Origin of the sequence: Pseudarthrobacter sp. SL88 (genome assembly GCF_026672455.1) — a bacterium.
Taxonomy (GTDB): domain Bacteria; phylum Actinomycetota; class Actinomycetes; order Actinomycetales; family Micrococcaceae; genus Arthrobacter.
On sequence record NZ_JAPPRD010000001.1, the window covers coordinates 286230 to 1191859 of the forward strand.

The following is a 905630-nucleotide window of genomic DNA, read 5'->3' on the forward strand; positions in this document are numbered from 1 at the left end:
CGTTCGCGTCGGGCCGCTTGGGGCCCACGAGGGCTTGGACGTCCGCGAAATCGGTGGCCGGACGGATTTCGATCGCCATGCCGCCATCCTGTCACCGGCCGGCGGGTGCGGCAACGATTCCGCGGCCGCTTCCGTGACCGGGCAATCGCACCGTCGCCTGCAAACGAAGAATGCCCCCGCACCTTCGGCGCGGAGGCATTCTTTCGTCATCAGGTTATTGAAGCAGCGTCTGCCGTAGACGCGGCACCCCGTCAGCGCAGGCTAGAGTCCGAGGGCTTCCTTCAGCCGGGCCACGTGGCCGTCGGCCTTCACCTGGTACTGCGCCAGGACCACCTTGCCCTCGGTGTCCACCACAACGGTGGAGCGGACGATGCCCTCGACAATCTCGCCGTTAACCAGCTTCTCGCCCCAGGCGCCGTAGGCGAGGGCCACGGCGTGGTCCTGGTCGGAGAGCAGCGGGAACGTCAGGGAGAAGTCGCCGCTGAAGCCGGCGAGGGCTTCCTGGGCGTCGGGGGAGATGCCTACGACCTCGTACCCCTGGCCCTGCAGTGCGCCCAGGCTGTCGCGGAAGTCGCAGGCCTCGGTGGTGCAGCCGGGGGTTGCGGCCTTGGGGTAGAAGTACACGATGACATTTTTGCCACGGTAATCGGCCAGGGAGATTTCCCGGCCCTGGGCATCCCGCAGGGTGAAGTCGGGAGCCGGGGTTCCGGGCTGAAGCTTGGTGGTCAAGGTCTGGCTCATGGCGTTCCTTTGGAGATTCGGTCAATAATGGCCAACATCAAGTGAAGCGGGTTTCCGCTGTCAGCAACAACTCCGCCGTCAAACCCGGTATTCCGCCACCCCCGCCGGAGACCCCTGGCCGGCGGCCTAAACCTGGTCCTTGAGCGCATCCGTGCGTTGCTGGATGAAAGTGCGCAGGGTCTGCGTTTCACCAGCCAGTTCCTCGGCGGTGAGGCCGTCGCTGAGGGGTACGACGGCGGCAATTGAGTCCAGGAGGCCGGCGGCGGTTCCGCTGGCGTACAGCTGCGCGTAAAGATCCGCGTAGGCGGCGTCATAGACGGACTGGAAGGCCTCCGAAGCCAGGAACCTTTCCTTCAGTTCGTTGCCGCCGCGGCCTCCGCCGCTTGGACCTCCAGCCCCGCCTGCCCCTGTTCCACCTGCTCCCGTTCCGCCCGCTGCCCCTGCCGTGCTGTCAGCGTCCGCAGCGGCGCCCGCAAAAGGTGCCCAGCCGCCGTCGTCCGATCCCGGAGGCTGCATGCCGCCGCCCGTACCTTGATTTCCTCCGCCGTCTGCGCCGCCACCACCGATGGACAGCTGCGCCTCGGGAGAGGCCGTGGCGTCGCCGGTCATGGCGAGGTTGAGGTCCCAGGAAATGACCGAGATCTTCTTGGTGTCCAGGCTGTACCAGAGGTAGTAGTTCTGCCCGGGCCCGGCCATGTCATCGCCGTTGACCAACAGGTTCATCGTGGCGGTGTAGCGGGCAAAGGACTCCACATCCACCCGCTCCGCCATGCCGGCGTCGAACTCCTCGTCGGTGGCTTCGGACAGCCACTTGAGGAAGTCGACGATGGGCTGGACTGTCTCACTGTCCTCGTTGTTGAGCTGCTTGAACTGGTCCCCATAGGTGGCCAGGTCGTCGCCCTGGTACGTGAAGCTGGAGTCGGCATCAGCTTTGTAGAGGACTCCCGGCGTATCGAACAGGGTGTCCGCATAGTCCTCATCGGGGTTTTCCACGAGAAGCCTGGTCTGGGTGGGGCTGCCGTTCACCGAGTAGGTGGTGTAGGCGTACCGCTGCGTGGCCTGGCCGCTGGCACCGGTGAGCGCCAGGGCCAACGCCTCATTCAGGACGGGGGAGCCGGGGCGCAACGACACCTCGCCAAGCCCCTGGTAGGTCTGGCCGTCAACGTACTTGTCGAAGCGGATCAGCAGGGGCAGGGATTCGGGGACGTCGGAGGAGATCCCGGACGACGCCGCGTTCCCGCCCATCCCGACGCCGCCCGCGCCGTTGCCGCTCAGGCTCCGTAGCGTCGAGTTGCCCTTGAGCCGCACGCCCACGTTGGACACGGTGGTGCCGTCGATGGTGATGTCGGCCGCGATCCAGTCCTTGGACCCGTCGGCGTCGTAGGCGTCGATCATCGCGGCATAGTCGTCCTCGTTCCACGTGACGCTGACGGTGTGGGAGGTTCCGTCCGTGAACAGTGTGGAGTCCGCCGTCGTGGTGTCTGTGGTGCTGGTGCCTGTGCCTGTACCGGAGTCCACTCCCGCGCTGGCGGACGCTGCTGACGTGCCCTGCATGCCGGACGCCTCCCCACCGGCCCCCGCACCGCACCCGGTCAGGGCAAGGGCAACCGCCAGGGCGGAGGAGGAAAGGATGGCACCGGGGAAACGTCGCATGGGTCCTGCTTCAGGCTCGGAGATGTGTTCCATCCACGTTCCCGGGCCCAGCTGTGCCGTTGCTGTGCGGGTGCCATGCGGCCGGTATGCAAACCGGATGCGCCATCATATAGCGTTCCCAAACCCGGGTTTGGGAGCCCTGACTGATGGCGCATCCATTCAGCTGGCGCTACGAGTGAGCGCGCGTTGGGTTTTTGGCACCACGAGTGAGTGGCCGTTAAGGGTCAGAGGCCGAGTTCTTCCCGCAGCGCCGCGACGTGGCCCTGGGCGTCCACCTGGTACTGCGCCAGGATGGCGCGGCCGTCCGGCCCCACCACCACCGTGGAGCGCAGGACGCCTTCGATGATCTCGCCGTTGACCAGTTTCTCGCCCCAGGCGCCGTACGCCCGGGCCACGGCGTGGTCCCGGTCTGAGAGCAACGGGAACGTCAGTGCGTGGTCTGCGGTGAAGCCGGCCAGGGCTTCCGGGGCGTCGGGGGAAATGCCGAGGACCTCGTAGCCGCGGCCCTGCAGCGAGGCCAGGTTGTCGCGGAAGTCGCACGCTTCGGTGGTGCAGCCGGGGGTGGCGGCCTTCGGGTAGAAATACACGATCACGTTCCGGCCACGGAAGGACTCGAGGGATACAGGGTTCCCTGCGGCGTCCGGAAGGGTGAAAGCCGGTGCGGGGCTGCCGGGCTGGAGCCGGGCAGTGAAGGGCGCGGTGCTGGTGGGCGCGATGTTGTTGGGCGCGGTGGTCATACTGCTCCTCGGTGGGGTTTCAGATGGAGTATTCGGCGGGCCCGCGCACGGTGGCGTGCGGGCCGGGGATGAACTGGTAACCGCCGCCGCGGACCGTGGCCACGGCGTGGCGGGCGTTGCCAAGCTTCCGGCGGATCCGGCCCACGTAGACGTCGATGGACCGGGCGGTGGCGCCGGGGTAATTCAGGAACTCCAGGAATTCCTGAAGCTCCTCGCGGCTGACGGTACGGGACAGGTGGGTGACCAGGAACCGCAGCACCTTGTATTCGACGCCGGTCAGGGACACCGGCACACCGTCCAGGAGGACGGTATCGGCGGCGAGGTCCACGGCCACGGTGCTGACCGTCCCGGCCGACGGCGGCAGGTGGGGCCCGTCGTCGTCCGCGCTGCCTGCCGCCACGGTTTCCACCGCAGCAGTCACTGCAACAGTCCCGGCAGCGGCGCCGCCGGCCCTCCCAGTTGGAACACCGGTTGAATCCCCCGATGAATCACCGGCTGAATCGCCGGGGTCCTCCGCCGTGGAGGGAGTGCGGGAGGAGTGGTCTGTGGCTCCCTCCGCGGCGGAGGCCCCGGACGTGGGGGCTCCGGTGGCAGGCCAGTGGACTTCCGCCTCCGGAGCAGTCTGCAGGGCACGGGCGAGCACCAGTTCGGCGGCCCGGGCCAGGATTTCGGGGCTGATTCCTTCGTCCGGCACCACCCATACGGCCAGGCCGCGGGCCACAGCTTTGGGCTGGACCGTCCGCGGTGGCTGGCCTGAACGAGGGGGCTGGGTCATGGAAGGCTCCGCCATCTGCCGGCTGTGGGGCATCCTCGGGCGGGAAGGCATCCCCGAGGGGAAAGCCGCCCGCGGATGGTGTGCTTCCACTGCCATGGCGCGTCCCTAGACGCCGCCGCGGCGGATCAGCTTGCCCGTGGGGGTCTGGCCGTCCACCACGGCGCCGCGCAGGAAGGTCTTGCGGACCACGCCCGCGAGGGTCTTGCCGTCATAAGGCGTGATGGGGTTCTTGTGCTTGAGTTTGGAGACGTCCACCACGAAGGCCTCATCCGGTGCGAACACCGCGAAGTCGGCGTCGTAGCCCAGGGCCAGCTGCCCCTTGTTGGTGAGGCGGGCCAGGTTGGCGGGCTTCTCCGCCATCCAGGACACCACCTGTTCCAGCGGGATGCCGCGGTGCCGGGCTTCGCTCCAGATCAGGGAGAGGCCCAGCTGCAGCGACGAGACGCCGCCCCAGGCCACGGCAAAGTCGCCGTTTTCCAGGTCCTTGAGGTCCAAGGTGGAAGGGGAATGGTCCGAGACGATGCAATCGATAGTGCCGTCCTGCAGCCCCTGCCACAGCAGCTCCCGGTTGGAGGCCTCGCGGATAGGCGGGCAGCACTTGTACGCGGTGGCGCCGTCAGGGATTTCCTCGGCCATGAGGGTCAGGTAGTGCGGGCACGTCTCCACGGTGAGCTTGACGCCGTCGCGCTTGGCCGAAGCGATCATGGGCAGCGCGTCCGACGACGAGAGGTGCAGGATGTGCGCACGGGCACCGGTCCAGCGTGCCCGTTCGATGACCTCGGCGATGGCCTTGTTCTCGGCGCCGCGGGGGCGGGAGGCCAGGAAGGTTTCGTAGTGGTCGCCGCCGGGGTGCGGTGCGCGGTCGATGGCGTGGGAGTCCTCAGCATGGACGATCATGAGCGAGTCGAAGGACTTCAGCTCGGCCATGTCCTCCTCCATCTCGTCTGCGTCCAGGTGGGGGAACTCGTCCACGCCCGAGTGCAGCAGGAAGCACTTGAAGCCGAAGACACCGTCGTCGTGCAGAGGGCGCAGGTCCGCCTTGTTGCCCGGAATCGCGCCGCCCCAGAACCCCACGTCGATGAACGCCTGGTCCTCGGCCACCTCGCGCTTGAGCTTGAGGTTTGCCACGGTGGTGGTGGGCGGGACGGAGTTCAGCGGCATGTCGATGATGGTGGTGACGCCACCGGCTGCTGCCGCGCGGGTGGCGGAGGCGAAGCCTTCCCACTCGGTGCGGCCGGGTTCGTTGACGTGGACGTGGGTGTCCACCAGGCCCGGGAGCAGGGTTTCGTCGCTGGCCAGTTCGATGATCTCGGTACCGGCCAGGCCGTTGCCCAGCGGCTCGATGGCAACGATCTTGCCGCCGCGGACGCCCACTTCGCGCGGTGCGATCCCGGCGGTGGTGAGGATGCGCTGGCCCCGGATGACCAGGTCAAAACGTTCTTCAGACACGGAGGTCCTCCTCGGTACTTGCGGCGCCGGCAGGCCGTCCGGCCGCCAGCCGCTTGCTGATCTGGGTGCCCAGCTGCTCCAGGAGCTCGCCGGCCTCTGATAGGCACCTGTTTACATCGGTTTCGAGCTCGGTCAAAGCGTAAACGTCTTCGAATCCTGCGGCGGCGGTCTGGCTGTGCTCCAGGCTGGTCCGCCCGCACACCGCAATGACGGGAATGCCCCGTGCTGCTGCGGCCCTGGCAACTCCCATGGGGGTCTTGCCGAGCAGGCTCTGTTCGTCCAGGCTGCCTTCGCCGGTGATCACCAGGTCGGCGCCGGTTAGCCGGTCCGCCAGTTCGGTGAATTCGAGGACGACGTCGATTCCCGGCCGCCGCGTTGCGGCCAGGGCTGCGATGGCGGCGTAGCCCACGCCGCCGGCTGCTCCGGCTCCGGGAGCCTCGGCGGCCTTGACGGCGCGGAATCCGATTTCCCTGGCCAGGACTTCGACAAACCTGGCCAGGGCGGCGTCGAGCATGCCGACGTCTTGTGGTGTGGCACCTTTTTGCGGGCCGAAAACCGCCGCGGCGCCCTGGGCGCCCAGCAGGGGGTTGTCGACGTCGGATGCCAGCACGAAGCGGGTGTCCACCAGGCGGGGTTCAAAGTGGGTGAAGTCGATGCTGTGCAGGTTTGCCAGCGCCGCACCGCCCGGGGGAAGTTCGTTGTTGCCGCTGTCGAGGAACCTGGCGCCGAGGCCCTGCAGGAGCCCCGCACCGCCGTCGGTATTCGCGCTGCCCCCAACGCCCAGCACGATGCGGCGGCAACCTGCGTCCAGCGCCGCACGGATGAGCTGCCCGGTGCCCAGGCTGGTGGCCGTGGTGGCATCCGCCGAGGCGGGCCGGCCGCCGTCCTGTACCCGGGGAATCAGCGCCAGCCCGGAGGCTGTGGCCATTTCGATGACGGCTTCGTGGCCCCGGACGGCGAACTCGGCTTCCACCGGCTGCCCGGTGGGCCCGGCCACCGTGGCCGTGCGCCGGGTGAAGCCGGAGCCGACGGCGGCGTCGAGGGTGCCCTCGCCGCCGTCGGCCACCGGAATCCGGAGGACATCGAGGTTGCCGCCTGCTCCGCGCTGCAGGCCCTTTTCGAGGAACCTGCACACCTCCGGAGCCGACAGGGATCCCTTGAACTTGTCCGGGGCAATCACGATGCGCATGGTTTAGGCCTGCAGTGCCAGGATGGCGGTGGGGGCGTCAGCGGCGGACTCGGCCAGTTCCTCGAACTCGTTGACGGCGTTGATTTCCACGCCCATGGAAATGTTGGTGACCTTTTCCAGGATCACTTCCACCACCACGGGAACCTGGAACTCGCCCATCAGGGCCTTGGCCTTGTCGAACGCTGCGCCCAGGTCGTTGGGGTCTTCCACGCGAACGGCCTTGCAGCCCAGGCCCTCGGCCACCTTCAGGTGGTCCACGCCGTAGCCGCGGGTCTCCTCGGACAGGTGCGAGCTGTTGATGTTCTCGAACGCCAGGGACACGTTCTGCTCCATCTTGAAGCCGCGCTGGGACTGGCGGATCAGGCCAAGGTAGGAGTTGTTCACCACCACGTGGATGTACGGCAGGTTGAACTGCGCGCCCACCGCCAGTTCCTCGATCATGAACTGGAAGTCGTAGTCGCCGGAGAGCGCCACCACTGTCTGGTCCGGGTTGGAACGGGCGACGCCGAGGGCTGCCGGGGCGGTCCAGCCCAGGGGCCCTGCCTGGCCGGCGTTGATCCACTTGCGCGGTCCGAAGACGTGCAGCATCTGCGCCCCGGCGATCTGGGACAGGCCGATGGTGGACACGTACGTGGTGTCGCGGCCGAAGGACTTGTTCATCTCCTCGTACACACGCTGCGGCTTGATGGGGATGTTCTCGAAGTGGGTCTTGCGGTGCAGGGAGGCCTTGCGGTCCTGGCATTCGGCAACCCAGGCGCTGTAGTCCGGCAGGGACCCTGCCGCCTTGCGCTCTTTGGCGAGCTCAACCAGCCCGGCCAGCGCCGCGCCGGCGTCGGACGCGATGCCCAGGTCCGGCGAGAACACGCGGCCGATCTGCGTGGGCTCAATGTCAATGTGCACGAACGTGCGGCCGGCCGTGTAGGTCTCCAGGCCGCCGGTGTGGCGGTTGGCCCAGCGGTTGCCGATGCCGATCACGAAGTCGCTCTGCAGGTAGTTCTCGTTGCCGTAGCGGTGGGACGTCTGCAGGCCCACCATGCCGGCCATCAGCTGGTGGTCGTCCGGGATGGTGCCCCAGCCCATCAGGGTGGGGATCACCGGAACGTTGAGGGTCTCGGCCAGCTCCACCAGCTGTGCGGAGGCGCCGGCGTTGATGATGCCGCCGCCGGCCACGATCAGCGGGTGCTTGGCGGCGAGCAGCATGTCCAGGGCCTTTTCCAGCTGCTTGCGGGAGGCCTTGGGCTTCTCGACGGGCAGGGGCTCGTAGGTATCGATGTCGAACTCGATCTCGGCTAGCTGCACGTCGATGGGCAGGTCCAGCAGGACGGGGCCGGGACGGCCGGAGCGCATCAGCTGGAAGGCCTTCTGGAAGGCGCCGGGAACCTGGCCGGGTTCCAGGATGGTCATGGCCATCTTGGTGACGGGCTTGGCGATGGACTCGATGTCCACGGCCTGGAAGTCTTCTTTGTGCAGCTTGGCCACGGGGGCCTGGCCGGTGATGCACAGCATCGGGATGGAATCGGCCCAGGCTGCGTACAGGCCGGTGATCATGTCCGTGCCGGCGGGGCCGGAGGTGCCGATGCAGATGCCGATGTTGCCGTCCTTGGCCCGGCTGAAACCGTCCGCCATATGGCTGGCGCCTTCAACGTGGCGGGCCAGCGTGTGGCGGATGCCGCCGTGGGCGCGCATTGCGGAGTAGAAGGGGTTGATGGCAGCGCCTGGCAGGCCGAACGCCTCGATGGCGCCTTCCTTTTCCAGGATGGCCACCGCTGCATCAACGGTACGCATCTTGCTCATGGTGTGCTCCTTGTTTTGCCCCTTTGGAGGGCGAAGTCTGGGTGTTTTTGGGTGTGCTGAAGTAGCCCGGCGAGCCGTCGCGGGGCACTTTGGGGGTGTCGGCGTCGTAATTTACGACGCCGGCCGGCGTGTCCGTGTCGAAGTGCCCCGTTTGGCGGGGCTGCTTCAGGCCTGGGTTACTTGCGGCCGCTGAGCTGGAGGACCTGCTTGAAGAGTCCTGAGTGGTCCAGTGCGCCGTCGCCCTGGTTGACGGTGGCGGCGACGAGCTGTGCGACGACGGCGCCGAGGGGGACGGCGACGTTGGCTTCGCGGGCGGCGGCGGTGACGATGCCCAGGTCCTTGTGGTGGAGGGCGAGGCGGAAGCCGGGGTCGAAGTTGCGGTCCAGCATCTTCTGGCCCTTCTGGTCCAGGACCTTCGAGCCGGCAAGCCCGCCGCCGAGGACCTTGAGGGCGGCGTCGGTGTCCACGCCGTAAGCCTCGAGGAACGCAATTGCCTCGCCGAGGACCTCGATGTTGACGGCTACGATCAGCTGGTTTGCAGCCTTGACGGTCTGGCCGGAGCCCGAGGGGCCCACGTGGACGATGGTCTTGCCGACGGCGTTCAGGACGTCCCGGGCGTCGTCGAAGTCTGCCTTGTCGCCGCCCACCATGATGGAGAGCACGGCGTCGATGGCGCCCTGTTCACCGCCGGAGACCGGGGCGTCGAGCGGGCGGATGCCGGCTTCGCGGGCGTCATCGGAAAGGCGCTTGGCAACGTCCGGGCGGATGCTTGAGGCGTCGATCCAGAGGGCGCCCTGCTTGGCGTTGGCGAAAACGCCGTCCTTGCCGCTGACTACGCCCTCAACATCGGGGGAGTCCGGCACCATGGTGATGACGACGTCGGCGTCCTTGACGGCGTCGGCGATGCTCGAGGCGCCTTGGCCGCCCTCGGAGACCAGCTTGTCGATCTTGTCCTGGCTGCGGTTGAAGCCGGTGACGGTGTGGCCGGTCTTGACCAGGTTGATGGCCATGGGCAGGCCCATGATTCCGAGTCCGATGACTGCAACGTTGCTCATGATGGTTCTCTTTCTGAAAGTCTGCGGGTGGCGTCCCAACTAGGTCGCAGTAGATGTCGTTCTGGGCGGTCTAAACGACATCTGCTGCTACTCAGTTGGGCTGGTTGGTACTATTTGGCGGCGTGTTCGCGGATGGCCCAGCTGAAGGCTGTTTCCTGCGGTTCCTTGTATTCGAGGCCGATGTGGCCGTCGTAGCCGAGTTCGCGGCTGCGGGCGATCCATTCGCCGAGCGGGAGGGTTCCGGTGCCGGGTGCGCCGCGGCCGGGGTTGTCTGCGATTTGGATGTGGCCGAAGTCCTTGGCGTGGTTTTCGATGACGGATTCGACGTCGTCGCCGTTAACGGCCAGGTGGTAGAAATCGGCGAGGATCTTGATGTTCCCGACGCCGGCCTCCGCCTTGACGCGGGCGATGACCTTGAGTGCGTCGTCGGCGGTGAGCAGCGGGTACTTGGGTGCGCCGCTGACGGGTTCGAGGAGGACGGTGCCGCCGATGCGGGCCACGCCCTCAGCTGCTGCCGCGAGGTTCCTGACGGCCAGCTCGTCCTGCTCTTCGGGGGTGAATTCGTCCTGCCGGTTGCCGTAGAGGGCGTTAAAGGCCGTGCAGCCGAGGCGCTCGCCGATACCGGCCACTACCTCGATGTTGTCCTTGAACTCGGAGCAGCGTCCCTTCCAGGAGACCAGGCCGCGGTCGCCGCCGGGCATGTTGCCGGCGTTGAAGTTCAGGCCGGTGAGCTGCACACCCGCGTCCGTGATGGCGTTCTCGAACTTGGCGATCTCGCTGTCTGCAGGGACTGAGGTCTCGAAGGGCCACCAGAACTCGACGGCGTCGAAGCCTGCTGCCTTGGCCGCCGCGGGGCGCTCGAGCAGGGGCAATTCCGTGAGGAGGATGGAGCAGTTCACTGTGTACGTCATCGTAGGTCCTTCCGAGGGAGGGGCTTTGATCTATTTTCCCTTGCGGTGGGTCCGGCCTGCCGTTTCCGGCTCTTCGCTACTTTCCGCTTTGTGGAATTTAGATTCTGCTTTATGAAAAGTGTAGGGACATTACGGCGTGAGCGTCAAGAGCGGCGGTATGCCGCAGGGGCGTGATGTGATGTTTAGCCCAACCCGAGTTGCAAAAACTACCAAATAATTACAAGCCAGCGTGATTTCTTTTCAGAACTTCACAGGATTTGCTTGACAGGCCTCAAGTGCGGCCTGCATTCTGAAGGGGCACATAAACGAAACAGGCCCATATGAGCCCGCATTTGCCTCAAGGGCGAGGAAAAATCACACGGATGTGAATATGACAAGCAGTTCACAAGTAATAACATCTTCTAACAAGCCTCGAAGGCTGTCAGACGGAGTCTTCGCTATCCTCCTGGTCCTGCCGGGAATCGCTTTGATGACCGCAATCGTGGCTTATCCTCTGTTGACGGCCCTCGTGACGGCCTTCTTCAAGCAGAGCCTGGTAGTCCCGGGACGGAAATTTGTCGGTTTCGACAACATCGTCGACGTCCTGCAAGGGAACTTCTTCCAACTGTTCCAGCAGACGATGATCTTCACCCTCGGTACAACCATCCTGCCGTTTGCCATCGGCTTCGCCCTTGCCCTCGCACTAAACACCCGAATCCGGGGTGCCAACCTGATGCGTGGACTCATGCTTATTCCATGGCTGGTGCCCGGCGTGGTGGTTTCCTTCTTATGGATGTGGATCTTCAACGGAAATTACGGTGTGATGAACGCCCTGCTCGCACCCCTCGGGGTCGAGCCCCAGGCCTGGCTGGCCCAGCCCGGCACGGCCATGTGGGCTGTCATTATCGCTAAGACGTGGCAGTCCTTCCCTTGGATCATGGTCATGCTCCTCGCTGGTCTTCAAACAGTGCCGCGCGAGCTGCACGAAGCCGCCGAAATGGACGGAGCCGGCACGGTCAGGCGCTTCTTCGCCATCACGGTGCCGCAACTGAAGGGCATCATCGGGCTCGTTCTCCTTCTGGAGTTCATCTGGAACTTCCAGCACTTCGACATCATTTATGTCCTCACCGGCGGAGGGCCTGCGGGCAGTACCCAGACCTTTGCTACTTCCGTTTACGAAACCGCATTCCGCGGGTATGACCTCGGGCATGCCGGTGCTTTGGGCCTGCTATGGCTGATTCTCCTCATGGCGCTCGTGGTGGTCTATGTGCGCTTCTCAGAGAAAGGCGAGGAACGATGACCACCACTCACCAGAGCCCAGCCCCTACGACGGCACCAGATGCTAGTGGCAGCCATCTAATGAAGGAAAGGACCCCGCGGAAGGCGCCGGCCCTGCGCGCAGACCGCCCGGGTGTGCGCGTCGCCGCCTGGGCTTCCGTGATTGTCTGCGGCGGCTTCGGCTTGCTCCCGGTGTACTGGTTGTTGGCCACCTCCCTGACGCCCAGGGACCAGGTCTTCTCTTATCCGCCACGGCTTTTTCCCAGCGAGGTGTCATTCGAGGCCTACGCGTCTTTGTTCTCGAATTCACAGCTGTTCACCTACATGCAGAACAGCATCATCGTTTCCGTCGTTACGGCTGTGCTGTCGGTCATTGTCTCCGCCTATATGGGCTACTCCTTCTCGAAGTTCAGATACACCGGGCGCCGGGCGCTGATGTACTTCGTTCTCGCATCCCAAATGTTCCCGCAGGCCCTGCTGCTGGTGACGCTCTACACAGTCTTCAGCGCCTACGGCCTGCTCAACACCTATACGGCCCTGGTTCTCTCCTTCACCACCTTCACGCTTCCCCTGTGCGTATGGATGCTCAAGGGATTCTTCGACACCATCCCCAACGAGCTCATTGAGGCCGCCCTCATGGACGGAGCGTCACGCCTGCGCATCATCCACTCGATAGTGCTGCCGCTCTCCGCCCCGGGCATGGTGGCGGCCGGCCTGTTTGCGTTCGTCCGAGGTTGGAATGACTTCATTTTCGCCCTGACACTGGCCGGTCCTGACAAGCAGACGCTTCCACCCGGACTCGTCAACACATATGTCGGCGAAGCGGCCACGGCGTGGCCGGAACTGATGGCCGCCTCGCTGGTTGTTTCGCTGCCCGTTGCTCTCGCCTTCATCCTGCTGCAGCGGTTCCTCGTCAGCGGCATGACTGCCGGTGCCGTCAAAGGCTAGAACACCGCTGTACCCCGCAGCATCCAACACAAGACCCACGACAAGGAGGACACCTGTGTCCGCAAACTTTCCTACCCGTCCCTCACTGACAAGGCGCGGAGCACTGCAGCTCTTCGGCCTTGGCGCCGCCGCTACCGCCCTGGGCGGGTGCATGCCGACGTCGGGCGGCGCTTCTCCGCAGGGGAGCGCCGGCCTCAGCGGGGCAGGGCCGACTGACTTTAAGTTCGCTTCCTGGTCCCTGACTGAAGCCGCCGCAGCGCCGGCGCTTGAGCAGATCATCGACGGCTACGAAGCCAAACAAGGAGTGAAAGTCGCGCCCACGTCTTTCCCCTATAACGAGTACATCAACCAGCTGACGCTTCAGATCAAAGGCGGACAGTTCACAGGTGCGGCGCACGTTGACGTTGCCTGGCTGGGCTCACTGGCCGCCATGGGCAAACTCCAGGACCTCTCCAGCCTGGCAGAGGGCCGCGGATACACTGACGCCGCCCTAGCCGCTGCCCGGTTTGACGGGGTCCAGTACGCGTTGCCGTGGACCATTGGCGCAATCGGGCTCGTCTCAAACGCGGAGATGCTGCAGAAGGTCGGTGTTGCCCCTGACGGCTTTCCCACAACAATTGACGGATTTGAAAAGACTTTGAAGGACCTGAAGGCACTTGGCGGCGGGATCATTCCTTACGCAGCTTCAACGAAGGCCGCCCAGCTGAAGGACGTCCTGATCTGGATGCAGACGTTCGGCAGTCCGCTGGTTGACGGTGACACAGTGACCATCGGCGATGACGCAAGTGTTGAAGCGGTCACTTGGTATAAGAGCCTTTACGACCAGGGGTTGATTTCTCCTGATGTGGACCGCTTTGACGCGCGCTCGCTGTTCTCGCAGGGGCGCGCCGCGATCTACGACGACGCCCCGGTGGGCCGCAACGCTGTCACCAAGGAGTCACCCGATGCCAATCTCGCCAGCAAGCTCAACCCCGTGGCGCGCCCCGTCCTGAAACAGGGAGACAAGCCGCGCGCGCTCGTCTGGGGTGGCGCGATTGCCGTCGTGGACGGAGACGGTGCCGCAACTGCCGGCGACTTCGCCCAGTTCGCAACATCCGATTTGGACACAGTGCTCGGCGACTATGCGGTCCGCGGACTGCCTCCGGCAACGGCCGAAGCGCTGGAATCGGACAAAGTGGCGTCCGACGCTTTCGGTTCCCTCTTCAGCGAACGCATCACAGCTACCGCCACGACGAATCCGCTCTGGGCCTTCACCTCGTACTCACAAGTGGAATCGGAAATCGCCAACCGCGTCCAGGCCGTCCTGGTCGGTTCAGCGAAACCAGCCGACGCCATGAAGGCGGCCGGCGAGGCCGCCCAGAAGCTCGTTCGCTAGGCCGGTACTTGTTCGGCCCCGGCGGCGCCGCCGGGTTCCCCATCCGCCATGCCAGACCCGCATCACAGTTCAAGGAAGAACGTATGCTTCAGCACCTCCTTCGACCCGTCCTCACCGTCAGCTCGGCCCTTGTGGTCCTCCTCGCCGGCCTGGTGCCCGGAGCGGCAGCCAGCAACGGCACTGTAGACACCGCCTCCCGGGCCTCCTCGGAAACGCTGCCCTTCAAGGTTGACAGTTCAAACCAGGCGGCATGGTGGAATCCTGTGGCCGTAGCCAACGGAACTACCTACTTTGCTTTCAACGCACCCGCCGCGGCGTCTTCGCGGCACGAAGTCCACCTCGCTTCCCGGGACGATGGCGGCGCGTGGACCGAAGGCTGCCTGCGCACCGACACGAACGGACCCTGTGTAACGTTCCTTGACGACAACGGCCACAACCAGCCATCAATTGTCGTCGACGGCAACGGAACAATCCATGCCTTTGTCTCCATGCACAACGAGAAGTGGAACTATTTCCGCTCGGCCTCCCCAGGTGACGTCAGATCGATGACTGACGCAACGGCCGAAATGCCTGACCTCGACGTCGATATCACCTACCCGGTAACGGCCAGCGGCCCGGACGGGGACGCATGGGTGCTGGTCCGCACAGGTACCGACGCAGACGGCGCACGGGAGGGCGTCCTGTATCACTACGACCTTGGAGCGGGCCGGTGGGAGCGGGAGACTGTCATCGCTGCGGCCAAGGGATACGCCTTCTATCCGGATGACCTCGCAGTCGGCGAGGACGGACGGTTGCACCTCCTTTGGGAATGGGGTCCCTTTCCGGCGGACCCTGCGCGGCATCTTGGCTCCTACGCCGTCTATGACCCCGACTCCGGGACGTTCACCGACGTCGCCGGCCAGGCCCTTACCGGCCCTATCACTCCCACCACCGCTGGGGCCGTGATCTGGCGGGACTTAGGGCCGGATGAGACCATACGTTCCTTCACGCCGGCCCTGCAGTCAGCCAAGCTTGCTATGCGGGGCTCCAGGCCGGCGGGCATCGTCTACCGTTTCGTGCCCAAGGATGCGGCCGCTTATGACTTTCTTAACGTGACGTGGGACGGTTCCAACTGGGTCACTGAGATGCTCCTTGACACCTCTTCCCTGGGCAGTGGCGTGGCCACTGCGGCGGCGCTGGACACCACGTCCTTCGGATCCAGAACACGTGCCTACACTGTCCTTACGGCACAGGTGTGCGGAGAGCTCCGCAGCCAGGCAGTGATGATCGAAAAGACCCAGGGTCGAGAGGGATTGGCCTACTTTCCCGTGGGTGAGCAGCGCATTGGGCAGCAACGGATGCGGGCAGAGACCCGGCCAGACGGTACAGACATCCTGTACCTGAGTGCTCCCAACGCTGCTCCTGCGGTACTGGAATACGTCGAGTTGCCCCGTGCCGGCCGGACAAGCGAGGGCAGCAAACTCGAGGACATCGTGGCAAACCTGCGCGGAGAACTCGGCGGCGTCAATGTCGCACTGGGAGCCAGTGTGCAGGCCTCGTCCGCCCTCCGGCCGGACACGGGCGGCGAACTTGCCGTCGACGGCATCTGCACCGACGCAAGCAGGTGGATATCGGCAGTCGGCGATACGGCCCCCAGCATTACTATCACGCTGCGCAAACCCCAACGGCTCGACGAGATAAGGGTCCGGAGCGGCTACAGCACTGACCCGGGAACAGATTCGGTGCTGCGCAGCTTCACCGTGGAGGTCCACACAACTGAAGGCTGGACCCAAGTGGGACAGTACACCGGCAACCGGGACCGGCTGGTCAGGACGGCCGTAGCTGTTGACCTCGAAGTAGACAGCATCCGCCTACTCATCAGTGACCCTTCCGCTTCACCGACCGACGTTGCAAGGGTCTTTGAGATTGAAGCCATCGCAAAAAGCTGAGTCCTCAGCTCCGCCTCCAGGAAGGAACAAACAGAGCATGCGAACACAGACCGTCGAGGCCGACGTCGTCGTTATTGGAGGAGGTCTGGCCGGCGTCAGTGCAGCGGTTTCTGCAGCGCGCCTTGGAAAACGCGTTGCTCTGCTCAACAACCGCCCAGTACTGGGCGGCAACTCATCATCGGAGGTCAGGGTATGGGTGTGCGGAGCCACGGCCCACGGAAACCAGCGGTGGGCGCGGGAAACCGGAATCATTGGCGAGCTCTATGTCGAAAATCAGTTCCGAAATCCGGAGGGTAACCCCATCCACTGGGACGACGTGGTGCTCGACGCAGTCCGGCGGGAGGAGAACATCTCGCTGTTCCTCAACACCGACGTGCGGGATGTCCTCGCCAGCGGTCCCGACGACGCCCGCACCATAGAGTCTGTGTGCGGCTGGACCATGGGTTCGGAAACCCTGACCACATTCATCGCCCCGGTCTTCCTCGACTGCACCGGCGACGGTTTGGTGGGCCACCTAGCGGGCGCCCAGGCACGGCTAGGGAAGGAAGGGCGGGCGGACTTCGGCGAGGACTGGGCACCGGAAGAACCAGTGCGTGAGTTCCTTGGGTCGACGCTGCTGTTCTACACCAAGGACACGGGACGCCCGATCCGCTTTGTCCCCCCGGAAACTGCGAAGGACATCCGCGAAACATCCATCCCGACCTCGCGCGTCATCCGCAGCGGCGACAACGGCGCCCACTATTGGTGGGTGGAATGGGGCGGGGAACTGGACATTGTGGAGGACAACGAGCGGATCCGTGATGAGCTCAGGTCGGTCATCCTCGGTATTTGGGACTACATCAAGAATTCCGGGGCATTCGATGCCGAGACCCTCGACCTTGAGTGGATCGGGAACGTACCCGGGAAACGGGAATACCGCCGTCTGGTGGGGGACTACACCCTCCACCAGGGCGATATCGTCGGACAGACGGAATTCGACGATGGCATCGCATATGGCGGCTGGTCCATCGACCTGCACCCCGCTGAAGGGATGTATTCAAGAAATGCCGGAGCCTTGCAGCGTTTCTCGAATGGTGTTTTCGAGATCCCCTTCCGTTCCCTCTATTCTGCGAACGTGGAGAACCTGCTGATGGCCGGCCGCAATGTTTCTGCCACGCACATCGCTTTCGGGGCCGCACGTGTAATGGCCACATGCGCTGCTATGGGGCAGGCTGCGGGGACAGCCGCCTCCCTGGTGCTCGACAAGCGGACAACGCCCCGCGGCCTCTACAAGGAGCACCGCGATGAACTGCGCCAGACCCTGCTTCGCTGGGATGCCCCCGTTCTGGGCGTCCCCAACAACGACCCCGCCGATTTGGCGCGTCGGGCAGCCGTGTCTGCATCGACGTTGACAACGCATATCGGGACGGGAGAACACACTGATCACGAATCCCATAGCCTGGTCAACGACATCGGCATCGTTGTGCCGGTCCATCCGCGACTCGACGCCGTGGAGCTCCTCATCACCGCCCTGCGGGACACGACATTGACGGTGGAAGCCTGGTCAACGGGCAAAACGCAGAACGTTGTCCCCCAACACCTGGAGTCATCGGCAGAGGTCATGATCCCGGCGGGGCACCAACAATGGATCACCGCAGCCATTGGCTGGCCAACCTGCGAGCCCCAAAACGCCGTCGTGGTCCTACGCGCAAATGACGACGTCGTGGTGCATCTGTCGCCGGAGCTGCCACCCGGGGTCCTGACGCTTCTGCGGGCACCCGATTCGGAAGATCAGAATGTGATGATCAGCCAGGAAGAACTCCTTGTGCAGTGGCCAACCAAGCCCTTACGGGGAAAATCCGTGGTGTTCCGTGCCCTTCCGCGGACAGCGGCCTTGGCGCCGGAACGTGCGGTCAGCGGCTATAACCGGCCATTCGGGGGCCCGAACATGTGGGCATCGGCTCCAATGACGGCCGGGCAGCCGGAATGGCTGCGCCTGGATTGGGGCCAAGCGGTGGACGCGCGGGAGGTCCGCGTGGTGTTCGACGATGACGTTGACCTTGAGCTGAACACCCTCCATCATCACCGAAGCCCCCATCTGGTTATCCCTGAGCTCGTCAAGGACTACCGTATTGAGGTGCTGCCGGACAGGCCTCCGTCGGCAGGGAGTGAGTCTTGCGGCGACTGGCTTCCCATTGCGGAAGAGACCGGCAACAGGCGGCGGCACCGCGTTCACCCTGTTCCTCCCGGGGTAGGACCGTTTAAGGCCCTGCGACTGGTTATCACCGCGACGAACGGGGCCGTACAGGCGCGCGTCGTTGCCCTGCGGGTGCAGGAGTGAAATGCGGCGCGATACCCTAACCTACAGATCAGACCGTCCCGGGGGACCCAGCGGGCGACCTTTAGCCAGGAGGACAACAGTGTCCGTTGCCAACTCGGCCTCCGAGCGCAGCACGCCGGTCACCCGGCGGGAGCGTACCGGAATTGTGGCCCTCGCCGTTCCCAACCTGGAGGAACCGTATTTCGCTGAGCTCACGACACTGCTGGCGCGTGGTGCCGAGAAACGGGGCTTGTCCATCCTCATCCAGCAGACTGAAGGCGATCACGACCGGGAGGTGGACGTTGCCAACGGCGTTGGGCTTCCCGCCATCGACGGCCTCATCCATATTCCGCGGTCGCTGACAGTCGGCGACCTCACCCGCCGTACGTCCCCGGGGCCGCTGGTGCTTCTGGGCGAGCACATCCAGGTGAGCCCTTTCACGCATATCTCGATCGATAACCGGGCAGCCGCAGACACTGCCACCGAACACCTGGCATCGGCCGGGTGTGCGCGGGTGGCGTTCATTGGACCACGGGACGCCAGGCCTTCTGACGCGGCCGATCAGCGTTACGCCGGTTACCGCGACGCTGTCGACCGTCTCGCCCTTGCAAAGGAATCCCACCTGGTAGTGTCCGTGGACGCTTTTACGCCCGAGGAAGGTCTGCGCGCGATACGGTCCCTCAAGGCCACAGGCGCAGGCTTTGACGGCGTGGTGTGTTCCAACGATTCCGTTGCCTTCGGCGTACTGGCCGGCCTCAACGAAGCCGGTGTCCGGGTCCCCGGGGACGTGGCAGTCATTGGAATCGACAACGTTCACGCCAGCCAGTTTTCCGTACCGGCGCTAAGCTCTGTCGCCCCCGATGACGGACGAATTGTCGAGGCAGCCTTCAGCGAACTGGAACGGCAGATAGCAGCGCCTCCGGGGTCTGACACCCCCGTCCGTCACATCGTCGTTGATTCTGCCTTGGTTGTGCGGGCGAGCTCATTGCGGGCCAGCGGGGTGCAGGAACGATGAGCTCCCGACACCATCAGATGAGCCACGCCGGATCATCCGGCCCGGCCGGCTACATCGTCCAGGGCTTCGCCGCGGGCGCCAGCCTCGTCCTGCTCAACGATCCACAATTCCCTGACATGTGCGCGCAGCGTCCTCTGCGCCGTTTCGTCGATGCCGTCGTCCATGATCAACCTATCGACCTCGTGGAGCTCGGCGATCGTCGTCAAACCGACGGCGCCCCACTTGCTGGAGTCAGCCAGTACGGTGGTTTCGCGTCCGGCGGCAACGAACGCACGATTAGTTTCCGCTTCCAGGAGGTTAACCGTTGTGAGGCCGGCCTGAATGTCGACGCCGGACACGCCGATGAAGACAAGGTCGCAGTGCAGGCTGCCAAGGGAGCGGACGGCGACGGGGCCCACCATGGCATCGGAAGGCGTGCGGACACCACCGGTCAGTACAACGGTCTGGGTGTACGGTTCGTCCGCACGGTCCGGCCGGGCAAACACATCGGCAACAGGAATCGAATTCGTGACGATGGTCAGTTCCGGGATACCGCGCAACTCCTGGGCCAGAGCCCACAGGGTGGAGCCCCCCGCGAGGCCTACCGCCATTCCGGGAACTACCAGCGCCGCCGCCCTTTTGGCGATACTTCGTTTTTCGGCGGTCATGTTCCGCGCCTGGGTTGCGAAGGTGATGTCGGTTCGTTCGTTCGCGGCTCGAGGCATCGTTGCTCCGCCGCGGACCTTTTCAATCAGCCCCTCGGTGGCGAGGCTTTCGATGTCCCGGCGGACTGTCATCTCGCTGACGCCAAGCACTTCCGCCAGTCCGGTAAGGCTCACCGTTCCAAGCCGGCGTACCTCCGACATGATGCGCGACCTGCGTTCAGCAACAAGCACGGCTTCTCCCTTCAGTTCCCCCCTCAGTCTGCCATGAGTCACCGGCCGCCCTTGGCTGGGGCGGGCGAAGATCGCACATGCTGACGCGCCGGACCGACGGCAGTGGTGCGGTGACAAAGTTTCCCTATTCCAAGTGGTTCCCGGCAGCCCATCGTGATGGCTCATACGGTTATGAAACAGATGGACTGCTGTCCATCCAGCCAGTTGAAGCGCCGGCGAATTTCGCCAGCCTGTGGAAATCCTGGTACAGGCAAGCGGTTCCCGTTCCGGCCTCTGTCCGGCTGACAGAAGTGGCCCCCGTCGAGGGGCGCCGTGTCTACGAAATCGAACACGCGGCGACCGGCGGGCTTCGGCTGCGGGGATGGCTGGCAATGCCAGCAGGCGGCGGAGAGCCGCGTGCTGGTGTGGTGCATGGCCATGGTTATGGCGGGCGGGAGGCAGTCGACTTTTCGCGGGTTCCCGGGGACGCGGCAGTGATGTTCGCGCTGGCCCGCGGACAGGGACGGTTGAACGCCGGCTTGGGAGCCCCTCTTCCGGAAGATGGGCACGTGCTCTTCGGTATTGAGTCCATTGACACGTATGTATTGGGGCGCTGTGCCGTGGACATCTGGCATGCTGCCAGTGCACTTACCGAAGTGGTTGGCGACGTACCGCTCTACTATGTGGGTGAAAGTTTCGGTGGAGGGATCGGCGCGCTGGCAGTTCCGTGGGATCGGCGCTTTGTTGGGGCCACGCTGGTGGTGCCCAGCTTCGGCCACTACGACCTGCGCAACAGCCTTGCCTGCGACGGCAGCGGCGAACGGGTACGTTCCCATGTGCAACTCCACCCGGAAGCCCGTGAGGTCCTTCGGTACTTCGATGCATCGACGGCCGCTACCTTCCTGAAGGTTCCTGTACGGGTGGAGTGCGCTCTGTGGGATAACCATGTTCCGCCGCCTGGCCAGTTCGCCGTGGCGAACGGGGTAGCCTGCGCGTCCAGCCAAGGCCTTGGCGCCGAACTTGACCTGGACATCCAACCCGCTGGACACGTCGAGTACCCCGGCATCCAGCCAGTGCGTCAGGCAGCTTATGCAGCAACTAAGGCGCACCTCGGCCGCAGCCTGGAGGGTGCCGCGCGGCGGGCCTGACGCCAACGCAGCAAAGCGAATTTCCCACACAACTTTGCCCTGCCGCCGGCCGGCCGGGTAGCCAGCACCTTGAGCCGCCAACATATACTCCGAACATGCCAATCACGCGCCTCGACCGAGACATCCCAGTGACGCCGTCAGCCTCCACCCGAACCGGAGCGGAGCTGTGAGCGGCGGCCTCGTCGCCCTACTCGACGACATTGCGGCCCTGGCGCGCATAGCGGCGGCCTCGGTGGACGACGTCGCAGCCGGAGCGGCCAAGGCCGGTGCAAAGGCGGCAGGTGTGGTCATCGACGACGCCGCCGTCACGCCTCAGTACGTATCCGGGGCCGACCCGTCCCGCGAGCTTCCGATGATCAAGAAGATCTTCTGGGGCTCACTGCGCAACAAGCTCCTAATCATCCTGCCCGCGTTGCTCCTGATCAGTGCCTTCATCCCGTGGAGCATTCCGTTCATCCTGATGCTCGGTGGCACCTACCTCTGCTACGAGGGTGCGGAGAAGGTGTGGCACAAGCTCCGCGGCCACCACTCGGCGGACGAAGATTCGCCTGCCGTTGACCGGGGTCCCGAGGCGGAATCCAAGGTGGTCAAGGGGGCCATCACCACCGACTTCATCCTGTCCTGCGAGATCATGGTGATCGCCATGAACGAGGTCCCCGATGCTTCCCTGTGGGTGCGGGCGCTCATCCTGGTGGTGGTCGCGATTGTCATCACCGTGGCGGTGTACGGCGCCGTGGCGCTCATCGTCAAGATGGACGACGTCGGCATGCACCTTGCCGCGAAGGATTCCGCGGGCTCCCAGCGATTTGGCGAGCTCCTGGTCCGGGGGATGCCCGCAGTGCTCGGTGCCATCACCTTCATCGGAACCATCGCCATGCTCTGGGTGGGCGGCCACATCATGCTGCAGGGAACGCACGATCTCGGCTGGCACACCCTGTACGACCTGGTCCATGCCCTGGAGCACCCGTTCGCCGGCATTGCGGTGGTGGGCGGCTTCCTGGCCTGGCTCGTGAACACCCTGTGTTCCGCAGTGCTGGGTCTCATCTGGGGGACCATCGTGATGGCTGTTGTGACGCCGCTGCTCAAGGCGCTGCCGTCCAACAAGGCCAAGGCTAAAGAAGAGCACGGTCACGCGGGCAGTGGCACGACCGACGGCAACCATGCCGCCACAGCCCAGCCGCCAGCGAAGAACGACGGCGGAACGGCCTCCTAGCCGCGGTGCACCGCTGCGGGTGCGAATGAAAACAGAACAACGACGGCGGGCTCCGCACCAGATCAGGTGCGGAGCCCGCCGTCGTCCGTGAAGCCTGTGCAGACCTAGTGCGTCAGGTCCTTGCCCTTCGTCTCCGGGATGCTGAAGACGAACGCGGCGCTGATGACCAGCAGCACCACTGCGTACACGTTGAACACCTGCGGCGCCCCGAGCGAGGTACCCAGCCACTGCTGGAGGTAGGGCGCGGTGCCACCGAACACCGCCACGCAGATGGAGTACGGGACGCCGACGCCAACGGTGCGGATCGACGTCGGGAAGAGCTCGGCGTACACGGCGGGAACGATGGCGGCGCTCGCGGCGATGAAGATCAGCATGACGGACATCGATACTGCCAGCTGCCACGCGGAATCCTTCAGCAGCCAAGTCATCGGGAAGTGGAACACCGCCGAGCCGATGGCGCCGGCCCACAGCACCTTCTTGCGGCCGATGCGGTCGGACAGCTTGCCCCAGAAGGGGAGGGCGGCAATGAACACGATGTTGGCGACCACGCCGGCCCACAGGGCTTCGCCTCGGTCGATCTTCAGAGCGGTAGTGGCGTAGCTCGGTGCCACGACGCCCCAGATGTAGTAGATCACCGTGAGCCCGACGGTCAGCCCGATCACCTGCAGGGCCTGCTTGCGGTACTGGACAACCTGCGGCCAGATCGGGGCACGCTTCTCCGTCTTTGACTCGCCTTCAAACGCCTCGGTTTCGTGCAGCCGTGACCGCATAATCAGCGCGTACAGGCCCATCGCGGCGCCCAGCAGGAACGGGACCCGCCAGCCCCAGGCGTTCATGGCCTCGGCGGTCATTGTCATGTTCAGGACCGCGCCCAGCAGGGTGCCGAACAGGATGCCCACCGTCCCCGATGTGTAGATGAGGGTGGCCCAGAATCCGCGGTGCTCCTTGGGCGCCATCTCGGACAGGTACGTCTGCGACGACGGGAGCTCGCCGCCGTGCGCCAGGCCCTGCACCAGCCGGGCCACCAGAAGCATCAGGGATGCCCAGGCGCCGACGGCGGCGAAGGTGGGTGCGACGCCGATCATCAGGCTGCCCAGCGAGGCGAGGCCGACGGCGAGGGTCATGGACGCTTTGCGGCCCACCCTGTCGCCGATCCAGCCGAAGAGGAAGCCGCCGAAGGGGCGGGCCACGAAGCCGACGGCGAAGATCGCCAGGGTGGACAGCACGGCCGAGGCCGGGTCCTGCTTGCTGAACAACTGGCTGGCGATGAACGGGGTGAACGTGGCGTAAATGGCCCAGTCGTACCATTCGACGGCGTTGCCGATGCCGGTGCCGACGACGGTCTTGGCGGTGGACATGCGTCCAGTCTGCTGCTTGCTTACTGCAATGGACATGGTGGCTTCCTGGTGGTCGGTTCGGATGGTGGTGGCGGGCAGCGGCGCTGCTGCCGGCTGTGAGTCTTGTCGGCTATGACGCGGCGTAAAGTGTGGCCAGCCGCGAGATCGCAAGCTGGGCGTAGAGCGCCGCCCCATCAGCCAGCACGCCGTCGTCGAAGGTTGCGTAGGGGGAGTGGTTGAACGGTGAATTGGCGTGGTCGGCGCCCGGCGCGACGGCGCTGAGCCCAATAAACGTGCCCGGCACCTCGGCCAGCACCCGGGAGAAGTCCTCCGAGCCGCTGAGCGGAGTAGCCCAGCGGGCCAGGCGGCGCTCGCCGAAGAGGCTGCCGATGACCTTTTCGGCGGTGTGCGTCTCGTCCTCATCGGTAATGGTGAGCGGGTACTCCTGCAGATAGTCGACGGCGACCTCCACGCCGTGTGCGGCGGCAATCCCCTTGAGCAGGCGCGGCACGGCCTCCATCATCTTTACGCGGGACGCTTCGGAGAACGTCCGTACGGTGGCCTCGATGCGGGCTGACTCCGGGATGACGTTGCGTTTGGTGCCGGCATGCAGCACGCCCACGGACAGGACCACGGGATCGAACATGTTGAACTGCCGGGTGACCATCACCTGCAGGGCGGTCACCATCTCCGCTGCCACGGTCACGGGGTCCTTGGCCGAGTGCGGTGCCGAACCGTGGCCGCCGGCGCCCAGCACGGTGACCTCCAGCCCGTCGGAAGCACTGAGCATGACGCCCGGCTTGGTGCAGAACGTGCCGTGCGGCTCCAACGAGGAGAACACGTGCATGCCGTAAGCCGCCTGGACGCGGGGGCCTGCGGCGTCCAGGACGCCTTCGCGGAGCATATAGCTGGCGCCGTCGAAGCCTTCCTCGCCCGGCTGGAACATGAGGACGACGTCGCCGGCCAGCTGGTGCCGCTTCTCGGCCAGGAGGGTGGCGGCTCCGGCGAGCATGGACGTGTGCAGGTCGTGGCCGCAGGCGTGCATGGCGCCATCGGCCTGGGAGGTGAAGTCCACCCCGGTCTTCTCCTGGACGGGGAGGCCGTCCATGTCCGCGCGGAGCAGGACGGCCGGGCGGGCGTTGCTGACGCCGGCATTCTTTTGTCCTCCGGCGCCCGGGTGGCCGCCGCGCAGGACTGCAGTGACCGACGTCGTGTCCTTACCCAGGGTGATTTCATAGGGAAGTCCATCCAGCGCCTGAAGAACCCGTTCCTGGGTGCGTGGGAGGTGGAGCCCGATTTCCGGTTGCCGGTGCAGGTCGTGGCGCAGGCGGGCCAGGTCTTGCTGCAGGTCCTTGGCATCGGTGGTAATCGTCATTCCAGCTCCTCGGCGTCGGTCAGTCCTTCTCGTCGACTATTCTGGAGTGGCGTGGTTCACATTCCCGTTTAGCGCAGGAAATATGCTGTGCGGCTGGCCTCTTCGCACGATTCGTGCACTACATCAGAAGGATGGATATGGAGCTCAGCGAGGAGGATCTTGCCCTGATCCAGGTCCTGCAGACCTCACCGAGGTTGGGTTGGGCTGATGCGGCCAAAGTACTGGACGTTCACGCCACCACCCTCGCGGCCCGGTGGGAGCGGCTGAAGTCCAGCGGTACCGCATGGGTGACGGCCCATCTGGCGGGTGATCCTCAGCAGATGCTTCTGGCGTTCGTGGCCGTGGACTGCGAGATGAACCAGCGGGAAGCCGTGACCGCGCAACTCACAGCCATCCCGGAGATCGTCACCGTCGAGGAGGCCGCCAGCCACCGGGACCTCATGCTGACGGTGATCACCAAGACCCTTGAGGAGTTCAGCGAGAAGGTGGTGGCCCGGCTCAAGGCCATCCGCGGGCTGACCAAGTACCAGACCTCGCTGTGCACCCGGTTGCACAGCAGCGGTGACGCCTGGCGGCTCAACATTCTCGACAAACCGCAGCTGGCGACGCTGCGGACGCTCGGAAACCAGGCTGCGTCCGGCGGCAGCCCTGCGCCGGCCCAGCTTCCCGCCAGCCACCTGGACCTGCTGCCCTACTTGGCGCGGGACGGCAGGGCCACCGCGGCGGATATTGCCCGCGGCCTGGGCCGGCAGCCGGCCACGGTACAGCGCCAGTTAAACCGGGTGCTGGGCAGCGGCATACTGCTGTTCCGCTGCGAGGTGGCCCAGGGACTGTCCTCCTACCCCGTGACCTGCCAGTGGTTCGCTAACGTGCCGGCAGGCCGGCACGAGGAAGCAGCGGCGGCGATCCGCACCATCAGTAATGTCCGGCTCAGTGCCTCCACCACCGGGCCCACGAACTTCGTGATCATCATGTGGCTGCATTCCCTGGCGGACGTCATGACGGCGGAACTGACCCTGCAGCAGAAGGTACCCGGCATCGACCTGGTGGAAAGCGTGGTCATGCTCAGCACCGTCAAACGCGTGGGGTGGCTGCTGAACCGGGATACGACGGCGAGTGGCGCCGTCGTCCATGCCGGCGGCTTGGAGATGGCCGGCTGATGTGTGTCCCCGGCGGGCCCGGATACAGAGGTGAGCCAGGGGCTTGGCCCCTGGCTCACCGGGTTTGGATCAGCCATGCGAGTTGACGCCTGTTAGCGTGCCGCTTCTCATCCATCCGGACCACTCAAGCCGGCCATTGCGATCGACTACAGCGAACCGGATCTCGTGGTAAACCTCTTCGGGGCCGCGGCGATCAAGCTTGCGGCTCACACGGTCATACCTGTCAACGATCTCGTAGCGGTCGCCGCGGTGCACGTAGTAGGTGAAGCCGTCATACATACCTTCGTGCAGCTTGGTGTCACGGCCACGATCCTTTTCGTAGCGCTTTTGCTGGATGTGGACGAGCTTCTTCCCGTCACCACATCTCACACTTACCGGGAAGTTCACCCAATCGCCGCGGGCATCCTGCGGTGTCAGGGGTTTGACGGTACAACCATTTCTGTAGTTGTCATTGGCCTGGGCCGGTGCGGCGATTACCGCGGCACCTCCAAGAAGGCCCAGGGTGAGGGCTGGAACCAGCGCCATTTTCGCCCTGATGGACCGGGTTTTGAGTGTTGGAGTGATTGACATTTTCTTGCTCCTGAAAGGATGCATTTCCCATTTGTGCAGGGTGCGAGTGTCCCTGCTAAGGCAGCGCTGAGCGCGCGACCGGGCAAGTCGCGATTGACCAGTATGGCGGCAACAGCCTGCCTGTCCCATTTCAAACAGCACGCCCGACTGAGCGGGGGCTTGACTCACCGGAGTTCGTGATCCGGTCATTTAAGCGTGGACCCGCACACGGTCTTATTCCATATGCCGAAGTACCTTTTTTGGCGCGTCTTTGCGACCCGTTCAGGGATCCTCGCGGGGTGCTGCACGTGCCAGGTATCTTCCATTGACTTCAGGTCCGGCAGGGCTACGGTTAGAGGTAACCAGCTTTCTGGTTCGACGGGTGTGCACCGGGGGCATAGGTGCATGCAGAAACAGGTCTCGCTTCACAAACCGTTTCATCGGTATCCGATTCATGGCCCGCCTTACGGCGGGCTTCCCTGCACTGACCCACAGATTGTGTTCCAGTGACCGCTAATTTCATCAGAGCGTTGGCAGTGAAATCATTTGATCTTCCGGATAGGAAGCGCTGCCCCGACAAGGCCGAGTTCGACCTTGTCACCGTTGACGACTACACCGTGGCCCGCCTGATCCTCGCCCCTGGCTGGCGATGGTCCGAATCCGCCAAACCCACTGAGCTGACAGCCTTCTGCGAGCATCACCACCTCGGTTACTGCATCTCAGGCCGGCTGGACATCGAAACGGCCGACGGCGGGTGCTCGTCAATTCACGCGCACGATACCTACGCGCTCCCTCCCGGGCACGACGAGTGGGTGGTGGGCGACGAGCCGTTCGTCGCCGTCGAGTTCCTTGGCGCTGCATCCTTCGGACGGCCGCGGAGCTACGGCATGCATGCGCTGACGTAGCTCTATTTTCGCCGTAAGCAGCCCTATTGAACGGCAGGGTTCCCCGCTATGCTCTGGGTGCATCGACTGCATATGAGATTTCGGGGTAAGGGAGTTCCATGAAACCGCTGCCTGCACTTGAGCTAGTAACCCGCTTTGAGGACGCCGAATGGCTTGATCCAGTGGCCAAGAGCGTGCGGAAAGCAGTCAAGAAAATCATCCCGCCCGGCTGGATGCGCGACGTCCTGCACGGCGTCCCCGTGGGACACCCCGTGCACCCGTTGGCCGTTCAGGTCCCCATGGGCGCGTGGATTTCGGCCGCAGTGCTCGATGCTGTTCCCGGGACCGAGCAGGCGGCCAAGATCCTGGTGGGTGTGGGTGCCCTGAGCGCTGTCCCGTCGGCCGTGGCTGGATTCACGGACTGGACGCAGTTGCATCCCCAGCAGCAGCGCGTGGGGTTGGTCCATGCGGCCGCCAACATCGCGGCCACCAGCCTGTACTCGGCGTCGCTGGTCCAACGTGCCAGGGGCAGCCACACGAGCGGCAAGGTGCTGGCCTACCTGGGCCTCGCCGTGGTGAGCGGCGGAGGCTTCCTGGGCGGCCATCTGACGTATCGGCAGGCAGCCGGCGTGAACCACAGCGAGGAGATTCCACACCGGTTCCCGTCGGGGTGGCATGCCCTGGCGCCACTTGCAGAATTGCCCGACGGAAAGCTCGATAAGCGCGTGGTTGCCGGGCTGAACCTTCTGGCCTTCCGCGAAGGGGACAGCGTCAGCGTGCTCTCCGATGTCTGCAGCCACCTCTCCGGCCCCCTACACGAGGGCAAGCTCAAGAGCTCCAACCTTGCGGACGACGGCGGGCCCTGCGTCGTCTGCCCCTGGCACCGGAGCACGTTCTCCCTCCGGACCGGCGAAGTTGTGGCGGGCCCGGCCACAGCGAAGCAGCCGCGGTTCGACACCCGCATCACCGACGGCATTGTGGAGGTCAGCCTTCCCGGCGCAGATGGGTAGTAGCGTCCTGTCGACGGTTCACGCCTGCTGGCGGGCCACGGCTGCTGACGGGTACGAACTGCCGACAAATCTCGACTGCCCACGCACCACGCCTTCTGTCTGGCTGTGGTTGGTGACGTGTCACGCAGCAATGCCTATTGGCTGAGCAGAAGGCTCACTCGCGACTGCACGGATTCAGGCGGCGAGGTAGGCCGTGAGTGCGCGTTCGAGCGGGCTTAGTTTGTCCGGCTGGTTGCTTGCCGGAGCGCCTGATGCTCCGGTCGGGCTGGACCCACCCGCAGTGCCAGCGGCTCCGGCTGATACAAGATCTGTGGCTGGTGCAGGGTCTCCGACAGTTGTCAGGTGTCTGTCCGGTGCCGTGTGTCCGGTCGCGCCGGGCACGCTGGTCACGACAGATTCCTCGGCCGCGCCAACGTCGCCGCCCGGCGCAAGGTCTCCGGTCGATGCTGAGTCTCCGGGCGCGATGAAGTCTCCGGTCAGGGCCCTGTGCTGTTCGAGTTCGAGGAGTCCGGGTGGCCAGTGTGGTGGTTGTGGGTGGGGGTGTTGGGCCGGGTAGTGGCGGCCTGTGGGGGAGGTCCAGCCGGGTGGTTCAGTCTCGGTTGCTGGTGTGGGGGTCCAGTTGCTGTGGTGTTTGAGGTGGTGGTGTTTCGGGCAGAGCTGGGCCAGGTTGCTGATTCCTGTTGTCCCGTGGTGGTGCCAGGCGGTGAGGTGGTCGGTGTCGTTGTCTGTGCTGGGGTTGGTGCAGTGGGGAAGGTGCAGTGCCCGTCGCGCATCCTGATCCAGCGTTTCATCGCCTCCGTGAGCCGGTAGCTGGTCCGGCCGATCTCCAAGGGCGCACCGTCGCGGGGATCGACGAGGACCCGGTAAAACGAGGTCGCCCCGTCGGCGACGAGTTTCCGTGCCATGGCCGCCGGGATGGGCCCGTACCCGTCCAAATCTGCGGTTCATCAGTGATGCCCAGCAGGGTGACCAGCAGCGCCACAGAACCAGCAACGCAGCGGAACCAGCCGCCCGGCACCCTCACACGAGCGGGGTGACCCATTCGCCGCGCCGGAGCACCCCGGTGAGCCCGAGTCCGGAATCAACCACCACAACGTCCGCAAGCATTCCCGCGGCAAGGTCGCCCACCTCGGAAGACAGCCCGAGGACCGCAGCCGGAACGCTGCTCGCCGCCAGCACCGCATCCTGCAGTGGGACCCCGGCGGCCACGGAAACCCGCACCACATCCAGCAGCGTGGCCGTACCGCCGGCGATGGCACCCGTGGCGTCGACCCGTGCTACGCCCTGCTCAACGGTGACCGCCAGCGTCCCAAGCCGGTAGTCGCCGTCGTGCAGTCCTGTCGCGGCCATCGAATCGGTGACGAGTGCGACGTTCCCGGCACCCACCAGGTCGAACACCAGCTTGATGGTCTCCGGCGCCACGTGGACGCCGTCGCCGATCAGTTCCACCACCGCCTGTCCGGCGCGCGCGGCACTGAGGCTTGCGGCAACGGGGCCGGGGGACCGGTGATGCAGCGGCGGCATGGCATTGAACAGATGGGTCACCGTGGGCCGAAGCCTGCCCGTACCGTTGGACGAACCACGAAGTTCCAAGGCTGCTCGGTCAAGGAAAGCCGCGGCAGTGGAATGCCCGGCGGCCGTGTGCCCCAGCGACGGGATCACCCCGCGGGAGGCCAACAGATCCAGGAGCGCGGAAGCACCCGGAAGCTCTGCGGCGAGCGTCATGGATGCAAGGGACGTCCCGGCGGCTTCCAACAGTTGCTCCATCAGGGCGTTGTCCGGTTCCAGCAGCAACCCCGGGTCGTGGGCGCCGCATTGGGACGACGCGAGGCAGGGGCCCTCAAGATGGGACCCTGCAGTCAAACCCTCCCCGGCCACTGTCCGCAGCGCACTCAGATTGCGCAGCAGGTCCCGTGGCGACCCCGTCACCACGCTGGCCAGCAGGGTTGTGGTGCCCCGGCTGTGCAGGTAGCGCGCCGCGGCCCGGGCGCCGTCCACAGATCCTTCCGAAAAGTCGTTTCCGTGCGCGCCGTGGCAATGCAGATCAACCAGCCCGGGCAGGAGGATACGTCCGGCGGCAGTGGGGCCGCGGGCGGGCAGGGGTTCTCCGGGGAAGTCCGACGCCGGACCGGTGTACGTGACGCGGCGGCCGTCCACAGCCACCACACCATCGGCGATGTCCAGGCGTCCGGTGACCACGCGCCCGCGCAGGATCAGTTCATTGCTCACGTCGTCAGGCCTCCCGCAGCGGATTATTCCACAGCAGGATGCCCCGGGCGGTTACCGCCCGGGGCATGGGTTCAGCTCAGGGGACCTGCGTCCCTACGCCACTCTGTCAGGCAACCAGTTCTGCGTCGGCCGCGACGGCAGGACGCCGCGCCGCCCTGGTGCGCAGCGCGAGCATCAGCACGGCCCCGATCAGCGCGGGTGCCGCAAACGCCATGGCGGCCACGGGTACTCCGCCACCAAAACCCACCAGCAATGCACCGTAGGTGGGCCCGGCGATAGCGCCAAGACGGCCCACGGCCAGGGCCCAACCCAGGCCGGTGGCACGCGTAGCGGCTGGGTAGAACTGGGCGATGAAGTCGTTGATCATGTTCTGTGTTCCCAGTCCGCCAAAGCCCGCGACGGCGGCAAGTACCGTCATGAGGGCAGCCGGAGGGTTGGTGGACATCAGCAGGAGGGCTGCCGCCGCGCTCACGAAGCCGACGATCACCAGCGGCCGTGGCCCGAACTTTTGGCTGGCTACGGACGCAAGGACGGTACCGACGACGGCGCCCACCGAGTAGGCCAGCAGGAACGACACGGAGGAGCCGACACCGAAACCTGCCGTGCGCATGATCTGCGGGAGCCAGGTGCTGACGCCGAAGATCGTCAGCAGGCTCAGGACGGTGATGGCCCAGAGAAGGACAGTGGTGCGGGCTGTCCCCTCGGCGAACAGGGCACGGGTGGGCGAGATCCTGGCGGATGGGACGGCGGATGACGCCGCGGCATCGCCGCTGCCGGGCAGTCCATAGGCGGCTTCGAGCCTGTCCGCCTCGGCGGTGCGGAGCTGAGTGCGGAGGAACGACGGCGATTCCGGCAGCAGGAACCACGCGAACGGGACGATCAACAGGCCGGCCGCTCCGATGGCGTAGACCGGGCGGAAGCCGCTTCCCTCCAACAGTGCCAGCGAACTGAGGGATGCCACCACAGTTCCCACGGCCGGGCCCGTCAGCACTGCGCCGAGCACCAGCGACTTCTTGCCGGGCGGGGCGAACTCGTTGGTAAGCGCCACCGCCGTCGGGAGCAGACCGCCGACGCCGAAGCAGGCGACAAAGCGGAACACCGCAAAAAGCTCCCAGCTCGGCGCTGCGGCGCAGGCCAGCATGGCCAGCGAGAAGAGGGCGAGGGCGCTGACAAAGATCCGGCGCCGGCCCAGCTGGTCGGTCAGCGTGCCGACGATAAGGGAGCCAAGCAGCATCCCCACCAGCGCAATGGAGCCAACGGCACCAGCGGCGGCGGGCGTGACGTTGAACGGCGGATGTCCGATCAGGCCGGGGAGGGTGGCGCCGTAGACGTAAAGGTCGTAGCCGTCCGCGAGCAGGCCAAGCCAGCACAGCACGAAGATGACGGCCAGGGATTTCCTGGGGGCATTGGAGTTCATCGTTGATTCCAATCGGATAAGACGCCAGGCAGTCCCCGGCGGGTCGTCCATCAGCTTGCCCGCCGGTGGGCGTTGCCGAAATCGTACTTTTCACTGAGTGAAAATGCACTTTGTGTCGTGGGCCACAAAGTTGAGGCTTGAAGAAGGAGGGGCGTCTATCAAGGGTGAAGGGAGACCACGTGGCGCGAGCGGGTAGTGCAGCGGGGTCCGTGCCGGGGGTTCCCGGCCAGCCCGTGGTGGTCCGCGCTCTCAGCCTGCTGGCCCAGTTCACCGAACAGCGAAGGGCCCTGAACCTGTCCGAGCTGGCCCGTCTCGCGGACCTGGCGCCCGCCACCGCATTGCGGATGGTGCGCCACCTGACGGAATGGGGAGCGCTGGAAAAGCTGGAGGACGGCCGCTATGTGGTGGGAGTGCGGCTGTGGGAGATTGCCTCCCTGTCGCCCCGCGGCCACGGGGTCCGGCAGATCGCCCTGCCCTACCTCGAGGACCTTTACGAAGTGACGCGCCACCACGTGCTCCTTGCCGTTCGCGAAGGCCACGAGGCTGTCCTGATCGACAGGCTCTCCTCACGCACCGCCACCGAAGTCGCGTACCGGGTAGGTGGCCGGATGCCCCTGTCCACCACCGCCGTCGGGCAGGTCCTCTTGGCCTACACTGCCCCGGACGTGCAGGAAGAGCTGCTGGCGCGGCCGGACGGAGAGGGCGGCGGCCCGGGACGGGTCCCCGCCAAGGACCTGCGTGCACTGCTGGCCCAGGTCAAGCAGGCGGGCGCCGCCGTGGTGAGGCGTACCAATCCGTCGCAGACGGTATCCGTGGCGGCGCCCATCCGTGGCGCCGGCGGGGATGTTGTGGCGGCCCTGTCCATCGTGGTGCCCGATGCCGCCGCCCGGGCGCATGAAATGGTGCCGCTGGTGCGTGCCTCGGCCCTCGCCATCTCCCGGAGCCTGGGGCACCAGGGCAAAGCCAGCGGCGCGTGGCGCCATCCGGCGGCGCGGTAGCGGACAGGAAAAGATTCAGTTTGTGACTGCTGCACCCTCCCCGAAACCGTCCGGCCAGCCGGGCAGGGAGTCCACAGCGTGCAGCACACGTTCTGCCAGTTCGGGGGCGGGACGGGAGGCGTCCACCCGGAGGAAGGTGCCGAATTCAGGCAGTCCCGCGTAGGCATCCCGGAAAGCGGCCAAGTCCGCCAGGGTTTCGGAATCGGTTCCGCGCGCTGTGATCCGGCGGTACGCTTCGGCCGGGTCCAGGTCCAGGTGTACGACGGCGGCGGGCTGGGGAAGTGCCGTGAGCAGCCAGGGCAGGAAGCGCCCGCGCGGCAGTCCCTTCGTGGTGCGCAGGGCAAGCTGGCAATGAAGGTGGCGGTCCATGACCACCACGCCATCGAAGCAGCGGGCCCGGAGATGGGACACCAGCACGTTGGAGACGCGCAGGAGTGTTTCGGCGGCGTCCGCGGCCCTGGCCGGCAGTTGCACACCCCACCTGGCAGCCAGGACGGACATGGTGCGCCGGCCCGCATGGTTGCTCAGCAGCATCGCCTTGCCTCCTCGTGACCGGACAGCCTGCACCAGGGCGCGGGCCGCCGTCGACTTGCCCGAACCGTCGATGCCGGTGAGAACGATGATCATGTGGCCTCCTTCCGCCACTTCCTACAACGCGGGCCGGCCGGCCAACGTCCCGGTTGAGGCCGAACTCACAGGAAGCGCGGCAGAAAGTAGGCTGGGACTCGCGGCGTGCTTCCCCGGAACCGCCCGCAGGACCAGCCAGCAACAACGGAAGGCAGGATCATGACCACACCGAACGATGAGCCCCGCAATACCGCGGACCTCCGTGGACCCGGCGACCCGGACGAAGCCCGGGACAACGCGGAACAAGTCACCGAAGCCCCGCAAAGCGGGCAGCACCCGGAGCAGCCGCACGCCGCCAACATCCGCGAAGAGCAGCAGGCCCACGCTGCCGGGACCGTGCCGGCGTCGTACGTGGGAAGCGGCGAGACTGCCGGCAGCAAGGCTGCAGACCCTGCGGACGGCGGGCAGGAGCGCAAGCCTGAGGAAGCGGTGAAGGATCCCGGGACCTGGGACGACGACGTCTAGGATGATCAGCCGTACGGATGTGGATGAGGCCGCCCAGCGGATTCACGGCCTCACCCGGCTAACGCCCGTGCTGGAGGCAGACCGCGGCCAGTACCAAGGCCCGGTCTGGTTCAAATGCGAATTCCTGCAGCACACCGGAAGTTTCAAGGCACGCGGTGCGCTGAACCGGATCCTGGCCAGCCAGGAACGCGGGGAGCTGACCCCGGCGGGCATTGTGGTGGCTTCGGGAGGCAACGCCGGCCTGGCCAACGCCTACGCAGCTGCCCGGCTTGGCGTGCCTGCAACGGTCTTCGTCCCCGCCGCGGCGCCCGCCGTCAAGGTCGCAAAGCTCAGGGACATCGGTGCCGCCGTCGTGCAGGGCGGCGCGGAATACGCGGTGGCCTACGAAGCAGCGGTGGCGCATGCTGCCGGGACCGGCGCGGTGTACTGCCACGCGTACGACCAGCCGGAGATCGCGGCCGGCGCGGGGACGGTGGGCTTGGAACTGCTGGACCAGGTACCCGGTGTGGACACGGCCCTGGTGGCCGTGGGCGGTGGGGGACTGATGGCCGGCATTGCCGCAGCCGTGGAAGGGCGCGCCAAGGTGGTGGCAGTGGAGCCCGAAGGCGCACCCACCCTTCATGCCGCGCTGCGTGCGGGCAGCCCGGTGGACGTGGCCGTGTCGGGTGTCGCGGCGGATTCGCTGGGTGCCCGCAGCGTTGGCTCGATCGGCTTCGCGGTGGCGGTCCGCGCCGGCGTCGAAAGCGTCCTGGTGACGGATGCGGACATCATCGCCGCCCGGAGCGCGCTGTGGAACGGCTACCGCATCGTGGTGGAGCACGGTGCAGCCGCTGCCTACGCCGCCCTGCTGTCCGGCGCGTATGTGCCGGGACCGGACGAACGCGTGGCCGTGGTCCTGTGCGGCGCCAACATGGACCCGGCCACGCTGTAGGCGGCCGGATCCGCCGCGCAGTTAACCGCTGCGCTGGTTAACTGCAGAGACGGCTGTACGTGCCGCTGGCCTGCTCGTAACCGGACTGGAGTTCGGCCAGCTTGGCCTCGTCCGGGGTTTCCTTCGCCTGTTCATCCGTGTATTCCAGGATGGACTGCAGCGCGGGCTTGAGGTCGTCCGAGGCAACTGCGTGGATGGGGCGGATCTGGTTGGCCAGGCGGTTCATGCCCGTCTTGCCGGCACCGTTGGCGGGGTTCGACACCACGGACTGAATACGCTCGCAGGTTTCGGTGGTGGAAAGCTGTTGGGAAGCGGAGCAGGCCGTGGCGGAGGCAAGGAGGCCTGCGGCGAACAGGACTGTGGCGAGTTTCTTCATGGATCCCTCAGTAGTCGATTGAGGGTTCGATTGTAAGCAGAATGGGGGCTTCGATGCCTTGGCGGGCATGACGCAGGCGCTTAAAATTACTGGACCATCGTGCGGAGCTGCCGCAGATTGGCCCCGCGCATCACCCGCCAACTAAGGATCCAGCATGCGCCGAACAGCACATCGCCGCACCGCCGCAGGACTCATCGCCCTCTTCGCGCTGCTTGCGCCATCCGCCATCCCCGCCTTGGCCTCCGCGCCTCCGCGCGACGTCATAGTGCTCGACGGCGCCAATTCCGCCGAGGGCATCGCCGAGGGCCGCGGGACTGCTTTCTACGCCGGCGAGCTGATGACCGGTGACATTTTCAGAGGCGACATCCGTGACGGGAAGGCAGGGCGGTTCATCGACGTCTCCACCTTCGACCCGAACCCCCGGATGGCTGTTGGCCTCAAGTATGACGAGCGCACCAACCTGCTCTTCGTAGCCGGCGGCGGTACCGGCAAGGCCTTCGTCTATGACGCGGAGACCGGCAAGGACGCGGGCGCCGTTGACCTGGCGCCGGGCTTCATCAACGACGTCACCATCACCAAAGACGGCGCGTGGTTCACCAACTCCAAGCGCCCGGAGCTGTACTTCGTCCCCGTCAGCCGCTCGGGAAAGCTGGGGAAGGTGGAGACGAGGACCCTCAATGATCCAACAATTGCCCTGTCTGATCCGGCAAGCCAGTTCGGACTCAACGGCATAGCGTCGGCCAGCGGAGGTAAAGTCCTGATCGTTGCACATACCTTCAACGAGGCCGTTTACACCGTGGATCCCGAGACCGGCGACACCGCGAAGATCGACACTCCGGCGCTGCCCTACGTTGACGGCATCCTGGTGAAGGGCCGCACCCTGTGGGCCGTCCAGAACCAGCAGGACAAGATCGCCCGCATCAGGCTTTCCGGCGACCTCTCATCCGGCAAGCTCAGGGAAGAGATCACCAGCAAGAACTTTGACGTCCCCACCACACTGGCCAGGTTCGGAGATACCCTCGCCGTGGTAAACGCGAAGTTCAACAAGATGCCGCCGCCCACGCAGTATGAAGTGGTGCTGGTCCCTGCCCGCAGCCACGACCATGACAGCAGCCACGATCAGGACGACGACTGACAAGACCCTGGCTGGCAGCAAACCGTCGCCGAAACCGGGTTTTCGCGACAGGTGCTGCCAGCCAGTTCGGGCTGGTCTTAGCCAAGAAGTGCTCAGACGGTGCGGGGTGCCTTCGCCAGGTTGTCCTTGAGTTCGGCGGCGTTCTGCCGCTTCACGTAGGCCGGCCGGTCACGCTCAACACGCCAGCTTTCCTCCAGCGGGCCCACATTGACGGTATCGAAGCCGAATTCGTCGTACAGGTTCGCCACCAGTTCGGCGGCCTCCGGGTAGTCGCTGGCGGTGGCAAGGGCACGGCGGTTGTCCGTGCCGGCCGGGGTGCCGTCCGTGGTGATGTCCTTGGCCATGATGTGGTTAAAGCCCTTGGCCACCTTTGACTGGGGCAGGTGCTCCTGCAGCAGGCCGGAGGTGGTGGCTTCGCCGTTGTCCAGTGCCGGGACCCGGCCGTCGCGCTCCCAGTAGTAGTTGTTGGTGTCGATGACGATCTTGCCTGCAAGCGGCTCCGCCGGAACGTCCTTGTAGTTCTTCAGCGGCACCGTAACCACGGCGAAGTCGCCGGCTGCGGCCGCTTCAGCTGCAGTTGCAGCCCGTGCCTTCGGGCCAAGCTCTGCCACGAGGTCCGTCAGGGTTTCCGGTCCGCGCGAGTTGCTGATGACTACGTCGTAGCCCAGCTCCGCCGCCTTCCGGGCAACCTGGCTTCCAATATGTCCTGCACCGATGATTCCGATTGTTGTCATAGTGGCGGCAACAGCGGCTCCCATGAAGTTATTTCAGGCAACTTTCGGGAATAAAACGGCGGCGAAGCAGCTACTTTCCCAGGTAGCGCCCCGGCCGGTGGTTCAGCGCCAGGATGAGGTTCAGCAGGGTGGCGCCGGCTGCGGAGAGAAGCACCATCAGCGGGGACACCAGGGCAAGGGCTGCCAGCACGATGGCCACGTCCAGCACCATCTGCACATACCCGGCCCGCCATTTCAGCTTGTCCTGCAGCAGCAGCGCCAGGATGTTGAAGCCGCCCAGGCTGGACTTGTGCCGGAACAGGATCAGCAGTCCCACACCGGCCAGGAGGTTCCCGGCTCCAACGCCGTAGGCGGGGTCCAGCTCCAGGGACCCGAAGGCCCACGGGTGCAGGCTGGCCATCACCGAGACCAGCGCGATGGCGGCCCCGGTGCGGAGGGCGAAATTCCAACCCTTCTTCCAGATGGCGAGGCCGAAGAACGGCAGGTTGACCGCCGTGAAAATAACTCCGAACGGCAACGGAACGGTGTAGCTGAGCAGCAGGGCCAGCCCCGCGGTGCCGCCGGTCACCGCCTCGCTGGACTTGAGCAGGAACAGGCCCAGCGACGCCGCGAACGTGCCCGTCAGGATGCCCAGGACGTCCTCCACCACTGAATGGCGGGCGGCCGACGGCGGCACGGCGGGTCCCGCCGTGGTCCCGCCTTGCCCGGGCGTTCCGTCAGCCGGGGCCGGGGTGCGAAGTGCTGAGGTGGTCACTGGGCGGCGAACCGTTCCCGGTGGGCGAGGACAGCGAGCACGCGATCGTTCGTTGCCCGGTCCGCCAGGCTGATCCGCACACCGTCACCGGCATAGCCGCGGGCCAGGATGTCGGCCGAGGACAACGCGTTCAGGAGTTGCCCGCGCAGTTCGTCAGAGGCGCGGAGCCAGTAGAAATTGGCCTGGCTGTCCGGGACGTCCCAACCGGATTCCCGCAGGGTCCCGATCACGCGGGTGCGTTCCTCCGCCACGGCGTCGGTGCGAGCGGCGAGCTCGTCGGTGGCTGCCAGCGAAGCGATGGCCGCGGCCTGGGCCATCCGGTTCACGCCGAACGGAATGGCGGTGCGCCGCAGGCCGTCCGCTATCGACGGGCGGGCAATGGCATAGCCAATCCGCAGCCCCGCCAGCCCGTAGGCCTTGGAAAAGGTGCGCAGGATGCAGAGGTTGGGGTACCGGCGGTAGAACGCCAGCGAATCCAGGCCGGAGCCGCGCTGGTATTCGACATACGCCTCGTCCAGCACCACCAGGACGTGCGGCGGGACTGCCTGCAGGAACTCCTCCAGTGCGTCCGCTTCGATGGACACGCCGGTGGGGTTGTTGGGCGAGCAGAGGAGTACCAGGCGGGTGCGGTCCGTGATGGCCGCGGCCATGGCGGAGAGGTTGTGGTGCTCGGTGTCCAGCAGCGGAACGGGCACCGGCCTGGCGCCCGCCACCGTGACCAGGATGGGGTAGGCCTCGAAGGAACGCCACGCGAAGACCACTTCATCGCCGGCATCGCACACGGCGGAAATGATCTGCTGCAGCACGCCGGAGCTGCCCGGACCCGCGGCGATTTCATCTGCGGTGACGCCCACGTGCCGGGCGATCGCCTCGCGAGCGTCCACCACGCCCATGTTCGGGTACCGGTGCATCAGGGAGGCCTCGGCGGCCACCACATCGACCACCGAGGGCAGGGGAGCGAAGTGGCTCTCGTTGGAGGCCAGGGCCGCGGTCAGTTCGGACTCGGCGCTCTTGCCGGCAACGTACGCGGGAAGCTGTGCGACGGCGGCGCGGAGGGCGGGAGCGGCCGCTTCGGGAAGGGTGCTGGTCATGCCAGCATCGTGGGACAAATAGGGGCGTCTGCGCAACACAGCCGGTTCCGGCAGGACAGATCCTGATGCAATGGTGCCCATGAGTGGCAAAATGCTCACTATGCACCGCATTGATGCCCTTGACGCAGAGATCCTCCTCACACTCGACCGGGACCCGCAGGCCACAGTCCTTTCGCTCTCGAGGTCGCTGGGCGTGGCCCGCAACACCGTGCATGCCCGGCTGCGGCGGCTGGTGAACGACGGCAGCCTGGCGCCATTCAGCCAGCGGGTCCGCACCGAAGCCCTGGGGTTGCCGCTGATCGCTTTCATTTCGATCTCCATCAGCCAGTCCGCCAGCGACGAAGCCACGGCGGCGCTGCAGGCCGTTCCGGAAATCATCGAAATGCACGCCACCACCGGCGACGCGGACCTGCTTGCGAAAGTGGCGGCGAAGGACCCGGCCGACCTGCACCGGGTAACCAACGCGATGCTGGCGATCGCCGGCGTCGTACGCACCAGCACGGCGATGTCCCTGGTGGAGGTCATGCCCACCCGGACACTGCCGCTCCTCGAAGCGGTGGCCCATTCCAAGTAGCCCCCTGCGACGCGCGCTCACGTGTGGTGCTTATTTCACCGACGCGCGCACAATGGCGTCGCGGTCAGGCGAGTAGTCCAAAGCGTCGATGAGCGCATCCACGTGCGGCGCAGGTTCCCGGGACGCCCAAACACCTCTTGCAAATTTTGCGGAGACGCCCGCTCACCTTCCTCCTTTCGGAGCTACGTGGTGAGCGGGCGTTTCCGTGTAAGGCGCCAAACGTGAGCGGGCGTTCGGCATTTCGTCCCGGGAAGGGAGCGCGCGTTTGGGAAAGTCGCTGCAAACTGAGCGCCCGTCACCATGGAAGAAAGAACGTAACGGAACAATTTCTCCCAACCATTAACGGTCAAACCCTTGACCAGCTTTGTCATTCGTTGATAAACCAGAAGGGCAGAAAGCGTTTTCCATCCGACGCGGACCCCTAGCCCACCTCTACGAAGCGGTGCGCTTCCGCGTGGTTGAAACGTTCCAAACTGTTGAGCGGCAGACTCAGCTGCCGCCGCATCAAAGGAGATGTTCTTTTGGTTTACCACTCGCAGTGTTCCCCCACATCCCGGGCCGGCAGGGCCCGGAAAGCAGCACCCCTGGCGGCAGCAGCGGCCTCCCTCACCGCCGCGGCGCTCGCCTTCACGGGAGTTCCGCTGGCCCAGGCCGATGAGGCCACCGCGCAGGGCCAGCCCACCGCGCAAGGCCAGTCCTCGGCGCCGGGCCAGGCGGCAAAGCAGGCCCTCAAGCGCCAGGTGGAAAACCTGGACCGGGCCCCCGTGGCCGTGCTGACGGACCAGGGCGTCACCTTGGGCTGGCGAATGCTCGGCCTGGACAAGGACAGTGTGGGCTTCCAGGTGCTGCGTGACGGCAAGCAGATCACGAAGGAGCCCATCCGGGACACCACCACCTTCGTTGACCCCGACGGAACGGCCCAGTCCAAGTACGTCATCAAGACCGTGGGCAACGGCAACGGGCAGGACAAGCTCAGCGCCGAGTTCACCCCGCTGGCGCAGAACTACCTGGCCATCAAGCTGGATAAGCCGGCGGACGGCGTCAGCAAGGACGGAAAGCCCTACACCTACAGCGCCAACGACTCCACGGTGGCGGACCTGGACGGCGACGGCGCTTACGAGATCATCCAGCTCTGGAACCCGTCCAACGCCCAGGACAACTCCAAGTCCGGCTTCACGGGCAACGTCTACGTCGATGCCTACAAGATGGACGGCACCAAGCTCTGGCGGATTGACCTGGGCAAGAACATCCGCGCCGGCGCGCACTACACCCAGATGCTGGCCTACGACTTCGAACGGCGACGGCAAGGCCGAGGTGTCGTTCAAGACAGCAGACGGCACCACGGACGCCGCCGGAACCGTCATCGGCGACGCCGCGGTGGACTACCGCAACAGCGCCGGCTACGTCCTGTCCGGCCCGGAATTCCTCACGGTCTTCAACGGGGCAACGGGCACCATCATGGACACCGTTCCCTACGACCCGCCGCGCGGCAACGTCGCAGCCTGGGGCGATGGCTACGGTAACCGCGTGGACCGGTTCCTGGCCGGCGTCGCCTACCTCGACGGCGAAAAGCCGTCCCTGATGTTCAGCCGCGGCTACTACACCCGCACCGTCCTGGTCACTTATGACCTGGTGGACGGCAAGCTGGTGAAGCGCTGGACCTTCGACTCGGACATCGCCGGCGCCGAATACAAGGGCCAAGGCAACCACAACCTTTCCGTGGCGGACGTGGACCAGGACGGCAAGGACGAGTTCGTCTTCGGCTCCATGACCATCGACGACGACGGCAAGCCCCTGTACAACACCAAGCTGGGCCACGGCGATGCCATCCACACCGGCGACCTGGACCCGTCCCGGCCCGGCCTGGAAACGTTCGCGGTGCACGAGAGCATGAGCCAGAGCGGCAACCGCGGCGCCACCTTCCGCGATGCCGCCACGGGCGAAGTGCTGTGGAGCATCCCCGCCATCAAGGACACCGGCCGCGGCGCCACGGGCGACATCGACCCCCGGTTCCCCGGCGCTGAAAGCTGGGCCGTGGGCGGGGACGCTGCCTGGAACTCGCCCGTCGGCTTCCTGATGTCCGCCAAGGGCGAGCGGATCTCGGACAAGATTCCGGCCGCCAACTTCATGGCCTGGTGGGACGGCGACCTGTTGCGTGAAATCGTGGACCATGAGTTCGACGCCGAAGCAGGCATGGGCGTACCCACTATCTCCAAGTGGAACTGGGAGACCGAAACCAGCGACCGGTTGCTGACCGCCACTGGCGCCCGCACCAACAACCACACCAAGGGCAACCCGTCGCTCCAGGCCGACCTGCTGGGCGACTGGCGCGAGGAGCTGGTCTTCCCGTCCACCGACAGCACCGAGCTGCGGATCTACACCAGCACCTCGCCCACCGAAGTCCGGCTCCGCACGCTGATGCACGATCCGATGTACCGGACCGGCGTGGCACGCGAGACCGTGGGCTACAACCAGCCGCCGCACCCGAGCTTCTTCATCGGCGAGGGCATGGAGACGCCGGCAGCGCCGTCCGTCTTCTACGCAGGCAAGACGAAGTAGTAAACGCCGCTGGTCAACAAAGCACCGCCCGCCTCGGGGAGAGGCGGGCGGTGCTTTGTTGAGGAATGCAACGTGCGACGCCGGCACCCGCCTTGGGCGGGCCGGTGGCCGGACGCGGCGTCCGTCAGTGCTGGCCGAGGTTCCCGCCGACCGGGGGCAGGCCACCGTCCGGGCGGCGCTCATCCTCGCGGCGTTCGCCAGCGCTGAATTCTTCACCTTCGCGCGTTTCGTCGGATTCGCCCGTGGTGTCCACCAGGCCGTTGGTCTGGTCGAACGGGTGGCCGATCCTGTCATCGCCGAGGTCGGCGACCGATCCGTCGGTGACCGGGCCGGTGGCGCCGGCTGCCGCCGTCGTGCCTGTTGCCGTGGTGCCGCTGCCTGTCACTCCTGCCCCGCTGCCCGTGACCCCGGCCCCACTGCCAGTAACGCCTGCGCCGCTGCCGGCGGTGTCGGTGGTCGTGTCGGTCGGGATCGGCGTGACCGTGACGGGTTCGCCGGGAGCCACGGGGGTGACCGTTTCGTCGGCACCCACGGTGGTGTCCTTGTTACCGCTGGCAGCCATTGCCGCTGCGGCGCCGGCCACTGCGGCCACGCCGACGCCGGCCGCCACCTTGCCTGAGACGCCTGCCTTGCCGGCATCACCGCGGGAGGCCCCAGCGTGCTCAACCCCGGGCGTACCCGTCGATACGCCGGGGTTGACGCTGCCTCGCCAGGCGCCGCTGGCGTAACCCTCGTCCTCGATGAACTCCTTGAACTTCTGGAGGTCGGACTCTGCCTGGCGTTCAATAACGTTGAGCTTGTCGCCGATCTTCTCCACAACGCCTTCCGGCTCGTACTCGAGGGTCAGCCGCAGGGAGGTCTGGCCGCCGCCCACGTCCTCGAATTCGACCGCTCCAGCGTTGGTTGCGCCCTCCGTGGCGGCCCAGGAAACCTTGCGGTCCGGCACCTGCTCCAGGATCCTGGCCTCCCACTGCCGGCGGATGCCGCCGATCTCGGCCACCCATTCCAGCCGGTCGTCACTGAGTTGGGTGACGCTCTTGACTCCGCCCATGAAGTGCGGGAACTCCTCGAACTGGGTCCACTGGTTGTAGGCCGTGCTCACCGGAACGTTCACCAGAATGCGCTTTTCCACCTTCGTGCTCATAACGTCTCCTTTGCTCTGTTACCGGAAGCCGATGGATCTGCAGAAATCATCAGCATGCTTACCAAGTTACCTTCCGGAGACGCAGGAATCCACCCCCTGATTTTGGGATGGGCGGCGTGAGGAGAAGCGGCCGACGGAGGCACAGGGGTCAGGCGGCGGCTTCGGTCAGGGTGCCACCACCACCCCGTACGACCCCTCGTTCAGCGGGTTGGCGGTCGCGGAAGGTGCCACGACGCCAAAGTCGTAACCCCGTGCCCGCAGAGCGTCGATGGACCGGGCCAGGTAGGACCACTGCGACGCGGGGCAGGACAGGACATCGTTGCCGTCGTGGAGCAGGATGATCGCGCCGGGTGCAGCTTCATCGAGGACGTACTTCTGTACGCCGGCTGCACCGGGGCATTCGAAGTCGCCGGGCTGGCCGATATGCCAGCGCCACTGGATGCCGCCGCTCATCCCGATGCTCCTGATGTAGTTCAGTGAGTAGGACGTGCTGTTGCCGAACGGAAAGCGCATCAGCCTGGGCGTTACGCCGGTGATGGCAGTGATGGCGGAGTTGGTGCGGTCAACTTCCTGCCGCTGCCTGGTCTGGCTCAGTTCCGGGAAATTGGCGTGATCCCACGAGTGGTTGCCGATCACGTGTCCCTCGGCCTTGATCCGGCGGACGAGGTCGGGGTACTGCTGTGCGTGGTTGCCCTGGAGGAAGAAGGTGGCCTTAACCCCCTTCTGCTTGAGGACGTCGAGGACGAAGGCCGTGCGCTGGACTGACGGGCCGTCGTCGAAGGTAAGGCCGATCAGCGGCTTGTCCGCTGCGTTGGCCGCCACCGGGCTGCCCACCAGCAAGGCCGCAGCCAAGCTCGCGGCAGCCAGGAGCACGGCGGCAAATTTGCTTTTCATGGTGCTCGTTTCCCTTCCCAAGGTCCTCCTGAACCTTGTTTAGGTGAAGCACCCTATGGCGCCCTGAAAGGCGGTGTAAACACGCGCCGGGCCTCGACTGGGTAACATCTGGCGACACGAAAAGGCCGTTATGCGGGCGTTATTTTGCGGGCCTTGGAGGGCAGCGTGAGGAGAAGCGGCCGACGGCGGTGCACGGTCTTGGATGAACGGGCCGGGCGCCGCCGTCGCGGGTTAGTTCGAGGGAGCGGGTATCAGCGCAGGTGCTGGCCGATCAGCGCCAGGTTCTGGATGACGGCCAGGCCAAACTGCGCGGTGTCGTTGGTGGAAACCGTCGGTGCTTCGTCCACCGGCAGCAGCACCTGCGGCGGCTCGATGGTCCGCAGCGTGAACGCAGATTCGTGGTTCAGGTGCTCCCCGCCCTCGCTGAAGCTCTCCCAGGCGCGGGCTGCCAGGTCACGATCCTGCAAACGCGCTGCCGCATAAGCGCTCAAGCGGCTGTGCGCCTGGGTGAGGTAGATGCCGGCCAGCGGTTCACTCACCTCCGCCACCTGCTCTTCCTTGGTGCCCAGGAACAGCCGGCAGTACTGCAGCCAGGCCCGCTCGAACTCCGGATCATCCACCAGGTCCACCAGCTCGCTGCAGATCTCCACCAGCCCGAACACGGCACTGAGGTGGGACACGGAGATCATCTCCCGGCCGGTATCGAAGCGGCCCTTGTCCAGGTTGTACAGCGCTTCGCCGGTGAGGAAGCCGTACTTCAGGGCGCCAATATCCGCCATGGTTCCCAGCAGCCGGTCGCGGGAGCGGGGGTTGCCGGTGCGCTCCCAGTCGGTGAGCCAGGTGGCGGCGAGTGAGCCCCAGTCCGTGCCCAGCCCCACGCCCAGGGCTCCGCGGTTGGGCCGGTAGGTGTCGGCGTCCGGGCGGACCTTGCGGACCGGGTCCAGGCCCAGGAAGTTCTGGTCGCTGTCCACCAGCTCGGTCAGAAGGTCGCCGGTGCGCTCGTCCGCCGTGAGGTAGTAGTAGAAACGGCGGTAGGCAGGCGTGCTGATGCGCAGCTGCTTGGCGCTGCAGCCCCAGTGCTGCACGTTGTGCCGGGACCCCAGGCCCTTCCATGGGCCCAGGTGATAGACGTCCACCTCGCCGGTGTGCCGGGTCATGGCCTCGGCGAAGCGGAAGATGTCCGCCCGGCCGGAGCGCAGGTAGGAGTACCAGAGCCAGAGGTCGGGGGAGAGTTCCGAATTGTCCCAGGCGTAGCCGCCCACGTCGTACCGCCACACGTGCCGGTCGAAATCGTAGGTGTGCATCACGTCGCCGAAGTTCCAGAACCCGTACCAGCGCCGCTGTTCCACCTGGCCGGCGTAGAAATCGAACAGGAAGTCGAGATGGTCCTCGAGCCGTGCCCGCGCGGGGGTGCCCCGGTCCACCGGGTCCCAGTCGCCGAACACGCCCACCGAGTGCAGGTACTCCGGAGTGGCCTGGAGCAGGGCTGGTGAGGATGCCGCAGCGGCGTCGGCGGCGAGGCTTTCGGCGGACGGAGTGGCGTTGTAGGCGAACAAAGTCAACTCATGGGTGCGGGCAATCCCGGTGGGGTTCCCGAAGCCCGGTTCATAGTCCTCGTACGTGATTTCCAGGCCTTCGAGCTGTTCCTCGAATGTGTCCTGACCCAGGCCGTCGTGGTAGAACCGCAGGTCCATGGGCTGGGCCTCGGGGGAGTAGAGCCAGGCTGTCACGGTGGCATCTGTTCCCGCGGCGCCGCGGATGTCCAGCTGGCCGGGGTGGGACTGCCAGAAGTCCTTGATGCCAATGCCCAGCCCGCCGCGAGTATCGCTCAGCGAGCAGAAGCCGGCCGATCGTGTCCCGCCGGAGATGCCCACCCAGCCGTGGCCCGGTGCTGTCCGTTTACGCAATTCGAAGCCGTCCGCGCTGAGCTGGGTCAGCGTGTAGTCGCCCCACGACGGGATCAGGTGCAGGCGTTCGGAGACGTCAGGGTTCCAGGTGTCCGTTGATGGGGTGGCACGTCCGGCAACCTGGGCGGCGCGCACGTCAGCACCCGGATCCCGGCGCAGGCCGGTAAGCCCGCGGACAGCTTCGGTGAGGAAGCCGCCGTCGGCCCCTGCAATCCGGATGTGCCGGTTGTGCAGCTCGGTTTCCAGCGGCACGGTGAAGCGGACGCCCAGGCCGGCCAGGAAGTCCCGGTCCGCGTTCCCGTCCCAGATAAAGGAGTGCACCATCCGCACGCTGCGGGCGTTGGCATAGAAGTAGAAACGGACCACGAACGGCAGCCAGCAGCGTCCCTCGCTGCGGGTGTTGTCCTGGCGGTGGTGGCCTTCCAGCCGGACCACGGCGCGGACAGGCCCGTCCTGTTCAAGCACGACGGCGGTGACCTCGCCAGTGAACTGCTGGCGGCCGGCGGTGCCTGCCTCTTCCGGGATCCCGTCCTGCAGGAGGCTCACCAGGCGCGCATCGCGTGCCACGGTCCGGCCGTCGCGGGCGAGGCTGGTGAAGAGCGTAGAGCCGCTGCGGCTGATCTGCATCTGGAGCACGCCGGTGTCCACGGTGAGGGCGTCCGGGCTTTCGGTGACACTGACCCGGGCGACGCCCAGGGCTTCCGGAACGCCCTGGGCGTCGTGAGCACCCGCCGGCGGTGCGTCGCCTTTCAAAGGTGCGGCGCCGGCGTCGTGCCTCACCTGGTAGCTGGCCGACGGCGAATCCGTTGCCGGAAGCGCGATCCCGGCCCACTTCAGCGAACCATCGGGCCAGGTGGCCAGGGGCCATGCCTGGCTGGCAACGCCCGCACCGCCGGCGTCCGTTACTGTCAACGCGTCCGATCCGTGGACGGTGCCGCGGGGGAAGGGCATCCCCCAAGTGGTTCCGTTGCTGGTCCCTGCCGGTGCTTCGCCGTCGATCCACCTGATGAGGGTGCTGTCCGTCATGTTGTCCGTTCCCGCTGGTTTGTGGCGCGCAGAACCACCCCCGCCCACTGCAAGGGAAAGCGCTTTCTTGAATGGTTTCAAACCTACTGCGCGGGGTGCGGGGTGGCAAGGGGGTGGCCGGAAATTGCGGAGACTTTCAGCCCCGCGATCAGGATGTCGCGTGCGGCTCGTCCGGAACGTCCGGCCCCTCCGCGGGGTCCTGGGAATGGGCCCTGACGTCGTCCGAGGGATCCGCCTCCGGATCGCCCTCCGCCGGAGACTCCGGGTGGACCCGCTCGTCTCGCATTGGATTTTCGGTCATCGCTGCCTGCTCCTTTGCTGGTGCCGCGGCTCGGTGGCGGCGGTACTGATCATTGAGCGCCCTTGCCTGCTGCGTGTCAATGGCGCGTGGGAACCTCTGGCCGGGTCCGGCCTTCTGTGCTGGACTGGGGGTGCACTGAGCACCACCGCCGCCGCTGGTCCTGTCCAGGGACGGCAGTTTTCCCAGGAAAGGCAATCCAGGACAGCACGTGGCCGGCCCGGGCCGGCCACCGGAAGGAACACTCATGGCACCGTTCAAGATCGGCTACTTCGTAGGGAGCCTGGCAACCGGCTCCATCAACAGGGTCCTCGCCAACGCACTGATCAAGCTGGCCCCTGAAGATCTGCAGTTTTCGGAGATCCCCATCCGGGATCTCCCGCTCTACAGCTACGACTACGACGCCGACTTCCCCGCCGAGGGCCGCGCCCTGAAGGAAGCCATCGAATCGTCCGACGGCATCCTGTTTGTCTCGCCCGAATACAACCGGTCCATCCCGGGTGCCCTGAAAAATGCCATCGACTGGGGTTCCCGCCCTTGGGGGACCAACTCCTTCGCCCGCAAGCCCACCGGCATCATCGGCGCCTCGCCGGGCAGCATCGGCACGGCGGTGATGCAGTCCTCCATGCGCAGCGTGCTCAGCTTCCTGGACGCGCCACAGCTGAACGCGCCGGAGGCTTACATCCAGTACAAGCCGGATGCCTTCGACGACGACGGCGAGCTCAGGGATGAGGGCACCGCCAAGTTCCTGCGCCACTACATCGAGGAGTACAGCGCCTTTGTTGCCCGGGTGCTGGCCGCCAACGCCCCCGGCCATATCGGCGACCTGGAGCCGGACGCGGACAAACTGTCCCGCTAGCTCCCCGCAGTTCCACGGCTGCTGCCGAAGCGTCCGATGGGACGCCTTGTTGGATGTACGAATGCCCGCCGTCCCAGCGACGGCGGGCATTCGAGTCTTCTGCGGCCCTTATGCGGGGCCGGGCTGGTGTTGCCGGGCTTCTTCAGTCCAGCGGCAGGGTGACCGTCACCGACGTGCCGTGGCCGGGGCGGGAATCGATGTCCACGGAGCCGCCCGCTTCCTCGACCGCAACCGCCATGAGGCGGAGACCGTAGCCGTGGTGGCGCCCGCGGTTGGCGCGGCTGCAATCAAAGCCTGTGCCGTCGTCGGCCACTTTCATCCGGATCCTGTGGTCCACCACGGCAAGCTGAACGCTGAGTTCGGATGCGTCCGAGTACTTGTAGGCGTTGCTGATCACTTCGCGTGCCGACTGGTACAGCAGGGAAGCGCAGTCCGCCGGGATCTCGATCCCCCAGTGCGGAGTATCCCAGCGGACCGCGGTCCCGCGCTGGCGGAGCGGGCCGGTCAGCCTGTCAATGCAGCCGGCCAGCCCCAAGGTGTGGAAGTCGAGCGGGTGCTGGTCCGTGAGGACCCCTCCCACTGCGATGACGTCCTTGTCATATGCTGTTTCGTTTCCCATGACTTCCTGCTCCCCATAAGCTGGTTTGCCTTTCTTCGTCCAGCGTGGACCCGCAACTGCAGGGGTCAGTAAGGTTTGGGTCAAGATCCCATCAATTCTGCGTGGGGGTGGTGCCTGCGGCGCGCATGTTTGCATAGGAGCTGTTGCTTAGGAACTGCTCCCGGGGGTACGCATTGTTGGACGTGGCTTCCGCTGGAGGAGCCGGAAAGTGGGAAACATGCCCGTATGGCTGCAGGCCCTGATGTGGGGCACCATCGCCGGTGCCGCCCTGGTCCTGGGCGCCGCACTGTCCTGGCGGTGGTCGCTGCCGTCCAAGCTAGTGTCCTCAATCATGTCCTTCGGTGCGGGCGTGCTGATCTCCGCCCTGGCGTTCGAACTCGTGGACGAGGCCGTGCAGGGCGGCGGGCTCTGGCCCACGGTGGCAGGCTTCCTGGCCGGCTCCGTGGTGTACGTGGGCGCGAATATGCTGCTGGCCCGGGCGGGCGCCAAGCACCGCAAGAGGTCCGGCGGACAGCAGCCCTCCGAAAAGGACGATCCGGGCAGTGGGACGGCCATCGCCGTCGGGGCGCTGCTGGACGGGGTGCCCGAGTCCGTGGTGCTGGGTGTGACAATGCTTGCCGGCGGGGCCGTGAGCCCGGCCATGATGGCTGCCGTCTTCATCTCCAACGTTCCCGAAGGGCTGTCCGGAACGGCCGGAATGAAGAAGGCCGGCAGGAGTGCGGGGTACGTCTTCGGACTGTGGGGCGGGATTGCGGTCCTCAGCGGCCTGGCAGCACTCATGGGATACACGCTGCTGGAAAACGCGCCGGATGAGTTGGTGGCGTTCATAACCTCCGTGGCCGCTGGCGGGATCCTGGCCATGTTGGCGGACACCATGATTCCGGAGGCCTTCGAGGAGCACCACAACCTGACAGGGCTCACTGCCTCCGTGGGCTTCCTGACCGCCTTTACGATCCACCACGTGGGCGGATAGCGTTCCCCGAAGAAAAGGTGACGCCGCAAGACAAAGGACGTCCCATGTCCTGTACACTGATTCGAGATGAAGGCCGCCACGGAGTGTGGCCGAAGGAGATGACGTGACAGCAACACCCGCGGCGGTATCGTCAGCCAGGTTCAGCGCCCAAATCCGTTCCCAGGCGCTGCAGACCCGCATCATGGAACTCATCCTCGAGCGCGGGCTGGACGTGGGCGATGCGCTGCCCACTGAGAGTGAACTCTCCGCCGAGTTGGGGGTTGGCCGCAACACTGTGCGCGAGTCCCTGAAGGTCCTGCAGGCCCTCGGCGTCATCGAAATCCGCCACGGCTTCGGCATGTTCGTGGCGCCCAACAACTTCAGTGCGCTGGTCTCCGGGCTGACGTTCCGCGGCCGGCTGTCGCTGCGCCACAAGGGCGAAGAAGCCATGGAGCTTATCGACGTGCGGCAGGCACTGGAGTCCGGACTGGTGGGGTCCGCCATCGATCTCCTGACGGACGAACACCTCGCCGACCTGCGGTCCACCATGCAGGCCATGGAGGACGCCGCCGCCAAGGGGGAGTCCCTGGTGGAGCACGACGCCGAGTTCCACCGCCGGCTCTACGCGCCCCTGAACAATGAGCTGCTGATCAACCTCATGGATGTCTTCTGGCAGGTCTACCGGCAGATCCACGAAGCCCTGGGCTCCGGGCCGGTCAACCTGGAAGAACAGGCCCGGATCCACTGGGAGATCTACGAAGCCGTGGAGGCCCGCGACAAGGCCTTGGCCTCCGAGCGGCTCCAGCGGCACTTCGATGGCATCCGCCTCAAGCTCAAGGACGTCGCCGCAGCCTAGCTCCCGGTTCCGCCGGATTCCTCGCCAGCCCTCCACCGCAGTTGGGGGCACCCCTTCCGTGGCTGTCCCATGCCCCGTTCCGTTCCGATGTTTCGTGCCAGATTCCCGTAGAGAGTGCCTTTGCCGTGGAAATTTTCGTAGTGCCAACCGCCTCCGCCACCGGTTCCGTCGCCGCCGGCATCCTGGCGGCCGTGGTCCGCAGCAAGCCCGACGCCGTCCTGGGGCTTGCAACCGGCAGCTCGCCGCTGCCCATCTACAAGGCCCTCGCGGAACATTCCGTGGAGATGGGCGCCGTCCGCGGGTTCGCCCTCGATGAGTATGTTGGCCTGCCGGCCGGGCACCCCGAAAGCTACGCCGAAGTCATCCGCCGTGAGGTCACCGTGCGGCTGGGCCTTGATGCGGCAAAGGTTGCTGTGCCCGACGGCGGAGCCCCGGACCCGCGGCAGGCGGCGGCGGATTACGACGCGGCCATTGCCCGCGCCGGTGGCATTGACGTGCAGATCCTGGGCATCGGCCACAACGGACACATTGCCTTCAACGAGCCGGGTTCAGCCCTCGACTCGCGGACGCGGGTGGAGGTGCTCACCGAACGCACCAGGCAGGCCAATGCCCGGTACTTTGCGTCACTGGACGATGTCCCCACACAGTGCATCACCCAAGGGCTGGGCACCATCATGGAAGCCCGGCACCTGCTGCTGGTGGTCAGCGGGGCGGACAAGGCAGAGATCCTTGCGGCAGCGCTGCAGGGGCCCGTGTCAGCCGACTGCCCGGCGTCAATCCTGCAGCGCCACGCGCACGTCACCGTCGTGGCGGACGAAGCAGCCGCGGCCAAGCTGGCCCCCGGATTCGGCGAGGTCACCGTGCGGGTGGCCGGTGCCGCCGTCGGCGTCTAACTCAGGACGCGTCAGCGGCACCCAGCGGGGTGCGTTCGTACTCCTCGATCACCACTCCGGACCTGAAGGTCCGCGACGTGACGGGCTGGAAGCCCGCCGGCTCAAAGGCGGTGTTCCCGAACAGCGGGATGCCTGCCCCGAGGACAACCGGGTTGCGTTTGAGGATGATCCTGTCGATCTCGGGGAGCAACGCCCCGGCCAGCGCGCCGCCGCCGCAGAGGTAAATGTCCAGCCCCGCCTCCTGTTTGAGGTTCCGGACGGTGGCCACGGCGTCGTCCGTGAACGTGACTGCCGGGTTGGAACTGGTCCTGGTGCGGGTGGCGACGTACTCGTGCAGGTGGGCGTAGGGGCTGTCGATGCTCACGGCGAGGCCGACGTTGTAGCTGTTCCAGCCCTGGATGACGGTATCGAAACGGTTCTTGGGCGCTTCGATGCCCAGTGCTGCGAGGACATGGGTGGGCAACGCGTCGGCGAACTCTGTGAAGAGCACCTGCATGTGGTCGCCCTCAACAGGGAAGGCGTCGAATGACCCGTCCGGCGCCGCGATGTAGCCGTCAACCGATGCCGCCACGTAGTAGACAAGTTCCCGCACAATTACCCCCATCACGATGAATCTCCTAAAAGGACGATATCGGACGGCTCAGGGGACCGGTGAAGGCCGGCCTGCCGGCAGCGTGTAGCGTGCAGGGAGATCAATCAGCCTGAGGGGGCAGCGCTTGAACATTATTGACTACCTGATCTTCGCCGCATTTTTGGCCGCTGCCATGGTGCTGGCGTTTGCCGTCCGCCGGTTCAGGAATGCCCGGTGGCTTGGGCTGGGGCTCGCCGTCGCAGCCGTCGGCCTGGCTGTTTTCCAGTACGGGCCGTGGGAATCCCGGCCCACCCTGAAAGTCCTGGAGAGGACGGCCACGGCCGAAGATGTGGTTACCGCGAATTACTCCCTGTACGGCGGGATTCATACGGAGTCGGCCCGGTACTTGGGGACGAGGTCAGGATCCAAAGTCTTTGTCGCCACCAGGGATGCGAATGGCGAGGAAATCATCTGCCTGCTGATTGAAGCAGGGAATGCGCCGGGGCTTCCTATTGCCGGGTGCGCCGGCATGGTCTCCGCCCACGACCCGATCGTCACGATGAGCGACCAGGCAGGACGCGAGCTGACCCTCGTCCCCGACCAGTACGACACCAATGAGCTGCAGGCCGCTGGGTGGACGAAGATCAGTGACAACCTCTTCAGGGGACGGCAATGACCGGGCAGCCACCGCCAGTTCCGTTGACGGCGTTCTGGAAACTGATGATCACGTTCGCCGCCGTGGCCGGTGTGGGCACGTGCTTGGCCCTCGGGCTTCTGTACGTGCGGTTCTTCCTGTCGATTCCCGGAACGGTTGAGGTGCTGGAACGGCAGTTGACGAAGCAGGATGCCGTCCCTGCGATCCAGGACGAAGCAGGGGAAGCGAAGATCGGCGAGTCGCGGTTCTTGGCCGCGTACGAGTCGACGAACTATTACGCCGCACCGGGCCCGCTGCCTGAAGTCGTGTGCCTGGTGGCGAAATACCCATATGACGACGAATACAACTACTGGGAAGCGTGCAACAGCCTCGGTGACGGCCGGGACATCCTGGTGGAAGTGCAGGATCCGGACGACAGGACCGTAGTTTTTGTCCCCGACCAGTTCGATCACCTTCCGCTTGAACGCGACGGATGGGTGACACTGCACCGGAACCTGCTGATCCAGCCCTTAGCTGGCGTTCAGCAGCCCACTCAACCGCTCCTTCGCACTGCAGGGCATCGCGCGACGGTCCCATGACTGCGGAGGCTTTCGTGGCCGTCTGGCCATCACGCGGGCTGAACAGCCTGCGATAGTGCAGTCATCACATGCGGCGCCGCTGCCACTGCCACGCGTGCCAGAAAAGCAGGCAAAGGACCAATACCGTTCCAACCAGGAGCCCTTGCGGCGCGAAGGTCATCATGACGAATGAAAGGGTGGGAGGCCCTCCCATGGGCCCGGTGGTGAACATCATGGTCGCCATGGCCCAGATTCCGCCGGTAAGCAATGCCGTGGCCAACAGCCACAGCATTGCAATGAACGGGTTCACGGACCAACGTGGATACTGCCGGAGGGGCATCGGTTCTGCCGTGGACCTAAGGCCCTGGGTACTCCCGTCCTGGTCAACTTCCCGAAATCCGACATCACTGGCCGATGGCTGCTGCATGGTTCCCCCGGTGGTCCTTAACCCTGTTTTTCGACTGAACGTCAACCCTAGTGCCAATCCCTCGCCTCGCCGAAGCTGCTTGAGCGTCCGGTTGGTCAGGCTGGGCCCTCGGCAGCCACGAGGCGTTCGACATCGTCAGCCAGGTCCGAGACTGGCCTCCGGGCATCGAGCTCGAGGGTTGCGCCGCCCCGAAGCAGCGGTTCGACGTCGAGTACGTATTGCCGGATCGCGGACTGGTCAGCTTCGGAGTGGCCGTAGGAATTGTTCGTACGGGCTGAGACCCGCTGGATTAGAACCTCCACCGGTGCACTGAGCAGAACGACGGCGGAGAAGCGGCCATAGAAGCGACCTTGATTCTCAACCGTTCCCGAGACGATGAGGGATGAACTGGACGCGAGGAGCGCTGAGACCCGTGGTTCGTCCCATGTTCCGTCAGGAAGCACCCAACCGTCGTAATCGGTGTCGACCGTTCGGTAGCCCCGCCGGGACAACTCATGCAGCACAGTTGTCTTTCCCGCCCCTGACATGCCGGTGATCAGAATTCGAGACATGAAGGACAGCGTAACCGGGTGCGGGCAGGTGGGTTCGGAACGCCGGGCAGACCCTTACTTGAGCGCCGACAGAACCCTTGCCTTCAGCCGCGCATATTCCGTTGCGTAGGCACGGGGCCCTTCTGGCGGCCGTACAACAACCCGGGGATCACCAATGATGCGGTGGGGGCCGAACTGCTCCCGGGTGAGGTCAATCTCGATGCCGCCAACGAAGCGGTTCCAATAGTGAACCTCCTCTTCCTTATCTCCGCCGGTGACCTCTGCTATCAGGAGCTCGCCGCCGAGAAGGTCCTGCACCAGGAGGGCTGTGGGCCCGCACTGACCGTGCGCTGGATTGCCCTGGTGCCATCTCATAAGGCTTTTGGTGTCCAGACAGGTGGTGTCGGCTCCCCATGAATCGCGGAGTGCTTGTTCCATCTGACTCAGGGTGTAAGCCATTGACTCAGCTTTCTGATCCGTCTCGAAAGATCTAGAGCCCGGTGACCTTTTAGAGGCAACGGGGAGATACAACCCTTTTAGTGCTGGCTGGATTATTGATTAGAGCATCAGCGGGCCGGATGGGGCGTCGCTGAAGGTCTCCTCCGCAGTTTGGGCAAGAACGATTCGGGAACCGTTCAACGCAATCCGGACACCACGTGCACTCAAATGTACAAATGTACGCCTCGGCGGAGGGAGCAATGTCGACGCCGCAACATTCGCAATTCGGTCGGATCTCAAGCACCCAGCAGCTCTACTTTCGGGAAACAGGATGAAGGAACGGGTTTCGGGGCCTTCGCGGCTCGTGGCATAGGGATAACTTACCCATGGTGATTTTGGTATCAAGTCACAGGGTTGAGTGAACCGGAGATAACTGTCAGCATGATGGAACTGATCATGAAATTGTATCGATATGTCCACCCGCTAATATTTGTCGCATCCTTCATGCCGCTGGTGTTGTCGCTGGTCCCATTCTGGCAAGGCGTAGCGATTCCACTTGTTGCCCTTCTGCCGTATGCTGCCAACGAAATAATGCTGGCCCGACGGGAGAAGAAGGAGTAACGGCAATCAGTCGAACCTGATGAAAGCTCTTACCGATCCGCCTGGATATTCGTCGGCCTGGGTGTAGCCGAGCGCCTCGTAGAACGCCTTCTGGGTCGGCTCGTCGTCGGTGATGAGGACCTTCTGGCGAACATGCGGGTACTGTTCGAGTGCCCGTTCAGCGAGGGCTCGTCCTATACCCCTTCTATGGTGCGACGGCAGGACAAGAATGTCCTGAAGGTAGCAAATTGACGCACCATCGGAAATTACCCGCGCTAACCCAACCAGTGTCTGGCCATCGTGAGCGGCCACAATGGTGGAAGACCCCTCCAGCGCTCGCACAAGCTTGTCAGGGTCCTTGGCGTAGGCGAACCATTCCACCGCACGGTATAGCCCAAGGATTTCGGTGAGTGGCAGATCTTCTGCCCTTACAACGCTTATGGCGGTCATCCTCCATCCAAACACGCAGCATAGTCATGGGGTCCGCGCAGGCCTGCACAGACGGCCTGGCCCCACACACCTGCGTCATCACAACCCCAGTGTCGTGGACGTCTCCCCCAGGAGGTCACGCTCGAATTCGGGGGAACCACAGCTGTTCTGCCGCCGCTGTAAGGGACTCCCGGACTACGCCAGGACCTCTCCGCCGCGAATCACCAGGACACGCCGGAAGTCCGGATCAACCACCACGACGTCGGCGCGCAGCCCGGTGCGAAGGCTCCCCACCTCGCCGATGAGGCCAAGAATCCGCGCAGGAACCGCAGTGGCGGACAGGACGGCATCGGCGGGGTCCACTCCTGCCTCGACAGTCCGGCGCACCACGTCCAGCAGTGTGGCCGTGCCGCCGGCCAGGGCGCCGTTGCTGCGCAGGCGAGCCTCGCCATCCCGGACAACCACTCCCGCGGGGCCAAGGTCATACTCACCGTCGGGCAGCCCCGTGGCCGCCATCGAATCGGTCACCAGGGCAACATTCGCGGCACCCACCAGGCCAAAGACCATCCGCACCGTCTCCGGGTCCAGGTGCACCCCGTCGGCCACCAGTTCCACGGCAACCCGCCCGGCGGAGGCCAGTTGCAGGCATGCGGCCACCGGGCCGGGGCTGCGGTGGTGCAGCGGCGGCATGCCGTTGAAGAGGTGCGTCACTGTGGGACGGGCATTGTCAGGACCAAAAGCGGCCAGCAGGTCCGCCGCATCGGTGAGCGAATCCGCCGTCGTGCGTGTATCTGCGTCCGTGTGGCCCAAGGAAGGGGCCACGCCGCGCATGGCAAGCTCCCGCACCAGCTCCGCTGCACCCGGCAGTTCCGGGGCGTAGGTCATGGTGCGGAGGTGGCCGCTGGCCGCCTCCAGCAGTTCGCCAAGGAAGTGCAGATCAGGATCCCGGAGGAACCGCGGATCCTGGGCGCCGCACCGGGCCTGGGACAGGAACGGCCCCTCGGCGTGGATGCCCGCAATCAGGCCGTCGTCCGCGAGGTCCCGAAGCGTCCCGATGCTTCGCAGCAGATCCTCCCGCGGTGCGGTCACCAGGCTGGCCAGCGGCGTGGTGGTCCCGCTGCGGTGGAGGAAATCCACCGCAGTCCGGGCGGCCCCGGGGTCACCACCGGGGAAGTCGCCGCCGGCGGCGCCGTGGCAGTGCAGGTCGATGAGGCCGGGAAGAAGAATGCTCCCCGGCGGGAGCTTCATCTGAGCCAACGCGGGAAGGGACGCAACGTCCAGGCCCGCCCGCGGCCCGGCGTAGGCAATTAGTCCGTCGACCACAGCGACGGCGGCGTCCACCACCGTGGCGCCGTCCGTCAGGAGGGTGCCCGTCAGCAGGCAGGAACGGGTCACTTCAGGGCGTCCGAGAACCAGCCAGTGATGGTGGCCGGGTGCGTGATGGCCGTGCCCACCACCACGGCGAAGGCCCCGGCGTCGAGCGCCTGGCGGGCCTGGGCAGGCGTGTGGATGCGGCCCTCGGCAATGAGCGGGACGTCAAAACCGGCAGCCGCAATCTCCGCCAGCAGCTCCAGGTCCGGGCCGGAGGTCTTGGGGCGTTCGCCGCTGTACCCGGACAGTGTGGTGCCGATCAGGTCCGCGCCGGCGTCCACGGCGGCGGCGGCATCCGCGAACGACCCGCAGTCGGCCATCACCAGCGCATGCGATTCCGCATGGATCCCCGCCACCGTCTGGCCCAGGGAAAGCCCGTCCGGACGTTCACGGCGGGTGCCGTCGATGGCCACCACATGGGATCCCGCGTTCGCCACCGCCAACGCGTGCCGGAGCGTGGGGGTGATGAAGACGCCGCTGTGCCCGTCCTTCCACAGCCCGATCACCGGGACTTCCACGGCCGCGCGGGTGTGCTGGACATCCGTCAGGCCTTGCACGCGCACGGCGCCCGCCCCGCCAATCACGGCAGATGCCGCCACCTGGGCGGTGGTCCGGGGATCGCGCATCGGCTCGCCCGGGTACGCCTGGCAGGACACGATCAGGTGCCCTCGCAGGGCTTCAAGGGCATCGGGGGGCAGGAGCATGGTCAGTTCCTTCGGGACGTCTGGGCGGTAGCGAAATCGGCAGGGCCGGAAACGGCAGGGTCAAGAACAAGGCGGGCGGCGCCAACAACGGCGGCCGTATTTCCCAGCGCGGCGGGTCGCACCGGAATGCCGCTCAGGGCAGGCAACAGTTCTGCGCGCAAGGCGGCCTCCATCGGCTGCCACCAGCGCTCGCCCGCGTCGGCCAGCCCGCCGGACACCAGCACCACCTCGGGGTCAAGAATGTTCGCCAGGCCGCCCACGGCCTGCCCGGCGGCGGCTGCTGCCGTCCCGATTGCGCTGGCGGCAACAGAATCACCTGCCGCGGCCAGGCCGAAGACGGCGCGGGTGTCCGCAGCTGGGGATGAGCCGCCGAGCCGGACGTAGGCCTCACGGATGGCAGGCCCGGACGCGATGGCTTCGACATGCCCGGAACCGCCGCAGACGCAGGGGAGCGGGGCGCTGTCGAAGCACGCGTATGGGGACGCAAAGTGGCCCACGTGCCCGCCGGCGTAGCGGTGCCCCAGCACGGGCTTGCCGTCCAGGACGAAGCTCCCGCCCACGCCGGTGCCGAACGCCACCAGCAGCGAGCTGGAGGTCCCCGCGGCGGCGCCTGTCCAGGCTTCGCCGAGGGCGTGCGCGTGCACGTCGTTCACGGCAAGGACAGACGACGCCGGCAGGCCCAGCCGTGCGGCCAGGCCTGCGGTGAGTGCCGTCCCGGCCCAGCCGGTGATGGCGTCCGTCGCGGACACCACCACGCCGCGCGCGGCATCAATGACCCCGGCCGAACCGAGGCCGACCCCCACCACATCGAGGCTCTCTGCTTGAGCCCGCGATATGAGGGAAGAAACCAGCGCCGCAGTAGCGTCGAGGATCGCGGCGGAACCGTCACGGCTCAGCGTGGGGATGGTCTCCGAAAACAAGACCTCCCCACCCCCGGAAACAACCCCGGCAGCCGTCTTAGTACCCCCAAGGTCAACACCGATCGCGTACATCATCACTTCTCCCTCACAGGGCATCAATCAACAGCTGACCCCACGGCCGGCGAAGGCGACGTGCCCGCCCCACGGCCGGCGAAGGCGACGTGCCCGCCCAGCGGTTGGGAGCTGTTTTGCGTAGTCCCGCATCGCCGACCAGAGCATCGCGTAGGTCGCCCAGCGACCGTAGCGGTGCGCCGGGAGGTGTCTAAGGGACGGCAAAATGGCCCCCAGCCGCGACCCAGCCACGGCAGACTAGACCAGGCCGTTGCGTTCGAGGATGCCGCGGATGGCCTTGGTTTCGTCCTCGTTCAGCGCCGGCATGGGTGCGCTCATGGTGTTGGATTCGATGACTCCCATGACCTGCAGCGCGGTCTTGAACGCGCCCAGTCCCGCCGCGCCGCCGGAAACCCGGCCGTTGGGGGTGTAGACGATCTCGAAGAGGTCGGCCAGGCGGTCCTGCTCGGCGGCAGCCTTGGCCCAGTCGCCTGCGGCTGCGGCGTCCACGAGGTTCCGGTAGCCGCGCGGGTCCACGTTGCCCAGGCCCGGGACCACGCCCTGGGCGCCGCCCAGGAGGGCGCCGTCCACCACTACTTCGTGGCCGGTGAAGATATCGAAGTTGTCGATGTCCCGTGCGGCGAGGAGGAGCTGGCGGAAGGAGACGTCGTCCCCGGAGGAGTCCTTGACGCCGGCGATGACACCTTCGCGGCCCAGCCGGACCAGCAGGTCAGTGGGGAGCTTGAAGTGGGTGCGGACGGGCACATCGTAGGCGAAGATCGGCTTGCTGACGGCGGCGTGGATGCTGCGGAAGTGGGTCTCGGTCTCCTCGGCGTTGCCGATGGCGTAGTACATGGAGGTGACCACGATGGCGTCCGCACCGAGGTCGATCACGCGCTTGGCCTCCTCGATCACCCGGTTGGTGGTCTGCTCGTTGGCGCCGACGATGAGCGGAACCGCCTTGGCGCCGGCTGCGGCGTTGGCTTCGGCGATGGTGCTGACCACCAGGTCGCGCTCGGCGTTGGTCATGTAGGGCACCTCGGCGGAGGAACCGAGGACGAACAGCCCGGACACGCCGCCGTCGAGCAAGTGGTTGGTGAGGTTGTGCAGGGACGCGGTGTCGATGCTGCCGTCTGCGTGGCGGGGGGTGACGACGGGCGGGATGACGCCGGAGAACTGGGAAGACACGGGAAAACTCCGATAACTGGGTTGGTAGAAGAGGGGGATGGGTGGTCTAGGTGTGCAGCAGGCTGGGGGCCGCGCCGAGGAGCTTCTTGGTGTAGTCGTTGCTTGGGTTGTCGAACACCTGCGCGGCCGGGCCTTCCTCCACGATCTCGCCGAAGTACATGACGCAGATGCGGTCGGAGACATAGCGGACGGTCTGGATGTCGTGGGAGATGAACACCATCCCCAGGTTCAGCCGCGCCTTGAGGTCGGAGAGCAGGTTCAGGACCTGCGCGCGGACGGAGACGTCCAGGGCCGACGTCGGCTCGTCCGCCACGATGATGTCCGGGTCCAGCGCCAGGGCCCGGGCGATGGCCACGCGCTGCCGCTGGCCGCCGGACACCTGCGACGGCGTCACTTCCGCCGCGGAGGCGGGCAGGCCTACCAGCGTGAGCAGTTCACGGACCTTGGCTGCCCTGCTGGCGGCGTTGCCGATGCCATGCACCTGCAGCGGATCGGTGAGGATGTCCTGGATGGTCATGCGCGGGTTCAGCGCGGTGGCGGGATCCTGGAACACTACGGACACGGAGCGGCCGAACTCTTTGCGCATGGCGGCGTTCCGTTTGATGGCGGGCTTGCCGTGGAACAGGACCTGCCCGGACGTGGGCGCCTGCAGTCCCACCAGCACGGAGGCGAGGGTGGACTTGCCGCAGCCGGATTCGCCTACGATGCCCACGGTTTCGCCGCGGCTGATGGTGAAGTCCACACCGTTGACAGCCTTGACCACGTTGGGGCGGAAGAGGCCCCCGGTGCGGGCACGGTGGTGGACCTTGACGCCCTTGAGCTCAATGACGGGCTGTCCGGTGGATGCCGCTCACTTGGCGTCCTCCTTGCGGTGGCTGGCCCAGTAGTGGTCCGAATCCCCGCCGTTGGCCGAAGCCACGGCGGTGAGGACCAGCTGCTGGTTGGGGTCGGCGTCGCTGCGCAGGGAACGCGGCGCGAACCGGTCCCCCGGGGCGAAGTCGTTGGGTGACGGGACTGTGCCGGGGATCTGGTGCAGTCGGGCGGCATCGGCCTCGATGGAGAGAACCGCGCCGAGCAGGCCGCGGGTGTATTCGTGCTTCGGGTTCCGCAGCAGCTCGGAGGCCTGGGCGGATTCCACCACCTGGCCGGCGTACATGACCGTGATGCGGTGCGCCAGGGAGGCCACCAGTGCGAGGTCGTGGCTGACGAACACCATGGCGAATCCCAGCTGCTCGCGCAGTTCGTTGAGCAGGTCCACCACCTGCTTCTGGACTGTGACGTCCAGGGCAGTGGTGGGCTCATCCGCCACCACAATCTTGGGTGAACGGGACAAGGCCATGGCGATCAGCACGCGCTGCCGCTGCCCGCCGGACAATTCGTGGGGGTAGCTGGCCAGGGTGCGGACCGGATCGAGCTTCACCATCTCCAGCAGCTCGGCCGGGGTCTTCCGGCCGCCGCGGCGGGTCAGCTGCAGCATCTGGTCCTTGATCTTCATGGACGGGTTCAGCGAGCTGAGGGCGTCCTGGTAGACCATGGCGATCTGTTCGCCGCGCAGGCCCTGGTAGGCCTTGGTGTTGCTGTGGCTGGTATCCGGATCCAGCAGTTCCTTGCCGTCGAACCGGATGGAACCGCTAATCCGGGCGGTCTTGGGCAGCAGGCCCATGACGGCCAGCGACGTGATGGACTTGCCGCAACCGGACTCGCCCACAAGGCCCATGGTTTCGCCTTCGCGGACGGTGAAGGAGACGTTGTCCACGATGGCTGTCTCGCCAAACCGGCCGGGGAACCGGATGGAGAGGTTGCTGACCTCGAGGACCGTCCGGGCGTCCGCCGGGACCTGGGGGAGTCGGTCCGTGCGGGTGGCCTCGACGGCGGCGAGCAGTTCCAGCTCACGGTCCAGCAGGGCGTGCGGGTTGGCGGCGGTCCTGACATCGGTGAGTACCGCTGAGGTGTCCTGCCGGCCTTCGGTGGGGGTGGTTCCGGAAGCCGGCAGGACGGCGTCGAGTTCGTGCTGTTCCACAATCGACGGCTGCGCAACCGAGGTGGCCACCTCGGTATCCACGGCCGAACCTGCGACTGCTGCGCCGGCAACGGAAGCGGCAGCACCGTCGTCGTCCTTCACCACCGGGGCGCGCCGCAGCCGGGGGTTGACCATGGCGTCGGTGAGGCCCTCGGCAAGGATGTTCAAGGCCAGGACGGTGAGCAGGATGATGAGGCCGGCGAAGGTGGTGGCCCACCAGCCGCCGGACAGGACCAGGTTGCGGCCGTAGGAGATCACGTTGCCCCAGGACGGGGCGGGATCCTGGACGCCGGCGCCCAGGAAGGACAGCGAGGCCTCGAGGATGATGGCGTCGGCCACCATCACCGTGGCGAACACCAGCACGGGGGCGGCGGTGTTGCGGACGATGTGCTTGAGCAGGATGTAGAAACGGCCGGCACCGATCACTCGCTCGGCACGGACGTAGTCCTCGCCGTACTGGGAGAGCACGTTGGCGCGGACCACGCGGGCAAGCTGCGGGGTGTAGATGATGGCGATCGCGATGATGATCGTGGGGACCGTGTTGCCGAACGCTGCCAGCAGCACTGCGGCCAGGGCGATGCCCGGGAATGCCATCAGGATGTCCATCAGGCGCATGATCAGTTCGTTCACGGCCTTGCTGGACGTGGCGGCCAGCGAGCCGAGGAACGCTCCGGCCAGGACGGCCAGGGCCACGGCGCCGAGGCCGATCATCAGCGAGGACTGCGAGCCATACAGCAGCCGGGAGAAGATGTCGCGGCCCAGCCGGTCGGTGCCGAAGAAATGCTCGGCACCCGGGGGAGTGGCCGGCATGAAGGATTCCAGCGGATCGTGCGGTGCCAGGACCGGGGCGAAGACGGCGGCGAAGGCGATCACCACCAGGAAGGCGAGGGCCAGCCGGGAGCCCCAGGGCAGGGCCCGCAGGCGGATCCCGGGGGCGCTCAGACGTTCAGCGAGTTTGCTGCGCATGGGTCACACGGTCCTGATTCGGGGGTTGATGAGCAGGTAAAGCAGGTCCACGGCGATGTTCACCAGGACGAAAGTGACGGAAATGGTCAGCACCACACCCTGCACCAGGTTCACGTCCAGGTTGGTGATGCCATTGAGGATCAGCTGGCCCATGCCGGGCAGGGCAAAGATCATTTCAATCACGACGGCGCCGCCCAGCAGGTAGCCGATCCGCAGCCCCAGCACGGTCACCGGAGTGACAAGTGCGTTGCGGAGCACGTTCTTGGAGACCACCTCGCGGTACGGCACGCCGTTGCCGATGGCCGTGCGGACATAGTCCCGGTCCAGTTCCTCCACCATGGAGGTGCGGACCACCCGGATGAGCGAGGCCGAAACCGGGATGCCGAGGGCCAGGGCGGGCAGCGCCATCGAGTTGAGCCAGCCGCCGAATCCGGACTCCGGGGTGGCAATGCCGCCGGACGGAAACATCGCTGCCGGCCCCAGGGCGAACCACTGGATCAGGAGGATGCCCAGCCAGAACGACGGCGTTGCCACCGCGGCGATGGAGAACACGCGGACCAGCTGGTCCTGCCATTTGTCCCGGTAGAGGGCGCCGATGATGCCAAAGACCAGGGAGACCACGACGGCGATGATGACGCCCAGGAAGGTCAGCTGCAGCGTCAGGGGGAACGCCGAGCCGATCATGCTCGCCACAGACTTGGCCGGCGGCGTGGTGACGCCGAGGTCGAGCTGCAGGAGCTTGCCCAGGAACCGCACATACTGCAGCAGCAGCGGATCGTTCAGGCCGTTTGCCTGGCGGTACTGTTCCTTGGCTTCCTCGCTGGCGCCCTCGCCCAGGGCGCTGCTTGCTTGGTCTCCGGGGGCGGCCTGCAGGACCAGGAACACCAGCAGGGTGATGCCCAGGACCATCAGCGGCAGGGCTGCGAGCCGTCGGCCCAGCAGTCGCAATATGGTGCTCAATGTAGTCTCCGGTGGGTAGGTCTAGGCGGTGCGGCCCACACCAACGAAGGACACTCCGGTGGTGGGGAGCGGCTTGAAGCCGCTGAGTTTCTTGGAATCCCAGGCGCTGGGAAGCTGGCGGTGGAACAGCGGGTAGAGCGGGACTTCCTCGGACACCAGGTCCACGATCTCGCCGGTCAGCTTCTTGGCGTCTTCCGTGGTTGCCCGGCCTGCCTTGGACATGAGGTCCACCAGCTGCGCCCGCTCCGGCGTGTCCCCCCAGAAGGCGCGGTTCTTCATCCAGGTGTCACCTGCGTAGAACCAGCTCAGCAGCAGGTCCGCGTCGTTGCCGAACACCGAGGGATCGCCCGGCGCGGCAACAACCTTGTAGTCGCCCTTGGCCACGCGGTCCGTGTACAGGGCGCCGGACTGCAGGTTCTTGAGCGTGACCTTGACACCGGGGATCTTGTTCCAGGATTCGAGCATCAGGGGTGCCACGTCCTTGACCCAGGCGGTGTCCGTGGTGAGCAGCTCAAACTCGAGGCTGGTGACGCCGGCTTCCTTGAGGAGGTCCTCGGCCTTCTTGGCGTCGTAGCCGTAGACGTTCTTGGCCTTGACGTAGTCCGGGTGGCCCTCCTGGAAGTAGGAGCTGGCTGGCTTGGCGTTGCCGAACAGGGCCTTCTTGATGATGGAGTCCTTGTCCAGGCCGTAGTGGAGGGCCTGGCGGACTTTCTTGTTGTTGAAGGGTGCGGCGTTGCAGTTGAACATCATGAACAGCAGCCCGAAGGACTGCACCGATTCAACGGTGGCTGCCGACTTCAGGCCCTCCATGTCCAGGTAGGGGACGTCCTCGATGGCCTGGACGCGGCCGGACTGCATGGCCGTGACACGGGCGGCGGCATCGGAGAGCAGCAGCCAGGTCATGCCCTTGGCCAGGGCAGGCATCGGGCCGTTGTAGGCCTGGTTGGCTTCGAAGACGATCTTGTCGTCCTTGACGGCGGAGATGAGCTTGTACGGTCCGGTGCCTACGGGCTTCGCGTCGAAGGACTTCAGCTGATCGGAACCGAACGGGAAGTTGGTCAGCGCCTTGGGCACCACCTTCACCACGGAGATGCGGGGCCCGAAGCCGGGGAACGCGTACTTGAGCGTGAACTCCACGGTCTTGGCGTCCAGGGCCTTGACCTCCTGGATGAACGGAATGAACTGCGAGAACAGCGACTTGTTGGCCGGGTCCATCACGCGGGTAAAGGAGAACACCACGTCTTCGGCGGTGACCGGCGTACCGTCGTGGAAGACGGCACCGTCCCGGATGGCCACCTGGTACTGGGTGTCGCTGACCTTCTTGGGGTCCGCGGCGGCCAGGGCGTTGTACGGCTCACGGGTGGCGGGGTGCAGTTCGATGAGGCCTTCGAACACGTGCAGGTTGGCGGCCATCGGGGTGGCGCCGGAAGAGGAGATGGGGTCGAACCCGGTGGACAGCGCGTAGGAGATGCCGGCCTCGATGGTGAGGTCCTTGTTGACGGGCGAGGTGTTTTCGGTGGCGCCCGTGGTGGTGGCGGCGGGACCGCCGCAGGCTGCGAGGGAGCCGGCGAAGGCTGCGGCCAGGCCCATGGCCCCGCCCAGCTTCAGGAAGTTCCGGCGGCTGGCGTCATTGACCAGCGGCAGGTTCTTGATGTTGTTCATGTGCCTCACCATTCAAAAGATGTTTATCGGATGTAGGATGTCCTAGCTCGTAGAAAGACTGTAAGGGCGATCACAGGCAGCCGTCAAGTGCAGCGGCTCAGCTGCACCCGATCGCCCTGTAGACACACCGCCTTCCAAGCAACGGAGTTTGAAATGTCCCTCATCGTCGGCGCTTATCCGGCCCAGCCTGCCGGCTCGCAGCAGGAGTTCTACCGTGAGCTCGCATCCGTCCAGGCTGTACGGGGACTGGAACTTCCGTACGGACCGCACGGCGGCAACGCCTGGCCCGCCGGGGCACCCGCGGGATGGTCCGCCGTCGTAACCTCAATACCGGGCACCATGCAGCGGATGAACGCATCGGCTGCGTTCGGACTGGCCTCCCCGGACGCCGGCGGCAGGCGCGAGGCCCTCGAATTCGTGGCCGGGCTCCACGCCTACGTGCTCAGCCTCAAGGGCGAGGGAAGGCACGTGGAAGCCGTCGAACTGCATTCAGCGCCGCATCCCGGCGCCGACGCCGCCATGTTCAGGGCATCGCTGAGCGAAATCCTCGACTGGGACTGGGGAACCACCCGGGTGCTGGTGGAACACTGCGACGCGCCCCGGCCCGGCAGCAGGCCGGAGAAAGGCTTCCTGCCGTTTACCGACGAGGTGGACGTGGTCCGCTCACTCCGCGAACAGGCGGGTGGCCGGGTGGGCCTCGTGATCAACTGGGCGCGGTCCGTCATCGAAACCCGCAACCCGGGCACTGCCGCCGAACATATTGCGCAGGCCCGGGAGGCGGGCGTCCTGGCGGGTGTCATGTTCTCAGGCTGCTCACCGGACGCCACGGAGTTCGGCTATCCGTGGATCGACGCGCACCTTCCGGCGGTCGAGGTGGAAGGGTCGCCGCCGGGCTCCCTGCTCAACCGCGCCGAAATCCAACGGTGCCTTGCGGCAGCCGGCACGGGGCCGTTCATCGGCTTCAAGGTTGGCCTGCCGCGCGAGGGCCTGACGGTGCAGGGCCGTGTTGACCGCCTGCGGCAGATGTGCGCCCTTATCGAGGGGAGCTGACCGGTGGCGCGTCTTCTACGCTGACATCCCCGGTGGCCATGATGAACCGGAAGGTCCTGGACAGCTGCCATGCCGTGTCCCGGCTGGTTCCTTTAACGGTGAAGGTGATGGTCACGGCTTCCTTCTCCACATCCCCCGCCGTCAGGGTGTACGACGGCGTGAAGTACAGTGCCGCATCCCCCGGCAGGAGGTCCCGGGCCGGGAAAGCCGCGGCCCCCGGCCCGGTGAGCCTGACCCCTGTGACTGTATCGCCGCCGTCGTTCCGTGCCCTGCCTGTGAACGCGAGGATGTCGCCTGCCTTGTAGCCGGGGATGATGGGGCCGTAGTTGAGGTCCTGCGCCGCGCGGGTACCCAGTACCTGGGCCTGCCCGGCGGAGTAGCCCTGGCCGATCTCCTTGGACGCCGCACCCCAGTCGCCGCCGTCGTCCGCCATGACGTGGAACTCGCCGGCGTTACGCCACTCCTCCGGAAGGCCCGGTGTGATGGACCGGAGTTCCATGTCGAAGGTGAGTCCGGCAGCCGGTTCCGGGGTGGAGGGCTCTCGGTGCGGTTGCGCTGCAAGCTGGTCCGTCAGCTGCCAGGAAGGAATGGAGGCGAACACGATTTCGCGGTACCCCTGGCGTTCGTACAGGACGCCGATGTTGCCGTCGGGCAGCCGGGTGGCCGTGGAGTACGCCGAGCTTCCCGGGCAGAGCACCAGCCCGGCAGGCCAGGTGCTGCCGTTATCCGGTGAGAGGCTCAGGACGGTGTTGCGGCGCAGCGCGGTGTCCCGGTTGTTGGTGGCCAGCAGCCACCGGTCCGTCGCCGTGCCGCCACAGCCCGTGACGGACGGCAGTCCGTCGAAGCGGGACAGTGAGCCGTTGTCGCTGGGATCCGGAAGGTCCTCGACAGGCGCCAGCGGGCTCCAGCTGTGGCCGCCGTCCGTGGAGGTGGCGGCCAGGCGCCGGGGCGTTGCCCGGCTGTGCAGCAGCAGCCGTCCGTCATCCAGGGCCGCCACTTTGTTCTCGTTGGGCGCCGCGCCGTGGGTTCCGGCGCTGATGAATTCCCCAAGCATCCAGCGCTCGCCGTGGTCGTCAGAGTAGGCGGAGGCGGCCATGATCTCGCCTCCGCACAGGAGGACGAACTGCTGCACCAACCGGCCCGTGAAGGGCCCGGCGTGGATCTGGATACCCTGTCCGGCGGCGGCAAAGATGCCGGTGACATCCCGGCCGGCGGGGGAGCTGCCCTTCAGCTCCGCGGTGAGGCGGCGGTGCTGCCAGGTGGCACCGTCGTCGTCGGACCAGCTGAGATTTGTGTGCTGGATGGAGGGGTCGTCCGGCGCCATCCCGGTGGCTGACTCGAAGAAGCCGGCGCGCGTTCCGGCCGCGTGGAAGAGGAAGATGCGTCCGGTTTCGGCGTCCACCAGCAGGCTCGGATCACCGAAGCCCTCCAGGCCAGTGCCGCTTCGCACCACTGCCTGTTCGCTCCAGGTCTGCCCCTTGTCCACGCTGCGCCGGATCAAAAGATCGATGGGGCTGGGCAAGTCGTCGAGGTTGGGCCTGCCGTCGTAGGCGGCCAGGACTGTGCCGCGTGCGGTGACCGCGAGCGCCGGGATCCGGTACTGGCGGTAGCCCCCGCGGCCCCGGACGGCGAGGATGTGCTCGGCTGAGGGGACGGCGGCGGGGAAAGCGGCGGGCGCGGAGGATGCGCTTGGGCGGAGGAGATAGGACGTCACATGTTGAGTCTAGCTTTCCGGTCCTCCCATGCCTAAGGTGGTAGGACGTCGTATGTAGCAGGAATCACACTTTGGGTTCAGCGCGACGGCGTTCCACACCTCCATTCGAGCCGCAGCGCGGCGTCCAGAAAGGACATGGGTTTGCGAATTACCACGAAAAGAACCAGGAAAAGATCGATGGGGCATGCTGCGGGCACAGGCGCCCTCGCCTTAGCCCTGCTTGCCGGAACCGGGTTGCCCGCCCAGGCGGCACCCACCCCGTCCAACAGCCCCACGGCTCCTCCCGGCGCTTTCCAGGAAACCAACCTGGCCGCGGACAGGACCGCCAACAACTTCTTTTACCGCATCCCCGCACTGTCCTACCTGGGCAACGGCGTGGTCCTCGCGGCATGGGACGGCAGGCCCGGCAGCTCCGCCGATGCCCCCAACCCCAACTCCATCGTCCAGCGCCGCAGCACCGACGGCGGCCGGACCTGGGGGCCGGTGCAGGTGATCGCCGCCGGGCATGTGGGCGACGCCGCCGCTGCAAAGTACGGCTATAGCGATCCGTCCTACGTTGTGGACGCCGAGGCCGGAAAGGTCTTCGCATTCTTCGTGTATTCCAAGGACCAGGGGTTCGGCGGCAGCCAGTTCGGCAACGACGACGCGGACCGGTCCGTCATCTCCTCCGCGGTCATCGAGTCCTCCGATGGCGGCCTCTCGTGGAGCCAGCCGCGCCTCATCACTGACGTCACCAAGCCGGGCACCAGCAAGGCCAGCCCGGCCGCCGGCGATGTCCGCTCGAACTTCGCTTCCTCCGGTGAGGGTATCCAGCTCAAATACGGCCCGTACAAGGGGCGCCTGATCCAGCAGTACGCCGGGGATATCCGCCAGGCGGACGGCAGCAACAGGATCCAGGCCTACAGCGTCTACTCCGACGACCACGGCGCCACGTGGCACAAGGGCGCCAACGTGGGCGACCGGATGGACGAAAACAAGACGGTGGAACTCTCCGACGGGCGCGTGCTGCTCAACTCCCGTGACAACGCCAACCAGGGATACCGCAAGGTTGCGGTCTCCACCGACGGCGGTGCCACCTACGGCCCGGTCACGCAGGACACCGAGCTTCCGGACCCGGCCAACAACGGGGCCATCGCGCGCATGTTCCCCAACGCCGCGCAGGGAACGCCCGACGCAAAGAAGCTGATCTTCACCAACGCCAATTCCAAGACCGGACGCGAAAACGTCTCGGCCCGGGTGTCCTGCGACGACGGCGCCACCTGGCCCGGCGTCCGCACCATCCGCGCGGGCTTCTCCGCGTATTCCACCGTGACCCGGCTGGACGAGGGCCGCTTCGGCGTCCTGTACGAGGGCAACTACACGGACAACATGCCGTTCGCCGCCTTCGACGATGCCTGGCTGAACTACGCTTGCGCGCCACTGTCCGTCCCCGCGGTCACCACCGCACCCGGTGCCACCAAGCAGGTGGCCGTGACGGTCACCAACCAGGAGGCATCCACGCTCTCCGGCGCCACCGCCACCGTCTACACGCCCAGCGGCTGGTCTGCCACCACGGTGCCCGTGCCCGACGTCGCGCCCGGTGCCTCCGCTACCGTGAACGTGGACCTGACCGCGCCGGCGAACGCCAGCGGCCCGCAGATACTTACTGCGGCGTTCACGACGGCGGACGGCCGGGTTTCGCGGGCCACCTTCACGGCCACGGTGCCGGTTGCACCGCAGGTGGGCATGACCATTACCGGCTCCGCCCCGGACCGCGACGTGGCGGCCAGCCCGTACAAGACCGGTGACGTTGTCAGCTACACGTTCACTGTGAAGAGCACAGCCAACGTCACCGCGAACGCCGTACCCGTTTCCGGGCCGTTCGACGCCGGCTTCCTGCCACCCGCCCCCGGGGCGCCCAGCAGCCCTAACTGCCGGTATAACAACCTGGCTGCCGGTGCCGGCTACACCTGCACCACGGCCAGGCACACGGTGACGGCCGAGGACATTGCCCGCGGCTACTTCGTGCCGCAGGCCACCTTCAGCGTCACGGCCAGCGCGACGCCGTCGCTCACTAAAACGGTGGCGTTCACCGGAGCGGCCGTGGCCCTGCGCGACGGCCTGGTTTCCGCCACGATCACGGGCAGCCGGAATGACGCCGGCCGGGACCTCGCCGCGCAGCCGTACACGGCAGGGGAGGCCTTCCCCTACAAGTTCGACGTCGCCAACACCAGCCCCCTGGCGGAAAAGGTGGTGCCCACGGCGGGCAACTTCAGCCCCCTCGTGCCGGACGGTCCCGGGAACTGCCGGTACAGCGTCCTGCCCGCGGGCCAGGGCTACACCTGCGCCACGCCGCGGCACACCGTCACCGCAGAGGAAGCAGCCCAGGGCTTCTTCATCCCGGAAACCACCTGGGACGTCAGCGCCGCAGGCCAGGGCACCCGGACCTACGCCGTCAACGGCGGCGAGGTGGACCTGAAGGTGCGCGATGCCAGCCTGGACGGCACCGTCGCGGCTGTTTGGACCGACAAGGACGGCGACCGGTACGCCTCCGCAGGCGACGTTGTGACGTATACCTACACCCTGGGCAACGCGGGCAATGTCCCGCTGACCGGGGTGGCTGCCCCGGACGCAGGCATCAGCGAACCGTCCCTCGCAGCCGGCAGCACTGTGACGGCCACCAGGGACTACGTGCTCACCGCAGCTGACATCGCCGCCGGGAAGCTGGACGCAGTACGTTTCAGCGCCACCGGGGACAACGGAACCAAGCGTGCCACCGTTTCCGTCAGCGGCGGTGGAATCCAGCTTGAGCTCCAGCCCGCCCAGCCGGAGTCCGAACCCGCCCTGACGGTCCAGGACTTCGACGGCCAGGCGCCGCCGTTCGACCTGAAGACGCAGGACAAGTACCGGAACGGCCAGAAGGTGGTCCTCGAGGGGCTCGACTACGGGCAGTGGTACTACGTCTACCTCAACAAGCGCAGCCAGCGGATCGGCTGGCTCTTCCCCACCACCGCCAACACCGTGGAGTTCATCCTCCCGGCGGGGGTCCAGAACGGCCGCGATGATGTGGTGGTCCTGGACAAGGACGGCAAACAGGTCTCCTTCGACCGCCTGCAGGTGACCCCGAAGGGTTAGCCCGACGCCGCGTCACGGACGCAAACAGCCCCGGCGGGAGACCCTTCCGGGGCTGTTTGCGTTGCTGCCCCCGCTCAGGCGCTGGCCAGGACCGGTGCCGCCAGCCGTCCGTCCCGCATGGTGGCCACGGCGTCCGTCAGCGGCAGGAACTCGGTATCGTGCGTGACCATCACCGTGGCCACCGAGAATTCCGTGGTGACCCGGCGAAGCAGCCGAACAATTGCCTCGCTGCGCTCATGGTCCAGCGCCGCCGTCGGCTCGTCCACCAGCAGCACCTTGGGGCTGCCCATCAGCGCGCGGGCGATGTTGACGCGCTGGCGCTGCCCGCCGGAGAGCTGGTGCGGCAGCTTGCGGGCGCTCGCGGAGAGCCCGACGACGTCCAGCAGGCCGGCCGCCCTGTCACGGGCCGCTTTTGCTGGTTTGCCGCGCAGGTGGTCGGTAATGATGAGCTGCTCGGCGGCCGTCAGGGAGGGGAGCAGGTTGGGCTGCTGGAAAATGATGCCGATCTTGCTGCGCCGCAGGGCCGTCAGCTCCTTGTCCTTGAGGCCGGAGGTGTCTGTGCCGTCGATGAGGACCTGCCCTCGGGTGGGCCGGACCAGGGTGGCGGCGGTGGCCAGAAGGCTGGATTTCCCGGAGCCCGATGGGCCAACGAGTGATAGCAGCTGGCCGGCGTGCGCGGTGAGGCTGACCCGGTCCAGGGCGGTGGTGGTTCCGGTGCCGTCAGGGTATTCGAGGGTCACGTCGACGAGGTCCAGGGGAACGGAGGTGGGGGAAGCAGGCATGGGGTTTCCTTTCAGGAAGTCGGGTTTTCAGTTGCCGCCGAGAGCCAGGAGCGGATCCACGCGGGTGGCTCGCCGGACGGCCAGGGCTGCCCCGGCAAGACCCAAAGCGATGATCCCGACGACGGGAAGCAGCGTGGTGCCGGCGTTCAGCATGAAGGGGGCGGCCTGCGCGGCCAGCGACCCGGCAGCAACACCCACAGCCCCGCCGGCGGCGGCACCAGCCACCAGGACGATGGCGGCCTGGGCGATGGCGTCGCGAAGGATGTAGGACGCGGGGGCTCCCATGGCCTTGAGTACGGCGATGTCCCGGGTCCGCTGGATGGTCCAGACGGTCAGGAACGCCACGATCACCAGCGCAGCGATGCCGTAGAGGAACGCCTGCATGAGGGTCAGCGACCCGTTCTCGCTCTTGTACGATCCCAAAGCCTGGAAGGACCCGGTGCGGGATTCGCTCACAGTCCCCGCCGCGGCATTGGCCGCAGCCTCGTCCACGTCGGCACCGTCCGTGACGGCAACCACCGTGGCCAGCTGCCCGCCGTCGGACACGTGCGCCACCCTGGCCCACTGGGGAAGGTCCGTCCACACCACGCTGGTGTGCGAATACCACTGGTCCGGGACCACGGCTGCGACGGCAAGTTCCACGCCGCCGACGCCTACCGTGTCGCCCTGCTCCACGGACAGCGCGTCCGCCACCGAGGCGCCGAGCACCGCCGTCCCGGGCACCACCGAAGCAGGCGCCAGGGGGCTGCCGGCAGGAACCCCGAAGACGGCGACGTTGGCCGTCCCGGAACCATCAGCGGTCTGCAGCCGGGTTTGGGTGATGCCCAGCGGCTCGGCGGTGGCCACCCCGGGCTGGTCCTTCCAGCGGTCCACCTGCCCTGCGGTCACCGAGCTCTCCGTGTACGAAGCCTTGGGGGTGCCAGTACCCGGCGCGCCGAACGCGACGGCGTCGACGGGCCTGGACCCGGCAGCTCCGCCGAGCTTGCCGATGGCGGAGGTGGACTGCTCGGCCAGGCCGGCCGTGAGGCCGGTCAGCATCACCAGCAGCAGGGTGATCAGGGCTACGACGCCGCCCATCATGGCGAACCGGCCTTTGGCGAAACGGATATCGCGGATTGCCAGGAACACGTTGTTCTTCTCTCAGCAGGAGTGGAATTGGGTAATTCCACTCTCCCGCCGGGCACCGGCCGGGGCATCGCGGGGATGGTTGATCCCCGGCCGCCGTGGGGTGGATCCCGGAGTCAACCATTTGATTGATCCGCCGCCGGCAGCCCCGGCATAAGCTGGGGGAATGCCCGCCGCGCCCTTACAGACATCCCCGGACAGAACCGGCGGAAGCCTGTCGGGGGGACCGCTGGATGCCGTGGAGAATGCGACGTCCGCAGCGATCCTGAAAGTTCTCCGGGTCACCCTGCACACCGGATTCGCCGTGCTGCTGGGCGTGGCCCTGGTCCGGATCCTGATGGCCGGCGGTCCGCTGCGCTGGCTCTGGGCCGGGGTGGCGGTGGTTCTCGCCGGGGTGTACCTGGCCGGAACGGTCCTCGAGAAGCGCCATGCCTAGGGCCGGGCCAGCATGGATCCGCGCCGCTTCGCCCTTCTGTGGCTGGTGCTGGTGACCGGGCTGTGGGCTTTCCTGCTGGCTGGCAGCGCCGACTTTGCCTGGCTGGCGTTCCCCATCTTCTTCCTGCACCTGCACCTGCTGCCCCGGCGCGCGGCGCTGCTGACCATTGCGCTGATGACGGTAGCGGTGATCGCCTCCCAGTGGGCAGCCAGCGGTGCCCCGGTTCCACACGCGGCCGCCGTCGTCGGCCCCGCGCTCGGTGCCATTTTCGCCGTCATCACGGGCCTGGCCTACGCCGCCCTGTACCGCGAGGCGCTGAACCAGCGGCGCGCGGCCGATGAGCTGCGCCGGACGCGCGAGGCGCTCGCCCGGACCCAGCATGAGGCCGGTGTGCTGACGGAGCGGGAGCGGCTGGCCCGCGAAATCCACGACACCCTGGCCCAAGGCCTGTCCAGCATCGTGCTGCTGGGACGGGCCGCCGAACAGTCCCTGGCCGGCGGCGACTCCGGCGCGGCTGCCTCGCAGCTGGAGCTGGTGCAGCGGACTGCGGCGGAGAACCTGGCCGAGGCCCGCAGCTTTGTCCGTGGACTGTCCTCACCGCAGCTGGAGGGGAGCACGCTGGTGGACGCACTTCGCAGGTTGTGCGCCGCCACCGAGACGGGCGCCGCCGCCGCCGGGTTGCCGCTGCGCTGCCGCGTGGAGGTGGACGGCGATCCCCTGGACCTGCCCCAGCCGGTTCGCGTCACCCTGCTGCGCGCGGCCCAGGCGAGCCTCGCCAACGTCCGCGAACATGCCGGGGCGCTCACCGCCGTCGTGACCCTGGCCTTCCTCGGCACGGAGGTGACCATGGACATTTACGACGACGGCGCGGGCTTTGATCCGGATGCTGCGGCGGCCGCCGCGCACGCCGGCGGTGGCGACGGCGGCGGGTTCGGTTTGCGCTCGCTGCGGGAACGCGTGGATGCCCTGAACGGCTCGCTGGAGCTGGAATCCGCTCCCGGCGAGGGCACCGTGGTGGCCATCCGGCTGCCGCTGGCTGGTGAATTCCGTGAGTGAAGTCCGTGTGCTCCTGGTGGACGACCATCCCGTGGTCCGGGCCGGGCTGCGGGCCATGCTGGCGGGGTTCGAGGGGATCGCCATCGCCGCCGAGGCGTCCGACGGGCGGGCTGCGCTGAAGGAACTGGACCGGCTGTCCGCGCTGGGGGAGCCGCCGGACGTTGTCCTCATGGACCTGCAGATGGGGCAGGGGATGGACGGGGTCACCGCAACGGCCGCGATCCGGAAGCTGCCGGCCCCGCCGCCGGTGCTAATCCTCACCACGTACGATACCGACGCGGACATCCTCGCTGCCGTGGAGGCAGGGGCGAGCGGCTACATGCTGAAGGATGCCCCGCCAGAACAGCTGCGGCAGGCTGTCCTGCAGGCTGCGGCCGGCGGCACGGCCCTGGCGCCGAGGGCTGCCGCGCTGCTGATGGACCGGATCAGCAACCCCGGCACCTCGCTGACCCCGCGGGAGGTGCAGCTGCTGGAACTGCTGGCCACCGGCCTGTCCAACCGGGCCATCGCCAAGCAGGTCTTCATTTCCGAGGCGACAGTGAAGACGCACCTGGTCCATATTTACGGCAAACTCGGCGTGGACAACCGAACCGCGGCCATCGCCGCGGCCACCCAGCGGCGGATCATCCGGCCGCCGGGTGGCAACGGCTGATCGGTTTCTGGTCCGCTGGCCTTTGGGGGGCAGCACGGCCCTGTTGCGCCGCGGCTCTCCGGCCTAGAATCACGGCCATGGCCACCCCACAGCAGCAGCCGCAAGCCGAGACCCTCACAGAAGACGAGTGCTGGCGATACCTGGAATCCGCGTACATTGGCAGGCTGGCGGTGATCAACCGGGCAGTTCCGGAGATCTTCCCGGTCAACTTCGTGCCCGTGGACCGCACCATCCTGTTCCGCACGGCCCCCGGCGCCAAGCTCAATGCCCTGCTTAGCAGCACGCCTGTCGCCTTTGAAACGGACGGGCTGGGCACCTACAGCACGGAGGTGTGGAGCGTGGTGGTCAAGGGCATCCCGGGCCAAGTGCCGGAGGGCGAAGCGCCTGTTGAGCTGGCCGACCCGGACCGTGAACCGTGGCTGCCGGGACCCAAGGACCACCTGATCCGCATTACTCCCACCGAAGTCACGGGCCGCAGGTTCCCCGTGCATTCACGGACCCGCTGGTGGCCGCCGCTCGACTTCTCGTCGGACTGGACCTGAAACACCGGGATTCTGCGGCCTTCGAGGCCACACGATGCCAGCCCGCGGTCCACAGCGCCAGGCGACTGCTTCGCTCTGCCACTGGACCTCCTCCGTCCGCCTCGATAGCGTGCACCCATGACCATCAAGCTTGAGAACGTGGGCATTGCTGTCCGGGACCTCGAAGAAACCATAGCCTTCTTCACCGATCTCGGCCTCACGGTGGTGGGGCGGGACACGGTCAGCGGCGAATGGACGGATACCGCCGTCGGACTTGACGGCAACCACGCCAAGATCGCGATGCTCCAGACACCCGACGGCCACGGTCAGTTGGAACTCTTTGAGTACATCCACCCCGACGCGATCGAGACGGCCCCCACGCTGCCCAACGAAATCGGCATGCACCGCGTCGCCTTCTCCGTGGACAACATCGACGACGCCCTGGAGATCGCAGCGAAGCACGGCTGCCACCCGCTGCGCGGCGTGGCCACCTACAAGGACGTCTACAAGCTCTCCTACGTGCGCGGGCCCAGCGGCATCATCGTCATGCTCGCCGAAGCGCTGAAGAAGGACTGACGACGGCGGGTTGCGGCTTTCCGGAACCCGGACCCGGTGCCGCGCGCGCCGCCGTCGTCCGCCTGTTTCGGAAGGTAAGGCCTACTGGAGGCCTTGCCGCGCCAGGTCCGCGGTGACGATCCGGGCGAGCTCGGTGGCACCGGCACGGTTGGGGTGCAGGGTGTCGCCGGTCATGAACAGGGCCAGCGTTGCCTCCGGGCCGATCTGCGTGAAGTAGGCGGACGAGAGGACATTCAGGTCCACCAGCGGGACGCCTTCCTCCTGGGCCAGGGCCACGGTGGAGTGCCGGTACCAGCGGTCCACCGAGGAGTGCACTCCGTCCACGAAATCGGTGGCGCGGCCCTGCGGGGTCACCAGGACCGGGGTAGCGCCGGTGGCAGCCACCTGGCGGACCATGTCCCGCATGATCTCTTTGAACTCCGCCTCGGTGGTGGCGTTCTTGGCGGCGGTGTCGTTGATGCCCATCTCCAGCAGGAACAAATCGCCGGGCTTGATGTACTGCAGGATGGCTTCCAGTTGGCCGTCGTTGCGGAATCCCCGGGCAATCTGACCGCCGGTGGCCATGTTGCGGACGTCGTACTCTTCCGGGTTTACGAACTGGGGCAGCAGCTGGCCCCAGCCGCCCTGGACGCTGGAATCGAGCGGGTAATAGCTGGCCACCGTGGAATCGCCGCCCACCCAGATGGTGGGGTCCATCTCCGGGTGGCGCGACACCTTCTCGATGTCCAGGGCGCTGAGTGTGAAGGCCGTGCCCACCTTGCCTTCCGTGACCAGAAGATTGAGCTGGCCGTCGGTCACCGGGATTTCGAAGGATGCAGTGGCGCCGTTTCCGGTCAGGTTCATCTCCTGGAAGACGCCTTCCGCGGCTACGCTTGCCCGTGACGTATCGCCGAGGGTGACGGTCACCCTGTACAGGCCTTCTTTGAGGTCCACATTGAACGTGTTGCTGCTCTTGGTGCCGAACTCCAGGAAGCGGACGGCGTCGCTTCCCGCCCCGGTTCCTTTGGCCGCAACGTTGGCCATGTGCTCGGGGGTGTTGAAGCCGTACCGGCGCTCAGGCGTGTAGGCGTCCGAGGCGGAGACACCTGTGTACCCCTGCTCCGCCGGACCGCCGCCGAAATCGAACCGGTAGTTGCTGGGTTCGGCCCGGGCAGCGGGGGCGGAAAACGCCAGTCCGGCTCCACTGGCCAACGCAGTGGCGGCAAGACACCAGGCCAGGGGCTTTTGGTAGTTCCTGCTGCGGGCGCTGCGGGCAGGGCGGGTTTCGGTCACGTTGATCTCCTTTGATAACGGGTGGTCGGCACACGGCCATGTTGTATCGATTCAAAAAGGGAGCGGGCGGTCATTCGGAGAATGGGGATGGAAGTAGAAGCCTGGAGCCGCTGTTACAACAGTTGTAACAGCGTTCAACTTTCACAGTCAAGAGATTCTGATCGTTTTCTGTGATGTTTTGGTGTTTCATGTTGCGGTGCGGGGCCCGCGCTAAGAGGCGGCCCGGTGACGACCCCATGGGCCCGTAGCCTCGGCGCCCAGGCTGCCGCCCGCCGTCGTACGTCAAAAAGTTTGCCCCGGGCCGGAGCCTTTCGCGGCCGGGGCTGTTAGCGTGGAGGCCCGGCCAATGGAGGAGCAACGATGACCACCAACTCACCCGACTCACTGCCTGACGGCGAAGCCCGGGAGGCGGAAGACAAGGCAAAGGGCGGCGGCGATGTGCCCGGCGGCAGCGACGGCGTAGGAATCGGCGCAGACGCCGAAGCCAACACCTTCGAGCCCGAAGAGGACCCGGACGCGACCAAGGGCCCGGAAACAGACTGAACCGCAGCGTCAGCCCGTGCCCGGGCTCAAATTTCAGTCAAGATTCCCCGCCGGCCGCCAAAATCGGCATTTCCGGAGGTTACCAGCGGGTAGATTTTTAGTTGCTTCCAATTCCCCCAATGCGGAGGCAACAAGGAGGCCCCCGCGCTCGAGCTTCGACTCGCGTGGGGGCCTTTCCTCATTCCGCGGGCCTACCAGGCCAGGTCTTTCGAGTCCACAGAGATTGCAGGCCCTGCCGACATCACCTGGTTATAGTGCTCCACCACGGGGAACGGCTCGTAGAACCGGTGCAGCAAGGCCCGCCACTGCTGGTATTCGGGGGAGCCGCGGAAGCCTTCGGTGTGGTCCTCGAGGGTTTCCCATTCCACCAGCAGCAGGTACGTGCCGGGGGACTCAATCGAGCGCGAGAGCGAGAGCGAAATGAAGCCGGGCATGGCCGCGATGATGTGGCGAGCCTGGTCGAACGCCGCCTCGAACTCCTCTTCCTGGCCGGGGATGACAGGCAGCAGGGCGTGCTCGGTAATCATCCCGCCATTCTGGCAGGTTTTCGGGCCGTTCCCGTCCTGACCTGCTGCAACGCAGAGGACCCCCGCCCGGTAAAGTGTCCGGGCGGGGGTCCTGCCGATCCCTGGGGACTAGTGCTCCAGGAGGGACACGTCGCGGACGGCACCCTTGTCCGCGGAGGTGGCCATGGCGGCGTAGGCACGCAGCGCAGCGGATACGTGGCGGTCCCGGTCCTTCGGCTTGTAGCCGCCGTTGACCAGCAGCTTCTCGCGGCGTTCGGCAAGGATCTCGTCCGAGACCTCCAGCTGCAGGGAGCGCTGGCTGATGTTGATGCTGATGATGTCGCCATCCTCCACCAGGGCGATGGTTCCGCCGGAGGCAGCCTCGGGCGAAATGTGCCCGATGGACAGGCCGGACGTGCCGCCGGAGAAGCGGCCGTCCGTGATGAGTGCGCACTTCTTGCCCAGGCCGCGGCCCTTGAGGAACGACGTCGGGTAGAGCATTTCCTGCATGCCCGGGCCGCCACGGGGGCCTTCGTAGCGGATGACCACCACGTCGCCTTCTTTAATACCCTTGTTCAGGATCTTCTCCACGGCCTCGTCCTGGGACTCGCACACCACGGCCGGGCCCTGGAAGGTCCAGATGGATTCGTCCACGCCGGCGGTCTTCACCACGGCGCCGTCCTCTGCCACATTGCCGCGCAGCACGGCCAGGCCGCCGTCCTTGGAGAAGGCGTGCTCCACCGAGCGGATGCAGCCACCCTCCGCGTCGCTGTCCAGGGACGTCCACTCGTTCGACTGTGAGAACGCGGTTGAGGAGCGGACGCCGCCGGGAGCAGCGTGCCACAGGGCCTGTGCCTCTTCGGTGGCCTTGCCGCCGCGGATGTCCCAGTCATCCAGCCAGCCGTCCAGGTCGGTGGAGTGCACGGAATGGACGTTCTTGTGCAGGAGCCCGCCACGGTTCAGCTCACCCAGCAGCGCAGGGATGCCGCCGGCGCGGTGCACATCTTCCATGTAGTAGGTCTTGTTGCCGGCAACGTTCGGGGCAACCTTGGCCAGGCAGGGCACCTGGCGGGATTTGGCATCCATCTCGGCCAGGCCGTACTCCACGCCGGCTTCCTGGGCTGCAGCCAGCAGGTGCAGGATGGTGTTGGTGGAGCCGCCCATGGAGATGTCCAGCGCCATGGCGTTGTCAAAGGCTTCCGCGGTGGCGATGTTGCGGGGCAGGACCGACTCGTCGTCGCCGTCGTAGTAGCGCTTCACGAGTTCGACGACGGTAGCGCCGGCCTTCTCGTACAGCGCCTTGCGTGCGGTGTGGGTCGCGAGCACGGAGCCGTTGCCCGGCAGGGCCAGGCCGATGGCCTCGGCGAGGCAGTTCATGGAGTTGGCCGTGAACATGCCGGAGCAGGAGCCGCAGGTGGGGCAGGCGTTTTCTTCGATGAGGTTGATGTCCTCGTCGGAGATGGACTCGTCCACGGCGTCGGCGATCGCGTTCACCAGGTCAAGGGAGCGGACGGAACCGTCGGTCAGGGTGACGCGACCGGCCTCCATGGGTCCGCCGGAGACGAAGACCACGGGGATGTTCAGGCGCAGCGCGGCCATCAGCATTCCGGGGGTGATCTTGTCGCAGTTGGAGATGCACACCAGGGCGTCGGCGCAGTGGGCGTTGACCATGTATTCGACCGAATCGGCGATCAGGTCGCGGGACGGCAGCGAGTAGAGCATGCCGGAGTGGCCCATGGCGATGCCGTCATCCACGGCGATGGTGTTGAACTCGCGCGGCACGGCGCCGGCGGCGAGGATCGCGTCGGAGACAATCCGGCCCACAGGGGCGAGGTGGGTGTGGCCGGGGACGAATTCTGTGAAGGAGTTGGCCACGGCGATGATCGGCTTGCCGATATCCGAGTTGGCGACGCCGGATGCGCGCAGCAGTGCGCGGGCTCCGGCCATGTTGCGGCCGTGGGTAACTGTCTTTGAACGTAGTGCAGGCATGATGACCATCCTTCTCTGGCGCCGCCGCAAGAGGAAGACGGCCTTGCTACTAGTAGTGAAAGTACCAGAGTAATAGTATTTCTTTCGTGCAGAATTCTGGCCGGCGCAAAGAACTGGGCCTCTTCCTCCGGGCCCGCCGGGACCAAGCCGTCCGGGTTGACTATGGACTCCCGCCGATAGCCCGCAAGCGTGAGCGGGGCCTCCGGCGTGAAGAGGTGGCGTTCCTTTCCGGCGTGAGCGTCACCTGGTACACGTGGCTGGAGCAGGGCCGCGACATCAGCCCGTCCCGCCAGGTGCTGGAAGCCGTCAGCAGGGCACTGCATCTTTCAGACACCGGTCTGGACTACGTCCTGTCGCTCGGCGGATATGCGTCCGCCGGACCAAGCACGACGGCGGCCGCCACCGCACCAGCCCACCTCCAGCGGCTGCTCGATGCCCTGGACCCGAACCCCTCCTTCGCGCTGTTCCCGGACTGGGGCGTCGCCGGCTGGAACAACGCCTACGCGGCACTCTTCCCCAACATCGCCACGGTTCCTGCTGCGGACCGCAACCTCCTCTGGCTGGTGTTCACCGATCCCTACGTGCGGGACCTGCTGCCCGACTGGGAGGTGACCAGCAAGAGGTTCCTGGCCGAGTTCCGCGCCGAAACGGGCCAGCGGCTGGGGGATGTGGACGTCAAGAACCTGGTGGAACGGCTCAAGGAGGCCAGCCCGGAATTCCGGGAAGGATGGGACCGGTACGACATCCTGGGCTTCGAATCACGCGAGCGGCTGTTCCACCACCCCGCCGTGGGAGTGCTGCAGTTGGAGCACCACCAGCTGTCCCCGTCGGACCGGCCGGACCTGCACCTGGTGGTCTACACCCCGGCACCCGGGAGCGACGCGGGCACGCAGATGGCGTCCCTTATTGCAGCGGCAACCTAGCGGAACGCCGGAGCAGGTGCGAGTCTGGACCAAGCACCAGAACGTCGCCGCCCCAGCCACCGGCGTTGGTGCCGGCAATTCAACCGCCACGACGTGGAACTGAGGTCCAGGCATGAATTCTTCCGCTGCAATCAGTGTTACCGCCATTCGGGTTGCCGAGCTGCTGGCCGAGGGCGAGCTGATGCCGGTGTATGTGCACGTCATCGACCACCCCGAAGCCCGCGTACTGGTGGATACCGGACTGACCCGGCTTCATCCGGCGGTGGCGGACATGGATCCCCGCCTGTATCCCCTGACCGACCAGGACTTTGACCTGGGCAGCGTGGACATGGTGGTCAACACCCACCTGCATTTTGACCATTGCGGCGGCAACCATCTCTTTGCGGGGAAACCCATCTATGTGCAGCGCCGGGAACTCGACGACGCCCGCACCCAGGAGGACTACACCATCCCGGAGTGGGTGGATCCGCCGGGGGTCACCTACGTCCCCGTCGACGGCGAGCATGAGCTGCTTCCAGGGATTCGGCTCCTCCCTGCCCCTGGCCATACCCCCGGCTCACAGATCGTGGTCATCGACCCCGGCGGAGTCCCCACAGTCATCGCCGGGGACACGGCAGTGTGGTTTGGCGAACTCGACAACCCAGGCACGGAGGGCCAGCAGCTGGTGCGCTCCCTGAACCCGGGCGCGGTGTGGCTGACGCACACGCACACGCCCTGGAGGCCCGGGTCGCCGGAGAAGGCGTGAGGCCCCGGATTGCACCAGCATTATTAGTCCTCATATCCCCTCAACCGGGGGCGGGCCTGGGACGACACAAGGGCAGGGATCAGCGGTCGATTGAGGCCATGTTGGCCTCGTCGTGGCGTTCACCTGCCGCCGGCCGCAGGCTGTTGAGCCGCTCCAGTTGGTCGCCAGTGAGTTCGATGCCGCCCGCAGCGGTATTCTCCTCAACGCGGGGGACTCGGCGGGTGCCGGGGATCGGGGCGATGTCGTTCCCACGGGTTAACAACCAGGCGAGGGCTGTCTGTGCGGGAGTCGCGCCGATCTCGGCGCCGATCGCCTTTACCTCATCGACAATCGCGAGGTTCCGGCGGAAATTCTCGCCAGTGAACCGCGGGTTGGTCTTGCGCCAGTCGTCGTCGGCGAAGTCATCCACGGTGCGGATTTGACCGGTAAGCAGACCGTGTCCGAGCGGTGAGTACGGGACGAAGCCGATGCCGAGTTCACGCAGCAGCGGCAGGATCTCCTCCTCAACGTCGCGGGTCCAGAGAGAGTACTCGGTCTGCAGCGCGGTGACTGGCTGCACTGCATGTGCGCGACGGATTGTCTCCGGAGAGGCCTCGGAGAGTCCGAAATGCAGTACTTTGCCCTCAGCTATCAGGTCCGCGACGGCGCCGGCGGTTTCCTCGATCGGGGTGTTGGGGTCCACCCGGTGCTGGTAGTACAGGTCAATGTGGTCAGTGCCCAGGCGCTGAAGCGAACCTTCGACGGCGGCCTTCACGTTCGCCGCGCTGCTGTCGACCACGCCGGGGCCGCCTCCTGAGTGGGAGACCAGCCCGAACTTTGTTGCGATCTTGACTTGGTCGCGGCGTCCCTTGATGGCCTGGCCGACGATCTCTTCGCTCAGGAACGGCCCATAGATCTCGGCCGTGTCGATGTGGGTGACCCCGAGATCGAGTGCGCAGCGGATGGTGCGGATCGACTCGTCGTGATCCAGGGCGCCTTCGCTGGTGTAGGTGCCGGCCATGGTCATGGCGCCGAGTCCGATGGCGGAGACTTCCAGGTCTCCAAGGCGTGCATTTTTCACGGTGCATTTCCTTTCAGGGAGTTCAGACCTGGGGATTGGGGAGGGCCCAAAGCTCAACCCTTAGGGTTGGCGATGTTGCTTCCCAGGCCTTAGCCGCCCGATCCGGGGCAGCTGATGATTCAAGTCAACCGCTCAACGCCTGGGCCAACGAGACCCTACTTATAGGTTCCCTGACAGGGACCCGCTGGCGAGCCCGAGGTGGAGTACCTTCGACACCATGGACAACCGCGACGATCTCAGTCAGTTCCTGGTCTCGAGGCGGGCCAGACTGAGCTTGGAGCAAGTGGGCCTGCCCGACTTTGGCGGGCGGCGCCGCGTCCCCGGTTTGCGGCGGGAAGAAGTGGCGCTCCTGGCCGGTATGAGCTCGGAGTACTACAAACGACTCGAACGCGGCAATGCGAAGGGAGCGTCTGAGGCCGTCATCGATGGCGTCAGCCGGGCGCTCCAGTTGGATGAGGCGGAGCACTCGCATCTCTTGGAGCTCATCCGCGCAGCCAATACCGGCGTCCACCCGGCGCGTAGGCGGCTGACAGGTAAAGCCCAGATAAGCGGGACCGTGCAACAGACCCTCGACGCGATGTCTACCGTCCCGGTGTACGTGCAAAACGGGCGGCTGGATGCAGTGGCCACCAACCGTCTTGGCCGGGCCCTCTTCTCGGAGATGTTCGAGGACTCACGGCAGCCCGTTAACGCCGCACGCTTCGCCTTCCTGGACGCAAGGGCACAGACGTTCTACCGGGACTGGGAGTCCAACACCCGCCAGATTGTTGCCCTCCTTCGGGTCGAGGCGGGTCGTTCCCCCTTCGATCGCAAGCTCAGCGACCTCGTTGGCGAACTCTCAACCCGCAGCGACCTTTTCCGGAAACTCTGGGGAGCACACGATGTCCGCCAACACCGCAGCGGCATCAAAAGCGTTCACCACCCCATTGTTGGCGACCTTGACCTGGACTACCTTGGGCTGGACCTGGCCTACGGGCAGGCGCTCCAGATGCTCGTGTTCTCCGCGGAGCCAGGCTCTGCATCCCACGACGGACTGCAGCTGCTGGCTAATTGGGCAGCTACGAACACTGCTGAGATACAAGCCAACAATGAGTCCGCGACCAAGCAGACCCCCGGAAATTGATGGTGTGATCCTCAGGAAAATGGCGGCGAAACCGGTATGGTTTCGCCGCCATTCTTGACGCCGGTTCAGCGGCTCGGGGCCGCGGCGGCAGGGATCAGTTCAGGTCGAACCGGTCCAGTTCCATGACCTTGGCCCAGGCGGCCACGAAGTCGTGGACGAACTTCTCCTTGGCGTCGCCGCTGGCGTAGACCTCGGCCAGGGCTCGGAGCTGCGAGTTGGAGCCGAACACCAGGTCCACGGCGGTGGCCGTCCACTTCACCTCGCCAGTGGAGACGTCCGTGATCTCGTAGACGTTCTCCTCATCCTCCGAGGCCTTCCACTTGGTGCCGGGGGAGAGCAGGTTGACGAAGAAGTCGTTTGTCAGGGCCTGCGGCTTGTCGGTGAGGACGCCGTGGCCGGAGCCGCCCACGTTGGTGCCCAGCGCGCGCATGCCGCCCACCAGTGCCGTCATCTCCGGTGCGGAGAGGTCCAGCAGGTAGGCCTTGTCCAGCAGCAGGGTTTCGGGCTGGAGTTTCACTCCGGGCCGGATGTAGTTCCGGAACCCGTCCGCCCGTGGCTGCAGGTAGCCGAAGGACTCGACGTCGGTCTGTTCCTGTGCCGCGTCCGTGCGGCCCGGACGGAACGGCACCGTGACGGGGACCCCGGCGTCGGACGCTGCCTTTTCCACCGCGGCGGCGCCGCCGAGGACGATCAGGTCCGCGAGCGAGACCTTCTTGCCGTTGGCCTGGCCGGAGTTGAAGTCCTCCTGCACGCGCTCAAGGGTCTGCAGTGCGGTGGAGAGCTGCTCGGGCTCGTTGGCTTCCCAGCTGCGCTGCGGTTCCAGCCGGATCCGGGCCCCGTTGGCGCCGCCGCGCCGGTCCGTCTTGCGGTACGTGGCGGCCGATGCCCACGCCGTGGAGGCCAGCTGCGGGACAGTCAGGCCGGAGTCCAGGAGTTTGGCCTTCAGGGCGGCGATGTCCTCCTCGCCGATCAGTTCATGGCCGACGGCGGGAACAGGATCCTGCCACAGCTGCGCCTCCGGAACCCACGGCCCGAGCAGGTGCGGGCCCACCGGGCCCATGTCGCGGTGCAGCAGCTTGTACCAGGCCTTGGCGAAGGCCAGCGCGAACTGGTCCGGGTTCTCCAGGAAGCGCCGGGAGATCTTTTCGTACTCCGGGTCCACCCGCAGCGACAGGTCCGTGGTGAGCATGGTGGGCCGGTGCTTCTTCTCCGGGTCATGGGCGTCCGGAATGATCCTCTCGGCATCCTTGGCTACCCACTGCTTGGCGCCGGCGGGGCTTTCCACCAGCTCCCACTCGTGCCCGAACAGGATCTCGAAGAACCGGTTGCTCCACTGCGTGGGCACGTCAGTCCAGGTCACTTCCAGGCCGGACGTGATGGTGTCCGCACCCTTGCCGGACCCGTACGTGCTCAGCCAGCCCAGGCCCTGGGACTCAAGGTCCGCGCCCTCCGGCTCCGGGCCCACGTGGTCATCGGCGCTGCCGGCGCCGTGGGTCTTGCCGAAGGTATGGCCGCCGGCAATCAGCGCCACGGTCTCCTCGTCATTCATGGCCATGCGCTTGAACGTTTCGCGGATGAACGCCGCCGCTGCCAGCGGGTCCGGGTTGCCCATGGGGCCTTCGGGGTTGACGTAGATCAGGCCCATCTCGGTGGCGCCCACCTCATCAGCCATCTGGCCTTCGGCGACGTACCGCTCGTCGCCCAGCCAGGCATCCTCGGGGCCCCAGAAGATCTCCTCCGGCTCCCAGACGTCCTCGCGGCCGAACGCGAAGCCGAAGGTTTTGAAGCCCATCGATTCGAGGGCCACATTGCCGGCGAGGACCAGCAGGTCCGCCCAGGAAAGCTTCTGGCCGTACTTCTGCTTCACCGGCCACAGGAGGCGGCGGGCCTTGTCCAGGTTGGCGTTGTCCGGCCAGCTGTTCAGCGGCGCGAACCGCTGGCCGCCGTCGCCCGCTCCGCCGCGGCCGTCGTGGACTCGGTAGGTGCCCGCCGCGTGCCAGCTCATCCGGATCATCAGGCCGCCGTAGTGGCCGAAGTCCGCCGGCCACCAGTCCTGGGAAGTGGTGAGGACCTCGGTGATGTCCTGCTTGAGCGCCTCGACGTCGAGTTTCTGGAATTCGTCCCGGTAGCTGAAGTCCGGGCCCAGCGGGTTGCCGGCAGGGTGGTTGGTGTGGAGGACGGAGAGGTCCAGCTGGTTGGGCCACCAATCGGCGATGGTCCGCGGCCGGTGCCCCTTGGGCTGGGGTGCGTCGATGGCCGGGTTTTCGCTCTCGCTGCCCTGTGCGGTAACGCTGTCATGCATTACAGGGCAGCCACCCTCGGCCTTCTGGCCAGAGCCCTGGGCGCTCGCGGGCGTGGGAACCGGAGGATGCTCTTGGGGTTCGGTCATGTGCTTCTTCCTTCCGTTGGGCCGAGGCCGCGGTTGGACTCGGGCAGCCGGTGCAACCCTCCCATTGGAACATAGACAGTTGGGCGGGGGAGACCCCTAAGTTCGGGTGAATCCGCCCCGTGCTTGTGATCTGCGGCATTGCCGGGCGCATGCCCGCCACAGCGTTTCGCCGTCCGCGTAACGGTCCCGCCAGGGAACTTCATGGAATATCTGCCTGATGGCGGGGCTTGTCGCTAAGGGGCTTCAGTGGCCCTTTGTCCCGGCGCGACGCAGCGCGCGGGCCTCCGCCACAGCGTGAGGCCGTGCTGACGCGCGGATACACCCAGCACCCACCAGAAGGAGCACCATGACCATCGGATCAGGAACAGCATCGGTCAACGGACGGACGGCCCTGGTGGTGGGGGCCACCGGAATCGCGGGCTCCGCCCTGGTGGATACCCTGGTGGGCGAAGGCTGGGCAGTCCTTGCCCTGTCCCGCCGGCCCGGGGCCGAGCGCCCCGGCGTCCGGTGGCTTTCCGCGGACCTGACCTCTGCCTCCTCCCTGGCCGCTGTGCTGGGTCCGGAGAATCCCTCACATGTCTTCTTCACCGCATGGTCGCGGCGCGCCACGGAGGAAGAGAACATCGCCGTGAATGCGGGCATGGTGCGTGACCTCCTCGCGGCGCTGCGGGGAAAGGACGTAGCCCACGTTGCCCTGATGACCGGGCTCAAGCACTACCTGGGACCCTTTGAGGCGTACGCCGCCGGGGAAATGCCGGACACGCCCTTCCATGAGGAGGAGCCACGGCTTCCGGTGAACAACTTCTACTACGCCCAGGAGGACGAACTTTGGGCGGCAGCGGCGGAGCAGGGGTTCACCTGGTCCGTGCACCGTGCGCACACCGTGATCGGGCACGCGGTGGGCAACGCCATGAACATGGGCCTCACCCTTGCCGCGCAGGCCTCCCTGTGCCGGGACAGCGGGCAGCCGTTCGTCTTCCCCGGATCCGAAACCCAATGGAACGGCCTGACCGACATGACGGATGCCGGCCTGCTGGCCGAGCACATGCTCTGGGCCTCCACCACTCCGGCAGCCGCGAATGAGGCCTTCAACATCGTCAACGGCGATGTGTTCCGTTGGCGCTGGATGTGGCCGAAGCTCGCAGCCTACTTCGGCGTGGAGTTGGGAGGGATACCAGGGGGAGCCCCGTCCGCTTGAGCAGTCCATGGCGGGGCGGGAGGAACAGTGGCGGGATCTGGCCGGGCGCCATGGCCTCAGCGAACCGGACCTGGGCCGCGTGGCATCCTGGTGGCACACGGACGGTGACCTGGGGCGAAACATCGAGGTGGTGACGGACATGGGCAAGAGCAGGGACGCGGGCTTCACCGGGTATCGGCGGACGCTGGACGCCTTCACCGCACTTTTCGACCGGTACCGCGCCGAGAACCTGATGCCCCCACCGCTCAGTGGACCGCCCCAAGCTCGATCAGCAGGACACCGCCGATGATCAGTCCGAGCCCCAGCATCATCACGGGGGTGATTGCCTCCTTGAAAAAGATGCGGCTGGCCAGCGCGGTCAGCGCGACCCCGGCCGCGGCCCAGATGCCGTAGGCGACGCCAAGGTTCATGCCCTGTTGCAGGGTCAGCGTCAGGAGGGTGAAGGCCAGGAAATATCCGACGGCGACAGGGATGTACCAGCGTCGCTTTCCGGTGGACGCGATCCGCAGGAGCAGGGTAGCGCTCACCTCGGTGAGGATGGCCGCCGTCAGCAACAGCCACATCATGAGCGGGCCATTTCTTTGGCGGATTCTGCTGCAGGCTCCTTGTGTGACCCGAGTTCAACGCACAGCACTCCGCCGATCACCATGGCGACGCCGATCATCATCACCGGTGTCAGCGCCTCGCCGAAGAGAACGGCCGCCAGCAGCACGGTGAGTGTTACTCCCAGCGCGGCCCAGATGCCGTAGGCGACCCCGAGGCCGAGGCCCTTGCGGAGGACTCCGGCGAGGAAAGCGAAGGACGCGGAATAGCCGAGAACCACCACGACGAAGAAGGCAGGATTATCAAGGGCCGCTTTCAGGGAGAGCGACGCCGTCACCTCGCTCAGGATGGCGCCGGCGAGAAGAATCCACTTCATCTGTACAGTCCTTGAATTTCGTCGGGGCTTGGTCCCCCTGATGCAACTGCGCGCGGGCCGCTGGTGTTCCCGGGCTTCCCATCGCTGTGCGCCGGTGTGAAGCCCGGGAATTGGCTATGACTGGGGTGCCAGTTCCATGCCGGCGACGGCGGAGCTGCCGAGGTCACTCCCGTTGAGGGCCCGATTCGCAGCCAGAGCATTGCTCCACGTGTCAGTATCCGCAACTGCTGCCCAGTTCGAGTTCAGCAGCGTCAGGAGCGTGGTGTGCACGGTCTTCGCGTCGGCGGATCCGGCGTCGTTGGCGAGGTTGATGGCGCCCGTGGCGTCTGAGAGGACCTCAGTGCTGAAGCCAAGGAACTCTGCCTCCACGGCTGAGGCGAGCACGCAGTTGTTGGTCATGTAGCCCACCAGGGTGACCGTATCGACGTCGTGCTTCCGCAACCAGTCGGCGAGGTCCGTCCCTGCGTAGACGGACCCGTGCTGCTTGACGACGGACTTCCATTCGCCGGTCCTGCGGCCTTCAATCTCGGGGTGCAGCTCGAACTCGGGCGTGCCCGGTGCAAACACCGGTGCGCCAACGCCCGCGGAGTGCTGGATCACGGCAACCGGAATCCCGGCGGCAGTCGCGGCGTCCACGGCCTTCGTGATCATGGGCAGGGACTCCTGGTGCGCCGGGTACTGGATTTCGAGGGGACCGCTGAAGTACTGCTGCTGCACGTCGATGAGGATGAGGGCGCGGCGGGGGGTGCTCATGTTCTGGTTTCTCCCTGGTGGTTGATGTGGCCGCCGGTTGGCGACCCGTCCAGTCTTCCCACCAATGAACCGGATCAACAGTGGCACGAAGGCGAATGTACGATGGATTTGGGCCAAAGTGTTGGAATGGGGCGGGATGAGGATTGCGGTATACGCCTTCGATGGGGCAACGATGTTCCACCTGGCCGTTCCCCAGATGGTTTTTGACGAAGTTGCCCGCCAGGGCCTTGCCGGCTGGAAAACGGTTCTGTTCTCTGACCAGGAAGGCGAGGTAACCACCGCTGAGGGCTACCGGCTGGGTGAAGTGAGGGGGCCGGAGACTGCCGAGGCGGCGGACGTTGTGGTGGTGCCTTCCTGGTTCGACGACGGCCGCGTCCCCGGTGATTCGCTGCGGCAGGTGCTCCAGGATGCGCACGGGCGTGGGGTGCCGATCATGGGCTTGTGCCTGGGCGCGATTCCCGTGGCCGACGCCGGTTTGCTCGCCGGGCGCCGGGCCGTCACGCACTGGCAGGCGTTTGATTCGCTGGCTGTGCGGCACCCGGATATCGCCCTTGACCAGTCCGTGCTGTACATCGATCACGGTGACGTCCTGACCTCGGCCGGCACGGCTTCCGCGCTCGACGCCTGCCTGCACGTGGTGCGTTCGCGGCTGGGGGCGGACGCGGCGAACAAGGTGGCACGCAGCCTGGTCATTGCGCCCCACCGGGACGGCGGACAGGCGCAGTACATCGAGCGGCCGGTGCCGCAGCGTACGGCTGACGACCCGGTCTCGAGCCTCCTCGACTGGGCGCTGGCCCGCCTGGGGGAGCCGCTGACCATCGACCGGCTCGCGGCGCAGGCGCACCTGAGCCGCCGGACCTTCGTCCGCGCCTTCCGGGCCGCGACGGGTACGACGCCGGCCGCCTGGATCCGTGCGCGCCGCCTGGACGCTGCCCGGCGGCTGCTGGAGACCACCGACCTGTCAGTGGAACAGATCGCGGACGACTGCGGGTTCGGCAACGCCGTCACGCTGCGGCAAAACTTCGCGGCTGCATTCTCCACGGCGCCTACGGAATACCGGCGGCGGTTTGATATGCGGTCCGGCTAACGCCGTCCTTCGCCCTTCCGTTTCCCCTTCGGCTCTGTCGATTCGACGCAGTGCATCATCCCGGGACGGTCAGGTCAGCCGCTGACCCGTTGCCGGTACTGCCGCGGAGTTTCCCCGGCATCGTTCAGGAAGTGCCTGTTGAAGTTGGACAGGTTGGAGAAGCCCACTTCGTAGCAGATGTCGGAAATTGGTTTGTCGCTGCGTTCGAGCAGGCGCCGTGCGTGGGCCAGGCGCAGCTTACGGACCAGGTCGCTGAAGTTCTGCCCGGTAGCGCGTTTGAAGTACTTCGAGAAGGAGGCTTCCTGCATACCTACCAGCGCCGCCGCCTCGGACATTTTCACGCTGCCGGCATGGTTGCTGAACACATACTCCAAAACGAGGTCGACGACGGCAGCCGCTTGGCCGTCCAGCTGCGGCCGGAACCATTCCTCAGCCAGGTATCGCCGGTCCGTTTCAGGTGCGCGGACCAAGATACCGAAGAGGGTAAACAAGTGCTGGAGGCGCACCAGTCCGGTGGTGGCGCCCATGTCCTCGATCGCTGCTGCCGCCGCCTCAGCCGACCTGCCCAGGAACTCGATGCCCCGCTGTGACTGCTCCAGCAGCGGCTTCACCTCAACCATCTCGGGCACCAGGGCGGCAGTCTGCTCCACCCATTTCCCGTCGAACTGGATCACCGCGTCCCGGTTCTCCAGAACCTCACCCGGTTCAAGGTCGCTGACCCAGTCGTGCGGAAGTCCTGACCCCACCAGGGCAACGTGTCCGGCCTCGAAGGTGCCGATGTGGTCACCGACAATGAACTTTCCGGTGCCCTTGCGGATGAGGTGGATCTCGTACTCGGGGTGGTAGTTCCAGCGTGCCACGGGGCTGGGATAGCTGTGCTGGTGCCAACGGACGGAGTGGTTGGGGTCAGGCGGGATGACTTCCCGGTTGGCCCGCATCCCCAGCAGGCGTTCGGCGAGCCTGGCGGTGGCTCCGTCAGCAGTATCCGCGGCAGTCATCATGGCGCTCCAGTGGTTGGGCTGTTTTATGAACTCTGGACAGGGACGCAGCGCCCTGGTCCCAGAGTAGCGGCTGCCCGGGACGGCAGGTCAGGAAAATAAGTATCAGAAAGTAGCAACCAGAACGCTAGTTGTGACCTGTCTCCCGCGCCTAATCTGGAAGAACATCAGCGAGGAACACCGGGATCTCCGGTGGATGGCCCTCGCCCACCAGGTCCAGTACCCCGACGTAGCGGTCGTGGTGCGGTGACTGTGCATCCCTGAAGAACAAAGGAGTCCTTAATGCGCCCAAAAATGCGTGCTGCGACCCTGGCCGCCGGCGCTTTGTGTGTCGCGCTGAGTGCCTCGGCCTGTGCAGGTGCCGGCGGTGGCAATTCTGCCGGAGACCCGAACAGCATCAGTGTCCTGATGGTCAACAACCCCCAGATGGAGGATCTGCAGCGGCTCACCGCAGAGAACTTCACCAAGGAAACGGGCATCAGGGTCAACTACACGATCCTGCCGGAGAATGACGTCCGCGCCAAGATCAGCCAGGAGTTCTCCAGCCAGGCCGGCCAGTATGACGTGGCCTCGCTTTCCAACTACGAAATACCCTTCTACTCGGCCAACGGCTGGCTGGCACCGTTGAATGACGTTGCCGAAGACCCTGCGTTTGACCAGGACGACGTCCTGCCCGCCTACACAGCGTCCCTCACCGGCGAGGACGGCAAGCTCTACGGTGAACCGTTCTACGGTGAGTCCTCCTTCCTCATGTACCGCAAGGACATCCTGGACGCCAAGGGCCTGACCATGCCGGCCAAGCCCACCTGGGACGAGGTGGCCGACATCGCAGCAAAGGTGGACGGCGCGGAACCGGGGATGAAGGGCATCTGCCTCCGAGGCCAGCCGGGATGGGGCCAGGTCTTCGCACCGCTGACCACCGTGGTTAACACCTTCGGCGGCACGTGGTTCGACAAAGACTGGAACGCGCAGGTCAACTCCCCGAAGTTCACCGAAGCAGTGGAGTTCTACACCAAGCTGGTCCGCGAGCATGGTGAAGCAGGCGCAGCGCAGGCCGGGTTCACCGAGTGCCTGAACAACATGGGCCAGAGCAAAACCGCCATGTGGTACGACGCAACGTCCGCCGCAGGGGCCTTGGAAGCCCAGAACTCCCCGGTGAAGGGCAAGATCGGCTACGCCCAGGCACCGGTCAAGGAAACCACGTCCTCCGGCTGGCTGTGGACCTGGTCCTGGGCCATGCAGGCCGCATCCAAGAAGCAGGACGCCGCCGAGAAGTTCATTGCCTGGGCCAGCTCCAAGGATTATGAGGAACTGGTCGCCTCCGAGCTCGGCTGGGCCAAGGTCCCGTCCGGCAAGCGCATCTCCACTTACGAGAACCCCGAGTTCCAGAAGGCCGCCCCGTTCTTCGAAGCCGAACGCTTCGCCATCGAGAACGCCGACCCGAAGAACCCCGGCGCGCAGGCACGTCCCGCCGTCGGCATCCAGTTTGTCGGTATCCCCGAATTCGCAGCCCTGGGCACCAACGTCTCCCAGGGCGTCAGTTCCGCCATCGCAGGCCAGGGCAGCGTGGCTGACGCGCTGGCCAAGGGCCAGGAAGCCGCCCAAAAGGTCGGCGACAAGTACAAGCAGCCTTAACCGAACCGCAGGAGAACATCATGACTACCGCAACGGCGCGCATCTCCCGCCCGGGACACAATGCAGCCAACCCCTCACGAGAAGCAAAGTCGCGCGAACGGGCCCTCGCATGGGCACGGCGGGCACCACTGCTCCCGGCCCTCGTCTTCCTCATCCTGGTCACGCAGCTCCCATTCGTGGCAACACTGGTCATCTCGTTCATGAACTGGAACAGCCTCAGCCCGGACAAGACCGCCTTCGCAGGCCTGGAGAACTACGCCACCGTCCTCACCGACCCTGACCTCCGCCAGGCCATCTTCACCACCATCCTCCTCACCGTCTCCGTGGTGCTGATCAGCCTGCTCATCGGCCTGGGGCTGGCCCTGCTGCTGGACAAGAAGTTCCTCGGCCGGGGACTGGCACGCACCCTTCTGATCGCCCCGTTCCTGGTGGTGCCGGTGGCAGCGGCCCTGATCTGGAAGCATGCCCTGCTCAACCCGACGTTCGGGCTGATCAACGGTGTCCTCACCTGGGTGTGGTCGCTGTTCGGCAGCGCTGAGGCGCCCCAGCTGGACCTGCTCTCGCAGGCACCGATGATGGCCGTGATCCTCTCCCTGGTGTGGCAGTGGACCCCGTTCATGATGCTCATCCTGCTGGCCGGCCTGCAGTCACGCCCCATGGACACCGTGGAAGCTGCCCAGATGGACGGCGCCACACCCTGGGGGATCTTCCGCCACCTGACGCTGCCGCACCTGCGCCAGTACCTGGAGCTCGGCGGGCTGCTGGGTGCCATTTACATCGTGCAGAACTTCGATGCCGTCTTCACCCTCACCGCAGGCGGCCTCGGCACCGCCAACCTGCCCTACGCGATCTACCAGACGTTCTACTTCGCCAACGAATACGGCCTGGCCTCCGCCGCCGGCGTCGTGGTGGTCATCGGCACCATCATCGTGGCTACCTTCGCGCTCCGCACCGTCTTTTCACTCTTCAAGAAGGAGGCAGCACGATGAGCACCCTCACCCCCGCTGCACCGCAGAATTCGGGTCCTGCCCGTCCCACATCGCCCACCGCACTGAACACCGGCAGCCGGGCGGCGCGCCGCCGCGGCAAGGCGCGCATGGACCCCACCCGCAACAACACCGCCGCCGGCATCGCGGCCTGGCTGCTCGCCCTGCTCTTCGCAGTCCCCGTCCTGTGGATGGTCCTCACCTCGTTCCACTCCGAAACCGACGCCGCCACCAACCCGCCGTCGGTCGCCGCGAACCTCACCCTGGACGCCTACCGGGAGTTCTTCGGCGAAACCTCCGGCGTCAGCCCCTGGCCGTCACTGATCAACTCCGCCACCGCCTCGATCCTGTCCACGGTCCTCGTGCTGCTCCTGGCCTTCCCGGCCGCCTACGCCCTGTCCATCAGGCCGGTGAAGAAGTGGACCGACGTGATGTTCTTCTTCCTCTCCACCAAAATGATGCCCGTCGTGGCCGCGATCCTGCCGCTCTACCTCTTCGCCAGGACCGTCGGGGCTTTGGACAACATCTGGTTCCTCATCCTGATGTACACGTCCATGAACCTGCCCATCGCCGTCTGGATGATGCGCTCCTTCCTCGCTGAAGTGCCTGAGGAAATGCTGGAGGCAGCCCAGATCGACGGCGCCAACCTGCTGCTCATCCTCCGCAAAATCATCGCCCCCGTGGCCATGCCCGGCATCGCCGCCACCGCCCTGATCTGCTTCATCTTCAGCTGGAACGAACTGCTCCTGGCCAGGGTCCTCACCGGCGTGGTGGCAGGCACCGCCCCGGTCTTCCTGACAGGCTTCGTCTCCGGCCAGGGCCTCTTCCTCGCCAAAGTCTGCGCCGCCGCCGTCGTGATTTCCCTCCCGGTGCTCTTCGCAGGCTTCGCGGCCCAGGACAAACTCGTCCAGGGCCTTTCCCTCGGCGCCGTCAAGTAACCCTCCCGCTTTCGAAAGGATCGCTCCGATGACAATCCCCACCACCCAGTCCCGCCCCTTCGCGCAGCCCGGCCTGCCGGCCACGATGCGCGCCAACATCCTGAAGCGCCAGGGTGACATGGCAATGGAAACCCTGCCCCTCCCGCAGCTCGACGCCGACCAGGTCCTGGTGCAGGTGGCCGCGGTCGGCGTCTGCGGCAGCGACGTCCACTACTACGAACACGGCCGGATCGGCCCCTACGTGGTGGACCACCCGCTCATCCTCGGCCACGAACTCTCCGGCCGGATCGCCGCCGTCGGAAGCGCCGTGGACCCGTCAAGGGTCGGGAAGCGCGTCGCCGTCGAGCCCCAGCGCCCCTGCCGTAAATGCAAGCAATGCAAAGCCGGCCGGTACAACCTCTGCCCCGACATCGAGTTCTACGCCACCCCGCCCATCAACGGTGCGTTCGCCGAATACGTGACCATCCAGTCCGATTTCGCGTACGACATTCCGGACAGCGTCAGCGACGAAGCCGCCGCCCTGATCGAACCGCTCTCCGTGGGCCTTTGGGCCTGCGAACGCGCGGAGATCAAGCCCGGCAGCCGGGTCCTCATCGCCGGCGCCGGCCCCATCGGCATCATCGCCGCCCAGGCCGCCCGCGCCTTCGGCGCCACCGAAATCTACATCTCCGACATCGCCGAAGACCGGCTCGCGTTCGCCCTCAAACACGGCGCCACGCACGCGCTCAACGCCAAAACCGACAGCGTGGAAGGGCTCGACGTCGACGCTTTCATCGACGCCTCCGGCGCACCCCAGGCCGTCCGCGCGGGCATCAAGGCTGTAGCCCCTGCCGGGCGCGTGATCCTCGTGGGACTCGGCGCCGACGACGTCGAACTGCCCGTCTCCTACATCCAGAACCGGGAGATCTGGCTCTCCGGCGTGTTCCGCTACACCAACACGTGGCCGCTGGCCATCCAGCTGATCGCGGACGGAAAAGTGGACCTGGACATCCTGGTCACCGGAAAGTTCGCCCTCGCGGACTCGGAAGAGGCGCTCAAAGCGGGAAAGCAGCCCGGACAGCTCAAAGCCGTGGTCTACCCGGGCCGCTCATTATGATCACCGTCATCGGCGAATCCCTTGTGGACATCATCAGCGATCCGCGGCGGCCGCGCGAAGTCCAGGCACACCCCGGCGGCAGCCCCCTCAACGTGGCGGTGGGGGTTGCGCGGCTGGGCCTCGCGGCGAACCTCGTGACGCACTTCGCAGAGGACCGGTACGGGCTCATGATCGAAGAGCATCTGCTGGCCAACGGGGTTCACGGTGATCAGGGGCGGCAACGCGCCCACATCGACGGCCACGGCAACGCTGGGGACCGACGGCGCCGCCACCTATGTTTTCGACATCGGCTGGGACCTCACTGGAGCAACCCTGCCGGCACTGGCCGCCGTCGAGGCGTCCTCCCACGTGCATACAGGGTCAATTGCTGCTGTGCTGGGACCGGGGGACCAGTCCGTCCTTGGTCTCCTTGCGGCGGCGGGGGAGCGGGCAACCGTCAGCTACGACCCCAACTTCCGGCCCGCCATCAGCCCTGAGGTCAATGCCGTCCGCGAACAGGCGGAGCGGTTCGTGGCGGCCAGCGACATTGTGAAGGCCAGCGATGAGGACCTGGCCCTGGCTCTACCCGCACCGCACCCCTGAGGAAACCCTCGAAGCCTGGCTGGACCTCGGGCCGTCCCTGGCAGCCCTGACCCGAGGAGCTGCGGGTCCCGTTCTCCTCAGCAGGCAGGGACGGGTGGAGCTGCCGGCGGAGCCAGTGACGGTGGCTGACACCGTGGGCGCCGGCGACTCTTTCATGGCCGCCCTCATCGCCGGCCTTGGGCAGCTGGAAGCGCTCGGGGCAGCGGGAAGGCAGCGTTTGCGGGCACTGGGGCCGGAACAGCTTTCTGCCCTGGCTGCCTATGCCAACCGCGCCGCCGCGGTCACCTGCTCCCGGCCGGGAGCGGACCCGCCACATATCGCCGAGCTTGCGCCGCTGGTAGCCGCGGTGACTTAAACACCGTCTCTTTAGCCGCCCAACTCCCAGCCTCCGGACGTAAACTGACGCTCGCACCACGTTTTGTGGACACTCCGTCAGGTTGGAACCGGAATGCTCTGGAAACTGCTTGTTGAATACCTGCGGCCGCACCGCGCGCTGCTGGCCGCCGTCGTAATCTTCCAGCTGGCGCAGTCCATCGCGTCTCTGTACCTGCCGACGCTGAATGCGGACATCATCGATGAGGGCGTGGCCAAGGGGGATACCGGGTACATCCTGTCCACCGGCACCATCATGCTGGTCATCACCCTGGCGCAGATCGCGTGCGCGGTGGTGGCCGTCTACTTCGGCGCCAAGGCGGCGATGGGTTTAGGCCGGGACCTGCGCGGGGCGATCTTCGAGCGGGTGGGCGAGTTCTCCGAGCAGGAGGTCACCCGGTTCGGCGCCCCCAGCCTGATCACCAGGTCCACCAACGATGTCCAGCAGGTCCAGCAGCTGGTACTGATGAGCGCAACGCTGATGGTGGCGGCGCCCATGCTCAGCATCGGCGGCGTGATCATGGCCATCCAGCAGGACGTCCAGTTGTCCTGGCTGATCGCGGTGTGCGTGCCGGTGCTGCTGATCGCCGTGGGCCTGATCGTCACCCGGATGGTGCCGCTGTTCCGGAAGATGCAGAAGCGGATCGACACCGTGAACCGGGTGCTCCGCGAGCAGCTCACGGGCATCCGGGTGGTGCGGGCCTTCGTGCGGGAGGACGTGGAAACGGCCCGGTTCACTAAGGCCAACGCGGACGTCACGGACGTGGCCCTGCACGCCGGCCGGCTGATGGCGCTGATGTTCCCGGTGGTGATGCTGGTGCTGAACGTTTCGTCAGTGGCGGTGATCTGGTTTGGCTCGTTCCGGATCGGGGACGGGTCCATGCAGGTGGGCACCCTGATCGCGTTCCTGAGCTACCTGATGCAGATCCTGATGTCCGTCATGATGGCCACGTTCATGGCGGTGATGATCCCGCGCGCATCGGTGTCCGCGGACCGCATCGGCGAGGTGCTGGGCACCAGGTCCAGCGTGCTGCCGCCACTGGACCCGGTCACCGCCGCGGCCGGGGGCAGGCAGCGGCGGGGCGAGTTGGAGATGCGCGACGTCGGATTCGCCTACCCCGGTGCCGATCAACCCGTCCTTTCCGGCATCAGCTTCACCGCGCGGACAGGGCAGACGACGGCGATCATCGGCAGCACCGGCGCGGGCAAGACCACCCTGGTGAACCTGATGCCGCGCCTGTTCGACGTCACTACCGGGGCCGTGCTGATCGACGGGGTGGACGTCCGCGACCTGCACCCGGACCTGCTCTGGGGACACATCGGCCTGGTGCCGCAGCGGCCCTACCTGTTCACCGGCACGGTCCGCAGCAACCTGCTCTACGGCAACCCCGCGGCCACCGAGGATGAGCTGTGGGAGGCGCTCGAGATCGCGCAGGCCCGCGATTTCGTGGAAGAGATGGAGGATGGGCTGGACGCGCCCATCAGCCAGGGCGGAACCAACGTTTCCGGCGGGCAGCGGCAGCGGCTGGCCATCGCCCGGGCCCTGGTGAAACGGCCCGAGCTCTACATTTTCGATGACTCCTTCTCCTCCCTGGACACCGGCACGGACGCGCGGCTGCGGCGGGCACTGAAGCGGAGCACGGCCGGCGCCACCATGGTGGTGATCGCCCAGCGGGTGTCCAGCATCGTGGAGGCGGACCAGATCCTGGTGCTCGACGACGGCAGGATCGTGGCGCGCGGAACGCACCACGAGCTGCTGGAGACTTCCGAGACGTACCGCGAGATTGTCTCGTCCCAGCTCGCTGCGGAGGAGACGGTCTGACCCATGGCCCGCGTCCGTCACCGGCGGAACCTGGCTGGCTGTGGCCCCATGCAAGGGGCCCGGAGACCGTGCAACCTTGCAGACATGGTCCGCGGACCGAAAAGCTGCCCCTGCCTTTAGGCTCGCGCCCATATTTTGCAGGTCCCCGCCTCGATAGCATGAGGTGTCCGGACAGAGCCGTCCGGCCAGTTCGACGCAGAAGGAAGCCCATGGCAGCGGTGACGGTGGACGACATCCTCTCGGATCTCCCCCTGGGTTTCGCCACCCTCGTCCTCAGGCCTGTCCCGGCCGGCTCCGCCATCGAACGGTTCCTGATTGTGGACGCCGATGATGAAACGTCCGACGGCGGCGCGGCCTTTGTGCTGCTGATCGGCGTCCGCGGCCGCTCGGCCCTGCCCGCGTTGCGGCGGCTGGTGAAGAACCCCCCGCCGGTGATTGCCCTCAAGGGAAAACGGGAAGAGCTCATCGAGGCCGAAGAGCTGCTCCGCGATGCGGGCACCGGCCTGCTCCTGGTGGATCCGGCGGCTGACTGGGACCGCCTGCTGTCCATCGCCAAGGACAGGATCCAGCCCCGCAGCTACCAGAGCGAAGTGCTGACCCTGCTGGAAGAGGATCTGTTTGCGATCGCGCAGACCACGGCCAGGCTCACCTCCAGCCATGTGCTCATCGAAGACGCTGCCAATAAGGTGCTGGCCTACTCCACTGTTTCAAATGACATCGACGAGCTCCGCAAAGCTTCCATCCTGACCCGGCGCGGTCCGCGGAAATATGAACTGCTGCTGCTCAAGGACCTGGGCGCCTACCGGGAACTGCACCGGACCCGGCTGCCCGTGCGGGTGCCGGCCCGGCCACAGGACGGGCTGCGGGAACGCGTGGCCATCACGCTGTTCGCCGGCGACCGGATCATGGGCTACATCTGGCTCCAGGAAACCGGGGCGGGCTTCGGCGCGGACGTTGATTATGTGCTCAACGGATCCGCCGCCAGGGCCTCGGCGGAGCTGATCCGTTACCGCAACCAGCAGTCCGTGCACATGCGCGAAGACCGTGTGGCGCGGATCCTGTCGGGCCCGGCGGAAGCTGCGGCCAGCGCCCACAGCGAGAAGATCCCCGCTGACCGTCCGGCGGCTCTGATCCTGCTGGGCATCTCGGATGCCGAGGCGCAGGCCGACGACGCAGCACTGAAACACGGCGAGCTGGCCAACCTGGCATCCATCCATGCGGCCGCGTATAAAGCCTCCGCCATCGTGGGCCAGTTCCAGGGCGACACCGCCGTGATTGTCCCAGGGCTGCAGTCAACCGCAGCGGAACCGGGGCTGCGCAGCCTGGCTGAATCGATCGTGCGGGATGCGGGCAAACACCTCGGCATCCGTCCGTTCGCCGCCGTGGGTCCGGTGGTCCCGGACCTGCTGTCGCTGCACTCAACCACCCGCATCACAGGCGCCCTGCTGGGCTGCGTTGGCGCATCTCCGGAGGCGTCAGTTGCCACCGTGGACGACTTTGAAGCGGAGATCCTCTTCCGCGAAGCAGTCCGCAATTTCGCGTCCTCAACGTTCCGTCACCGCAGCCTTTCCGCGTTGCTGCGGGAGGGCGGCGAACTCGCCGAAACCCTGCACGCGTATTTCGAGGCCTCCCTTGATGTGGCCGGGTGCGCCGCCAGGATGAAGCTCCACAAGAACACCGTCTACTACCGGATCAGTAAGGCATCCAGGCTGACCGGCCTCGATTTCAGCGACCCCCGGGATGCGTTGGTGGCCCTGCTGCACATCCAGGAATGGGCCGGTACACACAAAGAACTTTTAGGCAGGAAATGACCACAGCACTCATGGCACCCCCGCTGGGCCCGTTACTGGACGACATCGTCCGCAGCCACACACCCCAGCGGGAAAGCGGCTCAGTACCCGCCACTATCCCTCACCTGGCAGCGGTGCCGTTCAACAGGTTCGGGATCGCTGTTGCCACCACGTCCGGTGAACTGTTCAGTTCAGGCGATGCCAGCGTTCCGTTCTCCATCCAAAGCATTTCCAAGGTGTTCACCCTGGCCATGGCGCTCCGGGGGGACGGCGCCGGAACACTGTGGTCCCGCGTGCTGCGGGAGCCGTCCGGTACCTCGTTCAACTCCCTGGTCCAGCTGGAAGTGGAGCACGGCATCCCGCGGAACCCCTTCATCAATGCCGGTGCCCTGGTGGTCACCGACCACCTGATGAATGAAACGCCCGACGCCGCCACCCGGCTGTTGCGGTTCCTCACCGAAGAGGCAGGCAGCGCAGGGCCGTTCATCGATGAGGACGCCGCGGCCAGCGAGCTTTCCAGCAGCAGCCGCAACCTGGCCCTGGCGCATTTCCTCAAGGACTTCGGCAACCTGGCGCGGCCAGCCGAATCAGTGGTGGAAAACTATGTCCGGCAATGCTCCATCATGATGACCTGCATGGAACTAGCCAAAGCGGGACTTTTCTTGGCCCGGGACGGCCAGGGGACCCACGGACCCGTAGTGTCGCGAAGCGAAGCGAAACGCATCGGCTCCATCATGCTGACGTGCGGCATGTATGACGCCGCCGGCGAGTTCGCCTACCGGGTTGGCTTGCCCGGAAAAAGCGGCGTGGGCGGCGGGATCCTGGTGATCGTTCCAGGCGAATGTGCCATCTGCGTCTGGAGCCCCCGCCTGGACGCCAAGGGAAATTCCCTGGCAGGCACTGCCGCCCTGGCCGACCTTTCGGACCGCACCGGCTGGTCCGTTTTCTAAATGCCCGGGCTGCACAGCCCGCCACATTCTTCCCCCACCCTGCTTGATGTTCCCCTACTGAAAGGCTCAACCATGCCCAACAACCCCAATGACGAGGTTGTAGCGGACCGCACTGCCGCACCGGACCACCTCATCGACGGTGGTCACGCCCACGCTACCGAGTCCTCGCTGCATGCCGAGGATAAGGGTTATCACAAGAGCCTGAAGCCGCGGCAGATCCAGATGATCGCTATTGGCGGTGCTATTGGTACCGGTTTGTTCCTTGGTGCCGGCGGGCGGCTGAACGCGGCCGGCCCGTCGCTGGTCATCGCGTACGCGGTGTGTGGTTTCTTCGCGTTCCTGATCCTGCGCGCCCTCGGTGAGCTGGTCCTGCACCGGCCCTCGTCGGGTTCGTTCGTGTCCTATGCCCGTGAGTTCTTCGGTGAGAAGGCCGCGTTTGTTTCCGGCTGGTTCTACTGGATCAACTGGGCCACCACCACCATCGTGGACATCACCGCCGCGGCGCTCTACATGCACTTCTTCGGCAACTACGTGCCCTGGATGGCTGATGTCCCGCAGTGGGCGTGGGCCCTGATTGCCCTGGTGGTGGTCCTGAGCCTGAACCTGGTCTCCGTGAAGGTCTTCGGCGAGATGGAATTCTGGTTCGCCCTCATCAAGGTCGCCGCCCTCGTCGCGTTCCTCCTGGTGGGCACCTACTTCGTGATCTTCGGGACCCCGGTGGACGGCCAGGAAGTGGGCCTGAACCTCCTCTCGGACAACGGCGGCGTGTTCCCCAACGGCCTGCTGCCCATGATCATCCTCATGCAGGGCGTCCTGTTCGCCTACGCCTCGATTGAGCTGGTGGGCACCGCGGCCGGCGAGACCGAGAACCCCGAGAAGATCATGCCCAAGGCCATCAACTCCGTGGTCTTCCGCATCGCGGTGTTCTACGTGGGCTCAGTGATCCTGCTGGCCCTGCTGCTGCCGTACACGTCCTACCAGAAGGGCGTCAGCCCGTTCGTGACGTTCTTCGGCTCCATCGGCGTCCAGGGCGTGGACGTGATCATGAACCTGGTGGTCCTCACCGCGGCGCTGTCCTCGCTGAACGCCGGCCTGTACTCCACCGGCCGGATCCTGCGCTCGATGTCCGTGAACGGCTCCGCCCCGAAATTCGCGTCCCGCATGAACAAAGCCGGCGTCCCCTACGGCGGGATCGCCATCACCGCCGGCGTCTCCCTCCTCGGCGTCCCGCTGAACTACCTGGTCCCGGCCGAAGCGTTCGAGATCGTGCTGAACATCGCCTCCGTAGGCATCATCATGACCTGGGCCACCATCGTCCTGTGCCAGATCCAGCTCAAACGCTGGGCCGACAAGGGATGGGTGGAACGGCCGTCCTTCAGGATGTTCGGCGCCCCGTTCACCGGCTACCTCTCCCTGGTCTTCCTGGTGGGCGTCCTCATCATGGTGTTCATCGACTCACCGCTGACCATGATGGTCACAGCCATCGCCTCAGTCCTGATGGTCTTCGGCTGGTACGCCTGCCGCAAACGCATCCATGAGATCGCCGCAACCCGCGAAGGCCACACCGGTGTTGCGCCAGTCATCGCCAACCCACCTGCGGAGACGTTCAGATAAACCCGGCCGCACGAACGCCAAACCTGACACCGCCAACCAATCCGCAGAGCCAAAGAAAGCCCATGACAACGGAAACCGAAGCAACCCTGACCGCATCCCACACCCGGCCCGCCGCCGTCGTTCCTTCCACTGCCGACCCACGCCCGGCGCGGAAATCCGCCGGGCACGTGATTGTTGATTCGCTGCTGGCCCACGGGGTGGAACGCACCTACGTGGTTCCCGGCGAGAGTTTCCTTGATGTGCTGGACGGCCTGCACCACTCGAAGATTGAAACCATCGTCTGCCGGCATGAAGGCGGTGCGGCCTATATGGCGGAGGCGGACGGAAAGATGCAGCAGCGTCCAGGGGTGGCCATGGTGACCCGCGGGCCGGGGGCGGCCAACGCGCATGTGGGGCTGCACACCGCATGGCAGGATTCAACGCCGATGCTGCTGTTCGTGGGCCTGATCCCGTTTGCACACCGTGACCGTGAGGCGTTCCAGGAGTTCGACATCAAGGCCTGGTTTGATACCGGCGCCAAACGTGTCATGGTGCTGGACCACCCGGAACGGGCGTCCGAGATCGTGGCTGAGGCGATGTTCGCGGCCATGAGCGGGCGGCCGGGCCCGGTGGTGGTGGGGCTGCCGGAGGACATCATCCGGCAGCAGATCGACCCGGCCGTCCACCCCGTCATTCCGGTGGCAGCCGGCGGGATGAGCAGCACCGACGCCACCGCCCTGCAGGCTGCGCTGGGAGAATCCCGCAAACCGCTGTTTGTCACCGGCGGTAACGACTGGACGCAGGAGGCGGCGGACCAGCTGACCGGATGGCTGGAACGGCATCACATCCCGGCAGCAGCGGAATGGCGGACGCAGGGCACGGTTTCCTTCGATTCCCCGTCCTATGTGGGACCCATCGGTTATGGCCGCCCCCGGCCCACTTACGACCTGCTGGAGGAAACCGACCTGCTGGTGTTTGTGGGGACGGTGCCGGGCGACGTGATCACGGACGGGTTCCTCTGCCGGCAGGACTGGAACAAGAAGAACTTCCTGGTCACGGTGGACCCCTCACTCCGGGGACGTTCGGGGCCCGTTTCGCGGCAGATCCTGGCCAAGCCTGACGCGTTTGTCCGCGACCTTGCGGGCATCGACCTGCCCGTGAAGGACGAGTGGAAGGCGTGGACCGCCCGGATGCGTGGCGAGCAGGAACGGTTCGCCGCGCTGCCTCCTGCGGAGCCGACAGCGGGGCAGGCGAGGATGGACACGTTGATGGCGAACCTGGTGCCTAGGCTGCCCGAAGATTCGATGGTCACCTTCGGTGCGGGGGAGCACACCAACTGGGCGCACCGCTATTTCCCCACCCGCCGCTACGCCTCCATGATCAGTGCCCGCAACGGGTCCATGGGATATTCGGTCCCGTCGGCCATTGCGGCCTCGCTGGCTGACCCCCGACGCCGGGTGGTCACCATCGCAGGGGACGGCGAGTTCCTGATGAACGGCCAGGAACTGGCCACCGCGGCGCAGTACGGGGCCACGCCGCTGGTGATCGTGATGGACAACCAGGAGTACGGCACCATCCGCACCCACCAGGAGCGGCACTATCCGGCCCGCGTCTCCGGGACGCAGCTGAAGAATCCGGATTTCGGCCTGATGGCCAAGGCTTTTGGCGGTTTTGGGATCACCGTCACCGAGGACCGGGATGTTCCGGCCGCCCTGGACGCGGCGTTGGCGGCCATCGATGAGGACGGCGTCTTCGCGCTGATCCACCTCATCGTGGAGCAGCGGGTCAAAGCCTATTGAGAGGGGCATTTCCTGTGGCGCAACTGCCCGCTGATTCCCAGCCTCCGGACGTAAACTGACCTTCGCATCACTTCCCGTGAGCTTCGAGTCAGGTTGGAGCCGGCATGCTCTGGAGACTGTTTCTTGAACACCTGCGGCCGCCGCGCCCGTTGCGGCAGGCAGTAAGCCGGCACGTGTTCGTCCAGCCCGCGGCGGAGGAGACGGCATGAGCCCCGAACCCGCGTCGGCACCCGGCACCAAGGCCCCGGCCGGCACCAAAACCGCGGACGCCGACGTCGTACGCATCCCGCGTCCGGCCGGCGGACCCGGACGTGGCGGGCCGTTCGGCGGGATGAACATTCCGGCGGAGAAGGCGATGAACTTCGGCGCGTCCGCCAAGCGGCTGCTGGGGACGCTGCGGCCGGAACGTGCCTGGCTCACTCTGGTGCTGCTGATGGCCGTGGCGGGCGTGGTGCTGCAGGTGATCGGGCCGCGGCTGCTGGGCGAGGGCACCAACCTGATCTTCTCCGGCGTGGTGTCCAAGGAGCTGCCGGCAGGCGTGACGCAGGAGCAGCTGATCGCGCAGCTGCGCGCGGCGGGGGACAACCAGAAGGCGGACATGCTCAGCGCCATGACGCTGACGCCCGGTGCCGGGATCGATTTCGCGGCGCTGGGGAGCGTGCTGACGTGGGCGCTGGTGCTGTATGTGCTGGCGTCGGCGTTCATGTGGGGGCAGGCGTATGTGCTGAACGGGGTGGTGCAGCGGACGGTCTTCGGGCTGCGCGAGGAGATCGAGGCTAAAATCAACCGGCTGCCGCTGAAGTACTTCGATTCCATCCAGCGCGGCGAGCTGCTGAGCCGGGTCACCAACGATGTGGACAACATTTCGCAGAGCCTGCAGCAGTCCATCTCCCAGGCGGTGACGTCCGTGCTGTCCGTGGTGGGCGTGCTGGTGATGATGTTCATCCTTTCGCCCACGCTGGCGCTGATCGCGCTGGTGACCATCCCGCTGACGCTAGGGATCACGGCGCTGATTGCCAAGCGTTCGCAGAAGCTGTTTGTGGCGCAGTGGAAGAACACGGGCCAGCTGAACGGACAGATTGAGGAGACGTACACCGGGCATGCGCTGGTCAAGGTGTTCGGCCGGCAGCGCGAGGTGGGGGAGCAGTTCCGGCAGAAGAACCAGGAGCTGTATGAGGCGAGCTTCGGGGCGCAGTTCATTTCCGGGCTGATCATGCCGGCCATGACGTTCATCGGGAACCTGGTGTACGTGGGGATCGCCGTGGTGGGCGGCCTGCAGGTGGCGTCCGGGGCGATGCAGCTGGGCGATGTGCAGGCGTTCATCCAGTACTCGCGGCAGTTCACGCAGCCGCTGGCGCAGCTGGGATCCATGGCCAACCTGCTGCAGTCCGGGGTGGCGTCGGCCGAGCGGGTGTTTGAGCTGCTGGATACGGAGGAGCAGTCGGCGGATCCTGCTGGTTCTGGTTTGGCTGGCGCCGGTGCGGGCGCTGGTGCTTTGGGTGCCGCGGCTTCTTCTGCCTCGGGGGACGCGTACGACGGCGGCCGTGCGGTGCGCGGTCGGCTCGAGTTTGAGGAGGTGTCTTTTGCGTATTCGCCGGACAAGCCGCTGATTACCGGGCTCTCTTTGGTGGCAGAGCCGGGCCAAACGGTGGCGATTGTGGGGCCCACCGGTGCGGGCAAGACGACGCTGGTGAACCTGATGATGCGGTTCTACGAGCTGGACGCCGGCCGGATCACGCTGGACGGCGTGGACATCACCACCATGAGCCGGCATGACCTGCGCTCGCGGATGGGGATGGTGCTGCAGGATACGTGGCTGTTCGGCGGGACCATCCGGGACAACATCGCGTACGGCCGGCCAGGAGCATCCGAGGGGGAGATCCTGGAGGCGGCGCAGGCGACCTATGTGGACCGGTTCGTGCATTCGCTGCCGGACGGATATGACACCGTGCTGGACGACGAAGGCTCCAACGTATCCGCCGGGGAGAAGCAGCTGCTGACCATTGCCCGGGCGTTCCTGGCCCGGCCGTCGGTGCTGATCCTGGATGAGGCGACATCGTCAGTGGATACCCGGACGGAGGTGCTGGTGCAGAAGGCGATGAGTGCCCTGCGGTCGGACCGGACTTCCTTTGTTATCGCGCACCGGCTGTCCACGATCCGTGACGCCGACCTCATCCTGGTGATGGAGGCCGGACAGATCGTGGAGCAGGGCACGCACGCTTCGCTGCTGGCTGCCGGTGGGGCTTACGCGCGGCTGTACGAGGCTCAGTTCGCTGCGCCTGCGGCGGAGGTCTGAGCAAGGTTTAATTGAACTTTCGAAGGATGCTGCTCCACGTCGGCCTTCGTTTGCGTCCCACGCTGCTAGGTGTATGCGGGGGTCTTACAGGCCCAATTCGGCTATGAACTGCTTCGCGGCCTACTCCGCCACGTCGTCCTGGGTGACCTTGCCGCTCAATACATCTTGGACTTCTTTTTCGAGCCCAGAGTTACCATTCTCTCCCAGCTCGTTCATAAACTGGACTGCTTCTTGCTTGAGCTGTCTGTCGTCCGAGCTGATCGCCCTCGCGAGGACCATCGGCACTGCATGGTGCGTGAGGTCCCAAACAGACATTGCGGCTCCGTCTCGATTCGTCAAGAGGAGTTTAGTTGCCTCCAATGCTCCTCGCGGGTCGCTGTCGGCAGAACTTGCGATCTCTTTCCCGATCATGAAGCGTTCGGCAGCGACTTCGGGGCTCAGTTCCACTGCTTCCTTCAATCGTGGAAGCCACCAGGACGAGTCAAACTTGCCGCTCTTGACGAACCAAAAGAACTCGCTTAACTCTTGCTTGTCTTCTTCGTGGTTGCGGACGTGCTCCACTCGCCGGTCCCATAAATCAGCAAACCGATCTAGAATCGCGTCGTCGACGGATGAAGAGTTCATCATTGACCAAGCGATGCGGCCAATGGCGGCCCCACGCACTCTCGGCTTCGTCGAGGCAAAGAACGCTTCGGCGGCAGGATCCGCCAGGGTCTTGTGCCCGAATATGATCGCGCTGATTACCCATTCACCGATCCGTTGGATCGGTTCGGATCCACCACCCCAGCCGGCAACCAGGGGCTCGCTTGATCGGGTGGCCGCCAGTATGGCTGGGGCCAGAAGTTCGTAGAGAGTAATGTGGTAGTGGTGAGTGGCCATTGCCGTCGTTAGCGCGATCTGCTGCTCACGAGAGACCCCTTCGGCTGAGCCGAATAGCTGGGCGGTGCGCTCCCTGAGCCATTCCGGGTCGACGACCAAAAGTCGGCCCAGTCTCTCTCCGATGACGGCTCGTGAAGCGCCAGGTATGTCGGGTCTCTCGATATCACGTTCAATCGCTGAACGAGCTTCTTCATACCAAGGCGCTTGCTTGCCATGCGACATCAGATTAAGTAAACCGCGGATGCGAGTTGGCCACTGCCTGTTGAGTGACAGGGTGAGAGGGTCTGTCCCACCTGCGGTGTCCTCGGAGTCATACCTGGTCCAAGCGGCTTCGTCGTCACTCTCACGGAGCAGCAGGTTTGCAAAGACCCCGACTGTTTCGGTAGATATCGCGGGCTTCGCTCGCTGCTTCACGAGTTCCTCAAGCAGGTTCACGGCAGCGCGCTTGGCCCCTTGAAAATCCACGTCGTCATCCCAGTTCCCCCCCTCGACAGGGAACGGCGATATATCGCTGTGTCGGAGTACCTGCCGGATAAGCTCCGTCGCATGGTCCCAGTTGAGTTCGAGATCCGCCTGCACAGCTGTCTTCCATCCCTGCAAAATCGCTCGGAGGTAGGTGGGACGTAATTTGTCGGCCAAGCCCTTGACACCATCCAAGGCACGTGGATTCGTCGTCAACAGGCCGGATAGTTCTCGACCTTGGCCTTCATGTGAGGGCTCCGGCCCCCAGCCATCACCTGTGTCATGCCAACTCTCTAAATGGCTGACCAGTTCGGTCGGGCTCATGGCGGACATTTCGACCTGCGAGATTGGGCTGCTCGGGCCAACCCAACTCGTCACTTTGTTTAAGGCTGCAAGAGGTGCGTCGATGACACCTCGTCGAGAGTCGAGTTCTGCAAGCAGCGATTTCAGCGCGTGAGGGAGGGCTTTGGCGCCGACAGCAGAGAGCCATCGATGCTTCCAGGTGTCGACAATTTCACCGACTCGATTCTCCAGCTCCTCGTCGCTTTCTTCGTCATCTCTTCGTAGACGTTCGCGCAGCTGGTCCATGTCTCGTTGTGGTCCTGCGGTGATGAAGTCAACGAGGGAGTCCAGAGCTGATGGGGAGAGTATTGCTACCTCACGTGCTAGCTCACCAAACTCGATGCGGCAGGCGTCGTTGCGGAAATTATCGTCCGCCAGCAGTTCGGTGGCAACAGACAATAAGTCCGAGTGCTGGAACCCTCCTTCGCGTAGTGCTTCGGTGGCGGCGAACAGCGTAATCTTTCGCGTCAATAGCATTGGTCGCCTAGTCAAGACCGTCTTCGCCGTACGAGGATCCTTGGCCGTGGCTTTGACCGCCAAGTCCCGGACGGCGTCAATAAGGGACTGCTCAACCGAAGGGTGGCGGGCGCCCTTGTCGCGAATGGACTCACGTGCGAAGTCCGTCATGTCGAAATTGTCCGTCAAATGATTGGAGCGGATTTCGTACTCTTCAAGCCAGGGAAGGACCGTTTTGAGGCCCTCATCGCTCAGCGCTTCAACAACGCGCGGCAAGCCTTCTTCGTACCAGTAATCTTCGAGGGCCAGGTTTGGCTTATGCGGATCTTCTGAAGCTTGGGGGCGGAACAGAAGATTCGCCATCCACTTACCCATTTTTGTCTGCCCGCCATGGAGGAGGTTGACGACGAATCCGACAATGTCGCGCGGGTCGCTCCGCCATCCAAAGTCGCTCGCACTCCAGGCTTTGATCACGGGTTTCAGCCTCACCGCCTCAATCGCCGGGATCGAAGCGCCAATTGTGAAGACAGACCTTCGTATCCATGCGTTGTTGCTGTCCTGGAGCGTCAGCAGAACGTCTACCACGGCTTTCGGTGCTGCTTCCGCCACACGCACCAAGAAATCGATTTCAGGCCAATAATGGTCGCGAACGAGTCCGTCGCTCATCCTCTCAGGCTCGGGAGGGTTACTAAACATCCCGGCCTGGGCCAGAGGTAATACCCAATGTGGGTTCTTGAGTCCTTCAAAGAAGGCGCGCCGTAAAGGCGCGGTAGGGATCAGTCGCAGTGCCTCATTCACATGTTCCGCGGTGGGTATCTTGTAAGCCGCCATCACTCGTCTTCCTCATCACCAAAATCATTGATGTCAGCCAGCATGTCCCTTAGCGCGTTCAGATTCTGGAAGAACAGGGCACTACGCACCTGAATTAGGTCTTCGACAACCCGGATGTTTCCACGCAGAGTTTCATCTGCCGGCAGGGACTTTTCCTGCTCGTGATTACGGTCTAGGTGCGTCCAATTGAGAAAAAAATTGTAGGAATCCGTCCATTGTCCTATCGCCGGATGCCTTGCATCTGTTTCACCCGTCACCAGTGCTGCGGTGTTAGCACGGTTGCGCCCCTCCTCCTGAGTGGCAGTCTTAATCAACTCTGCTAGACCGTGGGCAACCTCCCGCGGGACAGGCACAAGGTCCCGGTCAAGTCCAAGGTCGGCATCGGGGTGAGCCGCCAAGAGCCCAGGTAGCTGCTTCAGCAACGATCCCGACGAAGGGGTAGGGCGGGGGATCGCTATGGGATCGGTCGACATGACGGCGGGAAGATTGAGCATCAGCTCGCGCATGCAGTGACAGATGGTTGATATCCGTGCGGTTTCGCATCCCGCAGGGACCTGTGCGGCGAGTAGGTCTAGCGCCGTCCTGTACATTCCTGCAAGTTTCGGGCTGCGATTCTCCAACGCTTCAGTTACGCGCGTCTGCCGCTCATCCCGCTGCATTTCATCAGTCACCAGTGCCTATCTCCTCCGCCCGCACCGAAGATTTGGTCAAGGATACGCCGAGATGGGCGCGGGCTCGCATGTTTCTCCAGTGTGGTCCGCTGGGTCTCACTGGTTGTTGCGTTCATATCAGTGTGCCTTCCCCCCGCGCGCTGCGAACATGGTGGACCCGTTGGTGGTGCACTCAATTTAGCAACTGGCAGCGACATGTCTCAGGAGCAGTTTGTGCTAGGTAGTTCCACCCTGGAGCTACGGTGCAGAGCGCCGCCTGCAGCAATTACTTGAGATGCGGTTCATTGGCAAGGACTGCTGAAATCAGCCTTCTCTTGCTCGTCCGCGATGCAGCGGTCTGAGCGTAGACGCTGTCACTGTCGAAGGTCGTCCTAGTCTCGGTACCTTTGAATCGGCTGGATTTGACCGCTCGAAAGGGAGTTGTAGCGCCGGCCGATGGTGCTACGCGACTTCGGCGTAAGAGCCGCGCCGTTCAGCCTGTCATCCAAGTCCAAGGCAAGCTCCGGCCCGGCTGGCTCAACAGGCCGTTCCCAGACGCTAGGTTCAATCATGACCGAGATGCCTTACCGTCAAATTCGAGCCCGGTACTGTTCCTCACCGCACGCTCAATCTTTCGTCGGCTGACTCCTAGCGAACCTCCCAACCTCGTTGCGAGCAATTTGGCATGCGGTGCCAAAATCTTCTCGGCGTAAGGAGCGACAACTTCCACCACGCCATGCGCCCCTACCTACTAGTTTGTCCAGGGCCAGCGAGACATTTCTTTATACGTCCACTCAAATGATCAAGCATTCTCGGTTCCGTCTCATGGTCGCGTGAACCGTGGAGGCGTCGATTCGAAGGATCACGGGCGAGATTTCGCGCGCGAGTTCCTGCAAAGTAGCCGAATGGACCGTACCGAAAGTCGGCCTTCGCCCGTGTCGTTTGCGGAGGTACTTCGAACACAGTGAAAACGATCATGCGCTGGTGCTTGTAACGTCAGCGCTGCGGAGGTCCCCAAGGTGAATCCAGGCGAAATTCTGCTGACGGACAGCAAATAGACCGCTAAGGGGCGCCGATCGTTCGGCGCACTAGGCGCCCCTCTAAGTCCCTCCGTCGTTCCTACAAGCGGCTGATTCAGATCATTCTGGTTTCTTTCGCGCCGGGCTGCCTACTGTATCCGCCTCCGACGCAGCTTTAGGTGACGGTCTCGAACCACTTTTGGGCCCTTTTTTGCGTTGCAGGACAGGTTTCGGAGTAGCGCGCAATTTGAAAAACCAAGATACTCCTGCGAGTACCGCGGCGGTGACGGGGACGATCCAGGTATTTTGAATTTCTTCGCCTGTAGATGCAGCAAGTGCGGCTTCGAAGCCCCAGACGAAAAATGCGAAAGCAATCACTACCACGTAAATGATATATGGCACGCGGCGCCGCGGTCCGACTCTGTAGCTGGGTAATGTTGTCAGCACTGCGGCTACAATGGTAATGACGCCCGACAGGGCTGCTACCCAAAGCGCTGGCGAGATGGCAGCATAAATGATAATTCCAACTACGTTAATTCCAAGTATCCAGAACGGAAGAAATTCTTCTCGATTCTCAGGGAATTCGATACCCCATTTTTTTATTGCCACGTTCCCCCCAAAGGTTTCATGCTGCGCGTCTTGTTAGCTTACGAATATCTGATGAACGTTGGTGATACCCCGTCAAAGTTCGCGCATACCGCAAGAATGCTACCGCAAAGTCTGAGACAGTTTCCCGCCGATGCCTGCGTGAACCGCTATCTTTACGATTAGCCGTAACCGTGACGAGGTTCGGAATAGGTCGCGGTTGCTGAGTTGAAGACCCGATTTTGCGTGCCGACCGGGGAGTAAGTGGCAAAGGTCAGAGCGGCGCAAGGCCATGCAAGAAACTAGCCACCCATATTGGATGTCCTGACGGTGGCCCGTCTGGGCCTTGTCGAGATCGCCAAAAGCGTCACTCCGCCTCGTCCGTGCCCCGGTAATGGTGCGTAAGGTCCGATTTCACGGGACTCCGTGGGCGGATTCGCCTCGTAACGTCGCCAAGCAGGGTTCGGAGGTGCACGACCGAATGTCCCCGGGGATTCCCGATGTCGCTTCTTGCTTTCACACCTCTTATCCTGCACGGGGCGGTCTCCCCGACGAGCTGAGACGCTGGTTGCAAGTGCTGCAGTCACCGTTGAGCGAATTAATGCTAGGAGCCCGCCACCGCCGTAGCACACTGACACACGAAGCAACGTTTCGCAGTACCGCCCGTAACCTGTTGAGATGCCTCGTTTTGCTCTTGATATAGACTCCGTGCCCCGTCCCGTCCGCGCACAGGAGCTTCTGGACGCAGTGAACCACCGGGTCGTCATTGCCGACGGGGCCATGGGCACCATGCTGCAGGGCCGGGACCTCTCGCTCGAGGATGACTTCCAGGGCCTTGAAGGCTGCAACGAGATCCTCAACGACACGCGCCCGGACGTCCTCGCGGACATTCACGACGCCTACTTCGCCACCGGCATCGACGCCGTGGAAACCAACACCTTCGGCGCCAACTGGTCCAACCTCTCCGACTACGGCATCGATGACCGCATCGAAGAACTGGCGAACAAGGGCGCCAGGATCGCCCGCGAACGCGCCGAAGCCGCAGAAGAAACCGACGGCCGGATGCGCTGGGTCCTGGGCTCCATGGGCCCCGGCACCAAGCTCCCCAGCCTCGGCCACACCACCTACGAGTACCTCAAGCAGACCTTCGCGCTGCAGGCAGAGGGTCTGATCGACGGCGGCGCGGACGCGTTCCTCATCGAAACCAGCCAGGACCTGCTGCAGACCAAGGCCGCCGTCAACGGCTGCAAGCAAGCCATCGTCTCCAAGGGAATCCGCCTCCCCATCTTCGTGGAGGTGACGGTCGAGACCACCGGAACCATGCTCATGGGCTCCGAAATCGGCGCCGCGCTCACCGCCCTGGAACCGCTCGGCGTCGACGCCATCGGCCTGAACTGCGCCACCGGCCCGGACGAGATGAGCGAGCACCTCCGCCACCTCTCCAAGCAGTCCACCGTCGCCATCGCCTGCATGCCCAACGCCGGCCTGCCCGTCCTCGGCCCCAACGGCGCGCACTACCCGCTCACACCCAGCGAACTCGCCACCGCCCACGAACAGTTCGTCCGCGAATTCGGCCTCGGCCTGGTGGGCGGCTGCTGCGGTACGACGCCGGAGCACATGGCCGCCGTCGTCCGAACGTCTTGAGCCCTTCCGCCAGCAAGCCGTGCCCGCCAACGCGGCAACAGAACCGGCCCGCACGCCCACCGAGCGCGAAGCCGGCATCGCCTCCCTCTACCACCACGTGAACTTCGACCAGGAATCCGCCTACCTGGCCATCGGTGAGCGCACCAACGCGAACGGCTCCAAGGCGTTCCGCCAGGCCATGCTCGAAGAGCGCTGGGACGACTGCGTGGACATCGCCCGCGAGCAGGTCCGCGTGGGTGCGCACCTCCTGGACATCTGCATCGACTACGTAGGGCGCGACGGCGTCGCGGACATCAAGGAGATCGTCTCCCGTTTTGCGTCGGCCTCCACCCTCCCGCTGGTCATCGACTCCACGGAACCTCCCGTCCTGCAGGCCGGACTCGAGCTCATCGGCGGCCGCCCGGTGGTCAACTCCGTCAACTACGAGGACGGCGACGGCCCCACCAGCCGCTTCGCCCGCATCATGCCGCTGGTGAAGGAACACGGCACCGCCGTGATCGCCCTGACCATCGACGAACAGGGCCAGGCCCGCACCACCGAGGGCAAGGTGGCCATCGCCTCACGCCTGGTGGACTCCCTGGTGGGCGACTGGGGCATGCGCGTCGAGGACATCATCGTGGACGCCCTGACCTTCCCCGTGGCCACCGGCCAGGAGGAAACCCGCCGCGACGGCATTGAAACCATCGAGGCCATCCGCCAGATCACCACCAAGTACCCCGGCATCAACACCACACTCGGCGTCTCCAACGTCTCCTTCGGCCTGAACCCGGCAGCGCGCATGGTGCTCAACTCCGTGTTCCTGCACGAAGCCGTCCAGGCCGGCCTCACCAGCGGCATCATCGACGCCGCCAAGATCGTCCCGCTCGCCTCCCTCCCGGAGGAGCAGCGCAAGGTGGCGCTGGACCTCGTCTATGACCGCCGCGAGTACGACGCCGACGGGAACGTCACGTACGATCCGCTGGCCATCATGCTGGACCTGTTCGCCGGCGTCGACACCGCAGCGCTGAAGGACCAGCGCGCCGCGGAACTCGCCGCGCTGCCCACCGGCGAACGCCTGCAGCGCCGCATCATCGACGGCGAAGGCAAGGGCCTCGAAGCGGACCTGGACCTGGCCCGCAGCGAAGGCATGAGCCCGCTGTCCATCATCAACGACCAGCTCCTTGAAGGCATGAAGGTGGTGGGTGAGCGGTTCGGCGCCGGCGAGATGCAGCTGCCCTTCGTGCTGCAGTCCGCCGAGGTCATGAAGAACGCCGTGGCCCTGCTGGAGCCGCACATGGAGAAGTCCGATTCCTCCGGCAAGGGCACCATGGTGATCGCCACCGTCCGCGGCGACGTTCACGACATTGGCAAGAACCTCGTGGACATCATCCTCACCAACAACGGCTACAACGTGATCAACATCGGCATCAAGCAGGGCATCGCCGAGATCATGGCCGCAGCGGAGGAGCACGACGCGGACGTCATCGGCATGTCCGGGCTGCTGGTGAAGTCCACCGTGGTGATGAAGGACAACCTCGCCGAGCTGCAGACCCGCGGCCTGGCGAAGAAGTGGCCCATCATCCTGGGCGGCGCCGCCCTCACCCGCGCCTACGTGGAGCAGGACCTGGCCGAGCAGTTTGAGGGCACCGTCCGCTACGCCAAGGACGCCTTCGAGGGCCTGGCCCTGATGGAACCGCTGGTCCGCGTGGCCCGCGGCGAGGACCCGGACACCGTCGGCCTGCCGCCGCTGAAGAAGCGCATCCACAAGGGCGGACCCAAGTTCACTGTGACCGAACCCGAGGCAATGCCCGGCCGGTCCGACGTCGTCGCTGACAACGCGGTGCCCGCGCCGCCGTTCTGGGGCACCCGCATTGTGCGCGGCGTGGCCCTGAACGACTACGCCAGCTTCCTCGACGAACGCGCCACCTTCATGGGCCAGTGGGGCCTCAAGCCCGGCCGCGGCGAGGACGGCGCCTCCTATGAGGAACTCGTGGAACGCGAGGGCCGGCCTCGCCTGCGCTACTGGCTGGACCGCATCCTCGGCGAGGGCATGCTGGACGCTTCGGTGGCGTACGGCTACTTCCCGGTGGTCACCGAAGGCGAGGACGTGGTGGTGCTGCACCACGGCGAAGACCGCGACGGCGTCCTGGGCACCGCGGGCCTGCTCGCCCCGGACGGCGGTTCAGGCGGCCTCATCGGCACCGAGCGCTTGCGCTTCAACTTCCCGCGCCAGCGCCGCGACCGGCACCTCTGCCTGGCTGACTTTGTGCGCTCCCGTGAGTCGGGCCAGATCGACGTGCTGCCGGTGCAGCTGGTCACCGCCGGTTCGAAGATCGAGGAGTTCACCTCCAAGATGTTCGCCGCCAACCAGTACCGCGACTACTACGAGCTCAACGGCCTGGTCATGCAGCTCACCGAATCCCTGGCCGAGTTCTGGCACTCCCGGATCCGCAAGGAGCTGGGCTTCGCCGCAGAGGAGCCCAAGGACAAGGCGGGCCTGTTCAAGCTGGACTACCGCGGCGCCCGGTTCTCGCTGGGCTACCCGGCCTGCCCGGACATGGAGGACCGCCGCAAGGTGGTGGAGCTCCTCAAGCCCGAGAGGATGGGCGTGATCCTCAGCGACGAGCTGATGCTGCACCCGGAACAGTCCACCGACGCGTTCGTGTTCCACCACCCGGAGGCCAAGTACTTCAAGGTGTGAGTTGGGCCGGATCTTCAGCCTGCGGAACAGGAACTGACGACTAAGGCTGTTACAGCTGAAAAGCTGAAGGGACTGGGCCCGGTTTAATACCGAACCCAATCCCTTCAGCTCCAGCTCGCGGGGGAGCTGGCCCTACCGGTGTGTTATTTCTTTTCGGGAAGGAACATTGCCTTGTCCAGCGGTGTCACGGTGAGTGATTTGAGCTGGGCGGTCCCGCCTTCGGCGAAGAGGGCCATCCTGTCGGCTCCCGGGTTCGGGAACACCTGGTCGGTGATGGTCTTCAGGCCGTTCTGCACGAACACCTCAACGGAGGAGTGGTCGAGGTAGATCCGCATGGTGATGGTGCCGTTCTTGTCCGGCGTGACGGGGGCGTCCTCGATGGAGGCGAACGCCGGGTGGAATGCTGTGTTGCCTGAGTTTCTGCGGTCAACGAACATCTTGCCGGTTGTGGCGTCGTAGCCGATGACGGTGGATGAGGTGCCGTCGCCGAGGACGGTGATGCCGGATTTTGTTGCGGTTCCGGGGTCGAAGGTGATGTCCACCTGCTGCACCTGCCCTGCCGACTGTGCCGGCAGCGGGTGCGTTCCTGCGGAGACCGGTCCGCCCTTCTTGTCCTTGTAGGCGGCTTTCCCTCCCAGTTTCTCCACCTGCTTTACGGCGCTTTGGGTAAGGCGGGGGCCGTCAGGGGTTTGGGTGAGTTTTACTTCGCGGGGGAGGGCCATGGCGCTGCGCCAGGGGTTGGTTGGGATGTTGTTTGCGTAGTCCCAGTTGCTCATCCAGCCCAGCATGATCCGCTTGTCGTCGGGCATGTTGGCGAAGGATACGGCGGCGTAGTAGTCCCGTCCGTAATCAAGCCAGTCATAGGCCTCCAAGCGGGATTTCGCTGGGGTGGGGCTCGCAGTGAATTCATCCGCGAGTATGTGTCCCCAGCCGAACCGGTTGTTGTCCACAACCTTGATGTGTGCCTGCCGGCCAACGAATTCCTTGACGTCCCATGATGCCCAGTCAAGGGATTCACTGTCGTTGCCGGTGGCAGTACGGACCACCTGTCCGTCGACTACCAGGTTCACCGTTTCTTCATCGGACCTGGGCACAGCTGCGGTGTCGGTGAGCATGACGTGGTCAAGGGTCAGGTGTCCCCACCCGCCGGTAGCTTGGTCAACGATCCGCAGCTGGGCGTTTTGCCCGGCGAATTCGGAGACGTCCCAGCCTTTCCAGTTCAGCAAGCCCGCATTGTCGCCGGCCAGGGAGCGGACCACGTTGCCATTGATGAGCAGCTGGACGGCGAGGGTCTGTCCGGAGTCGGCGGAGCGGTTGCCGCCTCCCACTAACATGCTCATGAAGTTCTTCGTGAGGGGGAACTCGGGTGATGTCAGGGTGCCTTGGCGGTCATCACCGGGTACGGTGCCGGTTTCAAACGTGTTGATCCGTTTGGCGCCGATGTAATAGTCCCCGCCGCTGGTGGCCGGCTGGTAATTGGGGGTCAGGTCTCCTGTTCCGGTCCAGCCTGCTGCGGCCAGCGTCGTCCCGTCAGGAACTTCGAAGCCGTCAAACTTGAGCTCTCCTTCCGGCGGGTTGTTGTCCAGCTTGTCGGAGACGTGGGGGTGCTTGCCGCCGCCCACCAGGAAGTTCAGGTAGTCGTCTGTGACGGTGAATGTGGGCGACTGCATGGAACCGAGCGGCCAGTCCCCGTCATTGAAGGAGTTGATCAGTCCGCTGCCGCCGAATCCGGTCACGGGGCTCTGGCCGGAAATCGAACCGGTCGCCGGGGCGTCACCGAAGGGGCCGTTCTTCCAGTTGCCCGGTTCGTTGTTCACCGTCCAGCCGTTGAAGGTTCCGTCGTTGAATCCGGCCAGGACGGTGCCGGCCGGCGGGGCAACGGCCGGTTTGGTGGTCTCGGAGGTGAACGTGGTGCCGTCGAAGTTGCCCACGAAGTACTGGACGGCGGAGCCTCCAGCGACACCACCGGGGTTGATGCTGACAATCATGACCCATTTGACGTTGTTCGGGTCGCCATCAACAGCTAAGGGGAACAGATCGGGGCATTCCCACTGCCCGCCGGTGGCGTTGGCGGGCCCGAATTCGCTCAGCGCGGTCCAGTCCTTGAGGTTGTCGGACTTGTAGAGGACAACCTTGTGCTCCTGCGATTCTACGGCGGTCATGACCCAGTAGCCGCCACCGCCGGGCTTGTCGTACCAGAAGACCTTCGGGTCACGGAAGTTGGCTGAGTTCCGGCTCAGCACCGGATTGCCGTCGTACTTGGTCCAGGTCTGGCCGTCGTCAAGGCTGTAGGCCAGGGACTGGGCCTGCAGGCCCCGGTGCGGGGACGGGTCCTTGTAGGCGCTGGTGTAGATCGCGATCAACGGGGGATTCTTTTTAGTGCCCAAACCGGACGTGTTGTTTTTGTCGACGACGATGCTGCCGGAGAAGACGTCCTCCTGGGCATCGGTGGGGATGGCCAGCGGCTGCTCTTCCCAGTGGACCAGGTCCTTGGATGTGGCGTGGCCCCAGGACATGTTCCCCCAGGTGTTACCTGAGGGGTTGTGCTGGTAGTACATGTGGTAGACGCCCTTGTAGAAAACGAGCCCGTTGGGGTCGTTCATCCAGTTCTTCTCCGGCGTGTAATGGATCGCCGGCCGGTGCTGCTCATCCCCAAGTTCAGCGGCGGACGCAGGCATGGCACCGGCCAATGCAGTGGCGAGCGAGAGGCTGGCCAGTGTCAGTGCAGAGACGCTGCGCGTGCTCCGCATGGTGGATTGTTTCATGTTGCTTGTGTCGCCCTTCATCGCGCGTGTCCAGTCAGTAGACAACGTTGTCAATCGATGCGATGGACTCTAAAAGATGTCCATCAGACAAGTCAACGGTCATTTTGCGACCGGTTTTTTCGCGTATGAACAGGCCGCCGGGATGAGGGAACGACGACTGGCCCCGCGTCCGCAGGACGGGGGCTGAGGCGTGCGAAGGTGCGGCCTTCAAGGGAAAGCCCTCGGCGGCGCCTACCTTAAGGCCGCGGTTTGCAACTGGCTATAGGACCGGGTTCAGCCAGGTCAGCTCCGAGCCGTCACCTTCGATGTGACTGGCCAATTCCTCGTTGAACCTGGCTCCGTAGTCGGCGGTGATGTGCTCCTGGAATGCGGCTTCATCCCGGTAGACCTCGAAGACGAAGTATTCCCGAGGATTCTCTTCGCGGGTGTAGGGAAGGAACAGTTCGTTGCCTGGTTCGTTGCGGACGTGCCGGGTCAGTTCGACCATCATTTCGGCAACGCGGGCCTCACTGCCGGCTTTGACGGTGAATTCGGCATACAGGGTTTTGGTCATGATCTCTCTCTTCAGGGGGATTTGCAGAGGTCTATCTCGTTTGGGGGAGGGGGTTATGCCGGCGGGCGGATTTCGCCGGAGCCCCTTTGGATGAGCTCGGAGGGGACAACGTAGGTCTGCGCAGGTTGTTCGTCGCCGTCGATTCTCGCCAGAAGCCGTTCAGCGGATTTGACGCCAATCCGCTCCGGGTGTTGGGCGATGACAGTGACCCCGGGGTCCATCATGTCGGCCAGCGTGAAGTCGTCAAAGCCGACAAGTGCCACACGCTTGTGTGCGCCCAGCTCCTTCAGCGCGCGCATCGTTCCGAAGGTGACGAGGTTCTGGCTGGAGAAGATTGCCGTTGGAGGGTCCTCGGAATTCAATAGTTCAAGGGCCGCCCGCCTCGCTGCTTCCTCATCATGAAGCTCGTCGACGACGGGCAGTGCGGAGGTGGGAAGTCCTGCCCGGGCGATCTCCTCGAGGAAGCCCCGCCGGCGCTCCCGCGCGGTCTGAATGTCTGTGCGGTCGCCCAGGTAGGCCAATTTGGTGTGCCCATGCGCCAGCAGATGTGCGGCCGCTTTGCCCGCGCCCACTGCGTTGTCAGTGACCACGGCATCAGCCTCCACGCCTACCGGCTCACGGTCAATAAAAACCATTGGCAGGTTTCTGGAGTGCTCAGGAATCATGTAGGCCTGGTTTTTTGCGATCGGCGTCAGGACAAGGCCGTCCACCCGCCTGCCCAGGAAGGCCGCGATGATGGCCTGCTCCCGTTTGGGGTCGTCGTCGAGGCTGGCGGCGAAAACGGCTATTCCCCGGGCGCCAAGCGCATCCTCCATGGCCCGGTGTATCTCACCGCTGAACGGGTTGGAGACGCTGGGCAGCAGGAGGCCAACAGAGAGGGTCCTTCTGCCAGCCCGGCGGAGGCTACCGGCTGTGACGTCCAGCTGGTAGTTGAGCTGGGCGATGGCATCGAGCACCTTTTGCCGGGTGGCCTCAGATACCCCGGCCTCGTCGTTGATTACCCGTGAAACGGTTTTGATTCCGACGCCCGCGAGTGCCGCCACGTGGCGCATCGTGGGTCGCGTCGGAGACAGGGGTGGCTGGTAACGATCGGACATCGTTGTCAAGAAAGTCGCTCCTTCTCGTTCATTTCCTATTGACTCTAACCTGTGATCCTGATTACCTCTGTATGACATCGTTGTCGAGGCCAGCTAGGGCCTCAAACACCAGGAGATTCAATGTTGAGTTCCAAAGCACCTCGTTCAATGGCCACCCGCCTGTTCGCGGCAGGAGCGGTCCTGACGTTGGGAGCGGTCACTCTTTCTGCCTGTGGCGGCAGTTCCAGTGGCCCCTCGGCCAGCGGAGGTTCCGCTGACGAGAAGGTGGGCGTCTCCCTGATCGTGAAGACCACCACCAACCCGTTCTTTGTTTCCATGCAGGACGGTGCAAAGAAAGCCGCCGAAGCAGACGGGGTTGACCTGAAGCTGGCAGCCGGCAAGGCCGACGGCGATGAGGAAACGCAGATCCAGGCGATCGAGAACGCCATCTCCAAGGGGGATAAGGGGATCCTGATCACGCCCAACGGCCCTTCCGTGGTTGATGCCCTGAAGAAGGCGAAGGATGCAGGCCTGTTCGTCATCGCCCTGGACACTCCGCCGGACCCCGCCGATGCCGCCGACATCACGTTCGCGACGGACAACTTCGCCGCCGGCGAGCTGATCGGTAAGTGGACTGCCGCGCAGTTGGACGGCAAGAAGGCCACCATCGCGCTGCTGGACCTCTTCGACGACAAAGTCGTCTCGGTGGACTACAACCGGGACCAGGGCTTCCTGACCGGGCTGGGCATCGACACCGCTGACAAGAAGAAGAACGGTGACGAGGCCAAGACCGGCAAGTACACCGGTGGCAAGGGCGGAGAGTACGAAATCGTCGGCAGCCAGGCCTCCCAGGGCGCCGAGGACGGCGGACGCACGGCGATGGAAACCCTCCTCGCCAAGAACCCGAATGTCAACGTTGTCTACACCATCAACGAACCCGCCGCCGCCGGCGCCTTCGAGGCACTGAAGTCAGCCGGCAAGGAGAAGGACGTGCTCGTGGTTTCGGTTGATGGCGGCTGCACGGGCGTGAACAACGTCAAGTCCGGCGTTATCGGTGCCACCGCCCAGCAGTACCCGGTCAAGATGGCCGAACTGGGCGTGAAGGCCATCGTGGACCTGGCCAAGACCGGTAACAAGCCTGCCAACTCGCCCGGCCTGGACTTCTACAACACCGGCGTCGAACTCGTCACTGACAAGCCGGCCGACGGCATCAAGAGCATCACCACCACCGAAGCGTCCGAGATCTGCTGGGGTAAGTAGAACCCTGCAGCCATGCGCCCGGGGAGGCCGCGCTCCGCTCCGGCCTCCCCGGTGCACCACTTCCGCGTCAGCTACGCGTCAGCAAACCATCATCGAAGATCAGGACCCATCGTGACCCAGCAACAGACCGCCGGCCCGCCCAGCGCCGGGCATGCCGACCTGGCGGAGGAATTCCTTGACCGCCAGACCCCGCTCAGCCGGATACGCAACATCCTCCACCGCTACCCCGCCCTCAGCCCGGCCCTCGTACTTCTCATCGCGGTGGTGGTGTTCGGCCTGCTCAATGACAGGTTCCTGCGGGTTGAAAACCTCTCGCTGATTACCCAGCAGGTTTCCGTCGTCGGCACCCTGGCCATTGCCCAGACACTCATCATCCTCACGGCCGGGATTGACCTGTCCGTCGGAGCCGTGATGATCCTGTCCTCCATGGTGGTGGCCCAGCTCGCCGTCAACAACGGACTCCCCGCGCCAGTTGCCCTGTTCGCGGGCCTGGTGGTGGGACTCGCCGCCGGAGCGGTGAACGGATTCCTGGTCACCAGGTTCCGGCTCCCGCCGTTCATCGTCACCCTCGGTACCCTGAACATCTTCATCGCCCTGACACTGCTGTACTCCAACGGGGCTACAGTGCGTGGCTCGGCAATGCCGGGCCTGCTGACCTGGACCGGAACCACCTTCCCGGTGGGCGGCGTCAGGATCTCCACCGGCGTCGTCGTGATGCTCCTGCTCTACATCGCCATCGCCTTCATCCTCGGCAAGACCGCCTGGGGCCGGCACGTCTACGCCGTGGGCGATGACAAGGAAGCCGCCCGCCTGGCCGGCATCGCCGTGAACAAAGTCCTCATGAGCGTCTACCTCGCCGCCGGGGCCGTCCTGGCCATCGGCGCCTGGATCCAGATCGGCCGCACCAACGCAGCCAGCCCCAACGCCGGCATGGACCTGAACCTCGACTCCATCACCGCCGTCGTCATCGGCGGAACCAGCCTCTTCGGTGGCCGCGGCTCCGTCTGGGGAACACTCCTCGGCGCCCTGATCGTCGGCGTCTTCCGCAACGGACTCTCCCTCGCAGGCCTGGACGTTCTGTACCAGACCCTCGCCGTCGGTGTCCTGATCATCCTCGCTGTGTCCATCGACCAGTGGATCCGAAAGGTCAAGTCATGACCATGACAGAATCAGCAGCCTCCCACACCGCGACCCGCGAACCCATCCTGTCAGCGAGGAACCTGGTCAAGACCTTCGGCCGCGTTGTTGGCCTGGACGGTGTCAGCCTCGACCTGTATCCGGGCGAAGTCCTGGCAGTCATCGGCGACAACGGGGCAGGCAAATCAACCCTGATCAAATGCCTCACGGGAGCAGAAGTTCCTGATTCCGGCGAGCTCTTCGTCTCAGGCCAGCCGGTGCACTTCAAGCGGCCGCAGGACGCCAGGGTGCACGGCATCGAAACCGTCTATCAGAACCTGGCGGTCTCGCCGGCACTCGATGTCGCGTCGAACCTGTTCCTCGGCCGGGAAGAGCGGGTCCCCGGTCCGCTGGGCAAGCTCTTCCGCGTCCTGGACACGAAGGGAATGCGCCGCAAAGCCAAGGACGAGCTCACGCGGCTCGGCATCTCCACGCTCCAGGACGTCACAGTCCCTGTCGAGAACCTCTCCGGCGGCCAGCGCCAGGCCGTTGCCGTGGCCCGGGCAGCGGCGTTCGGTTCAAAGGTTGTCGTGCTGGATGAGCCGACGGCGGCGCTCGGCGTGCGCGAATCCAACCAGGTCCTGCAGCTGGTCCGGGACCTCCGGGACCGCGGCCTGCCCGTCATCCTGATCAGCCACAACATGCCCCACGTGTTCGACGTGGCAGACCGGATCCACATCCAGCGGCTCGGCAAATGCGCGGCTACCATCACCCCGCAGTCCCACAATATGACCGATGCAGTGGCCATCATGACCGGCGCAGCCACCGCCTGACCAACTGATTGCCCCCGACGTCAGTCCGCGGACCAGATCACCGGTCCGCGGACTGGCGTCGCTTGAACAGCCCCACACCATAAGCTCCACACGAGAGACAGACCATGGATTACCTCACAACAGCCCGGCAGGACATTCACTCGACACTTGACGTTACTGTCGTAGGCGAAGCGTTGATCGACGTGGTCACAACCTCAAATGGCCAGGTGGAACACCCGGGCGGATCGCCGGCGAACGTCGCCTACGGACTCGGCCGCCTCGGCGTAACCACAGGTCTGCTCACGGCCATCGCCCCGGACGCCCGGGGGACCGCCATCGAAGACCATCTCCGCAGCGCGGGAGTCACACTCCTGCCCGGTTCAAAATCCCTCACGCGGACGCCGTCGGCAACAGCCACCCTCGCTTCGGACGGCTCCGCCACGTACGAATTCGACATCTCCTGGGACCTGGCCCCCACCCCGCCCGCTTACTTCCCCAAAATCCTGCACACCGGATCCATCGCCACTTTCCTGAGCCCGGGTGCCACCGCAGTGAAATCCCTGCTGGAACGGGCCCACCGGCACTGCATGATTACCTACGACCCCAACATCCGGCCGGCGCTGCTGGGAAGTCACTCGGAAGCGAAAGCCATTTTCGAAGAGCTCGTTGCCTTCACGGACGTGGTCAAGCTCAGCGATGAGGATGCCCAGTGGCTGTACCCCCGGAAAAGTCTGGACGAAACCGCAGCGCACATCCTCGGACTGGGCACACGGTTGACGGTCATTACTAAAGGCGCCGAAGGATCGCAATTCACCACAGCTGCTGCCACCATCAGCATCCCTGCCGTGAAAACGACAGTCGCAGATACCATCGGCGCCGGCGACTCCTACATGTCAGCCCTGATCCTCGGGTTCCTGACCCGGGGAACCGAAGGCTTCGCCCCGGCTGTCCTGGAGCAGCTTGGGCACACCGCAGCTGCAGCAGCGGCCATCACCGTGCAGCGCCCGGGAGCGAACCCACCGACCCTTCAGGAACTGAACGCTGCGGTTGAAGCCAACGCCCCCGCTCAGTACGCAGGTGCCTGAAACACATCCATCAACGAGGGCTCGTCACGACGGTTTCGCTGGTGTAAGAGCAACGCCGCTGTGAGAGGCTGCAGTCATGGACACCTCATCTCGGGAACATGACCTCGTTCTCTACGGAGCGACGGGTTTCGTTGGCAGACTGATCGCCGCCTACATCGCCGAGCATGCACCGGCCGGTATGAGGGTCGGACTCGCGGGCCGGTCCACGTCCAGGCTCGAGGCGGTTCGGTCGCAGTTGCCGGCCGCGGCGCACGGATGGGCCCTCATCGAAGCCGACTCCGCGGACGCGGACTCAATCGCCGCCATGGCTGCGACCACCCGCGTGCTCTTCACCACCGTCGGTCCATACGCGAAACACGGACTGCCCGTCGTCGAGGCTTGCGCCCGGGCCGGCACCCACTACGCCGACCTTGCCGGTGAGGTGTCCTTCATCCGGGAGGCGATCGACCGCTACGACGATCTGGCCAAGATGAACGGGGCCCGGATGGTGCACTCCTGCGGCTACGACTCCGTGCCGTCCGACCTCGCCGTGCTGCTGCTTCATCAGGCGGCAGAAGCCGATGCCGCTGGCGGTTTAGCCGAGGTCCAGCTCGTTGCGACGGCCAAGGCCGGCATCAGCGGAGGCACGCTCGAATCGATGCGCGGGCAGCTCGACGCAATGCGATCAAACACCGCCCTGAGGTCACTGGTTGCGGACCCCTACGCCCTGAGCCCCGACCGTACACGGGAGCCCACGACACCACAGCCGCCTGACGCCGGTCCCGTGCACCGTTCCGATGACGGCACCTGGACTGCGCCTTTCATCATGGCCCCGTTCAACACCCGGATAGTGCGCCGCAGCAACGCACTGCAGGACTGGGCCTACGGCCGCTCCCTTCAGTACGGCGAGGTGATGGGGGTGGCACCCGGACCGGCAGGAGCGGTCACCGCCAGGGCAATGGCACTCGGGCTCCGGTCATTCATGGGCGCGATGGCGTTCCCACCCAGCCGGAAAGTGCTCGACCGCTTTCTTCCGGCACCAGGTGCGGGCCCGAGCACCGGCACGCAGCGCGCGGGCTGGTTCCACTCGCAGGTGACCGCCCGGACCGAGTCCGGCCAGCGCTACCAGGCCATTGCTGCTGGCCCCGGTGATCCCGGCTATGCCGCCACCGCCGTCATGGCAGGAGAGAGTGCACTTGCTCTTGCCCTCGACGGTGACAGGCTGCCCGCCGCTAAAGGGTCGCTGACACCGGCCACTGCACTCGGCAACGTGCTCATACAGCGGCTCCGTGCCGCCGGCCACACCTACCAGGTAACCAAACTGGCCTGAACCCGGGTCCTGCAGCTCGCCTGTCACGAGCGGGTGTCGAGGTACTGCAGAATCGCCCGGGCCGTTTCCTCCGGAGCGCTGAGGTGGGGGCAGTGCCCGGTGGCCTGAAGCTGCACCAGGGTGCTGTGTTCCAGATTCTTGTGCAGGTAGGCGCCCACTTCCGGCGGGGCAAGCCGATCCTCGGAGCACTGCAGAATCAGGCAGCTGGTGCGCACCTTTCTCAGTGCAGGCCGGGTATCGGAGAAAAAGGTTACCCCGGCGAAATGCCGTGCGATGGTCGGATCTGTTCGGCAGAAACTGGCCCGCAGGTCCTCCGCCAAGTCCGGCTCCTGCGGGTTGCCCATGACCATGGGTGCCAAGGCTGCGGCCCAGGCGAAATAGTTGCTGTCCAGGGATGCCAGCAGGCCCTCGATGTCTTCCCGCGAGAACCCGCCCACGTAACCGTCGTACGGGTCATCCGTATGACGGGGTGAAGGAGCAAGCAGGACCAGGTGGGAGAAACGGTTGGGGTCCTGCACGGCGGCGGACACGGCGATCATCGTGCTGACACTGTGGCCCACCAGGATGACGTCCTCCAGCTCAAGGGCGGCGCAGATTTCCAGCAGGTCCGACGCGTACCCGTTGAGGGACCCGTACTTCTCCCAGTCATAGGCGCTGATATCCGAGTGTCCTGCACCCACATGGTCGAAAAGCACCAGCCGGTAATGATCAGCGAAATAGGGCAGGAGCTTCCGCCACATCGCCTGATCGCAGCCAAAACCGTGGGCAAACATCATCACGGGCCCATCATCCCGCCCGGATATGGTCACGTTGTTCCGGCCGATTACCGCAGCAGCTGCTTCGATCACATTCTCACTGACCCTTCGTCGGGCGGCGTCCACTCCCAGACTGTCCACGGGAAACAACGAATCCTAAGGATCCTCCCACTATGACCTTCAAGGCTGTTTCGATCCAACCCATTACGTACTGACGCGGTTCCACCACCCGGAGGCCAAGTACTTCAAGGTGTGAGTTGGTGCCCGTTTCCGCAGCTCAGAGGGCCTAAGCTTCCCGTATGGGAATTATCATCACATTGCTTATTATCTGGCTTGTCCTCTCCGTCCTCGGATTCGTGGTGAAGGGACTGCTGTGGCTGGCCATCATCGGCCTGGTCCTGTTCGTCGCCACGGCCGTATGGGGCTGGCTGAAACGGAAAACTCACGCCTGACCTTTAGCGACAGAGCTAAATAAGCGGACGACGGCGGGTGCCCACCCGCCGTCGTCCGCTTATTTGTGCGCGCTGCAGCTTTCCCAAGCTGCCACCGCTGCCCCGGCGCCTTAGTGATTCCCGAGAGCGGCAGTCCTAGTTGCAGGGCAGGGGCTTGCCGTGAGGCAAGGAAGTTCCCGCTATGCGCCAAGCTGCTCCGTCCCACACGATGGTGTAGGTGATTCGCCAATTGGAACAGGTTTGTCCATCGACTCCATGTCCGGCGTCCTGTCGTGTCTGCAAAAGAACGTTAGCTTCCAGGGAATCTCCTGCTCCTGTCACGTTGACTACCTCGAGCTTCGTCCAGTAAGACGAGCCGAGTCCTTCACTCCACTTTGCCTCGCCACCGAAACTTGCCCCCAACTCCGGTGTGAATTGTTTGAAAGCTGCAGAGTAAGCGCCGCGGTTGATGCCTTGGCCGTGCAGCAACAAAGCCTGGCCGATGTTGTTGGCCTGATCATGGTTCGAACTGACTTTCATGGGGAATATCCCGGAATTTGGCGCGGGAGCCTCCCCGCAATCAACGGGTGCCATCGGTACTCCCCGTTTTTGCCATTCTGATACCGCTTCAGTAACTCTAGGTGCGGTGACTGCGTAGGCCATGCCTTCCGAGTCCTTCCGGGTTGCGCTTACTACTCCAGTGACTTTCCCTTCCATGTTGAGCAGCGGTCCACCGCTGTTTCCTGGATTGATTGCGGTGTCAGTTTGCAGCATGTTGCCGATAACTCCGCTCCCGAAGTTGATATCGCGGTTCAGCCCGCTTACAACACCCCTGGTAAGGGTTAACGACTCTCTCTGAGGAAAGCCGAGGGCGGCAACTTCGGTTCCAATTGGTGGCTCCGAGGATTGAAACTGGAACTGATGGCCTGCCGCTTTAGACTCCAGGCGTATTAGTGCCAGGTCTGCAAGTTCATTGAACCCCAAGATCACGCCGCCGACCGAGGTGCCGCCAAAGTCGATGCTGATGGCTGCAGCATCGTCAACGACGTGGGCCGCAGTGACCACAAGATCGGGAGCAACCAGAAAGCCGGTGCCGGTGGAGTTCACGGCGCAGCCTGTGACGCTCAGTTGTCCCACCCCGGACTGCACTTCGGCCACCACCTCCGGCCAGGACGCCGGCGCCGCCCGCTCCGATGACGTGGGCAGTGCAGTCGTCGGCGAAGGACTCGGGGCGGGGCTGGTCGGTGACGGTTGTTGCGTCACCGTGGCAGATGTTGTTGGTGAACTTTCCCGAGGCGGTGACGCGACAGGCGCAGTACATCCGGCGAGCAACAGCGCGGACAGGGAAACAGCAGTGATATTTGGAAGAATTGCCGGGGCTAGAAGCTTTCTGGTCTTCATTGAATTTGGTCCTAACGCTCGGCGGGCAGCCGCGGAAGACGACTACCTAAAAGCTAATCCGCGCAAAGAACAATTTCCGTAGCAAGACCCCCCTATTTTTCTGGACCGTAAATAGGGGGTTTTGTTTGACGTCTCAATAGCTCAGCAAAACCCTAGGACGTGAGCTGGTGGCGGGTCCCATTCGATGATGACTCAGGTGACTGGACCTCTCGGGCGCGGTCTTTCGAAATTCCGCCGGAGACCGGCTTCACCCGACGCAGAGCCGCGAGGATCGCCCGGCCCACCACGACGATCCCGACGACGGTGGTTACGGCCCGCAGGGTGTCCCACCCCGCCGTCGAGGTCAGGAGCGAGTACAGCAGGAAGCTGCTCAGGTTGGTGCCCAGCGGCGCCCCCGGCACGTACGAGATGCCGGTGCCGGCACCCACGGCGAAGGGCCAGAACCACAGGTTGGTCAGCAGCCCGAACAGGTACGACGCCACAATCCCGTACCCGCACAGCATCCACAGTTCGGCCTTCCCGCGCACCTTCCTGGGGAGCAGTCCCGCCCCGGCGCCCACCCACGCACACGCGAAAACCTGGAACGGCGTCCACGGCCCAATCCCGCCCCACAGCGCACTCGACAACGCGATGGTCGCGGCACCCAGCAGCAGGCCGAACCGGGCCCCGAACGCCCGGCCGGCCAGGACCAGCAGGATGAACACCGCCTCCACGCCCCCGACGCCGGTGCTCGCCACCCGCACCGCCGACCCCACCGCTGCGAGCACACCGAGGAGTGCCACGGTGTGCGCCGAGCGCACCGATCCGTCCAGCAGAACCACGACGGCGACAGCCGCCACGGGTGCGATGGCCAGGGCCGCGTAGGGGAGGGCTGCGGCGGCATCCGCCGGGAGGGCCGCGGCCAGCAGGGGCCAGCAGAAAGCACCGAGTGCCAGCAGGTTCGCGCCTGCGAGGACGGCGAGCTCAACAGGCCGTGGCATCCGGAGGCGGTGCGACTTCTGCCGGGCCGGGACGTCCGGCAGCCTGTCGAGGAAACGGGGAACCGTGAGCGGTCGGGCCGCGGTGGCAGGGACAGGAGCCGCGGATTCCGCGGGCGCCAACGCAACCGCGGGCACCACGCCGTCACGCATCGGCAGGATGCGGGCGCCGAGGCCGTGGGCGAAGGAGTGATCGTGGGTGGCAATCAGGACTGATGCGCCGTCGTCGGCCGCAGCACGCAACGCCGCCGCCACTGCAGAACGGGCTGCCGGGTCGAGCCCGCGGGTGGGCTCGTCGATGAGGAGGACCTGGGGCCGGTCCAGGGTCTGCAGCGCGATGGCGAGGATCCTGCGTTCACCGGCGGAAAGGTCCCGGGGATGCTCGTGCCCGATCGGCATGCCGCCATTCCCGCGCAACCGGGCGAGATGCTCAGCGGCGTAGCCAGGCGGCAGCGGTGCCGTGTTCTTCCGGCGGGCCAGGCGCCGCTCGGCGGCCTTGAGTTCGCCGGCCACGGTGTCCCTGGTGAAGAGGTCGTCCGAGGCGTCCGGCACCAGGGCCACCCTGCCGCCGTCGGCTGTTCCCCTCCGGATTGTTCCCTTGCAGGCCTTGCCCCGGGCACCTTTGACTTCGCTGAGCGCCAGCGCCACCAGGACGGAGGACTTCCCGGCGCCGTTTGGGCCCACCAGCGCCACCACTTCGCCGCGGTGCAGGGTCAACGACGCGTCCCGTACCAACGGCTTGCCGTCGCGGTGCACGGCGAGGTTCTCCGCGGCCAGTACGGCCGCGCCATCCGGGCCGGGAACGACGGCGGCCACCACGGGGGCGGGCGCAGCAGCAGCCGGAGCCACCCCCGGCACCAGTGCGCCGTCGCGGATGGTCCACCACGAATCGGCAACGGGGACCAGCGCTTCCGCCCGGTGCTCCGCCACGATGACGCAGACACCGGCGTCGCGGGCGAGAGCGTGGAGCACGGCAATGACGCGGGCGCGTGCTGTGGTGTCGAGGTCGGCCAGGGGCTCGTCCACCAGGAGCAGCGCCGGCTGCTCCACCACCGAGGCGGCGATGGCCACCAGCGTCGCCTCGCCCGCGGAGAGCGTGCTGATGGTCCGGTCCAGCAATGCCGAAACGCCGATGCGGTCCGCCACTTCCTGCACGCGGGCCTTGGAATCGGCCGCTGCCACACCGCGGAGGTCCAGGGCCAGGGCGATCTCGTCACGGACCCGGGTGGTGGCGAACGCGGCCCGGGGGTTCTGCAGGACCACCCCAACCACCCCGGCGGTCTCCCGCGGCGGCGTCGACACCCGGTCCAGCCCGCCAACGCGCACCGTCCCGGCCACCTCACCGCCGTCAACATGGGACAGCAGCCCGGCAATGCCCCGCAGGATGGTGGACTTGCCGGAACCGGTAGGCCCGGTCATCACCGACACCGTCCCGGACGACGGCGTGAACTCGGCGACGCGGAGCTGCGTCCGGCCAACGCGGAACCGGGCGCCGCGCACCTGAAGCGGGCCGCCGTCGTCGTCAAGGGAACCGGGCGTACCCCTGCTGCCGAAGCCGCGCAGCTCCAGGGCGGCGGCAACCCGGCCGGCGTGCTCCAGCGTCCGCTCCAGTATCGGCACCAGGGCGCGCGGACCGAACCGTTCGCCCCGCAACCGGAACGCCAGGCGCACGGAAGTGACGGCGTCGGCAAGCGCAGGGAGCGCGGACCACGCCACCACCAGCATGCGGGCAATGCCCTGCAGGGGGCCGCTGCGGGCCAGGTGGACGAAGCCGCGGGCCACGTCCACCCAGGCGTTCAGCAGGCCGAACGCGAGGATGGTCGCGGCAATGGGGAGGGCTGAAACAGCTGCCGCCCACACCCCCGGCGCCGAGACCGGGCCGAGGAGGACCACATGGGCATAAGGGGCCGGCAGCCGCAGCGGGGGCAGGTCCAGCAGGAGCGGCGCACCGAGGCCCGCCCCGTTGAAGAGAACGCGGTAGATGACCCGCGCCGCGATAAACACAACGGCGAGAACCGCCGCTGCGCGTAACGGCGCGGGTCGGAAGGTCATGCCGCGGGGGCCGCCGGTTCGTTGTCCACCGTGTAGAGCAGTTCAAGGCTTTCGCCCGGGTTGAGCTTGAGGCTGTCCAAGCCTTCCTGCGCGTAGCCCCACGTGCCGGCGGCGGGCTTCACCCAAAGGGCCCAGTAGGACACGGTGTTTTTGTCATCGCACGCTTCGCGGACAGTTCCGCCCTTGTGCTTGATGTCGAAGTCCGCAGCGGGCACACCGTTGACGCGGCAGGCGAAGCTCGTGGGGTACTTGGCGGTGCCTTCGATCTTCACGTCAGCTTTGCCCAGCACGTCCGAGGCCAGGGTGGGTCCGTCCGCGTCCACGCAGACGGAGGTGTCCGCGGCGGCCTGGTCCAGCGAACCGGAATCGACAATGACCTTCACACCGGTGCAGGGGCCGGCATCGGCGCTGGCGGATGCGCTCGCGGAGGAGACGGGGGCGGAAGAGGAGGGCTGGGTGGCGGCCGGCGTGGAACAGGCGGCAAGGGTCAACAGGAGACCGGCGGCGGCGAGGGAGCTCGCGGCGGCGGTGCGCATCGTAGTCAAAGTCACCTGTCAAGGGTAGGGCGTTGCCCGGCCGGATACAGGTGCCGTCACGTTGTGTGACGCTGCGTTCCGGGCCGGGTGCTTCCCGGTCAGCAAGACCCTGGCGCTACTGCCCGGCTCTGGACTTGCTGAGAAGGTCCTCTGCGACCCATTTGCGGAGCAGCACGATGTCCAGCGCAATCCCGGCCACCACGATGACGATGAACAGCCACAGAGGCAGGCTCCAGAAAATGACCGCCAGGATCAAAACGACAATGATGGCCGCGGAGACGTAGCCGTACAGCCGGCGCCCCTGTGTTGCCCGCCTGGCCTCCGCTGCCTCGCGAAAATTGTTCAGCACTGCACTTCCCCCTGTGATGGCTGGTATCCGCCAGTGTAGCGGTGCGCCGTTTGCGGGCTGCGGCCCCACGCACCAGAACGGAAGCGGACGACGCCGGGTGGGCGCCCGCCGTCGTACGCTTCCGTCAGTGCCTTGCCCCGGTCCTCAGCGCTGCCGCAGCGGCCAGGGAGCCCAGCCGCCCTGTACGTCCCTGAGCCGGATTTCCGCCTTGTGGAGTATGGCTTCGTCGATGGGGCCGGGCTCGCCTTTGCCGCTTTCGGCGCCGGATCCGTCGAACGCTGTCAGTGCATATTCCCGCCATTGCCGGCGTCCCACCGGGTAGCGTTCCGCATATCCGCCGGCCGCCACGCTGAGAACCAGCCGCTCCAGTCTGTCGGCCTCGGTCAGGACGGTCTCGTCGCACGCATCGCAGCCACACACGGGAAAAGGGAAGCTGTGCAGCACCCCGGCGTGGACCACAACTCCCGGGTAGCCGGTCAGCACAAATGTCAGCGGGGCTGCGCCGGAAGCCCGCGGGGTGAGCCTGATGGGGGCCACCACGTCCCGGACGTCCACCAGCAGGTCGGCAGCCACCGCGTTGTCCTCGCGGACCTCCACGTCGTACACGGCCACCAGGTGATCGATGAGGGCGCGGGCCACCAGGTGCAGCCCCGCGAACCTCTCGGTGTGGCGGTCCACACTGTACGAATCCGGGTCAGGTGGTCCATCGCCCCACCTCCGGCCGTAGGGGATGGCAGTGCCGTCTTCCGCGTAGTACGTATCCTCCGGCAGTGTGGGCCGGACATAGGCGCGGGCTGCTGGCAGGGACTTCGGCTGCGGCTGCTTCATCGGCGGATCGGGCTGGTCCCCGGACCACTCGGACACCTTGGCGATGAACCCCTGGAGCGCTGCCTCGTCCACTTCGCGCAGGGCTTGGAGCAGGCGGTCAACGTCGAATCGCAGGTCCTCGGTCCCCACCAAGGCGGGCGCGCCCTCGTACGCTGTCCATTCCGCGTCCGGCCTGGCCCGGGCCAGGGTGTTGCCCGCAAAGACTCCAGCCGCATGCTTGAGGGCAGCGTCCGCCGCGATGTCCTGGCCGGCGTTGCGCAGGAACCGCACGAGCCTGGCGGGATCCGCGGCCAGCTCCCCGGCCCCGACGCCCTGGGTTTCGCAAAACTCAACGAAGCGCTCGTAACCACCAAGGTGCCTCACAGGCGGAGCCGGGTCCGACGCCAGCTGGTAGGTTGCACTGCCGCGTGCCATGGGCTCCGGCAATCCTGTTGGCTCTCCCTCGAACAATTCCTCCGCTGACCCCATGCCGCGATCCTAGCCGGAGCCGCGAAGCAGTGTCCGTTGCGGGCTGCGGACCCACGCACCACAAAGGAAGCGTACGACGCCGGGCGGGCACCCGTCGTCGTACGCTTCCAGTCCTGCTGCTTGCCGGAGTCCGGCTAGGGTTTGCGGCGCCCGGCGGCGGATTCGCGGTCCGGTGCATCGGCCGCGGAAGCCTCTGTGGCCGCCCGCTCGCTCAGCTGGGCCTCCACGGCTTCGCTGATGTGGTCCTGGACCTGGTCCGCCAGGTGCTCCTGGTAATGCTCCTGGACCGAGTCGGCCATGGTCTCCTGCACATGCTCGGTGACGTGCTCCGTGACGTGGGCGGTCATCTGGTCCCGGGCGAGCTTCCGCTGTGCCCGCATCAGGGTGGCGTGCTCCAGATGGAAGGCCTTGGCCGTGGAGATGCACATGAGGATGATGACCACACTGAACGGCACTGCCGTCAGGATCGCGGCTGTCTGGATGGCTTCGAGGCCGTTGGCGAGCAGCAGGGCGATGGCGGCGGCAGCGGAGGCCAGGGCCCAGAAGATGCGCAGCCAGTTCCGCGGTTCCACTTCGCCGCCGGTGGAAATCATGCCCATCACCAGCGCACCGGAATCTGCCGAGGTAATGAAGAAGATAGCGATCAGCAGGATGGCGCCCACCGTGAGGGCGCCGCCGCCCGGAAGGCTGCCCAGGAGGGTGAAGAGCGCTCCCTCGGTATCCACGGTGCCGTCGCTGCTGACCAGCCCTCCGGAGCCGAACAGTTCACGGTGGATGGCTGAGCCGCCCAGCACCGAGAACCACAGGAAGCCCACGGTGGTGGGCACCAGGAGCACGCCGGCCACGAACTGCCGGACCGTGCGTCCCTTGGAGATGCGGGCAATGAAGATCCCCACGAAGGGTGCCCAGGAAATCCACCAGCCCCAGTAGAACGTGGTCCACGCCGCCTGCCAGGCTTCACCCTCGGCGCCGGAGAAGGCCATAGTGTTGAACGTCAGTCCCAGGACGTTCTGCAGGTAGTGGCCGATCGACTGCACGAACTCACGCAGCAGGAACAGCGTGGGGCCGGCGAACAGCACCACCAGCATCAGCAGCCCGGCCAGGATCAGGTTGATGTTGGAGAGCCACTTCATGCCCTTGCCCACCCCGGACACCACCGAAATGATGGTCAGCGTGATGATGCAGAGGATCAGGCCGATCTGCGTCATGGTGGTGGCCTCGGCGATGTTGGCCTGCTCCAGGCCGGACGAGATCTGCAGGACGCCAAGGCCCAGCGAGGTGGCAACGCCGAAGAGCGTGCCCACCAGGGCCACAACATCGATCACGTTGCCCCAGGCGCCGGCCACCCGCCGCCGGCCCAGCAAGGGCTCAAGCGTCCAGCGGATGGAGATGGGACGGTTCCGCCGGTGCACCGTATAAGCGATAGACACACCCACAACCACGTAGATGGCCCAGGCATGCAGGCCCCAGTGCAGATACGTCTGCGTCATTGCCTGCTGCGCGAGGACCAGCGGCGAGCCCTCCAGGCCCGGGCGTGGGGAGGCGAAATGGTTCAGCGGCTCCGCCACCCCGAAGAAGACCAGCCCAATGCCCATCCCGGCAGCGAACAGGAGCGCGAACCAGGACATGACAGAGAACTCGGGTTCGTCCTCATCCTTGCCCAGCTTGATGTCGCCATACCGGCTCAGGCCGATCCACAGGGCAAACGCCACGAACACGGCAATGGCCGCCACGTAGTACCAGCCAAACCACTTGATGACGTTGCCCTGGATGGTGCCGAACAGATCCGTGGCGGCCGCAGGGAAGATCGTGGCGAACAGGACAAACAGGAAGATGATGGCCGCTGCGGGCCAGAACACCCACGGGGTGACCTTGTGGTTGGCGGCCCCGGGCGGTTGCCCCGTGCCTTTCCCGTCCGGCGCTTTCCCGGTTTCGGGCGGCTGCCCTGGTGTTTTGCTGATGGTCCTTGTGCCTGGTGTGGCGGACATGTCCCCAAGTTCCCCTCATGCGCCCTCTGCAACGCTCAGACTGCTGTTTTCGGACGCTCATCGTGTGTCGTATCGGTCTGTTCGGTGCTTTGTGTGCCCTGCAACTCTACTGACCGCGGATGGCGGAGCCGGGGTGGGAGGGGTGTGCGACCGCGCACACACGAGGGGTTCGGGGACGCCAGGACTGCACACATGTCAAAAGGCAGGACCCGTGGCGGGTCCTGCCTTTTGACTCAAACGGATGCGCGCTCCTGCGCCCGACTTTCGGGGTTCCTGTTGCGAAGGGAGTGCGGGAGCGGCACCCGGGCTTACATGATGCCGGTGGGAACCAGCAGTGCCCAAGCCAGTGCGGGGGCGACGAGGACCACGCCGCCGGCGTACATCATGAGCTGCTTGTAGACACGCTGCCGGTCGTCTTCCCGGGCGTTGGCCACCACCAGGGCGCCGTCGGTGGAGAACGGGGAAACGTCCACCACGGTGGCGGCGATGGCGAGTGCGGCCACCGTGCCGGAGGAGCTCAGCGTGCTGCTGGCCAGCAGCGGCCCCGCCAGTGGGATGAACGCGGTGAGCAGCGCCGTCGAGCTGGCAAAGGCCGAGCCGACGCCGATGACGTAGCAGAGGACCAGTGCCACCAGCAGCGGTGCGCCCAGGGCCAGCGCCATATCGGCGAGGGTGTCGATGACGCCAACGTGCTGCAGGAGGGAGATGTAGGTGATCATGCCGGCCACCAGCAGCACGGTGGACCAGGAGATGCCGCCGATGAAGGTCTTGTGCTCCTTGATGTTGACGAACGCCAGGAGAAGCCCGGCGCTGAGGGCCACGAAGCCGATGGGCATGTGGAAGCCCAGGGCGCAGACCAACAGGGCGCCGATGAGGGCCAGGGTGAGGACCTGCTGGCCGTGCGGGCGTCCCATGGCAGGAGTCTCGAGGTCGGCGTGCACGCCGTCGCCGTCGCGCAGCTTGCCCAGCAGGCCGAAGAGGACCACCGTCAGGGCGGACAGGATGAGGTTGATGGCGAAGCTTGCGATGAACAGTGAGCCCTGTGAGATGGGGAAGCCGTTCTTGACGGCGATGTCATGCACCAGCACGCCGGCCACGGACAGCGGGGAGAAGCCGCCGGCGTGGGCGCCGTTGATGATGAACGCGCCCATCAGGACGGGGTGGATGCGGGACTCGTAGGCCAGCCCGATGGCGGCCGGTGCCAGCAGGGCGACGGCGGCGGGGGAGAAGGTGCCCAGTGCGGTGAGGGCTGCGGCCATCAGGAAGAACACCCAGGGGAGCAGGAGCGTCTTGCCCCGGACCAGGCGGACGCAGGTCTGGACGATGATGTCGATGGTGCCGTTGCGCTGCGCCATGCTGAAGAAGTAGGTGACGCCGATGATGGTGATGACGATGTTGGCGGGGAAGTCCGCGAGGATCTCCTTGTCATCCATGCCCAGCATGAAATAGCCAACGCCGAAGGAGGCCACTAGTCCCATCACGCCGATGTTCAGCGGCCACTTGGTGGCCACCACGAACATCACCACCAGGATGATGAGCGGGATGATCTGTACCGCGGTCATGCTGTGCTCCGATTCCCCGGTGGGCGCCTGGTTGAAGACGCCCCCCGCCACGACGAGGGCAAGCACACCAAGGAGGGCGATGCCGACCACCGACACCAGCAGGATACGGCGGCGGCGGTTGTTGCGCGGGGATCGCTGCTCCGGGGACTCCTGTTCCGGAGTCTCCTTTGCAGTGCGGCTGGGCTGTTGAACAGTGTTAGTCATGGCAGGTACTCCTCATCGAGTGGCTCCCGCGAGGGCCTCCTCGGCAGCGTTGCCGAGGGCCTCCGGGAGGTGGATCACGGTGGTGGCGATGGTCCGGGCCGTGCGGTCGACGCCGACAATCACGGCGCCGTCCTTCTCTTCGGTCCAGGTTTCGAGGACCCCGGCGGGGGTCCGCAGCTTCAGCGCGGCACCCTGCGTGCCGCCTGTCATGTGGTGCAGGACGGTTCCCGGGGTGCGGGCCGCCAGCGTCAGGGCGATGCTGCCGGTGATGGCCAGCGCCGGGTGCGGCCGGCCCATCGAGAGCATCATGACGTTGATGTCGCTGCCGTCTACGGCTTGTGCCTGGTCGGCTACTCGGGCGGCAGCCGGGGCGGCGGCGATGGCAAGCTTCGGAATGGCCCGGGCCGCCTGGGCGGTGGTGGGGGCCAGTCCCATGCGGACGGCCGCCTGGCGCCGGATCTGGTCCAGGGTGTCGAGTTGAAGTTCGACGCCGGCCTGCCAGTTTTCGTAGCGGGCCGGGTCCAGGCCGAGGTCCTCGGCGCGGACGATCACCACGGGGGCACCGGCGTCCACCATGGACACCGTCCAGCGGGTTCCGCCGGCGGTGATGGTGTCCGTTGCGGAACCGGTGGGCAGCAGCGCGCCGGTGGTCTTCCCGGCGGGGTCCTGGAAGCCGAGCCCCACCCGGTAGCCGGGGAACGGGACGCCCGGCATCTGCGCATCGGGGACGATCGGCAGGGCGCCTGCGGGGGTGGCTACCCGCTGGATGATGACCTGGCCGGTGTTGGTGTTGCGGGTGACGATCCTGGTGACGTCCCCGGCGGGAACAACCCAGCCCTTTTCGATGGCGTAGAGGCCAACCACTGCCGAGCAGTTTCCGCAGTTGCTGCCCCAATCCACTGCCGCCTCTTCAATGCCCACCTGGGCGAACGTGAAGTCGACGTCGATTCCCTCGTCGTCGGGACGGTGCAGGATCATGGCCTTGCTGGTGGTTGAGGTTGCTCCGCCTACGCCGTCGATCTGCCGCGAGTCCGGGCTGCCGAATACACGGGGGAGCAGCGAGTCCAGGCTGGTGCCTTCGCCCAGATGGCCGGCTTCGAACACCCAGCATTTGCTGGTGCCTCCGCGCATCCACTCTGCTTCGATCTTCATTGGTCTTTCACATCTCCTCATTGCCTCGGTAATTGCGAGGGGCCCTGTAAAGAGATTGATCCGGATCACAACTTAAGACAATGTTCAATAATTGAAGGGGGATGTAGCATTGCTTCAATCACTGCCGTTGCAGACTCTCAGCGTCGGCTAGGAGCGGCACAGAGCGCAGCTTGCGCCGTTGCTACCGCAGGGATGCCAGTCCGCATGAACCGATTTAACCAATTACGTCCAGGGGTAAAGCAATGCTTCACGGTGACGAGGCGCAACTTTTCGATGTTCGACGCCTGGCGGTGCTGCTGGAGGTGGTGGAGCAGGGTTCCATCACCGCTGCGGCGGACCTGATGATGTATTCGCCGTCCGCGGTGTCCCAGCAATTACGCAAGCTGGAGCAGGAAGTGAGGCAGCCGCTCCTAACCCGCCGCTCCCGCGGGGTGGTACCCACCGAGGCGGGCCAGGTGCTGGCCGGCCACGCACGCCAGATCCTGCGCCAGATGAAGGCGGCCCAGTCAGACCTGGACCAGATCGCCGGCCTCAAGCGCGGCGCCCTGACGGTGGGCACGTTCCCCACGCTGGCGGGGTCCTTCCTGCCCATCGTCATCCGCGCCTTCAAGAAGCGGTACCCGGCCATCAGCCTGTCGCTGCGCAGCGCCCGCTTCGACGAGCTCGTGGCAGACCTGCAGTCCGGGGTGACGGGCCTCTGCCTGCTGTGGGATTACCCGTGGAACAGGTTCCAGAACGATTCCATCCGCGTCACCGAGGTGTTCCGCGAGAGCACCGTCATCCTGGTGGCGGCCAGCCACCCGCTGGCCGGGAAGGAACAGGTGAGCATGGAGGACCTGCGCAACGAGTCCTGGATTGTCCGCGCGGAGGCGCACCCGGTGGTGGAGGTCCTGCAACGCTCCGCCCACGACGCCGGGTTCGAACCGGCCATCGGGTTCCTCGCCAACGACTACCAGGAAGCCCAGGCCATGGTGAGCGTGGGTATGGGCGTGGCCATGGTGCCCAAAACCGCCGTCGCGCTTCAACACCCCGACGTCCGGGTGCTCAGCCTTGGCGACGAAGCGCCGCTGCGCCGCGTCCTGCTCGCCCAGCGGCAGGACAAGGTCTACGCCCCGGCCGAAGTGGCCTTCCAGACCACACTGCTGGAGATCGCCCGCGAACGGGCCGGCGACTACCTCTAGGTTCCCCTACCCTTGGACCTGTGGGGGTTAAGGACTTGTTGAAGAACGACGTGTGGGCCGGGCGGATTTTCTACGGCACCCTGATCGCTGTGGTGCTCGGAGTGTTCGCGTGGCTGGCCGGAGGCAGGATTCTGCAGACCCTGCCGTTCCTCTCGGTGGGCGCGGTGTACGCGTTCGTCATGTACCGCGTGGTCTCCCAATCTGTCAGGGCTTTCGTGGTGATGCAGTGGACCCTCCTGCTGAACTACTTCACCCTGATTTCCATCGATGTGGCGGACCGGCTGGCCGTCCCGGCGTCGGCACCGTGGTTTGTCGGGTTCCTGGTGGGCGGCATCGTCGGCGGGCACGTCTGGTCCGGGCGGGCGGCGGGTGCGGAGTTCCGGCAGTCCCGCAAGCGCGTCCTCAGGGATGACGGCACGTACCACGGCGGATGGCGGCTCGCGCTCATCAACGCGGCCTGCGCGCTGGTGCTCTTGGCGGTAGGAGCGTGGCAACTGCTGCTGCTCTCACCGACGGCGGGCAGCGCCGCCGTTCTGGCCGCAGCCATGTTGGCGGGGTGGGCGCTTTTCCGGTTCCCGCCGCCCCTGGGTATCAGGAACGGACTGCTGCTGGCTATTCCGGTGGTCTACATCGCGATGGGCTTCGTAGGTGGTGCCGTCGGCCAGATCGGGATCCCCCACGCGTGGGCCTTCGGCACCCTCGCCGGGATCCTGATCGGCGGGCGGCACTGGATCGGGCCGAAGCTCGGCGCTCCCCGGCCGCCGTTCGTCATCCCCGGCCAACGCCGGCGAAGGCGGAAGCGCCGCCCCACAGCGAAGCCGCAACTATCCGCGAAGTAGGCGGACCCGGCCCGGGACCTCAGGCGGCAGGCTTCGTCTAAGAGGATTTCAGCCGCGCCAGGAAGTCCTCAGCGAAATGCTTCACGCCGTCCCACTCCGTGTAGACGTAATCGCGGGACGTGTCCGTGTCCGTTGAACCCTGGCTGCTGGCGATCCGCTTCATGATGAGGCGTTTGACGAACCCGTAGTGGGTGTAGGGGATGGCACCGCTGAACAGCCCCACCTGCGCAGGCCGCCACCCGGTTTCGTCCTCGAATTTGCCCACGTAGCCCTCGGCACTTTCGGTGTCGCCGTGCGCCGCCATGCTCACCGAGAACAGCGCGGAGGGCAGCCGCTCCAGGGTTTCGCGGTTCTTCCGGACGAACTCCCCAACGTACTTCTCGTGCTTGCCCACGTGGACGGAGGCACCCACCAGCACAGCGTCGTACCCGTCGGGGATGGCATCGCCGGCGTCCTTGATGTCCGCCGCTGTGGCGTCATGGCCGTGTGCCTGGAACACGTCCGCGATGAACTCGGCGATCTTTGCCGTCTGCCCCTCGGTGGTTCCGTAGGGAATGTAGATCCTGCTCATCGCTGGCCTCCTCGGGACGGCGTGCCTGTCGAAGCCACTCTGCCAAGCCCTTCCCCGCAGGCGTAGGGCCGAACGTCCCCGGCGCCCGCAGCTTTCCGGACGTGCCAATAAACGGAAGCGGACGACGCCGGGATGTACCCGCCGTCGTCCGCTTCTGTTGGGTGCCGCTGGGGCCGTGCAGGTGTCAGTGCCAGAGCCCCAGGGCGAACTCGGCGATCACCGTGGAGAGGAGGAAGGAGGCCGTGATGGCCACCAGGCCCACCGGGATGATCTTCCAGCCGATGTTCTTCAGCAGCGGGATGTCCTTGCCGAGGGACAGGCCGGCCAACGTGAGCATCACGGTGGCGATGGACAGGAAGTCAACGGTCTTGACGGCGGCGTTGAGCGGTTCGGCCCCGAAGAACCACGGGCTGGAGATGTAGGCGCCGATGGTGGTGATGAACACGATGGCCGAGATTTTCCGGGTCAGCTTCGCCAGCACGATGCTGACCAGCACCAGCGCCAGCATCACGGCGTAGCCGCCCACAATGCTGAGGCTGAAGCCCTTGGCCGCCACCGACGCCGTGCCGATGCCGAGGACCGTCAGCACGGACAGCGAAAGCCACAGCGGCAGTTTGATTGCCGCGGACGATTCGGCCACGCGCTCGCGGAACAGCCGGTTTTCCTCGGCCTGTGCTGCCTCACGCTCAAGGTCTGCGGCGCTGGGCCCGGCGGTGGTTCCGGCGGCACCGGCAGCCACTGCCTGCCGGGTTTCCTGCTTGCGGGTCAGCGCCCGGTAGAACTTGTCCGCCAGCGGCAGCGCAATGTAGATGCCCACGTAGACGCCCAGCACGGTGGTGATCAGGTTGGAAACGGCGGCCATGCCCAGCACTGCTTCCTGGTCGCCCGGGTAGGCGGCGGTGATGCTCGCCACCGAGGCAGCCATCATGGAACCCGAGCCCACGCCGGCGCCCATGGCGAGGGCCAGCGGATCGAAGATCTTCCAGTTGGCCACCAGCGAGGTCAGCAGCGTAATGAACACGGCGCCGAACAGCGTCCCGAACACGTACATGGCCAGCACGCCGCGGTACTGGTCCGAGTCCGGCCCGTACTTCTCGGACACCATGGCGAAGGACGGTTCGCGGTCCAGCGAGAACGTGGCACCCACGGTGGCTTTGCCCATGCGCAGCAGCACGGCCAGGGGCAGCGCCAGCACGATGGTGCCCAGCAGGTGGCCCACTTCCTGCAGCAGCAGCGCGGGGCCCGCCTTCAGCAGGGTGGGCAGGCTGGGGCCGATGTTGAACGCCAGCCGCGCCACCAGCAGCAGCACCGCCACGCCCACCAGGGCCGCGGCCACCCGCTGCAGGTCGATGCCCAGCGGCTTGAACTTCTGGACCGAGACCAGCAGGCCGAGGATCAGGCCCCACACCATGGGGAAGATGATGATGGCGCCGATTCCAAGATCGATCTTGGCCTGCCCAATGAACTGGACGGTCAGGGCGATGACGAACGCCAGGGCGGCGATGGGGATGGTCAGCCTGGTGCCGGCAGTGTCCGTCCGGGCTGTTTTGGCAGTGCTCATGATGCGCCTTCCTGGGTGACAGCTTCCTGGGGGGAAGTACGACGGCGGTACGCCGCCTGGGTGAAGCGTTCGCGTTGGGTGGGGGTTGAGGCAGCGGCGGCGACGGTCCAGGCCAGGGCGGTGCCTGCCTCGAACATCACCCCGTATGCCGGGGGAGTGTCCGCCAGGGCGGCGAACGCATGCGAATGGATGGGGACGTCCGCACCGGGAATACTCAGCCACGGGTGCAGGGACGGGATGACCTGGGAAATGTTCCCCATGTCCGTGGACCCGCCGCTGAGGCCCGAAGACCGGGACGTGTCCTTGCCGAACGCGTCCATCGCCGAGGTCCAATGCGCTGCGAGGTCGTCATCCTGGAGCAGCGGTTCGTACAGCGGCTCGGTGTCCTCATACTCCAGCGTGGTTCCGGTGGCGATCGCGGCGCCCTCGAAGCAGCGGCGGACGCGTTCCAGCAGGGCGCGGAACTCCGGCAGGGTGAACGCACGGCACTCGAACTCCACCACGGCCTTCTCCGGGATGATGTTGGTGACGTGCCCGGCCTCGGCCACGAAGCAGGCGATCCGGTGGTCTGACGGGATCTGCTGGCGGAGCAGGCCGATGGCCACCTGGCTGAGGACCGCAGCGTCGGCAGCGTTCACGCCCTGGTGCGGTGCAGCTGCTGCGTGGGCCGCATTGCCGGTGAACGTCGCCTTGTACCGGCCCACGGCCTGGGCGCTGGTCCCGGCCGGGTTGTAGGTGAGCCCGTCCTGGACGGGATGGACCATCAAAGCCAGCCCCACGCCGTCGAACGCGCCCCGCTCCAGCATCAGCGCCTTGCCGCCGCCGTGCTCCTCCGCCGGGGTGCCGATGGCCTTGAGCGTGATGCCTAGTTCGTCCACATACGGCTGCAGCGCCAGTGCCGCCGCCACGGAAGCTCCGGCGATCAGGTTGTGGCCGCAGGCGTGGCCGATGCCGGGCAATGCGTCGTACTCCACGCACAGCGCGACGGTGAGGTCGCCGCTGCCGGCGCTCGCGGTGAAGGCCGTGGGCAACCCGGATGTGCCGCGCTCCACGGTGAAGCCGCCATCCTCCAGCAGCGCGCTGATGGCCTCCGCTGACTGGACTTCCTCGAAGGAGATTTCCTTGTAGCCGTGGATGTTCCGGGCCAGCGCCTCCACCTTGGGCTTCCAACGTTCGACGCCGTCCGCCAGGGCCGCGCGCAGGGCGCCCGCCGCCGGGGTTGTGCCGGTGCCTGCGTCGGTGCCGGTTGCGTCAGTGCCGGCTGTGTGGGTGGTTTCCATGGGGCCTCCTAGTAGGACAGGGACGGGAAGGGGGAGCCTGCCGCACGGGTGGGCACCCAGATGGCCTTGGCCTGCGTGTACTCGTCCAGCACGCCCGGGCCCGAGGAACGGCCGTGGCCGGAGTCGCCGAAGCCGCCGAACGGTACCGCCACGTGGATGGTCTTGTAGGCGTTGATCCAGAACGTGCCGGCCTTGACCTCACGGGCCACGTGGTGGGCGCGGGACACGTCCGAGGTCCACACCGCGCCGGCCAGGCCGAAGTTGGTGTTGTTGGCGCGGGCGATGGCCTCGGCTTCGGTATCGAACGCATCGGCGCCCACCACCGGGCCGAAGACCTCAGTGGTTTCCAGCCGGTTACCCGGGGTGACGCCGTCCAGGAGCGTGGGCATCACCCAGTGGCCGCCCTTGAGCGCCGAGCCGCTCAACGACTCCGGCAACGTTGCCTGCGTGAGGCGACGGCCGCCGTCGTCCATTCCCGCCTCGATCAGGCGGCTGACCGTGGCGAACTGCTGCGCCGTGATGATGGGGCCCACCTCCGTGTCTTCGCTGAGGGGATCGCCCACGCGGAGCAACGCGGCCTTCGCCGCCACCATTTCCACGAACTGGGCGTGCACGCTGCGTTCCACCAGGAGCCGGGACCCGGCCACGCAGGACTGGCCGGCGCCGGAGAAGATGGCGGAAATGGCGCCGTCCGCGGCCCGCTCCAGGTCGGCGTCGGCGAACACGATGTTGGCGCTCTTGCCGCCGAGTTCCAGCAGCGCCGGGATGCCCGCCTGGGCTGCGGCCACTGCAACCCTGCGGCCCGTGGGGACGGAACCGATGAAGCTGACCTTGCCCACGCGACGGTCCGTGGTGAGGGCTGCGCCCACGGTCTGCCCGAGGCCGGCGGCCACGTTGAAGACGCCCTCCGGAAGGCCTGCCTCGTGGGCGATCTGGGCCAGCCGGACGGACGACGCCGGGGTGAACTCGCTGGGTTTGATGATCACGGCGTTGCCCGCGGCCAGGGGTGCGGCGGAGTTCCAGCCGGCCGTGAACATGGGTGCGTTCCACGGCGTGATGGCGGCGACGACGCCCCACGGCACGCGCTCGGTGTACGTGTGCCAGTTGCCCGGCACGGGGATGGTCTGGCCGGTGAGCTTGTCCGCCCAGCCGGCGTAGTAGCCGAACATTTCCGCCACCTTGGCGGCCTCCACGCGGGCGTCCCGGATGGGCTTTCCCGTGGTGGCGGATTCCAGGATGGCCAGTTCCTCGGCGTGCTGCTCCACCGCGCGGCTGACGTTGCGGAGTATGGCGGCCCGCTCGAAACCGTTCAGTGCGCCCCACACTTTGGCGCCCGCCGTCGAACTTTCCAGGATGGCGTTGGCACCTTCGGCGCCGGGGTCCGCGTAGGTGGCGAAGGGTTCGCCCGTGGCGGCGGCGGTGAGGGTGATGGCGTCGCCGCTGCCGGTGGCGACGCGTCCCGCGACGAAGGCGCCGAGGCCGTTGGGGAAGGTGGCGTCCAGGACTGCCTTGGCGGTGGCCGCCGAGGAGGATGTTGGTGCTGTGGTGATGCTCAAGATGCTGTGTCCTTCGAAAATTGGCGCTTTTGGGGCTTGGGCTTTGGGGCCGGAGGGATGGTCTTTCAGGCGGTGCTTCAGGCCGCTGGGGACGTGGCGTCCGGGGTTGCTGCGCTTGCTTTTGTGCCTGTTTCAGCGCTTGTGCCTGTGGCTGGTGCGCCGGCGGGGGTGATGGCGGGTGCCACGGTGCGGGCAATCTCGGTGAAATCGGCTTTGGGGCCGAGCACTGCCAGGGCGTCCTGCCACTGGTTGGCCACCGTTGCCAGCAGCGCCGGTTTCTCCCCGATCTGCTTTGCGATGTCCACGGCGAGGGACGCGTCCCGGGCCATCAGGCCCATGGCGAAGCCGGAATCGTGGGTGCCGGTCAGCACCCAGTTGGGGTACATGTTGGCCGAGACCTTGCTGCCGCCGGACGCGCCGCTGATGCTGGCGGCCGCCGTCGCGGGATCGATGCCGTAGGCCTTGGCCACGCCCAGCGCCTCACCCACGGAGGCGAGGTTTGCGGCTGCCAGGACGTTGTTGAGGAGTTTGACCACGTTGCCGCTGCCCGGCCCGCCGATGTGGCTGTAGTTCCCGCCGGTAAGGGCGAGCAGGACCGGCTCTGCGGCGGCCAGGGCGGCGCCCGTGGCACCGACGAACGCGCTCAGTGTGCCTGTCGCGGCGCCGTCGCGGCCTCCGGATACGGGAGCATCGATGAAGGCGGCACCCTGCGCTTCGGCGAGCCCGGCCATGTGCTTGCTGGTGGCCGGCTCGGAGGTGGTGGTGTCCACGATTGCCACGGTGCCCGGGGCCGCGAGGAGCTGAGGCACAGTGGTTTCCACAATGCTGGCCGCGGGGAGGGAGAGCACTGCGTAGGGTGTTCCGGCCACGGCGGCGAGGTTGTCAGTGGTGCTGATGCCGGTGCTTGCTGCTGCCTCGCGGGCCGCGTCCGAGGGGTCGAAGCCGGTGACCTCCCAGCCGGCTTTGTGCAGGGTGGCGGCCATGGCTCCGCCCATGGCGCCGAGGCCGATGACGGCGATGCGGCGGTTTTGTGGCTCGTTCATGCGGATACTCCTGAGTGCCTGTGGCGGTTGGTGGTTGCTGGTGCGGATCTTCCCGGTGCGTTCCTGCCCGGGCGTTGCCGCGAACCTGCGGTTGTTTAGTTCGGGGTGTTTAGTCCAGGTAGATGTCCAGGTCTTTCCAGAGCTGCTGGGTGCGGCGGATGGTGGCCCGGCTGCGTTCCGGGTGGGCGGCTTCCATGCCGGCGAGGAGGCCGTAGACCAGGGAGTTGGCGGCGGTGACCGATTGGAAGAAGGAGATGCCTTCGGAGGCGACCACCAGCAGGTGGTCGGCGGCGGTGGCCAGGCGGCCGCGGCGCAGGTCGCTGATGGCGATGACGGTGGCACCGGCCTGCTTGGCGGCCTCGGCGGCGATGATGATGTGCTTCACCGAGCGCCACATGTTGATGACCACCAGCACATCGCCCGGGCCCAGGCTGTTGGTGCTGGAGGCGAGGTGGACGCCGGCGCGGTTTTCCAGCGAGATGGGGTAACCCATGGTGGAGCCGAGGTGGGCCATAACGCCCGCCGGTCCGGCGAACGAGCCGATCCCGACGACGGTGATGGACTTGGCAGCGGCCATCGCCGCTATAGCCGCCTCGGCTTCCTCGGAGGTGTTGGAATCCAGCGTCAGGCGCAGGTTTTCGATGTCGTGCGTGATGGCCTCGCGGAGCGGGCTCCGGTGTTCGCCGTGTTCGGTGAGGGTGTCCTCGGTGGAGATCATCACGAGGTAGCGGGAGCGGAGTTCGCGCTGGAGGTCCGGCCAGCCGCGGTAGCCGAGGTGCTGCGCCGTGCGAACCACGGAGGAATTGTTCACGTCCGCGCGCTGGGCGATTTCGGCGATGTCCGCGTAGGAGGAGAGCTGCGGGTTGCGGGTGATGATCTCCACCACGCGGCTCTGTGCCTTGGTGAGCGGGACATCCGGCAGCGCATCGCCCAGCCAGGCGTTTGACGAGGTGCCAGCCTCCCCGGCTTCTCCCGCTGCGGCCTTCTCGCTGATGGCGTTGGTGTTCAAGGTGTACCCGTCCTGTAACGGTAATTTGTTCTGCTGGCCTGTAACGCAGGGTTGTGCTGTAGATCACTCTGCAAACGTGATTGCATCAAATCTACTCTGCAATTTTGTTTGCGGCTAGGTGTTTTCGTTTCGGGAATGTAAAACTTTGGCCATTGCGCAACGGCGCGACGTTGTGCGACGATTCCGGTGATCGTGACCCGACCGCAGGAGGTGAGACCCATGAACGCTGTATCCGTAATGGGTGCTCCCCGGCAGTCCACGATCACGCGGCTGAGCTAGCCGCCGCCGGGAGCGCCCCACCAGGCAATTCGCGAAAGGCGACTCCCATGTCTTCACCTTCTTCCTTCCCTTTTGATGCTGTTCCTTCGGGCGCTTCCGCGCCCACTTCCGCACCTCCTTTAACTGCGTCTGCTGTGGCGGGCACTGATGCCACACCCCGGATGCCCGGGTCCGGTGAACGGGCTTTGGTCCTGGGCGGCGGCGGATCTACCGGCAATGCGTGGCTGATCGGCGTCATGGCCGGTTTGTCCGAGGCCGGGCTGGATGTCACCAACGCCGACCTCGTCATCGGGACATCGGCCGGCTCGACGGCGGCGGCCCAAATCTCAGGCGCGACCCCGGCTGAGCTGCTGGCCGCAATCCTTGACGCTCCGCCCCAAAGCCGCAGGCCGGCGTCGGACGCGGTACCTGCGGATCCGGCGGCACCCGGACCGTCGGCAGGCGGTGCAACTTCCGGAACGGTGTATGCCGGTTCCCGGCTTCAGTCCAGTGCTGCCGGCTCGGGTTCAGGCTCCCAGCGGCCGTCACCCACCGGTGGAGCGGTGAACCACCTGGAACGAACGGGCAGGATCATCGCGGCGTCCGTGGACGCGGCCGACATGCGCCGCAAAATTGGCGCCGCGGCGTTGGACCTGGCTGCAGACTACGACCCTTCAGACCGCTGGCGGGCCACCGTGGCAGCGCGGCTGCCGCACCAGCTGTGGCCGGACCGGTACACGCTCATCACGGCGGTAGATGCCCGCACCGGCCACCCCGTCGTGTTCGACCGCGAGAGCGGGGTGGACCTCGTGGACGCCGTGGCAGCCAGCTGCGCCAGCGGGTTCGCGTACAGCTCCGGCGGGGGTGCCTATATCGACGGCGGCTACCGGGCCAACGCCGAGAATGCCGACCTGGCATCGGGATATGCGCGCGTGCTCGTCCTGTCCCCGTTTGGCGGCCGGTCGCGGACGCCCGCTGACTGGGGGATGCATCTCGCATCGCAGGTCAGCGGGTTGCGCGCCGGCGGCAGCAGGGTGGAAACGGTCTTCCCGGACAGCGCTTCTGAGCACCTGTTCGGCGCCAATGCGATGGATGTGTCGCTGCGGCCGGCCGCTGCCCGCGCTGGATATCAGCAGGGACTGGGCCTCGCCGAGGAACTTGTCGAATTCTGGCGCTGAATCTCTGGAAAACGTTCAGGTTAGGTTTTTCGCTGCGTAAAAACTGTGGATTGTCCTGGTTTTCCATGACCCAATTTGTGCTATTTCTGGAGAGTCCGGAAAGCCAAGGCGATGTCGGTCTTTTTCTGTAACCCGACGCTTACAGAAAAAGACCTGGCAGTCGCCTTTCGGTGGAAAGATGTCAGCCGGGTTGACCGCCTTGGTCACGCCAGCATGCCCGTTGTTGCAGGGATGCGCTCCGACGGCGGGGGCTTCCTGGCAGGACTGGCATAAAAATAAAAAGTGGGTATGGTATCGGTTAACGCAAGCACAGAAAGGCGTGATTCCGATGTCCGGAAAATCCCCCAAAGGCGGCGCCGCGAAAAAAGCGGGCAAGTCGATTCTTGAAAAACGGGCCGATAAAAAGGCCAGGCACGAACACAGTGAACTGAATTTCGCCAAGCCGCGCAAGAATCAGCGCTAAAAGCCCGCGGGCGGCTGGATGGGGAACTCCTAGCCCCGTCCGGCCGCCCGCGTCACTGTGCAGCAACTGCCCTCCGGCGCCCGGACCCGATGGCTACCGCTCCCGCTCCCTGCGGCTTTCCGGCGCACATTGGCGCAGTGGCCTACGGCCTACGTTGCGCAGTGATCGGCAAAAGGCACTCCGCGCACATCGCCAGCAATCAGCGGTCAGCGGACGGACGAAAGACACACGAGTCATGAACAGCCTCCTCAATGCCCTGGTGATTCCTGCCAGGCTCACCCACCCCGTCCATATCCGGCCCTTGCAGTTGGACGCCGCTTCACAGCAGCGCGTAGCGGCAGGGGAAGTTACAGTGCTTGCCGGACATGACTGGCACGCTTACCTGACCAATGAGTCGGGCCGGATCTTCCACAATGTTCGGGCCGAAGTCCTTCTCCGGGAAGCCGGATTGGACGTGGAGAGCACTATCCACGGGTCGGTCACGTTCCTCGGCCACGCAGAACCGTGGGAGGAAGCAGATGCTCCCCGGCACCTGATCAGGCTGGCCGAGCAGCTGTTCGATATGCCGCTCGCCGCCTAGGTGGGCAGCCCCCTTAGAATGTCAGACCCTGCTGGCATGCTTCAGTTATGGAAACCGGAGCGGTCACAGATGTGGGAGGCAAGGCCACGGTGGCCGCTGCCGTTGCATCGGTGGCCGGGTTGGTTGATGAACTGGCGCGTGTTGTGCGTGGTCCCATGGCGGCACCAGGCAATGACAGCTGCGACGACACCGACCCCGATTCACGCGGCAATAGCCCCCACCGAAATGCCCATAGCAGCGGCGCCAGCGATGACGCCCGCGGCCACGGCGTAGGTAGCCATGGCATATGCCGTAGCGGGGCCCCCATCTCTGCTGATCCGTTGGGGGAGTTGGCCGAGTCGTGCTTGGCAGGGCTGGAAGTGCTGGCGCGGGTCGAAGCTGCCGCGGCGGCTGCGAAGGTCCGGCTGGTAGCCGCGTACGCTGAGGCGTCAGCCCAGATCGAGGGCCCGGCCGCCGATTCTTATGAGGCCTCCGCGCGTGAGAAATCCCTGGTGGCTGAGGTCGCATGTGTGCTGACCGTCGGCGAGCGGGCGGCTTCCGCCCTGTTGGGTGAAGCGCACGCGCTGACGAACTCTTTGCCTGCGGCGTTGGACGAGCTTCAGGCGGGCGCCATCTCCTGGCAGCACGCGCGGATTCTCGCGGATGAAACAGCGGGCCTGGAACCTGACGGCGTCAAAGCATTGGAAACGCACTTCTTTGATCCCGACGCGCCCCATGCTGCCCGTGGTGCCGCTCCAGGGGAGCTGGTGCCGTCGCGCTTCCGCAGGAAGGTCCGGGCCTGGCGCGAGCGCCAGTATCCCGATTCGCTGGAGTTGCGGCGGGCCATGAGCATGGCGGACCGGCGCATGGAGTACCGACCCTTGGCTGACGGGATGGCCCAGATCTGCCTCATACTTCCCGGTGAGACCGCCTGCGCAATCTGGAACAAAGCCACAGCTATCGCGCGCGGTTTGCAAAACCCCGATGACCCGCGCACATTGAGCCAGCGTCGGGTAGACGTCAGCGCCAACCTTCTCCTTGGCTGTACCGGACAGGATCTGGAAAAGCTCCCGGCGCCCAAGGCTGACGTGCTGGTCACAGTCCCGGTGTTCTCACTGTTTGGCGCCACGGACGAGCCGGGCGAGGTGGACGGTTACGGGCCTGTCCCGGCATCGGTGGCGCAGAGGATCGTTGCCGAGGGGGCCGGGTCGTTTTACCGGGTTCTGGTGGACCCCAGTGACGGGGCGCCGCTGGAGATCGGCAGGACGAACTACCGGCTCCCCGAAAGTTTGAAGCGTTGGTTGAGGATGCGGGATGGCAAATGCACCTTCCCGGGCTGCTGCAACCACACGCAGGACAACGAGAACGACCATCTCATCGCTTGGCAGCACGGTGGGGCAACGGGAATCAGTAATTTGGCACAGTTGTGCCCCAAACACCACAGGCTCAAGCATCAAAGTCCCTGGACACCTACTCCGGCCAGCAAGAATGAACCGCCGGGCTGGACCTCGCCCACAGGTCGCCACTATCCGGCGGAACAGCCGGACTGGGTGCCACCGCGGCTGCCGCTCGCCCTGCTTGCCGGGGAGTCGACCACGCCTCCAAACCTTGACGGCGGAAACCCCGTGGGAACTGGCGGTGCCTTCGGAGGCGTCAGCCCGCTGGAGGATGCCCTCGTTGCGTACCTCGCTGCCTAGCGCCCTGCAGCGAAACTTTCATAGAGGCGTCGTCTACGCATATTCCCCTGGAAGTGGCACAGTGACCGACCGGCTTACCGGCGCCATTCACGAGGGCCAATGGGAGGATACTCACGTGATGGACACTTCCAAGCCGCGCCGACCGGACGTTCTGGAAACCGAACTTGTAGGCGGTGTCGAGAAACGTCAGCTGGAGTTGACGACGTACGACTATCGCTGGCCCAGAATGTATCTTTTCCACAAACGCCGGATTGGCAATGCACTGTCAGCGGCAGAAGTCGACATTGGCCATATCGGCTCCACCTCGGTTCCTGGGCTCGCAGCCAAACCAATCATCGACATTGTCGTGGCAGTCGCTGACATAACTGCCGAAGAGGAGTACCTCGATGCGCTGCTGGCGACTGGATATCAGCTCCGGGTCCGCGAGCCTGGGCACCGGCTGGTGCGCACGCCTGAACGAGATGTACAAGTTCACATTCTTCAGAAAGGGGACTCTGCGATTCGCGACTATATATTGCTTAGGGACCACCTGCGCACAAGTGTTGATGACCGCGCCCTATACGAAGATACGAAACGGGACTTGCTTGTTCATCCCTGGGACGACATGAACGCTTACGCGGAGGCCAAGAGCCAGGTGATTGCAGCGATTATGGCGCGTGCTCGGCGGCATCAATCTCAAAGCCCATGACTCAACGAACTCGTGTCCGCTCGCTGCAACGGTCAGAGGCGCAGCTCCATGAAGACGCTGTTCGGGTCCAGGACGTAGTTGGCAAAAGGCGGACACTCCGTGAAACCGTGGCGCGCGTAAAGGCGCCGGGCCGGAGCGAAGTAATCCTCGGTTCCGGTCTCCAGGCAGACGCGCTCGAGATCCTGGGATCGGGCGTGGTCGATGATGTGCTTGAGCATGAGGGTAGCCACACCACGCCCACGAGCCGCCGCTGCCGTGCGCATGGACTTGATTTCGCCGAGCCGGCCAGCGCCGTGAAGTTCGGTTCCGTGAACTGCGGCGCTGCGGGGTTCTGAGCTATCGAGTGTGGGCCCGGGTTCGGGATGAAGAAGCTTGAGGGCACCGCAGCCCAACAACTCGCCGTCCTCGCGCGCAGTCCAGAAGGTGATCGAGGGCGCGGACAGTGCCGAGTGGTCCAGCGCGTGCACGCTCTCGGCAGGCGAGGTGGCGAACATGTCCGCCAGATGCTCGCTCAGGAGCCGGTGGACATCACCGCGTACGGGATTGTCCCGGTCAATATGGATCATTCACTCAAATTTACCGGCACTTGCTGCGCGTCCGGACCGGGCAGTCACCAGCCGGACCCAAGCCCTGTCTGGATGCTTAAATCGGGCAGGTAGGTACGAAAGGCCGTAGTGGCGGCGGCCCAGCAGGTCCACCATGGCCGTATGAACACTGAAGCACCGGCTGCGGTGAACCTTAACCTGCCCCAGCAATTCCTGCTGCTGGCTACCAACGACAAAGACGGAAAGCCTGAAGTGCCGCTGTTCGCGCTCAGGACCACAGTGGCCGGTGCAATCCTGGCCGAGCTGGACCTGGCCGGCGCAATCGAGCTGCAGGGCAAGCACGTCCGGGCCACAGGATCGGCCGCCAGGGACGACCTTGCAGCTGACCTGGAACTGATCCGCGGAAAGTCCCGGCCCCACACTCCCGCCCGCTGGGTTTCCATCATGGAAGGCCGCGCCCAGGTTCATCGGATCTACGAGGGCATGGCGGCCCTCGGCATAGTGGAACACGTGGGGGAGCGGCACCTGGCACGCTTCCGGCCGGTACGTTATCCGGAAAAAGACCATGAGCCGGAGGCCGCACTCCTCGAAAGGATCGGGTCAACGCTCAGCGGAGCAACGCCCACAACCGTGGTGCCGGACTCACCGGCTGACGGCGCAGCGGAGGAGCCAGCGGCCCAATCCAACAATGCAGCAACCGCCGCGCAGAAGACGAGGATTTTGGCCCTCATCGCACTGCTTGAGGCGGCAGGGTTGCTGCACAAGCTGTTCCCGGACGCCGACAGGAACTGGGCGAGCGGTCTGGCCAAGGAGTACTGGCCGGCGCGGGCCGTCGAGGACGAGCTGCGGCTGATCCGGCTGGCGGAGGAGGAAACCGCCATGCTCTAGGACCCGGAGGATGGCACCTCGGAGCAAAAGCCGAGCAACGGCGTGCGTACGACCACCGGCTGAGCCCCAGATGTGGGGCGGCCTGGTATCGCAGCCTGCTGCAAGAAGGCGGCGGTGGTTTAGCCGCCGCTCTTGTCGATAACGCAGAACCGGTTTCCGTCGGGATCCTCCAGGACGATGAAGTCCGGGTCCTCCGGGTAGAGATCCCAGTCCACGCGCCGGGCGCCAATCGAGACGAGGCGCTCCACCTCGGCGCCCTGGTCCTCCGCATACAGGTCAAGATGGATCCGCGGGCGGTCCTGGACAGGCGTTTCGCTCAGCATGAGCGAGAGCAACGCGCCAGGGCCCGACGGCGGCGCGAGGGTTACCCACGTGTCGTCACCGGGTTCCCGCGGGACATAGCCCAGGGCTGAGTGCCAGAATTCGGTAGCGGCGGCGACGTTGTTGACGCCGAGGACGATGGTGCCGATGGTCAACATCCGCCCAGCCTAGACCCGTCCCGTGCAGGCTGTCAGGGTCTCGGGGCCAGCTTTTCTCGCCGATGGGTCGAACACGGCACCGCTAGACTCGCCTCCATGGGGGAGCACAACACACCTGAAGACCGCCTGCCGTCCAAACGCACCAAGTGGCGTGCCGTCGTCGTACCTTCGCTGGCCGTTGCTGCGGTGCTGGCGGGAATCCTGATCGCGTGGCTGAACCGGAACGCTTCCTTCAGTTTCGCCTACGCGCCGAACAGCAACCGGCCGTTCACCGGCATCGGCGCGGACCTCATCACCGAGGGAACACAGGCTGGCATGGCCATCGCCGTCGTGGGCCTGCTGGTGCTGGCGTTCTGGGCCGGTTTCAGGATGGGCCGGCGGCCCGCCCGCAGCTGATTCCGCCGCTAGCCCATTCCGCCGTTAGTCCTCATAACCGATCAGCCAGTGGAGCCCGTGCCGGTCGATGACCTGGCCATCTGATGCGCCCCACGGTTTTGGCGCGAGGGCATCAACCACGGTGCCGCCGTCGGAAAGCCTGTGGAACCATTCGTGCAGCACTGCCGGTTCCGCGGTTCCCAGCAGCGAGAGCATGACGCCTTCGGTGCGGACGCTCGCCTCGCCGGCCGCCGCGTCCGAGCCTCCAAGGGCCACGACGCCGCTGAGCGTGCCGTGGGCGATGGCGTCCGGGGAGCCGTCGCTCCTGCTGAAGTCCTGGTAGGTGTGCAGGGCAAGTTCACCGCCGAAGACGTCCCGGTAGAAGGTCAGGGCTTCCCGCGCTGTTCCGGGAAAGCTGACATAGACCTGGGGCCCTGGCGTGCGAATGGCGTCCTGCGAAGGGGTACTGGTCATCATCCATCCTCGGGTTCCGGGTAGTCGGGCTGTTCCGGACGTCTCATCCGGGTGCCGGCTGCGGGTGAGGCCGTGAAGCTTACGCCGGGCACCCGCCCAGCCTAGACGGGGCGGGCTGAACCGGGAAGGGCGCCCCGGCTCCCACGGCTAGACTCGCAGGCATGGGGGACAACGAAATACCTGAACAGCGAAAACCGTCCAAACGCACCAAAATCAGTGCCGTCGTGGTGCCTTTCCTCGGCGTCGCCGCGCTGCTGGTGGGGTGCATCGTCGCGTGGAACGGGCAGGCGAACGCCAGCTTTGGCTGGTTCGCCTACGCACCGCTGAGCAACGACACCTTCAACGGATCCGGCATGACCTTCGTAACGCAGGGGACGCAGATCGGGTTGAGCATCGCCGTGCTGGGCCTGCTGGTCCTCGCCTTCTGGGCCGGTTATCGGAGCGGCAGGCGGAGCGGGCGGACAACGAATCGATGACACGGCGCACTGATTTTTGGGCGCTTGCCCTGGTGGCCAGCGCCACGCTGCTGGTGTGCGGCGCGGTGGCAGCCTGGAACTTCGCCCTGATTGCCGATGAATACGGCGTCAGGGAGGGCGGGCTCCCGTTCACCGTCCTGCTGGGCCTCGGCGTCGCGGCCTTCATGGTCAGCCTGCCGGGCTTTTTCGCAACCAGAAGCCGTGCACGGGCGCCCCGGGACTGACGGCGGAGTTCGGGCCGCGTATGCGGCGCGCGCAGCCGAGTACATTTCCAGGTTCGGATCGCTGGAGTCCACTCATTCCGAGGACAGGACACTCATCGCTGAATGGGCTGAACCGCTATCGGGGCACGTGCTGGACGTGGGCTGTGGACCCGGCCAGTGGAGCAGCTTCCTGGCGGACCGGGGCGCGGACGTGGAAGGCTTCGACCCGGTCCCCGAGTTTGTGGAGCACGCCAGCACACGGTTCCCGAATGTCGCCTTTCGGGTTGCAGGCTTCCGGGATCTCCCTGTCGCCCCAGGCTCCGTGGCCGGCATCCTGACCTGGTATTCGCTGATCCACACCGAACCGGAAGATATGCCCCTGATCCTCGAAGAATTGGGAAGAAGGCTGGCGCCCGGCGGAGCGCTCCTCCTCGGGTTCTTCGAAGGCGCCCGGGTGGAACAGTTCCCGCACGCCGTGGCCCCTGCCTACTTCTGGCCGGCCGCCGACCTGGAAGAACTCCTGCAGGGCGCGGGGTTTGACGTTGTTTCCGTGACGAGGCGCACCGAAGCAGGTGTCCGGCCGCACGCAGCGATCAGCGCCCGCCTCCGGCACTGACGGCAACCGTCACCGGTCACGCACCCGCCAGCTCACCGGAATAAGGCCCATTCACCCCAGAAGATCGTCCTGGTAGCACCAGCGCCAGTCCTCGCCGGGCTCGATGCTTCGCATGACGGGGTGCCCGGTCGCTTCGAAGTGCCTGGACGCGTGGGTGGCGGGGGAGGAATCGCAGCACCCCACGTTGCCGCACTCCAGGCACATGCGGAGGTGGACCGTCGTCGTCCCTTCCCGGACGCAGTCCTCACAGAAGGCGCCACCGGGCACTTCCCTTGGTTCCGCGGACTCCAGGTGGTCGCATTCACCACCGGGTTTTGCCACGCCTTCGCCCCCGCCACCGCCCGACGGGTCAATCTCGTCCAGGGACACGTCCAGCATCGATTCCTCAACATCCAGCCGCTCAAGGACAGCGCTCAGGACCTCGTGCGCATACTCGCCACCCCGGCGAAGCTCCAGCACCTTCTCACGCTCCGCCTCCAGCATCGCCAGCCGCAGCCGGGCATAGCGCTCGCTGGGCGTGGACGTTTCCGCCGACGGCCGCCCAAGCCGCTCCCACGCCGCCAGCCCGCGTTCCTGCGTCCGCCGCTTCAGCATGGATACCACCTCCGGCGGGTCGTCATCCGTCCGGAGTTCATGCAGCTTCGCGACGCCCGCGGCGGTGGCCAGTTGCATGAGCGATGCCTGGTTCAAGGCGTCCTCGCGCTGGTCCGGCCCCTGCACCCGAAGGATGCGCACCAGCGCCGGCAGTGTGAAACCCTGAAGCGTCAGGGTGCCGCCCACCACCACCAGGGCAGCGAGGATCAGCACTGACCGGTGTTCCAGGTCCTCCGGCAGCACCAGCACGGCGGCCAGGGTGACCACGCCCCGCATCCCGGCCCACGACACAATGGCCGCAAACTGCCACGGCGGCGCCGGATCCTTCCGCTGCACCGACGGGATCAGCCGCGGCAGGTAGGTGGCCGGGAATACCCACACCGGCCGCAGGAACAGCACGGCCAGCAGGATGACCGCACAGCCGGCCCAGATCCTGCCCGCGCCCAGGGAATCGTCCTGGATGCCGTCCACGATGGTGCGCACCTGCAGCCCGATCAGCAGGAACACCGAATTTTCCAGCAGGAACTGCACGGTGTTCCAGTTGCTCCGCTGGCTGAGCCGGGCCGCGCCGTTGGGCATGGACGGCGCCTTGGTGCCCATGATGAGGCCGGTGACCACGACGGCGAGCACACCCGAGGCGTGGATCGCCTCCGCCGGCAGGTACGCCACGAGGGGCGCCGCCAGCGACGTCGAAGTATTGATGGCAACGTTGCGGATCCGCTTGCGGAGCATGGTGAGCACGTACGCCGCGGCGATGCCCACCACCAGTCCACCGCCAACGGCCAGCACGAAGTCCCCTGCAATCCCGGCCACGGACACCACACCCGAGATGGCGGCGATCGCGGCGCGCAAGCAGATCAGGGCAGTGGCGTCATTGACCAGGGATTCGCCCTCGAGGATGGTGACGATCCGGCGCGGCATCCCCACCTTCCGCGCGATCGCCGTCGCAGCAACCGCATCGGGCGGTGCCAGCACGGCCCCCAGCGCAAACGCGGCGGCCAGCGGAATCTCCGGAAACAGCCACCAGACCACCAAGCCCACGGTGAGGGTGCCGAAGATGACATAGCCCACCGAAAGCAGGCCGATGGCGCGGCGGTTGGAGCCGAAATCGAACAGCGATGTGCGCAGCGCCGCCGCATACAGCAACGGCGGCAGCAGCCCCACCAACACCAGTTCCGGGTTCAGTTCGATATCCGGTATGAACGGGAGGAACGAACCCGCCACCCCGATCAGCACCAGCAGCAGCGGCACCGAAACGTTGAGCTTCCGGCCAAGGGCGCTGCCGGCGCACACCACGGCAACGAGGACCAGAAGGCCCAGGGCGATTTCCATGGGGTTATTCTCCCAGCAACGCCGCCAAAGGGAACGTGCGGCAACAGCGGAAAGGCCCAAGCACGACGGCGGGGCGTGGCCGCCGCAGCGAACGGACGCCTGAGCGGGCAGATGACCAAGTCGAGCGTACGACGGCGGGAGGCGGCCGCCGTCGTACGCTTCCTTGGCAAGGTTCCCGGCCTCGGCGCCCGGGGCCGTTTACTCCGGCGGGCAGACGGGTAACCATGGAACATGACTGATTCCGGAACCGGCGGCGCCGACGACCCCTTCGATGGCAGCGACGAAATCGTAGGAGGAACGCCCCCGGAAGAGACACCAGAGTCCATTGCCGACGACGTGCGGCATGACATCCAGCTCGGCCACGTGCAGGACGATGTCAGCACTGTCCTCGAGGAACGGTTCGAGGAAGCCGGCATAGATGCCCGGCCCGAAGAAGTGGACGACCTCGCGGAAGAGATCGAACGGGACGCGTCCAGCTAGCCACCTAGTCCTGCTGGGTCAGGCGTCCGGCCAGGCCACGGGTCCAGGAGGCCTGGTTGCAGTACAGCCTTGAATGGATACATCCCAAGATGTATCGTCGAAGGCATGGAGACCCTTACCCACGCCCCGGTCCTGGCGCGCTTCGGATACGCCGTCTCGGATCCCACCAGGGCGCAGGTCCTGCTGGCCCTCGCCCAGGCACCGTCCTACCCGTCGGATCTGGCCGACTCCATCGGAGTGTCCCGGCAGAGCATGTCCAACCACCTCACCTGCCTGCGGGGCTGCGGGCTGGTGGTGTCGGTCCCGGACGGGCGCCGTACGCGGTACGAACTTGCTGATGCCCGGCTGGGCCACGCCATCAAGGACCTCCTCGGCGTCGTCCTTGCCGTGGACCCGGCCTGCTGCGCCCCTGACGGCGAGTGCCTCGCATGAGCGGAACCCTGGCCCAGCGCCTCCCGTCCGGGCGGCGGGCCATCCTGACCCGCCGGATCCGCCTCCTCGCAGCCGCCACCATCACCTACAACGTCATCGAAGCCGTGGTTGCGCTCTGGGCCGGCGGCGTGGCCGATTCGTCGGCACTGATCGGGTTCGGACTGGATTCGGTCATCGAGGTCGCGTCGGCCGTGGCACTGTCGTGGCAGTTCTCCGCGAAGGACCCGGAACGGCGCGAGCACCTCACGCTGCGGATCATCGCCATCTCCTTCTTCGCGCTCGCCGCCTTCGTCACCATGGACGCCATTCGGTCCCTGGCGGGCGGGGGAGAGGCCCAGCACTCCACCCCCGGCATCGTGATTGCAGCCCTGAGCCTGGCCATCATGCCAGTTCTCTCATGGGCCCAGCGCCGGGCAGGACGCGAGCTCGGGTCCCGGACCGCCGTCGCCGACTCAAAGCAGACACTGCTCTGCACCTATCTTTCGGCGGTTCTTCTGGTGGGACTGGTCCTGAACAGCACCCTGGGCTGGTGGTGGGCGGACGCGGCAGCCGCCATTGTGATCGCCGGCATCGCCGTCCGCGAGGGCTTCAACGCCTGGCGCGGGGACGTGTGCTGCGCGGTGCCCCACGCTGCTGAGTCATCTGCCGGGTCGCCTGCGGTGTCCCGCGTCAATGGGAACGCGGCCGGGAATGCCGATGCTCTCCGGGACAGCAGCGGGCAGGACGCAGACGCGTGCTGCCCAGGGTGCGCTTCGCCGGAGTCGCAGCAAGAGCCTCTTGGCCTGCCCATCCGCAGCAAGAGCTGAGTAGCCGCCGAAACTTCAGCCCTGATGGCCGGGAGGTGGCACGGCCAGCGGAACCACGTCGAGGCGGCCCCCCGGGCCCACGATCACCAGGACGTGCGGCGCGGCCACACCGTTCAATGCCGCCATCACCTGCTGGATAATTTCGTCGGGCTGGGCAGCCGGTGACGCAGGCGCAAGGGCGGACGACGGCGGCAGGCCAGTGCCGCCGTCGTCCGCCCTCAGCCAGGCGGTCACCCTGGCGCCTCCCGTGGCGTCGGCGATGCCCCGTGCCAAAGAGCGGACGTCAATGGTGTCCGCGGGATAGCCGCTGACCAGGGTGACGTGGCCGGTCATCCGCCGTAGGGACGGGGCCGCGGCCGCCAGCAGAGTGCGGTCATGGCGCCACAACGCGAAGTGGTAGCCCGCCACCAGGCCAGCCGCCACCAGCAGGCCCAGCGGCGCCCGGGTCCTGTCCAGGAGGCTTCCGCCGGAGACGTCGCCGAGCAGGTACTGGAACACCCGGTAGCCCGTCACCAGCAGCGTAATTAGGGCCACCACCGCGCTGACGCCGAAGAATGCCACCAGGTAAATGCGCCGGCCGGATGGGATTTCGCCCGCCGTACGGGGCTGGTGCCGTGGTTTCCACGCCAGCCACCACACCGGGCCGCCCACCACGAGGGAGCTGATACCGCCCAGCAGCAGGGTGCGCGCGGCGCCGCCGGCCAAAGGTGAGACGGCGGCGGCCAGCAGGGCGTTCACCACCACGCCCACGCCGGAAGCCGCCGCGGCAAGCGCAACGGCCGAGGTGACCAGGAGGCTGGCGCGCCGGGTTTCGGTGGAACGGGTTGCCGCCACGTCCCGGTGGTAGCGCCATATCACCGCGCCGATTGCGGCGGCCGAGATTGCCGGCGCGAGGGGCTCCAGCAGAAGGTTCATCGGATCGCTGCGGTCGAACGCGAGCCGCAGGAGCACGAACACAACCACGCCAACACCGCCCAGCGCTGCGATGCCCGCAATGAAGATACCGGCGGCGATCACGGCCACATCCGCCAGTGTGGTCCTGAAGTGCCGGCCGCCTTCCCTGAACCAGTGCCACCACCACACCAGGGCGCCGCCGGAGGCCCACACCAGCGAACGGACCGGGGCATACCACCAGGGCTCGACCGCTGCGCTGAGCGGGAACCCGCGGATGGCCACATCCAACAGGCCGCTGAGGGCGGCAATGGCAGCGCCGGCGCCCAGCAGCAGGCCGAATACCGAGCCGAGGAGTGTCCTGGCGTCCTCCAGGTGCGTCGATGATTTCGCGGGGTGCTTCCACATCCACCGGTGCCAGAGCCAGATGACCGCCCACACCAGGCCGTTGGCGAGTGGGGACTGCCACTGGCTTGCCCGTGTATCGATGAAAGACGTTGCCAGATTCAGCAGCGAGGTGGCGGCGATCATGAGCGATACGGCGTACATCCCGGACAGGTACAGGCTCCAGCCGACGGCGGTGCGCTCCGCCGAATCGCCGAGGCGCCGCCAGGCAAACCACCACAGCAGCAGGGCCAGCGGGCCGCCGATCAAGGTGAACGCCAAGGGCAGTGCCAGGCTGGCCGGATCGCCGGTGACCAGCACGGATGCCGTATGGAAGAGCCGGTCGAGCAGCCCGCCCACCCCCGACGCCGCAATGATCACCAAAGCGAAGAGCAGCACGTAGAGGATCAGTCGGCGGAGGGTGGCCAGGCCGCCGGAAGGAGCACGGGTGGTGGTAGCTGCCGGCGGGGTCATGGTTTAGCCGGAACCACGGAGCATGCCGTCAGGATGTAGGGCGGCTGGTCGACCTTCCAGGTGCCGTTGACATTCAGGAGCGAGAAGTCGTCCTCCATCTCGTACTCGGACGGGCCAAACGGTCCGCCCTGGGACTGCTGGACGATCGAAACCCTCACCGTGGCTGAACCGGTGCGCTCCGCCGTCGAGACCAGAACGACGCGCGCCGGCCGGGGCTCGCCCGGATAGCCTCCCCGGCATCTGCTCCGGGCGGCATCGGTGAGGTAGGAATCCGCGGCGGCGTTGTCGCCGTCGATCACGGCCTTGCTGTACCGCTGGACCACCCCGGCGGGGCTGGCCTCATCCAGCGCGGCGGGCTCGCCGCGGGTAAAGACCACAGCCAGCGCAACCACTACCAGCAGTCCGACGACGCCGATCAGCGCGAACAGGATCCTGTCCGGTTTCCGCGAGGCGTCGCTCATGGCGCCAGTATGCGCCCATACCCGGCGAGATGGGATGTGTCTTTCGGCCCGGCGCGCAGACCCTATCCGCACTACAGCTGCGGTGGGACGATGTTCCTATGCAGGACAAGAGGGTTGACAGCCCAAACGATGCAGGACCACATCTGCATGCCCACACCGCACCCACTACGCAGCAGATGCGCACGGTGGGGCAACGCCGCCGCGATGCGGAGGAAAAACTGGAGCATCACCTCCAGGAAGCCCGCCACAAGGATCACCCGCAGGAGGAGGAGCCTCCGGCGGATCAGCCCCTCACTGACGGGGACCAGCGGGGCGGCAGTTCCACCTAGACAAGGAACCACAACAGGCGACGACGGGATTATCCCGGCGTCGCCTGTTTTATGCCGTGCAGGGACCGGTTGCACGTTCCGGAGGGGGTCTGCCCGTAGCCGACGCACGTTTCGGAAAAATTTCAACGATGTTGCTTTGAATGCAACTTCACCATTTTTCGCCGAATTTCGGGATGTTAGTGGGATTCCCTGAGGCCCAAGGGTCGGGGCGCAGGGAAATAGTCATGGAATCCCTTGACTGTGTCGACGGTCACCACCTATCTTGAAACAACGACGTTGCAATCAGTGCAACTCCAACTTCTATTGGTGGTTCTATGAGTCACGAAACAACACCGCCCCAGGCGGGAGTCATCGCCAAGGATGCCGATGGTTCCCCCCTGGCAGGCGGCGGCGTTAGCCCCCTAACGCCCAGCAAGGACGTACGACGCCGGGTGGTCACCGCCAGCTTCATCGGCAACTTTGTCGAGTGGTTCGACTACGCCGTCTACGGTTACCTTGCCGCTGTCATCTCCTCGGTCTTCTTTCCGGAGGCCGACCGGCAAACCGCGCTGCTGGCCACCTTTGGTGTTTTCGCGGTCTCCTTCTTCGTCCGGCCCCTGGGCGGCTTCTTCTGGGGCCATATCGGCGACAGGCTCGGCAGGCGGAAGGCCCTGTCCCTGTCCATCGTCATCATGTCCGTGTCGACGTTCTGCATCGCCCTGATTCCGGGATACGGGTCCATCGGGCTGATGGCGCCGGTTCTGCTCCTCCTCATCCGCATCGTCCAGGGCTTCTCAGCCGCCGGCGAGTACGCGGGCGCCTCGGCCTTCCTGGTGGAGTACGCCCCCGCGAACCGGCGTGGCCTCTACGCCGCCGTGGTTCCGGCCAGCACCGCGGCCGGCCTGCTCCTTGGCTCACTCATTGCCGCACTCCTGAGCGCGGTGCTCACCACAGACCAGCTGCATGAGTGGGGCTGGCGGCTGCCGTTCCTGCTTGCCGCACCCATGGGGCTCATCGGGCGCTACATCCGCACCAAGCTCGAGGACACCCCCGCGTTCCGGGAACTGGCCGCCAAGGAGGGCACCGAAGCCAAGGCTCCCGCGCTGGCCATGTTCAAGACCTACCGGAAGCAGTTGGTCATCGCCTGCGGCGCGGTGCTGCTCAACGCCGTCGGCTTCTACGTCATCCTCAGCTACATGCCCACGTACCTCTCCGAGGAACTGGGCTTCGGCCCCACCGAATCCTTCCTGGCCACCACGATTGCCCTGGCCAGCTACATCGGGTTCATCTTCCTCACCGGCATGGCCTCGGACGTCTTCGGCCGCAAGCGGATGCTGATCACAGCTTCCATCCTGTTTATGGTCCTTACTGTTCCGGCGTTCATGCTGCTGGAAACCGGTGATTTCCTGATCATCGTGCTGGTCCAGATCCTCCTGGGCGGAATGCTCACCCTCAACGACGGAACACTGCCCAGTTTCCTGGCAGAACTGTTCCCCACCAAGGTCCGCTACAGCGGGTTCGCCGTGAGCTTCAATCTCTAGAACGCCCTCTTCGGCGGCACTGCGCCTTTCATGGCCACGCTGCTGATCGCGATGACCCAGAGCAAGATCGCCCCGGGCTGGTACCTGGTTGCAGCCTCAGCTGTGTCCCTGGCGGCCGTCCTGTTCGCCACCGAGACGTCGCGCAAGCCCCTGAAGCACGTCTGACCCGCTGATTTCCACCCCGCCGTCACATCCGGCCCGCCGCAAGGCCCCTAACCACCCCTCCGATCCACAACAACCGCACTGGACAATCCAGAAGCATCAACGAAAGGCACAACAGTGACTATCACCGCCGATAACGCCTCGTCCATCGCCGAACTCGAGCGCCTCAAGGTCCTCCACAACGGCACCAAGGGCAAGCTCACGTTCTCCGACGCCGAGTTTGAGCGCCGCCTGGGCGGCCTCCGCCAGATCATGGCCGCCAAGAGCCTGGACGCGGTCATCCTGACCAGCTACCACGGCATCAAGTACTACTCCGACTTCCTCTTCACCACGTTTGGCCGCAACTACGCCCTGGTGGTCACCGCGGACGACTCGGTCACCATCACCGCGAACATCGACGCCGGCATGCCGTGGCGCACTTCCTACGGCGAGAACATCGTCTACACCGACTGGCGCCGCGACAACTTCTACTTCGGCCTGCAGGAAGCGCTGCGCCAGCGCGGCGTCAAGGCAACCCGCCTCGGAGTCGAGGATGACTTCCTCCCCGGCCTGACCCGCGAGAAGATCGCCGCCGCGTTCCCGGGCGCGCAGCTCCTGGACGTCTCGCAGGATGCCATGCGCCAGCGCATGATCAAGTCCGCCGAGGAGATCGAGGTCATCAAGCACGGCGCCCGCATCGGCGACCTCGGCGGCGAGGCCATCCGCAACGCCATACGCGAAGGGATCTCCGAGTACGAGGTCGCCCTGATCGGTACCGAGGCCATGGTGCACGAGATCGCCAAGACCTTCCCGGACCGCGAAGTCCGCGACACCTGGGTGTGGTTCCAGTCCGGCATCAACACCGACGGCGCCCACAACTGGGCCACCACCCGCAAGCTGCAGCAGGGCGACATCCTCTCGCTCAACTGTTTCCCCATGACCTCCGGCTACTACACCGCCCTGGAGCGCACCCTCTTCCTGGGCCAGCCGGATGAGCGTTCCCTCGAACTGTGGAACATCAACGTGGAGGTGCACAAGCGCGGCCTGGAACTCATCAAGCCCGGCGCCGTCTGCAAGGACATCGCTGCGGAACTGAACGAGATCTACATCAGCCACGGGCTGCTGGCCAACCGCACCTTCGGCTACGGCCACTCCTTCGGCGTCCTCAGCCACTACTACGGCCGCGAAGCCGGGCTGGAACTGCGCGAGGACATCGACACCGTCCTGGAGCCCGGCATGGTGGTCTCCATGGAGCCCATGATCACCGTCGCCGACGGCCAGCCGGGTGCCGGCGGCTACCGCGAGCACGACATCCTGGTCATCGGCGAGGACAACTCGGTGGAGAACATCACCAAGTTCCCGTTCGGCCCGGAGAAGAACATCATCGAGGCCTAACCGTCCAGCACTGGAAGCGGCGTCACGGATACGTGGCGCCGCTTCCGCCGTTTAGGGAAAGATAGTGTCCACCATGACTCCTGCAAAGACCAGCCAAAAAGACGCAGCAGATAACGACGCCGCAGGTGAGAACGGCACTGCCGGCACCGGCGCCAATGGCGGGGCGGACGCCAAAGGTGCCTCCGTCGTCGTCAACGCCATCGCCGTGCTGCGCACCTTCAGCGCCGAGGAACCCCTGCTGGGAGTCACCGAAATAGCCGGCCGCGTGGGCATGCACAAGAGTTCCGTCTCCCGGATCCTGGCCACCCTGGAGCAGGAAGGCCTGGTGGAACGGGACCCCGAAACCCGCCGGTTCCGTTTGGGCCTGGGGCTGATCGCCGTGGCCGGGCCGCTGCTGGCGGAAATGGACGAACGCCGCGTGGCTTACCCCGTGCTGCGCCGGCTCACCGAGCAAACGGGGGAGACCAGCGCACTCATGCTGTGGAACGGCGACGAGGCAATCTGCGTGGAACAGATCGCCAGCCCCCACCAGATCAAACACACCACACCCCTCGGCGCACGCTACCGCGACGCCATGAGCGCTTCGGTTCAGGTCTTCCTCGCCCATCAGCCCGCCGAGCGGGTCCGCGAGCTGCTCCGCAGCGGCGCCGTCACCTTCCCGGGAATGGACGACGCCGGGCTGGCGGCTTACGAAGCCCGGCTCAAGGAGGTTGCGGGGCGCGGCTGGGCCGGAAACTACGGCGAATCCTCCATGGACGAAGTGGGGGTCGCCGCGCCCGCCTACGACCACCGCGGCGACGTCACCGCCGTCGTACTGATCCCCGCCCCAAGGTTCCGGGTCTCACGCGAACGGCTGGAAGACCTCGGCGAAGCATGTATGGCCGCCGCCGCCCAGGTGACCACCCGCCTCGGCGGGCGGGCCAGCCAGAACACTTAGGCGGGCCAGCCGGAGGGTCAGGGCAGGCCGGCCATCCGCACGGCGAGATGCAACGCCGCCAGCCTCCCGGTGCCGCGGGGATCGCCGCCGCACAGATCGAAGATGCGCTGCAGCCGGTGGTGCATCGACTGCCGCTCCAGGTGCAGTTCGCGGGCCGACTGGGCCGTGTTGCAGCCCGAATCCAGCCAGACCTGCAGCGTTTCCATCAGCTGGGACTGCCGCTGCGCATCATGCTGCAGGACTGCACGCAGCTGGTGGTTGACGAACGCCTCCCGGTCCGACGCCGCAAGCCCCGTCAGCGCCAGGCTCTCCACGGCTGCGTCGTCGGCGTCGAGCACCACCAGGCCGTGGGCCGGCGGCCGCCTGCGCGGTGAGGCGTTCCGGCGCCGCACCTGGCGCACATCCAGGGCACGGCGTGCCTCGGCCAGGGACCACGCGGCGTCTGCCACCCCGTCAACCAGCGGGCCCACCGAAATGACCGCGTCGTGGTTGCCTTCCAGTCCTTGCAGCGAAGCAAGCAGCTCGCGCCGCACCCGGGCCGTATCGGCGCAGGGGAGTCCCGCCATCACCACCAGTTCCGCGTCGTCCAGGTACGCGGCGCTGGGAATCCGGCCGGCACCCAGGAACGCCTCGATCGCCCCGCGCATTTCCTGCGGGGACGCCGCATGCACGGCGGCCACCACCAGCGGCGAATCAAGCGGAAACCCTGCCCCCGGGGCCAGCTGTTCCAGACGCCACTCGGGTGCGGACGTGAGCACGGCCCGCATGAGCTCGGCCCCGGCCTGGGCATGCAGGCCGGGCGGGGTGTGCTGCAGCAGAGCCAAGCCCAGGATGTCGACGGCGCGTTCCCCGGCCACCTGCGCCAGCGCCGTGTCCCCGCCGTGCGGAACCAACACCTCCAGCCTGCCCATCAGGACGCCGCGCACGGGAATGTCCACGCTCATTGCAGTTCCGGTGGGCGCGTCGGGAGCTGCAGGCGCGTCCGTGACGTCCGGCGTCTCGGTGACCGCGTCCGCCCCGGCGCCGTCCGTTCCTATGTGAGTCCCGGCGGCGTCGAATGTCCCGCCGCCGCCAGCAGCGCTGCCGCCAGCAGCCTCGTCGAGCTTCGCGCTGCCGCCCTTGCCCGCGCCGCCGTCGGCTGGCCCGCCGCTGTCCGTGCCGGCGTCGTGCGCGGCTTCGCGTTCCGCTGCGTCCAAACCCTCCGGCAGGGCGCTGCCCAGGTCAATGCCCCATGGAGAGACCAGGCGCACCGCGGACCCGGTGATGCCGGCCAGGACGCCAAGGATCTTGTCCAGGGACGCGCCGTGGGCCAGCTCGGCGGCCATGGCCCGGGTGGCGGCGTCCGCCTGGTGCAGGTGCCCCGCAGACTCGCTGACCAGGATGGAATTGATGGCCTGCATGATGCCCACGAACGGCACCACCTTGCGCAGCTCCACCACCGGAAGACCGTACTCGGCCGCCGTTTCCAGCATGTCGGAAGGTACCTCGGGAAGCACGCCGCCGGTCTCGATGGCCAGGGCAGCAATGCCGCGCTGGGCCAGTTCACGGACGTAATCGCCGCGCCTGGCGGGAGTGGCTGTGGCCAGGGTGATGCCGCCGCACAACAGCAGCTCACCGCCGCGCAGCAGCGGCGCGATGTCCAGAACTTCACTCGAGTGCACCCAGCGGACCGGCTGCGCGGACGTGTCCGTGCCCAGCGGATGGACCACGGGATCGGCTGCGGCGAGGGCTGGATGGGCGAGTATTTCACCAAGAGACACTGACACGACGGTCCGTAACGTAGAAGTGGAATCTGTTCGACACATCGTATCTTGTTTACTGTGATTGGGGCCACATAGCCTTGGAAGTACGAAATCCACCTCACGGAGGCCCCCATGCAAGAAAAGCTTTCAACTTCAGCGCAAAGGCGCGCTGGTTCTGACGCAAACGGCCACACAGACCACACCACAGACCACTCCACCGTCGACCACGAAGCCTGGCTCCAGCCCATCCCCGAATCCGCCCGCACCCGCAAGGTGTCCGGCCAGTTCTGGATCTGGGCCGGCGCCAACCTGGCACCCATCAACTGGGTACTCGGAGCACTCGGAATCCACCTGGGACTCGGCTTCGCGGACACCGTCACCGTCCTTGTCCTTGGCAACCTGATCGGCATGCTGCTCTTCGGCTGCTTCGTCCTGCTGGGCCAGAAAACCGGAGCCACCGGCATGGTCCTGGCCCGCGCAGCCTTCGGCCGGCGCGGAAACTACCTCCCCGCCGCCATCCAGGCGCTGCTGGTGATCGGGTGGTGCGCCGTCAACACCTGGATCATCCTGGACCTGGTGATGGCCCTCTTCGGAACGCTCGGCTGGGTGGACCCGGAAGCCCACAACTACGCCTGGAAGATCGGCGTGGCCACCACCATCATGGCTGCCCAGGTTGCCATCGCCTGGTTCGGCTACAAAGCCATCGCCGCCTTCGAAAAGTGGACGGTACCGCCCACCATCATCATCCTCGCGGTCATGTCCGCCGTCGCCTGGTTCGGCATGAAGATCGACTGGGGCTACGCCGGCCCCGCAGGCAACATCCTCGAGGGCTCAGAACGCATCGCCGCCATGAGCGCCGTGATGACCGCCATCGGCATCGGCTGGGGCATCACCTGGTTCACCTACGCCGCTGACTACTCCCGCTTCGTGAGCACCTCGGTCCCCAAGAAGAAGGTCTACCTGGCCTCGGTCCTGGGCCAGTTCATCCCGGTGGTCTGGCTGGGCATCCTCGGCGCCAGCCTTGCCACGAACAGCGGCGAAGTTGACCCCGGAAAGCTGATCGTCCAGAACTTCGGCGTCCTGGCGCTGCCGGTCCTGCTGATGGTGCTGCACGGCCCCATCGCCACCAACATCCTGAACATCTACACCTTCTCCGTCGCCACGCAGGCACTGGACATCACCATCAGCCGCCGCAAACTCAACCTGTTCGTGGGCGTCTTCTCCCTCGCCGCCGTCGTCTTCTTTATCTTCCAGGAGAACTTCGCCGAGGTGCTGGACGCCTGGCTGATCGGCCTGGTGGCCTGGGTGGCTGCCTGGGGCGGCGTCATGCTGGTGCACTACTTCTGGCTGGAGAAGCGCTGGCCGGGCGGAGCCGAGCGGCTCTTCGATGGCATCGGCACCCTCCGCCTGCCCGGCGTCAACTGGGCCGGCGTCACCTCGCTCCTGGCCGGCATCTTCGCCACCTGGATGTTCATGTACGGACTGGTACCCGCCATGCAGGGCCCCATCGCCGTGGCCCTGGGCGGCTGGGACCTCTCCTGGCTGGCGGGCGGACTCACCAGCGCCGGCGTCTACGCGGTCCTCGGCCCGCGGGTCCACCTCCGCTACGTCACGGGCTCCGGCTCCGGCTCCGACGCCAAGACCGCAGTCGCTGGAAACCCGGACAGCGCCGCAGTCCTCCCGGTCATCTGACCCGCACTTCCACTCAACACCCCAGCTGTACAGGCGGGCGCACGGCGCCCGCCGAAAGGAATCCATCGTGAACCAGCCCGCCATCGCGGACCTCCTGCACCCCATCACCTGGCCTGAAGGCTTCAAGGCCGCAGCGTCCTTCACGTTCGACGTAGACGCCGAGTCCTGCACCATCGCCCACGATCCCACCAGCACGCGGCGGATGTCGCTGATGACCCACCAGTCCTACGGGCCCAAGGTGGCGGTGCCGCGGCTGCTGAAGATCCTGGAGCGCCAGGACGTCCGGGCCACGTTCTTCATCCCCGGTTTCACGGCGGAGTCCTACCCGGATATCGTCCGGCAGATCGTGGACGGCGGGCACGAGGTGGGCCACCACGGCTACCTGCACGAGCCGATGCAGGGCATCGACGCCGCTACCGAGGCCGGCTACATGGACCGCGGCCTCGAAGCCCTGGCCAAGGTGGCAGGGGTCCGGCCGGTGGGGTACCGGGCGCCGTGGTGGGAGCTGAACTGGCATTCACCGGGCCTGCTGGCGGACCGCGGGTTCCTTTACGATTCGAGCCTGCTCGACGGCGACGCCCCCTACCGCTTCGCCGTCGCCGCCGATGATCCCCGGGACATCGTGGAGATCCCGGTGGACTGGACGCTGGACGACTGGGAGCAGTATGCCTTCTACCCGGGCGTCACCGGCAGCGGCGTCATCGAAAGCCCCGCCAAGGTCCTCGAAATGTGGACGCTCGAGGCTGAAGCCCACCACTCGCAGGGCAGCTGCTTCGTCCTCACCAACCACCCGTTTATCTCCGGCCGGCCCTCCAAGGCTGTGGCCCTGGAACAGCTCATCGAGCGGGTGAAGGGCTTGGACGGCATGTGGGTGACCACCATGGAGGAGATCGCGCGGCACACCAAGGCCTCGGTCACCGAAATCCACACCCACGCCCGGATCGACGTGCCGGTATTCCCCGGTGCGGGTGCAGCGTTCACGCCGGCGGCAGTGCGGGAGGGGGCGCTGAAGTAGGCCAAGCCAAACAGCAGCGGACGACGGCGGGAGGTTCCCGCCGTCGTCCGCTTGCGTTTGCGGACCAGCCGGTGGCAGCCGGGGTGCCGGTTTCAAGCGTTGGCTGTGCCGGCTTACGGACAGGCCGTCGCTTCTGTGGGTCGCGAGAACATCTGGGGATGACCGACAGTACTTCGCTGGAATTGCCGCCCCTCTACGAGTCCCTGACCTGGCTTACCCCGCTCTCCGAGGAACGGGCTGCACACCTTGTGGCGTTCCTGTCCGACCCGGCGCCGGCTGAGGTTCTGGACATGGGGTGCGGATGGGGTGAACTGCTGCTTCGGGTTTTGGGATCGGCACCGCATGCACGGGGACGCGGAGTGGACGTTTCTTCCGCGTCCATCGACCGAGCCAGGGAACAGGCCTTGACCCGTGGGCTGCTCGACAGGGTGACGTTTGAGCCGGTGCCCGGGCTGGAAGCAGAGGATCGCTCCGCAGACGCTGTCATCTGTATCGGTGCGAGCCAGATCTGGGGGCCGCCGGTAGAGGAGGCGCAGCCGCTCGACTACGCCGCAGCACTGCGCGCCCTTCGAGATCTGGTGCTTCCCGGCGGCCGACTCGTCTACGGCGAGGCGATCTGGTCAGCAACACCTCATCCGGCTGCCACCGCCCCTCTGGCTGGACGTGACGACGAGTACCTGACGCGAGATGCGTTACGCGAGCAGATCCGCGCCGCCGGCTTCGAGGTGGTGGACGACGATCAGGCAAGCGTTCAGGAGTGGGACGTCTTCGAGGCCGGGTATCGCGACAGGTTCACCCGTTGGCTGGAAGCACATGATGATGACCATCCCCCCGCGGAGCTCGTCCGCCAGCGATATGAGGAACAGCGCGCTGCGTATGAAGAGGGCTACCGGGGCGTACTCGGGATGGCTTATTTCTGCTTAAGAGCGTAGGGGCTCGCGCGGCCGACCCGGCGCGGCAGATGTAAAGCCGCATCAACCCCCGGACGGTCGGTGGCGTAGTCGAACCGCAGCACCTCGTACGCCCGAACAGCGGCAGGAGTAGGCAGCTAAGCATTGGGTGCTGTGACCTTGTGCGCCCAGGTCGGCCGGTAAGGTAGCCAGGTATGGATGATGCGGCTTCAAAGGATAAAACGGACCGCCCCTACGTCACGTTGCTTCTCCCTGACGAGATCCTCAAGAAACGCAACGCCGCGCACATACCAACAGTGTTGATCCTTCTGTTGTTCGTGGTCATCGAAGCAGTCTTGCTTGCCACACAGAGTTTCATCCCTTTTGCCCTTGTGCTGGTGTTAGTGACTGTGGGGCTGGCGGTTTCTGGAAAGGCCATGACCAAGAAGTTCATGTCTGGTGCTAACCATGAGATGGCGAAGTTCCTCACCACCGAACTTGGTCAAAGTGATGCATTCGAACACGCTCTCTATGAGTCGCTGAGTAATGAGGTGTTCACTCGCGTATTCCGTAAATCGCTTTCGTCTGCCTACGAGATGGAATACCTTGCAGTTCCAATCAAGCCTGCCGGTGAGCCACCTTGGGCGATCAGGATGCTTCGGGGTGCAACGGGATACGAGTTGCGTCAGCACCGATAAAGGGTTTCAAGACGCTGAGTTGCTCTAATCTTGCGTGGGAAAGTTTTGGCGACCGTCCGGGCCCTATGGGCGGAAAAGTGCTCCATCAGATCCGACATATCCAAACTGGTTCTTCGTTGCAATACCGTAAGAGGTTTCGGAAATAACAATGTCCTGCCCGCTTAGGGATCCTTTACCGGACGCTTCGGTCACCGTGCGGCATAGGTGAACGAGTCAACCCAACCGGGGGCAGTCCCCTCCAATATCGTCGTAACGTTGTGCCCTATAGCTTTGGAAAGGGGTGGGTGTCGTGAAGGCAGACGAGGTGACCTTGGGATGTTATCCGCGTGATGACGTCTCATGGGTGAAAGATGGCAAGGTTCGGGAAGGTCGCGCGACGATATCGGTCCGTCAGGCTGACGGGACTCTGAAGTCCGCTGGCGAAGTTGCCTTTGGCGACTTAGGTGTTCTGCATCTAGATGTGGAAGCCGGTGGCGAGTTCGTCATTGAGCTACGAGCCCGCTTCGAGTCGGAGATATTCGACCGCCGGGTGACCTTCATCGCCAGTGGTGACGAGAACAGCGATGTCTTCGTATCGGCAGTCGGGCCCGGTGCGCACGCTGAACCGAAGGCCGGTCTGTTTAGGCGGACGCGGTATTCAGGGTTCGAGTTTGGTGTGCTTGTAATGGGTGCCACGACTGAGCAGGGTACCCGCATCAGCAGCACTTTAGGCCCGCTCAAAGCTACTTCGAGAATGCGTTAGGACGAATAGTGGAAAAAGCACAGGTCGATGAACGGAGTGCCAGACAGCCCTCGATCATCGATCGCGTCTTTTCAATCATCATCTTGGTTGGGCAGCCGTTCGTGGCCGTCGCGCAGTTCTTGATTGTCGCCCTCGGCGCGTCCGAGTGGATGGACGGAAGCCGTTCGATACCGCAATGGGCGGCAACGACTGCCTACGTTCTGATCTTCCTCATCCCACTCGCAGCGGCAATAGCCACGATCGTGATGCTCGCCAAGCGACGGATCGCGTTCTGGATACCGCTTCTCGCGATGGTGGTTACGTCCATGATGGTCCTCGTCCTCGACGCTTACGGGCAGACGCGACATCTTGTAAACCTAGTTCCTGAGCACACTACGAGGTCGGGACCATTGGGACTGCTGTAGCTTTGCGATTGAATGCCGGGCGGACTATGACACATTTTCCGTTGATGTCCGTCCCCGCTGCCGAGGCGCCTGCGAAGAAGGCGTATCCCGCCGTCGGGAACCTTCTGCTGAGTCGGCGTTCTGGCCGCTAAACAGCCGGCTTGGGCGGGCCGGGTGTCGTACCGGCGTGCTAAACACGTTCGTAAGAACCCGGACGAGGAGACCCGCCATGACCAACGCCATCCGGCTTGAACACCGCTTGAAACATCCCGTGGAAGGCCGGACCGCCTACGAGGGGATGGGCAGCGGCTGGCCCGGCCTGCTGAACCGGATCGACGGGATGCTGGCCGGCCAGCCCGACGCGATTCAGTAACCGCCGGGCCGGTCCTCCAGCAGTGCCCGCAGAAGGTTGGTGGTCTGGTCCGCGCACTGCTTGATGCCCCGCAGGTGCTCTGCCGCCAGCCGGGGGAGTGCGGTGGCCGAGCCGTTGCCGCGGGCAGCGGTGCGCAGCGCCCGCTCGAGTTCCAGGGCCAGGCCGGCCAGCCGCTCCGCACCGATCATCTGGCTGGACGTCTTCAAACTCAGGATGGCATCGAGGGCACCCGGGGCGTCGCCGGTGGTGAACGTCAGGCGTACCTTCTGGATCCGGTGCGGCAGGTTGGCGATGAAATCCTGAATGAAGACCTGCCACACGCCTTCGTCGTCGTCCAGGTCGGAGCGCAGCCGTTCCAGTACCGCCTTGTCCAGCAGCGGCAGGGCGTAGCCGTCTTCCTGCGTCACGGTCCTCCACCCCGCACGTCCCGCTGCCGGCCCATGATGCGCCTCCCGCTGTCGGCATACCTGCGCGATGCTGCGGCAGGACTTTCAACGGACGGTACGTGCCTGCGGGGCCGGAGCGCATGAGTGGTGGGTACTCGCATTTCCGGGTACCGACCCCTGCTTACAGTGCTGTTTACCTCCGGTAGCCTGTTGGGATGGTTCGGGAAATGGCTGAGTTCGGCGGCGAGGGCATCATGCTCGCCGGGGCAGGCCGTGCCCTGCTGCTGCAGCTCGCCAACCCGGCCGTGGGACGCGGCGTGGCGGAACACAGCACCTTCGAGGGCCGCCCGGTCAACCGGCTCAAGGGCACGCTCACCTATGTGTACGCCATCGTCTACGGCACCGACGAACAGGTAAAGGAAGTCCGCCGCCGGGTAAACCGGGCCCACGTGCCGGTCCGGCGCCCGGACACCGCGGAGTCGCCCGGCTACAGCGCCTACGATCCCGAACTCCAGCTCTGGGTGGTGGCCACGCTCTACGACACCGCCCGCACCGTCATCGAGAAGATCTACGGCCCGCTCGACGCCGGCACGGCCGATGCGATGTACCGCGACTATGCGCGGCTCGGCACCGCCCTGCAGGTTCCCGAGGGCATGTGGCCGCAGGACCGGGCCGCGTTTGGCCGCTACTGGGACGAACAGGTGGCAACCCTCCAGGCCGGACCCGCCGGCATCCGGGTGGCGCACGGCCTGCTCTACCCCAAGCACACCGCCCTCTGGTACCGGGCCATCATTCCGCCGGCCCGGTTCCTCACCGCAGGGTTCCTGCCGGACCGGATCCGCCAGGACTTCGGCCTGCCGTGGAACGACCGCCATGAGCGCCGCTTCAACAGCACCATGCGGATGCTGTCACTCACCTACCCAAGGCTCCCGCGGGGCATCCGGCACGGGCTCAAGGACTACCTCCTGGGCGAGCTGGACAAGGACATCCGCAGGAACAGCCGGTCAGCCAAGCGTCAGGGAGTCAGTGCGTAGTTCCACCCCGGTTGAGCAGCGGATCGATGAAAGTGCCCGCCGCTTCCTCGCCACCGCTCCGGCCAACGGCGCCAAAGCCAGGCTCACGGAGTTCGTGGTTTTCGGCCTCAAACAGGGCTGGGCCTGCATCTTCGGGGCGGCCCTCCTGTCGGTGCTCATGGCGGCCCGCCTCTGGTACCCGGACAGCGCGGCGCTGGCCCGCAACGACTTCCTGACCCTCGCCGCCGTCGTGATCCAGGTCCTGATGGTTGCCTTCAAACTCGAAACCCTGAAGGAACTCCGGGTCATCGTGCTGTTCCACCTGGTGGGGACCTGCATGGAACTGTTCAAAACGGACGTGGGTTCCTGGTCCTACGAGGCCGAGGGCGTGCTGCGGATCGGCGCCGTGCCCCTCTTCAGCGGCTTCATGTACGCGGCCGTGGGTTCCTACATGGTCCGCGTCTACCGGCTCTTCGACCTCCGGTTCGCCAACTACCCACGCAGGTGGATCACCGCAATCGTGGCCGCGGCCATCTACGTCAACTTCTTCAGCCACCACTACATCTGGGACCTGCGCTGGGTGCTGCTCGCCGCCGTCGTGGTGGTCTTCGGCCGCTGCGTGATGCACTTCCGGGTGTTCCGGCGGCAGTTCCGGATGCCGCTGGTGGTCTCGTTCCTGCTGGTGGCGCTGTTCATCTGGATCGCCGAGAACATCGCCACCTGGTCCGGTGCGTGGCTCTATCCCAGCCAAATAGCGGGCTGGCACCCGGTGGGCCTGGAGAAACTCGTGGCCTGGTTCCTGCTGATGATCATCTCCGTAGTGCTGGTGGCCTGGGTCTACAAGCCGGCACCCCCGGAAGAAGAAAGCGGACGACGCCGGGATGTCCGGGCACGGTCAAAGCTGCCCGGTTGAGGGGACGCCTGGGAGAAGACCGAGGCGACGTTGCCGCGGCAGGACCCTCCCGTGCAGAGGGGCACTGCCGTAACCCGTTTAGGCAGGGCCCTCGCTAGGATTCCGCAGGGGCTGTTTGATGGAAACCATGGCCCTAGAAACACCTGTCGATACCAGTAAGCCCGGCACTGCAGACCGCCGCGAAGACCACCCCGCGCGCTGGGGAGGCGTCTATGCGATGTCGCTGTGCGTCTTCGCGCTGATCGCCTCCGAATTCATGCCCGTCAGCCTGCTCACCCCGATGGCGGCCGACCTCCAGGTTTCGGAAGGCATGGTGGGGCAGGGCATCGCCATCTCGGGCCTGTTCGCCGTACTGACCAGCCTGTCCGTGTCTGCGCTGGCGGGCACCATGAACCGGAAAACCCTGCTCCTTGGGCTGACAGCGTTGATGTCGGTGTCCGGAGCCTTGGTGGCCCTTGCGCCCGGGTACCTGCTGTTCATGGTTGGCCGCGCGCTGATTGGCGTTGTGATCGGTGGATTCTGGTCCATGTCGGCGGCTACCGCGATGCGCCTGGTGCCGGCCCACCAGGTGGCGCGTGCCCTGGCCATTTTCAACGGCGGCAACGCCCTGGCCACGGTGCTGGCCGCCCCACTGGGAAGCTACCTTGGGACCCTTATGGGCTGGCGCGGCGCGTTCTTCTGCCTTGTGCCGGTGGCTCTGATCGCCCTGGCCTGGCAGTGGATCAGCCTTCCCGCCATGAAGATTGAAGAGCGGCCCCTCAAAACTGTGCGCGTTTTCGGAATCTTCCAGGCGCTCAGGAGCGGACCTGTCGCCTGGGGGATGGCAGCCTGCGGGGCCTTCTTCATGGGTCAGTTCATCCTGTTTACCTACGTTCGGCCGTTCCTCGAAACGGTGACCCTGGCCGGCGTAGCCACGGTGTCCCTGGTGCTGCTGGTGATCGGTGTGGCCGGATTCGCCGGCACGATGCTGATCGGGCGCTTCCTGGGCACGGGCCTGTACAGGACGCTGGTTGCCATTCCGGTGCTGATGGCAGTCATTGCCGCAGCCCTTGTTCCGACCGGCGGGTGGATCGCCGCCGTCGTGGTCCTCCTGGGGCTGTGGGGACTCCTGGCCACCGCCGCGCCCGTGGGCTGGTGGAGCTGGGTTGCCAAGGCCATGCCGCACGACGCCGAGGCAGGCGGCGGCCTGATGGTCGCCGTTGTCCAGACCTCCATCGCCATCGGATCCATGCTGGGCGGGGTGCTGTTCGATGCCACTGGCCATCGCGGGACGTTCCTGGTGAGTGCAGCGGTTCTTGCAGTTGCGGCGGCATTGGCGTTCCAGGCCTCGCGGGCGGGAGGACGGGCCGGCTGACCCGTCCAAGACTTTCGATTAATCCGGAATACAAGGAGGAAAAAGTGAAGTTCACCAAGAGCGGCGGCCAGACCGGGGCCGGACCGAAGGATTGGTTCACCGGAACGGTGCAGATCGACGGCATCCGGAACCCTGACGACCAGTCAGCCATCGGCTGTGCCCACGTCCGGTTCGCCCCGGGGGCCCGCACCGCCTGGCACCACCACCCCAAGGGCCAGACCCTGTACGTGACCGACGGAATCGGTCTGGTGGCCCGGCGCGGTGGGGAGGTCCAGGAAATCCGTCCCGGTGACGTCGTCTACATCGAGCCCGGCGAGGAGCACTGGCACGGAGCCACCCCGGACCGGTTCATGGCGCATGTGGCCATGCAGGAAGCTGACGGGAACGGGCAGGTGGTCACCTGGCTCGACCACGTCACCGACGACGAGTACCTGGCCTGACCGGCCGGCAAACGAAAGCGGACGACGGCGGGAAGTTCCGCCGTCGTACGCTTCACGTTGTGCGGGTAGTGCCTTAGTCCTCGTAGGTGTTGGCGATGTACACATCGCACGGGGCGTTGTGCGCCACGCTGTTGGCCACGCTGCCCAGGAGCCGGCCGATGCCGCGCATCCTGCGGTTGCCCACCACGATCAGCCGGGCATCCAGGCGGATGGCTTCCTTGATGAGCGAGTCGGCCGGCTTTCCGCGGGAAGCGAAGTGGGTGACCTCCACTCCAGGCCTGGACGCGCCCAGGGATTCGGCAACATGCTGGGCGCTGTCACCCCGGAAAACAGTCACCTGGTCGGAGCCCGAACCGAAGGTCTCGGCGCTCTCCGACTCGAACCCGGTCACCACGTGCAGCGACGCTCCGAGCGACTCGGCCAGGTCCAGTGCCACTTCCGCAGCTTTCCGCGCAGATGCACTGGCATCCACGCCTACAACGACTACTCCACTCATGGGGGCTCCTTCACTCGGGGGCAATACCGTCAAGGGGCCAGTCTAAGGGAGGGGCCAGCGGATGCGGCGGCGGCACAGGGAACCGGGGCTGCGGTGTCCGGTCAGGTGTTTGCTGCCAGCAGCGGCTCGCCGGGAACGTGCTGGCTCCGCTGGACGGCGCCGGGCTGGCCCGGGGTGTGCCGGCCCCGGCTGTACTGGCTTGCGGGGCGGGCCAGGCCGAAGTGCTCACGCAGCGTCCATCCGGAGTATTCGGTGCGGAACAGGCCGCGGGACTGCAGGATGGGGACCACCTCGTCAGCGAACGCATCGAAGCCCCCGGGCAGCCACGGCGGCATGATGTTGAACCCGTCCGCGGCGCCTCCCTCGAACCAGCGCTGGATCTCGTCCGCCACCTGAACAGGAGTCCCGGCAAAAACGTAGTGTCCGCGGGCGCCGGCGAAGCGGTGCAGCACCTGGCGGACGGTGAGGTTTTCGCGGCGGATGATGTCCATCACCAGCTGGCTGCGGCTGCCCGCCTTACCCGCGGTGGCCAGCAGTTCCGGCGGGAACGGCCCGTCCAGCGGCACCCCGTCCAGGTCGATGCCCAGCAGCTTCCGCAGGATCCCCAGCCCGTATTCGGGCTGGGTGAGCTCGTCAAACTCCTGCTTCAGCGCTTTCGCTTCGGCTTCGGTGGAGCCCAGGTACGGGCTGATGCCGGGCAGCACCAGGAGCTGGCCGGGGTCCCGGCCGAACGCCGCCGCCCGGGCTTTGATGTCCGCGTAGAACTCCTGCGCGCTGTCCAGGGTCTGGTGGGCCGTGAACACCGCCTCCGCGTGTTCGGCGGCGAACGCCTTGCCGTCCTCGGACGATCCAGCCTGCACGTAGACCGGGCGGCCCTGCGGGGAGCGCGGCGTGTTCAGGGGTCCTGCCACGCGGAAGTACCTGCCCTCATGCTCTACCGGATGGATCCGTGACGTGTCGGCGAAAACTCCCGTGCCGGCGTCGGCCACTACTGCGTCGTCCTCCCAGCTGTCCCAGAGCTTGCCCACCACGCGGACAAAGTCGTCAGCCCGGTCGTAGCGTTCAGCGTGCGGCGGGTGCTCATCCAGCCCGAAGTTCTGCGCCGCCCGTTCCGCGCCGGTGGTCACGATGTTCCAGCCGGCGCGGCCGTTGCTGAGGTGGTCCAGCGAGGCGAACAGCCGGGCCGCGTTGTACGGCTCCAGGTAGGTGGTGCTGGCCGTGCCGATCAGGCCGATCCGCTCCGTGGCCACCGCAATCGCGGACAGCCAGGTGAACGGTTCGATCCGGAACCGGGTGGCGAACTGGACATTGCTTTCCAGCGCCGGGCCGTCCGCGTAGAACACCGCATCCAGCTTGGCGGCCTCGGCCCGCTGCGCCAGCTCCTGGTAGAACCGGATGTCCAGCAGCCGGTCGGTGTGGGACTTCGGGTGCCGCCACGCGGCCTCGTGGTGGCCGCCCGGATAGATGAACAGGTTGAGTTTCAGCTGCCGGCCCATCAGAACGCGGAGCCGATCGATGCGAGTTCCGGAGCGGCCGCATGGGCGTACTGGTTCTCCGGGCGGGAAAGGCCGTAGTGCTCCCGGAGTGTCCGTCCGGTGTACTCGGTGCGGAACAGCCCGCGCTCCTGGAGGATGGGCACCACCTGGTCCACGAACGTTTCCAGCCCGGAGGGGAGCACCGGCGGCATGATGTTGAACCCGTCCGCCGCGCCGCCGTCGAACCATTCCTGGATGGCGTCCGCCACCTGCGCCGGGGTGCCCGTGAACGTGCGGTGCCCGCGGCCGCCGCCCAGCCGGCCAATCAGCTGCCGGACGGTGAGCTGCTCGCGGCGGGCCAGCTGCACGATCAGCGTGTAGCGGCTCTTGGCGCCCTCGATCTCGTCCTCGCTGGGCAGGTTGTCCGGCAGCTGGCGGTCCAGCGGCAGGTCTTCCGGCTCCACCCGCAGGGTCTTGGCGAGCTGGATCCGGGCGTACTCGGGCTTGATCAGCCGGTCCAGTTCGCGTTCCAGCTCCAGGGCTTCCTCCACGGTGGCGCCGATGACGGGCACGATCCCGGGGAGGATCTTGATGGTTTCCGGGTTGCGGCCGGCAGCGGCGGTGCGGGCCTTGAGGTCGCGGTAGAACTCCTGCGCGTCGGCAAGGGTCTGGTGCGCGGTGAACACAGCGTCCGCGTATTTCGCGGCGAGGTCCTTGCCGTCTTCAGACGAGCCTGCCTGCACGATCAGCGGATGGCCCTGCGGGGAGCGGGGCACGTTGAGCGGTCCGCGGACCTTGAAGTGTTTGCCCTCGTGGTCCACGGTGCGGATCCTGTCCGCGTCGCCCCACACGCCCTCTTCCTTGTCGGCCAGGACGGCATCGTCCTGCCAGCTGTCCCACAGCTTCTGCGCCACCTCGATGAACTCGCCGGCACGCTCGTACCGGACGGCGTGGGCGGGCTGATCGTCCACGCCGAAGTTGCGGGCAGCGTCCGGCCCGGCCGTGGTCACCACGTTCCAGCCGGCCCGTCCGCCGCTGGCCCAGTCCACCGAAGCGAAGCGGCGGGCCAGGTTGAACGGCTCGTTGTAGGTGGTGGAGGCGGTAGCGATCAGCCCGATCCGCTCCGTGGCGCCGGCGATGGCGGTGAGGAGCACTGTGGGCTCGAGCTTGCCCGCGGGGCGGCGGCCCACCTCGCCGAACAGGACGGGGGAGTCGGCGAAGAAGATCGAGTCCAGCCGGCCGCGTTCGGCGGTGCGGGCGAGGTTCTTGTAGTGCTCCACGTCGGTGCTGGCCTGCGGGTCGCTTCCCGGCAGCCGCCAGGAGGCCTCGTGGTGGCCGGTGCTCATGAGGAAGGCGTTGAGGTGGAGGTGGCGCTGCGGTTCAGTGGGCGTGCTGCTCATGAAGGCTCCTTGGAAAGTTTTGGGTTAGCGGCGGACGGCGGCGGGCTGGGCGGGGTGGACGGGTTCCGGGGCGTGCGGGGCTTCGACGCCCAGGGCGGTGAGCAGGTCGCGGCGGAGGGCTTCGTGGCCGGCGGCATCGGCTGACGAAGCGATCCCCGGTGCAACAGTGCGCACGGTGGCGATGCGCCCGTGGTCCAGCACCACGATCCGGTCCGCCAGGGCGATGGCCTCGTCCACGTCGTGGGTGACCAGCAGGACCGCCGGCCGGTGCGCGGCCACGAGGTCCTGGAGCAGGCCGTGCATCCTGATCCGGGTCAGCGCGTCGAGGGCGCCGAACGGTTCGTCTGCCAGCAGGAGCTGCGGCTCACGGACCAGGGACCGTGCCAGGGCAACGCGCTGCTGCTCACCGCCGGACAACTCGTGCGGCCAGGCTTTTTCGCGGCCGGCGAGCCCCACCTCGGCGAGGGCCCGGCGTGCCCGGCTCTCGGCGTCGTGCTCCCTCAACCCAAGGGTGACGTTGCCCAGGACCGTGTCCCACGGCAGCAGCCGGGAGTCCTGGAACACCACTGATACCCGGTCCGGGACGCTGATGACGCCGCTGCCGCGGACGTCGTGGTCCAGCCCTGCCAGGGCGCGGAGCAGGGTGCTCTTGCCGCAGCCGCTGGGTCCAAGGAGTGCCACGAATTCGCCGGGTGCGATGTCCAGGTCCACGCCGTTCAGGACGCCTTTGGGCCCGAAACTGCGGACCACGTCCCGCACGGACACCGCGGCCTTGGCGGCGTCCGCGGAGGGGTTGGTGAGCGGACGGGATGCGACGGCGGTCAGCCCGCCAGGGTGCGCTGCCATGAGAGGGCCTTTCGTTCGATGAAGCGGACAATGCCGTCGGAGAGCAGGCCAAGGATGCCGTAGACAGCCAGGCCGAGGACGATGATGTTGGTTTGGCCGTAGGTGCGGGCGAGCTCCATCATGTAGCCGATGCCGCTGGTGGCGTTGATCTGTTCCACCACCACCAGGGACACCCACGCGCCGGTGACCGCGAAGCGCAGGCCCAGGAAGAACCCGGGCAGGGCGCCGGGGAGTACCACCTTGCGGATGAAGCCGGTCCGGCTCAGGCCAACGGTCTGTGCCAGTTCCACGTAGCGCAGGTCGATGCCGCGCAGCCCGGCGTGGGTCTGCAGGTAGATCGGGACGAACACGCCCAAAGTGATGGTGAGGACCTTCATGGTCTCGTCGATGCCGAACCACAGGATCAGCAGCGGGATCAGGGCCAGGCCGGGGATGGCGCGCTTGATCTGCACGGGGCCATCGATCAGTGCTTCGCCGATCCGGCTCAGCCCGGCCAGGAGTGCCAGGGTTGCGCCGACAACGATTCCGAAGAACAGTCCCAGGCCCGCGCGCTGGGCGGAGATGGCGAGGTTCTCCTGGAGCCGGCCGTCGGCGATCAGCTCCCCTGCGGTGGCCACCACGGTCCAGGGTTCGGAGAGGATGCGTGGATCGAGGATGCCGGTGGCGGACGTGACGGTCCAGAGTGCCAGCAGCGCTCCGGGGCCGAGCAGCCAGGCGAGCCGGCGGCGCCTGCCCGGGCCCAGCCGCTTGCCGGTGGGCCGGACGTCGTCACGCTTATGGAGGTCCGGGTCCAGGTGGGGTTCGACGGCGGGACGGTCCAGTACGGCGCTCACGCGGCACCTGCCGTGGCGGCCGCGGCGAAGGACGTGCCGCCGATGGCCTCGAACCGGGTGTCGTAGAGGTCCGTGGCCTTCAGTTGCGGCTTCTTCTGTTCGCGGGACAGCAGGTCGATGGTCTGCTGGTGGCGTTCGATTGCCTCGGTCCACGAGGTGGGGATGTCCCGTTTTCCGGTGGCTTCGATCAGGTACTGGCCGTCCTCGCGGGACAGGCCCTGGTCCTTGACGTAGTAGCCGGCCAGCCATTCCTCCGGGTGGTCTTCCACCCAGCGCTGGGCCTTGCCCCACACCTCCACATACTTGGCCAGTGCCGCTGCCTTGGCGGGGTCGGCCAGGACGCCGGCGGGGGAGTAGAGGTGGCCGGGGTCATCCCGCAGGCCGTGGCGGAGGGTGCTGGCGCCGTCGGCCGAGTATTTGGCGAGGTAGCGCTTGATCTGGACTCCGCCCAGCGGTGCGGCGTCCACCTGCTTGCTGGACAGCGCGGAGGCGTAGGCGTCGCCGGTGCTGGGCAGTTCCACGAGCTTCACGTCCTCTTGCTTGAGGCCGGCCTTGTCCAGGATGCGCAGGACCAGGGCGCCCTGTGCCTGGCCGGGGCTGTACGCCACCTTCTTGCCGCGCAGGTCCTCCAGCTTCGTGATCCCGGCTCCGGGCGCGACGCCGAGTTCGTAGATGGGGTGGTTCACGGCGTCCTGGCGGTAGACGGCGGCGATGATGCGCACGTCAAGGCCGGTCCAGGTGGCGTGGATGGGCGGGATATCGGCCACCGAGCCGACGTCCAGGGCATTGGCCCGGAACGCTTCGGTGGTTTGTGGCCCGCCGGAGAGGTTGGCGAACTCCACGTTGATGCCGGCCAGTTCCTTGTTCAGGCCGGAGAGTTCCAATGCCACGCGGATGCTGGGGTCGCCCACCGTGATGGTGGTGCCGGGCGGTACCGATGACGCCAGCGGGGCGAGGGCTTCCTGGCTGATCCGCTCGCCGCCGGCGGTGGCGGAACCGCCGCAGGCCGTAAGGAGCCCGACGGCGGGAATCGCCAGGAGTGCCCCGAGCGCACGGCGCCGGGTGAAAGGGGGTGGGGAGGATGCTGCGAAGGACATGGGTGCCTTTCGGGAGGAATGCGGGCGAATCCGGGCAGGGCAGGCTAAGGCTCGTGGCCCGGAAGGCGGGAATGGGGTTAAAGGGGAGTGCCGGCGTCGGGCGAATCAGGCCCGACGCGCCGGCCCCCGCTGCAAGGAAATCTGTGGGCTGCGGCCGAAGCTAGCGCCGTGTTGCTGCCATTCGGCGGGGCGGAGACATTCGGGAGCGGCAACAATGCGGACCCCATGTGGTGCTGCCGTGCATGCGGCTGGATGAATCAGACATCAGGTCCTCCTGTCCTGGGTGGGGGCGGGCGCGGGTTGAAGCTGGTGGGTGCTGCAGATCGGCCTGGCCGGGACCGTGGAAACTACCTAAGCACGCACCTCAGGGGCTTGGCCAGCACTTTGCGGCGGACGCTCAACGGGACGCAACGGCGCTACATATTGGGGTGCTGCACGGTCAAAACAGGCAACGCTGCGCCACGAACCGCAACGGGGTGTCATGTGACTGGAACTGCGGGCTACTGCCGCTAGCGGGCCAAGCGCGTTCTCTCGACCAAGTTTCCGGTGACCCATGCCGGCGCCGCCGGCGTTGCCGTGGGGTCGGCGAAGAACTCTTCCACCGCTGCCACAGTGCGGTCCAGGGTGTGCACATTGCGAGCCGCCACGGAAGCTGTTCCGTTCGCGACCGGCACCTCGACGGTGCCCGTGGCGGACCCGTCGCCGGGCCCGAAGTCCTGCAGCTCCGACCACCGGTCCGCGTCCCCGCTGTGGCTGTTCCGATGGCACACAAAACCCACACTGGCAGAACCAGCGGCTTCGAATCGGGCAGTGCCGTACTCCACAACGAGCGCTCCGTGGTTCGTCCCGTCCAGGGCACGGAGGGCGGCCAGGGCTGCATCCTTGGCATCCTCTGCCGAGCCGAACGCCGCGCCGTCAACAATCCAGTCGCTGTAGACCCGGTACCCGCGGGCCGTGGGCATGATTTGCCTCATTTCCACACCCAAAACGCGGGAAGACCATCCCATTTCGAAGTCGTATTCGCCTGGCGTGATTGAGGAGGCAATTTGGTCACGGTTCTCGAAGGACACGCCGTCGGAGTAGTGCACCGGACCGCAGTCCGATGTTTCCAGCTGAACCCCTGCGGTGGAAGCGGAGCCGCGGGTTCCGCCGGAACTGGTGCTCGGTGCGGCAGACACCACGTCGCAGCGGACGGTCCGGACATCCCAGGAATCCCCGAAAATGGTTACCACCATGACAAGGGCAAAGAGCAGGAAGGCGCCGCCGCACAGCCGCCAAATCCAGGGTGAGGCAGCCTTGAAGGCCCTCGCCACCGGCGAAAGCGCCCGGGGCTGGCGTTCATCACCCGCGTCCGTTACAGCCAGCCGCGTCCCACCGTTATCGTGTGTATCCCCCATGACGGCAAGCCTAGTAGGGCGGCGTCGGGGATGCGCATCGATTGAAGGCAGGCGATGATCTACCTATGACTACACGCCGGCCTGTGGTGAAAGCGCATCAACCTGTCCGGCGTGCACCGTCCGCTGCCCTGTCGGTGCGGTTCATGGTTGCCGCAGCGCTCGCCGCCACCCTGGTGGCCGTGGCAGGGTGCACGGTGGACCAGTCGCCCCCGCCTGCAACAGGAACGCCGGCTTCCCCTACTTCGTCTGCGCCGGCACCGTCCTCTCCGGCCTCCTCCACTGCGGACAGTCCATCGCCCACCGTGGCAGCCACCATCGCGGGCACCCCGCAGCCGGTGGCCACCGGCATGGAGGCTCCGTGGTCGGTGGTGTTCCGCGACGGCGTTCCGCTGGTCAGCGAACGCAACAGCGGCCGGATCCTGGAGCTTGCCGCGGACGGCTCGGCGCGGTCCATCGGCACCGTGGACGGCGTGGCCGCCCGCGGGGAAGCCGGTCTGCTCGGCCTCGCCGTGGGCAACGGCGGTGACCTCTTCGTCTACTCGACGGCGAAGGACGGCAACCGTGTTCAACGCTTCCCGGTCACCGGTACGCGTGGCTCGTTGTCCCTGGGGCAGCCGCGGACCCTCCTGGACGGGATCCCGGCGGCTGGCAACCACGACGGCGGCCGGATCGCCTTCGGGCCCGACGGCATGCTGTACGTGACCACCGGGGATGCCGGGCGGCGGAATGACGCCCAGGACCGGGACGCGCTGGCCGGAAAGATCCTGCGGATGACGCCCGAGGGCACCGTTCCGGCCGGCAACCCCTTCCCCGGGTCCCTCGTCTACAGCTACGGACACCGGAACCCGCAGGGAATCGCCTGGGCTGATGACGGAACCATGTTCGCCACGGAGTTCGGGCAGAACACGTGGGACGAGCTCAACATCATCACCGCCGGAGCGAACTACGGCTGGCCAACGGTGGAGGGCATCGCGGACCGGGACGGCTTCGTGGACCCGGTGCAGCAGTGGCAGCCAGGTTCGGCCAGCCCCAGCGGGATGGCCCACTCTGGCGGGACCCTGTTCATCGCCAATCTGCGCGGGCAGGTGCTGCGGTCCGTTCCGGTTTCGGATCCGTCCACCTCTGGCGAGCACTTCGGACGGGAGTTCGGCCGGCTCCGCGACGTCACGGTGGCACCGGACGGCAAGCTGTGGCTGGTCACCAACAACACCGACGGGCGGGGCAGCCCACGGCAGGGCGACGACCGGATCCTCGCCGTTCCATTGGGATAGCACCTACAAGGTTGGGGCCCGTTGCGGCGGGCACCGCCGGTCCTGATGCCGGGTCAGTTCCGGGCGCCCGCGTGGGCCAGTTCCACGATGTTCTCCGTCACCGCCCAGGACGCGAGCAGCTTCAGGGCCTGGTCCGAGGCGCTGCCGGGGGTGGCCGGATAAACCGTCAGGGAATGCCCGGGGTCTTCCTCCAGCCCCAGGACCTGGTAGTTCAGTTCCAGCAGGCCCACCACGGGGTGCTGGAAAAACTTGGTCCCCGCGTAGTGGCGCCGGACGTTGTGGGCAGCCCACCGGGTGCGGAACTCGTCGCTGCGCATGGACAGCTCGCCGATGAGTTCGGCAATGCCCTTGTCGTGCGGGTTCCGCCCCGCCTCGCGCCGCAGGATGGCCACATTGGTGTTCGCTGCCCGCTCCCAATCGGTGTAGAACGTGTGGGCCCTGGGGTCCAGGAAGATGAACCGTGAATGGTTCGCAGGCCTGGCGGGAACCCGGTACATGTCCGAGTACAGCGCGTACCCCAACGTGTTCGCGGCCACGATGTCCAGCCGGTTGTTGCCGATGAACGCGGGCGCTCCGGTGATGGTGTCCAGCAGGTACTGCAGCTCCGGGCGCACCCCCGCCGCCGGAGCAGTGGCGGCACGTTTGCGCCCCGACGTGTTGGCGGTGCGGGCAAGGTCATAGAGGTGGTCGTGCTCGGCACGGTCCAGTTCCAGCGCACCGGCGATGGCATCCAGCACGCTGTCCGAGACCCCCGTCAGGTTCCCCCGTTCCAGGCGCGTGTAGTAGTCCACGCTGACGCCGGCCAGCCTGGCCACTTCCTCCCGGCGGAGCCCTGGCACCCGCCGCCGCCCACCGTAAGGTTCAATGCCTGCCTGTTCGGGCGTGATGCGCCCGCGGCGGGTGGAAAGGAACTGCCGTACCTCGGCTCGGTTATCCATACACGACACGTTACGACGAATGCCCGGGCCCTAAGGAGGGTCTGCCATAACCCGTTACAGCAGGGCCCTCGCTACCGGCCCCAATAACAGGTGTGATGGAGAACATCCCATCCGCAGCCAAAGGTAGGACTGCCAGTACTAGGTACAACAGGGCCACCGAGGCAGGCCCGTTTTGCAGATTCCAGGCCCACAGCGCCGGTAGCATTTTAGAGATCCCCAAGAAGCACAGGAGAACCATGACCACCGTCAAGGCATACGCATCCCCGTCCGCCACCGAGGACCTGGTTGCAACCACCATCGAACGCCGCGAAGTGGGACCCCACGATGTCCTGATCGACATCAAGTTCGCCGGCATCTGCCACTCCGACATCCACACCGTGCGCGGTGACTGGGGCCCCCAGCAGTACCCGCTGGCCCCCGGCCACGAAATCGCCGGCATCGTCACCGAAGTTGGCTCCGAGGTCACCAAGCACAAGGTCGGCGACCGCGTCGGCGTCGGCTGCATGGTGAACTCCTGCCGCGAGTGCGTGAACTGCCAGAAGGGCGAGGAGCAGTACTGCCTCAAGGGCAACGTCGGCACCTACGGCGCGGTTGACCGCGACGGCACCATCACCCAGGGCGGTTACTCCACCCACGTCGTCGTCACCGAGGACTTCGTGGTGACCATCCCCGAAGGCCTGGACCTCGACGTCGCCGCCCCGCTGCTCTGCGCCGGAATCACCACCTACTCACCGCTGCACCACTGGGGCGCAGGTCCCGGCAAGAAGGTCGCCGTCGTCGGCCTCGGCGGCCTCGGCCACATGGCCGTCAAGATCGCCCACGCCATGGGCGCTGAGGTGACGGTCCTGTCGCAGTCCCTGAAGAAGCAGGAAGACGGCCTCCGCCTGGGCGCCGACAAGTACTACGCCACCAGCGACGAGAACACGTTCTCCGAACTCGCTGGCCACTTTGACCTGATCATCAACACGGTCAGCGCCTCGATCGACATCAGCTCCTACCTGCAGCTGCTGACCCTCGACGGCGCACTGGTCAACGTGGGTGCTCCCGCCGAGCCGCTCCCGGTCAACGCCTTCGCCCTGATCGGCGGACGCCGGTCCTTCGCCGGCTCCATGATCGGCGGCATCCGCGAAACCCAGGAGATGCTCAACTTCTGCGCCGAGCACGGCATCGGCGCAGAGATCGAGGTCATCCCGGCCGAGAAGATCAATGAGGCCTACGAGCGCGTCCTGGCCTCGGACGTCCGCTACCGCTTCGTGATCGACACCGCCACGATCTAAGCCAGTAAACGTGCGACGGCGGCCCGCTCCGGAAGGAGCGCGGCCGCCGTTCGTGCGTTAAGTCCGTGCAGGACCGCCACGTAGATCCCGCCGTTACCGGGCGCAACGGTTGGGCGCCAATCGGATGCCGGCCAGTTCAAAACCGGGCGGCAGTCCCACAATTGAAGGACTTATCTTGCGAGGCCCGGGAGGGTGTCATGAAAGCGTTCCGCGGGTTGCTTCCCGTTTTGGTCCTGGCCGCGGTGGCCGTAGCGGGCTGCGGACAGCAGGCCGGCCCGCCGCAGTCCACCACCTCAGCTCCCTCCCCGCCGTCGATGCAGCCGTCCGTCCCGTCCGCTGGGACAGGTACAACGACGACCCCGGCGCCCACTCCCACCAGCACCAAGGGGACCTGGGCAACGTTTACGACGGCGGACGGGCAGCTGGCGTTCGACCACCCCGCGGGCTGGAGCGTCCGGGATCCGGCAGGGGAGCTGCCGGAAGGCGGCGGGGCCTTTGCCGAGGTCACCAACGAGGCCGGCAAGCCGCTGGCGACGCTGCGGACGAACATGGCCACCGGCTCCACCTGCACGGAGAAGTACCCGTTCACTGAACTTGAATCCCAGCAGCTCCCTGCGCTGGCCCAGGCCGGAACAGTGCCGCGCTTCGTGTACGAAACACGCGGCAATTCCGGCACCCCCGGGCCGGACAACACCCCGGCTGCGGCCTACGGCATTACCGTCTCCGCCGCACCCGACGGCAACCTGGCCTGCCCGATCTTCCAGTTCTTCACCTGGCCGCCCACTGCCGCCATGTTCGGTGCGTTCTACAACCCGGAGAACAACACCACACCCGGCAGCGAGTCGCTTCCGTACCTGGAACAGGCCCGAAAATACATGGACACCACGGAATACCAGAACATCCGCCGGATGATTACCTCGCTCCGCCCAGCCGGGTGACAGTCCAGGCGTGCCCGGTTTGAGTTCCGGTCCCGCAGCCCGGCCGCTAGGTGGGTTCCTTCCTGAGTTCGCGGAGGATTTCGAGTTGCTCACGGTTGACTGATATCAACAGTTCGATCTCCTCTTTGGCCCTGAGGTTTGTGTCGTAGTCGTGTTGGGCCATGGCCGCTGTGATGGCGTCCTGCCTCTTGGCAGCGATGAGGAGAATTGCCCCCTGGAGCCCTGCCAGCATGGAGAGCAGCAGATTCAGGAGTATGTAGGGGTACGGGTCCCATGCGTTGGCCGCCAGTGCCCACGTGTTGATGGCAGCCCAGATCATCATGAAACCGATGAAGCTGCCCACGAATGGCCAGCTTCCCATCCCGTTGCGCATGACGTCGGCGGCGCGCTGGCCCGGCGTCAGTGACGCAAGGTGTTTGTCGTGCCAGGTCTGTGTGTGATGGTCCATGACTCAGACTAGAGCGCGGGGCCGGGCATTGAGGGACCTGCGGTGGAACCGGAACAGGACTTCGACGGCGATGGCGCCTAGAAGGCCGGCCAGCACAGATGCCGTGAGGTGTTCCAGTGACAGCACCTCGAAATCGAAGAAGTCCCGCAGTGGGGGCAGTGTCAACAGGAGAACCAGGGCAGCGTACATGGCAACGATGATGATGGCCCGCCACCGGTTCAGCGGCCGGGAGAGAACTACCAGCACCCAGAGCGCTACGAGGGTCAGCACGATGACGGAAGCCGTCCGCATTTCCTTGGTGCCAATATTCAGCTGCAGGGAGTATGCGTTGATGGCGAGGATTGCGAGGGCCGTGATGAGCCCTGCCGGTACGGCAAATGAGAGTGAGCGTTTGAGGAAACCGGGGTGGTAGCGGCGGCTGTTGGGCATCAGGGCGAGGAAGAAGGCGGGGATTCCTATGGTGATGCCGTCGGTAGCCGAAAACTGCCGGGGAAGCAGTGGGAATGCCCAGAGCATGGCGCCGAACGTCACGGACAGAATGACGGCGTAGGCCGTCTTGGCCAGGAACAGCATCGAGACCCGCTCAATGTTGGCAATCACGCGCCTGCCCTCCCCGACCACCGACGGCAGCCTGTCGAACCGGCCGTCCAGCAGCACCAGCCGCGACACAGCCTTGGTGGCGGCTGCGGCTGAGTCCATGGCAATGCCGATGTCGGCTTCCTTCAGGGCCAGGGCATCATTGACCCCATCGCCGGTCATGGCCACGACGTGGCCCCGCCTTTGCAGCGCCTGGACCATGGCCTTCTTTTGGGCCGGGGTTACCCGGCCAAACACGGTGTGGTCTTCCATGACACAGGCCAGGGATTCGGGGTCCTCGGGCAGCTGCCGGGCGTCAAAGCCGTTATCAGTGGCCAGTCCGACCTCCCTGGCGACAGCTGCCACCGTCCGGGGGTCATCCCCTGAAATGATCCTCAGGCCCACGCCCTGATCCCGGAAGTAGGCCAGCGTTTGTGCGGCGTCGGGCCGGACTTCTTCCCGGAAAGTGAGGAGGACGGCTGGAGCCAGTCCGGCGGGAAGAACCGGTTCATCCTGACCGGTCCAGGAACCCGTTGCCGAGTGTGCCAGGACAAGGGTCCGCAGGCCCGTGGCGGCCAGGACGGCGGCCGCCTCCAGCACGGGGACGGCGCCGGCGTCCCTGGCATCGAGGACAATCTCGGGCGCGCCCAGCACCCATGCACCGGCCGTGGATGCCTGGGCTGGGAAACTCGCCGCGCTCCATTTCCGGGCCGAGGAAAACGCGACGGACGAGTCCGGGCCGGCGCCGTCGTCGTTCGGGAAGGAGCTGGCCAGGCACTGGGCGGTGGCGTTGGCGTCAGGGTCCGCGCCGAACCAGCCCAGGACCCTCGCCCAATCTTCCGGCGGCGCGGCACCGACGTGGTGTGCGGCGTCGAAAGCGATCCTGCCGAGGGTGAGCGTCCCTGTCTTATCGAGGCACAGCACGTCCACCCGGGCAAGCCCCTCCACCGCGGCCAATTCCTGAATCAGGACCTTCTGGCGGGCGAGCCGGACGGCGCCAACGGCAAAGGCGACGCTGGTCATGAGAACCAGTCCCAGCGGAATCATGGCAATGATGCTGGCGACGGCGCCCACGGCACCGGTTTGCCACCCGCCGGTGGCGATTGCCTGCTGCCACCCGCCCTGTTGCTGCATTTGCGCGTTGGCGACGATAGCCATGATGGGCAGCAGGGCCACGGTGATCCACCGGAGGACGCGGTTGAGCCCCGCACGGATCTCCGAGTGGACCAGCGAGAAGCGCTTGGCCTCGGCCGTCAGGCGGCTTGCGAAGGACGCAGGTCCAACTCGTATGACTTTTGCCCTGCCATGGCCGCTGACCACGCTTGAACCGGATAACACCTCGGCGCCAGCCTCCTTGCCCACCGGATCCGATTCACCGGTGAGCAGCGACTCGTCAACCTCAAGCCCCTGGGCGTCCAGCACCAACGCATCGGCAGTGACCTGGTCGCCGGCGCGAAGGACCAACACGTCGTCCTCGACCACGCCTTCGACGTCGATGTCCCGGACCGCACCGTCCCGGAGCACCCGCGCCAGCGGTGAGTTCAGGACGGCAAGGTGATCAAGGGACTTCTTGGCCCGGTATTCCTGGATCACGCCTATCAGTGCGTTGCTCGCCGCCGCGAAGCCGAACAAGGCATCCCGCCATTGGCCCAGCAACAGAAGCAGGAGGAAACTGCCCGCGACGATGGCGTTGAACAGGGTCAGGACATTTGCCCTGAAAATGTCCCACAGGCTCCTGCTGGAAAAGTCCGGCATCACATTGGTGGAGCCGGCCTCGACCCGCGCTGCCACCTCACCGGCGGAAAGACCTGCTGTTCCGGTGGTCGTCGGGGGAACAACGTTGGATTCCTTGCGGGCCCTCGAAATACCCTTCTTCATCACAGCTTTCCCAGTTCCGTGGGAAACGGGCAGTCCATCGTCGTTCCTTTGATCGGCCGGGGCGCTCCAAGGCACAGGCCGCGGTTCGGCGGCACCACTGCCCTGCACGAGTTGCGCTAAGCGTATACCTCCGGTCCGCAGCGCCATACTGCCGGATTCGGCACCGGCGCTGCGGTGCGGAGTCACCACGACGCCGCCTATACTGTGACGCTTGACACGTGTTAGGTACTCGGTCTACAGTTCCTAACACGTGTTAGGAAGGAACTAGACATGACCGGAGCCATAAACGGGCAGCTGCGGCAGATCACCCGCCGCACCGCCCTGGGTGCCCTGGGCGCGGGAATCATCGGAGCATCCGTGGCGTCGTGGCCCCGGCTCTCCGGGACGGACATCCCCGGCCGCGGGGACAACAGCCTCAGCATCGCCATCCTGGGCACTGCAGCGGACGCCGCCGCCCGCCAGCGCGCCATCGACGCCTTCAGCAGCCTTCACCCGGATATCAAGGTGAAGGTCCAGGCCATCCAGGCCGTGGACTGGAAGGACTTCTTCACCAAGATCCTCACCATGGTGGCTGCAGGCACCCCGCCGGACGTGGTCTACGTGGCCACTGAAGGTGCCCAGCTCTTCGCCGAGAAGCTGGCCCACCCGCTGGACGAATACATCCGCCGCGACGCTGCGGACATGCGGGAGTTCTTCAGCGATGTCCACCCCAGCCTGGTGGAAGCGTTCATGTACAAAGGCAGCCTCTACCAGCTCCCCATGGACTGGAACGCGGCCAACATGTACTACAACACCGCGGCGTTCGCGGAAGCGGGGCTGGACCGCCCGGCAGATGACTGGACGCATCTCGATTTCCGCAACAATCTCGCCGCCATGCGCAAGGCCCGGCCCTCGGACTTCACCCCGTACTACTGGACCAACCGGCTCTTCGGCGGCGTGGTGCCCTGGCTCTACGCCAACGACACCAGCTTCCTCAAGGAAACCCGGTCCACCGGCGGAGACTGGCTCTGGGACGGCTTCTATGCCAGCGACCCCTCCCGCAGCCTCCGTTCCGGCGGCTTCCAGTGGCTGGAACCCAACGCCAACGATGACCGCGTCTTCGAATCCTTCGACTACCTCCGCGGCCTGGTCAAGGACGGGCTCGGTGTCCGCCCGGAAGAAGGCGGCGGCAACTCCCTGGTGGGCCTGTTCGCCTCCAACCGGATCGGCACCACGCCTGCCGGCGGCTACTGGGTGCAGGGCCTGCACGAGGCAGGCATGGCCGAAGACGGCTTCGACGTCCAGTTCTTCCCGCGCTGGAAAACGCAGCGGCATCAGTTCGGCACCGCCGGATACGCCATGATGAAGACCGCCAAGGACAAGGACGCCGCCTGGGAATGGATCAAGTTCAGCTCCAGCCGCGAGGCAATGGAACTGATCTTTCCCAACCCCGCCACCACGCCGGCCCGCCGCTCCATGGTCAACGAAAAGCTCTACGCCGGCAAGGGGCCCGCACACTGGAAGGTCTTCTACGACACCCTGGACAGGTTCCCCACCACCGGCCCCATCCCGGCACCGCCCCAGCAGGCCGCCGTCGAAACGGCCCTGATGAAGAACGTCTCACTCGCCGTCAGCGGCGACGAACAGCAGCTCAAGCAGGCCCTCGCATCGATGCAGCGCGACCTTGAAATTGCCTTGAGGAGGCAGCCATGAGCACCACCATCCCGCCGCGGGAAAGGCCGCGGCAGGACGCCCGGCCGGACAAGCCCGCGCCGGCCCGGGGCAGGAAAGGCGCCTCCGGCAACCGCCACAGCCAGCGCTGGCTGGCCTGGGTCTTCCTGGCCCCCACCATCCTCGGCATGGGCCTGTTCACGTTGATCCCCATCGTGGCGTCCGTGGTCCTTGCCTTCTTCCGCTGGGACATCATCTCCGCACCGTCCTTCGTGGGCTTCAACAACTTCGCCGAAGTAGTGCAGGACCCCACCGTCCGGGTGTCATTCCTGAACACGATCGTGTTCGTGGTGGTGGCGGTTGCCCTGCAACTGGGTCTGGCCCTCGCCCTGGCCATCATGGTGCAGGAGAAGATGCCGGCGTGGCTGCGGGTGTTCTTCCGCTCCGCCTTCTTCTTCCCGCTGATCCTCTCCGCAGCGTCAGTGTCCATCTTCATGCGGTACCTCTTCAACGAACAGTTCGGCGTGGTCAACTGGCTCCTGTCCCTGGTGGGCATCCCCGCGGTCCCGTGGCTGACCACCCCCGGCGGGTCCGCCGCCGTCGTCATCCTGGTCTACGTCTGGCAGAACTTTGGCTTCTCGTTCCTGCTGTTCATCGGCGGCCTGGCGTCCATCCCGGTGGAGACCTACGAGGCCGCATCCATTGATGGCGCCACCGGCTGGCGCAAGCACCTGCACGTGACGCTTCCACTGCTCAGCCCCACCACTCTGGTGGCCTCCGTCATGGCCATCATCAGCGCCCTCCAGGTGTTCGACCAGCCGTACGTCCTCACCCGGGGCGGCCCGGGCGACTCCACCCGCACCGCCGTCATGGTGATCTTCGAATCGGCCTTCCAGCGGCTCGAATTCGGCCAGGCATCTGCCATCGGCGTGCTGCTCACCCTGATCATCATGGCCATCACGGCCGCGCAGTTCCGGCTCAGCAAACGATTCGTCTTCTACCAGTAAGGCCAGCCATGACCACCACCACTGAGCACGGCCTGGCCTCCGGGCCCACGCCCCGGCTCTCCGCAGGCCTCCCGGCCGTCCGCACTAACGGGCGCAAATTCAGCTGGAACACCGCCCTCCGCGTGGTCCTGCTGCTGATCGCCGCGGCCGTGACCCTGGGACCGGTGCTGTGGACGCTGTCCACCTCGCTGCGTTCGCCGTCGGAATCCTTCAAGCTGCCGCCGTCGTTCATCCCCTGGAACCCTGACTTCACGTCCTACAGCCAGGTGTTCCAGCAGCTGAACATCTTCCTGCTGGTCCTCAACAGCGCCCTGGTCACCGGCCTGATCGCCGTGGGCCAGATGGTGTCCGCGGCGCTGGCCGGCTACGCCTTCGCCCACCTGAAGTTCCGCGGCCGCGGCGCACTGTTCTCCATCGTCCTGGCCACCATGATGGTGCCGGTGCAGGTGACCATCGTGCCCGTCTTCATGCTGATCCGCGGCATGGGCCTGTCCGATACCCTCCTGGCGCTGATCCTGCCGGCCATCCCGACGGCGTTCGGCACCTTCCTGATGCGGCAGTACTTCCTGGGACTGCCCACGGAGCTGGCCGAGGCCGCCTCGATCGACGGTGCCTCACCCTGGCGGACCTTCCGCTCGGTCTACGCGCCGCTGGCCATGCCCGGCATGGCGATCGTGGGGATCCTCGCGTTCAACTTCCACTGGAACGAGTTCTTCCGTCCCCTCATCCTCACCATCTCCGAACAGAACTTCACGCTTCCGCTGGGCCTCGTCTCGCTCCAGGGCAACCTGGGCACCGGCAGCATCTCGGTGGTCCTGGCAGGCGTTGTCCTGTCAATGATCCCGGCGCTGGTGGTCTTCATGTTCGGCCAGCGCGCACTCCAGGCCGGCCTCACCGCCGGCACCGGCAAATAACCTACCCACCGAAAGGCTCCGCCATGCCCACCCCGGACCTCGCCGCCATCTCCTTCGACGACGTCGCCGCCGCCCACCCCGATGCAGCCTTCCCGCGGTTCCACCCGCGCCCTGCCCGGGGCTGGATCAACGATCCCAACGGCATCAGCCTCATCAACGGCCGGTACCACGTCTTCTTCCAGTACAACCCGGATTCGGCCCGGCACCACAGGATCGCCTGGGGGCATGTCAGCTCCGCGGACCTGGTGCGATGGGAAGAACACCCCGTCGCACTGCGCCCCCAGCCGGGCGGGCCGGACGAGTACGGCTGCTGGACGGGCGTGGTGACGGACGACGACGGTGTCCCCACCGCAGCGTACTCGGGCGTCCGCGGTGACGGCGGGCACTCCGAGGTGGTCATCGCCCGCGGTTCGCAGGACCTTGTGGATTGGGACCAGACCGGGCACGTTGCGGCCCGGATGCCCGACGGCGGAGACGTCACGGCGGTGCGGGACCCCTTCATCTTCCGTTTCAACGGCAAGCGGTACGCCATGCAGGGCGCCGGCCTGGCCAACGGACACGCCGCGCTGCTCCTCTACACGGTGGAGGACCTGTCCGACTGGAAGTACCAGGGCATCTGGCTCACCACGGAAAACCCGGTTGCATCGCGGTTCACGCCAGCTGAGATCTGGGAGTGCCCGCAGCTGGTCCAGGTGCCTGATGCCTCCGGCGAGGACACGTGGCTGATGATGTTCTCCCTGTGGCTCTCCGGCGACGCCCACGAGCACGCCAACGGGGTGGGCCACCTGATCGGCTCGCTCACCGAAGACCCTGCCACGGGACTGCCGGTGTTTACGCCCCGCGGCGGTGGGTCCTCGGACCAAGGCCGGGACTTCTACGCCCCTCAGGTTGTTGCCCTCGGGGGCCGTGCCCTGCTGTGGGGCTGGGCCAACGAAGGGCCCGGCCGCGACGGGCGCCGTGGCCGCAGCCAGGAAGAAATCGACGCCGCCGGCTGGGCCGGAGTGCTCACTTTCCCGCGGGAGCTGTCCGTGGTGGACGGGGCCCTGGCCGTCACGCCTGCCCCGGAAATCGAGGCTTACCGCGGAGACCCGGTGGCCCGCTCGGCCGAAGGCCGCGTGGAAATGCCGCCGTTCGCCGAAGCCGTGGTGACCCGCGCCGCCGGCGCGCTGGATGCCACTGCCGGGGATGCCGCCGTCGAACTCCTGCTGGTGGGCGAGGGCGGGCAACAGACCGTTTTCAGCGGACCCCTTGCCGAAGGCGAGGAACTGCGGATCTACGTGGACGCCTCGCTGGTGGAGGTCTACCGCACCGGGGCCGTGGCAACCACCCTCCGCGCGTACCCGGCGGCGGGGGAGACGTGGCAGCTGCTGCTTCCGGCCGGCACTACGGCAGACGTGTGGGAGCTGAGCCAGCCCTAGCGCAGGGCTTTAGCGTCCGCTTTCAACGCCCGGTTCTCGGCGCATGTTTCTTAGCGCTCCGCAGGTACCGGGCCGGTGGACTCGCGGACCACCAGGCGGCAGGGCACCATCGTTTCAGTGCCGCTGCCGCCTGGCACACCACCGCCGTCCGGCTGCGCCCGGTGCTGTGTGACGTCGCCCAGCAGCGCGGTCATGGCGGCGGCGCCCATTTCGCGCAGCGGCAAGGCCATGGTGCTTAGTGCCGGCACCATGGCCTTGGCCACGCGGAATTCGTCGTCGTAGCCCATAACGGAGATGTCCTGCGGGACGCTCAGGCCCAGCCGGTAGCAGGCCAGTACCACGCCAATGGCCAGGCGGTCGTTCGCACACAGGATGGCGGTGGGGCGGCGGCCGGCCCCGACGCCGTCCAAAAGCTTCATCGTCCCGTGGAATCCGGCGTCAATGTCCCAGCCCACCTGCAGGACCCTTGCCTCGTTCACAGGCAGTCCCGCCCGGAGGAACGCATCCCGGTAGCCCTCGATCCGGCGCGGAGCCGCGGGCGTGAGCGAGTCACCGGCCAGAAACGCGATGTCCCGGTGGCCGAGCGACATGATGTGCTCGGCGGCCTCCCGGCCGCCGCGGACCTCGTCCGGAATCACCGCTCCAACGCCAGCTTCGGGGCGGTCATCAAAACAGTTGGCCAGGATGGACGGCACCCGCTCCATGTTCGCCGGAACGTGCAGCGGACGCAGGCCCACCGTGACGTACATCAGCCCGTCCACCTGCCGGTCCAGCAGGGTTTCCACTGCTCCTTCGTCCCGGGACCCGTCCAGCTCGGTGTCCATCACCACGGTGACGAAGCCATGTTCACGGGCCACAGCGTCCGCTCCGGCGATGATGTTGCCGTCGAACGGGCTGGTGACCACCTGGTCCGAGACGATGCCGATGATCCGGGACTGCCGGTTCCGCAGGCTGAGGGCGATCTTGTTGGGCGTGTAGCTCAGGGTGGCGGCAGCTTCGCGGATCCGCTGCTGGCTTTCCAGCGCCACGTTGCCGTCACCGCGTCCGTTGAGGACCAGGGAGACAGCGCTTCGCGAAACACCGGCCAGCTTGGCGACGTCCAGTGCGGTGGCCTTGCGATTCATGGTGATCCTCTGGTGGCAAACAACAGTGATGCTGAAGTTTACCTAACGCGTGTGAGGATGCGCTGCCGCCGCACGTCCCCAGCTCCCGCTACTCGGGGGATATGCGCGCCACGGTGACTTTCACCGAAACCTCAGCGGGCGCAAAGTGGGTGCGGACCACCGCGGCCACCGCCCGCACCACCTCCGGAGTCCGGGCGTCGGCACCCACGCCAATGCGGACTGTCACGTCCGTGGCACTGCCGTCCGCCCGGGCTTCAACCAGCGGGCCGTCGTCGGGATCCCCTGCGCCCTGGTCTCCGGCACCCTGCTGACGCGCTGCCTGCTGCAGCAGCGACAAGGCTCCGGCGGGCAGCCGCTGCCACAGGGGCCGGGACGGAAAGACGTCGGTGACGCCCTCCACGCCCAGGACGGCAGCGCGCAGGGAACCCGGTGCAGCTGCGCCCGGCAGCCCTGCCTGCCTGTTGGCCGGAAGTTCTTCCCGCTTCGCGGTGGGTGGCTGCGCCGGCACTGTCATGGTTCCTCCCGGGGAGTATCGATCACGTCGGTAACGGTGATGTCGATGGCGGCGATGTTCAGCTCGGTGTGCCGGGCCAGGGCTTCCCCGAGGTCTTGCCGGAGTGCTTCCGCGCTGCCCAGCAGTGGATTGCCGAAGGCGACGGCAAGGTCCAGGTTGACGGTGATGGCTTCGCCCGGGACGGTGACATCTCCTTCAAGCCGGACCCTGCCCGCCACGGCCCCGGGCGCAAGGTCGGTGACGGAACGGACCAGGGCGAGGACCGAGCCTTCAGTTTCGGTAAGGGTGTCCGCCGGGTGCTCGGACCGCAGCGGGATGGAACGCCCGGGCCGAAGCTCGAGCTTGAGGTTGGCGAGGATGTTCTTCATCCAGTCGTCGTTGCCGCTGCCGGCCTCGGCAAGGTCCTTGCTGAACAGCTCGCTGCCGGCGGTGGAGAGCCGGCGCAGCGAGTCGAGTCCGTTGCGGCAATCAGGGCAGGTCTCGAGGTGGCGGGGATCGGGGAAGTCACCGGTATCCAGGTACTGGCTCAACTCCTCGAGTGTGTGCCCGCACTCGAACGTGTCGTGGGGGATGCTCATCGCCATCCTTCCATTTCGCGGACCAGTGTAATCCGGGCCCGGGCAAGGCGGCCCCGGACACTGGCTGGGCTGATGTTCAGGGTCTGCGCAATCTGCTCATAGCTTTGGCCGTTGAACTCTTTAAGTACCCAGCAGCGGCGCTGTTCCTCGGGCAGCCGGGACAGGGCGGCCTTTAGGGCTTCGGTACCCGAGGCAGCCACGGCGGACGACTCGGGGCCGGGCGCGGTGGCTGCAGGTTCATGTCCTGCTCCGCGCTCTTCCAGCGCCGACAGGCTGGTGTGGTTCCTGCGCCGGCGCAGGTAGTCGATGCTCCTGCTGCCCGTCAGCCGGAGCAGCCAGCCCTTCACGGTAGCGGGATCGCGCAGCGATTCAAGCTGCTTCCAGGCCTGGACCAGGGCTTCCTGCACCACATCGTCGGCATCGGCGTACTGTCCGGTCAGCCGGCGGGCGCATGCCCGCATGTGCGGCCCATATCGCCGGGCGAGGGCCTCGAAAGCCGCTGTATCGCCGTCGGCTGCCCTGCCGGCCAGGATGGCATCGGGGACCAGGTCCAGCTGGTCCCGCACCAAGGGTGTTCCTGTCACCTGACTCTGCTTTCATAATCGGCGCTCGCCTGCCTGCGTAGGCTTGAAACGGGCGCGCGCCGGACGAACGGACTGGCGGCAGGGCGCGTTGCTCCATGGTTGGCTGCAACGCGCCTGCCGTCCGGGGGCTGGCTACTCCTTGCGGAAGCTTTCCTTGACCTTCTCCGCAGCTTCCTTGAGGTTGTGGCCGATGTCCTTGGCAGCGTCCTTGACCTTCTCGCCGGCTTCCTGGACCTTTGCCTGGGCCTGGTCGTGCTGGCCTTCACGCTCCAGCCGTTCGTTGCCCGTGAGCTTGCCTACGCCTTCCTTGGCGGCGCCCGCGTGGTTGGTGGCGGTGTTGTTGATCTTGTCGTCGAGTCCCATGATGATGCCCTTCTCTCGGTGTTCCTGTTGCGCTCCTGTGTGTCCGGGACACAGCAGCGTTTGCTAGCTGGTGCGGTGTGCACCCGCCAGCCGGGTCCTGGTTCCACCTGCTATTCGGACCAGAACGGTGGTGCGATGGCCCAGCAGGGCTTCAATGCCGGTGACCAGTGCCTCGGCGAGGTCGGCCACCTCGCGCGGAGACGCTCCGCGCCGTGCCTGCAGGGTTATGCGCAGTCCTTGGGTTGTGGTGCGCCGCCGGCCGCGTCCGCGCCAGGCAGACACGGAGCTGCCGACGACGGCCCGGTTGCCTTCCAGCGCGGCCTCCACGGCGGATTCGAGGTAGGAAATGTCGACGGCGGTGTCCCCGAGTTCGGGGTCCCGCTGCCGGGCTGCCTCACTGGTCCGCCCGCCGCCCTGCCGGGCCAGCCACATGATGCTGGCCGCGGCACCGAGGAGCAGCACGGCGGGCACGGCCAGTGCCCACCAGCTGCCCAGGGGTTCCTGCAGAGGTGCGGTGCCCCGCAGGTTCCGCCAGCCCCCCAATAGGTTGGTGCTGACGGAACTCCAGCGGTCCCGGATGCCGGCGTCCATGCCGGCACCCGCGGTGAGGGTGCCGGCGGCCAGCAGGACCAGGCCAGTGGCGGCCAGGAAGAAGCGGTTCAGGGCGCGGTTGGTGTGGTTCATCGTCCCAGTGCTCCTTCGGTGGCGATGCGGATATCGGTGTTGAGGTTCCGTCCCAGGCGGCAGGAATCGATCTCCTCTGCCGCAGCCCGGGTGACGGCTTCGCGGTCCAGGGGAGCGCCCGACGTCGGCCGGATCGCTATCTGGGCGCGGGCCCGGCTGATGGTGGTGGCAACCTGCTCGGGGGCGAGTTTGGCGGTCAGCTGCACCTGCCGCGAGACGGCTGCTGCGATGACCTGGTCGTCGACAACCACCGCGGCCCGTTCGGCCTGCATGGCCCGGCGTCCCTTCCGGCCGCCCTTGACCGCCGCCACTAACAGGGTGAGGCCCAGGACGGCGGCGGCAACCCCGGCCGTGGTCAGTTCGCCAGGTTGCGTGGTTTGCGGCGCTGTGGCCGCAGCATCGGCAAGCCGGCCGGGGCTGGCCACCAGGGCGTCCTGGCCCAGCAGGGCGAGGACACTTTCGGTGCCCAGCCACAGGAAGACGGCCAGGAGGAGCACCGCGGTGGCGGCGGAGAGCCCGGCGCGCGATGAGTGCGTTTCCCGCCGGACAATCCTGCTATGGGTTCGGGCCATGCCCACGGTGACCTCCTGGTGGGTTGCTGGGTGTGCTGCTGATAATCGGCGCTGCAGCCCTGGCCGCGGGCAGCCTGTGCGCCGCCGGGAGAAGGCTTCTCATGCAGCCCCGAGCCTGATGTTGATCTTGCCGATCTCCATGCCGGTGACCTGGCGCCCCATGAAGGAAATCTTCAGCCGGGCCGTGTCCGCCTGTTCGAACAGGGGTGGCCGTCCCTCCGGGGCTGGCGCCAGCAGGGTTGGTGCCGGCAGGCGGACCAGGAGGTCCACGCCCAGCTTCCCTGCGTCGTCCCGCAGTGAAGCGGAAACGTCGGTTTGGGAAATGCCGAACGCCTGGGACGTCACGGCTTCCACGGTTTTCCGGAGGGCGGCCGGGGCGATGCGGGTGTGGCCCTGGCGGTTCACGACGACGTGCGGCGGCCGCGCAGGGCGTCGAACACCGCCGCCAGGTCCAGGCGGCCCTCGGCTGCGCGTCCCAGGACAGCTCCAATGCCCATGAAGAGCAGGGTCAAAATGAAGCCCCAGAATCCGAAGGCCAGCGCCACTACCGCCAGGACTGCCCCGGCTGCCGCACCGCCGATGACCGGGGTCATGCCACCCTCGGTTCGTGGCTGGCGTCTTCAGCCTCGCCGTCGTTGTCCTCGGACGGGACGTGGATGTCCGTGATGGTGATGTTGACCTCGGTGACTTCCATGCCCACCAGGTCCTCCACGGCGGAGTAGACGGCGTCGCGGGCGTTATCCGCCACCTGCTGGAGGGGGTGCGGGTACTCGACCACCAGGGTCACGTCCACGGCCACCTGGGTCTGGCCCACCTCAACGCTCACGCCCTGGGTGAGGTCCTTCTGGCCCACCCGCTCGCGCAGGTTTCCGATGGCCCGGGCAGCGCCCCCGCCCAAGGCGTGCACGCCCTCGATTTCCTGGATGGCGATGCCGGCGATCTTTGCCACAACGCCGTCGGCGACGGTGGTGCGGCCGCGGCCGTCGTGGCCCTCGGCGGTGCCCAGGGAGTGGGTGGCTGCCGGCTTCTTCTGCGAGGTGTTGCCAGCTGCCGTGCTGGTCTGCGCGGTGGTGTTCTGCGCTGCGTTCGGCTGTGCATTGCCGGTCTGCTGTGTGCTGGCGTTGGTCTGCGTGGTCATTACGTCACTCCTGCTCGGTTGGCGTTCTGCTCCAGGCGCGGGTTTGCGCCGTTACAGGTAAGACGCAGCAGGGCGGAAGATCGTCACGGTCATTTGCCTGTGACGTGCATCACGCTCATTGTGAAGCCGTCAGTACAGGAAAATGTTGATCCATTCGCGGTTGTGCGCGTGGACCAGGACCAGGAACAACACGAAGTCGAACAGCAGGTGGACGCTGACAATGTAGGACAGCGACTTGGTCACCGTGAACAACCGGGCCTGCAGCAGGGCGAACGGGAAGATGAAGAAAGGCGCCCAGGCATGGAAGCCGAGTTCCCATAGGAATGATGTGAACAGCACGGCCTGAAGCAGGTTGGCCTGCCAATCCGGAAGGTGCCGGCGGAGCAGCGTGAAGGTAGTGCAGATGAAGAACAGTTCGTCCCAGATACCCAGGACGTTGGTGCCCAGGAAAAGCCGGGCAATGCCGTCAGCGTCACTGACCGCAGGCCAGTTCCCGTAAACGCCGGTCCGGATCATGTACACCGGCATCAGGGCGTAGCCGATCACCAGGACCGCCGGCAGGTACCACTTTTCCGCCCGCGTCCACCGCTGCCCGGTCCGGATGGGGAACCGGATGGCGTGGTCCTTGGTGATGAAACGGGAGGTGGCGTAGGGGATGCCCACCGCCAAAACCATGGCGGTACCCATGGTGGCCATGTGTTCGGTGCTGATATCCGTGGTGATGGGCACCAGGCTCATGGCTGTTAGCCCCACGGCGATCAGGGCCAGATCGATCAGAAGCCTCCGGCCGAGGAATCCCGCCAGGGCAAGGGCGGCTGCCAGGAGGATGAAGCCGGAGATCCGGTCTTCGCGGGCGAAAAGGAGGAATCCCGCGGCTGACAGCATCGCCGCCGGAACAACGGCCACCCTCGCCCGGACGGGCGCCGCCCCAACCTGCCCCGCATCGGGATCCGACGAGGGCGTGCGCATGGATTTACCGCCAGCCTGCATCTTCCAAACCTTTGTGTCGCGGTTGTTGCCACGACTCTACTGGAAGCCCTGCTCCGCTGGACGCCTGCTGGCGGAGGCGGCCAAAAAGAAAGCGGACGACGACGGGCGGGCCCGTCGTCGTCCGCTTCTGCGGCAGTGCTGGCTGCCTAGGCGGTGGCCAGGGCGCCGCTGTTGCGCAGGCTCAGCGTGAAGGTGTTCGGGCCACTGCAGGTAACCGCCACCTGGCAGGTGGTGGTGTTGTGGCGGGAGGAGAGGTCGCTGATGGCAGCATCAAGGGTGTGGTGGAGGGCTGCCTTGTCCCAGATCTTCAGGGTTACGGAGTGAGTGGCATCGAACGTCATTATTCAACTTCCATTTCTTGCGGTGGGCGGCCTGGCTGAACAGGCCGGGTCCTCGTCGGTGAGGCAATTAGTTGGGAAAGCGCATTCCCGTTCTTCCATGGTGCATGCCCCTGCCGGAGTTGGCAACCAATTTGGCCGCAATGTGAGCAATCACACCGGGCCCACGCGGCGGCACGGGATTCACGGTTCTGTACTTTCTGTGGTGCCCGGCCGGAAGCCGGGAAGCGGCCTGGTCGAGCTCTGAGGCGTCGGCGGCCGGGGGCGCACCGGTGCGCTTCATCGCTTCACCAGGTGGGTAGAAGGCCGGATAATATCCAGCCCTGCCCTTCCATAGTGCACAAGGCTTTGCGGGCCGCCCAACCAGATGGCCGAATATTGCAGGTGAAACTCATCACACACCTGTGCCTTGGGGCGGCGGGCAGGGGGAGCGGTGGCGGGAGAAGGGCGTGGTGCGGCGTAAGCCCGGGGCGTGGCAGCCCGGACTATCCTTCCGGTGTCTCCGCCAGCCCATCCGGGCCGCCGGCAAGGCCAACCGGTACTGCCGGCCGGGAAGTCCATCCGATCGGCTGCCGCAGTAGTATGGGCGCATGTCGAAACCGGCTGACATCAACGTTGTCCATGAACTTCAAGAGGTCCTGACGGGCGCCGAGAGTGTGGTGGAGTTTCTCTCCGGGCTGTCCGGAATTGCCGCTGCCGCTGTCTCCGAGGCTGCCAACGACCGCATCGAATGTGCGGTCACGCTCAAGATCCAACGGCGGCCGGCAACCGCCGCCGGCAGCAGCGAGCGGGCCGTGGACCTGGACCGGGTTGAGCAGGCCCTGGGTGACGGCCCCTGCATCGAGGCGATCCGCGAGATGGCCCCGGTGCTCGTGGAAAACGTCACTGTGGACGAGCGCTGGCCCGCCTACAGCAAGGCGCTGCTCGAGTCCGGCGTGCACAGTACGCTGGGCGTTCCGCTGGAGATCACCGAAGGTGCAAGTGCGGCCCTGAACTTCTTCGCTGACAAGCCGGGTGCGTTCACCGAGGACGTCTACGCGAAGGCCGTGGGTTTCGCGGCCTCGGCCCGTAACACCTTCAATCTCTCCGTACGGCTCAACAGGGCCCAGAACCGTGCGGATGACCTGGAGGCGGCGCTGGAAAGCAGGACCGCCATCAACCTCGCCTGCGGCGTCATTATTGCGCAGAACCGCTGCTCCCAGGCCGAGGCCATGGAAATCCTCACCAGGGTGTCCAGCAACCGGAACCGGAAACTCCGCGATGTGGCTGCAGAGCTGATCCAACAGCTCTCCGGAGACCGCATCCAGACCCACTTCGAGTAGGCGCCCGCCCCGGCGGGGACGGCCAACGGGGCGGGCGGCACGCGCCGTCGTCGTTAGTTCCGCGCCGGTCCCGCCGTCCGCGCGGTGACCACGGCGGCTCCTCCGCCAAGGCCCGGCCCGCGGCCAGGGCGTTCCCGGATGTCCCAGCACGTGCCCGCTCCGATCACCGTGTAGTCCCCGGCCTCCGCCGCGGCCAGGATGATGGCCGTGCCTTCATCGATCGCCACGGCATGGTCCACCAGTCCGGCCGCCACGGCGCCGACGGCCCGGCTCAACGTTCCGGCCTGTGCGGCGTGGACATCCACCGCGAACGGGGCAATCCCCAGGCCCTCGCGGACCTCCAGGTCGACCAGGCCCTCGGAGCATTCCTCGCCGCAAACCTCGATCCCGTCGATGCGGTATCCACCGATCAGGGCCCGCCCCGGAGCCACCATGGCACCGGCGGAAAAGCCGAGGTAGGGAACGCCGCGTCGCACCAGTTGTGCAAGCGTTGGGGACGCATTCCCGATGCCCCGCAGGTAGGCAGGCGTAAGGCCGCCGCCCACCACCACGCCGTCCACTTCGGCGAACGCCGCGGGATCAGCCGGGCCGCCGTTGCCGAGCAGTACGGGAACCACGTCGCAGTCAACCCGCTCCTGCAGCGGACCGGCATACTCCGGCAGCCGGGTCATCGGGGCGCCGCCGCTGTCATGAACCACCACGGCGATGCGGGCCCTCCGTCCCGGGCCTGCCCTCAGCTCCACCTCGGCGGCAAACAGGTCAAACACTTCGGGGAACGATTCAGCGTCCGGCCCGGCGCCCACCAGGTAAATGCTCATGCCCCTCAAGATACAGAACCGTTGACACGCCGCCCGCAGCGGACTATCGTACAACCAAATGGTTGTAGATCAGCTCCGAGAAACCGAACTGGACCGCCTCTTCCAGGCGTTCGCCGATTCCACCCGCCGCGACATCGTCCGCCGGGTGACCGTTGGTGAGTTTTCAGTCTCCGGCCTCGCAGCGCTTTATGCCATGAGCTTCGCCGCAGTCCAAAAGCATGTTGCGGTGTTGGAGCGTGCCTCCCTGGTGACCAAGGAGAAGCGCGGAAGGGAGCAGATTGTGCGGGGTAATCATGAAGGCCTGCAGAAAGCCCGCTGGCTGCTCGACGAATACGAACACATCTGGCGGCAACGCGCCGCCCGGATGGCCGACATTCTCGCTGAAGGTTAGGAAGGCACTGCCATGACAGTCATCAGTACGGATAAGAATCCCGAGGCCCTGAGCCTTACCCTGGTCGCCGAGTTCGACGCCGGCGTGGAACGCGTCTGGCAGCTCTTCGAGGACCCGCGGCAGCTGGAGCGCTGGTGGGGGCCGCCCACCTATCCGGCAACTTTCTACAAGCACGAGTTCGTGCCGGGCGGCAAGGCCAACTACTACATGACAGGGCCGGAAGGGGACAAGGCGCACGGCTGGTGGGAGTTCACCAGCATCGCAGCGCCGCGCCAGCTCGAGTTCGATGACGGCTTTGCGGACAGCGACGGCAACCCCACCGCAGAATTCGGCATCAGCCACGCCACGGTGACTCTTGAGCCCGTGGGGGAGCGGACCCGAATGACCATGCTGTCCACGTTCGAGTCCGAGGAACAGCTTGAGCAGGTCATGGCGATGGGCATGGAAGAAGGCCTCAAGGAGGCCGTCGGCCAGATGGACAGCATCCTCGCCGAGCACGCCAACGCCTGAGGCGGCGGGCTGACTGCGCCGCAAACAACGGAAGCGGACGACGCCGGGGCCTCCCGGCGTCGTCCGCTTCCGCGTGCAGTGGCCCGCTGCCGGGCGGGGTTACTTCGCCGGCGCCTCCCGCCAGGCGGTCCAGCCGACCAATCGGACAGAATCCAGAGCGGCAAGGTCGCCCTGCGATGCTTCCCGGCGCTGTTGCGCCCCGGCGGGCAGCCCCACCTTGGCCGCCGTGGAAAGCGGGAGGATCTGCAGGGTGACGTCGGCACCGGGCCCAATGCCGGCGTCGGACACGTTAATGACCCAGGGGGAGCCGTCCCAGAACCTGTCGGCCACTGCCGCGCCGTCCACCACCAACCTGGCCACGTCCCCGGCCCAGTGGATTTCCAGCTCGGTGTGTACCCCGGCCAGCGCCTGGCCGGGAAGGGGCAGCCGGTAAGCCTGGGCCAGCTCCGTAATCAGCGCTGGGTCCGGCGCCGCGGCCCGGTTGGCGGAGGAACCGTAGGTTGCGGGGACAGTGCCCGCCGCCTTGAGCAGCTCGGGGGCCACGTCCGCGCTGCCTGTGGCCGGGACCGCCGGAAGTGCAGGGAGTGCGGCTGCCGGCTCGAACGAGCGCGCCCCCGGGCGGTAGCGCAGTACTTCAGGGGTGGCCCTGGACCGGCCAGCGAGGTTGCCGGTCCCATCCAGCCACACCGGATCGCCGGCGAGGATCAGTTCACGCCGGGCGGTGCTGCCCAGGACCCAGGCAGTGTCCACCGCCTCCGCCGGGAGGACCAGGATGTCCAGCCGGGCATCCCCGCACCGTGCGGTGGCAACCACGGGTTCGTTGCCGTGGATCCGGTAGGAGCCCGCAGCGTCCGATCCTCCAGCGCCATGGACCTCTGTACCGGCGGCGAAGCAGAGCTCCACGGGTATTCCGGGCTCGGCCGCGAGGACCAGGGTGGGGAGCGAATCCGGGTCCTCGGCGGAGGGCTCCAGGAACGTCAGTGGGGAGGCCGTGGCCCAGGCGAGGGTCACGCCGGCCACCTCGAGGTTCACCGGCCAGTGCGCCACGGTGCCCGCGGGGATCTCCACCGGCTGTCCCGGAAAGGTGACCGGGCCGCCGTCGAGCGCTATCTCGAAGCGGGCGTCTTCGTAGGTGGGCAGAGGAATGTGCGGCTGGTGCCACGTGATGAACACGAAGCCGGCGGTGCCGTCGGAACGTAGTGCCCAGCGGAGGGTGGTGGTGTCCTCGATGCCGTGCGGCTGGGCCTCGGGGAGGGATGACGGCATCTGCGCCAGCCGGTCGCCGAAGGCTGCCAGGAAGGCGTGCTGCTTGCGCAGGGCGGCGAAGCTGCCGGCCAGGCGTCCGGACGCGCCGATGGGGGCGTGGAAGTCGTAGTCGAACCGGGGCAGGTCGTTCGGGTAGCCGGTTTCCTGGGATTCCTGGAGCCCGTCGGCAGGATTAGTCCCACCGGCGAACATGTAGTAGCCCTGCCAGGCGGAGCCGTTGCCAATCTTGTTGTGTGCCACGGCGGCCACGTCCAGCCCCTGCGGCCAGGGGCGGCGCTGGTAAGCCGTGGCCATGCCACCTGCCAGCTCGCACGTGGCCGGCGGGAAAAGGGCCGACGGTGTCCGGGGTGCAGGTGCCGCTGCGCCGTTCCCGCCGCCCGTGCTGCCTGGATCCTCGGCTCCGTTGCCGACGAACTCGCGGATGTCTGCACCGATTCCCGGATCGTCCCAGACATGGCTGAAGAAGTAGTGCTCGCGGAACGTGGGATCCCAGGGGGCGTCCGCATCTACCCAGAACCCGTCGCCGTAGCCGCCAAACAGGGGGAGGACCTCCCCGGCCGGCAGGTCCGCGCCACCCCAGGCCGTGGCCGTCCAGATGGGTGCTGTCAGGCCGGCGTTCCTGGCCAGTTTCTTGAGCTCCAGGATGTGGCCCGGCTGGTCGTACAGCTCGTTTTCCAGCTGGATGCCCATCACGTTGGTGTCCGGTCCGGTCAGCTGGTGGAGTTCTTCCCCGAGGTGTCCGAACCAGCCCTTCACCAGTTCCAGGTAGGCGGGATCGTTGGTGCGGTGCTGGACCGGTGCCTCCTGCACCCAGTCCGGGAAGCCGCCGTTGCGGACCTCGCCGTGGCACCAGGGACCGATGCGCAGGACCACGTCCAAGCCGATCTCTGCGCACAGCCGGACAAACGCACCCACGTCCAGTCCGCCGTCGAACCTCACCTTGCCTTCGGTCTGCTCATGGTGGATCCAGAAAGTGTAGGTGGCCACCACCGTGATGCCGCCGGCCTTCATCAGCCGCAGCCGCTCCTCCCACCGCGCCCGCGGCACCCTGCTGTAGTGCAGCTCGCCTGACACAGGAAGGACGGGCTGCCCCCCGGCTTCCAGGTAGCGGTTGGTGACGCGGTAGCGGTGGTGACGGTCAACGGTGTTGCTCATTGCCGGCAACGTCAGGGGAGTTTCCCACGGCGTGTGGGCGGCGCGCAGGACGGACGGGGAACCGCTGGAGGGTGATGGCATGGGAGGAAGTATTGCACACTCGGGAAACGTTTTCTTGGCGTGGTCCCTGCAGGGCGTTGAACCCGGCGCGATGCTTCGAAATACTGGGAGGAGGGCATCAACCAAGGCAAGGCGGTGACACAGGTGGGCGGTGGGACGTCTGAATACCGGAAGCGGCTGGAGCGCGCGGCCGGGGTCCGCTCCTACCGCGGGGCGGGCATCAGCTCGGAGGAAGAAGCCGCCCTGGACGCGCTTGACGCCAAGGAGCGGGAGAAGCGCCGCAAAGTCAGCGACCCAGCCCGGGCCGAGTACCTGGTCCGGGACGCGATGGCGCAGGGAAAGTTCGATGACCTCAAGTACGCCGGCAAGCCGATTCCCGGGCTGGGGGAATCCTACGATCCCGACTGGTGGGTCAAGGGCCTGCTGCAGCGCGAGAACATCAGCGGGCTGGGACCGCCTGCCATCCTGCTCCGGGCGGAGGACGCCGGGCTGGACGCACAGTTGGATGCGCAGTACACCGAACAGCAGGTCCGCGACCTCGTGACGGATTTTAACCGCCGAGTCATTGATGCGCGCCGCCAGCTCCAGGGCGGGCCGCCGGTGGTCACAATGACCCGGGACGTGGAGGAACAGGTGGAGCGGTGGCAGGCCAGGCGTGCCTCGCGGACGCCTGGGGTGGTTGAGGAGCCCATTCCTGAGCGCTCCTGGTGGCAGCGGCTCTGGAAGGGGCCGGGCTAGGCTGCCGGGTTGGCCAGTTCGTACAGCTCGCACAGGGCGTTGTAGTACCTGCTGGTCTGCCCCTGGTGGATCAGGCCGATCCTGGTGCACACACTTTGCGACGCTGCATTGGCGGGGTTTGTTACAGCCACCACTCTGGGCAGGCCGCCTGAGAACGCGTAGCTGAGGACCGCCGCCGCGGCCTCGGTGGCGTACCCCTTTCCCCAGTGGTCCGGGTGGAAGTGCCAGCCGATCTCCGTATCCCCCGACGGCTGCAGCGGGAGTTCAGCGCCCGACGCCGGGATGGCTTTGAGGAGCAGCGTCCCGGCGAGTGCGGGCTGGCTGTGCCCGGGGACTTTCGGCTGCGCTGCGCTTGTTTGTTGCGCGCGGTTTGGTGGTTGGGCTGTGCCTTTCAGCTGCACGGCCCAGACGGCGTGCACCGGATGTTCCATGGCACGCCACATCCGGATGCGTTCCTCGGCCTCACCGCGGTCTGCCATCACGCGGGGCGGGTTTCCGATGAAGCGTTGCACCTCCCAGCGGGAGTACAGATCCAGCACAAAGTCGGCATCCGCGGGCTCCCAGGGCCGAAGTATCAGCCGCTCTGTTTCAAGGTTCTCCACGCCGTTTATTGTGCACGTGATCCTCCCGGAAGCACCGCTTTTCCACATAGGGCTTTGGGGGCGTGGGGAATGTCGGTGGGTGCTGGAAGACTTTGGTCATGGAGGCGGTTGGCGTGGCGGCAGTGGAGGCGGGGCATGCGGCTGCCCATGTTCCTTCGCCCGCGGGGCCCCGCGCGGCTGCCGCGCAGGCCCCGATTGCCCGTGGTCCGTCCCTTGCCGGTCGCGGGGGTGGTGGTGCCCCGAGTGTTGCTGATGTGTTGAGGGTCCTGGCGGTGGTGCCGGTTGCTGGTGATGGTGCGGGGATGATCGATCAGCTCCGGCAGCTGGAGGATGTGAAGGCTGTGGCGGCGGCGAGGCAGGCCGAGATCACCGTGGCTTTTGATGCTTCGCAGCGGCGGGAGCAGGCTGCTGCCGGTGTCCCGGCCGGGGAGCGGGGTGCCGGGGAGCGGGGTGCCGGGGTCGGGGCGCAGGTGGCGCTGGCGCGGCGGGAATCCCCGGCCCGGGGCGGGCGGCTGCTGGGACTGGCGAAAGCCCTGACCGGGATGCCCCACACCTTCGCCGCGTTCCGGTCCGGGCGGTTGAGTGAGTGGCGCACTACATTGGTCGTGAAGGAAACCATCTGCCTCTCACCCGAGGACCGGGCGGGCGTGGATGCGGAACTCGCGCCCGATACCGGCGTCTTCGATGGTGCCGGGGACCGGACCATCATCTCCGCGGTCAAGGCCGCCGCGTACCGGCGGGACCCTGCGTCCGTGGCTCGGCGGGCCGCCACAGCCGTGGGTGGAAGGACGGTCAGCCTTCGCCCGGCGCCGGACACCATGGCCCGCCTCACCGCGCTGCTGCCCGTCGCCCAGGGCGTCGCCGCCTACGCCGCCCTCACCAAAGAAGCCGACACCCTCCGCTCCTCCGGGGACGGACGGTCGAACGGCCAGATCATGGCCGACACCCTCGTCGAACGGGCCACCGGGACCCCCGGCGGGATCAACGGGATTCAGGTCCAGCTCGTCATGACCGACCGCACCCTCCTCCAGGCCGACACCGAACCCGCCAGACTTACCGGCTACGGCATCGTCCCCGCCCAATGGGCCCGCGAACTGGTCACCGCAGACCAGCCCGATTCCGGGATACCGGTCTGGGTCCGGCGGCTCTACACCGCCCCCGGGAGCGGGGAGCTCGTCGGCTTGGACGCCAAGGCCCGGCTCTTCCCGGCAGGACTCAAACGCTTCCTCCAGATCCGCGACGACACCTGCCGCACCCCGTACTGCGACGCACCCATCCGCCACCACGACCACATCACCCCCTGGCGCCACGGCGGCGGCACCACAGCCTCCAACGGCCAAGGACTCTGCGAAGCCTGCAACCACACCAAAGAAAGCCCCGGCTGGAGTTCAACACCCGTCCCAGTGCCCGTAACGGCGCCGCTGCCGGACCCCACACGCTTCCCTGACGGACCACCAAGGGTCAGACACGTCACGCGCCACACCGTTAAACTCCGAACCCCCACCGGCCACACCTACTACTCCACCGCTCCACCACTCCCTGGAACCCTTAGTCCGAAACACTCGACCCACGTCCCACGCCGGGCAGTCCTCCCTGGCGCGGGCACGAAACAACAGCGCCGCCGTCGTCCTACTTTGCCCACGCGCCAGATACTGCATCGCCGGGCACAGCACCGTATGTCATCCTCTTCCGGACCTAAGGCGGCAGCCTCTGCCATGGCCGAAGCCGCACGCGACACCGTGGAGGTGCTCGGCATGGCCGGACCAACGCCTGCCGGGTGAGGGCAGGGTTCAAGCGGCCAGGCCTGCGTTCTACCGCTTGGGAGCGGGGGTGGGTGCCGGACTCGGCCCGATCATTGACTGGGGAGGCCCAGGGAATGGCGCAGCGGGATACAGCGGAACCGCCTTCAGCATGTAGTTTGCCCACTGCGGGCCGGCGATCATGTACCCGTCGAGGCGGGGATAGAACGTTCCGTTGATGGTGACGTTTTGGCCGGCACGTTTCTGCCCCTCAAGTGCGTCCCCGAAGAAGGACGCCGTGGCCAGGCCGCTGGTGTACCCCACAATCCAGGTGGCGCCGTTGTTGTTCGAGGTGCCGGTCTTGGCAGCCGTGGGCCACTTGTCGTGAACCTTCGGCTGGATCCAGAAGCCGGAACCCCTCACCAACACGTCCTGAAGGACGCTGTTGACGCCGCGTGCCACATCCGGCTTCACGGCGTCCCTGCACTCGGTTGTTTGGGCGGGAAGCTTTCCGCCCGTAGCGTCCTTGATGTCCAGAAGGGCGATGGGGTTGCAGTAGCGGCCGTCGTTGGCGAAGGTGGCGAAGGCGTTGGCCAGGTGGAGGGGCGCCACGCCGGTAGCTCCCAGCAGGTTGCCCAGCTGGTGCATGTTGATGGGTGTCCCATCCAGGCCGCTGTGCAGGCCCACTGCGTCAACCATCTTTTGGATGCCGCAGAAATCCAGCTGCGCGGCCGACGCGAAGGTGGCCGTATTGATCGAGTTGTAGAGGCCGTAATTGATGGGCATCTTCCGGTAGAAGCCCTCCTCCGAATTCTGCAGGTCATCGGCCGCACCCAGTTCGGGGTTGTTTTGCGCTGTGCTGTAGGCGCCCAGCACCTTGCCGCAGGTGGAGCGCCACGGGAACCCGAGCGGATAAACGCGCCGTGAAGCATCAATCTCTGTGGTCAGGGACTTGCCCTCGTTGAGCCACTCCGCGAAAGTGAATGGCTTCATGGTGGATCCGGTCTGGAAACCACCCGCCCCATTCAGGTCATTCCCCTGCGGATCCCGGGCATCAACGTTGAAGTTCAGCTGCGTGTCGAACTTGCCCGGGTCTGGCAGGAACACGGTGTTCTGCGCCATGGCCAGGATCTTGCCCGTTCCCGGTTGTACCGTGACCAGGGCTGCACCCCACTTGTCCGGATTGGCGCCCGCTGTGCCATCCACCTGGGCCTGTGCCGCCGCCTGCAGCCTGCTGTCCAAGGTGGTGACGATCGTAAGACCACCCCGGTACAGCTTGCGCTCGCGCTCGATTTGGTTGGGCCCGAAGGCCGGGTTGTTGAGGATGAGGTGGGAGATGTAGTCGCAGAAGTAGGGGGCCATGGCGGCATTGGCGCAGCCTTGCCGTTCCGGCGTGATCTTGAGTTCCACCGGCGTGGCTTGTGCTTCGTCATGCTGGGCCTGGGTGATTTTCTTCAGGCGGAGCATTTCGTCAAGGACCTGGTTGCGGCGGGTCAGCGAGTTCTCTGGGTTGATGGCCGGGTTGTAGAAGGTGGGGCTGTTGACCAGGCCGGCCAAGAGGGCGGCCTGCGGCAGCGTGAGGTCTTTTGCGGTGGTGCCGAAGAAGTAGCGTGCCGCGGCCTCAACGCCATAGGCATCGCTGTTGAAGAAGACGATGTTCAGGTACCCCTCAAGGATCTGGTCCTTGCTGTACTTCTTTTCCAGGGCGATGGCCAGCCTCATCTCCCGCAACTTGTCGCCCATGTCTTTCTGGCCGCTCAGGACCACTTCGTCAGGCCGGTCCTGGGACAGCCGGGCCTCATTGACCACATTGGTGACGTACTGCTGCGTGATCGTGGATGCGCCCTGCTGGTCCCCTTTCGTCACGTTGGCGATTACCGCCCGGAGGATGCCCTGGGGGTCGATTCCCGCGTGCTCGTAGAACCTGCTGTCCTCAATGGAGATGATGGCGTCCTTGATGTACGGCGACATCTGGTCCAGTGGAATCCGCACACGGTTCTCGGCGTAGAACGTCGCGATCGGCTGGCCGTCGGAGGTGAGTACCCTGGTGGATTGCGACGGCGGCTGGACCGTCAGCTCTTTGGGCAGGCCCTCGAAGAAGCCGATCGAATTGCTTACTCCGATCCCGGCTGCCGCAACTGCCGGGACAACCAGGCTGGCCACCAGCACGCCACACATTGCACTGGCTGCGAGGAACCCCACGAACCGTCCCAGGGCGGCGCCGAAACCGCTTCTGCGCTTCTTCTTCTTCTTCGCCATCTGTCAGCCCTCAAGCTTGGAGGTGCGTCCAGCCTACGCCGCTCGGATGGGCTGATCCAGAAGTTCGAAGGTCAGGATACGATCACAAAAAACACTTGACCGGCGATACTTAACGACATATCGTTAAGTATCGCCGAAGAGATCGGCGTAAATATGAGAATCGAAGGGTGGATGCCATCATGAGAGGCATTTCTGACGAAAAATTCCCCGGTCCAGAGTTCGCAAAGGGCCGGTTTGAACGAGGCAGGGGACGCCGGGGACCGCATGGTCACCGCGGCGGGGGCGGGTTCGGCCCAGGTTTTGGTCCCGGGTTCGGTCCTGGTTTCGGGGCTGGCTTTGGCCCGGGTTTCGGTCCGGGATTCGGGCGTGGGGGGCGGCGGGCAAGCCGTGGCGACGTTCGCGCCGCCATCCTCTCGCTCCTGGCAGAGTCACCGTCGAATGGTTACGGGCTGATCAAGACCATCGCTGAAAAGACCGAGGGAGCCTGGCGACCAAGCCCGGGCTCCATCTACCCCACACTCCAGCAACTGGTGGACGAGGGGCTGATCGAGGCCATGAGTGAAGGCCGTGGCACCGAGTTCTCACTCACCGAGGCCGGCCGGGAGTACGTGGCCGGGCACGCGGAGGAGATGGACAGTGCATGGAGCGCCGTCCCGGAAGGATCGGACCGCGAGTTCCACCACAGCATCGGCAAGCTGATGGGCGTTATCCATCAGTTCCGCAGCGGTGTCACGGAGGAACAACGGACCGCAGCCATCGAGAAGCTGGACGAAACCCGGCGGGCGCTCTACAAGATCCTGGCGGACTAGTGGCGGGGCTGCCGGAGCACGGGCGGCTGTCAGGCGAAAGTATCTTCCTTTGCCTGGCGGTCCGAGCCCGGGGTGTCTGAATCCTGGCGGTCTGAACCCTCGGCGGCCTGGTGGCCTGCGGATTGTCCGCCGGCCGGAATGTGGCCGAATACTGCCCGCAACGGGTTGAACCCGGCGCCCACCTCGTTGAATGCGTAGGCGCTCTCGGCGTGCTCGGACAGGTCCACGCCGGCCGTCTCGGCCTCGTGGCTGACCCGGAAGCCGATGGTCTTGTTGATGGCACGGCCGATCACAAGGGTGCCCAGCCCTGAGACCAGCAGCGTGATGAATACTGCCGCCGTCTGGGCAATGAGCTGCTGCACGCCGCCGCCGTAGAAAAGACCCCCGCCCTGGCCGTCTGCCGGCAGGGCAATAAACCCGAGCGCCAAGGTGCCGATGAGTCCGGCGCCGAGGTGGACGCCCACAACGTCCAGCGAGTCATCGAGCCCGAAGCGGTACTTGAGGTCAACGAAGATGGCGCACGCAGCACCTGCCACCAGGCCCAGGCCGATTGCGGCCACCGGGCTGATGTTGGCGCAGGAAGGCGTGATCGCCACGAGGCCGGCCACCACGCCGGAGGCGGCCCCCAGGGACGTGGGGTGGCCGTGGCGGATCTTCTCTGTCACCAGCCAGCTGAGCATGGCTGCGGCAGGTGTTACCAGGGTGTTTATCCAGATAAGGCCGGCCTGTTCGGCGCTGCTCGCCGCACCGCCGTTGAATCCGAACCAGCCAAACCACAGCAGGGCCGCACCAAGCATGATGAAAGGGAGGTTGTGCGGGCGGTGGTTGGGGTCCTTGGCGAAGCCGTGGCGCTGGCCCACGATGACGGCGAGCACCAGCGCGGCCGTGCCGGAGCTGATTTCCACCACGGCGCCACCCGCGAAGTCGATGACCTGGCCGAAGATGGCCGTCACTGCACCGCCTGCGCTCATCAGTCCGCCGCCCCAGATCATGTAGGCGAGGGGGCAGTAGATCAGGGTGATCCATACCGGCACGAACACGGCCCAGGCGCTGAACTTGGCGCGGTCTGCGATAGCGCCGCTGATCAGGGCCACGGTGATGATGGCGAAGGTTGCGCTGTAGCCGGCCTTGATCAGGTCAGGGGAACCCATCAGGTTCTGCAGCCCGAAATTGGTGAACGGGTTGCCGAAGATGCCCAGGAAGCCGTCGCCGGTGGTCATTGAGTAGCCCCACAGAACCCAGACAACGCCGACGATGCCCGCGGAGATGAAGCTCATCATGATCATGTTCAGCGCGGCCTTGGCGCGGGTCATGCCGCCGTAGAAGAGACCGAGCCCGGGGGTCATCAGCAATACCATCGCTGCCGAGATAAGCAGCCAGACGTGTTGGGCAGAGATCTCCACCGGTGGTCCCTTCGCATGAGATTCAACGGGGCGATGTGCCACCCCGGCTTTTCCCCCGGGGTCTATTTTTCGGTGCCTGTGTTTCAACCGATGCTGCGGAAAGTTGCCATTGCGTTACGCAAAACGCGTCTGCGTGAAGTTCGCGTGTCGGCAATGTTTCGGTCATGTAAACGCACTCCCACCGGCACGGCCCAGCCAGCCGTCGCCCGGCCTGCCGGGCCCGCAGCCAAAGGTAACGCAGGGGAATTCCAAGGTGAGCTCCCGCCGTCGTGCCTCCAGAGGCCAAGGTTTCCTGCCCGTGAACGGCAACTCACCGCCGTCGGACGCTTCTGCGTGCCGTAGCGTGGCACCATGCCGCCGCTGACGAACCTTGGAACGGGCATGGCTGCGTTCACCGTCACCCCTGCTCCCGGCGTCGAGCTGAAGTGCTATGACCCGGGTGGCGACGGGCCTGCCGTGGTGATGCTGCACGGCCTGGCGGGGAGCGCCCGCGAATTCTTCCCGACGGCGGCCGCCCTCCCCGAGTACCGTGCCATTCCCGTGGATCTCCGCGGCCATGGGGGCAGCACCCGCGTCCCTCCCGGCGTTGCGCGGTCGGATTATGTTTCGGATGTTGTCAGCGTCATCGAGCACGTTGGTGGACCGGTGGTTTTGGTTGGCCAGTCAATGGGGGCGCACACGGCCATGCTCGTCGCGGCGGAGCGCCCCGACCTGGTGGGAGGCCTGGTCCTCCTGGAGTGCGGCGCGGCCGGCGGAGACCCGGACGGTCACCGGGCCATTGGGGAGTACTTCAGGTCCTGGCCGACGCCGTTCAGCAGCCGGGAAGCGGCGCGCAGCTTCCTGGGGGATGGCCCGTTGGCCCGTGCCTGGGCCGAAGACCTCGAGGAACGGTCGGACGGCTTCTGGCCGAGGTTCGATCCGGAAATCATGGAGGAAGCGGCGGCCGGGCTGGCCGCGTCCCGCTGGAAGGAATGGCATGCAGTCCAGGCGCCGGCTTTGGTGGTCTACGGCGGCCGGGGGATGTTCACCCCGGACGCCAAGGACGCTTTCGTGCAGCAGGGTCACCGGGTTTCCCGGGTTGACCTGCCCGAAGCGTCGCATGAAGCCCATCTGGATGCCTTCGACGACTGGGTGCGTGCCCTCCGCGGTTTCCTGGACCGCGAAGGGCTTTGACGGGGACGGGCCTGCCCCTAGAACTGGCGGGCGTTGGCCAGTACGGGCAGCTTCGTGCGTACATCCTCAACGACGGCGGCATCGACGTCCACGACGGCGAGTTCCGGCTTTCCGCCCAACGTGACCAGGGCACTGCCCAGCGGGGAGATGACGGCACTGTGGCCGATCCCGGTGGGGGCGCTGCCGGCGGGCCCGGCACCGATGGTTTCGGGGTCGCCCTGGCCGCAGGCCACCACGAACGTGGTGCTGTCCAGCGCCCTGGCGCGCACCAGGAGGTCCCACTGCTCTGCTTTACCTTCGCCGGCACCCCAGGACGCGCAGACGATGTTCACCTGCGCCCCGGAGCGGGCATTGGCCGTGAAGAGTGCCGGGAAACGGACGTCGTAGCAGGTGGCCAGGCCGAAGACCGTCCCGTTGAGCTCAAACGTCACTGGGCTCTGGCCGGCGTCGACCGTCTTGGACTCGGTGAAACCGAACGCATCAAACAGGTGCACCTTGTCGTAGGAGGTGTCCAGGCCGGGGCCGGTGACCAGGAGGGTGTTGCGGACGCGGCCGTCCTTCCCCGGCGTGAACATCCCGGCCACGATCGCAATGTCCAGTTCAGTGGCGATGGCGCGGACCTTGTCCGCCCACGGCCCGTCCAGCGGCTCGGCGATATCGGTCAGCGAATGTCCGAAGGCACGCATGGCGGCTTCGGGAAAAACCACCAAGTCCGCGCCGGCCGCCTTGGCCTGCGTGGCGTAGTCCCGGATGAGCTCCAGGTTGGCTGCCGTATCGGCGCCGCTGATGATTTGGGCGACTGCGAGACGCATCGATGAACTCCGATCTGTTGTATCCATCATGCACGCCCTGGCCCCGGGCTACTGCTTGTAACCCTCCACCTCGCTGACGGGACGGGTCTCGGCTTCATCCGGGTTCTCGCCGGAGTCCTTTTTCGCGCGGCGCTGCCGCAGCAGGTCCCAGCACTGGTCCAGGCTGATCTCCACCTGGCGCAGCCTGGCGTGGTCCGGTGCCTGGCCGTCCCCTGGCCCCTCCCGAAGTGAATGCTCCTCGTCCACGAGGGCCTGGATACGCGTCAGGATGTCTTCGTCGTTCATGCTTTCCCCTTCGTCCGGACCGGTCTCCTCAGCGTACGGAGTCTGTGCAGATGCCACCAGCCCCCGGGCGGTACCATCAAGGTCATGCCCGATGTGCTCGATATGGCAGGACCAATCCTGGAAATGCTGACGTGGATGTGCCTGCCCGTTGGCTTGCTGCTGCTGTTTTACGTGGGCTTCCAGCGCCGCTTCGTGCACCCCTGGGACGTGGCCGAGGCCGTGGTGTACTCGGACAAAACCGGCGTGGGATTCAGGTGGCTGGACCGTAAGCACCAGGTGCACAATGCCCCCATGTCGCCCCATGACATCAGGGACCTGGAAGTGGGCGGGACCCTGCCCATCTACTACCATCCCAAGCGCCCCACGCAGTGGCAGATCACTCCGCCTGAGGAAGCCGGGAAGACAGCCTCGGTGCTGGGGCGGGTGCTGACGGCCATTGGTTCCGTGGCGCTGCTGGCAGGCTTCGTCCTCCCCATGTTCTAGCCGGCGGCATCCGGCACTACCCGGCGAGCACCATGCCGATCCCCAGGACTCCCAGGGCGATGCCCGTGAAAGCCGTCCAGATCACCGCCGTGATGTCTGCGTCGACGTGTTCGCGGGAGACGCCGTGCGACTTGGCGCCGTAGCGCCTGCGCTGCGTGAGGTAGATGGCCAGGGCAGCCCCGGCGGACACCGCGAACAGCAGCAGGATGGAAAGCCCGTGGTGCGGCAGCCAACGCAGGAAAAGCGCGCTCGCCGTCACCAGGGCCAGCATGGTGCGGCCCCAGGCCAGCGAGGTGCGCTCCGGCTGCAGGCCCGGATCTCCGTGGGTATCTCCCGCTGGAACGGACGGTGCCACAGGAGTCAGCGCCAGAGGACAAAAACGAGGACGACGGCGGCCGCCACCGCGCCTGCCCCGGCCAGCAGGGGCACAATGAGCGGCAGGGGGAGGGGCGCCTTATGCCGCATGCTGCGTTCCACGCGGAGCCACCTCAGCGCGGCGCCGGCGCTGAGCAGCATGCCCAGCAGGAGCAGCACGATGGCCAAACCCTTGCGGACAGGTTCCAGGAACAGGTCCGAGGTGAACGCCTCGATGGCGATGCCGCCGGCCAGCAGGGCCAGGGAGGTGCGGATCCAGGCGAGGAACGTCCGTTCGTTGGCGAGGGTGAACCTGGGGTCCGGTTCCTCGCCGCCGGGCAGCAGCCGTTCGGCGATCTTGCCGCGCGACGGCGGTGCGGCGTCTCCGGGTGCTTGCTGGCTGTTGGTCACGGTGCCAGTTTAGCGGCGGCTCATCCGGCGCTTCGCGGGGCAAACATGATTACTGCCACCCCCAGCAGGCAGATGACGGAGCCCGCCACGTCCCACCGGTCGGGCCGGAAACCGTCGAACATCATCCCCCAGGCGAGGGATCCGGCAACGAACACCCCGCCGTAGGCCGCCAGGATCCGGCCGAAGTGGGCGTCCGGCTGGAGGGTGGCCACGAAGCCGTAGGCACCCAGGGCGATCACACCAAGTCCCGCCCACCACCAGTCCTTGCCTTCCCGGACCGCCTGCCACACCAGCCAGGCTCCACCGATTTCTGCCACGGCAGCCAGAGCAAACAGCACGATGGTCTTGAGGACGCTGACAGCTTCTTCCGGGATACCCACCCGGCCATCATGCCAGCCGGGAATGCCGGCAACGCGGGAATGCCACCGGGCAGCCGGAGGTTGGGGCAGGTATGGAGCGCATAGGATTCCTTTCTTTCGGCCACTGGGGACCCGGCCAGGGCTCCCGCACCAGGACCGCGGGCGAGGCGCTGGTTCAGGGCATCGAATTAGCCGTAGCCGCCGAGGAACTCGGTGTGGACGGTGCCTTCTTCCGGGTCCATCACTTTGCCCGCCAGCAGGCCTCGCCGTTTCCGCTCCTTGCCGCCATCGCCGCACGCACCCGCCGGATAGAGATCGGTACCGGTGTCATTGACATGCGTTATGAGAACCCGCTCTACATGGCGGAGGAAGCGGCAGCCACTGACCTGATCAGCGGGGGCAGGCTTCAGCTCGGCATCAGCCGCGGATCACCCGAGCCGGCCCGCCAGGGTGCGTCAGCTTTCGGCTACGTGCCCCGGGAGGGCGAAACCGACGCAGACATGGCACGCCGCCACACCGAGCTGTTCCGGAAGGCGGTTACGGGGGCAGGAGTGGCTGAAGCCGACCCCCGGTATGCCGGTGGTGCCACCGGCCTCCTGCCCGTGCAGCCGCAGTCGCCCGGACTGGGGGAGCGGATCTGGTGGGGAGCCGGCACCCGCAAAACGGCTGTTTGGGCGGCGGAGCTCGGAATGAACCTGATGAGTTCCACCCTGCTCACCGAGGACACCGGCGTGCCTTTCCATGAACTCCAGGCGGAACAGATCCAGCTGTTCCGGGATACCTGGCAGGCGGCCGGTCACTCTCACCAGCCAAGGATCTCCGTCAGCCGCAGCGTGCTGCCTATCGTGGATGACGAGGACCGCCGCTATTTCGCCGGCAGTGCCCTCCGCGACGGCCGGGACCAGGTGGGCATCATTGACGGATTTACGGCGAGGTTCGGAAAAAGCTATGTAGGCGAGCCCGACCGGCTCGCGGAGGAACTGGCTGCGGATACCGCTGTCCAGGCCGCCGACACCCTTCTCCTGACAGTCCCAAATCAACTGGGAGTCGAGTTCAACGCGAAACTCCTGGGGAACGTGGCACGCTACATCGCTCCGTCCCAGGGCTGGAATCCGTTTAGCCAGTGACCGGGTGGGAACTATCTCCGTGACCCAGCCGTTACTCTTAAGGTGCGGCTTGGGGGCTTAGCGCCCAAACCACAGTGACTGTACGACGGTCATATGACGGAGAGAGAGAAATATGGCTCGCGCCGCCTTAGGCTTGACTGCATGATCAGGCTACGACAGCTGGCCCAAGCGGCTTCGGTGCTTACCACGCCCTTGGCTCCCGAAGATATCCTTGCCCTTTTCAACCCCGTCTTTTCCGCCCGGCAACTCCGCGGCGTCGTCACCCGGGTTGTCCAGGAAACCGCCCAGTCGGCCACCATCTTCTTCCGCCCCGGGCGGGGCTGGCAGTCGCACCTGGCCGGTCAGTGGGCCCGCATCGGCGTCGAGCTGGACGGCGTCCGGCACTGGCGCTCCTACTCCCTCAGCGCCGCCGCCGGCAAGGACCCTGCCATCACCGTGACGGACGTTGGAGCGGTGTCCGGCACCCTGGTGCGCACCACCCGCCCCGGCGACGTGTTGTTCCTTGCCCCGCCGCAGGGCGACTTCGTCCTGCCCGAGCACCCCAGGCCGCTGCTGATGGTTACCGCCGGCAGCGGCATCACTCCGGTGATGTCCATGATCCGTACGCTGGTGCCGCGCCGCCCGGATGCCGACGTCGTACTCGTCCATTCCGCCCGCACGCCCGGGGACAGCCTGTTCCGCGAGGAACTTGCCGAACTTGCGGACCAGTTCCCCAACTTCCGCCTCGCCCACTGGTTCACCGGCGAGCAGGGCCGGATGGACTTCTCCAACACCAACCAGCTGGACGAGATCTGTCCCGACTGGAAGGACCGTGCCGCCTACGCCTGCGGCCCGGACAGCTTCCTGGACGACGCCGAAGCCCTATGGAACCGCGCCGCCCTCACCACCGCCGCGCCCGGCACCGACATTGCGGTGGCCGGCAGCGCGGGCAACCTCATGATCGAACGGTTCAACACCACCTTTGCCGCGGGTGTGGGGCACGACGGCGGCCTGGTCACCTTCGAAGCCTCGGACCGCGAGGTGCAGGCCGACGGTGACACCCCCATCCTGGACGTCGGAGAGGACGCCGGGGTGCTGATGCCCAGCGGCTGCCGGATGGGCATCTGCCACAGCTGCCTCACCCCGCTCCTGTCCGGCCAGGTCCGCGACCTCCGAACCGGGGAAATCCACGGCGATCCCGGCCAACTGATCCAAACGTGTGTCTCGGCAGCCGCCGGACCCGTCAACCTCGAACTCTGAGGAGCAGAATAATGTCTGTCATCTCACCCGCTAAGGCCGCCTCCACCGGAGGGGCGAACGCCGGCAGCTCAAGGACGCGCCCCGGCAAGCTTGCCGAGTCCGGCAGCCCCACCGTACGGCCCCCTGCGGCTGCCCACCTGACGGACGAGCAGGTGGCGGAGCTGGGCCGCGAGCTCGATGCCATCCGCGACGAGGTCCTCGCCAAGCGCGGCGCGGAAGACGCCGCCTACATCCGCCGGGTTATCAAGGTCCAGCGTGGCCTGGAAATCTCCGGCCGCGCCGCCCTGCTGGTTGGCAAGAACAAGGCTGCCTGGGTTGCCGGCACCACCCTGCTGAGCCTGGCCAAGATCCTTGAAAACATGGAGATCGGGCACAACGTGCTGCACGGCCAGTGGGACTGGATGCGGGACCCGGACATCCACTCCACCACCTGGGAGTGGGACTTTGTCACCCCCTCACGCTCGTGGCAGCACACCCACAACGACCTGCACCACCGCTGGACCAACGTGGTGGGCAAGGACAACGACGTCGGATACAACCTCCTGCGGATGGACGAACAGCAGCCGTGGAAGCCGATGAACCTTGGCAACCCGCTGTACAACGCCATCCTGGCACCCCTCTTCGAGTGGGGCATCGCCATCTACGACCTTGAACTGACAGAGTTCAAGGAAGGCAAGAAGTCCAAGGAAGCGCTGCACAAGGACCTCAAAGCCCTGGGCAAGAAGGTGATCACGCAGTTCACCAAGGATTACGCCGCGACTCCCGCCGTTGCCATGCTGACCGGCTCCGGAAAGCAGGCGCTCTACGGGACGCTGACCGCCAACGCAGTGCGGAACGTCTGGGCCCATGCAGTGATCTTCTGCGGCCACTTCCCTGAAGGCACGGACACCTTCACGGAGGAAATGGCGGAAGGCGAGACCCGCGGCGACTGGTACATCCGCCAGATGATCGGCTCGGCCAACATCTCCGGATCGAAATTCATGCACATCATGACCGGTAACCTTTCGCACCAGATCGAGCACCACCTTTTCCCGGACCTGCCCTCCAACCGGTACGCCGAGGTTGCACCCAAGGTCCGTGAGATCTGCCAGCGCTACGGTCTGAAGTACACCACCGGTCCGCTGCTGAAGCAGGTCGGGTCCACCTGGGGCAAGATCTTCAAGCTGGCGCTGCCGGGCAAGGCTGCCAAGGCCTGACCACAGCACCGCCGCCGGCTCTAGGCCCGCCTGCCGGGTGACAGCACCATGTCATCCAGCTTCGGCAGGGCGTGCCTGAGCCGGTGGTCCGCCTGGTCCAGCACGTCCTGGGCCGAGGACAGGCTGCCGTCCTCTACCAGCACGGTGGCGGTTCCCTGCAGCCGGTGGCCGCTCCAGCGCAGCTGCAGGCGCTGCACCGCCAGGACTCCCGGAGTGCCTTGCAGTGCCTCGGCGGCACGGGACACCAGGTCGGGTTCAATGCCGTCCATGAGCCGGCGACCGATACTGCGGACGGTTCCCCACAGCAGCACCATGATCGCTATTGAAATCAGCAGGCCGACGACGGGATCCGCCAGCGGGAAGCCCAGCATCACGCCAAGGGCACCCAGCACCACGGCCAGGGACGTGAAGCCGTCCGTCCTGGCATGGACGCCGTCGGCCACCAACGCGGCGGACCCGATTCTGCGGCCTACCCGGATGCGGTAGATGGCCACAGCCTCGTTTCCGGCGAAGCCGATCAGCCCGGCCGCCATCACCCAGCCCAGGTTCTGGAGCGGCTGCGGATGGATCAGCCGGTCCACGGACTGCCAGCCTGCCACCACTGCCGAGAGGGCCACCACCCCCACGATGAAGAGCCCGGCCAGGTCCTCCGCCCGCCCAAACCCGAACGTGTAGCGGCGGGAGGCCGCCTTCCGGCCCAGGATGAAAGCGATCCACAGCGGCACCGCCGTCAGGGCATCGGAAAAGTTGTGGATGGTGTCCGCGAGCAGCGCCACGGAACTGCTGAACAGCACCACCATGAACTGCAGCACGGTAGTACCCAGCAGCACGAACAGGCTGATTTTCAGTGCACGGATCCCCTCGGTGCTGGCCTCCATAGCGTCGTCGATCGAATCCGCGGAGTCGTGCGTGTGGGGGACGAACAGCTCCGTCAGCCAGCCCTTGAAGCCGCTGTGGTGATGGTGGCCGTGGTCATGGCTGTGCTCGTGCCCGTGGCTGTGACCGTCGTGGGTGTGCCGGGCCGCCTGCTGGCCGGGTCCAGTCATGAGGCGTGTCCCTCTCCGCCCTTGCCCGGCAGTCGGTGGTGGGCCGGTTCGCCACCCAATGCGTGCTCCGCCTGGAAGATGGCGTCCGCCACGAGCTGCCGGGCATGCTCGTTCTCCAGCCGGTACAGCACCCGGGTCCCGTCCTGGCGGGCGGAGACCATTCGGGCCAGCCGCATTTTCGCCAGATGCTGCGAGACGGCGGCAGGGGACTTGCCCACCACCTCAGCCAGCGCACCCACGGCCATTTCGCCGTCGTGCAGCGCGAGGATGATCCGTACCCGCGTGGCGTCGGCCAGCATGGAAAAGACCTCCACGGCCAACTCCACGTATTGGCTGTCCGTTGCCAGCGCGCATCTGTTCGTATTTGCATTCATGCGCATATGGTGTCACATCAGGGGCAGGCGCCGCACTATGCTGTCGGGGCGCCGCCGTCGGATAATGGATCGCACAGCTGCGCCGCCTTTGGAGGAAAGATGAAATTCGTGGGAGCCCTCATCGTCATCTGGCTGGTCATCGGCGGCGTGGCCGCCTGGCAGCGGGGCTATTTCGGCGGAGCCCCCGGGTCCTGCGCAGAAGCAGGCACCGTCGCGGTGACCATCGTCGCAGGGCCGCTGAACTACATGGGCGTCAATCCGCAGATCACCTGTGAGCTGCCACAGCCGTCCCAGTAGGCGGACAGGGCCGCCCCGCGGCTGCAGGAGAACGGCCGGACCGGTCCTAGAGTAGGGACTGCGCAGGTATTGGCATGCCGCCTGCCTGCTCCGATAAGTCTCGAAAGGAATTCGCCGCGATGGCTTTCATTACCGTTGGAACTGAAAACAGCACCGACATCGAGCTCTACTACGAGGACCACGGCTCCGGCCAGCCGGTGGTGCTGATCCACGGCTACCCACTGGACGGTGCGTCCTGGGAACGGCAGGCCACGGCCCTCCTGGCTGCCGGCTACCGGGTGATCACCTACGACCGGCGCGGCTTCGGGAAGTCCAGCAAGACCACCGAAGGCTACGACTACGACACGTTCGCGGCGGACCTCAATACCCTGCTGACCACGCTGGACCTCAGCAACACCGTCCTTGTGGGGTTCTCCATGGGCACGGGCGAGGTGGCACGCTACCTGGGCACCTATGGTTCGGAGCGCATTGCCAAGGCAGCCTTCCTGGGGTCCCTGGAACCGTTCCTGCTCAAGACCGATGACAACCCCGGCGGTGTGCCGCAGGAGGTCTTCGACGGGCTTGAGGAAGCCGTCACCGCGGACCGGTATGCGTTCTTCACCGAGTTTTTCAAGAACTTCTACAACTCGGACACGTTCCTGGGCACACCCCGCCTCAGCCAGGAGGCCGTCACCGCCAGCTGGAACGTGGCCGCAGGCTCCGGTGCCACTGCGTCCGTGGCCGCGCAGGCCACCTGGCTTACGGACTTCCGCCAGGACATTCCCAAGATCGACGTTCCTGCGCTGATCGTGCACGGCACCGCGGACAACATCCTCCCCATCGACTCCACCGGGAGGCTGTTCGCCAAGGCACTGCCGGAAGCGGAGTACGTGGAAATCGAAGGGGCGCCGCATGGCCTGCTCCTGACCCACGCCGCGGAGGTCAACGAAGCCCTGCTCGGCTTCCTGGCCAAGTAGGGCTGACTGGCCAGCTGCGTTAAAACATCCGGCGACGGCGGGAAACCGCCGTCGCCGGATGAGCAGGATCTGATGGGGCAACGTCGGTGCGGGTGGGGAAGTGAACCGGGGGCTACCGGCGGAAGCCGCCGCCTCCGCCGCCGGGGCCCTGCTCCGCCGTGTACTCGCCGGCGGTGACGGTATCAACCTGAGTGGCGCCGTCGAGCGAGCCCTCACCCAGGCCCGCACTCACCGTTGCCGTGCCCCCGGTGTAGACGGTGTATTCGGTGCCCGCGGTGATTGCCGCTGAGGAGAAGACCAGCGAGGCAGCGGCCTTGGTGGTGACGAACGCTGCCACCACGGTTCCGGACGGGTCGGCGATCTGGATGACGGTGCCGGCCGGGACGGACGAGCCGAGCGTCACCTGCACGCCGGACTGGGTGGAGGAGGCCCCGGGGGTGACCGCCATGCCCGCGCTGCCGGCAGCGGCTACGGTTCCGCCGGTCACGGCGAGTTCGCCGTTGACGTCGAGGGCACCGTTCCCGTCGTTCGTGGGGCCGTTCACTACCACGGTGCCGCCGGAAATGGTGGCGTTGCCGTTGGAGTCGAGGCCGTCGCCCTGCGCATTGATGGTCAGCAGGCCGCCGCTGATGTCCACGGTGTAGTCGCCCACCTCCATGCTGCCGCCTGCTCCTGCACCGGAGGAGGCCGTGCTGCTGCCGCCCGAGGCGTTCACGCCGTCGTCGTTGGAGGTGATGTTGGCGGTTCCACCGGACACCACGATGTGCTGGGCCTCCAGGCCCTCCTCGGATTCCTTGACGGTGGTGTCGCCGGCGGCGATGGTGAGGGTGTTGAAGGCCTTGACGCCGTCGTCGCCGGCCGTCACGGCCAGAGTGCCGCCATTGACCAGGACCCAGCCGCGGCCCTCGTCCTCCTCGTTGTCGGACTTGAAGCCGTCATCGTCCGCGGTGACCTGGTAGGCGCCGTCCAGCAGCACCGCGTAGTCCTTGCCCGCAATGCCGTCGTCTGCCGCGTCCACGGTGACGGTGCCGCCGGCCAGGACCAGCCCGTCCTTGCTGGAAATGCCGTCGTTGTAGTTGCCGTCCACGGCAAGGGTGCCCGGGCCGGCGATGGTGAGGTCGGCCTTGGAGTAGAGGGCGGCGTTGGGGGCGTCCGTTCCCTGGTCGGCGTAGGTGGCGGAGTCGCTGATCGAGTTGTTGGTGCCGTCCGCCAGGTAGACGATCGCCTCGTCCGCGCTTTCCACCACAAAGGAAGACCCCGTGGAGTTGGCCAGGGTGGCGCCGTCCAGGATGACGCGGACGGTGTCCTCCTCGCCGGCGGCCACCACGATCTTGCCGTCGGTGAGCGACCCGCTGAGGCGGTAGGTGCCCGCGGCACTGATGGTGACCGTGTCACCGTCCACCGAGACGCCGGATGACGACCCGGATGCCACGGAGCTGGCGCCGTCCGCCAGGGTCACGGCTACCTCGGAGGCCGTATCCCAAGTGAGGTCGTCGCCGTCGAAGTGGGTGTCCTGGGCAAGCGTGTCCAGCGACACCGCCGTGGTGGTGCCGGCCGAGCCGGACGACGCCGAGCCGGAAGAGACCGAGCTGGAGGACCCGGTGCTGGAGGTTCCGGTGACACCGGTGGGGGCCGTGCCGGTTACGGAGCAGCCGGCCAGGCCGATGGCGGCTGCCATGGCGGCAACGGAGAGGTAAGTGCGGAGGCTTTTCATGGAGTGTCCTTGGGTGGGGGGGGAGAGCGGATGGGTAAGGCATGCAGGATGGTCTGCCGGGCAGCGTGCTGTTGGCCGGGCGGCCAATCAGGCAGCGGTTGGAGGGTGCCCTTTCAGGCGGCAGGGCGGAGGGGGAGGCTGCGGGACAGCGTGCGGTTCCAGCGGTTGGCGGGAAGTTCGGGCCGGAGGGCGGCCATCCCGGTGGCGAACTTGGAGATCCGGGACGGCCTGACGCCGGCCGCCCACAGATGCCGGTCCAGTGGCCCGGCGGTGGAGCCGGACTTGGTTTCGAGGATGACGGCGTTGTCCAGGACCCACGGCTCCCGGCCCGGCCGCTGCCATGTCACACCGGTATCGATGGTGGCGCGGCTTCCCGACTCCTGGAGGTAGAAGGTGGTGCGGTGGTACCGGGTTTCGAGGACGGGTTCCAGAGGTCCGGCGGGGATTGACCCCACCGCGGCGGCCAGGGTGTCCCGGACGTACTCCAGCCCCTCGGCCGTCAGCCGCGAACGATCTTCTGGCAGGTACGGAATGCGTTCCTTGACGGTGGCTTCCCGTGCGCCTTCGGTCTTGACTTCCAGGAAGCTGATGGCGCTGTCCACATAGGTCCGCGTGCGGATCTTGTAGCGGCGGCGCCGGCCGTGGGCTGCCAGCAGGTAGCTGTCCAGGGCGGCGGTGTCGAAGTAGACGGAGTCGTAGGCGAAGCTGCGGGCTCCATCCATTTCCAGGACCCGCGTGTCCGAGCCGAAGGTGGCCAGCAGGTGCCGCGCGGTCCCGGCGGCCAGCACATATTTCCGGTCCACGCGGGTCTGGAGTGCGGCCTCCGCGTTCAGTTCATCCAGGCCCACGGAGGGGAAGAGATGGAGATTCCCGACGGCGGCGCCCGCGGGGTTCATCGCGCGCCTGCCTGGACGTGGCCGGGAAGCTGCTCCGGGCTGGGGATGTACTCAGCGGCGGGGATGGTGCCCGCTGTGGCCGGCGCCGTCGTCGTAAATCCCGTCAGGGTTCCCGGGACTGAAGTGGCGGCGTAGGCGGCGGGGGAGTAGGCGTAACGGACGTCCACGATGGTCTTGTCATTGACCAGGTCCAGCTGCTGGATGGTGGCGGAGTGGACCTTGCCGTGCAGCACTTCCTCCAGCCGGGCGAACAGCTCGCCGTCCTCGGCAATGGCCCGGTCCAGGATGACGGTCTGATGGCGGTGCGCCGGCAGGACCTTGGGGTGGTCGCCCACGAACATCACCAGCAGGATCAGGGCCATCAGCGAAACGGTCAGCCATAGCGGCTCGATCCCGAGCCCGGCAATCAGGCCCAGGGCCAGTGCCGAGAAGTAGTAGGCCACCTCGTGCTGGGCCAGCTCGGTGGAGCGGAGCCTGATGATGGACAAGACGCCGAACAGTCCCAGCCCCAGTCCCAGGCCGGCCGCGGAACCGGACAATGCGGTGGCGACGGCCAGGACCCCCACGTTCATGCCGAGGTAGGAGACCACCAGGTCGCGCCGGCGGTGGCGGCGGAGGTAGAGGGCGAAGGTGAGGATGCTGATGGCTGCCAGGTCGGCGAGGATGAAAATGAGGTTCATGGGATTCTCCGGGATGTTTTTCGGTGGGCTGCTTCTTACGATGCCCGGCGATACTGTGCAGGTGCTGTGACGGAACCTAGCCGGATATATGAGCTTTGGATGTGGGTTTGGCGGCAGCATTCCCGGCTGCCCCGCTTGCGGGTTCCACGGCGGGCAGCCGGTCTTGCTTCCGGGCGAAAAGCCAGCGCTGCTGCACTGAGAAGCTGATGGCGAGCAGCATGAGCTCGGCCAGGACCTTGGCAGCCAGGGCCGGTACGGCGATCGCTTCAAGGGCCCAGATCAGCGCGACGTTGGCGGCGAGGAGCACCGCCACCAGGCTGAAATAACGGAGCCCCGCGGACCGGGCCGGCCGTTGCCTGCCGTGCTCGAACACCACGTGCCGGTTTACCAGGAAGTTCACCGCGGAACTCACCGCCCGGGCCCCCAGTACGGCCAGGAGCAACGAATCCACCAGCACCGTGAGCAGCAGGAATACCGTTGTGTCCACCAGGAACGCCGCAAAGGACGAGCCGAGGAACTTCAGGAGCGGGGCGTAGATGCGCACGGAGTCTGCCAGCGGGCGGAAGTGGGAACCGGAGTTGTGGTCCAGGTACACCGTGGCGATGTCCAGGGACTGGATGGAGTAGCCGGCGTTCTTCGCTTCCAGCAACAGGTTCAGCTCGTACTCGTACCGGTCGCCTCGGACCGACCTGAGCCACGGGAGCATGGCCGGCGGGTAACCGCGGAGCCCGGTTTGGGTGTCCGCAATGCGCTCGCCGGTGGCAAGGGTGAACAGCGCCCGGGTGGCCGTGTTGCCGAGGCGGCTGCGGGCAGGCACATCGCCCGTGAAGCTCCTGCTGCCGAGCACCATGGTTGCTGCGCCGCGGGGATCGTTGGTATTCCCGTGGACCTTTTCGGCCACGCGGAGGATGTCCGTCACCGTGTGCTGGCCGTCGCTGTCGGCACAGACCACATCATGGCCCGGCAGGTTGTCCGCAATGAAGCCGAAGCCGGCCTTCAAGGCGAACCCTTTCCCCCGGTTGCGTGCGTAGCTGAGGACGTGGCATCCCAGTGCCCTGACGTCGTCGAACACGTCCTTGTAGGCGGGGCCGCTGCCGTCATCAACCACCACGACGGCGGTCCACGGCTCGGCGGTGCGGATCCGGCGGATCAGGGCGGGCAAGTGGTGGTCCGGTTCGTAGGCCGGGATAAGGATGATCATGGCCGCCTACCCGGCGATGTAGAGGATGTCGGAAGTGCCGCGTTCCTTGTTCTCACCCAGCGGGTTGTTGACCAGCCCGCCGTTGAAGTACATGGTGGAGGAGCCGCCTCCGTCGATGTTGTACGCGGTGGTGGCGCCCAGGCCCTGCATGATTTCGGCCAGGCCGGTCATGGTGACGCCGGCGCTGTAGCCCGGGCTGCGGCCATCCACCACCACGAATACCAGGTGGTTCTCATCGATGATGCCGACGGCGGTGCGCGGCTGCTCGCCCTGGATGGAGTGGTTGCCGAAGTTGGTGTCCACCTCCACGTCCTCGATTCCGGAAGCCACCTCACCGTTGTCCAGGAGGGATGGGCCGAAGGAGAGGGTGTTCCAGACGCCGTCCGCCACCAGCTGTTCTGCGGTGGTGCTGGTTTCGTCGTAGACCTTGACCGTGCCGTCGCGGTAGAAGGCGAGGCCCTGGCGGGCCCCTTCATCGCGGAACACCACGCCGTTGCGGATCACGATGCCGGTGTCCCGGAACCCGTAGTAATCGCCGTTGATGGCGAAGATGGCGTTGTTCGCCTCGGCGATGGCGGAGGTGTTTTCGGTGATGTTCTCGCCGAAACTGTCGTTGGCGAACGCGGACTGCAGCGCGGTGGCGTCATCGAGCACGACGTCGGCAACGTAATACGTGACGGTGCTGTCGCCGCTGCCCGTGGTCACCGTGGAAATGCTGATGTTGGACGAATCCGACGTGTAGGACGTGTCCGTGGTGACCGCGGTGGTGGCAGTGCCGGATCCGTCGCTGGACGCGGTGGTGGTGCCGGACTGGGCAGTGCCGCTTTGGGCGGTCCCGGCCTGGCTGGCTTCGTACGCGGAGACGTCCGAGATCTCCACATGCTGCACCACGAACCGGTCCAGCGCCCAGGCGGTGGCGCCGCCGGCGGACAGCGTGAGGGCTACGGCCCCGGCGATGACGGCTCGCCTGACGCGGCCTGGTTTACATTTGGTGGTCTGCTGGAATGTCATGCCCCATTTCTACGGAGGCAAGTTAGCAGAAGGATTTGCCGTTGATGTGATTGGCCTGTGAAATTTGGGGGGCGTCGTCACTCTGCGCGGCCGGGGCAGGCACGGCGGGGCATAGCCGGTTGGCCAGGTCCTTGAGTTCCTTTGGGTGGAAGGGCTTGGTGAGGTAGGCGGCAGCTCCCGAAGCCATCCCGGCCAGTACATCGTCCTCCTCGGAGCGGGCCGTCAGGAACAGCAGCGGCGCCTTGCTCAGCGCCCGGACGGCCCGCGCCACTACGTGGCCGTCCATGTCCGGCAGGCCCAGGTCCAGCGTTACCAGGGACACCGCCGGATCGGCAGCGGCGGCAATGCCCTCGGCACCGCTCGCCACCGCCCTCACCTCGAATCCCGCGCGCGTCAGGACCACGGTGATGAGACCGCGGATATCGTCGTTGTCCTCCACCACAAGGCAGACACGTTGTTGTTCCATTGAAGCCCCCCAGGCCAAAGATGGCATCAGTCTAGCGTGGCGGGCCTAACCGTCGTAGTGAGTCTTCGCCGGCCCCTGGCCCAGGGAGTTGACAACCGCGCTGGCCACCTCGTGGAGTTTGGCATTGCGGGTGCTGGAGGCGGTCTTGAGGATATCGAAGGCGTCCTGCTGGCTGCACCGGTTCTGCGCCATGATGATGCCCACGGCCATGTCGATGACGGTCCGGGATTCGAGGGTGGCGCGCAGGTTCGCCGCAGTCTCGCTGTAGTGGGCGAAGCGCACTGCCAGGCGGAGGGCCAGTGAGGTCTGGCCGACGAAATCCTCGGCAAACTTGAGCGCCCGGCCCTCGAACCGGTGCGGGCGCCGTGAATACAGGAGCAGGGCGGCCCTGGTTTCGCCCTCCAGCCGGAACGGCAGTGCAAGCACCGAACGGATGCCCTGGCCGAGGACGGCCTCGGCATATTCCGGCCAGCTGCCGTCGTTTTCCAGGTCCGGCACATGCACTGTCACCTTCTCCATGGACGCCGTCAGGCTGGGCGTCTCAGCGTACTTGTGCTCAAGGAGGCCGAGTGACGCGGCTTCCGGGCTGCTGCTGGCCACGGTTGCGGCCTTGCGCTGCCGCAACAACGTGATGGCGCACAGGATTTCATCGCCGGGTTCGGAAAGGTTGCGCGCGGACACCCGCGCCAGTTCATTGAGGAAGTCCTCAACGTCGGAGCTGCTGAGGACCAGCTCGTGCAGGTGTTCAGTGATGGATGTATCGGTTTTTGCTGTTGACTCGCTGGCCACGATTCTCTGGTGCCATTCGCTCAGGTCAAAACGAGCCAGGCAACATTCACGCCGGCCGGCGGAAAGCCGGAAGGGGTTCAGGTCGCTGGATCGACGAACTTTCCAACGGCCTGCTGCTAAACCGATATTCAGAAGTATATACATGGCTTCGCAGGCCAAAGTGTCATGTTTCCGCACCTCCACCACTGGCGGACGCGGGGTGTTCCCGGCAGAATGAAGCGGTCGCCGTGGCTGCGGTGGCAACCGGACGCCAACGGACACTTCGCCGGAGGGACGCGAACATGACCAGACTGCTCATCATCGGTCCGCCGGGTTCGGGCAAAGGGACACAGGCGGAGCACCTTGCCCGCCATTTCAACGTTCCGGCCGTCTCCACGGGGGAGATTTTCCGCAGCAACGTGAACAGGGAAACGGAACTTGGCCGCCAGGCCGCGGGATATCTCGACGGCGGCAGTTTCGTTCCGGACCATCTCACCAATGCACTCATCAGGGACCGGCTGCAGGACCCGGACCTCCGTTCCGGTTTCCTGCTGGACGGCTATCCCCGCACCGCGCCGCAGGTGGCGGAGCTGGACACCATGCTGGCCAGCCAGGGCAGGGCGCTGGATGCCGTCATCGAACTGCTGGCCCCGGATGCCGAACTGGAGCAGCGCATGCACCGGCGGGCACAGGAGCAGGGCCGCTCGGATGACACCGAGGAGGTCTTCCGCCGCAGGCTGGAGCTCTACCACACGGAAACACATGAAGTACTCTCGGCCTATGCGGGCCGCGGACTGTTGGTACCCGTGGACGGCACCGGAGACCCCGGAGAGATCACCGCCCTGGCGATCGCCGCCGTCGAAAAATTCCTGGCCTCTTTCCATCCCCGCCCCTGACCGGCCTCACCAGCAAAGGAAACCCCCATGAAGATTGCCGTCACCGGCGGAAACGGAAAACTTGGCCGGCATGTGGTCCGCCGCCTCACGGACGACGGCCACCAGGTCCTGACCCTGGACCGTGCTGGAACACGCAGCCCGGCGCTCCTGGTGGTGGACCTGCGCAACTACGGCCAGGTGCTGGACGCCCTGTTGGGGGTGGATGACCGCCACGACGGGTTCGACGCCGTGGTGCACCTTGGTGCCATACCGGCGCCGGGCATCCTTCCGGACGCCGCCACGTTCGAGAACAACATGCTCTCCACCTACAACGTCTTCCAGGCCGCGCGCCGCGCCGGGATCAAAAAGGTGGTGTACGCCTCCAGCGAGACGGTGCTGGGACTGCCGTTCGACGTCGACCCGCCCTACATTCCCGTGGACGAGGAATACCCGGCCCGGCCCGAAAGCACGTACTCCCTGGTCAAGAAGCTGGAAGAGCAGATGGCCGTCGAAATGACGCGCTGGGACCCCGACCTCAGCATCGTGGGACTGCGGTTCTCGAACGTCATGGACATCGAAGACTATGAGCGGTTCCCTTCTTTCGACGCCGACGCGATGCTGCGCAAGTGGAACCTCTGGGGCTACATCGACGGACGGGACGGCGCGCAGGCGGTAGCGAAGGCACTGGAGAACGGAAAACCGGGGTTCGAAGCGTTCATCATCGCCAACGCGGACACCGTCATGAGCCGGTCCAGCGCCAGCCTCGCCGCGGAGGTCTTCCCCGCTGTCAAGGTGACCAAGGAACTCGGCGAGCACGAAACCATGCTCTCCATCGACAAGGCGCGGCGGCTCCTCGGCTTCGAGCCCGAACACAGTTGGCGGGATCACGAGGGATAATCTTCACCCTAGGCAATACTTACCGGGCACTGACCCACGCGGCAAGGATGGACACCACGGTGGCACAGCACGAAACAGCAGGCTCCGGAACGTCCCGCACGGCGGCCGGCAGGAACACCGGACGCTGGCGGGCCTTCCACGACAAGTTCGTGGTGGAGGAACGCTTTTTGGAGCCGGCGGACCGGCGCGGCCTCTACCGCGCCTCGCTCATCCTGGCTGTGCTTGGCCTGGCACTCTTCATCGCCACACTGGTCAGCGTGGTGCAGGCGGACGGCCTGTCCGCGGCAGACGGCCCGGTCCGCGACTGGCTGCTGACGGAGCGCTCCGGCGCCCTCACCGCCGTCATGATCTTCCTGGCCGTGGTCTTCGGCCCCATCGCGCTGCCCATCATCGTCCTCGTGGTCATCCTGGTGTGGGGATTCGCGGCGAAGCACGCCTGGCGCCCCATCCTCCTGGCTTCAGCCATGCTCAGCGGCGTCATCATCTCGCAGATCATCCTCCGCATTGTCCAGCGGTCCCGCCCGCCGGAGGACACAATGCTCTTCGGAATCGACCACACCTTTTCCTTCCCGTCCGGCCACGTCCTGGGCGCGTGCGACTTCCTGCTGGTGGGCACCTTCCTCATCTTTTCGCGCCGCAGGAACACCCGGGCCGCCGTGTTCGGGTTCGTTGGTGCCGGCGTCGGCATCGTGCTGGCGTCGGTGAGCAGGCTGTACCTGGGCTACCACTGGCTGACCGACACCCTCGCCTCGTTTTCGCTCTCGCTGCTGATCCTGGGCGGCGTGATCGCCCTGGATACCTGGCGGACGGCTAGGGTTCCGGGCGAGCGGGTCACCGGGGAGCTGTCCAAGGCGGAAACCCCTCGCGACTGAGGCTGGTCAGCCGGACGGCCGCTGCCGGGCGCGCTTCAGGGCGCTGTGCAGTTTCAGGTTCGCAGCTTCGAGTTCCAGCACCATGGCCACTCCGGCGAGATTGAGGCCCTGTTCCAGCAGCTCACCTATACGCAGCAGCACCGCGATGTCATCCTCGCTGTACTGCCGCGTACCGCCGGAGGTCCGGGCCGGCGTCAGCAGGCCCCTGGTTTCGTAGAGGCGGATGTTCTGCTGGCCCGTGCCGGTCAGCCGGGCAGCTACCGATATGGCGTAAACCGCAGTGGATCCGGGCCGCGCGGGAGGCGGGACCTGCGGTTCTGCCATGCATCCTCCAAGTACTCGGTGCGGTCTTGCTTCAGTTTTTCACGGGTGCTATAAAAAATCTATATCCGCCACCATAGAAGATGCACAGTAGGAAGAAGACTCGAAACCCCTGTCCCGCACCACCAAGCTGCAAGGAGTGGGCGATGATGGCACGTCCTCCCGACTACTACGCCATCCTGAACGTGCCGCCCGACGCCGGCCGTCTGGACATTGCGCGGGCCTACCGCGGCCTCATGCGCGCCCACCATCCCGACGTCGGGCCGGCGGATTCCGTCCAGGGCACGCCAGGGGACGAGCTGCTGCGGATCATGGACGCGTACGGGGTGCTGCGCGACCCGGCCCGGCGGGCGGCCTATGACCGGCAGCGGACTTTATCGACAGACAGGACTGCATCGACGGGCCAGCCCCTGACGCCAGGCAGGCCCGTTGCTGTCCGGAAGGTACCCGGCAACGGCGGAGCCTCCGGAGACATCATCCGGGTCACCCCCGTGCGCTGGGAAAGCGGGCCCTGGGCCTGACTCCGGGCGAGCGGGGGAGGTATCTGACGCATTGGCAACATCACACACAACGAGGAAGGAGAGAGCCGCATGAGCGAGTGGCGGCGTTACGATTCACACCTGATCCCGGCGTTCCATGAGCGCTTTGAACAGCGGTGGGGCAAAGGAACGGCACCCTTCCTGGATCCTGAAGCCCATGAGGAGCCGGTGCCGCGGGCGCAGTGGATCAACCCGTCAACCGGCGCAGCCCTTGCCGTGGTGCCGGTGTGGACCGTGGATGAACGGCAACAGCGGTCCTTCGGCGTTTTCTACCTTCCGCCTGCGGGTGACATCTGGGTCCTCAGGCCGGGTTACACGGCCTACCTTGAACCTGCCGACGGCGAACCGGAGCACCTGGTCACCCTGCGCAATGATGCGTTCCGGAAGGCTGTGGCCCACGCCAAGGAGTTCCTCTTCGGCTCCCAATAGCCGTCCGCAGCAGGCTCGCTGACGGGCACCGCAGCAGTTACTCGTCAGGGGGCCTCCGCTGTGCCATCCTGAGACGTACTTATCCGCCGATCACCACGAAGGCCGCCAGATGCACATCTCCGCCAAGGACCTCGCAGCAATCATTCCCCCGGGGTTCACGCTCGGCGTCGCCACCGCGGCCATCCAGATTGAGGGGGCCCTGGACGAGGACGGCCGCGGTCCCGCAGGCTGGGATGTTTTCGCCGCCAAGCCCGGTGCGATCGTGGACAGCCACAGCCCTGCGGTGGCCACGGACCACTACCACCGGATGCCGCAGGACGTTGCCCTCATGAAGCAGCTGGGGGTGGACTCCTACCGGTTCTCCTTTGCCTGGCCGAGGATCCAGCCCACCGGCAGCGGACCCGCCAACAGCGCAGGCCTCGCGTTCTACGACCGTCTCCTCGACGAGTTGCTGGCCAACGGAATCTCCCCGATGGCCACCATCTACCACTGGGACACGCCGCTGGCGCTGGACGAGGCAGGCGGCTGGATGAACCGTGACACCGCGTACCGGCTGGGGGAGTATGCCGCAATCCTCGCGGAGAAGTTCGGCGACCGGGTTGCGCGGTGGGTAACCATCAACGAACCGGCCACCGTCACCACCAACGGCTACACGCTGGGCTTGCACTCGCCGGGCAAGGAGCTGATGCTGGGTGCCTTCCCCACTGTGCACCACCAGCTGCTGGGCCACGGACTTGCCGTGCAGGCACTGCGTGCCGCCAAGGTCCCCGGCGAAATCGGGATGACCAATGTCTACTCACCCATGGTCCCCAACTCCATCAATCCGCTGGATAAGATCAGCGCCGGCCTCATGGACCTCGCCCAGAACCGGCTGTACGCGGACCCCGTCCTCACCGGAAAATATCCGGACCTCATCAGGGCAGCGAAGTTCTTCTCCTCCTTCGAACATCCGGAGGAGGACATGGAACTGATCTCCCAGCCACTGGATTTCTACGGGCTCAACTACTACATGCCCACCAAGGTGGCCGTTGGCCCCGGCGGCGGGGCGGTCCCGGCCAGCATGGCCGAAGCCATGGGCAGCGACCTGAGCGCGGCAGGCAACGGCGGCACACCGTTCCACGTGGAAACCTGGCCCGAAGCGGACATCACGTCCTACGGCTGGCCGGTGAAGCCCGAGTACATGGGGGTGGCGCTGAAGGAAATGGCCGAGCGATATCCCAACCTCCCGCCCGTCATCCTCACCGAGGGCGGTGCCAGTTTCGAGGACATCATCGTCCGGGACAAATCCACCAACACCCGGTTCATTCCGGACGAGCGGCGGCTGAAGTACCTTTCGGACCACCTCGAGGCGGCGCTGCGCGCCACCGCTCCCGGCGGCGAAGCGGAGTCCGTGGACCTGCGCGGCTACTACGTCTGGTCACTGCTGGACAATTTCGAGTGGTCCGCGGGCTTCAAGCAGCCGTTCGGGCTGTTGCATGTGGACTTCGAGACCCTTGAGCGCACACCCAAGGCGTCCTACTTCTGGCTGCAGGAACTCATTGAAGAGCGTGACCTATTCCAGGCTGCAAGTGCGGCAATCGCCCAGGCCGTCATCCCGGAGGACGCCGCCTAGGGTCACGTTTCAGGTGGAGCGGGATCCTAGAGCAGGTCCAGCATGCCCAGCTGCTTGGCCATGCCGGCTCCGTCGGGGGAGTAGATCCACGGCACCTTGGACGCGGTATGGTCCCCGTCCTCGGAGTGGCCGCCGGCAAAAACCGATTCGCTGACGGACAGCTGGCGGATGGCGATGGCCGCCACTTTGTCCGGGTTCTCCGATGCGAAGCCGGAGTAGATGGCTTCGTCGTGCTGGCCGTTGTCCCCGATGAGGAGCCAGCGCATGTCCGGGAACTCCTTGCTGAGCCTTTCCAGGTTGCGGTGTTTGTGGTCCTGGCCGCTGCGGAACCAGCGGTCCTGCGTCAGGCCCCAGTCCGTCAGCAGCAGCGGCCCCGACGGGTACATGTTGCGGCCCAGGAACCTCGCCAGGGTAGGCGCAGCGTTCCACGGCCCGGTGGAGAGGTAAATGACGGGGGCATCGGGGTGTTCGATGGTCAGCCGGTCCAGCAGTACGGCCATCCCCGGCGTTGCCATGCGGGCCCGCTCACTGAGGACGAACGTGTTCCACAGGGCCAGGAACGGGCGGGGCAGTGCCGTCACCATCACGGTGTCATCAATATCGGACACGATGCCGAACTTCACGTCAGGGGCGATGACGTGGATCAGTGCTTCTGCCGGCTCGGTACCCTCGGCCTGCAGTGTCGCCGTGTGCCAGCCCGGCGACAGCTGGACGTCCACCTCGGTGTCCACCAGGCCACCGCGGTCAGCCTGTACGCGGGTGACAACATCACCGATGGTGATTTCGACGTCGGCGAACTGCAGCGGCACGCCGGTAAAGGCGCGCCAGCCGCGGACGTTCTGGGTAGCGTTCTTGGCCTCCTGCTCGGCCTTGCTGCCGGGAAGCGGCTTCTGCGTCATCAGCACGCGGCCCAGGACCCGGACACGGCTGGTGGATCCGTAGCCCTGGTAGGCAATGGTCCGGGGCACGAAGTCCCAACGCCTGGCGAGCCGGATCCGGAAGCTGTTGAACCCGTCGGAGATGCGGTGGGCCAAGCGGAAGGCCTGGTTCCCGCTAAGCTCGGGCCGGCGCTCCGGAATCTTTCCCGGCCGCCCGGAAGCGGGCTGGGTTGCGGGCTGGGTCGGGTTCTGCGGCGCCGGGTCCATGGTTCCACTCTGCCACAGGCGGCGGCCCGTGTGGCGGCGTGCGGGAGACGGCAGCACAGTATGACGTCAGGCGCCCAGGATGGCGCGCAGGGTCCGGGCGTTGCGCACCGCGTGCCCGCCGCCGTCGTTATTGAAATAGGCGTACACGTCCAACCCCTCCGCTGCCCAGCCGCTGATCCTGTCCGCCCACCAGTGCAGGTCATCGTCCGAATAGGAGCCGGCGTAGAGGTGCTGGTGGTCAGGCCCGTGTAGCCGGACATAGGTGAACGGGGCCGTGGTCTGGAGCAGGCACGGCAGATTGGCTCCGCTCATGATGCAGTAGGCGGCGCCGTGCCGCTCGAGGATCGCCAGGACTTCCGGGCAGTCCCAGGTGGGATGGCGGAATTCCACGGTGACCCGGATCCATTCCGGCAACGCGGCCAGGAAGTAGTCCAGCCGGGCATCGTCCCGTTCCAGTTGAGGCGGCAGCTGCACCAGGAGCACCGCCCGTTTGTCCCCGAGTTCGTGCCAGCAACGGGCAATCCGGTCCACCCAGACTTCGGGCTGGTACAGCTTCCGCGCGTGTGTGAGGCCACGCGGAGCCTTGACGGACATGCTGAAGCCCGGGGGCAGCCTGCGGTTCCAGCCGGCAAACGTGGTGTCCCGGGGCCAGCGGTAGAAGCTGGCGTTCAGCTCCACGGTGCTGAACTGCGCGACATAGTGTCCCAGCCGGTCCTTCGCCGGCAGGCCTGGCGGGTACAGGACGTTCTCCCAATGGTCATAGCTCCAGCCGGAGGTGCCGATATGGACTGCCACCACTGCAGGCTACACCGGCACTTCGCAAATGTGCCCGGAACAGGGAGCGCGTTTGTGGCAGGGTAAGGTCATGGCGCGAATCGAAGATTATGCGGTGGTAGGCGACCTTCAGACCGGGGCGCTGATCAGCAAAGAAGGTTCCATCGACTGGTTGTGCCTTCCCAGGTTCGACTCCCCGGCCTGCTTCACCGCGTTGCTGGACACGCCCGACGCCGGCCGCTGGCTGCTGGCGCCCGAAAGCGGCGGACCGTGCACCCGGCGGGGATACCGGGACGGCAGCCTGATCCTGGAAACCGAATGGGACACCCCCGACGGGACGGTGCGCGTCATCGATTTCATGCCGCCGCGTGATTCTGTGGCGGACATCGTGCGGATCGTCGAGGGCGTCAGCGGCACCGTGAAGATGCACTGCGAGCTGGTCCTGCGCTTCGACTACGGCCACATCGTTCCATGGGTACGCAAGGACAAGCACGGCCTCCACGCCATCGCGGGGCCGGACGCTGCCTACTTCGTGACGCCGGCGGAGGTACACGGCGAGAACATGCACACCGTGGGCGACTTCACCGTCAGCGCCGGGGAACGTATCCCGTTCGTCCTCACGTGGGCTCCCAGCCATGTGGGCCGGCCGCACTCGGTGGACGCGGAGAAGGTCCTGGACACCACCTTCGCCTTCTGGCGCGGCTGGACCACCCAGTGCACGGTGCAGGGCGAATACCAGGACGCCGTGGTGCGCTCGCTGGTGACCCTCAAGGCGCTTACCTACGCACCAACCGGCGGCATCGTGGCCGCCGTGACCACCTCCCTGCCCGAACAGCCCGGTGGTCCCCGCAACTGGGACTACCGGTACTGCTGGCTGCGGGACGCCACCATGACGCTGCAGGCGCTCCTGGCCGCCGGCTACACCGCCGAGGCGGCCGCCTGGCGGGAATGGCTGCTGCGGGCGGTGGCCGGGGACCCGGCCGACCTGCAGATCATGTACGGCATACACGGCGAGCGGCGCCTGCCCGAGCTGGAGCTGCCCTGGCTCAGGGGATATGAGAATTCGGCGCCCGTGCGGATCGGCAACGCGGCGGCCGAGCAGCTCCAGCTGGACGTGTGGGGCGAGGTGCTGGACTGCCTGGCGCTGACCCGTAATTCACTGCTGAAGCATCCGGACGATTCGTGGGACCTGCAGTGCGCCCTGATGACCCACCTGGAAACCATCTGGGACCAGCCGGACAACGGGTTGTGGGAAATGCGCGGCCCCCGCAGGCACTTCACCCATTCGAAGGTCATGGCGTGGGTTGCCGCCGACCGGATGGTCAAGGGCGTCAGGGAGTCCGGGCTGCCGGGGCCGGTGGAGAGGTGGGAGGCGCTGCGGGACACCATCCACCGGGATGTGATGGCCAACGGGTTCGACGCCGGACGCAACACTTTCGTGCAGTCCTACGGCAGCCCAGAGCTTGATGCCAGCCTGCTGCTGATTCCGCGGGTGGGCTTCCTGCCGCCGGATGATCCCCGCGTCATCGGGACCATCGAGGCGATCCAGCGCGAGCTGACCGAGGACGGGTTCGTGCTTCGCTACCGTCCGGAGAAGAGCGACGACGGCCTGCCGGGGAGCGAGGGCGTCTTCCTCGCCTGCTCGTTCTGGCTGGTGGAGGCGCTGCTCGGCGCGGGACGGCATGAGGAGTCACGCGAACTGTTCGAGCGCCTCCTGGAGCTGCGCAATGACGTGGGGCTCCTGAGCGAGGAGTGGGCAGTCCGCGCGGGCCGGCAACTGGGCAACACCCCGCAGGCGTTCAGCCACTTTGCCCTTGTGACTAGCGCTTTGGAGCTGCATCAGGATACCGTTCGCCGGAGTGACACCCCTATCCCGCCGGAATCGGCGGGGCGGCGCTGAGGCGGGGCCGGCACAGGGCTGAACTTTCCCTTCGCAGAATAGATAAGTAGACTTACTAACACCTCATGGAGTGCTCCACAAGCACAATGCCGTGACTGACGGAGGAGGAGTGATTCGCATGGCCGGGTATTTTGAACTCGTTGATGCCCCTGATGGTGGCTACAGGGTCAGGATGATGGACGGGGCGGGCCACCTGATGGCAATCTCGGTGACCTTTCCCACGAAGCGGGCGGCCGTGGCCGGAGTGGCCATGGCCCGTGAAATTGCAGGCACAGGCCTTATTCGGGATAAAAGCCTGGACGGTGCCGGAACGGTGATCAGGGAACGGGTCCGGCCCGTGGCAACGCCCAAGGAAGAAGCTGCCCGGCACAAGAAGGCCCCGGAGGCCAGGCGGGCCGCGGTGGGCTGATGGGCCGGCAGGACGCACCCCCCGGTGGACGCCGCCGGGGGGTTCTCTTTGACGTTGACGGGACGCTGATCGATTCGTCGTACCTACACACCGTTTCCTGGTGGGGTGCCTTCCGCCAGTACGGCTATGACGTTCCGATGGCATCCATCCACTACCTCGTGGGCATGGGCGGGGACCGGCTGGTGGACAGCCTGCTGCCCGAGGGCCGGGACCGCAGCGCCGATGAGGACATCATGGCCAGCCACGGCGCACTGTACGCCGCCCGCTGGCCTTCCCTGCGCGCGTTTGATGGTTCGAAGGACCTGCTGGCCCGGTGCCATGCCGGTGGCCTCGCCGTCGCCCTGGCCTCGTCGGCCCGGGAGCAGGACCTGCAGATCATGAAGGGAATCCTTGACGCTGACGCGTTCATCGATGCCGCCACCAGCTCCAAGGATGCCGAGGAGAGCAAGCCTGCCCCGGACATCCTGGCTGCTGCCCTGGAAGCGATCGACGTAGAGCCGGCCGATGCTGTCTTCGTCGGAGACGCAGTCTGGGACATGAAGGCCGCGGCCGCGCTCGGCATCCCGGCTGTGGGGGTCACCTGCGGGGGAATCAGCGCCGACGTGCTCCGGGACGCCGGCGCGGTGGACGTCTACGAGGGACCTGCCGACCTGTTGCGGAACCTGGCCGGCAGCGCCATCGGGAAGCTGCTGAACCGCGGCAGCTAGCCCGGGGTTTTCATGGAAGAGCCGCCTGCCACGTCCTTCTCGGTGCCGTTGTCGGAGGGTTTGACCCAGGAAACGGCCACCTTCACGGAGCCGTCATCGTTCCGTTCGACGTCCGTGACGACGTCGGCCAGGCTGGCTCCCATGTCAACAATCCGGGCCCGGTAGCTGGCCACCAGGTCCTCCAGGCTGGCTTCAGTCCATTCGCCGGGCCGATCGTGCCCCCAGCGAGAGCCCGGGCCGCCTGGCGTAAGAGTGCCAAATGCCTGAAGATCATCAGCATGCTTACTTTTTGCCCGAAAATTCGGTAGCGTCGAATGAAGGGCGCACGGCCCGGACTGCGAGGAAAAGGAGAACACCGTGAAAGCACTGACCTGGCAAGGAAAACGATCAGTCAGCGTCGAAGAAGTACCCGATCCCGTGATCCAGGAGCCTACCGATGCGATCGTGCGCATCACCTCCACGGCGATCTGCGGGTCCGACCTGCACCTGTACGAGGTCCTGGGGCCCTACATGCACAAGGGCGACGTGATCGGCCACGAACCGATGGGCATCGTGGAAGAAGTGGGAAGCGCCGTCACCAACCTGCGCAAGGGTGACCGCGTGGTGATCCCGTTCAACATCTCCTGCGGCTCCTGCTACATGTGCAAGCAAGGGCTGCAGTCCCAATGCGAAACCACCCAGGTAAAGGAAAAAGGCTCGGGAGCAGCCCTCTTTGGCTACTCCGAACTGTACGGCTCAGTGCCGGGCGGGCAGGCCGAGTACCTCCGTGTCCCGCACGCGGATTACGGACCCGTCAAGGTGGGGACCGAACTGCCGGACGAACGGTACCTGTTCCTTTCCGACATCCTGCCCACGGCCTGGCAGGCGGTGGAGTACGCGGACGTGCAGCCCGGCGGCACCCTTGCGGTGTTGGGGCTCGGGCCAGTGGGGCAGTTCGCCGCCCGCATCGGCGTCCAGCGCGGCTTCAACGTGGTGGGCGTGGACCCCGTCCCGGAACGCCGCGCCATGGCGGCCCGGCACGGCGTGGACACGCTCGATTACACCAAAACCGTCGGTGACGAACTGCGGGAGAAGACCGCCGGTAGGGGCCCTGACGCGGTGGTGGACGCCGTCGGCATGGAAGCCCATGGCTCCCCGGTGGCCGGATTCGCGCACCAGGCACTGGGACTGCTGCCGGACAAGCTGGCACAAAAGGCCATGGAGACCGCCGGTGTTGACCGCCTCGCCGCGCTGCACACAGCCATCGACGCCGTCCGGCGCGGGGGAACGCTCTCGCTCAGCGGAGTCTATGGCGGCCAGGCCAGCCCCATGCCGCTGCTGACCATGTTCGACAAGCAGATCCAGGTGCGGATGGGCCAGTGCAACGTGCGGCGTTGGACGGATGACATCCTCCCGCTGGTGGAGGACGACGCCGATCCGCTGGGCGTCATGGACCTCGTCACCCACCGCTCGGGTCTGGACGGGGCACCGGCACTCTACGAGAAGTTCCAGAAGAAGGAAGACGGCTGCATCAAGGTAGTCCTTAACCCGGGAGCCTGAGCCGCATCACGAATGCCGCTCAGCACAGGTGGTTGAGCGCGTCCTGGGAGACCTCCGCCAGCTCGGAAATCAACGGGTTGACCCCCAGGGTAGGCGGCTCGGGGGGATAGGCCACCGCCATGGCCAGCTGGGTCTTGCCGTCCTCGCTGGTCATGGCAATGGTTCCGTAACCGTCGGTGTCGCCAGGCAGGCCGTAGTAGAAGCGGTTGTTGCAGGTGTTGTTCCAGCGTCGCAGCGCAAAGCCGTAGTACTGCAGGTAGCCGCCCTTCATGGCCGTAACGCTGTCCGGCGGGAGCAGTTCGCCCTTCAGGATCGCGGCGTAGAAACGGTTCACCTCCGGCAGGGTAGAAACTGCTCCGGAAGAGGGAGCCTCCGCCTGCCATTCTGGCAAGCTGGCATCCAGGCGCGCGCCGCCCACCATGACGTAGCCGTGAACCATGCCCGGAAGGGCCGGCCCGCCCAGCCGGGTTGCGCCCAGGCCCAGCGGACGGGCTATGTCCGTGGCCAGGACCTGTGCGATGTCCTGGCCGCGGAGCCGTTCGACGATCAGGGCCAGCGCCGCATAGTTGGTCCGCGAATAGTTGGAGATCCGTGCCAGCCGCGGCTCCCACGGGACGGTGGCCGCCAGGGCCAGCTGCTGCTCGAGGCTGATCTTCCGGACCGTGACCTTTTCCCAGGGGCCGGATGCCAGGAGTGGATCGGTGAAGTCGGGCAGCCCCGACTCGTGGGTCAGAAGCTGCCGCACACTGACCGGGCCGGGCGGATGCAGGACGCTCCAGAACTCCGGCAGGTAGCGGCTCACCGGGTCGTCGAGGCCGAGCTTTCCTTCCGCCACCAGCTTCAGCACGGAAACCGCCACGAATGATTCGGTGATGCCGCCAACCCGGACGGGGTCGGACGCCGCTGCAGGTTCGCGCGTTTCCAGGTTCCGCACCCCGGCCGCGTGTGTCCAGGCCTTGCCTCCATACCGGACGTCAATCAGGACGGCGGGTGCACCCTCGCCGATCATGCGGTCGCTGAAGGCCTCCAGGAGGGCGAAAGCGGCAGCCCTGTCCGGGTCCGTCGGCGTCGGGTCCGGAGGGCGGGGCTCGCCTGTGCAGCCGGCAGCTGAGATCAGGAGGGCGGTGCACAGGGCAGCAGCCGCCCGTATCCATCCGCCGCCCCGGCGCGCACCCATGGACCCATTTTCCCCCAACTGGGTAGCAGCACATGTCGTTTCGGGGCCCCAAAACGACATGTGCTGCTACTGGGTTGGGAGGGGGTAGGTGCTTAGGTGAGGCGCACCTGGCGGTTCATGTCCTTGTACAGCAGGTAGCGGAATTCGCCGGGGCCGCCGGCGTAGCAGGCCTGCGGGCAGAAGGCGCGCAGCCACATGAAGTCGCCCGCCTCCACCTCCACCCAGTCGTTGTTGAGCAGGTACATGGCCTTGCCCTCCAGGACGTACAGGCCGTGTTCCATCACGTGGGTTTCGGGGAAGGGGATGACGCCGCCGGGCTGGAACGTCACGATGTTCACCTGCATGTCGTGGGCCAGGTCGCTGGAGTCGGTGAACCGGGTGGTCTTCCAGGCATCGTTGGTGTCCGGCATCGACGTCGGCTGGATGTCCTTTTCATTGGTGACGAAGGACTTGGCTTCGAAGCCTTCCAGCCGTTCGTACGCTTTGCGGATCCAGTGGAAGGACACGACGTCGTCCGAAACGTTCTCCAGGCCCCACTCCGCACCGGCGGCAAGGTACGCGTAGCCGCCTTCCTCGAGCTGGTGGAGTTCGCCGTCGAGGGTGAGGTTGACCTGCCCGCGGGTCACGAAGACGACGCCTTCGACGCCGGCTTCGAACTCGGCCTTGGGCGCTCCGCCGCCGGGGCCGATCTCAACGATCAGCTGGGAGAACGTGGTGGCGAAGCCTGAGATGGGGCGGGCGATAATCCACGAGCGGGTGTTCGCGAAGCCCGGCAGGTTGGACGTGACGATGTCCGTCATGACGCCCTTGGGGATCACGGTGTAGGCCTCGGTGACGATGGCCCGTTCGGTGGTCAGGTGCGTCTGCGGGGGCAGCCCGCCGGTGGGGGAGTAGTACTTACCCATGGAGGAGATCCTTTGCTGTGGTGGTGGAAGTGGCGAGCCGCGGGTGCGCCAGTGCGGTGAGCTGGGGAATCCCGACGCCGGCAAGCGCCTGGACCTCTTCGGCACCTACTGCGCCGCACTGGACGCCGCGGAGGACGAACGCGGCCAGCGCGCGGGCGGTGGCGGGCTCGTCCATGACGCCGCCCTCGGTGCGTTCGACGTAGTTGCGGAGCCGGGCTGCTGCAGCCGGGAGGCCTTCGCGGTAGAAGGCATAGGTGGCGGCGAACCGGCTGGGCAGCTGGGCCGGGTGCAGGTCCCAGCCCTGGTAGTAGCCGCGTTCCAGGGACCGGCGGACCAGCCGTCCGTGCAGCCGCCAGGCGTTCTCCACGTTGTCGCCCACCGGAATGATGTTGGTGGACCCGTCGGAGAGCCGGATACCGGTGCCGGCAACGGCCAGCTGCATGACTTCCTTCGCGAAGTCGGCCACGGGGTGCTCCATGGACTGGTATTCGGCGGAGATCTGCAGCGATGCGGAGTAGTCGTAGGTGCCGTAGTGCAGGCCGCTGATGCGGCCAGGCACGGCATGCGGCAGCTGCGCCACCGGCGAGGTGCCGTCCGGGCCCAGGATCAGCTGGGGTGTTTCCACCTGGACCTCGAAGCGCAGCCGCCCGGCGGGCAGCGAGTGGACTTCCTCCAGCCTGGAGACTGCGTAGTCCATGGCCCGGACCTGGTCCACGGTGGTGACCTTGGGCAGGGTCAGGACCAGTCCCCCGGGCAGCTCGCCGGCCGCAGCGAGTCCGGAGACGAACAGGTCCAGGGTGCGCAGGCCGCGGGCCCGGGTGGCCGCTTCGAAGCACTTAAAGCGGATGCCGATGAACGGGGGAGCGGACCCGGCCGCGACGGCCTGGGCCACCGCGGCAGCCGCGGCAACAGCGGCAGTGTCCTCGGCGTCGTCGCCCCTGTCCCCGAAGCCGTCTTCGAAGTCCAGGCGCAGGTCCTCGATGGGTTCGCTGGCGAGCTTGGCTTCGACGCGTGCTGCGACCGCCTCGGCGAGGCCGGGCTCCTGCCCCAGGAGCCGGCCCAGCGTGTCGTAGCCGCCGTGCGCCTCCACGGTGGCCCTGGCCTCGGCGCCCCACTGGGCAGCGAACGACGGCGTGAACCGGTCCGCGGGGACGTACACCGTGTGCACGGGCTGGCGGGAGCCGTCGTCGCCCGGGTAGTTCTGCTCGAGCAGCCGGTCGGTGGCGGCCAGTTGCCCGTCGATGGACGCGAGGTCTCCCGCCGACAGTGAGGGTTTGGGTGTTGCGGCCATGCCTCAGCCCACCAGTTCGTAAGCGGGGGTGGTGAGGAAGTCCGTGTAGCCGTCCGAGAGGCAGATGTCGGCGATCAGGTCGCTGGCCGGCTGGTAGTAGCGGCGGAACGCTTCGTCGCCCACTTCGGTGCGGAGCCGTTCGGTTTCCTCCCCCAGGATCCGCTCCACCAGGTCCTTGGTGACGGTGTTGCCGGTGTCGGCGAGGACGGACTTGTTGCGGATCTGCTGCCAGACCTGCGAACGGGAGATCTCCGCGGTGGCGGCGTCCTCCATGAGGTTGTGGATGGCCACTGCGCCGTTGCCGGACAGCCACACGGCCGTGTAGGCCACGGCAACGTACAGGTTCAGGCGCAGCCCGGCCTCGGTGACCTGGCCCCCGGCGGAGGAGACGTCCAGCAGCTCGGCTGCAGTGACTGACACTTCGGGGCGCTGCCGGTCCACCTGGTTTGGCTTGTCGCCGAGCACGGAATCGAACACCTCGCGGCAGGTGGACACCAGGTCCGGGTGCGCAACCCAGGAGCCGTCGAACCCGTCGTTGGCTTCACGGGTCTTGTCCGCCCGGACCTTTTCGAAGGCCGCTGCCGTGACCTCCGGGTGGCGGCGGTTGGGGATGACGGCGGCCATGCCGCCCATGGCGAAGGCACCGCGGCGGTGGCAGGTCTTGACCAGCAGTTCGGTGTAGGCGCGCATGAAGGGCGCGGTCATGGCCACGGAGGCGCGGTCCGGCAGGACGAACTCCTCGCCGGCGTCGCGGAAATACTTGATGATGCTGAACAGGTAGTCCCAGCGGCCGGCATTCAGGCCCGAGGCGTGGTCCCGCAGCTCGTAAAGGATCTCGTCCATCTCGAACGCGGCCGGGATGGTCTCGATCAGCACCGTGGCGCGGATGGTGCCCTGGTGCAGTCCGAGGAAGTCCTGGGCGAACACGAACACGTCGTTCCACAGCCGCGCCTCGAGGTGGCTTTCCATCTTCGGCAGGTAGTAGTACGGGCCCTGCCCGTTCAGCACCAGCTGCTTGGCGACGTGGAAGAAGTGCAGGCCGAAGTCCACCAGTGCGCCTACGGCGGGTTCGCCGTTGATGAGGAGGTGCTTCTCCTGCATATGCCAGCCGCGCGGGCGGGCCACCACGACGGCGAGTGGCGCGTCAGTGCGGAGCTTGTATTCCTTGCCCTCTTCCGAGGTGAAGCTGAGCGTGCCCTGGGCGGCATCGCGGAGGTTCAGGATGGCGTCGATGACGTTGCCCCAGGTTGGTGTGCTGGCGTCCTCAAGGTCCGCCAGCCACACCTTGGCGCCCGAGTTCAGCGCATTAATGGCCATCTTTGCCGGCGAGGCAGGTCCTGTCATCTCCACGCGGCGGTCCTGCAGTGCCGCTGGGGCGGCAGCGACCTTCCAGTCGCCGTCGCGCACGTCCTGCGTCTCCGGCAGGAAGTCCAGCTTGCCGGTGTCGGCCACGCGCTGCCGCTTGGCGGAACGGGCCGCGAGGAGGCCGTTGCGGGTGCCGGCGAACCGGTTGTGCAGTTCCTCCACGAACGCCAGCGCCTTGGGGGTGAGGATCTCCTCCGCGCGGTTGATCGGCAGGGGATCTGTGACAGTGATGGCCATTTCTGGTCCTTTCCTTAGGCTGAAGACTTGTGCTGAAGTCAGGCGGTGAATCAGGCGTTGGCCAGGGCGGCTTCCGGTTCCGCCTGTTCCGGGACTGCGGCGGTTGCAACGTTGGCGGCGTGCGCTGCGGCGGCAACGGCTGAGGCAACATCGGCGGCCACATGGGGATCGAAGACGCTGGCGATAATGTAGCTGGCATTGAGCTCATCGTCAGCTACCCGGTTGGCGATGGCTTCCGCGGCGGCCACCAGCATTTCGGGGGTGATGTCCGAGGCTCCCGCGTCAAGCAGGCCGCGGAAGAAGCCGGGGAAGGCCAGTACGTTGTTGATCTGGTTGGGGAAGTCGCTGCGCCCCGTGGCCACGACTGCCGCGTGCTTTGCGGCGATGACGGGGTCGATTTCCGGTGTGGGGTTGGCCATGGCGAACACGATCGCGTCCTTGGCCATGGACGCTACCTGCTCTTCGCCGATGACGTGCGGGGCGCTGACGCCGATGAGGACGTCCGCGCCGACGAGGGCCTCGTGAAGGGTGCCGGAGAAGCCTTCCTCATTGGTGTTCGCGGCAATCCAGCTGCGGTGTTCGTCGCTGTAGGTTTCGCCGGAGTGGATGGCACCCGAGCGGCCCGCGGCGACGATGTGCTCCGCGCCCTGGGCCTTGAGGAGCTGGATGATGGCTGAGCCCGCGGCGCCGACGCCGGAGACGACGATGCGGACCTCACTGAGGGTCTTGCCCACCACGCGCAGGGCGTTGACCAGGGCGGCGAGGGTGACGATGGCGGTGCCGTGCTGGTCGTCGTGGAACACCGGAATGTCCAGTTCCTCGCGGAGGCGCTTCTCGATCTCGAAGCAGCGCGGAGCGGCGATGTCCTCAAGGTTGATGCCGCCGTACACCGGGGCCATGGCCTTGGCGATCATGATGATTTCTTCGGTGTCCTGGGTGTCCAGGCAGACCGGCCAGGCGTCCACGTTGGCGAACTGCTTGAACAGGGCTGCCTTGCCTTCCATGACGGGGAGCGCGGCGGCTGGGCCGATGTTGCCCAGGCCCAGGACGGCGGAACCGTCGGTGAGCACGGCGATGGTGTTGCGCTTGACCGTCAGGTTGCGGGCCGCGGCGGGGTCTTCGGCAATGGCCAGGCAGACGCGGGCGACGCCGGGGGTGTAGGCACGCGAGAGATCGTCGCGGTTGCGCAGGGCTACCTTGGGGACCACCTCAAGCTTGCCGCCGAGGTGCATCAGGAAGGTGCGGTCCGAGACATGCTGGACCGTGACGCCGTCGAGCGCGTTCAGGGCGTCCTTGACGCGGGCGGCGTGTTCGTCGTCGGTGGTGTTGCAGGTGACGTCCACAACGAGGGTCTCGTGGTGGGACTCGCTGACGTCCAGGGCGGTGATGGCGGCGCCTGCCGCCCCCACTGCGGCGGCGAGCTCGCTCGTTGCGCTGAAGCTGGACGGCGCTTCGACGCGCAGGGTGATCGAGTTTCCGGGGCTGGGGTTCGCCATTGAATGTCCTCCTGTTGGGGCCGTGCATCGGCCTGTTCCGGTAAGCCTGTTTTCTACGAATGTTTTCGTATTATGGATATTATTATCTACAAGATGGAAATACAAGCCCTCCGAATGCGACTGGAAGAGCTGTCTGCCGACGCGTGCCCGCAACTCCGCGCTTGATGTATGTTGGGTGTTCTAAGCACTCTTTTCACGATGTGGATAAGAGTTGTCGGATTCCGAGCCGTAGGAGACAACGGAATGGCAGAAAAAGCGTCCGGTGGCGTGCAGTCGGTAGAGCGCGTCTTTGAATTGCTGGAGCTGATCACCGATGCCGGCGGCGACGTCACCCTGAGCGAGCTGTCCTCCTCCACCGACCTGCCGCTGCCCACCATCCACCGCCTGCTGCGGACCCTGGTGTCGCTGGGCTACATCCGGCAGCTGCCCAACCGCCGCTACGCGTTGGGCCCGCGGCTGATCCGGCTCGGCGAAGGCGCCAACAAGCAGCTCGGTGCGGTGGCCCGTCCCCAGCTGAAAGCCCTCGTGGACCAGCTCGGCGAGACCTCCAACATGGCCGTACTGGATTCGGACATGGTCATCTACGTCGCCCAGGTGCCTTCGCTGCACTCGATGCGCATGTTTACCGAGGTGGGCCGGCGGGCCCATACCCACGCCACCGGCGTCGGCAAGGCCATCCTGGCCCAGCTCGACGACGAGACCGTCCGCGGCATCGTGGCCCGTGCAGGAATGCCCACGCCCACCGTGAAGAGCATCGGCGACGTCGAGGAACTCCTGGCCGACCTCAAGCTGATCCGGGAACGTGGCTACTCCATCGACGAAGAGGAGCAGGAACTGGGTGTCCGCTGCTTCGCCATGGCCGTCCCCAATGCCCCCACGCCCACGGCGATCTCCGTCTCCGGGCCGGTGTCCCGGGTGGACGAGCACTTCGCCGACAAAGCCGTGCCGGTGCTCCGCCAGGCGGCCGAGACCATCTCCCGCGAGCTGAACCGCACCTGACACGCCCAAAAACTACGTGACGACGGCGGCCCGCACCTTTGGCGAAAAGGTGCGGGCCGCCGTCGTTGGCTGCGTCTTTGCTAATGCTCTGATGCCTTTTGGGCCGATTCGATGCGGACTTCCTTGCCGTCACAGTCGAGGAGTTTGCCGCCTTCGAAGCGGTCGCCGTCCACCAGGCACTTGATGTCCTGTTCCTGCACCACGCGTTCGGTGCCGGCCACGAATACGGACTGGTTGTCCGAGTTGCCGGCCTTGAGGTGGTTGAACAGCAGGTTCAGCAGGATGGCCATGACGGCTGCCGAGCTGATGCCGGAGTGGAAGATGGTGCTGAACCAGGACGGGAACCGGTCGTAGAACGCCGGTGCGGCGATGGGGATCATGCCGAACCCGATGGATGCTGCCACCACGATCAGGTTCATGTTGTTCTTGTACTCCACCTTGGACAGCGTGCGGATGCCGCTGGCGGCCACGGTGCCGAAGAGGACCACGCCGGCGCCGCCCAGGACGGGCGTGGGGACGGCTGCGACAACCCGGCCCAGGACCGGAAGCAGGCCGAGAATCACCAGGATCAGGCCGCCGGCGCTGACCACGAAGCGGCTTTTCACGCCGGTGATGGCCACCAGGCCCACGTTCTGGGCGAAGGCGCTCTGCGTGAAGGAGTTGAACAGCGGGGAGATGGCGCTGGAGAGCATGTCCGCGCGGAGGCCGTTGCCGATCCGCTTGGAGTCCACCTTGGTGCCCACGATTTCACCCACGGCGATGATGTCCGCTGATGTTTCGGTCAGGGTGACCAGGATGACGATCAGCATCGAGATGATGGCCGCGATCTCGAAGGTAGGCGGGCCGAAGGCGAACGGGGTGGGGAAGGCGACGATCTCGCCCTGGCCCACCTTGGAGAAGTCCGCCATCCCGAACGCGAAGGCGATTCCGGTGCCGAGCACCATGGCCAGGAGGATCGAAAGCCGGGAGATGGCCGCGCTGCCCACCTTGCTCAGGAGCAGGACGATGCCCATGGTGGCGGCGGCGAGGCCGATGTTGGCCATGCTGCCGTAGTTGTCCGCCTTGTTGTTGCCGCCCATGGCCCAGTTGGCGGCTACCGGCATCAGGGTCAGGCCGATGGTGGTGATCACGGTACCGGTCACCACGGGCGGGAAGAACCGGATGATCTTCGAAAACAGCGGGGTGATCAGCAGGCCGATGAGCGAGGCCGCGATCACCGACCCGAAGACGGCCTGGATGCCGCCCCCGCCGTGGACAATAGCCACCATGGTGGAGACGCCGGCGAAGGATACGCCCTGGACCAGGGGGAGCTGGGATCCGAAAAACGGGACGCCGATGGTCTGGAGGATGGTGGCGAGGCCGCCGACAAAAAGGCAGGCGGCGATGAGCAGGCCGATGTCCTGTGAGGACATGCCGGCCGCGGCGCCGATGATCAGGGGAGGGGCGATGATGCCGCCGTACATGGTGAGGACGTGCTGGAAGCCGTAGGCGAACGTGCTTCCCAGCGGGAGCCGCTGGTCTTCCGGGCGGCCTGGCTGGGTGCGGTGTCCGGCGGCTGCGGCGGCCGGTTTCTTCTTGGTGTTCATGGCAGACTTTCTTGGTTCATGGCAGACGTCATCGTCTGGCTAACGTTGTCTGGCTAACAGGTGAAGCTGTGGGTTGGTTTCGACGGGCTCAACAACGGTGGGCCGAGCCCGCCGAAACCGAAAAGCGTGCAGGCTTTAGCAGAAGCCGGCGATGCCGGACCAGGCTGCGGGTGCTGCGGTTGCGTCGTCGCGCTGGACGGTGGCTTCGATCAGGCCGTAGGGGCGGTCGGCTGCGAAGAACACTTCGTTGGGGTTGTCCAGTCCGAAGGGGGACAGGTCCACCAGGAAGTGGTGCTTGTTGGGCATGGAGAACTTGATCTCGTCGATCTCGCTGTGGGCCTCCAGGACCTTGGTGCCCATGTCGAACAGGGTCTGCTGCAGGGCGTGGGAGTACTTCTCGGTGAATCCTTCGAGCAGGAGTCCCTTGACGTCGTCGTAGCTCTTGTTGAAGTCAAGCGTGCTGAAATCGGTGCCGGTCTTGAAGCGCCAGCGGGCGGAAACGTCTGTGGCGAGGATGCGGTCGGTGGTTTCCGGGAGGGTGGTGTAGCGGTCCCGGGGGTAGCCGACGAAGCCTGATTCAGTGGACTTCAGGACGGTCAGGTCCTTGAGGCCGGAAACCAGGTGGCTGGTGGCGCCGTCGCGGACCAGGACGGCGGTGCGGACTTCCTGGCCGTTGCGGACGAACGAGTGGTCGTGTTCGCTGCCGTGGGCCTGGATGCGGTTCCAGGAGTAGGACTCGGCTTCCCAGCGGCCGCCGTTGACCCAGTCGAAGCTGGAGGTGAAGTGCTCGCCGAGGCGCAGCAGGAATGCTTCCGGGGAGCCAATGCCGTCGCGGGCGAAGGCGTAGATGGTGTTCTTCTGGGTGTCCGTGGCCACCACGTGGGCGTTGTCGCCCTCCAGGTGGGCCGCGGAGAAGTCGCCGCGCAGCTGCGAGGTGACGTTCAGGTCTTCGATCTCGTGGCGGTTGGTGTCCCTGGTGATCTTGACGACGCGGACTTCGGCCTTGCCGTACTGGTTTTCGCCGAGAATGATCTTGCTGCTCATGGTCTTTTCCCAATCTCCGGTAAGTGGAACCAAGGTTCCATCACTGAAATTAAGCGCGCATTTCAAGCGCGTTTCCGGTGGAGCCGACCCAACAAAAAAGAGCCGGCATCCATTGATGCCAGCTCATTACGACCCTGCCTGCTGCTCCCAGGTTACGTGACCTGCGCCACGAGTTGCCTAACAGCGTACCCCCGCAAGCCGGTGGTGTACATCACAAGGTGAAAAATCCGATTGTGACCGTCGGCCCCCTAAGCCGCCCCGCGGAACCATTGACTCAGCGTCAGGGATCCAACTAATCTTTTCGTATAGCAAAAAATACTTTCCGCAATACGAAATAAGAAAACGAGGAGGATCAGATGTACCAGCAGGATTCACAGGCAGTTGCACCGGCGAACACGGCGGGCCGTGCGGTCCCGGAGTTCTACCTCCCCCTCGGCGGCGGCACCGATCCGGACTTCTTTGTTCCGGAGGACCGCATCCACGAACCCAGCCGCTTCTCGCGCTGGATCTCCACCCTCCCGGGCTTCGGCCGGCAGCGCTAAGCTCCGGGGCGGCCGGGCCATTCCTTTCCGGCCCACGGATCGTAGTCCGCGATGAGGTCTTCCTGGCCCGGCCGGTCCGCGTCCGGGACGTGCTGCAGGTTGACCCGCACCCGGTACCAGAGCGAGCTCGAACCCCGCATTCCGTCCACCAGGACGTCCGCGGGCTGCAGGGATTTTACGACGACGGCGTGCCCGGACTTCCATTCCTCCAGTGCCTTGAGCGCCTCAGGCTTGGTTTTGGTGCGCGCCACCTCGATCAGCGGCATCAGGGACTGCCGGCGCCCGGTGCCGTTCGCGCCGCGGGGCGCCTTTTCTGCCGGTCCCAGTTCCTTCGCCAGTGCCAGCAGCCCGTCCAGCGACCCGGCGACGGCGTCAATGCCCGCGTGCGGATCGCCGATGTCCGCGAACCGTTCCAGCACTGTGGGGACCGTGAAACGTTCCGGCCGGACGGTGCGCACCTCATCCCAGGTGAGCGGCGTGGACACCCGCGCATCGGGCAGTGCACGCACCGAGTACGCCGATGCCACGGTGCGGTCCTTGGCGTTCTGGTTGAAGTCAACGAACACGCTCTCGCCGCGTTCCTCCTTCCACCAGCGCGCGGTGGCCAGGCCCGGGGCCCGGTTCTCCACCTCGCGGGCCAGGGTTTCGGCGGCCAGCCGGACATCCTTGTAGGACCACTCCGGCGCAATGCGCACCAGGATATGCAGCCCGCGGGACCCGCTGGTCTTCGGCCAGCCCACCAGCCCCGCGTCGTCGAGGACCTCCTGCGCCACATAGGCCACGTCCACGATCTGCGACCAGTCCACGCCCGGCATGGGATCGAGGTCCACCCGCAACTCGTCGGGATGCTCCAGGTCCTCGGCCCGGACGGGGTGCGGATTCAGGTCCAGGCAGCCGAGGTTCACCACCCACGCGAGGCCGGCCGCGTCCCGGATGACGGCTTCCTCCGCCGACGTCCCGGAGGCGTAGTGCAGCGTGGTGGTGTCTATGAACGGCGGATGGTTTTCCGGGACGCGTTTCTGGAAGAACGGTTCGGCGTCGATGCCCTTCGGGAACCGCTTCAGCACCATTGGCCTGCCGCCGGCACCCCGCAACGCACCCTCCGCGACCGCAAGGTAGTACCGCACCAGGTCCAGCTTGGTCAGGCCCGGCTCGGGGAACACCACTTTGTCAGGGCTCGAGATCCGGACCTCAACACCCTCGATGTCCAGGATCTCGGCCGGCGTCTTTGACGGAGTCATGGCGCCACGCTAGCAGCGGCATTGATGCCTGTCAGCCGTTGACCAGCCTGCGCGCTGCCGTGGAGTGCTCCGCAATCAGCGCGGGGATGTCCAGTCCGGGGATCCGGCCGTCCACCACGCGCCACTGACCGCCCACCATGACCCGGTCAGCCCTGTCAGCCGCGCACAGCAGCAGCGCCGCGATGGGGTCGTGGCTGCCGGAGAAGCGCAGGTCGTCCAGCTTGAACAGGGCGAGGTCGGCCTGCATCCCGGGTGCAAGCTGGCCCAGTCCCTTCCGGCCCAGCACCGCCGCCGAGCCCCGAGTGGCCCAGCCGAGCGCCCGCTCCACCGGCACGTCCGCACCGTAGCGGAGGCGCTGCAGGTACAGGGCCTGCCGGGCTTCGAGGATCATGTTGGAGGCATCGTTCGACGCTGAGCCGTCCACTCCCAGCCCCACGGGAACGCCCGCGTCCTCCAGTTCCAGGACCCGGGCCGTTCCCGAGGCGAGGCGCATATTGGAGGTGGGGCAGTGTGCGACGGCGGTTCCGGCCGCGCCGAGGCGGGCGATCTCCGCGTCGCTGAAGTGGATGCCGTGCCCCAGCCAGGTGCGGTCCGTCAGCCAGCCGACACTGTCCAGGTAGTCCACGGTCCGCAGCCCGAACCTCTCCCGGCAGAAGTCCTCCTCGTCCAGTGTTTCGGCCAGGTGCGTATGGAGCCGCACATCCAGCCGTTCGGCAAGGGCTGCGCTCTCGGCCATGATTTCCTTGGTCACCGAGAACGGCGAGCACGGGGCCAGGGCGATCTGGATGGCCGCGTCCTCGCCGCGCTCGTGGTACTCCGAGACCAGGCGCCCGCTGTCCGCCAGCACCACGTCCGGATCCTGCACCGTGGACTGTGGCGGCAGGCCGCCGTCGTCCGTTCCCAACGTCATGGAGCCGCGGGTGAGTGTGGCGCGCATGCCCAGCCGGCGCACTGCGGCAACCTCGATGTCGATGGCGTCTTCGAGGCCGGCCGGGAACAGGTAGTGGTGGTCTGCCGCGGTGGTGCAGCCGGACAGCAGCAGCTCGGCCAGGGCAACCGTGGCTGCCAGCTCGAGGTCCTTCGGCGTGAGCCGCGCCCACACCGGGTACAGGTTCTGCAGCCAGGGGAACAGCGGGGCGTTGGCCACCGGACCCCAGGCGCGCGTCAGGGTTTGGTAGAAGTGGTGGTGCGTGTTGATCAGCCCTGGGAGCAGGACGTGGCTGCCGGCGTCGAAGGTTTGGGAGCAGGGTGCGGACGGCTGCTGGCCCGCGGCGAGGACCTCCGTGATGACGCCGTTGCTGATAACCAGCCCGCCCGAGGCGTCGAGGGAATTGGCGGTGAAGACGGCCAGCGGGTTCCGGATCCAGAGCCGGGCGGCGGGATTGGTGGCGGCGGAAGCAGGGGAGGGAAGAGTCACGGAAGGCATCCTTGTCTGGGCGGAGTTCTGCACGTTCCAGCTCAGTGAGGCCCTGTCTGCTGATCCAGGTGGCCGGCTGCCAACTGCCAACTGCCATGCGGCGGGCGGTCCGGGTCCGCACCAGCGTAGGGAATGCCGGTGACCTGCGTCAATGGCCGCGGAATGTGACCGGGGGATGGGCACGGCCGGTGAAGAGCGCGAAACATCGATTTCACATTGCGAAATTAAATTTCCAGAAACCTATGGCGTGGACCACAAACCGGTGCTAATCTCGATTCTGCCAAAGGCGGGCACCCGAACCCGGGAAGCTATCTACCAGGCGCAACTAAACCTTCACAGCACATGCTGAAGCCTGGTAACCGTTCGCACCTGGTTCCTCTGGTCCTTTGCGCGGCTTCAGGCTTCCCGGCACTAAGGAAGTCGCATCATGAGTACCACCGTCACGGCCGAGCAGTTCCTGGCCCGATCCATCCGGCTGGCAACAGCCAACGTCCTCAACAGTGGCGGGCCCTTCGGCGCCATGATCGTCACCGCGGACGGCAAGACGTTCGACGGCGTCAACCGCGTCACCGCGGACAACGATCCCACCGCCCACGCCGAAGTCACCGCCATCCGCACCGCCTGCCGCGAGCTGGGCACCTTCGACCTCAGCGGCGCTGTCCTCTACACCAGCTGCGAGCCATGCCCCATGTGCCTGGCCTCGGCACTCTGGGCCCGCGTGGAGCGCGTGGTCTTCGCCGCGGACCGCCACGACGCCGCCTCGGTGGGCTTCGACGACGCCGTCTTCTACGAGTACTTCGACAACCAGGACAGGGACTCCCTGATGCCGGTCTCCAAGCTGGAACTGGCCGATCCCCAGGCGCCGGCCCCGCTGGAGCCGTTCAACACCTGGAACACGCTCGAATCCAGGATTGACTACTAGGGCCCGGTGGCTGACATGACAATCCTGGACAATTCGTCTGAAAAGCAGGCTGCACTGTTCCCGAAGGGTGACAACAGTGCAGAGCCCGCAGGGGCACCCGGCACGCAAACGGCAACCGGGCGGGGACGGCAAGGAAGCACCCCGCCGGCGCCAAACAACATCCTTGACCGGTTCTTCCAGATCACCCGGCGCGGCTCCACCGTGGCCCGCGAGTTCCGCGGCGGCCTGGTCACGTTCTTCACCATGGCGTACATCGTCATCCTGAACCCCCTGATCCTGGGCGGCTTCAGCGCGGACAACGCCCCCACCGACGTGGCGGGCGGCTGGCTCTCCGCAGCCCAGGTGGGGGCAGTCACCGGCCTCACGGCGGGTGTCATGACCATCCTCTTCGGCCTCATCGCCAACCTTCCGTTCGGCCTCGCGGCCGGCCTCGGCATCAACTCGTTCCTGGCCGTTTCCGTGATCCAGGAGGTCACGTGGGCCGAAGCCATGGGCCTGGTGGTGATCAACGGCATCCTGATTGTGCTGTTCGGCGTCACCGGCGCCCGGACCGCCATCTTCCGGGCGGTACCCAAGGAACTCAAGGCCGCCATCACCGTGGGCATCGGCCTGTTCATTGCCTTCATCGGCTTCGTGGACTCCGGCTTCGTCCGGCCCACCGCGGGAGGTCCTCCCGTCCAGCTGGGCGACGGCGGCTCCATCACCTCCGTGCCCACGCTGGTGTTCGTCGTTGGCCTCCTGGCCATGGGCATCCTGGTGGCCCGCAAGGTCCAGGGCGGCCTGCTCATCGGCATCGTCGGCACCACCGTGCTGGCCGCCGTCGTCGAAGCCTTCATGAAGATCGGCCCCGCCAGCGCCACCAACCCCGGCGGCTGGCACCTGAACACCCCCGTCCTGTCCGGCCAGCTCGTGTCAGCTCCGGACCTGGGCCTGGTGGGCCAGTTCGACCTCTTCGGCTCGTTCGCCAGGATCGGCGGACTTGCAGCCACCATGCTGGTCTTCACCCTCGTGTTCACCAACTTCTTCGACGCCATGGGCACCATGACCGGCCTGGCCAAGAGCGCCGGCGTCGCACACAAGGACGGAACGTTCCCGCGGCTCAAGTCCGCCTTCATCGTGGAAGGCTTCGGCGCTGTTGCCGGCGGTGCCACCTCCGGTTCCTCCAACACGGTCTACATCGATTCCGCTGCCGGCATCGGCGAAGGGGCCCGCACCGGCCTGGCCTCCGTGGTCACCGGCGTGCTGTTCCTGGGCTCGATGTTCCTCACCCCGCTCACCAGCGTGGTGCCGCTGGAGGTCGCGGCCGCGGCCCTGGTGGTGGTGGGCGCCATGATGATGGCCCAAATCCGCGAGATCAAGTTCACCAAGTTCACGGTGGCGCTGCCGGCATTCCTCACGATCGTGACCATGCCGCTGAGCTACTCGATCGCCAACGGCATCGGTGTGGGCTTCGTCAGCTGGGCCATCATCGGCGCCGCGTCCGGAAAGGCGAAGAAGATCCATCCGCTCATGTGGGTGGTCAGCGCCGGGTTCCTGGTGTACTTCGCCCGCGGGCCCATCAACGCCCTGCTGGGCGGCTGACCCGCCGCGCGCCCCTTCGGCCGCGGCAACCTTCCCCAACCACCTGCGAGGAACGACAATATGGACACCACCGCCGCGCGGAAGAAGGAGCACCGCAATGCTTGACCTGATTCCACTCCTCGGCAGCTGGACGCCCCACCTGGGCGGACGGTTTGCCGTTGCCACCATTGTTGGTGCCGGCGGTTCGGTGCCCAGGCCGGTTGGCACCTCCATGCTGGTCGCTGAGTCCGGGCCTGTGCTGGGCAGCCTCTCCGGCGGATGCGTGGAGGGCGCCGTGGTGGCGCTGGCGCAGGACGCCATGGACGACGGCGGCAGCCGCCGGAGGACCTTCGGCTTCAGTTCCACGGATGCCTTCGCCGCCGGGCTCACCTGCGGCGGAGAGCTGGACATCCACGTGGAACCGGTGTCCGCCGCAGTGCCCGGCGGCACGCCGCACCCGCTGCGCGCAGCCCTCATCCGCCTGGCGGGCGGCATCGCCGGCGAACCCGTTGCCCTGGTGCGGCGCCTGTCACCAGACGGCGCCGCGGGGGAGGGGCCGCCGTCGCCCTGCCGGATCCGGCCAGGGCCCACGCGGCGGCTCCGGAACTCGCGGCGCTGTTGAGTGCCGTGGGATCCGGGCGGGAAGGGGCGGAAATTCCTGCCCTTCTCCAGGCGCTGCTGCGGACCGGCGGTACCGGATTGGTTCCGCTGCCCGGTCCGGATGGGTGCCTTCCGGACCGGGCGGCGGGCAGCCACGGCGAACCTGCCTTGCTGGTGGAATCCCGGCTGGCGCCGCCGCGGATGCTGGTGTTTGGCGCCAATGACTTCGGTGCCGCCCTGGTGCCTGCGGCCAAGCTCCTCGGCTACCACGTGACCCTCGTGGACGCCCGCCCTGCTTTCGCCGGCCAGCCCCGGCTCGCCGCCGCGGATGCCGTGGTCACGGACTGGCCGCACCGGTACCTTGCGGCCGAGGCAGCGGCGGGCAGGCTGGACAGCCGCACCGTGGCGGCCGTCCTCACCCACGACCCCAAGTTCGATCTTCCGCTCCTCGAGACGGCCCTCGGCCTCGACCTCGCCTACGTGGGGGCCATGGGGTCGCGGCGCAGCCACCTGCAGCGCGTCGACAGCCTGCTCAGTGCGGGTATCCCGCCCGGCCGGATCGCACAGCTCCATTCACCCATCGGCCTGGACCTCGGCGCCGTCACCCCGGCGGAGGTGGCCGTGTCCATCACGGCCGAGCTCATCGCCGCCCGGACCCGCGCAGCCACCGGCGTCCCGCTCCGGGACCGTTCCGGGCCCATCCACGGGAACCACGTTGGCCAGGCTTCGACGGCCGGTCCGTCGGCGCCCACCACCCTTTACCAGCAGGAGAACGCATGGACATGAACACCATCGAGGCCGTGGTCCCCACCACGGACCCCGCACAGTGGCGCGACGGCGACGCCTGGCTTGCCGGCGGCACGGTCCTGTTCTCCTACGGCAGCTACGCCTTCGGACCCCAGCCGGTCCGGCGCCTCCTCGACCTCGGCGCAGCAGGCTGGACACCTGTTACCGTCACCGACGACGGGATCGACCTCGCCGCCACCTGCACCATCGCCGAGCTGTACCGCCTCCCGGAAGCCCCTGACGCCGCAGGCCTGCCCTGGCCGGCGCTGGACCTGGTCCGGCCGTGCTGCGATTCCTTCGTTGCTTCCTTCAAGGTGTGGAACATGTCCACCGTGGGCGGCAACCTGTGCACCGCACTGCCCGCAGGGCCGGTCATCTCGCTGTGCGCGGGATTGGACGGCGTGGCCACCATCCTGGGCCCCGGCGGTACCAGCCGCAACGTCCCCGTGACCGACTTCGTGACCGGGGACGCGACGAACTGCCTGGCACCGGGCGAGCTGCTCCGCAGCGTCCACCTCCCGGCGTCGGCCCTGTCATCCCGAACCGCCTTCCGCCGCCTGTCGCTGAGCAACCTGGGCAGATCCGGGGTGCTGCTGATTGGAAGGCTCGACGGCGGCACCGCGTTGGTCCTGACCGTCACCGCTGCGACCAAGCGGCCCGTACAGCTGCGCTTCGACACCATCCCGGACGCCGACCACCTGGCGGCCGCGCTCGAGGACGCCATACCGGCCGGCCTGTACCACGACGACATCCACGGGCTCCCGGCCTGGCGGCGTGACATGACCTACCGGCTGGCCGAGGAAATCCGTACCGAACTGGCAGCACCTGAGGGCACAGGACCGGCGGGCCCCACCGTGTCCGGCGACTTCTGGCCGCCCCGGAGCACCCCGGCCTCCGGGTCCACAGCACTTCCGAAAGGGGCCTGACCATGGCCATCAACATCAACGGCGCACCGGCCGAAACGGATCCCCGCCCGGGCCAGTGCCTCCGGACCTTCCTCCGGGAACAGGGAAACCCCGGCGTCAAGAAGGGCTGCGACGGCGGCGACTGCGGAGCCTGCACGGTCCACGTGGACGGCACGCCGGTCCACAGCTGCATCTACCCCGCCGTCCGTGCCGAGGGGCACTCGGTCACCACCATCGAGGGACTGGCCGCCGCATCCGGCGACGGTCCCGGCCTGCACCCGGTGCAGCAGCAGTTCATGGAGCGGCAGGGTTTCCAGTGCGGCTTCTGCACCGCCGGCATGGTGATGACTGCCGCCACGTTCGACGACGAACAAAAGGACAACCTGCCCCGCAACCTCAAGGGCAACCTCTGCCGCTGCACGGGCTACCGCGCAATTGCTGACGCCGTCTGCGGCCACGCGGGGCACCCGGATCCGCAGGGGCAGGGCTCGGGTATCGCCGGGGCAAGCCAGCCGGACCCGGAACACGGCCAGCTCGGCGACGACGTCCCCGCACCCGCCAGCCGTGCGGTGGTCACCGGCGCGGCCCGCTACACCCTGGACATCCCGCAGGACCAGCAGCAGACACTGCTGCACCTGAAGATCCTCCGCTCACCGCACGCCCACGCACGGGTGGTGTCCATCGACAAGGACGCTGCCCTCCGGGTCCCCGGCGTGGTGGCTGTCTTCACCTCCGACGACGCCCCGGAGCAGCTCTTCTCCACCGCCCAGCACGAACTGTTCACCGACGATCCGGACGATACCCGGGTGCTGGATGACGTGGTCCGGTTCATCGGGCAGCGCGTGGCCGCCGTCGTCGCCGAATCCGTAGCTGCCGCCGAGGCAGGCGTCCGGGCGTTAAAGGTCAGCTACGAAGAGCTGCCCGCCGTCTTCACGCCGCAGGATGCCTTGCGTCCCGGCGCCCCGCTGGTGCACGGCGACAAGGACGGCGCCACCGCGCGGATCTCCCGTCCGGACCGCAACGTCGTGGCTGAGCTGCATTCCGAGCTGGGAAGCGTGGCGGATGGGTTTTCAGCCGCAGACTTCATCCACGAACAGACCTACCAAACCCAGCGCGTCCAGCATGTGGCCCTTGAAACCCACGCGGCTATCGCCTCCATTGATGCCGAAGGGCGGCTCCAGGTCCGTACCTCCAGCCAGGTTCCGTTCCTGGTCCGGCGCACCCTGTGCCGGGTGTTCGGGCTGGACGAGGACCGGGTGCATGTGGTGGCCGGGCGGGTTGGCGGCGGCTTCGGTGGCAAGCAGGAAGTCCTCACCGAGGACCTCGTGGCGCTCGCCGCCCTGAAGCTGAAGCGGCCCGTCCAGCTGGAACTCACCCGCACCGAACAGTTCACCGCCACCACCACGCGGCATCCGTTCACCATCAAGCTCAAGGCCGGTGCCAGCAAAGACGGCCACCTCACCGCCCTGGAACTGGACGTCCTCACCAACACCGGAGCCTACGGAAACCATGGCCCCGGCGTCATGTTCCATGGCTGCGGCGAATCCCTGGCCGTGTACAAGTGCGACAACAAAAAAGTGGACGCCCACGCCATGTACACCCATACGGTCCCGGCCGGGGCGTTCCGCGGGTACGGGCTGAGCCAGATGATCTTCGCAGTGGAGTCCGCCATGGACGAACTCGCCGCCGGCATCGGCCTGGACCCCTACGAGTTCCGCCGCCGGAACATGGTGCGCGAAGGCGACCACATGCTGTCCACCCACCCGGACCCCGAGGAAGACGTGCACTACGGCAGCTACGGGCTGGACCAGTGCCTGGACCTGGTGCGCGGTGCCCTGGACCGCGGCCTGGAACGGTACCGGGCGGCTGGGCTGGACCAGCTGGGACCGGAATGGATGACCGGCGAGGGTGCCGCGCTGTCCATGATCGACACCGTGCCGCCGCGCGGACACTTCGCCCACTCGCGGATGCGGCTCCTTCCCGACGGAACGTACCAGGCCGACGTCGGCACGGCCGAGTTCGGCAACGGCACCACCACCGTCCACGCCCAGCTTGCCGCCACCGCCCTGTCCACCGAGGCTGCCCGGGTGGCGGTCCGGCAGTCGGACACGGACCTGGTGGAGCACGATACCGGCGCGTTCGGCTCGGCCGGCACGGTGGTGGCCGGAAAAGCCACGCTCGCTGCGGCAGAGGAGCTTGCTGTCCGCATCCGGGCCTTTGCCGCAGGGATCCGGCAAACCCAGGCCTCCGCCTGCGTCCTCGAGGGAGACGCCGTGGTGGTGGACGGGACAGCCGTGGCACTGTCGGAACTGGCGCAGGCAGCTGCGGAAGCCGGCGTCGAACTCGCTGCCGAAGGCCGCTGGGGTGGAACCCCGCGGTCGGTGGCGTTCAACGTGCACGGCTTCCGCGTGGCGGTGAACCGGAGGACCGGAGAACTGAGGATCCTGCAAAGCGTGCAGGCCGCCGACGCCGGTGTGGTCGTCAATCCCCGGCAGTGCCGCGGCCAGATCGAGGGCGGCATTGCCCAGGCCATAGGTGCCGCGCTGTACGAGGAAGTGGTGGTGGACGACGCTGGTAAGGTCACCACGGACATCCTGCGGCAGTACCACATCCCCACCTTCGCGGACGTGCCGCGGAGCGAGGTGTACTTTGCCGATACCAACGACAAGCTTGGCCCGCTCGGTGCCAAGTCCATGAGTGAAAGCCCGTTCAACCCGGTAGCGCCCGCGCTGGCCAACGCCATCCGGAACGCCACCGGAGTGCGGTTCGCGTCCCTGCCCATTGCCCGGGACCGGATCTACCTGGGGCTGAAGGAGGCCGGGTTGGTGCCCGCGGACCACGTCCATTCCCAGCCGGTGCGGTGAACCGGCGGGCCGTAAAATTCCGGTGGCTGCCGGGCTGCCCCCTATAGTCGGGGGATGGAACAACGGATTTTAGGCAGGACCGGACGGAACGTCTCCATCGTGGGGCTGGGCACCTGGCAGCTTGGCGCGGACTGGGGCAACGTGGACCCGGCCCAGGCCCAGGCCATCCTGGCGGCGTCCGCTGAGGCCGGTGTCACTTTCTTCGACACCGCTGACGTGTATGGCGACGGCAAGAGCGAACAGGCAATCGGCAAGTTCCTGGCCGACAACCCCGGGCTGGACATCACCGTGGGCACCAAGATGGGCCGCCGGATGGACCAGCGCCCGGAAAACTACACGCTGGCCAACTTCCGCCAATGGGTTGACCGCTCACGGAAGAACCTGGGAACGGACACCCTGGACCTGGTCCAGCTGCACTGCCCGCCAACGCCGGTGTTCAGCAGCAACGAGGTCTACGACGCACTGGACACCCTGGTGTCCGAAGGCGCCATCCGCAATTATGGCGTCAGCGTGGAGCGGACGGACGAAGCCCTGGAAGCCATCCGGCGCCCGGGAACGGCCTCGGTCCAGATCATCCTGAACGCCTTCCGGCTCAAGCCGCTGGACGAGGTCCTGCCCGCCGCCAAGGCAGCGGGCGTGGGGATCATCGCCCGCGTCCCACTGGCGTCCGGGCTGCTGTCCGGGAAATACACCAAGGACACCACGTTCGCGGACAACGACCACCGGAACTACAACCGCGACGGAGGCTCCTTCGATGTGGGGGAGACCTTCTCCGGGGTGGACTTCCAGCTTGGCCTGAAGGCTGTGGCCGAGTTCGAGCAACTGGTTCCCTCCGGCGCCACCACCGCCCAGGCCGCCATCGGCTGGATTGCCGCGCAGGACGGTGTCACCACGGTGATCCCCGGTGCCCGCAACGTGGACCAGGCCGTGGCGAACGCTGCCGCCGCGTCCGTGGCTGTCACCGATGAGTTCGGCGAGGGTGTCCGCTGGATCTACGACCACTACTTCCGCGAGGCCATCCACCCGCGCTGGTAGCCGGGATTCCAGGGGACAGTTCCATGCGGCCCGCGGACAGCGTCGACGCGTTCATTGGCGCGCTCGCCGCCGTGGAGCCTGGTGCTGACTCGACCAACTTCTTCGACCACACCGTCCCGGAAAATGCGCTGCGCCGTTACAACCTGAAGCTTTATCTGCAGGAGATGCTGGAACGCCGCCCAACGGTCCTGCTGGTGGGCGAGGCGCCGGGCTTCCGGGGCATGCGGATTACCGGCGTGCCCTTCACCAACCGGACCATCTTCGAGGGGCCGGCCAACAGCTTTGGGCTGTTCGGGCCCGGCAAGGGATACGTCCTGCCGCCCGAGGCTGCGGGGGTTGCGGCGGAACCCACGGCTACGGTGATGTGGGAAGTCCTGGCCGAACTCGGCGTCCTGCCGCTGCTGTGGAGTGCATTCCCGTGGCATCCACACAAGCCGGGGCAGCCGCTGACCAACCGCACGCCGCGGCCGTCCGAAGCGGCCCTGGGCACCCCGTTCTGGTTGGCCCTGGCGGAGCTCTTCGCGGTCCGCACCATAGTGGCCGTGGGCAACGTGGCCCATCGCAGCCTGCTCCGGAGCGGCCAGGATGCCCCCAAGATCCGGCACCCGGCCCATGGCGGCCGGGCAGGTTTTAAGAGCGGGCTGGAGCAGCTGCTAGTGCAGTAGCCGCAGCTGGTCCGGCGTGTCCACGTCCTCGCCGGTGGACTGGTCAGTGCAATCCACTTCGTCCACGAGTTCCGGATGAGTGCGGAGGAAGCCCCGTGCACCGGCGTCACCGGTCACGGTTAAGGCAACCGCGGCCCGCAGCGAAGCGTCGATGAGCAGTGGATGGCCGCGCCGGAGTTGGCTGACGGGACTGCCGTCATTGAGATCCCGGCGGTGGTACGAGGCGGCGGTGATCCGGCCCGGGCGGTGGGCGGCGAGCAGCCGCGCCACCGTTTCCGGGGTGAGTCCGGGCTGGTCCACGAGGGCCACGAGCAGGTGGTCCGCCGGGTCTGCTTCATTTTCGCCAAGCAGGAAGGAACTGCCCATGCCGGACTGCCAGTCCGGATTGGCGGCAATCCGGCAACGGCCCAGGTGGGCCGCCGCGACGACGTCCGCGGCGCCCGCGCCGAGGACCACCACCACTTCCCGGCAGCCGCCGTCGGACAGTGTTCCGGCGATGGCCTCAACCAGCGGCCGCCCGCGGAAGGGCAGCAGCGCCTTAGGACCCAGGCCCAGGCGTGTCCCGGCACCCGCGGCCAGCACAATGCCGGTGGTCCACCGTTCCTGCATGCGTCCTTCTTCCATACCTGCACCCTAGCCACACGACGGCAGCGGGGCAGCTTCCTTCCGGAAACTGCCCCGCAGCTGATCCGTTGTTCAGGTCAGGCGTCGCCGCCCACATCACCGGTGGTCCCGGCGGTGACGTCCAGGAGCTTGTACCGGTCCATGGCGTAGGCCGGTGCGCCTGCCTCAAAGTCACCCCTGGCCGCGAGCATTTGCAGCGCCTTCACCACGATGGAGTGGGTGTCGTTTTTGAAGAAGCGGCGGGCTGCTGCGCGGGTGTCGGAGAAGCCGAAGCCGTCGGCGCCGAGGGTGGCGTATTCGTTGGGGACGAATTGGCGGATCTGGTCGGGGACGGCTTTCATGTAGTCGGAGACGGCGACGACGGGGCCGGTGGCGCCTTCGAGCTGCTGGGTGACGAACGGGACCCGGGCGGGTTGTTCGGGGTTGAGGAAGGCCTCCTCTTCGGCGGCGAGGCCGTCGCGTCGGAGTTCGTTCCAGGAGGTGACGGACCAGACGTCGGCGGAGACGGACCAGTCTTCGGCGAGGATGCGCTGGGCTTCGAGTGCCCAGGGCACGGACACGCCGGAGGCCAGGATCTGCGCCTTTGGTCCCTCAACGCCCGACGCCGAAACCCGGTAAATGCCGCCCAGGACACCCTGCACATCCAGGTTTTCCGGCTCGGCCGGCTGGACGATCGGCTCGTTGTAGACCGTGAGGTAGTACATCAGGTTTTTGTCGGAGCTAGCTCCGGTTCCTTCGCCGCTTGCGGCCGGCCCGTACATGCGTTCGAGGCCGTCGCGGATGATGTGGCCCATTTCGTAGCCGTAGGCGGGGTCGTAGGTGACTACCGCGGGGTTGGTGGAGGCGAGCAGGGGGGAGTGGCCGTCGGCGTGTTGGAGGCCTTCGCCGGTGAGGGTGGTCCGTCCTGCGGTGGCGCCGATGATGAAGCCGCGGGTCATTTGGTCTGCTGCGGCCCAGAAGGCGTCGCCGGTGCGTTGGAAGCCGAACATGGAGTAGAACACGTAGACCGGGACCAGGGGTACGCCGTGGGTGGCGTAGGCGGTGCCGGCGGCGGTGAAGGCTGCCACGGCGCCGGCTTCGTTGATGCCGGGGTGGATGAGCTGGCCAGCGGGGGATTCCTTGTAGGCCAGGACCAGGTCGCGATCCACGGACAGATAGTTCTGGCCGCCCGGGTTGTAGATCTTCGCCGTCGGGAAGAACGCATCCATGCCAAAGGTCCGGGATTCGTCCGGCACGATGGGCACGATCCGGTGCCCGAACTTCTTGTCGCGGAGCAGGTCCTTGAGCAGGCGCACGAACGCCATGGTGGTGGCCGCCTGCTGCTTACCGGAGCCGCGCTTGGCAACCTCGTAGGTCTTCGCTTCCGGAAGTTCAACAGCCTCATGATGCGAACGGCGTTCCGGCACCGATCCGCCGAGCGCCCTGCGGCGTTCGTGAAGGTAGGCGATTTCGGGCGCATCGGCACCCGGGTGGTAATAGGGAGGACGGTAAGGATCGGCGTCCAGTTGCTCATCCGACACGGGGATGCGGAGGTAATCCCGGAAGTCTTTGAGGTCCTCCACCGTCAGCTTCTTCATCTGGTGCGTGGCATTCCGGCCCTCAAACCTGGGTCCGAGTCCGTAGCCTTTGACGGTTTTGGCGAGGATGACGGTGGGTTTGCCCTTGAATTCGGTGGCGGCTTTGTAGGCTGCGTAGACCTTGCGGTAGTCGTGGCCGCCGCGTTTGAGGTTCCAGATCTGGTCATCGGTGAGGTCCGCGACCATGTCCTTGGTGGCGGGGTCCTTGCCGAAGAAGTGCTCGCGGACGAACCCGCCGGATTCGGCCTTGTAGGTCTGGTAGTCCCCGTCGGGGGTTTCATTCATGATCTTCACCAGGGACCCGTTGGTGTCCCGGGTGAGGAGGTCATCCCATTCCCGGCCCCAGACGACCTTGATCACGTTCCAGCCCGCGCCGCGGAAGAACGCTTCGAGTTCCTGCATGATCTTCCCGTTGCCCCGGACCGGCCCGTCGAGGCGCTGGAGGTTGCAGTTGATCACAAAGTTCAGGTTGTCCAGGTTCTCGTTCGCGGCGAGCTGGAGCAGGCCGCGGGACTCGGGCTCGTCCATTTCCCCGTCGCCCAGGAACGCCCAGACCTGCTGGTCAGAGGTGTCTTTCAGGCCGCGGTTGTGCAGGTACCGGTTGGACTGGGCCTGGTAGATCGCGTTCATCGGGCCGATACCCATGGACACGGTGGGGAATTCCCAGAAGTCCGGCATCAGGCGCGGGTGCGGGTAGGAGGACAGGGCATGGCCGGCCCGGGACTTTTCCTGCCGGAACCCGTCCAGGTCCTCCTCGGTCAGGCGCCCTTCCATGAACGCACGGGCGTACATGCCGGGGGAGGCATGGCCCTGGAAGAAGACCTGGTCCCCGCCGCCGGGGGCGTCCTTGCCACGGAAGAAGTGGTTGAAACCGACCTCGTAGAGGGTCGCGGCACCGGCGTAGGTGGAGATATGCCCGCCCACCCCGATCTCGGGCCGCTGCGCCCGGTGCACCATGACCGCGGCGTTCCACCGCATGTACGCCCGATACCGGCGTTCGTACTCTTCGTTGCCCGGGAACGGTGCTTCCTGGTCCACCGGGATCGTGTTCACGTAATCGGTGGTGGTCACCATCGGCACCCCGACACTCTGCGCGCCCGCACGCTGCAGCAGGCTCCGCATAATGTACTGGGCACGCTCGGTACCCTGTTCCCGGATCAACGCATCCAGGGACTCAACCCACTCCGCAGTCTCTTCCGGATCACGATCAGGCAGCTGGTCAGTCAACCCGCTGAGGATATGGGAGGTATCTTCTCCTGCAGCCACGGGAGCCTCTTTTCATCATCGAATGGCCCATGTTTTCGTATTGTGAGAAAACATTTCTGTATTACGAGATTATCTGCGAGTTGAGGGTCGGGTCAATGTGGCCGCCCGCCACTTCCGCATATGTCTGCAGCGGGAGCCCTCCCAACCGTTTGTGACTGTTCAGGCGGGCGGCACTGCCTTGACGGTACGTGACCCAGGTCATACGCTGATTTTCACTATTCAATATCTCGATTCCGCAGAGTGGAATAACAGAAACGACGGGGACCAGCAGGACTGACTCCCAATGTCGGACTCACCACCCCGGAAGCCCCAACGAATTGAGACCACTTTATGAAGACCCCTCCTTCGGCGGGCATTGACGCGGCCCAGGACCTGACAACGCCGTCAGTTGCTCCCACCCATCCGGCCGTTGGCGTTGACGCCCTGTGCGACGCAGCAAGCGCAGCATCAGGCAAGAGCATCAGCCCCACCCTCTACAACGTGGACCTTGCCCCCACCAAGCGTGAAGGCCGCAGCTGGACCAGCTACAGCATCTTCACGCTGTGGGCCAACGATGTGCACAGCCTCGGAAACTACGCCTTCGCCATCGGCCTGTTCGCCCTCGGCCTCGGCGGCTGGCAGATCCTCCTGGCACTGGGCATCGGAGCGGCGCTGCTGTTCGGGCTGCTCACCCTCTCGGGCTTCATGGGCGTCAAGACCGGCGTTCCCTTCCCGGTGATGAGCCGGATCAGCTTCGGCATCAGGGGAGCCCAGATCGCCAGCCTCCTCCGCGGCGCCGTCGCGGTGGCCTGGTTCGGCATCCAGACCTACCTCGCCTCCGTCGTGTTCCGCGTGATGCTCGTGGCCATGTTCCCCGGACTGGCGGACCTGGACAAAGACTCCATCCTGGGGCTGTCCACCCTTGGCTGGGCCGCATTCCTGGTCCTGTGGGTGGTGCAGCTGGTCATCGTGAGCTTCGGCATGGAGATGATCCGCAAGTACGAAGCCTTCGCCGGTCCCGTTATCCTGGCCACCATGGCAGCCATGGCCATCTGGATCTTCATGGAAGCGGGCGGGTCCATTGCCTGGTCATCGAACAACGCCCTTGAAGGGCTGGACATGTGGCGGACCATCTTCGCCGGCGGAGCCCTCTGGGTATCCATCTACGGCACGTTCGTGCTGAACTTCTGCGACTTCACCCGGTCCGCCGTCTCCAAGAACGCCGTGGTGCGGGGCAACTTCTGGGGCATCCCCATCAACATGCTGCTCTTCGGCGCCATCGTGGTGGTCATGGCCGGCGGCCAGTTCAAGATCAACGGCACCATCATCCAGAGCCCGTCGGACATCGTCCAGACCATCCCGAACACACTCTTCCTGGTGCTGGCCTGCCTGGCCCTGCTGATCCTCACCATCGCGGTCAACCTGATGGCCAACTTCGTTGCCCCCGTGTACGCCCTGACCAACCTGTTCCCCAAGCGGCTCAACTTCCGCCGGGCCGCCGTCGTCAGCGCCGTCATCGGCCTGGTGATCCTGCCCTGGAACCTCTACAACAACCCCCTGGTCATCCTCTACTTCCTGGGCGGCCTCGGAGCGCTGCTTGGCCCGCTGTTCGGCGTGGTCATGGCCGACTACTGGCTGATCCGCCGCGGCAAGGTCAACGTCCCCGAGCTCTACACCGCTTCACCCGACGGCGCCTACTTCTACCGCAACGGCGTCAACCCGCGGGCCATCACTGCCATGGTGCCGGCCGCCGTCGTGGCCCTGTGCATCGCCTTCGTTCCGGCGCTGGCCGCCGTGGCCCCCTTCGCCTGGTTCTTCGCGGCCAGCATCGCGGCAGTGGTGTACTACTTCGTTTCCGACCGGACGCAACGGCTGGAAGACCGCGACGGCGAGTCCATCGCCGTCGCCAGCACCCACTGACCAGCGCCTGCCCGCGTCGTTCAACCACCAGCGCCTACCGCCGCAGCCCCGCAAAGGAACAACCATGCGCATCCTCGTTGCCAACGTCAACACCACAGAGTCCATGACCGAATCCATCGCCGCCTCTGCCCGTGCGGTTGCCGCACCGGGCACGGAGATTGTGGGCATCACGCCCCGCTTCGGCGCCGATTCCTGTGAGGGGAACTTCGAAAGCTACCTGGCGGCCATCGCCGTCATGGACGCCGTGACGTCCTACCCGGAGCCGTTTGATGCGGTAGTCCAGGCCGGCTACGGCGAGCACGGGCGGGAAGGGCTGCAGGAACTCCTGGACGTCCCGGTGGTGGACATTACCGAGGCCGCGGCCAGCACGGCCATGTTCCTGGGCCACAAATACTCCGTGGTGACCACCCTGGACCGTGCCGTCCCGCTCATCGAGGACCGGCTCAAGCTCGCCGGCCTGGACGCCCGGTGCGCCTCGGTCCGGGCGAGCGGCATGGCGGTGCTGGAACTGGAAGAAGAACCGGAGCGGGCAGTGGAGGCGATCATCAGCGAGGCCATGCGGGCCGTCACCCAGGACAAAGCGGAGGTGATCGTCCTGGGCTGCGGCGGGATGGCCGGGCTGGACGAACAGATCCGGCAGCGCGCAGGAGTTCCCGTGGTGGACGGTGTGGCCTCGGCCGTCACCATTGCGGAGTCGCTGGTGCGGATGCGGCTGTCAACCTCCAAGGTACGGACCTACGCTGCGCCCCGGCCCAAGACCGTCATAGGCTGGCCGCTGAACAGCGCCGGAACGGCAGCACAGCTGCAGAACACACGGCCGTAGAACAAGCAGCTGCAGAAGAACCAACCGTAGAACGAGGAGCACACGTGAGCATTTCCCACTCCGAAGGACGGGTGGCGGTCGTCACCGGCGCCGGCTCCGGCATCGGGCGGGAGGTGTCACGCCAGATGCTGGCCGACGGGTACCGGGTGGTCCTGGCCGGGCGGCGGGAAACTCCGCTCAAGGAAACCGCGGCGGACCATCCCGGCGCGTTCGTGGTGGCGTGCGACGTCTCCCGGACTGACGACGTCGAACGCCTCTTCGCCGCCACCCTGCAAAGGTGGGGCCGCGTGGACGTCCTTTTCAACAACGCCGGCGTGTTTGGTCCCGCCGCGAGCGTAGACGAGATCAGCGTGGACGACTGGAACGCCACCGTGGCCGTAAACCTGACTGGGTCCATGCTGTGCGCAGCGGCCGCGGTGCGGGCCATGAAGGCCCAGGAACCGCAGGGCGGCCGGATCATCAACAACGGGTCCATCGCGGCCCACTCGCCCCGGCCGCGGACGGTCGCCTACACGGTGACCAAGCACGCCATGACGGGCCTGACCAAGAGCATCGAACTGGACGGCCGTGGGTTCGGGATCACCTGCGGGCAGATCGATATCGGTAACACCACCACGGAGATCATGGACACCATCGGCGTGGGCTCCGGTTCGCTGCAGGCCGACGGGACCCGCCGGGTGGAACCGACCTTTCCGGTGGCGGATGCGGCCCGTGCGGTGCTGATGATGGCCAACATGCCGGCGTCTGCCAGCGTGGGCTCCGTGGTGGTAACTGCTGCGGGGATGCCCTTCATCGGCCGCGGCTGACCGGCCCGTGCCCGGCTATGCTCGGCACATGACCGCAAACAGGGGGCTTGCTCTTTTCCGATTCTGGTTCGCACTGCTGGGGTTCGTGGCGGTGCTCTTCCAGTTCCTGCACCTGGTGCAGAACGTTCCGGGAGCCAGTGCCGGAAACTACTTCAGCTACTTCACCATCGAGTCCAACATCATCGCCTTCATGACCCTGGGCATCGCCGGCTGGTACGCCTGGAAGGGCGCCAGCCCGCGCTGGTATCCCTACCCGTTCCTGGATCCCCGGAGTTCCTAATACGGCACTGTTGCGGTGATGTCCCTGCTGATCGCCGTCGGGGCGTTTGCCTTCGCGGCCGTGGCGGCACTGTCCTCCCGCTTGCAGAATTCGGTGCCCCATCCCGCCAGTGCGCCAGCGAAACCGTCGGCCAGCGTGACCCTAGAGGGGCAGGAGTCCGGAGAGGTCCGCGCGGAGCCCTGACGCGGCCACCTTGCCCGCCTCGACAGCGTCCGCCCAGGCGAGCCCGCCGGTGGCCATCGCAAGCCAGGTGGCGGCGTCGCACTCAATGACGTTCGGCGGTGTGCCGCGGGTGTGCCGCGGCCCTTCCACGCACTGGGTGACGCCAAAGGGCGGCACCCGGACCTCCACGGAGTTGCCCGGCGCGCGGGCGGTGACTTCCTCCAGGGCGTAGCGCACCGCAGTGGCCAGGACGGTCCGCGGGAGGGGAGCGTCCGACGGCGACCGGGCCGCTTCCAGCCACGCGTCCAGGGCCGCTTTGCCTTCCTTCACGTCGACGCGGCGGCGGGCGGTTGCCATGGTTCCATCCTTAGTTCCGGTGGTGGTTCGATCAGTGCGGTTCGGTCAGTCCAGGAGCGCCGAAACCGCGGGGCCCAGACGGATCCTGCCCACCGGGCGGCCGCCGCCCAGCACGGGTTCCACCACCTTTTCGAGGACGCTGGCCACCCCAGGGATTTCCACGGCGCCTGCAGCGGCCAGCAGCGTCAGCGCCACCAGGGAGGTGGCGCGGAGGTTCCCGTCGAGGATCTTGACAGCCACCGAGACACCCTGCGGGGTGGCCCATGGCGAGGACGCCCTCGGCACCGATCTTGGCAATGACCTCCAGCTCATCCATCACCAAGGTGTTCGCCTCGCCCTGGCCTTGCACCGCCCACGGGTAATCGAGCATGGACGTGGCAATCGTGGCAGCGCGGGCGTTGGAGCTCTGGTCGCCGGGGGCCTTGGCCAGGAGGGAGTACCCCCGGGCCAGGCCCTTGAGGGACAGGGCCGCCACCGGTGCGCCGCAGCCGTCGATGCCCAGGTGCGCGATTTTCTCGCCGGTGTATTCCTCGATGACACTCCGCACGCGCTGCTGCAGCGGGTGGTTCGGCTCCAGGTAGCTGTGCGTGTCCCAGCCGTTTTCGGTGCAGGCCCAGAGGAACGCGGCGTGCTTGCCGGAGCAGTTGAAGGCCAGCCTGGATTTGCCCTTCTCGGAGCGGACCAGCCAGTTCCGCGCGGTTTCGTCCTGTGGCCACGCTTCGGGGCACTGCAACTGGTCCTCGCGCACCCCGGCCGCCTTCAGCATTCCCGCCACCACGTCCATATGGTCCAGGGAGCCAGTGTGGCTGCCGCAGGCAACGGCCACCTGGGCGCCCCGCAGCGGGACGCCGGACTGCATGGCGGCCAGGGCCTGGAACGGCTTGAGGGCCGACCGTGCGTAGATAGGAGTGTTGATGTCGCCCAGCTCCGTCACCACGGATCCGTCAGCGGCGAGGAGGACAGCAGAGCCGATATGCCGGGACTCCACGAATCCGCTGCGCTCGATCACGGCCAGTTCGACGGCGGAGTCCACGGTAAAGGTGGCGTGGGGATTGTGCGGCATGCTGCCAGTCTAGGGGGAACCCCCGGGCGGCACTGGCCGACGCGGCGTCACTCCACCGTGACCATCACGGACTGCCAGCCCGAGGCGCCGTCCGGGACGGGGTCCGCACGCTGCTCGGTCTGCACCTCGCCCGTGCCGTCAGTGGCGCGGACCTTGATGTAGTGGGGACCCGGCGTAGCGTCCCATTCGTAGGACCACTGCCGCCAGGTCACCAGTGATGCCTCGGTGGACAGGGTGGCCTCCACCCAATCCGCGTTGTCGATCTGGATTTCCACTTTGGTGATGCCCCGGGTCTGGGCCCACGCGGTGCCGCCCACCGCAACCTTCCCGGCGGGGACCTTGGCGAAGGACTTGGGCACATCAACCCGCGCCATGGTCTTGATGGGGCCGCGTTCGGACCAGCCGCGCTCTGTCCAATATGCCTTGCTGTCCGCGAACCGGGTGACTTCCAGGTCCACCACCCACTTGGTGGCGGAGACGAAGCCGTACAGGCCCGGGACCACCATCCGCACCGGGTAACCGTGCTCCAGCGGAAGCGGCTCGCCGTTCATGCCGATGGCCAGCATGGCGTCGCGGCCGTCCTGCAGTACTTCCAGGGGCGTGGAGGCGCTGAAACCGTCGATGGAGGTGGAGAGGACCATGTCAGCTCCGTCCTTGGGCTTTGCCCGCTTCAGCACCTCCCGGAGCGGCAGTCCCAGCCACTTCGCGTTGCCCGCCAAGTTGCCGCCCACCGGGTTCGAGACGCAGGTAAGCGTCACGTGCGATTCGATCAGGTCGGCATCGAGCAGGTCCTGGAACGTCAGGCGCACCTCTTCCTCCACCAGGCCGTGGACCCGCAGCTCCCAGTCGTCGGCGTTGATCTCGGGAACGCTCAAGGCAGTATCGATGCGGTAGAAGTCGTTGTTGGGGGTCACCCACGGCGGGGCACCGTCCACGGGTGACTGGACGCCGGCGGGAATGGGTGGGGCGGCCGTGGCTGGTGTGGGGAGCTGGAGCGCTTCGCGGGCCTTGGCGATGTTGCTGCGGGCGGCACCGAGGAACCGGCCGCCCGTGGCTGCGACGCCGGCCGCCACGGCGGTGATCCCGGCCGCGGCGAAGAACCTCCGGCGGCTGCTGCCTTCGCTCCCCACACGTGCATCGGCGTCGTCCGCCAGGTCTGCCGGCGCTTCGGGCCAGGCCTTCGGGGCCTGCGCCCGGGTCACCAGGAAACGGAGCACCGCCACGCCCGCGAGGGTCCCGAGGACCGCGGGGATGGCATCAACGGCCGAAACACCCGCCCGCGTCACCACGCACGCCACGATCACTGCGCCCATGAACAGGACGCCCAGGACGCCCAGCGCCCATTTGCGGTACGCCACGACACCCAGGACGCACGCCAGGACGGTGATGGTCAGGCCCATGCCCACGAACAGGGCCGCCTTGTCATTGGTGCCGAACGTGGCGATGGCAAAATCCTTCAGCCATCCCGGCGTGAAATCAATGAACGTGGAGCCCAGCGCAAAGAGCGGTGTGGCGCGGGCGGTGAAGAACGCGCCGAGCAGCTCCGCGACGGCCAGTACGACGGCGGCAGCCACCACACCTGCCAGCGCAGCCAGGGGAGCGGGTCCAGTAAGGCGGTTCCGTAGCGTTGTCATGGCAGGTGTTCGGAGCGGGACAGCCCCGCGGATGGCAGCGGACGGCAAGGACACAGCTTAGGAGCGGGCAGGGTCCACAAAGTACGCTTGGAGACTGTGAAGGTACTCGTCATCGGCCCCGGAGGCCGCGAACACGCCATTGTCCGCTCCCTGCTCGCCGACCCCAACGTGTCCGAGGTCCATGCAGCGCCCGGTAACGCCGGCATCAGCAAGCTGGTCCCCACATACAAGATCAACGGCAACGATCCCGACGCCGTCGCGAAGCTGGCCACCAAGCTGGCCGTTGACCTCGTGGTGGTGGGCCCCGAAGCCCCGCTGGCCGCAGGCGTGTCCGATGCTGTCCGTGAGGCAGGCATTCCCGTGTTCGGCCCCAGCAAGGCCGCCGCGCAGCTGGAAGCGTCCAAGGCGTTCGCCAAGGAGATCATGGCCGAGGCAGGTGTGCCCACGGCCATGGCCCTGGTGGCCACCAACGCCGAAGAGGCCGCGTCCGCGCTGGACACCTTCGGCGCCCCGTACGTCGTCAAGGACGACGGCCTCGCCGCCGGCAAGGGCGTGGTGGTCACACGCAACCGCGAGGAGGCCCTGGCCCACGCCCAGTCCTGCTTTGACGCCGGCGGGTCGGTGGTGATCGAGGAATTCCTCGACGGACCCGAGGTGTCCCTTTTTGTCCTCTGCGACGGACACAACACCGTGGCACTTTCACCCGCCCAGGACTTCAAGCGCATCTTCGACAATGACGAAGGCCCCAACACCGGCGGCATGGGCGCCTACACCCCGCTTGAGTGGGCTCCCGAAGGGCTCGTCCAGGAAGTCATCGACAGGGTGGCCCAGCCCACCGTCAACGAAATGGCCCGCCGCGGCACGCCTTTTGTCGGGGTCCTGTTCGTCGGCCTGGCCCTGACCTCCCGCGGCACGCGGGTCATCGAATTCAACGTCCGCTTCGGCGACCCCGAGACCCAGGCCGTCCTCGCAAGGCTCAAGACGCCGCTCGGCTCCCTGCTGCTCTCCGCCGCCAAGGGCGAACTGGAGACCGCGGAAGAGCTGCGCTGGTCCAAGGACACCGCCGTCGCCGTCGTCGTCGCGTCCGAAAACTATCCGGACACTCCGCGCACCGGAGACCGGATCCGCGGCCTGAAGAAGGCCGAGGCATTGGACGGCGTGCACGTCATCCACGCCGGTACGGCCCTGGACGACGACGGCAAGGCAGTGTCCGCCGGCGGCCGTGTCCTGGCGGTGGTCGCACTGGGAAGTGACCTGGTGGAGGCGCGCGAACGCGCATACGACGGCGTGGAGCTGGTCCAGCTTGACGGCGGACAGTTCCGCAGTGACATCGGCCGCAAGGCCGCCCGCGGCGAAATCAAGGTGCCGTACGCCGCCACGGGTGCGCTGCCCATCACGAAAGCGAAGGCCTAGCATGAGCGAAACTCCCGCATCCCGCGGCTTCAGCAGCGCCGGCACCCTGGACCTGCCGGGCTGGACCCACGTCTACTCCGGCAAGGTCCGCGACCTGTATGAGCCCGCCGACGAGTCCGTCAAGGAGCGCGTGGGCCAGGACTGCGTGCTGGTGGTGGCCAGCGACCGGATCAGTGCCTACGACCATGTGCTTTCCAGCGAAATCCCGGACAAGGGCCGCATCCTCACCCAGCTGAGCCTGTGGTGGTTCGACCAGCTGGGCGTGGAGCACCACGTCCTGGGCTCCACTGTCGAAGAAGGCGTCCCTGCCGAGGTCGAGGGCAGGGCCATGATCTGCAAGAAGCTGGACATGTTCCCGGTGGAGTGCATCGCCCGCGGCTACCTCACCGGTTCCGGGCTGCTGGAATACCGGGCGTCCGGCACCGTCTGCAACATTCCGCTGCCGGACGGGCTGGTGGACGGTTCCCGGCTGGAGCACGCCATCTTCACGCCGTCGGCGAAGGCCGCTGTGGGCGAGCATGACGAAAACATCACCTATGACGCCGTGGTGGCGCTGGTGGGGGACGACATCGCTGCCCGGCTCAGCGAGCTGACGCTGCAGATCTACACCACCGCGGAAAAGGTTGCCCGCGAGCGTGGCATCATCCTGGCCGACACCAAGGTGGAATTTGGCTATGACGCCGTCTCCGGTTCCATCACGCTGGGTGATGAAGTGCTGACGCCGGATTCCTCCCGCTTCTGGGACGCCGGAACCTACCAGCCAGGGCAGGCGCAGCCGTCCTACGACAAGCAGTACGTCCGGGACTGGCTGACATCCGCCGAATCAGGGTGGGACCGGGCCTCGGATACGCCGCCGCCGGCGCTGCCGGCCGAAGTGGTGGAGCGCACCCGCAACCGGTACGTCGAGGCGTACGAGAAGATCACGGGCAAGACCTTCGCCTGACAGGGTGCCCCTGCTGCCCCTGCCGGCGGAGTGCTGCTGGGCTAGCTGGCCTTCGCGGCGTTGGCGGCCCGCCTCTGGGCCAGCTTGATCTCCAGGACCGCGTCCAGTGCCTGCTGGACGCGGTCCGCCGCGCCTGCCGCACTGAATGCCTTCTGGGCTTCCTGGAGGTGGATCAGGGCCTCCTCCGACTCACCGGCGGCCTTCAGGGACTTGCCCAGCAGCAGCGAAACCTCGCCTGCCGTGTGCTTGGCCAGTGAGGCCCGTTCGCCATGGATTTCGCGGAGCTTTTCGACGGCGGCCACAATGTCCCCGGTCAGGTACAGCCACCGGGCGCGGATGAAGGCAACCTCCAGCTGGTCCGACTTGTTGCCGCCCACGATGGACAGGGCCAGCTCGGCGCGCTCGATGGATGACAGGGTTTCCGGTTCCACAATCCCCGAGGAGAGCCGCACCGCGGCGGAGGCTTTGTTGAACCGTGCCCACAGTTCGATGTCATTCGCGGGGGAGAGCAGCCGGGCTGCGCGCTCGTGGTGTTTGATGCCCTCCTGGTAGTCGTGGCGCATGAAGGCCACGTTGCCGATCACCCAGGCAACCTCGCCGGCCAGTTGCGACATGGAGTGCTCGTCCACATTTTCGTTCATGTCCTGGCAGTACTTCCAGGCCTCGTCCAGTCGGCCGCTTTCGGCCAGGGCGCCGATGAGGGCACGGTGGGCGCCGATGATCAGCGTGGAGCCCTTGGGCAGCTGGGAGCAGAGGTTGACGGCCTCCAGGGCATGGTCCACCGCGGCGCCCAGCTGGCCCTGGCCCTGGCATATGCCGGCCAGCATCTGGCGGGCGCGCACAGCGAGCCCTGCCGATTCCTTGGCCATGGGGTGTTCCAGCAGGTGCTGCATGATGCGCTGGCACTCCTGCCAGTTGCCCTGCTTGATCAGGCATTCTGCCTGCATGTAGGTCATGTTCCACCAGGCGCTGGTGTTCCTGCCGTCCAGCGCGATCTGCGCGGCCGTGGCGGCGTGGCTGGCGGCCAGCGGATAGTCCCGCAGGTCCCAGGCCTGCCGGGCGTACAGCCCGGCCAGGACGTATTCGGCGTCGCTGACCGAGATGGGCTGGCTCCAGGCTTCCAGTGCCTTGGGTGCCAGCTCCAGCCTGCGCGCCAGTTCCTCGATAACCTCGGCCGTGGGTTCCCTCCGGCCGGTTTCCAGCAGTGAGATGTAGCTGGGTGAATACAGGTCCTTGCCCAGTTCAGCCTGCGTCAGCCCCCGTTCGAGACGCTCCGCACGGAGCTTCTCCCCGAATCCGTTGCCCACGGCGTTTCCTCCTCTTCCGGACAGTCTTTCCACCAAATGCTTGACAGTCCCTGTGGAAAACATTTTACAATGTATGTCAACAAGGACAGTGCTGGCTTTGTAACGAATCCGACTCGTATTGAGGAACCTATTTATGTTGAAGAAGATCGCAACAGCGGCTGCGCTGGCCGGTGCCCTTGCTTTTTCTGCTGCAGCTCCGGCCGTACTGTCCGCCGGTTCCATTGCTGATTCCACGGGTACTTCGGTAGCCGTTGGCAACTGGCCGGACCCGATGTCCAAGAAGGTCAAGGACACCAAGAAGGACACCTCCGGTACCACGTACACCACGTACGTTGGCAACTGGCCGGACCCGATGTAACAGCTTCCTCAACCCAGGAGGCGAGGACAGCCCCGGAGCACTGCTCCGGGGCTGTTTCCTTTAACCGCCCGTGCCCGGCCCCCGTGCGGGGGCGTCTTCACCGCCGGGGCAACGGGGCGGGTAAAGCAAAAGAGGGCCTCCGCAAGGAGACCCTCTTTCAGTGTGGTCGGGATGACAGGATTTGAACCTGCGACCTCTTCGTCCCGAACGAAGCGCGCTACCAAGCTGCGCTACATCCCGATCCGTTGCCCAAAAGCAACTTTACAAGAATAGCCGATGCTGGGTCCCGATGCGAAATCGTGGGGAACTTCAGACCAGCGAGTCCTTCCACGCCCCATGCAGGTCCGCGAAACGTCCGCCGCCGCCGATGAGCTCGGCCGGGCTGCCGTCCTCGACGATGCGGCCGTCATGGACCACCAGCACCCTGTCCGCGGTTTCCACGGTGGACAGCCGGTGGGCGATGATCAGCGCTGTCCTGCCGGCGGAATCGCTGCCTGCCAGGAGCCGTGCCAGCCCGCTCTGCACCAGCCGCTCGGAGGGGATGTCCAGGGACGAGGTGGCTTCGTCCAGGATCAGCACCGCCGGGCGGGCCAGGAACGCGCGGGCGAAACTGATCAGCTGCCGCTGGCCCGAGGAGACCCGGCCGCCGCGCTTGTTGACGTCCGTGTCATAGCCTTCCGGCAGCTGCAGGATGAAGTTGTGGGCACCCACGGCCTTGGCGGCGTCCTCGATTTCGTCCCGCGACGCCTCCGGACGGCCCAGGGCAATGTTGTCCGCCACCGAGCCGCTGAACAGGAAGGCCTCCTGGGTGACCATGACGATGTTGCGGCGCAGGTCCGTGCTGCTGAGGTCCCGCAGGTCCACCCCATCCAGGGTCAGGGTCCCTGACGTGACGTCGTAGAAGCGGGCGATCAGTTTGGCCAGTGTGGACTTTCCGGCGCCGGTCTGGCCCACCAGGGCCACGGTTTGCCCGGCGGGGACGTGCAGGTCCAGCCGGGGGACCACCAGCGGGCCGGAGCCGTAGCGGAACTCCACGCCGTTGAAGTCGATCCCGCCGCGGGCGTTTTCCAGGGCCACCGGATTCTTCGGCGGCCGCACGGTGGGGACTTCCTCCAGCAGGCCGGAGACCTTCTCAAGGGCCGCCTGCGCGCTTTGGAACGAGTTGTAGAACATGGCCATCTGGTCTACGGGCTGGAAGAAGCGTTTGGTGGAAAGGATCAGGGCCAGCAGGACGCCGACGGCGAGGTCCCCGGAGAGGACCCGGAAGCCGCCGAACAGCAGCACCACCGCCACGCACACATTGCCGATCAGCACCAGGCCAGGCTGGAAGATGCCGTTGAGGTTGATGGAACGGACCGTCACCTTCCGGTAGTCCTCGGCGAGCTGCCCGTAGGTCTCCGCGTTCTCGCGCTCCTTACGGAAGGCCTTGACGGCGCGGATGCCGGTCATGGTTTCCACGAAATGCACGATCAGCCGGGCGGACACCACCCGGGACTCCCGGAAGGCGATCTGCGAGTGCTTCTGGTACCAGCGGGCCAGGAAGAACATCGGCACGCCGGCTGCCAAGACCAGCAGGCCACTGCGCCAGTCCAGGGCGAAGACCGTCACCGCGGTGAACACCATGAACAGCAGCCCTGAGGCCAGCGAGCTGACGCCCGAATCCAGGAGTTCGCGGAGCGCCTCGAGGTCGGAGGTCTGCCGGGCGATGATCCTGCCGGAGGTGTACTTCTCGTGGAACTCCAGGCTGAGCCGCTGGGTGTGCCGGAACACGCGCACCCGCAGGTCCAGCAGCATCGCCTGGCTGAGCCGCGCCGTGGAGGTGACATACAGGGCGGTGAGTCCCGCCGTCGCCACCGCTGCCAGCAGGTACGCGACGCCGGTGAACACCAAGGGCAAGTTGTCTCCAGCCTGCAGGGCGGGCAGTGCGCGGTCTATGCCGAAGGCTATCAGCGCCGGGCCTGCCACCCGGGCGGCCTGGGAGAGGACCACCATGGCGATGGTCAGCCAGAACCGTACCCGGACCGGGCGGATGAGTGAGCTCAGCAGGGCGAGCGAGCGCCGCCGTACTGCCCGGCTGTCACTCTTGCTGAGGTGGGCGTTGTCTTCGTTGGCGGTACCGAACGTTGCTGTGCTCATCGGGTCACTTCCTCAGCCTGGTCCTCAAGCTCCGACAGTTCGGAGTCCAGGTCCCGCGGCTCCTGGTCCAGGCTGGCGATGACGTAGCGGTAGTGGGCGTTGCCTGCCAGCAGCTCGGTGTGTGTTCCAACGGCGGCGATCCGGCCGTCCTCCAGCAGGGCCACCCGGTCCGCCAGTGCCACGGTGGAGGGGCGGTGCGCCACGATCAGCGTGGTGGTGTCCTTCAGGACTTCCCGCAGCCGCGCCTCCACGAGTTCCTCGGTGTGCACGTCCAGCGCGGAGAGGGGGTCATCGAGCACCAGGACGCGGGGCCGGGCGGCGATGGCACGGGCCAACGCAATCCGCTGGCGCTGCCCGCCGGAGAGGCTGAGCCCTTCCTCGCCAATGAGGGTGTCCACGCCCTCGGGCAGGGAGTGCGCGAAGTGCGCCTGGGCAACGTCCAGTGCCTCCTCGAGTGCGTCGTCCGTCCTGTCCCGGGCGCCCAGCAGCACGTTGTCCCGGACTGAATTGGAGAAGAGCGTGGTGTCCTCGAAGGCGACGCCCACTACCCGCCGAAGCTCTCCGACGTCGAACTCCTTCAGGTCCACGCCGTCGATGGTGATGGAACCGTCGCTGACGTCGTACAGGCGGGGGACCAGCTGGATCAGGGCGCTCTTGCCGCTGCCGGTGATGCCCACCAGCGCCATGGTTTCGCCCGGCCGCACCTCAAGGTTGATGTTCTTCAGGATGGGTTTGTCCGGGGCGTCCTCGAATGCGAAGGAGGCGTTGTTGAAGCGCAGCGTCCCGGCAAGCGTGGCGGGGGTGCGGGGCTGGGGCGGGCTGGTGATGGTGTTCTGCGTGTCCATCACCTCGTAGTGGCGGTCGATAGCGGTCTTGGCCGTGAGTGCCATGGCCAGCAGCATCCCGGAGAACTCCACTGGGGAGGCGATGACCGCTGCCGTGGCAAAGAAGGCAACCAGCGAACCGATGCTGAGCTGGCCGCTGGCGCAGAGCATGACGCCCACCACCAGGCCGGCGCCCAGGGCGAGCTCGGGGAGCAGGGTGACCACCATGGTGAAGGTCGCCTGGTGGCGGGCCTTTTCGATCTCGGTCTGACGGAGTTCCTCCGCCTGCTCATTGAAGTTCTCCAGCGCCTCCCGGCTGCGCCCGAAGGCCTTCAGGACGCGGATGCCGTGAACGGACTCCTCCACGGTGGTTGCGAGGTCGCCGGCCTGGTCCTGGCTGCGCCGGGCAACCTTGCTGAACCGGGTGCGGAACCGGAAGCTGTTGATGGTGATGGGAACGGCGGCCGCCAGGAAGATCAGGGCCAGCTGCCAGCTCATGGAGAACATGGCCACGATGCCGATGATGACCGTCAGGGTGGTGACCACCAGCATGATGGCGCCGAAGGCCATCCAGCGGCGGAGGAAGTTCAGGTCCGTCATTGCACGGGACAGAAGCTGCCCGGAACCCCACCGATCGTGGAACGATACGGTGAGGTCCTGCAGGTGGTCGTAGAGGGACACCCGCATCCGGGTTTCCACGGTGGTGGCGGGGTTGATGACGAACTGGCGGCGCAACGCCACCAGGCCCGCCTCTGCCACGCCGAGCACCAGGATGACGCCGGCCGAGATCCACACAGCATCGGATGCGCCGCCGGGCTTCAGTGATTCGTTGACCAGCACCCGCAGGACCTGCGGGATGGTGAGGGCAACGATACTTGCCATCAATGCGCAGAGGAGCCCGAGCAGCAGCCGGGGGATGATGGGCCGGACATGGGGGTAGAGACGGCTGATTGACCTGAAAAATGGAGTTTGCTTCGCCATGCCCGCTTCTAAAGCTCTAAAACGAATGTAGTTTCCCGTAGCAACTACCCTATGCCATCACGTGAGACGATTCACAGGATCAAGAGCACATCAGCCAGCTTGCTGACTTATTGCATTCCGTAATCCCTCTTGCCTCTTCAGATCGAGTCGCCAAAACCCTGTTTTGCGTGCCCGATCTGATGGGGCAACTGGTCAGGAGGGGGAGGTGAGGGTCAGCAGCACGGCCTCGGGCCGGCAGGCGATCCTGACCGGAGCAAAGCGCGAGGTGCCGATGCCGCCGGAGACGTTGACCGGCGTCGTACGTCCGTTGCTCTGCCAATCGTTCAGGCCCTTGGCGCGCCAGGTGGGAAGGTCGCAGTTGGAGACCAGCGCACCGTAGCCCGGGATGCACAGCTGCCCGCCGTGCGTGTGGCCGGCCAGCAACAGGTCCGCGCCCTCGCCCGTGAAGTGGTCCAGCACCCGCTGGTAGGGCGCGTGGATAACGGCCACCCGGAGGTGGTCCTTGGCGTCCTGGTTCCGGGTCCCGCGGGGCCAGCCGGCGTAGCGTTCCCGGTTCAGGTGGGGATCGTCGACGCCGGAGAAATCGAAGCGCATGCCGTTCAGGACCAGTGACTGGTTCCGGTTGGTCAGATCCACCCAGCCGCCCATTCCGAAGCCGGAGCGCAGCCGCGGCCAGTCAAGGGCCACCGGCTTGGGCTTGGCCTTGGACGGGCCCATCAGGTAGGACGCAGGGTTTTTCAGGGTGGGTGCGAAGTAGTCGTTCGAACCCGGGACGAAGACGCCCGGGAATTCCATCAGCGGCTTGAGGGCAGCCAGGAGGGGATCCACAGCCTTGATGTGGCTGAGGTTGTCGCCGGTGTTCACCACGAGGTCCGGCCGGAGTTCCGCCAGCGACCGGAGCCAGGCAGCTTTCTTGTCCTGGCCCGGAACGAAGTGGATATCGCTGAGGTGCAGGATGCGGAACGGGTCCCTGCCCGGGGGAAGGATGGGCAGCGTCTCTTCACGCAGGACGAACTGGTTCTTTTCCCACAGGCCGTACCCGAAGGCGGCCAGCCCGGCCGCCGTCCCTGCTCCTGCGGTTACGGCAAAGCCGCGCCCGATTGCCCGGGCGCGGCCTACCAACGTGTCCATGGTCATGGCCGGCTAGTCTTTCCCGTTGCCATTACCGTTGCCGTTGTTGCTCGGCTGGGGAGCCGGCTGGCTTGCTGCCGGGGCGGACGGTGCTTGGGGAGCCTGGGTGGCCTGCGGGGCCGCCGGAGTGGTGCTCCGGGTGGTGCCGTTCACCAGGTTGCTCGGCGGTGCCGGGAACGGATCGGTGCCGTAGCCCGGGGCGATCTGGGACATGTAGCTCGAGAACATCGGCCCGGCAATCATGTACCCGTCAATGCCCTGGTAGAACTTGCCGTTGACGGTGATGTTCTGGCCCGGACGACCCTGGGCGCCCAAAGCGTCACCGAACCACGTGGCGGTGGCAAGGCCGGTGGTGTGGCCAACTACCCAGGTGGAGCCGTTGTTGTTGGACGTACCCGTCTTGGCGCCGATGGGGAAGCTGGTGCGGGTGGAGATCCGGGGCTGGATCAGCGAACCGGAACCGCGGTTCAGGACTTCCTGCAGGGCGTAGTTCACGCCCCGGGCAACCTCGGGCTTGATGGCATCACGGCAGTTGGTGGACTGCGCAGGGAGCTGTTTGCCCGTGGCGTCCGTGACGGACGTGATGGCAATGGCCTCGCAGTACTTGCCGTCGTTGGCGAACGTGGCGAACGCGCTGGCCATGGTCAGCGGCGACGTCTGGGTGGAACCCAGCAGGTTGCCCAGCAGGTTCATGTCGATCTTCGGGTTCGGATCCGAGCCGTCTGCCGACGGCAGGCCGCTGTGCAGTCCCACGGCGTCGACCACCTTCTGGATGCCGCAGAAGTCCAGCTGGGCGGCCGAAGCGAACGTGACCGTGTTGATGGAGTTGTAGAGGCCTTCCAGGACGGAGAGGTTCCTGTACCACTGCGGCTCGGCGTTCTGCAGGTCATCGGCGGTGCCAAGGCCCGCGTTCTTCTGCGCGGTACTGTAGCCGCCGGTGACCTTGCCGCAGGAGTTCCGCCACGGGAAGCTCAACGGGTACACCCGCTGGGCGGCGTTGACCACCGTGTTCATGGACTTGCCCTCATTGAGCCACTCCGCGAACGTGAACGGCTTCATGGTGGAACCGGGCTGGAAACCACCGATGCCGTTGAGGTCGTTGCCGTCCTTGTCCATTTGGTCCACGTTGAAGTTCAGCTGCGAATCGAACCCCTGGTTCGGCAGGAACGTGGTGTTCTGGGCCATCGAAATGATCTTGCCCGAGTTCGGCTGGACGGACACCAGCGCGGCGCCCCACTTGTCCGGGTTGGCGCCCGCGGACGCGTTGACCTGGTCCTGGGCAACAGCTTGGGCCTTCGGGTCAAGCGTGGTGGTGATGGTGAGGCCGCCGCCGTAGATCAGGCGCTGGCGCTCTTCACGCTCGGCACCGTACGCCGGATTGTTCTCCAGCAGGTGCAGGACGTAGTCGCAGAAGTACGGGGCGGAGGACGCGTACGCACAACCCTGCTTGGGCTGGGTCACCTTGGGCTCCACCGGGGTGGCCACTGCGGCGTCGTGTTCTTCCTTGGTGATCTTGCCCTGGTTCAGCATCAGGCCAAGCACCAGGTCGCGGCGCTGCTTGGAGCTCTCCGGGTTGGTGATGGGATCGAAAGCTGAGGGGCTGTTCACCAGGCCGGCCAGGAGCGCCGCCTGGGGTAGCGTCAGGTCCTTGGCGGAGGTGCTGAAGAAGTACCGCGAGGCGGCTTCAATGCCGTACGCGTCGCGGTTGAAGAAGACGATGTTGAGGTAGCCCTCAAGGATCTGGTCCTTACTGAACTCCTTTTCGAGGGCGATGGCCAGCTTCATCTCGCGGAGCTTGTCGCCCACGCCCTTGTTAACGCCATTGAGCTTGATCTGGTCCTCGTTGCCTTCGGCAGCGAGGTTGGCGTTCAGCACGTTGTTCACGTACTGCTGGGTGATGGTGGATGCGCCCTGCTTGTTGCCGCGGGCGGTGGCGGCCAAGGCACGCAGGATGCCGGTGGTGTCCACGCCACCGTGCTCATAGAAACGGCTGTCCTCGACGGCGATGACAGCTTCCTTCATGAACGGGGAGATCTGGTCCAGGGCAACCTTGGTGCGGTTTTCCGTGTAGACGCTGGCAATCTCGCTGCCGTCCGCGGCCAGGATCCTGGTGGTCTGGTTGGGCGGATCGACCTTCAGTTCTGCAGGGAGGGTGTCGAAGAACTCGATCGAACCGCTCGCTGCGCTGCCCGATACGGCTGCCGCCGGCACCAAAAGGCCGGCCACCAGGACACCGCAGACAGCACTCACGCCAAGGAAAATGAGGATCTTTCCGAGGGTGGTGGCAGTGTCGAATAAGGGGTTCTTACGAGTTGCCATGTTTTCCACTTTACCGGCAAGGACTAGTCTTTCTCTCATGACCAAATGGGAGTACGCGACGATTCCGCTCATTATTCACGCCACGAAGCAGATCCTGGACCAGTGGGGAGAGGACGGCTGGGAGCTCGTCCAGGTCGTCACAGGACCTGACGGAAACGGACTGGTTGCCTACCTCAAGAGGGAGAAGCAGTAGCATGAGCACCCCCGCAGAAGCCCGCGCCGGTGCGGAATCAGCCCCTGTTTCAGCTGTCGAGCAGCGCCTGGCCGAGCTCGGACTGACGCTCCCCGAGGTTGCCGCCCCCGTGGCCTCCTACGTTCCCGCCGTGATCTCAGGCAACCACGTTTACACCTCCGGCCAGCTGCCCTTTATTAACGGCAAACTCGAAGCTACGGGCAAGGTGGCCGCCGGCGCTGAAGCGTTCGCCGACGAGCCTACGGTGTCCCCCGAAGACGCCCAGAAGTACGCCGCAGTGTGCGCGGTCAACGCCCTCGCTGCCGTCAAGAGCGTCATCGGCGACCTTGACCGGATCACTCGGATCGTCAAGGTTGTGGGATTCGTCTCCTCGGACCCCTCCTTCACCGGCCAGCCCGCCGTGATCAATGGTGCCTCGGAACTGTTGGGCCGCGTCCTCGGCGACGCCGGCCAGCACGCCCGTTCCGCCGTCGGCGTTGCCGTCCTTCCCCTCGACTCCCCGGTGGAAGTCGAACTGATCGCCGAATTCAGCTAGGACCGGTCCTTTCCTTGCCACAGCTCGCCCGCCGTCTTTTTGCACTCCCCGAGGAACTTGTTGGAGCAGCGCAGAGCTGGCTAGAACACGGTGAGCGGACACCCCGGGCCGCACGCCTGGCGTCCTCTGTAGTCCTGTTGCGGGATTCCCCCAACGGCCTGGAAACTTGGCTGGCCTACCGGCCGGGTTCCTCGCCGCTGGGGGTCCTTGCGTTTCCCGGCGGATCGCTGGACACGGCCGACGACGATCCCCTGGGCTGGCTGGGCCCCTCACCCCAGCACTGGGCTGAGCAGATGGGAACGGACGACGTCGGGCTGGCGCGTCGGCACGTCGTGGGCGCCATCCGCGAACTCTTCGAAGAGACCGGGATCCTGCTGGCCGGCCCGGACATGTCCAGCACCGTCGAAGGCACCTCCACCACCGACTGGATGCGTGCCCGCATTGCGGTGGCCGAACAGGAAAAGACCCTCGCACAGGTCCTGGACAAACGTGGCCTTCTGCTGCGGACCGACCTGCTGAAGTCCCTGGTCAACTGGCGCACCCCCGACTTTGCGCACCGCCGGTTCGATACGCGGTACTTCGCCGCCACTGTCCCGATGGGCCAGGAGCCGACGCTGCTGGACGGCAAGGGCATCTGGGGCCGCTGGGTTAACGCCGCGCAGGTCATCGAAGGGCGGAACAGCACGGCCCTCGGCGATGAAGCCGGGCAGGAAAACACCACCGGGCGGAACCTGGGCAAGCTCCTGGTGCCGGGTTCCGAGATCATGCTCGAGAAGATGGCGTCGGCCAACGGCTGCATCGCCTACCTCAGCTACAAGCGCAAGGCGCACGTCTACCAGCCGGCCCTGGTGGAAGAGGGCGGACAGCTGATGCTCGAAGTGGAAGCCGCCAAGACCACCCCCGGCGACCCCCAGCGCGAACGCTAACCCCACTCGCCCATCCGGCGCCGTTTCCGGACAAACGAAAGGCCGCCCTTCCACTGAGGAAGGGCGGCCTTTTTCGTTTCGCTTAGGTGCGCAGCGCTTAGCGGGAGCGCTGACGGAGGCGCTGCATGTCCAGGATTACGACGGCGCGGGCTTCCAGGCGGAGCCAGCCCCGCTGGACGAATTCGGCCAGGGCCTTGTTGACGGTTTCGCGTGAGGCGCCCACCAGCTGCGCCAGTTCTTCCTGGGTGAGTTCGTGGGCCACCAGTACGCCGTCGGTGGCGGGACGACCGAAGCGGTCTGCGAGATCCAGGAGGGCCTTGGCCACGCGGCCGGGGACGTCCGAGAAGACGAGGTCCGACAGGGAGTCGTTGGTGCGGCGGAGGCGGCGGGCCAGGGCCTGCAGCAGCTGGGCGGAAACCTCGGGGCGCGTGCGCAGGAGGTTGTTCAGGCTCTCGTTCTTGAGCCCGGCCAGCCGGGTCTCGGAAACGGCGGTGGCCGTGGCGGTGCGGGGGCTGGGGTCGAACAGGGCCATCTCGCCGAAGAGCTCGCCCGGCCCAAGGATTGCCAGGAGCGACTCGCGCCCGTCCGGCGAAGTGCGCCCCAGCTTCACCTTGCCGGAGACGATGAAGTAGAGCTGGTCACCCTGGTCGCCTTCGCGGAAGACGGACGCGCCGCGGGAGAGGTCCACCTCGGTGAGCTCGTCCGTCAGCAGACGGAATGCGTCGTCGTCGAGCGTGGCGAAAAGTGGTGCTCGGCGCAGTACCTCGATGTCCATGAAATCTCCTGAGTAAAAAGTATCGTCTGTGGCGCTTTTGCCATTGTTTCAGAATTTTCAAGCTTCTGTGACGAACTTGGCAGCCGAAACGCCTATAAGACGGCCTGCGACGGGGCCGCCCGGGTCCGGGCAGGAGGCCCGCTCTGACGGGGATGACGTCACAGATGATTGTCAGGGACCCCCATTAGAATGAGGTTTCAACTGTTTATAAGGAGCCTTCGTGGTCGGCTTGACTGTCCTGGACCTGATCCTGATCCTGGCGTTGCTGTCCTACCTGGTCTACGGGCTGCGTAACGGCTTCCTCGTCACTGTTGGCGGCCTGGTCGGCTTTGCGGCCGGCGCCGTCGCTGCCTTCTTCGCTGTCCCGTTGGTCAGCGGCTTCGTTGAGGACTCCGGATGGAGGCTGACCGCCATCGTGGCTGCCGCCGTCGTACTGGTGGTGCTGGGCCACGGCCTGGGCACCATGGTGGGCCGGCAGGTCCGGGGCGCCGTGCGAATCCGGCCGCTCCGCGCCGTGGACCGGCTGGTGGGCGGCGCCGTGAACGTGGCGGTTTCGGCGCTGGTGATGTCCATGTTGGCTTTCAGTGTCAGCTCCCTGGGTGTGCCGGTGGTGTCCCAGCAGCTGGCCGAATCGAAAGTCATCCGCTTCATCGACGGACTGACTCCCATCCCCGTCAAGGCCACGATGGCCCAGCTGCGCTCTACGGTCATCGGCAACGGCATCCCGACTCTGATCGAGGGCCTGGGGCAGGGGCCGACTGTTCCCGTTCCCAACGCCAGCACGGATACGCCAGCACTTAACCGTGCCGCCCCATCGGTGCTGCGCATCGCCGGAACTGCGTACGAGTGCGGCCAGAACCAGACCGGCACCGGCTTTGTGGTGTCCGAGGACCGCGTGGTCACGAACGCGCACGTGGTGGCGGGCGTGTCGCAGCCCGTGGTGGAAATGCCCGACGGCGATGCCCTCCCCGGGCGCGTGGTCTACTTCGACAGCAGGCACGACCTCGCGGTGCTGGCCGTTGACGGGTTGCCTGCGCAGCCGCTGTCCCTCTCGGCAGACCTTCCCGGCGGCAGCGCGGCCGCGTTCTCCGGCTACCCCCACGGCGGCCCCTTCCAGTCCAAGCCAGCCACCGTCCAGGACATCGCCACCGTCCTGGTGCCCGACATTTACGGCAACAACCCTGCTCCTGAAGATATCTACCGGCTGGCCGGTGACGTGCAGCCGGGCAACTCCGGCGGCCCGCTGCTCACCACTGACGGCCAGGTGGCCGGAGTCATTTTCGCCAAGGCCACAACTGACTCTGACGTGGGCTTCGCCATCACCATGGATGAGCTGAACCCGGTGGCGGCGCAGGCATCCTCCCTGAGCGCGCCGGTGTCCTCCGGCCAGTGCATCCAGAAGTAGGGACTCCCGAAGCAGCTAGAGGGTTTCGGCCAGGTAGTCGATGGCCAGCCGGTAACCCGTGACGCCGGCGCCCACAATGACGGCGGCGCACACGGGCGACAGGTAGGAGTGGTGCCTGAATTCCTCGCGCTGATGCACGTTGGTGATGTGGACCTCGACGGCGGGAAGCTGCACGGCGGCGAGTGCGTCACGCAGCGCCACGGAGGTGTGGGTGAAAGCGCCCGCGTTGATGACGATGCCTGCCGCTGTTTCGCGCGCGGCGTGGATGACGTCAAGCAGGACGCCTTCGTGGTTGGACTGGACGCATTCCACCGCGAACCCGTGCGCCTCTGCTGCTGAACGGCTCAGCTGCTCCACATCGGCGAGCGTCGAGGTGCCGTACTTTTCAGGCTCCCGGGTGCCCAGGAGGTTCAGGTTGGGGCCGTTTATTACCAGGATGGTGCCGCGGCTGGTGTCCGGGGTGGAGGCTTCAGTCATGCCTGCCAATCTATCGGCTGGCCCGGCGTGCCGTGCATTCTTACGTGCCTCGTCCCGCCGGAGCCTGGAGCTAGCATGTACTCCATGACCATGTCGGCTGTGCCGGGGCCCCGGGGGCCTGTGACGCGTAAGGATGTTGCGCGGTTCGCTGGTGTGAGTACTGCCGTGGTGAGTTATGTGGTTAATGGTGGTCCGAAGCGGGTGGCGCCGGCTACTGAGGCGAAGGTCCAGGATGCCATCCGGCGGTTGGGGTACCGGCCCAATGCTGCGGCGCGGGCGTTGAAGCTGGGCTCGAGTGAGACCATCGGGCTGGTCATTCCGGATAACAGCAACCCGTTCTTTTCGTTGCTGGCCCACGCGGTGGAAGAGGCCGCGGCCGAGCGTGGCTTTGCCCTGGTGCTGACCAACTCGGACGGGAACGTGGCCAAGGAGCGCCGGAACGTCCGCAATCTTGCGGCGCGGCAGGTGGATGGTGTGATCGTCTCGAGTGTGTTGATGGAGCCCGGCGCGGCGGATTTCGAGTCGGCGGAGGTCCCGGTGGTGTTGTTGAACCACAGTGCCGAGGCGCCGGGGTTCAACAGTGTGGGGGTGGATCTGGTGGCCGGTGCGCGGGCTGCGGTGGAGCATCTGGTCGGTCACGGGCACACGCGGATTGCGTTGGCGATGGGGACGAACACGGGCAATTATTATGACGGCCGGGAGGAGGGCTGGTTGCAGGCTCTGGCCGGCGCGGGCTTGCCGGAGGGCCCGATTGTGCGGACGCCGTTCACGCGGGAGGGCGGTTATGCGGCGGGCAAGCGCCTGCTGGCCGGGGCGGAGCGGCCCACGGCTATTTTTGCGACGTCGGACCTGCAGGCCGTGGGGATCCTGCGGGCGCTGCACGAGGCGGGCCTGTCCGTGCCGAAGGATATGGCGTTGGCGTCCTTCGACGGTTCGGCGGAAGCGGAGTACAGCTGGCCGCCGCTGACCACGGTCAGGCAGCCGGCAAAGGCCATGGCCGAAGCCGCGGTGAACGCCCTGATCGGAACGGGCCGGGGCAACACCCCCGAACACCTCATCTTCCCCGCCGACCTCCAGGTCCGCCAATCCTGCGGCTGCCCCTGAGCATCTGCCTCAGGCTGACTGGCCCAGGGCAGGCGCTAGCCGCAGCCTGCCAACCCTGTCCCGCAGGACGCGCTGCGCATCGGGACCGAGGCCGGAATCGCTGATGACCTCGTCCACGTCGTCCAGCGACGCTATGGAACTGATGCCCAGCACGCCCCATTTGGTGTGGTCCGCCAGCACAACCGTCCTGCGGGCTGCGGCCACGAAGGCCCGGTCCGTCTCGGCTTCCAGGAGGTTGGGGGTGGTGAAGCCGGCTGCCGAGTCCATGCCGTGGACACCGAGGAACAGCAGGTCCAGGTGGAGCTGTTTGAGCGCGCTCGTGGCGATGGGCCCCACCAGGGCGTCCGAAGGTGTGCGCTGGCCGCCGATCAGGATCACAGTGGAGCTGTAGCGGGCCGGGCCCGTGGCGGCTGCGTGGTGGAACAGGTCGGCGATGCGCACCGAGTTGGTGACCACGGTGATGGGCGGCCCGTTGACCAGTTCCTTGGCAAGCGCCCACGTGGTGGTCCCGGCACTCAGGCCGACCGCCATCCCTTCCTGCACCAGAGCGGCCGCTTCCACCGCAATGGCCCGCTTCTCCGCTGTCAGCTGGGTGGACTTCTGCTCGAAGCCGGGCTCGTGGGTGCTGGCATCACCGGGCAGCTTCGCGCCGCCGTGGATGCGCTCCAGCTTGCCGCCCTCCTCCAGCAGTTCGATGTCCCGGCGGACAGTCATCAGCGAGACGCCCAGTTGCTGGGCGAGGTCCGAGACGCGGACAACCCGTTCGCGCTGGACGACGTCCACTATTGCCTGGTGGCGTGCTGCGGGGAGCATGGAGATCCTTTCGTGCTGGGGTGGGGGAGCTGTCTCCCCGTCACCTTCCATGATGGTCTACCCCTTGCTGGAACCAAGAGTCAGGCCCGCAACAAACTGCCGTTGCAGGAGCAGGTAGATCACCAGCGTGGGGATGACGGTGATCACCGCCCCCGCCGCCAGGAGGTTGTAGTTGCTCAGGAACTCGCCCTGCAGGTTGTTGATGGCCGTGGTGATCGGGAGCCGGTTGCCGCTCTGGATGAAGATCAGGGGCCAGAAGTAGTCGTTGTAGATGAAGATGACCTGGAGGGTGCCGAGCGCCGCGAAGGCCGGCCGGCAGAGCGGCATGATGATTTCCCGGTACTGCCGCCAGATGCCGGCGCCGTCCACCAGCGCCGCCTCCGTCAGGTCTGCCGAGAGGGCCTTCATGTAGTTGGACAGCACGAACGTACAGAAACCCATCTGGAAGGCGGTGTTGACGGCAATGACGACGATGTAGGTGTTCAGCATGTTTCCGGAATCGCTGAACGAGTAGGGCACTTCGAAGTGCTTGGCCATTTCGAACAGCGGCGCGGCGAGGACCTGCGGGGGCAGCAGGTTGCCGGCGGTAAACATGATGAGCAGCGTGACGTTGAACTTCCAGCTCACCCGGCTGACGGCAAAGGCCATGAGGGACGCCAGGAACAGGGTCAGCAGCACGGCGGGGACGGTGATGATGACGGAGTTCCAGAAGTACGTGGCGAACCCGCCCTGGGTCCAGGCCTGCACGAAGTTGTCGAAGTTGAAGTCACCGGCGAAGCTGAAGTACCCGTGTTCGTTAGTGGAGGCCACCGGCCGGAGCGCCGTGTACAGCGACCATCCCAGGGGAATCAGCCACATCACGGCCATGGCCAGCAGGAAGATGTGCGTGCCGTAGTGGCGCTTGGGCCTGCTGCCGGTCCGCTGCGCGGAAGCGGCTTGGATCCGGCCGGTGCGGACCGTGCGTGCTGGGGTGGTGCTCATGCTCTGTTCTCCTTGCCAAAGGTGCGGCTGAGGTAGAAGACGATGGGGACGAGGGAGATGACCAGCAGCACCACAGCCAGGGCTGAGCCGACGCCGATCACCTGGCCTTCTCCCACGAGGTTCTGGATCACCAGGGCGCTGAGCATCTCCAGGCCGTTGGTGCCGCGGTTGATGACGTAGACCACGTCAAAGGCGCGGAGGGATTCGATGATGGTGATCACCACGATGACGATGTTGATGGGGCGCATCGCCGGGAACACCACCCGGAAGAAGGTCTGGTAGGCGTTGGCGCCGTCGATGGAGGCCGCCTCCCGCAGGCTGGGGTCCACACCCTTCAGGCCGGCCAAATAGAGGAGCATGACGTAGCCGGCGTGCCGCCAGGTGGCCGCGACCATGGCGGCCCAGATGTTCACGGACGAGTCCCCGAACCAGTCGACGGCCTGCGGCGTCCCCGCCGTGCCGAGGAGGAAGTTCAGGAGGCCGTTATCGCGTTGGTAGAACAGCTGCCAGATGATGCCGATGAGGGCCAGGGAGAGCATCACGGGAGCGAAGAAGATGCTCTGGTAGATCTTGCTGCCGCGGATGTTCTGGTCCAGCAGCACCGCCAGCAGCAGGCCGAGCGGCGTGGCGATCAGGGCCAGGAAGAGCAGCCACATGAGGTTGTGCTGGACGGCCGGCCAGAAGGGCGGGTAGTCCTGGGTGATGTACTGGTAGTTTTCGGTGCCGGCAGGCCGGATATCGGCCAGGTCAAGCCCGTTCCACCGGGTGAAGCTGAGCCCGATGGACATCAGCGTCGGCAGCCACACCAGGGCCAGCTCAATCAGGGTGGGGATGCCCACCATCAGCGACAGGACCACTTTGTCCCGGCCGGTCAGACGCCGGACCCGGCCGCCCCTGGTCCGGCCGATCCGGCCGCCGCCGGGTTCCTGCGCCTCCGGCGGAATCAATTCTTGCGCGGTGCTGCTCATGGAAATCTTCCCTCTGCTGGTGGGACGCCGCCGGGGCGGTGCTGCTTGGGTGGGGACGCTGGAAGGGAACGGACGACGGCGGGCGTGCGCCGCCGTCGTCCGTCCTGCAGTGCTGCGGTGCCGGTGTGCTGTGGGCGGCTACTGCGCGGCGTAGAGGGTCTTGGCCTGCGCCTCGAGGTTTTTGACGTCCATCTTGCCGTCCTTGATGAAGCTCTGGAGGGCGGGAATCATCACGTTGTTGGCCATGGCCGGCAACGCGTCACGGTCGAAGAACTGGCTGATGTACTTCGCATCCGCAATGGTTTCGGCACACTTCTTGTTCAGCGGGCTGAACTTGGAGGTGTCGGTGCCCTTGGCGGTGGCGATGTTGGAGGCATCCACTGCGGCGTAGGCATCCTGCGCCTCGGGTGTGCCCAGGTATGCCATGAAGTCCCGCGCAGCCTTGTTCTCGCCGCCCTTCTTGGAGAGCAGGAGGCCGTCGATGGGGGCCTCGACGGCGTCCCGGCCCTCCATGGCGATCTCCGGGAAGGCGAAGAAGTCGATGTCGGCCAGCACTGCCGCGTCGGTGAACTGCTGGGTCACGAAGGAGCCCAGCAGGTACATGCCGGTCTTCTTGGACTCAAGGGACTTGGCAGCGTCCTGCCAGGTCTGGCCGAGGGCTCCGGGATCCTGGAACGGCAGCAGCGCCGACCAGGTGTCAAAGACGGCGCTGACCTTCTGCTGGTCCCAGGATTCCTTGTGCGCGCACAGGTCCACGTGGAACTGGTAGCCGTTCAGCCGCATGTTGATGTAGTCGAAGGTGCCCATGGCGGGCCAGCCGTCCTTGTCCGCGAAGCCGATGGGGATGATGCCGTCCCCCTGCATCTTGGCGGCGAGGGTCTTGAGGGCGTCAAAGGTTTCCGGAACCTCGTACCCCTTCTCGGCCCACAGGCTCTTCCGGTAGAAGAACCCCCACGGGTAGTTGTAGTTGGGGACGAAGTACAGCTTGCCGTCCGGCCCGGTGGAGGCCTTCTTCAGGGCATCGGAATAGTTTGCGCCGATGGTTTCCCAGACGTCGTCGATGGGAGCCAGGAGTCCCTTTTCGGCGTAGTACTGCATCCGGTAGCCGGCAAACCAGGTGAAGGTGTCATCCGGGGAACCCTGGAGGTAGGAGTTGATCTTGTTCTGGAAGTCGTTGTGGGGGACCGTGTTGGTGGTGACCTTCTTGCCGGTCTTGGCCGTGAAGGCATCGGTGACTGCCTGGTAGGCCCGCTTGGGCACGTCGTCGGAGGAGCCGGAGCCGAAGGTCAGCCCGCCGGAATCGGTACCTGTTGCGGAGGGTGCGCTGCCGCCGGTGCAGGCTGCGAGGAACGGGATGCCGGCCAGGCTGGCAGCGCCAACGCCGGCGGTCTTGAGGATGCTCCGCCTGCTCGGGAAGGCAGTTGCGGACGCATCAAACGGTGAAGCCATGTTCTCTCCCTTGAGTAATAGCAGCATGTGAGGCACCTCACATCAGTACGACTATAACCTCGCAAAACAGAACATGGAAGAACGGTAAATAACACTTTTTCTGGTGGCCGTTTTTGAATCGTCACAAACGCAGGATGGCCCCGTTTATCCCGAAATTACGGGCTAAAAGGGGCCATTCGGCGGTGCTGCGGCACATACTAAGCCGGTGTTACTTTCTGAGCGACTGCGCAATCTGCTGCATGATCGTGGGATCGGCCAGGGTGGTGGCATCGCCCGGGTCGCGGCCTTCGGCAACGTCCTTGAGCAGGCGCCGCATGATCTTGCCGGAGCGGGTCTTGGGCAGTTCCGGGACTATCAGGATGTTCTTGGGCTTGGCAATGGGGCCGATTTCCTTGCCCACGTGGTTCCGGAGTTCCTGGACGGTTGCGTCGCCGTTGTTCGCGGCGTCGCCGCGCAGGATGACGAAGGCCACGACGGCCTGGCCTGTGGTCTCGTCCGAGGCGCCCACGACGGCGGCCTCCGCCACGGCCGGGTGTGAGACCAGGGCGGACTCGATTTCCGTGGTGGAGAGCCGGTGCCCGGACACGTTCATGACGTCATCCACCCGGCCGAGGAGCCAGATGTCGCCGTCCTCGTCCTTCTTGGCACCGTCCCCGGCGAAGTACATGGTCTCGAACCGGGACCAGTAGGTGTCCTTGAACCGTTCGGGGTCGCCCCAGATGCCGCGGAGCATGGCCGGCCAGGGTTCACGGATCACCAGGAACCCGCCGTGCCCGTCCGGCACGGATTCACCCATCTCGTCCACCACGTCTACGGCGATGCCCGGCAGCGGGACCTGGGCCGAGCCCGGCTTGGTGGCGGTAACCCCGGGGAGCGGCGCGATCATCTGCGCGCCGGTCTCGGTCTGCCACCACGTGTCCACGATGGGGGTCTTGTCTCCGCCGATGACCTTCCGGTACCACATCCAGGCCTCGGGGTTGATGGATTCGCCCACAGAGCCAAGGACCCGAAGGGAGGACAGATCGTACTTGTCCGGGATCTCCCTGCCCCACTTCATGAACGTCCGGATCGCGGTGGGGGCGGTGTACAGGATGGAGACCTTGTACTTTTCCACGATCTCCCACCAGCGGCCCTGGTGCGGTGAGTCCGGGGTACCCTCGTACATGACCTGGGTGGCGCCGTTGACGAGGGGCGCGTAGGCGACGTAGGAGTGGCCGGTGACCCAGCCGACGTCGGCCGTGCACCAGTACACGTCCGTCTCCGGGTGCAGGTCGAACACCGCCTTGTGCGTGTAGGCGGTCTGGGTGAGGTACCCGCCGGTGGTGTGCAGGATGCCCTTGGGCTTACCGGTCGTGCCGGAGGTGTACAGGATGAACAGCGGGTGTTCGGAATCATGCCCGACGGCGGTGTGCTCGGCGGACGCTTCACCGACGGTTTCGTCCCACCAGTGGTCGCGGCCCTCGTGCCAGTCCACGTCCTGGCCGTTGCGCTTGACCACCACGACGTTGTTCACGGTGTGCCCGGCTGCGTCTTCCCCATGGGATAGCGCTTCGTCAACGGCCGGCTTCAGCGCACTCGGCTTGCCGCGGCGGTACGTCCCGTCAGCGGTGACCACCAGCTTGGCTTCAGCATCGTCGATGCGTGAGCGCAGGGCGTCGGCGGAAAAGCCGCCAAACACAACGGAGTGGACCGCGCCGATCCGTGCGCAGGCGAGCAGCGTGATGACGGCCTCGGGGATCATGGGCAGGTAGACGGCCACGCGGTCGCCCTTGGACACGCCAAGGGATTCGAAGGCGTTCGCGGCCTTCTTCACTTCCTCAGTCAGTTCGGCGTAGGTATAGGTGCGGCTGTCACCCGGTTCGCCTTCGAAATAGATGGCAACGCGGTCACCCAGGCCGTTTTCCACGTGCCGGTCCAGCGCGTTGTACGCGGCGTTGACTTCGCCGCCCACGAACCACTTTGCGAACGGCGGGTTGGACCAGTCAAGGGCTTCACCGAAGTCCTTGCTCCAGGTGAGCAGCTCGCGGGCCTGCTTCGCCCAGAAAGCCGGCCGGTCGGCGTCGGCCTCTGCATAATCGGTGGCCTTGACCACTGCGTTCGCCGCGAACTCCGGCGTGGGCGGGAAGGTCCTGGTCTCATGCAGCAGGTTTTCAAACGCGTCGCCCTGCTGTGCACCCTGTCCTGCCGGGGCAGCGGGAACGGTGGCCGTGGAGCTTGGAGTGTCCTGGGACATGTGAACCTCATCATTCATCGATCTTTGCTGCGCGGGATGCAGGCCACGGCCGTGCAGGGCCGCAAGCACGACACCGGGCACCGGCCGATCACGGACATACCGCAAAGAGCTGTTCCGGAATCCACCCTAACTCTTGCCGGCGCGGCCATGTGTGCCTTGTCACAGTTGTGCCCGTAAGCGGCATTTTTTGTGCGGTGAATGGTTTCTGTGGCAGTCCGGCGAGGTCCCCCTGCCGCCGTTTCAGCTAGTGATCAGCCGGGCTGTTGACTAGGCTGAAATGAAATTGTGACTTTACTTCGGGCCCGCGGGCCGGGCTCCGGGCCCGGCCGGGGGAACGGTGTTTCGACGGCACATCGTGGATCGGCCCAGGCCGGTTCCGTGCCGCCATGCTAAGGAGAGCAGAATGAACCAGCCCAGCTACGGCCAGAAAACCGGCCCCGCCACGGAAACGGGTGCCGGCCAGACCGGCGCCGCCGGGGCAGGCCAGCAGGCCGCGCCTCAAGGCGCCGGGACGCCGTTCCGCCTCGCCAAGGATTCCAACCAGGCAGTGCTTGGCCCCTTCACCGTGCGGGACCTGACGGTTTTCGTGGCCACCATTGTCCTGTTCGTTGCTTCGCTGCTGCCCATCTTCGGCGCACGCTACAACCTGTGGAACCTGAACAACCTCTTCTTCCTTGGCCTCGGAATCCTGTTGCCGCTGATTGTCAGTGCACTGTTCGCCGCCCGCCGGTTGGCGCCCGCCACAAAGATCCGCGTGGGCTCCCTCTCCGTTGACCAGTTCGCCTCGGTGTCCGCATGCTTCGCAGTGGCGTTCTTCTTCATCTCCGTTGCCGGGGCCTATGTTCCCAGCCTGCTGGTGGGCCTGATCGGTTCCATCATCCTGTTTGTCGCCACCGTCCTTGGCCGGTTCGTGCCGTATCTCTCCAGCGACTTCCTGGGCCGCGCCGAAGCGCCGGCACACGTGGCCGCCCGCGAGTCCGCAGTACCCGCACCGGCGCCCCGTGCACCGAAGCAGCCCAAGCCTGAAGCGGCGGCCAAGACGGGGTCCCACCCGGAAGCGGACTCCCACCACAAGCATGAAGCCACCCCCAAGTCCCGGCTGGGCGGCAAGCTGTTCGGCGGGGCCGGTGCCGGATCTTCCGCGGTAACGCCCGGGTCTTCGCACCATGCGCCTGAGCCTTCGCACCACGCACCGGCGGCGGCCACCGCACCGGCAGCACGCCCGGCGGACGCCGTGGCACCCGCCACCGCTGCCGTTCCCACCGCGGCTCCGGCAGCAGCAGCTGCGGGCACTCCCGTATCCACCGCGCCCGAAGCAGCCGACCACGCTCCCGAGGTGGACGCCGGCCCGCCAACCCAGGCCGCCGACGTCGTCCGCCCTGCTGAGGCACCAGCCGCAGAGGAAACGCAGCGCGCCAACCTTCCCGCCGCTTCCGCGGGCCAGCAGACGGCAACGCACGACGCCGTCAGCTCCCCGGCTGCTTCCGCGCCGCAGCGCACGTGGGAGCCGCCGGCCGCAACCGCTGTGCACCAGCAGGTACGGGTCGAAGAGCCGATCGGCGCCACCGTCGATCCGTCGAGCCACGACGCCGGGGACGAGCATCCCGTCCATGAGGCCTTCTGGTTTGCCGTGGCCCAGCACCGCACGGCGTTCGATCCGCACAGCGGGTCCCCCGCCTTCGTCATCGAGCCCGGCGGCTGGGTCCTGGCCCTGGAAGACCGCGGGCACGAGTTCCTGGTGCAGCACACGGACGGACGCCTTGGGGTCCTCCGCGACCTCAGCAACATCGAGCGCGGCTAGCCCCCATGGCCGCGCCGCGGGCCGCCGGAAAGGGCGGGCAGGCCGTGCCCGGTGGGCAGGCTGCAGGCATGCCGGTGGTGTCTTCCGAGTCGGCGCTGGCCCTGAAGCGGCGTGCCCGGCGGATCAACCGGGCGCTGGCCGAAAAGTACCCCTACGCACACGCGGAACTGGACTTCACCAACCCGTTTGAGCTGCTGGTGGCCACGGTCCTTTCAGCCCAGACCACCGACGTCACCGTCAACCTGGTCACGCCGGTGCTCTTCGGACGCTACCCGGACGCCCGTGCCATGGCCGAAGCGGACCCGGCCGTGCTCGAGGAAATCCTCAAGCCCACCGGGTTCTTCAGGGCCAAGTCGCGGAACCTGCTGGCCCTTGCCACCCGCCTGGTGGACGAGTTCGACGGCGTGGTCCCCGGCCGGATCGAGGACCTGGTCACGCTGCCCGGCGTGGGGCGCAAAACTGCCAACGTGGTCCTGGGCAACGCCTTCGGCATCCCCGGCATCACGGTGGACACCCACTTCGGGCGGCTGGCGCGGCGGTTCAACTGGACGCAGTCGGACGATCCTGTGCAGGTCGAATCGGACGTGGCAGAACTGTTCGAGCCGCGCGACTGGACCATGCTCTCGCACCGGGTGGTGTTCCACGGCCGGCGCGTCTGCCACTCCCGGAAGCCCGCCTGCGGCGCCTGCCCCGTGGCCAACTGGTGCCCCAGCTACGGGCTCGGGGAACTGGATCCGGTGAAGGCCGCAAAGCTCCTCAAATATGAGCTCGCACCGGGCAACGAGGCGTTGCTGGAGCAGCTGCAGGCCGAGACGCACCGGGCGGCCGAGATCCGGATGGCGTCGCAGCGGCGGTCCCCTGAGCGCCGGGGAGGACCTGTGACCGCAGGGGAGGACCTGTGAGCGCCGGGGAGGGCCTGTGAGCGCCAGGGAGGATCTGCTGGGGCTGGCGCGGCGGGCGGCATCCGGATCCAACACCACCCCGGACCCGCGGTGGGCGGCCCTGACCGTCGACGCGAGCCTGGCCCGCCGGGCCGCCGTACTGATGCTGTTCGGCGCCCTTGATGACGTCCCCGCGGTCTCCGGCAAGCCGCTGGCCCCAGCAGACCTCGACGTGCTGCTGCTGGAGCGGGCCCATACGCTCGGGTCGCATCCCGGCCAGGTCGCCTTCCCGGGCGGCAGCCTGGATGCGGGTGAATCCGCCGTGGACGCAGCCCTCCGTGAGGCCGAGGAGGAAACGGGCCTGGACTCGGGCGGCGTTGAAGTCCTGGGCACCCTGCAGCAGCTCGGCCTGGCCCACAGCAACTTCCTGGTGACCCCTGTGCTCGGCTGGTGGGCGTCGCCGTCGCCGGTCCGCGTGGTGGACTATGCGGAATCCGCCCAGGTCTTCCGGATCCCCGTCCGTGATCTGCTGGACCCGGACAACCGGGTCATGGCCACCGTCCACCGGGCCGGGCGTACGTTCGACAGCCCGGCCTTCACGGTGAACGGCGTGGTGGTGTGGGGTTTCACCGGCATTGTGCTCAGCGGCCTCTTCGACCAGCTGGGCTGGTCGGTGCCCTGGGACAGCACCAGGCTGCACCCCATTAGCGTCTAAGTATTAGGGCGGCCGCGCGCGCCATTGAGCGCGGCCACCCGGTTGTTGGGGCCTTCTCAGGCCTTATGGATGGGTCAGGCCTGCTGCTGCCGCAGGTCGACCACAATTCCTGTCGCGGCGTTCTCGCGCATCGCGTTGACGCCGTCCATCAGTTTGTTCAAGGATTTGAAGCTTGGTGAAACGGCAACGATGTTGCCCTCAGCGTCTGTTAGCCGGAGCCGGTAGGACTCGTCTCCTGCCCGGTGAATCTCGAATCTGCCCGCCATGCCGGACCTCCTGGTGTGCTTCGTCGCATCAGCCGTCCGACCGGTCTGCATCAGTCGCCGCTACAGACTGTAATCCGCGTCACGCGGCGCGTCGAACTACTGCCCGGTAGGTTACTTTCTCCGTCATATGGGTAGGAACGGGGCTTGGCTGGCACCAGCAGGCCATGCTGGCCAGCGGGCTTACTTGGCCAGGTCGTAGGAGTCCACCACCGCGACGCTGACGGGAAACTCCACCGGGATGGGCCCGAACAGGAGTTCCTTTGCGGCACCGGCGGCGTCCTCAATCGCCCTGATGCACTCGTCCACGGCACCCGCCGGGGCGTGCACCATGACTTCGTCGTGGAGGAAGAACACCAGTTCCGGACCGGTACCGCCTGGCCCTGCCCCGGTGCCGTCCGCGCGGAGGGTGCGCAGCCGCCGTCGTAATTCTGCCAGCCAGCATGCCGCCCAGTCCGCAGCCGAGCCCTGGACCACGAAGTTGCGGGTGAACCGGCCCCGGGACCTGGCGATCGACTCGGCACGGCGCTGCTCCTCAGCGGTGGCCGAGCGCTGGCTTTGGTACCAGCGCTCCGACGGCGGCGGGCTGCTGCGGCCCAGCCGGGTGGTTACCGTGCCGCCGGCCTCGCCCGCCCGGGCGGCCTGTTCCACGAAGTCCACGGCACGCGGATACGTCCGCGCCAACTGCGGCATGAGGCGGCCGGATTCGCCGGACGTGGCACCATACATGGCCCCGAGGAGGGCCACCTTGGCTTTTGCGCGGTCACCGCCGAACCCCTTGGCGGCGATGCCCGCGTAAAGGTCCTGGTCCCGCGCGGCTTCGGCCATCACCGAGTCCCGGGCCAGCGCCACCAGAACCCGCGGCTCCAGCTGTGATGCGTCGGCGACGATCAGCTTGTAGCCAGGATCCGCGTGCACGGCACCACGGACCTGCCGGGGGATCTGGAGGGCGCCGCCGCCCCGCGACGCCCAGCGGCCGGACACCACGCCACCCACCACATACTCGGGCCGGAACCTCCCGCCAGCCACCCAGGCATCGAGCCAGGACCATCCGTTCGCCGTATGCAGCCGCGACAGTTTCTTGTACTCCAGCAGCGGGCCGATGACCGGGTGCGGAGAGTCCTTCAGCTCCCATTTGCTGGTGCTCTTCACTTCGATGCCGTTGCGGTGCAGGGCGCGGATGAGTTCCTGCGGGGAGTCCGGGTTCAGCGCGGGGGAGCCGAGCAGTTGCCGCAGTTCGGCGGCCAGCGCCTCCAGCCGTGCCGGCCGCTGACCGGCTGGCGGACGCGGGCCAAGGTAACCTGCCAGGATTTCCTCGTGCAGGTCCTCCCGCCACGGCACGCCGGAGTACTGCATCTCGGCGGCGATCATCGCGCCCGCTGATTCAGCCGCCAGCAGCAGCTGCAGGCGGCCGCGCATGCTGCCATCGGTGCCGGCCCCGGCCAGGGCCGTCTGCTGTGCCGCGTATTCGGTCCGCAGCTCTTCCGGGGTATGGCGCAGGGGCGGGCCGCTTCCCGGGTCTTCGAACAGGGCGCCCTGGTCCGATGGGGGAGCCGGCGGAAGCAGCGTCTTCGGCGGCAGGACCGGATCGTCCACCGGGGTTCTGTCCGACGTGCGGGCGTACTCGGTGTGGGCAGTGAACTGTGAAAAAGCCAGGATGTTGCCGCACAGCGTGAGGTCGTAGCAGCGCTCCAGCTCCACGCCGGCGCGCAGCAGCGCCGGATACCAGTCCTGGGTACGGTGCCAGATCCAGCGGGGCGGCGTGGGGCCGCTTTCCAGTTTGCGCACGACGGCGGGAAGGTCGCCGGTGCTGACGACGCGGACTCCAGGATTGGCCGGCCCGGGTTCGCCTGCCTGGGTGAGCTCCTGCAGCGCGGCCCCGGAGGGGTGGGCGGCGAGCAGGACATACATGCTCCAATTGTGCACGCTTGGCGGGACGCTTCCGTACGGCGGTACACGTCCGCCTTATCCACATAGCCGCCGGCGGACCTTACCTGCCGCCGCGCCGGCGTGGAGAGTGGCTCCATGAGCAGGCACCAGATACTTCCTCCACCGTCGGGGCAGGGCCCCGCCGGGTCCGCCGGCCATGCCCCGGGCTCCCCGCCGGCAGGAACGTCGCGTGCATCCGCCGGACCAGCGGACGGGTCCGCTGACGCGTGGCTGCCTGACGCGTCCGGCGAAGTGCTCTTGGTGACGGCCTCGGCTTTCCTCCGCTCGGAGGTGGAACGGATTGTTGCTGCCGCCGGCGGACGCCTGCGGGTGGCCGCCGATGCCGCAGAGGGCGGCCTTCACTGGGACGGGGCGGCTGCGGTGCTGGTGGGCAGTGACATCCGGGAGTTGCCGCCCCGGCGGCGGGCACCTGCCGTCCTCGTCGGGCTGGACGGCGAAGGGGACAGCCTGTGGCATCTGGCCGCCGCGCTTGGAGCCGAACGCGTCGCCGTGCTGCCGGATGCTGCTGCCTGGCTGGCGGACCACTTGAGCCGGTCTAGGTCGCCGGGGCCCGGTGGCCTGGTTCTCGGCGTGACCGGCGGCTGTGGCGGTGCGGGCGCCACCACGGCGGCCATCTGGATTGCGCAGGCAGCGGCGGGCATGGGGGCGCGCGTACTGCTGGTGGACGGCGATCCCTGGGGCGGCGGGCTGGAACTGGCCATCGCCGCCGAGGACTACCCGGGGTTGCGCTGGCCGGACCTGTCCGACGCCCGGGGCAGCATCGACCCCCTCCAACTGGCCGACTCCCTGCCCGTGTCCGGCGGTTTCTCGTTCCTGTCCTGGCCCGCCAGCCGCGAACAGCCCGATCAGGTGGCAGCGCCCACTGCCGCCGGTGTCCTGGACGCTGCCCGGCGGGGTTACGAGCTGGTGGTGGTGGATATTGGCCGCCGTGCCGAGCCACTGAAGACGTTCGCCTGGGACTGTGACCGCATCTTTGTGGTGGTGCCGGCCCAGCTGAAGGCTGCCGTTGCCGCGGTGCGGTTGCTGCAGGAATTCCCGCCAGTGGAAGCGTCGGTGCTGATGCGGGGCAAACCGGGGGCGGCCATTGACGGCCCGCTCCTCGCCGACGCCATCGGGCTTCCCGTCCTGGGCCGGGTGCCCGAACTGCGCGGCATAGCGGCCGCCGTGGAATCCGGCAGGCTCCTGGATCTTGGCAGGCGGCGCAGCGTGCGGCGCTTCGCCGGCACGGTGCTCGATTCCCTCGGTGACGGGCTGCCCGTAGGAGAACCGGTATGACGCCGGGCGAGGGGGACGCATCCGGGGCTGTTGCGGCACCTCCTGATGTTTCCGCGTTTCCGCCACGGTCCCGGCGAAGTGCCCGGATCCTGGAAGGGCAGCGGCGCGGACCCCACCCGGGCGGGACACCGGCCCGGGGCCGCCCCGTGGACGCGGGCCTCCTGGAATCGGTGCGCGAATCGATGATGGCCGAGGCCGGGGCCGTGACTCCGTCCCGGGTGGCCGCGGCGGTCCAGGCCACCGGAAAGCTGCTGGGAACTGCGGGCGCGCTGGCCGCCGTGGAACGGATCAGCGCGGAACTGAACGGATTGGGTCCCCTGCAGGAGCTCACCCGGGACCCCGCCGTGACGGACATCTTCGCCAATGCTCCCGACTCTGTATGGGTTGACCGGGGGCGCGGCATCGAACGTGTGGCGGTGGCGTTCGAGGGTGAATCCCAGCTGCGCGCGCTCGCCTGCAGGCTGGTGGCGGCGGGCGGGCGGCGGCTGGACGACGGGTCGCCCTGTGTTGATGTCCGCCTTCCCGGCGGCTACCGTGTCCACGCTGTCTTGCCGCCAGTCTCCACGGCGGGGACCCTGTTGAGTATCCGCATCAGGCGCGAGCACGTTTTCGGCATGGACGAACTGCAGGCAGGAGGCATGTTCAGCCGGCCGGTCCGGGACGTACTGGAGAAGGTAGTGGAGCAGAGGCTGAGCTTCCTGGTCAGCGGCGCCACCGGCTCCGGAAAGACCACCCTGCTGTCAACGCTGCTGGGGTTGTGTGCGGCGGGGGAGCGGCTCGTCCTCATCGAGGACGCCTCGGAACTGAACCCCGTCCACCCGCACATCGTTTCCCTGGAGTCCAGGCACGGGAACCTGGAAGGCGGCGGCGAGGTGGACCTGGGCGAACTGGTACGGCAGGCCCTGCGCATGCGCCCCGACAGGCTGGTGGTGGGTGAGTGCCGCGGCGCCGAGGTCCGTGAGCTCCTTACCGCCATGAATACAGGCCACAGCGGCGGAGGCGGCACCATCCACGCCAACACGGCAGCCTCGGTTCCCGCCAGGCTCACAGCGCTGGGGGCGCTGGCCGGGATGAGTCCGGACGGTGTGCGGTTGCAGGCAGCCAGCGCGTTGGATGTAGCCATCCACGTCGAACGGACGCCCCGGGGACGCGAAGTCACGTGCATCGGTGTTTTCGTCGATTCTCCGGAGGGGCTAACGGTGGTGCCGGCCCTGGAAACTGCTGCAGGTGTCGCGGGCTCCGCGTGGCCGGCGCTGGCAGCACGGCTGGGCATGGACCCGGAGGAAAACCGGTGATTGTGCTGCTGGCGCTTGCCCTGTCCCTGGCGGTGCTGCTGCTGCTCAAGCCGCCAAGGGGTGCTGCCGCACGGCTGCGCCGTGCCGCCGGCCAACCGCCCGCCCGGACATCCGATCTGTTGGGCGGATCTGCCCGCAGGCGATTTACCCCCAAGGGAAAAAGGGGATCGGGAAAGAACGCAACGGTGGGGGCACCCCTGACACTCCTGGTGCAGCAACTGGCTGCGCTGCTCAAAGGCGGCCGGACACCCGCCAGGCTGTGGGATGAACTCTGGACCGTTTATGGAACGGACGGCCCGCAACCATCCGTGGGGGATGCCGTTGCCGGTCCGGCCAGGGGAGGGTTGTCGGAAGGTTCCCTTGCCCTCCTGGCCGCAGCACGGGGTGCCGCGGCGCGTGGCACACCGGTGTCGGCGGCCATCAGGCGGGCGATGCCGGAGGTGCTTCCCGGCGGGCGCCGGGAAGCACGGATCTGGTCCGAGCTGGCAGCCTGCTTCGATATCGCCGAAGCCAGCGGATGCCCCCTCGCTGATGTGCTCACCCGCTTTGCGGCCCAGCTCGAGGTGGAGTCCGACGCAGATGCGGCGCGCCAGACAGCCCTGGCCGGTCCCAAAGCCACGGTCACGCTGCTGACCTGGCTGCCTTTGATGGGCCTTGGGCTCGGGATGGCACTGGGCGTTGACCCGCTTGCCATGCTGTTGGGTACGCCCCTGGGCTTGGCTGCCTTGCTGGGCGGCGCAGTCCTGACCGTTGCAGGCAGACTCTGGTCTTCGCGCCTGGTGGCAACTGCCGCAGGAACCGGGAAGCTGTGACGGGCCCCGGCATCGCCGCACTGTGGCTGTTCGCCGTCCTTGCCGCCGCAACGTTCCTGGCCTGCGCCGGACGCGGCAAGGCCCGGACACGACTCCGCATCCTCGGATTGCATGGTCCGGGCCCGGTCCACACGTCAACGATCCCGGAGCCCCGTAACCGGGCCGGACCCGGCCTTGCAGACACCGCCATGATGCTCGAACTCGTGGCGGCCATGCTTGACGCCGGCTCCAGCATCGGCCGCGCCCTGGAACTGGTCTCCGTGTCCGCCTCGGCGAAGTACAGCGAATCACTGCGGCCGGTGGTTTCAGCCCTGGCTATCGGTGCCGACTGGGAAACGGCCTGGCGCAGCTCCGCCGTCCGGCAGCCCGACATCCTGGAGTTGCGGGATGCACTGGGCTTCGCTGCGCTGACCGGCGCGCCGTCGTCGGCCATCCTCTATGCCCAGGCGGCCAGGCTCCGCCGGGAACGGTTCCGGGCCGCCGAAAAGCGTGCCGCGTCGCTGGGCGTCAAGCTCGTCATTCCGCTGGGACTGTGTTCGCTCCCTGCCTTCATCTGCCTCGGCGTCGTTCCGGTACTGCTGGCCCTGGTGCCCTCGGGCTCCTGACCGCAGCGGCGGGCTTCGGCCGCCCTCCGGGGGCCGGAGCACGCCGTCCAGTCCTCCACAGCGGCGGGCAGCCGCTGCTTATCCACTTACCGAAACCGGGACCTTACCGGCCGCCGCCCGCGCCGGAAGAGTCATCACCAGCCGGAAGAACCTCCGGCGCTACGGAAGGAAGAACCACATGTCCATGAACCACCACCATCACTCCTTTACCGGCACGTCCGCGCTCGCCGCCCGGCCCGCTCCCACAGGCCGCAGCGCCGGTGGGCCACAGTCCATCGGCGGCTCACGGGACAGCACCCTCCCTGCCAACGTCGTGGAGCTGCGGCCCGGCGCCGGTACATCCCGCCGCCGGCGGCGTTCGGTCCGGCTGATGGGGTCGGAAGCCGGAATGGCCACCGCCGAGTACGCCATCGCCACCCTCGCCGCGGTCGGATTCGCGGGCCTGCTGGTGTTCATCCTCCGCAGTGATGAAGTCCGGGGTTTCCTGCTGAACCTGATCCGTACGGCGCTGGCGCTGCCGTGACAGCTGCGCCGGCCGTGCCAGGTGCACAGGCTGCACGGGGAGCCGCTCGGTGCCGGGCTGGTGCTGCAGCCGCGTGCAGGGGTGCGGTAACAGCCGAGTTCGCCGTTACCCTTCCCGTCGTGGTGGCCTTGTTGGCCATGCTCCTGGCAGGAGCGGCCGCCGGCGTCACCCAGTTGCGGATCGAGGAAGGGGCGCGGTCCGGCGCCAGGGCCCTGGCCAGGGGTGAAGACCCCGCCACCGTGGAGCAGACCGTCCGCACCCTTGCGGGTGGAACGGCGGCCGCCACGGTGGCGGCCGAGGGCGAATGGTTCAACATCACCGTGACGGACCGGGTGGGAGGCCCTTTGGGAACATCCATCCCGTGGACCCTCACTGCCCGGGCGTCCACCCGAGCGGAGCGCACGGCCGGTGCGCCAGCCGGGAGCAGCGGCCTCGCCGACGGAAAGGGAAACAGGTGACAGCGGTCCGGCCGGTTGGGGACAACCCAGAACGGGGATCAGGCACCGTCCTCGCGACAGGGCTGGCGTTGGTGGTCCTGATGGCAGCCGTGCTGGTGATGCTGCTGGCCCAGTCAGCGGTGCAGGCCAGCCGTGCCGCGTCGGCCGCGGACCTGGCAGCGCTCGCGGGGGCCGATGCCCTGCGCGGAATCTCGGCCGGCGAGCCCTGCACCGTGGCCCACGACGTCGCATCCCGGCACACGGCACGGGTCCTCAGCTGCGTAGAGGGCCCCGGCCAGACCCTGGAAGTCCGGACGGAACTGCTGGAACGATCGATGCTGGGAGCGGCAACCGGGCGGGCCCGTGCCGGACCGCCTCCCTAAGCTGCCTGCCGCAGCGGCCAGAACCTAGGTGAGCCGGGAATCGGAGTCTGGCTGTTCAACCGGCGCGGACTCTGTGGCGTCCTTCAGCAGTACGCCCAGGAGGGTGATGGCGGCTGCCTTGTCCAACGGGTTGTTCTTGTTGCCGCATTTGGGTGACTGGACGCAGGACGGGCACCCGGACTCGCATTCGCAGGCTTCGATGGCAGCGCGGGTGGCAGCAAGCCACACCTTGGCCTTCTCGAAACCGCGCTCCGCAAATCCGGCGCCGCCGGGGTGCCCGTCGTACACAAAGATGGTGGGTACCCCGGTGTCGGCGTGCAGAGCCGTCGAGACACCACCGATGTCCCAGCGGTCGCTGGACGCCACCAGCGGCAGCAGGCCTATCGCGGCATGTTCGGCAGCATGCAGGGCCCCGGGGAACTGGGCCTCGATGAGCCCTGCGGCCGTGAGGGAGCGGTTGTCCACCACGAACCAGACCGCCTTCGTGAACAGGTCCCTTGCCCCGAGCTCGAGCGGCTCCTCGCCCAGGATTTCATTGGAGATCAGGGCCTTGCGCTGGAAGGAGACAACCTGGGTGGTGACCTTCACGTCACCGAAGTGGACAGTGATGTCGCCCCACTGCATGGTCCGCTGTGTTTCCAGCACCTCGATCTGGGTGACGTCCCGGGCCGTGGTGTAGTAATCGGGGTTGGCCCGGCGCACCACCACGCAGTGGTCCTCCTCATTCAGGTCTTCCACCACGTAGCTGTCACCCTGGTGGATGTACACGGCGCCGTTGTGCGCCTGGTAGTGGGTTTGGGGGGAGTCCATGGTGCCCAGCAGCGAGCCAGTGTCCGCGTCCACGATGCTGACAGGACCGCCGCCGTCGGCCCGCAAATTGACCATGGCCGCGGCGCTCTGGGGGTGGGTCCAGAACCAGCCGGCCGGGCGCCGCCGCAGGTAACCCTGCGCTACCAGCCGGTCCAGCAACCCCTCGGCGGTGCTGCCGAACAGGCCCAACTCGCCCGGACCGAGGGGCAATTCGGCTGCGGCAGCGCAGAGGTGCGGACCCAGCACGTAGGGGTTGGCGGGGTCGAAGACCGTGGCTTCCACCGATACGTCGAAAATAGCCTCGGGGTGGTTCACCAAAAACGTGTCCAGGGGATCGTCGCTGGCAACAAAGGCCGCGATGGCATCCTGTCCGGCCCGGCCGGCACGCCCAATCTGTTGGAACAGGGACGCCCTGGTTCCCGGCCAGCCCGCCACCAGCACGGCGTCCAGCCCGGATATGTCGATACCCAGTTCCAGTGCCGACGTGCTGGAAACCCCCAGCAACTGGCCTGACCGCAGGGCCTTCTCCACTGCCCGGCGTTCCTCCGGCAGGTAGCCCGACCGGTAGGCGGCCACCCGCTGCGGGAGGCTGGGGTCCACCTCGTCCAGCAGGCGTTTGGTGATGGTCGAAATGGTTTCGGCTCCGCGCCGCGACTTGATGAACGCGATGGTCCGCACCTGTGCCGAGACGAGGTTGGCCAGCAGGTCCGCGGTCTCGGCCACCGCGGTCCGCCGCTCCTTGGCCCCGTTTTCACCCCGCAACTCGGTCAGCGCAGGCTCCCAGAACGCCACAGTAGTGGAACCATGGGGTGAGGCGTCCCGGGAGACGGCCTTGACCGGTGCACCGATCAACCGGGAGAAGGACGTGTCAGGGTCAGACGCCGTGGCGGACGCTGCAATGAACACCGGCTCAGGGAAGGAACTGCCGGCCCCGTAGTAGGCGCAGATCCGGCGGAGCCGCCGCATCAGGTTGGCCACATGGGAGCCGAACACGCCGCGGTAGCTGTGGGCCTCGTCCACGATGACGTATCGGAGGCGGCGGAAGAATCCTGCCCACCACGCATGGTTGGGCAGGATGCCAAAATGCAGCATGTCCGGATTGGCCAGGATGAAATTGGCGTGGTCCCGGATCCAGCGCCGGGACGCTGGGTCCGTGTCGCCGTCGTAGGTTTCGGCCCGGACAGTGGGCAGCCGGAGCGCACGGATGGCGTTCAGCTGGTCGGCGGCCAAGGCCTTAGTGGGGGAGAGGTACAGGGTGACCGCTCCGTCGTCGTGGATCTTCCCGGGCTCGGCCAGCACCCGCAGCTCCGACCGGTGGATGGCGTCCAGCGCCGGCAGTTGGTATGCGAGCGACTTTCCCGACGCCGTTCCGGTGGCCACCACCACGTGGCCGCCGCCATGGGCGATGTCTGCTGCCTCCACCTGGTGCCGGTACGGCTCCCCGATACCCAGCGAGCCGTACGCCGCCACCACGTCCGGGTGTACCCACTCCGGCCAGGGCTCGTGGACCGCGGCGCGCGCGGGAATGGTGCGGACATGACGCAGCTGCTCCGGGTCCGGGCCGCGACCCAGTAAAGGGAGCAGGGAGTCATGGGGATTCACCCCAACATTGTTTCACCCGGCACGGACACCGCCGGCCGGGTTCGCCATCGGGGTAACGGACCTCCGCGCGGATCGGCGGCGAAGTCAGCTCAGGGACAGATCCGAACCGTCGTGCGACGCCGAAAGCATCAGCACCTGCGAAACAGTGCTCCACCCCAGGTGGGAGTACAGCTTCTGGCCGTCGATGGAGGCCAGCAGCAGCCCCGTCTGCACGTCGTGTTCGAAAGCCTGCGCTGCCAGCGCCCGCATGATGAAGCTGCCGAGTCCGCGGCGCTGGAACGCAGGCTCGGTGATGATTTTGTCGAATACCGCCGTCTCGCCCACCACGTAGACCCTGCCGCTGGCGGCAAGCGCCTCACCGGACTTGACCTCGGCATAGTGCACGCCATGGTGGGTGGACGTGGTCAGGGACAGGTCGTCGTCGGAGAGCCAGGGGTCCTCGGCATCCTGCGTTTCCATGTCCACGATCATCATGGTCTGGGAACCGGAGGTGATGTTCAGCCCGTGCCTGGCTGCCAGCGCCGTGTACCGGGGAACGTCGTTGGTGAGGATGGTCAGGACGCGCGGCGCGGCTTCCACAGTTCTGGCGGCCAGCTCAGCGAACTCCTGGTCAGTGGGGTCGGCGGCGAAGTATTCCCATTCCCCGCTGGTGTCGGACCGGAGCGCGGCGGGGAAGCGGCCCTCGGTGGACGTCTGGTACCCGCGGCAGCCGGCCCAGCCCGCCACCCACACTTCAAGAAGGCCAGTGATGTCTTCAATCAACGTTTCCGGACTCATGGCATGAAGACTATGCCAGCCCGATCACAAGCAACAGGGTGCGTCCCAGAGCTTATGCAATTCGTGATGGAGCGTACGCGGACACGGTCCGTGGAAAGACGGATACCCTTAAATACGTGGCTTTGAACCGAATCGTCCTTTTTTACGGCTTTACCCCCATCCCGGATCCCGACGCAGTGCGGCTCTGGCAGCGTGCCCTCTGCGAGAAGCTCGGCCTGACCGGCAGGATCATCATCTCCCAGGACGGCATTAACGCGACCGTGGGCGGCGAGATCGGTGCGGTCAAGCAGTACGTCAAGACCACCCGCGAATATAAGGGCTTCCATGGCATCGACGTGAAGTGGTCCGACGGCGGAGCGGAGGACTTCCCCCGGCTGAGCGTTAAGGTCCGCGACGAGATCGTCTCCTTCGGCGCACCGGGCGAACTCAGGGTCGATGCCACCGGCGTGGTGGGCGGCGGGACGCACCTCAAGCCGGAGGAACTGCACGAACTGGTGGACGCCCGGAAGCAGGCCGGCGAGGACGTGGTTTTCTTTGACGGCCGCAACGCCTTCGAGGCGCAGATCGGCAGGTTCAAGGACGCCGTGGTGCCGGATGTGGCCACCACACACGACTTCATCAAGGAACTGGATTCCGGCAAATACGATGCCCTGAAAGACAAACCGGTGGTCACCTATTGCACCGGTGGAATCCGCTGCGAAGTCCTGTCCAGCCTCATGGTGAACCGCGGATTCAAAGAGGTCTACCAGCTGGACGGCGGAATCGTCCGTTACGGCGAGGCCTTCAAGGATCAGGGCCTGTGGGAGGGCTCGCTGTACGTCTTCGACAAACGCATGCACGTCGAATTCAGCGACGAAGCCAAAACCATCGGCGAATGCGTCCGCTGCAAGGCACCCACCAGCAAGTTCGAAAACTGCTCCAATCCCAGTTGCCGCACCCTCACGCTGTACTGCGCGGACTGCGCCGCCAGCCCGGAAACCCTCCGCTGCCCCGAGGGCTGCTCGGCCTGACCGGCTGGGCGCGGGGCCCTGCACCTGCGCCGTCACAGCCAGCACTGCCACAGCCGCCCCAGCCACAGCCTGCGTTTTCACAACTTGCGGAGCCGGAACGCGTAGTTCGCTCCGGTCCTGGCCTCCACCATGATTGTCAGTGGAGTAGGTGCCGAAAGGTAGATGACGTTTTCACGGTTGATGCCGCACCGCAAGCCCAAATCCACCAGAGTCAGGGTGTCGCTGCGGACGGTGAAGTTAACGCGGCGCTGGCTCCGGCAAGCCAGGGTCAACGCGTAGGTCCCTGTTTCAAGGGCGGGCGAGGCGTCCGACCGCACTTCGCCGGCGGCCAGCACGCCGGCGCCGATGTGAACGGCGGGCTGCGGGGCTTCCGGCAGCGTGCGGGCCACCCACCCGTCCAGCTCATCCTGGCCCACGGGGTCGCGCGTCAGCGGGTCCCTGGTGAACAGGGGACCCGGGGCGGCTGTCGCCTCGGCCGCCGCCGAAGCGGCGGAGCTCCGGCCGTCATCGTACGTATATTCGCAGCCACCCAGCGCCAGACCGGCCGCCAGCACAACGCCAACGACGGCGCCGGCCGGCTTCCGTGCTGGCGTCGCCCGTGCTGCGGCCCGTGCTGCCGCCCGTGGTGTCGCTCCGCAGGGGGCTCCCAAGGGACGCGGCACGGAGAATCTCCGCACACTGGGCATATCCCGACTTTATGCCTGCGGGCGCCCGCTTGCCAGAGCAGGAACCACCGTATTAACGCGCTGGCGCCGGAGCCAGCTGGTAGGCGTAAATGAGCGGCGCATCAACGCTTGATGTGCTGATTTCGAGCCGGCCCGCTTCGGGCAGCGCCACCTTGGACGTCTCCTTGCTGCCGTTGCAGGCAGCTCCCGCTTCGGTGATCCCGGCCCCGTTCAGCGCCACCGCGAAGAAAGCCTTTCCGCCGCCGTCGCAGGTGGCCGTCAGCGTGTAGTTGCCTGCCGGGACGTCGGCCGCCTCACGCACGATGCGGTCGCGGTTGAGAATCTTGCCGGCGTCGTCAAGCACCGAGTCCGGGGCCGTGGGAAGCGCCGTCGTACGCCATTGCGGAACATCGGCGTTTTCCACTGAAACAACGGATGAGCAGCCGGCCAGGGCCACGGCAGCCAGCGCGGAAGCGGCAGCCGTGACAGCCTTCAGCTTCGGGCCGCCGGACCGTTCCGAAGGGTGAGCGGCGGGCCGCACGCGGGCACGCGCCAGGAAGGGAAGGCTGGAAGGCATGCCTCAACGCTACCCGCTGTCCGGTCCCGGACTAAACTTGTCCGGTGCCTGAATCCCTCTTTGAGTTCACCGCCGGCAACACTCCCGACGCTCCCCGCAGCGACCTGCCCCACTTGCTGCGGGCGCTCGCCGCGGACCTGCGGCGGCTGGACTACACCCTCGACGGCGTCGCGGGCCTCCTGGGTCCATCAGCGTCCGCCGCGCTGAACCGGGACCAGATCATTCCGGCGATGCTGGCCGTGGACCGTGCCGTCCGGGAGGACGCCGCCGCAGCGCCCCTGGCCGCCGTCGTGCGCCTCTGGCTCCTGGCCGAACCGCAGGACAGGGCAACGATCGACGCCGCCCTGCCGGGGATCCGCGCGGAAGGCCTGGAAGAGCTGGGGCTGCTGCAGCCCGTACCCGGGACCGGCCGCCTGTCCGCCAAAGCGGACCTGCGGCCCTACGGCTGGGAGAAGAATGAAGACGGCAGCGGCGGCGCCGAACTGTGGGTGGCCAGCGACCTCGCCGCGCACCAGCAGGCCGGCGTCCTGCGGCATGACCATGTCCTGGGCATCGGGCAGGCTTCCACCACCCTGGTGCAGACCACCGTCCGCCGGCACACTGCACGGGCCCTGGACCTGGGAACCGGCTGCGGAATACAGTCCTTCCATCTGCTGCACCACTGCGAGCACGTCACGGCCACCGATATTTCCGAACGTGCCCTGGCCTTCACCCGCTTCAACATCCTGCTCAACGCCGAGGCCCTCTCGGTCGATCCCGGCCGGCTGGCTGACCGGGTCAGCCTGCGGCTCGGCTCTCTCCTGGAGCCGGTGGCGGGCGAGGAATTCGGCCTGGTGGTGTCCAACCCGCCGTTCGTCATCACCCCGCGCCACGCCGGCGAGGCCGCCGTGGACCAGTTCACCTACCGCGACGGCGGGCTGCCGGGAGACGAAATCGTTGCCTCCCTCGTGGCGGACCTGCCCACCGTGCTTGCACCGGGCGGCACGGCACAGATGCTTGGGAACTGGGAAGTGGCGGCCGGTACCGAATGGCACGAACGGCCGCAGTCATGGGTGCGGACCGGCACCGACGCCTGGTTCATCCAGCGGGAGCAGGTCAGCCCCGAACAGTACGCGGAGACCTGGCTGCAGGACGCTTCCGAGGGCCGGGACCGTGACCACTACCGCGACGCCTACGGGGCGTACCTTGCGGACTTCGCCTCCCGGAACGTCGAAGGCATCGGCTTCGGCATGGTGTGGCTCCGGCGCCCGGCCGCAGAAACTACCGACGGGCAGCCCGTCCTGCGCCGGTTCGAGGAAATCAGCTACCCCATCGAGCAGCCAGTCGGCCCCCACCTGGGCGCCGCCGTCGAACGCAGCGACTGGCTGGCGGCGCACTCGGTGGCTGACACGTACCTGCTGGTGGCCGGCGACGTCACGGAGGAACGCCACCAGCGGCCCGGCGCCGAGCACCCGGGCGTGATCCTGCTGCGGCAGGGTGCCGGGCTGCGGCGCACCAACCTCCTCAGCACCGAACTCGCCGGGTTCGTCTCAGCGTGCGACGGCGACTTGACCGCCGGCCAGATTGCCGGAGCCCTTGAGGCGCTGCTGGGCAGCGGGGACGACGGTTCCGGGGAGGGCTCCTTCCGCGGCAGGCTGCTGGCCGACGTCGAAAACCTGGTCCGCGACGGCTTCCTCCTGCCGGCCGGAAACTGACCTTCCACCTGTGGTCTCCGCGCCCCTTTTGGTACCCCCCGTTTTCCACATGAATGCGCAGGATTGTCCAAAATATGGTGAACTAGGCCAGTATGGGCTCATCTGCCCCAGCAACCTTTTTCTGTAGGAGCACCGTGCCAAGCAAGGCCAAAACCGGCAAGAAACTCGTGATCGTGGAGTCTCCGGCCAAGAGCAAGACCATCGCCAAGTACCTCGGCGAGGGCTTCATCGTTGAGGCCTCCATCGGTCACATCCGGGACCTGCCGCAGCCGTCCGAGCTCCCCGCCGAACTGAAGAAGACCTCGGTGGGCAAGTTCGCCGTGGACATCGACCACGACTTCAAGCCCTACTACGTGGTGTCCCCGGACAAGAAGAAAAAGGTGACTGAGCTCAAGGCCGCGCTCAAGGACGCCGACGAACTCTATCTCGCAACCGATGGGGACCGCGAGGGCGAAGCCATCGCGTGGCACCTGCTGGAAGTGCTCAAGCCCAAGGTCCCCGTGTACCGGATGACGTTTGGTGAAATCACCAAGGAAGCCATCCAGCGTGCCATGGGCAACCTGCGCGACGTGGACCAGGACCTGGTGGACGCCCAGGAGACCCGCCGCATCCTGGACCGCCTTTACGGCTATGAAATTTCCCCCGTGCTGTGGCGCAAGGTGGCCCGCGGCCTCTCGGCCGGCCGCGTGCAGTCCGTGGTCACCCGCATGGTGGTGGACCGCGAACGCGAACGCATGGCCTTCAAGTCCGCGTCGTACTGGGACCTGACCGGACAGTTCGGGGCGGATTCCGGCGCTGCTTCCACCTTCAAAGCAAAGCTGGCCGCCGTGGACGGCGCCAAGGTTGCCACCGGCCGCGATTTCAACGACGACGGCGTCCTCACGTCCAAGAACGTGGCGCACCTGGACGAGGAGCTGGCCGCGTCCCTGGCCGCCGGGCTGCAGGATGCCGCCTTCACGGTGCGCTCCGTTGAGACGAAGCCGTACACCCGCCGCCCCGCCGCGCCGTTCACCACCTCCACGCTGCAGCAGGAGGCCGGCCGTAAGCTGCGTTTCTCCTCCAAGAGCACCATGCAGATCGCCCAGCGGCTGTATGAAAACGGCTACATCACCTATATGCGTACCGACTCGTCGGCGCTGAGTGACGAAGCCGTCACGGCGGCCCGCCGCCAGGCCTCCGAGCTTTACGGTCCCGAATACATTCCCGGTTCCCCCCGCGTCTACACCAACAAGGCAGCCAACGCGCAGGAAGCCCACGAGGCCGTCCGCCCCGCCGGTGACTCCTTCCGGACCCCTGCCCAGGTTGCCTCCCAGCTCCGCGGCGACGAGTTCCGCCTCTACGAGCTGATCTGGAAGCGCACCGTCGCCTCGCAGATGGCGGACGCCAAGGGCTCGACGGCGACCATCCGCCTGGGTGCCGTGGCTGTCAGCGGCGACGCTGCCGGCCGCGACGCCGAGTTCAGCGCCTCCGGCACGGTCATCACGTTCCCCGGATTCCTGGCCGCCTACGAGGAGGGCAAGGACGAAAGCCGCGGCGACGACGACTCCGACGAAGCCCGCCGCCTGCCCAACGTGGCCAAGGGCGACTCGCTGAAGGCCTCCGACATCGTGGCAGTGGGCCACGAAACCTCGCCGCCACCGCGCTACACAGAAGCGTCCCTGACGGCTGAGCTGGAAAAGAAGGGCATCGGCCGCCCCTCAACCTACGCCTCCACCATCTCCACCATCCAGGACCGCGGCTACGTCCGGAAGCAGGGCTCCGCGCTGGTGCCCAGCTGGATCGCCTTCTCCGTGATCCGCCTGCTCGAGCAGCACTTCTCGGATTATGTGGACTATGAATTCACGGCGGACATGGAAGGCGACCTGGATAAGATCGCCAACGGCCAGGCCGCCGGCACCTCCTGGCTGCGGCACTTCTACTTCGGTGAAGACTCGGACCCCGGCCTGCTGAGCATTGTGAACAACCTCGGTGAGATCGATGCCCGCGAAATCAACTCCATTCCCATCACCGACCAGATCACGCTGCGGGTGGGCAAGTTCGGCCCCTACCTGGAGAGCTCCGCGGCCACGGTTGATCCCAAGACCGGCGAGATCGTCGAATCCCCGCGCGCCAACGTCCCGGAGGACCTTGCCCCGGACGAGCTCACCGCTGCCAAGGCTGTTGAACTCATGGAGACCGCCGCGCCGGAGGAACGCGTCCTCGGCGCTGATCCGCACACCGGGGCACACCGTCGTCGCCAAGAACGGCCGCTACGGCGCCTACGTCACCGAGGTCATTCCCGAGATGACCGAGGAACAGATCGCCGCCCAGCCGGTGGAGTTCTACAAGAACGGCAAGCCCAAGCCGCCAAAGAAGCCGGTCAAGGCCAAGCCGCGCACCGGATCGCTGTTCAAGTCGATGACGGTGGAGACCGTCACCCTGGACGAGGCGCTGCAGCTCATGAGCCTGCCCCGGGCACTGGGGGAGGACTCCGAAGGAAACCTCATCACCGTCCAGAACGGACGGTTCGGCCCGTACCTGAAGAAGGGGACGGACTCCCGCTCGATCGGGACCGAAGAGGAAATCTTCACCATCACGCTCGAACAGGCGCTGGAGATCTACTCGCAGCCCAAGCAGCGCGGTGCCCGTGCCGCGGTGCCGCCGCTGGCCGAGTTCGGTCCGGATCCGGTGTCGGAAAAGAACATCGTGGTTAAGGAAGGCCGGTTCGGCCCCTACATCACTGATGGCATCACCAACATCACGGTTCCGCGGGCCACCTCGCTGGAGGAGCTCACCCGCGAACAGGCGGTGGAACTGCTCGCCGAGAAACGCGCCAAGGGACCGGTCAAGCGGACCGCCACCCGCAAGGCGCCGGCCAAGAAGAAGGCTACGGCCAAGAAGTAGCAGCGGGGCCGGCGCGTTTGCGCCGGCCACCGTATCGTGATCGGCTAGGGGAATGACTGAACAGACCGGAATCGCCGATCCCACGCCGCTCAACGACCTCGAGGAGAAGCTCGCCACGGGCAACGAGCCTGACGCGAACCCAGTGGACGTCATCCTGTCGTTCCTGAACAGCGAGGTCTACATCATCAGCTCCGACGGCATCGAGGGCGAGGACTCACAGGTGGAGCCCCTGGTCCTGGCCAATTCCGAGGGCGCCCCCGTCCTGGCCGTCTTCTCACACCCCACCCGGGTTGACCAGCAGTACCTGGAAGCAGCGCCAAATGTCCTGGGAACCCAGGGCGCGGCCATCATCGCCAACATTGGCGAGGAACTTGGCCTGGTGATCAACCCAGGCGCAGCCTACGGATTCGAGATCAACCCGGAAGGCGTGGCAAACATCAAGCGCGACTTCAAGCGCGCTGACGAGCAATAATGTCACCATGCGGCTAGGCGTCCTCGATATCGGGTCCAACACTGTCCACCTCCTGCTGGTGGATGCCCATCCCGGCGCGCGGCCACTGCCGTTCGCTTCGCACAAACGGCCGCTGTCCCTGGTGCAGTACCTGGAACCGGACGGCAGCATCAGCGACGAGGGCCAGCACGAGCTCACCGAGTTCGTCCTGGAAGCCTGGGAGTTCGCCGCCCGCCACAAAGCCGAGGACCTCCTGGCCTTCTGTACTTCGGCCATCCGTGAGGCCACCAACGGCCCAGAGGTCCTGGCGCGCGTCAAGCACGAGACCACTGTGACGCTCCAGGAACTGACCGGCAGTGAAGAGGCGTCCATGACGTTCTTTGCCGTCAGGCGCTGGCACGGCTGGGGCGCCGGGCCCATCCTGAACCTGGACATCGGCGGCGGCTCGTTCGAAATGGCTTTCGGCCAGGACGAACTCCCCGAAGTTGCAACTTCGGTGCCGCTGGGAGCCAGCAGGCTCACCCGGGACTGGCTGGCCGAGGACCCACCCTCAGCCAGGAGCGTGAAGGAACTGCGGCGGTACATCCGGTCAACGCTGAAGCCTGCCGTCCGCGAGTTCGACGGCCTGGGCAGGGCCAACCTGGTGGCCGGAACGTCGAAGACCTTCCGGTCGCTGGCCCGCATTGCCGGTGCGGCGCCCAGCGCCGCCGGCCCCTACGTCAAACGGGAGCTGAACGCCACGGACCTCGGCGTCTGGGCGCAGCGCATTTCCGCCATGAAGGCCGAGGACCGCCTGCACCTGCCCGGCGTCTCCGAGGCGAGGGCCCACCAGCTCCTGGCCGGTGCCTTGGTGGCGGAGGCCGCCCTGGAGCTGTTCAAGTTCAAGAAACTCCGGATCTGCCCGTGGGCCCTTCGTGAAGGACTCATCCTGCGCCGGCTGGACCAGCTGGTGTTCGACGGGCCGCTGGAGCCTGCGCCGCACATTGCCGCGCCGCCAGCCGTGCAGCCCACTTTCTAAGCCGTACAGCCCACATTCTAAAAGGACCGGTTAAAAGCGGAAGCACCGGGGTGGCAACAGGAAAATGGGGGAAAACCTGTTGCCACCGCCGGTGCCCTGGCAGGCATCCCCATGCCTGCCGCATCACTCGCACCCTCAATGAGGTAATAACTACAGTAGGACCGCAAGTTGTGCGCTCCCTGCGCTGAACATGGGAGTTGCCTGTGAATGGGGGCGGCCTGCAATGATGGAGCCATGAGCAACCGAATCGCATTCCTTGGCTGTGGGTCCATGAACGAAGCCATCCTCGGCGGCCTGGTGGAAGCCGGCACCAACCCGGCAGACATCGTGGCAACAGTCCGACGGGCCGAGCGTGCCGCTGAGCTGGCCGAGCGGTACCACGGCATCACCGCGATCGCAGGCGAGGAGGAACCGGACAACAACCGGCAGGCCGCGAAGGGGTCCGCCGTCGTGATCCTGGGAGTCAAGCCGGTGGGCATTGCGGACCTGGCCCGGGAGATCAGCCCCGCGCTCACCCCGGACACGATCGTTGTCAGCGTGGCGGCAGCTGTCTCCATTGCCCAGCTCGAAGCCTCACTGCCGGCGGGGCAGCCCGTCATCCGGACCATGCCCAATACCCCCGCGAAACTGGGCCGGGGCGTCATCTCCGTCTCGCCCGGCACCAACTGCACACCCGGCCAGCTCCAACAGGCAAAGGACCTCTTCCAGGGTGCGGGGACCGTCGTCGAAGTGCCCGAGGAACAGGTGGATGCGCTCTCGGCCATCAGCGGTTCCGGCCCCGCCTACGCTTTCTATCTGGCTGAGGCCATGGCCTCGGCAGGGGAGGAACTCGGCCTGGACCGCGAACTCGCCGTGCTGCTGGCACGGGAGACCGTGGCGGGGGCCGGCTTCATGCTGGCAGAGCCCGGCGCGGATCCGTCGGCGCTCCGCAAGTCAGTAACCAGCCCCAACGGCACCACCGAACGCGCCATTGCCACCTTTGATGAACAGGGCATTCCGTCCATCATCGCCGCCGGCGCGCGGGCTGCAGCGGACCGGGCAGCGGAAATCACCAGGCAGCTCGGCTAGGGGCGGGCTGCGAACCGCTCCAGCAGGTCCACGTGGCCTGAAACGATGAGCATGTCGCGGGAGGAAACCTTGGTCTCCGGGCGGGCGTAGGTGAAGTCCTCGCCCGGGGACTTCACCCCGACGATCGTGACGCCGTACTTCGAGCGCACCTTCGACTCATCCAGGGTGAAGCCCACCGTTTCGCGCGGCGGGTACATCTTGACGATGGCGAAGTCGTCGTCGAATTCAATGAAGTCGAGCATGCGGCCGGACACCAGGTGCGCCGCACGGACACCGGCGTCCGCCTCCGGATAGATCACATGGTTGGCGCCGATCCGGGTCAGGATCTTGCCGTGGGACGGCGTAATGGCCTTCACCCACAGGTGCTCGATGCCCAGGTCCACCAGGTTCACCGTGATCAGCACCGAGGACTCGATGGAGGTGCCCACGCCCACCACTGCCGAGCTGAACTCCTGCGCACCGAGCTGGCGCAGGGCGTCGATGTTGGTGGCGTCCGCCTCCACCACATGCGTCAGCAGCGGAGCCCACTTCTGCACCAGGCTCCGGTCCCGCTCGATCGCCAGGACCTCGCGGCCCTGTTTGACCAGTTGCTCGGCCGTGGACGAGCCGAAGCGGCCCAGCCCGATAACCAGCACCGGCGCGTTGTGGGCGGGGCGCCGGGAAGCTTCTGACGAACTAGCCAATGATGGGCCTCTCTTCGGGGTAGTGGTACAGCTGGCTGCGCTGGCGCAGGGCAAGGGCGGCGGCGAGGGTCACGGTGCCCACGCGGCCGGCGAACATGAGCGCAGTAAGGACGTAGACACCCTCGGGTGCCACCTCGGCGCTGAGCCCGGTGCTCAGGCCAACGGTGGCGAACGCCGAAATCGTCTCAAACAGTACCCGGTCCAGGGACGCGCCGCTGATCTGCAGGAGCAGGAAAGCGGAGACGGAAACCAGCGTGGCGCCGGCAACGATCACGGAAATGGCCACCCGCATGGTGCCCTGCGGAATGGTTCGGCCGTACACCTTTACATCCGCGTCGCCGCGCGCCTCGGCAATGATGGCCAGGAACATGACGGCAATGGTGGTGACCTTGATGCCGCCCGCCGTCGACGCAGAGCCGCCGCCGGCGAACATCAGCGCGTCGGTGAGCAGTTTGGTGGTGGATTCCATGTGGTTCTGGTCCACCAGGTTAAAGCCGCCTGATCGGGTCATGACGGAGGCGAAGAGCGAATGGGTGAGCTTGTCACCGAAGCCCATGGGCCCGATGGTGCGGGCGTTGTCCCACTCCATCAGCGCCCAAAGGAACGCTCCGGCGGCCAGGAGGATGAAGGAGACCTGGATGGTGAGCTTGGTGTGCAGGTTCCATTTCTTCCAGTTCAGCCCATTCTGTTGAAGGACCATCACCACCGGAAAGCCGAGGCTGCCCAGGAAGACTCCCACCATGAGCGGGATCAGGATCCACAAATCCGTCTCGTAGGGCACGATGCCGTCCGAGTGCGGGGTAAAACCGGCGTTGTTGAACGCTGAAATGGCATAGAAGATGCCGTGCCACACGGACTGCCAGAAGGGCTCGCCGAGGGTGAGGAAGCGCGGGATCAGGGTCAGGGCGAGGATGCCTTCGATGACCACCGACGTGGTGATGACGATGCGGAGCAGTGTGCCCACCTCGCCCAGGCGCCCTGCGTTGTTCATGGACTCGGCGGCGATGATCTTGCCGCGCACACCGAGCCGCTTGCTGACCATGAGCGCCAGGAGCGAGGCCAGGGTGAGGGTGCCCAAACCACCGATAAAGATGCCCACCAGGATCACCAGCTGTCCGAAGAAGGACCAGTGGACCGCGGTGGACACCACCGTCAGCCCGGTGACACAGACTGCAGAGACGGCCGTGAACAGGGCCTGGTGCAGCGGAGTGGCTGTGCCTGAGGCAGAAGACACCGGAAGGGACAGCAGGAAGGTGAACACCAGGCACACCGCAGCGAACGCGCTGAGGGCAAGCCGGGCAGGGGAAGTGTTGGCGATGTCGTCGATGAAGTCGCGCAACCGGGTAAAGATCCAGAGGCCCTCCCGCTCCTGCGCTGGGGGGTGCCAGCTGGCCGGGGTCCGGGGCCTCGACTGGCTTTGCGTCATGTGTGGCTTTTCCTCGGTCGAATCTGCTTCCCCCAGTAGTAAACCACTAAAGGCCGCGTCATGGCCGGGCCGGCAGGGTGCCGCGCTCAGGTAGCCTGTGATTGATGACATACCTGCCCGGCCTCCGCCAGCCCGCGCCGCCAACGATGGTGGCATGGGGCGCTGACATGACGGCGTACAACTTTGGCCACGGGCACCCCATGGCGCCGGCGCGGATGGAGCTCACCGCGCGCCTGGCGGCAAGCCTGGGTCTGTTCGACCTGGACCACGTGGCGGTGGAAGCGCCGGGCGTGGCAACGGACAGCGAACTCGAAGCAGTGCACTCGGCGGACTATGTGGCAGCGGTACGGAAGGTCAGCGCCGATCCTTCCACCCCTGATGAATCGAGGGGCCTGGGCACCGAGGATGACCCCGCGTTTGCCGGCATGCATGAGGCGGCCGCCCGCCTGGCGGGCGGCTCGCTGCTGGCGGCCTCCCGGATCCTCGACGGCTCGGCCGTGCATGCCGTCAACTTCGGCGGGGGCATGCACCACGCCGCCCGGGACAGGGCCAGCGGGTTCTGCATCTACAACGACGCCGCGCTGGCCGTGCAGAAGCTGCTCGACGGCGGGGTCCGCAAGGTGGCGTACATCGACGTCGATGCCCATCACGGCGATGGAACGGAAAGCATCTTCTGGAACGATCCCCGCGTGCTGACTCTCTCGCTGCACGAATCGGGAATGACCCTCTTCCCCGGTACAGGCTTCGCCAACGAGATCGGCGGCCCGGAGGCCGAGGGGACGGCAGTGAACGTGGCCCTGCCCTCGGGAACGGGGGATGCCGGGTGGCTGCGGGCGTTCTATGCGGTGGTTCCCCAAGTGGTGGCAGCCTTCGGGCCGGAGGTAATTGTCAGCCAGCACGGCTGCGATTCGCACCGGACGGATCCGCTGACGCACCTCAACCTCAGCGTGGACGGCCAGCGTGAGGCCGCGTCCGCCGTCGGGAACCTTGCCGCGCAATTCTGTGGCGGACGCTGGATCGCCACCGGCGGCGGCGGATACAACGTGGTGGACGTGGTGCCCCGCGCCTGGAGCCACCTGGTGGCCATCGCGGCGGGCCGGCCCGTGCCCCTCCGCACGCCGGTGCCGCAGGACTGGCGCGACTACGTCGAAGCCAAATACGGTGCCACCACGCCGGAGCTGATGGGCGACGATGTTGAGCTGTGGTGGCGCTCCTGGGAGGTCGGGTTCGACCCCAATGACGCAGTGGACCGCACCGTGATGGCCACCCGCAAGGCCGTTTTTCCGCTGCATGGCCTGGACCCCTGGTTCGACTGACGTGGCCTCCGTCCCATTCCCTTTGGAGCCCGAAATAGTTGATGCCTTTCGGCGTATATGTCGTTAGGGTGGGAGGCATGGTGACAGACGACGTATTTGCCGTCATTGCGGAATCAACCCGGCGGGAGATCCTGATTTCGCTGTGCAACGGGGACAAAGCCGTGGGCGAACTGGTGGAAGAACTGGCAGCAAGCCAGCCCACGATTTCCAAGCACCTGAAAGTCCTGCGCGAGGCGCAACTGGTGAGCATGCGCGCGCAGGGACAAAAGCGCTACTACGCGCTGAACCGGAAACCGCTTGAGGGCGTGGCCAGCTGGCTTGGGATGTTCGACGTCGGTGCCCCCGCCGCGGTGCCCGAAGCCGCCACCGCGACTGAAGCTACAGCCAACACTAAGCCCGCCGGCCCTGCCGCGGACAAGCCGACCGCGGACAAGCCGGCCGCGGCCACAGCTGCCCCGGAACCTGCCGCCGCTGAATCTGTCCCGGCTAAATCTGCTGCCGCCGAATCGGCTGCCGCCAAACCAGCCACCGTTGGCGAGGGGACGCCCGAAGCAGTCCCTGCCGGCGCCGTGTCCGCTGACGTCCTGGAACGGGAGGGCGCTGAGCTGAGTCCCGCCGTCGTCATCCCGGGCGGTACCTCCGCACCGCTCAGCGATGACAGCGTTCCGCAGCAGATCGGCAGGTCCGTGGGGCGTGCCGCAACCCGGGCCGCCGACCTGCTGGCCAACCTCCCCAACCTGCCGAAGTTCGGACGCAAGAAGTAGGGCCTACTTCCCCAGCAGCCGGACGTGCTCCGGCGTCAGGTCGGCGATCCGGCTGACGCCGAGCAGCGCCATGGTGCGGGCCATGTCCTTCTCCAGGATCTGCAGCGTGCGGTCCACCCCGGCCCGGCCGCCGGCCATCAGGCCGTAGAGGTAGGCCCGGCCGATCAGCGTGAAATCGGCGCCCAGGGCCAGTGCGGCCACGATGTCCGCGCCGCTCATGATGCCGGTGTCCAGCATGATGGCCGCGTCCGAGTTGTCGGCGGTGAAGGCCTGCTTGACCTCCGGGAGCAGGTGGAACGGGATGGGGGCCCGGTCCAGTTGCCGGCCGCCGTGGTTGGACAGGACCACCCCATCGGCGCCGTGGTCCACCACGCGGCGGGCGTCCTCCACGGTCTGGATGCCCTTGACTACCAGCTTGCCCTTCCAGGTTTCCCTGAGCCAGTCAAGGTCCTCGAACGTGAGCGTGGGGTCGAACATGGAATTGATCAGGTCGGCAACGGTGCCGGTGTAGCGGGACAGTGAGGCGAAGGTCAGCGGCTCATGCGTGAGGAAGTTGAACCACCAGGCGGGCCGGTAGGAGGCGTCCAGGACGGTCTTCAGGGTCAGTGCCGGCGGGATGGTCATGCCGTTGCGGACGTCCCGCAGGCGGGCCCCGGCCACGGCGGTGTCCACGGTGACCATCAGGGTGTCGTTTCCGGCTTTGGCGGCGCGTTCGATGAGTTCCAGCGACCGGTCCCGGTCCGTCCACAGGTAGAGCTGGAACCAGTTGCGGCCGTTCGGCGCTGCAGCCGCCACGTCCTCGATGGAGGCCGTGCCCATGGTGGACAGGGTGTAGGGGATACCGGCGGCTTCGGCCGCCTGGGAACCGGCGTATTCGCCCTCGGACTGCATCATCCGCGTGAAGCCGGTGGGGGCGATGCCCACCGGGAGGCGGGACGGCCTGCCCAGGATGTCCGTGCTGAGGTCGATGGCGGACACGTTTCGCAGGATGCCCGGCCGGAATTCGATGTCCAGGAAGGCCTGGCGGGCGCGGCGGAGGGTGATTTCCCCTTCGGCCGCGCCGTCGGTGTAATCGAAGGGCGCCTGCGGGGTGCGGCGCTTGGCGATGTCGCGGAGTTCCCAGATGGTGCTGGCCCGCTTGAGCCGGGCGTCCCTGCTGAAGTCCGGCTTCTTGAACTGCATGAGCGGGGCCAGGTCCGAGTACTTGGGAACGCGGCGGCGCAGTGCCGCAGGCACCGCAGCGGACGCGGAACCGGCAGAAGCGGACGTCGGAGAGCCGGCAGGTGCCTGGGCTGCGGGAATGTCCGTGGCATCCGGTGCCGGGGTGGCCTCCGGATTGTTGGGCTGGATGGTGTGGGTCATGTCGTCCTCCTGTGGTCTAACCACACTCTAGACGCTGTGGTCTAACCACATCAAGTACTATTCATCCATGCGTACCCACCAGTTGGTCCTGCACTGGATCGAGAATGAACTCTCAGCCGGAAGGCTTGCCGTGGGCGGCAGGCTGCCGGCCGAGCGCAGCCTCGCCGAGCAACTGAACGTCTCGCGGACATCGGTGCGCGAAGCCATCCGGGTCCTGGAGGCCATGGGTGTGGTGCGGGCCGGCGTGGGATCAGGCCCGGAAGCGGGCACCCTGGTGATTTCGGACCCCACGGCGGCACTCGGCTCGGCGCTGCGGCTGCACGTGGCAACCCGGCACCTGCCGGTGGCGGACATCGTGGAGACGCGCGTGCTGCTGGAATCCTGGGCCGCCGCCAACGCGGTCCCGGACGCGCCGGTGCTGGACGAGGCTGCGGCGCTGGTGGAGGCCATGGCGGAGGAAGGCATGCCCGTCAGTGACTTCCTGGCCCTCGACGTGCGGTTCCACCTGGCGCTTGCCGACGCCGCGGGAAACGCGGTGGTCAGTGCCATGATGGGTTCGCTGCGGGAATCGATCCAGGGGTACGCGGCCGATCTCACCGCCAACCTGCCGGACTGGGAAGCCACAGCATGCAGGCTGCGCACAGAGCACCGGGACATCCTTGCCGCCATCAGGGCGGGCGACGGCGGGACCGCGGCGCGGCTGGTGGCTTCCCACATTGAGGGGTTCTACCAGGAAGCCGGACTGGCTCCGGGCCGGTGATCCCGCTCAGCCGTGGACGGCGGTCCGCGCTGCCCTGGCGGGGCCGCTGCTGGAACGGACTTCAAGCCGCGGCTGGTACCTGCTGCCCGGGGCGTCATTCTCCTCTTTGCGGATGAGGGCCCGGAGCTGGCGCCAGGCCTGCTCGCCCAGCTCCGTAATGGGCACCGCGGCGGTGGTGAGGGCCGGCGTCGTGTATTTGGCAAAAGGAATGTCATCGAAACCGGTGACGGACATGTCGCCGGGGACATTGATGCCGCGTTCATGCAGGCCGCTCATGAGCCCCATGGCCACGAGGTCGTTGAAGGCCAGGATGCCCGTGGCACCTGATTCCATGACCGCATCCACGGCCTCGTGGCCGGTATCGAAGTCCGAGCCGCCTTCAAGCATGGTGACGTCCACGTGCGGGTGGGCGGCCTTAAAGGTTTCCAGTCCCTGCAGTCGCATGCCGTTGGAGGCGCTGCGCGGCGGCCCTGCGAGGAAGGCCAGCCGGGTGTGGCCCAGTTCCACCAGGTGTTCGGCGAGATCCTGGACGCCTTGCCCGTAGTCCACCACCAGGCTGGGAACGCCCGCTGTGGCGGTGGTGCGGTTGATCAGCACCAGCGGGTGCAGGGACGGCGCGATCTCTTCGAGCTCGGCGTCCGTCATGCGGGGTGCGCAGAGGACAAGGCCGTCGCAGCGGCGGCGTGCCTCGCCTGCCAGGATGGCCTCCTCGCTGGAGACCTCGAAGGAGTCGGCAATCAGAACGCGGTAACCGTCCTGGGCGGCGGCGCGGCTCAGCCCGCGCAGGATCGCTTGGAAGGTGGGGTTGGCCAGGTCCGGCACAACAATCCCGATGGTATCCGTCTTGCCCAGCGCCAGGCTGCGCCCGACGGGGTTGGGCTGGTACTTCAGCTCGGCCGCCGCCGCGCGGACGCGGGAGGCAATTTCCGGGTCCACCGTGTAGTTGCCGTTCATGACGCGGGAAACCGTGGCGTGCGAGACGCCCGCTTTCACGGCGACATCCGCGATGCCGATTCGGCCCGTTGCCGATTTCCTGACCATAGGGAACCTTTCCTAGCGCCACGGACTTCAGGTCCCGGGCCGGATTGCCAGCGCTGCAGCAGCTTCCGGCCGCCTGATGGCGGTGTGTTGAGAGACAGCATATAACGCGATGGGAAAGCGATTTCTATTGTTTTCCTGTGTTTTCCCACGCTTTTCCCGCTTTTCCGGGATCGACCGAACACGACGCGGGTAGAAAACGCTTTCTCCCAGTGCCCATAATGGTTGACGGAAGCAGGTTGCTGTTGATACAAATCATATAGCGAACCGAGAAAACGCTTTCTCAGCGGTGCTGCAGTGCGCCGGCGCCACCTCCCCGGATCACCCACCAGGCCGGGCACCAGTCTTCGAAAGGGACCCCATGGTCAACACAGCCGAATCGAGTCCAGCAGTGGCAACCGGAGCGCACCCCGGAAACGGCAGCAAGGCCCGCTTTGCCCTGATCGGTACCGGCGGACGCTCCGAGATGTACATCCGCGCCATCTTCGGCAAGCACGCCGACACCGCGGAGCTCGTGGCCTTCTCCGACGTCAACCCCGGCCGGGTGGAGTTCTACCAGAAGCTGATCCAGGAACTCGGCGCCCCGGGACCCATCGCCTCGTTCGACCCCCAGGACCTGACGGCCTTCGTCCAGGCCAACAGTATTGACCGCGTAGTGGTCACCACGCCGGACTACACGCACGCCGACTTCATTGTGGAGGGGCTGCGCGCCGGCGCCGACGTCGTCGTCGAAAAACCGCTCACCATTGACGCCGAAGGCTGCCGCCGCATCACCCAGGCCGTGCAGGAGACCGGGCGCAACGTGGTTGTCACCTTCAACTACCGCTACTCGCCCCGCAACAGCGCCCTCAAGGAAATCATCCAGAGCGGCGTGATCGGCAAGGTCACCTCCATTGACTTCAGCTGGGTCCTGGACACCGTCCACGGCGCCGACTACTTCCGCCGCTGGCACCGGGAAAAGAAGAACTCCGGCGGCCTGCTCATCCACAAAGCCTCCCACCACTTCGACCTGGTCAACTGGTGGATCGACGACGTCCCGGAGCGCGTGTTCGCGTCCGGCGGCCTGAAGTTCTACGGCGACACGAACGCGGCTGAACGGGGACTCGGCGCCCGCCCGGAGCGCGGCACCCCTGCTGCGGACACCCCCGCCGGCGAACGCGATCCGTTCGCCCTCGACCTGCGCGAGGATGAGCGGCTCAAGGCCCTCTTCCTGGACAACGAGCATTACGACGGCTACCGCCGCGACCAGGACGTTTTCACCGGCGGCATCACCATCGAGGACAACCTGGCACTGGTGGTGGAATACCAGGGTGGCCCCCGCCTGAGCTACTCCCTGAACGCCCACAGCCCCTGGGAGGGCTACCGCGTGGCGGTCAACGGCACCGAAGGCCGCGCCGAACTCGAGGTGGTGGAACGCGCCGCCGTCCTGCACAGCACGGACAAGAAGACCGTTGTGGATCCCAGCGCCACACCTGTCGAGGAAGAGGACGCCGTCCGCCGCAACGGTGAACGCCTGGTGGTCCAGCGCCACTGGGAGCCTGCCTACGAGGTGCCCATCGTCAACGGTGAAGGCGGCCACGGCGGCGGCGACGCGCTCCTGCTCTCCGACCTGTTCAACGGCCCCGGCGACGACCCGCTGGGCCGGCCCTCCGGCTACCTGGACGGCCTCCGCTCCGTCTCCGTCGGCATCGCCGGCAACCGTTCGCTCGAATCATCACTGCCCGTGCGCATCGAGGACCTGGACCTCGGCGTCGACCTCCGGCGCGCCCCCTGATGCCCGCACCCACGATCACCGGACCCTAAGGAACAACCATGAGCAGGATCTTTGTCACCGGCGGCTCCGGCCGGCTGGGACGCAGTGTGGTGGCGGGGCTCGCCGAAGCCGGCCACCACGTCATCTCGGTGGACCGCGACGCCCTGCCGGCCGGGCTGCTGCCGGCGGGCGTTGAACAGGCAACCGCGGATCTGCTGGCACCGGGGGAGGCCCTTCGCCTCCTCCGGGACGCCAGGCCCGACGCCGTCATCCACCTCGCCGCGATCGCCGTGCCTTTCAGCGCACCCGAGGACGTCATTTTTGCCACGAACACGCGGCTAGCCTTCGCCGTCATCAGCGCCGCGACGGAGCTGGGCGTGCCGAAAATCATCACCGCCAGCAGCCCCACGGTGCTCGGCTACGGTTCGCCGGCGGGCTGGCTCCCGCCGTCGTTCCCGCTGGATGAGCGCACGCCGGCCAAGCCGTGGAACGCCTATGCCCTGTCCAAGCTCATCGCGGAGCAGACAGTCCAGATGTTCGCCGCAGCCCAAGGGGACAGGATCCGTTACGCGGCGTTCCGCCCCTGCTTCGTGATTTCCCCTGAGGAATGGGACGGCGCTCCCACCCAGCAGGGCCACACCCTTGCCGAGCGGCTTGCCGATCCCGCACTGTCCGCGCCGGCCCTGTTCAACTACGTGGACGCCCGTGATGTGGCGGAGTTCCTGGACCTGCTGCTGGACAGGATGGAGTCGATACCGAACGGCGAGACCTTCTTTGTGGGCGCAGCCGATGCCCTGGCCACCGAGCCTTTGGCAGAACTCATGCCCCGGTTCCTGCCCGGCAGCGACGCCATCAGCGGCGGCCTCACCGGCGCCAGTCCCGCCTTCTCCATCGCCAAGGCGCAGGAACTGCTGGGCTGGCAGCCCAAGCGCAGCTGGCGCACTGAACTCAAGTCCCACCAAACCCTCAACGACGAGACCTCCGCGCTGGTGACCGCCGGCAGCGGAACCAAGGAGACATCATGAAATTCGACGGCGTACTCTTCTTCCCCGTCACTCCGTTCACGGCCGAAGGCGCCGTCGACGTGGACCTGCTCAAGGAGCACATTGCTTCACGGCTCCCGTTCGGCCCGGGCGGCGTTTTCCCCGCTTGCGGCACCGGCGAATTCCACGCCCTCAGTATCGAGGAGGTCCGCACCGTGGTGACGGCCGCCGTCGATGTCGTGGCAGGCCAGGTTCCGGTGGTTGCCGGTGCTGGCGGGCCGCTGGGCCACGCCCTCGCCGCCGCCAAGGCAGCCGAGGAAGCAGGTGCCGACGCCCTCCTGGTCCTGCCGCCCTACCTGGTCACCGGCCCCACCGACGGACTGGTGGCCTACATCGAGGCCGTCGCCGACGCGAGCAGCCTGCCGGTGATCGTCTACCACCGCGGCAACGCCAAGTTCACGGCCGCCTCCATGGTGCGCCTGGCCGCCAACCCCAAGGTGGTCGGCTTCAAGGACGGACTGGGCGATGTGGGCCTGGCCCAGGAAATCGTGTCCGCCGTCAAGGCAACCGGCCGCGAGGATTTCGCCTTCTTCAACGGCCTGCTCACCGCCGAACTCACCCAGGGCGCGTACCGAGGCCTGGGCATTCCGCTCTACTCCTCGGCGGCGTTCGCCATGGCACCGGAGATCGCCAAAGCCTACTATGACGCCTACGTCTCCGGTGACGAGGACCGGCGCAACGCGCTGCTCGAAGGCTTCTACGCGCCCCTGGTCCGCCTGCGCGACCAGACCCCCGGCTTCGGTGTCTCGCTGATCAAGGCGGGCCTGCGCCTGGGCGGCCTGCCCGTGGGCCCGGTCCGTCCGCCGCTGGTGGACCCCACCGAGGAACAGCTGGTGGAGCTCAAGGCCATCCTGGCCAGGGGTTACGAGCTGGCCGGCTGATGAGTGCCCCCGCAGCCGTTGCCGTCCGCACCGTTCCCCGGATCACCGGGCTGACCACCCGGCTCCTGACCGTCCCGCTCCGCCGGCACTGGGGTGCGGAGGCGCCGGAGAACCACGTGATCGCCACGGAGATCCACACGGACGACGGCGGCGCGGGGCTCGGTTTTTCCTGGACCCCCACCATTGGCCCGCAGGCGGTCAAGGCGCTGCTGGACTACGACATCGCCCCGTTTGTCACCGGCCTGACGGCCAACCCGGAAACGGTGTGGGACGCGGTGTGGAAGCGGCTGCATGAGGCCGGCGGCGGGGGGCTGACCACCATCGCAATGGCCGGACTCGACCTTGCACTGTGGGACCTGCAGGCGCGCAACGCCGGCACCTCGGTGACCGGCTTGATCGGCCAGCGGCAGGAGTCCGCCGAAGTCTACGGATCAGGGGTCAACCTGCACTACACCCTTGACGAACTGGTAGCCCAAACCGAACGCTGGGTGGCCGCCGGCCACCAGGCAGTGAAGATCAAGGTGGGCAAACCGGACCTCCGCGAGGATGCTGAGCGCGTGGCCGCCGTCCGTTCCGTCCTGGGACCGGACCGCCGGCTCATGATCGATGCCAACCAGCGGTGGGACCTGCCCACCACCTTCCGGGCACTGGAGGTGCTCTCCGAATACGGGCTGGACTGGCTGGAGGAACCCCTCCGGGCGGACGACCTCTGGGCCTACCGCCGGCTGCGGAAGCACTCACCGGTGCCCATCGCCCTCGGCGAAAACCTGCACACCATCTACCGGTTCCGCGATTTCATTGAGGCGGAGGCGGTGGACATCATCCAGCCCAACATCATCCGGGTTGGCGGGATCACCCCGTTCCGGCGGATCGTGGAGCTGGCACGGACCAACAGCATCAAGGTGATGCCGCACCTGCTGCCGGAACTGTCCGGGCAGCTGGCGCTGACCCTGGCGGAGCCCACGCTGGTGGAGGACGTCGAAGAGGCGTCCTTCGAGCAGCTGGGCATCCTGGACGGGCCGTCGCCGGTCCGGTTCAGCAACAGCAGGGTCACCCTGGCGGACCGGCCCGGACTGGGCTTCCGCTTCCGGGATGTTGTGTGAGCACACAGCAACAACGCACTGTAACGAAAAACGTACATAAACAGAACAGGTACCTGACGTGACAACTGCAACGCTTTCCCTGTCCGAGCTGACCGCGGCGGCTACCGAGGCCGCCCGCACGTCGGCAGCGGCCTCCGACGCCGAGCGGGCCGGCTGGCTGAATGCGGTGGCCGACGCCCTGGACGCGAACGCCGCGGAACTGGTGGAGATCGCCGATTCCGAGACCAGCCTGGGCTCCGCCCGGCTGACCGGGGAGGTGGCCCGCACCACCGGCCAGCTGCGCCTGTTCGCGCGCGTCATCACCGAGGGCTCCTACCTCGAGGCAATCATCGACCACTCGGACCCGTCCTCCACCCCGCCGAAGCCCGACCTGCGCCGCATCCTGAAGCCCATCGGCCCCGTGGCCGTATTCTCGGCGTCGAACTTCCCGTTCGCCTTCTCCGTTGCCGGCGGCGACACTGCCTCGGCCCTGGCTGTTGGCTGCTCCGTCATCGTCAAGGCCCACTCCGGGCACGTACGGCTTTCGGAACGGACGGCGGAAATCGTCGCTGACGCACTCCGCGGCGCCGGCGCACCGGAAGGCCTTTTTGCCCTGGTCAGCGGCCGCGAAGCAGGGACAGCACTGGTGCAGGACCCAGCCATCAAGGCCGTCGGCTTTACCGGCTCCATCCCCGGCGGCCGGGCCCTGTTCGACCTCGCCACGTCCCGTCCGGATCCCATTCCCTTCTACGGCGAGCTGGGCAGCCTCAACCCGGTGGTCATCACGGCCGCTGCACTGAAGGAACGCTCCAATGCACTCGCCACAGGGCTGGCGGGCTCCTTCACCCTGGGCGCCGGACAGTTCTGCACCAAGCCGGGCCTGGTGTTCATCCCGGCCGGAACGTCCTTCGCCGCGGACGTGGCCGAGGCCAGCAAGGACAAACCGGCCCACGGCATGCTCACCAGCCGCATCGCCGAGGCCTACCCGGACGGCCTGCGCAGCTTTGCGTCGGTGGACGGCGTGGACGTGGTGGGTGGCACGGTGGACCAGGACGCCGCGGCCAACGGAGCGGCGCCGGTGGTCTTCTCCACCACGGCAGCGAAGGTGCTGGAACGCCCGGAGCAGCTGCTGGAGGAGTGCTTCGGCCCCACCACCATGCTGATCGAGTACACGGACCAGGAGGAACTGTCAGCGGTCCTGGCCAAGGTGCCGGGCAGCCTGACCGCCACACTCCAGGCCCAGCCCGGCGAGGAGATCTCTGCCCTGGTGGAGCAGCTTTCCGGGCTCGCCGGCCGTGTCCTGTTCGAAGGCTGGCCCACGGGTGTAGCCGTGAACTGGGCCCAGCAGCACGGTGGCCCGTACCCGGCCACCACATCCCTCTTCACCTCGGTGGGTGCGACGGCGGTCCGCCGCTTCCAGCGACCCGTCGCCTACCAGGACGCCCCGGAAACAGTGCTCCACCCCGCCCTGCGTGAGGATAACCCGCTGGGCATTCCGCGCCGCGTGAACGGTGAACTGGTGCTTCCGTAGCCAAACAACAAAAACCCCGGGACCGCGGTCCCGGGGTTTTTTGTTTGCCCTTGTTTGCCCTTGTCTGGCTGGATTGCCCGGTCTGCCAGAGGGCGTGCTGCCCTTAGAGCTGCAGCGTCGCGGGCCGGTCCAGCCCGTTCACGGTGGTAGCGGGCCAGCGGGGATCGACAGTCAGGACCTGGAGCCCGTTCTCCGTGAGCTGCACGGTGTCTTCGATCTTGACGCCCGGGCCGGATGGGTTCCACGTGAAGGCCTGGCCGGGAACCACAGTGTCCGTGGCTGCGGCGGTGACCCGGGGATCGCGGCCTGCGTAGCCGGCCGGGCCGCCCTGGTGGTGCTGTTCCCACTGGTCGGCGCCGAAGCCGTGCCGGGTGTAGGCGGCCTGGATCTCGGTGAAGATGCGGTCCAGCCGGGCACCGGGAACCGTCGCGTCGAAAATGTCCGCCTCCACTGCCGCGATGCGGGCCTCTGCGTCGCGCTCTTCGGGGGTGCCAGCGTCGAACCTTACCCAGCGGGTGATGTTGGCAACCAGGCCGTCGCGGCGTGCGCAGATGACCGCCATGGCGCGGCGGCCCAGTGGCGCGTGCGTGGCCAGCGGGTGCCGGAACCCGCTGCGGCCGCTGCCGTTGCACAGCAGCACCAGGGGCTCAGCGCCGGCGGCCACCACCCGGGCGGCCAGCGCCGACGCCAGCTCGAACTCCGTGGTCTCGGGGCGTGCCGGGGACAGCACATCGGTCATGATGGCGGCGACGTCGGCGCTCAGCCGGGCGTAGCGGCCGCTCTCGGCCGGGAGCAGCTGCTGGCGTGCCGCCCGCAGCTCGGTGGCGGCGTCGGCTTCGGCCAGGAGGGACCCGCCGGGAACGCTTCCGACGGCGGCCGCGGCCTGGTGGAGGTTCCCGTACCAGGGCACGCTGTGGAGGGCCACGCCTTCGGGCAGTTCCTCTGCCGCGATGCGTCCGGCTTCGTTGTTGAACGTCACCAGGTGGTCGCCGGAGCGGTCCACCAGCAGCGCGGCGATGGGATCACCGGCGAGGCTGATGTGCACGCGGCTGCCGTCCAGGTACCAGGTCAGGGCTGTGTGGGTGGTGAGGAGCAGGGCGTCCTTGCCCGATGCGTCCAGGATGTCCAGCACCCGCCGGCGCTTCACCGCGCGGTCCCGGACCGAGGCCGGGGCAGTGCGGACAGCCTGCGGCGGTGCAGCTGTTGTCTGGGTCATGAGAGGTCCCCCTGTTGAGTGATCAGTGCTTCGATGTCGGTTGTGCCCAGGATGCCGTCGGCCACCAGGACGGAAATGCTCCGGCGCACGGGGCTGCCGGGTTCTGCGATAACAGGCGAGTCCCAGGCGAGGGACTGGCCCACTCCGGGGTAGCCGTCCACCCGGACGAACCAGGGATCGGTGGAGGATTCCGGGGCAATGAAAACAAGGGTGGCATCGCCGGCCCCGTCCGTTCCCGCACCGAAGGTTCCCGTCCAGGCAAGCCACCTGGACGCCGCGCCGTGGACCCCTGCTTCACCGGTTCCGGCCGGTGACCAGACATTTGCGCCGCCGCATTCCGGGAGCCGCCAGAAGAATCCGCCGTACCCGCCCTCGAAGCGGCCATTGGAACCGGGGCTGCCCAGGCTGACCGGCTGCTCCCCGGCGGGGGAAAGGGCGAAGTCGAGGGTCAGGCGCCAGGCCGAGGCGCTGACTCCCGTCCAGCTCCAGCGGCGCTCCTCTACGAGGACCGGGCCGCCGTCGGGCCCGTTCCAGCTCAGGTGTTCCTCAAGCCGGCCTTCCTGCCCTGCGTCCGTGCCGGTGACGGCGATGCTGCCGTGGTCGGGCCGCCAGACGTACTGCCCGGCTTCCCGGGTGTAAGTGCGTCCGCCCCAGAAATTGACGCCGTCCACATCCTGCAGGGCCACGCCGGCGCCGAGGTGCCACACATGGTCCAACGGCTGGTGGTCCGTCACCACGGTCCCGGCCAGGGTGCGGACGGGGTGCAGGTAGGGGCGCGGCGAGGAGACTGCACGGATGTGGCTGCCGTCCTGGTAGTCGGCCACGGGGTGCCCGTCCACGGTCAGGGTCCGGACGGGCGGAAGCTGCCGCGCCCAGGGAACGCCGAGTTCGGCGAAGGTGGCCTGAGCCTTGGCAGCACGGTCGAAGAGTCCCGCGATGCCGTGCACCACGGGGTGGGCGTCGTCGCCGTCGCCCTCCCATGTGATGTGCGCGGAACCAATCGGCTCCGGCGCAGGTGACGTGCGGATGGCTTCGAGGACCGAGGTGAACGCGCCCGTGTCCGCCACTGAGGACAGGAGCGGGCTTCGGGTGGAACGGGCTTCGAGCAGGTTTTCCAGCAGGTCGGTGCGGCCGTACTTCTCCCGGCGCTCGCCGTCGGGCGTGCTGACCACTACCTCGTCCTCGGTGTAGAAGAAGGTGATCTCGCCGCGGGTGCCGTGGACGGTGACGGACGGGTTTACCTGCGCAGGGGCGCACAGGGTGAGGGTGCACAGCAGCGTGGTGCCGTGGGCGGTCCGGACGCGGATCACCGACGTATCGTCGCTCTCGGTTTCGTGCGCGCGGTAAAGGTCTGTTTCCACGGAGGCGACATCGGCCAGGGTGTGCGCCCCGGCCATGTGCAGGGCGGTGGCTACGGCGTGGGCCAGAGCGTTGGTGGCTACGCCGTCCACCACGTCGATGCCTTCCAGGCTGCGCTTGCCGGCCCACCGGGAGCGCTTGAAGTAGGCCTTGGTCCGCACCCAGCGGCCGCTGGCGCTGAGGCCCAGCACCGTGCCGATGCCGCCGGACTCCACGAGGGTCCTGATGGCCGGGAGGGCATGCGAACCCAGGCTTTGGAAGCCCACCTGAACCAGCCGGCCCGAGGCCTCTGCCGCGGCCAGAACATCGTTGAACTGGGCCAGGGACGCCACGGGAGGCTTCTCCACGTACACATCCAGCCCGGCTGCCAGTGCGGCAGTGGCCAGCGGCGCGTGGGTCTGGATGGGGGTGGCGAGGATGGCGATGTCCGCGGGGGCGTCGGCAGTTGCCTGCGCTGCAAGGAGGCTGTTGAGGTCCGGGAAGACAGCCACCGTTTCCTTGAGCCGGCCGGGCGCCGGCGGGTTGGGATCGGCGACGGCCACGAGCTCCAGTGCCCCTGCCTCTTCCAGCCGGGCGAGGTTGGCAAGGTGGCGTTCACCGAAACCGTGGACGCCCACCAGGGCAATGCGGGGGACTGCGGTGCCGGCAGCGGAACGGTGCTCGGGGCGGCTGCCGGGTTCCGCGGTGGCGGAGTGCGAAATCATCAAGGGGTCCTTGTGGGGTCGGGGTGGTCAGGAGGCGGTGGCGGGTGATGCTGGAAAGGCAAGGGACGCGGCCAGGAAGCCGATGGCTTCATCCTGCATGGCCGCAGTGAAGACGTGCCCGCCGGGCCAGAAACTTCCGGTGTAGCGGCCGCCGGCGTTCAGGGCCTCCAAGATTTGGTGGGCCTGGCGCATGCCGATTTCCGGGAAGAGTTCGTCGGCCAGCGCGTACTGCACCAGGAACCGGGCGGCGGAGCGGCCCGTGAGTTCCGGCCAGTCGCCCAGCTTCCACAGGCCCGGAGTCTGCAAAAGCCAGGAGTGGGCGTCCAGGTAGGCGGGCAGCAGGGATTCGAAGGTGGTCATCATGCAGGTCACCACCGAGGCGCGGATGCGGGGACTCAGGACGGCGAGGGTCAGGGACCGGCCGCCGCCGCCGGAAAAGCCGACGCAGCCCAGGCGGTCCGCATCGACGCCGGGGAGGTGGGCGAGGATGTCCAGGGCCGCAAGGTCGTCGTGGGCCACCATGCCGGCGAGGCTGGTGCCCAGCAGTCCGGCGGTCTTGGCCACGGTGTCCTCATGGAACCCGGCGGCCGCGTTGTAGTGGTCCGATTCGGAAGGTACGACGCCGTCCTCCCGCCATTGTGCCCGCCGCGCCTCAAGCGCGGAAGCGGTGCGCCAGGGCGGGGTTGAGAGGTCGAAGCGGCGGCTGCCCCAGGCGAAGGAGTCATGGGCCAGCACGGCGAAGCCCTGGCGGGCGGTTTCGGAGGCGAGAGCCCGGCCGTCATAGTGGCCTGCACGGGCGGCGGCAGCGGACGGGTGGCTGTCAGGGAGATCCACCAGCCGGTCCGCGCCGCCGAACTTGTTCCCGCCGTGGCAGTGCAGGGCCAGGACGCCGGGCAGGGCCTCCGTACTTCCGGCCGGACGCGCCAGCCAGCCCGTGGTCCGCGGGCCGAAGCCCAACTGCCAGCTGAGCTGGGAGGTGGTGACGTCGTCGTGCGTTACCTCCCAATGCACCGTGACGTCCGGCCGGCCGGACGCACCGGGGACCCCCAGTGCATCCGCAAGGTCCTGGGCGGCGGGGGTGGCGGCCGAGTACCGCGGATGATCGCGGACATAGGCAGGCCAGTCCTCATAGCCGGCGATGGCGCTGGGCCTGGAATCCTTTGTACCGGCTGCCACTGGCATCCCTCCTGTCTGCTGTAATGCCGTTGGGTGAAGACGAACCGGCCGCGGTCTGGCTGACCGCGGCCGGTACCGGGCTTAGCCCAGGTTTGAATTGACCTCGCTGATGACGCCCTTCGCCGCATCCTGCGGTGAAATCTTTCCGAAGAGTACATCGGTGTTGTATCGGTTCAAAACTTCCAGCGTTGAGGAGGAACCAGCCGGGAACGGCTTGGGCGGCTGGACGTTGAGCTCGGCAATGCGGTCCAGGTAGCCGGCTTCCTTTTGCTGCGTTTCCTTCAGCAGGGGGGTGATGCCGGCCTTCAGCTCGGTGTTGGCGGGCATGCCGCGGTCGCTCTTGATCTTGCTGGCGGCGTCCATGTTGTTCACCAGGTAGTTGATGAAGAGCGCAGCTTCCTTGGACTGGGCCGACTTGGCCGAGATGGCGTATTCCATGGAGGACCGCAGCCAGGTCCCCGGCTGCTTGCTCTCGCCGGGGAGCTTCACCATGGTCAGCGGAGCACCCGAGTATGAGGTCATCTGGTTGCTCCAGGAGACTTTCATGGCCTGCTTGCCCTGGCCCATGAGCGTCAGTTCCGGCTGGGCGGAGCCGTCTTCGACGGTCTGCGAAGCGGAAGGCGCGCCGCCGGTATCCATGAGCTCCTTGTTCAACTCGAACCACTTGGCGAGGGTGCCCTCGCTGATGCCCATCTTCTTTCCGTCATCCGTGTACAGCTCTTCGCCGCTCTGGCGCGCCCACACGGCAACGAACGAATCGTTGGACATCGGCGTGGTGCCAAACGTGCCGGCGGGCGAGTTCTTGCTGATTTTGGCGGCAATATCGATGTAGTCGTCCCAGGTCCAGGTCTCGTCGTCCGGGAGGGGCACGCCCGCGGCTTCGAACACCGTGGGGTCCAGGACCATGGACATGGCGTTCACGCCTGCCGTGATGGTGTACTGCTTGCCATCGAGCTGGCCGAGTTCCACGGTGCCGTCGGCAAACTTTGACGTATCGATCTGGTCCTTGACCTTTTCCAGGTCCAGCAGGACTCCGCGGGACGCGTACTCGCTCGGGTAGGAACCGCTCATGGCAAAGACGTCCGGGGTGGTGCCGCCGGCAATCTGGGTGGCCATCTTGTCCCAGTAGGAGCTGAACTCGGTGTTCTCGCCCTGCACCTTGATGGTGGGGTTGGCCGCTTCGAAGTCCTTGATGACTTCAAGGGTGGTCTTCGCGCGGGAATCGTTGCCCCACCAGGCGAAGCGGATGGTCACGGGATCCTCCGCCGTGCCCACCTTTGCGGCCTGTGGACTGCTGCCGCAGCCCGTCAGCGCCAAGGCCAGGACCGCCGTTGCCGCAGCAACCCCCATTACTGACTTCGTCCGACGAAACCTCATTGTCCTGCCCCTCAGGTGGTGTCCTACAGTTGAGTGATGCCCGTTACAGAAAACGCTTTCTCAAAAACTAACAAAGGGCTATACAGGAGTCAAGAAACCGTTTACTTTGGTACGGAGCCGCTTTTCATTCAGCACCACCCGCGGCCGGTCCCAGCCGATTTCCAAGCCGGCGCCGGGACGGCGCGGGGAGCTGACACTCATCGCCCAGGCGATGACCATAACGTGGAGGCCACGATGACCAAAGGAGACCACATGGCCGTAAAGCACATACCCAGGGCACCGCGCCCGGCAGGAATGCCGGCCGCGGCGGGCCTGACGCCCGGAGCGGAGGAGCAGCAGTGAGCGCCATCAGCGAACTGAGCTCCATCAGCCGGCGGAAGGGCAAAGCCACTGCCGAGGAGAAGAAGGCCAACGGCCGCGACAACAAGGCCGCCTACATTTTCCTGTTGCCGTGGTTGGTGGGCCTGGTTGCCATCACCATCGGACCCATGCTGATGTCGCTGTACCTGTCCTTCACGGACTACAACCTGCTGCAGCCGCCGGAATGGACCGGAGCTGACAACTTCATCCGGATGCTCAGCGACGCCCGGCTGCACAACTCGCTGCGGGTGACGTTCACGTACGTGTTCGTCGGTGTCCCGCTGCAGCTGGCAGTGGCGCTCCTGATCGCACTGGTGCTGGACAAGGGTCTGCGCGGGCTGCCGTTCTACCGTTCGGTGTTCTACTTGCCGTCCCTGCTGGGTGGCTCCGTTGCGGTGGCCATCCTCTGGAAGCAGATCTTCGGCACCACCGGCCTGGTGAACCAGGTCCTGGCAATGTTCGGCATCCAGGGTCCGGGCTGGATCTCCGATCCCGGCACGGCGCTCGGCTCGATCATCCTGCTGCACGTCTGGACGTTCGGTGCCCCCATGATCATCTTCCTGGCGGGCCTGCGGCAGATCCCGGTGATGTATTACGAGGCCGCCAAGGTGGACGGTGCTTCCACGCTCCAGCAGTTCTGGCGGATCACCATGCCGATGCTGAGCCCGATCATCTTCTTCAACCTCGTCCTGCAGATCATCGGTTCGTTCCAGTCGTTCACGCAGGCGTTCATCGTCTCGGGCGGCAACGGCGGCCCGTCGGACTCAACGATGTTCTTCACGCTGTACCTGTACCAGAAGGGCTTCGGCCAGTTCGACATGGGCTACGCATCCGCCATGGCGTGGGTGCTGCTGCTCATCATCGGTGTCTTCACCGCCATCAACTTCATCGCTTCTAAGTATTGGGTTTTCTATGACGACTAACCTGCAGACGCTGCCCGCCGCGGACAAGAAGTCCGCAGGATCCGGCAAGCCTACGAACCACCGCAAGCCCCGCGAGTCCCGCGGCACCCTGGCCTTCAGCCGGGCGCAGCGGACCAAGTCACTGATGAAGCACGCCGTCCTCATCCTGGCCGGCGGCCTGATGATCTACCCGCTGCTGTGGATGGTCGTCTCATCCCTGCGGCCCAACGAGCTGATCTTCCGCGAACCCGGCCTGTGGCTGAACAGCCTCGAGATGAGCAACTACACCTCCGGCTGGTCCGCGCTGACCCATCCGTTCGGCCACTACATGCTCAACTCGGCCATCGTGGTGATCGGGTCCATCCTGGGCAACCTGATCTCGTGCTCCATGGCCGCGTACGCCTTTGCCCGGCTGCAGTTCACCGGCAAGAAGCTGTTCTTCGGCATCATGCTGCTGACCATCATGCTCCCGTTCCACGTGGTCATCGTCCCGCAGTACATCCTGTTCTCGCAGATTGGCTGGGTGAACACCTTCTGGCCGCTGCTGGTCCCCAAGCTGCTGGCAACGGACGCGTTCTTCGTGTTCCTGATGGTGCAGTTCATCCGCGGTATCCCCAAGGACCTGGACGAGGCTGCCCGGATCGACGGCGCCGGCCACCCGCGCATCTTCCTGCGGGTCATCCTGCCGCTGATGGTCCCGGCCCTGGCCACCACCACCATCTTCACGTTCATCTGGACCTGGAACGACTTCTTCGGCGCCCTGATCTACCTCACGGACCCGGACATGTTCACCGTCCCCGTCGCGCTGCGCGCCTTCGTGGACTCCCAGTCCGCCACCAGCTGGGGCTCGCTGTTCGCGATGTCCATCGTGTCCCTGCTCCCGGTGTTCCTGGTGTTCCTCTTCGGCCAGCGGTTTCTCATCAAGGGCATCGCCACTACCGGAATCAAGTAACCGCACACGCTTCACGCACTACCTCGGAACGGCCCGCCCCGGTGGCGGGCCGTTCGCCGTTGCCCGCCGCAACCCGCTACTGAATTGCGACAAAAGATCTTGCCCCGACATCTTGTACTACAAGTTAAGCACTTGTAGCATTGCATCTAGAAAGCGTTTTCCCGGAAGTGCTTACCGGGTCCCGAAAATGCCCTTCCGCTCGCATCACAGCACTTACGAGCATCATCCCCAGCACCACAGATCAACGAAGATCGGAGTACCCAGTGCCGCTATTCCCCCGTCCTGCAGCTGCCCGGCAGCCTGCAGAGACCCGTTCCTCCCGCCCGGCCCGGCGCTTCCGCAAGACGGGCGCCGTCGCCGCGGCAGCCGCCGTCGTCATGGCCCTTAGCGCATGCGGCGGGGGATCTGCCCCGCAGAGCGCCGACGGAACGGTCGAGCTCCGGTTCTCCTGGTGGGGCGGCGACAAGCGTGCCCAGCTGACCCAGGAAGCCATCAAGCAGTTCGAAGCAGAGAACCCCAAGATCAAGATCAAGCCGGAGTTCGGCGACTGGAGCGGATACTGGGACAAATTGGCCACCCAGGTTGCCGCCAACGATGCTCCCGACATCATCCAGATGGATGAAAAGTACATCACCGAATACTCCAGCCGCGGCGCGCTGCTGGACCTGTCCAAATACGACATCGACACGTCCAAGCTGGACGAAGCCGCTCTCAATGCCGGCAAGGGCGACGACGGACTGACCGGCATCCCCGCCGGCATTAACGCCGCCACCATCCTGGCCAACCCCAAGGTGTTCGAAGCCGCCGGTGTTCCGCTGCCGGATGACTCCAAATGGACGTGGGAAGACTTCGGCCGCATCGCCGCCGAGGTGACCGAGAAGTCGCCCAAGGGCACGTACGGAGCCGCAGCTTACGGCACCGATGAGGCTTCGCTGGGAGTCTGGCTTCGCCAGAACGGCAAGTCCCTGTACACCTCCGACGGCAAGCTCGGCTTCGAGCCCAGCGACATCAGCGAATGGTGGGCATTCCTGAAAGAGCTCAGCAAGAACAAGGCAGTGCCGTCCGCCTCCGAGGTGGTTGAGGCCGAGGCAGCACCGCTGGACCAGAGCGGCCTGGCCACCGGCAAGAACGGGCTGGCTTTCTGGTGGTCCAACCAGGCACCTGCCCTTGAAAAGGCATCCGGTGCGGATCTGAAGATCCTGCGGTTCCCCTCCAAGACCGGATCCTCGGCCGACGCCGGGCTTTGGTACAAGGCATCCCAGTTCTGGTCCGCCTCTTCGCGGACCAAGCACCCTGAGGAAACCGCCAAGTTCATCAACTTCCTGGCCAACAACGTCAAGGCAGGCGAGACCCTCCTGGCCGACCGTGGCGTATACCCCAACGCGGAAGTCCGTGCTGCGATCGAATCCAAGCTGACGCCGGCCGACGTGAAGGTGGTCAAGTTCATCGACCAGATCAAGGACGAACTCGGTGAGGCTCCGGCCCCGCCGCCGAAGGGTGCAGGCGCCATCCAGGAGATCATCAAGCGGTACACCTCCGAGGTGCTCTTCGAGCGGCTGTCCACTGATGAAGCAGGCAAGAAGGCTGTCGACGAGATGAAGTCGGCCATCAGCAGCTAATCCCGCAGCAACCAGATTTCACGCCGCCAACACGGCTCTGGACAGCCTGGCAGGAAGCCTCCTCCGGCCAGGTGTCCGACGGCGGGTGGCAACTTCGTCCCGGCAGGAACCTCTGGTTCCTCCCGGGACAAAGCTGTTTAAGCCGGGGCTGTTGAGGTCGTCGTCGGCTATCCGAAGGGCCCCTTGACGTGTTGCGCCCTGGCTCGCCCTGGAAATTCAGTCAGTGTGTTCCTGTGTCAGGGAACGCCGGTTTGGATGACGCGGCCGAGGACTTGGATGGATGGTCTTGGGGGTGGCTGGTTGGCGGGTGCCCGCGCGGGGGCTTGTGCTGGCGCCGCGCGTTTTCCCGGGCTGCCGGCGTGGATGAAGGGCGTCCCGGGGAGTGGTGGTGCGGTGGAGTGGTACGTGTGGCCGGTGGGGGTTCGGAGTTTAACGGTGTGGCGCGTGACGTGCCTGAACCGGGGTGGTCCGTCAGGGAAGCATGTGGGATCCGGCAGAGGCGCCGTTACGGGCACTGGGACGGGTGTTGAACTCCAGCCGGGGCTTTCTTTGGTGTGGTTGCAGGCTTCGCAGAGTCCTTGGCCGTTGGAGGCTGTGGTGCCGCCGCCGTGGTGCCAGGGGGTGATGTGGTCGTGGTGGCGGATGGGTGCGTCGCAGTACGGGGTGCGGCAGGTGTCGTCGCGGATCTGGAGGAAGCGTTTGAGTCCTGCCGGGAAGAGCCTGGCCTTGGCGTCCAAGCCGACGAGCTCCCCGCTGCCGGGGGCGGTGTAGAGCCGCCGGACCCAGACCGGTATCCCGGAATCGGGCTGGTCTGCGGTGATCAGTTCGCGGGCCCATTGGGCGGGGACGATGCCGTAGCCGGTAAGTCTGGCGGGTTCGGTGTCGGCCTGGAGGAGGGTGCGGTCGGTCATGACGAGCTGGACCTGAATCCCGCTGATCCCGCCGGGGGTCCCGGTGGCCCGTTCGACGAGGGTGTCGGCCATGATCTGGCCGTTCGACCGTCCGTCCCCGGAGGAGCGGAGGGTGTCGGCTTCTTTGGTGAGGGCGGCGTAGGCGGCGACGCCCTGGGCGACGGGCAGCAGCGCGGTGAGGCGGGCCATGGTGTCCGGCGCCGGGCGAAGGCTGACCGTCCTTCCACCCACGGCTGTGGCGGCCCGCCGGGCCACGGACGCAGGGTCCCGCCGGTACGCGGCGGCCTTGACCGCGGAGATGATGGTCCGGTCCCCGGCACCATCGAAGACGCCGGTATCGGGCGCGAGTTCCGCATCCACCCCCGCCCGATCCTCGGGTGAGAGGCAGATGGTTTCCCTCACGACCAATGTAGTGCGCCACTCACTCAACCGCCCGGACCGGAACGCGGCGAAGGTGTGGGGCATCCCGGTCAGGGTTTTCGCCAGTCCCAGCAGCCGCCCGCCCCGGGCCGGGGATTCCCGACGCGCCAGCGCCACCTGCGCCCCGACCCCGGCACCCTGCTCCCCGGCCGGGACACCGGCAACAGCCCGCTCCCGCCGCTGGACCAGGTCAAAAGCGACAGTGATCTCGGCCTGCCTCGCCGCCGCAACAGCCTTCACATCCTCCAACTGCCGGAGCTGATCGATCATCCCCGCACCATCAACAGCAACCGGCACCACCGCCAACATCCTCAACACATCAGCAACACTCGGGGCACCACCACCCCCGGGACCGGCAAGGGAAGGACCACGGGCAATCGGGGCCTGCGCGGCAGCCGCGCGGGGCCCCGCGGGCGAAGGAGCATGGGCAGCCGCGTTCCCCGTCTCCACTTCCGCCGAGCCAACCGTCTCCATGACCAAAGTCTTCCAGCACCCACCGACATTTCCGACGGCCCCAAAGCCCTATGTGGAAACCTCCCGACGATCTCAAGGCAGGCACGTGCAGCAAGGAAAGTGGCGGCTGATGACGACGGCCAAGTACCTCCGCCACAGCAGAACGGCGGCGCCCAAGAAGGGCGCCGCCGTCGTACGTACGTATCAACCCGAAGGTGCCTAGCCCTCCCTGATCACCGCAATGCTGCCCGCCGGAACGGAGCCGCCAAAGGGCTCGCCGGTCAGCAAATCGGTACCGGTGGCCGAAACGGCGGCGGTGGAGCGGGTGTGGTTGATGGCGAACAGGAAGCCCTGCCCGTCGTCCGAGCGCCGACGGACCAGCTCCACGCCGGCGTCGGCGACGGCCGCGGGGGAGACACCCGATTCGGCGAGCAGCCGGTCCACCAGTGCGTCGACGCCGTTGCGGTCGGGGAAGGTGGCAAGGTACCAGGCGGCACCGCTGCCCACGGATTGGCGGGTCAGGGCTGGTACCCCCTCCAGCGGATACTCCGTGAAGGCCTGAACCGCTTCGGCACCGGCCAGGTGCACGTGCTCGCTCCACACCGAGGAGACGGTGCCGTCATCGAGCTTCAACTGCGATCCGGCCAGCAGCGGGTGGAACTCCTCCACCCGCACGCCCAGCAGGTCCCGGAAAGCTCCGGGGTACCCGCCCAGCCGAATATGGTCCTGCGGGTCCGCGATCCCGCTGAAGTAGCTGACCAGGACCGTGGCGCCGGCGGAGGCCGCCTTGGAGATGTTGGCGGCATCGGCGTCGGACACGGCGTAAAGCGTGCAAACGAGCACCAGGTCGTAGCCCTCGAGCGGCGCCGACGGGTGGACGATGTCCACAGAGACGCCCTTCAGGAACAGGGACCGGTGGAACGCCCGGAGCAGGTCCAGGTACTTCACGTCGACGCTCGGCTTCGAATCGATCTCGCTGGCCCACCACGCCTCATAGTCGAAAACGATGGCCGCCCGGGCCTCCACCCGGGAACCGCGGACCGGTTCGAGCAGCTTCAGCGCCGCGCCGAGGTCCACCACCTCGCGCCATACCCGTGTGTCCCGGCCGCCGTGCGGCACCATGGCGGAGTGGAATTTTTCTGACCCCGCGAAGCTCTGCCGCCACTGGAAGAACATCACGGCGTCCGCACCGCGGCCCACGTGCGCCAGCGAGTTCCGGAGCATTTCGCCGGGCATCTTCGGCTGGTTGCGGGGCTGCCAGTTGACGGCCGACGTCGAGTGTTCCATCAGGATCCACGGGTCGCCGCCCGCAATGCCCCGGATCAGGTCCGCGCTGAACGCGAGTTCAATGTGCCGTTCGGGGTCGGCTGCCACAAGGTAGTGGTCGTTGGCGATGACGTCCAAATCCTTGGCCCAGTTGAAGTAGTCCATGGATTTCGTGGCGCTGGAGGCCATGAGGTTGGTGGTGCAGGGAATGCGCGGGGTCACCTCCCGGAGCACGGCCACGAGTTCGCGGTAGTAGTCCATCAGCGCCCAGGAATTGAAGCGCTGGAAGTCCAGCTGCTGCCCGGGGTTCAGCGTGCTGGGGGCAACTGAGGGCGGCAGGATCTCTTCGAACGACGCGTAGTTCTGGCTCCAGAATGCGGTGCCCCAGGACGCGTTGAGGGCGCCGATGGTGCCGTAGCGCCGTTCCAGCCAGCGGCGGAAGGCGGCTGCGTCCTCTTCGCCGTAGAACTCGGAAATGTGGCAACCCAGCTCGTTGTCCACGTGCCAGAGCGCCAGCGCAGGGTGGTCCTTGTAGCGTTCGGCGAGGACTCGCGTGATGCCCGTGGCGTAGCGCCGGTAGACGGCCGACGACGGTGTGTAGTGCCGCCGTGAGCCCGGTCCCAGCACGGTTCCGTCAGCCGTGACGGGCAGGATTTCCGGATGCTTGCGGACCAGCCACGCCGGGGGAGCGGCGGTTGCTGTGGCGAGGGCGACCTTGACGCCGATGCCTGCGAGGTTGTCCAGCACCTCGTCAAGCCAGCCGAAATCGTACTGGCCCTCAACCGGTTCCAGCAGTGCCCAGGAGAAGATCCCGACGCTCAGGAAGTTCACGCCGGCTTCCTGCATCAGCTCAAGGTCCTCCAGCCGGACGCTCACGGGCCACTGCTCGGGGTTGTAATCGCCGCCGAATCCGAGGCCTTCGACGTTGCTCCAAACACTTGCCGGACCGTTAATTTCCTGCGTTGCCATGGGACTCCTATGTCTGCTGAACCAGTGGAACGGGATGGGAAAACCTGTGGATTGGAAAACGCTTGCCCAATTCCCGGAATGCCGATATTGTATCGTTTCAGAAGCCGTGTAAGCCAGCTCACTACTTACGTTGTAGATGAGATCAGGGATTGCACACATTGAGCAAGGAGGCTCCCGTGATCAACAGAAGGCATTTCCTTACAACCGTAGCCGTCGGCACCGCATCTGCCGGCGTACTGGCGGCCTGCGGAACCGGATCCAGCACCTCAGGACAAACCGGTTCGGCGGACAACCCCGTTACCATCAACTACACCTGGTGGGGCAACGACGACCGTGCCGAGCGCACCCGCAAGGCCATTGCCCTGTTCGAGTCGAAGAACCCGGACATCAAGGTCAACGGCAACTTCACCGACTTCGCCGGCTACTGGCAGAAGCGTGCCACCGAAGCTGCCGGCGGCGGCCTGCCCGACGTCATGCAGTGGGACCTGTCCTACCTGCGCGACTACGGCCAGCGCAACCAGCTGCTGGACCTGGGCACGGTCAAGATCAACACCGATGCCTTCGAAAAGTCCCTGCTGCCTTCCGGCCAGATCAAGGGCAAGACCTACGGCATCCCCACCAGCACCAATGCGTTCGCCGTTTACTACGATCCCGCCAAGCTGGCCTCCCTGGGCATCGCCGAGCCGGACGGAAGCTGGACCTACAAGGAATTCAACACCTTTCTCACCGAGGTGGGCAGCAAGAGCAACGGTGCCCTCTTCGGCGGCACTGACTACACGGGCGTCTGGTGGATGTTCAACGTGTGGCTGCGGCAGAACAACATCGAGGCCTTCACCTCCGAGGGCAAGCTCGGCTTCAGCAAGGACGACCTGAAGAAGTGGTGGAACCTCACCGCTGATCTTCGCGGCACCCCCGCGATCGTCTCCGAGGAACGCGTCACGCAGCTGGCACCGAAGTCGCCGTTCGGCTCCAACGTCACCGCAACCGAGGTCACCTGGGACAACTTCATGGCCGGCTACCTCGGCGACAGCGGCGCAAAGGAACTCAAGCTCGTTCCGGTCCCCTCCGATGACGCGGACAACCTGGGCCTGTTCCTGAAGCCGTCCATGCTGATGGTGGCCAGCGCCAAGACCAAGTTCAAGGACGCTGCTGCCCGCTTTATCGACTTCATGGTCAACGACCCCGAGGTAGGCCAGATCTTCAAGACCTCCCGCGGCGTCCCCGCGTCCAAGACGCAGCGCGACGGCACCACCTTCGAAGGTACGGACAAGGTTGTGGTCGACTACGAAACGTCCATCTCGCAGTACCTCAAGGATGCTCCCGAGCCGCCTATCGTCGGCTTCGGCACGCTGGAGACTTCCTTCAAGCGCATCGCCTCGGACCTGAACTACGGCAAGCTGGACATCAATGGTGCCACTGACGCCTGGTTCAAGGAAGCCGAAGACCTTATCAAGCAGAATGCCTGATACAGGCTTCACAACTGACGGACTGAACTCGTGACTCAAAGCCCAACCCTGAGCAGGCGATCGACGCAATCCGGTCCTGCCCCGCTTCGCAAGTCGAGGCGGGGCGGGGTGGATGCCCGCGCCGGCTACACTTTCCTGCTGCCCTGGCTGCTGGGATTCATTGCCCTCACTGTTGGGCCGATGGTTTCCTCGCTCTACCTGTCCTTCACCAACTACAACCTGTTCGAGCCGCCCAAATGGATCGGGCTGGATAACTACATCACCCTGTTCCAGGACGAACGGTTCCTGCAGTCCGTCGGGGTGACCGTGGGCTACGTTGTCTTCGGCACCCCGCTCAAGCTCGCCGCAGCGCTGGCGGTGGCGATGCTGCTCAACAGCAAGCGCCGCGGCCAGGGCTTCTACCGCTCCGCGTTCTACGCCCCCTCGCTGATCGGCGCCTCGGTATCGATCGCGATCGTGTGGAAGGCGATGTTCGGCGATTCGGGCCCGGTGGACCAGGGCCTGTCCTTCTTCGGGATCAACCTCGGCGGCTGGGTGGGCAACCCCACCATGACCATGCCGATGTTCATCCTGCTCACGGTGTGGCAGTTCGGTGCACCGATGGTCATCTTCCTCGCGGGGCTCAAGCAGATCCCGAACGAACTTTACGAGGCAGCGTCCATGGACGGTGCAGGGCCGGTACGGAAGTTCTTCAACATCACCTGGCCCATGCTCTCCCCGGTGATCTTCTTCAACCTGCTGATGGAAACCATCCACGCGTTCCAGATCTTCGCGTCGGCGTTCATCATCTCCAACGGTGAAGGCGGCCCGGCCGGTTCCACCCTCTTCTACACCCTCTACCTGTACCTGCGCGGCTTCAGCGATTTCCGGATGGGTTACGCCTCGGCGATGGCCTGGCTGCTGGTGATTGTGGTGGGCATCATCACCCTGATCTTCTTCAAAACGTCCAAGTCCTGGGTCCACTACAGCGGTGATTCGAAATGACAACCATGGCAACGCCTACCCAGTCCGCACCGGAGGCCGGAGCCCCGGTATACAACCCGAAATCCGAGTCTGTCGGCGCCAAACGGGCCAAGAGCACCGTCTTCCACCTCGCGGCCCTCGTCCTGACCGGCATCGTGCTGTACCCGGGCCTGTGGATGATCGCTTCGGCGTTCAAGCCGAACTCCGAGATCGGCGGCGGAAACACTTCGCTGTGGTCAGAGAACTTCAGCCTCGATAACTTCGTCACGGCCCTGGACGGCATCGGCGGGGTCTCCACGATGCAGTTCTTCACCAACTCGCTGATCCTGGCCCTCGGCGCGGTGTTGGGCACCATCCTCTCCGCGTCCGTCTCGGCCTACGCGTTCGCCCGGATCAAGTTCCCCGGCCGGAGCCTGTTCTTCGGCATGATGATCGCCACCCTCCTGCTGCCCTTCCACGTGGTGATCATCCCGCAGTACATCATCTTCCAGCAGCTGGGCCTCGTGGATACCTACATTCCGCTGCTGATCGGCAAGTTCCTCGCCGCCGACGCGTTCTTCGTCTTCCTCATGGTCCAGTTCATGCGCGGCCTGCCCGCAGAGCTCGACGAAGCGGCACGGATCGACGGCGCCGGGCACGTACGGATCTTCGGCTCCATCATGCTCCCACTGATGAAACCGGCCCTGATCTCCACCTCGATCTTCTCCTTCATCTGGAGCTGGAACGACTTCCTCGGCCCGCTGCTCTACCTCAACACCCCGGAAAAATACCCGCTGCCCCTCGCGCTGAGGCTCTTCCAGGACCAGACCCAGTCCTCGGACTACGGCGCCATGATCGCCATGTCCGTCCTGGCCCTGCTCCCGGTGCTGATCTTCTTCCTGATCTTCCAGCGCTACATTGTTGAAGGCGTCTCCACCCAGGGCCTCAAGGGCTAACGGGACAAGGGAGCACGACGGAAATGAGCATCATGGACCGCACCACACCCGCATCGAACCACCACGAACCCATTCCGGTAAACCGGTTCGCCCTGTTCTCCGAAACCCTCCTGGCAGGGGTGCTGGTGCTGGTGCTGTCCCTGCCCCTGGTGACGATCCCCGCGGCCTACGCGGCGGGGATCGCCCACCTCGAGCGGCACCTCGACGGCCGGGACGATTCAGTCCGCGGCCTGTGGGGAACCTTCAAGGCTGCCCTGCCCGGCAGCTGGAAACTTGGCGCGCTGACGGCCGGAGCCGCCGTCGTCATTGTGCTGAACCTGCTGCTGGCCTGGGTGGGCCAGCTGCCTGGCCGCGAAGTGGTGCTGCCGGCCACGCTGATCCTGGCCGCCTGCGGCGCCATCCTGCTGCTGCGTACTGCCGCGGCCTGGTCCGATTTTCCGGGTGACCGCACGCACGCGAAGGAGCGTTGGACGTCCGCGCTGGGAACGGGCCGCAGGTTGTCCCTCAAGGACTGGTCCGGCTCGGCCCTGCTCGCAGCCGCACTGTTCGGCGCCGCGGTGTTCGTCTGGATGCTCGTGGCCCTTTTCGTGGTGGTCCCGGGCACCCTGATCCTCGCCTCGGCAGCGGTCAAGATCCGCTCGGCCCGCCACACCTGATCCACCACCGGCTCAACCGCACCACCACACCTTCCGCCCCACAACCGAGTTGAGTCAGACGTGCCTTCCGACCGCCCGAATTCCGAGCAGTCCGTCCATCTTTCCCACGACAGCCAACCGCGGTGGTACCAGCCGCTGACCAGGCACAACTACAGGCTCTTCCTGGGCATGCAGGTAGCGGGCAGCGTAGGTGTCTGGATGCAGCGCCTCGCCCAGGACTGGATGGTGCTGCAGCTGACCGGCAGTCCCGCGGCCGTAGGCGTCGCCGTCGCCCTCCAATTCCTCCCCATGCTGATTGTCGGGCCGCTGTCCGGGCTGGTGGTGGACCTGTTCCCCAAGCGCCGGATCATGATGGTCTGCCAGGCCGTGATCGTGGTCCTCGCACTGGGCCTTGCCGCGTGGGTGGCCAGCGGAACCATCACCGTCTGGGCCGTGTACGCGAGCTGCGTCGCCTTGGGCATTACCTCCGCCATCGACGGCCCCGCCCGACAGGTGTTCGTCAACGAAGTGGTGGGCGACGCCGCCCTGCGTCCGGCCATCGGCCTCAACAACGCGCTCAGCCAGCTCGGTGCCATGGCAGGGCCCGCCCTCAGCGGGGTGCTGATCGCGCAGGCCGGCCCCGCTGCGGCATTCGCCGCGAACGCAGCCATTGGCGTGCTGGTCCTCGGCCTGATCGCCGCCATCCGTACGGCTGAGCTGTTTCCCGGCATTCCTGCTGCCCGGGGCCGCGGACAGCTGCTGGCCGGCTTCGCGTACGTGCGGGAGCGGCCCCGGCTGTTGCTCCTCATCCTGCTGGCGGGCCTGCTGGGTGCCTTCGGCATGAACGGGCCGGTGGTCCTCGCAGCCTTCGCCGAGCGTGTGTGGCACAACGGCGTTGAAGGCTTCGGCCTCTTCAATACCGTCAGTGCCGTGGGTGCGCTTGCCGGTGCCCTGCTCGCGGCCCGGCTCCGGAACATGGGCCGCCGCGGGATTGTGGCCGCGGCTGGACTCTTTGGACTGTCCCAACTGGTTGCGGCCCTCATGCCCACGCTTCCGCTGTTCATCGCCATGCTGGTGGTGGTGGGACTCATGACACTCCTGTTCCTGACGAGCGCAGCCACGGCCGTCCAGCTCGAAGCCGGCCCCGCCATCCGCGGCCGGGTGATGGCTCTCTACCTGCCGCTTTTGCTGGGCGGGCACGCCCTGGGCGGCCTGCTGGCCGGGTGGCTGACCGAACAGTTCGGTGTCCGCGCCGGACTGGTGGTAACGGGTGGACTGGGGATGCTGTCCGCCGCTGCCATCGGCTTCCTGCTGTGGCGGCACGGCAGGGCTGCGAAGGCCCGGGAGGCCGGGTTGACGGAGTCCTGAGCAGTCCTTGACGCGTGCGCGGGATCACACCTACGCTGTGGGAAACCGGTTTCTATCGGCTACCAGCATCCCGACGCCAAAGGACAAACGATGATGTTTCGCGCCCGAAAGCCCCTGCTGCCCAAAGCGGCCGCCGCCGCGGCCGTCCTCGCCCTGACGCTGACAGGCTGCGGAGGATCGCCGCAGGCTTCGGACGGCCCGGTGACCCTGCGCTTCAGCTGGTGGGGCTCGGACACCCGGCACAAGATGACCGAAAAGCTGATCGAGGCGTTCGAGGCCGAGAACCCCAATATCAAGGTCCAGGGGGAGTACGGCGACTGGAGCGGCTACTGGGACAAACTGGCCACCCAGGTGGCGTCGCAGGATGCCCCGGACATCATCCAGATGGACGCCGCATACCTTGGCGAGTATGCCGGGCGCGGCGCGCTTCTGGAGCTCAAGGACGTTGACCTTTCCAAGTTTGACCAGCCCGTGGCCGATTCCGGCAAGGTGGAGGGCAAGCAGTACGCCGTGACCAGCGGCGTCAACGCCATGGTGGTGATGGCGAACCCGGCACTGGTATCGGCCAGCGGCGTAGCCCTTCCCGATGACAAGACCTGGACCTGGGACGAGCTGGACAACACGGCTGCCGCGATCACCCAGGCCAGTGGCGGGAAGGTGTACGGCACCGGCCAGGTCAACTCCGACGCTGCCGCCAACCTGTGGTTCCGGCAGCACGGGAAGTCACTCTTCACCAGCGACGGCAAGCTCGGCTTCGATGAGTCGGACCTGGCCGAATGGTACGAATACCAGGCCACGATGCGGGACTCCAAGGCCGTCCCGCCGGCATCGGTCATCACCGAAGACGCTACCGCCTCGATCGACCAGCAGGGACTGTCCACCGGCAAGTTCGCCATGAACATGTATTGGTCCAACCAGCTGGGTGCCCTGAGCAAGGCCTCCGGGCAGGACCTGGAAATCCGCCGGCCGCCGAGCGTGGACGGCAAGGCAGCCGATGCGCAGCAGTTCTATAAGTCATCCATGTTCTGGTCTGCCAGCTCACGCACCAAGCACCCCGCCGAGGCCCAGAAGTTCATCGACTTCGTGACCAACAACGCCAAGGCCGGCGAAATCGGGCTGGCAGACCGCGGCATCCCCGCAAACTCCGATATCCGTGCGGCAGTGGTTTCCAAGCTGACTCCGGCCGATGCCAAGACCGCGAAGTTCATCGATGAGATCTCCAGCGAACTGGGCGGCGCCGTACCGGTTCCGCCAGCCGGAGGCAGTGCCGCGGTGGAAGCCCTTACCCGCTACTCCCTGGAAGTCCACTTCAACAGGCTGTCCCCGCAGGACGCCGCGAAGAAGGCCTTGGAAGAAGCCAAGAGCGCGCTGCTCTAACGGTGGTTGAGCCCCGCAAACACCCGGGTGTTTGCGGGGCTCATCCACGGGATACCGGCTAGGCCTGCGGTTCGAAGCTCCAGGTGCCGGTGTGCACGCGGAAGTCGCGCGTCGTGCCGGTGTTCGCGCCGTCCGGGAGGGAACGCACGACGGCGGCATCCGGCGTCGGTCCCTTAATTCCGTAGGTGCCGGCGGGCAGACGGACCACCGCCGTGACACCGGCGGGGACGGTGCATTCCAGCTCCACCAGGCCGTCCCTGCGGCGCCAGCTGGCCTCCGCGTAGCCGCTGGCCACCGGGACGCTGCCGCGGGCGTGCTCCAGCCGGCACCATGGCGGCTCGATGAGCAGTTCGCCGCCACCGGGGGACTGGAAGCGGATGCCCAGAAGGTGCTCGAGGATCTCCTTGACCACCGAGGCGGACCAGGCGTGGGACTGGCTGTAGTCGGTACCGGGCTCCAGGTCCCAGGCCTCCCAGGTGAACGTGGCGCCCCGTTCCAGGAGCTGCGCCCAGCCGGGCTGGTCGCGCGACGTCAGGAGGTCCAGGACCGAGTCTGTCCTGCCCTGTGCCAGCAGCGCCCGGACCAGGCGGTGGACCGTCAGTGGCCCCTGCTGCATCCCCAGGTCCGCTATCCTCCGGGCGTCGGCCTCTGCACACCCGGCGTCCGTGATGCCAAGGGACAGCGGGAACGACGCCGCGTGCTGGGAGGCATGGGCACTGGGGGAGCCGTCGCCGTGGAGCCCGTCCACCATCACGCCATCCACCCGCAGCCGGGCACGGATGGCGGCCGCCAGCGTGCGGGCGGCCTCGGCATAGCGGACGGCGGTTTCGTGCTCGCCCGCGAAGCCGCAGAGCCGGGCGGTGGACAACAGAGCGGAGTAGGCCTGGACGTTGACGGTGGTCTTGGCGGTGCACTCCATGTCGTAACCGAAACGCCCCGGTGCCGGCCAGTCCACGATGCCGTGCAGGTAGGGGCCGGAGCCGCCGCCCAGCCTGGTGACCAGTCCCGCCGTCGGGCCTTCCGCCGGAATGTACCGCAGCGCGTAATCGGCCGTATCGCACAGGTGCGGCAGCAGCTCCCGGACCAGCGCGAGGTCGCCGGTGCGGTGATGGTATTCCTCGGCCCACTCGGGCAGCATCAGGGAGAAATCGGGGATGTCGCGTTTGCCGTCACCGTTGGGGTAGACCGCGTTGTAGCGGCCCTTGTCCTCGCCTTCGGCCCAGTACCTGCCCGCCGACCAGCCGAACTCCCGCAGCGCCTGCGCCGTGTAGGCGTGCTCGCCAAAAAGCGACATGGTGGCGTAGGAGATGTTCACGGCGTCCGCCAGGAACTGGCCCTTTTCCCGGGTTGGGGTGTCCACGAACTGCTCCTGCACGCCGTACAGCGCCGAGTGACGCAACAGGCCGAACACGGCGTCCAGCGTGGGGTCCGAGCTGCTGAAGCTGCCTTCGCCGGGGTGTTTGCCGTGAACCACGACGGCGCCGAGCCGGGACACGTCCGCGGCGTCCACCCCGGGAAGCTCCAGGTAGCGGAAGCCAAGGTGCACGGTGGCCCGGTACTGCTGCGGCCCGGCGGCCTGGGTGTACGGGAAGGACATGTCGGTGTTCTGGGTGGGCGTCTTGCCGGTATCCACGCGGCCGTCGTCCCGAAGCGTGTAACCGGCACGGATCATCACCGTTCGGCCGGCCACGCCGTCGAGGAAATCCACGTCGGGCCGGCCGGGAAGCACCTGGCCGAAGTCCGCCACCAGCGTGCCGTCATCAGCCGTCAGGAACGCGCGGGGCGCAACGAATTCCTCCGACATGGACGTCCGCCGCGGATGCAGCGCGGGGATTTCGGGGGTGGGGTGGCTCCCGCAGCCGACGGCGGGCGGCAGGTCCTGCAGGGCAGTGGCGGCCAGCGCGGCGGCGGCCTGCCCGTCCAGGTGTTCAACGGGGTCGCCTTCGTCGTTCCGGTACCCGGACTGGCGGTACGGGCCTTCAGCGGCGCGCCAGCCCGGCCCCGAACCGAACACGTCGCGGCGGCCGTCCACATAGTCCACGCTCAGCCGGACCAGGAGGCCGGGAAGGCCCGCGGCCCGTCCCTGCCCCGGGCCGTACCAGTGCAGCAGGGCCGCCAGCGGAACGTCCGCTCTCTCCTGCCCGTCAGCGCCGTCTGCGCCGTCCGGTCCGGACGGCTGGGCCGCCAGCAACTCCGTCACGTCCGCGGCATCGTAGTAGCCCTCACCGGGGTAGCCGAAGGATGTGGTGGCGAGGCAGGGGGTGCCGGCGAGGGACAGCTGGGCAAGGTGCTGGGCAGCAGCGTAGAGCCGCGCCCGCCGCACGGTGCCGCTGAGCCGGACCGAGGTGCGGAACAGGGTCCATTCGTCCGGCTGGCGGTGCGCGGTGGTGCGGGCCCAGTGCGCCAGGGCAGCGCGTGCGTGGTCTTCGCCGGCATCGAACCGGTGGTCCAACAGGACGGTTCCGGTGCCTGCGCTGGTGCCAGCCTCGGAAACCCGGAGGCACGCGTACTCGGCCTGGCTGCGCGGGCCCTGGTGGAGGGCAAGCCTGCCTGAGGTGCCGGCGGGGAGCGGCTCCTCGAACGCCAGCAGTTCTTCGCCCCCGAGGGAGGCGCGGATGGTCTGCCCGTCATCGGTGACGGTCAGGTCCTGCCACGTCCCCGGAACCAGGTCCTTGCCCGGGAGGCGTTCCTGCCGGACGGTGTGGGTGCGGTCTGCGCTGGCCCTGGCCAGGACGGGGGTGTCCGGGGCCGCAGCGGCGGGAATGTCCCACTGCGGCACCTGCCGCAGCAGCAGTTCGCCGGCCGTGTTGAGCTCGAGCAGCAGCCCGGTTCCCGGACCGGTGCTGCGGATGATCAGGCCGGTCCAGCCCATCACGGGCCGCACCCGCGCCTCCAGCCGGAAGCCGCGGACCGGCGGGCACGGAAGGGGCAGCCCGGGGGACCCCGTGACCCGGAGGGCGTTGTCCAGGATCTCCAGCGGGGCGCGGCCGCCCGGGGCGCGCCTGATCCAGTCGGCCTCCCAGGCGGAGTCCGAAAGCCCGGTGCCGAAGGTGCGCCAGCCGGACCACGCGCCCGGGGCGCCGGCTGCGTCGCGAAGGCGCACCCGCCAGCCATAGTCCGTGTCGTCGTCGAGCACGGGCCCGCCATAGGTACCGCGCTGCGAAGCTGAGGGTACGTCGCCGGAGCTCCACACCTGGCGGCCGCCGGCGTCCTGCACGGAGAGTTCGTACGCCGTCTGGCTGGCCCGGGAGGGATCGGCGCGGTCCGGCTGGTCCAGCTGCCAGCTGAAGGTGGGCCGCCCGGAGGCCGTAAGGCATTCGGCCAGGCCGTCGGTCAGGAGGCCGGTGGCGAGCAGAGCCCCGGCGGCTTCCCGTGCTGTGTCCGCTGACGTGGGGGTCGTGCCGCCTGACGGAGACATTAGGCGGACGGAACCGGGAAGGAAACCGGTGCGGACGTGGCCCAGGGGAGCCCCAGCTCGCTGAACGTTGCATGCTCGCGGCCGGCTCGCTCCAGCGCGTCCTCGATGCTGGCCACCACGGCGTGGGCGGATTCGCCTTCGCCCTGCCACTGCACATAGGCGGGATCGATCGGCGCGGGCAGCGGCGCAGTCCGGACTGCCTCCAGCACCAGCATGAACGCCCCGCTGTCCGGCAGGGAACTCAGCAACGGGGTTCCTGCGTTGCGGTGCTCGAGCAGGTTCTCGGTGAGGTCGTCCCGGCCGTAGGTTTGCTCGGTCTTGCCGGAGGCCGTTTCCACCACCAGCCGGTCCTCGGTGTAATGGAAGGCCGCACTGCCGGCGGAGCCGTGCAGGGTCACGTACGGTTCAACGGATTCGGTGGCGCAGATGGTCAGGGCGCAGGTGATGGGCAGGCCGGCCGTGGTGCGGATGCGGATCACCGAGGTGTCGTCCGATTCGATGTCATTGGCCCGGTACAGCTCGGTTTCCACGGACGCGACATCCGCAACGGTGCGGGCGCCGGCGATCCGCAGCGCAGTTGCCACAGCGTGCGCGAGGGGGTTGGTGGCCACGCCGTCCACCACGTCCACGCCGTTGATGCTGCGCTTGCCTGCCCAGCGGGACCGCTTGTAGTAGGCCCTGTCCCGGACCCAGCGGCCGGTTGCGGAGATCCCTTCAAGGGTTCCGATGGTGCCGGCGGCCAGGAGTTCCGCGATTGCCGCCAGCGCATGCGAGCCGAGGCTCTGGAAACCGATCTGGACGCCGTGCCCGGAAGCTGCTGCGGCGTCGCACAGCCGGTTGAAGTCCGCCAAAGAGGCCACGGGCGGCTTTTCCAGGTAAAGCTCGGCATCCGTGGCCAGGGCAGCCAGCGCCAGCGGGGCATGCGTCTGGATGGGGGTTGCCACAATGACGACGTCCAGGTTGGCCGTTGCGGCCAGCAGGTCGTCCAGGCCCCGGTGCACAGCGGCCGACGGCGGCGCGGAGCCGGGTGCCGGAGGCTGCGGGTCCGCGACGGCCGCCAGTTCGACGGCGCCGGCTGCCTGCAGCCGCTCAAGGTTCCGGAGATGGTGGGTGCCGAAGCCGTGCACGCCTACCAGCGCGATCCGGGCTGCCGGGCCGGCGCCCTGCGGCCCGTTCCGGAGTCCTGCCGGTTCGGCCGCTTCACCGGTAGAAGCGTTACCGGCGGAAACGTCGGGAAGGTGGGTGCCAGCGGACGTTCCCATGGTTCTCCATTCTGCCCTCGAGGGCACACTTACAGGCGCGCGGGCTCGGTGCAGCAAGCGCTTTCCAACCATTAGTGTGCGCCACCCGGAGCTGCAGAGTCCAGTTATGTAACGATTCAAAAAATGGCTTGACCCCACCCTCAGATTGGGTCTAGATTTTCGAGAAACCGATTACCGGCGTGACGCGGACCACTTGCGCCTTCGCCTCTGCAACGATGGAGAAACGGAAGGGAAGTGCCATGCTGTCCGGAACCTTCGCCGCTCGGGCCTATTCGTTCTTTGACACCCTTCTGTGGATCGCATGCCTCAATGTGCTGTGGCTGGTGTTCACCCTGCTCGGGCTGGGCGTGGCCGGGATCGGACCTGCCACTGCCGCGGCGCAGATCCTGGTGCGCAAGCGCGCCCGGGGGGAAGCGGCGCCACTGCTGCGCGGGTTCACGGCGGAGTACTTCCGGAACTTCGGCCGCGCCAACATCCTTGCACTGCCGCTGCTCGCATTGGCCGTGGCGCTGGCCATGAACTGGAACTTCTTCTCTGGCGGCCGGGACCTCATCTCGCAGCTGATGGCGGCCGGGATCTTTGTGGCAGCCATCTTCCTGGCGGGGGCCGCGTGCTACGTGTTCCCCATGTACGCCCGCTACGTACTGCCCCTGCGGCAGTACCTGATGCTCTCGTCCCGCTTTGCCGTGCGGCACCTGGCCGGGACGGTCATCCTCCTGTTCGTCTCGGCGGCGGTGGTGTACGCCAGCACCACCGTTCCCGGACTGATTCCGTTCTTCAGTGCCGGCGCGTGGCTCTACACCACGGGCTGGCTCTGCGACCGGTTCTTCACCGCCAATGACGAGTCGGTTGCCGCCGACGCCGAGCCGGCCGCTGCAGGTGCCGAGCCGGTGCCCGCCGCCGTCTCCACCGCTTGACCGGCTGACAGTCGGCGCGGCCCCGGGCCGGCTGCCGTTCCGGTGGGGTCCATCGGAACGCCCGTCCGGCGAACCAGCCCAGCCCCGCGCCCTCGGCGTGCCTGCCCGCAGTAAATGAAACGTATCAACCTCATCAGAACGACCAACGAAACCCCGAAGAAGTGGAAAAGGAAAAACCATGATCCGTAGGAAACTCACCCTGGCGGCCGCCGTCGTCACCGTCTCCGCCCTGTCCCTCACCGCCTGCAGCGGCGGCGGCAATGAACCCGCCGCGGACCTCACCAGCGTCTCCATCATGGCCCCGTTCCTTGAGGCCCAGCCACCCAGCGCTGACGGCGCCGTCCAGAAGAAGCTGGAAGAACTCACCGGCAAGGACATCAACATCAACTGGACGCCCAACTCCTCGTACGAGGACAAGACCAACATCACGCTGGCAGGCTCGGACATCCCGCAGATCATGGTCATCCAGGGCAAGACCCCCGGCTTCGTCAAGAACGCCGAAGCGGGTGCCTTCTGGGACCTGACCGACAAGCTCGACAAGTACCCGAACCTTAAGACCACGTTCCCCGACATCCAGGAGAACGCCAGCATCAACGGCAAGGTCTACGGCGTCTACCGTGGCCGTGCGCCCATGCGCGCTGCGGTGATGTTCCGCCAGGACTGGCTGGACAAGCTGGGACTCCAGCCGCCCAAGACCACCGAGGACCTCTACAAGGTGGCCAAGGCGTTCACCGAGCAGGATCCGGACGGCAACGGCCAGAATGACACGTGGGGCATCACCATCCCCAAGTGGGGCGCCCTGGGCACCAACAGCCCCTACGACCTGATCGAGGAATGGTACGGCGCCGGCAACCGGTGGACCGAGAAGGACGGAAAGCTGATCCCCAGCTTTGAGACCGACGAATTCCTCGAAGCCAACCGCTTCGTGAAGAAGATGGTGGACGAGAAACTCATCAACCCGGACTTCGCCACGTTCGACGGCACCAAGTGGAACGAACCGTTCTTCAACGGCAAGGGCGGCATCATTGTGGACGTCGATTCCCGCGTCAGCGTCCTGGTCAACCTCTTCAAGCAGGCCGATCCCAACAACTTCCAGAACAAGGTGGGCTTTGTGGGCAACCTTGAAGGCCCCGACGGCGAACTCCACGCCCACCCCACTGACGGCTACTCCGGCTTCCTGGCCGTCCCCAAGTCCAGCGTCCGCACCGAGGCCGAGCTGGACAAGGTCCTCGAGGTCCTGAACACCCTGAACGGCAAGGAGGTGGCCACCCTCCTCAACAACGGCATCGAGGGGGTCAACTTCACTGTGGCGGACGGCAAGGCCGCCACCATCAAGCCTGAAACCAGCGAGGGCAAGGCAGTCAGCACGGACATCAAGAGTTACGCGCAGCTGGGCATGAACGTGGCCGGCAACAACTTCTACCCCGTTAAGCAGGCCAGCGACTACGAGCAGCAGGTCTTCGACAAGCGCACCGAGGTCATGGCCGAGGACCTCAAGAGCGCTGTGTACAACCCCGCCGCCCCGTATGTCTCCGCCACCTACGTGGCCAAGGGCGCGCAGCTGGACAACATCGTGGCCGACGCCCGGATCAAGTACCTTGCCGGACAGATCGATGAGCAGGGCCTGAAGGACGCCATCAAGCTCTGGGACACCAGCGGCGGCAACAAGGTCAAGGAAGAGATCAACAAGCTCTGGCAGGACAACAAGTAAATGGCAGCCCCCGTCGTCGAGGCTGAGGCCTCGGGGCGGGCGGCCACCCGGCCGCCCGCCCGGGAGCGGAAGAACGCCAAGTTCTCCGTCCATTTCGCGCACTACAAGTGGCTGTACCTGCTGCTGTTGCCGGGCGTGCTGTACTTCGCGGTGTTCCGCTACGGCCCCATGTACGGCGTGTCCATCGCCTTCAAGGACTACGTCCCGTTCCTGGGCGTCAACGGCAGCCGCTGGGTGGGGACCCAGCACTTCGAGGACTTCTTCTCCAACCCGGATTTCCCGCGCCTGCTGGGCAACACCCTGATCCTGGCGTTCCTGAACCTGGGCATCGCCTTCCCGCTGACCATCGTGCTGGCACTGCTGCTGAACGAGGTCCGCCTCTCCGTCCTCAAGCGCACGGTCCAGACCCTGGTGTACATCCCGCACTTCCTGTCCTGGACCATCGTGGCGTCGCTGAGCTTCCTGCTGTTCGCGCTGGATATCGGCCCGATGTTCCAGTTCCTGAACAACGTGATGGGCACCAACATCGACTTCCTGTCCGATCCCGCCTGGTTCCGGCCGCTGATCGTGCTGCAGGAGATCTGGAAGAACACCGGCTGGGGAACCATCATCTTCCTCGCTGCCCTGTCCACCGTGGACCAGGACCAGTACGAGGCCGCGATCATCGACGGCGCCGGACGCTTCCGGCGGGTCTGGCACATCACGCTGCCCGGGATCCGGTCCACCATCATCGTGATGCTGATCCTGGCGATCGGGCAGATGCTCAACACCGGATTCGAACAGATCTACCTGATGACCAACGCCCTCAACCGGGACGTCGCGGATGTCTTTGACACCTACGTGTACTTCGTGGGCATCACCCAGGGCGCCTACTCCTACTCCACTGCGGTGGGCCTGTTCAAATCCCTGGTGGGACTGGTGCTGATCTTCGGCACCAACTGGCTGGCCAAGCGGTTCAACCAGAGCGGACTGTTCTAATGAAGATCCACAACACCACCGGCGGCCGGGTGTTCGACGCCGCCAACTACGTCTTCCTGTCCCTGGTGGGCGTCGTCACCCTGTTGCCGTTCGTCTACGTCTTCGCCGGCTCGTTCGCCACCGAAGCGGAAATCACCCGACGGGCGTTCTTCGTCTGGCCCGAGCAGTTCAGCCTGGGCTCCTACGAGTACATCTTCTCGACGCCGGCCTTCACCAGGGCGCTCATCACCACCATCCTGGTCACCGCCGTCGGAACGGTTGTCCAGCTGGCGTTCACGGTGACGATGGCCTACCCGCTGGCCAAGAAGACCCTCCGGGGACGCAAGCTCATCCTGTCCCTGGTGGTCTTCGCCATGGTGTTCTCCGGCGGCATGATCCCCACCTTCCTCCTGGTCAAGGACCTGGGCCTGCTCAACTCCTACTGGGCCCTGATCCTCCCGGCGGCGATTAACCCGTTCAGCCTGATCATCATCAAGAACTTCTTCCAGGAGCTTCCCGCGGAGCTGGAGGAATCCGCCAAGATGGACGGCGCCACGGAGATCGGCATCCTTTGGCGGATCCTGCTGCCGCTGTCCAAGCCCGTCCTGGCCACGTTCGCCCTGTTCTACGCCGTGGGCATCTGGAACGACTTCATGTCGCCCCTGCTCTACCTCAGCGACAACTCCAAGTGGACCCTGCAGATGTACCTGCGCCAGGTCACCGCGGCCTCGGACCTGCTGGGAACCGGCAACGTTGACCCCAACTACATCCCGCCGGAACAAGGCATCAAATTCGCAGTGATCGTGGTGGCCACCCTGCCCATCCTGATCTTCTACCCCTTCCTGCAGAAGCACTTCGCCAAAGGCATGCTCATCGGCTCCGTCAAGGGCTAGAAACCGCACTCAGAGAAAGAAGACCATGAAGATCCTGCTCGCCGGTGATTCCACCGTCGCCAACTGCCCCACGCACGAGTACCCCATGAGCGGGTGGGGCGCGCAGCTGGCCCCGCACGTCTACCGGCGTGCAGCGGTCCACAACTTCGCCAAGGGTGGGGCCAGTACCGGGTCCTTCCGCGACGAAGGGCTGTGGACGGCGCTGCTGGGAGAGGCCGGCGAAGGCGACCTTGTCCTCATCCAGTTCGGCCACAACGACCAGAAGAAGCAGCACCTCGCAGCGCGCACCGGCTACGCGGCCAACCTGCGCACCATGGTGGGCGAGGTACGTGCCCTGGGCGCGGCTCCGGTGCTGTGCACCTCCGTGGAACGGCGGCACTTCCGGGACGCGCCGTCGTCGTCCGCCGGCATGGGCGACGTGCTGGAGGAAAGCCTTGAGGACTACCCCGAGGTGGTGCGGGAACTGGGGCTGGAACTCGGAGTCCCGGTGATCGACCTCAACGCCTGGACGCGGGACCTGTACCTCCGCCTGGGCCGGGAGCAATCCGTGGCGCTGTTCTGCCACTTCGCGCCGGGGGAGCATGCCTACTGGCCGGACGGGCTGGCGGACAACACGCATTTCTCCCATGAAGGTGCTGCAGTGGTTGCTGAGCACGTGGCAGCCGAGCTTGCGGAGCTTGGGCTCGCCGCCCCGGCTTTTGCAGGTACGACGGCGGAACGCGCCTGAGTGGGCGGCGCCAAAGGAAGCGCCGGGGTGCTGTACAGCAACGCGCTGGGTGGCCCGGCGGACGTGGCGGACTGGGTGCCGGAAGGGCCGCTGAGTGTTCATGGCCATGAAGGGGCGCTGGAGCTGTCCGGCGCACTGGACGACGCGGAATTCGGTGACCACGCCCACTGGACGTTCTGGTGCCCGGAGGAGTTTCCGGACGGGATCCGCATTAGCTGGGACTTCCGGCCCCTCGAAGAGCCGGGCCTGGCGATGTTGTTCTTCGCTGCGGCCGGCCAGGGCGGGCTGGATCTCTTCAGCCCTGATCTGGCCCCGCGGACGGGGTTCTATCCGCAGTACCATTCGGGGGACATCGATGCCCTGCACGTCTCGTATTTCCGGCACAAGTACGAATCAGAGCGGGCCTTCCGGACGTGCAACCTCCGCAAGAGCGCCGGCTTCGAACTGGTGGCGCAGGGCGCTGACCCGCTGCCGCCCACGGAAGACGCGGTGGACTTCTACCGTCTGGAAGTGTTGAAGGACGGCCCCCAGGTGTCCTTTGCCATCAACGGATTGACCCTGTTCGAGTGGACAGACTCCTCGGGAAGGGTGCTCGGCGGCGGCCGTATCGGGTTCCGGCAGATGGCCCCGCTGCGGGCCGCCTACCGGAACCTGGTGGTGGAGAAGCTGCGCTGAGGCGTCCTACGCCTTGCCGGTGCTCTGCCGGACTACGAGTTCCGGAGTGAACACCACCGCACGGTGCGTGGCGTTCTGGGACTCCACTTCCTCGGTGAGGAGCTCGATGGCGGTCCGGCCCAGCGCCTCGGTGGGCTGCCGGATGGAGGACAGCGGAACCACTGCCGAGACGGCAAAAGTCGATGTCGTCATACCCGATCAGCGCCACATCCTCCGGGATGCGGAAGGTGTGGGTCATGGTGAGGGACTGCATGACGCCGAGGGCCAGGAGGTCGTTGGCGCAGAAGATGCCGTCCGGCAGCTGCTCCGGCCCGCGTTCCACCAACATGTTCCCCACGCTGCGTCCTGCCAGGACGGTCATCCCCTCCGACGTCAGCACTTCCAGTGTTGCGTTGGGCTCCTCCTTGACGGCGCGCTGCGCCCCCTGCAGGCGGTCTGACACCTGGCGGATGGACGTGGGGCCGCCCACGAACGCGAGCCGACGGCGGCCGGTGTCCAGCAGGTGCCGCGCGGCCAGGTACCCGCCGGCGTCGTCATCAACGGAAACCGAACTGAACCTGGACTCGTCCGCGAGGCGGTCCACCAGGACCGTGGGCACGCCGCGCTCGCGGAGGAGGTCCAGCCGCTCGGTGACGTCGCCAACGGGCGAGATCAGGAGGCCCTGGACCCGCTGCTCCTGGAAAAGATCGATGTAATTCGCCTCGCGGCCGGCGTCGTGCCCGCTGTCGCCCAGCAGCACCGCGCTGCCGTGGACGCTGGCGGCATCCTCTGCCGCCCGCACCACCGACGTGAAGAACGGGTTGCCCACGTCAAGGACAATCAGCCCCACGGTGCGGCTGTGGCCGGCGCGGAGCTGGCGGGCCGCGTCGTTGCGGACGAACCCCAGCTCGTCGATGGCTTTCAAGACGCGTTCCTTGGTGCGCTGGGACACCCTGTCCGGGTAATTCAGCACATTGGAGACGGTGCCCACGGCAACGCTGGCGTGGTTGGCAACGTCCTTGATACTGGCGGTGCGGTTCATGATTCTCCGAGCTGCTGGTCCGGATGCCCTGACTTCCGCGGCCCAATTGCCGGGGCCGGGTGGAAATGCTTGACACCTACTCAGGTTCAAGAGTACTTTGAATCGTACCAATGAAACGATTCAAATATCCGCGAGTTCAGGAGAGTTCCAGATGAGGGTGTGCTTCCGGTCCTCGATCCAGCCGGCGCTGATCGACGAGTACAAGCGGCGCCATGCCGCGGTGTGGCCGGAGATGCTTCTTGCCCTGAAGGAAGCGGGCTGGAACAACTACTCCCTGTTCCTGGCGGACGACGGGCTCCTGGTGGGCTACGTCGAGTGCGACGACTTCGACGCCGTGCGTGCCCGCATGGCCCTGACCGAAGTCAACGCGCGATGGCAGGCCGAGATGGCCTCTCTGTTCGATGACACAGAAAACACCGGCCAGGCGCCCGACGAGGGGTTCCAGGTCCTGGAAGAAGTGTTCAACCTTGACGGCCAGCTTGCGGCCGCAGGCTCCACGCCCAAGTAGTTCCACAGTCCTGTAGTTCCACAGTCCTGTAGTTCCATACCCCGGTAACTACAGCGACACCCAGCTCCTGCAGCGGGGCAGTACCCAACAGACCACAGCAGCACAAGACACCGGAAAGAACCATCATGAATGACGTAGCAAAGGCGCTGGGCAGGCTCGGAGAGCTTGCCATCGAGGTCCCTTCGTGGGCCTATGGAAATTCAGGCACGCGGTTCAAGGTGTTCGGCACGCCCGGCACGCCGCGAACGGTCCAGGAGAAGCTGGCCGACGCCGCCAAGGTCCATGAGCTGAGCGGTCTTGCGCCCACCGTGGCGCTGCACATTCCGTGGGACAAGGTGGACGACTACTCCGCCCTCAAGGAGTACGCCGCCGGCCTGGGCGTGGGCCTGGGCACCATCAACTCCAACACCTTCCAGGATGACGAGTACAAGTTCGGCTCCCTGACGTCCTCCAACGAGGCCGTTCGCCGCCGCGCCATTGAACACCACCTGGACTGCATCGAAATCATGCACGCTACGGGCTCCCGCGACCTGAAGATCTGGCTGGCGGACGGGACCAACTACCCGGGCCAGGATGATCTCCGCGGCCGCCAGGACCGCCTGGCCGAGTCCCTGCAGGAAATCTACGCCGCCCTGGGTGACGAGCAGCGCCTGGTCCTGGAATACAAGTTCTTCGAGCCGGCATTCTATCACACCGATGTTCCGGACTGGGGCACTTCCTACGCCCAGACTTTGGCGCTGGGCGAGAAGGCGTTCGTCTGCCTGGACACCGGCCACCACGCCCCGGGCACCAACATCGAGTTCATCGTGATGCAGCTGTTGCGCCTGGGCAAGCTGGGTTCGTTCGACTTCAACTCGCGCTTCTACGCCGACGACGACCTCATTGTGGGTGCCGCCGATCCGTTCCAGCTCTTCCGCATCATGCACGAGGTGATCCGCGGTGGCGGCTTCGGCAAGGAATCCGGTGTGGCGCTGATGCTGGACCAGTGCCACAACCTGGAAGAGAAGATCCCGGGCCAGATCCGGTCCGTGCTGAACGTCCAGGAAATGACGGCCCGCGCCCTGCTGATCGACACCGCGGCCCTCACCGAGGCCCAGCGCGCCGGGGACGTCCTGGCCGCCAACGGCATCTTCAACGACGCCTTCTACACGGACGTCCGCCCCGCCCTGGCGGAGTGGCGCGAATCCCGCGGCCTCCCCGCCGACCCGATGGCCGCCTACAAGGCCAGCGGCTACCAGAAACAGATCAACGAGGACCGCGCAGGCGGCCAGCAAGCCGGATGGGGCGCTTAATTCCTATGAGCAACAAGACTGTTGAAGACCTGATTTCTCGTTCCAACCGCCTCGGCGCGGACAAGCGGAACACCAACTTTGCCGGCGGCAATACCTCCGCCAAGGGCACCGAGAAGGACCCGGTCACCGGTGAGGACGTCGAACTCCTCTGGGTGAAGGGTTCCGGCGGTGACCTGGGCACGCTGAAGGCTGCGAACCTTGCCGTGCTGCGGCTGGACCGGCTGAACGCCTTGAAGAACGTCTACCCGGGCGTGGAGCGCGAAGACGAAATGGTGGCCGCCTTCGATTACTGCCTGCACGGCAAGGGCGGTGCCGCGCCGTCAATTGACACCGCCATGCATGGCCTGGTGGACGCCGCGCACGTGGACCACCTGCACCCGGACTCCGGCATCGCGATCGCGACGGCGGTGGACGGCGAAGCGCTCACCACCAAGATTTTCGGTGACAAGGTGGTCTGGGTTCCCTGGCGCCGCCCCGGATTCCAGCTGGGCCTGGACATCGCCGCCATCAAGGACGCCAACCCGCAGGCCGTCGGCACCATCCTCGGCGGCCACGGCATCACCGCCTGGGGCGCCACCAGCGAAGAGGCCGAGGCCAACTCGCTGTGGATCATCGACCAGGCCGAGCAGTACATCGCCGAGAACGGCGCGGCCGAACCCTTCGGGCCCAAGCTGCCCGGATACGGTGCGCTGCCGGAGGCAGAGCGCCGTGCCAAGGCCGCAGCCTTGGCACCCGTGATCCGCGGCCTGGCCTCCACCGACAAACCGCAGCTGGGGCACTTCAGCGATGACGCCGTCGTCCTCGACTTCCTCGAAGCCGCCGAGCACCCGCGCCTCGGCGCCCTGGGCACCTCCTGCCCCGGACCACTTCCTGCGCACCAAGGTCAAGCCGCTGATCCTGGACCTGCCCGCCGACGCCTCCATCGAGGACTCGGTCTCACGGCTCACAGAACTCCACACGGCATACCGCGAGGACTACCAGGCGTACTACAGCCGCCACGCGGATGCGGACAGCCCGGCGCTGCGCGGCGCGGACCCGGCCATCGTCCTGGTGCCCGGCGTGGGCATGTTCTCCTTCGGCGCCAACAAGCAGACCGCCCGCGTTGCCGGCGAGTTCTACATCAACGCCATCAACGTGATGCGCGGCGCCGAGGCGATTTCCACCTACGCCCCGATTGAGGAATCCGAGAAGTTCCGGATCGAGTACTGGGCACTGGAGGAAGCCAAGCTGGCGCGGCTGCCCAAGCCGAAGTCCCACGCCACCCGCATCGCTCTGGTGACCGGCGCCGCGTCGGGCATCGGCAAGGCCATCGCCACCCGCCTCGCCGCGGAAGGCGCCTGCGTGGTCATCGCCGACCTGAACCTGGAGAACGCCGAAAAGGTGGCCGAAGAGCTCGGCGGCCCGGACGTCGCCATCGGCGTCCAGGCCGACGTTACCGACGAAGCGCAGGTTGCGGCCGCGATCGACGCCGCAGTGCTCGCGTTCGGCGGTGTGGACCTGGTGGTCAACAACGCCGGCCTGTCCATTTCCAAGCCGCTGCTGGAAACCACGGAAAAGGACTGGGACCTGCAGCACAACGTCATGGCCAAGGGCTCCTTCCTGGTGGCCAAGGCCGCCGCGAAGGTCATGATCGCGCAGGGCCTGGGCGGGGACATCATCTACATCTCCTCCAAGAACTCCGTGTTCGCCGGCCCCAACAACATCGCCTACTCCGCCACCAAGGCAGACCAGGCCCACCAGGTCCGCCTGCTCGCCGCCGAACTGGGCGAGCACGGTATCCGCGTCAATGGCATCAACCCCGACGGTGTGGTCCGCGGCTCCGGCATCTTCGCCGGCGGCTGGGGCGCCAAGCGCGCCGCCGTGTACGGCGTGGACGAAGAGAAACTGGGCGAGTACTACGCCCAGCGGACCCTGCTCAAGCGCGAAGTCCTGCCCGAGCACGTGGCCAACGCCGCCGCCGTCCTCACCAGCAACGAACTGTCCCACACCACCGGCCTGCACATCCCCGTGGACGCCGGAGTGGCCGCAGCCTTCCTCCGGTGAGCACGTTGATCAACGATGCCGACGGCGCGGACACGGCCTCTGGCGTGTTCGCAGCCGTCGACATCGGCGCCTCGTCCGGCCGCGTCATGCTCGGCCGTGTTTCACCGGAGTCCGGGGTGGCCCTGGAAACCGTCCACCGCTTCCCCAACGGCGTGGTGGAGATCGACGGCGGCCTCCGCTGGAACTTCGACGCGCTCTTCGCGGAGGTGCTTGCAGGCCTCCGTACTGCCGCGACGGTGGCCGCCGGGCAGGGCGAACGGATCGCCAGCATCGGCATCGACACCTGGGCCGTGGACTACGGCCTGGTGGACGCTGACGGGAACCTCGTGGCCCAGCCGTTCAGCTACCGCGATGATCGCAGCCGGTCCGCCGTGGAGCCTGTCCACCGGAAACTGGACCCGGAGCGGCTGTACGCCACCACCGGCCTGCAGTTCCTGCAATTCAACACGATTTACCAGCTGGCCACCGAGAGGGAACTCGACGGGCTGCAGGCCCTCCTGATCCCGGACCTCATCGCCTTCCTGCTCACGGGCGCCCGCCGGACCGAGGCCACCAACGCCTCCACCACCGGTTTGTTTGACGCCGTGGCGGGGGAGTGGGCCACCGAATTCCTGGCGGCGCTGGGCTTGCGGAAGGACCTGTTCCCGCCGCTGATCCAGCCCGGCGAGGCGTTCGGCACCCTCCTCCCGGCCATTGCCGAGGAGGTGGGCCTGCCCTCCAGCACCCCCGTAGTGGCCGTGGGCTCGCACGATACCGCGTCCGCCGTCGCGGCCGTCCCGGCTGATACGGAGGGCGACGGCGGCGACTTCGCCTACGTCTCCTCCGGCACCTGGTCCCTGGTGGGCCTGGAACTGCAGCACCCGGTCCTCACCGAAGCCAGCCGGGAGGCGAACTTCACCAACGAACGCGGCGTGGACGGCACCATCCGCTACCTGCGCAACATCGGGGGGCTCTGGCTGCTCAGCGAATGCCAGCGCACCTGGGCATCGGAAGGGTTCCAGCCGGACCTGACGGCCCTGCTGGCCGCTGCCGCCGCGCTGCCCGCCGGCGGACCGCAAATCAATGCGGATGATCCGTACTTCATTGCCCCGGACAACATGCCCGAACGCATCCGTGCGGCAGTCCGGCGCACGGGCGAGGTGCTGCCGAACGATCCTGCGGCCATCACCCGGTGCATCATGGACAGCCTCGCTGCCGGATACGCCCGGACCCTGGCCGATGCCGAACGCCTGGCGGACCGCTCCGTGGGCGTGGTGCACGTGGTGGGCGGCGGATCGCAGAATGCCCTCCTCTGCCAGCTCACGGCCGATGCCACCCGGCGCCCGGTCATCGCCGGGCCCGTGGAAGCCACAGCCCTGGGCAATGTGCTCGTGCAGGCACGGGCGGCAGGCGCCGTGGCAGGCGGCCTGACCGAACTGCGCCGGCTCATCGCCGCCGGAGCCAGCCTGCACCGCTATGAGCCCCTCGACGTCCCCGTTACCGCCTCCCGGAATTGACACTATGAAAATCGCACTATTCGCCACCTGCATCGTGGACGGCATGTATCCGCGGGCTGCCCAGGCCACGGTGGCGGTCCTGGAACGGCTGGGCCACGAGGTGGTCTTCCCCAAGGGGCAGGCCTGCTGCGGGCAGATGCACGTCAACAGCGGCTACTTCAAGGAAGCCGTGCCAGTGGTGGCCAACCACGTCAGGGCCTTCGAATCGGAGGACTACGACGTCGCGGTGGCGCCGTCCGGGTCCTGCGTGGCGTCCGTGAAGCACCAGCACCCCATGGTGGCCCGCCGCGCAGGGGATGCCGGGCTCGAGGAGCGGGCAACCGCCGTCGGGAAGAAAACCTACGAGCTGTCCGAACTGCTGGTGGACGTCCTGGGCGTCACCGACCCTGCCGGACAGTTGGGCTCCTACTTCCCGCACACAGTGACCTACCACCCCTCCTGCCACGGCATGCGCCTGCTCAAGCTCGGCGACCGGCAGGCCGGCCTGCTCCGCGGCGTGGAAGGCCTGGAGCTGCTGGACCTGCCGGAGGCGGACCAGTGCTGCGGGTTCGGCGGCACATTTTCCGTGAAGAACGCCGACGTTTCGTCGGCGATGCTGGCGGACAAGACGGCAAACATCCGCAGCACCGGGGCGTCGGTGTGCGCCGGCGGGGACTACTCCTGCCTGATGCACATCGGCGGCGGCCTCTCCCGGCAGGAGTCCGGTGTGGCCACGCTGCACCTGGCCGAGATCCTCGCCAGCACCGAAGCCGAGCCGGTCGCCGTTCCAGGACCTGCCGGACAAACCGTGAAAGTGGTGGTCAAATAATGTCCCGCACCGCACTGGGAATGCCCGGCCTGCGGCCCGGCTCCGGGAACCTCTTCGCTGAGGAAAAGTTTCCCTCAGCGGCCCGAAGGGAGCTCGGCAACAGCCAGCTCCGCCGCAACCTGAAGCACGCCACCTCCACCATCCGCACCAAGCGCCTCAACGTCACCGGGGAACTGCCCGACTGGGAGGAACTGCGCGACGCCGGCAGTGCCCTGAAGGCCTCCGTCATGGCGCGACTGCCCGAACTCCTGGAAGCCTTCGAAGCCAACGTCACCGCCCGCGGCGGCACGGTGCACTGGGCCCGCGACGCCGATGAGGCCAACCGCATCATCCACGAACTTGTCAAAGCCGAGGGCGTGGACGAGGTGGTCAAGGTCAAGTCGATGGCCACCCAGGAAATCGGCATGAACGAATACCTCGAAGAGCACGGCATCGCCGCCTACGAAACGGACCTGGCCGAACTCATCGTCCAGCTGGACCATGACAAGCCCAGCCACATCCTGGTCCCGGCGATCCACAAGAACCGCACCGAGGTCCGCGACATCTTCCTCAAGGAAATGCCCGGCGTCGATCCCCACCTCACGGACGAACCGCGCCGCCTCGCCATGGCCGCCCGCACCCACCTGCGCGCCAAGTTCCTCACCGCCAAAGTGGCGATCTCCGGCGCGAACTTCGGCATCGCAGACTCCGGGACCCTCAGCGTGGTGGAGTCCGAGGGCAACGGCCGCATGTGCCTCACGCTGCCGGAGACCCTGATTACCGTGATGGGCATCGAGAAACTGCTGCCCACCTTCTCGGACCTTGAGGTGTTCCTGCAGCTCCTTCCGCGCTCCTCCACCGGCGAGCGGATGAACCCCTACACCTCCCTCTGGACCGGCGTCACCGAAGGAGACGGGCCTTCCACGTTCCACGTCATCCTGCTGGACAACGGACGGACCAACGCCCTGGCCGATGAGATGGGCCGCTCGGCCCTGCATTGCATCCGCTGCAGCGCCTGCATCAACGTCTGCCCCGTCTACGAACGCACCGGCGGCCACGCCTACGGCTCAACGTACCCGGGCCCCATCGGCGCCATCCTGTCGCCGCTGATGACCGGCGTCGAAGCCGAGGAGAACGGGTCGCTGCCGTACGCGTCCTCGCTCTGCGGGGCCTGCTACGACGCCTGCCCGGTCAAGATCAACATCCCGGACATACTGGTCCACCTCCGCGGAAAGGACGTGGACGCCCACCGCGGCGGACTCCCGTCCCAACTGGACGTCGGGCTCAAGGCGGCCTCATGGGCGCTGTCCGACGGACGCCGGCTGGGCGCCGTCGAAAAGCTCCTGCCCCTGGGCCGCGCCGCCGCCGGCAAGGACAAGAAAATCAAGAAACTGCCCGGCATCGCCGCCGGCTGGACCCAGAGCCGCGACATCCCCGCGCCCCCGTCCCAGTCCTTCCGCGACTGGTGGGCCAAGGAGCACAAGGAATCATGAGCACCCGCGAACACATCCTCGCCGCCGTCCGCACCGCGCTGCAGGACGCCCCGGCCGTTCCGGACATTCCACGGACCTACCGCCAGGACGGAAACCTCAACGCGGAAGAACGCATCGACGTGCTGGTGGACCGGCTGGAGGACTACAAAGCCGGCGTGACGGTGGTGGACGAAGCCGCTATTCCGGCCACCATCCAGGGCCTGCTCGCCGGCGCGCGCTCCTACGTGGTGCCCGCCGGGCTGGACCCGGCCTGGCTCGCCTGGGAAACGGAACCTTCCAGGGTGAAGTACGACGGCGGCGGGCACGGCGCGCGGTCCGTCACCGACCTCGACGCAACCGACGCCGTCGTGACCTCCAGTGCGGTGACCGTCGCCGAATCCGGGACCATCATCCTGGACGGCAGCCCCGACCAGGGCCGCCGCGCCATCTCGCTGATCCCGGACCACCACATCTGCGTGGTCCACAGCCGCGACATCACGCAGATCCTCCCCGAAGCCCTCCGCCGTCTGGACGGCACCCGCCCGCTCACCATGATCAGCGGCCCCAGCGCCACCTCGGACATCGAACTCGAACGCGTCGAAGGCGTCCACGGGCCACGCCGGCTGGACGTCATCATCACCAAACAGTCCGGGAAGCTTCCCGCGTCGTAGGATCTAGCCATGCCCCTCTTTGACCTTCCCCTGGCCCAGCTCCGCGGCTACACCTCCGACGTGACACCGCCCAACGACCTTGCAACGTTTTGGGACACGACCATCGAAGAGGCGCGGGCCTTCCCGCTGGAGGCCGCCTTCGAACCTGTCGAGAACTACCTCACACTCATCGACACGTTCGACGCCACGTTTGCCGGTTATGGCGGGGCCCCGATCAAAGGCTGGCTGCATCTGCCGGCCAACCGCGAACCGGGTGCACGCCTGCCCGTAGTGGTCCAGTACGCCGGCTACTCCGGTGGCCGCGGCCTGGTCAACCAGGACACCCGGTGGGCCCAGGCGGGCTATGCGCACTTCATCATGGACACCCGGGGACAGGGTTACGGTGGCCTCATCGGCGACACTCCGGACCCGCACCCTTCCGCCGGGGACGTAGCCCACGCGGGCCTGATGACCCGGGGCGCCGGAAGCAGGGAGGGCTACTACTACCGGCGTGTCTACGTGGACGCCTTCCGGGCCGTGGAAGCCGCCCAGTCCCATCCCGGCGTCGACCCCACCAAGGTGGTGCTGGCGGGCGTCAGCCAGGGCGGCGGCATTGTGGTGGCCACGGCAGGCCTCGCGGCCGGAAGGCTCGACGGCGTCATCGCCGCGCTGCCCGACGTCCCCTTCCTGCAGGACTTTCCGCGCGCCATCGACATCACACCCCGCGGCCCCTACCCTGAAATCGCCCAGTTCCTTGGCCGCCACCGCGACCGCTACGATTCCATCCTCGAGGTCCTGCGGTATTTCGACGGCGTCAACCTGGCCCGCTGGGCAACGGTGCCGGCGCTCTACTCGGTGGCGCAAATGGATGACGTCTGCCCGCCGTCCACGGTCTTCGCCAGCTTCAACGCCTATGGCGGGGGAGATGCCGGTTCTTCCGGTACCGGAGCGGCCAAGGAGATCGAGGTCTACCGGTTCAACAACCACGAAGGTGGCCAGGAGCACCAGTGGATCAGGCAGCTGTTGTTCCTGCGCAAGATCTTGGGGTAGGCGTCCCGGGCAAGCCCGGGACGCCATATGACGGGGCTGATTTGGCGGTTCGGCTGGCGTGAGCCTATGGTCTTCCCATGACTAACCGTTGGTATGCGTATTTTTCGTTGGCTCTGGAGGGGCCCGCGTCTAACTGACACGCATCCAACTTTCCTTCAGAGCCAACAGGGCAGAGATTATTCTCTGCCCTTCGCCGTTTCTCCGGCGGGTTCTGAAATCCGGGCCCGCTTCCCATCTGGAACAGGACCCGAACATGAGCACCGCAACAGCAGCAGCAGCACAATCCACCTCGAACCTGCGCGTCAGCGAATTCACCCCGCTGCCCACCCCTTCCGAACTGATCGCGGACCTGCCCCTCGACGCACAGGCGGCCGCCGTCGTCGAACGCGGCCGCGATGAAGTCCGCGCCATCATGGACGGCGTGGACGACCGCCTGCTGGTGATCGTGGGCCCGTGCTCCATCCACGACCCCAAGGCCGGGCTGGAATACGCCCGCCGGCTGGTCAGCCAGGCTGAAAAGCACAAGGAAGACCTCCTGATCGTCATGCGGACGTACTTCGAGAAGCCGCGCACCACCGTGGGCTGGAAGGGCCTGATCAACGATCCGCGGCTGGACGGCAGCCACGACATGGTCACCGGCCTGCGGACCGCACGCCACTTCCTCCAGCAGGTCACCGCCCTGGGACTGCCCACCGCCACCGAGTTCCTCGAACCGATCAGCCCGCAGTACATGGCCGACCTTATTTCCTGGGGCGCCATCGGGGCCCGCACCACCGAGAGCCAGATCCACCGCCAGCTGGCGTCCGGCCTGTCCATGCCGATCGGCTTCAAGAACGGGACCGACGGCGGCCTGCAGGTTGCCATCGACGCCTGCGGCGCCGCTGCGGCAGCCCAGGCGTTCCTGGGGATCGACGGTGATGGCCGGGCCGCGCTGGTGGCCACCGCAGGCAACCCGGACACGCACGTCATCCTCCGCGGCGGACGGAAGGGCCCCAACTACTCGACGGCAGACGTCGAAGCCGCCTCCGCCACCCTGGCAGGCAAGGGACTGAACCCGCGCCTGATCGTGGACGCCAGCCACGCCAACAGCGGCAAGAGCCACCACCGGCAGGCGGAGGTTGCCCTGGAAATCGGTGCGCAGCTCGAAGAGGGTGGCCCCGCCGCACAGGCGATCGCCGGCGTCATGCTCGAAAGCTTCCTGGTGGGAGGCGCCCAGAACCTGGATGTCGTGGAGCACGCTGCGGGCCGGGACGAGCTGGTCTACGGGCAGAGCGTCACCGATGCGTGCATGGAGTGGGACGTCTCGGCGTCGGTGCTGGAGCAGCTGGCCGCCTCAGCCCGCAAGCGCAGGGGCTGACGGGGCCAACGGGAGGGGTGGGGCGCCGGGCAAATAGGGGGACCCCACTACTTTCACTTCTGCCACAGGAACATCTAGAGTATCTGGATAGGTGGTTGGTGGATGGCTCAGCATCGGAACACCGCATTTGGTACGACCCGGGGGTCCACTGTGTCCATCCGTCAGCAAAGGAAAATAGGGAAATGTCCGCAGAACAGAACTTCTCGAACGCGAAGTTCCTGACCGTGGCAGAAGTTGCCCAGGTCATGCGCGTCTCCAAAATGACCGTCTACCGCCTGGTCCACTCCGGTGAAATGCCGGCAGTCCGCTTTGGACGCTCCTACCGCGTGCCCGAGACTGCGGTGGACCAGTACCTCAGGGGCGCCGTGGTGGACGGGCAAGCAGGCACCGCCTGAGCCGGTTGCGCCGTAAATCCGGTACTTGTGCCGGTTGTCCGCGGCGGCGGTTAGATGCCGCCCCCCGGAAGCGGTACGCTGTTAAGGAACGTTTTACGTCATTGTAAGAATCTGTCAGTTGTTCAGTTCGTAGCTTTGTCCGCGGACCATTTCCATCAGACAGGTACTGCATCTAGTTTGTAAGGAACTTTCGTGGGTTCAGTTATCAAGAAGCGTCGCAAGCGTATGGCCAAGAAGAAGCACCGCAAGCTGCTTCGCAAGACCCGTCACCAGCGCCGCAATAAGAAGTAGAGATACTTCGAACAGCGTGGAAATGCCCGCCGCCTTCCAAGGTGGCGGGCATTTTCTTTTGCCCTCAGAAGCGCCGGGTTAGGCCCGGGGGCCGCGGATCCTTGCGAAGCCCTTCCAGAGGCCGTACACGGCGCCGCCCATGGTTGCAGCCTTGAGGCCGAACGTCGCAGCCCGGCGGCCGGCGCGGAAGTCGTACACCGGCCAGTTGTTGTCGCGCGCGTGGCGGCGCAGCTTGGCGTCCGGATTGATGGCTACCGGATGGCCCACCAGGGACAGCAGCGGGATGTCGTTGTAGGAGTCGCTGTAGGCCCAGCAGCGCTTGAGGTCCAGGTCCTCCTCGTCAGCGATGCCCTGCACCGCCACCGCTTTGGCAGAGCCGTGCAGGATGTCTCCCACCAGCCTGCCGGTGTACATCCCGTCCGAGACCTCGCCCACCGTTCCCAGCGCCCCGGTCAGGCCCAGCCGGGTGGAGATGACTGTCGCAACTTCAATGGGGGTGGCGGTGACCAGCCAGACGCGGCGGCCCACCCTGAGGTGCTGTTCGGCCAGCGCCTTGGCCCCGGGCCAGATCCGCGAGGCGATCATCTCGTCGTAGACCTCTTCGCCCAGCGCCTTGATGTCCTCCACTGCGATGCCGGCAGCGAGGGTGAGCGCTGAATCACGGACAGCGTGGACGTCGTCGATGTTCTCGCCGCGGGCCACGAACTTGAACTGCTTCCAGGCGAAGCCGGCTGCCTCCGCCAGCGTGAATGCCCCCCGCTGGTGCATCTTCCGGGCCACGTGGAACAGGCTGGCGCCGCGCATGAGGGTGTTGTCCACATCGAAAAACGCCGCCTCGCCCGGCTGCGGCGCAGCGACCGGCCGGGTCACAACGGCGACGTATTTCTCCTCGGGCATGGACTTGAGTCTAGTCAATCCACCGGGCGGCCGCGGTCGGCGTGCCGGGCGGGGTGTGGGCGTGCTTCAACGGCGCTACCGTTAAAGCATGCCCACACCCCATGTTGTCCTGGTCACCAAAGCGAACTGCCACCTGTGCGAAGACGCGCGCGACGCCGTCGGCCGGGTCACTGCCGCACTGGGCCTTAAGTGGAGCGAAGAGTTGGTGGACAACCAACCGGAACTGCGCGAACGCTATGCGGAGGAAATCCCCGTGGTCCTCGTGGACGGCGTGCAGCGCGACTTCTGGAAGATCGACGAAGCCCGGCTGGAACGCGTCCTGCAACGGGCCATGGCGCAGTAGGGGCGCGGTCCGACGTGACGGTACCTGCTTTGTTGGCACCGGCGATGGGGCTCTAGAGTGGAGGCACAACGCGATGCAAGGGAGGGGCTGGTGACTTCGCTGGACTCAACTCCCCAGGCCGTCCCGGACCTGCCGGACGCCACGGGTACGCCGGCCAAGCAGATTCCGCCCGCAGCGGTGGCACGGCTGACGATCTACCTCCGCGCCCTCAACACGCTCCTGGCCGACGGCATCGAGCGGGTGTCCTCCGAATCACTGGCCGAAGCCTCCGGCGTGAGTTCCTCCACGCTCCGCAAGGACCTTTCGCATGTAGGTTCCTACGGCACCCGCGGGGTGGGCTACGAAGTCCAGTACCTGAGCCGCCATATCGCAGCCGCACTGGGCCTGACGCACGACTGGAAGGTCGCCATTGTGGGCGCCGGCAACCTGGGCAAGGCCCTGGCCCGGTATGGCGGGTTCGAGTCCAGGGGATTCGACGTGGTGGCCATCTTCGACGCCGACCAGATGGTGGTGGGAAACGAAGTGGGGTGGCTGCGGGTCAGCGATGTCGCGGACCTGGAAGCGGTGTTGCACCGGACCGGGGCCAACATGGTGGTGCTGGCGTTGCCGGCATCCGTAGCCCAGGGGGTCTGCGACCGGGTCGTGGCGGCCGGCGTGCGGAGCGTCCTGAGCTTCGCCCCTGTGATGCTGCAGGTCCCCGAGGGCGTCAACCTGCGCAAGGTGGACATGGCCACCGAGCTTCAGATCCTTGCCTACCACGCACAACGGGCGCAGGCCCCGGAGCAGACTGCCTGAAAACCGGCAGGTCCGGAACCCGCGCCCGCGGGAGTGGAGCTAAGGGTCAGCGGCCGTACGGGCTGCCGAAACCGCCACCGTAAGGGTTGGCGAAGGGCTGCTGCTTCCGGAAGTACGGCGCAGCGGCCGGCAGGTACAGCAGCACAATGGCCGCGATGCCCAGGACGGTGCCGAGCGTACCGAAGGTGGGGATACCAAACAGCCCGAAGACCGACAGGCCCGCGAAGACCGTTCCCAGGATGCGTGCCCAGTTCTTGCCCTTGCGGACAAAGAAGGCCACCAGGAAGTACAGGCCGGCGCCCAGGATGGCGAATACCACCAGGGTTCCGCCAATGAAGCCCTGGACGTCGTCGTATGTCACGCCGGTGGCGCCGCTCGACTCCATCTGGTCCTCGAATGTCTGGCGGAACACGGGGTCGTTAAGCTGGCCGAGGCCCGTCAGCATGGAAATCACGAAAATGGCTGCGGCCGCGAGCAGGAGCCAGAAGGAAATGTTGACCAGCTGGGGAACCCCGTTGCTGCCGGCCGGCTGGGGCTGCTCAGAAGGGTAGGGGGACTGGCCGTACGGCGACTGGCCGAACTGCTGACCGTTACCTGGAGCGTTCTGGCCGAACTGCTGTCCGTAGCCCTGGCCGTACTGCTGGCCCTGCTGGGGTGCCTTCTGCCCGTACTGCGGGGCAGCCGGTGGCTGCGAACCGAACTGCTGGCCCTGCTGCGGCGCGTTTTGCCCGTACTGCGGAGCGTTCTGGCCGTACTGCGGCTGGTCCTGGCCCTGCTGCGGCGCGTTTTGTCCGTACTGTGGTGCGTTTTGGCCATACTGCGGGGCGTTTTCGCCAAAGCGCGGCGGCTGGTTGCCGGCATCGCCGTTGGTGTTCGAGCTGCCGGTGTTTGAACTGCCGGAGTGGGGATCGTTGGATCCCGGCGGCGGGACGGGGGGAGTGCTCATGAGCGGTCCTCTATTCATGTCGGCTTACAGGTGGGTTGCCGAGGATCGGTCCAGTGCCCCTACCCCCAGCATGACTTAAGACCACCGTACCCCCGGCCGCCGCCCTTGGGGGTCATTCGGAAGAGGTATTCCGGCGCGGACTTCCGCGGAACCAGGCCTGCGCCTTCGGCAACCACATCAGGACGGTTGCAGCCAGCGCCACCACGAACGCCACCCAGTTCCCGGCCTGGCCGGTGCCGGCGGAGCCATTCACCACGGCGAGGCCAAGGGTGATGGCCGCCAGCACAGTGAGGGCCACCCGCGCCCAGGACCGCCCTGCCTTCATCTTGAGGGCGAAGACCATCTGGGCCGCCCCCACCGCGGCGGCCAGCAGCATCAGCACCACCACGCCCATGGCAGCCGCCGGTGCCGCGGCGAACAGGACCAGCGAAGCCAGCATTCCCAGCAGGCCTCCCAGCAGGGACAGGACTCCGCCCACAAACCAGATCCAGAAGGAGACCTTCAGTTCAAGGGGCAGCCCGGCGAGGGAAAACATCGCGGCAGCCCCGCTGCGGGGAGCGCTGGGGGAGTTGCTCATGGCGTTCACTGTAGCGCCGTCGTCGTGCCTGGCCGGGCCTCACGCTCCCGTGCCGCAGGGCTGGGCCGGGAACTGCGCAAGGGGTCCTGCTTAAACGGGAAACCCCGGCCCGCCCTGAGGGCGGCGCCGGGGTTTCGCCCGAAGGATTCGCTGCTTACGCGGCGGGGGCGATGAACGCGAGTTCCAGGTTGATGGCAACCTTGTCGCTGACCAGCACGCCGCCGGTCTCCAGGACGGCGTTCCAGGTCAGGCCGAAGTCCTTGCGGCTGATGGTGGTCTCTGCGGAGACGCCGGCGCGGGTGTTGCCGAAGGGATCAACCGCCACGCCGTTGAACTCGGTTTCGAGGGTCACGGGGCGGGTGACACCCTTGATGGTGAGGTCGCCGGTCAGTTCGTAGCTGTTGCCCTTGGCCACCAGGCCGTTGGACACGAAGGACATTTCCGGGAACTTCTCCACGTCGAAGAAGTCCTCGCCCTTGACGTGGCCGTCGCGGTTGGCGTCGCCGGAGTCGAAGCTGGCGGTGTTGATGGTGGCGGCGATCTTGGACTGGGCTACGTCCTCGGCGAGCTCGAGCGTGGCGTTGGCGTCGGTGAACTGCCCGCGCACCTTGCTGATGCCGGCGTGCCGGACAGTGAAGCCGATCTCGCTGTGGGAGTTGTCGAGGGTCCAGGTGCCGGTGGTGACGTCTGCGGGAAGTGCCATGGTGTTGCTCCTAGTGTCTGCGTGCCTGCGGGATTCTGCTGTTGAAGCTTCATCGGTTGAAGTCTCAACTAACTTGCTGCATCCAGTATAAACATGCATTTGCATCTTTTGTTCCCGTCAGCGGAACATTTCTTCAAAAACTTCAGTTCTACTCTTTGTAGAAGATTTCGGATCGCAGGCCATCTTTGAGAAACTGGTAAACATGCCCCAAGCCACTGTCCATCTGCTCCGCCACGGCGAGGTCCATAATCCCGACGGCGTTCTGTACGGACGGCTGCCCGAATTCCACCTCTCCGAACTGGGGCGGGAGATGGCCCGCATGCTTGCCGGGCACTTCCGGGAACAGGCGGAAGCCGGCGCCAGGATCACCTATCTTGCTGCCTCTCCGCTGGACCGGGCCCAGGAAACGGCAGCCCCCACGGCAGAAGCATTGCGCCTGCAGATCCACACCGACGCACGCATCATCGAAGCCGAAAACTACTTCGAGGGCATGAAGGTCACCAAGGCCGAACTGCGCCGGCCGAAGCACTGGCCGCGGCTGGTCAACCCGCTGCGGCCCTCCTGGGGCGAGCCGTACAAGCAGCAGGCATCCCGCGTCATGGCGGCGGTCCAGGAAGCACGCCTGCGCGCCATCGATTTCGCCGGCGGTGACTACGGCACCAACGGCCCCGAAGCCATCATGGTCAGCCACCAGCTCCCCATCTGGGCCACCCGCCTCAGCGCGGAGGGCAAACCACTCTGGCATGACCCGCGGAAACGCGAATGCACCCTCACCTCCATCACGTCCCTGGTGTTCGACGACGACGGCAGCCTCCTGCGCGTCCAGTACAGCGAACCGGCGGCGTCCCTTCTTCCCGGTGCCGCCAGCACCCCTGGAGCCTAAGCAGTGACCCACAACAACCTGACCCCGCGCCGGAGCGTGCTGGCTGCCGGCGGCCTCGCCCTAACCGCGCTCACCATGGGACTATCGGGCTGCGCCCAGGAAGACGCCCTGGCGAAGCAGGCCAGGGCCGGGGACAACAAGAACTATGTGGCGGGCGACGGCTCCGTCACCGAGTTCGCCGTAGCGGACCGCAAGGACGCCATCCAGGTCAACGGCACCCTCTTCAATGGCACCACGGTGACCCCGGCAGACTTCCAGGGCAAGGTGACCATCCTGAACTTCTGGTTCGCCGCGTGCGCCCCGTGCCGGGTGGAAGCGCCCATCCTCGAGGAGCTCCACCAGGAGTTCAAGGACCAGGGCGTGCAGTTCTACGGCGTCAACCTCCGCGACGAGAAGGCAACCGCGGAAGCGTTCGATAAGACGTTCAACCTCACCTACCCCAGCTTCGACGACAAGGACGGCGGCGTGCTGCTGTCCGTGTCCGGGCTGGTTCCTCCCGGCGCGGTCCCCACCACCCTTGTCCTGGACAAGCAGGGCCGCGTGGCTTCCCGCGTCCTCGGAGAAATCCAGAAGGGCACCCTGAAAGCCCTGATCACCGCCGCCGTGGCTGAGTAGCGGCGGCGCGTTCCCGTGAACAGCCCCTTCGCCGAAACCATCCTGAACGGATCGATCCTGCTCGCCATCCCCGTGGCGCTGCTGGCCGGCCTGGTCTCGTTCCTCTCTCCCTGCGTGCTGCCCCTTGTCCCGGGCTACCTGGGCTACGTCACCGGGCTCAGCGGCGTGGACCTGCAGAAGCAGCGGCGGGGCCGGATGTTCCTGGGCATCGGGCTGTTCGTGCTGGGTTTCTCCGTGATCTTCGTCCTGCTGGGCGGGGCCTTCGGGCAGCTGGGCACCCTGATCACCGGCTCCCAGAACGCCTGGATCACACAGGTGCTCGGCGTGCTGGTCATCATCATGGGAGTGGTCTTCATGGGTGGCCTGGGCTGGTTGCAGCGTGACGCCAAGATCCACGCCAAGCCGCCCGCCGGCCTGTGGGGTGCGCCGCTGCTGGGCCTGACCTTCGGCCTGGGCTGGGCACCGTGTATTGGACCCACCTACTCCGCTGTCCAGCTGCTCAGCCTTTCCGGCGGCTCGTCAGCAGCGAAGGGCGCCTTCCTGGCGTTCGTCTACAGCCTTGGCCTGGGCATCCCGTTCCTGCTGATCGCGCTTGCCGTACGCCGCGGCATGGGTGTCATGGCATTTTTCCGCAAGCACCGGCTCGCCATCCAGCGGACCGGCGGAGGCATCCTGGTGGTGTTGGGTGTGCTGATGGCCACCGGCGTCTGGGGGACCTGGGTGACCGAGCTGCAGTACTGGTTCCAAACCGATGTGAAGTTGCCGATCTGATGAGCGAGCGTGTGAACGTAAAGAAGAAGTCCCCCGCCCCGGATGCGGACAAGGTGTCAGCGGCAAAGGCCGACGCCGCGCTGCCCGCGTTGGGCGCCAAGGAGATGCTGCGGTTCGCCTGGACCCAGCTGACCAGTATGCGCACCGCGCTGTTCCTGCTGCTGCTCCTGGCCGTGGCCGCGGTTCCGGGATCGCTGTTTCCGCAGCGCCCGGCCAACCCCTCGAAGGTTACGGACTACATCAGTAACAACCCGGACTACGGCAAACTGCTGGATGCCCTGCAGCTGTTCGACGTCTATTCCTCGGTGTGGTTCTCCGCCATCTACCTGCTGCTCTTCGTCTCCCTGATCGGCTGCGTGGTGCCCCGCGCCATCGCCCACTACAAGGCCATGCGCTCCCAGCCGCCCCGGACGCCCAAGCGGCTCTCCCGCCTCCCCGAGTACGGCACGCTGGTCATTCCCGCCGACGCCGGGATCCCGGCGTCGGACGCCATCCACGGCGCCGCGGGGCTGCTTCGGAAGCGCGGCTACCGCGTTGAGGTGAGGGACTACGACGGCGCGCGGCCGTCTTTGGGCGCAGAACGCGGCCTCTCCAAAGAAGTGGGAAACCTGATTTTCCACACCTCCCTGATCGGAGTCCTGGTGTCCGTGGCCATCGGCGGCCTGTTTGGCTACAGCGGCCAGCGGATCCTGGTGGAGGGCGATACCTTCGTGAACACCCTGGTGGGCTATGACCAGTTCACGCCGGGCACCAACTTCCAGTCCAGCCAGCTGCAGCCCTACTCGGTGCAGCTGGACAAGTTCGACATCACCTTTGACCGCGAATCGCAGGGCAAGATCGGCCAGCCCATCGACTTCTCGGCAGCCGTCACCACCAAGGAAAACCCTGACGCGCCCGCCAAGAAGGAGACACTGAAGGTCAATGACCCCATCACCCTGGGCGGCACCAGTATCTACCTGACCGGTAACGGCTACGCCCCGGTGGTGACCATCCGCGACGGCGACGGCAACGTGGCCATGCAGGGCCCGGTGGTGGCCAAGCTGCAGGGTGACAACTACTACTCCTCGGTGGTCATCAAGGTCCCCGACGCCAAGCCGGACCAGCTAGGATTCCAGGGCTTCTTCCTGCCGACGGAAGTACGCACCGATGCGGGCGTTTCCTTCAGCGCAGACCCCGCTCTCTACAACCCGACATTGACTCTGAACTCCTACTACGGCGACCTCGGACTCGACAACGGTGCGCCGCAGAACGTCTTCGAGATCGACGTCAAGGACCTCACGCCGCTGAACGCCCGCAACCTCGACGCCGGCGGCATCACCCTGTCACCCGGCGCCACCTACACGCTGCCGGACGGCAAGGGCTCCATCAGCTTCGACGGCGTCAAGCGGTACGTCGGCGTGGACATCCACCACAACCCCGGCCAGCTGTACGCCCTGATCTTCGCGCTCCTGGCAGTGGCCGGCCTGATCCTCTCCCTGTACGTCAACCGGCGCCGCGCCTGGGTGCGCACCGGCACGCACGACGACGGCCGGACCATGGTGGAGTACGGCCTCCTGGCCCGCGGCGAGGACCACCGCCTGGCCGGGGAAGCTGCAGCCATACGCACCCTGCTGGCCCAGGAATGGGGCCTCGCGGCCGATCCGCAGCAGGACGGCGACCGGCAGGAAGATTCCACGCAGTCCCAGCAAACTCCCAGCAGCCTCGGCGATAATGGCGCAGGCACCCCCACCCCAGCAAGCCCCGCAGGGCCCGAAAAGGACCAGTAATGCCGTTTGGAATCAACGAAACCATGGGCCAGTACAGCGAGCTCTTCATGCTGCTGGCGGCGGGCACGTACACCGTAGCCTTCATTGCCTTCGCCTGGGACCTGGCCAAGAGCAGCCGGGCACTCCAGGCCATCGACCTCAAGGCCGCACAGGCCGTGGAACCGGCCAAGATTCCCGCCGCTGTCGGCGCCGGCAACCGTGCCGAGTCCAGCGTTGGCGGGCCGGCCGGCCGGGCCGAGCGTCCGTCGTCGTCCGCGGCATCTGGCACCCCGGTGGGCGGCGGCATCGTCACCGCCGGCGCCGACATGAAATACTCCGCGGCCAGGCGCGCCCCCGCCCGCGTTGCTGTGGCCCTCACCGTGCTGGGCGCCCTGATCCATGGCGCCGGCGTGGTCACCCGGGCACTGGGAGCCGGACGCGTGCCGTGGGGCAACATGTACGAGTTCCTCACCACGGGCGCTTTCGTGGCCATTGCCGTGTTCCTGCTGGTCCTGATCCGCCGCGACCTCCGCTTCCTGGGCACCTTCGTGGTGGGCCTGGCCATCATCATGCTGGTGGCCGCTTCGGTGGCGTACTGGACCCCGGTGGGCCACCTGGTACCGGCACTGCAGAGCTACTGGCTGATCATCCACGTCTCCATCGCCGTGCTGTCCTCGGCCCTGTTCACCCTCACCTTCGCCATGTCCGCGCTGCAGCTGGTCCAGTCGCACCGGCAGAAGACCGTGGCCGCCGGGGGCGAGGACAAACTGGGCTTCATGCGCCTGGTTCCGTCAGCCCTGAGCCTGGAAAACCTGTCCTACCGGATCAACGCCATCGCCTTCATCGGCTGGACCTTCACACTCATGTTCGGTGCCATCTGGGCCGAGAAGGCGTGGGGCCGGTTCTGGGGCTGGGACACCAAAGAAGTCTGGACCTTCGTCATCTGGGTGGTGTACGCCGGCTACCTGCACGCCCGCGCCACCAGGGGCTGGACAGGAACGCGCGCGGCCTGGCTGTCGATCGTGGGCTACCTGTGCGTGGTCTTCAACTTCACCATCGTGAACCAGTTCTTCAACGGCCTGCACTCCTACTCGGGCCTCTGACACCCGTAGGGGCCACGCCTGGCTCTTGCGGCCCTGAACAGGGCTTTTGTTCGGGGTCCCGCTGAAACGCCGGGGGGCATCCCCGGTAAATAACCATTCGATGTAGCAACAGGGCTGTTCCGGGTCCTGTTGGTGATGCTACTTTGGTGACGTTCGCCTGTGATGAAGCTTGCTGGCGAAACACCAGTTTTCCGAGGTAGCAATGACCTACGTTCTCGCCGTAGACGTCGGGACCAGTTTCACCGCAGCCGCGGTTGTCCGTTTCAACCAGGGAGTTCCACCCGTCCCGGAGTGCCTGCCGCTGGGCCTTCGGGGCACCGCAGTGCCCTCCGTGGTGTACTACCCCGAGCAGGGCCCCGTCCTGGTGGGGGAGGCAGCTGAGCGCCGCGGGCTCGCAACGCCGGAACGCGTTGTGCGGGAGTTCAAACGCCGCATCGGCGATGCCGTGCCCATTGCCCTTGGCACCCTGTCCGTCCGCCCCGAAGAGGTCTTCGCCACCGTTGCCCGCTGGGTGGCGGACCGGGCGGCCGAGCGCGAGGGGGCAGCGCCGTCGGACATCATCCTCACCCACCCGGCAGCGTGGGGCAGCCACCGCACCTCCGCGGTCCTGGAAGCGCTGGCGGTCAAGGGCCTGCATAATGTGACGCTCCTGGCCGAACCGGAGGCCGCGGCGCTGCACTACGCGTCCCAGGTGCGGGTTGAGGAAGGCAGCACCATCGCCGTCTATGACCTCGGCGGCGGCACGTTCGATACCGCCGTGCTGACCAAGGCGGGCGATGACCGGTTTGCAGCAGTGGGGCGCCCGGAGGGCATTGACGACCTCGGCGGCGCGGACTTCGACGCCGCCGTGTTCCGTTACGTCGCCGAACACACCGGGGGAGCCCTGGCGGACCTGGACCCTGCGGACCCGGACGTCCTGGCCGCCCTGTCCAGGCTGCGGCGCGAATGCGTGGAGGCCAAGGAAGCGCTTTCATCGGACAGCGAGACCACCATCCCGGTGTTGCTGCCGGGCTACCAGCAGCAGGTACGCCTGGTCCGGTCCGAGTTCGAAGCCCTGATCGAGGAACCCGTCCGGGAAACAGTGGATGCGCTGGAGGAATCGCTCGCGCAATTGAAGCTGGCTCCGGCGGACCTGACCGCCGTCCTGCTGATCGGCGGTTCATCGCGGATCCCACTCGTGGCGGAGCTCATCTCCGAGCAGCTGGACCGCCCCATCGCCGTGGACGCCGATCCCAAATCGTCCATCTGCCTTGGTGCAGCGGTATCAGCTGTGCTTTCCCGTGGGGCCGCGGAGCGTGCCGCGGCTCCTGCTTCTGAGGACGCGCAGCTGCCGGCACCGGCGTCCGGCGACGAGCCGCTGGACACCGGTGGACACGTTCCCGCGCGGCTGGCCAGCTGGTCCCGGAAGGGTACGACGGCGGCCGGCGCCTTTGCAGCGCTGGGGCACGGCCCGGGCCACAGCCACGGCGGGGCGCACGCGCCGAAGCCGACGGTGCGGCTCACCGCCATCGCGGCTGCGGCCGCCCTGTTCACCGTGCTGTCCGCCACCGCTGCCCAGAGCCCGGGCGGCTTCAGCGACCTCACATCGGTGTTTGTTCCCCAGGCCGGCGCCGACAGCGGCCCGCCGGCCCAGGCGGGCGGGACCGGATCGGTGACCGGTGGCGGAGGTGCCGCGGCCGCGGGCGCTGCCGGTGACGCCCAGCCGCTGGCAGGCATCGACGCCGGCGTACAGAAAAGGAAGTCCGACGCCGGTCCCGGCCTGAACGTTGAGGCCTCACCAACCAGCAAGCCATCCGCAGCGGCTACCAAGGCTCCGGACGGCTCGCCGGGTCCTGCAGCGGGCGGACCGGCCCCGGCCGCGGGAACAGGCACTGTACCCGGGACCACGGGAGGCGGCACGGGCTCCGGAACCGGCTCCGGAACCGGCACGGTTCCTGCCGTGACGCCCACCCCGGGAGCCGGGACAGTGGATCCGGCCCCGGGTACGCCGGCACCTGTTCCCACCGACCCCGCCACCGTGGTGCCCGTCCCCGGTCCGACGACGAATCCGCCGCTGCCGGATCCGACCACGAATCCGCCGTTGCCGGACCCGACGACCAACCCGCCGGCGCCGGATCCCACCACGAATCCGCCGGTGCCGGACCCGACGACGAACCCGCCTGCGCCCGAGACACCGGCACCCAGCAGCGCTCCCGTGCCGGACCCCACACCTGTTCCGGATCCCGCACCTACCCCTGCCCCCGGGGCCGAGCCTCCCATCACGGATCCGGCGGCCTAGGATGGCAAGCTTCCAGTCGCGGCCCCAGGATGCGGCGCAACTCCTGGACACCCGGCTCAACCATTCGGGACTTAACCACGGGGAACCCTCGCCCCACGCTGCCGAGGCCATGGCCCGGCAACTCAAAGGTGAGAACGCCGCCGTCCGGGAACTGCTCCTTGCCTTGTCAGTGGGCTTCGTCCTGCCCGGACCCCTCCCCGCAGACCTGGAGCGCAGGATCGGCGCCGGAGAGGTGGAAAGCCTTGATGTGCTGATCGGCCAGGCCGAGCAGGCAGGATTGTTGACGGACGGAACGGTAGCCGGGCCCGCCACCAACGCCTTGCTGGCGGCAGCGCCCACGTCCAAGGTGCATGCACTCCAGCGTGAACTGGTCACCCACTACGCCGCGGACGGCCAGCCGCTGGGCGACTTGGCCCGGGAGTTTGCCCGCGGCGGCCTGGCTGACCAGCGCGTGGCCGCGGAACTTGAACATACTGCGGACAAGGCCCTCGAACACGACCCGGCCCTGGCCTGCAGGCTCTACGACGAAGCCCTGCTGGCGGGAGCGGACGAAACCGCAACCGCTGCCCGCCGTGCCCAGGCGGCTGCCGCCAATGGCGACCTGGACTCGGCCACCCGGATCATCGACACCCTATTGGTGAGCGTCGACCCGCCTGACGTCCGCCGGGGGGTGGACGTGGCGGCCGCGGTCTGGGCGCACAGGGGAATGCTGGCGCGGAGTGCCGATGCCTACAGCTGGCTGGGCGCTCCCAGGCTGGGGTCCTCGGCGCCGCTGGCCGCAGTCGCGATGGTGGGTTGCGGCAACCGCGCCGACGCGGATGCACTGTTCCGGGCCGACTCCGCACCGGAATCGCCTACGCTGCTGGCAGCCGCGCTGGCCGGCACGGGCAAGGGGATACTGGAATCCCTCGCCGACGTTCCGCAACAGGCCCTTCCCATCCTGATCCACGCCTCAGACATGCTGAATGCGGCCGGCTCTGCGCTGCCGCTGCCGGACACCCCTGCTGCCCTGGCCGCGCTCCTGGCCCTCCACAGCGGGGAACCCTACCTGGCGGAGACTGTGTGCCGGGCAGCCGCCGCTGCGGGGCAGGGCGGGAACGCGGCAAAACCGAGGCTCTTCCTGCTCCAGGCGTGGTCTGCCATGCAGCAGGACAAACTGGAGGACGCACGGCTCTCCGTCAACGAAGCGTCCAAAGCCAACCATTGGCCCCTCGTTCCGCGTGACGAGTTCCTGCGCGCTGCGCTGGAAGTGGGGCTGGCCAGGCGCAACGGCGAAATTGCGGAACTGGTGCTGGCCTGGGAACGCGCCCGTGAGGCGATGCTGCACATCTCGGTTGACCTCTACAGCCTGCTGCCGTGGGGTGAACTGGTAATCACCGCTGCCCGGCTCCGGGAGACCAGGCGGATCGCCCACTACTTCGACGAGGCAAACCAGTTGCTCGAACGGCTGGGAAGCCCGCCGCTGTGGGCCGTGCCGTTCCACTGGGCCGCGGTGCAGGCTGCGCTCCTCAGCGAAAACCCCGCCGCACTTGCGCCCCATGCGACGGCCCTGGCCCGGGCTGCCAGAAACAGCCACCTTGCCACCGTGCTGGCCGGCGCCGGTAAAGCCTGGGTTTCCGTCCTTGCCGGTTCTTTCCAGCCCGCCGATGTGGAAGCGGCGGCACGGGGCCTGGGCCGGATGGGCATGCCCTGGGAAGGTGCCAGGCTCGCCGGCCACGCGGCCGCGCGCGCTGTGGAACGCAAGGACATGGTGCGCCTGCTGTCCTGTGCCAGGGACCTCCACCCGCAGGGAAACGCACCCGGCAACGGGAGCGCCGGAACAGCCGAACCGCGGGCAGCGGCCACAGCCGAGTCCGGCAACGGCCTGCACCCGGACGGCTCGGGCCTGAGCGAGCGGGAAAAAGAGGTGGCACGGCTGGTCCTTGAGGGCAAGACCTACCGCGAGATCGGCGAGGCCATCTACATTTCTCCGCGCACCGCCGAACACCACATTGCCCGGATGCGGCGCCGGCTGGGGGCGGAGAACCGGTCGGACCTCCTGGCCCGGCTGCGGCTCGCCCTGGCCGCCAAGAATCCCCCGCAGGAGTAAACCCCTAATGCCCCTAACGGACGGCAGCGCTGTTCCCCGGCGGTGCACCGGCCGGTAGGGGGAACCGGCCCGATGCCCGGGCCGGTATGGGGCCCGTACGTTGGTTCCAACCCGGCAACGATGCCTGGTGATCCGCAATACAGAGAAGATTGAGGACCACGAAATGACACTCGCAAATGATCTCGTCCAGTTCCTGATGAGCCTCTTCGGCGACCGCCAGGCGGCCCAGGAATTCCTGGACGATCCGGAGCGCGTCCTGGAAGACCACGGCCTGGGCGGCGTGTGCTCAGCTGACGTGGATGCCGCAATGCCCGTAGTGCTGGACTACGCCCCCATCGCGGTCAACGCTTCCCGCTTCGACCGCGAGTACAGCACCGGCGGCAACAGCGCCGACACCGGCCACAACGGCGGTGGCGGTGGCGCAGTAACCCCGCCCCCGGCCGGCGGCGATAACGGCGGACACCACGACCATGACCACGATGACCACGGGCACGCGATCCAGCAGCTGCACCACATCGTGAACAACTACTCCTACACCTCCACGGTGGATGACCGGGACAACATTGTCGACCAGTCCGTGAACCAGAACATCTGGGCCGACGGCGACGTCAAGCAGTGGTTCGACAACGATTCCGTGATCGCCTCCGGCGACCGTTCCATCGCTGCCGGTGACGATGCCGACGTGGACGATTCCAACAACATCGAGGACTCCTACAACGACAACTCGGACAACTCGACGGATAACTCCACCGACAACTCCGTCCGAGCCGGCGGCGACGTCAACATCGGCAACGAAGAGACGGACATCGACGACTCCTTTAACACCGACGTGGACCTCGACGTGGACGACTCGTTCAACGACAACTCGGATAATTCCGACAACTCGGACAACTCCACCAACGGCTCATACAACGACAATTCCGACAACTCGGACAATTCGGACAACTCGGATAACTCCACGGACATCGACGTCGACCTGGACAACGTGGGGAACACCACCAGCACCGACAATTCGGACAACTCGATCAACACGGACGTGGACATCGCCGATTCCTTCCAGGACAACTCGGACAACTCCACCAACCTGGATGTCGACCTGGACAACGTGGCCAACACCACTACCACCGACAATTCGGACAACTCCAGCAGCGCCACCGATAACTCGGACAACTCGATCAACACGGATGTGGACGTTGAGGATTCGTTCCAGGACAACTCGGTGGAGGTGGAGGATTCCTTCCAGGACAACTCGCTGCAGGTCGAGGACTCCTTCCAGGACAACTCCGAGATCAACACCGACATCGAAGTAGAGGACAACACCGTGATCCTCTAGGCCCGGTCCGGGCAGAAAGCCCGGCAGGAGGGGAAACCCTCCTGCCGGGCTATGCCCGGCTTAGCCCGCCTTCCAACCCGGAGCCCGACGCAAAGGACACACTGTGGCAGAAGCAGGACTGGCAAAACCAACACCGATGACAGCGGGACAGCTGATCAAGCTGGTGGAGCACGGCCTCCAGTTGGCCCAGACGGCAGACCGCGCCGACCTCCGCAAGCGCCTGGAGCAGGCCGCGGGACGGCTGCGGGACCCGAGTGTCCGTGTCATCGTGGTGGGGGAGTTCAAACAGGGCAAGAGCAAGCTGATCAACGCCCTGGTGAACGCGCCGGTGTGCCCGGTGGACGATGACATTGCCACCTCAGTGCCCACAGTGGTCCGCCACGGCGAACCGGCCTCGGCAGCCATCCTTGTTCCCAAGGCGGATTCCGACGGCGGCGAAGAGGGAAGCGTTGAACGCCAGCCGATCCCCATCGAGGACATCGCCGCGTACGTTTCCGAGCAGGGCAATCCCGGCAACAGCAAGAAACTGGTGGCCGCCGAGGTGTACCTGCCGCGGAAGATCCTCACCGGCGGGCTGACGGTCATCGACTCACCGGGTGTGGGCGGCATGGGATCCTCGCACACGCTCACCACCTTGACGGCCCTCCCAACGGCCGATGCCATGCTGCTGGTTTCCGATGCCTCGCAGGAATACACCGAACCCGAGCTTCGCTTCCTCCGCCAGGCAATGCGGATCACCCCCAGCGTGGTGGGTGTCCTGTCCAAGACTGACCTCTACCCGGAGTGGCGGCGTGTGGCGGCCATGGACCGGTCCCGCCTGGACACCGTTGCACCGGACATCCCGCTCTTCCCGGTGTCCTCGGACCTCCGGCTCGAGGCCAGCCGGCTGCAGGACGCCGAGCTGAACGGCGAGTCCGGGTTCCCGGCACTGGTCCGGCACCTGCGCAACGAAATCGTGGGCAAATCGGAGCGGCTCCAGCGCCGGCACGTTAGCCAGGACCTGCTCTCGGTCACCGAAAACCTCCGGCTGTCCCTGCAGTCCGAACTCGATGCCCTCGAGAACCCCGCCGGCACACCCCGGATGATCGCGGGCCTGGAACTGGCCAAAACCGAAGCCGATGATCTTCGGAAGCGTTCGGCCCGCTGGCAGGTCACACTCAGCGACGGCATCAGCGACCTCATTGCGGACATGGAGTACGACCTCCGCGACCGGCTCCGCCGGATCCAGCGGGAAGCCGAGGCCGCCATTGACCATGGCGATCCCGGGCCCACGTGGAACGAATTCTCCAAGTGGCTGGAGGAATGCTCCGCCGCAGCCATCTCGGACACCTTCGTGTGGACCAGCGAGCGGGCGCACTGGCTGGCCTCGCAGGTGGCCGAGCACTTTGCCGCCGACGAGGTAAGGATCCCGGCCCTGAGGGTTTCCGACACCGGCGACGCCCTGGACCCCGTGGAGGAGATGCCGGCCCTTGACCCTGGCCGCATCAATCCCATGCAGAAAGTCCTGATCGGCATGCGCGGTTCGTACGGCGGTGTGCTGATGTTTGGCCTGCTGACCGGCATCTTCGGCATGGCGCTGATCAATCCGCTGTCCGTGGGCGCCGGCCTGCTGCTGGGACGCAAGGCCTACCGGGAGGACCGGGAAGCCCGGCTCAAGCGGCGGCAGGGCGAGGCCAAAGCTTTGGTCCGGCGCCAAATCGACGACGTGACATTCCAGGTGGGCAAGCAGCTCAAGGACCGCCTGCGGCTGGTGCAGCGGTCCATCCGGGACCACTTCACCGAGATCGCAGAGGAGCACCACAGGTCGCTGTCCGACTCCGTGGCCGTGGCGCAGAAGGCAGCCACCACGTTCACCCTGCAAAAGGACGTCCGGATCAGGGACATCAAGGCCGAACTCAAGAAGGTGGACGCCCTGCACGCGGCAGCGGCCGCGGTGGCGGCTGAAGTGGCCGCGTCCCGGCCCCTCGCGCCGGTAGCGGCCGGATGACTGCGGATACCGTTGCCGGGGCCGCCGGCCTGGTCCGGGACGCCCTGGACGTCTACGCTGACGACGCCGCTGCCGTGGCCCTGCTGCAGGGGTACGGGCAGCGGCTGGCAGAGCCCCTCCGCATTGCCATCGCCGGCATGGTCAAGGCCGGCAAGTCAACGCTGCTGAACGCCATCATCGGCGAGGAAATCGCGCCCACGGACACCGGCGAGTGCACCCGGATCGTCACGTGGTACCGGTATGGCCGGACACCCAGGATCATGCTTCACCCGCGGGACGGCGAACCGCGTCCGCTGCCGCTGAAACGCGTGGACGGGCGGCTGGTCTTCGTCCTGGGTGATGTCCGCGCCGAAGACGCCGAGCGGCTGGACGTCGAGTGGCCCTCGCCCACGCTCCGGGCCATGACACTGATCGACACCCCCGGCATCGCGTCGCTCTCGGAGGATGTGTCAGCCGTGGCGACCGGATTCCTTACTCCTGCGGATACGCCGTCGCAGGCCGACGCAATCGTATACCTGATGCGGCATATGCATGCTTCGGACCTGCGGTTCCTGGAATCATTCAAGGACACCGAGTCAGGCAGGTCCGGCACCGTCAACGCACTGGCCGTGCTGTCCCGGGCCGATGAGGTGGGCGCCGGCCGCATTGACTCGCTGCTCTCAGCCGGAGATATCGCAGAACGGTACCGGCGCGACCACAACCTCCGGAAGCTCGCGCTGGGGGTGGTTCCGGTGGCGGGCCTGCTCGCCCAGACCGCCCGCAGCCTCCGGCAACAGGACTTCGCCTCACTTCAGCTGCTGGCGGGGCTGGACCGTGCGGCCCGCGAAAAGATGATGCTCTCGGCGGACCGGTTCCTCCGCGGCTCCGAACCCGAACGGCTGACATCCGAGGCCAGGGCTTCGCTGCTTGCCAGGTTCGGTCTGTTCGGCATCCGGCTTGCCGTGGTCCTTATCCGCAACGGGTTCAATGAACCCACCCCCCTGGCCCACGAACTTGCCCGGCGCAGCGGACTGGATCCGTTGCTGGAACTGCTGGAACGGCAGTTCCAGGCCCGCGCCGGGGCCCTCAAGGCGCGTACGGCGCTGGTGGGGGTCGAGGCGCTCCTGCGGTCCAGTCCGCGCGAAGGGACGGAAGAACTCGCCGGCTCCCTTGAGCGCCTTCAGGCCAATGCCCATGAATTCCGCGAACTGCGGCTGCTGGCAACACTGCGGACCACCGGTGTGTCCCTGAAATCCGATCTTGCCTCCGACGCCGAACGCCTCGTCGGCGGACTGGGTGCCGCCACCCACGTGCGGTTGGGCCTGGAGGCGGACGCCACGCCGGATGAGCTTTCCGACGAGGCCCGGCGGTGCCTGCTGCGGTGGCGGGCCCTTGCCGAGAATCCGCTCACGGAACGCTCGGCCATCGACGCCTGCCGTGTGGTGATCCGCAGCTGCGAGGGCGTGCTGGCGGAGTCAGCAGCTCTTCAGCGGCAGCGCACCGCCTAGCGGTGGACTGTTCGGCGGCTCTTCAGCCAGGCGTTGGAGGCCGGGAGGAACAGCAGGACCAGCCCCACCAGCGTGAGGAGCAGTTGGGCTCCCCAGAGCAACATGACGTAGTTGGCACTGTCACCTTCCGGCATCAGGAACGCCGTGGCGAGCAGCGTTGCCACGGCATGCACCGCCAGCAGCGGGACCAGCGCCCAGCGTGCCCAGCCGTGCCGTGCCAGGACCGCGCCGAGGAGGGCGGCCTCGAGAAGGATCACCAACAGGAGTGCCCCAACGCTGCCCCAAAAAACGATTCCGCTGGCGGTGCTGACGGCCTCCGCATCCCCGCCGGGGGCCATCCCGTCCACCACCGAGCGCAGGCGCTCCAGATGCCCGTCGCGGCTGAGGAAAGACCCCACCAGGACGCTCAGCCCCGCTACGAAACTGAGGAGCCACAGGGCCCGGGCAAGCCGCACGGCACCGGGGACGGGAGGGGCGACGGCGATGGGCGCCGGGGCCGCGTAGGAAAGGCCTGGCCGGGGCGGCGGCGAAGGTTGGGCGTCTGGCCCTGACGGCGGGGCTGTACCGGTGGGCGTGGTGCGCAGCCGTTCTTCTCCGTCAGGGTCGTAAGCCATGGGCCCTACTTCAGTCCGTCGGTGTCGTGGTCGTTTTCGTGCTTGCCCTTGTTACCGTCGGATTCCTTGGCCTTGGCCTCGAGATCGTCCTTGAGCTTCTTCAGCCGCGCGGCTTCTGCCTCGTTGCGGCGGCGGACCTCGAGATTGCGGAGGAACTCCGGATCATCGTCCGGTGCGGTGGGGTGGCGGTAACCCTGCTGCTGCGGTGCGGCGGCACGGGGACGGCCAATGAGAAGCCAAAGAATCGCGCCCAGCACCGGCAGGATGATCATGACCACGATCCAGGCGGGTTTGGAAATTCCGCGGGTGAGACGGCCATCGGTGCGGATCACGTCCACGAGGCCATACACAAAGATGACGAGGACTGCCACGGCCAAAGCCACACGGAGAAGCATGCCACTAAGTCTATCGTCCGCAGGCGCAGGGGGTCGCGGGCCGGAGACGGCTAAACTTGAATGTGGCCTTTTTGAAATATTCCCTGATCCGCCTGGCGCTCTTCGTGCCGTTGTTCGTCGTTTTCATGCTCCTGCAGCTGGGTGCCCTGATGTCGGTGGTCTTCGCCGGAGTGATCGCCTTCGCCGTGAGCTACCTGTTCTTCCAGAAGCAGCGGGACGCTGCAACGGCAAACCTGCACCACCGTTTCTCCGGCAAGGCCAAGCCGCTGCGCTCCGCGGGCGAGGTCCAGGACGCCAACGCCGAGGACGCCCTGCTGGACGCCAACCCGGACGTCGCCATCAACAATGACGCCAGGAACCCCAAGCCGCAGAACTGACGCGGCCAGCGGGCCAGGGTGGTTATCCGTGGCCGGTAATAGACGGCTCAGAAGCCGTGGCTGAGCACCAGTCCCAGTGAGAACAGGACGCTGTAGCCAAGGTTGATCAGCCCTGTCTGCTTGAGTACCGGGATTAGGCTCTTGCGCTTGCGGCCGTTGATCATCAGCCAGGCCGGCATGAGGCAGGCCGGGATCAGCAGCAGGACAATGAGCATCCACGGACGTCCCGGAGCCAGGATGACCACCAACAGGATGGCGACAGCCAGCATCAGCACGTAGCTTTCGCGGGCATGCTTGTCTCCCAGCCGCACGGCGAGGGTCTTCTTGCCTGCCTGCATGTCCGTGGGGATGTCGCGGACGTTGTTGGCCATAAGCAGGGCAGTGGCAATCAGTCCGGTACCGATGGCGCCGATGACGGCGGGCAGGCTGACCTGCCCGGCCTGGGTGTAGGTGGTTCCCAGGGTGGCCACCAGGCCGAAGAACACGAACACGAAGACGTCGCCCAGGCCCATGTAACCGTAGGGGTTCTTGCCGCCGGTGTAGCCCCAGGCGGCCATGACGCAGCCGAGGCCCACCAGGATGAGCCACCAGCTTTGGGTGATGACCACCAGTGCCAGCCCGAACACCATGGCGCCGGCGAAGGTTGCGAACGCAGCCCGCTTAACGTGCTCCGGCTTGGCCGCTCCGGAGCCCACCAGGCGCAGCGGACCCACGCGGTCGTCGTCCGTTCCGCGGATGCCGTCCGAGTAGTCGTTGGCGAAGTTCACGCCCACCTGGAGCAGGAGGGCCACCAGCGCTGCCAGGATGGCGTTGGGCAGAAGGAATGAATCCATCGCATAGGCGGCGGCGGAGCCGATGAGCACCGGCGCAATCGCGGCGGGAAGCGTTCTCAGGCGTGCGCCTTGGATCCATTGGGCGGCTGTTGCCACGGTCAGTACCTCATGTTGTTTCGTGTAAGCGGCAGGATGCCAGGCAGGCATGCGCCGCAGTAGTGCAGGTCCACTCTACTTTCCCCGGTGCAGTGCGCTGAGTTCGGCGGTCATGGCCATCCGGTCCGGTTTCCCGTTCGGCAGCATCTTCAGGGCAGGCGCCGTGAGGACAGTTTTTGGCGCAGCAAAGCCCAGTTCCCGGTGCCAGGAGTTCCGGAGGCCGTCGACGTCGGCGGCAGGACCCGCGTTATCGTCGTCCGTGGCGCCTCCCGCGGCGAGCGCCACGTAGGCGGCCACGGCCTGGCCCCATTCCTCGGACGGAACGCCGGCCACGAAAGCCGCCGCAACGCCGTCGGACTTTTCCAGCTTTTCCTGGACGTCCGCAGCGGAAACCTTCATGCCGCCGGTGATGATCATGTCGTCGGCGCGTCCCAGCACGGTGAGGCGGCCGTCGTCGTCGATCTTGCCGATATCGCTGGTGCGGTACCAGCGGACGCCGTCCTCTTCGAAGAAGGTGCCGGTTTCCTCGTCCGGGGCCTCGATATAGCCGGCGGCAATGGTGTCGCCGCCCAGGTGGATGCGGCCGTCCGGGGCCACCCGGACGGACACGCCTTCCAGCGGGTAGCCGTCGTAGACGCAACCGCCGGAGGTTTCCGCCGAGCCGTAGGTGGTGACCACGCGGACCCCGGCCTCCCGGGCGGCGTCGAGCAGCGCGGGCGGGGTGGGGGCGCCGCCCAGCAGGATGGCGTTGAAGCGGCGGAGTACGGCGAGCGTGTCAGGGGAGGGATCGTCCAGGAGCCGCTGCAGCTGGGTGGGCACCAGGGACGTGTACCGGATCTTGTCCGTGAGCTCCAGGGCGGCGGCGGTGAAGGCCTCGGGCGTGAAGCCGCCGGACATGTCCATCACCCACGGCCGGGTCCCGGCGAACAGCGAGCGCACCAGGACCTGGATCCCGGCGACGTACTGCACGGGGAGGGCCAGAAGCCACTGGCCTTCGCCCTTGAGCGCCAGCGCCGTGGCCATCGAGGAGGCCGCCAGGGACTCCACGGTCAGGACGGTGGCCTTGGGCGCACCGGTGGAACCGGAGGTGCGGACCACTGCCACCGCGTCATCGCAGCCCGGGGTTTCGATGTGCCCCACCACGAGGGCGCCGTCGGCACCGATGGAAAGTTCGACGGCGGGACCCTCGCCGTGGAGCGCGGCGGCCAGGGCCTTGAGTACGGGCTCGATGTTGAGGTGGCTGGTGTTGGGGGAGGTGCTGTTCATATACCGCTCCTGCCTTAGAAGTAGTGCGGGAAGCCGGACCAGTCGGGGTCCCGTTTTTGCAGGAAGGCTTCCTTGCCCTCCACCGCCTCATCGGTCATGTAGGCCAGCCGGGTGGCTTCGCCGGCGAAGACCTGCTGGCCCGCCAGGCCGTCATCGGCCAGGTTGAAAGCGAACTTCAGCATCCTGATGGCCTGCGGTGACTGCCGTGCGATGTCCGCGGCGTACTCCAGGGCGACGTCCTCGAGGCGGTCGTGGTCCACGGCCTCGTTGACGGCACCCATCCGGACCATGTCCTCCGCGGAATATTCACGCGCCAGGAAGAAAATCTCACGGGCCGCCTTTTGCCCTATCTGCCGGGCCAGCAGGGCCGAGCCGTAGCCGGCGTCGAAGCTGCCCACCGTGGCGTCGGTTTGCTTGAACTTGCCATGCTGCCGGGAAGCGATGGTCAGGTCTGCCACCACATGCAGCGAGTGCCCGCCGCCGGCCGCCCAGCCGTTAACGACGGCGATGACCACCTTGGGCATGGTGCGCATCAGCCGCTGGACTTCAAGGATGTGCAGCCGGCCGGCACGCGCGGGGTCAATGGTCTCCTGCGTCTCGCCATCGGCATATCTGTACCCGTCCCTGCCCCGGATCCGCTGGTCCCCGCCGGAACAGAACGAGTGGCCGCCGTCCTTGGGGGAGGGGCCATTGCCGGTGAGCAGGACGGTGGCCACATCCGGGGTCATCCGGGCGTGGTCCAGCGAACGGTAGAGCTCGTCCACGGTGCCGGGGCGGAACGCGTTGCGTACCTCGGGACGGTTGAAGGCAATCCGGACCGTCGGCAGGTCACGCACCCAGCCGCCGTCGGCGTCCCGCTCCACCTGGCGGTGGTAGGTCATGTCCTGGAAGTCCTCGAAACCGGCAACCACCCGCCAGCGTGTGGGATCGAAGACATCGGACACCGGGGCGGGAATTTGGTTGCTCACCGTCCAAGTCTAGTAATCGTGCTTAGCTGATGCAGAACTCGTTCCCCTCGGGGTCCGCCATGGTGTGCCAGGAATGCGGTCCCTGACGCGCCGTCCACAGGAACGTGGCGCCCCGCGCTTCCAGCTCGCTCCGGACATCGTCCTTGTCCCGTCCGGCGAGGTTGACGTCCCAGTGCACACGGTTCTTGACCACCTTTTCCTCTTCGCCGGACTGGAACAGGAGGCGGCGGCTGGGCGCCTTGGACTCGATTTCGTCCGGCGGGCGGATGGCGGCCCCGTCCTTCCACACCAGGTTCCCGTGGTGGGTGGTGGTCTGGTCCTCGGTGGCGAAGCCCTGCTCGATCATGGAGCGGATGAACCCGGCATCCTGCGGCTCAACCGACCATTCGAGGGTCTCGGCCCACCAGTCCGCAAGCTGGTGCGGCCGGCGGCAGTCGATGACAATCTGGATATTCAGTCCCATCCCACAACGTTAAAGGCGCATGCGCCCGAGCGGTAGGGGTGCGTTTTCCCTCGATCGAGAAGGATCTACAACGCTGAAAAGTGCTCTTGACAATATGTCATGACATAGGTCACAGTTGGGTCCGGAAAGGCTTTTCCTTGTCGGCAGTGCTGCCGGAATGGGCTTAGCTTTCACCATCGGCAAAGGCCTTGCTGCAAGGCCAGGAGCACTGAGAGACAGGACAGACCATTGTCAGAGAAGACAAGAATCTCAAGCATCACCCGCCGCCAGTTCGGCCTGACCGCATTTGGACTGTCAGCCCTTGCTGCCGGCCTGACTGCCTGCGGTGGCGGGGGCGGTTCCTCGGACTCCGGGTCCAAGACGCTCCAGTTGGTCCTCTCCGGTGACACCAACCAGGGCGGCGCTTTCGCTGCGGCGGCCAAGAAGTACAAGGAAGCCACGGGCATCACCATCGAGGTGGTGGACGTGCCCACCGCGGACATCACCACCAAGCTTAAGAACGCCGCTACCGCCAACGACCTTCCGGCGCTGGCACGCGTCACCAGCATCGACCCACTGTGGGTCAACCAGTTGCAGGACCTCTCTGACATCGCCAAGTCCCACGGCATCGATGAAAAGTACCTGCAGGAATCCCCGGACGGCATCATTCCCGCCGTCCCCTCGGACCTCACCGCAGTGGGCCTGTTCGTCAACAAGAGCCTGTTCGACAAGGCAGGCGTCAAATACCCCACAGCCATCGAGGGCACCTGGACCTGGGACGAGTTCGTTGCCGCCGTCACCGAAGTCCGCGAAAAAGCCGGTGCCAAGTACGGCGTTGTCATGGACCGCTCCGGGCACCGCCTCCGCGCCATGATGTATGAGTTCGGCAGCACCGCCTTCGCCAAGGAGAACGGCAAGTACGCCGGCGACAGCAAGGCCGTGGAAACCCTGGAGTACTTCCAGAAGATCAATGACGACAAGACCATGCCCAAGTCCGTCTGGCTCAGCGGCGAGGACGGCAACGCCATGTTCAAGAGCGGCCAGGTGGCGGCGTACTACTCCGGCAGCTGGCAGGTGGCCGACTTCAACAAGAACATCAAGGACTTCGAGTGGCTCTCGGTGCCGCTGCCCAAGAAGGAAGTCAACGCCACCAACCTTGGCGGCGGCTTCATGGTGGCCTTCAAGGACACGGGCGCGGACGAGGAAGCCAAGAAGTTCATCGACTGGTTCTACGAGGACGCCAACTACACCGAGTTCGCACAGCTGGGCGGCTACCTGCCGGCCAAGGACCTCAAGGTGGAGTACCAGTTCCAGCAGCCGTCCTTTGAGCTGTACCAGAAGCAGATCGCCGAAAACGACGCCAAGGGCGACAACGCCATTAAGCGCGTGGTGGCTGAGGCCTACGCCGAAACCCCGTTCACCGGGGACCCGCTGCGTGAAGAGACCGTGAAGATGCTCTCCGGCAGCCAGGATGCCAAAACCACGGTGGACAACATCGTGAAGCTCTACAACGGCGCCTAAGCCAGTGGCCAACCCAACCATCAGCACTACTGCGGCTCCCGGGACGCCCCCCACGGGGGCGGTCCGGAGCAAGTCGCAGCAGAAGCGCCGCAACCGCTACGTCATAGCCCCGCTGGTCCTGGTGGGCGTGAACGTGGTGCTCTTCCTGGTCTTCTTCGTCTGGCCGGGCGCCCTGGGGATGCTGTACTCGTTCACCGACTACCGCGGGGTGGGCAAGCTCCACTTCATCGGCCTGGCCAACTTCCAGAAGCTCCTCGCGGACAGCACGTTCTATGCGGCGCTGGGCAGGACCTTCGCCTACACGGTCCTGTCCGTGCCGCTGGTGTACGTGTGCTCGCTGGGGGTGGCCTCGCTGCTGGTCAGCAAGGCCGTCCGCGGCCGCACTGCGGCGAAGATGGTGATCTTCCTGCCCTGGCTGATCTCGCCCATCGTGGTGGGCGTGATCTGGAAGTGGCTGTTCGGCCAGGACTTCGGCTTCGTCAACTTCATCATCTCCCTGCTGGGCGGCAGCCCCGTCCCGTGGTCCAGCAACGGCAACCTGGCCCTCGCGGTGGTCATCTTCGCCTCGGCCTGGGGCGGCACCGCGTTCAACATGCTCCTCTTCATCGCCGCGCTGAAGAACATCCCCGAGGCCCTGCTGGAGGCAGCCGAGCTGGACGGGGCGAACGCGTGGCAGCGCTTCCTGCACGTCACGCTCCCGGCCATCGCGCCGACGTCGTTCATGGTCATCCTGCTCTCCACCATCCATGCGATGAAGGAGTTCGCCATGATCCAGGCACTCACCAACGGCGGGCCTGGAACGGAGAACACCCTGATTGTGCAGTACATCTACAAGACCGGCTTCGAGCAGTCCAAGGTGGGCTACGCCAGCGCCGCCTCCATGGTGCTGATGGTGGTCCTGCTGGCCATCGCGCTGATCCAGCTGCGGTTCAACCGGAAGAAGGGCTGACCCATGGCAACAGCTGCCAACCTGCCTCCTGCTATCGCCGAGGAAGCGGCCATCGGGGCGGGAAGGACCGCCGCTTCCCCGCCCGCTTCCCCGGGGAAGAAGCCGCGGGGAAACCGGGAGGCCCGCGCCAAGGCATCCGTCCCGCTCACCGTGGTGACCTGGCTGATCGCAGCGATCTACGCGTTCCCGCTGCTCTGGTTCCTGCTCAGCTCCTTCAAGCCCGGCAGCGAACTCTTCAGCTACCCGCTGTCCATGATTCCGCGCGAATGGACCTTCCAGGGCTTCGTGGACGCCTGGGAGCGGGTGGACTTCGCCCAGTACTTCCTGAACACGGCGACGGTTTCCATCGTCACCACGGTCCTCACGGTCTTCTTCAGTGCCTGCACGGGGTACGCCCTGGCCAAGTACAACAACAAGGGCACCCGGCTGTTCTTCGTGTGCATCCTTGCCACTACCATGCTGCCCACCGAAGTCATCCTGAACCCCACGTTCTCGGTCATCCGGGACCTGGGCCTCTACAACTCGCTGGCCGGCATCATCGTGCCCTCCGTGCTGACGGCCACCGGCGTCTTCATGTTCCGGCAGTTCTTCCTGACCGTCCCGGACGACCTGCTGCACTCCGCCAGGATCGATGGCGCCAGTGAGCTGGCCATCTTCTTCCGGATCATGCTCCCGCTGTCCAAGCCCATCCTGTTCACGTTGGCCATCTTCTCCTTCCAATGGCGCTGGAACGACTACATCTGGCCGCTGATCGTGCTCAACGACCCCAAGTGGTACACGCTGCAGGTTGCGCTGCGCAGCATCGTTGGCGCGGAAAACATCGACTGGCCGGTGCTGCTGGGGGCCTCGGTGATTTCCCTCCTGCCGCTGGTGTTCGTGTTCTTTGTGTTCCAGAAGTACGTGCTCAACGCCGATGTCAGCGCCGGACTGAAGGACTAGGGCCATGGAGACGACAACGACTGACACGGCTTTCCGCGCCCGGGTGGTGGAGGCGGCGGACAGGAGCGTGGCAGAGTTCCTGGCCACGCACGACGACGACGCCGCGGCACTTCCGCACCGCGCTGCCATGGGCAGGCTGCTGGCTTTGGCAGCGGTCACCACGGAGCCCGGCTCCGCCTTTTACGGCTCCGGCGCGGATGGCGCCGGCGACGGCGTCGGTGGTGTCGCCGGGGGAGACTCCGCCGCAGACGGCACCGGTGACGCGATGCGCCGGTGCCTGGACCGGCTCGAACACCTGCAGGGCCCCACCGGCCTGTTCGACGGCACCAACCTCTGTTCCCCGCCGGATTCCGCCTTCACCCTCAACGATGCGTGCATCGCCCTGGGCATCATCAGTGCCCTGGAAACGCCCGGGAAGGCGCTCGCGGACGCGGGGGCCCGGCTGGCCGGCATCATCTCCCGCGCCACCGACGCGCTGGTGGCAGGGGGAGTCCACACTCCCAACCACCGCTGGGAACTGTCCGCCGCCCTGGCAAGGATCAACGCGCTGCAGCCGCGGCAGGACATCGCGGACAGGATCACCGAATGGCTGGCCGAAGGCATCGACCAGCTGCCGGACGGCATGTATTCCGAACGCAGCGCGCTGTACGCCTCGGCCGTGACCAACCCGTCGCTGCTGGCCATCGCAGACCATGCGGGCCGTCCTGAACTGCTGGACCACGTCCGCCGGAACCTCACGGCATTCCTGCCCTGGTTCAACTCGGACGGAACCCTGGAGTCCGTGTTCTCCCGCCGGCAGGACCAGTGGATGGACTTCAACGCCGCCCCCTTCCTTCCGCTCTACCGGCGGCTGGCCAACCAAGACGCCAACCCGGACTTTGCCGTCGCGGCCGCGTGGCTGGGGACGCTCCCGCTGCACGAACCCGCCAAACTGCTGGCGCTGCTGCGGCTGGACCCCTGGCTGCACGCCGCCCTCCCGGAAGAGACGGCAGCAGCCGCGGCACCGGACAGCACACTGCCCGTTCCCCTCGCTCCGGCGGGCGCCGCACTGGAAACCTGCGGCGCCTACCGGTTCCGGGCCGGGCGCGCAGTGACCACTGTGTACGGCGGCTGTGACGGCCTGGTCCCGGCAGTGGTGTCCGGGCTGGCCAGCAACCCCACGTTCCTGCGGTTCGCACACGGAGCAGCGGTCCTCTCCGGAGTGCGGCTGTCCCGCAGTTTCTTCGACCTGGGCCCGTTCCGCAGCCAGCACACGGTGCGTGACGGCGCCACGGTGCGGCTGTCCGAGGAGCTTTCAGCGAACTTCTACCTGCCACTGCCCGCCGCCCGCAGGCGGGAGGACGGCGTCTACGCGCTGGGCCACGAGGGCCGGTTCAGCGCCAGCATGGACTTTCCCGGCAGGCCCACGGTGGTCCACCGGCTGGGCACGGAGATTGCCGTCCGGGCCGAGCCGGGGCAGACCGTCCTGGAGCTGGATTTCGACGGTGCTGACACCGCCTTTGCGCTGGAACTGACGTTCCGGCCCGGGGGCGTGCTCGACGGCGTGGTCCCGGCTTCAGGCACGCCGGGAGCCTTCCAGCTGGTGCAGGGGACCGGCAGTTACAGGGTGGGCGCTGACGCCATCGAGTTCGGGCCGGGCCTGCCGGCTGATCCCGACACTCCACCCGCCTACAACCCGGGGGAAAACTACCGCTACCTGGCGGGGACCAACGCCTCGGAGGGGGTCAAGGTGTTCATCACGGGACGAACCGCCGGCAGCCACCGCCTGCTCCTGCGGGGGAGCACCGAAGCGCCTTAGGAATCAGGGGTGGGCCTGCTGGAGCTGTTCAAACAGTTCCGGCGGGATGGCGTAGATGAAAACCACCGCCAGCAGGTTCTTGGCGGCGTGGACGAAATAGGAGAACATCACGTTCCGGCCGGTCCAGACGTAGACGAATACCAGGGTGGCGCCCATGGCCAGGTAAGGCAGCAGCGCCGTCAGGGTGATCGCTTCCTGGCCGGCGATATGGATGCCGGCGAACACCACCACGGACAGGGCGCAGCACAGCCAGATGTTCAGCCGCCTGCTGAGTTTGCCGATCAGGAGGTGCCGGAAGATGTACTCCTCCACGAACGGGCCCACCACCACCAGGACGGGCACAATCAGCCAGGCAGGGACCTGCTGCATCAGCGACTGCAGGCCGGCCTGGTTGGCGGAGGTCTGGGCCTCCCCGCCGGTAGCCACCACCACGGCCGTGAGGATCATCATCACGATTACGGCCGCCGGGACCATCAGCAGGGTGAACCACGGGCGGGTGGCCAGGACCCTTAGGTCGCGCACCACCACCCGCCGGGCGGCCAGGAACGCCAGGACCGCCACGGTTCCGTAGAAGACCAGGTTGACCAGATAGGACGCCGCCGCCGGGGAGGGGGCCAGTTGCTGAAGGGCCGGTGCCAGGAGCTCGCCGGCCACGGTGAAGACGCCGGCAATGGCCACATACGTAGCCAGCGCGGCGAAGTCCAGGGGAGCGAACCTGTACAGTTCCGGCTGTGGTGCGGGCGGGCGGCGGTGCGTGGTGGCCATGGTTTCAGCCTAGCTTCCGGATGCCCCCCGGGTGGGCTGCCGGAATCAGGCCCCGGGATTGCCCGGTCATGATTGTTGCCCCGGCTTTCAGGATTGGCGTGGTGATCAGGACTGCCCGGCGATGGTCAGAGCGATCAGCACGCAGTTCAATCCGACGATCAGCGTGGCGCTGGTCCAACCGGCGATCTTTAGCGCGCGGGAGTCAACATGGATGCCCATGATCTCGCGTTTGCCGGTCAGGCGGATCAACGGGATCAGCGCAAACGGAATGCCGAAACTCAGCAGCACCTGGCTCAGGACCAGGGCGAGCGTCGGCTCGATTCCTGCCCCGAGGATCACCAGGGCGGGGATGAGGGTGATGACCCGCCGGACCAGCAGCGGAATCCGGACCTTCAGCAGGCCGCCCATGATGGTTGCGCCGGCATAGCAGCCCACCGAGGTGGAGGCCAGGCCGGATGCCAGGAGCCCGACGGCGAACACGACGCCGATGGCTGGTCCCAAGGCGGCGGAGACGGCGGCGTGGGCTCCGGCGATGGTGTCCGTTCCTTCGATGCCGCGCAGGCTGGATGCGGCCAGCAGCAGCATCGAGATGTTGACCACGCCGGCCAGCAGCAGCGCGCCCAGCACATCGAACCGGGTGGCCCGGATCAGGCGGGTCCGCACGGCCGGGTCCGGGGAGAAGCCGAACCGGTCACGGGCCAGCGCGGAGTGCAGGTAGATTGCGTGCGGCATCACCGTGGCGCCGAGCATGCTCGCGGCGAGCAGGACGGTGTCCGTTCCCTCGAAACGCGGAACCAGTCCGCCCAGGGCGCTGCCGGCGTCGGGCGGGTTGACGAACAGGCCGGACATGAAGCCGACGGCGATCACTCCGAGGAGGACCAGGACGGCGTATTCGAAGGACCGTTGGCCGCGGGCGGTCTGCAGCGCCAGAAGCAGCATGGACGCGATGCCGATGATGACCCCGCCCAGCAGGAGCGGCAGCCCGAACAGCAGGTTCAGGGCCACGGCGCCGCCAATGACTTCGGCCATGTCGGTGGCGCCGGCAACCACCTCGGCCTGCACCCAGTAGAGGCGCCGGGAGCGGGTTCCCAGCCGCTTGCCAAGGATTTCCGGCAGGCTCAGGCCGGTGGCAAGGCCCAGTTTCGCGGACTGGTACTGCACCAGGACGGCCATGGCGTTGGCCATCACCAGCACCCAGACCAGCAGGTAGCCGTAGTTCGCGCCGGCGGTCAGGTTTGCGGCGACGTTTCCGGGATCCACGTAGGCGATGGCGGCGACGAACGCCGGGCCCAGCAGCAGGAGCCGTGACCACAGCTTGCCTGCGGCCGGCCGTACTTGCAGGGTGGGTGCTGCCATGATCATCTCCTCGCCATTGCGGTAATGACACGAGACTACCGCAAATTTAGGCATACCGAAAAGTATCTTTACGGGAAGCCGTAGTGCGGCTGGTGTAGTGCGCGTCACGTGGCACCCGGATGGATCTTGTACGATGGATAGGCCGCGCGAAGCTTCGGCAAGATGAAGACTTACGCTCACAAACAGTCGTCCCAACGGCTGAAGACCGAATTATGTGAGCTGGATCATTCGCTTCCGGATGCGGCCAACCCCCAACCCACAAGGAACCGTTGTGCCTCAAAGTACCCCGCCCGAAATCAAGAACAGCACGGCAGCATCCACCGCCGTCGACCCGTCCCTCAGCGCCGAGGGCTACAGCAAAACGCTGGGAAGGCGCCACGTCACCATGATCGCCATGGGCGGCGCCATCGGCGTCGGCCTCTTCATGGGAGCCGGCGGCCGCCTCGCCTCCACCGGCCCGGCCCTCATCTTCTCCTACGCCATTGCCGGCGTCATCGCCTACCTGCTGATGCGGGCCCTGGGCGAACTCATCATGTACCGCCAGACCTCCGGCTCGTTCGTCAGCTACGCCGGTGAAATGTTCGGCCGCAAGGGCGCCTTCCTGTCCGGCTGGATGTACTTCATCAACTGGGCCATGACCGGCATCGCCGAACTCATCGCGATCGGCCTCTACTTCCAGTTCTTCTTCCCCAACGTCCCCGTTGAACTGTCCGCCATCGCCGCGCTGGTGCTGCTGGTGGCCGTGAACCTCTTCAGCGTCAAGGCCTTCGGGGAATTCGAATTCTGGGCCTCCTGCCTCAAGGTGGCCGCCATTGTCATCTTCCTGGCCGTGGGCACCTTCATGGTGGTCACCAACGCCAAGGTGGGCGACGGGCACGCCTCCGTGGCCAACCTCTTCCATGACGAAGGCGGCATGTTCCCCAAGGGCGCGCTGGTCATGATCCTCGTGCTGAACGCCGTCATCTTCGCCTACAACGCCATCGAACTGGTGGGCATCACCGCCGGCGAAATGCAGAACCCGGAACGCGAAGTCCCCAAGGCGATCCGCGCCGTCGTGGTCCGCATCGTGGTCTTCTACGTCGGTTCCGTCTCCCTGCTGGCCATGCTGCTGCCCTCGGACCAGTACAAGGCCGGGACGTCCCCGTTCGTCACCGTCTTCGGCCAGATGGGCCTGGGCTGGATGGGCGACGTGATGAACATGATCGTCATCACCGCCGCCCTGTCCTCCTGCAATTCGGGCCTCTACTCGATCGGCCGAATCTTCCGCACCATGGCCAACAACGGCCACGCACCGCAGTGGCTGACCCGCATGTCCACCCGCCGGGTTCCGTACATGGCCATCCTCGCCATCGGCGCCGTCTACCTGGTGGGCATCCTGCTGAACATCTGGCTGGGCGGCTCGCACGCGTTCGACCTCGCCCTGAACACCGCCTCCATCGGCGTGATCTTCACCTGGGGCTCCATCTTCGCCAGCCAGATCGCGCTGCGGAAGAAGAAGGGCAACGTGTCCACCCTCCCCATGCCCGGCTCGCCGTGGACCAGTTGGGCCGGCCTCATCGCCCTGCTCGTCATCGCCGTCCTCATCGGCTTCGACACCATGACCAGCAAGGACGGCGAGGTGTTCTACCTGGGGCTGTGGACCCTGGCCACCATCCCGTTCTTCGCCGTGGTTCTCTGGCTGGGCTGGCAGAAGGTCAAGAACAACGCGCCCAAGAGCGAGCTCTTCAGCTAAGGCTGCGGACTGCCGGATACGCACGACGGCGGCCCGCCCCTGAGTACCGAAAGGCTCAGAGGGCGGGCCGCCGTCCTGCGCAAGTCCTCGGGTCAGTCCCTTAAGTACCGCGCGAAGTAGTCCTCAATCCGCCGCCACGCCTCCGGGGCGGACTCCGGATCGGGGCCTACACCCATGACGCGCATCAGGGGCCGGAGGAGTGCCGGGCCCATCTCTTCGTCATTGAGGAAGCTGTGGCCGGCGCCGGGAAATTCCTGCACGCTGTGCTCGATGCCCAGCCCGTCGAGGGCCGAATCGAGCCGCGCGGCCGCTCCTTTCAGGGACCTGTCCGCACCGCCGTAGTTGGCCACGATGGGGCAGGCGCCGCGCACGGCATCCACAAGGTCCTCCTGCTCCTTGGGGAGCCGTCCGTAGTTGACCGATGCGGCCTGGAACCCGTCCTTGGCGGCCAGCAGGGCGAACCCGCCGCCCATGCAGAACCCGATCACCCCGGTCCTGCCGTTGCTGAGCTCCGATTCCGCAAGCCAGGTGCGGGCCGTGGCGATGTCCGTGAAGGGCCGGCCCGTGCGGGCTGCCATGGCGCGCATGGTTCCCACGAGGCACCGCCGCGCCCCGCCGTCGCTGTACAGGTCCAGGGCCAGGGCAAGGTAGCCGGCCCGGGCCAACCGGTCCGCGTGCCGGCGGGTCTGGTTATCCAGGCCGAAGGCTTCATGGATCACGACGACGGCGGGGAAGGGGCCCTCGCCCTCGGGTACAGCCAGGTAGCCGCCCAGTGAGGGTGATCCGCCGGCGGCCATGCTCTCGGTGCTCAGGTCCACGTTCGTCATGGCCCAAGGCTAGCCGCACGCGGGGGATACTGGTACCGTGCGGCGGCGCGGGGCAGACTGGGGCATGTGGGCGAACCCTGGGTGCTGCATGTGGATCTGGACCAGTTCATTGCGGCCGTGGAAGTGCTCCGCCGCCCTGAGCTTGCCGGCAAGCCCGTGATCGTGGGCGGCCGTGGCGATCCCACCGAACGGGCCGTCGTCTCCACCGCCTCCTACGAAGCCCGGGCCTACGGCGTCGGATCCGGGATGCCGCTGCGCATTGCCGCGCGGAAAGTTCCTGACGCTGTCATTCTTCCCGTGGACCAGGAGGCCTACCTGCAGGCCTCGGGGGAGGTGATGGGCGTACTGCGCTCCCGGCCCGGCGCCGTCGTCCAGGTGCTCGGCTGGGACGAGGCATTCGTCGGCGTGCAGTCCAGTGATCCGGAGGCCTACGCCCGTCAACTGCAGGATGCGGTGTTTGAGGCCACCGGGCTGCACTGCAGTGTGGGCATCGGTGACACCCTGGTCCGCGCCAAGGTGGCCACGACGTTCGGCAAACCGGCCGGTGTTTTCCGGCTCACGGCGGAGAACTGGCTGGACGTCATGGGAAACCGGCCCACCATTGACCTGTGGGGAGTGGGCACCAAGGTCTCGCGCCGGCTGGCAACGCTGGGGATCACCTCGGTTTCCCAGCTGGCGGCAGCGGACCCGGACTCCCTTGTCCCGGAGTTCGGTCCCAAAATGGGGCCCTGGTACGCACAGCTTGGGCGGGGGGGCGGTTCCTCGGTGGTGGATGACACCCCATGGGTGGCGCGCGGCCACAGCCGGGAAACCACGTTCCAGCGCGACCTCACCGAGCCGGTGCAGGTGGATGAAGCTGTCCGGGAACTGGTGGCGGCGGTGCTGGAGGATGTTGCCGCTGAAGGGCGCCCGGTGGTGGGGCTGACGCTCAAGGTCCGGTACGTCCCGTTCACCACCAAAACCTATGCCCGCAAGATTCCCGAAACGGACGACCCCGCGGAGGTACTGGCCCGCGCCCTCGACCTCAGGGGCAGGGTTGAACCGGACCGGCCCATCCGGCTACTGGGGCTGCGGGCTGAAATGACCATGCCGGACGACTCGAGGCAGGGGCATACGCCAACCCGCAGTGGCTGGTGACCCACCAGGTCCCTATCGATTGTTCCGTAGGCGCCCGGGCAGCAAAATGGCGGCGGATCCGGGGGATCCGCCGCCATTGTCTACCGGTTCAGCACGCCGTTCGCTGCGGCCGCCCCGGTAAAGGACTAGTTGCGCTTGAACTCGTCCTTGACATTTTCGCCGACCTTCTTTGCATCAGCCTTGACCTGGTCGGTCTGGCCTTCTGCCTTCAGGCGGTCATTGTCGGTTGCGTTGCCAGCAGCTTCCTTGGCCTTACCGCCCATATCTTCTGCTGCGTTACTGATCTTGTCTCCGAGGCCCATGGTGTGGCCTCCTTTCGTTTCCGTCGATCAAACAATGCCCTTTCACACTAACACGAAGCATGCTTACTAGTTCAAGCCCGGCAGGCCGCGGGAGTGCCGCGGGCGGGTCGGCCGCCCTGCCTTTGTCCGCCCGCGGCGATAGGCTCGGGATCATGGACCAAAGCCTCAGCCTGACCCAGCACATTCATGCTTCGCCGGAAACGGTGTGGGCCGTGATCACGGATATTCGGAACGCACCCGGAACGCTGTCCGGGGTGGAGGCGGTGCAGCTTCTGACGGACGGTGCCTATGGTGAGGGCACCCGCTGGAAGGAAACCCGGAAGATGTTCGGCAGGTCCGAAACCGTGGAGATGTGGGTGGACAGCGCTGAACCGCCGCGCAGCACCACCATTAAGGCCGCCCAGGGCGGGGCGGATTACAGCACCAGGTTCAGCCTGGCCAACCGCGACGGCGGAACGGACCTGACGCTGACCTTTGGGGCCAAGATCTCCAAGCCCACGGCGGCCAGCCGGGTCCTCGCCGCAGTGTTCGGCAGGCTGGGCATGGCGGCAAGCCGCAAAGCACTGGCCAAGGATCTGGCGGACATCGCGGCCAACGCGGAATCCACCCCGTGACCGGGTCCGGAACCAGGCGGCCCAAGGCCGCCGTTACTGCCCCGCGGCTTTCGCCGGTCCGGCTTGAGGACCTTGAGGACCGCAGCCTGGACTTCCGCCGCGGCGGACGCCACGAGGGTGCCCGCTACAGCCGCCTGGACGCAGACGGGCTGGAGCTCTCCGGCGCCGACTTCTCTGAGTGCGAACTTCAGGGCGTCTCCTTCAACGAAGCCCAACTCCGGGGCGCCGGATTCCGCGACACGGTCATCAGTGAGCTGTACGCCCCCGTTTTCCGTGCCGCCCGCAGCACCTGGCGGGACGTCGAGATCAGCAACCCCCGGCTCGGTTCGGCCGAACTCTACGAAAGCGGATGGCAGTCCGTCCGGATCGAGGGCGGCAAGCTGGACTACCTGAACCTGCGCGGGGCGAAGCTGACGGACGTGCTGATCACCGACTGCATCATCAACGAACTGGACCTCGGCTCGGCAGCGGCAATGAGGGTGGCGCTGAAGGGCTGCACCATCGGAGCGCTGGACCTAACCGGCGCCAAACTCAAAGACTTCGATCTCCGCGGCGCTGACTTCCGCAGCGTCAGCGGCATCGGCAACATGGCCGGCGTCGTCATGGACGAATACCAGCTGGGACTGCTGGCGCCGCTGCTGGCCGCACACCTGGGTATCACCGTCATCTAAGTGGGACTACGCGCCGCCGGGCCTGCCGTGTACTATTTACAGAACGAACGGTCGGTAAGTGGCGCAGGTCGCCCTGCCGGCCGCCGGTGACAGTGCTGTTAATCGCGTGAAGGGTGTTTCCATGGCTGCAAGCGCAGGTCCGCAGGCTTTCCTGGTAGGCGGAGTCCGGACTCCGGTGGGCAGGTACGGAGGTGCGCTCTCGGCGGTCCGGCCCGATGACCTGGCCGCGCTGGTGGTCCGTGAAGCCGTGCAACGCGCCGGCCTGGACCCGGACAGCATCGACGAAGTGATCCTCGGCAACGCGAACGGCGCCGGTGAAGAGAACCGCAACGTCGCCCGGATGGCCGTCCTCCTGGCCGGGCTGCCGGTGCACATCCCCGGAATTACCGTCAACAGGCTTTGCGCGTCCGGGTTGAGCGCCATCATCCAGGCCAGCCACATGATCAAAGCCGGCGCCGCGGACATCGTGATCGCAGGCGGCGTCGAGTCGATGAGCCGGGCGCCGTGGGTGCAGGAGAAGCCGAGTGCCGCCTTTGCCAAGCCCGGGCAGATCTTCGACACCTCCATCGGGTGGCGCTTCACCAACCCACAGTTCCAGCACGGCGCATTGTCCCGGGACGGCAAGATGACCTATGCCATGCCTGAAACCGCCGAGGAAGTGGCGCGGGTGGACGGCATCTCCCGCGAGGACGCCGACGCCTTTGCCGTCCGCTCGCACGAACGTGCACTTGCCGCGATCGAAGCCGGCCGGTTCAAGGACGAGATCGTCCCGGTCACAGTCAAGACCCGTAAGGCAGAAACCGTGGTGGATACCGATGAGGGTCCCCGCGCCGGCACCACCGCCGAGGTGCTGGCGAAGCTCAAGCCCGTGGCGCATGGCGGATCGGTAGTCACCGCCGGGAACTCCTCGTCGCTGAATGACGGCGCCTCCGCGATCATCATCGCGTCCGAAGCGGCCATCGAGCGGCTCGGCCTGACACCGCGTGCCCGGATTATCGACGGCGCCTCGGCCGGGTGCGAGCCCGAGATCATGGGCATCGGCCCGGTCCCGGCCACGCAGAAGATCCTGAAGCGGTCCGGCCTGAGCGTCGGTGACCTGTCCGCCGTCGAACTTAACGAAGCCTTTGCCACGCAGTCCCTTGCCTGCATCCGCCGGCTGGGCCTGGACCCGGACATTGTGAACAACGACGGCGGCGCCATCGCTTTGGGCCATCCGCTCGGTTCCAGCGGCTCACGGATCGCCATCACCTTGCTTGGCCGTATGGAACGCGAGGATGCCAAGTTGGGCCTTGCCACCATGTGCGTGGGCGTCGGACAGGGCACGGCCATGCTGCTGGAGAAGATCTGATGCCGGGCGCAGTGGATCTGGCGGCCGAGAAGTTCTCCGCGCTCCTGGTGGAGGAGCAGGGCGACCGCGTGGTTGTCCTGCTGAACCGCCCCGAGGTGCGCAACGCCATCGACCAGCAGATGGTGGATGAGCTGCACACCGTCTGCGCTGCCCTGGAACAGAACCCCAAGGTCCTGATCATCGCCGGCGTGGACGGGGTGTTCGCCTCCGGCGCCGACATCGCCCAGCTCCGTGAGCGGCGGCGGGACGATGCCCTGCAGGGGATCAACTCCACCATTTTCGTGCGCATCGCCAAGCTGCCGATGCCGGTCGTCGCGGCTGTGGACGGATACTGCCTGGGTGGCGGCGCGGAGTTGGCCTACGCGGCTGACTTCCGCATCGGAACTCCGGACGTCAAAATCGGCAACCCGGAGACCGGGCTGGGGATCCTGGCCGCGGCCGGCGCCAGCTGGCGGCTCAAGGAGCTGGTGGGGGAGCCAGTGGCCAAGCAGATCCTCCTTGCGGGCAAAGTGCTGGGCGCCGACGAGGCGTTGGCCGTCAACCTCATCACAGAGATCCACAGCCCCGCGGAGCTCCTGGGCGCCGCCCACAGCCTCGCGGACCGCATCGCCCGGCAGGACCCCCTCGCCGTCCGGATCACCAAGTCCGTGTTCCATGCCCCGGCGGAAGCGCACCCGCTGATCGACCAGCTGGCCCAGGGCATCCTCTTCGAATCGCAGGCCAAGTTCGACCGCATGCAGAAGTTCCTGGACCGCAACGCGGCCAAGAAGGCTGCATCCTCCGACACCGCTGACGGAAAGTAGAAAACCGATGAGCAACACTGCAATTCCTTCTGGCCGGCCCGCTGATCTTTCCACTGACCTGCCCCATTTCGTGGGTGTCCTGGGTGGTGGCCGGATGGGTGCGGGCATTGCGCATGCGTTCCTGGTCAAGGGCGCCGAGGTGCTGGTGGTGGAGCGTGATGAGCAGTCGGCCGAGGCTGCCCGGGAGCGGGTGGAGTCCGCCGCGGCGAAGAGCATCGAGCGGGGTGTGGTGGACGCGAACCTGGATGAGATGGCTTCCCGGTTGACGGTGGGCGTGGACTATGACGCGTTCAAGGACCGGCAACTGGTGGTTGAGGCGGTGCCGGAGGACTGGGATTTGAAGGTTTCTTCGCTGCGCGGGATCGAGGAGCGGCTGGCGCCGGAGGCGTACCTGGCGTCGAACACGTCCTCGCTGTCGGTGAACGGCCTGGCGCGGGAGTTGCAGCGGCCCGGCAATTTCCTGGGGCTGCATTTCTTCAACCCGGTCCCGGCGTCCACCCTTATTGAGGTGGTGCTCGGCGAACACACCGCACCCGGACTCGCCGACGCCGCCAAAAAGTGGGTGGCGGCGCTGGGGAAGACCGCCGTCGTCGTCAATGACGCGCCGGGCTTTGCGTCGTCCCGGCTGGGTGTGGCGATCGCACTGGAGGCGATGCGGATGGTTGAAGAGGGTGTGGCGTCGGCGGAGGACATCGATAACGCCATGGTCCTGGGCTACAAGCACCCGACGGGGCCGCTGCGCACCACCGATATCGTGGGCCTGGACGTGCGGCTGGGGATCGCCGAGTACCTGCAAGCCACCCTCGGTGAGCGGTTCGCCCCGCCGCAGATCCTCCGCGACAAGGTGGCCCGCGGCGAACTCGGCCGCAAAACGGGCAAAGGCTTCTTCGACTGGCCCAGCTAAGGCAATCCTGGAGAGGTGCGGTGCCTAGTCGAAGAACCCGACGATGTAGCCGATGAAATACAGCAGGAACAGCAGGACGCCTGCGCCGATGGCTCCAAGCCAAAAGATCTGCTGGCCCCTTCCGGAACCAGGTTGCCGGGGCTCCTGGGTGCCCGCCACCGAGCCTTCCCCGGGCGGGGTTTCACCCGGGGGAACTCCGCCGCCGGGTTCCAGGCCTGTGATCTTGTCGTCCTCCGGGTCCGGATTGGTTCCTGACACGTTAACTCCCTTGCTCGCGGTCTGGGGCTTTCCCCAGCGTAACCGGCCCCGGTGTTTGGTCCTAGGCTGGTGCAGTGACTTTCCTTGAGCCCCTTACCCTGACCGGCCGGCACGTAATCCTCGAGCCCCTCGACCCAACCCATCACGACGGGCTGGTGGAGGCGGCCGAGGACGGCGAGCTGTGGAAACTCTGGTACACCTCCGTGCCGTCTCCCGCCGGGATGGCGGCCGAGATCCGCCGCCGCCTGGCGTTGCAGGAGCAGGGGTCCATGCTGCCGTTCACCACACGGCTGATCGACCCGGAGACCGGCGGGCCGGGCCGGGTCATCGGGATGACCACCTATATGAATGTCGACGCCGGCACTCCCCGCGTGGAGATCGGCTCCACCTGGAACGCGGCGTCAGTACAGGGCAGCGGAACAAACCCGGACTCCAAGCTCCTGCTGCTGCAGCACGCCTTCGAGGCGCTGGGCTGCCCGGCCGTGGAGTTCCGCACACACTGGCTGAACCACCAGTCCCGCGAGGCGATCGCCCGGCTCGGCGCCAAGCAGGACGGCGTCCTCCGCAGCCACTCCCGGACCAGCGACGGCCTGCTGCGGGACACCGTGGTGTTCTCCATCCTGGAACACGAATGGCCCATGGTCCGCGCCGGCCTGGAGTACCGCCTGGACCGGCGCGGGTAAACCCCAGGCTGGGGAGGGGTGGCGGTTACGGCCGTGCCAGCTTGTTAAGGTTCACAGCGTCTTGAAGGGCATCTGCGTAGGCCTGATGCCCTAACGGGGTGGGGTGGAAATTCTGGGGGTCCTCCAGCGACCCAAGGTGAATCCACGACCGCTCGGAGTTCACGGCGTGCCCCGCGAATGCCTCCGTGACGTCGACGTACACGGCCTTGGCCTTCACTCTGGGGGCATCCGTCGCTTGCGCTATGACGTTGTTGAGGGCCCGGGTGCCCGCGTTGACCAGCTCTTGCGCCTCCGGGGTCAGCAGGGATGGGCCGCCTGCGGGATCAAAAAGGAGGGGATATCCAAAGACCGCTATCGTCGCGTGGGGCGCCGTTCTGCGAATGGCAATCAGGGCTTCCACCAGGTCGGCCTGCAGGGCGGGAAATTTGGCCTGGACTTCCTGGATTGCCTGGGCACAGACGTCGAGCGTAAATCGTGCACAGGTGGCTAGCGGTGCGGTGAAGTTGATGTCATTCGGGCCCGCGGTCAGGGTGACCAGTTCGGTCCGGACGGAAAGTGTGCCGGACGCCGTCAGAGCCGTAATTTGCTCCAGCACGCTGGGCGCGGTGTCGGACGGCCGGTCGACAATGACGGCCCCGGCGCAGGCAGCGTTGGTGCTGTCGTCGTCCACGACAGACAGGGCCTTGAGCAGATCGACATAGCCCCTTCCAGCCTGGGTGCAAGGGGCTATGTCCGGGGCACTCGCCCCTACCCCGGCGGTGTAGGAGTCACCGACCGCTACGAGGTCGACATCCTTGACGGGCGGTGCCGCGCCCGCGGGCAGGGCCGCGGAACCAAGAGCCAGGGCCAAGGTGGCGAGGCCGGCTGCAAAAGCCGGGAGCCGCCGTCGTAATGCTGTAGTACCCATCGCAATTCTCCCTTGAACATGACCTCGGACTGAGGGCAGACAGCTCCGACGGTACCTCCGGGAGAACCCCGTTTGCACGGGTGAAGGGTACGCGGCTTTCGCCGTCCCGGTACCCGTTTGTGACATGCGGGGTTCACAGGCTTGTGGTTAGCTGTGCGGATGGAGAAAGCGGGCGGGTCCATGGACTGGGATGGTGCTGTCAATGCCTGGCATGTTGCCGGCGGTGTGTACCGCATGGGCCGGCGGGAATGGCTCACGGAAGCCGGCTGGCGGCAGGCGTACGACGACGGCGTCCGCACGGTAGTGGATCTCCGTAACGCGGCGGAAGCCCGGCGCCGGAACACCGATCCCGTGGTACCTGCGGCCGCGCTGCACGGCCTGGCCGTGGTGTCGGCTCCCACGGAGGCAGCCAACCACCAGCAGTTCGCCGCACTGACCGGCCCCTACCTGAACGATCCTGCTTACTACGCAGACAACGCCCGCCTGTTCCCGGACAGGATCGTGGCAGTCTTTCGCGCGCTCGCCGACGCCGCAGGCCGGGGAGCGGTGGTGTTGCACTGCGCCGCGGGACGTGACCGCAGCGGCCTGGTGGCGTCCATGGTGCAGGACCTCGCGGGGGACTCGGACCATCAGATCGCCGAGGGCTACCGGCGCGCAGCGCGTGGCATCAACGAGCGGTACCGGACCCATGGGCCGCCGCATGACCGGGAACGCTACCTGGCCGACGACGAACTGGCGCCGCTGCTGGAGCGGCGCGGGGAAGCCGTGGTGGACTTCGTGCGGACCCTGGACAGCCGTAGCTACCTCCTGAAGAACGGACTCAGCGGGGCCGAACTCGACGCAGTGCTGTCCCTGTGTGGGGCGGGTGTGGCCCGATGAGCCCGGCGTCAGTGCGCAGGTATCTCTCCCTGGGTGCCGTTGCAGGCATTCTGGTCTCGTCGGCCTACGTGGCTGCGCCGGCATGGGCCGCCGACGGCCAGGCCGCAGCCACGGCGTCCCCGGAGGCCCCCGCCGCCGGAACACCAGTCGCCGGAACACAGGGCTCCGGGCTGTCGGAGGCCGCCCTCGACGACGCCGTCCAGCGGGACCTCGGACTCACCCGGGAGCAGTTCACCGCGGCGGGCGGGCTTGGTGCCCAGGCGGCAGCCGCGGCCGCCCAGTTGCGTGACGTCCCCGGTTACGCCGGCATCCGGCTGGACGACGGGCACGTGGTGGTCACCGGATCCGGTCCGGAGTTCCTCGCCAAAGTGGCAGCGCTGGCCGGGACCCTTCCGGACCTCGCCGTAGAGGCCCCGCAGGCCCGGCGTGCCGGCGGCGGCGCGCAATCCAGCGGGGAAGCCGGCGAGGGTTCACAGCTGGCGGTCAGCACCGAGCAGCTCTTCCAGGCATACGTGCGCGACGTCGGCCCCGAAGGCCTGCAGGCAGTCATGGCCGCGGACGGGAAGTTCGTTATCCGCACCGGGGCGCTGAACGCACCCGAGTCGGCCCGACCGTCCGGCACGGCGGCGGCTGACGCAACAACCACTGACGCAACAACCGCTGCCGCAAGAACCGCTGGCGGAGCCACGGCAGGAGCGGCAACAGGAACGACGGCGGCCGGCGGCTCCGGCAGGGTATCGCCGGCCGATTTCGTGGCCCGGTACGCCAACGTGGAGCTCGACGGCGCCGCCCCCCTCAGATCCGAGGCCGACGTTCCCGGCGGCGTCGGCTACATCGCTGATACCGGCTGGATTTGCTCCACCGGGTTCTCCGCCTTCGATCCCGCGGGACTGCCTGCCGTCCTCAGCGCAGGGCACTGCGCCTCGGACGGGCAGGCGGCAACGGCAACCCTCGAGTTCCAGTTCGTCCGGAAGGACCAGCTGGGCGAGTTCGGGTTCAGCCAGTTCGGCGGCCCCGGCAACTCCCGCATCATTGAGAACCCCGTGGACCCCGACAACCCCGGAAACGTGGGCACTGACATCTCGGTGATCCACAACATTCCGGAGGGACTCGATCCGCTGCCCGCCGCCAGTACCTGGGGTGATCCCTCGGAGCCCGGCCCGGATGTGAAGATCATCGGCACCGCCGATCCGGTCCTGGGCATGCCCATCTGCCGGTCCGGCCGGACTTCGGCCTGGTCCTGCGGCACCGTGGACGCCGTGGGAATCTACGTGGTGCCCGGCCCGGACTTTGCCGCAGACCCCACCGACCTCCGTGCCTTCCGCGGATTCCTCTCCTATGGCGTCCAGTCCAGCGGCGGCGACTCCGGAGGCCCGTACGTCAGCGGCAACTACGCCGTGGGAACGCATGCCGCGGGTGACGCGCCTCCCGCGCCCGGCGAGCCGGCACCCGCCAACTTCGCGGTGGGCGCCACCCTCTCCGAAAGCCTGGCGGTCCTTCCCGGCTACCAGCTGGAACTGTTCCTCAACAAGCCGGCCGTCAGCTCGCCCGCGCCCGGCGGAACCTACGAACCCGGGCAGGCCATCAGCGGAAACGTCCCGGCAGCCCCCGCCTCCGCCGTCGCCCCAGGCTCCACGGTCAAGATCACGGTGGAGGGCAAGGACCCGGTGGAGGTCCCGGTGGACGCCGCAGGAACGTGGAGCTTCACCGCTCCCGAGGGCAACGGGCCCCTCCGCTTTACGGCGGAGACGGCTAACGGCTTCAGCACCTCGGGGGGAGTTGAGTTTGAGTTTGCCCGGGCAGCTGCGGAGCCGCCTGCGCCGGAGCAGCCTGCCCCCGGCAACCCTGCCCCGGAACCGCCCGCACCGGAGCAACCCAATCCCATCGTGCCCGCGGACCCGGCACCCGTTCCGGCCGTCCCCGCAGACCCAGCTGCGCCCGCCCCGGCTGCGCCCGCCCCCGCGGCACCGCAACCGCCCGCGGACGCCGGCACCGTCGTCGTACCTTTCGATGCCGGTACGTCACCCGCCGATCTGGCGAACACCGGACCCTCGGGGCTGATTCCCGCAGCCATGGCAGCGGCCGCGGCGCTCGCCGTCGGGATCATCCTGACAGTCCTGGTGCGCCGCCGGAGCCGGCGTTCGGCCAAATAGACAGCGGAAGGGCGGGACGCGGAAAGCGTCCCGCCCTTCCGGCGCAGGAAAGCGGCGTGGCCGGCGGTCAGTGGTGGCCGTGCCACCTGTTCGCGCCGTCAACCACCTGGACAGCCACTTTCAAGGTCTTGTCAGCGAGGCTTCCCCACGCGTAAACGATGGTGTTCTTCCCGCCCTCGACGGTGACGTCCGCCGGGCCGATCACAGGATCGGTGGTGCCGGCTGCGGCCACCGATGCCGAGTAGGTGCCGGCCTTGAGCTTCAGCGTGGCCCCATCCGGGTTGCTCAGACCCTCGATGACCGCTTTTCCGCCGGCCAGAACGTCGACGGCGGGAGCAGCCGCTACGTGCCGGACGGTCAGCTTGCCTTTGCGGTCGTTGCGGGGAGCCTTGGTGTCGTTGGTGAAAAGCGTAGCGGTGGGGGCGCCGTCGGCATTGAGGTGGGCCACGGCGGTGTAGTTGCTGCCTTCTTCGAGCTCCACGTCCACGGGGCCGATGACCGGGTTGTCGGCGCTGGTGGCGTCGGCAGCGGTGATGGCGATCTGGTAGTCGCCGGCGGCCAGTTCCAGCGGTCCTGCCAGGGTGCCGGGCGTGAAGTCATCCAGCGTGAGGGCGCCGTTGACCCACACATCCACGGTCAGGCCGGGAACGCCATGAAGTACGGATAGCAGCGCGGGGTCGTCATCATGGTGCCATCCGCCGGCGTGGGCGGGGGCGGCGAAGGCCAACGAAGCGGCGAGTGAAAGTGCTCCGGCGGCGTAGCTGATTTTGCGCATGTCAAACTCCTTGGAGGATGCCCGGTGGCCGGGCTGTTTGTGCTTACGCGCTTAATACCGCGGGAACGGGGTCCTTGGATGCAGGGCCGGAAACATTTTTGGTCCCTAGTGTTTGTGCTTCCTCAGCAGGTTGGTGATGCGCAGGGTGCAGAGCCGCTGGCCGGCCTCGTTGGTGATGAGTACTTCGTGGGTGGTCAGCGTGCCGCCAAGGTGGATCGGCGTGGCCGTGATGGTGACCTGGCCTTCCCGGGCCGAGCGGTGGTGCGTCGCGGAGACGTCGATGCCCACCGCCGTCTTGCCCAGGGTGCTCGCGTGGATGACCGCCGCCCAGGACCCCACGGCCTCGCCCACCGCCAGGGACGCACCACCGTGCAGCAGGCCGAAGGACTGCCGGTTGCCCTCTACAGGCATGGTAGCCACCACCCTCTCCACGGACTCCTCCAGGATCTTTACCCCCATCTTCTCGTCGAGCTCACCGAGGGTGATCTTCCACAGTTCGTGCTCTGTGGGGGAGTGGTGCGGGGCGGCGTCGCTCATGTGCTCTCCTAGTGCGCTGCGGGGACATTCCTGTATGGTACTTATATTACCGAACGGACGGTCAGTAATGATTCACCGTTTGTCTGCCCCTTTTGTTGGAAGGACCCGTCAACGATGACCACCACTGCCACAGCGCCCCACGCCACGCTCGATACCGTGGAGACGGTGCCCAGCTTCATTATGGACTCCTGGTGGACGCCCGAAACCGGCTCCGCCGCTGCCACCCCGGTGCGCGACGCCAGCACAGGCGAGCTTCTGGCCAAGGTGAGCACCGACGGACTTGACCTCGCAGCGGCCGTGGAATTCGGCCGCACCACCGGCCAGGCCGAGCTGGGCAAGCTGACCTTCCACCAGCGCGCCCTCAAGCTCAAGGAGCTGGCGCAGTACCTGAACGCCCGGCGTGAACACTTCTACGGCTTCTCATACCAGACGGGCGCCACCAAGATCGATTCCATGGTGGACATTGACGGCGGCATCGGCGTGCTCTTCACCTTCGGCTCCAAGGGCCGGCGCGAACTGCCCAACTCGCAGGTGGTGGTGGACGGGCCCATGGAGGTGCTGTCCAAGGACGGTTCCTTCGCCGGCGAACACATCTACACGCGCATTCCCGGCGTCGCAGTGCAAATCAACGCGTTCAACTTCCCTGTGTGGGGCATGCTGGAAAAGTTCGCCCCCGCGTTCATCGCCGGCGTACCCACCATCGTCAAGCCCGCCACCCCCACCGGCTACGTTGCCGCTGCCGTGGTGAAGGCCATCGTGGAGTCCAACATCCTGCCCAAGGGGTCACTGCAGCTGGTCTCCGGCTCCGTCCGCGGGCTGCTGGATGTGCTGGACTACCGGGACCTGGTGTCCTTCACCGGGTCCGCCGCCACCGCCAAGTCCCTGAAGGCGCACCCGAACGTTGTAGAGGGCGGCGTCCGCTTCACCTCCGAAACCGATTCCCTCAACGCCGCCATCCTCGGCCCCGATGCGGTGGAGGGCACCCCGGAATTCGAGGCCTTCGTCAAATCCGTGGTCACCGAGATGACGGTCAAGGCGGGCCAGAAGTGCACCGCCATCCGCCGCGCCATCGTTCCGCAGGAGCTGGTGTCCGCGGTTTCCGCCGCCATCGGCAAGCGCATCCAGGAGCGAGTGGTGGTGGGCGATCCGCGCGCCGAAGGCGTCACCATGGGTGCGCTGGCGTCCGTCGAACAGCTCGAGGACGTCCGGGCGGCCGTGCAGTCCATGCTCGACGCCGGCGGTGAGCTTGCGTACGGAACCCTCGATTCGCCGTCGGTCACCTCGGCCGACGGAACCACCGGCGTGGTGGACGCCGGCGCCTTCATGGCCCCCGTGGTCCTCAACTGGAACAACCCCGAAGCCGAGGCGCTGCACTCGCTGGAAGCCTTCGGCCCGGTCTCCTCCGTGGTGGGTTACTCGGACCTCGCCGACGCCGTCCGGCTGGCAGCCCGCGGCGGCGGCTCGCTGGTGGCCTCCGTGTGCACCAACGATCCCGACGTGGCCCGTGAACTGGTCACCGGCATTGCCGCGCACCACGGCCGCGTCCTCATGCTGAACCGCGAAGACGCCCGCACCTCGACCGGCCACGGCTCACCCGTCCCGCACCTGGTGCACGGCGGTCCCGGCCGCGCCGGCGGCGGCGAGGAGCTCGGCGGCATCCGCTCCGTCCTGCACCACATGCAGCGCACCGCCATCCAGGGCTCACCCAACATGCTCACCGCCGTCACCGGCATCTGGCACACCGGGGCGGACCGCAACTTCACTGTGGACACCGAGGGGACGCACCCGTTCCGCAAGCACCTGGTGACCCTGCGCATCGGCGATGCCGTCCGCTCTGACCTGCGGCAGGTCACCCTGGAGGACATCACGGCCTTCGCCAACACCACCGGGGACACCTTCTACGCCCACACCAACCAGGCAGCAGCCGAAGCCAACCCGTTCTTCCCGGGCATCGTGGCGCACGGCTACCTCCTGCTGGCCTGGGGCGCCGGACTGTTCGTGGAGCCGGCGCCGGGCCCCGTCCTGGCCAACTACGGGCTCGAGAACCTGCGCTTCATCACCCCTGTTGCCGCCGGCGACTCCATCCGGGTGACCCTCACGGCGAAGAAGATCACCCCGCGTGAGACTGACGAATACGGCGAGGTGGCCTGGGACGCGGTCCTCACCAACCAAGACGACGAGATCGTGGCCACCTACGACGTCCTCACCCTCGTCGAGAAGTAGCCGCCCCCCAAACCCCGCACCGGGATTAAAGGGGGAGGGTGTTTCGCGGCTCCCCGGCGTAAAATTTTGCCTCGTAGGAGGTGGCCGCATGACCCTCAAGATGAGCACAGCCACAACCACCTCTGCGTCAACGAGCGGCTGAACGGCCAGCCGACTACCAGGTCTAGGAAGCATTAACAGCAGCAGGGGCGCTCCGGTCGGATCGGGGCGCCCCTGCGTCGGTTTGCCGCCCGGCCCGCTGGCCGGCCGGGCCGGTCCCTACTTGGACCAGACGATCGGGTTCTTGCGGTACGGGTTGTCGCTGGAGCTTGCGTAGCTGAAGCCGGAATCGGCGTAGTCCGCGGAGACGATCTCGTCCCCGGCGGGTGCGAGGAAGACCTGGCACGAGGTCATGGTGCTGCCCACCTTGTAGCTCAGGTTGTCACTTGAGCCGGTGGTTTCAAACCGCTTGGTGGGGCACTGGTCCAGGGAGCCGATGATGATCAGCTTCTGGGCATCCGTCCCATCCTTCAGCTGCGCGTTCAGGCGGGGTTCGCTGATGCCGGCGGAGGGCTTGCTCAGGCTGTCCAGGGTGTGTTCGGTGAAGACGTAGTACGGCGTCTGCCCGGCGAACTTCGCAGCATCCTTCAGGGCGGCGAGATCGGCTTCGGCTCCGGCCGTGATCTTCGTGACGCTGGTGGTGTAGGTGGCTACCGTGTACTTGGCGTCAGCCGGATCCTTGCCCGTGTTGGTGTGGGTGACTGCCTTTTCGCCCAGGCCGAGCTTTGTCCCGGGAGCCGTAAGGTCCTTTGCGGTTCCGGAGGCGCCGGCAGGCGCGGCAGCAGACGCGCTGGCGGAGCTGCTGGGTGACGCCGAAGCCGATGTGGCCGCTTCGGTTGACGGCTGGGTTTCGGAGGCCGCAGGCGCCTCTGCTGCACAAGCGGACAGGCCCAGCCCCAGGACGGCGGCGACGCCCAAGGCGGTAAATGGGCGCGAAGAAGTGCGGTTCCTGATCATGATTTCCCCCTGATGATGTGATGCGAACTCGAGTAACTATAACGTATGGATTTATTGGGCCGCAGAGATGCCAAGGCTTTTCTGCGGTTGGTGGTTTCGAGTGTACGGCGCAAGAACAGGCCCGGCGATGGGCAGGGCTGCCCATCGCCGGGCCTGGAAGTTGCTGCGCACCTGGGCGGATTGCCGCCCCTGGTTCAGTGCGGGAGCGTCAGGACTCGGCGCCGCCGTGCAGGCCGTCGTCGCTGCTGTCATCCTCGCGGCCTGTGCCCTTGCCGGACTCGCTGCGGTCGGAGAGGTCCATGTTGCCGCGGGCCTCGTCCATGGTGGGGCCGCCGGCGGGGACGCTGTAGGTGTCCGGCCGGATGCCGTGCGACTGCTCCTCGATCAGGGCCTGCTCCTCGCTGAAGCGGATGACGTTTGCTTCGTCGCCCGCATCCCCGGGGACGTCCTCCCGGATCTTGGACGGATCCGGGACGATGAATCCTGCGTCGGGCTCTTCTTTGTGGGTGCTCATCTTCCCTACCTCCCTGTCATCAGTGGCTTTCTACCACCGTAGCCTCGAAGCAGGGAAAATACCAAGCACCCTTATTACTTGGGGGGTGCGTCAGGCCGTGGGGATGGGCCGTCGGGTCAGGCCGTGGGGGCCGTGTGCCCGTGCAGGCCGTCGAAGGCCATGGTGATGACGTCGTCCGCGAGCTTCCCGGGGCTCAGGGAACCGCCGGGTTTGTACCACTCCACAATGGAGTTGATCATGCCGAACAGGAGGCGGGTAACCGTTCGCGGGTCGATGTCCTGGCGCAGTGAGCCCTCATCCCGGGCGGCGGAAATCAGTGCGGCTACCTTGTGGTCGAAGGTACGGCGGCGTTCCAGCGCGTTGCGCTCGATCTCGGTGTTGCCCCGCAGCCGCAGCAGCAGGGTGACGAACGGCAAACGCTCCACAAGGACCGCCACGGTGCGGCGCAGCACGAACTCCAGCCGGGCGTCGGCGGCGCCTGCGGTGGCCTCGGGCTGTTCCAGGATGGACTCCAGCCCGCCCAGCGCGTGGTCCAGGGCGAGCTTCAGCAGGTCGCCCTTGGACGGCACGTGGTGGTAGATGGCCGACTTGGAGATGCCCAGGTTGTCAGCGAGGATCCCCATGGACGTCGCGTCATAGCCATGGCGGTTGAAGACGTCGACGGCGATGCGCAGCACGGATTGCTGGTCATAGCCGGGGCGGCCGCGCTTGGCTGATCCGTTGGCGGCTGTGCCGTTGGTGCTGGTGGTCTGGCTGGGCATAGTGGCTAGTTTCTCATGAACGGTCGGTCGGCCCGGACCGGGGCCCGGGCCCGCCGGCTCCGTCTATCCCTTGGGCCGCATGTCGTAGATGCGGCGGAGCTTGCCGTTGGAGCGCTCAAGCGATCCGGGATCCACCACGTCCACCGTGCACGAAGAACCCACGTGGATCTTGATCTGCTCCTTCAAGGCGCGTGCCGCCGTCGTGCCCTGTTCAATGGTGACGGCGTCCCGGCGTTCGATCCGGACGGTCAGCTGGTCCATCCGCTGCCCTTCCGGGCGGGTGAGCTCGAGCTGGAAGTGCGGGCTGAGCTCGGGGATGCGGAGGGCGATTTCCTCGATCTGGGACGGGAAGAGATTTACGCCGCGCAGGATGATCATGTCGTCGCTGCGGCCGGTGATGCGGCCCATCCGGCGGTGTGCAGGGCGGGCGGTGCCGGGCAGGAGCCGGGTGAGGTCCTTGGTGCGGTAGCGGATGATCGGCAAGGCTTCCTTGGTAAGCGAGGTGAAGACAAGTTCGCCGTGTTCGCCGTCCCGCAGGACGTTCTCCTTGCCCGCCAGGGGGTTGAAGGGATCGATGATTTCGGGGCGGAAGTGGTCCTCCCAGATGTGGCTGCCGTCCTGCGTCTCCACGGCCTCGCCGGCAACGCCCGGGCCCATCACTTCGGACAGGCCGTAGATGTCGCACGCCTTGATGTTCATCATGACCTCGAGTTCGTGCCGCATCTCCTGCGTCCACGGCTCGGCGCCCAGGACGGCGAACTTCAGTGACGTTGAGGCGGGGTCGATGCCCATGTGCGCCATGGCGTCGGCGATGGTGAGCAGGTAGGTGGGCGTGGCCAGGATGGCGTCCGGCTTGAAGTCCTGGATCAGCTGGATCTGCCGTTCGGTCTGGCCGCCGGACATCGGGATCACGGTGCAGCCCAGGGCCTCGGCGCCGGCATGCGCGCCCAGGCCGCCGGTGAACAGGCCGTAGCCGTAGGCGTTGTGGACCTTCATGCCGGGGCGGATGCCGGCGGCGCGGAAGCTGCGGGCCACCAGCTTGGCCCAGTCGGCCAGGTCCTGCTTGGTGTACCCGACGACGGTGGGCCGGCCGGTGGTGCCCGAGCTCGCGTGGATGCGGGCTACTTCGCTCTGCGGCACGGCGAACATGCCGAACGGGTATTCGGCGCGCAGGTCGTCCTTGGTGGTGAATGGGAAGTTGCCGAGGTCGGCCAGCTCGCGGAGGTCGCTCGGGTGGATGCCGGCGTCGTCGAACTTGCGCTTGTACAGCGGCACGCGCTGGTAGGCGTAGGAGACGGTGTGCTGGAGGCGGCTGAGCTGGAGCGCTTCGAGTTCGTCGCGGGAGATGGTCTCCTCGCGGTCCAGGCCAGGGTCGATGCCGGCGGCGGCAGGCTGCGTGGAAACGTCAGCGGCAGGGGTTTCGGGGGCATGCAGGGTCATGGTTTTCCTACTTCTTGGGGATGGTGCGGCTGCGTCCGCGGAACTCGGCGATGAGCTCGCCCGGGGTGCTGGTGCCGGGGTCCGCGCCGGGGGCGTGGGCATCGGTGGCGAAGATCTGGATGTCGTAGAGGCCGCTGCGGCCGGCGCTGGACCGGCGGTCTGCCACGGCGGTGAGGACCTGGCCGCGGAAGGCCGGCTTAAGGAAATTGATGTCGACGCCGGAGGCAACGGTGATGGTGTTTTCCTCGGCGGGCGCGGGGCTGATCGGGTTGCACGCGAGGGCGAAGGCGGTGTCGCCGAAGGCGAAGATCATTCCGCCGTGGGCCATGCCGAAGCCGTTGAGCATTTCCTGCCGGAGGGCCATCCGGATGGTGGCGTGGCCGTCGCTGAGCGCCAGGACCTCGATGCCCATCCACTCGGAGGCGTAGTCGTTTTCCAGGATGGGGTGGGTGGCCCCGGAGAGTGTTGCTTCAGCCATGCGTCATTGCCTCCAGCTTTATTTACCGAATGTTCATTAGGTAATCCCATAACGGGGTCCGATGTCAAGGGTGGGGCCGCCCGGCCCGGGCCTTCCCGCCCGGCTACTTCGCCGCTCCGCGCACCGAACCGGGGGACACGCCGTCGTCCGCGGCGCGCCGCACGGTGGATGGAAAAGCAACCGGGCGGGAACGCGCGACGGCGGCGCGCACCTTTGTCACTTGGGGCGCCGGAGGTGCAAGGATGGGAGGACCGGCACCAGCAAAACAGCAAAGGGCGGACCATGGCCAAAGGCATCTACGTCAGCGCAACCACCCCGGGCTCGGGCAAGTCCCTTGTGGCCCTCGGCCTGGCGGACACCCTGCACCGGCACGCGGACCGGATCGGCTTCTTCAAGCCCGTGGTCCAGGGCCCGGTGGCCGGCGAGGACCCCATGGTCACCCTGATGAAGTCCCGGTTTGCCCTGCAGGATGAACGCTGCCGGGGCGGCCTCACCTTCGAGGAGGTCCGGACGCTGCTGGCCGAGGGTCAGCGCGAGGAGATCGACGCCCGCTGCGTGGAAATCTTCGCCGACATTGCCCGGCACTGCGATGTGGTGATTGTGGAGGGGACGGACCTCACGGGCCAGGACGCCGCCGTCGAATTCGACCTCAACGCGCGCCTGGCCAACAACCTCGCTGCCCCCATCGTGGCCGTGGTGGGTGCCAAGGGGCGGACCGTCGCGGAGGCCGCTGCCGCCGTCGAGGTTGCCCGCAAGGAACTCGCCGCCGAGAAATGCTCGCTGCTGGCCATCCTGGTGAACCGGGCGGACCCGGACGACGTCGAGGCTATCGCCGCCGCCATCAAGCCCGGTGCCTCCAAGCGTCCCGTCTACGTCCTGCCCGAGCTGGAGGAGATCGCCCGCCCCACCACCGGCGAGGTGGCCGCGGCCCTGGGCGTCCGGCAGATCGCCGGGCGGGCGGACATGGAGCGGGATGTGAAGGACATCAAGGTGGCCGCCATGAACGTGGGCAACTTCCTCAATGTCCTGGAAGAGGGCGCCCTGGTGATAGTGCCGGGGGACCGGGCCGATGTGATGGTGGCCTGCCTGGCGTCCTCGTTCTCGCCGGAGTTCCCGGTGGCCTCCGCCCTTATCCTCACCGGCGGGCTTGCCCCGGATGCCAACATCTACCCGCTCCTTGCCCAGGCACCCTTCCCCGTTTTTGCCGCCGGCGCGGACACCTACACCACCGCCCGGCGCGTGTCCGAGGTCCGCAGCGAGATCTGGTCCGGGCACCGCCGCAAGGTGGCCTCCGCCCTGGGACTGTGGTCCCGGCGCGTGGACGAAGCAGAGCTGATGGAGCGGCTGCACCTGCCCCGGCCGGAACGGATGACGCCGCTGCGGTTCCTGCACGACCTGATCGAACGTGCCCGTGCCCAGCGCCGCCACGTGGTCCTGCCGGAGGGAACCGACGTCCGCATCCTGCGCGCCGCCGAGATCCTGCACCGCCGCGACGTTTGCGACCTCACGGTCCTCGGACCCGAAACGGACGTGCGCGAACTGGCGGCCTCCCGGGGCATCGATCTCACCGGGATCAACATCGTGGATCCGGCAACCTCGGAGCTGCGGCAGCAGTTCGCCGAAAAGTACGCCGAACTCCGCGCCCACAAGGGCGTTGACCTGGCCAAGGCGCTCGAAATCATGCAGGACGTCAGCTACTTCGGCACCATGATGGTCCAACTGGGCGTGGTGGACGGCATGGTCTCCGGCGCCGCGCACACCACCGCCCACACCATCCGGCCGGCCCTGGAATTCGTGAAGACCCGGGAGGGCGTGAAGATTGTGTCCTCGGTATTCCTGATGCTCATGCCGGACCGGGTGCTGGTATACGGTGACTGTGCCGTGAACCCGGACCCCAACGTGGAGCAGCTGGCGGACATCGCGCTTGCGTCCGCGGAGACGGCGGCGCAGTTCGGGGTGGAGCCCAGGGTGGCCATGCTGTCCTACTCCACCGGCGGCTCCGGTTCGGGCGAGGCCGTGGACGAGGTGCGGCAGGCCACCGAGCTGGTGCGGGAGCGCCGCCCGGACCTCGCCGTCGAAGGGCCCATCCAGTACGACGCCGCCGTGGACGCCTCCATCGCGGAATCCAAGATGCCCGGTTCATCCGTGGCAGGGCAGGCCACCGTCTTCATCTTCCCGGACCTGAACACCGGCAACAACACCTACAAGGCGGTGCAGCAGAGCTCCGGGGCCGTCGCCGTCGGGCCCGTCCTGCAGGGCCTGCGGAAACCTGTCAACGATCTTTCCCGCGGCTGCACAGTGGAGGACATCGTCAACACGGTGGCCATCACAGCCATCCAGGCCCAGGCCTAGGGAAGCACGACGACGGCACCCGGCTTTGGCGAAAAGCCTGGTGCCGCCGTCGTACTTTTTGTGATGCTTAGCTGTTGTCCGGCTTGGCGAGGCTGTCGTCGTCCTCTTCCTTGGCCGGCTCATCGGACAGCCCCTGCGGGGTCAGGTCCAGGCCTTCACGGTCCTCGGGCGCCTCGGGGGAGTCCCCGGTTTCGGCGGCCTTGAGGTCTCCGGTATCGTCCAGCGCCGGGTTGGAGCCCTCCACACCGGTAGGGTCCTTGGAACCGGAGCCCCCCTCGGAACCAAGCGGCGCGGTGCTGCTGGATCCGGTGTTGGTGGGATCCTTCTCTTCGTTGGAAGTGGGGTCGTTCGTCATTGGGACAGTCCTCTCGACGTGGTCCAGCCTGTCCGCCGACCATAGGCACAGCCGGGCTGCATGCGCAAGGAAACCCTCCTGTCAGTGCTGCCACCTATAGTGGGGGTTGAACTGCAGAAGCAAGCCCCAGGAGGCCCCGCATGCTCGTGCTCGTCATCAACTCCGGCTCGTCCTCGCTCAAATACCAGGTGCGCGATGTGGCCGCCGGGACGGTGCTGACCGAGGGGCTCATCGAGAAGATCGGCATGGGCAACGGCGGTGGCGGGGACGGCGAAATCGTGGGCCCGCGGGACCATGCCGAGGCGCTGGAACAGGTGGAAGCCGCCATTCATGAAGAGCTGGGCGACCTGGAACTCGGGGCCGTGGGGCACCGGGTGGTGCATGGCGGGGAGCGGTTCGCTGAGCCGGTACTGATCGACAACGAGATCACCCGCGCCATCGAGCGCCTCAACCCGCTGGCACCTTTGCACAACCCCGCCAACGTCCTGGGCATCCGCGCCATCACCAGGAAATGGCCGGACATGCCGCAGGTGGCCGTGTTCGATACCGCCTTCCACCGGACCCTTCCCGAGCACGCCTGGCGCTACGCCGTCCCGGACGAGCTCTACACCAACCACGGCATCCGCCGCTATGGCTTCCACGGCACCTCGCACGAGTACGTCGCGCGCCGTGCTGCTGCACTGCTGGACCTGCCAGTGGAGGAGTTCGACGCCGTCATCGCCCACCTGGGCAACGGCGCCTCCGTCACGGCGATCCAGGGCGGCCACTCCGTGGACACCTCCATGGGCTTCACCCCGCTTGAAGGCCTGGTGATGGGCACCCGCTCCGGCGACCTGGACCCATCCATCCTGGTGTTCCTGGGCCGCGCCGGCTGGACACCCGAGGACCTGGACTCCATGCTCAACCGGGAGTCCGGGCTCAAGGGCCTGGCCGGCAACAATGACATGCGCTCCGTGGTGGAGGCCTCCGAGGACGGCGACGCCAAAGCCGCCATGGCGCTCGCCGTCACCTCCTACCGGCTGGCCAAGTACATCGGCGGCTACCATGTGGCCGTCGGCGGGGCCAAGGCGCTGGTGTTCACGGCTGGCATCGGCGAGAACTCCCACCAGTTCCGGGCGCTGGTCGCCGACCGCCTGGGTGCGCTGGGCATAGAGGTCGACGCCGGCCTCAATGCCGCCCGGTCCAAGGAACCGCGCGTTATTTCCACGCCGCAGTCCGCCATCCCCGTCCTGGTGGTTCCCACCGACGAGGAGCGCGCCATCGCGGAGGCGACGGCCGCCGTCGTAAGTTCCGGCCGGTAGCCGCCCCAATGCCGGACATCGCGCTGCCCATCCGTACCGGGCGCCTGGTCCTGCGGCGCTTCGAGGCCGGGGACCTGGAGGCGTTCCACGCCTACCACTCGCTGGCGGAGACCGCCCGGTTCCTGCCCGGGCCGGCCAAGAGCTACACCAAATCCATGGAGTCGGTGGGGAAATACGCCAACTTCGTCTACGAGAAGGAAGGCGACTGGCTCTGCCTGGCCATAGAAGCCGCAGGGGAGCCGGGCCTGCTGGGGGAAGTGGTGCTCAAGTGGCTTCCGGGCCGCGGCCAGGCGGAAGTGGGCTGGTCCATGGCACCGCAGGCGCGGGGTAAGGGCGACGCCACCGAGGCGGCGGCAGCGGTCCTGGACCTTGGTTTCGGGGAGCTTGGCCTGCGCCGGATCGAAGCACGGCTGGACGAACTCAACACTGCCTCCGCCGCGCTCTGCCGGCGCCTGGGCATGCGGCTGGAGGGCCGCCACGTGGACAAATGGTTCTACAAGGACCAGTGGGCAACGGAGATGATCTACGCGGTCCGCGCGGACGAGTGGCGGGCCGGCGAGTGGCGGGCCGGCGATGTGCCGGTGTCCGCCGACGCGCCGGCCGGGTCCGGCGGGGTCCCTACGCCCGGCCCTTGAGGATGAGGTTCCAATAGACCTGCGGGAAGACGTCGCGGTCCACCACCCAGGACGCCTTGCTTTCGTTCCAGGTGGGGATCCGGGGAATGGTGGGCATGGGCCGGTAGCGGTCGTCGAACTCGGCGAACACTACGGTGTCGCGTGAGACGGTGAACGGGCAGACCGAATAGCCGTTGTACTTCTGCGTGAGCGGCTTTCCTTTCCGGGCGGCCACCAGGTTCTTGGCTACAACCTTGGTCTGCTTGCGCAGCGCCCCGCCGGATTTCGAATTGGTAGTGCCTGCGGCGTCACCCAGCGACCAGACGTTGGGGTACCGCAGGTGGCGGAGGGTCTGCCGGTCCACTTCCACGAAACCGCCTTTGTCCGCCGGTGCCGGGAGGTCGGTGGCCTTCAGCCAGTCCGGCGCGGACTGCGGCGGCACCGCGTTGAGGACGTCGTACTGCAGGGTTTCCTGGCTGCCTGAGCCGAGGCTGCGGATGGTCGCCTCCCGGCGGGCTGCGTCGACGGACACCAGTTCGCTGTCCGTCCGCAGCTCGATGCCGTACTCGGCGATCTTCCGGTCCAGTTCGCGGTCCACCTCGGGCACACCGAACACGGTGGGGTAGGGCTGGACCATCACCACGCGGATCTGGTCCAGGACGCCCTGTTGCCGCCAGTAGTCGCAGGCCAGGTACATGGGCTTCTGGCTGGCTCCGCCGCATTTGATGGGCCCGGCAGGCATGGTGAACACGGCCGTCCCCGAGGTCAGGCCGCTGAGGAGGGTCCAGGCTTTTGATGCCAGCTCAAACTCGTAGTGCGTGGCGCCGTACGGCGAATGGACAGCATCGGCCAAGCCCGGCACGGCGTCCCAGTCGTACTGCAGCCCAGGGCAGACCACCAGCTGCCCGTAGCCAACAGTTGAGCCGGATGCCAGCGTGACCGTGTTGGTGTTCGCGTCCACGTCCACGGCAGCGTCCCGGATCCATTCGACTCCGGGCGGGATCACCGCGGCCTGGCTCCGGACTGCCTCCTTAGCCTGCGCGCGGCCGCCGGCAATGTGCGAGAACAGTGGCTGGTAGAAGTGGTGGTCCTTGGGCTCGATGAGCGCCACGTCCCTGACCCCGTACCGCTCCAGCCGCGCCGCCAGCGACACTCCCGCGTTGCCGCCGCCAATGATGACCACTTCATGCAAAGCGGCCACGGCGCTACTTCTTCTCGGTCAGGGCCGACGCCTTGTGCGCCGCCCGGGCACCGGTCTTGTCCGATTCCACCACGTACTGCGGTTCATCCTTGCTGGCACGGTGGGTGTTGCCGTCCAGCTCGAAATCGCTGGTCTTCTTCTCCACGATCTTGCCGTGCGTCTTGCCCTGGGAGGTGTTCCACTCCACGTGCGTTCCCTTGCTGAGTGACATTGCTGCTCCTTCGGCATCCGGTGGCGGAAAACAACTGCCCAACAATAGTAAGCATGGTGATCATTTATGGATACCCATGGAGGGGGCATCCAGGCGCGGGAGGAAGGCGGGACGTACGACGGCGGCCCCGCGCCGCCGTCGTATGCCCCGCTTCAGGAGGACCTACTTGAGTCCGGCCCCCGGCAGCAGTTCGGTGGCGCCCAGGGAGTCGGCAATGAACGCGTAGTCCCACGCCCGTTCGCGCCACTGCACGTACCGGCCTGAGGCGCCGCCGTGGCCGCCGTCCATCTCGATCTTCATGAGGACCGGCTCGGATCCGGTGGTGCGGTTCCGCAGTTCCTGCACCCACTTGGCGGGTTCCACGTAGAGGACGCGGGTGTCGTTGAAGGACGTCACGGCGGCGATCTTGGGGTAGGGCACTTCCCGCACGTTTTCGTAGGGCGAGTAGGACTTCATGTACGCGTACACGTCGGCGTCGGTTATCGGGTTGCCCCATTCCTCCCACTCGAGGGCGGAGAGGGGCAGGTCCGGGTCCAGGATGCTGGTGAGCGGGTCCACGAACGGCACCTGGGCCACGACGGCCGCGTACTTCTCCGGCGCCATGTTGGCGATGGCGCCCATCAGCAGGCCGCCCGCCGAGCCGCCCAGCGCCGCGATCCGCGCAGGGTCCACCCACCCCGAATTGGCCAGCCAGTCTGTGGCGTCCACGAAATCCGTGAACGTGTTCTTCTTGGTGAGCTTCTTGCCGTCCTCGTACCAGTGCCGGCCCAGTTCACCGCCGCCGCGGATATGGGCGATCACGAACACCACACCGCGGTCCAGCAGCGAGAGCCGCGCGATTCCGAACCCGGGGTCCATGCTCAGCTCATAGGAGCCGTATCCGTACACCAGGCCGGCCGCCGTCGAATCCTGCTTGACGCCCTTGTGCCGCAGGACGGACAGCGGGATGCGCGTGCCGTCCGCCGCCGTCGCCCATTCGCGGGTGGCCACGTAGTCGCTGCCGTCATAGCCGCCCAGGACGGGGCTTTCCTTGCGCAGCAGCAGCTCGCCGGCGGGCTGTTCCGCGGTGGGCAGGACAAAGTCGTAAATGCGCGACGGCGTGAAGTAGGACGTGTAGCCCAGCCGGATGACGGGTGCCTCGTAGTCCGAGCCGCCCACCCCGGCGGTGTACAGCTCCTCGTCAAACGCCGGTTCCACCGGGGCCTGCTGCGCCGGCGTGCCCAGCCCGGCCAGCCCCATCAACTGGACGCGCTCGATGGTGTCCTTGCGGATGGAGGCGATGAGGTGCGTGGACGTGACGCTGGCACCGTTGACGCGGACGTCGTCGGAATGCTCGACGACGGTCTGCCAGGCCTGCTCCGCCAGCGGCTTTGCCAGCTCGGCGGGGTCCGCCAGGCAGATCATGGAGTTGATGGCTCCGCGGTTGTGGGTGAGCAGGATCTTCTCTGCCTTGACGCCGTCCGGGCCTTCGAGCAGGAACGGCTCCGCCTCATACAGGACGCGCTCGTCCCGCGAAATAACAGTGGTGACCTCCTGCGCGGGGTCGTCGAAGCGGAGCAGCCGGGTTTCGCTGTACTCGGAGCAGCCGATGCCCAGGACCAGGTAACGCCGGTCCGAGGAGAGCTCGAAACCGAGCCACATGGCGGTGTCGTCCTCCTGGTAGATCACCGTGTCCTCGCTGACCGGGGTGCCCAGGACGTGCGCCTTCACCTGGTACGGGCGCCAGGAGTCATCCACCACGGTGTAGAAGAGCCGGGTGCCATCAGGGGAGAAGGACACTCCGTAGAAGATGTTTTCAATGACGTCCGGCAGCAGTTCGCCGGTGCGGAGGTCCTTGATCCGGAGGGTGAAGCGTTCGTCGCCGGAGTTGTCCACGGCGTAGGCGTAGAGGGTGCCGTCCACTGTCACGGCGGTGCCGCCCACGGAGAAGAACGGCTTGCCCTCGGCCTCGATGTTGCCGTCCAGCAGGACTTCTTCGCCGGGGATTTCGACTCCGGGTTCCACGGCCGGCGGGGTCCAGTCGGCGATCCTGTCATGGGTGTCGCTGGCGCGGACGCGGCACTGGATGCCGTACTCCTTGCCCTCCACCGAGCGGCTGAAGTACCACCAGCCGTCCTTGCGGTGGGGGACGGAGAGGTCGGTTTCCTGGGTGCGTCCCTTGATCTCCTGGAAGATGGCTTCGCGCAGCGGCTCCTGGTGGGCAGTGACCGCTTCCTGGTAGGCGTTCTCGGCCTTCAGGTGCTCCACCACCTCGGCGGACTCCTTGTCCCGCAGCCACTCATAGTTGTCCACGTAGGTGTCCCCATGGTGCGTCCTTTCGGTGGGCACCTTCTTGGCCACGGGCGGGGTGGCGGCGGACGCTGGCGTGCTGGCGGAGTTCTGCAGCGGAGTGGAGGTCATGGACTCAATATATAGACCGGGCACTTCACCGGGGCCGGCGTTCGCTACCGGGGAAGAAACCCCTGATTCCTTCCGCCACCGGCAGCGGGGAATTCTGGCTGACGCGGATTTCCCGCAGAGGGGGAGTGGGCGCGCGTTGCGGGGAGTAAGGCCTGTCCGGCCGGGGGCGGCAGGCGTATCGTGTTCAGTTCAAGGCACCTACGCCCAGCGTGAGAGGGGAAGATCCATGACCATCCCGCCAGTGCACGAACCGTCGCCGTTCCCGCCGGAGCCCGGTCCGGATCCAACATCGCCCGATCCCACGCAGCCCGGCCACCCCGGCCCGCCGGCGCCCAGCCCGTTCCCCACCCCCGAGCCGCCCGGTCCGTTGCCCGTCCCCGACCCGGGGCCGGCACCCCTCCGCCCTGATCCCACGCGGGACTAGGCGCCAGAACGAACCTGTCGAAGGGGCCCTCTGCAGATGTGCGGAGGGCCCCTTTGGCTTGTCCCGGAGCGTGTACTGAACCGCCGGAAAATTTTCGCCGGACGGGCTTGCATACCTCTGCTGCCGGTGCTAAAAAATCTATATCAGCCACCATAGATCGGCTGAAAACTTACACAGTGTTGGACCACCCTAATGAGGAGGAAGCCATGTTGATGCGAACCGATCCGTTCCGCGAGCTGGACAGGCTGGCCCAGCAGGTCCTCGGGACGGCAGCCCGTCCGGCAGCCATGCCGATGGACGCCTGGCGGGAGGACCATGACTTTGTGGTCGCCTTCGACCTGCCCGGAGTTTCGCCCGAGTCCGTGGACCTGGATGTGGAACGCAACGTGCTGACCGTCCGCGCCGAACGCCCGGATCCCGCCGCCAACAACACCGAACTGATCGCCTCCGAGCGGCCGCGCGGTGTCTTCAGCCGCCAGTTGATCCTCGGCGACACCCTGGACACGGAAAACGTGAAGGCCAGCTACGACGCCGGTGTCCTGACGTTGCGGATCCCGGTTGCCGAGAAGGCCAAGCCGCGCAAGATCGAAATCGAGATGAAGGGAGCCAAGCAGGAAATCGCAGCTTAGGTTCTGCGCCGTCCAAGTTACCGGCGGGGATGCCTTGTGATGGGCGTCCCCGCGGTGTAGAACGGGGGATACCGGGAGGATCCGAACGCGTTGTATCTGCCAGTTTCGGGCGATTGCCACTATGGAACGCCACAGCGCCGGTAGCGCATCGGCAGTTGCGAGTGATCCCCTCCGAGACGGTGGCCCTCCGCGTTGATGCAGGGGGGCCATCCGCTTGCCGGGGCATCGTCAGGTGCCGAGCTCCAGCATCAGCGCCGGCAGTTCGTCGGCGAGTTCGCGGGCCAGGAATCCGAGCGGCCCCATCCTGCTGGCCAGCCGGTCGGCCGCTGCCGCGTGCAGGTGCGTGCCCCAGCAGGCGGCCTGCGCGCCGGTGGTTCCGCGGGCGCGCACACCGGCGATCGCCCCGGCCAGGACATCCCCGCTGCCCGAGGTTCCCAGCCCGCCGTGTCCCGTGGAGATCTTCCACAGCTCGGATTCCTCCGGGCCAACGCCCGGCGGCCGCGCGATCAGCCCCTGGCAGCTCACCACCGCACCGAACCTGCGGGCGATTTCGGCCACGTCCGTTTCCAGATCCTTAGTGTCCCGGCCCAGCAGGATGCCGGACTCGGTGGGGTTCGGAGTCAGGATCAGCCGGCCCCGCCACGGCCCCACCCGGTCCTCCAGCTCCGCGAGCGCGGCCAGCGCGAACGCGTCCAGGACGACGGCGGGGCCTCCTTCGCTGCCGGCCGCGCCGGAGCCGGTACCGCCGTCGTTGTCACGCGCTGCCTCCTCCCGCGCCAGGAGGGCCTCAAGAAGCTCCCGTGCCAGGTCAGGGTCGTCGAGCCCGGGCCCCACCAGGATGGCATCGGCGGAGTCGAGGGAGGAGCCGATCCTGTCCACGCCCTCCGAGGTAACCGATCCGCCGGCGGTCTCCGGCAGTCCGATGGCACCGCACTCCGGCAGGGCGACACCCATCTGGACCGCCACGGATCCGGCCACGGCGAGCGTCAGCTTCCCGGCACCGGCACGCAGAGCGGCGGTGCCGGCCAGCAGCGCAGCACCTGGGGTGGCGCGTGCACCACCCACCACCAGTACCGAGCCACGCGAATACTTGTCCTCGCCCGGGGATGGCAGCCGCCAGTCCCGCAGCAGCGAGGGCGTCACCAGCTCGGGGCCGGAGTCACCGCGGGCGGACACTGGCATCTCCGGCATGTTCGGTGACTTCGACGCCCTGCTCGGCCAGGTGGTCAGCGACGTTGAAGCTCTCCAGCGTCCACGGCCCCGCACCGGACGGCCGCACATACCGGGTCATCGATGCGTTCAGCACCGAGGTACTGGCCGCGAGGTCCAGCAGCTCCTGCTCCGTCATGCCCTCCAGCAGGTAGCGGAAGAGCAGGATCACGGCGTCGTGGCAGACCAGCATCACCCGGTGACCGGTGCCGAGGTTGTTCAGCTCGGCCAGCACGGAGCGGAGCCGGAGCGCCACATCAGCCCAGGACTCCCCGCCCGGCGGACGGTAGTACAGCTTCCCCTGCCAGGACCGCCGTTCGGCTTCCTCCGGGTAGCGCGTCTCAACGCCCACCCGGGTCAGCCGGTCCAGGATGCCCAGCTCACGGTCACGCAGCCGCTCGTCCACCTGCACCTTCACGGACCAGCCGGCAGCCCCCACGGCGATTTCCGCCGTCTGGTGTGCCCGGGCATAGGGGGAGGACACCACAGCGTCCGGCCGGTAGTCCTCGGCGATCCGGGCCAAAGCCGTCCCCAGCGCCGCAGCCTGGTCCTGGCCCACGTCAGAGAGGTTCACGTCGGCATCGCGTGCCGGGACCTCGATAATCTCCGCACCCGCCAGGTGGGCCTCGGTGGCGGCCACGTTGCCTTCGCTCTCGCCGTGCCGGATCAGCAGCAGTTCCACCGCGCCGGCTTCCTGCACCGCTTCCGTCAGTCCGTCGTCGTTCATGAAAATCACTCCCCGTCCGCGTCCGTGCCGAATCCGGAACACTACCAGCGGCCGTACCCACAGGGCCGGAAAGATAAACGGGCGGACGGCGGCGGGGGCGCCCGGTGGCGGAGTCCAGGGTGCCCCGGCCGGCGTCGTGCGTCCTACCGCTCCGGGGTCAGCACCTTGGAGAACACCGTGGCGCCGTTGGCGTTCCGGAGGCTGGCGGTGAAACTGTTGTCCTCGCCCAGCTGGACGTGCCCGAAGAACTGGTTTTCGCCGTCGCGCGGTGATTCGCCCGGGAAGCGGCCTGCTTTGGCGAACACCACCTCGGGACCGAAGGTGCCGTCCATGGAGTTGGGTCCGAACGAGCCCGCGGCGATGGGGCCGGCCACGAATTCCCAGAACGGGTCGAAATCGGTGAAGGCTGCGCGCTCGGGGGAGTAGTGGTGGGCCGCGCAGTAATGCACGTCGGCGGTCAGCCACACCACGTTCTTCACCCGGTTCTTCTTGAAGGCGCTCAGCACCCCGGCGATCTCTAGCTCGCGGCCCAGGGGAGCGCCGTCGTCGCGGTTGGCCAGGCTCTCCTGGTTCACGGCGCCGTCCGGGACGATGATGCCCAACGGCAGGTCGGCGGCAATGACCTTCCACGTGGCCTTGGACTTCGAGACCTCCCGGATCAGCCAGTCCACCTGCTCCTGGCCCAGGATGTTGGTGGTGTACGCCTCCTTGCCGTCCGTGTTGGGGGATTTGAAGGTGCGCATGTCCAGGCAGAAGATGTCCAGCTGCGGGCCGCGGGAGATCTTCCGGTAGATGCGGGCCGGCTGGTACTGGCCGCCGTCGTCGAACGTGCCCGGGCGCCACAACGCGCTGCTGTCCGCGATGGGCATGTTTTCCTGCCAGGCCTGCCGGCCGCGGGCGGCGAGGGTGTTGACGTCCTGGACCGTGTAGCGGGGATCGTCCAGGACCTCGCCGGGGTACCAGTTGTTGGTGGTTTCGTGATCGTCCCAGTTGGCGATCACCGGGACGTCCGCGAACATGGCCCGCATGTTGGCGTCCATCATGTTGTAGCGGTGCCGGCCGCGGTATTCGGTGAGCGTCTCGGCCACCTTGGACACCTCCTCGGTGACCAGGTTCCGCCACACCTGCCCGTCCTTTTCCACCACGGTTTCGGTGAGCGGGCCGTCCGCGTACACGGTGTCGCCGGAGTGGATGAAGAAGTCCGGCCGGGTCTGGTGCATGGCCCGGTAGCCGAACATGCCGCCCACCTCCTCGTTGATGCCCCAGCCCTGGCCTGCGGTGTCGCCGGTCCAGACGAAGCTTTGCGCGTACGACGCCGGGACGTCGCCGCCGTTGCCCGTCCCGCCGGTGCGTCCCTTGCCGTTGACCGCGCCCCTGTCCGGTGCCGTGCGGAAGGTGCCGCGGGCGGACTCGCCGGTGGCGCCGCCGTCGTCCTCGAAACTGATCTCCAGGGCGAAGCGGGTGTTGGACGGGAGGTTGCCTGCATGGATCTTCGCGGTGAAGTCGGACGCCTGGGTGGCCCGGGGCCCGCGGATGACCCGCTCGAAGGCGCCCCGACCGCGCAGGACCGCGCCGCCGTCGTCCACTGCCCGCAGCACCGCCGTCATGCGGCCAGCTTCCGAGGACCGGGACCACAGGACGGCCGAATCCGAGGTGACGTCCCCGGTGGCGATGCCGCTGGGGAGCGTGAGCCGGTTGCGGACCAGGGCCACGCCGGCCGGTGACCGGGTGGGTGCGGCGGGCGTGGCTGTGTTGGCGGCGTTCGCTGCGGCCGGGGCGGAGGCAAGTGCGGCGGCGAGCACGGAGCCCTTGACTATGGTGCGGCGCGAGATGTCAGTCATGCCCTCCACCCTTCAGGCGCCGTGCACACAGGTCTTTTCGGCAGGGTGAACTGCGGGTAAGCCCGGGTTGAACAGCGCCCTGACTACTGCGTCGCGAGCTCGCCGATCCGGCCCTCCCGCAGGGCTGCACCCACCGCCGCGATGCCGCCGTAATCCGGGAACAGCACCGACTGCCCGGCAATGAACCCGGACCCCGCCGTCGGAAGCGTCATGCTGCGGATTGCGTTGGCATCCAGGTTCCGCAGGCTGTAGGCCAGGATGGCGGCCTGGATTGGGTCGAAGCCCTTGTCCACGGTGAGGCAGCAGGAGGCGAACTCCACGAGGGACCGCACGGCCGTGACGTCGTTCAGCGCCCCGCCGGCGGTGAGGCGGGCCAGGATGGCGCGGAGCATGATCTGCTGGTCGCGGACCCGCTGGAAGTCGCCGTCGGAGAAGGCGTACCGCTCCCGGGAGAACTCCAGCGCCGCCTGGCCGTCCAGGTGGTTCATGCCGGCGGGGAACACATGCTGGGTCTCGATGGTGGACTGGAACGCGATGGGCACGTTGACGTCGATGCCGCCCAGGCCGTCCACCAGGAGCTTGAACCCGCCGAAGTCCAGCATCAGGGTGTGGTTGATGGTGATTCCCAGCAGCTCCTGGACGGCGGCGGTCTGCATGTCGATGCCGCCGTATTCCAACCCGGCGTTGATCTTCGCGCCACCGTAACCGGGGATGTTCACCCACGTGTCGCGGTTGATCGAGATGAGGTAGAGCGTGCTGCGGTCAGCGGGGACGTGCACCACCATCAGGGTGTCCGCCCGGTGGTCCTGCGCTTCGCCGGTGGCTGCCGTGTGCGCGGCGGCATCTTTTGCTGGTGTGCCGCCGCGGATGTCGCTGCCGATCACCAGGACGTTCATGGCCCCGGGAGGCAGTTCCGCGATGGGCGGGGGCGGCGGAGGAGCCGCCGGCGCCGGTGGCGGGGGCGTTTCGGACGGGGTCTCCGACGGCGTGGGGGTGGTGGTTTCGCTTTGGGTCGCCGTGCCCTGGGCGGCCGGCGGCGTGACGGTGCCGGCGCGGTTGAGGCTGACGACGGCCACGACGGCGGCAGCCACCAGGACCAGGGCCAGCAGCGCCGCGATCCAGCGGCGGCGGCCGTGCGCCACCAGCCAGCGCCCGTGCGGGTGGGCGCCCGGGGAAGCGGGTCCCGCAGGACCGGATGGGTCCGAACCGCCTGGTGTGCTCATAGTGGCCCCTCACCTCACCGTGACTGTGGTGGGATCAGTGTCCGCCCGCCGGTGCCCGGTTGGCTACAGCCGTGGCCAAACTGTCACCTGCACGGTGGTCACGGGCCGGACACCGCCGGGTGCCGCCGTCGTGATGGCACCGAGTTGAGTCGGGCATGCCGCAGGATGGACACGATGGCGGGGGCCAGCTCGTCCTCCATCTGCCGGTACACCTCGGGGGAGCGCCGGTAGGGGTCAATGATGTCGTTCTCCGCGGAATCCGCCGGCAGGGCCAGGTGCCGGACGCCTGCGGCACGGGCCGGGAGGCTCCGCCAGTACGCGGTGTTCGCGGCCAGCGGGTCGGCGTCACCGGGATCCTCGGCGGGGGCGTCCGTGGCACGGCCGTCCAGCACGTCGAGCATCCGGGCGAACTCGCGGATGGTGAACGTCCGTTTCAGCATGGACGCGTCCTGCTGCAGCACCTCGCCGCGGTGGCCGGAAGTCATGGTGAGCACCAGGTCCACCCCGCGAAGGATCTTGGAGTTGAGCTGCCGGGCCTCGAAGCCGTCCGGGTCCCCGCCGTAGGTCCGCACGATGTCCGCCGAAATCGGCTGCATGGGATCGCCCACCATGGCCCTGGTTCCGGCGCTGGCCACCTCGAACCCGCCGGGCACCACCTGGTTGAGTCCTGTCTGCAGCAGCCTCTCGGCCACGGGCGAGCGGCAGATGTTGCCGGTGCAGACGGTCAGGATTCTTACTGGTGCGGGGATATCCAAGGGAAGTTACTCTTTCCAGCCGGTGCCGGGACCGTACAGTCCGTGCCTCTCAACTTAACACGCACACGCCCGACGGCGGCCGCCCCACCCCGCACGCGAGCTCACCTTTGGTTGCTTGGGAGCTGACGCGCTCACCTCGCGCTGGAATGGTGGGCGCGCGTTTCGGTGAGAGCCGCCGGGAGTGAGCGGGCGTTTCGGTGGTGGGGGGTCAGAGGCCGGCCAGGAGCCCCTTCATCTCCGCGATCTCGGCTTCCTGGGCTTTGATGATGTCGCGGGCCAGCTGGACGGTCTGCGGGTACTTGCCGGAGCTGATCTCCTGCCGGGCCATGTCGATGGCGCCCTCGTGGTGCCCGGTCATCTGCTGGAGGAAGAGCCTGGCGGCTTCGGTGCCCTGCGCGGCCTTGAGTTTGGCGATGCCGTCCCCGTCCACCATGCCGCCCATCCCGTGGCCGGACTGGTCGCTCATCATGGTTGGCACGTTCCAGCCCTCCAGCCAGCCGGTCATGAGTTTGATTTCCGGCGTCTGCGCGTCCCTGATCCGGGTGGCGAGCGAGGCCACCGGGGCGGGCGTATCCTGCTTGGCCAGCATGATGCCGCTCATCTCCACGGCCTGCTGGTGGTGCGGAATCATCATCTGGGAAAACATGATGTCGGCCTGGTTATGGTCGGAGTTTGCGTCCGGCATCATGCTGGACATCGGTGCGGAGCTGCCGTGGTTCATGGGCATGGTGTTTCCACCGGAGCTTCCCGAACCGGCGGCGCAGCCTGCCAGGCCAAGGGAGGCTGTGAGGGCAACGGCGAGCATCAGGGTTTTGGTCTTGGTGGTCATGGTTGAACGTCCTTCAGGAAAGTAGCTGGCAATGGAGTGTTTGTGGATGTGGCGGTGTCAGCGCACATCGGCGGGGTTGAGTTTGAGCCGCCGCAGCAGCTGGGCGTTCAGCGCCACCACGATGGTGGAGGCGCTCATCAGGACGGCGCCGGCGGCCGGCGAGAGGACCACCCCGGCGAATGCGAGCACCCCGGCGGCCAGCGGCACGGACAGGACGTTGTAGCCGGTGGCCCACACCAGGTTCTGCCACATCTTGCGGTAGCTTGCCCGGGACAGGTCCACCATGGACAGCACGGCACGCGGATCGTTGCCGGCCAGCACTACGCCGGCGGATTCCATCGCCACATCCGTCCCGGCGCCGATGGCGATGCCCACCTCGGCGCGGGCCAAAGCGGGGGAGTCGTTCACGCCGTCGCCCACCATGGCCACCTTCAGCCCGCGGCCCTGCAGCTCCGCGACTTTTTTGTCCTTGTCCGCCGGCAGCACTTCGGCAAACACCTCGTCGATCTTCAGGTCCGCGGCCACGGCCTGCGCCACCTGGCGCGCGTCGCCCGTGATCATGGCTACCTTGACGCCGCGGTTCTGCAGCGCCGCCACCGCCTGCCGGGACTCCGGCCGTACCGCGTCCTCCAGGCTCACGGCACCCAGGACACGGCCGCCGTCGAGCACGTGCAGGACGGACGCGCCGCGCTCCCGCCAGCTGCGCGTGGCCTCAGCCAGGCCGGAAGGTTCGACGACGTCAAGCTCGCGAAGGAGCGCGGGTCCCCCCACGTGCAGCGGACGGCCGTCTACGGTTGCCTGCACGCCGCGGCCCGCCAGTGCCGAAAACCCGGACGCGGCTGGAACGGTGAGGCCACGGCTCCGCGCAGCACGGACGATGGCCCGGGCTGCGGGATGCTCGCTGTCGGATTCGACGGCGGCGGCCAGGGACAGCAGGCCGTCAGCATCCAGGGTCCCTGTTGTGGCGATGTCCCGGAGCTCGGGTTCGCCCTTGGTGAGGGTGCCGGTCTTGTCGAAGAGGACCACGTCGATGGTCCGCATGCGCTCCAGGGCCATCCGGTTCTTGATCAGCACCCCTGCGCGGGCGGCCTGTTCGGTGGAGATCGCGATCACCAGCGGAATGGCCAGGCCCAGGGCGTGCGGGCAGGCGATCACCAGCACCGTCACCGTCCGGGTGACCGCTTCCGGCACGCTGCCCAGCAGGGTCCAGGCGATGAACGTGAGCACACCCGCTCCGGCGGCGAAGTAGAAGAGGAAGGCAGCGGCGCGGTCGGCCAGTGCCTGGGCACGGGAGGATGATGCCTGTGCCTCGGCCACCAGCCGCTGGATGCCGGCCAGGGCGGTATCGTCGCCCACCGCTGTGACGCGGACGCGCACCCCGGAGTCCGTGGCCACGGTGCCGGCCACCACGGCGTCACCGGGCCCGCGCGGAACAGTTTTTGATTCGCCCGTGATCATGGATTCGTCGAACTCGGCGCGGCCCTCCGCAACCGTGCCGTCGGCGGGCATCCGGGCGCCGGGCCGGACCAGGACGAGGTCGCCGGGCCTCAGCCCGGCCACGGGTACTGTCTCGGTGCCGGAGGCTGTGACGCGTTCGGCGTCGTCCGGCAGCAGCGCGGCGAGGGCGTCCAGAGCTCCCTGCGCCGATCCGAGGGCGCGCATCTCGATCCAGTGGCCCAGCAGCATAATGGCCACCAGGAGCGCCAGCTCCCACCAGAAATCGAGGTCGAAGCCGCCCAGGCCCAGGCTGGTGACCCAGGAGGCGGCGAACGCCACCGTGATGGCCATGGCGATCAGCAGCATCATGCCGGGCTGGCGGTCCTTCAGTTCCTGCAGGCCGCCTTTGAGGAACGGCTGGCCGCCGTACAGGAATATAACGGTTCCCAATACAGGCGGGATCCAGGCGGAGCCCGGGAACATGGGCGCCATGTAGCCCAGGAGGTGGCCCACCATGGGGCTGAAGTAGACCACGGGAAGAGATAAGGCCAGCGTGAGCCAGAACCTGTTCTTGAACATGGCGGTGCTGTGCCCGGCGTGCTGGCCGGACGTGTGCACGGTGTGGCCGTCATCGTGGTGCATGTGGGCGCCGTGCTGCAGGGGTGCCGCGGTGTGCGCGTGGCCGGGAGCGTGGCCGTGCCCGGCAGGGGCGGCAGCAGCCGGAGCGTCGGTGACCCCGCCCGCGGACTGGCGGCCGCCGTCGTGATGGTGATGGGAATGGTCTTGCATGGGAGTCAGGTCCGTTTCTTGGCGAAGGAAGAATCCTTGTGGACAAGCAGGCGCTGGGGTTGAACGGCTGTGAAAGCGGGGCGCTTGGAGACGCCGGCCGGGACATACCACTTCACTGACAACACCTTGAATATACCCCTAGGGGGTATCATCGTCAAGGGTTCGGCGCGGCTTGTGACCGGGGAGAGCTAACAGCCCGGCCTACCAACTTAATCTTGCTCCCGTCATACTTGTATAAAGGCCCACACGGGCAGAGCATGCGTGTGCGGGCGGAACGGATGCTACATGGAGGTGGCCCTGTGAAGGACGTTCGCGGCCCTTACACCTACTCGAGTGCCTTGGGGGACGACGACTGCGTCGCCGGAACCTACACGGCAGAGGTGGATGGCTGGAAGCTTTCCTGGTCCGACGGGATGTACCAGCTGCACGGTTACCGCCGCGGCGACGTGGTCCCCACCCTGGAACTGCTGTTCGCGCACAAGCATCCCGAGGACCGGCCGCGTTGCGAAGCCATTGTGGCCCAGGTTGCCGAGACCGGCGGGTACTTCTGCATGTACCACCGGATCATCGACTCCAGGGGCAAAACCAAACGGGTGCTGTCCTCCGGCGAGGGCATCATCGGCCCGGACGGCAAGGTCACGGTGATCGAGGGCGTGATGGTGGACCTCACCTCAACCCTGCAGCGCGAGACCGAGCAGACCGCCCGTGATGCGGTGGCCGGGGCTACGTCCACCCGCACCGTCATCGACCAGGCGCGGGGCATCCTCATGGGACTGCTCGGCATTGGCTCCGATGAAGCCTTCCAGCTGCTGGTGGCAACCAGCAGCTACCGGAACGTCAAGCTGGTGGCAGTGGCAGCGGAACTGGTGCAGCTGGCCAACTCGGAAGACGCCCGGGAGTACCTGGTCAGGGCCGTCAGGGCCATAGCTGACCGGGCGCCGGCAGTTTCGGGGGACCGGAGCAAGTCCAGGGAACACCAGGCCGCCCGGGACCACCGGGCAGCACCTGAACGCCGGACCGCCGCAGGTCCGTCCGCGGTAGCTGCCGGACGCTCCGCCGTCCCCGGACCCTCGCCCCGTCCTCCCACGGGACGCCCGGGTCCCGGCCGCCGCCCCACGGGCTGACGCCCAGCGGGACCCATCCAGAAGTCAGCATGCTGCCGAATGACTGGTGTTCGGGCGTCAACCGAGGCCCGGTAACCGCATATCGGAAGGTCAGCCATGACCGAAGTTACTGCCCACCACGGGCTGTTCAAGGACACCAACCTGCATGTGGACGATGCCGGCGGAGCGGGCCGCCCGGTGGTCCTCATCCACGGATGGCCGCTCTCCGGGAAATCCTTCGAGGAGCAGATACCGGCGCTGCAGGAGGCCGGATACCGGCCCATTACCTATGACCGCAGGGGGTTCGGCCTCAGCAGCAAGCCCCAGGCGGGCTACAACTACGATGTTCTGGCCGAGGACCTGCAGAAGGTCCTGGTGGAGCTGGACCTCAGCGACGTGACCCTGGTGGGGTTCTCCATGGGCGGCGGTGAGGTGGCACGCTACCTCGGCCTGTACGGACCGGCGCGTATCCGCAGCGTGGTCTTCGCCTCCGCCGTGACGCCCTACCTTATGCGGACGGACGGCAACCCGGATGGGCCCCTGACCCCGGAGCAGGCGGACGGCATGGCGGAGGACCTCGTCACGGACGAGGCAGCCTTCTACGATTCCTTCACCCGCGACTTCTTCTCCGTGGACGGGGTCCTCAAGGTCAGCGAGGTGCAGCGCAAGGAAGCCGGTGCCATGTGCGGGCAGGCCAACAAGAACGCGGCGCTTGCCTGCATGGCGGCCTTCGGCGGAACCGACTTCCGGGGCGACCTCGCCGATGTCACCGTCCCGGCCTTGGTGATTCATGGCGACGGCGACGCGACCGTGCCGTTCGAGGGGTCCGGCCGGCGGACGCACGCCGCACTGGCGGACAGTGAGGTCCACGTCATCAAGGACGCGCCGCACGGCTGCAACGTGAGCCACGCAGAGGAGTGGAACAGCGTGGTGATCGAATTCCTGGCGAAGTAGGCCGGCTACGGGCCGACGTACACGTTCTGGTGGATACGCCTTAAGCCTTCAGACTCCAATTGGACGGCGTCGGCGTAGTCCGGCACCAGGGCGGCGGGTCTTCTGTCGGACCCGCTGACGGTCACGATCTTGTTGCTGGAGCTGCCGGCTGCAACGCCGCATCCCGCGTAATCGGTGACCTGCCGATCCACGTTGACCACCGCCAGGCAGGCTTGTGCGCCATCAGAACTCTGCGCTGCAAAGAACTTCCTGCCGCCATCTTCGACCAGGAAACGCAGGGTGGTGGGATCGACCTGTTCCAGGAAGCCTGCATCGGCGGGGAAGGCATCCTCGGGTCCTGCGGGGGCTTTCAGCGCATCAATGCCGTACCCGTCACTGGCGCAGCCACCGAGCAGCAGCGGAACCGTCAGCGCTGCAAGCGTTGCCGCGGGTTTGAGCTTCATCATCCGTGTCCCCCAGGTTGTGAATACCGTGCCAATGACGCTACCGCAGTGTTCCCGGCGGGTCTTGTCATACCGAAGTTGGCCCCAGCGCCTGTGTCCGTAGAAGGGGAAGCTGCCGTGCCGGTAGAATGGATGAAGGTGCGCCGGGAAGTCTGGTCGGCATAGTTTCGTCGACCCCCAAAGTCAGGACCCTGCCGTGACCTCCGCCCCGCAGCCCCCGCACAAGCACCAGGCCCAACCCCAGCCGCGCCGTTCCATCCTCGCCCGGGGCTCCTATTCGGAAGCCCTTCGCATCGGCGAGATCCTCCGCAAGGAAACCGTGGGCGGTGCCCTGCTGGTGGCCGCCGCGGTGATTGCCCTGATCTGGGCCAACTCGCCGGCGTCGGACAGCTACTTTGCCCTCAGGGACATCACCGTCGGCTACGAACCCTGGCACCTCGAACTAAGCCTCGGCGCCTGGGCGGCCGACGGGCTCCTCGCGGTGTTCTTCTTCCTGGTAGGCCTGGAGCTCAAACGCGAATTCGTGGCCGGAGACCTGCGCCAGATCAGTACGTCCATCGTCCCGGTGCTGGCCGCCGCCGGCGGTGTGCTGGTCCCGGCGGTGATCTACGCCGTCGTGAACCTCTCCAACCCGGACACGCTCCGCGGCTGGGCCATCCCCACCGCCACGGACATCGCCTTTGCCGTGGCCGTGCTGGCCGTCATCGGATCGCACCTGCCCAGCGCCCTGCGGATCTTCCTGCTGACCCTTGCCGTGGTGGATGACCTGATTGCCATCAGCATCATCGCGTTCTTCTACTCCAGCGACCTCCAGCCCACCCCGCTGCTGCTGGCTCTGATTCCGCTGGCCGTGTTCACGTTCCTGGTCCAGAAGTACCGCAGGTTCTTCGGCACCCATGCCGCGGCGGCCTGGCTGATCCTGCTGCCGCTGGGTTTCGCCGCCTGGGCACTGGTGCACGCCTCCGGTATCCACGCCACGGTGGCTGGAGTGCTGCTGGGCTTCGCCGTCCCGGTAATCCGGTCGCAGGCCAGTGGAGGCCCGGAGGCCGGGCCCGGGTTGGCAGAAATTTTCGAGCACCGGTTCCGGCCGATTTCCGCAGGCATTGCCGTCCCGGTGTTCGCCTTTTTCTCGGCGGGCGTCGCCATCGGCGGATGGGACGGGTTCGTGTCGGCGCTCGCGGACCCGGTGGCGCTGGGCATCATCCTGGCGCTGGTCCTGGGCAAACCGGTGGGCATCCTCGGCGCCACCTGGCTCCTGACCAAAACAACCAAGGCCAAGCTGGACGACTCCTACCGGTGGATCGACATCTTTGGCGTGGCCCTGCTGGCCGGCATCGGTTTCACCGTGTCCCTGCTGGTGGCCGAGCTCAGCTTCGGCCAGGGCAGCCTCCACGACGACCATGCCAAGGTGGGCATCCTGACAGCGTCGCTGCTCGCTGCCTTACTGGCCAGCGTTATCCTCCGCACCCGGAACCGGCAGTACCGGCAGGCCGAGGAATTGGAAAAAGTGGACGCTGACCAGGACGGCATCCCGGACGTCTACCAGAACCGCGCCTAACCGGATTATCCAGGGACGCACGACGCCGGCACTTACACGTGTGCCGGCGTCGTGGTCTGTCTGTAGCCGGCTAGGCCGGGGAGAGTCCCAGCAATGGTTCCGCGGGTGCCTCCATGTGCCGGATCTCCAGGGCCTCCGGGTCCAGCAGCTTGCGTGCGCCGGTCCGTGCGTCCAGGATCCAGAATAGGTCCAGCGCGGGCACCACCCCGGTCACCCGGCCGCTGTGGAACAGCTTGCCCCGGTGCCACGCCTCGATGTTGTCTCCAATGCGGAGCTGAGCGGTACTGACTCCCTGTGCCTCCATGCGGGCTGCCTCCTGCTGGTTGTGTCCCCGTACGCCCAGCTTGCCGCAGCCAGGTTGCAGGAGTGTTTCCACAGGGTGTTATTCCTGTGTCAGCTGAGGTTGGTGCGCCGGGTGCTCAGCATGTGGAGAAGCAGGGCGCGCTGCGGCTGGCCCGGATTGCGGTCCACGAACAGGCTGAGGGAGGCGCGGGCGCCGGCTTCCGCGGGGTCTGTGCCGCTCATGATTTCCTCGATGATTTCCAGCGCCTGCAGCTGGAGGTCCAGGAGCGCCACTTCCTCAGTGACGGACAGCGGAGTTTTCGGTTTGCCGGACATGGGGGTGCCGCCTTTGTGCTGGGAGCCCTCCCCGGGGAGGAGCAGCAGCCTCTCCCAAGCCCATCGGATGAATGTACTAAGTGTACTTATAAGTCCGTGGGCGGCAAGGCTTTCCGGAGGCCTTTTTCCGGGTCAGCCGTGGGTGGGTTCCTCCACCAGGGCGGTGGCGATGCTCGACGCGTCGTCCAGGGCAGCCAGGTACCGCTCGGCATCCAGGGCCGCGGCGCAACCGGTGCCGGCAGCGGTGATGGCCTGGCGGTAGCGGTGGTCCACGGCGTCGCCGCACGCGAAGACGCCGGAGAGGCTGGTGCACGTGGTGGGGGAGTCCACCTTGATGTAGCCCTCGTCATCCAGGTCCACCTGGCCGGTCAGCAGTTCGGTGCGCGGCAGGTGGCCGATCGCCACGAAGATCCCCGTGGCGCCGAGTTCCCGGGTTTCGCCGGAGCGGGTGTCCGCCAGGGTGACGCCGGTGACCTTGGTATCGCCGTGGATGGCGGTAATGGCGGAGTTCCATTCGAACCGGATCTTGGGGTTGTCCTTGGCCCGCTGCGCCATGATGCGGGAGGCGCGCAGTTCGCCCTTGCGGACGACGACGGTCACGGACTTTCCGAAGCGGGTCAGGAAGGTTGCTTCCTCCATGGCGGAATCGCCACCGCCCACCACGATGATGTCCTGCTCGCGGAAGAAGAACCCGTCGCAGGTGGCGCACCAGGACACACCGTGGCCGCTGAGCTTCTTCTCCTCGGGCAGGCCCAGTTCCTTGTAGGCGGAGCCGGTGGCCAGGATGACCGCGGGTGCCTCGTGGGTCTCCCCGGCGCCGGTGACCACGCGCTTGACGGAACCCTTCAGGTCAACGGACGTGGCGTCGTCGAACACCACCTTGGCGCCGAACTTCTCGGCCTGCTGCTGCAGCCCGTCCATCAGTTCCGGGCCCTGGATGCCGCCAGGGAAACCGGGGAAGTTTTCCACCTCGGTGGTGTTCATCAGCGCCCCGCCCGCGGTGACGGAACCGGCCAGCACCAGCGGGGCCAGGCCGGCCCGGGCCGCGTAGATGGCGGCGGTGTAGCCCGCGGGGCCGGAGCCGATGATGATCAGCTGTTCGTTGCTCATGGGGTTCTCCTTGGAGGTTACGGGCTGCGCGCCCTACCAGTGGAGCAATGGTCATCGGCCCCTGTCAATCCACTGCATAATGGGCCCATGACCCCACCGCAGCCCTCCGTGGCAGCCCCATGACCGGCGAGGCGCCAGCCACGGCCCGCGGCTCGGCCTGGGAGGTCTTCCGGGTGTTCCTCAAACTGGGTGTCACCTCGTTCGGCGGCCCCATCGCGCACCTGGGCTACTTCCGCGACGAACTGGTCCGGCGGCGCAAGTGGGTGAACGACAGGGAATACGGGGACCTGGTGGCGCTGTGCCAGTTCCTTCCCGGGCCTGCTTCCAGCCAGGTGGGCTTCGGCATGGGGCTGCACCGTGCCGGCCCCCTCGGCGCGCTGGCCGCGTTCCTTGCCTTCACCCTCCCGTCCGCTGCATTGCTGGTCGCCTTTGCGCTGGGAGCCGCGCTGTTCCAGGGCGCCGTGGGGTCCGGGATCCTCAGCGGACTGAAGATCGTGGCGGTGGCCATCGTGGCCCAGGCCGTGTGGGGCATGGCCAGGGCCCTCACCCCGGACCGCGAACGGGCGGCGATCGCCGTCGTCGCGGCCCTGTCCGCCACCCTGCTGGCCGGTTCATTCGGCCAGATTTCGGCCATCCTGTTCGGCGCGCTCGCCGGGCTGCTGGTCTGCCGGCGGGGCACCGCAGAACTCACCGGCGCGATGCGTTTTCCCGTCAGCCGGACAGCGGGCATCATCTGCCTGGCCCTGTTCGTGCTTCTGCTGCTTGGCCTGCCCGTGCTGGCGCTGGCAACGGGTTCGGCCGGGATCACCCTGTTTGAGGCGTTCTACCGGGCCGGGGCGCTGGTGTTTGGCGGCGGGCACGTGGTCCTGCCCCTGCTCCAGGCCGGCGTGGTGGACCCGGGCTGGGTGACCAGCCAGCAGTTCCTGGCCGGCTACGGCGCCGCGCAGGCAGTGCCGGGACCCCTGTTCACGTTCGCGGCCTACCTGGGCGCGGCGGCAGGATACGGTCCGGGCGGCGTGGCGGGTGCCGCCGTCGCGCTCGCCGGCATTTTCCTGCCCGGGTTCCTGCTGCTCACCGGCGTGCTGCCGTTCTGGAACTCGTGGCGGTCCCGGCCCGGAGCCCAGGCCCTGATGCGGGGTGCCAACGCCGCCGTGGTGGGCATCCTGGCCGCAGCCCTGTACAACCCGCTGTTCACCACTGCCATCACCGGGCCGGGGCCGTTCTGCCTGGGACTGGTCTGCTTCGTGCTGCTCATCGCGTGGAAGGCGCCGCCCTGGGCCGTGGTGCTGGTGGGCGCGGCCGGGGGAGTGCTGCTGGCGCTCGCCAGCTGAGTCCGTGGTGCCGGCGGCGGGGCCCGGAGCGTTGCCGTGGGAGTAGGCTGGAATTGCCGTCCGGTCCTGGGCGGCTCGGGTCCCGGGTCAGTCCGTGGGTGGCTGTACCGGGCAGTACCAGGAAGCCCTCCATGGCCACAGACAGAACCGACGAGCCGGTAGCCAAGCGCCTCGGCGAACTGGTCCTCACCAGTTCCCATGTTGCGGAATTCCTCCATGACCTGGCCGTTGAGGCCGCAACGGAGCTCTCGTCGACGGGACAGCAGGTGTCCTGTTCCATCACCGTGGTGCGTCGGAAGAAATCCACAACGGCGGCCAGCAGCGATGGACGCGCCCGGGCCATGGACGAGGTGCAGTACGCCTTCAATGACGGCCCGTGCCTTTCGGCCATCCGCCTGGCCACCACCATCCATGTACCGGACCTGCACAACGAGAGCCGCTGGCCGGAGTACCTGGAGGCGGTGAACGAAGGAACCCTCAAATCCATCCTGGCCGTGCCCGTCCCGGTGGACGATGATGCACGGGCGGCCCTTAACCTCTATTCCGACGGCAAAGACGCGTTCCCCGCCGACTCGGTGGCCTCCGCCGAACGGTTCGCGCGGGAAGCCAGCCAGTCACTGCGGCTGGCGCTGCGGATCGCCCAGCTGACCGATGCCCGCGACGACCTTGCCGCCGCCATGGCCTCGCGCACCACCATCGACCTCGCCGCCGGGGCCATCATGGGCCAGAACCGGTGCACCCAGGAGACGGCCATGGCCATCCTCAAAAGCGCCTCCAGCACCCGCAACATCAAGCTCCGGGACGTTGCTGCCCGGGTGATTGCCTCGGTGGCCCCCGACGATACCGTCAGCACGCACTTCGACGCCTGACACCGTGGTCATGCACGGCAGGACGTACGACGCCGGCCTGCCGCCGCGGTGCCCTAGTCGCCTTAGCCCCCGGAAGGCCTGTTCCGCGTCCGCATCCATGGCCGGCGGTGGACAGCAATGCACCCGGAACGGAAGCCGCTCCGGGTGCATGTGACGGACTTGTCGGGTCTAGGCGTGTGCGTAGGTGAGGCAGTCTGCGTTGTCCCGGCCCGGGCCCACATGGACCTCGGACGCCTTGCACATCAGGTGATCGTTGTGGACGCATTCGCTGCGCTGGCAGGCTCCGACGTCGGCCAGCACCTTGGGCAGGCCGCCGTGCACGCCGATCTCGATGAACGTGGCGCATTGTGCGTGGTTTTCGTCCCCACCCACGGTGATGGCGGCGGCGTTGCAGTTCGTGTGGTCGTTAAAGGAACAGTTCGTTACGCTGCAGTCCGCGACGTGCGTTGTCATGGAAAGTCCTCCTTGGCCGGCCACCCCGGGCGGGCAGCTCCGTTTGTCCACCGTAGACCCGGGTGGGCCAATCAAAAAGACCCAATTGTCTTGCCTAATTGGCCGCTGACCGCGTTCGTCGCCCAGGGTTGCCCTGGCCGGTGCGCCCTTCCCGCCGGCCGATCCGGGTGCTTATCCTGTACTCCTCGGCGGCAAGCAGCGACCGCCAGCAGATACCCACGGCGTGGCCAACGGGAGGGCTGGCATGGACGGGCAGGACATGGCGATGGACATCGTCCCGAATGACGGCACCGGGAGCTTCAAAAGCAGGACGTTCGGGGTTGAAGAGGAACTGCTGCTGGTGGACCCGGGCAGGGGTGACGCGGTGCCCATGGCCGGCGCCCTGCTGGACCTCTACGTCCGGCCGTTCGAATCCAGTGCCGGGCCGGTACTGACGGCCGAGTTCCAGCAGGAAATGATCGAAGTGGTCACCCCGCCGCACTCCACGCTCGCCGGGCTCCAGGCGGACATCGTGGCGGGGCGGGACATCGCCCGGCAGGCCGCGGAGGATGTGGGCGTCCGGGTGGCCGCCCTGGGCACCTCGCCCTTGCCGAGCGATCCGCACCCGGTGCGGCTGCGCCGGTTCGCCGCCATGGTGGAGGAGTACGGACTCACGGCCCGGGAACAGCTGACCTGCGGAACCCACATCCACGTGTCGGTGGAGTCCGATGAAGAAGCGGTGGGGGTGCTGGACAGGATCCGGAACTGGCTGCCGGTGCTGGTGGCATTGAGCGCCAACTCCCCGTTCTGGCATGGCGAGGACACCGGATACGCCAGTTACCGGTCCCAGGTGTGGAGCCGGTGGCCGTCAGCCGGGCCGCTGGACATCCTGGGTAGCCCGGACGCGTACCACCAGCTGGTGCACGACATGGTGAGCACCGGCGTCGCCATGGATGAAGGCATGATCTACTTCGACGCCCGGCTGTCCCGGCACTATCCCACCGTGGAGGTGCGGATCGCCGACGTCTGCATGATGCCGGAAAACACCGTGCTGCTGGCCGGGATCGTCCGCGGGCTGGTGGAAACGGCTGCCCGCGAATGGAAAGCCGGAACCGACCCCGCGCCCGTGCCCACCGCGCTGCTCCGGCTGGCCGGGTGGAAGGCCAGCCGGTGGGGGCTGCGCGGCGAACTCCTGGATCCGGTGACCAGCAGGCCCGGGCCGGCCCTCGGCGTCGTCAATTCCCTCCTGCACCACATCCGCGCGGCGCTGGAGGACATGGGCGATCTGCAGCGGGTGGAGGCACTGACGGACCAGCTCCTGCACACCGGCACAGGAGCCGTCCGCCAGCTCGAGGTGCTGCACCGGACCGGCGACCTGGAGGACGTGGTGGACGACGCCGCCAACTGCACCGCGGGCTCTGAAATCCAGGGTGCGCAGCGGGGGCTGCCGGGGGATTGACAGCGGCCCCTCCCGGGCGCACGCTGATACCGCTGGGGCCAGCATTGGTGCGGCCTGGACCCCGGCGCGGCTGTTTGGAAATCGCGGCAGGGACCCGTGGCGTTGAACCCCACGGGCGGGCGGCCAACCATCCCGGAGCTGCCCCGGCGCCCCGGACGAACAGTTGAATATGCTCCCTGTCTGGAGAATGAAATGGCCGGAGAAACTGCCACAGCGCTTGAAGCGAAATCCTTTGATGAACCCGACGAGAAGCGCCGTCCCCCGAACACCGTGGTGGATGTGGTGCACGTTGGCGGCACCACCCTGGCCCGGCTCACGTTCGAACGTGGCTGGCGCTGGTCCGAGACTGTCAAGACCGTGGTCCACACGGACAGTTGCCAGGTCAACCACGTAGGCATCTGCACTTCGGGAACACTGACCGTCGAGATGGACGATGGCACGCGGACCACCGTCAGCGGAGGCCATGCCTACGCCATTCCGCCGGGCCATGACGCCTGGGTGGAAGGCGACGAGACCTTCGTGGGCTACGAGATCCTGAGCGCAGCCGCGTACGCCAAGCCCGAGTGAACCGCTTCTGATCCCGCTCACCGGTCTGCCACACATGTTCCGCTGGAAGGAAAACACCGACGCCGGGCTTCGGAAGAAGCCCCGGCGCGGGTGGCGCCGCGCCGGGTTCGCCCTGCTCGCCGTCGTGGGCCTGGTCCTGGCCTCCACGCTGTTGAACCTGTTCCTGGAGTCCCGGGAGCGGGCCACCGTCCAGCCGTACGGGGAGCGGGTGGCGGTGGCCGGAGGCAGCCTGAATGTGGTGCGGAACGGGCAGCAGGGCCAGGCCATCGTGCTCCTCAGCGGGCTGGGAACCCCGGCGCCGGGCCTGGATTTCCAGCCGCTGGTCCGTGAGCTCAACGGCTTCGATGTCACGGTGGTGGAGGGGTTCGGTTATGGCTACAGCGATGCGGAGGCCGGCCCGCGGAGCAACGAGAACATCAGCAACGAACTCCACCAGGCGCTGGCCATGCTGAAGGTTCCACGGCCCTATGTCCTGGCCGGCCACTCGATCGCCGGGTTCTATCTGCTGGACTACGCCAACCGTTACCGCAGCGAAGTGGCGGCTGTGGTGGGCATTGACGCCACTATTCCCAAGCCCGGGGACGGACCCGTCGCGGAGCCGGAGCCGGGCATCAACTGGGCCAGGGCCCTGGCTGCCACCGGCCTGGTGCGGGCCGTGGCAGCGGTGGCCCCCGCCGTCGTGGATCCGGACAGCAGCGCCCTCACCGACGACGAACTGAAGCGCATGCGCATGATGTCGTCCTGGAATTTCGGCAACCCTGCCGTTGCCGATGAGACTGCCCGGATCGCCAACAACGCCGCGGCGCTGCGGGGCGTCACGTACCCCGATGACCTGCCGGTCCTGGCGTTCATCGCCGACGAAGGGGATGACCGGACGGCGGAGAAGGTCTCAGCGGCGGAGACCCTGCTCAGGAACGTGACGCGGCACCAGGTCCTGCCCCTTCAGGGCGGCCACTACCTGCACTGGAAGCAGGCTCCGCGGATGGCCGACGCTATCCGCGGGTTCCTCGGTACGGGCGGATAGTTCACGGGCGGAAAGCCTGCGTTTTAGGCTCAGGCGGCGGGTCAGGTTGCGGGGCCGCGTGCGGGTGCCGCCTGCGTGGCCGCGCTCGGAACCGTAGTCGCGGACGCATGGTGGCGCCGTTCAAGCGCGACGACGTCACGGCCGAAGGAGAACAGGAGCAGCGGGAGTGCCACGGCCGGAGCGGCGGCAGCCAGGGCGGTCGGCATGCCCGGGACCAGGGCCATGACCAAGGCAACAAGCAGGGCCAGCGGCTGGACGGCGCCGATCACCTTGCGCGCCGTGCTGCGCGGCAACGGCTGACGAAGGTGCGGCCGGACAAGCCCGGCCGCCGCCACCACGTAATACATCGCCCCGATGGCCAGCGTCCACGGGCCCACCACCGCCACCGTGGCAACGGACAGGACCAGCACCAGGAAGGCGTCCGTGGCGGAATCGAACCGGGCTCCCGCCTCCGAGGCCGCGGCGGACCCAACCAACAGGCTCAGTTGGCTTTCCGGCGGTAGATGGCCGCCGCAAACCCGTAGGCGACGGCCAGGATGCCCACCAGCCAGGCCAGCGCCGTCCAGATGCCGCTGCCCACCGGTTCCTCGGCGAGGAGCGCGCGGAGGGTGTCCACTATGGAGGTGACCGGCTGGTTTTCGGCGAACCAGGCCACCGGGCCCGGCATGGAGCCTGTGGGCACGAACGCGGAGCTGATGAACGGCAGGAAGATCAGCGGGTAGCTGAAGCCGCTGGCCCCATCCACGGTCTTCGCCAGCAGGCCCGCGATCACCGCAATCCAAGTCAGCGCCAGGGTGAACAGCGCCAGGATCCCGACGACGGCGAGCCACGCCGCCACGGACGCCCCGGACCGGAAGCCCATCACCAGGGCCACGCCCACCACGATCGCCACGGCGGCAAGGTTTGCGGCAAGCGAGGTGAGCACATGGGCCCAGAGGACGCTGGGCCGGGCAATGGGCATGGACCGGAACCGTTCGAAGATTCCGCCCTGCAGGTCCAGGAACAGCCGGTACGCGGTGTAGGCCACGCCGGAGGAAATGGTGATCAGCAGGATGCCGGGCAGCAGGTAGTTGACGTACGGCCCGCCCGTGCCGGTGCTGATGGCCCCGCCGAACACGTAGACGAACAGCAGCATCATGGCCACCGGGGTCACCGCCGTGGTGATGATGGTGTCCGGGCTGCGGAGGATGTGGCGCAGCGACCGGCCGGTGAGCACGCGGGTGTCGCTGAGGATGTGGGTGGTCATCACAGTTCCTTTCCAACGAGGGCCAGGAAGACGTCCTCGAGAGAGGGCTGCTTCTCGACGTATTCCACCGTGGCCGGCGGCAGGAGTTGCTTCAGTTCGGCCAGTGTCCCGTTCCGGATGATGGTGCCCTGGTGCAGGATGGCGATCCGGTCCGCCAGCTGCTCGGCCTCGTCAAGGTACTGCGTGGTGAGCAGCACGGTGGTGCCCTGGCCGGCGAGCTGACGGACGGTCTGCCACACCTCCAGCCGGGCCTGCGGGTCCAACCCGGTGGTGGGTTCGTCGAGGAAGATGACGGGCGGGTTGCCGATCAGGCTCATGGCGATGTCCAGCCGGCGCCGCATGCCGCCGGAGTAGGTGGCGGCCCTGCGGTTTCCGGCCTCGGTGAGGGCAAACCTGGCCAGGAGTTCGTCCGCGATGGCACGTGGTTCGGGCAGGTGGCGCAGCCGGGCCACCAGCACCAGGTTCTCCCGCCCGGTGAGCACCTCGTCCACCGCGGCGAACTGTCCCGTCAGGCTGATGGACCCGCGCACTTCGGCCGGCTCCGCGCCGACGTCGTACCCGTTCACCGTGGCGGTGCCCGCGTCCGCTGCCAGCAGCGTGGACAGGATGCGCACCAGGGTGGTCTTGCCGGCGCCGTTGGAGCCGAGGAGCGCGAAGATGGTCCCGGGCGCCACGTCAAAGTCGACGCCCCGCAGCACGTGGAGGTCCTTGAAGGACTTTTCGATGCCCCGCACCCGGATGGCGGGTTCCGGGCCGGCTGCTGTGGTCATTGCCGGGATTCCTTCCTCTTCGCATCGTCCACGGCCTCGATCAGCCGGGCGCGTTCCTTGTCGATCCAGCGCTTGCCCCCGTACGCCTGGGCGAACGATTCGGCGAACTCCACGGGGTCGCTGCCCACGATGTCGCCCACCGGGGTGCCGTCGACGGCGGCGCGTTCCCAGAGGTCGGCAAGGTCGGAGATCATCTGCACCATGGTGTCGCCCTCGGTGACTCCGCCGTAGTACATGAGGTACCTGTTGAAGGCCGCGGCGGCGGTGAGGTAGGGCTCGGGCAGCGCATCGAGGCGTGCCTTGGCCTGCTTGTACTGCTTCTTCTGCTCGAGCGGTCCGGTGAGTGCTTCGATCCATTTGGCGGCCATGTCAGTTACCTTCCTGGTGGAGCTGTTCGATACGTTCTGCGAGGAAGCTCCACGTCCTCCAGAACTCTGCAAGTTCCTGCGTGCCGGTGCTGTTCAGCGAGTACACCTTGCGCGGCGGGCCCTTCTCGGACGGGACTTTCTCCACGTCCACCAGGCCGCGCTGTTCGATCCGGACCAGCAGCGCGTACACCGTCCCCTCGGCGATGTCCGCGAAGCCCTGGTCCCGCAGCCGCGTGGTGATCTCGTAGCCGTAGGCGGGCCGGGTGGCAAGGATTGCCAGGACGATGCCTTCCAGCGTGCCTTTGAGCATCTCCGTCATCTGTTTGCCCATTGCGCTGCTCCTGCTACTTAGTGTTGCTGACTACCACTACATAGTAACACTGGGTACCGGTGCCGCAAGAGGTATTTCCGGGCCTTTCCGGAGGGCCCTTAGGGAACCGCCGGCCGCACCTTCACGCCGCGCAGCGAGCGGAGAAGGACGACGGCGGTGACGGACCCAGCTGCCATGATGGACGCGAGCACCACCACCTGGAACCGGCCTGCCTCCAGCGGTGAGGCGCCGCCGAAGATGGCGCCCACGAACGCGCCGGGGAGGGTGACCAGGCCGGTGGTTTTGGTCTGGTCCGTGGAGGGGATCAGCGCTGAATGCACGGACTGCCGGGCCTGCGCCAGTGTGGCCACACCGGCGGTGGCACCCAGCGCCAGCCACCCTTCCACCTGGTCCCACTGCTCATTGACGGCCTCGTAGAACCGGCGCCCGGCCAGCACGGCGATGGTCATGCAATTGCCGATCACGATCCCGCCCACCGCCAGCACGTAGCGCGGCGTGAAGTCGATCGCGCCGGTTGCGAACACGACGCCCAGAGTAACCGTGATGCCCAGCGCCATCGTTCCGGCCACCACGGCAAACCGGTGCCAGGACCAGCCCAGCCGGCGCGCCGCCGTCGTGGCCGCCACGCTGAACATGACCAGCAACGCCGCGCCCACCCACAGCGGATCGCTGATGATGCCGCCCAGGATGAGGCTGATGAGCGCCAGTTGGGCGGCGCCCCGGAGGATGGCCACGGCAGGGGCGAGGTACTGCGGCGTCCGGGAGCCCCAGAGGACGCCCACCGTGAGTGCCACCAGGATGGCGAGCGCCGCCAGGGTGGGCAGCAGGTCGGCAAGGTGGGGCATCAGGCCAGCGTATCCCGGGGCTGCGCGGCCGGTCAGGAGCAGGTGAAGGAAATCAGCACCATGCGCTCGAAGGGCTGGTTGCCCGTTTCCCGGCAGCCCGCTTCGGCGAAGGCGGAGAGGTCGGCCGGCGCACCGCCCTGGCCGACGAAGAGCACATTCCCGCGGCGGGCCAGTTCACCGGCCGGGACGGGTGAGTTCACACCCCACAGCGTTCCGGACTCCGCAGGGCTTTCCTCCAGCGAGAGGTCTGCCACGCCGTCGAAGTGTTCCGGATACGCGAGGGCGAGGTCGCGCAGATACGGCTCCCCGAACACGACGGCGGCCGGCCGCGGGAGTGCCCCGTCCAGCATGCCTGCGACGCGGCGCTCGGTGTCGGCAGGTTCGTTCACCACGCTCTTGATGGTCAGCTGGGGAACCAGGCTGCAGAGGACGACGGCGGCCAGCGCCACCGGGCGCAGCCAGGCTTTCCGGACGGGCAACTGGGAGATGCCCAGGCCCACCAGCAGGGCGAAGGCGGGGGCGGTGAAGGTCAGGTACCTGGCCACGTAGACCGGCTGGGCCACCACACTGACCAGCAGGAGCCCCAGGGCCGGGAGGACGATGATGCAGAGGCCCAGGACGATGAGCGTCCGGTTCCGGCCGTGCCGCCGGGATGCCCAGGTACCCCACACCACCAGCCCCACCTCGATCACGCCGAGCACCAGCATGGCCCCGAGGACCCACTGCGGCGGCGCGTTGTTGGTGGGCCTGTCATCGCCGTAGAAGAACTGCTTCACGGCCGCAGTCATGAGGGTCTGGGCGAGGGACCGGTTCTGGATCCAGTCCACCTGTGCCTTCTGCCCCAGGGCGTGGAGGACGAACGGCACTACCGTGGCGCCGGCCAGGGAGGAAGCTATCAGCGTTCCGAGGACCCGCCGCCGCAGGATTACCGCTGCGGCTGCGTGCGCCATCACGGCGAGGACGAAGAACATGAACATCCAGACGCCCACCACCGCGCACAGGCCGTACAGCACCCAGTCGAGGACGCGGTTGGACTCCCAGGCCCGGAGCAGGAGCAGGGTGAGGGCCACGGCCAGCAGTGCCGTGAAGGCCGACTGCCGGGCCTCGGTCCCGGCCCAGACCATGCGGGGTAGGAAGGCCAGGACCAGGCCGGCGGCGATGCCCGTGGTGGGTGAGCCCAGCCTGCGGCCAATGATGGTGGTTCCGGCGCACGCCAGCCCCACGGCCAGGGCCGACGGGATCCGCATGGCGATCTCCGAGAATCCGAATACGGAGGTCCAGAAGTGCATGAAGAGGTAGTACAGCCCGTGCACCGCGTCCACGGACTGTAGGAGCAGCAGCAATTCGCCGGGTGAGCGGCGGGCAGCGGAAATGGTGGCGATCTCGTCGTCCCAGAAGGAGGGGACCCACAGGCCCACGAAGGCGACGCAGAACGCGAGGAGCCCCAGGGCGGCCGGGATCTTCCACTCGCCCTCGCCTGCGCGGGAACCCGCCTCGCGCCGTCGGTCCCTGAATCCAACCGGCGTGCCAGTATGAGCCGCTATCCCTTGAGTTTCCACCCGTTGACCCTACACGGGGCGGCACGGGCAGATTCCCGTCACCCAACTGGGTCGCGGTTGATGTCGTTATCAGGGCTCAAAACGACATCAAATGCGACCCAGTTGGGTTCAGCGGCGGGGCAGGGGGCTTAGCCGGTGATGTCCGTGCTGGTGCTGAGGTCCTTCCACTGCTCCCGCTCGGCCAGCTGGGCGTCGGCCACCATGCCGAAGGCGCCGTACGCGTCAGTGCCCAGGAGCAGCAGGGCCGGCGGGTTCCCGGACTCCGCCACCGTGATGATCGCCTGGGCCGCCTTCACCGGATCGCCGGCCTGGTTGCCGTCCATCGTGTCGTTCTCCTTGCGCCGCTTCCCGGCCGTGTCCGCGTAGGCCCCGATCGGCGTCGCGGACTGGGTGAGCGAGCGGCCGGCGAAGTCGGTGCGGAAGGCGCCAGGTTCCACGGCGGTGACGCTGATGCCCAGCGGCTGCACCTCGTTGCGGAGCGAGCCGGACAGGCCCTCGAGTGCGGCCTTCGTGGCGGAGTAGTAACCGGAGCCGGCCGGGGTGATGCGCGCGCCGATGGAGGAGATGTTGAAGATCGCCCCGGATTTCCGTGCCCGCATCCCGGGCAGGACCGCCTTGATCATGTCCACCGCGCCGAAAAAGTTCGTGTCGAACAAACTCCGGATGTCGCCGTCGTCCGCTTCTTCAACGGCCGCGCGGTACCCGTAACCGGCGTTGTTCACCAGCACGTCCACGCTGCCAAAGCGATCCTCCGCCTGCCGCACCGCCCCGGCCACCTGCGCCATATCCGTGACGTCGAGGGGCAGGACCAGCGAGGTGTCCGGGTGGGCGACCCCGATGTCCTCCACCGAGGCCGCGTTCCGGGCGGTGACGACGGCGTTGTGCCCGGCGGCGAGCACGGCCTGGGCCAGGGCGCGGCCAAGTCCGGTGGAGCATCCTGTGATGAGCCACGTTGCCATGGGGTTTCCTTTCGAAGTGTCTGTCGGGATGGTGGGATCAGGCTTCGGGGATGGGCATCGCAAACCGGTCCAGGCGTGCTTCGTCCGGGTCCGGCCCGCTGCGCACGCCCGTGTCCAGAGCGTCGATCGCGGCGAGCTGGTCCGTGCTCAGCTCGAAGTCGAACACGTCGAAGTTCTCGGCGATGCGCCCCGGATTGGTGGATTTGGGGATGGCGGAGCGGCCCTGCTGCAGGTGCCAGCGGAGCATCACCTGGGCGGGCGACTTGCCGTGGGCCTGCCCGACGGCGGCAATCGCCGGGTCTTCCATGACATTCCGGCGGTGCTCAACGCCCCAGCCGGGGTAGAACGTGATGCCGCCGATGGGCGACCACGCCTGGGTGAGGATCCCGCTGGCCGCATCGGCTGCCTGGACGTCCGGCTGGGCGAAGTAGGGGTGCAGCTCGATCTGGTTCACGGCCGGAACCACTGACGTTTCCGCCAGCAGCTGCTCGAGGTGGTGCGGCATGAAGTTGCTGACGCCGATGGCCCGCACACGCCCGTCCTGAAGCAGGGTCTCCAGGGCTTTGTACGCGGCGATGGTCTTGGTGAACCGGTCCGGCGCGGGCTGGTGCAGGATCAGCAGGTCCAGCTGCTCCACCCCGAGCTTCCCTACGGCCTTGTCCCAGGCGTGCAGCGTCTCGTCGTAACCGTAATCGCTGACCCACACCTTGGTTTCGATAAACACGTCGGAGCGGTCCAGGCCGGAGCGGCGGATGCCTTCGCCCACCTCGCGCTCGTTGCCGTACGCGGCGGCGGTGTCAATGTGCCGGTAGCCGGCCTCGAGGGCGGACTGGACTGCCGCCGTGGTCTGTTCCGGTGGGCTTTGGAAGACGCCAAGGCCCAGGGCGGGCATGGTGACGCCGTTGTTGAGGGTTAGTTCCATGGTCATGCCTTCACGGTATTTCGGTTTCCGCAGTTGTGGGAGGGTGCGCCGGTACCTCCCTTCCACAGGGGGCCTGCGCGTACCGTGGAAGCCATGACACACAGCGACGATGTGCGGAAGTTCCTGACCTCCCGCCGTGCCCGGATCACGCCGGAGGAGGCCGGGCTGCCTGCCTACGGCGGGAACCGGCGGGTGGCGGGGCTGCGCCGCGAGGAGGTGGCGATGCTCGCCGGGATGAGCATCGATTACTACATCCGGCTGGAGCGCGGAAACCTCTCCGGTGCGTCGGACAGCGTGCTGGAAGCCCTGGCGCGGGCGTTGCAGCTGGACGACGCCGAGACGGCCCACCTGTTCGACCTGGCCCGGGCGTCCGCGGCGGCGCCCCGGGTGCGGCGCAAGCGGAGCCCGCAGACGGTACGGCCCAGCGTGCAGCGCATCCTCGATTCCATTACGACGGCGCCCGCCTGGGTCCGCAACGACCGCGGCGACGTCCTGGCCGCCAACGAGCTGGGCCGGGCGCTGTACCAGGACATGATGGCCGCCGGCGATCCGCCCAACAGTGCGCGGTTCACGTTCCTGAACCCGAAAGCGCAGGAGTTCTTCCGCGACTGGGAGCGCACCGCCGACGACATCGTGGCGGTGCTGCGGTCCACTGCAGGGAAGAACCCTTTCGACAAGGACCTCACGGACCTGATCGGCGAGCTCTCCACCCGCAGCGAGGAGTTCCGCACCCGCTGGGCCAAGCACGACGTCAAATATCACCGGACCGGCCGCAAGCGGCTGCACCACTCAGTGGTGGGGGACCTGGACCTGACCTACGAGGCCCTTGAGCTCCCAGCCGATCCCGGCCTGCGGATCAACGTGTACACGGCCGAGCCCGCCTCGCCGTCGGAGGATGCGCTGAAGGTGCTGGCCAGCTGGGCCGCCACGCAGCGGAGCCTGGACGGGGCAGCCCGGCCTTCCCTTGGGGCGCAGGACCAGCTGCGGCCCTGAGCCCATTGGTTCCGGCAGACCGCGTACGACGGCGGGAGGGCAGTTTCGCGGTCACGCCCGGTCAGCGGCCGGTCAGGGCGGGTCAGCTGCGGGCCAGTGCCGTGGTTGGATGGTTGGCATGGGGAAACGGTTGGATGGCGGCGTCTTGATGGTTTTTGCCGTCACTTTGCTGTTCCTTGCGGCGGCGTCCACGTTCTTTGTGTTCGTTTACGGTTTCGATTGGGAGCCAGATGATCGTTCGGTCGCCTACTGGCAAGCGGAGATCCCCACGCGCCAGTGGATCTTGGCTATCGGAGTTGCCGTTCCCGCCGCTTCAATGGCAACCGCGGCCGCGTCGACGTTCGCCCTGCCCCGTCGTCCGGTTCGTATCATTGCCGGCGGACTGGTGGCGGTGCTTGCCCTGGGACTCATGGTCATCAGCTGTATCCTCGGGAACGAGTCCCTTGCCACTGCGCAATACTGGGCCGCGAGGGCATCCGGCAGCTACCCGCGGTGACGGAACTCCGCAAGTGCCGTCCCGCCGTCGTGCTTTCTCAGCGCGAGCCGGGAACTCGTTCGGTCCTGACGGCGTAGACGTTCTTGTGGATCTTCTTGAACCCGCCCTGCTCAAGCTCGGCGGTGTTGTAGCCGTCCGGGACCAGGACAGCGGAAACGATGCCGTTGGACCCGGTCCGCACAATCTCCCGGTCACTGTTGGCGCCGGACGCGCAGCCGCTGGACCACTGATTGGGGTGGTTGTCCGGGACCACTATGACGCACAGGTTTTGGCGGTCAGGGTTCCCGCTGACAAAGTACCGGATGCCGTCGTCGTGCGCGGCGAGCCGGACGCTGTAGCCGGAGCCCTGCTGCGCAGAGACGCCCTCCGGGAGAGTGTCTGCCGCCGTGGCAGGACGGTCCAGGACGGCTAATTCGGCGGGTTTGGGAAGCGGGTTCAGCAGCACCCCAAGGGCCAGGGCCGCGACGATCGCGAGAATGATGAAAAGCGGCACTTTCAGGGTCTTGCCCGCAGTCTGTGACGTGCTCACTGTGTGCGCCCCTGTTCGTGGCGGAGCCGCCTCAAACGCGCCATGTGGAAGGTGATAAGCGCGATGCCCACAGCGATGAATGCGAGGTCCCACCAAGCGAACGCCCCGGTGGCGAGGCGGTAGATGGACGGTGCCATGACCAGAAGGGCCACGAGGCTGGATGCCCAGGCCGAGAACCTGATGTTGACCTGCTCGTCCCGGCTAGTCGCGTGTGCCGGTGGTTTGGTGTCGTCGCTAAAGCGTTCCTGTTCCATGCGTCTGCCCCCTCAGGCGTTGGTTCCCCGAGCCTACCGGACTGGTATCCGGCGGCACTGGGTATTGCCGCCTTCCGGGCAGCGGGGCTACGTTGTGGCGATGGAACGGAAGGCCACACCCGAAGACATTGATGCCATCTGCCGTGGCCTGCCGGAAGTGGAGCTCGGCATCTCCTGGGGTGACCGGCCCACCTACAAGGTGCCGCGCGGACCCAAGGGCCGGGGCTTCGTGCTGTACCGGGCACCGCATAAGACGGCGGTGGACCCGGACACGGGGGAGCAGTACCGGGACCTGCTGGTGATCATGGTTCCGGACGACGCCGCCAAGGCTGCCCTGGTGGAGGACGATTCCCTGCCGTTCTTCACCGTCCCGCACTTCAACGGGTACAACGCCGTCCTGGTGCAGGAATCCCGCCTCGGAGAGATCGCCCGGGACGAACTGGCGGAGATCCTCGTGGAAGCCTGGGCCACCCGGGCGCCGAAGAAGCTGTCCGCGGAGTTCTTCGCCGGCCAATAACCGGTTGTGGCGTGCATTCCCGCCCGGTTACCTGGGGGACCCGGGCTAGGAATCCCTGACACGCCGTCGTCGAGGGCGTGTCGAAAGGGGTGGGGAGCCACTAACTGGGCAGGGGTGCACGACGGCGGCCGGCACCGTTCCGCGCGCCCGGCACCGGAGCGGAAAATTGCGGTGCCAACGGGCCGGCTGAGTGGCACTATCGAGGCATGACCAAGTACCTGATTTCCTTTCCGGGCAAGGGCCAAGCCATGAACCTCACTGAAGAGGAGTTCCCCATCGTGGTGGCGGAGTCCCACGCGGTGATCGAGGAGGCCAAGGCCGCCGGCGTCTACGTCTTCGGCGGCGGGATCGCCGAGGATGTGGCTCCGGTGCTGGTGCAGGCCGACGGCTCCGCGGGCACGGATATCTACCCGGGCTCGGACATCACCGGCGGGTTCACCGTGCTGGAGGTGCCCACCCGGGCTGAGGCGAAGCAGTGGGCGGCAAAAATTGCGGCCGCATGCCGTTGCGCCCAGGAGTTGCGCGAGTTCATGTACGACCCCGCCAGCTGACAGGCAGTCCCCGCTGCCCACATAAATTTTCGACCCCCACATTTGTCAGCGCCCCGGGTATATCGCGTGCGCCGTCAATATGAGCGCGCGTTGGGGGGAGAGGCGCCACGAGTGAGCGCGCGTCGGAGGGGGAGCCGCCACAAGTGAGCGCGCGTCCGGGAGAGGCCTAGGCTTGACGGCCCCAAACGCTTCCGCATATCCTGAACGAACGGTCGGTAAATAAATCCGCGCCGTCCCGGAAGGTCATTGCATAGGAGCAACCATGGCAGCGCAGAACCTGCAGTCAGTGCCCGCTGAGCCCACAGCCGATCAGGCCCAGGCCCAGGCGGCCCAGCAAGAAGCGGACACAGCCGGCCAGGCCCACTTCGACCGCGTCATCGCCGAAGATTCACGCATTGAGCCCAAGGACTGGATGCCGGCCGCCTACCGCAAGACGCTGCTGCGCCAGGTGTCCCAGCACGCCCACTCCGAGATCATCGGCATGCAGCCGGAAGCCAACTGGATCTCACGGGCCCCCAGCCTGAAGCGCAAGTCCATCCTGATGGCCAAGGTCCAGGACGAGGCCGGCCACGGGCTCTACCTCTACAGCGCCGCCGAAACCCTGGGCCAGAGCCGCGACAAGATGATGGACGACCTCATCGCCGGCAAGGCCCGCTACTCCAGCATCTTCAACTACCCCGCACTCACCTGGGCGGACATGGGCGCCATCGGCTGGCTGGTGGACGGCGCAGCCATCTGCAACCAGGTCCCGCTGTGCCGCGCCTCCTACGGCCCCTACGGCCGCGCCATGGTCCGCATCTGCAAGGAAGAGTCCTTCCACCAGCGCCAGGGCTTCGAGATCCTCCTGGAGCTCTCCAACGGAACGCCGGCGCAGAAGCAGATGGCGCAGGACGCCGTGAACCGCTGGTACGCCCCGGCGCTGATGATGTTCGGCCCGCCGGATGACGATTCGCCCAACTCCAAGCAGTCCATGGCCTGGAACATCAAGCGGTTCAGCAATGACGAGCTCCGCAGCCGCTTCGTGGGCATGATGGTGGAGCAGGTCCGGGTCCTGGGCCTCACCCTCCCGGACGACCAGGTCCGCTTCAACGAGGACACCAAAAAGTGGGAGCACGGCCCGCTGGACTGGCACGAGTTCCAGGAAGTGCTCGCCGGCCGCGGTCCCTGCAACGCCCAGCGGTTGGAACGCAGGCGGGAAGCGCACGACGACGGCGCCTGGGTTCGCGAGGCAGCGGCGGCGTATGCGGCCAAGCAGGTTAACAAGCAGAAGGAATACGCAGCATGAGCCCCCACGGCAACCCGGAAGCCCCCGCAAGCGGCGCCGCAGAGATCAACCGCGAAGCCCCGAAGGTTTCGCCGGTGGTTGAGCCTCGCGAGGTTTCGACAAGCTCAACCACCGACGGTCGGCCGGTTTCGACAAGCTCAACCACCGAAACCCACGACAGAAGCGCCTGGGGCCTCTGGGAGGTCTTCGTCCGGTCCAGCCGCGGCCTGAGCCACGTGCACGCCGGCTCCCTGCACGCCCCGGACGCCGCCATGGCCCTCCGCAACGCACGCGATCTCTACACCCGCCGCAACGAGGGCGTCTCCATCTGGGTTGTCCCGGCCGACGCCATCGCCGCCAGTGATCCGGACTCCAAGGGCTCCTTCTTCGAGTCCCCGCAGGGCAAGGACTACCGGCACGCCACGTACTACACCAAGAGCGAAGGGGTAAAGCACCTGTGAGCACCCCCGACACCACCACCGGCCACGGCGACATCTCCACCGGTGTGGCCGGCGGCGATTCCAACGCCTCCGCCACCAGGATCACTCCCGGCAACGCCCTCCGCCCGGAGGACATCGCCCTCGAGGTCAAAACCGGCCTGGCCAAGCCCACCGAGGACGTGGCGGAATACGCGCTGCGGATCGGTGATGACGCCCTGATCCTCGCGCAGCGCCTGGGCCACTGGATCTCCCGCGCCCCGGAACTGGAAGAGGACATCGCCCTGGGCAACATCGCCCTGGACCAGCTGGGCCACGCCCGCAGCTTCCTCACCTACGCCGGCGGCGCCATCACCAAAGAGGACGGCTCACCAACAACAGAGGATGACCTGGCCTACTTCCGCCGCGAGCACGAGTTCCGCTCCGTCCAGCTGTTCGAGCAGCCCAACGGTGACTTCGCGGCCACCATCGCCCGGCAGTTCGTGGTGAGCTACTACCAGTTCGAGCTGTACCGCCGCCTCACCGAATCCACGGACGCCACCCTGGCAGCCATCGCCGCCAAGGCCGTGAAGGAAGTGGATTACCACCGGGACCACAGTGCCCAGTGGGTCCTGCGCCTGGCCGGCGGCACCGAGGAGTCCCGCAAGCGGATGATCCACGGCCTGCGCACCATGTGGCCGTACGTTGCCGAACTGTTCCGCGATGACGAACTGACCGAAAGGCTCGCCCAGGCGGGCGCCGCCGTCGCGCCTTCCAGCCTGAAAGAGGACTTTGACCGCCTCATCGGCGAGGTCCTGGCAGAAGCCGAGCTGGAGGTGCCGGACGTTCCGGCGGCCCCCGGCGGCGGCCGCGAGGGCCGGCACTCGGAGCACCTGGGCTACCTTCTGGCCGAGATGCAGGTGCTTGCGCGCGAACATCCCGGGGCGAGCTGGTGACCGTGTACATTTCGGACTTCGAAACCCGGACCCGCACCCCGCGGCAGAACGCGTGGGACATCGCCGCCACGGTGTGCGATCCGGAGATCCCCGTGCTCACCATCGAGGACCTGGGGATCCTGCGGGACGTACAGGTGACGGGTAACAAAGTCACCGTCACCATCACGCCCACGTACTCGGGCTGCCCGGCCATGGACGCCATCCGGGACGATATAATAACAGCGTTCGCCAAAGAGGGCTACGGGGACGTCACGGTGGACCTGGTGCTCGCCCCGGCCTGGACCACTGACTGGATGACCGAGGCCGGCAAGGCCAAGCTGCGGGAGTACGGCATCGCCCCGCCCACTGGCAAAAGCGATGCGGCGCGGCATGCGGGGCCCATCCGGCTGCAGATGGCCGTGAAGTGCCCGCAGTGCTCCAGCCTGCACACCAAGGAACTCACCCGCTTCGGTTCCACGTCCTGCAAGGCGCTGTATGTGTGCCAGGACTGCAAGGAACCGTTCGACTACTTCAAAGTCCTCTAAGGAACCGCCATGACTGTTGTCCGCCAGACCGCCGCCGAGGAGGCGCAGGCCACCGGCCGCCGTCGTCCGTCCTTCCACACCCTTGCGGTGAAGGAGGTGCGCCGGCTCACCGAGGACGCCATCGAGGTTTCCTTCCACGTGCCCGCGGAGCTCGCCGGCAAGTTCGACTACCTGCCCGGCCAGTACGTGGCCCTGCGCACCACGCTGCCGGACGCCGACGGCGAGCCGCACGAGGTGCGCCGCAGCTACTCCATCTGCGCGGAGCCGCGCAGCTTCGAGGACGGCAGCAGCGAGATCCGCGTGGCTGTGAAGAAGGACCTGGGCGGGCTGTTCTCCACGTGGGCCAACGCCGAGCTGAAGGCGGGGGACACCCTGGACGTGATGAGCCCCATGGGCGCGTTCGTGTCCAAGCACGGCCGGGACGGGGTGGCCGTGGAGCAGAACGTCATGAACTCCATGAACCGTCCGCAGGACATGGCAACCGAGCTGGCGGGCGAGGCCGGCAGCTTCGTGGCCATCGCCGCGGGCTCCGGCATCACCCCGGTGATCGCGATCGCCCGGACGCTGCTGGCCGCCAACCCGGAGACCCGGTTCGACCTGATCTACGCCAACAAGGCCGCCATGGACGTGATGTTCCTGGAGGAGCTGGCGGACCTGAAGGACAGGTACCCGCAGCGGCTGGCCATCCACCACGTGCTGAGCCGTGAGCAGCGGATCGCGCCGCTGCTCTCCGGCCGGATCGATGCCGAGAAACTCCAGGCGCTGCTGGGCACCGCCATCCACGCGGACGATGTGGACGAGTGGTTCCTGTGCGGGCCGTTCGAGCTGGTGCAGCTGTGCCGGGACACCCTGGCGGAGCGCGGCGTGAAGCCGGAGAACGTCCGGTTCGAGCTGTTCACATCCGGCAAGCCGGACCGCCCGGAGGGGAACGCCGGACGTCCCGTGGTGGTGGACGAGTCCAAGGAGACGTACAAGATCACGTTCAAGCTCGACGGCCTGCAGGGCGAAGTGGCCAGCCCCACCCATGCGCGCGAATCGATCCTGAACGCGGCGCTGCGGGTGCGGCCGGATGTGCCGTTCGCGTGTGCCGGGGGAGTGTGCGGCACATGCCGGGCCAAGGTGGTCACCGGCACCGTGACCATGGACGAGAACTACGCGCTGGAGCAGGATGAGCTGGACAGGGGCTACGTGCTGACCTGCCAGAGCCACCCCACCAGCAAGGAAGTCACCGTCGACTTCGACGTGTAGGTATTTTTTAGCTTCAACGGAGGAGTTCCATGATTTCCCTTTCCATCAGCAACGGCATCGCCGAAATTGTCCTCAACGCCCCGCACAAGCTGAACTCGCTGGACGAGCAGGCGCTCCAGGATTTAACCCAGGCGTACGACGACGCTGCTGCCGCCGCCTCACGCGGTGAGGTGCGGGCGCTGCTGCTGCGGGGAGAGGGCCGCGCCTTCTGCGCGGGCCGGGACATTGCCGGGGTCACGCCGGAGAGCGACGACGCCGCCGCGTACCTGGGCGGGCTGGTGGAGCCGCTGCTGAAAAAGATGGCGGCATTCCCGGCTCCGACGTTTGCCGCTGCCCAGGGTGCCTGCCTGGGGGTGGGGCTGGGGCTGCTGCTGGCCACGGACGTGGTGTACGTGGCGGAGAACGCGAAGTTCGGTTCGCCGTTCGCCAAGCTGGGGGCCACGCTGGATTCTGGCGGGCACTGGTACTTCACGGAGCGGCTGGGCATGCACCGGACGCTGGACCTGATCTACACGGCAGACCTGATCTCCGGTGCGGAGGCGGTGGCACAGGGAATGTTCAGCCGCGCCATGCCGGCCGACTCGCTGCTGGAGTCCACGCGGGAGATCGTCGAGCGGGTGGCTGCCGGAGCCACGGGCGCTTTCGTGGCGTCGAAGGAGCTGGTGGCGCACATCCGCGACCAGCGCCTGGGCCTGTGGGCGTCCATGCAGGAGGAGAACCAGGAGCAGGCCCGCCTCTGCAAGACCGACGACTACGCCGAGGGCTTCCTGGCGTTCCAGGAGAAGCGGGAGCCGACGTTCACCGGCCGGTGAGCGAGGCTTAGCGGCGAATTGATGGCCCTGTGGGTACCTCCCACGGGGCCATTGTCATGCCCAGAACGGATGGCGGGCTAAAGAGTGATGCAGACAACAGAATAGGGCGGTGGTGATGTTTCCGCAGGTCAGGGCCTGGTTGAAAGCTCAAGAAAATGAGGAGAACTTGGTACAACCTTGACTCAATGCCGGGGCGAAAGTTGAGAGGCCCTTTGAAGAATGAATGTGCGGCCCAATGGGGGGCCTCACAACATTCGAGGAGACCTCCATGCAGTCAGCCCTGCTCCCAGCCCCAACAGACACCGCCGGTATTTCCGGCAATGACGCCAGCCGGGAACCCATCCTGGCCCCCACCGAGGCACGCGGTACGCCTAGCCGCCAGGGGCTCCTGCGGGTAGTGGTCCTGGTCCCGGCCTACAACGAGGCCGGCTCCATCGGGGCCACCCTGGACGGCTTGATGCTGCAGTCCCGCCCCGCGGATCTGGTGGTGGTGGTGCCCAACGGGTGCACCGATGGCACCGCGGAGGAGGCCCGGAAGTATCCGGTCACGGTGATGGAGTTGCCCCGGCTGGAGCACCGCAAGTCCGAGGCCCTGAACCGCGCGTGGGCGCAGTACGCCTACGACGCCGACGTGCTGGTCTGCCTGGACGCTGACACGGTGCTGCCGTCCAACGCCCTTGAGGCCTGGGAGCGGGAGTTCGCGGGGCGCCGGTCGGCACGGCTGGGCGGGTCGTCGTCGAAATTCACCATGCAGGACCCCGGCTTCCTGAGCCGGCTGCAAAAAGCCGAGTTCGCCACCTGGACGGACACCGCGCTCCGGCGCCGGGAAACGAGCGTCCTCGCGGGAACAGGCTGCGCCATCAACAATGCCGTCCTGCGGGAGATCGCCGCCCGGGATGACCGCGAAGGCCCCTGGGTCTACACCTCCCAGGTGGAGGACTTCGAGCTGACGTACCGCATCCGGGAACTTGGCTACATCTGCCAGGTCTCCCCGGACGTCCGCGCCTACACGGACTCGATGAAGACCATCAAGGCGCTGTGGGGTCAGCGGATGAAATGGCAGGTGGGCACCGTGGAGGACCTGCTGGACCTGGGAATCAACAGGCTGACCCTGCGCGACTGGGGCCAGCAGGCCATGGGACTGCTGGGCGTGTTCCTGAAGGCCCTGTGGATCGCCGTCATGGTCCTCTCGCTCGCACTGGGCGTCTTCAAGTTCATCCTGTTCTGGTGGCTGGTGCCCGTGCTCTTCGTGGCACTCGACATTAAACGCGCCCTGCGGATACCCCACCGTGATTGGAAGGACATTGTGCTGGCCGCAGCCTTCTTCCCCCAGGAACTGTTCATGTGGCTGCGCTCGGGCTGGTTCCTGGCCTCCTGGTGCGCAGTCCTGAAAACCAAGATCACCCGGCAGCGAATCGACCGCTGGGAAGCCCAATACACAGCAGAGGATATCTAGAAACCATGTACGGAATGAATGCAACCCTTCCCGCCTCCGGAGCAGCAGCCCTGGCCTACACCGGCTTAAACGTTGGCTCATCGTTGCTGACCGCCCTGGGCGTCTTGCTCATCGGGGTGGCCATGCTCTCGCTGCTGCGCAAGAACAGCAAAGCCAGGCCCTGATGCACAGGCTGCCGGCCCGGCCGGAATCTTCGGCCGGGCCGGCGGCATGCTCAGCAGGCAACCCGTCAGGAGGTGCGGCGTGCCAGGAGTGCGTTCTTGAAGGCAGTGGCCGAGGCTGCGCTGCTGTTGATCCTCCAGTCAGCTTCTTTTTGAATGTGGAACCAGACGAACCCCATGACGTCCGGCTGCGCGGCCAGGTAGGAGATCAGCTGCGTGTTCCAGGCGGCCTTGTCTCCGCCGGCTTCGCTGGACGCGGTTTCGGCGATCAGGATGGGGAGGTCCGGAGCCAGGGCCCGAAGCTCGGCGATGCCGGGTGCGAACAGGTCCTGCGGGGAGATCCAGCCGCTCCAGGACGCGGACGTGCCCCAGTTGTAGCCATCCAGGGCCACGATGTCCACGTAGCCGGCGCCCGGGTAGAGCCCGGCGAGGCTGGTGGATCCCCAGTAGGGGACGTTGGGGCTCCACACCCAGGACACGTTGGTGGCTCCCTGGGCCTCGACGACGTCGTGGACGTGCCGCCAGGCCTGGGCGTAGTCGCCGGGCTGATTGCCGTTGACGCTTTCAGCCCAGGGGTACCAGTCGCCGTTCATTTCGTGGGCGAAGCGCAGCTGGACCGGGTAACCCCACGCGGCAAGTGCCTGCCCCCATTGGGCGATGTGCGCGTCGAAGTCGCCGGCGGCGATCCTGTCCAGGCTGTAGGCGGGCTGGCTGACGCCACCGCCCCAGGCCCACGGCTCCCAGGTCACCAGCGGCACGGCGCCGCGCGCACGGACGGCGTTCATTTCGGTGATGGGGGCGGGCTGGAGGAAGTCCTTGTAGAACAGCACGCTGGACGGTGCTTCGCCGGCCAGGGAAGCCACCTCGTCGAGTTCAGCGGTGGCCAGCGGTCCGCCGTTGGTGGCAGTTCCGAAACGGAGCTTTGCAGTGCTGACCGCCGGTACTGCCGGCGGCGCGGGTGCGGGGACCGTCACTGTGAACGCGGCGGAGGCCTGCACGGAGGACGTCTTGGCTGTCACCGTGACTTTGCCCGTGGCGGTTGCCGGGATGGAGGCGGCTGCACTGAATGCGCCGGCCGCCGTGGTTTTCAGGGGGAACGTGGTGGATCCGATAATCACGGTTCCGGTGGCGGAGGCTTTGAAGCCGCTCCCGGTCACCGTGACGGCGGAGCCGGCCGGACCGCTGGCAGGGCTCAGGGAAATCTGGCCCGCGGCGGCCTGCGCTGCGGCGGGCTGCACCACGGTGAGTGCAAGGGCCAGGCCAAGGGCGGCGGCCACCGCCGCAAGGGGTTTCTTGAAGGTATTGAACACGGCGATCGATCCCCAGAATCGTTATGGCAGCAACGCTTGCTGACGGTCCATATGTGCCGGATAGCACACGCTGATCGTAAAGGCGGTGCGCTCATATTGATCGGATCTTGCGCTAATCCTGCCCAAAAACTTAGCAAGGACCCGAAGATGCAGCATCCAGCGGCGAGACAATGTCCTGCTGCGACATTCACCAACACCAACACAGGAAGGAGCGGTCCATGAGCGGGGACTGCGTCAACGGGTCTGCTGGCCCGGGCACCTGCGTTCTGGACCCGGCCGTCCTGGAACAGTTGCGCAGCGAGCTCGACGACGACGAGGGCTGGCGTTTGTTCCTCAGCAACTTCCTGGCCCACTTGCCCCGCAGGATTGAGAAGCTGCGGGGCGGGCTGGCACATGCCGACTACGAGGTTTCGATGGACGCCGTCCTCAGCCTGAAGATTTCCTGCCAGATGGTGGGTGCCGAACGGCTTGCGGGACTGGCGCTTCAGCTGCAAGGGCAGCTGGGCGTACTAGCCGGCCCGGAACAGGCTGCGCCTGAACGGCTGCAGCTGATCGAGATGTTCGAGGACATGGCCGCGTTGGCCGGGCATACCGGCCGAGTGCTCCGGGAGAGTGCCGCTCAGGGCCTATAGAAGCCGCGGCTCGGCCTGCTGAAGCAAGGCCAAGGCAGCCAGGGCACGTTTGCAGGACGGACGACGACGGCGGAAGACTTCCGCGCATCTGGGCTGCAAACAAGCACACGCAGGCGTATCGCCGCAGGTCAACTGCCCTTTGCTCAAGAATCAAGGGAGTCTTGAGTGAAACTTGTGTCTCGTTTGCGGAAATCTTTGAGTGTGTTCGCAACAGTAGAAGCAGCCGGTAATCACCGGTGAAGCTCACTGCCGACCATTGAATGGTGGGCCATGGCTGAAAACTACTGTGGGGGCACAATTGTCTGAGATTTTGAACGAAGAGCTTGAGTCGAAAGAAAGCGGTTTCAGCCGCCGGCGGGTGGTCGCAGGAGTGGCTTGGTCGCTTCCCGTCATTGCGACAGCTATTGCTTCTCCGGCCGCCGCGGCATCAGGCGACCCGATCGTAACGCTAGCAGCGCCCATTCCCGTCACCATAAGTGGAGCAACTGCAGCCGCGGGCACCGCACCGATCAGCTTTGATATCCAAGCCGGAGCCGCTTTCAAGGGCGACGTGGTCACATACAGGCTAACGATCGAGGGGGTTTCGCAGAACCAGAAGGCGCTTATTTCCCTGGTCTCCGTTTCGCCAGGCTCGGGCAATACGTCCATCCCGAACAACAGTAAGCTCACGAACTTCGACGGTTCAATTGCGACGTCGCCCGGTAATCAATTTCTCCGCGTCAACATCGGGGGTTTCAAATATTCTGGGACCGTCACCAAGGGGACCTTTTCGTACACCGTCACTTTGACGGTGACAATCGGTTCGGCCTCGATCGTCAAGACTTCGACCATCTCCGTTACGTACGCCTGATGGTTTGGAAACGGGGTGGTCTGGTCGCCGAAGTCCGAACCCAGCCGTGGAGCAGGATTGCCCTCCTCCATCTGGATGAGACCCAACCCGTGGTTCTCGAGGGGCCTGCCGCCGTCATCTGGGAGCTCATCGACGGGCATAGATCTGAGCTGGACATATTCAACGAACTCGGGGTGACGTTCAACGACGAGGTGGGACAGATGCAGGCCCAGGCGGAGCTCTTCCTGGCCAGCCTTGAAGCCCGTCGCCTGATTGAGCCTGCGGCCGTTTCCGCGGCGTAACTTTGGTCCGGGGGAGTCATGGGGGATGTTCTCGTATCGGTGCAGCCAGAACCTGAAGCCGCGCCGCTAAATAGCACTGATCTGCTGCACCTGCAGATACTGGGTATCAAGTTCGCCGTTCGGTGGGGAAGCGGCGTCTCCGGGGAGCAACAACTAAACATGCGGGCGGCCTGGTCCCGATGTGCAAGCGAGCAGGTACCGGGGGATGCAGCCCCGCCGCCGCCGGCCCCCTCGGCGACGTACACAGTTGCCGTGACGTTTCAGTCAGGGAATCAGGCGACAGAGGGGTTCGAGCTCGGGGCGTCATCATTCGAGGAGCTGGCCGAGCAACTGACCTCACGCCTTACTGTGGCTGCCATTCTGGCCAACGCAGGCCGCCTGACCATGCTCCACGCATGCGGGGTGGCCCATCCGGAAACGGGAGCGACAGTGGCGCTGGTGGCCAAGTCCGGAACGGGCAAGACCACCGCGGCATCCGTGCTGGCCAAGACATACGGTTATGTCACCGATGAGACGGTCGCCATCCGGCAGGACAGAACGGTAATGCCCTATCCCAAGCCGCTGTCAGTGAAGCTATGGCACGGCCGTCCCAAGAAACAGGTGGGACCGGATGCGCTTGGGCTGCGGTTAGCACCTCCCAGCCCGTTTCTTCAGTCAATCGTGCTGCTGAACCGCGTATCGGGTGAGGGCAGAATCCCTCCGGTTCTGGCGAGAGTTCCCCTCACCGAAGCGCTCCTAGCCCTCATCCCGGAATCGTCGTCCCAGGGAGAGATCGAGCAGCCGCTGCGGTCGCTCTGCCGGATTATCGAGAGCGTCGGGGGAGTGTGGCAGGTGACGTACTCCGAGGCCGCTGACTTGCCTGCAGCATTGGCATCGCTGTTCCAGGTCCAACGTCAGCAAGAACCAGGATGGGAACCACGCGACATCATGAGTGCGGAACTGGGGCAGGTCCGGGAGGGATACGTCCGGCGGACACCGGCGAAGGATGCCATCGCCATAGGCAGCGAACTGCTCGTCATGGTGGATGCCGGCATCAAGCAGCTTGCCGGCATCGGCCCCGTCATCTGGGAAGCCGCGGCCCAACCCCTCACCCCTCACCAACTGGCCGAAGAAGTCGCCAAGGTGCATGGCGCACCGGAAGGCTACCGCGCCGCCGTCGTCCACGCCGTGGATCTTCTCGTCGCGGATGGCGTTCTTGAACAGGGCCGCAGTTAAGACTGCACGCAGCATCACGTCCCCGAGCCGGGACGGAAATCAAACATCTTGAGTGGGAAGGAACCACTATGAGCACCACGGCAGCTCCCGCGGAAGCGCCTGCTGGCCTGGACCTGAGGGACTACCTCAAGGTCATTCGGACGTACTGGAAAGGCATTGTCAGTTTCACGCTGCTGGCCACCCTGGCAGCCCTGGGATGGACTGTGCTCCAGCCGAAGGTCTACTCGTCCGACTCCAGCGGCATCGTGGTGACGCCGGGCTCAGACAATGTGAGCCTGTCCCTCGCCGGGGACAGCCTGGCCAAGGCCAAGGTCAAAAATTACGAGTCGGTGGCAAAGTCCCGCCTCGTCGCGGACCGGGTCATCGCCGCCTTGGATCTGAAGACGACGGCGGACGCCCTCCTTGGCAGCATCAGCGTTAAGGTACCGCTTGACACGGCAGAAATCCGTGTCACAGCCGAGTCGACTGACCCGGCCACGGCACAGCGCTTGGCGGATGCGTGGGTGAATGGGCTCGCGGCACAGGTGGAGGCCATCGAGACCGCGCCGGTAGGGGGCAGCGAGGCCACGTCCGCTGCCGGGTCCCCGGCAGGTGCCACGGCTACAGCCGTCCGCGTGCTTCCGTTGGGCAAGGCGGTCCTCCCCACGAGTCCCACCTCGCCGAACACGAAGCTGAACCTCGCGCTGGGAGCACTGGTGGGCCTGGCTCTTGGCGTGGCGTACGCGGTGATCCGCCGCCATCTTGATCGGCGTATCCGTGCCGCGGCCGAGATTGAGCAGGTCTTCGGCATCCCTGTCATCGGCACCCTTCCCCTGGACCATCGCCTGGATGGAAAAAGCACAGTTCTGGATGCCGGCATGTCGGCGCAGGTCCACGACGCCGGGGGAGCGATGGCCGAAGCCCTCCGGGAACTCCGGACCAACATTAGCTTCCTGGACGTCGACCAGCCGCCGCGGATTATTGTGGTCACGAGCTCGGTGCAGTCCGAAGGAAAATCCACCGTCACCGCCAACTTGGCCGTCACCATGGCCGCTGCCGGCGAGAACGTGGTGGTGGTGGACGGCGATCTCCGCCGTCCAACGCTGGTGGACGTGTTCAACCTGGTTCCGGGAGCAGGGGTCACCGACGTCCTGGCTGGCACCGCCGAGCTCGAAGATGTCCTCCAGCCCTGGAGTGCCCTGCCGAATCTCTCAGTGCTTGGTTCTGGGCGCATCCCCCCGAACCCCAGTGAACTGCTCGGATCAAAGGCGATGAAGAGCATGCTCGATGGGTTGGCCGCGAATGCGACGGTGCTGGTCGACGCGCCGCCCCTGCTCCCGGTGACGGATGCCGCCGTCCTAAGCCGTGTGGCGGACGGCGCCATCGTGGTGATCCGGACTGGAAGGACCACGCAGGACCAGTTGGCGCAGTCCATGGGGAACCTGGACAAGGTGAAGGGCAGGGTTCTCGGGGCGGTTCTCAACTACGTACCCACCCGCGGAACGGACTCGTACTCCTACTACGGGACGTACACGGCAGCACCGGAAGAGCAGGTCAGCAACCTTTTACTGCCGAGTGGTTCTCTGCAGGACGACGCGGGCGAGGGTTCGCTTGAAGCGGCGCTTAGTGGGCGCCGGGCGAAAGTCTGAGTGGCGCTATGGATAACCCGGAAGACATCGTCCAACTGAGCGTCTCTGAAGGCGTGCTTCTGGGGCATGCGCTCGTAGCACGGGTGGCTAATGAATTGGGTATCAGAGCCTTCTTCATCAAAGGTCCAGTGAGCGTGCTCCAAGGGCTGCGCCCAGCTAAGACTTCGGGCGATGTGGATGTCTTGGTGCCGCCCCAGGATCTGGAAACGATTGTCGAAGCCTTGCAGGAGAGGGGCTGGCGTAAACGACCAGTTGATCATGACAGCAAAACCTTCCCGCGGCATTCGATCACGGTCGGTCATCCGGAATGGCCGTGCTGCATCGATGTGCACTACCGCTTTCCAGGAATGGAGGCCGCTGCCGCCGAGTGCTTTGAGGTTATGTGGGACAACACCGAGCGCGTTGTCCTGGCGGGGCAGGACATCCGGGTGCCGTCCAAACCACTGGCTATCCTGCTTTTGGCTTTGCATGCCCTTCGGTCACCCGCTCTGCCAGCATGCCGGGACGAGCTCGACTTTCTTTCGGGTGCCGTTTCCCAGCAATCACTGGCGCTGCCGGTTCTAGATCTGTCGACGACGACGGGCAGTCTGGCGGCGACGCGTCCTTTCCTTGAAAAGCTCCTTCCCGAGAACATGGCCCTCCTCTGGCCGGAGCCATCGACTGAGTGGAGGAACCGTGTTCTGGCGCAGGAACCCGGGAGCGCAAGAATCATCGCCCTGGCCCAAGCCCGCTGGCAGGACAAGCCCATGATGTTGTGGCGGGCGGTATTCCCCCGGGGTGAAGTCTTCTTGACCCGAAACATCTACGCAGATATGTCCGTGAAAGGACGTCTCGTCCAGCATGTTGCCCGCTGGGCGCGGTTTCTACGTTCTGTCCCCAGGATCACACGCGACCTAAACCGCTACCGTGCTTGAATCTTCCGCGGTGGTTGAGCCTGTCGAAACTTGCTTCTTGCGATTGTCTTTCTGGGCAGAGAATTTATAAAGTTCAGCTATGACTATGGGGAGAGCCGTAACTAAAGCCGTCATTCCTGCCGCCGGATTGGGAACTCGTTTCCTTCCCGCAACCAAGGCGATGCCGAAGGAAATGTTGCCGGTGGTTGACCGCCCGGCCATCCAGTACGTCGTGGAAGAGGCCATCAAGTCTGGACTCGACGATGTCCTGATGATCACAGGCCGGAGCAAGCGGGCTCTGGAGGATCATTTTGATCGTGCACCGGGCCTCGAGCGCCTGCTGGAACAGAAGGGCGACAAGGACCGGCTTGAGTCGATCCAGGCTGCTTCGGAACTTGGCCCCATCCACTACGTCCGTCAGGGAGAAGCCAAAGGGCTGGGCCATGCGGTGCTCTGCGGTAAGCAGCACGTTGGGAACGAGCCCTTCGCGGTGCTGCTGGGTGATGACCTCATTGATGAGGCTGAGGACCTGCTGAGCACCATGATTGACGTGCAGCAGAAGACAGGCGGTTCCGTGATCGCGCTGATCGAGGTGGATCCGTCGCAGATCAGTGCCTATGGCTGTGCGGATATCACAGCTGTTGAGGGCGAGGACTACGTCCGCGTCAACAGCCTGGTGGAGAAGCCGGCTGTTGCCGATGCGCCCTCCAACCTCGCCGTCATTGGCCGCTATGTGCTGCACCCGGCCGTCTTCGGGGTCCTTGAGAACACAGCACCGGGCCGAGGCAACGAAATCCAGCTGACGGATGCGCTCCAGACCCTGGCTGCCGGCCAAGGTGTTGGGTCCGGCGTGTACGGTGTGGTGTTCAAGGGCCGCCGCTTCGATACCGGTGACAAGCTCAGCTACCTGAAGGCAGTCATCACCCTGGCGTCCGAGCGGGTGGAGTTCGGCGAGGACCTCAGGACTTGGATGAAGGGCTTCGTCGGATAATTCCGTGGAAACGACATCAGGCCCATCATGTTCGTTATGGGCCTGATGTCGTTTCGGCTAGCTCAAGGGTTGCTTAAGCACTTTCTGCCAGGAGTTCCAAGAGATATTTGCCGTAACCGCTCTTCGCAAGGGGCTCGGCGCGCTCGCGGAGTTCGTTGTCGCTGAGGAATCCCAAACGCCAAGCAATCTCTTCAGGGCAACCGATAGAGAGCCCCTGCCGGTGCTGCACCGTACGGACAAATTCAGAAGCGTCGTTGAGATCGTTGAACGTCCCGGTGTCCAGCCAGGCGGTGCCGCGGGGCAGGATCTCTACTTGCAGCTTTCCGGCTTCGAGATATTTGCGGTTGACGTCGGTGATCTCAAGCTCTCCCCGGGCGGAGGGCTTCAGGTTCTTGGCGATGTCCACAACGTTGTTGTCGTAGAAGTACAGTCCGGGCACAGCGTAGTGGCTCTTGGGTTCCGCAGGTTTTTCTTCAAGAGAGATCGCCCGACCATTTTCGTCGAACTCGACTACTCCATAGGCCGACGGATCAGCAACTCGGTAACCGAACACAGCTCCACCTTCGATGTTCTCGAACCGGCGTAGCTGCGTACCCATGCCCTGGCCGTAGAAGATGTTGTCCCCAAGCACCAAAGCGGCTGGGCCGTCACCGATGTGGTCAGCGCCGAGGACAAATGCCTGGGCCAAGCCATCCGGAGAGGGCTGCTGCTTGTAGGTGATGGAGACACCGAAACGGCTGCCGTCGCCCAGGAGCCGCTGAAATTGGTCGGCATCATGAGGGGTAGTGATAATCAGAATGTCACGAATACCGGCCAGCATAAGCGTGGACAGCGGGTAGTAGATCATCGGCTTGTCATAGACAGGCACCAACTGCTTGCTGATTCCGAGCGTTATTGGATGAAGACGTGAACCGGTTCCCCCGGCGAGGATTATTCCGCGCATAGCTCTATTTTCCGATATGACTTGAAATTGAACAAAATCATGTCGGCATGGAACCATGAATTTATGCAGCGACTTCTTGTGACCGGCGGAGCCGGCTTCATTGGCTCAAACTTTGTCCACTGTGTATTGGAAAACACTGATGACCATGTCACTGTTCTGGACAAGCTGACCTACGCCGGCAATCTTGAATCACTGCGCGGCCTGCCCGAGGACCGCTTCACCTTCGTTGAGGGTGACATCGCCGACGCCGGCATCGTGGACGGACTCGTCGCGGGCACCGACGTCGTGGTCCACTACGCAGCAGAATCGCATAACGACAATTCCCTGCATGACCCCCGCCCCTTCCTGGACACCAACATCATCGGCACCTACACGCTGATCGAAGCGGCCCGGAAGCACGGCAAGCGCTTCCACCACATCTCCACCGACGAGGTCTACGGCGACCTCGAGCTGGACGATCCCGAGCGGTTCACCGAGCAGACCCCCTGCAACCCCTCAAGCCCGTACTCCTCCACGAAGGCCGGCTCGGACCTCCTGGTCCGCGCCTGGGTGCGCTCCTTCGGGCTGCAGGCAACCATCAGCAACTGCTCGAACAACTACGGCCCGTACCAGCACGTGGAGAAGTTCATACCCCGGCAGATCACCAACGTGATCGACGGGATCCGCCCCAAGCTTTACGGCAAGGGCGAGAACGTCCGTGACTGGATCCACGCCAACGACCACTCCTCCGCCGTCCTGGCCATCATCGCCAAGGGAACCATCGGGGAAACGTACCTGATCGGTGCCGACGGCGAGAAGAACAACAAGGACGTCGTTGAACTGATCCTCAAGCACATGGGCCTGGCCCCGGACGCGTACGACCATGTAGTGGACCGTCCCGGCCACGACCTGCGGTACGCCATCGACTCCACCAAACTCCGCAACGAACTTGGCTGGGAACCCCAGTTCTCCAACTTCGACGCCGGCATCGAAGACACCATCGACTGGTACCGCAACAACGAACAGTGGTGGCGCCCGCAAAAAGCCGCCACCGAAGCCAAATACAAGGAACAGGGCCAGTAGAACGGTCCACTTGGCTGGCATGGCGAAGCCGGTCGGAGGTAGGAACTCAAGGGTCCTGAGGACGTTTCAGAGTAGTCGCTAGGAGTGCGCCGATGGTGGCGCCTACTGTGTTCATTACGACATCTGACAGGCTGGCAAAACGGTTGTGAAGAAACAATAGTTGGCCAAGCTCAATACTGCCTGAAACTAGGAGGCTAAATGCCCCAAGCTGCCAGAGTCGCTTTCGGGTGAACGCCAATGAACTTACGAAGCCTAGTGGGAAGAAGAGGGCAATATTCGCGGACGCCTCCACAAACTTGTAATTGAACCATCCTGGCACTCCATGGCTGTGAACGAATTGCAAGACGATCGCCAGTTGCCCGGACGCAGGTTGGTCCACGGGGGTTGGCCAGAACGCTATGAGTGCTAAGAATACAAACATGGCCGCAAGAATCAGTTGCCAGCACCGCTGATTAGCAGGGAACTTCATATGAGCCTCATGAGTGTCCGTAGTGGTGTGGCAGCGTTGTCGGAAAAGAAGGACGCCTACGCTGACAAGCGTGAGCGGTTCTCAAAAGTGGCTTAAACAAATGGTGGGTGATTCTCCGTTACCGGAGAATCACCCACCATAACTGGTGATTAGGTATTGCGGTTATGCAGCAGCCTCTACTTTGGCGCGGCGGCGTACAACTACAACCGAGGTTGCGCCGGCGGCCAGTGCGCCTGCCCCAACCAGGGTCCAGAGGACCAGGCCGGAATCAGCGCCGGTGTTGGCCAGGCCTGAACCAGTGTTGGCGAGAGGAGCGCCGGCAGCGTTACCGCCGGTGTTAGCCAGCGAAGCAGCAACGACTACCGTGACGGGGCCGACGGTAACGCCGGAGGTGTTACCGGTTGCCGTCAGAGAGTAGGTGCCTGCTTCACTGATGGAGATCGGCAGGGAGAATGCACCCTGCGCGTCTGCTGTCGCGGATAGGGTCTGCGGTGCTTGGAAGACGGGAATCTTCACTGCAACCGAACGGCCCAGACCGGCCCCGTTTGACGCCGGTGCCTGCCCCGGTGTCACCGTGATGGTCAGGCCTTCGCCGGCGAGGAAGCCCTGGCCGCGGAAGATGAAAGTTTCACCCGGTCCGACGGTGCCGTCGGAAACGGCTGCCTGCGGCGGAAGTGCTGGGTAAGTAGCGGCCATGGCGGGTGCCGAGCCGACGAGAGCGATGGAGCCTGCAAGCGCGAGTGCTGCGAGTGTTTTCTTCATGAGTGTCCCCCCGGAGACGTTTAAGTTTTGATTACCCGGTTTGGGAGCGTGTCCCCTCTGCACGAGACCAAGTGCAGAACTACGGATAGATATCCCAAAAAAGACGGTATCACCTGTATAGGTCTCGGACCAACCTCAATCTAATCGGTTTACATAGTGTTAACGCGACGGTCATCATCCTTGTCGGCATGAAGCGTCCTGTGCGGGCAAGACAACATCCTTGACAGGCTGGACGGTGGGTGTGACTACCAAGTTAGGTTCGGTGTGCTGGACAATTTTGGCAAAGTGGAACTCCACAGTCTTGCTTTCACCTGGCGCCAGAAGTTGTGCAATCACGCCCACCGGTCTGCTCGCATGCATGTACGGCGCGAACGGAGACTTTTGCCCGTCGAGGGTGGCTGATTCGATATGCGCTTGAGCGGGGCCGTAGGCGATAACGTTTGTTTGGACAGTGCCTGGCGGTACGCCAAAATGCCCACCACCAGTGACGTAGGAGGGCAGCGTTTTCGCGGCGTCAGCAGGTGCGGTATTCGTACTCACGATTCGGACCGAGATTTTCTCGTAGCCGTCCTGAGGACAATCACGGACGAGTTGCACTGTGCGCTTGACGTAGTAATCCATCTTGGCCCCCGTCCCGTCATTGAAGTACACGCCGAATTGGGCAGGGGCAACGCTAGGGCCAGCTACTGCGCCGCTTAGGGGGTATCTCGTGATGGCACTCTGCTCGTCAGTCCGGGCGGACCAAACTAGCAGTCTTCCTTCGGCAGTCGACTGTCCCATGGCAGTGAACAGCGGGCCCGCCTGTGCATTCCCGCTCGATAGTGAAGTGAAGATTTCCTGTGCAACTCCTGCGAAGTATTTGTCCTGCAACGCTGGCTGCTCGATCTTGGAGTAGACGTCCGAAAGTAGTGTTTGCACGACGTTTTTGCTAGTCAGTGTGGTCGGCAAACCGTTAACAGACGGGCTCACACCTTGCTTGTTGAGTTCGAGTGGGCCAGTAGCTTCCAAGAGGTAAGCGAGTGCTATCGGGTCGACTGACACGACGCCGTCTACGGACTGTCCCGTCTTCCTTTCCCACATAGCCTTTGCACTAGCCGCAGCTGTGGGAAAGTCGGGCGTGAGGTTCACGTCCTGCATGAACTTTCCCAAACGTGCTGAATATATCTGCTGCTGAGAAGCTTCAGTGGGCACCGGTGGCGTCATCACCCCTACCTCTCCGGCACTACTTTGGGCTGCAAGAGTGAGCTTTCCTTGATCAAAATTCAGAACGGCCAGTGCTCCCGGAATGCCTCCTGAGGCGCGGGTCTCCGCGTTATTTTGGACAATAAGTAGATAGTTTCGTGGTTCATCCGATCCGAGCATCGAGGGAAGGAGCGTGGAGGCATTCGCGGCAGCACTCAGTGCCCCCGTGACTTCTCGCAATTCGCCTCGCGCCCGAATCAAGGGTTCCGCCACTTGCGCTATCAGCTTGCTATCGTCGATCTGATCTAAGCGGTCAGCCGACAGACGAACGGCCTGAGATGATGAGGTCACGAATGGAGCTGCGGCCTTGAGCGGTTTCAGATCGGAGCCATCAGGGCCTGGCAGTAAGGACTTCCAATCGAGGACGCTGAACACGCGGACGAGAGGCCCCAACCCGAGGGTGGCGACGTCGTCAGCGGCGCGCGCAACCTCGGACACGGCGCTGAAGTTCTGTCCTGCCCCGGGCAATGTTGAGGCCAACGTCCAGATCGGGTTATCTGCAAGTTTCCTGGCGTTGGCTGTATGGCTCTTTAGCTTCTCAACGGCAATGGCCGCCTCGGCCGGCCTGTTTGCGGCGAGGTCGGACTTCAGCGAAGGGACCATCGAGGTTGCTATTTCTAATTCGGACTTGATGCCCGAAGCAGTAGCACCCAGCCACACAGCACAGGCCGACCCGACTACCAGCACGGCTACCGTAGGTCCCCCGATGATTAGGAGGCGACGTCGTTTGAGGTTCTTATTCCGAATCTTTTTGCTATTCCTGCGCATGATGTCTTTGCTCTCGTTCTCCGGGACCAGATAAATGACTCGAAATTTCTTCCCAACGCGGCAGCGATCGCGTTCTACGCGTGTCAATAAGCACCGGTACTCGCAAATACAGCTCTGCCAGTCTTGAGCAGTATTACTACGTCGCCTGCAAGGGACCAGTTTTCGACGTAGTACAAATCCAGCCGCACTGAGTCTTGCCATGACAGGTTTGAGCGCCCACTGACTTGCCAAAGGCCGGTCAGGCCAGGCTTTACGAGAAGCCTGCGCCGAACGTCCCTCTCGTATCCTTCAACCTCCTTCGGCAACGGAGGACGCGGCCCGACGAGGCTCATGGCGCCGGCGAGTACGTTGAAGAGTTGGGGTAGTTCATCGAGACTGAATTTCCGCAAGAATCGGCCTACTGGGGTAATTCTGGGGTCGTTTCGGATCTTGAAGAGAACGCCACTTCCTTCGTTTCGATTTTCGAGTTCCATAAGGCGCTGCTCAGCGTCCACGACCATGGAGCGAAATTTCAACATGTCGAACTGCTTGCCCTCAATGCCCACTCGCTGCTGCCTAAAAAGTATTGGACCTGGGCCTGACAGCCTCACGGCAAGGGCGATGCAGAGCATCAAGGGCAGGGAGAGAATGATTAGTAAGAGAGAAGCGCAAATGTCAAACAGCCTTTTTGCCACGCGTTGTCCACCCTCCAGCGTCGGCGTGGTCACGTGTATTAGCGGTAGGCCCGCGACTTGCTGTGTGTGTATTCGCGGTCCGGCAATGTCGGTTAGGGCGGGCGCCATAATTAGCCCGACGTTGCGAGAAGCTAATGCCCAACCCAAATGGCGCAGGGTTTGGGGATGTAGTTGCACCCCTGCTGAAACGGCGACGGCATCGGCCTGACATTCGTCAATGGCTGCCAAAATGGAGTCTGTTTGACTTCGGTGGCCGAGCACTGGGAGCCCGGAATTCGGTTCGATCGTGATCTGATCGTCGGCCCCTGGCATATAGGCAGCGATCGGTAGGTACCCCGCGTGTTTCGCATCGACCAGCGTTGAGGCTAGGTGAGCAACTGCGCCGGGACCCCCAAGCAACAGCAGCCGTGACATGCTCTCGCCGCCTTGGCGAGTGACGTTCAGGTGCTGGCGAAGGAGCCAGCGTGCCATCAGCAGCCCGATCAGACCGACCGGAAGGGCAATACCGACGTATCCGCGGGCTGTGTCAATGCGGAAAACGTAAGAGAAGATTGCCACTAGACCGAAAAGCCACAGTGAAGCGGCGGCTACACGTTTGTACTCATCCGGGCCGGAACCCAATATGCGGCTTTGGCGGGTATTCCAGGCGCCCAACATGAGCCACCAGGCGACGCTTAGTGCCAGGGACAGCCATACGTAACCGGCTTCAAACGCGGAGCTCGTTACTTCTGATTCGAAACCGAACCTTATGACGTAAGCACCTGCTACGGCCCAAACAACAACGAAAGCGTCAACAACCCGCAATGTCCGCGACGTCCGCTTACGCCAATCCACTTACATCCCCCAGCATGTTCATGACCGCTCTTCAAGAGATCTCCGAGGACAGATTACAGCCGGAGGGCGTCGCAGCCGCAATGCACTGACGAGTTAGGTGACGCATGCGACAAGGTTCACGGGCCACTCGCTCCATGGGGAACGTTCTGACACAATGCGACGTATCAATGTGCATCGTGGCACCTGCACGGGTCAGGTTGTTCGGCTGCGAGAATCGCTCTTCGATCGCTAAGGCACTCTCTTAGAGGCTCAGAACAGCGGCCCCTGAATGGTAACCTCGGTTGCGGCTTCGTGCAGTGGCCTTTGGAAGCGTTATCAATGGGGGTTTTCTGTGAATCGAACAGTGGCGGTTATTGGAACACGGGGCTATCCGAGCTTTTACGGCGGCTTTGAAACTGCCGTTAGGAAGTTGGCACCCTACTTGGCCGACCAGTCCTGGAATGTGACTGTGTATGGCCGTTCGGCTGATCTGGAGCAACATTCTGACAAGGATCCTCGTGTTCAAGTCATCACTACGGCAGGAGTGGAAAACAAGTCTCTCAGCACTTTGTCATATGGCTTGACCGCATGTTTGCATGCTTTCTGGACGAAACCGGATGTTGCTCTTGTCATGAATGTGGCTAACGGTTTTTGGTTACCTCTCCTTCGCCTCAGGCGTATCCCCACGATCGTGAACGTCGACGGAATCGAATGGGAACGGGCCAAGTGGGGCAGGCTCGCAAAAACAATTTTCAAAATCGGCGCGTTCATGACGGCACGGTTTGGAACTGTTTTAATAGCGGACTCAAAGGAGATTGGCCGCCGGTGGCGGGATGAATTCGGCCGAGATTGCGTTTTTGTTCCGTATGGAGGTGAAGCGGGGTCCGACCACTCCTTGGAGGATGGACTTAGCCCTGAACGCTACGTTCTCGTCGTCGCACGATTCGTTCCAGAGAACACCCTTCCAGAATTTATCTCAGCGGCAAGGAACCTCGCTCGCGACTACCAAGTGGTAATCGTGGGATCTTCAGGGTATGGCGGTCATTTGGAAGACGACGTACGGCTGCTGGCGGAAGAAAACGAAAATGTGCGATGGCTGGGTCATGTCTCGGATGACCAGCGACTGCTTGCGCTTTGGCGACACTGTGGGGCATATTTCCACGGGCACAGCGTTGGCGGTACGAATCCAGCTTTGGTCCAGGCGATGGCAAATGGCGCTCCAGTCGTGGCTCGCGATACTGTTTATAACCGCGAGGTGCTAGGCAACGATGCCGCTTTTTGTCTGCCTGAGGGAGACGAGATAGAGCGAGCAGTCCGCCGTGTCATGGACACTCCTTCTGAACGGAAACGCCTCTCTAACATTTCGCTAGAACGGGTTCAGCAGGGTTATACCTGGGAGGCCGTGTGTGCCGCTTATGAGCGAGAACTTCGTAGTCAGGCTGAGGAAAAAAGCCTATCGGAGGTCACCAAATGAGAGTGGGGCGTTTTCAGGGAATGCCCGATATGGCGAATGCTGTGGCAACGGCGCAGCTTTTCACGAAAGTAGCGCCAATGCTGATTCGTGGCGCAACTCTAAAGCCTCTGCTACGCAAATCCAGCGGTCAACTTTATGTTGGGCGCGGGGCACGTCTGAGAAATCCTCAACTGATCTCACACTCGGGGCGCTTGGTGATTGAAGACTTTGCAGAAGTACAGGGACTGTCCATTCACGGCCTTAACTTTGGCGATGAAGTGTCAATTGGCCGTGGTGTTCAGATTCGCCCCAGTAGTTACTACGGAGGGGACGTAGGAGTGGGACTATGGGTGGGGGACAGGTCGAGTTTCGGGTCTGATTGTTTTGTGGGTTGCTCAGGGGAAATCAGAATTGGTTCTGATGTCATGCTCGGGCCTGGTGTCCGCCTATTTTCTGAGAACCATGAGTTTGCAAACACTGAGAAAACGATAAAATCTCAAGGTGTTACCCGTTCTTTCCTGAGCATTGGAAGTGACACTTGGGTAGGTAGCGGCGCGACTATTACGGCCGGCGTCACAGTAGGTTCGGGGGTGGTCGTTGCGGCCGGCAGCGTCGTAACTCGCGATGTCCCTGATGGCGCAGTGGTCGCAGGTGTACCAGCCCGAGTCATCCGGACAAGGTGAATGCGGTTATGGGGTCTTCGCCACTGCGCACTATGTTTGTCCACTCATCCAACGAAATGTATGGCGCTGACAAAATTCTGCTTGAGATAATCCGATCGCTGCCAGCGAAGGACCGGGCCGGCGCAAGCGTATACCTGCCGGACGATTTGCCCTCAGGGAGCGGGGCGCTCGGTGATCACCTCGACGGCTTAGGAGTCCAGAGTCATTTGGGCCCGCTACCCGTTCTGCGGAGACGCTACCTGTCTGTCCGCGGAGGCCTGCCCCTCCTGGGAAGACTCTGGCGCACTTTCCGTGAAATTCGTCGGCAGAGGCCAGACGTCGTGTACTGCACCACTTCAGCCATGATTTTTTGTGCGCCGCTGGCGCGACTGGCGGGCGTGCAGCACGTGATACTGCACGTACAAGAAATTTGGTCTCACCGCGAAGCCGTTGTATTGGGGTTTGTGGCTCGTGCGGCGACTCAAATCTATTGCATTTCGGAGGCGTCAATGAGGGCCATTGGCGAAGCAGTGTCCGCTCGGGCGGCTCTACTTGTAAATGCTCACAGAGATTCCGGACGGGGTTTGCGACCCATCTCATCGGACGGCCCAGTCAGGTTCGTTGTAGCCAGCAGGTGGAACGCTTGGAAGGGGCATTCGACTCTTCTTGAAGCATGGGACGCGGCAGGTTGTCCAGGGGAATTGGTGATTCTCGGTGGTCCTCCTCCTGTAGGAGCGGCCGTCGATGTACGGAAACTTGTTTCGAACCTGGCGGATCCATTGTCGGTGAAAGTTGTCGGGGAGGTTTCCGACGTGGAGCCCTACATCGATTCAGCTGACTTCCTAGTTTTGCCATCAGACAGTCCCGAGCCTTTCGGACTTGTAGTCCTGGAGGCCTTCGCCCGCGGCCGAGGGGTTATCGCTAGCCGTGCAGGCGGCGTAGCCGACATCATCGAGGAAGGTCGAAACGGGTGTCTTTACCAAATTGGCAGCGCCGATGACCTTTGCATGGTGTTGAAATCTGTTGACAAACACAAAGCTACAGAGCTGGGTGCAAACGCACGAGAGAGGTACGAAGCTGTTTATTCTATTGATGCATACTCCGGTCGCTTTTTGCGGCTGTGGCAGGATATGAAATCTAGCGCCCACGCGAGGACTCATGGTTAAGGCGAATATAGTCTATTGGTATGGTCTGGAAGACATGCCGAAGGACGGCGGTGGGCTCCGTGCCTTAGCTTGGTACGAGGCATTGACGCATTTAGGTTTTGAAACTCAGCTTTGCCCTCTTCGAGATACGCCAAACGCCAAAAGTCGTGACGGCTGGCTCCGCGGTATCAAGAAAAGACTGATCCCAATGCCACTCAAATCGTCACTTCCAGAGTTGCCGAAGTCAGATATCAATGTCGTCACCGTGCCATCCGTGTTTGGTTCTGCTGCATCCACTGTTCAACCCGAAACTCTAGTCTTCGACTGGATGGATCGATGGAGCGTGAACTCTCGAACCATGGGTAGAGCATCTTGGATGTCCAGGCCCGGAGGGCTTGTTCAAAGCCTGTTTTGGGAGGTTCAGGAGCGACGCCTTGCTGGACTACCTGCAGTAAATGTATTCGCGGGCTACGAAGACATGATCAAGGCGGGTGGAGACAGTGCCCCACGATACTGGATTCCAACCCCAATCACTGCTGTCCGTTCGACCAGGTTAAAACCTACGTCGACAACAATGCGTGTAGGGTTCATTGCCAATTTTGCCTATCCTCCGAACATTATGTCCCTGCAAGACTTTTTCAGAAGGTATGGTGACTCATTCCACGCGCGAGGAATAGAGGTAGTCATTGCAGGCTTTGGATCCGAAATTGTAAGGAACTGGGGTGTGAACGCAAAGGTCTTGGGGCGAGTAGAATCCTTAGCGGAGTTCTACGACAGCCTTGATGCTGCTCTCGTTCCAATTGACCATGGCGGAGGCATCAAGGCGAAAGCCGTTGAGGCGATGGCCCATGGAGTACCTGTCTTCGGCACCTCGCATGTTGCGAGCGGATTTAGTCCGAGTTGGGCAGCATACATTGGTGAAGTTGAATGGCTACTGGAGGATTCACCCCGATTTCCTCCGGTACCAGTTCACGCAGATTTCGAAGAGAGATTCAGCCAGACTGCATTCAATGAGACTGTCAGCGATGTCCTGTCGCAAATCAATCGGACAGGTTGTCAAGATAAAAATAAGGAATTGTAATGCGTCTTTACCTGCAAGGATTGAAGTTATGGATTGGCTTTATGGTTGGGCGTATCCCAATCCACGCATTTAGAATCTCTGTCTACCGACGTTTCCTTGGCATACAGATTGGGCCAGCTTCGGCGGTTCACTGGCGATTGGCTTTCTTTGCACCTAGAGGCATCAGAATAGGCCGCAACTCAATAGTTGGGAATGATTGCTTTTTGGACGGCCGGCTTGGACTAGAGATCGGCAACAACGTAAACATTGGTGGTCATGTTCAGATATTCACCGTAGGGCATGATCCTAGCAGTCCCACGTTCGGTACCAAGGGTGGAGCAGTGCGAATCGGTGACCGCGCCTATATCGCGAGCCGAGCAACCGTCTTGCCGAATGTTGATATCGGCGAAGGCGCCGTTGTGGCCGCCGGGGCGGTTGTGTCGAAGGACGTCGCCCCTTACACCATTGTCGGCGGAATCCCCGCGGCCGTAATCGGGCAGAGAAATCGCGACTTGAGCTATGAGCTCAACTTTCATATGCCCTTCCAGTAGACGATGAAGAATAACAATAAGAGAGAAGATTCCATCTTGACTGTCAAACGTGTGCTGGTTCTGTGGGCCGATGAGTCCTCGAGTAACCTAGGTGTTCGGGTCCTCGCCGAAGGAGCCGAGTCATTGGCCCGGCGCGCATGGGGGGATGACATAGAGGTTGATTTTCAGAGTTTTGGTACGGGTCCCCTGGGTACTCAACTGTCCGGGAAAGTGGTTCTTAAGGGACTACTTTCCGGCAGTAAAAGGCTCCGTGCGGAGATGGCGGGCTATGACGTCGTAATTGACACCGGCGCTGGTGATAGCTTTACGGACATATACGGCCTCAAAAGGCTAACAATTATGACCTACACTCGCTTTGTTGCAAAACTATCAAGCCTCCCAGTTATTTTCGCTCCTCAGACTATCGGTCCGTTCAAGACCGTCCTTGGTCGGCAAATGGCCCGACACTCGCTTAGAGCTTCGCACTCGGTTATGGCTCGCGATAGTACTAGCAATGAATTTGCAAGTGGGCTCGGGTTTCCCGCAGATTGCCTAGCCACGGATGTGGCTTTCGCCTTGTATCAACCGGAACTAGAGAGCGGTTTCCCCAAGGCCGACGTTGTACTCAACATCTCTGGCCTCTTGTGGAACAGTGATGCGCACCTACCACGCGAGAAGTATCGTGATTTATCTCGTGAGCTCATAGAGAGGCTGCTGCGTTGTGGAAGAAAGGTCACACTACTTGCTCACGTGTTGGATAACCCGTCAATCGACAACGACGCGTCCGTAATTCAAGACCTGGCTTCAGAATTCTGTGGACGGGTGGACGTATACACGCCTGGCGACCTTGAGCAAGTAAGAAAATTCATTGCATCATCGAATATCGTCATCGGTGCACGGATGCATGCATGTCTCAACGCGCTCTCTGTGGGGGTGCCCGCAATTCCCCTGGCTTACTCGAGGAAATTTGCCCCCTTGTTGGCTGACATCGGGTGGCCTTATACCATTGATCTCCGGAATGACTCTGAAGTTGTTGACAAGGTTGTTGAGCTCGTGGAACGAGGACAGTTGCGAGAGCAGGCTGGCCTTGTCCGCCAGCAGGCGGAAGCCCGGCTTCATACCGCTGCGGAGCACTTGAGTCATCAGGTGGCTGTCTAGCGTGACCATACCTACTTTCTCAGGAGAATTCGACAAACTAGTCCGCAATGTCGTCGACAACGGGAACTGCTCTGGCTGCGGTATATGTTCGCTGATTGACCCCGGACTTTCTATGGAATTGGACGACGGCGGATTCAACCGACCGATTCGCAGGCTTCCATTGACCGTACTGAGTGATACTGAGGCGAGGAAGCAACTTGAGGTCAGTTGCCCAGGGACGATGGTGCAACGGCCCGTAAATCCTGGTCAGTCCGATTTCGATCAAGCTCTAGGCCGGGCGGTATCAAGTTGGCAAGCATGGGCAATTGATCCCGAAACGCGCTTTCGCGGCAGCAGCGGCGGGGTGCTCACAGCTCTTGCCCAATGGGCAGTAGAGTCGGGGCGATCCACCCGGGTAATAGGGGCTGGCGCAGATTTGAACAATCCGCGCCAAAGCGTGCCGGTGGAACTGCATCGAGGCTCCGATTTTCTTCGCCAATCGGGGTCCAGATACGCTCCCGTCTCTATTGGTGGACTAGCCAAATCGACAGATCCCTCGTCAGTCGTGGTAGGCAAGCCCTGCGAAGCCTCGGGACTGCGCCAATTGATGACAGCCCGCGGACAATCTGAGATGCCCCTTATTTTCTCCTTCTTCTGTGCAGGCGTACCAAGTCAAAGGGCGACAGATCGTCTACTGAATGAACTGGGCATCCCAGCGGATTCACCCCTCCGGACCTTGAGATACCGTGGACACGGCTGGCCGGGAAGCTTCCATGCGGAGACACTCGATGGTGTGACTGCTTCGACCAGCTATGACGAATCTTGGGGTAAACAGCTTGGGCCGTCAATGCAGTGGAGGTGCAAGGTCTGCCCCGACGGTGTCGGTGAAAGTGCCGATCTCGTCGCCGGAGATTTCTGGAAAACCGATGAAAAGGGATATCCACTGTTCGCCAACTCCGAAGGAGTTAGCGCCTTGATAGCCAGAACGATGCGCGGCCATGAATTGATATTGGCCGCTCTCGAAAGCGGTGTTATAGGTGCCGAACCTCTTGAACTAAGGCACATTAGTTCAGTGCAGCCGTATCAGGTAGAACGTCGAGCTACGCTTTGGGCCCGACTTTTCGGCCGTCGGGTGGCTGGTTGGCAGACGCCGTCCTACCAAGGATTTGGACTCTTCCGCCAAGCGCTGGGCAGCCCCGCTCGATCCCTTCGATATGCATACGGTTCGTTCCGACGATCCTGGAAGCGGAGTCGGTCGCGCTTATGAGACGCACTTCGGTGAATGGGCCGAGATGAGGTCCGTCATACATCTTGCGGGCAACATAGCTCCTGTACTTGCTGGGCTCATTACCGCTCCGCTGACGGCTCGCTCCCTAGGTCCAGCTTCCAGAGGGGAGCTGGCCATTTTACTCCTCGTTGCAGTTTTGATCGGCCTCATAGGCGCTTTCGGGCTGGGACCTTTGGCCCGACAGGATGTCGCTGCGGACATGAGTCAGGCTCAAGGATGGAGTCGACGCGGGAGAAGAATTACGGCGTTTAGCTCGGGCATGGCAGCTGCCGTTGGGCTGCTTACGGGGTTGGCTCTCGGTCTTGCTTGGACGGAAACCGTTGCATCGGCGATTTACTTTGCTTTAGCTGGCATGAGTGCCAGTAAAGCCATCGATGCCAATATCTTGATCGTAGCAGGACGGACAAAGCACTTCGGAATAGCAAATTTGGCTGCGGCGGGGGTCATTTGTGGTGGAATTGTTACAGCGTTCTTGCTTGGTCAGCTCAGCCTATCAATTGTCATTGCACTAAACGCCGCTGCGCTCGTAATGCAAATGCTTTATATATCACTTCAGCGTAGACGTCTTCTACGGCTTGTTACCGCAACAGATTTTAGGGAGGAGGCCCTTCGGAAGTTGGTTAGGCGTGCGTGGCGAGCTTGGCGTTCACAACTTGTGGAAGCTGCATTGCTGCGCTCTGACAGCCTGCTCTTTATGACTCAGGCCGCTGTTAGTGTGGTCGGCTACTACGCCGTAGTAGCTCTGATACCTCAAATGCTCTATCAGGTTGTTCTGACCCTGATTCAACACTCCTACGCGAGTGCGCCATCTTTAAGGATTCGCCAGAGAACGACTGCGTTATGGCAGTTATGCACACTGATCAGCCTACCGATGGTTTTGCTGGGCGCCTCCGCGGGTTTCGTTCTTATCCCAGTCTTATTCGGTTCGGAGTTCAGCCCTTCCCTAGAACTCCTTGCACCTGCTTGCTGTATGGCTGTTTCTCTGGCAGGACTAGCCCCGGTTTTGCAGCACAACGCAATATCCCCGACGGGCGATGCGTGGTTCCCATTGATTTGTACCGTTGTGTTTTTCGCAGGCTGGGTAATCGGGGTAGCTCAAGGTACAACTGTTGGGGTCATCTCAATGTCTGCCGGCTTTGTGCTGGCGAGTTCTGTCTACGTGTATCTACTGAGCGGATCCCGGGCCTTTCGAGTTTCGCGCGGAACTTTTTCCGGCCTTTTCGGCCGCGCGAGCAGCTAAATCAGGGTGTTTTCGCTGACTATTCGTGGCGAACGATTTGCCGTCATTCATGTTCAGACGGCTGCTCTGATGACCCGGAGCGAAAGGATAGACCCTTCCGGTTGATTCAGGCTGTGAGGTTTGTTAACCGGGTGTCAGCTGTGGTCGAAAAGTGAGCCGTTTTGTGGGCGGCTGAGTTCAGCGGTCGTTGCAACGGTTTATGGTTCTATCGCCGGTGAAGTGAGTCTAGTCAGGTGCTCCATCGGGCTCTGCCAACCCAGGATTTCGCGGGGTCTGCGATTGAGTTCAGCGGCGACTCTGGTGAGGTCTTCGGGACTGTGGACGCCGAGGTCTGTTCCTTTCGGGAAGTACTGGCGGAGCAGGCCATTAGTGTTCTCGTTTGAACCGCCACTTAATCCGGTGTATTTCTGTGACCCGGCGAGCCCCTGGCAGTGTGTCTGCCGCGTGAAGTCTTGGTGGCAGGCCATTTCAGGGCTCTTCGCGGTTGGTGGGGAAATGAGTTCGTGTCGTTGAAGACAAGGGGGCCCGTGGCCCTGTTGGGATGAGTGTGTCTAAGCATTCAACCTGGAACAGGACCACGAGCCTTGAACGAGCCTACCGGGGCCGCAGCCGATGCTGCCACCATCCTTTTCAACCTGCCCGACTACCGTGTCATCTCCACGACCATGTCCGCTGGCCGACGTCAGGTCATCGTCGAAACTGAGGCGCTACCGGGCTGCCCGAGCTGTGGGGTCATCGCCTCCCGGCGGAAGGAACGCCGGCTTCAACGACTCCGCGATATTCCCGTTGCCGGGCCGGTGGAGGTGCTCTGGTCCAAGTACCGCTGGTATTGCGAAGAAGCGGCGTGCGACCGGCTCTCGTTCTTCGAATCGACACCGCAAGTGCCGCGCCGTGCCCGCTCGACGAGTCGGTTGCGGGACCAGCTCGTGGACGCGGTCATCCGCTCCGGCCGGGCCGTGTCGGAGACCGCCGCCGGGTTCGCGGTGTCCTGGTGGATGGTCAGGGCGGCACTGAATGAGGCCTGTCTGCTGCAGCTGCCTGACGTGGACAAGCTCAGCCCGCGGATGCTGGGCATTGATGAACACCGGTTCCGGTCCGTGCGCTACTTCCAAGACCCGACCACGAAGACGTGGACACGCTTCGAGCCGTGGATGACAACCATCGTGGACTTGGACACCGGGCAGGTCCTTGGCGTGGTTGACGGCCGTGACCACAAGGGTGTCGGGGACTGGCTGTTCGCCCGGCCCCTGCAGTGGCGCCTGGCCGTGCAGGTCGTCGCAATCGACCCCTCCGCGGCGTTCCGCAAAGCCTTGCGGATGTGGCTGCCCCGCACCGCGGTCGCCGTCGATCACTTCCACCTCATCTCGCTTGCCAACCAGGCCATGACCGAGACCCGGCAGAACCTCTCTCAGCAGGTCAAGGGTCGCCGCGGCCGGGCCATCGACAAGGCCTGGGCGCACCGCATGCTCTTGCTGCGCGGCGGCGACACCCTCACCTGCCGGGCCGCCCTCCGACTCGAGGAAGTGTTCGCGCTGGACGATCCAACTGGCACGCTCCAGGCCGTCTGGAAGGTCAAGGAACAGCTCCGGGCCCTGTTGCGCACCGGCTCTTTGGAAGACGCCGCAGCAGCGAAGGAGATACTCGTGGAACTGGTGAAGGCAGCCGCACGGCCGGAGACGAACAGGCTCTACCGCACCGTCTGCAGGTGGTGGAAAGAGATCGAAGTGCTGATCATCACCGGCGCCACAACCGGAAAAGTCGAGGCAAACAACACGGCAATCAAGAACATCAAGCGAACCGCCCGCGGGTACCGCAACGCCGCCAATTACAAATCGGTTATTCTCTTGAGAAGTGCCGTCCGGACGGCGGCATGACGCTCATTCCAGGGATCCATTTCCCCACGAACCGCGAAGAGCCCATTTCAGTGCCCTGATCCCCAAGTCAGGGAACGGCGGAGGTGTGACGGGAGCGGTCTCATCGAATCAAACTAGCCGATCGCGCAGGTTCTCAGCACCACGGTTCCCTGCCAAGTGCACGAGAATGATGAAGCGCGTGGTCCGTTCGATCAGTGTGGCGATGGCCGAGCGACCGCCCTTCCCAATTATTAGATCGCCCTCCCAATGCCCTGGTACTAGTCTGCCGATCACTTCCGCAGGCCGGTCTCGGATCATGACCATGTCCGGGAATCGCTTGGTCCGGTGTTCCTTCCGGCGGCGCGGCCGGCGGCCGGTCCGCCCGCTGCGCAGCGAGACGGCCGGGTCCACGGCCAGATCCAGGCTTCCTCGTCCGTACAGCGCTTGGTAAACAGTCTCGGGCACGACGTGCATCTCGGGTTGTCCCGGGAAATTAGCGCGTAGACGGGTGCTTGTTAACGCCAACCGAAAATAGGGCCAGTTTTGCCAACTGAAAACAGGGCCACGGGTTGCTGTTCTATTTTTGTGGTCCGGGGACATCCGTAACACTGTGTTGTCGGGAGATGGCTGACAGTCTAGCCATCACCAGGTGGTTTGGAGGGACGCCCTCGTTTGGCACCGCTGCCGTGGTAGGTGCCGACGGGTTCCAGCATAAGCTGGCGCAGGATTTCGCCGGTGCCGACGTGGTGAAATCATGACTTGTTCCGGGCCGTCGATGACCCTGACGTGTTCGCCGCTATATGCCTGACCGATGTTGATTTTGCGTCTGCGGAAGTTCACGGATCCGGCTGAGGAGACTTTCAGGACCCGAGGGGAAGAGCGGACGCGGCGGCCATCAGTCGGCGTAGCCTTCCTAGACACGGTGTAGACGGCGGCTGGCGTCTGTTGTTCCAAGGAACGGTGCGGCCTTTCGTGGTTGTAGTGCCACCGGAAGGCGTCACACAGATGTTGCAGGGCCTCGATGCTTGGTGCCGGGCCGTGGTCGGCGTAGTACTCCTTGAATGTGCGGTGGTAGCGTTCAAGTTTCCCGCAGGCATGCGGTGGCGGGGCCGGGCGTTCAGCTGGCTGACGCCCAGGGCTGCGAGTCGCTCCTGGAAGTGGACCGGTTTGTGGCCCTTGCGGGAACGGAACTGCAACCCGTTGTCGCTGATCAGCTGCCGGGGCGCGCCGTGCTCCAGGACGGCCGTCTCCATGGCCGCCCAAGCTGCCTGTGCCTGAAGCGACGGACTGCGTGGGCGCCGATGGCGAACCGTGCATGGTCATCGAGCAGATCCACAATCCAGGCCTTGGAACCATCAGCCAAGGCAACCTGAGTGCCGTCAATCTGCCACAGGTCGTTCGGGGCGTGCCGCTCGAACCGTTTCCACGCCTTCGGTGACCGGAGCTCTTGCCGGCTGACCAGTCCGTGGCGGCTGAGGACCCGATGAACCGTTGATACGGCAGGCACCGGATCCAGCCCCGCCTGTTTGAGTTTGGTCTGCAGAATCCGGGCGCCCCAACGCGGATTGTCCACCCGCAGCCGGACGATCAGCGACTCCACCTCGTCGGCAGTTTGCCCAGGAGAGTTTGTAGGAGGCCGAGAACGAGGCTGGAGACCCGAGGTTCCCTCTGCCCACAACCGCCGACGGTATTTGTAGAAACTCTGGCGCGAAATCCCGTACCGGCGGCAAGCTTCCGCCACGGAAATGCCATCACGGGTGGGTACCAATAGGATTTCGAGCCAACGGTCATTCACGCTCATCACTCTCATCTGATAAAGAGTGTCAGCGATGTCCCGCTAACGGACTGTCAGGGATGTCCCCGGACCACACATTTTCAGTTGGCGTTTCTGGCCCTATTTTTGGTTGGCGTCAACAGTGCTGATCTGGCGGGACTCCAGCGTTGCTTCAGATGTTCACGTACGAACTCTTGCAGCTCCGGGGTGGCTGCGATCTGGCCGGTCCGCTGGCGGCTCCGTCTACGCTCGGCACTCCGCTGAGCTGTCCTCGGACGGTAGTTGCCGGAGGGTTCGTGGGTGTTGCGGCGGATCTCTCGGCTCACCGTGGACGGACTGCGCCCGAGTTCCATGGCGATGGCTCGAATGCTCCGCCCGGCATGCAAGAGGTCCTGCGATCGTGATTCGTTCCGACTCAGAGAGAAACCGGGCGGAAATAACGACCGGCCTCTTATGGGAGATGGGAGCAACCTTTTTGATGTCCCCGGACTTCAGAGCGTGCAGCGTTCTTTGGAGGGGCGCCCCGGGACTTTCGTGGTCTTTTCATCTCTGCCAATTGCAACTCCTAAACGCTCAGGTGTTGCAACGACCACTAGACGCCAAGCCGTCACTATGGCTCAGTTTTCGACCATCACCGACACGACGGACCGGGAAGATCGCCGCCAACCCGGAGCTGCAGGAGTTCGTGCGCGAGCACCTACAGCAACGCTGGAGCCCCCGCCAGTCAGCAACCGCCTGCGCGCAAACTTTCCCGGACCCCGGTCATGCAGGTTGTTCCAGAGGCTGTGTAGCAAGCCGTTGAGTGGCGCCTCGGCGTGCCGCGTTTGAGCAAAGGAAAGACATTCACTGAGGAAACCGTGCGTGGCAGCGATTACCTCATTGCGGTCCGGAAAGCCCAGGACACTTGATGCTTATAGATTTGGCGTCATTTCCCGCTGGGAGGTTGGCCCTGTGGTCTTTTCGGGACAAGAGTCGAGTTCACTGAATCAGTGTTGCAGATCGCTGATAATCTTCGTTGCCTCGTGATAAGCCGACCGGCTCTCCGCGGCTTTTTGACGGACCACATTCGATGGGTGAATGGCCATTAAAACCTGACGAAGTGCAACATCGAACAGCACAACGGCCCCCCTAGGGAAACCCATGTACCGCTTTGCAAGCATGACACGATTCCTTATGGCCAAATGACGGCTGGGTCCATTGGCAGTCTGTTCCACAACGGCTCTCTGATCCACCACAACTGGAATTTTATGCTTGCGGCAGAGCTCTCCCAGAGCGACGTCCTCCATATACATGAAGAATTCCTCGGGAATGCCGCCGAGTTTCCCCCACGTGTCTAAGTCGATTAGGAATGCGGCTCCATCAACCCACCTCGCAGTACGCAGAGCAGAGGCGCCCGGACGTGTGGCGTGCTTTGGATATAAGAAGGGAAAGGTATAAAATCCCCCATTTGACCATGTGATTTCATTACCCCGTTTGTCAGCTGTGACAAGTCGTGGAGCCACAATGTGCCCCTGGGGATATGAACACGCAGTGGTCAACAGAGATTGGAGAGCATTGTCGCGGAATAGGGTCTCGTGTGTGCAAACCAGTATTTCGCTGGCATGGGGCATATTGTTAGAAACATACTTGATGCCATAGTTTACGCCTCCAGCGTACCCACGATTATCGCCGTCGCTTAACACGATTACTTGATCTAATTGCTCCCGGTCTAAAGACGCCGAATTATCCACTACAACTATTTGGTCGGCTGGAAGATGCTGTCGCAGATTCCGGACTGTTGCGGCAAGCGAGTCGGGACTCTTGTAGTGCACAACCACAACTGCCACTGAAGAATAGGTTTCCGTCATTTGGATCGCATCCTTGAGTTCAGTTCCGAGACGGTTCTAGCGGCCTGCGAGGGTTCGAGCCGCCAGAATTCACCTTTTATAATGTCCGCCTGGTGGTCGTCCGTGAACCGGTGGGCAATTATCTTGGCCGGATTTCCCGCTACGATGGCAAAGGCTGGAACGTCCTTGGTAACCACGCTGCCTGCCCCAACGACAGATCCCATGCCAATGCTCTTGCAGCCTGGGAGGATCGTAACATTAGCGCCGATCCACGCGTCATGGCCGATTCTGCACGAAGTTCGGTCTACGTCACCGTCGGCGTGCACGAGGCCGAGTGCTGGGTTGTAAAAAAGCGGATGCAGAGCCGCATGATTCAGAGGGTGTGCCGCGCCGAATCTTCGCACATTTGGTCCTACAGAGACGTAGTTCCCGATTGTTGTATGTCGATCGGCGTGACCAATGCTAAGTAGCGATCCGTAACTGAATTTGCCTGCCGTTACGCCGTGGTGAGTCTCCAGGATTTCGCGGAGGCTCAATGAGTACATATCGCCTCCTTCCAGCCGTACCACCAATCCTAGAAGGCGATTCTTGAACGGCGCGCGAGTGTAGGCCCGGCAAAGCAGCTTGCCGAGGACCGAACGACGCATGGCGTGTGCTTTTATGCTTTGCCCTGCGGGGTCGAGTTCTCTCGGCCGAGCTTCAAGTGTCCTACTTCCCATGGGAATCAGCCCCTATTTGGTCAGAAGGAAAAGCGGCAGCCATTCGGCGAGGAGAGTCGCGCTCTAAACGTTCGGCATCCTGCGCTGCTTGGCGCGTGGTTGCGGTCCTCTGACGCTTAGTTGGAAATTTGGCTCGAACAGTTAGTTCAGAGGGATCTTTATAACTGTAGTAGGTATACGAGTAGGCGTCAGGGCCTTTGACTGGCAGCCTGTTCAGAACCACGCCTAGGACGTTTGAACCAACCATTTCCAACGCACTCAGGGACTTCACCAGGTCCGGCTGTCGGATCTTCTGGGAGCCGATGACGACGACAACCCCACCCACGTGTTGCGAAAGAACAGCGGCATCGGTGACTGGTAGCAGCGGAGGAGCATCGATGATGACTGTGTCGAAGCTTTCTTCTAATGCGTTTATGAGGCTTTTCATTCCCTCGGATCCCAAGAGCTCACTTGGATTGGGTGGAATGGCACCTGAGGTAAGGACAAAGAGGTCATCATCGCCCCACGGCTGGAGCAGATCATCGATACCGGCAGTTCCGATAAGGGCCGTTGTGAGGCCAGCATTGCGGTCCAAGCCCAAGTATTCGTTCACCATCGGTCGTCTCAAATCGGCATCGACAAGACAGACAGAATTTCCCGCTTGGGCGATAGCGATGGCCAAGTTCGTGGCTGTTGTACTTTTGCCTTCTCCTGGCAGCGAGGAAGTAACCAAGATCGTTTTGGCGTGGCCAGCGATGTTGGCAAACTGGAGATTCGTACGCAACTGCCGAAAAGACTCGGCCCGAGGACTTTGCGCAGAAGCCTGCGTAAGTAGCGGATGCTTAGCGGCGGCATGGTCGAAAGCGATGCCTCCGAGGAGGGGGGCGGCTGTGACGCGGCGCAAGTCTGCTTCGCCGCGAATGCGGTTGTCGAGGTTAGACCGTAGAAGCGCGACAGCAGCCCCGATAGCAAGACCCGCGATAAGACCTATGACGAGATTCGTCTTGGTGTTTGGGGCTGACGGAGCAGTAGGTGCCGTCGCTGGTTTAATAATTGACAATCCCACGGGGGAGGTCCCGCCATTCTTGGGGCGTTCTAGGGAGTCAATCGAACTAATGAGGCTGTTTGATACGGCTTGCGCTATAGCTGCTGCCTGAACTGCTGACGCATCGGATACAGAGATATTGATGAGTACCGTGTTTACATCTGAACTGGCCTTCACCCGTGGGGCGAGCTGTTCCGGAGTGACGGACAGCCCTAAGGCGTCGATTGCTGGCTGAAGTACAAGCGGCGACCCTACTGTCTTAACGTATGACTGAACTCGCGCTTGACTAAAGGTGTTCCCTTGCTGGAGTTCGAGGACCGACCCCGAGCTTTGGATCGCAACAAATAGTTGGGTTTCAGCTGTGTATATGGGGGTGGCAAGGACTGATGCCCCGCCACCGAGTAGAAGACCCACTAGCGTCGATGCTGTGATCGTTGCCCAGTGACGCGTCAAAAGGCGCAGGTAGTCACGTAAATCCAAACCGGGGTCCCCCTGTGTCGAAATCCGAGGACAGCCTGTTGGCCTACCACCGGAACGGCAATTTCGTACGGTTAGGTCCAAGCTTACCTGTCGTTTGTTTCCATTCCGGACCTCTCATAGCAACGTGCTTCATCACTCGCGTAGGCCTTCAATGCAGAGCCAGCCACCGATTCTTGCCGACAGCTTTCGGTCGGCTACGACGCCGGTAAGTGCGTCTGGCGGCGGTTCATGGGGAGAGGCGCGGGCGGTTTACGTCGCGGGCAGGATTGAACCAGTGAAGAGACCCGTCCGTCGTAAGTCGCGTGACCCTGCGATATCTCCTGGAAAAGTGCCGCTTTGACCCGGGGGCCGTCGGTGACCTTTCGAGTTCGGGTTACCCTGTGGCGATGACTGGATGCCGGTGATGTAAGCCACAAGACTCAGTGATTAGCCGCCTTGCAAGCATAGCGGGACAGCAACGGCAGGCCGGATGTTTAAGGCGTTGGGACAGGGAAACGCGAAGGTAGCCGCGGCTGTCGCGGCGAGCCATTAGTCTCACCCCGGGCCGCACCTGCCTGCAAAGCTCAAAGGCTTGTACTGCTAACTACCCGGAAGGCTCTCATGCAGTAGCGGTTGGACGAACCCCAAAATTCAATGATCGGACCGTAAGTGCAAGAGGTGCGGGTTCGCCCCCCGACCATTATCTTTGACCGGGTCGATTTCCTATGTTCAGCGAGAGCATCATGAAGCTTGGCGTCGCTCGGCTGCTCCCGGCGTCCGCAGTGCGGACGTTCAAATGCTGCTGGCAGAAGACCCTACGGCAACCGCTAACGCTCACGTCAGTCCGAAAGTTCCGCATTCTGAGGCCTCCTAGGGTGGGACTCTCGATAGAGCCTGTAATTGATGCTCATCGGTATAACTTCCGGCGTGATATTCAGTGACCAACTTGTCAAAAGGTCAGTCACATGGTTGGGTTCTGTGAGAATGAGAGCACTGCTTACCAATGGAGGTTCTTGTGGCGTTCACAGATTTTGCCCTCGCTTTGTGCGCCCTGCTGGGCACCTTAATGATTCCTTTCGCTGTTCTCTATCAGATGCTGCGGTTCAAGCGCCGTGCTCTCACCATTCCGATCCGGCCTGCACCCCGAGGTAACCAGCGCTGACCATGCCTTATGTCGACATCAATCCCCACAAAGGCCGGCCGAAATGGATTGGTTATGCCATTCTCACCGTTCTGCTGATCCTTACGGTTGCGGTGGTTTCATTCTCGCTCACTCGCTTCTAGTTAGACCGTGTGGCCGAGCGAACTCGATGAAGCACCTAGACTTGCTCATTGAACTAGTGCTGCAGAACAGTTTGCCGAGCGTCCGGGGGGACAGACATGCCACAACCGGCGGATCAGAATGCAGGCGCCCCAGCAGAAGATGCAGGGCAGCCGCAGTTGCGCCGACGCCGCGACGTTCGTCGCGCCGATGGCCCAATTAAGGATGCCTGGACAGGAACCATGCCAGCCATAACCCCCAACACGCCTCGCAAGAACGACGCCAGCGGGCCGGCGACGCGCCGTTCGTCCTGGGCCGAAGCGGCGGCAGCGGCCGACGCAGCTAAGCCCGTCGCACCCGGGCCAGCGGCCCCGACGCGGCCACCGGTTTCTGCGCAAACCGCAGTTCGAGCCGACGTCCCCATTTCCGCTGTACCCGTTGACGCCACCGCTGCCGGAGCCGAAAAGGAAGTCTCCGCGCCGCCGTCGGCCATTGCCCCTGATGCTCCGTCCTTCCGCCGAAGCCGTCCGACAGTGGCTGACGCCATCGCAGGCAGTCCTGCGCCTGACTTCATCAGCGCTCCCGGCCTGTTCGTTAAGGAGCAGAAACCGCGGCCCGTCGGCGGTTTCCGCGGCGCCATGTACAAGCTGACCGGGGGTTCCTGGAACATGGGACCTGGACCCAAGCAGCGCCAGGAGGACGAACTTGCCCGCCGTATCTCACGGCAGCTTCAGGGCAGCTACAACACCGCCATCCTGAGCCTTAAGGGCGGCATAGGAAAGACCTCCACCACTGTGGGCGTCGGCCTCACTCTTGCCGAATTCCGTGGCGATGCGCCTTGCGCCATCGACGCCAACCCGGACTCGGGCGACCTCGTGGAGCGCGCCTTGGGAGAGGGCATTTACCAGCAGGCCAGTCCCCGGACCATCACAGACCTGCTCGACAACATCGAGTCCATCGACTCCCTGACCGCGCTGGCCCGGTACATGCACCACGCTGGCCGGCTGCACCTAATTGCGGGGGAGCAGGACCCGGAAGTCTCGGACTCGCTCACCGCCGAGGAGTATCTGCGGATCCGGAAGCTCATCTCCGGCTACTACTCCATTGCTCTCACCGACTGCGGTACGGGCGTTACGCACAATGCGATGAGTGGGATTCTGCAATCGGCGGACAATCTCGTCATCGCAGCAGGCTATGCGGTGTCAGGCGCTAAGCGTGCCCGCAGCACACTGCAGTGGCTGGCCGGCCACGGATATGAGGACTTGGCCCGGAACGCCATTGTCGTGATTACCGACAAAGACGAAGTTTCGTCCAGGGTGGACAAAGAAGCTATCGAAGAACACCTCTCGGGGATCTGCCGCCAGCTCATTGCGGTTCCGCATGACCGAGGTGTTGCAGACGGTGACTTGGTGACCCTAGACGTTCTGAAGCCGGAGACCCGGCGGGCGTACAAGGAAATTGCCGCCGCGATCGTGGACGGGTACCAGTAGAGGACGAAGTCTTCACTAGCGCTGTGCCCCAAAGACGAGCAGCTACTACCGTGGAAATTTGCTGAGCAGGATTCTAACCTCGCAGCATGTTGGAAGCCGGCGCTGGCGTCGTCAAGACAACCAGGGGCTGACGGAAGTTGCAGCCTTCACTGCACCATCAATAGGTTGGCCGTGGTGCTGCTTCCGGTGATCGGTTTCAAGACAGGGGCGGGCAAACTTGGCTTGGTAAAGGTAGCGGGGGACCAGCCTTCCGGGCCGGAGGAACACTACCTGATCAGCTGAAAATCTTTTTTGGGCGCGACTTGTCCGTCGAAGGATGGGGTCTCCTTGTCATGGGCTGCCCTGTTGACACAAATCCTGCGTATCGTCAACCGCAGCTGAGGCGAGAACGGTATGGCAGTCATGGCGCAACGGTTAGGGCACCACGGGCGAGGTCATGAGCTGCAGGGTGAGCACATCGACGGTCCCTCAAACCGAGGACTAAGCCCGGATATTTGGGAGGCGGGAGGTATCTGAGATGACAGCGGAACCGCTGGGGCTTGCCGGTGCCACCGATTGCCGCCGCGGATCCACCCCGCGGGATCTAATTTTCCACATAGACGTCGCAGTAATGGGTGGGCGACCCTATGGCCCACGGTCCACGGGGTGTAATCTCTGGAGGCAAAAGTATGTCCGCTGACTCCGGGCATAGCAATTCCGACTTCGACCTCGCTCCAAACCCGGTCTTCGTTTCTTCTGGCGTGCCTCGCATGGACTCAAGCTGGGCGAAGACGCTGCGAGGTGTTACACCTGTGGGTTTTACGACCCATAGTATTAGTGACATGAATATTCGGGGGAAAGTCCAGACGATTGAGAGCGTCGTCCGCGGGAGAATTGCCGGACACAAGCACATCCGGTTGGGCCGTGCAGCGAAACTCCGTCTGTCACGCGGGTCCATAACCACTGGCGGCAAGGTGACCATTGGGAGGGGGACGCTCGTTGGCGTGGCCGGTGGCGCCGAACCTGCTTCCCTTCACATCGGCGCTGGGACTCGAATTGGCGCACAATCGGTGATTAATGTTGCCAGCAGTGTCACCATTGGGGAGTACTGCGAGTTCTCCTGGCGCGTCCAGATTCTTGACACCGATTTCCACAGAATCACTTACGCAGATGGCAGACAGTCCACTAAAACACGGCCCATCAAGATCGGAGACCACGTTCTAATTGGCACAGGGGCTATCATCCTAAAGGGTGTGACCATCGGAGATGGTGCTGTTATTGGTGCTGGCTCCGTGGTCAGCAAGGATGTTCCGGCAAACGCTGTCGTTTCCGGCAACCCTGCGGTTGTTCGCGGGAGCATCTCTAACTGGGTCTAGATTGGGCTGGCGGCGATGGTCGCCGAAACAGGCCTTGCCGTGTTCGACGAGTGAATTCAAGTAGAAGGTCACAAGTTCGCACTGCCGTTCCCTGCCTTGCCGGAGCAGTAGCGGCCGATACGGCGAGGCAAACTGGGGGCTGCGTGGTTGGTCCGAGGTTCTTTAAACTCGTACACGGGCACGTGAGTCAACTCTGGGTGTGCAGACCGCGTCCGCTTAGCCTGATTTACTCGCTTTGCTGGTCAGGAAATCCAAGCTGCACTAGGCGCCCGGCCTATCGGCAACTTCGAGGCATACTGTGGCGCCTGCGTTATCCTGCCGGTGGCATCGGGGCCTTTCGAGAGTGCGGCCCACGGCGACGGTAGAGATATTGTCCGCACCGTTCACCGTCTAGGGAGTTCACATAGGCGCAGTTTGGCCGAGGGGCTGGGTTGCCGGTTATTCGAGTGATGCCTGGCTTGTAGATACGTCAGCCAACGGCCGATAACGCGGTAGCCCTCGCTCCGCCGTCGAACCTGGAACACGGCGATTTGGAGGGGTGGGATATTCTTACGCCCGTGCACAAAAATGGGGAAGATCTGCGTTGGGTAGCTGCAGCTGCCGTCACCACTTTGATCATGACTCTATTGTTCTTGTGGCAGCCACTTGTTGGTGCCGGCTTGATGGGAATAGGCCTGTGGGGCGTCTTGCTTTGGAAGCGCCCTGCATGGATGTTCCACCTGACCTTTATTGCAGCTTTCCTTGCACTTCCCGCCTTCGTCCCACGAACCCTGTCCACGCCGGTGGGAGGGCTATTTCTTTTCGAACCATTCCTGATCGGCGCTGCCATTCTCGGCTTCTCCCGGCGGGGACTCGTCTTTCCACGGGCCCTTCTTTTCTTCATTGCGGCTGCGGCGGGCGCGGTGCTAATCGGGATCGAGAAAGGCAATTCCAAGATCCCATTGATCAGCGACATCAGGCCGCTGATCGATGTGCTTCTGGGTGTTCTGGCAGGTGCCAACGTCCTGCGGTTTACGACACTCCATTTGCTAGTCCGCACTAGCAAATGGATTCTATGGGCTTCCTTGTTTGTCACACTGGCCGGCTCCTTGGGTGGCCTTGAACTCACCGGCCGAAGTGAAGTGGCTTCGTTGGTTGGGGCGTCAGTCGGAGCCGAGAGGCTCATCACGCCGGCAACGTACTTCGCCCTTGCCGTCGCCTGCGCTGCGTTGGCCATGCTTGCAACTCATAAGGTAACGCTCCGCCAGGTGCTGCCGCTGGCGCTCCCTGCAATCGCCATCATCTTCCTGTCGTTCAGCCGAAACAACATCCTAGCTCTGGGAATTGCCCTCCTCTGGGCGTTCTTGGCGGCCGGTTCATTAGGTCAGAGAGTGGCGGGGGTGGGGCGGCTTTTCGGCCTTGCATCGGCCGGAGCGCTGGCCGTGACCGCCGCAGTAACACTTTTCAATATTCCATGGCTCCAGGAACAGTTGGACGGCTTTAACGAACGGGTCCTCGGCGGACTCAGCGGTAGCGGTCTGGAAACGGACGGCTCCGCGCTCTTCAGAGTGGACGAGAATGCGCAAATTCTCCCGATGATTGCCCAAGCTCCTTTCCTTGGCTATGGCTTCGGCGCGGCGTACAAGGCCCCCTACGGCCCGAGTGACTATTTCACCGCCACCACCGCGCCCTACTATGCCCACCAGTACTATTACTGGCTGCTGCTAAAAGGAGGCATAGTCCTGTTGGCTGCTTTCGTGCTGCTGGTTGCCATTCCGGTATTCAAGTCTTTGCGTGGAAGCAAGCCCAACTTGGCGATCGCCGCCGCCGTGACCCTTGCCTTTTCGGTCGTATCCACCGTTGCGCCTATGCCTAACGGCTTTCCTACGGGCCTGCTCTTTGGCTTGATGCTTGGTACCGCATACTACTTTGACAAAGAACAGAGTGACGTCAAGGATGTGACCGGAACTGCGCACAAGGCCCTACCACTGACCGATGCCCGCCCCAACAGACGGACTTTGCCTTAGAGGAATCCGATAGAGGTTCTGGATGCTGTTCACCGCGATACCGCTGGTACCTGAGCCGATGGGCTAGTCGTGTTTCTGGTACGGCCGCTGTGGAATAGATTTGGCCACGGCTGGCCCTCAAGTTCTTGATAACTGTCAGCTTGCTGGGATCGGTACGGCACTGAGCGCTAATCTTTCTTTGCGGTGCGCACGCTGTCAGGCTCATGCGGTGCTGAGATTAAATTGGTCCTGCCTGTCCTAAGACGTCGGCATTGGTTCTAGCCCCCGTGACGTCAAACACCACTTCTTGACCAAGTCTTGAGCCTAGCCACCGCTTTGCCTTGAACTGGCCCGCAGAAGTTGGGGGAACGCTCTCACGGCTCAGGGCAGGGGCCCCGTGCTCACCTGTGCCGCCATGCTCTCCGCCGGCTTCCTCTTCGCAGCACCCGCCGCGAACGCTGCGTCCCCGGCAACGGCCCGCACCATCGTCCCGGCCTCGCACACCGACGGCACGGCAGTGCCGGCGTCCACTACTTCCGTGTCCGCCCTCCCGGGCCAGACCGGACAGCAGCTCGCCCGCCACCGCGTCCCGGCCAAGGGCCGCGCCCTCCTCGAAGCACCCGCAGCCGCGGCCCTCACCCTGGACGCACCCGTCACTGCGGCGGACCTCACGGCACACGAACTGGTCCTCACCCTGGACTACCTCCACGCCGTCCAGAATGTCGGCACCGCCGCCACCCTGAGCAAGGTGGCCGTCGCCACCGGCGGCACCGAAGCGGCCCCCGCCACCGTGGCCCAATTCCTGGCCCCCTCCGTGCCCGCCGTCCTCATCCCGGTGCCGGCCAATCCGCCGTCGCCTCAGCCACCGGTCCACTAGCCACACGGTGATTTCAGGGATGGGCCTTCACAAGGCAACCTTTTACTCAATGTGCCCGCGCGGCTACCCCGAATTTCCTTAGGGGACAGGGCAAGGGGACGCTGAGCCAAGAGGTGGCCGTGGTGCGGGGCCCCGGAACCCGCAGCGCCGCCGTCGTACGTCCCTGCTCGTGTGAACGCCGGCGAGCGGTGCCAGGGCAGGTATAGCGGCAGGCAAAAGTGAAGTATCGGTCCACTCATCACAGGCGCGGATCGAGCGCTTAGCCTTCAACCATGCTGAGAATCGTGAAGCAGATCCTGCGACCCAAACCGACCTGCAGGTACTGCGGGCTGGCCCTGCTTCCAACGCCGTCTGCGGTGTTCTGCTCCCGCGACTGCTATGACAGCTACCAGTACTGGGGTGACGCGTCGGCGCACCGGCTGTAGCGCGGTTCCACGCGCGGGAATGCGGCTGTCCGCGGGCCTGTTGCGGTGGGACTGCAGGTTCGTTTTCGCTGCTCATGCTCGTTGACGCGCACGCTATCTGGGCCGCGGTATGGATTTTGTGCGCCGAAAGGAGCTTCCCTTCGCAAAACTGCTAATCATGCTTAGTATTGTGGAGCGCGGGCTGCCCGCTGGGGGCAGAGCACCCGCGCTGCACCGGAGGTTTTTCAAGCATGGACAACCAGATGCGTCCCCTCACTGACGAAGAACTCCTGCAGGAGCAGGCCACCGCACTGCCGGACAAGGAAGTGGCATCGGTCCTGGACCTGAACGCGGACCTGGATCTGGGCATCAATGCCGCCGCGCCCATCGACCTCGCCGTCGCCGCCAACGCCAACGTGGCCGCGCCCATCGACGCCGCAGCTTCGGCCAACATCCTCTCCTACGGTTCGGACGCGCAGGCACTGTCCACCCAGGACGCCGCGATTGACCAGGGCATCACCGCTGACGCCACCGCCGAATCCCAGCAGGACAGCGTGATCGGGCAGGGCGACGGCGCAACTGACACTGATGCCGCCGGCACGGGCACCGCGGACGCAGGCACCACGGACGGAGCGGCAGATGCTGTCTCCGCATTGCCCGGCACCGATGCCATGACCGACCCCGTAACCGACGCAGCCGGCGCCCTCAACGGCAACCTGCTGAACGTGGACGTGAACCTGGACGCCGACGCCGCCATCGCCGCGCCCATCAACGGTGCCGTGGCCGCGAACGCCAACGTGGCCGCACCCATCGACGCCGCCGTGGCCGCGAACATCGGCTCCATCGACAGCCAGGCGTACGCCATCTCGGACCAGAGCGCCACCATCTCGCAGCACATCGACGGCGCCGCCGACGCCACCGCCGGCCAGCAGTCCGACCTGCAGCAGTAAGCCAAAATGACCCAGCCCCACGGCGGCCCGCCTCCCGAGGCGGGCCGGCCGCCGTCGCGCGTTGCCGTTGCCCAGGATCCGCCGGGCCAGACGACGACGGCGGGAGCCCACCTTCCCGCCCGCGCCGACGGCGTCCAGCTGATGGGCACCGCAGAGGGGTCCGGCTACCGCGAACCGCCCGCCCTGGTGCGGCGCGCCGACGGCCAGACCCTCCAGCTGACCAGGCTCCTGTACCTGGTGCTGGAGGCCGCCGACGGGACGCAGGATCTTGAGGGCATCGCCCGGCACGTCAGCGAAGGCTCCGGGCGGCTGGTCAGCGCGGACAACGTGCGGACCCTGATGGATTCGCAGCTGCTGCCGATGGGTGTGCTCCGGCTTGCGGACGGCAGCCAGCCGGAGGTCAGGAAGTCCAACCCGCTGCTGGGCCTGCGGTTCCGCTACATCGTGTCCGATCCCGAGCGCACCCGCAGGATCACCGCCCCGTTCGCCGTGCTGTTCCACCCGCTGCTGGTGGTGGCCGTGACGGCTGCGTTCCTGGCCGCGTGCTGGTGGGTGCTGATGGTCAAGGGGCTCGGCTCGGCCACGCATGAGGCGTTCGAACAGCCCGCCCTGCTGCTGCTGATCCTCGCCGTCACCATCCTGTCCGCCGGCTTCCACGAATTCGGCCACGCCGCCGCCACCCGCAAGGGCGGTGCAACGCCGGGAGCCATGGGCGCCGGGCTGTACCTGCTGTGGCCGGCGTTCTTCACCGACGTCACCGATTCCTACCGCCTGGGCCGCGGCGGCAGGATCCGCACGGACCTGGGCGGGCTGTACTTCAACGCCATCGTTGCCGTGGCCATCATGGGGCTGTGGTGGGCTACCGGCTTCGACGCGCTGCTGCTGGTGGTGGTCACGCAGATCCTGCAGATGGTCCGCCAGCTCATCCCGCTGGTGAAGTACGACGGCTACCACATCCTGGCCGACGCCACCGGCGTCCCGGACCTCTTCCAGCGCATCAAACCCACCCTCCTGGGGATCCTGCCCTGGCGGTGGGGAAACCCGGAAAGCAAAGTCCTCAAGCCGTGGGCGCGGGCCGTGGTCACCGTGTGGGTGCTGGTAACCGTCCCGGTGCTGCTGTTCAGCATGGTGATGATGGTGCTGTCACTGCCGCGGCTGCTTGCCACGGGCTGGGCGAGTGTGGGCAAGCAGCAGGAGATGCTGGGGGCGTCGCTCGCCAGCGGGGACGTTCTGGGCGCCGCCGTCCGGGCGGTGGCCATTGTCATTGTGGCCATCCCGGTACTGGGGCTGGTGTACATCGTGGTGCGGCTGCTGCGGCAGCTGGTCACCGGGCTGTGGAAGAAGACCCGCGGCAAGGCGCTGCAGCGCACCGCGGCCATGACTTTGGTTGGTGCTTTGTTGGCCGGCCTCGCCTGGGCATGGTGGCCCGACGGCGGGACGTACCGTCCGGTGCAGGCGTACGAACGCGGGACGCTGGGGGACGCCACCCGCGCCATCCTTCCCGTCCGCGACGCAGGGGAACTGCGGCCGGGCGGCACCGGGCAGGCGGTGGCGTTGTGGCCGGCCGGTGCCACGAAGCCCACGCGGGACAACCCGCAGCTGAGCATGGTGCTGGTGCCGGTGGGGGAGCCTGCTGCTGCCCCCACTGGCGGCACGGATGCTGCTGTGGCGCCCGCGGCGCCGTCCTGGGTGTTCCCGTTCGACCGTCCCGCCGCCCCGGAAGCCGACGCGAACCAGGCGCTCGCCGTCAACACCACGGACGGCTCCGTTGCCTACAGCGTGGCGTTCGCGCTGGTGTGGGCGGAGGACGGAGCACCCGTCACCACTGCCAACGAGGCCTACGCGTTCGCCAACTGCTCGGGCTGCGCGGCGGTGGCCGTTGGGTTCCAGGTGGTCCTGGTGGTGGGGCAGACGGATGTGATCGTGCCGGAAAATCTCTCCGCGGCGGCCAACTACAACTGCCTCGACTGCCTAACGTACGCCCTGGCCAGCCAGCTGGTCCTGACACTCGACGGGCCGCTGGACGGGGACAGCAAGCAGCAGCTTGAGGCGCTCTGGGCGCAGATTGCCGAGTACGGCCGGAACATCCGCGACGTCCCGCTCTCCGAAATCCAGGCCACCCTCAACGGGTTCAAGGAGCAGATCACGGCCATCGTCAAGGGTTCTCCGGCTGCGGGCGGCACATCTGTTGCGACCACTCCACCCACCGCCGGGCCCAGTGGCGGGCCTTCCACAGCCTCTACGTCCTCGCCTGCCCCGGGCGGGGCCACAGCTCCGGCCGGTACACCTGCCGAGACGTTCGCCCCCGCCCCGGCCGCGACTCCCTTACCCACCGCACCGGCGAGCCAGCCTGCCGGAGGTGGGCAGCCGACGTCGTCCGTGGACAATGCGACTCCGGCACCCACACTGGGTTCGGGTACGGGGGAGACGGTCGCCCCGACGTCCGGAGCCGGCTGACCCTGCGGCGGCGTTTTCGCTGCGCATGGCCGTTGACGCTGCGCATGTTCGTTGACGCACCCTCTATCTGGGCCGCGACATCGAATGTGCGCGTCGAAAGTGGTGACGGCCCCCTGGCAAACCTCGGTTCCTACCGGGTATCCACGTCCTCGAACACCAGGAACGTCTGGGTATCCAGGACGCCGGGCATGGACTGCAGCTGGTCGAAGATGACCCGGCGGAGGTCGATGTTGTCCACGGCGCGGACCAGGAGGATGACGTCGAAGTCGCCGCCCACCAGGGCGATGTGGTGCACCTCGGGGATGGCGCCCAGCTGGTCCCGCAGCTCCCGCCAGGAGTCCTGCTTGAGCTTGAGCGTCACGTAGGCGGAGGACTTGAGCCCGGCCTTGATGGGATCCACCACGGCCGTGAACCGGGACAGCACGCCCTCGGACGTGAGCCGGTTGATCCGGGTATAGGCATGTGCCCGGGAGATGTGGACGTTCTCCGCCACCTGCGTCACGGACATCCGGCCGTCCCGGGTGAGCTCTGCGATGATGCTCCTGTCGATGTCGTCCAGCTCCACCGGTTCTGCCCGGCCGTCCCTCGCCGCCATCCGTTTCCAATTCCTGCCGTAAGCCAGCTCACATTTACAAATCGTCTCCCAGTGTAGGCATTGGGAAACAGTTTTGTGCCGTGTACGGAGGTGGCGATACAAAAACCTTTGTAAACGAGCTCCCGTAAGAATAGTGAACTGGAGTACCGCGGCGCTTTAGCGGCGTGATGGGCCTGGATAACGGGACGTGAGGCTGTCCCTGGTCCTTGTGCTGCAGTGGAGGATTGGTGCGAGAAACGCTGCTGCGAGCTGCGGCAGCCCATCCTGCAGGTTCGCCGTGGTGGCGTTGCTGCGCAATTCGGCCTCGAGGTCAATGGCCAGGGAGGCCAGTAGCTCCGCCCCCACCATTTGGCTGGAGGTCTTCAAGCTCAGTACGGCGTCAAACGAGGCCGCCAAGTCCCCGGTGGTAAGGGCGTGGCGCAGCCGTTCTATTCTCCCCGGGAGGCAGCGGACAAACTCGGCGACGAAGATGCGGGTGTAGCCGCGGTCGTCCTCCAGTTCCACCTTCAGCCGTTCAAGCACCAAGTGGTCCACCACCGCGCGCTCGGCCTGAGCCGTGGGGGCAGGAAGCATCCTTACCGGCGGAGTCTTGAATTCGTGGGACGGGGATGTCATGGGGGTCATGCGTACTGCCTTGGGGTAGGGGGTGGCTTTTCGGCACAAAAGTTTTCGAAAAGAGATATTGGAATCCCTGAGGGGACTGTTGCCTTTGGGCTTAGGATCAGTGCGAAGTACTGAGTTTGAAGCGCCGCACTGGGAGTGGCGTTAGAAGTTCGTGGTTTCTTGGATGTTTTTGCTGCTTGGTCTCAATGGGTGCTTGCCACCAGGTCTCGGGGAGTGCAATTGAATACTTTGGGGTTTCGTTCGCGCGTAATAGCAAGCCACTGGCGGCTTGTGCTTGCTGTTGTTGTTTCATGCCTGGTGGCTGCGGTGTTGTTGATCATTCCTTCCAGATCAGCGGTTCCTCCGGCCGAAGCCGCGGATCCGGCGGGTGAGTGGGTTTCCTTGGCCGCCGGACCTGTCCCGGCGAGCAATCCCCTGGCAGGATTCGTTCCGTACGCCGGCAGTTACAACGGGGTGCCCCATTCCATGGAGTGGTTTTACGTGCCTGTCAGCTCCGTAGTGACCGGACCGGGCACATACAACTGGTCAGGTTTTGAAGCACAGCTGAACGCCATCGCCGGGCGCGGCCACCAGTCGGTCTTCAGGTTCTACCTGGACTATCCGGGGAAGCCCTCCGGCGTCCCCGCATACCTCCTGAACTCCGGCCTCGCCACCCATGCCTACTGGGACCACGGCAACGGCGGAATCAGCGTCTCCCCGAACTACGACGACCCCCGCCTGCTGGACGCCATGGACGGTTTCATCGCCGCCCTGGGGTCCCGCTACAACGGCGATCCGCGGATCGGGTTCATCCAGATGGGCCTCCTGGGCTTCTGGGGCGAATGGCACACCTACCCTCATGACGGGTGGGCCTCCTCCGAGAACTGGCTCGCATCGCCGGCCTCCCAGCAGCGCGTGTTGCAGGCCTACACGAAGGCCTTCACCACAACCAAGCTCCAGGTCAGGTACCCGGACGCCGTCAATAGCAGCCTGAACGTGGGCTACCACGACGACTCCTTCGCAGTGAGCACGTTGCCAGGTACCGGGTGGCATTTCATGGACAAAATGGCGCAGGCCGGCGCCACCCAGAAGTGGCTCACCCAGCCGGTGGGCGGAGAACTCCGGCCCGAAATCCAGCACTGCATTTTCGACGCTCCCATGCTCTGCCCCGTGGTGGAAAGCGGTGCCGACATCAGATTCACGGACAGCGTGCAAGCCACCCACGCCTCCTGGCTCCTGAACCAGCACGGCTTCAGCCCCGGCTACACGGGACAGGCACTCAGCAACGCCACCGCCGCGGCCCAGTCCCTGGGTTACCGGTTCCACGCGACCTCCTTCGCCGTCACCCGCGGAACCGTGGCCGGCCAGAGCGATGTCAGTGTCATGGTCAGCAACGTGGGGGTGGCACCTTTCTATTACGACTGGCCGGTGCAGATTGCCGCCGTGGACAGCGCAGGAAACATGGTCCGAACCTGGGCAACCTCGTGGAAGCTCAGCGCCGTTAAGCCGGGGATGTCGGTCCAGTGGAAGTCTCCTGTCAGCACCACCGGGCTGGCCGCGGGCACTTACACCCTTCTGGTGCGCGCCGTGAATCCTCTGTCCAACGGCGTGCCCCTTCGCTTCGCCAACGCATCCCAGGACCAGACCAAGGCCGGATGGCTGACGCTGGGGCGCAAGTACCTCCCTGTTCCCTGAACGCCCGACGGCGGCAGGTAACTTACGCCGTCGGGCGCGTCATGCAGGCAGGGCCTTCGCCCGGTATCCGTCCGGGTTGTGCTGCTGCCAGCGCCACGCGTCCGCGCACATGGTCTCCAGCGTCTCCGACGCTGTCCAGCCAAGGTCCCGGAGGGCGCTGGAAGGATCGGCCAGGCTGACGGGGGCGTCTCCCGGGCGCCGTTCCACGATTTCGTAGGGCACGCTGGTGCCGGAGGCGGCCTCGAAGGCGTGGATGATTTCCAGCACGGAGTAGCCCTGGCCCGTCCCGAGGTTCCACGTATGCAACCCGTGGTGTTCGGCCAGGTAGTCCAACGCTGCAGCGTGGCCTGCGGCGAGGTCCATGACGTGGATGTAGTCGCGGACCCCTGTTCCGTCAGGGGTGGGGTAGTCATGCCCGAAAACACTGACCTTGTCCCTGCGGCCCACAGCCACTTGGGTGACGAAGGGGAACAGGTTGTTGGGCGGGCCCTGCGGGTCCTCACCGATGAGGCCCGATGGGTGGGCGCCGACGGGATTGAAGTAGCGCAGAAGTGCTATCCGCCACCGGTTATCAGCCGCCTGGAGATCCACCAGGATCTCCTCGATGTGCTGCTTGGTCCGGCCGTACGGATTCGTCGCCCGCAGCGGGAAGTCCTCCCGCAGCGGCATCTCGGGATTCGCGCCGTACACAGTGGCCGACGAGCTGAACACCAGGTTCCGGACGCCGTAGGTGTCCATGGTTTCCAGGAGGGTCAGTGTTCCGCTGACGTTGTTCCCGTAGTAGCGAAGGGGCTGGTCCACGGACTCGCCCACAGCCTTGAAGCCGGCAAAATGGATGACCGCCTCAATATCGTCCTGGTTAAAGATCCGCTCAAGGCATGACCTGTCCGCGATGTCCCCTTCAACAAAGGCGATCTCCCGTCCGGTCAGTTTCTCCACACGCAGCAGTGATTCCGACAAGGAATTGCTAAGGTTGTCGATAACGGTGATGTCGTGCCCGGCTTCGAGGAGCCGCAGGATGGTGTGCGATCCAATGTACCCGCAGCCGCCGGTGATGAGAATCCTAATTGTTCTGCCCTCGCTGATAAATGACGCCCCGCTGTGCAGGCAGGACCACTGATGACGGGGCCGGGTTTCCGGCAGCATCCGCCAGGCCGGCCGGCACCTTGACCTTGTGCCGGCGGCGGCCGTCCTTGTTGAAGTTCACGGCCGCCCAGCCGTTGCTGAATTCGCGGGACCAGACGTGGTTGCGGCCCTTGGGTTCTTCCGCCGGACTGCCCAGGCTCCAGTCGAGTTCAGGGATGTGCTGGGTGCGGCTGTAATCGTCGTGGGCTGTTGCCGAATACGATCCCCGGCCGGCGCCGAAGATCCAGAAGGCCGCCAGCCCGTACGTGAAGTTGGGATGGGTGTCATCCCCGTCGGTGGGGACGCGCAGGATCGACAGGCCGGGCCCTTCGACCTGCCCCAGCTGCGCTTCGGCTGTCACGGGATCGAATAGGTTGGCAGGACCATAGCCCAGCCATACTTCTTCGAAGCCGCCCCCGTAGGCCGCGTGGGAAGCCCACCGGCCCGGAATTCGGCGTGACTCGGCAATGTTGGGAACCAGTATCTTTCCGACGCTGTTCAGTGACGTGCCGGCGGCGTGGACCAGGAGGTCGAGGCCGTGGCGCAGGTCCTCCATGGAGTCGGCCTCCCGGATGGGAAGGTTCAGCTGGTAATAGTCCTCGAAGACGTCGTTATCAGCCATCACCCCGTCGAAGGGCGAATCCGCCAGCTCTGCGGAGACGTTTTCAACCCAGCGTTCCCGGTACGCAGGATCCAGCACGTTCATCTGCCAGTGCCCGCCGTAGCCGTTCCACTGGATGCGAGATCCGTCCAGCCGGGTGGCGAACCAGCCGCCGCCCTGCTGCTCGGCCTCCTGGTAGGAAATTCCTGAACTGTAAACCGGACCGGGCTCGTAGTCGCGGGTGGAGGACAGGCATTTGTAGCACAGCACTGTCATATCCGGGCGGAGCCGCTTCAGCTGGGCTGCCGCGTCCGTCTCCCAAGGCTGGAGGATGGCTGAGCGGTAGTGCCTGGCCGCAAACTCCAGCTGGTCCGGGGTGATGGGATCGCCGTACCTGATCCAGGCGCCAACACCGCTCACAGCTCTGCCGGGACCTTTTCGTCCATCAGCTCAGCCATTTCGTCGAGGACGGGAAGATCGCCCAGGGCGCGGTAGATCTGGTTGTACGAGGACATGACCTCGTGCATTTGGAAGAGCTCCTGGACCCGGGTGCGGGCGTTGGCTGCATAGGCCGCGTACTCATCCAGGTTGCCGATCACGGCCTGGATCCCGGCAGCCATCTGGTGGACATCGCCAGGGGTGACGGTTTCGCCGCAGGGGCCGATGGTGCGCCCGTCCGGCGTGATGAGGTTGTCCGCGATCTGCTGGGCAACGCCTCCCACGTCCGAACCAACGGTGGGGATACCGGCTGCCATGGCCTCGAGGATAACGATGGGCTGGCCCTCGTTGTAGCTGGGCAGGACCAGGAGGTCGAACTGGTCCAGCATGTCCCGCACGTGGACCGTGCCGTGGATGGTGACGTGGTCAGTGAGGCCCAGGGCCTCGATCTTTGCGAGGCATGCCTCGTAGTATTCGGGCACGTGCTCGGTGGGGCCCAGGACGTCCAAGTGGATGTTGGGGTAGCCGCGGTCCCTCAGGATTTCGAGGCTGGAAAGCAGGTCAAGGAGTCCCTTGATGGGTACCACGCGGGCGATGTAGACGAGGTGCCAGACGTAGTCCGAGCCTTCCTTTTCCATCGTTGCCAGCGCCTGCTGCCGGGCACGGTACTTGTCATCGAACTCTTCGATGACCATGCCGTTGGGCACCACCACCGACTTGTCGATGTCGGTGCCCAGGCGGGCAGCTTCGGTAATGGCGCTGGGGTACAGGTAGGTGATCAGACGGGCGCTGGGGTAGCAGAAACGGCCCATTTCGGTCCACCACGCCATCCAGGCGCGCTGGTCAGGGGTCACGTCGAAGGTGCGGTAATCGTCCTCCGTGATGGACAGCGCCATGTTGCGGTCCAGCAGGGTATTGACCGTGTCGCGGACGTAGAGGTTGTGCTCGGTCAGCAGGAACGACGTGTCGTGGTCACGTGCTGCGGCTGCGCCCAGCAGTGAGGCATACCCGGTTGTGTGGGCGTGGTAGACGCTGGCACGGGGCATCGTCTCGCCGAGGACGGCATATGCCAGGGAGAAGAAGTTCCGCAGGGTCCAGAAGGAGTTGGACAGGGAAAGGTTCAGCTGTGGCATCCGCTCCTGCAATGCCTGCATGAACTCCCTGGAGCCCAGGAGGGCCCAGAGGGGGTACTGTCGGGTCCGTTCGTTCATGCCTTCGTCGATCAGCTTCCACAGCCCGTCAACGTCGCCGTATTCGGAGAGCGCATAAAGCGAATCAAATAGCCGGTGGGAGAGCTGCTCGCGCTGCTGGGGAGTCATGCCCAGGTCCTTGGCAGATACCGCAAGGAAATCCTGCCGGTGTTCTTCCATGCTGAGGAACACGGTGCGGACCCACCGGACATTGGCGGGCATGCCGTAGAGGTCCGTTAGCGGGGAGTTTGAGTCCCAGGTGATGTGGATGATGCCGTAGCTCAGGTCAGGGTTGTGGGTCACGATGTCGTGGACCACTGCGGACACCCCGCCTTTGAGGAACGGGTAAGTGGACTCCATGACGATGGCTACGTCAACGTCTTCGTACTCAGGCTCCGCAGCCGTGGCAGGCCGGGAGGTCCGCAGTGGCAGGATGTCCTTGGGCAGGATGTCTGGTCTTATCAGTGTCGAGTACAAAATGTTCCCCTTATGCTTTCAAGAAGTCAGGCGTGGTGTTGTGATGAAGCTATGGCCGGTGACCGGGCGGGCAGTTACCAGCTGGTGGCGTGACGCCAGAAGAGTGTGTATTCCGGCTGGCTCCAGTGGTGCTTGTAGAACATCCAGGCGATGGCGATGAGGATGAAGTCCACGGCTCCCAGCAGCAGGTAGCTTCCGGCCGCGCCGGCCAGGGGGCCGAACAGTCCGCCGGCAATGAACGCGAGGACACAGACAGCCAGGTGAACGGCACCAATAAGCTGCGGTGTCACTTTTTCGCCAATGAAGTCAAGCTCGTAGCTCAAAAGGGTGAGGACCATGAAGCCCCAGGATGCCGCTGCAGCTGCCACCGCCAGCACTGTCTGCGCCGGATCGACGCCGGCCATCACCAGTGCGACGGTCAGCGTCAACAGCGCGGCGATGGCGCCGGTGAGCAGCACGGACCTGTCAACCACCCGGGTGAGCCGGCGTGAGCTGCCCTTGAGTGCGCTGATGGGTGCCTCGGCGATGTCCTTGTGGAGCCGGCCCAGGGCCTTGTCCACGGTGGGGGCCAGCTGGACGAAGTAGAAGTTGTACGCCACTACGGCGGGCAGCATTGCGGCGAAGACAGCGACGACGTTGAAGTCACCCTTGGTCACGGCGAACAGGGCGAACTTGTCAGCCCACAGGACGGCTCCCATGAAGATGCCGCGGACCAGGTCCTGGCCCACTACGCGCATGCTGAGGCGCTGGACGAAGCCAAGGTGGCGGAGTCCGCTGCGCATGGCCACGATCTGGGTGACGGTGCCCACCAGCGGCGGGAGCCACCACGTGGTGGGCGATACAAAGAGCGCGGCAGCGTAGCCGGACCAGGCCAAGGCCCACAGACCGCGGCGATTGGCCACGTTGGCCAGGACCAGCGACTGAACGAACAGCAGGTGCAGGACGCACAGAATCACGTAGTGCAGAATTACCGATGCTGACCATCCGGTGGCCAACCACATGGGAACGGCGAAGGCGGCGATCAGTGGAAGTGTCTGCAGGAAGATGGTGGGCCAGTACTGGCAGAACCGCCGGGTGATGGCGGCCAGATCCTGCCCTGCCATGAGGTCCCCCAGAATCCGGTAGATGGGCAGGCAGGCTGCCTGCGCCATCCACGGCACGGTGATGGAGGATGCCAGCACCACCAGGGTCAGCGGCACCCCGTCCACGTCCACCGCTGCCATGGTGGGGCTGACCACCGGGTAGACGATGTTCAGCAGAAGCACGGGGGACAAATACAGGAGCAGCTGGGCGCCCAGACGCTCGGTGGCCCGCTGATTGCCGAAGCGGTCCCGTCCGGCGATGCCCGGCCTGAGGATCAGGGCAAGGGCCAGGAGCATGGGAAGGACGGCTGCCACGAAGACGGGCAGCTGGTAACCGGTGGAAAAGAACTGGACGGCGAAGGGTACGCAAGCCGACAACACCAGTCCCGCGAGAATGATCATGGACATTTGACGTGCATACGTATCTTGCAGCAGGGACTTCAAAAGATGTGGTTCTTTCCTCTAGGTCTAACTGGGATGGCCTGGGGCCACGGCGGCGGGCCGCAGCGGAACCGCAGCCTGTTGTTTCAGGGCATGAAAATGCCTGCCGGTCTGTCTTCGATGACAGGCCCGGCAGGCGGTGGATGATCCAACTGACAGTCGACGTGGAAGTCGGACAGGTGACGGAGCCGACGACGGACTGGGGGGGCCAACCCGGTCTCAGGGAGTTGGCTACCGCCGTCGGCTCCAGCAGGAGCCCGGCCCCTGCGGAGGAGGCCGGAAATTTGGACAATCCCAATTACACAGGCAAACGCAATAAATCTGCACGGGTAGCGGGTACTCTATTTTCAAAATGGCACTACTTGGTTCCCTAAAACCCAGCAAACCAGCTAATTCTCAGATTTTTCTGGGATGCGGCTCAAGACTTGGTAAACGTGTGGACTACTTCTCAGGATTTCCTCAGTAACCTGACGGTTTTAGCCGCATGAGAGCATCACCGCAGGTCAGGCCGTCTCGACGCGCGTGAGAGCGGCTGCGCTAGCGCGCGAACCGTACGGCATGGCGAACATGTTACTGCTTTTATGACTACATTTTTCCGTGTGATTAAGGTCTCGTGAAAGGCGGCTGGTGAATGAGTGGAAAGCGTTTCCTCATTGAAATATGCCGTCTGACAAGCAAAAATCCACCGACTTTAGTAGCTTGGCAGGTTAGAGAAAGAGGCAAATGTGAAGATTGTCATTTTGCTGGCCAGTAATTGGCTTTGCCGTCTTGCCGGGCGCGTTTATAGGGTTCTCCCATGACTAAGGGAAGATCTGTGACCAAAGCCGTCATTCCTGCTGCCGGATTGGGAACTCGCTTCCTGCCCGCCACCAAGGCAATGCCGAAGGAGATGCTGCCGGTGGTTGACCGCCCGGCCATCCAGTATGTGGTGGAAGAAGCCATCAAGTCCGGTTTGGACGACGTCCTGATGATTACGGGCCGCAGCAAGCGTGCCCTGGAAGACCACTTTGACCGTGCCCCTGGATTGGAGCGCCTGCTGGAGCAGAAGGGCGATAAGGACCGGCTGCAGTCCATCCAGGATGCGTCCGAACTGGGCCCGATTCACTATGTCCGTCAGGGTGAGGCGAAGGGACTTGGCCACGCTGTGTTGTGCGCCAAGCAGCACGTTGGCGATGAGCCGTTCGCGGTGCTGCTGGGTGATGACCTCATTGATGAGGCTGAGGACCTGCTGAGCACCATGATCGATGTGCAGCAGAAGACCGGGGGATCTGTCATCGCCCTGATCGAAGTGGAACCGTCTCAAATCAGCGCCTACGGCTGCGCCGACATCACGGCCGTTGAGGGCGAGGACTACGTCCGCGTCAACAGCCTGGTGGAGAAGCCCGCTGTGGAGGAAGCGCCGTCGAACCTCGCCGTCATCGGACGCTATGTGCTGCACCCGTCCGTGTTCGGTGTGCTGGAGAACACCCCGCCGGGCCGGGGTAATGAAATCCAGCTCACCGACGCCCTGCAGTCCCTTGCTGCGGGCGACAGTGAAGGGGCCGGGGTTTATGGCGTGGTGTTCAAGGGCCGTCGCTTCGATACCGGAGACAAACTCAGCTACCTCAAAGCCGTCATCACCCTCGCGTCCGAGCGCGTCGAATTCGGCGAAGACCTGAAGGCCTGGATGAAGGACTTCATCAACTAAGCATCATTAACCCGGTCCATCCATGCACAGCGCGGCGCCGAATACCTGAGGAAGGAAGCAGGAGTAGGCAGCCGCGCTGTGGTGCGCGGATGGTCAGGTAAGCAGTAAGGGCCACTGGGGAGGGCATGCCGGATCAGACCATTGCCGGAGCTCCGCGACGTAAGGAGATTTATGGGGCAGCGCGGCGTGGCGGTGGTGATTGAGGATGAAGCCACCAACAGGATGGCCCTGACCGACCTGTTGAAACAGTCAGGGTTCTCCGTTCATCCGGCGGCAACGGCCTCCGAAGGGCTTGCCAAGGTGACTGAGCACCAGCCCGACCTGGTCACCGTGGACATCGGCCTGCCGGACTTTGACGGGATCGAGGTGTCCCGGCGCATCCGCACCTTCAGCGACGCCTACGTCATCATCGTCAGCGCCCGGTCCGAGGAGGCGGATGCGCTCCTTGGGTTCGAGGCAGGCGCCGACGACTACCTGGTCAAGCCCTTCCGGGCCCGCGAGTTCAAAGCCCGCGTGCGGGCAATGTTCCGGCGGCCCCGGACCCTGGAAGATCCAGCCGCAGCCCACCAGGACCACGGAACCCCAGACGCCGGCCCTGACGAAGCAATTCACCTGCGTCCCGCCGTCGGCCATTCTTTAGAACCATCAATGCACGCTGCTGAGCAGAGACAAATCGATTTTTCGCACCGAGGGCTCACCCTGCATGAAGGATCCCGGCAGGCCGCCGTTGATGGACGGTCCGTGATCCTGACGCGGAGCCAATTCGATATCCTCCTGGCCCTCATGGAAAACGGGCGAACCATCCAGACGAAGGCGGATCTGGTCCACCGGCTCCGCAACGAGCCGTACAACACCGGAGGCTTCGTCAGTGCCAAGGAAGAGCGTGCCGTGGAGGTCCAGGTCAGCAACCTCCGCAAGCGCCTCGGCGAGACGCCGCGGAGGCCGCGGTGGATCGAGACGGTCCACGGGGTGGGCTACCGGATGACGCCCTAGCGACACCACCCCCTCGAGACGTGCCCTCTTAGCGGCTTGGTGCGCCGGAGACGCTGGCACTCCAGGTCACGCCGAACCGGTCCGTGAGCATGCCGAACCCGGGGCTCCATGCCGAGGCAGCCAGCGGCTCTACGATGACGGCGTCCGCAGCCAGATTGTCCCAGTACCCCTGCAGCTCGTCCAGGCTTTCGGACTCTATGGAGACGAACAGGGCCTGCTCTGTAACCGTGGTGTTGTTCTCGCGCCGGGTGGACCCGCCGCCGGCAAGGGAGCCCCCGCTCTGACCGGGAATGTCGTATCCCATCACTCGGAAGCCGTTCTCCGAGGTGACCAGCCCGAACACCACGTTGTCGGCACCCGGCAGCCCCGCCGGCATGCCGAAATCAGCGTAGGTGTTCAGGACGGTGTGGCCGCCGAACACGGACTGGTAGAACTCCAAGGCCTGGCGGGCGTCGCCGCGGAAGTTGAGATGGGTGGTTGTCTGCATGCTGGTTGTACTCCTTTGTGGTTGCGGCCTGCTCCGGCCGATGAACCCAGCATGGCAAGGGTGCAGGTCAGTTTCTGTCCGGGACTGAAGCGTAGGGTGATGTCATGTCCACTTCCTCGCGGCTGCTAAGTCTGTTGTCCCTGCTGCAGACCCGCCGGGACTGGCCGGGAACCGTGCTGGCCACCCGCCTGAAGATCAGCGATCGGACCGTACGCCGTGACATTGACCGGCTGCGGGAGATGGGATACAGCATCCAGACCACCATGGGCCCCGACGGCGGGTACCGGCTGGATGCCGGAAGCGAGCTGCCGCCGCTGCTCTTCGACGACGAACAGGCGCTCGCCGTCGCCATCGCCCTGCAGACGGCCCCCGCCATGGGCGCCGGAATCGAAGAAGCCGCCATCCGCGCCCTGGGCACCATCCGCCAGATCATTCCCTCACGGCTCCGGCACCGCCTCGACGCGCTTAAGGTGACCGCCATTGGCCCATCGGCCGATGGCGTTCCCAGGAACATCTCGCTGGACATCCTGGTTGTCCTGGCAAACTCCATCCGCGACAGGGAGACCCTCCGGTTCGACTACGCGCACGTTGGCGCAACCATCACGGTGGACCCGGGGCCAGCCCCACCCCGCCGTGTTGAGCCGCATCACCTGTTTACCGCCCGAGGGCGGTGGTACCTCATGGGGTGGGACCTGGGCCGGGACGACTGGCGCCTTTTCCGGGTGGACCGCATCCAGCCACGCACCCCGCCCGGGCCCCGCTTCACTCCGCGCACTCTTCCCGGCGGCGACCTTAGGGACTTCGTCTCCGCCCGCTTCAAAGGATCCAGCGCCAACCAGTGGCCATGCACGGGAACAGTGATCCTGCACCTGCCAGCGGACCGCGTCCTCCCGTTCGCCGGCGACGGAACAGTCACCGCCATTGACGGACACACCTGCAGCCTTGAAGCAGGTGCCTGGTCCTGGGCGGCGCTGGCCGCCACGATTGGACGGTTCGACGCACCCATGGAGGTGGTGGGGCCGCCTGAGCTGGCTTCTGCGTTCGCCATCCTTGCCGAGCGCTTCGCAACCACAGGCCAGAGCGCCCCTGCGTAATCCTGCATGAAGGAAGTGCCCCAATCGACCGGGCGCCGCCATTTCGTCCACGACCCCTCCCGTAAGCCAGCTCACATTTACAGATCGTCTCCCATTTCACCCCTCGAGAAGCATCTTCTCCACGATTCCCGCAGGTGCTGGATACGAAACCTGCCGCAGGTCAATACTTGGAAGGAATAGTGGCAACAGAAGGACGGACCAATGACGATCTCCGCGAACCACACGGCCCCGGAAACCGCCCGTAACACCGGGCCGGACAACGCCCTCTCCGAGGCAGTCAAGAAGTTCGGCATCACCGCCGAGGACTACATGCTGCCGGCCCGGCACCAGATTGAGATGGTGGACCCGGACGGCCGGCTCAAGCCCCAAGGTGAGCAGGGCACCGAACCCGGCCACGAATACCCCGTGCCCGGCGATAAGGAACTGCTGGCAGCGTACGAAAAGCTCGTCGTCGGCCGCCGCGTCAATGACCAGAACTCCGCCCTGGTCCGGCAGGGCCGTATGGCCGTCTACCCGTCCAGCCACGGCCAGGAGGCGTGCCAGGTGGCCGCCGCCCTGTGCCTCGCGGACGGCGACTGGATGTTCCCCACTTACCGTGACGCCGTGGCCGTGATGACCCGCGGCGTGGACCCCGTCCAGGTGATGACCATCTTCCGCGGCGACTGGCACGGCGGCTACGATCCGCTCCAGTATAAAGTGGGCATCCAGTCCACGCCGCTGACCACCCAGCTGCTCCACGCCGTCGGCGTCGCCCATGCCGCGAAGCTGCGCGGTGAGGACACCGTGGTGCTGGCCATGTGCGGCGACGGCGCCACCAGCGAAGGCGACTTCCACGAGGCCCTCAACTTCGCCGCCGTCTTCCACCTGCCCGTCATCTTCTTCGTCCAGAACAACAAGTACGCCATCTCGGTGCCGCTGGCGCACCAGTCCGTGGCGCCGTCGCTCGCGCACAAAGCCGTGGGCTACGGCATGGCTGGCGAACGCGTGGACGGCAACGACGTGGTGGCGCTCCTCGCCGTCCTGGACCGCGCCGTTGCGTTGTGCCGCGATGGCTCCGGCCCGCTGCTGGTGGAAGCCAACACCTACCGCATGCAGGCCCACACCAACGCCGACGACGACACCCGCTACCGGGAAAGCGCCGAGGTTGCCGAGTGGCGGGCCAAGGACCCGGTGAACCGGATGCGGACGTACCTCACCGGCCAGGGGATTTTGGACGACGACGGCGAGGTCCGGATCCGCGCGAAGGCTGAGGCGGTTGCCGCGCAGCTGCGCGAGGGCCTCAGCGAGGACGTGCCCGTGGACCCGCAGGAACTTTTCCGCCACGTCTTTGCCCAGCAGACCCCGCAGCTGAAGGAACAGTCCGACATGCTCGCCGACGAACTCGCCCGCGACGCTGCGTCCACAACTGACTCAAAGGAGGCCGGCAAGTGAGCCCCACCGTCACCACCTCGTCCGAGGCCAACGGCAACGTTTCCGCCGCCACGGCCCGGGCCGCCGCCTCCGCCGCGGCAACCGCCGAAGCCACGGGCCCGCAGCCGGTCACCATGGCCAAGGCACTGAACACCGCCCTGGCCGACGCCATGCACGCCGATTCCTCCGTCCTGATGTTCGGCGAGGACGTGGGCATGCTGGGCGGCGTCTTCCGCATCACCGACGGCCTCACCGCAACGTTCGGCGAGCAGCGCTGCTTCGACACCCCGCTGGCCGAATCCGGCATCGTGGGCATGGCCGTGGGCATGGCCATCAACGGCATGCGCCCGGTGATCGAGATGCAGTTCGACGCATTCGCCTACCCGGCGTTCGAGCAGATCGTCAGCCACGTGGCCAAAATGCACAACCGCACCCGCGGGACCGTGAAGCTGCCCCTGGTGATCCGCATCCCGTACGGCGGCGGCATCGGCGGAGTGGAGCACCACTGCGATTCGTCCGAGGCCTACTACGCCCACACCGCAGGCCTGAAGGTCTACACCCCCGCCACCGTGGCTGACGGCTACCGGATGCTCCGCGAAGCCATCGATTCCGACGATCCCGTGGTCTTCATGGAACCCAAGAAGATGTACTGGACCAAGGACTCCGTGGACCTCGGCGAGCTGCGCCGCCTTCATGAGCAAGGCGCGACGGCGGGACTTGGCTCCGAGGGGAGGGCCGCCGTCGCGCGTCCCGGCACCGACGCGACGCTGATTGCGTACGGCCCGTCCGTGCCCACCGCCCTGGCCGCGGCCGAAGCCGCTGCGCTGGAGGGGCGCTCGCTGGAAGTGATCGACGTGCGGACCATCGTGCCGTTCGACGACGCGACTGTGTGCGAGTCGGTGCGGAAGACCGGCCGGGCCGTGGTGATCGCCGAGGCGCACGGGTTCGCGTCCGTGGCCTCCGAGATCGTGGCCCGGGTGCAGGAACGTTGCTTCCACTACCTGGCCGCGCCCATCCGCCGTGTGACCGGGTTCGACGTGCCGTACCCGGCGCCGAAACTCGAGAAGTATTACCTGCCCGGCGTGGACCGTATCCTCGACGCCGTTGACGACCTGCAGTGGGAGAACTGATTTCTATGAGCGAGACGCGTGTGTTCCTGCTGCCGGACCTGGGCGAAGGGCTTACCGAGGCCGAGCTGGTGTCCTGGCACGTTGCTGTTGGCGATTCGATTGAGGTGGACCAGCCCATCGCCGAGGTGGAGACGGCCAAATCCGCTGTTGAGGTGCCGTCCCCCTACGCCGGGATCGTGGCCGAGCTGCACGGCAAGCCGGGGGAGACCCTGGACGTGGGGAAGCCGCTGATCTCGGTGACGCCTGTTTCCTCTGGTGCTGGGGTCACCACGGATGATGCCGCCCCCGCCCCTTCGCCGGACGGCCATGCTGCAAGCAGCGTGCCGTCCGGCTCCGACAGGCCCGATGCCACTCCCGGGGCGGCATCATCCGCGGCGACTGCGGCCGAGGCGACAGCCGAGGCCTACCGGGAAGAAGAAAAGGCCGGATCCGGGAACGTCCTGATCGGCTACGGAACCCCGGGCGGCCACGCTGCTGCCAAGCGGACGCGGCTGCCAAAAGCTTCCGTCTCCGTTCTTGAGCCGGCCGAAACCCAGCCTGCGGACAAGGCCGCCGACGACCTCACCCTCCTGCGCACCCGCGTCCCCGGCAAGCTGGGGGCCGTCATTTCCCCGCTGGTCCGGCGGATGGCCCGCGAACATGGCGTGGACCTGGGGGAGCTGCACGGTTCCGGGGAGAGCGGCCTGATCATGCGCCGCGATGTGGAGAAGGCCATCAGTGCTCCGGTGATTGAGCCTGCCGAAACCAAGCCCGCCGCGCTGGTTGAGCCTGTCGAAACGAAGCCCGCACCGGTGGTTGAGCCTGCCGAAACCAAAGAAACCCGGGGCCGTGACGCCCGCACGGGGCTCGCCATCTCCACCCGCACGCCGGTTCGGGGAGTCCGGAAGGTAGTGGCCGCCACCATGTCCCGCAGCCGGTCGGAGATTCCGGAAGCCACGGTGTGGGTGGACGTGGATGCCACCGGGCTGATGGAACTTCGGGAAGGCATGAAGGCCGGCGGGGCTGCAGTTCCGGGTCTGCTGGCATTCATCGCGCGGTTTTGTCACAGCCGGGCTAAAAAAGTACCCGGAGCTGAACACGCGGATCGAGTCTGCTGGCGACGGGTCCCAGGAGATCGTCGGGTTCGACGGCGTAAACCTCGGCATCGCCGCCCAGACCGACCGCGGACTGGTGGTTCCCTCGGTTCGTTCCGCGGAGAAGCTGAGCGCCCGGGAGCTGGACGCGGAGATCCGCCGGCTGACCGACGTCGCACGCGAAGGCAAGGCGACCCCCACGGAGCTGGGCAGTGGCACCTTCACGCTGAACAACTACGGTGTGTTCGGCGTGGACGGCTCGGCGGCGATCATCAACCACCCCGAGGTGGCGATCCTGGGCGTGGGCCGGATCATCGACAAGCCGTGGGTGGTCAACGGCGAGCTGGCGGTCCGCAAGGTCACCGAGTTGACCCTTACCTTCGACCACCGGGTCTGCGATGGCGGCACGGCGGCCGGCTTCCTCCGCTTCGTGGCAGACGCAATCGAAAACCCCACCACCCTCCTCGCCGACATCTAACCCCCACCGACGCGCGCTCACTTGTGGTGGTGTTTTCCCAAACGCGCGCTCACTCGTGGTGGTCTTCCCGACTCACATATCCGCTGAATGAACTTTTTCCTCCCGACCCCTTTACGCTCGGGCGGCAATCGTTTTAGAGTCGGTTCTGTCATAGTCCGGATGGACGCCAGAGGCGTTCGGGAAGGGGGGAGTGCATCACCGCTGACCATAATCTGAAGACAAATGATCACTACGTTGAAGGCCCCTCCTAGGAGGGGCCTTCCCCTTTGTCCGGCGACTTCCTGATCCGGGCCACCCCCGGCAGGCATGGGGCCCTGCGGGCGTGGCCCCGGGCTCAGCCAAGGACCCATGGGTACAATCGACGACTACACGAACGCACACTGCTTTGCCGGAGGTACGGAGAAACAATGTCGGAATGGCTTGAGGTCGGCGCGGACAACTACGTGCTGGTCACCGAGGGATCGCTGCTGAACACCGGACTGATCGTCGGGACCGAACGGGCCATGGTGATCGACACCGGCTGCGGCCCACGCCAGGGCAAGGAAATCCTGGACGCGGTCAGGGAAAAGACCCAGCTGCCCCTCGTCGTCGTTAACACCCACGCGCACTACGACCACTTCTTCGGCAACGCGGTGTTCGCCGAAGCCGGCGTCACGGAATTCTGGGGCCACGAGAACTGCGCCACCGAGATCGACCAGCGCGGTGACCTGCAGCGGCGCTTCGTCGGCACGCTGGAACCTGAGATGTCCACCGGCGAGGGCGAGAACGTGGAGCTCGTGGTGCCCAACGCCATCGTCCGCGACCAGCCGGTGCTGGTGGACCTCGGCGGCGTCACCGCCACACTGTTCTACCTGGGCCGCGGCCACACCGACGGCGACCTGCTGGTGGGCACTCCCACCACCTTGTACGTGGGCGACCTCGTGGAACAGGGAGCCCACCCGTCCTTCGAAGACTCGTTCCCCGAGGAGTGGGCGGACGCGCTCCGGCACATCTCGGCCCTCCGCCACCGCTACGAGTACCTGATCCCCGGGCACGGCAACCCGTGCAGCGACGGGTTCGTCAAGACCATGGCCAACACGCTGACCACCGCGGTCCGCCAGGCCCGCCAGTCCATCCGCGACACCCCGGACGATGCCACCAAGGCCATCCCCGTGCTGCCCTATGGGCCGGAACAGTCCCGCTGGTTCATCAAGCGCCTCCAGGAAACCCACCGGGAGAACTGACCAGGCGGACACGCCACGACGCGAGAAGCCCCGCGGGGGATATCACTTTCCGCGGGGCTGCTCTGCCGCATCCGTACCCAGCGGAAGGTTCCCCTAACGGGCCGTCGCCCGTGGGTTTTAACGGGTCCAACAACCGGCCCACCGGCGCGGAGAGTCCAGGACACATGCAGGGTCCTCCCAGCTCCATCACCCTAGGATGGAGCCCATGAAGGCTGCCCGAGATGCCCGGTCCGTTGCCGTGGTGATCAACGCCGGCGCACGCCTCGGGGCCGCGGCTCCGGACCTGGCGGTGGACACGCTGCGGAACGCGGGCCTGCCCGTCACCGCCGTGCACCGCATCCTGTCCGGCACGGACCTGCCCGGGACCCTTGACCGGGTGATGGCCGAAAACCACGACCTCGTGGTGGTGGGCGGCGGCGACGGTACCGTCTCCTTCGCTGCCGGACGGCTCGCCGGGACCGGCACCGTGCTGGGCGTCCTGCCGCTGGGAACAGCCAACGACCTCGCCCGCACCCTGGAGATTCCCAGCACCCTGCCCGCCGCCTGCGCCGCGCTCGCCGACGGAAAAGTGGTGGACATCGACCTTGGCCGGGTCAACGGCCAGCCCTTCCTCAACGTCGCCTCCGTGGGCCTCTCGGTGGGCGTCACCGAAACACTCAGCCCCCGGCTGAAGCGCCGCCTCGGCCCGCTCGCCTACGCCGTCGCAGCCGTCCGCGCCTACGCCCGGCACCAGCCGTTCCGGGCACGCCTCGAATTCCCCGAGGGCGACCACCAGGCCATCGAGCTCGAGAACCTGCTGCAGGTGGCCGTGGGCAACGGCAAGCACTACGGGGGCGGGAATGCCGTCTCACCCACCGCCGGCATCGACGACCACACCCTCGACATCTACGCCATCCCCGGCGCACCGCTGCGCGAACACATGCGCATCGCCCGGCTCCTCAAGGACGGCAGCTTCGTGGAACGCAGCGACGTGCACCACGCGACCACCCAGCGCGTCCGGCTGGTCACCGACCCGCCCATGCCGGTCAACCTCGACGGCGAAATCGCCACGGTCACGCCCGCGGACTTCACGATCGAGCGCAACGCCGTCCACGTCGTCGTGCCGCAGGGCAGCACCGCCGCGGTACTGGACGGGTAGCCCGCCCCGCGCCGCTTTCTTGACCCGGCCAGCGTCAAACGGAAACGTACGACGGCGGCCGCGCGCCGCCGTCGTACGTCTTCTCACGTGAAAGTGGGTCCGCCGTCCGCGGCCAGGAACGCGTCCAGCTCCGCCGACCGGTGCGCGGCGAAAGCCTTGTCCGCGTTGGCCTTGGTGCTGGCAAGCACCGGTATCTCGAGGCGGGCGTGGCAGCCGCGGCAGCGGATCTCGTGCGTCCACACCCAGCTGTACGCGGAGTGGATTTCCCTGACCTGCTGCAGGGCGGACGTGATTGCTTCCGTTGTGGCCACAAAGTGTGCCGCGTCCTCGCTGCTGAGGCTGCTACCAATTCCGATGTCGATGCTCATCGTCGCCTCTTTTCCGTAATAGCCGGATGGTGCTGTTGACAGTAGTGGCTGTTTCCCGGCTTAGGAACTGCCCGGAGGTCACGGTTGCCTAACGCCCGGGCGCCGGGAGGCTGAACAGGAACGTTGCGTCTTGACGGCGGACTACTTCCATGGTTAGTTAGTCAAGTAAGTAACCAACTGGCCGGGAGGTCGCCTGATGGATGAAGGCAAACCACTCTTCGTGCAGATCGCCGAACAGGTCGAAGCCTCGATCCTGGACGGAAGCATCGCCGAGGAGTCACAGGCGCCGTCAACAAACGAGCTCGCCGTGTTCCACCGGATCAATCCGGCAACTGCGGCCAAGGGCGTGAACATGCTCGTGGACAAAGGCGTGCTGTACAAGCGCCGGGGCATCGGCATGTTCGTTGCCCCGGGTGCCCGCGAACTCCTACTCAAGGAGCGTCGCAGCGATTTTGCTGAGCGGTATGTGCAACCCCTGCTGGCCGAAGCCCGCAGGATCGGGCTCGGGCCCGAAGACGTCGCGGACCTGGTCCGCACCGGTGCCGGCGCTGAACCGGCAAAACCATAAACCTGCCAGATCGAAGGACGCGATGAACTCCGTAATACAGGTCAGGAACCTCACCAAGCGATACAAAGACGCGCTCGCCCTGGACGGTGTCAGCTTCGACATCGAGCAGGACGCCATCTACGGCCTGCTGGGACGCAACGGCGCCGGCAAGACCACCGCCATGTCCATCCTCACTGCCCAGAACCTGCCCACCAGCGGCGAGGTGCGCGTGTTCGGCGAAAACCCATATGAGAACGCCCGGGTCCTCAGCCGCATGTGCTTCGTCCGGGAAAGCCAGAAATACCCGGACGACGCCACCCCGCGCCACGCCTTCGCGGCCGCCCGGCTGTTCTTTCCCCGGTGGGACCAGGGCCTGGCGGACGAACTCATTGACGATTTCCAGCTCCCGCTGAAACGGACCATCAAGAAGCTCTCCCGCGGGCAGCTCTCAGCCGTAGGGGTCATCATCGGCCTGGCATCCCGGGCGGAGGTCACGTTCTTTGACGAGCCGTACCTGGGCCTCGACGCAGTGGCCCGGCAGATCTTCTACGACCGGCTGCTGGCCGACTACGCCGAAGTCCCGCGGACCATCCTGCTCTCCAGCCACCTCATCGACGAAGTCTCCAACCTGATCGAACGGGTGCTCCTGATCGACGACGGCCGCATCATCATGGACGAATCGGCCGATGACGCTCGCGCCCTCGCCACCAACGTGGTGGGCGACGCCGCCGCTGTGGAGCGGGTGGTGAACGGCCGGGAAGTCATCCACCGCGAAGGCCTGGGCCGCGTGGCATCGGTGACCTTCCTGGGCCGCCTGGACGGTGGCGAACGCGCCGCGGTGGTTGCCGACGGCCTCGAACTGGCGCCGGTCTCACTGCAGCAACTCATTGTGCGCCTGACCCAGCATCGGTCAGCCGGCCGCCCGGGCGCGGACGGCTTCGGTTCCAACAACTCCGGCCCGAGCCGCTCCGGCACGAAGAGCCCCAGCACGAACACCTCAGACGCGGATACCCAGGAAGGAAGCCTGCGATGACAACCCTTGATTCCGGCGCAGCCCTGCAACACCAGGTGCCGCGCAACCGCATGCTCAACGTAGTCCGGCTGCAGTTCGTCAACACCCAGACGTTCATCTGGGTGCCGGCGCTGGTGCTGGGCGGCTCGTGGGTGCTGTCCATGATGATCTTCTGGATCATCGGCGGCGCCGGCGTCACCGAGGTCAAGGCCGGCGGCGGTTCCCAGGCACCCCTGTGGTACTTCCTCGCCATCGGCATCCAAGCCATGACCATGACGTTCCCGTTCTCGCAGGCCATGAGCCTCACGCGGCGGGAGTTCTTCCTGGGCTCCCTCGCGGCGGCGGCGGTCAGCGGGCTGGGCATGTCCCTGGTGTTCGTGCTGCTGGGCCTGTTCGAGCAGGCCACCGGCGGCTACGGGATCAACGGCTACTTCGCCTACCTGGACTGGGTATGGGCGGCAGGTCCGTTCGCCGCCGGGCTGACCTACCTGACGGCCACCCTGTTCTTCTTCACCATCGGCTTCTGGTTCGCCACCATCTTCAAGCGGTTCGGCGCCCTGGGGCTCACCATCGTCCTGCTGGCGCTCGGCCTCGCACTGGTCGGCTTCATTGCCCTGGTGACGTTCCAGCAGGCATGGCCGGCCGTGGGCCAATGGTTCACGGACACCGGAGCGCTGGGCCTGACGCTGTGGGCCATTCCGGTCACCGGGCTGCTCGCCGTCGGTTCCTACCTCACCCTGCGCAGGATGCCCGCCTGAGTCCGGAACGGCCTGAACCACCGCAAGGGAAGGACGCACGACGGCGGCCGCGTGCCGCCGTCGTACGTCTTTCCTGTGCGGGCGTCGTCTTATGCGCCATTGCGGCGCGTGCCGGCAAGTAAGATTCTGCGGGTGAGGGGAAACGGTCGGCGCCCGGGCGCGCCTGCGGGGGAGTGGATCAAGTACGCGGCACTTTTGGTGCTGGCGGTTGCGGCTTTCGGGGTCGCCGCGCTGGCCCTCATGGGCCCGCGGGACCCAGGCGGGACCGTTCCCGTGGCGGCGGCAAGCACCCCTGCGGTATCGGCCACCGGTTCGCCGGCGGCCTCCCCGGCTCCTGCTTCACCTGCTCCGGCCCCCACGTCCACCTCAACGGGCCGGCCGGCAAAGATCGAGCTGCCCGAGAACCCCGTCCTCCTCATCATGGGGGACTCCTACACGGCCGGCGACGGCGCCGACCAGCCGGACGAGAGCTGGGCGAACCTCGTTGCGGGGTCGCTGGGGTACCCCACCAACATCGACGGCCGCGGCGGGACCGGGTTCGCGTGGGGCGGCGGTGCCCGGGACGACCAGGGCGGCGAATACGAAGTCCGGCTGCGGCAGACCGCGGCCAACAACCCGGCCTTCGTCCCCAACCTGCTGGTTCTCCAGGGCGGGCAGAACGACGCCCAGATCACCGATGCCGGTGAGATCACGGCCGCAACCCGCCAGACCATCGAGGCGGCACGCCGGTTCTGGCCCGGGGTGCAGGTGGTGGTGCTCGGGCCGTCGGCGCCGCAGCCGCTGGGGGAGGACCTGCGGGATGTGAACAACGCCGTCCGTGCCGGCGCCGAGGCGGCGAACGCCCCGTTTATCGACGCCGTGGAGGGCCGCTGGTTCACGGCCGCCAACAGCCCGGGATTCGACGCCGACGGCGCGCACCCGAACGCCGCCGGGCACGCTTACATTGCGGACAAGTTCCTGGAGTCCTGGGCCGCGCTGGCGGAATAGGGCCGCGACGGCGATTACTGGCCGCGCGGGCGGATTAAGAAGCGTGGGGGCCGACAGCTATTTGCGGATCGACGCTGATCCGCCGCCTCCGCCGTCGGCCCCGGTCTTTATGAATTTGGGGTGGAGCGTTTGGCGGCGCCTTTGCTCAGCGCCGCCAAACCATTGAGACCATCGGGTTTTACGCCGACTGCAGGTATGGGCTGACTGGGCCTCAGTTCCCAGGTGCACCCCCATGCATTCCCATCCTTTACTGAAAACTGTGCGGGAACCTGCTCAACATCTGCGCCAATTAGCGTCAAGAATTCCTCAAGACTCGAACGGCTGGGAACTGTCCCGGGGCTGGACATTGGGACTGCTCCATCGGCTCCCGGCGACTCGCATTCGCGTTTTCGACTCGCGCATTCGCTGACGCACCAGCTTTCTGAGGATCGAGTTCGAACTTGCGGGTCGAAACCGAAGTCGCGAATCGAGATTGGGGCGGGGACGGGGCGTCACGGGCGATCGACTGGCGAGTGGGTAGCCCCCTTGCGGGTCGCAATTTCCCCCATTTTCCAATTCCGTGCTTCACGTGCCGGGAAATCGCGGGCTAATATCCTGCCACCAGTCATCGCGATCAGACGATGCACAGCCGAACTTACTTACGAGTAAGAGATGTTTGCGGGACGTACGTGCTATGCGCCGACCCCGCAGTCCGTCCGCGGAGTGGTCCTCATGGAACGTCCGCCGATGCTGCACATTCAACGACGAGTATCCAGCACCCTCCCTTGCGCGCATCCCCACGATTCCTTTCAGGCCTGCGCGCGAGACTGAATTTGAAAAGGAGTTTCTGATGAAGAAGCTGATGGTTTTGTGTGCCCTGCTGTTTGCCGTAATTGCCGGGATGAGCCCTGCGGCTGCTGCCCCGACTGACGCGTCCCAAGTCCTGACCTTCAAGGCAAACCAGCTGTGCAAGTACGCAGTTCAGCTGACGGTCTCCGGCAAATCAAATGTCCTGGTACTCCCTGGGGACCGCTTTACGGTTGCTTCCCCCGGGCAGAGGGTCACCATTACGAACCTCAAGACAGGAGAAGAAGCATCGTTCCTGATCACCGGTACTACGCACGGGACAGTACAGGCCGACGGCACCACCGAAATCACGGTAAACGGACTGAACATCGTGCTGAACGCGCGCGAGGCAAAATCGGCGCGGCCCGGCATCTTCCTGCTGGAAGGCAACTTCACCTTCGCCCTGAAACCTGACGGATCTGAAGCCCGGGTCTTCAGCGGCACCGGCGACGTAACCGACATCTGCGCACTGCTGGCTTAGATTCTCCGGTCAACGCGAAAAAGCGGGAAGACGTGCGACGGTGGCCGGGTTCGCCGTCGTACGTCTTCCGTTGTTTCGGGCCGTTGGGCCAGTCAGCCCGCGGCGACTCGCATTTGCATTTTCGAGGCGCACATTCGCTGACGCAACGGCTATCTGCGGATCGAGTTCGAATTTGCGGTCGACATTGAATTTGGGAATCGAACTTGGGCGGGGGCGGCTCATTGCGGATGGGTGAGAGTCGAACTCCCGGCACGGAACGCCGTATTGATCCGGCCCTGGTTCTGAGCACACCCGGGATAAGTCAAGTCTTGAACCGCCACTGCAGATGCCGGATCCTGTGCCGATGGGCGTCAGCGAAGAGGTGCGGGCACTGTCCGCGGTAGTGGACCGGCTTGCCAAACGGCATCCGGGCGTGTCCCGGCGAGTGATCGAGGACGTGGTCCAGGAGGAGCACCGTTCACTGGACCGGGGCAGGGTCCGGGACTTCGTGCCCATCCTCGTGGAGCACGCGGCACGGGACCGCCTGCACACCCTGAGCCGGTAGCCGGCCCTAGGGGACGGACAACTCCTGCGTATCGGGGACTCTGTTTCCGAGCCCCCCTTGCGAACATAATGTGAGCAGGGGCGGACGCCGGAATCCTGCGGGAGGAGAAGCTGTGCTGTGGGCCCTGTTGTGCAAGCTGAACATCCGCCATGCCTGGCACGTGGAACACGCTGAGGACGGCCGCCGCTACAGACGGTGCGCGAGATGCCGGAGGATCGACGACTGGGGCGGAAGCTGGACACACGCTCCCGCCGGCTGGCAAGGCCCGTAGGGACGGGGCGGGCTATGTTGCGGGCACTTATGTGCAGGCTGAATCTGGGGCATCACTGGCTGGCGGACGTGGACACGGACACGGATGGCGGTTTCCGCCGGCACTGCGTGAGATGCGGCAAGGTTGACCCCCACATGGCTCGTCGGGCGGGCACTCTGGCTGAGAGAGACCACTCCGGCGGACCTTTCGAGCCTGGCCCGGGCGAAGCCTGACTGCCGGCAAGACTTCCAATCGTCAACTCGATGGTTATAATCAGGGCGGGGGTCAGCTGGTGATTCCCGGCTGTCCGCGCCAGGCCCCCTTGTTCGTGGCCCGCGCCCGTCTCAAGGATGCCCGCCCATGTTCAACCCCCGGCCCTTTGCTGCCGCTGCCCTCACGCTGGTCACCGTACTCGCCGGTGCTGCCCTGACGGCCCTTCCCGCCCAAGCCACCGAGCCACCGCAGACCACCAAGCAGCCCACGGCAGCCGAGCTGACCATGAGGGACCCGAGTCCCCGGGCCGCTTCAACACAGGCCCCAACTGACCAGTTCATTGTGGGCCTCAAGAGCCGCGGAAACATTGCTTCCGAAGCAGCCGTGACAGCCCAGGCAGCACGGTCAGCTGCAGGCCGCGTGGGCACTGCCGCCCAGTACGTACGGGCCACCGCAACCGGTGCGCAGGTGGTGAAGACCGGCAAATCACTTCAGGGCGCCGACGCTGACACGTTCCTTGCGGCACTCCGCTCCAGCCCTGACGTGGCCTACGCCGAGCCGGACACCATCGTCCAGGCCACCGCGGCGGACCCCAACGATCCCGGCTACGGGTCCCAGTGGGGTCTTTGGTACGACCCGTCCGGCATCCGGGTGTCCGGCGCCTGGGACCACAACCGCGGCGAAGGCGCCGTGGTGGCCGTAGTGGACAGCGGCATTACCTATCATTCGGACCTGGCCCCCAACGTCCTCGCGGGTTACGACATGATGTCCAACCCGGAGTGGGCCCGCGACGGCGACGGACGCGATGCCAACCCGCAGGACCAGGGCGACTGGGCCGGCGACGGCCAGTGCGAAGCCGGCTCCCCGGCGTCGCGCTCCTCCTGGCACGGCACCCACGTGGCCGGAATTATTGCGGCGGTCGCCAACAGCGACGGCATCATCGGCGCCGCTCCCGCCGCCAAGATCCTGCCTATCCGCGCGATTGGCCCCTGCGGCGGCTACATCTCGGACGTGGCCGACTCGATCATTTGGGCTGCGGGCGGCACAGTGGCCGGCGTCCCGGCCAACCCGAACCGCGCCAACGTGGTGAACCTTAGCCTTGGTGGAATCTCCGCCTGCTCCGTCACCGAGCAGAACGCCATCAACTTTGCCCATGATGCCGGCACGGCAGTGGTGGTGGCAGCCGGCAACTCCGCCCGCCCGGCCGCTGAAATGAGCCCAGCCAACTGCCAGAACGTCATCACCGTGGCCGCAGCCGGACCCGACGGAAGCCGCGCCCCCTATTCCAATTATGGGGCGGCCGTCGATATCACCGCACCCGGCGGCGACATGACGGCGGACGCCTGGGACGGAATCGTCTCCACGTCGAACTTCGGATCCACCGTGCCTGAAGGCGAAGCCTACGAACTGCTGCAGGGCACCTCCATGGCCGCTCCTCACGTTTCGGCTATCGCGGCCATGCTTATGGTCGAGGTTGGCAAGGGCTACACGCCCGACATGGTCAAAGCGAGGCTAAAAGCCACGGCCCGGCCCCTTCAGGGAAGCGGCTGCCCCGTAGGCTGCGGTGCTGGCCTGGCCGATGCCGCCAAGGCCCTTGCCATCACAGCCGCCGACCTGCCCGCCAATACCGTCACTCCCGCAGCGGTGACATTCTCGGACAAGGACGGCACGGCTGACGACACCGTGATTGTTCCGTCGTCACGGGGCGTGGAGTACGTGCGCGACGGCACCGTGCTGGCCGCCGGGCCCCACCCCGGCTCCGGAACCGTGACTGTCTCAGCACGGGCCCTTCCCGGTTTCTCGCTGTGGGCCAGTGCAACAGCCCGGTGGACCTACAAATTCGCTGCCACGTACTCGCCTGTGGCGGGCTCGCTGATCACCGTCACCCCGTTCCGTGCCCTGGATACCCGGACCAGCTCCATCGTGGCCAAAGACTCCACCGTTTCCTTCCAAGTGGCGGGCCGCGGCGGCATTCCGTCCAAGGTGTCCGCAGTGGTCTTCAACCTCACAGTGGCCGAAGCCCGGTCCTTCGGCTTCGTGACCGCCTACGCCTCCGGGACCACGCGTCCGGATGCTTCCAACGTGAACTTCGACAAGGGCCAGATTGTGGCCAACTCCGTCACCGTTCCGGTGGGCGCGGACGGCAAGGTGACGCTCTTCAATAGGTCCACAGGAGCCACCCACCTCCTCGCCGACATTTCGGGCTACTACCGCGAGGGCGAGGTGAAAGAGGCTGGCGCTTTCAAGTCAATTGACCCCAAGCGGTTCCTGGACACACGCAGCACCACAGTCGTCGCACCCGATACTGCCCGGGCGTTCCAGGTAGCCGGCGCCCACGACTTGCCAGCCGCCGTCTCAGCCGTCGTGTTGAACCTGACGGTGGCGGAAGCGAAATCCAACGGCTTCATCACCGCGTATCCCTCAGGGGTCAACCGTCCGGACGCCTCCAACATCAACTTTGCTGCCGGGCAGATCATCCCCAACTCCGTGACCGTCCCGGTGGGGCCGGACGGGAAGGTGATGCTCTACAACCGCTCCAACGGGGCCACCCACCTGATCGCGGATGTCTCCGGCTACTACCTGTCAGGAACCCCGACGGCGGGTGGCACCTTCCAGCCGCTGGCCGCCCCGACGCGCTTCCTGGACACCCGCTCGGGATACCCGCTCGCTCCGGACCAGGCAACGTCCTTCCAGGCTGCCCGGGAACACGGCATTCCCGAAGGTGCCCCCGCGATGGTGCTGAACCTCACCGTGGCCCAGGCGACGTCGAACGGTTTTGCCACCGCATACCCGATGGCGGCAACCCGTCCCGATATCTCGAGCGTCAACTTCGACAAGGGCCAGATCGTCGCAAACTCGGTAACCACCCCGCTTGGCCAGTTCGGAAGAGTGGCCCTGTTCAACCGCTCGGCGGGGGTCACGCACCTGATCGCGGACGTCTCCGGTTACTTCCTTCCGGGGTGATAAATGGAGGCTTTTCCCAGCCTCCGTTTAGCCTAGTTACCGAAACGTTATATATGCTTGCTCGGTGGTTCTTAGGTCAAGCAGTGGAAATTTGTCGGTTGCGGAGGGCGCGTCCGCGCATAAAACAGCGCACAAAACAGGGCACCAAACAAGCATCATCTCAGGGCGGAAGCACTCCCTGGACGGCCTCCGTACGGTGGCCGTTGTGGGTGTGTTCTTCTTCCATACCCTCACCGCCCAGATGCCGGGCGGCTTCATCGGCGTAGACGTTTTCTTCACCCTCAGCGGCTTCGTCATCACGCTGTTGATCATGAAGGAGCGGCTCGCGACGGGCCGCGTCCGCATGGGCATTTTCTACGCCAAACGCCTGGCCCGGCTGTGGCCTGCGCTGCTGGCACTGTGCGCGGTGATCACCGTCGTCGGCTTCGTCTTCCCCGCTTCCGGCTGGGGTGGCCAGGCAGGATTCATCCTTCCCGCCGCCGCCTACGTCATGAACTTCGCGCACGTGGGAGCGTTCGGCGACTCGATGGCGGGTGAGACGCTCGGCCCCACCTGGACGCTCGCCGTCGAGGAACAGTTCTACCTGGTGTGGCCGGTGCTCCTCCTGGTCATGCTGCGGTACTGCAAGCTGCGGACCGCCGCGTGGGGCACGGCCGGACTCGCCGCCGCCTTCGTGCTGGAACGCTTCGCCCTGGTGACGTCCGGCGCGCCGCTGAACCGGCTCTACAACGGGCCGGACACCCGGGCCGACGAACTGCTGATCGGCTGCGCCCTCGCCCTGCTGTTCACCGCCGTCCGCAACGGCTCACGGGTGCACGCCGCCCTGGTATCCGCAGCGCGCTGGGGTGCCCCGGCCGCGGGGACGGTGCTGGTGGCAGCGCTGTTCCTGCTCAAGGAACCGGACACGCCCGGCACCTGGTTCACCGTGTTCTGGACCGCGGGTCCCACCACCCTCTCGCTGCTGGCAGCGGTGCTGATCGGCTCACTGGTCCTGCAGCCGGCCGGCTTCCTGGGCCGGGTCCTCAGCCACCCCTGGCTTGCCTGGCCCGGCCGCGAACTTTCGTACGGCATGTACCTCTGGCACATTCCCGTCTACCTCCTGCTGCTGCCCCTCGTGCCGTCGCTGTCCCTCCGCGTCGGGCTGGCGGCCGTCCTCACCGTGGTGCTGGCGTTCGCCTCCTCGCGGCTGGTGGAGGCACCCATCCGCCGCTGGGCAAACCAAAGGCTGGAGCCCGCCGTCGTACGCCCTGCGCCCACGCCTGCTGCCGGGAAGGCGCGCGAACTGGTGACCGCCCGGTAGCCGGCAGATGAACTATGGCCCATCGGCCCTGCCCAGGCGGCGCTGCGGGGAATAGGCTGGCCACGACGGCACACGCCGGCGGCGGGCTGCCCGTGCCCGCAGACCTTCGAACAAGAGGAGATTGGCCATGACTCTTCCCCAGGAACTGACCCCCGGGACGTGGACCCTGGACATGTCCCACAGCGAGATCGGGTTCAGTGTCCGGCACGCAGGCATCAGCAAAGTCCGCGGCCGTTTCACCCAGGCCGAGGCCGAAGCCCGGGTTGGTGACTCCCTGCAGGACTCCAGCCTGCGCGCAACAGTGGCCACCGCCAGCTTCGACTCGGGCGACGCCAACCGCGACGGCCACGTCAAGGGCGAGGACTTCTTCGACGTCGAAAAGTACCCGGAGATGACCTTCCGCGGCACGTCCATCACGGGCGACGGCGAGGACTACACCCTCACCGGTGACCTCACCATCAAGGGCGTCACCCAGCCCGTGGAACTGGAGGTTGAATTCACCGGCGTGGCCGTGGACCCGTTCGGGGCCACGCGGGCCGGTTTCTCCGCCGAAACCGAGATCAGCCGCAAGGCCTTCGGCCTGACGTGGAACGCCGCGCTGGAAGCCGGGGGAGTGCTGGTCAGCGACAAGGTGAAGATCAACCTAGAGGCTGCCCTCGTTAAGCAGGGCTGACGCTGCAGCGCTGTTTCGGCTACAGGCCGGGTGCCGGGTTTTATTCCGGGTGCCCGGCCTCTCCCGTGCCTGGCTTTTGCTACCTCGTGCCGGCGGGGGATCCTTCCACCGCGTGCGACTCCGGCAGAGTCAGTTTTGCCGTGGTCCCCTGGCCGTGGCGGCTGGCCAGCGTGACGCTGCCGCGGTGGTTCTCGATGATGGACCGGGTGATGGCGAGGCCGAGGCCCGCGCCCGGAATCGCTGACGAGTGGGCGCTGGCCGTCCGGAAGAAGCGCGTGAACGCGTTCGCCAGGTCCTCATCCGTCATGCCAACGCCGGTATCAGCCACCTCGCACACCAGGTAGCCGTTCTCGCTGCGCACGCGCACTGTCACCGTGCCGCCCTTCGGTGTGTATTTGATGGCGTTCGAGACCAGGTTGTCGATGGCCTGGCCCAGCCGGTCCGGGTCGAAGCGGCCCGGTGCGGGCCCCTCGGTTTCCAGGCTGAGCGTGACTCCGCCGGAGGCGGCCCGCGGCTGTGCGGCGTCCACACTCTGCGCGGCAACCTCCGCCAGATCCGCCGGCCGTGGCCGGACGGTGAGCGTGCCGGACGCGATGGTCAGCAGGTCCGCCACCAGGTTCAGCAGGCGCTCGGCGTTGCGCTTGGCCACTTCCAGGCAGTGCTCCAGTTCCGGGTCCAGCCCCTCCTCGTCCATGGCGATGGACAGGTAGCCCAGGATCGAGGTCAGCGGCGTGCGCAGTTCGTGGGAGACGCTGGCCACGAACTGGTCCTTGGCCGAAAGGGCCTCCACCAGGGCGGTGACGTCCGTGAGGGCCAGGACAGCACCCACCTGCCGGCCGTCGGAGCCCGGGATGAGGCGGCACGTGGCAGAGTAGGCACGCTGGCTGTTGGCCGTGCCGATCCATACGAGCTCGTCGGTGAAGGACTGCCCCTGCGCCGCGCGTGCCCGGGGGTGCTGTTCAGGCGGCAGGAGTTCCTTACGGTCGATCCCGAAGACGAGCCTGTCCGCCTCCGCGGGGGCGGGCTCCTGCTGGGCCGCCCCGCCGGGCGAGCTGCCGTGGTGGCGGTTGGTGAGGATGGTCCGCCCCTCCCGGTCAAGCGCCCACACGTCCACGCTGACGGTGTCCATCACGGTGCCCAGCAGCTGTTCCCGGTCCTCACTGGCCGCGAGGAGTTCCCTGACCTCCGCCTCCCGTTCTTCCAGCCGGTGCCGTTGCAGGCGCAGGGCGTTGGCCACGCCGAACGTGGTGAACGCGATGGCGCCCAGGATGACCGGCAGCAGCACCGCACGGATAAACGAAGCGCTGGTGAAGCCCGAACCGAGAATCATGGGCGGGAGGGCCACACTGAGGATGGCCGCGATTACCGCCAGAGTCACGCCGCCGCGGCGCGGGCCATGGGACAGCCAGACCACCGGGAATACGAGCAGGAAGCTCAGCACGGACAAGTACTGGTCGCCGGCTTCCCGTGACAACCCGACGGCCAGGCAGTCCAGCACGGGGATGGCGAGGACCGCCCGCTCCGGCAGCCGGTCCCAGGGGATGGCGGCGCACGCGGCCAGCAGGACGGCGTGGAAAGCCAGGGAGGAAACGAATGCCGCGGACCACTTAAGGTCCGGGTGCAGGACCGATGCCAGGAGGATGACCAGCAGCATGGTGCCGGTCAGCGGCAACTGGAACAGGACCGTGCGGCCCCTCCTCCCGAGCGTGCGGAAGTAGCGGGCTCCCCAGTCGAACAGCATCGTGCCCCCAGCCATGCCCCGGTTACGTCAACGTTGTTGAAGCATACTGTCTGATTCGCGCTCCCGGCTGGATGTTTCAGCTGCGGGCACCCGGCATGACGGCGACAGGCAGGTGCTAAATCGAGTAGTGGAATCAACCAAGACAAGTACGCACTTCTCGTGTGCGGGGGATTGCCGGACCGTACATTCGGTGCATGGCTGAAATAATTGTTAGGAAGCGTGGCCGCCGCCGGATGCCCGGTGCCGCCAAGGGAACCGCCCAGGGATTCGTGTTCCTCGGCATAGTCCTGCTGGTGGCTGTGGGGATCGCCATGTTCGCGGTTGCGGGTTAGGCGGTCCGCCATGCGTGTGAGGCTGCCGTCATCCGACGGCCAGGACCTGGATTGCCCGCACCAGTTTGTGGGCCGTTGCGAGGCATGCAGTGCGTCAGCGGGCAGCCAGGCCTTCTGGTCTGCACCAATCTTGACCCAACCCGCGGGCGATCCTTCGGGGAACCTTGACTGTTGACGCGTACGTTGGGCTCATCAGGCAGTTCGGAAAGGGAGTGGACGCGATGAGCATCACCGAATACGTTGCAGCACTTGGCGGCATGCTGGCCTTACTCGGCGCCGTGGGGCTTTTGGCCGCCGGAGTCATCCGGGCCAAAGCCCGGCACTAGATGTGAAGTTCCGTCCCCCTACGCCAGCGCGGGCGGCTCGAACCGGGTGGCCGGCGACCCGCTGGGCAGCGCCTTGAGGACGTTCTCCGCAACGCTGCGCACCTTGAGGTTCCGCTGCCGCGAGACGCCGGCCAGCTTGCCGAACGCGTCCGTATAGGAACAGCGGTTCTGCGCCATGATCACGCCGCACGCAACATCAATGGAGGTCCGGCTCTCCAACACCGCCTTGAGGTTGTCACCGGCGGACCGCACACTGCGCACCTCTAGGGCCAGCTTCATGCTTTGCGACGCGACGGCGGCAAACCAGGTGGCCTCGCCCACCAGCTCCGGCGTGAATTCGAACCCTGCGGGACCAAGGAACACCAGTGCGCAGGACGACCGGGGATCCAGGGCGAGCGGAACGGCAAGGGCCGTTCCATATCCGGCGCCAACCAGCCGGCGGCGGTACGCTTCCCACCGTTGCGATGAGTTGTCCCCCGTGACCTGGACCGACGCGGCGGAGGCGGCGGCCTGCGCCATGGGCCCGTCGCTGTACCTGTCTTCGGACGACGCCACGTTGTAGGCAAGGGTGGCGCTGCCGGCCGTGGCGGGCAGGTTTCCTGCCCGCGTCAGGGTTGCGGCGGCGTCCACCGGCACTCCTGCTGATCCTGCGAGTGCCACAGCGGCGCTGTCCGCCAGCCGCTGTACGGACTCCAGGTCAGTGTCCGCGCCGCTGATCAGGTCCAGCAGGAACCCCGGCCGGTCCATGCGCCTGCTGCCAACTGCCGGTTGTGCTGTCACCTGTTCCCCCAATACGCTCCGTGCCGCGCGGTGATGTGCGGCTTCCCTCGAATGTAGGCGGCGCCGGTAAAGGGAACACGAGTAGTGGGTACTCTACTTTCGCCGCGTTGCCGTCCCGCACCACCTGTTTGACGGGCAGGTTGCCGGGCCAGCCCCTAGGATGGGGGTAAAACCGCAGGTCAGAAAGGCGGCCCACCCCTTCATGTCCGGTGAAGAAACCCCATCCAAGGACCCCGCCCGGCGCCGGTTCAGGCCCTCATCGCTCAAAGACTTCGCCCTGCCCGTGGTGATCGCCGTGGCAGCGGCCGGCATCGGCATTGCCAGCATCGCCAACGGGCTCGCCTCCCGTGACCAGGCGGACCGGGACAACGCTGCCCAGGCCACCCCCTCCCTGCCGCGCTGCGAGGTGCCGGACCGCAAGAGCCAGGTGTCGGCGTCGGGCGCGCTCTTTGGCGTGAACCTGGACCTGAACGCCAAGCCCCTGTCCCAGTACGCCGCCGACTTGGGCCACAAACCTGCCGTCAGTGTGTCCTTCGCGGGATTCCCGTACACGGCCGAGGAGAAGGCGCACCTGGACCAGGCGGTCAGCCAGATCCGCGCCGACGGCCAGACCATGCTGCTCACCCTTGAACCCATGCAGGGCCTGGGCGCCGTCACAGACGAGGCCGTTGCCGCGCTCGCGGCAGACCTGGCATCGTTCAACGACGACGGCGTTCCCGTGATGGTCCGGTTCGCCCATGAAATGAACGGCTCCTGGTACCCGTGGTCCCAGCAGCCCGCTGCGTACGTGGACGCGTTCACCCGGATGGCAAAGGCCATCCATGCGACGGCGCCGGGCTCCTCGATGATGTGGGCGCCCAACTACGGCGGCGGCTACCCGTTCGCCGGCGGCCAGTACGAGGCCAAGCGGGACACCGCGGACTTCGCCGCCCTGGACACTGACGGCGACGGCACCGTCACCATGGCGGACGATTCCTACGCACCGTACTACCCGGGCGACGACGCTGTGGACTGGGTGGGCATGTCCCTTTACCACTGGGGCGCAAAGTATCCGTGGGGCGAGAACGAACTGCCCGAGGCCAACAAGTTCACGGACCAGCTCACCGGCAACTACGTGGGCGCCAACGGTGACGACAGCCTGCTGACGGATTTCTACCACGTCTATGGGCAGGAGCACGGCAAACCCGTGGCCATCCCCGAATCCGCGGCACTGTTCGCTCCCGGCGCCGGCGGTGCGGCCGAGTTGGACATCAAGCGTGCCTGGTGGGAGCAGCTGTTCAGCCCGGACCTGGCCACCGAATTCCCGCAGCTGAAGATGATCAACTGGTTCGAATGGGACAAGAACGAGGTGGAGGTCAAGGGGCGCGTGGACTGGACTGTCACCAATACGCCGGCCGTCCGGGATGCCTTTACCGCCGCCCTGCCGGACTGGTTCCGTTACGGGCCCGCCCAGTCCTGCCAACCGGGCTGACCCGGCCTGGGCAGGTGCGCTGTCAGCGGGGCAGCCCGTCCAGCCACTCCTGAAACGTCTGGCGTCCGACGGCGGCGCCCGCCGCCGGGATCAGCGCACCGCTGCGCATCGCCTTGCCCATGGGGCCGGGAAAGGGAGCCTCCACCACCTTTTTGCGCTGGCCGGTCTTTTGCAGGTAGCTCCGCACCAGGCCGGCGAGCTGCTCGGTGCGCGGGCCGCCGAGATCGGGGAGCCGCCCGCGCGGGCCGGCCTCAGCCGCGTCCACCAGGGCCTCGGCCACCTCGCGGGCTGCCACCGGGGCGGTGAACATCTTCGGGACCACCACCACCGGCCCTGCCGAGGCAACCTTCACCACCAGCGGCACGAACTCGTGGAACTGGGTGGAACGAAGGATGGTCCATGGCACGTCCCCATGCCGGACAGTGTCCTCCTGCACCAGCTTCCCGGCGTAGAGGCCGGAGCGTGCATTATCGATGCCTGCGATCGACAACACCACGTGGTGCTTCACTCCGGCTTTCTCTTCCGCGGCCAGCAGGTTCTGTGAGGCGTTCGTGAAGTAGTCCACTGCCTTCTTGGTGGCCGTGCTGTTGATGCCGGCAACGTCGATCACCGTGTCGATGCCGGCCAGGGCTTCATCCAGGCCGCGGCCGGTTGCCAAATCCACTCCACCGGCACGGCTCAGGCTCACCACCCCGTGCCCGCGCTGCTTGGCGACGTCCACCACATGGCGGCCCACGGTCCCGGTCCCACCGGCAACGGCAATCCTCATGGCAGCAATCCTATGTCTGATCTGTGGTGGAGAATCGGAAGGATATTGCCGATGGCACGTTAGGTCAGGTGCGTCCGCGGCGGCGAAGGAAGAAATCGGCAATATCTTGCGGAATACACGCTAGTGAGTCAGAATTTGTCTGGCAGGATCATTGATCTGCAATATATTTCCGAAGGGGTCCAGTGTGGAGGATGTGGCAGCCATAGGTGCCGGCATCCGGCGCGCCCGAAAAGAAGCGGGAATCACGCAGGGCACGCTGGCCGACCTGATCGGAACCTCACCCCGCACCATTCACGCCATCGAAACGGGGTCGGGCAATCCGTCCCTGACCACCGTCGTCGCAGCGGCCAACGCGGTGGGGCTGCACCTCAGGACCGCCGATGACTGAGGACTTGGCGCGCCTCAAATTCGTCGCCCAAGCGGACGTCTACAAAGCCGGGGTACTTGCGGGACAGCTGAACCGCGGCGTCAACGGCGGGATCGTCTTCACCTACACCCCCGCGTACCTGGCCGCGGGCGGGGCTGCCGTATCCCACTCACTGCCGCTGACGGACGCACCCGTTGAAGCGCCGAGCGGCGCTGTTCCCGCATTCTTCGCCGGCCTGCTGCCCGAAGGCCACCGCCTGACCGTACTCAAGGACGCCATCAAAACCAGCCTTGGGGACGAACTCAGCCTGCTCCTGGCGGTTGGTTCCGACACCCCGGGCGACGTCCAGGTGGTCGCCGCCGGCCAGGACCCAGTGGAACCTCCGGCACTGGCGGAAGCATCGCATCCGGAGGCACTTGACTTTGCCGCGCTCGCGGACGCCGTCGATCCGCACGGTCTTCCAGGGGTCCAGGCCAAGGCCAGCGCATCGATGCTGACCACCCCTCTTTCCCTCGCGGGCCGCCGCTACCTGCTCAAGCTGGACCCGCCCCGCCACCGGCACCTCGTGGCCAACGAGGCCGCACACCTTGCCGCGGCCAGGGCCCTGCGGATCCCCGTGGCAAAGGGCACCGTTGTCACGGACCGGAACGGATTACAGGGCCTGCTGGTGGAGCGCTTCGACCGGACCGGAAAGGATGGCCTGGCCCGCCTGGCACTCGAGGATGCTGCCCAGGTCCTCAACCTGCCGCCGTCGTCCAAGTATGCCGTCAGTGCCGAAGACGCCATCCTGGCGCTGACCGGCGTGTGCAAGGCCAAGGCTGTTGCCGTCCGGAACCTGTACCTGCAATGCGTCTTCGCCTGGCTGACCGGCAACGGCGACCTGCATGCCAAAAACATGTCAGTCCTCCAAGGGGAAACCGGAGCGTGGGCTGTGTCGCCCGTCTACGACGTTCCCTGCACTCTGGTGTACGGCGACGACACCCTGGCCCTGCCCATCGGCGGCCGGGTCAGGAACCTCAAAGCCCGGCACTGGGAGCAGTTCGCAGCCGACATCGGGCTCCCTGCACGCGCTGCGAAGTCCGCGAACCAGATGGCCCTCGGGGCGGCTGAAGGAGTCAACCTGGAGGCTCTGCCCTTCTCCGGATCGCCACTGAACGGCGCCCTGCGCGAGCTGCGCTTCCGCCGCAGCGAACTGGCGGCCTGAATGGGCGCCGGTGCCTGGAGCAATGGAGCCCCGCAAGGCAGGGGAGGGGCAGCCATGTCCGCGGCAGCGGGTTCTCAGTAGACTGGGACCCATGTCCGGGCAGGAAGCTGCAGTCGACACGTCCCTACGAACCCCTGCGGAGCGTTCGCGCACCTTCGCGGGGATCCTGATCAACACGGCACTGGCCAACATCACCACCAGTTACCTCTGGTTTGCCCTCACGTTCTGGGTCTATCTGGAAACCCGCAACGTGATCGCCACGGGTGTGGTGGGCGGCGCCTACATGCTGCTGATCGCCCTCTCCAGCATCAGCTTCGGCACCTTCGTGGACCGCTACCGGAAGCTGGCCATCATGCGGTTCGCCGCCGCCTTCACCCTGGTGATGTTCGTGCTGTCCGGCGTGATGTTCCTGCTGACACCCGGCGCCGGCCTGCTGGACCTCGGTCAGCCCTGGTTCTGGGTCTTCACGCTGATCATCCTGGTGGGCGCGGTGGTGGAGAACATGCGCAACGTGGCCCTGTCCACCACCGTCACCATCCTCATCGAGCCGGACCGGCGCGCCAACGCCAACGGGATGGTGGGGATGGTCCAGGGACTTGCCTTCATCGTGACGTCGGTACTGTCCGGGCTGTCCGTGGGACTCCTGGGCATGGGCTGGACCATTGCCATCGCCGTGGTCCTTACCGCCCTGGCTTTCCTGCACCTGCTGACCCTGCGCCTGCCCGAGGAAACCAATGTGGCAGCCAGCGACGCCCAGGGCGGCTTCGACCTCCGCGGCTCCATAGCCGCCGTGCTGGCCGTTGCCGGGTTGTTCGCACTGATCATCTTCTCCACGTTCAACAACTTCATCGGCGGCGTCTACATGGCCCTGATGGACCCGTACGGGCTCGAGATGTTCCCCGTGGAGCTGTGGGGCGTGTTCTTCGCCGTGGGCTCCACCGGATTCATTGTGGGTGGTGCCCTGATCGGCAAGTTCGGCCTCGGCGCCAATCCGCTGCGGACCCTGCTGATCGCCGTCGCCATCATGGGTGCGCTCGGGGCCCTGTTCACTATCCGGGAATGGGCCTGGCTGTACGTGGTGGGAATCTGGCTGTACCTGGCACTGGTGCCCTGCGTCGAGGCCGCCGAGCAGACCGTGATCCAACGGGTTGTTCCGCTCAACAAGCAGGGCCGGGTGTTCGGGTTCGCCATGGCCTTCGAATCCGCGGCGGCCCCCATCACGGCCTTCCTGATCGCACCGATCGCCCAGTTCTGGATCATCCCGTACGCACGGTCCGGTGAAGGGGCGGCACAGCTGGCGCCGCTGCTGGGCGAAGGGACGTCCCGGGGCATCGCCCTGGTGTTCCTGGTGGCCGGAATCGTCATGATCGTGGCCGCGCTGCTGGCCTTCCTCACTCCCGTCTACCGGCGGGTGTCGGCGTCCTACGCCCAGGCCCCGGCCGAGGAGACGGCCGGGGCCTGAGGTCCGGCGGGAAGCTAGAAGTCCCGGTCCAGCGCGCCCGTCTCTGTTGCGGGCGCCGTGGAGGACGCGACGCCGGCCGGTGAGGTGACGGCCGCCGTCGGGCTCCACACCATGGCGGCAGGCGTGGCGTAGGTGCGCAGCGAGGACGCGCCGCCGGCCACCGTGCCCAGTGTCACGGTGACCACGGTCCGGGGGACGCCGCCCACGGTGACCGTTGTGGCGGCCATGGTGGCGTTGAACGTGGCGGTCTTGCGGTTCTTGATGAAATTGCCCTTGGTGTTCAGGGTCCCGAGGTTCACGGTTCCGCCGGTGCGCTGGATGTCCACGGTGTCGGCGCTGTTTCCCAGCCCCAGCAGGTTGCCATCGCGGAGGCGGACGGTCACGGGGAGGGTGGAGCCGTTCCAACCTGCTGTGACCGAGCCCAGGGTGACCTGCTGGCTGTAGGTGAACGTGAGCACGTCACCGGCATCAAAGCGCCCCGCGGTGCCCGTGCCGTTGACTGCCTGGACGTCGGCGCCGCGCAGCGGGGTGTTGTCCACCCGGCGGGAGGCCATGGTGGCGGAGGTGGCCTCCCTGCCGGAGGGCTCGAGCAGGATGGCGCGGAAATCGTACAGCCCGTCCGCCACCGCCGTGGTGTTCCACCCGCAGGTGTAGGGGCTGGCGGTGACGGTGCACCGGGTGGTCCAGGTGCCGGTTCCGGCCGGCGCCGACTGGATCCGCACACTGGTAATGCCGGCCGGCGAGCTGGCCGATGCCGTCAGGGGGACGGTCCCGGTGAGGTACTCGCCGGGGTCTTCCATGGACACGGACGCCACGGTATTGTCCACGGTCCGGTTGGAGGCGACAGCGGAAACGGTGCTGTTGCCGGCGGCGTCCGTGGCTACGGCCCTGAAGTTGTAGGTGCCGTTGGCCAGGGCGGTGGTATCGAACCGGCAGGAGAAGGGAATGTCAGTCACCGCGCACATCGCAACCCACGTGCTGGTGCCCGCGCGCTGGTACTGCCACTGCACCTGCGCCACACCCGAATCGGCGTCCGAAGCCGTCGCCGCGAAGGTGGCGGTGCCGCGGATGGTGGCACCCGGGTCCGTCAGGGTGACGGACGGTGCCGCGTTGTCCACCAGGACGTCCGCCACCGTGGCGGAATACGTGGTGGTCAGGCCGGAGACGGCCACGGCGCGCAGGTCGTAGGAGCCGTTGGCGAACATGGTGGTGGTCCAGGCGCAGTTGTACGGGGACAGGAGGTTCAGGCAGAGGGTGCTCCACTTGTTGGCCCCTGCCGCGGAGTATTCAAGGCGGACGGTGTACAGGCCGGCGCCCGGGTTGTTGACGGCGGCTGTGAGGGGCGTGGTTCCGCGGACCACCTCGCCGGGATCGTTGAGGACCACGGAGAAGGCGTTGGCTACGGCGGTGCTGATGGGTTGGGTGGCAGCGCTCAGGCCGGAGTTGTCCGTGGCCACGGCCCGGAGGCTGTACTGGCCGTCCGGGAGCGTGGCCGTGTTCCAGGCACAGGAGAAGGGAGCCGAGGCAGCGGTGCAGAGGGTGGTCCACGTGCTGCTGCCGGCGGCCGCGTACTGGATGGCGACTGTGCGGATGCCGGATTCGGGGTCCGCGGCCTCGGCCGTGAGGACCACGGTGCCACGGACAGTGGGGCCGGGGTTCGCGAGGGTGACCGAGGGCGGCGACCAGTCCGCGGCGGTAGCGAACGAGTTGGCAGCGTTGGCCGTTGTGGCGGTGAACGCCGCTGACGAGAAGACGCTGGCGCCCAGCACCACCACTACGGAAAGGGCTGCGATGATCCCGACGGCGGTGCCGGCCTTCGCGGCGGGGGAGGGCCCGTCGTCGTCCGTTTCGGGCTGCCCGCCGCCGTCTCCGCCACCGGCGTCGCCGTCCCCGCCCGGTTCCGCGGGTCCGCACGTGCCCGGGCCGGGATCCCGACCGCGGGTGCCGCCGCCGAAGACCGCGGCTACCACGGCCGCGAGGGTGACAACGGACCACAGCGCCAGCGGCGGGAAATTGCCGCTGCCCAGCCACAGGCCGGGAAGGCCGACGCCGGGCACCAGCAGGCGAGCCTGCCCGGTGATCTGCCCGCGGGTCAGGGGAGTGCTGTCCACATCCGCGTTTGCGTCGCCGGCCGTGACGTAGGTTCCGTCGTCATTTGCCGTGACGATGCGGTGCAGCCGGGTCTTCTCAACGCCGCTGGGTTCGGCCGAGGCCGGGCTGCGGAACTGCACCACGCGGCCCAGCGGCACCGGCTGTGCCGGGTCCAGGTCCGAGGCGAGCACCACGTCGCCGGGGGAGATGTGCGGTTCCATCGAACCGCTTTGCACCACGGTGCCGTGCCAGCCGAACAGGGCCGGCAGCACCGCAAAAAGGGCAAGGCTCAGCAGGATGCCCAGATACAGGCGGGATGCCACTGAGGCCAGGAAGATCCCCCAGCCGTCCGCCGAAAACACTGCACTTGCCCGGGAGGGACCCGGGGAAGACCCGGGCCTCTCCCGCTTCACCGCGATGCTGTTGCCGGGCCCGGACTACGGGGTGGTGGGGGCGTTGTCAGACTGCAGCTCCCACACCAGGTCGATGCTGACCCGGGCACCCTGGAGGGCGTTGACCTCGTCCTGGGACATGCCGGTGGTGTCGAACCGCCAGGTGCCGCGGTAGCTCTGGTTTTCGCCGGGCGTTCCGGACGTGTCCCAGGGGGCGCCGCCGGTGGCGAAGTCCCGGTTCACCGTTGCCAGCTGGGACAGCGGAAGTTCCGGCACCTGGTTGGCGGTGGGGGTAAAACCGGTGCAGTCGTTGAACGAGCCGCCGGTGCCCTGCTCCAGGTCGAAGTAGATGCGGTTCTCCAGGCCCTTGGAGGTGACCAGGTTCTGCGTGTAGGCGCGGACCTCGCCGGGGACGTTGGACCGGGATGTCACTACGATGCACTTCTGGCCTGTTTGGCCGGGAACGATGTTTTCCACGGTGAATGCCGCGGCGCCGTTGTCATCGTCGGTGAGGGTGACGCTGCCGGTGCTCCACGAGCTGCCGGCGTTGCGGGTGGTGGCGTTAAACGCGGCCTGGGAACCCTGCCACACCATGCCTCCGGCGATCAGGATGGCGACGGGGGCGGAGGCGAACATTGCGAGTTTGCGGACGCGTGCGGACGGAGTATTCATGCGCTGGGACCTTGCCTTTGACCGAGTTTCCTGCCCGGTCCGCCCGGCAAATTCATCCCTGATTTTGCCGGCCCCCCAAGCACTGACACGACCAGACTACAAAGGACCGAAGGATAAATCTACGCACTCATGACATAAACGCATCACGGTTTGTCATCTGTATGACAAAAATTCACAGGATAGTGGTTTCGGTTGCCCGTCCGCCCTCCAGCCGGATGACGCGGCCGGCCCGGCTGATGTCCGCCGCGTCATGGCTGGCCTCCAGGACCGTGGTGCCGCGCCGCAGCTCATCGCTGATGGCGGCCCTGATCAGCCGGTGCGCTTCGGCATCCAGTCCCGCCGTGGGTTCATCGAGCAGGAGGATGGGGGATTGCTGCGCCAGCCCTTGGGCAATCAGCGTGCGCTGCCGCTGTCCGCCGGAAAGCTCGCGCAACTGCCGTCCGGCAAGCTCCGTGATCCCCATCCGCTCCATGCTGTCCATCACCACCTGGCGGTCCGCGGCCCGGAGCGGGCGTCCCCGGCGGTGCGGCCAACGCCCCATTTCCACCGCCTGGCGCACCGTGCAGGGCATGGTGTCCGGCGCCTCGATGTGCTGGATGACGTAGGCGGGCCGGGCCTGGGTGGTGACGGTGCCGCTGTCCGGAGCCAGGATCCCGGCGGCCATGGCCAGCAGTGTGGACTTTCCGGAGCCATTGCGCCCGGTCAGGACGGCATGTGTCCCCGGCGCGAACGCCAGGCAGACGCCCGTCACCACCGGCCGGTCCGGATAGGCGTACCCCACGTTGCTGAACCTGATGGCATCCATATTGCTCCTTTATTGATAATGATTCTTATTAAGATACAGTGGCGGCGATGGAATGGATACTTGAACCCCTGGGCGCCTCCTTCGTGCAGCGCGCCGTCCTGGCCGGCAGCCTGGTGGCTGTGGTCTGCGCCGTGGTGGGCACGTGGGTGGTGGTGCGCGGCATGGCCTTCCTCGGCGACGCCATGTCCCACGGGCTGCTCCCCGGAATTGCCATTGCATCCCTGCTGGGCGGCAACCTCCTCCTGGGTGCCGCGCTCAGCGCTGCGGCCACGGCGGCCGGCGTCTCCGCGATCACCCGGAACCGGCGCGTCTCCCAGGACACCGCCATCGGGCTACTGTTCGTGGCGATGCTCTCGCTGGGCGTGATCATCGTGTCCGCCTCCGGCTCCTTCGCCGTGGACCTTACCGCCACGCTCTTTGGGGATGTGCTGGCGGTGGGCATGGAGGACGTGGCGCTGCTCGCCGTCGTCGGCTGCCTGGTGCTGGCCGTGGCCGGACGCTTCCACCGCGCGCTGGCGGCGGCCACGTTCCATCCGCAGAAGGCGGCAAGCCTGGGGCTGCGGCCCCGGCTCACCCATGCCGTACTGCTGGGCATGGTCACCGTTGCCGTGGCTGCCTCCTTCCAGGTGGTGGGGACACTCCTGGTGTTCGGGCTGCTGATCGCCCCTCCCGCGGCGGCGCTGGTGTGGGCACGGTCGGTGGGGACGGTGATGGCCCTCAGTGCGCTCATCGGCGTCTCCAGCGTGGTGGCCGGACTGTGGATCTCCTGGTACGCGTCCACTGCCGCCGGCGCCACCATCGCCCTGGTCGCCGCCCTGTCCTACTTCGCCTCCGCCCTCTGCCACTCCGCCACCCGCGGCACCAAGCCGCGCCCCGGCGCGCTGGCCGCCGCCGTCGTCGTCCCCGCCCCACTCCCGGAAAAGGAAACCCGTGCCCCGCACCACTACGCCTAGAACCGCCGCCCTCCTGCTCGGCCTGCCCCTGCTGCTGTCCGCCTGCGCCGCGCCCGGCCCGGACGCGGCCTCAGCGCCGGAAACCGCTGAACCGCACGGCTACATCGCCGGGGCGCAGGAGAACTCCGAACCACAAACGGGCCTGCTCACCGTCAACTCAGCCACGGGGAAGGGGCAGCTGCTTTCGCTCCTCACCGGCGCGACGTCCGCCGCCGGCACCGACAGTCCGGTCACCGCCGCCTACCGCGACGGCCGGTACGCCCTGATGGCCACGGGCACCGGGGTGGAGGTTTTCGATACCGGCGCCTGGACCGTTGACCATGGCGAGCACAAGCATTACTACAGCGCCGAGCCCGGGTCCGTGGGCCTGCTCCAGGTTCCGGACGCGGGCGCAGTGGCCGGCGACGGCACATCCATTGCAGTGTTTTCGGAGTCCGGCGGGTACGCGGCCGTGTACCGCCACAAGGATCTCGACGCCGGCAACCTGGCGGAGTCGGCCCGGATCACCACCTCCCCGCACACCGGCGTGGTGGTGCCTTACCGGGGCCACTTCCTGGCATCCGTGGCAGCCGGTGCCGCTGCCGCCGACGGTGTTGAAGTGCGTGACGCCGGCGATTCGGCGGTGCTCGGCCGGCAGGACTGCCCGGGCCTGGCCGGACACGCCGCCACCCGGGCGGGCATCGTGTTCGGATGCTCGGACGGGGCGCTGCTGGTCACTGAGGATGCCGGCACCTTCAGCGCGGAGAAGATTCCGTATCCCGACGGCGCCGCGGGCCGCCCGCCGGCCGCGCACCTGGACCACCGCCCAGGGTCCAACGAACTGGCCGGGCCGGCCGGCGACGCCGGGGTGTGGCACCTTGATGCCGCCAAACGGAAGTGGACGTTCCTGCCCACACCGGCTCCGGTGGTTGCCGCTTCCGCGGTGGGCGACGGACGCCGGGTACTGGCTGTTGCTGCCGATGGATCACTGTTGACCCTGAACCCTGCAACCGGGGCCGTTGATGCACAGGTTCCGCTGCTTGCGGCCTCCACCCCGGGAAGCGCTGCTCCGCGGATCCTGGTGGACACCTCCCGGGCCTACGTGAGCGACCCCGCAGGCTCCGCGGTCCACGAGATCGACTACGCGGACGGCCTGCGGGTGGCACGGAGCTTCGACGTTCCTGCTGCCGACATTGTGCTGGAGACCGGACTGTGAGGCGGGGCCTGGCCACGCGGCGGGACCTGGTTGCAGGCCGGAATCGTGCAGGAATATCAGGCTGGCCGGCCCGGCTGGGCGCGCTCCTGGTGCTGGGCTTAGGCCTGGGGCTTGCGCTGGGCGGATGCTCGGCCGCCGCCGCCGACCGCCCCACGGTGGTGGTAACCACCAACATCCTGGGCGACATCACCCGCAACGTGGTGGGGGAGCAGGCCGATGTGGTGGTCCTCATGGCTGCCAACGCCGACCCGCACTCATTCGGCATCTCCGCCCGGCAGGCCGCCGGCATCGAAAACGCTGCCCTCATCATCCACAACGGCGGCGGCCTCGAAGAGAACGTCCTCAACCATGTGAAAGCAGCCGAGGCCGAAGGTGTGCCGGCGTTGCCGGTGCTGGACGCCGTCGGGCCCCTCTCCTTCACCCAGTCCGGACAGGGCGCTCCGGACCCGCACTTCTGGACCGACCCCTCCCGCGTGGCCAAGGCCGCGGAGGCCATCGCCGCGGCAGTGAGTGAGCACGTGGGCGGCGCCGACGCCGGCGCCGTGCGCTCGCAGGCGGCCACCTACACCGGGCAACTGCAGGAACTGGAGGCGGCCATGGAGGCCGGGTTCGCCGGCATCGGCCCCGGCCAGCGAAAAATCATCACCAACCACCACGTGTTCGGCTACCTGGCCCAGCGCTTCGGTTTCGAGGTGGTGGGTGCCGTGATCCCGAGCGGCACGACGCTCGCCTCGCCCAGCCCCACGGACCTGGCCGACCTCACCGGCAAGATCCGGTCCGCCGGAGTGCGGGCCATCTTCGCCGACTCGTCGCAGCCCGCACGGCTGGCCGAGGTGCTGGCCGCCGAGGCCGGCGAGGACATCGCCGTGGTCCCGCTGTTCACCGAATCCCTGGGCCCTGAGGGGTCCGACGCCGGCACCTACCTGGGCATGATGCGCACCAACGCCGAACGCATCACCCAGGCCCTGGCCTGACCCGGCGTCACCAGACAGACCTGGGCTCCGCTCCCGGAGCTCCCCACCCATAAAGAAGGAACCATCCATGTATCACCGCACCGCACCCGTCCGCCTGATGACGGTGCTGGCCGCCGCCGGCCTGCTGCTCTCCGGCTGCGGCACCGCCGCCTCAAGCCCCGCCAGCCCTGCGCCAACCCAGGCCGCCACCGTGGACTCGGCAGCACCGCGCCTTGTCACCACCTACGACGGCGGCATCCAGGTCCTCGACCCCGCCACCTTCGAGGTGCTGGCCGACTTTCCCATGGAGGGGTTCAACCGCATCAACCCCGCCGGCGACGGCCGCCACGTGGTCATCTCCACCGCCAAGGGATTCGAGGTCCTGGACACCGGGGCGTGGACCGACGGCGGCAGGCACTACGCCCAGGACCCGGCCATGACGGACATCGTCTTCCCCACCACCAAGCCCGGCCACGTGGTCCGCCACGATGGCAAGACCATCCTCTTCAGCGACGGGACCGGCGAGGTGACCGTCTTCAACTCCGCGGACCTGGCCTCCGGACAGCCCCGGGTGGAAACCCACCGCGCCGAAGAAGCCCACCATGGCGTCGCCGTCGAACTCGCCAACGGTGAGCTTGTCCTCACCCTCGGGAACGACCAGGAACGGCCCGGAATAGTGGTGCTGGATGCGGGACGGCAAGGAAATCGCCCGGAATGAGGACTGCCCGGGAGTGCACGGCGAGGCCACGGCAGCCGGGGAGGCAGTGGTCATCGGATGCCAGACCGGCGTCCTGATCTACGCCGATGGCGCCATCACCAAACTGGAGAGCCCCACTGAATACGGCAGGATCGGCAACCAGGCCGGCTCGGAGGAATCCCCGGTGACCCTGGGCGACTACAAGCAGGACAAGGACGCCGAACTGGAACGGCCGGAGACCGTGTCCCTGATCAACACCGAGACGAAATCCCTGGCCTTCGTGGACCTGGGCACCAGCTACAGCTTCCGTTCCCTGGGCCGCGGTCCGCACGGCGAGGCCCTGGTACTCGGCACGGACGGCGCGCTGCACGTCATCGACCCCGCAACGGCGGCTGTCAAGAACGTCTTCCCGGTGACCGCGCCGTGGGAGGAACCGCTGGACTGGCAGCAGCCCCGGCCCACCCTGTTCGTCAACGGGCACACCGCCTACGTGACGGACCCGGCGTCGAAGGCCATCCACGCCGTCGACATCGAAACCGGGAAGGTCACCGGCACCGGCACGCTGCAGGCAGTGCCCAACGAGCTGACCGGGGTTACCGGTTAGGCGCGTGTCCGGGGGTTGTCCCCTGGGAGCCGCGGGCGGGTGCGTCCGCGGCTCCCAGGACTCTTGCGCGATATGGCATCACACACTCGGGTACGCGCTTTAACGCACGTCGCCCCGTCCGGAGCCGCCACCCGTATGTGTGGGTTCAGCGGCAAGGGGACAGGGCGAGGGGTGGAACTTTCAGGAATGGCTGGCACGCGGGCCCGATGCATGGGCTCTGTGGTGCCAGGGTCTTCGCTATGCGGCCAGGCGGGTGGCGGCGGCGGGAACCTTGCGGCGCGGTGCCAGGACACTGATGGTGCAGGGTGCCTGGAGCGGATCGATCCTGGTGGGCAGATGTCGGGTTGCCGACGCGGTACGGAGCATCTTCAGTGCGGCTTCATCCACGAAGGCCTGCGAGATGTCCAGCTCCAGGTCAAGCCCTTCCCTCAAGGAGTTGGCCCGTTTAGCGACTACATAAAGGGCATTGACGCTGTGGACGGTGATATGCCCCTTTGCAATCACCTTCGCACGTGCGTGGTCGAGATCAATACGGACAACAATGTGGAGCTTAGAGTTCAAGATGTAAAGCCTTCCCCGGCATTGGCTGCGACGCTGCAGCTTTTTGCGTGGCCGTTTTCATCAGCCTCATACAGAGTAGGGGTTGAATGTGATGCACGCAACACTTTGACGAATTTATTACCGGCGGCTTCGATGCTGATCCTGTGACCGCGGGTCAGCCCACTGCTTCTGGAACCCTGCCAGCCTGGTCCGGAAGCCTTCCGGTCAACACCGCCACGGGGGCCGCGGACCAGCGCTGCCGCTCAGGCTCGAAGGACACCACCACTGAGGCATCGTTCTCGCGGGCCTCATCCATGGCAAGCAGCAGGGCGTCCTCCATGTGCCGGGCATACTCCAGCCGATCACCCAGGGAGCCCTGCAGGTCGGCGTCGTCAATGAGCACATGGCCCTTGCCGTCCACGATGACCTTCAGCGAATACCCTTGGTCCTCGTGGAGGGATCCGCGGGTGGATGAAATTTCCGTGGCTCTGTCTGCCCGGACCAGCCCGTTGCCGAGCGTACGGATCCACACTTCACCCATGACGTTGACCTCCCCTTGGCTGGGGGCGCGGAACAGCACCCCTAAGGCGAAATGTACTCCTCCGCGGGCCGTTTGTGACCCCCCGGAGTAATTGCCCCTGGAAGGCAGGTCCGCGCTGCCGCACCCCGGCCCCGGCAGTAGCTTCTGTTGCGCGGGGCGACGTTGCGCGCCGGCGAAGGAGGGGACAGCCCTAGGATAAATCTGATGACTTCCCCCGGTGGCGCCCAGCCCTTCAACCTGCGCAGCATTGCGGTGGCCGCCTTCGGCCCCACCCTGCTGTTTGGCCTGGGGCAGGGGGCCATCCTTCCCGTGGTGGCCCTGACCGCCCGCGACCTTGGCGCCACTGTCGCTGTAGCTGCCCTAGTCGTTACCCTGATGGGTCTCGGATCCTGGTTCTTCAACTTGCCGGCCTCGCTTGTCACGCTGAAGTTCGGGGAGCGCTGGTCCATCGTGGGTGCGTCCGTCGCCGCCGGCCTGGCGCTCGCCGCTGCCGGGCTGTCCTCCCTTGCGCCCAACGGCCTGGTGCTGCTCGCCGTGGCGATGACCGTCGTCGGGATGTCAGGAAGCGTTTTTGGCCTGGCCCGGCAAAAGTACCTCACCGAGGCGGTGCCGGTGGATTTCCGGGCCAGGGCGCTGTCCACGCTGGGCGGCGTGAACAGGATCGGCGTGTTCATCGGACCGTTTTTGGGAGCTGCGGTGATGCAGTTTGGCGGCATCAACGGCGCCTACTGGGTGGGTGTGGTGGCCATGGCGGCCGCCGCGCTGCTGTCCCTGACCATCCCGGACCTGGCCGCTCCGCACGCGTCCGACGGAGGCAAACCAGGCCCGCAGCCCACGCTCCGGAGCGTTGCGGTGTCCCATGCAGGGGTCTTCCTCTCGGTGGGCATCGGCATCCTGCTGCTGTCCGCCCTCCGCTCCTCGCGGCAGGTGGTGATCCCGCTGTGGGCCGACCACCTGGGTATGGATGCCACGTCCGCTTCGCTCATTTACGGGCTGTCCGGGGCCATCGACATGCTGGTGTTCTATCCGGCCGGCAAGCTCATGGACCGCAAGGGCCGGCAGTTCGTGGCCGTACCGTCCACCCTGCTGATGGGCGCGGCGCTGGTGCTGATCCCGCTGACGGGCTCGTTCACAGGATTGCTGCTGGCCTCGCTGCTGATCGGGTTCGGCAACGGCATCAGCTCCGGGCTGGTGATGACGCTGGGGGCCGATTTCTCGCCGGACCGCGGCCGCGGCCAGTTCCTCGGGCTCTGGCGGTTCATGGCCGACGCCGGCTCCACGGGCGGGCCGCTGCTGCTCTCCGGGGTGACCGCCGTGGCATCGCTGGGCGCGGGGATCTCGGCCACCGGCATCCTGGGGTTCGCGGCGGCGGCCGTGTTCGCCGTCGTTATTCCCCGCCTGAAGCACCGCCGCAACTACTGACTTGCGCCACCACTTGTAGTCCCCAAAACCGCATCCTAGGGACTCCATCTGATAGGGCAACGGGCTGTGGTGGGTGGACACTGTACGCATGAACACTCCCCGGAGCATCAAGCGGGACTGCGTCATCGCCGGGGGAGGCCCTGCCGGTATGGTGCTTGGCTACCTCCTCGCGCGGGCTGGCCTGCAGGTCACGGTCCTGGAAAAGCACGCCGACTTCCTCCGCGACTTCCGCGGTGACACCATCCACCCGTCCACCCTTACGCTCCTGCGCGAGCTGGGGCTGCTGGAGCGGTTCCTGGACCTGCCGCTGACCCGCATCACCACCATGGACGCGGTCTTCGACGGAGAGCGGTTCACGATCGCAGACTTTGGCACCCTGCCGGCGCCGGACAACTTCCTGGTGTTCGCACCGCAATGGGATTTCCTGAACTTCCTCGCGGCCGAGGCCTCGGCGCTCCCGGGGTTCGAGCTCCGGATGAGCACACGGGCAGATGAAGTCCTTCACGACGGCGGCCGCGTGGCCGGTGTCCGGGCCGCGGATCCTGACGGAGCCCTGGAAATCCACGCGCCCCTGACCGTGGCCGCCGACGGGCGCGGATCGACGCTCCGGAACGACGCCGGGCTCTACCCAACAGGGTCGGGCGTGCCCATTGACGTGCTGTGGTTCCACCTGCCCAAACCCCGCGACCCGCTTCCGCCAACGCTCGGATACGTTTCGGGCAAGGGCCTGGTGCTGACCCTGGACCGGGGCAGCTACTACCAATCCGGCATGATCATCCGCAAAGACAGCTTCGAAAGCATCAAAGCCGAAGGGCTTGCGGCGTTCCGTGCCCGCATCGGTGCAGCGGCTTCCCACCTGGCCGTCCCCGCGGAGAGCCTCGTGGACTGGGACCAGATCAAACTCCTGTCCGTGAAGATCAACCGGCTGGAGACGTGGCACCGGCCCGGATTCATCGCCATTGGGGACGCGGCCCACGCGATGTCGCCCATGTTCGGCGTCGGCGTCAATTACGCCATCCAGGATGCCGTGGCACTCGCCAACGCCGTCGCCCCCGGGCTCGCCCGTAGCGAGGTGCGCGACGACACGCTCGCAGCGGTGCAGAAACGGCGGGAGGTACCTGTCCGGAAAATGCAGCGCATCCAACGCCTGGGCCACCGGGCCATTGCCCGGCGCCCCGGCCGGCGCTCCTTCGTTCCCCGGCCGGCCAAGTGGGTTCTGCGCGCCTTCGCCCCGCGGATACACCGCGCGGCAGCCCGCTTCATCGGCATCGGGTTCCGCCCCGAACACCCGCAGATTTTCTGACCCTCTCATTGCCCTATCGGACCGGGTCCCCAAACGGCGGTTTTAGCAACGCGATCTGATGGGGCAGCGGGGGGAGTTTGGCCGGCCGCATTGGTGGGTACCCGCCGGACCGCGGTTATCCTCGACACATGGGTGAAACGGGGACTCGGGTTCGGACCAGCCCGCTGCAGAAGGCGCTGTGGTGGGTGCAGGACTATGTGTATGCGGCCATGTGCCAGGTGGAGGGCGTCCTGTCCCGGGTGCAGCCCGGTTCTTTCCACCAGGGCACACGGAACCCCGTGGTGATCATCCCCGGGGTGTACGAAAACTGGCAGTTCATGCTGCCCCTGATCCAGCGGATCCACGACGCCGGCCACCCCGTCCACGTAGTCACGGTCCTGCAGCGGAACAAGCTGGAGATCCCGGCGGCGGCCCGGCTGGTGGCCCAGCACATCGAGGAGGCGGGGCTGCGTGACGCCGCCATCGTGGCGCACAGCAAAGGCGGGCTGATCGGCAAGTACGCGATGCTGATGATGGACCCGGAGCACCGGATCAGCAAAATGATCACCGTATGCACCCCCTTTTCCGGCTCCAGCTACGCCAGGTACATGCTGCTGCCCAGCCTGCGGATGTTCTCGCCACGGAATGCCCTGACCCTCGAATTGGCCCGCGAAGAAGCCATCAACAGCAGAATCACCTCCATCTACGGCCCGTTCGATCCGCACATCCCCGAGGGGAGCGTCCTGCCGGGCGCAATTAATATCGCGCTTCCCACGGCCGGGCACTTCCGGATCCTGGGCGACCCGGAAACCGCCCGCATCATCACCGAGCAGCTGGCCCTCCCGGCGGCCGGGCCCTCGCTGTAAGCCCGCTGCGGAGCTGCAACCGATAAAAGCCCTGTTCAGGCCGTAGTTTAACTTTCAAATAAATTGAGCTTTCTTTGCCTTTTTTCGCGATATGTTCCTGCGTTTGGCTGTGCATTGTTGTTCCCAGCAAGACAACTTCCACCCAAGTAAGCAAAGTCTGAGGGGACACATCATGAAGAACAGCACTCTGATCAAGGGAACCGCAGCCATCGCCGTAGGCGCAGCACTGTTGCTGGGCGGCGGCGGATCGCTGGCCAACTGGAACGCCGAGGCAACCGCGGCTCCCGGCACCATCGTCGCCGGCGACCTGAACGTCGCGAAGACCGCCGCCGGCGTCTGGAAGGACCGGGCCGGCACCACCATCGACATCAACACCTACAAGGTGGTTCCGGGCGACAAGCTCACCTTCACACAGGACCTGACCGTCACCCTGGTAGGCAACAAGATGGCCGCTGACGTCAGCACCACCGGCATCAGCGCCACCAACGGATTTACCGCCGCCAACGTGTCGGTCTCCGCGCCGGCCCTCACCCTGGGTGGGACGGCCGTGGCCAACCCGCTGAAGCCCACCGGTTCCGCGCAGACGGTCACCGCAACCATCAGCTTTGAATTCCTGTCCACCACCGCGGGCCGTGCGGACACCACCGCCAGCTACAACTTCAACAACGTGGCGTTCCAGCTGACGCAGGTGGCCCAGACTGGTCTTTCCTGACCTGACACGGCCGGGTGGCCCTCGGGCCGCCCGGCCAGCAGAATAAGGAAACAGACCAGGAGGAGACACCATGCGCATCAAGCGCTCACTGCAGGCGGCGGCCCTGGTCGCCGCAGCAGTGCTCCTGGGCCTCCTCACCGTTCAGGGCAGCTACGCCCTCTGGAATGCCACAGTTGTTGCGACTCCCGGGACAGTCAGCTCGGCATCGTTCGATATGGCGATGACGGCAGTCAACTCGGGCCAAACCACCAACATGACGCTGGCCAACGGAACGGCAGCAACCCTGACGCTGTCTCCGGCAGGCACGCTGGGGCCGGGAACTCCGGTGTACGGCGGGGTGCAGGTCACCAACAACACCAACGCCGGTGGCCAGTTCAACACCGTCATCACGGCGGGCCAGCCAAGCATCACCAATGTCAGCGGCGGGACCCTGGCCAGCTACATCAGTGTCACCGCCAAGCGGGCCACCTCCACCACAGAATGCAGCAACAGCGCCGGCTATCTGGCGATCGGCGCAGGCGGGCTTGACTCGCCCACTGTGGCCAAAAACGGTTCCACCATCTTTTGCTTCCAGGCCAGCCTCAGCTCGGCGGCCCCCAGCTCCGTGAAAGGACAAGCAGTGAACATCACCCTTCCGCTCACCGCCCGTCAGTGCGGGGTGTCCGGTGGCTGCTGACCTGACCGCCGGGCCGGCCTTCCCGGCCCGCGCATCGCGCAAGAAGTCCCGCTCCGCCAACCCGTCGCCGTCGGACGCTGACGCAAGCCGCCGCAAGGGCTCCGGGGCATGGGCCGCCGTCGGACGCATCCTGAGCATGTCCGCCATGCTCGTGGCGCTGTTCGCGGCCGTGGTCCTGATCGTGATTCCGGTGGCAACCGGCTCGCAGTCCTACACCATCCTGACCAAGTCCATGGTGCAGAAGTTCCCGCCAGGTACGTTCATGGTGATGAAGCCGGTGGCGTTCGACGAACTCAAGTACGGCGATGTCATCACGTTCCAGATGTATTCCGGCCGGCCGGACGTGGACACGCACCGGATCGTCGGTTTCGGTTCCACCCAGGCGGGGGAGAAGACGCTGATCACCAAGGGCGACAACAACGGCGCCAACGATCCCGAGCCCGTCCGGGCCATCCAGGTCAAGGGCAAGCTGTTCTACGCCGTTCCGTATGTGGGCTTCGTGGCCAACGCCCTGGGCAACGCGGACCGGGACACCTGGACCGTCCTGGCCGCCGTCGGCCTCATCGGCTACGGCGCCATCACCGTCTACAAATCAGTCCGCAAGCCCCGCGGCAGCAAGGATCCGTCCGGAGCCGTGGCCTAGATGCGCACGTTCCGGAACCTGCCAGGGGCTGCGGTTGCCGTCGGTGCTTTCGTGCTGACCGTCATGCTGGGGCTCGGTGGAACTGCGGCGTCGGCCCTGTGGCAGCAAAGCGCCACCGCCACCATGAGTGTCGCGTGGCCGTTGCAGGCCTTCACCGGGTTCACCTGCGGCAACGACAACCCACAAAAGATCGCCACACTGTCCGCCGCAGGAACCAGCAAACCTACCTCGCTGACGTATTCGGCACGGCAGGCCAATGGGACCTACGGCCCGTCCTATGCCGAATCAGTGGTGCTGGGGACCACCAGCACCGTCACCTTGTCTATCGGGTCGCAAATCATTTCCGCCAACCGCTCCACGTCGCAGCTCACCATTCGTGTAGTGGCCACCTACGCCGACCAGACACAGGTCACGGCCACCGCTGTTGTCGGCCTGGAGCAGGGCAACAACAGCGACAAAGTCATCTGCATCTCAGCCACCGCCTAGCGCGTGGAAAGACTCCGCCAGCTCGGCGGAAGCAGGCGCCGCCACCACCCCCCCCGAGGGCGGCGCCAGCTTCTGCCGAGCTGGTGTGGTTTAAGGGCCGGGCGGATCGCCCTGCGGATCGCCAAGGCAAGGCGCCACCAGGGCAACAAGCCGTTAAAAGCGAAAGAACCGCTGCCCTGGCGGGAACGGTTCGTTTGACTGGAAGTGGGTTCCTGGCGGCGCCCACTTCAAGACGCCGCCAGGAGAATTGGAGCGCCTCCAACAGGAGCCGCGTTACCGGGTCCCAGCAACCCGGTGAAAGTTACTATCCGGTAGGCAGATCAAGGAAGGGCCGGATCTGCCGCAAGGAACACTCAAATTCCTGTCAGGTTTGAGTCGACGCGAGGTCTACAGATAGGCACTGCGGGGACCCGCCTAATCGTCCTTTCAACTAAGTAGCAGTAGATGTCGTTCTGAGCCCTCAAAACGACATCTACTGCTACCTAGTTGGGGAGGGAAAAGGGGGAGGTGGTCAGGGTGACCCAGAGAGCCCCAGTCCTGGCGTCAGCGGCGCCGCGCCGCGAAGGCGAACAGGGACGTGGTGGCCACCGTGGCCAGGTAGCCGGCGATCACGATCAGCGAGATCCCGGCCCAGAAGTAGTTGGTGGTGCTGGTTTCCTGCCACGGGCTCGGCGCAATCCGGATCAGCGAATAGGCCGCCACGGCCGCGGAAGCCAGGCCAATCAGCACGGGAAGGACCAGCCAGATCCTGGCCGAGCCGATGTGCCGGTTGAAGCCCTCCCACGCAATCCAGGTTCCGCGCCGCAGGATCAGCCACCCGGCAGGAATCATGAACGCCCCCACCAGGAGGAACGCGGCCACAACATCGGCCGGGCGGTGCCACTGGTTGATCAGGGTGGACACCCCGGAGGCGATGGCGAACGTGCCGCCCACGAACCCGGCCATGGGCCGCCACCGGGGCGATGCCATCAGGAACACGGCAGCCGCAGCGGATGCCGCCAGGGTGGTGTGCCCGGACGGCAGCGAGTTCAGCTCCAGGGTTACCACGCCCTTGTCCGGGCGGGCCGGGAGCAGGTCCTTGAGCACCTGCGTGGCCACGTTCGCGCCGATGCACGCGGCCACGGCGATCCCGGCTTCGGTCCAGTGCTTCCGGATCACGGTGACGAACAGGATCACGACGGCGGCCATCACCAGGGAAATGGTGGGCAGCAGGTCCAGGAACCGGGTGGTTGCCTTGCCGGCCGGGCCGTGGATGTCCACTGCTTCCACCAGCGCGGACTCATCGATGAACTGCCCGGTGGTGGTCTGCACAAAGTAGTAGTACGTGGCCACGAGCCCGGCAACGCAGGCCAGGGTGGCCAGCACGAACAGGAAACCCGATCCCGGTGCGGGCCGGGCAGGCGTCCTGGGGTGCGTTTGCCGTGAGGAAGTCATCGTCGATAAGGGTGTCATAGAAAGCTGGGAGGCCTCTCCGCGTGTGCTGGGCGCGCCGTCGGTGTTCGCTACTCGGGCGGGCTGGATGGGGGCAGCCTGGGGATGCTGGCCGCAGCCACCACCAGGGCAAGGGCGCCCAGCCCGAACGGCAGGGCCGTCAGCGTCGCCACGCCACCCACCAGGAGCGGACCACCGGCGTCGCCAAGTTCCCTGCCGAGCTCGGCCGAGCCCATGGTGCGGCCCATCCGTTCCGGCGGTGTGCTGTCCGCCAGGTGCGCAAAGCCCAGGGGAGTGGCAGCGCCGATGCCCACTCCGATCGCCGCCGCCGCAACGAAGATGGTGACCGAGGCGGGGGCGGCCGCCAGCAGTGCGACGCCGGCGGCAATCAGGAGCAGCCCCGCCGTCGTGCCCCTGTTGTCCGTGACCCGGCCCTGGTCCCGCAGCCTGCCCATCCACGGCTGGGTCAGCACCGAGCCGAGCGCCAGGACGCTGACGGCGGCGGTACCGGCGAAAGCGTCCAGGCCGTGGCGGGTGGCGAGTGCCGGAAGGAAGCCGATGGCCGCGCCGAGCGCACCGGTGGAGGCAGCGAGGACCAGCGTGGGAACCCAGAACCTGCGCTCGCCCACCTGCCGGGCGAGGTCCATGACCGTGTAGCGCTGGCGGGGGAGCGGCTCAAGATGCGGTACCGCCGCCAGCACCCAGACGGCGGTGGCCGCTGCCAGCACGGCCAGTGCGCCGAACAGCAGGGCGAAGCCGCCGGCCAGGATCAGCCCTGCCCCGAGCAGCGGGCCGATGATGTAGCCAAGGCTCTTCCATGAGCCGTATTTGCCAAAGTAGGCGCCCGCCTTGCCGCCGCGTGCGAGCCTCGCCACCATGGCGGACGACGCCGGCGAGAAGGCTGAGGCGGCGGCGCCCTGTCCCAGCCGGGCCAGGGCGAGCATGAGCGGGTCCGCTGCCCACAGTCCGATGAGCGACAGGGCAGCGAAGGCCAGGAGCCCGCCCACGATGACCGGTTTGGGCCCCACCCGGTCGCTGAGGGCGCCGAAGACAGGTTTGAGGAAAACCTCGGCGACGTCGTACAGGGCCAGCAGGATGCCGAGGTTCAGCAGCGTCAGGCCGATGTTCCCGCTTTGCGCGCCCAGGCCGGCAGCGATGCTGTGGGCGCCGAAGGCCGTCACGAACCCGGCGGCGTACAGCGGGGCCGTGGCGGTGCGGGTGGCCACCCGCTGGCGCGAAGGGGTTCCGGACTCAGTCACACGATGGACTGTAACAACTGTTGCATCTCCTGGTGTGTGCTTCCCGTGTCACGCGAGGGCGGCCACGATTTCCGCGATGATCTCGAACTGTTCGCGGACGCCGCCTTCCATGCCGGACTGCGCAATCATGTCCCGGACTTCCCTGCTGCCCGCGTGGGTGCGGATGCTGACCCTGGTGCCGGCGCCGCCGTCGGCCGCTTCGAAGGTGACCGTGTTGACCACCGCGCCTTCTTCGCCGTCCTGTGCCGTGCCCGGGAACTCCATCACCTCCGTGTGCACGATCCGCTGGTCCGGGACGATCTCGCGGTAGGTGCCGTGGAAGGCGACTTCCGCTTCGCCGTGCGCCAGCATGACGTACCGCCACTTCCCGCCCACCCGGAAGTCCATCTCCGCCACCGTCATCTCGCCGCGCCGTCCCGGCCACCAGCGCCTGACAAGCTCCGGCGTGGTCCAGGCCCTGAAGACGAGGTGCGGTGGGGCGTCCAGCGTCCGGGTGATGAGGATTTCCTCGTCGGTGGGGAAGGTTACATCCATGGTCCTGCTGCCTGCCTGTGCCATTGTCCTGCTCCTTAGTGTCCGTCCTGTTTTTCCTGCTCCTGCATGTCATCCAGCACGCCGTCGAGGAGGCCGAAGCGCTCCGCCCAGAGGTCCGCGTAGCTGGACACCCAGTCGTGGATGGGCTTCAAGGCCTGCGGCTGGAGCCGGTAGACCCGTTGCCGGCCGGCGTCGCGGACTTCCACGGCGCCCACCTCCCGCAACACCCGCAGATGCCGGGACACGTGCGGTTGCGCCAGCTCCAGCAGCTCCACCAGTTCGCTGACGGTCCGCTCGCCGCCGGCCAGGACGTCCAGGATTTCCCGACGGCGGGGCTCGGCCACGGCGTTGAACGCATCTGCGGTAGTCGCTGCCCGTGCCATGGCCCCATCGTATACCCATATGGATATGCAAAGAAGGGGCTGTTGGCGTGCCCGTCCCGAAGGTCTACCCTTCGTGCAGGGGGTCCGGCGCGGGCCCCGCGGTGGCTCCTGAAGGAGGCGAAGCCGTGACGATCGTCGACAACGCCGTCTACGTGAACGGAATGCGGACAGCGGACCCGGAAAGCCTGGACGAAACCTACTTTGCGCTGAGGCAGCGCGAAGGAATGGCCTGGATCGGCCTCTACCGCCCGGACGCCGAGGAGCTGCAGTCGGTGGGCGAGGAATTCGACCTGAACCCGCTCGCCGTCGAGGACGCCCTCGCAGGCCACCAGCGGGCCAAACTGGAACACTACGGTGAATGCCTGTTCCTGGTGCTGCGGCCGGCCAGGTACCGCGATGACGTGGAGAAGGTGGACTTCGGCGAGATCCACGTCTTTGCCGGTGACGAGTACGTGGTGACCGTCCGGCACGCAGAATCACCGGACCTGGCCAAGGTCCGGCGGCGCATGGAATCGATGCCGGAGTTCCTGGCCCTTGGCCCCGAGGCTGTGCTCTACGGCATCCTGGACCAGGTGGTGGATGAGTACGAGCCAGTAGCCGCCGGCCTGGAGAACGACATCGACGAAATCGAGGACGACCTCTTCGGCGCCGATCCCGAGGTCTCGCGGCGCATCTACGAACTCTCCCGCCAGGTCATCACGTTCCAGCGCGCCACCAGCCCGCTGGCCGGGATCCTGCAGGCCCTGATGGCGGGAACCCCGCAACGCCCGGCTGATGCCGACCTCCAGGACCACCTCCGCGATGTGCTGGACCACGTCCTGCGGCTCAACGAACGCGTGGCGGCCTTCCGGGCACTGCTACAGAACGCGCTCGCGGTCAACGCAGCCCTGGTGGCGCAGCGGCAAAACGAGGAGATGCAGCGGATGACCGAATCCAGCTTTAGGCAGAATGAACAGGTCAAGCGCATCTCGTCCTGGGCCGCCATCCTGTTCGCTCCCACCCTCGTGGCGTCCATCTACGGCATGAACTTCACCGCCATGCCCGAGCTGACGTGGACTTATGGCTACCCCTACGCCATCGGCCTGATGCTTGCCATGGGTTTGGGGCTCTACGTCACCTTCAAGCACAACAAGTGGATCTAGGCTTATCCACCCAGGCATTCTGCTGCCCGCGGCGGCCGCGCGCGGCTCGCCGGTAAAGTGAACCCATGCCTGCCCCCGACGCACAGATCCCCCCACTGGACGAACTGCTGGCAGGGGCACACGTTGTCAGCCTGCCCATGCGGGTGAAGTTCCGCGGGATCATGGAACGGGAATCGCTGCTGATCCAGGGCCCGGCCGGTTGGGGCGAATTCTGCCCGTTCCCGGAGTATGGCGATGCCGAGGCTTCGCGGTGGCTGGCCGCCGCCATCGAGGCCGCCTGGCAGGGGTTTCCCCAGCCGCTGCGCACGGCGATACCCGTCAACGCCACGGTCCCTGCCGTGGAAGCCTCCCGGGTGCCGGAGGTCCTGGCGCGTTTCGGCAGGGTGGATGCCGTCAAGGTCAAGGTAGCGGAGCGCGGCCAGACCCTGGAGGACGACGCCGCACGGGTGGAAGCCGTCCGCGCGGAGCTCCCCGGCGCCGCGATCCGGGTGGACGCCAATGGCGGGTGGGACGTGCCCGCCGCGGTCAGGGCACTGACCCGGCTGTCCGCCGTCGGCCTCGAATACGCTGAGCAGCCCGTCCCGGACATCGAGGGCCTGGCCGAGGTGCGCTCGCGGCTGCGTGCTGCGGGAACGCCGGTGCTGGTGGCCGCGGACGAAAGCGTCCGCAAGGAGGACGACCCCCTGAAAGTGGCACGGGCCGGGGCGGCCGACCTGATTGTGGTCAAGGTGGCGCCGCTCGGGGGAGTGCGGCGGGCCCTGGACATCGTGGCGCAGGCCGGGCTGCCCGCCGTCGTCAGCTCCGCGCTGGACACCTCCGTGGGCATCCGCGCCGGGCTGGCCCTTGCCGCGGCTCTCCCCGAACTGCCCTACGCCTGCGGGCTGGGGACAGTATCCCTGTTCGAATCCGACATCACCCGGGACCCGCTGACGGCCGACGACGGCGCCATCACCCTCCGCGAAGCCGCCGCCGATCCCGGGCTGCTGGAGCAGTACGCGGCAACGCCCGAACGCCGGGACTGGTGGCTGGCACGGCTGCGCCGCGTCCACGCCCTCCTGGCCGGGTAGGCGCTGACGTTTCTGCAGGTCATGGGCGGTTAACCTCAACTTCACCTGCTGGATGGCTCCGCGTCGGAACCGGCTGGAAAGGTGATCGGGCACCCCAGAGAGATTCCTTGGAAGGTTCCCCATGTCTGAAACTGCCCGCAAATTTAACCTGCTGCCCATGCTCGGCCATACCAAGGGCAAGCGCAGCCCGGTCACCTGTGCCCTGAAGTGCGACAACGCGTGTGCAGGCGAAACCTGCAACACCAGCTCCAACAGCTACTTCCGTGATATCGCCTCCGCCACCATGTCCCGTCGCGCCGCACTGGGCCTTGGTGCTGCCGGTGCCCTCGCCGTGGCGCTCGGCTCCGCCGTCACATCGGCTGAACCGGCCTCCGCCGCCGGACTGTCCAAGGCTGCCAAGGAGGGCTTCGGAAAGTCCAAGCTTCAGTTCACCGCCATCAAGCCTGTGGACGCCGCCGTTGACGCGGTTACCGTCCCGGACGGCTTCACCTGGCAGCCGGTCATCCGCTGGGGCGACCCGTTGTTCAGTGACTCGCCGGACTTCGACATCAACAAGCAGACCGCCGCCGCCCAGGCCCGCCAGTTCGGTTACAACAACGACTACACGGACATCCTGGAAATCCCCAACACCAAGGGCCGCCGCGCAATCCTGTTCACCAACCACGAGTACACGAACGAGAACATCATGGTTCCCGCCGGCTACGACGCCAAGGAAACCCGGGCCATCGGCCGTGCCGCCCATGGCCTGGCCGTCGTCGAACTCGAGCGCAAGAACACCACCAAGCCGTGGTCCTACGTCCAGGGCGCACCCCTTAACCGCCGCTTCCTCGACGACACCACCTATGAACTGACCGGCCCGGTTGCCGGCTCGGCCCTTGTGAAGACCGTCGCCGACCCCACCGGCAAGGCCATCAAGGGCACGTTCGGCAACTGCTCCGGCGGCACCACTCCCTGGGGCACCATCCTCTCCGGCGAAGAGAACTTCAACGCCTACTTCGTGGCAGGCGGCGCCTCGGCCAGCGACAAGCGCTACGGCCTGACCGCCAACGCCACCTCCCGCAAGTGGGAACTTGACGACCCCCGCTTCGACACCCGCAACGCCGGCTACGAAAACGAGGCCAACCGTTTCGGCTGGATCGTCGAGGTCGACCCTTTCGACCCCACCTCTACTCCGAAGAAGCACTCCGCCATGGGCCGCTTCAAGCACGAGGGCGCCAACGTGATTGTCGCCAAATCAGGCCACGTTGTGGCCTACATGGGCGACGACGAGCGATTCGACTACCTGTACAAGTTCATTTCCAAGGGCAAGTACATCGAAGGCAACCGCAAGAACAACATGGGCCTGCTGTCCGAGGGCAACCTCTTCGTGGCCCAGTTCACCGGCAACTCGCCCGCCGCGGAGATCACCGGCACCGGCACGGTCCCCTCAGACGGTGCGTTTGACGGAATCGGTGAATGGCTGCCCTTGGTAATTGACGGCAAGTCAGCCATCACCGGCATGTCCGTCGAAGAAGTCCTGGTTCATACCCGCATCGCCGCTGATAAGGCGGCCAATGCCAAGGGCGGCCCTACAAAGATGGACCGCTGCGAGGACGTCCAGCCGAGCCTGCACACCGGCAAGGTCTACGTGGTCTGCACCAACAACTCCGACCGCGGCAAGGCCGGTAAGGAAGGTGCCACGGAGGTCAACCCGCGCACCCAGAACCGCGACGGGCACATCGTCGAAATCACCGAAACCGGCGACCAGACGTCCACCAGCTTCAGCTGGAACCTGCTGATGGTCTGCGGCGATCCGGCCCAGGGCGACGTCACCTACTTCTCCGGCTACCCGGTGGACAAGGTTTCGCCCATCTCCTGCCCGGACAACGTTGCCTTCGACTCGGTGGGCAACCTCTGGATCTCCACCGATGGCGCCCCTTCCGGTATTGGCTACAACGACGGCCTGTTCAAGGTCACCCTGGACGGCGCGGAGCGTGGCAAGGTGGAACAGTTCCTGGCCGTCCCGCGCGACGCCGAGACCTGCGGCCCCATCATCCACGACGAGGAGCGGACCTTGTTCGTCGCAGTCCAACACCCGGGCGAGGAAGGCACCTTCGAAGCACCGCACTCCTACTTCCCGGACTACGTCGGTGCGGGTGCCAAGCCGGCCGCCGGCCAGGTACGCGCACCGCGCCCGGCAGTGATCCAGGTGTTCCGCGGCTAACCCCGACGCGCGCTCCCTTGTGGCGCCTTCGGGGCAAACGCCCGCTCACCGGAGTTCCAGTCAGCTGGGGCTGGTGAGCGGGCGTTGTGTTTTAGGCGACCACGAGTGAGCGGGTGTTGGAGGGTGGCAGACTGGGTTGGTGACTTCGCTGAACGATCCCGCCCACGACGCCGCCACTTCTGACGGGCCCGACGCCGCCACCTCTTCCGCCCACGACGCCGCCGCCTCTTCCGCCCACGGCGCCGCCGCCTTCGACGCGCCCGCGCTGGGCGCCATTGCCGCGGCGCGCATCGCCGTCGGGGTCCTGCTCGACGGCGGCGTGCAGCACGTGGTGGTCTGCCCGGGATCGAGGTCGGCACCGATGGCCTACGCACTGGCCGAGGCGTCGGCGGCGGGCCGGGTGGAGCTGCTGGTCCGGATCGACGAGCGGGCCGCGGGCTTCACGGCCCTGGGACTAGCCCTGGCCACCGGCGCACCCGCCGCCGTGCTGACCACGTCCGGGACCGCCGTCGGGAACCTGATGCCGGCGGTGATGGAAGCCAACCACGCCGCCGTCCCGCTGGTTGTCCTCTCCGCGGACCGGCCGGACGAACTCCGCGGTACCGGCGCAAATCAGACCACCATCCAGCCGGACCTGTTCGGCGACCACGTCCGGTTCGCCGCCGACGTTCCAGCGGGTGCCAGCCCCGAACGTGCCGTCAGTACCGCGCTGTCCGCCGCGACCGGTGCATTCGATGACATTCCGCCGGGCCCGGTCCAGCTCAATCTTGCCTTCCGGGATCCGCTGGTGCCGGCGGAAGGGGAGGGGCTTCCGGCCACCGCGGCGCGCCGGCGCTTCCGGATAGGTGCCGAGCCGCTGGTCATGGACCTGCCCACGGCCTCCGAAGACCTGCCGGAGCGCCGCACCGCAGTGCTGGCAGGGCACGACGCCGGTCCGGTCGCCGAAGCGTTCGCCCGCGCCCACAACCTGCCGCTGCTCGCCGAGCCGTCCTCCAATGCCCGGTTCGGTCCAAACGCAGTGGGCCCCTACCGGCTGCTGCTGGAGCACTTCGGCCCCGACGCCGCGCAGCCCATCGAGCGCGTGGTGCTGTTCGGCAGGCCCACGCTGTCCCGGCCGGTGGCCGCGCTGCTGGCCCGTTCGGACGTCCAGTCCGCGCTGTACCAGCCGGTGCCCGTGGCCTGGTACGAGCCCGGCCGGCGCACTGAACTGCCGCTGGCGGACCTGGCTGACCTCGCCGAATTTGCGGGCAGGGGATCAGCGGCCTGGCTGGACACGTGGCTTCTGGCGGGTTCGGCAGCCCAGCACGCCGTGGACCAGGTGGTGGCCGCGGAGGCAGCTGCCACGGGCCCATCGGTGGCATCTCTCGTGTGGAAGCACACCCGCGGCCAGCTGCTCCTGGGCTCCTCCAACGGCATCCGCGACGCCGACCTCGCAGCCCTCCCCGCCCCGGACCCCGCCGCCACCGTGTACGCCAACCGGGGTTTGGCGGGCATCGACGGCACCATTTCCACCGCCACCGGGCTGGCGCTGGGCGGCCGCCAGGAAACCACCGTCCTGCTGGGCGATGTCACGTTCCTGCACGATGCCGGCGGCCTGCTCCTCGGCAGCGGCGAGGAGGTGCCAGACCTGCGGATCGTGGTGCTCAACGATGCCGGCGGAGCGATCTTCGACCTGCTGGAGCACGGTGCCGTGCGCGACGGCGGCCGCTACGGAGACGCCGTCGAACGCCTCTTCGCCACCCCGCACTCAGCCGACATCGCGGCACTCGCCGCAGCCTACGGCGTCGGCCATTCACTGGTGACCACGACGGCGGGACTCGCCGAAGCGCTCGGCCGACCGGTCAAGGGGCGCAGCATTGTGGAGGTCCGCACCGACCGCAGCGCCCTGCGGCAACTCCACGGGCGGATCAAGGATGCGGTGTCCGCCGCCGTGACAGGCGTGCTGGCGGGGCAGTAGGCGGGGAAGCCGGCGCCGTCAGCGACCCGGGGGAGTGAACTGGCTGGCGGAGAAGATGGCTCCCTGCGGGTCCCGGATGAGTGCCTCGCGTGTCCAGTCGGATTCGTCCCGGTGCAGTACCTCGGCGCCCAGCCGCTCAGCGTCGGAAGCAGTCTGGTCCCGGTCCGCGACGGTGAACGTGACGTGCCAGTGCGGCGGCCTGTCCGGACCGGTGGTGACGATCCAGGCAACCGCGTCCTCGAACCCCATGGGCGCCGCTATCTGTGACTGCCGTTTCCTGATGTCCGGGTCAACCGTGGCTTCCAGGTGGTCTCCGTATCCGGGACGCCGGACCAGCATGCCGAAGCCGAGATCGTCCACCTCCCACCCGAAGGCCTCCTGGTAGAAGCTGATGGCAGGGCCCGGGTCCGGCGTATGCAGGTCGCTGAAATTCCAGGATCCCGGCACGTTCGCCACCTGGACACCCGGTCTCCGCCTGGCCTGCCAGACGTGGAATCCGGCCCCCTGCGGATCGGCGAGGGCCGCGTCCCGGCCGCCCTCGCCCGCGTCCTCCGGCTTGGAAAGAAGGGTGGCACCTCCGGCAACAAGCTCCTGGACGGCGGCATCGGCGTCGTCAACGGCAATGTACGTGCTCCAGGAGGCCTCCGCGGCGCCGCCGCTGCCCAGGCCGGCGACGTCCAGGCCATCGAGCTTCGCGATCAGGTACCGGCCGGGGGCGCCGGGAGGCATGACGTCCTCGAACGTCCAGCCGAACAGCCCCGAGTAGAAGGCCGCAGCGGCGTCAACATCCGGCTGGGTGGTATCGATCCAGCACGGGACGCCCGCCGGATAGGTCCTGGGATTCATGCTTCACTCCTGTGCGTCGGGGAAAGTTGTCATGCAGGGCTTTCTTTCAGGGCCGCTTCGAAGACCGGCAGGCTGCGCTCAATCATGTCCTCGTTGGCGGTGAGGGAAATCCGGAAGAAGCCAGGGGTCTCGAAGAGCGCACCCGGAAGGACGAAGACGTCCCGGGCCGCGAGCCGCGCGGTGAACGCCTCGTCGTCCGGTATGGGGGAGGTGGCGTACAGATAAAAGGTGCCTTCCGGCGGGTGCACGCGGTAGCCCATGCCGCCGAGAGCGTCGACCAGGCGGTCCCGGCGGCGCTGCAACTGGCCTACGTCGATGGAGAACTTTTCGAGGTCCGGCAGCGCGTGCTGCAGCAGCGCGTTCGGGTATATCCAGCCCATTGCCACCTGCAGGCCGGAGATGGCCGGTCGCAGGTCATCCCGGTGCGGCATTCCGGGCGGCAGGGCAAGATAGCCAACCCGCTGGCCGGGGGACAGGTGGGTCTTGCCATACGAGTAGGCCAACAGCGTGTAAGGGTAGAACTCCACGGGACTGTGAAAGCGGATGCCGTCGAACACGATCCGGTTGTAGGGCTCGTCCGAAATGAGGTAGATCCGCCGGCCGATCCGTGCCGATGCCGTCTCCAGCAACTGCGCGAGCCGGGCCAGCAGTTCTTGCGGGTAGATGCGGCCGGTGGGGTTGTTGGGTGTGTTGACGATGACACACCGGGTCCGGTCGGTGATGGCGGATTCGATAGCCTCCAGGTCCAGGTCGAACGTGGTTGTGTCCACCGTGACCTTCACCGGTACCAGGCCCGCCTCGAGGATCAGCGGCTCGTACAGGAACCACGGCGGCAGGCTGAAGACCACCTCATCCCCGGGGTCGGCAACGGTCTTCAGTGCCAGCGCAATCGCGGCGAAACCGCCGGTGGTGAGGTAGATGTCCTCCGGGCGGAAGGGGACGTCCAATAACACCTCAAGCGACTCCGCGGCGGCCTCACAGGCGGCGCGGCCGTTGGCCTGGTAGGCGAACCACTGGTCATGCTGCGGGACCAGCGCATCCTGCAGCGCAGTGACGTAGCGGCCGGCGGGCATCTGGTGGGGATTGCCGAACGTGAAATCGCAGCCTCCCGCCACCCCGTCCCTCCGTGCGCCGAACTCCCGGATGTATTCGTCAACCCGCAGGAAGGACGGGATCGACGCCAGCCGGGCTGCCCGGGCGGAGACCGGCGAGGCTGCCTGCGGGGCGGCTGTTGCATGGTTCATGGATCGGCGCTCCTCTGCTGGCCCGGGACCGGACCGCAGGCGGCTCGGGCAGGGCGCTGCGGGGCGAGGGCTGTGGTGGGACCCATTCTCGGCTCCGCCTGCCCCCATGTAAAGGCTGGCGTGAATGCCCACGCCCGGTCCCGCCGTCGTTCGCAGCCCGTCGTTCGCGGCGCGACGTCCCCGGCGCGTAACGGTGCCCAGACGCACAAAATCCCTGGCGCTGCGGGGGTATCCGCAGCGCCAGGGATTCGAGTTGTCCGAAAACCGGAGGGAAGGCCTGGCCTAGTCCTCGATGTTGATGTGGGTGGGGTCGAGCACGCGGCGCAGGAACTCCTTGGTGCGCGGCTGGGCGGGGGAGCCGATGACCTGCTCGGCCACGCCTTCCTCCACCACAACGCCGCCGTCCATGAAGACCACGCGGTCTGCCACCTCGCGGGCGAAGGCCATCTCGTGGGTGACCACCAACATGGTCATGCCTTCCTTGGCCAGGTTCCGCATGACCGAGAGGACATCACCAACGGTCTCCGGGTCCAGGGCGGAGGTGGGCTCGTCAAAGAGCATCAGCTCCGGGTTCATGCTCAGCGCGCGGGCAATGGCCACGCGCTGCTGCTGGCCGCCGGAGAGCTGGTCCGGGAATCGGTCGGCGAGGTGCCCCAGGGCCCACGCGCTCCAGGTTGTGCAGCGAGACCTTGTCCGCTTCGGCCTGGGAGCGCTTGAGGACCTTGGTCTGCGCGATGGAGCAGTTGCGCAGGGCGTTGAGGTGCGGGAACAGGTTGAACTGCTGGAACACCATGCCTACCTTGCGGCGCATCTTGTCGATGTCCACATCGGGATCGGTGGCCTCGAAACCGCCTACCTGGATGCTGCCCTGGTTGGGCTGTTCCAGCAGGTTGACGCAGCGCAGCAGGGTGGACTTGCCGGAGCCGGAGGGACCGATCAGGCACACCACCTCACCGGGCTTCACGTTCAGGCTGATGCCCTTAAGGACCTCGTTGGAACCGTAGGACTTGCGGAGGTCTGAAATGTCCACGCCGGCTGCGTGCACGGTGGTGGAATGTACGGCGTCGTTCATGGCTTCCCTGCCTATCGCTTGGTCCGCGCGGAGCGGCTTTCGAACTTCCGGGCCAGGAGGCTCAGGGGGATGGTGACCACCAGGTAGAAGGCGCCGGCCACCAGGAGCGGCGTGAGGCCGGCGCCCAGGCTGGAGATGCCGTCGCGGCCGAACTTGGTGAGCTCGTACTGCGAAGCTGTCAGGCCCAGGACGTAGATCAGCGATGAGTCCTTGGTGAGGAGGATGACCTCGTTGGTCAGCGGCGGAAGGACGATCTTGAAGGCCTGCGGAATGACGATGGTGACCATGGCCCGCCACTGCGGCATGCCCAGGGAACGGGCCGCCTCCAGCTGGCCCTTGGGGACCGCCTGCAGGCCGGCGCGCAGGGTTTCGGCGATGTACGCCGAGGCAACGATGCCCAGCGAGATCATCACGATGATGGTGACGTTCCACTGGACGCCGAACGCCAGGGGGACGCCGTAGCCGAAGGCGATGAAGACCAGCAGTGCCGGGATGCCGCGGAAGAACTCGATGTAACCGGTGGCAATCCAGCGGTACAGCGGGAAGCTGGACAGTTTCATCAGGGCCAGCAGGAGGCCACCGCTGAGTCCCACCACGAAGCCGAGGAACGTGTAGATCAGGGTGTTCTTCAGGCCCACCAGGAAGATGTCCGGGAACATCGGCCCGATCTTGCCGAAGTTGAAGACATTGGTGGCCATGGTCTTCCAGTCCGTGGCCAGGATCAGGGCGGCGATGGCCACCACAAAGATTCCGGCCTGGACATACAGGCTTACTCTGGCTCGCTGGCGTGCGGTCATTGCCATTGGGTGCTCACATTCGTTGTGCGTGGCTGAGGCCCCGGACGGCTGCCGTGCGTGCCGACCGGGGCCTCATTGCCTAAACTCTGCTCACCGGGGCCCGGGGTGGCCCCAAGCGGTGGCTACTTGGCGGTTTCGCCGAACCAGGTGGTCTTGAACTTTGCCAGGCTGCCATCGTCCGTCAGGCGCTTGAGCGTGGTGTTGACCTGGTCCAGCATTGCGGTATTGCCCTTCTTGATGGCAATGCCGAGCTTCTCGCCGGTGGCGTAGTCCTCTACGCGGGTGAACTGGGTGTTGTCCTTGATGGCGTAGCCGAGCACGGACTGGTTGCCCAGGGCGGCGTCGACGGTGCCGGCTTCGAGGGCCTGGACCAGGAGGCCGGAGTCCTCGAACTGCTGTGCCTCGATGCCCTTTTCCTGGGCGTACTTGGCGCCGGTGGTGGCCTGCTGCACGCCCACCTTCTTGCCCTTGGCGGAGTCGATGTTCTCCACGCCGGAGCCTTCCTTCGCCACGAGGGTCAGGTCGTCATCCATGTAGGGGTCGGAGAAGTCCATGACCTGCTTGCGGGTGTCCGTGATGGACACCGACGAGATGGACACGTCGCAGCCGGTCAGCGCGGTACCGGTTTCGATGGCCTCGAAGGAGCTGTCCACAATGTTCAGCTCAGCCTTGAGGTCCTTGGCCACCTCGTTGGCAATGTCGATGTCGAAGCCCACCGTCTTGCCGTCCTTCTGGAATTCGAAGGGCTCGTAGGGGACGTCGGAGCAGACCGTGAGCTTGCCTGCGTTGATGAGCTGGATGCCGCCCTCGGATGCTGCGGGGGTGGAGCTGCCGCCGCACGCCGTGAGGGTGAGGGCACCGACGGCGAAGAGTGCTGCTGCCTTGGCGGTCAATTTGGCCGTGGCCAGGGACTTGAGCTGCATGTTTCTTACCTTTTGTTGCAGGGGTATGCGGTACTAAATCGGTTCATAGTGTAGCGCCGAATGTGAGATGTGCATCACAGGAAACTTAGTTTCACTATTGGATAACTAAATTACCCGCACTTTCAAGCCTAGGCGAAGGCCTGCTGTCTCGGATACCGGACGTTTGGGCTAACTGCGGATGCCGAGCGATTCAAGCATCGGCCTGAACTTGGCCCACGTCTCAGCCAATTCCGCCTCCGGTTGCGACCCGTCCACGATGCCGCAGCCGGCATACAGGCGTACGGTGTCCGGGGATTCGATCACTGCGCCGCGCAACGCGATGCCCCATTCACCGTTCCCTGCAGCGTCCAGCCAGCCCACCGGTCCGGCGTAGGGGCCGCGGTCCAGGTGCTCCAGTTTGCGGATCAGGGCCCCGGCCACCTGGGTGGGGGTTCCGCAGACCGCGGCGGTGGGGTGCAGGGCGTTGATGAGGGCCAGGCAGGTGGGAACGTGGCCTTCCACCTCGGCAAGTTCGGCCTTGACGTCAGAGGCCAGGTGCCAGACATTGGGCAGTTCAAGGATGAAGGGTTCGTCGTGGGCGTTCATCGCCTCGGAGAACGGGGCCAGCTGGGAGGTCAGCGACTGGATGGCAATCTCATGCTCGTGCCGCTGCTTTTCAGAGCCTGCCAACACGCGTGTTGCGTAGTCCATGGGCAGGCCGTCCTCACCATGGGCGTCCCGGCGGTCCAGGGTCCCGGCCAGCACGCGCGCCTGGGCGGTCCGGCCCTCCACCTGGATCAGCATTTCCGGTGTCGCGCCCACCAGCCCGTCCACGCCATAGGTCCAGCATTCGCGGTAGCGGGCGGCCAGTTCGCGCAGCACCTGGGAGGCGTTGACGCCGCCGGGAACCGTGGCCACCACATCGCGCGCCAGCACCAGCTTCTCCAGGGCACCTGTCCGGATTTCCTCCACGCCTGCGGCCACGGCATCCATCCACGCTTCCTCGCTGAGCGAGCCCGTGTGTAGGGTGGCGCCGGCGGCCAGGGGGAGGGGACGTACGACGGCGCCGCCCTCCTTCGCGGGAACCGCACCCTCGCGGGCGTCCCCGGCTGAGTCCGCTCCCGCCGTCGTGGTTCCTGCTGCAGGGTCTCCGGCCGTCGCAATTGCCGCCGGCGCAGCCGCGCTGAGCGGCTTCCCGCCGAGCCAGCGCTCCAACGCGGCGAGGGCGCCCCCTTCGGTGAGCGGGCCGTCGTCGAACGTCAACTGGGTGAGCCATGCGGAGTTGTCCCGCACTCCCACCACGATTTCCGGGACGATGAGCCGGGATTCGTGGGCGGAGGTTTTGGAGAAGGCGAAGGATCCGAAAGCCACGGGCCCGGTGCCGGGAAGTTCCACGGAGTCCGTGACGCGGGCTTCGAGGACCAGGTGGCGCCACCAGATATCTGCTTCGAGGAAGCGCTCCGGGCCTGTCGCGCTAAACCGGGCGATCTCGCCGAACCCCGCCAGGCCGGCCTCCCGGCGGGTCCAGCAAAGGACGTCGTCCCGCACCAGAAACGCAGGAAGCCCCCCGGGAAATTCTTTTCCATCCAGGGGGACTGTCAGGCTTTTCAGGAGTCCGGTGCCGATCGTGCTTGTCATGATGGATCAACACTACCCCCGACGGTAATTCACGCTACTTCGCGGTAGTTTTCCGCCCCGGGCCTCGGCGAAGCCGTACTGGTCCGGACCTGCTGGAACATTTGAGACAATGTCATGGTGAACCGAGCATCCTTGGATAAGCGTCCGGACGAAGTAGCCACGATGTTTGACGACGTCGCACCGAAATACGACGTCGTCAACGATGTCCTCTCTATGGGGCAGACCCGCCGCTGGCGGAAAATCGTGGTTGATGCGATGGAAGTCTCCAAAGGCCAGCGGGTCCTGGATCTCGCCGCGGGAACGGGCACGTCCAGTGAGCCATATGCCGATGCAGGCATAGATGTTGTGGCGTGTGACTTCTCCCTGGGGATGCTCAAGGTGGGCAAGCGCCGCCGCCCGGACATCGACTTTATTGCCGGTGACGCCACCAACCTGCCCTTCGCGGACAACACCTTTGACGCCACCACCATTTCCTTCGGCCTGCGCAACGTCAACGAGCCCAAAAAGGCGTTGGCGGAGATGCTTCGGGTCACCAAACCGGGCGGCCGGCTTGTCATTGCCGAGTTCTCGCAGCCTGTTGTTCCGCTCTGGCGCACCATGTACACCGAGTACCTGATGCGTGCCCTGCCCGCCATCGCAGTGAAGGTTGCCTCCAACCCGGACGCGTACGTGTACCTCGCCGAGTCCATCCGGGCCTGGCCGGACCAGGACCACCTGGCCGCGTGGCTGAAGGACGAGGGCTGGGAGAACGTCAACTACCGCAACCTCACCGGCGGCATCGTGGCGGTCCACCGCGCGTTCAAGCCGGCTAACGCGCCGGACAGTGCTGCCGCCACCATCGCCGCGCACAAAGGCCCGGTAGCCAAGCTGCGCCGCAACATCGCCCGCTGACCAGTGGAGGTACTGATTGTCGGCGCGGGTCCGGCCGGATCCACCGCCGCGTATTACCTGGCCAAAGCAGGCCTCTCCGTCACGGTACTGGAGAAGACCAGCTTTCCGCGGGAGAAGGTCTGCGGTGACGGGCTGACGCCCCGGGCGGTCCGCGAAATCCAGAAGCTTGGACTGCCGCATCCTGAGGGCGAGGGCTGGCGCCGGAACAAGGGGCTGCGGCTGATTGCCGGCGGCCGCACCATCGAGCTTCCCTGGCCCGAGGTTTCCGACTTCCCTCAGTACGGGCTCATCCGCACGCGCCTGGGCTTCGACGAGGAACTGGCGCGTCATGCCGAGTCCGCCGGCGCCACCATCCTTGAGCGGCACAGCGTCACCGAAGCCATCCGGAACGACGCCGGCCGAGTGACCGGTGTCCGCGCAGCGCTCCTGGACGAGTCCGGACGCAAGACGGGGGAGACGCGCGGGTTCAGTGCCGACGTCGTCCTTGCTGCGGACGGAAACTCCACCCGCACGGCAGTCTCTCTGGGCATCCGGAAGCGCGATGACCGCCCGCTGGGCGTGGCCGTCAGGACCTACTTCACCTCGCCCCGCACGGACGACGACTGGATGGAAGGCTGGCTGGAACTGCCCGGCCGCGACGGCAAGCTGCTGCCCGGCTACGGCTGGGTGTTCGGCGTAGGCGACGGCACCTCCAACGTGGGCCTGGGAATCCTGAACTCCTCCAAGGACTTCGGCAAGCTCGACTACAAGCAGGTCCTGCGCGAATGGACCGCCGGCATGCCCTCCGAATGGGGCTTCACGCCGGAAAACCAGGTGGGCGAAATCCGCGGCGCCGCCTTGCCCATGGGCTTCAATCGCACCCCGCACTACTCACCCGGGCTGCTGCTGCTCGGCGACTCCGGCGGCATGGTGTCCCCGTTCAACGGCGAGGGCATCTCCTACGCCATGGAGTCCGCACGGTTCGCCGCGGAGTTCATCATCGACGCTTCTGCGCGCTCCGTTTCCGCGGGGCCAACGTACGACGCCGACGCGCACCTCGCGGGGTACGCGGACTACGTGCGGGACCAGTGGGGTTCGCACTTCACCCTCGGCCGGGCGTTCGCCACGCTGATCGGCAAGCCCGCCGTCATGAAGCTCGCGCTGCGGACGGGCATGCCCATCCCGGCGCTGATGCGGTTCGTGGTGCGGCTGCTGGCCAACCTGACCGATCCGTCCGCCAAGGGCATCGAGGACCGGATGATCCGGGTCCTAGAATCCCTGGTGCCGGCCACATCCAATGCCTCTCCGGTGACGAATCAGCGGTATCCGCAACAAAAAGTTAGGGTTAACCCGTGACCAACTCCGCAGACCACAGCTGGACGCATGCCGGGCACGGCCTGCCGGACTCCGAACCCAGTCTCAACACCACCGCCATTGCCACCGGCCTCCAGCTGCCGGCAGGCTTTGCCGCCATCGCCGGGGACCCCGAGTTGGGCCCGGCCATCACCAACAACCTGGCGCGCGTGGAAAAGAAGCTGCGCGAGGCCATTGCCAACTCGGATCCGCTGGCTGACGCGACGTCGCGCCACCTGGTGGAAGCCGGCGGAAAGCGCATCCGGCCGCTGCTGACCCTGCTCTGCGCCCACCTCGGGGACGCATCCTTGCCCGCCGTGGTGCAGGCCGCCGTCGTGGTTGAACTGACGCACCTTGCCACGCTGTACCACGACGACGTCATGGACTCCGCGCCCTTCCGCCGTGGCGCACCCACGGCCCACGAAGTGTGGGGCAACTCGGTGGCCGTCCTTACCGGGGACCTGATCTTTGCCCGGGCATCCATCCTGGTGTCCGAGCTCGGCGGCCGCGCATTGGGCATCCAGGCCCGGACGTTTGAACGGCTGTGCCTGGGCCAGCTGCACGAGACGGTTGGACCGCGGCCGGACGAAGACCCGGTGGAGCACTACCTGTCCGTCATTGCGGACAAGACCGGTTCCCTGGTGGCCGCCTCCGGCCAGTTCGGTGCCATCTTCTCGGGCGCCGACGAGGCTTACGAGGACGTCCTGGTGGAATACGGCGAGAAGGTGGGCGTGGCCTTCCAGTTGGCCGACGACGTCATCGATGTCACCGGCGTCAAGGTGAAGTCCGGCAAGTCCCCGGGAACCGACCTGCGCGAAGGCGTCCCCACCCTGCCGGTGCTGCTCCTGCGGAAGGCTGCCGCTGACGGCGACCAGTCCGCCGTCGAGCTCCTGACCCTGATTGACGGCGACCTTTCCTCCGATGAGGCACTGGCCGCAGCCGTGGCCGGGCTGCGTGAGCATCCCGTGACCGCTGAATCGTGGGTTGTTGCCCGCCAGTGGGCCGATGAGGCCATCGCTGCGCTGGCGCCCCTGCCTGAGGGTGTCGTCAAGGATTCGCTGTCCAACTTCGCCGTTGCCGTGGTGGACCGCGCCAGCTGAGCTGTTGCGCGTCGAAGCCCGGTGCCTTTCCACGGTGCCGGGCTTCTGCTTTTGTTGGGGCTGCTTATTGTGGGCTTTTGCGCTGGCGGTCCTTGCTGGCCTGGCTGCAGGTTGCTGTTAACGGGATAGCCCCGGTGCCCAGCAACCGAAGCTGCTGTGAACCGGGGCTATCTCTCCGTTCGCATCAGATCCGCCGGAGGCGTTTAGCGGATCCGTAAACAGCTTATGACACATCTGTCACAGAAAGCAAGTCCAAATTTACTGACAGTGTCACAAGGTTTCCGCGCTGAGATTCCCCATCTTTCCGGCGGAAGGTGGCTACCACCCCGGCACGTCGCGACGCCACGCCGTGGTTGCCACGCAAACTCGGGGAATCCCAGTGGTGCCGGTTATCCACATAGGCACTCCGCTGCGTCCCACCGCCAACGCTCATCCGCTGTGCTGGCAGGATGGATGTGATCCGCTTTCTCCGCCAGGCCGGCTGTGTAGCCCGCACCGCAACAATCCTGAAGGCCGGCTTCACCGACCGGGACATCCGCAAGTCAGTGGCAGCGGGTGAAGTCCGCCGGCTCAGGCACGGCGTAGTAGCCCTGCCGAGGGCATCACCGGATTTCCTCGCTGCGGTCCTTGGCAACGGACTGCTCACCTGTGCCTCCGGTGCACCCCACCGAGGACTTTGGCTGTTACATCGGCCGGACAGGGTTCACCTGCTCTGCCGGCATGGCGGGCCGCCGGATACGGTGGTCCACCGCGAGTCCCTGATCGGGCATGGCACGGCGGAGCCCGTTGCCAGCACCACCGACATCCTCATCCACGGCCTGCGCTGCCTCCCTCCAGTTGAAGCCGCAGTCATGGTGGAGAGCGCCGCCCGGCAAGGCGTCACCACCTTGCCCTACCTCCGGCAGTGGCTGCCCGGAAACCGTAACGGGGCCGCTCGCAATGTGCTGGACCTAGTCGATGGCACTGCTGATTCAGCCATCGAAGTTGTGGCCCGGATCCTCTTTCGTGCCGAAGGAATCCACACGCAGACCCAAGTGGAACTGCCGGGGATCGGCATAGTCGACTTCCTGCTGGAGGGGTTTCTGATTGGTGAGATCGACGGCGGCAGCCACCTCGAGGCGCGACAAGTCAAGAAGGACCGGTGGCGCAACAACGCCAGCACCCTGAACGGCTTCGCGGTACTGAGGTATGGCTATGCCGAGGTTGTATACAACCCGCAAAAGGTGGTTGCCGAGGTTTGGCAGGTGCTTAAGGGCCGAGTCATCCGCTGATACTCCCCAGGTTTGGCCTGTGGGACTGAAGGCGCGCCGTCAAAACCGGGGAACACGCCGTCGGGCATCCTCAAAGGTGGGGAATTCCAGCGGGCGCAAGGGCATCAAGGGAACCCCAGGCCACCGCGGGCAACCGCGGGCAACCCCGGGAGACCGGGGTGTTTAGTCTTCCTCGTCTCCGAAGGCCCACTCGAACATGTCGAACACGAACTCGGAAAAGGTTCCCTCTTCGGACTTCCACTGGCCGCGGGCATTGTTGCGGCGGTAGACGATGGGGTCCGGGACGCTGAGGTCGCCGGTGCGGAACCCCCAGGTGTATTCCTCTTCCTCATCCTCGAGGAACATCAGGAAACCCTCGTCATCGACTTCGAGCTCGTCCGGGTCCCAGAAGTAGTGGTAGGCCTCCATCAGGTCCTCGCAACCGCCCACGGCGAGGTAGAACTCGCGGAGGACCAGGGGGATCTGGAACTGGTGGTCGGCGAGGGCCTTGTCCAGTTCCTCGGCTGACAGGCCGTCCTCTTCCTGCCATTCGTCCTCGAGATACTTTGGAACAAGCGCGCGGAACTTCTCGAGGAACATGTCAGTCATGCTCATATCCTAGCCAATCCCGGGCCCCTCAAAATGCCACGGACCAGCCTCTACAGCCCTGTCTCGCCAGTGCGCCGGTGCCACCCGCGTACGGCCAGCGGAGCCTGCCATGACCGGCGCCAGGCAAGGATCCGGAACGTGAAAACCACTGCCGCGATAGCCGCAGCCGTCAGTACGTTGAACACGCCCACCACCCACAGCACAGCAGTCAACGACGATCCCAGGAATGCCGGCAGCGCGTAAATGTCCTTGGGGTTGAACAACTCGGGTACCTCGTTGGCCGTGATGTCCCGCAGCAGGCCGCCGCCTACCGCGGTGGTAACACCCAGCAGCACTGACGCCACCGGATTCAGGCCCGTGGCCAGCGCCTTGAGGGTCCCCGTCATGCAGAACAGGGCCAGGCCGGCGGCGTCGAAGAGGATCAGCAGGGATGTGTAGCGCTGGACGCTGGAGAACAGGAAGTACACCAGTGCAGTGGCAAGCACCGGCGGGAAGAGGTAGGCCGGGTTGGTGAAAGCGGCCGGGACCACCGCAATGATGATGTCGCGGATCACCCCGCCGCCGAGGCCCACCAGCGAGGCCAGCAGGAGGGAGCCGACAATGTCGATCTGTTTTCGCGCCGCCAGCAGTGAACCCGAGACAGCGAAGAAGAACACACCCAGCAGGTCCAGCCATACCGGGGAGTTGTCAAAGGCGAATGTCATGGGACGTCCCGGTATTTCAAAGAGGGCGGACAGTGCGGCTCCAACGTTACGCTAGCCCCTATGAACAGCCCCATCATGATCGCCTGCGCCCATGGGACGTCCAGCACACAGGGCGCCGCGGAGGTTAACACCCTTCGCGCGGCCATCGCCGGACTCCGCCCCGGACTGGATGTCAGGGAGGCCTATGTGGATGTCCAGCAGCCGGACCTGGTGGACGTGGTGGCAGGCCTGCCTGAGGGGGAACCTGCTGTGGTGGTGCCACTGTTGCTGAGCGTGGGCTATCACGTGAAAGTGGACATTGCCCGCGCCGTGAAGAGCCGTCCAGGCAGTGCCGCCGCCGCGCCCCTGGGTCCGGACCCGCGGCTGGCCGGGCTGCTGGACCAGCGGCTGCGCGAGGCCGGCACCACGGACAACGACGTCATTGTCCTGGCGGCCGCCGGATCCTCCAACCCCAACGCCGCGGTCAGCGTCGAGGAGTTGCTCGGCCAGTTGCAGGCGCTGCGGTCCAACCGGATAGTGGCCGCCTACGGTGCCTCCGCCCAGCCATCCGTGCCCGACGCCGTCGCGATGCTTCGCGAGGAACTCGCCGGGGGTGCCGGGGCGGGGGAGTCCGCGGGAGCGGTCGGCGTCGGCGGACGCGTGGTGATTGCCTCGTACCTACTGGCGCCGGGCTTCTTCCACGACCAGCTGGCCAAGGCAGGAGCCGACGTCGTAACCGAACCCCTGCTGCCGTCCCCGGTGCTCGCGGAGATTGCGCTGGACAGGTACGACGCCGCCGTCGCCGGGATGCACGAAGCCCCCTCCGGAACTGCCCGGGAAGCGGCGCCCGCGGCGCCGGAGACGGGAGCCTCGCAGGGGGCCGCCGATGCACAGGAGGGTGGCGTCTTCAAGGCAGTTCGGCGTTTCGTGACGAAATATTTCCCTAGGTGACTTCGCATTGCCGGACCTTTGTGACGTAAATCGGGGGCGACCTACAGTCGATGCATGACTGATACAGCTCTAGCCGGAGCGTCCGCGGACTCCGCTGCCCCCAAGCGCCCGTCCCGCCCCGCTGCAAAGCCGCACGGGCAGTGGAAGGTTGACGGCAAGACGCCCCTGAACGCCAACGAAACCTGGAAACAGGAAGACGATGGCCTGAACGTGCGCGAGCGTATCGAGACCATTTACGCCAAAGAGGGCTTCGACGCGATCCCCAGCCAGGACCTGCACGGCCGGTTCCGCTGGTGGGGCCTTTACACGCAGCGCAAGCCCGGGATTGACGGCGGCAAGACCGCAACGCTCGAGCCGCACGAGCTCGAAGACAAGTACTTCATGCTGCGCGTGAGGATCGACGGCGGTGCGCTCACCACCGAGCAGCTGCGCGTCATCGGCCAGATCTCCGTGGACTTCGCCCGGGATTCCGCCGACCTTACCGACCGGCAGAACATCCAGCTGCACTGGATCCGCGTGGAGGACATCCCCGAGATCTGGAACCGCCTGGAAGGTGTTGGCCTGTCCACCACCGAAGCCTGCGGCGACGTGCCCCGCGTCATCCTGGGCTCGCCGGTTGCCGGCATCGCCAAGGACGAGATCATCGACCCCACTCCGCTGATCGCCGAGCTGGGGGAGCGGTTCATCGGCAACCCGCTGCTGTCCAACCTGCCCCGCAAGTACAAGACCGCCATCACCGGGCACCCCAGCCAGGACGTGGTCCACGAGATCAACGACTTTGCACTGGTGGGCGTGGAACACCCTGAACTGGGCATCGGCTACGACCTGTGGGCCGGCGGCGCATTGTCCACCAACCCGATGCTGGGGAAGCGCCTCGGCGCCTTCGTTAAGCCCGAAGAGGCTGCCGACGTGTGGCTCGGCGTCACCAGCATCTTCCGCGACTACGGCTACCGCCGCATGCGCACCAAGGCCCGCCTGAAGTTCCTGATGGCCGACTGGGGCCCGGAGAAGTTCCGCCGGATCCTGGAGGACGAATACCTGGGCTACAAGCTGGCCGACGGTCCTGCCGCGCCCAAGCCCACCACCCCCGGCGACCACATCGGCGTGCATGAGCAGAAGGACGGCAAGTTCTTCATCGGCGCCACCCCGCTGGCCGGCCGGCTGTCCGGTTCGGCCCTGGTCAAGCTCGCGGACACCCTGGAGGCCCGAGGCTCCTTCCGCCTGCGCACCACCCCGCACCAGAAGCTTGTTGTCCTGGACGTCGAGAAGGACCAGGTGGAGCCGCTGGTGGCTGAACTGGACAAGCTCGGCCTGTCCGCCCGCCCGTCCGTGTTCCGCCGCGGCACCATCGCCTGCACCGGCATCGAATACTGCAAGCTGGCCATCGTGGAGACCAAGCACACCGCCGCCACCGCCGTGGCCGAGCTGGAACGCCGCCTGGCTGACCTGGCCACGTCCGGCGAACTGCCCCAGACACTGTCGCTGCACATCAACGGCTGCCCCAACTCCTGCGCCCGCATCCAGACCGCGGACATCGGCTTGAAGGGCATGATGCTTCCCACGCCCGACGGCGCTCCCTCCCCGGGGTTCCAGGTCCACCTGGGCGGCGGGCTGGCATCCAACGAACGCGGCGAGGCCGGCCTGGGGCGTACGGTCCGCGGCCTCAAGGTGTACGTTGACGACCTGCCCGACTACGTGGAACGCGTGGTCCGCACCTTCGTGGCCCAGCGTGCCGAAGGCCAGACCTTCGCCGAGTGGGCCCACGCAGCAGACGAGGAGGCACTGCAGTAATGAGCAAGCACGCACTCGGAGTTGACCCCGTGGTTGCGCCGGCCGAGGCTTCGGCCCAGGTTGAGGCCACTGTGGCAACCACCGTTTCGAAGAGCCCAACCACGAAGCGCTCCAAGGAAGAACTGAAGGCCCTCGCCGAAGCCGGCGCCGCCGAGCTCGGCTGGGACGCCCCCGCCCGCGACGTGATCGCCTGGGTGGAGCGCAACTTCGACCTGCCCGCCGTCTCCGTGGCCTGCTCCATGGCCGACGCCGTCCTGCCGGCGCTGGTCGCGGACCAGATGCCTGGCGTCGACGTCCTGTTCCTGGAGACCGGCTACCACTTCCCGGAAACCTACGCCACGCGTGACGAGGTGGCCGCAAACCTCCGCGTCAACGTGGTGGACGTCCTCCCGGAGACCACCGTGGAGCAGCAGGACCGGCTGCTGGGCAAGGACCTCTTCGCCCGTGACGCCGCCCAGTGCTGTGCCCTCCGCAAGGTGGCGCCGCTGCAGCGCACGCTGGCCGGCTACGAACTCTGGTTCACCGGTGTGCGCCGCGATGAAGCCCCCACCCGCACCAACACGCCGCTGGTCAGCTGGGATGACAAGAACGGCCTGGTCAAGGTCAACCCGATGGCTGCCTGGACCTTCGACCAGCTGGTCGAGTACTCCGAAGACAACCTCCTGCCCGTCAACCCGCTCCTCGCCCAGGGATACCCCTCCATCGGCTGCCAGCCCTGCACCCGCAAGGTGGCACCCGGCGAGGACCCCCGCGCCGGCCGCTGGGCGAACTCCGACAAGACAGAATGCGGACTACACGTATGAGCACATCACTAACCGAGGAGACCACCCAGGTGACTGACGCCGCCGTCTCAACGCGACTCTCCAGCCTGGACACCCTCGAGTCCGAGGCCATCCACATCATCCGCGAGGTGGTTGCCGAGTTCGAGAAGCCCGCCCTGCTGTTCTCCGGCGGCAAGGACTCCGTGGTGATGCTGCACCTGGCCACCAAGGCCTTCTGGCCCGGCAAGGTTCCGTTCCCCGTGCTGCACGTGGACACCGGACACAACTTCCCCGAGGTCATCGATTTCCGCGACCGTACCGTGGAGCGCCTGGGCTTGAAGCTCGTCGTCGGCTCCGTCCAGGAGTTCATCGACCGCGGCGAGCTTGCCGAGCGCGCCGACGGCACCCGGAACCCGCTGCAGACCGTCCCGCTGCTGGACGCCATCCAGCAGAACAAGTTCGACGCCGTGTTCGGCGGCGGCCGCCGTGACGAGGACAAGGCCCGCGCCAAGGAGCGGATCCTGAGCCTCCGCGACGAGTTCGGCCAGTGGGACCCGCGCAACCAGCGCCCCGAGCTGTGGAACCTGTACAACGGCCGGCACACGGTGGGCCAGCACGTCCGTGCCTTCCCCATCAGCAACTGGACCGAGCTGGACATCTGGCGCTACATCGAGCGCGAGAACATCGAGCTGCCCGGCCTGTACTACGCCCACGAACGCGAGGTCTTCGCCCGCGACGGCATGTGGCGCGCAGTGGGCGAAGTCTCCCAGCCGCGTGAGGGCGAGGACGTCATCACCAAGACCGTCCGCTACCGCACCGTGGGCGACATGTCCTGCACCGGCGCAGTCGAGTCCAACGCCTTCACCGTGGCCGACGTCGTGGTTGAAGTTGCCGCATCCACCCTGACCGAACGTGGCGCCACCCGAGCGGATGACCGCATCTCCGAGGCCGCCATGGAAGACCGCAAGAAGGACGGGTACTTCTAATGACCACCGAAACTGTTTTGTCCGGCGCTGCCGGTGGCCTGGAATCAGCCCTGCCCACCACCCTCTTCCGCTTCGCCACCGCAGGATCGGTCGACGACGGGAAGTCCACTTTGGTGGGCCGCCTCCTTCACGATTCCAAGGCCATCCTCGCTGACACGCTCGACGCCGTTGCCCGTACGTCCGCGGACCGCGGCTTCGGCGGCGAAAAGGGCGGGATCGACCTCGCCCTGCTGACCGACGGCCTGCGGGCCGAGCGCGAACAGGGCATCACCATCGATGTGGCCTACCGCTACTTCGCCACCGACCGCCGCAGCTTCATCCTGGCGGACTGCCCCGGGCACGTTCAGTACACCAAGAACACGGTGACCGGCGCGTCCACCGCGGATGCCGTCGTCGTCCTCATCGACGCCCGCAAGGGCGTGCTGGAGCAGACCCGCCGGCACCTGTCCGTGCTGCAGCTGCTGCGCGTGGCGCACGTGATTGTGGCCGTCAACAAGATCGACCTGGTGGACTTCAGTGAGTCCGTGTTCCGCGACATCGAAGCCGACGTGCAGCAGGTGGGCCGCGAACTGGGCCTGGGTTCAGACGGAATCAGCGACCTGCTGGTCATCCCGGTGTCAGCCCTGGACGGCGACAACGTGGTGGAACGCTCGGAGCGCACCCCCTGGTACACCGGCCCCGCGCTGCTGGAGGTCCTGGAGACCTTGCCTGCCGCCGATGAGCTGGAAAGCCACCTCGAGAGCTTCCGCTTCCCGGTTCAGCTGGTGGTCCGGCCGCAGGGTGCGCTGGCTCCCGACGCCGTGGCCGCCGGCTTGGACGTTGAGGCCTACCGCGACTACCGTGCGTACGCCGGCCAGATCACCGAAGGCTCCGTGAAGGTGGGGGACCAGGTATCCGTGCTGACGCCGGGCCAGGCCCCGCGCACCACCACCGTGGTGGGCATCGACTTCGCCGGAAAGTCCCTGGAGGAAGCCGCCGCGCCGCAGTCCGTGGCCGTCCGCCTGGCTGACGAATTCGACGTCGCCCGTGGTGACACCATCGCCGCCGCCGGCACCGTCCGCGAAGCCACCGCAGACCTCTACGCGGCGCTGTGCTGGCTGTCCCCGAAGCCCCTCCGTGAGGGCCAGAAGGTCCTGGTCAAGCACGGTACCCGCACCGTCCAGGCGCTGGTCCGCAGTGTTTCCGGGAAACTGGACCTGGCCTCCTTCAAGCTTGAGGGCGCCTCGAGCCTGGAGCTCAACGACATCGGCCACGCGCAGCTTCGGCTCGCCGCGCCGCTGCCGCTGGAGAACTACCTGCACCACCGCCGCACCGGTGCGTTCCTGGTGATCGACCCGCTGGACGGCAACACGCTGGCAGCCGGCCTGGTCAAGGACCACCCGGGCGACCACGAGGACGAGCGCTACAGCATCTAGTCCCGACGTGAAACCGCGGCTTGTTCGCAAAACCCGGCCTTCAAGGCGAGGTGTTGCGAACAAGCCGCGGTTTTGTCGTCTCTGCAGGGTTACTGCCGCCCCTCAAGGATCCGCTTGAGCTTCTGCAGGTCTTTCCGGGTCTGGCGGCGGATCATCGGGGCCATAACCAGCCCGGCCAGCCGCGGGAAACCCGAGGGGCTCCCGGTGTTGCCGAGCGTCATGAGCGTTCCGCCGTCGTCGTCCGTCCAGGTGTAGGTGGTCTGCATGGGGAACGGGCCCTGCGCGGTGCGCATCACCAGCTTCCCTCCCGGGACATACTCCACGAGCTCGTAGGTGTAGCTGAGCTCCCGGCCCATGAACGCGGCGTTGAAAGCCACTTTCGAACCAACCCCCAACGGCCCGCCGGTGAGCCGCTGCGAGCTGTGGATGTTCACGTACCACTGCGGGGCGTTGTCCGGGTTGGCAGCAAAGTCCGCTACCCTCGGCACGGGGCCTGTCGATGTGGATCCGGGTCTGCACGTTCACCATGTTGCGTCTCCTTGCGGCCGCCGGGTGGGGATGTTGCGGCGGTTGCCGTGATGCCACGTTAGCCGCGGAGCCTGGGCGGCGGAACCGTGGAGGCAGGGCGCGGTGGGGGCCTTGTCGCGGTGCGGCACAAGCTGCGCCGGCAGGTCAACGTTAAAGGCCGCTGAGGCGTCAAAACCCGGTGACTGTGCGGCTGAATATGACGCCGCATGAACCCGCGTGACCCTCCGTTGAGGCTTCATTGAACGGCTTTGGGCCACTCCCTATGGTGAAACAATGACTAGTTCCAAGCCCGGGATGACCCGCATCGTGGCAGGCGAAAGCGCGGTTCCCAAGCGCAAGCGTGCCATCGAGGCCGCCCTGGCCATCGGGCTGGTCCTGCTGATCGCCGTCGGCGCGGTGGTGGCTTCCTCCGTTGCCCGCAACACCGAGGCCCAGGCGGCCGAACCAACGCCGGCGGCCGCACTGAAGCTCGGCTACTTCGGCAATGTGACGCACGCTCCCGCGCTGGTGGGCATCAAGAAGGGGTTCCTTGCCGACGCCGTGGGCAGCACCCAGTTGAGCACCGAATCGTTCAACGCCGGCCCCGCCGCCATCGAGGCGCTCAATGCGGGCGCCATCGACGCTGCCTACATCGGCCCCAACCCGGCCATCAACTCCTTCGTCAAAAGCTCCGGCCAGTCCGTGAAAGTCATCGCCGGCGCAGCCGCGGGCGGGGCCCAACTGGTGGTTAAGCCCGGGATCAATTCCGCCGCGGACCTCCGGGGAAAGACCCTGGCCTCCCCGCAACTGGGCGGCACCCAGGATGTGGCCCTCCGCGCCTGGCTCGCCGGGCAGGGGTACAAGACCAACGTGGACGGCAGCGGCGACGTCGCCATCAACCCCACGGACAACGCCCAGACGCTCAAGCTGTTCCAGGACGGAAAGCTCGACGGCGCGTGGTTGCCGGAGCCGTGGGCCTCACGCCTGGTGCTCCAGGCCGGCGCCAAGGTCCTGGTGGATGAAAAGGACCTGTGGGACGGGACCGGCACGGGCAAGCCGGGCGAGTTCCCCACCACCGTCCTGATCGTGAACCAGAAGTACGCTGCCGACCACCCGGACACCGTCAAGGCGTTGCTGGCAGGCCACGCAAAGTCCGTGGCCTGGCTCAACGAAGCTCCGGAGCCTGAGAAGGCCAGTGTCATCAACGCGGGCCTGCAGGAGTCTGCCGGAGCCACGCTCGCCGACGACGTCCTGTCCCGCTCCCTCGCCAACATCACCTTCACCCTGGATCCGCTGGCCGGAAGCTACCCGCGGCTGCTGCAGGACGGTGTCGAAGCAGGGACCACCAAGCAAGCCGACCTCAACGGGCTGTTCGACCTCCGGGCCCTCAACGAGGTTGCCGCCGCCACCGGCACCAGCAAGATTTCAGCAGCCGGCCTCGGCCAGGACTGAACCACCCCCACTACCTAAGGACGGCACCATGCCAGTCGTACTGGAAAACCTGGGCAAGCGCTTCGGCGACGGCGCCCCGGTGCTGGACGACGTCAACGCCAACATCGGAAAAGGCGAGTTCGTCGCCCTCCTCGGTGCGTCCGGCTGCGGCAAATCCACCCTGCTGAACATCATCGCCGGACTGGAAGCGCCGTCGTCGGGCGCCCTCGAAGTCCCCAGCGACGGCGCCGCCTTCATGTTCCAGGACGCCGCCCTGTTCCCCTGGCTGACGGCCCGGGAAAACATCGAGCTGGCACTGAAGCTTCGCGGCGTGGGCAAAGCCGACCGGCGCACCAAGGCACAGGAACTCCTGGAACTGGTCCACCTGGGCACGGCGGGGGACAAGCGGCCGCACGAGCTGTCCGGCGGCATGCGCCAGCGCGTCTCGCTGGCCCGATCCCTCGCCCAGGACCGGCAGCTGCTGCTCATGGACGAGCCGTTCGCCGCGCTGGACGCCATCACCCGCGACCTGCTGCACGACGAGCTGGAGCGCATCTGGAAGGAAACCGGACGCACGATCGTCTTCGTCACCCACAACGTCCGCGAGGCCGTCCGGCTGGGCCAGCGCGTGCTGCTGCTCTCCTCCCGCCCCGGCCGTGTGGTCCAGGAATGGGACGTCACCGAGGAACACCGAACCGACGCCGGGCTCGCCGGCCAGCTCACCGGGGTCATCACCGCCCGGCTGCGTGAGGAGATTCGCCGCCATGCCAAGTAACACCACACCCCTTGCGGAAACAGAGCCGGACGCCGCGCCGGGCCGGGCGGAGTATGTGCATGCCGCCTTGACGCGGACGTCCACCGGCAAGGAGGACCTCCGGGAGCTCGAGTCGGGGCTCGATTCGCTGCAGTCCGACGCCGAACGGAAGCACCGGATCGACTGGAGCCGCGTGCTCCTGCCGGTGGCCGCGCTGGTGGTCCTGGTGCTCGTCTGGCAGTTCTACGTCTCCCTGGGCGTCAAGCGCCGCGACCTGGTTCCCGGCCCGCTGGATGTGGCAGGGCAGATGGGAGTCCTGTGGACAGAAGGCAAGCTGCAGGAAGCCATGTGGACCTCGCTGCAGCGCGGCCTGGTGGGGTTCCTGATCTCGGTGGCCATCGCCACTCCGGTGGGGCTGCTGCTGGCCCAGGTTGCGCCGCTGCGCCGCGCGTTCGGGCCGCTGATTTCCGGCCTTCAGGTCCTGCCCTCCGTGGCCTGGGTGCCAGCCGCGATCATCTGGTTCGGACTCACTGACGCCACCGTCTACTTCGTGGTGTTCATGGGCGCCATCCCCTCCATCATCAACGGGCTGATCTCAGGTGTGGACCAGATTCCGCCGCAGTTCCGCCGCGTGGGAACCGTCCTCGGCGCCAACCGGCTGCAGATGGCCCTGCAGGTGGTCCTGCCCGCCGCGCTGCCGGGGTACCTGGGTGGCCTCAAGCAGGGGTGGGCCTTCTCCTGGCGCTCCCTGATGGCCGCGGAAATCATCGCCGTGGGCGGCACCATCGGCTTCGGCCTCGGCTCGCTGCTCGACCAGGGCCGTGCGCTGTCCGACATGACAGTGGTGATGTCCGCGATCCTGCTGATCCTCGGCGTCGGCATCCTGATTGAACTGCTGGTCTTCGCGCCCATCGAGAAGCGCCTCCTGCGCCGCCGCGGCCTGCTGGCCGGCAGCACCCGCTGACCCAACACCTGACCCAACGCACCGCACGAGCCCGACGGCGACTTCCCGCCGTCGGGCTCGCTGTTTCCTGCGTCCGGCGCTGACGGAACCGGGCACTTCGACCCGGACACGCCGGTGAACGGGGCGGGCCCGACCCGGAACCGCCGCAATGTGCCCCACCATCGAGGGCCCAATGTCCATGGCAGACTGGCGCCATGACCCTCAGCTTCGAGTGCCGCACCGAGTCCCCGCTTCCGGTGGAGCAATTGTTTGACCGGGCCCGCAGCATCGACCTGCACGTGGATTCCCAACGGAGCTCAGGGGAGCGGGCCACAGCTGGCGTCACCGGGGGACTGATCGGCAACGGCCAAGAGGTCACCTGGCGGGCACGGCACTTCGGCGTCCCCCTCACCATGACCAGCCGGATCACCCACCTGGACTTCCCCCACAGCTTCACGGACGAACAGGTGAAGGGCCCCTTCAAGGCGTTCCGGCACGTCCACGACTTCGAGGCCACGGCCACCGGCAGCGTCATGATGGACAGGGTGGAGTTCAGTGCCCCGTTTGGCGCCGCGGGCCGCGCCGTCGAACGCTTCGTCCTCAAGGGCTACCTGGAACGGCTCATCCGGGACCGCGGCCGGTTCCTCGCAGTCCCGGGGCAGGACAACGGCGGGCACGACGGCAGCACCTCGCCTATGTGACGCAGCGTTACCTTACGTGAACTGGTGTTGCTGAGCCTTTGTAGGCCATTGTGACGCAGCCCTACCGTTGATCCATGGCAATTCAGGATATTTACCCCACGGCGCTGCGGCTGCTCGGCCGCCCCGTGCTGGTGGTGGGCGGCGGGCCCGTGGCCACCCGCCGCGCCAAGGGGTTGCTCGACGCCGGGGCCCTGGTCACCGTCGTGGCACCCGTTGCCTCTCCCGCGCTGCAGGACATGGCCGGCGCCGGCCTCCTCACCTGGGCGGCCCGCCCCTACGAATCCACTGACGTCGACGGCGCGTGGTTCGTCCAGACAGCCACCGGCGATCCCGCCGTGGACGCCCTCGTGTCGGCCGACGCCGAGGCACAGCGCGTGTGGTGTGTCAACGCCTCCGACCACGAAGCATCCGCCGCCTGGACTCCCGCCGTCGCCGTGGTTGATGACGTCAAGATCGCCGTCAACGCCGGGGGAGACCCGCGCCGCGCCATGGCCGTCCGGGACGCCGTCGCCACCGCCCTCGAAACCGGGGACCTTCCGCTCCGCCGCCGCCGCGCCCACCGCGGCTCCGTGGCCCTTGTGGGCGGCGGCCCCGGCGACACCGGCCTCATCACCGTCCGTGGCCGCCGGCTCCTGGGTCAGGCCGATGTCGTGGTGGCCGACCGCCTGGGACCGCGCGAACTCCTCAACGAACTCGCCCCGGACGTCCGCGTCATCGAAGTGGGCAAGACCCCCGGCCACCACCCGGTACCGCAGGCCGAAATTAACCGCATCCTCGTCGAGGAAGCCCTGAAGGGCCACCGGGTGGTCCGGCTCAAGGGCGGCGACCCCTACGTCCTGGGCCGCGGCGGCGAGGAAGCCGAACACTGCCGCCGGCACGGCGTCGAAGTTGAAGTGGTTTCCGGCGTCACATCCGCCATCTCGGTACCCGCGGCCGCAGGCATCCCCGTGACGCACCGCGGCCTCGCCAAGGGCTTCAGCGTGGTCACCGGCCACGAGGAACTGTCCGAGCTTCCAGCCCGCGCCGACCACACGATCGTCCTGCTCATGGGCGTGGGCCAGCTCCGTGAGTCGGCATCCGCGCTGGGCGAAGCCGGACTGCCTGCCGGGACCCCTGTTGGTATCGTTGAAAACGGCTATTTGCCGGACCAGCGTGTCACCATCGGCACGCTCGGTTCCATTGCGGAGCAGGCCGAAGCCGCCGGCGTCGCGAATCCCGCAGTGATTGTCATCGGTGACGTGGTGCGCGTGAGCCCGTTCGCGCCGTCCCACTTCAAAACCGCTGACTACAGCACCACCAGCCCTAACCAGCCCCGCAAGACCGTCGTCACCCCCTAGCCCCGCCAGGGAACGAAGAAAAGGAACACAGCCGTGTCATCTAGCACCACCGTAGGCTCTGCCGAGCGTCCGCTGCGCGTCGCCGTCGTGGGTTCCGGCCCGGCCGGCGTCTACGCCGCAGACATCCTCACCAAGAGCGAGGCCGTCAAGAGCGGCGAGCTGACCGTGAGCATCGACCTTTTTGACCGCTACCCGGCACCCTACGGCCTGATCCGCTACGGCGTGGCCCCGGACCACCCCCGCATCAAGGGCATCGTCAACGCCCTGCACAAGGTCCTCGACCGCGGCGACATCCGCTTCTTCGGCAACGTGGACTACGGCACGGACCTCACCATCGAGGACCTCCGCACCCATTACGACGCCGTCATCTTCGCCACGGGCGCCATCAAGGATGCGGACCTGAACATCCCGGGCATCGAGCTGGACGGCTCCTACGGCGGCGCGGACTTCGTGTCCTGGTACGACGGCCACCCGGACGTCTCCCGTGAATGGCCGCTGGAGGCCAAGGAAATTGCCGTGCTCGGCAACGGCAACGTGGCCCTGGACGTGGCCCGTGTCCTGTCCAAGCACGCCGATGACCTCCTGGTCTCCGAGATCCCGGACAACGTCTACGCCGGCCTGAAGAACTCTCCGGTCACCGACGTTCACGTCTTCGGCCGCCGCGGCCCGGCCCAGGTTAAGTTCACCCCGCTGGAACTGCGCGAATTGTCCCACTCCAAGGACGTGGACATCATCCTTTACCCGGAGGACTTCGAGTTCGACGAGGAATCGGATCGCCAGATCCAGACGAACAACCAGACCAAGACCAATGGTGGGCACGCTCACCAACTGGATCGCCGAGCAGCCCGAGGACCTCTCCGAGCTCAAGGCTTCCCGCCGCCTGCACCTGCACTTCCTGCACAGCCCGGTGGAAATTTACGACGACGCCGATACCCCAGGCAAGGTGGCCGGCATCAAGTTCGAGCGCACTGAGCTGGACGGCACGGGCAACGCCCGCGGCACCGGCGAGTTCGTGGACTACCCGGTCCAGGCCGTGTACCGCGCCATCGGCTACTTCGGTTCCGCACTCCCGGACGTGGAGTTCGACCACAAGAAGGGCGTCGTGACGAACGACGGCGGCCGCGTCCTGGACGCCGACGGCAACCACGTGCCGGGCATCTACGCCACCGGCTGGATCAAGCGCGGACCCGTGGGCCTGATCGGCCACACCAAGGGCGACGCCCTTGAGACCGTGACCTACCTGCTCGAGGACCGCGCAAACCTGCCCGTTGCCGCGGCACCCGCCGAGGACGCCGTCGTCGAACTCCTGGACGCCCGCGGCGTGAAGTTCACCAGCTGGGAAGGCTGGCTGGCCCTGGACGCCCATGAGCTTGCGCTCGGTGCCGCAGCCACCGAGGCCGGCGGATCGCACGGTGTCGAGGTCAAGCGCGAGCGCATCAAGGTGGTGCCGCGCGAGGACATGGTTGCCATCTCCCGCGACGGCGTCGCTGCACAGGTCTAAAGCCCGACCGCAGGCCCGCGGAACCTCCCGGTTCCGCGGGCCTTTGCCGTTAACCGGCCGCCGGGCGCTTTTGACCCTGCTGCGCTATTTGCCCGCCCCGCCGGCCGCCATCAACTCCAGCCGGCGCAGCGTCTCCCGGTTGCGCGCGGAAATGGCAGCATTCCGAAGGACCTTGGGTACCAGCTTCCCCGGACCGCGGATGGCGTCCTCGGCAATGGTCACGCGGCAGCCGTCCCCCATCTCCTCAAGGGTGATCTCCACCTTGGCCTCGCCCATTGGCCAGCCACGGGCCACCAGTTCCAGCGAACGGCCGGGCTCCACGGCCGTCACCCGGGAGCTGTCATCGATCACCAGCGGCCAGGCGCCCACCGAGTGGTGTAGCCGGGATCCCACGTTCGGCCACTCGGCGTCCACATCCCGGATGCGTGACGCGCCAACCACCCAGCCGGAATACAGCCAGCCGTCGGCAATGACCCGCCAGACGTCGCCGGCCGGGGAGCTGAAGTGCTGCGAAACGGTGGACATGGCGTTCCTTCCGGTTGCGGGGGTGCTGGCGGTGCTTTGCTTGGGCCGTTCCGGCTGCCCGCCCGCGCGGCGTCCGACGGCGGGAGGTGCGGCCCGTTGGGCCGCGCGGTACGAGGGCTTCCGGAGGAGCCGGGTCCACGCGTAGGCCTGCGCCCCGGGCGGCTGGTTTCCCAGCGGATCGAACCGCAGGGGAGTGTCCGTTGGATGGGGTCCGGCGTGCAGCCGCAGCTCGCCGCACTCCCGCCACCGCCCGGACGGGGTGGCCCAGTGCAGTCCCAGGACCCACTCGCCCGACGCGAGGGATCCGGGTGGGAGGCTGCGGGTGCGCAGGCCCAGGAGGACCGGTCCCTGCCGGCCGCGGTAGGGCATCAGCGTGGTCATGGTGGCGCCGGCAACGTCCAGCCGCGGCCGCAGCAGGAATCTCCCGGGCACCCGCCATCCGGTGGAGGCGAACAGGACGTCCGCCGGGCCGGGAGGGGCGTCGCCGTCAGCGGAAGGGGTCACCCTCAACGCGAGCCCCAGGATGTCGGGCAGTGTCTGGGGAAGGCCCACTGAGCGGGAGAAGCGGGCTTCCACGGCATCCACTCCCGCCTCATCGAGCCAGGCGATCCCGCTCGGCGCCGCCGGGTTGCCGGTGCGGGTGAGCTCGCCGGACAGGCCGAGTCCGTGCGGATGGATGGGCCGCTCCGGCCGGGCAACCTTCAGGAGCCGGAACAGGGCGGCGAACGCCTGCCCGGCGCTGCGTGTGGCGGCGGGTGCGCCGCCCGGGTGCTGGGTCATGTTTACTCCCTACCCATAATCATGCGGGCTACATGTGTCCGAACCGGGCCCGGATCAGGGCGAAGATGCCGTAGGCGATGAAGCCGGCACCGATGGCCACCAGCAGGTAGGGGCCAAAGGGGTGGTCGCGCAGGGCCTGGAGGCTTCCGTCCAGGCCGGTGGACTCCTCCGGGCTGTGCTTCGCCGCGGCGATGATGAACAGCAGGCCGGTAAGGCCCAGGGCAATGCCTTTGGCGATATGCCCCACCACGCCCAGGCTGTCAACGATCCTGCCGCGCCTGGTCCCGTTGAAGTGGAAAAGTTCCTCTTTCTTGAAGCCGCGGGTGACTCCCTTGACCACGAAGTAGACGCCGATCCCGATGATGGTCAGCCCCAAGGCCACGAGCACCCACGGTCCCAGCGGGTGGCCCATCAGTGCTGCGCTGAAGTCCCTCGTGCTGTCCCCGGAGTCCCCACGGAGCCCCACGGCAAAGCCGGCAAAGCTGAGCCCCACGCTGCCGTAGGCGATGGCCAGGAATCCGGACGAAACCAGCTTTGCCACACGTTCCTTGCGTGGCTCGCCGCGCATCCGGAGGGTGGCCTCGCTGGCCTGCCACAGCGACAGCCCGGTGCAGGCCGCAACACAGGCCCACATGACCGCAGGGCCCCAGGGGTTGGCGGCCAGCTGTTCGATGGCTCCGGTGGCGTCCGCCTGGCCGGGCTGGCCGAAGGCAATGGCAACCGCGATGGCCCCCACGATCACATGCAGCAGGGCCATGACCGCGAAGCCCAGGCGGGCCATGACATCCAGGACTTTGTGGTTCGACGCTTCCTCGACGGCATCTGCCGCCTGGCTGAGCGTGGATTCGCCATCGGACACAGGTCAGCCGTTCATGGGCCCTTCGGCGCGCAGCTTCTCCGCGCCGGGTCCTTCGACGTGGACGGTGCAGCGGACCACCAGGCGGCCCGGCGCGTTGTCCAGCTCCACCAGGGAATCGTTGCCGCTGAGGACCGTGAAGACCTCGGAGCCTGCCACCACGTCCACGTGCTTGGCCTGCGCGGTCTCGCGGGCGTTGCGGAGCGCCTCGTCCTGGAGCCCGCCAACGTACTTGCCATCACTTTCGCGGGCCGGGTCCCCGAAAGCCCAGCCGAACAAAGTCCCTGTATTTCCCATGGCCACGATATTACGCGTTCCCGCCGACAGGGACGGGCTTTCGTAACATTAGTAAGTGTGCTTACCATAGGCGGACAGTGGCCACGGTTGGGTCACGGAAAGCCAACGCCGCTCCGGCGGCAGCCCGGAACCGGTTCAACGTTAGGAATGTACAACATGGCAGGAAACCTCATTGCCCGGTCAGTCCACGATCTGACGGCAGCAGCATGGTTTGGCGGCTCATTGATGGGCGCCATTGGATTGAACGGCGCGGCAGCGGAAGCCAAGGATCCATCCGAACGCACCCGGCTTTCGAGCGCGGGCTGGATGCGGTGGGCTCCGGTCCAGACGGCAGCGTTCGCCACGCACCTGGCCGCCGACCTCGCCATAGCCTTCGAGAACAAGGGCCGCATTGCCAAGCAGGACGGCGTTGCCCGGGACACCGTCATCAAGACGGCCGTGACTGTGGCCGGCGCTGCTGTCACGCTCTATTCCGGCATCCTCGGCAAGAAGGTCCAGAAGCTGGCCAGTGAGGGGTCCGAAGGTGCCACCGAACCGCGGCCCGGCGCGTCCGATGAACTGAAGGCCGCGCAGCAGCAGCTTAAGGCCCTTCAGTGGGTCATCCCCGCCTTCGCGGGGGCAGTGGTGGTCCTGGGCGCCAAGCACGGCGAGATGCAGCGGCCCAAGAACGTCTTCGCAGGCCTCCGCCAGTAGCACGGCACAGAATACCCACAGCGTACGACGGCGGTCCGGCACCATTCATCCCGAATGGTGCCGGACCGCCGTCGTGCGTTCTGGATTCGATGCGCGAATCCGTTCGTGACACGCTGGTTCCCTGGCGCGCCGGAGATAACTGGTGCGCCAGGGTAAACGTGCGTCGAAACTGAAGGACAGGCTCGAAATCCCAGGGTGTTAGGCCGCGTGGCTGGGGTCCTCCACCGTCCAGACCTTGATGATCGCCCAGGTTACGGCGGTTATGGGCACTGCCAGGACCGCGCCCACGATGCCGGCCAGCAGGGTGCCGGCCGTAAGGGCGAGCAGGATGACCAGTGCGTGCAGCTGCAGGGACTTGCCCATGACCACCGGCTGAAGAAGGTTCCCCTCGAGCTGGTTGACGGCCACCACCACTGCCACAACGATCAGCGCCACCACGGGGCCGTTGGCCACGAGGGCCACCAGCGCTGCGAGGATGCCCGCCATGGTGGCACCGACAATGGGGATGAACGCGCCGATGAAGACCACCATGGCCAGGGGCAATGCCAATGGAACCTGCAGGATCAACAGCGCGGCTCCGATGCCCACCGTGTCCACCAAGGCCACAATCGCTGTCCCGCGTACGTAACCGCCCAGCACTTCCTGGCTTCGGGTGCCAACGCGCCGCAGGCGGCTGGCGCGTTCGCCCTTGAAGGGGCTGATCAGGAAGTTCCAGATCCGCTGGCCGTCCTTGAGGAAGAAGAACAGGATGACCACCAGAAGCACGGCTCCGGTCAGGAATTCCGTCACTACAGACAGGCCGGTAATGGCGCCGGAGCGGGCCTGGCTGCTGGTAGCGAAGTCCACGATCGCGTTCCGGGCTGAGTCGATCTGTGATGCATCTACGTGCAGCGGTCCGTTCTGGAGGAAGTCCTGCAGCTGGTCCAGCCCGGAGCTGGCCTGCTGGACCAGGTCATCCCATTGGCTGCGGACCGAGAAATAGATCACGGTGAAAACCCCGCCCAGCACCGCCAGGAGCGACACAAAGGCGGTCACGGTGGAAAGTGCATCATTGAGCCCGAGCCGTTTAAGGACATTCACGAACGGACTGATCGCAGCGGCCAGGATCAACGCGATGAGCACCGGAATCACCAGCAGCTTGACCTGCAGGAGCGCGAAAACGGCCACTACCGACACCGCGAGGATGAGCAGGGTCTGGGCAGCCCGGATGCCCACGCGGCCGTAGCCGTCGCCCCACAGCTGCTGCGGGGTCTTGCTGCCGCCCTCGGGGATGGCGGCAGCTCCGTGTTCGGAGCACGTGCTGCGGTGGTGGCGGGTGAACAGGGCCATGGAGGCTCCTCAGAAGTCAACGGATTCCACCGGTGCGCGGCGGATGGGGGAGCTGGATCAGCTAGTAAGCCTACTGACCGGCTGCGCTCCGGCGAAACGGGCTGCCTAGGCCGTGAGCCATTCGGCGCAGGAGTTCAGGTTCCGGTTGACGGTGGCCACCGCGGCATCGGCGTCGCCGCGCTCGATCGCGTCCACCAGGATGCCGTGCCCCTCCATGGGAAGTCCGTCGAAGCCCGGTCTTTTCTGCTGGGCCAGGAGGTCCTGGTGCAGGGCCGGGCCAAAGCTGACGTACAGCTCATGCAGCAGGGGATTTCCCGATGCCTGGGCCACCCGAGCGTGGAAGCCCCAGTCTGCCGTTGCCCAGGCTTCGCAGTCACCGCTGCGCCAGGCCTGGTCCCGGGCGGTGAGGAGCGCCCGGAGTGCTGTGACGTCGTCGGCCGTGGCATGCTTGGCGGCGAGCCTGGCCGCCTGGGTGTCCAGGCCCAGCCGTACCTCAAGGATGTGTTCGGCGGTGTGGTCCTGGAACAGCCGGCGGGCGGCGCCGGAAATTTCGCTGGTGGCGCGCACGTAGGTGCCATCGCCCCGCCGGACCTCCAGCATGCCGCTGTGTGCCAGGGCCTTGACCGCCTCGCGGAGCGTCCCGCGCGAAACGCCCAGTCGGGCTATGAGCTCGGACTCGGAGGGGATCCGCTGTTGGAGCGGCCATTCGCCGGAGTGGATCATGGTGCGCAGTTTGGCGGTGACCTCGTCGGCAAGCGGGGGCCGGACGGATGGGCTAAGGCTCATGGCTTGTTACTTTACTTTCCCGGACGTCAGCAGATGCGCCACCGCCATCTGCACCACGGCCAGCACCAGCAGCAGCGCCAGCGGCAGCGTCCAGCCGCCAGTGGCACTGTGCAGCATGCCCATGCCGAACGGGCCAGCTGTGGCCAGCAGGTAGCCGGTGGACTGGGCCAGGGTGGACAGCGCCGTGGTCTCGGCGGTGTCCCTGCCGCTGCGGCTGATCATCACCATGACCAGCGGGAAAATTCCCAGCCCGAATCCCAGGAGCACGGCCGGAATGATGGACAGGCTGACGGGCAGGAACAGCAGCAGCGCCACGCCCGCGGCCATGGTGGTGCTGACCAGGTAGAACGCGGGCCGCAGCATCCCGGGCCTGGAGCCAAGGGCAATCAGCAGCACGCCGGCGGGCACGGACACCAGCTGCATCACGCCGAACATCAGGCCGCTCTCGGAGGCGCTGAGCCCCAGCGTGGTGAGCATGTAGGGGAACCAGCTCAGGAGGGCGTAGGCGAGCAGGGCCTGCAGCGTGAAGATTGCGGTGAGGAGTGCGCCCTTGCGGGTCCGCAGCAGCGGCCACGGCAGGGTGCCGGCACCTGCGGGCCGCGCGCTGTGCCGGTGGGCGTGCAGCGCAACGGGCAGGAAACCCAGCAGCGCGGCCAGAGCCATGATGCCGATCGAGCCAACCGCCGCCGACGGCGAGCCCAGGGCCTGCGCCAGCGGCACCACGGCCACGGACGTCAGGGTGCCGCCGGTGGTCATGGTGACGGTGTACACCGCCGTCATCAGCGAAGTGCGGGCCGCGAAGTGTTCGCGGATGAAGGACGGCATGGCAACGTTGCAAACAGCCAGCCCGGACATGCCCACCACGGTTCCGGCCACGAGCATTCCTGTTGCGGGAATGCCCCGGAGGAGGAGCCCCCCGGCCAGCAGGGCCAGGGAGAGCAGGATGGCCTTCTCCACGCCTACCTTGCCCGTCAGCCACGACGTTGCCGCGCCCGCCAGAGCAAAGCACAACGTAGGGATGGACGGGATGATCGCCGCCACCAGGGGGCCGTAGCCGAGTACCAGCTGCAGGTCGTGCAGCAGCGCGGACGCCCCCGTGATGCCTGCGCGCAGGTTCAGCCCGATGAGCACCAGCGCGATGACGCTGAACACGACGGCGGTGCGCGTCTTGGGCGCTGCCACTACGGGCGGAAGGGAAATGCGTGCGGCGGCAGGGGGTGGCGAGGCGGACATCTTTCCAGACTAAAGGTTAGACGTTTGATGTCTAGGGTTTTGTGGGGAAGCTCTCCGTCCAGCAGGTGGGGGCAATAGAATGCGAGCGGGAGCCCGGCGGCCCGGCCGGTCCGGGCCATCGCCGGTACCGGACGCGTGGGAGGAGCGGTTGTGAAGGCTGTGCAGGCCGTGGAGGTCGAGAAGAAGTACGACGTCGGCGATGATGCCGTAGTGCCGCAGCTCCAGGAGCTTCCCGGAGTAGCGCGGGTTGGGGAGGCCCATACCGCCGAGTTGGAGGCCGTCTACTTCGACACCGGCCAGCGGACCCTGCAGTCCCGCCGCATCACTCTGAGGCGGCGGACAGGAGGGACGGACGCCGGATGGCACCTGAAGCTGCCAGCGGAAGCGGCATCACCCGAGAAAACGCCGGCTGCCCAAGGCGCCGTTCCTGAAGGGGCGGCCCAGGCGGAGGCCGCACCCCCGCGGCGGCGCGAGCTGCACGCCCCACTGGGCCAGCCCGACGTCGTACCCGACAGCTTGCTGGCCTACGTGCAGGCCTTTGTGCGCGGGAACCCCCTCGTGCCCGTGGTGCGGCTGAAGACCGAGCGGACAACCTACCCGCTCTACGGACCTGACGGCGTGCACCTGGCCGACCTGGCCGACGACAGGGTGGACGCCCAACCCCTCGGCGGCGGCGCGGCCGCCGGCGGGAAGCACTGGCGCGAATGGGAACTGGAACTGGTCCATGGATCAGCCAGCCTCTTTGAACCTGCGGGCCAGGTCCTCGCCACCGCCGGCGCCCGCCCGGCCGGCCATGCGTCCAAGCTGGCCAAAGCCTTGGGGGCGGGCAGAACCTCGAAGGCCGCAGGCGGCGAAGCGGGTGGCGGCACCGCCCTGCTGGCGGGGAAGAAAGCGCCGGCGGCCGCCGTCGTCACCGTCTTCCTTTCGGGCCAGCTCAACCAGCTTCTTGAACACGACGCCGGAGTGCGCCTGGAGGAGCCGGAGGCGATTCACGATATGCGCTCGGCCGCCCGCCGGATGCGGTCTGCGCTCGCCGCCTACCGCAAGCTCTACCGTGCCGTTCCCGTGCGGCGCCTCCGCGATGAGCTCTCATGGCTGGGCGGGGTGCTGGGTGCGCCCAGGGATGCCGAGGTGCTTCGCTCCCGCTTGCTGGGCCAGGTCGCTGAACTGCCGCCGGGTGAGGGGGCCGAGGCGGCCCGGGACTTCCTTGACCGCCGCGCGGGGGCAAAGTTCGACGCCGGGTACCGGCTCCTGCAGGAGGCGCTGGTGTCCGGGCGCTACTTCCGACTCCTGGACAGCCTCGAAAATTTCCGGGACACCCCGCCGGTTCGCGGCACCGCCGTGGAGCCGGGGCAGCGCGCGGTGGCGAAAGCGGTGGACAAGGCGGCCAAGCGGATCCGGCGCTCCCATAAGGCGGCGTTGCACGCCCGCCGGGGAACCGAGCGTGAGACCGCCCTCCACCAGGTACGCAAGGATGCCAAGCGGCTGCGGCATGTAGCGGAATCTGCGGCGGCCGTCAGCGGCAAGCGTGCCCGGAAGGTGGCCAAGGCCGCCCACCGGCAGCAGAAGGTCCTCGGCGATTACCACGACGCCGTCATTGCCCGGGACCTGCTGGCCGGGCTGGGCTCCGAAGCGCCGCCGGCGGCCACGGACTCCTTTACGGCATTGCTGGACAGACAGCATGAGCTGATCTCGGCGGCGGAGAAGAGGTACCGCAAGGCGCGCAAGAAGTCACGGGACCTTTTGCGGGGCGGCGTCCTCTAGCCCCTCCTGTTGCGCTATCTCTCAGGGTCCCTAAAACCTGCGTTAGGGACCCGATCCGACAGGGCGCCGGGGTTAGGGGCGCGTTCCCGTGGGCAGGGTGAGGATTTCAGCCCCGTCCTCGGTGATGGCGATGGTGTGTTCGGTGTGGGCCGTCCGGCAGCCCGTGGCGCTGCGGAGCGTCCAGCCGTCCGCGTCGGTGACGAGTTCGGCGGTATCCGCCATGATCCACGGTTCCAGGGCAAGCATCAGGCCGGGGCGGAGCTTGAAGCCGCGGCCGGGCCGGCCCATGTTGGGCACGTGCGGGTCCTGGTGCATGGTGGAGCCGATGCCGTGGCCGCCGAACTGCCTGTTGATGGGGTAGCCGGCGTCGGTGAGGACGCGGCCGATGGCGTAGGAAACGTCCCCGATCTTGGCATTCGGCCCGGCGGCGGCGATGCCTGCGGCCAGGGCGCGCTCGGTGGCGTCGATCATGGCCACGCTCCCGGCCGGCCCTGAACCGCCCACCAGGAAGCTGATGGCGGCGTCGGCGGCAATGCCGTCCTTGACGACGGCGAGGTCAAGTGTCAGCAGGTCGCCGTCCACCACCGCGTAGTCCCGGGGGAGCCCGTGCAGCACGGCGTCATTGACGCCGGTGCAGATGTAGTGCCCGAACGGCCCGCGCCCAAAGGACGGCGCATAGTCCACGTAGCAGGATTCCGCGCCCGCCGCGGTGATCATTTCCGCGGTCCAGCGGTCGATCTCCAGCAGGTTCGTGCCCACGGTGGCCCGGCTCTTCATGGCCTGCAGGATGTCGGCCACCAAGGCGCCCGTCACCCGGGCCTTGGCGATCTCGGCGGGGTTGAGGATCTCGATCATGCGGTGCCCTTTCCGGTGGCTGGCTCGTTCCAGGGTGTGTTCGCTGTGTTTCCAGCAGGCTTCACGGCCAATAACTATACCGGTCATATTATCCCGGTATTACTATTGGAACCATGGTCAGACTGCCGCTTACCCCCGAAGAAGTCGAGCGCGGGCAACGCCTCGGCGCGCTGCTGCGGCGTGCCCGGGGGGACCGCTCGATGCTTGAGACTGCGCTCGACGCCCTGGTGTCACCGGAGACCCTGCGGAAAATCGAGTCAGGCCGCGTGGCCACGCCTGCTTTCCCCACCATTGCGGCCATCGCCGACGTCCTGGGGCTGTCCCTCGACGCCGTGTGGGCAGAGATCAATGAACCGCCGTCAGCGGCGCGCGCTACTTCCCGAACGGCTCCACAGCGCCTCGCGTCCTAGGCTCCAGCACCTGGCCCGCTCCCGGTCATTGGGCGGCTATTTCCCCTGCCGCGCGGACAGGCGCGCCACGGCCAGGGCAAGCCATAGCTGCACCCGGTCCGGCGTGACCGAGGGGTCGTACCCGGTCAGTTCGGTGATCTGGGCCAGCCGGTACCGGACAGTGTTCCGGTGCAGCGTGAGCTGCTCCGCCACGGCTGCCACCGAACCGTTGTTGGTCAGGTAGCTCTCCAGGGTGGTCATCAGCTCGGCGCCGTGGGCGGCATCGAAGGCCCGCAGCGGGTTCAGCGATTCGTGGGCCATGTCCGCCAGGGGCACGTCCTCGCTGGCCAGCAGGAGCGAAGTCAGGCTCAACCTTTCAGGTTCGTTCACCGGCAGCCCGTGGCCTGCGGCATCGCGGGCCTCAAAGTAGCTCCAGCGCAGGCCGTTCGGCTTCGTGTAGGCGCCGCCGATGCCGATGGTTGCGTGGATGCCCGCCTCTGCCAGGTGGTCGCTGAGCTGGCGGGCCAGGGCCGGCGCCGCCCCGCCGTCGTCGTTGATCACCACCACCAGGTCCTTACCCACGACGGCGGCTACCGCGCCTTCCAGCGCGCGCGGAACAGACGTACTCCCCAAGGCCTTGTGGTGGGCGGGGGAGACAGCCAGCAGCACGACGTTCTTGCGGGTGCTGTTAATGCCCACCCCGGCCAGCCTCCGCTGCGCCTCGCTGGTCTCCAGGGCGCCGTGGATGACGTCCTCGAGCACCTGGCCGCACAGGGCACGCTGCGCCTGCCGCTGCTTGACCATGTTGTTCAGCTCCACGCTGATGAGGTTCTGCGCATAGCCCACGATTCCCGTGTCCTCGAACGGCTGGCGGACCCAGAGCGTGCAGGCGTCCCGGCGGCCGGTGGGGATGGGAAAGGAGGACCAGGAATCGGCTGCGGGGGTGGCGGTGCTGCTGTTGTACAGCTGGGCCGTGAACTGTGTGAGCGCGATGTCTGTGCGCAGCATGCTGCCGAGCTGCTTCAGCAGTTCCGCGAGGCCGCCGCCGGTCAGCAGCGCACGGGCCAGGATCTGGTGCCCGGCGATCAGGCGTTCAAGCTTGGAGTAATGGTCCGCGGACTGCGCATCCGCCACCAGCTTGGTGATGGCGATGAAGGGGGTCTCGTACGGGACTTCCACCACAGGCAGGCCCCACCGGTTTGCCTCCGCCAGCAGCGCCGGCGGCACAGCATCGTGCGAGAGTCCCACCCCAAACCCGATCCCCACCGCGCCGGCCCGCTGGACCTGCCGGACAAAGCGGCGCTGCTCCGGCGCGGACTTCAACCGCAGCCCTGTGGTGAGGATCAGTTCGCCGCCGTTGAGGAACCGCTGCGGGTCCTCCAGCTCCGTGACTGCAACCCAGTTAATGTCCTGGTGCCAGGTGGTCTCGGCAACCCCTGCCTTGGACAGCTTCAGGGAGTTCACGCCCAGCAGGGCGGCGAGGGAAATGGCCATGGAACAAGGATACGGGGATGCTGGACAACCGCACTAAGTCCTTGCGCGAAGGGTGTGCAGGTGGCTATTCACTCGGGTTGGGGGCTGGCATAGGCTCAAGGCAGTTCCATCCATCCGCCGTGGTCTCCGCCGGGCGCGTTGGCCCCTATGAAAGAGGTTGCACACCGTGGTCCAAACCTTGCAGAACTTCATCAACGGAAAGTTCGTCACTCCCGCCGGCACCGAGGTGCTGGACGTGGTCAACCCCACCAACGGGGACGTCGTGGCGCACTCGCCGATCTCTGTGCAGGCGGACGTGGACGCTGCCATGGCCGCGGCCGCGGAGGCGTTCAAGTCGTGGAAGCACGCAACCCCGGGCCAGCGCCAGCTGATGCTGCTCAAGCTCGCCGACGCCGTCGAGGCCAACAGCGACGAACTCGTCGAGGCCCAGCACCGCAACACCGGCCAGGTCCGCTCCCTGATTGCGTCCGAGGAAGTTGCCGCCGGCGCCGACCAGTTGCGGTTCTTCGCCGGTGCCGCCCGCATCCTTGAGGGCAAGTCCGCCGGTGAGTACTTCGAGGGCCACACCTCGTACGTCCGCCGCGAGCCCATTGGCGTCGTAGCCCAGGTGGCTCCGTGGAACTACCCGTTCCTGATGGCCATCTGGAAGATCGGCCCGGCCCTGGCCGCCGGCAACACCGTGGTCCTCAAGCCCTCGGACACCACTCCGGAGTCCACACTGGTCCTCGCCCGGCTGGCCGGAGAGATCCTGCCGGCGGGCGTCCTGAACGTTGTCCTCGGAACCGGCAAGACCGGCGCCATGATGGTGGACCACAAGGTCCCCGGCCTGGTGTCGATCACCGGTTCGGTCCGTGCCGGCATTGCCGTCGCTTCCGGTGCCGCCAAGAGCCTCAAGCGCGCCCACCTGGAACTTGGCGGCAAGGCACCGGCCATCGTCTTCAAGGACGCCGACATCAAGAAGAGCGCCGCGGCCATCGCCGAATTCGCCTTCTTCAACGCCGGCCAGGACTGCACGGCCATCACCCGCGTGCTGGTTGAGGATTCAGTCCACGACGACGTCGTCGCCGCCATGGTGGAGCACACCAGGACCCTGCACACCGGTTCGCAGAACGACGAAGACAACTACTTCGGGCCGCTGAACAACGTGAACCACTTCAACGCCGTCACGTCCGTGGTGGAAAACCTCCCGGCCAACTGCCGCATCGAAACCGGCGGCCACCGGGCGGGGGAGAAGGGCTACTTCTTCGAGCCCACCATCATCACCGGCGCCAAGCAGACCGACGACGTGGTGCAGCAGGAGACCTTCGGCCCTGTCATCACGGTCCAGAAATTCAGCACCGAGGAAGAAGCCGTGGAGCTGGCCAACGGGGTTGAATACGCCCTTGCCTCCAGCGTCTGGACCACCAACCACGGAACCGCCATGCGCCTGAGCCGGGACCTCGACTTCGGCGCTGTCTGGATCAACACCCACATTCTCCTCACCGCCGAAATGCCCCACGGCGGCTTCAAACAGTCCGGCTACGGCAAGGACCTCTCCATGTACGGCGTGGAGGACTACACGCGCATCAAGCACGTGATGTCCGCCCTCGACTCCTAGAAGGAAACCCCTCATGACCACCACTGCAGCAGACATCACCTACCGCCTGGAGCAGAAGCGCCGCGTCCAGGCCGACTTCCCCGGCCCCAAGTCGGTGGCACTGACCGAACGCCGCAAGTCGGTCGTCGCGGCCGGCGTCGCCTCCAGCGTTCCCGTCTACGTGGCGGACGCCGACGGCGGCATCATCCAGGACGTGGACGGCAACTCCTTCATCGACCTCGGCTCAGGCATCGCGGTGACCAGCGTGGGAGCGTCCGATCCCGCCGTCGTCGGTGCCGTCAAGGAAGCCGTGGAGCACTTCACGCACACGTGCTTCATGGTCACGCCCTACGAGGGCTACGTGGCTGTTGCCGAGCAGCTGAACCGGCTCACCCCGGGTGACCACGAGAAGCGCACTGTGCTCTTCAACTCCGGCGCAGAGGCCGTGGAAAACGCGGTCAAGGTGGCCCGCCTGGCCACCGGGCGCGACGCCGTCGTGGCCTTCGACCACGCTTACCACGGCCGCACCAACCTCACCATGGCGCTTACCGCCAAGGCCATGCCGTACAAGACCAACTTCGGCCCCTTCGCCCCCGAGGTCTACCGGATGCCCATGAGCTACCCGTACCGCGAGGAAAACCCCTCGATCACCGGTGCCGAGGCAGCCAAGCGCGCCATCACCGCCATCGAGAAGCAGATCGGCGGCGACCAGGTGGCCGCGATCATCATCGAACCCATCCAGGGAGAAGGCGGCTTCATCGTCCCGGCCGAGGGCTTCCTGCCGGCACTGGCCGCCTGGGCCAAGGACAAGGGCATCGTCTTCATTGCCGACGAAGTCCAGTCCGGCTTCTGCCGCACCGGTGAATGGTTCGCCGTCAACCACGAAGGCGTCGTTCCTGACATCATCACCATGGCCAAGGGCATCGCCGGCGGCATGCCGCTGTCCGCCATCACTGGCAGGGCAGACCTGCTCGACGCCGTCCACCCGGGCGGACTCGGCGGCACCTACGGCGGCAACCCCGTGGCCTGCGCCGCTGCGCTGGCCTCCATCGGCTCCATGGAAGAGTACGGCCTCAACGCCCGCGCCAAGCACATCGAGGAACTGGCCACCACCAGGCTCAGCGCCCTGCAGGAGGAACTGGCCGGTGCCGGCTCCGCAGTGATTGGTGACATCCGCGGCCGCGGTGCCATGCTCGCCATCGAACTGGTCCAGGCAGGCTCCAAGGAGCCCAACCCGGAACTGACCAAGGCTGTTGCCGCCGCCTGCCTGAAGGAAGGCGTCATCATCCTCACCTGCGGCACCTACGGCAACGTCATCCGGCTGCTCCCGCCGCTGGTCATCACCGACGAGTTGCTGAACGACGGCCTCGATGTCCTGGCCGCCGCCATCAAGGCCAACGCCTAAACAGCAGGCCGCCAAGAACCAAAGGCAGCACCCCCGCATTGCGGGGGTGCTGCCTTTTTGGTTAACAGGTTTTCCCGGTTTTCGGTGCCGTTTTCCCGGGCTAACTACCCACTCCCCGTCCCGGAGAAGGCGGACTACCTAATGCCCCCTACTTGCCCGCCCGGCAAACACCTAACCACCCGGTAGTTAAGGCAGGTTGCGGTAAGTATCCCCAAGAATTTTTTGGAGTACTTGGTACTCGTGTTAAGCATCCTCAGCTACTCGTAACTTGGACACACCGGGACCCGGAAAGCGGCCCCTGGAGTGCAACTTTGAGGAGTTTCCGGACGGCGAAGCCCCTCCACAATGACGAACGCCTCACAGCGAAGCGAGTAAGCGCCTACCAACATCCGGACGGCGGCACAGGGTTTGAGCGGCTGCAGCGGCATCACCCGAAGCCGGCGAAGGACATCCTGCACAACACAGAGGGGAAACGACGCGATGCAGTTGTCGTACACAGCAACGGAGGGCCTCCGATGAGGGGCATCGAAAGCTTTGCAGTGCCTGCACAGGCCACCTTCGGCCGGGACGGGGCCATGTTTGAAGGCCTGCTCGATTTCGTAGCCCAACTGAGCCTGGTGCTGTGGGGGCTGGTGGTCCTCACTGTGGTGATCCGGTTCGTTGGCGTGGGCTTGTATCGAAGGGGTGCCACCCGCAGGGCACTTGCCGCTGCGCTGGCGCCGCCTGTTCTGACGCCCGAGGTTTTGGCGCCGCCTGCACTGGCACCCGAGGCGCTGATGCCAGCAGTGTTCACTCCCGTTCCGGTGGCCGCCGCGGACACCCAGGCTGAACTTTCCGCGGGCGGACCCGTCGAGGTCATGGCGTCAGGTGCCTCCCCCAGGGAAGATTTGCAGCCCGCCCAGGCGCCGGCAACCGCAGCGGCACCCGCACAGGTACACCGCCGCATCTTCCGCAGCCGGCGCACCAGGCACATGCCTGCGCTTGCCGGCTCAACGGAGGGGTGAGGATGGACTTCGCTCTCGCCATCTTTTGGCTGTTCGCCGGCGTCAGCATCCTCTACGTCATCCACTTCGGCCTCTACCTTACGGGTGCCAACTTCTACGACATTTGGCAGCAGCGCCGGAAGGGGATGCGGGGTGTGCGGGCCCCCGGCGAGTTCCAGCCGGAATGCGCTGCGACGGCCACCTGGATCCGCCGGGCGCTCCCCGAAGTGCCGGGGCTGGTGTCGATCATCATTGCCGCCCACAACGAGGAATCCGTCATCGTCCGGACCCTCGACTCCATCGCCGGGAGCAGTTACCGCAACTTCGAAGTCTTCGTCGCCGATGACGCGTCGTCGGACCTGACCGGCCGGCTTGTCCGCGACTATCAGGTAAGGCATCCCACGATGGAGCTGCACCTTGTGCGGATGCGCCACAACATCGGCAAGGGCGCGGCGCTCAACGCCGTGCTTCGACGGCACGCCCGCGGACAGTTCGCCATGACGCTCGACGCCGATTCGATCATCGGTCCGGACACCATCACCAACGCTTTGTCCTACTTCGACGACCCCTGCGTCGCCGGTGTCGCCGCGAACGTGCAGATCCTGGACGAGACGACCGTGCTCGGCATCCTGCAACGGTTCGAGCACATGATCGGTTACCGCTCCAAGAAGCTCTACTCGCTGCTAAACGCCGAGTTCGTGGTGGGTGGCGTGGCTTCCACCTACCGGATGCGCGTCCTGCGGAAGGTCGATTTCTACGACACTGACACGGTCACCGAAGACATCGGGCTGAGCGCGAAAATCACCAACCTGGGCAACCGGCGTTTCCGCATGATCTACGGCGCCGACGTGGTTGCCAAGACCGAGGGCGTGCTCTCGCTCCGCGCCCTGGCGAAGCAGCGCTGCCGCTGGAAGTACGGGAGCATCCAGAACCTCATCAAGTACCGCGGCATGATGCTCAACCCGAGCCGCAAGTACACGCCGGCGCTGACGTACTACCGGATGCCGATGGCCCTGCTGAGCGAGTTCACGCTCCTGGTTTCGCCACTGGCCTGGACGTACGCGGTCTACTGGTCGCTGGCCACGCACACTCCGGCACTGATCCTCGGTGCCTACGCCACCATCACCGCCTACACACTGCTCACCGTGTGGATGGACGAGAACCTGACCGTGCGGGAGCGCGGCAGGCTGTCCGTCTACTCGCCCACGGCATACTTCCTGTTCTACATCATGGACCTGGTGCAGCTGACGGCGGCAATCCGCTGCATCCTGCGTTCCCGGGGCCTTTTCCGGCGTTCCGAAATCAACACCTGGAAGTCACCGCAGCGGGCCGGCAGCCTGGTGGTGGCCCGTGCCACGTAAGCGCCGGCGGCTCCTGCGGGTGCTGCTGAATCCGCTGGTGGTCATTCTGATAGTGGTGGCACTGATCACCGCCGGCTGGCTGCTGTACACGCGGGGGGCCGGCAGCCTGGCCCAGGCCCGGCCCGGCGCCAACCTGCTCCCGGCCTTCGACCCGACCGGCGGGATCACCCCCGCGGCATCCGGCCAGCCGGACCCGGCCGGGCATGTGGGTGGCTGGACCGTCCGGCGCAGCGGGACCGCAGAGACCTCGCTCGATCTGGCCGCCGGAGAGCTGCAAAGCCAGGCGCTCCGGCTGGACATCTCCGGCTACGCCGCGGGCGACGTCACGCTGACAACCCCCCGCGTCGACGTCAAGCCCCATCAGACCTACCTTTTCAAGGCCTTTGCATCCAGCGACACCGACTTCACCCTGCTGGCCCGCCGCTACCAGGCCGATGGCAGCACCGTGCTGGAGCAACTCCGGAACCCGCTGGAGCGGCCGGGAACCACCCCTTACACGGTGAGCGATGCCTTCGACAGTGGCGAGGCGACAATCGCCGTCGAATACGTCTTCCGGCTGGCATCGGACGGCGCACTCAAGATTGAAGGAGCCTACCTGGAGCCGGCCAACGACGTCCTGCTCCTGCCCTCACCGCCGCCTGGCCCGAACCTCATCCCAAACCCTGGCCTCACGGGGATCCAGCCTGCCGGACCTGATGCATGGTCCCCCTATTCTTCCGGGGCGCTGACGGCGGAGTCCGGCCGGAGCCAGGACGCAGGCGGCAGTTATCTCTGGAACCGGATCTCCAATTACAAGGCCGGCGAGGCAAAGTGGCAGTACCAGCCCATCCCGGTGACCGGTGACAGGTCTTTCGAATTCGGTGCCACTTACCGGTCGGACCGGGAGGTGGACGTGGTGGCCGAGTTCGAGCTCGCCAACGGAGGCCGCGCGTTCCAAAGCCTTGAGACCGTGCTGCCGGCTGGAGAGTGGACCACCGTCAGCGAGTCATTCCAGGCGCCCGCCGGAGCCACCTCAGCTATGGTCACCCTGGTGGCCCACGGGGACGGCACCACCAGCGTCCGCAACCACTCGCTCACCGACACGACGAAGCCCGGCCCCCTCCGGTGGAGCCAGCCGATGGTCTCGATCACCTTCGACGACGGGTGGCAATCGGTGTACGACCGCGCACTTCCGCTGCTGGACCAGCACGGTTTCCGGTCGACCCAGTACATCAACGCCAGTTCCATCGAGACGCCCAACTTCATGACCGCAGCAGAGGTGCAGCAACTGCACCAGGCCGGGCACGAAATCGCCGCGCACAGCTACGAGCACGTGGACCTGACCTCCATCGGGGCGGACCGCCTGGACGAACAGGTGCGCAGGAGCGAAGAGGCGCTGGCAGCGGCCGGTTTTGAAACCCGGGACCTGGCACCCCCGTACGGCCGCCACGACCCGCAGGTGGACTGGTACGCCAACAAGTACTTTGACATTGTCCGCGGCACGGACGATGGCATAAATACGCGGCAAAGCCTGGACCAGCAGGACCTGAAGGTCTTCTACGTGACCGACCAGACCACCATGGCCACCTTGTCCGAAGCGCTCGCCGAGACGGCCCGGATGAACGGATGGCTCATCCTCGTCTACCACCAGATAGCCACGCAGCAGTCCACCGGCACCCAGGAGCACAGCATCGCGGCGGACCGGAGCACCATCACCAGCGACGTCCTCGCCGCCCAGCTGCAGCTTGTCGACGACAGCAATATCGAGGTCCAGCCGGTCATACAGGCCTTCGAGAAGCTACAGGGACCCTGACCAGACTTCGGCGGTGTAACCCGGCGCCGCCGGCCCCAAATAGGAACGGAACAGCACATGACCGGAACCAGATCCAGCCTGGCGCCGTGGCGCGTCAAGCTCATGAGCACCGTGGTGGCGGTGGTGGCCATGGCCGCCGCGCTGCTGACGCCCTCGGCCGCCAACGCGGCTGTGGACAACCCCGCACCCGGACCCCTCGTGTCCTTCACTTTCGATGACGGTGCCCAAAGCGCGCTGACGCAGGCAGCGCCCACCCTCCAGAAATACGGGCTGACAGGCACGAACTACGTCGCAACCGGCTGCGTCGGCATGACGACAGTACCCAACACCTGCCGCGCCAACACCGACGTGCCCTACATGACGTGGAGCCAGATCCTGCAGCTGCAGAACACCTACGGCTGGGAAATCGGGTCGCACACCGTCAACCACCAGTGCCTCGTCAGCGTTGGCGATGACTGCCAGGCAAACAAGCTCACCGCAGCCCAGGTTGAGGCCCAGCTGGCGAACAGCAAGTCGGCACTGGCCGCCCAGGGCATCAACGCCACGGCCTTTGCGCCGCCCTACGGCGATTACGACATGCCCACGATTGCGCGCGTAGCCAAGTACTACAGCTCCATGCGCGGCTTCGCCGACACGGGCAACAACATCTGGCCCCTGGGCGACTACCTGCTCCGCAACGTCCCGGTGCAGGAGGTCACCACGCCGGTGGCGGCGCTGAAGGCCCAGGTGGATGCGGCCATCGCCAACAAGCAATGGGTCGTCTTCACGTTCCATGACATCCGGCCCAACCCGAGCCAGGTCCCCGATGACTACCAGTACGGCACCGCGGAACTGGACCAGCTCGCCGCCTATGTGAAGACCAAGGTGGCGGCCGGGCAAATCCGCAACGTCAACGTCAGCAAGGGCCTCGTGACCGGTTCACCGAACCTGATGCCCAACCCGACGTTCAACACGGGAATCGCCGACGGATGGCGTACCGATGCACCTGCCGCGATCACGGCCGACGCCGCGACCAACGGCAGCTTCCCGGACGCAGCCAGGTCCATCAAGATGGTTTCCGGGACGGCCACGGGGCACCTGTTCTCCCCGGCCGTGGCGGTGTCACCGACCACGAACTACCTGTTCAAGTCCTACCTGAACGTTGCCGCCATCACCAGCGGCGAAGTGGGCTTCTACGTGGACGAGTACAACGCGGCCGGGCAGTGGATCTCCGGACAGTTCCGCAAGCGCGAGAACACCAGATGGGTGGAGGCCATGAACTTCACCTACACGCCCAGCTCCACCAATGTGGCCAAGGCGAGCCTTCAGGTGTGGGTGACCGGCACCGGCATCACGGCCTACCTGGACAACGTGCAGCTGCTCGCACTGACCGCAGGGACCACCCCGCCGCCGCCAACGTCCACCAACCTGGTGGCCAACGGCACCTTCGACGCCGGCATCGGCTCGGGCTGGACCACTGACTCCGCGCCCACCATCGTGGCGGACGCCGCCAACCACGGGAGCCCCGCGAACCCGGTCAACTCCGTCAAACTGACGGCCGCGACGGCGAACAAGCACCTGTTCTCACCTCAGGTGGCGGTGACTCCCGGGGCCTACAACATTGCCGGGTACCTGAATGTCGCGGCCCGCACCAGCGGTGAGGTGGGCTTCTACATCGACGAGTACAACGCGGCCGGACAATGGATCTCGGGGCAGTACAAACTCGGCGTGGCAGCTGCTGGAGTGACCAACGTGGACCTGACGTACTCACCGAGCACCACCGCGGTGGCGAAGGCAAGCCTGCAGGTCATCGTCCAGGCCAATTCCGGACTGCAGGCGTATTTCGACGACGTCCGCTGGACCAAGCCCTGACGCCCGGTCCAGGATTGAGGCCACTACATGGGAGGAAACAGGATGGCCCGGCGCCCGCGCGCAGTGATCGTGCTGGCGTCCGGCATCCTGCTCGCCCTTGCCGGCTGCACGCCGGACAATCCGGAGCCTGACATGGTGGTCAACCTGCTCCAGCAGGACTGGCGGCACACGCCCGGGGTGACGCCCGACGGCGGCGGGCTGCGGGTGGCGGCCACGTCACGGAGCATCGTGGAACAGGACGGCGGGGGAGGGCAGCCGAACCCGCCGGTCAACCTGGCCGGAACCCACCTTGTGGCCACGGGCGACTTCACCCTCAGCGCAGCGTTCACGGATGTGACAGCCGATGCGTCCCTGACGGTCTATGACAGCCCTCCGGTGATCGCCGACGAATTTCGGATCGAACCCGCGGGCCTGCGGCTCACCCTGCGCGGCGATAACTTGGACATCGCGGTCTTTGACGGCTCACGCCAAAAGTCCGTGACCAACCCCCAGCCGGCACACGATGAGCACGTCCGGCTCCAGGACCCCGGGGCCGAACTTACAGTGCGCCGGTCAGGGGACAAGCTCGAGGTGGCCAGCGGAGGGGACACTGTGCTGTCGCAGTCCCTTCGCGGCATCTTCAACTCCGGGCAGCTGTGGCTGGGACTCGCGAGCGACGGCGGCTCGTTCCAGGTCAGTTCCCTCACCGCCACCGCTCCCGGCGGCGCCTCACTGACCACGGCTGGCCCCGCCGTCGTCCAGGCAAGCCAGTTGCCCGATGGCCTGCAGGCCCTGGCGGCACGGATCCGTCCGGACTTCAGGATCGGGGCCGCGGTGGCACTCGGCCCGCTGGCCTCGGACGCCGAATATGCGCGGGTGCTCGTAGGAAATTTCGGCGCCATCACCCCGGAAAACGCCATGAAGGCGCAGAACCTCTCACCGCAGCAGGGTGTCTACACCTTCGAAGAGGCGGACGCGATCCTCGGGGTCGCCCAAAGCAAGGGCATGGCCGTGCACGGGCACACCATCGCCTTCACGGAGGCAATGCCCCGCTGGATGCAGGAACTTCCCGCGGGCACCGAAGCGGAACGCAGCGCCAGTGCGGGGGCCCTGCTCGACTACGTCACGGCGGTCGTATCGCACTTCGAAGGCCGGCTGGATTCGCTGGACGTTGTCAATGAACCCTTCGACGTCGACCAGGGCACGGACCTCCAGCAGAACATCTGGTACCGCGTCTTCGGACCGGCCTACCCGGCCGTCGTATCGCAGGCCGTCTACGCGGCCGATCCGCAGGTGAAGCAGTACATCAACGAGAACGGGGCCGACGTTCCGGGGCCACGCCAGGACGCGCTGCTCAAGCTCGCCCTGGACGCGAATGCGGTGGGCGGCCACATATACGGCGTGGGCCTCCAGGCCCACGTCTACAACATCGAAACCGACGCCATCCCGGCCGGCGACCTCGCCGAAACACTGCGGAACTTCCAGGACGCCGGGTTGCACGTCCGCATCTCGGAAAACGACGTGGCGGACGACGACGGCACGGACGTCCAGGCCGCGCAGTACGCCACGGTCCTGGACACCTGCCTGCGCTCGAGCGCCTGCGTCTCCTACACGACGTGGGGCGTGGACAACCGCTACGACTGGCTGATCGACGATGACGGCAGCCTGCAGCAGGGCCACGACTACCTGTTCGAAAACGGGAAGCCGACCCCACCCTACGACGCGATAAGGACAGTGCTGGGCGGTTGACCCGGGCCGCTCAGCCGGCGGCCTGCACCGGAGTCCGCCGCCTGGCCAGAGCGTTCTTCCGGGCGGTCCGGAGCATGTCGACCGTGAGCAGCAGCAACGCCACCCACACCACGCCGAAGCCGATCCAGCGCTCTGTGGTCATGGCTTCGCGGAACACCACGAGGGCCACGATGAACTGCAGGACCGGGGCGAAATACTGCAGCAGGCCGATGGTGGTCATCGGCAGCCGGCGAGCGGAGGCGCCGAAGAACACCAGGGGAACCGCGGTGATCACGCCGGAGGCCAGGAGCAGCCAGAAGTGGCCGGCGCCCTGGGTGGTCAGGGTGGCGGCGCCCGAAACGCCGAGGGCCACCATGGCGGCGGCCGCGAACGGTGCCAGCACCACGGTTTCCACGCTGAGGCTGGTCACGGCGTCCACCCGGGGCCCCACGCGCTTCTTCACGAAGCCGTACAGGCCAAAACTGAACGCCAGCGTCAGGGCAATCCAAGGCAGCTTGCCGTAAGAGTAGGTCAGCACCCCCACCGCAATGAAACCGATGACGACGGCGGCCCACTGCAGCGCCCGCAGCTTCTCCTTGAGGACGAACACGCCGAGCAGCACGGAAACCAGCGGGTTGATGAAGTAGCCCAGCGAGGTTTCCACCGCCTGGTTGGTGGTCACGCCGTACGTGTACGTCAGCCAGTTGACGGCGATAAGGAAGGCCGCCAGCGCCAGGGAACCGAAGACGGCCCGGGTGCGGAGCGCGGTGATCAGGGCGGGCCACGCCCTCGTCACGGTGACCAACAGGGCGCAGAACAGCAGGGACCACACCACGCGGTTTGCCACGATCTCGACGGCGCCGGCTGGCTTGAGCACGAAGAAGTACAGCGGGAGCAGCCCCCACAGCCCGTACGCTCCGATGCCGAAGAGGACGCCCGCCGTCGTGTCCTTGTCCGCGGCCTTGGGGGCCGCCGCGTCCGGACGGTCCGGGGCGTGGGTGGAAGCAGGGGGAGGAGCTGCGGGGACGGAGGAATCGGGGTTCGGCACGGAACCCATAACATCAGCAGCCGGCCCGGTATTCCAAGCAGCGGGTCCGAAATCCGGCAATTAGTCAGTACGCTTGCTTTCATGGATTATGCCTACCTGCCGGACGTGGCCCCTTGAGGCTCCGTCGCAGCAACGCCTCGGGCCGTGGCTACCGCCGGATTCCCGCCGGAAAGGGCTTCAGCTACCGGGACCTTGACGGCTCAACGCTGCCGTCCGGCCCGGTGCGGGAGCGGCTGGAAAGCATCGGTATCCCGCCGGCGTGGACCGACGTGTGGATAGCCCCGTTCGAAAACGGGCACATCCAGGCCACGGGCGTGGACGCTGTGGGCCGCCGGCAATACATCTACCACCCGCAATGGCGCGAACGGAAGGACCGGCTCAAGTTCGACCGGTCGCTGCAGCTCGCCGAGTCGCTGCCGGTAGCCCGTCGGCGGGTCACCATGGACCTGCGCAGCGAAGGGTTCACCCGCGAACGTGTGCTGGCCGGAGCCTTCCGGATGCTGGATAGCGGCTCCCTGCGCGTGGGATCCGAACGGTACACCAACGAAAATGGCAGCCGCGGACTGGCCACCCTGCTGTGCGCCCACGTCCAGGTGCGCAAGGACCGGATCCTGCTGAGGTTCCCGGCCAAGAGCGGCAAGGACTGGGAATCGGAAATCCGCGACGCCGACCTCGCCGCCCTGGTGCGGCTGCTCAAACGGCGCGGTGGCAACGCCCGGCTGCTGGCCTACAAGGACGGCCGGAGCTGGCGGCCGGTCACCAGCGCGGACATCAACGCCTACGTCAAGGAACGCACCGGCTCCGACTTTACGGCGAAGGACTTCCGCACCCTGCGCGGCACCCTGGCAGCGGCCGCCAGCCTGGCCCGGACCGGAACGCAACCTACCGTGGCCAAGCGGAAGCGGGCCGTCAGCCGGGCCATGATGGATGCGGCCGAAGTGCTGGGGAACACGCCCTCGATTGCCCGGAAAAGCTATGTGGACCCGCGGGTCGTGGACCACTTCAATGACGGCGAAACCATCGACCCCCACCGGATCGAGTCCGCCGAAGCAGAGCTCCGGGCCCTGCTGTACCGCGAAGGTGACGTTGTACCGCTGGCGAAAAGCGGCTGAGGCCTAGAATGGGAAGCTGTTGCGCCACCCAACCAGGCGCGCTCCGCGAATCATGCATGTGATCAGGCCAGAAGGGCTCCCGGTGTCCACTCCCAGCGCTATCAGCTCCACCCGTCCCCTCCGCGTCGCCATCGTGGGCGCAGGACCGGCGGGCGTCTATGCTGCGGACATCCTCACCAAGTCCAGCGGCGTGAAGGACGGCGATTTCGAGGTCAGCATCGACCTGTTCGAGGCCTACCCCGCACCCTATGGCCTGATCCGCTACGGCGTGGCTCCGGACCACCCCCGCATCAAGGGCATCGTCAACGCCCTGCACAAGGTCCTGGACCGCGGCGACATCCGCTTCCTTGGCAACGTAACCTACGGCCGCGACCTCACCCTGCACGATTTCCGCGCGTTCTACGACGCCGTGATCTTCTCCACGGGCGCCATCAAGGATGCGGACCTGGACATCCCGGGCATCAGCCTGCAGGGGTCCTTCGGCGGCGCGGACTTCGTCTCCTGGTACGACGGCCACCCTGATGTTCCGCGTGACTGGCCGCTGGAGGCCAAGGAAATCGCCGTCATCGGCAACGGCAACGTGGCCCTGGACGTGGCGCGCATGCTGGTCAAGCACCCGGAGGAACTTCTCACCACGGAAATCCCGGACAACGTGTACCAGGGACTGAAATCTTCCCCGGTCACGGACGTGCACGTCTTTGGCCGCCGCGGCCCGGCCCAGGTGAAGTTCACCCCGCTGGAACTGCGCGAACTCAGCCACATGAATGATGTGGACATCGTCCTGTACCCCGAGGACTTCGAGTTCGACGAAGCCTCGGACGAGGCCATCCGCAGCAACAACCAGATCAAGACCATGGTGAACACCCTCACCAACTGGCTGGTGGAGGAGCATGCGGAATCGGAGAATCCTTCCTCCCGCCGGCTGCACCTGCACTTCCTGCACAGCCCCGTAGAGATACTTCCGGGGGGCGGGGACGCTGCCGGCGGCAAGGTGGCCGGGATCAAATTCGAACGCATGCAGTTGGATGGCACCGGAAACGCCAAAGGCACCGGGGAGTACGTGGAGTATCCCGTCCAGGCCGTCTACCGTGCCATCGGCTACCACGGCTCGGCGCTGGATGAGCTGGAATACGATGCCAAACGCGGCGTCATCCCCAACGAGGGCGGCCGGGTGCTGGACGCCGAAGGCAACCCCGTCCCGGGCATCTACGCCACCGGCTGGATCAAGCGCGGACCGGTGGGGCTCATCGGCCACACCAAGGGCGACGCCCTGGAAACCATCGGCTTCCTGCTGGAAGACCGCCTCACCCTGCCGGCGGCCAGCAACCCTGATCCGCAGGCCATCATCGACCTGCTTGAGGAACGCGGGATCGAGTACACCACGTGGGAGGGCTGGAACAGGCTCGATGCGCACGAGGCGGGCCTCGGCGCCGCCTGGACCGGTCCGGAAGGCCTGGACCATGTGGTCCGCGAACGCATCAAGGTGGTTCCGCGCGAGGACATGATCCGCATTTCCCGCGGCTGACACCGGGCTCCCGCCGGGGACCGGTGCCCGCTACAATGGCGAGCATCCCCTGGCCGGCGTGCTGACGCCGTGTCCTCAGAACGCACAGCAGCACAGCAGCACAGGAGTTCGATGAAGAACCTCACCCAGCCGGAGCCGCTGCAGCGCAGTGCCCTGGCCGCCCACGAGAAACTCGACGGCGGCCCGTTTCCTGACGCCCCCGACGTTCCCGGCCTGCGCTCCCTGATCCGTGAGTCCTGGCTCCGCTCCGCCGGGTTCAAGGCCAACCCGGACAACCCTGCCGCGCCGCTGGCCATGGACCACGATGAACTTGATGACTACCGGAGCCGGCATCCGCTGGCCACCATCATGCCGGTCATCAACAAGCTCCTGGTCCAGCCCAGCCACGACACCGGGCTCCTGGTGGCGGTGGGTGACGAGGTGGGCCGGCTGCTGTGGGTGGACGGGGATCCCTCGCTGCAGCGCCGCGCGGAAGGCATGATGTTCGTTGCCGGCGCCGACTGGTCCGAAGCTACCGTAGGCACCAGCGCCCCGGGAACTGCCCTGGCGCTGGGCCGCGGGATCCAGATCGCCGGTGCTGAGCACTACCAGCGGGCCGTCCATCCCTGGAGCTGCACTGCCGTGCCCTTCCACGACCCCGATTCCGGCGCGCTGCTGGGGGTTGTGGACATCACCGGAACGGCGGCCGCAGTGGCCCCGCACACCCTGTCGCTGGTGGAGGCCACCGTGGCGGCGGCCCAGGCGCAGCTGCGGGTGGAGCGGCTCCAGGCCGCCGCGCACCTGGCGGGCACGTCCGTACGACGCCGGTCCACGGCATCCGCTGCCCGCACACCGGGCGGTGGTGCGCGGGAGGGCAGCCTGTACCGCAACAGCCTCCAGCTGCTGGGCCGCGACCAGGCACTGCTGAGCATCGAGGGCAAGACCGTTGCGCTGTCCGCCCGGCACAGCGAGATCCTGGCCCTGCTGAGCACGCACCCGGACGGGCTGAGCGCCGAGGAACTGTGCGTCCTGCTCTACCCGGCGGAGGGTTCCAGCATCACCCTGCGGGCTGAAATGGTGCGGTTGCGGAAGGTCCTGCAACAGCTCAACCCGGGCGCCGTGCCCGAATCCCGGCCCTACCGGCTCCCGCTGGACCTGGTACCGGACAGTGGCCAGGTGCTGAGTTGCCTGCGGCGCGGCGCCCACCGCATTGCGCTGGAGATCTACCGGGGCGCGGTGCTGCCGCGGTCCGAGGCGCCGGGCATCGTCGACCTCCGAAACAAGGTCTCGTCACTCCTGCGCGAGGCTGTCCTTACGGACGGCAGCGCCGATTCGCTGCTGCGCTACGCCGCGCTCCCCGAGGCGAGGGACGACGTCGGGATCCGCCGTGCCGCGCTCCGCCTCCTGCCGCCGCGCTCACCCAAGCGGGCCGGCGTCGTCGCCGAACTGGAACGGCTGGAGGCCGAACTCAGCGCCTAAGGCCTGGCGCGCCGTCGTACGCGCCCTGCAAGGTTGCGGTGACCTGCATCACCTTGTTGCAACCTTGCTGCAACCCCCCTGCTCCTACGCTGGCTGCATCGGCTCATCCCGCACGGGAAGGCCTTCTGCACAGCAAAGGAGCTACGCAATGACCGTTTACGCACAGCCGGGTACCGAGGGCTCGAAGGTCACCTTCAAGGACCGTTACGAGAACTGGATCGGCGGCGAATGGGTGGCCCCGGTCAAGGGCCAGTACTTCGAAAACATCACGCCGGTAACGGGCAAGGCGTTCTGCGAAGTGGCCCGCGGCACCGCAGAGGACATCGAACTCGCGCTGGACGCCGCACACAAGGTCGCACCGTCGTGGGGCAAGACGTCCGTGGCTGAGCGCGCCGCCATCCTGAACAGGATCGCGGACCGCATTGACGAAAACCTCGAAATGCTCGCCGTCGCCGAATCCTGGGACAACGGCAAGCCCATCCGCGAAACCCCTCAACGCCGACCTCCCGCTCGCCGCCGACCACTTCCGCTACTTCGCCTCGGCCGTCCGGGCCCAGGAAGGCTCCCTTTCACAGCTCGACGACGACACCACCGCGTACCACTTCCACGAGCCGCTCGGTGTCGTAGGCCAGATCATCCCCTGGAACTTCCCCATCCTGATGGCCGTCTGGAAGCTGGCCCCGGCGCTGGCCGCCGGTAATGCCGTGGTGCTCAAGCCCGCCGAGCAGACGCCGTCGTCCATCCTGGTCCTCATGGAACTCATCGGTGACCTGCTGCCCGCCGGTGCGGTCAACGTGGTCAACGGCTTCGGCGTGGAGGCCGGCAAGCCCCTCGCCTCCAGCTCCAGGATCCGCAAGATCGCCTTCACCGGCGAAACCACCACCGGCCGCCTCATCAGCCAGTACGCCAGCCAGAACCTGATCCCGGTCACCCTGGAGCTCGGCGGCAAGAGCCCGAACATCTTCTTCGGCGATGTTGCCCAGGCCGACGACGCGTTCTACGACAAGGCCCAGGAAGGGTTCGCCCTGTTCGCCTTCAACCAGGGCGAAGTCTGCACCTGCCCGTCCCGAGCCCTGGTGCAGGAAGACATCTACGACTCCTTCATGGCCGACGCCGTGGCCCGGGTGGAGAGGATGGTGCAGGGAAACCCGCTGGACACCGAGACCCAGGTGGGCGCGCAGGCCTCGAACGACCAGCTCGAAAAGATCCTCTCCTACATCGACATCGGAAAGCAGGAGGGCGCAAAGATCCTCACCGGCGGTGCCCGCGCCGAACTGCCCGGCGACCTGGCCGGGGGCTTCTACGTCCAGCCCACCGTCTTCGAAGGCCACAACCGGATGCGGATCTTCCAGGAGGAGATCTTCGGGCCCGTGGTGGCGGTGACAAAGTTCAGCGACTACAACGACGCCATGGGCATCGCCAACGACACCCTCTACGGGCTTGGCGCCGGCGTCTGGTCCCGCAACGGCAACATCGCCTACCGCGCAGGCCGCGAAATCCAGGCCGGCCGCGTCTGGGTCAACAACTACCACGCCTACCCGGCGGGTGCCGCGTTCGGCGGCTACAAGTCCTCAGGCATCGGCCGCGAGAACCACGCGATGATGCTGGACCACTACCAGCAGACCAAGAACCTGCTGGTCAGCTACAACGAGAACAAGCTGGGCTTCTTCTAGGCCCGGATCCACACCTCCATCAACGCAAGGATCGCCAATGACGACGACAATGCAAGCAGCAGTGGTCAACACCTTTGGCTCCGACCTCCAGGTCCAGGAGCTGCCCATCCCCACCCCCGGCCCGGGGGAGGCCCTCGTGAAGGTCCTCACCACCGGCGTCTGCCACACCGACCTCCATGCCGCGGAAGGCGACTGGCCCGTCAAGCCCACCCCGCCGTTCGTGCCCGGCCACGAAGGCGTCGGTGAGGTGGTGGCACTCGGCGAAGGCGTCACCGACCTCGCTGTCGGGGACATGGTGGGAAATGCCTGGCTGTGGTCCGCCTGCGGCGACTGCCAGTACTGCCGCACCGGCTGGGAGACCCTGTGCGAGGCACAACAGAACGGCGGCTACAGCGTGGACGGGTCCTTTGGCGAGTACATGCTCGTCAACACCCGGTACGCCGCCCGCATACCGGCGGGATCCGACCCCGTCGAGGTGGCGCCGGTGCTCTGCGCCGGCGTCACCGTCTACAAGGGCCTGAAGATGACGGAGGCGCAGCCCGGGCAGTGGGTCACCATCTCCGGGATCGGCGGGCTGGGCCATATTGCCGTGCAGTACGCCGTTGCCATGGGCCTTCGGGTGGCCGCCGTGGACATCGCCGACGACAAGCTCGCCCTGGCGAAGGCCCACGGTGCGGCCCTGACGGTCAATGCCCTGCACGAAGACCCGGCAGAGGTGATCCAGCGCGAGACAGGTGGTTGCCATGGGGTGCTGGTTACCGCGGTGCACCCTTCAGCGTTCGGGCAGGCCATCGGCATGGCGCGCCGTGGCGGCACCATTGTGTTCAACGGGCTGCCGCCGGGCGACTTTCCGGCACCGATCTTCGAGATTGTGCTCAAGGGCCTGACCGTCCGCGGCTCCATCGTGGGTACCCGGCAGGACCTGGAAGAGGCCCTGGACTTCTACGCGCAGGGAAAGATCCACCCCACCGTCTCAGTCCGGGAACTGTCCGAGGTCAACGCGGTCTTCGATGAGATGAAGCACGCAAAGATCGACGGCCGCGTGGTCCTGAGGTTCTGATGTCCCCGGAGAGCCTGCAGGCCGCCGTGACGCTGCCCGGGGAGGACTTCTCCCGGGTGGCGCTCACGCCGGACGCTGCGGACCTGCTGCGCCGGTTGTGGCTGCAGCACGGACCGCTGATGTTCCACCAGTCCGGCGGCTGCTGCGACGGATCCTCGCCGATGTGCTACCCGGCCGGCGACTTCCAGACCGGCGACGCGGACGTCCTGCTCGGGCTGTTCGACCTGTCCGACGGGCTGGAACCGCAGCCCCTCGAATTCTGGATGTCCCGGGAGCAGTTCAACTACTGGAGCCACACCCACCTGACCGTGGACGTGGTACCCGGCAGGGGCAGCGGCTTCTCAGTGGAGGCGCCGGAAGGCAAACGCTTCCTCATCCGCTCCACCCTGATGGACTGGCCGGCCTAAGCAGAAACCGGCGAAGCCTTTGATTCGGTTCAAAAGCGCTTGGGCCCCTCACTTTGAGGGTCCCAAGCGCTTTTGGCAGAACAAAGTTCTGCATTTTCCCTGTCTCATTATTCGGGACGATTGTGACCGTCCACTGGATGGACACTACGGTTGATAGGTCTGTTTCCTTCACAAATCAGGATTGTGATCCCTATGAACCTTCTCCGGACCAAGCCCATCGAGCAGTCGATCGCCGACGCCGATGAACCCGGACGCAAGCTCAAGCGTTCCCTCAGCACGTGGGACCTGATGATCATGGGCGTCGCTGTTGCCGTCGGCGCCGGCATTTTCTCCGTGGGTGCCAAAGCCGCCGCCAACTTCGCTGGCCCGGCCGTGACCGTGTCCTTCGCCATCGCTGCCGTTACCTGCGCGCTGGCCATCATGTGCTACGCCGAGTTCGCCACCGCCATTCCGGTGGCCGGCTCAGCCTACGTGTTCACCTACGCCACCATGGGTGAGCTCCTCGCCTGGATCATCGGCTGGAACCTGATCCTTGAGCTCTTCACGGCCGCGGCAGTGATCGCCAAATACTGGGGCATCTACCTCAGCAAGGTGTTCGCACTGATGGGCGCCGATGTTCCGCCGGCGCTGGCGATCGGCGGTGTGGACCTGTACTGGGGCGCCTTCCTGATCGTGGCCATCTTCACCGTACTGCTGGTGCTGGGAACCAAGCTCTCCGCCCGGGTGGGCAACATCTTCACCCTCATCAAGATCGGTGTCGTGCTCTTCGTGATCGTCGTGGGCTTCACCTACGTCAAGGTCGAAAACTACGCCCCCTTCGTCCCGGCAGCTGAGCCCACCGGCGGCACCGGCGCCGCAGACGTCCTGAAGCAGTCCTTCTTCGGCTTCCTGACCGGTGCAGCACCGGCGCAGTACGGCACCCTCGGCATCTTCGCCGGAGCCGCGCTGGTGTTCTTCGCCTTCATTGGCTTCGACGTTGTTGCCACCTCCGCCGAGGAAGTCAAGACCCCGCAGAAGACCCTTCCCCGTGGCATCTTCGGCGGCCTGGCCGTGGTGACGCTCCTCTACATCCTTGTCTCCCTGGCCCTGACCGGCATGGTGTCTTACACCCAGCTGGCCGAAGCGGACAACCCCACCCTCACCACCGCCTTCGAGGCCGTGGGCGATACCTCTGCCGCCAAGGTCATCGCTTTCGGGTCGCTGATCGGCCTGACCACAGTGATCATGGTGCTCCTCATGGGGCTGTCCCGCGTGGTCCTGGCCATGAGCCGCGACGGCCTCCTGCCGCGCTCCCTGTCCAAAACCAGTGACAAGCGCTCCACCCCGGTGCGCCTGCAGATCATCTGCGGTGCGGCAGTTGCCCTGGTGGCCGGCCTGACGAACGTTGACCTGCTTGAGGAAATGATCAACATCGGCACCCTCTCCGCCTTCGTGGTGGTGAGCCTGGGCATCCTGGTGCTGCGCCGCAAGCGCCCCGACCTGAAGCCGGCCTTCCGGGTTCCGTTCGGCAAGGTCCTGCCGGTGGTTTCTGCCGTGCTGTGCCTCTACCTGATGACCAACCTGGCCGTGGAGACCTGGATCTTCTTCGCCATCTGGCTGGCCATCGGCCTGGCAATCTACTTCGCCTACGGCCAGCGGCACTCACGCCTGAACGAACGGTTCAGCGCCGCCGACGCCGCAGTCAACGGCAGCGCCGCCGGATCCAAGTCCGGCGACGAGGACGAATTCACCCGCGCCTGACCTGCCCCTGCCAATGCCCGCCCGGCTGCCGTCCGGGCGGGCATTCGCATGTTCCGCTCCGGGATGGAGCCCGCTCTTAGGATGAATAAATGGCACGCCCCACACGACCCGAACGCAAAGCCGAACTGCTGGGCGCCATCCAGGACTATCTCATGGACAAGACCCTCACCCAGCTGACGTTCCGCAGCCTGGCCGAGGGGCTGGGCATGAGTTCCTACGTGCTGGTGTACCACTTCGGCAGCAGGGACCAGCTGATCAGCGACATTGTGGTGTCCATCGAGTCCAGGCTGGACCGGCTGCGCAGCACCGACGTGCGTGAGATCGACCGTGCAGCATGGCGTGCTTTCCTCCTCGATTCCTGGCAGTGGACCATGGCCCAGCGCAACCGGCACCTGACCCGCCTGGAGTTCGAGGCCGCAGCCCAGGACATCGTGGCGGCGGAACCACGCGGCACCTCCCGGGAGCATTTCCGCATGCTGCACCACCAGACGCGCGACTGGCTGATGGTGCAGGGCATCGAGGAAGAATTCGCGGATACCGACGCCCGGCTTTTCACGTCCACGTTCTACGGGCTGCAGTTCGACTTCGTGGTGATGAACGAGCCCGAGGCCGCCACCCGGGCCTTCGAACTGATGCTGACGGTGTTCTTCAACAACCTTGAGACCCGGCTGGCGGCCACCGGGCAGTAGGCGTCACGGGGCCGCGTACCGTCCCACCCACTCCACCAGGGGACGCAGCTCCCTCCACCTGCGGGCAATTTCTTCGCTGGCCGCCGTCGTGGATGCCCACCCGGGCTGCCCCAGCCCAACCCCGGCGGACAGCGACTTGTGCTTGAGCAGCTCCGCACGCGGATGGTCCTTGCTGAAACCCCGGGGGACTGTTTTGAGCTTCTCGCCCTCAATGGCGAACCCGGCCCCGGCCAGTGAATCCACGATGTCCTGCAGCCCGGCCCCGCTGGCAGAGGCATCTGCTGAGGCCCGGAACCGGGCCAGTTGGGCAGGCGTGTGCGAGTGGTAGCCGCCGCCCACCAGCAGCCCGTCGGCGCTGACCTGAAGGTAGAAGCCCACCCCTTCCTGCCGGGTGGCGAAGGCGCCCTGGGCCGTTTTGTACGGGGATTTGTCCTGTGAGAAACGCACGTCCCGGTAGGGACGGAACAGTTTGGCCGGCCCGAATTCGGGCTCAAGCCCGGCCAGGAGCAGCTCCAGCGGCTCGCGGACCGCGGAATCGTAGGTGGACTTGTGCTCCAGCCACCACTCGCGGTTGTTGTTGTCTTCGAGTTCCCCATAGAAGCGGAAGGCTTCCGGCGGAATCCCTGCGAAAGTGTCCATGTACGGAGCCTAGGGCCGGCAGGCACCGGGGAACAGCGGACCGGCGGCCGTATGTGCACAACGCGGAAGGCGCCGGCGCATATGTTGATAAACGCGGAACACCCCGCCCGGAAGAGTCCGTGGCGGGGTGTTCCCTTCATGCATGAACCGGGGACCTGCCCCGATGCCGGCGTGTTAGCCGATCTTGTTGGCTGCTTCGGCGTCGGAAACCGGCGCGGCACCCAGGTTGGCGCGCAGCTTGGCGCCGAGCTCGGCGTCAACGTTGGTCCAGTACTGGATGGCGCGTTCCTTGATGTCGGAGCGCTTTACGCCGCCCACGGCACCGGTGATGGTTTCGAGGAAGCGGGCTTTGGTGGCTTCGTCGTAGACCTCGCGGTACAGCGCACCGGCCTGGACGAAGTCGCCGTCCTCAGCGTGCAGGGAGTGCGCGGCGAGGGTCAGCTCGCCGTCGTTCTCCCAGCCGCCGGCCGTGTTCTGCGGCTCAACTGCAGCCGGGCCGCCGAAGGTGTTCGGGGCGTACACCGGAACGGAAGGTGCGTTGAACAGGAACCGCCCCTGGCCGTCCTGGCTGTAGTTGTTGACCTCGATCTTCGGCTGGTTCACCGGGATCTGGGCGTGGTTGGTGCCAACGCGGTAGCGGTGGGCGTCAGCGTAGGAGAAGATGCGGGCCTGCAGCATCTTGTCCGGTGATGCGGCGATGCCCGGCACGAAGTTCGACGGCGCAAAGGTGGCCTGTTCGATCTGCGCGAAGTAGTTCTCCGGGTTCCGGTTCAGCTCCATGGTGCCCACCTTGATCAGCGGGTAGTCAGCGTGCGGCCAGACCTTGGTCAGGTCGAACGGGTTGAAGCGGTAGGTCTTGGCATCCTCGTACGGCATGACCTGGACGTGCAGGTCCCAGGAGGGCAGGTTGCCGGCCTCGATGTTTTCGTGCAGGTCGCGGATGTAGAAGTCCGCGTCCGAACCGGCCAGTGCTTCGGCCTCGTCGGAAGTCATGTTCTTCACGCCCTGGTTGGACTTGAAGTGGTACTTGACCCAGAAACGCTCGCCCTCGGCGTTGATCCACTGGTAGGTGTGCGAGCCGTAGCCCTGCATTTCACGCCAGGAGGCCGGCAGGCCGCGGTCACCCATCAGCCAGGTGACCTGGTGGGCGGACTCGGGGGACAGGGTCCAGAAGTCCCACTGCATGTCGGCGTCGCGCAGGTGGGTGCCCGGCAGGCGCTTCTGGGAGTGGATGAAGTCCGGGAACTTGATGCCGTCGCGGATGAAGAACACCGGGGTGTTGTTGCCCACGAGGTCGTAGTTGCCCTCGCTGGTGTAGAACTTCACGGCGAAGCCGCGCGGGTCGCGCCAGGTGTCGGGGGAGCCGTTCTCGCCGGCAACGGAGGAGAAGCGGATCAGCATCTCGGTCTCGGCGCCCGGCTGCAGGAACGCGGCCTTGGTGTACTTGGAGATGTCCTCGGTGGCCTTGAACGTACCGAATGCGCCGCCGCCCTTGGCGTGCACTACGCGCTCCGGAACCCGCTCGCGGTTGAACTGGGCGAGCTTTTCCACCAGGTAGTGGTCAGTCAGGATGATGGCACCGTCGGCACCAACTGACTTCGAGTGGGCGTCGGACGTAACCGGTGCACCTGACTGGGTGGTCGAAATGGCAGTCATTGTTCTCCTATTTCTCGTTGATCTGCAGGGGAGGATTGAAAGTTTGTTTCTGGGACTGCTGGCAGTCCTGGCAGATGCCCTGGTACATGACATCGGCGATCTGAATGGTCATCGGCTTGGACTTTTCGTCCCAGCGCGGGGTCAGGCACGGGGCGTGGCCCACGGCGCAGTCCACATCCTCCACCCGCCCGCAGCTGATGCAGATGGCGTGGTGGTGGTTGTCGTCCACCCGCGTTTCATAGAGGGCGGGGGAGTGGGGAGGCTCGAACCGGCGGAGCATGTGCAGGTCCGTCAGGTCTCCGAGCACCACGTAGACGGACTGTGCCGTCAGTTCCGGAAGCTCGGTGCGGGCTGCAGCCAGGATGCTTTCGGCGGGGGAGTGGGGGTGGCGTTCGACGGCGGCGAGTACAGCGAGCCGCTGCTTGGTCACCCTGCGGCCGTGGGCACGCAGGGCTGCAGCCCAAGCGTCCTGGCCGTCAAAGTGTTCCGTCATGGAACCCATTAGACCACTTATTTTGACTATCTCACAATAAGGCGTGGCTTACTTTCAAAGCGTGGCGGACCTGCGGTTTTGCCGGCCGGGCGGGGGCAGCCCACTACTGTGGCAGGGTGGGGAAACTGCTGGCCGACATTACACCGCTGCGCGAAAGCCCGGAGTTCCGCCGGCTCTGGCTGGGTTCGGCGGTCTCTGCCGTTGGCAGCCAGCTCACCCTGGTGGCGGTGAGCCTCGAGGTTTATCGGCTGACCCAGGACAGCTTCTACGTGGGCCTGCTGGGCATCTTCGCGCTGGTTCCCCTGGTGATCGGCGGCCTCCTGGGCGGATCCATCGCGGATTCGCATGACCGGCGCAAGGTGGCGTTGCTGGCCACCAGCGTGCTGTGGCTGACCACCGGGCTCATTGCGCTGCAGTCCTGGCTGCACGTGGGGAACGTCTGGGTGCTCTATTTGCTGGTGGCGCTGCAGAGCGGTGCGCAGGCCATCAACCAGCCCGCCCGGAGCGCCATCATCCCGATGCTGATCCGCAAGGAACTCCTGCCCGCTGCCAATGCCCTCAGCATGCTGGTGTTTGGCCTCGCCATGACCGCCGGCCCGCTCCTGGCCGGCGTCCTGGTGGCCTGGGTCGGCTTCGGCTGGACCTACACCATCGACTTCGCGAGCTTCGCCTTCGTCCTCTGGGCCGTGTACCGGCTCCCGCCCCTGGCCCCGGCAGGTGCCCGCAGCAAGCCGGGCGTCAGGTCGGTCATCGAGGGGTTCCGCTTCCTGGGAACCCGGCCCAACCTACGGATGACCTTTGTGATCGACCTGGTGGCCATGATCCTGGCCCAGCCTCGCGCCCTGCTCCCCGCCGTCGCCGCGCTGATGATCGGCGGCGGCGAGGCGACGGTGGGCATCCTGCTCGCGTGCACCGCCGTCGGAGCCTTCCTCGCCGGCCTGTTCTCCGGGCCGCTGGGCACCGTGCGCGCCCAGGGCACCGCGGTGGTCTTCTCCGTGATGGGCTGGGGTGCGTCCATCGCAGGATTCGGCCTGGTGGTGCTCCTCGCCGGCAGGGCGGACGGCGAAACGGCCACGCCGTGGCTGCTGCCGGCAGCGCTGTGCTGCGTTCTGGCGGGCGTGGCCGACTCGGTCAGCAGCGTTTTCCGTAACACCATCCTCCAGGCCGCCACGCCGGACCACCTGCGCGGCCGGCTGCAGGGAGTGTTCATCGTGGTGGTGGCTGGCGGGCCGCGGGTTGGCGACCTCCTGGCCGGCGGCGCAACGAAGATCCTCAATGAGGGCTGGGTGCTGCTTTTCGGCGGGCTGCTCTGCATTGCAGGGGCCTGGACCGCGGCGAAGCTGCAGCCGGGTTTCCGCCGCTACGATGCGCGGAACCCGGCTCCGTAGCGGTCCGTTCCCTTAGTAAGGAGGAATCGTGCACAAACATCACAACGGGCTCAAGACCGCGGCACTGTTCGGCGTGCTCTGGGCAGTCCTGCTGGCTCTGGGCGCACTGATCGGGGCCGGGACGCGCAGCTCGGCGCCCATCTGGATCATGGCACTCGTGGGAGTCGGCACCACGTTCTACGGCTACTGGAACAGCGACAAGATCGCCATCCGTTCCATGCAGGCCTTCGAGGTCTCCGAAGCCCAGGCGCCGCAGCTGTACCAGGTAGTGCGGGAACTGTCCGCCCGGGCCAACCAGCCCATGCCGCGGATCTACGTCTCACCCACCATGAACCCCAACGCCTTCGCCACCGGCCGCAATCCGCAGAACGCCGCCGTCTGCTGCACCGAAGGCATCCTGCAGCTCCTGGATGCCCGCGAACTCCGCGGCGTTTTGGGCCACGAACTCATGCACGTCTACAACCGCGACATCCTCACCTCATCGGTGGCTGCCGCCGTCGCGGGCGTCATCACCTCGGTGGGCCAGATGCTGCTCTTCTTCGGCAGCGGCGACCGGCGCAACACCAACCCGTTGGCCATGATCGCCATGGCCCTGCTGGCGCCCTTTGCGGCGTCGCTGATCCAGATGGCCATCTCCCGCACCAGGGAGTACGACGCCGACGAGGACGGTTCGCAGCTCACCGGCGATCCGCTGGCGCTCGCCTCAGCCCTGGCAAAGATCGAGCGGGGCGTCACCATGGTTCCGCTGCCGCCGGACCAGCGGCTGGTCAATGCCTCCCACCTGATGATCGCCAACCCGTTCCGCGGCGGTGGCATGAACAAACTGTTCGCCACCCACCCGCCCATGCGGGACCGGATCGCGCGGCTGGAACGCATGGCCGGCCGGCCGCTGCAGTAGCCGGCGTCCCGCAGTCGGACGCCTGCCTGCCGCAGTTGACCGCCTGGTTGGCGACGCGCGAATCAGTCCATGACGCGCAAAAGGCCGGCGCCCCGGGATAGGGGTGCGCCGGCCTTTGTGCGCAGCGGCAGGACATTCTGCGCGTCGATAACGGCAGCTGCATGGGCCGCTGGATGTTCAGCTGCGGAAGTTCACGAACTGCAGGTCGGCTTCGTCGAAATCCTTCAGCAGCGCCATGGTGGCCTGAAGATCGTCGCGGGACTTGGAAGTCACGCGCAGCTCGTCACCCTGGATCTGGGACTTGACGGACTTGGGTGCTTCGTCGCGGATGATCTTGTTGATCTTCTTGGCGAGGTCCTGCGCGATGCCCTCCTTGATGGTGGATTCCAGGCGGAACTCCTTGCCCGAGGGGTAGGGCTCGCCGGTGTCCAGGGACTTCAGCGAAATGCCGCGGCGGATCAGCTTGGACTGGAGGACGTCCAGCACGGCAAGGACGCGCTCTTCCGAGTTGGCTTTCATGAGGATCTTCTCGCCGCTGAAGTCCACCTCGGCCCCCACGCCCTTGAAGTCGTAGCGCTGGGCCAGTTCCTTCTGTGCCTGGTTCAGGGCGTTGGCCACTTCCTGCTTGTCCACTTTGCTTACGACGTCGAACGTTGACTCGCCTGCCATGACTCTCCTTATTCCGGCTGGAGCCCCGTCCGCGGACAGGGCACTATTCACTGCATTCCAGACTAGTACGGTTGCTTCCCGCCGGGGGGGCCGAAGATTCACAGTTCCCTCTCAGCGGACACCCTGAGGGAACGAAGGCGGGGTGGGAACAGTTGTATGTGTTGGAAAGTCGCGAAGGGAACCACCATGCACCGCAAGGCCGTCAGTTACGTCACCCGGACTACTTCGGCGGCTGCAGGAGCAGTGGCAACGGCAGCAACGTCCGTAGCGGCAGCAGCTGTCGCAGCGTCCATCGTCTTCAGCCCGGTGGCTGACGCATCCTCGCGGATGGCAGGAGTCAGCGAGGACCTGTTGCGGGCCGTGCAGCTGAACCAGATCACCGAGGAACAGGCCATCAAGTTTGAGGCCAGGCTGGCCGGAAGGATCGCGGGCGAGGCCTGAAGCGCCCCCGTTTTCCGCGCCGTTCCGGGCTTTCCGGGGCATCCGGCCACCCGATTCGATTCTTGGGCGGAAGTTCTGTAAAGTTGTCTTGCCCGCGGTTACTGGAAGCGGAACGGACCGGACTGGAAACAGAAAAGGTGTGTTTCGCAGACTGTAGCCTGGGTCTTCTTATGAAGTTCGGCAGATTACCCGAGCGGCCAAAGGGGGCTGACTGTAAATCAGCTGGCAACGCCTACGGGGGTTCGAATCCCTCATCTGCCACCCAAGGAGAAGCCTCCGGAACCAACAGGTTCCGGAGGCTTTTTCGTTCCCCGGGACACCTTCTCCCGCTTCAGCTGACGCCTGATCCGCCGCGGCAGCCCGCCGTCGACATCCGTGTTGGACCGGGCGTAGTCTGGCACCATCGGCGCACGTGCCCCGATGCCCTGCGTCGATATTCCATCGATGAAGGAGGATTCAATGAGTGCTGTACGCGAATTCATGACCACTGATGCGCGATGTATCAAGGAAAATGAGTCCCTCGTGGAAGCTGCCCGGACAATGCGGGACATGGATTGCGGCTCGCTGCCCATCTGTGGCGACGACGGCAAGCTGAAAGGCATGATCACCGACCGCGACATCGTGCTCAAGTGCGTGGCCGCCGGCCGGGACCCGGGGCAGGTGATGGCCCGCGAGCTCGCCTCCGGCACGCCGCACTGGATCGACGCCGACGCCAACGTGGATGCTGCCATCGACATGATGGAAAAGCACCAGATCCGCAGGCTTCCGGTAATCGCCGACCATAAACTCGTCGGCATCATCAGCCAGGGTGACATTGCCCGGAACTACTCCGAGCACCGTGTGGGCGAACTGGTGGAACACATTTCGGAGCGCCACGGGGTGTAGCCGGCTCACCATTTCATGGCCTTGTCCGCGGATCCCGACCCTCAAGGTCCGGGCCCGCGGACAAGCTTCTGAGAACCCGTCGGGTTCTAAGCCCCGTCAGTTCAGCGCAATCACCAGCATCTGGCTGGTTCCCGGAATGCAGGTCTGCAGGATGGCCCGGGGGAAGCCGCCGAAAACGGCGATGACGTCATTGGTGGTACCGGGGTTGGGAACCTGGCCCCGGCCCGTCACCTTGTACGTCCCGTAGCCCGGGATGCTCACGGTCTCGCCGACACCGATGCCGGAGAACCTTGCCCAGCCGCCGCAGAAGTCGTGCTCGGTGATGAAGAGCGAGTAGCCGTCGTTCGGGGTGTAGTGGATGGGGCCGATGCAGGCATCCACCATGGACTGCCCGCCGGCGCCGGCAACATAGATGGTGCGGACAGCAGGGGCGGCCGGCGCAACGGGCCCGGCAACCGGTGCGGCAACGGGTGCTGGTGCCGGTGCAGCGGCGACGGGTGCCGGCGCTGCTGCAGGGCTGGCCGCGGGAGCAGCCGCAGGCACAGCCACCGCGGGACCGGACAACACGAGAACCTGCCCGGGAACGATGATGCTGTAGGAACCCAGACCGTTGGCGGCCAGCATGGCGTTCATCTCGACGCCGTACCTGCCGGCAATGGCGCCGACGGTGTCGCCCGCCACCACCGTGTACCGATTGGAATCGGCCGCAGGTGCAGGTGCAGGTGCAGGTACGGGCTCGGGAGCCGGCGCGGGGACCGGACCGGGTGCGGAGGCGGGGGCCGCGGCAGCCCCGGCCGGGGGTGCCGGCGCGGCAGCCGGGGAAACCTGCCCCGACGGAGCGGCATGCGCCTCCCCGGCAGCGGCGGGTTGCGCTGCAGGTGCGGCGTTGGCAACCTGGCCGGCCGCCGTCGTGCCCTGAGTCGGCGAACTTGCGACAGGGGTGGACGGTCCTGCTAAGGCTCCTACCCCCACAGCCGCCACTACTGCCGCAGTTGCCATCCCGGCCCAGAGCCTGTTGCTGATAGCCGGGCGGCCGGGCGTGATGGTGTCGCGGGGTTCGTCGGTGGCGAAGCTTCTGCTGCTGGGATCGGTGGTGACATACGGCTGGTTCATGGTGGCCCATCCGGGTGCGCTCCCGCCGGCCGGGCGCAAAATGCCGGCGGCGGCAGCAAGGATTAAGATCTGACGCGCCGTGGCCGCCAATAGCGGGGGCCGCGCGATGCGTGCGATGAGGCCGGCCGCATACCCAGAAAATGCGGGGGGCTCCTTGTGGCGGCGGAGGGCCCGGGGGAGCAAACCCGGGGAACCGCCGGTGCGTGGTTCTTTCCTAGGAGTCCCGAGTCTAGGAACCCGGGGAACAGCCCGGCATCAGTAGGACTTACCCGACTTTTCCAGCCGGCTACTTGGCCGCCGCCGGCCCGCGTACTCAGGAACCGGCCGCCGCATATCTGCGGGCACCGTTTAGACGGTCCGGTTTTCCTTCAGCTCAGCGATTTCCCGGCGGAGTGCGGAGATCTCGGCCACCAGCTCCGCAACCTCGGCGCGGACGGGTTCCTCGACGGCCTCGGCCACTGACTCCGCCGTGTCCTCCACCCGCTGCACCAGCCACGAAGCAATCGATGCGGTGACCACGCCGAGCACCGCAATTCCGCTCATCATCAGCGCGGCCGCCACCAACCGGCCGATCGGGGTCACCGGGTAGAGGTCGCCGTAGCCCACGGTGGTGATGGTGGTGATGGCCCACCAGAGCGCGTCCCCGAAGGTGACAATCTTGGCGTCCGGTGCCGACTGCTCCACGTCCAGGACGGCGAGCGCACCCACAAAGATGAGCATTCCCGCGGAACCGGCCACGTAAGTAACTACGCGGCCCCGCAGGGTCTCGCCCACCGTCCGGTGGAGCACGGACAGCAGCGTGACCAGCCGGAGCAGGCGCAGCGGCCGGAAGAACGGAAGGGCCACGATGAGCAGTTCGTGGAGGTTGCGGACGAACCAGTCCCACCGTCGGGGTGCCAGCCACAGGTTGGCCGCATAGTCGACGGCAAACACTATCCAGGTGGCCCACATGACGGCTTCCAGCCAGCTCGCGCCGCTGCCTTCAAGACGGCCGATCACCTGCCACGCGTAGGCTGCCAGGAAGATGAGCGCAGTGCCCATCAGCGGCCATTCCGCCAGGTCCCGGTAGCGTTGGTGCGTCATGCTGGAAATCCTACGTGCACGGCCGGCTTCAGTGACCTCCAGACCGCGCCGCTCCAGTAAAGTTACCAGCGGGTAACATCGAGTCATGCACCTTCTCCTGAGGACCCTGCTCCTGCTGTTCCGTTCAGCCCGCCGCCGTCCGCTCACCGTATGGGACAGTGCTTCGCTGCCGCTGCGGGTCCTGCCCACGGACATCGATATCGCGATGCACGTCAACAACGGCATGTACCTGTCCCTCATGGACCTGGGCCGGTTCGACCTGATGGTGCGCAGCGGCGTGTGGAAGCGGATGCGGCGACGTGGCTGGAGCCCCGTGGTGGCGGCCGAGACCATTGCCTTCCGGAAGTCGCTGCAGCTGTGGCAGCAGTACACCATCGAGACCCGGATCATCGGGCTGGACACCAAGGCCATCTTCTTTGAGCAGCGGATGGTGGCCGGCGGCGAAATTTACGCGCGTGCCTACATCGCCACCCGGCTGGTCAGCAGGTCCGGTCCGGTCAGCCAGGAGGAGATCCTCCGCGAGTTCGGCCAGCCGCCCGCGGACCTGGTGCTGCCCGAGTGGATCCACGAATGGCGCGAATCCAGCCAGTTGCCCGGCAGCCGCACGCCGGCTCCACACACCTGGGCATAACCACCGGCCCTGACGCCAGCCCGTAACGGGTCCTAATGAGCGGTGCCTGCTACGCGCCGACGTCGCGCTGTTCAAGGGCGACGGCGGCCAGCGCCACCAGTGCCGCGGAAATGCCCCAGAGCCACCCGGCCGAGGCCCAGTCGGCCCCATTGACCATGGGGGAGTTGCCGTAGGCCCAGTGGTAGGGGCTGACCTTGAGCAACCACTCAACGTCCGGGCTTTGCCTGCCAACGGCGTTGAACACGTATCCGAGCACCGCCACCGCCGCTCCGGCCGCGAGTCCGTACGTGCGGCGTCCGGTCGCCGCACCGGCGAACAGCGCCGAGGTCCCCGTGAGCAGGCCAAGCCCGGCGAACAGCACCACCGTACCGAAGAGGTTGGCAGGATCGATGTCCAGCTGCGAGGGGCCGTTCAGCAGGGAGACGATGACGAAAGCCAGGGCGGCCAGCACCAGCACCCGCAACAGCAGCGCGAGCGCGCGTTCCAGGACCACCTGCACCCTCCGCACGCCATGGGCCAGGGTCAGTTCGAGCTGTCCCGACTCCTCATCGCCGCCCACGGCAGCAGCGCCCCAGGCCACGGTGGCGATGCTCATGAGAAGGAAACCAATCAGCCCGAACAAAGTGGCCTGCGCGTAACCGGGCCCGGAGGCGATCTGGTCGTAGTTCAGGGCGCGGGTCATCTCCGCCGGCAGGGCGTTGATCATTTCCTGCATTTGGTCACTGCCGCCGATGGAGGGGTAGAGCGGGAGATACAGGAACGCCGCCGCAGCGAGCCCGGCGGCCCAGGCAAGGGTGGAGCGCCACGAGTCGACGAAGGCCCGCCGGAACAGTGGAAGCGTGGTACCCGCGGGATGCCTCACCGGACTTCCTTCCGTGGCATGGCGTACATCTTCAGCACGGACTCCTCAAGGTCGGGCTCCTCCAGCACAAGATCGGTCAGCTCAAGCCGTCCCAGCGCATGGAGCAGCGGCTGGATGGCGCCTTCGAGGACCGCGGACAGGGTGACGCCGCCGTTGGACTCCAGCACCTCGACGTTCCCGATGCCTGGCACCGCCGTGAGCAGCGCAACGGCGTCGGGCGCCGCTGTGTGGGAGGCCGTGAAGCGGAGGTGCCGCACTGCGCTTTCCCGCAGCCCGGTCACGGATTCCACGGCGATGATGCGGCCGTCGCGGAGGATGGCCACCGTGTCAGCGGTCTGCTGGATCTCGCTGAGGACGTGGGAGCTGAGGAAAACGGTCTGGCCGTTGCGGCGGGCCTCGCGCAGCATGGCGTGGAACTCCTGCTGGATCAGGGGGTCCAGCCCGCTGGTGGGCTCGTCCAGCACCAGCAGTTCCGGCTGGTGCATGAAGGCCTGCACCAGCCCGAGTTTTTGCTTGTTGCCCTTGGACAGCTTGCGGGTGTGCCGGTCCAGGTCGAGGTCCAGCCGCTGCGCGAGTTCATTAATCCTGCCGGGCGGCACAGGTCCGCTGACCGCCTCGTAGTGGGACAGCAGCTTCCGCCCTGTCACCCTGCCTTCGAGGAAGAGCTCGCCCGGGAGGTAGCCGATGCGGCGGCGCAGGTCCGGCCCGCCCGCCCGGGGGTCCTGGCCCAGGACCCGCACTTCACCGCCGTTGGGCCGGATGATGTCCAGGAGGCAGCGCATGGTGGTGGTCTTGCCCGCGCCGTTGGGGCCGATCACACCGAAAACACTGCCCGCCTGCACCTCAAAGTCGACGCCGTGCAGGACTTCGCGGCGGCCGAAGCTCTTGGTCAGGGAATGCGCGGATACCGCGATGTCCATGGTGCCCTCCCGGGTGCCGCTGCGGGGCTGATGACCACAGGGTAGGCCCACGGAGCGGCTGTGTACATGCGCAGGGCCGGGTTATTCCCGATGACGCGTCCAGCGAACAGCCCAGCACGGCGGCGGCATCACGCGTACCGTTGTTCCATGGCTACCCTTGACATCACAGGTGAACAGTTCGCATCGACGATCGAAGGCAACGACATTGTCCTGGTCGACTTCTGGGCGGAATGGTGCGGCCCCTGCAAGCAGTTCGGGCCCACGTACTCAGCTGTTTCCGAGAAGCACCCGGATGTCCTCTTCACCAAGGTGGACACCGAAGCCGAGCAGCAGCTCGCCGCGGAGGCAGGCATTTCCTCCATCCCCACCCTGATGGCTTTCCGCGAAAAGGTGCTGGTGTTCTCCCAGCCCGGCGCGCTGAACGCCCAGCAGCTGGAGCAGGTGGTGGACGCCGTGAAGGCCCTGGACATGGAGGAAGTCCATGCCCACGTGGCCAAGCAGCGCGAAGAGGCTTCAGCCGCAGCCAAGCCCTCGGGGCCCCAGGACGGCTCGCAGATCCCGGACCTGTAAAGAATCCTTAAACAAAAAGAGCGGGACCTCCCTGTGGGAGGTCCCGCTCTTTTGGTTTCAATGGCCTGCTAGATGCGTTCCACCTTGACGGGCTCGGCCAGCAGTGCGCTCAGCGATTCGTTGAGGTCCTGCACCGCGGTGCCCTTCGAATGCTTCTCCAGGTCCTCCTCCGAAGCCCACTGTTCGGTCAGCACCAGCTTTTCCTCAGTGGCTTCCGTCAGTTCGTAGCGGATGCAGCCCGGCTCGTTCACCACCTCGTCGATGGCGATTTCCAGGGCCAGCTTCACGCGGAAGAACTCGCCCTCGTTGGGGATGAACGTTGCCTGCAGGTCGATCGGTGCACTCATGGCTTTCACAATACCGGGCAGCGGCGCCGCTTCCCGCCGTGTTGCGGCGGACATGCGATCCGGATGCTGTCATTGCCGCCGCCCTGTTGGTAGCGTGCCTGCATGCGTGCTTACACAGCCGGGGACACTGACGTTCCGCTGCTCGAGGAGACCATCGGCTCGAACTTCGAGCGGGTGGCCGCCAGGTTCCCGTACCACGATGCCCTGATCGAGGCGGCTCCGGTACCGGGCGCCGACGCGCGCCGCTGGAGCTACAGCAAGATGAACGACGACGTCGACCGGCTGGCCCGCGCGCTCCTCGCCCTGGGCGTGGCCAAGGGGGAGCGGGTGGGCATCTGGAGTCCCAACTGCGCCGAATGGACGCTGCTGCAGTACGCCACCGCGAAAGTGGGAGCCATCCTGGTCAACGTGAACCCCGCGTACCGCAGCCACGAGCTTGAATTCGTGGTGAAACAGAACGGGATGCGGACGCTTGTGACCGCGCCTTCGGACACCAACAGCGATTATGTGGCCATGGCACGGAAGGCGCTCGCCGGCTCCCCGGAACTGCGGGAACTGGTGTTCCTGCCGGTTCCGGGCGGGGACGTGGACGACGCCGTGTCCCCGCTCAGCGACGCCGAGCTGACGTACGCCGAGCTGCTCAAGCGGGCTGACGCCGTCGGGCACTCCGCCCTGAAGGCGCGGATGGCGGAACTGGATCCGCACGATCCCATCAACCTGCAGTACACCTCCGGCACCACGGGGTTCCCCAAGGGAGCCACCCTCACGCACCACAACATCCTGAACAACGGCTTCGCCATCGGGGAACTGCTGGGCTACACCGAGCACGACCGTGTGGTGATCCCGGTGCCGTTCTACCACTGCTTCGGGATGGTGATCGGCAACCTCAACGCCCTGAGCCACGGTGCCGCCACCATCATCCCGGGCCGCGGGTTCTCGCCGGCCGCGGCGCTGGAAGCGGTACAGGATTTCGGCGGGACGTCCCTGTACGGGGTGCCGACCATGTTCATCGCCGAGCTCGCGCTGCCCGACTTCGCCTCCTACGACCTCTCTACCCTGCGCACCGGGGTGATGGCGGGTTCGCTGTGCCCCATCGAGGTGATGAACCACGTCATCGCGGACATGAACATGACGGACGTGGCCATCTGCTACGGCATGACCGAGACGTCGCCGGTGTCCACCATGACGCGAAAGGGCGACACCCTGCAGCACCGGACCGAAACGGTGGGCCGGACCATGCCGCACCTGGAGAGCAAAATCGTGGACCCCGTGTCCGGCGCGGTGGTGGAGCGCGGGGAGATCGGCGAACTCTGCACCCGCGGCTACGCGGTGATGGACGGGTACTGGAACCAGCCGGACAAGACCGCGGAGGCCATCGACGCCGAGGGCTGGATGCACACCGGAGACCTCGCCCGGATGGATGCCGACGGGTACGTGCTGGTGGAGGGCCGGATCAAGGACATGGTGATCCGCGGCGGCGAGAACATCTACCCCCGTGAAATCGAGGAGTTCCTCTATACCCACCCGGCGGTCCAGGACGTCCAGGTGATCGGTGTGCCGGACGAAAAGTACGGGGAGGAACTGATGGCCTGCATCATCCTCAAGCCCGGCGCCGAACCGCTGGATGCCGCGGCGGTGGCCGACTTCTGCCGCGGGCAGCTGGCCCACTACAAGGTGCCCCGCTACGTCGAGATCCGCAGCAGCTTTCCCATGACGGTCTCGGGGAAGATCCGCAAGGTGGAGATGCGGCAGGAGGCGGTGGCCCGGCTGGGCCTGTAACCCTTCTGCCGTTCCTGCGGCGCAGCCCTACTTTGCCCCGCGGGCACCCCGGCGGGATGCCCGCGCGGCGGCAAACGCCAGGACGACGGCGGCGGCGAGCGTGGCTGCCACGAGCAGCGGGCGGAAGCCGGCGGCGCTTTTTTCCGGGCTGTGGGCGGGAGGCCCGCCTGATGATGGGGCGGATCCCGCTGTTGTGACTTCGTCCGGCGACAACTTCCATTCGGAGGCGGCGGGGAGGGTGCCCGGGGGCAGCTTTTCGTTCCGGAGTTCCCGCCGCAGTTCGAGCTGTTCCCTCACGTCCCCGGTGGGCGCGGGCACCGCATCATCAGCGGCCAGGGCGGAGGGGAGGTCGACGATGTATGGCTTCCCGTAGAACGCGGCGGACGCCACCGAGTCCAGCCAGGTGGCTGGCGGGGACTGGACGCCACGGCGGGCGAATTCTGCCCGGAGCCTCTCTTTGATCTCCTCGAGGTCGTTGCCTTCCGCATCCCGGGTGACGTCGAAGATGGCCAGTTGAAGCTGGACATGGCTGTCCTCTTCGGGCTCGTTGGTACCGGGGGTCGCATTCGTTGCCGCATCCATCCGGAAACCTTACCCATCTGAGTGCCGCCTAAGCGTTGAGTCCGGTGGCTAGTGCCCGCGGTGGTCCTGGATGGTCATCCGGGGGCCGAAGGTCGGCTTGCGGAAGCCGGTGCTCTGGATCATCCGTACTACCCGCTGCCGCTGCCCGTTCCAGGGTTCGAGCAGGCGGAGCATTCCGGCGTCGTCGGTCCGGCGTCCGGTCAGGGCTGCCCCTACGTAGGCCGCCAAATGGTAGTCACCCACGGCGATGGAGTCCGGGCAGCCATGGGTCCGCTGCACCACTTCAGCCGCCGTCCAGATTCCGATGCCCGGAATGGTCTGCATCTTCAGGCCTGCCTCGGCTGCAGGCAGCCCGGCCAGCCGTTCAAGCGCGACGGCGGAGCGCAGCGCCCGCATGACCGTGGCCGAACGCTGGGGTCCGACACCGGCCTTGTGCCACTCCCAGCTGGGAACCTGCAGCCATTGCGTGGCCGTGGGCGGCACCAGCAGACCCTTGGGTGTTGACGTGCCGGCCGGCGGAGCAGGCGTTCCGTATCGCTGCACCAGGTACCGGTACCCCCGCCGGGCCTCAATGACGGTGACCTTCTGCTCCAGGATGATGGGCACCAGCTGGTCGACCATCCGGCCACTGGCGGGAAGCCGCAGCGCCTGGCTCCGCCGCCGGGCTTCGCGGACCATCCGGGGCAGTGTGGCGTGGAAGTCCGGCTCGTCGAAGCCGGACCAGTCGTCCTCTGCGCCCATCAGCCGGGGAGCTGCCCGTGCCGCCAGTTCGGCGCCCGGTCCCCACGCCTGGACGTCCACCCGGGCAGGGACCCGGGGGCCGTCGTCGTGCGCCCCGGCGGCAGTACCTCCTACCGGGCTGAGCCGCAGCGTGGCCGGCCCGTCCGGCGTGGTGAACGCGTTCCAGATGACGTCTCCCTGGACGCTGAAGGAGGGGTCGCTGTGGCCGCGCAGCAGCGGGCCAAGGGTTCGGGCCAGGCTGTAGGAGCCCTCCGGGTACCAGCACAGGGACACGTCCGCGCCGGCGGCAAGCCGGGAAGGTGCTGCTGCGATGGTCATGCCTTAATCGTCCCACGGCCCTGCGACAAGGCGGCCCCTTACCAGTGGGGACGGGCCGGACTAGAATCCAGCGTGAGGCGCGGAGACGCCGCGCCCGGCCGGGAAAGGCAGGAAATTGCCATGGGCGGAGTAGTGCATTTCGAAATCCCCGCGGACGACCGCGGACGGGCGGCAGAGTTCTACCGGCAGGCCCTGGGCTGGACACTGGAACCGGTGCCGGGAATGGATTACTACACCAACGTGACCACCACGCCGATGGACTCCTCGGGCAGGCCAACGGAACCCGGAGCGATCAACGGCGGCATGATGGACCGGGAGGCGGACCTGGCCTCACCCGTCATCACCGTGGACGTCCCGGACATCGATGCCACCCTCAAGGCCGTCGAATCGCTGGGTGGAGCGGTGGTGCGGGCCAAGGAAACCATCCCGGGCATGGGCCACTTCGCCTACTTCAAGGACACCGAAGGCAACGTGCTGGGGCTGTGGGAAAACCTTCCCGCCAACGAAACCGGCGAGGCCGGCCAGCCGGCAGGGGGCGCCTGAGGCTCAGTGCATCCCTGACACGGACCACAGTGCCAGGACGGCAAGGGGGAGTGTCAGCAGCACCGCCACGATCCCGGCCAGCGCGAAGCCGCCCCACCTGACGGGGACGTTCAGAACGCGGAGCCGCTCGTGCCACAGCAGTGTGGCCAGCGATGCCCACGGGCTGACCAGCGGCCCAAGGTTGACCCCGATCAGGAGCGCGGCAAGCCGGGCGGGGGAGTCCGCCACGGGCTCCAGGGCGAGGTAGGCCGGCAGGTTGTTGGCCACGTTCGCAGCGCCCGCCCCAACGCCGGCCAGCTGAAGGAGCGCGGGAAGGTCTTCCCGGGAACCTGCCACGCCGTCGAGCAGGGCGGTGAGGCCGTTGGCATGCAGGGCTTCCATCAGCATGAACAGCCCGGCCGTCAGCATCAGGGGCCGCCACGGCACCATGGACCACTTCAATGCCGCCGGCCGGCGCCATGCGAAGACAGCCATGAGGAAAGCCGCTGCGGCAAGGGCGGGGTACTGGACCGGCAGGCCGGACACCAGCGCCGGCAGCAGCACCAGCAGCGTGGCCGCGGCCATCGCCAGCAGGGTCCGGTCCCGGGCCGGGCGGACGGGCCGTGGCCGGTACCGCCCCCGGAGGTCGCGCCGGAACGCCAGCCACAGCAGGACAAGGGGGACCAGCAAACCCACCACTGCCGGTGCCCACACCAGCCCGGCGAACTCCACCGGGCTGAATCCCAGCCGCTCCTGGGCCAGCAGGTTGGTCAGGTTGGAGACGGGCAGCAGCAGCGAGGCCGTATTGGCCAGCCAGATGCTGGTCAGGGCGAACGGCAGCGGCGGAATTCCGGCATGCATGGCCAGGAGGACCACCACCGGCGTCACCAGCACCGCGGTGGTGTCCAGGGACAGGAACACCGTGGATACGGTGGCCAGCGCGATCACCAGCAGCCATAGGGTAAACACCCTGCCCCGGCCCAGGGCTGCGAGCCTTCCGGTCACGGCCCGGAACAGCCCGGCCTCGTCCACCAGTTCGGTGACCAGGGACATGGCCAGGACAAAGCCCAGGATGGGCACCGTGCGTCCGGCCAGCTCACTGAACGCCGGCAGGGGGAGTATGCCTGTGGCCAGGGCTGCCAGGCCTGCCGCCAGCGCGGCACCGGGCAGCAGGTAACTGCGGGCAGCCTTGGCCCATGCGAACTGCTTCACCGCCTTATCGTCGCACCCCCGGCCGGGTGGCGCGTGCAGGAAGCGGTAGCTTTATACCTATGAAGTACGCCCAGTCCATCCTGGACCTCATCGGCAACACGCCGCTCATCAAACTCAACCACGTGACCGAGGGCATCAGGGCCACCGTCCTGGTGAAAGTTGAGTACCTGAACCCCGGCGGATCCATCAAAGACCGCATCGCGGCGCAGATGGTCGAGGACGCCGAACGCGAAGGCAAGCTGCAGCCCGGCGGCACCATCATCGAACCCACCTCCGGCAACACCGGCGTGGGCCTGGCACTCGTGGCACAGCAAAAGGGCTACAAGTGCATCTTCGTCGTCCCGGACAAGGTGGGCGAGGACAAACGGGCGGTCCTGCAGGCGTACGGCGCCGAAGTTGTGGTGACGCCCACCGCCGTGCCGCCGGACAGCCCGCAGAGCTACTACGGCGTCTCGGACCGGCTGGTCCGCGAAACGCCGGGCGCCTACAAACCGGACCAGTTCTCCAACCCGGCAGCGCCGGGCAGCCACTACAAGACCACCGGTCCGGAGATCTGGCAGGATACCGACGGCAAGGTCACCCATGTGGTCATCGGGGCAGGCACCGGCGGCACTATCACCGGCACCGGCCGCTACCTCAAGGAGGTTTCGGCGGGCCGTCCCGAGTCCGACGGCGGCGTGGTCCGGATCATCGGAGCGGATCCGTCGGGCTCGGTCTACTCGGGCGGTACCGGCCGGCCGTACTTCGTCGAGGGCGTGGGCGAGGACATGTGGCCGGCCAACTATGACAAGACCATCCCGGACCAGGTCATCGCCGTCACCGACGCAGACTCCTTCGCCATGACCCGGCGGCTGGCCCGCGAAGAAGGATTGCTGGTGGGCGGCTCGTCGGGAATGGCCGTGGTGGCCGCCCTGCAGGCGGCGAAGGACCTCCCCGAGTCAGCCGTCGTCGTCGTCATCCTGCCCGACTCCGGGCGCGGCTACCTGGCCAAGATCTTCAACGACCAATGGATGCGCTCGTACGGCTTCCTGGCCGGCGGCGAGGAAACCTCCGTGGGCGAGGTCATCAAGTCCAAGAACGGTGAACTGCCGGACCTGGTGCACATCCACCCCAACGAGTCGGTCCGCGACGTCATCAACATCATGAACGAGTTCGGCGTCAGCCACATCCCGGTGCTCTCGCAGGAACCCCCCGTGGTGATGGGCGAGGTCCTCGGCGCAGTGGACGAACGCACCCTGACGGCCAAGCTCTTCCGCGGCGAAGCCAAACTGACGGACAAGATCGCCGAACACATGGGCCCCAAGCTGCCCGTCATCGGATCGCTGGAAAGCATCTCGGCAGCCCGCGAGCTGCTCTCCGACGTGGACACCGTCATGGTCACGTTCGTGGGCGCCCCCATCGGCATCCTCACCCGGCACGACCTTCTGGCGTACCTCAGCAACTAATCCCGGCGGTTGGCCCGGCCGCCTGCGGTGGTTGGGCCTGTCGAAACCAGACACACGAAGGAGCACCATGTCCCTGCAGGAAAACCAAGGTTTCAACACCCGCGCGGTGCACGCCGGCCAGGCCTTCGAGCCGCGCACCGGCGCCGTGGTTCCGCCGTTGCACTTCAGTTCCACGTACGCGCAGGACGGCATCGGCAACCTTCGTGCCGGCTACGAGTACGGCCGCGGCGGCAACCCCACCCGGGACGCCCTGCAGGAACAGTTGGCGGCACTCGAACTGGGAACCCACGCCTACAGCTTCAGCTCAGGCCTGGCCGCGGAGGACGCCCTGATCCGGGCCCTCACCCGGCCCGGTGACCACATCGTGCTCGGCAACGATGCCTACGGCGGGACGTACCGACTGATCAGCCGCGTGCTGGGTGACTGGGGCATCGGCAACACCCCGGTGGACATGGCCAACCTGGACACCGTCCGCAGCGCCGTCGCCGCCAACAAGACCCGCTTCGTGTGGGTGGAGACCCCGTCCAACCCCCTGATGAAGATCACGGACATCGCCGCGCTCGCGGAGATAGCGCACGACGCCGGTGCCCTCCTGGTGGTGGACAACACCTTCGCGTCTCCCTACCTGCAGAACCCGCTCGCCCTGGGTGCCGACGTCGTGGTCCACTCCACCACGAAGTACATCGGTGGCCACTCCGATGTGGTGGGCGGCGCCGTCGTGGTCAAGGACGCGGAACTGGCGGAGAAGATCGGTTTCGTGCAGTTCGCCGTGGGTGCGGTGTCCGGGCCGATGGACGCGTTCCTCACCACCCGCGGCCTGAAGACCCTGGGCGTGCGGATGGACCGCCACAGCGAGAATGGCCAGGCCGTGGCCGAGTGGCTGCTGGAACGCCCCGAGGTGGAAGCCGTCCTGTACCCGGGCCTGCCGTCCCACCCCGGCCACGAGCTGGCCAGGAAGCAGATGCGGAGCTTCGGCGGCATGGTGTCGGTGCAGTTCAAGGGTGGCGAGGCGGCTGCCCGGAAGGTGGCCGAATCCACTTCGGTGTTCACCCTGGCCGAGTCCCTGGGCGGCATCGAATCGCTGATGAACTACCCATCCGAAATGACGCACGCTTCGGTCAAGGGCACTGAGCTCGCCGTGCCGGTGAACCTGCTGCGCCTGTCCTGCGGCATCGAGGACAAAGAGGACCTGGTGGCTGATTTGGAGCAGGCTTTCGCCTCGATCCCGTAGTCTGGCTTTCTTGAAAGAAGTCAGCTAGCCTTTCGGGCATGCCCCTTCGATCCGACTGGTCCCGCCGAAACTGCAGCATGGCCCGCGGCCTGGACGTCCTGGGCGACCCCTGGACCATCCTGGTCCTCCGCGAGGTCTTCTTCGGCAACGGCCGCTTCGATGCCATGAAGGCCCGCCTGGAGGCGGCGGACTCGGTGCTCACCAAGCGCCTTGCGGGCCTGGTCGACGCCGGGCTGCTGACCAAACAGGCCTACGACGACGGCGGCCGAACCCGCCAGGAGTACGTCCTCACCTCCAAGGGCGAGGACGTACTCCCGGTACTGAATGCCGTGACGATCTGGTCGGAGAAGCACCTGCCGGCGCCATCGGAGAAGGCCCACATGTTCGTTGTCCATTCGGACTGCGGGCAGCGCACCACGTCCGCCGACACCTGCACGGCCTGCGGCCAGCAGCTCACCGCCGCCAACACCAGCTGGCACAGCCAGACACGGTCCGCCACGCCCCTGGCCCTTGCCACCGCCAGCCACAACGGAACCGCGGCCTGAGCACCCTGCCCGACGAAGCGGCCGCCCCCGACGAGCAGGCGGCCGATGCCCCGGAACGCCCCAACGGCGCGGAGCAGGCACGTCCTCCCCGCCGGCTGCACCCCGCCTGGATCGTGGCGGCCGTGGCCTTCCTCGCCCTGGTGGGCGCAGCAGGTTTCCGGGCAGCCCCGGGTGTCCTCATGGTCCCGCTGCAGCAGGAATTCGGCTGGAGTACCACTGTCCTGTCCGCGGCGGTCAGCATCAACCTGGTCCTGTTCGGCCTGACGGCACCGTTCGCCGCGGCCCTGATGGAACGCTTCGGCGTCCGGGCCGTGACGGCGACGGCACTGGTGCTGATCGGCATGGGCAGCGCCCTCACCGTCCTGGTGAACCAGTCCTGGCAGATCCTGCTGACCTGGGGACTGCTGATCGGCCTGGGCACCGGCTCCATGGCACTGGTCTTCGCCGCCACCATCGCCAACACCTGGTTCACCAGGAGCCGCGGCCTGGTGATCGGCATCCTGACGGCCGGCAGCGCGGCGGGCCAGCTGGTCTTCCTGCCGTTCATCGCCATGCTCGCACAGGACCCGGGCTGGCGGCAGGCCTCGCTGCTGATCGCCGCCGGTGCGCTTGCCGTGGTGCCGCTGGTGCTGAAGTTCCTCAAGAACTCGCCTGCTGAAGCCGGCGTGCTGCCCTTCGGCGCCGAACCTGCAGCAGCACAGCCACCAACAGCACCGCATGCACAGCCTGCGGCGGACGCCGGCAAGCGCGCCAACGCTGCCGCCCGCGCCCTGCAGGTGCTGCGCCGTGCCAGCAAGGTGCGTACGTTCTGGGCGCTGGCTGCCGGGTTCGCGATCTGCGGTGCCACCACCAACGGCCTGATCGGCACCCACTTCATCCCTTCTGCGCACGACCACGGCATGCCGGAAACCACCGCCGCGGGGCTGCTGGCCGTCGTCGGGATCTTCGACATCCTCGGAACCATCGCCTCAGGGTGGCTCACGGACCGGTTCAACCCGCGCATCCTGCTGGCCGTCTACTACCAGTTCCGCGGCATCGGCCTGCTGGTGCTCCCGCTGCTGCTCAGCGCCGAGGTCCAGCCCAGCATGATCGTGTTCGTGGTGATCTATGGCCTGGACTGGGTGGCTACCGTGCCGCCTACGGCCGCCATCTGCCGCGAAACCTTTGGTGCGGACGGCAGCGTGGTGTTCGGCTGGGTGTTCGCGGCGCACCAGTTGGGGGCCGCGGCTGCAGCGCTGGCCGCAGGTGCGCTCCGCGACGCCACCGGGCACTACACCTATGCGTGGCTGGGTGCCGCTGCCATGTGCACCATCGCCGCCGTCATCAGTGCCACCATCCGGAAGCACCGCGGCGCCGGACAAGCGCAGGCCGGCGCGGAACAAGTAGCGGCGTAAACGGGGTGCTGGCCCGGCGCGACTAGGCTGGGACGCATGGAAACCACGGCTCCGGTCCCTGCCCGCAACGTCGCGCTGGTGACGGGTGCCGGCCGGCTGGCCGGCATCGGCGCCGGGATCGCCCGCCAGCTCGCGGCCGACGGCTGGGACCTGGTGCTGGCCGGCTGGCAGGACTACGACGGCCGGATGCCGTGGGGGAGTGATCCCGAGGACGAAGTCCGGCTGACCGCCGAGCTCGAGGCCATTGGCGCCCAGGTCCACGTCCTGTCAGCGGACCTGCAGGATCCGGCAGTGCCGGATCGCCTGGTCGCTGAGGCCGTCGAGCTCGCCGGCCCCCTGCAGGGTCTCGTGCTCAGCCACGCCGAGTCCGTGGACTCCGGCATCCTCGATACCAGCGTCGAATCCTTTGAACGGCATTTTGCCGTCAACACCCGGGCCAGCTGGCAGCTGATCGCCGCGTTCGCACGGCAGGCAACGGACGACGGCGGCGCGATCGTTGCGCTGACCAGCGACCACACAGCCTTCAACCTGCCCTACGGCGCGTCCAAGGGAGCACTGGACCGGATTGTGATTGCCGCTGCACGCGAGCTGGGACCCCAGGGCATTTCCGCGAACGTCCTCAATCCCGGCCCCGTGGATACCGGCTGGATGTCCGTCGAGGTGCGCGAGGCAGGAATTGCGCGCCAGCCTACGGGACGGTTGGGAACCCCCGCCGATGTTGCCGGGACCGTGGCGTTCCTGCTGTCGCCGGCGGGCCGCTGGGTGTCGGGACAGCTGATCAAGGCCGACGGCGGCTTCTCGGCGTAGGTGCCCGGGTCTCCTCCCCGACTCCCCTCAGCGGAAGGCGGGCAGGCCGGTGATGTGCTGGCCCAGGATCAGGGTGTGGACCTCGTCGGTGCCCTCGTAGGTGCGCACCGACTCGAGGTTGGCGGCGTGCCGCAGCGGCGGGTAGTCCAGGGTGATGCCGTTGCCGCCCAGGATGGTGCGGGCTTCGCGGGCGATCCTGATGGCCTCGCGGACATTGTTCAGCTTACCCAGTGAGATCTGCTCGGGCCGGATGGTTCCGGCGTCCTTGAGCCGGCCCAGGTGCAGCGCCAGCAGGGTCCCCTTCTGGATCTCCACCAGCATGTTCACCAGTTTCTCCTGCGTGAGCTGGTAGCCGGCCAGCGGCCTGCCGAACTGCAGGCGGTCCTGCGAATAGGCCAACGCTGCTTCGTAGGAATCACGGGCCGCACCCATGGCGCCCCAGGCGATGCCGTACCGGGCCTCGTTCAGGCAGGTGAACGGGCCGCGCAGGCCAGACGCGCCGGGAAGCGGCGCCTCGGGACCCAGCCGGACGCCGTCGAACGCTATGTCGCACTGGATCGACGCGCGCATCGACAGCTTCTGCCCGATGGGCGTGGCGGTGACGCCCGGGGTGCCTGCGGGGACCAGGAATCCGCGGACACCGTCTTCCGTCATGGCCCACACCACCATCACGCCGGCCACGGACGCGAGCCCGATCCAGCGTTTGGCACCGTTGAGTATCCACCCGCCGTTGTCGCCGCTGCCATCCCTCGTGGCATACGTGGCCATGGAGGACGGGTCGGATCCGGCCGTCGGCTCGGTCAGCGCAAAACAGCCGATCACCTCGCCGGCGGCCATCCGCGGCAACCATTCCTGCTTCTGCTCCTCGGAGCCCCAGGTGTGGATCGCGGTCATCGCCAGTGAGCCCTGCACGGAAACGAACGTGCGGATCCCGGAGTCGCCGGCTTCCAGTTCCATGGCTGCCAGCCCGTATTCGACGGCGGTCCGGCCCGGGCAGCCGTAGCCCTCCAGGTGCATGCCCAGCACGCCGAGCTCACCGAGTTCCGGCGCCAGTTCCACGGGGAAAACGCCGTCCTCGTACCACCGGGCGATGTCCGGCTTGATCCGCTGGGCCGTGAAGTCCCTGATTCGTTGCCGCAGCGCCAGTTCCTCCCCGCTGAGCAGGGCGTCGAGGTCCAGGATGTCCGAGGTGCCCGCGGTCATGGGGTCACGGGTCATCGCTTCGCCAGGAAGTAGCCGCGGGTGGAGGGCAGGAACCGGCAGACGGCGGCGAGCACCACGCCCAGGGCCAGCAGCACCACGCCGCTGACGAATGCACCGCCGACGCCGAAGATCTGCGTATCGCCGTAGGCCGGGTCCCACATCTGGACGGCAGAGACGAAGAACGCCGCCGTGAGGAGCAGCGCGCCCAGCAGCGGGAGGATGCCACGGAACCACAGGTCGCGTGCCGATTCGCGGAGCGTTCCACGGAAATACCAGAAGCAGGCGAACCCGGTCAGCGCGTAGTAGAAGGCGATGAACAGGCTGATGGCACTGATTGAATCGGCCAGCAGGTTCTCGCTGAGGAAGCTCATGGCCACGTAGTAGGCTGCGGCCGCCGCGCCCATCACCTTGGTGGAGAAGCCGGGCGTCTGGTTGCGGGGGTGCACTTCGCCGAACCTGGGCGGCAGCGCCCCGTGCGTTCCCATGGACAGGGTGCCGCGGGCCGTGGGCAGGATGGTGGTCTGCGTGGAGGACAGCACCGAGGCAAGGACCGCGACGACGATCAGCCACCCCCACGGGCCCAGCACCACGTCCTTCATCGCCAGGAAGACGTCAGCCTGGTTGGCCTCGTTGCCCAGGCCAATGCCGTCGCTGCCAACGGTGGCGTACATCATCACCAGCAGCGCCACCGAGACGTAGATGGCCACCAGCACGAACGCCGAGATGACGGCGCCGCGGCCGGGTGTCTTGGAAGGGTTTTCGGTTTCCTCATTCAGGGCCAGGCAGGTGTCCCAGCCCCAGTAGATGAACAGGGCCAGCAGGGATCCATGCACCACGGCGCCGGGATCCGCGAACGCGCCCACCGGGTTGAACCACTCAAAGTCGAAGGCCTGCCCCTCCGGCGGGCCGGCCGTGATCCTGATCACGATGGCCAGCGCAAAGATGCCTAAAGCTATGTACTGCACGTATGTCAGCACCCGCTGGACGTGCTCGCCCAGCCGGATGCCCCGGTAATTCACGAGGGTCATCAGCACGATGAAGAGCACACCGGTGCCGGTAACCACCAGCTTGTTCTGGGCCAGGGATCCGTCACCGATGAGCAGCCAGAGGTACTGCCCCGCCACCTGGGCCAGGTTCGCCAGCACCACGATTCCGGCGAGGGCAACGCCCCAGCCACCCATCCAGCCAGCCCAGGGGCCGAAGGCCCGCCGCGACCAGGTGAAGGTGGTGCCGCAGTCCGGCATGGCACTGTTCAGTTCCCGGAAGGCATAGGCGATGAACAGGACCGGGATGAACCCGAGCAGCAGCACGAACGGTGTGTAGTTGCCGTTGACCGCCACGATCAGGCCCAGCGTCGCCGCCAGCGAGTACACCGGTGCCGTGGAGGCGAGGCCGAGCATGACGGAGTCGCCGAGGTCCAGGATGCCGGCGCGCAGCCCCTTGGCCTGGACGGCGGTGCCGGACGGGCCGCCCTGGCCTCCCGCCGTCGTCATGTCTGTGCTCATAGGGTGATACCTGCCTTGCTGGAGGAAGTTCCGGCGCCCAGCGGTGCGGGCGCGTCGATGGTGTTCGGTACGAAGCGGCAGAAGTAATCGGTGATGGGTCCGTCCGATTCCCTGATGCCGCAGCCCACGGATTCGCCGTCCACCACCCACAGGCCCAGCACCGGATGGTTGCCGTCAAAGTCGGGCAGCTGCTGGTACTGCTGGTAGCACCAGCCTTCCCGGCCGTACCCGCCGGGCTGTTCCAGGTTGATCCCCGGTGCATGGATCCTGATGTTGTCACCCTCGCGGCCGTGCAGCGGTTTGGCCACCCATTCCTTCAGCGGGCCGGGATTGTCCAGGTAGGCCGGCAGCAGGTTGGGGTGGTTGGGGTAGAGGTGCCAGAGCGCGGCAAGGAGCGCCTTGTTGGAGAGCAGCATTTTCCACGCCGGTTCCACCCAGCGCGGGTTGTGGGCACGCTCCAGCAGACGGTGTCCGAAGGGTTCCTTCATCATCAGTTCCCACGGGTAGAGCTTGAAGATGGTGCTGATCATGAAGTTGTCCATGTCCACGAACCGGTTCAGGTTGGGGTCCCAGCCGATGTCGGACATATTGATGCCAATGGTGGTCCAGCCGGCCTGGCTGGCGGCGTCCCGCATGTAGGCGGCGGTCATCCAGTCCTCGCCGGATTCCTCCACCTCGGAGTGGGCCACGTGCAGGGTGGACATGCCGGTGCGGTACTGGAACTTCTTCCACTGCCGGATCAGCGCTTCATGGATGCCGTTCCACTGGTCCTTTTCCGGGAACACGTCCTGGAGCCAGAACCACTGGGCCACCGCCGCCTCTATCAGGCCGGTGGGGGTGTCCGCGTTGTATTCGAGCATCTTGGCCGGGCCGCCCTGCCCGTCGTAGATGAAGTCGAACCGGCCGTAGACGTCAACGTCGCCGGCCTGGAGCGATTCGGCGGCAAGCTCGAGGGCCTGCGGTCCGATGCCGATAGGGCCCATGGCGCCGGTGGCCAGGAATTTGGCAGCCTCGAGGCACATGCGGTGCATCTCCTCGGCCGTCTCCTCGAGCCGTTCCACCTCAGCTTCGGTGAACTCGTAGTAGGCGGACTCGTTCCAGTACTCGATCTTCCGGCCGTCATCCATGGTGGTGGTGGAAAAGACCAGGCCCTGCTCTTCAATTTTCTGTTTCCAGTCCGGGCGTGGGTTTGACAGCAACCGCTTCACGCTCAGCCCCCCGAACTCTTGCCGCCGCTGGTGCCGCTCTTGGCGCTGGTGCCGAAGCCTCCGCGGCTGACGGTGCCGCCCTTGCTGCTGTAGCCGGTGGAGGCTTTCGCGCCGCTGGGCATGGTCCGGGTGTAGTTCGGTGCCGTGGACCGGTTCTGGCCCACGGCGGGGACGGAGGCGCCGCGGGAGTAGAAGTACCAGGCGTAGATGCCGCCGCTGCGTCCGGCCGAGCTGTTGCAGCTGGCGTCCTCCACGCGTTCGCCGGTTTCGTCGTTGAAACACACCTGGGCGTATTCGGGATCGTCCTGGTTGCTTGCTATGACGGCGGTGATGGTGCCGGCGAGCAGGGCGGTCACGCCCAGGCCGACGACGACGGTGCGCCGCTGGGAGCGCTTCTTCCGGGCTGCTGCCTCGTTCTGCTGCTTCTCCCGGTCCCGGGCGAACGGGTCCACCGGAGTGACGGGTTCATTGAGGAGGTCGGGGCGCAGCTCCGGCTTGGGCACCTGCCACGGAGGAGGTTTGGGGGTATTCTCCCCACCTGGGGGAAGGGCGCCGTCGCCGGGCCGGCCGTTGCCGGCGTTGCTGCCCGGTTGGTTGTCCGGCTCGTTCTTTGGACCTTTGTCGTCTGGATCCATGGCGTCCCCCTCAGTCATCCACGTGAATTGGGCACAGCGCTGCACCCCAAGTTGTGATCTGCACATCAGCGTAGTCCCTGCCGGTGCCCGCTGCGAGCCTGAAACAGGGGAGAACTGCCCACAGCATGGGCCAAAGGGCAGGACCCTAGACTGGAGCCATGGAAACCGCTTCGCTCCTTGCCGTCTGCCGCGTCCACCAGCTCCTGCCGGATGCCTCAAACGTGGGTGTGACGGCCATCGACAAGCGCCCGGCGGAGGGCCCGGTCAAGGTTCACCGGCTGGGACTGACGGGCGACATCCAGGCGAACCGTGTCCACCACGGCGGCCCGGACCAGGCCATTTACGCGTATTCCCAGGCTGACGCCGACTACTGGGGCGGCGTCCTGCAGCGGGAGGTTCCGCCGGGAGAGTTCGGTGAGAACCTCCGGGTGTCCGGCATCGACGCCACCTCGGCGGTGATTGGTGAGCGGTGGAGGATCGGGCTCGACGTCGAGCTGGAAGTGACGTCGCCGCGGACCCCGTGCGCCACATTCCAGCGGAAGCTGGGGGAGCGCCAGTGGGTCAAGCGCTTCACCGACGAAGGGCGCGTGGGAGCCTACCTGCGGGTCATCAGGACCGGCAGCATCCAGGCGGGAGACCACATACACCGCACCTACGTTCCGCGGCACGGTGTCACCGTGGGCAAGTGGTTCAGCGATCCGGACCTGGAGTCCATGGAGGCGCTCCGGGATGCCGAGGCCGACGGCGAGATCAGGCTCCAGCAGCCCGAGTTCGGCAAGAAGTTCGAGGCTTTGCTGCGCCGGCTGGGGCAGTAGCTCCGGGCGGCAGCACCGAGCTGCGACGGGGCCATGTGCGCAACCTCACCGCCGTCGTCGCCGGTTGAATTACCAACGCGGGGCTCGCATACCTTACACTTGAAACATCCCCCACTCCGGAAATCCCTTTTTCCTGCCCAATTGTTGAGGCAGGACTGGCAAGTGTTGGGGCCCGCATCTGACGGGCATTTTCATAGGGAGAGCCGGCTGAAGAAAACGCTGTACAGACTGCTGGGATAGCAGCCAAGAGATGCAGCGCGAAGTCCTGCCACGGGATTGCGAAAGCGCCGGACTTCTGTGACCGGCCGGTCAGCGTTTGCCCGGCACCCACGGCACGCGTACTGCGGCTCCGCTCACCCCGGGTAGTGCCGCCTGGCCACCTATGGATGAGGAATATCTCCCTATGCCCGAAAACCAGAACGAAACCACCGAAGCCATCGACGAGGCAGCAACCCCCGCGATTGAGGAAGCAGCCCCGGCTGCCGCCCCCGCGGCTGACGCCGAGACCAGCACCGACGCCAAGGCTGAAAACGATGCCAAGGCTGACGCCGACGAGGACGACAACAGCGTCAAGTTCGCCGATCTTGGCATTGACGGCCGCGTCCTGGCCGCCCTGCAGGATGTTGGATACGAGAAGCCCTCGCCCATCCAGGCCGCCACCATCCCGCTGCTGCTCGAAGGCCGCGACGTTGTTGGCCTGGCACAGACCGGTACCGGCAAGACTGCAGCATTCGCAGTGCCGGCATTGTCCCGCCTGGCTGAACTCCACGACCTCAACGGCCCGTCCCGCAAGACCCAGGCCCTGGTCCTCGCCCCCACCCGTGAGCTGGCGCTCCAGGTTGCCGAGGCGTTCACCTCCTACGCCAAGCACATTGACGACTTCACCGTCCTGCCCGTGTACGGCGGCTCCGCGTACGGCCCCCAGCTGGCCGGCCTGCGCCGCGGCGCCCAGGTTGTTGTGGGTACCCCCGGCCGCGTGATCGACCACATTTCCAAGGGTTCCCTTGACCTGTCCGAGCTGCAGTACCTGGTGCTGGACGAGGCCGACGAAATGCTGCGGATGGGCTTCGCCGAAGACGTGGAGCAGATCTTCCAGCAGACCCCCTCGGACCGCCAGGTGGCGCTGTTCTCGGCCACCATGCCGGGCCAGATCCGCCGGATGTCCAAGCAGTACCTGAACGACCCCGCCGAGGTCCAGGTCAAGTCCAAGACCACCACCGGTGCCAACACCCGCCAGCGCTACCTGCAGATCATGGGCCCGCAAAAGCTGGACGCCATGACCCGCATCCTCGAGGTTGAAGAGTTCGACGGCGTCATCGCCTTCGTGCGCACCAAGATGGCCACCGAGGACCTGGCTGACAAGCTGCGCTCCCGCGGATTCCAGGCTGCCGCCATCAACGGTGACATCCCGCAGCAGCAGCGCGAGCGCACCGTGGAGGCGCTGAAGGAAGGCCGGATCGACATCCTCGTGGCCACCGACGTCGCGGCCCGCGGCCTTGACGTGGAGCGCATCAGCCACGTGGTCAACTACGACATCCCGCACGACACCGAGTCCTACGTGCACCGGATCGGCCGCACCGGCCGCGCAGGCCGTTCCGGCGAAGCCATCCTGTTCATGACGCCCCGCGAGAAGTACCTGCTGCGTTCCATCGAGAAGGCCACCCGCCAGCCGGTGGAGCAGATGCACCTGCCGACTGCCGAGACGGTTAACACGCTGCGCCTGGGCAAGTTTGCTGAGAAGATCACAGAGACCCTTGCCTCGGAGGATATCTCGGCTTTCCGCGACCTCATCGCTTCCTACGAAGAAGAGCACAACGTTCCCGCGGCGGAGATTGCTGCGGCACTGGCCGTCATGGCCCAGGGCGGACAGCCGCTGCTGGTCAAGGAACTGGCTGCAGCTCCTGACTTCCAGAAGCGCGAGCGCTCCAAGGACGGCTTCGGCTCCCGCGGCCCCACCCGCCAGCTGACCGAAGGCAACGCCACGTACCGCATTGCGGTGGGCCGCCGCCAGCGTGTCATGCCCGGTTCGATCGTGGGCGCCATCGCCAACGAGGGTGGCATCTCCTCCGCACAGATCGGCGGCATCGACATCCGCTCGGACCACTCCCTGGTGGAGCTGCCCGCGGACCTGAGCCCCGAGCAGCTGCGTGCACTGTCCCGCACCCGGATCGGCGGCGAGCTGATCCACCTCGAACTGGACAACGGTCGCAAGCCCTCCGGCGACCGTGGCGCCTACCAGGGCAACCGTGGCGGCGACCGCGGCGGCAACTTCAAGGGCAACGGCGGCTTCAAGAAGGAATTCCGGAAGAACGACGGCGAGCGTTCCTCGGCGGACCGCGGCGGCCGATCCTACAGCGAGCGCTCCGAGCGCAGCTTCGGTGACCGCGGCCAGTCCAGCGACTCCCGCTTCGGCGGCCACGGCGACGGCTCCCGCAAGCCCCGCAGCGGCGGCGACAGCGGTCACCGCGACTTCAACCGCAAGGGCAAGTGGTAAACCTTCCGCAGGTTAGATCCATGCACGACGGCGATGGGCCGGCTTTCGAGCCGGCCCATCGCCGTTTAACCGCCCGGAACCTTCGCCCGCGTCGGCACGGTTCCGGGCCCGGCATGTCCGCATCCGTGGCCAGCACCTACAGCCGCATGTGGGGCTGGACACATTCGGATGCCCAAGTGGCGGCGGGGAGGCTCCCAAAGGCGCCTTCGGCCGTCATCCGGCCAGCACCCAGCATGCCCGGAAACCGCGGAATCCCGCGGAAATCGGAGGTCTTCCAGCGTAGAATCGCAACTGTTGCGGGCCGCCCGGACGGCCGTTCGGGCCGATTTGTTGGTGCGTAAATCTTCCGGTAGAGTATTTACTCGTTGCCCCCCTAGCTCAGTGGTAGAGCGCGTTCTTGGTAAGAACGAGGTCACCGGATCGATTCCGGTGGGGGGCTCTGAATGAGGGCCTGCGTCAAGGCGGTTTTGACCGGCTTGACGCAGGTTTTTCTCATTCGTGGCGGTGTAGCTCAGTTGGTTAGAGCGCACGACTCATAATCGTGAGGTCGGGAGATCGAGCCTCCCCACCGCTACAGGCTAAGCCCCCGGAATCCCCCGAGATTCCGGGGGCTTTCCTGTTTGTCCGAAGGGCAGTAGTTTTGCAGCAACTGTCGGACGGGGAATCGGTGGACGTTGTCGCGCAGGTCATGGAGCCGTTCAGGTGGCTGATGTCCGCCGTCCTGGTGGCCTTCCACAACGGATTGGCTGCCCTGGGACTGTCCGCGGACGGCGGATGGACCTGGACGCTGGCCATCATCGGATTGGTGCTGGTGGTCCGCGCCGCGCTGATCCCCGTGTTCCTGGCGCAGGTGCGGGCCCAGCGGCGCATGCGCCTCCTGCAGCCTGACCTCAAGGCCCTGCAGGAAAAATACACGGGCAGGACGGACCAGCAGTCCCGGCAGGCCATGGCCCAGGAACAGATGGCCCTGTACAGGAAGCACGGCACCAACCCGTTCTCCGCATGCCTGCCGCTGCTGATCCAGGCACCGTTCTTCCTGGGCCTCTTCCAGGTCCTCGCCGGCATCCCGGACGCGGTGGGGCGGGGGACAGGCATCGGCGCGATGGAGGCCGCCCAGGCGGAGCAGTTTAACGCGTCCACCATTGTCGGTGCGCCGCTGTCCGCCTCCCTGCTGCATGGCGGAGGCGACCCCGCCGCCGTCGCGGTGCTTGCCCTCGCCATGATCCTGGTGATGACCGCGTGCCAGTTCCTGACGCAGAAGCTCGTCACCGCACGCACCGCCCAGGGGGCTGACGTCCCCGCTCCGCTGCTCCGGCAGCAGCGGTTCATCCTCGTGGCACTGCCGCTGGTCTTTGCCGCTGGCGGGGCGTTCTTCCCCATCGGGGTCCTGGTCTACTGGACGGTGTCGAACCTCTGGACGCTCGGCCAGCAGTACCTGGTGAACCGCAAGGCCTGACGGGCTGTTTACAAAAACCCGGACCCGGACAACAATGGGCGCGTCAGCCATCGCCCTGCCCCCCCGAGGACCAGCCATGACCATGCTTCGCATGATCCCCGAAGCCGAATCTGACGGCCTGCAGGCCGCGCTGCTCCCGCCCCTTCCGTCCTCCGGTACAGGAGCGGCATAGGGCATGGCGCAGCTCATTTACTCCGGCCTCATTTCGCTGGACGGCTACCTGGCGGACCGGAACGGCAACTTCGACTGGAGCGCCCCGGACGAGGAAGTCCACGCATTCGTCAATGACCTTGAACGGGACGCCGGCACGTACCTGTACGGGCGGCGGATGTACGAGGTGATGTCCGCCTGGGAATCCTTTGGCGCGCCGCCCTCGGACGAGCCGCCGGTCATCCAGGACTACTCCCGCATCTGGCGCGCGGCAGAAAAAATCGTCTACTCCACCACGCTCGAACGGCCGGCCACCCCGCGGACCAGGATCGAACGCCGGTTCGACCCGGAAGCCGTGCAGAAGCTCAAGGACGGAGCCGATGGGACCATCGGCATCGGCGGTGCCACCATCGCGGTGGCGGCGCTCACAGCAGGGCTGGTGGACGAATGCCAGGTGTTCGTCAGCCCGGTCGTGGTGGGCGGCGGGCTGCGCTTCTTCCCGGAAGGCCTGCAGCTCAACCTGGAACTCCTCGAGGAGCGCCGGTTCGGCAACGGTGTGGTGTACCTCCGCTACCGCAGCCTCAGTGGGAACTTCAGCTAGGGGGCAGAATGGGTCCATGACCCGAATCGCAATCATTGGCGGCCACGGCAAAGTGGCCCTGCATTTGTCCACCCTCCTCACCGGGGAAGGCCACAGCGTCACCTCGTTCATCCGCAACCCGGACCACGCCGCCGACGTCACGGCAACCGGTGCCACGCCGTCGGTCCTTGACGTAGAAAACGCCCCGACGCCGGCCATCGCCGAAGCGCTGCGGGGCCACGACGCCGTGGTGTGGTCGGCCGGAGCCGGCGGCGGAAACCCGGACCGCACCTACGCTGTGGACCGGGATGCGGCCATCCGCTCCATGGATGCGGCAGCGCAGGCAGGCGTGAACCGGTACGTCATGGTGTCCTACCTGGGTGCCGGCAAGGACCACGGGGTGCCGGCGGACAACAGCTTCTACGCCTACGCCGAAGCCAAGGCGGATGCGGATGAGTACCTGCGCGGCACGGACCTGGCGTGGACCATCCTTGGCCCGGGCTCCCTGACGGAAAATCCGGGCTCAGGCCGCATCGACGTCAACCCGCCCAAGGAAGGCGGCGGGGAAACGTCCCGTGCCAATACGGCCATCGTCGCCGCAGCAGTGCTGGACCTGCCCGAAACAGCGGGCCGGACCATCGAATTCCGTGACGGGTCGCTTCCGGTGGCGGCAGCATTGGAGCCGCAGGCTTAGCACCGGGAAACTGCAGATGGACCAGCTGGCACTGATTATTGGGCTCCTCCTGGCCACCGTGGTAGCCGTTGGGCTGGGGGACAGGCTGCGGCTGCCGTACCCGGTCCTGATGCTGCTCCTTGCGGTGGCGCTGACGTTCATTCCGGGATTCCCGGACCTGGAAATCGAGCCGGAACTGATCCTGCCGATCTTCCTGCCGCCGCTGCTGTTCGCCACGGCCCAGCGGAGCTCCTGGGCCGTGTTCCGGGTCAGGTGGCGGACGCTGATAATGCTGGCCGTGGCGCTGGTGGTCATCACCACAGCAACGGTGGCAGGCGCCGCGTGGCTCATGATTCCCGGAATTGGCATCCCGGCTGCCATCGCACTGGGCGCCATGGTGGCACCCCCGGACCCTGTTGCCGTCGAATCGGTGGCGAGCCGTGTGCACATGCCGCGCAGGCTCACCACGGTCCTCCAAAGCGAAGGGCTGTTCAACGACGCCGCGGCCATCGTCATCTTCCAGGCGGCGGTCGCGGCAGCCGTGGGCGGCACCAAAGTGGAGGCCGACGTCGTCCTGAAGTTCGTGGTGGGCGCGGCACTTGCCGTGGTGGTCGGCGTCGCCATGGGCTGGCTCATTGCCCTCGCGTACCGGTTGGTGAACTCGATGGTGGCGCGCAGTGCCGTCACGCTGGTGGTGCCCTTCGCGGCGTACATCCTGGCCGAGGAGGTGCATGCTTCAGGCGTGATCGCGGTGGTGGTCACCGCCCTGGAGATGCAGCGGCACTCCCGGCCGCAGGACGCCGCCGAAAGGGTTACCCGCAACGCCTTCTGGGACGTGGTGGAGCTCCTGGTCACCGGGCTGGCCTTCGGGCTGGTGGGCTTGGAAATCCGGCACGTGATCCGGGACGAGGGAACGGCAATCTTCGGCATGATCGGCGTGGCCCTGGTGGTCTGCGTGCTGGTGTTCGCCGTGCGCTTCCTGTGGCTGGCGGTGCTGGCCCTCGGAGCCCGGAAACGGCGGAACCTGCTGCAGCCCACGTCCCTGAAGGAAGTGGTCATCCTCACCTGGTGCGGCATGCGCGGCCTGGCAACGCTGGCCCTCGCCCTGGCACTGCCGGTGACACTGGCGGACGGGAGCCCGTTCCCGGGGCGGGACTACCTGCTGGTCATCGCCTGCGCCGTCCTGCTCGCCACCCTGGTCCTGCCAGGGCTGACCCTGCCGTGGCTGATGCGGGTCCTGAAGGCCACCGGCGACGGGTCGGAGGAACGCGATGCCGCACGGCTGCTGGCCAAGCGCGCCCAGGGTGCCGCCGTCGCAGCACTCAAGGACCACAACCTCATGAAGGACCTGCCGCCCGAAAAAGTGGAACTGGTCAAGGAAAAAATGAAGCGGCTGCAGGCCGAACTCCTGGACGGCAGCCTCCGGAACGAGTCCCTGCCGGAGAAACGCCAGCGTGGCCGGGAACTGGCCATTGCGGTGCAGACCATCGCCCTGGACGCAGCCCGGCAGGAAGTGGTGGCCGCGCGGAGCGAACCTGACATGGACCCCGAAGTGGCGGACCGGGTGCTGCGCCAGCTGGACCTGCGGACCATGATCATGCCGGAGTGATCCGGACGGCAGCGCCGGAGCCACGTGCGGTCCCCGGCCAGCACTGTTGACCTCCCGGTGCAAAGCACCAGATAATACTTAGGCAAGTAAATTTAGATCCAATATAAAAACACCGCGACCAGCAGAAAAGGATCCTTCCTTGTCCACCACCGCCACCCTGGCAACCCTGTCCGACTCCGATCGCCTGTCCGATCCGAACTGGTGGCGGCAGGCCTCCGTCTACCAGATCTACCCCCGCAGCTTCGCCGATTCCAACGGCGACGGCATCGGCGACCTGAAGGGCATCACCGCCAAGGTTCCGTACCTGAAGACGCTGGGCATCGACGCCGTGTGGCTGAGCCCCTTCTACCCGTCGGCACTCGCAGACGGTGGCTACGACGTTGACGACTACCGCGACGTGGACCCCAAGCTGGGCACGCTCGAGGACTTCGACGCCATGGCCACGGCACTGCACGACGCCGGCATCAAGCTGATTGCCGATATCGTCCCCAACCACTCGTCCAACCGGCACGAGTGGTTCCGGGAGGCACTGGCCGCGCCCAAGGGATCCCCGGCCCGCGACCGCTATATCTTCCGCGATGGCAAGGGCCCCAACGGCGAGTTCCCGCCGTCGGACTGGGACTCGGTCTTCGGTGGCCCCGCGTGGGAACGGATCACCGAACCGGACGGTACGCCGGGGCAGTGGTACATGCACATCTTCGCCAAGGAACAGCCGGACCTGAACTGGGCCAACCGCGAAATCCGTGACGACTTCCTGAAGACCCTCCGCTTCTGGTCCGACCGCGGCGTGGACGGCTTCCGCGTCGACGTGGCGCATGCCCTCACCAAGGACCTCACCGAGCCGCTGCTGTCCAAGCTGGAGCTCAGCGCCGCCAACACGGGCGTGGACGGTTTCGACGACGGCACGCACCCGTTCTGGGACCGGGACGAAGTCCACGAGGTCTACACGGAATGGCGCGAGGTCTTCAACGAGTACAACCCGCCGCGCACGGCCGTTGCCGAAGCCTGGGTGCACGCCAGCCGCCGGGCACGTTACGCCAGCCCGCAAGGGTTGGGCCAGGCCTTCAACTTCGACCTGCTGCAGGCTGACTTTGACGCCGCCGAATACCGGGAAATCATCACCCGCAACCTCGCCGAAGCCGCCGCCACCGGGGCTTCCTCCACCTGGGTCTTCTCCAACCACGACGTCGTCCGGCATGCCACCCGCTACGGTCTGCCCCAGATGGCGAAGACCAAGGCCGGCGCGAAGGGCCAGGACGGCAAGGACTGGCTGCTGGCCGGCGCTCCGGCCGATCAGCTGGACGTTGGACTGGGCGAACGCCGAGCCCGGGCGGCGACGCTGCTGATGCTTGCCGTTCCCGGTTCCGCATACCTGTACCAGGGCGAGGAACTCGGCCTTCAGGAAGTGGCCGACATCCCCGAGTCGGAGCGCCAGGACCCGTCCTTCTTCCGCAACAAGGGCGTGGAAATCGGCCGTGACGGCTGCCGGGTACCGCTGCCGTGGAAGGTTGAGGGTACCTCGTTCGGGTTTGGCGAGGGCGGCTCCCACCTGCCCCAGCCTGACTGGTTCAGCAAGTACGCCGTGGAGGCGCAGGACGGTACTGACGGATCCACCCTGGAGCTCTACCGCAAGGCGCTGAAGCTCCGCCGGGAACTGCAGACCGGCGAGGAACTCGAGTGGGTGGACAGCGGCAACCCGGACATCCTGCACTTCAAGCGCCCCAACGGCTGGCAGTCCGTGACCAACTTCGGGAGCACGGCCGTGGCGCTTCCCGCCGGTGAGGTCCTGGTCAGCAGCGCCCCGCTGGAGGACGGAAAGCTGCCGGCGAACACCACCGCATGGCTCCGCTGATGGTGATTGACTGCTGGCCGGACGCGAATTCCTGATGCAGGAACTCATTTACGGGTGCATGGGCCTGGGCGGCAGCTGGACCGACGAACCGCATGGCCCCGGCCATGTGGACGAGGCCGCAGCTGCCATCCAGGCGGCCCTGGACGCGGGCATCACCCTGTTCGACCATGCCGACATATACCGCAACGGCAAGTCCGAGGCCGTCTTTGGCGAGGTGCTCGCCTCCACACCGCGCCTGCGGGGGCGGATCCGCCTCCAGACCAAGTGCGGCATCAGGCTGAACGAACGCGGCCTGCAGACGCACTACGACCTCAGCCGGGACGCCATCCTGGAACGCGTGAACGGCAGCCTGGAACGGCTCCGCACAGACTACGTGGACATCCTCCTGCTGCATCGGCCGGATCCGTTGGCGGACCCCGCTGAGGTGGCCTCCGCCGTCGGGCAGCTCATGTCCGAGGGAAAGGTGCGGCAGCTGGGGGTTTCGAACATGTCCGCGGCGCAGATTGAGGTGCTGCAGGACCGGCTGGAGGCACCGGTGGTGGCCAACCAGCTGGAGATGAGCCTGCTCAAGCGGGCTTGGCTTGAAAGCCAGGTACTGGTCAACCACGCCGAACACCTGGACTACAGCTTTCCGCACGGCACACTGGAGTACTGCACGCGCAACAACATCACCCTTCAGGCCTACGGGTCGCTGGCGCGGGGTCTCTATACCGGAGCTGGTCCGGAAAGTCCGGCTTCGTCCGAAGCCGCCACCGCGGAACTCGTCACCGAGCTGGCAGCCGAACACGGCACGTCCGGCGAGTCGATCCTGCTGGGCTGGCTGATGAAGCACCCTGCGGGCATCGCGCCCGTGATTGGCACCGTCAACCCCGGCCGCATCAGGGCGTGCGGGGACGCAGCCCGAGTTGCCAAAGCCCTGACCCGCGCCGACTGGTACCGGCTGTGGGTCACCGCGCGGGGGAGCAACATCCCCTGACCCGGCCCCAACTGGGTAGCAGTAAGTGTCGTTATGGAGCCTCATAACGACACTTACTGCTACTTACATTTTCCCGAGGCATCGGTCACAACGCGTTTAGTTCGTATTGATCCTCACACCGGAACCCGTTTCTTCCGCGTGCCGGCGGCGGGGCAGATACTGTAGAAGCCATGACGTCTACCACCGCCGCCGAGACCGTACGGCCTGAACGCAACATCCCCGCAGAGATCGCCCGCTCCTGGCTCCTCGTGAACGCCATGAAAACCGAGCTCTTCGACCAGTCCGCCGTCTCACGTGCAGATTCGATCATCCTTGACATCGAAGACGCCGTGGACCCGTCCCAGAAGGACACGGCGCGGGGCAACGTGGTGGACTGGCTGACCCGCGGCGGCCAGGCCTGGGTCCGCATCAACGACGCCACCAGCCCGTTCTGGGCCGATGACCTTGCCGGTCTCCGCGGCACCCCCGGCCTGCTGGGCGTCATGCTCGCCAAGACCGAATCCGCGGACCAGGTCACCGAAAGCTTCCACCGCATGGACGGCAAGACCCCGGTCATTCCCCTGGTGGAATCCGCCGTCGGCATCGAGGAAGCCAACAACATCGCCAAGGCCCAGGGCGCCTTCCGCCTGGCCTTCGGTTCCGGCGACTTCCGCCGCGACACCGGCATGGCCGCCACCCCCGAGGCCATGGCCTACCCGCGCGCCAAGCTGGTGGTCGCCAGCCGCGTCGGCAACCTGCCGGGCCCCATTGACGGACCCACCGTGGGCACCAACCACCCCATCCTGCGCGAGCAGACCGGCATCACCGTGATGATGGGCATGACCGGCAAGCTGTGCCTGGCCATTGACCAGACCCCCGTGATCAACGAGGTCATCAGCCCCACGCCGTCCGACGTCGCCTGGGCCACCGACTTCATGGCCGACTTCGAAGCCAACGGCCGTGTCATCCGCGACGGCTCGGACCTTCCCCGCCTGGGCCGCGCCGAAAAGATCATGAAGCTGGCTGTAGCCTTCGGGGTGCAGCCCGCGCTGTAGCGCCCGCCCCCAGCACGTCAGGAGACCCCGTGACCGATACCCGCTATGTGGTCCACGGGGTCTTTTGGGATGGTCCGCCGGCCGCCACGGCGGCGGACGACGGCGGCGCCCCGGTCCTGCGCCTCCAGTCACCGTCCGGGGACTTCCGGGAGTTGAGCCTCCGTCCCGGCGCACGGCTCGGATTCCGGGTGGCGGGGCCGGCCAAGTCCTGCCTGGGGCACCTGGTGGTCCACTCGTCCACCCGGCGCGACCACATCCTCTGCAACGCAGCCGCCCCGGCCGCCAGGGGACGGCAATGCGAACGCTGCTTCGTCCTGGACGAATCCCGGCTGATCCACGACTTCCACCACGGCGGCCGCGTGACTCCCGGTCTCCGTGACTACCTGATGCAGGAGCATTGGCTTTACGTGGCCACCTTCGCCGGAGGCGCCACGAAGGTGGGTACCGCCTCCGGCCCCCGCAAGTGGAACAGGCTGGCCGAGCAGGGCGCCACAGTGGCCCGTTACGTGGCACGGGCGGACGACGGCCGGGTGGTCCGGGTCCTGGAGGACCTGGTCACGGCCGGCCTGGCGCTGACCCAGCTGGTGCGCTCCAGTGCCAAAACCGAGGCGCTCCTGCAGCCTCTGCCCGCAAGAGACCTGGACGCCATCAGCAGCCGCCACGCAGGCGAGGTCCGGAACCTGCTGGCCCGCACCGCCGTCGGCGGCTTCACCGTGGTTGACGAAACGTGGGTGCGTCCCGCCCAGGCAGACGCCGCCTACGGTCCGGCGGCCCGCCACGCCTACCCCCATCCACTGGACGGCGGGGAGCACGGCTTTACTGTCGCAGCCATCAGCGGGGCCAATGTCCTGGCCCGGCTGGATGGCACCGAGTCGCTGTTCGTGGTGAACCTGGCGTACCTGACGGCACGGACCATTGAGCCGGGGGACTTCGCCTCGGCGGTGCCGGCCGTGCAGGAAGCGCTGTTCTAGGACCTGCGTGGAAGTAGGCCCTGGCAGTCCGGGCAGGGCAACCCCGGTAGACTTGGACGGTGCTGAACGAATTCTGGGCCACCGCGCCAACCTCCTACAAAGTCATGGTCTTCAGCGCCATGGGCCTGATCGCTGTCGGCATCATCCTGAACCTCGTGGGCAACACCAGCGGCAACCAGGGCCTGGCCATGGCGTCCCTGCCGCTGATCGGACTGGGCCTTGTCCTCCACGTGGTGGGTATGGTGGTCCGCGGCCAGTCGATCCGGAAGAACCTCCGCCGCTAGCCGCGCCGCCAGGGAACGTCCCGTTTTCGGCCCGCCGTGACGCGGACGATAGGCTTGAGGCCATGACTATCAATCCGGATCTGCAGGGCCGGAGCTACCCTGCCGCAGAGGTGTACGACGTCGGCCGCGAGAAGATCCGCGAGTTCGCCCGGGCGGTCAAGGCCACCCATCCCGCACACTTCGACGTCGATGCCGCCACGGCACTGGGCCACCGCGACCTCGTGGCACCGCCCACCTTCGCCATTATCATCGCCCAGCGCGCCGACGCCCAGCTCATCGAGGATCCGGAAGCCGGCATCGACTTCTCCCGCGTGGTCCACGCAGACCAGCGCTTCACCCACCACCGGCCCATCTTCGCCGGCGACCGGCTCGTGGCCGAACTGCACGTGGACGGCGTCCGCGCCATGGGCGGCGGAGCCATGATCACCACCCGCTCCGAAATCTTCGCCCTTGGCGACGGTGGCGCCCGCGAGCAGGTCACCACCACCACGTCATCCATCCTGGTCCGCGGAGAGGGACAGTAACCATGAGCCCCAGCATCACCGACCTGGCTGCAGGCCAGGAAATCGGCAGCCGCACCGTCGAGGTCACCCGCACGGACCTGGTCAAGTACGCGGGAGCCTCCGGCGACTTCAACCCCATCCACTGGAACGAGGCCTTCGCCACCGGCGTCGAACTGCCCGGCGTCATCGCCCACGGCATGTTCACCATGGGCTCGGCTGTCCAGCTGGTGACCGACTGGGCAGGCGACCCGGCCGCTGTCGTCGATTTCCAGACCCGCTTCACCAAGCCCGTCCTGGTCACCGACACCACAGGCACCGCGGAACCCGGCGCCACCATTGAGGTCAGCGGAACCATCGGAAAGCTCGACGCCGAGGCGGGCACCGCCCGCGTGGACCTCACCGTCACCGCAGCCGGGCAAAAAGTCCTGATGAAGGCCCAGGCCGTCGTCAGGCTTTCCTAGCGGCGCCTCCTTGATCAAAACGGCAGCCGCCCAAGCCACCGCGGCCCACGTCACCCACTGGCGCAACGCCGTCGTAGTGGCCTACGGCGCCAGCGGCCTCGCTTTCGCCTCCTGGGTGTCCCGGCTCCCGGCAATTCGTGACGCCCTGGACCTGACCCCGGGCAACGTGGGCGTCCTGCTGCTTTGCCTGACGCTGGGCTCGTTTGCGTCGGTGTCTGCCTCGGGGCTGATCGTGCTCCGGCTGGGCTCGAAGCAGACCATCAGGACCGGCAGCATCATGGTGGGCTTCGGCCTGCTGCTCGCCGGCCTCGGCACCTCCCTGCTGGCCAGTCCCGTGGTGACCGCGGCGGGGCTTGCCGTCATCGGGCTGGGCACCGGAAGCTGGAACACCGCCTCGAACGTGGAGGGAGCGGCGGTGGAACGGGCCGTGGGCCGGCACATCATGCCCAGGCTGCACGGCGCCTTCAGCCTCGGGACCGTGGCGGGTGCGGGCCTGGGGGCTGCCGCTGCCGCGGTGTCCCTGCCCGTGGCCTGGCACCTCGGCGCGGCCGGCCTGGTGGTTGCCGTATCCGTGGCGACGGCCGCATCCTGGTTCCGGGCAGACATCACCCCGGTAGCGGGGGAGCGGACCTACACCCCTGACCACTTCGAGGACCCCACCACCGGGCCCATTCCCCTCATCACCGCCGGGGAGGGGGAAGCCCCCCTCGACAACAAGCGCAAGATTGCCCAGGCCTGGCGTGACCGAAGGACGCTCCTCCTGGGTGTCCTGGTGCTCGGCCTGGCGCTGGCAGAAGGTGCAGCGGGGGACTGGGTAGCCCTTGCCCTGGCGGACGGGCACGGGCAAAGCGACGCCGCGGGTGCCGCCGGGTACGGGCTGTTCGTCACGTTCATGACCATCGGCCGGTTCGCCGGAACCCTCGTCCTGGACCGCTACGGCAGGGTACCGGTGATGCGCTGGTGCGCTGCGCTGGCGGTCCTGGGGCTGGGCCTGTTCGTCTTCGCGCCGGCGCCGTGGCTTGCCTTTGTTGGCCTCACCATCTGGGGACTGGGTGCCTCGCTGGGATTCCCCGTGGGCATGTCCGCCGCGGCCGACGACCCCGCCAAGGCCGCCGCCAGGGTGTCCGTGGTCTCCACCATCGGCTACGGCGCGTTCCTGTGCGGGCCGCCGTTGCTGGGCCTGCTGGCCGAGCACGTTGGCATCCTGCACTCGCTGCTGGCCGTCATGGTGATGCTGGCCGTGAGCTTCTTCCTTTCGCCGGTGGCCCGGAAGCCCGCGGAGATTGCCTAGTAAGGTGTTCTGGTGACTTCCACCCTGCTTTCCTCCCTGACCACCTCCGCCGTCGGTGGTCCCGCCGGCAAATACATCGAGGCGCGGACCGAGGCTGAGATCATTGATGCCGTCCGCAACGCTGATGCTGCCGGGGAACAGGTGCTGATCATCGCCGGCGGCTCCAACCTCCTGATCTCCGACGACGGATACCCCGGGACGGTGGTGAAGATCGCCTCCGAGGGCTTCACGATTAACGCCGAAGACTCCTGCGGCGGTGTGGCGGTGGTGGTCCAGGCCGGGCACAACTGGGACCAGCTGGTGGACTATGCTGTCCGGCACGCGTGGTCCGGGATCGAGGCGCTGTCCGGGATCCCGGGGTCAACGGGCGCGACGCCGGTCCAGAACGTTGGTGCCTATGGCGCCGACGTCTCGCAGACCATTGCCGCGGTCCGGACCTGGGACCGTGAGCGGAACGCCGTGCAGACCTTCACCAACTCCGAGCTGAAGTTCGGCTACCGGGACTCCATCCTGAAGCAGACCACCGTGAACGGATCGCCCCGGTACGTGGTGCTGACGGTCGAATTCCAGCTCCCGCTGGGCCGGATGAGCGCCCCCATCCGGTACGCCGAACTGGCGCGGTCCCTCGGCGTTGAAGCGGGTAAAAGGGCCTACTCGAACGATGTGCGCCGGGAAGTGCTGCGGCTGCGGGCCTCCAAGGGTATGGTCCTGGACCCTGCGGACCGGGACACCTATTCGACGGGTTCGTTCTTTACCAACCCGATCGTTCCCGAGTCGGAAGCGGCGTCGCTGCCGGCGAACGCGCCGCGGTACCCAGCCGGCCAGGACGGAATGGTGAAGCTGTCCGCTGCGTGGCTGATTGACCAGGCAGGCTTCGGCAAGGGCTTCGGTCTCGAACCGGACAGCGTGTCCGGGGGACGGGCTTCGCTGTCCACCAAGCACACGCTGGCCATCACCAACCGCGGCGGCGCAGGCGCCTCCGACGTGGTGGCCGTGGCACGCGAGGTGCGTGCCGGCGTCGAACGCCGGTTTGGTGTCCGGCTGCACCCCGAGCCGCTGCTTATCGGCCTGGAACTGTAACGTCCTCTTCGGCGTCCGCTGAAGTCCCTGCCGGGTCCTGTCGCAGGGATGCCGCCGCACCCATGACGGCCGAGGCCCACCCGGCCAGGACCAGGTAGATGCCCATGAAGATCCATACCAGCTGCCCGGGCGCCAGCGGGCTGACTGTCCCGGCCACGATGCAGGTGGCCAGGCCGGCGGTGGCGACCGCCAGGGACAGGACCCAGAGCACCCGTGCGGTCATCGGGTGGCGGCGCCAGTCCCTGCGGATCCGCACGCCCTGGCAGCCCGTGCGGAGGCCGGGAAAGAGGACCGCGTAACCTCCGCCCAGGCTCAGGGCCAGTAATGGAAGAAGGAACCGGGGTTCAGACTGTCCGCTGCCCAGGAACCTGGTGAGGGAAAGGCCTCCCAGCGCCGTTCCGGCCAGGACGCTGAGGGTCCCGCCGATCATCCACATCCTGGTTTTACGCGCAAGCAAAAGCCACAAACTCCCCAAAGTCATGGTTCCACCCTAACCGGCGTATGCGCCCAGGGGTGCGGCACCTAGGATGAAGCAATGTCACCAACCGCCGTGCGGCTGAGCCGCAGTGTCATGGGCCGGCTCCGCCTGGCGTCCCAGGGGCTCACGGCTGCGGGGCCTGCGCTGGCTGCCGTGCCTGGCAGTGCTGTTCCCGGCTCCGCCGGGGACGTGGTGCGGTGGATGACGGCGATGCAGGGGCAGGACCTGCAGGCTGCGCTGTGGGCCGTGGGTGTACGGCACCCGGGCTGTGGCCTGAGCGATGTCCGCGCCGCCCTTGATGACGGCTCGATCGTGCGCTCCTGGCCCATGCGCGGAACCCTGCACCTGGTGGCCCCCGAGGACCTTGGGTGGATGCTGGACCTCACTGCCGAACGGCTCACCCGGAGCATCGCTGCCAGGCACCGGGAACTGGCCATCAGCTGGGCCGATATCGAGGCAAGCCGGGACGTGGCGCTGGCCCGGATCGCTGCGGGCGGTCCTGTCAGCCGTGCAGACCTGTTCAAGGAGTTCGACGCCGCGGGCCAGGCAACTGCGGGCCAGCGGGGTATCCACATCCTGGGCACGCTGTGCCGGCACGGCTGGCTGGTGCAGGGGCCGCTGGCGGGAAACCAGCAGCTGCTGGTCGCGTTCGACGAATGGATTCCGGTGTCAAGGCGCCTCGAACGGGCCGAAGCGGTGGCGGAGTTCCTGCTGCGCTACATCCGAAGCCACGGGCCGGCCACTATACGGGACTTTGCCTGGTGGACGCAGATCCCGCTGACCGAGGCCAGGGCCGCGCTCGAAGCCATCCGCAGCCAGGTAGTGGAGGTTGAGTTCGGCGGCGCGGGCTATTGGATGTCGCCGGAGACGGCCGCACTGCTGGACAGTGGGGTCCCGGGAGCCAGGTCGGTCCTGCTGCTGCCCGGCTTCGACGAGTTCGTGCTTGGCTACCAGGACCGCAGCCTTGTGCTGGCCCCGGAGCACTTCGACAGCATTGTTCCCGGCGGCAACGGGGTCTTCAAGAAGACTGTGGTTACGGCGGGGCAGGTGGTAGGCACCTGGGCGCGCGAAGGCACCGGCCGTGCTGCCGCCGTCGTACCTGAACTCTTCGACGGGATCCCGCCGCTGGGTCCGGCAGCGCAGGCAGCCCTGGCGAAGGCCGCCCGCCGGTACGAGGCCTTCCTGGCACGCTGACGCCACCGGAACACAGAAGCGGCCCCGCCCCGCATGACCGGTGCAGGGCAGCAACGGTTATGCGGGTCAGGGCCGCTTGTGAAGCAGCTGGGAGGCCTAGAGGTTGCCGGTGGCGATCTTCAGCATGCGGCGCAGCGGCTCGGCGGCGCCCCAGAGGAGCTGGTCGCCCACGGTGAACGCGCTGATGTAGTTGGGGCCCATCTCCATCTTGCGGATGCGTCCCACCGGGATGTCCAGGGTGCCTGAAGCAGCAACGGGCGTCAGGTCGGCCATGGAGGCTTCCTTGGTGTTGGGAACCACCTTGGCCCACTCGTTGTCCTCGGCCAGCAGCTTTTCAATCTCGGTTACGGCGAGGTCTTCGCGGAGCTTCAGCGTCAGCGCCTGCGAGTGGGAGCGCATGGCACCGATGCGGACGCAGAGGCCGTCCATGATCACGTGGTTGTCCTCGGCGGTGCCCAGGATCTTGTTGGTCTCAACCCCGGCCTTCCACTCTTCCTTGGACTGGCCATTGCCCAGGTCCGCGTCGATCCAGGGGATCAGCGAGCCGGCCAACGGGACGCCGAACTGGGTGGCGTCGATGTCACTGCGCTGGTGGGCCAGCACCTTGCGGTCGATCTCAAGGATGGCTGATGCGGGGTCGTCAAGTTCGGTGCTGACCTCGGCGTTGAGCGTGCCGAACTGGCTGAGGAGCTCACGCATGTGGCGGGCGCCGCCGCCGGAGGCAGCCTGGTAGGTCATGGACGTACCCCACTCGACGAGGCCATTCTTGAACAGTCCGCCGAGGCCCATGAGCATGCAGGAGACCGTGCAGTTGCCGCCGATGAAGTCCTTGGTGCCGTTGACCAGGCCCTTGTCGATCACATCGCGGTTGATGGGGTCCAGGACGATGATCGAATCGTCATTCATGCGCAGCGTGGAGGCGGCGTCGATCCAGAGTCCGTCCCAGCCGCGGCCGCGCAGTTCGCCGTGGACCTGCTTGGTGTAGTCCCCGCCCTGGGCGGTGACAATAATGGGCAGCTTCGCCAGGGTGTCGAGGTCGAACGCGTTCTCGAGCTTGCCGGCGCTCCCTCCTGCTGAACCAGCAAGGGTGGGCGCGGCACCGCCCGCGTTGGACGTGGAGAAAAACACCGGGTTGATGTTGGCGAAGTCGCCCTCGTCCTGCATGCGCTGCATGAGGACGGAGCCCACCATGCCGCGCCATCCGACCAGGCCGACGGAAGGGGTAGCTGCTGTAGTCATTCGTACAGTTTAGACTTCGGCACCGTAAGGGCGCAGTCGGTTACGTCACTGCCGGCAGGGTCCTAGCCCTGGTCGGACTCTTCCAGCAGGGCAGTCTTCCGGGCGCGCAGGGCAAAGAACGCGCCAAAGGCAAACGCCTGGGTCACCACCACCAGCACGATGGCACCGGCAATCTTGTTGCCCCCCATGATCATGGTGAGTCCAACGATCGCGGACAGCAGCGCGAGAAGGGGAAGGAGCATGTACCCCAGGACGAACAGGGTTTCGGGTTTCTTCAGCATCGTCCTAGCTTTCGGTCCGTGACCATTTGGTGAACCGGTAGCGCGTGCCGTTGGCGCCGGTCAGCCATCCGTCCGGCGGGAGGGAGGAGCTGGCCTCCCAACTGGTGCCGAGCTCCGGAGCGTACGTATCGCCGTCGGCCTCCACGTCGATGGTGGTGACCACCGCAACGTTGGCAAGCTCTGTCGACTGGCGGAAGATCTCGCCGCCGCCAAGGATCCAGACGGTGTCGCCGCCGTCGACGAACTGGGATTCCAGCAGTGCGTCATCCAGCGAGGGGACCACGACGGCGCCCGCCGCCTCGGGCGTCTCGGCCCAGCTTTTCTGCCGGGTGATGACGATGTTGGTGCGCCCGGGAAGGGGACGGTACTTCGCCGGAAAGGACAGCCAGGTTTTGCGGCCCATGATGACCGGGTGCCCGGTGGTCAGCCGGGTGAAGTGCCTGAGGTCCTCCGGCAGGTGCCAGGGCATGTCCCCGTCCTTGCCGATGACGCCGTTCGGCGTTTGGGCCCAGACCAGGCCAACGCCCGTGATGGAGGCGGCAAGTTCCTCGGTGAAGGACTGGGGATCGGTGGAGTTCTCGGTGCTCATACGGCAATCGGCGCCTTAATGGTGGGGTGGTGCTTGTAACCGACCACCTCGAAGTCTTCCAGCGTGTAGTCGAAGATCGAGGCGGGCTTCCTGTTGATCTTCAGCTGCGGGTACTCGTACGGCTCCCGTTCGAGCTGCTTGAGGACCTGGTCCATGTGGTTCTCGTAGATGTGGACGTCGCCACCGGTCCAGACAAATTCCCCCGGTTCGAGGCCCACCTGCTGCGCCAGCATGTACGTGAGCAAGGCGTAGGAGGCGATGTTGAAAGGGACGCCCAGGAACATGTCCGCCGAGCGCTGGTACAGCTGGCAGGAAAGCTTGCCGTCGGCAACATAGAACTGGAAGAACGCGTGGCACGGCGGCAGCGCCATGTCGTTGAGCTCGGAGACGTTCCAGGCCGAGACAATATGCCGGCGGGAGTCCGGGTTGGCCTTGAGGTTCTCCACGAGTTCGGCGATCTGGTCGATGTGGCCGCCGTCCGGGGTGGGCCAGCTCCGCCACTGAACACCGTAAACCGGGCCAAGGTCGCCGTCCTCGTCAGCCCATTCGTTCCAGATGGTGACGCCCTGGTCCTGCATCCACTTCACGTTGGTTTCGCCGCGCAGGAACCACAACAGCTCCACTGCCACGGACTTGAAGTGGACCCGCTTGGTGGTGATGAGCGGGAAGCCTTCGGCGAGGTCGAAACGGATCTGGCGGCCGAAAACGCTGGTGGTTCCGGTGCCCGTACGGTCGGATTTGTGCGTGCCCTGGGCCAGGACGTCGCGCAGAAGGTCTTCATAAGGCGTGGGGATGCTCACCGTCCCAGTCTACCGGGGCGGAGCCGGCGGGACGGAGACCGCGCGGGTGGCGCGGACCACCAGCCACAGGGTGAAGCCCATCAGGAGGAGCACCGGCGGCCAGATGGTCCAGGGGCTTGCCAGTCCGAGCCAGCCCGTGGTGCACAGCCAACAGAAAAGAACGGCCAAGGCCGGCGCCAGCTTAGCCAGAACGTCCTTTCCCGCCCTGGCCTCAAGAGCCGCCCGGGCCGCGTCCTGCGCTCCTTTGGCGGCCATGGCGGGAAGGAACCGGTACAGCAGCCACAGGAACGCCACCACGCCGGTACCGATCAGCAGCGGCGAAAAGACGGCAAGAACTGACTTGCCGGCGAACCTGTCCGGGATGCCCGCCCCGTTCCAATGGACGGGGACGGGATCCGGCATCCCCGGGTACAGGTAGGCCCCGAGGACCGCAGCGGCCGCCAGGAGCAGTATGGACGGCACAAACCAGGTCCGCTCAGGCGCCGGGCGCGGATCAGTGTCCATCGGTCCGCTCCGTTCCGAGCCTTCCGCGGACCAGGTCCAGCAGCAGCCCGTCGCTGACTCCTGCCTTCCGGCCGGCCTCCACGTAGCGTTCGACGGCGGCGGTCACCTCGGACGGTATGGCACCCGGACTGCCGTGCCCGGCACCGCCCGGAACGGAGGCGATGAAGGTGCCGCCCCGGCGTCGTGATTCAACAACCCCGGCCGCCTCCAATTCCTTGTATGCCCTGGCCACAGTGCCGGCAGCAATGCCTAAATCCGCGGCCAGGCTGCGGACGGTGGGCAGCCTGCTCTCAGGCGGCAATGCGCCTACGGCAACCAGGGAGCTGATCTGTGACCGGATTTGCTCATAGGGCGGGGTGGCGGACCGCAGGTCCACGGTGATTCCGGCGCTCACGGCACCGCTTCGGGTGCGGGCGCCGCCTTGGCGGCAGTTTTGGCGGTGATTCCGCGGACCGGGATCACCGCAATGACCACGCCGGCAGCGGCCAGGATCACTCCTGCTCCCGGTGCTATCTGCCACAGGACTGAAGTGGCGTCGGCGCCCGGCGGGGCAAAGCGCTGCAGCCCTGGTGTTGCGCTCATGAGCAGCGCCCCGGCCTGGGCGGCGAAGAGGGCAGCCAGGGTACGGGCTACCCTGTGCAGCGTGATGGCACGAAGGCCGGCGTCCAGCCCGGGAACCGCTCCGGGGATACTGCGGCGGCGGCGTGCCAAGGCCACGGGCAGGGCGGCGGTTCCGGTGGCAGCAGCGGTGGTCCACGCCGTTTCCGGCCACAACGGCGGTACGCCAGTTGCCGCCTGCCGCACAGCGATGAGGACCAGGACGCCGAGCAGGATGGCCATGGCCGTAACGACCGTGGCGATAAGTGCGGGGGAGACCACCTGGCGGGGCCAGTGCCGGGGCTCGCCGTCCGTGCCGTGGTTGCGGTGCAGGAGGACCTCGCCGCCTGCCAGTACCGCCAGGACAGCGATGGCCGCCAGTGCTACGAACAGCGCCGGCTGGCCGGTGAGGACGCCAGGCATCACCGCGGCTGCCACCAGCGGAAGCAGAGCGGCCAAGCCCATGGCCAGCCCGATCGAAACCACCAGCTTCGTAGCCGGTTGCGGATCAAGGATCCGGCGGGCCCGGCGTTCCGTCAGTCCATGGGAAAGTTTGGGCGGCGCCCACCACCACATGGCCAGAAGGACCACGAGGTTCACCAGGCCTGCCGGGTTGAACCAGTTACCCGCGGCTTCTGCCGAGTCCGGCAGTGAGGCGTGGCTGCCGGCGATGGCAGTGAGCCCGGACGCTATGGTGGCCACGGTACGGAGCAGCCGGTTCATCGCAATGGTCCGCAGCAGGCCGTTGTCCCCGGACGTGAGCGATTCCAGCCGCCGCCGGCGGGCGATCAGTGCCAGCACGGCGAAGGTTCCGGCCGCGAGGACCGCCAGTGCTCCACCCAGAGGGGCAGCGAGGTCAATGCCGGGTACCCGGCCGTCGCCGCCATAGTATGTGCTGCCGCCGGACGGTTCGGGCTGCGGGGCGTAGGGAACGGGATCAAAGCCCGGCAGGCTCGCCGTCCACGCGATCTGCCCGGCTGCCGTGACGAAGACGGCCAGCACGGTCCAGAAGAGTTTCCGGGGGAGGAAGTCGCGTATCCGCCGAACGTCGAGGCTCGCCCGCCGGCGGGGAAGCCGTGGACCGGGATAGCTGAGCTGGCCGATGGCGTGCACCGCAAGGCAACCCAGGACGGGCCACGCCAGGACGGGGAGGAGGTCGACGCCGGACGGCGCCTGGGGCAGGCCGGAGACAGGGATGAGGCCCGCCTTCGCCGCCGGCTGGAGCGAGCTCACCAGCCAGCCGATGACCCCGATCCAGAGGGCGTGCTTGGCCGCGGTTCCGGCTGATCCGGGATTGCCCGGTTGCCAGATGACCCACCGGAGCAGCAGGTAGACACCTGCGGCCAGCAGGAACGGAAACAGGATCACCGTCGGCTGCATTGCATTGAACGCTAAGGCGTCGAGGCCTGGCACATCATCCCCCAAATTCGTGCGGCTATGTATCAAGTATTTGATACATAGCGGCGCAAGGTCAACCGGGCGTGCCAGCCAGTACCGTCAGTCGTCGAAGGGTTTGAACCGCTCCACCGCTACAACGCTGCTTCCCTTGGCGAAGGCTACGTGGCACACCACCAGCTCCCCGGGGGACAAGTACGGGTCCGCGGACGGGAGCAGGCTGGCCAGCCTCGCCGGCATGTGCTTGGCCAGCTGGGCGAGGACGGTGGGCAGGGCCGGACGGTGCGTGCAGACTGCTACGGGCCGCTGCTTGTCGAAAAGCGACTCGATAATGCCGGCCGTCTTTTTGGGGCTGCGCTCATGCCGGTGTTCCGTCAGTGCCTCCGCCATCTTGACCTTCGCACCGCTGGCCTTCGCGTAGGGAGCCACAGTGGCTACGCAGCGCAGCCAGGGGCTGGTGACCACCCGCGGCGGCTTCCAGGCCTGCAGCAACCTGCTGACGGCCTGCGCCTGCCGGATACCCGTGGCGGCCAGCGGCCGCTCACCTTCGGCCTTGGTCCAGGACGAACGGGGTTTTGCTTTCGCGTGGCGGACAACCAACAGCGGCCAGGTGTCCAGCCCGCCGCGGGCATGTGCCTCCCGCAGGTGCTGCAGCGGCACGGTATCCGAAGGATTGGAGAGCAGCGCTGCCGCCTTGTCCGGGCTGCACCACATGACGGAGTCCACCTCCTTACCATCCGGCACGAGGCGTGCGCCGTTGACCTTCACGGCCCAGTAGTAGACCACCTTCAATCCCGAGGCCACATGGTAGTGGATGGGCGGCAGGGGAATGCCCAGCGGGGCATCAAGCCCAATCTCCTCGCGCACCTCCCGGACCGCGCACTCCGGTACCGTCTCGCCGTCGTCGATCTTGCCTTTTGGCCAGGACCAGTCGTCATAGCGTGGGCGGTGGATCAGGAGGACTTCAAGGCCTTCCCGGGTGGCCCGCCAGGGGATTGCTCCGGCAGCGGTGACCGCTACTGGTTCCCCGGGATGGTCTGTCTGGTCTTCTATGAGTGCATCGCTCGACAAAGCCGGGGCCCTATCGCCGGCTCAGGCTGCGCTGCCGGGGGCGCGAGGCGAGCAGCCAGGACTGGACGTCCTCAAGCGGCTTGCCGTCCTCCCCGAGGTGGTGGCGGTTCCAGTGGCCGTCGTTGTCCAGGTGCCAGCTGGAGGTTTCCGGTGCCAGGTAGCGCTGCAGCAGGTCGAGGACGTAGGCGATGTCATCGGCGCTGGCAAGCTGCACCAGGGCCTCCACCCGGCGGTCGAGGTTGCGGTGCATCATGTCGGCCGAGCCGATATAGACCACAGGGTCCCCGCCGTTGGCGAAGGCAAACACGCGGGAGTGCTCCAGGAACCGGCCCAGGATGGACCGGACGGTGATGTTCTCACTCAGGCCTGGAACGCCGGGGCGCAGCGAGCAGATGCCGCGAACCACCACGTCCACCTTCACACCGGCCTGGGACGCGCGGTAAAGGGAATCGATGATGGCCTCGTCGACCATGGAGTTGACCTTGATCTGCACCCGGCCCGGCTTGCCGGCCCGGGCGTTGCGGATCTCGGTTTCGATCCTGTCGATCAGCCCGGAGCGTACGGAACGGGGCGCCACCAGCAGCCGCTTGAAGGTGGACTTGGGAGCATATCCGGACAGTTGGTTGAACAGCTTGGACAGGTCCTGGCCCACCTGCTCGTTGGACGTCAGGAGGCCGAGGTCCTCGTAGTACCGCGCGGTGCGGGGGTGGTAGTTGCCGGTGCCGATGTGGCAGTAACGGCGCAGGCCATCCACTTCCTGGCGGACCACCAGGGACAGCTTGCAGTGCGTTTTCAGGCCCACGATGCCGTACACCACGTGGACGCCGGCCTGTTCCAGCTTGCGGGCCCAGGAGATGTTGGCCTGTTCATCGAACCGGGCCTTGATTTCCACCAGGGCCAGGACCTGTTTGCCGGCCTCCGCGGCGTCGATGAGCGCATCGACGATGGGGGAGTCACCCGACGTGCGGTACAGGGTCTGTTTGATGGCCTGGACCTTGGGATCCGCTGCGGCCTGCTCGAGGAAGGCCTGCACGGAGGTGGAGAAGGAATCGTAAGGGTGGTGGAGGAGGATGTCGCGGCGGCGCATGGCCGCGAACACGTTGGCCGCCTTGGATGTTTCGGATTCGTTCAGGTACCGGGAGGTGTGCGGAACGTGCTTGGGGTAGTGCAGGTCGGCGCGGTCGATGCCGCCAATGACGGCGAGGCCGCGGAGGTCCAGCGGAGCGGGTACCGAGTAGACCTCGGACTCCTCCACGCCGAGTTCGCGGATCAGCAGCGCCCGGATGTTGGGGTTGATGTCGTTCGTGACTTCCAGCCGGACCGGCGGGCCGAACCGGCGTCGCAGCAGTTCCTTCTCGAGTGCCTGGAGGAGGTTCTCGGCGTCGTCCTCCTCAACCTCCACGTCCTCGTTGCGGGTGACACGGAAGGTGTGGTGCTCCAGGACTTCCATGCCGGGGAAGAGCTTGTCCAAGTGGACGGCGATGACGTCTTCGAGGGCGATGAACCGTGCCACCCGTCCGGCCACGGCGCCTGCACGCGGGCCGTCGATGGAGATCAGGCGCGGAAGCTGGTCAGGCACCTTGACGCGGGCGAACAGTTCCTTGTCGCTCACCGGGTTCCTGACCACCACGGCCAGGTTGAGGGACAGTCCGGAGATGTAGGGGAAGGGGTGCGCCGGGTCCACCGCGAGGGGCGTGAGGATGGGGAACACCTTTTCGGCGAACATGACGCTCAGCTGCTGCTGGGCGGCGTCGTCGAGTTCGTCCCAGTGCATGAGGTGGATGTGCTCGTACGCCAGGGCCGGCCGGATCTGTTCGGCGTACACCTGGGCGTGCCGCTGCTGCAGCCGGTGGGCTTCGGCGCTGATCTGTTCCAGCACTTCCACCGGGCTGAGGCCGGCCGGGGAGGGGACAGCCAGTCCGGTGGCGATACGGCGTTTCAGGCCTGCCACCCGGACCATGAAGAATTCATCGAGGTTGGAGGCGAAGATGGAGAGGAAATTGACCCGTTCCAGCAGGTGCAGGGTGGGGTCCTCAGCCAGTTCCAGCACCCGGGAGTTGAAGCTAAGCCAGCTCAGCTCGCGGTCCAGGAAACGGTCCGGGCTGATGTCCCCCTCCGGCTCGAGGTTCGGTGCGAACTCAGGGATGTCGATGCGGTCCTGCGTGGCTCGGGAGGCCGGAACCTCGGAGGAGCCGAAGCGGGCACGGACCGGAGTTGCAGCATCCTGGGACGTGGCTGTTCCGGACGGTTCCGGGTTCATGGGATCTCCTTTTACCTGGCGCTTGATGCTGGCGCTTCCGGCCTGCGCGGTTCTGTTTCAACCTTACAAGCATTCACCGCGGTGGAGCCCCTGATTTCCGCACCCCCGCCGGGTGGATCAGCTGATTGGACTAACCTTCCTTCACCGGCCCGTACATGACGTCCATGTCCCAACGGGTGAAGCCCAGCCGGCGGTACAGCGAGACGGCGGGTGTGTTGTCCGCGTCGGTGTACAGCATGACGGCGTGCAGGCCGAGGTCCTGCAGGTACTTGATGCCGGCGAGCGTCAGGGCCTTGCCCAGTCCGGAGCCTTGCGCTTCGGGCGCCACGCCCACTACGTAGACTTCGCCGATGGCGGGGTGTGAGCCGTGGCGGGGATGGACCTTTGTCCAGTGGAAGCCCACAACGCGGCCGGCGGTGTCCACCGCGAGGAGGAACCCGGCGGGGTCGAACCAGTCTTCCTCCATCCGTGCCGCCAGGTCCGCCCGGGTGAGGCTGCCCTGTTCCGGGTGGTGCGAGAAGGCCGCCCGGTTGACGGCAAGCCACGCGTCCTCGTCCTGGCCCGGTCTGAAGGGACGCAGCGACACGCCATCCGGAAGCACTGCCTCGGGAAGGTCCGCCTCCGCCGTCGTCATCCGCATCTTCCACAACTCCCGCACCGGAGCGTAGCCGTACCGTGCGGCGAGGTCGGCGGCGGCCTCGTGGTTGCCGTGTGACCAGGCCTTCAGCCCGTCGAACCCCCGCCGCTCCTGCAATGCCCGCACCAGGCGGTCGGCCACGCCCTGGTTCCGGTACGAAGGGTGCACCGCAATTTCCAGCACGCCGCTGTGGTCCGGTTCCTCCACCACGACGGCGAACCCTGCCAGGTCCTGGCCGGTTGCCGGATCCGAGTCCTCGTCCGGGGCGTACAGCGCCAGGGTCAGCAGCGAGTGGTCTGCAGAATCGCCGGAGCGCATGGTCACCAGTGTCTGCTCGGAGATCGAGGGGTTGCCGTCTGACTCTTCGGCCGCAACCAGGAGGTCGCGGCAGTCCTTCAGGAGTTGCCGGTCAACCCCGCCTTGGACAACATGGACGGGCCATTTCTCGGGGTGCGCTGGAGTCATGAAGCTAGGCTACGGGATCGGGGCCGGCGGCTCAGGCCTCGGTCAGTTCGTCTTCCTGCTGGCGCACCAGGGTGAGCCGGTAGCCGACGTTCCGCACGGTGCTGATGAGGTTCTCGTGGTCGGCGCCGAGCTTGGCGCGCAGCCGCCGGACGTGGACGTCAACGGTGCGGGTGCCGCCGTAGTAGTCGTAGCCCCATACCTCGGTCAGCAGCTGCTGCCGGGTGAAGACGCGGCCAGGGTGCTGGGCCAGGTACTTGAGGAGCTCGAATTCCTTGAACGTCAGGTTCAGGGGAGCGCCATTGACCCTGGCGGTGTAGCTGGCTTCGTCGATGACGACGCCGGCGGCGCGGATTTCGCTGGGGGCGTCGTCCTGCTCCGGGACGGCACGGGCCACCGAGAGCCTGATGCGCGCTTCAACCTCAGCGGGGCCTGCGGAGTCCAGGACGATGTCATCCACGGCCCAGGCCGATGAAACAGCGGCCATGCCGCCTTCAGTCAGGATCAGGACCAGCGGTGCGCTGAGGCCGGTGGCCTTCAGGAGCTGGGTGAGGGAACGGGCGCCCACGAGGTCTTTGCGTGCGTCCAGCAGGACGATGTCGCAAGGGTCCGTTTCGAGGAGGGCGGTTGGCTCTGCGGGGAGGATGTGCACGCGGTGGTTCAGCAGTTCCAGGGCAGGCAGGATGTCTACCGACGAGCCGGTGCTGTTCGATAAGAGCAGGATGTGCGACATTGTTCCTCCATGGGCTGTCCGCGCATCATCGGGCGACTGAGCTGATGCTTGAGTATACCCGGCAGGTCCTCCCGAACCAGAGATTCCAGCCCCCCAACGGTCCGTTTTGCGACATATCCCGTTCATATAGGGCAGGATTGAACGGGGCGGACATGCCCTTCGAAGGGGCGTTTCACGCCTAGTGCCAATGCCAGGACGGGATGACAGCGCAGTGAGTGCAGTAACGATTCACAGGCCGGTTTCCATATGACGGCTGACCTGCAGGCGCCTGCCCGCTCTCTTGGTTCCTGGGCCATCGGTGTAGTCGGCATCGCCGGCCTGGCCGCCATCATCGCCGGGGTTTACGTGTCCCGTGAAGCCCTGGCCGCCGTTGCCGTAGTAGTTGCCTTCGCGGTGGGGATCGGCTGGCCGCACTTCCTCCGGATTCCGGCCAAGAAGACCCTCGCAGCCGTCATTGCACTGCCCGGCGCCGGGTCTGCCCTGGCCGCCTTGTGGGCGCCTGCTCCGGGCTACCTGGACTGGACCCCCGGTTTCGTGGCGATGGGCATGATGGCAGTCTTCGTAGTGCAGCTCATCCGCGGTACGGGACAGGCGCAGCGGCTGGAGTCCACTCTGGGCTGCTGCGTGGGCGTCCTGCTTTCCTGCCTGGGTGCGGGATGGGTTGCCGGCGCCCGGTTTAATGGCGTCCGCGAGATGCTGCTGGTGGCCGCCATCAGCGCGGCAGTGGCCCTGCTTGCCGGGCTAATCCGCTGGCCCGATAACGTCATTGCCCCGCTGTGCATCGTCCTTGCCGGTCTGGCGGGCCCGCTTGCCGGGCTGGTGCTCTCAGACATCGCCGTCTTGCCGGCTGCCATCTTCGGTGTGGTGGTGGGAGCAGTCCTTGCCAGCTTCCGGCGCTTGGTCACCCTGCGCGGTGCGCCGCTGAACCTTGCGGCGGCCCTTGGCATGGGCCTTGCGCCGGTCTCGGCCGTCGGCTCGCTCGCCTACTTCATAGACAAACTACTCATCTTCTGACGGGTTAGGATGGCATCATGTCCGTACTTGCATTTGAAATTTTCTTCCTTGTCCTGCTCGGCATCGCGAGCCTGTCCATGGCCTGGTTCGCCGGCTTTGTGGTCTACCGCCTCTTCAAGGGCCAGAAGTAGACCAGCCTTCCGATCCCGCAGTTTCTCGAGGTAAACGCCGTGCCCATTGAGATTCCCACAGATCTGACTCCGGAACTTGTTCCCCTTTCCTGGCTCATTGGTGAGTGGGAGGGCCGTGGCCGCCTCGGCACCGGGGATGAGGATTCCGAGCACTTCCTGCAGCACGTCTCCTTCACCCATAACGGCCTGCCGTACCTGCAGTACCGGGCGGAGAGCTGGCTGACGGACGACGACGGCACGCGCCTGCGGCCCCTCACGGTTGAGACCGGCTTCTGGGCGCTGGAGCGCAAACAGCTTGACGCTGACGGTGGCCCCGGCCTGGTACCCGCGGACATCGTGCCTGCGCTCAAGAGCGCCGACGAAGTGGAAGCCCTGCGCAACAGCGAGGGCGGATTCGACATTTCGGTGTCCATCTCCCACCCCGGCGGCATCTCGGAGCTGTACTACGGCCAGATCAAGGGCCCGCAGATCCACCTCACCACCGACATGGTGATGCGCGGCAGCCACTCCAAGGACTACAGCGCCGCCACCCGGATCTTCGGACTGGTGGACGGCAACCTGTTGTGGCGGTGGGACGTCGCAACAGGAGGGGAAGCGGGCAAGGGCCTCGAAGCCCACGCCTCGGCGTTCCTGGCAAGGGTTTCATAACCAGAAGGTCCACCAGCAGGGAGCGGCGCCGTGGCAAATGAAGGTACCTCCGGAAACTACAGCGATCTCAAGGCTGTCTTCTTCAACGGCACGCTCAAGAGGTCGCCGCAGACCTCCAATACTGACGGCCTGATCAACATCAGCCGGCGGATCATGGAGAAGCAGGGCGTCAGTACCAGGGTGATCCGCACGGTGGACCACGACATCGCCAGCGGGGTCTACCCGGACATGACCCAGTACGGCTGGGCCACCGACGAATGGCCGGAACTCTACCCCGCCGTCCAGGATGCCGACATCGTGGTGGTGGCCGGCCCCATCTGGCTGGGAGACAACTCATCGCAGACCAAGAAGCTGATTGAACGCCTCTATGCCCATTCCGGTGAGCTCAACAGCAAGGGCCAGTGGGCGTTTTATCCCAAAGTGGGCGGTTGCCTGATCACGGGCAACGAGGACGGCATCAAGCACTGCGCCATGAATGTCCTCTACAGCCTGCAGCACATCGGCTTCAGCATTCCACCGCAAGCCGACGCCGGGTGGATCGGGCCCGTTGGACCCGGCCCCAGCTACCTCGACGAAGGCTCAGGCGGACCGGAAAGCGACTTCACCAACCGGAACACCACCTTCATGACGTGGAACCTCCTGCACCTGGCCCGGACCCTCAAGGACGCCGGCGGCTACCCCGCGTACGGCAACCTGCCCAAGGAATGGACCGCCGGGACCCGGTTCGACTTCGAAAACCCCGAATACCGGTAAGCACCCAACCGCTCCGCAATCCCTCAGGCCCGGCCAAGGTTCAGACGCTCCGGGCCAGGGTTCCAAGTTCCGGCGACAAAGCGGAATACAGACTGACTGAAGGACGTTCTCCCCAATATGACTACTCCCAGCCCCCTTTTGTCGCGCCCCGGAGCTGTCGAGGCAGCCGGAGCGGATGCCGGCGTCGCAGCCCACTACGGTGAGCCCCTCCGGGAGCAGCGTGCCCTGGCGGCCGGAACCGCCGTCGTCGACCTCTCCTCCCGCGGGGTTGTCACCGTCACCGGGCCGGACCGGCTGAGCTGGCTGAACACGCTGTCATCCCAACAGGTGACGGCCCTTCAGCCGGGCGAGTCCAGCGAACTGCTTCTGCTGAGCGTCCAGGGGCGGATCGAATTCGATGCGCGCATCGTTGACGACGGCGGCACCGCCTGGCTGATCGTCGAAGGCGCCGAGGCCGCTCCGCTGGCTGAGTACCTCAACAGGATGAAGTTCATGCTGCGGGTGGACATCGCCGACGCCTCGGCCGGCTGGGCAGTGGTGGGCAGTACCGCCGCAGTTCCTGAGTGGGCCACGCTGGTGGCCTGGCAGGACCCGTGGCCGCATGTCTCTGCTGGCGGGTACTCCTACGCCACCGTTGCCGAAGAGAACCATCCCGGGCTGGAACGGCCGTGGTTCGAATACCTCGTCCCCCGCCGCCGAACTGGAACGGATGGTGGCGGACCGGCCGCTCGCAGGCGTCATGGCATCCGAAGCGCTGCGCATCGCTGCCTGGCGTCCCCGGATCGGCGCCGAAACCGACGACAGGACGATTCCGCACGAACTGGACCTGCTCCGTACCGCAGTCCACCTGGCCAAAGGCTGCTACAAGGGCCAGGAAACCATCGCCCGCGTCCACAACCTGGGGCACCCGCCGCGGCGCCTCGTGTTCCTCCAGCTGGACGGTTCGCAGCACACCCTCCCGGCCGCCGGCAGTGTGGTCCTTGCCGGCGAGCGCAAAGTAGGGGCCGTCACATCTGTGGCGCAGCACTACGAAATGGGGCCGGTGGCGCTGGCGGTCATAAAGCGGTCCGTCGCTCCGGATGAAATACTGACGGTCCTGGACGGGGACGAGCCGTACACCGCCGGACAGGAACTCATCGTTGCCCCCGACGCCGGCCAGGTGGTGGGGCGCCAGACCGGATTCCTCAGGGGGCCACGCGCATGACAGAACACGGAAACGCCACGCCGGCGCAGGACGCCGCGGCAGGAGCAGGGCCGGACGACGACGCGGTCGCCCTGGCCCACAGCCTCTTCCAGGCAGCCCGGGACGGGAACACCGAACTGCTCCGCGCATACCTCGGCGCCGGGGCTCCGGCCACCCTTACCAATGCCGCCGGAGATTCCCTCCTGATGCTGGCCGCCTACCACGGCCATGCCGACACGGTGCGCCTGGTGCTCGAACACGGCGCCGAGGCAAACACCGCCAATGACCGCGGCCAGACGCCGCTGGCCGGTGCGGCATTCAAGGGATACACGGATGTGGCCCGGGTCCTGCTGGATGCCGGCGCAGATCCCGACGCCGGAGCACCGTCGGCACGCGCGGCCGCGCAAATGTTTGCCCGCCAGGAGATCCTCGACCTCCTGGGCTGAGCCCCCGGGTCCGCCCGGCAACCACCATATGACTCTGAAGGATGACCGGATGGAAAACGTAGAAAAGCCCTGGGCGGCGCTGTGGTCGCTGGTGATCGGGTTCTTCATGATCCTGATTGACAGCACCATCGTGTCCGTGGCCAACCCGCGGATCATGGAGGGCCTGGGCGCCGATATTAACTCCGTGATCTGGGTGACCAGTGCCTATCTGCTGGCCTACGCGGTACCCCTGCTGATCACCGGCAGGCTGGGCGACCGGTTCGGGCCCAAGAAGCTGTACCTGCTTGGCCTGGTGGTCTTTACCCTGGCCTCGCTGTGGTGCGGCCTGGCGCAGGATGTGGAGACCCTCATCGCCGCCCGGGTGCTGCAGGGCCTCGGTGCTGCAGTGATGACACCGCAGACCATGGCCGTCATCACCCGCATCTTCCCGCCGGACCGCAGGGGTGCCGCCATGGCCATTTGGGGCGCCACCGCGGGCATGGCCACGCTGGTGGGCCCAATCCTGGGCGGTGTCCTGGTGGACAGCCTCGGCTGGGAGTGGATCTTCTTCATCAACGTTCCCATCGGCGTCGTCGGGTTCATCCTCGCGGTGCGCAACGTGCCCGCACTCAGCACCCACCCGCACCGGTTCGACATTCCCGGTGTGCTGCTCAGCGCCGTCGGGCTCTTCCTGCTGGTCTTCGGCATCCAGGAAGGCGAGACGTACAACTGGGGAACCATCGCCGGACCCATCAGCGTCTGGTCCCTGATCATCGCCGGGATCATAATCCTCGCCGGATTCGTCGCCTGGCAGCGTTTCAACAAGGGCGAGCCGCTGCTGCCGCTGGGACTGTTCCGTGACCGGAACTTTTCGCTGGCCAACCTTGGAATCACCATGGTGGGGTTCACGGTAACGTCCTTCGGGCTGCCGCTGATCTTCTACTACCAGATGGTCCGCGGCCTGACACCCACCCAGTCAGCGTTGCTGATGGTGCCCATGGCGCTGATCTCGGGTGGCATGGCTCCCGTGGTGGGAAAGATCGTGGACCGGGTCAACCCCAAATACCTGGCAGCCGCGGGCCTGACACTCATGGCGGTGGCCCTGGTGTGGAACGGATTGCTGATGCAGCCGGACACCCCCATCCTGCTGTTCCTGCTTCCCAGCGCTGTTCTCGGCTTCGCCAACGCCGGCATCTGGGCGCCCCTGAGCACCACCGCCACCAGGAACCTGCCGCCGCGGCAAGCGGGCGCCGGCTCCGGCGTCTACAACACCACCCGCCAGTTCGGAGCGGTCCTGGGCAGCGCTGCCATCGCGGTCCTGATTCAGTCGCGGCTGGCGGCTGAGCTCCCGGCCGGCCCCGGCGGCCAGGCCGGCGGGGCGGGCGAGGGCATGGCCATGGGCGGTTCCCTGCCGGACTTCCTGCATGCAGGATTCTCGACGGCGATGGCGCAGTCCATCCTGTTGCCCGCCGCCGTGGTGCTGGCCGGGGCAGTTGTGGTGCTGTTCTTCGCCAAACCCAAGCCGGTTCAGGGGTGGGGTGCCGCTGAAGGATCGGCTCCCTCAGCCAAGGTGGACGCTGGTCTGGATTCCGCCGGCTGACAAGCCGAGGCTGCGGGCCAGCGCCAGCGATCCCGTGTTGCTGACGTCCGCCCGCCATTGCAGCGTCAGCCCGGCGGCCAAGGCTTCGTGGGACGCGATGGAGGCGGCCAGTGTCCCCAGGCCCCGGCGCCGCCACTCCGGATCCACCAGGACCCCCAGGTGGGCCAGCAGTCCTTCCCACTCTGTGTAGGCGCCGCAGGCCCGGGGAACCCGCCTGCCGTCGAGCTCATGGACGATGGTGAAGCGGTTCTCAAGGTCGGAGAGCCCAACCTCGTTGACGTCGTCCGGCGGGCAGCGGCCCTCCAGTTCGATCGCTTCGGCGTTACCGTGTGACACCGTCATCTCTTCGGAGGGCTGCTGCAGCGGCAGGTCGTCGGCGAAGAACAGCGCCGCCGCGCCCAGGCCGTGCCCGCCACGGGCCCGGGTCAGCGTCAGCAGGGTGACGTGCTGGGCCATGTCCGTATCGGGGATGTCCGCGGCCGCGTCAATGACGTCCTGCGGCCCTACCAGCACGGAACTGCCGAACAACCTGACGAACTCCACCGTGCCGGCTGATTCATCGGCCCGGACGATGCGTTCGCCGGAGGCAAGCGCAGTGCTAAAAGCGTCGTCGTCGAGGCCCAGGCGGCGGGCCCAGGCCAGCTGGATGATGGCGGCAGAGCCGGGATCGAGTGTCATGGTCCCAGCCTAGGGCGCCGGCGGCTGTCCCGGCCGGACATCATGCCCGGCCGGGCAATGTGCTGTACTTAGCCGAACAGGACAGCGGCTTCGTCGTACCTGTTCTGCGGCACGGTCTTGAGCTGGCCCAAGGCTTCCTCGAAGGCGACATGCTGGATGTCGGTGCCCTTGAGCGCCACCATGGTGCCCCAGAAGCCCTCCACCACGGAGTCGATGGCGGCCATGCCCAGGCGGGTGGCGAGGACGCGGTCGAAGGCCGAGGGGACGCCGCCACGCTGGATGTGGCCCAGGATGGTGGCGCGGGTTTCAATGCCGGTGCGTGCTTCCAGTTCGGGCGCGAGCTGGTCGGCGATGCCGCCCAGGCGGGGACGGCCGAACGTGTCCAGGCCGCGCTCGGAGTGCGGGGATTCCATGTGCTCGGGCACGAACCCTTCAGCGACGACCACCAGCGGCGCGCGGCCACGGGCGTGGGCTTCGTTCACCCATTCGGTGATCTGCTCGATGCTGACCTTCTGCTCCGGGATGAGGATGGCGTGGGCGCCGGCCGCCATGCCGGCGTGCAGGGCAATCCAGCCCACGTGCCGGCCCATGACCTCGGCGATCATGCAGCGGTGGTGGGATTCGCCGGTGGTCCGGAGCCGGTCGATGGCCTCGGTGGCGATCTGCACCGCGGTGTCGAAACCGAAGGTGTAGTCGGTGGCGTCGAGGTCGTTGTCCACGGTCTTGGGGACGCCGACGATCTTCAGGCCGGCGTCGGTCAGGCGCTTGGCCGCGGCAAGGGTTCCCTCACCGCCGATGGCGATGATCGCGTCGATGCCGAGCCGGTCCATGTGGGCTTTGATGACCTCGGGGCCGCCGCCGTTTTCGAACGGGTTGGTGCGGGATGTGCCCAGGATGGTGCCGCCCTGCTTGGCGATGCCGCGAACCATGGTGCGGGGGATGTCGATGATGTCGCCCTCCACCACGCCGCGCCAGCCGTCGAGGAATCCGACGAACTCGTGGCCGTGGATGGCGATACCCTTCAGCACGGCGCCGCGGATAACCGCGTTCAGTCCGGGGCAGTCGCCACCGCTGGTGAGGATTCCAATTTTCATGTTTCGGCTCAAATCCTGGAAGAGGGTCTACTGGCAGAGCGCCACGCTGAGCTCACCTAGAAGTGTAGTGGGAGGTGTGGGGTACGACACAAACCCGTTACACGCGGTACGCCGCCCGCACGCGCGCCGGCCGGGCACGGCAAAGGCCCCCGCCGTAGTGAACGGCGGAGGCCCTCGGATGTCACCTGCAGGTCAGCTGAGGGACCGGCGCTCCAGGAATGCCTGCAGCGGAATCACGTTCCGCTGGTCCGGAAGGATCCCCCACGCCAGGAGGTAGAAGACCACTGCGGGCCCGGGGAGGAGGCAGAACACGAGGAACGCGATGCGGACGAAGGCCACGTCCACGTTCGTTTTTGCGGCGATGCCGCCCAGGACGCCACCCACCCAGCGCTGCGGGCCGCGTTGCAGGCCGAAGCCCCTGACGATGCTGAAAAACTTGTCCATGGTTCAAGACTTCCCTGTTGTCGGTTGGTTGTCACGTTTCCGGGCGGAGAGCAGGCCGCCCACCACCAGTGCGGCGCCCGCTCCGATCATGAGCCCGATCAGCACGTACGTGGCGTTGAGGGTCACGATGCCCAGCTGGGCAACGATGATCAGGGCGGCGAGGGCCAGGACGATCAGTCCCCACACCCCCGTCCCCACCCTTGTGGTGGAGGGGCCGGCAGGGTCTGTGCCCGCCGTCGTCGTGCTGTCCGGGTAGTAGCTGCCGCGGCCCGTGGGATCCGGTGCCTGGTTACTGGTGCTCATCTCAATTGCCTTCCTGGATGGTGACGTTACTGAAGGTGCCGTCGATCTGGACCACCAGATGGCTGCCGGGCCGGTCGGAGTTATAGGTGCTTTCCCGGGTGGTGGTTCCGCCGCGCTGGCCCGAGGCCTCGTTGAGGTTGCCCATGGTCATGTCCGCCTTGATGTCCACGGGGACGTCCTCCGGGATCACTACGGTCACGTTGCTCGCGGTGATGTCCAGGGGAATCACGACGTCGGAGCGCAGCGGAGCGCCGCCGGCAAGGTTTGTCAGGTCCACGGTTCCGCGTCCGGCGGTGATGTCGAAGCCGCGGGTGGCTTCCGTGATGCTGGCCGGTGCCCAGTCCACCTGCTGGAACCGCATCCTGTCGCCGTTGCCCACCACGTTGTACACGCCGCCCGCTATCAGCGCCACCACGGCGAAGAAGCTCAGGATGCCAGCGGTCCTGCCGCGCAGGCCGGCGATGAGGATGCCGAGGCCGAGGACGGCTGCGGCGCTGGCCCAGACGATGGCGTTGGCGGAATCGCCCAGGTCGATGACGTTGGTGACATCGAGTGCCTTGAGTCCGCCGCCCACCAGCAGCGCCGACCCGGCGGCGACGGCCACTGCGGGAGCGCCGGGCCCGGCCGGGCGTGGTTTCGGGGTGCGCTGCGGTGCGGGGGAACCGCCGTAGGGGCCACCGCCCGGGAATCCGCCGCCGGAGCCTGAGCCACTGCCGGAGCCACCGCCGGAGTAGGAGCCGCTCCCGGAATAGCTGCCGTCGCCGTAGGAGGGCATGGAGGGGGAAGCGGGGCCCGCTCCATATGAGGTGCCCGTGGAGGAGAACGGTGCGGTCCCGGGATGTCCGGCTGTGTAGGCGGTTCCTGGGGTGCCGGCTGCGCCCGGCGTCCCGTAGGCGCCAGGCGTGCCGTAGCCGCCAGCGTGCGGAGCGGCCATCGCCGGCCGGCCTGCCTTGTTGCGCTGCGAGAGGTAGTAGATGAGGTAAATGGCGCCGCCCACCCAGAAGACCGTCCAGAGGAAGCCGCCGAAGCCGTTGTGCGACCAGCCCCAGAAGCCGCCGCCCAGTCCGGTCAGTCCCAGGATCGTGGCGATCAGGGATCCTGTCATCCCGGTGGTCCACCGGCCAGCTGCGGCCTCCTGGACGTGGATCCGTCCGTCGGGCTCCGGGAGCAGCGCCCACGCGAGGCCGTACACCAGCACGCCGATGCCGGCGAACAGGGTCAGGACGATGAAGACGCCGCGGATGATCAACGGGTCCACGCCCAGCTTCTGCGCAATGCCGCTGGACACGCCGCCGATCCACCGGTCCCGGCCACGCTGGATGCCATGACCGCGGATCCAGGAGAAGAAATCGGCGTCGCCCGGGGCAGTGGGTGCGGTGCCGGGACGGCCTGTGTATGCCTGTCCGGTTTCGGGGAGATCAGCTCCGGGGGCTCCAGCGCGGGGCAGGTCAGCGCCGCACTGGTCCGCAGTTGGCCGGCTGGATTCGGAGGCCCGAGGGCCCTCGGACGGGTCCGGCGTGGTCGGCGCGGACGGCAGGGGTTCGGTGGGCCGCGGTGCGCCGGGCAGAGGCTCGGTGGGCTGGCCGTCGTCGGGGAGGGGGGTCTGCGAGTTCATACCTCAATCCTTCCGCCCAGCCCCGTCTGCGCTCTACTGGGGAATACCCTGAGCGGTCCCTGAGTTGCCCCCGGTTCCGGCCGGATCCGGGTCCGGGGAACCCTGATCCATGCTTGGATTGACCCATGACAACCGTCCCGGCCAGGCCCCCTTTGGCCCGCAGCAGCGACCGCGTGATTGCCGGTGTCTGCTCGGGCCTGGCCGTTCATCTGGGCTGGCCGGTGAAGAACGTCAGGGTAGGCATGGCGCTTGCAACGCTCGCGGGCGGGGCCGGCCTCGTCTTCTACGCGTGGCTGTGGATCATGGTTCCCACCGCGGATGAGGCTGCCCGGCGCAATGCCCGGCGGCCGGCGTCGCCCATTGCCCCTGCGGTGAGCCAGGCACCTGCCGCCGCCGTGGCCGGCACACTGTCGGCGCTGCCTTCCGCTCCACCCGGCCCGGCGCCCTTTGGCCAGGCGCCCTTGAGCCAGGCACCCTCGAATCAGGCATCCCTGGGCCAGGCTGCCGACGGCGGCGCTCCCCAGGGCGCGGACAGCGCGGCACCGCCCGGCGGCCGCAAGCCGGGCGAACCGCCGTGGTTCCGCTGGCAGAGCATGAAGTACGGCAAGGAGATCCTGCTTGGCTGCGGGCTGCTGCTGGTGGCCGGGATCATGATCGCGCAGCTGCTGGGCGTCGACGTGCCGCTGGGAACCCTTATTCCCGCCGCCGCCGTCCTGGGCGGCGCGTCCATCGCGTGGATGCAGCTGGACGAAACGCGGCGGGCCGGGCTGGTGAACAAGACCAAGGCGGACCAGGCCGGCGGCTGGGCACGGCTCGCGGCCGGCCTGGCGCTGGTGGTGGCCGGCGTGTTGGTGATGGTGTCCGGTTCCGGCTCCTGGGAGCAGACCTGGCTCGCGCTGCTGGCCTCCGTGGCAGTGCTCGGTGGCGTAGTGCTGGTCCTGTTGCCCTGGGCGCTGAAGTTCTGGCGGGATTTGGAGACCGAGCGTGCCGGCAGGATCCGGGAAACCGAACGCGCCGAGATCGCCGCGCACCTGCACGATTCGGTGCTGCAGACGCTCGCGCTGATCCAGCGCCGGGCCGGCAGCGAGCACGACGTCGTCCGGTTGGCCCGGGCGCAGGAACGCGAGCTCCGCGGCTGGCTGTTCCAGGATCCCGGCAGGGAAGCGGGGCAGCTTTCGGACCGGATCAAGGCCGTGGCAGCCGAGGTGGAAGACCTCCTGGGCAACGCCGTGGAGGTGGTCAGCGTCGGCGATGCCGCCATGACCGAAGGCCACGAGGCCATGGTCCAGGCAAGCCGGGAAGCCATGCTGAACGCCTCCCGGCACGGTGGCGGCGCCGTTTCCGTGTACCTCGAAGCCTCGGACGGCCAGGCCGAAATTTTCATCAAGGACCGCGGGCCCGGGTTCGAGCTGGCCGACGTGCCGGAGGACCGCCTGGGCGTACGGGAGTCCATCATCGGCAGGATGAAGCGGCACGGCGGATCGGCTGCCATCCTCAGCACCGGGGACGGCACGGAGGTCCGCCTGCGGCTGCCGGCTGCGAGCACGGACAACGTGGAAGGAAAGTCATGAACGTCAACCAGGGGGCAGCCGCGCAGGCCGCCAGCTCCGTCCGCGTGGTCATCGTGGACGACCACGCCATCTTCCGTTCCGGGCTCAAAGCCGATCTCGATGCCAGCATCCACGTGGTGGGGGAAGCGGCCACAGTGGAGCAGGCCATTGCCGTCATCGCCGAACAGCGGCCCGATGTCGTATTGCTGGACGTGCACCTTCCCGGCGGGTTGGGCGGCGGCGGCCGTGAGGTTATCGCAGGGTCCGTTCCGCTGCTGGGCACCACGCGCTTCCTGGCCCCTCAGCGTGTCCGATGCTGCGGAGGACGTCGTGGCAGTGATCCGGGCGGGGGCCAGGGGCTATGTCACCAAGACGATCTCCGGGGCCGAGATCACCGACGCCGTGTTCCGGGTTGCCGGCGGGGACGCTGTCTTCTCGCCGCGCCTGGCAGGGTTCGTTTTGGATGCTTTCGGCACCGCGCCGGCGGACATCGCCGATGACGAGCTGGACAAGCTCTCGGCCCGCGAGCTTGAGGTCATGCGCCTGATCGCCCGGGGGTACAGCTACAAGGAGGTGGCCAGGGAGCTCTTCATCAGCATCAAGACGGTGGAAACCCACGTTTCCGCGGTCCTGCGGAAGCTCCAGCTCTCCAGCCGCCACGAACTCACCAAATGGGCCGCGGAGCGCCGCCTCCTCTAACCGCAGCGCGCTCACATCCTGCGGCTACCCTATTTCTGCGACGCGCGCTCACATCCTGCGGGAAAAACGCAAACGCCCGCTCACTCTCCTTAGAAGAGTGAGCGGGCGTTTGTGCTTAAGGCGCCAAGAGTGAGCGGGCGCTACTGGGCCTTGCCGAGGAAATCCTGCAGGCGCTGCACGCCGGTGGCGAGGTCGTCATCGCCCAGTGCGTAGGAGAGCCGCAGGAAGCCGGACGGGCCGAACGCCTCGCCCGGAACCACTGCCACTTCCACCTCGTCCAGGATCAGGGACGCCAGTTCGGCCGATGTCTGCGGCGTTGCGGTACCGGCCGCCGTGGGGAATTCCTTGCCCAGCAGCCCGCGGACGTCCGCGTACACGTAGAAGGCGCCCTTCGGCGTCGGGCATTCCACCCCTTCAATGGCGTTCAGGCCGGCCACGATCGCCTTCCGGCGGCGGTCGAAGGCCACCTTCATCTCGTCGACCGCTGTCAGCGGGCCGGAAACGGCGGCGAGGGCGGCGATCTGCATGATGTTGGAGACGTTGGAGGTGGCGTGCGACTGCAGGTTGGTGGCCGCCTTGATGACGTCCGCCGGGCCGATCATCCAGCCGACGCGCCATCCGGTCATGGCATAGGTCTTGGCCACACCGTTGAGGATGACCACCTTGTCACCGAGTTCGGGCACGGCCGTGGCGATGGAGGTGAAGGGAACGCCGTCGTAGGTCAGGTGCTCGTAGATCTCGTCGGTCACCACCCAGATGCCCTTTGACGCTGCCCACTTGCCGATCTCGGCCACCTGCTCCGGCGAGTAGACGGCGCCGGTGGGGTTCGACGGCGAGACGAACAGGAGGATCTTGGTCCGGTCCGTCACGGCTGCTTCAAGCTGTTCGATGGTCACCAGGTAGCCCTGCTCCGGCCCCGCAAAAACCTCGACGGGAACGCCGCCGGCCAGCCGGATCGCTTCAGGGTAGGTGGTCCAGAACGGTGCGGGGACAATGACCTCGTCGCCCGGATCCACCAGCGTGGCGAACGTATTATAGACGGCCTGCTTGCCGCCGTTGGTCACCAGGATCTGGGAAGGGTCTGCGGCGTATCCGGAGTCCCGGAGCGTCTTCGCGGCAATGGCCTGCTTCAGTTCGGGAAGCCCGCCGGCGGGGGAGTAGCGGTGGTACTTCGGCTGGCCCGCGGCCTCAATGGCAGCCTGGACAATGTAGTCCGGGGTGGGAAAATCCGGCTCGCCTGCGCCGAAGCCAATCACCGGACGCCCAGCAGCCTTCAGCGCTTTAGCCTTGGCATCAACGGCCAGGGTGGCGGATTCGGCAATTGCGGATATGCGCTGGGAAACGCGGGCGGCAGACATGGCAGGTCCGTTCTACGCTTGCAGCCGGATGGCTGGAATGTGGGATTCGACGTTTTCTACTCTATGCTGTTCACCGGACCCTCCGGGGTGCCGGAGGTGAAATGTGACTGGCCCGCCAGGCACTGACACGCCGGCTTGCGGAGGGGCTGGAACGGGTCGGTTTTACGAACGCGAAGATGTTGCCGTAGACTGATTCACCGGTGTTGAAACACAGATGATGGCGTGCGCCCCAGTGAAAGCTGGTGAATCGCCGTTGCTGTTTGGTTTCACTCCATAGGGTAGTGGCGCAATTGGTAGCGCAGCGGTCTCCAAAACCGCAGGTTGCAGGTTCGAGTCCTGTCTGCCCTGCGCAAGCTGCCCCGGGCAACAAATCCGGGGGCAAGCGCAGCAACCATGGTTCTGATCAGGGCCGGGTAATCCACCATTGCAAAGATGAGCGAGGACCAGGTGACCGAAACAGCTGCCAGCAGCTCCAAGGGCCGCCCAGCTAAGAAGGATGCCAAGGCAAACATCTTCGCCCGTATTGCACTTTTCGTCCGCCAGATCATCGGCGAACTGAAGAAGGTCGTTGCCCCCACCCGCAAGGAACTGATCAACTACACGCTCGTGGTGCTGGTGTTCGTGGCCATCATGATGGTCATCGTCAGCCTGCTGGACATCGGTTTTGGAACCGCTGTCGGCTGGCTCTTCGGCGGGACAGGCCCCACGGACAACTAAGGCTGCAGGGTCCGCAGGCTGCGCGCTCCATCCGGGAAACCGGAGGGGAGCGCCGGTGTGCGGAATTGAGCCATTTAAATAGGCATGTTAGGCAATGAGGAAGCAGGAGACCAAGTGTCTGAGCAGGAGCTCGAGGTAACCGGGACTGAGCAGGAAGAGGCCGTGGACATCACCGCAGAAATCGGTGAAGAGTCTGAGGTTGAGTCCTCCGCGCCCGAATCCGATGACGCCGATGCCGACGCGGAGGCTGACAGCGAAGCAGAGTCCGGCGATGCCGACGCTGACGCCCTCGCCGCCGCGGCAGCCACCGCTGCCGTTGACCCGGCAGATGAATTCAAGGCCAAGCTGCGCCGCCAGGAAGGTGACTGGTACGTCATCCACTCCTACGCCGGTTACGAAAACCGCGTGAAGGCCAACCTTGAGACCCGCATCCAGACCCTGGACATGGAAGATTACATCTTCGAGATCCAGGTGCCCATGGAAGAGGTCGTCGAGATCAAGAATGCCCAGCGCAAGGTCATCAACCGCGTCCGCATTCCCGGCTACGTCCTGGTCCGCATGGACCTGACCGACGCCTCCTGGGGCGCCGTCCGCCACACTCCCGGCGTTACCGGCTTCGTGGGCAACGCCCACAACCCCGTGCCGCTGCGCCTCGACGAGGTCTTCTCCATGCTCGCGCCGGTCTTCGAAGAAGAGCAGGCCGAGAAGGGCAAGCCGGTCAACAAGCAGCACCAGGCGCCGGTGGACGTCGACTTCGAGGTCGGCGAGTCCGTCATCGTCAAGGAAGGCCCGTTCGAGACCCTTCCCGCCACGATCTCCGAGATCAAGGTCGAATCCCAGACCCTCGTGGTGCTGGTCTCCATCTTCGAGCGCGAGACGCCCGTCACCCTGGCGTTCAACCAGGTCACCAAGATCTGATTACCCGAGAATTCGTTCCGGCGCCGCCCGCTTAGCGGCTCCGGAACGGCAGGCCGCCTTGCCATGGCGGCCAAAAACCTGGGCCACGCTCCTGTGCCCCAGGAAGTTATTGAGAGAAGGACCCTACATTGGCTCCCAAGAAGAAGGTCACCGGCCTCATCAAGCTGCAGATCCAGGCAGGTGCCGCTAACCCGGCCCCGCCGATCGGTCCCGCACTTGGCCAGCACGGCGTCAACATCATGGAATTCTGCAAGGCGTACAACGCTGCAACGGAAGCCCAGCGCGGCAACGTCATCCCCGTGGAAATCACCGTCTACGAGGACCGTTCCTTCACGTTCATCACCAAGACCCCGCCGGCTGCAGAACTCATCAAGAAGGCTGCAGGCGTTGCCAAGGGTTCGGCTACCCCGCACACCGTCAAGGTTGCCAAGCTGACCCAGGCACAGGTCAACGAGATCGCCTCCACCAAGATGGAAGACCTCAACGCCACCAGCCTCGAAGGCGCAGCGAAGATCATCGCCGGCACCGCCCGTTCCATGGGTATCACCGTCGAGGGCTAATCCCCCTACCGCCGCCTGACGCCGCGCATCAGCATGGCGCCGAGTGGCACCGCCGGAATCCCGGCACCACCAACAATTGAAATGCCGGTTATCCGGGACGAATAACCGTCCGGATCACCGGCTGTGGCAGGGCCCAGCGCGGTCCGCAGACCACAACTGCACAAGGAGAAAGAGCAGCATGGCAAAGCGCAGCAAAGCATATGAGGCAGCAGCCGCCAAGATCGACGCGGAGAAGTCCTACGCGCCGTTCGAGGCAGTGACCCTCGCCAAGGACACCAACCCGTCCAAGTTCGACGCCACCATCGAGGTTGCTTTCCGCCTCGGCGTGGACCCCCGCAAGGCTGACCAAATGGTCCGCGGTACGGTCAACCTGCCCCACGGCACCGGTAAGACCGCCCGCGTCCTGGTCTTCGCCACGGGCGACAAGGCCGAGGCAGCAATCGCAGCCGGCGCCGACTTCGTTGGCTCCGACGACCTGATCGAAAAGATCGCCGGCGGCTGGACCGACTTCGACGCCGCTGTTGCCACCCCTGACCTCATGGGCAAGGTTGGCCGTCTCGGTAAGGTCCTCGGCCCGCGTAACCTGATGCCGAACCCGAAGACCGGTACGGTTACCCCGGACGTCACCAAGGCTGTCAATGACATCAAGGGCGGCAAGATCGACTTCCGCGTCGACAAGCACTCCAACCTGCACTTCATCATCGGCAAGGTGTCGTTCGACGCCGTCAAGCTGGCTGAGAACTATGCAGCAGCGCTGGAAGAGGTGCTTCGCTTGAAGCCTTCCGCTTCGAAGGGCCGCTACATCCAGAAGGCCACCGTTGCCACCACCTTCGGCCCTGGCATCTCCGTGGACCCGAACGTCACCAAGGTGCTCACCGAGGCCTAAGCCTTACAGAACATCTGCCCCGATCATTCCGGGGCATTGAAAACCGCCCGGCGCGCATGCGCCGGGCGGTTTTTGCTTAACTTGTTCACACGTTCTGCCTAAGCTGGGGAAATGCCCGGGACACCGCTTCCCTTCCCGCCGGACGCGGTCGCCGCCGGCATCAACATCAGTCGCGTGGAGATCCCCGCGCGGGGGAACCGAACGCAACCGCCCGGCGTCGTACCTTCCGAAGACTTCCGTGCATGCCATTCCCTGCGCGAAACCCACGAACTCTCGCTCTGGGGCAACCTGGACCGGTGCCCGACGCTGGCCGAGTCGCTGGAATTCTGGCGGGGGAACCAGTACGAGGAGCGGCACCTGTTCCTGGCCCGCCGCGACGGCAGTCCTGCGGGGCTGTGTTCGGTCACCCTGCCCTTGCGGGAGAACACCGATACCGCGGGAATCGATGTACTGGTCCACCCGGCCCAAAGGCGGCAAGGCGTTGGCCGCACGCTGCTGCAGTTTGCAGAAGCCGCGGCCCGCAGCCGGGGGCGCACCTCATTGGACGGGTACCACGAGATCCAGCTGGAACGCGTCGGCCCGGGTGCGGCCATGCTGCCTGCGAAGTCCGGATCAGGTGCGCTTCCCCTCGCCGATCCCGCCACTGCCTTTGCCTCTTCGGCCGGCTACTCGCTTGAACAGGTGGAACGGTCCAGCCGGCTGGACCTGCCCGTGCCTGCAGGGGTCATGACCCGGATTGAGGCTGAGGCCGCCGCCCGGGCCGCCGCCTACACGGTGGTCCGCTGGGACGATCACTGCCCTGACGAATTCGTTGCCGGCCTGGCCGCGCTTAAGGCGACCATGAGCACCGACGTCCCCATGGCCGCCCTGGGCTGGGAACGGGAGGACTGGGATCCTGCCCGGGTTCGTGACGAGGAGGCCGCCACGGTCCGCGGCGGTGTGCAGTCTGTGGTGGCAGCGGCCCGGCACCGCGGGACGGGTGAACTGGTTGCCTATACGGTCCTGAACTGGCGTCCGGAAGTACCGGGATCCGCCACCCAGCAGGACACGCTGGTGGCCGGGCCGCACCGCGGCCACCGGCTGGGCATGCTGGTCAAGGCCGCAAACCTGGGCCGGGCGCAGGCCAGGTGGCCTTCGGTCCGCTCGGTTTTGACGTGGAACGCCAGCGAAAACCAGCATATGCTTTCGATTAATATTGCGCTTGGATTCAGGCCTGCCGGCTATGAAGGGGAGTGGCAGAAACGGCTGGGATGATGCCCCGTATGGCAAAAGACGTGAAGATCGAGCAGCTCTGGATTCCCGACTCCCTTGAGGCCCCTGACGCTGCCGATTTCCTTGCCGCCCTCGAAGTGGGCAGGAAAGTTCGGATGGCCACCTGGGGGAGTGACGACCTCGCCTACGGTCCCCTCGAGAAGCTCCTTGAATTCGAGGATCCGTACGAGCGGCAACTGATCCTCGTCGCCAAAGTGGACGGCGAAATAGTCGGGACCGTGGACATCGCCCTGCCCCTGACCGATCACCTGGACCTGGCGGAATTCACCCTGGACATCCTGCCCGAATTCCAGCGGCAGGGCGTGGGGCGGCGGCTCCTGGAGGCCGCCGAGCAGCTTGCCCGCGGCGAGGGCCGCACCATGATCCTGGTGGACACCAATCATCCCGGCGCATCGCTGGATGAGTTCGAACAGGCCCTCCTGGTGCCGGGGACCGGGCCGGGCTTCGTCCCGCTGGACAGCCGCGAGGTGGAGTTCGCCCAGAAGACCGGGTACACCCTGCAACACATTGAGCAGTTCAGCGCCTGCATCCTGCCACTGGATTCGAAGCTTGTGGCGGACCTGCAGGCAGAGGCCGATGACGCCAACAACGGCCGCTACCGCCTGCACCACTGGACCGACCGCTGCCCGGACCGCTGGCTTGAGGCCGTCGCGGTACTCGAGAACCAGGCCGGTGCGGACGTTGACCCCGATCTTGACGTCCCTGTGGAGCAGGACTTGGTGTTCGACGGCGGCATCCTGCGCGAAGCCGAGGACGTCGCCATCGCGCAGGGCCGGCGGACGGTGGTCACCGCCGTCGAGCATCTCGCCTCGGGCACGCTGGTGGGGCTGACCACCATCACCGTGCTGGCACACCGGGCGGACGTGGTGTTCCAGGACGACACGCTGGTGCTGCAGGAGCACCGGGGCAACAAGCTGGGCCTGCTGATCAAGGTCTCCAACATGGAACGGCTCACCGAGCAGTTCCCTGACGCGCGCGTCATCTACACCTGGAACGCTCCGGACAACAGGTACCTCCTTACCGTTAACCAGCAGCTGGGCTTCCGCGTTGCCGGGGTGACCGGGATCTGGCAGAAAGAGCTGCCGAAGCTCCATACCAGTACCAGCTGAGGCCCCGATTTGGCGTCCTGCCACGGGCTCCCGTAGACTTGGAGGACCAAAGACCGTCGGTTGTTGGAAATCCACTCTTTCGAGCATTGCTCAACTCTGCAGTTGTGCGCGGGAGATGAAGTGGTTTTCTGGACGAAGGACCCTGACATAGGGCGGCCGGCGCAGGTGAACGAAGCAACGCTCCATGGAAACATGTTGAGCCAAGCCCCGTGCATCTGCGCGGGGCGTTTTTAGTTTTAGCTCACCTGAGCGGGACCCTCGAATACCGGCACTATCCCCGGAAGGAGGGTTATGGCAACGCCTACCAAGGTTTCAGCAGTAGCTGAGATCACTAACGATTTCAAGGAATCGAACGCCGCTGTCCTGACCGAATACCGCGGGCTCACCGTTGCACAGCTCAAGCAGCTGCGTGTTTCTCTCGGCCAGGACACCAAGTTCGCGGTCGTCAAGAACACCCTGACCGCCATTGCAGCCAAGGAAGCCGGCGTCGAAGCATTCGACGGCCAGCTTGCCGGCCCCACTGCAATCGCGTTCATCAAGGGTGACGCAGTTGCCGCTGCCAAGAGCCTGACGGATTTTGCTAAAGCCAACAAGCAGCTGGTCATCAAGACCGGTTACTTCGAAGGCAAGGCACTGGACGCCAGCGAGGTCGCCGCACTGGCTGCCCTCGAGTCCCGTGAGCTGCAGCTCGCCAAGGTTGCAGGCATCCTCAAGGCTCCTGCTGCCGCAGCTGCACGCATCATCGATGCGCTGCGTCTCAAGCTTGAAGAAGAGAACGGTGCACCGGCAGCTGCCGAAGCGCCGGCCGCTGAAGAGTCTGCTGACTCTGAAGCTGAAGCAGCAGCCGAGGCACCCGCCGAGGCTCCCGCTGCCGAAGAGAACTAATTCTCTTTACCCCACCAGACTCCGGTGTCTGTCCCGCTCCGCGCCGTTCGGACACCACAACAGGAAGGACGCCTACCATGGCGAAGCTCAGCAACGAAGAGCTCATTGAAGCTTTCAAGGAACTGACCATCATCGAGCTCTCCGAGTTCGTCAAGCTCTTCGAAGAGACCTTCGAAGTAACCGCTGCTGCTGTAGCCGTTGCCGGCCCCGCCGCCGGTGGCGCTGCTGAAGAGGCTGAAGAGAAGACCGAATTCGACGTCGTTCTCGAGTCCGCTGGCGAAAAGAAGATCGCAGTGATCAAGGAAGTACGTGCCATCACTTCCCTGGGTCTGAAGGAAGCCAAGGACCTGGTTGACAGCGCACCCAAGGCTGTTCTCGAAGGCGCCACCAAGGAAGCTGCCGAGAAGGCCAAGGAGCAGCTCGAGGCTGCAGGCGCCAGCGTTACCGTCAAGTAACAACGGTTTCTCCACTAAAAACCCCGTCCCACTGCCTGGCAGTGGGGCGGGGTTTTTGCGTCCGGACCCCAACTGAGTAGCAGCAGGTGTCGTTATGAGCCCTCATAACGGCACCTGCTGCTACCTACATCGGGTTGGGGTCAGAAATATCCGCGACGACGGCGCCGAGGGCGGACGTGAGGGCGTCGGCGTCGACGAAGGCGCTGTAACCATGGGCGCCGGCACCCATCGATATCCGCCGCCCCGTGATGGTGGCGTCGGCATATACGGGCCACGGGCTGGTGCTCCCCAGCGGGGTAATGGTTCCGCGTTCGTAGCCCGTTGCCTCGAGGGCGATGTCCGCCGGCGGCAGGGAGAGCTTGTTGACGCCCACCAGCTGCCGCAGTTTGGGCCAGGAGATCTGCCGGTCGCCGGGGACCAGGGCGAACAGGAAGGTCCCGTTCTTGTGCTTCACCACCAGGGATTTGACGATGTCCGCCGGCGTGATGCCAAGGATTCCGGCGGCCTCTTCGAGGCTCCTCGCCGCCGGCCGTTCCACAACCTCCACGTGGAGGCCGCGGGTGGCAGCGTCGGCCAGGAACCGTTCGCGTCCGACGCCGTCCCTTCCGTTTGCCGCTTTGTCCGCCATCAGTCGCGGTAGAGCAGGAGCGCTTCGCCCTGCCCTCCTCCGCCGCACAGGGACACCGCTGCCTTGCCGGTTCCGCGCCGCTTCAGCTCGTGCGCGGCGTGCGCGGCCAGGCGTGCTCCCGACGCCCCGATGGGGTGGCCCAGGGCGATGGCGCCGCCGTGGATGTTGCACTTCTCCAGCGGATAGTCGAGGTCCTTCAACGACTGCACTGCCACCGACCCGAAGGCTTCGTTGATCTCGATGAAGTCGAGGTCAGCTGTGCTCCAGCCGGCCTTGCCCAAGGCGTTCATGATGGCGTTCGAGGGCTGGGAGTGCAGCGAGTTGTCAGGCCCGGCCACCTGGCCCGGCTTGCCCACCACCGCGAGGTATTCCAGTCCGTGCTCTTCGGCGTAAGCCCGCGATGACAGCACCAGGGCCGCGGCGCCATCGGAAAGGGGGGAGGAGTTGCCCGCCGTGATGGTGCCGTCGGTGACGAAGGCGGCGCGAAGCCCGCCGAGGGACTCCACGGACGAATTGGGCCGGACGCCCTCGTCCGTGCCCACCACCAGGGGGTCACCCTTCCGCTGCTTGACGCTGATGGCGACGATCTCGTCGTCGAACGTTCCGTTCTTGGCGGCCAGCGCCGCACGCTGGTGGGACTGGGCCGCAACGTTGTCCTGTGAAGGCCTGTCGATGCCGAGGGCGAGGTTGCCTGTCTCGGTGGACAGGCCCATCGACTGGCCGTCGAAGGCATCGGTGAGCCCGTCATGGGCGGCCACGTCGAGGGCCTGGATGGAACCGTAGGTCCAGCCCTGCCGCGACCCCGGCAGGATGTGGGGAGCCCGGGTCATCGACTCCTGGCCGCCGGCCACCACCACTGCGGCTTCGCCGGCGCGGATCATCCGGGCCGCGTCGATGACGGCGGTGAGCCCCGACAGGCATACCTTGTTGATCGTCACCGCGGGGACGTTCCAGCCGATCCCGGCGGCAATGGCGCTCTGGCGGGCCGGGTTCTGGCCCGCCCCCGCCTGCAGGACCTGGCCCATGATGACCGCTTCCACGTCACCCACCGCTGCGCCGCTGGCGTCCAGGGCGGCGCGGATGGCGTGCGCGCCAAGGTCTACGGCCGTGAAGCTGGCCAGTTGCCCGTTGATCCGCCCCTGCGGGGTGCGGACTGCTGAAAGGATGACAACGTCGCTGTTGCCGGGGGAGTTGCCCATGGTTATCTCTTCCGATCTCATCCGGTGTAAGCCACCAAGGTTATCGTGACCCTGGTCACCCATCTATTCAAACGCGGCGGCAGGCATGTGCATTCCGGGCCTGCGCCGCCTGCAGCCGCGTTAGCTGGAAGACGGCAGGGGAGAGGTCCCCATGGCCGGAATGTGCACGACGGCGGCAGCTTGCGTAGGGTGGACGGCGGAAACTCATGCAGGGGGCAGCCATGCCGCACCCGGGACGGATGGAGCAATGACAGTGAAGAAGATCCTCGCCCTGGCAGCAGTTGTTGGCGTAGCCGGGCTGACTGCCTGCTCGGTGTCGGCGCCCGCTCCGGCCGAAACCGCTGACGCTGGCCAGTCCGCGAGCCCGGCTGCCAGCAGTACCGGCTCCGCCAGTGACGGCCCGTCAGCGTCCTCCGGCACGTCCGGCGGCGCCAAGGAAGCCTGCGAACGCTTCAACTCGCTGTTTGCCGACTACGCCGCTGTGCCCTCCGGGGACGCCAACGGCTACGAGAACATCTACCTGCAGGCAGAGGACGCCAAGGACACCGTCACCGGCGACCTCCAGGGCCTGTTCGCGTCGCTCAGCCTCCTGGCCATTGACCATTCCAGTGCGGCCGAAAGCGGCGGCGAACCCGCGCAGGCTTCAAAGGACGCAGTGCGTGACGCGGTGTTCGCCAACTCGGGGACCTGCTCTGCCGAAGGCGTGACGCTGAAGCTCTAGCCCGCCGCCGGAAACCCGGATCCGGCCGGAAACGGGTGCTTGCAATCCTGCGCGAAGTGGGGTAGACACATAGGTTGTTTTGCCGTATCGTAGATATTTGCGTCTTCCCTGTTTACCTTCAGCCTTCATATAGCGGTGGGCTTTGCCTGGCAGCTGGCAATCAACGTGCCGTCGATACGTCACATCACAGCCAGCCGGGCCCCGGGTCATATAGCGGAACCGGATGGTAGCGCTGCGGAGTAACTTCTGCAGGGTGCACAGCGGGGGAGATCTGAAAACGCCTGAAGGTCTGTGGAAGGATCCCTCTTGGTCGCCTCGAGCACCTCTAATAACGAAACCGCTAACACCGCCGACAGCACTGATGGTGCCACTCGCCGGCTCTCATTCGCAAAGATTCACGAACCCCTTGATGTTCCGAATCTGCTTGCCCTGCAGACGGACAGCTTTGACTGGCTCGTCGGCAACGAACGCTGGCAGGCACGTGTAGCGAAGGCCGTCGAAGAAAACGATCTCAGCGTCGCTACGACGTCCGGCCTGTCGGACATCTTCGAAGAGATCTCCCCGATCGAGGATTTCCAGGGCACCATGTCCCTGAGCTTCTCCGATCCGGAGTTCGCTGACCCCAAGTACACGATGGCCGAATGCAAGGACCGGGACGCTACGTACTCGGCTCCGCTGTACGTCAAGGCCGAGTTCATGAACAACAACACGGGCGAAATCAAGCAGCAGACCGTGTTCATGGGCGACTTCCCGCTGATGACCGAGAAGGGTACCTTCGTGGTCAACGGCACCGAGCGTGTCGTCGTCTCCCAGCTGGTCCGTTCGCCGGGCGCCTACTTTGAGCGTGCCGCTGACAAGACCAGTGACAAGGACATCTTCACCGCCAAGATCATCCCGTCCCGCGGTGCATGGTTTGAGCTTGAGATCGACAAGCGCGACCAGGTCGGTGTCCGCCTCGACCGCAAGCGCAAGCAGTCCGTCACGGTCCTGCTGAAGGCCCTCGGCTGGACTGAAGGCCAGATCCTCGAAGAGTTCGGCCAGTACGACTCCATGCGCGCAACGCTGGAGAAGGACGCCACCGAAACCCGCGAAGACGCCCTGCTGGATATCTACCGCAAGCTGCGTCCGGGCGAGCCGCCCACCGTCGAGGCTGCCCAGTCCCTGCTGGACAACCTGTACTTCAACTCCAAGCGCTACGATCTGGCCAAGGTTGGCCGCTACAAGATCAACCGCAAGCTGGGCATCGACCGCTCCCTTGGCGACAAGGAAGCCTCGGTCCTGCACGTTGAAGACATCGTTGCCATGATCAAGTTCCTCGTTGCGCTGCACGCCGGCGAGAAGACCATCAAGGGCACCCGTGACGGCCAGGAAGTGGACCTGCGCGTCGAAATCGACGACATCGACCACTTCGGCAACCGCCGCATCCGCGCCGTCGGCGAGCTCATCGAGAACCAGGTCCGCACCGGCCTGTCCCGCATGGAGCGCGTTGTCCGCGAGCGTATGACGACCCAGGACGTCGAGGCCATCACGCCGCAGACCCTGATCAACATCCGTCCCGTCGTGGCAGCCATCAAGGAGTTCTTCGGAACGTCGCAGCTGTCGCAGTTCATGGACCAGAACAACCCGCTCTCGGGTCTGACCCACAAGCGCCGCCTGTCCGCGCTTGGCCCGGGTGGTCTGTCCCGTGACCGTGCCGGCATGGAAGTTCGTGACGTGCACCCGTCCCACTACGGACGTATGTGCCCCATCGAAACTCCTGAAGGCCCGAACATTGGTCTGATCGGTTCGCTGGCTTCCTATGGACGCATCAACCCGTTCGGTTTCATCGAGACGCCGTACCGCCTGGTCAAGGACGGAGTCGTTTCCGACGACGTCCAGTACCTGACGGCCGACGACGAAGCCGAGGTCCTGATCGCCCAGGCCAACGCACCGCTGGATGCTGACAAGAAGTTCTCGGAAGAGACCGTTCTTGTCCGTGCCCGTGGTGGTGGAGGCGAGCCTGTTCTGGTTCCCGCCGCCGACGTCGAGTTCATGGACGTTTCCCCGCGCCAGATGGTGTCCGTGGCTACGGCCCTGATCCCGTTCCTCGAGCATGACGATGCCAACCGTGCACTCATGGGTGCCAACATGCAGCGCCAGGCCGTGCCGCTGGTCCGTTCCGAGGCCCCGTTCGTGGGTACCGGCATGGAGCGCGCCGCAGCCGTCGACGCCGGTGACGTCACCATCGCCAAGAAGGCAGGTGTGGTTACCGAGGTCTCCGCTGAGCTGGTCATCATGCTCAACGACGACGGTACGGAAACCAACTACCGCATCAACAAGTTCGCACGCTCCAACCAGGGCAACTGCTACAACAACCGCGTCCTGGTAAACGAAGGCCAGCGCCTGGAGGTCGGCGGCATCATTGCTGACGGCCCGGCAACGGACCAGGGCGAGCTCGCCCTCGGTAAGAACCTGCTCGTGGCATTCATGTCATGGGAAGGCCACAACTTCGAGGACGCCATCATCCTCTCGCAGCGCATTGTTGCCGAGGACGTTCTTTCCTCCATCCACATCGAGGAGCACGAGATCGATGCCCGCGACACCAAGCTTGGTGCCGAGGAAATCACCCGTGACATCCCCAACGTGTCCGAGGAAGTCCTGGCAGGCCTGGACGAGCGTGGCATCATCCACATCGGTGCCGAGGTCGAAGCCGGCGACATCCTGGTCGGTAAGGTCACCCCCAAGGGCGAAACCGAACTGACCCCGGAAGAGCGCCTGCTGCGCGCCATCTTCGGTGAGAAGTCCCGCGAAGTGCGCGACACCTCCCTCAAGGTGCCGCACGGCGAGTCCGGCACCGTCATCGGTGTCCGCGTCTTCGACCGCGACAACGACGACGAGCTGCCCCCGGGCGTGAACCAGCTGGTCCGCGTCTACGTGGCCGCCAAGCGCAAGATCACCGACGGCGACAAGCTCGCCGGCCGCCACGGCAACAAGGGTGTTATCTCCAAGATCCTTCCGATCGAGGACATGCCCTTCCTTGCCGACGGCACCCCCGTTGACATCGTCCTGAACCCGCTGGGTGTCCCGGGCCGTATGAACGTGGGCCAGGTGCTCGAAACGCACCTCGGCTGGGTTGCCAAGACCGGTTGGAAGATCGAAGGCGAGCCCGAGTGGGTCAAGCAGCTGCCGAACCTGCCGCGCGAGAGTGGTCCCACCACTGTTGCAACGCCGGTGTTCGACGGCGCCCGCGAAGAGGAAATCACGGGCCTGCTCGACTCCACCAACGTGACCCGCGACGGTGACCGCCTGATCAACTCCTCCGGCAAGACCCGCCTGTTTGACGGCCGCTCCGGCGAGCCGTTCCCGGATCCGATCTCGGTCGGCTACATGTACATCCTGAAGCTCCACCACCTGGTGGACGACAAGATCCACGCCCGCTCCACCGGCCCGTACTCCATGATCACGCAGCAGCCGCTGGGTGGTAAGGCACAGTTCGGTGGCCAGCGCTTTGGTGAAATGGAAGTGTGGGCCCTCGAAGCCTATGGCGCCGCCTACACGCTCCAGGAACTCCTCACCATCAAGTCCGATGACATCCACGGCCGCGTCAAGGTCTACGAAGCCATCGTCAAGGGCGAGAACATCCCGGAGCCGGGCGTTCCCGAATCCTTCAAGGTCTTGATCAAGGAAATGCAGTCGCTGTGCCTGAACGTGGAAGTGCTTTCCACGGACGGAACCACAATTGAAATGCGTGACTCTGATGACGCAGTCTTCACGGCTGCGGAAGAACTGGGCATCGATCTGTCTCGCGCAGAGCCCAGCTCCGTAGAAGAGGTCTAGCAGGTCCGGTCCGACGGCGGGTGCCCACCCGCCGTCGGACCTGACCTCCCTCATTCGTCAAGACTTCAGAATTTAGAGAACAAGAGAGAACAGGGACCATATGTCCAGCGAATCCTCCTTCGGCCTCATGCAGATCGGCCTCGCCACCGCGGAAGACATCCGCGGCTGGTCTTACGGCGAGGTTAAGAAGCCGGAAACCATCAACTACCGCACGCTCAAGCCCGAGAAGGACGGCCTCTTCTGCGAGAAGATCTTCGGCCCGTCCCGCGACTGGGAATGCTACTGCGGCAAGTACAAGCGCGTGCGCTTCAAGGGCATCATCTGTGAGCGCTGTGGCGTTGAGGTCACCCGCGCCAAGGTACGCCGTGAGCGCATGGGCCACATCGAGCTCGCCGCTCCCGTCACCCACATCTGGTACTTCAAGGGTGTTCCGTCCCGCCTGGGCTACCTCCTTGACCTGGCACCGAAGGACCTCGAAAAGGTCATCTACTTCGCTGCCTACATGATCACCAGCGTCGACGAGGCTGCCCGCCACGAGGAACTGCCCAACCTGCAGGTTGAGCACGACATCGAGAAGAAGCAGCTCATCGACAACCGCGACTCGGACATCGCGGCGATCGCCCGCGACCTCGAAGGCGAAATTGCCCGCCTTGAGGGCGAAGGCGCCAAGGCTGCCGACAAGAAGAAGGCCCGCGACTCCGCCGACCGCCAGATGGCCAACGTGCGCAAGCGCGCCGACGCCGACATCGAGCGCCTCGAGCAGGTCTGGGACCGCTTCAAGAACCTCAAGGTTGCCGACCTCGAAGGCGACGAGGGCCTGTACCGCGAACTGCGTGACCGTTACGGCATGTACTTCGAAGGCTCCATGGGTGCCGAGGCCATCAAGAAGCGCCTCGAGGGCTTCGACATGCAGGCCGAATCCGACCTGCTGCGCGACATCATTGCCAACGGCAAGGGCCAGCGCAAGACCCGCGCCCTCAAGCGCCTGAAGGTGGTCAACGCATTCCTGACCACCAACAACAGCCCGCTCGGCATGGTCCTCGACGCCGTCCCGGTGATCCCGCCGGAACTGCGCCCCCATGGTCCAGCTGGACGGTGGCCGCTTTGCGACCTCCGACCTCAACGACCTGTACCGCCGTGTGATCAACCGCAACAACCGCCTCAAGCGCCTGCTTGACCTGGGTGCTCCGGAGATCATCGTCAACAACGAGAAGCGCATGCTTCAGGAAGCTGTTGACAGCCTCTTCGACAACGGCCGCCGCGGCCGTCCGGTCACCGGACCGGGCAACCGTCCGCTGAAGTCCCTGAGCGACATGCTCAAGGGCAAGCAGGGCCGTTTCCGCCAGAACCTCCTCGGCAAGCGCGTCGACTACTCGGGCCGTTCGGTCATCGTCGTCGGCCCGCAGCTGAAGCTGCACCAGTGCGGCCTGCCCAAGCAGATGGCCCTGGAGCTCTTCAAGCCGTTCGTGATGAAGCGCCTGGTTGACCTCAACCACGCACAGAACATCAAGTCGGCCAAGCGGATGGTTGAGCGTTACCGCCCGCAGGTGTGGGACGTGCTCGAAGAGATCATCACCGAACACCCGGTGCTGCTCAACCGTGCACCTACCCTGCACCGCCTGGGCATCCAGGCGTTCGAGCCGCAGCTTGTTGAAGGCAAGGCTATCCAGCTTCACCCGCTGGTTTGTGGCGCCTTCAACGCTGACTTCGACGGCGACCAGATGGCAGTGCACCTGCCGCTGAGCCCCGAGGCGCAGGCCGAGGCGCGCATCCTGATGCTGTCCTCGAACAACATCCTGAAGCCGTCCGACGGACGCCCGGTCACCCTGCCTTCGCAGGATATGATCATCGGCCTCTACCACCTGACCACCAAGCGGAAGGGTTCGGCCGGCGAAGGCCGCATCTTCGGTTCGGTATCCGAGGCCATCATGGCGTTCGATGCCCGCGACCTGCACCTGAACTCCCAGGTCAAGATTCGCCTCGAAGGCTTCGTGCCCTACGCCGGTTGGGAAGCCCCCGAAGGTTGGGAGCAGGGCCAGCCCGCAATCGTGGAAACCTCCCTGGGCCAGGTCCTCTTCAATGAGACCCTGCCCGAGGACTACCCCTGGGTTGAAGCTGTAGCGGATAAGGGCGAACTGTCCAGGATCGTCAACGACCTCGCTGAGCGCTACCCGAAGGTTGTTACCGCGGCCACGCTGGACAACCTGAAGGATGCCGGTTTCTACTGGGCCACCCGTTCGGGCGTCACGGTTGCCATCTCCGATATCGAGGTTCCGGCTGCCAAGCCGCAGATCCTTGCCGGTTACGAGGAACGCGCCGCCAAGATCCAGGGCCAGTACGACAAGGGCCTGATCGACGACGACGAGCGTCGCCAGGAGCTCATCGAGATCTGGAACAAGGCCACCAACGACATCGCTGCGGCGATGCGTGAGAGCCTGTCGCCGATGAACACCATCAACCGCATGGTGTCCTCCGGTGCCCGTGGTAACTGGATGCAGGTCCGTCAGATCGCGGGTATCCGTGGCCTGGTGGCCAACCCGAAGGGTGAGATCATCCCGCGCCCCATCAAGTCCTCCTACCGTGAGGGCCTGTCGGTGCTGGAGTACTTCATCGCCACGCACGGTGCCCGTAAGGGCCTCGCCGATACCGCTCTGCGTACCGCCAACTCGGGTTACCTGACCCGACGCCTGGTGGACGTCTCGCAGGATGTCATCGTCCGTGAAGAGGACTGCGGCACCGAGCGTGGGCTGGTCACGCCGATCGCCGTTGCCGACTCCAACGGTGAGCTGGTCCTGGACGAGAACGTCGAGAACAGCGCCTACGCACGTACGCTGGCAGTCGACGTCGTGGACTCCGAGGGCAACGTCCTTGCAGCCGCCGGCACCGACTGCGGCGACGTCGTCATCGACGAGCTCTTCAAGGCCGGCATCACCGAGGTCAAGGTCCGCTCCGTCCTTACCTGTGAGTCCAGCGTTGGCACCTGCGCCCTGTGCTACGGCCGTTCGCTGGCCACCGGCAAGACCGTGGACATCGGCGAGGCTGTCGGCATCATCGCCGCCCAGTCCATCGGTGAGCCCGGTACCCAGCTGACCATGCGTACGTTCCACACCGGTGGTGCAGTGTCCGCCGGCGGTGGCGACGACATCACCCAGGGTCTGCCCCGTATCCAGGAGCTCTTCGAAGCCCGTACTCCGAAGGGTGTTGCGCCGATTGCCGAGGCAGCCGGCCGCATCGCCATCGAAGAGTCCGAGCGCCAGATGCGCCTGGTCATCACCCCGGATGACGGAACGGAAGAGATCGCTTACCCGGTCCTGCGCCGTTCACGCCTGCTGATCGAAGACGGCGACCACGTCACCGTTGGCCAGAAACTGATCAACGGTCCGGTGGACCCCAAGCAGGTCCTGCGCATCATGGGTCCGCGTGCGGCACAGAAGTTCCTGGTGGACGAAGTGCAGGGCGTGTACCGCAGCCAGGGCATCGGTATCCACGACAAGCACGTCGAGGTTATCGTCCGCCAGATGCTGCGCCGCGTCACGGTCATCGAGTCCGGCGAATCGGACCTGCTGCCCGGCGAGCTCGCCGAGCGCAGCCGCTTCGAGGATGCCAACCGCCGCGTTGTGTCCGAGGGCAAGACGCCGGCATCCGGACGTCCGGAGCTCATGGGCATCACCAAGGCGTCCCTGGCCACCGAGTCCTGGCTGTCCGCAGCTTCCTTCCAGGAGACCACCCGCGTCCTGACGCAGGCGGCCATGGAAGGCAAGAGCGATCCGCTGCTGGGCCTCAAGGAGAACGTCATCATCGGTAAGCTGATCCCGGCCGGCACGGGTCTCCCGCGCTACACCGAGGTCACCGTGGAGCCCACTGAAGAAGCGAAGGCCAACCTGTTCACCGGCCCCAGCGCATTCAGCGACTTCTCGTACGACACCCTGGGCGGTGACGGAGCCCCCGAGTTCCACGCCATCCCGCTGGATGACTACGATCTCGGCAACGACTTCCGCTAAAAACGGCTGTCAGCCCTTTCAAGGCCGGGCCCCGCACTTTCGAGTGCGGGGCCTGGCCCGTTAACCGGACCTTTTGCGCACGGGCACCCGGGGCGGTGGAGGACGACGGCGGCGGGCGGCTGCCGCCGTCGTCCGCCCTACACGTGATTAAGGCTCAGGATCAAGCCGTGCTAGACTTTTCTGTAATTGTTCTGTGTGGCAGTGGATGAAGGCCGCCGCAGCATCATTTTGGTTTTGTTCTCATGATGCCGGGTGTGAGCTTGTTTCCGGGTTGCGGGTAAGGTGCGCAACGAATGCCACCATTTTGCACGCCTAGGCAAGATTCCAACCTCCAAGGCTGCAGGGACAACGCCAAAACCGGAGCAGGGACGGCTGACGCCTGAATGTGCCGGTAGAGATCAAACCAACGGAGAACACGAGAGTGCCTACGATTAACCAGCTGGTCCGCAAGGGCCGCACGCCTAAGGTCAAAAAGACCAAGGCTCCTGCCCTGAACGGCAGCCCGATGCGCCGCGGTGTTTGCACCCGCGTTTACACCACCACCCCCAAGAAGCCGAACTCGGCTCTGCGTAAGGTTGCACGTGTGCGCCTTAACGGTGGCGTTGAAGTCACCGCTTACATCCCCGGTGTTGGCCACAACCTGCAGGAGCACTCCATTGTGCTCGTTCGCGGTGGTCGTGTGAAGGACCTCCCGGGTGTCCGCTACAAGATCGTCCGTGGCGCCCTCGATACCCAGGGTGTGAAGAACCGTAAGCAGGCCCGCAGCCGCTACGGCGCAAAGATGGAGAAGAAGTAATATGCCTCGCAAGGGTCCGGCCCCCAAGCGGCCGCTCGTACAGGATCCCGTTTACGGCTCCCCGCTGGTAACCCAGCTCATCAACAAGGTGCTCGTTGACGGCAAGAAGTCCACGGCAGAGCGCATTGTCTACGGTGCCCTCGAAGGCGCACGCGCCAAGTCCGGCGGCGACCCCGTGGCAGCACTGAAGAAGGCCATGGACAACGTCAAGCCTTCGCTTGAGGTCCGCTCACGCCGCGTCGGCGGCGCCACCTACCAGGTTCCGGTTGAGGTCAAGCCGGGCCGCTCCACCGCACTTGCCCTGCGGTGGCTGGTTGGCTACTCCAAGGCCCGCCGCGAAAAGACGATGACCGAGCGTCTCCAGAACGAAATCCTGGATGCGTCCAACGGTCTCGGTGCCGCTGTGAAGCGTCGCGAAGACACCCACAAGATGGCCGAGTCCAACAAGGCCTTCGCACACTACCGCTGGTAATACTCCCCGGACGCCGCCGGCTCAACCGAGCCGGCGGCGAACGTGTAGTCCATCCCAAAAGGAGACCCCGTGGCACAGGACGTGCTTACCGACCTTAGTAAGGTCCGCAACATCGGCATCATGGCCCATATTGATGCCGGCAAGACCACCACCACCGAGCGCATCCTGTTCTACACGGGTGTGAACCACAAGATTGGCGAAACGCACGACGGCGCTTCGACCACTGACTGGATGGAACAGGAAAAGGAACGCGGCATCACGATCACGTCGGCCGCCGTGACCTGCTTCTGGGAAAACAACCAGATCAACATCATTGACACCCCCGGCCACGTGGACTTCACCGTTGAGGTTGAGCGCTCCCTGCGCGTCCTCGACGGTGCCGTTGCTGTCTTCGACGGCAAGGAAGGCGTTGAGCCCCAGTCCGAGACCGTGTGGCGCCAGGCTGACAAGTACAACGTCCCGCGTATCTGCTTCGTCAACAAGATGGACAAGCTCGGCGCTGATTTCTACTTCACCGTAGACACCATCGTCAGCCGCCTCGGCGCCAAGCCGCTGGTCATGCAGCTGCCCATCGGTGCCGAGAACGACTTCATCGGCGTCGTGGACCTGCTGTACATGCGCTCCCTGGTGTGGCCCGGCGATGCCAAGGGTGACGTCACCATGGGTGCCAAGTACGAGATCCGCGAGATCCCGGCTGACCTCCAGGAAAAGGCCGAAGAGTACCGCGCAGCGCTCGTTGAGACTGTTGCAGAGTCCTCTGAGGAACTCATGGAGAAGTACCTTGAAGGCGAAGAACTCACCGTAGACGAGCTCAAGGCCGGCATCCGCAAGATGACGATCAACTCCGAGCTCTACCCGATCTTCTGTGGCTCCGCGTTCAAGAACCGTGGCGTCCAGCCGATGCTCGATGCAGTTGTCGACTACCTGCCGAACCCGCTCGACGTCCCGCCGATGGTCGGTCACGACCCCCGCGACGAAGAGAAGGAACTGACCCGCGCACCTTCCGCTGATGAGCCTTTCTCCGCACTGGCCTTCAAGATTGCAGCGCACCCGTTCTTCGGCCAGCTCACCTTCATCCGCGTGTACTCCGGTCACGTGGAAGCAGGCGCCCAGGTGGTCAACTCCACCAAGGGTAAGAAAGAGCGCATCGGCAAGCTGTTCCAGATGCACGCCAACAAGGAGATGCCCGTTGAGGGCGCCACCGCCGGCCACATCTACGCTGCCATCGGCCTCAAGGACACCACCACGGGCGACACCCTGTGCGACTCTGCGAACCAGATCGTGCTTGAGTCCATGAGCTTCCCGGAGCCCGTGATCTCGGTCGCCATCGAGCCGAACACCAAGGGTGACCAGGAGAAGCTCTCCACGGCCATCCAGAAGCTCTCCGCTGAGGACCCCACCTTCCAGGTGTCCCTCAACGAAGACACCGGCCAGACCATCATCGCCGGCATGGGCGAGCTCCACCTGGACATCCTGGTGGACCGCATGCGCCGCGAGTTCAAGGTCGAGGCAAACGTGGGTAAGCCCCAGGTTGCCTACCGCGAAACCATCAAGCGCGCCGTCGAACGCCACGACTACACGCACAAGAAGCAGACCGGTGGTTCGGGCCAGTTCGCAAAGATCCAGATTGCGATCGAACCGCTGGACACTGCCGAGGGCGAGCTGTACGAGTTCGAGAACAAGGTCACCGGTGGCCGCGTTCCGCGCGAATACATCCCGTCTGTCGACGCTGGTATCCAGGATGCACTGAACGACGGCGTCCTGGCCGGTTACCCGGTAGTGGGCATCAAGGCCACGCTGGTTGACGGCGCGTACCACGATGTTGACTCCTCGGAAATGGCGTTCAAGATCGCCGGCCGTATGGCTTTCAAGGAAGCCGCACGCAAGGCGAACCCTGTCCTGCTCGAACCGCTGATGGATGTCGAAGTCCGCACCCCTGAGGAATACATGGGTGAAGTCATCGGTGACATCAACTCCCGCCGTGGCCAGATGCAGTCCATGGAAGATGCACAGGGCGTCAAGGTTATCCGTGCGCACGTTCCGCTGTCCGGCATGTTCGGCTACATCGGTGACCTGCGTTCGAAGACCCAAGGCCGCGCTGTGTACTCCATGACGTTCAACAGCTACGCGGAGGTCCCGAAGGCTGTCGCCGACGAGATCATCCAGAAGAGCCGCGGCGAGTAGTCCGTACAGGGCACTTAAAGCGAATACCTCGGCTGCGCAGCCGGAAACGGACAGCGCAGCCGGTGCAGGTGGCCGGGGCCGGCGGGGCCCATCCCGGTTAAGCCGGCTCCAGGCCATCTGCACGAACAGGCTCAGGGGATTAGTATTAGTTCCTGAATCTGCAATTTCACCAATCCAAAGCCCCCAAGTAGACTTGCCTGAGTTTCTGCCGCGAAAAGCGCGGTTGAAGGGCAAGCCATTTGAAATCGTTCTAGGAGGAACCTGTGGCAAAGGCAAAGTTCGAGCGGACTAAGCCGCACGTCAACATCGGCACCATCGGTCACGTTGACCACGGTAAGACGACGCTGACGGCCGCCATTTCCAAGGTGCTGTACGACAAGTACCCGGATCTTAACGAGAAGCGCGACTTCGCGTCTATCGACTCTGCTCCCGAAGAGCGTCAGCGCGGTATTACCATCAACATCTCCCACGTGGAGTACCAGACCGAAAAGCGTCACTACGCACACGTAGACGCCCCGGGTCACGCTGACTACATCAAGAACATGATCACCGGTGCTGCCCAGATGGACGGCGCAATCCTCGTGGTTGCTGCTACCGATGGCCCCATGGCTCAGACCCGCGAGCACGTTCTGCTTGCCCGCCAGGTTGGTGTTCCCTACCTGCTGGTCGCGCTGAACAAGTCCGACATGGTTGATGACGAAGAGCTCCTCGACCTCGTCGAAATGGAAGTTCGTGAGCTGCTCAGCTCGCAGGGCTTCGATGGCGATGAGGCTCCGGTTGTTCGCGTTTCCGGCCTGAAGGCCCTGGAAGGCGACCCGGTTTGGGTCAAGTCCGTTGAGGACCTGATGGCAGCTGTCGACGAGTCCGTTCCGGACCCCGTACGTGACCGCGACAAGCCGTTCCTGATGCCGATTGAAGACGTCTTCACCATCACCGGCCGTGGCACCGTTGTTACGGGCCGCGCCGAGCGTGGCACCCTCGCCATCAACTCCGAGGTCGAGATCGTTGGCATCCGCCCGGTCCAGAAGACCACGGTTACCGGTATCGAGATGTTCCACAAGCAGCTCGACGAAGCATGGGCCGGCGAGAACTGTGGCCTGCTGCTCCGTGGCCTGAAGCGCGACGATGTCGAGCGTGGCCAGGTTGTCGTCAAGCCGGGTTCCATCACCCCGCACACCGACTTCGAGGCAAACGTCTACATCCTGTCCAAGGACGAAGGCGGACGCCACAACCCGTTCTACTCGAACTACCGCCCGCAGTTCTACTTCCGTACGACGGACGTTACCGGCGTTATCACCCTGCCCGAGGGCACGGAAATGGTTATGCCCGGCGACAACACTGAGATGACCGTTGCGCTCATCCAGCCGATCGCTATGGAAGACGGCCTCGGCTTCGCTATCCGCGAAGGCGGCCGCACCGTTGGTTCGGGACGCGTCACCAAGATCATCAAGTAACTCTTGCTGATCACCGGATAGCCGGGATTATGTCCCGGTAATCCACAGAAGGCCCCGCTGCTGTGTGCAGCGGGGCCTTCTTTTGCTACCGTTAATCCAGTCACTGGATAAATCGCAGGACTAATGCCACGCCCTCCCTGAAAGGCCATCCCATGCCGGACGATTCGTACGAGGCAGGCTACCGGGCCGGTCACTTGCAGGGCTGGCTGGATGCCATGGCCAAAGTGGCTGAGGGCCAGGCGACGAAATCCACCACCTCGCCGCCGGAACGGGTGCAGGCCCAGGTCCAGGCACCCGCCCCGGCACCGGCTTCGGCAGTGCCGCCGACGTTCGCCCCGCCGATGGTCACGGCTTCTGCGCCTCAGCCTGTTCCCGGACTGCCAAGCCGCCCTGCGGCACGCGCGCAGCCAGTGCCCGTGGGGGCCGTTGCGACACCGCGGCCAAAGCCCACCACCCAGCCAGTTCCATACCGCGGATACGCGGATGCTCCGCCCCGGCCGGCAGAATCAGCCGAAGAGCTGGCAGCACGCCGGGAACGGCGTGACCGCCAGAACATCAACGTCACGCTGTATGTGGCGAGCCTCCTGCTCGTTGCCGCAGCGGCCCTGTTTGTGGGAACGGCGCTGCCGCCCATGATGAAGTTCGCAGGCGTTTGCTCCGTGGCTGCCCTGTTCTACGGCTCGGGATTCATCCTGCACCACCGTGTACCGCGCCTGAAGCCTGCTGCCGTGGCCTTCACTGGCACCGGGCTGGCGCTCGTCCCTGTCATCGGCCTGGCCCTTTACAGCTTTGTCTGGCAAAACGGACCTGCCGCGTGGCTCGCCACTTCGCTCGTTGGAACCCTTGCCTACATTGCGGCCGCCCTCCGGCTCGAAAGCCGCGTGCTGGCATATCTGTCGCTGACTTTCCTTGTTTCCACCGCTTGGTCGGGTATGGCAGTCCTCGATGCCGCCCTTGTCTGGTACTTCGTGATGCTCATCGCCGTGGCAGTCCTGTTTACCCTGCTGAGCCTGGCCAGGCCGGGCTGGCTTCCCCCGCTATTCCTGCGGCCCCTGGTAACTGTCCACCCTGTCGTGGTACCGGCCGTTGCCGTGGCTGCAACGTTCCTCGTGCGCACCAGCCTTGCCGAGTACGCACTGATCCTCGGGCTCAGCGGTGCATACTTCGCCACGATGGCCGCCGTACCGGGAGCAAGCTTCAGGCTCCGCAATTTCTATGCGGCCCGTGTTGCGCTGACAGTTGCCGGCGCCGTGGCTGTCCTGGAGCTCACCGACACTGCGAGGGGCGCCCTGCTGGCCGCCGCCGTCCTGCTTGCCGTGCAGGCCATCGGCGTTACCGTAGGCGGCGGCCGTCTGGAAGCCTGGTTCCCTTCCAGGCGCCTTGACGGGGAAAAGGAACCCCTGCCTTCGGACGTGGCCAATCCTGCCCCGAGCGACGCATTGGCGCCGCGCTGGCGTGCCGACGTCATGGTGACCCACATGGTGCACTGGGCGTTGACGGCAGCCTTTGCGGGCAGCACTGTGCTGCGCAGTATTGCCGGTGCATGGGTGCCTGACGACGGTGCCGTTCCGCTGTGGGTCCCGGTACTGCTGCTTCTCCTGACGAGCTTTGTCCTGGCGGCCCGGCTGCGCCGGGCCGCTGAGTTCCTTCCGTTCGCGGGCATTGCCCTGGCGGGGGTTGTCAGCAGGGTGATGGGGGAATGGGAATTCGCCCTTATGGTGCTCCTCACCGCGTTCTTCTGGCTGGTGCGGGGGCTCCGTGAAAGCGGTATGCAACGGCAGATACTCCTCTTCAACACCAGGATCGCAGGCACAGTTGCCGTTCCCGCCGTGACGGCCGCCTTGACGGAGGGGCGCATGCAGGGGCAGGCGGTCTGGTTCAGTGTTGTCGCAGCAACCGTGGTACAGCAGTTGTTGTCTGCGTGGCTGCAGCGGGGGAGTCGCAAGGAATTTGCATCCCAAGCCACCCTGATTGGCTTCTCCGTTCTTGGGACGGTGGGAGTCGCTGTTCTCGCCGCCGTGGACTCTTCGCCGGGACAGTCGCTGACGTGGAGCGGGATTCTGCTGCAGCTCGCTGCAGCGGTTGCCATGGGTCTGCTCCTGGTACCCCGGCCGGGCGGGGAGCGCCCCTGGAGTCCCCGTGCAGGGGAAGTGGTGCCGCTGGTGCTGGCAAGCGTGATGGTGGAGTTCGCCTTCAGATGGATCACACCGGATGCCGGGAACATCGCACTGGCTGTAGTGGTGGCATACCTCGCCGTCACAGGGGGTCGGCTGCGGTCCCGGCTGCACCGTTGGGGATATTGGTGGCTTTGCCGCATCGCCGCCACATTGTTGGCGCTGACGCTGTTCGACAGGCTGGTCGGCTCCGCGGGCGCGCCAGTTGTAAGCGGCGAAGCTGTCGACCCCGCCACGCTGCTGGTTGCGGTGTTGGCCCTCCAGATGGCCGTGGTGCTGGTGTCTTTCCGGCTTGGGCGTTCTCCGCGTGGCGCGGCCGTGGATGCGGGTGTGGTTCTGGCGGTTCAGCTCATTGGGTGCACGATGCTGTGGCCGTTATCGGAGGGGAGCTGGCAGCATCTGGTCATCCCGGGCGCCACGGCGCTGTCGTCAGCTGCTGCCGGGCTGTTGCTGCGCGGTCAACGGGGCTCCGGGTGGTTCGCACCGGCGTCATTCGTGGTCCTGGTAGGGCTGTCCGCCGGTAACCTCACCCTGATCGAGGTGTTGCTGGGCATCTTTGCTGCCTTCGCCGCGGTGATGGTGGCGGCAGCTGCCCGGGCTGTGGAGAAGGGAGGGTACTTTATTGCGGCGAGGGTACTGACGGCGGCCCTGGCCGTCGTTCTCAGTTACGACGTATCGGCCTCCCCGGATCTCGTGTCGCTGACCTTTGCCGGCGTTCTTGCCGCGCAGCACGTCGTCAGGTGGCTGATGCGCTTCCGTCTTCAGATGGTTCCTTTCCAGCAGGCGGCGGTGTGGGTCACCCTCGCAGGCCAGGCCGCCCTTCCGCTGGCCTACTTCAGCCGATTCGGAGCAGCCGGCACCGGTGGCGAACGCTGGATCCTCCTGGTGGAGTTCGGGCTGGTTCTTGTGTCGGCCGTCGTCGCCAGGGCCCTGTTCGCGGCGCGCGGTGCACTCTACTTCGCGGTCTTTGCCGTGCTGGGCGGGGTGCTGGCACTGAGCCCGCTCGTGGCGCCTGCAGCGTCCCCGGTGCTGGGCTACACCGGAGTGGCACTTCTCCTGCTGTCGCTGGCGCTTGCGGCGGCGGTGGCCGGCGTATCGTGGTTCCGGCGGATGCCGATCCCCTCCGGAACTGAGCGTTGGCTGTGGCTCGCAGCCGCACTGGGATACACCCTCAGCGCGCTGGTCCTCGCTCCGCAGGCCGATGATTGGATCGCCGGGTTCGCCGTCCTGGTGCTCGCCGCTGTCCTCTTCTGCGCCTCCCACGTTGAGCGGGCCGCGGTGCTGTACGCGCCGGCGTCGGCCGCTGTCCTGGTTGGCACCTTCATGGTGGTCCGGGAGGCGGCAGGCGGAAACCCGGACGTCTGGGCCGCCTATGCGCCCTGGCTCGGTGCCGGCGCGGCCGGTGCCGCACTATATGGTGTGCGAGTGGCAAGGTCCGCCCGGCTGGCAGCTGACCCCTTGCGCCGGTGGTCCCTGGCCGGCGCCGCGTTGGCCGGGCTCGCCCTGGCCACAGTTGCGGGTCTCCCGGCAGACGCCACGGCCTGGGTTGCCGCCGCGGCACTGGCGGGCGCGGCAGCTGTCGGCATCGCGGAAGCTCCGGCAGGACTGCGCCGTGTGGCCTTCGAGGCGGGTGCTGTGGTGGTGACGGCCGGAGTTCAACGCGCGGCGATCTTCGAACTGGACGGCCGCCGGAGTTTTGGGACCGGCTTCCCGGATCCCTTCTGGGCGGCGCAGTGGTATGTGGTGCTTGGGGCCGCCCTTGCGTTCCTTCGGTACCGCTCCGGACAGTCCAAAGCCGGGCGCGGTATCGCTGTGGCGGCAGCCGTCCTGCTCTCCCTGACCGGGGCAGGAACCGTTTTTGGCGGCACTGCAGGGCAGCAGCTGTGGCTTTTGGTGCTGCTCGCTGTGCTGCTGGTCGGCGGGCTCCTGGCTGGCGAGAAGATCTTCGTCAGGTGGGGCGCAGCCGGTGTTGCCGCCTGCATTCTTTGGGCGATGCGCGGCTACACGTTCGTACTCCTGGCGCTCATCGCCGCCGGCCTGATTGCTTTTGCCGTATGGCGGCTGAACCGGAGCGCCGGCCCGGAGGCCGCGGAACCTGTGCGGCCTTCAGCGCCTTCAGCGCCTTCAGCGCCATCAGCACCATCAGATGCCGGCAGCGACGCTCCGGCCGGGAAAGTGCCCTGATACTGTTGCAGCATTGAGAGGAGCTCATCATGGGATGGCTTATTTTCCTGATCGTTGCCGCTGCCGTGGTGGCCGGGGTCTTCTGGGCGAAGAAACACTTCCGCCACGAGATCGACCGGGCAAAGCGGATTAACAGGGCCAACAAAAACCAGTAAACGGCACCGGCAGATGCTCCACGCCCTGCGGGGTGACTCTGCCAAGGCCCCGGCTGCTTACCCGGCGGACTGCCCCCTGCGGGCCCGGGAGAGGGCCTGATACCAGTAGAACGATTGTTTCGGCGTACGCTCCTGGCTGCTGAAGTCGACGTGGACCAGGCCGAACCGCTGCGAGTACCCGGCGGCCCACTCGAAATTGTCCATGAGGGTCCAGACGAAGTAGCCGCGCAGGTCCACTCCGGAGGCGATCCCGCCCGGGGCCGTCGCTTCCAGGGCGGCTCCCAGGTGCGAGGCCAAATAGCTGACGCGCTCACCGTCCTGCAGGGTTCCGGATACTGTGTCCGGTTCGGGGAAGCTGGCACCGCCTTCTGTGATGTAGACCGGCGGGAGCGCCGCACCGTACCGGTCCCTCAGTTCCTGCAGCAGGACACCCAGGTGCCCGGGGGCCACAGGCCAGCCGAAGCCCGTGTTGCTGAACTCCGGGTAGCCCACCTCGTGGAAGGGCAGCCGTGCCACGGCCTTGTGCATGTCCGCAGGGATGGGGGCGACGCCCCGCCCCAGGGCCACCTTGACCGGGAAGTAGTAGTTCAGTCCGTAGAAATCGAGTGGCTGGTGGATGGTGCGCAGGTCGGAATCAGAGATGCGCCCGATCGAGCGGCAGCCACGGCCGGGCATATACCGGAAGGTTGGGATAGCGGCCCAGCAGCACCGGGTCTGCATAGATCCTGTTCATCAACAGGTCGTACAGGTGGGCCACCAGCCGGTCTCCGATCTTGCGGGACGCCGGACGGATGGGGGCGTGCAGGTTCGTGACTCCAATCCCGCCCTGGACGCCTGCTGCGCGGAGTGCCTGGGCGCCCAGTCCGTGGGCCAGGAGCTGGTGGTGGATGGAGGGGAGCGCGTCGAACATCAGGGCCCTGCCAGGGGCATGGACGCCGAGGGCGTAGCCGTTGAGCGTCACGGAGACTGGTTCGTTGAGCGTGACCCACTGCGAGACGCGGTCGCCGTACCGTTCCCCGGCGGCAGCAGCGTACTCGCCAAAGCGTTCCGCGGTTTCCCTGTTGAGCCAGCCGCCGCGGTGTTCCAGCGGCAGCGGAGTGTCCCAGTGGTACAAGGTGGCCATGGGGGCGATGCCGGCTTCCAGCAGCTGGTCGATCAGCCGGTCGTAGAAGTCGAGGCCCTCCGGGTTGAGCCTGCCGCGGCCATCGGGTTGGATGCGGGGCCAGGCGAGGGAGAACCGGTAGGAGTCGACGCCGAGCTCCTTCAGCAGCGCGACGTCCTCTGGCAGCCGGTTGTAGTGGTCGCACGCGATGGCGGGGGAGTGGCCGTCGATGATGGCGCCGGGCTTTTGGGCAAACGCGTCCCACCCCGACGGGCCGCGGCCGCCGTCGGCCAGCGCGCCTTCGATCTGGAATGCCGCCGCAGCCACGCCGAGGGTGAACGACGGCGGCATGCGGGTGGCCAGTTCAGTGACGGATTCGGTGCTCTCCAGCGTCATGTCCCCATCATCCATTCGCCGGGCAGCCGGGGCAATGGGTGGGCTTGCAGGAGTATCGAAGAGTGCCCGCCAGGCGATGCGCCAGGGCCGATTCAGGCGATTGGCTTCTGCCGCAGATATCCGGCATACTAGATGAGTTGTTCAAGCGCTTCTTCGTGTCCCGATCCGGATAATGCCGGGTGTCAGGGTCCAAGTGGAAGCCCAAACATAACCCACCCCAATGGAAAATGCGGATTTGTTTGCGTGTACAGCGCGACACGCCCGACCGCGGGGGTCGGTTGCGCCGGCAAGGTGAGGAACCCGGATTCATCCGGATTCAGTTTGTGCGGCGGATGGTGGTTACGACCTCAATTGCTTCGGCAGCCATACAACAGGTAAGTGAACAGGGCAGCCCTAACCCGGGGAAGCACAGACTGAAAGAGAGTCAGGCGACATGGCGGGACAAAAAATCCGCATCCGGCTGAAGTCATACGACCACGAGGTCATTGACGTTTCAGCACGGAAGATCGTTGAGACGGTCACGCGCGCAGGCGCAACGGTAGTTGGCCCCGTGCCGCTGCCCACGGAGAAGAACGTTTACTGCGTTATCCGCTCTCCGCACAAGTACAAAGACAGCCGCGAGCACTTTGAAATGCGCACGCACAAGCGTCTTATCGACATCATCGATCCCACGCCCAAGGCTGTCGACTCGCTCATGCGCCTCGACCTGCCGGCCGACGTGAACATCGAAATCAAGCTGTAGGGAGGTGCTGAGAAACTATGACCGCAACCCGTAACGTAAAGGGCCTGCTGGGCACGAAGCTCGGCATGACCCAGGTCTGGGACGAGAACAACAAGCTCATCCCCGTCACTGTGGTCCAGGCAGACTCGAACGTCATCACCCAGCTGCGCAACGCAGAGGTAGATGGCTACGTCGCCGTTCAGATCGGCTACGGCCAGATCGATCCCCGCAAGGTCACCAAGCCGCTGGCTGGTCACTTTGAAAAGGCAGGCGTCACGCCTCGCCGCCACGTCGTCGAACTCCGTACCGCAGATGCTGCCGAGTACGAGCTGGGCCAGGAGCTGTCCGTTGAGCTCTTCGCTGCCGGCCAGAAGATCGACGTCATCGGCACCACCAAGGGTAAGGGCTTCGCCGGTGTTATGAAGCGTCACGGCTTCCACGGTGTTGGAGCTTCCCACGGTGCCCACAAGAACCACCGTAAGCCCGGTTCAATCGGTGGCGCATCCACCCCGAGCCGCGTCTTCAAGGGCATGAAAATGGCCGGCCGCATGGGCGCCGTGCGTCACACCACGCTGAACCTCACGGTCCACGCGGTTGACGCCGAGAAGTCGCTGCTCCTGATCAAGGGTGCCGTCCCCGGCGCCCGCGGCCAGGTCGTCTTCGTACGTACCGCCGTGAAGGGAGCCTAGTTCAATGGCTAACACTGTCCAGGTTGACCTGCCTGCCGAGATCTTCGACGTCCAGACCAACGTGCCGCTGCTGCACCAGGTTGTCGTTGCCCAGCTCGCTGCTGCTCGCCAGGGTACCCACAAGACCAAGACCCGCGCTGAAGTTTCCGGTGCAGGACGCAAGCCGTTCAAGCAGAAGGGCACCGGCCGCGCCCGTCAGGGTTCAATCCGTGCTCCGCACATGACCGGCGGTGGCGTTGTCCACGGTCCCACCCCGCGTGACTACAGCCAGCGGACCCCCAAGAAGATGATTGCTGCTGCACTGCGCGGCGCACTGTCGGACCGGGCCCGCAACGGTCGTATCCACGTTGTCGCTGACCTGGTTGAAGGCACCAAGCCCTCCGCCAAGACCGCACTGGCAACGCTGCGCGGCGTTTCCGACCGCAAGAACCTGCTGGTCGTCATCGAGCGCGCCAACGATGTTGCTGCACTGTCCGTGCGCAACCTCACCGGTGTCCACGTTCTGTACGCAGACCAGCTGAACACCTACGACGTTCTCGTCTCTGATGACGTTGTCTTCACCAAGGCTGCTTACGAAGCATTCGTTGCCGCTAAGGCAGCTAAGAACGAGGAGGATGCCAAGTGAGTGCAGCCACCATCAAGGATCCCCGCGACGTCGTGCTTGCACCCGTCGTGTCGGAAAAGAGCTATGGCCTGATCGACGAGGGCAAGTACACCTTCCTGGTGGACCCCCGCTCGAACAAGGCTGAGATCAAGCTGGCCGTGGAGAAGATTTTCTCCGTCAAGGTCGAATCGATCAACACCATCAACCGTGCCGGTAAGCGCAAGCGCACCAAATTCGGATGGGGCACCCGCAAGAGCACCAAGCGTGCAATTGTGAGCCTCAAAGAAGGCACCATCGACATCTTCGGCGGTCCGCTCGCGTAGCGGAGACCACTTTAACGAGGAAATAAATTATGGGAATCCGTAAATACAAGCCGACTACCCCGGGCCGTCGTGGCTCGAGCGTAGCGGACTTCACCGAAATCACGCGGTCGACGCCGGAAAAGTCGTTGGTACGTCCGCTGCCCAAAAAGGGCGGCCGTAACAACACCGGTAAGATCACCACCCGTCACAAGGGTGGCGGACACAAGCGCCAGTACCGTCTGATCGACTTCCGTCGCCACGACAAGGACGGCGTTGACGCCCGCGTTGCTGAAATTGAATACGATCCGAACCGTACGGCTCGCATCGCCCTCCTGCACTACGTTGATGGCACCAAGCGTTACATCATCGCCCCGAACAAGCTGTCCCAGGGCGACTTCGTAGAGGCCGGCCCCAACGCTGACATCAAGCCGGGCAACAACCTGCCGCTGCGCAACATCCCCGTGGGTACCGTTGTGCACGCAGTGGAGCTGCGTCCGGGCGGCGGTGCCAAGATGGGCCGCTCCGCCGGTGCATCCATCCAGCTCGTTGCCAGGGAAGGCCGTTTCGCCCAGCTGCGACTGCCCTCCGGCGAAATCCGCAACGTTGACGTGCGCTGCCGCGCAACCGTCGGCGAGGTCGGCAACGCCGAGCAGTCGAACATCAACTGGGGCAAGGCTGGCCGCATGCGCTGGAAGGGCGTCCGCCCGACCGTCCGTGGTGTAGCCATGAACCCGGTTGACCACCCGCACGGTGGTGGCGAGGGTAAGACGTCCGGTGGACGTAACCCCGTCAACCCGAACGGTCAGCGTGAAGGCCGCACGCGCCGCCCCAACAAAGAGAGCGACAAGCTTATTGTTCGTCGCCGTCGTACTGGCAAGAACAAGCGATAGGAGCCTGGACACATGCCACGCAGCCTGAAAAAAGGTCCTTTCGTTGACCAGCACCTCTTTGTGAAGGTAGCCAGGGAAAACGAAAAGGGCACCAAGAACGTCATCAAGACCTGGTCCCGCCGTTCGATGATCATCCCCGACATGCTCGGACACACGATCGCCGTACACGACGGACGCAAGCACATTCCGGTGTTTGTCACCGAGTCGATGGTCGGGCACAAGCTCGGCGAATTCGCTCCCACGCGGACATTCCGCGGCCATGTCAAGGACGACCGTAAGGGCAAGCGCCGCTAGGCGCCTGCACTTACGTCAAAGACGAGAGAAGGAAAGCAATGGAAGCCAAGGCAATTGCGCGCCACATCCGCGTAACGCCTATGAAGGCCCGGCGCGTCGTCAACCTTGTTCGTGGTTTGCAAGCGAATGAGGCTCTGGCAATTCTGAAGTTTGCCCCCCAGGCAGCTTCGGAGCCGGTATTCAAGGTAGTTCAGTCGGCAATCTCCAACGCCCGGGTCCTCGCGGACCGCGACGGCGTTGCGTTTGACGAAGGCGACCTCATCATCAGCGAAGCGTTTGTTGATGAAGGCCCGACCATGAAGCGGTTCCAGCCGCGTGCCCAGGGTCGTGCATTTCAGATCAAGAAGCGCACCAGCCACATCACCGTGGTAGTCGCTACCCCGGAGAAAGAGGAGGCTCGCTAAGTGGGACAGAAAGTAAACCCGCACGGGTTCCGACTCGGCATCACCACCGATCACGTATCGCACTGGTTCGCTGACAGCACCAAGGCCGGACAGCGGTACAAGGACTTCGTTCGCGAAGACATCCGCATCCGCCAGCTCATGTCCACGGGCATGGAGCGCGCCGGCATCGCCAAGGTCGAAATCGAGCGCACCCGTGACCGTGTCCGCGTGGACATCCACACGGCCCGTCCGGGTATCGTCATCGGCCGCCGTGGAGCAGAAGCAGACCGCATCCGCGGCGAGCTCGAAAAGCTCACCGGCAAGCAGGTCCAGCTGAACATCCTCGAGGTCAAGAACCCCGAGATGGAAGCACAGCTGGTTGCCCAGGGTGTTGCAGAGCAGCTGACCTCACGTGTGGCTTTCCGCCGCGCGATGAAGAAGGCCATGCAGTCCGCACAGCGTGCCGGTGCCAAGGGTATCCGTATCGCTTGCTCGGGCCGCCTGGGTGGCGCTGAAATGTCCCGCTCGGAGTTCTACCGCGAAGGCCGTGTGCCCCTGCACACCCTCCGTGCGAACATCGACTACGGCTTCTACGAAGCCAAGACCACCTTCGGCCGCATCGGCGTGAAGGTCTGGATCTACAAGGGCGACGTCACCGCCAAGGAACTGGCCGCACAGGCTGCTTCGGCACCGTCCCGCGGACCCCGCTCCGACCGTGGCGGACGCCCGGGTGGCGCTGACCGTGGTGACCGCCGTCGTCGCAACGACCGCCCGGCCGCTGACGCAGCTCCTGCTGCAGAGGCTCCGGCAGTTGAGGCTGCACCTGCAGCAGCAGAAGGAGGACAGGCTTAAATGCTTATCCCACGTCGAGTCAAGCACCGTAAGCAGCACCACCCGGGTCGTTCCGGCGCTGCTACGGGCGGCACCGAGGTCTCGTTCGGCGAGTGGGGTATCCAGGCTCTGAGCCCGGCATACGTCACCAACCGTCAGATCGAATCTGCCCGTATTGCGATGACCCGCCACATCAAGCGTGGCGGTAAGGTCTGGATCAACATCTACCCGGACCGTCCCCTGACCAAGAAGCCTGCCGAAACCCGCATGGGTTCCGGTAAGGGTTCACCGGAATGGTGGGTCGCCAACGTCAAGCCGGGACGGGTTCTCTTCGAACTCTCCGGTGTCAATGAAGAGGTAGCTCGCGAGGCCCTGCGCCTGGCAATCCACAAGCTGCCGTTGAAGGCACGCATTGTGCGTCGCGAAGGTGGTGAGTAGAAATGGCAGTAGGATCCAAGGATCTGGCTCCCGCGCAGCTGGACGGTTTCGACAACGAGCGTCTCGTTGAAGAACTCCGTAAGGCCAAGGAGGAGCTGTTCAACCTGCGTTTCCAGTCCGCCACCGGTCAGCTGGAGAACCACGGTCGCCTGCGTGCAGTAAAGAAGGACATTGCACGCATCTACACCGTTCTCCGCGAACGCGAGCTGGGCATTCGTGCCGAGGTTGCCGCACCGGTTGTGGAAGCCAAGGAAGAAAAGAAGTCCAAGAAGGCTGCAACCAAGAAGGCCGAGAAGGCTGAAACGGCTGAGTCCGAGGAGGACGCCAAGTGAGTGAAAAGGACCAGAACGTGACCGAATCTGCTACTGCAGCCACGGCTGAGCAGCGCGGTTACCGCAAGACCCGTCGCGGCTACGTGGTCTCCGACAAGATGGAAAAGACCATCGTCGTCGAGGTTGAAGACCGCGTGAAGCACGCACTGTACGGCAAGGTCATCCGCCGCACCTCCAAGGTCAAGGCACACGACGAAGAGAACACCGCCGGCATCGGCGACCTCGTTGTCATCGCCGAGACCCGTCCGCTGTCCGCCACCAAGAACTGGCGGCTCGTGGAAATCCTCGAAAAGGCCAAGTAGCACCTGCTGCTGGCTGGAAGCCCCTGTTCCCCTTTCCGGGAGCGGGGGCTTCCTCGTTTAACCACCGGAGGATCACGACGGCGGCGGGCCGGCCGCGCGGGGGAGCGGCACCCTGGGTGGGGCGAACGGCTGCCCTGCGTAACGTCGTCGTACGTCCCATCCTGCTTGCGGGGCGGTGCTTCGTGGTGATATGGGAACTGGCGAAAAGCATGCTAGGATATTGAGTTTGTATGGCGCCTTCTGCGCGCCGTCATCAACCTCGTAAACAAGCGTGCCACAGCACAGTGCCCCTGTGCGTCCGGGATCCGTCCCGGACCGGATGGGAGCAACTGCTTCTGGCACAGGCGTTTAGGCCTGGTCTGGCAAAATCCAGGGCGGGTCAAGAGACACCCCGATCAACCGTTCCGCAAGGCTCATTCCGTAGCAAGACCACGGCCTGAGAACCGGCGCGACGCAAGGAGTAAATAGTGATTCAGCAGGAGTCGCGACTCAAGGTCGCCGACAACACGGGTGCTAAGGAAATCCTTACCATTCGCGTTCTCGGTGGATCCGGCCGTCGCTACGCAGGCATCGGTGACGTCATCGTCGCCACCGTCAAGGATGCAATCCCGGGCGGCAACGTAAAGAAGGGCGATGTTGTCAAGGCAGTCATCGTCCGTACCAAGAAGGAACGCCGCCGTGCGGATGGTTCCTACATCAAGTTTGACGAGAACGCAGCTGTGATCCTGAAGAACGACGGTGACCCCCGCGGTACCCGTATCTTCGGACCGGTTGGTCGTGAACTCCGTGACAAGAAGTTCATGAAGATCGTTTCTCTGGCTCCGGAGGTGCTCTAGTCCATGGCTGCAAAGATCAAGAAGGGTGACCTGGTTCAGGTCATCACTGGCGCCAAGGCTGAGCGCGGCGGCGACCGCGGCAAGCAGGGCAAGGTTCTGCGCGTCTTCACCGACACCAACCGCGTGCTGGTTGAGGGTATCAACCGCGTCACCAAGCACACCCGTGTTGGACAGTCGCAGCGCGGCACCAAGACCGGCGGCATCGAGGTCGTAGAGGCCCCGATCCACGTTTCCAACGTGGCCCTGGTTGACCCGTCGACCAAGAAGCCGACCCGTGTGGGCTTCCGCCTCGACACTGTGGAGAAGAACGGTGTCAAGAAGACCGTCCGTATCCGCGTGTCCAAGAGCTCCGGGAAGGACATCTAATGACTGAGACTCTCGAGACTCCGGCAACGAAGATCGTTCCTCGTCTGAAGACCAAGTACGCCGAATCCATCAAGGCAACGCTCCAGGATGAATTCAAGTACGAGAACGTGAACCAGGTACCCCGCCTGGTGAAGGTTGTTGTGAACATGGGTGTTGGAGATGCCGCCAAGGACTCCAAGCTGATCGACGGCGCTGTCCGCGACCTCACCCAGATCACCGGCCAGAAGCCGCAGGTTACCAAGGCCCGCAAGTCGATCGCACAGTTCAAGCTGCGCGAAGGCATGCCCATCGGTGCACACGCTACCCTGCGTGGCGACCGTATGTGGGAATTCGTGGACCGCCTCGTTTCGCTGGCTCTGCCCCGTATCCGCGACTTCCGCGGCCTCAGTGGCAAGCAGTTCGACGGCAACGGCAACTACACCTTCGGTCTGACCGAGCAGGTTATGTTCCACGAAATCGACCAGGACAAGATCGACCGCGTTCGCGGTATGGATATCACGGTCGTTACCACCGCCAAGACCGATGACGAAGGCCGCGCGCTGCTTAAGGCGCTTGGTTTCCCGTTCAAGACCGAAGCTTAATTAGCTACGTAAAAGGTCCGGCCGCACAGCTTCCTGAAGCTTGCGGCGGAAACCGTTACGAGGAAGGGCAAGAGCCCAAATGACAATGACAGATCCTGTCGCAGACATGCTTACGCGCCTGCGTAACGCAAACTCGGCATACCACGACTCCGTGTCTATGCCTTACAGCAAGCTGAAGGCACGCGTTGCTGACATCCTCAAGGCCGAAGGTTTCATCGCCGGCTGGAAGGAAGAAGACGCTGAGGTTGGCAAGAAGCTGACTCTCGACCTGAAGTTCGGTCCGAACCGCGAGCGTTCCATCGCTGGCGTCCGTCGTATCTCCAAGCCGGGTCTTCGCGTTTACGCGAAGTCCACCAACCTGCCGCACGTGCTGGGTGGCCTGGGTATCGCAATCCTGTCCACCTCTTCCGGGCTCCTGACTGATAAGCAGGCCGGCAAGAAGGGCGTGGGCGGCGAAGTCCTCGCCTACGTCTGGTAACGGGAAAGGAAGAGAATAATGTCACGTATTGGACGTCTCCCCATCACCGTTCCTGCCGGCGTTGAGGTCAAGGTTGACGGCTCTGTCGTCAGCGTTAAGGGTTCCAAGGGCGAGCTGAGCCACACTGTGGCCAGCCCGATCGAGGTTGCACTTGACGACACCACCCTGACCGTCAGCCGCCCGAACGACGAGCGCGCCTCCCGTTCACTCCACGGCCTGACCCGCACCCTGATCGCCAACATGATCCAGGGTGTCACCGCGGGCTACGAGAAGAAGCTCGAAATCGTTGGCACCGGTTACCGCGTGCAGGCCAAGGGCTCTGACCTTGAGTTTGCCCTCGGCTACAGCCACCCGGTCAACGTTTCGGCTCCGGACGGCATCACCTTTGCAGTAGAGGGTCCGACCAAGCTCTCTGTCTCAGGCATCAATAAGCAGCAGGTCGGCGAGGTTGCTGCCAACATTCGCAAGCTGCGGAAGCCTGACCCGTACAAGGGCAAGGGCATCCGTTACGCCGGCGAAGTCATCCGCCGCAAGGTCGGAAAGGCTGGTAAGTAACCATGGCCATCGCCATTAACAAGAAGCGTACGAACAAGAGCAAGGCTGCTGGTCGCAGCCGCCGCCAGCTTCGTATCCGCAAGCGCATTTCCGGTACGGCTGTCCGCCCCCGCTTGGTGGTCAACCGCTCCGCACGCCACGTATTTGTCCAGGTTGTCGATGACACCATTGGCCAGACCGTAGCAAGCGCGTCCACCCTGGAAGCCGACCTCCGTGCATTCGACGGTGACAAGACTGCCAAGGCCAAGCGCGTTGGCGAGCTCGTTGCCGAACGTGCCAAGGCTGCCGGCGTCGAGGCTGTTGTGTTCGACCGTGGTGGTAACAAGTACCACGGCCGCATTGCAGCCGTCGCTGACGGCGCTCGCGAAGGTGGGCTGTCACTGTGACCGAAGCAAACAACGAAAAGGACACTGTGTCTGCAGATCAGAAGGCACCCGAGGCCGCAGCTGCTGAGACCACTGCCCCCGCCACCGACGATCGCCGTGGTGGCGCCCGTCGCGGTGAGCGTGGCGACCGTGGCCAGGGCCGTGGCGACCGCGGTGGCCGTGGCGGCCGCGATGGCGGCCGTGACGCCGAAAAGAACCAGTTCGTAGAGCGCGTTGTCACCATCAACCGCGTTTCCAAGGTCGTCAAGGGTGGTCGTCGCTTCAGCTTCACCGCACTCGTCGTCGTTGGTGACGGTAACGGCATGGTTGGCGTCGGCTACGGCAAGGCCAAGGAAGTTCCCGCAGCTATCGCCAAGGGCGTTGAAGAAGCCAAGAAGTCCTTCTTCCGCGTTCCGCGCGTTGGTAACACCATCCCGCACCGCGTGCAGGGTGAAGCTGCTGCGGGCGTCGTTATGCTGCGTCCGGCTTCCGCCGGTACCGGTGTTATCGCCGGTGGCCCGGTCCGTGCAGTACTGGAGTGCGTGGGCATCCACGACATCCTCTCCAAGTCGCTCGGTTCCTCCAACGCCATCAACATCGTTCACGCGACCGTTGAGGCCCTGAAGCGCCTCGAAGAGCCGGCAGCTGTGGCAGCACGCCGCGGCCTGCCGCTGGACGAAGTTGCTCCGGCGGCACTGGTGAAGGCCCTCCTGGCTCCGAAGGCAGGTGTGTAGTCATGGCTAAGAACCTGGTTCCCTCCGACGCAAAGTTGGAAATCACCCAGATCAAGGGCGTCATTGGCGTCAAGCAGAACCAGCGCGAGACCCTGCGGTCCCTCGGCCTGAAGCGCATCGGACACAGCGTTGTCCGTTCCGCCGACGCCGTGACCGTGGGCATGCTCAACACGGTTCCGCACCTCGTGAACGTTGAGGAGGCGAAGTAAATGGCAGAGAAGACTGCTGAACAGGGTCAGGCTGCTGAGAAGCAGAACGCCCTGAAGGTTCACCACCTGCGTCCCGCCCAGGGTGCCAAGACCGCCAAGACCCGTGTGGGTCGTGGCGAGGCATCCAAGGGTAAGACCGCCGGTCGCGGTACCAAGGGTACGAAGGCCCGCTACCAGGTAAAGGCTGGCTTTGCCGGCGGCCAGCTGCCGCTGCACATGCGCCTGCCCAAGCTGCGCGGCTTCAAGAACCCGTTCCGCGTTGAGTTCCAGGTTGTAAACCTGGACAAGCTCAACGAGCTGTTCCCCGAAGGTGGCGCAGTCACCGTGGAGAACCTGGTCGAAAAGGGCGCCGTTCGCAAGAACCAGCCCGTCAAGGTGCTGGGCACCGGCGACATCACCGTCAAGGTTGACGTCACCGCCCACGCATTCTCGGCCAGCGCCGCAGAAAAGATCGCTGCTGCAGGCGGAAGCACCACCTCCCTCTAGGGGCGGTGGGGCGCGAGCCCGTAGCTGAACTCCCGGTGACCGGGGCCCAGGCCCTGGTCACCGGGAGTTTTTTCATCCCCACAGCCGTTCCGTTAGTCGCTTGGGCGGTGCCATCCGGCGCAGTTGCGCTGCCCCGGATTGTTCGCATGGCGCATACAACCGTTAGACTCGGTTGTTGGGATTCATAGATCCCCATCACATCACTCTTCTTCACACCACAGGAGGACGCTTGCTTAGCGCATTTGGCCGGGCCTTTCGCACGCCTGATCTGCGACGCAAGTTGTTGTTCACGCTGGGAATCATCACCATCTTCCGCTTGGGTGCCTTCATTCCCTCGCCTGGTGTGAACTACCAGAATGTCCAGCAATGCTTGCAGAACGGACAGACGGCAGGTGGGCTGTACCAGCTCGTGAACCTGTTCAGCGGCGGTGCTCTGCTGCAGGTGTCCGTCTTCGCACTCGGCATCATGCCGTACATTACGGCCAGCATTATCGTGCAGCTGCTCCGGGTGGTCATTCCCCGGTTCCAGCAGCTGTACGAAGAGGGCGCTTCGGGCCAGTCCAAGCTGACCCAGTACACCCGGTACCTCACCATTGCCCTGGGCCTGCTCAACGCCACCACCCTGGTATCCCTGGCCCGTTCCGGCCAGCTCCTGCCCGGGTGTGCGCTGCCGATCATCCCGGATGAAAGCATCATCACCACCATCCTGATCATCATCACGCTCACGGCCGGTACCGGCCTGATCATGTGGATGGGCGAGCTCGTCACGGAGAAGGGCGTCGGCAACGGCATGTCCCTGCTGATCTTCACGTCCATCGCGGCAACCTTCCCCACGTCGCTGGGAGCCATCTGGACCTCACAGGGCCCCGGAACGTTCTTCATCGTCCTGGCCGTCGGCCTGCTGACCGTGGCCCTGGTGGTCTTCGTTGAGCAGTCCCAGCGCCGCGTCCCTGTCCAGTACGCTAAGCGGATGATCGGACGCCGGACCGTCGGCGGTACCAGCACCTACATCCCCATCAAGGTGAACATGGCCGGTGTTATCCCGGTGATCTTCGCTTCTTCCATGCTCTACCTGCCCGGCCTGATCTCGCAGTTCAACCAGCCGAAGCAAGGCGAGCAGATCCAGCCATGGGTTGAATGGATCAACAACAACCTGACCCGCGGCGACCACCCGATCTACATGGCGCTTTACTTCGCCCTGATCGTGTTCTTTACCTACTTCTACGTAGCCATCACCTTCAACCCTGAAGAAGTGTCGGACAACATGAAGAAGTACGGCGGCTTCATTCCCGGTATCCGTGCAGGTAAACCGACCGCGGATTACCTGCAGTACGTGCTCTCACGGATCACGCTGCCCGGCGCCCTCTACTTGGGCTTTGTGGCACTGATCCCGCTGGTGGCACTGGTACTGATCAACGCGAACCAGAACTTCCCGTTCGGTGGCACCTCGATCCTGATCATGGTGGGCGTTGGGTTGGAGACCGTTAAGCAGATTGATGCGCAGCTACAACAACGTCACTACGAAGGGCTTTTGCGATGACGAGAATGCTGATTATTGGACCTCCCGGTTCCGGAAAAGGAACGCAGGCGGAGCGGATTTCGGAGCGCCTCGGCGTTGTGGCAATCTCCACCGGCGACATCTTCCGTGCCAATGTAAAAGGCGAAACGCCGCTTGGCATCGAGGCCAAGAAGTACATGGACAACGGAGACTTCGTTCCGGACAGCGTGACCAACAAGATGGTCCGCGACCGCCTCAGCGAGTCCGACGTCGAATCCGGCTTCCTGCTGGACGGCTACCCCCGTACCACCGCCCAGGTGGACTACCTTGACGAGATCCTCGCCAAGAACGAGGAGAAGCTCGACGTCGTCCTGCAGCTCACCGCAGACGATGAGGAACTGGTGCACCGCCTTCTGGGCCGGGCCAAGGAAACGGGCCGGAGCGACGACAACGAAGCCGTCATCCGCCACCGCCTTGACCTGTACCACGAGCAGACCGAAGCCGTGGTGGCGAAGTACGCGGAACGCGGCATCCTCACCCAGGTGGACGGCATCGGCCCCATCGACGAAGTGACCGACCGCGTCATGCAGGCCATCAAGGCCGCACAGGCGGCCTGATTCCAGGCCACTGGTTATTCGAGGCTCCTCCCGGCATCCCGGGAGGGGCCTCAGCCATTTGAAAGGACACACCATGGCCTTCGGCCAGCCCCGCATCGAATTCAAGAACAACGCCCAGATGCGCACCATGCACGAGGCAGGCCTCGTCCTGAGCCGGGCTCTGGACGCCGCCGCGGCTGCGGCCGCCCCCGGCGTGACCACCAAGAACCTGGACGACGTCTTCGCCGCGGTCCTCAGCGACGCGGGCGCGAAGTCCAACTTCCTTGGCTACCACGGCTTCCCGGCCACCATCTGCACGTCCGTGAACGACGAAGTGGTGCACGGCATCCCCGGCGGCAGGGTCCTGCAGGACGGCGACATCATCTCCATCGACGGCGGCGCGATCGTGAACGGGTGGCACTCGGATTCGGCGCGGACCGTCATCGTGGGCACCGCAGACCCGGAGGACCAGCGCCTTTCCGACGTCACGCAGGCGGCGATGTGGCGCGGGATCGCGGCGTTGGCCACCGGCACGCACGTGGGGGACATCGGCGCTGCCATCGACGACTACGTTTCGTCCGTGCCCGGGAAGCCGCTGGGCATCCTGGAGGACTACGTGGGGCACGGCATCGGCTCCGAGATGCACATGGCGCCGGACGTGCTGAACTACCGCACCAACCACCGCGGGCCCAAGATCAAGCCGGGCCTGTGCCTTGCCATCGAGCCCATGCTGGTCCGCGGCGGCATTGAGACCGCCGTACTCGAGGATGACTGGACCGTGGTGACCACGGACGGCCAGCGTTCCTGCCAGTGGGAGCATTCCGTTGCGGTCCACGACAAGGGCATCTGGGTGCTCTCGGCTCCCGACGGCGGTGCGGAGCACCTCGTGCCGCTCGGCGTCACCCCGGTACCCATCCCGTAGCCCAACGTGAGTAGCAGCAGATGTCGTTTTGACACTCCAGAAGGACATCTGCTGCTACTCAGTTGGGGGAGTGGGGGATCGGCCTACGTGCCCCGGCGGTCCCATCGTCGGAGTCAGCGTCGGCGGGGCAGTCCCCGGGCACCCAGCGCAGCAGGTCGCCGGGCTGGCACTCCAGGACTTCGCAGAGCGCTTCCAGTGTGGTGAACCGGACTGCCTTTGCCCGGCCGTTCTTGAGTACGGCCAGGTTTGCCGGCGTGATGCCCACACGTTCGGCCAAGGCCCCTACTGACATCTTGCGCCGGGCCAGGACCACATCGATGTCCACGATGATGGGCATCAGATGACCTCGTCGAGTTCGGTGCGCAGGTGCGTGGCCTCTGCGTCCCGTGCCACTGCCTGGGCCAGCAGCGTCCGCAGCACCAGGACGATGAGTGCCACGCCGGCCACCATCAGTGCCGCACCGCAGACCAAAAGGACGACGCCGGGCGCAACGTCCCCCGGTGCCAGCAGGACTGCCAGCCCGAACACCAAGGCGGAGGCGGCGGAGACGGCACCGAAGATCACGTCCACGTACCGGAAGGCCCCCTGCGAGAAGACCGTCCCGCGGCGCACCATGGTCAGCAACCGCCAGACACACACGGCGGTGACCTGCACGCAGGCAATGCCCAGCACCACAATGGCCAGAAAGCCCAAACGCGCGCCGTTCGGTGCGCCGGCCTCTTGCAAATCGGCGGACAACAGCGGCACCATCCGCACCTGAACGAACAGTGAACCTGCCAGGACCATCGCGATGACCACGCGCAGGGCAAGGACCGTCATTTTTCCCATTGCATCTCCCATATCGAATAACAATGGAAGGCTATCGAATATCGATAGATTAAGCAATGGGGCTGCCCTGCGCCCGCAAAAGCCGTGCGTCAGGACTTCAGCTTGGGCTTCACGTCCTTGTCGTAGATGCCCTGCAGCGTGGTCTTCAGATCCGCCATGGTGGACTTGACGTCGCCCTGCTGGGTAAGGATTTTCGCTGCGGACTTGGCCATTTCCTGGTCGGCGCCCGGCAGGAACACCCGGGCATTGTCCTGGACCTTGGTTACCGCGAGCTGGTCCATGGCTGTCTTGATCTGGGGTGTCTTGGCCAGCACTGCTGCCATGTCAGCCGACTTGCGGGTGGGCATGTAGCCGGTGGCGGAGGAGAACTGCGCAGTGCTCTCCGGCTGGGTGACAAAGTCCAGGAACATGCCCGCAGCGAGCTGTTCCTCCTTGCTGATGCCGCTGGGGATGCCCAGGCCGGCGCCGCCCGTGGGGCAAACGTTGGTTTCTGCCTTTGGGCCGCCGGGCAGGAAACCGACGCCCACATTGAACTTTGCCGACTTCAGGATTCCCAGCAGCGAGCCGGTGGAGGAAATGGTGGTCGAGGTCAGGCCCGCGGAGAAGTCGTCAGCTGCTTCCTTTGAGGAGACGCCGGCCCACTTGTCCTTGTAAATGGAGTCCTGGGCCCACTGCAGTGCGGCCACGGCTTCGCTGGAGTCGCAGGTGATGTCCCAGTCCTTGGACCAGCCACCGCCCCAGCCCCAGAGCATGTTCTGCAGCGTCCAACCCGCATACCCTGCCAGTGCAGGGTAGATGTAGGCGTACTGGGCGCCGGAGCTTGCCTTTAGCTTGGGCGCCCACTCGGCGAATTCCTGCCATGTCTTGGGCGCCCGGTCCGGTAGTCCGGCCGCGGCGAAGTGGTCCTTGTTGTAGTAGAACAGCGGCGTGGAACGGCCGTAGGGGAGGGCCCACTGCTTGCCGTCGTACTTGTAGTCGTTGACCAGCGACTGCTGGAAGTCGTCCATTTTCATGTCCAGCTGCTTGGTGAGGCTGTCCACGGGAATGATGCTGCCGTTGGTGTAGTACCGGAACCACCACACGTCGGAAAGCACCACAACGCCGGGGAGGCCGGACTTGGCGGCCTGAGCGGTCTGGAACTTCTGTGCGATTTCCTCGTAGTTGGCCCCGGCAGTGACCAGGTTGACGGTGATGCCGGGGTTCTTGGCCTGGAACTTCCCGATCAGGCTCTTCTCAACCTCCTGTGACTGGCCCGGGTGGCTGGACCAGAAGTCGATCTTGGCCGCAGGCTTCACGCCGCTGAAGTCGATGTCGGCTGCCTGGGATGTGGCTTGGCCACCGCCTGTTGTCGAGGGTCCGCCGCATGCGGCCAAAGCAGCGGCAGAGGCGGTGACGCCTGCCAGGCCCAGGAAATGCCTCCGGTCCAGATGAAGTGTCATAACGGTTCCTTTCGGTTGTTGCCTGCGGAAGGGTTGGAGTACCCAAGGTTGGGAAGTACGACGGCGGCCGGCGCCTTAGCCGGTCACGCTGCCCTGGGTGAGGCCCGCCACGATGTAGCGCTGCAGCGCAGCGAAAACGATCAGGATGGGGACGATGACGAGGACCGCGCCGGCCATCAGGACGCCCCACCCGGCGGCGTTGCTCTCGTTGTTCTGCAGCAAGGTCAGGCCCACCGGCAGGGTCATGGTTTCCGGTCGGTCCGTGATGATGAGTGGCCAGATGTAGTCGTTCCATTCGGTCACGATGGTCACCAGGGCTACCGTGGCGATTGAGGGAACGGAGACAGGGACCACGATCTGCCAGAGTCGGCGCCAGTGCCCGGCACCGTCCATCTCGGCCGATTCCAGGATTGAGGCCGGCAGGGTCCGGAAGTGCTGGCGCAGCAGGAAAGTCCCGAACGCAGTGCCCAGGCCGGGGAGGATGATCCCCCACAGGGTGTTCTTGCCACCGATCCCCGCGATGAGGATGAAGTTGGGCAGGATGGAAACCTGCGGCGGCACCATGAGGGCCACCAGGATCAGCAGGAAGATGAAGTTCCGGAACGGGAAGCGGACAAAGACCAAGGCGTATGCCGTCAGGATAGCCAGCAGTACCTTGATGGTGGCCCCGGCCAGGGTGACGATGGTGCTGTTCAGGAAGAACTGCCCGAACGGGACTGTGGTCATAGCGGTCCGGTAGTTCTCCAGGTTCAGGCCCTCCGGGAGGATCTTCAGGTTGGTGGTGACAATCTCGCCAGACTGTTTGAAGGAGCTGAGCACCATCCACAGCAGGGGGAGGAACACCACCAAGGTGGCGATGATCAGTGGCAGGTAGCCGCCCACTATTGTCTGGATCAGGTTGCGGCGGGAAAGCGGCCTGTCGCGGCGAAGGCCTGGGTCCGGCGCTGAGACGGCTGGGGCGGTGGGGTCCGGGCTCACCGGCGATAGGGACGTCATGAGTAGTGAACCTTTCGTTCCACGAACCGCAGCTGGAGCACCGTGATGACCAAGAGGATCGCAAACAGGACTACGGAGATGGCTGCCGAATAGCCTGCCCTGTTGTAGGCGCCGAAGGCCTGGAGGTATGCCTCGTAGATCAACGTGCTGGTGCCGGCGCCCAGCGGCGTCATAATCCTGATCAGGTCGAACGCCTGCAGCGAGCTGAGCAACGTAGTGATGAGGAGGAAGAACGTGGTGGGCGAGAGCAGCGGCAGCGAGATGCTGACGAAACGGCGGAATCCGTTGGCACCATCGAGGGATGCCGCCTCCATTACTTCCGTAGGCAGGGATTGCAGCCCGGCGAGGTACACCACCGCGCAGTACCCCAGGTTCTTCCACACGTAGACCAGGATCACCATGACCAGCGACAGCTGGGGATCGTTGATCCACTGCGGGCTCTGCTGCCCGATGCCCCGGAGCAGCCAGGCCAGGACGCCGTAGCCGGGATCAAAGATGAACAGCCACACCAGGCCCACGCCAACGCCGGAAAGGACGTAGGGGGCAAAGACTGCGGACCGGGCGAACGTGGTGCCCCGAATCCTGGCGTTCAACGCCAGCGCCACCAGCAATCCCAGGATCATGGAGCCGCCCACCGTGACCAGGGTGAACACGGCCGTAGTGCCCAGGACCTTCGGCGCATCATTGCTGGTGAAGAACGTGACGTAGTTGCCGAGCCCCACAACGGTGGCGGAGGGGGAGCCCAACGTCCAGTCCAGGGTGGAGTAGTAGATATTGCTGAACAGCGGCCGGTACGTGAAGACGGCGATCAGCACCAGGTTGGGCAACGCCATGGCAAGGAAGACAAAGAAGTCGCGGCGGCTCCGGGCGGTCCACCGTCGCCGTGGGACTTTCGCTGGCTGCCCTGGCGGCCCGCCGGGCCTGGCAGAGGGATGCGGGGCGAGTTGACGGGTCATGCGTGTCTCTCCCGGGTTGGGAGCCTGCTTGTGGCGGGCCCTGGCTGGATCTAGGGACTACTACACCAGACCGTCAGGGCGCTGAAACCCGCCTTTGCCCTTGTGAGAGGACTGTTATCCAAGGCTTCCTCGCCCGTTAACGCTGTGTTGATTGCAGTCTCGCATAAAGTTTGCCTATGCGTCAGGGGCGCGCGACCTGAGGGGAGAATAGGGGCATGGGAGCACTTACCGATGTGCCCGGTATCCGGGTAGGCCATGTCCAGAAAGCCGGCGACGGCTGGCTGACGGGAGTGACGGTGGTCCTGCCGCCCCGCGGTACCGTGGGCTCGGTGGAGGTCCAGGGCGGCGGCCCGGCAACCCACGAGACCGACGCTTTGGACCCCACCACCCTGGTCCAGCAGGTGGATGCGGTGGTGCTGACCGGAGGCAGCGCCTACGGCTTGGCTTCCGCCGCCGGGGCGCAGCGGTGGTGCGAGGAGGATGGCCGCGGCTTCGCCGTTTCCGGGGGAGTGGTGCCCATCGTCCCGGCCGCGGCGATCTTCGACCTGGGCAGGGGAGGCGACTTTTCGGCGCGTCCGACGCCGGACATGGGCTACGCGGCGACGGCGGCGGCTGCGGCACGTCCGGAGGGGCACGTCGTCGAACGCGGCAACGTCGGAGCCGGCACCGGAGCGCTCATCGGCAGGGGGCAGTTCAAGGGCGGAGTCGGCACGGCTTCGGCCACGCTGGAGAACGGCGTGGTTGTCGGAGCGCTGGCCATAGTCAACGCACTGGGACTTCCTTTCGGCACAACGACCCAGCTGGCGGAGCCCGGCAGCGTGCGTCTAAGCGAGGAACGAGCGAGCACGCCGAGGGCTTCGGCTGGTGGGGCGGAAGCCAGCCAGGGACCGCTGAACACCACGCTCATCGTGGTCGCCACCAATGCCATGCTCGATGTGGCGGAGTGCAGGCGGACTGCTGCCGCCTCCCATGCCGGGATCGCGCGGGCCCTCAATCCATCGCACACCCTGGCGGACGGGGACACGGTGTTTTGCCTCGCAACCGGAGCCTCGGCCCTGGACCGCTCGGACGAAGCCGCCCGCCAGCTGAGCCTCGTCACCCTGCAAAGTACGGCAGCCGACGTCGTACGCCTGGCCATCCTGGACGGTGTGGCAAGCGCGGAACCGGTCAGTACCCAGGCGGGCCACTATGGTGCGTACGGCGGGCAGATGCGCTAGCATGGCTGGATTTAACTTTCGCTGCCAAATGGCGTAGTGTTGCTTGTTGGTTGTCTGGACTGCCACGCCCTTTTGGGCCCGCTGATGACAATCGATCCAACAAAAACGTTCGTGGCCATGCCCGGTGCAATCCGGCAGGGCTGCGGCAACAACAGTTAGCGGAGGGTATGGCCAAGAAGGACGGGGTCATTGAGATCGAAGGCGTTGTGACCGAGGCGCTGCCTAACGCGATGTTTCGCGTTGAGCTCACCAACAAGCACATCGTTCTGGCACACATCTCTGGAAAGATGCGTCAGCACTACATCAGGATCCTCCCGGAGGACCGCGTAGTGGTGGAGCTGAGCCCGTACGACCTCACCCGTGGTCGTATCGTCTACCGCTACAAGTAAATTGCTGGGCGGCTTCAGTGCGAACTGAACGCCGCTCCAGTTGACCACTGCCACACGCAAAGGAATGCCATGAAGGTCAAGCCGAGCGTCAAGCAGATCTGCGAAAAGTGCAAAGTGATCCGCCGTAACGGCCGGGTCATGGTGATCTGCGAGAACCCGCGCCACAAGCAGCGCCAGGGCTAATTTCCTTCCCTGAAGGAAACCCTGGGTTGCTAACCCACGCAAGTAAATAAAGGCAGCACAAGCTGATCTGGAACATGAGCTCTAACGAGTCCGGACAGCTAACCCCCGGTCGGAGGCTGGGGCCGTACGTAATGTGCGGGTGTACTGCCTACGACCTCCGGTTTATTCAAGGAGTACTGCCACTATGGCTCGTCTCGCTGGCGTAGACATTCCCCGCGAAAAGCGGCTGGAAATTGCGCTTACTTACATCTACGGCGTGGGTAAGACCCGTGCACACGAAACCCTGGCTGCCACTGGCATCAGCGCTGACGTCCGCGTCAAGGACCTGACTGATGCCCAGCTGGTTGAGCTGCGTGACTACATCGAAGGCAACTACAAGGTTGAGGGTGACCTTCGCCGCGAAGTAGCAGCCGACATCCGCCGCAAGGTTGAAATCGGCAGCTACGAAGGCCTGCGCCACCGCAAGGGCCTGCCCGTACGCGGTCAGCGTACGAAGACCAACGCCCGTACCCGCAAGGGCCCGAAGCGTACCGTCGCCGGCAAGAAGAAGGCCCGTTAAAATCCCCGTCGGGATTAACGGAGCTTTCCCCAATAACTTTCTGTAGGAGAAGAAATGCCCCCAAAGACTCGTGGCGCCGTCCGCAAGCCGCGTAAGAAGGACAAGAAGAATATCGCGCTCGGCCAGGCGCACATCAAGAGCACCTTTAACAACACCATCGTTTCCATCACGGATCCGACCGGCGCTGTTATTTCCTGGGCTTCCTCTGGTGAGGTTGGCTTTAAGGGCTCGCGTAAGTCCACCCCGTTCGCTGCCCAGATGGCTGCCGAAGCCGCCGCAAAGCGTGCGCAGGAGCACGGCATGCGCAAGGTAGACGTTTTCGTCAAGGGACCGGGTTCCGGACGCGAAACCGCAATCCGTTCGCTGCAGGCCGCAGGCCTCGAGGTTGGCTCCATCCAGGACGTCACCCCCGCAGCGCACAACGGCTGCCGCCCGCCGAAGCGCCGCCGCGTCTAAGTCTTTCCGCCGCAGAGCTTGCCCGGACCAGCAATGGGCCGGGCAAGCCCAGCGCGTTAAGTCTCAGACCGAATTTCCACCACCTGTGTTGCGTCATATAGCGGATGCTCGCCGAAAGGAAACCTAAGTGCTCATTGCACAGCGCCCCACCCTCTCCGAAGAGGTAGTCTCCGAAAACCGTTCGCGTTTCATCATCGAACCGCTGGAACCGGGCTTCGGCTACACCCTCGGCAACTCCCTCCGCCGTACCCTGCTCTCCTCCATCCCCGGTGCCGCTGTAACCAGCATCCGGATCGATGGCGTGCTGCACGAGTTCACCACGGTTCCGGGTGTCAAGGAAGATGTCACTGAGATCATCCTGAACATCAAGAGCCTGTCGGTTTCCTCCGAGCACGACGAGCCTGTTGTGGCTTACCTGCGCAAGCAGGGCCCCGGAGTCGTCACCGCCGCGGACATCGCTCCGCCGGCCGGCGTCGAATTCCACAACCCGGATCTGCACATTGCCACGCTGAACTCGAAGGGCAAGTTCGAACTCGAACTGACCATCGAGCGCGGCCGCGGCTACGTTTCGGCAGCTCAGAACAAGTCCGGCGACGCAGAGATCGGCCGTATCCCGGTCGACTCCATCTACTCGCCGGTGCTGAAGGTTACTTTCCGCGTGGAAGCAACCCGTGTTGAGCAGCGCACCGACTTCGACAAGCTGATTGTCGACGTCGAGACCAAGCAGGCCATCGCCCCGCGCGATGCTGTTGCTTCCGCAGGTACCACCCTGGTGGAACTGTTCGGTCTGGCCCGTGAGCTGAACACCGCAGCTGAAGGTATCGAGATCGGCCCGTCGCCCACCGACGCTGCCCTGGCAGCCGACATGGCACTGCCGATCGAGGATCTGGACCTCACCGTCCGCTCCTACAACTGCCTCAAGCGTGAGGGCATCCACACCGTGGGTGAACTCGTTGCCCGCTCCGAGGCTGACCTGATGGACATCCGTAACTTCGGTGCGAAGTCCATTGACGAGGTCAAGGCAAAGCTGGTTGAACTGGGCCTGTCCCTCAAGGACTCGCCTCCCGGTTTTGACCTCGCAGCACGCGCCGCAGCAATCGAAGAGGACGACGCCGCCTTCGGCGACGACGAACTCTAAACCAGACCTTGGCCGGCGGGCAGCACCACGGTGTGCCGCCCAACGGCTTCCACATGAGGAGAAACAATTATGCCTACCCCCACTAAGGGTCCGCGCCTCGGCGGCGGCCCGGCTCACGAGCGCCTCATGCTCGCGAACCTGGCAGCAGCACTGTTCGAGCACAAGCGGATCACCACCACGGTGACCAAGGCCAAGCGCCTGAAGCCGTATGCAGAGCGCCTGGTCACCTTCGCCAAGCGCGGCGACCTCGCTTCCCGCCGCCGGGTTCTCGGCCTGATCAGCAACAAGGGCGTCGTCCACGAGCTGTTCACCGACATCGCCCAGGCAGTGGAGAACCGCGATGGCGGCTACACCCGCATCACCAAGATCGGCAACCGCAAGGGCGACAACGCTCCCATGGCTGTCATCGAACTGGTTCTCGAGCCGGTTTCCGCCAAGCAGGCCGTAGTTGCTGAAGCTACTGCTGCTGCCAAGCGCGATGCTGACAAGGCTGCTCCGGCCGCTGAGGAAGCACCCGTTGCTGAGGAAGCTCCCGCAGCTGAGGAAGCTGCCGCTACCGAAGAGGCACCGGCCGCAGACGAAGCTGCAACCGAAGAGGCTCCGGCCGCTGAGGAAGCTCCTGCCGAAGAGAAGGACGCGAAGTAATTCGCTGATTTTCTTCGCATAGACTTGAGTCTATGAACCACCAAAAACCCGCGGCCCCCGTATTGGGGGGCGGCGGGTTTTTGCGTATCCGGCTGGACCTGTCGTATGACGGCGGCCCGTTCAGCGGGTGGGCCCTGCAGCCGGGACGCCGCACGGTCCAGGGCGTTCTGGAAGAGGCCCTTGAGCTGCTGGTGCGCCGCTCGGTTCGGGTGACGGTGGCCGGGCGCACCGACGCCGGTGTGCACGCCCGTGGCCAGGTGGTGCACCTCGACCTCGCGGAAAGCGAGTGGCAGGGGATGGCCCGGGGGCATGAACTCGACCCCGCCGTCGCGATGACGCGCAGGCTGCGCGGGGCACTGAACCGCGTGCTGGGAGACCTGACCGGCGCCGTGCAGGTTCGCGGGATCACACCGGCACCGCCAGGTTTCGATGCGCGCTTCTCGGCGCTGTGGCGCCGTTACAGCTACCGGATCGCTGACGGCCCGGAACTGTGGGATCCGCTGGAGCGCTCTTTCACGCTGTGGCACAAGAGTCCGCTGGACGTGGAGTTGCTGAATGAGGGAGCCTCGCGGCTGCTGGGCCTGCAGAACTTCCTCTCCTTCTGCAAGCCCCGTGAAGGTGCCACCACCATCCGGGAACTGCAGCGCTTCGAATTTGCCCGCAGTGACGACGGCGCCATCGTGGCCACGGTGCAGGCCGACGCCTTCTGCCACAACATGGTCAGGGCCCTGATCGGGTCGGCCCTGTATGTGGGGGAGGGAGCCGTGGAACCCGGGTGGCTGTACCAGCGGTTGCTGGCACAGAAGCGCGACGCCAAGTCCGTCCTGGCCGCCCCGCATCCCTTGGTGTTCGAGGAGGTGGCCTACCCGTCAGGCAGTGAACTGCTGGCCCGGGCCGAACTTACCCGGGCACGGCGGGAACACTAAACCGCCGGTTCCTGGGACGCAGCCGTTGGCCCATCCGCCGGCAAGGTGAGGGTGAACGTACTTCCCTCGCCCTTGACGCTCTCGCAGGAGATGGTGCCGCCGTGCCCTTCCACGATCATCTTGGTGATGGACAGGCCAAGCCCGGCGCCCGCGATAGATGCGCTGCGGGCGGCCTCGGTGCGGAAGAATCGCTGGAAGACCCGGGCCGAGTCCAGTGCGCCCAGGCCCATCCCGGTATCGCTGACGCTGAGCTGCACCCAGCGGCCGCCGGGCTGTGCACGGATACTGATCCTGCCGCCGTCGGGCGAGTATTTGATGGCGTTCGACACGAGGTTGTCGAGTGCCTGGCCGATGCGCAGGGGGTCGGCGTAGGCCCACAGCGGTGCCGGTACGTCAGCAGCGAGCTCGATCCCGGACTGTTGGGCCAGGGCCTGGGCGGAGCCGATGCTGGTGTCCACCACGCTGGCCAGGTCTGTCCGTTTCGGGTGGACGTTCAGCGCGGTCGAAGCGGTGGCGGAAAGGTCCGAAACGAGGGCGAGCAGCCGCTCGGAGTTCCTTTGCACCACTTCCAACCGCCGGACCAGGTGGGGCGGCAGGGCGGCGACTTCGTCCAGGACCAAGTCGACGTTGCCGATGATGGAGTTCAGCGGTGATTTGAACTCGTGCGAGACGTTGGACACCAGCTCCTGGTTCGCGGCCAGGGCCTCCACCCAGCCCGTCACGTCGTTGTACACCACTACGGCACCGGTGAGCCGGCCGTCCTCGGAAACCAGCGGCCGGGCAGCGGTGGACACCGCCCGCTGCTCCGGACCCTCCCCGGCCCACACGAGGTAGTCGGAGAAGGATTCGCCGGCGATTGCCCTGCTGATGGGACGCCTGTCTGCCGGCAACAGCGTGGTTTTGTCCTGGCCAAAGACCAGCTGGTTTCCCTGCCCGGCAACGGCGTCGTCCGCGCCCGTTAACCGGCGGAAGGTCCGTTGCCGGTTGTTGGAGACCAGGAAGTTCCCGGAACGGTCGACGGCGGCAATCCCGACGTCCGTGGCGTCCAGTACCGTTTGGAGCAGTTCCTCCCGTTCCCGGCTTTGGTGCAGCAGCGAACGCAGCTCAGCGTCTTTCCTCGCCAGCTCACGTTGCTGGACCCGCAGCCCGGAGCTGGCGAACCGGATGGCCAGGGACACGGCCAGCATCATCAGCGGGAAGAGGAACACCGTGGTGATGTCCGCCGCCGTCCAGTGCGGCAGCCGTTCCAGGGCAGAGGGAAGCATGATGAACAGCGGCCCGGCAAAGCTCAGTATCAGCCCGCTGCGTGCCTGCATGCCGGAGGCGGACAGCCAGATCACCGGGAACACCACCAGCACCGCCAGGCCCGGCAGCAGTGGTGCGGCACCGTTGCGCAGCAACCCGACGGCGGCAAAGTCCAGGACCGGAATCAGCAGGTACGGGCGGTGCTCGAGCCGCTCCCACGGCACCAGGAAGCAGGCAAGGAAAAGAAGCGCGTGCAGGACAATGCCTGCCATGAAAGGCGTGCTGTGCAGCAGTACCGGCCAGGCGAACGGTGTGGCAAATGCGAGCGCCGCCACCAACAGCGTCAGCGGCAACTGGCACAGCGCCACCTGTGAACGGGTCCCCAATCCGCGGAAGAAGCGCGCAGGTCCGCGCTGAATAAGGGAATCAGCCATAAAGGGTGTCCAGGCTCCCCTCGGTTACCGTCCCGGCGAGGGCACGATGCGCCGCCGAATTCCTTCTGTCCACTGTCACCCACGCCCTTTCCATCCGGTAATGCACACGCCTTGTCATAATAATTGACTTTCGAATACCAGTATTGAGGGAGATGTCATCAGCTGGACTTACTAGTAGCGTATAAATGGTTGGAGCGGGTATGGCATTGGCGCTGGGCCGATGAGGGGGGCCATCTCCGCCTGGCTCAGGGACAGTAATGGACGACGAACTAGGTGTGGCTGTAGTAATCGAAGATGATGCGGATGTGCGGAACCTCCTGGAAGGGGTTCTCAGCCAGGCCGGCTTCGAGGTGCATACGGCAAATGACGGCCGTGCCGGGGTGGAAGTGGTCCGCAGCAAACAGGCCAGCGTGGTCACGCTGGACATCGGCTTGCCGGACATTGACGGATTTGAAGTTCTCCGGCGCATCCGGCATTTCAGCAACGCGTATGTGGTCATGCTGACCGGCAGGACAGAGGAACCGGACCTGCTCTCCGCGCTGAATGCCGGGGCAGATGACTACATCGCCAAGCCGTTCAGGCCCAGGGAACTGCGGGCCAGGGTCTCGGCCATGATGCGCAGGCCGCGGCAGGAGATCGGTGCACACAAATCGGCCCCCACCATGTGGGCACCGCCTGTAGCTGTCCCGGTAATGCACCAGCAGAACCCTGCGGTCCTGCAGCACAACGGACTGGTACTGAACACCCGCACCCGCATCGTGGAGGTTGATGGTGGACAACTGGCCCTCACCCGCAGCGAATTTGATCTGCTGCACGTGCTGCTGAAGGGCGGCGGTGCCGTGTGCACGCGACCGGACCTGGTCCGGGCGGTCCGCGGGGAGTACTACGACGAGGACGCCTACATCAGCGAATCGGACGAACGGGCTGTTGAGGTCCACATCGGAAACCTGCGCCGGAAGCTCAAGGAAGACCAGGTGGCGCCCCGGTGGCTGCAGACAGTCCGCGGGGTTGGTTACCGGCTGGCGCCAGCCAGGCAGCCCGGGGGTCCTAGCCGGTTTCCAGGATGAAGGTGCTGCGGAGTTCCGTGACGGTCAGGCTGCCGTCCTGGGCAACCCGTTCCATCAGCACCTTGCCCTGGCCGAAGTCACCGCTGCGGATCACGGCTTCGAGCAGCTCAGCCAGCCTGGCAAGGCGCAGCCCGCCCACCATGGCAGAGCTGATCTTCAGGCTGATGGCGGCATCCAGTGCGGAGTCGCCGTCGTGCCGCTGAACTGCGGACGCAAGGCGTGAGCAGCGCTGGTCCCACAGGGCGGCGTAATCCCTGGCGAAGCGCTGGGCCATGCCGGTACCGGCGAGTTCTTCCTCCAGTTCCGCCAGCACGGCAGCGTCAACCAGCGGCAAGAGTTCCACCACTTCCTGGGGTGGAGCCGACTGTCCCGGCGGAGTCATCCCTGGGGAGATGCTCCCGCCTGAGGTGACCCGGTCCGGGGGGATTCCGGCGGGCAGCGGACCCGGAACCGGGCCTCCTGCGCTGGTGCCGGAATCGTGACTGTGCATTGTTCAAGGCTACTTCCTGGAATTCTTGCGGTGTTCAATTTCAGCTGATCCTGTGTAAACCTTGCGTGATCCTTCAGCAGTTCCCAAGGCAGCTATTGCCCGGCGAAAGTGACCACAGTATTGATGACGGCCGGGCCCAGAATGGCGATGAAAAGGACCGGGAAAATGAAGAAGAGCAGCGGGAACAGAATCATCACGGGCAGTTTCATGGCCTTTTCCTCGGCCCGCTGGCGCCTTTTGACGCGCATGACTTTGGCCTGCACCCGCAGCACCCTGCTGATGGCGATGCCGTAGGTGTCCGCCTGCACTACCGCCTGCACAAAACTGCGGAGTTCGGGAATGTTGGTCCGCGCTGCCAGCGCCGTGTAGGACTCGCGGCGGCTGCGTCCCACCTGCATGTCCTGCAGCGTGCGCACCAGCTCCTCGGCCAACGGTCCCTTACCGTTATCGCCCGCCCTGGCCATGGCCCCCTCGAAGCCGAGGCCCGCCTCCACCGAGATCAGCATCTGGTCCAGCGTGTTGGCCAGTTCCAGCTGCATGGTCTTCTGGCGCTCCTGGCCCTTGCTGTAGAGGAGGAGATCCGGGATGAAGTACCCCAGGAACAGGACAAAGAGGCCGGCCAGCTTCATCGGGGGAGTGCTGCCAGTGGCCGTCAGGTAGAGGCCGATGCCCACGCCGGCCAGTCCCAGTGCGAGCTTGGACCCCAGGACCTTGCCCAGCGGCATGGATGCCGGGCGGCCGGCCAGCGCGAGCAGCCGGTCCAGGAAAGCCACATAAGTGGGGGGAGTCAGGCGCCTGCCAATTCCTTCCAGGAGGCCGGGTTTGTAATCCGCGGCTGGAGAAGTGGGCGCCGCTCCACGGGCCAAGAGGTTGGTGACGGCGGCCCGGCCCTGCCTGTCGGCCGTGAGGACGGACCAAGCGACGGCGCCGAGGGGGACGCAGACCAGAAGCAGGGAGAGGAGGATTGTCGGGTTCATGGCTTTCTCAGAACTTCAGGTCGATGATCTTGCGCATCCACAAGGCACCAACGGTCATCAGTACGAAGGAGGCGACGATCATGGCCCACCCGAGCGGATGCGTGAACATGGAGTTCATGTAATTGGGGCTGACGGCGAGCAGCATGGCCACGATCCCGAACGGCATGGCGATCAGGATGTACGCGGAGAATTTGCCTTCGGCGGCCAGCGCCTTGATGTGGCCCTTGATCTCTGCGCGCTCGCGGATGGTTTCGTTGACCTGGTCCAGCACGTCCGCAAGGTTGCCGCCCACCTCGCGGTTGATCTGGATGGCCTGCGAGATCCAGACGAAGTCCTCGTTCTTCATCCGGTCTGCGGTGTCGTTGAGGGCTGCCAACAGGTCCCGGCCGAGGCTGGCTTCGGTGATGACCCGCCGCATCTCCTCCGACGTGGGTTTCTGGGATTCCGCGGCAGCGGCGTCGATGGCGCGCAGGATGCTGTGCCCGGCCCGCAGGCCGCCGGAGAGGAGCTGGAGGGTGTCGCCCAGCTGACCGTCGAAGGCCGCCCTGCGCTTGCCCGCGAGGAAACCGAGCACCACCTTGCCCACAAACGGGGCGAGGAATGCGAGGAGGAGCCCCACCAGGGGGTTGATGGTGACGGTCCCCACCAGCATGCCGAGGCCGGAGCCGATGCCCACCAGCAGGAAGAACTCGGCCTGGCTCAAGCGCAGGCCGGCGTTCTCGAGTTGGGGGCGGGAGAACAGGCTGATGTTCCGTCCGGCAAGCAGGCGTTCAAAGGAACGGACGGCGGAAAGCGCGAACCTGGTCAGGGAGGACGGCGGCTCGGGCTCGAACGGACGACGGCGGTCCAGCGGCACAGTAGGGGCGCTCGGCAGGAGAACGGCTACCCCAAGAAGGCAGATAGCTGCCAGCAGGATGGCGGCGCCAATGGCAAGGATCATCAGTGCCGCCCCTGCGTCTCAGCACCGGTGAGGGGCCCGGCGAAAACTGCGGGGGATACGTGGATGCCAAGGTCCTCGAACCGGTCGATGAAACGGGGCCGGATGCCGGTGGCGACAGGCTTTCCGAGGAAGCGTCCCTGCGCGTCGACGCCGGCTGAGTAGTCGAAGACGAAGGCGTCCTGGAGGGTGACGATGTCGCCTTCCATGCCCTGCACCTCGGTGACATGGGTGATGCGGCGGGACCCGTCACGCATGCGGGAGATCTGGACGATCAGGTTCACGGCGGAGGCAATCTGTTCGCGGATGGCGCGCAGGGGCAGGTCCATGCCGGCCATCAGCACCAGCGTTTCCAGGCGGGCCACGGCGTCGCGGGGGGAGTTGGAATGCACCGTAGAGAGGGATCCGTCGTGGCCGGTGTTCATAGCCTGGAGCATGTCCAGCGATTCGCCGCCGCGGACCTCACCCACCACGATCCGGTCAGGGCGCATGCGCAGTGAGTTGCGGAGCAGCTCGCGAATGGTGACCTCGCCCTTGCCCTCAGTATTCGGCGGCCGGCTTTCGAGGCGGACCACATGCTGCTGCTGGATCTGCAGTTCCACCGCGTCTTCGATGGTGACGATGCGCTCGTCGGCGGGCAGGAAGGAGGAAAGGACATTGAGGAGGGTGGTCTTGCCGGTGCCGGTACCGCCGGAGACGATGATGTTCAGCTTCGCCTTCACGCAGGCGTTGAGCAGTTCGGCCATTTCCGGGGTGAGGGTGCCGAAGTCGATAAGGTTGCGGACCGTCAGCGGAACCTTGCTGAACTTTCGGATGGTCAGCGAGGAACCGCCCACGGCGAGTGGTGGGATGACCGCATTGACGCGGGATCCGTCTTCCAGCCGGGCATCCACCAACGGGGACGACTCGTCGATGCGGCGGCCCACCCTGGACACGATCCGTTCAATGACTTTGCGCAGGTGGTCTTCCGAGCTGAACCGGTAGTCCGTGAGCGTCAGCCGGCCGCCGCGTTCCACATAGATCTGGTCCATGCGGTTGACCATGATTTCGGTGACGGCGGGATCGTCGAGGAGGCGCTGGAGGGGGCCGTAGCCGAGGACGTCGTCCGCCACGTCGCGGACCAGGCGCGTGCGTTCCTCCGGTGTCAGCGGCACCTGTTCGGCGTCGACGATGCGGGTCAGCTCGTCCTTGGCGGTGCTGCGGAGCTCCTGCTCGGTGACGGCGGCGTCGTTGAACCGCGCGCCCATCCGTTCGAAAAGGGCGGTAGCCGCCCGCAGCTTCATGGCTGCGAAAACGTCCACGCCCGGTGCCTTGGGCACCTGCTGCGCGCCGGCGTCGTGCGTTGAAATTGCGACGGCGGGCTGCGCGGGAAGGTGCGCGTCCGCCGTCGGGACCGGTGGACGAATGGGTTCGACGGCGGCGGGCCGGTCAAGCACGGCCGTGCCCGCACCCGGAGCCTGGTTGCGGTTCTGGACCGCGCTGATGCGTTCGGAGAGCTTCATCAGATGACCACCCTTCGGTGAAGCTTGCGCTGGGTCTGCGTACGCCAGGCCGGGTTGAACCGCTCCACCAGCTGGCGGAGGCTCTTCACGGCCGGGTCTTTCCTGGATTCCTGCAGGACAGGGATGCCGCGGTTGGTGGACAGGGCGATGGCACGGGAACGGGGGACGCTGACATCCACGGGCGCGCCGATGGTTGATTCGACGTCCTGGACGTTGAGGCCTGCTTTGGCGTCGGCCATGTTCAGGACGACGTGGCGGGACTCGGGCATGATCTGGAGCTGGCGGAGGACTTCCAGGCCGGAGCGCAGGCCGCGGAGGCTGGGGATGTCCATGGCGCTGACCCACACCACATCGGTGCACTGTTCCATGGCGGCGAGGCCGATCTCGGGCAGGCCGGGAGCAGTGTCCAGGATGACGTACTGGAACTCCTGGGAAAGCTGTTCGAGCAGCCGGCTGACGTGCTCCGGCGTGATGTGGTCCGCGTCCACGGGGTTCGGCGGGGCGCACAGGGCGTATATGCCGGCGGGGTGCACCGTGAGGAAGGCCTTCAGGACCAGGGAGTCCTGGGCAGCGGCCGGGGTGACGGCATCGGTGACGGTGTGCTCCGGGTTCAGGTAGAGGCCGGAGGCGACATCGCCGAACTGGAGGTCAAGGTCCACGATGACCACGCTCATCGGCGCGATCTGGCCCAGGCCGATGGCGATGTTGGTGGCCAGGGTGGTCTTGCCCACCCCGCCCTTGGGCGAGAAGACGCCGATCACCAGGCCCTGGCCGCCGTTTTCCGTCTGCTGGCTTTCCGGGGTCCGGTGGCGGGTGGCGAAGGACTGGCAGGCACGTTCCAGCAGCACCCGGATCTCGGCGGGGGTCCGCCTGCGGGCTGATGATGTCGCGGATACCGGCGCGCATGGCGTGCAGGAAGGCTTCAGGCTGGACGTCGCTGACCAGGACCAGGCTGAGGCCCGGAAGTTGGAGATCGATGACTTTGGCGAACCTGAGTGCTTCCTCATGGGGGACGTCCGGGCCGATGATGAGGACTTCAGGCTGCTCCTGGCTGAGGAGGGCGAACAGTTCCGCCGGGCCTGCAGGGAGGATGTCGCTCGCGATGGTTTGCACGGTGCCGCGGAGGCCGTGCGCGACGGCGGCGCGCAGCTTTGCGTCGAAGTCGCCGCTGGGGGAGAGGAGGACGAAGCGGCTCACTTGTACACCGTGTCCTTCCTGGCGATGAAGCCGCCGTTGTCCTTGGCGTCGAGGGATTCCTTGGTGAGCCACAGGTCACCGTTGTTGGAGGCGTAAATGATCTTCGTGGCGTCGATGTCGTTCACGGCCACGGTGACCATGAAGGACCCTTGGGGGAGTGTGGTGTCCTGCGGGTTACTGCCGTCGGCCGGCGCTTCCGCGCCCGCGGCCTGGGGTGCACGCTGGACCGCGGTGACCACGACCTTGCGGAGGGTGAGCTGGGTACTGGCTTCGGCAGGCTTTGCCTTGTCCGCCCCACCGGCAAAACTGAAACCGATGCCGACGTGGTCACCGGCCTGGATGCGGCCTCCCACCACCCGCTTGGGTTCCAGTTCGAAGGTGACTTCCTGGAGGCCTGGAGGTATCTCGACGGTGCCTTCGGCTTTGACGGCTTCTGGCGCGACGAGGCGCTCGGCGAGGAGTTGCTCGCCCGGGACCAGGTCCACGGCAGCGACCGTCCCGGCTTTGCTGTCCAGGGAGGTGAGGGCGGTGGGTGCGATTGCCGTTGCCGGGACGTCCTGGATGACCAGGGATGCAGCCATGTCGTTGACTGGGGTCCCCGCGGGGATGCGCTTCTCGACGACCAGCACCTTCTTGGGGTTCGTGCTTGCCATCGCCCGTGCGTCGGCGCCATTGGCATAGACGATGATGAGTAGTGCGCCCAAAAGCGCCAGGGCGACGGCGGCCGTTCCGGCGAGCAGGCGAGACTTCACTGTGTTACTCCGTGGTGTCGGGTTAGAGGGTGAGGCGGGCGATGGTGGCGCCATAGTTGGGGGTGCTGCCGAGCTCAAATCCCTGAGCCAGGGACACGAACTTCACGAAGTAGCCCCTAATGGTCTTGTTGGCCACTTTCGGGCCGGCCGTCCAGCCGATGCTTGCGAACTGGTATCCGGTCACATGGAACGCCGCGAAGCCTTTGATGTAGTACTTGCCGCTGGAGCCGGTTCCTGTTGCCAGGTCGTACATCGGGAGGAGGACGGTCTGGTTGTTCATTTGGCTGAAGTCCGCGGCGCTGCAGGTGGAGGGGACGCTGGCGCCGGTGTCGCTGGCGAACCAGATGCCGGAGTTACTTGATGCCCCTGCCGTGGCGGTGATGGCGCATTTAGCCGAGCCAGTCTGCATCCAGCCAAACCCGCCCGGAATGCCTCCGCAGCCGTTCACTGACTGTTCCAGTACCTGCTCCGGTCCCTGAGTTCCGCCAGCGGGAATGTTCAGCTTGCAGTATGCAATGGCCAACGGCAGGATGACTGGGCCTTTGGACGGGTTTCCCCACGTGGCGGAGGCTTTGGTGCCTACCTCCTTGCTGGGAATTCCGATTGCCTTGGCGAAAAAGAGCGAGACGGAGTTGTCCGGGCTTCCGCTTTCCTTGGCGCTGGTGGTCACCGATACCGTTCGTGCTGTTTTGTCGAGCTGGATGCTGTACACGTTGCTCATGCCGTCCAGGGAGTTCCGGTTGGCGAGGCTGCCGGCGAGCGTCGACGTCGTCGAACAATCTGTATTTGCCGTGTCCCTGGCGCACTTCTGTGCAAGCGCTATCGCGGAAGCGTCCGCCCCGCTCTGCAGCTGGGCGCGTTCGGAGTAGATGGCCCCCACGTCGACGGCGATGGCGACAAAGCCCAGGAGCGTGACCAGCAGGATGGCAACGATGACGGAGACGGCGCCTTTTTCCTTGTTGTCCCCGCTTAGCCGCCGCACAGCATGACTCCCTTGCCCGTCATCGGGAACGGACCGGCGATGCCCGTGATGGTGGACAGACTGTAGTTGATGCTGACGGTCACCTGTTTGTCCGTGCCGCACGTGGCGGGGCTGATGGTGATGTTCGAATCCGGGATGGTGCTGCTGACGGCAGCGGCTGCGTTCCTGGCGGCCGTCCTGGCCCCGACCGGATCGTTGTTGATGGCCATCACCCTGACGCCGTCACGTGCTGCGTTGGTGAGCGTGATTTGGGCGTTGTAGGCGCGCCCGAACTCGATGGTTCCCAGCACCAGCATCAGGAGGAGGGGCAACAGGATCGCGAATTCGACGGCGGCTGCTCCGCGTTCCGCTTCTTTCGACACCTGCTGCACCTCCTCCTGGTGACTGATTGTGTCCATCTAGGACGGTTCCGATATGGGGCCCGGGACCGCCTCGGGTAGGGGAGACTTAGCCACCTGCGCCGGCAGGAGCAGCCGGCTTCAAGGTGTTGTTGACGGTGTCGAAGAAGCCATCAAGAGTGCCGCCCAACGTACTGACGGCGACGATGATGACGACGGCGATGAGGCCAACCATGATGCCGTATTCGACGGCAGTTGCGCCTTTCTCTTCGCTGCGAAGGCGGATCATGAGGTTGGTGTAGAGAGAAAGCATGTTGACTCCTGAGCGAGACGGATGGCTGGCCCTTCACCAGCACTGAAACGAAGTTAGCAACGGGATTTGGTGGCTTGACCGAATCTTGCAGCATCCTGCGCAAAGCCTTGACGAGGTGCACTTAGCCTTCACGGATGCTGTGCTGCCACTGTGCTGATGCTGGGTTTCCCGGTGCGTGAGCGCAGAAGAGGACCCCCTCGGTTCTGGGTGCCGAGGGGGTCCGGTCTTTGAGGCGCCGGGGGCGCGGGTTTGTGGTTAGGGAATACCGAGGGCCGTTCGGAGATCCGATGTCATGTCTTGGTAGTGAAGGTTCAGTGCCTGGCCAAAGGCCATGATTCCGAGCGCCAGGGCGAACGCCAAGAATGCCACCAAGATCCCATACTCAGTTGCGGTAGCTCCTTTTTCAGAACGCCTGAAGTTCCGAAAGGCCCGGAGCACGACGCCGCTTGTGAAACTACTCTTGCGAATCATCCTGACTCCTATGAGAAGACGGACATGATCTGGAGCACAGCGGGACCAAGAAGCACAATGAACAGCGTCGGGAGAATGAAGAAGATCAGTGGAAAGAGCATTTTCACTGGCATCTTCATGGCGTGTTCCTCAGCGAGTTGCCGGCGTTTGATGCGCATGTCCTTGGCCTGTGTCTTCAGGACATTGGCGATGGCAATTCCGTATGCATCCGCCTGGACTACGGCCCGCACGAATGTGCGAACGGACGGGACATCCACTCGTTCGGAGAGGGCAAGGTATGCCTCTTTGCGGGATCGGCCCACTTGTATGTCTTGCAGCGTCCTGATCAGTTCTTCGGCCAAGGGTCCGCGGCCGTTCTCTCCTGCCCGGCCCATGGCGGTTTCAAAACCGAGGCCAGCCTGAACTGAGATCAGCATCTGGTCCAAGGCGTTGGGAAGTTCAAGCCGAATGGCTTCGCGCCTTTTCTGCGCTCTGTTCCGCAGCAGAAGGTCAGGAACGAAATATCCCAGGGCCACGATGAGCACGGCCATCACGAATCGTCCTGCGGATGGGGCGCCCAGGAAAAGCATGAAGCCAATAAGGGCGCCTCCGAACGCAAGCATCGGCTTGACCATGAGGATCCGGGCAAGAGGCCACTGCTTGGGGCGGCCGGCCCCGGACAGTTGCTTGTCCAGCCAACCTTCATAGCCCTTGGGCGTGATCCGCTGTGAAAACTCCACGAGGTGCTGGCTGACGTTCAGTGACTGGGCCGCTTGACTGGGACGTCCTCCGAGGTTGGCCTTAATCCGGCGCAGCGCGGCCCGGTCGCCGGTGAACGAAAGCCACACCATTCCCGATACGGGAATGACTATCGCCAGGATTGCGGCTAGTGCGATGGGTTGCATCTTCTTGCCCCTTAGTATTTCGGCTTAATGATGCGGCTGAGCCAAAGGCCACCGACTGCCAGGAGAGCGACGGCAGCGGCCAGCATGGCAAAGCCGATGAAGGTCGTTGTGAATACCCGCGCATATGTCGGGTTGAACGTGACCAACCCGATGAACATCAGGATTGGCAACGCCATGAGCACCATGGCCGAAATGCGGCCCTCTGCGCTGAGGGCCCGGACCTGGCCTTTGACCTGGTTCCGGTCCCGAATGGTTTCGCCGACGTGGTCCAATACCTCCGCCAGGTCGCCGCCCACTTCGCGGTGTATTTCGATGGCTTGGGAAATCCAGTAGAAATCCTCACTTGCCGTCCTTCGGGAGACGTCGGCCATCGACTCACCCAGGTCCCGCCCAATTCGGGTCTCATTCACGATTCGGCTGAGCTCTTCGGCCATCGGACCCTGATTCTCCTGGGCAGCGGCATCTATAGCCCTTAGGAGGCTGTGGCCCGCACGCAGGCCTCCCGAAAACATTTGCAGCGTATCCGGCACTTGTGCGTCAAAGGCCTTCCGGCGTCTGGCAGTCAGCAGATTGAGCCCGAGGTAGAGGAGGACTGGCGTCAGGATGAGCGCCAAGACGCCGATGCCAATGCCACCCACGAAGAATGCTGTGACAGTAGACACCAACGTTATGGCCCCCGCCATGAGCAGGTAGTCGCCAGGTTCCTTGTTGAGTCCGGCCTGTTCCAGCCTTTCCCTGCTGAAGATGCTGGTGGGGCGTTTCTTCAGTCCGCGGTTGAGGACGCCCACTGTTTGGTTGGTCAGCCGGGTCAGTCCGGATGAGTGCTGGACGCTGTCAGGGCGACGCCTGGACATGGGGACGCCAGACCTGCCCTTCCAAACAAAGGCGAATAGCAGAGCAACGGATGCATAGACCAGAATGAGCCCGACGACGAACAGGGCCACCGGGACCTCCGTGCGCATGGCTACCTCCCCCTCACCGGGTCGGCGCCAAAGATATGCGGCGACACACGGATACCCAGATCCGCGAAACGGTCCGTGAATCGCGGACGAACACCCGTGGGAACAGGTTTCCCAAGGAACCTTCCGGTGGAGTCAATGCCCGCGGCGTAATCAAAGACGAATGCGTCCTGGAGCGTGACGATGTCACCCTCCATGCCCTGGACCTCGGTGATATGGGTGACGCGCCGGGTGCCATCACGAAGCCTGGAGATATGCACAATGAGATTGACTGCGGACGCGACCTGCTCCCGGACCGCGCGCAGGGGAAGGTCCATACCAGCCATAAGAACCAATGTTTCCAAGCGGGCTATGGCGTCCCTGGGCGAGTTCGCGTGGACCGTGGACAGGGAGCCGTCGTGGCCGGTGTTCATGGCTTGCAGCATGTCGAGGCACTCACCGCCGCGGACTTCGCCGACGACGATACGGTCGGGACGCATGCGCAGCGAGTTCCGGACCAGGTCACGGATGGCGATTTCGCCCTTGCCCTCAATGTTGGCGGGGCGGCTCTCCAGCCTGACTACATGGTCCTGCTGGAGTTGGAGCTCAACCGCATCCTCAATAGTGACGATGCGATCGGAGGTGGGAATGAACGAAGACAGTGCGTTCAGCAGGGTGGTCTTGCCCGTACCGGTGCCTCCGGAAACAATGATGTTCATCCGGGCCAGAACGCAAGCTTGCAGGAGTTCGGCCATTTCGGGGGACAGGCTGCCAAAGGCGATCAACTTGTCGACAGTTAAGGCGTCTCCGCCAAACTTTCGGATGGTCAGCGCCGGCCCGTTCACGGCCAAAGGAGGGATAATGGCATTGACGCGCGAACCGTCGGCAAGCCGAGCATCCACGAGTGGCGAGGACTCATCGATCCGTCGGCCCACTTTGGAGACGATGCGCTCAATGACGCGACGCAGTGCCTCGTCCGACGCAAACTTGGTGTCGGTAAGTGTCAGCTTTCCTGCCCGTTCGATGTAGACCTGATCGAACCGGTTCACCATAACTTCGGTGACGGAAGGGTCTTCCAGGAAACGTTGGATGGGCCCATGACCGAGTACGTCATCGATGATTTCGCGGATCAGTCGTTGCCTTTCTGCCGACGTTAATGGCACCTGTTCTTCGTCCACAACGATCTTCAGCTCGTCTTTGACGTACTGATGCAGCTCAGCTTCTTCGAGAGACGAATCTGTGATTCTTGCCCCGAGCCGTTCGTAGAGCGCCTGGCTTGCGCGCTCCTTCAGTGCGCTCAGCGCTCCGCTTGCAACAGCCGCCGTCGGCGCCAGCTCCACGACTTCCGCGACCTCGGCGGATTTTGCCTCGTGGATCCTTCCCAGCGTCGCCGGTTCAACCGGTGCGGGCTGTGGCGCAAAGGGGTTCTTTTGTTCCGGCTCGGCGGCGGACATGGTTGGCTCTGCGCCGCGCACCTTTTCGAGCCTGCGTGAGAGGTTCACTGGACTACCGCCCTTCGATGCAACTTCTTGTGTGGTCTGGCTTCCCAATTCGGTTTGAAGCGTTCAACGAGTTGACGCAAGCCCTTCGTGGCGGGGTCCCTGTTGTTGTCCTGGAGCAGGGGGACACCCTTGTTCGTCGAAAACGGCAGGTTCCGGGACCGTGGGAGGACGATGTCAACTGGAGCCCCGATCGTTGCCTCAACATCACGAAGGGTTAGGCCACTTCGGCGATCGGCCATGTTGAGGACGACATGACGCGTCTCGGGAAGCAGGCCAAGCTCTGCGAGAATCTGATTGCCCGTACGAAGGCCTCGAATGCTTGGAACGTCCATCCCACAGATCCACACGGCGTCGGATGCCAGATCCAGAGTAGCCAGGACGTGTTCCCCAAGCCCCGGGGCCGTATCGACGACGACGTACTGGAACTCCTGGCGAAGCTGAGACAGGAGATGGCTGACGTGTTCGCCGCTGATCCGGTCCATTTCGACCGGATTCTTCGGCGCGCATAGGGCGTAAATACCCGCCGGATGCAGTGTGAGATAGGTCTTGAGAACCATGGAGTCCTGACTCGCAGCGCCGACTACCGCGTCGGTAATTGTGTGCTCCGGCTCGAGCATCAGGCCGCTCGCAACATCTCCGAACTGCAGATCAAGGTCGACAATCACCACACCCATGGGCGCGGTCTGGCCAAGTCCCACGGCAATGTTCGTGGCTACAGTCGTTTTGCCCACACCACCTTTGGGAGAAATGACGGCGATGATGCGGCCGCCGGCAGCGTGCTCATTATGCTCGGAGCTGCTGGGGGCGAGGCCCCTTCTGCGGCCTGCTGATGCGAGGCTGGCTCGTTCAACGATGATTCTGATGTGGTCTGCTTCGGCGGAGGGGTCCAGGAGGTCACGGATACCGGCGCGCATCGCCTGGATGGCCAGGTCCGGCGAGTCGCCAGCGGCCAGGATCAGGCTGATCTCCGGATACTGCAGGTCCATTACGGAGGCGAACTTCAGTGCGTCCTCCGACGGGAGGCCCGGTCCGAGGATGAATACCTCAGGAGGTTCGCCCAGCATTTGCCGAAGGACCTCTTCAGGGCTCTGCGGAAGGTAGTCCGCCTGGAAAAACTGGAGGGAGCCAGTCATTCCCGCAGTTGCCATGCGAACGCGGCGCTCAAACTCAGTATTCGGGGTGATGAGTACGAAGCGGCTCATCGGAATACCTTCGTCTTGTCCACCACGCCGCTGTTACCTTCGGTGGCTTCTTTGGGTTCCTTGGAGAGGTAGATCTTGCCGAATTCTGCCGCGTAGACCATGCGCTCGGCGTCTACCGAATCGCTGGCGACGGTGATGAGGTAATTGCCATCGCTCTGGTTTTCATTTGAGCTAAGTGAGCCTCCGGATGCGCCGGCATCCCCTGAGCTCGTCTGGGACGGGCTACCGTTGCTGTACTGCGTGGCCGTGACGAGCACCTTGTGGAATGTGAGTTGGGTTCCCGACGACTGGGCGGCATTGTCTCCGCTTCCCGAAGCTTCTGTCAGCGAGATGAAGACGCCGACAGTGTCACCTGCAGCAACTTTGCCGCCTACAACGCGCTCGATTGGCAGTTTGAGTGAAATCTCCTGCATTCCGCTTGGAACGGCGACCCGGGATGGGCCCATGAAGGATGAGGCTTCTACCAGTCGGCTTGCAAGCAGCTGTTCGCCTGGAACAAGGGATACCGCTGTCACTTTTGTACCCTCATCCGCAAGATTGGTGACGGTGTCACCGGTAAGGGCGGATTTGGGCAGTGACTTCCTGGCCACCATTCCGCTGATTTCGCTGGCAGGCGTGCCCGCCGGGATTGGTGCTTGCACCACCAATACTTCAGCGGTTTCCGTGCCGGCCATGGCGCGCGCATCGGCGCCCTGTACGTATGTGATGAGTAGGACGGTGCCGGCTATTGCGATGACCAGCGCGGCGATGCCTCCCAGTAGGCGTGCTTTCACTTTCTTCCCCTTAGATGGTGCGTTATTTGATCAAGCCCAGGACGATGACGTTGCCCGTGGGTGTAGGTGTTCCCCCTGTGAAGAGGTTTGGATCTGCGGAATATCCCATGAACGTTCCGTAGAGCCCTTTCTCACTGGAGCTGAAAACGGAATCGTTGTACTTGGCCTGACCCGTGAGGTTCCAACCCTGGAGCTTGAATCCGGCCCATTTTTCGATGTAGTACTGCACCGCGCTACCTGTGCAGGAGCCGAATTGCGCTGATGGCATTCCTTTGCAGGTGTATTTGTAGACCGGCAGCGCGACGGTCGAGTTTGGAAGAGAGGGGTTGAGCGATGGGTTGAAAAGGTCGGTGCAGCCATTGGGAACACCCATGCCGGCACTGGTGAGACTCCATTTGCCGATTTCTGCCGTTACCTTGCAGCCTGCCCCGCCGTCCGGCATCAGCCAGGCGAAGCCGCCCGGAATAATCTGGTTCGATGGATTCACGCCATTGCAGTCCTGGGCGCCGTTGCCGCCGCCCTGTGTCAGGATCTTGTGCGGCAAGCCGTCGTCCTTGAACTCACACGTTGCGAAAGTCAAAGGAAGGACGGTGATCCCTTTAGTGGGGTACATCCATTTCGCTGTGGCTGTAGCGCCAACGGTCGCCGCGGGAGCGTTCAAGGCGCTGGCGAACATTTTGGTCAGAAATCCGGCGTTGGTGATGCCGTCCTTTGTCGAAGTAGTAACCGTTACTTGACCTGGTACTGAGAGATCCACGGACTGGACAGTCGACTTGCTGTCATTCGAGTTGCTGTTCGCGAGTGCGTCCGCCACTGATTTTGCTGCTGCCTGGGTACATCCACCGCTTACGGAACAGAGGTCTGCACCCGCCAGAGCGCCGGCGTCAGCGCCATTCTGAAGCTGCGCCCGCTCTGCGTAGATCTGCCCGGTATCCACCGCCAGCGCACCGGCACCGATGAGGACGACCATCATGATGGCCACCAGAACGCCGGATGCTCCTCGTTCCGAGTCCTTTAGCCGTTGCATCGCATGGCCCCTACTCCGGTGACCGTGACGGAGCTTCCAAAAAGCCCGGTCAGCGTGGCCGCCGGATAGGTGATGGTGACCTTTGCCGTGGTATCGGGTGTGCACGCTGCCGGGCTGAAGGCGTAGGCGAATGCCGCTGAATTGATGCCGGGAGACCCCGCGACTGCGGCGTCCTTGGCGTCAGCCTGATTGTTTTTGACAGCCATGGTTCGCGCGGCTTCGCGGGCTGCCTGAGTTACCGAGATTTGGGCGTTATAGGCATTTGCAAACTCCACGATGCCGATAACCAGAGTTAGCAGCATGGGAGCAACCAAGGCGAACTCCACGGCTACCGCACCGCGGCTTTTGTGATCCGAGTCTTTCCGTGTCTTCAACTGATCCCCCAGGGATGAGTGGGTTGAAAAGGAGTGCACCGCTTCCTTGGATGCGATGCACTCCTTCGGGCAGTGCTACCAGCCACCAACCGTGGTTCCGAGGTTGGTGAACCAGGTGTTCAGGGCCCCGCCGAAAGCGGTGACGCCGACGATAATCAGAAGAGCAATGAAGGCGACCAAGAGTGAGTACTCGGTGGCCGTTGCTCCCTTTTCAGATGAGAAGCGATCCCTGACGCCGGCAACGAAGGCGAGCAAGGAGATCATGGAGGTAGACATAAGAAGTTCCTTTAGTTGTCGTAACTATCCGCCGAGTTGCCGCTGGCCATACGGAGCAGTTGTTTCAGTTGGTGGCGGGTCATGGTGAATCTTGGAAGTGGCGCGCCCGAGAACGTCTCGTGCGCGCCACCGGCAAGAAGTGCGGCCTACCAGCCGCCGATGCGGGTGCCAAGGTTGGTGAACCAGCCACTCAACGCGTTTCCGAAGGCGGTGACGCCGACAATGATCAGCAGAGCAATGAACGCGACCAGGAGTGAGTACTCCGTTGCAGTCGCGCCCTTCTCGGAGGAGAAGCGATCCTTGACGCCGGCGACGAAAGCCATCATCGAGACCATGAGAGAAGTCATTGTATTTCCTTTAATTCGGTGAAATGGAGTTGATTAGATTTCAACGAATTTCCAGCTGCCCCCATAATTCCTTAGCGGCTGGACTTCGCTAAGAAGAGATTGTCACTAGGGGATAGCGGCAACAATGCGTAGTGGTACTCGACTTTTTTGCCGGGCGCTGAAAGTACGTACGCAGAATCAGCTGACGGTACTCAGAACCGAAATCGAGTACACCGACGACTACTTGGATTGGTCTGGCGTCAGGATCCGCTGCAGGTTCCAGGCGGTACTGGGCTAGCTAGGGAATGAGAAGGCTGATGGCTAGTACCGAACCAAGCATTGATGGCCCGTGGGCCACTTCCGTGGCGTCTTTGCGGCTCTTCTGAGCGACGACGGCGATGGTGACGACGCCGTTCAGGATGAAGCCGAGGAGGCCGCCGTAGAGGAGGTGGGTCCAACCTAGGTACCCGAGGTAGAGGCCGACCGGTGCTGCGAGCTTGACGTCCCCCATTCCGATGGCTCCTGGGGAAATTAGTCCCAGAATTAGATAGCCAGCGAACAAAATGACCATGCCGAGCAGCGCGCGAGGCATATTGTCAGCATGCTGATTAACTGCCGACGGCGCCAGGAGGAGAACGATTCCCCCCGCCAAGAGCATTAATACAAGAGGATTCGGCAGTAGGTGAAGTGAGAAATCAATCCTGGCCAACTGAACTCCGAGTACGGCGAGGAATAGAAATGCCGGCAGGGTCCAGGAAACTCCGAACCGCAGTGCAAAGGCAGCGCATGCAGCTCCCGTGAGTGCCGCCGTCGTAATCCTTGCCGGCAGCGAGGGTGCTCCGCCCAAGCGGGGAAGGAGCCCTGCGATCAGAACCGCAACGGCCGGGGAAAGTGCGGCCCCCAAGAGGCCTGCGCCAATTACGAACGCCCATCCGGCGCCAGCGCCAGCACCTACTGTAAACACCGCGACCCCCTGCGCTCATCCTGCCGGCGGCGCTGTGATGGCCTGCGGCTACCTCATTTTGACCCTGAAGCCCCTGACACGCTAATCTTGTAAGTCGTTGTGCGTGTCCTATTCCGATGGTGCGTGCCCGCTTGAGAATCCGGTTGCAGGATAACTACTCAACGTGCACATTCGGAACCTCAGGATGACTGGTTACATAGAGCCCTCACCTCTGTTCCGGTAGCGCGCAGGAAGTAGGTGCTCACCCCTGAGTGGCGCCTAAACAAAGAACGCCAGAACAAGAACGAGGCAAACACCGTGCGTACGTACACCCCGAAGCCCGGCGATATCAACCGCCAGTGGCACGTCATTGACGCCACCGACGTTGTCCTTGGTCGTCTTGCCAGCCAGACCGCAATCCTGCTGCGCGGCAAGCACAAGGCCACCTTTGCGTCCCACATGGACATGGGCGACTTCGTCATCATCATCAACGCTGAAAAGGTTGCCCTGACCGGCGCCAAGCTGGAGCAGAAGCGCGCATACCGCCACTCCGGCTACCCGGGCGGCCTGACCTCCGTCAACTACGCGGAACTGCTGGAATCCAACCCGGTCCGCGCCGTTGAGAAGGCCATCAAGGGCATGCTCCCCAAGAACTCCCTCGCTGCACAGCAGCTGGGCAAGCTGAAGGTGTACCGCGGTGCTGAGCACCCCCACGCCGCACAGCAGCCCAAGACTTTCGAAATCACCCAGGTCGCCCAGTAGTCCTGGCCACCAAACAACTTACTTAATACAAGGAGAATCGTGGCTCAGAACGAAGAACTGACCACCGAAGCCGTTGAGGCTGAGGAAAACCCCACCAGCTACACCTCTGAGAGCTCGGCTGCCGAAGCCGCTCCCAAGAAGGAGCGCCCGGCACTGACCGTTGCCGGCGCAGCAGTTGGCCGCCGCAAGGAAGCCGTTGCACGCGTTCGCGTTGTTCCGGGCTCCGGCAAGTGGACCATCAATGGCCGCGCGCTGGATAACTACTTCCCGAACAAGCTGCACCAGCAGGACGTCAACGAGCCCTTCAAGATCCTTGATCTCGAAGGCGCTTACGACGTCATTGCCCGCATTCACGGCGGCGGCATCTCCGGCCAGGCCGGTGCCTTGCGCCTCGGCATTGCCCGTTCGCTGAACGAGATCGACGTCGAGAACAACCGCGCCACCCTGAAGAAGGCTGGTTACCTGTCTCGCGACGCCCGCGTCATCGAGCGTAAGAAGGCCGGTCTCAAGAAGGCCCGTAAGGCTCAGCAGTACTCCAAGCGCTAAATCCGCTTGCACAGAAGCCCGTCCCGCCGTATGGCGGGGCGGGCTTCTCGCTTTTCAAATCTAGGGCTTGACCAACCGGTAGACCGTCGTGTTGCCGACCTTTTCAGGATGATAGTTCTCGGACACCCACTTGGAGATGTCAGTCGATTCGGAGTCGAGCGCTTGTACCTCCAGAAAGGCCTCCTGTTCAACAAAGAAGCAGACATCGCCCGATGCAACTATCTTCTTAAACGTGTCGAGAGTCGGGGATGGGTCACTGCCCGCGAAGCCTCCCAGCGGCATTACGGCTCGACCTGATTCCAACTGGAGCCGCGCGGCAGTCTGACTCGCGTAGCTCGCGGCCGACCACCTGCAGCCGGTCGATTCGCGTAGGGCGCTCACTACTTCAGTGTCCGGCTGCCGACCAAAAACCATGTCATGCCCCCATGGCAATTCATTATTCTTTAGAGATTCCAAGAGATGGCTGATACCAGCGGGGTTTTGGGATAAGACACCGGACAGCGGATTGGATCCGGTGAAGCTCAACGTGACGTTGTGTATCGATGTAACGGTCGGACCCGTCACGAGTGCAATCAGAAGCACGGTTGCTGCGCCGATTTCGACAACTTTGGTGGGAGGTTTGAGAATAAGGGCGGCGATTGAGGAGACTCCAGCGACGAGGATTGCGGTCGGCAGCCAATCCGGCCATCCCACCGTACCTCTCAAGATGAGCCACGACGTCAGAATTCCAACTAACGCAAGTCCGCCCCACGGGATTAGGGTCTGGGAGAGCCGCCGTGGAGACATAGCACGATCAATCGCAATGCCCAGGATCAGTGCTATCGGGGGTGCCAGCACAGCGGTGTAGTAAGTGTGAATCTGGCTGCCCATATAGCTCAATACGATGAAGGCCGTAACAAGCCAGATGCTCGAACAGACTATAAGGGCCCGGTAGGCCTTGCACGCTTTTACCTGCCTCCGCGAGCAAGCAATCACGATGACGGCTCCCAACGCAACATAGAGGAGCCAAGAAGCTTCTTGGTTGTAATTGGCATTTAGAAGCCGAAGAATTCCTGCGTCGCTGTCAACGTTGCTGAATTCAGCGGGTACCTGCATAGCCTCGGGTAGAGGATCTCCGCCTGAGATTCTGTCGACTCCGTTATAGCCGAGCGTCAGCTCCACGATGCTGTTCGTCCGCGAACCGCCCACGTACGGCCTTAGAGATGCTGGAGTCAGCTCCACGATGGCCATCCACGCACCCCCGGTGACAGCCGTGGCCAAGCAAGCGACAGCGGCGGAGCGCAGCCGGGTTAGCCATTGCAACGGGCTAAAGGCGAGGTAGGCAACACCCAGCGCCGGCATGCTTATAAGGCCTTGTAGCTGTTTCGTCATAAAGGCCAGGCCAAGTAATGCTCCGGCGATCCCGAATAGATGTGCTTTTCCAGATTCGATACTTCGGATTGTGCACCACAATGCTGCCGTCATGAGTAGCAGCATCAGCGGGTCAGGATTGTTATAGCGGGATAGAAGCGTAACTATCGGAGTGGTGAAAAAGGTGACGGACGCCAAGAGGGCTGCGGCGGCGGAGACGTAACGTCGGAGGATCAAGTAGATAAGGAGTGTGGTCCCCACGCCCATGAGAACCTGCGGCATGAGCATTGCCATTGGGTTGAATCCAAATATCCGGACCGAAATGCCCATGATCCAAAGACTCAGGGGAGGTTTATCGACTGTAATTGAATTCTCTGGATCAGAGGACCCAAAGAAGGCTGCTTTCAGGTCCATGGAACCTGCCTGGACAGCAGCGCTGTAAAAGTAGTTCGCCCATCCGTTAGCAGTCAAGTTCCATGAATAGAGCGCAAAATTGGCCAGCAAAATAAGGAGTAGCGTTGGTCGCTCCCACCAAGGGTCCCCAACCCTTCCGCGCAGGAATTTACCAGTCGCGGAATACAATCGGTTTTTGAGCGATATCGCAGGGCTGATGTGGCGGATGCCGGGCACATCAAGGGCATCAGCCAGTTGTTCGACAACTCGGACACGGTTCACAGAGCACTTCCCTTGGGGGCCAGTGCAGAGGCCCCATGCGTGATTTGCCGGCGCCGCTCATGAACTCTGAACACCCACAGACGCAGGAGGACAAAACGGACCAAGGTGGCCAGAACGTTTGCCGCCGTGAGAATCAACAGTTCCACGTTGGGCGCGGCATCGGGATGCAACGCGTGGAGCGTCAGCAGGGACGAAGACGTGATGGTCCAGGCGAGCAGGAAGACTACGAACCCCTGAAACTGCTGGGTGAAGAGTTTGGCCGGCCCGCTGATGCCGAAGGTGAAGCGCCTATTGGCGGCCGTGTTCCCGATGGCTGTCAGCAGCAGCGCAAGGAAGTTCGCTTCCTGTGCACCGAAAGGCCCTTGGAACACGAGATATAGCAGAGCGAACGCCAGGGTCGAGGCAAGCCCTACAAGTCCAAAACGGAGAACTTGGCCGAAAAAGCTTGGCCGGCCCAGAGGGACGATCGGCCGGCGTCCGAGCTCGGCATAGATGGCCTGTACGGGAATCGCACCTTTAACCAGGGACCCAGCCACCCGCACCATTCCCCGCAAATCGTCAAAGGCCGTCTGCTTAATATCCACACGGCTGTCCGGGTCATCAACCCAGTCAACGGGAATTTCGTGGATGCGAAGTCCGGAGCGCTCAGCAATGATCAGCAGCTCAGTGTCGAAGAACCAGCTGTTGTCCTCCACATGGGGGAGCAGGCGCTTGGCCACATCAGCCCGAATTGCCTTGAACCCGCATTGTGCGTCCGAAAAACGAACCTGCATCGTGCGCCGGAGCAGGAAGTTGTAGGAACGGGAAATGAACTCCCGCTTTGGGCCGCGGCTCACCCTTGAGGTCTGGCCCAGTCGCGTGCCGATGGAGATATCGGAATGCCCGGATAACAGGGGCGCCACCAGTGGTGGAAGCGCGGCCAAGTCGGTTGACAGGTCCACATCCAGGTATGCAAGCACATTGGCTTCCGAGGCGCTCCAGGCATCCCTCAGTGCCAGGCCGCGCCCTTTAGCTTCAAGCCGCCGGTAACCGACGTTCTCCAGGTGCTCGCTGAGTCGAGCGGCAATCACCGGCGTCCGGTCGGTGCTTGCATTATCGGCGATGGTGATTCTCCACGTCGACGGCATTTCATTCGTCAAGTATTCGGCGAGCCTTGTGATGCTGTTTTCGAGTACCGCTTCTTCGTTGTAGACCGGTACTACAATTTCGAGCGCCAAGCCCCCATAGCTAGGTGTCATGCATGGATCGTAGGGGCCGCCAAATGGGCGTGGCGAGGGTTTTGGCCGAAGACAGGTAGCAGCGAAAAGAACCAAGTAGTCCCAGTAACAGCGCCTATCGGAAGGCAGGTACCCAACAGGTAGAACCAGCTCTTCTTGGCCCGCCTACGCAGGTGCCGCCACCCCCATCCCATACACTTGAGCGGTGTCTAGATTATTTGGAACTGATGGTGTCCGGGGGCTGGCCAACGGGCTGCTGACAGCGGAGCTGGCCCTGCAGCTGGCCCAGGCGGCCGCCGTCGTACTTGGCCACGACCGCAACTCCAACGGCTCCCGGCCCCGCGCCGTGGTGGCCCGTGATCCGCGTGCCAGTGGGGAGTTCATCGCTGCAGCGGTGGAGGCCGGGCTGTCCAGCTCGGGCATCGACGTCTACGACGCCGGCGTCCTCCCCACCCCGGCCGCCGCGTACCTGGTGGCGGATCTGGAAGCAGATTTCGGCGTCATGATTTCCGCCTCCCACAACCCCGCACCGGACAATGGCATCAAGTTCTTCGCCCGCGGCGGCCAGAAGCTCCCTGATGACGTGGAAGACGCCATCGAGGCCCAGATGCACAACGAGGCAGTCCGGCCCATAGGCCCCGACGTCGGGCGCATCCAGCGCTTCTCCGACGCCGAGGACCGGTACGTCGTCCACCTCCTCAGCACCCTCCCGCATCGCCTCGAGGGGCTCACCGTGGTCCTGGACTGCGCCCACGGCGCCGCCAGCGGATGCTCCCCGCAGGTCTTCAAGGACGCCGGCGCGGACGTCATCGTCATCGGCGCCGACCCGGACGGGCTCAACATCAACGACGGCGTGGGCTCCACCCACCTGGGCCCGCTCAAGGAAGCAGTCCTCCAGTACGGCGCGGACCTTGGCATCGCCCACGACGGCGACGCGGACCGCTGCCTGGCCGTGGACCACGAAGGCAACGAAGTGGACGGCGACCAGATCATGGCGATCCTCGCCGTCGCCCTCAAAAAGGCCGGCAAGCTGAACGACGACGTCCTGGTGGCCACCGTCATGAGCAACCTTGGCCTCAAGATCGCCCTCCGCGACGCCGGCATCAGCATCCGCGAAACAGCCGTGGGGGACCGTTACGTCCTCGAGAACATGCGCGAAGGCGGATTCAACCTCGGCGGGGAACAGTCCGGCCACGTCATCTTCTCGGACCACGCCACCACCGGCGACGGCCTGCTCACCGGCCTGCAGCTCGCCGCCCAGGTGGCCCTGACCGGGACATCCCTCAAGGACCTGGCCTCCGTCATGACCAAGCTCCCGCAGGTCCTCATCAACGTCAAGGGCGTGGACCGCACCAAGGTCAACAGCAATGACGTCCTGGCCCAGGCCGTCAAAGCCGCTGAGGCCGCCCTGGGTGAGACTGGCCGCGTGCTCCTCCGCCCCTCGGGCACCGAACCAGTGGTCCGGGTCATGGTGGAGGCTGCCGACGAAGAAACCGCCCAGTCCATCGCAGAGCACCTTGCACAGGTGGTCCGCACGGAACTGGCGCTGGAACTCATCAGCGAATAACTGCACCAACACATGAGGCCCGCTTCCACGATGGAAGCGGGCCTCATGTGCATGTCGGCTAGGACGAGCGGCTTCGCAATTCGTCGCGGATCTCGGTGAGCAGGGCGATCTGCGGATCTTCGGCAGATTCTTCCTTGACGTCAGGGTTGATGCCGAGACGGCGGTTGCGCCGTTCGATCATGTGGTTCATGGGCAGGACCACAACAAAGTAGATGGCGGCGGCGATCAGCACGAACGAGATGACGGCGGAGATGACCCGGCCGTAGAGGAAGCCCTCCCACTGCATCTCCTCGATGCCCTTCGCCTGGAACAGAAGGCCGATCAGCGGTGTGAGCAGTCCTTCCACGATCGATGTGACGACGGCGCCGAATGCGGCACCCATCACGACAGCGACGGCAAGGTCTACGACGTTGCCTTTCATGATGAAATTCTTGAATCCGGTCAACATGAGTTCCAGGCTAGCCCACGTCTGTTAACCCGGTGTGAACCCTGGCCCCTATTTTGGACCGTGTTGGGAACCTCGCGGCCGCGTTGTCCGTTATGGATACCCCGGTGCCGCCCCCACGCCGAAGTACTCCTCAAGCGTGGCAATCCCGCGTCCGGACATGTCCGTAGCCGCCTCCACGCCGATGTACCGCAGGTGCCACGGCTCGTAGTAATACCCGGTGGTTTCATGGAACATCCACGGATACCGCACCACGAACCCGAACCGGTGGGCGCTGGCTTTCGCCCAGACCGCGGCAGGCTGGTCGGCGAAGCACGGCTGGAAGGCACACGCTCCGCCGCCGTCGGCAATGTCGAAGGACCATCCCGTCTGGTGCTCCGAGTATCCCGGCCGGGCGCTGGCTGTGTCCGCGTCCGCCTGGCCGCGCGCGGCCACATACCCGTTGTACGTGGATACCTGCGTGGCATACGAGCGGTACCCGCTGGCCAGAACCATGACCACGCCGTCCCGCGCGGCGGCGGCGAACATCGCTTCGGCCGCTGCCGCCGTCGTACTGTTCAGCAGCGCGGACTCACCCGACGCGGAGATCCCGACGGCGGGACTCACCAGGTCCGCGGGCGCGTAGTCAGCGGGGGCCAGCGGCCGGTGCTTGTTGACCACTACCCACGGACTGGCCGGATCCGTCAGGGAAAACTGGCGGGGGAGCGCCGCGGATGGTGAAGGTGAGGGGGCTGCGGAAGGTTCCGGAGGTGTGCCGGCCGCCGTCGCTGCCTCCGGCGCGGCAACCGCGGTGCCCGCCGCCGTCGGGGACGGAACCGGGGAAGCAACCAGCGGGGCCGACGACGACGACGCGGCCCCGGGTGCCACCGGCGAACAGGCGGTGAGTACGGTCAGCCCGGACCCCACGGCGAGGAAGCGGGCGAAGCTCCGGCGGCTGGCCGTTACGGCTGAAGCGGCGCAGTTGTGGCGCACCTGTGCTAAACCTTCCTCAGGAGCATCCGGCGGATGGTGTGGTCGGAGTCCTTGGTGAGCACCAGCTGGGCCCGGCCCCTGGTGGGAAGGACGTTCTCCTCCAGGTTGGGCTCGTTGATCCGCTTCCAGATGTCCCTGGCGGTGCTCTCCGCCTCGTCGTCGGACAGGCTGGCATACCTGTGGAAGTAGGACTCCGGCTGCGCGAACGCTGTGGTCCGCAGTTTCCGGAACCGGTCCACGTACCACTCCTCGATATAGGAGGTCTTGGCGTCCACGTAGATGGAGAAGTCGAAGAAGTCGCTCAGCGCCAGCCCCTGCCGGCCGTCATGCCGCGGACGCGCCGGAGCCAGCACGTTGAGGCCTTCGACAATGAGCACGTCCGGCCGGCGGACCACCACTTCCTTTTCGGGAACGATGTCGTACGTGACATGCGAGTACCAGGGCGCGTGGACTTCCTCGGCCCCGCCCTTGATCTCGCTCACGAACCGCAGCAGCGCCCGCCGGTCATAGGACTCCGGGAAGCCCTTCCGGTCCAGCAGCTGCCGCCGCTTGAGCTCGGCTAAGGGATAAAGGAATCCGTCCGTGGTGATGAGCTCCACGTTGGGTGTTCCGGGCCAGCGGCGCAGCATCTCCCGCAGCACGCGCGCAATGGTGGACTTGCCCACGGCAACGGATCCGGCAACGCCGATGACGAACGGGGTGCGCTGGGTCTGTTCGCCCAGGAAGGTGGTGGTGGCCGCGTGCAGCTGCCCCGCAGCTTCCACGTAAAGGTGCAGGAGCCGGGACAGCGGAAGGTAAACCTCGCGGATTTCCTTCATGTCCAGGGGATCGCCAAGGCCGCGCAGGCGGACAATATCCTCTTCGTTGAGGGGTTGTTCCATCTGGGCTGCCAGCCTGGACCAGGTCTGCCGGTCCAGTTCCACGAATGGGGAGGCACCCTCCCCATTCGCCTCGTTGCGTTGCAAAGTCACGTTAGAGATTCTGCCCCGCGCTCAGCGCATAGCGAAATGGAAGCGGCTCCGGGGCGCGGCGGTCCGGGCAAGATGGGCTCAAGATCCGGTTCCGGGTTACAAGCAACCAGTTCCCACCCGATACTCTTGAGGCTATGTGTGGAATCGTGGGTTATGTAGGCCGTTCTGTTGACGGCGCTGTAAATGGTCACAGTGCTTTGGACGTTGTCCTTGAGGGGCTTCGCCGGCTGGAGTACCGCGGTTATGACTCGGCGGGCGTTGCTGTGGTCTCGGATGGCGTGATCGAGTCACGGAAGAAGTCCGGGAAGCTGAGCAACCTGCTGGCTGAGCTGGAGGAGCGTCCCCTGCCGGAGACCCTGACCGGCATCGGCCACACGCGCTGGGCCACCCATGGAGGCCCCACGGACCGTAACGCGCACCCGCACCTGGCCGATGGCGGGAAGCTGGCCGTGATCCACAACGGCATCATCGAAAACTTTGCCGAGCTCAAGCTCGAGCTGGTGGAGAAGGGTGTGACCTTCCTGTCCGAGACGGACACCGAGGTTGCTGCCGCGCTGCTGGCGGACATTTTCCGGAACCAGTTGGGCGGGGACGTCTCCGACGGCGGCCTGACGAAGGCCATGGAGCTGGCCTGCCAGCGCCTCGAGGGCGCCTTCACGCTGCTGGCTGTCCACGCGGACCAGCCCGACGTCGTGGTTGCTGCCCGCCGCAACTCGCCGCTGGTGGTGGGCCTGGGTGATGGGGAGAACTTCCTGGGCTCGGACGTGTCCGGGTTCATCGACTACACCCGCCGCGCGGTGGAGCTGGGCCAGGACCAGATTGTCACCATCACCGCGGACACTGTGGTGATCACCGATTTCTTCGGCAACCCGGCCGAGGGCAAGGAATACCACGTGGACTGGGACCCGGCTTCGGCGAAGAAGGGCGGCTTCTCCTCGTTCATGGAGAAGGAAATCCACGACCAGCCCGATGCCGTGGCGCAGACCCTGCTGGGCCGGTCCGACCTGGAGGGCAAGCTGACCCTGAACGAGCTGCGGATCGACCCGGAGCTGTTGAAACAGGTCAACAAGATTGTGGTGCTGGCCTGCGGCACCGCCGCGTACGCCGGGATGGTGGCCAAGTACGCCATTGAAAACTGGTGCCGGATCCCCACCGAGGTGGAGCTCGCGCACGAGTTCCGGTACCGGGACCCGATCCTGGACGAGAACACCCTGGTGGTGTCCATCTCCCAGTCCGGCGAGACCATGGACACCCTGATGGCTGTCCGGTACGCCCGCGAGCAGGGCGCGAAGACCATCTCGATCTGCAACACCAACGGGTCCACCATCCCGCGTGAGTCCGACGCCGTGCTGTACACGCACGCCGGCCCGGAGATCGCGGTGGCGTCCACGAAGGCGTTCCTGGCCCAGATCACGGCCGCGTACCTGCTGGGCCTGTACCTGGCGCAGCTGCGCGGGAACATCTTCTCCGGCCAGATCAAGGACGTCCTCGCGGACCTGGCCAAGATCCCCGAGAAGATCCAGACCATCCTGGACAACGCCGGGCCGCTGCGGGAACTCGCCCGGTCCATGGCCGACGAGAAGTCGGTGCTGTTCCTGGGCCGGCACGTGGGCTACCCGGTGGCCCTGGAAGGTGCGCTGAAGCTCAAGGAGATCGCGTACATCCACGCCGAAGGGTTCGCCGCCGGCGAGCTCAAGCACGGCCCGATCGCCCTGATCGATGAGGGCCAGCCGGTGTTCGTGGTGGTCCCGTCCCCGCGCGGCCGCGATTCGCTGCACGCCAAGGTGGTCTCCAACATCCAGGAAATCCGTGCCCGCGGCGCCCGGACCCTGGTGATCGCCGAGGAAGGCGACGAAGCCGTGAAGGCCTACGCCGAGCACGTCTTCTACGTCCCGGAAACCCCCTCGCTGCTGATGCCGCTGCTGACCACCGTCCCGCTGCAGATCTTCGCCGCGGAACTCGCCGCAGCCAAGGGCTATGACGTGGACCAGCCACGCAACCTCGCCAAGAGCGTCACCGTCGAATAACGTCCCATGACAGCTGAAGTCCCGGGCCCCAGTGGCCCGGGACTTCTGCGTTAACGCCCCCCGCCGAACAGGTTTGCGCAACTTTCAGCCCGCGGCAGCCACGGAGGCCCCGGGAACTCGGCGTGCGCTCCGCAAAATCTCCCCTAAAGTCACGCATTTCTGCTGATGGCGGATAACACCCAAGACCCGCGTGCAACGTCCTCCGCGCGTATGGCGTCACCGTAGAGTAGTCCCATGATCGTTGGCATTGGGGTAGACGTAGTAGACATCGAGCGGTTCGGCCGCCAGCTGGAACGGACACCGGGCCTTCGGGACCGGCTGTTCGTGCCCGCCGAGCGCGAGCTCAACACCCGGTCCCTGGCTGCCAGGTTCGCCGCCAAGGAAGCCGTGGCCAAGGTCCTCGGCGCGCCGGCCGGCATGAACTGGCAGGACTGCTGGATCGGCCTGGACCACAACGGGCCCACCGTGCAGGTCAAGGGCACGGTGCTGGCAGTCGCGGAGGCCAAGGGCGTCAAACGCTGGCACCTGTCCATCAGCCACGACGGCGGCATCGCCACGGCAACGGTCCTGGCCGAGGGCTGACCCGGCCCCGCCCCCGCAGGGACCTTCGACGATGATCAGCGCCTACAGCGGAACACAGGTTCGTGCTGCCGAGGAGCCACTCCTCGCCGCCGGGCTCGGTGACGTCCTGATGCAGCGTGCTGCCCATGGCCTCGCCAACGCGGTGATCACCGAACTGCGCTCCCGGGGGCGCCGCATCTACGGCTCGCGCCTGGTGGTACTGGCAGGCAAAGGCAACAACGGCGGCGACGGCCTCTACGCCGCAGCCTTCCTCGCTGCCCGCGGGATGCGTACGACGGCGGTCCTCACCGGCGGTGCGGCCCACCCGGCGGCGCTGGCTGCTTTCAAACGCGCCGGCGGCCGTGCGGAGGAACTGACCGATGCGGCACTTGGTGGGCTGGCCGCTGAGACCCGGGGTGCCGACGTCGTCATTGACGCCATCCTGGGCACCGGTGCCAAAGGCGGACTCCGGGGGAGTGCTGCCACGTTGGTGCAGGCCGTCCTTGAGGCGCGCCACCCTGCCTGCGGCGACGGGTTCATAGTGGCCTGCGACCTCCCCAGCGGCGTCAACGCAGACACGGGCGAGGCAGCCGGACCGGTGCTGCCCGCCGACCTGACAGTGACGTTCGGCGGAGCCAAGGCGGGCCTGCTGGCTGACCCCGGCGCGGACCATGCCGGCAGGGTACACGTGGTTCACATTGGCATCGAAGAACACCTTCCCGCTCCGGTCCTGCGCCGGCTCGGGGAAGCAGAGCTTGCCAGCCTTTTGCCGCATCCTGCCCGGAGGGCGCACAAATACTCGCGCGGGGTCCTGGGCATCGTGGCCGGCTCCGTGCAGTATCCGGGCGCTGCCGTGCTGGCCTGCCGCGGGGCACTTGCCGCCGGTGTGGGCATGGTCCGGTACCTCGGCCCGCCCGAGGTGGCTGACCTGGTGCGGCAGTCCTGCCCGGAAGTGGTGTGCAGCGACGGATCCGTGGCGGACAACCGCGTGCAGGCCTGGCTGGTGGGACCGGGCATGGGGCCGGAGGACCACGAACAGCTGGCGCGGGCGCGCGACGCCATCGGGTCCGGCCTGCCCGTTGTGGCCGACGCCGGCGCGCTGCCGGCACTGCCCTCAAAGCTCGCACCGCACGTGGTGCTGACCCCGCACGCCGGCGAACTCGCGGCGCTGTTGAAGCGTTTGGAGGGCGAAGCCGATGCCAGGTTTGGCGACCGCGGGGCCGTGGAAGCCGCCACCTTTGATGCCGTCCGCAAAGCAGCGGACCTGACCGGGGCCACTGTCCTGCTCAAAGGTCCCGCCACATTGGTGGCCGCGCCCGCGGGCGGAGCCTTCAGCCAGGCTGATGGCACGCCCTGGCTTGCCACTGCCGGCAGCGGCGACGTCCTGGCCGGCGTCATCGGCGCCCTGTTCGCCCAGGCGGGTCCCGCCGTCGACCGTTTCCGCGACCTGGGTATTGACGACGACGGCCGGTGGGCGGCGATGGCCGCGCTGGGAGCCGCGCTCCACGGCACTGCCGGGAGGGCGGCGTCGGACGCGCGCTTGGGCGGTCCGATCACCGCGGGTGCGGTGGCGGACGCCATACCCGAAATCTGGGGTAAAGTCAGCATGCTTAGTAACTCTGGAGCCTTGAAACGTAATAGTCACAGCCAACCATTACGGTAGGCATTAGTTCGCACCGGCAGTAGGGGCGTTCCGATGCCCTCTGCTGCTGACCAACAAATGAGGAGCACGATGGAAGTCTGGCCTGGAACTGCCTACCCGCTGGGAGCAACCTTTGACGGCACCGGCACCAATTTCGCACTGTTCAGCGAACAGGCCGAACGGGTGGAACTCTGCCTCCTGGCTGATGACCTGACCGAAACGCGGATCGAACTGACCGAAGTGGACGGCTACGTCTGGCACTGCTACCTGCCGCACATCCAGCCCGGCCAGAAATACGGCTACCGCGTCCACGGACCGTACGAGCCCGCCAACGGCAGCCGTTTCAACCCGAACAAGCTCCTGATGGACCCCTACGCGAAAGCGATCCAGGGCGAGATCGATTGGGACCCGGCCCTCTTCTCCTACGAGTTCGGTGACCCGGATTCACGCAACGACGCCGACTCGGCCGCCCACACGATGCACGGTGTGGTCATCAACCCGTTCTTCGAATGGGACGGCGACCGGCAGCTCCGCGTCCCGTACCACCAGTCAGTCATCTATGAGGCGCACGTCAAGGGCCTCACCGAGCTGCACCCGGAGATCCCCGAAGAGCAGCGTGGCACCTACGCAGGCGTGGCCCACCCCGCCGTCATCGAGCACCTCAAGAAGCTCGGCGTTACGGCCATCGAGCTCATGCCGGTGCACCAGTTCGTCAACGACGGCACCCTGCAGGAGAAGGGCCTCAACAACTACTGGGGCTACAACACCATCGGCTTCTTCGCGCCCCAGAACACCTACAGCTCCACCGGCGACGTGGGACACCAGGTCCAGGAATTCAAAGCCATGGTCCGCGACCTGCACCGGGCGGGCATCGAGGTCATCCTCGACGTGGTGTACAACCACACGGCCGAGGGCAACCACCTGGGCCCCACGCTGTCCTTCAAGGGCATCGACAACCAGGCCTACTACCGGCTGGTGGACAACGACCTCAAGCACTACATGGACTACACCGGCACGGGCAACTCGCTCAACGTCCGCCACCCGCACTCCCTGCAGCTGCTGATGGATTCCCTTCGCTACTGGGTCACGGAAATGCACGTTGACGGCTTCCGCTTCGACCTTGCCTCCACCCTGGCCCGCGAGTTCTACGATGTGGACAAGCTCTCCACGTTCTTCGAACTCATCCAGCAGGACCCCATCGTTTCCCAGGTCAAGCTGATCGCCGAGCCCTGGGACGTTGGCCCCGGCGGCTACCAGGTGGGCAACTTCCCGCCGCAGTGGACGGAATGGAACGGAAAGTACCGCGACACCGTCCGTGACTTCTGGCGCGGCGAACCCGCCACGCTGGGGGAATTCGCTTCCCGCCTCACCGGCTCCGCCGATCTCTACGAAAGCTCGGCCCGGCGGCCCGTCGCGTCCATCAACTTCGTCACGGCCCACGACGGCTTCACCATGCGGGACCTCGTCTCCTACAACGAGAAGCACAACGAGGCCAACGGCGAAGGCAACAACGACGGCGAATCGCACAACCGCTCCTGGAACTGCGGCGAGGAGGGCGACACCGACGACGAGAAGGTGCTGACCCTGCGCGCCCGCCAGCAGCGGAACTTCATCGCCACCCTGCTGCTCTCCCAGGGCGTGCCGATGGTCCTGCACGGCGACGAACTGGGCCGCACGCAGCAAGGCAACAACAACACCTACTGCCAGGACTCCGAGCTCAGCTGGATCCACTGGGAAGCCATGGACCAGCCCCTGGTGGAGTTCACGGCCTTCGTGTCCAAGCTCCGGCGCGACCACCCCACCTTCCGGCGCAGCCGCTTCTTCGACGGCCGCCCCGTCCGCCGCGGCGAGGGCGAGAAGCTGCCGGACATCGTCTGGCTGAAGACCGATGGCACCGAAATGCTGCCCGAGGACTGGGGCAGCGGCTTCGGCCGGACCATCGGTGTCTTCTACAACGGCGACGGAATCCAGGAGCAGGACTCCCGGGGCCGCCGCATCACTGACGACAGCTTCCTGATGGCGTTCAACGCCCACGACGACGAGGTGGACTTCCACCTGCCCTCCGACGAGTACTCGCAGTACTGGGAGGTCCTGATCGACACCGCGGCCCAGGCCGATGCCTACGAACCCCTCAAGGCAGGGGCGACACTGACGCTGGACGCCAAGTCCACGGTGGTATTGCGTGCGTATTCCGGTCCCGAGGCAGAGGTGGACACGTCCGCGGCCGCTTCCCTTGCCTCCATGGCCGAGCATGAGGAAGCCCAGGAGGAGATGGTGGAAGCCCAGACCAAGGCTGCCGAAGCGAGCGAGGCAAAGGCAACGGGCGCCGATAAGGAAGCCCAGGCATGAGAACGCCTGCCTCCACTTACCGGCTGCAGATCCGCAGCAGCTTCACGCTGTTCGATGCCGCCGATAAGGTCCCTTACCTGAAGTCGCTCGGAGTGGACTGGGTCTACCTGTCGCCCATCCTCACAGCGGAACAGGGTTCGGACCACGGCTACGACGTGACCGATCCCTCCGCCGTTGACCCCGAGCGCGGCGGCCCGGAGGGGTTGCTGGCTCTTTCCCGCGCCGCCCGTGAGCACGGCATGGGCGTCCTGGTGGACATTGTGCCCAACCACGTGGGCGTTGCCACCCCGGCGCAGAACCCCTGGTGGTGGTCACTGCTGAAGGAGGGCCGCGGTTCACGCTACGCGGAAGCATTCGACGTCGATTGGGACCTCGGCGGCGGCAAAGTCCGTCTCCCGATGCTGGGCTCCGACGCGGACCTGGACAAGCTGGAGATCAAGGACGGGGAACTCCGGTACTACGACCACCGGTTCCCGCTCGCCGACGGGACGTACTCCGAAGGGGACTCCCCGCAGGAGGTGCACAGCCGCCAGCACTACCAGCTGATGGACTGGCGCCGCGCCGACGCCGAGCTCAACTACCGCCGCTTCTTCGCGGTAACCACGCTGGCCGGCATCCGGGTGGAAACTCCCGCCGTCTTCGAAGAAGCCCACGCCGAGGTTGGCCGCTGGTTCACCGAGGGCCTGGTGGACGGCCTGCGCGTCGACCACCCGGACGGTTTGGCGGACCCCGCAGGCTACCTGCGGTGGCTGAAGGAACTCACCGGCGGCGCCTACGTCCTGGTGGAGAAAATCCTGGAACCCGGCGAGGTGCTGCCGGGGGACTTCGCCTGTGAGGGCACCACCGGTTATGACGCGCTCGCCGATGTGGACCGGGTGTTCGTGGATCCTGCCGGAGAAGAGTCACTGAACACGCTGGACGCCGCGTTGCGTGGCACTCCCGAGGCCGCCGACTATGCAGAGATGATCCGCGGCACCAAGCGGATGATCGCCGACGGCATCCTCCGCTCCGAGGTGCTGCGGCTGGCCCGGCTGGTCCCGGAATCCCATGGCTTGGCGCTGGAGGAAGCCGCTGACGCCCTGGCCGAGGTCATCGCCTCGTTCCCGGTGTACCGGAGCTACCTGCCCACCGGGGCCGAGGTTCTCAAGGAAGCCTGCGAATCTGCCGCCGAACACCGTCCGGACCTCGCCGTTGCAGTCGGGACGCTCCTCCCGCTGCTGCTGGACCCAGCCAACCCCATCGCCGTCAGGTTCCAGCAGACCTCCGGGATGGTCATGGCCAAGGGGGTGGAAGACACCGCGTTTTACCGCTACACCCGCCTGGGCACGCTGACCGAGGTGGGCGCAGAACCCACCGAGTTCGCCGTGTCCCCGGAGGAGTTCCATCACCGGATGCGCCGGCGGCAGGACGAGTTGCCGCTGTCCATGACCACCATGTCCACGCACGACACCAAGCGCAGCGAGGACGCCCGGGCACGGATCTCCGTGATCGCCGAACTGCCGGGGGAGTGGGCCGCCACGCTGGACACCCTCCGGAAACTGGCTCCCATCCCGGACGGCCCCTACGAGAACCTGCTGTGGCAGGCTATCGTTGGCGCCTGGCCTGCCAGCCGGGAACGCCTGCAGGGCTACGCCGAGAAGGCTGCCCGCGAGGCCGGAAACTCCACGAAATGGACTGACCCGGACGAGGACTTCGAGTCCCGGGTGAAGGCCGCCGTGGATGCTGTGTTCGACGACGCCGGCGTCGCCAGGGTGGTGGAGGACTTCGTGGCACGCATTGATGCCTTCGCAGCGTCCAACTCCGTTTCCGCCAAGCTGGTCCAGCTGACCATGCCCGGCGTTCCGGACGTCTACCAGGGCAGCGAATTCTGGGAACGGTCCCTCACCGATCCCGACAACCGCCGACCGGTGGACTTCGCGCTCCGGGAAGCCGAGCTGGCCAAGATCGACGCCGGCACCCTGCCCGAATCGGGTACTGAAGCCAGTAAACTCCTGGCCACCACGCGGGCGCTCCGCCTCAAGCGGGACCGGCCGGAGCTCTTCGAGGGCTACGTCCCGGTGACGGCATCCGGTGCTGCAGCCGGACACCTGCTCGGGTTCTCCCGCGGCGCGGCCGACGGCACGCCCGGGGCGGTGACCCTGGCAACGCGGCTGCCTGCGGGCCTGGCAGCCGGTGGCGGCTGGCGCGATACCGTCGTCGAACTTCCCGCTCCTATGCGTGACGAACTGACGGGCGCCGAATTTGGTGCGGGCAGCGTATTGGTGGCTGACGTGCTGGGTACCTACCCGGTGGCCCTGCTGGTCCCTGTGGATGGAGGAAACGCATGACCCTGGTCAATCAAGGACCCGAACGCTTCGACGTCTGGGCACCCGACGCCTCTTCCGTGACCCTCGTGGCCGGCGGTCGGGAGTACCCCATGGTGAAGAAGGACACCGCGCCCGGCACGGAGGGCTGGTGGACCGCGCCGGACGCGCCGGCCGACGGTGAAGTGGACTACGGCTACAAGCTCGACGGCGACAGCCATCCGCTGCCCGACCCCCGGTCCCGGAGGGTGCCCGCAGGAGTCCACGAACTGTCCCGGACCTTCGATCCCGCCGCGTACGCGTGGCAGGATTCCGGCTGGAAGGGCAGGGACCTCACGGGCTCGGTGATCTACGAACTCCACGTGGGCACTTTCACCCCGGAGGGAACCCTGGACGCCGCCGCCGGAAAGCTCGGCTACCTCGCTGACCTGGGCGTCGACTTCGTGGAGCTGCTGCCCGTCAACGGGTTCAACGGCACTCACAACTGGGGCTACGACGGCGTGCAGTGGTACGCCGTGCATGAGGGCTACGGCGGGCCAGCCGCTTACCAGCGGTTCGTGGACGCAGCGCATGCTGCCGGGCTCGGCGTCATCCAGGACGTGGTGTACAACCACCTCGGCCCCAGCGGCAACTACCTGCCCAAGTTTGGCCCGTACCTGAAGCAGGGCGACGCCAACACCTGGGGCGACTCCGTCAACCTCGACGGACCCGGCTCGGACGTGGTCCGGGAGTACATCCTGGACAACCTCGCGCTGTGGCTCCGGGACTACCACGTGGACGGGCTGCGGCTCGACGCCGTGCACGCCCTGCGCGACGAGCGGGCGGTGCACATCCTTGAGGAATTCGGTGCCCTGGGTGACGCTGTCTCGGCCGAAACCGGGCTCCCGAAGACGCTGATTGCGGAGTCCGACCTGAACAACCCCCGCCTGGTCTACCCGCGGGACGCCAACGGGTACGGCCTGGAGGGGCAGTGGAGCGACGACTTCCACCACGCCGTCCACGTCAACGTCAGCGGCGAAACCACGGGGTACTACTCCGATTTCGAGTCCCTGGCCGTGCTGGCCAAGGTCCTCAAGGACGGTTTCCTGCACGACGGCAGCTACTCCAGCTTCCGCGGCCGGCACCACGGCAGGCCGATCAACGCCTCGCTGGTGACCCCGGCGGCGCTGGTGGTCTGCAACCAGAACCACGACCAGATCGGCAACCGGGCCATAGGGGACAGGCTGTCGCAGTCACTGTCCTACGGGCAACTTGCCGTGGCGGCGGTGCTCACGCTGACCTCGCCGTTCACGCCGATGCTGTTCATGGGGGAGGAATATGGGGCAACCACTCCGTGGCAGTTCTTCACGTCCCACCCGGAACCCGAGCTCGGTAAGGCCACCGCGGAAGGGCGCATCAAGGAATTTGAGCGCATGGGGTGGGATCCCGCCGTCGTGCCCGATCCCCAGGACCCGGAAACCTTCCGCCGGTCCAAGCTGGACTGGGACGAAGCCGGCACGGGTGACCACGCCCGGCTGCTGGAACTCTACAAATCGCTGACTGCACTGCGGCGCAGTCATCCGGAACTGACCGGACTCGGCTTCGGCGAGACCGAGGTGGCGTTCGACGACGACTCCGGGTGGCTGCGGTTCCGCCGCGGCAGCGTGGAGGTGCTGGTGAACTTCACCGACGCTAAAGTCCGGCTGGACGCCGTCAGCGGGTCCCTCCTGCTCTCCACCGACGACGGGACAAGCCAGGATGGCGACGCCCTCGCCCTGGCTCCGTGGAGCGCCGCCATCGTCAAGTCCTGACGATTACGTTCCTTGCCGCGTGCGCGGGTTGCGCCGCGGGCTGGCATTGTCAGCCCGCGGCGTAACTTTTGCGGTCCTGCCTGTTGCGCCGGTCACAGCTGGCAGGATGGAACCCATGACTTATTCCGCGGCGGAAGACCGCTACGAATCCATGCCCTACCGCCGGGTAGGCCGCAGCGGCCTGAAGCTCCCGGCCATCTCGCTGGGCCTGTGGCACAACTTCGGCGACGACAAGCGTTTCGACGAACAGCGCGCCATCCTGCGCCGCGCGTTCGATCTTGGTGTGAACCACTTCGACCTCGCCAACAACTACGGCCCGCCGGACGGATCCGCCGAGACCAACTTCGGCCGGCACCTCAAGGACGACTTCAAGCCGTACCGCGATGAGCTGGTCATCTCCACCAAAGCCGGCTACTACATGTGGCCGGGCCCCTACGGAGAGTGGGGCTCACGGAAGTACCTGCTTTCCAGCCTGGACCAGTCGCTCGAGCGTATGGGCCTGGACTACGTGGACATCTTCTACAGCCACCGGCCGGACCCGGAAACGCCGCTGGAAGAAACCATGGGCGCCCTGGACTACGCCGTCCGCTCGGGAAAGGCTCTGTACGCGGGCATCTCCTCCTACACTCCGGAGCAGACCATCGAAGCCGCCCGCATCCTGAAGGAGCTCGGCACGCCGCTGCTCATCCACCAGCCCAGCTACTCCATGTTCAACCGCTGGACCGAGAACGGCAGCCCCAACCTCTACGAGGCGCTCGACCAGGTGGGGGCAGGGTCCATCGCCTTCTCACCGCTGGCACAGGGCATGCTCACCGACCGCTACCTCAACGGCATCCCGGACGATTCCCGCGCAGCCAAGGCCAGGTTCCTGTCCGAGGACGCCATCACGGATGAGAAGCTCGACCGTATCCGCGGCCTGAAAGCCATCGCCGAAGGCCGCGGCCAGACGCTCGCGCAGATGGCCATCGGCTGGATCCTCCGGGACCAGCCCAAGGGCTCCCCGGTGACATCAGCCCTGGTGGGGGCCTCCAGTGTCCGCCAGCTCGAGGACACGCTCTCCGCCATCAACAACCTCGGATTCAGCGCTGACGAACTGACCGCCATTGATGAATTCGCGGTCGAATCGGACATCAACCTGTGGAAGCAGGCCGTCTGACGAAAACCCCCTTTCTTACGCAGCGGGACCGGTGGAACAAGAGCCGGTCCCGCTGTGTTGGGTACTATGAATAAGCGCCGCGCGGCGCTGTCCCAGCCGGCCGCCGTCGCAATTTCCCCGACGCATTATCAGGCCGGCTGACGTTTGTCCTAAGGAGTTCCGTGTCTTCACATCCGATCCGTGTCGCAATCGTCGGCGTAGGCAACTGCGCCGCGTCGCTGGTGCAGGGCGTCCAGTACTACAAGGACGCCGACGCCACGGCGACCATCCCGGGCCTCATGCACGTTGAGTTCGGCCAGTACCACGTGGGCGATGTCCAGTTCGTGGCCGCGTTCGACGTCGACGGCAAGAAGGTGGGCAACGACCTCGCCGATGCCATCCTCGCCAGCGAAAACAACACCATCAAGATTGCCGACGTCCCACCCACCGGCGTAACCGTCCAGCGCGGCCACACCCTGGACGGCCTCGGCAAGTACTACCTCGAGACCATTGAGGAATCCACCGAAGAGCCCGTTGACGTGGTTCAGGCCCTCAAGGACGCCGATGTTGACGTCATGGTCTGCTACCTGCCCGTCGGCTCCCAGGCGGCTGCTGAGTTCTACGCCCAGGCCGCCATCGACGCCGGCGTTGCCTTCGTCAACGCGCTTCCGGTGTTCATTGCCGGCACCAAGGCCTGGGCGGACAAGTTCACCGCCGCCGGTGTTCCGATCGTGGGCGACGACATCAAGAGCCAGATCGGTGCCACCATCACGCACCGCGTCATGGCCAAGCTGTTCGAGGACCGCGGCGTCACCCTGGACCGCACGTACCAGCTGAACGTCGGCGGCAACATGGACTTCAAGAACATGCTGGAACGCGACCGCCTTGAGTCCAAGAAGATCTCCAAGACCCAGGCAGTCACCTCCAACGTCGAGGCCGAGCTCGCCGCCAAGGACGTCCACATTGGCCCGTCCGACTACGTCCAGTGGCTCGATGACCGCAAGTGGGCCTTCGTCCGCCTGGAAGGCCGCAACTTCGGTGATGCCCCCGTGTCGCTGGAGTACAAGCTGGAAGTCTGGGACTCGCCCAACTCCGCCGGTGTGATCATCGATGCCATCCGCGCCGCCAAGATCGGCCTGGACCGTGGCATCGGCGGCCCGCTGCTCTCCGCCTCCAGCTACTTCATGAAGTCCCCGCCGGAGCAGTTCAACGACGACCTCGCCCGTGAAAAGGTCGAGGCCTTCATCCGCGGCGACCTGGAGCGCTAACCCCCCCCGGCGTTGCCCTATCACTTGGAGTTCCCAAAACCCTGTTAGGAACTCCAAGTGGTAGGGCAACCCGCGTTTAAGGGGCCGTCAGCCACCTTCAAGGGTGCGGATGGCATGGCTCGCCTGGGCAACGGCGAGGAGCTTGAGCATGAGTTGGGAATGCATGTGCATCCCGACGGCGGCAGTCAGGATGACGTCATTGACGTCTTCACCCGCCGTGGTCAGTTCCAGGTCCAGGCCGGCGATCGCGTCAACTGCGCTGCTGTACCGGTCAAGGAGCTCAAGCGGCAGGGTGATGCCGAGGTCCTGCATGGCCGCAACGTGCCGGTCCAGTGCATCCCTTGCATCGCTGGGCACATCGGGCCAGCTTCGCATGCGTACGACGGCGTCTGCCGCCGCCGTGCGCTCAACGTCGCCCGCAGCAGGTTCGAGGTTGAGGACCACGCGCTGGACGTGCGCCAGCAGCGACAGGCGCGGAACGCCGTCGTCCGCCATTTTCACGATGCTGCGGATCTGTTCGATATTCAGGCCCACGATCTGACGCAGTGAGCGGATCAATTCCAAACGTTTGACGTGGTCCGTGGTGTAGCTGGCGCGCGTGGCGTGAACGGACTTGCCGGGCGGCAGGAGTCCTTCGCGCAGGTAGTACTTGATGCTTGCCGCGGACGTTCCGGTGACTTCGCTAAGCTCCTTCAGCTGCATGGCGCCTCCGTAAGGTAGCGGACAGCCGGTCCACTATCTTGATGTACTTTACTGGATAGTGCCTCTATCTTAGAACTATGGAGCACTGGAACGTCTTACTTGTCAGCCACGTTGTTGCGGCACTCTTCGTCCTGGCTGTCGGACCGGTGCAGATCCTCCGGCGGCGGCGCGACCGGATTCACCGGACCATGGGTTACTTGTGGGTGGCAGCCATGTACTACGTGTGCTTCAGCAGTTTTGGCATTGTCAGCGATGGCCATTTCAGTTGGCTGCACGGGCTGTCTGCCTTCACTATCGTCACCGTCACACTCGGGTTGATCAGCGCAGTGCGGCGCAATATCCCGGCCCACCGCGGCAACATGGTGGGGAGCTACATCGGGATCGCCATTGCCTTTGGGTTTGCTGTGGGGGTTCCGGGGCGCAGCATTCCGCTGCTTCTTCTGGCCGATCCCGGTACAGCCTTTTTCGTCGCCGCTCTGGTGCTGCTGTCCGTTGGCGTAGCTTACGCATCCCTGATCAGAGGCGACAGGAAAATCACCGTTTCCTCGGCCTGGAGGAACGGGGAATCCCACGGTGACACCAGGGGCGATGCAGTCGTGGCACAGCGGCCCTAGAGAGCACGCGCGAATCCGGCTGAGGCTGCAGGATCCATGGTGGAAGCTCTTATCGCTCGCTTGATGTGTTTAATTGCGGTAGTGAAGTTGTCCTCATTGTCAGCCTTGTCGAACACGAGGACTGTCCAGCCTGCCGCCTCAAAGGCTTTGTTTCTGCGTCGATCGCTGAGGCGCTGCGACTCTTGAAGGTGATGGCCGCCGTCGTACTGGATCGCGATCCGGCACCGACGATACCCCAGGTCCGCGGAAGGAGAACGGCTGTCTCCTTGCCGAAGGCGCACCTGCAATTCCGGATCCGGAAGGCCGGCGTCCAGGATGCCAAGGCGGAGGAACGTTTCCGGCGCCGAATCTGAGCCGACACGCATCAGATCGAGTGCCTGCCTGGCACGCACGATGCCCTGAAGATTTGAATGCCGCTTGATCAAGGCTTTGAGGTCGGAGACGGAAGTGTAGGCCTCCGCCCTGCCCTCGAAAGCGGGACGTGGCATTCGGATCAGCTCATCTCCCAATGCCACGAGGCCATTGAGCGGCAGAATACGAGCCATGTCCAGCCACGTCCGGGCACGGGTACTGAGCCAAATTCCCTCCACCAACTCGATTTCGCCGGGCCCGGAGATGACCCGGTGGCCGCAAATGCCCTGCCTCCTAACGCCGGGAAGGGCTTTAGGTTTGCTGAGGTGGAGCTCGTTGGAGTCCGAAAGCCACGGCGGTAGGTACGAATTGCGGAGCCGAGCCGCCGTTACGTGGGATATCCAGGCTCCCGGTGTTGCTTCCGACAGCGCGCGCGCCGCATCTTCTAGATCGAAAGACCAGGAAGCCGGGCGGAAGAGGCCGCGTCCGACGTGCTCGACGTCGGCACGCCTCAGACGATCGCGAGTCAGATTGGCGCTCACGGCACTTTCGACAGTGAAGGGCTTGGTTGCGAGGTGGACCGGTAATGGAGGGCTGCTGCGCATACTGCATTCTCACCGATTCATCCGACAAGCCTCGGAAGTTATCCACAGGGGTCAGCCCAGTTCGTGGGCCGCTGAATTCGATGCTGAGCGCGCGTTTGGATTTGTGCCGCCACTAGTGAGCGCGCGTTTGGATTTGTGCCGCCACAAGTGAGCGCGTGTGTGGATTTAGACCGCCACGAGTGAGCGCGCGTCGGGAGGGGGGAAAGGGGAGGGATGGGGCCGGGGGCTAGGTAAGGCCTACCGGGTTGCCGTCGGGGTCCACGTCCATGCGGAGCGCGGCCGGCACAGCGGGAAGCCCGGGCATGGTCATCACGGCGCCGGTCAGCGCCACGATGAAGCCAGCGCCGGTCTTGGGCAGCAGGTCGCGGACGTGGATGGTGAATCCTTTGGGGGCGCCGAGCCGGGCGGCGTCGTCGGTAAAGGAGTACTGGGTCTTGGCCATGCACACGGGAAACCCGCCCCAGCCGTTGCGCTCAATATCAGCCAGCCGTTTCAGTGCGGGGACGGAGAAGTCCACCCCGTCGGCCCCGTAGATCTCCTGCGCAATGGTGCGGATCTTGTCCTCCACGGAGAGCTCCAGCGGGTACAGGTGGCGGAACTTGTTGGGCGCCTCCAGGGCCCGCACCACCAGCGCGGCGAGCTCATCCCCGCCGTCGCCGCCGCCGCCCCGGCCCCACACATCGGCCACGGCAGCCGCAACACCTTCCGCGGCGCACCACGCCAGCAGCCAGTCCAGTTCCTCCGCCGTATCCGTGGCGAACCTGTTGATGGCCACCACCGGCGTCACCCCGAATTTCTCCACGTTGTGGACGTGCCGGCGCAGGTTCTCGACGCCGGCCTCCAGCGCTGCCACGTCCGGCCGGGTCAGCTGGTCCTTGGCTACGCCGCCCTGCATCTTCAGCGCCCGCACGGTGGCCACCACCACGACGGCGGACGGCGCCAGTCCGCCGATCCGCGCCTTGATGTCCATGAACTTTTCGGCACCCAGGTCGGCCCCGAAACCGGCCTCCGTGACCACGATGTCCGCCAGCCGCCGTGCGGTCTGGGTGGCGACGAGGGAGTTGCAGCCGTGCGCGATGTTGGCGAACGGGCCGCCGTGGACCAGCGCCGGGGTGCCGGCGATGGTCTGCACCAGGTTGGGTTTCACCGCTTCCTTGAGCAGGAGGGCCAGCGCTCCCTGAACCCCCAGGTCCGCCACTGTCACCGGGACGCGCTCATAGGTGTACCCGAACGTGATCCTGCCCAGGCGTTCCCGGAGGTCGGCCAGGTCCGTGGCGAGGCAGAATACGGCCATGATCTCGGAAGCGACGGTGATGTCGAACCCGTCCTGGCGCGGCACGCCCTGCGCCGGCCCGCCGAGGCCGATCACCACTTCCCGCAGGGCCCGGTCGTTCATGTCCAGGACACGCTTGAAGGTCATCCGCCGCGGATCGATGTTCAAGGCGTTGCCCTGGTAGATGTGGTTGTCCACCAGTGCCATCAGGGCGTTGTTGGCGGAGGTGATGGCGTGGAAATCACCGGTGAAATGCAGGTTGATCTCATCCATCGGCAGCACCTGCGAGTAGCCTCCGCCGGTGGCACCGCCCTTCATCCCCAGGACCGGGCCCAGCGAGGGCTCACGCAGGGCGATCATCACGTTGTGGCCGGCCCGCGCCAGGGAGTCCGCCAGCCCCACGGTGGTGGTGGACTTTCCTTCGCCGGCCGGCGTGGGGGACATGGCCGAGACCAGCACCAGCTTGCCGTGCGGCGGCGGTGCGTCCAGCCGGGCGGGATCGATTTTGGCTTTGTAACGCCCGTACTGTTCCAGCGCTGCGGCATTCACCCCTGCGGCAGCGGCAATGTCTTCGATGGGCCTGATGCGTGCTGCCCGTGCTATCTCGAGGTCGCTGGGAACGCCGGTCATGGCGTCAGGTTACAGGAACGGCCGGCACAAGGTGGCCCACGTGCCGGTCGACGGCGGCGTGGTAGCTTTCGAGCGTGATGGCGGCGGTGCGGGACCAACCGGAGTTCTGGGCGCGGATGGCGGCGGCCCGGCCCATGTCCACCCGGGTAGCGGGATCGTCGTAGAGCGCCTCAAAGGCGTCCGCCCAGTCGGCCGCGTGGTGGCCGTCCACCAGCAGCCCGGTCCGGCCGTGGAAGATGGCCCGGGACAGTCCGCCCACCCGGGTTGCCACCACCGGGGTCCCGCAGGCCTGGGCTTCCAGGGCCACCAGGCCGAAGGATTCGCTGAAGGATGGCATCACCACGACGTCGGCCGCGCGGAACCAGGCCGCCAGCTCAGGCGCCGTGACCGGTGGAAGCTGCGTGACGACGTCGTCCATCTCCGCGTCTGCCACGAGCTTGCGGAGGTTGAATTCCTTGTTGCCGCTGAGCTCGCCCAAGATGGTGAGCCGCAGGTCGATGTCCGGACGCCGCTGCCGCAGCAGGGCGGCCGCCTTGACCAGCACCTGCGGGCCTTTGAGCCGCTGGATGCGGCCGGCGAACAGGAGGTGGAACGTTCCCGGATCCACGCCGTGGTCCTTCCGCGCTTTGGTCCGGAAGGCCGGGGTGAACGTGGCCAGGTCCACGCCCGGGGGAGCGATGTCTATCCGGTCGTAGTCCGCGCCGTAGTGCGACACGAGCTCGGCGGCCTCGGAGCTGGTGTTGGCGATGAGGCGTGCCGCCCCGTCCACGATCTGGTGTTCGCCCACCTCCCGCCGCCGCGGCTCGGGCTGTTCGCCGGATTCGAGCAGGAGGTTCTTCACCTTGGCCATGGTGTGCATGGTGTGCACCAGCGGCACACCCCACAGTTCGGACAGTTCCAGCCCGGCGATGCCGGACACCCAGTAGTGCGAGTGGATGACGTCGTAGCGGCCGTGCGGCTGCCGGCGGCGGATCTGTTCGATCTCTTCAACCATGCTGTGCAGCAGGCCCGGCAGTTCTTCCTTGGGGATCTTCTTCGGCGGTCCGGCCAGGACGTTGTGGACACAGACGCCGGGATCCGGATGTTCGACGGCGGGCTGGCCGGCCGACGTGGCCCGCGTGAAGATCTCCACTTCAACGCCGGCTTCGGCCAGGGCCGAGGCCAGTTCACGGATGTAGACGTTCATGCCGCCGGCATCGCCGGAACCCGGCTGTTCCATGGGCGAGGTGTGGAGTGACAGCAAGGCCACCCTGCGGATCAATGCCAAGGGACCTCCTTCCGGCCGCCGGCGCGTATTACGGGCGCACCTGCCCCGGGTACCCGTTCAGTGCGCACTCGGTAAAACACTACTCCTTCAGCCAACCGGGGCCGCAGCCGCCCCGTTACCACGCCACAGCGCCCGCAGCTCCGGGAATGCTTCCTCATAACCGGACAGGAGCCCGCCTGCCAGTTCCTCCGAATCCACCAGCGGATGCCGCGCGAAGGCCGCAAGGGCGGCGGCACGGTCGCCGGTGGTGGCTGCCCGGACGGTGAGCCGTTCCACGTCCTTGACCTGCCGCAGCAACCGGAGCTGCGGCCCGGGTGGAACCTGCTGGGGAAGCGGCAGCGCGCCGTCGGCCGTCACCATGCAGGGAAGTTCGACGACGGCGTCCGCGGGCAGTCCCGGAATGGCGGGTTCCTGAGCGCCCGGGTTCAGTGAGTTGCGGGTGTTCAGGATCAGCTGCGTCCCGCCTGCCCCGGAGAGCGCCCGCATGGCGGCGAGCGCCACCCGTTCGTAGCCGCCGCCGGCGAGGTCGTCTTCGTCCCGCTGCGTGCCTTCCGGGCGTGCCTCGGCCAGGTAGCCCTCCTCGCGGGACCGGCGGGCGCCATCCCACAACCGGAAGGCGTCCGTACCGGCGCCGGCGAGGCGTGGATAGAGGTCCTGCTGCTGCGCGTGGATGCTCTCGCCGCGCGTGTGCTGCATCGCCTGCATGGCACGCCGGGCGGCGTCGCGCCGGTAGTAGTAATACAGGTACTCGTTGGGCAGCATGCCGAGCCCTGCCAGGAACGGCTGGTCGAACAGCCGGCCCTCCTCGAAGGACGCCAGGGCGGCGGGATCGGCGAGCAGCCCCGGCAGCAGGTCGCGGCCGCCGGACTCCAGCCGGTACAGCCAGCCCAGGTGGTTCAGCCCGAAGTAGCCCACGCCGTCGAGCCTTCCCGCCGGCAGGTCCGCTCCCGCAGCGTGTGCGGCGCGCTGCACCAGGGCACCCGCCGAGTCGCAGATGCCCACCACCCGGTTCCCCAGCACCGGGATGAGGGCCTCGGTGACCATGCCTGCCGGGTTGGTGAAGTTGATCAGCCGGGCCCCCGGGCAGTGCCGGTCCATGAGGCGCGCCAGGTGGACCATGTGCGGAATGGTCCGCAGCGCATAGGAGATGCCGCCCGCCCCCGTGGTTTCCTGCCCCAGCAGCCCCAGGTCCTGGGCCACCTTCTCGTCCGCGATCCGCCCGGCGGTCCCGCCCGGACGCATCGCGGCGAACACCATGTCCGTCCCGGGCAGGGCGCGGGCCAGATCGGTGGTGGAACGGATCGGCAGCCGCGGGGCGGGGCCCGCCGGCATGCTGTGCAGCACGGCGGTGACGGCTCCAAGGCGGGCGGGATCGACGTCGTACAGCACCAGTTCGGTGACCAGCCCGGCAAAGCGGCCCGAAACCAGCGCCCGGTAGATGAGCGGCACCCGGAAACCCCCGCCGCCGGCAATCAGAAGCCGCATACCCAGCAGTCTAGGGCGGGCCCGGGCGCTCCTCTACCGGATGTCGTTGGCAGGGCGTAGTGTGCCGGACATGGACGCGATGCCGGCACGCCCTTTTGATCCGCTGGCCTCGGTCCGGAAACACTCCGGGCCCGGGTTCGATCTCCTGCTGGCCGGAACCGTCTACCAGGACATCATTTTCACCGGACTGCCGCACGGCCCTGAACCGGGCACCGAAATCTGGAGCGACGGCATGGGCAGCTGCCCCGGCGGGGTGGCGAACCAGGCCATCGCGGCGGCCCGGCTGGGGCTCCGGACCGGCCTGGCCGCAGTGTTCGGAGATGACGGCTATGGCGACTTCAACTGGAAGATCCTCTCCGGCCAGGAGCGGGTGGACCTGAGCCTGTCCCGCCGGGTGGAGGGGTGGCACTCGCCGGTGACGGTGTCACTGTGCGTCGAGAAGGACCGGTCCATGGTCACCCATGGACATGCCGCCCCGGTCACGTCCTCCGAGCTCATCGGGGAGCCGCCGCCCACCCTGGCCGGCATCGCGGAGGTGGGCCTGGAAGTGGAACCCTGGGCACGCGCCGCCCACGCGGCCGGCGTAAAACTCTTCGGTGACGTGGGCTGGGACCCCACCGGGGAGTGGGCTCCGGTCCGGCTGGAAAACCTGCAGTACTTCCATGCGTTCCTGCCCAACCAGCGCGAAGCCATGGCGCTGACCGGGAAGGACAATGCCTGGTCTGCCCTGTATGCGCTCGCGGACCGGGTCCCCGTGGCTGTGGTGACACTCGGCCCGCAGGGGGCGCTCGCCGTCGATTCGGAAACCGGGGAGGAGGAGTGGGTTCCGTCCCTGCCGGTCAAGGCACTTGACCCCACCGGAGCAGGTGACTGTTTCGACGCCGCGTTCATTGTGGGCTCACTGGCCGGCTGGCCGCTGGGCAACAGGCTCAGGTTCGCCAACCTATGCGCCTCCCTGGCCGTGCAGGAAGTGGGCGGGTCGCTGGCCGCTCCCGGCTGGGGAGACATCGCCGACTGGTGGAAGCGCGCCAACGCCCGGCCCGAACGCCAGATGAGCCAGTGGCTGCGCCGCTTCGGGTTCCTGGCCGAGATCATCCAGGACGTCCCGCAGGCAGCCCAGCGGAGGGCCGCCGCCACCATCGCCCACCTCTCGGACGCCTGAGCAGCCGCTGCCGCTTGAATATTCCCTGCCGCCCGAACACTGCCATCCCGGCAGCGCCGGGAGTCCGATTATCCGGCCGAAGGCACCCCTACTAGAATCGCTACCGTGACTTACCCCGCCCCAACCGGTGAAATCAGCGCTGCTTCAGTGCACGATCCCCACTACGAGCGTTCCGCCGTGATCGACCTTGACGCCATCCGGCACAACGTCCGCCGGCTCGCTGCGGCTGCCTCGCCGGCCAAGGTCATGGCCGTGGTCAAGGCCGACGCCTACGGGCACGGTGCCGTCCCCGTTGCCCGTGCCACACTGGAGGCCGGCGCTGCCTGGCTGGGGGTGGCGCACATCTCCGAGGCGCTCGCCCTGCGCGCTGCCGGGATCGACGCACCGCTGCTGGCGTGGCTGCACACCACGGACAGCAACTTCGGCGCGGCGGTGGCGGCCGGCGTCGACATTGGCTGTTCAGGGTGGGAACTCGAACGGATTGTTGCCGCGGCCCGCGAGCAGGAGCGCCCGGCCAGGATCCACCTCAAGGTGGACACCGGGCTGGGCCGCAACGGCGCCACCCTGGAGTACTGGGACACGCTGGTGGGCGAAGCCATGGAGTACCAGGACCAGGGCGTGCTCCGGGTGGTGGGCATCTTCTCCCACCTCGCCGTCGCTGACGAACCCGAACGCCCCGAAACCGACCACCAGCTGGCAGCCTTCCGCGACGCGCTCGCAGTGGCCGAGGACGCCGGGGTGGACGCCGAAGTCCGGCACCTGGCCAACACTCCCGCCACCCTGTCCCGGCCGGACACCCACTTCGACCTGGTGCGCGTGGGCCTGGGCATCTACGGGCTTTCACCCTTTAACGGCCAGACTTCCGCGGAACTTGGCCTGCGGCCGGCCATGGCGCTGCGGACCAAGGTGTCCCAGTGCAAGGCCGTCCCGGCAGGGCAGGGGGTTTCCTACGGACTCCATTACCGGACTGCCGGCGCCAGCACACTGGGCCTGATCCCGTTGGGCTACGCAGACGGTATCCCGCGGGTCGCCACCGGCGGGCCGGTCCGGGTGGCCGGCACCACCTACCCGGTGGTGGGCCGCATCGCCATGGACCAGATGGTCATCGACCTCGGCCCGGGAGTCCGCGGGGCCGCGCTGCTGGGCGCCGAGGCGGAGCTTTTCGGCAGCGGAGCCGACGGCGGCCCCACGGCTGATGACTGGGCCCACGCCGCCGGGACCATCAACTATGAGATCGTCACGCGGATCAGTCCGCGCGTGCCGCGCCGCTTCATCAACGAACAGGACACGTCCGGCGGCGGGAACGCTTCTGCCTCCGGCAGGGAAGGGGCCCTGTGAGCGCCGCGAACCTGCCCGGCCACACGGCCGAGCCGAACTGGGAAAGAACCTATCGGGCCACGACGGCGGACCAGACCCATGCGCTCGGCGCGGGGCTGGCCCGGATCCTGGACGCCGGCGACCTGGTGGTGCTCTCCGGCGAGCTGGGTGCCGGGAAGACCACTCTGACCCAGGGGCTGGGGGAGGGACTGGGAGTCCGCTCCGGCATCATTTCCCCCACCTTCGTGCTGGTGCGGATCCACCCCAATCTCCTTGACGGGCCCCGCCCCGGCGGACCGGACCTCGTCCACGTGGATGCCTACCGGCTCGGTTCGGCCGCCGAAGTGGACGACATTGACCTCGAGAACACCATGGACACGTCCGTGACAGTGGTGGAGTGGGGCCACGACCGGGTGGAACACCTGAGCGAGAACCGGCTGGAGATCGACCTGCACCGCGCCATCGGCCTCGGCGGAGGCTTCGGCCACAGGTCCGTTGCCGACGGGACCACTGAAACCGCGAACGCCGGACCGGACGGCGCACGCGAAAGCCTGGACTTTGATACGGACGACACGGACGAACCACGCACCATCGTCATGCGTGGGTATGGCCCCCGTTGGGCCGACGCTCCGGAGCTGGACGTTGCCGGGGGGACCAACTGATGCTGATCCTCGCAATCGACACCTCGGCCGTGGCCAGCGCAGCCCTGGTCTCCGACGATGCCCTGGAAGGCGTCGTTGCCAACTTCTCCACCGAGGACACCCGCAGCCACGCCGAAGTGCTGGCCCCGGGCATCGCAGGAATGCTGGCGGACGCCGGCCTCGCTGGAGGAGACATCGACGCCCTGGTGGTGGGTGTGGGACCCGGCCCGTTCACCGGGCTGCGGTCCGGCATCGCCACGGCACGCACCCTGGCCTTCGTATGGGGCAAGCCCCTGCACGGCCTGATGAGCCTCGACGCAATCGCACTGGAGGTGGCCGAGTCGACGGCGGCCGCCCCCGAGTTCCTGGTGGTCACCGACGCGCGCCGCAAGGAGGTCTACTGGGCCCGCTACAGCCTGGCCGAAGGTCAGTTGCCGGTGCTCGAAGACGGGCCGCATGTCGGCTTCGCCGCGGACCTGCCGGACCTGCCCGCGTACGGTGCGGGCGCCGGCCTGTACGCGGACGCACTCCGGGCGGACCCGGACTTTGCCCGTGAGCAGCCGGACGCCCTGTACCTGGGGCAGTTCGCCCTGGCCAGGCTGGCCTCCGGCGCGGGGCTCCTGGACTCCACGCCCCTGTACCTTCGGGAATCCGACGCCCAGGTCCCGGGGCCGCGGAAGAGGGCCCTGTGAGTGCCGCCGGGCCGGAAGGAATTCCGGAGCCCCGTTCCGCCGCTATGGAAAGCGTCGCCATCCGGGACATGACGGAGGCCGATATCCCCGCCGTCAGCGCCCTCGAACAGGAACTGTTTCCGGTGGACGCCTGGCCGGTGCAGATGTTCTTCGACGAACTGGCGCAGCCGGAAACCCGCCGCTACCTTGTGGCCGAAGGAACGGACGGCATCGTCGGCTATGCCGGGCTCATGTGCATTGAACCCATCGCGGATGTCCAGACGATCGCCGTCGTGCCCCACCGTGAGGGCCTCGGCATCGGCAGCACGCTCCTCACCGAACTGATCGACGAGGCCCGCCGGCGGCGCGCCGCGGACGTCCTGCTGGAAGTGCGTGCCGACAACCCCCGCGCCCAGCGGCTGTACCTCCGTTTCGGCTTCCAACAGATCCATATCCGCCCCCGGTACTACCGCGACGGCGTGGATGCCCTGATCATGCGGCTGGCGCTGGTGCCGGAGACAGAAACAGAATCCCCAAGCAAAGGAATCCGGCCATGAACCGCACGCAGCCGCTGGTGCTGGGCATCGAATCCTCCTGCGACGAAACCGGCGTCGGCGTCGTCCGGGGAACCACGCTCCTGGCCAACACGGTGTCCTCATCGATGGACGAGCATGTCCGGTTCGGCGGCGTCATCCCGGAGATCGCCTCGCGCGCGCACCTCGATGCTTTTGTACCCACCCTGGAACAGGCCCTCGCGGAAGCCGGCGCCACCCCTGGACGACGTCGATGCCATCGCGGTGACCTCAGGCCCGGGGCTGGCCGGTGCCCTGATGGTCGGAGTCTGCGCCGCGAAGGCACTGGCCGTAGCCACCGGCAAGCCGCTCTACGCCATCAACCACCTGGTGGCCCATGTGGGCGTGGGGCTCCTGGATGACCGGGCAACCGGAAAGCAGCAGGCCCTCCCCGAGAACCTCGGCGCCCTGCTGGTCTCCGGCGGCCACACTGAAATCCTCCGGATCAACAGCATCACCAGCGACGTGGAACTCCTGGGCTCCACCATCGATGACGCCGCCGGCGAGGCCTACGACAAGGTGGCCCGCATCCTGGGACTCGGCTATCCGGGCGGTCCCGCCATCGACAGGGAGGCCCGCACCGGCAACCCGAAGGCGATCCGTTTCCCGCGCGGCCTCAGCCAGCCCAAGTACATGGGAACGTCGGACGAGCCGGGCAAGCACCGCTACGACTGGTCCTTCAGCGGACTGAAGACCGCCGTGGCCAGGTGCGTGGAACAGTTTGAAGCCCGCGGGGAAGACATCCCGGTGGCTGACATCGCCGCCGCATTCCAGGAAGCCGTGGTGGACGTGATCTCCTCAAAGGCCGTGCTTGCCTGCAGGGAACACGGGATCAAGGACGTGCTGCTGGGTGGCGGCGTGGCCGCAAACTCGAGGCTGCGGGAGCTCACGGGACAGCGCTGCGCGTCGGCCGGAATCCGGCTTCACGTTCCGCCGCTGGACCTGTGCACGGACAACGGGGCCATGGTGGCCGCCCTCGGGGCGCAGCTGGTCATGGCGGGCGCCGAACCCAGCGGGATCGGTTTCGCACCGGACTCCTCGATGCCCGTCACCTCGGTCTCCCTCCAGGCCTGAACACCCCCGTACGTCAGGCGGTGGGGCCGTTGCGCATCTGCTTGACCAGGTCCAGGACCACGGCCTGCAGGTTGCCGCCGTTGTCCTCCGCCACGCGCCGCTGGCGCTGGTAGCCGGCACCGCGGCGGATGATCTTCTCGACGTCGGCCAGCTCATCCTGGCAGCCCAGTTTCGCCGCTACGGGCTCCAGCCGGTTCAGCGTTTCCATCAGGTGGTCCGTCACCAGCTGCTCCTTGCCGGCGGCGTCCAGGATGATGATGGCATCCATGCCGTAGCGGGCGGCACGCCACTTGTTTTCCTGGACGTGCCACGGCGGCATGGTGGGAATGGTGCCGCCGTTGTCCAGGGTGGTGGAGAACTCGTCCACCAGGCACTGGGTGAGGGCCGCGATGGCGCCGACTTCCTCCAGGGTGGCCAGGCCGTCGCAGATGCGCATTTCAATGGTTCCCAGGGCCGGCACCGGCCGGATGTCCCAGCGGATCTCGGAGATGGTGTCGATCACCCCGGTGGTGAACATGTCCTGGACATAGGACTCGTATTCAGACCAGGACGGGAACTGGAACGGCAGGCCCGCGGTGGGCAGCTGCTGGAACATCAGGGCACGGTGCGAGGCGTAGCCGGTGTCCTCGCCGCCCCAGAACGGGCTGGACGCGGACAACGCCTGGAAATGCGGGAAATAGTTGACCAGTCCGTCGAGCACGGGGAGGGCCTTCTCGCGGCGGTCCAGGCCCACGTGGACGTGCACGCCGTAGATGACCATCTGCCGGCCCCACCACTGGGTACGGTCAATGAGCTTGGCGTAGCGGGCCTTGTCCGTCACGGGCTGCAGCTGCGGCGGGCTGAACGGGTGGCTGCCGGCGCAGAAGAGCTCCACGCCCATGGGATCGGTGATTTCCCGGACGGCGGCCACGGAGCGGCTGAGGTCTTCCTTCGCCTCGGCAGCGGTCTCGCAGATTCCCGTGACCAGTTCCACCGTGTTCAGCAGCAGTTCCTGCTTGATGTGGGGGTGTTCGTCATCCTCGTTCAGCTCGGGATGGCGGGAGGCGACACCGCGGAGCACCTCATTGGCGACAGACGCGAGCTCGCCGGTGCGGCCGTCCACCAGCGCCAGTTCCCACTCAACACCAAGGGTTGATTGCCTCGATGGTGCGAAGTCGATCTTCACGCATTTCCTCACTGTCCGGGATGCCGCTGGCTGGTGCCGCTTCCGGGACGTGCCGGCAAACGAACGGGTGTTTCAAGTCTATAGCGCAGGGGTAGCATCATAATGATGTCCCCGTTCCAACGCCTGCGTGACAGTACCCACAAAACCCTTCCCCTGATCGCGGCTTTGTCCGTTGCTGCCCTGGCCGCGTGCACGGCAGGGCCGCCCACTCCTGCGCCCTCAACGCCGGCGTCGTCTCCGTCAGCTTCCGCATCGGCGTCGCCCGGCACGTCCCCGGCAGCGCCGCGTACGACGCCGGCCCCCACCACGGCGTCCCCGTCACCTGATCCGGGTTCCCGGCCCCTGGGCTGGGGCCCCCAGCAGCGCGACCAGGACGCGGCAGCAGCCGCCGTGGCGGCCATGGCGCCAGAGCAAAAGGCCGGCCAGGTCCTGCTTCCTTTCTACGGCGGGCAGCAGGTGGAAGCGCAGGCAGCCGCCATCGAACGTTTGCACCTGGCCGGCAGCATCATCATGGGCGACAACGTTCCCCGCGACCCGCAGGGAAAGGTGGACGTCGCCGCCATGACGGCGGCCAACCAGCGGCTCTCCCGGGCGACCACCGCTGACGGTGACCCGTGGCCGGGCATCGTCGGCGTGGACCAGGAAGGCGGGATCGTGGCCAGGCTGGGAGCGCCGCTGACCGAATGGCCAACACCCATGAGCTACGGTGCCGCTGGAAACGCGGCCCTCACGCGGGACGCCGGGCAGGGTGTGGCAGGGGAGCTGGCACCGCTGGGCTTCAACCTGGACTTCGCGCCGGACGCGGATGTCACCATCGGCCCCAAAGACCCCACCATCGGCGCCCGGTCCATGTCCGGGGACCCGGCAGCTGCGGCGACGCAGAGCGTGTCATTCGCCCAGGGCATGCTGGCCGCCGGGGTGCTGCCCACTGTCAAGCACTTTCCCGGCCACGGTTCGGTCACCGCCGATTCGCACCTTAGCCTCCCGCTCCAGAACGCCGGCGTGGAGGAGTTGCGCGGCCGGGACTGGAAGCCCTTCCAGTCAGCCGTCGACTCAGGCTTGCCGATAGTGATGACCGGGCACATCGCCGTGCCCGCGCTGGAACCCGGCGTGCCGGCGTCGCTCTCGTCCAGGACCTACGCCGCGCTGCGAGGCCTCGGTTTCAAGGGCGTGGCGGTGACCGATGCCCTGAACATGGGCGCCGTCACCAAGCAGTACCCGGCCGGTTCCGCCGCCGTTTCCGCCCTGGCCGCCGGGGCCGACCTGCTGCTGATGCCGGCCGATGCCGCGCAGGCGCACGCCGCAATAGTCCAGGCTGTGGCCTCCGGTGCCCTGCCGAAGGAACGGCTGGACGAAGCCGCCACCCGGGTGGCCACCATGATGATCTGGCAGGGGCGGAGGGGGTCCGCGCCCGCCCCCGCGGGCAGTGGCGCGGCACTGTCCGCCAAGGTCTCCGGGTCCGCCGTCACCATCCTGGCCGGTAACTGCAGCGGACCGCTGGTCCCCGGAGCTGTCCGGGTAACCGGCGGGGGACCGGGCGACAAGGAACGGTTTGAGGCCGCGGCCGCCCGCGCAGGCCTGGCCGTGGGCTCGGGACCACTGGTCAGCCTCATCGGGTACGGCGGCGCGCCCGCCGGCGGCGACATCGCCGTCACTTTGGATGCCCCCTGGCCGCTGCAGGGTTCCCCCGCTCCGGTCAAGATTGCACTGTACGGCCGGACCGACGCCGCCTTCGATGCCCTGGCCGCCGTGCTGGCCGGAAAGGCGGCGGCCCCCGGAAAGCTGCCGGCCGCCGTCGGGCCCTATCCTGCCGGCAGCGGCTGCGCCTAACCTCCCCGGGCCGCGTTTAATGGACAGGTGCCTATCCTCAATAAAGACATGACCCTCTGCATCTCCCTCTCGGCCCGGCCCAGCAACAACGGGACGCGCTTCCACAACCACCTGTACGGGCAGCTGGACCTGAACTGGATCTACAAGGCCTTCGCGCCCACCAACCTGGAGCAGGCCATTGCCGGCGTCCGGGGCCTCGGTATCCGCGGCTGCGCCGTGTCCATGCCGTACAAGGAGGATGTGATTGCGCTGGTGGACGAGATGGACCCCTCGGCCAAAGCCATTGATTCAGTCAACACCATCGTGAACACGGACGGGCACCTCAAGGCCTACAACACCGACTACACGGCCATCGAGCAGCTGCTGGCCACCAACTCGGTGCCGACCGGCTACTCGGTCCTGGTCCAGGGCGCCGGCGGCATGGCGAAAGCAACCGTGGCGGCGCTGCGCGACGCAGGCTTCACGGACGTCACCGTCATCGCCCGGAACGAGGCGGCGGGCCGGGCGCTCGCCGAACAGTACGGCTTTAGCTGGCGTGCAGCGCTCGACGGCGGTATGGCGGACATGATCGTCAACGTGACACCTATCGGTATGGCAGGCGGTGCGGACGCCGACGCGCTGTCCTTCCCGTCAGAAGCCATCGACGCCGCGAAACTCGTCTTCGACGTGGTGGCGCTGCCGGCGGAAACACCGCTGATCCGGGCGGCCCGGGCGGCGGGCAAGCCGGTGATCACCGGTGCTGAGGTGGCCACCATCCAGGCGCTGGAGCAGTTTGTGCTGTACACCGGTGTGCGTCCCACGACGGACCAGGTACGGGCCGCCGAGGAATTTACCCGCGCGCAGTAACGCCTACGCCGGCTTGACCGGCTCCACCTCGATGGCCACCCGGTCCTCGCCGATGCGGGTGAGGACCAAGGTGGCGGTCCGGCCGCCCTTCCTGTTGCCCGCGCCCTTGCCGCCCAGCAGTTGCTTGCGGAGTTCCTCCGGCGTGACGGCGGTGCCGCGCTTCTTGATGTCCAGCACGGTGATGCCTTCCTGCTTCACCCAGGACTTCAGCGCCTTGACGTTGTACGGCATCACACGCAGGACCTTATAGGCGCGGGCGAACGGGGTATCTGCGAGGGCGGGCGAGCAGATGTAGGCGATGTGCTCGTCCAGCAGGTGCCCGCGCAGTTCGAGCGCGAGGTCGGCCACGAGGCCTGCCCGGATGACCGCTCCGTCCGGCTCATACAGGTACCCTTCAGCCGGGCCCACCGGAGCCTCGGGCCCCTCCCCAAAATCCTCCCCGCTGGTCAGCTCGGCCGCTCCCTGCGGTCCCAGCAGCAGGGCCGCGCGGCGTATCCCCGGCCGGCTGACCGAGTTGAACCACAGGGCCACTTCGGTGACGTCCCCACCAACGGACACCCACTGCGCTTCGCAGCCCTGCGGAACCGAATCGTGGGGCATGCCCGGGCCCATCTTGACGCCCACGGCCTTCCCGGACGCGGCAAGGGACTCCACGAAGGACAACGGGGGAGAGAACGCCTCGGGGTCCCAGATGCGCTTGGTGCCGGAGGTGGAGGTGACCCTGCGCGCCGGGTCCAGCCAGACGCCGTCCACCCCGTCCAGGGGGACCGAGGTGGCGTCGGCGTGCACAACCTCCGCATTGGGAAAGGGGATGAGGTTCACCGTGGCGCACGCGGCCGTGGTTTCATCGAGCTCCACTGCCGTCACGGCGATGTCCAGGGAGGCGAGGGCCAGCGAATCGGCGCCGAGCCCGCAGCCCAGGTCCGCCACGTGGCTAACGCCGGCGGCGGCGAACCGCTGGGCGTGCCGGGCGGCAACATTCAGGCGGGTGGCCTGTTCCAGCCCCGCCTGGGTGAAGAGCATTTGCCGGGCGAACTCGCCGAACTTCGCTCCGGCCTTCGTGCGGAGCCGGGACTGGGTGAGCACGGCGGACACCAGTTCGGGGTTGTGGCCGGCCTTCCGGAGTTCACCGTTCAGGGCGAAGGACCCGTCCTCGGTGTAGGGGCCCAGCGACGCCAGCAACTCCCATCCTTCGGGGGTCAGCAGTGGTGCAATCTGGTCCTGGGGAGCGTGAGCCATGCGTTCCAGCCTAGTGCCCCGGGCTGCGGCGGGATGCCGATAGTGTTGAACCCATGGTTGACAGCGCAGGTCCCGAACAGTCCGGAGAACAGCCGCCCCCGGTCCAGGGTCCGGCGAGGTACGCGCGGCCCGCGTTGATCGCCGGTGCGGTGCTGGCAGTGGTGTGCCTGGCGCTGCTGGTCATCATCTTCTTCCTGGACACGTTCAACGCCACTGTCTATTCCGTGGGCGGTAACAACATCCAGGACAACACGCAGGAAGCGCAGGACATCCGCGGCCTGTATTCCGGTGCGCGGGCGGGAGGAATCGCCCTCCTGGCGGCGTCGCTGCTGGTGGTCCTCGCCTCCTCCGTGGTCCTCTACCGGGTCCGTAACCGGGGCAACGCCTCCGATGGCGGCGAGGACGTCGGCTTCGACGACCTCGGCCGCTGAGGGCGCTGGCCCGCACCCGTCAGCAGGACCCCTGAAATCACCAGGACGCCGCCTGCAATCTGGGCCGCCGTGATGGGCTGGCCCAGCAGTACGGTGATGATCGCCGTGAAGACCGCGATGAGGTTGAGGTAGTTTCCGGCATTTGCCGCGCTGGTGCGCTTCAGCGCCAGGTTCCACAGCAGGTAGGAGCCCAGCGAGGGGAAGACGGCGATGAACGCCAGGGACCAGGCCCCGGACTGGGTGGACGGGAACCCTGCACCGGTCACGGCGGCCACAGGAGCCAGGGCAACGGCCGCTAGGGCCGCCTGCAAGGCCGTGGAGGTGACGGCGGGTACCGCTACGCGACGGGCCAGGACCGTGTAGAGGCCCCAGACGGTGATGGCCGCCAGGATCAGCAGTTCGCCGGCGCCCAGCGAGAAGGTCAGGAGCCGCTGCAGCTGCCCGCCGGTGAGGACCAGCAGGACACCCGCCAGGCCAAATGCCAGGCCGATCCAGCCCAATGGCCGCGGTCTGTCCTTCAGCAGCACCGCGGCAAGCACCATGATCAGCACCGGGTTTGCGGCCGTCACCAGGGACGCGTTCAGTGCTGACGTGTGCTGCAGGGCGCTGTAGAGCAGCAGCGTGTAGGCGGTCATGCCCAGCGCGCTGAGCATGAGCAGCGCGGGCCAGTGGCGGAGGACTGCCCGCCAGTTGGGGCGGTCCACCACGTGCGCGAGGAACAGCAGCGGCAGGGCGGCCAGTGTCCAGCGCCAGAACGTCAACTGCAGCGGGGCCATGGACTGAACGGCGGCCTGGCCCACCACGAAGTTTCCGGCCCAGAAGAGGGTGGCAAGGATCAGGAAGAAGGCGGCTCGCACCGGTTCAATGTACAGGCTAAGTGTTCTCCGATGACGAAATGGCTGGCACTCGCCTTGACCGAGTGCTAACCCCGGCCTAGAGTCTTCATTAGCACTCTCCCTAGGAGGGTGCTAACACATGAAGAGCTGCCAGCCTGGCTGCTGCCGGCACCGCGACGACGGTTGCCAGCCATGGCAAACGGCTTTCAAGTCCACGAATTTGCTGACGAAAAGGAGAGGTCCGAGTGTCGGTCTCTATTAAGCCTCTTGAGGATCGTATTGTTGTCCGCCCGCTCGAAGCCGAGCAGACCACGGCTTCCGGCCTGGTAATCCCGGACTCCGCGCAGGAGAAGCCGCAGGAAGGCGAAGTTGTCGCAGTTGGCCCCGGCCGCTTCGAAGACGGCAACCGCGTCCCGGTCGACGTAGCTGTCGGCGACGTAGTCATCTACTCCAAGTACGGCGGAACCGAAGTCAAGACCGGTGGCACCGAATACCTCGTGCTGTCCGCCCGCGACGTCCTGGCGATCGTCGTAAAGTAAATCTTCCGGATCCCCGCGCCGCTGGTCATGCCTTGATGCTGGTCAGCTGCGCGGGGTTTCTGTCTTGAAAGGACACAACCATGGCAAAGCAGCTTGCGTTTAACGACGCTGCCCGCCGGTCCCTCGAAGCCGGCATCGACAAGCTCGCCAACACTGTCAAGGTGACGCTCGGCCCCCGCGGCCGCAACGTCGTCCTGGACAAGAAGTGGGGCGCACCCACCATCACGAACGACGGCGTCACCATCGCCCGCGAAGTCGAGCTGGACGACCCCTACGAGAACCTTGGCGCACAGCTCGCCAAGGAAGTTGCCACCAAGACCAACGATGTTGCCGGTGACGGCACCACCACCGCAACGGTCCTGGCCCAGGCACTGGTCAAGGAAGGCCTCCGCAACGTGGCCGCAGGCGCCGCTCCCGGCCAGATCAAGCGGGGCATCGAGGTTTCGGTTGAGGCCGTGGCTGCCCGCCTGCTCGAGAACGCCCGTCCGGTCGAAGGCACCCAGGTTGCCAACGTGGCCTCCATCTCCGCCCAGAGCGACGAGGTGGGCGAACTGCTCGCCGAGGCATTCGGCAAGGTGGGCAAGGATGGTGTGATCACCATCGAGGAATCCTCCACCACGCAGACCGAGCTGGTCCTCACCGAAGGCATGCAGTTCGACAAGGGCTACCTGTCCCCGTACTTCGTCACCGACGCAGAGCGCCAGGAAGCAGTCCTCGAGGACGCCCTCATCCTGATCAACCAGGGCAAGATCTCCGCCGTGCAGGAATTCCTGCCGCTGCTGGAGAAGGCGCTGCAGAGCTCCAAGCCCCTGTTCATCATCGCCGAGGACATCGACGGCGAGGCCCTGTCCACGCTGATCGTCAACCGCATCCGTGGCACCCTCAACGTGGTGGCAGTCAAGGCTCCCGGCTTTGGCGACCGCCGCAAGGCCATGCTGCAGGACATCGCCACCCTCACCGGTGCGCAGGTTGTTTCCCCTGAGCTGGGCCTGAGCCTGGACACCGTTGGCCTCGAGGTGCTCGGTACTGCCCGCCGCATCACCGTCACCAAGGACAACACCACCATCGTTGACGGCGCCGGTTCGGCCGAGGACGTCTCCGCCCGCGTTGCCCAGCTCCGCGCTGAGCTGACCCGCACCGACTCCGATTGGGACAAGGAAAAGCTCCAGGAACGCCTGGCCAAGCTGGCCGGCGGCATCGGCGTGATCAAGGTCGGCGCTGCCACCGAGGTTGAGCTGAAGGAAAAGAAGCACCGCATCGAAGATGCGGTTTCTTCCACCCGCGCCGCCTTGGAAGAAGGCATCGTGGCCGGCGGCGGTTCCGCGCTGATCCACGCCCTGAAGGCACTGGATGAGGACCCGGCCGTCAAGGCACTCGAAGGCGACGCTGCAGCTGCTGTCGGCATCGTCCGCCGCGCCCTGGTCCAGCCGCTGCGCTGGATCGCCCAGAACGCCGGTTTCGACGGCTACGTCATCACCGCCAAGGTGGCCGAACTCGACACCAACAACGGCTTCAACGCCAAGTCGGGCGAGTACGAGGACCTGATCGCTGCAGGCGTCATCGACCCCGTCAAGGTCACCCGCGCTGCCCTCCGTAACGCTGCCTCCATCGCAGCCCTGGTTCTCACCACCGAGACCCTTGTTGTGGAGAAGCCGGCCGACGAGGACGAGCACGCAGGCCACAGCCACTAAGGCTGTTGTCCCGCGGGTAAAGCCGCAAATACAGAGAACCGGTCCGGCCATCCGCCGGGCCGGTTTTTTGTGTGCCGTCAATGGCTGGGCCCATGCCGCCAGGGTTCCCTGGCCGGGCGAAGCGAGGTTAGTGGCGGCCTAAGTGGCATCCATCTCCCGGGTTTCAACGTCTCCGGCACGCTCATAGACCAGCGACACCGCACCTTTTGGAAAGGAACGGACCGGCTCGGCGAGGCGGAACGTGGAAGGGACGGTCCCGGCGTCGAACAACCGCTTTCCCTGCCCGAGTGCCACAGGATAGAGCCACAGGTGGAGGCGGTCCAGCACGTCGGCGGCCAACAGTGAACGGATGAGCTCGCCGCTGCCGAACATCTGCACTTCGTCATACTGCCGCCGGAGCTCTCCCGCCGCCGCCGGGTCCGGGAGCACCGTGGTGCCCTCCCACCCGGGATCGGTGAGGGACCCGGACACCACGAACTTCGGGACCCGGTTGAGCACGCCGGCGATCTCGTCTGACTGGTGCGGCCAATATGAGGCAAAGATGTCGTAGGTTTTCCGGCCCAGGAGCAGGGCATCCATGCGGTCGATGGCCGCGGCGATGTCCGCCCCTGCTTCATCATCGGAGACCGGCGCCTGCCAGCCGCCGAAGGCGAAGCCGTCCGTGGGGTCCTCCTCCCGGCCACCGGGCGCCTGGTACACGCCGTCAAGGGTGATGAACAGGTTCGCAACGATGATGCCCATCCGTCCATTCTGGAACCGGCCGTCCGTACCTGTCGAGGGTCCGGCGGCGTGGCAGACTGTTGCCATGCTGCTGGACGAGCTTGTGAGGACCACTGACGCCGTCGCGTCCACCCGCTCCAGGCTGGCGAAGGTGGACGCCCTGGCCCAGCTGCTGAAGCGGCTCGACCCCGCGGACATTCCTGCCGCCGTCGGCCTCCTCACCGCCAAACCCCGCCAAGGGCGGGTGGGCGTCGGGTGGCGCGGCATGTCAGCGGCCATGGGAGTGCCTGCCGCGGAACCCGGCCTCACCCTCGCCGCCCTCGACGCCGCGCTGGACCGGCTCCAGGCCCTCGCCGGGGCGGGCTCGGCAGCCGAACGCGCGGCCACCCTCCGCGAGCTCACCGCAGCGGCAACCGAACGGGAGCAGGCGTTCATCGGCGGCGTGCTCCTGGGCGAACTGCGAACGGGGGCGCTGGAAGGTGTCCTGACCGATGCAGTGGCCCGCGCAGCGGAGCGCTCCGTCGAGTCCGTCCGCAGGGCCGCGATGCTGTCCGGTGACCTCGGCTCGACGGCCCGGCTGGCGCTGACGGGCACAGCTGCGGAGCTGGACGAGGTTGGCCTGCAGGTGGGCCGGCCCGTGCAGCCCATGCTCGCAGGGACCGGCGCAAGCGTCACGGCCGCGTTGGAGACCACAGGCGAAGCGTCCGTGGAATACAAGCTCGACGGCGCCCGCATCCAGGTGCACCGGTCCGGCGACGACGTCCGCATTTTCACGCGCACCCTGGCCGAGGTGACGCACCGGCTCCCCGAGGTGGTGGAGGTGGTGCGCGGGTTTCCGGTGCACGATGTGATCCTCGACGGCGAGACCCTGGCCCTGGGAGAGGACGGCGCCCCGCGGCCGTTCCAGGAGACCATGTCCCGGTTCGGTGCCGACGCCGCACGCACCACGGTGCTGCATCCCTGGTTTTTTGACGTGCTGCACATTGATGGCCGGGACCTGCTTGATGAACCCCTGTCCGAGCGGATTAAGGTGCTCGAATCCATTGCCCCCGCCCACCGGATCCCGGGGGAGATTACCGCGGACCCGGAGGTTGCCGGGCGGATATCGCGTGACGCGCTCTCGGCGGGACATGAGGGCGTCATGCTGAAATCGGTGGGGTCCGTGTACTCGGCCGGGCGCCGTGGGTCCAACTGGATCAAGGTCAAGCCGGTGCTCACCTACGACCTTGTGGTGCTCGCATGCGAGTGGGGCTCGGGGCGGCGCGCCGGGATGCTGTCCAACCTGCACCTTGGTGCCCTCGACCCTGACGGCGAGTTCGGTGAGCCCGGCGGGTACGTGATGGTGGGCAAGACCTTCAAGGGCCTCACCGATGCCCTGTTGCAGTGGCAGACCGAACGGTTCCAGGAGATCGAGGTGCGGCGCACCGCCGGCACCGTCTGGGTGGAGCCGGTCACCGTCGTCGAGATTGCCATCGACGGCGTGCAGCAGTCCCCGCGTTACCCGGGCCGCATCGCCCTCCGCTTCGCACGGGTCAAGGGCTACCGCGAGGACAAGACCGCCGCTGAGGCCGACACCATCCAGGCCCTTCGAGCGCTGCTGCGCCCCTGATCCGGCAGCCGGCCTGCTGCTTGTCTGGCGCGGGTGCCCGGCGTACGGTGACGCTTAGGCACCGCTGCGGCCAGCGCACGATGGCGGCGGGCCGGCTCGGCGGGTATCCGGAAGGAGGCCAGGTGTCGGCTGAAACAGGACTGGATGACGGCCTGGACCGCGGCCGCGCGGCATTCCGCGAGCAGCGTTGGACCGATGCCTTCCAAACGCTGCGGGAAGCAGACCAATCGGGCGGACTTCCCGCGGCGGACCTCGAACGCCTTGCCACCGCCGAAATCCTGACCGGCAGCGCCGCTGCCGGGTTTGCGTCGCTGACCCGGGCCCATGAGGAATACCTGGTGGTAGGCGACCTTGCCGGGGCCGCCCGGTGTGCGGGCTGGATGGCAATCCACCTCATGCACTTTGGCGAGGGAGAACGTGCGGGCGGGTGGCTGGCCCGGGGGCAGCGGCTGGTGGCGGAGATCCCGCGGCCGGACGCCGTCGAGGGGTTCCTGATGATCCCGATGTCCCTGGCACGCCTGCACCAGGGTGACCCCGGGGGAGCCCTTGAGCTGCTCGCCCGGGCCGCCGGCATTGGCCAGGCCTTCCAGGACCGGGACCTCATGGCGCTCGCCCTGCTCGGTACCGGCCTGGCAGCGGTGGGACAGGGCCGGGTGGAGGAGGGCCTGCAGATCTTCGACGAGGTCATGGTTGCGGTCACCGCCGGTGAAGTTTCGGCCATACCGTCGGGGATTGCCTACTGCGCCGTCATTGCATCCTGCCAGCTGGCCTTCGACCTCGGCCGGGCACTGGAATGGACGGCAGCACTTGACCGCTGGTGTGCCGGGCAGCCGGACATGGCGGCATTCAGCGGCCAGTGCCAGGCCCACCGGGCAGAGCTCTTCCGCTGGCACGGAGCCTGGGAAGAGGCGCTGGCCGCGGCCACCACGGCGGATGCACGCACTGCGGGCAACGACCCCGAGGTGCTGTTCGGAGCCAACTACCAGCGGGGCGAGGTGCAGCGGCTTCGCGGCCAGCTGGACGCGGCAGGCCTTTCCTTCAGCAGTGCTGCCAACAGCGGGTTTGAGCCGCAGCCGGGCCTGGCCCTCCTGGTACTCCAGCGCGGAGACATACAGCAGGCACAGTCGATGATCCGCAGGGCAGCCGGAACCGCGGACGCCGCCATCCGACGGCACCTGTTGCCTGCACTGGTGGAGATCGAACTGGCAGTTCCGGATGTGGCGGCGGCACGGCAGGGAGCCGATGAACTGGGCCGCTTCGCCGCAGGGTCTGCCACGCCCATGGTGCGCGCCGTCGCGGCCCAGGCTGACGGCGCTGTCCGGCTGGCGGAGGCAGACCCACTGGGGGCCTGCGCAGCACTGCGGCGGGCATGGCGCCTCTGGTTCGACCTCGGCGTGCCCTATGAGGCCGCGCGGTGCAGGGTGCTCATCGGGCAGGCCTGCCTGGGGCTTGGCGACGAAACTTCGGCCGACATGGAGCTCGCTGCCGCCCACGAGGCGCTGGCCGGACTCGGTGCAGCGCCTGCTGCTGCGTGGGCGGCCTCGCTGATGCCGCGTGGCCGTGGCAAGGTGGCCGGGCCGCTCACCCCGCGCGAGGAGCAGGTCCTGCGGCTGGTGGCGTCCGGGCAGGGAAACCGTGCCATCGCCGTCGGGCTCTTCCTTAGTGAAAAGACGGTGGCACGCCACGTCAGCAACATCTTCCTCAAGCTGGGCCTCACGTCGCGGGCAGCCGCCACGCGTTATGCCTTCGAACACGGGCTCGCCGGCTGATCGCTGCTGGGTAGAAATACCCATTGGAGGGCACCGCGGATTTGCACACTTTTGCCGACGCACGCCGGGCGGGCCCGGGCATAGCCTCAGAGCATGAACGAGAACACCACCGGTACTGCAGGTACCAACAGCGCTCCGGAAGTGCTGGACACCCTGGTGATCGGCGGCGGGCAGGCAGGGCTGGCGATCGGCCACCATCTGTCCCGCCAGGGCCGGCAATTCCTGATTCTCGATGCCAACCCGAGGATCGGTGACGGCTGGAGGTTGCGCTGGGATTCCCTGCGCCTCTTCACCCCGGCAAAATACAACGGACTTCCCGGAGTTCCCTTCCCGGCGGATCCGCTGTCCTTTCCCGGCAAGGACGACATGGCCGACTACCTGGAACGCTACGCGGCCGGCCTGGAGCTTCCGGTGCTGACGGGAGTCAGGGTGGAACGCCTCTGGCGTGAAGGCGGCCGCTTTGTGGCCGCCGCGAATGGGCAGCGATGGGAGGCCCGCAACGTGGTCCTGGCCACGGGCGCGGAACGGCATCCCAAGGTTCCGCCGTTTGCCGCGGAACTGACGGACTCAATAGTGCAGTTCCACTCCAGCGCCTACAAGAACCCCTCACAACTCCGGGACGGCCCCGTCCTGGTGGTGGGACTGGGCAACTCCGGAGCCGAAATCGCCAAAGAGGTGGCCCGCACCCACGCAACACTTGTTGCCGCGAACGCGCCCAAGGAAATGCCGTTCAAGCACGGCCGGACAACAGCCCGCTTCATCCTGCCCCTGGTCCGGTTCGCAGGCCTGCACGTCCTGAGCCTGGGCACCCCGGTGGGACGGAAGATTGCGCCGGAGTTCACAGCCCACGGGGCGCCACTGATCAGGACCAAGCGCCGCGACCTCGCTGCCGCCGGTGTCCAGTTCGTCCCCAGGGTCAGCGGCGTGGAGGGCGGGCTGCCTGTCCTCGCAAACGGGACGCGCCCAGACGTCGCAAACGTCATCTGGTGCACGGGATACCATGAGGACCTGGACTGGGTTGACCCGGCCCTGGCGGGCGCCGGGGGAGGGCAGCGGCAGTACCGCGGGGAAGCTCTAAACACTCCCGGCCTCTACTTCCTCGGCCGGAATTTCCAGTACGCCGCGGCGTCCGCCACAGTGACCGGAAGCGTCCGCGATGCCCGGTATCTGGCCGGCAGGCTGCCGGAACGACACGCTGTAGATTCGGGAAGGAGCGCCGCCTTCCGCTAAACTCGACGGTTGATTACGCGCTCCGAAGGGTTTGATTGTGCCAACACTGTGGACCAAGGGAGCGACGGCGCCTGCCGCTGACCGCCGGCAGGCATCCCGAAAGTCGTCATATCGCCCCGAAATCCAGGGCCTTCGATCCCTCGCTGTCCTCATGGTGGTGACCTACCACGTGTGGTTCGGAAGGGTGTCAGGGGGCGTGGACGTCTTCCTCCTGATCTCCGCGTTCCTGATGACCTTCCAGTTCGTCGGGCGCCACGAGCGCAGGGAGCCTTTCGCCCTGCGCAAGCACTGGCTGCACCTGTTCCGGAGGCTCCTTCCCGCCGCCGTCACCGTCATTGTTGCCACCCTGGCCGTCTCCTACCTGGTCCTGCCGCGGACCCGGTGGCTGGACCTCATCGACCAGGGCTGGGCTTCGCTGTTCTACTCGGAGAACCGGCTTCTGCAGGCGCAGGCCGTGGACTACTACGCGAACGACCACAGCCTTGCCAGCCCCCTGCAGCACTTCTGGTCGCTGTCCATCCAAGGCCAGGTGTTCATCCTGTGGCCGCTGATCTTCCTCGCCGCCGCCTGGGCGGCCCGCCGGTTCAGACTTTCCTACCGGCCGCTGCTGGCCTACGTGTTCTTCCTCGTATTCCTCGTCTCGCTGGCGTATTCGATCTACTTCACGGCCACCAACCAGGTCCAGGCATACTTCGACACGGGCGCCCGGCTCTGGGAATTCGCATTGGGCACGCTGGTGGCCCTCGTCCTTCCCGGGCTGCGGCTGTCCCGTGCTGTGCGCATCGCCATGGGCTGGGTGGGTGTCATCGCCATGCTCGCCTGCGGCATCCTGCTCAACGTCCAGGCAGCTTTTCCCGGCGTGGCAGCACTGTGGCCAACCGTCGCGGCCGCATTCGTCATTGTGGCCGGCCAGACGCAAAGCCCGGCCGGCGTGGACCGGATCCTCAGCTCCAAACCCCTGGTCAAGCTGGGAGACATCTCCTACGGGCTGTACCTCTGGCACTGGCCGGTGCTGGTGCTCGCGCTGGCATGGACCGGAAAGGAACATGCGGGCTGGCTGTCCGGCACGGTCATCATCGTCGCGGCGCTCGCCCTCGCGTACCTGACCACACGCTTTATTGAAAAGCCCTGGCGGGAATGGAAGTGGCCCGATGCCAGGAAACGCCGTGCCGTGCTGGCCATCATGCTGGCCGTTTCCGTGGCGGCGGCGCCCCTGGCGCTGTGGCGCAACCAGCTGGACACAGAGCGCCGGGTGGCCCAGGAGCAGAAAGTGGCGAACAATCCGGGCTCGCGGGCGCTGGATCCGGCGTTCACCGGCACCGTGCCGGCCGGCGACGTCACCCTGCTGCCGACTGCCACCGACCTGCCCCAGAACTGGGTTTCACTCGACGGGCCCTGCACGGGCGACATCACTCCGCAGGACCAGGCGGTGAAGGACACCTGCTTTGAACAGAAGCCATCCGGTAATCCGTCGCGTCGCGTCCTGGTGCTGGGGGACAGCCATGCGCAGCAGTGGTCCGGAGCCGTCAAACCCATCGCCGCGCAAAACAACTGGCTCCTGTACTCCATGCTGAAGGGCGCCTGCAAAGTCGCGCCGGCCGGGAAGGCGGCCAGCGACGATTGCGAAACCTACAACGCTTCCGTCCAGAAAGAGATCGAGCGGCAGCAGCCGGATGCCATCATCCTGCTGGGCACCGCAGCGGCGCCTTCCAGTTCCGCAGAGGAACTGACGCCGGGCTTCGCTGACCTTGTGGGGCCGTGGATGGACAAGGGCATCGACGTGGTGGCACTCAGGGACAATCCCCGGTTTACATTCAACATGGCCGAATGTGTGGTGACGGACGGCCCGGACGCCCAGTCATGCCGCCCGGCCGTGCGGGACGCCCTGGCGCCGGAGAATCCCCTGGCCGCCCTCAAGGACAGCCTGCCGGACCTGGCAATCCTGGACCTCACAGACCGTATCTGCACGGCAACAGAATGTCCGGGAGTGGTCGGGAACATCTTCGTGTACCTGGACGACAACCACCTCACCGCCGAATACACCGAAAGCATGGCTGACGAGTTTGGCAGGCGCTTCTTCGAAGCAACGGGGTGGAAATGACAGGCAGCGATAAGGTGCAGCCGGCGGCAGGTGCCAAGACCCGGACGGCCTCCTTCAGGCCAGAGGTCCAGGGACTGCGGGCCCTCGCCGTCCTGATGGTCGTGGCCTACCACGTCTGGCTGGGGAGGGTCTCCGGCGGCGTGGACATCTTCCTGCTGATTTCGGCCTTCCTCCTCACGCTGTCCTTCGTCCGGAAAGCCGAAACGGGCCGCCCCTTCGGGTTGCTGGGGCACTGGCTGCACCTCTTTAAGCGCCTGCTGCCCGCCGCCGTCGTGGTGATCCTCGGCGTGCTGGCCGGCACCTGGCTGATCCTGCCGCAGGGCCGCTGGCCGCAGATCCTGGACCAGGCGTGGGCCTCCCTGCTGTACCGGCAGAACTGGCTGCTTGCCGACACCGCCGTGGACTACTACGCCCAGGACCACGCCGGAGCCAGCCCGCTGCAACACTTCTGGTCGCTGTCCATCCAAGGCCAGGTATTCATCCTCTGGCCGCTCATCTTCGCGGCCGCCGCCGGCATCCTCGCTGTGCTGCGCCGCCTCCCGGCCTGCGCAGGACTGACCTACCGGGGCCTCCTGGGTATCGGCTTCGGCGCCGTGTTCGCAGTGTCGCTGGCCTACTCCATTGAACAAACGGCAGGCAACCAGGCCTACGCCTACTTCGACACCCGGGCCAGGCTTTGGGAGTTCGCACTGGGCTCCCTGCTGGCGCTCGCACTGCCGTACCTCAAACCCGGCAAGGCGCTGCGCGTTGTTCTGGGCTGGGCCGGCCTGGTCGGAATGGTGTCGTGCGGCCTCCTCCTGACGGTGGACAGGTCCTTCCCCGGTTTCGTGGCGCTGTGGCCCACCCTGTCCGCCGCCGCGATCATCGTGGCAGGACAGACCGGGAACCGGTACGGCGTGGACCGTGTGCTCAGCAGCAAGCCGGCCGTGGCGCTGGGCGACAACTCCTACGCCCTGTACCTGTGGCACTGGCCGGTACTGGTCCTCGCGCTCGCGGCCACCGGCGTCGAAGCCCCGAACCTCATGCAGGGGCTGGGCATCGTCGGTGCGTCCGTCCTGCTGGCCGTCCTCACCACCCGGTTCGTGGAGAAACCGCTGCGGGACTGGCACTGGCCCAAGCTGCGGGCCTGGCGCACCGCCGTCGTGATTGCCGCCTGCGGTGCCATCCTCGCGGGACCCGTTTCCCTCTGGCAGACCTTCCTCACCGCGGAGGAAACCGCGACGGCGGCCCAGCCGAGGGAGCTGACGCCCGGCGCCGCGGTGCTCACCCCGGGGATTGAAGCGGACCCAGCGCCCGCCGCGAGGATCATCCCCGGGCCCTCAGCCCTGGACAATGACTGGGCGGGTATCCAGACCCCCTGCAGCGGGTCCAACGCCACGGACGATCCCATCCTGGAAGGGTGCCGCCAGGAAATCCCCGAAGGCGGCGGCACCAAGCGCATCGTCGTCCTGGGCGATTCCCACTCGCAGCAGTACCTCGGCGCGCTGGCCCCTATCGCGGCGGCCAAAGGCTGGGAACTGGTCACGCTGCTGATGCCTGCCTGCAGGTTCGGTGCCGAGTCGGACACCAGGACCGCCGAATGCAACGCCTACAACAGGGCAAGCGCTGGCTACGTGCTGGAACACCGGCCCGACGCCGTCTTCACCGTGGCATCCCTGACGCACGAGGAAGCCCCGTTCGAAACGGAGGTCCCCGGCTACCTGGACGGCATCCGCCCGTTTGCTGACGCGGGGATCGAAATCCTGGGCATCCGCGACAACCCCAGGTTCACGTTCAACATGCCCGAGTGCGTCCAGCGCAACGGTGCGGACGCTCCGGAATGCAACCCGCCCGTCGCCGAGTCCCTGGTGGAGCCTTCGCCGCTGGAAAATTACCGCGGCAAGGTGGATGGCCTGCACCTGATGGACATGAGCGACTTCATCTGCGCCCGCGGCGTCTGCCCCGCGGTGGTGGGCAATGTCTATGTGTACAAGGACGACAACCACCTGAGCAGGACCTACGCCGAATCCATGATTCCCATGTTCGAGCAACGGCTGCTGGCCGCCACCGGCTGGACCTGAGCCAGGTCCTTGCGGGCCGCACGCCGAGGCGTGGGGCCGGGGGAGTGCGGTTGCTCACATCGTCCGGCTGGAATAGGGGGATTGGCGCGAAGGTTCTAATATTTACTCAACACTTTCTGCTCCGGATGGCCGGCCGACGCTAGCGGCGTTTCCGGAGTGTGTCCTGCACAGGCCAGTTCCGTAATGACGGGCTGGTCATCGGCTGCAACCCCTACCCGCCCCAGCAACCAAGGTAAGAGGCGCACTCATGACCGAGCCCGAACACAACCCCTTTGGCCTTATCGGCCTGACCTACGACGACGTCCTGCTCCTGCCGGGGCACACGGACGTCATCCCGTCGGACGCCGACACTTCCTCCCGGATCTCCAAGCGGATCACCGTGCAGACCCCGCTGCTGTCAGCTGCAATGGACACCGTTACGGAGTCCCGCATGGCCATCGCCATGGCCCGCCAGGGCGGCCTGGGCGTGGTGCACCGCAACCTGTCCATCGCCGACCAGGCCGACCAGGTTGACCGCGTCAAGCGCAGCGAGTCGGGCATGATCACCAATCCGCTGACCATCCGCCCGGAAGCCACCCTCCGCGAGCTTGATGACCTCTGCGCGCAGTACCGCGTCTCGGGCCTGCCGGTGGTGGATGAGGCGAACCGCCTGCTGGGCATCGTCACCAACCGCGACACCCGCTTCGTGCCGGAGTCCGACTTTCCGCTGCGGCTGGTCAGCGACGTCATGACCAAAATGCCCCTGATCACCGGGCATGTGGGGATCAGCCGCGATGAAGCTTCGCACAAGCTGGCCACCAACAAGATCGAGAAGCTGCCCCTGGTTGACGAGCAGGGCCGGCTCAAGGGCCTGATCACCACCAAGGACTTCACCAAGGCCGAGCAGTACCCCCTGGCCACCAAGGATGACGAAGGCCGCCTCCGCGTCGGCGCAGCCATCGGCTTCTTCGGGGACGGCTGGGAGCGTGCCATGACGCTGATCGACGCCGGCGTTGACGCCCTGTTCGTGGACACCGCCAACGGCCACTCGCAGGGTGTCCTGGACATGATCAGGCGGCTCAAGTCGGACCCCGTGGCTGCCCACGTGGACGTCATCGGCGGCCAGGCAGCCACCCGCGAAGGCGCGCAGGCGCTGATCGACGCGGGCGCTGACGGCATCAAGGTTGGCGTCGGTCCCGGCTCCATCTGCACCACCCGCGTGGTGGCCGGCGTCGGCGTTCCTCAGATCACCGCCATCTACGAATCCGCCAAGGCCGCCATTCCTGCCGGCGTCCCGCTGATTGCCGACGGCGGCCTGCAGTACTCCGGCGACATCGGAAAGGCCCTGGTGGCCGGTGCTGACACGGTCATGCTCGGATCGCTCCTGGCAGGCTGTGACGAATCACCGGGTGACCTGATTTTCGTCAACGGCAAGCAGTACAAGTCCTACCGCGGCATGGGCTCCCTGGGCGCCATGCAGTCCCGGGGCAAGAACACGTCCTACTCCAAGGACCGTTACTTCCAGGCCGACGTTTCCGGCGATGACAAGCTGATCCCCGAGGGCATCGAGGGACGCGTGGCCTACCGCGGCCCGCTGTCCTCCGTGGCGTACCAGCTCGTTGGCGGCCTGCGCCAGACCATGTTCTACACCGGCGCGCCGACCATTCCCGAGCTCAAGGCCCGCGGCAAGTTTGTCCGGATCACCCCGGCGGGGCTCAAGGAATCGCACCCGCATGACATCCAGATGACGGTGGAGGCGCCGAACTACGGTTCACGCTGACGCTGGCACTGACGATGGGATGGGCAGCCTGCCCATCCCATCTTTTCTTGCTGCGAAAATCCGTCCCGCCGGCGGTAATAGGCTGATGGCATGTCCCAACCGCGCCATCCGGCCGAACTAAGTCCCAAACGCGAGCCCGCACGCAGGCTGGCCCTGCGGCCCTATGCCCGCGCTGTGGCCCAGGTCCTGCGGGTGAGCTTCCGGGCGTCCCCGGGGGCCGTGGTCATGAAGGTGCTCGGCTCACTCATCTCCGCCGTCCTGCCGCTCGTCACCACCTATTTCGCGGCCCTCACCACCACTGCCCTGGCGGCGGCGTATGCCGGCGACTCCGGGGCGGGACAACGGGCTATCGTCTACGTCGTCATCACCGCAGTGCTCGGCCTTTTCTGGGGAGCCTTCACCAGCGTGGACCGCTACATCCAGCAGCTCATGAGCTTCAAGGTGGGCGCCATCGTGGGGGACCAGATGTACGAACGGTTCCTGGCACTGGAATTTTGGCGCTACGACGACAAGGAGACGGTCGATCTTTACGACCGGGCCAAGCGCTTCTCGGATTCCTATGCCCGGGTCCTGGACCGCATTGCGGCGATCTTTACGCAACTGGTCTCCGTCATCCTGGCGGTGGGGGCACTGCTGCTGGTCAGCTGGTGGATAGCGGTGATCGTCTTGGTGGCGATCATCCCCAGCGTCTACCTGCAGTTCAAGCTGTCCCGTGAACAGATTGCGCACTGGAACACCCAGGTGGATTCCCGGCGGCAGCGGCGGATGATCGAAACCAACCTGCTCCGCCCCCAGCACATCGCCGAGATGCGGCTCTACGGCGTGGTCGGTTTCCTGATGGGCCTTAGGTCCCGCCTGCGGGACGCGGACGAACGGCGCCGGCTCGATTACCAGCGGCGCTACATTCCCCGCCAGCTGGCCGCCGACGCCCTCCAGTACGGTGCTGAGGTGGTTTCGCTGATCTGGGTGGTGGGCCAGATCATTGCGCATGCCCAGCCTGTGGGCCAGTTCCTCTACGTCCAGCAGATCGTCAGCCGGGCCCTGTCCACGGCGAACAACCTCGTCTCCTCGCTTAGCTCCATCGACGAGGACCTTGCCAACCTGAAGGATTACGAACTGTTCATGGACCTGCCCGTCCACTCCGGGCACGCCCCGCCGCTGCCGGCCGCTCCGCGCCAAGTGGAACTCCGGGACATCCGCTTCACCTACACGGGCAGCGACGTGGAGGTGATCCGCGGCATCAGCATGACCATCCGGGAGGGCCAGCACATCGCCATCGTGGGGGAGAACGGTGCCGGCAAATCGACGCTGATCCGCATCCTCGCGGGCCTCTACCGTCCGGATTCCGGGCAGGTGATGCTCGACGGCGTCGACCTCGCCGCGGTGGACGTCACCTCCTGGCACCGGCACCTGGCGGTGCTCAGCCAGGAGTTCCTCAAGTACGAGTTCGCCACCGCGGCAGAGAACATCTACTTCGGGGATGTGCAAAGCCCCCGGGACGAGGCCAGGATCCGCCGCTCGGCGGCAGACGCGGAGGCGCTGGACTTCATCAACAAGCTCCCCAACGGCCTGGAGAACCACGTCAGCAACTGGATGGAGGACCCCCGCGGCCGCAAGGGGAGCGGCCTGTCCGGAGGCCAATGGCAGCGGCTGGCCATGGCCCGCAACTTCTACCGGGACGCAGCGTTCATGGTGATGGACGAACCCACATCAGCCATCGATGCCCTTGCCGAGCACCGGATCTTCACCAGGCTTTTCGCGGACCGCAGCAGCACCATCATCGCCATCAGCCACCGGCTCGCCACCATCGAGAAGGCGGACGTGGTCTACATGCTGGAGGACGGACAAGTGGTGGAGCAGGGAACACACAAAGAACTGGTGGCCCTCCGCGGCCGCTACTTCCGGATGTTCGAATCCCAGCTCACCGTGGATGAAGCCGGCCAGCCCTGAATCAACGCCGGACTGGATCCTGCCCTTCCACCACGGTGGTGCGCACCCGGGCAAGGCTGGGGCGGGGCGGCACGCTGCTGAACCCGAAGGTCACCGGCGGCAGGACCTGAGCGAGCGCCCCGGCATCGGCACCATCCCAGCTGACGACGGCGGACCTGACACGGTGGAGGTCGCTCACCCCGTAGTACTCGAGCCTGCCGCTGCCGGCGGTCCCGAACGTCCGGGCACCCGGAGCTAGCAGTGACGCGAGGGGGCTGACAGCGCCCAGCCAGCGTGGATGCACGGCCAGCCGGTGCGGAAGCACCCTCAGCGCCGAACCCAGTAACGTCCTGCGCCCGGTCGCCGCCCGGATTGCCAGCGGGCCGGCATCGACCCGCAGGGCCCGGTCCGCCAGGACTGCGCGGACGTCGACCACCTGCACATCGTCAAACCGGTAGGTGGCGGAGATGAACTCCGCAATGGTTTCCGTGGGTGCCAACAGCAGCCTGTGCCCTGAGGGCTGCTGGACCATGACGTCCGCAAAAGGGCCAAAGGGGGAACTCTGCCACATGCCCACCACAGCACGCAGGCCGGATGAGGTGCCGATCCCGGCAATGTGCCCGTCGAAGATCCAGCGATTGTGCATCGGGCTGCCCCAGCTACCGGCTCACAGCGGGCCGTAGCCGGCGTTGCCGTGGGGGTCCCGCCAAACCGCCAGATCTGCTTCCACAGCCCTCCGGAGCCCGGGGTCGGCCTGAACCCGCAGCCTGAATGACTGCCGGGCACGGCCCATGACCGTGGACGGGACCACGATGCATGCGACCAGGAGGGCCAGGAGCAGCACGAAGGCGCCCACCAGGGTGATGGCCGAGCCGTCACCCTTGGCAGCGGCGGAGGGCAGGTACAGCGCCAGGATCCCCGCCAAGGCAACTGCCAGGACTGACACCATGGCGATGCCGCCGCGGGCTGATCCGGGGCCACGGCTGATGAGGAGCCTGCCGGTATCCGGAAGTGACGCGCGCACCCGTTTCCAGGACCACACGCCCAGCAGCGTCAGTGCCGCCCCCAACGGGACCAACACCAGTACCGGGGCCGGATGTCCGTACATGGCTGAAAAGAATGCACCAGCAAGGGCCAGGACGGGCCCACCCGCGATCGCGCTGCTCCAGCCGGCAGCGATGGTGCCCTGGGCATCGGCCAACTGCCGCAGCCGGGACGGCGCGTTGGGCGGGCTGATGCGGGCCAGCTCGGGCGAGAGCCAGTGGTCGAGCGAATGCGCGGGCGCGCCGGCAGGGAAGGGAATGTGGTGTGTCATGCCGGGAGCAGGCCCAGTCCCCGGCGGAGCTGGTCCTCAAGGTCCTCCGATGGCAGCGGCGCGGGGGAGGGTTTGGCGTCGTCACCGGTGACGATCTCCAGGGAACCGTCGGGCTCAGTCTTGACGTGGACTGAGTGGAAGGTGCCGTCCGCGAGGTGCCGGCGGACCGTGCCGGCCGCCGGGCGTCCGTCCGGTGCGGTCCCAAGGTAGAACGTGACCATCTCGACGGCGGTGGTGAACATGCCGTCGGCATCGGTCAGCGGGCGCAGTTCGTGCACACCGAACTTGCTGAGGCTGAGGACCAGGGCGCCGTTTTCCGAACCGAACAGGAAGTACACATGCTCAGCCTTGGGCGTTACCAGGGCGACCTCCAGCCAGGCGTCGGAGTCCGCGAGGACCCCTGCCACGCTTGCGGCCGGGCCTGCCGGCACGAGGCTTTCCCCTTCAACGGTCATCAGTCCACGTTCCAGGAGGGTAGCCACCCCCGCCTGTTCGAGCGGCGCCCCGGCAGCGTGGTCAAGCCTGAAGAGACTCTGGCACTTCAGTGCGCCCGGCGTTCCGGCCAGGGCAACCAGTGCGATGAGTTCGTGTTCGGTAATGGGCAGGGGTGCGTCTTCTTGGATAGTCACAACAGCCTTAGGGTCGACAAGTCTCGGGTCTTATTCTAGGGAAGCCGGCCCTCAGGTGAGCCAGCCCCACACCTTCTTGGCGCCGTCGGCTACGGCATCGACGGTAGTCTTCGCGACGTCGGCCACGGCATCCGCGGTCTTCTTGGCGGCGTCCGCCACCATTTCGGAGGCCGATCCGTAGCCGAGGTTGGAGGCAAGCAGTCCCATGCCGCCCCAGGCGATCCCGGCCACAGCGAAGAAGGGTCCTGCGCCCGGGATGAAGCTTCCGGCCGCAAGGACCGCGGAGACGCCTCCGTCGATCGCCATTCCGGTATTGCCGGTTTCCATGCCCTGTGCCACCTGGAGCGCACCGGTGACGATGCCCAGGCCGCCGGAAAGCCTGCCCAGCATGGATGTGCCATTGAGGAGCTGGGTTCCGCGCACATAGCCGACCCCCGGCACCTGCGCGTACTGCGCGCTGAGCCAGGGCCAGTTGGTGAGCTTCGTAAGGAGTCCGCCCTTGGCCATGGTGGACAGCAGGTTGTCCGCGTACAGCCCCGCGCCGGTCACGGCGGCGTTGGCGCCCCACCAGCCAGGACTCGCGGCGACGCCGAGCACACTGTCCAGAGGGTTCGTCCCGTTAGTGCCTGGGGCAGTACTGCCCGGACCCGCCGTACCGGGACCGCCGGACGAACCGCCCGTGCTGGCGTTCTCCTGCTCATCAGCCTGCGTGAGCAGGGTCTTGGAGGCTTCAAGGAGGGATTGCGACGTCTGTTTCATCATGGGACGCCACGTGTCGCTCCACTCACGGCGGAAGCGGCCCCCGTCGTTTCCCTTCCAGTCGATGGCCGACACCAGGCTGGTGATCTGGCGTTCGGTATCCATCAGGCGTGATCCGGAACGGTCCATGGATTTGGACAAGGACCGCAATTGTTCAATGTCGGCGCCATAAAGGCCAGGGGCCATGGTGGTTCTCCTCGGAAGCTGGGCACGGGAGCGTTCACCGAACCCCCCGCCCCAGGCTACGTGCCCGGTCCACGCCGCCGCCATGGGCAGCCCTGCCCATCCGGGCGCCTGCTTGTCCGCGCCAGGGGCAGGCCAGGCGAAGCCACCGAACCTGCTGGGATAACCTAGAGCAGTGACTTACGAGATCGAGATTGGCCGTGGCAAGCGTGGGCGTCGTGCCTACTCCCTGGATGACATAGCTGTCGTCCCCAACCGTCGCACCCGTGACCCCAAGGACGTCTCGGTCTCGTGGCAGATCGACGCCTACCAGTTCAACATGCCGGTCATCGCCGCCCCCATGGATTCAGCAATGTCCCCCAAGACGGCCATTGCGCTTGGACGCCTCGGCGGACTGGGCGTCCTCGACCTCGAGGGCCTCTGGACCCGGTACGAGGACCCGCAGGCAGTCCTGGATGAGATCAGTGCCCTGGAGGACGAGACCAACAGTCCCGCCGTCACCGGCCGGATGCAGGAGCTCTACAAGGCCCCCATCCAGCCCGAGCTGATCACGTCCCGCCTGGCAGAAATCCGTGAAGCCGGCGTCACCGTTGCCGGCTCCCTCACGCCGCAGCGCACCCAGGAGCACTACAAGACCGTCCTGGCCGCCGGCGTCGACATCTTCGTCATCCGCGGCACCACCGTGTCCGCCGAGCACGTCTCCAAGGACCACGAACCGCTGAACCTGAAGCAGTTCATCTATGAGCTCGACGTTCCCGTGATCGTCGGCGGGGCCGCTGGCTACACGCCCGCCCTGCACCTCATGCGCACCGGCGCCGCAGGCGTCCTGGTCGGCTTCGGCGGCGGGGCAACCACCACCACCCGCCGCGCGCTGGGCATCCACGCGCCGATGGCATCGGCGATTTCCGACGTCGCTGCCGCCCGCCGCGACTACATGGACGAGTCCGGCGGGCGGTACGTCCATGTCATTGCCGACGGCGGCATGGGCACCTCAGGCGATATCGTCAAGGCGATCGCCATGGGCGCCGACGCCGTCATGCTCGGCAGTGCGCTGGCACGCGCCGAAGAAGCGCCCGGCAAGGGCTGGCATTGGGGCCAGGAAGCCCACCACCTGGAACTCCCGCGCGGGGACCGGGCCAACGTGGGGACCGTCGGGCCCATGGAGGAAGTCCTCTTCGGACCCGGCCACCACACGAACGGAACGTCCAACCTCATCGGTGCGCTGCGCCGCTCCATGGCGACCACCGGCTACTCGGACCTTAAGGAATTCCAGCGGGTTGACGTCGTGGTTTCCCCCTACGAAGGAAACTGACGCCCACGCACTCCGGCAGGGCGCCCGAAAGGGCGCCCTGCCAAAGCGTGCCCCAAGCAAGTAGGGTGGTTCTACTACCGGCACTTGAGGCACTGGAGGCGTTCAATGAAGACTGATCCTGCAGGCGGCGGGGCCCTGGGCCCGGAAGCCAGGGAAGCATCCATCCAGCGGCTGCGCGCCACGACGGAACCCGGCCAGGAGTTGGACATCCTGATTGTTGGCGGCGGGATCGTGGGAACCGGAGCGGCGCTGGACGCCGTCACCCGCGGCCTGAGCGTAGGCATTGTCGAGGCCAGTGACTGGGCAGCCGGAACGTCCTCCCGGTCATCCAAGCTCATCCACGGCGGGCTCCGCTACCTGGAGATGCTGGACTTCGCACTGGTCAAGGAGGCTCTGCAGGAACGCGGGCTGCTGCTTTCCGAACTGGCGCCCCACCTGGCCCGGCCTGTTCCCTTCCTCTACCCGCTGACCAAGCCCTTTGTGGAACGGCCCTATGTGGGAGCGGGCATCGCCCTCTATGACGCCATGTCCGTCTCCAGCGGCCACAGCCGCGGTGTGCCCTTCCACAAGCACCTGTCCAGGCGCGGCACCCTGCGGGCTGCGCCGAGCCTGAAGAACGATGCGTTCGTGGGCTCCATCCGCTATTACGACGGGCAGGTGGATGACGCCAAGTACGTCGCCAACCTGGTCCGTACTGCCGCGCATTACGGGGCCCATGCCGTCAACCAGATGGCGGTGGTGGACTTCCTCCGCGAAGGCGAGCGGGTGGTCGGCGCCAAGGTGGAAAACCGCGAGGACGGCGCCCGGTTCAACGTCCGTGCCAAGCAGGTCATCAACGCCACGGGTGTCTGGACCGACGAAACCCAGGCCATGGTCACGGACCGCGGGCAACTGAAGGTCCGCGCGTCCAAGGGCATCCACCTGGTGGTGCCGAGGGACCGCTTCCAGTCAACCGTCGGGCTGATCCTGCGCACCGAGAAATCCGTGCTGTTCGTCATCCCGTGGGGCAGGCACTGGATCATCGGCACCACGGACACGGACTGGCACCTGGACAAGGCCCACCCTGCCGCAACCAGCAAGGACATCGACTACATCCTCGAGCACGTCAACAAGGTCCTCAAGCGGCCGCTGACCCGCGAAGACGTCGAAGGAGTCTACGCCGGGCTCCGGCCCCTGCTGGCCGGCGAGAACGACTCCACCGCGAAGCTCTCCCGCGAGCACGTCGTGGCCCACCCCGTGCCTGGCCTGGTGGTGGTGGCCGGCGGCAAATGGACCACCTACCGCGTGATGGCCAAGGACGCCGTGGACGAGGCCACCCGAACCATGGACGAACGGGTGCCGCCCAGCTGCACCGAAACCATCCCGCTGCTGGGAGCCAGCGGGTTCCGGGCAGCCTGGAACCGCCGCAACCGGACGGCCGAGGAAACAGGCGTCCACGTGGCCCGCATCGAGCACCTGTTGAACCGCTACGGCTCCATGACCCCGGAAGTACTGGCCCTCATCGCAGAGAATCCGGAACTGGCCGAGCCCCTGCCGGGAGCGGATGACTACCTGCAGGCCGAAGCGGTCTACGCAGCCACCCACGAAGGCGCCCGGCACGTCCACGACGTCCTGACCCGGCGGACCCGCATTTCCATTGAGGCCTGGGACCGCGGCGTGTCCGCTGTTCCGGTTGTCGCTAAACTGATGGGTGACGTCCTCGGCTGGAGCGACGCTCAGCGCGAAAATGAGGTCCGGCACTACATTGCCCGGGTTGAGGCGGAACGGCTCAGCCAGCAACAGCCGGATGACGAATCCGCAGACGCCGCCCGCCTGGGCGTGGAAGACATCGTGCCCTTGCGCTGAGGGGCGGATGGCCGGCGCTGCTGACTGAAGGGACACGCCTTGGCGGAACCGCTTGACCCGTACGACGCCGAACTCACCACCCCGGAAATGGTCATCCTGGAGTTGGAGGCCACGGACAAGGACGACGCCGCCACGCAACTGTCCGAGCGGTTGTTCGCCGCCGGCCGGGTGTCCGACCTTGACGGGTTCCTCAGGCACGTCAATGCCAGGGAGCACCAGCTCGCCACCGGCCTGCCGGGCGGCATCGGCCTGCCTCATGCCCGCAGTGAGTTCGTCGCCCGTACCTCCATTGCCGTGGGCATCACCAAGTACGGCCATGCCCTGGACTTCGGCGCCGCCGACGGCCCGGCCACAGTGATCCTGCTCATCGCCACCCCCGCCAGTTCCTTCTCGGACCACCTCGAGGTCCTGGCCACGCTGGCGCGGTCGCTGTCCAAGGAATCGTTCCGCGAATCGCTGCGCCGGGCCTACGACGCCGAAGTGATCGCCGAACTCATCAACTCCAGCCTGGTGTTCTTCGACCACTGACCGGGGCCTGCGGGCGTGCCCGCAGCCCCGGCGTTTAGTTGTTCTACAGAACTACGAAGTACGGTTAAGACGTGTGGAAAACAGCCCTTAAGCCCCGATGGATTGCGGGATTCATCTTTGCGATCGCCGTGTCCGGGGTCTTCGTGCTGCTGAGCCAATGGCAGTTCGGCCGCTCCACCAGCCCGGAAATGCCGGTAAACCCGGACACCGAGAAAGTCCAGCCGCTGACGGACACCCTCCAGCCGGGCGGGTTCTTCCCCGGGTCCGACGCCGACCAGATGGTCAGCGCCACCGGAACCTATGATCCCGCCAAACAGGTCCTGGTCCCCGGCCGCCTGCACGACGGGAAGACCGGCTACTGGGTGGTCTCCGCTTTCGCCGTGGACGGAGCACCCACCCTGACCGGTTCCGCTGCATCACCCCGGACCTGGATCCCGGTGGCCCGAGGATGGGTGGCCGACGCCGCTGAGGCGACGGCGCCGCCGTCGGGCGCCGTGCAGGTGACCGGACGGCTCCTGCCCTCCGAAGCGCCCGTGGCCGGTAAAGCCGCCAACCCAGGGGAGGCCACAGCGGTCTCCGTGGCGGAACTCATCAACGACTGGGAAGTCAGCAGCTACCAGGGCTTCGTGGCGGCCACCGCCGAGGTTGCCGGGGGAGCGGACGTCAGCGCCGCCGCCGTCCCGGGGAACCTCCTGCCGCTGGAGATCGGCCCCCAGCCGCCCGCGCAGCAGATCAACTGGCTCAACCTCTTCTACTCCCTGGAGTGGGTGGTCTTCGCCGGGTTCGCGTTCTTCATCTGGTGGCGCCTGGTCAAGGACGACTACCACCGGGACCTCGAAGACGCCCTCGACGGCCACGCCGAAGCGCATGAACCAGAACAGCAGCCAGGGACCACCCGGCAGCCTGAACACACCGACCAAAAGGTACAGCCATGATTGATCCGAAGCCCGCCACCGGAAGCGAAACGGCCGGGAAGGCCGCCACCAGGAAGCGCCGGTTCGGCGGCACCGAGGCACAGATCCGGTCGGCCCTGAAGTTCTACAAGGTGCTGGCCTACCTGACCGGCGCCATGCTGCTGCTCCTGTGCGCGGAGCTCGTGGCGCGGTACGGCTTCGGGCAGTACCTCTTCGCCGGCGGCACCAATGCCGCCACCGGGCAGCCCTTCGGCTTCGGTTTTGCCGACGCCGAGCCGCCGGGAGTCCTCAACGGCGTGAACCTGTCCATCACGGTGCTGATCGTCCACGGCTGGATGTACGTGGTGTATCTGATTTCAAACTTCCGGCTTTGGTCGCTGATGCGCTGGCCGTTCCTCAAGCTGATCCTGCTGGCCCTGGGCGGTGTGGTCCCGTTCCTTTCCTTCATCGTCGAGAAGAAGTTCCATGCCGACGTGGAAGCCGAGCTCGCCGCGAACCCGCAGGCCCCGCAGCGGTACTGAACCCGGCGGTACCGAAGGCTAGCGGAACTGGACGCCGGCGCTGCCCGCGTCCGCAGCCGTGCCGCCCACCCGCCGCCGGACGTTTGCTCCGTCACAGGGCGGCGTCTCAAGGTGCGCCGGTGCAACGCCGCAACGTAGGCTATTACGGTGACTACTCCCACTGCATCCCAGACTTCCCAGAAGCCGGTGCTGGTTGTTGACTATGGAGCCCAGTACGCGCAGCTGATTGCCCGCCGCGTCCGGGAAGCGAATGTGTATTCGGAAGTGGTTCCGCATACCTACACCACCGAACAGCTCCTCGCCAAGAACCCCGCCGCGATCATCCTTTCCGGCGGACCTTCCAGTGTTTACGCCGACGGCGCCCCCAGCGTGGGTGCCGATCTCTTCGAAGCCGGCGTACCCGTTTTTGGCATCTGCTACGGCTTCCAGGCCATGGCCAACGCGCTGGGCGGCAAGGTGGACAAGACCGGCCTACGGGAATACGGCTCAACCCAGACCACCATCCTGGGTGAGGGGCGCTCCGTGCTCGAGGGCATGCCCCAGCACCAGAACACCTGGATGAGCCACGGCGACTCCGTCCACGCGGCCCCGGACGGCTTCGAGGTGCTGGCCACGACGGCGGGCGCCGAGGTTGCAGCCTTCGCCAACGAAGAAAAGTGCCTCTACGGCGTGCAGTGGCACCCCGAGGTCAAGCACTCGGCCTACGGCCAGCAGGTGCTGGAGAACTTCCTCTTCAAGGGCGCCAAGATCGAGCCCAACTGGACCACGGGGAACATCCTCGAAGAGCAGGTTGAGCGCATCCGCAACCAGATCGGCGATGCCCGGGTCATCTGCGGCCTCTCCGGCGGCGTCGATTCCGCCGTCGCAGCGGCCCTGGTCCAGCGCGCCGTGGGTGACCAGCTCACCTGTGTGTTCGTTGACCACGGCCTGCTCCGCGAAGGCGAAGCGGAGCAGGTGGAACGCGACTTTGTGGCAGCCACCGGCGTCAAGCTCTACATCGCGAACGAGCAGGAGCGCTTCCTTTCCGCCCTGGCCGGCGTGAGTGATCCCGAAACCAAGCGCAAGATCATCGGCCGCGAGTTCATCCGCGCCTTCGAAGAAGCCGAACTGGCTATCATCGCCGAGGCCGCGGCTCACGGTGAGAAGATCAAGTTCCTGGTCCAGGGCACCCTGTACCCGGACGTCGTCGAATCCGGCGGCGGCGAAGGTGCAGCAAACATCAAGAGCCACCACAACGTGGGCGGCCTCCCCGAGGACCTGCAGTTTGAACTCGTAGAGCCGCTGCGGGCCCTGTTCAAGGACGAGGTCCGCGCCGTGGGCGCCCAGCTGGGACTGCCCCAGGAGATCGTGGGACGCCAGCCGTTCCCGGGCCCCGGCCTGGGCATCCGGATCGTTGGCGACGTCACCAAGGAACGCCTGGACCTGCTGCGCAAGGCCGACGCCATCGCCCGTGCCGAGCTGACCGCCGCAGGCCTGGACAACGAGGTGTGGCAGATGCCCGTCGTGCTGCTGGCAGATGTCCGCAGCGTCGGCGTCATGGGCGACGGCCGCACGTACGGCCACCCCATCGTTTTGCGCCCGGTCTCGTCTGAGGACGCCATGACGGCTGACTGGTCACGCCTGCCCTATGACCTCCTGGCCCGGATCTCCAACCGGATCACCAACGAGGTGGACGGCGTTAACCGCGTCGTGCTGGACGTCACCAGCAAGCCGCCGGGAACCATCGAGTGGGAATAGCATCCTGAAGTGGCCGGCCTCCGTTGACGGAGGCCGGCCACTTCTGTCTTGCCGCTGTCTTCGGCAAAGGTGGCAAATCTTCCGGGGACTGCCTGTGAAATCTCCCCTATTTCGCGGCTCCAGTGTTGCGGTCTCTCAGTCCGGGCACGGAAGCGGCTACTCTCGAACCTATGCCGGTATGGTCCAGGGCGTCACGTGCAAACGCAGAAAAGAAGGCAGAAGTGTCAGTTGGTCAAGGCCACCCGGAAGGCTCGGAAGAGCTTCGTAAATGGCTGTCCGGGCTCAAACCCGTCACCGGGGCAGACACGATGCTGCGCTTCACCAAGACACCCGAAGGTTCCATAGACCTCACCTCTGCCCACCCCTCAGGGCTGGCCCAGCTCATGGCGGGGCGCCGCACCCGCTTGTCCACACTGATCCGTGACCAGCAGCAGTATGTGGTGGCTGCCCGGGCATCCCGCAACATCCGGTCCAAGATCTTCGAACTGTCCAATGACCGCGGCATCGACGCCGGGTACCTCTCCGCGGGCACCGTGGTGTGGACATCCGCTGTCGGAGGCACACCGCAACGGGTTTCTGCGCCCGTCATGCTCACGGCGATCTCCCTCACCGTCCGGCCCGGGGAAGATGACTACGAGCTGCAGCTGACAGAGCAGGCACACATCAACCCCGCGTTGGTCCGCCACCTGAAGTCCGTCCACGGCATTGTCTTCGACGTCAACGCCGTCACCCGCCTCGCGTACAGCACGGCGCGTTTCGATCCCCAGCCCGTCCTGGACCGGCTTGGCACCCTCATCCGGCCCATCCACGGCGCCGAGGCGCAGCACAACCTGCTGGTGTCCACGTTTGCGGACCTCTCCGGCAATCTTGACGACCCCTGGATCAATGACTCCAACCCGATCGTCTCCGCCCTCGCCACGGCCGGCGGTGGCGAAGTGGTGGATGTCGAAACCCCGGACCCTGCCCGCTTCCCCTCGCTGGACAGCCGGCATCCCCAGGACGAACTGCTCCTCCTGGACGCGGATACGGACCAGCAGTACGTGGTGGACGCCGCCCGCGCCGGTGACTCGCTGGTGGTCAGCAGCCCGCCCGGCACCGGCCAGACGCAGACAGCCATCAACACCATCGGCGCCCTGGTGGACGCCGGCCGGACCGTCTTGGTGGTGGGGGACCGGCGCGCCAGCCTGAACGAGGTTTCCGGCCAGCTCGAAGCCCTGGGCCTCGAATCGATCCTGTTCCAGTTGTCCGGGAACGTCACGGCGCAGCAGCTGAAGTCCCAGTTAGTCCGAGCCATTGTCCGGAACGAAAAGTCCCTCAAGCCACAGTTGGCGAACCTGCACAGCACACTGACCGAACACCGTCACGCGCTGATGGACCATGTGGCGTCCCTGCACAATGTCCGCGACCGGTGGGGCTGCTCGCCGTACCAGGCCATGCAGTCGCTGGCCGAGCTGACATCCATCCATCCCGCACCAGCCACCACCGTGCGGCTGAAGCGGAGCGTCCTGGACAACATCCGCGACCGCGAGGAGCTGGCTGGCCGGCTCCAGCGCGCAGCGGAGCTGGGCAGCTTCAGCAAGGCGTCCACCACCAGTCCGTGGCATGGCGCCCGGCTCCTGACGCGCAAGGAAACGGAAGAGGCCCAGAACCTGGTCCGGGCCGTTGCAAAGAGTCTTCCCGTACTGCGGGAGCGGATGAATGCCGTGGCCGAGCACGCGGAAATCCGCCTCGGTGAATCCTTCGCCGAATGGGGCGAGCAGCTTGAGCTGCTGGTTGCCGTGCGTGGAAGCCTGGACAAGTTCACGCCGGATATCTTCGACCGGCCCGTCACGGACCTCATTTCGGCTACCGCGCCCTCGGCGTGGCGGCGGGAACGCGGGATCGAAATGACCTCCATGCAGCGGTCGCGGCTCCGCCGTGTGGCCAAGGAGTACGTCCGGCCTGGCGTCCACATCGCAGACCTGCACACGTCGCTGGTCCTGGTCCAGGAACAGCGTGCCCGCTGGGCAGGCTACGCCACCACCCAGCGGCACCCTGCCGTCCCGTCCGGACTGGTCGAGATGAACGCCCTTTACCGCGAGTTGGACCAGGAGCTTGCGGGCCTTGGTGAATGCCTGAAGCACACAGCCGGGGGCGGGGCACTGTCCACCGTCCGCTACGAAGACCTCCTGGAGCGGCTGGAACGGCTCGTCGCGGACACTGACACGCTTAAAACGCTCCCGGAGCGGACGCTCCTGGTGGAGAACATGCGCGAGCACGGCCTGGGCGAGCTCCTGGCCGACCTCGCCGAACGTGAAGTTCCCGCCGGATCGGTGGCTGCCGAACTTGAACTGGCCTGGTGGCAGTCAGCCCTCGAGGCAATGATCAGCGGCGATGACTACCTCGCCATGTCCGACGGCGATGCCCTGCGCCAGCTCGAAGCCGAGTACCGGCTCGCGGACAACGCCCACATCGCCAGCGGGGCAGCACGCCTGCGCTGGGACCTTGCCGAGCGTTGGCGGGCAGCCATCGGGGAACAGCCCCGGCAGGCCGGCCTCCTCCGCAGCCTGCTCAAGGACGGCCGGGTTTCACTGCCCGCCCTGACCGCCCAGGCACCGGACCTGATCGGCACACTGGTTCCCGTCTGGTCGGTGAGTCCCTACCTCATGAGCGGGCTGCTGCCCGCGGAACAGCACTTCGACGCCGTGGTAATCCTTGACGCCGAAGCCACAAGCCTGCAGGCCGTCCTGCCCTCCATCGCGAGGGCCCGGCAGGTCATAGCCTTCGGCGATGCCAGGATCGCCAGTCCGCGCAGCTTCACCGTAGGGGTGGAGCGGCTCGCGCCCGGAGAGTCCGCGCACCAGCGGGTCGAGAGTGCCTTCAAAGCCCTCTCCGCCGTGCTGCCGGTGTGGCAGCTCACCAATGTCTACCGCGGTGTGGACGAGGACCTGGTGCTGCAGCTGAGCAGGAATTTCTACGACGGCGGACTCCGCCGCCTTCCCGAGGGACAGTCAGCCACAGGGCTGGACCGGTCTTTGCTCGTGGAGTACTTGCCGGACGGAACCGGCCTGCCCAGCGCCGATCACGAGGGCGTGGAGTCCGTGGTGGCCGAGGTCAACCGCGTGGTGGAGCTGGTGTTCGAGCACGCACGGCTGCGGCCCAGGACTTCCCTGGCGGTTGTCACCGCAAGCTTGCGGCATGCCGCGAGGATCGGCGAGTCCATCCGGCTCCAGTTGCCCAACTACCCCGGGCTGGCCAGCTTCTTCGGAGCGGGGCCGGAGTCTTTCCGGGTTGTTGACCTTGAACGGGCACAGGGCCTGGTGCGCGACCATGTCATCTTCTCTCCCGGTTACGGGCGCACACCCCACGGGCGTGCCCTTCACAACTTTGGCCCGTTGTCCGCCGAGGGCGGCAGGGAGAAGTTTGCGCTGGCCATGACCCGTGCCCGCCGTTCCATCCACGTTCTGACGTGCTTCCGCCCGGAGGACCTGGACCACACCAGGTTGTCGTACGGTGCCTTGGACCTGTACGCGCTGCTTGACCGGGAGATTTCGGGAAACACCGACCTCGGAACTCCGGCTTCCCGGGCCGCTGCCAGCGAGCAGGCGCTCGGGGCCGACCCGCTTGTTGCCGACCTCGGCGACAGGCTTCGTGCACGCGGCGCCCGGGTGTGGCACCAATACGACGGCGTTATCGACGTGGTGGCGGCCGCAGACCCGCTGGGCACCATGGGCCAGGATGAGGCAGACCTTCCCTGGCCGGTGGCGATTGAGTCCGATGGCACCGAGCAGTACCGCACCATGAGCGTCCGTGAGCGCAGCAGGCTGCGGCCGCAGATGCTGGAGCGGCTGGGGTGGCGGTACATGCCGCTGTGGACCATTGAGGTGTTCACCGATCCTTCGGCCTGCGCGGACCGGATCGCAGGGTACCTGGGGCTGGAACGGGTGGTTCTTCCGGGCCGCTCGGCAGAGTCCGCCGGTTTCCTTGACGACGACGTCCATCAGGCGCTGAATGGAATCGACGCCGCGCAGCCTGCTTCAGTTTCATACCCGGCCACCAGCGTGTCAGGGTTCCGGCGTGACGCCCAAGGAGGCGGGGAACGCCGTGAATCCCAGGACGATCCGGATTCAAACGGCGCCGGCGACGCCGCAGCAGGACCAGACAGTGAGGAGGCGGGCACCGTGACCCCGAAGGATGCTGAGACGCCACAGGATGACGTGAACCCCGAGGACGCTGACAGCACCGCGGATGCGGCCGATACCGAAAGCACCGAAGGTTCCGGTGATGCCGTGGACACGGAAGAGGCCGGCTCATCCGCAGCGCGCAGCCTAGTGGAAGGCGTATTGCCCAAAACTGCCGCGGAAGATGACGCGCGGGCGTGGGGCGATCGCGACGAGGACCATGACGCATGGTTGAAGGAGCAGAAGCCCCCGCACTGGGGCTGAAGGCCCATAGCCCTGTAGACGTTATGACAGGCCCTGCCGGGCTCGGCAGGGCCTGTCACGACGGCGGTCCCACCAGGACGAAGAACAATTTGCCCTGCGTGGACGCCCCTGCCAGCCGCGCTGACTGTTCAGCGGTGGCTGCCACCACGATCAGCCCGTCGGTTTCGGCGGTGCCCAGCCATTGTCCGCCCTGCCCACCTTTGGCTGCGGTCCAGAGGACGGGGACTCCCGCGGCCAGGACTTCCGAGGGTCCCTGCTGGTCGAACCCGTTTCCGGATGTCAGGACGACGTTCACCAGTTGTCCCGGCGAAACCAATTGGATGGATGAAGCATCGGCCATCCGCAATGGAACGGCCGCCGATCCCGGGGGAGTGCCGGTGAGCAGCCCGGGACCGAGGAGCTGGACATCGGTGACCAGCTGCCCTTTTCGCAGCGGGGTTGCCAACTGCTTGCCTGCCGCCTCAGCCTGCCCGCTCAGCACGCCTTCGGACAGCAGGCCGGGCGGTACCCGCACCGGAACGAGGTCCGCGGCAGTTACAGCTGTTCCGGCGGGCAGGTCTCTGGCTGCGGACAGGGCCGTGACGCTCTCGGCCGGCGCAGGGGTGAGCTGGTGGACCGTGATGGACGCCGCCGCGCAGAGAAGAAGGGCAACAGCGAGGCGCCGGTTGCGGTTGAGTATCCCGGCCACACGGGTCAGCGGGCTGCCGCGCCGGGACGCGGCAGCGCCCTTTTTAGCTTGGAAGACGGACGGTCTGCGGTGGGCACCGGGGGGATGTGCAGGCATGCCTTCACGCTAGGTGGGCAGGCATGGCCGACGACAGCGGCCCCGGCCCTATGTGGACAACATAGTGGTGCCGACTTTAGGTCCGGGGCCGCTGGCAGTCCGGGTGTGTTGGGACGGGTGCGGACCGGTGTCAGCTGGCGGCAGCCGCCGGGGCGGGCGCCGGAGCGGGGGCTGCCGGAGCCGCGGGTGCTGCGGAAACGGTGCTGCCCTTGGAATCGCGGGAGTCAGTGCGGTAGAAGCCCGATCCCTTGAAGACGACGCCCACGCTGTTGAATTTCTTGCGCAGCGTGCCTTCACATTCCGGGCAGGACGTCAGCGTGCTGTCCGAGAATGACTGGACGATGTCAAAAGCATGGCCGCAATCCTTGCAGGCGTAAGCATATGTTGGCACTGGTGCTCCTCCTCTTGGGCAAACGAGAGGTCCCGTGCTGCCACCCGTTCCACTGGTGGTCCGTTAGCAGTCGCAGGGCCTGAGTGCTAATTCTATCATCCCCGTCCACCGACTGTCCGGGTTCAGGGTGCTCCCGCCAGGACCCGAAGTCCGCCCGGTGTCAGGACGGCCGGAACGGGACGGTCGAACTCCTCGGCGGGGACCCGACCGGCAGGCAATAGTTCTTCGTCGTAGATAACAGCTGCGAGCGGAATATGCTTCCCGGCAGTGTCCAAATGGCCCAGGAACTTGTCGTAATAGCCTCCGCCCTGGCCAATCCGGTTACCGGAAAGATCAACGGCAGTGGCCGGAATAAACAGCCCGGAGGCCCCGCCGGCCACATCCGGCCCGTGCCGCGGCCCGTCAGGTTCCATGACGGGCGCGTAGCGGCTGCGTGCAAACGGGATGCCCGGAGACCAAAATACCCAGCTCAGCTCGCGCGCGGGTTCGCACACCGGCAGGAGGACGTGGTGTCCGCGGGCGTGGAGGGCCCGGATCAGCGGGAGGGTGGGGGGTTCGACGCCGACGCCCAGATAGACGCAGAAGGTTGCGGTCGCGCCGTCCACAAGGGAGCCGGCCCAGGCTGTGCCATGTTCCGCCAGGGCGTTGCCGGCCTCCTCCAGGGCCGCCGGCGAGAGTTCCGCGCGGCGGGCACGGTGGGCAGTCCGGATGCCGTCCTTGGCACCGGTCTGATATTCAGTCATGGGTTTTCCCTCCATCGCCGCGGGCGGCTGGTTCATGTGCAGGTCCGCGCCGGGACCGGACGGCTGATTACTTAATGCTTGCCGCTGACGCTAGATTAGTCCGGTGACTACCAGTAACCCGAGAGTTCGCAAAGCCGTCATCCCCGCTGCGGGGCTGGGCACCCGGTTCCTTCCCGCCACCAAGGCCATGCCCAAGGAAATGCTTCCGGTGGTGGATAAGCCTGCCATCCAGTACGTCGTGGAGGAAGCCGTTGGCGTCGGGCTCAACGATGTCCTGATGATTACGGGCCGCAACAAGCGGGCGCTCGAGGACCACTTTGACCGTGTCCCGTCGCTCGAGTCCGCCCTCTCGGACAAGGGTGACACCAAGAAGCTGGAGTCCATCCAGGCCGCCAGCAACCTCGGCGACATCCACTACGTCCGCCAGGGCGACCCCAACGGCCTCGGCCACGCAGTGCTGCGTGCCCGCCAGCACGTGGGCAACGAGCCCTTTGCCGTGCTCCTCGGTGATGACCTGATTGATGCCCGGGACGAGCTCCTGGGAACCATGATTGACGTGCAGGCCAAGACCGGCGGTTCGGTGGTTGCGCTGATCGAAGTGGATCCGTCCCAGATCAGCGCCTACGGCTGCGCGGACATCGAGGAGATCGACGGCGAAGGCTACGTCCGGATCAACAGGCTCGTCGAGAAGCCTGCGGCGGACGAGGCGCCGTCCAACCTGGCAGTCATCGGCCGTTATGTGCTGCACCCGGCCGTCTTCGACGTGCTGGAGGAAACCGGCCCCGGCCGTGGTGGCGAGATCCAGCTGACCGACGCCCTGCAGGAACTTGCCACCGGCGAGGGTGAAGGCTACGGCGTCTACGGTGTGGTGTTCCGCGGCCGCCGCTACGACACCGGCGACAAACTGAGCTACCTGAAGGCCTGCGTGCAGCTGGCCGTCGACAGTGATGACCTGGGCCCAGGCCTGCGGGAGTGGTTGCCGGGCTTCGCCGCCCAACTCTCCAAGTAGCATCGTGCGCTTCGGTCCCATCTGGCCGGCCACGCTTGAATGCGGTGACCTGGTCCTGCGGCCCATCCGCTACCGCGACCGGAAAGAATGGACCGAAGTGCGGTCACGGAACAGCCAGTGGCTTGCGCCGTGGGAGGCATCCAACCCGGATCCGCGCGGAGGGTTGCCGGACTACCGGCAGATGGTGCGATCGCTGAATTCGCAGGCGGCCCAGTCCACGGCGTTGCCGTTCCTCATTACGGAGCGGATGGCCGGCAGCCGGACCCCGCCCATCGTGGGCCAGCTGACGGTGTCATCCATCCTCTGGGGCTCAGCAATGATGGCCACGCTTGGCTACTGGGTGGACCAGGCACGGGCTGGCCAGGGGATTGCCCCCACAGCGGTGGCCCTGGTGACGGACCACTGCTTCCAGACCCTTGGGCTGCACCGGATGGAAATCAACATCCGGCCCGAAAACGGACCCAGCCTGCGGGTGGTGGAGAAGCTGGGCTTCCGCGACGAGGGGTACCGGCCCCGGTATCTTCACATCAACGGTGAGTGGGCTGACCACAGGTCCTTCGCGCTGACCTCCGAGGAGGTCCCGGACGGCCTGTTGCCGCGATGGATGTCGTCCCGGACGTCTTAATTCCACTCATTTGGCAACCGCCCTGCGACACACCGCAGCCAATGCCAGTGTGGCAGTGGTGATGCTCATACGGTTTTGAGTGTGGACTTCCCCCTTAGCAGCTCTGTGATCCTTGTGGTTGCTGTCGTGCTCTGGATTGTGTGGGTTGCCCCCTACGTCCTCCGGAACCGCAGGCACCAGTTCCAGCCCGCCGGCGATTTCGTGGCGGACACACCCGCAGAGGAGAAACCGGAACGGCCGCAAGGCATGGTTCTGAACGTCGCCGCCAAGCAGGAGAAAACGATGGATACGAGGAAGAGCGCCGCACCCGCTGCCAAGCCTGCGGCCGCTGCCGGGCCGGCCAGCGCAGCCAACGGGCGGCTGCGCATCCACTACGGGCGCACATCCATCGCACTCGTTGGGCTTCTCTCGCTTGTCACGGCATTCGTCTCCGGCGTCCTGCTGCCCTTCGGCCTGGGTTCCGCGGTCCTGCCGCTGTCCTGCGTGGCGCTCACGGCGGCCTGCATCGTTCTTCTGCGCACCCTCGCTGTCCGGAGCCGCCGGGCGAAGGTCAATGCAGCGTTCCGCTCGGCCATGAGCGCGCCGGCCCGGACGGCCGCCCCCCTTGACCGGATTCCGCCCAAGCCGCAAACCGCGCCGGTGCCTGCCCGGCCGGAAAGCCCCGTTTTCGACGCCGAGGCCCACAAGCCCCAGGCCAAGCCGCTGACCGCCGTCGAACTGCGTGAAGCAGCCATCGCCGTAGCCGTGGCCGCGGGCGATACCAGCGCGGCAGCACCGGCGTCGGACGCTCCCTCCAGCACCCCCTGGGAGCCTGTTGAGGTCCCCAAGCCTGTGTATGTGGAGGCTGCCAAGGCCGAGCGGCCAGAGCCCAGGCCGCTTGAGCTTCCGGAAGCACCGAAAGCAGTTGGCAAGCCGTCTCTGAAGCAGGGCGCTGCCGGAAACGCAGCGGGAGCGGCCGGTGGGGCACCCGTTGACGCCCAGCAGCTCACGAAGGCGCAGAGCGCGCTCAGCAACCTCGACGACGTCCTGCAGCGCCGCAGGGCATAGACCCTAGCCAGGCCCGACGCCGGCCGTCCGGGCGGGCATCGACGGAACCGGGAGCGCCGGTTGGCATTGGGGCAGGAAAAATGTGTAGCCTAGGGTCACCGGTTCAGATCCCGTAAAAGGCCGCACCGTTCCGGGGCTATAGCTCAGTTGGTAGAGCGCTTCGTTCGCATCGAAGAGGTCAGGAGTTCGAATCTCCTTAGCTCCACAGTTTTCGTTTCATCAAAGGCCATCCTTTCGGGATGGCCTTTGTCGTGTCCTGGCAACATCGGGCATGGCGGGAGTGGCAGCCGCGGCTGTTCGACGCGCTAGTTGTCAGTTTGATAATTAACCGCTAGATTGTAATTATCGGATTGATAATTACGGGAGGAACCGGCGATGACGGCCCTACTTGACTGGATGAACTCCGCTGCAGTGCCAGATCTTCTCGGCTCTCCTGTGAGCTGGATCGAGGTCATCGGCTTCGTCACCGGCGCGGCGTGCGTCTACGGCGTCGCGAAGCAGAAGCTGTGGAACTGGCCGGTGGGGATCCTGAACAACCTTGCGTTCATTATCCTGTTCCTGGGTGCCGGCCTCTACGGCGAAACTGTCCTTCAGGTCATCTTCGCTGCCGTGGCCGTCTATGGCTGGTTCAACTGGGTCCGCGGCAGCTCCGCCACCGAGGCCAGCAATGATCTGCCCATCCGGGACGCCGCCGGCAAGGAAGTCCTCCTCAGCGCCGGTGCCACCCTGGCCGGCACTGCGGCCGTGGCCATGATCCTGGCACACGGCACCGACTCCCAGGTGGCATGGCCGGATGCCTTTGTCCTGACAGCCTCGCTGGTTGCGACCTACTGGCAGGCGAAAAAGATCTTCCAGCACTGGTACGTCTGGATCCTCATCGATGTGGTTTCCATTCCGCTGTACTTCAGCCGGGGGCTGGCGCTGACAGCCATCCTGTACATCGGATTCCTCGCCCTCTGCGTTTACGGGCTCAGCGGCTGGAAGCGCACCCGGGCCGCCGGGAAGGCCCCCATGATCACCGTCCCGGCAGGAGCCTGACAATGTTTACCCAGTCCATGGTCATCGGCAAGTTCTACCCGCCGCACGCCGGCCACGCCCACCTCATTGCCACGGCCGCCTCGCAGTCCGAAAAGGTGGTGGTCCTCGTCCTGGGAACGCGCTTTGAGTCCATCACCGTTGCCGATCGCGCCAGATGGCTGGCCGCCGAATTTGAAGACACCAACGTCCAGGTCATCGGCATGCCGAACGACTGCCCGGAGGACTACCACTCCGACGCCATCTGGAAAGCCCAGAACGAGCTCATGCGCCTGGCCCTGAAGACCCATGGGATCACCGCCGTCGACGCCGTCTTCAGTTCCGAAGCCTATGGCACCCGGCTGGCGGGCTACTTCGGCGCCGACCACGTGCTCGTCGACCAGTCCCGCGCCACCTACCCGATCAGCGGCACCATCTGCCGTGACAGCCCCGCCGCAGCCTGGCCGTACGTGGTGGCCCCGGCCCGGCAGGAACTGGCCACCCGGATCATTGTTGTCGGCGCGGAGTCCACCGGCACCACCACCCTCACCCGGGCCCTGATGGATCACTACCGGGCGCGATTCCCGCTGATCGCCGATGTACCCGAATACGGCCGCGCCTACACCTATGAAAAGTTTGACGCCCTGCGGGCCGGGAAGCCGGACGCGGCACTGGGCGACATGGTGTGGACTGCGCGGGACTTCAGCGTCATCGGCGCACGCCAAAACGAGCTGGAGAACGCGGCGGCCGATACCTGCCCGCTGGTCATCGCCGACACCGATGCCTTGGCCACCACCTTGTGGGAACGGTATTACCTGGGGGAGCGCAGCTACGGCTCCTATCACGCCATGGACACCCTGCCGCGCCGGGATCTGTACCTGGTCACCGACGATGAAGGCGTGCCGTTCGAAGACGACGGCTGGCGGGAAGGTGAACACCGCCGTGCCGATATGACCGAATGGTTCAAGGAGACCCTGACAGCGGAAGGACACTCCTGGATCCTGGTTACCGGCAGCCACGAACGGCGCATGAAAACCGCCACTGACGTCATAGACCTGGTCCTCGCCCAGCGGAACGCCTACACGTCCCCGCCCTGGGCCACCCGGACCGTCCTGGAAGGGGCGCCGGCATGAGTGACTCCAACGCCGAGCGGGACTACCTTGATTCCTACCGGCCCGGTGACTACCCGTCCGTCGCCCTGACCGCAGACCTGGTCGTCTTCGCCGTCACCGGCGGCGTCCTCCGCGCCGCCCTGGTCCGCCGCGGTGCCCACCCCTTCAAGGGCCGGCTGGCCCTGCCGGGTGGATTCGTCGGACCCCGGGAATCAGCGGAGACAGCCGCCGGACGCGAGCTTTCCGAGGAAACCGGGCTGGACCTGGGAACACTGCCGGTCCACCTCGAACAGCTGGCAACATACAGCGCCCCTGGGCGCGACCCCCGGATGCGGGTCGTTTCCGTTGCCCATCTGGTCCTGCTGGCGACGGACGGCGCAACCCTTCCCGCCGTCTCGGCCGGGACCGATGCCGCCGGTGCCGACTGGTACCCGGTCCACGAAATGCTCGCCCGCAGCATTGGTGAATCCCTGGCTTTTGACCATTTGCAGATCCTCACAGAGGGCCTGCAGCGGCTCTCCGGCAAGATGGAATACACCACCGTCGCAGCGAGGCTCCTCCCCGAAGAGTTCACGCTCACCCAGCTGCGCACCGTTTACGAGGCGGTGTGGAATGCCCCGCTGGCGGCAGGAAACTTCACCCGCAAGATGACACCCCAGTTGGAAGACACCGGAAGGAAGGCCCGCGCGTCGACCGGTGGGGCGCCCGCCGCCCTGTTTACGGCCAGCGACCGGTACATCCACCCGCCGCTGTCACGGCCCGGGCGGGAGTGACGGCCGGGGTCCGCGGGACGCCTCTGGGGCACCGCCCTGCTAAAGCCAGCCCTTGCGTTTGAAGATTCCGTACATCAGGCCCGCGGCGGCCACCATCAGGACCAGCGCCATGGGGTAGCCGAAACCCCAGTGCAGTTCGGGCATATGGTCAAAGTTCATGCCGTAGACGCCTGCCACAAAGGACGGCGCGAACAGAATCGCTGCCCAGGACGAAATCTTTTTCACCTGTTCGTTCTGTTCGGCGCTCGCCTCGTTCTGCCGGTTGGCGGTGAGAGTCCCGTCCAGGGTCAGGGCGTTCTGCAGCAGGTCCCGGAACGAATCGGCCCGGGAAATGACCCGCTCGGCGTGGTCCTCCACGTCCCGCAAGCTGTGCTGGAGTTCGGTTTCCACTCCGTACTTCGCAAACCCCCGCTTGAGCTGGTGCATCATGTCCGGCAGCGGGTGGATCGCGCGCTGGAACTGGATGACCTCACGGGCCAGTTCGTAGATCCGGCGCGAAACGCTGCTGTCGCCGCTGAACAACTGGTCCTCGATCTCATCGATGTCGTTTTCCAGGCCGGCCACCACGGGGGCATAGTCGTCCACCACCCGGTCCAGCAAGGCATAAAGCACCGCTTCGGGCCCATGCCGCAGGAGTTCAGGACGGGCCTCGAGCCGCTGCCGAACCCGGGCCACGCCGGCCATCTCCGCGTGCCGGACGGTAACCACGAAGTTCTTTCCGGTGAAGATGTGGAGTTCGCCGAACTCCACCGTCTCGCTCGCATCGAGGTAGCGCGCCGGCCGCAAAACGGTGAAAAGGTTGTCGTCGTAGCGTTCCATCTTGGGCCGCTGATGTGCCGAGATGGCGTCCTCGACAGCAAGTTCATGGAGCCCAAACTCGGCAGCTACGGCAGCCATCTCCTCGGCGGTGGGCCTGTACAGGCCGATCCACGCCATGCCGCCGTGCCGGGCCAGGGTTTCGAACGTCTGCTCAAGGCTTTCCGGCTCCGCATGGCGGGTGCCGTCCACGTACACGGCGTTATCGATGATGGTCATTCAGGAAATCCTAGCGGCCGGCGGATGCCGAATTACTCAGGCCACTGATGAGTGGTTCGGTCCGGTACGGGATGTGGGTGTGCAGGGCCAACACTGTTTCGGTACGGATGACGCCTTTGATCCTCAGTACCTGGCGCAGCGATGACTGGAGGTTGTGCGTATCCGTTGCCACCACCCGGCACCAGACATCGCCGCGCCCGGAAATTTCGTGCACTTCCAGTACCTGCGGAATCAGCCTGAGGGCTCCCACAACGCCGTCCAGTTCCCGGTGTGACACTTCGATGGTTACGAAGGCCACGACGTCGTAGCCCACGGCTTCCAGGTCCACTTCCCGCCCGCCGGGCCGGAGGACGCCGGTCCTGATCAGGCGCCGCACCCGCGTCTGTGCCGTATTCCGGGCAATACCCACGGCATCGCTGAGTTCACCAACCTGGATCCGGGGGTCCCGGATGAGGGCCAGCAGGATCTTCAGGTCGGTGGCATCCAGATTGTTCAAATGCTCATTCTCCGTCACTCACTAGCAGCATCTTTGATGATGATGCTCAATTCTCGCACTTGTTTCCGATCAAAGGGGCAGGAGTGCCGCACTCTGGAGCCACACCTGAATTTCCCCCGCGCGGCACCCCATAAGGACCACCCGTGCGGCCAACCCCGGAGGCAGCACTATGACGGTCTTCAGCGAACTGCGGATGCGCCCCGCGACGGCGTCCGGCTGGAACGCCTCGACCACTGCCCGGCTGGTGATCTCCGGCGCGGTGATCTTCGCCTTGCTGGTGGGGGCCAACCTCGCCACACCGCTGTACCCGCTGTTGCAGGCATCGTTGGGCCTCTCTGCGCTGGACGTCACTGCAGCGTTCGCCAGCTACGTCCTGGCCCTGGTGGCCACCCTGATGCTGGCCGGGCACTGGTCGGACCACATCGGCCGCAGGGCCGCGCTGCTCCTGGCTGTGCTGGGCGGCCTCGCCGGCAACCTTGTCTTCGCCGAAGCCCACACCCTGGCAGGATTGTGCGCAGGCCGTGCCCTGCAGGGGATCGCTGTTGCGCTGGCAACGGGCGCCAGCGCGGCCGCCCTGCGCGAGCTGCTGCCCTCCCGCCCTGAGTGGGCATCGCGCTTCACGCTGCTGGCTTCTTCCGGGGGAGTCGCTGCGGGCCCAGCCATCGGCGGTTTGCTGTCCCTGCTGCCGGGCGCCACCACGGCACCCTACGGCGTGCATTCCGTGGTCCTCGCCGGCTTGCTGGTTCCGCTCTTCCTCATCCGGGCACGTCCGGCCATTGCCCTCCCGGCCGTATCCCGGCCGCTCCAGGCCCTTGCCCCGCGCCGCCCGGCGGTGTCCCGGAATGCGCGGGGAGCTTTCTGGCTTGCTTCCGGCGTAGGATTCCTGAGTTTCGCCGTGTTCGGGTTTTCCCTTTCCCTCGCGCCCGGATACTTTGCACGGGTCCTGGAGACTGATTCCCGGCCCCTGATAGGTGTCCTCGCCGGTTTGCCGCTGGCGGCCTCGGCCTTCAGCCAGCTGCTCACCGTGCGGGGCCGGTTCGTTGTTCCGGCGGGTCTTGCCGTCCTGGGGGTATCGGTGGTCCTGCTGGGGACTGCCGGGGCCCTGCACAGCCCGCTGCTGCTGGTGGCCGCCTGCGTGGCCGCGGGGATGGGGCAGGGGCTGGCTTTCCGCACGGTCTTCAATGACGTTGCAGGCAAGGTGGAGCCCGCCCGCCATGCCCAGGTGATCAGCACGGTTTACGTCATCACATACCTGGGCAGCGCCGTACCGGTCCTGGGCCTGGGATGGGCGTCGGGCATGGTGGGACAGCCTGCGGCGGTGCTCGGCTTCGTTGTGGTGTGCGGCGCAGCAGCGCTGGTCCTGGCCGGCCTTACGCTGGCGCGGGCGTTGCGCGGCCGCCACTCCTGGCGGCAGTAACCCGTCAGTTGGGCAGTGGCCCGTGGTTGCCCTGGATGTGCTCGAAAACCAGTGTGGTTTCGGTATGGCCCACCACGGGATCGGTGGCCAGGTTGTCGAGCACCCAGTCACGCAGGTCCTCGGTGCTGCCGACGGCGATGTGCAGCAGGTAATCCACCGAACCTGAGGTGTGGAAGGTGGACAGCACCGCCGGCAGGTGCGGGACCCGTGCGGTGAAACGGTCGATCTGGTCGCGGTCGTGGGCGCGCAGACGGACAGCCACCAGTGCCTGCACGGACCTGCCGATGGCCGAAAGGCTCAGCTTGGCTTCATAGCCCTTGACGATCCCGCGTTCGGAGAGCGCCCGGGTACGCATCAGGGCAGTGGACGGCGCGATGCCCACCATTTCGGCGAGCTGCTTGTTCGAGATCCGCGCGTCGGCCACCAGCGCGGCAAGGAGGCGCTCGTCGATGGCATCCAGCGGTTCCAGGGGTGCTCCGGGCCTGGGGTGCCGGGGATTCATGCTCACTGCGGGTTCCTTCCAACGGTCCTGCATTCATCCTAGACCGCCGGATCGGCCCTCCCGGGCCCTGCAAGGCCACTCACACCGAATTTCTGCGTTCCCATCAGTTCCTGCGAAGGACTTAATTCGTTGCACAGGGAGGCGCCTGGGCGCGGTCAGGCCACCGCGGGCTCGCGCCGGGGATGGACGACGGCGACAATCGCCGCCGTGAGGCAGGCCAGCAGCATGACCGCTTCTGCCAGTGCGTTCCAGCCCAGGGACTGAAACAACAGGCCACCTGCCCAGCCGAGCACGCTGGAGCCCAGGTAGTAGGCCAGGTTGTACAGCGATGCCGCCTGGGCCCGGCCGGACGTGGCGATGGCTCCCGTCCACCCGGCCCCGATGCTGTGGGCCGCGAAGAAGCCGCCGGTGAAGACCACCAGGCCGGCAAGGATCAGGGCCAGGGACTGCGTCAGGGTCAGGGCAAGCCCGCCCACTGCCAGCGCAAGGCCCGCCAGGAGGACGGACCGGCGGCCGAAGCGCGTGGTCAGCCCGGCAGCCCAGCGGGAGGTGACGGTCCCGGACAGGTAGGCAAGGAAAATCAGGCTGATCAGGGTGGCGGGCAGGGTGAATGGCTCGCCGGACAACCGGAACCCCAGGTAGTTGTACACAGCCACGAAGCCACCCATCATGAGGAAGGCCTGGAGATAGAGCGCCAGCAGCCGGCCATGGCGTACATGCCCGGCAAGCGTCCTGAAGGCCCCGCGCAGGCCAGTACCCCCGGATGCCACGAAACCCCGCGCTTTGGGGACCAGCAGCAGGAAGGCCACAGCTGCCAGCGTGGCCAGGACGGACACCGCCAGGGCTGCTGCGCGCCAGCCCCACAATTCACCCGCCGGTCCTGCCACCAGCCTTCCGGCCAGGCCGCCAAGGGTGGTGCCTGCCACGTAGCTTCCGGCAGCGACGGCGGCGTGCGCCTTTGTTACTTCCTCGTTCAGGTAGGCGATGGCAATGGCCGGGATACCGCCCAGCGCCATTCCTTCCAGCAGGCGCAGGGCCAGCAGGATCTGGAAACTGCCGGCCAGGGGAACCAGCAGGCCCAGGACTGTGGCAACGCTGATTCCCCACGTCATGGCACGGACCCTGCCGATCCTGTCGGCGAGGAAAGACCAGGGGATGACAGTCACGGCAAGTCCCACGGTGGCCAGCGAGATGGTCAGCGCCGCTTCTGCGGCGCTGATTCGAAGGTCGGAGGCGAGCAGGGGCAGCACCGCCTGCGTGGAGTAGAGCTGGGCGAAGGTGGCAACACCGGCGAAGGACAGGCCGGCGAGGATCCTCCCGTAGGCGGCGGACCCCTTCGCGTGCCCGGTCCAGCGCGGCGGCGAGGCGTGGGTGCCTGCAAGGCTGGTGTCTGGTGGCATGGGGTAAGCGTAGCCCCGGGCTAATAGATGCTTCCAATGCATTATTCGTGTAAGACTCATAGCAACATTGGATGAGTTTGAGAGGGCAGGGCTGATGGAACCGGACCGGAAACAACTGGTGCAGCTGCTTCCGCTTCTCCCCGTACTGTCCGAGCTGGGCCGCACGGAGCACATCACCGGGACGGCGGAAGTCCTGGGAGTACCCCAGTCCACGGTGAGCCGGGCCATCGCCCGGGCAAGCGCCGTCGTCGGAACCGAACTCCTGGTCCGCGACGGAAGGGGAGTCCGCCTGACCCCCGCCGCCCGGACCCTCCTGCCCTACATCGAGAACGCCCTGGAAGAATTCCGGACGGGGCTGGACGTGGTGCGCAACGAATCGGATGTGGCCAGGGGCAGGATCGCGGTGTCGTTCCAGCACACGTTCGGCGAGGGGACACTGCCCCTGCTCATCAGCGCCTTCCGCAGCAGGCACCCGGGAGCGGCCTTTACGCTGAGCCAGGGCGCCCGGAGCGCCTGCCTCGAAGAACTGGCATCCGGTGAGTCCGACCTCGCCCTCACCGCCCCGGCAGCACCTGCCGGCCGCCACCTGGAATCGGCGCCGCTCTACCGGGAGCCGCTGCGCCTGGTGGTGCACCATACCCACCGCCTCGCGGGCAGGCCGACGGCGGAGCTTGCCGACATCATGACGGAACCATTCGTGGCCCTCGGCTCCGGATACGGGCTGCGGTCCCTGACTGACGCGCTGTTCAAAGAGGCCGGCTACCGGCCCCGGATAGCATTCGAAAGCCAGGACTCCCACACGGTCCGCGGGCTCGTCTCGGCCGGACTCGGCGTCAGCATCCTGCCTCCAGGCGGTGACGCGCCCGGCCGCACCGTGAGCCCGGAAACCGGCAACCTCGGGTGGGTGGAAGTACCGCTGGGCTCGGCGCTCGCCGTTCGCGAAGTGGGCCTGTCCTGGCGCCGGGCCAAGGCCGACGCCGAACCTGCGTCCGTGCGCCTGTTCCGGGAGATGGTGGTGACCGAGGGTCCCCGGCTTCTGGCCGGCCTGGTAAGGCACCACACCGAACACTGAGAGCATCGGCAGTGACATTCCCGGTATGCCGCAGCTGCCTCGCTGCCCGTTCCGGACAGTAGTCTTGTGACGTGCAAAACAGCGAACAAACCCCTGCCGCTCCCGCCCAGAAGTCCGGAGTGCCCGGCGCCGGCCCGCTGGCCGGCATCATTATCGGCCTCGACATCGGCGGCACCAAGACCCGCGGAATCCGGTTCGAAGACGGGACGCCGGCGGCTGACGAATCCGTGGGAAGCTCCAACGTCCAGAACGTCAGCCGCGACGAGGCCGCACGCAACATTGCCGAGCTGTTTGCCCGGATCGGTAAGGGGCCGGTGTCCCGCGTCTACGCCGGCTCCGGCGGCATCGATACCGCCGAGGACGCCGAAGCCCTGGCCGCCCTGATCAGGCCGCACGTTCCCGGCGCCGTAGTCACGGTGGTGCACGATTCCCGCCTGCTGCTGGCAGCCGGACGGGCCCGAACCGGAGTGGCGGTTATCGCCGGCACCGGCTCGGCAGCGTGGGGGAAGAACGCCGACGGCGCCGAAGCCCGGGCCGGAGGGTGGGGGTACCTGCTCGGCGACGAAGGCAGCGGATACTGGCTGGGCCGGGAGGCGGTCCGCCACAGCCTCCGCCGGATGGACCAAGGACTGGCTGTCGATGCGCTCACAGCAGCGCTGCTGGAGTCATGCGGAGTGGACCACCCCAACCGGCTCATTGCCATGTTCCACTCACCGGACACCGGCCGCAGGTTTTGGGCCCAGCAGGCACGGCATGTGGTGGAGGCAGCCGCCCGGGGGCACCAGGAAAGCCGGGACATGCTGGACCAGGCCGGCAAGGACCTTGCAGGCCTGGCCCTCCAGGTCCTTCGCCAGCTGGGAATCAACGGTCCCGTTATCCTCGGCAGCGGCCTGGGCATGAACGTGGTACCCCTCCAGGAGGCGTTCCGGCGCCACCTCGCTGAAGGGGGCGCGGCCGACGTCAGGGTGCTGGACCAGGAACCTGTTTTCGGGGTGCTCCAGCTGGTGGCCGAGCCCGCCTGACGGCCAGGGCCGCCCGGCATCAGTCCCGGGCGGTCCGCTTGCGCGGCGTCAGCCGGACGCCTGGAAGCGGCGGAGCCGGTATCCGGCCGGCTTCAGCGCCGGCGTCCGGACCGTGGCCGGGAACCAACCCGTAGCGTGCGGCTGCCGCGTGGTCACCGGCCAGGCCTGCTTGCGCTTCCCAGTCCCCGCGTGCCTGTTCCACTTCATCATGGGTGCGGCCCACGAAGTTCCACCACATCAGCAGTTCCTCCCGGAATGGCTCCCCGCCGATGAGCAGGAACCGGGTACCGGGATCAGCCTGCAGCCGAAGCTCCTTTCGGCCCGTACCCAAGTAGCCCAGCGGCCCCGGCGGAAGCTCCTGCCCGTCCAGGCGCAGCCCGCCGTCGAGCACCAGGATGCCGTGTTCAAACTCCGGCTCCAGCGGCAGGACGGCATCGCCGCCGCAGGAGACGTCAGCCCCAACGATGGGTGAGAACATCGTGGCAGGCGAGGACACGCCGTCGAATGTTCCCACCATGACGGTCGCGGTGAAACCGGCGCCGGTGGCCCGCGGCAACTCCCGGTGCTGTTCAAACGCCGGCGCGCAGTGCCGGTCCGCGTCAGGAAGCGCCACCCACAACTGGAGGCCGCGCTGTACAGGCAGGACGCCGTCCTGCGGCAGGACTGCGAACTCCGAGTGGGAAACGCCGTGGCCCGCCGTCATGATGTTCAGTTCACCGGGCCGGACCACCACGTCGCTGCCCACGCTGTCGCGGTGCCGGATGTTCCCGGCCAGCGGCCAGGTCACCGTCTGCAGCCCGATGTGCGGGTGCGGCAGGACCGACATGGCCGTCCGGTCCGGGCCGAAGCTGTCCAGGAAGCACCAGGCACCGATGGTCGGCAGGCCGCGCTGGGGGAGGGTCCGCCGGACGTTCATGGCGCGCACCCCGCCGAGCGGCACTTCCCGCTCAGGCCACAGCTGCAGGCACGGGCCGGACGGACCCTCTGCGGCGGCCGGGGGACAGACTTCCTGCTGCGGCGATACTTCCAAGTTGGTCACCCTCCCACTTTAGGGCCGTGGCGTGTTGCCGTGCGGCAGCGGTGTCCCATCCGAACCGCGTCCGGCTGCGAATGGTCACAGTAGGGATTCCTTTGTCCGGATCCGTGCCGCAAACTGCTGTGCGCCGGGCCGGCTTGGGCTACCGTAACTATCAGCGTGCTGATGACCATGTCACGTCGCTTTCAGTGGCATCCGAGCAGAACAGGTAAGTCCGCACCATGGACACATCGATGATCGAATTCCAGAACGTGACCAAGAAGTACCAGGGCGGACAGCCTGCCGTGGACGGCTTGACCATGTCCATCCGCAAAGGCTCCATCACGGTCTTCGTGGGGCCATCCGGCTGCGGAAAAACCACGTCGCTGCGCATGATCAACCGGATGGTGGAGCCCAGCTCCGGAGTGATCACGGTGGACGGCAAAGACGTGACTTCGGCGCCCGCCGCCGAACTGCGGCGTTCCATGGGCTACGTGATGCAGTCCGCGGGGTTGTTGCCGCACCGTTCGGTGCTGGACAACATTGCCACCGTTCCGCGGCTGAACGGCGTCTCGAAAGCCGACGCCCGCAAGCGCGCTGAAGAACTTCTGGACGTCGTGGGCCTTGCCCGGTCCCTCGGGAAGAGGTACCCCGCCCAGCTGTCCGGCGGCCAGCAGCAGCGCGTGGGGGTGGCGCGCGCCCTGGCGGCCGACCCGCCGGTCCTGCTCATGGACGAGCCGTTCAGCGCCGTGGACCCCGTGGTCCGGGAAGAGCTGCAGCAGGAGCTCCTCCGCCTCCAGAAGGACCTGGCCAAGACCATCGTCTTCGTCACCCACGACATCGACGAGGCCACAGTGCTGGGCGATATGGTTGCTGTCTTCGCTGTCGGCGGGAAACTGGCGCAGTACGCCACCCCGGAAGAGATCCTCCGCGCACCGGCCAATGACTTCGTCGCGTCCTTCGTGGGCAGGGACCGCGGGTTCCGCCACCTCGGGTTCACCCCGTCCGACGGCGTCGCCATCCATCCGGTGCCCACGATCATCCGGGGGGCGGCCGGCACCGAGTCCGATCCCGGTGCCGCAGGCGGCTGGCAGCTGGTGGTGGATGCGGACATGCGCCCTCTGGGTTGGGCGGCCCCCGGCACAGACACCGGCCTCATTCCCGGCGGGTCGCTGTTCCGGCCGGGAGAAAGCCTGCGCCGTGCCCTGGACTCGGCCCTGTCCTCGCCTTCCGGCCTGGGCGTAGCCGTTGACGCCTCCGGCAAGGTGCTCGGTGCCGTCCGGGGCGGTGAAGTCCTGGCCCTGATCGAAGAGGCCCGCCAGGTCAGGCAGGCAGCGCTCTGATGGAATGGTTCCTGTCGAACAGCGGCATGGTCTTCGAAAGGGCCGGGCAACACCTGGTCCTCGCCCTCGTCCCCATGGTGCTGGGTCTGGTGCTGGCCATCCCGCTGGCGCAGCTCGCACGCAGGAACGCCGCACTGCGGTCCGTGGTGCTGACGTCGAGCTCCCTGCTCTACACCATCCCGTCGCTGGCACTCTTCATCATCCTGCCCACCATCCTGGGCACCCGCGTCCTGGACCCCCTGAACGTGGTGGTGGCCCTGACCATCTACGCGGTGGCACTGCTCGTGCGGGCCGCGCTGGACGCATTCGACTCCGTGGACCAGGAAGTGAGCCAGGCCGCCGTCGCCATGGGATACCGGCCACTCGCGAGGTTCCTGCAGGTTGACCTGCCGCTGTCCCTGCCCGTCATGTTTGCGGGATTGCGGGTGGTGTCCGTCAGCAACATCTCCCTGGTCAGCGTTGCTGCGCTCCTGGGCATCGGTAACCTGGGCATGCTTTTCACCTCCGGCCTGCAACGGGACTTCGTCACCGAAATCGTGGTAGGCATCGTCGCCATCCTGGTGCTGGCGCTGCTGATGGATGCCGTCCTGGTTCTCCTCGAAAGAATCCTCACGCCCTGGGAACGGGCCGGAAAACACACCCGGCCGGGCCCGGATGCTGCCGGTGAACCGGCCGATGCCGCCCGGCGCCTTTCCCGGCCGCAGGCCGGAGGGGGCAACGCATGAGCAACGTCTTCACAGATACCTTCGCCTGGCTCGCCGACCCCCTGCACTGGTCCGGAAGCATGGGGATCCCCGTCCGGCTGGCCGAGCACCTGCAATACACAGGCCTGGTGATGCTGATCGCCACAGCGATTGCTGTCCCCGTCGGCCTGTTCGTGGGCCACACCGGAAAAGGGCGGGTGGCGGTGGTGGCCCTGGCAGGCGCCCTGCGGGCGCTGCCCACGCTGGGCCTCCTGACGCTCTTCGTCCTGCTGGCCGGCATCGGCCTCATGCCGCCCGTCTGGGCGCTGGTAATCCTCACCGTTCCGCCACTCCTGGCCGGAACCTATGCCGGAATCTCCAGCGTGGACCGCAACGTCGTGGACGCCGCCCGCGCCATGGGCATGACGGAACTGCAGGTCCTGTTCCGGGCGGAGCTGCCCAACGCCCTGACCGTCATGTTCGGAGGGTTCCGCACGGGCGTGCTCCAGGTGGTGGCCACCGTCTCCGTGGTGGCCTACATCAACCTGGGCGGCCTGGGACGGTACCTCTTCGACGGACTGGTCCTCAGCGACTTCCCCCAGATGCTGGGAGGCTCGTTGCTCATCGCTGGGCTCGCCATCGCCGTCGACCTTGTCCTCGCCCTGTTCCAGAGGCTCTTCCTCACACGCGGGGCCCCGCACAAGCCACGCCGCAGCCAGCAGGCCGCGGCAGATCGTACAGACCCCGTCCCTGCGGAGACTGTCCTACAAGGAGGTAAGTCATGAAAGAAAACCGTCCACTCGGCCTGGGCCGGAGGAGCTTCGGCGGCCTCGCGGCAGGGCTTGGCCTTGCCGTTGCGCTGTCTGCCTGCGGCGGCTCATCTGATCCGCTCAGCAACGCCCCGTCCAGCAACGCCGGTTCCTCCGGTGGCGCAACGTCCCTGACGGTGGGCTCGGCCGACTTCCCCGAGAGCCAGATCATTGCGGAGCTGTATGCCGGTGCGCTGAACGCGGCCGGCGTCACCGCCACCACCAAGCCCAACATCGGTTCGCGCGAGGTCTACTTCAAGGCCGTCCAGGACGGTTCCGTTGACGTGGTTCCGGACTACACCGGCAACCTGCTGCTGTATGTGGACAAGGCAGCCACGGAGGTTTCCGCCGACGACATCTACAAAGCCCTGCCGGACAAGCTGGCCGACGGCCTCGCCGTAGCCGATGCGTCCAAGGCTGAGGACAAGGACGCCATGGTGGTCACCAAGGCCACCGCCGAGAAGTACCAGCTAAAGTCCATCGAGGACCTCGCCAAGGTCTGCAGCGAGATTGTGGTGGGTGCCCCTGCAACGTTCGCCGAACGCGCGTACGGACTGCCCGGGCTCAAGAAGAATTACAACTGCGAGCCCAAGAAGCTGGAACCCTTCAGCGACGGCGGTGGTCCCGTGACCCTGAAGGCGCTCCTCGAAGACCAGGTCCAGGTTGCGGACATCTACACCACCACGCCGTCCATCGCGGACAACGACCTGGTGGTGCTGGAGGATCCGAAGAACAACTTCATTGCCCAGCAGGTGGTACCGCTGTACAACGAAAAAAACATGACGGACAAGGCCAAGGAAGCGTTGAACTCGGTTTCCCGCATCCTGACCACCGATGACCTCATCAACCTTAACCGCGCAGTCAGCGGCAGCCAGAAGCAGAACGCCAAAGACGCTGCGGCCGCCTGGTTGAAGGACAAGGGCATCGTCAAGTAGTTCCCCCGCCCTCAGGGAAGGCTTCGCCATGGCGACGGCGGCTGCCGGACTTCCAAAAGTCCGGCAGCCGCCGTCGTCCGTATGTGGGCGAGGTCTCAGCGGCTGTCCATCCTTCCTGTGGCATATTTGAGGAATGGCAGAATTCAGGCAGTCCACGAAGCTCAACAACGTCCTTTACGACATCCGTGGACCCATCCTGCAGGCCGCCCAGCAAATGGAAGCGGAAGGCCACCGCATCCTCAAACTGAACATCGGCAACCCCGCCCCGTTCGGCTTCGAGGCCCCCGACGCCATCCTGGTGGACATGATCCGCCACCTCCCGCACGCCCAGGGCTACAGCGATTCCCGCGGCATCTTCTCCGCCCGCACCGCCGTCTCGCAGTACTACCAGACCCGCGGTATACAGAACATCCACGTGGATGACATCTACCTGGGTAACGGCGTCAGCGAACTGATCACCATGTCGCTAATGGCCCTCCTGGATTCGGGCGACGAAGTCCTTATCCCCACTCCGGACTACCCGCTGTGGACAGCGTCCGTGGCCCTGGCCGGCGGCAAGCCCGTGCACTACCTCTGCGACGAGGAATCCGGCTGGCAGCCCGACCTTGAGGACATGGAAGCGAAGATCACACCCCGCACCAAGGGCATCGTGGTGATCAACCCCAACAACCCCACCGGCGCCGTTTACCCGGAAAAGACGCTGAAGCGGATCGTTGCCCTGGCCGAAAAGCACGGCCTGGTGCTCTTCGCCGATGAGATCTACGAAAAGATCCTGTACGAGGACGCCGTCCACGTGAACATGGCCGGACTGACCGGCGACGACGTGCTCTGCCTGACCTTCAGCGGACTGTCCAAGGCCTACCGGGTGTGCGGGTACCGGGCCGGGTGGATGGCAATCTCCGGCCCCAAGAAGGACGCCGCGGACTACCTCGAGGGCATCAGCCTCCTGGCCAACATGCGCCTGTGCGCCAATGTTCCCGCCCAGCACGCCATCCAGACGGCCCTGGGCGGGTACCAGAGTATCCAGGACCTCATCCTTCCCGGCGGCCGGCTGCTTGAACAGCGCAACAAGGCCTATGAGATGCTCAACGCCATTCCCGGTGTCAGTACCCAGCAGGCCAAGGGGGCCCTGTACCTGTTCCCGCGGCTCGACCCCGAGGTCTATCACATCCGCGACGACGAGAAGTTTGTCCTGGACCTCCTGCGTGAGCAGAAGATCCTGGTATCGCATGGCCGCGCCTTCAACTGGGTGCGGCCGGACCACTTCCGGATGGTCACCCTGCCCAACGTCAAGGACATCGAAGAAGCCGTCGGCCGGATGGGGGACTTCCTCAGCAGGTACCAGGGGAACTAGCCTGTGCTCACGGGCTCAGCGCCCGTGAGCACAGCGCGAAAGGAAACCCATGGCCGGCCCCGAGACATTCGATGAGCATCCGTCCGAGACGCTTCGGGCGGGGAAGGGGTTCGTCCTCGCCGACGTCGACCCCGATTCCACCCCTGGTTACACCGGAACCAAGGAAGACGGCCGGGCGCTACTGGGCGGGATGGACAGCACGCTCACCGAACTTCAGGAAAAGCTGTTCGCCGCCTCCCGTTTCGGGAGCCGAAAGCGGGTCCTGCTGATCCTCCAGGCCATGGACACTGCCGGCAAGGGCGGGATAGTCAACCACGTGATGGCGGCCATGGACCCGCAGGGCGTCCAGTTCAAAGCGTTCAAGGCACCCACGGATGAGGAGAAGTCCTACGATTTCCTCTGGCGCATCGAGAAGGAAGTGCCGGCAGCGGGCATGGTGGGGGTTTTTGACCGTTCCCACTACGAAGACGTGCTGATCCACCGGGTCCACCGGTGGGCCAGCCCGGATGAGATCAAGCGCCGCTACGTTGCCATCAACGAATTCGAGGCCCGGCTGGCGGACTCGGGAACCACTGTGGTGAAAGTGATGCTCCACATCAGCGCGGACGAGCAGAAATCCCGGCTGCTGGCCAGGCTGGACGACCCCTCAAAGCACTGGAAGTACAACAGCGGGGACCTTACCGAGCGGGCGTTCTGGGAAGACTACATGGCGGCTTACCAGGCGGCCATCGATGCGACAAGCACGCCCGAGTCACCGTGGCACGTGGTGCCGGCGAACAAGAAGTGGTACGCCCGGATAGCGGTCCAGCAGCTGCTGCTGGGCGCGATGGCCGGGTTGAACCTGGAGTGGCCGAAGGCAGAGTTCGACGTCCCCATGGAACGCGAGCTGGTGGTCCGATCCTGAGGCGCTTTGCTCCCGGGACCTATCGGATGGCCTAGAGCGGCTGGTCCCGGGCGGCGGCGAGCCGTTTGCGGGCGCCCTCCAGCCATTCCTCGCAGCGCGCCGCCAGTGCCTCGCCGCGTTCCCACAAGGCCAGGGACTCCTCAAGGCTGGCGCCGCCTGCCTCAAGGCGGCCAACGACGGCGATGAGCTGTTCGCGTGCTTCCTCGTAGCTCAGTGCGGCGGTGCCGGTTTCCGACGTCTGCTCGGTCATGTTGTTTCTCCCGTATCCGGATGGTGCTGGTCAGGTGCTGGTGGATTTTCTTCAGGACTGCCCGTGCCTGTGGACGTGGCGCCGAAGCGGCCCTCGGCGACGCGGATGGCCAGTGGCTGCCCCGCGGGGGCATCGGCCGGACGCCGCACCACTGCGTGGCCGGAGCTTGAGGACGCTGCGTGTGCCCCGGCGAGCTCCACCACCGCGTACCCGCGGTCCAGCGTTTTCTGGGGGGACAGGGCACGAACCTGGGTCCTGAGGTGCTCCAGCCGGTCACCGGCACGGACCACCGTGGAGTTCACAGCTGTGGACGATCGCCGGAGAAGCCGTTCGATTTCCTCGCTGCGGACAGTGACCAGGCCCTCCGGTGACGCCAGGACAGGACGGGAATGGAGTGAGGCCAGCCGGTCGGATTCCCGGTCCACCAGCCGTTCGATGCAGCGGCGCAGCTGTTCCCGGGCCTGCCGGACACCGGCCAGCTCTTCGGAGACCTCCGGAACGATCCGCTTGGCGGCATCCGTGGGAGTCGACGCACGAAGGTCGGCGACGTCGTCGAGCAGCGGCCGGTCGGCTTCATGCCCGATGGCGCTCACTACGGGCGTCGTTGCCGCCGCCACCGCCCGCACCAGCTCTTCGCTGTTGAACGGCAGCAGGTCCTCCAGCGCCCCGCCGCCCCGGGCGATGACAATGACGTCGACTTCCGGGAGACCGTCCAGTTCCCGGAGGGCGCGCACCACCTGCGAAACGGCGTTGGTGCCCTGCACCGCCACTTCGCGGATCTCGAATTCGACGGCCGGCCAGCGCAGGGCCGCGTTGCGCACCACGTCCTTCTTGGCGTCCGAGTCCCTGCCGGTGATCAGGCCGATGCGGTGCGGCAGCAGGGGGAGGGGTCTCTTCCTCGAATCAGCAAACAGGCCCTCCGCTGCGAGGGCCTGCCGGAGCCGTTCGATGCGAGCGAGCAAGTCCCCCAGGCCTACGGGGCGGATATCCCGGACCTGCATGTTCAACCGGCCGGTCTTCAACCAAAACTCTGGCTTGAGCAGGGCCACCACCCGTGATCCGCGCTCCAAGGGAAGATTCTTGCGTTCCAGGACCTTGGTCCACACAGACGCCGGCAGCGACACCTCGGCATCGACGTCGCGCAGGGTCAGGTAGGCGTTGCCTCCCCGGCGGTTCATCTCGATAACCTGGCCCTCCACCCAGGCAGACGGAGTACGGTCGATGTGGACCTTCAGCTTCTGCGAGAGCAACTGCAGGGGCCACGGGTTCTCCGGCGTGGTTTCAGCGGCCGTGGCCGGCAGGGTGGTCGGCGCGGTGTCCGGCAGGGAGGGCTGCTCAGACATGCGGGTGCCCCTGCGGGACTGGAACTGCGGGCATGGGGTCCTTTGGTGGCTGTGACAATCAGGCTGTCAGAAAGTACTGCGTCAGAAAAAGCTGCGGGTACCGGTCCTTCAACCTTATCCATAAGCAATAGCACGCGGGACTGACAGAGCCCGGTCAGGTTACCTGCCTAGGATGGGGTTACCGCCATCAACCTGAAGGACCTGCTGTGCGCACTTTCGTTTCCGCTCTGGCTGCCGTGCTGGGCCTCCTGCTGGCCGCCTTGGCGGTTCCTGCCATCTGGCTGGACCGCAACATCGTCGGTGAAGACGGGTTCGTGAGCCTTGCGGCGCCCATGGGGCAGGACCCCGAATTCCGGCAGCAGCTGGCGACGGCCGCCGTCGGGAACATCGACACCAGCGCCGTTCCCGGATTCCTGAACGACCTCGTGCAGCCGGTCCTGGAGAACGCCGCAACAACCCTGACCGGCCTTCCCGGCTACCCGGCGGCGTGGGACGAGACACTGCGCAAGAGCCATCGCCTGAGTTTCGCCTCCACGGCTGGAGATGGCGGCGCCGCTGGGCAGGCATCATCCCTGACGCTCGACGTCGCGCCGCTGGTGGCCCTAGGGGTGGAGGAAATTTCCAGGACCAGCGGGATTCCCCTCGATGCGCCGCAGGAGACGCTGATCAACGTCGGCCAGCCGGAACACCGGGAGTGGGTGGAACGCCTCGCCACCTACGCGCCCATGGGGTACCTGCTGGCCATCGGTTCAGGTGTCGCCTTCCTCCTCGCCCTCGTGGCGGCCCGCCGCCGCTGGACAGTGGCGGCTGCTGCCGGTCTTGGTGCGCTCCTGATGGCCGGCGCGTGGAAGCTGGCCACGGATGCCGGAACGGCCAGGGCCCTTGCGACGGACACGGGCAATGACGTGGCCAACCTGTTCCGTGACGGGTTCGTGCCCGCTGCCGCATCCAACTTCGGGGCCTGGACACTGGGCACCGCCGTGGCCGGCGGAGTCCTGCTGGTGCTGGCGCTCGCTGGCGGAGCCGTATCGCGAAGGCGGCCCCGGGCAACCCGGTAGCATGGAGAGATGACCTCCACAGCTGTTTCCCTCTCGATGCCAACCGTCCCGCGTAGGCGCCGCTCGCCCGAGGAAGTAGCAGCTGCAGCGCCCGTCACCGGGGCCAAAAAGGTACTGCTCGCGGCCCCCCGAGGCTACTGCGCGGGAGTGGACCGGGCCGTGATCGCCGTCGAAAAGGCCCTGGAGCACTACGGACCCCCTGTCTACGTCCGCAAGCAGATCGTGCACAACGTCCATGTGGTCAGCTCCCTCGAAGAGAAGGGTGCTGTGTTCGTTGACGAGACGGACGAGGTTCCCGAAGGTGCCCTGGTCATCTTCTCCGCGCACGGAGTGTCACCTGCCGTCGTCGAGTCGGCCGGCCAACGCGGACTGCGCACCATCGACGCCACGTGCCCCCTGGTGACGAAGGTGCACAAGGAAGCCGTCCGGTTTGCCAAGGACGATTTCGACATCCTCCTGATCGGCCACGACGGGCACGAGGAAGTGGAAGGGACCGCGGGCGAAGCGCCCGACCACATCCAGATCATCAACGGCCCCCACGAGGTGGACAAGGTGACAGTCCGTGACCCGGAAAAGGTCATTTGGCTCTCACAGACCACCCTCAGCGTCGACGAAACCATGGAAACGGTCCGGCTGCTGAAGGCGCGGTTTCCCACCCTGCAGGACCCGCCCAGTGACGACATCTGCTACGCCACCACCAACCGGCAGGTGGCCATCAAGAAGATTTCTCCCCAGGCGGACCTGGTGATCGTGGTGGGGTCCGCAAACTCCTCGAACTCCGTGCGGCTAGTGGAAGTGGCCCTGGAATACGGCGCCAAGGCGTCCTACCGCGTGGACTTCGCCAACCAGGTGGACGAAGCATGGTTTGAAGGCGTGGCGACCGTCGGCGTGACCTCGGGGGCCTCCGTTCCCGAGGTCCTGGTCCAGGACGTGCTCCGGCTGCTCGCTGAGTACGGCTACGGAAGCGTGGAAGAAGTGGTCACCGCCGAGGAAGACCTCCTGTTTTCGCTGCCCAAGGAACTCCGCGCAACCCTGAAGCAGGCCGGCGACGTCAGCCGCGCCCTCGGCGGACGCCGGCCGCGCGACTGACGTCCGGCGTCCTACGCGGCGGCCCCGTCCTGTTGGAGCTCGGGGGCTGCAAGGGCGCGGGGTGTGACCTCGACCGGCGCGGGGGAGGCCAGGCCCGCTTCGTCCAGGCTGTTCAGCTTGCGGGCCGTGGGCAGCACCCGGGCCTCCAGCGTTCCCACCAGGGAGTTGTAGCGGTCAACGGACGTCTTCAGAGATGACCCCAGCTTCGTGACGTTCTCTCCCAGCGTTCCCATCCGGTCATAGAGCTGCCTGGCGAGGTCGAACAGTTCCCGCGCATTGTCCGTCAGGACGTCCTGCCGCCACGTGAACGCCACCGACTTCAGCACGGCTAGCAGGGTCCCCGGAGACGCCAGGACAACGCTCTTGGACAGCGCGTGGTCCAGGAGCGACGCATCGGCTTCAAGGGCAGCCGCAAGAATTGATTCGGCAGGGATGAAGCAGACCACCAGTTCGGGGGAGTTCCCCGGAATGTCCCAGTACCTCTTGTTGCCCAGCGCATCCACGTGGGCCCTCAGCGCCTTTGCGTGGGCAGCCAGGAGCGCCTGCTGTGAACGGCGTTCGGAGACCGACTGGGGTGCCGGCCGCGCGTCGGCGGGATGCGCAAAGTGTGCCGCGGAAGCGCCCATCTCCTGTGCCTCAAGGTAGGCGGACAACGGGACCTTGGCGTCCACCACCAGGATCTTCTCGCCGGGAAGTTGAACCACAAGGTCGGGACGGACTGCGGAGTCGCCGCCGGCGCTGTGGACCTGCTCCACGAAGTCAACGTGGCGCAGCATGCCGGCGGCCTCGACCACCCGCCGCAGCTGTACTTCACCCCACTGGCCCCTTGCGCTGTTGGACCGCAGGGCCGATTCCAGTGCATGTGTGGAGCGCATCAGCTGTTCATCCGAGAGGCGCGCTTCCTGGAGCTGCTGGGCAAGCTGGCCATACTGTTCCACGCGGTCCCGTTCCAGCAGGGCCACCTGCTGCTGGACTGCCGTGAGCTTCTCCGCCACCGGGGCAAGGGCGCGCAGCACGCTGCCGTCCTGGGACCTGGCCTCACCCAGCTCGCGGTTCTGTGCCGCCAAAAGCCGGCGTTCGGCGTCGGCCGCTGCAAACTGTGCGCTTACCTCCGACAGCCGGGCGGACACGGCGTCAAAGTCAGCTTCAACGCCGTGGGTGTTCTTCCGGAGCGCAAAGTAGGTGGCGGCCGCACCGGCGAGGGCACCGGCAAGAAGCATGAAGAGGGCAAGAATCAAGGCAAATCCATCCATGGGTTCACTGTTGCACGGGGCACTGACAATCAACGGGAGTGACATCCGCCGGTACGGGCGGACGGGACGCTGCGGGTAGAATCAGTGCTCGTGGCTCTTACTATTGGCATCGTCGGACTGCCCAACGTCGGCAAATCAACCCTCTTCAACGCGCTGACCCGCAACCAGGTCCTGGCGGCGAACTACCCGTTCGCCACCATCGAACCGAACGTCGGCGTCGTGAACCTGCCGGATCCCCGGCTGCAGCAGCTTGCCGGGATCTTCAACTCGCAGCGCGTCCTGCCCGCCGCGGTGTCCTTCGTGGACATCGCCGGCATCGTCAAGGGCGCCTCGGAGGGCGAAGGGCTGGGCAACCAGTTCCTGGCGAACATCCGCGAGGCGGAGGCCATCGCCCAGGTGGTGCGCGTGTTCGACGACCCCGATGTCATCCACGTGGACGGCAAAGTTGATCCGCGCTCGGATATGGAGACCATCAACACCGAGCTGATCCTCGCGGACCTGCAGACCATCGAGAAGGCCATTCCCCGGATCGAAAAAGAGGTCAAGATCAAGAAGCGGGAGGCCGCCGAACTGGCTGCCATCAAGGCCGCCCAGACCGTCCTCGAGCGCGGTGACACTATTTTCTCCTCGGTCAAGAGCGACAAGCTTGAGATGGAGCACCTCAAGGAGCTCGGGCTCCTGACGGCCAAGCCGTTCATCTACGTCTTCAACGCGGACGAGGCCATCCTGGGCAGCCAGGAAAAGCAGGACGAACTGCGGGCCCTTGTAGCCCCCGCGGACTGCATCTTCCTCGACGCCAAGCTCGAAGCAGACCTCGTTGAGCTGGACGAGGAAGAAGCCCGCGAAATGCTGGAGATGAACGGTCAGGAAGAGTCCGGCCTGGATCAGCTGGCCCGCGTCGGTTTCCACACTCTCGGGCTGCAGACCTACCTGACGGCGGGTCCCAAGGAAGCGCGCGCCTGGACCATCCGCCAAGGTGACACCGCCCCGCAGGCCGCAGGAGTGATCCACTCGGACTTCCAGCGCGGCTTCATTAAAGCTGAAGTGGTCTCCTTCGCCGACCTCGTCGAGGCTGGTTCCATGGCCGAGGCGAAGTCCCGCGGCAAGGTCCGGATCGAAGGCAAGGAATACGTCATGTCCGACGGCGACGTGGTGGAGTTCCGCTTCAACGTCTAAGCCCAGAGGATTTCGGGACGGGCCCATCTGCTTCCGCAGATGGGCCCGGCCCTGTTGGCTCGCTTGATCCCGGAGGAGCGGGCGAAGCCTGCTTCTTTGCCTACGTGGTACCGCAGCCGTCCAGTCCCAGGGAACCGACGCGCGCTCGTTACCTGCAGCACGTGGCCTAGGATCTATCCATGACGACTCTTCAGGGAGCGGTTGTTCTGGTAGTCGGCGCCAGCGGCGGACTCGGTTCGCGCATCGCTGCCCTGCTGGAGGGAAACGGCGCCATCGTCGCCCGGTCGTCAAAGTCAATGGGGCACGATCTGCGCGCGCCCTCCGCGATCCAGGCGGTGTTGGATGACACGAATGCGCAGCACGGGGGTCTCGACGGGCTAGTGGTTGCATCAGGAGTGGTTGCCTTTGGCGCCGCATCTGACCTTGAACCCGCCACAGTGGACGAACTCTTCGCGGTGAACACGACGGGTCCGATCCAGCTCATCACCCAGAGCCAGCCCTACCTCGCGGCCTCCGCACGTGAGGGCCGGGAGCCCTTCGTTGTCACATTGAGTGGCGTTGTGGCCGAGGCGCCGGTCGCTGGCCTGGCGGCTTACTCAGCGTCGAAGGCTGGACTCGCGGCCTTCGTTGTCGCAGCGGCGCGCGAGTATCGCCGGGCGGGCATCCGAATCGTGGATGCACGCCCCGGCCACACCGGCACCGCCCTGTCTGAGCATCCGATCGCCGGGACAGCGCCGCGATTCGGCGCGGCGCTGGATCCCGACCTGGTTGCAGCGCGGATTGTTACTGCCATTGTCGACGGCGAGAAGGACCTGCCCAGCACCGCTTTCTAGGCTCGTCAGGCTCCGGCCGGTTCCCAGCCAAGGGCCGGACCCAGGCGGGTGGCGATGTCGGTGAGGATCTGGACGTAGTCCTCGTGCTCAAAGCTGAAGGGCAAGGCGAAGGCCACTTCGTCAACTTCCTGGAAACCTACGTGCGCGTAGAGCTGCTCCGCGATTTGCCCACTCGTGCCGATGAGGTCCCTGGCGAACAGCATCCTCTTCGGACCCTGCGGGGCGGCCGTGCGGGGTGTGCGTTCGTCAACGTACTGCTGGTACTTCTTCCGCTGCGCCGCAGAGGCCGAATCGGTGGGAATGACCACCAGCCCCTGCGATACCCGGGTCCGTTCCTGCGGCTGTCCTGACGCGGCGGCCGCGTCCCGGTAGGCGCGGATCTGGGACTGCTGGATCCGGGCGAAGTCGGGTTCATCGCCTGCGTCAGGGAAAATCACGCTGCTGGAGAGCAGGTTGAAGCCGTTCCCGCCTGCCCAGACCGCCGATTTCCGGCTGGCGGCGCCGTACCAGAGACGATCCCGCAATCCCGGGGAATGCGGTTCCACGCGGCTGGAAAACTCCTCCACCACGCCCTGCTTGCCGGAGAAATCGCGGACAGGTTCGCCCGCAACCAGCCGGGCAAACCGCTCCACGCGGGCGTAGCTGAAATCCTCCACCGCTGCGGAATCGGGGTAAAGCTCATGCTTCACCGTGTCCCAGTGCATCGGCTCGCCCACGCTGAGGCCGGAATTGATCCGGCCGCCGGCCAGCAGGTCCGTGGTGGCCAGGTCCTCGGCCAGGCGCAGGGGATTCTCCCAGCCCAGCGGCGTAACAGCGGTGCCAAGCTCGATCCGGGACGTACGCTGGCTGGCCGCTGCCATGACGGCCACCGGTGAGGAAATGCCAAACTGCAGGTGGCGGTGCCGCAGCCACGCACTGTCGAAACCAAGCCGCTCACCCAGCTCGATGACCTGCAACGTGGATTCGTGACCGGCGGCCGGGTTGGCCGGATCGAAGAGGCCGATGGTGAGGAAACCAAGCTTTCGCAGGGGACGGTTCTGATCTGGCATGGGCTTCCTTTGCTTGGGCCTGGTGGTTGACCCCAGAATATGCTCGCCTGGCCCGCCACCCGTGGACAGGGCAGGTGGAGGTTACCGTTTGCGACAGCGGGGCCGGTGTCCGCTCGGCAACGTCCGGAAAGCATTCCAACTATCGTTGGGGCATGCAATCCGGCCAGCACCTGCGCCTCGTCCTGCCGCATCAGCTCTTCGGGCAGCAGCTTGAACTGCCGGCTGACGGAACGGCGTTTGTGCTGATCGAGCACGACCTCATGTTCCGTCAGTACGCCTTCCACTCGCACAAACTGGTCCTGCACCGGGCATCGATGGCACGCTTTGCACGGCGGCTCCGCAGCCATGGCCATGAGGTGGCCGTTCTGGCCAGCCACCCCTCCCACACGTCGCGAAGCCAGCTGGGGCAACTCATTCGCAGCAGCCGCCCGCGGCAGGTGACCTGGTTCGACGTCGTGGATGACTGGCTTGAGCAGGACCTGTTCGCCGGCCTCGCTGACGGCGGCTACCGCATGCAGGCCGGCGACGTCCTGGAGACTCCCAATTTCCTCACAGACCGCCGTCGGATCGATGAGTGGTTCGCCGGAAATCCTGCCCGGATGCACGACTTCTACGTGTGGCAACGCCGCCGGCTCAACGTCCTGGTGGACGGCGGCGGCCCCGTCGGTGGCAAGTGGTCCTTTGACGCCGAGAACAGGAAAAAGCTTCCCCCCGGGTACGTTCCGGCCGCCGTGAGCAGGTTCAACAGCGGAATCAACGCCGGGCAAACGATGTTCGACCTTGACGCACTGATGAAAGACGGCGGTGGAGCGGATACCACCCCTGAGATCGGGTCAAGCGACGTAGAGGCCGCCGTCGCATGGGTAGCGGAGGAGTTTCCGGACGCCCCGGGAGACCCTGCCTCCTTTGCCTGGCCCACCGACGCGGCGGAAGCCCGGCGGCACCTGCACGAGTTTGTCCGCGACCGGCTGGCCGGATTTGGTGCCTACGAAGACGCCATCTCCACCGCGCATCCCTTCATCAACCACGGGCTGCTCACGCCGGCACTCAACATCGGGCTGCTGGACCCCCGCGAGGTCCTGGACGCAATTCTGGACGGCGCCGGGCAAAACCCGCCGTTGGCTTCCCTCGAGGGTTTTGTGCGGCAGCTGATCGGATGGCGGGAGTACATGCGGGCCACCTACCGTCTCCGGGGCCGGCAAATGCGCAGCGCAAACCTGCTCAACCACGGGAACGGACTTGGCGCAGGGTGGTGGGACGCCACCACCGGGCTGGCCCCCGTGGATATGGTGATCTCCCGCGTGCTAGCCACCGGGTACAGCCACCACATCGAACGGCTGATGATCCTGGGCAACGCCATGTCCCTCCTGCGCATCCGCCCGAATGACGTCTATGAATGGTTCATGGCCATGTATGTGGACGCCTACGACTGGGTCATGGTTCCCAACGTCTACGCGATGAGCCAGTTCGCGTCAGGTGCCGGAATCACCACGAAGCCATACATCTCCGGCAGCAACTACCTGCGGAAAATGTCCGATCTGCCGCCGGGGGAGTGGATCCCCGACTGGGATGCCCTGTATTGGACCTTCATCGATGACCACCGCCCTGTCATTGAGCGCAACCCCCGGTCCCGGATGGCAGTTTCCCTGCTGGACTCGATGGATCCGGACACCCGGAACGGCCACCGGCGCCGCGCGGAGGCACTGCTCAACGCGAACGACGGCGGCGCGCGCCTGCTGCGGCCGGACCGCGAACCCGGGGCGTAGGGTTCCTCCTCCCCGCCCAGCCGGCGACACCAAAGTATCCTGACTGTGTAGGGCGCGTTCCTGGCGACTCCAGGCCCCCTTCCCCGGGATTGGAATACACAAGGAGGCTCAAGGCATGCCAGTCAGGCGCCTGATGCAGTACATCACCGCAGCGGCAGTGGCCGCAGTGGCCCTTTCAGGCTGCTCAGGCGGCGGCAGCGCGCCGGTGGTGGTGGGGGAAGCCAAACGCGGAGGCAGCGCCACCGTGGCTGAGGCCAACGCCTTTTCCTCCTTCAACCCGTTCAGCACCGACGGCAACACGGACATCAACGCCAAGATCGGCTCAGCCACGCACTCCGGCTTCTACTACCTGGACGACAAATCCGTGGTGGTCCGGAACGATAAGTTCGGCCGCTACGAAAAAGTCTCCGATGACCCGCTCAAGGTGCGGTACACAGTCAACGAAGGCGTCAAATGGTCCGACGGCGCGCCGATCGACGCCGGCGACCTCCTCCTGAGCTGGGCCGCAGGTTCGGGTTACTTCGACAACGCCGATCCCGCTGCCGGGACGGGCACCAGGTACTTTTCGGCCGCGTCAGCCGCCGGCGGCCTGGCGGGCACGGCGTTCCCCGAACTCGGCGACGACGGCCGGTCCATCACGCTGCAGTACGCCGCGCCTTACGCGGACTGGCAGACCGCGTTCGACGTCGGCCTGCCGGCCCACGTAGTCGCCGCCAAGGCCGGGCTGAGCGACGAGGAAGACCTCGTTGACCTGATCAAGGACGCGCCCAAGGGAAATCCCGGGAAGCCGTCAGTAAATTCGGCGTTGAAAACGGTGGGAGATTTCTGGAACAACGGTTTCGACACGAAATCCCTGCCCGACGACCCCGCGCTGTATCTTTCCAGCGGCCCCTACATCGTGCGGGACATCGTTCCGGAAGTATCGATGAAACTCGTCCGGAACCGCGACTACGTCTGGGGGACGGAGCCGTGGCTTGACGAGATCAACGTCAGGTTCACCGGTGCCCTTCCCACTGCTGTTGACGCGCTCCGCAGCGGGCAGGCGGACATCATCTCGCCACAGCCTTCTGCCGACACGGCCAAGCTCTTTGCCGGCCTGGCAGACCAGGGAAACACGGTGGAGCAGTACAGCCAGTCGGGGTACGACCACCTTGACCTCAACTTCTCCGGGCCCTTCGCAGACGAAGACGTCCGAAAGGCCTTCCTGAAGGCCGTGCCCCGGCAGGCCATCGTGGACGCGGTCGTGGGGGACCTGGTTGCGGACGCCAAGCCGCTCGATTCCCAGGTCTTCCTTCCGGGGCAGCCCAAGTACGCGGATACCGTGAAAAACAACGGCTCGGCCGACTACGCCGAGGTGGACATCGACGCAGCCAAGGAACTTCTCGACGGAGCCACCCCTACGGTCCGGATCCTGTACAACCGGGACAACCCCAACCGGGCCAAGGCATTCACCCTGATCCGCGATTCGGCGCAGCAGGCCGGTTTCCGCGTGGTCGACGCCGGCCAGGGAAACGCGGACTGGGCAAAGTCGCTTGGGGGCGCAGGGTACGACGCCGCGTTGCTGGGGTGGATCGGAACGGGCGCCGGAGTGGGCCGCATCCCCCAGATCTTCCGCACCGGGGCCGGCAGCAACTTCAACGGATTCTCCGACGGCGACGCGGACAAGGCGATGGAACAGTTGGCCACCACCACTGACCTCGGGAAACAGGACGAACTGCTGGCCGGGATCGATAAACGCGTTTGGGAGAAGGCGTACGGACTGCCGCTGTACCAGACGGTCGGCGCCATAGCCTTCAACGCCCGGGTGGCCGGTGTGAAACCCAGCCCGGGTCCCCTCGGCGTGTGGTGGAACGTCTCCGATTGGCGCCTGGCCCAGCAGGGAACCAAGAACTGATTCCCACCGGGCGATGGGTGATGCAGGCCACGCTTCGATTTCGCCGTGGCGCTACCGCCGAGTAGCATGTGACTTGCACAACTTCCGTTAACCGGTTAACGCGTTTAAAACGCCCCGGTCACGGTTTGGCAACGGAGTACCAGTATCTGGACTTCGTGCGGTTAGGCTACTCGTACATGTAGGCCCCGTCACAGTTCACAGCTGTGCCTCGGCCTGCGGGGAAACACCAGATTTCCCCTCGTTATCTCCCACAACTCATAGGAGGCGGAATGCGTTTCACGCGCACTTCCAAAGCACTGGGCATCGTGGCAATCGCTGCGCTTGCCCTGACCGGGTGCGGCGCTGGAGGCGGCACCACGGAGGGGTCCAGCGACGCCACGGGCGATCCCAACAAGGTCATCACGGCCTACAGCAACGAACCACAGAACCCGCTGCTGCCGGCCAACACCAATGAGGTCTACGGCGGCCGCGTCGTCGAACTCCTCTTCGAAGGCCTGCGGACCTACGACGCCGACGGCAAGCCGGTCAACGCGTTGGCAGAATCCATTGATTCCTCCGATGCCCAGAACTGGACCATCAAGGTCAAGCAGGGCCAGAAGTTCACCAACGGTGAGGCCATCACGGCCAAGACGTTCGTTGACTCCTGGAACTTCGCAGCCAACTCGAAGAACCTGCAGAACAACGGCTTCTTCTTTGAGTCCATCGCCGGCTACGAAGAGGTATCGGCGGTCAACAGCGAGAAGACGGCCGACGGCAAGACCAAGACCACCCCTGCCCCGACGGCTGAGACCATGTCCGGCCTGGCAGCAACCGATGACTCCACGATCACCGTCAAGCTTGCCCAGCCTGAAGCAGACTGGTCGCTGCGTCTGGGCTACTCCGCTTTCTTCCCGCTTCCTTCCGCTGCCCTGTCGGACCCGAAGACCTTCGGCGAGAACCCGGTGGGTAACGGCCCGTACAAGTTCGAGAAGGAAGGCGCCTGGGTACACGACCAGTCGATTGCCCTCGTCAAGAACGCTGATTACAGCGGCCCGCGCGAGTCCAAGAACGGCGGCGTGACCTTCAAGTTCTACACCGATCCGGGCCCCGCATACACGGATCTCCAGTCGGACAACCTGGACATCACCGATGTCCTGCCGTCCAACGCCCTGAAGACCTATGAGACGGACTTCCAGGACCGCAACGCCACCAAGGCAGTTGCCACCAACTCGACGCTGAACATCCCGCCGTACAACCCGAACTTCCAGGGTGAAGCCGGCAAGCTGCGCCGCGAGGCCCTCTCCTACGCCATCAACCGCGAGGAAATTGCCAAGGTTGTCTTCAACGGCACCCGCACCCCTGCCAAGGCCTTTGTCCCGCCGGTCATCGACGGGTTCAAGGAAGACCTCAAGGGCAGCGAAATCCTGAAGTTCGACGCCGCCAAGGCCAAGGACCTTTGGGAGCAGGCCAACAAGATCCAGCCGTATGACGACTCCAAGCCGCTCCAGATCGCTTCCAACACCGATGGCGGCAACAAGGAATGGATCGACGCCGTGGCCAACGGCTTCAAGAACAACCTCGGCATCCAGGCTGAAATCCAGCCCTTCGCCAAGTTCGCTGAAGTCCTGAACCTGCGCAAGTCCCAGCAGCTGCCCGGCCTGACCCGTGCAGGCTGGCAGGGCGACTACCCGTCGCTGTACAACTTCCTCGGCCCGGTCTGGGGCACCAACGCTTCCTCCAACTACGAGAAGTACACGAACCCCGAGTTCGACAAGCTCCTCAAGGAGGGCCTGGCTGCCACATCCACCGAGGATGCAAACGCCAAGTTCAACCAGGCACAGGAAGTGCTGTTCGAGGATCTGCCCGGCCTGCCCCTGTGGGACCAGGCACGTCCGATCGTGTGGAGCAACAACGTCGTGAAGGCCGAAACCGGCTGGAACGGCAGCATCCTCTACTACAACATCACGGCTAAGTAGTCCTTGATCTAACTTGCCGCCAAGGCTAATGGGGGTCCGGTTACGGCCGGGCCCCCATTGGCTTGCACGGCAGGAAGGTATGCATGAACCTGTTTACTTCCTCCCCGGAAGGCTGGTGATACCGTGGTCCGCTTTATCCTTCGCCGGCTCCTCCAGGTGATCCCTGTCTTCATCGGCACCACCCTCCTCGTGTACTACATGGTGTTCGCCCTGCCCGGCGATCCCATCGCGGCACTGTTCGGCGACCGCCAGCCACCGCAGGCAGTCATCGACACCCTTCGCAGCCAGTACCACCTTGATGAACCCTTCATTGTCCAGTACGGCCTGTTCCTGAAGAACCTCTTCACGTTCAACCTCGGCAACGACTTCACCGGCCAGCCCATTGCGGCAAGCCTCGCCCGCGTCTTCCCGGTAACGGCGATGCTGGCCGTCGAAGCGCTGGCCATCCAGGCCATCTTCGGTGTGGCCTTCGGCGTATTCGCCGGCCTCCGCCGCGGCGGCTGGTTTGACTCCACCGTCCTGGTGGCTTCCCTGGTGGTCATCGCAGTTCCCACCTTCGTGCTGGGCTTCGTGTTCCAGCTGGTCTTTGGCGTTCAACTCGGCTGGGCGAAACCCACCGTGGGCGCCAACGCCGACTGGGGCAGCCTGCTGCTGCCCGCCGTCGTGCTGGGCCTTGTCTCCTTCGCGTACGTCCTCAGACTGACCCGTGCGTCGGTCAGCGAGAACATGAACGCAGACTACGTCCGGACCGCCACGGCCAAGGGTCTGTCCCGGCCCCGGGTGGTCCTGGCACACATCCTGCGCAACTCGCTGATCCCCGTGGTGACCTACCTTGGCGCCAACCTTGGTGGCCTGATGGGCGGCGCCATCGTTACCGAAGGCATCTTCAACGTCCCGGGCGTCGGCAACAAGCTGTACCAGGCAGTCCTGCGCACTGAGGGCCCCACCATCGTGTCCATCGTCAGCGTGCTGGTGCTGGTGTTCGTGGTGTCCAACCTGCTCGTTGATCTCCTGTACGCCTGGCTTGACCCGAGGATTCGCTATGACCAGTAACAACAGCCACTTCGTGGCGCCCATCGATGAAACCCCGCTGCAGGCCACGGACGCGGTCAAGACTGACCAGGCCCCGCTCAGCCTGTGGGCAGACGCGTGGCGCAAGCTCCGCCGTCGTCCGCTTTTTATCATCTCGTCGCTGCTGATCCTCGCCCTGATCGTGATTGCGCTGTTCCCCGGCCTCTTCACGTCCACCCCGCCGAACGACGGCTGCGAGCTCGGGAACTCGGAAGGCGGGCCCACTGCCGGCCACCCGTTCGGGTTCACGTTCCAGGGTTGCGACATCTACTCGCGCGTCATCCACGGCACGCAGGCGTCACTGTCCGTTGGCATCCTTTCGGTGCTTTGCGTCTTGGTGATCGGTGTAACCCTCGGCGCATTGGCTGGCTACTACGGTGGCTGGGTCGATGCCGTACTGGCCCGCCTTGGCGACATCTTCTTCGCACTGCCGCTGATCCTCGGCGCCCTGGTGATCACCCAGCTGCCGCTGTTCCGCGAGAACAAGAGCGTGTGGACAGTAGTGTTCGTCATATCGCTCCTGGCCTGGCCGCAGATGGCACGTATTACCCGTGGCGCCGTCATAGAAGTACGCAACGCGGACTTCGTCACCGCGGCGCAGGCACTCGGCGTGTCAAAGTTCAAGGCGCTGGTACGGCACGTCCTGCCCAACGCCCTGGCACCGATCATCGTGCTGGCAACGCTGGAACTGGGCGTGTTCATCGTGGCAGAAGCCACGCTGTCCTTCCTGGGCATCGGACTGCCGCAGAGCATCATGTCGTGGGGTAATGACATTGCAGGTGCCCAGGCCTCCATCCGGACCCGGCCCGAAATCCTGCTGTTCCCCGCTGCAGCCCTGTCCATCACCGTGCTGAGCTTCATCATGCTGGGCGACGCCGTCCGCGACGCCCTCGACCCGAAGAGCCGCCAGCGATGAGAGATAAAGAGATGACAACTCCAGACGTCAGCATCGGCGAGGCCAGCGCCAACGGCAACAAGCCGCTCCTGGAAATCCGCGACCTTGCGATCACCTTCAAGACCGGCAGCGGTGAAGTCCAGGCCGTGCGCAATGCACACCTGACCATCATGCCCGGTGAGACGGTAGCCATTGTGGGGGAGTCCGGCTCGGGCAAGTCCACCACGGCACTGGCGGCCATTGGCCTCCTGCCGAATAACGGCAGCGTCTCCGGCGGCCAGATCCTGCTTGACGGCGAGGACATTTCCCACGCCAGCGAGCAGCGGATGATCGAGCTGCGCGGAAACACCATCGGCATGGTCCCGCAGGACCCGATGTCCAACCTCAACCCGGTGTGGAAGATCGGCTACCAGGTCAGGGAGACACTGAAGGCAAACGGCCGTCCAAGCGGCCCGGAGGACATCGCCAAGGTGCTGTCCGAAGCCGGCCTGCCCGACGCCAAGCGCCGCGCGAACCAGTATCCGCATGAGTTCTCCGGCGGTATGCGCCAGCGTGCACTGATTGCCATTGGTCTTTCATGCCAGCCGCGCCTGCTGATTGCCGATGAGCCCACGTCCGCGCTGGACGTGACGGTCCAGCGGCAGATCCTGGACCACCTGGACACCATGACTACCGAACTTGGCACCTCGGTGCTGCTGATCACCCACGACCTGGGCCTGGCAGCAGAACGTGCCAACAAAGTGGTGGTCATGTACCAGGGACGCGTCGTGGAGGCAGGACCGTCACTGGAACTGCTCCGCAATCCGCAGCACCCCTACACGAAGCGCCTGGTTGAGTCGGCGCCATCCCTTGCCAGCCGACGCATCCAGGCAGCCAAGGAACAGGGCGTCGAAACGGCCGACCTCCTGGCACCGGCAGCGGAAGCAGCCGCGGCTGACAACGTCCTGCAGATCCAGGACCTGCGAAAGGTCTACAAGCTCCGCCAGGGCCTGGGTAAAGCCACGGACTTCGCGGCGGTGGACGGCGTGAGCTTCGACGTCAAGCGCGGAACAACGACGGCGATCGTGGGGGAGTCCGGTTCGGGCAAATCCACGGTGGCCAAGATGGTGCTCCAGCTTGAGAAGCCTACCGACGGCAAGATCCTCTTCGACGGCGTGGATACCTCGCTGCTGAAGGCCGGGGACCTGTTCAAGTTCCGCCGGCGGGTACAGCCGATCTTCCAGGACCCGTACGGATCCCTGGACCCGATGTACAACATCTACCGCACCATCGAGGAGCCGTTGCGGGTCCACAAGATCGGTGATGCCGCCAGCCGCGAGAAGAAGGTGCGGGAACTGCTGGACCAGGTGGCACTGCCCCAGTCTGCCATGCAGCGGTACCCGAACGAGCTCTCGGGAGGCCAGCGTCAGCGCGTTGCCATTGCCCGCGCCCTGGCGCTGGACCCCGAGGTCATCATCTGTGACGAGGCGGTGTCCGCACTGGACGTCCTGGTCCAGGCGCAGGTCCTGAACCTGCTGGCTGACCTGCAGTCGAACCTGGGCCTGACCTATCTCTTCATCACCCACGACCTGGCAGTCGTCCGGCAGATTGCCGACCATGTTTGCGTCATGGAGAAGGGCCGCCTGGTGGAAACCGGAACCACCGACGAGGTCTTCGAAGCGCCGCAGCAGGAGTACACCAGGGCACTCCTGAACGCCATCCCGGGTGCGAAGCTGATGCTGCCGCCGGAAGTGGCATAACGCCGCGATCCGTCGCTGTACAGCTGAAGGGCTGGGGCGCCACTCCGAAAGGAGCGGGGCCTCAGCCCTTCTTGCTGCCGGCTCCGGCCTGTGCGGTACCCGCGGCAGTGGCCGTGATGTCCGGAATTCCCAGTTCCCGGAGGCGGCGTTCCAGCACCGTCCCCAGCGCCTTCCGGCCTTCGCTGTCCATGTGGACGGGGTCCGCAAGGTGCTGCGTGAGGTTGTACTTGGTCAGCCAGTCTCCCGCGCTGACAAACGTGATGCCCTGCTTGGCTGCGATGCTCGAGAGCAGGTTATCCACCTGGCTCCGGCGGCCGCCACCATTATTGGCGCCCTTCGCAAGCGTGCCCACCATGACCATCTTGGTAGTGGGGTAGCGGGCTTTCATGGCCTGGACAAGGCGGTTGGCGTTGGCGGTGATCTGGGCATCCGAGGCGCCGCGGGCAGCATCGTTGCCGCCGCCTTCAATCACCACCAGCCCGGGGGTTCCCACCGGCAGCATCCAGTCGCCCCGCTCCAGGGCGTCAATGTAGTTGCCCACCTTGCCGTTGGCTGCCGTGAAGCCCGTACCGCCGTAACCGCAGAAGTGGACGTTGTAGCCAAGGGCAGCCAAGGCGCGGCGCGGCCAGCTGTCGTCCGGAACCGACTGGGAGTCGCCGATCAGGACAGCCGTGTTCCGGACGTTCGGCACTACCACCTCGTTCCGGCCGAAGACCGGATTCCGGAAGACCTCCCCTGGGCGCATGGCGGGGCGGGAGAGGACCTCGGACAAATCGACGCCCGGCGTGTATCGGGGCGCGTCCGCCGGGTCCGTGGCAGCGGCCCTGAGCAGTGAAGGCGGAACCTGGTCCGGGCTGGCAGAGGCTGCCGGTGCATCCGACGCCGGAAGTTGTGCCGGTTGGCCCGGAGCCGCCAGGACAATGCCGGCGGCGATAGCAAATACCGCGATCCGCGTTAAAGCGGATGCAGGACGCATGCTGGTTTCTCGTGGTATTCGCTGCTCATCAACAGCAATAATGGGGCATAAATCCGTATTTATCCAGTGAGTGTGACAGCTCTCAATTTCTGTCCCGAGGGGGATGGGCAGGGCGCCGGATTCCTGCCGGTTCCGGACCGGTTTTAGGCCATCACTTGCCCCTGCGGTTAGACTTGTTGAAGGAGCCCTGTGTTATGGGCCTGATCTGTCGTGCGTTTCGGTCGGAAATGTCGCGATGACTACAGCTGACCACGGAATCGAGTCTTTACGCATGTCTGAAACCACCACCAACACCGCGGTAGCCACTGCCTCGCGCAGTGACCTCCGCAACGTCGCGATTGTGGCCCACGTTGACCACGGCAAGACCACGCTGGTTGACGCCATGCTCAAGCAGACCAACTCCTTTGCCGAGCACAACCACCTCGAAGACCGCGTGATGGACTCCGGTGACCTGGAGCGCGAAAAGGGCATCACCATCCTGGCCAAGAACACCACTGTGGCTTACAACGGACCGTCGTCCAATGGTGAAACCATCACCATCAACGTCATCGACACCCCCGGCCACGCCGACTTCGGTGGCGAGGTGGAGCGCGGCCTGTCCATGGTCGACGGCGTCGTCCTCCTCGTGGACGCGTCCGAAGGTCCGCTGCCGCAGACCCGCTTCGTCCTCCGTAAGGCCCTGGCCGCGCACCTGCCGGTGATCCTGCTGGTCAACAAGACCGACCGTCCCGACGCCCGCATTGAGGAGGTCGTCCACGAGTCCATGGACCTCCTGCTGGGCCTCGCCTCTGACCTCGCGGACGAAGTTCCGGACCTTGACCTGGACAAGATCCTCGAAGTTCCCGTTGTTTACGCTGCCGCCAAGGTTGGCCGCGCCTCCCTGGACCAGCCCGCCGATGGCGCCGCCCCGGACAACGAGGACCTTGAGCCGCTGTTCAAGACCATCATCGAGCACATCCCCGCTCCCACGTACAACCCGGAGGGTGTCCTGCAGGCGCACGTCACCAACCTTGACGCGTCCCCGTTCCTGGGCCGCCTCGCTCTGCTCCGTATCTACAACGGCACCCTGCGCAAGGGCCAGACCGTCGCTTGGGCACGCGCCAACGGTGAACTCAAGAACGTCAAGATCACCGAACTGCTGGCCACCAAGGCCCTGGACCGCGTCCCGGCCGAGTCCGCAGGCCCCGGCGAGATCGTCGCCGTTGCAGGTATCGAGGAAATCACCATCGGTGAGACCCTGACCGACGCCGAGAACCCGCAGCCGCTGCCGCTGATCACCGTGGACGATCCCGCGATCTCCATGACCATCGGTATCAACACCTCGCCGCTGGCCGGCAAGGTCAAGGGCGCCAAGGTCACCGCGCGCCAGGTGAAGGACCGCCTGGACAAGGAACTGATCGGTAACGTCTCCATCAAGGTTCTGCCCACCGAGCGTCCCGACGCCTGGGAAGTCCAGGGCCGTGGCGAGCTGGCCCTGGCCATCCTCGTCGAGCAGATGCGCCGTGAAGGCTTCGAACTGACCGTGGGCAAGCCGCAGGTGGTCACCAAGACCATCGACGGCAAGATCCACGAGCCGATGGAGCACATGACCATCGACGTCCCCGAAGAGTACCTGGGCGCCGTCACGCAGCTGATGGCTGCCCGCAAGGGCCGCATGACCAACATGGCCAACCACGGCACCGGCTGGTGCCGGATGGAATTCATCGTTCCCGCCCGTGGCCTGATCGGTTTCCGCACCAAGTTCCTCACGGACACCCGTGGCGCCGGCATCGCAGCGTCCATCTCCGAAGGCTACGAGCCGTGGGCCGGCCCCATCGAATACCGCACCAACGGTTCCATGGTTGCTGACCGGGCCGGTGTGGTCACCCCGTTCGCCATGATCAACCTGCAGGAACGTGGCTCCTTCTTCGTGAAGCCCACCTCCGAGGTCTACGAGGGCATGATCGTCGGCGAGAACTCCCGCGCAGACGACATGGACGTCAACATCACCAAGGAAAAGAAGCTCACCAACATGCGTGCGGCTTCCTCCGACACCTTCGAGAACCTGACGCCCCCGCGCGACCTGACGCTCGAGGAGTCCCTCGAATTCGCCCGCGAAGACGAGTGCGTTGAGGTGACTCCGGACGCCATCCGCATCCGCAAGGTCATCCTGGACACCAACGAGCGTGCCAAGGCCGCCCGCGCCCGCGCCAAGTCGTAACACACCGCAACACCGCAGAATGCCGCCGGCTCCCACGCCGGCGGCATTCCGCGTTTAACGAGGAATTGCGGCTCAGGGCACGGGGCCACTGGATGGGCAGGGCACGCCCCTTCGCCACGGTGCGCCACGGGCGGCTGCTCAGGAGCGCGGGCGGCGCCGCTCCGGCGCCGGAGGTACCTCTTTCGCCGCCACCACGGCGGCGAGGGGGATCACGACGTCGGCCTGCCGCGTCCGGACGGTGCACGCACCGCCGTCGCACGAGACAAGGTGGCCCAGGGCGTCAGTGAGGCCTCCCTCGATCCGGTACCGCACCACGACGCGGATTCCGGGGACGGCAGCGGACAGGAAACCGGCGGGAGCGGGGGTGGGCAGCGTCACCACTTCATACTAGGAGGCCCGGCTAGGTTCGCGGGAACGGCGTGGGAGATAATAGGCTCAGATGTCAATAGTCCGGCCGCGCCGGGCGAAAGAGCCGGCGGGATGCCGGGACCAACGTGGAGAGGCCAGGGACGTGACGTACGTAATCGCGCAGCCGTGTGTAGATGTCAAGGACAAGGCATGCATCGAGGAATGCCCGGTCGACTGCATCTATGAGGGCGAGCGTTCGCTGTACATCCATCCGGACGAATGCGTCGACTGCGGCGCATGCGAGCCGGTGTGCCCCGTGGAAGCCATCTACTACGAGGATGACACCCCGGACGAGTGGGCTGACTACTACAAGGCAAACGTCGAGTTCTTCGACGACCTCGGTTCACCCGGCGGCGCCGCGAAGATCGGCAACACCGGCAAGGACCACCCGATGATCGCCGCGCTGCCCCCGCAGAACCAAGACCACTGATACGGGCGTAACGGTGACCGCTGCAGTGCGCACATTCGGCCTGGACCTGCCCGACTACCCGTGGGAGGCCATGGCACCATACCTGGCGAAGGCTTCCGAACACCCGGGCGGGGCAGTCAACCTGTCCATCGGAACACCGGTGGACCCCACGCCTGCCATCATCCAGGACGCGCTGAAGGCTGCAGCCAACGCCCCGGGCTATCCCACGGTTCATGGAACACCCGCGCTCCGCGAAGCCATTGCAGGCTGGTTCGAGCGCCGCCGCGGAGTATCCGGCCTCGACCCCCGCAACATCATGCCTACGGTGGGTTCGAAGGAACTTGTCGCGTGGCTCCCGCTGCTGCTGGGCCTGAAGCCGGGAGACGTCGTCGTACGTCCCAAGGTGGCCTACCCCACGTACGACATCGGCGCGACGTTCGGCGGCGTCACCTCCGTGGCCACGGACAACTTGGATGAGCTCGACGACGCGGTCCGCTCCCGCGTGCGCCTCATCTGGGTCAACTCCCCGGGAAATCCCACCGGCAGCGTGCGGGACGTCGAGTCCCTGAAGGTGCTGGTGGTCCAGGCGCGGGAGCTCGGCGCCGTGGTTGCTTCGGACGAGTGCTACGCAGAACTCGGCTGGGGGGATTGGGACGTCCAGCGCGGCGGCCAGCCGGTCCCCAGCATCCTGGATCCGCGCGTGGCCGGCGGATCCCATGAAGGTCTCCTGGCGGTGTACTCGCTGAGCAAGCAGTCGAACGTGGCCGGCTACCGGGCGGCGTTCGTTGCCGGTGACCCGGCGCTGATGCCCAACCTTGTCAACAGCCGCAAGCATGCCGGAATGATTGTTCCGTTCCCGGTCCAGGAGGCCATGCGGGTGGCGCTCGGTGACGATGCGCACGTCGAGGCCCAGAAGGACCTCTACCGCGGTCGCCGGGAGCAGCTGGTACCCGCCCTGCGCGGTTTCGGCCTCGAGATCAAGGATTCCGACGCCGGGCTCTACCTCTGGAGCTCCGCGGGTGAGAGCACCTGGGACACCGTTGCGCGCCTTGCCGATCGCGGCATCGTTGTGGGGCCCGGGGTCTTCTACGGCGAAGCCGGCAACGGCTTCGTCCGCGTCGCACTGACCGGCTCCGACGAACGGATCGGCGCGGCTGTGGAGCGGTTGGCCTGATCACGTGTGTGATCCCGTAACAATCATGTGACTCGCAACACACTGCCGGTATTTTAGGGGTCCCAGCGCCAACCCGGATTAGCGACACGTGCCCAACTGGCGGTAGTTTTTAAGTGACTATCAATGGTGGCTTTCTACAAGAAGGCAGTCCGGGTGTTGGATCCTGTCTTCTCAGGCTCAAGTGCGCGGCTCACCTGATGTTGGATCAAGCTTTCGACAGAGGCCGAGAAGCCTCATGAAGGGGACTCCATGACTGAGACCAACAACGCGGCCACCCTGCTCCACGCAGGCGGAGAGCTCAAGCTGCCGCGCATCCAGGTTATTGAAGGAAACGAAGGCTACGACGTTTCCAAGCTCCTGAAGCAGACGGGCGCAGTCACCTTCGACCCCGGCTTCATGAACACCGCGGCAACCACGTCCGCGATCACCTACATCGATGGCGATGCGGGCATCCTGCGCTACCGCGGGTACCCCATCGAGCAGCTGGCACAGCACTCCAGCTTCCTTGAGGTGTCCTACCTCCTGATCTACGGCAACCTGCCCACTCCCACGGAACTGGACGAGTTCGACCAGAAGATCCGGCGCCACACCCTCCTGCACGAGGAGCTGAAGGGCTTCTTTGGCGGGTTCCCCCGCGACGCGCACCCCATGCCGGTGCTGTCGTCCGCAGTGTCCGCGCTGTCCACGTTCTACCAGGACTCGCTGGACCCGTTCAACGCCGAGCAGGTGGAGGTCTCCACCATCCGCCTCATGGCCAAGCTGCCGGTCATCGCTGCGTACGCGCACAAGAAGTCCATCGGCCAGCCCATGCTGTACCCGGACAACTCCCACAACCTGGTGGAGAACTTCCTCCGCCTGAGCTTCGGGCTTCCGGCCGAGCAGTACGAGGTTGACCCGGTGGTCGCCAAAGCCCTCGACCTGCTCCTCATCCTGCACGCGGACCACGAGCAGAACTGCTCCACGTCAACGGTGCGCCTGGTGGGCTCGTCCAACGCCAACCTGTTCGCCTCCGTTTCTGCCGGCATCAACGCCCTGTTCGGCCCCGCCCACGGCGGCGCCAACGAGGCTGTGCTCAAGATGCTGCGCCAGATCCAGGCCGAGGGCCTCAAGCCCGAGGACTACATGGAAAAGGTCAAGAACAAGGAAGACGGAGTCCGCCTCATGGGCTTCGGGCACCGCGTCTACAAGAACTACGATCCGCGCGCCAAGATCGTCAAGGCCACTGCACACGAGATCCTCACCAAGCTCGGCGGCAACGACGAACTGCTGGACATCGCGCTCCGCCTCGAAGAGAAGGCGCTCAGCGATGACTACTTCATCCAGCGCAAGCTCTACCCGAACGTGGACTTCTACACCGGCCTCATCTACAAGGCCATGGGCTTCCCCGAAAAGATGTTCACCGTGCTGTTCGCCATCGGCCGCCTCCCCGGCTGGATCGCCCAGTGGCGTGAAATGATCAGCGACCCGAACACCAAGATCGGCCGCCCGCGCCAGCTGTACATCGGCGAACCGGAGCGCGACTACCCGGTCCGCTAATCTGCGCCGCGCAGGATATTACGACGGCGGCCGCCCACCTTCTAAAGGTGGGCGGCCGCCGTCGGTCGTACCGGTAGTTGAAAAGCGTCAGGAGGCGTAGCCCTGCGGGTTGTTCTTCTGCCAGCGCCAGTGGTCCTCGCACATCTGGTCCACGGTCTTGGTGGTGGACCAGCCCAGGTCCGCCAGTGCGGAGGCGGCGTCCGCCCAGAAGGCCGGGAGGTCGCCCGCGCGGCGCTCCGTGATCTCGTAGGGAATGGGCTCGCCCACTGCCTTTTCGAAGGAGCGGAGGACCTCCAGTACCGATGAACCCCGGCCGGAACCGAGGTTCCAACGGAACACGCCCGCACGGGCGGCCACGTAGTTCAGTGCCGCGACGTGGCCTTCGGCGAGGTCTTCCACGTGGATGTAGTCGCGGAGGCACGTACCGTCCGGGGTGTCGTAGTCGCCACCGAAGACCATCAGCTTCTCGCGGCGGCCCACCGCCACCTGGGCGATGAACGGCACGAGGTTGTTCGGGATGCCCTGCGGGTCTTCGCCGATCCTGCCGGAGGGGTGGGCGCCCACCGGGTTGAAGTAGCGCAGCAGTGCGATGTGCCAGCGCGGGTCGGCATCGCCGAGGTCCGAGAGGATGTCCTCGATCTGCTCCTTGGTGCGGCCGTAGGGGTTGTTCGCGCCGATCTCCATCTTTTCCACGTAGGGGATGGGGTTGTGCTCGCCGTAGACGGTGGCAGAGGAGCTGAACACGAAGGACCGGACGTCATGGCGGTCCATGACGCGGATCAGGTTCAGCGTGCCCACCAGGTTGTTGTAATAGTACTTCAGCGGTTCCCGGACGGACTCACCCACGGCCTTCAGCCCGGCAAAGTGGATGACGGCGTCGATGCCGGCGCCGGCGAAGACCCGCTCCACCGCGGCTTCATCCACCAGGTCCACGTTGTGGAACTCCGCTTCCTTTCCACTGAGCTCGGCAACGCGCCGCAGGGACTCTTCGCTGGAATTGACCAGGTTGTCGATGACGACCACGTCGTGGCCGGCTTCCTGCAGCGAAAGGACAGTGTGGGAACCGATGTAGCCGGTGCCCCCCGTAACCAGAATTTTCATGCCTCAACCCTATCCAACGCAGCCCCCGCCTGCCGCCGCGTTCCGGATGCCGGGCAGGGGTGGCTGGTCCCGCGTTTGGGGCACAAGTGTGCTAAATAATAAGGGTGCCCAAAATTGTTGACCCAGACGCCCGGCGCCGGGATGTAGTAGACGCCGTCCTGCGCATTATTGCCGTTGACGGACTGGAACGGGCGTCACTGCGGGAGGTGGCAGACGAAGCCGGGCTCGCCGTCGGGTCCGTCCGCCACTACTTCGCCGGCAGCGACGAGCTTCTTGCGTTCTCCTTTGCCAGCGTTGTGGACCGGGTGGTGGGGCGGCTCCAGGCCATGCTCCCCGCCACGGATGCTGCACTTCCCGGCAGCGCTGCCCACCGCCAGGCCGTATTAACACTGCTGGGCGGGATGCTGCCGCTCGACGAAGAGCGGGCCGTGGAAATCTGTGCCTTGATGGCCTTCAGGAGTGCCGCCCGGATCAGACCCTTCCTGGCGCCTGAGGCGGACCGCAGCCACCGGCAGGTCGCAGCCATCGCCGGCCGCGTCGTAGCCGGTCTGATGCCCGCGGACGAGCCCCAGGAGAATCTGGTGATCGAGGCCGAGCGGCTGCTGGCGACTCTTGACGGCCTGGGCATGCACGCACTGCTGCAGCCCGCGTGGATGACCGCGGAAATGTGCACCGGCGTGCTGGAACGCCATCTTGACGGACTGGTGCGCCGAGGACATTAACGTGGGGTGGAACCGGGAATAGACTGGGAACCGGGGCTGCTGGCGGATGGTGCAGGCGGCCCGGGCAGGGAAGTACTCCAGGAAGGACTTCGGATGCAGCAGGCAAGCGGTTCCAGGTGGCAGATCACCACGGACACCTCGGGGCCCATGATGATTGCGCTCTTTCTCCGCGACACTGCAGGACTGAACGGAGCCGGGCACCCTGCGCTCTCGCACGCCAAGCCCAAGGTCCGCCCTGCCGACCACAGCCACCTCACCGCCGATGTCGGCGGTCTGGGTGCCTTGAAAACAGAGTGGGAAGCCTGGTGGGAACAACTGCTCAAGGCCTACCCGCACACCTCGCCGGACCTCTCGCCGCCGGACTTCGAGGCGTTCGGCAACTCTCCCGCCCTCCAGCGGGTCCTGCAGGCACACTTCGGTTCCGCCCTGACCTGGGCCAGGGAACGGCGGAGCGAGTACGCAGAGCTGGAAGCGGAACGGGAGGCCAACGGTGCTGATCACCTGCTCACCGACATGGTGGATGACCGGCTCATGGAGGTGGGCCGGGATTCGCGTGACTTCAAGCTGTCCATCATCGAGTTGCCGCTCAACGAACACCGGGCGTGGTACCTGGAGCCGGACAAGATCATT

833 protein-coding genes, 6 tRNA genes and 26 pseudogenes (2 of these 865 cut by a window edge) are annotated in these 905630 nt (G+C 66.1%); 494 read left to right on the forward strand and 371 right to left on the reverse strand.

Annotated elements, in window-relative coordinates:
• The 10 genes from OVA06_RS01215 to OVA06_RS01260 form a co-directional block, all read right to left on the reverse strand.
• Nucleotides 1-79 carry the beginning of a GNAT family N-acetyltransferase gene (locus OVA06_RS01215; RefSeq protein WP_268155725.1) on the reverse strand. The gene continues 497 nt to the left of window position 1, outside the view, so the window shows 79 of its 576 coding nt (coding positions 1-79); it begins with the start codon at nucleotides 77-79; its stop codon lies off the left edge, out of view.
• A gap of 182 nt (nucleotides 80-261) precedes the next feature.
• Nucleotides 262-741, reverse strand: coding sequence for a thioredoxin-dependent thiol peroxidase (gene bcp / locus OVA06_RS01220; RefSeq protein WP_261621026.1), 480 nt, complete (start codon nucleotides 739-741; stop codon nucleotides 262-264).
• 126 nt (nucleotides 742-867) lie between these two features.
• On the reverse strand, nucleotides 868-2394 hold the full coding sequence (locus OVA06_RS01225) for a CotH kinase family protein (protein ID WP_268155728.1): 1527 nt from the start codon (nucleotides 2392-2394) through the stop codon (nucleotides 868-870).
• 224 nt (nucleotides 2395-2618) lie between these two features.
• Nucleotides 2619-3131: a thioredoxin-dependent thiol peroxidase gene (bcp, locus tag OVA06_RS01230; protein WP_268155730.1), complete on the reverse strand. Its 513-nt coding sequence runs from the start codon at nucleotides 3129-3131 to the stop codon at nucleotides 2619-2621.
• 19 nt (nucleotides 3132-3150) lie between these two features.
• Nucleotides 3151-3906: a winged helix-turn-helix domain-containing protein gene (locus tag OVA06_RS01235; RefSeq protein WP_268155732.1), complete on the reverse strand. Its 756-nt coding sequence runs from the start codon at nucleotides 3904-3906 to the stop codon at nucleotides 3151-3153.
• Nucleotides 3907-4011: 105 nt separating this feature from the next.
• The gene (gene allB / locus OVA06_RS01240) at nucleotides 4012-5355 is read right to left on the reverse strand and encodes an allantoinase AllB (RefSeq protein WP_261621030.1); all 1344 of its coding nucleotides are present in this window, start codon (nucleotides 5353-5355) and stop codon (nucleotides 4012-4014) included.
• Nucleotides 5348-6544 (reverse strand): glycerate kinase, encoded by a 1197-nt coding sequence (locus OVA06_RS01245; protein WP_268155735.1) that lies wholly within the window; start codon nucleotides 6542-6544, stop codon nucleotides 5348-5350. Before OVA06_RS01245 ends, allB begins: the two co-directional genes overlap by 8 nt.
• A 3-nt stretch (nucleotides 6545-6547) precedes the next feature.
• Nucleotides 6548-8338, reverse strand: coding sequence for a glyoxylate carboligase (gene gcl / locus OVA06_RS01250; RefSeq protein WP_268155737.1), 1791 nt, complete (start codon nucleotides 8336-8338; stop codon nucleotides 6548-6550).
• Between the two features lie 176 nt (nucleotides 8339-8514).
• Nucleotides 8515-9393: a 2-hydroxy-3-oxopropionate reductase gene (locus tag OVA06_RS01255; RefSeq protein WP_268155739.1), complete on the reverse strand. Its 879-nt coding sequence runs from the start codon at nucleotides 9391-9393 to the stop codon at nucleotides 8515-8517.
• 110 nt (nucleotides 9394-9503) lie between these two features.
• Nucleotides 9504-10304, reverse strand: a complete 801-nt coding sequence (locus tag OVA06_RS01260; RefSeq protein ID WP_056080883.1) for a hydroxypyruvate isomerase family protein — start codon at nucleotides 10302-10304, stop codon at nucleotides 9504-9506.
• Between the two features lie 469 nt (nucleotides 10305-10773).
• Here OVA06_RS01260 and OVA06_RS01265 point away from each other — a divergent pair, with 469 nt between their 5' ends.
• From OVA06_RS01265 to OVA06_RS01290, 6 genes are all read left to right on the forward strand, one after another.
• The gene (locus OVA06_RS01265; protein WP_235501519.1) at nucleotides 10774-11583 is read left to right on the forward strand and encodes a carbohydrate ABC transporter permease; all 810 of its coding nucleotides are present in this window, start codon (nucleotides 10774-10776) and stop codon (nucleotides 11581-11583) included.
• Nucleotides 11584-11642: 59 nt separating this feature from the next.
• Nucleotides 11643-12509 carry a carbohydrate ABC transporter permease gene (locus OVA06_RS01270; protein ID WP_235501518.1) on the forward strand — a complete coding sequence of 289 codons (867 nt, stop codon included), beginning with the start codon at nucleotides 11643-11645 and terminating at the stop codon, nucleotides 12507-12509.
• Between the two features lie 55 nt (nucleotides 12510-12564).
• On the forward strand, nucleotides 12565-13884 hold the full coding sequence (locus tag OVA06_RS01275) for an ABC transporter substrate-binding protein (RefSeq protein ID WP_200937805.1): 1320 nt from the start codon (nucleotides 12565-12567) through the stop codon (nucleotides 13882-13884).
• Between the two features lie 83 nt (nucleotides 13885-13967).
• Complete coding sequence (locus tag OVA06_RS01280; RefSeq protein WP_268155742.1) at nucleotides 13968-15812, forward strand: BNR-4 repeat-containing protein; 1845 nt, start codon at nucleotides 13968-13970, stop codon at nucleotides 15810-15812.
• 37 nt (nucleotides 15813-15849) lie between these two features.
• The gene (locus tag OVA06_RS01285; RefSeq protein WP_268155744.1) at nucleotides 15850-18132 is read left to right on the forward strand and encodes an FAD-dependent oxidoreductase; all 2283 of its coding nucleotides are present in this window, start codon (nucleotides 15850-15852) and stop codon (nucleotides 18130-18132) included.
• A gap of 79 nt (nucleotides 18133-18211) precedes the next feature.
• Nucleotides 18212-19126: a LacI family DNA-binding transcriptional regulator gene (locus tag OVA06_RS01290; RefSeq protein ID WP_056080868.1), complete on the forward strand. Its 915-nt coding sequence runs from the start codon at nucleotides 18212-18214 to the stop codon at nucleotides 19124-19126.
• A 32-nt stretch (nucleotides 19127-19158) separates the two neighbouring features.
• Here OVA06_RS01290 and OVA06_RS01295 read toward each other — a convergent pair whose 3' ends face one another.
• A complete protein-coding gene (locus OVA06_RS01295) occupies nucleotides 19159-20043 on the reverse strand; it encodes a DeoR/GlpR family DNA-binding transcription regulator (protein WP_326493563.1) in 885 nt (294 codons plus the stop codon).
• Between the two features lie 35 nt (nucleotides 20044-20078).
• Between OVA06_RS01295 and OVA06_RS01300 the strand changes: the two genes are divergently transcribed.
• Together OVA06_RS01300 and OVA06_RS01305 are read left to right on the forward strand one after the other, a co-directional pair.
• Nucleotides 20079-21128, forward strand: a complete 1050-nt coding sequence (locus OVA06_RS01300) for an acetylxylan esterase (RefSeq protein ID WP_056080865.1) — start codon at nucleotides 20079-20081, stop codon at nucleotides 21126-21128.
• A 166-nt stretch (nucleotides 21129-21294) separates the two neighbouring features.
• Nucleotides 21295-22341, forward strand: a complete 1047-nt coding sequence (locus OVA06_RS01305; protein ID WP_268155748.1) for a DUF808 domain-containing protein — start codon at nucleotides 21295-21297, stop codon at nucleotides 22339-22341.
• A gap of 104 nt (nucleotides 22342-22445) precedes the next feature.
• Here OVA06_RS01305 and OVA06_RS01310 read toward each other — a convergent pair whose 3' ends face one another.
• Both OVA06_RS01310 and OVA06_RS01315 read right to left on the reverse strand, forming a co-directional pair.
• Entirely contained in the window at nucleotides 22446-23735 is a 1290-nt protein-coding gene (locus OVA06_RS01310) for an MFS transporter (protein ID WP_261621035.1), read from the reverse strand.
• A gap of 73 nt (nucleotides 23736-23808) precedes the next feature.
• Nucleotides 23809-25053 (reverse strand): M20 metallopeptidase family protein, encoded by a 1245-nt coding sequence (locus tag OVA06_RS01315; RefSeq protein WP_268155750.1) that lies wholly within the window; start codon nucleotides 25051-25053, stop codon nucleotides 23809-23811.
• 137 nt (nucleotides 25054-25190) lie between these two features.
• On the opposite strand from OVA06_RS01315, the gene OVA06_RS01320 reads away from it, so the two are divergent.
• Nucleotides 25191-26213 carry an Lrp/AsnC family transcriptional regulator gene (locus OVA06_RS01320; protein WP_268155752.1) on the forward strand — a complete coding sequence of 341 codons (1023 nt, stop codon included), beginning with the start codon at nucleotides 25191-25193 and terminating at the stop codon, nucleotides 26211-26213.
• A gap of 69 nt (nucleotides 26214-26282) precedes the next feature.
• On the opposite strand, the gene OVA06_RS01325 is transcribed toward OVA06_RS01320, so the two are convergent.
• Nucleotides 26283-26783 carry a hypothetical protein gene (locus OVA06_RS01325; RefSeq protein WP_268155754.1) on the reverse strand — a complete coding sequence of 167 codons (501 nt, stop codon included), beginning with the start codon at nucleotides 26781-26783 and terminating at the stop codon, nucleotides 26283-26285.
• A 515-nt stretch (nucleotides 26784-27298) separates the two neighbouring features.
• Here OVA06_RS01325 and OVA06_RS01330 point away from each other — a divergent pair.
• Both OVA06_RS01330 and OVA06_RS01335 read left to right on the forward strand, forming a co-directional pair.
• Nucleotides 27299-27667 carry a cupin domain-containing protein gene (locus OVA06_RS01330; RefSeq protein WP_235501517.1) on the forward strand — a complete coding sequence of 123 codons (369 nt, stop codon included), beginning with the start codon at nucleotides 27299-27301 and terminating at the stop codon, nucleotides 27665-27667.
• A gap of 98 nt (nucleotides 27668-27765) precedes the next feature.
• Nucleotides 27766-28656: a Rieske 2Fe-2S domain-containing protein gene (locus OVA06_RS01335; RefSeq protein ID WP_268155756.1), complete on the forward strand. Its 891-nt coding sequence runs from the start codon at nucleotides 27766-27768 to the stop codon at nucleotides 28654-28656.
• A 174-nt stretch (nucleotides 28657-28830) separates the two neighbouring features.
• On the opposite strand, the pseudogene OVA06_RS01340 reads toward OVA06_RS01335, so the two are convergent.
• From OVA06_RS01340 to OVA06_RS01350, 3 genes and pseudogenes are all read right to left on the reverse strand, one after another.
• Nucleotides 28831-29623, reverse strand: a pseudogene (locus tag OVA06_RS01340) (HNH endonuclease signature motif containing protein); the annotation flags it as partial.
• Nucleotides 29624-29676: 53 nt separating this feature from the next.
• Entirely contained in the window at nucleotides 29677-30885 is a 1209-nt protein-coding gene (locus OVA06_RS01345; protein ID WP_268155758.1) for an N-acetylglucosamine-6-phosphate deacetylase, read from the reverse strand.
• A gap of 106 nt (nucleotides 30886-30991) precedes the next feature.
• A complete protein-coding gene (locus OVA06_RS01350) occupies nucleotides 30992-32302 on the reverse strand; it encodes an MFS transporter (RefSeq protein ID WP_268155760.1) in 1311 nt (436 codons plus the stop codon).
• Nucleotides 32303-32481: 179 nt separating this feature from the next.
• On the opposite strand from OVA06_RS01350, the gene OVA06_RS01355 reads away from it, so the two are divergent.
• The gene (locus tag OVA06_RS01355; protein WP_268155762.1) at nucleotides 32482-33300 is read left to right on the forward strand and encodes an IclR family transcriptional regulator; all 819 of its coding nucleotides are present in this window, start codon (nucleotides 32482-32484) and stop codon (nucleotides 33298-33300) included.
• 15 nt (nucleotides 33301-33315) lie between these two features.
• Here OVA06_RS01355 and OVA06_RS01360 read toward each other — a convergent pair whose 3' ends face one another.
• The gene (locus OVA06_RS01360; protein ID WP_268155764.1) at nucleotides 33316-33927 is read right to left on the reverse strand and encodes a dTMP kinase; all 612 of its coding nucleotides are present in this window, start codon (nucleotides 33925-33927) and stop codon (nucleotides 33316-33318) included.
• A gap of 159 nt (nucleotides 33928-34086) precedes the next feature.
• Between OVA06_RS01360 and OVA06_RS01365 the strand changes: the two genes are divergently transcribed.
• Nucleotides 34087-34392 (forward strand): hypothetical protein, encoded by a 306-nt coding sequence (locus OVA06_RS01365; protein WP_268155766.1) that lies wholly within the window; start codon nucleotides 34087-34089, stop codon nucleotides 34390-34392.
• Nucleotide 34393: 1 nt separating this feature from the next.
• Entirely contained in the window at nucleotides 34394-35323 is a 930-nt protein-coding gene (locus OVA06_RS01370; protein ID WP_268155768.1) for a threonine/serine dehydratase, read from the forward strand.
• 37 nt (nucleotides 35324-35360) lie between these two features.
• Here OVA06_RS01370 and OVA06_RS01375 read toward each other — a convergent pair whose 3' ends face one another.
• Nucleotides 35361-35699, reverse strand: a complete 339-nt coding sequence (locus OVA06_RS01375; RefSeq protein WP_015938570.1) for a hypothetical protein — start codon at nucleotides 35697-35699, stop codon at nucleotides 35361-35363.
• 154 nt (nucleotides 35700-35853) lie between these two features.
• Here OVA06_RS01375 and OVA06_RS01380 point away from each other — a divergent pair, with 154 nt between their 5' ends.
• On the forward strand, nucleotides 35854-36834 hold the full coding sequence (locus OVA06_RS01380; RefSeq protein WP_268155769.1) for a hypothetical protein: 981 nt from the start codon (nucleotides 35854-35856) through the stop codon (nucleotides 36832-36834).
• Nucleotides 36835-36926: 92 nt separating this feature from the next.
• Here OVA06_RS01380 and OVA06_RS01385 read toward each other — a convergent pair whose 3' ends face one another.
• The 3 genes from OVA06_RS01385 to OVA06_RS01395 all read right to left on the reverse strand — a co-directional run bounded on the left by OVA06_RS01385 (nucleotide 36927) and on the right by OVA06_RS01395 (nucleotide 39413).
• On the reverse strand, nucleotides 36927-37568 hold the full coding sequence (locus OVA06_RS01385; protein ID WP_268155771.1) for an NADPH-dependent F420 reductase: 642 nt from the start codon (nucleotides 37566-37568) through the stop codon (nucleotides 36927-36929).
• Between the two features lie 70 nt (nucleotides 37569-37638).
• The gene (locus tag OVA06_RS01390) at nucleotides 37639-38322 is read right to left on the reverse strand and encodes a YitT family protein (RefSeq protein WP_268155773.1); all 684 of its coding nucleotides are present in this window, start codon (nucleotides 38320-38322) and stop codon (nucleotides 37639-37641) included.
• The gene (locus OVA06_RS01395) at nucleotides 38319-39413 is read right to left on the reverse strand and encodes a histidinol-phosphate transaminase (protein WP_268155775.1); all 1095 of its coding nucleotides are present in this window, start codon (nucleotides 39411-39413) and stop codon (nucleotides 38319-38321) included. The genes OVA06_RS01390 and OVA06_RS01395 overlap by 4 nt, the downstream gene beginning before the upstream one ends.
• Nucleotides 39414-39504: 91 nt before the next feature.
• On the opposite strand from OVA06_RS01395, the gene OVA06_RS01400 reads away from it, so the two are divergent.
• Nucleotides 39505-39987 (forward strand): Lrp/AsnC family transcriptional regulator, encoded by a 483-nt coding sequence (locus tag OVA06_RS01400; protein WP_056080814.1) that lies wholly within the window; start codon nucleotides 39505-39507, stop codon nucleotides 39985-39987.
• Between the two features lie 521 nt (nucleotides 39988-40508).
• Nucleotides 40509-42546: pseudogene (locus OVA06_RS01405) on the forward strand (rhamnogalacturonan lyase).
• A gap of 124 nt (nucleotides 42547-42670) precedes the next feature.
• On the opposite strand, the gene OVA06_RS01410 reads toward OVA06_RS01405, so the two are convergent.
• The 4 genes from OVA06_RS01410 to OVA06_RS01425 all read right to left on the reverse strand — a co-directional run bounded on the left by OVA06_RS01410 (nucleotide 42671) and on the right by OVA06_RS01425 (nucleotide 47818).
• Nucleotides 42671-43690 (reverse strand): SRPBCC family protein, encoded by a 1020-nt coding sequence (locus OVA06_RS01410; protein WP_268155777.1) that lies wholly within the window; start codon nucleotides 43688-43690, stop codon nucleotides 42671-42673.
• A gap of 165 nt (nucleotides 43691-43855) precedes the next feature.
• Nucleotides 43856-44584: a polysaccharide deacetylase family protein gene (locus OVA06_RS01415; protein WP_056080794.1), complete on the reverse strand. Its 729-nt coding sequence runs from the start codon at nucleotides 44582-44584 to the stop codon at nucleotides 43856-43858.
• A gap of 251 nt (nucleotides 44585-44835) precedes the next feature.
• Entirely contained in the window at nucleotides 44836-47517 is a 2682-nt protein-coding gene (locus OVA06_RS01420) for an exo-rhamnogalacturonan lyase family protein (protein WP_268155781.1), read from the reverse strand.
• A 148-nt stretch (nucleotides 47518-47665) separates the two neighbouring features.
• Nucleotides 47666-47818 (reverse strand): hypothetical protein, encoded by a 153-nt coding sequence (locus OVA06_RS01425; RefSeq protein WP_200937801.1) that lies wholly within the window; start codon nucleotides 47816-47818, stop codon nucleotides 47666-47668.
• A 244-nt stretch (nucleotides 47819-48062) separates the two neighbouring features.
• Here OVA06_RS01425 and OVA06_RS01430 point away from each other — a divergent pair, with 244 nt between their 5' ends.
• Nucleotides 48063-48674 (forward strand): NADPH-dependent FMN reductase, encoded by a 612-nt coding sequence (locus tag OVA06_RS01430; RefSeq protein WP_091723336.1) that lies wholly within the window; start codon nucleotides 48063-48065, stop codon nucleotides 48672-48674.
• 142 nt (nucleotides 48675-48816) lie between these two features.
• Here the strand turns inward: OVA06_RS01430 and OVA06_RS01435 are convergent, their stop codons facing one another.
• Nucleotides 48817-49293, reverse strand: a complete 477-nt coding sequence (locus OVA06_RS01435) for a sensor histidine kinase (protein WP_015938559.1) — start codon at nucleotides 49291-49293, stop codon at nucleotides 48817-48819.
• Between the two features lie 217 nt (nucleotides 49294-49510).
• Between OVA06_RS01435 and OVA06_RS01440 the strand changes: the two genes are divergently transcribed.
• The 3 genes from OVA06_RS01440 (at nucleotide 49511) to OVA06_RS01450 (ending at nucleotide 51994) form a co-directional block, all read left to right on the forward strand.
• Entirely contained in the window at nucleotides 49511-50266 is a 756-nt protein-coding gene (locus tag OVA06_RS01440; protein ID WP_261620599.1) for a ZIP family metal transporter, read from the forward strand.
• Nucleotides 50267-50369: 103 nt separating this feature from the next.
• Complete coding sequence (locus OVA06_RS01445) at nucleotides 50370-51101, forward strand: FadR/GntR family transcriptional regulator (RefSeq protein WP_015938557.1); 732 nt, start codon at nucleotides 50370-50372, stop codon at nucleotides 51099-51101.
• 125 nt (nucleotides 51102-51226) lie between these two features.
• Complete coding sequence (locus OVA06_RS01450; protein WP_261620585.1) at nucleotides 51227-51994, forward strand: glucosamine-6-phosphate deaminase; 768 nt, start codon at nucleotides 51227-51229, stop codon at nucleotides 51992-51994.
• 1 nt (nucleotide 51995) lies between these two features.
• Here the strand turns inward: OVA06_RS01450 and OVA06_RS01455 are convergent, their stop codons facing one another.
• On the reverse strand, nucleotides 51996-52598 hold the full coding sequence (locus OVA06_RS01455) for a dihydrofolate reductase family protein (protein ID WP_268160571.1): 603 nt from the start codon (nucleotides 52596-52598) through the stop codon (nucleotides 51996-51998).
• Between the two features lie 112 nt (nucleotides 52599-52710).
• On the opposite strand from OVA06_RS01455, the gene OVA06_RS01460 reads away from it, so the two are divergent.
• Both OVA06_RS01460 and OVA06_RS01465 read left to right on the forward strand, forming a co-directional pair.
• The gene (locus OVA06_RS01460; protein ID WP_268155787.1) at nucleotides 52711-53241 is read left to right on the forward strand and encodes a hypothetical protein; all 531 of its coding nucleotides are present in this window, start codon (nucleotides 52711-52713) and stop codon (nucleotides 53239-53241) included.
• The gene (locus tag OVA06_RS01465) at nucleotides 53238-53798 is read left to right on the forward strand and encodes a hypothetical protein (RefSeq protein WP_268155789.1); all 561 of its coding nucleotides are present in this window, start codon (nucleotides 53238-53240) and stop codon (nucleotides 53796-53798) included. The genes OVA06_RS01460 and OVA06_RS01465 overlap by 4 nt, the downstream gene beginning before the upstream one ends.
• Nucleotides 53799-53862: 64 nt before the next feature.
• On the opposite strand, the gene OVA06_RS01470 is transcribed toward OVA06_RS01465, so the two are convergent.
• From OVA06_RS01470 to OVA06_RS01485, 4 genes are all read right to left on the reverse strand, one after another.
• Nucleotides 53863-54087: a hypothetical protein gene (locus tag OVA06_RS01470; RefSeq protein ID WP_261620582.1), complete on the reverse strand. Its 225-nt coding sequence runs from the start codon at nucleotides 54085-54087 to the stop codon at nucleotides 53863-53865.
• 212 nt (nucleotides 54088-54299) lie between these two features.
• Nucleotides 54300-54755 (reverse strand): AAA family ATPase, encoded by a 456-nt coding sequence (locus OVA06_RS01475; RefSeq protein WP_268155791.1) that lies wholly within the window; start codon nucleotides 54753-54755, stop codon nucleotides 54300-54302.
• 54 nt (nucleotides 54756-54809) lie between these two features.
• Entirely contained in the window at nucleotides 54810-55193 is a 384-nt protein-coding gene (locus OVA06_RS01480) for a YunG family protein (RefSeq protein WP_442793506.1), read from the reverse strand.
• Between the two features lie 49 nt (nucleotides 55194-55242).
• Nucleotides 55243-55476, reverse strand: a complete 234-nt coding sequence (locus OVA06_RS01485; protein WP_268155795.1) for a DUF1272 domain-containing protein — start codon at nucleotides 55474-55476, stop codon at nucleotides 55243-55245.
• 137 nt (nucleotides 55477-55613) lie between these two features.
• Between OVA06_RS01485 and OVA06_RS01490 the strand changes: the two genes are divergently transcribed.
• Nucleotides 55614-55793 carry a hypothetical protein gene (locus OVA06_RS01490; protein ID WP_261620578.1) on the forward strand — a complete coding sequence of 60 codons (180 nt, stop codon included), beginning with the start codon at nucleotides 55614-55616 and terminating at the stop codon, nucleotides 55791-55793.
• A 6-nt stretch (nucleotides 55794-55799) separates the two neighbouring features.
• On the opposite strand, the gene OVA06_RS01495 is transcribed toward OVA06_RS01490, so the two are convergent.
• The 9 genes from OVA06_RS01495 to OVA06_RS01535 form a co-directional block, all read right to left on the reverse strand.
• Nucleotides 55800-56222: a GNAT family N-acetyltransferase gene (locus OVA06_RS01495; protein ID WP_268155797.1), complete on the reverse strand. Its 423-nt coding sequence runs from the start codon at nucleotides 56220-56222 to the stop codon at nucleotides 55800-55802.
• A 174-nt stretch (nucleotides 56223-56396) separates the two neighbouring features.
• Nucleotides 56397-57596, reverse strand: coding sequence for an N-acetylglucosamine-6-phosphate deacetylase (nagA, locus tag OVA06_RS01500; protein WP_261620576.1), 1200 nt, complete (start codon nucleotides 57594-57596; stop codon nucleotides 56397-56399).
• The gene (locus OVA06_RS01505; protein ID WP_268155801.1) at nucleotides 57593-58276 is read right to left on the reverse strand and encodes an N-acetylmannosamine-6-phosphate 2-epimerase; all 684 of its coding nucleotides are present in this window, start codon (nucleotides 58274-58276) and stop codon (nucleotides 57593-57595) included. Before OVA06_RS01505 ends, nagA begins: the two co-directional genes overlap by 4 nt.
• 2 nt (nucleotides 58277-58278) lie before the next feature.
• Nucleotides 58279-59271, reverse strand: a complete 993-nt coding sequence (locus OVA06_RS01510; protein WP_268155803.1) for an ROK family protein — start codon at nucleotides 59269-59271, stop codon at nucleotides 58279-58281.
• Between the two features lie 234 nt (nucleotides 59272-59505).
• Nucleotides 59506-60435, reverse strand: coding sequence for a dihydrodipicolinate synthase family protein (locus tag OVA06_RS01515; protein ID WP_268155804.1), 930 nt, complete (start codon nucleotides 60433-60435; stop codon nucleotides 59506-59508).
• A 46-nt stretch (nucleotides 60436-60481) separates the two neighbouring features.
• Nucleotides 60482-61261 (reverse strand): ATP-binding cassette domain-containing protein, encoded by a 780-nt coding sequence (locus OVA06_RS01520; RefSeq protein ID WP_268160573.1) that lies wholly within the window; start codon nucleotides 61259-61261, stop codon nucleotides 60482-60484.
• Nucleotides 61262-61285: 24 nt separating this feature from the next.
• Entirely contained in the window at nucleotides 61286-63421 is a 2136-nt protein-coding gene (locus OVA06_RS01525) for a dipeptide/oligopeptide/nickel ABC transporter permease/ATP-binding protein (RefSeq protein ID WP_268155805.1), read from the reverse strand.
• Nucleotides 63422-63424: 3 nt separating this feature from the next.
• Complete coding sequence (locus OVA06_RS01530; RefSeq protein ID WP_015938539.1) at nucleotides 63425-64381, reverse strand: ABC transporter permease; 957 nt, start codon at nucleotides 64379-64381, stop codon at nucleotides 63425-63427.
• Nucleotides 64382-64402: 21 nt separating this feature from the next.
• Nucleotides 64403-66043, reverse strand: coding sequence for an ABC transporter substrate-binding protein (locus tag OVA06_RS01535; protein WP_442793507.1), 1641 nt, complete (start codon nucleotides 66041-66043; stop codon nucleotides 64403-64405).
• Nucleotides 66044-66196: 153 nt separating this feature from the next.
• Between OVA06_RS01535 and OVA06_RS01540 the strand changes: the two genes are divergently transcribed.
• Entirely contained in the window at nucleotides 66197-67093 is an 897-nt protein-coding gene (locus OVA06_RS01540) for a DUF4862 family protein (protein WP_268155810.1), read from the forward strand.
• Here the strand turns inward: OVA06_RS01540 and OVA06_RS01545 are convergent.
• Nucleotides 67077-68807 carry a sialidase family protein gene (locus OVA06_RS01545; protein ID WP_268155812.1) on the reverse strand — a complete coding sequence of 577 codons (1731 nt, stop codon included), beginning with the start codon at nucleotides 68805-68807 and terminating at the stop codon, nucleotides 67077-67079. The genes OVA06_RS01540 and OVA06_RS01545 overlap by 17 nt on opposite strands.
• A gap of 177 nt (nucleotides 68808-68984) precedes the next feature.
• Here OVA06_RS01545 and OVA06_RS01550 point away from each other — a divergent pair, with 177 nt between their 5' ends.
• Nucleotides 68985-71921: an exo-alpha-sialidase gene (locus OVA06_RS01550; RefSeq protein WP_268155814.1), complete on the forward strand. Its 2937-nt coding sequence runs from the start codon at nucleotides 68985-68987 to the stop codon at nucleotides 71919-71921.
• A 74-nt stretch (nucleotides 71922-71995) separates the two neighbouring features.
• Here the strand turns inward: OVA06_RS01550 and OVA06_RS01555 are convergent, their stop codons facing one another.
• Both OVA06_RS01555 and OVA06_RS01560 read right to left on the reverse strand, forming a co-directional pair.
• Nucleotides 71996-72703, reverse strand: coding sequence for an ABC transporter ATP-binding protein (locus OVA06_RS01555; RefSeq protein ID WP_268155816.1), 708 nt, complete (start codon nucleotides 72701-72703; stop codon nucleotides 71996-71998).
• A gap of 27 nt (nucleotides 72704-72730) precedes the next feature.
• Nucleotides 72731-73831 carry an ABC transporter permease gene (locus tag OVA06_RS01560; protein WP_268155818.1) on the reverse strand — a complete coding sequence of 367 codons (1101 nt, stop codon included), beginning with the start codon at nucleotides 73829-73831 and terminating at the stop codon, nucleotides 72731-72733.
• A gap of 163 nt (nucleotides 73832-73994) precedes the next feature.
• On the opposite strand from OVA06_RS01560, the pseudogene OVA06_RS01565 reads away from it, so the two are divergent.
• The 4 genes and pseudogenes from OVA06_RS01565 to OVA06_RS01580 all read left to right on the forward strand — a co-directional run bounded on the left by OVA06_RS01565 (nucleotide 73995) and on the right by OVA06_RS01580 (nucleotide 77069).
• A pseudogene (locus OVA06_RS01565) lies at nucleotides 73995-75320 on the forward strand (sensor histidine kinase).
• The gene (locus OVA06_RS01570; protein WP_268155820.1) at nucleotides 75313-75972 is read left to right on the forward strand and encodes a response regulator transcription factor; all 660 of its coding nucleotides are present in this window, start codon (nucleotides 75313-75315) and stop codon (nucleotides 75970-75972) included. The pseudogene OVA06_RS01565 and the gene OVA06_RS01570 overlap by 8 nt, the downstream one beginning before the upstream one ends.
• Nucleotides 75973-76049: 77 nt before the next feature.
• Nucleotides 76050-76514, forward strand: coding sequence for a pyridoxamine 5'-phosphate oxidase family protein (locus OVA06_RS01575; RefSeq protein WP_056080726.1), 465 nt, complete (start codon nucleotides 76050-76052; stop codon nucleotides 76512-76514).
• Nucleotides 76515-76631: 117 nt separating this feature from the next.
• Complete coding sequence (locus OVA06_RS01580; RefSeq protein WP_268155823.1) at nucleotides 76632-77069, forward strand: VOC family protein; 438 nt, start codon at nucleotides 76632-76634, stop codon at nucleotides 77067-77069.
• An 81-nt stretch (nucleotides 77070-77150) separates the two neighbouring features.
• Here OVA06_RS01580 and OVA06_RS01585 read toward each other — a convergent pair whose 3' ends face one another.
• The gene (locus tag OVA06_RS01585; RefSeq protein WP_268155825.1) at nucleotides 77151-78341 is read right to left on the reverse strand and encodes a rhamnogalacturonan acetylesterase; all 1191 of its coding nucleotides are present in this window, start codon (nucleotides 78339-78341) and stop codon (nucleotides 77151-77153) included.
• A 360-nt stretch (nucleotides 78342-78701) separates the two neighbouring features.
• Between OVA06_RS01585 and OVA06_RS01590 the strand changes: the two genes are divergently transcribed.
• A complete protein-coding gene (locus OVA06_RS01590; RefSeq protein ID WP_056080720.1) occupies nucleotides 78702-78884 on the forward strand; it encodes a hypothetical protein in 183 nt (60 codons plus the stop codon).
• 191 nt (nucleotides 78885-79075) lie between these two features.
• On the opposite strand, the gene OVA06_RS01595 is transcribed toward OVA06_RS01590, so the two are convergent.
• Both OVA06_RS01595 and ilvD read right to left on the reverse strand, forming a co-directional pair.
• Nucleotides 79076-79411, reverse strand: a complete 336-nt coding sequence (locus OVA06_RS01595) for an antibiotic biosynthesis monooxygenase family protein (protein WP_268155828.1) — start codon at nucleotides 79409-79411, stop codon at nucleotides 79076-79078.
• Between the two features lie 108 nt (nucleotides 79412-79519).
• On the reverse strand, nucleotides 79520-81379 hold the full coding sequence (gene ilvD, locus OVA06_RS01600; protein WP_268155829.1) for a dihydroxy-acid dehydratase: 1860 nt from the start codon (nucleotides 81377-81379) through the stop codon (nucleotides 79520-79522).
• A gap of 86 nt (nucleotides 81380-81465) precedes the next feature.
• Between ilvD and OVA06_RS01605 the strand changes: the two genes are divergently transcribed.
• Both OVA06_RS01605 and OVA06_RS01610 read left to right on the forward strand, forming a co-directional pair.
• A complete protein-coding gene (locus tag OVA06_RS01605; RefSeq protein ID WP_268155830.1) occupies nucleotides 81466-82302 on the forward strand; it encodes a helix-turn-helix transcriptional regulator in 837 nt (278 codons plus the stop codon).
• Between the two features lie 112 nt (nucleotides 82303-82414).
• Nucleotides 82415-83047, forward strand: coding sequence for an MBL fold metallo-hydrolase (locus tag OVA06_RS01610; protein WP_056080708.1), 633 nt, complete (start codon nucleotides 82415-82417; stop codon nucleotides 83045-83047).
• Nucleotides 83048-83126: 79 nt separating this feature from the next.
• Here OVA06_RS01610 and OVA06_RS01615 read toward each other — a convergent pair whose 3' ends face one another.
• Entirely contained in the window at nucleotides 83127-84107 is a 981-nt protein-coding gene (locus OVA06_RS01615) for an aldo/keto reductase (protein ID WP_056080706.1), read from the reverse strand.
• 217 nt (nucleotides 84108-84324) lie between these two features.
• Here OVA06_RS01615 and OVA06_RS01620 point away from each other — a divergent pair, with 217 nt between their 5' ends.
• On the forward strand, nucleotides 84325-85230 hold the full coding sequence (locus OVA06_RS01620; protein WP_056080703.1) for a helix-turn-helix transcriptional regulator: 906 nt from the start codon (nucleotides 84325-84327) through the stop codon (nucleotides 85228-85230).
• 94 nt (nucleotides 85231-85324) lie between these two features.
• Here the strand turns inward: OVA06_RS01620 and katG are convergent, their stop codons facing one another.
• Complete coding sequence (gene katG / locus OVA06_RS01625; protein ID WP_261620837.1) at nucleotides 85325-87619, reverse strand: catalase/peroxidase HPI; 2295 nt, start codon at nucleotides 87617-87619, stop codon at nucleotides 85325-85327.
• Nucleotides 87620-87965: 346 nt separating this feature from the next.
• On the opposite strand from katG, the pseudogene OVA06_RS01630 reads away from it, so the two are divergent.
• Nucleotides 87966-89106, forward strand: a pseudogene (locus OVA06_RS01630) (SDR family oxidoreductase).
• On the opposite strand, the gene OVA06_RS01635 reads toward OVA06_RS01630, so the two are convergent.
• From OVA06_RS01635 to OVA06_RS01645, 3 genes are all read right to left on the reverse strand, one after another.
• The gene (locus OVA06_RS01635) at nucleotides 89063-89383 is read right to left on the reverse strand and encodes a DMT family transporter (protein ID WP_268155834.1); all 321 of its coding nucleotides are present in this window, start codon (nucleotides 89381-89383) and stop codon (nucleotides 89063-89065) included. The pseudogene OVA06_RS01630 and the gene OVA06_RS01635 sit on opposite strands and share 44 nt — an antisense overlap.
• Complete coding sequence (locus OVA06_RS01640) at nucleotides 89380-89736, reverse strand: DMT family transporter (RefSeq protein ID WP_268155836.1); 357 nt, start codon at nucleotides 89734-89736, stop codon at nucleotides 89380-89382. The genes OVA06_RS01635 and OVA06_RS01640 overlap by 4 nt, the downstream gene beginning before the upstream one ends.
• A 114-nt stretch (nucleotides 89737-89850) precedes the next feature.
• The gene (locus OVA06_RS01645) at nucleotides 89851-90489 is read right to left on the reverse strand and encodes an isochorismatase family protein (protein WP_268155838.1); all 639 of its coding nucleotides are present in this window, start codon (nucleotides 90487-90489) and stop codon (nucleotides 89851-89853) included.
• Between the two features lie 136 nt (nucleotides 90490-90625).
• Here OVA06_RS01645 and OVA06_RS01650 point away from each other — a divergent pair, with 136 nt between their 5' ends.
• Entirely contained in the window at nucleotides 90626-91576 is a 951-nt protein-coding gene (locus OVA06_RS01650; protein ID WP_268155840.1) for a GlxA family transcriptional regulator, read from the forward strand.
• 74 nt (nucleotides 91577-91650) lie between these two features.
• Here the strand turns inward: OVA06_RS01650 and OVA06_RS01655 are convergent, their stop codons facing one another.
• Complete coding sequence (locus OVA06_RS01655) at nucleotides 91651-92574, reverse strand: AraC family transcriptional regulator (RefSeq protein ID WP_268155841.1); 924 nt, start codon at nucleotides 92572-92574, stop codon at nucleotides 91651-91653.
• Between the two features lie 282 nt (nucleotides 92575-92856).
• Between OVA06_RS01655 and OVA06_RS01660 the strand changes: the two genes are divergently transcribed.
• From OVA06_RS01660 to OVA06_RS01710, 13 genes and pseudogenes are all read left to right on the forward strand, one after another.
• Complete coding sequence (locus OVA06_RS01660; RefSeq protein WP_268155843.1) at nucleotides 92857-94209, forward strand: ABC transporter substrate-binding protein; 1353 nt, start codon at nucleotides 92857-92859, stop codon at nucleotides 94207-94209.
• 20 nt (nucleotides 94210-94229) lie between these two features.
• Nucleotides 94230-95198 (forward strand): carbohydrate ABC transporter permease, encoded by a 969-nt coding sequence (locus tag OVA06_RS01665; protein WP_261620848.1) that lies wholly within the window; start codon nucleotides 94230-94232, stop codon nucleotides 95196-95198.
• Nucleotides 95195-96133 carry a carbohydrate ABC transporter permease gene (locus tag OVA06_RS01670; RefSeq protein WP_056080655.1) on the forward strand — a complete coding sequence of 313 codons (939 nt, stop codon included), beginning with the start codon at nucleotides 95195-95197 and terminating at the stop codon, nucleotides 96131-96133. Before OVA06_RS01665 ends, OVA06_RS01670 begins: the two co-directional genes overlap by 4 nt.
• A gap of 28 nt (nucleotides 96134-96161) precedes the next feature.
• The gene (locus tag OVA06_RS01675; RefSeq protein ID WP_268155845.1) at nucleotides 96162-97229 is read left to right on the forward strand and encodes an NAD(P)-dependent alcohol dehydrogenase; all 1068 of its coding nucleotides are present in this window, start codon (nucleotides 96162-96164) and stop codon (nucleotides 97227-97229) included.
• Nucleotides 97226-97372, forward strand: a pseudogene (locus tag OVA06_RS19650) (PfkB family carbohydrate kinase); the annotation flags it as partial. The gene OVA06_RS01675 and the pseudogene OVA06_RS19650, both read left to right, overlap by 4 nt.
• 61 nt (nucleotides 97373-97433) lie before the next feature.
• Nucleotides 97434-97811 (forward strand): hypothetical protein, encoded by a 378-nt coding sequence (locus OVA06_RS19655; RefSeq protein WP_326493595.1) that lies wholly within the window; start codon nucleotides 97434-97436, stop codon nucleotides 97809-97811.
• Nucleotides 97771-98166, forward strand: a complete 396-nt coding sequence (locus tag OVA06_RS19660; protein WP_326493564.1) for a carbohydrate kinase family protein — start codon at nucleotides 97771-97773, stop codon at nucleotides 98164-98166. The genes OVA06_RS19655 and OVA06_RS19660 overlap by 41 nt, the downstream gene beginning before the upstream one ends.
• 93 nt (nucleotides 98167-98259) lie before the next feature.
• Nucleotides 98260-100005 (forward strand): ABC transporter ATP-binding protein, encoded by a 1746-nt coding sequence (locus OVA06_RS01685; protein WP_268155847.1) that lies wholly within the window; start codon nucleotides 98260-98262, stop codon nucleotides 100003-100005.
• A gap of 209 nt (nucleotides 100006-100214) precedes the next feature.
• The gene (locus tag OVA06_RS01690) at nucleotides 100215-101816 is read left to right on the forward strand and encodes a PucR family transcriptional regulator (protein ID WP_268155849.1); all 1602 of its coding nucleotides are present in this window, start codon (nucleotides 100215-100217) and stop codon (nucleotides 101814-101816) included.
• A complete protein-coding gene (locus OVA06_RS01695) occupies nucleotides 101813-102745 on the forward strand; it encodes a glutaminase (protein WP_268155851.1) in 933 nt (310 codons plus the stop codon). Before OVA06_RS01690 ends, OVA06_RS01695 begins: the two co-directional genes overlap by 4 nt.
• A 72-nt stretch (nucleotides 102746-102817) precedes the next feature.
• Nucleotides 102818-104359, forward strand: coding sequence for an amino acid permease (locus OVA06_RS01700; protein WP_268155853.1), 1542 nt, complete (start codon nucleotides 102818-102820; stop codon nucleotides 104357-104359).
• A 62-nt stretch (nucleotides 104360-104421) separates the two neighbouring features.
• Entirely contained in the window at nucleotides 104422-106137 is a 1716-nt protein-coding gene (locus OVA06_RS01705; protein ID WP_268155855.1) for a thiamine pyrophosphate-dependent enzyme, read from the forward strand.
• Between the two features lie 205 nt (nucleotides 106138-106342).
• A complete protein-coding gene (locus OVA06_RS01710) occupies nucleotides 106343-108433 on the forward strand; it encodes an ABC transporter ATP-binding protein (RefSeq protein WP_326493565.1) in 2091 nt (696 codons plus the stop codon).
• Between the two features lie 120 nt (nucleotides 108434-108553).
• Here OVA06_RS01710 and OVA06_RS01715 read toward each other — a convergent pair whose 3' ends face one another.
• From OVA06_RS01715 to OVA06_RS01725, 3 genes are all read right to left on the reverse strand, one after another.
• Nucleotides 108554-111403, reverse strand: a complete 2850-nt coding sequence (locus tag OVA06_RS01715; RefSeq protein WP_268155857.1) for a hypothetical protein — start codon at nucleotides 111401-111403, stop codon at nucleotides 108554-108556.
• Nucleotides 111403-112074, reverse strand: coding sequence for a hypothetical protein (locus tag OVA06_RS01720; protein ID WP_268155859.1), 672 nt, complete (start codon nucleotides 112072-112074; stop codon nucleotides 111403-111405). Before OVA06_RS01720 ends, OVA06_RS01715 begins: the two co-directional genes overlap by 1 nt.
• A gap of 1118 nt (nucleotides 112075-113192) precedes the next feature.
• Nucleotides 113193-113681, reverse strand: a complete 489-nt coding sequence (locus OVA06_RS01725; RefSeq protein WP_268155861.1) for a hypothetical protein — start codon at nucleotides 113679-113681, stop codon at nucleotides 113193-113195.
• A 654-nt stretch (nucleotides 113682-114335) separates the two neighbouring features.
• On the opposite strand from OVA06_RS01725, the pseudogene metH reads away from it, so the two are divergent.
• Nucleotides 114336-117981, forward strand: a pseudogene (gene metH / locus OVA06_RS01730) (methionine synthase).
• A gap of 143 nt (nucleotides 117982-118124) precedes the next feature.
• Here metH and OVA06_RS01735 read toward each other — a convergent pair.
• From OVA06_RS01735 to OVA06_RS01745, 3 genes are all read right to left on the reverse strand, one after another.
• A complete protein-coding gene (locus OVA06_RS01735; protein WP_268155863.1) occupies nucleotides 118125-120746 on the reverse strand; it encodes a GH32 C-terminal domain-containing protein in 2622 nt (873 codons plus the stop codon).
• Nucleotides 120747-121005: 259 nt separating this feature from the next.
• Nucleotides 121006-121299 (reverse strand): putative quinol monooxygenase, encoded by a 294-nt coding sequence (locus OVA06_RS01740; RefSeq protein WP_268155864.1) that lies wholly within the window; start codon nucleotides 121297-121299, stop codon nucleotides 121006-121008.
• A 53-nt stretch (nucleotides 121300-121352) separates the two neighbouring features.
• Nucleotides 121353-122351 carry a LacI family DNA-binding transcriptional regulator gene (locus OVA06_RS01745; protein ID WP_268160577.1) on the reverse strand — a complete coding sequence of 333 codons (999 nt, stop codon included), beginning with the start codon at nucleotides 122349-122351 and terminating at the stop codon, nucleotides 121353-121355.
• A 165-nt stretch (nucleotides 122352-122516) separates the two neighbouring features.
• Between OVA06_RS01745 and OVA06_RS01750 the strand changes: the two genes are divergently transcribed.
• From OVA06_RS01750 to OVA06_RS01770, 5 genes are all read left to right on the forward strand, one after another.
• Nucleotides 122517-123635, forward strand: a complete 1119-nt coding sequence (locus OVA06_RS01750; protein WP_268155865.1) for a substrate-binding domain-containing protein — start codon at nucleotides 122517-122519, stop codon at nucleotides 123633-123635.
• A gap of 111 nt (nucleotides 123636-123746) precedes the next feature.
• Nucleotides 123747-124793, forward strand: a complete 1047-nt coding sequence (locus OVA06_RS01755) for an ABC transporter permease (protein WP_268155866.1) — start codon at nucleotides 123747-123749, stop codon at nucleotides 124791-124793.
• The gene (locus OVA06_RS01760) at nucleotides 124790-125584 is read left to right on the forward strand and encodes an ATP-binding cassette domain-containing protein (protein ID WP_056077930.1); all 795 of its coding nucleotides are present in this window, start codon (nucleotides 124790-124792) and stop codon (nucleotides 125582-125584) included. Before OVA06_RS01755 ends, OVA06_RS01760 begins: the two co-directional genes overlap by 4 nt.
• A 104-nt stretch (nucleotides 125585-125688) precedes the next feature.
• On the forward strand, nucleotides 125689-126648 hold the full coding sequence (locus OVA06_RS01765; protein WP_268155868.1) for a carbohydrate kinase family protein: 960 nt from the start codon (nucleotides 125689-125691) through the stop codon (nucleotides 126646-126648).
• Between the two features lie 76 nt (nucleotides 126649-126724).
• A complete protein-coding gene (locus tag OVA06_RS01770; protein WP_268155870.1) occupies nucleotides 126725-127957 on the forward strand; it encodes a saccharopine dehydrogenase family protein in 1233 nt (410 codons plus the stop codon).
• Between the two features lie 23 nt (nucleotides 127958-127980).
• On the opposite strand, the gene OVA06_RS01775 is transcribed toward OVA06_RS01770, so the two are convergent.
• Nucleotides 127981-128805: an alpha/beta fold hydrolase gene (locus OVA06_RS01775; protein WP_268160579.1), complete on the reverse strand. Its 825-nt coding sequence runs from the start codon at nucleotides 128803-128805 to the stop codon at nucleotides 127981-127983.
• 206 nt (nucleotides 128806-129011) lie between these two features.
• On the opposite strand from OVA06_RS01775, the gene OVA06_RS01780 reads away from it, so the two are divergent.
• Entirely contained in the window at nucleotides 129012-129164 is a 153-nt protein-coding gene (locus OVA06_RS01780) for a hypothetical protein (RefSeq protein ID WP_015938498.1), read from the forward strand.
• Nucleotides 129165-129299: 135 nt separating this feature from the next.
• Here OVA06_RS01780 and OVA06_RS01785 read toward each other — a convergent pair whose 3' ends face one another.
• From OVA06_RS01785 to OVA06_RS01820, 8 genes are all read right to left on the reverse strand, one after another.
• Entirely contained in the window at nucleotides 129300-130250 is a 951-nt protein-coding gene (locus tag OVA06_RS01785; RefSeq protein ID WP_268155872.1) for a S1C family serine protease, read from the reverse strand.
• 446 nt (nucleotides 130251-130696) lie between these two features.
• The gene (locus OVA06_RS01790; protein ID WP_268155874.1) at nucleotides 130697-133573 is read right to left on the reverse strand and encodes an ATP-binding cassette domain-containing protein; all 2877 of its coding nucleotides are present in this window, start codon (nucleotides 133571-133573) and stop codon (nucleotides 130697-130699) included.
• Nucleotides 133570-134118, reverse strand: a complete 549-nt coding sequence (locus OVA06_RS01795; RefSeq protein WP_268160581.1) for a hypothetical protein — start codon at nucleotides 134116-134118, stop codon at nucleotides 133570-133572. The genes OVA06_RS01790 and OVA06_RS01795 overlap by 4 nt, the downstream gene beginning before the upstream one ends.
• Before the next feature lie 106 nt (nucleotides 134119-134224).
• Nucleotides 134225-134458 carry a hypothetical protein gene (locus OVA06_RS01800; protein ID WP_056077912.1) on the reverse strand — a complete coding sequence of 78 codons (234 nt, stop codon included), beginning with the start codon at nucleotides 134456-134458 and terminating at the stop codon, nucleotides 134225-134227.
• 144 nt (nucleotides 134459-134602) lie between these two features.
• Complete coding sequence (locus OVA06_RS01805; protein ID WP_268155877.1) at nucleotides 134603-135700, reverse strand: DUF6226 family protein; 1098 nt, start codon at nucleotides 135698-135700, stop codon at nucleotides 134603-134605.
• 188 nt (nucleotides 135701-135888) lie between these two features.
• A complete protein-coding gene (locus OVA06_RS01810) occupies nucleotides 135889-137742 on the reverse strand; it encodes a BCCT family transporter (RefSeq protein ID WP_268155879.1) in 1854 nt (617 codons plus the stop codon).
• A gap of 308 nt (nucleotides 137743-138050) precedes the next feature.
• Nucleotides 138051-139508, reverse strand: coding sequence for an SLC13 family permease (locus OVA06_RS01815; protein ID WP_268155881.1), 1458 nt, complete (start codon nucleotides 139506-139508; stop codon nucleotides 138051-138053).
• 12 nt (nucleotides 139509-139520) lie between these two features.
• Entirely contained in the window at nucleotides 139521-140660 is a 1140-nt protein-coding gene (locus OVA06_RS01820; protein ID WP_268155883.1) for a PrpF domain-containing protein, read from the reverse strand.
• Nucleotides 140661-140902: 242 nt separating this feature from the next.
• Between OVA06_RS01820 and OVA06_RS01825 the strand changes: the two genes are divergently transcribed.
• Both OVA06_RS01825 and OVA06_RS01830 read left to right on the forward strand, forming a co-directional pair.
• Nucleotides 140903-141841 (forward strand): LysR family transcriptional regulator, encoded by a 939-nt coding sequence (locus OVA06_RS01825; protein ID WP_268155885.1) that lies wholly within the window; start codon nucleotides 140903-140905, stop codon nucleotides 141839-141841.
• Nucleotides 141842-141879: 38 nt separating this feature from the next.
• Nucleotides 141880-142680 carry a hypothetical protein gene (locus tag OVA06_RS01830; RefSeq protein ID WP_268155887.1) on the forward strand — a complete coding sequence of 267 codons (801 nt, stop codon included), beginning with the start codon at nucleotides 141880-141882 and terminating at the stop codon, nucleotides 142678-142680.
• Between the two features lie 37 nt (nucleotides 142681-142717).
• Here OVA06_RS01830 and OVA06_RS01835 read toward each other — a convergent pair whose 3' ends face one another.
• From OVA06_RS01835 to OVA06_RS01860, 6 genes are all read right to left on the reverse strand, one after another.
• Complete coding sequence (locus tag OVA06_RS01835; RefSeq protein ID WP_268155889.1) at nucleotides 142718-143251, reverse strand: flavodoxin domain-containing protein; 534 nt, start codon at nucleotides 143249-143251, stop codon at nucleotides 142718-142720.
• Between the two features lie 184 nt (nucleotides 143252-143435).
• Complete coding sequence (locus OVA06_RS01840) at nucleotides 143436-144812, reverse strand: DUF3100 domain-containing protein (RefSeq protein ID WP_261620916.1); 1377 nt, start codon at nucleotides 144810-144812, stop codon at nucleotides 143436-143438.
• A complete protein-coding gene (locus tag OVA06_RS01845; RefSeq protein WP_268155891.1) occupies nucleotides 144809-146092 on the reverse strand; it encodes a M20 family metallopeptidase in 1284 nt (427 codons plus the stop codon). Before OVA06_RS01845 ends, OVA06_RS01840 begins: the two co-directional genes overlap by 4 nt.
• 8 nt (nucleotides 146093-146100) lie before the next feature.
• Nucleotides 146101-147648 carry an aldehyde dehydrogenase family protein gene (locus tag OVA06_RS01850; RefSeq protein WP_268155893.1) on the reverse strand — a complete coding sequence of 516 codons (1548 nt, stop codon included), beginning with the start codon at nucleotides 147646-147648 and terminating at the stop codon, nucleotides 146101-146103.
• Nucleotides 147649-147725: 77 nt separating this feature from the next.
• Nucleotides 147726-148739 (reverse strand): NAD(P)-dependent oxidoreductase, encoded by a 1014-nt coding sequence (locus OVA06_RS01855; protein ID WP_326493590.1) that lies wholly within the window; start codon nucleotides 148737-148739, stop codon nucleotides 147726-147728.
• Between the two features lie 61 nt (nucleotides 148740-148800).
• Complete coding sequence (locus OVA06_RS01860; RefSeq protein WP_261620913.1) at nucleotides 148801-149700, reverse strand: MurR/RpiR family transcriptional regulator; 900 nt, start codon at nucleotides 149698-149700, stop codon at nucleotides 148801-148803.
• A gap of 440 nt (nucleotides 149701-150140) precedes the next feature.
• Here OVA06_RS01860 and OVA06_RS01865 point away from each other — a divergent pair, with 440 nt between their 5' ends.
• The 5 genes from OVA06_RS01865 to OVA06_RS01885 all read left to right on the forward strand — a co-directional run bounded on the left by OVA06_RS01865 (nucleotide 150141) and on the right by OVA06_RS01885 (nucleotide 154543).
• Entirely contained in the window at nucleotides 150141-151136 is a 996-nt protein-coding gene (locus OVA06_RS01865; protein ID WP_268155897.1) for a patatin-like phospholipase family protein, read from the forward strand.
• Nucleotides 151137-151314: 178 nt separating this feature from the next.
• On the forward strand, nucleotides 151315-151599 hold the full coding sequence (locus tag OVA06_RS01870) for a hypothetical protein (protein WP_268160865.1): 285 nt from the start codon (nucleotides 151315-151317) through the stop codon (nucleotides 151597-151599).
• 235 nt (nucleotides 151600-151834) lie between these two features.
• Complete coding sequence (locus OVA06_RS01875) at nucleotides 151835-152179, forward strand: hypothetical protein (RefSeq protein WP_268155899.1); 345 nt, start codon at nucleotides 151835-151837, stop codon at nucleotides 152177-152179.
• Nucleotides 152180-152226: 47 nt separating this feature from the next.
• A complete protein-coding gene (locus tag OVA06_RS01880) occupies nucleotides 152227-153855 on the forward strand; it encodes an HNH endonuclease signature motif containing protein (protein WP_268155901.1) in 1629 nt (542 codons plus the stop codon).
• A gap of 118 nt (nucleotides 153856-153973) precedes the next feature.
• Nucleotides 153974-154543 carry a GrpB family protein gene (locus tag OVA06_RS01885; RefSeq protein ID WP_268160583.1) on the forward strand — a complete coding sequence of 190 codons (570 nt, stop codon included), beginning with the start codon at nucleotides 153974-153976 and terminating at the stop codon, nucleotides 154541-154543.
• A 32-nt stretch (nucleotides 154544-154575) separates the two neighbouring features.
• On the opposite strand, the gene OVA06_RS01890 is transcribed toward OVA06_RS01885, so the two are convergent.
• Complete coding sequence (locus OVA06_RS01890) at nucleotides 154576-155109, reverse strand: GNAT family N-acetyltransferase (RefSeq protein ID WP_261620909.1); 534 nt, start codon at nucleotides 155107-155109, stop codon at nucleotides 154576-154578.
• A gap of 141 nt (nucleotides 155110-155250) precedes the next feature.
• On the opposite strand from OVA06_RS01890, the gene OVA06_RS01895 reads away from it, so the two are divergent.
• A complete protein-coding gene (locus tag OVA06_RS01895; protein WP_268155903.1) occupies nucleotides 155251-155976 on the forward strand; it encodes a GOLPH3/VPS74 family protein in 726 nt (241 codons plus the stop codon).
• 119 nt (nucleotides 155977-156095) lie between these two features.
• On the opposite strand, the gene OVA06_RS01900 is transcribed toward OVA06_RS01895, so the two are convergent.
• The gene (locus OVA06_RS01900) at nucleotides 156096-156455 is read right to left on the reverse strand and encodes a VOC family protein (protein WP_261620907.1); all 360 of its coding nucleotides are present in this window, start codon (nucleotides 156453-156455) and stop codon (nucleotides 156096-156098) included.
• Nucleotides 156456-156551: 96 nt separating this feature from the next.
• Here OVA06_RS01900 and OVA06_RS01905 point away from each other — a divergent pair, with 96 nt between their 5' ends.
• Nucleotides 156552-156851, forward strand: a complete 300-nt coding sequence (locus OVA06_RS01905) for a hypothetical protein (RefSeq protein WP_056077872.1) — start codon at nucleotides 156552-156554, stop codon at nucleotides 156849-156851.
• A gap of 24 nt (nucleotides 156852-156875) precedes the next feature.
• Here OVA06_RS01905 and OVA06_RS01910 read toward each other — a convergent pair whose 3' ends face one another.
• Nucleotides 156876-157304, reverse strand: a complete 429-nt coding sequence (locus tag OVA06_RS01910) for a VOC family protein (protein ID WP_268155906.1) — start codon at nucleotides 157302-157304, stop codon at nucleotides 156876-156878.
• Between the two features lie 161 nt (nucleotides 157305-157465).
• On the opposite strand from OVA06_RS01910, the gene OVA06_RS01915 reads away from it, so the two are divergent.
• The 3 genes from OVA06_RS01915 to OVA06_RS01925 are packed head-to-tail and all read left to right on the forward strand — an operon-like array spanning nucleotide 157466 to nucleotide 158599.
• Nucleotides 157466-157780 (forward strand): hypothetical protein, encoded by a 315-nt coding sequence (locus OVA06_RS01915; protein WP_268155908.1) that lies wholly within the window; start codon nucleotides 157466-157468, stop codon nucleotides 157778-157780.
• Nucleotides 157777-158004 (forward strand): hypothetical protein, encoded by a 228-nt coding sequence (locus tag OVA06_RS01920; RefSeq protein WP_268155910.1) that lies wholly within the window; start codon nucleotides 157777-157779, stop codon nucleotides 158002-158004. The genes OVA06_RS01915 and OVA06_RS01920 overlap by 4 nt, the downstream gene beginning before the upstream one ends.
• On the forward strand, nucleotides 157982-158599 hold the full coding sequence (locus tag OVA06_RS01925) for a class I SAM-dependent methyltransferase (RefSeq protein WP_268155912.1): 618 nt from the start codon (nucleotides 157982-157984) through the stop codon (nucleotides 158597-158599). Before OVA06_RS01920 ends, OVA06_RS01925 begins: the two co-directional genes overlap by 23 nt.
• 51 nt (nucleotides 158600-158650) lie before the next feature.
• On the opposite strand, the gene OVA06_RS01930 is transcribed toward OVA06_RS01925, so the two are convergent.
• Nucleotides 158651-160525, reverse strand: coding sequence for a Na+/H+ antiporter (locus OVA06_RS01930; protein WP_268155914.1), 1875 nt, complete (start codon nucleotides 160523-160525; stop codon nucleotides 158651-158653).
• Between the two features lie 231 nt (nucleotides 160526-160756).
• On the opposite strand from OVA06_RS01930, the gene OVA06_RS01935 reads away from it, so the two are divergent.
• From OVA06_RS01935 to OVA06_RS01945, 3 genes are all read left to right on the forward strand, one after another.
• On the forward strand, nucleotides 160757-161005 hold the full coding sequence (locus OVA06_RS01935) for a hypothetical protein (protein WP_268155916.1): 249 nt from the start codon (nucleotides 160757-160759) through the stop codon (nucleotides 161003-161005).
• A 105-nt stretch (nucleotides 161006-161110) separates the two neighbouring features.
• Entirely contained in the window at nucleotides 161111-161437 is a 327-nt protein-coding gene (locus tag OVA06_RS01940) for an ArsR/SmtB family transcription factor (protein ID WP_045731074.1), read from the forward strand.
• On the forward strand, nucleotides 161434-162243 hold the full coding sequence (locus OVA06_RS01945) for a cation transporter (protein ID WP_268155922.1): 810 nt from the start codon (nucleotides 161434-161436) through the stop codon (nucleotides 162241-162243). Before OVA06_RS01940 ends, OVA06_RS01945 begins: the two co-directional genes overlap by 4 nt.
• A 15-nt stretch (nucleotides 162244-162258) precedes the next feature.
• Here OVA06_RS01945 and OVA06_RS01950 read toward each other — a convergent pair whose 3' ends face one another.
• Both OVA06_RS01950 and OVA06_RS01955 read right to left on the reverse strand, forming a co-directional pair.
• Entirely contained in the window at nucleotides 162259-163992 is a 1734-nt protein-coding gene (locus tag OVA06_RS01950; RefSeq protein WP_268155923.1) for a DUF5671 domain-containing protein, read from the reverse strand.
• Nucleotides 163989-164453, reverse strand: a complete 465-nt coding sequence (locus tag OVA06_RS01955; RefSeq protein ID WP_268155924.1) for a hypothetical protein — start codon at nucleotides 164451-164453, stop codon at nucleotides 163989-163991. Before OVA06_RS01955 ends, OVA06_RS01950 begins: the two co-directional genes overlap by 4 nt.
• Nucleotides 164454-165096: 643 nt before the next feature.
• Here OVA06_RS01955 and OVA06_RS01960 point away from each other — a divergent pair.
• The 3 genes and pseudogenes from OVA06_RS01960 to OVA06_RS01970 all read left to right on the forward strand — a co-directional run bounded on the left by OVA06_RS01960 (nucleotide 165097) and on the right by OVA06_RS01970 (nucleotide 168775).
• A pseudogene (locus OVA06_RS01960) lies at nucleotides 165097-166467 on the forward strand (MFS transporter).
• A 114-nt stretch (nucleotides 166468-166581) separates the two neighbouring features.
• Nucleotides 166582-167838 (forward strand): aminopeptidase P family protein, encoded by a 1257-nt coding sequence (locus OVA06_RS01965; protein WP_056077836.1) that lies wholly within the window; start codon nucleotides 166582-166584, stop codon nucleotides 167836-167838.
• Between the two features lie 61 nt (nucleotides 167839-167899).
• Nucleotides 167900-168775 carry an IclR family transcriptional regulator gene (locus OVA06_RS01970; RefSeq protein WP_056077833.1) on the forward strand — a complete coding sequence of 292 codons (876 nt, stop codon included), beginning with the start codon at nucleotides 167900-167902 and terminating at the stop codon, nucleotides 168773-168775.
• Nucleotides 168776-168792: 17 nt separating this feature from the next.
• Here the strand turns inward: OVA06_RS01970 and OVA06_RS01975 are convergent, their stop codons facing one another.
• Entirely contained in the window at nucleotides 168793-170541 is a 1749-nt protein-coding gene (locus OVA06_RS01975) for a PucR family transcriptional regulator (RefSeq protein ID WP_268155926.1), read from the reverse strand.
• A gap of 108 nt (nucleotides 170542-170649) precedes the next feature.
• On the opposite strand from OVA06_RS01975, the gene OVA06_RS01980 reads away from it, so the two are divergent.
• The 7 genes from OVA06_RS01980 (at nucleotide 170650) to OVA06_RS02010 (ending at nucleotide 176310) form a co-directional block, all read left to right on the forward strand.
• Entirely contained in the window at nucleotides 170650-172209 is a 1560-nt protein-coding gene (locus tag OVA06_RS01980; protein ID WP_268155928.1) for a purine-cytosine permease family protein, read from the forward strand.
• 67 nt (nucleotides 172210-172276) lie between these two features.
• Nucleotides 172277-173224 (forward strand): polysaccharide deacetylase family protein, encoded by a 948-nt coding sequence (locus tag OVA06_RS01985; protein WP_268155930.1) that lies wholly within the window; start codon nucleotides 172277-172279, stop codon nucleotides 173222-173224.
• A gap of 158 nt (nucleotides 173225-173382) precedes the next feature.
• Nucleotides 173383-174156, forward strand: coding sequence for an SAM-dependent methyltransferase (locus OVA06_RS01990; protein WP_268155932.1), 774 nt, complete (start codon nucleotides 173383-173385; stop codon nucleotides 174154-174156).
• Nucleotides 174157-174329: 173 nt separating this feature from the next.
• Entirely contained in the window at nucleotides 174330-174812 is a 483-nt protein-coding gene (locus OVA06_RS01995; protein ID WP_268155934.1) for a hypothetical protein, read from the forward strand.
• A 289-nt stretch (nucleotides 174813-175101) separates the two neighbouring features.
• Nucleotides 175102-175554: a hypothetical protein gene (locus OVA06_RS02000; protein ID WP_156368356.1), complete on the forward strand. Its 453-nt coding sequence runs from the start codon at nucleotides 175102-175104 to the stop codon at nucleotides 175552-175554.
• An 8-nt stretch (nucleotides 175555-175562) separates the two neighbouring features.
• Nucleotides 175563-175958, forward strand: coding sequence for a hypothetical protein (locus OVA06_RS02005; RefSeq protein WP_268155937.1), 396 nt, complete (start codon nucleotides 175563-175565; stop codon nucleotides 175956-175958).
• A 208-nt stretch (nucleotides 175959-176166) separates the two neighbouring features.
• Entirely contained in the window at nucleotides 176167-176310 is a 144-nt protein-coding gene (locus tag OVA06_RS02010; RefSeq protein ID WP_268155939.1) for a hypothetical protein, read from the forward strand.
• Here OVA06_RS02010 and OVA06_RS02015 read toward each other — a convergent pair.
• Nucleotides 176304-176717: an Hpt domain-containing protein gene (locus tag OVA06_RS02015; protein ID WP_056077799.1), complete on the reverse strand. Its 414-nt coding sequence runs from the start codon at nucleotides 176715-176717 to the stop codon at nucleotides 176304-176306. The genes OVA06_RS02010 and OVA06_RS02015 overlap by 7 nt on opposite strands.
• Before the next feature lie 206 nt (nucleotides 176718-176923).
• Between OVA06_RS02015 and OVA06_RS02020 the strand changes: the two genes are divergently transcribed.
• The 4 genes from OVA06_RS02020 (at nucleotide 176924) to OVA06_RS02035 (ending at nucleotide 180416) form a co-directional block, all read left to right on the forward strand.
• Nucleotides 176924-177730, forward strand: a complete 807-nt coding sequence (locus OVA06_RS02020; RefSeq protein WP_235501465.1) for an oxygenase MpaB family protein — start codon at nucleotides 176924-176926, stop codon at nucleotides 177728-177730.
• Complete coding sequence (locus OVA06_RS02025; RefSeq protein WP_268155942.1) at nucleotides 177723-178622, forward strand: DUF817 domain-containing protein; 900 nt, start codon at nucleotides 177723-177725, stop codon at nucleotides 178620-178622. Before OVA06_RS02020 ends, OVA06_RS02025 begins: the two co-directional genes overlap by 8 nt.
• 118 nt (nucleotides 178623-178740) lie before the next feature.
• Entirely contained in the window at nucleotides 178741-179976 is a 1236-nt protein-coding gene (locus OVA06_RS02030; RefSeq protein ID WP_442793508.1) for an MFS transporter, read from the forward strand.
• 44 nt (nucleotides 179977-180020) lie between these two features.
• On the forward strand, nucleotides 180021-180416 hold the full coding sequence (locus tag OVA06_RS02035; protein WP_268155946.1) for a (R)-mandelonitrile lyase: 396 nt from the start codon (nucleotides 180021-180023) through the stop codon (nucleotides 180414-180416).
• 73 nt (nucleotides 180417-180489) lie between these two features.
• On the opposite strand, the gene OVA06_RS02040 is transcribed toward OVA06_RS02035, so the two are convergent.
• The 7 genes from OVA06_RS02040 to OVA06_RS02070 form a co-directional block, all read right to left on the reverse strand.
• Complete coding sequence (locus OVA06_RS02040; RefSeq protein ID WP_056077786.1) at nucleotides 180490-180912, reverse strand: universal stress protein; 423 nt, start codon at nucleotides 180910-180912, stop codon at nucleotides 180490-180492.
• Nucleotides 180913-181013: 101 nt separating this feature from the next.
• Nucleotides 181014-182408, reverse strand: a complete 1395-nt coding sequence (locus OVA06_RS02045; RefSeq protein WP_268155948.1) for an LLM class flavin-dependent oxidoreductase — start codon at nucleotides 182406-182408, stop codon at nucleotides 181014-181016.
• The gene (locus tag OVA06_RS02050) at nucleotides 182408-183787 is read right to left on the reverse strand and encodes an LLM class flavin-dependent oxidoreductase (RefSeq protein WP_268155950.1); all 1380 of its coding nucleotides are present in this window, start codon (nucleotides 183785-183787) and stop codon (nucleotides 182408-182410) included. Before OVA06_RS02050 ends, OVA06_RS02045 begins: the two co-directional genes overlap by 1 nt.
• A 24-nt stretch (nucleotides 183788-183811) precedes the next feature.
• The gene (locus tag OVA06_RS02055; protein WP_268155952.1) at nucleotides 183812-184633 is read right to left on the reverse strand and encodes an ABC transporter ATP-binding protein; all 822 of its coding nucleotides are present in this window, start codon (nucleotides 184631-184633) and stop codon (nucleotides 183812-183814) included.
• The gene (locus OVA06_RS02060; RefSeq protein WP_268155954.1) at nucleotides 184609-185466 is read right to left on the reverse strand and encodes an ABC transporter permease; all 858 of its coding nucleotides are present in this window, start codon (nucleotides 185464-185466) and stop codon (nucleotides 184609-184611) included. Before OVA06_RS02060 ends, OVA06_RS02055 begins: the two co-directional genes overlap by 25 nt.
• A complete protein-coding gene (locus OVA06_RS02065; protein WP_268155956.1) occupies nucleotides 185463-186563 on the reverse strand; it encodes an ABC transporter substrate-binding protein in 1101 nt (366 codons plus the stop codon). Before OVA06_RS02065 ends, OVA06_RS02060 begins: the two co-directional genes overlap by 4 nt.
• Nucleotides 186564-187072: 509 nt before the next feature.
• A complete protein-coding gene (locus OVA06_RS02070) occupies nucleotides 187073-187960 on the reverse strand; it encodes a hypothetical protein (RefSeq protein ID WP_268155958.1) in 888 nt (295 codons plus the stop codon).
• A gap of 143 nt (nucleotides 187961-188103) precedes the next feature.
• Here OVA06_RS02070 and OVA06_RS02075 point away from each other — a divergent pair, with 143 nt between their 5' ends.
• The gene (locus OVA06_RS02075) at nucleotides 188104-189231 is read left to right on the forward strand and encodes a PQQ-dependent sugar dehydrogenase (protein WP_268160585.1); all 1128 of its coding nucleotides are present in this window, start codon (nucleotides 188104-188106) and stop codon (nucleotides 189229-189231) included.
• Between the two features lie 53 nt (nucleotides 189232-189284).
• Here OVA06_RS02075 and OVA06_RS02080 read toward each other — a convergent pair whose 3' ends face one another.
• A complete protein-coding gene (locus tag OVA06_RS02080) occupies nucleotides 189285-190169 on the reverse strand; it encodes a helix-turn-helix transcriptional regulator (protein ID WP_056077776.1) in 885 nt (294 codons plus the stop codon).
• Nucleotides 190170-190405: 236 nt separating this feature from the next.
• Between OVA06_RS02080 and OVA06_RS02085 the strand changes: the two genes are divergently transcribed.
• Both OVA06_RS02085 and OVA06_RS02090 read left to right on the forward strand, forming a co-directional pair.
• The gene (locus OVA06_RS02085) at nucleotides 190406-191446 is read left to right on the forward strand and encodes an NAD(P)-dependent alcohol dehydrogenase (protein ID WP_015938430.1); all 1041 of its coding nucleotides are present in this window, start codon (nucleotides 190406-190408) and stop codon (nucleotides 191444-191446) included.
• 197 nt (nucleotides 191447-191643) lie between these two features.
• A complete protein-coding gene (locus OVA06_RS02090; RefSeq protein ID WP_268155960.1) occupies nucleotides 191644-192384 on the forward strand; it encodes a hypothetical protein in 741 nt (246 codons plus the stop codon).
• A gap of 46 nt (nucleotides 192385-192430) precedes the next feature.
• Here the strand turns inward: OVA06_RS02090 and OVA06_RS02095 are convergent, their stop codons facing one another.
• Together OVA06_RS02095 and OVA06_RS02100 are read right to left on the reverse strand one after the other, a co-directional pair.
• Nucleotides 192431-192832 (reverse strand): DUF1003 domain-containing protein, encoded by a 402-nt coding sequence (locus OVA06_RS02095; RefSeq protein WP_056077770.1) that lies wholly within the window; start codon nucleotides 192830-192832, stop codon nucleotides 192431-192433.
• A 3-nt stretch (nucleotides 192833-192835) separates the two neighbouring features.
• Complete coding sequence (locus OVA06_RS02100; RefSeq protein WP_268155962.1) at nucleotides 192836-195286, reverse strand: HAD-IC family P-type ATPase; 2451 nt, start codon at nucleotides 195284-195286, stop codon at nucleotides 192836-192838.
• Nucleotides 195287-195556: 270 nt separating this feature from the next.
• On the opposite strand from OVA06_RS02100, the gene OVA06_RS02105 reads away from it, so the two are divergent.
• The 4 genes from OVA06_RS02105 to OVA06_RS02120 are packed head-to-tail and all read left to right on the forward strand — an operon-like array spanning nucleotide 195557 to nucleotide 200275.
• Nucleotides 195557-196978: an extracellular solute-binding protein gene (locus OVA06_RS02105; RefSeq protein WP_268155963.1), complete on the forward strand. Its 1422-nt coding sequence runs from the start codon at nucleotides 195557-195559 to the stop codon at nucleotides 196976-196978.
• Nucleotides 196975-197943 (forward strand): carbohydrate ABC transporter permease, encoded by a 969-nt coding sequence (locus tag OVA06_RS02110; protein ID WP_056077766.1) that lies wholly within the window; start codon nucleotides 196975-196977, stop codon nucleotides 197941-197943. The genes OVA06_RS02105 and OVA06_RS02110 overlap by 4 nt, the downstream gene beginning before the upstream one ends.
• An 8-nt stretch (nucleotides 197944-197951) precedes the next feature.
• Nucleotides 197952-198857, forward strand: a complete 906-nt coding sequence (locus OVA06_RS02115; RefSeq protein ID WP_056077763.1) for a carbohydrate ABC transporter permease — start codon at nucleotides 197952-197954, stop codon at nucleotides 198855-198857.
• A gap of 23 nt (nucleotides 198858-198880) precedes the next feature.
• Nucleotides 198881-200275, forward strand: a complete 1395-nt coding sequence (locus OVA06_RS02120) for a glycoside hydrolase family 32 protein (RefSeq protein ID WP_056077760.1) — start codon at nucleotides 198881-198883, stop codon at nucleotides 200273-200275.
• A 50-nt stretch (nucleotides 200276-200325) separates the two neighbouring features.
• Here OVA06_RS02120 and OVA06_RS02125 read toward each other — a convergent pair whose 3' ends face one another.
• The 12 genes from OVA06_RS02125 to OVA06_RS02180 all read right to left on the reverse strand — a co-directional run bounded on the left by OVA06_RS02125 (nucleotide 200326) and on the right by OVA06_RS02180 (nucleotide 207163).
• A complete protein-coding gene (locus tag OVA06_RS02125; protein ID WP_268155964.1) occupies nucleotides 200326-201399 on the reverse strand; it encodes a LacI family DNA-binding transcriptional regulator in 1074 nt (357 codons plus the stop codon).
• Between the two features lie 88 nt (nucleotides 201400-201487).
• A complete protein-coding gene (locus OVA06_RS02130) occupies nucleotides 201488-201913 on the reverse strand; it encodes a hypothetical protein (protein ID WP_268155966.1) in 426 nt (141 codons plus the stop codon).
• Nucleotides 201910-202491 carry an Asp23/Gls24 family envelope stress response protein gene (locus OVA06_RS02135; protein ID WP_268155968.1) on the reverse strand — a complete coding sequence of 194 codons (582 nt, stop codon included), beginning with the start codon at nucleotides 202489-202491 and terminating at the stop codon, nucleotides 201910-201912. Before OVA06_RS02135 ends, OVA06_RS02130 begins: the two co-directional genes overlap by 4 nt.
• Nucleotides 202488-203075, reverse strand: a complete 588-nt coding sequence (locus OVA06_RS02140; RefSeq protein WP_268155970.1) for an RNA polymerase sigma factor — start codon at nucleotides 203073-203075, stop codon at nucleotides 202488-202490. The genes OVA06_RS02135 and OVA06_RS02140 overlap by 4 nt, the downstream gene beginning before the upstream one ends.
• A gap of 132 nt (nucleotides 203076-203207) precedes the next feature.
• Entirely contained in the window at nucleotides 203208-203438 is a 231-nt protein-coding gene (locus tag OVA06_RS02145) for a CsbD family protein (protein WP_268155972.1), read from the reverse strand.
• A 63-nt stretch (nucleotides 203439-203501) separates the two neighbouring features.
• A complete protein-coding gene (locus tag OVA06_RS02150; protein WP_268155974.1) occupies nucleotides 203502-204122 on the reverse strand; it encodes a hypothetical protein in 621 nt (206 codons plus the stop codon).
• Nucleotides 204119-204694 (reverse strand): hypothetical protein, encoded by a 576-nt coding sequence (locus OVA06_RS02155; RefSeq protein WP_268155976.1) that lies wholly within the window; start codon nucleotides 204692-204694, stop codon nucleotides 204119-204121. The genes OVA06_RS02150 and OVA06_RS02155 overlap by 4 nt, the downstream gene beginning before the upstream one ends.
• A gap of 99 nt (nucleotides 204695-204793) precedes the next feature.
• Nucleotides 204794-205099 (reverse strand): hypothetical protein, encoded by a 306-nt coding sequence (locus tag OVA06_RS02160; protein ID WP_056077741.1) that lies wholly within the window; start codon nucleotides 205097-205099, stop codon nucleotides 204794-204796.
• Nucleotides 205096-205287 (reverse strand): DUF2273 domain-containing protein, encoded by a 192-nt coding sequence (locus tag OVA06_RS02165; protein ID WP_015938414.1) that lies wholly within the window; start codon nucleotides 205285-205287, stop codon nucleotides 205096-205098. The genes OVA06_RS02160 and OVA06_RS02165 overlap by 4 nt, the downstream gene beginning before the upstream one ends.
• Nucleotides 205284-205832, reverse strand: coding sequence for an Asp23/Gls24 family envelope stress response protein (locus OVA06_RS02170; RefSeq protein ID WP_056077739.1), 549 nt, complete (start codon nucleotides 205830-205832; stop codon nucleotides 205284-205286). The genes OVA06_RS02165 and OVA06_RS02170 overlap by 4 nt, the downstream gene beginning before the upstream one ends.
• A gap of 129 nt (nucleotides 205833-205961) precedes the next feature.
• Nucleotides 205962-206717 (reverse strand): CPBP family glutamic-type intramembrane protease, encoded by a 756-nt coding sequence (locus tag OVA06_RS02175; protein WP_268160587.1) that lies wholly within the window; start codon nucleotides 206715-206717, stop codon nucleotides 205962-205964.
• Nucleotides 206718-206968: 251 nt separating this feature from the next.
• Nucleotides 206969-207163 (reverse strand): hypothetical protein, encoded by a 195-nt coding sequence (locus OVA06_RS02180; protein WP_015938411.1) that lies wholly within the window; start codon nucleotides 207161-207163, stop codon nucleotides 206969-206971.
• Nucleotides 207164-207750: 587 nt separating this feature from the next.
• Between OVA06_RS02180 and OVA06_RS02185 the strand changes: the two genes are divergently transcribed.
• Nucleotides 207751-208482 carry a GAF and ANTAR domain-containing protein gene (locus tag OVA06_RS02185; RefSeq protein ID WP_056077732.1) on the forward strand — a complete coding sequence of 244 codons (732 nt, stop codon included), beginning with the start codon at nucleotides 207751-207753 and terminating at the stop codon, nucleotides 208480-208482.
• 53 nt (nucleotides 208483-208535) lie between these two features.
• Here the strand turns inward: OVA06_RS02185 and OVA06_RS02190 are convergent, their stop codons facing one another.
• The gene (locus tag OVA06_RS02190) at nucleotides 208536-209300 is read right to left on the reverse strand and encodes a Type 1 glutamine amidotransferase-like domain-containing protein (protein WP_268155983.1); all 765 of its coding nucleotides are present in this window, start codon (nucleotides 209298-209300) and stop codon (nucleotides 208536-208538) included.
• A gap of 58 nt (nucleotides 209301-209358) precedes the next feature.
• Here OVA06_RS02190 and OVA06_RS02195 point away from each other — a divergent pair, with 58 nt between their 5' ends.
• Together OVA06_RS02195 and OVA06_RS02200 are read left to right on the forward strand one after the other, a co-directional pair.
• The gene (locus tag OVA06_RS02195; protein WP_261620256.1) at nucleotides 209359-209691 is read left to right on the forward strand and encodes an ArsR/SmtB family transcription factor; all 333 of its coding nucleotides are present in this window, start codon (nucleotides 209359-209361) and stop codon (nucleotides 209689-209691) included.
• A gap of 12 nt (nucleotides 209692-209703) precedes the next feature.
• On the forward strand, nucleotides 209704-210201 hold the full coding sequence (locus tag OVA06_RS02200; protein WP_056077726.1) for an SRPBCC family protein: 498 nt from the start codon (nucleotides 209704-209706) through the stop codon (nucleotides 210199-210201).
• A 99-nt stretch (nucleotides 210202-210300) separates the two neighbouring features.
• On the opposite strand, the gene OVA06_RS02205 is transcribed toward OVA06_RS02200, so the two are convergent.
• A complete protein-coding gene (locus tag OVA06_RS02205; protein WP_268155984.1) occupies nucleotides 210301-212703 on the reverse strand; it encodes a beta-galactosidase in 2403 nt (800 codons plus the stop codon).
• A gap of 123 nt (nucleotides 212704-212826) precedes the next feature.
• Between OVA06_RS02205 and OVA06_RS02210 the strand changes: the two genes are divergently transcribed.
• Nucleotides 212827-213420, forward strand: coding sequence for a J-domain-containing protein (locus tag OVA06_RS02210; RefSeq protein WP_268160589.1), 594 nt, complete (start codon nucleotides 212827-212829; stop codon nucleotides 213418-213420).
• Here OVA06_RS02210 and OVA06_RS02215 read toward each other — a convergent pair.
• Complete coding sequence (locus OVA06_RS02215) at nucleotides 213417-214022, reverse strand: GNAT family N-acetyltransferase (protein ID WP_268155985.1); 606 nt, start codon at nucleotides 214020-214022, stop codon at nucleotides 213417-213419. The genes OVA06_RS02210 and OVA06_RS02215 overlap by 4 nt on opposite strands.
• Before the next feature lie 302 nt (nucleotides 214023-214324).
• Between OVA06_RS02215 and OVA06_RS02220 the strand changes: the two genes are divergently transcribed.
• Nucleotides 214325-215803 (forward strand): HNH endonuclease, encoded by a 1479-nt coding sequence (locus tag OVA06_RS02220; RefSeq protein ID WP_268155986.1) that lies wholly within the window; start codon nucleotides 214325-214327, stop codon nucleotides 215801-215803.
• Between the two features lie 30 nt (nucleotides 215804-215833).
• Here OVA06_RS02220 and OVA06_RS02225 read toward each other — a convergent pair whose 3' ends face one another.
• Nucleotides 215834-218020: a transglycosylase domain-containing protein gene (locus OVA06_RS02225; RefSeq protein WP_268155987.1), complete on the reverse strand. Its 2187-nt coding sequence runs from the start codon at nucleotides 218018-218020 to the stop codon at nucleotides 215834-215836.
• A 179-nt stretch (nucleotides 218021-218199) separates the two neighbouring features.
• On the opposite strand from OVA06_RS02225, the gene OVA06_RS02230 reads away from it, so the two are divergent.
• The gene (locus tag OVA06_RS02230; protein ID WP_056078176.1) at nucleotides 218200-218829 is read left to right on the forward strand and encodes a PadR family transcriptional regulator; all 630 of its coding nucleotides are present in this window, start codon (nucleotides 218200-218202) and stop codon (nucleotides 218827-218829) included.
• A 29-nt stretch (nucleotides 218830-218858) separates the two neighbouring features.
• On the opposite strand, the gene OVA06_RS02235 is transcribed toward OVA06_RS02230, so the two are convergent.
• The gene (locus tag OVA06_RS02235; protein ID WP_056078013.1) at nucleotides 218859-220232 is read right to left on the reverse strand and encodes an ammonium transporter; all 1374 of its coding nucleotides are present in this window, start codon (nucleotides 220230-220232) and stop codon (nucleotides 218859-218861) included.
• A 381-nt stretch (nucleotides 220233-220613) separates the two neighbouring features.
• On the opposite strand from OVA06_RS02235, the gene OVA06_RS02240 reads away from it, so the two are divergent.
• On the forward strand, nucleotides 220614-221405 hold the full coding sequence (locus tag OVA06_RS02240; protein WP_268155988.1) for an alpha/beta fold hydrolase: 792 nt from the start codon (nucleotides 220614-220616) through the stop codon (nucleotides 221403-221405).
• A 17-nt stretch (nucleotides 221406-221422) separates the two neighbouring features.
• Here OVA06_RS02240 and OVA06_RS02245 read toward each other — a convergent pair whose 3' ends face one another.
• A complete protein-coding gene (locus OVA06_RS02245) occupies nucleotides 221423-222217 on the reverse strand; it encodes a carbon-nitrogen hydrolase family protein (RefSeq protein ID WP_056078018.1) in 795 nt (264 codons plus the stop codon).
• Between the two features lie 48 nt (nucleotides 222218-222265).
• On the reverse strand, nucleotides 222266-222502 hold the full coding sequence (locus tag OVA06_RS02250; RefSeq protein ID WP_056078022.1) for a DUF2630 family protein: 237 nt from the start codon (nucleotides 222500-222502) through the stop codon (nucleotides 222266-222268).
• Between the two features lie 84 nt (nucleotides 222503-222586).
• Here OVA06_RS02250 and OVA06_RS02255 point away from each other — a divergent pair, with 84 nt between their 5' ends.
• Nucleotides 222587-222985: a hypothetical protein gene (locus tag OVA06_RS02255; protein ID WP_056078025.1), complete on the forward strand. Its 399-nt coding sequence runs from the start codon at nucleotides 222587-222589 to the stop codon at nucleotides 222983-222985.
• Nucleotides 222986-223001: 16 nt separating this feature from the next.
• Here the strand turns inward: OVA06_RS02255 and OVA06_RS02260 are convergent, their stop codons facing one another.
• From OVA06_RS02260 to OVA06_RS02270, 3 genes are read right to left on the reverse strand one after another with little or no spacing between them, the layout of a single operon-like run.
• Nucleotides 223002-223340 (reverse strand): DUF202 domain-containing protein, encoded by a 339-nt coding sequence (locus OVA06_RS02260; protein ID WP_268155991.1) that lies wholly within the window; start codon nucleotides 223338-223340, stop codon nucleotides 223002-223004.
• A gap of 5 nt (nucleotides 223341-223345) precedes the next feature.
• The gene (locus tag OVA06_RS02265; RefSeq protein WP_056078031.1) at nucleotides 223346-223750 is read right to left on the reverse strand and encodes a YidH family protein; all 405 of its coding nucleotides are present in this window, start codon (nucleotides 223748-223750) and stop codon (nucleotides 223346-223348) included.
• A 20-nt stretch (nucleotides 223751-223770) separates the two neighbouring features.
• A complete protein-coding gene (locus OVA06_RS02270; protein WP_056078035.1) occupies nucleotides 223771-224130 on the reverse strand; it encodes a YnfA family protein in 360 nt (119 codons plus the stop codon).
• A gap of 71 nt (nucleotides 224131-224201) precedes the next feature.
• Here OVA06_RS02270 and OVA06_RS02275 point away from each other — a divergent pair, with 71 nt between their 5' ends.
• The 3 genes from OVA06_RS02275 to OVA06_RS02285 all read left to right on the forward strand — a co-directional run bounded on the left by OVA06_RS02275 (nucleotide 224202) and on the right by OVA06_RS02285 (nucleotide 227671).
• Nucleotides 224202-225236, forward strand: a complete 1035-nt coding sequence (locus tag OVA06_RS02275) for an LLM class flavin-dependent oxidoreductase (RefSeq protein WP_056078039.1) — start codon at nucleotides 224202-224204, stop codon at nucleotides 225234-225236.
• 141 nt (nucleotides 225237-225377) lie between these two features.
• A complete protein-coding gene (locus OVA06_RS02280; RefSeq protein WP_056078043.1) occupies nucleotides 225378-226475 on the forward strand; it encodes a ferredoxin reductase in 1098 nt (365 codons plus the stop codon).
• An 11-nt stretch (nucleotides 226476-226486) separates the two neighbouring features.
• Nucleotides 226487-227671: a fatty acid desaturase family protein gene (locus tag OVA06_RS02285; protein WP_261620266.1), complete on the forward strand. Its 1185-nt coding sequence runs from the start codon at nucleotides 226487-226489 to the stop codon at nucleotides 227669-227671.
• Between the two features lie 20 nt (nucleotides 227672-227691).
• On the opposite strand, the gene OVA06_RS02290 is transcribed toward OVA06_RS02285, so the two are convergent.
• Complete coding sequence (locus tag OVA06_RS02290; RefSeq protein WP_268155996.1) at nucleotides 227692-228717, reverse strand: cation diffusion facilitator family transporter; 1026 nt, start codon at nucleotides 228715-228717, stop codon at nucleotides 227692-227694.
• The gene (locus OVA06_RS02295) at nucleotides 228714-229091 is read right to left on the reverse strand and encodes an ArsR/SmtB family transcription factor (protein WP_268155997.1); all 378 of its coding nucleotides are present in this window, start codon (nucleotides 229089-229091) and stop codon (nucleotides 228714-228716) included. Before OVA06_RS02295 ends, OVA06_RS02290 begins: the two co-directional genes overlap by 4 nt.
• A 99-nt stretch (nucleotides 229092-229190) precedes the next feature.
• Between OVA06_RS02295 and OVA06_RS02300 the strand changes: the two genes are divergently transcribed.
• Complete coding sequence (locus tag OVA06_RS02300) at nucleotides 229191-229388, forward strand: hypothetical protein (protein WP_261620269.1); 198 nt, start codon at nucleotides 229191-229193, stop codon at nucleotides 229386-229388.
• A gap of 119 nt (nucleotides 229389-229507) precedes the next feature.
• Complete coding sequence (locus OVA06_RS02305; protein ID WP_268155998.1) at nucleotides 229508-230344, forward strand: alpha/beta fold hydrolase; 837 nt, start codon at nucleotides 229508-229510, stop codon at nucleotides 230342-230344.
• A 112-nt stretch (nucleotides 230345-230456) separates the two neighbouring features.
• Here the strand turns inward: OVA06_RS02305 and OVA06_RS02310 are convergent, their stop codons facing one another.
• The 7 genes from OVA06_RS02310 to OVA06_RS02340 form a co-directional block, all read right to left on the reverse strand.
• Nucleotides 230457-232058 (reverse strand): carbohydrate-binding domain-containing protein, encoded by a 1602-nt coding sequence (locus tag OVA06_RS02310; protein ID WP_268155999.1) that lies wholly within the window; start codon nucleotides 232056-232058, stop codon nucleotides 230457-230459.
• 113 nt (nucleotides 232059-232171) lie between these two features.
• Nucleotides 232172-232954 (reverse strand): polyphosphate polymerase domain-containing protein, encoded by a 783-nt coding sequence (locus OVA06_RS02315; protein WP_268156001.1) that lies wholly within the window; start codon nucleotides 232952-232954, stop codon nucleotides 232172-232174.
• Complete coding sequence (locus OVA06_RS02320) at nucleotides 232951-233634, reverse strand: DUF4956 domain-containing protein (RefSeq protein ID WP_268156002.1); 684 nt, start codon at nucleotides 233632-233634, stop codon at nucleotides 232951-232953. Before OVA06_RS02320 ends, OVA06_RS02315 begins: the two co-directional genes overlap by 4 nt.
• A gap of 76 nt (nucleotides 233635-233710) precedes the next feature.
• The gene (locus OVA06_RS02325) at nucleotides 233711-234835 is read right to left on the reverse strand and encodes a bifunctional glycosyltransferase family 2/GtrA family protein (RefSeq protein ID WP_268156004.1); all 1125 of its coding nucleotides are present in this window, start codon (nucleotides 234833-234835) and stop codon (nucleotides 233711-233713) included.
• A gap of 6 nt (nucleotides 234836-234841) precedes the next feature.
• Nucleotides 234842-235846: a phosphodiester glycosidase family protein gene (locus OVA06_RS02330; protein ID WP_268156006.1), complete on the reverse strand. Its 1005-nt coding sequence runs from the start codon at nucleotides 235844-235846 to the stop codon at nucleotides 234842-234844.
• Nucleotides 235847-235868: 22 nt separating this feature from the next.
• Complete coding sequence (locus OVA06_RS02335; RefSeq protein WP_268156008.1) at nucleotides 235869-236312, reverse strand: response regulator transcription factor; 444 nt, start codon at nucleotides 236310-236312, stop codon at nucleotides 235869-235871.
• A 45-nt stretch (nucleotides 236313-236357) separates the two neighbouring features.
• Entirely contained in the window at nucleotides 236358-237101 is a 744-nt protein-coding gene (locus OVA06_RS02340) for a GAF and ANTAR domain-containing protein (RefSeq protein ID WP_268156010.1), read from the reverse strand.
• A gap of 281 nt (nucleotides 237102-237382) precedes the next feature.
• Between OVA06_RS02340 and OVA06_RS02345 the strand changes: the two genes are divergently transcribed.
• Genes OVA06_RS02345 through OVA06_RS02355 form a run of 3 tightly spaced genes read left to right on the forward strand, consistent with a single transcriptional unit; the run spans nucleotide 237383 to nucleotide 239724 of the window.
• A complete protein-coding gene (locus tag OVA06_RS02345; RefSeq protein WP_268156012.1) occupies nucleotides 237383-237976 on the forward strand; it encodes an adenylate kinase in 594 nt (197 codons plus the stop codon).
• Between the two features lie 27 nt (nucleotides 237977-238003).
• Nucleotides 238004-238852, forward strand: coding sequence for an NAD-dependent epimerase/dehydratase family protein (locus OVA06_RS02350; protein ID WP_268156014.1), 849 nt, complete (start codon nucleotides 238004-238006; stop codon nucleotides 238850-238852).
• A 59-nt stretch (nucleotides 238853-238911) separates the two neighbouring features.
• Entirely contained in the window at nucleotides 238912-239724 is an 813-nt protein-coding gene (locus OVA06_RS02355) for a phosphatase PAP2 family protein (RefSeq protein WP_268156016.1), read from the forward strand.
• A 6-nt stretch (nucleotides 239725-239730) separates the two neighbouring features.
• Here OVA06_RS02355 and OVA06_RS02360 read toward each other — a convergent pair whose 3' ends face one another.
• Nucleotides 239731-240048, reverse strand: a complete 318-nt coding sequence (locus OVA06_RS02360; protein WP_056078093.1) for a MerR family transcriptional regulator — start codon at nucleotides 240046-240048, stop codon at nucleotides 239731-239733.
• A gap of 143 nt (nucleotides 240049-240191) precedes the next feature.
• On the opposite strand from OVA06_RS02360, the gene OVA06_RS02365 reads away from it, so the two are divergent.
• The 3 genes from OVA06_RS02365 to OVA06_RS02375 all read left to right on the forward strand — a co-directional run bounded on the left by OVA06_RS02365 (nucleotide 240192) and on the right by OVA06_RS02375 (nucleotide 242625).
• Complete coding sequence (locus tag OVA06_RS02365) at nucleotides 240192-240566, forward strand: J domain-containing protein (RefSeq protein ID WP_268156018.1); 375 nt, start codon at nucleotides 240192-240194, stop codon at nucleotides 240564-240566.
• Nucleotides 240567-240635: 69 nt separating this feature from the next.
• Complete coding sequence (locus OVA06_RS02370; protein WP_056078099.1) at nucleotides 240636-241013, forward strand: hypothetical protein; 378 nt, start codon at nucleotides 240636-240638, stop codon at nucleotides 241011-241013.
• Between the two features lie 109 nt (nucleotides 241014-241122).
• A complete protein-coding gene (locus tag OVA06_RS02375; RefSeq protein ID WP_268156020.1) occupies nucleotides 241123-242625 on the forward strand; it encodes a glycoside hydrolase family 1 protein in 1503 nt (500 codons plus the stop codon).
• A 26-nt stretch (nucleotides 242626-242651) separates the two neighbouring features.
• Here the strand turns inward: OVA06_RS02375 and OVA06_RS02380 are convergent, their stop codons facing one another.
• Both OVA06_RS02380 and OVA06_RS02385 read right to left on the reverse strand, forming a co-directional pair.
• Nucleotides 242652-243770 carry an App1 family protein gene (locus OVA06_RS02380; protein ID WP_268156022.1) on the reverse strand — a complete coding sequence of 373 codons (1119 nt, stop codon included), beginning with the start codon at nucleotides 243768-243770 and terminating at the stop codon, nucleotides 242652-242654.
• A gap of 66 nt (nucleotides 243771-243836) precedes the next feature.
• A complete protein-coding gene (locus tag OVA06_RS02385; RefSeq protein WP_268156024.1) occupies nucleotides 243837-244565 on the reverse strand; it encodes a DUF72 domain-containing protein in 729 nt (242 codons plus the stop codon).
• Nucleotides 244566-244635: 70 nt separating this feature from the next.
• Between OVA06_RS02385 and OVA06_RS02390 the strand changes: the two genes are divergently transcribed.
• The 3 genes from OVA06_RS02390 to OVA06_RS02400 all read left to right on the forward strand — a co-directional run bounded on the left by OVA06_RS02390 (nucleotide 244636) and on the right by OVA06_RS02400 (nucleotide 247560).
• Entirely contained in the window at nucleotides 244636-246444 is a 1809-nt protein-coding gene (locus OVA06_RS02390) for a glycoside hydrolase family 15 protein (RefSeq protein ID WP_268156026.1), read from the forward strand.
• 118 nt (nucleotides 246445-246562) lie between these two features.
• Nucleotides 246563-246853 carry a hypothetical protein gene (locus OVA06_RS02395; protein ID WP_056078112.1) on the forward strand — a complete coding sequence of 97 codons (291 nt, stop codon included), beginning with the start codon at nucleotides 246563-246565 and terminating at the stop codon, nucleotides 246851-246853.
• Nucleotides 246853-247560, forward strand: coding sequence for an HAD family hydrolase (locus tag OVA06_RS02400; RefSeq protein WP_268156028.1), 708 nt, complete (start codon nucleotides 246853-246855; stop codon nucleotides 247558-247560). Before OVA06_RS02395 ends, OVA06_RS02400 begins: the two co-directional genes overlap by 1 nt.
• Here the strand turns inward: OVA06_RS02400 and OVA06_RS02405 are convergent.
• On the reverse strand, nucleotides 247557-247733 hold the full coding sequence (locus tag OVA06_RS02405; RefSeq protein ID WP_268156030.1) for a hypothetical protein: 177 nt from the start codon (nucleotides 247731-247733) through the stop codon (nucleotides 247557-247559). The genes OVA06_RS02400 and OVA06_RS02405 overlap by 4 nt on opposite strands.
• 184 nt (nucleotides 247734-247917) lie before the next feature.
• On the opposite strand from OVA06_RS02405, the gene OVA06_RS02410 reads away from it, so the two are divergent.
• Nucleotides 247918-249099 (forward strand): zinc-dependent alcohol dehydrogenase, encoded by a 1182-nt coding sequence (locus OVA06_RS02410; protein WP_268156032.1) that lies wholly within the window; start codon nucleotides 247918-247920, stop codon nucleotides 249097-249099.
• A gap of 19 nt (nucleotides 249100-249118) precedes the next feature.
• On the opposite strand, the gene OVA06_RS02415 is transcribed toward OVA06_RS02410, so the two are convergent.
• The 5 genes from OVA06_RS02415 to OVA06_RS02435 all read right to left on the reverse strand — a co-directional run bounded on the left by OVA06_RS02415 (nucleotide 249119) and on the right by OVA06_RS02435 (nucleotide 255570).
• Entirely contained in the window at nucleotides 249119-250276 is a 1158-nt protein-coding gene (locus OVA06_RS02415; RefSeq protein WP_268156034.1) for a serine hydrolase domain-containing protein, read from the reverse strand.
• A gap of 92 nt (nucleotides 250277-250368) precedes the next feature.
• Nucleotides 250369-251181, reverse strand: a complete 813-nt coding sequence (locus OVA06_RS02420) for a bifunctional allantoicase/(S)-ureidoglycine aminohydrolase (protein WP_268156036.1) — start codon at nucleotides 251179-251181, stop codon at nucleotides 250369-250371.
• Entirely contained in the window at nucleotides 251174-252472 is a 1299-nt protein-coding gene (locus OVA06_RS02425) for a DUF6986 family protein (protein WP_268156038.1), read from the reverse strand. Before OVA06_RS02425 ends, OVA06_RS02420 begins: the two co-directional genes overlap by 8 nt.
• Before the next feature lie 3 nt (nucleotides 252473-252475).
• On the reverse strand, nucleotides 252476-254074 hold the full coding sequence (gene aceB / locus OVA06_RS02430; RefSeq protein WP_261620288.1) for a malate synthase A: 1599 nt from the start codon (nucleotides 254072-254074) through the stop codon (nucleotides 252476-252478).
• Between the two features lie 50 nt (nucleotides 254075-254124).
• Nucleotides 254125-255570, reverse strand: a complete 1446-nt coding sequence (locus OVA06_RS02435) for an NAD-dependent malic enzyme (protein WP_268156040.1) — start codon at nucleotides 255568-255570, stop codon at nucleotides 254125-254127.
• Between the two features lie 243 nt (nucleotides 255571-255813).
• Between OVA06_RS02435 and OVA06_RS02440 the strand changes: the two genes are divergently transcribed.
• Nucleotides 255814-256569 (forward strand): IclR family transcriptional regulator, encoded by a 756-nt coding sequence (locus OVA06_RS02440; RefSeq protein ID WP_015938365.1) that lies wholly within the window; start codon nucleotides 255814-255816, stop codon nucleotides 256567-256569.
• 80 nt (nucleotides 256570-256649) lie between these two features.
• On the opposite strand, the gene OVA06_RS02445 is transcribed toward OVA06_RS02440, so the two are convergent.
• Nucleotides 256650-258155, reverse strand: coding sequence for a nucleobase:cation symporter-2 family protein (locus OVA06_RS02445; RefSeq protein ID WP_056078141.1), 1506 nt, complete (start codon nucleotides 258153-258155; stop codon nucleotides 256650-256652).
• A 135-nt stretch (nucleotides 258156-258290) separates the two neighbouring features.
• Complete coding sequence (gene pucL, locus OVA06_RS02450) at nucleotides 258291-259199, reverse strand: factor-independent urate hydroxylase (RefSeq protein WP_056078144.1); 909 nt, start codon at nucleotides 259197-259199, stop codon at nucleotides 258291-258293.
• Between the two features lie 356 nt (nucleotides 259200-259555).
• Between pucL and OVA06_RS02455 the strand changes: the two genes are divergently transcribed.
• Nucleotides 259556-259741: a hypothetical protein gene (locus OVA06_RS02455; protein WP_261621147.1), complete on the forward strand. Its 186-nt coding sequence runs from the start codon at nucleotides 259556-259558 to the stop codon at nucleotides 259739-259741.
• Here the strand turns inward: OVA06_RS02455 and ligD are convergent.
• Both ligD and OVA06_RS02465 read right to left on the reverse strand, forming a co-directional pair.
• Nucleotides 259738-260982, reverse strand: coding sequence for a non-homologous end-joining DNA ligase (ligD, locus tag OVA06_RS02460; protein WP_268156044.1), 1245 nt, complete (start codon nucleotides 260980-260982; stop codon nucleotides 259738-259740). The genes OVA06_RS02455 and ligD overlap by 4 nt on opposite strands.
• 31 nt (nucleotides 260983-261013) lie before the next feature.
• A complete protein-coding gene (locus tag OVA06_RS02465; RefSeq protein ID WP_268160591.1) occupies nucleotides 261014-262408 on the reverse strand; it encodes an 8-oxoguanine deaminase in 1395 nt (464 codons plus the stop codon).
• Nucleotides 262409-262826: 418 nt separating this feature from the next.
• Here OVA06_RS02465 and OVA06_RS02470 point away from each other — a divergent pair, with 418 nt between their 5' ends.
• The 7 genes and pseudogenes from OVA06_RS02470 to OVA06_RS02500 all read left to right on the forward strand — a co-directional run bounded on the left by OVA06_RS02470 (nucleotide 262827) and on the right by OVA06_RS02500 (nucleotide 271736).
• Entirely contained in the window at nucleotides 262827-263321 is a 495-nt protein-coding gene (locus OVA06_RS02470; RefSeq protein WP_045732180.1) for a nucleoside deaminase, read from the forward strand.
• Nucleotides 263322-263327: 6 nt separating this feature from the next.
• Nucleotides 263328-264902, forward strand: coding sequence for an NCS2 family permease (locus OVA06_RS02475; protein ID WP_442793510.1), 1575 nt, complete (start codon nucleotides 263328-263330; stop codon nucleotides 264900-264902).
• Nucleotides 264903-264999: 97 nt separating this feature from the next.
• Nucleotides 265000-266267 (forward strand): annotated as a pseudogene (locus OVA06_RS02480) (XdhC family protein).
• Nucleotides 266258-267193, forward strand: a complete 936-nt coding sequence (locus tag OVA06_RS02485; protein WP_268156047.1) for an FAD binding domain-containing protein — start codon at nucleotides 266258-266260, stop codon at nucleotides 267191-267193. Before OVA06_RS02480 ends, OVA06_RS02485 begins: the two are co-directional and overlap by 10 nt.
• A 2-nt stretch (nucleotides 267194-267195) precedes the next feature.
• Nucleotides 267196-270036 carry a molybdopterin-dependent oxidoreductase gene (locus OVA06_RS02490; protein ID WP_268156049.1) on the forward strand — a complete coding sequence of 947 codons (2841 nt, stop codon included), beginning with the start codon at nucleotides 267196-267198 and terminating at the stop codon, nucleotides 270034-270036.
• Nucleotides 270037-270090: 54 nt separating this feature from the next.
• The gene (locus tag OVA06_RS02495; RefSeq protein ID WP_268156051.1) at nucleotides 270091-271071 is read left to right on the forward strand and encodes an aldo/keto reductase; all 981 of its coding nucleotides are present in this window, start codon (nucleotides 270091-270093) and stop codon (nucleotides 271069-271071) included.
• Nucleotides 271072-271094: 23 nt separating this feature from the next.
• Nucleotides 271095-271736: a uracil-DNA glycosylase gene (locus tag OVA06_RS02500; protein ID WP_268156053.1), complete on the forward strand. Its 642-nt coding sequence runs from the start codon at nucleotides 271095-271097 to the stop codon at nucleotides 271734-271736.
• Here the strand turns inward: OVA06_RS02500 and nboR are convergent.
• Together nboR and aceE are read right to left on the reverse strand one after the other, a co-directional pair.
• Nucleotides 271725-272360 (reverse strand): nicotine blue oxidoreductase, encoded by a 636-nt coding sequence (nboR, locus tag OVA06_RS02505; RefSeq protein WP_268156055.1) that lies wholly within the window; start codon nucleotides 272358-272360, stop codon nucleotides 271725-271727. The genes OVA06_RS02500 and nboR overlap by 12 nt on opposite strands.
• 77 nt (nucleotides 272361-272437) lie before the next feature.
• Nucleotides 272438-275203, reverse strand: coding sequence for a pyruvate dehydrogenase (acetyl-transferring), homodimeric type (gene aceE / locus OVA06_RS02510; RefSeq protein ID WP_268156057.1), 2766 nt, complete (start codon nucleotides 275201-275203; stop codon nucleotides 272438-272440).
• A gap of 330 nt (nucleotides 275204-275533) precedes the next feature.
• Between aceE and OVA06_RS02515 the strand changes: the two genes are divergently transcribed.
• From OVA06_RS02515 to OVA06_RS02530, 4 genes are all read left to right on the forward strand, one after another.
• Nucleotides 275534-277102, forward strand: coding sequence for an NCS1 family nucleobase:cation symporter-1 (locus tag OVA06_RS02515; RefSeq protein ID WP_268156059.1), 1569 nt, complete (start codon nucleotides 275534-275536; stop codon nucleotides 277100-277102).
• 64 nt (nucleotides 277103-277166) lie between these two features.
• A complete protein-coding gene (locus tag OVA06_RS02520; protein ID WP_261620333.1) occupies nucleotides 277167-277925 on the forward strand; it encodes an aspartate/glutamate racemase family protein in 759 nt (252 codons plus the stop codon).
• Nucleotides 277926-277969: 44 nt separating this feature from the next.
• Nucleotides 277970-278731: an SDR family oxidoreductase gene (locus OVA06_RS02525; RefSeq protein WP_268156062.1), complete on the forward strand. Its 762-nt coding sequence runs from the start codon at nucleotides 277970-277972 to the stop codon at nucleotides 278729-278731.
• Between the two features lie 28 nt (nucleotides 278732-278759).
• Nucleotides 278760-279011, forward strand: coding sequence for a hypothetical protein (locus OVA06_RS02530; protein WP_268156064.1), 252 nt, complete (start codon nucleotides 278760-278762; stop codon nucleotides 279009-279011).
• 141 nt (nucleotides 279012-279152) lie between these two features.
• Here the strand turns inward: OVA06_RS02530 and OVA06_RS02535 are convergent, their stop codons facing one another.
• The 3 genes and pseudogenes from OVA06_RS02535 to OVA06_RS02545 form a co-directional block, all read right to left on the reverse strand.
• A complete protein-coding gene (locus OVA06_RS02535; RefSeq protein WP_268156066.1) occupies nucleotides 279153-279530 on the reverse strand; it encodes a sterol carrier family protein in 378 nt (125 codons plus the stop codon).
• Nucleotides 279531-279575: 45 nt separating this feature from the next.
• Nucleotides 279576-280593, reverse strand: a pseudogene (locus OVA06_RS02540) (asparaginase).
• 47 nt (nucleotides 280594-280640) lie between these two features.
• Nucleotides 280641-282227 carry a molybdopterin-dependent oxidoreductase gene (locus OVA06_RS02545; protein ID WP_268156068.1) on the reverse strand — a complete coding sequence of 529 codons (1587 nt, stop codon included), beginning with the start codon at nucleotides 282225-282227 and terminating at the stop codon, nucleotides 280641-280643.
• Between the two features lie 96 nt (nucleotides 282228-282323).
• Between OVA06_RS02545 and purD the strand changes: the two genes are divergently transcribed.
• Both purD and OVA06_RS02555 read left to right on the forward strand, forming a co-directional pair.
• On the forward strand, nucleotides 282324-283640 hold the full coding sequence (gene purD / locus OVA06_RS02550) for a phosphoribosylamine--glycine ligase (protein ID WP_268160595.1): 1317 nt from the start codon (nucleotides 282324-282326) through the stop codon (nucleotides 283638-283640).
• Between the two features lies 1 nt (nucleotide 283641).
• Complete coding sequence (locus OVA06_RS02555; RefSeq protein WP_268156070.1) at nucleotides 283642-284583, forward strand: phosphoribosylaminoimidazolesuccinocarboxamide synthase; 942 nt, start codon at nucleotides 283642-283644, stop codon at nucleotides 284581-284583.
• A gap of 41 nt (nucleotides 284584-284624) precedes the next feature.
• On the opposite strand, the gene OVA06_RS02560 is transcribed toward OVA06_RS02555, so the two are convergent.
• Complete coding sequence (locus OVA06_RS02560; protein WP_268156072.1) at nucleotides 284625-285890, reverse strand: helix-turn-helix domain-containing protein; 1266 nt, start codon at nucleotides 285888-285890, stop codon at nucleotides 284625-284627.
• A gap of 133 nt (nucleotides 285891-286023) precedes the next feature.
• On the opposite strand from OVA06_RS02560, the gene OVA06_RS02565 reads away from it, so the two are divergent.
• Entirely contained in the window at nucleotides 286024-286248 is a 225-nt protein-coding gene (locus OVA06_RS02565) for a hypothetical protein (protein WP_056078631.1), read from the forward strand.
• A 163-nt stretch (nucleotides 286249-286411) separates the two neighbouring features.
• Here OVA06_RS02565 and OVA06_RS02570 read toward each other — a convergent pair.
• From OVA06_RS02570 to OVA06_RS02590, 5 genes are all read right to left on the reverse strand, one after another.
• Nucleotides 286412-286488, reverse strand: a tRNA-Pro gene (locus OVA06_RS02570).
• 69 nt (nucleotides 286489-286557) lie between these two features.
• Nucleotides 286558-288384 (reverse strand): ABC transporter ATP-binding protein, encoded by a 1827-nt coding sequence (locus OVA06_RS02575; RefSeq protein WP_268156076.1) that lies wholly within the window; start codon nucleotides 288382-288384, stop codon nucleotides 286558-286560.
• Entirely contained in the window at nucleotides 288381-290189 is a 1809-nt protein-coding gene (locus OVA06_RS02580) for an ABC transporter ATP-binding protein (RefSeq protein ID WP_268156078.1), read from the reverse strand. Before OVA06_RS02580 ends, OVA06_RS02575 begins: the two co-directional genes overlap by 4 nt.
• A 192-nt stretch (nucleotides 290190-290381) precedes the next feature.
• Nucleotides 290382-291326: a metallophosphoesterase gene (locus tag OVA06_RS02585; protein WP_268156080.1), complete on the reverse strand. Its 945-nt coding sequence runs from the start codon at nucleotides 291324-291326 to the stop codon at nucleotides 290382-290384.
• Nucleotides 291327-291332: 6 nt separating this feature from the next.
• Nucleotides 291333-293639 carry a transglycosylase domain-containing protein gene (locus OVA06_RS02590; protein WP_268156082.1) on the reverse strand — a complete coding sequence of 769 codons (2307 nt, stop codon included), beginning with the start codon at nucleotides 293637-293639 and terminating at the stop codon, nucleotides 291333-291335.
• A gap of 37 nt (nucleotides 293640-293676) precedes the next feature.
• Between OVA06_RS02590 and OVA06_RS02595 the strand changes: the two genes are divergently transcribed.
• The 3 genes from OVA06_RS02595 to OVA06_RS02605 are packed head-to-tail and all read left to right on the forward strand — an operon-like array spanning nucleotide 293677 to nucleotide 295293.
• On the forward strand, nucleotides 293677-293832 hold the full coding sequence (locus tag OVA06_RS02595; RefSeq protein ID WP_011693223.1) for a DUF4177 domain-containing protein: 156 nt from the start codon (nucleotides 293677-293679) through the stop codon (nucleotides 293830-293832).
• A 1-nt stretch (nucleotide 293833) separates the two neighbouring features.
• Complete coding sequence (locus OVA06_RS02600; RefSeq protein ID WP_268156084.1) at nucleotides 293834-294367, forward strand: RidA family protein; 534 nt, start codon at nucleotides 293834-293836, stop codon at nucleotides 294365-294367.
• Nucleotides 294368-294381: 14 nt separating this feature from the next.
• Nucleotides 294382-295293, forward strand: coding sequence for an NUDIX hydrolase (locus OVA06_RS02605; protein WP_268156086.1), 912 nt, complete (start codon nucleotides 294382-294384; stop codon nucleotides 295291-295293).
• A gap of 97 nt (nucleotides 295294-295390) precedes the next feature.
• Here the strand turns inward: OVA06_RS02605 and OVA06_RS02610 are convergent, their stop codons facing one another.
• A complete protein-coding gene (locus OVA06_RS02610) occupies nucleotides 295391-296068 on the reverse strand; it encodes a Crp/Fnr family transcriptional regulator (protein WP_009359192.1) in 678 nt (225 codons plus the stop codon).
• Between the two features lie 220 nt (nucleotides 296069-296288).
• Here OVA06_RS02610 and OVA06_RS02615 point away from each other — a divergent pair, with 220 nt between their 5' ends.
• The gene (locus tag OVA06_RS02615) at nucleotides 296289-297473 is read left to right on the forward strand and encodes a MarP family serine protease (protein ID WP_268156089.1); all 1185 of its coding nucleotides are present in this window, start codon (nucleotides 296289-296291) and stop codon (nucleotides 297471-297473) included.
• Between the two features lie 15 nt (nucleotides 297474-297488).
• On the opposite strand, the gene aroQ is transcribed toward OVA06_RS02615, so the two are convergent.
• Nucleotides 297489-297950 carry a type II 3-dehydroquinate dehydratase gene (aroQ, locus tag OVA06_RS02620; protein WP_268156091.1) on the reverse strand — a complete coding sequence of 154 codons (462 nt, stop codon included), beginning with the start codon at nucleotides 297948-297950 and terminating at the stop codon, nucleotides 297489-297491.
• Nucleotides 297951-298025: 75 nt separating this feature from the next.
• Here aroQ and OVA06_RS02625 point away from each other — a divergent pair, with 75 nt between their 5' ends.
• Nucleotides 298026-299054 (forward strand): LacI family DNA-binding transcriptional regulator, encoded by a 1029-nt coding sequence (locus OVA06_RS02625; protein WP_268156092.1) that lies wholly within the window; start codon nucleotides 298026-298028, stop codon nucleotides 299052-299054.
• A gap of 9 nt (nucleotides 299055-299063) precedes the next feature.
• Here the strand turns inward: OVA06_RS02625 and OVA06_RS02630 are convergent, their stop codons facing one another.
• The 5 genes from OVA06_RS02630 to acs form a co-directional block, all read right to left on the reverse strand.
• On the reverse strand, nucleotides 299064-299867 hold the full coding sequence (locus OVA06_RS02630; RefSeq protein WP_268156094.1) for a DeoR/GlpR family DNA-binding transcription regulator: 804 nt from the start codon (nucleotides 299865-299867) through the stop codon (nucleotides 299064-299066).
• Between the two features lie 57 nt (nucleotides 299868-299924).
• The gene (locus OVA06_RS02635) at nucleotides 299925-300848 is read right to left on the reverse strand and encodes a carbohydrate ABC transporter permease (protein ID WP_268156096.1); all 924 of its coding nucleotides are present in this window, start codon (nucleotides 300846-300848) and stop codon (nucleotides 299925-299927) included.
• The gene (locus tag OVA06_RS02640) at nucleotides 300845-301816 is read right to left on the reverse strand and encodes a carbohydrate ABC transporter permease (protein WP_268156098.1); all 972 of its coding nucleotides are present in this window, start codon (nucleotides 301814-301816) and stop codon (nucleotides 300845-300847) included. The genes OVA06_RS02635 and OVA06_RS02640 overlap by 4 nt, the downstream gene beginning before the upstream one ends.
• Before the next feature lie 138 nt (nucleotides 301817-301954).
• Entirely contained in the window at nucleotides 301955-303265 is a 1311-nt protein-coding gene (locus OVA06_RS02645; RefSeq protein WP_261620317.1) for an ABC transporter substrate-binding protein, read from the reverse strand.
• Between the two features lie 208 nt (nucleotides 303266-303473).
• Entirely contained in the window at nucleotides 303474-305498 is a 2025-nt protein-coding gene (acs, locus tag OVA06_RS02650; protein ID WP_268160597.1) for an acetate--CoA ligase, read from the reverse strand.
• Between the two features lie 403 nt (nucleotides 305499-305901).
• Between acs and OVA06_RS02655 the strand changes: the two genes are divergently transcribed.
• The 3 genes from OVA06_RS02655 to OVA06_RS02665 all read left to right on the forward strand — a co-directional run bounded on the left by OVA06_RS02655 (nucleotide 305902) and on the right by OVA06_RS02665 (nucleotide 308895).
• Entirely contained in the window at nucleotides 305902-307299 is a 1398-nt protein-coding gene (locus OVA06_RS02655) for a hypothetical protein (RefSeq protein ID WP_268156100.1), read from the forward strand.
• Between the two features lie 68 nt (nucleotides 307300-307367).
• Nucleotides 307368-308201 carry an endonuclease III gene (gene nth / locus OVA06_RS02660; RefSeq protein WP_268160599.1) on the forward strand — a complete coding sequence of 278 codons (834 nt, stop codon included), beginning with the start codon at nucleotides 307368-307370 and terminating at the stop codon, nucleotides 308199-308201.
• Between the two features lie 16 nt (nucleotides 308202-308217).
• The gene (locus OVA06_RS02665; protein WP_268156102.1) at nucleotides 308218-308895 is read left to right on the forward strand and encodes an NUDIX hydrolase; all 678 of its coding nucleotides are present in this window, start codon (nucleotides 308218-308220) and stop codon (nucleotides 308893-308895) included.
• 74 nt (nucleotides 308896-308969) lie between these two features.
• Here OVA06_RS02665 and OVA06_RS02670 read toward each other — a convergent pair whose 3' ends face one another.
• Together OVA06_RS02670 and OVA06_RS02675 are read right to left on the reverse strand one after the other, a co-directional pair.
• Nucleotides 308970-309161, reverse strand: a complete 192-nt coding sequence (locus tag OVA06_RS02670; RefSeq protein WP_056078207.1) for a YegP family protein — start codon at nucleotides 309159-309161, stop codon at nucleotides 308970-308972.
• Between the two features lie 180 nt (nucleotides 309162-309341).
• Nucleotides 309342-311069, reverse strand: a complete 1728-nt coding sequence (locus tag OVA06_RS02675; RefSeq protein ID WP_268160601.1) for a bifunctional 3'-5' exonuclease/DNA polymerase — start codon at nucleotides 311067-311069, stop codon at nucleotides 309342-309344.
• Between the two features lie 114 nt (nucleotides 311070-311183).
• Between OVA06_RS02675 and ssd the strand changes: the two genes are divergently transcribed.
• From ssd to OVA06_RS02710, 7 genes are all read left to right on the forward strand, one after another.
• The gene (gene ssd, locus OVA06_RS02680) at nucleotides 311184-312383 is read left to right on the forward strand and encodes a septum site-determining protein Ssd (RefSeq protein WP_268156105.1); all 1200 of its coding nucleotides are present in this window, start codon (nucleotides 311184-311186) and stop codon (nucleotides 312381-312383) included.
• On the forward strand, nucleotides 312380-313678 hold the full coding sequence (locus OVA06_RS02685) for a TadA family conjugal transfer-associated ATPase (RefSeq protein ID WP_268156107.1): 1299 nt from the start codon (nucleotides 312380-312382) through the stop codon (nucleotides 313676-313678). Before ssd ends, OVA06_RS02685 begins: the two co-directional genes overlap by 4 nt.
• On the forward strand, nucleotides 313675-314490 hold the full coding sequence (locus tag OVA06_RS02690; protein WP_268156109.1) for a type II secretion system F family protein: 816 nt from the start codon (nucleotides 313675-313677) through the stop codon (nucleotides 314488-314490). Before OVA06_RS02685 ends, OVA06_RS02690 begins: the two co-directional genes overlap by 4 nt.
• Nucleotides 314487-315095, forward strand: coding sequence for a type II secretion system F family protein (locus OVA06_RS02695; RefSeq protein WP_268156111.1), 609 nt, complete (start codon nucleotides 314487-314489; stop codon nucleotides 315093-315095). Before OVA06_RS02690 ends, OVA06_RS02695 begins: the two co-directional genes overlap by 4 nt.
• A 178-nt stretch (nucleotides 315096-315273) precedes the next feature.
• Nucleotides 315274-315618, forward strand: coding sequence for a DUF4244 domain-containing protein (locus OVA06_RS02700; RefSeq protein ID WP_268156113.1), 345 nt, complete (start codon nucleotides 315274-315276; stop codon nucleotides 315616-315618).
• A 14-nt stretch (nucleotides 315619-315632) separates the two neighbouring features.
• A complete protein-coding gene (locus OVA06_RS02705) occupies nucleotides 315633-316076 on the forward strand; it encodes a TadE family type IV pilus minor pilin (protein WP_268156115.1) in 444 nt (147 codons plus the stop codon).
• A complete protein-coding gene (locus OVA06_RS02710; protein ID WP_268156117.1) occupies nucleotides 316073-316438 on the forward strand; it encodes an Rv3654c family TadE-like protein in 366 nt (121 codons plus the stop codon). The genes OVA06_RS02705 and OVA06_RS02710 overlap by 4 nt, the downstream gene beginning before the upstream one ends.
• A 24-nt stretch (nucleotides 316439-316462) precedes the next feature.
• On the opposite strand, the gene OVA06_RS02715 is transcribed toward OVA06_RS02710, so the two are convergent.
• Nucleotides 316463-318850, reverse strand: a complete 2388-nt coding sequence (locus OVA06_RS02715; RefSeq protein WP_268156119.1) for a DEAD/DEAH box helicase — start codon at nucleotides 318848-318850, stop codon at nucleotides 316463-316465.
• 84 nt (nucleotides 318851-318934) lie between these two features.
• Nucleotides 318935-319627: a GNAT family N-acetyltransferase gene (locus OVA06_RS02720; RefSeq protein WP_268156121.1), complete on the reverse strand. Its 693-nt coding sequence runs from the start codon at nucleotides 319625-319627 to the stop codon at nucleotides 318935-318937.
• A 116-nt stretch (nucleotides 319628-319743) separates the two neighbouring features.
• Here OVA06_RS02720 and trhO point away from each other — a divergent pair, with 116 nt between their 5' ends.
• Entirely contained in the window at nucleotides 319744-320637 is an 894-nt protein-coding gene (trhO, locus tag OVA06_RS02725) for an oxygen-dependent tRNA uridine(34) hydroxylase TrhO (protein ID WP_268156123.1), read from the forward strand.
• A gap of 77 nt (nucleotides 320638-320714) precedes the next feature.
• Here trhO and OVA06_RS02730 read toward each other — a convergent pair whose 3' ends face one another.
• Both OVA06_RS02730 and OVA06_RS02735 read right to left on the reverse strand, forming a co-directional pair.
• Entirely contained in the window at nucleotides 320715-321191 is a 477-nt protein-coding gene (locus OVA06_RS02730) for a hypothetical protein (RefSeq protein ID WP_268156125.1), read from the reverse strand.
• 184 nt (nucleotides 321192-321375) lie between these two features.
• Nucleotides 321376-321879 carry a hypothetical protein gene (locus OVA06_RS02735; RefSeq protein WP_268156127.1) on the reverse strand — a complete coding sequence of 168 codons (504 nt, stop codon included), beginning with the start codon at nucleotides 321877-321879 and terminating at the stop codon, nucleotides 321376-321378.
• 44 nt (nucleotides 321880-321923) lie between these two features.
• Between OVA06_RS02735 and OVA06_RS02740 the strand changes: the two genes are divergently transcribed.
• The 5 genes and pseudogenes from OVA06_RS02740 to proC all read left to right on the forward strand — a co-directional run bounded on the left by OVA06_RS02740 (nucleotide 321924) and on the right by proC (nucleotide 328993).
• Nucleotides 321924-323573 (forward strand): DUF7059 domain-containing protein, encoded by a 1650-nt coding sequence (locus OVA06_RS02740; RefSeq protein WP_268156129.1) that lies wholly within the window; start codon nucleotides 321924-321926, stop codon nucleotides 323571-323573.
• Between the two features lie 134 nt (nucleotides 323574-323707).
• A pseudogene (topA, locus tag OVA06_RS02745) lies at nucleotides 323708-326456 on the forward strand (type I DNA topoisomerase).
• 52 nt (nucleotides 326457-326508) lie between these two features.
• On the forward strand, nucleotides 326509-326928 hold the full coding sequence (locus OVA06_RS02750) for an SseB family protein (RefSeq protein ID WP_056078254.1): 420 nt from the start codon (nucleotides 326509-326511) through the stop codon (nucleotides 326926-326928).
• 7 nt (nucleotides 326929-326935) lie between these two features.
• Nucleotides 326936-327925: a Ppx/GppA phosphatase family protein gene (locus OVA06_RS02755; protein WP_015938304.1), complete on the forward strand. Its 990-nt coding sequence runs from the start codon at nucleotides 326936-326938 to the stop codon at nucleotides 327923-327925.
• A 234-nt stretch (nucleotides 327926-328159) separates the two neighbouring features.
• Nucleotides 328160-328993 carry a pyrroline-5-carboxylate reductase gene (gene proC, locus OVA06_RS02760; RefSeq protein WP_268156133.1) on the forward strand — a complete coding sequence of 278 codons (834 nt, stop codon included), beginning with the start codon at nucleotides 328160-328162 and terminating at the stop codon, nucleotides 328991-328993.
• Here the strand turns inward: proC and OVA06_RS02765 are convergent.
• Both OVA06_RS02765 and OVA06_RS02770 read right to left on the reverse strand, forming a co-directional pair.
• Nucleotides 328990-329628: a potassium channel family protein gene (locus OVA06_RS02765; RefSeq protein ID WP_171059109.1), complete on the reverse strand. Its 639-nt coding sequence runs from the start codon at nucleotides 329626-329628 to the stop codon at nucleotides 328990-328992. The two genes, proC and OVA06_RS02765, sit on opposite strands and share 4 nt — an antisense overlap.
• Nucleotides 329629-329668: 40 nt before the next feature.
• Nucleotides 329669-331102 (reverse strand): TrkH family potassium uptake protein, encoded by a 1434-nt coding sequence (locus OVA06_RS02770; RefSeq protein ID WP_268156135.1) that lies wholly within the window; start codon nucleotides 331100-331102, stop codon nucleotides 329669-329671.
• A 104-nt stretch (nucleotides 331103-331206) separates the two neighbouring features.
• Between OVA06_RS02770 and OVA06_RS02775 the strand changes: the two genes are divergently transcribed.
• Nucleotides 331207-332418, forward strand: coding sequence for an acetoin utilization protein AcuC (locus OVA06_RS02775; protein WP_442793512.1), 1212 nt, complete (start codon nucleotides 331207-331209; stop codon nucleotides 332416-332418).
• A 77-nt stretch (nucleotides 332419-332495) separates the two neighbouring features.
• Nucleotides 332496-333182 carry an ArsR/SmtB family transcription factor gene (locus OVA06_RS02780; protein WP_268156137.1) on the forward strand — a complete coding sequence of 229 codons (687 nt, stop codon included), beginning with the start codon at nucleotides 332496-332498 and terminating at the stop codon, nucleotides 333180-333182.
• Nucleotides 333183-333185: 3 nt separating this feature from the next.
• Here the strand turns inward: OVA06_RS02780 and OVA06_RS02785 are convergent, their stop codons facing one another.
• On the reverse strand, nucleotides 333186-334544 hold the full coding sequence (locus OVA06_RS02785; RefSeq protein ID WP_326493566.1) for an alpha-hydroxy acid oxidase: 1359 nt from the start codon (nucleotides 334542-334544) through the stop codon (nucleotides 333186-333188).
• A 67-nt stretch (nucleotides 334545-334611) separates the two neighbouring features.
• On the opposite strand from OVA06_RS02785, the gene OVA06_RS02790 reads away from it, so the two are divergent.
• A complete protein-coding gene (locus tag OVA06_RS02790) occupies nucleotides 334612-335304 on the forward strand; it encodes a FadR/GntR family transcriptional regulator (RefSeq protein ID WP_268156139.1) in 693 nt (230 codons plus the stop codon).
• Nucleotides 335305-335310: 6 nt separating this feature from the next.
• On the opposite strand, the gene OVA06_RS02795 is transcribed toward OVA06_RS02790, so the two are convergent.
• Complete coding sequence (locus tag OVA06_RS02795; protein WP_268156141.1) at nucleotides 335311-336345, reverse strand: LacI family DNA-binding transcriptional regulator; 1035 nt, start codon at nucleotides 336343-336345, stop codon at nucleotides 335311-335313.
• Nucleotides 336346-336703: 358 nt separating this feature from the next.
• Between OVA06_RS02795 and OVA06_RS02800 the strand changes: the two genes are divergently transcribed.
• The 5 genes from OVA06_RS02800 to OVA06_RS02820 are packed head-to-tail and all read left to right on the forward strand — an operon-like array spanning nucleotide 336704 to nucleotide 342632.
• Nucleotides 336704-338116 carry a Gfo/Idh/MocA family protein gene (locus OVA06_RS02800; protein WP_268156143.1) on the forward strand — a complete coding sequence of 471 codons (1413 nt, stop codon included), beginning with the start codon at nucleotides 336704-336706 and terminating at the stop codon, nucleotides 338114-338116.
• Nucleotides 338117-338154: 38 nt separating this feature from the next.
• Nucleotides 338155-339120 (forward strand): NAD-dependent epimerase/dehydratase family protein, encoded by a 966-nt coding sequence (locus tag OVA06_RS02805; protein WP_268156144.1) that lies wholly within the window; start codon nucleotides 338155-338157, stop codon nucleotides 339118-339120.
• On the forward strand, nucleotides 339117-340019 hold the full coding sequence (locus OVA06_RS02810) for a 5-dehydro-4-deoxyglucarate dehydratase (protein ID WP_268156145.1): 903 nt from the start codon (nucleotides 339117-339119) through the stop codon (nucleotides 340017-340019). Before OVA06_RS02805 ends, OVA06_RS02810 begins: the two co-directional genes overlap by 4 nt.
• Entirely contained in the window at nucleotides 340019-341122 is a 1104-nt protein-coding gene (locus OVA06_RS02815; RefSeq protein WP_268156147.1) for a mandelate racemase/muconate lactonizing enzyme family protein, read from the forward strand. Before OVA06_RS02810 ends, OVA06_RS02815 begins: the two co-directional genes overlap by 1 nt.
• A gap of 58 nt (nucleotides 341123-341180) precedes the next feature.
• Nucleotides 341181-342632: an aldehyde dehydrogenase (NADP(+)) gene (locus tag OVA06_RS02820; RefSeq protein WP_268156148.1), complete on the forward strand. Its 1452-nt coding sequence runs from the start codon at nucleotides 341181-341183 to the stop codon at nucleotides 342630-342632.
• 103 nt (nucleotides 342633-342735) lie between these two features.
• Here the strand turns inward: OVA06_RS02820 and OVA06_RS02825 are convergent, their stop codons facing one another.
• From OVA06_RS02825 to OVA06_RS02840, 4 genes are all read right to left on the reverse strand, one after another.
• Nucleotides 342736-343848, reverse strand: a complete 1113-nt coding sequence (locus tag OVA06_RS02825) for a M24 family metallopeptidase (protein WP_268156149.1) — start codon at nucleotides 343846-343848, stop codon at nucleotides 342736-342738.
• Nucleotides 343845-345911 (reverse strand): DUF6807 family protein, encoded by a 2067-nt coding sequence (locus tag OVA06_RS02830; RefSeq protein ID WP_268156150.1) that lies wholly within the window; start codon nucleotides 345909-345911, stop codon nucleotides 343845-343847. The genes OVA06_RS02825 and OVA06_RS02830 overlap by 4 nt, the downstream gene beginning before the upstream one ends.
• A gap of 27 nt (nucleotides 345912-345938) precedes the next feature.
• Nucleotides 345939-347087, reverse strand: a complete 1149-nt coding sequence (locus tag OVA06_RS02835) for an acetylesterase (protein WP_268156152.1) — start codon at nucleotides 347085-347087, stop codon at nucleotides 345939-345941.
• A gap of 81 nt (nucleotides 347088-347168) precedes the next feature.
• Nucleotides 347169-348437 (reverse strand): ABC transporter substrate-binding protein, encoded by a 1269-nt coding sequence (locus OVA06_RS02840; RefSeq protein ID WP_268156154.1) that lies wholly within the window; start codon nucleotides 348435-348437, stop codon nucleotides 347169-347171.
• Between the two features lie 365 nt (nucleotides 348438-348802).
• Between OVA06_RS02840 and OVA06_RS02845 the strand changes: the two genes are divergently transcribed.
• The 3 genes from OVA06_RS02845 to OVA06_RS02855 all read left to right on the forward strand — a co-directional run bounded on the left by OVA06_RS02845 (nucleotide 348803) and on the right by OVA06_RS02855 (nucleotide 352297).
• Nucleotides 348803-349747, forward strand: coding sequence for a carbohydrate ABC transporter permease (locus tag OVA06_RS02845; protein ID WP_268156156.1), 945 nt, complete (start codon nucleotides 348803-348805; stop codon nucleotides 349745-349747).
• Complete coding sequence (locus OVA06_RS02850; RefSeq protein ID WP_268156158.1) at nucleotides 349737-350678, forward strand: carbohydrate ABC transporter permease; 942 nt, start codon at nucleotides 349737-349739, stop codon at nucleotides 350676-350678. The genes OVA06_RS02845 and OVA06_RS02850 overlap by 11 nt, the downstream gene beginning before the upstream one ends.
• Before the next feature lie 263 nt (nucleotides 350679-350941).
• Nucleotides 350942-352297, forward strand: coding sequence for an ABC transporter substrate-binding protein (locus OVA06_RS02855; RefSeq protein WP_268156160.1), 1356 nt, complete (start codon nucleotides 350942-350944; stop codon nucleotides 352295-352297).
• A 236-nt stretch (nucleotides 352298-352533) separates the two neighbouring features.
• On the opposite strand, the gene OVA06_RS02860 is transcribed toward OVA06_RS02855, so the two are convergent.
• Nucleotides 352534-353898, reverse strand: a complete 1365-nt coding sequence (locus OVA06_RS02860; RefSeq protein ID WP_442793513.1) for an HNH endonuclease — start codon at nucleotides 353896-353898, stop codon at nucleotides 352534-352536.
• Nucleotides 353899-354300: 402 nt separating this feature from the next.
• Nucleotides 354301-356316, reverse strand: a complete 2016-nt coding sequence (locus OVA06_RS02865; RefSeq protein WP_268156162.1) for a beta-galactosidase — start codon at nucleotides 356314-356316, stop codon at nucleotides 354301-354303.
• A 176-nt stretch (nucleotides 356317-356492) separates the two neighbouring features.
• Between OVA06_RS02865 and OVA06_RS02870 the strand changes: the two genes are divergently transcribed.
• From OVA06_RS02870 to OVA06_RS02895, 6 genes are all read left to right on the forward strand, one after another.
• Complete coding sequence (locus tag OVA06_RS02870) at nucleotides 356493-357782, forward strand: ABC transporter substrate-binding protein (RefSeq protein ID WP_056076336.1); 1290 nt, start codon at nucleotides 356493-356495, stop codon at nucleotides 357780-357782.
• Between the two features lie 30 nt (nucleotides 357783-357812).
• Nucleotides 357813-358766 carry a carbohydrate ABC transporter permease gene (locus OVA06_RS02875; protein WP_268156165.1) on the forward strand — a complete coding sequence of 318 codons (954 nt, stop codon included), beginning with the start codon at nucleotides 357813-357815 and terminating at the stop codon, nucleotides 358764-358766.
• Entirely contained in the window at nucleotides 358763-359680 is a 918-nt protein-coding gene (locus OVA06_RS02880; protein ID WP_268156167.1) for a carbohydrate ABC transporter permease, read from the forward strand. Before OVA06_RS02875 ends, OVA06_RS02880 begins: the two co-directional genes overlap by 4 nt.
• Before the next feature lie 23 nt (nucleotides 359681-359703).
• Nucleotides 359704-360336 (forward strand): Poxvirus protein I5, encoded by a 633-nt coding sequence (locus tag OVA06_RS02885; protein WP_268156169.1) that lies wholly within the window; start codon nucleotides 359704-359706, stop codon nucleotides 360334-360336.
• 60 nt (nucleotides 360337-360396) lie between these two features.
• On the forward strand, nucleotides 360397-361683 hold the full coding sequence (locus OVA06_RS02890; protein ID WP_261620988.1) for an MFS transporter: 1287 nt from the start codon (nucleotides 360397-360399) through the stop codon (nucleotides 361681-361683).
• A 90-nt stretch (nucleotides 361684-361773) separates the two neighbouring features.
• Nucleotides 361774-363060, forward strand: coding sequence for an ABC transporter substrate-binding protein (locus OVA06_RS02895; protein WP_056076320.1), 1287 nt, complete (start codon nucleotides 361774-361776; stop codon nucleotides 363058-363060).
• 58 nt (nucleotides 363061-363118) lie between these two features.
• Here the strand turns inward: OVA06_RS02895 and OVA06_RS02900 are convergent, their stop codons facing one another.
• Complete coding sequence (locus OVA06_RS02900; protein WP_268156172.1) at nucleotides 363119-366478, reverse strand: family 78 glycoside hydrolase catalytic domain; 3360 nt, start codon at nucleotides 366476-366478, stop codon at nucleotides 363119-363121.
• Nucleotides 366478-367740, reverse strand: coding sequence for a Gfo/Idh/MocA family protein (locus OVA06_RS02905; protein WP_268156174.1), 1263 nt, complete (start codon nucleotides 367738-367740; stop codon nucleotides 366478-366480). The genes OVA06_RS02900 and OVA06_RS02905 overlap by 1 nt, the downstream gene beginning before the upstream one ends.
• 239 nt (nucleotides 367741-367979) lie before the next feature.
• Between OVA06_RS02905 and OVA06_RS02910 the strand changes: the two genes are divergently transcribed.
• The 6 genes from OVA06_RS02910 to OVA06_RS02935 all read left to right on the forward strand — a co-directional run bounded on the left by OVA06_RS02910 (nucleotide 367980) and on the right by OVA06_RS02935 (nucleotide 373620).
• Nucleotides 367980-368657: a YesL family protein gene (locus OVA06_RS02910; RefSeq protein WP_268156176.1), complete on the forward strand. Its 678-nt coding sequence runs from the start codon at nucleotides 367980-367982 to the stop codon at nucleotides 368655-368657.
• 178 nt (nucleotides 368658-368835) lie between these two features.
• Nucleotides 368836-370368, forward strand: coding sequence for an extracellular solute-binding protein (locus OVA06_RS02915; protein WP_268156178.1), 1533 nt, complete (start codon nucleotides 368836-368838; stop codon nucleotides 370366-370368).
• The gene (locus OVA06_RS02920) at nucleotides 370369-371346 is read left to right on the forward strand and encodes an ABC transporter permease (protein ID WP_056076307.1); all 978 of its coding nucleotides are present in this window, start codon (nucleotides 370369-370371) and stop codon (nucleotides 371344-371346) included.
• The gene (locus tag OVA06_RS02925) at nucleotides 371346-372218 is read left to right on the forward strand and encodes a carbohydrate ABC transporter permease (RefSeq protein ID WP_268156180.1); all 873 of its coding nucleotides are present in this window, start codon (nucleotides 371346-371348) and stop codon (nucleotides 372216-372218) included. The genes OVA06_RS02920 and OVA06_RS02925 overlap by 1 nt, the downstream gene beginning before the upstream one ends.
• Before the next feature lie 25 nt (nucleotides 372219-372243).
• Nucleotides 372244-372945, forward strand: a complete 702-nt coding sequence (locus tag OVA06_RS02930) for a rhamnogalacturonan acetylesterase (protein WP_268156181.1) — start codon at nucleotides 372244-372246, stop codon at nucleotides 372943-372945.
• A gap of 27 nt (nucleotides 372946-372972) precedes the next feature.
• Entirely contained in the window at nucleotides 372973-373620 is a 648-nt protein-coding gene (locus OVA06_RS02935) for a DUF1961 family protein (protein ID WP_268156183.1), read from the forward strand.
• A 6-nt stretch (nucleotides 373621-373626) separates the two neighbouring features.
• On the opposite strand, the pseudogene OVA06_RS02940 reads toward OVA06_RS02935, so the two are convergent.
• Nucleotides 373627-374641: pseudogene (locus tag OVA06_RS02940) on the reverse strand (LacI family DNA-binding transcriptional regulator).
• Nucleotides 374642-374792: 151 nt separating this feature from the next.
• Between OVA06_RS02940 and OVA06_RS02945 the strand changes: the two are divergent.
• The 11 genes and pseudogenes from OVA06_RS02945 to OVA06_RS02995 all read left to right on the forward strand — a co-directional run bounded on the left by OVA06_RS02945 (nucleotide 374793) and on the right by OVA06_RS02995 (nucleotide 385982).
• Nucleotides 374793-375149, forward strand: a complete 357-nt coding sequence (locus OVA06_RS02945; protein WP_268156185.1) for an L-rhamnose mutarotase — start codon at nucleotides 374793-374795, stop codon at nucleotides 375147-375149.
• Nucleotides 375150-375274: 125 nt separating this feature from the next.
• A complete protein-coding gene (gene rhaI / locus OVA06_RS02950; protein WP_268156187.1) occupies nucleotides 375275-376441 on the forward strand; it encodes an L-rhamnose isomerase in 1167 nt (388 codons plus the stop codon).
• 5 nt (nucleotides 376442-376446) lie between these two features.
• Nucleotides 376447-378484, forward strand: a pseudogene (locus OVA06_RS02955) (bifunctional aldolase/short-chain dehydrogenase).
• A complete protein-coding gene (locus OVA06_RS02960) occupies nucleotides 378481-379980 on the forward strand; it encodes a rhamnulokinase (RefSeq protein ID WP_268156189.1) in 1500 nt (499 codons plus the stop codon). The pseudogene OVA06_RS02955 and the gene OVA06_RS02960 overlap by 4 nt, the downstream one beginning before the upstream one ends.
• 4 nt (nucleotides 379981-379984) lie before the next feature.
• A complete protein-coding gene (locus tag OVA06_RS02965) occupies nucleotides 379985-380788 on the forward strand; it encodes a (Fe-S)-binding protein (RefSeq protein WP_056076283.1) in 804 nt (267 codons plus the stop codon).
• Nucleotides 380788-382260 (forward strand): LutB/LldF family L-lactate oxidation iron-sulfur protein, encoded by a 1473-nt coding sequence (locus OVA06_RS02970; protein WP_268156191.1) that lies wholly within the window; start codon nucleotides 380788-380790, stop codon nucleotides 382258-382260. The genes OVA06_RS02965 and OVA06_RS02970 overlap by 1 nt, the downstream gene beginning before the upstream one ends.
• Nucleotides 382257-382910 (forward strand): LutC/YkgG family protein, encoded by a 654-nt coding sequence (locus tag OVA06_RS02975; RefSeq protein ID WP_268156193.1) that lies wholly within the window; start codon nucleotides 382257-382259, stop codon nucleotides 382908-382910. Before OVA06_RS02970 ends, OVA06_RS02975 begins: the two co-directional genes overlap by 4 nt.
• A gap of 9 nt (nucleotides 382911-382919) precedes the next feature.
• Nucleotides 382920-383939, forward strand: a complete 1020-nt coding sequence (locus OVA06_RS02980; RefSeq protein WP_268156195.1) for an acetylxylan esterase — start codon at nucleotides 382920-382922, stop codon at nucleotides 383937-383939.
• 253 nt (nucleotides 383940-384192) lie between these two features.
• The gene (locus OVA06_RS02985; protein ID WP_015938257.1) at nucleotides 384193-385296 is read left to right on the forward strand and encodes a 3-deoxy-7-phosphoheptulonate synthase; all 1104 of its coding nucleotides are present in this window, start codon (nucleotides 384193-384195) and stop codon (nucleotides 385294-385296) included.
• A 182-nt stretch (nucleotides 385297-385478) separates the two neighbouring features.
• The gene (locus OVA06_RS02990) at nucleotides 385479-385691 is read left to right on the forward strand and encodes a helix-turn-helix domain-containing protein (RefSeq protein ID WP_268156199.1); all 213 of its coding nucleotides are present in this window, start codon (nucleotides 385479-385481) and stop codon (nucleotides 385689-385691) included.
• Nucleotides 385692-385883: 192 nt separating this feature from the next.
• A complete protein-coding gene (locus OVA06_RS02995; RefSeq protein WP_003792170.1) occupies nucleotides 385884-385982 on the forward strand; it encodes a 30S ribosomal protein bS22 in 99 nt (32 codons plus the stop codon).
• Between the two features lie 78 nt (nucleotides 385983-386060).
• On the opposite strand, the gene OVA06_RS03000 is transcribed toward OVA06_RS02995, so the two are convergent.
• Nucleotides 386061-386879: an HAD family hydrolase gene (locus tag OVA06_RS03000; protein WP_056076270.1), complete on the reverse strand. Its 819-nt coding sequence runs from the start codon at nucleotides 386877-386879 to the stop codon at nucleotides 386061-386063.
• A gap of 88 nt (nucleotides 386880-386967) precedes the next feature.
• Between OVA06_RS03000 and OVA06_RS03005 the strand changes: the two genes are divergently transcribed.
• Together OVA06_RS03005 and OVA06_RS03010 are read left to right on the forward strand one after the other, a co-directional pair.
• Nucleotides 386968-387222: a glutaredoxin family protein gene (locus OVA06_RS03005; protein WP_056076266.1), complete on the forward strand. Its 255-nt coding sequence runs from the start codon at nucleotides 386968-386970 to the stop codon at nucleotides 387220-387222.
• Between the two features lie 90 nt (nucleotides 387223-387312).
• Nucleotides 387313-388017 carry a redox-sensing transcriptional repressor Rex gene (locus tag OVA06_RS03010; protein WP_056076263.1) on the forward strand — a complete coding sequence of 235 codons (705 nt, stop codon included), beginning with the start codon at nucleotides 387313-387315 and terminating at the stop codon, nucleotides 388015-388017.
• Between the two features lie 46 nt (nucleotides 388018-388063).
• Here OVA06_RS03010 and OVA06_RS03015 read toward each other — a convergent pair whose 3' ends face one another.
• From OVA06_RS03015 to OVA06_RS03025, 3 genes are all read right to left on the reverse strand, one after another.
• The gene (locus OVA06_RS03015) at nucleotides 388064-388963 is read right to left on the reverse strand and encodes a hypothetical protein (RefSeq protein ID WP_268156202.1); all 900 of its coding nucleotides are present in this window, start codon (nucleotides 388961-388963) and stop codon (nucleotides 388064-388066) included.
• Nucleotides 388964-389075: 112 nt separating this feature from the next.
• A complete protein-coding gene (locus OVA06_RS03020) occupies nucleotides 389076-389540 on the reverse strand; it encodes a hypothetical protein (RefSeq protein WP_261620222.1) in 465 nt (154 codons plus the stop codon).
• 154 nt (nucleotides 389541-389694) lie between these two features.
• The gene (locus OVA06_RS03025) at nucleotides 389695-390243 is read right to left on the reverse strand and encodes a YceI family protein (protein ID WP_056076251.1); all 549 of its coding nucleotides are present in this window, start codon (nucleotides 390241-390243) and stop codon (nucleotides 389695-389697) included.
• 202 nt (nucleotides 390244-390445) lie between these two features.
• On the opposite strand from OVA06_RS03025, the gene OVA06_RS03030 reads away from it, so the two are divergent.
• The 10 genes from OVA06_RS03030 (at nucleotide 390446) to OVA06_RS03075 (ending at nucleotide 404534) form a co-directional block, all read left to right on the forward strand.
• Nucleotides 390446-391126: a histidine phosphatase family protein gene (locus OVA06_RS03030; protein ID WP_261620221.1), complete on the forward strand. Its 681-nt coding sequence runs from the start codon at nucleotides 390446-390448 to the stop codon at nucleotides 391124-391126.
• A 36-nt stretch (nucleotides 391127-391162) separates the two neighbouring features.
• Nucleotides 391163-391741, forward strand: coding sequence for a TlpA family protein disulfide reductase (locus tag OVA06_RS03035; protein ID WP_261620232.1), 579 nt, complete (start codon nucleotides 391163-391165; stop codon nucleotides 391739-391741).
• Nucleotides 391742-391756: 15 nt separating this feature from the next.
• Nucleotides 391757-392512, forward strand: coding sequence for a cytochrome c biogenesis CcdA family protein (locus tag OVA06_RS03040; protein ID WP_015938247.1), 756 nt, complete (start codon nucleotides 391757-391759; stop codon nucleotides 392510-392512).
• Entirely contained in the window at nucleotides 392512-394278 is a 1767-nt protein-coding gene (gene resB, locus OVA06_RS03045) for a cytochrome c biogenesis protein ResB (protein ID WP_268156206.1), read from the forward strand. The genes OVA06_RS03040 and resB overlap by 1 nt, the downstream gene beginning before the upstream one ends.
• Nucleotides 394278-395360, forward strand: a complete 1083-nt coding sequence (gene ccsB / locus OVA06_RS03050; RefSeq protein ID WP_268156208.1) for a c-type cytochrome biogenesis protein CcsB — start codon at nucleotides 394278-394280, stop codon at nucleotides 395358-395360. The genes resB and ccsB overlap by 1 nt, the downstream gene beginning before the upstream one ends.
• A 202-nt stretch (nucleotides 395361-395562) precedes the next feature.
• The gene (locus tag OVA06_RS03055) at nucleotides 395563-397638 is read left to right on the forward strand and encodes an Hsp70 family protein (protein WP_268156210.1); all 2076 of its coding nucleotides are present in this window, start codon (nucleotides 395563-395565) and stop codon (nucleotides 397636-397638) included.
• Nucleotide 397639: 1 nt separating this feature from the next.
• On the forward strand, nucleotides 397640-399727 hold the full coding sequence (locus tag OVA06_RS03060) for a LuxR C-terminal-related transcriptional regulator (RefSeq protein WP_268156212.1): 2088 nt from the start codon (nucleotides 397640-397642) through the stop codon (nucleotides 399725-399727).
• Between the two features lie 163 nt (nucleotides 399728-399890).
• Complete coding sequence (locus tag OVA06_RS03065; RefSeq protein WP_268156214.1) at nucleotides 399891-401060, forward strand: IniB N-terminal domain-containing protein; 1170 nt, start codon at nucleotides 399891-399893, stop codon at nucleotides 401058-401060.
• A gap of 136 nt (nucleotides 401061-401196) precedes the next feature.
• Nucleotides 401197-403047 carry a dynamin family protein gene (locus OVA06_RS03070; RefSeq protein ID WP_268160608.1) on the forward strand — a complete coding sequence of 617 codons (1851 nt, stop codon included), beginning with the start codon at nucleotides 401197-401199 and terminating at the stop codon, nucleotides 403045-403047.
• Entirely contained in the window at nucleotides 403044-404534 is a 1491-nt protein-coding gene (locus OVA06_RS03075; RefSeq protein WP_268156216.1) for a dynamin family protein, read from the forward strand. The genes OVA06_RS03070 and OVA06_RS03075 overlap by 4 nt, the downstream gene beginning before the upstream one ends.
• Here OVA06_RS03075 and OVA06_RS03080 read toward each other — a convergent pair.
• Nucleotides 404531-405148, reverse strand: a complete 618-nt coding sequence (locus OVA06_RS03080; protein WP_268156218.1) for a hypothetical protein — start codon at nucleotides 405146-405148, stop codon at nucleotides 404531-404533. The genes OVA06_RS03075 and OVA06_RS03080 overlap by 4 nt on opposite strands.
• 5 nt (nucleotides 405149-405153) lie before the next feature.
• A complete protein-coding gene (locus tag OVA06_RS03085) occupies nucleotides 405154-405543 on the reverse strand; it encodes a PLD nuclease N-terminal domain-containing protein (protein ID WP_056076225.1) in 390 nt (129 codons plus the stop codon).
• A gap of 62 nt (nucleotides 405544-405605) precedes the next feature.
• Here OVA06_RS03085 and OVA06_RS03090 point away from each other — a divergent pair, with 62 nt between their 5' ends.
• Nucleotides 405606-405920, forward strand: a complete 315-nt coding sequence (locus OVA06_RS03090; protein WP_261620213.1) for a DUF4229 domain-containing protein — start codon at nucleotides 405606-405608, stop codon at nucleotides 405918-405920.
• Nucleotides 405921-405967: 47 nt separating this feature from the next.
• Here OVA06_RS03090 and OVA06_RS03095 read toward each other — a convergent pair whose 3' ends face one another.
• From OVA06_RS03095 to OVA06_RS03110, 4 genes are all read right to left on the reverse strand, one after another.
• Nucleotides 405968-406849, reverse strand: coding sequence for a 1,4-dihydroxy-2-naphthoate polyprenyltransferase (locus OVA06_RS03095; RefSeq protein WP_056076218.1), 882 nt, complete (start codon nucleotides 406847-406849; stop codon nucleotides 405968-405970).
• Between the two features lie 75 nt (nucleotides 406850-406924).
• Complete coding sequence (locus OVA06_RS03100; protein ID WP_056076215.1) at nucleotides 406925-408115, reverse strand: AMP-binding protein; 1191 nt, start codon at nucleotides 408113-408115, stop codon at nucleotides 406925-406927.
• Between the two features lie 14 nt (nucleotides 408116-408129).
• Complete coding sequence (locus OVA06_RS03105; RefSeq protein ID WP_268156223.1) at nucleotides 408130-409083, reverse strand: 1,4-dihydroxy-2-naphthoyl-CoA synthase; 954 nt, start codon at nucleotides 409081-409083, stop codon at nucleotides 408130-408132.
• Nucleotides 409084-409105: 22 nt separating this feature from the next.
• On the reverse strand, nucleotides 409106-409546 hold the full coding sequence (locus OVA06_RS03110; RefSeq protein ID WP_056076210.1) for a VOC family protein: 441 nt from the start codon (nucleotides 409544-409546) through the stop codon (nucleotides 409106-409108).
• Nucleotides 409547-409774: 228 nt separating this feature from the next.
• Here OVA06_RS03110 and OVA06_RS03115 point away from each other — a divergent pair, with 228 nt between their 5' ends.
• Genes OVA06_RS03115 through OVA06_RS03130 form a run of 4 tightly spaced genes read left to right on the forward strand, consistent with a single transcriptional unit; the run spans nucleotide 409775 to nucleotide 414732 of the window.
• Nucleotides 409775-411046: an ABC transporter substrate-binding protein gene (locus OVA06_RS03115; protein WP_268156226.1), complete on the forward strand. Its 1272-nt coding sequence runs from the start codon at nucleotides 409775-409777 to the stop codon at nucleotides 411044-411046.
• A gap of 4 nt (nucleotides 411047-411050) precedes the next feature.
• Entirely contained in the window at nucleotides 411051-411995 is a 945-nt protein-coding gene (locus tag OVA06_RS03120; RefSeq protein WP_261620210.1) for a carbohydrate ABC transporter permease, read from the forward strand.
• Nucleotides 411996-411998: 3 nt separating this feature from the next.
• Nucleotides 411999-412934 (forward strand): carbohydrate ABC transporter permease, encoded by a 936-nt coding sequence (locus OVA06_RS03125; RefSeq protein ID WP_268156229.1) that lies wholly within the window; start codon nucleotides 411999-412001, stop codon nucleotides 412932-412934.
• Between the two features lie 4 nt (nucleotides 412935-412938).
• Nucleotides 412939-414732, forward strand: coding sequence for a hypothetical protein (locus OVA06_RS03130; RefSeq protein ID WP_268156231.1), 1794 nt, complete (start codon nucleotides 412939-412941; stop codon nucleotides 414730-414732).
• 3 nt (nucleotides 414733-414735) lie between these two features.
• On the opposite strand, the gene OVA06_RS03135 is transcribed toward OVA06_RS03130, so the two are convergent.
• Nucleotides 414736-415497: a CPBP family intramembrane glutamic endopeptidase gene (locus tag OVA06_RS03135; RefSeq protein ID WP_268156233.1), complete on the reverse strand. Its 762-nt coding sequence runs from the start codon at nucleotides 415495-415497 to the stop codon at nucleotides 414736-414738.
• A 105-nt stretch (nucleotides 415498-415602) separates the two neighbouring features.
• On the reverse strand, nucleotides 415603-416853 hold the full coding sequence (locus tag OVA06_RS03140; RefSeq protein ID WP_268156235.1) for an Nramp family divalent metal transporter: 1251 nt from the start codon (nucleotides 416851-416853) through the stop codon (nucleotides 415603-415605).
• Nucleotides 416854-417124: 271 nt separating this feature from the next.
• Here OVA06_RS03140 and OVA06_RS03145 point away from each other — a divergent pair, with 271 nt between their 5' ends.
• On the forward strand, nucleotides 417125-418585 hold the full coding sequence (locus OVA06_RS03145; RefSeq protein WP_268156237.1) for an amino acid permease: 1461 nt from the start codon (nucleotides 417125-417127) through the stop codon (nucleotides 418583-418585).
• 92 nt (nucleotides 418586-418677) lie between these two features.
• Here the strand turns inward: OVA06_RS03145 and OVA06_RS03150 are convergent, their stop codons facing one another.
• Nucleotides 418678-419412: a dienelactone hydrolase family protein gene (locus OVA06_RS03150; RefSeq protein ID WP_268156239.1), complete on the reverse strand. Its 735-nt coding sequence runs from the start codon at nucleotides 419410-419412 to the stop codon at nucleotides 418678-418680.
• Between the two features lie 66 nt (nucleotides 419413-419478).
• On the opposite strand from OVA06_RS03150, the gene OVA06_RS03155 reads away from it, so the two are divergent.
• Nucleotides 419479-420549: a DNA polymerase IV gene (locus tag OVA06_RS03155; RefSeq protein WP_442793514.1), complete on the forward strand. Its 1071-nt coding sequence runs from the start codon at nucleotides 419479-419481 to the stop codon at nucleotides 420547-420549.
• A 125-nt stretch (nucleotides 420550-420674) separates the two neighbouring features.
• Here OVA06_RS03155 and OVA06_RS03160 read toward each other — a convergent pair whose 3' ends face one another.
• Nucleotides 420675-420851 carry a CsbD family protein gene (locus OVA06_RS03160; RefSeq protein ID WP_045729318.1) on the reverse strand — a complete coding sequence of 59 codons (177 nt, stop codon included), beginning with the start codon at nucleotides 420849-420851 and terminating at the stop codon, nucleotides 420675-420677.
• 152 nt (nucleotides 420852-421003) lie between these two features.
• Here OVA06_RS03160 and OVA06_RS03165 point away from each other — a divergent pair, with 152 nt between their 5' ends.
• From OVA06_RS03165 to OVA06_RS03185, 5 genes are all read left to right on the forward strand, one after another.
• Nucleotides 421004-421465 carry an SRPBCC family protein gene (locus OVA06_RS03165; RefSeq protein ID WP_268156241.1) on the forward strand — a complete coding sequence of 154 codons (462 nt, stop codon included), beginning with the start codon at nucleotides 421004-421006 and terminating at the stop codon, nucleotides 421463-421465.
• Nucleotides 421462-422136: a pentapeptide repeat-containing protein gene (locus tag OVA06_RS03170; protein ID WP_268156242.1), complete on the forward strand. Its 675-nt coding sequence runs from the start codon at nucleotides 421462-421464 to the stop codon at nucleotides 422134-422136. Before OVA06_RS03165 ends, OVA06_RS03170 begins: the two co-directional genes overlap by 4 nt.
• 121 nt (nucleotides 422137-422257) lie before the next feature.
• A complete protein-coding gene (locus OVA06_RS03175; RefSeq protein ID WP_268156243.1) occupies nucleotides 422258-423484 on the forward strand; it encodes a thiolase family protein in 1227 nt (408 codons plus the stop codon).
• Nucleotides 423484-424287 carry an enoyl-CoA hydratase/isomerase family protein gene (locus OVA06_RS03180; RefSeq protein WP_268156244.1) on the forward strand — a complete coding sequence of 268 codons (804 nt, stop codon included), beginning with the start codon at nucleotides 423484-423486 and terminating at the stop codon, nucleotides 424285-424287. The genes OVA06_RS03175 and OVA06_RS03180 overlap by 1 nt, the downstream gene beginning before the upstream one ends.
• A gap of 7 nt (nucleotides 424288-424294) precedes the next feature.
• Nucleotides 424295-425191 (forward strand): 3-hydroxyacyl-CoA dehydrogenase family protein, encoded by an 897-nt coding sequence (locus tag OVA06_RS03185; protein ID WP_268156245.1) that lies wholly within the window; start codon nucleotides 424295-424297, stop codon nucleotides 425189-425191.
• 24 nt (nucleotides 425192-425215) lie between these two features.
• On the opposite strand, the gene OVA06_RS03190 is transcribed toward OVA06_RS03185, so the two are convergent.
• The gene (locus tag OVA06_RS03190; protein ID WP_056076498.1) at nucleotides 425216-425449 is read right to left on the reverse strand and encodes a DUF6480 family protein; all 234 of its coding nucleotides are present in this window, start codon (nucleotides 425447-425449) and stop codon (nucleotides 425216-425218) included.
• Between the two features lie 74 nt (nucleotides 425450-425523).
• Between OVA06_RS03190 and OVA06_RS03195 the strand changes: the two genes are divergently transcribed.
• Nucleotides 425524-426132 (forward strand): GNAT family N-acetyltransferase, encoded by a 609-nt coding sequence (locus OVA06_RS03195; RefSeq protein WP_268156249.1) that lies wholly within the window; start codon nucleotides 425524-425526, stop codon nucleotides 426130-426132.
• Nucleotides 426133-426157: 25 nt separating this feature from the next.
• Here OVA06_RS03195 and OVA06_RS03200 read toward each other — a convergent pair whose 3' ends face one another.
• Nucleotides 426158-427039 carry an SGNH/GDSL hydrolase family protein gene (locus OVA06_RS03200; protein ID WP_268156251.1) on the reverse strand — a complete coding sequence of 294 codons (882 nt, stop codon included), beginning with the start codon at nucleotides 427037-427039 and terminating at the stop codon, nucleotides 426158-426160.
• Nucleotides 427040-427219: 180 nt separating this feature from the next.
• Between OVA06_RS03200 and OVA06_RS03205 the strand changes: the two genes are divergently transcribed.
• Both OVA06_RS03205 and OVA06_RS03210 read left to right on the forward strand, forming a co-directional pair.
• Nucleotides 427220-427918 (forward strand): tyrosine-protein phosphatase, encoded by a 699-nt coding sequence (locus tag OVA06_RS03205; RefSeq protein WP_268156252.1) that lies wholly within the window; start codon nucleotides 427220-427222, stop codon nucleotides 427916-427918.
• Nucleotides 427915-430071 carry a S1 family peptidase gene (locus OVA06_RS03210; RefSeq protein WP_268156254.1) on the forward strand — a complete coding sequence of 719 codons (2157 nt, stop codon included), beginning with the start codon at nucleotides 427915-427917 and terminating at the stop codon, nucleotides 430069-430071. Before OVA06_RS03205 ends, OVA06_RS03210 begins: the two co-directional genes overlap by 4 nt.
• A gap of 67 nt (nucleotides 430072-430138) precedes the next feature.
• On the opposite strand, the gene OVA06_RS03215 is transcribed toward OVA06_RS03210, so the two are convergent.
• Nucleotides 430139-430846: a DUF4397 domain-containing protein gene (locus tag OVA06_RS03215; RefSeq protein ID WP_268156256.1), complete on the reverse strand. Its 708-nt coding sequence runs from the start codon at nucleotides 430844-430846 to the stop codon at nucleotides 430139-430141.
• A 105-nt stretch (nucleotides 430847-430951) separates the two neighbouring features.
• Nucleotides 430952-431383 (reverse strand): PaaI family thioesterase, encoded by a 432-nt coding sequence (locus tag OVA06_RS03220; RefSeq protein ID WP_268156258.1) that lies wholly within the window; start codon nucleotides 431381-431383, stop codon nucleotides 430952-430954.
• Nucleotides 431384-431497: 114 nt separating this feature from the next.
• Here OVA06_RS03220 and paaZ point away from each other — a divergent pair, with 114 nt between their 5' ends.
• Nucleotides 431498-433606, forward strand: coding sequence for a phenylacetic acid degradation bifunctional protein PaaZ (gene paaZ, locus OVA06_RS03225; protein ID WP_268156260.1), 2109 nt, complete (start codon nucleotides 431498-431500; stop codon nucleotides 433604-433606).
• A 258-nt stretch (nucleotides 433607-433864) separates the two neighbouring features.
• Here the strand turns inward: paaZ and OVA06_RS03230 are convergent, their stop codons facing one another.
• The 5 genes from OVA06_RS03230 to OVA06_RS03250 form a co-directional block, all read right to left on the reverse strand.
• Entirely contained in the window at nucleotides 433865-434602 is a 738-nt protein-coding gene (locus OVA06_RS03230) for a hypothetical protein (RefSeq protein ID WP_268156262.1), read from the reverse strand.
• Between the two features lie 208 nt (nucleotides 434603-434810).
• Entirely contained in the window at nucleotides 434811-435116 is a 306-nt protein-coding gene (locus OVA06_RS03235; RefSeq protein ID WP_056076156.1) for a hypothetical protein, read from the reverse strand.
• 116 nt (nucleotides 435117-435232) lie between these two features.
• Nucleotides 435233-435877, reverse strand: a complete 645-nt coding sequence (locus tag OVA06_RS03240; RefSeq protein ID WP_268156265.1) for a TetR/AcrR family transcriptional regulator — start codon at nucleotides 435875-435877, stop codon at nucleotides 435233-435235.
• Nucleotides 435878-435940: 63 nt separating this feature from the next.
• Nucleotides 435941-437317, reverse strand: coding sequence for a phenylacetate--CoA ligase PaaK (paaK, locus tag OVA06_RS03245; protein ID WP_268156267.1), 1377 nt, complete (start codon nucleotides 437315-437317; stop codon nucleotides 435941-435943).
• Nucleotides 437318-437324: 7 nt separating this feature from the next.
• Nucleotides 437325-437795, reverse strand: a complete 471-nt coding sequence (locus OVA06_RS03250) for a hotdog fold thioesterase (protein ID WP_268156269.1) — start codon at nucleotides 437793-437795, stop codon at nucleotides 437325-437327.
• A gap of 282 nt (nucleotides 437796-438077) precedes the next feature.
• On the opposite strand from OVA06_RS03250, the gene pta reads away from it, so the two are divergent.
• Entirely contained in the window at nucleotides 438078-440147 is a 2070-nt protein-coding gene (gene pta / locus OVA06_RS03255; protein WP_268156271.1) for a phosphate acetyltransferase, read from the forward strand.
• A gap of 67 nt (nucleotides 440148-440214) precedes the next feature.
• Here pta and OVA06_RS03260 read toward each other — a convergent pair whose 3' ends face one another.
• Nucleotides 440215-440502 carry a hypothetical protein gene (locus tag OVA06_RS03260; RefSeq protein ID WP_056076141.1) on the reverse strand — a complete coding sequence of 96 codons (288 nt, stop codon included), beginning with the start codon at nucleotides 440500-440502 and terminating at the stop codon, nucleotides 440215-440217.
• 140 nt (nucleotides 440503-440642) lie between these two features.
• Between OVA06_RS03260 and OVA06_RS03265 the strand changes: the two genes are divergently transcribed.
• Both OVA06_RS03265 and OVA06_RS03270 read left to right on the forward strand, forming a co-directional pair.
• On the forward strand, nucleotides 440643-441803 hold the full coding sequence (locus tag OVA06_RS03265) for an acetate kinase (RefSeq protein ID WP_268156273.1): 1161 nt from the start codon (nucleotides 440643-440645) through the stop codon (nucleotides 441801-441803).
• Between the two features lie 8 nt (nucleotides 441804-441811).
• Entirely contained in the window at nucleotides 441812-442438 is a 627-nt protein-coding gene (locus OVA06_RS03270; protein ID WP_268156275.1) for a GNAT family N-acetyltransferase, read from the forward strand.
• Here OVA06_RS03270 and OVA06_RS03275 read toward each other — a convergent pair.
• The 3 genes from OVA06_RS03275 to OVA06_RS03285 form a co-directional block, all read right to left on the reverse strand.
• Entirely contained in the window at nucleotides 442422-443618 is a 1197-nt protein-coding gene (locus tag OVA06_RS03275) for an NAD(P)/FAD-dependent oxidoreductase (RefSeq protein ID WP_261620192.1), read from the reverse strand. The two genes, OVA06_RS03270 and OVA06_RS03275, sit on opposite strands and share 17 nt — an antisense overlap.
• A gap of 4 nt (nucleotides 443619-443622) precedes the next feature.
• Nucleotides 443623-443829, reverse strand: a complete 207-nt coding sequence (locus OVA06_RS03280; RefSeq protein ID WP_015938198.1) for a DUF2945 domain-containing protein — start codon at nucleotides 443827-443829, stop codon at nucleotides 443623-443625.
• Nucleotides 443830-443991: 162 nt separating this feature from the next.
• Entirely contained in the window at nucleotides 443992-446229 is a 2238-nt protein-coding gene (locus OVA06_RS03285) for a S9 family peptidase (RefSeq protein ID WP_268156276.1), read from the reverse strand.
• 226 nt (nucleotides 446230-446455) lie between these two features.
• On the opposite strand from OVA06_RS03285, the gene OVA06_RS03290 reads away from it, so the two are divergent.
• Together OVA06_RS03290 and OVA06_RS03295 are read left to right on the forward strand one after the other, a co-directional pair.
• Nucleotides 446456-446653, forward strand: a complete 198-nt coding sequence (locus OVA06_RS03290) for a hypothetical protein (RefSeq protein ID WP_015938196.1) — start codon at nucleotides 446456-446458, stop codon at nucleotides 446651-446653.
• A gap of 206 nt (nucleotides 446654-446859) precedes the next feature.
• Nucleotides 446860-447282, forward strand: coding sequence for an Hsp20/alpha crystallin family protein (locus OVA06_RS03295; protein ID WP_056076127.1), 423 nt, complete (start codon nucleotides 446860-446862; stop codon nucleotides 447280-447282).
• Nucleotides 447283-447510: 228 nt separating this feature from the next.
• Here OVA06_RS03295 and OVA06_RS03300 read toward each other — a convergent pair whose 3' ends face one another.
• The 7 genes from OVA06_RS03300 to OVA06_RS03330 form a co-directional block, all read right to left on the reverse strand.
• Nucleotides 447511-448464, reverse strand: coding sequence for an ADP-dependent NAD(P)H-hydrate dehydratase (locus tag OVA06_RS03300; RefSeq protein WP_268160612.1), 954 nt, complete (start codon nucleotides 448462-448464; stop codon nucleotides 447511-447513).
• Complete coding sequence (locus OVA06_RS03305) at nucleotides 448442-449218, reverse strand: histidine phosphatase family protein (protein WP_268156278.1); 777 nt, start codon at nucleotides 449216-449218, stop codon at nucleotides 448442-448444. Before OVA06_RS03305 ends, OVA06_RS03300 begins: the two co-directional genes overlap by 23 nt.
• 143 nt (nucleotides 449219-449361) lie before the next feature.
• A complete protein-coding gene (locus OVA06_RS03310) occupies nucleotides 449362-451059 on the reverse strand; it encodes an alkaline phosphatase D family protein (protein ID WP_268156279.1) in 1698 nt (565 codons plus the stop codon).
• An 83-nt stretch (nucleotides 451060-451142) separates the two neighbouring features.
• Nucleotides 451143-452282 carry an LCP family protein gene (locus OVA06_RS03315; RefSeq protein WP_268156281.1) on the reverse strand — a complete coding sequence of 380 codons (1140 nt, stop codon included), beginning with the start codon at nucleotides 452280-452282 and terminating at the stop codon, nucleotides 451143-451145.
• A 98-nt stretch (nucleotides 452283-452380) separates the two neighbouring features.
• Nucleotides 452381-453037: an arsenate reductase/protein-tyrosine-phosphatase family protein gene (locus OVA06_RS03320; RefSeq protein WP_056076116.1), complete on the reverse strand. Its 657-nt coding sequence runs from the start codon at nucleotides 453035-453037 to the stop codon at nucleotides 452381-452383.
• A gap of 208 nt (nucleotides 453038-453245) precedes the next feature.
• Complete coding sequence (locus OVA06_RS03325) at nucleotides 453246-453866, reverse strand: DUF305 domain-containing protein (protein ID WP_268156284.1); 621 nt, start codon at nucleotides 453864-453866, stop codon at nucleotides 453246-453248.
• A gap of 57 nt (nucleotides 453867-453923) precedes the next feature.
• Entirely contained in the window at nucleotides 453924-456092 is a 2169-nt protein-coding gene (locus tag OVA06_RS03330) for a heavy metal translocating P-type ATPase (protein ID WP_268156286.1), read from the reverse strand.
• A gap of 299 nt (nucleotides 456093-456391) precedes the next feature.
• Here OVA06_RS03330 and OVA06_RS03335 point away from each other — a divergent pair, with 299 nt between their 5' ends.
• Both OVA06_RS03335 and OVA06_RS03340 read left to right on the forward strand, forming a co-directional pair.
• Nucleotides 456392-457216 carry a PAS and ANTAR domain-containing protein gene (locus tag OVA06_RS03335; RefSeq protein WP_056076107.1) on the forward strand — a complete coding sequence of 275 codons (825 nt, stop codon included), beginning with the start codon at nucleotides 456392-456394 and terminating at the stop codon, nucleotides 457214-457216.
• Between the two features lie 96 nt (nucleotides 457217-457312).
• Entirely contained in the window at nucleotides 457313-458149 is an 837-nt protein-coding gene (locus tag OVA06_RS03340; protein WP_268156288.1) for an alpha/beta fold hydrolase, read from the forward strand.
• A 5-nt stretch (nucleotides 458150-458154) separates the two neighbouring features.
• Here the strand turns inward: OVA06_RS03340 and OVA06_RS03345 are convergent, their stop codons facing one another.
• Nucleotides 458155-458592 (reverse strand): hypothetical protein, encoded by a 438-nt coding sequence (locus tag OVA06_RS03345; RefSeq protein ID WP_268156290.1) that lies wholly within the window; start codon nucleotides 458590-458592, stop codon nucleotides 458155-458157.
• Nucleotides 458593-458848: 256 nt separating this feature from the next.
• Here OVA06_RS03345 and nhaA point away from each other — a divergent pair, with 256 nt between their 5' ends.
• Nucleotides 458849-460150, forward strand: a complete 1302-nt coding sequence (nhaA, locus tag OVA06_RS03350; protein ID WP_442793570.1) for a Na+/H+ antiporter NhaA — start codon at nucleotides 458849-458851, stop codon at nucleotides 460148-460150.
• Nucleotides 460151-460220: 70 nt separating this feature from the next.
• On the opposite strand, the gene OVA06_RS03355 is transcribed toward nhaA, so the two are convergent.
• From OVA06_RS03355 to trxB, 3 genes are all read right to left on the reverse strand, one after another.
• Nucleotides 460221-460526 (reverse strand): hypothetical protein, encoded by a 306-nt coding sequence (locus tag OVA06_RS03355; protein ID WP_268156295.1) that lies wholly within the window; start codon nucleotides 460524-460526, stop codon nucleotides 460221-460223.
• 17 nt (nucleotides 460527-460543) lie between these two features.
• Entirely contained in the window at nucleotides 460544-460768 is a 225-nt protein-coding gene (locus tag OVA06_RS03360) for a hypothetical protein (protein WP_056076092.1), read from the reverse strand.
• Between the two features lie 132 nt (nucleotides 460769-460900).
• Complete coding sequence (trxB, locus tag OVA06_RS03365) at nucleotides 460901-461878, reverse strand: thioredoxin-disulfide reductase (RefSeq protein ID WP_268156297.1); 978 nt, start codon at nucleotides 461876-461878, stop codon at nucleotides 460901-460903.
• Between the two features lie 119 nt (nucleotides 461879-461997).
• On the opposite strand from trxB, the gene chrA reads away from it, so the two are divergent.
• A complete protein-coding gene (gene chrA, locus OVA06_RS03370; RefSeq protein ID WP_268156299.1) occupies nucleotides 461998-463209 on the forward strand; it encodes a chromate efflux transporter in 1212 nt (403 codons plus the stop codon).
• Nucleotides 463210-463340: 131 nt separating this feature from the next.
• A complete protein-coding gene (locus OVA06_RS03375; RefSeq protein WP_056076084.1) occupies nucleotides 463341-464078 on the forward strand; it encodes a GAF and ANTAR domain-containing protein in 738 nt (245 codons plus the stop codon).
• A 168-nt stretch (nucleotides 464079-464246) separates the two neighbouring features.
• Here OVA06_RS03375 and OVA06_RS03380 read toward each other — a convergent pair whose 3' ends face one another.
• Nucleotides 464247-464531: a DUF1540 domain-containing protein gene (locus tag OVA06_RS03380; protein WP_056076081.1), complete on the reverse strand. Its 285-nt coding sequence runs from the start codon at nucleotides 464529-464531 to the stop codon at nucleotides 464247-464249.
• A gap of 244 nt (nucleotides 464532-464775) precedes the next feature.
• Between OVA06_RS03380 and OVA06_RS03385 the strand changes: the two genes are divergently transcribed.
• From OVA06_RS03385 to OVA06_RS03395, 3 genes are all read left to right on the forward strand, one after another.
• Nucleotides 464776-465969 (forward strand): carboxylate-amine ligase, encoded by a 1194-nt coding sequence (locus OVA06_RS03385; protein ID WP_235501359.1) that lies wholly within the window; start codon nucleotides 464776-464778, stop codon nucleotides 465967-465969.
• A 192-nt stretch (nucleotides 465970-466161) separates the two neighbouring features.
• Nucleotides 466162-466536, forward strand: a complete 375-nt coding sequence (locus OVA06_RS03390) for a cupin domain-containing protein (RefSeq protein WP_268156304.1) — start codon at nucleotides 466162-466164, stop codon at nucleotides 466534-466536.
• Between the two features lie 34 nt (nucleotides 466537-466570).
• The gene (locus tag OVA06_RS03395) at nucleotides 466571-467560 is read left to right on the forward strand and encodes an alpha/beta fold hydrolase (RefSeq protein WP_268156306.1); all 990 of its coding nucleotides are present in this window, start codon (nucleotides 466571-466573) and stop codon (nucleotides 467558-467560) included.
• Between the two features lie 41 nt (nucleotides 467561-467601).
• On the opposite strand, the gene OVA06_RS03400 is transcribed toward OVA06_RS03395, so the two are convergent.
• From OVA06_RS03400 to OVA06_RS03440, 9 genes are all read right to left on the reverse strand, one after another.
• Nucleotides 467602-468036: a hypothetical protein gene (locus OVA06_RS03400; protein ID WP_268156308.1), complete on the reverse strand. Its 435-nt coding sequence runs from the start codon at nucleotides 468034-468036 to the stop codon at nucleotides 467602-467604.
• 5 nt (nucleotides 468037-468041) lie between these two features.
• Nucleotides 468042-468806: an ABC transporter permease gene (locus tag OVA06_RS03405; RefSeq protein ID WP_268156310.1), complete on the reverse strand. Its 765-nt coding sequence runs from the start codon at nucleotides 468804-468806 to the stop codon at nucleotides 468042-468044.
• Complete coding sequence (locus OVA06_RS03410) at nucleotides 468806-469576, reverse strand: ABC transporter ATP-binding protein (RefSeq protein WP_268156312.1); 771 nt, start codon at nucleotides 469574-469576, stop codon at nucleotides 468806-468808. Before OVA06_RS03410 ends, OVA06_RS03405 begins: the two co-directional genes overlap by 1 nt.
• Complete coding sequence (locus tag OVA06_RS03415) at nucleotides 469573-469944, reverse strand: DUF1048 domain-containing protein (protein ID WP_268156314.1); 372 nt, start codon at nucleotides 469942-469944, stop codon at nucleotides 469573-469575. Before OVA06_RS03415 ends, OVA06_RS03410 begins: the two co-directional genes overlap by 4 nt.
• Before the next feature lies 1 nt (nucleotide 469945).
• Complete coding sequence (locus tag OVA06_RS03420) at nucleotides 469946-470275, reverse strand: PadR family transcriptional regulator (protein WP_056076055.1); 330 nt, start codon at nucleotides 470273-470275, stop codon at nucleotides 469946-469948.
• 98 nt (nucleotides 470276-470373) lie between these two features.
• Nucleotides 470374-471120: an ABC transporter permease gene (locus OVA06_RS03425; protein WP_268156317.1), complete on the reverse strand. Its 747-nt coding sequence runs from the start codon at nucleotides 471118-471120 to the stop codon at nucleotides 470374-470376.
• 32 nt (nucleotides 471121-471152) lie between these two features.
• The gene (locus OVA06_RS03430) at nucleotides 471153-472679 is read right to left on the reverse strand and encodes a glycosyltransferase family 39 protein (protein WP_268156319.1); all 1527 of its coding nucleotides are present in this window, start codon (nucleotides 472677-472679) and stop codon (nucleotides 471153-471155) included.
• A gap of 128 nt (nucleotides 472680-472807) precedes the next feature.
• Entirely contained in the window at nucleotides 472808-473638 is an 831-nt protein-coding gene (locus tag OVA06_RS03435; RefSeq protein WP_268156321.1) for an oxidoreductase, read from the reverse strand.
• Nucleotides 473639-473675: 37 nt separating this feature from the next.
• Nucleotides 473676-474560: an aldo/keto reductase gene (locus OVA06_RS03440; RefSeq protein ID WP_268160614.1), complete on the reverse strand. Its 885-nt coding sequence runs from the start codon at nucleotides 474558-474560 to the stop codon at nucleotides 473676-473678.
• A gap of 93 nt (nucleotides 474561-474653) precedes the next feature.
• Between OVA06_RS03440 and OVA06_RS03445 the strand changes: the two genes are divergently transcribed.
• Both OVA06_RS03445 and OVA06_RS03450 read left to right on the forward strand, forming a co-directional pair.
• Nucleotides 474654-475553, forward strand: a complete 900-nt coding sequence (locus tag OVA06_RS03445) for a helix-turn-helix transcriptional regulator (RefSeq protein ID WP_268156323.1) — start codon at nucleotides 474654-474656, stop codon at nucleotides 475551-475553.
• A 118-nt stretch (nucleotides 475554-475671) separates the two neighbouring features.
• Nucleotides 475672-476049: a hypothetical protein gene (locus OVA06_RS03450; RefSeq protein ID WP_268156325.1), complete on the forward strand. Its 378-nt coding sequence runs from the start codon at nucleotides 475672-475674 to the stop codon at nucleotides 476047-476049.
• Nucleotides 476050-476086: 37 nt separating this feature from the next.
• Here OVA06_RS03450 and OVA06_RS03455 read toward each other — a convergent pair whose 3' ends face one another.
• Both OVA06_RS03455 and OVA06_RS03460 read right to left on the reverse strand, forming a co-directional pair.
• Nucleotides 476087-476578: a hypothetical protein gene (locus OVA06_RS03455; RefSeq protein ID WP_268156327.1), complete on the reverse strand. Its 492-nt coding sequence runs from the start codon at nucleotides 476576-476578 to the stop codon at nucleotides 476087-476089.
• Nucleotides 476575-476832, reverse strand: a complete 258-nt coding sequence (locus tag OVA06_RS03460) for a hypothetical protein (RefSeq protein ID WP_268156329.1) — start codon at nucleotides 476830-476832, stop codon at nucleotides 476575-476577. Before OVA06_RS03460 ends, OVA06_RS03455 begins: the two co-directional genes overlap by 4 nt.
• A gap of 100 nt (nucleotides 476833-476932) precedes the next feature.
• On the opposite strand from OVA06_RS03460, the gene OVA06_RS03465 reads away from it, so the two are divergent.
• The 10 genes from OVA06_RS03465 (at nucleotide 476933) to OVA06_RS03510 (ending at nucleotide 484740) form a co-directional block, all read left to right on the forward strand.
• Nucleotides 476933-477349 (forward strand): MmcQ/YjbR family DNA-binding protein, encoded by a 417-nt coding sequence (locus tag OVA06_RS03465; protein ID WP_268156331.1) that lies wholly within the window; start codon nucleotides 476933-476935, stop codon nucleotides 477347-477349.
• Nucleotides 477350-477555: 206 nt separating this feature from the next.
• The gene (locus OVA06_RS03470; RefSeq protein ID WP_268156333.1) at nucleotides 477556-477900 is read left to right on the forward strand and encodes a YciI family protein; all 345 of its coding nucleotides are present in this window, start codon (nucleotides 477556-477558) and stop codon (nucleotides 477898-477900) included.
• 262 nt (nucleotides 477901-478162) lie between these two features.
• The gene (paaA, locus tag OVA06_RS03475; RefSeq protein WP_268156335.1) at nucleotides 478163-479185 is read left to right on the forward strand and encodes a 1,2-phenylacetyl-CoA epoxidase subunit PaaA; all 1023 of its coding nucleotides are present in this window, start codon (nucleotides 478163-478165) and stop codon (nucleotides 479183-479185) included.
• Nucleotides 479182-479625: a 1,2-phenylacetyl-CoA epoxidase subunit PaaB gene (paaB, locus tag OVA06_RS03480; RefSeq protein WP_268156337.1), complete on the forward strand. Its 444-nt coding sequence runs from the start codon at nucleotides 479182-479184 to the stop codon at nucleotides 479623-479625. The genes paaA and paaB overlap by 4 nt, the downstream gene beginning before the upstream one ends.
• Complete coding sequence (paaC, locus tag OVA06_RS03485) at nucleotides 479622-480536, forward strand: 1,2-phenylacetyl-CoA epoxidase subunit PaaC (protein ID WP_268156339.1); 915 nt, start codon at nucleotides 479622-479624, stop codon at nucleotides 480534-480536. The genes paaB and paaC overlap by 4 nt, the downstream gene beginning before the upstream one ends.
• A gap of 2 nt (nucleotides 480537-480538) precedes the next feature.
• Nucleotides 480539-481060 (forward strand): 1,2-phenylacetyl-CoA epoxidase subunit PaaD, encoded by a 522-nt coding sequence (gene paaD / locus OVA06_RS03490; protein WP_442793571.1) that lies wholly within the window; start codon nucleotides 480539-480541, stop codon nucleotides 481058-481060.
• Nucleotides 481061-481069: 9 nt separating this feature from the next.
• A complete protein-coding gene (paaE, locus tag OVA06_RS03495) occupies nucleotides 481070-482308 on the forward strand; it encodes a 1,2-phenylacetyl-CoA epoxidase subunit PaaE (RefSeq protein ID WP_268156341.1) in 1239 nt (412 codons plus the stop codon).
• Nucleotides 482309-482337: 29 nt separating this feature from the next.
• Nucleotides 482338-483120: an enoyl-CoA hydratase/isomerase family protein gene (locus OVA06_RS03500; RefSeq protein ID WP_268156343.1), complete on the forward strand. Its 783-nt coding sequence runs from the start codon at nucleotides 482338-482340 to the stop codon at nucleotides 483118-483120.
• A gap of 268 nt (nucleotides 483121-483388) precedes the next feature.
• Nucleotides 483389-484576, forward strand: coding sequence for a glycosyltransferase (locus tag OVA06_RS03505; RefSeq protein WP_268156345.1), 1188 nt, complete (start codon nucleotides 483389-483391; stop codon nucleotides 484574-484576).
• Between the two features lie 5 nt (nucleotides 484577-484581).
• Nucleotides 484582-484740 carry an LPXTG cell wall anchor domain-containing protein gene (locus OVA06_RS03510; protein WP_268156347.1) on the forward strand — a complete coding sequence of 53 codons (159 nt, stop codon included), beginning with the start codon at nucleotides 484582-484584 and terminating at the stop codon, nucleotides 484738-484740.
• Between the two features lie 65 nt (nucleotides 484741-484805).
• Here the strand turns inward: OVA06_RS03510 and OVA06_RS03515 are convergent, their stop codons facing one another.
• Nucleotides 484806-486047, reverse strand: coding sequence for a glycosyl hydrolase (locus OVA06_RS03515; RefSeq protein WP_268156349.1), 1242 nt, complete (start codon nucleotides 486045-486047; stop codon nucleotides 484806-484808).
• Nucleotides 486048-486265: 218 nt separating this feature from the next.
• Between OVA06_RS03515 and OVA06_RS03520 the strand changes: the two genes are divergently transcribed.
• From OVA06_RS03520 to galU (OVA06_RS03550), 7 genes are all read left to right on the forward strand, one after another.
• Nucleotides 486266-486679, forward strand: a complete 414-nt coding sequence (locus OVA06_RS03520) for an Hpt domain-containing protein (protein WP_268156351.1) — start codon at nucleotides 486266-486268, stop codon at nucleotides 486677-486679.
• 310 nt (nucleotides 486680-486989) lie between these two features.
• A complete protein-coding gene (locus OVA06_RS03525) occupies nucleotides 486990-487529 on the forward strand; it encodes a hypothetical protein (protein ID WP_268156353.1) in 540 nt (179 codons plus the stop codon).
• On the forward strand, nucleotides 487529-487810 hold the full coding sequence (locus OVA06_RS03530) for a PqqD family protein (protein WP_268156355.1): 282 nt from the start codon (nucleotides 487529-487531) through the stop codon (nucleotides 487808-487810). The genes OVA06_RS03525 and OVA06_RS03530 overlap by 1 nt, the downstream gene beginning before the upstream one ends.
• Before the next feature lie 252 nt (nucleotides 487811-488062).
• The gene (locus OVA06_RS03535; RefSeq protein ID WP_268156357.1) at nucleotides 488063-489025 is read left to right on the forward strand and encodes a hypothetical protein; all 963 of its coding nucleotides are present in this window, start codon (nucleotides 488063-488065) and stop codon (nucleotides 489023-489025) included.
• 68 nt (nucleotides 489026-489093) lie between these two features.
• Nucleotides 489094-490653 carry a polysaccharide biosynthesis tyrosine autokinase gene (locus OVA06_RS03540; RefSeq protein WP_268156359.1) on the forward strand — a complete coding sequence of 520 codons (1560 nt, stop codon included), beginning with the start codon at nucleotides 489094-489096 and terminating at the stop codon, nucleotides 490651-490653.
• An 8-nt stretch (nucleotides 490654-490661) separates the two neighbouring features.
• A complete protein-coding gene (locus OVA06_RS03545) occupies nucleotides 490662-491567 on the forward strand; it encodes a nucleotidyltransferase family protein (RefSeq protein ID WP_268156361.1) in 906 nt (301 codons plus the stop codon).
• 79 nt (nucleotides 491568-491646) lie between these two features.
• Entirely contained in the window at nucleotides 491647-492537 is an 891-nt protein-coding gene (gene galU / locus OVA06_RS03550) for a UTP--glucose-1-phosphate uridylyltransferase GalU (protein WP_268156363.1), read from the forward strand.
• A 73-nt stretch (nucleotides 492538-492610) separates the two neighbouring features.
• Here galU (OVA06_RS03550) and rfbA read toward each other — a convergent pair whose 3' ends face one another.
• The gene (rfbA, locus tag OVA06_RS03555) at nucleotides 492611-493480 is read right to left on the reverse strand and encodes a glucose-1-phosphate thymidylyltransferase RfbA (RefSeq protein ID WP_268156365.1); all 870 of its coding nucleotides are present in this window, start codon (nucleotides 493478-493480) and stop codon (nucleotides 492611-492613) included.
• A 63-nt stretch (nucleotides 493481-493543) separates the two neighbouring features.
• On the opposite strand from rfbA, the gene rfbB reads away from it, so the two are divergent.
• The gene (rfbB, locus tag OVA06_RS03560; RefSeq protein ID WP_268156367.1) at nucleotides 493544-494542 is read left to right on the forward strand and encodes a dTDP-glucose 4,6-dehydratase; all 999 of its coding nucleotides are present in this window, start codon (nucleotides 493544-493546) and stop codon (nucleotides 494540-494542) included.
• Nucleotides 494543-494588: 46 nt separating this feature from the next.
• On the opposite strand, the gene OVA06_RS03565 is transcribed toward rfbB, so the two are convergent.
• The 4 genes from OVA06_RS03565 to OVA06_RS03580 all read right to left on the reverse strand — a co-directional run bounded on the left by OVA06_RS03565 (nucleotide 494589) and on the right by OVA06_RS03580 (nucleotide 499291).
• Nucleotides 494589-495011 carry a VanZ family protein gene (locus OVA06_RS03565; RefSeq protein WP_326493567.1) on the reverse strand — a complete coding sequence of 141 codons (423 nt, stop codon included), beginning with the start codon at nucleotides 495009-495011 and terminating at the stop codon, nucleotides 494589-494591.
• Between the two features lie 162 nt (nucleotides 495012-495173).
• Complete coding sequence (locus OVA06_RS03570) at nucleotides 495174-495773, reverse strand: LPXTG cell wall anchor domain-containing protein (protein WP_268156369.1); 600 nt, start codon at nucleotides 495771-495773, stop codon at nucleotides 495174-495176.
• Nucleotides 495774-495947: 174 nt separating this feature from the next.
• Nucleotides 495948-497870, reverse strand: a complete 1923-nt coding sequence (locus tag OVA06_RS03575) for a DUF4012 domain-containing protein (protein ID WP_268156371.1) — start codon at nucleotides 497868-497870, stop codon at nucleotides 495948-495950.
• Entirely contained in the window at nucleotides 497867-499291 is a 1425-nt protein-coding gene (locus OVA06_RS03580) for a sugar transferase (RefSeq protein WP_268156373.1), read from the reverse strand. The genes OVA06_RS03575 and OVA06_RS03580 overlap by 4 nt, the downstream gene beginning before the upstream one ends.
• Before the next feature lie 343 nt (nucleotides 499292-499634).
• On the opposite strand from OVA06_RS03580, the gene OVA06_RS03585 reads away from it, so the two are divergent.
• The 8 genes from OVA06_RS03585 to OVA06_RS03610 all read left to right on the forward strand — a co-directional run bounded on the left by OVA06_RS03585 (nucleotide 499635) and on the right by OVA06_RS03610 (nucleotide 507785).
• Nucleotides 499635-500744, forward strand: coding sequence for a glycosyltransferase (locus OVA06_RS03585; RefSeq protein WP_268156375.1), 1110 nt, complete (start codon nucleotides 499635-499637; stop codon nucleotides 500742-500744).
• Nucleotides 500745-501148: 404 nt separating this feature from the next.
• Nucleotides 501149-501406, forward strand: coding sequence for an acyltransferase (locus OVA06_RS03590; RefSeq protein WP_268160619.1), 258 nt, complete (start codon nucleotides 501149-501151; stop codon nucleotides 501404-501406).
• A gap of 488 nt (nucleotides 501407-501894) precedes the next feature.
• On the forward strand, nucleotides 501895-502551 hold the full coding sequence (locus OVA06_RS19740) for a glycosyltransferase family 4 protein (RefSeq protein ID WP_442793516.1): 657 nt from the start codon (nucleotides 501895-501897) through the stop codon (nucleotides 502549-502551).
• On the forward strand, nucleotides 502544-503611 hold the full coding sequence (locus tag OVA06_RS03595) for a glycosyltransferase family 4 protein (RefSeq protein WP_268156377.1): 1068 nt from the start codon (nucleotides 502544-502546) through the stop codon (nucleotides 503609-503611). Before OVA06_RS19740 ends, OVA06_RS03595 begins: the two co-directional genes overlap by 8 nt.
• Nucleotides 503611-504141 carry an acyltransferase gene (locus OVA06_RS03600; RefSeq protein ID WP_268156379.1) on the forward strand — a complete coding sequence of 177 codons (531 nt, stop codon included), beginning with the start codon at nucleotides 503611-503613 and terminating at the stop codon, nucleotides 504139-504141. Before OVA06_RS03595 ends, OVA06_RS03600 begins: the two co-directional genes overlap by 1 nt.
• 3 nt (nucleotides 504142-504144) lie before the next feature.
• Nucleotides 504145-505278: a polysaccharide pyruvyl transferase family protein gene (locus OVA06_RS03605; protein ID WP_268156381.1), complete on the forward strand. Its 1134-nt coding sequence runs from the start codon at nucleotides 504145-504147 to the stop codon at nucleotides 505276-505278.
• Between the two features lie 220 nt (nucleotides 505279-505498).
• Nucleotides 505499-506524 (forward strand): Coenzyme F420 hydrogenase/dehydrogenase, beta subunit C-terminal domain, encoded by a 1026-nt coding sequence (locus OVA06_RS19745; protein WP_442793572.1) that lies wholly within the window; start codon nucleotides 505499-505501, stop codon nucleotides 506522-506524.
• 280 nt (nucleotides 506525-506804) lie between these two features.
• Nucleotides 506805-507785: a hypothetical protein gene (locus OVA06_RS03610; protein ID WP_268156383.1), complete on the forward strand. Its 981-nt coding sequence runs from the start codon at nucleotides 506805-506807 to the stop codon at nucleotides 507783-507785.
• A 197-nt stretch (nucleotides 507786-507982) separates the two neighbouring features.
• Here OVA06_RS03610 and OVA06_RS03615 read toward each other — a convergent pair.
• Nucleotides 507983-508171: pseudogene (locus OVA06_RS03615) on the reverse strand (transposase); the annotation flags it as partial.
• Nucleotides 508172-508369: 198 nt separating this feature from the next.
• Between OVA06_RS03615 and OVA06_RS03620 the strand changes: the two are divergent.
• Nucleotides 508370-509659, forward strand: a complete 1290-nt coding sequence (locus OVA06_RS03620; RefSeq protein WP_268156385.1) for an ISL3 family transposase — start codon at nucleotides 508370-508372, stop codon at nucleotides 509657-509659.
• A 43-nt stretch (nucleotides 509660-509702) separates the two neighbouring features.
• Here the strand turns inward: OVA06_RS03620 and OVA06_RS19750 are convergent.
• The 8 genes and pseudogenes from OVA06_RS19750 to OVA06_RS19765 form a co-directional block, all read right to left on the reverse strand.
• Nucleotides 509703-510151, reverse strand: a pseudogene (locus OVA06_RS19750) (IS30 family transposase); the annotation flags it as partial.
• 129 nt (nucleotides 510152-510280) lie between these two features.
• A complete protein-coding gene (locus OVA06_RS19755; protein WP_442793517.1) occupies nucleotides 510281-510961 on the reverse strand; it encodes an integrase core domain-containing protein in 681 nt (226 codons plus the stop codon).
• Entirely contained in the window at nucleotides 510849-511439 is a 591-nt protein-coding gene (locus OVA06_RS03625) for a helix-turn-helix domain-containing protein (protein WP_268156387.1), read from the reverse strand. Before OVA06_RS03625 ends, OVA06_RS19755 begins: the two co-directional genes overlap by 113 nt.
• 128 nt (nucleotides 511440-511567) lie before the next feature.
• Nucleotides 511568-511907 (reverse strand): annotated as a pseudogene (locus OVA06_RS19760) (transposase); the annotation flags it as partial.
• Nucleotides 511908-512398: 491 nt separating this feature from the next.
• A complete protein-coding gene (locus OVA06_RS03630) occupies nucleotides 512399-513259 on the reverse strand; it encodes a glycosyltransferase family 2 protein (protein WP_268156389.1) in 861 nt (286 codons plus the stop codon).
• Nucleotides 513256-513957, reverse strand: coding sequence for a CatB-related O-acetyltransferase (locus OVA06_RS19665; protein WP_326493568.1), 702 nt, complete (start codon nucleotides 513955-513957; stop codon nucleotides 513256-513258). Before OVA06_RS19665 ends, OVA06_RS03630 begins: the two co-directional genes overlap by 4 nt.
• A complete protein-coding gene (locus tag OVA06_RS03640) occupies nucleotides 513947-515002 on the reverse strand; it encodes a polysaccharide biosynthesis tyrosine autokinase (protein WP_442793573.1) in 1056 nt (351 codons plus the stop codon). The genes OVA06_RS19665 and OVA06_RS03640 overlap by 11 nt, the downstream gene beginning before the upstream one ends.
• A 255-nt stretch (nucleotides 515003-515257) precedes the next feature.
• Nucleotides 515258-515542 (reverse strand): annotated as a pseudogene (locus tag OVA06_RS19765) (Wzz/FepE/Etk N-terminal domain-containing protein); the annotation flags it as partial.
• Between the two features lie 1401 nt (nucleotides 515543-516943).
• On the opposite strand from OVA06_RS19765, the gene OVA06_RS03645 reads away from it, so the two are divergent.
• The 7 genes from OVA06_RS03645 (at nucleotide 516944) to OVA06_RS03675 (ending at nucleotide 526219) form a co-directional block, all read left to right on the forward strand.
• A complete protein-coding gene (locus tag OVA06_RS03645) occupies nucleotides 516944-518191 on the forward strand; it encodes a MinD/ParA family ATP-binding protein (RefSeq protein WP_268156392.1) in 1248 nt (415 codons plus the stop codon).
• 821 nt (nucleotides 518192-519012) lie between these two features.
• On the forward strand, nucleotides 519013-519546 hold the full coding sequence (locus tag OVA06_RS19670; protein WP_326493569.1) for an acyltransferase: 534 nt from the start codon (nucleotides 519013-519015) through the stop codon (nucleotides 519544-519546).
• A gap of 710 nt (nucleotides 519547-520256) precedes the next feature.
• Complete coding sequence (locus OVA06_RS03655) at nucleotides 520257-521552, forward strand: O-antigen ligase family protein (protein ID WP_268156394.1); 1296 nt, start codon at nucleotides 520257-520259, stop codon at nucleotides 521550-521552.
• Between the two features lie 376 nt (nucleotides 521553-521928).
• Nucleotides 521929-522408: a hypothetical protein gene (locus tag OVA06_RS03660; protein ID WP_268156395.1), complete on the forward strand. Its 480-nt coding sequence runs from the start codon at nucleotides 521929-521931 to the stop codon at nucleotides 522406-522408.
• Nucleotides 522409-522680: 272 nt separating this feature from the next.
• Complete coding sequence (locus OVA06_RS03665) at nucleotides 522681-522833, forward strand: hypothetical protein (protein WP_268156396.1); 153 nt, start codon at nucleotides 522681-522683, stop codon at nucleotides 522831-522833.
• Nucleotides 522834-523063: 230 nt separating this feature from the next.
• The gene (locus tag OVA06_RS03670) at nucleotides 523064-523762 is read left to right on the forward strand and encodes a peptidoglycan-binding protein (protein ID WP_268156398.1); all 699 of its coding nucleotides are present in this window, start codon (nucleotides 523064-523066) and stop codon (nucleotides 523760-523762) included.
• 6 nt (nucleotides 523763-523768) lie between these two features.
• Nucleotides 523769-526219, forward strand: a complete 2451-nt coding sequence (locus OVA06_RS03675) for a hypothetical protein (protein ID WP_268156399.1) — start codon at nucleotides 523769-523771, stop codon at nucleotides 526217-526219.
• Nucleotides 526220-526349: 130 nt separating this feature from the next.
• Here the strand turns inward: OVA06_RS03675 and OVA06_RS03680 are convergent, their stop codons facing one another.
• Both OVA06_RS03680 and OVA06_RS03685 read right to left on the reverse strand, forming a co-directional pair.
• Complete coding sequence (locus OVA06_RS03680; protein ID WP_268156401.1) at nucleotides 526350-526814, reverse strand: Lrp/AsnC family transcriptional regulator; 465 nt, start codon at nucleotides 526812-526814, stop codon at nucleotides 526350-526352.
• A gap of 156 nt (nucleotides 526815-526970) precedes the next feature.
• Nucleotides 526971-527438, reverse strand: coding sequence for an Hpt domain-containing protein (locus tag OVA06_RS03685; RefSeq protein ID WP_268156403.1), 468 nt, complete (start codon nucleotides 527436-527438; stop codon nucleotides 526971-526973).
• A gap of 480 nt (nucleotides 527439-527918) precedes the next feature.
• On the opposite strand from OVA06_RS03685, the gene OVA06_RS03690 reads away from it, so the two are divergent.
• On the forward strand, nucleotides 527919-529112 hold the full coding sequence (locus OVA06_RS03690) for a DUF4832 domain-containing protein (RefSeq protein WP_268156405.1): 1194 nt from the start codon (nucleotides 527919-527921) through the stop codon (nucleotides 529110-529112).
• 39 nt (nucleotides 529113-529151) lie between these two features.
• On the opposite strand, the gene galE (OVA06_RS03695) is transcribed toward OVA06_RS03690, so the two are convergent.
• From galE (OVA06_RS03695) to OVA06_RS03710, 4 genes are all read right to left on the reverse strand, one after another.
• The gene (gene galE / locus OVA06_RS03695) at nucleotides 529152-530180 is read right to left on the reverse strand and encodes a UDP-glucose 4-epimerase GalE (RefSeq protein ID WP_268160621.1); all 1029 of its coding nucleotides are present in this window, start codon (nucleotides 530178-530180) and stop codon (nucleotides 529152-529154) included.
• Entirely contained in the window at nucleotides 530176-531258 is a 1083-nt protein-coding gene (locus OVA06_RS03700) for a putative glycoside hydrolase (protein ID WP_268156406.1), read from the reverse strand. The genes galE (OVA06_RS03695) and OVA06_RS03700 overlap by 5 nt, the downstream gene beginning before the upstream one ends.
• Nucleotides 531255-532943 carry a GT4 family glycosyltransferase PelF gene (pelF, locus tag OVA06_RS03705; RefSeq protein WP_268156407.1) on the reverse strand — a complete coding sequence of 563 codons (1689 nt, stop codon included), beginning with the start codon at nucleotides 532941-532943 and terminating at the stop codon, nucleotides 531255-531257. Before pelF ends, OVA06_RS03700 begins: the two co-directional genes overlap by 4 nt.
• A 74-nt stretch (nucleotides 532944-533017) precedes the next feature.
• Complete coding sequence (locus OVA06_RS03710; protein WP_268156408.1) at nucleotides 533018-534433, reverse strand: hypothetical protein; 1416 nt, start codon at nucleotides 534431-534433, stop codon at nucleotides 533018-533020.
• 829 nt (nucleotides 534434-535262) lie between these two features.
• Here OVA06_RS03710 and galU (OVA06_RS03715) point away from each other — a divergent pair.
• Both galU (OVA06_RS03715) and OVA06_RS03720 read left to right on the forward strand, forming a co-directional pair.
• Nucleotides 535263-536153: a UTP--glucose-1-phosphate uridylyltransferase GalU gene (gene galU, locus OVA06_RS03715; RefSeq protein ID WP_268156410.1), complete on the forward strand. Its 891-nt coding sequence runs from the start codon at nucleotides 535263-535265 to the stop codon at nucleotides 536151-536153.
• A 171-nt stretch (nucleotides 536154-536324) separates the two neighbouring features.
• Nucleotides 536325-537146 carry a response regulator transcription factor gene (locus OVA06_RS03720; protein WP_268156412.1) on the forward strand — a complete coding sequence of 274 codons (822 nt, stop codon included), beginning with the start codon at nucleotides 536325-536327 and terminating at the stop codon, nucleotides 537144-537146.
• Nucleotides 537147-537174: 28 nt separating this feature from the next.
• Here OVA06_RS03720 and OVA06_RS03725 read toward each other — a convergent pair whose 3' ends face one another.
• On the reverse strand, nucleotides 537175-537633 hold the full coding sequence (locus OVA06_RS03725) for a VOC family protein (protein WP_268156413.1): 459 nt from the start codon (nucleotides 537631-537633) through the stop codon (nucleotides 537175-537177).
• A gap of 104 nt (nucleotides 537634-537737) precedes the next feature.
• On the opposite strand from OVA06_RS03725, the gene OVA06_RS03730 reads away from it, so the two are divergent.
• From OVA06_RS03730 to OVA06_RS03755, 6 genes and pseudogenes are all read left to right on the forward strand, one after another.
• Nucleotides 537738-538727: a helix-turn-helix transcriptional regulator gene (locus OVA06_RS03730; RefSeq protein WP_268156414.1), complete on the forward strand. Its 990-nt coding sequence runs from the start codon at nucleotides 537738-537740 to the stop codon at nucleotides 538725-538727.
• A gap of 201 nt (nucleotides 538728-538928) precedes the next feature.
• On the forward strand, nucleotides 538929-540158 hold the full coding sequence (locus OVA06_RS03735) for a thiamine pyrophosphate-dependent dehydrogenase E1 component subunit alpha (RefSeq protein WP_268156415.1): 1230 nt from the start codon (nucleotides 538929-538931) through the stop codon (nucleotides 540156-540158).
• A complete protein-coding gene (locus OVA06_RS03740) occupies nucleotides 540155-541267 on the forward strand; it encodes an alpha-ketoacid dehydrogenase subunit beta (protein WP_268156416.1) in 1113 nt (370 codons plus the stop codon). Before OVA06_RS03735 ends, OVA06_RS03740 begins: the two co-directional genes overlap by 4 nt.
• Before the next feature lie 5 nt (nucleotides 541268-541272).
• Nucleotides 541273-542818: pseudogene (locus OVA06_RS03745) on the forward strand (dihydrolipoamide acetyltransferase family protein).
• Between the two features lie 407 nt (nucleotides 542819-543225).
• Nucleotides 543226-544041: an MBL fold metallo-hydrolase gene (locus OVA06_RS03750; RefSeq protein WP_268156418.1), complete on the forward strand. Its 816-nt coding sequence runs from the start codon at nucleotides 543226-543228 to the stop codon at nucleotides 544039-544041.
• 205 nt (nucleotides 544042-544246) lie between these two features.
• Nucleotides 544247-545179, forward strand: a complete 933-nt coding sequence (locus tag OVA06_RS03755; RefSeq protein ID WP_268156419.1) for a lipid kinase — start codon at nucleotides 544247-544249, stop codon at nucleotides 545177-545179.
• Nucleotides 545180-545262: 83 nt separating this feature from the next.
• Here the strand turns inward: OVA06_RS03755 and OVA06_RS03760 are convergent, their stop codons facing one another.
• Nucleotides 545263-545547 carry a hypothetical protein gene (locus OVA06_RS03760; protein WP_268156420.1) on the reverse strand — a complete coding sequence of 95 codons (285 nt, stop codon included), beginning with the start codon at nucleotides 545545-545547 and terminating at the stop codon, nucleotides 545263-545265.
• A gap of 193 nt (nucleotides 545548-545740) precedes the next feature.
• Here OVA06_RS03760 and OVA06_RS03765 point away from each other — a divergent pair, with 193 nt between their 5' ends.
• The 9 genes from OVA06_RS03765 to OVA06_RS03805 all read left to right on the forward strand — a co-directional run bounded on the left by OVA06_RS03765 (nucleotide 545741) and on the right by OVA06_RS03805 (nucleotide 556101).
• Nucleotides 545741-546115, forward strand: a complete 375-nt coding sequence (locus OVA06_RS03765) for a GntR family transcriptional regulator (protein WP_091722428.1) — start codon at nucleotides 545741-545743, stop codon at nucleotides 546113-546115.
• A gap of 22 nt (nucleotides 546116-546137) precedes the next feature.
• Nucleotides 546138-547127, forward strand: coding sequence for an ABC transporter ATP-binding protein (locus OVA06_RS03770; protein ID WP_268156422.1), 990 nt, complete (start codon nucleotides 546138-546140; stop codon nucleotides 547125-547127).
• Complete coding sequence (locus tag OVA06_RS03775; RefSeq protein WP_268156424.1) at nucleotides 547124-547864, forward strand: hypothetical protein; 741 nt, start codon at nucleotides 547124-547126, stop codon at nucleotides 547862-547864. Before OVA06_RS03770 ends, OVA06_RS03775 begins: the two co-directional genes overlap by 4 nt.
• A 132-nt stretch (nucleotides 547865-547996) precedes the next feature.
• Nucleotides 547997-548851, forward strand: coding sequence for an SGNH/GDSL hydrolase family protein (locus OVA06_RS03780; protein WP_268156426.1), 855 nt, complete (start codon nucleotides 547997-547999; stop codon nucleotides 548849-548851).
• Nucleotides 548852-549680: 829 nt separating this feature from the next.
• Nucleotides 549681-550157, forward strand: a complete 477-nt coding sequence (locus tag OVA06_RS03785) for a hypothetical protein (RefSeq protein ID WP_268156428.1) — start codon at nucleotides 549681-549683, stop codon at nucleotides 550155-550157.
• A gap of 325 nt (nucleotides 550158-550482) precedes the next feature.
• A complete protein-coding gene (locus tag OVA06_RS03790; RefSeq protein WP_268156430.1) occupies nucleotides 550483-550701 on the forward strand; it encodes a three-helix bundle dimerization domain-containing protein in 219 nt (72 codons plus the stop codon).
• A 610-nt stretch (nucleotides 550702-551311) separates the two neighbouring features.
• On the forward strand, nucleotides 551312-554128 hold the full coding sequence (locus tag OVA06_RS03795; protein WP_268156432.1) for a S8 family peptidase: 2817 nt from the start codon (nucleotides 551312-551314) through the stop codon (nucleotides 554126-554128).
• A gap of 64 nt (nucleotides 554129-554192) precedes the next feature.
• Nucleotides 554193-555428: an acyltransferase family protein gene (locus OVA06_RS03800; RefSeq protein ID WP_268156434.1), complete on the forward strand. Its 1236-nt coding sequence runs from the start codon at nucleotides 554193-554195 to the stop codon at nucleotides 555426-555428.
• A gap of 127 nt (nucleotides 555429-555555) precedes the next feature.
• Nucleotides 555556-556101 carry a YceI family protein gene (locus OVA06_RS03805; RefSeq protein ID WP_056075842.1) on the forward strand — a complete coding sequence of 182 codons (546 nt, stop codon included), beginning with the start codon at nucleotides 555556-555558 and terminating at the stop codon, nucleotides 556099-556101.
• Between the two features lie 79 nt (nucleotides 556102-556180).
• Here the strand turns inward: OVA06_RS03805 and OVA06_RS03810 are convergent, their stop codons facing one another.
• Nucleotides 556181-557857, reverse strand: coding sequence for a HAMP domain-containing sensor histidine kinase (locus OVA06_RS03810; protein WP_268156436.1), 1677 nt, complete (start codon nucleotides 557855-557857; stop codon nucleotides 556181-556183).
• 179 nt (nucleotides 557858-558036) lie between these two features.
• On the opposite strand from OVA06_RS03810, the gene OVA06_RS03815 reads away from it, so the two are divergent.
• Nucleotides 558037-558174: a hypothetical protein gene (locus OVA06_RS03815; protein ID WP_268156438.1), complete on the forward strand. Its 138-nt coding sequence runs from the start codon at nucleotides 558037-558039 to the stop codon at nucleotides 558172-558174.
• Between the two features lie 344 nt (nucleotides 558175-558518).
• Here OVA06_RS03815 and OVA06_RS03820 read toward each other — a convergent pair whose 3' ends face one another.
• The gene (locus tag OVA06_RS03820; RefSeq protein ID WP_268156440.1) at nucleotides 558519-559280 is read right to left on the reverse strand and encodes an ANTAR domain-containing protein; all 762 of its coding nucleotides are present in this window, start codon (nucleotides 559278-559280) and stop codon (nucleotides 558519-558521) included.
• 202 nt (nucleotides 559281-559482) lie between these two features.
• Between OVA06_RS03820 and OVA06_RS03825 the strand changes: the two genes are divergently transcribed.
• Nucleotides 559483-560751, forward strand: coding sequence for a glycoside hydrolase family 26 protein (locus OVA06_RS03825; RefSeq protein WP_268156442.1), 1269 nt, complete (start codon nucleotides 559483-559485; stop codon nucleotides 560749-560751).
• Between the two features lie 22 nt (nucleotides 560752-560773).
• On the opposite strand, the gene OVA06_RS03830 is transcribed toward OVA06_RS03825, so the two are convergent.
• A complete protein-coding gene (locus OVA06_RS03830) occupies nucleotides 560774-561520 on the reverse strand; it encodes an SDR family oxidoreductase (protein ID WP_268156444.1) in 747 nt (248 codons plus the stop codon).
• Between the two features lie 184 nt (nucleotides 561521-561704).
• Here OVA06_RS03830 and OVA06_RS03835 point away from each other — a divergent pair, with 184 nt between their 5' ends.
• The 3 genes from OVA06_RS03835 to OVA06_RS03845 all read left to right on the forward strand — a co-directional run bounded on the left by OVA06_RS03835 (nucleotide 561705) and on the right by OVA06_RS03845 (nucleotide 564553).
• The gene (locus OVA06_RS03835) at nucleotides 561705-561908 is read left to right on the forward strand and encodes a helix-turn-helix transcriptional regulator (protein WP_261619929.1); all 204 of its coding nucleotides are present in this window, start codon (nucleotides 561705-561707) and stop codon (nucleotides 561906-561908) included.
• Nucleotides 561901-563091 carry a type II toxin-antitoxin system HipA family toxin gene (locus OVA06_RS03840; protein WP_268156447.1) on the forward strand — a complete coding sequence of 397 codons (1191 nt, stop codon included), beginning with the start codon at nucleotides 561901-561903 and terminating at the stop codon, nucleotides 563089-563091. The genes OVA06_RS03835 and OVA06_RS03840 overlap by 8 nt, the downstream gene beginning before the upstream one ends.
• Before the next feature lie 91 nt (nucleotides 563092-563182).
• The gene (locus OVA06_RS03845) at nucleotides 563183-564553 is read left to right on the forward strand and encodes an MFS transporter (RefSeq protein WP_056075820.1); all 1371 of its coding nucleotides are present in this window, start codon (nucleotides 563183-563185) and stop codon (nucleotides 564551-564553) included.
• Nucleotides 564554-564567: 14 nt separating this feature from the next.
• On the opposite strand, the gene OVA06_RS03850 is transcribed toward OVA06_RS03845, so the two are convergent.
• From OVA06_RS03850 to aztA, 3 genes are all read right to left on the reverse strand, one after another.
• The gene (locus OVA06_RS03850) at nucleotides 564568-567006 is read right to left on the reverse strand and encodes an Ig-like domain-containing protein (RefSeq protein ID WP_268156448.1); all 2439 of its coding nucleotides are present in this window, start codon (nucleotides 567004-567006) and stop codon (nucleotides 564568-564570) included.
• Between the two features lie 75 nt (nucleotides 567007-567081).
• A complete protein-coding gene (locus OVA06_RS03855; protein WP_268156450.1) occupies nucleotides 567082-567708 on the reverse strand; it encodes a hypothetical protein in 627 nt (208 codons plus the stop codon).
• 172 nt (nucleotides 567709-567880) lie between these two features.
• On the reverse strand, nucleotides 567881-568513 hold the full coding sequence (aztA, locus tag OVA06_RS03860; RefSeq protein ID WP_268156452.1) for a zinc ABC transporter ATP-binding protein AztA: 633 nt from the start codon (nucleotides 568511-568513) through the stop codon (nucleotides 567881-567883).
• A 47-nt stretch (nucleotides 568514-568560) separates the two neighbouring features.
• Between aztA and aztB the strand changes: the two genes are divergently transcribed.
• The 5 genes from aztB to OVA06_RS03885 all read left to right on the forward strand — a co-directional run bounded on the left by aztB (nucleotide 568561) and on the right by OVA06_RS03885 (nucleotide 572915).
• Nucleotides 568561-569466, forward strand: a complete 906-nt coding sequence (aztB, locus tag OVA06_RS03865) for a zinc ABC transporter permease AztB (RefSeq protein WP_268156454.1) — start codon at nucleotides 568561-568563, stop codon at nucleotides 569464-569466.
• Nucleotides 569444-570661, forward strand: a complete 1218-nt coding sequence (locus tag OVA06_RS03870) for a hypothetical protein (RefSeq protein WP_268156456.1) — start codon at nucleotides 569444-569446, stop codon at nucleotides 570659-570661. The genes aztB and OVA06_RS03870 overlap by 23 nt, the downstream gene beginning before the upstream one ends.
• On the forward strand, nucleotides 570658-571635 hold the full coding sequence (aztC, locus tag OVA06_RS03875) for a zinc ABC transporter substrate-binding protein AztC (RefSeq protein ID WP_268156458.1): 978 nt from the start codon (nucleotides 570658-570660) through the stop codon (nucleotides 571633-571635). Before OVA06_RS03870 ends, aztC begins: the two co-directional genes overlap by 4 nt.
• Nucleotides 571636-571702: 67 nt before the next feature.
• Nucleotides 571703-572332: a hypothetical protein gene (locus OVA06_RS03880; RefSeq protein ID WP_268156460.1), complete on the forward strand. Its 630-nt coding sequence runs from the start codon at nucleotides 571703-571705 to the stop codon at nucleotides 572330-572332.
• Nucleotides 572301-572915 (forward strand): hypothetical protein, encoded by a 615-nt coding sequence (locus OVA06_RS03885; protein WP_268156462.1) that lies wholly within the window; start codon nucleotides 572301-572303, stop codon nucleotides 572913-572915. The genes OVA06_RS03880 and OVA06_RS03885 overlap by 32 nt, the downstream gene beginning before the upstream one ends.
• 237 nt (nucleotides 572916-573152) lie before the next feature.
• Here the strand turns inward: OVA06_RS03885 and OVA06_RS03890 are convergent, their stop codons facing one another.
• Both OVA06_RS03890 and OVA06_RS03895 read right to left on the reverse strand, forming a co-directional pair.
• A complete protein-coding gene (locus OVA06_RS03890) occupies nucleotides 573153-573476 on the reverse strand; it encodes a hypothetical protein (RefSeq protein WP_268156464.1) in 324 nt (107 codons plus the stop codon).
• Between the two features lie 154 nt (nucleotides 573477-573630).
• A complete protein-coding gene (locus OVA06_RS03895) occupies nucleotides 573631-573996 on the reverse strand; it encodes a hypothetical protein (RefSeq protein ID WP_056076431.1) in 366 nt (121 codons plus the stop codon).
• Nucleotides 573997-574200: 204 nt separating this feature from the next.
• Here OVA06_RS03895 and OVA06_RS03900 point away from each other — a divergent pair, with 204 nt between their 5' ends.
• The 7 genes from OVA06_RS03900 (at nucleotide 574201) to OVA06_RS03930 (ending at nucleotide 580083) form a co-directional block, all read left to right on the forward strand.
• On the forward strand, nucleotides 574201-575418 hold the full coding sequence (locus tag OVA06_RS03900) for an MFS transporter (RefSeq protein WP_268156467.1): 1218 nt from the start codon (nucleotides 574201-574203) through the stop codon (nucleotides 575416-575418).
• A gap of 88 nt (nucleotides 575419-575506) precedes the next feature.
• Nucleotides 575507-576721 (forward strand): FAD-dependent oxidoreductase, encoded by a 1215-nt coding sequence (locus OVA06_RS03905; RefSeq protein WP_268156469.1) that lies wholly within the window; start codon nucleotides 575507-575509, stop codon nucleotides 576719-576721.
• Nucleotides 576722-576849: 128 nt separating this feature from the next.
• Nucleotides 576850-577566 (forward strand): esterase/lipase family protein, encoded by a 717-nt coding sequence (locus OVA06_RS03910; RefSeq protein WP_268156471.1) that lies wholly within the window; start codon nucleotides 576850-576852, stop codon nucleotides 577564-577566.
• A gap of 172 nt (nucleotides 577567-577738) precedes the next feature.
• Complete coding sequence (locus OVA06_RS03915) at nucleotides 577739-578278, forward strand: alternate-type signal peptide domain-containing protein (RefSeq protein ID WP_268156473.1); 540 nt, start codon at nucleotides 577739-577741, stop codon at nucleotides 578276-578278.
• A gap of 70 nt (nucleotides 578279-578348) precedes the next feature.
• The gene (locus tag OVA06_RS03920) at nucleotides 578349-578954 is read left to right on the forward strand and encodes a hypothetical protein (protein WP_268156475.1); all 606 of its coding nucleotides are present in this window, start codon (nucleotides 578349-578351) and stop codon (nucleotides 578952-578954) included.
• Nucleotides 578944-579597, forward strand: a complete 654-nt coding sequence (locus OVA06_RS03925) for a signal peptidase I (protein ID WP_268156477.1) — start codon at nucleotides 578944-578946, stop codon at nucleotides 579595-579597. Before OVA06_RS03920 ends, OVA06_RS03925 begins: the two co-directional genes overlap by 11 nt.
• Complete coding sequence (locus OVA06_RS03930) at nucleotides 579598-580083, forward strand: hypothetical protein (protein ID WP_268156479.1); 486 nt, start codon at nucleotides 579598-579600, stop codon at nucleotides 580081-580083.
• A gap of 543 nt (nucleotides 580084-580626) precedes the next feature.
• Here the strand turns inward: OVA06_RS03930 and OVA06_RS03935 are convergent.
• The 4 genes from OVA06_RS03935 to OVA06_RS03950 all read right to left on the reverse strand — a co-directional run bounded on the left by OVA06_RS03935 (nucleotide 580627) and on the right by OVA06_RS03950 (nucleotide 583690).
• Entirely contained in the window at nucleotides 580627-581517 is an 891-nt protein-coding gene (locus OVA06_RS03935; protein WP_056075739.1) for a phosphatase PAP2 family protein, read from the reverse strand.
• A gap of 68 nt (nucleotides 581518-581585) precedes the next feature.
• Nucleotides 581586-582773 (reverse strand): MFS transporter, encoded by a 1188-nt coding sequence (locus OVA06_RS03940; protein ID WP_268156481.1) that lies wholly within the window; start codon nucleotides 582771-582773, stop codon nucleotides 581586-581588.
• Nucleotides 582774-582821: 48 nt separating this feature from the next.
• On the reverse strand, nucleotides 582822-583331 hold the full coding sequence (locus OVA06_RS03945; RefSeq protein WP_268156483.1) for an SRPBCC family protein: 510 nt from the start codon (nucleotides 583329-583331) through the stop codon (nucleotides 582822-582824).
• Between the two features lie 11 nt (nucleotides 583332-583342).
• Nucleotides 583343-583690: an ArsR/SmtB family transcription factor gene (locus tag OVA06_RS03950; RefSeq protein WP_268156485.1), complete on the reverse strand. Its 348-nt coding sequence runs from the start codon at nucleotides 583688-583690 to the stop codon at nucleotides 583343-583345.
• A 125-nt stretch (nucleotides 583691-583815) separates the two neighbouring features.
• Here OVA06_RS03950 and OVA06_RS03955 point away from each other — a divergent pair, with 125 nt between their 5' ends.
• From OVA06_RS03955 to menD, 4 genes are all read left to right on the forward strand, one after another.
• Nucleotides 583816-584832 (forward strand): magnesium and cobalt transport protein CorA, encoded by a 1017-nt coding sequence (locus OVA06_RS03955; protein WP_056075730.1) that lies wholly within the window; start codon nucleotides 583816-583818, stop codon nucleotides 584830-584832.
• Nucleotides 584833-584897: 65 nt separating this feature from the next.
• A complete protein-coding gene (locus OVA06_RS03960) occupies nucleotides 584898-585899 on the forward strand; it encodes an o-succinylbenzoate synthase (RefSeq protein ID WP_268156487.1) in 1002 nt (333 codons plus the stop codon).
• 121 nt (nucleotides 585900-586020) lie between these two features.
• Nucleotides 586021-588102, forward strand: a complete 2082-nt coding sequence (locus OVA06_RS03965; RefSeq protein ID WP_268156489.1) for a PhoX family protein — start codon at nucleotides 586021-586023, stop codon at nucleotides 588100-588102.
• A gap of 139 nt (nucleotides 588103-588241) precedes the next feature.
• On the forward strand, nucleotides 588242-590059 hold the full coding sequence (gene menD / locus OVA06_RS03970; RefSeq protein ID WP_442793518.1) for a 2-succinyl-5-enolpyruvyl-6-hydroxy-3-cyclohexene-1-carboxylic-acid synthase: 1818 nt from the start codon (nucleotides 588242-588244) through the stop codon (nucleotides 590057-590059).
• Nucleotides 590060-590077: 18 nt separating this feature from the next.
• Here menD and OVA06_RS03975 read toward each other — a convergent pair whose 3' ends face one another.
• From OVA06_RS03975 to OVA06_RS04005, 6 genes and pseudogenes are all read right to left on the reverse strand, one after another.
• Nucleotides 590078-590905, reverse strand: a complete 828-nt coding sequence (locus OVA06_RS03975; RefSeq protein WP_268156491.1) for a VOC family protein — start codon at nucleotides 590903-590905, stop codon at nucleotides 590078-590080.
• A gap of 29 nt (nucleotides 590906-590934) precedes the next feature.
• Entirely contained in the window at nucleotides 590935-592149 is a 1215-nt protein-coding gene (locus tag OVA06_RS03980) for an aminotransferase class I/II-fold pyridoxal phosphate-dependent enzyme (RefSeq protein ID WP_268156493.1), read from the reverse strand.
• Between the two features lie 282 nt (nucleotides 592150-592431).
• Nucleotides 592432-593221 (reverse strand): annotated as a pseudogene (locus OVA06_RS03990) (amino acid ABC transporter ATP-binding protein).
• Between the two features lie 11 nt (nucleotides 593222-593232).
• Complete coding sequence (locus OVA06_RS03995) at nucleotides 593233-594024, reverse strand: amino acid ABC transporter permease (RefSeq protein ID WP_015937991.1); 792 nt, start codon at nucleotides 594022-594024, stop codon at nucleotides 593233-593235.
• Between the two features lie 116 nt (nucleotides 594025-594140).
• Nucleotides 594141-594941 carry an ABC transporter substrate-binding protein gene (locus tag OVA06_RS04000; RefSeq protein ID WP_056075711.1) on the reverse strand — a complete coding sequence of 267 codons (801 nt, stop codon included), beginning with the start codon at nucleotides 594939-594941 and terminating at the stop codon, nucleotides 594141-594143.
• Nucleotides 594942-595109: 168 nt separating this feature from the next.
• Nucleotides 595110-596558 (reverse strand): isochorismate synthase, encoded by a 1449-nt coding sequence (locus OVA06_RS04005; RefSeq protein ID WP_268156500.1) that lies wholly within the window; start codon nucleotides 596556-596558, stop codon nucleotides 595110-595112.
• A 117-nt stretch (nucleotides 596559-596675) separates the two neighbouring features.
• Between OVA06_RS04005 and OVA06_RS04010 the strand changes: the two genes are divergently transcribed.
• The 4 genes from OVA06_RS04010 (at nucleotide 596676) to OVA06_RS04025 (ending at nucleotide 601152) form a co-directional block, all read left to right on the forward strand.
• A complete protein-coding gene (locus OVA06_RS04010; protein WP_268160627.1) occupies nucleotides 596676-597449 on the forward strand; it encodes a demethylmenaquinone methyltransferase in 774 nt (257 codons plus the stop codon).
• A gap of 3 nt (nucleotides 597450-597452) precedes the next feature.
• Nucleotides 597453-598784, forward strand: a complete 1332-nt coding sequence (locus OVA06_RS04015) for a geranylgeranyl reductase family protein (protein ID WP_268156502.1) — start codon at nucleotides 597453-597455, stop codon at nucleotides 598782-598784.
• Nucleotides 598781-599881, forward strand: coding sequence for a polyprenyl synthetase family protein (locus tag OVA06_RS04020; protein ID WP_268156504.1), 1101 nt, complete (start codon nucleotides 598781-598783; stop codon nucleotides 599879-599881). The genes OVA06_RS04015 and OVA06_RS04020 overlap by 4 nt, the downstream gene beginning before the upstream one ends.
• 455 nt (nucleotides 599882-600336) lie before the next feature.
• Nucleotides 600337-601152, forward strand: coding sequence for a DUF559 domain-containing protein (locus OVA06_RS04025; protein ID WP_268156506.1), 816 nt, complete (start codon nucleotides 600337-600339; stop codon nucleotides 601150-601152).
• A 162-nt stretch (nucleotides 601153-601314) separates the two neighbouring features.
• Here OVA06_RS04025 and OVA06_RS04030 read toward each other — a convergent pair whose 3' ends face one another.
• Both OVA06_RS04030 and OVA06_RS04035 read right to left on the reverse strand, forming a co-directional pair.
• Complete coding sequence (locus tag OVA06_RS04030; protein WP_015937984.1) at nucleotides 601315-601740, reverse strand: hypothetical protein; 426 nt, start codon at nucleotides 601738-601740, stop codon at nucleotides 601315-601317.
• Between the two features lie 50 nt (nucleotides 601741-601790).
• On the reverse strand, nucleotides 601791-602444 hold the full coding sequence (locus OVA06_RS04035; RefSeq protein WP_056075696.1) for a trimeric intracellular cation channel family protein: 654 nt from the start codon (nucleotides 602442-602444) through the stop codon (nucleotides 601791-601793).
• Nucleotides 602445-602504: 60 nt separating this feature from the next.
• On the opposite strand from OVA06_RS04035, the gene OVA06_RS04040 reads away from it, so the two are divergent.
• The 5 genes from OVA06_RS04040 to OVA06_RS04060 are packed head-to-tail and all read left to right on the forward strand — an operon-like array spanning nucleotide 602505 to nucleotide 608327.
• A complete protein-coding gene (locus OVA06_RS04040; protein WP_268156508.1) occupies nucleotides 602505-603374 on the forward strand; it encodes a sirohydrochlorin chelatase in 870 nt (289 codons plus the stop codon).
• 54 nt (nucleotides 603375-603428) lie between these two features.
• Nucleotides 603429-605165 (forward strand): nitrite/sulfite reductase, encoded by a 1737-nt coding sequence (locus tag OVA06_RS04045; protein WP_268156510.1) that lies wholly within the window; start codon nucleotides 603429-603431, stop codon nucleotides 605163-605165.
• Nucleotides 605165-605968, forward strand: a complete 804-nt coding sequence (locus OVA06_RS04050) for a phosphoadenylyl-sulfate reductase (protein WP_268156512.1) — start codon at nucleotides 605165-605167, stop codon at nucleotides 605966-605968. The genes OVA06_RS04045 and OVA06_RS04050 overlap by 1 nt, the downstream gene beginning before the upstream one ends.
• On the forward strand, nucleotides 605965-606912 hold the full coding sequence (cysD, locus tag OVA06_RS04055) for a sulfate adenylyltransferase subunit CysD (RefSeq protein ID WP_268156514.1): 948 nt from the start codon (nucleotides 605965-605967) through the stop codon (nucleotides 606910-606912). Before OVA06_RS04050 ends, cysD begins: the two co-directional genes overlap by 4 nt.
• Complete coding sequence (locus OVA06_RS04060; protein ID WP_056075683.1) at nucleotides 606912-608327, forward strand: sulfate adenylyltransferase subunit 1; 1416 nt, start codon at nucleotides 606912-606914, stop codon at nucleotides 608325-608327. The genes cysD and OVA06_RS04060 overlap by 1 nt, the downstream gene beginning before the upstream one ends.
• Before the next feature lie 89 nt (nucleotides 608328-608416).
• Here the strand turns inward: OVA06_RS04060 and OVA06_RS04065 are convergent, their stop codons facing one another.
• Nucleotides 608417-608815 (reverse strand): SRPBCC family protein, encoded by a 399-nt coding sequence (locus tag OVA06_RS04065; protein ID WP_268156516.1) that lies wholly within the window; start codon nucleotides 608813-608815, stop codon nucleotides 608417-608419.
• A 334-nt stretch (nucleotides 608816-609149) separates the two neighbouring features.
• On the opposite strand from OVA06_RS04065, the gene OVA06_RS04070 reads away from it, so the two are divergent.
• From OVA06_RS04070 to OVA06_RS04095, 6 genes and pseudogenes are all read left to right on the forward strand, one after another.
• Entirely contained in the window at nucleotides 609150-610286 is a 1137-nt protein-coding gene (locus OVA06_RS04070) for an ABC transporter substrate-binding protein (RefSeq protein ID WP_268160628.1), read from the forward strand.
• A gap of 28 nt (nucleotides 610287-610314) precedes the next feature.
• Nucleotides 610315-611040, forward strand: coding sequence for an ABC transporter ATP-binding protein (locus OVA06_RS04075; protein WP_056075674.1), 726 nt, complete (start codon nucleotides 610315-610317; stop codon nucleotides 611038-611040).
• Nucleotides 611030-611983 carry an ABC transporter permease gene (locus OVA06_RS04080; RefSeq protein WP_082497270.1) on the forward strand — a complete coding sequence of 318 codons (954 nt, stop codon included), beginning with the start codon at nucleotides 611030-611032 and terminating at the stop codon, nucleotides 611981-611983. The genes OVA06_RS04075 and OVA06_RS04080 overlap by 11 nt, the downstream gene beginning before the upstream one ends.
• Nucleotides 611984-612177: 194 nt before the next feature.
• Nucleotides 612178-612663, forward strand: coding sequence for an SRPBCC family protein (locus tag OVA06_RS04085; protein WP_268156519.1), 486 nt, complete (start codon nucleotides 612178-612180; stop codon nucleotides 612661-612663).
• 74 nt (nucleotides 612664-612737) lie between these two features.
• On the forward strand, nucleotides 612738-614000 hold the full coding sequence (gene cobA / locus OVA06_RS04090; protein ID WP_268156521.1) for a uroporphyrinogen-III C-methyltransferase: 1263 nt from the start codon (nucleotides 612738-612740) through the stop codon (nucleotides 613998-614000).
• Nucleotides 614001-614033: 33 nt separating this feature from the next.
• Nucleotides 614034-615501: pseudogene (locus OVA06_RS04095) on the forward strand (FAD-dependent oxidoreductase).
• A gap of 84 nt (nucleotides 615502-615585) precedes the next feature.
• On the opposite strand, the gene OVA06_RS04100 reads toward OVA06_RS04095, so the two are convergent.
• From OVA06_RS04100 to OVA06_RS04110, 3 genes are read right to left on the reverse strand one after another with little or no spacing between them, the layout of a single operon-like run.
• Complete coding sequence (locus OVA06_RS04100; RefSeq protein WP_268156523.1) at nucleotides 615586-616806, reverse strand: SRPBCC family protein; 1221 nt, start codon at nucleotides 616804-616806, stop codon at nucleotides 615586-615588.
• Between the two features lie 28 nt (nucleotides 616807-616834).
• Nucleotides 616835-617665 (reverse strand): DUF1206 domain-containing protein, encoded by an 831-nt coding sequence (locus OVA06_RS04105; protein ID WP_261619276.1) that lies wholly within the window; start codon nucleotides 617663-617665, stop codon nucleotides 616835-616837.
• A 3-nt stretch (nucleotides 617666-617668) separates the two neighbouring features.
• Nucleotides 617669-617959: a hypothetical protein gene (locus OVA06_RS04110; protein WP_056075655.1), complete on the reverse strand. Its 291-nt coding sequence runs from the start codon at nucleotides 617957-617959 to the stop codon at nucleotides 617669-617671.
• Between the two features lie 156 nt (nucleotides 617960-618115).
• Between OVA06_RS04110 and OVA06_RS04115 the strand changes: the two genes are divergently transcribed.
• Entirely contained in the window at nucleotides 618116-618652 is a 537-nt protein-coding gene (locus tag OVA06_RS04115) for a hypothetical protein (RefSeq protein WP_056076406.1), read from the forward strand.
• A gap of 198 nt (nucleotides 618653-618850) precedes the next feature.
• Here OVA06_RS04115 and OVA06_RS04120 read toward each other — a convergent pair whose 3' ends face one another.
• The 3 genes from OVA06_RS04120 to OVA06_RS04130 all read right to left on the reverse strand — a co-directional run bounded on the left by OVA06_RS04120 (nucleotide 618851) and on the right by OVA06_RS04130 (nucleotide 622000).
• Nucleotides 618851-619981 (reverse strand): AI-2E family transporter, encoded by a 1131-nt coding sequence (locus OVA06_RS04120; protein WP_056075652.1) that lies wholly within the window; start codon nucleotides 619979-619981, stop codon nucleotides 618851-618853.
• 105 nt (nucleotides 619982-620086) lie between these two features.
• The gene (locus tag OVA06_RS04125) at nucleotides 620087-620767 is read right to left on the reverse strand and encodes a FadR/GntR family transcriptional regulator (RefSeq protein ID WP_268156526.1); all 681 of its coding nucleotides are present in this window, start codon (nucleotides 620765-620767) and stop codon (nucleotides 620087-620089) included.
• A 6-nt stretch (nucleotides 620768-620773) separates the two neighbouring features.
• Complete coding sequence (locus OVA06_RS04130) at nucleotides 620774-622000, reverse strand: MFS transporter (protein WP_268156528.1); 1227 nt, start codon at nucleotides 621998-622000, stop codon at nucleotides 620774-620776.
• Between the two features lie 150 nt (nucleotides 622001-622150).
• Between OVA06_RS04130 and OVA06_RS04135 the strand changes: the two genes are divergently transcribed.
• A complete protein-coding gene (locus OVA06_RS04135) occupies nucleotides 622151-623764 on the forward strand; it encodes a CYTH and CHAD domain-containing protein (protein ID WP_268156530.1) in 1614 nt (537 codons plus the stop codon).
• A gap of 72 nt (nucleotides 623765-623836) precedes the next feature.
• On the opposite strand, the gene map (OVA06_RS04140) is transcribed toward OVA06_RS04135, so the two are convergent.
• Nucleotides 623837-624619: a type I methionyl aminopeptidase gene (gene map / locus OVA06_RS04140; protein WP_268160629.1), complete on the reverse strand. Its 783-nt coding sequence runs from the start codon at nucleotides 624617-624619 to the stop codon at nucleotides 623837-623839.
• A gap of 113 nt (nucleotides 624620-624732) precedes the next feature.
• Here map (OVA06_RS04140) and OVA06_RS04145 point away from each other — a divergent pair, with 113 nt between their 5' ends.
• On the forward strand, nucleotides 624733-625029 hold the full coding sequence (locus tag OVA06_RS04145; RefSeq protein WP_056075641.1) for a helix-turn-helix domain-containing protein: 297 nt from the start codon (nucleotides 624733-624735) through the stop codon (nucleotides 625027-625029).
• 36 nt (nucleotides 625030-625065) lie between these two features.
• Here the strand turns inward: OVA06_RS04145 and OVA06_RS04150 are convergent, their stop codons facing one another.
• Nucleotides 625066-626502: a PucR family transcriptional regulator gene (locus OVA06_RS04150; RefSeq protein ID WP_261619272.1), complete on the reverse strand. Its 1437-nt coding sequence runs from the start codon at nucleotides 626500-626502 to the stop codon at nucleotides 625066-625068.
• Nucleotides 626503-626668: 166 nt separating this feature from the next.
• Between OVA06_RS04150 and OVA06_RS04155 the strand changes: the two genes are divergently transcribed.
• The 7 genes from OVA06_RS04155 (at nucleotide 626669) to OVA06_RS04185 (ending at nucleotide 637198) form a co-directional block, all read left to right on the forward strand.
• A complete protein-coding gene (locus OVA06_RS04155) occupies nucleotides 626669-628099 on the forward strand; it encodes an aminobutyraldehyde dehydrogenase (protein WP_268156534.1) in 1431 nt (476 codons plus the stop codon).
• Between the two features lie 13 nt (nucleotides 628100-628112).
• Nucleotides 628113-629483 carry a 4-aminobutyrate--2-oxoglutarate transaminase gene (gene gabT, locus OVA06_RS04160; protein WP_056075635.1) on the forward strand — a complete coding sequence of 457 codons (1371 nt, stop codon included), beginning with the start codon at nucleotides 628113-628115 and terminating at the stop codon, nucleotides 629481-629483.
• Between the two features lie 515 nt (nucleotides 629484-629998).
• Nucleotides 629999-630487, forward strand: a complete 489-nt coding sequence (locus OVA06_RS04165; protein WP_268156536.1) for a hypothetical protein — start codon at nucleotides 629999-630001, stop codon at nucleotides 630485-630487.
• A 2-nt stretch (nucleotides 630488-630489) separates the two neighbouring features.
• Complete coding sequence (locus OVA06_RS04170; RefSeq protein WP_268156538.1) at nucleotides 630490-631827, forward strand: glycosyltransferase family 2 protein; 1338 nt, start codon at nucleotides 630490-630492, stop codon at nucleotides 631825-631827.
• Nucleotides 631817-633619 carry a polysaccharide deacetylase family protein gene (locus tag OVA06_RS04175; RefSeq protein ID WP_268156540.1) on the forward strand — a complete coding sequence of 601 codons (1803 nt, stop codon included), beginning with the start codon at nucleotides 631817-631819 and terminating at the stop codon, nucleotides 633617-633619. The genes OVA06_RS04170 and OVA06_RS04175 overlap by 11 nt, the downstream gene beginning before the upstream one ends.
• A 57-nt stretch (nucleotides 633620-633676) precedes the next feature.
• Nucleotides 633677-635470 carry a polysaccharide deacetylase family protein gene (locus OVA06_RS04180; protein ID WP_268156542.1) on the forward strand — a complete coding sequence of 598 codons (1794 nt, stop codon included), beginning with the start codon at nucleotides 633677-633679 and terminating at the stop codon, nucleotides 635468-635470.
• Nucleotides 635471-635497: 27 nt separating this feature from the next.
• Nucleotides 635498-637198, forward strand: coding sequence for an endo-1,4-beta-xylanase (locus OVA06_RS04185; protein WP_268156543.1), 1701 nt, complete (start codon nucleotides 635498-635500; stop codon nucleotides 637196-637198).
• Nucleotides 637199-637208: 10 nt separating this feature from the next.
• Here the strand turns inward: OVA06_RS04185 and rarD are convergent, their stop codons facing one another.
• Nucleotides 637209-638234: an EamA family transporter RarD gene (gene rarD, locus OVA06_RS04190; protein WP_268156545.1), complete on the reverse strand. Its 1026-nt coding sequence runs from the start codon at nucleotides 638232-638234 to the stop codon at nucleotides 637209-637211.
• Nucleotides 638235-638338: 104 nt separating this feature from the next.
• On the opposite strand from rarD, the gene OVA06_RS04195 reads away from it, so the two are divergent.
• The 8 genes and pseudogenes from OVA06_RS04195 to OVA06_RS04230 all read left to right on the forward strand — a co-directional run bounded on the left by OVA06_RS04195 (nucleotide 638339) and on the right by OVA06_RS04230 (nucleotide 647889).
• Nucleotides 638339-639337, forward strand: coding sequence for a DNA topoisomerase IB (locus OVA06_RS04195; RefSeq protein WP_268156547.1), 999 nt, complete (start codon nucleotides 638339-638341; stop codon nucleotides 639335-639337).
• 52 nt (nucleotides 639338-639389) lie between these two features.
• The gene (locus tag OVA06_RS04200) at nucleotides 639390-640862 is read left to right on the forward strand and encodes an FAD-dependent oxidoreductase (RefSeq protein WP_268156548.1); all 1473 of its coding nucleotides are present in this window, start codon (nucleotides 639390-639392) and stop codon (nucleotides 640860-640862) included.
• Between the two features lie 111 nt (nucleotides 640863-640973).
• Complete coding sequence (locus tag OVA06_RS04205; protein ID WP_268156549.1) at nucleotides 640974-642320, forward strand: GAF domain-containing protein; 1347 nt, start codon at nucleotides 640974-640976, stop codon at nucleotides 642318-642320.
• Nucleotides 642321-642468: 148 nt separating this feature from the next.
• A pseudogene (gene exaC / locus OVA06_RS04210) lies at nucleotides 642469-643993 on the forward strand (acetaldehyde dehydrogenase ExaC).
• Between the two features lie 37 nt (nucleotides 643994-644030).
• The gene (gene adhP / locus OVA06_RS04215; protein WP_268156550.1) at nucleotides 644031-645053 is read left to right on the forward strand and encodes an alcohol dehydrogenase AdhP; all 1023 of its coding nucleotides are present in this window, start codon (nucleotides 644031-644033) and stop codon (nucleotides 645051-645053) included.
• Nucleotides 645053-645460, forward strand: a complete 408-nt coding sequence (locus OVA06_RS04220; protein WP_268156551.1) for a DUF779 domain-containing protein — start codon at nucleotides 645053-645055, stop codon at nucleotides 645458-645460. The genes adhP and OVA06_RS04220 overlap by 1 nt, the downstream gene beginning before the upstream one ends.
• Nucleotides 645461-645652: 192 nt before the next feature.
• Nucleotides 645653-647200, forward strand: coding sequence for an amino acid permease (locus OVA06_RS04225; RefSeq protein WP_268156553.1), 1548 nt, complete (start codon nucleotides 645653-645655; stop codon nucleotides 647198-647200).
• An 89-nt stretch (nucleotides 647201-647289) separates the two neighbouring features.
• Nucleotides 647290-647889, forward strand: a complete 600-nt coding sequence (locus OVA06_RS04230; RefSeq protein WP_056075597.1) for a TetR/AcrR family transcriptional regulator — start codon at nucleotides 647290-647292, stop codon at nucleotides 647887-647889.
• Between the two features lie 3 nt (nucleotides 647890-647892).
• On the opposite strand, the gene OVA06_RS04235 is transcribed toward OVA06_RS04230, so the two are convergent.
• The 3 genes from OVA06_RS04235 to OVA06_RS04245 form a co-directional block, all read right to left on the reverse strand.
• A complete protein-coding gene (locus OVA06_RS04235) occupies nucleotides 647893-648528 on the reverse strand; it encodes a DUF2461 domain-containing protein (protein ID WP_268156554.1) in 636 nt (211 codons plus the stop codon).
• Between the two features lie 174 nt (nucleotides 648529-648702).
• Complete coding sequence (locus OVA06_RS04240) at nucleotides 648703-650184, reverse strand: catalase (protein WP_268156556.1); 1482 nt, start codon at nucleotides 650182-650184, stop codon at nucleotides 648703-648705.
• A 7-nt stretch (nucleotides 650185-650191) separates the two neighbouring features.
• On the reverse strand, nucleotides 650192-650677 hold the full coding sequence (locus OVA06_RS04245) for a Fur family transcriptional regulator (RefSeq protein WP_268160631.1): 486 nt from the start codon (nucleotides 650675-650677) through the stop codon (nucleotides 650192-650194).
• A gap of 116 nt (nucleotides 650678-650793) precedes the next feature.
• Between OVA06_RS04245 and OVA06_RS04250 the strand changes: the two genes are divergently transcribed.
• Both OVA06_RS04250 and htpX read left to right on the forward strand, forming a co-directional pair.
• On the forward strand, nucleotides 650794-652065 hold the full coding sequence (locus tag OVA06_RS04250) for an MFS transporter (RefSeq protein ID WP_268156558.1): 1272 nt from the start codon (nucleotides 650794-650796) through the stop codon (nucleotides 652063-652065).
• Between the two features lie 28 nt (nucleotides 652066-652093).
• The gene (htpX, locus tag OVA06_RS04255; protein WP_268156560.1) at nucleotides 652094-652963 is read left to right on the forward strand and encodes a zinc metalloprotease HtpX; all 870 of its coding nucleotides are present in this window, start codon (nucleotides 652094-652096) and stop codon (nucleotides 652961-652963) included.
• A gap of 177 nt (nucleotides 652964-653140) precedes the next feature.
• Here htpX and OVA06_RS04260 read toward each other — a convergent pair whose 3' ends face one another.
• Nucleotides 653141-653632, reverse strand: a complete 492-nt coding sequence (locus OVA06_RS04260; RefSeq protein ID WP_056075583.1) for a YajQ family cyclic di-GMP-binding protein — start codon at nucleotides 653630-653632, stop codon at nucleotides 653141-653143.
• 186 nt (nucleotides 653633-653818) lie between these two features.
• Here OVA06_RS04260 and OVA06_RS04265 point away from each other — a divergent pair, with 186 nt between their 5' ends.
• The 3 genes from OVA06_RS04265 (at nucleotide 653819) to OVA06_RS04275 (ending at nucleotide 654958) form a co-directional block, all read left to right on the forward strand.
• Nucleotides 653819-654073 (forward strand): hypothetical protein, encoded by a 255-nt coding sequence (locus tag OVA06_RS04265; protein WP_056075580.1) that lies wholly within the window; start codon nucleotides 653819-653821, stop codon nucleotides 654071-654073.
• Between the two features lie 179 nt (nucleotides 654074-654252).
• A tRNA-Tyr gene (locus tag OVA06_RS04270) sits at nucleotides 654253-654334 on the forward strand.
• A gap of 198 nt (nucleotides 654335-654532) precedes the next feature.
• Nucleotides 654533-654958, forward strand: a complete 426-nt coding sequence (locus OVA06_RS04275; RefSeq protein WP_045729515.1) for a CBS domain-containing protein — start codon at nucleotides 654533-654535, stop codon at nucleotides 654956-654958.
• A 96-nt stretch (nucleotides 654959-655054) separates the two neighbouring features.
• Here the strand turns inward: OVA06_RS04275 and OVA06_RS04280 are convergent, their stop codons facing one another.
• On the reverse strand, nucleotides 655055-656071 hold the full coding sequence (locus OVA06_RS04280) for a LysM peptidoglycan-binding domain-containing protein (RefSeq protein WP_268156562.1): 1017 nt from the start codon (nucleotides 656069-656071) through the stop codon (nucleotides 655055-655057).
• A 348-nt stretch (nucleotides 656072-656419) separates the two neighbouring features.
• Nucleotides 656420-657154 (reverse strand): potassium channel family protein, encoded by a 735-nt coding sequence (locus tag OVA06_RS04285; protein WP_268156564.1) that lies wholly within the window; start codon nucleotides 657152-657154, stop codon nucleotides 656420-656422.
• An 85-nt stretch (nucleotides 657155-657239) separates the two neighbouring features.
• Between OVA06_RS04285 and OVA06_RS04290 the strand changes: the two genes are divergently transcribed.
• The gene (locus OVA06_RS04290; RefSeq protein ID WP_268156566.1) at nucleotides 657240-657785 is read left to right on the forward strand and encodes an acyl-CoA thioesterase; all 546 of its coding nucleotides are present in this window, start codon (nucleotides 657240-657242) and stop codon (nucleotides 657783-657785) included.
• Nucleotides 657786-657834: 49 nt separating this feature from the next.
• On the opposite strand, the gene OVA06_RS04295 is transcribed toward OVA06_RS04290, so the two are convergent.
• On the reverse strand, nucleotides 657835-658647 hold the full coding sequence (locus OVA06_RS04295; protein ID WP_268156568.1) for an ABC transporter permease subunit: 813 nt from the start codon (nucleotides 658645-658647) through the stop codon (nucleotides 657835-657837).
• Nucleotides 658644-659567 (reverse strand): ABC transporter ATP-binding protein, encoded by a 924-nt coding sequence (locus tag OVA06_RS04300; protein ID WP_261619262.1) that lies wholly within the window; start codon nucleotides 659565-659567, stop codon nucleotides 658644-658646. Before OVA06_RS04300 ends, OVA06_RS04295 begins: the two co-directional genes overlap by 4 nt.
• A 147-nt stretch (nucleotides 659568-659714) precedes the next feature.
• Between OVA06_RS04300 and OVA06_RS04305 the strand changes: the two genes are divergently transcribed.
• Nucleotides 659715-660137 carry a thioredoxin family protein gene (locus OVA06_RS04305; protein WP_015937931.1) on the forward strand — a complete coding sequence of 141 codons (423 nt, stop codon included), beginning with the start codon at nucleotides 659715-659717 and terminating at the stop codon, nucleotides 660135-660137.
• A gap of 68 nt (nucleotides 660138-660205) precedes the next feature.
• On the opposite strand, the gene OVA06_RS04310 is transcribed toward OVA06_RS04305, so the two are convergent.
• Nucleotides 660206-660484, reverse strand: coding sequence for a putative quinol monooxygenase (locus OVA06_RS04310; RefSeq protein WP_261619261.1), 279 nt, complete (start codon nucleotides 660482-660484; stop codon nucleotides 660206-660208).
• Between the two features lie 102 nt (nucleotides 660485-660586).
• Between OVA06_RS04310 and OVA06_RS04315 the strand changes: the two genes are divergently transcribed.
• Nucleotides 660587-662263 (forward strand): AMP-binding protein, encoded by a 1677-nt coding sequence (locus OVA06_RS04315; RefSeq protein ID WP_056075562.1) that lies wholly within the window; start codon nucleotides 660587-660589, stop codon nucleotides 662261-662263.
• Nucleotides 662264-662290: 27 nt separating this feature from the next.
• Here OVA06_RS04315 and OVA06_RS04320 read toward each other — a convergent pair whose 3' ends face one another.
• Together OVA06_RS04320 and OVA06_RS04325 are read right to left on the reverse strand one after the other, a co-directional pair.
• Nucleotides 662291-662845, reverse strand: a complete 555-nt coding sequence (locus OVA06_RS04320; protein WP_261619260.1) for a hypothetical protein — start codon at nucleotides 662843-662845, stop codon at nucleotides 662291-662293.
• Between the two features lie 48 nt (nucleotides 662846-662893).
• Nucleotides 662894-663904, reverse strand: a complete 1011-nt coding sequence (locus tag OVA06_RS04325; protein ID WP_268156571.1) for a DNA-3-methyladenine glycosylase family protein — start codon at nucleotides 663902-663904, stop codon at nucleotides 662894-662896.
• Nucleotides 663905-664024: 120 nt separating this feature from the next.
• Between OVA06_RS04325 and OVA06_RS04330 the strand changes: the two genes are divergently transcribed.
• The gene (locus OVA06_RS04330; RefSeq protein WP_261619258.1) at nucleotides 664025-664447 is read left to right on the forward strand and encodes a VOC family protein; all 423 of its coding nucleotides are present in this window, start codon (nucleotides 664025-664027) and stop codon (nucleotides 664445-664447) included.
• Between the two features lie 3 nt (nucleotides 664448-664450).
• Here OVA06_RS04330 and OVA06_RS04335 read toward each other — a convergent pair whose 3' ends face one another.
• Nucleotides 664451-665638 carry an SLC13 family permease gene (locus OVA06_RS04335; RefSeq protein ID WP_268156573.1) on the reverse strand — a complete coding sequence of 396 codons (1188 nt, stop codon included), beginning with the start codon at nucleotides 665636-665638 and terminating at the stop codon, nucleotides 664451-664453.
• A 59-nt stretch (nucleotides 665639-665697) separates the two neighbouring features.
• Between OVA06_RS04335 and OVA06_RS04340 the strand changes: the two genes are divergently transcribed.
• The 5 genes from OVA06_RS04340 (at nucleotide 665698) to OVA06_RS04360 (ending at nucleotide 671060) form a co-directional block, all read left to right on the forward strand.
• Entirely contained in the window at nucleotides 665698-667083 is a 1386-nt protein-coding gene (locus OVA06_RS04340; RefSeq protein WP_056075546.1) for a cystathionine beta-synthase, read from the forward strand.
• 67 nt (nucleotides 667084-667150) lie between these two features.
• Entirely contained in the window at nucleotides 667151-668314 is a 1164-nt protein-coding gene (locus OVA06_RS04345; RefSeq protein ID WP_056075543.1) for a cystathionine gamma-synthase, read from the forward strand.
• A 38-nt stretch (nucleotides 668315-668352) separates the two neighbouring features.
• Nucleotides 668353-668859 (forward strand): winged helix-turn-helix transcriptional regulator, encoded by a 507-nt coding sequence (locus OVA06_RS04350; protein ID WP_056075540.1) that lies wholly within the window; start codon nucleotides 668353-668355, stop codon nucleotides 668857-668859.
• Nucleotides 668856-670253, forward strand: coding sequence for an MFS transporter (locus OVA06_RS04355; RefSeq protein WP_442793574.1), 1398 nt, complete (start codon nucleotides 668856-668858; stop codon nucleotides 670251-670253). The genes OVA06_RS04350 and OVA06_RS04355 overlap by 4 nt, the downstream gene beginning before the upstream one ends.
• Nucleotides 670254-670289: 36 nt before the next feature.
• Nucleotides 670290-671060: an SDR family oxidoreductase gene (locus OVA06_RS04360; RefSeq protein ID WP_268156576.1), complete on the forward strand. Its 771-nt coding sequence runs from the start codon at nucleotides 670290-670292 to the stop codon at nucleotides 671058-671060.
• Nucleotides 671061-671087: 27 nt separating this feature from the next.
• Here the strand turns inward: OVA06_RS04360 and OVA06_RS04365 are convergent, their stop codons facing one another.
• Genes OVA06_RS04365 through OVA06_RS04380 form a run of 4 tightly spaced genes read right to left on the reverse strand, consistent with a single transcriptional unit; the run spans nucleotide 671088 to nucleotide 675611 of the window.
• Nucleotides 671088-672263: an acyl-CoA dehydrogenase family protein gene (locus OVA06_RS04365; protein WP_268156578.1), complete on the reverse strand. Its 1176-nt coding sequence runs from the start codon at nucleotides 672261-672263 to the stop codon at nucleotides 671088-671090.
• An 11-nt stretch (nucleotides 672264-672274) separates the two neighbouring features.
• Nucleotides 672275-673768 carry an APC family permease gene (locus OVA06_RS04370; protein WP_268156580.1) on the reverse strand — a complete coding sequence of 498 codons (1494 nt, stop codon included), beginning with the start codon at nucleotides 673766-673768 and terminating at the stop codon, nucleotides 672275-672277.
• Nucleotides 673765-674976, reverse strand: a complete 1212-nt coding sequence (locus tag OVA06_RS04375; protein WP_056075530.1) for a glutathionylspermidine synthase family protein — start codon at nucleotides 674974-674976, stop codon at nucleotides 673765-673767. The genes OVA06_RS04370 and OVA06_RS04375 overlap by 4 nt, the downstream gene beginning before the upstream one ends.
• A gap of 2 nt (nucleotides 674977-674978) precedes the next feature.
• Entirely contained in the window at nucleotides 674979-675611 is a 633-nt protein-coding gene (locus tag OVA06_RS04380) for a Tat pathway signal protein (RefSeq protein WP_268156582.1), read from the reverse strand.
• A 158-nt stretch (nucleotides 675612-675769) separates the two neighbouring features.
• Between OVA06_RS04380 and OVA06_RS04385 the strand changes: the two genes are divergently transcribed.
• From OVA06_RS04385 to OVA06_RS04465, 17 genes are all read left to right on the forward strand, one after another.
• A complete protein-coding gene (locus OVA06_RS04385) occupies nucleotides 675770-676426 on the forward strand; it encodes an MOSC domain-containing protein (protein ID WP_268156584.1) in 657 nt (218 codons plus the stop codon).
• Nucleotides 676427-676829: 403 nt separating this feature from the next.
• Nucleotides 676830-678920 (forward strand): DEAD/DEAH box helicase, encoded by a 2091-nt coding sequence (locus OVA06_RS04390; RefSeq protein ID WP_268156586.1) that lies wholly within the window; start codon nucleotides 676830-676832, stop codon nucleotides 678918-678920.
• 367 nt (nucleotides 678921-679287) lie between these two features.
• A tRNA-Thr gene (locus tag OVA06_RS04395) sits at nucleotides 679288-679359 on the forward strand.
• A 61-nt stretch (nucleotides 679360-679420) separates the two neighbouring features.
• A tRNA-Met gene (locus tag OVA06_RS04400) sits at nucleotides 679421-679494 on the forward strand.
• A 66-nt stretch (nucleotides 679495-679560) separates the two neighbouring features.
• Nucleotides 679561-680376, forward strand: coding sequence for a membrane protein insertase YidC (gene yidC / locus OVA06_RS04405; protein WP_268156588.1), 816 nt, complete (start codon nucleotides 679561-679563; stop codon nucleotides 680374-680376).
• A 175-nt stretch (nucleotides 680377-680551) separates the two neighbouring features.
• Nucleotides 680552-681127 (forward strand): dihydrofolate reductase family protein, encoded by a 576-nt coding sequence (locus tag OVA06_RS04410; RefSeq protein ID WP_268156590.1) that lies wholly within the window; start codon nucleotides 680552-680554, stop codon nucleotides 681125-681127.
• Between the two features lie 16 nt (nucleotides 681128-681143).
• A complete protein-coding gene (locus OVA06_RS04415) occupies nucleotides 681144-681800 on the forward strand; it encodes an SDR family oxidoreductase (protein ID WP_056075514.1) in 657 nt (218 codons plus the stop codon).
• Between the two features lie 16 nt (nucleotides 681801-681816).
• On the forward strand, nucleotides 681817-683388 hold the full coding sequence (locus OVA06_RS04420; RefSeq protein ID WP_268156592.1) for a Na+/H+ antiporter: 1572 nt from the start codon (nucleotides 681817-681819) through the stop codon (nucleotides 683386-683388).
• Nucleotides 683389-683527: 139 nt separating this feature from the next.
• Nucleotides 683528-685240 carry a glycoside hydrolase family 13 protein gene (locus OVA06_RS04425; protein ID WP_268156594.1) on the forward strand — a complete coding sequence of 571 codons (1713 nt, stop codon included), beginning with the start codon at nucleotides 683528-683530 and terminating at the stop codon, nucleotides 685238-685240.
• 34 nt (nucleotides 685241-685274) lie between these two features.
• The gene (locus tag OVA06_RS04430) at nucleotides 685275-686216 is read left to right on the forward strand and encodes an aldo/keto reductase (protein ID WP_056075505.1); all 942 of its coding nucleotides are present in this window, start codon (nucleotides 685275-685277) and stop codon (nucleotides 686214-686216) included.
• A gap of 170 nt (nucleotides 686217-686386) precedes the next feature.
• A complete protein-coding gene (locus OVA06_RS04435; protein WP_056075502.1) occupies nucleotides 686387-687250 on the forward strand; it encodes an HpcH/HpaI aldolase/citrate lyase family protein in 864 nt (287 codons plus the stop codon).
• Between the two features lie 29 nt (nucleotides 687251-687279).
• Nucleotides 687280-688221 (forward strand): DUF2797 domain-containing protein, encoded by a 942-nt coding sequence (locus tag OVA06_RS04440; protein WP_268156598.1) that lies wholly within the window; start codon nucleotides 687280-687282, stop codon nucleotides 688219-688221.
• 59 nt (nucleotides 688222-688280) lie between these two features.
• Nucleotides 688281-688505 carry a DUF3188 domain-containing protein gene (locus OVA06_RS04445; protein WP_045729544.1) on the forward strand — a complete coding sequence of 75 codons (225 nt, stop codon included), beginning with the start codon at nucleotides 688281-688283 and terminating at the stop codon, nucleotides 688503-688505.
• A 62-nt stretch (nucleotides 688506-688567) separates the two neighbouring features.
• A complete protein-coding gene (locus OVA06_RS04450) occupies nucleotides 688568-689029 on the forward strand; it encodes an FAS1-like dehydratase domain-containing protein (protein WP_056075499.1) in 462 nt (153 codons plus the stop codon).
• Between the two features lie 2 nt (nucleotides 689030-689031).
• On the forward strand, nucleotides 689032-689469 hold the full coding sequence (locus OVA06_RS04455) for a MaoC family dehydratase (protein WP_261619247.1): 438 nt from the start codon (nucleotides 689032-689034) through the stop codon (nucleotides 689467-689469).
• A gap of 10 nt (nucleotides 689470-689479) precedes the next feature.
• The gene (locus OVA06_RS04460; protein ID WP_056075493.1) at nucleotides 689480-690760 is read left to right on the forward strand and encodes an MFS transporter; all 1281 of its coding nucleotides are present in this window, start codon (nucleotides 689480-689482) and stop codon (nucleotides 690758-690760) included.
• 12 nt (nucleotides 690761-690772) lie between these two features.
• Nucleotides 690773-691840: a UDP-N-acetylmuramate dehydrogenase gene (locus OVA06_RS04465; RefSeq protein ID WP_268156602.1), complete on the forward strand. Its 1068-nt coding sequence runs from the start codon at nucleotides 690773-690775 to the stop codon at nucleotides 691838-691840.
• Here the strand turns inward: OVA06_RS04465 and OVA06_RS04470 are convergent.
• The gene (locus OVA06_RS04470; RefSeq protein WP_268156604.1) at nucleotides 691821-692270 is read right to left on the reverse strand and encodes a hypothetical protein; all 450 of its coding nucleotides are present in this window, start codon (nucleotides 692268-692270) and stop codon (nucleotides 691821-691823) included. The two genes, OVA06_RS04465 and OVA06_RS04470, sit on opposite strands and share 20 nt — an antisense overlap.
• Nucleotides 692271-692375: 105 nt before the next feature.
• Between OVA06_RS04470 and OVA06_RS04475 the strand changes: the two genes are divergently transcribed.
• Nucleotides 692376-693512: a winged helix DNA-binding domain-containing protein gene (locus OVA06_RS04475; protein ID WP_268156606.1), complete on the forward strand. Its 1137-nt coding sequence runs from the start codon at nucleotides 692376-692378 to the stop codon at nucleotides 693510-693512.
• A 96-nt stretch (nucleotides 693513-693608) separates the two neighbouring features.
• Here OVA06_RS04475 and asd read toward each other — a convergent pair whose 3' ends face one another.
• The 11 genes from asd to OVA06_RS04530 form a co-directional block, all read right to left on the reverse strand.
• The gene (asd, locus tag OVA06_RS04480) at nucleotides 693609-694751 is read right to left on the reverse strand and encodes an aspartate-semialdehyde dehydrogenase (RefSeq protein ID WP_268156608.1); all 1143 of its coding nucleotides are present in this window, start codon (nucleotides 694749-694751) and stop codon (nucleotides 693609-693611) included.
• A gap of 62 nt (nucleotides 694752-694813) precedes the next feature.
• Entirely contained in the window at nucleotides 694814-695032 is a 219-nt protein-coding gene (locus OVA06_RS04485; RefSeq protein ID WP_268156609.1) for an NF038396 family protein, read from the reverse strand.
• A 4-nt stretch (nucleotides 695033-695036) separates the two neighbouring features.
• Nucleotides 695037-695621 (reverse strand): dihydrofolate reductase, encoded by a 585-nt coding sequence (locus OVA06_RS04490; protein WP_268156611.1) that lies wholly within the window; start codon nucleotides 695619-695621, stop codon nucleotides 695037-695039.
• Complete coding sequence (locus OVA06_RS04495) at nucleotides 695618-696421, reverse strand: thymidylate synthase (RefSeq protein ID WP_015937891.1); 804 nt, start codon at nucleotides 696419-696421, stop codon at nucleotides 695618-695620. The genes OVA06_RS04490 and OVA06_RS04495 overlap by 4 nt, the downstream gene beginning before the upstream one ends.
• A 9-nt stretch (nucleotides 696422-696430) precedes the next feature.
• Nucleotides 696431-696925 (reverse strand): DUF1648 domain-containing protein, encoded by a 495-nt coding sequence (locus OVA06_RS04500; protein WP_268156613.1) that lies wholly within the window; start codon nucleotides 696923-696925, stop codon nucleotides 696431-696433.
• Nucleotides 696915-697319, reverse strand: coding sequence for a GntR family transcriptional regulator (locus OVA06_RS04505; protein WP_268156615.1), 405 nt, complete (start codon nucleotides 697317-697319; stop codon nucleotides 696915-696917). Before OVA06_RS04505 ends, OVA06_RS04500 begins: the two co-directional genes overlap by 11 nt.
• A complete protein-coding gene (locus OVA06_RS04510; protein ID WP_268156617.1) occupies nucleotides 697316-698902 on the reverse strand; it encodes a hypothetical protein in 1587 nt (528 codons plus the stop codon). The genes OVA06_RS04505 and OVA06_RS04510 overlap by 4 nt, the downstream gene beginning before the upstream one ends.
• 117 nt (nucleotides 698903-699019) lie before the next feature.
• Nucleotides 699020-699988 carry an NUDIX hydrolase gene (locus OVA06_RS04515; RefSeq protein ID WP_268156619.1) on the reverse strand — a complete coding sequence of 323 codons (969 nt, stop codon included), beginning with the start codon at nucleotides 699986-699988 and terminating at the stop codon, nucleotides 699020-699022.
• A 10-nt stretch (nucleotides 699989-699998) separates the two neighbouring features.
• Nucleotides 699999-702248 (reverse strand): RNA degradosome polyphosphate kinase, encoded by a 2250-nt coding sequence (locus OVA06_RS04520; protein WP_268156621.1) that lies wholly within the window; start codon nucleotides 702246-702248, stop codon nucleotides 699999-700001.
• Nucleotides 702249-702378: 130 nt separating this feature from the next.
• Nucleotides 702379-703350 (reverse strand): mycothiol synthase, encoded by a 972-nt coding sequence (gene mshD, locus OVA06_RS04525; RefSeq protein ID WP_268156623.1) that lies wholly within the window; start codon nucleotides 703348-703350, stop codon nucleotides 702379-702381.
• A gap of 31 nt (nucleotides 703351-703381) precedes the next feature.
• Nucleotides 703382-704080 (reverse strand): winged helix-turn-helix transcriptional regulator, encoded by a 699-nt coding sequence (locus tag OVA06_RS04530; protein ID WP_056075452.1) that lies wholly within the window; start codon nucleotides 704078-704080, stop codon nucleotides 703382-703384.
• A 246-nt stretch (nucleotides 704081-704326) separates the two neighbouring features.
• On the opposite strand from OVA06_RS04530, the gene OVA06_RS04535 reads away from it, so the two are divergent.
• The 6 genes and pseudogenes from OVA06_RS04535 (at nucleotide 704327) to OVA06_RS04560 (ending at nucleotide 709834) form a co-directional block, all read left to right on the forward strand.
• Nucleotides 704327-705094 (forward strand): hypothetical protein, encoded by a 768-nt coding sequence (locus tag OVA06_RS04535; protein WP_056075448.1) that lies wholly within the window; start codon nucleotides 704327-704329, stop codon nucleotides 705092-705094.
• A gap of 170 nt (nucleotides 705095-705264) precedes the next feature.
• The gene (locus tag OVA06_RS04540) at nucleotides 705265-705873 is read left to right on the forward strand and encodes an FABP family protein (protein WP_268156627.1); all 609 of its coding nucleotides are present in this window, start codon (nucleotides 705265-705267) and stop codon (nucleotides 705871-705873) included.
• A gap of 30 nt (nucleotides 705874-705903) precedes the next feature.
• A complete protein-coding gene (locus OVA06_RS04545) occupies nucleotides 705904-706626 on the forward strand; it encodes a flavodoxin family protein (RefSeq protein WP_268156629.1) in 723 nt (240 codons plus the stop codon).
• Between the two features lie 117 nt (nucleotides 706627-706743).
• Nucleotides 706744-707830, forward strand: a pseudogene (gene ygfZ, locus OVA06_RS04550) (CAF17-like 4Fe-4S cluster assembly/insertion protein YgfZ).
• Complete coding sequence (locus OVA06_RS04555) at nucleotides 707827-708255, forward strand: ankyrin repeat domain-containing protein (RefSeq protein ID WP_268156631.1); 429 nt, start codon at nucleotides 707827-707829, stop codon at nucleotides 708253-708255. Before ygfZ ends, OVA06_RS04555 begins: the two are co-directional and overlap by 4 nt.
• 49 nt (nucleotides 708256-708304) lie before the next feature.
• Nucleotides 708305-709834, forward strand: a complete 1530-nt coding sequence (locus OVA06_RS04560) for a DHA2 family efflux MFS transporter permease subunit (protein ID WP_261619239.1) — start codon at nucleotides 708305-708307, stop codon at nucleotides 709832-709834.
• On the opposite strand, the gene OVA06_RS04565 is transcribed toward OVA06_RS04560, so the two are convergent.
• From OVA06_RS04565 to OVA06_RS04585, 5 genes are all read right to left on the reverse strand, one after another.
• Complete coding sequence (locus OVA06_RS04565; RefSeq protein WP_261619238.1) at nucleotides 709796-710512, reverse strand: GNAT family N-acetyltransferase; 717 nt, start codon at nucleotides 710510-710512, stop codon at nucleotides 709796-709798. The genes OVA06_RS04560 and OVA06_RS04565 overlap by 39 nt on opposite strands.
• A gap of 68 nt (nucleotides 710513-710580) precedes the next feature.
• On the reverse strand, nucleotides 710581-711606 hold the full coding sequence (locus OVA06_RS04570; protein ID WP_015937876.1) for an ATP-dependent 6-phosphofructokinase: 1026 nt from the start codon (nucleotides 711604-711606) through the stop codon (nucleotides 710581-710583).
• Nucleotides 711607-711798: 192 nt separating this feature from the next.
• The gene (locus OVA06_RS04575; protein ID WP_091722012.1) at nucleotides 711799-712050 is read right to left on the reverse strand and encodes a PspC domain-containing protein; all 252 of its coding nucleotides are present in this window, start codon (nucleotides 712048-712050) and stop codon (nucleotides 711799-711801) included.
• Between the two features lie 3 nt (nucleotides 712051-712053).
• Nucleotides 712054-712353: a hypothetical protein gene (locus OVA06_RS04580; protein WP_268156637.1), complete on the reverse strand. Its 300-nt coding sequence runs from the start codon at nucleotides 712351-712353 to the stop codon at nucleotides 712054-712056.
• A gap of 1 nt (nucleotide 712354) precedes the next feature.
• Complete coding sequence (locus OVA06_RS04585; protein WP_268156639.1) at nucleotides 712355-713968, reverse strand: PspC domain-containing protein; 1614 nt, start codon at nucleotides 713966-713968, stop codon at nucleotides 712355-712357.
• A 125-nt stretch (nucleotides 713969-714093) separates the two neighbouring features.
• Here OVA06_RS04585 and OVA06_RS04590 point away from each other — a divergent pair, with 125 nt between their 5' ends.
• Together OVA06_RS04590 and OVA06_RS04595 are read left to right on the forward strand one after the other, a co-directional pair.
• Nucleotides 714094-715539, forward strand: coding sequence for an ATP-binding protein (locus OVA06_RS04590; protein WP_268156641.1), 1446 nt, complete (start codon nucleotides 714094-714096; stop codon nucleotides 715537-715539).
• Nucleotides 715536-716217: pseudogene (locus OVA06_RS04595) on the forward strand (LuxR C-terminal-related transcriptional regulator). The gene OVA06_RS04590 and the pseudogene OVA06_RS04595 overlap by 4 nt, the downstream one beginning before the upstream one ends.
• 140 nt (nucleotides 716218-716357) lie before the next feature.
• Here OVA06_RS04595 and OVA06_RS04600 read toward each other — a convergent pair.
• Nucleotides 716358-717575, reverse strand: coding sequence for a pyridoxal phosphate-dependent aminotransferase (locus OVA06_RS04600; protein WP_268156643.1), 1218 nt, complete (start codon nucleotides 717573-717575; stop codon nucleotides 716358-716360).
• A gap of 275 nt (nucleotides 717576-717850) precedes the next feature.
• On the opposite strand from OVA06_RS04600, the gene OVA06_RS04605 reads away from it, so the two are divergent.
• From OVA06_RS04605 to rplL, 9 genes are all read left to right on the forward strand, one after another.
• Nucleotides 717851-717923, forward strand: a tRNA-Trp gene (locus tag OVA06_RS04605).
• Nucleotides 717924-718007: 84 nt separating this feature from the next.
• Nucleotides 718008-718292 carry a preprotein translocase subunit SecE gene (gene secE / locus OVA06_RS04610; protein WP_043794078.1) on the forward strand — a complete coding sequence of 95 codons (285 nt, stop codon included), beginning with the start codon at nucleotides 718008-718010 and terminating at the stop codon, nucleotides 718290-718292.
• A 114-nt stretch (nucleotides 718293-718406) separates the two neighbouring features.
• Complete coding sequence (nusG, locus tag OVA06_RS04615; protein ID WP_045729566.1) at nucleotides 718407-719210, forward strand: transcription termination/antitermination protein NusG; 804 nt, start codon at nucleotides 718407-718409, stop codon at nucleotides 719208-719210.
• A 128-nt stretch (nucleotides 719211-719338) separates the two neighbouring features.
• On the forward strand, nucleotides 719339-719770 hold the full coding sequence (gene rplK, locus OVA06_RS04620) for a 50S ribosomal protein L11 (protein WP_003803853.1): 432 nt from the start codon (nucleotides 719339-719341) through the stop codon (nucleotides 719768-719770).
• A gap of 178 nt (nucleotides 719771-719948) precedes the next feature.
• Complete coding sequence (gene rplA / locus OVA06_RS04625; protein WP_015937867.1) at nucleotides 719949-720656, forward strand: 50S ribosomal protein L1; 708 nt, start codon at nucleotides 719949-719951, stop codon at nucleotides 720654-720656.
• Between the two features lie 111 nt (nucleotides 720657-720767).
• The gene (locus tag OVA06_RS04630) at nucleotides 720768-721910 is read left to right on the forward strand and encodes a GNAT family N-acetyltransferase (RefSeq protein ID WP_268156647.1); all 1143 of its coding nucleotides are present in this window, start codon (nucleotides 720768-720770) and stop codon (nucleotides 721908-721910) included.
• An 8-nt stretch (nucleotides 721911-721918) separates the two neighbouring features.
• The gene (locus OVA06_RS04635) at nucleotides 721919-723037 is read left to right on the forward strand and encodes a GNAT family N-acetyltransferase (RefSeq protein ID WP_268156649.1); all 1119 of its coding nucleotides are present in this window, start codon (nucleotides 721919-721921) and stop codon (nucleotides 723035-723037) included.
• Nucleotides 723038-723328: 291 nt separating this feature from the next.
• On the forward strand, nucleotides 723329-723922 hold the full coding sequence (gene rplJ, locus OVA06_RS04640) for a 50S ribosomal protein L10 (protein ID WP_268156650.1): 594 nt from the start codon (nucleotides 723329-723331) through the stop codon (nucleotides 723920-723922).
• Between the two features lie 77 nt (nucleotides 723923-723999).
• Nucleotides 724000-724377, forward strand: coding sequence for a 50S ribosomal protein L7/L12 (gene rplL / locus OVA06_RS04645; protein WP_056075402.1), 378 nt, complete (start codon nucleotides 724000-724002; stop codon nucleotides 724375-724377).
• A 124-nt stretch (nucleotides 724378-724501) separates the two neighbouring features.
• On the opposite strand, the gene OVA06_RS04650 is transcribed toward rplL, so the two are convergent.
• The gene (locus OVA06_RS04650; RefSeq protein ID WP_056075399.1) at nucleotides 724502-725005 is read right to left on the reverse strand and encodes an aminoacyl-tRNA deacylase; all 504 of its coding nucleotides are present in this window, start codon (nucleotides 725003-725005) and stop codon (nucleotides 724502-724504) included.
• Complete coding sequence (locus tag OVA06_RS04655; RefSeq protein WP_268156654.1) at nucleotides 725005-726204, reverse strand: acetyl-CoA C-acetyltransferase; 1200 nt, start codon at nucleotides 726202-726204, stop codon at nucleotides 725005-725007. Before OVA06_RS04655 ends, OVA06_RS04650 begins: the two co-directional genes overlap by 1 nt.
• A gap of 247 nt (nucleotides 726205-726451) precedes the next feature.
• Between OVA06_RS04655 and OVA06_RS04660 the strand changes: the two genes are divergently transcribed.
• The 9 genes and pseudogenes from OVA06_RS04660 (at nucleotide 726452) to OVA06_RS04700 (ending at nucleotide 744161) form a co-directional block, all read left to right on the forward strand.
• Nucleotides 726452-726925: a hypothetical protein gene (locus tag OVA06_RS04660; RefSeq protein WP_082497265.1), complete on the forward strand. Its 474-nt coding sequence runs from the start codon at nucleotides 726452-726454 to the stop codon at nucleotides 726923-726925.
• A gap of 306 nt (nucleotides 726926-727231) precedes the next feature.
• A complete protein-coding gene (gene rpoB, locus OVA06_RS04665; RefSeq protein WP_056075394.1) occupies nucleotides 727232-730741 on the forward strand; it encodes a DNA-directed RNA polymerase subunit beta in 3510 nt (1169 codons plus the stop codon).
• A gap of 100 nt (nucleotides 730742-730841) precedes the next feature.
• Nucleotides 730842-734742 (forward strand): annotated as a pseudogene (locus tag OVA06_RS04670) (DNA-directed RNA polymerase subunit beta').
• Nucleotides 734743-735163: 421 nt separating this feature from the next.
• Entirely contained in the window at nucleotides 735164-735538 is a 375-nt protein-coding gene (rpsL, locus tag OVA06_RS04675; RefSeq protein WP_011692814.1) for a 30S ribosomal protein S12, read from the forward strand.
• A 1-nt stretch (nucleotide 735539) separates the two neighbouring features.
• Nucleotides 735540-736010, forward strand: a complete 471-nt coding sequence (gene rpsG, locus OVA06_RS04680) for a 30S ribosomal protein S7 (protein ID WP_013601837.1) — start codon at nucleotides 735540-735542, stop codon at nucleotides 736008-736010.
• Between the two features lie 69 nt (nucleotides 736011-736079).
• Nucleotides 736080-738194 (forward strand): elongation factor G, encoded by a 2115-nt coding sequence (gene fusA / locus OVA06_RS04685; RefSeq protein WP_268156658.1) that lies wholly within the window; start codon nucleotides 736080-736082, stop codon nucleotides 738192-738194.
• A gap of 263 nt (nucleotides 738195-738457) precedes the next feature.
• Nucleotides 738458-739648 (forward strand): elongation factor Tu, encoded by a 1191-nt coding sequence (gene tuf / locus OVA06_RS04690; RefSeq protein WP_056075385.1) that lies wholly within the window; start codon nucleotides 738458-738460, stop codon nucleotides 739646-739648.
• A gap of 152 nt (nucleotides 739649-739800) precedes the next feature.
• The gene (locus OVA06_RS04695) at nucleotides 739801-744006 is read left to right on the forward strand and encodes a hypothetical protein (protein ID WP_268156661.1); all 4206 of its coding nucleotides are present in this window, start codon (nucleotides 739801-739803) and stop codon (nucleotides 744004-744006) included.
• A 29-nt stretch (nucleotides 744007-744035) separates the two neighbouring features.
• On the forward strand, nucleotides 744036-744161 hold the full coding sequence (locus OVA06_RS04700; RefSeq protein ID WP_261618682.1) for a hypothetical protein: 126 nt from the start codon (nucleotides 744036-744038) through the stop codon (nucleotides 744159-744161).
• A gap of 57 nt (nucleotides 744162-744218) precedes the next feature.
• Here OVA06_RS04700 and OVA06_RS04705 read toward each other — a convergent pair.
• Nucleotides 744219-745659: pseudogene (locus OVA06_RS04705) on the reverse strand (GH1 family beta-glucosidase).
• A gap of 433 nt (nucleotides 745660-746092) precedes the next feature.
• On the opposite strand from OVA06_RS04705, the gene rpsJ reads away from it, so the two are divergent.
• The 23 genes from rpsJ to map (OVA06_RS04820) all read left to right on the forward strand — a co-directional run bounded on the left by rpsJ (nucleotide 746093) and on the right by map (OVA06_RS04820) (nucleotide 759071).
• A complete protein-coding gene (gene rpsJ, locus OVA06_RS04710; RefSeq protein WP_003803825.1) occupies nucleotides 746093-746401 on the forward strand; it encodes a 30S ribosomal protein S10 in 309 nt (102 codons plus the stop codon).
• A 17-nt stretch (nucleotides 746402-746418) separates the two neighbouring features.
• Complete coding sequence (gene rplC / locus OVA06_RS04715) at nucleotides 746419-747069, forward strand: 50S ribosomal protein L3 (RefSeq protein ID WP_015937852.1); 651 nt, start codon at nucleotides 746419-746421, stop codon at nucleotides 747067-747069.
• A gap of 4 nt (nucleotides 747070-747073) precedes the next feature.
• On the forward strand, nucleotides 747074-747694 hold the full coding sequence (gene rplD / locus OVA06_RS04720; protein WP_056075375.1) for a 50S ribosomal protein L4: 621 nt from the start codon (nucleotides 747074-747076) through the stop codon (nucleotides 747692-747694).
• Nucleotides 747691-747996: a 50S ribosomal protein L23 gene (gene rplW, locus OVA06_RS04725; RefSeq protein ID WP_056075372.1), complete on the forward strand. Its 306-nt coding sequence runs from the start codon at nucleotides 747691-747693 to the stop codon at nucleotides 747994-747996. Before rplD ends, rplW begins: the two co-directional genes overlap by 4 nt.
• A 29-nt stretch (nucleotides 747997-748025) precedes the next feature.
• The gene (gene rplB / locus OVA06_RS04730; RefSeq protein ID WP_015937850.1) at nucleotides 748026-748865 is read left to right on the forward strand and encodes a 50S ribosomal protein L2; all 840 of its coding nucleotides are present in this window, start codon (nucleotides 748026-748028) and stop codon (nucleotides 748863-748865) included.
• Between the two features lie 12 nt (nucleotides 748866-748877).
• Entirely contained in the window at nucleotides 748878-749159 is a 282-nt protein-coding gene (gene rpsS, locus OVA06_RS04735) for a 30S ribosomal protein S19 (RefSeq protein WP_003803803.1), read from the forward strand.
• 38 nt (nucleotides 749160-749197) lie between these two features.
• On the forward strand, nucleotides 749198-749563 hold the full coding sequence (rplV, locus tag OVA06_RS04740) for a 50S ribosomal protein L22 (RefSeq protein WP_009358304.1): 366 nt from the start codon (nucleotides 749198-749200) through the stop codon (nucleotides 749561-749563).
• Complete coding sequence (rpsC, locus tag OVA06_RS04745) at nucleotides 749564-750394, forward strand: 30S ribosomal protein S3 (protein ID WP_056075369.1); 831 nt, start codon at nucleotides 749564-749566, stop codon at nucleotides 750392-750394.
• On the forward strand, nucleotides 750395-750811 hold the full coding sequence (rplP, locus tag OVA06_RS04750; RefSeq protein WP_015937848.1) for a 50S ribosomal protein L16: 417 nt from the start codon (nucleotides 750395-750397) through the stop codon (nucleotides 750809-750811).
• A 2-nt stretch (nucleotides 750812-750813) separates the two neighbouring features.
• The gene (gene rpmC, locus OVA06_RS19675) at nucleotides 750814-751143 is read left to right on the forward strand and encodes a 50S ribosomal protein L29 (RefSeq protein WP_015937847.1); all 330 of its coding nucleotides are present in this window, start codon (nucleotides 750814-750816) and stop codon (nucleotides 751141-751143) included.
• The gene (gene rpsQ / locus OVA06_RS04760; protein WP_015937846.1) at nucleotides 751140-751445 is read left to right on the forward strand and encodes a 30S ribosomal protein S17; all 306 of its coding nucleotides are present in this window, start codon (nucleotides 751140-751142) and stop codon (nucleotides 751443-751445) included. Before rpmC ends, rpsQ begins: the two co-directional genes overlap by 4 nt.
• Nucleotides 751446-751912: 467 nt before the next feature.
• Nucleotides 751913-752281 carry a 50S ribosomal protein L14 gene (rplN, locus tag OVA06_RS04765; RefSeq protein WP_003803789.1) on the forward strand — a complete coding sequence of 123 codons (369 nt, stop codon included), beginning with the start codon at nucleotides 751913-751915 and terminating at the stop codon, nucleotides 752279-752281.
• 3 nt (nucleotides 752282-752284) lie between these two features.
• A complete protein-coding gene (gene rplX / locus OVA06_RS04770) occupies nucleotides 752285-752647 on the forward strand; it encodes a 50S ribosomal protein L24 (RefSeq protein WP_268156669.1) in 363 nt (120 codons plus the stop codon).
• Nucleotides 752647-753228, forward strand: coding sequence for a 50S ribosomal protein L5 (rplE, locus tag OVA06_RS04775; protein ID WP_015937844.1), 582 nt, complete (start codon nucleotides 752647-752649; stop codon nucleotides 753226-753228). Before rplX ends, rplE begins: the two co-directional genes overlap by 1 nt.
• A gap of 79 nt (nucleotides 753229-753307) precedes the next feature.
• Entirely contained in the window at nucleotides 753308-753706 is a 399-nt protein-coding gene (rpsH, locus tag OVA06_RS04780; RefSeq protein ID WP_015937843.1) for a 30S ribosomal protein S8, read from the forward strand.
• A gap of 18 nt (nucleotides 753707-753724) precedes the next feature.
• Nucleotides 753725-754261: a 50S ribosomal protein L6 gene (gene rplF, locus OVA06_RS04785; RefSeq protein ID WP_056075367.1), complete on the forward strand. Its 537-nt coding sequence runs from the start codon at nucleotides 753725-753727 to the stop codon at nucleotides 754259-754261.
• 2 nt (nucleotides 754262-754263) lie between these two features.
• Nucleotides 754264-754647, forward strand: a complete 384-nt coding sequence (gene rplR, locus OVA06_RS04790) for a 50S ribosomal protein L18 (protein WP_015937841.1) — start codon at nucleotides 754264-754266, stop codon at nucleotides 754645-754647.
• The gene (gene rpsE, locus OVA06_RS04795) at nucleotides 754644-755360 is read left to right on the forward strand and encodes a 30S ribosomal protein S5 (RefSeq protein ID WP_326493570.1); all 717 of its coding nucleotides are present in this window, start codon (nucleotides 754644-754646) and stop codon (nucleotides 755358-755360) included. Before rplR ends, rpsE begins: the two co-directional genes overlap by 4 nt.
• 2 nt (nucleotides 755361-755362) lie before the next feature.
• Complete coding sequence (gene rpmD, locus OVA06_RS04800) at nucleotides 755363-755569, forward strand: 50S ribosomal protein L30 (protein ID WP_056075363.1); 207 nt, start codon at nucleotides 755363-755365, stop codon at nucleotides 755567-755569.
• The gene (gene rplO / locus OVA06_RS04805; protein WP_056075360.1) at nucleotides 755570-756055 is read left to right on the forward strand and encodes a 50S ribosomal protein L15; all 486 of its coding nucleotides are present in this window, start codon (nucleotides 755570-755572) and stop codon (nucleotides 756053-756055) included.
• A 229-nt stretch (nucleotides 756056-756284) separates the two neighbouring features.
• Nucleotides 756285-757595, forward strand: a complete 1311-nt coding sequence (gene secY / locus OVA06_RS04810; RefSeq protein ID WP_268156675.1) for a preprotein translocase subunit SecY — start codon at nucleotides 756285-756287, stop codon at nucleotides 757593-757595.
• A 5-nt stretch (nucleotides 757596-757600) separates the two neighbouring features.
• Nucleotides 757601-758170 carry an adenylate kinase gene (locus tag OVA06_RS04815; protein ID WP_171908938.1) on the forward strand — a complete coding sequence of 190 codons (570 nt, stop codon included), beginning with the start codon at nucleotides 757601-757603 and terminating at the stop codon, nucleotides 758168-758170.
• Between the two features lie 73 nt (nucleotides 758171-758243).
• Nucleotides 758244-759071 carry a type I methionyl aminopeptidase gene (gene map / locus OVA06_RS04820; protein ID WP_268156677.1) on the forward strand — a complete coding sequence of 276 codons (828 nt, stop codon included), beginning with the start codon at nucleotides 758244-758246 and terminating at the stop codon, nucleotides 759069-759071.
• Between the two features lie 58 nt (nucleotides 759072-759129).
• On the opposite strand, the gene OVA06_RS04825 is transcribed toward map (OVA06_RS04820), so the two are convergent.
• From OVA06_RS04825 to OVA06_RS04845, 5 genes are all read right to left on the reverse strand, one after another.
• The gene (locus OVA06_RS04825; protein ID WP_268156679.1) at nucleotides 759130-759408 is read right to left on the reverse strand and encodes a helix-turn-helix domain-containing protein; all 279 of its coding nucleotides are present in this window, start codon (nucleotides 759406-759408) and stop codon (nucleotides 759130-759132) included.
• A complete protein-coding gene (locus OVA06_RS04830) occupies nucleotides 759408-759899 on the reverse strand; it encodes a DUF2975 domain-containing protein (protein ID WP_268156681.1) in 492 nt (163 codons plus the stop codon). Before OVA06_RS04830 ends, OVA06_RS04825 begins: the two co-directional genes overlap by 1 nt.
• Nucleotides 759900-759988: 89 nt before the next feature.
• Nucleotides 759989-761338: an ABC transporter substrate-binding protein gene (locus OVA06_RS04835; protein WP_268156683.1), complete on the reverse strand. Its 1350-nt coding sequence runs from the start codon at nucleotides 761336-761338 to the stop codon at nucleotides 759989-759991.
• Nucleotides 761339-761413: 75 nt separating this feature from the next.
• Entirely contained in the window at nucleotides 761414-762334 is a 921-nt protein-coding gene (locus tag OVA06_RS04840; RefSeq protein ID WP_268156684.1) for a carbohydrate ABC transporter permease, read from the reverse strand.
• Entirely contained in the window at nucleotides 762331-763290 is a 960-nt protein-coding gene (locus tag OVA06_RS04845; protein ID WP_268156685.1) for a carbohydrate ABC transporter permease, read from the reverse strand. Before OVA06_RS04845 ends, OVA06_RS04840 begins: the two co-directional genes overlap by 4 nt.
• Before the next feature lie 215 nt (nucleotides 763291-763505).
• Here OVA06_RS04845 and OVA06_RS04850 point away from each other — a divergent pair, with 215 nt between their 5' ends.
• The 8 genes from OVA06_RS04850 (at nucleotide 763506) to truA (ending at nucleotide 768803) form a co-directional block, all read left to right on the forward strand.
• On the forward strand, nucleotides 763506-764507 hold the full coding sequence (locus OVA06_RS04850) for a P1 family peptidase (protein ID WP_268156686.1): 1002 nt from the start codon (nucleotides 763506-763508) through the stop codon (nucleotides 764505-764507).
• 167 nt (nucleotides 764508-764674) lie between these two features.
• On the forward strand, nucleotides 764675-764896 hold the full coding sequence (gene infA, locus OVA06_RS04855; RefSeq protein ID WP_009358723.1) for a translation initiation factor IF-1: 222 nt from the start codon (nucleotides 764675-764677) through the stop codon (nucleotides 764894-764896).
• Nucleotides 764897-764965: 69 nt separating this feature from the next.
• On the forward strand, nucleotides 764966-765079 hold the full coding sequence (gene rpmJ, locus OVA06_RS04860) for a 50S ribosomal protein L36 (protein WP_009358722.1): 114 nt from the start codon (nucleotides 764966-764968) through the stop codon (nucleotides 765077-765079).
• A gap of 184 nt (nucleotides 765080-765263) precedes the next feature.
• A complete protein-coding gene (rpsM, locus tag OVA06_RS04865; protein ID WP_003803743.1) occupies nucleotides 765264-765638 on the forward strand; it encodes a 30S ribosomal protein S13 in 375 nt (124 codons plus the stop codon).
• Nucleotides 765639-765692: 54 nt separating this feature from the next.
• Complete coding sequence (rpsK, locus tag OVA06_RS04870; RefSeq protein ID WP_009358720.1) at nucleotides 765693-766094, forward strand: 30S ribosomal protein S11; 402 nt, start codon at nucleotides 765693-765695, stop codon at nucleotides 766092-766094.
• Between the two features lie 127 nt (nucleotides 766095-766221).
• Nucleotides 766222-767232, forward strand: coding sequence for a DNA-directed RNA polymerase subunit alpha (locus OVA06_RS04875; RefSeq protein ID WP_013601812.1), 1011 nt, complete (start codon nucleotides 766222-766224; stop codon nucleotides 767230-767232).
• 69 nt (nucleotides 767233-767301) lie between these two features.
• Nucleotides 767302-767877 (forward strand): 50S ribosomal protein L17, encoded by a 576-nt coding sequence (gene rplQ / locus OVA06_RS04880; RefSeq protein WP_268156690.1) that lies wholly within the window; start codon nucleotides 767302-767304, stop codon nucleotides 767875-767877.
• 32 nt (nucleotides 767878-767909) lie between these two features.
• The gene (truA, locus tag OVA06_RS04885) at nucleotides 767910-768803 is read left to right on the forward strand and encodes a tRNA pseudouridine(38-40) synthase TruA (RefSeq protein ID WP_268156692.1); all 894 of its coding nucleotides are present in this window, start codon (nucleotides 767910-767912) and stop codon (nucleotides 768801-768803) included.
• Here truA and OVA06_RS04890 read toward each other — a convergent pair.
• Nucleotides 768800-770482, reverse strand: coding sequence for a sensor histidine kinase (locus tag OVA06_RS04890; RefSeq protein WP_268156694.1), 1683 nt, complete (start codon nucleotides 770480-770482; stop codon nucleotides 768800-768802). The two genes, truA and OVA06_RS04890, sit on opposite strands and share 4 nt — an antisense overlap.
• Before the next feature lie 257 nt (nucleotides 770483-770739).
• Here OVA06_RS04890 and OVA06_RS04895 point away from each other — a divergent pair, with 257 nt between their 5' ends.
• Nucleotides 770740-771549 carry a response regulator transcription factor gene (locus OVA06_RS04895; RefSeq protein WP_268156696.1) on the forward strand — a complete coding sequence of 270 codons (810 nt, stop codon included), beginning with the start codon at nucleotides 770740-770742 and terminating at the stop codon, nucleotides 771547-771549.
• On the opposite strand, the gene OVA06_RS04900 is transcribed toward OVA06_RS04895, so the two are convergent.
• The 19 genes and pseudogenes from OVA06_RS04900 to OVA06_RS04995 form a co-directional block, all read right to left on the reverse strand.
• Nucleotides 771530-772039 (reverse strand): Hpt domain-containing protein, encoded by a 510-nt coding sequence (locus OVA06_RS04900; RefSeq protein WP_268156698.1) that lies wholly within the window; start codon nucleotides 772037-772039, stop codon nucleotides 771530-771532. The two genes, OVA06_RS04895 and OVA06_RS04900, sit on opposite strands and share 20 nt — an antisense overlap.
• 92 nt (nucleotides 772040-772131) lie before the next feature.
• A complete protein-coding gene (locus OVA06_RS04905) occupies nucleotides 772132-773016 on the reverse strand; it encodes a type II secretion system F family protein (protein WP_268156700.1) in 885 nt (294 codons plus the stop codon).
• Between the two features lie 7 nt (nucleotides 773017-773023).
• On the reverse strand, nucleotides 773024-773956 hold the full coding sequence (locus OVA06_RS04910) for a type II secretion system F family protein (protein ID WP_268156702.1): 933 nt from the start codon (nucleotides 773954-773956) through the stop codon (nucleotides 773024-773026).
• Nucleotides 773956-775455 (reverse strand): CpaF family protein, encoded by a 1500-nt coding sequence (locus tag OVA06_RS04915; RefSeq protein ID WP_268156704.1) that lies wholly within the window; start codon nucleotides 775453-775455, stop codon nucleotides 773956-773958. The genes OVA06_RS04910 and OVA06_RS04915 overlap by 1 nt, the downstream gene beginning before the upstream one ends.
• A pseudogene (locus tag OVA06_RS04920) lies at nucleotides 775455-776652 on the reverse strand (AAA family ATPase). The gene OVA06_RS04915 and the pseudogene OVA06_RS04920 overlap by 1 nt, the downstream one beginning before the upstream one ends.
• Nucleotides 776649-777404 carry a Flp pilus assembly protein CpaB gene (cpaB, locus tag OVA06_RS04925; RefSeq protein ID WP_268156706.1) on the reverse strand — a complete coding sequence of 252 codons (756 nt, stop codon included), beginning with the start codon at nucleotides 777402-777404 and terminating at the stop codon, nucleotides 776649-776651. Before cpaB (OVA06_RS04925) ends, OVA06_RS04920 begins: the two are co-directional and overlap by 4 nt.
• Nucleotides 777405-777426: 22 nt before the next feature.
• A complete protein-coding gene (locus OVA06_RS04930) occupies nucleotides 777427-778386 on the reverse strand; it encodes a TadE/TadG family type IV pilus assembly protein (RefSeq protein WP_268156708.1) in 960 nt (319 codons plus the stop codon).
• Nucleotides 778374-778784, reverse strand: a complete 411-nt coding sequence (locus OVA06_RS04935) for a TadE/TadG family type IV pilus assembly protein (protein WP_268156710.1) — start codon at nucleotides 778782-778784, stop codon at nucleotides 778374-778376. Before OVA06_RS04935 ends, OVA06_RS04930 begins: the two co-directional genes overlap by 13 nt.
• A gap of 49 nt (nucleotides 778785-778833) precedes the next feature.
• Nucleotides 778834-779037 carry a Flp family type IVb pilin gene (locus tag OVA06_RS04940; RefSeq protein ID WP_268156712.1) on the reverse strand — a complete coding sequence of 68 codons (204 nt, stop codon included), beginning with the start codon at nucleotides 779035-779037 and terminating at the stop codon, nucleotides 778834-778836.
• A gap of 479 nt (nucleotides 779038-779516) precedes the next feature.
• Nucleotides 779517-780392 carry a type II secretion system F family protein gene (locus OVA06_RS04950; protein WP_268156716.1) on the reverse strand — a complete coding sequence of 292 codons (876 nt, stop codon included), beginning with the start codon at nucleotides 780390-780392 and terminating at the stop codon, nucleotides 779517-779519.
• Nucleotides 780393-780403: 11 nt separating this feature from the next.
• Nucleotides 780404-781354 (reverse strand): type II secretion system F family protein, encoded by a 951-nt coding sequence (locus OVA06_RS04955; RefSeq protein ID WP_268156718.1) that lies wholly within the window; start codon nucleotides 781352-781354, stop codon nucleotides 780404-780406.
• A gap of 2 nt (nucleotides 781355-781356) precedes the next feature.
• On the reverse strand, nucleotides 781357-782832 hold the full coding sequence (locus OVA06_RS04960) for a CpaF family protein (RefSeq protein WP_268156720.1): 1476 nt from the start codon (nucleotides 782830-782832) through the stop codon (nucleotides 781357-781359).
• Nucleotides 782829-784034: an AAA family ATPase gene (locus OVA06_RS04965; RefSeq protein WP_268156722.1), complete on the reverse strand. Its 1206-nt coding sequence runs from the start codon at nucleotides 784032-784034 to the stop codon at nucleotides 782829-782831. The genes OVA06_RS04960 and OVA06_RS04965 overlap by 4 nt, the downstream gene beginning before the upstream one ends.
• Nucleotides 784031-784807 carry a Flp pilus assembly protein CpaB gene (gene cpaB, locus OVA06_RS04970; RefSeq protein WP_268156724.1) on the reverse strand — a complete coding sequence of 259 codons (777 nt, stop codon included), beginning with the start codon at nucleotides 784805-784807 and terminating at the stop codon, nucleotides 784031-784033. The genes OVA06_RS04965 and cpaB (OVA06_RS04970) overlap by 4 nt, the downstream gene beginning before the upstream one ends.
• 22 nt (nucleotides 784808-784829) lie before the next feature.
• Nucleotides 784830-785789, reverse strand: a complete 960-nt coding sequence (locus tag OVA06_RS04975; protein ID WP_326493571.1) for a Tad domain-containing protein — start codon at nucleotides 785787-785789, stop codon at nucleotides 784830-784832.
• A 32-nt stretch (nucleotides 785790-785821) separates the two neighbouring features.
• Nucleotides 785822-786247, reverse strand: coding sequence for a TadE/TadG family type IV pilus assembly protein (locus OVA06_RS04980; RefSeq protein ID WP_268156728.1), 426 nt, complete (start codon nucleotides 786245-786247; stop codon nucleotides 785822-785824).
• Nucleotides 786248-786283: 36 nt separating this feature from the next.
• Entirely contained in the window at nucleotides 786284-786484 is a 201-nt protein-coding gene (locus tag OVA06_RS04985) for a Flp family type IVb pilin (RefSeq protein WP_268156730.1), read from the reverse strand.
• Nucleotides 786485-786630: 146 nt separating this feature from the next.
• Nucleotides 786631-786831 (reverse strand): Flp family type IVb pilin, encoded by a 201-nt coding sequence (locus OVA06_RS04990; protein ID WP_268156732.1) that lies wholly within the window; start codon nucleotides 786829-786831, stop codon nucleotides 786631-786633.
• A gap of 277 nt (nucleotides 786832-787108) precedes the next feature.
• Entirely contained in the window at nucleotides 787109-787774 is a 666-nt protein-coding gene (locus OVA06_RS04995) for a prepilin peptidase (RefSeq protein WP_268156734.1), read from the reverse strand.
• A gap of 297 nt (nucleotides 787775-788071) precedes the next feature.
• Between OVA06_RS04995 and rplM the strand changes: the two genes are divergently transcribed.
• Nucleotides 788072-788515 (forward strand): 50S ribosomal protein L13, encoded by a 444-nt coding sequence (gene rplM, locus OVA06_RS05000; protein WP_015937805.1) that lies wholly within the window; start codon nucleotides 788072-788074, stop codon nucleotides 788513-788515.
• 39 nt (nucleotides 788516-788554) lie between these two features.
• Nucleotides 788555-789061: a 30S ribosomal protein S9 gene (gene rpsI / locus OVA06_RS05005; protein WP_015937804.1), complete on the forward strand. Its 507-nt coding sequence runs from the start codon at nucleotides 788555-788557 to the stop codon at nucleotides 789059-789061.
• A gap of 60 nt (nucleotides 789062-789121) precedes the next feature.
• Here rpsI and OVA06_RS05010 read toward each other — a convergent pair whose 3' ends face one another.
• A complete protein-coding gene (locus OVA06_RS05010; RefSeq protein ID WP_268156737.1) occupies nucleotides 789122-790825 on the reverse strand; it encodes an ArnT family glycosyltransferase in 1704 nt (567 codons plus the stop codon).
• A 257-nt stretch (nucleotides 790826-791082) separates the two neighbouring features.
• Entirely contained in the window at nucleotides 791083-792324 is a 1242-nt protein-coding gene (locus OVA06_RS05015; RefSeq protein WP_268156739.1) for a bifunctional glycosyltransferase family 2/GtrA family protein, read from the reverse strand.
• A 184-nt stretch (nucleotides 792325-792508) separates the two neighbouring features.
• Here OVA06_RS05015 and glmM point away from each other — a divergent pair, with 184 nt between their 5' ends.
• Entirely contained in the window at nucleotides 792509-793870 is a 1362-nt protein-coding gene (gene glmM / locus OVA06_RS05020) for a phosphoglucosamine mutase (RefSeq protein ID WP_268156741.1), read from the forward strand.
• 58 nt (nucleotides 793871-793928) lie between these two features.
• Here glmM and mscL read toward each other — a convergent pair whose 3' ends face one another.
• The 3 genes from mscL to coaA form a co-directional block, all read right to left on the reverse strand.
• A complete protein-coding gene (mscL, locus tag OVA06_RS05025) occupies nucleotides 793929-794318 on the reverse strand; it encodes a large conductance mechanosensitive channel protein MscL (protein ID WP_268156743.1) in 390 nt (129 codons plus the stop codon).
• 90 nt (nucleotides 794319-794408) lie between these two features.
• Nucleotides 794409-795287 carry a M15 family metallopeptidase gene (locus tag OVA06_RS05030; RefSeq protein WP_268156745.1) on the reverse strand — a complete coding sequence of 293 codons (879 nt, stop codon included), beginning with the start codon at nucleotides 795285-795287 and terminating at the stop codon, nucleotides 794409-794411.
• 5 nt (nucleotides 795288-795292) lie between these two features.
• Entirely contained in the window at nucleotides 795293-796267 is a 975-nt protein-coding gene (coaA, locus tag OVA06_RS05035; protein ID WP_268160637.1) for a type I pantothenate kinase, read from the reverse strand.
• Nucleotides 796268-796392: 125 nt separating this feature from the next.
• On the opposite strand from coaA, the gene glmS reads away from it, so the two are divergent.
• From glmS to OVA06_RS05075, 8 genes are all read left to right on the forward strand, one after another.
• Nucleotides 796393-798285 carry a glutamine--fructose-6-phosphate transaminase (isomerizing) gene (gene glmS / locus OVA06_RS05040; protein ID WP_268156747.1) on the forward strand — a complete coding sequence of 631 codons (1893 nt, stop codon included), beginning with the start codon at nucleotides 796393-796395 and terminating at the stop codon, nucleotides 798283-798285.
• A 234-nt stretch (nucleotides 798286-798519) separates the two neighbouring features.
• Entirely contained in the window at nucleotides 798520-798867 is a 348-nt protein-coding gene (locus tag OVA06_RS05045; protein ID WP_013601780.1) for a holo-ACP synthase, read from the forward strand.
• A gap of 31 nt (nucleotides 798868-798898) precedes the next feature.
• On the forward strand, nucleotides 798899-800509 hold the full coding sequence (locus tag OVA06_RS05050) for an NAD(P)H-hydrate epimerase (RefSeq protein WP_268156749.1): 1611 nt from the start codon (nucleotides 798899-798901) through the stop codon (nucleotides 800507-800509).
• Nucleotides 800510-800578: 69 nt separating this feature from the next.
• Nucleotides 800579-802837 carry a glycogen debranching protein GlgX gene (gene glgX / locus OVA06_RS05055; protein WP_268156751.1) on the forward strand — a complete coding sequence of 753 codons (2259 nt, stop codon included), beginning with the start codon at nucleotides 800579-800581 and terminating at the stop codon, nucleotides 802835-802837.
• Nucleotides 802834-805164 carry a malto-oligosyltrehalose synthase gene (treY, locus tag OVA06_RS05060; protein WP_268156753.1) on the forward strand — a complete coding sequence of 777 codons (2331 nt, stop codon included), beginning with the start codon at nucleotides 802834-802836 and terminating at the stop codon, nucleotides 805162-805164. The genes glgX and treY overlap by 4 nt, the downstream gene beginning before the upstream one ends.
• Nucleotides 805161-806930: a malto-oligosyltrehalose trehalohydrolase gene (gene treZ / locus OVA06_RS05065; RefSeq protein ID WP_268156755.1), complete on the forward strand. Its 1770-nt coding sequence runs from the start codon at nucleotides 805161-805163 to the stop codon at nucleotides 806928-806930. The genes treY and treZ overlap by 4 nt, the downstream gene beginning before the upstream one ends.
• 115 nt (nucleotides 806931-807045) lie before the next feature.
• Nucleotides 807046-808086 carry an L-glyceraldehyde 3-phosphate reductase gene (mgrA, locus tag OVA06_RS05070; RefSeq protein WP_268156757.1) on the forward strand — a complete coding sequence of 347 codons (1041 nt, stop codon included), beginning with the start codon at nucleotides 807046-807048 and terminating at the stop codon, nucleotides 808084-808086.
• Nucleotides 808087-808247: 161 nt separating this feature from the next.
• Nucleotides 808248-809333, forward strand: a complete 1086-nt coding sequence (locus OVA06_RS05075) for an inositol-3-phosphate synthase (protein WP_056075239.1) — start codon at nucleotides 808248-808250, stop codon at nucleotides 809331-809333.
• Nucleotides 809334-809420: 87 nt separating this feature from the next.
• Here the strand turns inward: OVA06_RS05075 and OVA06_RS05080 are convergent, their stop codons facing one another.
• Complete coding sequence (locus tag OVA06_RS05080; protein WP_268156759.1) at nucleotides 809421-810035, reverse strand: MerR family transcriptional regulator; 615 nt, start codon at nucleotides 810033-810035, stop codon at nucleotides 809421-809423.
• Between the two features lie 77 nt (nucleotides 810036-810112).
• Between OVA06_RS05080 and OVA06_RS05085 the strand changes: the two genes are divergently transcribed.
• Entirely contained in the window at nucleotides 810113-810649 is a 537-nt protein-coding gene (locus OVA06_RS05085; RefSeq protein ID WP_268156761.1) for a DUF2306 domain-containing protein, read from the forward strand.
• Here the strand turns inward: OVA06_RS05085 and OVA06_RS05090 are convergent.
• From OVA06_RS05090 to OVA06_RS05105, 4 genes are all read right to left on the reverse strand, one after another.
• Nucleotides 810646-811605, reverse strand: coding sequence for a DUF559 domain-containing protein (locus tag OVA06_RS05090; protein WP_268156763.1), 960 nt, complete (start codon nucleotides 811603-811605; stop codon nucleotides 810646-810648). The genes OVA06_RS05085 and OVA06_RS05090 overlap by 4 nt on opposite strands.
• 226 nt (nucleotides 811606-811831) lie before the next feature.
• Nucleotides 811832-813508, reverse strand: coding sequence for a formate--tetrahydrofolate ligase (locus tag OVA06_RS05095; RefSeq protein ID WP_268156765.1), 1677 nt, complete (start codon nucleotides 813506-813508; stop codon nucleotides 811832-811834).
• Between the two features lie 4 nt (nucleotides 813509-813512).
• Complete coding sequence (gene mshA / locus OVA06_RS05100) at nucleotides 813513-814775, reverse strand: D-inositol-3-phosphate glycosyltransferase (RefSeq protein ID WP_268156767.1); 1263 nt, start codon at nucleotides 814773-814775, stop codon at nucleotides 813513-813515.
• Between the two features lie 87 nt (nucleotides 814776-814862).
• A complete protein-coding gene (locus OVA06_RS05105; protein WP_268156769.1) occupies nucleotides 814863-816260 on the reverse strand; it encodes a family 4 glycosyl hydrolase in 1398 nt (465 codons plus the stop codon).
• Between the two features lie 70 nt (nucleotides 816261-816330).
• Here OVA06_RS05105 and OVA06_RS05110 point away from each other — a divergent pair, with 70 nt between their 5' ends.
• From OVA06_RS05110 to tsaD, 6 genes and pseudogenes are all read left to right on the forward strand, one after another.
• On the forward strand, nucleotides 816331-817422 hold the full coding sequence (locus OVA06_RS05110; protein ID WP_056076375.1) for a carbohydrate kinase family protein: 1092 nt from the start codon (nucleotides 816331-816333) through the stop codon (nucleotides 817420-817422).
• 105 nt (nucleotides 817423-817527) lie between these two features.
• A complete protein-coding gene (gene alr / locus OVA06_RS05115) occupies nucleotides 817528-818760 on the forward strand; it encodes an alanine racemase (RefSeq protein ID WP_268156771.1) in 1233 nt (410 codons plus the stop codon).
• Entirely contained in the window at nucleotides 818757-819401 is a 645-nt protein-coding gene (gene tsaE, locus OVA06_RS05120; RefSeq protein ID WP_268156773.1) for a tRNA (adenosine(37)-N6)-threonylcarbamoyltransferase complex ATPase subunit type 1 TsaE, read from the forward strand. The genes alr and tsaE overlap by 4 nt, the downstream gene beginning before the upstream one ends.
• Entirely contained in the window at nucleotides 819401-820072 is a 672-nt protein-coding gene (gene tsaB / locus OVA06_RS05125) for a tRNA (adenosine(37)-N6)-threonylcarbamoyltransferase complex dimerization subunit type 1 TsaB (RefSeq protein ID WP_268156775.1), read from the forward strand. The genes tsaE and tsaB overlap by 1 nt, the downstream gene beginning before the upstream one ends.
• Before the next feature lie 44 nt (nucleotides 820073-820116).
• Complete coding sequence (gene rimI, locus OVA06_RS05130; RefSeq protein ID WP_268160639.1) at nucleotides 820117-820608, forward strand: ribosomal protein S18-alanine N-acetyltransferase; 492 nt, start codon at nucleotides 820117-820119, stop codon at nucleotides 820606-820608.
• Nucleotides 820605-821697 (forward strand): annotated as a pseudogene (tsaD, locus tag OVA06_RS05135) (tRNA (adenosine(37)-N6)-threonylcarbamoyltransferase complex transferase subunit TsaD). The gene rimI and the pseudogene tsaD overlap by 4 nt, the downstream one beginning before the upstream one ends.
• 13 nt (nucleotides 821698-821710) lie before the next feature.
• Here tsaD and OVA06_RS05140 read toward each other — a convergent pair.
• On the reverse strand, nucleotides 821711-822862 hold the full coding sequence (locus OVA06_RS05140; RefSeq protein WP_056075210.1) for a glutamate--cysteine ligase: 1152 nt from the start codon (nucleotides 822860-822862) through the stop codon (nucleotides 821711-821713).
• 399 nt (nucleotides 822863-823261) lie between these two features.
• On the opposite strand from OVA06_RS05140, the gene OVA06_RS05145 reads away from it, so the two are divergent.
• Complete coding sequence (locus OVA06_RS05145; protein ID WP_268160641.1) at nucleotides 823262-824692, forward strand: glycoside hydrolase family 3 N-terminal domain-containing protein; 1431 nt, start codon at nucleotides 823262-823264, stop codon at nucleotides 824690-824692.
• A gap of 27 nt (nucleotides 824693-824719) precedes the next feature.
• Complete coding sequence (locus tag OVA06_RS05150; protein ID WP_268156777.1) at nucleotides 824720-825538, forward strand: shikimate 5-dehydrogenase; 819 nt, start codon at nucleotides 824720-824722, stop codon at nucleotides 825536-825538.
• Between the two features lie 3 nt (nucleotides 825539-825541).
• Here the strand turns inward: OVA06_RS05150 and OVA06_RS05155 are convergent, their stop codons facing one another.
• Nucleotides 825542-826777, reverse strand: a complete 1236-nt coding sequence (locus OVA06_RS05155; RefSeq protein WP_268156779.1) for a class I SAM-dependent methyltransferase — start codon at nucleotides 826775-826777, stop codon at nucleotides 825542-825544.
• A gap of 53 nt (nucleotides 826778-826830) precedes the next feature.
• Between OVA06_RS05155 and OVA06_RS05160 the strand changes: the two genes are divergently transcribed.
• On the forward strand, nucleotides 826831-827208 hold the full coding sequence (locus OVA06_RS05160; protein WP_268156781.1) for a hypothetical protein: 378 nt from the start codon (nucleotides 826831-826833) through the stop codon (nucleotides 827206-827208).
• On the opposite strand, the gene OVA06_RS05165 is transcribed toward OVA06_RS05160, so the two are convergent.
• A complete protein-coding gene (locus tag OVA06_RS05165; RefSeq protein WP_268156783.1) occupies nucleotides 827136-828065 on the reverse strand; it encodes a DMT family transporter in 930 nt (309 codons plus the stop codon). The two genes, OVA06_RS05160 and OVA06_RS05165, sit on opposite strands and share 73 nt — an antisense overlap.
• 224 nt (nucleotides 828066-828289) lie before the next feature.
• Between OVA06_RS05165 and groES the strand changes: the two genes are divergently transcribed.
• Together groES and groL are read left to right on the forward strand one after the other, a co-directional pair.
• The gene (groES, locus tag OVA06_RS05170) at nucleotides 828290-828583 is read left to right on the forward strand and encodes a co-chaperone GroES (protein WP_003805290.1); all 294 of its coding nucleotides are present in this window, start codon (nucleotides 828290-828292) and stop codon (nucleotides 828581-828583) included.
• An 80-nt stretch (nucleotides 828584-828663) separates the two neighbouring features.
• On the forward strand, nucleotides 828664-830274 hold the full coding sequence (groL, locus tag OVA06_RS05175) for a chaperonin GroEL (protein WP_056075200.1): 1611 nt from the start codon (nucleotides 828664-828666) through the stop codon (nucleotides 830272-830274).
• A gap of 138 nt (nucleotides 830275-830412) precedes the next feature.
• On the opposite strand, the gene OVA06_RS05180 is transcribed toward groL, so the two are convergent.
• Nucleotides 830413-831015, reverse strand: coding sequence for a dihydrofolate reductase family protein (locus OVA06_RS05180; RefSeq protein ID WP_268156786.1), 603 nt, complete (start codon nucleotides 831013-831015; stop codon nucleotides 830413-830415).
• A gap of 64 nt (nucleotides 831016-831079) precedes the next feature.
• Here OVA06_RS05180 and OVA06_RS05185 point away from each other — a divergent pair, with 64 nt between their 5' ends.
• From OVA06_RS05185 to OVA06_RS05215, 7 genes are all read left to right on the forward strand, one after another.
• Entirely contained in the window at nucleotides 831080-832603 is a 1524-nt protein-coding gene (locus OVA06_RS05185; protein ID WP_268160642.1) for an ATP-dependent DNA ligase, read from the forward strand.
• A gap of 122 nt (nucleotides 832604-832725) precedes the next feature.
• Complete coding sequence (locus OVA06_RS05190; protein ID WP_268156788.1) at nucleotides 832726-834372, forward strand: response regulator transcription factor; 1647 nt, start codon at nucleotides 832726-832728, stop codon at nucleotides 834370-834372.
• Between the two features lie 93 nt (nucleotides 834373-834465).
• Nucleotides 834466-835602 (forward strand): flavin-containing monooxygenase, encoded by a 1137-nt coding sequence (locus OVA06_RS05195; RefSeq protein WP_261618732.1) that lies wholly within the window; start codon nucleotides 834466-834468, stop codon nucleotides 835600-835602.
• Between the two features lie 37 nt (nucleotides 835603-835639).
• A complete protein-coding gene (locus tag OVA06_RS05200; protein WP_268156790.1) occupies nucleotides 835640-837703 on the forward strand; it encodes an acyltransferase family protein in 2064 nt (687 codons plus the stop codon).
• A complete protein-coding gene (locus OVA06_RS05205) occupies nucleotides 837700-839763 on the forward strand; it encodes an acyltransferase family protein (RefSeq protein ID WP_268156792.1) in 2064 nt (687 codons plus the stop codon). The genes OVA06_RS05200 and OVA06_RS05205 overlap by 4 nt, the downstream gene beginning before the upstream one ends.
• 247 nt (nucleotides 839764-840010) lie before the next feature.
• Nucleotides 840011-841522 carry an IMP dehydrogenase gene (gene guaB, locus OVA06_RS05210; RefSeq protein ID WP_056075184.1) on the forward strand — a complete coding sequence of 504 codons (1512 nt, stop codon included), beginning with the start codon at nucleotides 840011-840013 and terminating at the stop codon, nucleotides 841520-841522.
• A gap of 90 nt (nucleotides 841523-841612) precedes the next feature.
• Nucleotides 841613-843472, forward strand: a complete 1860-nt coding sequence (locus OVA06_RS05215) for an ABC transporter ATP-binding protein (protein ID WP_268156794.1) — start codon at nucleotides 841613-841615, stop codon at nucleotides 843470-843472.
• Nucleotide 843473: 1 nt separating this feature from the next.
• Here the strand turns inward: OVA06_RS05215 and OVA06_RS05220 are convergent, their stop codons facing one another.
• From OVA06_RS05220 to OVA06_RS05235, 4 genes are read right to left on the reverse strand one after another with little or no spacing between them, the layout of a single operon-like run.
• Entirely contained in the window at nucleotides 843474-844097 is a 624-nt protein-coding gene (locus tag OVA06_RS05220) for a hypothetical protein (protein WP_268156796.1), read from the reverse strand.
• A gap of 21 nt (nucleotides 844098-844118) precedes the next feature.
• The gene (locus tag OVA06_RS05225) at nucleotides 844119-844766 is read right to left on the reverse strand and encodes a hypothetical protein (protein ID WP_268156798.1); all 648 of its coding nucleotides are present in this window, start codon (nucleotides 844764-844766) and stop codon (nucleotides 844119-844121) included.
• The gene (locus OVA06_RS05230; RefSeq protein ID WP_268156800.1) at nucleotides 844763-845395 is read right to left on the reverse strand and encodes a hypothetical protein; all 633 of its coding nucleotides are present in this window, start codon (nucleotides 845393-845395) and stop codon (nucleotides 844763-844765) included. The genes OVA06_RS05225 and OVA06_RS05230 overlap by 4 nt, the downstream gene beginning before the upstream one ends.
• Before the next feature lie 51 nt (nucleotides 845396-845446).
• Nucleotides 845447-846340 (reverse strand): WXG100 family type VII secretion target, encoded by an 894-nt coding sequence (locus OVA06_RS05235; RefSeq protein ID WP_268156802.1) that lies wholly within the window; start codon nucleotides 846338-846340, stop codon nucleotides 845447-845449.
• A gap of 172 nt (nucleotides 846341-846512) precedes the next feature.
• Here OVA06_RS05235 and OVA06_RS05240 point away from each other — a divergent pair, with 172 nt between their 5' ends.
• The 7 genes from OVA06_RS05240 (at nucleotide 846513) to OVA06_RS05270 (ending at nucleotide 857618) form a co-directional block, all read left to right on the forward strand.
• The gene (locus OVA06_RS05240) at nucleotides 846513-847649 is read left to right on the forward strand and encodes a GuaB3 family IMP dehydrogenase-related protein (RefSeq protein ID WP_056075168.1); all 1137 of its coding nucleotides are present in this window, start codon (nucleotides 846513-846515) and stop codon (nucleotides 847647-847649) included.
• 105 nt (nucleotides 847650-847754) lie between these two features.
• Nucleotides 847755-849494, forward strand: coding sequence for a glycerol-3-phosphate dehydrogenase/oxidase (locus tag OVA06_RS05245; protein ID WP_268156804.1), 1740 nt, complete (start codon nucleotides 847755-847757; stop codon nucleotides 849492-849494).
• A 39-nt stretch (nucleotides 849495-849533) separates the two neighbouring features.
• The gene (locus OVA06_RS05250; RefSeq protein ID WP_056075161.1) at nucleotides 849534-850022 is read left to right on the forward strand and encodes a PTS sugar transporter subunit IIA; all 489 of its coding nucleotides are present in this window, start codon (nucleotides 849534-849536) and stop codon (nucleotides 850020-850022) included.
• A gap of 71 nt (nucleotides 850023-850093) precedes the next feature.
• Complete coding sequence (locus OVA06_RS05255; protein WP_268156806.1) at nucleotides 850094-850957, forward strand: SURF1 family protein; 864 nt, start codon at nucleotides 850094-850096, stop codon at nucleotides 850955-850957.
• Entirely contained in the window at nucleotides 850954-851457 is a 504-nt protein-coding gene (locus tag OVA06_RS05260; RefSeq protein ID WP_056075156.1) for a DUF3817 domain-containing protein, read from the forward strand. The genes OVA06_RS05255 and OVA06_RS05260 overlap by 4 nt, the downstream gene beginning before the upstream one ends.
• A 147-nt stretch (nucleotides 851458-851604) precedes the next feature.
• Nucleotides 851605-853194, forward strand: a complete 1590-nt coding sequence (gene guaA / locus OVA06_RS05265; RefSeq protein ID WP_056075153.1) for a glutamine-hydrolyzing GMP synthase — start codon at nucleotides 851605-851607, stop codon at nucleotides 853192-853194.
• A 170-nt stretch (nucleotides 853195-853364) separates the two neighbouring features.
• The gene (locus tag OVA06_RS05270; protein ID WP_268156809.1) at nucleotides 853365-857618 is read left to right on the forward strand and encodes an AAA family ATPase; all 4254 of its coding nucleotides are present in this window, start codon (nucleotides 853365-853367) and stop codon (nucleotides 857616-857618) included.
• A gap of 55 nt (nucleotides 857619-857673) precedes the next feature.
• Here the strand turns inward: OVA06_RS05270 and OVA06_RS05275 are convergent, their stop codons facing one another.
• The 3 genes from OVA06_RS05275 to OVA06_RS05285 form a co-directional block, all read right to left on the reverse strand.
• Entirely contained in the window at nucleotides 857674-858402 is a 729-nt protein-coding gene (locus tag OVA06_RS05275) for an RcpC/CpaB family pilus assembly protein (protein WP_268156811.1), read from the reverse strand.
• Nucleotides 858403-858532: 130 nt separating this feature from the next.
• The gene (locus OVA06_RS05280; protein WP_056075143.1) at nucleotides 858533-858793 is read right to left on the reverse strand and encodes an FmdB family zinc ribbon protein; all 261 of its coding nucleotides are present in this window, start codon (nucleotides 858791-858793) and stop codon (nucleotides 858533-858535) included.
• A 122-nt stretch (nucleotides 858794-858915) separates the two neighbouring features.
• The gene (locus OVA06_RS05285) at nucleotides 858916-859536 is read right to left on the reverse strand and encodes a 5-formyltetrahydrofolate cyclo-ligase (protein ID WP_268156814.1); all 621 of its coding nucleotides are present in this window, start codon (nucleotides 859534-859536) and stop codon (nucleotides 858916-858918) included.
• A 103-nt stretch (nucleotides 859537-859639) separates the two neighbouring features.
• Here OVA06_RS05285 and galU (OVA06_RS05290) point away from each other — a divergent pair, with 103 nt between their 5' ends.
• From galU (OVA06_RS05290) to OVA06_RS05320, 7 genes are all read left to right on the forward strand, one after another.
• A complete protein-coding gene (gene galU, locus OVA06_RS05290) occupies nucleotides 859640-860545 on the forward strand; it encodes a UTP--glucose-1-phosphate uridylyltransferase GalU (protein ID WP_268156816.1) in 906 nt (301 codons plus the stop codon).
• Nucleotides 860546-860549: 4 nt separating this feature from the next.
• Nucleotides 860550-861170 (forward strand): GNAT family N-acetyltransferase, encoded by a 621-nt coding sequence (locus tag OVA06_RS05295; protein WP_268156818.1) that lies wholly within the window; start codon nucleotides 860550-860552, stop codon nucleotides 861168-861170.
• 105 nt (nucleotides 861171-861275) lie between these two features.
• Nucleotides 861276-862217 carry a hypothetical protein gene (locus OVA06_RS05300; RefSeq protein ID WP_268156820.1) on the forward strand — a complete coding sequence of 314 codons (942 nt, stop codon included), beginning with the start codon at nucleotides 861276-861278 and terminating at the stop codon, nucleotides 862215-862217.
• 132 nt (nucleotides 862218-862349) lie between these two features.
• Nucleotides 862350-862422 (forward strand) — tRNA-Ala (locus OVA06_RS05305).
• Nucleotides 862423-862592: 170 nt separating this feature from the next.
• Nucleotides 862593-863255 carry a nicotinamide riboside transporter PnuC gene (gene pnuC / locus OVA06_RS05310; protein ID WP_268156822.1) on the forward strand — a complete coding sequence of 221 codons (663 nt, stop codon included), beginning with the start codon at nucleotides 862593-862595 and terminating at the stop codon, nucleotides 863253-863255.
• Nucleotides 863256-863257: 2 nt separating this feature from the next.
• On the forward strand, nucleotides 863258-864364 hold the full coding sequence (locus OVA06_RS05315; protein WP_268156824.1) for an AAA family ATPase: 1107 nt from the start codon (nucleotides 863258-863260) through the stop codon (nucleotides 864362-864364).
• Complete coding sequence (locus OVA06_RS05320) at nucleotides 864361-865116, forward strand: NUDIX hydrolase (RefSeq protein ID WP_268156826.1); 756 nt, start codon at nucleotides 864361-864363, stop codon at nucleotides 865114-865116. The genes OVA06_RS05315 and OVA06_RS05320 overlap by 4 nt, the downstream gene beginning before the upstream one ends.
• Nucleotides 865117-865155: 39 nt before the next feature.
• Here the strand turns inward: OVA06_RS05320 and corA are convergent, their stop codons facing one another.
• Entirely contained in the window at nucleotides 865156-866151 is a 996-nt protein-coding gene (gene corA / locus OVA06_RS05325; RefSeq protein ID WP_268156828.1) for a magnesium/cobalt transporter CorA, read from the reverse strand.
• A gap of 10 nt (nucleotides 866152-866161) precedes the next feature.
• Nucleotides 866162-866647 carry an Lrp/AsnC family transcriptional regulator gene (locus OVA06_RS05330; RefSeq protein WP_091721748.1) on the reverse strand — a complete coding sequence of 162 codons (486 nt, stop codon included), beginning with the start codon at nucleotides 866645-866647 and terminating at the stop codon, nucleotides 866162-866164.
• Between the two features lie 169 nt (nucleotides 866648-866816).
• Between OVA06_RS05330 and OVA06_RS05335 the strand changes: the two genes are divergently transcribed.
• On the forward strand, nucleotides 866817-868064 hold the full coding sequence (locus OVA06_RS05335) for an MFS transporter (RefSeq protein ID WP_268156832.1): 1248 nt from the start codon (nucleotides 866817-866819) through the stop codon (nucleotides 868062-868064).
• 4 nt (nucleotides 868065-868068) lie between these two features.
• On the opposite strand, the gene OVA06_RS05340 is transcribed toward OVA06_RS05335, so the two are convergent.
• A complete protein-coding gene (locus OVA06_RS05340; RefSeq protein ID WP_056076353.1) occupies nucleotides 868069-868566 on the reverse strand; it encodes an Lrp/AsnC family transcriptional regulator in 498 nt (165 codons plus the stop codon).
• 155 nt (nucleotides 868567-868721) lie between these two features.
• Nucleotides 868722-869966, reverse strand: a complete 1245-nt coding sequence (locus tag OVA06_RS05345; RefSeq protein ID WP_268156834.1) for an MFS transporter — start codon at nucleotides 869964-869966, stop codon at nucleotides 868722-868724.
• A gap of 94 nt (nucleotides 869967-870060) precedes the next feature.
• On the opposite strand from OVA06_RS05345, the gene OVA06_RS05350 reads away from it, so the two are divergent.
• On the forward strand, nucleotides 870061-871038 hold the full coding sequence (locus tag OVA06_RS05350; RefSeq protein WP_268160644.1) for a LysR substrate-binding domain-containing protein: 978 nt from the start codon (nucleotides 870061-870063) through the stop codon (nucleotides 871036-871038).
• 71 nt (nucleotides 871039-871109) lie between these two features.
• The gene (locus tag OVA06_RS05355) at nucleotides 871110-872060 is read left to right on the forward strand and encodes an N-acetylglucosamine kinase (protein WP_397427752.1); all 951 of its coding nucleotides are present in this window, start codon (nucleotides 871110-871112) and stop codon (nucleotides 872058-872060) included.
• 19 nt (nucleotides 872061-872079) lie between these two features.
• On the opposite strand, the gene OVA06_RS05360 is transcribed toward OVA06_RS05355, so the two are convergent.
• Nucleotides 872080-873099 (reverse strand): pirin family protein, encoded by a 1020-nt coding sequence (locus OVA06_RS05360; protein WP_056075100.1) that lies wholly within the window; start codon nucleotides 873097-873099, stop codon nucleotides 872080-872082.
• A gap of 218 nt (nucleotides 873100-873317) precedes the next feature.
• Between OVA06_RS05360 and OVA06_RS05365 the strand changes: the two genes are divergently transcribed.
• The 6 genes from OVA06_RS05365 to OVA06_RS05390 all read left to right on the forward strand — a co-directional run bounded on the left by OVA06_RS05365 (nucleotide 873318) and on the right by OVA06_RS05390 (nucleotide 879103).
• Nucleotides 873318-874418, forward strand: a complete 1101-nt coding sequence (locus OVA06_RS05365) for an ABC transporter ATP-binding protein (protein WP_056075098.1) — start codon at nucleotides 873318-873320, stop codon at nucleotides 874416-874418.
• Nucleotides 874418-875143: an ABC transporter permease gene (locus OVA06_RS05370; RefSeq protein WP_268156836.1), complete on the forward strand. Its 726-nt coding sequence runs from the start codon at nucleotides 874418-874420 to the stop codon at nucleotides 875141-875143. Before OVA06_RS05365 ends, OVA06_RS05370 begins: the two co-directional genes overlap by 1 nt.
• Nucleotides 875140-875886, forward strand: a complete 747-nt coding sequence (locus OVA06_RS05375) for an ABC transporter permease (protein WP_056075092.1) — start codon at nucleotides 875140-875142, stop codon at nucleotides 875884-875886. The genes OVA06_RS05370 and OVA06_RS05375 overlap by 4 nt, the downstream gene beginning before the upstream one ends.
• The gene (locus OVA06_RS05380) at nucleotides 875883-876845 is read left to right on the forward strand and encodes an ABC transporter substrate-binding protein (RefSeq protein WP_056075089.1); all 963 of its coding nucleotides are present in this window, start codon (nucleotides 875883-875885) and stop codon (nucleotides 876843-876845) included. Before OVA06_RS05375 ends, OVA06_RS05380 begins: the two co-directional genes overlap by 4 nt.
• Before the next feature lie 133 nt (nucleotides 876846-876978).
• Nucleotides 876979-878199, forward strand: coding sequence for a pyridoxal phosphate-dependent aminotransferase (locus OVA06_RS05385; protein ID WP_268156838.1), 1221 nt, complete (start codon nucleotides 876979-876981; stop codon nucleotides 878197-878199).
• A 49-nt stretch (nucleotides 878200-878248) separates the two neighbouring features.
• On the forward strand, nucleotides 878249-879103 hold the full coding sequence (locus OVA06_RS05390) for a polyphosphate kinase 2 family protein (RefSeq protein WP_268156840.1): 855 nt from the start codon (nucleotides 878249-878251) through the stop codon (nucleotides 879101-879103).
• 31 nt (nucleotides 879104-879134) lie between these two features.
• Here the strand turns inward: OVA06_RS05390 and OVA06_RS05395 are convergent, their stop codons facing one another.
• The gene (locus OVA06_RS05395) at nucleotides 879135-879353 is read right to left on the reverse strand and encodes an exodeoxyribonuclease VII small subunit (RefSeq protein ID WP_056075081.1); all 219 of its coding nucleotides are present in this window, start codon (nucleotides 879351-879353) and stop codon (nucleotides 879135-879137) included.
• Nucleotides 879350-880696: an exodeoxyribonuclease VII large subunit gene (gene xseA, locus OVA06_RS05400; RefSeq protein ID WP_268156843.1), complete on the reverse strand. Its 1347-nt coding sequence runs from the start codon at nucleotides 880694-880696 to the stop codon at nucleotides 879350-879352. Before xseA ends, OVA06_RS05395 begins: the two co-directional genes overlap by 4 nt.
• 206 nt (nucleotides 880697-880902) lie before the next feature.
• Between xseA and OVA06_RS05405 the strand changes: the two genes are divergently transcribed.
• Nucleotides 880903-881754 (forward strand): hypothetical protein, encoded by an 852-nt coding sequence (locus tag OVA06_RS05405; protein WP_268156845.1) that lies wholly within the window; start codon nucleotides 880903-880905, stop codon nucleotides 881752-881754.
• 9 nt (nucleotides 881755-881763) lie between these two features.
• Entirely contained in the window at nucleotides 881764-882843 is a 1080-nt protein-coding gene (locus tag OVA06_RS05410; protein ID WP_056075073.1) for a 4-hydroxy-3-methylbut-2-enyl diphosphate reductase, read from the forward strand.
• Nucleotides 882844-882854: 11 nt separating this feature from the next.
• Here the strand turns inward: OVA06_RS05410 and OVA06_RS05415 are convergent, their stop codons facing one another.
• A complete protein-coding gene (locus OVA06_RS05415) occupies nucleotides 882855-884096 on the reverse strand; it encodes a DNA recombination protein RmuC (RefSeq protein ID WP_268156847.1) in 1242 nt (413 codons plus the stop codon).
• Between the two features lie 90 nt (nucleotides 884097-884186).
• Here OVA06_RS05415 and ychF point away from each other — a divergent pair, with 90 nt between their 5' ends.
• On the forward strand, nucleotides 884187-885272 hold the full coding sequence (gene ychF / locus OVA06_RS05420; protein ID WP_056076350.1) for a redox-regulated ATPase YchF: 1086 nt from the start codon (nucleotides 884187-884189) through the stop codon (nucleotides 885270-885272).
• A gap of 179 nt (nucleotides 885273-885451) precedes the next feature.
• On the forward strand, nucleotides 885452-886105 hold the full coding sequence (locus OVA06_RS05425; protein ID WP_268156850.1) for an SDR family NAD(P)-dependent oxidoreductase: 654 nt from the start codon (nucleotides 885452-885454) through the stop codon (nucleotides 886103-886105).
• Nucleotides 886106-886110: 5 nt separating this feature from the next.
• Here the strand turns inward: OVA06_RS05425 and OVA06_RS05430 are convergent, their stop codons facing one another.
• The gene (locus tag OVA06_RS05430; protein ID WP_268156852.1) at nucleotides 886111-887154 is read right to left on the reverse strand and encodes an LLM class flavin-dependent oxidoreductase; all 1044 of its coding nucleotides are present in this window, start codon (nucleotides 887152-887154) and stop codon (nucleotides 886111-886113) included.
• Between the two features lie 152 nt (nucleotides 887155-887306).
• Between OVA06_RS05430 and OVA06_RS05435 the strand changes: the two genes are divergently transcribed.
• The 6 genes from OVA06_RS05435 to OVA06_RS05460 all read left to right on the forward strand — a co-directional run bounded on the left by OVA06_RS05435 (nucleotide 887307) and on the right by OVA06_RS05460 (nucleotide 896474).
• Entirely contained in the window at nucleotides 887307-888920 is a 1614-nt protein-coding gene (locus OVA06_RS05435) for a cryptochrome/photolyase family protein (RefSeq protein ID WP_268156854.1), read from the forward strand.
• 115 nt (nucleotides 888921-889035) lie between these two features.
• A complete protein-coding gene (locus tag OVA06_RS05440) occupies nucleotides 889036-890814 on the forward strand; it encodes an ABC transporter family substrate-binding protein (protein ID WP_268156856.1) in 1779 nt (592 codons plus the stop codon).
• Nucleotides 890815-891083: 269 nt separating this feature from the next.
• Nucleotides 891084-892769, forward strand: a complete 1686-nt coding sequence (locus tag OVA06_RS05445) for a peptide ABC transporter substrate-binding protein (protein ID WP_268156858.1) — start codon at nucleotides 891084-891086, stop codon at nucleotides 892767-892769.
• A gap of 123 nt (nucleotides 892770-892892) precedes the next feature.
• Nucleotides 892893-893822 (forward strand): ABC transporter permease, encoded by a 930-nt coding sequence (locus OVA06_RS05450; protein ID WP_056075047.1) that lies wholly within the window; start codon nucleotides 892893-892895, stop codon nucleotides 893820-893822.
• Entirely contained in the window at nucleotides 893812-894756 is a 945-nt protein-coding gene (locus OVA06_RS05455) for an ABC transporter permease (protein ID WP_056075044.1), read from the forward strand. Before OVA06_RS05450 ends, OVA06_RS05455 begins: the two co-directional genes overlap by 11 nt.
• An 11-nt stretch (nucleotides 894757-894767) precedes the next feature.
• On the forward strand, nucleotides 894768-896474 hold the full coding sequence (locus OVA06_RS05460) for a dipeptide ABC transporter ATP-binding protein (protein WP_268156861.1): 1707 nt from the start codon (nucleotides 894768-894770) through the stop codon (nucleotides 896472-896474).
• Nucleotides 896475-896535: 61 nt separating this feature from the next.
• On the opposite strand, the gene OVA06_RS05465 is transcribed toward OVA06_RS05460, so the two are convergent.
• Nucleotides 896536-897450, reverse strand: coding sequence for an SGNH/GDSL hydrolase family protein (locus OVA06_RS05465; protein WP_268156863.1), 915 nt, complete (start codon nucleotides 897448-897450; stop codon nucleotides 896536-896538).
• A gap of 271 nt (nucleotides 897451-897721) precedes the next feature.
• On the opposite strand from OVA06_RS05465, the gene typA reads away from it, so the two are divergent.
• Nucleotides 897722-899650 carry a translational GTPase TypA gene (gene typA / locus OVA06_RS05470; protein ID WP_056075034.1) on the forward strand — a complete coding sequence of 643 codons (1929 nt, stop codon included), beginning with the start codon at nucleotides 897722-897724 and terminating at the stop codon, nucleotides 899648-899650.
• Nucleotides 899651-899788: 138 nt separating this feature from the next.
• Here typA and OVA06_RS05475 read toward each other — a convergent pair whose 3' ends face one another.
• Entirely contained in the window at nucleotides 899789-900028 is a 240-nt protein-coding gene (locus OVA06_RS05475) for a putative acetyltransferase (protein ID WP_082497259.1), read from the reverse strand.
• Nucleotides 900029-900161: 133 nt separating this feature from the next.
• On the opposite strand from OVA06_RS05475, the gene fdxA reads away from it, so the two are divergent.
• From fdxA to OVA06_RS05490, 3 genes are all read left to right on the forward strand, one after another.
• Nucleotides 900162-900488: a ferredoxin gene (gene fdxA, locus OVA06_RS05480; protein ID WP_009356972.1), complete on the forward strand. Its 327-nt coding sequence runs from the start codon at nucleotides 900162-900164 to the stop codon at nucleotides 900486-900488.
• A gap of 13 nt (nucleotides 900489-900501) precedes the next feature.
• Complete coding sequence (gene dapC / locus OVA06_RS05485; RefSeq protein WP_268156868.1) at nucleotides 900502-901641, forward strand: succinyldiaminopimelate transaminase; 1140 nt, start codon at nucleotides 900502-900504, stop codon at nucleotides 901639-901641.
• Between the two features lie 249 nt (nucleotides 901642-901890).
• Nucleotides 901891-903177 (forward strand): citrate synthase, encoded by a 1287-nt coding sequence (locus tag OVA06_RS05490; protein ID WP_015937707.1) that lies wholly within the window; start codon nucleotides 901891-901893, stop codon nucleotides 903175-903177.
• 87 nt (nucleotides 903178-903264) lie between these two features.
• On the opposite strand, the gene galE (OVA06_RS05495) is transcribed toward OVA06_RS05490, so the two are convergent.
• Nucleotides 903265-904278: a UDP-glucose 4-epimerase GalE gene (gene galE / locus OVA06_RS05495; RefSeq protein WP_268156870.1), complete on the reverse strand. Its 1014-nt coding sequence runs from the start codon at nucleotides 904276-904278 to the stop codon at nucleotides 903265-903267.
• Nucleotides 904279-904382: 104 nt separating this feature from the next.
• Here galE (OVA06_RS05495) and OVA06_RS05500 point away from each other — a divergent pair, with 104 nt between their 5' ends.
• Complete coding sequence (locus tag OVA06_RS05500; protein WP_268156872.1) at nucleotides 904383-905000, forward strand: TetR/AcrR family transcriptional regulator; 618 nt, start codon at nucleotides 904383-904385, stop codon at nucleotides 904998-905000.
• A 93-nt stretch (nucleotides 905001-905093) separates the two neighbouring features.
• A protein-coding gene (locus tag OVA06_RS05505; protein ID WP_056075023.1) for a hypothetical protein crosses the window boundary here: on the forward strand, nucleotides 905094-905630 show its 5' portion. Its footprint extends 75 nt past the window's final position; 537 of the gene's 612 nt are visible here — the first part of the coding sequence; the start codon lies at nucleotides 905094-905096; its stop codon lies off the right edge, out of view.

What these genes read in the sequence shown, in the direction of transcription:
- bcp (WP_261621026.1), bottom strand. Translation starts at nt 741, where the DNA reads ATGAGCCAGACCTTGACCACCAAGCTTCAGCCCGGAACCCCGGCTCCC.
- OVA06_RS01225 (WP_268155728.1), bottom strand. Translation starts at nt 2,394, where the DNA reads ATGCGACGTTTCCCCGGTGCCATCCTTTCCTCCTCCGCCCTGGCGGTT.
- bcp (WP_268155730.1), bottom strand. Translation starts at nt 3,131, where the DNA reads ATGACCACCGCGCCCAACAACATCGCGCCCACCAGCACCGCGCCCTTC.
- OVA06_RS01235 (WP_268155732.1), bottom strand. Translation starts at nt 3,906, where the DNA reads ATGACCCAGCCCCCTCGTTCAGGCCAGCCACCGCGGACGGTCCAGCCC.
- OVA06_RS01245 (WP_268155735.1), bottom strand. Translation starts at nt 6,544, where the DNA reads ATGCGCATCGTGATTGCCCCGGACAAGTTCAAGGGATCCCTGTCGGCT.
- gcl (WP_268155737.1), bottom strand. Translation starts at nt 8,338, where the DNA reads ATGAGCAAGATGCGTACCGTTGATGCAGCGGTGGCCATCCTGGAAAAG.
- OVA06_RS01255 (WP_268155739.1), bottom strand. Translation starts at nt 9,393, where the DNA reads ATGAGCAACGTTGCAGTCATCGGACTCGGAATCATGGGCCTGCCCATG.
- OVA06_RS01260 (WP_056080883.1), bottom strand. Translation starts at nt 10,304, where the DNA reads ATGACGTACACAGTGAACTGCTCCATCCTCCTCACGGAATTGCCCCTG.
- OVA06_RS01265 (WP_235501519.1), top strand. Translation starts at nt 10,774, where the DNA reads ATGACCGCAATCGTGGCTTATCCTCTGTTGACGGCCCTCGTGACGGCC.
- OVA06_RS01270 (WP_235501518.1), top strand. Translation starts at nt 11,643, where the DNA reads ATGAAGGAAAGGACCCCGCGGAAGGCGCCGGCCCTGCGCGCAGACCGC.
- OVA06_RS01280 (WP_268155742.1), top strand. Translation starts at nt 13,968, where the DNA reads ATGCTTCAGCACCTCCTTCGACCCGTCCTCACCGTCAGCTCGGCCCTT.
- OVA06_RS01285 (WP_268155744.1), top strand. Translation starts at nt 15,850, where the DNA reads ATGCGAACACAGACCGTCGAGGCCGACGTCGTCGTTATTGGAGGAGGT.
- OVA06_RS01300 (WP_056080865.1), top strand. Translation starts at nt 20,079, where the DNA reads ATGCTGACGCGCCGGACCGACGGCAGTGGTGCGGTGACAAAGTTTCCC.
- OVA06_RS01310 (WP_261621035.1), bottom strand. Translation starts at nt 23,735, where the DNA reads ATGTCCATTGCAGTAAGCAAGCAGCAGACTGGACGCATGTCCACCGCC.
- OVA06_RS01315 (WP_268155750.1), bottom strand. Translation starts at nt 25,053, where the DNA reads ATGACGATTACCACCGATGCCAAGGACCTGCAGCAAGACCTGGCCCGC.
- OVA06_RS01320 (WP_268155752.1), top strand. Translation starts at nt 25,191, where the DNA reads ATGGAGCTCAGCGAGGAGGATCTTGCCCTGATCCAGGTCCTGCAGACC.
- OVA06_RS01325 (WP_268155754.1), bottom strand. Translation starts at nt 26,783, where the DNA reads ATGTCAATCACTCCAACACTCAAAACCCGGTCCATCAGGGCGAAAATG.
- OVA06_RS01335 (WP_268155756.1), top strand. Translation starts at nt 27,766, where the DNA reads ATGAAACCGCTGCCTGCACTTGAGCTAGTAACCCGCTTTGAGGACGCC.
- OVA06_RS01350 (WP_268155760.1), bottom strand. Translation starts at nt 32,302, where the DNA reads ATGAACTCCAATGCCCCCAGGAAATCCCTGGCCGTCATCTTCGTGCTG.
- OVA06_RS01360 (WP_268155764.1), bottom strand. Translation starts at nt 33,927, where the DNA reads ATGATCATCGTTCTCACCGGCATCGACGGTTCGGGCAAGTCGACGGCG.
- OVA06_RS01365 (WP_268155766.1), top strand. Translation starts at nt 34,087, where the DNA reads ATGACCACACCGAACGATGAGCCCCGCAATACCGCGGACCTCCGTGGA.
- OVA06_RS01370 (WP_268155768.1), top strand. Translation starts at nt 34,394, where the DNA reads ATGATCAGCCGTACGGATGTGGATGAGGCCGCCCAGCGGATTCACGGC.
- OVA06_RS01375 (WP_015938570.1), bottom strand. Translation starts at nt 35,699, where the DNA reads ATGAAGAAACTCGCCACAGTCCTGTTCGCCGCAGGCCTCCTTGCCTCC.
- OVA06_RS01380 (WP_268155769.1), top strand. Translation starts at nt 35,854, where the DNA reads ATGCGCCGAACAGCACATCGCCGCACCGCCGCAGGACTCATCGCCCTC.
- OVA06_RS01385 (WP_268155771.1), bottom strand. Translation starts at nt 37,568, where the DNA reads ATGACAACAATCGGAATCATCGGTGCAGGACATATTGGAAGCCAGGTT.
- OVA06_RS01395 (WP_268155775.1), bottom strand. Translation starts at nt 39,413, where the DNA reads ATGACCAGCACCCTTCCCGAAGCGGCCGCTCCCGCCCTCCGCGCCGCC.
- OVA06_RS01400 (WP_056080814.1), top strand. Translation starts at nt 39,505, where the DNA reads ATGCTCACTATGCACCGCATTGATGCCCTTGACGCAGAGATCCTCCTC.
- OVA06_RS01410 (WP_268155777.1), bottom strand. Translation starts at nt 43,690, where the DNA reads ATGAGCACGAAGGTGGAAAAGCGCATTCTGGTGAACGTTCCGGTGAGC.
- OVA06_RS01415 (WP_056080794.1), bottom strand. Translation starts at nt 44,584, where the DNA reads ATGAAAAGCAAATTTGCCGCCGTGCTCCTGGCTGCCGCGAGCTTGGCT.
- OVA06_RS01420 (WP_268155781.1), bottom strand. Translation starts at nt 47,517, where the DNA reads ATGACGGACAGCACCCTCATCAGGTGGATCGACGGCGAAGCACCGGCA.
- OVA06_RS01425 (WP_200937801.1), bottom strand. Translation starts at nt 47,818, where the DNA reads ATGACCGAAAATCCAATGCGAGACGAGCGGGTCCACCCGGAGTCTCCG.
- OVA06_RS01430 (WP_091723336.1), top strand. Translation starts at nt 48,063, where the DNA reads ATGGCACCGTTCAAGATCGGCTACTTCGTAGGGAGCCTGGCAACCGGC.
- OVA06_RS01435 (WP_015938559.1), bottom strand. Translation starts at nt 49,293, where the DNA reads ATGGGAAACGAAACAGCATATGACAAGGACGTCATCGCAGTGGGAGGG.
- OVA06_RS01440 (WP_261620599.1), top strand. Translation starts at nt 49,511, where the DNA reads ATGCCCGTATGGCTGCAGGCCCTGATGTGGGGCACCATCGCCGGTGCC.
- OVA06_RS01455 (WP_268160571.1), bottom strand. Translation starts at nt 52,598, where the DNA reads ATGGGGGTAATTGTGCGGGAACTTGTCTACTACGTGGCGGCATCGGTT.
- OVA06_RS01465 (WP_268155789.1), top strand. Translation starts at nt 53,238, where the DNA reads ATGACCGGGCAGCCACCGCCAGTTCCGTTGACGGCGTTCTGGAAACTG.
- OVA06_RS01475 (WP_268155791.1), bottom strand. Translation starts at nt 54,755, where the DNA reads ATGTCTCGAATTCTGATCACCGGCATGTCAGGGGCGGGAAAGACAACT.
- OVA06_RS01480 (WP_442793506.1), bottom strand. Translation starts at nt 55,193, where the DNA reads ATGGCTTACACCCTGAGTCAGATGGAACAAGCACTCCGCGATTCATGG.
- OVA06_RS01490 (WP_261620578.1), top strand. Translation starts at nt 55,614, where the DNA reads ATGATGGAACTGATCATGAAATTGTATCGATATGTCCACCCGCTAATA.
- OVA06_RS01495 (WP_268155797.1), bottom strand. Translation starts at nt 56,222, where the DNA reads ATGACCGCCATAAGCGTTGTAAGGGCAGAAGATCTGCCACTCACCGAA.
- OVA06_RS01505 (WP_268155801.1), bottom strand. Translation starts at nt 58,276, where the DNA reads ATGCTCCTGCCCCCCGATGCCCTTGAAGCCCTGCGAGGGCACCTGATC.
- OVA06_RS01510 (WP_268155803.1), bottom strand. Translation starts at nt 59,271, where the DNA reads ATGATGTACGCGATCGGTGTTGACCTTGGGGGTACTAAGACGGCTGCC.
- OVA06_RS01525 (WP_268155805.1), bottom strand. Translation starts at nt 63,421, where the DNA reads ATGCGCAGCAAACTCGCTGAACGTCTGAGCGCCCCCGGGATCCGCCTG.
- OVA06_RS01535 (WP_442793507.1), bottom strand. Translation starts at nt 66,043, where the DNA reads ATGAACAACATCAAGAACCTGCCGCTGGTCAATGACGCCAGCCGCCGG.
- OVA06_RS01540 (WP_268155810.1), top strand. Translation starts at nt 66,197, where the DNA reads ATGTCCCTCATCGTCGGCGCTTATCCGGCCCAGCCTGCCGGCTCGCAG.
- OVA06_RS01550 (WP_268155814.1), top strand. Translation starts at nt 68,985, where the DNA reads ATGGGGCATGCTGCGGGCACAGGCGCCCTCGCCTTAGCCCTGCTTGCC.
- OVA06_RS01555 (WP_268155816.1), bottom strand. Translation starts at nt 72,703, where the DNA reads ATGCCTGCTTCCCCCACCTCCGTTCCCCTGGACCTCGTCGACGTGACC.
- OVA06_RS01575 (WP_056080726.1), top strand. Translation starts at nt 76,050, where the DNA reads ATGGCCACCCCACAGCAGCAGCCGCAAGCCGAGACCCTCACAGAAGAC.
- OVA06_RS01580 (WP_268155823.1), top strand. Translation starts at nt 76,632, where the DNA reads ATGACCATCAAGCTTGAGAACGTGGGCATTGCTGTCCGGGACCTCGAA.
- OVA06_RS01590 (WP_056080720.1), top strand. Translation starts at nt 78,702, where the DNA reads ATGACCACCAACTCACCCGACTCACTGCCTGACGGCGAAGCCCGGGAG.
- OVA06_RS01595 (WP_268155828.1), bottom strand. Translation starts at nt 79,411, where the DNA reads ATGATTACCGAGCACGCCCTGCTGCCTGTCATCCCCGGCCAGGAAGAG.
- ilvD (WP_268155829.1), bottom strand. Translation starts at nt 81,379, where the DNA reads ATGCCTGCACTACGTTCAAAGACAGTTACCCACGGCCGCAACATGGCC.
- OVA06_RS01610 (WP_056080708.1), top strand. Translation starts at nt 82,415, where the DNA reads ATGAATTCTTCCGCTGCAATCAGTGTTACCGCCATTCGGGTTGCCGAG.
- OVA06_RS01620 (WP_056080703.1), top strand. Translation starts at nt 84,325, where the DNA reads ATGGACAACCGCGACGATCTCAGTCAGTTCCTGGTCTCGAGGCGGGCC.
- katG (WP_261620837.1), bottom strand. Translation starts at nt 87,619, where the DNA reads ATGACCGAACCCCAAGAGCATCCTCCGGTTCCCACGCCCGCGAGCGCC.
- OVA06_RS01635 (WP_268155834.1), bottom strand. Translation starts at nt 89,383, where the DNA reads ATGATGTGGCTGTTGCTGACGGCGGCCATCCTCACCGAGGTGAGCGCT.
- OVA06_RS01640 (WP_268155836.1), bottom strand. Translation starts at nt 89,736, where the DNA reads ATGAAGTGGATTCTTCTCGCCGGCGCCATCCTGAGCGAGGTGACGGCG.
- OVA06_RS01645 (WP_268155838.1), bottom strand. Translation starts at nt 90,489, where the DNA reads ATGAGCACCCCCCGCCGCGCCCTCATCCTCATCGACGTGCAGCAGCAG.
- OVA06_RS01650 (WP_268155840.1), top strand. Translation starts at nt 90,626, where the DNA reads ATGAGGATTGCGGTATACGCCTTCGATGGGGCAACGATGTTCCACCTG.
- OVA06_RS01655 (WP_268155841.1), bottom strand. Translation starts at nt 92,574, where the DNA reads ATGACTGCCGCGGATACTGCTGACGGAGCCACCGCCAGGCTCGCCGAA.
- OVA06_RS01660 (WP_268155843.1), top strand. Translation starts at nt 92,857, where the DNA reads ATGCGCCCAAAAATGCGTGCTGCGACCCTGGCCGCCGGCGCTTTGTGT.
- OVA06_RS01665 (WP_261620848.1), top strand. Translation starts at nt 94,230, where the DNA reads ATGACTACCGCAACGGCGCGCATCTCCCGCCCGGGACACAATGCAGCC.
- OVA06_RS01670 (WP_056080655.1), top strand. Translation starts at nt 95,195, where the DNA reads ATGAGCACCCTCACCCCCGCTGCACCGCAGAATTCGGGTCCTGCCCGT.
- OVA06_RS01675 (WP_268155845.1), top strand. Translation starts at nt 96,162, where the DNA reads ATGACAATCCCCACCACCCAGTCCCGCCCCTTCGCGCAGCCCGGCCTG.
- OVA06_RS19660 (WP_326493564.1), top strand. Translation starts at nt 97,771, where the DNA reads ATGAGGACCTGGCCCTGGCTCTACCCGCACCGCACCCCTGAGGAAACC.
- OVA06_RS01685 (WP_268155847.1), top strand. Translation starts at nt 98,260, where the DNA reads ATGCTCTGGAAACTGCTTGTTGAATACCTGCGGCCGCACCGCGCGCTG.
- OVA06_RS01690 (WP_268155849.1), top strand. Translation starts at nt 100,215, where the DNA reads ATGGCAGCGGTGACGGTGGACGACATCCTCTCGGATCTCCCCCTGGGT.
- OVA06_RS01695 (WP_268155851.1), top strand. Translation starts at nt 101,813, where the DNA reads ATGACCACAGCACTCATGGCACCCCCGCTGGGCCCGTTACTGGACGAC.
- OVA06_RS01700 (WP_268155853.1), top strand. Translation starts at nt 102,818, where the DNA reads ATGCCCAACAACCCCAATGACGAGGTTGTAGCGGACCGCACTGCCGCA.
- OVA06_RS01705 (WP_268155855.1), top strand. Translation starts at nt 104,422, where the DNA reads ATGACAACGGAAACCGAAGCAACCCTGACCGCATCCCACACCCGGCCC.
- OVA06_RS01710 (WP_326493565.1), top strand. Translation starts at nt 106,343, where the DNA reads ATGAGCCCCGAACCCGCGTCGGCACCCGGCACCAAGGCCCCGGCCGGC.
- OVA06_RS01715 (WP_268155857.1), bottom strand. Translation starts at nt 111,403, where the DNA reads ATGGCGGCTTACAAGATACCCACCGCGGAACATGTGAATGAGGCACTG.
- OVA06_RS01735 (WP_268155863.1), bottom strand. Translation starts at nt 120,746, where the DNA reads ATGAAACAATCCACCATGCGGAGCACGCGCAGCGTCTCTGCACTGACA.
- OVA06_RS01740 (WP_268155864.1), bottom strand. Translation starts at nt 121,299, where the DNA reads ATGACCAAAACCCTGTATGCCGAATTCACCGTCAAAGCCGGCAGTGAG.
- OVA06_RS01745 (WP_268160577.1), bottom strand. Translation starts at nt 122,351, where the DNA reads ATGCGCCACGTGGCGGCACTCGCGGGCGTCGGAATCAAAACCGTTTCA.
- OVA06_RS01750 (WP_268155865.1), top strand. Translation starts at nt 122,517, where the DNA reads ATGTTGAGTTCCAAAGCACCTCGTTCAATGGCCACCCGCCTGTTCGCG.
- OVA06_RS01760 (WP_056077930.1), top strand. Translation starts at nt 124,790, where the DNA reads ATGACCATGACAGAATCAGCAGCCTCCCACACCGCGACCCGCGAACCC.
- OVA06_RS01765 (WP_268155868.1), top strand. Translation starts at nt 125,689, where the DNA reads ATGGATTACCTCACAACAGCCCGGCAGGACATTCACTCGACACTTGAC.
- OVA06_RS01770 (WP_268155870.1), top strand. Translation starts at nt 126,725, where the DNA reads ATGGACACCTCATCTCGGGAACATGACCTCGTTCTCTACGGAGCGACG.
- OVA06_RS01780 (WP_015938498.1), top strand. Translation starts at nt 129,012, where the DNA reads ATGGGAATTATCATCACATTGCTTATTATCTGGCTTGTCCTCTCCGTC.
- OVA06_RS01790 (WP_268155874.1), bottom strand. Translation starts at nt 133,573, where the DNA reads ATGACCTTCCGACCCGCGCCGTTACGCGCAGCGGCGGTTCTCGCCGTT.
- OVA06_RS01805 (WP_268155877.1), bottom strand. Translation starts at nt 135,700, where the DNA reads ATGGCACGCGGCAGTGCAACCTACCAGCTGGCGTCGGACCCGGCTCCG.
- OVA06_RS01810 (WP_268155879.1), bottom strand. Translation starts at nt 137,742, where the DNA reads ATGTCCGCCACACCAGGCACAAGGACCATCAGCAAAACACCAGGGCAG.
- OVA06_RS01815 (WP_268155881.1), bottom strand. Translation starts at nt 139,508, where the DNA reads ATGACTAACACTGTTCAACAGCCCAGCCGCACTGCAAAGGAGACTCCG.
- OVA06_RS01820 (WP_268155883.1), bottom strand. Translation starts at nt 140,660, where the DNA reads ATGAAGATCGAAGCAGAGTGGATGCGCGGAGGCACCAGCAAATGCTGG.
- OVA06_RS01825 (WP_268155885.1), top strand. Translation starts at nt 140,903, where the DNA reads ATGCTTCACGGTGACGAGGCGCAACTTTTCGATGTTCGACGCCTGGCG.
- OVA06_RS01835 (WP_268155889.1), bottom strand. Translation starts at nt 143,251, where the DNA reads ATGAGCAGGATCTACATTCCCTACGGAACCACCGAGGGGCAGACGGCA.
- OVA06_RS01840 (WP_261620916.1), bottom strand. Translation starts at nt 144,812, where the DNA reads ATGAGCACTGCCAAAACAGCCCGGACGGACACTGCCGGCACCAGGCTG.
- OVA06_RS01845 (WP_268155891.1), bottom strand. Translation starts at nt 146,092, where the DNA reads ATGGAAACCACCCACACAGCCGGCACTGACGCAACCGGCACCGACGCA.
- OVA06_RS01865 (WP_268155897.1), top strand. Translation starts at nt 150,141, where the DNA reads ATGCCCGGGTCCGGTGAACGGGCTTTGGTCCTGGGCGGCGGCGGATCT.
- OVA06_RS01870 (WP_268160865.1), top strand. Translation starts at nt 151,315, where the DNA reads ATGTCAGCCGGGTTGACCGCCTTGGTCACGCCAGCATGCCCGTTGTTG.
- OVA06_RS01875 (WP_268155899.1), top strand. Translation starts at nt 151,835, where the DNA reads ATGAACAGCCTCCTCAATGCCCTGGTGATTCCTGCCAGGCTCACCCAC.
- OVA06_RS01880 (WP_268155901.1), top strand. Translation starts at nt 152,227, where the DNA reads ATGGAAACCGGAGCGGTCACAGATGTGGGAGGCAAGGCCACGGTGGCC.
- OVA06_RS01885 (WP_268160583.1), top strand. Translation starts at nt 153,974, where the DNA reads ATGGACACTTCCAAGCCGCGCCGACCGGACGTTCTGGAAACCGAACTT.
- OVA06_RS01890 (WP_261620909.1), bottom strand. Translation starts at nt 155,109, where the DNA reads ATGATCCATATTGACCGGGACAATCCCGTACGCGGTGATGTCCACCGG.
- OVA06_RS01895 (WP_268155903.1), top strand. Translation starts at nt 155,251, where the DNA reads ATGAACACTGAAGCACCGGCTGCGGTGAACCTTAACCTGCCCCAGCAA.
- OVA06_RS01900 (WP_261620907.1), bottom strand. Translation starts at nt 156,455, where the DNA reads ATGTTGACCATCGGCACCATCGTCCTCGGCGTCAACAACGTCGCCGCC.
- OVA06_RS01905 (WP_056077872.1), top strand. Translation starts at nt 156,552, where the DNA reads ATGGGGGAGCACAACACACCTGAAGACCGCCTGCCGTCCAAACGCACC.
- OVA06_RS01910 (WP_268155906.1), bottom strand. Translation starts at nt 157,304, where the DNA reads ATGACCAGTACCCCTTCGCAGGACGCCATTCGCACGCCAGGGCCCCAG.
- OVA06_RS01915 (WP_268155908.1), top strand. Translation starts at nt 157,466, where the DNA reads ATGGGGGACAACGAAATACCTGAACAGCGAAAACCGTCCAAACGCACC.
- OVA06_RS01920 (WP_268155910.1), top strand. Translation starts at nt 157,777, where the DNA reads ATGACACGGCGCACTGATTTTTGGGCGCTTGCCCTGGTGGCCAGCGCC.
- OVA06_RS01930 (WP_268155914.1), bottom strand. Translation starts at nt 160,525, where the DNA reads ATGGAAATCGCCCTGGGCCTTCTGGTCCTCGTTGCCGTGGTGTGCGCC.
- OVA06_RS01935 (WP_268155916.1), top strand. Translation starts at nt 160,757, where the DNA reads ATGACTGATTCCGGAACCGGCGGCGCCGACGACCCCTTCGATGGCAGC.
- OVA06_RS01940 (WP_045731074.1), top strand. Translation starts at nt 161,111, where the DNA reads ATGGAGACCCTTACCCACGCCCCGGTCCTGGCGCGCTTCGGATACGCC.
- OVA06_RS01945 (WP_268155922.1), top strand. Translation starts at nt 161,434, where the DNA reads ATGAGCGGAACCCTGGCCCAGCGCCTCCCGTCCGGGCGGCGGGCCATC.
- OVA06_RS01950 (WP_268155923.1), bottom strand. Translation starts at nt 163,992, where the DNA reads ATGACCCCGCCGGCAGCTACCACCACCCGTGCTCCTTCCGGCGGCCTG.
- OVA06_RS01955 (WP_268155924.1), bottom strand. Translation starts at nt 164,453, where the DNA reads ATGAGCGACGCCTCGCGGAAACCGGACAGGATCCTGTTCGCGCTGATC.
- OVA06_RS01980 (WP_268155928.1), top strand. Translation starts at nt 170,650, where the DNA reads ATGCAAGAAAAGCTTTCAACTTCAGCGCAAAGGCGCGCTGGTTCTGAC.
- OVA06_RS01990 (WP_268155932.1), top strand. Translation starts at nt 173,383, where the DNA reads ATGACCGACAGTACTTCGCTGGAATTGCCGCCCCTCTACGAGTCCCTG.
- OVA06_RS01995 (WP_268155934.1), top strand. Translation starts at nt 174,330, where the DNA reads ATGGATGATGCGGCTTCAAAGGATAAAACGGACCGCCCCTACGTCACG.
- OVA06_RS02010 (WP_268155939.1), top strand. Translation starts at nt 176,167, where the DNA reads ATGACCAACGCCATCCGGCTTGAACACCGCTTGAAACATCCCGTGGAA.
- OVA06_RS02020 (WP_235501465.1), top strand. Translation starts at nt 176,924, where the DNA reads ATGGCTGAGTTCGGCGGCGAGGGCATCATGCTCGCCGGGGCAGGCCGT.
- OVA06_RS02030 (WP_442793508.1), top strand. Translation starts at nt 178,741, where the DNA reads ATGGAAACCATGGCCCTAGAAACACCTGTCGATACCAGTAAGCCCGGC.
- OVA06_RS02040 (WP_056077786.1), bottom strand. Translation starts at nt 180,912, where the DNA reads ATGAGTGGAGTAGTCGTTGTAGGCGTGGATGCCAGTGCATCTGCGCGG.
- OVA06_RS02045 (WP_268155948.1), bottom strand. Translation starts at nt 182,408, where the DNA reads ATGGGCCGGCAGCTGAAACTCAACCTGTTCATCTATCCGGGCGGCCAC.
- OVA06_RS02050 (WP_268155950.1), bottom strand. Translation starts at nt 183,787, where the DNA reads ATGAGCAGCACGCCCACTGAACCGCAGCGCCACCTCCACCTCAACGCC.
- OVA06_RS02055 (WP_268155952.1), bottom strand. Translation starts at nt 184,633, where the DNA reads ATGGCAGCGCACCCTGGCGGGCTGACCGCCGTCGCATCCCGTCCGCTC.
- OVA06_RS02065 (WP_268155956.1), bottom strand. Translation starts at nt 186,563, where the DNA reads ATGTCCTTCGCAGCATCCTCCCCACCCCCTTTCACCCGGCGCCGTGCG.
- OVA06_RS02070 (WP_268155958.1), bottom strand. Translation starts at nt 187,960, where the DNA reads ATGGGGGATACACACGATAACGGTGGGACGCGGCTGGCTGTAACGGAC.
- OVA06_RS02075 (WP_268160585.1), top strand. Translation starts at nt 188,104, where the DNA reads ATGGTTGCCGCAGCGCTCGCCGCCACCCTGGTGGCCGTGGCAGGGTGC.
- OVA06_RS02080 (WP_056077776.1), bottom strand. Translation starts at nt 190,169, where the DNA reads ATGGATAACCGAGCCGAGGTACGGCAGTTCCTTTCCACCCGCCGCGGG.
- OVA06_RS02085 (WP_015938430.1), top strand. Translation starts at nt 190,406, where the DNA reads ATGACCACCGTCAAGGCATACGCATCCCCGTCCGCCACCGAGGACCTG.
- OVA06_RS02090 (WP_268155960.1), top strand. Translation starts at nt 191,644, where the DNA reads ATGAAAGCGTTCCGCGGGTTGCTTCCCGTTTTGGTCCTGGCCGCGGTG.
- OVA06_RS02095 (WP_056077770.1), bottom strand. Translation starts at nt 192,832, where the DNA reads ATGGACCATCACACACAGACCTGGCACGACAAACACCTTGCGTCACTG.
- OVA06_RS02100 (WP_268155962.1), bottom strand. Translation starts at nt 195,286, where the DNA reads ATGAAGAAGGGTATTTCGAGGGCCCGCAAGGAATCCAACGTTGTTCCC.
- OVA06_RS02105 (WP_268155963.1), top strand. Translation starts at nt 195,557, where the DNA reads ATGACCGGAGCCATAAACGGGCAGCTGCGGCAGATCACCCGCCGCACC.
- OVA06_RS02110 (WP_056077766.1), top strand. Translation starts at nt 196,975, where the DNA reads ATGAGCACCACCATCCCGCCGCGGGAAAGGCCGCGGCAGGACGCCCGG.
- OVA06_RS02115 (WP_056077763.1), top strand. Translation starts at nt 197,952, where the DNA reads ATGACCACCACCACTGAGCACGGCCTGGCCTCCGGGCCCACGCCCCGG.
- OVA06_RS02120 (WP_056077760.1), top strand. Translation starts at nt 198,881, where the DNA reads ATGCCCACCCCGGACCTCGCCGCCATCTCCTTCGACGACGTCGCCGCC.
- OVA06_RS02125 (WP_268155964.1), bottom strand. Translation starts at nt 201,399, where the DNA reads ATGAATCGCAAGGCCACCGCACTGGACGTCGCCAAGCTGGCCGGTGTT.
- OVA06_RS02130 (WP_268155966.1), bottom strand. Translation starts at nt 201,913, where the DNA reads ATGACAGTGCCGGCGCAGCCACCCACCGCGAAGCGGGAAGAACTTCCG.
- OVA06_RS02135 (WP_268155968.1), bottom strand. Translation starts at nt 202,491, where the DNA reads ATGAGCATCCCCCACGACACGTTCGAGTGCGGGCACACACTCGAGGAG.
- OVA06_RS02145 (WP_268155972.1), bottom strand. Translation starts at nt 203,438, where the DNA reads ATGGGACTCGACGACAAGATCAACAACACCGCCACCAACCACGCGGGC.
- OVA06_RS02150 (WP_268155974.1), bottom strand. Translation starts at nt 204,122, where the DNA reads ATGAACCACACCAACCGCGCCCTGAACCGCTTCTTCCTGGCCGCCACT.
- OVA06_RS02155 (WP_268155976.1), bottom strand. Translation starts at nt 204,694, where the DNA reads ATGGCCCGAACCCATAGCAGGATTGTCCGGCGGGAAACGCACTCATCG.
- OVA06_RS02165 (WP_015938414.1), bottom strand. Translation starts at nt 205,287, where the DNA reads ATGACCCCGGTCATCGGCGGTGCGGCAGCCGGGGCAGTCCTGGCGGTA.
- OVA06_RS02170 (WP_056077739.1), bottom strand. Translation starts at nt 205,832, where the DNA reads ATGACCACGCAGACCAACGCCAGCACACAGCAGACCGGCAATGCACAG.
- OVA06_RS02175 (WP_268160587.1), bottom strand. Translation starts at nt 206,717, where the DNA reads ATGCTGTCAGCCGCGGGATTCCTCCTTTTCGCCCGCGAAGACCGGATC.
- OVA06_RS02180 (WP_015938411.1), bottom strand. Translation starts at nt 207,163, where the DNA reads ATGACGTTCGATGCCACTCACTCCGTAACCCTGAAGATCTGGGACAAG.
- OVA06_RS02185 (WP_056077732.1), top strand. Translation starts at nt 207,751, where the DNA reads ATGTCGAAACCGGCTGACATCAACGTTGTCCATGAACTTCAAGAGGTC.
- OVA06_RS02190 (WP_268155983.1), bottom strand. Translation starts at nt 209,300, where the DNA reads ATGAGCATTTACCTGGTGGGCGCCGGGCCGGACGCTGAATCGTTCCCC.
- OVA06_RS02195 (WP_261620256.1), top strand. Translation starts at nt 209,359, where the DNA reads ATGGTTGTAGATCAGCTCCGAGAAACCGAACTGGACCGCCTCTTCCAG.
- OVA06_RS02200 (WP_056077726.1), top strand. Translation starts at nt 209,704, where the DNA reads ATGACAGTCATCAGTACGGATAAGAATCCCGAGGCCCTGAGCCTTACC.
- OVA06_RS02205 (WP_268155984.1), bottom strand. Translation starts at nt 212,703, where the DNA reads ATGCCATCACCCTCCAGCGGTTCCCCGTCCGTCCTGCGCGCCGCCCAC.
- OVA06_RS02220 (WP_268155986.1), top strand. Translation starts at nt 214,325, where the DNA reads ATGATCGATCAGCTCCGGCAGCTGGAGGATGTGAAGGCTGTGGCGGCG.
- OVA06_RS02225 (WP_268155987.1), bottom strand. Translation starts at nt 218,020, where the DNA reads ATGGCGAAGAAGAAGAAGAAGCGCAGAAGCGGTTTCGGCGCCGCCCTG.
- OVA06_RS02230 (WP_056078176.1), top strand. Translation starts at nt 218,200, where the DNA reads ATGAGAGGCATTTCTGACGAAAAATTCCCCGGTCCAGAGTTCGCAAAG.
- OVA06_RS02240 (WP_268155988.1), top strand. Translation starts at nt 220,614, where the DNA reads ATGGCTGCGTTCACCGTCACCCCTGCTCCCGGCGTCGAGCTGAAGTGC.
- OVA06_RS02245 (WP_056078018.1), bottom strand. Translation starts at nt 222,217, where the DNA reads ATGCGTCTCGCAGTCGCCCAAATCATCAGCGGCGCCGATACGGCAGCC.
- OVA06_RS02250 (WP_056078022.1), bottom strand. Translation starts at nt 222,502, where the DNA reads ATGAACGACGAAGACATCCTGACGCGTATCCAGGCCCTCGTGGACGAG.
- OVA06_RS02255 (WP_056078025.1), top strand. Translation starts at nt 222,587, where the DNA reads ATGCCCGATGTGCTCGATATGGCAGGACCAATCCTGGAAATGCTGACG.
- OVA06_RS02275 (WP_056078039.1), top strand. Translation starts at nt 224,202, where the DNA reads ATGGAGCGCATAGGATTCCTTTCTTTCGGCCACTGGGGACCCGGCCAG.
- OVA06_RS02280 (WP_056078043.1), top strand. Translation starts at nt 225,378, where the DNA reads ATGATCAGGCTACGACAGCTGGCCCAAGCGGCTTCGGTGCTTACCACG.
- OVA06_RS02285 (WP_261620266.1), top strand. Translation starts at nt 226,487, where the DNA reads ATGTCTGTCATCTCACCCGCTAAGGCCGCCTCCACCGGAGGGGCGAAC.
- OVA06_RS02290 (WP_268155996.1), bottom strand. Translation starts at nt 228,717, where the DNA reads ATGACTGGACCCGGCCAGCAGGCGGCCCGGCACACCCACGACGGTCAC.
- OVA06_RS02295 (WP_268155997.1), bottom strand. Translation starts at nt 229,091, where the DNA reads ATGAATGCAAATACGAACAGATGCGCGCTGGCAACGGACAGCCAATAC.
- OVA06_RS02300 (WP_261620269.1), top strand. Translation starts at nt 229,191, where the DNA reads ATGAAATTCGTGGGAGCCCTCATCGTCATCTGGCTGGTCATCGGCGGC.
- OVA06_RS02305 (WP_268155998.1), top strand. Translation starts at nt 229,508, where the DNA reads ATGGCTTTCATTACCGTTGGAACTGAAAACAGCACCGACATCGAGCTC.
- OVA06_RS02310 (WP_268155999.1), bottom strand. Translation starts at nt 232,058, where the DNA reads ATGAAAAGCCTCCGCACTTACCTCTCCGTTGCCGCCATGGCAGCCGCC.
- OVA06_RS02315 (WP_268156001.1), bottom strand. Translation starts at nt 232,954, where the DNA reads ATGAACCCCGCGGGCGCCGCCGTCGGGAATCTCCATCTCTTCCCCTCC.
- OVA06_RS02320 (WP_268156002.1), bottom strand. Translation starts at nt 233,634, where the DNA reads ATGAACCTCATTTTCATCCTCGCCGACCTGGCAGCCATCAGCATCCTC.
- OVA06_RS02325 (WP_268156004.1), bottom strand. Translation starts at nt 234,835, where the DNA reads ATGATCATCCTTATCCCGGCCTACGAACCGGACCACCACTTGCCCGCC.
- OVA06_RS02330 (WP_268156006.1), bottom strand. Translation starts at nt 235,846, where the DNA reads ATGACATTCCAGCAGACCACCAAATGTAAACCAGGCCGCGTCAGGCGA.
- OVA06_RS02335 (WP_268156008.1), bottom strand. Translation starts at nt 236,312, where the DNA reads ATGGAACAACAACGTGTCTGCCTTGTGGTGGAGGACAACGACGATATC.
- OVA06_RS02345 (WP_268156012.1), top strand. Translation starts at nt 237,383, where the DNA reads ATGACCAGACTGCTCATCATCGGTCCGCCGGGTTCGGGCAAAGGGACA.
- OVA06_RS02350 (WP_268156014.1), top strand. Translation starts at nt 238,004, where the DNA reads ATGAAGATTGCCGTCACCGGCGGAAACGGAAAACTTGGCCGGCATGTG.
- OVA06_RS02360 (WP_056078093.1), bottom strand. Translation starts at nt 240,048, where the DNA reads ATGGCAGAACCGCAGGTCCCGCCTCCCGCGCGGCCCGGATCCACTGCG.
- OVA06_RS02365 (WP_268156018.1), top strand. Translation starts at nt 240,192, where the DNA reads ATGATGGCACGTCCTCCCGACTACTACGCCATCCTGAACGTGCCGCCC.
- OVA06_RS02370 (WP_056078099.1), top strand. Translation starts at nt 240,636, where the DNA reads ATGAGCGAGTGGCGGCGTTACGATTCACACCTGATCCCGGCGTTCCAT.
- OVA06_RS02375 (WP_268156020.1), top strand. Translation starts at nt 241,123, where the DNA reads ATGCACATCTCCGCCAAGGACCTCGCAGCAATCATTCCCCCGGGGTTC.
- OVA06_RS02380 (WP_268156022.1), bottom strand. Translation starts at nt 243,770, where the DNA reads ATGGACCCGGCGCCGCAGAACCCGACCCAGCCCGCAACCCAGCCCGCT.
- OVA06_RS02390 (WP_268156026.1), top strand. Translation starts at nt 244,636, where the DNA reads ATGGCGCGAATCGAAGATTATGCGGTGGTAGGCGACCTTCAGACCGGG.
- OVA06_RS02395 (WP_056078112.1), top strand. Translation starts at nt 246,563, where the DNA reads ATGGCCGGGTATTTTGAACTCGTTGATGCCCCTGATGGTGGCTACAGG.
- OVA06_RS02400 (WP_268156028.1), top strand. Translation starts at nt 246,853, where the DNA reads ATGGGCCGGCAGGACGCACCCCCCGGTGGACGCCGCCGGGGGGTTCTC.
- OVA06_RS02415 (WP_268156034.1), bottom strand. Translation starts at nt 250,276, where the DNA reads ATGGGTGCGCGCCGGGGCGGCGGATGGATACGGGCGGCTGCTGCCCTG.
- OVA06_RS02420 (WP_268156036.1), bottom strand. Translation starts at nt 251,181, where the DNA reads ATGGGTAAGTACTACTCCCCCACCGGCGGGCTGCCCCCGCAGACGCAC.
- OVA06_RS02425 (WP_268156038.1), bottom strand. Translation starts at nt 252,472, where the DNA reads ATGGCCGCAACACCCAAACCCTCACTGTCGGCGGGAGACCTCGCGTCC.
- aceB (WP_261620288.1), bottom strand. Translation starts at nt 254,074, where the DNA reads ATGGCCATCACTGTCACAGATCCCCTGCCGATCAACCGCGCGGAGGAG.
- OVA06_RS02435 (WP_268156040.1), bottom strand. Translation starts at nt 255,570, where the DNA reads ATGGCGAACCCCAGCCCCGGAAACTCGATCACCCTGCGCGTCGAAGCG.
- OVA06_RS02440 (WP_015938365.1), top strand. Translation starts at nt 255,814, where the DNA reads ATGGCAGAAAAAGCGTCCGGTGGCGTGCAGTCGGTAGAGCGCGTCTTT.
- OVA06_RS02445 (WP_056078141.1), bottom strand. Translation starts at nt 258,155, where the DNA reads ATGAACACCAAGAAGAAACCGGCCGCCGCAGCCGCCGGACACCGCACC.
- pucL (WP_056078144.1), bottom strand. Translation starts at nt 259,199, where the DNA reads ATGAGCAGCAAGATCATTCTCGGCGAAAACCAGTACGGCAAGGCCGAA.
- OVA06_RS02455 (WP_261621147.1), top strand. Translation starts at nt 259,556, where the DNA reads ATGTACCAGCAGGATTCACAGGCAGTTGCACCGGCGAACACGGCGGGC.
- ligD (WP_268156044.1), bottom strand. Translation starts at nt 260,982, where the DNA reads ATGACTCCGTCAAAGACGCCGGCCGAGATCCTGGACATCGAGGGTGTT.
- OVA06_RS02465 (WP_268160591.1), bottom strand. Translation starts at nt 262,408, where the DNA reads ATGCCTTCCGTGACTCTTCCCTCCCCTGCTTCCGCCGCCACCAATCCC.
- OVA06_RS02470 (WP_045732180.1), top strand. Translation starts at nt 262,827, where the DNA reads ATGAGTACCACCGTCACGGCCGAGCAGTTCCTGGCCCGATCCATCCGG.
- OVA06_RS02485 (WP_268156047.1), top strand. Translation starts at nt 266,258, where the DNA reads ATGGACATGAACACCATCGAGGCCGTGGTCCCCACCACGGACCCCGCA.
- OVA06_RS02490 (WP_268156049.1), top strand. Translation starts at nt 267,196, where the DNA reads ATGGCCATCAACATCAACGGCGCACCGGCCGAAACGGATCCCCGCCCG.
- OVA06_RS02495 (WP_268156051.1), top strand. Translation starts at nt 270,091, where the DNA reads ATGGAACAACGGATTTTAGGCAGGACCGGACGGAACGTCTCCATCGTG.
- OVA06_RS02500 (WP_268156053.1), top strand. Translation starts at nt 271,095, where the DNA reads ATGCGGCCCGCGGACAGCGTCGACGCGTTCATTGGCGCGCTCGCCGCC.
- nboR (WP_268156055.1), bottom strand. Translation starts at nt 272,360, where the DNA reads ATGGAAGAAGGACGCATGCAGGAACGGTGGACCACCGGCATTGTGCTG.
- OVA06_RS02515 (WP_268156059.1), top strand. Translation starts at nt 275,534, where the DNA reads ATGAAGACCCCTCCTTCGGCGGGCATTGACGCGGCCCAGGACCTGACA.
- OVA06_RS02520 (WP_261620333.1), top strand. Translation starts at nt 277,167, where the DNA reads ATGCGCATCCTCGTTGCCAACGTCAACACCACAGAGTCCATGACCGAA.
- OVA06_RS02530 (WP_268156064.1), top strand. Translation starts at nt 278,760, where the DNA reads ATGACCGCAAACAGGGGGCTTGCTCTTTTCCGATTCTGGTTCGCACTG.
- OVA06_RS02535 (WP_268156066.1), bottom strand. Translation starts at nt 279,530, where the DNA reads ATGGCAACCGCCCGCCGCCGCGTCGACGTGAAGGAAGGCAAAGCGGCC.
- OVA06_RS02545 (WP_268156068.1), bottom strand. Translation starts at nt 282,227, where the DNA reads ATGACAACGCTACGGAACCGCCTTACTGGACCCGCTCCCCTGGCTGCG.
- OVA06_RS02555 (WP_268156070.1), top strand. Translation starts at nt 283,642, where the DNA reads ATGAGCGAAACTCCCGCATCCCGCGGCTTCAGCAGCGCCGGCACCCTG.
- OVA06_RS02565 (WP_056078631.1), top strand. Translation starts at nt 286,024, where the DNA reads ATGTTGAAGAAGATCGCAACAGCGGCTGCGCTGGCCGGTGCCCTTGCT.
- OVA06_RS02575 (WP_268156076.1), bottom strand. Translation starts at nt 288,384, where the DNA reads ATGAGCACAGCAACGTTCGGTACCGCCAACGAAGACAACGCCCACCTC.
- OVA06_RS02580 (WP_268156078.1), bottom strand. Translation starts at nt 290,189, where the DNA reads ATGGCGAAGCAAACTCCATTTTTCAGGTCAATCAGCCGTCTCTACCCC.
- OVA06_RS02585 (WP_268156080.1), bottom strand. Translation starts at nt 291,326, where the DNA reads ATGACCATGGACACGTTGGTAGGCCGCGCCCGGGCAATCGGGCGCGGC.
- OVA06_RS02590 (WP_268156082.1), bottom strand. Translation starts at nt 293,639, where the DNA reads ATGGCAACTCGTAAGAACCCCTTATTCGACACTGCCACCACCCTCGGA.
- OVA06_RS02595 (WP_011693223.1), top strand. Translation starts at nt 293,677, where the DNA reads ATGACCAAATGGGAGTACGCGACGATTCCGCTCATTATTCACGCCACG.
- OVA06_RS02600 (WP_268156084.1), top strand. Translation starts at nt 293,834, where the DNA reads ATGAGCACCCCCGCAGAAGCCCGCGCCGGTGCGGAATCAGCCCCTGTT.
- OVA06_RS02610 (WP_009359192.1), bottom strand. Translation starts at nt 296,068, where the DNA reads ATGGACATCGAGGTACTGCGCCGAGCACCACTTTTCGCCACGCTCGAC.
- aroQ (WP_268156091.1), bottom strand. Translation starts at nt 297,950, where the DNA reads ATGACTGAAGCCTCCACCCCGGACACCAGCCGCGGCACCATCCTGGTA.
- OVA06_RS02625 (WP_268156092.1), top strand. Translation starts at nt 298,026, where the DNA reads ATGTACTCCATGACCATGTCGGCTGTGCCGGGGCCCCGGGGGCCTGTG.
- OVA06_RS02630 (WP_268156094.1), bottom strand. Translation starts at nt 299,867, where the DNA reads ATGCTCCCCGCAGCACGCCACCAGGCAATAGTGGACGTCGTCCAGCGC.
- OVA06_RS02635 (WP_268156096.1), bottom strand. Translation starts at nt 300,848, where the DNA reads ATGAGCACCACCCCAGCACGCACGGTCCGCACCGGCCGGATCCAAGCC.
- OVA06_RS02640 (WP_268156098.1), bottom strand. Translation starts at nt 301,816, where the DNA reads ATGAGCAGCACCGCGCAAGAATTGATTCCGCCGGAGGCGCAGGAACCC.
- OVA06_RS02645 (WP_261620317.1), bottom strand. Translation starts at nt 303,265, where the DNA reads ATGGCTTCACCGTTTGATGCGTCCGCAACTGCCTTCCCGAGCAGGCGG.
- acs (WP_268160597.1), bottom strand. Translation starts at nt 305,498, where the DNA reads ATGTCCCAGGACACTCCAAGCTCCACGGCCACCGTTCCCGCTGCCCCG.
- OVA06_RS02655 (WP_268156100.1), top strand. Translation starts at nt 305,902, where the DNA reads ATGAACCAGCCCAGCTACGGCCAGAAAACCGGCCCCGCCACGGAAACG.
- nth (WP_268160599.1), top strand. Translation starts at nt 307,368, where the DNA reads ATGCCGGTGGTGTCTTCCGAGTCGGCGCTGGCCCTGAAGCGGCGTGCC.
- OVA06_RS02670 (WP_056078207.1), bottom strand. Translation starts at nt 309,161, where the DNA reads ATGGCGGGCAGATTCGAGATTCACCGGGCAGGAGACGAGTCCTACCGG.
- OVA06_RS02675 (WP_268160601.1), bottom strand. Translation starts at nt 311,069, where the DNA reads ATGTATGTCCTGCTCGCCGCCCACCCCTCCGGGGCCGCGCTGCAGGAG.
- ssd (WP_268156105.1), top strand. Translation starts at nt 311,184, where the DNA reads ATGAGCAGGCACCAGATACTTCCTCCACCGTCGGGGCAGGGCCCCGCC.
- OVA06_RS02685 (WP_268156107.1), top strand. Translation starts at nt 312,380, where the DNA reads ATGACGCCGGGCGAGGGGGACGCATCCGGGGCTGTTGCGGCACCTCCT.
- OVA06_RS02700 (WP_268156113.1), top strand. Translation starts at nt 315,274, where the DNA reads ATGTCCATGAACCACCACCATCACTCCTTTACCGGCACGTCCGCGCTC.
- OVA06_RS02720 (WP_268156121.1), bottom strand. Translation starts at nt 319,627, where the DNA reads ATGAGTCCGGAAACGTTGATTGAAGACATCACTGGCCTTCTTGAAGTG.
- OVA06_RS02735 (WP_268156127.1), bottom strand. Translation starts at nt 321,879, where the DNA reads ATGCCTTCCAGCCTTCCCTTCCTGGCGCGTGCCCGCGTGCGGCCCGCC.
- OVA06_RS02750 (WP_056078254.1), top strand. Translation starts at nt 326,509, where the DNA reads ATGACTGAACAGACCGGAATCGCCGATCCCACGCCGCTCAACGACCTC.
- OVA06_RS02755 (WP_015938304.1), top strand. Translation starts at nt 326,936, where the DNA reads ATGCGGCTAGGCGTCCTCGATATCGGGTCCAACACTGTCCACCTCCTG.
- proC (WP_268156133.1), top strand. Translation starts at nt 328,160, where the DNA reads ATGAGCAACCGAATCGCATTCCTTGGCTGTGGGTCCATGAACGAAGCC.
- OVA06_RS02770 (WP_268156135.1), bottom strand. Translation starts at nt 331,102, where the DNA reads ATGACGCAAAGCCAGTCGAGGCCCCGGACCCCGGCCAGCTGGCACCCC.
- OVA06_RS02775 (WP_442793512.1), top strand. Translation starts at nt 331,207, where the DNA reads ATGACATACCTGCCCGGCCTCCGCCAGCCCGCGCCGCCAACGATGGTG.
- OVA06_RS02780 (WP_268156137.1), top strand. Translation starts at nt 332,496, where the DNA reads ATGGTGACAGACGACGTATTTGCCGTCATTGCGGAATCAACCCGGCGG.
- OVA06_RS02785 (WP_326493566.1), bottom strand. Translation starts at nt 334,544, where the DNA reads ATGACCCACACCATCCAGCCCAACAATCCGGAGGCCACCCCGGCACCG.
- OVA06_RS02790 (WP_268156139.1), top strand. Translation starts at nt 334,612, where the DNA reads ATGCGTACCCACCAGTTGGTCCTGCACTGGATCGAGAATGAACTCTCA.
- OVA06_RS02795 (WP_268156141.1), bottom strand. Translation starts at nt 336,345, where the DNA reads ATGGTCAGGAAATCGGCAACGGGCCGAATCGGCATCGCGGATGTCGCC.
- OVA06_RS02800 (WP_268156143.1), top strand. Translation starts at nt 336,704, where the DNA reads ATGGTCAACACAGCCGAATCGAGTCCAGCAGTGGCAACCGGAGCGCAC.
- OVA06_RS02805 (WP_268156144.1), top strand. Translation starts at nt 338,155, where the DNA reads ATGAGCAGGATCTTTGTCACCGGCGGCTCCGGCCGGCTGGGACGCAGT.
- OVA06_RS02810 (WP_268156145.1), top strand. Translation starts at nt 339,117, where the DNA reads ATGAAATTCGACGGCGTACTCTTCTTCCCCGTCACTCCGTTCACGGCC.
- OVA06_RS02815 (WP_268156147.1), top strand. Translation starts at nt 340,019, where the DNA reads ATGAGTGCCCCCGCAGCCGTTGCCGTCCGCACCGTTCCCCGGATCACC.
- OVA06_RS02825 (WP_268156149.1), bottom strand. Translation starts at nt 343,848, where the DNA reads ATGACCCAGACAACAGCTGCACCGCCGCAGGCTGTCCGCACTGCCCCG.
- OVA06_RS02830 (WP_268156150.1), bottom strand. Translation starts at nt 345,911, where the DNA reads ATGATTTCGCACTCCGCCACCGCGGAACCCGGCAGCCGCCCCGAGCAC.
- OVA06_RS02840 (WP_268156154.1), bottom strand. Translation starts at nt 348,437, where the DNA reads ATGGGGGTTGCTGCGGCAACGGCGGTCCTGGCCTTGGCGCTGACGGGC.
- OVA06_RS02850 (WP_268156158.1), top strand. Translation starts at nt 349,737, where the DNA reads ATGACGACTAACCTGCAGACGCTGCCCGCCGCGGACAAGAAGTCCGCA.
- OVA06_RS02860 (WP_442793513.1), bottom strand. Translation starts at nt 353,898, where the DNA reads ATGATCGATCAGCTCCGGCAGTTGGAGGATGTGAAGGCTGTTGCGGCG.
- OVA06_RS02865 (WP_268156162.1), bottom strand. Translation starts at nt 356,316, where the DNA reads ATGGCAACGCAGGAAATTAACGGTCCGGCAAGTGTTTGGAGCAACGTC.
- OVA06_RS02880 (WP_268156167.1), top strand. Translation starts at nt 358,763, where the DNA reads ATGACAACCATGGCAACGCCTACCCAGTCCGCACCGGAGGCCGGAGCC.
- OVA06_RS02885 (WP_268156169.1), top strand. Translation starts at nt 359,704, where the DNA reads ATGAGCATCATGGACCGCACCACACCCGCATCGAACCACCACGAACCC.
- OVA06_RS02895 (WP_056076320.1), top strand. Translation starts at nt 361,774, where the DNA reads ATGATGTTTCGCGCCCGAAAGCCCCTGCTGCCCAAAGCGGCCGCCGCC.
- OVA06_RS02900 (WP_268156172.1), bottom strand. Translation starts at nt 366,478, where the DNA reads ATGTCTCCGTCAGGCGGCACGACCCCCACGTCAGCGGACACAGCACGG.
- OVA06_RS02905 (WP_268156174.1), bottom strand. Translation starts at nt 367,740, where the DNA reads ATGGGAACGTCCGCTGGCACCCACCTTCCCGACGTTTCCGCCGGTAAC.
- OVA06_RS02910 (WP_268156176.1), top strand. Translation starts at nt 367,980, where the DNA reads ATGCTGTCCGGAACCTTCGCCGCTCGGGCCTATTCGTTCTTTGACACC.
- OVA06_RS02915 (WP_268156178.1), top strand. Translation starts at nt 368,836, where the DNA reads ATGATCCGTAGGAAACTCACCCTGGCGGCCGCCGTCGTCACCGTCTCC.
- OVA06_RS02920 (WP_056076307.1), top strand. Translation starts at nt 370,369, where the DNA reads ATGGCAGCCCCCGTCGTCGAGGCTGAGGCCTCGGGGCGGGCGGCCACC.
- OVA06_RS02925 (WP_268156180.1), top strand. Translation starts at nt 371,346, where the DNA reads ATGAAGATCCACAACACCACCGGCGGCCGGGTGTTCGACGCCGCCAAC.
- OVA06_RS02930 (WP_268156181.1), top strand. Translation starts at nt 372,244, where the DNA reads ATGAAGATCCTGCTCGCCGGTGATTCCACCGTCGCCAACTGCCCCACG.
- OVA06_RS02945 (WP_268156185.1), top strand. Translation starts at nt 374,793, where the DNA reads ATGAGGGTGTGCTTCCGGTCCTCGATCCAGCCGGCGCTGATCGACGAG.
- rhaI (WP_268156187.1), top strand. Translation starts at nt 375,275, where the DNA reads ATGAATGACGTAGCAAAGGCGCTGGGCAGGCTCGGAGAGCTTGCCATC.
- OVA06_RS02965 (WP_056076283.1), top strand. Translation starts at nt 379,985, where the DNA reads ATGAAAATCGCACTATTCGCCACCTGCATCGTGGACGGCATGTATCCG.
- OVA06_RS02970 (WP_268156191.1), top strand. Translation starts at nt 380,788, where the DNA reads ATGTCCCGCACCGCACTGGGAATGCCCGGCCTGCGGCCCGGCTCCGGG.
- OVA06_RS02975 (WP_268156193.1), top strand. Translation starts at nt 382,257, where the DNA reads ATGAGCACCCGCGAACACATCCTCGCCGCCGTCCGCACCGCGCTGCAG.
- OVA06_RS02980 (WP_268156195.1), top strand. Translation starts at nt 382,920, where the DNA reads ATGCCCCTCTTTGACCTTCCCCTGGCCCAGCTCCGCGGCTACACCTCC.
- OVA06_RS02985 (WP_015938257.1), top strand. Translation starts at nt 384,193, where the DNA reads ATGAGCACCGCAACAGCAGCAGCAGCACAATCCACCTCGAACCTGCGC.
- OVA06_RS02990 (WP_268156199.1), top strand. Translation starts at nt 385,479, where the DNA reads ATGTCCGCAGAACAGAACTTCTCGAACGCGAAGTTCCTGACCGTGGCA.
- OVA06_RS03000 (WP_056076270.1), bottom strand. Translation starts at nt 386,879, where the DNA reads ATGCCCGAGGAGAAATACGTCGCCGTTGTGACCCGGCCGGTCGCTGCG.
- OVA06_RS03005 (WP_056076266.1), top strand. Translation starts at nt 386,968, where the DNA reads ATGCCCACACCCCATGTTGTCCTGGTCACCAAAGCGAACTGCCACCTG.
- OVA06_RS03015 (WP_268156202.1), bottom strand. Translation starts at nt 388,963, where the DNA reads ATGAGCACTCCCCCCGTCCCGCCGCCGGGATCCAACGATCCCCACTCC.
- OVA06_RS03020 (WP_261620222.1), bottom strand. Translation starts at nt 389,540, where the DNA reads ATGAGCAACTCCCCCAGCGCTCCCCGCAGCGGGGCTGCCGCGATGTTT.
- OVA06_RS03025 (WP_056076251.1), bottom strand. Translation starts at nt 390,243, where the DNA reads ATGGCACTTCCCGCAGACGTCACCACCGGCACCTGGACCCTCGACAAC.
- OVA06_RS03030 (WP_261620221.1), top strand. Translation starts at nt 390,446, where the DNA reads ATGCCCCAAGCCACTGTCCATCTGCTCCGCCACGGCGAGGTCCATAAT.
- resB (WP_268156206.1), top strand. Translation starts at nt 392,512, where the DNA reads ATGAGCGAGCGTGTGAACGTAAAGAAGAAGTCCCCCGCCCCGGATGCG.
- ccsB (WP_268156208.1), top strand. Translation starts at nt 394,278, where the DNA reads ATGCCGTTTGGAATCAACGAAACCATGGGCCAGTACAGCGAGCTCTTC.
- OVA06_RS03055 (WP_268156210.1), top strand. Translation starts at nt 395,563, where the DNA reads ATGACCTACGTTCTCGCCGTAGACGTCGGGACCAGTTTCACCGCAGCC.
- OVA06_RS03060 (WP_268156212.1), top strand. Translation starts at nt 397,640, where the DNA reads ATGGCAAGCTTCCAGTCGCGGCCCCAGGATGCGGCGCAACTCCTGGAC.
- OVA06_RS03065 (WP_268156214.1), top strand. Translation starts at nt 399,891, where the DNA reads ATGACACTCGCAAATGATCTCGTCCAGTTCCTGATGAGCCTCTTCGGC.
- OVA06_RS03070 (WP_268160608.1), top strand. Translation starts at nt 401,197, where the DNA reads ATGACAGCGGGACAGCTGATCAAGCTGGTGGAGCACGGCCTCCAGTTG.
- OVA06_RS03075 (WP_268156216.1), top strand. Translation starts at nt 403,044, where the DNA reads ATGACTGCGGATACCGTTGCCGGGGCCGCCGGCCTGGTCCGGGACGCC.
- OVA06_RS03080 (WP_268156218.1), bottom strand. Translation starts at nt 405,148, where the DNA reads ATGGCTTACGACCCTGACGGAGAAGAACGGCTGCGCACCACGCCCACC.
- OVA06_RS03085 (WP_056076225.1), bottom strand. Translation starts at nt 405,543, where the DNA reads ATGCTTCTCCGTGTGGCTTTGGCCGTGGCAGTCCTCGTCATCTTTGTG.
- OVA06_RS03100 (WP_056076215.1), bottom strand. Translation starts at nt 408,115, where the DNA reads ATGAACAGCACCTCCCCCAACACCAGCCACCTCAACATCGAGCCCGTA.
- OVA06_RS03110 (WP_056076210.1), bottom strand. Translation starts at nt 409,546, where the DNA reads ATGGGACTGAATATCCAGATTGTCATCGACTGCCGCCGGCCGCACCAG.
- OVA06_RS03125 (WP_268156229.1), top strand. Translation starts at nt 411,999, where the DNA reads ATGGCAACAGCTGCCAACCTGCCTCCTGCTATCGCCGAGGAAGCGGCC.
- OVA06_RS03130 (WP_268156231.1), top strand. Translation starts at nt 412,939, where the DNA reads ATGGAGACGACAACGACTGACACGGCTTTCCGCGCCCGGGTGGTGGAG.
- OVA06_RS03135 (WP_268156233.1), bottom strand. Translation starts at nt 415,497, where the DNA reads ATGGCCACCACGCACCGCCGCCCGCCCGCACCACAGCCGGAACTGTAC.
- OVA06_RS03140 (WP_268156235.1), bottom strand. Translation starts at nt 416,853, where the DNA reads ATGGCAGCACCCACCCTGCAAGTACGGCCGGCCGCAGGCAAGCTGTGG.
- OVA06_RS03150 (WP_268156239.1), bottom strand. Translation starts at nt 419,412, where the DNA reads ATGACGAACGTGGACCTGAGCACCGAGAGCATGGCCGCCGGCGGATCA.
- OVA06_RS03160 (WP_045729318.1), bottom strand. Translation starts at nt 420,851, where the DNA reads ATGGGCCTCGGAGACAAGATCAGTAACGCAGCAGAAGATATGGGCGGT.
- OVA06_RS03165 (WP_268156241.1), top strand. Translation starts at nt 421,004, where the DNA reads ATGGACCAAAGCCTCAGCCTGACCCAGCACATTCATGCTTCGCCGGAA.
- OVA06_RS03175 (WP_268156243.1), top strand. Translation starts at nt 422,258, where the DNA reads ATGGCTGCAAGCGCAGGTCCGCAGGCTTTCCTGGTAGGCGGAGTCCGG.
- OVA06_RS03180 (WP_268156244.1), top strand. Translation starts at nt 423,484, where the DNA reads ATGCCGGGCGCAGTGGATCTGGCGGCCGAGAAGTTCTCCGCGCTCCTG.
- OVA06_RS03185 (WP_268156245.1), top strand. Translation starts at nt 424,295, where the DNA reads ATGAGCAACACTGCAATTCCTTCTGGCCGGCCCGCTGATCTTTCCACT.
- OVA06_RS03200 (WP_268156251.1), bottom strand. Translation starts at nt 427,039, where the DNA reads ATGGGTACTACAGCATTACGACGGCGGCTCCCGGCTTTTGCAGCCGGC.
- OVA06_RS03205 (WP_268156252.1), top strand. Translation starts at nt 427,220, where the DNA reads ATGGACTGGGATGGTGCTGTCAATGCCTGGCATGTTGCCGGCGGTGTG.
- OVA06_RS03210 (WP_268156254.1), top strand. Translation starts at nt 427,915, where the DNA reads ATGAGCCCGGCGTCAGTGCGCAGGTATCTCTCCCTGGGTGCCGTTGCA.
- OVA06_RS03215 (WP_268156256.1), bottom strand. Translation starts at nt 430,846, where the DNA reads ATGCGCAAAATCAGCTACGCCGCCGGAGCACTTTCACTCGCCGCTTCG.
- OVA06_RS03220 (WP_268156258.1), bottom strand. Translation starts at nt 431,383, where the DNA reads ATGAGCGACGCCGCCCCGCACCACTCCCCCACAGAGCACGAACTGTGG.
- paaZ (WP_268156260.1), top strand. Translation starts at nt 431,498, where the DNA reads ATGACCACCACTGCCACAGCGCCCCACGCCACGCTCGATACCGTGGAG.
- OVA06_RS03230 (WP_268156262.1), bottom strand. Translation starts at nt 434,602, where the DNA reads ATGATCAGGAACCGCACTTCTTCGCGCCCATTTACCGCCTTGGGCGTC.
- OVA06_RS03235 (WP_056076156.1), bottom strand. Translation starts at nt 435,116, where the DNA reads ATGAGCACCCACAAAGAAGAGCCCGACGCAGGATTCATCGTCCCGGAT.
- OVA06_RS03240 (WP_268156265.1), bottom strand. Translation starts at nt 435,877, where the DNA reads ATGCCCAGCCAGACCACCAGCACCAACGGCACAGCCGCCAACGGATCA.
- paaK (WP_268156267.1), bottom strand. Translation starts at nt 437,317, where the DNA reads ATGACCCTGCATGCCCCCGAAACCCCTGCCGCTGACGTTTCCACGCAG.
- OVA06_RS03250 (WP_268156269.1), bottom strand. Translation starts at nt 437,795, where the DNA reads ATGGCTGAAGCAACACTCTCCGGGGCCACCCACCCCATCCTGGAAAAC.
- pta (WP_268156271.1), top strand. Translation starts at nt 438,078, where the DNA reads ATGGCCAAAGGCATCTACGTCAGCGCAACCACCCCGGGCTCGGGCAAG.
- OVA06_RS03260 (WP_056076141.1), bottom strand. Translation starts at nt 440,502, where the DNA reads ATGACGAACGACCCCACTTCCAACGAAGAGAAGGATCCCACCAACACC.
- OVA06_RS03265 (WP_268156273.1), top strand. Translation starts at nt 440,643, where the DNA reads ATGCTCGTGCTCGTCATCAACTCCGGCTCGTCCTCGCTCAAATACCAG.
- OVA06_RS03270 (WP_268156275.1), top strand. Translation starts at nt 441,812, where the DNA reads ATGCCGGACATCGCGCTGCCCATCCGTACCGGGCGCCTGGTCCTGCGG.
- OVA06_RS03280 (WP_015938198.1), bottom strand. Translation starts at nt 443,829, where the DNA reads ATGTCACTCAGCAAGGGAACGCACGTGGAGTGGAACACCTCCCAGGGC.
- OVA06_RS03285 (WP_268156276.1), bottom strand. Translation starts at nt 446,229, where the DNA reads ATGACCTCCACTCCGCTGCAGAACTCCGCCAGCACGCCAGCGTCCGCC.
- OVA06_RS03290 (WP_015938196.1), top strand. Translation starts at nt 446,456, where the DNA reads ATGACCATCCCGCCAGTGCACGAACCGTCGCCGTTCCCGCCGGAGCCC.
- OVA06_RS03295 (WP_056076127.1), top strand. Translation starts at nt 446,860, where the DNA reads ATGTTGATGCGAACCGATCCGTTCCGCGAGCTGGACAGGCTGGCCCAG.
- OVA06_RS03300 (WP_268160612.1), bottom strand. Translation starts at nt 448,464, where the DNA reads ATGCCAGTGTCCGCCCGCGGTGACTCCGGCCCCGAGCTGGTGACGCCC.
- OVA06_RS03305 (WP_268156278.1), bottom strand. Translation starts at nt 449,218, where the DNA reads ATGAACGACGACGGACTGACGGAAGCGGTGCAGGAAGCCGGCGCGGTG.
- OVA06_RS03310 (WP_268156279.1), bottom strand. Translation starts at nt 451,059, where the DNA reads ATGACTGACATCTCGCGCCGCACCATAGTCAAGGGCTCCGTGCTCGCC.
- OVA06_RS03315 (WP_268156281.1), bottom strand. Translation starts at nt 452,282, where the DNA reads ATGAGCACACCAGGCGGTTCGGACCCATCCGGTCCTGCGGGACCCGCT.
- OVA06_RS03325 (WP_268156284.1), bottom strand. Translation starts at nt 453,866, where the DNA reads ATGACCACCAAGACCAAAACCCTGATGCTCGCCGTTGCCCTCACAGCC.
- OVA06_RS03330 (WP_268156286.1), bottom strand. Translation starts at nt 456,092, where the DNA reads ATGCAAGACCATTCCCATCACCATCACGACGGCGGCCGCCAGTCCGCG.
- OVA06_RS03340 (WP_268156288.1), top strand. Translation starts at nt 457,313, where the DNA reads ATGACCGAAGTTACTGCCCACCACGGGCTGTTCAAGGACACCAACCTG.
- OVA06_RS03345 (WP_268156290.1), bottom strand. Translation starts at nt 458,592, where the DNA reads ATGAAGCTCAAACCCGCGGCAACGCTTGCAGCGCTGACGGTTCCGCTG.
- OVA06_RS03360 (WP_056076092.1), bottom strand. Translation starts at nt 460,768, where the DNA reads ATGTCCGGCAAACCGAAAACTCCGCTGTCCGTCACTGAGGAAGTGGCG.
- trxB (WP_268156297.1), bottom strand. Translation starts at nt 461,878, where the DNA reads ATGAGCAACGAACAGCTGATCATCATCGGCTCCGGCCCCGCGGGCTAC.
- chrA (WP_268156299.1), top strand. Translation starts at nt 461,998, where the DNA reads ATGACCGGCGAGGCGCCAGCCACGGCCCGCGGCTCGGCCTGGGAGGTC.
- OVA06_RS03375 (WP_056076084.1), top strand. Translation starts at nt 463,341, where the DNA reads ATGGCCACAGACAGAACCGACGAGCCGGTAGCCAAGCGCCTCGGCGAA.
- OVA06_RS03380 (WP_056076081.1), bottom strand. Translation starts at nt 464,531, where the DNA reads ATGACAACGCACGTCGCGGACTGCAGCGTAACGAACTGTTCCTTTAAC.
- OVA06_RS03385 (WP_235501359.1), top strand. Translation starts at nt 464,776, where the DNA reads ATGGACGGGCAGGACATGGCGATGGACATCGTCCCGAATGACGGCACC.
- OVA06_RS03390 (WP_268156304.1), top strand. Translation starts at nt 466,162, where the DNA reads ATGGCCGGAGAAACTGCCACAGCGCTTGAAGCGAAATCCTTTGATGAA.
- OVA06_RS03395 (WP_268156306.1), top strand. Translation starts at nt 466,571, where the DNA reads ATGTTCCGCTGGAAGGAAAACACCGACGCCGGGCTTCGGAAGAAGCCC.
- OVA06_RS03405 (WP_268156310.1), bottom strand. Translation starts at nt 468,806, where the DNA reads ATGACCACCCACATCCTCAGCGACACCCGCGTGCTCACCGGCCGGTCG.
- OVA06_RS03410 (WP_268156312.1), bottom strand. Translation starts at nt 469,576, where the DNA reads ATGACCACAGCAGCCGGCCCGGAACCCGCCATCCGGGTGCGGGGCATC.
- OVA06_RS03415 (WP_268156314.1), bottom strand. Translation starts at nt 469,944, where the DNA reads ATGGCCGCCAAATGGATCGAAGCACTCACCGGACCGCTCGAGCAGAAG.
- OVA06_RS03420 (WP_056076055.1), bottom strand. Translation starts at nt 470,275, where the DNA reads ATGGGCAAACAGATGACGGAGATGCTCAAAGGCACGCTGGAAGGCATC.
- OVA06_RS03425 (WP_268156317.1), bottom strand. Translation starts at nt 471,120, where the DNA reads ATGCCCCACCTTGCCGACCTGCTGCCCACCCTGGCGGCGCTCGCCATC.
- OVA06_RS03435 (WP_268156321.1), bottom strand. Translation starts at nt 473,638, where the DNA reads ATGGCAACGTGGCTCATCACAGGATGCTCCACCGGACTTGGCCGCGCC.
- OVA06_RS03440 (WP_268160614.1), bottom strand. Translation starts at nt 474,560, where the DNA reads ATGGAACTAACCCTCAACAACGGCGTCACCATGCCCGCCCTGGGCCTT.
- OVA06_RS03445 (WP_268156323.1), top strand. Translation starts at nt 474,654, where the DNA reads ATGACACACAGCGACGATGTGCGGAAGTTCCTGACCTCCCGCCGTGCC.
- OVA06_RS03450 (WP_268156325.1), top strand. Translation starts at nt 475,672, where the DNA reads ATGGGGAAACGGTTGGATGGCGGCGTCTTGATGGTTTTTGCCGTCACT.
- OVA06_RS03460 (WP_268156329.1), bottom strand. Translation starts at nt 476,832, where the DNA reads ATGGAACAGGAACGCTTTAGCGACGACACCAAACCACCGGCACACGCG.
- OVA06_RS03465 (WP_268156331.1), top strand. Translation starts at nt 476,933, where the DNA reads ATGGAACGGAAGGCCACACCCGAAGACATTGATGCCATCTGCCGTGGC.
- OVA06_RS03470 (WP_268156333.1), top strand. Translation starts at nt 477,556, where the DNA reads ATGACCAAGTACCTGATTTCCTTTCCGGGCAAGGGCCAAGCCATGAAC.
- paaA (WP_268156335.1), top strand. Translation starts at nt 478,163, where the DNA reads ATGGCAGCGCAGAACCTGCAGTCAGTGCCCGCTGAGCCCACAGCCGAT.
- paaB (WP_268156337.1), top strand. Translation starts at nt 479,182, where the DNA reads ATGAGCCCCCACGGCAACCCGGAAGCCCCCGCAAGCGGCGCCGCAGAG.
- paaE (WP_268156341.1), top strand. Translation starts at nt 481,070, where the DNA reads ATGACTGTTGTCCGCCAGACCGCCGCCGAGGAGGCGCAGGCCACCGGC.
- OVA06_RS03500 (WP_268156343.1), top strand. Translation starts at nt 482,338, where the DNA reads ATGATTTCCCTTTCCATCAGCAACGGCATCGCCGAAATTGTCCTCAAC.
- OVA06_RS03505 (WP_268156345.1), top strand. Translation starts at nt 483,389, where the DNA reads ATGCAGTCAGCCCTGCTCCCAGCCCCAACAGACACCGCCGGTATTTCC.
- OVA06_RS03510 (WP_268156347.1), top strand. Translation starts at nt 484,582, where the DNA reads ATGTACGGAATGAATGCAACCCTTCCCGCCTCCGGAGCAGCAGCCCTG.
- OVA06_RS03520 (WP_268156351.1), top strand. Translation starts at nt 486,266, where the DNA reads ATGAGCGGGGACTGCGTCAACGGGTCTGCTGGCCCGGGCACCTGCGTT.
- OVA06_RS03530 (WP_268156355.1), top strand. Translation starts at nt 487,529, where the DNA reads ATGGTTTGGAAACGGGGTGGTCTGGTCGCCGAAGTCCGAACCCAGCCG.
- OVA06_RS03540 (WP_268156359.1), top strand. Translation starts at nt 489,094, where the DNA reads ATGAGCACCACGGCAGCTCCCGCGGAAGCGCCTGCTGGCCTGGACCTG.
- OVA06_RS03545 (WP_268156361.1), top strand. Translation starts at nt 490,662, where the DNA reads ATGGATAACCCGGAAGACATCGTCCAACTGAGCGTCTCTGAAGGCGTG.
- galU (WP_268156363.1), top strand. Translation starts at nt 491,647, where the DNA reads ATGACTATGGGGAGAGCCGTAACTAAAGCCGTCATTCCTGCCGCCGGA.
- rfbA (WP_268156365.1), bottom strand. Translation starts at nt 493,480, where the DNA reads ATGCGCGGAATAATCCTCGCCGGGGGAACCGGTTCACGTCTTCATCCA.
- rfbB (WP_268156367.1), top strand. Translation starts at nt 493,544, where the DNA reads ATGCAGCGACTTCTTGTGACCGGCGGAGCCGGCTTCATTGGCTCAAAC.
- OVA06_RS03565 (WP_326493567.1), bottom strand. Translation starts at nt 495,011, where the DNA reads ATGAAGTTCCCTGCTAATCAGCGGTGCTGGCAACTGATTCTTGCGGCC.
- OVA06_RS03570 (WP_268156369.1), bottom strand. Translation starts at nt 495,773, where the DNA reads ATGAAGAAAACACTCGCAGCACTCGCGCTTGCAGGCTCCATCGCTCTC.
- OVA06_RS03590 (WP_268160619.1), top strand. Translation starts at nt 501,149, where the DNA reads ATGCTCGGGCCTGGTGTCCGCCTATTTTCTGAGAACCATGAGTTTGCA.
- OVA06_RS19740 (WP_442793516.1), top strand. Translation starts at nt 501,895, where the DNA reads ATGAGGGCCATTGGCGAAGCAGTGTCCGCTCGGGCGGCTCTACTTGTA.
- OVA06_RS03595 (WP_268156377.1), top strand. Translation starts at nt 502,544, where the DNA reads ATGGTTAAGGCGAATATAGTCTATTGGTATGGTCTGGAAGACATGCCG.
- OVA06_RS03600 (WP_268156379.1), top strand. Translation starts at nt 503,611, where the DNA reads ATGCGTCTTTACCTGCAAGGATTGAAGTTATGGATTGGCTTTATGGTT.
- OVA06_RS03605 (WP_268156381.1), top strand. Translation starts at nt 504,145, where the DNA reads ATGAAGAATAACAATAAGAGAGAAGATTCCATCTTGACTGTCAAACGT.
- OVA06_RS19745 (WP_442793572.1), top strand. Translation starts at nt 505,499, where the DNA reads ATGGTGCAACGGCCCGTAAATCCTGGTCAGTCCGATTTCGATCAAGCT.
- OVA06_RS03610 (WP_268156383.1), top strand. Translation starts at nt 506,805, where the DNA reads ATGGCAGCTGCCGTTGGGCTGCTTACGGGGTTGGCTCTCGGTCTTGCT.
- OVA06_RS19755 (WP_442793517.1), bottom strand. Translation starts at nt 510,961, where the DNA reads ATGACCATGCACGGTTCGCCATCGGCGCCCACGCAGTCCGTCGCTTCA.
- OVA06_RS03625 (WP_268156387.1), bottom strand. Translation starts at nt 511,439, where the DNA reads ATGAGCGTGAATGACCGTTGGCTCGAAATCCTATTGGTACCCACCCGT.
- OVA06_RS03630 (WP_268156389.1), bottom strand. Translation starts at nt 513,259, where the DNA reads ATGACGGAAACCTATTCTTCAGTGGCAGTTGTGGTTGTGCACTACAAG.
- OVA06_RS19665 (WP_326493568.1), bottom strand. Translation starts at nt 513,957, where the DNA reads ATGGGAAGTAGGACACTTGAAGCTCGGCCGAGAGAACTCGACCCCGCA.
- OVA06_RS03645 (WP_268156392.1), top strand. Translation starts at nt 516,944, where the DNA reads ATGCCAGCCATAACCCCCAACACGCCTCGCAAGAACGACGCCAGCGGG.
- OVA06_RS19670 (WP_326493569.1), top strand. Translation starts at nt 519,013, where the DNA reads ATGAATATTCGGGGGAAAGTCCAGACGATTGAGAGCGTCGTCCGCGGG.
- OVA06_RS03655 (WP_268156394.1), top strand. Translation starts at nt 520,257, where the DNA reads ATGTTCCACCTGACCTTTATTGCAGCTTTCCTTGCACTTCCCGCCTTC.
- OVA06_RS03665 (WP_268156396.1), top strand. Translation starts at nt 522,681, where the DNA reads ATGCTGAGAATCGTGAAGCAGATCCTGCGACCCAAACCGACCTGCAGG.
- OVA06_RS03670 (WP_268156398.1), top strand. Translation starts at nt 523,064, where the DNA reads ATGGACAACCAGATGCGTCCCCTCACTGACGAAGAACTCCTGCAGGAG.
- OVA06_RS03675 (WP_268156399.1), top strand. Translation starts at nt 523,769, where the DNA reads ATGACCCAGCCCCACGGCGGCCCGCCTCCCGAGGCGGGCCGGCCGCCG.
- OVA06_RS03680 (WP_268156401.1), bottom strand. Translation starts at nt 526,814, where the DNA reads ATGGCGGCGAGGGACGGCCGGGCAGAACCGGTGGAGCTGGACGACATC.
- OVA06_RS03685 (WP_268156403.1), bottom strand. Translation starts at nt 527,438, where the DNA reads ATGACCCCCATGACATCCCCGTCCCACGAATTCAAGACTCCGCCGGTA.
- OVA06_RS03710 (WP_268156408.1), bottom strand. Translation starts at nt 534,433, where the DNA reads ATGTCCATGATCATTCTCGCGGGACTGGTGTTGTCGGCTTGCGTACCC.
- galU (WP_268156410.1), top strand. Translation starts at nt 535,263, where the DNA reads ATGACTAAGGGAAGATCTGTGACCAAAGCCGTCATTCCTGCTGCCGGA.
- OVA06_RS03720 (WP_268156412.1), top strand. Translation starts at nt 536,325, where the DNA reads ATGGGGCAGCGCGGCGTGGCGGTGGTGATTGAGGATGAAGCCACCAAC.
- OVA06_RS03725 (WP_268156413.1), bottom strand. Translation starts at nt 537,633, where the DNA reads ATGCAGACAACCACCCATCTCAACTTCCGCGGCGACGCCCGCCAGGCC.
- OVA06_RS03730 (WP_268156414.1), top strand. Translation starts at nt 537,738, where the DNA reads ATGTCCACTTCCTCGCGGCTGCTAAGTCTGTTGTCCCTGCTGCAGACC.
- OVA06_RS03735 (WP_268156415.1), top strand. Translation starts at nt 538,929, where the DNA reads ATGACGATCTCCGCGAACCACACGGCCCCGGAAACCGCCCGTAACACC.
- OVA06_RS03750 (WP_268156418.1), top strand. Translation starts at nt 543,226, where the DNA reads ATGTCGGAATGGCTTGAGGTCGGCGCGGACAACTACGTGCTGGTCACC.
- OVA06_RS03755 (WP_268156419.1), top strand. Translation starts at nt 544,247, where the DNA reads ATGAAGGCTGCCCGAGATGCCCGGTCCGTTGCCGTGGTGATCAACGCC.
- OVA06_RS03760 (WP_268156420.1), bottom strand. Translation starts at nt 545,547, where the DNA reads ATGAGCATCGACATCGGAATTGGTAGCAGCCTCAGCAGCGAGGACGCG.
- OVA06_RS03770 (WP_268156422.1), top strand. Translation starts at nt 546,138, where the DNA reads ATGAACTCCGTAATACAGGTCAGGAACCTCACCAAGCGATACAAAGAC.
- OVA06_RS03775 (WP_268156424.1), top strand. Translation starts at nt 547,124, where the DNA reads ATGACAACCCTTGATTCCGGCGCAGCCCTGCAACACCAGGTGCCGCGC.
- OVA06_RS03785 (WP_268156428.1), top strand. Translation starts at nt 549,681, where the DNA reads ATGAAGAAGCTGATGGTTTTGTGTGCCCTGCTGTTTGCCGTAATTGCC.
- OVA06_RS03790 (WP_268156430.1), top strand. Translation starts at nt 550,483, where the DNA reads ATGCCGGATCCTGTGCCGATGGGCGTCAGCGAAGAGGTGCGGGCACTG.
- OVA06_RS03795 (WP_268156432.1), top strand. Translation starts at nt 551,312, where the DNA reads ATGTTCAACCCCCGGCCCTTTGCTGCCGCTGCCCTCACGCTGGTCACC.
- OVA06_RS03805 (WP_056075842.1), top strand. Translation starts at nt 555,556, where the DNA reads ATGACTCTTCCCCAGGAACTGACCCCCGGGACGTGGACCCTGGACATG.
- OVA06_RS03810 (WP_268156436.1), bottom strand. Translation starts at nt 557,857, where the DNA reads ATGGCTGGGGGCACGATGCTGTTCGACTGGGGAGCCCGCTACTTCCGC.
- OVA06_RS03815 (WP_268156438.1), top strand. Translation starts at nt 558,037, where the DNA reads ATGGCTGAAATAATTGTTAGGAAGCGTGGCCGCCGCCGGATGCCCGGT.
- OVA06_RS03825 (WP_268156442.1), top strand. Translation starts at nt 559,483, where the DNA reads ATGTCCGGTGAAGAAACCCCATCCAAGGACCCCGCCCGGCGCCGGTTC.
- OVA06_RS03830 (WP_268156444.1), bottom strand. Translation starts at nt 561,520, where the DNA reads ATGAGGATTGCCGTTGCCGGTGGGACCGGGACCGTGGGCCGCCATGTG.
- OVA06_RS03840 (WP_268156447.1), top strand. Translation starts at nt 561,901, where the DNA reads ATGACTGAGGACTTGGCGCGCCTCAAATTCGTCGCCCAAGCGGACGTC.
- OVA06_RS03845 (WP_056075820.1), top strand. Translation starts at nt 563,183, where the DNA reads ATGTCCGGGCAGGAAGCTGCAGTCGACACGTCCCTACGAACCCCTGCG.
- OVA06_RS03855 (WP_268156450.1), bottom strand. Translation starts at nt 567,708, where the DNA reads ATGAATACTCCGTCCGCACGCGTCCGCAAACTCGCAATGTTCGCCTCC.
- aztA (WP_268156452.1), bottom strand. Translation starts at nt 568,513, where the DNA reads ATGGATGCCATCAGGTTCAGCAACGTGGGGTACGCCTATCCGGACCGG.
- aztB (WP_268156454.1), top strand. Translation starts at nt 568,561, where the DNA reads ATGGAATGGATACTTGAACCCCTGGGCGCCTCCTTCGTGCAGCGCGCC.
- OVA06_RS03880 (WP_268156460.1), top strand. Translation starts at nt 571,703, where the DNA reads ATGTATCACCGCACCGCACCCGTCCGCCTGATGACGGTGCTGGCCGCC.
- OVA06_RS03885 (WP_268156462.1), top strand. Translation starts at nt 572,301, where the DNA reads ATGCGGGACGGCAAGGAAATCGCCCGGAATGAGGACTGCCCGGGAGTG.
- OVA06_RS03895 (WP_056076431.1), bottom strand. Translation starts at nt 573,996, where the DNA reads ATGGGTGAAGTGTGGATCCGTACGCTCGGCAACGGGCTGGTCCGGGCA.
- OVA06_RS03900 (WP_268156467.1), top strand. Translation starts at nt 574,201, where the DNA reads ATGACTTCCCCCGGTGGCGCCCAGCCCTTCAACCTGCGCAGCATTGCG.
- OVA06_RS03905 (WP_268156469.1), top strand. Translation starts at nt 575,507, where the DNA reads ATGAACACTCCCCGGAGCATCAAGCGGGACTGCGTCATCGCCGGGGGA.
- OVA06_RS03910 (WP_268156471.1), top strand. Translation starts at nt 576,850, where the DNA reads ATGGGTGAAACGGGGACTCGGGTTCGGACCAGCCCGCTGCAGAAGGCG.
- OVA06_RS03915 (WP_268156473.1), top strand. Translation starts at nt 577,739, where the DNA reads ATGAAGAACAGCACTCTGATCAAGGGAACCGCAGCCATCGCCGTAGGC.
- OVA06_RS03920 (WP_268156475.1), top strand. Translation starts at nt 578,349, where the DNA reads ATGCGCATCAAGCGCTCACTGCAGGCGGCGGCCCTGGTCGCCGCAGCA.
- OVA06_RS03930 (WP_268156479.1), top strand. Translation starts at nt 579,598, where the DNA reads ATGCGCACGTTCCGGAACCTGCCAGGGGCTGCGGTTGCCGTCGGTGCT.
- OVA06_RS03935 (WP_056075739.1), bottom strand. Translation starts at nt 581,517, where the DNA reads ATGACTTCCTCACGGCAAACGCACCCCAGGACGCCTGCCCGGCCCGCA.
- OVA06_RS03945 (WP_268156483.1), bottom strand. Translation starts at nt 583,331, where the DNA reads ATGGCACAGGCAGGCAGCAGGACCATGGATGTAACCTTCCCCACCGAC.
- OVA06_RS03950 (WP_268156485.1), bottom strand. Translation starts at nt 583,690, where the DNA reads ATGGCACGGGCAGCGACTACCGCAGATGCGTTCAACGCCGTGGCCGAG.
- OVA06_RS03960 (WP_268156487.1), top strand. Translation starts at nt 584,898, where the DNA reads ATGCCTGCCCCCGACGCACAGATCCCCCCACTGGACGAACTGCTGGCA.
- OVA06_RS03965 (WP_268156489.1), top strand. Translation starts at nt 586,021, where the DNA reads ATGTCTGAAACTGCCCGCAAATTTAACCTGCTGCCCATGCTCGGCCAT.
- OVA06_RS03975 (WP_268156491.1), bottom strand. Translation starts at nt 590,905, where the DNA reads ATGAATCCCAGGACCTATCCGGCGGGCGTCCCGTGCTGGATCGATACC.
- OVA06_RS03980 (WP_268156493.1), bottom strand. Translation starts at nt 592,149, where the DNA reads ATGAACCATGCAACAGCCGCCCCGCAGGCAGCCTCGCCGGTCTCCGCC.
- OVA06_RS03995 (WP_015937991.1), bottom strand. Translation starts at nt 594,024, where the DNA reads ATGGCAATGACCGCACGCCAGCGAGCCAGAGTAAGCCTGTATGTCCAG.
- OVA06_RS04000 (WP_056075711.1), bottom strand. Translation starts at nt 594,941, where the DNA reads ATGCAGCTCAAGTCCCTGGCCACGGCCAAATTGACCGCCAAGGCAGCA.
- OVA06_RS04005 (WP_268156500.1), bottom strand. Translation starts at nt 596,558, where the DNA reads ATGACAAGCACGATCGGCACCGGACTCCTGAAAAGCCTGACAGTCCCC.
- OVA06_RS04030 (WP_015937984.1), bottom strand. Translation starts at nt 601,740, where the DNA reads ATGACTGACATGTTCCTCGAGAAGTTCCGCGCGCTTGTTCCAAAGTAT.
- OVA06_RS04035 (WP_056075696.1), bottom strand. Translation starts at nt 602,444, where the DNA reads ATGACATTCGCCTTTGACAACTCCCCGGTATGGCTGGACCTGCTGGGT.
- OVA06_RS04040 (WP_268156508.1), top strand. Translation starts at nt 602,505, where the DNA reads ATGAACAGCCCCATCATGATCGCCTGCGCCCATGGGACGTCCAGCACA.
- OVA06_RS04045 (WP_268156510.1), top strand. Translation starts at nt 603,429, where the DNA reads ATGACTGATACAGCTCTAGCCGGAGCGTCCGCGGACTCCGCTGCCCCC.
- OVA06_RS04050 (WP_268156512.1), top strand. Translation starts at nt 605,165, where the DNA reads ATGAGCAAGCACGCACTCGGAGTTGACCCCGTGGTTGCGCCGGCCGAG.
- cysD (WP_268156514.1), top strand. Translation starts at nt 605,965, where the DNA reads ATGAGCACATCACTAACCGAGGAGACCACCCAGGTGACTGACGCCGCC.
- OVA06_RS04060 (WP_056075683.1), top strand. Translation starts at nt 606,912, where the DNA reads ATGACCACCGAAACTGTTTTGTCCGGCGCTGCCGGTGGCCTGGAATCA.
- OVA06_RS04070 (WP_268160628.1), top strand. Translation starts at nt 609,150, where the DNA reads ATGACCCGCATCGTGGCAGGCGAAAGCGCGGTTCCCAAGCGCAAGCGT.
- OVA06_RS04075 (WP_056075674.1), top strand. Translation starts at nt 610,315, where the DNA reads ATGCCAGTCGTACTGGAAAACCTGGGCAAGCGCTTCGGCGACGGCGCC.
- OVA06_RS04080 (WP_082497270.1), top strand. Translation starts at nt 611,030, where the DNA reads ATGCCAAGTAACACCACACCCCTTGCGGAAACAGAGCCGGACGCCGCG.
- OVA06_RS04085 (WP_268156519.1), top strand. Translation starts at nt 612,178, where the DNA reads ATGACCCTCAGCTTCGAGTGCCGCACCGAGTCCCCGCTTCCGGTGGAG.
- cobA (WP_268156521.1), top strand. Translation starts at nt 612,738, where the DNA reads ATGGCAATTCAGGATATTTACCCCACGGCGCTGCGGCTGCTCGGCCGC.
- OVA06_RS04100 (WP_268156523.1), bottom strand. Translation starts at nt 616,806, where the DNA reads ATGACCCAGCACCCGGGCGGCGCACCCGCCGCCACACGCAGCGCCGGG.
- OVA06_RS04110 (WP_056075655.1), bottom strand. Translation starts at nt 617,959, where the DNA reads ATGGGAAATACAGGGACTTTGTTCGGCTGGGCTTTCGGGGACCCGGCC.
- OVA06_RS04115 (WP_056076406.1), top strand. Translation starts at nt 618,116, where the DNA reads ATGGCAGGAAACCTCATTGCCCGGTCAGTCCACGATCTGACGGCAGCA.
- OVA06_RS04120 (WP_056075652.1), bottom strand. Translation starts at nt 619,981, where the DNA reads ATGGCCCTGTTCACCCGCCACCACCGCAGCACGTGCTCCGAACACGGA.
- OVA06_RS04125 (WP_268156526.1), bottom strand. Translation starts at nt 620,767, where the DNA reads ATGAGCCTTAGCCCATCCGTCCGGCCCCCGCTTGCCGACGAGGTCACC.
- OVA06_RS04130 (WP_268156528.1), bottom strand. Translation starts at nt 622,000, where the DNA reads ATGTCCGCCTCGCCACCCCCTGCCGCCGCACGCATTTCCCTTCCGCCC.
- map (WP_268160629.1), bottom strand. Translation starts at nt 624,619, where the DNA reads ATGATCGAGATCCTCAACCCCGCCGAGATCGCCAAGGCCCGGGTGACG.
- OVA06_RS04145 (WP_056075641.1), top strand. Translation starts at nt 624,733, where the DNA reads ATGGTCAGACTGCCGCTTACCCCCGAAGAAGTCGAGCGCGGGCAACGC.
- OVA06_RS04150 (WP_261619272.1), bottom strand. Translation starts at nt 626,502, where the DNA reads ATGGCCATTTCCCTCGCCGCCCTGCTGGGCGTGAACTCCCTGAAGCTG.
- gabT (WP_056075635.1), top strand. Translation starts at nt 628,113, where the DNA reads ATGACCACCACTGCAGCAGACATCACCTACCGCCTGGAGCAGAAGCGC.
- OVA06_RS04165 (WP_268156536.1), top strand. Translation starts at nt 629,999, where the DNA reads ATGAGGGGCATCGAAAGCTTTGCAGTGCCTGCACAGGCCACCTTCGGC.
- OVA06_RS04170 (WP_268156538.1), top strand. Translation starts at nt 630,490, where the DNA reads ATGGACTTCGCTCTCGCCATCTTTTGGCTGTTCGCCGGCGTCAGCATC.
- OVA06_RS04180 (WP_268156542.1), top strand. Translation starts at nt 633,677, where the DNA reads ATGACCGGAACCAGATCCAGCCTGGCGCCGTGGCGCGTCAAGCTCATG.
- OVA06_RS04185 (WP_268156543.1), top strand. Translation starts at nt 635,498, where the DNA reads ATGGGAGGAAACAGGATGGCCCGGCGCCCGCGCGCAGTGATCGTGCTG.
- rarD (WP_268156545.1), bottom strand. Translation starts at nt 638,234, where the DNA reads ATGGGTTCCGTGCCGAACCCCGATTCCTCCGTCCCCGCAGCTCCTCCC.
- OVA06_RS04200 (WP_268156548.1), top strand. Translation starts at nt 639,390, where the DNA reads ATGCATGTGATCAGGCCAGAAGGGCTCCCGGTGTCCACTCCCAGCGCT.
- OVA06_RS04205 (WP_268156549.1), top strand. Translation starts at nt 640,974, where the DNA reads ATGAAGAACCTCACCCAGCCGGAGCCGCTGCAGCGCAGTGCCCTGGCC.
- adhP (WP_268156550.1), top strand. Translation starts at nt 644,031, where the DNA reads ATGACGACGACAATGCAAGCAGCAGTGGTCAACACCTTTGGCTCCGAC.
- OVA06_RS04220 (WP_268156551.1), top strand. Translation starts at nt 645,053, where the DNA reads ATGTCCCCGGAGAGCCTGCAGGCCGCCGTGACGCTGCCCGGGGAGGAC.
- OVA06_RS04225 (WP_268156553.1), top strand. Translation starts at nt 645,653, where the DNA reads ATGAACCTTCTCCGGACCAAGCCCATCGAGCAGTCGATCGCCGACGCC.
- OVA06_RS04230 (WP_056075597.1), top strand. Translation starts at nt 647,290, where the DNA reads ATGGCACGCCCCACACGACCCGAACGCAAAGCCGAACTGCTGGGCGCC.
- OVA06_RS04235 (WP_268156554.1), bottom strand. Translation starts at nt 648,528, where the DNA reads ATGGACACTTTCGCAGGGATTCCGCCGGAAGCCTTCCGCTTCTATGGG.
- OVA06_RS04240 (WP_268156556.1), bottom strand. Translation starts at nt 650,184, where the DNA reads ATGACTGCCATTTCGACCACCCAGTCAGGTGCACCGGTTACGTCCGAC.
- OVA06_RS04245 (WP_268160631.1), bottom strand. Translation starts at nt 650,677, where the DNA reads ATGACGGAACACTTTGACGGCCAGGACGCTTGGGCTGCAGCCCTGCGT.
- OVA06_RS04260 (WP_056075583.1), bottom strand. Translation starts at nt 653,632, where the DNA reads ATGGCAGGCGAGTCAACGTTCGACGTCGTAAGCAAAGTGGACAAGCAG.
- OVA06_RS04265 (WP_056075580.1), top strand. Translation starts at nt 653,819, where the DNA reads ATGCACCGCAAGGCCGTCAGTTACGTCACCCGGACTACTTCGGCGGCT.
- OVA06_RS04275 (WP_045729515.1), top strand. Translation starts at nt 654,533, where the DNA reads ATGAGTGCTGTACGCGAATTCATGACCACTGATGCGCGATGTATCAAG.
- OVA06_RS04280 (WP_268156562.1), bottom strand. Translation starts at nt 656,071, where the DNA reads ATGAACCAGCCGTATGTCACCACCGATCCCAGCAGCAGAAGCTTCGCC.
- OVA06_RS04285 (WP_268156564.1), bottom strand. Translation starts at nt 657,154, where the DNA reads ATGACGCACCAACGCTACCGGGACCTGGCGGAATGGCCGCTGATGGGC.
- OVA06_RS04290 (WP_268156566.1), top strand. Translation starts at nt 657,240, where the DNA reads ATGCACCTTCTCCTGAGGACCCTGCTCCTGCTGTTCCGTTCAGCCCGC.
- OVA06_RS04300 (WP_261619262.1), bottom strand. Translation starts at nt 659,567, where the DNA reads ATGGACATCGCGGTATCCGCGCATTCCCTGACCAAGAGCTTCGGCCGC.
- OVA06_RS04305 (WP_015937931.1), top strand. Translation starts at nt 659,715, where the DNA reads ATGGCTACCCTTGACATCACAGGTGAACAGTTCGCATCGACGATCGAA.
- OVA06_RS04310 (WP_261619261.1), bottom strand. Translation starts at nt 660,484, where the DNA reads ATGAGTGCACCGATCGACCTGCAGGCAACGTTCATCCCCAACGAGGGC.
- OVA06_RS04315 (WP_056075562.1), top strand. Translation starts at nt 660,587, where the DNA reads ATGCGTGCTTACACAGCCGGGGACACTGACGTTCCGCTGCTCGAGGAG.
- OVA06_RS04320 (WP_261619260.1), bottom strand. Translation starts at nt 662,845, where the DNA reads ATGGATGCGGCAACGAATGCGACCCCCGGTACCAACGAGCCCGAAGAG.
- OVA06_RS04325 (WP_268156571.1), bottom strand. Translation starts at nt 663,904, where the DNA reads ATGACCATCGCAGCAGCACCTTCCCGGCTTGCCGCCGGCGCGGACGTG.
- OVA06_RS04330 (WP_261619258.1), top strand. Translation starts at nt 664,025, where the DNA reads ATGGGCGGAGTAGTGCATTTCGAAATCCCCGCGGACGACCGCGGACGG.
- OVA06_RS04340 (WP_056075546.1), top strand. Translation starts at nt 665,698, where the DNA reads ATGAAGTACGCCCAGTCCATCCTGGACCTCATCGGCAACACGCCGCTC.
- OVA06_RS04345 (WP_056075543.1), top strand. Translation starts at nt 667,151, where the DNA reads ATGTCCCTGCAGGAAAACCAAGGTTTCAACACCCGCGCGGTGCACGCC.
- OVA06_RS04350 (WP_056075540.1), top strand. Translation starts at nt 668,353, where the DNA reads ATGCCCCTTCGATCCGACTGGTCCCGCCGAAACTGCAGCATGGCCCGC.
- OVA06_RS04360 (WP_268156576.1), top strand. Translation starts at nt 670,290, where the DNA reads ATGGAAACCACGGCTCCGGTCCCTGCCCGCAACGTCGCGCTGGTGACG.
- OVA06_RS04365 (WP_268156578.1), bottom strand. Translation starts at nt 672,263, where the DNA reads ATGACCGCGGGCACCTCGGACATCCTGGACCTCGACGCCCTGCTCAGC.
- OVA06_RS04370 (WP_268156580.1), bottom strand. Translation starts at nt 673,768, where the DNA reads ATGAGCACAGACATGACGACGGCGGGAGGCCAGGGCGGCCCGTCCGGC.
- OVA06_RS04380 (WP_268156582.1), bottom strand. Translation starts at nt 675,611, where the DNA reads ATGGATCCAGACGACAAAGGTCCAAAGAACGAGCCGGACAACCAACCG.
- OVA06_RS04385 (WP_268156584.1), top strand. Translation starts at nt 675,770, where the DNA reads ATGGAAACCGCTTCGCTCCTTGCCGTCTGCCGCGTCCACCAGCTCCTG.
- OVA06_RS04390 (WP_268156586.1), top strand. Translation starts at nt 676,830, where the DNA reads ATGCCCGAAAACCAGAACGAAACCACCGAAGCCATCGACGAGGCAGCA.
- OVA06_RS04410 (WP_268156590.1), top strand. Translation starts at nt 680,552, where the DNA reads ATGGCGCAGCTCATTTACTCCGGCCTCATTTCGCTGGACGGCTACCTG.
- OVA06_RS04415 (WP_056075514.1), top strand. Translation starts at nt 681,144, where the DNA reads ATGACCCGAATCGCAATCATTGGCGGCCACGGCAAAGTGGCCCTGCAT.
- OVA06_RS04420 (WP_268156592.1), top strand. Translation starts at nt 681,817, where the DNA reads ATGGACCAGCTGGCACTGATTATTGGGCTCCTCCTGGCCACCGTGGTA.
- OVA06_RS04430 (WP_056075505.1), top strand. Translation starts at nt 685,275, where the DNA reads ATGCAGGAACTCATTTACGGGTGCATGGGCCTGGGCGGCAGCTGGACC.
- OVA06_RS04435 (WP_056075502.1), top strand. Translation starts at nt 686,387, where the DNA reads ATGACGTCTACCACCGCCGCCGAGACCGTACGGCCTGAACGCAACATC.
- OVA06_RS04450 (WP_056075499.1), top strand. Translation starts at nt 688,568, where the DNA reads ATGACTATCAATCCGGATCTGCAGGGCCGGAGCTACCCTGCCGCAGAG.
- OVA06_RS04455 (WP_261619247.1), top strand. Translation starts at nt 689,032, where the DNA reads ATGAGCCCCAGCATCACCGACCTGGCTGCAGGCCAGGAAATCGGCAGC.
- OVA06_RS04470 (WP_268156604.1), bottom strand. Translation starts at nt 692,270, where the DNA reads ATGATCGGCGGGACCCTCAGCGTCCTGGCCGGAACGGCGCTGGGAGGC.
- OVA06_RS04475 (WP_268156606.1), top strand. Translation starts at nt 692,376, where the DNA reads ATGTCACCAACCGCCGTGCGGCTGAGCCGCAGTGTCATGGGCCGGCTC.
- asd (WP_268156608.1), bottom strand. Translation starts at nt 694,751, where the DNA reads ATGACTACAGCAGCTACCCCTTCCGTCGGCCTGGTCGGATGGCGCGGC.
- OVA06_RS04485 (WP_268156609.1), bottom strand. Translation starts at nt 695,032, where the DNA reads ATGCTGAAGAAACCCGAAACCCTGTTCGTCCTGGGGTACATGCTCCTT.
- OVA06_RS04490 (WP_268156611.1), bottom strand. Translation starts at nt 695,621, where the DNA reads ATGAGCACCGAGAACTCCACCGATCCCCAGTCCTTCACCGAGGAACTT.
- OVA06_RS04500 (WP_268156613.1), bottom strand. Translation starts at nt 696,925, where the DNA reads ATGGACACTGATCCGCGCCCGGCGCCTGAGCGGACCTGGTTTGTGCCG.
- OVA06_RS04510 (WP_268156617.1), bottom strand. Translation starts at nt 698,902, where the DNA reads ATGCAGCCGACGGTGATCCTGTTTCCGTTCCTGCTGGCCGCAGGTGTC.
- OVA06_RS04520 (WP_268156621.1), bottom strand. Translation starts at nt 702,248, where the DNA reads ATGAACCCGGAACCGTCCGGAACAGCCACGTCCCAGGATGCTGCAACT.
- mshD (WP_268156623.1), bottom strand. Translation starts at nt 703,350, where the DNA reads ATGACTCCAGCGCACCCCGAGAAATGGCCCGTCCATGTTGTCCAAGGC.
- OVA06_RS04530 (WP_056075452.1), bottom strand. Translation starts at nt 704,080, where the DNA reads ATGTCGCACATCCTGCTCTTATCGAACAGCACCGGCTCGTCGGTAGAC.
- OVA06_RS04535 (WP_056075448.1), top strand. Translation starts at nt 704,327, where the DNA reads ATGACGGCTGACCTGCAGGCGCCTGCCCGCTCTCTTGGTTCCTGGGCC.
- OVA06_RS04555 (WP_268156631.1), top strand. Translation starts at nt 707,827, where the DNA reads ATGACAGAACACGGAAACGCCACGCCGGCGCAGGACGCCGCGGCAGGA.
- OVA06_RS04560 (WP_261619239.1), top strand. Translation starts at nt 708,305, where the DNA reads ATGGAAAACGTAGAAAAGCCCTGGGCGGCGCTGTGGTCGCTGGTGATC.
- OVA06_RS04565 (WP_261619238.1), bottom strand. Translation starts at nt 710,512, where the DNA reads ATGACACTCGATCCCGGCTCTGCCGCCATCATCCAGCTGGCCTGGGCC.
- OVA06_RS04570 (WP_015937876.1), bottom strand. Translation starts at nt 711,606, where the DNA reads ATGAAAATTGGAATCCTCACCAGCGGTGGCGACTGCCCCGGACTGAAC.
- OVA06_RS04575 (WP_091722012.1), bottom strand. Translation starts at nt 712,050, where the DNA reads ATGGACAAGTTTTTCAGCATCGTCAGGGGCTTCGGCCTGCAACGCGGC.
- OVA06_RS04580 (WP_268156637.1), bottom strand. Translation starts at nt 712,353, where the DNA reads ATGAGCACCAGTAACCAGGCACCGGATCCCACGGGCCGCGGCAGCTAC.
- OVA06_RS04585 (WP_268156639.1), bottom strand. Translation starts at nt 713,968, where the DNA reads ATGAACTCGCAGACCCCCCTCCCCGACGACGGCCAGCCCACCGAGCCT.
- OVA06_RS04590 (WP_268156641.1), top strand. Translation starts at nt 714,094, where the DNA reads ATGACAACCGTCCCGGCCAGGCCCCCTTTGGCCCGCAGCAGCGACCGC.
- OVA06_RS04600 (WP_268156643.1), bottom strand. Translation starts at nt 717,575, where the DNA reads ATGTCTGCCGCCCGCGTTTCCCAGCGCATATCCGCAATTGCCGAATCC.
- secE (WP_043794078.1), top strand. Translation starts at nt 718,008, where the DNA reads ATGAGCGAGGACCAGGTGACCGAAACAGCTGCCAGCAGCTCCAAGGGC.
- rplA (WP_015937867.1), top strand. Translation starts at nt 719,949, where the DNA reads ATGGCAAAGCGCAGCAAAGCATATGAGGCAGCAGCCGCCAAGATCGAC.
- OVA06_RS04630 (WP_268156647.1), top strand. Translation starts at nt 720,768, where the DNA reads ATGCCCGGGACACCGCTTCCCTTCCCGCCGGACGCGGTCGCCGCCGGC.
- OVA06_RS04635 (WP_268156649.1), top strand. Translation starts at nt 721,919, where the DNA reads ATGGCAAAAGACGTGAAGATCGAGCAGCTCTGGATTCCCGACTCCCTT.
- rplJ (WP_268156650.1), top strand. Translation starts at nt 723,329, where the DNA reads ATGGCAACGCCTACCAAGGTTTCAGCAGTAGCTGAGATCACTAACGAT.
- rplL (WP_056075402.1), top strand. Translation starts at nt 724,000, where the DNA reads ATGGCGAAGCTCAGCAACGAAGAGCTCATTGAAGCTTTCAAGGAACTG.
- OVA06_RS04650 (WP_056075399.1), bottom strand. Translation starts at nt 725,005, where the DNA reads ATGGCGGACAAAGCGGCAAACGGAAGGGACGGCGTCGGACGCGAACGG.
- OVA06_RS04655 (WP_268156654.1), bottom strand. Translation starts at nt 726,204, where the DNA reads ATGGGCAACTCCCCCGGCAACAGCGACGTTGTCATCCTTTCAGCAGTC.
- OVA06_RS04660 (WP_082497265.1), top strand. Translation starts at nt 726,452, where the DNA reads ATGACAGTGAAGAAGATCCTCGCCCTGGCAGCAGTTGTTGGCGTAGCC.
- rpsG (WP_013601837.1), top strand. Translation starts at nt 735,540, where the DNA reads ATGCCTCGCAAGGGTCCGGCCCCCAAGCGGCCGCTCGTACAGGATCCC.
- OVA06_RS04695 (WP_268156661.1), top strand. Translation starts at nt 739,801, where the DNA reads ATGCCGGACGATTCGTACGAGGCAGGCTACCGGGCCGGTCACTTGCAG.
- OVA06_RS04700 (WP_261618682.1), top strand. Translation starts at nt 744,036, where the DNA reads ATGGGATGGCTTATTTTCCTGATCGTTGCCGCTGCCGTGGTGGCCGGG.
- rpsJ (WP_003803825.1), top strand. Translation starts at nt 746,093, where the DNA reads ATGGCGGGACAAAAAATCCGCATCCGGCTGAAGTCATACGACCACGAG.
- rplC (WP_015937852.1), top strand. Translation starts at nt 746,419, where the DNA reads ATGACCGCAACCCGTAACGTAAAGGGCCTGCTGGGCACGAAGCTCGGC.
- rplD (WP_056075375.1), top strand. Translation starts at nt 747,074, where the DNA reads ATGGCTAACACTGTCCAGGTTGACCTGCCTGCCGAGATCTTCGACGTC.
- rplB (WP_015937850.1), top strand. Translation starts at nt 748,026, where the DNA reads ATGGGAATCCGTAAATACAAGCCGACTACCCCGGGCCGTCGTGGCTCG.
- rpsS (WP_003803803.1), top strand. Translation starts at nt 748,878, where the DNA reads ATGCCACGCAGCCTGAAAAAAGGTCCTTTCGTTGACCAGCACCTCTTT.
- rplV (WP_009358304.1), top strand. Translation starts at nt 749,198, where the DNA reads ATGGAAGCCAAGGCAATTGCGCGCCACATCCGCGTAACGCCTATGAAG.
- rplP (WP_015937848.1), top strand. Translation starts at nt 750,395, where the DNA reads ATGCTTATCCCACGTCGAGTCAAGCACCGTAAGCAGCACCACCCGGGT.
- rpmC (WP_015937847.1), top strand. Translation starts at nt 750,814, where the DNA reads ATGGCAGTAGGATCCAAGGATCTGGCTCCCGCGCAGCTGGACGGTTTC.
- rplX (WP_268156669.1), top strand. Translation starts at nt 752,285, where the DNA reads ATGGCTGCAAAGATCAAGAAGGGTGACCTGGTTCAGGTCATCACTGGC.
- rplE (WP_015937844.1), top strand. Translation starts at nt 752,647, where the DNA reads ATGACTGAGACTCTCGAGACTCCGGCAACGAAGATCGTTCCTCGTCTG.
- rpsH (WP_015937843.1), top strand. Translation starts at nt 753,308, where the DNA reads ATGACAATGACAGATCCTGTCGCAGACATGCTTACGCGCCTGCGTAAC.
- rplF (WP_056075367.1), top strand. Translation starts at nt 753,725, where the DNA reads ATGTCACGTATTGGACGTCTCCCCATCACCGTTCCTGCCGGCGTTGAG.
- rplR (WP_015937841.1), top strand. Translation starts at nt 754,264, where the DNA reads ATGGCCATCGCCATTAACAAGAAGCGTACGAACAAGAGCAAGGCTGCT.
- rpmD (WP_056075363.1), top strand. Translation starts at nt 755,363, where the DNA reads ATGGCTAAGAACCTGGTTCCCTCCGACGCAAAGTTGGAAATCACCCAG.
- rplO (WP_056075360.1), top strand. Translation starts at nt 755,570, where the DNA reads ATGGCAGAGAAGACTGCTGAACAGGGTCAGGCTGCTGAGAAGCAGAAC.
- OVA06_RS04815 (WP_171908938.1), top strand. Translation starts at nt 757,601, where the DNA reads ATGCTGATTATTGGACCTCCCGGTTCCGGAAAAGGAACGCAGGCGGAG.
- map (WP_268156677.1), top strand. Translation starts at nt 758,244, where the DNA reads ATGGCCTTCGGCCAGCCCCGCATCGAATTCAAGAACAACGCCCAGATG.
- OVA06_RS04825 (WP_268156679.1), bottom strand. Translation starts at nt 759,408, where the DNA reads ATGCCCATCATCGTGGACATCGATGTGGTCCTGGCCCGGCGCAAGATG.
- OVA06_RS04830 (WP_268156681.1), bottom strand. Translation starts at nt 759,899, where the DNA reads ATGGGAAAAATGACGGTCCTTGCCCTGCGCGTGGTCATCGCGATGGTC.
- OVA06_RS04835 (WP_268156683.1), bottom strand. Translation starts at nt 761,338, where the DNA reads ATGACACTTCATCTGGACCGGAGGCATTTCCTGGGCCTGGCAGGCGTC.
- OVA06_RS04840 (WP_268156684.1), bottom strand. Translation starts at nt 762,334, where the DNA reads ATGACGTCCCTATCGCCGGTGAGCCCGGACCCCACCGCCCCAGCCGTC.
- OVA06_RS04845 (WP_268156685.1), bottom strand. Translation starts at nt 763,290, where the DNA reads ATGACCCGTCAACTCGCCCCGCATCCCTCTGCCAGGCCCGGCGGGCCG.
- OVA06_RS04850 (WP_268156686.1), top strand. Translation starts at nt 763,506, where the DNA reads ATGGGAGCACTTACCGATGTGCCCGGTATCCGGGTAGGCCATGTCCAG.
- infA (WP_009358723.1), top strand. Translation starts at nt 764,675, where the DNA reads ATGGCCAAGAAGGACGGGGTCATTGAGATCGAAGGCGTTGTGACCGAG.
- rpmJ (WP_009358722.1), top strand. Translation starts at nt 764,966, where the DNA reads ATGAAGGTCAAGCCGAGCGTCAAGCAGATCTGCGAAAAGTGCAAAGTG.
- rpsM (WP_003803743.1), top strand. Translation starts at nt 765,264, where the DNA reads ATGGCTCGTCTCGCTGGCGTAGACATTCCCCGCGAAAAGCGGCTGGAA.
- rpsK (WP_009358720.1), top strand. Translation starts at nt 765,693, where the DNA reads ATGCCCCCAAAGACTCGTGGCGCCGTCCGCAAGCCGCGTAAGAAGGAC.
- rplQ (WP_268156690.1), top strand. Translation starts at nt 767,302, where the DNA reads ATGCCTACCCCCACTAAGGGTCCGCGCCTCGGCGGCGGCCCGGCTCAC.
- truA (WP_268156692.1), top strand. Translation starts at nt 767,910, where the DNA reads ATGAACCACCAAAAACCCGCGGCCCCCGTATTGGGGGGCGGCGGGTTT.
- OVA06_RS04890 (WP_268156694.1), bottom strand. Translation starts at nt 770,482, where the DNA reads ATGGCTGATTCCCTTATTCAGCGCGGACCTGCGCGCTTCTTCCGCGGA.
- OVA06_RS04895 (WP_268156696.1), top strand. Translation starts at nt 770,740, where the DNA reads ATGGACGACGAACTAGGTGTGGCTGTAGTAATCGAAGATGATGCGGAT.
- OVA06_RS04900 (WP_268156698.1), bottom strand. Translation starts at nt 772,039, where the DNA reads ATGCACAGTCACGATTCCGGCACCAGCGCAGGAGGCCCGGTTCCGGGT.
- OVA06_RS04905 (WP_268156700.1), bottom strand. Translation starts at nt 773,016, where the DNA reads ATGAACCCGACAATCCTCCTCTCCCTGCTTCTGGTCTGCGTCCCCCTC.
- OVA06_RS04910 (WP_268156702.1), bottom strand. Translation starts at nt 773,956, where the DNA reads ATGATCCTTGCCATTGGCGCCGCCATCCTGCTGGCAGCTATCTGCCTT.
- OVA06_RS04915 (WP_268156704.1), bottom strand. Translation starts at nt 775,455, where the DNA reads ATGAAGCTCTCCGAACGCATCAGCGCGGTCCAGAACCGCAACCAGGCT.
- OVA06_RS04935 (WP_268156710.1), bottom strand. Translation starts at nt 778,784, where the DNA reads ATGGACACAATCAGTCACCAGGAGGAGGTGCAGCAGGTGTCGAAAGAA.
- OVA06_RS04940 (WP_268156712.1), bottom strand. Translation starts at nt 779,037, where the DNA reads ATGCTTTCTCTCTACACCAACCTCATGATCCGCCTTCGCAGCGAAGAG.
- OVA06_RS04950 (WP_268156716.1), bottom strand. Translation starts at nt 780,392, where the DNA reads ATGCAACCCATCGCACTAGCCGCAATCCTGGCGATAGTCATTCCCGTA.
- OVA06_RS04955 (WP_268156718.1), bottom strand. Translation starts at nt 781,354, where the DNA reads ATGCGCACGGAGGTCCCGGTGGCCCTGTTCGTCGTCGGGCTCATTCTG.
- OVA06_RS04965 (WP_268156722.1), bottom strand. Translation starts at nt 784,034, where the DNA reads ATGAGCCGCTTCGTACTCATCACCCCGAATACTGAGTTTGAGCGCCGC.
- OVA06_RS04985 (WP_268156730.1), bottom strand. Translation starts at nt 786,484, where the DNA reads ATGTCTACCTCCATGATCTCCTTGCTCGCCTTCGTTGCCGGCGTCAGG.
- OVA06_RS04990 (WP_268156732.1), bottom strand. Translation starts at nt 786,831, where the DNA reads ATGACTTCTCTCATGGTCTCGATGATGGCTTTCGTCGCCGGCGTCAAG.
- OVA06_RS05010 (WP_268156737.1), bottom strand. Translation starts at nt 790,825, where the DNA reads ATGGACCTGAAAGCAGCCTTCTTTGGGTCCTCTGATCCAGAGAATTCA.
- OVA06_RS05015 (WP_268156739.1), bottom strand. Translation starts at nt 792,324, where the DNA reads ATGACACCTAGCTATGGGGGCTTGGCGCTCGAAATTGTAGTACCGGTC.
- mscL (WP_268156743.1), bottom strand. Translation starts at nt 794,318, where the DNA reads ATGTTGACCGGATTCAAGAATTTCATCATGAAAGGCAACGTCGTAGAC.
- glmS (WP_268156747.1), top strand. Translation starts at nt 796,393, where the DNA reads ATGTGTGGAATCGTGGGTTATGTAGGCCGTTCTGTTGACGGCGCTGTA.
- OVA06_RS05045 (WP_013601780.1), top strand. Translation starts at nt 798,520, where the DNA reads ATGATCGTTGGCATTGGGGTAGACGTAGTAGACATCGAGCGGTTCGGC.
- OVA06_RS05050 (WP_268156749.1), top strand. Translation starts at nt 798,899, where the DNA reads ATGATCAGCGCCTACAGCGGAACACAGGTTCGTGCTGCCGAGGAGCCA.
- glgX (WP_268156751.1), top strand. Translation starts at nt 800,579, where the DNA reads ATGGAAGTCTGGCCTGGAACTGCCTACCCGCTGGGAGCAACCTTTGAC.
- treY (WP_268156753.1), top strand. Translation starts at nt 802,834, where the DNA reads ATGAGAACGCCTGCCTCCACTTACCGGCTGCAGATCCGCAGCAGCTTC.
- treZ (WP_268156755.1), top strand. Translation starts at nt 805,161, where the DNA reads ATGACCCTGGTCAATCAAGGACCCGAACGCTTCGACGTCTGGGCACCC.
- mgrA (WP_268156757.1), top strand. Translation starts at nt 807,046, where the DNA reads ATGACTTATTCCGCGGCGGAAGACCGCTACGAATCCATGCCCTACCGC.
- OVA06_RS05080 (WP_268156759.1), bottom strand. Translation starts at nt 810,035, where the DNA reads ATGCAGCTGAAGGAGCTTAGCGAAGTCACCGGAACGTCCGCGGCAAGC.
- OVA06_RS05085 (WP_268156761.1), top strand. Translation starts at nt 810,113, where the DNA reads ATGGAGCACTGGAACGTCTTACTTGTCAGCCACGTTGTTGCGGCACTC.
- OVA06_RS05090 (WP_268156763.1), bottom strand. Translation starts at nt 811,605, where the DNA reads ATGCGCAGCAGCCCTCCATTACCGGTCCACCTCGCAACCAAGCCCTTC.
- OVA06_RS05095 (WP_268156765.1), bottom strand. Translation starts at nt 813,508, where the DNA reads ATGACCGGCGTTCCCAGCGACCTCGAGATAGCACGGGCAGCACGCATC.
- OVA06_RS05105 (WP_268156769.1), bottom strand. Translation starts at nt 816,260, where the DNA reads ATGCGGCTTCTGATTGCCGGCGGCGGGGGTTTCCGGGTGCCGCTCATC.
- OVA06_RS05110 (WP_056076375.1), top strand. Translation starts at nt 816,331, where the DNA reads ATGGACGCGATGCCGGCACGCCCTTTTGATCCGCTGGCCTCGGTCCGG.
- tsaB (WP_268156775.1), top strand. Translation starts at nt 819,401, where the DNA reads ATGCTGATCCTCGCAATCGACACCTCGGCCGTGGCCAGCGCAGCCCTG.
- rimI (WP_268160639.1), top strand. Translation starts at nt 820,117, where the DNA reads ATGGAAAGCGTCGCCATCCGGGACATGACGGAGGCCGATATCCCCGCC.
- OVA06_RS05145 (WP_268160641.1), top strand. Translation starts at nt 823,262, where the DNA reads ATGGCGCCAGAGCAAAAGGCCGGCCAGGTCCTGCTTCCTTTCTACGGC.
- OVA06_RS05155 (WP_268156779.1), bottom strand. Translation starts at nt 826,777, where the DNA reads ATGGCTCACGCTCCCCAGGACCAGATTGCACCACTGCTGACCCCCGAA.
- OVA06_RS05160 (WP_268156781.1), top strand. Translation starts at nt 826,831, where the DNA reads ATGGTTGACAGCGCAGGTCCCGAACAGTCCGGAGAACAGCCGCCCCCG.
- groL (WP_056075200.1), top strand. Translation starts at nt 828,664, where the DNA reads ATGGCAAAGCAGCTTGCGTTTAACGACGCTGCCCGCCGGTCCCTCGAA.
- OVA06_RS05180 (WP_268156786.1), bottom strand. Translation starts at nt 831,015, where the DNA reads ATGGGCATCATCGTTGCGAACCTGTTCATCACCCTTGACGGCGTGTAC.
- OVA06_RS05185 (WP_268160642.1), top strand. Translation starts at nt 831,080, where the DNA reads ATGCTGCTGGACGAGCTTGTGAGGACCACTGACGCCGTCGCGTCCACC.
- OVA06_RS05195 (WP_261618732.1), top strand. Translation starts at nt 834,466, where the DNA reads ATGAACGAGAACACCACCGGTACTGCAGGTACCAACAGCGCTCCGGAA.
- OVA06_RS05205 (WP_268156792.1), top strand. Translation starts at nt 837,700, where the DNA reads ATGACAGGCAGCGATAAGGTGCAGCCGGCGGCAGGTGCCAAGACCCGG.
- guaB (WP_056075184.1), top strand. Translation starts at nt 840,011, where the DNA reads ATGACCGAGCCCGAACACAACCCCTTTGGCCTTATCGGCCTGACCTAC.
- OVA06_RS05215 (WP_268156794.1), top strand. Translation starts at nt 841,613, where the DNA reads ATGTCCCAACCGCGCCATCCGGCCGAACTAAGTCCCAAACGCGAGCCC.
- OVA06_RS05220 (WP_268156796.1), bottom strand. Translation starts at nt 844,097, where the DNA reads ATGCACAATCGCTGGATCTTCGACGGGCACATTGCCGGGATCGGCACC.
- OVA06_RS05225 (WP_268156798.1), bottom strand. Translation starts at nt 844,766, where the DNA reads ATGACACACCACATTCCCTTCCCTGCCGGCGCGCCCGCGCATTCGCTC.
- OVA06_RS05235 (WP_268156802.1), bottom strand. Translation starts at nt 846,340, where the DNA reads ATGGCCCCTGGCCTTTATGGCGCCGACATTGAACAATTGCGGTCCTTG.
- OVA06_RS05245 (WP_268156804.1), top strand. Translation starts at nt 847,755, where the DNA reads ATGAAGACTGATCCTGCAGGCGGCGGGGCCCTGGGCCCGGAAGCCAGG.
- OVA06_RS05260 (WP_056075156.1), top strand. Translation starts at nt 850,954, where the DNA reads ATGATTGATCCGAAGCCCGCCACCGGAAGCGAAACGGCCGGGAAGGCC.
- OVA06_RS05270 (WP_268156809.1), top strand. Translation starts at nt 853,365, where the DNA reads ATGCCGGTATGGTCCAGGGCGTCACGTGCAAACGCAGAAAAGAAGGCA.
- OVA06_RS05275 (WP_268156811.1), bottom strand. Translation starts at nt 858,402, where the DNA reads ATGCCTGCACATCCCCCCGGTGCCCACCGCAGACCGTCCGTCTTCCAA.
- OVA06_RS05285 (WP_268156814.1), bottom strand. Translation starts at nt 859,536, where the DNA reads ATGACTGAATATCAGACCGGTGCCAAGGACGGCATCCGGACTGCCCAC.
- pnuC (WP_268156822.1), top strand. Translation starts at nt 862,593, where the DNA reads ATGACGGCCCTACTTGACTGGATGAACTCCGCTGCAGTGCCAGATCTT.
- OVA06_RS05315 (WP_268156824.1), top strand. Translation starts at nt 863,258, where the DNA reads ATGTTTACCCAGTCCATGGTCATCGGCAAGTTCTACCCGCCGCACGCC.
- OVA06_RS05320 (WP_268156826.1), top strand. Translation starts at nt 864,361, where the DNA reads ATGAGTGACTCCAACGCCGAGCGGGACTACCTTGATTCCTACCGGCCC.
- corA (WP_268156828.1), bottom strand. Translation starts at nt 866,151, where the DNA reads ATGACCATCATCGATAACGCCGTGTACGTGGACGGCACCCGCCATGCG.
- OVA06_RS05335 (WP_268156832.1), top strand. Translation starts at nt 866,817, where the DNA reads ATGACGGTCTTCAGCGAACTGCGGATGCGCCCCGCGACGGCGTCCGGC.
- OVA06_RS05340 (WP_056076353.1), bottom strand. Translation starts at nt 868,566, where the DNA reads ATGAATCCCCGGCACCCCAGGCCCGGAGCACCCCTGGAACCGCTGGAT.
- OVA06_RS05345 (WP_268156834.1), bottom strand. Translation starts at nt 869,966, where the DNA reads ATGCCACCAGACACCAGCCTTGCAGGCACCCACGCCTCGCCGCCGCGC.
- OVA06_RS05350 (WP_268160644.1), top strand. Translation starts at nt 870,061, where the DNA reads ATGGAACCGGACCGGAAACAACTGGTGCAGCTGCTTCCGCTTCTCCCC.
- OVA06_RS05365 (WP_056075098.1), top strand. Translation starts at nt 873,318, where the DNA reads ATGGACACATCGATGATCGAATTCCAGAACGTGACCAAGAAGTACCAG.
- OVA06_RS05370 (WP_268156836.1), top strand. Translation starts at nt 874,418, where the DNA reads ATGGAATGGTTCCTGTCGAACAGCGGCATGGTCTTCGAAAGGGCCGGG.
- OVA06_RS05375 (WP_056075092.1), top strand. Translation starts at nt 875,140, where the DNA reads ATGAGCAACGTCTTCACAGATACCTTCGCCTGGCTCGCCGACCCCCTG.
- OVA06_RS05380 (WP_056075089.1), top strand. Translation starts at nt 875,883, where the DNA reads ATGAAAGAAAACCGTCCACTCGGCCTGGGCCGGAGGAGCTTCGGCGGC.
- OVA06_RS05385 (WP_268156838.1), top strand. Translation starts at nt 876,979, where the DNA reads ATGGCAGAATTCAGGCAGTCCACGAAGCTCAACAACGTCCTTTACGAC.
- OVA06_RS05390 (WP_268156840.1), top strand. Translation starts at nt 878,249, where the DNA reads ATGGCCGGCCCCGAGACATTCGATGAGCATCCGTCCGAGACGCTTCGG.
- OVA06_RS05395 (WP_056075081.1), bottom strand. Translation starts at nt 879,353, where the DNA reads ATGACCGAGCAGACGTCGGAAACCGGCACCGCCGCACTGAGCTACGAG.
- xseA (WP_268156843.1), bottom strand. Translation starts at nt 880,696, where the DNA reads ATGTCTGAGCAGCCCTCCCTGCCGGACACCGCGCCGACCACCCTGCCG.
- OVA06_RS05410 (WP_056075073.1), top strand. Translation starts at nt 881,764, where the DNA reads ATGACCTCCACAGCTGTTTCCCTCTCGATGCCAACCGTCCCGCGTAGG.
- OVA06_RS05415 (WP_268156847.1), bottom strand. Translation starts at nt 884,096, where the DNA reads ATGGATGGATTTGCCTTGATTCTTGCCCTCTTCATGCTTCTTGCCGGT.
- OVA06_RS05425 (WP_268156850.1), top strand. Translation starts at nt 885,452, where the DNA reads ATGACGACTCTTCAGGGAGCGGTTGTTCTGGTAGTCGGCGCCAGCGGC.
- OVA06_RS05430 (WP_268156852.1), bottom strand. Translation starts at nt 887,154, where the DNA reads ATGCCAGATCAGAACCGTCCCCTGCGAAAGCTTGGTTTCCTCACCATC.
- OVA06_RS05435 (WP_268156854.1), top strand. Translation starts at nt 887,307, where the DNA reads ATGCAATCCGGCCAGCACCTGCGCCTCGTCCTGCCGCATCAGCTCTTC.
- OVA06_RS05440 (WP_268156856.1), top strand. Translation starts at nt 889,036, where the DNA reads ATGCCAGTCAGGCGCCTGATGCAGTACATCACCGCAGCGGCAGTGGCC.
- OVA06_RS05445 (WP_268156858.1), top strand. Translation starts at nt 891,084, where the DNA reads ATGCGTTTCACGCGCACTTCCAAAGCACTGGGCATCGTGGCAATCGCT.
- OVA06_RS05455 (WP_056075044.1), top strand. Translation starts at nt 893,812, where the DNA reads ATGACCAGTAACAACAGCCACTTCGTGGCGCCCATCGATGAAACCCCG.
- OVA06_RS05460 (WP_268156861.1), top strand. Translation starts at nt 894,768, where the DNA reads ATGACAACTCCAGACGTCAGCATCGGCGAGGCCAGCGCCAACGGCAAC.
- OVA06_RS05465 (WP_268156863.1), bottom strand. Translation starts at nt 897,450, where the DNA reads ATGCGTCCTGCATCCGCTTTAACGCGGATCGCGGTATTTGCTATCGCC.
- typA (WP_056075034.1), top strand. Translation starts at nt 897,722, where the DNA reads ATGTCTGAAACCACCACCAACACCGCGGTAGCCACTGCCTCGCGCAGT.
- OVA06_RS05490 (WP_015937707.1), top strand. Translation starts at nt 901,891, where the DNA reads ATGACTGAGACCAACAACGCGGCCACCCTGCTCCACGCAGGCGGAGAG.
- galE (WP_268156870.1), bottom strand. Translation starts at nt 904,278, where the DNA reads ATGAAAATTCTGGTTACGGGGGGCACCGGCTACATCGGTTCCCACACT.